835 protein-coding genes, 5 tRNA genes, 1 other RNA gene, 10 pseudogenes and 1 riboswitch (2 of these 852 cut by a window edge) are annotated in these 903,634 nt (G+C 71.5%); of the genes and pseudogenes, 361 read left to right on the top strand and 490 right to left on the bottom strand.

The genetic code is table 11. The annotated features are described in order from the left end of the window. On the top strand, positions 1 to 652 hold the 3' end of the coding sequence (locus SD460_RS39765) for a mycothione reductase (RefSeq protein ID WP_290054390.1). 743 nt of this gene lie to the left of the window's left edge; the window shows 652 of its 1,395 coding nt (coding positions 744-1,395); the start codon falls outside the window, past its left edge; it ends in the stop codon at positions 650 to 652. A 45-nt stretch (positions 653 to 697) separates the two neighbouring features. On the opposite strand, the gene SD460_RS39770 is transcribed toward SD460_RS39765, so the two are convergent. The 3 genes from SD460_RS39770 to SD460_RS39780 form a co-directional block, all read right to left on the bottom strand. Then, the gene (locus SD460_RS39770) at positions 698 to 2,488 is read right to left on the bottom strand and encodes a fibronectin type III domain-containing protein (protein WP_318307513.1); all 1,791 of its coding nucleotides are present in this window, start codon (positions 2,486 to 2,488) and stop codon (positions 698 to 700) included. Between the two features lie 85 nt (positions 2,489 to 2,573). Beyond that, positions 2,574 to 3,470 carry an XRE family transcriptional regulator gene (locus SD460_RS39775; protein WP_290059038.1) on the bottom strand — a complete coding sequence of 299 codons (897 nt, stop codon included), beginning with the start codon at positions 3,468 to 3,470 and terminating at the stop codon, positions 2,574 to 2,576. 52 nt (positions 3,471 to 3,522) lie between these two features. Continuing rightward, on the bottom strand, positions 3,523 to 4,752 hold the full coding sequence (locus SD460_RS39780; RefSeq protein ID WP_318307514.1) for a CynX/NimT family MFS transporter: 1,230 nt from the start codon (positions 4,750 to 4,752) through the stop codon (positions 3,523 to 3,525). Positions 4,753 to 4,800: 48 nt separating this feature from the next. On the opposite strand from SD460_RS39780, the gene SD460_RS39785 reads away from it, so the two are divergent. The 5 genes from SD460_RS39785 to SD460_RS39805 all read left to right on the top strand — a co-directional run bounded on the left by SD460_RS39785 (position 4,801) and on the right by SD460_RS39805 (position 8,747). After that, the gene (locus SD460_RS39785; RefSeq protein ID WP_290059036.1) at positions 4,801 to 5,484 is read left to right on the top strand and encodes a FadR/GntR family transcriptional regulator; all 684 of its coding nucleotides are present in this window, start codon (positions 4,801 to 4,803) and stop codon (positions 5,482 to 5,484) included. Between the two features lie 80 nt (positions 5,485 to 5,564). Beyond that, entirely contained in the window at positions 5,565 to 6,053 is a 489-nt protein-coding gene (locus SD460_RS39790; RefSeq protein WP_290059035.1) for a hypothetical protein, read from the top strand. A 65-nt stretch (positions 6,054 to 6,118) separates the two neighbouring features. Continuing rightward, positions 6,119 to 6,961, top strand: coding sequence for a DUF4097 family beta strand repeat-containing protein (locus SD460_RS39795; RefSeq protein WP_290059034.1), 843 nt, complete (start codon positions 6,119 to 6,121; stop codon positions 6,959 to 6,961). Positions 6,962 to 6,987: 26 nt separating this feature from the next. Further along, entirely contained in the window at positions 6,988 to 7,944 is a 957-nt protein-coding gene (locus SD460_RS39800) for an ATP-binding cassette domain-containing protein (RefSeq protein ID WP_318307515.1), read from the top strand. Continuing rightward, a complete protein-coding gene (locus tag SD460_RS39805; protein ID WP_318307516.1) occupies positions 7,944 to 8,747 on the top strand; it encodes an ABC transporter permease in 804 nt (267 codons plus the stop codon). The genes SD460_RS39800 and SD460_RS39805 overlap by 1 nt, the downstream gene beginning before the upstream one ends. A 1-nt stretch (position 8,748) precedes the next feature. On the opposite strand, the gene map is transcribed toward SD460_RS39805, so the two are convergent. The 5 genes from map to SD460_RS39830 all read right to left on the bottom strand — a co-directional run bounded on the left by map (position 8,749) and on the right by SD460_RS39830 (position 13,684). Beyond that, entirely contained in the window at positions 8,749 to 9,606 is an 858-nt protein-coding gene (gene map, locus SD460_RS39810) for a type I methionyl aminopeptidase (RefSeq protein ID WP_290059031.1), read from the bottom strand. A gap of 23 nt (positions 9,607 to 9,629) precedes the next feature. Further along, positions 9,630 to 11,423, bottom strand: a complete 1,794-nt coding sequence (locus SD460_RS39815) for a penicillin-binding transpeptidase domain-containing protein (protein WP_318307517.1) — start codon at positions 11,421 to 11,423, stop codon at positions 9,630 to 9,632. A 61-nt stretch (positions 11,424 to 11,484) separates the two neighbouring features. After that, on the bottom strand, positions 11,485 to 12,339 hold the full coding sequence (locus SD460_RS39820; protein WP_290059029.1) for a GNAT family N-acetyltransferase: 855 nt from the start codon (positions 12,337 to 12,339) through the stop codon (positions 11,485 to 11,487). Between the two features lie 149 nt (positions 12,340 to 12,488). Then, positions 12,489 to 12,881 (bottom strand): VOC family protein, encoded by a 393-nt coding sequence (locus SD460_RS39825; RefSeq protein ID WP_290059028.1) that lies wholly within the window; start codon positions 12,879 to 12,881, stop codon positions 12,489 to 12,491. Then, on the bottom strand, positions 12,878 to 13,684 hold the full coding sequence (locus tag SD460_RS39830; RefSeq protein WP_290059027.1) for a helix-turn-helix domain-containing protein: 807 nt from the start codon (positions 13,682 to 13,684) through the stop codon (positions 12,878 to 12,880). Before SD460_RS39830 ends, SD460_RS39825 begins: the two co-directional genes overlap by 4 nt. An 82-nt stretch (positions 13,685 to 13,766) precedes the next feature. Here SD460_RS39830 and SD460_RS39835 point away from each other — a divergent pair, with 82 nt between their 5' ends. Continuing rightward, positions 13,767 to 14,021, top strand: coding sequence for a hypothetical protein (locus SD460_RS39835; protein ID WP_290059026.1), 255 nt, complete (start codon positions 13,767 to 13,769; stop codon positions 14,019 to 14,021). 57 nt (positions 14,022 to 14,078) lie between these two features. On the opposite strand, the gene ispG is transcribed toward SD460_RS39835, so the two are convergent. From ispG to dxr, 3 genes are all read right to left on the bottom strand, one after another. Next, complete coding sequence (gene ispG / locus SD460_RS39840) at positions 14,079 to 15,230, bottom strand: flavodoxin-dependent (E)-4-hydroxy-3-methylbut-2-enyl-diphosphate synthase (RefSeq protein ID WP_290059025.1); 1,152 nt, start codon at positions 15,228 to 15,230, stop codon at positions 14,079 to 14,081. A gap of 114 nt (positions 15,231 to 15,344) precedes the next feature. After that, entirely contained in the window at positions 15,345 to 16,565 is a 1,221-nt protein-coding gene (locus SD460_RS39845) for a M50 family metallopeptidase (RefSeq protein ID WP_318307518.1), read from the bottom strand. Between the two features lie 3 nt (positions 16,566 to 16,568). Then, a complete protein-coding gene (gene dxr, locus SD460_RS39850; protein ID WP_290059023.1) occupies positions 16,569 to 17,771 on the bottom strand; it encodes a 1-deoxy-D-xylulose-5-phosphate reductoisomerase in 1,203 nt (400 codons plus the stop codon). A 256-nt stretch (positions 17,772 to 18,027) separates the two neighbouring features. Here dxr and SD460_RS39855 point away from each other — a divergent pair, with 256 nt between their 5' ends. Continuing rightward, on the top strand, positions 18,028 to 18,285 hold the full coding sequence (locus SD460_RS39855; RefSeq protein WP_290059022.1) for a DUF2631 domain-containing protein: 258 nt from the start codon (positions 18,028 to 18,030) through the stop codon (positions 18,283 to 18,285). Positions 18,286 to 18,311: 26 nt separating this feature from the next. Next, complete coding sequence (locus tag SD460_RS39860; RefSeq protein ID WP_290059021.1) at positions 18,312 to 18,971, top strand: peptidylprolyl isomerase; 660 nt, start codon at positions 18,312 to 18,314, stop codon at positions 18,969 to 18,971. Between the two features lies 1 nt (position 18,972). Here the strand turns inward: SD460_RS39860 and SD460_RS39865 are convergent, their stop codons facing one another. From SD460_RS39865 to pdxR (SD460_RS39875), 3 genes are all read right to left on the bottom strand, one after another. After that, complete coding sequence (locus SD460_RS39865) at positions 18,973 to 19,212, bottom strand: hypothetical protein (RefSeq protein WP_290059020.1); 240 nt, start codon at positions 19,210 to 19,212, stop codon at positions 18,973 to 18,975. Positions 19,213 to 19,436: 224 nt separating this feature from the next. Further along, positions 19,437 to 21,206 carry an MFS transporter gene (locus SD460_RS39870; RefSeq protein ID WP_290059019.1) on the bottom strand — a complete coding sequence of 590 codons (1,770 nt, stop codon included), beginning with the start codon at positions 21,204 to 21,206 and terminating at the stop codon, positions 19,437 to 19,439. 93 nt (positions 21,207 to 21,299) lie between these two features. Continuing rightward, positions 21,300 to 22,772, bottom strand: coding sequence for a MocR-like pyridoxine biosynthesis transcription factor PdxR (gene pdxR / locus SD460_RS39875; protein WP_318307519.1), 1,473 nt, complete (start codon positions 22,770 to 22,772; stop codon positions 21,300 to 21,302). A gap of 28 nt (positions 22,773 to 22,800) precedes the next feature. On the opposite strand from pdxR (SD460_RS39875), the gene SD460_RS39880 reads away from it, so the two are divergent. Further along, complete coding sequence (locus tag SD460_RS39880) at positions 22,801 to 23,577, top strand: class I SAM-dependent methyltransferase (protein ID WP_290056870.1); 777 nt, start codon at positions 22,801 to 22,803, stop codon at positions 23,575 to 23,577. 85 nt (positions 23,578 to 23,662) lie between these two features. On the opposite strand, the gene SD460_RS39885 is transcribed toward SD460_RS39880, so the two are convergent. After that, entirely contained in the window at positions 23,663 to 26,908 is a 3,246-nt protein-coding gene (locus SD460_RS39885; protein ID WP_290056869.1) for a tetratricopeptide repeat protein, read from the bottom strand. Between the two features lie 242 nt (positions 26,909 to 27,150). Further along, positions 27,151 to 27,879 carry an alpha/beta fold hydrolase gene (locus SD460_RS39890; protein WP_290056868.1) on the bottom strand — a complete coding sequence of 243 codons (729 nt, stop codon included), beginning with the start codon at positions 27,877 to 27,879 and terminating at the stop codon, positions 27,151 to 27,153. Positions 27,880 to 27,926: 47 nt separating this feature from the next. Here SD460_RS39890 and SD460_RS39895 point away from each other — a divergent pair, with 47 nt between their 5' ends. From SD460_RS39895 to SD460_RS39905, 3 genes are all read left to right on the top strand, one after another. After that, positions 27,927 to 29,180, top strand: coding sequence for a cytochrome P450 (locus SD460_RS39895; RefSeq protein ID WP_318307520.1), 1,254 nt, complete (start codon positions 27,927 to 27,929; stop codon positions 29,178 to 29,180). Next, the gene (locus tag SD460_RS39900; RefSeq protein ID WP_290056866.1) at positions 29,180 to 30,067 is read left to right on the top strand and encodes a LysR family transcriptional regulator; all 888 of its coding nucleotides are present in this window, start codon (positions 29,180 to 29,182) and stop codon (positions 30,065 to 30,067) included. Before SD460_RS39895 ends, SD460_RS39900 begins: the two co-directional genes overlap by 1 nt. A gap of 104 nt (positions 30,068 to 30,171) precedes the next feature. Next, complete coding sequence (locus SD460_RS39905) at positions 30,172 to 30,918, top strand: SDR family NAD(P)-dependent oxidoreductase (protein ID WP_290056865.1); 747 nt, start codon at positions 30,172 to 30,174, stop codon at positions 30,916 to 30,918. 17 nt (positions 30,919 to 30,935) lie between these two features. On the opposite strand, the gene SD460_RS39910 is transcribed toward SD460_RS39905, so the two are convergent. Both SD460_RS39910 and SD460_RS39915 read right to left on the bottom strand, forming a co-directional pair. Then, positions 30,936 to 31,763, bottom strand: coding sequence for a carbon-nitrogen hydrolase family protein (locus SD460_RS39910; protein ID WP_290056864.1), 828 nt, complete (start codon positions 31,761 to 31,763; stop codon positions 30,936 to 30,938). Further along, on the bottom strand, positions 31,745 to 32,524 hold the full coding sequence (locus SD460_RS39915) for a DUF1295 domain-containing protein (protein ID WP_290056862.1): 780 nt from the start codon (positions 32,522 to 32,524) through the stop codon (positions 31,745 to 31,747). Before SD460_RS39915 ends, SD460_RS39910 begins: the two co-directional genes overlap by 19 nt. A gap of 30 nt (positions 32,525 to 32,554) precedes the next feature. On the opposite strand from SD460_RS39915, the gene SD460_RS39920 reads away from it, so the two are divergent. Next, positions 32,555 to 33,046: an EXPERA domain-containing protein gene (locus SD460_RS39920; RefSeq protein WP_290056860.1), complete on the top strand. Its 492-nt coding sequence runs from the start codon at positions 32,555 to 32,557 to the stop codon at positions 33,044 to 33,046. 11 nt (positions 33,047 to 33,057) lie between these two features. Next, positions 33,058 to 34,269 carry a threonine synthase gene (locus SD460_RS39925; RefSeq protein ID WP_290056859.1) on the top strand — a complete coding sequence of 404 codons (1,212 nt, stop codon included), beginning with the start codon at positions 33,058 to 33,060 and terminating at the stop codon, positions 34,267 to 34,269. Here the strand turns inward: SD460_RS39925 and SD460_RS39930 are convergent. Further along, positions 34,266 to 34,619, bottom strand: a complete 354-nt coding sequence (locus SD460_RS39930; RefSeq protein ID WP_290056858.1) for an arsenate reductase family protein — start codon at positions 34,617 to 34,619, stop codon at positions 34,266 to 34,268. The two genes, SD460_RS39925 and SD460_RS39930, sit on opposite strands and share 4 nt — an antisense overlap. Before the next feature lie 54 nt (positions 34,620 to 34,673). Between SD460_RS39930 and SD460_RS39935 the strand changes: the two genes are divergently transcribed. Then, entirely contained in the window at positions 34,674 to 35,273 is a 600-nt protein-coding gene (locus SD460_RS39935) for a TetR/AcrR family transcriptional regulator (RefSeq protein ID WP_290056857.1), read from the top strand. Beyond that, positions 35,270 to 35,893 carry an enoyl-CoA hydratase/isomerase family protein gene (locus SD460_RS39940; RefSeq protein WP_290056856.1) on the top strand — a complete coding sequence of 208 codons (624 nt, stop codon included), beginning with the start codon at positions 35,270 to 35,272 and terminating at the stop codon, positions 35,891 to 35,893. Before SD460_RS39935 ends, SD460_RS39940 begins: the two co-directional genes overlap by 4 nt. A gap of 147 nt (positions 35,894 to 36,040) precedes the next feature. Here SD460_RS39940 and SD460_RS39945 read toward each other — a convergent pair whose 3' ends face one another. From SD460_RS39945 to SD460_RS39955, 3 genes are all read right to left on the bottom strand, one after another. After that, positions 36,041 to 37,249 (bottom strand): RNA polymerase sigma factor, encoded by a 1,209-nt coding sequence (locus SD460_RS39945; RefSeq protein ID WP_290056855.1) that lies wholly within the window; start codon positions 37,247 to 37,249, stop codon positions 36,041 to 36,043. A 104-nt stretch (positions 37,250 to 37,353) separates the two neighbouring features. Beyond that, the gene (locus tag SD460_RS39950) at positions 37,354 to 37,704 is read right to left on the bottom strand and encodes a YciI family protein (protein WP_318307521.1); all 351 of its coding nucleotides are present in this window, start codon (positions 37,702 to 37,704) and stop codon (positions 37,354 to 37,356) included. 110 nt (positions 37,705 to 37,814) lie between these two features. Beyond that, the gene (locus tag SD460_RS39955) at positions 37,815 to 38,183 is read right to left on the bottom strand and encodes a YciI family protein (protein ID WP_290058827.1); all 369 of its coding nucleotides are present in this window, start codon (positions 38,181 to 38,183) and stop codon (positions 37,815 to 37,817) included. Positions 38,184 to 38,449: 266 nt separating this feature from the next. Here SD460_RS39955 and SD460_RS39960 point away from each other — a divergent pair, with 266 nt between their 5' ends. Further along, positions 38,450 to 39,331 (top strand): intradiol ring-cleavage dioxygenase, encoded by an 882-nt coding sequence (locus SD460_RS39960; protein ID WP_318307522.1) that lies wholly within the window; start codon positions 38,450 to 38,452, stop codon positions 39,329 to 39,331. On the opposite strand, the gene SD460_RS39965 is transcribed toward SD460_RS39960, so the two are convergent. Next, positions 39,328 to 40,452 carry an FAD-dependent oxidoreductase gene (locus SD460_RS39965; RefSeq protein ID WP_318307523.1) on the bottom strand — a complete coding sequence of 375 codons (1,125 nt, stop codon included), beginning with the start codon at positions 40,450 to 40,452 and terminating at the stop codon, positions 39,328 to 39,330. The two genes, SD460_RS39960 and SD460_RS39965, sit on opposite strands and share 4 nt — an antisense overlap. A 171-nt stretch (positions 40,453 to 40,623) precedes the next feature. Here SD460_RS39965 and SD460_RS39970 point away from each other — a divergent pair, with 171 nt between their 5' ends. After that, positions 40,624 to 41,154 carry a hypothetical protein gene (locus SD460_RS39970; RefSeq protein ID WP_290058823.1) on the top strand — a complete coding sequence of 177 codons (531 nt, stop codon included), beginning with the start codon at positions 40,624 to 40,626 and terminating at the stop codon, positions 41,152 to 41,154. Continuing rightward, complete coding sequence (locus SD460_RS39975; RefSeq protein WP_290058822.1) at positions 41,151 to 42,248, top strand: MAB_1171c family putative transporter; 1,098 nt, start codon at positions 41,151 to 41,153, stop codon at positions 42,246 to 42,248. The genes SD460_RS39970 and SD460_RS39975 overlap by 4 nt, the downstream gene beginning before the upstream one ends. A 204-nt stretch (positions 42,249 to 42,452) precedes the next feature. On the opposite strand, the gene SD460_RS39980 is transcribed toward SD460_RS39975, so the two are convergent. The 5 genes from SD460_RS39980 to rlmN form a co-directional block, all read right to left on the bottom strand. Beyond that, positions 42,453 to 42,833, bottom strand: a complete 381-nt coding sequence (locus SD460_RS39980) for a hypothetical protein (RefSeq protein ID WP_290058821.1) — start codon at positions 42,831 to 42,833, stop codon at positions 42,453 to 42,455. Between the two features lie 439 nt (positions 42,834 to 43,272). Then, positions 43,273 to 43,683 (bottom strand): hypothetical protein, encoded by a 411-nt coding sequence (locus SD460_RS47100; protein ID WP_290058820.1) that lies wholly within the window; start codon positions 43,681 to 43,683, stop codon positions 43,273 to 43,275. Positions 43,684 to 44,010: 327 nt separating this feature from the next. Continuing rightward, positions 44,011 to 44,610: a YwqG family protein gene (locus SD460_RS39990; protein WP_290058819.1), complete on the bottom strand. Its 600-nt coding sequence runs from the start codon at positions 44,608 to 44,610 to the stop codon at positions 44,011 to 44,013. Between the two features lie 220 nt (positions 44,611 to 44,830). Then, entirely contained in the window at positions 44,831 to 45,097 is a 267-nt protein-coding gene (locus tag SD460_RS39995) for a hypothetical protein (RefSeq protein ID WP_290058829.1), read from the bottom strand. Positions 45,098 to 45,129: 32 nt separating this feature from the next. Continuing rightward, on the bottom strand, positions 45,130 to 46,236 hold the full coding sequence (rlmN, locus tag SD460_RS40000; RefSeq protein ID WP_290058818.1) for a dual-specificity RNA methyltransferase RlmN: 1,107 nt from the start codon (positions 46,234 to 46,236) through the stop codon (positions 45,130 to 45,132). Positions 46,237 to 46,328: 92 nt separating this feature from the next. Between rlmN and SD460_RS40005 the strand changes: the two genes are divergently transcribed. After that, positions 46,329 to 47,921, top strand: coding sequence for an SMI1/KNR4 family protein (locus tag SD460_RS40005; RefSeq protein WP_290058817.1), 1,593 nt, complete (start codon positions 46,329 to 46,331; stop codon positions 47,919 to 47,921). A gap of 7 nt (positions 47,922 to 47,928) precedes the next feature. Here the strand turns inward: SD460_RS40005 and SD460_RS40010 are convergent, their stop codons facing one another. Then, entirely contained in the window at positions 47,929 to 48,648 is a 720-nt protein-coding gene (locus tag SD460_RS40010) for an AfsR/SARP family transcriptional regulator (RefSeq protein WP_318307524.1), read from the bottom strand. Positions 48,649 to 49,020: 372 nt separating this feature from the next. Here SD460_RS40010 and SD460_RS40015 point away from each other — a divergent pair, with 372 nt between their 5' ends. Next, the gene (locus tag SD460_RS40015; RefSeq protein ID WP_290058815.1) at positions 49,021 to 49,959 is read left to right on the top strand and encodes a hypothetical protein; all 939 of its coding nucleotides are present in this window, start codon (positions 49,021 to 49,023) and stop codon (positions 49,957 to 49,959) included. Between the two features lie 80 nt (positions 49,960 to 50,039). Beyond that, positions 50,040 to 50,636: a hypothetical protein gene (locus SD460_RS40020; protein ID WP_290058814.1), complete on the top strand. Its 597-nt coding sequence runs from the start codon at positions 50,040 to 50,042 to the stop codon at positions 50,634 to 50,636. On the opposite strand, the gene SD460_RS40025 is transcribed toward SD460_RS40020, so the two are convergent. Next, a complete protein-coding gene (locus tag SD460_RS40025; protein ID WP_318307525.1) occupies positions 50,633 to 52,936 on the bottom strand; it encodes a transketolase-like TK C-terminal-containing protein in 2,304 nt (767 codons plus the stop codon). The two genes, SD460_RS40020 and SD460_RS40025, sit on opposite strands and share 4 nt — an antisense overlap. Positions 52,937 to 53,042: 106 nt before the next feature. Further along, positions 53,043 to 53,528: an Lrp/AsnC family transcriptional regulator gene (locus SD460_RS40030; protein ID WP_247012954.1), complete on the bottom strand. Its 486-nt coding sequence runs from the start codon at positions 53,526 to 53,528 to the stop codon at positions 53,043 to 53,045. 118 nt (positions 53,529 to 53,646) lie between these two features. On the opposite strand from SD460_RS40030, the gene SD460_RS40035 reads away from it, so the two are divergent. After that, the gene (locus SD460_RS40035) at positions 53,647 to 54,267 is read left to right on the top strand and encodes a PadR family transcriptional regulator (RefSeq protein WP_290058812.1); all 621 of its coding nucleotides are present in this window, start codon (positions 53,647 to 53,649) and stop codon (positions 54,265 to 54,267) included. On the opposite strand, the gene SD460_RS40040 is transcribed toward SD460_RS40035, so the two are convergent. Further along, on the bottom strand, positions 54,207 to 55,016 hold the full coding sequence (locus SD460_RS40040; protein WP_318307526.1) for a class I SAM-dependent methyltransferase: 810 nt from the start codon (positions 55,014 to 55,016) through the stop codon (positions 54,207 to 54,209). The genes SD460_RS40035 and SD460_RS40040 overlap by 61 nt on opposite strands. Before the next feature lie 111 nt (positions 55,017 to 55,127). Here SD460_RS40040 and SD460_RS40045 point away from each other — a divergent pair, with 111 nt between their 5' ends. Next, positions 55,128 to 55,973, top strand: coding sequence for a VOC family protein (locus SD460_RS40045; RefSeq protein ID WP_318307527.1), 846 nt, complete (start codon positions 55,128 to 55,130; stop codon positions 55,971 to 55,973). Here SD460_RS40045 and SD460_RS40050 read toward each other — a convergent pair. The 6 genes from SD460_RS40050 to rpsB all read right to left on the bottom strand — a co-directional run bounded on the left by SD460_RS40050 (position 55,961) and on the right by rpsB (position 61,794). Beyond that, complete coding sequence (locus SD460_RS40050; protein WP_290058809.1) at positions 55,961 to 57,283, bottom strand: MFS transporter; 1,323 nt, start codon at positions 57,281 to 57,283, stop codon at positions 55,961 to 55,963. The two genes, SD460_RS40045 and SD460_RS40050, sit on opposite strands and share 13 nt — an antisense overlap. A gap of 82 nt (positions 57,284 to 57,365) precedes the next feature. Continuing rightward, positions 57,366 to 58,253, bottom strand: a complete 888-nt coding sequence (locus SD460_RS40055; protein WP_318307687.1) for a phosphatidate cytidylyltransferase — start codon at positions 58,251 to 58,253, stop codon at positions 57,366 to 57,368. 308 nt (positions 58,254 to 58,561) lie between these two features. Next, a complete protein-coding gene (gene frr, locus SD460_RS40060) occupies positions 58,562 to 59,119 on the bottom strand; it encodes a ribosome recycling factor (RefSeq protein ID WP_290049999.1) in 558 nt (185 codons plus the stop codon). 48 nt (positions 59,120 to 59,167) lie between these two features. After that, positions 59,168 to 59,911, bottom strand: a complete 744-nt coding sequence (gene pyrH, locus SD460_RS40065; protein WP_072480944.1) for a UMP kinase — start codon at positions 59,909 to 59,911, stop codon at positions 59,168 to 59,170. A gap of 115 nt (positions 59,912 to 60,026) precedes the next feature. Beyond that, positions 60,027 to 60,842: a translation elongation factor Ts gene (gene tsf, locus SD460_RS40070; protein WP_290049996.1), complete on the bottom strand. Its 816-nt coding sequence runs from the start codon at positions 60,840 to 60,842 to the stop codon at positions 60,027 to 60,029. Positions 60,843 to 60,933: 91 nt separating this feature from the next. Then, entirely contained in the window at positions 60,934 to 61,794 is an 861-nt protein-coding gene (gene rpsB / locus SD460_RS40075) for a 30S ribosomal protein S2 (protein WP_290049995.1), read from the bottom strand. A gap of 810 nt (positions 61,795 to 62,604) precedes the next feature. Here rpsB and SD460_RS40080 point away from each other — a divergent pair. After that, positions 62,605 to 63,078 (top strand): M23 family metallopeptidase, encoded by a 474-nt coding sequence (locus SD460_RS40080; RefSeq protein WP_438860537.1) that lies wholly within the window; start codon positions 62,605 to 62,607, stop codon positions 63,076 to 63,078. Here SD460_RS40080 and SD460_RS40085 read toward each other — a convergent pair whose 3' ends face one another. The 17 genes from SD460_RS40085 to ffh all read right to left on the bottom strand — a co-directional run bounded on the left by SD460_RS40085 (position 63,079) and on the right by ffh (position 77,574). Next, complete coding sequence (locus SD460_RS40085) at positions 63,079 to 63,927, bottom strand: FliA/WhiG family RNA polymerase sigma factor (RefSeq protein ID WP_290049993.1); 849 nt, start codon at positions 63,925 to 63,927, stop codon at positions 63,079 to 63,081. 109 nt (positions 63,928 to 64,036) lie between these two features. Next, positions 64,037 to 65,017: a tyrosine recombinase XerC gene (locus SD460_RS40090; protein WP_290049992.1), complete on the bottom strand. Its 981-nt coding sequence runs from the start codon at positions 65,015 to 65,017 to the stop codon at positions 64,037 to 64,039. 102 nt (positions 65,018 to 65,119) lie between these two features. Beyond that, positions 65,120 to 66,262, bottom strand: coding sequence for a DNA-processing protein DprA (dprA, locus tag SD460_RS40095; RefSeq protein WP_290049991.1), 1,143 nt, complete (start codon positions 66,260 to 66,262; stop codon positions 65,120 to 65,122). After that, entirely contained in the window at positions 66,259 to 67,770 is a 1,512-nt protein-coding gene (locus SD460_RS40100; protein WP_290049990.1) for a YifB family Mg chelatase-like AAA ATPase, read from the bottom strand. Before SD460_RS40100 ends, dprA begins: the two co-directional genes overlap by 4 nt. After that, positions 67,770 to 68,147, bottom strand: coding sequence for a YraN family protein (locus SD460_RS40105; protein WP_290049988.1), 378 nt, complete (start codon positions 68,145 to 68,147; stop codon positions 67,770 to 67,772). Before SD460_RS40105 ends, SD460_RS40100 begins: the two co-directional genes overlap by 1 nt. Before the next feature lie 294 nt (positions 68,148 to 68,441). Continuing rightward, positions 68,442 to 68,765 (bottom strand): DUF2469 domain-containing protein, encoded by a 324-nt coding sequence (locus tag SD460_RS40110; RefSeq protein WP_003096226.1) that lies wholly within the window; start codon positions 68,763 to 68,765, stop codon positions 68,442 to 68,444. After that, positions 68,762 to 69,601, bottom strand: a complete 840-nt coding sequence (locus SD460_RS40115; protein ID WP_290050009.1) for a ribonuclease HII — start codon at positions 69,599 to 69,601, stop codon at positions 68,762 to 68,764. The genes SD460_RS40110 and SD460_RS40115 overlap by 4 nt, the downstream gene beginning before the upstream one ends. A 78-nt stretch (positions 69,602 to 69,679) precedes the next feature. After that, positions 69,680 to 70,606: a signal peptidase I gene (lepB, locus tag SD460_RS40120; protein ID WP_318307528.1), complete on the bottom strand. Its 927-nt coding sequence runs from the start codon at positions 70,604 to 70,606 to the stop codon at positions 69,680 to 69,682. Between the two features lie 31 nt (positions 70,607 to 70,637). After that, positions 70,638 to 71,006, bottom strand: coding sequence for a 50S ribosomal protein L19 (gene rplS, locus SD460_RS40125; protein WP_086855881.1), 369 nt, complete (start codon positions 71,004 to 71,006; stop codon positions 70,638 to 70,640). Positions 71,007 to 71,158: 152 nt separating this feature from the next. Further along, positions 71,159 to 71,908 carry a tRNA (guanosine(37)-N1)-methyltransferase TrmD gene (trmD, locus tag SD460_RS40130; RefSeq protein ID WP_290049984.1) on the bottom strand — a complete coding sequence of 250 codons (750 nt, stop codon included), beginning with the start codon at positions 71,906 to 71,908 and terminating at the stop codon, positions 71,159 to 71,161. Position 71,909: 1 nt separating this feature from the next. Next, positions 71,910 to 72,422 (bottom strand): ribosome maturation factor RimM, encoded by a 513-nt coding sequence (gene rimM / locus SD460_RS40135; RefSeq protein ID WP_290049983.1) that lies wholly within the window; start codon positions 72,420 to 72,422, stop codon positions 71,910 to 71,912. Between the two features lie 21 nt (positions 72,423 to 72,443). Beyond that, positions 72,444 to 72,683, bottom strand: a complete 240-nt coding sequence (locus SD460_RS40140; RefSeq protein WP_003103110.1) for an RNA-binding protein — start codon at positions 72,681 to 72,683, stop codon at positions 72,444 to 72,446. Continuing rightward, positions 72,680 to 73,123, bottom strand: coding sequence for a 30S ribosomal protein S16 (gene rpsP, locus SD460_RS40145; protein ID WP_155545316.1), 444 nt, complete (start codon positions 73,121 to 73,123; stop codon positions 72,680 to 72,682). The genes SD460_RS40140 and rpsP overlap by 4 nt, the downstream gene beginning before the upstream one ends. 171 nt (positions 73,124 to 73,294) lie before the next feature. Continuing rightward, positions 73,295 to 74,092, bottom strand: coding sequence for a CPBP family intramembrane glutamic endopeptidase (locus SD460_RS40150; protein ID WP_290049970.1), 798 nt, complete (start codon positions 74,090 to 74,092; stop codon positions 73,295 to 73,297). A 99-nt stretch (positions 74,093 to 74,191) separates the two neighbouring features. Further along, positions 74,192 to 74,917 carry a CPBP family intramembrane glutamic endopeptidase gene (locus tag SD460_RS40155; RefSeq protein WP_290049969.1) on the bottom strand — a complete coding sequence of 242 codons (726 nt, stop codon included), beginning with the start codon at positions 74,915 to 74,917 and terminating at the stop codon, positions 74,192 to 74,194. A 45-nt stretch (positions 74,918 to 74,962) separates the two neighbouring features. Next, complete coding sequence (locus tag SD460_RS40160; protein ID WP_290049967.1) at positions 74,963 to 76,039, bottom strand: amidohydrolase family protein; 1,077 nt, start codon at positions 76,037 to 76,039, stop codon at positions 74,963 to 74,965. Beyond that, positions 76,036 to 77,574, bottom strand: a complete 1,539-nt coding sequence (ffh, locus tag SD460_RS40165; protein ID WP_290049965.1) for a signal recognition particle protein — start codon at positions 77,572 to 77,574, stop codon at positions 76,036 to 76,038. Before ffh ends, SD460_RS40160 begins: the two co-directional genes overlap by 4 nt. 183 nt (positions 77,575 to 77,757) lie before the next feature. Here ffh and SD460_RS40170 point away from each other — a divergent pair, with 183 nt between their 5' ends. Next, positions 77,758 to 79,536 (top strand): ABC transporter ATP-binding protein, encoded by a 1,779-nt coding sequence (locus SD460_RS40170; protein ID WP_290049964.1) that lies wholly within the window; start codon positions 77,758 to 77,760, stop codon positions 79,534 to 79,536. Between the two features lie 9 nt (positions 79,537 to 79,545). Further along, entirely contained in the window at positions 79,546 to 80,010 is a 465-nt protein-coding gene (locus tag SD460_RS40175) for a MarR family winged helix-turn-helix transcriptional regulator (RefSeq protein WP_290049963.1), read from the top strand. On the opposite strand, the gene SD460_RS40180 is transcribed toward SD460_RS40175, so the two are convergent. The 3 genes from SD460_RS40180 to SD460_RS40190 form a co-directional block, all read right to left on the bottom strand. Beyond that, positions 80,007 to 81,002: an SIR2 family protein gene (locus SD460_RS40180; RefSeq protein WP_290049961.1), complete on the bottom strand. Its 996-nt coding sequence runs from the start codon at positions 81,000 to 81,002 to the stop codon at positions 80,007 to 80,009. The two genes, SD460_RS40175 and SD460_RS40180, sit on opposite strands and share 4 nt — an antisense overlap. Before the next feature lie 325 nt (positions 81,003 to 81,327). Then, entirely contained in the window at positions 81,328 to 82,191 is an 864-nt protein-coding gene (gene ku, locus SD460_RS40185; RefSeq protein ID WP_318307529.1) for a non-homologous end joining protein Ku, read from the bottom strand. A 53-nt stretch (positions 82,192 to 82,244) separates the two neighbouring features. Next, on the bottom strand, positions 82,245 to 82,607 hold the full coding sequence (locus SD460_RS40190) for a hypothetical protein (RefSeq protein WP_290049958.1): 363 nt from the start codon (positions 82,605 to 82,607) through the stop codon (positions 82,245 to 82,247). Between the two features lie 117 nt (positions 82,608 to 82,724). Between SD460_RS40190 and SD460_RS40195 the strand changes: the two genes are divergently transcribed. The 3 genes from SD460_RS40195 (at position 82,725) to SD460_RS40205 (ending at position 85,803) form a co-directional block, all read left to right on the top strand. Beyond that, positions 82,725 to 83,309: a TetR/AcrR family transcriptional regulator gene (locus SD460_RS40195; protein WP_290049956.1), complete on the top strand. Its 585-nt coding sequence runs from the start codon at positions 82,725 to 82,727 to the stop codon at positions 83,307 to 83,309. Positions 83,310 to 83,332: 23 nt separating this feature from the next. After that, positions 83,333 to 84,079: a glucose 1-dehydrogenase gene (locus SD460_RS40200; protein ID WP_290049955.1), complete on the top strand. Its 747-nt coding sequence runs from the start codon at positions 83,333 to 83,335 to the stop codon at positions 84,077 to 84,079. 419 nt (positions 84,080 to 84,498) lie between these two features. Next, positions 84,499 to 85,803, top strand: coding sequence for a GGDEF domain-containing protein (locus SD460_RS40205; protein ID WP_290049954.1), 1,305 nt, complete (start codon positions 84,499 to 84,501; stop codon positions 85,801 to 85,803). Here the strand turns inward: SD460_RS40205 and SD460_RS40210 are convergent. Genes SD460_RS40210 through SD460_RS40220 form a run of 3 tightly spaced genes read right to left on the bottom strand, consistent with a single transcriptional unit; the run spans position 85,800 to position 89,836 of the window. Continuing rightward, positions 85,800 to 88,109, bottom strand: a complete 2,310-nt coding sequence (locus tag SD460_RS40210) for a [protein-PII] uridylyltransferase (protein ID WP_318307530.1) — start codon at positions 88,107 to 88,109, stop codon at positions 85,800 to 85,802. The genes SD460_RS40205 and SD460_RS40210 overlap by 4 nt on opposite strands. Positions 88,110 to 88,118: 9 nt before the next feature. Next, positions 88,119 to 88,457, bottom strand: coding sequence for a P-II family nitrogen regulator (locus tag SD460_RS40215; protein WP_086677886.1), 339 nt, complete (start codon positions 88,455 to 88,457; stop codon positions 88,119 to 88,121). Next, positions 88,454 to 89,836: an ammonium transporter gene (locus SD460_RS40220; RefSeq protein WP_318307531.1), complete on the bottom strand. Its 1,383-nt coding sequence runs from the start codon at positions 89,834 to 89,836 to the stop codon at positions 88,454 to 88,456. The genes SD460_RS40215 and SD460_RS40220 overlap by 4 nt, the downstream gene beginning before the upstream one ends. A gap of 173 nt (positions 89,837 to 90,009) precedes the next feature. On the opposite strand from SD460_RS40220, the gene SD460_RS40225 reads away from it, so the two are divergent. Both SD460_RS40225 and SD460_RS40230 read left to right on the top strand, forming a co-directional pair. Continuing rightward, the gene (locus SD460_RS40225) at positions 90,010 to 90,864 is read left to right on the top strand and encodes a putative RNA methyltransferase (RefSeq protein WP_354670592.1); all 855 of its coding nucleotides are present in this window, start codon (positions 90,010 to 90,012) and stop codon (positions 90,862 to 90,864) included. Positions 90,865 to 90,868: 4 nt separating this feature from the next. Continuing rightward, the gene (locus tag SD460_RS40230; protein ID WP_290049948.1) at positions 90,869 to 91,498 is read left to right on the top strand and encodes a (2Fe-2S)-binding protein; all 630 of its coding nucleotides are present in this window, start codon (positions 90,869 to 90,871) and stop codon (positions 91,496 to 91,498) included. Here the strand turns inward: SD460_RS40230 and SD460_RS40235 are convergent. Both SD460_RS40235 and SD460_RS40240 read right to left on the bottom strand, forming a co-directional pair. Continuing rightward, a complete protein-coding gene (locus tag SD460_RS40235; protein ID WP_290049946.1) occupies positions 91,488 to 92,342 on the bottom strand; it encodes a sigma-70 family RNA polymerase sigma factor in 855 nt (284 codons plus the stop codon). The genes SD460_RS40230 and SD460_RS40235 overlap by 11 nt on opposite strands. 77 nt (positions 92,343 to 92,419) lie before the next feature. Continuing rightward, a complete protein-coding gene (locus SD460_RS40240) occupies positions 92,420 to 92,857 on the bottom strand; it encodes a VOC family protein (RefSeq protein ID WP_290049945.1) in 438 nt (145 codons plus the stop codon). Between the two features lie 74 nt (positions 92,858 to 92,931). Between SD460_RS40240 and SD460_RS40245 the strand changes: the two genes are divergently transcribed. The 5 genes from SD460_RS40245 to SD460_RS40265 all read left to right on the top strand — a co-directional run bounded on the left by SD460_RS40245 (position 92,932) and on the right by SD460_RS40265 (position 96,763). Then, positions 92,932 to 94,218 carry an O-acetylhomoserine aminocarboxypropyltransferase/cysteine synthase family protein gene (locus tag SD460_RS40245; protein WP_290049942.1) on the top strand — a complete coding sequence of 429 codons (1,287 nt, stop codon included), beginning with the start codon at positions 92,932 to 92,934 and terminating at the stop codon, positions 94,216 to 94,218. Then, complete coding sequence (locus SD460_RS40250; RefSeq protein WP_290049940.1) at positions 94,215 to 94,691, top strand: CoA-binding protein; 477 nt, start codon at positions 94,215 to 94,217, stop codon at positions 94,689 to 94,691. Before SD460_RS40245 ends, SD460_RS40250 begins: the two co-directional genes overlap by 4 nt. A 34-nt stretch (positions 94,692 to 94,725) precedes the next feature. Beyond that, entirely contained in the window at positions 94,726 to 95,484 is a 759-nt protein-coding gene (locus SD460_RS40255; RefSeq protein WP_290049938.1) for an MBL fold metallo-hydrolase, read from the top strand. Positions 95,485 to 95,560: 76 nt separating this feature from the next. Further along, entirely contained in the window at positions 95,561 to 95,737 is a 177-nt protein-coding gene (locus SD460_RS40260; protein WP_290049936.1) for a hypothetical protein, read from the top strand. Between the two features lie 9 nt (positions 95,738 to 95,746). Then, on the top strand, positions 95,747 to 96,763 hold the full coding sequence (locus SD460_RS40265) for a restriction endonuclease (RefSeq protein ID WP_318307532.1): 1,017 nt from the start codon (positions 95,747 to 95,749) through the stop codon (positions 96,761 to 96,763). Here the strand turns inward: SD460_RS40265 and alc are convergent. Both alc and allB read right to left on the bottom strand, forming a co-directional pair. Further along, a complete protein-coding gene (gene alc, locus SD460_RS40270) occupies positions 96,760 to 97,773 on the bottom strand; it encodes an allantoicase (RefSeq protein WP_318307688.1) in 1,014 nt (337 codons plus the stop codon). The two genes, SD460_RS40265 and alc, sit on opposite strands and share 4 nt — an antisense overlap. Before the next feature lies 1 nt (position 97,774). After that, positions 97,775 to 99,103, bottom strand: coding sequence for an allantoinase AllB (gene allB, locus SD460_RS40275; protein ID WP_290049932.1), 1,329 nt, complete (start codon positions 99,101 to 99,103; stop codon positions 97,775 to 97,777). Positions 99,104 to 99,232: 129 nt separating this feature from the next. On the opposite strand from allB, the gene SD460_RS40280 reads away from it, so the two are divergent. The 6 genes from SD460_RS40280 (at position 99,233) to SD460_RS40305 (ending at position 103,755) form a co-directional block, all read left to right on the top strand. Then, positions 99,233 to 99,709, top strand: a complete 477-nt coding sequence (locus SD460_RS40280; RefSeq protein ID WP_290049930.1) for a helix-turn-helix domain-containing protein — start codon at positions 99,233 to 99,235, stop codon at positions 99,707 to 99,709. A 55-nt stretch (positions 99,710 to 99,764) separates the two neighbouring features. Beyond that, positions 99,765 to 100,217, top strand: a complete 453-nt coding sequence (uraD, locus tag SD460_RS40285; RefSeq protein ID WP_290049928.1) for a 2-oxo-4-hydroxy-4-carboxy-5-ureidoimidazoline decarboxylase — start codon at positions 99,765 to 99,767, stop codon at positions 100,215 to 100,217. Continuing rightward, positions 100,214 to 100,531 (top strand): hydroxyisourate hydrolase, encoded by a 318-nt coding sequence (gene uraH, locus SD460_RS40290; RefSeq protein WP_290049926.1) that lies wholly within the window; start codon positions 100,214 to 100,216, stop codon positions 100,529 to 100,531. The genes uraD and uraH overlap by 4 nt, the downstream gene beginning before the upstream one ends. A 2-nt stretch (positions 100,532 to 100,533) precedes the next feature. After that, the gene (gene pucL / locus SD460_RS40295) at positions 100,534 to 101,415 is read left to right on the top strand and encodes a factor-independent urate hydroxylase (protein ID WP_290049925.1); all 882 of its coding nucleotides are present in this window, start codon (positions 100,534 to 100,536) and stop codon (positions 101,413 to 101,415) included. A gap of 77 nt (positions 101,416 to 101,492) precedes the next feature. Continuing rightward, positions 101,493 to 102,077: a TetR/AcrR family transcriptional regulator gene (locus tag SD460_RS40300; RefSeq protein WP_438860535.1), complete on the top strand. Its 585-nt coding sequence runs from the start codon at positions 101,493 to 101,495 to the stop codon at positions 102,075 to 102,077. A 100-nt stretch (positions 102,078 to 102,177) separates the two neighbouring features. Beyond that, positions 102,178 to 103,755 carry a glycoside hydrolase family 27 protein gene (locus tag SD460_RS40305; protein ID WP_290049923.1) on the top strand — a complete coding sequence of 526 codons (1,578 nt, stop codon included), beginning with the start codon at positions 102,178 to 102,180 and terminating at the stop codon, positions 103,753 to 103,755. Here the strand turns inward: SD460_RS40305 and pucD are convergent. From pucD to SD460_RS40325, 4 genes are read right to left on the bottom strand one after another with little or no spacing between them, the layout of a single operon-like run. Further along, positions 103,748 to 106,003, bottom strand: coding sequence for a xanthine dehydrogenase subunit D (pucD, locus tag SD460_RS40310; RefSeq protein ID WP_290049922.1), 2,256 nt, complete (start codon positions 106,001 to 106,003; stop codon positions 103,748 to 103,750). The two genes, SD460_RS40305 and pucD, sit on opposite strands and share 8 nt — an antisense overlap. Continuing rightward, complete coding sequence (locus tag SD460_RS40315) at positions 106,000 to 107,340, bottom strand: 8-oxoguanine deaminase (RefSeq protein ID WP_318307533.1); 1,341 nt, start codon at positions 107,338 to 107,340, stop codon at positions 106,000 to 106,002. Before SD460_RS40315 ends, pucD begins: the two co-directional genes overlap by 4 nt. Next, positions 107,337 to 107,804, bottom strand: coding sequence for a (2Fe-2S)-binding protein (locus tag SD460_RS40320; RefSeq protein ID WP_290049919.1), 468 nt, complete (start codon positions 107,802 to 107,804; stop codon positions 107,337 to 107,339). Before SD460_RS40320 ends, SD460_RS40315 begins: the two co-directional genes overlap by 4 nt. Further along, entirely contained in the window at positions 107,795 to 108,658 is an 864-nt protein-coding gene (locus SD460_RS40325) for an FAD binding domain-containing protein (protein WP_290049918.1), read from the bottom strand. Before SD460_RS40325 ends, SD460_RS40320 begins: the two co-directional genes overlap by 10 nt. Before the next feature lie 124 nt (positions 108,659 to 108,782). Here SD460_RS40325 and SD460_RS40330 point away from each other — a divergent pair, with 124 nt between their 5' ends. The 3 genes from SD460_RS40330 to SD460_RS40340 all read left to right on the top strand — a co-directional run bounded on the left by SD460_RS40330 (position 108,783) and on the right by SD460_RS40340 (position 111,944). Next, positions 108,783 to 110,105 (top strand): PucR family transcriptional regulator, encoded by a 1,323-nt coding sequence (locus tag SD460_RS40330; RefSeq protein WP_318307534.1) that lies wholly within the window; start codon positions 108,783 to 108,785, stop codon positions 110,103 to 110,105. Between the two features lies 1 nt (position 110,106). Continuing rightward, a complete protein-coding gene (locus SD460_RS40335) occupies positions 110,107 to 110,589 on the top strand; it encodes a MarR family winged helix-turn-helix transcriptional regulator (RefSeq protein ID WP_290049916.1) in 483 nt (160 codons plus the stop codon). A gap of 128 nt (positions 110,590 to 110,717) precedes the next feature. Then, complete coding sequence (locus SD460_RS40340; RefSeq protein ID WP_290049915.1) at positions 110,718 to 111,944, top strand: DUF2786 domain-containing protein; 1,227 nt, start codon at positions 110,718 to 110,720, stop codon at positions 111,942 to 111,944. Positions 111,945 to 111,947: 3 nt separating this feature from the next. Here the strand turns inward: SD460_RS40340 and SD460_RS40345 are convergent, their stop codons facing one another. Both SD460_RS40345 and aceB (SD460_RS40350) read right to left on the bottom strand, forming a co-directional pair. Next, complete coding sequence (locus tag SD460_RS40345; RefSeq protein ID WP_290049914.1) at positions 111,948 to 113,135, bottom strand: DUF6986 family protein; 1,188 nt, start codon at positions 113,133 to 113,135, stop codon at positions 111,948 to 111,950. Further along, on the bottom strand, positions 113,136 to 114,713 hold the full coding sequence (gene aceB / locus SD460_RS40350) for a malate synthase A (protein ID WP_290049912.1): 1,578 nt from the start codon (positions 114,711 to 114,713) through the stop codon (positions 113,136 to 113,138). Positions 114,714 to 114,825: 112 nt separating this feature from the next. Here aceB (SD460_RS40350) and SD460_RS40355 point away from each other — a divergent pair, with 112 nt between their 5' ends. Together SD460_RS40355 and SD460_RS40360 are read left to right on the top strand one after the other, a co-directional pair. Beyond that, positions 114,826 to 115,602: an IclR family transcriptional regulator gene (locus SD460_RS40355; protein ID WP_318307535.1), complete on the top strand. Its 777-nt coding sequence runs from the start codon at positions 114,826 to 114,828 to the stop codon at positions 115,600 to 115,602. Positions 115,603 to 115,675: 73 nt separating this feature from the next. Continuing rightward, the gene (locus tag SD460_RS40360) at positions 115,676 to 115,975 is read left to right on the top strand and encodes a hypothetical protein (protein ID WP_290049908.1); all 300 of its coding nucleotides are present in this window, start codon (positions 115,676 to 115,678) and stop codon (positions 115,973 to 115,975) included. Positions 115,976 to 115,979: 4 nt separating this feature from the next. On the opposite strand, the gene SD460_RS40365 is transcribed toward SD460_RS40360, so the two are convergent. Continuing rightward, a complete protein-coding gene (locus SD460_RS40365; RefSeq protein WP_290049906.1) occupies positions 115,980 to 116,480 on the bottom strand; it encodes a GNAT family N-acetyltransferase in 501 nt (166 codons plus the stop codon). A 141-nt stretch (positions 116,481 to 116,621) separates the two neighbouring features. On the opposite strand from SD460_RS40365, the gene SD460_RS40370 reads away from it, so the two are divergent. Next, the gene (locus SD460_RS40370; protein ID WP_290049904.1) at positions 116,622 to 117,092 is read left to right on the top strand and encodes a hypothetical protein; all 471 of its coding nucleotides are present in this window, start codon (positions 116,622 to 116,624) and stop codon (positions 117,090 to 117,092) included. 28 nt (positions 117,093 to 117,120) lie between these two features. Here the strand turns inward: SD460_RS40370 and ftsY are convergent, their stop codons facing one another. After that, entirely contained in the window at positions 117,121 to 118,386 is a 1,266-nt protein-coding gene (gene ftsY / locus SD460_RS40375; protein ID WP_290049903.1) for a signal recognition particle-docking protein FtsY, read from the bottom strand. A gap of 140 nt (positions 118,387 to 118,526) precedes the next feature. Between ftsY and SD460_RS40380 the strand changes: the two genes are divergently transcribed. From SD460_RS40380 to SD460_RS40390, 3 genes are all read left to right on the top strand, one after another. Continuing rightward, on the top strand, positions 118,527 to 119,738 hold the full coding sequence (locus tag SD460_RS40380; protein ID WP_290049900.1) for an anhydro-N-acetylmuramic acid kinase: 1,212 nt from the start codon (positions 118,527 to 118,529) through the stop codon (positions 119,736 to 119,738). A gap of 9 nt (positions 119,739 to 119,747) precedes the next feature. Further along, the gene (locus SD460_RS40385; RefSeq protein WP_290049899.1) at positions 119,748 to 121,313 is read left to right on the top strand and encodes a sodium:solute symporter; all 1,566 of its coding nucleotides are present in this window, start codon (positions 119,748 to 119,750) and stop codon (positions 121,311 to 121,313) included. 86 nt (positions 121,314 to 121,399) lie between these two features. Continuing rightward, a complete protein-coding gene (locus SD460_RS40390; RefSeq protein ID WP_290049898.1) occupies positions 121,400 to 121,900 on the top strand; it encodes a DUF3455 domain-containing protein in 501 nt (166 codons plus the stop codon). A gap of 79 nt (positions 121,901 to 121,979) precedes the next feature. Here SD460_RS40390 and smc read toward each other — a convergent pair whose 3' ends face one another. The 9 genes and pseudogenes from smc to kdpF all read right to left on the bottom strand — a co-directional run bounded on the left by smc (position 121,980) and on the right by kdpF (position 134,411). After that, the gene (gene smc / locus SD460_RS40395; RefSeq protein ID WP_290049897.1) at positions 121,980 to 125,582 is read right to left on the bottom strand and encodes a chromosome segregation protein SMC; all 3,603 of its coding nucleotides are present in this window, start codon (positions 125,580 to 125,582) and stop codon (positions 121,980 to 121,982) included. A 134-nt stretch (positions 125,583 to 125,716) separates the two neighbouring features. Further along, positions 125,717 to 126,004 carry an acylphosphatase gene (locus SD460_RS40400; RefSeq protein WP_290049895.1) on the bottom strand — a complete coding sequence of 96 codons (288 nt, stop codon included), beginning with the start codon at positions 126,002 to 126,004 and terminating at the stop codon, positions 125,717 to 125,719. Positions 126,005 to 126,125: 121 nt separating this feature from the next. Next, complete coding sequence (locus tag SD460_RS40405; RefSeq protein WP_290049894.1) at positions 126,126 to 126,638, bottom strand: hypothetical protein; 513 nt, start codon at positions 126,636 to 126,638, stop codon at positions 126,126 to 126,128. A gap of 164 nt (positions 126,639 to 126,802) precedes the next feature. Next, positions 126,803 to 127,453 (bottom strand): annotated as a pseudogene (locus SD460_RS40410) (response regulator); the annotation flags it as partial. Beyond that, positions 127,450 to 129,978: a sensor histidine kinase gene (locus tag SD460_RS40415; RefSeq protein WP_318307536.1), complete on the bottom strand. Its 2,529-nt coding sequence runs from the start codon at positions 129,976 to 129,978 to the stop codon at positions 127,450 to 127,452. The pseudogene SD460_RS40410 and the gene SD460_RS40415, both read right to left, overlap by 4 nt. A gap of 4 nt (positions 129,979 to 129,982) precedes the next feature. Further along, the gene (locus tag SD460_RS40420) at positions 129,983 to 130,594 is read right to left on the bottom strand and encodes a potassium-transporting ATPase subunit C (RefSeq protein ID WP_290049891.1); all 612 of its coding nucleotides are present in this window, start codon (positions 130,592 to 130,594) and stop codon (positions 129,983 to 129,985) included. A gap of 6 nt (positions 130,595 to 130,600) precedes the next feature. Next, on the bottom strand, positions 130,601 to 132,652 hold the full coding sequence (gene kdpB / locus SD460_RS40425) for a potassium-transporting ATPase subunit KdpB (protein ID WP_290049889.1): 2,052 nt from the start codon (positions 132,650 to 132,652) through the stop codon (positions 130,601 to 130,603). Then, the gene (kdpA, locus tag SD460_RS40430) at positions 132,649 to 134,310 is read right to left on the bottom strand and encodes a potassium-transporting ATPase subunit KdpA (protein ID WP_290049888.1); all 1,662 of its coding nucleotides are present in this window, start codon (positions 134,308 to 134,310) and stop codon (positions 132,649 to 132,651) included. Before kdpA ends, kdpB begins: the two co-directional genes overlap by 4 nt. Next, on the bottom strand, positions 134,310 to 134,411 hold the full coding sequence (kdpF, locus tag SD460_RS40435; RefSeq protein ID WP_247062298.1) for a K(+)-transporting ATPase subunit F: 102 nt from the start codon (positions 134,409 to 134,411) through the stop codon (positions 134,310 to 134,312). The genes kdpA and kdpF overlap by 1 nt, the downstream gene beginning before the upstream one ends. 403 nt (positions 134,412 to 134,814) lie before the next feature. Here kdpF and asnB point away from each other — a divergent pair, with 403 nt between their 5' ends. Together asnB and SD460_RS40445 are read left to right on the top strand one after the other, a co-directional pair. Next, positions 134,815 to 136,656, top strand: coding sequence for an asparagine synthase (glutamine-hydrolyzing) (gene asnB / locus SD460_RS40440; RefSeq protein WP_290049885.1), 1,842 nt, complete (start codon positions 134,815 to 134,817; stop codon positions 136,654 to 136,656). A 33-nt stretch (positions 136,657 to 136,689) separates the two neighbouring features. Beyond that, positions 136,690 to 136,998 (top strand): hypothetical protein, encoded by a 309-nt coding sequence (locus SD460_RS40445; RefSeq protein WP_290049883.1) that lies wholly within the window; start codon positions 136,690 to 136,692, stop codon positions 136,996 to 136,998. 11 nt (positions 136,999 to 137,009) lie between these two features. Here the strand turns inward: SD460_RS40445 and SD460_RS40450 are convergent, their stop codons facing one another. From SD460_RS40450 to SD460_RS40460, 3 genes are read right to left on the bottom strand one after another with little or no spacing between them, the layout of a single operon-like run. Continuing rightward, entirely contained in the window at positions 137,010 to 137,492 is a 483-nt protein-coding gene (locus SD460_RS40450; RefSeq protein ID WP_290049882.1) for a GNAT family N-acetyltransferase, read from the bottom strand. Positions 137,493 to 137,524: 32 nt separating this feature from the next. After that, on the bottom strand, positions 137,525 to 138,523 hold the full coding sequence (locus SD460_RS40455) for a Gfo/Idh/MocA family protein (protein ID WP_290049881.1): 999 nt from the start codon (positions 138,521 to 138,523) through the stop codon (positions 137,525 to 137,527). Further along, positions 138,520 to 139,527: a LacI family DNA-binding transcriptional regulator gene (locus tag SD460_RS40460; RefSeq protein WP_290050004.1), complete on the bottom strand. Its 1,008-nt coding sequence runs from the start codon at positions 139,525 to 139,527 to the stop codon at positions 138,520 to 138,522. Before SD460_RS40460 ends, SD460_RS40455 begins: the two co-directional genes overlap by 4 nt. 124 nt (positions 139,528 to 139,651) lie before the next feature. Between SD460_RS40460 and SD460_RS40465 the strand changes: the two genes are divergently transcribed. The 7 genes from SD460_RS40465 (at position 139,652) to iolD (ending at position 147,098) form a co-directional block, all read left to right on the top strand. Next, on the top strand, positions 139,652 to 140,530 hold the full coding sequence (locus tag SD460_RS40465; RefSeq protein ID WP_290049879.1) for a TIM barrel protein: 879 nt from the start codon (positions 139,652 to 139,654) through the stop codon (positions 140,528 to 140,530). Positions 140,531 to 140,555: 25 nt separating this feature from the next. Further along, positions 140,556 to 141,554 carry a sugar ABC transporter substrate-binding protein gene (locus SD460_RS40470; RefSeq protein ID WP_290049878.1) on the top strand — a complete coding sequence of 333 codons (999 nt, stop codon included), beginning with the start codon at positions 140,556 to 140,558 and terminating at the stop codon, positions 141,552 to 141,554. Further along, positions 141,551 to 142,594 (top strand): ABC transporter permease, encoded by a 1,044-nt coding sequence (locus tag SD460_RS40475; RefSeq protein WP_290049876.1) that lies wholly within the window; start codon positions 141,551 to 141,553, stop codon positions 142,592 to 142,594. The genes SD460_RS40470 and SD460_RS40475 overlap by 4 nt, the downstream gene beginning before the upstream one ends. Further along, entirely contained in the window at positions 142,591 to 143,373 is a 783-nt protein-coding gene (locus SD460_RS40480; protein WP_290049874.1) for an ATP-binding cassette domain-containing protein, read from the top strand. The genes SD460_RS40475 and SD460_RS40480 overlap by 4 nt, the downstream gene beginning before the upstream one ends. Then, positions 143,370 to 144,299, top strand: coding sequence for a 5-dehydro-2-deoxygluconokinase (iolC, locus tag SD460_RS40485; RefSeq protein WP_318307537.1), 930 nt, complete (start codon positions 143,370 to 143,372; stop codon positions 144,297 to 144,299). The genes SD460_RS40480 and iolC overlap by 4 nt, the downstream gene beginning before the upstream one ends. A gap of 76 nt (positions 144,300 to 144,375) precedes the next feature. Further along, positions 144,376 to 145,266 carry a 5-deoxy-glucuronate isomerase gene (gene iolB, locus SD460_RS40490; protein ID WP_290049873.1) on the top strand — a complete coding sequence of 297 codons (891 nt, stop codon included), beginning with the start codon at positions 144,376 to 144,378 and terminating at the stop codon, positions 145,264 to 145,266. Next, positions 145,263 to 147,098 carry a 3D-(3,5/4)-trihydroxycyclohexane-1,2-dione acylhydrolase (decyclizing) gene (gene iolD, locus SD460_RS40495; protein ID WP_290049871.1) on the top strand — a complete coding sequence of 612 codons (1,836 nt, stop codon included), beginning with the start codon at positions 145,263 to 145,265 and terminating at the stop codon, positions 147,096 to 147,098. The genes iolB and iolD overlap by 4 nt, the downstream gene beginning before the upstream one ends. Positions 147,099 to 147,111: 13 nt before the next feature. On the opposite strand, the gene SD460_RS40500 is transcribed toward iolD, so the two are convergent. The 28 genes from SD460_RS40500 to SD460_RS40635 form a co-directional block, all read right to left on the bottom strand. Then, on the bottom strand, positions 147,112 to 148,056 hold the full coding sequence (locus SD460_RS40500; protein WP_290049870.1) for a TolB-like translocation protein: 945 nt from the start codon (positions 148,054 to 148,056) through the stop codon (positions 147,112 to 147,114). Then, the gene (locus SD460_RS40505) at positions 148,053 to 149,285 is read right to left on the bottom strand and encodes an MFS transporter (protein WP_318307538.1); all 1,233 of its coding nucleotides are present in this window, start codon (positions 149,283 to 149,285) and stop codon (positions 148,053 to 148,055) included. Before SD460_RS40505 ends, SD460_RS40500 begins: the two co-directional genes overlap by 4 nt. Before the next feature lie 11 nt (positions 149,286 to 149,296). Beyond that, the gene (locus SD460_RS40510) at positions 149,297 to 150,853 is read right to left on the bottom strand and encodes a discoidin domain-containing protein (RefSeq protein ID WP_290050003.1); all 1,557 of its coding nucleotides are present in this window, start codon (positions 150,851 to 150,853) and stop codon (positions 149,297 to 149,299) included. A gap of 265 nt (positions 150,854 to 151,118) precedes the next feature. Next, a complete protein-coding gene (locus SD460_RS40515; RefSeq protein ID WP_290049868.1) occupies positions 151,119 to 151,349 on the bottom strand; it encodes a hypothetical protein in 231 nt (76 codons plus the stop codon). A 68-nt stretch (positions 151,350 to 151,417) separates the two neighbouring features. Further along, positions 151,418 to 152,482 carry an NAD(P)-binding domain-containing protein gene (locus tag SD460_RS40520; RefSeq protein WP_290049866.1) on the bottom strand — a complete coding sequence of 355 codons (1,065 nt, stop codon included), beginning with the start codon at positions 152,480 to 152,482 and terminating at the stop codon, positions 151,418 to 151,420. A gap of 44 nt (positions 152,483 to 152,526) precedes the next feature. Further along, positions 152,527 to 153,750, bottom strand: a complete 1,224-nt coding sequence (locus SD460_RS40525) for a GGDEF domain-containing protein (protein ID WP_438860867.1) — start codon at positions 153,748 to 153,750, stop codon at positions 152,527 to 152,529. Between the two features lie 312 nt (positions 153,751 to 154,062). Further along, positions 154,063 to 154,812, bottom strand: coding sequence for an SRPBCC family protein (locus SD460_RS40530; RefSeq protein WP_318307540.1), 750 nt, complete (start codon positions 154,810 to 154,812; stop codon positions 154,063 to 154,065). 88 nt (positions 154,813 to 154,900) lie between these two features. Then, on the bottom strand, positions 154,901 to 155,755 hold the full coding sequence (locus tag SD460_RS40535; protein WP_290049862.1) for an FAD binding domain-containing protein: 855 nt from the start codon (positions 155,753 to 155,755) through the stop codon (positions 154,901 to 154,903). Continuing rightward, positions 155,752 to 158,193, bottom strand: a complete 2,442-nt coding sequence (locus tag SD460_RS40540) for a xanthine dehydrogenase family protein molybdopterin-binding subunit (RefSeq protein WP_290049860.1) — start codon at positions 158,191 to 158,193, stop codon at positions 155,752 to 155,754. The genes SD460_RS40535 and SD460_RS40540 overlap by 4 nt, the downstream gene beginning before the upstream one ends. After that, entirely contained in the window at positions 158,193 to 158,717 is a 525-nt protein-coding gene (locus SD460_RS40545) for a (2Fe-2S)-binding protein (protein WP_290049858.1), read from the bottom strand. The genes SD460_RS40540 and SD460_RS40545 overlap by 1 nt, the downstream gene beginning before the upstream one ends. Before the next feature lie 266 nt (positions 158,718 to 158,983). Beyond that, positions 158,984 to 160,096, bottom strand: a complete 1,113-nt coding sequence (locus SD460_RS40550; protein ID WP_318307541.1) for an XdhC family protein — start codon at positions 160,094 to 160,096, stop codon at positions 158,984 to 158,986. Then, positions 160,089 to 161,201 carry a vWA domain-containing protein gene (locus SD460_RS40555; RefSeq protein ID WP_318307542.1) on the bottom strand — a complete coding sequence of 371 codons (1,113 nt, stop codon included), beginning with the start codon at positions 161,199 to 161,201 and terminating at the stop codon, positions 160,089 to 160,091. Before SD460_RS40555 ends, SD460_RS40550 begins: the two co-directional genes overlap by 8 nt. 254 nt (positions 161,202 to 161,455) lie before the next feature. Further along, the gene (locus tag SD460_RS40560) at positions 161,456 to 163,216 is read right to left on the bottom strand and encodes a glycosyltransferase family protein (RefSeq protein ID WP_290049854.1); all 1,761 of its coding nucleotides are present in this window, start codon (positions 163,214 to 163,216) and stop codon (positions 161,456 to 161,458) included. Positions 163,217 to 163,247: 31 nt separating this feature from the next. Continuing rightward, positions 163,248 to 164,117 (bottom strand): AAA family ATPase, encoded by an 870-nt coding sequence (locus SD460_RS40565; RefSeq protein ID WP_290049852.1) that lies wholly within the window; start codon positions 164,115 to 164,117, stop codon positions 163,248 to 163,250. Positions 164,118 to 164,643: 526 nt separating this feature from the next. After that, positions 164,644 to 165,234: a nucleotidyltransferase family protein gene (locus tag SD460_RS40570; RefSeq protein ID WP_290059667.1), complete on the bottom strand. Its 591-nt coding sequence runs from the start codon at positions 165,232 to 165,234 to the stop codon at positions 164,644 to 164,646. Continuing rightward, entirely contained in the window at positions 165,227 to 166,057 is an 831-nt protein-coding gene (locus SD460_RS40575) for an IclR family transcriptional regulator domain-containing protein (protein ID WP_290059668.1), read from the bottom strand. The genes SD460_RS40570 and SD460_RS40575 overlap by 8 nt, the downstream gene beginning before the upstream one ends. Positions 166,058 to 166,067: 10 nt before the next feature. Beyond that, the gene (pcaC, locus tag SD460_RS40580) at positions 166,068 to 166,469 is read right to left on the bottom strand and encodes a 4-carboxymuconolactone decarboxylase (RefSeq protein ID WP_290059669.1); all 402 of its coding nucleotides are present in this window, start codon (positions 166,467 to 166,469) and stop codon (positions 166,068 to 166,070) included. Then, positions 166,466 to 167,257 carry a 3-oxoadipate enol-lactonase gene (gene pcaD, locus SD460_RS40585; protein ID WP_290059670.1) on the bottom strand — a complete coding sequence of 264 codons (792 nt, stop codon included), beginning with the start codon at positions 167,255 to 167,257 and terminating at the stop codon, positions 166,466 to 166,468. Before pcaD ends, pcaC begins: the two co-directional genes overlap by 4 nt. Beyond that, positions 167,254 to 167,808: a protocatechuate 3,4-dioxygenase subunit alpha gene (gene pcaG / locus SD460_RS40590; RefSeq protein WP_290059671.1), complete on the bottom strand. Its 555-nt coding sequence runs from the start codon at positions 167,806 to 167,808 to the stop codon at positions 167,254 to 167,256. Before pcaG ends, pcaD begins: the two co-directional genes overlap by 4 nt. Further along, complete coding sequence (pcaH, locus tag SD460_RS40595; RefSeq protein WP_290059672.1) at positions 167,805 to 168,542, bottom strand: protocatechuate 3,4-dioxygenase subunit beta; 738 nt, start codon at positions 168,540 to 168,542, stop codon at positions 167,805 to 167,807. Before pcaH ends, pcaG begins: the two co-directional genes overlap by 4 nt. 13 nt (positions 168,543 to 168,555) lie before the next feature. Continuing rightward, the gene (locus SD460_RS40600; RefSeq protein ID WP_318307543.1) at positions 168,556 to 169,737 is read right to left on the bottom strand and encodes a thiolase family protein; all 1,182 of its coding nucleotides are present in this window, start codon (positions 169,735 to 169,737) and stop codon (positions 168,556 to 168,558) included. After that, positions 169,734 to 170,492: a CoA-transferase subunit beta gene (locus SD460_RS40605; protein ID WP_318307544.1), complete on the bottom strand. Its 759-nt coding sequence runs from the start codon at positions 170,490 to 170,492 to the stop codon at positions 169,734 to 169,736. The genes SD460_RS40600 and SD460_RS40605 overlap by 4 nt, the downstream gene beginning before the upstream one ends. A 94-nt stretch (positions 170,493 to 170,586) precedes the next feature. Further along, positions 170,587 to 171,396, bottom strand: coding sequence for a CoA transferase subunit A (locus SD460_RS40610; protein ID WP_290059675.1), 810 nt, complete (start codon positions 171,394 to 171,396; stop codon positions 170,587 to 170,589). A 165-nt stretch (positions 171,397 to 171,561) separates the two neighbouring features. Continuing rightward, positions 171,562 to 172,869: a glycoside hydrolase family 27 protein gene (locus tag SD460_RS40615; RefSeq protein WP_318307545.1), complete on the bottom strand. Its 1,308-nt coding sequence runs from the start codon at positions 172,867 to 172,869 to the stop codon at positions 171,562 to 171,564. A 25-nt stretch (positions 172,870 to 172,894) separates the two neighbouring features. Next, entirely contained in the window at positions 172,895 to 173,734 is an 840-nt protein-coding gene (locus tag SD460_RS40620) for a carbohydrate ABC transporter permease (RefSeq protein ID WP_290059677.1), read from the bottom strand. After that, positions 173,734 to 174,687: a carbohydrate ABC transporter permease gene (locus SD460_RS40625; protein ID WP_290059678.1), complete on the bottom strand. Its 954-nt coding sequence runs from the start codon at positions 174,685 to 174,687 to the stop codon at positions 173,734 to 173,736. Before SD460_RS40625 ends, SD460_RS40620 begins: the two co-directional genes overlap by 1 nt. Further along, positions 174,684 to 175,952: an ABC transporter substrate-binding protein gene (locus SD460_RS40630; RefSeq protein ID WP_290059679.1), complete on the bottom strand. Its 1,269-nt coding sequence runs from the start codon at positions 175,950 to 175,952 to the stop codon at positions 174,684 to 174,686. Before SD460_RS40630 ends, SD460_RS40625 begins: the two co-directional genes overlap by 4 nt. A 19-nt stretch (positions 175,953 to 175,971) precedes the next feature. Continuing rightward, positions 175,972 to 177,162 carry an ROK family protein gene (locus SD460_RS40635; RefSeq protein WP_318307546.1) on the bottom strand — a complete coding sequence of 397 codons (1,191 nt, stop codon included), beginning with the start codon at positions 177,160 to 177,162 and terminating at the stop codon, positions 175,972 to 175,974. Positions 177,163 to 177,238: 76 nt separating this feature from the next. Between SD460_RS40635 and SD460_RS40640 the strand changes: the two genes are divergently transcribed. From SD460_RS40640 to SD460_RS40655, 4 genes are all read left to right on the top strand, one after another. Further along, positions 177,239 to 179,317 (top strand): alpha-galactosidase, encoded by a 2,079-nt coding sequence (locus tag SD460_RS40640; RefSeq protein WP_318307547.1) that lies wholly within the window; start codon positions 177,239 to 177,241, stop codon positions 179,315 to 179,317. Between the two features lie 106 nt (positions 179,318 to 179,423). Continuing rightward, a complete protein-coding gene (locus tag SD460_RS40645) occupies positions 179,424 to 180,311 on the top strand; it encodes an SGNH/GDSL hydrolase family protein (RefSeq protein WP_290059683.1) in 888 nt (295 codons plus the stop codon). A gap of 9 nt (positions 180,312 to 180,320) precedes the next feature. After that, positions 180,321 to 181,253: a 2-hydroxyacid dehydrogenase gene (locus tag SD460_RS40650; RefSeq protein ID WP_290059684.1), complete on the top strand. Its 933-nt coding sequence runs from the start codon at positions 180,321 to 180,323 to the stop codon at positions 181,251 to 181,253. After that, positions 181,250 to 182,368 carry a glycerate kinase gene (locus SD460_RS40655; RefSeq protein WP_290059685.1) on the top strand — a complete coding sequence of 373 codons (1,119 nt, stop codon included), beginning with the start codon at positions 181,250 to 181,252 and terminating at the stop codon, positions 182,366 to 182,368. Before SD460_RS40650 ends, SD460_RS40655 begins: the two co-directional genes overlap by 4 nt. Before the next feature lie 122 nt (positions 182,369 to 182,490). Here SD460_RS40655 and SD460_RS40660 read toward each other — a convergent pair whose 3' ends face one another. After that, complete coding sequence (locus SD460_RS40660) at positions 182,491 to 182,784, bottom strand: iron-sulfur cluster biosynthesis family protein (protein WP_290063206.1); 294 nt, start codon at positions 182,782 to 182,784, stop codon at positions 182,491 to 182,493. Positions 182,785 to 182,865: 81 nt separating this feature from the next. Then, positions 182,866 to 183,276 (bottom strand): hypothetical protein, encoded by a 411-nt coding sequence (locus SD460_RS40665; RefSeq protein WP_290063204.1) that lies wholly within the window; start codon positions 183,274 to 183,276, stop codon positions 182,866 to 182,868. 150 nt (positions 183,277 to 183,426) lie between these two features. Here SD460_RS40665 and SD460_RS40670 point away from each other — a divergent pair, with 150 nt between their 5' ends. From SD460_RS40670 to shbA, 5 genes are all read left to right on the top strand, one after another. Beyond that, on the top strand, positions 183,427 to 183,900 hold the full coding sequence (locus tag SD460_RS40670; protein ID WP_290063202.1) for a GtrA family protein: 474 nt from the start codon (positions 183,427 to 183,429) through the stop codon (positions 183,898 to 183,900). 235 nt (positions 183,901 to 184,135) lie between these two features. Then, positions 184,136 to 184,996 carry a transposase family protein gene (locus SD460_RS40675; RefSeq protein WP_318307548.1) on the top strand — a complete coding sequence of 287 codons (861 nt, stop codon included), beginning with the start codon at positions 184,136 to 184,138 and terminating at the stop codon, positions 184,994 to 184,996. A gap of 131 nt (positions 184,997 to 185,127) precedes the next feature. Then, entirely contained in the window at positions 185,128 to 185,481 is a 354-nt protein-coding gene (locus SD460_RS40680; RefSeq protein ID WP_290059905.1) for a YidH family protein, read from the top strand. A gap of 70 nt (positions 185,482 to 185,551) precedes the next feature. Beyond that, positions 185,552 to 185,848, top strand: a complete 297-nt coding sequence (locus tag SD460_RS40685; protein WP_290059906.1) for a DUF202 domain-containing protein — start codon at positions 185,552 to 185,554, stop codon at positions 185,846 to 185,848. A gap of 254 nt (positions 185,849 to 186,102) precedes the next feature. Then, complete coding sequence (shbA, locus tag SD460_RS40690; RefSeq protein WP_438860672.1) at positions 186,103 to 186,759, top strand: RNA polymerase sigma factor ShbA; 657 nt, start codon at positions 186,103 to 186,105, stop codon at positions 186,757 to 186,759. Between the two features lie 31 nt (positions 186,760 to 186,790). On the opposite strand, the gene SD460_RS40695 is transcribed toward shbA, so the two are convergent. The 3 genes from SD460_RS40695 to SD460_RS40705 are packed head-to-tail and all read right to left on the bottom strand — an operon-like array spanning position 186,791 to position 188,966. Further along, a complete protein-coding gene (locus SD460_RS40695; RefSeq protein WP_290059907.1) occupies positions 186,791 to 187,642 on the bottom strand; it encodes an amidohydrolase family protein in 852 nt (283 codons plus the stop codon). Then, positions 187,639 to 188,607: an aldo/keto reductase gene (locus tag SD460_RS40700; protein WP_318307549.1), complete on the bottom strand. Its 969-nt coding sequence runs from the start codon at positions 188,605 to 188,607 to the stop codon at positions 187,639 to 187,641. The genes SD460_RS40695 and SD460_RS40700 overlap by 4 nt, the downstream gene beginning before the upstream one ends. A 5-nt stretch (positions 188,608 to 188,612) precedes the next feature. Next, on the bottom strand, positions 188,613 to 188,966 hold the full coding sequence (locus tag SD460_RS40705) for an L-rhamnose mutarotase (RefSeq protein WP_290059910.1): 354 nt from the start codon (positions 188,964 to 188,966) through the stop codon (positions 188,613 to 188,615). Positions 188,967 to 189,046: 80 nt separating this feature from the next. Here SD460_RS40705 and SD460_RS40710 point away from each other — a divergent pair, with 80 nt between their 5' ends. After that, positions 189,047 to 189,769 carry a FadR/GntR family transcriptional regulator gene (locus SD460_RS40710; protein WP_290059911.1) on the top strand — a complete coding sequence of 241 codons (723 nt, stop codon included), beginning with the start codon at positions 189,047 to 189,049 and terminating at the stop codon, positions 189,767 to 189,769. A gap of 28 nt (positions 189,770 to 189,797) precedes the next feature. Here the strand turns inward: SD460_RS40710 and SD460_RS40715 are convergent, their stop codons facing one another. The 6 genes from SD460_RS40715 to SD460_RS40740 are packed head-to-tail and all read right to left on the bottom strand — an operon-like array spanning position 189,798 to position 196,275. Beyond that, positions 189,798 to 190,811, bottom strand: coding sequence for an ABC transporter permease (locus tag SD460_RS40715; RefSeq protein ID WP_290059913.1), 1,014 nt, complete (start codon positions 190,809 to 190,811; stop codon positions 189,798 to 189,800). Beyond that, the gene (locus tag SD460_RS40720) at positions 190,808 to 192,304 is read right to left on the bottom strand and encodes a sugar ABC transporter ATP-binding protein (protein ID WP_290059914.1); all 1,497 of its coding nucleotides are present in this window, start codon (positions 192,302 to 192,304) and stop codon (positions 190,808 to 190,810) included. Before SD460_RS40720 ends, SD460_RS40715 begins: the two co-directional genes overlap by 4 nt. After that, the gene (locus SD460_RS40725; protein WP_290059916.1) at positions 192,301 to 193,341 is read right to left on the bottom strand and encodes a sugar ABC transporter substrate-binding protein; all 1,041 of its coding nucleotides are present in this window, start codon (positions 193,339 to 193,341) and stop codon (positions 192,301 to 192,303) included. Before SD460_RS40725 ends, SD460_RS40720 begins: the two co-directional genes overlap by 4 nt. Before the next feature lie 36 nt (positions 193,342 to 193,377). Continuing rightward, a complete protein-coding gene (locus SD460_RS40730) occupies positions 193,378 to 194,124 on the bottom strand; it encodes an SDR family NAD(P)-dependent oxidoreductase (RefSeq protein ID WP_290059917.1) in 747 nt (248 codons plus the stop codon). Then, the gene (locus SD460_RS40735) at positions 194,117 to 195,421 is read right to left on the bottom strand and encodes an enolase C-terminal domain-like protein (RefSeq protein ID WP_290059918.1); all 1,305 of its coding nucleotides are present in this window, start codon (positions 195,419 to 195,421) and stop codon (positions 194,117 to 194,119) included. Before SD460_RS40735 ends, SD460_RS40730 begins: the two co-directional genes overlap by 8 nt. Positions 195,422 to 195,423: 2 nt before the next feature. After that, on the bottom strand, positions 195,424 to 196,275 hold the full coding sequence (locus tag SD460_RS40740; RefSeq protein WP_290059919.1) for a fumarylacetoacetate hydrolase family protein: 852 nt from the start codon (positions 196,273 to 196,275) through the stop codon (positions 195,424 to 195,426). 203 nt (positions 196,276 to 196,478) lie between these two features. On the opposite strand from SD460_RS40740, the gene SD460_RS40745 reads away from it, so the two are divergent. Further along, positions 196,479 to 197,705, top strand: a complete 1,227-nt coding sequence (locus SD460_RS40745; RefSeq protein ID WP_290059921.1) for a multidrug effflux MFS transporter — start codon at positions 196,479 to 196,481, stop codon at positions 197,703 to 197,705. A 19-nt stretch (positions 197,706 to 197,724) separates the two neighbouring features. On the opposite strand, the gene SD460_RS40750 is transcribed toward SD460_RS40745, so the two are convergent. Beyond that, positions 197,725 to 198,948: an NAD(P)/FAD-dependent oxidoreductase gene (locus SD460_RS40750; RefSeq protein WP_290059922.1), complete on the bottom strand. Its 1,224-nt coding sequence runs from the start codon at positions 198,946 to 198,948 to the stop codon at positions 197,725 to 197,727. Positions 198,949 to 199,155: 207 nt separating this feature from the next. Between SD460_RS40750 and SD460_RS40755 the strand changes: the two genes are divergently transcribed. The 3 genes from SD460_RS40755 to SD460_RS40765 all read left to right on the top strand — a co-directional run bounded on the left by SD460_RS40755 (position 199,156) and on the right by SD460_RS40765 (position 203,548). Beyond that, on the top strand, positions 199,156 to 199,359 hold the full coding sequence (locus tag SD460_RS40755) for a hypothetical protein (RefSeq protein WP_086859537.1): 204 nt from the start codon (positions 199,156 to 199,158) through the stop codon (positions 199,357 to 199,359). Between the two features lie 59 nt (positions 199,360 to 199,418). Then, a complete protein-coding gene (locus SD460_RS40760; RefSeq protein ID WP_318307550.1) occupies positions 199,419 to 201,398 on the top strand; it encodes an SDR family oxidoreductase in 1,980 nt (659 codons plus the stop codon). Between the two features lie 371 nt (positions 201,399 to 201,769). Beyond that, positions 201,770 to 203,548 carry a hypothetical protein gene (locus tag SD460_RS40765; RefSeq protein ID WP_318307551.1) on the top strand — a complete coding sequence of 593 codons (1,779 nt, stop codon included), beginning with the start codon at positions 201,770 to 201,772 and terminating at the stop codon, positions 203,546 to 203,548. A 3-nt stretch (positions 203,549 to 203,551) separates the two neighbouring features. On the opposite strand, the gene SD460_RS40770 is transcribed toward SD460_RS40765, so the two are convergent. Next, positions 203,552 to 204,874 carry an aminotransferase-like domain-containing protein gene (locus SD460_RS40770; protein WP_318307552.1) on the bottom strand — a complete coding sequence of 441 codons (1,323 nt, stop codon included), beginning with the start codon at positions 204,872 to 204,874 and terminating at the stop codon, positions 203,552 to 203,554. A gap of 68 nt (positions 204,875 to 204,942) precedes the next feature. Here SD460_RS40770 and SD460_RS40775 point away from each other — a divergent pair, with 68 nt between their 5' ends. Beyond that, positions 204,943 to 205,599 carry an O-methyltransferase gene (locus SD460_RS40775; RefSeq protein WP_290062404.1) on the top strand — a complete coding sequence of 219 codons (657 nt, stop codon included), beginning with the start codon at positions 204,943 to 204,945 and terminating at the stop codon, positions 205,597 to 205,599. A gap of 4 nt (positions 205,600 to 205,603) precedes the next feature. Here the strand turns inward: SD460_RS40775 and SD460_RS40780 are convergent, their stop codons facing one another. Continuing rightward, entirely contained in the window at positions 205,604 to 207,481 is a 1,878-nt protein-coding gene (locus SD460_RS40780) for a transglycosylase domain-containing protein (RefSeq protein WP_318307553.1), read from the bottom strand. A 66-nt stretch (positions 207,482 to 207,547) separates the two neighbouring features. Further along, positions 207,548 to 208,042 (bottom strand): MarR family winged helix-turn-helix transcriptional regulator, encoded by a 495-nt coding sequence (locus SD460_RS40785; RefSeq protein WP_290062406.1) that lies wholly within the window; start codon positions 208,040 to 208,042, stop codon positions 207,548 to 207,550. A 54-nt stretch (positions 208,043 to 208,096) separates the two neighbouring features. Here SD460_RS40785 and SD460_RS40790 point away from each other — a divergent pair, with 54 nt between their 5' ends. Continuing rightward, positions 208,097 to 208,945 carry a helix-turn-helix domain-containing protein gene (locus SD460_RS40790; protein ID WP_318307554.1) on the top strand — a complete coding sequence of 283 codons (849 nt, stop codon included), beginning with the start codon at positions 208,097 to 208,099 and terminating at the stop codon, positions 208,943 to 208,945. A gap of 139 nt (positions 208,946 to 209,084) precedes the next feature. Beyond that, complete coding sequence (locus SD460_RS40795; protein WP_318307555.1) at positions 209,085 to 210,023, top strand: NADP-dependent oxidoreductase; 939 nt, start codon at positions 209,085 to 209,087, stop codon at positions 210,021 to 210,023. A 170-nt stretch (positions 210,024 to 210,193) separates the two neighbouring features. Here the strand turns inward: SD460_RS40795 and SD460_RS40800 are convergent, their stop codons facing one another. Continuing rightward, entirely contained in the window at positions 210,194 to 210,919 is a 726-nt protein-coding gene (locus tag SD460_RS40800) for a FadR/GntR family transcriptional regulator (RefSeq protein WP_290053905.1), read from the bottom strand. Between the two features lie 113 nt (positions 210,920 to 211,032). On the opposite strand from SD460_RS40800, the gene SD460_RS40805 reads away from it, so the two are divergent. From SD460_RS40805 to SD460_RS40815, 3 genes are read left to right on the top strand one after another with little or no spacing between them, the layout of a single operon-like run. Next, positions 211,033 to 211,263, top strand: a complete 231-nt coding sequence (locus SD460_RS40805; protein ID WP_290053907.1) for a hypothetical protein — start codon at positions 211,033 to 211,035, stop codon at positions 211,261 to 211,263. 43 nt (positions 211,264 to 211,306) lie between these two features. Beyond that, the gene (locus SD460_RS40810; protein WP_290053909.1) at positions 211,307 to 212,026 is read left to right on the top strand and encodes a DUF433 domain-containing protein; all 720 of its coding nucleotides are present in this window, start codon (positions 211,307 to 211,309) and stop codon (positions 212,024 to 212,026) included. Positions 212,027 to 212,060: 34 nt separating this feature from the next. Beyond that, on the top strand, positions 212,061 to 212,423 hold the full coding sequence (locus tag SD460_RS40815; RefSeq protein WP_290053911.1) for a PIN-like domain-containing protein: 363 nt from the start codon (positions 212,061 to 212,063) through the stop codon (positions 212,421 to 212,423). On the opposite strand, the gene SD460_RS40820 is transcribed toward SD460_RS40815, so the two are convergent. From SD460_RS40820 to SD460_RS40850, 7 genes are all read right to left on the bottom strand, one after another. After that, positions 212,424 to 213,791 carry an L-serine ammonia-lyase gene (locus SD460_RS40820; RefSeq protein ID WP_290053913.1) on the bottom strand — a complete coding sequence of 456 codons (1,368 nt, stop codon included), beginning with the start codon at positions 213,789 to 213,791 and terminating at the stop codon, positions 212,424 to 212,426. 14 nt (positions 213,792 to 213,805) lie between these two features. Next, a complete protein-coding gene (gene lipA, locus SD460_RS40825) occupies positions 213,806 to 214,807 on the bottom strand; it encodes a lipoyl synthase (protein ID WP_290053915.1) in 1,002 nt (333 codons plus the stop codon). After that, positions 214,804 to 216,078 (bottom strand): serine hydroxymethyltransferase, encoded by a 1,275-nt coding sequence (glyA, locus tag SD460_RS40830; protein ID WP_290053917.1) that lies wholly within the window; start codon positions 216,076 to 216,078, stop codon positions 214,804 to 214,806. Before glyA ends, lipA begins: the two co-directional genes overlap by 4 nt. Next, complete coding sequence (gcvH, locus tag SD460_RS40835) at positions 216,078 to 216,455, bottom strand: glycine cleavage system protein GcvH (RefSeq protein ID WP_290053918.1); 378 nt, start codon at positions 216,453 to 216,455, stop codon at positions 216,078 to 216,080. Before gcvH ends, glyA begins: the two co-directional genes overlap by 1 nt. A 13-nt stretch (positions 216,456 to 216,468) precedes the next feature. Continuing rightward, entirely contained in the window at positions 216,469 to 217,560 is a 1,092-nt protein-coding gene (gene gcvT, locus SD460_RS40840; protein ID WP_290053920.1) for a glycine cleavage system aminomethyltransferase GcvT, read from the bottom strand. A 57-nt stretch (positions 217,561 to 217,617) separates the two neighbouring features. Continuing rightward, positions 217,618 to 220,449, bottom strand: a complete 2,832-nt coding sequence (gcvP, locus tag SD460_RS40845) for an aminomethyl-transferring glycine dehydrogenase (protein WP_318307689.1) — start codon at positions 220,447 to 220,449, stop codon at positions 217,618 to 217,620. A gap of 135 nt (positions 220,450 to 220,584) precedes the next feature. After that, positions 220,585 to 220,678: riboswitch (glycine riboswitch) on the bottom strand. Positions 220,679 to 220,732: 54 nt separating this feature from the next. After that, entirely contained in the window at positions 220,733 to 222,049 is a 1,317-nt protein-coding gene (locus tag SD460_RS40850) for a helix-turn-helix domain-containing protein (RefSeq protein ID WP_290053922.1), read from the bottom strand. Positions 222,050 to 222,121: 72 nt separating this feature from the next. On the opposite strand from SD460_RS40850, the gene SD460_RS40855 reads away from it, so the two are divergent. After that, on the top strand, positions 222,122 to 222,319 hold the full coding sequence (locus SD460_RS40855) for a hypothetical protein (RefSeq protein ID WP_290053923.1): 198 nt from the start codon (positions 222,122 to 222,124) through the stop codon (positions 222,317 to 222,319). On the opposite strand, the gene SD460_RS40860 is transcribed toward SD460_RS40855, so the two are convergent. The 4 genes from SD460_RS40860 to SD460_RS40875 are packed head-to-tail and all read right to left on the bottom strand — an operon-like array spanning position 222,316 to position 226,502. Next, positions 222,316 to 223,083, bottom strand: a complete 768-nt coding sequence (locus SD460_RS40860) for a 3-oxoacyl-ACP reductase (protein WP_290053924.1) — start codon at positions 223,081 to 223,083, stop codon at positions 222,316 to 222,318. The two genes, SD460_RS40855 and SD460_RS40860, sit on opposite strands and share 4 nt — an antisense overlap. Further along, positions 223,083 to 224,450, bottom strand: a complete 1,368-nt coding sequence (locus SD460_RS40865) for an aldehyde dehydrogenase family protein (protein ID WP_318307556.1) — start codon at positions 224,448 to 224,450, stop codon at positions 223,083 to 223,085. Before SD460_RS40865 ends, SD460_RS40860 begins: the two co-directional genes overlap by 1 nt. Further along, the gene (locus tag SD460_RS40870) at positions 224,447 to 225,157 is read right to left on the bottom strand and encodes a gamma-glutamyl-gamma-aminobutyrate hydrolase family protein (RefSeq protein ID WP_290053927.1); all 711 of its coding nucleotides are present in this window, start codon (positions 225,155 to 225,157) and stop codon (positions 224,447 to 224,449) included. Before SD460_RS40870 ends, SD460_RS40865 begins: the two co-directional genes overlap by 4 nt. Next, a complete protein-coding gene (locus tag SD460_RS40875) occupies positions 225,138 to 226,502 on the bottom strand; it encodes a glutamine synthetase family protein (protein WP_290053929.1) in 1,365 nt (454 codons plus the stop codon). The genes SD460_RS40870 and SD460_RS40875 overlap by 20 nt, the downstream gene beginning before the upstream one ends. Before the next feature lie 211 nt (positions 226,503 to 226,713). Between SD460_RS40875 and SD460_RS40880 the strand changes: the two genes are divergently transcribed. Further along, the gene (locus SD460_RS40880) at positions 226,714 to 227,238 is read left to right on the top strand and encodes a YflT domain-containing protein (RefSeq protein ID WP_290053931.1); all 525 of its coding nucleotides are present in this window, start codon (positions 226,714 to 226,716) and stop codon (positions 227,236 to 227,238) included. A 283-nt stretch (positions 227,239 to 227,521) separates the two neighbouring features. On the opposite strand, the gene SD460_RS40885 is transcribed toward SD460_RS40880, so the two are convergent. The 3 genes from SD460_RS40885 to SD460_RS40895 form a co-directional block, all read right to left on the bottom strand. Further along, a complete protein-coding gene (locus SD460_RS40885; protein WP_438860583.1) occupies positions 227,522 to 228,406 on the bottom strand; it encodes an alpha/beta fold hydrolase in 885 nt (294 codons plus the stop codon). 169 nt (positions 228,407 to 228,575) lie between these two features. Continuing rightward, positions 228,576 to 229,793, bottom strand: a complete 1,218-nt coding sequence (locus tag SD460_RS40890) for an HAAS signaling domain-containing protein (protein ID WP_290053934.1) — start codon at positions 229,791 to 229,793, stop codon at positions 228,576 to 228,578. After that, positions 229,790 to 230,113 (bottom strand): PadR family transcriptional regulator, encoded by a 324-nt coding sequence (locus SD460_RS40895; protein ID WP_290053936.1) that lies wholly within the window; start codon positions 230,111 to 230,113, stop codon positions 229,790 to 229,792. Before SD460_RS40895 ends, SD460_RS40890 begins: the two co-directional genes overlap by 4 nt. Positions 230,114 to 230,247: 134 nt before the next feature. On the opposite strand from SD460_RS40895, the gene SD460_RS40900 reads away from it, so the two are divergent. After that, on the top strand, positions 230,248 to 231,144 hold the full coding sequence (locus tag SD460_RS40900; protein WP_290053938.1) for an SMP-30/gluconolactonase/LRE family protein: 897 nt from the start codon (positions 230,248 to 230,250) through the stop codon (positions 231,142 to 231,144). Positions 231,145 to 231,186: 42 nt separating this feature from the next. Then, positions 231,187 to 231,648 (top strand): VOC family protein, encoded by a 462-nt coding sequence (locus tag SD460_RS40905; RefSeq protein ID WP_290053940.1) that lies wholly within the window; start codon positions 231,187 to 231,189, stop codon positions 231,646 to 231,648. On the opposite strand, the gene SD460_RS40910 is transcribed toward SD460_RS40905, so the two are convergent. The 13 genes from SD460_RS40910 to rsmD form a co-directional block, all read right to left on the bottom strand. Next, positions 231,645 to 232,640 (bottom strand): helix-turn-helix transcriptional regulator, encoded by a 996-nt coding sequence (locus SD460_RS40910; protein WP_318307557.1) that lies wholly within the window; start codon positions 232,638 to 232,640, stop codon positions 231,645 to 231,647. The two genes, SD460_RS40905 and SD460_RS40910, sit on opposite strands and share 4 nt — an antisense overlap. A gap of 45 nt (positions 232,641 to 232,685) precedes the next feature. Further along, positions 232,686 to 233,864: an MAB_1171c family putative transporter gene (locus SD460_RS40915; RefSeq protein ID WP_318307558.1), complete on the bottom strand. Its 1,179-nt coding sequence runs from the start codon at positions 233,862 to 233,864 to the stop codon at positions 232,686 to 232,688. Next, the gene (locus tag SD460_RS40920; RefSeq protein WP_290053944.1) at positions 233,861 to 234,427 is read right to left on the bottom strand and encodes a hypothetical protein; all 567 of its coding nucleotides are present in this window, start codon (positions 234,425 to 234,427) and stop codon (positions 233,861 to 233,863) included. The genes SD460_RS40915 and SD460_RS40920 overlap by 4 nt, the downstream gene beginning before the upstream one ends. A gap of 465 nt (positions 234,428 to 234,892) precedes the next feature. Then, positions 234,893 to 235,327, bottom strand: a complete 435-nt coding sequence (locus SD460_RS40925; protein WP_290053945.1) for a helix-turn-helix domain-containing protein — start codon at positions 235,325 to 235,327, stop codon at positions 234,893 to 234,895. Positions 235,328 to 235,386: 59 nt separating this feature from the next. Next, complete coding sequence (gene mutM, locus SD460_RS40930) at positions 235,387 to 236,244, bottom strand: bifunctional DNA-formamidopyrimidine glycosylase/DNA-(apurinic or apyrimidinic site) lyase (protein ID WP_290053947.1); 858 nt, start codon at positions 236,242 to 236,244, stop codon at positions 235,387 to 235,389. Between the two features lie 30 nt (positions 236,245 to 236,274). Further along, positions 236,275 to 237,630 (bottom strand): polysaccharide lyase 6 family protein, encoded by a 1,356-nt coding sequence (locus SD460_RS40935; protein ID WP_290053949.1) that lies wholly within the window; start codon positions 237,628 to 237,630, stop codon positions 236,275 to 236,277. An 89-nt stretch (positions 237,631 to 237,719) separates the two neighbouring features. Next, a complete protein-coding gene (gene rnc, locus SD460_RS40940; RefSeq protein WP_318307559.1) occupies positions 237,720 to 238,469 on the bottom strand; it encodes a ribonuclease III in 750 nt (249 codons plus the stop codon). 13 nt (positions 238,470 to 238,482) lie between these two features. Then, positions 238,483 to 238,665: a 50S ribosomal protein L32 gene (rpmF, locus tag SD460_RS40945; RefSeq protein ID WP_013223689.1), complete on the bottom strand. Its 183-nt coding sequence runs from the start codon at positions 238,663 to 238,665 to the stop codon at positions 238,483 to 238,485. Between the two features lie 70 nt (positions 238,666 to 238,735). Then, positions 238,736 to 239,338: a YceD family protein gene (locus SD460_RS40950; protein WP_290053956.1), complete on the bottom strand. Its 603-nt coding sequence runs from the start codon at positions 239,336 to 239,338 to the stop codon at positions 238,736 to 238,738. Positions 239,339 to 239,505: 167 nt separating this feature from the next. Beyond that, positions 239,506 to 240,234: a DivIVA domain-containing protein gene (locus SD460_RS40955; RefSeq protein WP_290053957.1), complete on the bottom strand. Its 729-nt coding sequence runs from the start codon at positions 240,232 to 240,234 to the stop codon at positions 239,506 to 239,508. A gap of 107 nt (positions 240,235 to 240,341) precedes the next feature. Continuing rightward, the gene (locus SD460_RS40960) at positions 240,342 to 241,040 is read right to left on the bottom strand and encodes a ribonuclease domain-containing protein (protein ID WP_290053959.1); all 699 of its coding nucleotides are present in this window, start codon (positions 241,038 to 241,040) and stop codon (positions 240,342 to 240,344) included. Positions 241,041 to 241,182: 142 nt separating this feature from the next. Further along, complete coding sequence (gene coaD / locus SD460_RS40965; protein ID WP_290053960.1) at positions 241,183 to 241,668, bottom strand: pantetheine-phosphate adenylyltransferase; 486 nt, start codon at positions 241,666 to 241,668, stop codon at positions 241,183 to 241,185. Positions 241,669 to 241,711: 43 nt separating this feature from the next. Beyond that, entirely contained in the window at positions 241,712 to 242,272 is a 561-nt protein-coding gene (rsmD, locus tag SD460_RS40970; RefSeq protein ID WP_290053962.1) for a 16S rRNA (guanine(966)-N(2))-methyltransferase RsmD, read from the bottom strand. 123 nt (positions 242,273 to 242,395) lie between these two features. Between rsmD and SD460_RS40975 the strand changes: the two genes are divergently transcribed. Beyond that, positions 242,396 to 244,513 (top strand): HelD family protein, encoded by a 2,118-nt coding sequence (locus tag SD460_RS40975; protein ID WP_318307560.1) that lies wholly within the window; start codon positions 242,396 to 242,398, stop codon positions 244,511 to 244,513. Positions 244,514 to 244,720: 207 nt separating this feature from the next. Here the strand turns inward: SD460_RS40975 and SD460_RS40980 are convergent, their stop codons facing one another. Next, positions 244,721 to 248,488, bottom strand: a complete 3,768-nt coding sequence (locus SD460_RS40980) for an nSTAND1 domain-containing NTPase (RefSeq protein WP_318307561.1) — start codon at positions 248,486 to 248,488, stop codon at positions 244,721 to 244,723. 162 nt (positions 248,489 to 248,650) lie between these two features. Here SD460_RS40980 and SD460_RS40985 point away from each other — a divergent pair, with 162 nt between their 5' ends. The 12 genes from SD460_RS40985 to SD460_RS41040 all read left to right on the top strand — a co-directional run bounded on the left by SD460_RS40985 (position 248,651) and on the right by SD460_RS41040 (position 260,878). Continuing rightward, entirely contained in the window at positions 248,651 to 249,646 is a 996-nt protein-coding gene (locus tag SD460_RS40985; RefSeq protein WP_290053967.1) for an LLM class flavin-dependent oxidoreductase, read from the top strand. 793 nt (positions 249,647 to 250,439) lie between these two features. Then, a complete protein-coding gene (locus SD460_RS40990) occupies positions 250,440 to 251,234 on the top strand; it encodes an MlaE family ABC transporter permease (protein ID WP_086860376.1) in 795 nt (264 codons plus the stop codon). Positions 251,235 to 251,236: 2 nt separating this feature from the next. Next, the gene (locus SD460_RS40995; RefSeq protein ID WP_290053969.1) at positions 251,237 to 252,088 is read left to right on the top strand and encodes an MlaE family ABC transporter permease; all 852 of its coding nucleotides are present in this window, start codon (positions 251,237 to 251,239) and stop codon (positions 252,086 to 252,088) included. Further along, complete coding sequence (locus SD460_RS41000) at positions 252,085 to 253,359, top strand: MCE family protein (RefSeq protein ID WP_290053971.1); 1,275 nt, start codon at positions 252,085 to 252,087, stop codon at positions 253,357 to 253,359. Before SD460_RS40995 ends, SD460_RS41000 begins: the two co-directional genes overlap by 4 nt. Continuing rightward, entirely contained in the window at positions 253,356 to 254,360 is a 1,005-nt protein-coding gene (locus SD460_RS41005) for an MCE family protein (RefSeq protein WP_290053972.1), read from the top strand. The genes SD460_RS41000 and SD460_RS41005 overlap by 4 nt, the downstream gene beginning before the upstream one ends. Beyond that, positions 254,357 to 255,451 carry an MCE family protein gene (locus SD460_RS41010; RefSeq protein ID WP_290053973.1) on the top strand — a complete coding sequence of 365 codons (1,095 nt, stop codon included), beginning with the start codon at positions 254,357 to 254,359 and terminating at the stop codon, positions 255,449 to 255,451. Before SD460_RS41005 ends, SD460_RS41010 begins: the two co-directional genes overlap by 4 nt. Next, entirely contained in the window at positions 255,448 to 256,482 is a 1,035-nt protein-coding gene (locus SD460_RS41015; protein ID WP_290053975.1) for an MCE family protein, read from the top strand. Before SD460_RS41010 ends, SD460_RS41015 begins: the two co-directional genes overlap by 4 nt. Then, positions 256,479 to 257,540: an MCE family protein gene (locus SD460_RS41020; protein WP_290053977.1), complete on the top strand. Its 1,062-nt coding sequence runs from the start codon at positions 256,479 to 256,481 to the stop codon at positions 257,538 to 257,540. The genes SD460_RS41015 and SD460_RS41020 overlap by 4 nt, the downstream gene beginning before the upstream one ends. Then, a complete protein-coding gene (locus SD460_RS41025) occupies positions 257,540 to 258,736 on the top strand; it encodes an MCE family protein (RefSeq protein ID WP_290053978.1) in 1,197 nt (398 codons plus the stop codon). The genes SD460_RS41020 and SD460_RS41025 overlap by 1 nt, the downstream gene beginning before the upstream one ends. Further along, on the top strand, positions 258,724 to 259,227 hold the full coding sequence (locus SD460_RS41030) for an Rv1363c family protein (RefSeq protein ID WP_290053980.1): 504 nt from the start codon (positions 258,724 to 258,726) through the stop codon (positions 259,225 to 259,227). Before SD460_RS41025 ends, SD460_RS41030 begins: the two co-directional genes overlap by 13 nt. Continuing rightward, on the top strand, positions 259,224 to 260,159 hold the full coding sequence (locus SD460_RS41035; RefSeq protein WP_318307562.1) for a hypothetical protein: 936 nt from the start codon (positions 259,224 to 259,226) through the stop codon (positions 260,157 to 260,159). The genes SD460_RS41030 and SD460_RS41035 overlap by 4 nt, the downstream gene beginning before the upstream one ends. A 68-nt stretch (positions 260,160 to 260,227) precedes the next feature. Next, complete coding sequence (locus SD460_RS41040; protein ID WP_290062283.1) at positions 260,228 to 260,878, top strand: hypothetical protein; 651 nt, start codon at positions 260,228 to 260,230, stop codon at positions 260,876 to 260,878. A gap of 42 nt (positions 260,879 to 260,920) precedes the next feature. Here the strand turns inward: SD460_RS41040 and SD460_RS41045 are convergent, their stop codons facing one another. Beyond that, positions 260,921 to 261,832 carry an RCC1 domain-containing protein gene (locus tag SD460_RS41045; RefSeq protein WP_290062284.1) on the bottom strand — a complete coding sequence of 304 codons (912 nt, stop codon included), beginning with the start codon at positions 261,830 to 261,832 and terminating at the stop codon, positions 260,921 to 260,923. Positions 261,833 to 262,236: 404 nt separating this feature from the next. Between SD460_RS41045 and SD460_RS41050 the strand changes: the two genes are divergently transcribed. From SD460_RS41050 to SD460_RS41060, 3 genes are all read left to right on the top strand, one after another. Further along, entirely contained in the window at positions 262,237 to 262,875 is a 639-nt protein-coding gene (locus tag SD460_RS41050) for a DUF6801 domain-containing protein (RefSeq protein ID WP_290062286.1), read from the top strand. A 73-nt stretch (positions 262,876 to 262,948) separates the two neighbouring features. Next, complete coding sequence (locus SD460_RS41055; RefSeq protein WP_290062287.1) at positions 262,949 to 264,385, top strand: DUF6801 domain-containing protein; 1,437 nt, start codon at positions 262,949 to 262,951, stop codon at positions 264,383 to 264,385. A 59-nt stretch (positions 264,386 to 264,444) separates the two neighbouring features. Beyond that, the gene (locus SD460_RS41060) at positions 264,445 to 265,017 is read left to right on the top strand and encodes a DUF6801 domain-containing protein (protein WP_290062288.1); all 573 of its coding nucleotides are present in this window, start codon (positions 264,445 to 264,447) and stop codon (positions 265,015 to 265,017) included. 48 nt (positions 265,018 to 265,065) lie between these two features. Here SD460_RS41060 and SD460_RS41065 read toward each other — a convergent pair whose 3' ends face one another. Continuing rightward, positions 265,066 to 266,343, bottom strand: coding sequence for a PucR family transcriptional regulator (locus SD460_RS41065; RefSeq protein ID WP_290062289.1), 1,278 nt, complete (start codon positions 266,341 to 266,343; stop codon positions 265,066 to 265,068). Between the two features lie 296 nt (positions 266,344 to 266,639). Between SD460_RS41065 and SD460_RS41070 the strand changes: the two genes are divergently transcribed. Together SD460_RS41070 and SD460_RS41075 are read left to right on the top strand one after the other, a co-directional pair. Beyond that, positions 266,640 to 267,335 (top strand): hypothetical protein, encoded by a 696-nt coding sequence (locus SD460_RS41070; RefSeq protein WP_318307563.1) that lies wholly within the window; start codon positions 266,640 to 266,642, stop codon positions 267,333 to 267,335. Then, positions 267,332 to 267,697, top strand: a complete 366-nt coding sequence (locus SD460_RS41075) for a GntR family transcriptional regulator (protein ID WP_290062407.1) — start codon at positions 267,332 to 267,334, stop codon at positions 267,695 to 267,697. The genes SD460_RS41070 and SD460_RS41075 overlap by 4 nt, the downstream gene beginning before the upstream one ends. 21 nt (positions 267,698 to 267,718) lie before the next feature. Here SD460_RS41075 and SD460_RS41080 read toward each other — a convergent pair whose 3' ends face one another. The 5 genes from SD460_RS41080 to SD460_RS41100 form a co-directional block, all read right to left on the bottom strand. Then, the gene (locus tag SD460_RS41080; RefSeq protein ID WP_290062408.1) at positions 267,719 to 268,510 is read right to left on the bottom strand and encodes an arginase family protein; all 792 of its coding nucleotides are present in this window, start codon (positions 268,508 to 268,510) and stop codon (positions 267,719 to 267,721) included. Beyond that, positions 268,507 to 271,884: a pyruvate carboxylase gene (locus tag SD460_RS41085; protein ID WP_318307564.1), complete on the bottom strand. Its 3,378-nt coding sequence runs from the start codon at positions 271,882 to 271,884 to the stop codon at positions 268,507 to 268,509. Before SD460_RS41085 ends, SD460_RS41080 begins: the two co-directional genes overlap by 4 nt. Positions 271,885 to 272,016: 132 nt before the next feature. Then, the gene (locus SD460_RS41090) at positions 272,017 to 272,904 is read right to left on the bottom strand and encodes a S8 family peptidase (RefSeq protein WP_290062411.1); all 888 of its coding nucleotides are present in this window, start codon (positions 272,902 to 272,904) and stop codon (positions 272,017 to 272,019) included. Between the two features lie 43 nt (positions 272,905 to 272,947). Next, positions 272,948 to 275,353 (bottom strand): caspase family protein, encoded by a 2,406-nt coding sequence (locus SD460_RS41095; RefSeq protein WP_318307565.1) that lies wholly within the window; start codon positions 275,351 to 275,353, stop codon positions 272,948 to 272,950. Positions 275,354 to 275,407: 54 nt separating this feature from the next. Beyond that, a complete protein-coding gene (locus SD460_RS41100) occupies positions 275,408 to 276,547 on the bottom strand; it encodes an erythromycin esterase family protein (RefSeq protein ID WP_290060148.1) in 1,140 nt (379 codons plus the stop codon). A gap of 31 nt (positions 276,548 to 276,578) precedes the next feature. On the opposite strand from SD460_RS41100, the gene SD460_RS41105 reads away from it, so the two are divergent. Further along, entirely contained in the window at positions 276,579 to 277,214 is a 636-nt protein-coding gene (locus tag SD460_RS41105) for a TetR/AcrR family transcriptional regulator (RefSeq protein ID WP_318307566.1), read from the top strand. Here the strand turns inward: SD460_RS41105 and SD460_RS41110 are convergent. The 3 genes from SD460_RS41110 to SD460_RS41120 are packed head-to-tail and all read right to left on the bottom strand — an operon-like array spanning position 277,174 to position 281,364. Further along, on the bottom strand, positions 277,174 to 277,581 hold the full coding sequence (locus SD460_RS41110) for a GNAT family N-acetyltransferase (RefSeq protein ID WP_290060161.1): 408 nt from the start codon (positions 277,579 to 277,581) through the stop codon (positions 277,174 to 277,176). The genes SD460_RS41105 and SD460_RS41110 overlap by 41 nt on opposite strands. Positions 277,582 to 277,628: 47 nt before the next feature. Further along, on the bottom strand, positions 277,629 to 279,782 hold the full coding sequence (recG, locus tag SD460_RS41115; RefSeq protein WP_318307567.1) for an ATP-dependent DNA helicase RecG: 2,154 nt from the start codon (positions 279,780 to 279,782) through the stop codon (positions 277,629 to 277,631). A 4-nt stretch (positions 279,783 to 279,786) separates the two neighbouring features. Further along, entirely contained in the window at positions 279,787 to 281,364 is a 1,578-nt protein-coding gene (locus tag SD460_RS41120; protein ID WP_290060151.1) for a DAK2 domain-containing protein, read from the bottom strand. 134 nt (positions 281,365 to 281,498) lie between these two features. Between SD460_RS41120 and rpmB the strand changes: the two genes are divergently transcribed. After that, the gene (gene rpmB / locus SD460_RS41125; protein WP_003091970.1) at positions 281,499 to 281,690 is read left to right on the top strand and encodes a 50S ribosomal protein L28; all 192 of its coding nucleotides are present in this window, start codon (positions 281,499 to 281,501) and stop codon (positions 281,688 to 281,690) included. 113 nt (positions 281,691 to 281,803) lie between these two features. Here the strand turns inward: rpmB and SD460_RS41130 are convergent, their stop codons facing one another. From SD460_RS41130 to SD460_RS41140, 3 genes are read right to left on the bottom strand one after another with little or no spacing between them, the layout of a single operon-like run. After that, positions 281,804 to 282,574 (bottom strand): alpha/beta fold hydrolase, encoded by a 771-nt coding sequence (locus tag SD460_RS41130; RefSeq protein WP_290060152.1) that lies wholly within the window; start codon positions 282,572 to 282,574, stop codon positions 281,804 to 281,806. A 59-nt stretch (positions 282,575 to 282,633) separates the two neighbouring features. Further along, entirely contained in the window at positions 282,634 to 283,311 is a 678-nt protein-coding gene (locus tag SD460_RS41135; protein WP_290060153.1) for a uracil-DNA glycosylase, read from the bottom strand. 30 nt (positions 283,312 to 283,341) lie between these two features. After that, complete coding sequence (locus SD460_RS41140; RefSeq protein WP_290060154.1) at positions 283,342 to 283,872, bottom strand: gamma carbonic anhydrase family protein; 531 nt, start codon at positions 283,870 to 283,872, stop codon at positions 283,342 to 283,344. A 39-nt stretch (positions 283,873 to 283,911) separates the two neighbouring features. Here SD460_RS41140 and SD460_RS41145 point away from each other — a divergent pair, with 39 nt between their 5' ends. Continuing rightward, positions 283,912 to 285,108, top strand: coding sequence for a glycoside hydrolase family 27 protein (locus SD460_RS41145; RefSeq protein ID WP_318307568.1), 1,197 nt, complete (start codon positions 283,912 to 283,914; stop codon positions 285,106 to 285,108). Here the strand turns inward: SD460_RS41145 and SD460_RS41150 are convergent. Further along, complete coding sequence (locus SD460_RS41150) at positions 285,095 to 285,574, bottom strand: GNAT family N-acetyltransferase (protein ID WP_290060156.1); 480 nt, start codon at positions 285,572 to 285,574, stop codon at positions 285,095 to 285,097. The genes SD460_RS41145 and SD460_RS41150 overlap by 14 nt on opposite strands. A gap of 16 nt (positions 285,575 to 285,590) precedes the next feature. Beyond that, a complete protein-coding gene (locus SD460_RS41155) occupies positions 285,591 to 286,547 on the bottom strand; it encodes a thiamine-phosphate kinase (protein ID WP_290060157.1) in 957 nt (318 codons plus the stop codon). A gap of 125 nt (positions 286,548 to 286,672) precedes the next feature. Here SD460_RS41155 and SD460_RS41160 point away from each other — a divergent pair, with 125 nt between their 5' ends. Beyond that, complete coding sequence (locus SD460_RS41160) at positions 286,673 to 286,906, top strand: Lrp/AsnC ligand binding domain-containing protein (protein WP_155545137.1); 234 nt, start codon at positions 286,673 to 286,675, stop codon at positions 286,904 to 286,906. Between the two features lie 19 nt (positions 286,907 to 286,925). Beyond that, positions 286,926 to 287,462 carry a DUF3515 domain-containing protein gene (locus tag SD460_RS41165; protein WP_290060158.1) on the top strand — a complete coding sequence of 179 codons (537 nt, stop codon included), beginning with the start codon at positions 286,926 to 286,928 and terminating at the stop codon, positions 287,460 to 287,462. Here the strand turns inward: SD460_RS41165 and SD460_RS41170 are convergent. Then, complete coding sequence (locus SD460_RS41170) at positions 287,459 to 288,553, bottom strand: D-alanine--D-alanine ligase family protein (protein ID WP_290060159.1); 1,095 nt, start codon at positions 288,551 to 288,553, stop codon at positions 287,459 to 287,461. The two genes, SD460_RS41165 and SD460_RS41170, sit on opposite strands and share 4 nt — an antisense overlap. Before the next feature lie 845 nt (positions 288,554 to 289,398). Next, entirely contained in the window at positions 289,399 to 290,769 is a 1,371-nt protein-coding gene (gene pdxR, locus SD460_RS41175) for a MocR-like pyridoxine biosynthesis transcription factor PdxR (protein ID WP_318307569.1), read from the bottom strand. Between the two features lie 80 nt (positions 290,770 to 290,849). Here pdxR (SD460_RS41175) and SD460_RS41180 point away from each other — a divergent pair, with 80 nt between their 5' ends. Continuing rightward, a complete protein-coding gene (locus tag SD460_RS41180) occupies positions 290,850 to 291,494 on the top strand; it encodes a pyridoxamine 5'-phosphate oxidase family protein (RefSeq protein ID WP_290062190.1) in 645 nt (214 codons plus the stop codon). A gap of 24 nt (positions 291,495 to 291,518) precedes the next feature. On the opposite strand, the gene SD460_RS41185 is transcribed toward SD460_RS41180, so the two are convergent. Beyond that, positions 291,519 to 292,946 (bottom strand): sensor histidine kinase, encoded by a 1,428-nt coding sequence (locus SD460_RS41185; RefSeq protein ID WP_290062191.1) that lies wholly within the window; start codon positions 292,944 to 292,946, stop codon positions 291,519 to 291,521. Further along, entirely contained in the window at positions 292,943 to 293,653 is a 711-nt protein-coding gene (locus tag SD460_RS41190; RefSeq protein ID WP_290062192.1) for a response regulator transcription factor, read from the bottom strand. The genes SD460_RS41185 and SD460_RS41190 overlap by 4 nt, the downstream gene beginning before the upstream one ends. A 147-nt stretch (positions 293,654 to 293,800) precedes the next feature. On the opposite strand from SD460_RS41190, the gene SD460_RS41195 reads away from it, so the two are divergent. The 6 genes from SD460_RS41195 to SD460_RS41220 all read left to right on the top strand — a co-directional run bounded on the left by SD460_RS41195 (position 293,801) and on the right by SD460_RS41220 (position 298,596). Then, positions 293,801 to 295,147 (top strand): ferredoxin reductase family protein, encoded by a 1,347-nt coding sequence (locus SD460_RS41195; protein WP_290062200.1) that lies wholly within the window; start codon positions 293,801 to 293,803, stop codon positions 295,145 to 295,147. 13 nt (positions 295,148 to 295,160) lie between these two features. Beyond that, on the top strand, positions 295,161 to 295,604 hold the full coding sequence (locus tag SD460_RS41200) for an FMN-binding protein (RefSeq protein ID WP_290062193.1): 444 nt from the start codon (positions 295,161 to 295,163) through the stop codon (positions 295,602 to 295,604). Next, positions 295,601 to 296,341, top strand: coding sequence for an FAD:protein FMN transferase (locus SD460_RS41205; RefSeq protein WP_290062195.1), 741 nt, complete (start codon positions 295,601 to 295,603; stop codon positions 296,339 to 296,341). Before SD460_RS41200 ends, SD460_RS41205 begins: the two co-directional genes overlap by 4 nt. A 64-nt stretch (positions 296,342 to 296,405) precedes the next feature. Beyond that, complete coding sequence (locus SD460_RS41210; RefSeq protein ID WP_290062197.1) at positions 296,406 to 296,786, top strand: VOC family protein; 381 nt, start codon at positions 296,406 to 296,408, stop codon at positions 296,784 to 296,786. Then, a complete protein-coding gene (locus SD460_RS41215) occupies positions 296,783 to 297,607 on the top strand; it encodes a class I SAM-dependent methyltransferase (protein ID WP_290062198.1) in 825 nt (274 codons plus the stop codon). The genes SD460_RS41210 and SD460_RS41215 overlap by 4 nt, the downstream gene beginning before the upstream one ends. A gap of 14 nt (positions 297,608 to 297,621) precedes the next feature. Beyond that, positions 297,622 to 298,596, top strand: a complete 975-nt coding sequence (locus SD460_RS41220) for an asparaginase (RefSeq protein ID WP_318307570.1) — start codon at positions 297,622 to 297,624, stop codon at positions 298,594 to 298,596. Positions 298,597 to 298,696: 100 nt separating this feature from the next. On the opposite strand, the gene SD460_RS41225 is transcribed toward SD460_RS41220, so the two are convergent. The 3 genes from SD460_RS41225 to SD460_RS41235 all read right to left on the bottom strand — a co-directional run bounded on the left by SD460_RS41225 (position 298,697) and on the right by SD460_RS41235 (position 301,084). Further along, complete coding sequence (locus tag SD460_RS41225; RefSeq protein ID WP_290063037.1) at positions 298,697 to 299,176, bottom strand: cysteine dioxygenase; 480 nt, start codon at positions 299,174 to 299,176, stop codon at positions 298,697 to 298,699. Positions 299,177 to 299,363: 187 nt separating this feature from the next. Then, a complete protein-coding gene (locus SD460_RS41230) occupies positions 299,364 to 300,380 on the bottom strand; it encodes an NAD(P)H-dependent glycerol-3-phosphate dehydrogenase (protein WP_318307571.1) in 1,017 nt (338 codons plus the stop codon). Continuing rightward, positions 300,380 to 301,084: a lysophospholipid acyltransferase family protein gene (locus SD460_RS41235; protein ID WP_290063034.1), complete on the bottom strand. Its 705-nt coding sequence runs from the start codon at positions 301,082 to 301,084 to the stop codon at positions 300,380 to 300,382. Before SD460_RS41235 ends, SD460_RS41230 begins: the two co-directional genes overlap by 1 nt. Before the next feature lie 825 nt (positions 301,085 to 301,909). Between SD460_RS41235 and cofC the strand changes: the two genes are divergently transcribed. The 3 genes from cofC to SD460_RS41250 are packed head-to-tail and all read left to right on the top strand — an operon-like array spanning position 301,910 to position 305,899. After that, complete coding sequence (cofC, locus tag SD460_RS41240; RefSeq protein WP_290060410.1) at positions 301,910 to 302,530, top strand: 2-phospho-L-lactate guanylyltransferase; 621 nt, start codon at positions 301,910 to 301,912, stop codon at positions 302,528 to 302,530. Positions 302,531 to 302,585: 55 nt separating this feature from the next. Then, positions 302,586 to 304,949 (top strand): RNA degradosome polyphosphate kinase, encoded by a 2,364-nt coding sequence (locus SD460_RS41245; protein WP_318307572.1) that lies wholly within the window; start codon positions 302,586 to 302,588, stop codon positions 304,947 to 304,949. Then, a complete protein-coding gene (locus tag SD460_RS41250) occupies positions 304,946 to 305,899 on the top strand; it encodes an NUDIX hydrolase (RefSeq protein ID WP_290060407.1) in 954 nt (317 codons plus the stop codon). The genes SD460_RS41245 and SD460_RS41250 overlap by 4 nt, the downstream gene beginning before the upstream one ends. Before the next feature lie 86 nt (positions 305,900 to 305,985). Here the strand turns inward: SD460_RS41250 and SD460_RS41255 are convergent, their stop codons facing one another. The 4 genes from SD460_RS41255 to leuC form a co-directional block, all read right to left on the bottom strand. Then, on the bottom strand, positions 305,986 to 308,796 hold the full coding sequence (locus tag SD460_RS41255; RefSeq protein WP_318307573.1) for an AfsR/SARP family transcriptional regulator: 2,811 nt from the start codon (positions 308,794 to 308,796) through the stop codon (positions 305,986 to 305,988). Between the two features lie 728 nt (positions 308,797 to 309,524). Further along, positions 309,525 to 310,220: an HU family DNA-binding protein gene (locus SD460_RS41260; protein ID WP_290060404.1), complete on the bottom strand. Its 696-nt coding sequence runs from the start codon at positions 310,218 to 310,220 to the stop codon at positions 309,525 to 309,527. 230 nt (positions 310,221 to 310,450) lie between these two features. Continuing rightward, positions 310,451 to 311,053: a 3-isopropylmalate dehydratase small subunit gene (leuD, locus tag SD460_RS41265; protein WP_318307574.1), complete on the bottom strand. Its 603-nt coding sequence runs from the start codon at positions 311,051 to 311,053 to the stop codon at positions 310,451 to 310,453. A 22-nt stretch (positions 311,054 to 311,075) separates the two neighbouring features. After that, positions 311,076 to 312,509 carry a 3-isopropylmalate dehydratase large subunit gene (gene leuC, locus SD460_RS41270; RefSeq protein ID WP_318307575.1) on the bottom strand — a complete coding sequence of 478 codons (1,434 nt, stop codon included), beginning with the start codon at positions 312,507 to 312,509 and terminating at the stop codon, positions 311,076 to 311,078. A gap of 143 nt (positions 312,510 to 312,652) precedes the next feature. On the opposite strand from leuC, the gene SD460_RS41275 reads away from it, so the two are divergent. The 3 genes from SD460_RS41275 (at position 312,653) to SD460_RS41285 (ending at position 314,349) form a co-directional block, all read left to right on the top strand. Next, on the top strand, positions 312,653 to 313,354 hold the full coding sequence (locus SD460_RS41275) for an IclR family transcriptional regulator (protein ID WP_163046815.1): 702 nt from the start codon (positions 312,653 to 312,655) through the stop codon (positions 313,352 to 313,354). Between the two features lie 113 nt (positions 313,355 to 313,467). After that, positions 313,468 to 313,713, top strand: a complete 246-nt coding sequence (locus tag SD460_RS41280) for a hypothetical protein (protein WP_086856810.1) — start codon at positions 313,468 to 313,470, stop codon at positions 313,711 to 313,713. A 57-nt stretch (positions 313,714 to 313,770) separates the two neighbouring features. Then, a complete protein-coding gene (locus SD460_RS41285; protein WP_290060399.1) occupies positions 313,771 to 314,349 on the top strand; it encodes a hypothetical protein in 579 nt (192 codons plus the stop codon). A 23-nt stretch (positions 314,350 to 314,372) separates the two neighbouring features. Here SD460_RS41285 and SD460_RS41290 read toward each other — a convergent pair whose 3' ends face one another. Continuing rightward, positions 314,373 to 316,418, bottom strand: coding sequence for a glycoside hydrolase family 3 C-terminal domain-containing protein (locus tag SD460_RS41290; protein WP_290060398.1), 2,046 nt, complete (start codon positions 316,416 to 316,418; stop codon positions 314,373 to 314,375). 165 nt (positions 316,419 to 316,583) lie between these two features. Here SD460_RS41290 and SD460_RS41295 point away from each other — a divergent pair, with 165 nt between their 5' ends. Further along, positions 316,584 to 317,063, top strand: coding sequence for a hypothetical protein (locus SD460_RS41295; RefSeq protein ID WP_290060397.1), 480 nt, complete (start codon positions 316,584 to 316,586; stop codon positions 317,061 to 317,063). Between the two features lie 479 nt (positions 317,064 to 317,542). Here SD460_RS41295 and SD460_RS41300 read toward each other — a convergent pair whose 3' ends face one another. From SD460_RS41300 to SD460_RS41315, 4 genes are read right to left on the bottom strand one after another with little or no spacing between them, the layout of a single operon-like run. Next, positions 317,543 to 318,514: a hypothetical protein gene (locus SD460_RS41300; RefSeq protein ID WP_290062952.1), complete on the bottom strand. Its 972-nt coding sequence runs from the start codon at positions 318,512 to 318,514 to the stop codon at positions 317,543 to 317,545. Further along, positions 318,511 to 321,912: an AAA family ATPase gene (locus SD460_RS41305; protein ID WP_318307576.1), complete on the bottom strand. Its 3,402-nt coding sequence runs from the start codon at positions 321,910 to 321,912 to the stop codon at positions 318,511 to 318,513. The genes SD460_RS41300 and SD460_RS41305 overlap by 4 nt, the downstream gene beginning before the upstream one ends. A 1-nt stretch (position 321,913) precedes the next feature. Beyond that, a complete protein-coding gene (locus SD460_RS41310) occupies positions 321,914 to 323,074 on the bottom strand; it encodes an exonuclease SbcCD subunit D (RefSeq protein ID WP_318307577.1) in 1,161 nt (386 codons plus the stop codon). Positions 323,075 to 323,109: 35 nt separating this feature from the next. Beyond that, entirely contained in the window at positions 323,110 to 324,852 is a 1,743-nt protein-coding gene (locus tag SD460_RS41315) for an ATP-binding protein (RefSeq protein WP_290062684.1), read from the bottom strand. A gap of 570 nt (positions 324,853 to 325,422) precedes the next feature. Here SD460_RS41315 and SD460_RS41320 point away from each other — a divergent pair. From SD460_RS41320 to SD460_RS41330, 3 genes are all read left to right on the top strand, one after another. Beyond that, positions 325,423 to 326,088, top strand: coding sequence for an HU family DNA-binding protein (locus SD460_RS41320; protein ID WP_318307578.1), 666 nt, complete (start codon positions 325,423 to 325,425; stop codon positions 326,086 to 326,088). Positions 326,089 to 326,249: 161 nt separating this feature from the next. Next, positions 326,250 to 326,408: a hypothetical protein gene (locus SD460_RS41325; protein WP_290057718.1), complete on the top strand. Its 159-nt coding sequence runs from the start codon at positions 326,250 to 326,252 to the stop codon at positions 326,406 to 326,408. A 140-nt stretch (positions 326,409 to 326,548) separates the two neighbouring features. Next, complete coding sequence (locus tag SD460_RS41330; RefSeq protein WP_290057717.1) at positions 326,549 to 326,962, top strand: histone-like nucleoid-structuring protein Lsr2; 414 nt, start codon at positions 326,549 to 326,551, stop codon at positions 326,960 to 326,962. A 211-nt stretch (positions 326,963 to 327,173) separates the two neighbouring features. Here SD460_RS41330 and SD460_RS41335 read toward each other — a convergent pair whose 3' ends face one another. From SD460_RS41335 to SD460_RS41345, 3 genes are read right to left on the bottom strand one after another with little or no spacing between them, the layout of a single operon-like run. After that, a complete protein-coding gene (locus tag SD460_RS41335) occupies positions 327,174 to 328,295 on the bottom strand; it encodes an iron-containing alcohol dehydrogenase family protein (RefSeq protein ID WP_290057716.1) in 1,122 nt (373 codons plus the stop codon). Between the two features lie 10 nt (positions 328,296 to 328,305). Then, positions 328,306 to 329,223 carry an NAD(P)-dependent oxidoreductase gene (locus tag SD460_RS41340; RefSeq protein WP_290057715.1) on the bottom strand — a complete coding sequence of 306 codons (918 nt, stop codon included), beginning with the start codon at positions 329,221 to 329,223 and terminating at the stop codon, positions 328,306 to 328,308. Between the two features lie 40 nt (positions 329,224 to 329,263). Beyond that, entirely contained in the window at positions 329,264 to 330,373 is a 1,110-nt protein-coding gene (locus tag SD460_RS41345; protein ID WP_290057714.1) for a mandelate racemase/muconate lactonizing enzyme family protein, read from the bottom strand. 168 nt (positions 330,374 to 330,541) lie between these two features. Between SD460_RS41345 and SD460_RS41350 the strand changes: the two genes are divergently transcribed. From SD460_RS41350 to SD460_RS41400, 11 genes are all read left to right on the top strand, one after another. Continuing rightward, a complete protein-coding gene (locus tag SD460_RS41350) occupies positions 330,542 to 331,327 on the top strand; it encodes an IclR family transcriptional regulator (RefSeq protein WP_290057713.1) in 786 nt (261 codons plus the stop codon). A 168-nt stretch (positions 331,328 to 331,495) separates the two neighbouring features. Next, positions 331,496 to 333,805, top strand: coding sequence for a tellurite resistance TerB family protein (locus tag SD460_RS41355; RefSeq protein WP_290057719.1), 2,310 nt, complete (start codon positions 331,496 to 331,498; stop codon positions 333,803 to 333,805). Next, a complete protein-coding gene (locus SD460_RS41360) occupies positions 333,802 to 335,142 on the top strand; it encodes an ATP-binding protein (RefSeq protein ID WP_318307579.1) in 1,341 nt (446 codons plus the stop codon). The genes SD460_RS41355 and SD460_RS41360 overlap by 4 nt, the downstream gene beginning before the upstream one ends. Further along, the gene (locus SD460_RS41365) at positions 335,117 to 337,384 is read left to right on the top strand and encodes a DEAD/DEAH box helicase (protein ID WP_290057711.1); all 2,268 of its coding nucleotides are present in this window, start codon (positions 335,117 to 335,119) and stop codon (positions 337,382 to 337,384) included. The genes SD460_RS41360 and SD460_RS41365 overlap by 26 nt, the downstream gene beginning before the upstream one ends. Before the next feature lie 95 nt (positions 337,385 to 337,479). Then, on the top strand, positions 337,480 to 341,202 hold the full coding sequence (locus SD460_RS41370) for a non-ribosomal peptide synthetase (protein WP_290057710.1): 3,723 nt from the start codon (positions 337,480 to 337,482) through the stop codon (positions 341,200 to 341,202). Next, positions 341,199 to 349,646: a non-ribosomal peptide synthetase gene (locus SD460_RS41375; protein ID WP_290057709.1), complete on the top strand. Its 8,448-nt coding sequence runs from the start codon at positions 341,199 to 341,201 to the stop codon at positions 349,644 to 349,646. The genes SD460_RS41370 and SD460_RS41375 overlap by 4 nt, the downstream gene beginning before the upstream one ends. Before the next feature lie 22 nt (positions 349,647 to 349,668). Then, positions 349,669 to 350,541 carry a TauD/TfdA dioxygenase family protein gene (locus tag SD460_RS41380; protein ID WP_290057708.1) on the top strand — a complete coding sequence of 291 codons (873 nt, stop codon included), beginning with the start codon at positions 349,669 to 349,671 and terminating at the stop codon, positions 350,539 to 350,541. A gap of 1 nt (position 350,542) precedes the next feature. Then, complete coding sequence (locus tag SD460_RS41385; protein ID WP_318307580.1) at positions 350,543 to 351,754, top strand: cytochrome P450 family protein; 1,212 nt, start codon at positions 350,543 to 350,545, stop codon at positions 351,752 to 351,754. Continuing rightward, positions 351,751 to 352,437, top strand: coding sequence for a glycosyltransferase family protein (locus SD460_RS41390; RefSeq protein ID WP_290057706.1), 687 nt, complete (start codon positions 351,751 to 351,753; stop codon positions 352,435 to 352,437). The genes SD460_RS41385 and SD460_RS41390 overlap by 4 nt, the downstream gene beginning before the upstream one ends. 2 nt (positions 352,438 to 352,439) lie before the next feature. Continuing rightward, on the top strand, positions 352,440 to 353,891 hold the full coding sequence (locus tag SD460_RS41395) for a serine hydrolase domain-containing protein (protein ID WP_318307581.1): 1,452 nt from the start codon (positions 352,440 to 352,442) through the stop codon (positions 353,889 to 353,891). Positions 353,892 to 353,896: 5 nt separating this feature from the next. Further along, positions 353,897 to 355,108, top strand: coding sequence for a glycosyltransferase (locus SD460_RS41400; protein ID WP_290063065.1), 1,212 nt, complete (start codon positions 353,897 to 353,899; stop codon positions 355,106 to 355,108). 220 nt (positions 355,109 to 355,328) lie between these two features. On the opposite strand, the gene SD460_RS41405 is transcribed toward SD460_RS41400, so the two are convergent. Beyond that, positions 355,329 to 356,048, bottom strand: coding sequence for an HU family DNA-binding protein (locus SD460_RS41405; RefSeq protein WP_318307582.1), 720 nt, complete (start codon positions 356,046 to 356,048; stop codon positions 355,329 to 355,331). A gap of 634 nt (positions 356,049 to 356,682) precedes the next feature. Between SD460_RS41405 and SD460_RS41410 the strand changes: the two genes are divergently transcribed. Further along, positions 356,683 to 357,351, top strand: coding sequence for a hypothetical protein (locus SD460_RS41410; protein ID WP_290061964.1), 669 nt, complete (start codon positions 356,683 to 356,685; stop codon positions 357,349 to 357,351). 56 nt (positions 357,352 to 357,407) lie between these two features. Here SD460_RS41410 and SD460_RS41415 read toward each other — a convergent pair whose 3' ends face one another. Beyond that, on the bottom strand, positions 357,408 to 357,932 hold the full coding sequence (locus SD460_RS41415; RefSeq protein ID WP_290061963.1) for a hypothetical protein: 525 nt from the start codon (positions 357,930 to 357,932) through the stop codon (positions 357,408 to 357,410). An 83-nt stretch (positions 357,933 to 358,015) separates the two neighbouring features. Beyond that, positions 358,016 to 358,957 carry a glycoside hydrolase family 43 protein gene (locus SD460_RS41420; protein WP_318307583.1) on the bottom strand — a complete coding sequence of 314 codons (942 nt, stop codon included), beginning with the start codon at positions 358,955 to 358,957 and terminating at the stop codon, positions 358,016 to 358,018. 127 nt (positions 358,958 to 359,084) lie between these two features. Here SD460_RS41420 and SD460_RS41425 point away from each other — a divergent pair, with 127 nt between their 5' ends. Then, the gene (locus tag SD460_RS41425) at positions 359,085 to 360,176 is read left to right on the top strand and encodes an AI-2E family transporter (RefSeq protein ID WP_290061959.1); all 1,092 of its coding nucleotides are present in this window, start codon (positions 359,085 to 359,087) and stop codon (positions 360,174 to 360,176) included. Between the two features lie 46 nt (positions 360,177 to 360,222). On the opposite strand, the gene SD460_RS41430 is transcribed toward SD460_RS41425, so the two are convergent. The 3 genes from SD460_RS41430 to SD460_RS41440 all read right to left on the bottom strand — a co-directional run bounded on the left by SD460_RS41430 (position 360,223) and on the right by SD460_RS41440 (position 361,909). Then, positions 360,223 to 360,573 (bottom strand): hypothetical protein, encoded by a 351-nt coding sequence (locus SD460_RS41430; RefSeq protein ID WP_290061957.1) that lies wholly within the window; start codon positions 360,571 to 360,573, stop codon positions 360,223 to 360,225. Positions 360,574 to 360,895: 322 nt separating this feature from the next. Then, a complete protein-coding gene (locus SD460_RS41435) occupies positions 360,896 to 361,261 on the bottom strand; it encodes a hypothetical protein (RefSeq protein WP_290061956.1) in 366 nt (121 codons plus the stop codon). A 306-nt stretch (positions 361,262 to 361,567) separates the two neighbouring features. Beyond that, positions 361,568 to 361,909, bottom strand: coding sequence for a hypothetical protein (locus SD460_RS41440; protein WP_318307584.1), 342 nt, complete (start codon positions 361,907 to 361,909; stop codon positions 361,568 to 361,570). A 266-nt stretch (positions 361,910 to 362,175) separates the two neighbouring features. On the opposite strand from SD460_RS41440, the gene SD460_RS41445 reads away from it, so the two are divergent. Continuing rightward, positions 362,176 to 362,529 (top strand): WGxxGxxG family protein, encoded by a 354-nt coding sequence (locus SD460_RS41445; protein WP_318307585.1) that lies wholly within the window; start codon positions 362,176 to 362,178, stop codon positions 362,527 to 362,529. A gap of 327 nt (positions 362,530 to 362,856) precedes the next feature. Here the strand turns inward: SD460_RS41445 and SD460_RS41450 are convergent, their stop codons facing one another. After that, positions 362,857 to 363,123: a hypothetical protein gene (locus SD460_RS41450; protein WP_290061953.1), complete on the bottom strand. Its 267-nt coding sequence runs from the start codon at positions 363,121 to 363,123 to the stop codon at positions 362,857 to 362,859. On the opposite strand from SD460_RS41450, the gene SD460_RS41455 reads away from it, so the two are divergent. After that, on the top strand, positions 363,122 to 363,565 hold the full coding sequence (locus SD460_RS41455; RefSeq protein ID WP_290061952.1) for a hypothetical protein: 444 nt from the start codon (positions 363,122 to 363,124) through the stop codon (positions 363,563 to 363,565). The genes SD460_RS41450 and SD460_RS41455 overlap by 2 nt on opposite strands. Positions 363,566 to 363,653: 88 nt before the next feature. Here the strand turns inward: SD460_RS41455 and SD460_RS41460 are convergent, their stop codons facing one another. After that, a complete protein-coding gene (locus SD460_RS41460) occupies positions 363,654 to 364,580 on the bottom strand; it encodes a hypothetical protein (RefSeq protein WP_290061951.1) in 927 nt (308 codons plus the stop codon). 194 nt (positions 364,581 to 364,774) lie between these two features. Here SD460_RS41460 and SD460_RS41465 point away from each other — a divergent pair, with 194 nt between their 5' ends. Further along, positions 364,775 to 365,761 (top strand): polysaccharide deacetylase family protein, encoded by a 987-nt coding sequence (locus tag SD460_RS41465; RefSeq protein ID WP_318307586.1) that lies wholly within the window; start codon positions 364,775 to 364,777, stop codon positions 365,759 to 365,761. A gap of 169 nt (positions 365,762 to 365,930) precedes the next feature. Continuing rightward, on the top strand, positions 365,931 to 366,872 hold the full coding sequence (locus tag SD460_RS41470; RefSeq protein WP_318307587.1) for a DUF3152 domain-containing protein: 942 nt from the start codon (positions 365,931 to 365,933) through the stop codon (positions 366,870 to 366,872). Between the two features lie 11 nt (positions 366,873 to 366,883). On the opposite strand, the gene SD460_RS41475 is transcribed toward SD460_RS41470, so the two are convergent. Together SD460_RS41475 and SD460_RS41480 are read right to left on the bottom strand one after the other, a co-directional pair. Next, positions 366,884 to 367,072, bottom strand: coding sequence for a DUF2795 domain-containing protein (locus SD460_RS41475; protein ID WP_290051776.1), 189 nt, complete (start codon positions 367,070 to 367,072; stop codon positions 366,884 to 366,886). 57 nt (positions 367,073 to 367,129) lie between these two features. Further along, positions 367,130 to 367,570: a DUF4383 domain-containing protein gene (locus tag SD460_RS41480; RefSeq protein WP_290051777.1), complete on the bottom strand. Its 441-nt coding sequence runs from the start codon at positions 367,568 to 367,570 to the stop codon at positions 367,130 to 367,132. 135 nt (positions 367,571 to 367,705) lie between these two features. Here SD460_RS41480 and SD460_RS41485 point away from each other — a divergent pair, with 135 nt between their 5' ends. Then, entirely contained in the window at positions 367,706 to 368,314 is a 609-nt protein-coding gene (locus SD460_RS41485; protein WP_290051778.1) for a DUF2231 domain-containing protein, read from the top strand. 149 nt (positions 368,315 to 368,463) lie between these two features. Here the strand turns inward: SD460_RS41485 and SD460_RS41490 are convergent. The 3 genes from SD460_RS41490 to SD460_RS41500 all read right to left on the bottom strand — a co-directional run bounded on the left by SD460_RS41490 (position 368,464) and on the right by SD460_RS41500 (position 369,495). Then, positions 368,464 to 368,539, bottom strand: a tRNA-Glu gene (locus SD460_RS41490). Between the two features lie 100 nt (positions 368,540 to 368,639). Next, positions 368,640 to 368,711: transfer RNA gene (locus tag SD460_RS41495), tRNA-Gln, on the bottom strand. Positions 368,712 to 368,760: 49 nt separating this feature from the next. Continuing rightward, entirely contained in the window at positions 368,761 to 369,495 is a 735-nt protein-coding gene (locus tag SD460_RS41500; RefSeq protein ID WP_290051779.1) for an HAD family hydrolase, read from the bottom strand. A gap of 494 nt (positions 369,496 to 369,989) precedes the next feature. On the opposite strand from SD460_RS41500, the gene SD460_RS41505 reads away from it, so the two are divergent. After that, entirely contained in the window at positions 369,990 to 371,240 is a 1,251-nt protein-coding gene (locus SD460_RS41505; protein WP_290051780.1) for an FAD-dependent oxidoreductase, read from the top strand. Here the strand turns inward: SD460_RS41505 and SD460_RS41510 are convergent. The 6 genes from SD460_RS41510 to SD460_RS41535 all read right to left on the bottom strand — a co-directional run bounded on the left by SD460_RS41510 (position 371,237) and on the right by SD460_RS41535 (position 381,519). After that, positions 371,237 to 372,007: a fumarylacetoacetate hydrolase family protein gene (locus SD460_RS41510; protein ID WP_290051782.1), complete on the bottom strand. Its 771-nt coding sequence runs from the start codon at positions 372,005 to 372,007 to the stop codon at positions 371,237 to 371,239. The genes SD460_RS41505 and SD460_RS41510 overlap by 4 nt on opposite strands. Before the next feature lie 31 nt (positions 372,008 to 372,038). Next, entirely contained in the window at positions 372,039 to 373,643 is a 1,605-nt protein-coding gene (gene cimA, locus SD460_RS41515) for a citramalate synthase (protein ID WP_290051783.1), read from the bottom strand. Between the two features lie 736 nt (positions 373,644 to 374,379). Further along, on the bottom strand, positions 374,380 to 375,420 hold the full coding sequence (locus tag SD460_RS41520; protein ID WP_290051785.1) for a 3-isopropylmalate dehydrogenase: 1,041 nt from the start codon (positions 375,418 to 375,420) through the stop codon (positions 374,380 to 374,382). A gap of 228 nt (positions 375,421 to 375,648) precedes the next feature. Beyond that, a complete protein-coding gene (locus SD460_RS41525; RefSeq protein WP_290051786.1) occupies positions 375,649 to 379,002 on the bottom strand; it encodes a S8 family peptidase in 3,354 nt (1,117 codons plus the stop codon). 230 nt (positions 379,003 to 379,232) lie between these two features. Next, positions 379,233 to 380,831, bottom strand: coding sequence for a phosphoglycerate dehydrogenase (gene serA, locus SD460_RS41530; RefSeq protein ID WP_318307588.1), 1,599 nt, complete (start codon positions 380,829 to 380,831; stop codon positions 379,233 to 379,235). Positions 380,832 to 380,955: 124 nt separating this feature from the next. Then, the gene (locus tag SD460_RS41535) at positions 380,956 to 381,519 is read right to left on the bottom strand and encodes a TetR/AcrR family transcriptional regulator (RefSeq protein WP_290051789.1); all 564 of its coding nucleotides are present in this window, start codon (positions 381,517 to 381,519) and stop codon (positions 380,956 to 380,958) included. An 89-nt stretch (positions 381,520 to 381,608) separates the two neighbouring features. On the opposite strand from SD460_RS41535, the gene SD460_RS41540 reads away from it, so the two are divergent. From SD460_RS41540 to SD460_RS41555, 4 genes are all read left to right on the top strand, one after another. After that, on the top strand, positions 381,609 to 382,508 hold the full coding sequence (locus SD460_RS41540) for a TIGR03620 family F420-dependent LLM class oxidoreductase (RefSeq protein ID WP_290051791.1): 900 nt from the start codon (positions 381,609 to 381,611) through the stop codon (positions 382,506 to 382,508). Further along, entirely contained in the window at positions 382,505 to 383,317 is an 813-nt protein-coding gene (locus tag SD460_RS41545; protein WP_290051793.1) for a TIGR03620 family F420-dependent LLM class oxidoreductase, read from the top strand. The genes SD460_RS41540 and SD460_RS41545 overlap by 4 nt, the downstream gene beginning before the upstream one ends. Positions 383,318 to 383,371: 54 nt before the next feature. After that, the gene (locus tag SD460_RS41550) at positions 383,372 to 384,532 is read left to right on the top strand and encodes an ankyrin repeat domain-containing protein (RefSeq protein ID WP_290051794.1); all 1,161 of its coding nucleotides are present in this window, start codon (positions 383,372 to 383,374) and stop codon (positions 384,530 to 384,532) included. Positions 384,533 to 384,602: 70 nt separating this feature from the next. Then, a complete protein-coding gene (locus tag SD460_RS41555) occupies positions 384,603 to 385,472 on the top strand; it encodes a nuclear transport factor 2 family protein (protein WP_290051796.1) in 870 nt (289 codons plus the stop codon). On the opposite strand, the gene SD460_RS41560 is transcribed toward SD460_RS41555, so the two are convergent. From SD460_RS41560 to SD460_RS41575, 4 genes are all read right to left on the bottom strand, one after another. Further along, entirely contained in the window at positions 385,469 to 385,723 is a 255-nt protein-coding gene (locus tag SD460_RS41560) for a DUF397 domain-containing protein (protein WP_290051797.1), read from the bottom strand. The two genes, SD460_RS41555 and SD460_RS41560, sit on opposite strands and share 4 nt — an antisense overlap. 93 nt (positions 385,724 to 385,816) lie before the next feature. Beyond that, positions 385,817 to 386,830 (bottom strand): ketol-acid reductoisomerase, encoded by a 1,014-nt coding sequence (ilvC, locus tag SD460_RS41565; protein WP_290051798.1) that lies wholly within the window; start codon positions 386,828 to 386,830, stop codon positions 385,817 to 385,819. A gap of 37 nt (positions 386,831 to 386,867) precedes the next feature. Further along, positions 386,868 to 387,374 (bottom strand): acetolactate synthase small subunit, encoded by a 507-nt coding sequence (gene ilvN / locus SD460_RS41570; protein ID WP_086842284.1) that lies wholly within the window; start codon positions 387,372 to 387,374, stop codon positions 386,868 to 386,870. A 1-nt stretch (position 387,375) separates the two neighbouring features. After that, on the bottom strand, positions 387,376 to 389,259 hold the full coding sequence (locus SD460_RS41575) for an acetolactate synthase large subunit (RefSeq protein WP_290051801.1): 1,884 nt from the start codon (positions 389,257 to 389,259) through the stop codon (positions 387,376 to 387,378). A 336-nt stretch (positions 389,260 to 389,595) separates the two neighbouring features. Between SD460_RS41575 and SD460_RS41580 the strand changes: the two genes are divergently transcribed. Further along, positions 389,596 to 390,027 (top strand): PH domain-containing protein, encoded by a 432-nt coding sequence (locus tag SD460_RS41580; protein WP_290051803.1) that lies wholly within the window; start codon positions 389,596 to 389,598, stop codon positions 390,025 to 390,027. Between the two features lie 96 nt (positions 390,028 to 390,123). Beyond that, positions 390,124 to 391,968, top strand: a complete 1,845-nt coding sequence (gene ilvD / locus SD460_RS41585) for a dihydroxy-acid dehydratase (protein ID WP_318307589.1) — start codon at positions 390,124 to 390,126, stop codon at positions 391,966 to 391,968. 438 nt (positions 391,969 to 392,406) lie between these two features. Here ilvD and SD460_RS41590 read toward each other — a convergent pair whose 3' ends face one another. Next, positions 392,407 to 392,982: a DoxX family membrane protein gene (locus SD460_RS41590; protein WP_290051806.1), complete on the bottom strand. Its 576-nt coding sequence runs from the start codon at positions 392,980 to 392,982 to the stop codon at positions 392,407 to 392,409. 45 nt (positions 392,983 to 393,027) lie between these two features. Next, positions 393,028 to 393,936, bottom strand: coding sequence for a 2-hydroxyacid dehydrogenase (locus tag SD460_RS41595; protein ID WP_318307590.1), 909 nt, complete (start codon positions 393,934 to 393,936; stop codon positions 393,028 to 393,030). Positions 393,937 to 394,001: 65 nt separating this feature from the next. Here SD460_RS41595 and SD460_RS41600 point away from each other — a divergent pair, with 65 nt between their 5' ends. After that, positions 394,002 to 395,210 (top strand): PQQ-dependent sugar dehydrogenase, encoded by a 1,209-nt coding sequence (locus SD460_RS41600; RefSeq protein WP_290051809.1) that lies wholly within the window; start codon positions 394,002 to 394,004, stop codon positions 395,208 to 395,210. 181 nt (positions 395,211 to 395,391) lie between these two features. On the opposite strand, the gene SD460_RS41605 is transcribed toward SD460_RS41600, so the two are convergent. From SD460_RS41605 to gatC, 8 genes are all read right to left on the bottom strand, one after another. Next, a complete protein-coding gene (locus tag SD460_RS41605; protein WP_290051811.1) occupies positions 395,392 to 396,534 on the bottom strand; it encodes a Gfo/Idh/MocA family protein in 1,143 nt (380 codons plus the stop codon). Continuing rightward, positions 396,534 to 397,247 carry a cupin domain-containing protein gene (locus SD460_RS41610; RefSeq protein ID WP_290051812.1) on the bottom strand — a complete coding sequence of 238 codons (714 nt, stop codon included), beginning with the start codon at positions 397,245 to 397,247 and terminating at the stop codon, positions 396,534 to 396,536. Before SD460_RS41610 ends, SD460_RS41605 begins: the two co-directional genes overlap by 1 nt. Beyond that, positions 397,244 to 398,164 (bottom strand): DUF6807 domain-containing protein, encoded by a 921-nt coding sequence (locus tag SD460_RS41615; RefSeq protein ID WP_290051814.1) that lies wholly within the window; start codon positions 398,162 to 398,164, stop codon positions 397,244 to 397,246. The genes SD460_RS41610 and SD460_RS41615 overlap by 4 nt, the downstream gene beginning before the upstream one ends. After that, positions 398,161 to 399,243, bottom strand: coding sequence for a Gfo/Idh/MocA family protein (locus tag SD460_RS41620; RefSeq protein WP_290051815.1), 1,083 nt, complete (start codon positions 399,241 to 399,243; stop codon positions 398,161 to 398,163). The genes SD460_RS41615 and SD460_RS41620 overlap by 4 nt, the downstream gene beginning before the upstream one ends. Before the next feature lie 329 nt (positions 399,244 to 399,572). Then, complete coding sequence (locus tag SD460_RS41625) at positions 399,573 to 400,109, bottom strand: hypothetical protein (RefSeq protein ID WP_290051816.1); 537 nt, start codon at positions 400,107 to 400,109, stop codon at positions 399,573 to 399,575. A gap of 8 nt (positions 400,110 to 400,117) precedes the next feature. Continuing rightward, the gene (gene gatB, locus SD460_RS41630) at positions 400,118 to 401,623 is read right to left on the bottom strand and encodes an Asp-tRNA(Asn)/Glu-tRNA(Gln) amidotransferase subunit GatB (protein ID WP_290051817.1); all 1,506 of its coding nucleotides are present in this window, start codon (positions 401,621 to 401,623) and stop codon (positions 400,118 to 400,120) included. Continuing rightward, a complete protein-coding gene (gene gatA, locus SD460_RS41635; protein WP_290051818.1) occupies positions 401,620 to 403,137 on the bottom strand; it encodes an Asp-tRNA(Asn)/Glu-tRNA(Gln) amidotransferase subunit GatA in 1,518 nt (505 codons plus the stop codon). The genes gatB and gatA overlap by 4 nt, the downstream gene beginning before the upstream one ends. Then, positions 403,134 to 403,433, bottom strand: coding sequence for an Asp-tRNA(Asn)/Glu-tRNA(Gln) amidotransferase subunit GatC (gene gatC / locus SD460_RS41640; RefSeq protein ID WP_284743223.1), 300 nt, complete (start codon positions 403,431 to 403,433; stop codon positions 403,134 to 403,136). Before gatC ends, gatA begins: the two co-directional genes overlap by 4 nt. A gap of 236 nt (positions 403,434 to 403,669) precedes the next feature. Here gatC and SD460_RS41645 point away from each other — a divergent pair, with 236 nt between their 5' ends. Further along, positions 403,670 to 404,323, top strand: coding sequence for an ACT domain-containing protein (locus tag SD460_RS41645; protein WP_318307691.1), 654 nt, complete (start codon positions 403,670 to 403,672; stop codon positions 404,321 to 404,323). 64 nt (positions 404,324 to 404,387) lie between these two features. On the opposite strand, the gene SD460_RS41650 is transcribed toward SD460_RS41645, so the two are convergent. The 4 genes from SD460_RS41650 to SD460_RS41665 form a co-directional block, all read right to left on the bottom strand. Beyond that, positions 404,388 to 404,882, bottom strand: a complete 495-nt coding sequence (locus tag SD460_RS41650) for a GNAT family N-acetyltransferase (RefSeq protein ID WP_290051822.1) — start codon at positions 404,880 to 404,882, stop codon at positions 404,388 to 404,390. Then, a complete protein-coding gene (ligA, locus tag SD460_RS41655; RefSeq protein WP_290051823.1) occupies positions 404,875 to 407,049 on the bottom strand; it encodes an NAD-dependent DNA ligase LigA in 2,175 nt (724 codons plus the stop codon). Before ligA ends, SD460_RS41650 begins: the two co-directional genes overlap by 8 nt. A gap of 11 nt (positions 407,050 to 407,060) precedes the next feature. Then, positions 407,061 to 407,765: a hypothetical protein gene (locus tag SD460_RS41660; RefSeq protein ID WP_290051825.1), complete on the bottom strand. Its 705-nt coding sequence runs from the start codon at positions 407,763 to 407,765 to the stop codon at positions 407,061 to 407,063. Positions 407,766 to 407,849: 84 nt separating this feature from the next. Continuing rightward, the gene (locus SD460_RS41665) at positions 407,850 to 408,887 is read right to left on the bottom strand and encodes a uroporphyrinogen decarboxylase/cobalamine-independent methonine synthase family protein (RefSeq protein WP_290051868.1); all 1,038 of its coding nucleotides are present in this window, start codon (positions 408,885 to 408,887) and stop codon (positions 407,850 to 407,852) included. A gap of 134 nt (positions 408,888 to 409,021) precedes the next feature. Here SD460_RS41665 and SD460_RS41670 point away from each other — a divergent pair, with 134 nt between their 5' ends. The 5 genes from SD460_RS41670 (at position 409,022) to SD460_RS41690 (ending at position 413,439) form a co-directional block, all read left to right on the top strand. Beyond that, entirely contained in the window at positions 409,022 to 409,846 is an 825-nt protein-coding gene (locus SD460_RS41670; RefSeq protein WP_290051826.1) for an LURP-one-related family protein, read from the top strand. Between the two features lie 105 nt (positions 409,847 to 409,951). Next, on the top strand, positions 409,952 to 410,995 hold the full coding sequence (locus SD460_RS41675; RefSeq protein WP_290051827.1) for an MBL fold metallo-hydrolase: 1,044 nt from the start codon (positions 409,952 to 409,954) through the stop codon (positions 410,993 to 410,995). A 78-nt stretch (positions 410,996 to 411,073) separates the two neighbouring features. Then, positions 411,074 to 411,475: a GNAT family N-acetyltransferase gene (locus SD460_RS41680; protein ID WP_290051829.1), complete on the top strand. Its 402-nt coding sequence runs from the start codon at positions 411,074 to 411,076 to the stop codon at positions 411,473 to 411,475. Positions 411,476 to 411,485: 10 nt separating this feature from the next. Further along, on the top strand, positions 411,486 to 411,938 hold the full coding sequence (locus SD460_RS41685) for a GNAT family N-acetyltransferase (protein WP_290051831.1): 453 nt from the start codon (positions 411,486 to 411,488) through the stop codon (positions 411,936 to 411,938). A 223-nt stretch (positions 411,939 to 412,161) separates the two neighbouring features. After that, a complete protein-coding gene (locus tag SD460_RS41690; protein ID WP_290051833.1) occupies positions 412,162 to 413,439 on the top strand; it encodes a DUF222 domain-containing protein in 1,278 nt (425 codons plus the stop codon). Positions 413,440 to 413,443: 4 nt separating this feature from the next. On the opposite strand, the gene mnmA is transcribed toward SD460_RS41690, so the two are convergent. The 4 genes from mnmA to SD460_RS41710 all read right to left on the bottom strand — a co-directional run bounded on the left by mnmA (position 413,444) and on the right by SD460_RS41710 (position 418,496). Beyond that, positions 413,444 to 414,535, bottom strand: a complete 1,092-nt coding sequence (gene mnmA, locus SD460_RS41695; protein ID WP_290051835.1) for a tRNA 2-thiouridine(34) synthase MnmA — start codon at positions 414,533 to 414,535, stop codon at positions 413,444 to 413,446. A 4-nt stretch (positions 414,536 to 414,539) separates the two neighbouring features. Beyond that, entirely contained in the window at positions 414,540 to 415,736 is a 1,197-nt protein-coding gene (locus tag SD460_RS41700; protein WP_290051837.1) for a cysteine desulfurase family protein, read from the bottom strand. A gap of 64 nt (positions 415,737 to 415,800) precedes the next feature. Continuing rightward, entirely contained in the window at positions 415,801 to 417,168 is a 1,368-nt protein-coding gene (locus SD460_RS41705) for an MFS transporter (protein WP_290051838.1), read from the bottom strand. 44 nt (positions 417,169 to 417,212) lie between these two features. Beyond that, on the bottom strand, positions 417,213 to 418,496 hold the full coding sequence (locus SD460_RS41710) for a helix-turn-helix transcriptional regulator (protein ID WP_290051839.1): 1,284 nt from the start codon (positions 418,494 to 418,496) through the stop codon (positions 417,213 to 417,215). 142 nt (positions 418,497 to 418,638) lie between these two features. On the opposite strand from SD460_RS41710, the gene SD460_RS41715 reads away from it, so the two are divergent. Then, a complete protein-coding gene (locus SD460_RS41715) occupies positions 418,639 to 419,541 on the top strand; it encodes an NADP-dependent oxidoreductase (RefSeq protein WP_290051840.1) in 903 nt (300 codons plus the stop codon). Positions 419,542 to 419,589: 48 nt separating this feature from the next. On the opposite strand, the gene SD460_RS41720 is transcribed toward SD460_RS41715, so the two are convergent. From SD460_RS41720 to SD460_RS41735, 4 genes are all read right to left on the bottom strand, one after another. Further along, positions 419,590 to 420,474, bottom strand: a complete 885-nt coding sequence (locus tag SD460_RS41720) for a lysophospholipid acyltransferase family protein (protein WP_290051841.1) — start codon at positions 420,472 to 420,474, stop codon at positions 419,590 to 419,592. Further along, on the bottom strand, positions 420,471 to 421,253 hold the full coding sequence (locus SD460_RS41725; protein WP_290051842.1) for a GNAT family N-acetyltransferase: 783 nt from the start codon (positions 421,251 to 421,253) through the stop codon (positions 420,471 to 420,473). Before SD460_RS41725 ends, SD460_RS41720 begins: the two co-directional genes overlap by 4 nt. Before the next feature lie 158 nt (positions 421,254 to 421,411). Further along, on the bottom strand, positions 421,412 to 422,371 hold the full coding sequence (locus SD460_RS41730; protein WP_318307591.1) for an electron transfer flavoprotein subunit alpha/FixB family protein: 960 nt from the start codon (positions 422,369 to 422,371) through the stop codon (positions 421,412 to 421,414). Positions 422,372 to 422,400: 29 nt separating this feature from the next. Beyond that, the gene (locus tag SD460_RS41735) at positions 422,401 to 423,186 is read right to left on the bottom strand and encodes an electron transfer flavoprotein subunit beta/FixA family protein (protein ID WP_290051845.1); all 786 of its coding nucleotides are present in this window, start codon (positions 423,184 to 423,186) and stop codon (positions 422,401 to 422,403) included. Between the two features lie 242 nt (positions 423,187 to 423,428). Here SD460_RS41735 and SD460_RS41740 point away from each other — a divergent pair, with 242 nt between their 5' ends. After that, positions 423,429 to 424,274 (top strand): DegV family protein, encoded by an 846-nt coding sequence (locus SD460_RS41740; RefSeq protein ID WP_290051847.1) that lies wholly within the window; start codon positions 423,429 to 423,431, stop codon positions 424,272 to 424,274. On the opposite strand, the gene SD460_RS41745 is transcribed toward SD460_RS41740, so the two are convergent. After that, positions 424,252 to 424,677: a hypothetical protein gene (locus tag SD460_RS41745; protein WP_290051848.1), complete on the bottom strand. Its 426-nt coding sequence runs from the start codon at positions 424,675 to 424,677 to the stop codon at positions 424,252 to 424,254. The two genes, SD460_RS41740 and SD460_RS41745, sit on opposite strands and share 23 nt — an antisense overlap. 52 nt (positions 424,678 to 424,729) lie before the next feature. On the opposite strand from SD460_RS41745, the gene SD460_RS41750 reads away from it, so the two are divergent. The 4 genes from SD460_RS41750 (at position 424,730) to SD460_RS41765 (ending at position 427,931) form a co-directional block, all read left to right on the top strand. After that, positions 424,730 to 425,503: a class I SAM-dependent methyltransferase gene (locus SD460_RS41750; protein WP_290051850.1), complete on the top strand. Its 774-nt coding sequence runs from the start codon at positions 424,730 to 424,732 to the stop codon at positions 425,501 to 425,503. Next, a complete protein-coding gene (locus tag SD460_RS41755) occupies positions 425,500 to 427,005 on the top strand; it encodes a 1,4-alpha-glucan branching protein domain-containing protein (RefSeq protein ID WP_290051851.1) in 1,506 nt (501 codons plus the stop codon). The genes SD460_RS41750 and SD460_RS41755 overlap by 4 nt, the downstream gene beginning before the upstream one ends. Positions 427,006 to 427,014: 9 nt before the next feature. Next, positions 427,015 to 427,503, top strand: a complete 489-nt coding sequence (locus tag SD460_RS41760) for a glutathione peroxidase (protein ID WP_290051852.1) — start codon at positions 427,015 to 427,017, stop codon at positions 427,501 to 427,503. A gap of 218 nt (positions 427,504 to 427,721) precedes the next feature. Beyond that, positions 427,722 to 427,931 carry a hypothetical protein gene (locus SD460_RS41765; protein WP_290051853.1) on the top strand — a complete coding sequence of 70 codons (210 nt, stop codon included), beginning with the start codon at positions 427,722 to 427,724 and terminating at the stop codon, positions 427,929 to 427,931. A 49-nt stretch (positions 427,932 to 427,980) separates the two neighbouring features. Here SD460_RS41765 and SD460_RS41770 read toward each other — a convergent pair whose 3' ends face one another. Continuing rightward, on the bottom strand, positions 427,981 to 429,210 hold the full coding sequence (locus SD460_RS41770; protein WP_290051854.1) for a YbiU family protein: 1,230 nt from the start codon (positions 429,208 to 429,210) through the stop codon (positions 427,981 to 427,983). A gap of 87 nt (positions 429,211 to 429,297) precedes the next feature. Here SD460_RS41770 and SD460_RS41775 point away from each other — a divergent pair, with 87 nt between their 5' ends. Continuing rightward, positions 429,298 to 430,413, top strand: a complete 1,116-nt coding sequence (locus SD460_RS41775; RefSeq protein WP_318307592.1) for an ROK family transcriptional regulator — start codon at positions 429,298 to 429,300, stop codon at positions 430,411 to 430,413. Between the two features lie 27 nt (positions 430,414 to 430,440). On the opposite strand, the gene SD460_RS41780 is transcribed toward SD460_RS41775, so the two are convergent. Beyond that, entirely contained in the window at positions 430,441 to 432,204 is a 1,764-nt protein-coding gene (locus SD460_RS41780) for a glycoside hydrolase family 2 protein (RefSeq protein ID WP_290051858.1), read from the bottom strand. Positions 432,205 to 432,316: 112 nt separating this feature from the next. Here SD460_RS41780 and SD460_RS41785 point away from each other — a divergent pair, with 112 nt between their 5' ends. After that, positions 432,317 to 433,594 carry a glycosyltransferase family 4 protein gene (locus SD460_RS41785; RefSeq protein ID WP_290051860.1) on the top strand — a complete coding sequence of 426 codons (1,278 nt, stop codon included), beginning with the start codon at positions 432,317 to 432,319 and terminating at the stop codon, positions 433,592 to 433,594. A gap of 12 nt (positions 433,595 to 433,606) precedes the next feature. Here SD460_RS41785 and SD460_RS41790 read toward each other — a convergent pair whose 3' ends face one another. The 3 genes from SD460_RS41790 to SD460_RS41800 all read right to left on the bottom strand — a co-directional run bounded on the left by SD460_RS41790 (position 433,607) and on the right by SD460_RS41800 (position 435,150). Next, entirely contained in the window at positions 433,607 to 433,735 is a 129-nt protein-coding gene (locus SD460_RS41790; protein ID WP_290051861.1) for a hypothetical protein, read from the bottom strand. A gap of 117 nt (positions 433,736 to 433,852) precedes the next feature. Next, entirely contained in the window at positions 433,853 to 434,635 is a 783-nt protein-coding gene (locus tag SD460_RS41795) for a class I SAM-dependent methyltransferase (RefSeq protein ID WP_318307593.1), read from the bottom strand. 56 nt (positions 434,636 to 434,691) lie between these two features. After that, positions 434,692 to 435,150 carry a nuclear transport factor 2 family protein gene (locus SD460_RS41800; RefSeq protein ID WP_318307594.1) on the bottom strand — a complete coding sequence of 153 codons (459 nt, stop codon included), beginning with the start codon at positions 435,148 to 435,150 and terminating at the stop codon, positions 434,692 to 434,694. 90 nt (positions 435,151 to 435,240) lie between these two features. Here SD460_RS41800 and SD460_RS41805 point away from each other — a divergent pair, with 90 nt between their 5' ends. Continuing rightward, a complete protein-coding gene (locus SD460_RS41805) occupies positions 435,241 to 435,774 on the top strand; it encodes a TetR/AcrR family transcriptional regulator (protein ID WP_290051865.1) in 534 nt (177 codons plus the stop codon). On the opposite strand, the gene SD460_RS41810 is transcribed toward SD460_RS41805, so the two are convergent. Together SD460_RS41810 and SD460_RS41815 are read right to left on the bottom strand one after the other, a co-directional pair. Beyond that, on the bottom strand, positions 435,765 to 436,625 hold the full coding sequence (locus SD460_RS41810) for a hypothetical protein (RefSeq protein ID WP_318307595.1): 861 nt from the start codon (positions 436,623 to 436,625) through the stop codon (positions 435,765 to 435,767). The two genes, SD460_RS41805 and SD460_RS41810, sit on opposite strands and share 10 nt — an antisense overlap. A gap of 10 nt (positions 436,626 to 436,635) precedes the next feature. Next, a complete protein-coding gene (locus SD460_RS41815; RefSeq protein WP_290052377.1) occupies positions 436,636 to 437,127 on the bottom strand; it encodes a SigE family RNA polymerase sigma factor in 492 nt (163 codons plus the stop codon). Between the two features lie 143 nt (positions 437,128 to 437,270). Here SD460_RS41815 and SD460_RS41820 point away from each other — a divergent pair, with 143 nt between their 5' ends. Beyond that, entirely contained in the window at positions 437,271 to 440,849 is a 3,579-nt protein-coding gene (locus SD460_RS41820; protein WP_318307596.1) for a S8 family peptidase, read from the top strand. A 114-nt stretch (positions 440,850 to 440,963) separates the two neighbouring features. On the opposite strand, the gene aceB (SD460_RS41825) is transcribed toward SD460_RS41820, so the two are convergent. Together aceB (SD460_RS41825) and aceA are read right to left on the bottom strand one after the other, a co-directional pair. Then, on the bottom strand, positions 440,964 to 442,571 hold the full coding sequence (gene aceB, locus SD460_RS41825) for a malate synthase A (protein WP_290052375.1): 1,608 nt from the start codon (positions 442,569 to 442,571) through the stop codon (positions 440,964 to 440,966). Positions 442,572 to 442,666: 95 nt separating this feature from the next. After that, positions 442,667 to 443,947, bottom strand: coding sequence for an isocitrate lyase (aceA, locus tag SD460_RS41830; RefSeq protein WP_290052374.1), 1,281 nt, complete (start codon positions 443,945 to 443,947; stop codon positions 442,667 to 442,669). Between the two features lie 228 nt (positions 443,948 to 444,175). Between aceA and SD460_RS41835 the strand changes: the two genes are divergently transcribed. Beyond that, the gene (locus SD460_RS41835) at positions 444,176 to 445,600 is read left to right on the top strand and encodes a short-chain fatty acyl-CoA regulator family protein (protein ID WP_290052371.1); all 1,425 of its coding nucleotides are present in this window, start codon (positions 444,176 to 444,178) and stop codon (positions 445,598 to 445,600) included. A 3-nt stretch (positions 445,601 to 445,603) separates the two neighbouring features. Here SD460_RS41835 and SD460_RS41840 read toward each other — a convergent pair whose 3' ends face one another. Genes SD460_RS41840 through SD460_RS41850 form a run of 3 tightly spaced genes read right to left on the bottom strand, consistent with a single transcriptional unit; the run spans position 445,604 to position 448,795 of the window. Then, entirely contained in the window at positions 445,604 to 447,274 is a 1,671-nt protein-coding gene (locus SD460_RS41840) for a cation:proton antiporter (RefSeq protein ID WP_290052369.1), read from the bottom strand. A gap of 49 nt (positions 447,275 to 447,323) precedes the next feature. After that, positions 447,324 to 448,310, bottom strand: coding sequence for a hypothetical protein (locus tag SD460_RS41845; RefSeq protein WP_290052368.1), 987 nt, complete (start codon positions 448,308 to 448,310; stop codon positions 447,324 to 447,326). Then, entirely contained in the window at positions 448,307 to 448,795 is a 489-nt protein-coding gene (locus SD460_RS41850; protein WP_290052367.1) for a SigE family RNA polymerase sigma factor, read from the bottom strand. The genes SD460_RS41845 and SD460_RS41850 overlap by 4 nt, the downstream gene beginning before the upstream one ends. Before the next feature lie 88 nt (positions 448,796 to 448,883). Between SD460_RS41850 and ilvA the strand changes: the two genes are divergently transcribed. Both ilvA and ybiA read left to right on the top strand, forming a co-directional pair. Beyond that, positions 448,884 to 450,140, top strand: coding sequence for a threonine ammonia-lyase IlvA (gene ilvA / locus SD460_RS41855; RefSeq protein WP_290052365.1), 1,257 nt, complete (start codon positions 448,884 to 448,886; stop codon positions 450,138 to 450,140). Between the two features lie 21 nt (positions 450,141 to 450,161). Continuing rightward, complete coding sequence (gene ybiA / locus SD460_RS41860; RefSeq protein WP_290052363.1) at positions 450,162 to 450,731, top strand: riboflavin biosynthesis intermediates N-glycosidase; 570 nt, start codon at positions 450,162 to 450,164, stop codon at positions 450,729 to 450,731. Position 450,732: 1 nt separating this feature from the next. On the opposite strand, the gene SD460_RS41865 is transcribed toward ybiA, so the two are convergent. Both SD460_RS41865 and SD460_RS41870 read right to left on the bottom strand, forming a co-directional pair. Then, a complete protein-coding gene (locus SD460_RS41865) occupies positions 450,733 to 452,163 on the bottom strand; it encodes an alpha/beta fold hydrolase (protein WP_290052361.1) in 1,431 nt (476 codons plus the stop codon). A gap of 269 nt (positions 452,164 to 452,432) precedes the next feature. Then, positions 452,433 to 453,137 carry a FadR/GntR family transcriptional regulator gene (locus SD460_RS41870; protein WP_290052358.1) on the bottom strand — a complete coding sequence of 235 codons (705 nt, stop codon included), beginning with the start codon at positions 453,135 to 453,137 and terminating at the stop codon, positions 452,433 to 452,435. 75 nt (positions 453,138 to 453,212) lie between these two features. Between SD460_RS41870 and SD460_RS41875 the strand changes: the two genes are divergently transcribed. Together SD460_RS41875 and SD460_RS41880 are read left to right on the top strand one after the other, a co-directional pair. Next, on the top strand, positions 453,213 to 454,088 hold the full coding sequence (locus tag SD460_RS41875; RefSeq protein WP_290052357.1) for a carbon-nitrogen hydrolase family protein: 876 nt from the start codon (positions 453,213 to 453,215) through the stop codon (positions 454,086 to 454,088). Then, on the top strand, positions 454,085 to 455,410 hold the full coding sequence (locus SD460_RS41880; RefSeq protein ID WP_290052355.1) for an APC family permease: 1,326 nt from the start codon (positions 454,085 to 454,087) through the stop codon (positions 455,408 to 455,410). The genes SD460_RS41875 and SD460_RS41880 overlap by 4 nt, the downstream gene beginning before the upstream one ends. A 1-nt stretch (position 455,411) precedes the next feature. Here SD460_RS41880 and SD460_RS41885 read toward each other — a convergent pair whose 3' ends face one another. Together SD460_RS41885 and SD460_RS41890 are read right to left on the bottom strand one after the other, a co-directional pair. Continuing rightward, on the bottom strand, positions 455,412 to 455,789 hold the full coding sequence (locus SD460_RS41885) for a hypothetical protein (protein ID WP_290052353.1): 378 nt from the start codon (positions 455,787 to 455,789) through the stop codon (positions 455,412 to 455,414). Between the two features lie 43 nt (positions 455,790 to 455,832). Next, positions 455,833 to 456,585 (bottom strand): acyltransferase, encoded by a 753-nt coding sequence (locus tag SD460_RS41890; RefSeq protein WP_086864487.1) that lies wholly within the window; start codon positions 456,583 to 456,585, stop codon positions 455,833 to 455,835. 52 nt (positions 456,586 to 456,637) lie between these two features. Here SD460_RS41890 and SD460_RS41895 point away from each other — a divergent pair, with 52 nt between their 5' ends. Continuing rightward, on the top strand, positions 456,638 to 457,600 hold the full coding sequence (locus tag SD460_RS41895; RefSeq protein ID WP_290052349.1) for a nucleoside hydrolase: 963 nt from the start codon (positions 456,638 to 456,640) through the stop codon (positions 457,598 to 457,600). After that, complete coding sequence (locus SD460_RS41900; protein WP_438860864.1) at positions 457,597 to 458,748, top strand: C40 family peptidase; 1,152 nt, start codon at positions 457,597 to 457,599, stop codon at positions 458,746 to 458,748. Before SD460_RS41895 ends, SD460_RS41900 begins: the two co-directional genes overlap by 4 nt. 10 nt (positions 458,749 to 458,758) lie before the next feature. Here the strand turns inward: SD460_RS41900 and SD460_RS41905 are convergent, their stop codons facing one another. Next, complete coding sequence (locus tag SD460_RS41905) at positions 458,759 to 459,574, bottom strand: MBL fold metallo-hydrolase (protein ID WP_290052347.1); 816 nt, start codon at positions 459,572 to 459,574, stop codon at positions 458,759 to 458,761. 33 nt (positions 459,575 to 459,607) lie between these two features. Next, positions 459,608 to 459,973 carry a VOC family protein gene (locus tag SD460_RS41910; protein ID WP_290052346.1) on the bottom strand — a complete coding sequence of 122 codons (366 nt, stop codon included), beginning with the start codon at positions 459,971 to 459,973 and terminating at the stop codon, positions 459,608 to 459,610. A 59-nt stretch (positions 459,974 to 460,032) separates the two neighbouring features. On the opposite strand from SD460_RS41910, the gene SD460_RS41915 reads away from it, so the two are divergent. Next, positions 460,033 to 460,662: a winged helix-turn-helix transcriptional regulator gene (locus SD460_RS41915; RefSeq protein ID WP_290052344.1), complete on the top strand. Its 630-nt coding sequence runs from the start codon at positions 460,033 to 460,035 to the stop codon at positions 460,660 to 460,662. Here the strand turns inward: SD460_RS41915 and SD460_RS41920 are convergent. Further along, positions 460,639 to 461,796 (bottom strand): MFS transporter, encoded by a 1,158-nt coding sequence (locus SD460_RS41920; protein ID WP_318307597.1) that lies wholly within the window; start codon positions 461,794 to 461,796, stop codon positions 460,639 to 460,641. The two genes, SD460_RS41915 and SD460_RS41920, sit on opposite strands and share 24 nt — an antisense overlap. An 82-nt stretch (positions 461,797 to 461,878) precedes the next feature. Between SD460_RS41920 and SD460_RS41925 the strand changes: the two genes are divergently transcribed. The 3 genes from SD460_RS41925 to SD460_RS41935 are packed head-to-tail and all read left to right on the top strand — an operon-like array spanning position 461,879 to position 464,698. Beyond that, entirely contained in the window at positions 461,879 to 462,649 is a 771-nt protein-coding gene (locus SD460_RS41925; RefSeq protein WP_290052340.1) for a maleylpyruvate isomerase family mycothiol-dependent enzyme, read from the top strand. A gap of 36 nt (positions 462,650 to 462,685) precedes the next feature. Next, entirely contained in the window at positions 462,686 to 463,258 is a 573-nt protein-coding gene (locus tag SD460_RS41930) for a PadR family transcriptional regulator (protein ID WP_290052339.1), read from the top strand. A 12-nt stretch (positions 463,259 to 463,270) separates the two neighbouring features. Further along, entirely contained in the window at positions 463,271 to 464,698 is a 1,428-nt protein-coding gene (locus tag SD460_RS41935; RefSeq protein WP_290052336.1) for an FAD-dependent monooxygenase, read from the top strand. Between the two features lie 28 nt (positions 464,699 to 464,726). Here the strand turns inward: SD460_RS41935 and SD460_RS41940 are convergent. From SD460_RS41940 to SD460_RS41950, 3 genes and pseudogenes are all read right to left on the bottom strand, one after another. Next, positions 464,727 to 465,149, bottom strand: a pseudogene (locus SD460_RS41940) (transposase); the annotation flags it as partial. 153 nt (positions 465,150 to 465,302) lie between these two features. Next, on the bottom strand, positions 465,303 to 465,821 hold the full coding sequence (locus tag SD460_RS41945) for a GNAT family N-acetyltransferase (protein ID WP_290052335.1): 519 nt from the start codon (positions 465,819 to 465,821) through the stop codon (positions 465,303 to 465,305). Next, positions 465,815 to 466,735: a TetR/AcrR family transcriptional regulator C-terminal domain-containing protein gene (locus tag SD460_RS41950; protein WP_438860566.1), complete on the bottom strand. Its 921-nt coding sequence runs from the start codon at positions 466,733 to 466,735 to the stop codon at positions 465,815 to 465,817. Before SD460_RS41950 ends, SD460_RS41945 begins: the two co-directional genes overlap by 7 nt. A gap of 139 nt (positions 466,736 to 466,874) precedes the next feature. On the opposite strand from SD460_RS41950, the gene SD460_RS41955 reads away from it, so the two are divergent. Next, positions 466,875 to 467,579, top strand: a complete 705-nt coding sequence (locus tag SD460_RS41955; RefSeq protein WP_290052331.1) for a DUF2306 domain-containing protein — start codon at positions 466,875 to 466,877, stop codon at positions 467,577 to 467,579. 122 nt (positions 467,580 to 467,701) lie between these two features. Further along, positions 467,702 to 468,667 carry a chitinase gene (locus SD460_RS41960; RefSeq protein WP_290052330.1) on the top strand — a complete coding sequence of 322 codons (966 nt, stop codon included), beginning with the start codon at positions 467,702 to 467,704 and terminating at the stop codon, positions 468,665 to 468,667. Positions 468,668 to 468,717: 50 nt separating this feature from the next. Here the strand turns inward: SD460_RS41960 and SD460_RS41965 are convergent, their stop codons facing one another. The 6 genes from SD460_RS41965 to SD460_RS41990 form a co-directional block, all read right to left on the bottom strand. Further along, positions 468,718 to 469,098 (bottom strand): DUF427 domain-containing protein, encoded by a 381-nt coding sequence (locus SD460_RS41965; protein ID WP_290052328.1) that lies wholly within the window; start codon positions 469,096 to 469,098, stop codon positions 468,718 to 468,720. Positions 469,099 to 469,161: 63 nt separating this feature from the next. After that, positions 469,162 to 469,926, bottom strand: a complete 765-nt coding sequence (locus SD460_RS41970) for an HAD family acid phosphatase (protein ID WP_290052327.1) — start codon at positions 469,924 to 469,926, stop codon at positions 469,162 to 469,164. Between the two features lie 81 nt (positions 469,927 to 470,007). Next, positions 470,008 to 471,168: a class I SAM-dependent methyltransferase gene (locus SD460_RS41975; protein WP_318307598.1), complete on the bottom strand. Its 1,161-nt coding sequence runs from the start codon at positions 471,166 to 471,168 to the stop codon at positions 470,008 to 470,010. Further along, the gene (locus SD460_RS41980; protein ID WP_290052322.1) at positions 471,169 to 472,134 is read right to left on the bottom strand and encodes a class I SAM-dependent methyltransferase; all 966 of its coding nucleotides are present in this window, start codon (positions 472,132 to 472,134) and stop codon (positions 471,169 to 471,171) included. A gap of 4 nt (positions 472,135 to 472,138) precedes the next feature. Next, on the bottom strand, positions 472,139 to 472,918 hold the full coding sequence (locus SD460_RS41985) for an enoyl-CoA hydratase/isomerase family protein (RefSeq protein WP_290052320.1): 780 nt from the start codon (positions 472,916 to 472,918) through the stop codon (positions 472,139 to 472,141). Between the two features lie 54 nt (positions 472,919 to 472,972). Further along, on the bottom strand, positions 472,973 to 473,794 hold the full coding sequence (locus SD460_RS41990; RefSeq protein WP_290052318.1) for an ABC transporter ATP-binding protein: 822 nt from the start codon (positions 473,792 to 473,794) through the stop codon (positions 472,973 to 472,975). A 333-nt stretch (positions 473,795 to 474,127) separates the two neighbouring features. On the opposite strand from SD460_RS41990, the gene SD460_RS41995 reads away from it, so the two are divergent. Both SD460_RS41995 and SD460_RS42000 read left to right on the top strand, forming a co-directional pair. After that, a complete protein-coding gene (locus tag SD460_RS41995; RefSeq protein ID WP_318307599.1) occupies positions 474,128 to 474,673 on the top strand; it encodes a cysteine dioxygenase in 546 nt (181 codons plus the stop codon). Continuing rightward, positions 474,670 to 475,065 carry a rhodanese-like domain-containing protein gene (locus SD460_RS42000; protein ID WP_290052315.1) on the top strand — a complete coding sequence of 132 codons (396 nt, stop codon included), beginning with the start codon at positions 474,670 to 474,672 and terminating at the stop codon, positions 475,063 to 475,065. The genes SD460_RS41995 and SD460_RS42000 overlap by 4 nt, the downstream gene beginning before the upstream one ends. Here SD460_RS42000 and SD460_RS42005 read toward each other — a convergent pair. Both SD460_RS42005 and glgP read right to left on the bottom strand, forming a co-directional pair. Beyond that, positions 475,062 to 476,048 carry an LLM class F420-dependent oxidoreductase gene (locus SD460_RS42005; RefSeq protein ID WP_290052313.1) on the bottom strand — a complete coding sequence of 329 codons (987 nt, stop codon included), beginning with the start codon at positions 476,046 to 476,048 and terminating at the stop codon, positions 475,062 to 475,064. The genes SD460_RS42000 and SD460_RS42005 overlap by 4 nt on opposite strands. A gap of 73 nt (positions 476,049 to 476,121) precedes the next feature. After that, entirely contained in the window at positions 476,122 to 478,653 is a 2,532-nt protein-coding gene (gene glgP / locus SD460_RS42010) for an alpha-glucan family phosphorylase (RefSeq protein ID WP_318307600.1), read from the bottom strand. Positions 478,654 to 478,786: 133 nt separating this feature from the next. Here glgP and SD460_RS42015 point away from each other — a divergent pair, with 133 nt between their 5' ends. Then, the gene (locus tag SD460_RS42015; RefSeq protein WP_290052308.1) at positions 478,787 to 480,223 is read left to right on the top strand and encodes a neutral zinc metallopeptidase; all 1,437 of its coding nucleotides are present in this window, start codon (positions 478,787 to 478,789) and stop codon (positions 480,221 to 480,223) included. Positions 480,224 to 480,274: 51 nt separating this feature from the next. Here the strand turns inward: SD460_RS42015 and SD460_RS42020 are convergent, their stop codons facing one another. Further along, positions 480,275 to 481,249, bottom strand: a complete 975-nt coding sequence (locus tag SD460_RS42020; protein ID WP_290052305.1) for a tetratricopeptide repeat protein — start codon at positions 481,247 to 481,249, stop codon at positions 480,275 to 480,277. Positions 481,250 to 481,341: 92 nt separating this feature from the next. Here SD460_RS42020 and SD460_RS42025 point away from each other — a divergent pair, with 92 nt between their 5' ends. Continuing rightward, entirely contained in the window at positions 481,342 to 481,749 is a 408-nt protein-coding gene (locus SD460_RS42025) for a hypothetical protein (RefSeq protein WP_290052302.1), read from the top strand. A gap of 42 nt (positions 481,750 to 481,791) precedes the next feature. Here the strand turns inward: SD460_RS42025 and SD460_RS42030 are convergent, their stop codons facing one another. After that, the gene (locus SD460_RS42030) at positions 481,792 to 482,094 is read right to left on the bottom strand and encodes a thiamine-binding protein (RefSeq protein ID WP_290052301.1); all 303 of its coding nucleotides are present in this window, start codon (positions 482,092 to 482,094) and stop codon (positions 481,792 to 481,794) included. Between the two features lie 78 nt (positions 482,095 to 482,172). On the opposite strand from SD460_RS42030, the gene SD460_RS42035 reads away from it, so the two are divergent. Then, on the top strand, positions 482,173 to 482,673 hold the full coding sequence (locus SD460_RS42035) for a MarR family winged helix-turn-helix transcriptional regulator (protein ID WP_290052299.1): 501 nt from the start codon (positions 482,173 to 482,175) through the stop codon (positions 482,671 to 482,673). A 61-nt stretch (positions 482,674 to 482,734) separates the two neighbouring features. Here SD460_RS42035 and SD460_RS42040 read toward each other — a convergent pair whose 3' ends face one another. The 12 genes from SD460_RS42040 to SD460_RS42095 form a co-directional block, all read right to left on the bottom strand. Next, on the bottom strand, positions 482,735 to 483,100 hold the full coding sequence (locus tag SD460_RS42040; protein WP_086673082.1) for a DUF3817 domain-containing protein: 366 nt from the start codon (positions 483,098 to 483,100) through the stop codon (positions 482,735 to 482,737). 213 nt (positions 483,101 to 483,313) lie between these two features. Continuing rightward, positions 483,314 to 485,701 carry a GH92 family glycosyl hydrolase gene (locus tag SD460_RS42045; protein WP_290052295.1) on the bottom strand — a complete coding sequence of 796 codons (2,388 nt, stop codon included), beginning with the start codon at positions 485,699 to 485,701 and terminating at the stop codon, positions 483,314 to 483,316. A 103-nt stretch (positions 485,702 to 485,804) separates the two neighbouring features. Further along, positions 485,805 to 486,227 carry a hypothetical protein gene (locus SD460_RS42050; RefSeq protein ID WP_318307601.1) on the bottom strand — a complete coding sequence of 141 codons (423 nt, stop codon included), beginning with the start codon at positions 486,225 to 486,227 and terminating at the stop codon, positions 485,805 to 485,807. Beyond that, positions 486,224 to 487,336 (bottom strand): hypothetical protein, encoded by a 1,113-nt coding sequence (locus SD460_RS42055; protein WP_290052291.1) that lies wholly within the window; start codon positions 487,334 to 487,336, stop codon positions 486,224 to 486,226. Before SD460_RS42055 ends, SD460_RS42050 begins: the two co-directional genes overlap by 4 nt. Before the next feature lie 10 nt (positions 487,337 to 487,346). Then, complete coding sequence (locus SD460_RS42060) at positions 487,347 to 488,291, bottom strand: hypothetical protein (protein WP_318307602.1); 945 nt, start codon at positions 488,289 to 488,291, stop codon at positions 487,347 to 487,349. Positions 488,292 to 488,313: 22 nt separating this feature from the next. Further along, on the bottom strand, positions 488,314 to 489,183 hold the full coding sequence (locus SD460_RS42065) for a phage distal tail protein (RefSeq protein ID WP_290052287.1): 870 nt from the start codon (positions 489,181 to 489,183) through the stop codon (positions 488,314 to 488,316). Beyond that, positions 489,165 to 490,796, bottom strand: coding sequence for a phage tail protein (locus SD460_RS42070; protein ID WP_290052285.1), 1,632 nt, complete (start codon positions 490,794 to 490,796; stop codon positions 489,165 to 489,167). The genes SD460_RS42065 and SD460_RS42070 overlap by 19 nt, the downstream gene beginning before the upstream one ends. Positions 490,797 to 490,800: 4 nt before the next feature. Further along, positions 490,801 to 491,121: a hypothetical protein gene (locus SD460_RS42075; protein ID WP_290052282.1), complete on the bottom strand. Its 321-nt coding sequence runs from the start codon at positions 491,119 to 491,121 to the stop codon at positions 490,801 to 490,803. 47 nt (positions 491,122 to 491,168) lie between these two features. Continuing rightward, positions 491,169 to 491,477: a hypothetical protein gene (locus SD460_RS42080; RefSeq protein ID WP_318307603.1), complete on the bottom strand. Its 309-nt coding sequence runs from the start codon at positions 491,475 to 491,477 to the stop codon at positions 491,169 to 491,171. A 23-nt stretch (positions 491,478 to 491,500) separates the two neighbouring features. Continuing rightward, positions 491,501 to 492,082 (bottom strand): phage tail tube protein, encoded by a 582-nt coding sequence (locus SD460_RS42085; protein ID WP_290052279.1) that lies wholly within the window; start codon positions 492,080 to 492,082, stop codon positions 491,501 to 491,503. A gap of 32 nt (positions 492,083 to 492,114) precedes the next feature. Beyond that, positions 492,115 to 492,546: a hypothetical protein gene (locus tag SD460_RS42090; protein ID WP_290052277.1), complete on the bottom strand. Its 432-nt coding sequence runs from the start codon at positions 492,544 to 492,546 to the stop codon at positions 492,115 to 492,117. 155 nt (positions 492,547 to 492,701) lie between these two features. Then, entirely contained in the window at positions 492,702 to 495,932 is a 3,231-nt protein-coding gene (locus tag SD460_RS42095) for a GH92 family glycosyl hydrolase (protein ID WP_438860865.1), read from the bottom strand. A 298-nt stretch (positions 495,933 to 496,230) separates the two neighbouring features. Between SD460_RS42095 and SD460_RS42100 the strand changes: the two genes are divergently transcribed. From SD460_RS42100 to SD460_RS42155, 12 genes are all read left to right on the top strand, one after another. After that, positions 496,231 to 497,214: a LacI family DNA-binding transcriptional regulator gene (locus SD460_RS42100; protein ID WP_290052274.1), complete on the top strand. Its 984-nt coding sequence runs from the start codon at positions 496,231 to 496,233 to the stop codon at positions 497,212 to 497,214. After that, complete coding sequence (locus SD460_RS42105) at positions 497,211 to 498,248, top strand: class I mannose-6-phosphate isomerase (protein WP_290052271.1); 1,038 nt, start codon at positions 497,211 to 497,213, stop codon at positions 498,246 to 498,248. Before SD460_RS42100 ends, SD460_RS42105 begins: the two co-directional genes overlap by 4 nt. Further along, positions 498,245 to 499,009, top strand: a complete 765-nt coding sequence (locus SD460_RS42110) for an ATP-binding cassette domain-containing protein (protein WP_290052269.1) — start codon at positions 498,245 to 498,247, stop codon at positions 499,007 to 499,009. The genes SD460_RS42105 and SD460_RS42110 overlap by 4 nt, the downstream gene beginning before the upstream one ends. Further along, positions 499,006 to 500,049 carry an ABC transporter permease gene (locus tag SD460_RS42115; protein WP_290052268.1) on the top strand — a complete coding sequence of 348 codons (1,044 nt, stop codon included), beginning with the start codon at positions 499,006 to 499,008 and terminating at the stop codon, positions 500,047 to 500,049. Before SD460_RS42110 ends, SD460_RS42115 begins: the two co-directional genes overlap by 4 nt. A gap of 28 nt (positions 500,050 to 500,077) precedes the next feature. Then, entirely contained in the window at positions 500,078 to 501,061 is a 984-nt protein-coding gene (locus SD460_RS42120; RefSeq protein ID WP_290052266.1) for an ABC transporter substrate-binding protein, read from the top strand. Positions 501,062 to 501,260: 199 nt separating this feature from the next. Continuing rightward, a complete protein-coding gene (locus SD460_RS42125) occupies positions 501,261 to 501,974 on the top strand; it encodes a hypothetical protein (protein ID WP_318307605.1) in 714 nt (237 codons plus the stop codon). Positions 501,975 to 502,019: 45 nt separating this feature from the next. After that, entirely contained in the window at positions 502,020 to 503,072 is a 1,053-nt protein-coding gene (locus SD460_RS42130; RefSeq protein ID WP_290052262.1) for a sensor histidine kinase, read from the top strand. Next, positions 503,069 to 503,824 carry a LytR/AlgR family response regulator transcription factor gene (locus SD460_RS42135; RefSeq protein WP_290052261.1) on the top strand — a complete coding sequence of 252 codons (756 nt, stop codon included), beginning with the start codon at positions 503,069 to 503,071 and terminating at the stop codon, positions 503,822 to 503,824. Before SD460_RS42130 ends, SD460_RS42135 begins: the two co-directional genes overlap by 4 nt. Then, positions 503,821 to 504,171, top strand: coding sequence for a hypothetical protein (locus SD460_RS42140; RefSeq protein WP_290052259.1), 351 nt, complete (start codon positions 503,821 to 503,823; stop codon positions 504,169 to 504,171). The genes SD460_RS42135 and SD460_RS42140 overlap by 4 nt, the downstream gene beginning before the upstream one ends. Positions 504,172 to 504,301: 130 nt before the next feature. Further along, positions 504,302 to 506,026 carry a sodium/solute symporter gene (locus SD460_RS42145; RefSeq protein WP_318307606.1) on the top strand — a complete coding sequence of 575 codons (1,725 nt, stop codon included), beginning with the start codon at positions 504,302 to 504,304 and terminating at the stop codon, positions 506,024 to 506,026. Between the two features lie 70 nt (positions 506,027 to 506,096). Then, complete coding sequence (locus tag SD460_RS42150; protein WP_125305655.1) at positions 506,097 to 506,447, top strand: DUF485 domain-containing protein; 351 nt, start codon at positions 506,097 to 506,099, stop codon at positions 506,445 to 506,447. After that, positions 506,444 to 508,054 carry a monocarboxylic acid transporter gene (locus tag SD460_RS42155; RefSeq protein WP_290061725.1) on the top strand — a complete coding sequence of 537 codons (1,611 nt, stop codon included), beginning with the start codon at positions 506,444 to 506,446 and terminating at the stop codon, positions 508,052 to 508,054. Before SD460_RS42150 ends, SD460_RS42155 begins: the two co-directional genes overlap by 4 nt. A gap of 62 nt (positions 508,055 to 508,116) precedes the next feature. On the opposite strand, the gene SD460_RS42160 is transcribed toward SD460_RS42155, so the two are convergent. Beyond that, complete coding sequence (locus SD460_RS42160) at positions 508,117 to 508,854, bottom strand: isocitrate lyase/PEP mutase family protein (RefSeq protein WP_290061724.1); 738 nt, start codon at positions 508,852 to 508,854, stop codon at positions 508,117 to 508,119. Continuing rightward, positions 508,851 to 509,312 (bottom strand): carboxymuconolactone decarboxylase family protein, encoded by a 462-nt coding sequence (locus SD460_RS42165; protein WP_290061722.1) that lies wholly within the window; start codon positions 509,310 to 509,312, stop codon positions 508,851 to 508,853. Before SD460_RS42165 ends, SD460_RS42160 begins: the two co-directional genes overlap by 4 nt. A 46-nt stretch (positions 509,313 to 509,358) precedes the next feature. On the opposite strand from SD460_RS42165, the gene pdxR (SD460_RS42170) reads away from it, so the two are divergent. Further along, the gene (gene pdxR / locus SD460_RS42170; protein ID WP_290061721.1) at positions 509,359 to 510,729 is read left to right on the top strand and encodes a MocR-like pyridoxine biosynthesis transcription factor PdxR; all 1,371 of its coding nucleotides are present in this window, start codon (positions 509,359 to 509,361) and stop codon (positions 510,727 to 510,729) included. A gap of 338 nt (positions 510,730 to 511,067) precedes the next feature. Here pdxR (SD460_RS42170) and SD460_RS42175 read toward each other — a convergent pair whose 3' ends face one another. The 3 genes from SD460_RS42175 to SD460_RS42185 all read right to left on the bottom strand — a co-directional run bounded on the left by SD460_RS42175 (position 511,068) and on the right by SD460_RS42185 (position 514,525). Beyond that, positions 511,068 to 511,793, bottom strand: a complete 726-nt coding sequence (locus SD460_RS42175) for a peptidylprolyl isomerase (RefSeq protein ID WP_290061719.1) — start codon at positions 511,791 to 511,793, stop codon at positions 511,068 to 511,070. A 578-nt stretch (positions 511,794 to 512,371) separates the two neighbouring features. After that, the gene (gene meaB, locus SD460_RS42180; RefSeq protein WP_290061718.1) at positions 512,372 to 513,337 is read right to left on the bottom strand and encodes a methylmalonyl Co-A mutase-associated GTPase MeaB; all 966 of its coding nucleotides are present in this window, start codon (positions 513,335 to 513,337) and stop codon (positions 512,372 to 512,374) included. Then, the gene (locus SD460_RS42185) at positions 513,338 to 514,525 is read right to left on the bottom strand and encodes an acetyl-CoA C-acetyltransferase (RefSeq protein WP_290061717.1); all 1,188 of its coding nucleotides are present in this window, start codon (positions 514,523 to 514,525) and stop codon (positions 513,338 to 513,340) included. 137 nt (positions 514,526 to 514,662) lie between these two features. Between SD460_RS42185 and mce the strand changes: the two genes are divergently transcribed. Next, positions 514,663 to 515,118: a methylmalonyl-CoA epimerase gene (gene mce / locus SD460_RS42190; RefSeq protein WP_290061715.1), complete on the top strand. Its 456-nt coding sequence runs from the start codon at positions 514,663 to 514,665 to the stop codon at positions 515,116 to 515,118. A gap of 405 nt (positions 515,119 to 515,523) precedes the next feature. Here mce and SD460_RS42195 read toward each other — a convergent pair whose 3' ends face one another. Beyond that, positions 515,524 to 516,096: a TetR/AcrR family transcriptional regulator gene (locus SD460_RS42195; RefSeq protein WP_290058306.1), complete on the bottom strand. Its 573-nt coding sequence runs from the start codon at positions 516,094 to 516,096 to the stop codon at positions 515,524 to 515,526. 17 nt (positions 516,097 to 516,113) lie between these two features. Next, on the bottom strand, positions 516,114 to 516,482 hold the full coding sequence (locus SD460_RS42200; protein WP_290058305.1) for an SPW repeat domain-containing protein: 369 nt from the start codon (positions 516,480 to 516,482) through the stop codon (positions 516,114 to 516,116). Between the two features lie 197 nt (positions 516,483 to 516,679). On the opposite strand from SD460_RS42200, the gene ccrA reads away from it, so the two are divergent. The 4 genes from ccrA (at position 516,680) to SD460_RS42220 (ending at position 521,044) form a co-directional block, all read left to right on the top strand. Then, positions 516,680 to 518,020, top strand: coding sequence for a crotonyl-CoA carboxylase/reductase (gene ccrA, locus SD460_RS42205; RefSeq protein WP_290058304.1), 1,341 nt, complete (start codon positions 516,680 to 516,682; stop codon positions 518,018 to 518,020). Positions 518,021 to 518,158: 138 nt separating this feature from the next. Then, positions 518,159 to 519,364: a coiled-coil domain-containing protein gene (locus SD460_RS42210; protein WP_318307607.1), complete on the top strand. Its 1,206-nt coding sequence runs from the start codon at positions 518,159 to 518,161 to the stop codon at positions 519,362 to 519,364. A gap of 93 nt (positions 519,365 to 519,457) precedes the next feature. Continuing rightward, positions 519,458 to 519,910, top strand: coding sequence for a universal stress protein (locus SD460_RS42215; RefSeq protein WP_290058302.1), 453 nt, complete (start codon positions 519,458 to 519,460; stop codon positions 519,908 to 519,910). Positions 519,911 to 519,913: 3 nt separating this feature from the next. Continuing rightward, positions 519,914 to 521,044 (top strand): adenylate/guanylate cyclase domain-containing protein, encoded by a 1,131-nt coding sequence (locus SD460_RS42220; protein ID WP_290058301.1) that lies wholly within the window; start codon positions 519,914 to 519,916, stop codon positions 521,042 to 521,044. Here SD460_RS42220 and paaE read toward each other — a convergent pair whose 3' ends face one another. From paaE to paaZ, 6 genes are read right to left on the bottom strand one after another with little or no spacing between them, the layout of a single operon-like run. Further along, positions 521,045 to 522,130, bottom strand: a complete 1,086-nt coding sequence (paaE, locus tag SD460_RS42225) for a 1,2-phenylacetyl-CoA epoxidase subunit PaaE (RefSeq protein WP_438860652.1) — start codon at positions 522,128 to 522,130, stop codon at positions 521,045 to 521,047. Continuing rightward, the gene (paaD, locus tag SD460_RS42230; protein ID WP_290058298.1) at positions 522,096 to 522,584 is read right to left on the bottom strand and encodes a 1,2-phenylacetyl-CoA epoxidase subunit PaaD; all 489 of its coding nucleotides are present in this window, start codon (positions 522,582 to 522,584) and stop codon (positions 522,096 to 522,098) included. The genes paaE and paaD overlap by 35 nt, the downstream gene beginning before the upstream one ends. Then, positions 522,578 to 523,435: a 1,2-phenylacetyl-CoA epoxidase subunit PaaC gene (gene paaC, locus SD460_RS42235; RefSeq protein ID WP_290058297.1), complete on the bottom strand. Its 858-nt coding sequence runs from the start codon at positions 523,433 to 523,435 to the stop codon at positions 522,578 to 522,580. The genes paaD and paaC overlap by 7 nt, the downstream gene beginning before the upstream one ends. Further along, positions 523,432 to 523,716 (bottom strand): 1,2-phenylacetyl-CoA epoxidase subunit PaaB, encoded by a 285-nt coding sequence (paaB, locus tag SD460_RS42240; protein WP_247025279.1) that lies wholly within the window; start codon positions 523,714 to 523,716, stop codon positions 523,432 to 523,434. Before paaB ends, paaC begins: the two co-directional genes overlap by 4 nt. Continuing rightward, positions 523,713 to 524,654 (bottom strand): 1,2-phenylacetyl-CoA epoxidase subunit PaaA, encoded by a 942-nt coding sequence (paaA, locus tag SD460_RS42245; protein WP_290058296.1) that lies wholly within the window; start codon positions 524,652 to 524,654, stop codon positions 523,713 to 523,715. The genes paaB and paaA overlap by 4 nt, the downstream gene beginning before the upstream one ends. Next, on the bottom strand, positions 524,651 to 526,678 hold the full coding sequence (paaZ, locus tag SD460_RS42250) for a phenylacetic acid degradation bifunctional protein PaaZ (protein ID WP_318307608.1): 2,028 nt from the start codon (positions 526,676 to 526,678) through the stop codon (positions 524,651 to 524,653). Before paaZ ends, paaA begins: the two co-directional genes overlap by 4 nt. A gap of 168 nt (positions 526,679 to 526,846) precedes the next feature. Between paaZ and paaI the strand changes: the two genes are divergently transcribed. Genes paaI through SD460_RS42265 form a run of 3 tightly spaced genes read left to right on the top strand, consistent with a single transcriptional unit; the run spans position 526,847 to position 529,127 of the window. Then, positions 526,847 to 527,257: a hydroxyphenylacetyl-CoA thioesterase PaaI gene (gene paaI / locus SD460_RS42255; protein ID WP_290058294.1), complete on the top strand. Its 411-nt coding sequence runs from the start codon at positions 526,847 to 526,849 to the stop codon at positions 527,255 to 527,257. A gap of 2 nt (positions 527,258 to 527,259) precedes the next feature. After that, positions 527,260 to 528,537: a phenylacetate--CoA ligase PaaK gene (gene paaK, locus SD460_RS42260; protein WP_290058293.1), complete on the top strand. Its 1,278-nt coding sequence runs from the start codon at positions 527,260 to 527,262 to the stop codon at positions 528,535 to 528,537. Further along, positions 528,534 to 529,127 (top strand): TetR/AcrR family transcriptional regulator, encoded by a 594-nt coding sequence (locus tag SD460_RS42265; protein WP_290058292.1) that lies wholly within the window; start codon positions 528,534 to 528,536, stop codon positions 529,125 to 529,127. Before paaK ends, SD460_RS42265 begins: the two co-directional genes overlap by 4 nt. A gap of 41 nt (positions 529,128 to 529,168) precedes the next feature. On the opposite strand, the gene SD460_RS42270 is transcribed toward SD460_RS42265, so the two are convergent. Then, positions 529,169 to 529,480 (bottom strand): hypothetical protein, encoded by a 312-nt coding sequence (locus SD460_RS42270; RefSeq protein WP_290058291.1) that lies wholly within the window; start codon positions 529,478 to 529,480, stop codon positions 529,169 to 529,171. A gap of 194 nt (positions 529,481 to 529,674) precedes the next feature. Between SD460_RS42270 and SD460_RS42275 the strand changes: the two genes are divergently transcribed. Further along, on the top strand, positions 529,675 to 530,346 hold the full coding sequence (locus tag SD460_RS42275) for a TetR/AcrR family transcriptional regulator (protein ID WP_290058290.1): 672 nt from the start codon (positions 529,675 to 529,677) through the stop codon (positions 530,344 to 530,346). On the opposite strand, the gene SD460_RS42280 is transcribed toward SD460_RS42275, so the two are convergent. After that, the gene (locus tag SD460_RS42280; RefSeq protein WP_290058289.1) at positions 530,267 to 531,322 is read right to left on the bottom strand and encodes an AraC family transcriptional regulator; all 1,056 of its coding nucleotides are present in this window, start codon (positions 531,320 to 531,322) and stop codon (positions 530,267 to 530,269) included. The two genes, SD460_RS42275 and SD460_RS42280, sit on opposite strands and share 80 nt — an antisense overlap. A gap of 79 nt (positions 531,323 to 531,401) precedes the next feature. Here SD460_RS42280 and SD460_RS42285 point away from each other — a divergent pair, with 79 nt between their 5' ends. The 3 genes from SD460_RS42285 to SD460_RS42295 all read left to right on the top strand — a co-directional run bounded on the left by SD460_RS42285 (position 531,402) and on the right by SD460_RS42295 (position 535,694). Beyond that, positions 531,402 to 532,496, top strand: a complete 1,095-nt coding sequence (locus SD460_RS42285) for a winged helix DNA-binding domain-containing protein (protein WP_290058288.1) — start codon at positions 531,402 to 531,404, stop codon at positions 532,494 to 532,496. Between the two features lie 76 nt (positions 532,497 to 532,572). Next, a complete protein-coding gene (locus SD460_RS42290) occupies positions 532,573 to 534,036 on the top strand; it encodes a flavin-containing monooxygenase (RefSeq protein ID WP_290058287.1) in 1,464 nt (487 codons plus the stop codon). Beyond that, positions 534,036 to 535,694: a GMC oxidoreductase gene (locus SD460_RS42295; RefSeq protein WP_290058286.1), complete on the top strand. Its 1,659-nt coding sequence runs from the start codon at positions 534,036 to 534,038 to the stop codon at positions 535,692 to 535,694. Before SD460_RS42290 ends, SD460_RS42295 begins: the two co-directional genes overlap by 1 nt. Here the strand turns inward: SD460_RS42295 and SD460_RS42300 are convergent, their stop codons facing one another. Further along, positions 535,695 to 537,104 carry a hypothetical protein gene (locus tag SD460_RS42300; RefSeq protein ID WP_290058285.1) on the bottom strand — a complete coding sequence of 470 codons (1,410 nt, stop codon included), beginning with the start codon at positions 537,102 to 537,104 and terminating at the stop codon, positions 535,695 to 535,697. Between SD460_RS42300 and SD460_RS42305 the strand changes: the two genes are divergently transcribed. Next, the gene (locus SD460_RS42305; protein WP_290058284.1) at positions 537,094 to 537,576 is read left to right on the top strand and encodes a pyridoxamine 5'-phosphate oxidase family protein; all 483 of its coding nucleotides are present in this window, start codon (positions 537,094 to 537,096) and stop codon (positions 537,574 to 537,576) included. The two genes, SD460_RS42300 and SD460_RS42305, sit on opposite strands and share 11 nt — an antisense overlap. Here the strand turns inward: SD460_RS42305 and SD460_RS42310 are convergent. Together SD460_RS42310 and SD460_RS42315 are read right to left on the bottom strand one after the other, a co-directional pair. Beyond that, entirely contained in the window at positions 537,573 to 539,285 is a 1,713-nt protein-coding gene (locus SD460_RS42310; RefSeq protein ID WP_318307609.1) for a BTAD domain-containing putative transcriptional regulator, read from the bottom strand. The two genes, SD460_RS42305 and SD460_RS42310, sit on opposite strands and share 4 nt — an antisense overlap. A 177-nt stretch (positions 539,286 to 539,462) precedes the next feature. Then, on the bottom strand, positions 539,463 to 540,947 hold the full coding sequence (locus SD460_RS42315; protein ID WP_290062745.1) for a chitinase: 1,485 nt from the start codon (positions 540,945 to 540,947) through the stop codon (positions 539,463 to 539,465). Positions 540,948 to 541,089: 142 nt separating this feature from the next. On the opposite strand from SD460_RS42315, the gene SD460_RS42320 reads away from it, so the two are divergent. Next, positions 541,090 to 543,480, top strand: coding sequence for a Tex family protein (locus SD460_RS42320; protein ID WP_318307610.1), 2,391 nt, complete (start codon positions 541,090 to 541,092; stop codon positions 543,478 to 543,480). A 58-nt stretch (positions 543,481 to 543,538) separates the two neighbouring features. On the opposite strand, the gene SD460_RS42325 is transcribed toward SD460_RS42320, so the two are convergent. Together SD460_RS42325 and SD460_RS42330 are read right to left on the bottom strand one after the other, a co-directional pair. Further along, positions 543,539 to 544,405, bottom strand: a complete 867-nt coding sequence (locus SD460_RS42325) for a YwqG family protein (protein ID WP_290061881.1) — start codon at positions 544,403 to 544,405, stop codon at positions 543,539 to 543,541. A 36-nt stretch (positions 544,406 to 544,441) separates the two neighbouring features. Beyond that, positions 544,442 to 544,855 carry a hypothetical protein gene (locus SD460_RS42330; protein WP_290061880.1) on the bottom strand — a complete coding sequence of 138 codons (414 nt, stop codon included), beginning with the start codon at positions 544,853 to 544,855 and terminating at the stop codon, positions 544,442 to 544,444. 115 nt (positions 544,856 to 544,970) lie between these two features. On the opposite strand from SD460_RS42330, the gene SD460_RS42335 reads away from it, so the two are divergent. Continuing rightward, positions 544,971 to 548,144: an NACHT domain-containing protein gene (locus tag SD460_RS42335; RefSeq protein WP_290061879.1), complete on the top strand. Its 3,174-nt coding sequence runs from the start codon at positions 544,971 to 544,973 to the stop codon at positions 548,142 to 548,144. Here the strand turns inward: SD460_RS42335 and SD460_RS42340 are convergent. Genes SD460_RS42340 through SD460_RS42350 form a run of 3 tightly spaced genes read right to left on the bottom strand, consistent with a single transcriptional unit; the run spans position 548,131 to position 551,047 of the window. Further along, complete coding sequence (locus SD460_RS42340; protein ID WP_290061878.1) at positions 548,131 to 548,898, bottom strand: 2-keto-4-pentenoate hydratase; 768 nt, start codon at positions 548,896 to 548,898, stop codon at positions 548,131 to 548,133. The genes SD460_RS42335 and SD460_RS42340 overlap by 14 nt on opposite strands. Further along, the gene (locus tag SD460_RS42345) at positions 548,895 to 549,341 is read right to left on the bottom strand and encodes a nitroreductase family deazaflavin-dependent oxidoreductase (protein ID WP_290061877.1); all 447 of its coding nucleotides are present in this window, start codon (positions 549,339 to 549,341) and stop codon (positions 548,895 to 548,897) included. Before SD460_RS42345 ends, SD460_RS42340 begins: the two co-directional genes overlap by 4 nt. Next, a complete protein-coding gene (locus tag SD460_RS42350; RefSeq protein ID WP_290061876.1) occupies positions 549,341 to 551,047 on the bottom strand; it encodes an acyl-CoA dehydrogenase family protein in 1,707 nt (568 codons plus the stop codon). Before SD460_RS42350 ends, SD460_RS42345 begins: the two co-directional genes overlap by 1 nt. 235 nt (positions 551,048 to 551,282) lie before the next feature. Here SD460_RS42350 and SD460_RS42355 point away from each other — a divergent pair, with 235 nt between their 5' ends. Then, the gene (locus SD460_RS42355) at positions 551,283 to 552,860 is read left to right on the top strand and encodes a DEAD/DEAH box helicase (protein WP_318307611.1); all 1,578 of its coding nucleotides are present in this window, start codon (positions 551,283 to 551,285) and stop codon (positions 552,858 to 552,860) included. A 49-nt stretch (positions 552,861 to 552,909) separates the two neighbouring features. Here SD460_RS42355 and SD460_RS42360 read toward each other — a convergent pair whose 3' ends face one another. The 5 genes from SD460_RS42360 to SD460_RS42380 all read right to left on the bottom strand — a co-directional run bounded on the left by SD460_RS42360 (position 552,910) and on the right by SD460_RS42380 (position 557,188). After that, positions 552,910 to 553,851: an acyl-ACP desaturase gene (locus SD460_RS42360; RefSeq protein ID WP_290055899.1), complete on the bottom strand. Its 942-nt coding sequence runs from the start codon at positions 553,849 to 553,851 to the stop codon at positions 552,910 to 552,912. Between the two features lie 136 nt (positions 553,852 to 553,987). Next, positions 553,988 to 554,356 (bottom strand): DUF1761 domain-containing protein, encoded by a 369-nt coding sequence (locus SD460_RS42365; protein WP_318307612.1) that lies wholly within the window; start codon positions 554,354 to 554,356, stop codon positions 553,988 to 553,990. Between the two features lie 85 nt (positions 554,357 to 554,441). Continuing rightward, positions 554,442 to 555,332 carry an ABC transporter permease gene (locus SD460_RS42370; protein WP_290055897.1) on the bottom strand — a complete coding sequence of 297 codons (891 nt, stop codon included), beginning with the start codon at positions 555,330 to 555,332 and terminating at the stop codon, positions 554,442 to 554,444. Next, the gene (locus SD460_RS42375; protein ID WP_290055896.1) at positions 555,319 to 556,110 is read right to left on the bottom strand and encodes an ABC transporter ATP-binding protein; all 792 of its coding nucleotides are present in this window, start codon (positions 556,108 to 556,110) and stop codon (positions 555,319 to 555,321) included. The genes SD460_RS42370 and SD460_RS42375 overlap by 14 nt, the downstream gene beginning before the upstream one ends. Positions 556,111 to 556,129: 19 nt before the next feature. After that, positions 556,130 to 557,188 (bottom strand): ABC transporter substrate-binding protein, encoded by a 1,059-nt coding sequence (locus SD460_RS42380; RefSeq protein WP_290055895.1) that lies wholly within the window; start codon positions 557,186 to 557,188, stop codon positions 556,130 to 556,132. A 312-nt stretch (positions 557,189 to 557,500) separates the two neighbouring features. Between SD460_RS42380 and SD460_RS42385 the strand changes: the two genes are divergently transcribed. Then, positions 557,501 to 557,890 carry a hypothetical protein gene (locus tag SD460_RS42385; RefSeq protein WP_290055894.1) on the top strand — a complete coding sequence of 130 codons (390 nt, stop codon included), beginning with the start codon at positions 557,501 to 557,503 and terminating at the stop codon, positions 557,888 to 557,890. Positions 557,891 to 557,935: 45 nt separating this feature from the next. Here SD460_RS42385 and SD460_RS42390 read toward each other — a convergent pair whose 3' ends face one another. Together SD460_RS42390 and SD460_RS42395 are read right to left on the bottom strand one after the other, a co-directional pair. Beyond that, positions 557,936 to 558,322, bottom strand: a complete 387-nt coding sequence (locus SD460_RS42390) for a hypothetical protein (protein WP_290055893.1) — start codon at positions 558,320 to 558,322, stop codon at positions 557,936 to 557,938. 98 nt (positions 558,323 to 558,420) lie between these two features. After that, a complete protein-coding gene (locus tag SD460_RS42395; protein WP_290055892.1) occupies positions 558,421 to 559,419 on the bottom strand; it encodes a DUF4268 domain-containing protein in 999 nt (332 codons plus the stop codon). Positions 559,420 to 559,505: 86 nt separating this feature from the next. On the opposite strand from SD460_RS42395, the gene SD460_RS42400 reads away from it, so the two are divergent. Beyond that, positions 559,506 to 560,564 carry a PDDEXK family nuclease gene (locus SD460_RS42400; protein ID WP_290055891.1) on the top strand — a complete coding sequence of 353 codons (1,059 nt, stop codon included), beginning with the start codon at positions 559,506 to 559,508 and terminating at the stop codon, positions 560,562 to 560,564. A 3-nt stretch (positions 560,565 to 560,567) separates the two neighbouring features. Here the strand turns inward: SD460_RS42400 and SD460_RS42405 are convergent, their stop codons facing one another. Genes SD460_RS42405 through SD460_RS42415 form a run of 3 tightly spaced genes read right to left on the bottom strand, consistent with a single transcriptional unit; the run spans position 560,568 to position 563,658 of the window. Then, entirely contained in the window at positions 560,568 to 561,572 is a 1,005-nt protein-coding gene (locus SD460_RS42405) for an S-adenosylmethionine:tRNA ribosyltransferase-isomerase (RefSeq protein ID WP_290055890.1), read from the bottom strand. Further along, a complete protein-coding gene (locus SD460_RS42410) occupies positions 561,569 to 562,240 on the bottom strand; it encodes an SDR family NAD(P)-dependent oxidoreductase (protein ID WP_290055889.1) in 672 nt (223 codons plus the stop codon). Before SD460_RS42410 ends, SD460_RS42405 begins: the two co-directional genes overlap by 4 nt. Before the next feature lie 44 nt (positions 562,241 to 562,284). Continuing rightward, positions 562,285 to 563,658, bottom strand: a complete 1,374-nt coding sequence (locus tag SD460_RS42415; RefSeq protein WP_318307613.1) for a purine-cytosine permease family protein — start codon at positions 563,656 to 563,658, stop codon at positions 562,285 to 562,287. A 145-nt stretch (positions 563,659 to 563,803) separates the two neighbouring features. On the opposite strand from SD460_RS42415, the gene SD460_RS42420 reads away from it, so the two are divergent. Next, entirely contained in the window at positions 563,804 to 565,327 is a 1,524-nt protein-coding gene (locus tag SD460_RS42420; protein ID WP_290055900.1) for a sensor histidine kinase, read from the top strand. A gap of 52 nt (positions 565,328 to 565,379) precedes the next feature. Here SD460_RS42420 and SD460_RS42425 read toward each other — a convergent pair whose 3' ends face one another. Both SD460_RS42425 and SD460_RS42430 read right to left on the bottom strand, forming a co-directional pair. Further along, the gene (locus tag SD460_RS42425; protein WP_290055887.1) at positions 565,380 to 567,311 is read right to left on the bottom strand and encodes a S53 family peptidase; all 1,932 of its coding nucleotides are present in this window, start codon (positions 567,309 to 567,311) and stop codon (positions 565,380 to 565,382) included. Positions 567,312 to 567,548: 237 nt separating this feature from the next. Then, positions 567,549 to 568,739, bottom strand: coding sequence for an ROK family transcriptional regulator (locus tag SD460_RS42430; RefSeq protein ID WP_290055886.1), 1,191 nt, complete (start codon positions 568,737 to 568,739; stop codon positions 567,549 to 567,551). A 58-nt stretch (positions 568,740 to 568,797) separates the two neighbouring features. On the opposite strand from SD460_RS42430, the gene SD460_RS42435 reads away from it, so the two are divergent. The 5 genes from SD460_RS42435 to SD460_RS42455 all read left to right on the top strand — a co-directional run bounded on the left by SD460_RS42435 (position 568,798) and on the right by SD460_RS42455 (position 575,377). Continuing rightward, a complete protein-coding gene (locus SD460_RS42435) occupies positions 568,798 to 570,015 on the top strand; it encodes an MGH1-like glycoside hydrolase domain-containing protein (RefSeq protein WP_318307614.1) in 1,218 nt (405 codons plus the stop codon). Between the two features lie 156 nt (positions 570,016 to 570,171). After that, positions 570,172 to 571,344, top strand: coding sequence for an STAS domain-containing protein (locus SD460_RS42440; RefSeq protein WP_290055884.1), 1,173 nt, complete (start codon positions 570,172 to 570,174; stop codon positions 571,342 to 571,344). Further along, positions 571,334 to 573,025, top strand: coding sequence for a hypothetical protein (locus SD460_RS42445; protein ID WP_290055883.1), 1,692 nt, complete (start codon positions 571,334 to 571,336; stop codon positions 573,023 to 573,025). The genes SD460_RS42440 and SD460_RS42445 overlap by 11 nt, the downstream gene beginning before the upstream one ends. Next, positions 573,022 to 574,116, top strand: a complete 1,095-nt coding sequence (locus tag SD460_RS42450; RefSeq protein WP_290055882.1) for a hypothetical protein — start codon at positions 573,022 to 573,024, stop codon at positions 574,114 to 574,116. The genes SD460_RS42445 and SD460_RS42450 overlap by 4 nt, the downstream gene beginning before the upstream one ends. Positions 574,117 to 574,171: 55 nt before the next feature. Continuing rightward, complete coding sequence (locus SD460_RS42455; RefSeq protein WP_290055881.1) at positions 574,172 to 575,377, top strand: hypothetical protein; 1,206 nt, start codon at positions 574,172 to 574,174, stop codon at positions 575,375 to 575,377. Here SD460_RS42455 and SD460_RS42460 read toward each other — a convergent pair. Next, on the bottom strand, positions 575,374 to 577,128 hold the full coding sequence (locus tag SD460_RS42460) for an alpha-L-fucosidase (protein ID WP_290055880.1): 1,755 nt from the start codon (positions 577,126 to 577,128) through the stop codon (positions 575,374 to 575,376). The genes SD460_RS42455 and SD460_RS42460 overlap by 4 nt on opposite strands. Before the next feature lie 401 nt (positions 577,129 to 577,529). On the opposite strand from SD460_RS42460, the gene SD460_RS42465 reads away from it, so the two are divergent. Continuing rightward, entirely contained in the window at positions 577,530 to 578,717 is a 1,188-nt protein-coding gene (locus tag SD460_RS42465; RefSeq protein WP_290055879.1) for a glycoside hydrolase family 88/105 protein, read from the top strand. Between the two features lie 56 nt (positions 578,718 to 578,773). Here the strand turns inward: SD460_RS42465 and SD460_RS42470 are convergent, their stop codons facing one another. The 4 genes from SD460_RS42470 to SD460_RS42485 form a co-directional block, all read right to left on the bottom strand. Continuing rightward, positions 578,774 to 580,237 carry a glycoside hydrolase family 28 protein gene (locus SD460_RS42470; protein WP_290055878.1) on the bottom strand — a complete coding sequence of 488 codons (1,464 nt, stop codon included), beginning with the start codon at positions 580,235 to 580,237 and terminating at the stop codon, positions 578,774 to 578,776. Positions 580,238 to 580,472: 235 nt separating this feature from the next. Continuing rightward, positions 580,473 to 581,099 (bottom strand): TetR family transcriptional regulator, encoded by a 627-nt coding sequence (locus SD460_RS42475; RefSeq protein ID WP_318307615.1) that lies wholly within the window; start codon positions 581,097 to 581,099, stop codon positions 580,473 to 580,475. A gap of 25 nt (positions 581,100 to 581,124) precedes the next feature. Beyond that, positions 581,125 to 582,696, bottom strand: a complete 1,572-nt coding sequence (locus SD460_RS42480; protein WP_318307616.1) for an alkaline phosphatase D family protein — start codon at positions 582,694 to 582,696, stop codon at positions 581,125 to 581,127. Between the two features lie 33 nt (positions 582,697 to 582,729). Continuing rightward, complete coding sequence (locus tag SD460_RS42485) at positions 582,730 to 583,386, bottom strand: hypothetical protein (RefSeq protein WP_290055875.1); 657 nt, start codon at positions 583,384 to 583,386, stop codon at positions 582,730 to 582,732. A gap of 122 nt (positions 583,387 to 583,508) precedes the next feature. Between SD460_RS42485 and SD460_RS42490 the strand changes: the two genes are divergently transcribed. From SD460_RS42490 to SD460_RS42500, 3 genes are all read left to right on the top strand, one after another. Continuing rightward, complete coding sequence (locus SD460_RS42490; RefSeq protein ID WP_318307617.1) at positions 583,509 to 586,445, top strand: AfsR/SARP family transcriptional regulator; 2,937 nt, start codon at positions 583,509 to 583,511, stop codon at positions 586,443 to 586,445. Positions 586,446 to 586,925: 480 nt separating this feature from the next. Further along, positions 586,926 to 588,149 carry a DUF8814 domain-containing protein gene (locus SD460_RS42495; protein WP_318307618.1) on the top strand — a complete coding sequence of 408 codons (1,224 nt, stop codon included), beginning with the start codon at positions 586,926 to 586,928 and terminating at the stop codon, positions 588,147 to 588,149. 224 nt (positions 588,150 to 588,373) lie between these two features. Next, positions 588,374 to 589,603, top strand: a complete 1,230-nt coding sequence (locus SD460_RS42500; RefSeq protein ID WP_318307619.1) for a glycoside hydrolase family 88 protein — start codon at positions 588,374 to 588,376, stop codon at positions 589,601 to 589,603. Between the two features lie 38 nt (positions 589,604 to 589,641). On the opposite strand, the gene SD460_RS42505 is transcribed toward SD460_RS42500, so the two are convergent. Continuing rightward, on the bottom strand, positions 589,642 to 590,097 hold the full coding sequence (locus tag SD460_RS42505; protein WP_290055871.1) for a DUF4396 domain-containing protein: 456 nt from the start codon (positions 590,095 to 590,097) through the stop codon (positions 589,642 to 589,644). A gap of 272 nt (positions 590,098 to 590,369) precedes the next feature. Between SD460_RS42505 and SD460_RS42510 the strand changes: the two genes are divergently transcribed. Continuing rightward, a complete protein-coding gene (locus SD460_RS42510; protein WP_318307620.1) occupies positions 590,370 to 591,386 on the top strand; it encodes an autoinducer 2 ABC transporter substrate-binding protein in 1,017 nt (338 codons plus the stop codon). Here the strand turns inward: SD460_RS42510 and SD460_RS42515 are convergent, their stop codons facing one another. From SD460_RS42515 to SD460_RS42525, 3 genes are all read right to left on the bottom strand, one after another. Continuing rightward, positions 591,387 to 592,955 (bottom strand): esterase-like activity of phytase family protein, encoded by a 1,569-nt coding sequence (locus tag SD460_RS42515; protein ID WP_290055869.1) that lies wholly within the window; start codon positions 592,953 to 592,955, stop codon positions 591,387 to 591,389. It lies immediately after the preceding gene. Between the two features lie 91 nt (positions 592,956 to 593,046). Then, positions 593,047 to 594,375, bottom strand: coding sequence for a DUF6923 family protein (locus SD460_RS42520; protein WP_318307621.1), 1,329 nt, complete (start codon positions 594,373 to 594,375; stop codon positions 593,047 to 593,049). Further along, positions 594,372 to 595,136, bottom strand: coding sequence for a bestrophin-like domain (locus tag SD460_RS42525; protein ID WP_290063119.1), 765 nt, complete (start codon positions 595,134 to 595,136; stop codon positions 594,372 to 594,374). Before SD460_RS42525 ends, SD460_RS42520 begins: the two co-directional genes overlap by 4 nt. Positions 595,137 to 595,545: 409 nt before the next feature. Between SD460_RS42525 and SD460_RS42530 the strand changes: the two genes are divergently transcribed. The 3 genes from SD460_RS42530 to SD460_RS42540 are packed head-to-tail and all read left to right on the top strand — an operon-like array spanning position 595,546 to position 599,347. Continuing rightward, the gene (locus SD460_RS42530) at positions 595,546 to 596,949 is read left to right on the top strand and encodes a family 2B encapsulin nanocompartment shell protein (RefSeq protein ID WP_318307622.1); all 1,404 of its coding nucleotides are present in this window, start codon (positions 595,546 to 595,548) and stop codon (positions 596,947 to 596,949) included. A 5-nt stretch (positions 596,950 to 596,954) separates the two neighbouring features. Further along, entirely contained in the window at positions 596,955 to 598,340 is a 1,386-nt protein-coding gene (locus SD460_RS42535; protein WP_318307623.1) for a family 2B encapsulin nanocompartment shell protein, read from the top strand. Then, on the top strand, positions 598,337 to 599,347 hold the full coding sequence (locus SD460_RS42540) for a polyprenyl synthetase family protein (protein WP_290060026.1): 1,011 nt from the start codon (positions 598,337 to 598,339) through the stop codon (positions 599,345 to 599,347). The genes SD460_RS42535 and SD460_RS42540 overlap by 4 nt, the downstream gene beginning before the upstream one ends. Before the next feature lie 308 nt (positions 599,348 to 599,655). Here the strand turns inward: SD460_RS42540 and SD460_RS42545 are convergent, their stop codons facing one another. Then, positions 599,656 to 600,780 carry a CapA family protein gene (locus SD460_RS42545; protein WP_290060025.1) on the bottom strand — a complete coding sequence of 375 codons (1,125 nt, stop codon included), beginning with the start codon at positions 600,778 to 600,780 and terminating at the stop codon, positions 599,656 to 599,658. 369 nt (positions 600,781 to 601,149) lie between these two features. Here SD460_RS42545 and SD460_RS42550 point away from each other — a divergent pair, with 369 nt between their 5' ends. The 6 genes and pseudogenes from SD460_RS42550 (at position 601,150) to SD460_RS42570 (ending at position 606,568) form a co-directional block, all read left to right on the top strand. Then, positions 601,150 to 602,124: a substrate-binding domain-containing protein gene (locus tag SD460_RS42550; RefSeq protein WP_318307624.1), complete on the top strand. Its 975-nt coding sequence runs from the start codon at positions 601,150 to 601,152 to the stop codon at positions 602,122 to 602,124. A 117-nt stretch (positions 602,125 to 602,241) separates the two neighbouring features. Further along, positions 602,242 to 602,712 (top strand): annotated as a pseudogene (locus SD460_RS47050) (ATP-binding cassette domain-containing protein); the annotation flags it as partial. A gap of 318 nt (positions 602,713 to 603,030) precedes the next feature. Next, positions 603,031 to 603,735: pseudogene (locus SD460_RS47055) on the top strand (ATP-binding cassette domain-containing protein); the annotation flags it as partial. After that, on the top strand, positions 603,732 to 604,757 hold the full coding sequence (locus SD460_RS42560; protein WP_290060021.1) for an ABC transporter permease: 1,026 nt from the start codon (positions 603,732 to 603,734) through the stop codon (positions 604,755 to 604,757). The pseudogene SD460_RS47055 and the gene SD460_RS42560, both read left to right, overlap by 4 nt. A 3-nt stretch (positions 604,758 to 604,760) precedes the next feature. Next, on the top strand, positions 604,761 to 605,417 hold the full coding sequence (locus SD460_RS42565; protein WP_290060019.1) for a FadR/GntR family transcriptional regulator: 657 nt from the start codon (positions 604,761 to 604,763) through the stop codon (positions 605,415 to 605,417). A gap of 71 nt (positions 605,418 to 605,488) precedes the next feature. Further along, complete coding sequence (locus SD460_RS42570) at positions 605,489 to 606,568, top strand: glycoside hydrolase family 88 protein (RefSeq protein WP_290060018.1); 1,080 nt, start codon at positions 605,489 to 605,491, stop codon at positions 606,566 to 606,568. A gap of 49 nt (positions 606,569 to 606,617) precedes the next feature. Here SD460_RS42570 and SD460_RS42575 read toward each other — a convergent pair whose 3' ends face one another. The 6 genes from SD460_RS42575 to SD460_RS42600 form a co-directional block, all read right to left on the bottom strand. Continuing rightward, positions 606,618 to 607,928 carry a DNA polymerase IV gene (locus SD460_RS42575; RefSeq protein ID WP_318307625.1) on the bottom strand — a complete coding sequence of 437 codons (1,311 nt, stop codon included), beginning with the start codon at positions 607,926 to 607,928 and terminating at the stop codon, positions 606,618 to 606,620. A gap of 1 nt (position 607,929) precedes the next feature. Further along, entirely contained in the window at positions 607,930 to 608,241 is a 312-nt protein-coding gene (locus SD460_RS42580) for a transcriptional regulator (protein WP_290060016.1), read from the bottom strand. Next, positions 608,238 to 608,858, bottom strand: a complete 621-nt coding sequence (locus tag SD460_RS42585; RefSeq protein ID WP_290060028.1) for a hypothetical protein — start codon at positions 608,856 to 608,858, stop codon at positions 608,238 to 608,240. The genes SD460_RS42580 and SD460_RS42585 overlap by 4 nt, the downstream gene beginning before the upstream one ends. Before the next feature lie 46 nt (positions 608,859 to 608,904). After that, positions 608,905 to 609,636: an ABC transporter permease gene (locus SD460_RS42590; protein ID WP_290060015.1), complete on the bottom strand. Its 732-nt coding sequence runs from the start codon at positions 609,634 to 609,636 to the stop codon at positions 608,905 to 608,907. Then, positions 609,633 to 610,532 (bottom strand): ABC transporter ATP-binding protein, encoded by a 900-nt coding sequence (locus tag SD460_RS42595; RefSeq protein ID WP_318307626.1) that lies wholly within the window; start codon positions 610,530 to 610,532, stop codon positions 609,633 to 609,635. Before SD460_RS42595 ends, SD460_RS42590 begins: the two co-directional genes overlap by 4 nt. Positions 610,533 to 610,685: 153 nt before the next feature. Continuing rightward, on the bottom strand, positions 610,686 to 612,257 hold the full coding sequence (locus tag SD460_RS42600; RefSeq protein WP_290060013.1) for an alpha/beta hydrolase: 1,572 nt from the start codon (positions 612,255 to 612,257) through the stop codon (positions 610,686 to 610,688). 144 nt (positions 612,258 to 612,401) lie between these two features. Between SD460_RS42600 and SD460_RS42605 the strand changes: the two genes are divergently transcribed. The 3 genes from SD460_RS42605 to SD460_RS42615 are packed head-to-tail and all read left to right on the top strand — an operon-like array spanning position 612,402 to position 615,030. Then, positions 612,402 to 613,574: a macrolide family glycosyltransferase gene (locus SD460_RS42605; RefSeq protein ID WP_290060012.1), complete on the top strand. Its 1,173-nt coding sequence runs from the start codon at positions 612,402 to 612,404 to the stop codon at positions 613,572 to 613,574. A 42-nt stretch (positions 613,575 to 613,616) separates the two neighbouring features. Further along, positions 613,617 to 614,777: a trypsin-like serine peptidase gene (locus SD460_RS42610; RefSeq protein ID WP_318307627.1), complete on the top strand. Its 1,161-nt coding sequence runs from the start codon at positions 613,617 to 613,619 to the stop codon at positions 614,775 to 614,777. Between the two features lie 10 nt (positions 614,778 to 614,787). Next, positions 614,788 to 615,030, top strand: a complete 243-nt coding sequence (locus tag SD460_RS42615; RefSeq protein ID WP_318307628.1) for a hypothetical protein — start codon at positions 614,788 to 614,790, stop codon at positions 615,028 to 615,030. Between the two features lie 78 nt (positions 615,031 to 615,108). On the opposite strand, the gene SD460_RS42620 is transcribed toward SD460_RS42615, so the two are convergent. The 5 genes from SD460_RS42620 to SD460_RS42640 are packed head-to-tail and all read right to left on the bottom strand — an operon-like array spanning position 615,109 to position 619,828. Further along, positions 615,109 to 615,486, bottom strand: a complete 378-nt coding sequence (locus SD460_RS42620; protein ID WP_290060535.1) for an effector-associated constant component EACC1 — start codon at positions 615,484 to 615,486, stop codon at positions 615,109 to 615,111. 54 nt (positions 615,487 to 615,540) lie between these two features. After that, the gene (locus SD460_RS42625; protein ID WP_290060538.1) at positions 615,541 to 617,259 is read right to left on the bottom strand and encodes an aminotransferase class V-fold PLP-dependent enzyme; all 1,719 of its coding nucleotides are present in this window, start codon (positions 617,257 to 617,259) and stop codon (positions 615,541 to 615,543) included. Beyond that, positions 617,256 to 618,023 (bottom strand): amino acid ABC transporter ATP-binding protein, encoded by a 768-nt coding sequence (locus tag SD460_RS42630; protein WP_290060540.1) that lies wholly within the window; start codon positions 618,021 to 618,023, stop codon positions 617,256 to 617,258. The genes SD460_RS42625 and SD460_RS42630 overlap by 4 nt, the downstream gene beginning before the upstream one ends. Next, on the bottom strand, positions 618,016 to 618,894 hold the full coding sequence (locus SD460_RS42635; RefSeq protein ID WP_290060542.1) for an amino acid ABC transporter permease: 879 nt from the start codon (positions 618,892 to 618,894) through the stop codon (positions 618,016 to 618,018). The genes SD460_RS42630 and SD460_RS42635 overlap by 8 nt, the downstream gene beginning before the upstream one ends. Then, the gene (locus tag SD460_RS42640; RefSeq protein WP_290060544.1) at positions 618,881 to 619,828 is read right to left on the bottom strand and encodes an ABC transporter substrate-binding protein; all 948 of its coding nucleotides are present in this window, start codon (positions 619,826 to 619,828) and stop codon (positions 618,881 to 618,883) included. Before SD460_RS42640 ends, SD460_RS42635 begins: the two co-directional genes overlap by 14 nt. 96 nt (positions 619,829 to 619,924) lie before the next feature. Here SD460_RS42640 and SD460_RS42645 point away from each other — a divergent pair, with 96 nt between their 5' ends. Continuing rightward, a complete protein-coding gene (locus SD460_RS42645; protein WP_290060546.1) occupies positions 619,925 to 620,911 on the top strand; it encodes a Gfo/Idh/MocA family protein in 987 nt (328 codons plus the stop codon). Here SD460_RS42645 and SD460_RS42650 read toward each other — a convergent pair. Continuing rightward, on the bottom strand, positions 620,908 to 622,113 hold the full coding sequence (locus tag SD460_RS42650) for a family 8 glycosyl hydrolase (RefSeq protein WP_290060547.1): 1,206 nt from the start codon (positions 622,111 to 622,113) through the stop codon (positions 620,908 to 620,910). The two genes, SD460_RS42645 and SD460_RS42650, sit on opposite strands and share 4 nt — an antisense overlap. A 157-nt stretch (positions 622,114 to 622,270) precedes the next feature. On the opposite strand from SD460_RS42650, the gene SD460_RS42655 reads away from it, so the two are divergent. Then, on the top strand, positions 622,271 to 622,666 hold the full coding sequence (locus tag SD460_RS42655) for a TIGR03618 family F420-dependent PPOX class oxidoreductase (RefSeq protein WP_290060549.1): 396 nt from the start codon (positions 622,271 to 622,273) through the stop codon (positions 622,664 to 622,666). On the opposite strand, the gene SD460_RS42660 is transcribed toward SD460_RS42655, so the two are convergent. From SD460_RS42660 to SD460_RS42675, 4 genes and pseudogenes are all read right to left on the bottom strand, one after another. Then, positions 622,663 to 623,205, bottom strand: a complete 543-nt coding sequence (locus SD460_RS42660) for a TetR/AcrR family transcriptional regulator (RefSeq protein ID WP_290060551.1) — start codon at positions 623,203 to 623,205, stop codon at positions 622,663 to 622,665. The genes SD460_RS42655 and SD460_RS42660 overlap by 4 nt on opposite strands. Beyond that, a complete protein-coding gene (locus tag SD460_RS42665) occupies positions 623,205 to 624,749 on the bottom strand; it encodes an acyl-CoA synthetase (RefSeq protein ID WP_290060554.1) in 1,545 nt (514 codons plus the stop codon). Before SD460_RS42665 ends, SD460_RS42660 begins: the two co-directional genes overlap by 1 nt. Positions 624,750 to 624,840: 91 nt before the next feature. After that, positions 624,841 to 624,945 (bottom strand): annotated as a pseudogene (locus SD460_RS42670) (RidA family protein); the annotation flags it as partial. Between the two features lie 3 nt (positions 624,946 to 624,948). Beyond that, on the bottom strand, positions 624,949 to 625,311 hold the full coding sequence (locus SD460_RS42675) for a winged helix-turn-helix transcriptional regulator (protein WP_290060557.1): 363 nt from the start codon (positions 625,309 to 625,311) through the stop codon (positions 624,949 to 624,951). Between the two features lie 92 nt (positions 625,312 to 625,403). Between SD460_RS42675 and SD460_RS42680 the strand changes: the two genes are divergently transcribed. Beyond that, positions 625,404 to 625,790 carry a RidA family protein gene (locus SD460_RS42680; RefSeq protein WP_290060558.1) on the top strand — a complete coding sequence of 129 codons (387 nt, stop codon included), beginning with the start codon at positions 625,404 to 625,406 and terminating at the stop codon, positions 625,788 to 625,790. Here SD460_RS42680 and SD460_RS42685 read toward each other — a convergent pair. From SD460_RS42685 to SD460_RS42695, 3 genes are all read right to left on the bottom strand, one after another. Next, the gene (locus SD460_RS42685) at positions 625,787 to 626,989 is read right to left on the bottom strand and encodes a GTPase (RefSeq protein WP_318307629.1); all 1,203 of its coding nucleotides are present in this window, start codon (positions 626,987 to 626,989) and stop codon (positions 625,787 to 625,789) included. The genes SD460_RS42680 and SD460_RS42685 overlap by 4 nt on opposite strands. Next, entirely contained in the window at positions 626,986 to 628,767 is a 1,782-nt protein-coding gene (locus SD460_RS42690; RefSeq protein WP_290060560.1) for a dynamin family protein, read from the bottom strand. Before SD460_RS42690 ends, SD460_RS42685 begins: the two co-directional genes overlap by 4 nt. Positions 628,768 to 628,868: 101 nt before the next feature. Next, positions 628,869 to 629,876: an IniB N-terminal domain-containing protein gene (locus tag SD460_RS42695; protein WP_318307630.1), complete on the bottom strand. Its 1,008-nt coding sequence runs from the start codon at positions 629,874 to 629,876 to the stop codon at positions 628,869 to 628,871. Between the two features lie 304 nt (positions 629,877 to 630,180). Here SD460_RS42695 and SD460_RS42700 point away from each other — a divergent pair, with 304 nt between their 5' ends. Then, positions 630,181 to 631,323 (top strand): Hsp70 family protein, encoded by a 1,143-nt coding sequence (locus SD460_RS42700; RefSeq protein WP_318307631.1) that lies wholly within the window; start codon positions 630,181 to 630,183, stop codon positions 631,321 to 631,323. Next, positions 631,320 to 633,728 carry a helix-turn-helix transcriptional regulator gene (locus tag SD460_RS42705; RefSeq protein ID WP_318307632.1) on the top strand — a complete coding sequence of 803 codons (2,409 nt, stop codon included), beginning with the start codon at positions 631,320 to 631,322 and terminating at the stop codon, positions 633,726 to 633,728. The genes SD460_RS42700 and SD460_RS42705 overlap by 4 nt, the downstream gene beginning before the upstream one ends. A gap of 242 nt (positions 633,729 to 633,970) precedes the next feature. Here SD460_RS42705 and SD460_RS42710 read toward each other — a convergent pair whose 3' ends face one another. Genes SD460_RS42710 through SD460_RS42720 form a run of 3 tightly spaced genes read right to left on the bottom strand, consistent with a single transcriptional unit; the run spans position 633,971 to position 635,921 of the window. Next, complete coding sequence (locus SD460_RS42710) at positions 633,971 to 634,714, bottom strand: ferredoxin reductase (RefSeq protein WP_290060178.1); 744 nt, start codon at positions 634,712 to 634,714, stop codon at positions 633,971 to 633,973. Continuing rightward, positions 634,684 to 635,283, bottom strand: a complete 600-nt coding sequence (locus tag SD460_RS42715; protein ID WP_290060176.1) for a sulfite oxidase-like oxidoreductase — start codon at positions 635,281 to 635,283, stop codon at positions 634,684 to 634,686. The genes SD460_RS42710 and SD460_RS42715 overlap by 31 nt, the downstream gene beginning before the upstream one ends. 29 nt (positions 635,284 to 635,312) lie before the next feature. Then, on the bottom strand, positions 635,313 to 635,921 hold the full coding sequence (locus SD460_RS42720) for a pentapeptide repeat-containing protein (RefSeq protein WP_290060174.1): 609 nt from the start codon (positions 635,919 to 635,921) through the stop codon (positions 635,313 to 635,315). A gap of 276 nt (positions 635,922 to 636,197) precedes the next feature. Between SD460_RS42720 and SD460_RS42725 the strand changes: the two genes are divergently transcribed. Next, positions 636,198 to 636,452: a hypothetical protein gene (locus SD460_RS42725; protein ID WP_086865576.1), complete on the top strand. Its 255-nt coding sequence runs from the start codon at positions 636,198 to 636,200 to the stop codon at positions 636,450 to 636,452. 82 nt (positions 636,453 to 636,534) lie between these two features. Continuing rightward, a complete protein-coding gene (locus SD460_RS42730; RefSeq protein ID WP_318307633.1) occupies positions 636,535 to 637,341 on the top strand; it encodes an LmeA family phospholipid-binding protein in 807 nt (268 codons plus the stop codon). A 124-nt stretch (positions 637,342 to 637,465) separates the two neighbouring features. On the opposite strand, the gene SD460_RS42735 is transcribed toward SD460_RS42730, so the two are convergent. From SD460_RS42735 to SD460_RS42780, 10 genes are all read right to left on the bottom strand, one after another. After that, a complete protein-coding gene (locus SD460_RS42735; RefSeq protein WP_290060172.1) occupies positions 637,466 to 638,026 on the bottom strand; it encodes a hypothetical protein in 561 nt (186 codons plus the stop codon). After that, positions 638,023 to 639,627 (bottom strand): substrate-binding domain-containing protein, encoded by a 1,605-nt coding sequence (locus SD460_RS42740; protein WP_290060170.1) that lies wholly within the window; start codon positions 639,625 to 639,627, stop codon positions 638,023 to 638,025. Before SD460_RS42740 ends, SD460_RS42735 begins: the two co-directional genes overlap by 4 nt. Continuing rightward, on the bottom strand, positions 639,624 to 640,751 hold the full coding sequence (locus SD460_RS42745; RefSeq protein ID WP_290060169.1) for a toxic anion resistance protein: 1,128 nt from the start codon (positions 640,749 to 640,751) through the stop codon (positions 639,624 to 639,626). Before SD460_RS42745 ends, SD460_RS42740 begins: the two co-directional genes overlap by 4 nt. Position 640,752: 1 nt before the next feature. After that, positions 640,753 to 641,826, bottom strand: coding sequence for a hypothetical protein (locus SD460_RS42750; RefSeq protein WP_290060167.1), 1,074 nt, complete (start codon positions 641,824 to 641,826; stop codon positions 640,753 to 640,755). A gap of 82 nt (positions 641,827 to 641,908) precedes the next feature. Beyond that, complete coding sequence (locus SD460_RS42755; RefSeq protein WP_290060166.1) at positions 641,909 to 643,402, bottom strand: carboxylesterase/lipase family protein; 1,494 nt, start codon at positions 643,400 to 643,402, stop codon at positions 641,909 to 641,911. Further along, positions 643,402 to 644,823 (bottom strand): ATP-binding protein, encoded by a 1,422-nt coding sequence (locus SD460_RS42760; RefSeq protein WP_290060165.1) that lies wholly within the window; start codon positions 644,821 to 644,823, stop codon positions 643,402 to 643,404. The genes SD460_RS42755 and SD460_RS42760 overlap by 1 nt, the downstream gene beginning before the upstream one ends. Continuing rightward, complete coding sequence (locus tag SD460_RS42765; RefSeq protein WP_290060164.1) at positions 644,820 to 646,472, bottom strand: response regulator; 1,653 nt, start codon at positions 646,470 to 646,472, stop codon at positions 644,820 to 644,822. Before SD460_RS42765 ends, SD460_RS42760 begins: the two co-directional genes overlap by 4 nt. A 10-nt stretch (positions 646,473 to 646,482) precedes the next feature. Further along, positions 646,483 to 647,409, bottom strand: a complete 927-nt coding sequence (locus tag SD460_RS42770; protein ID WP_290060163.1) for a ribonuclease Z — start codon at positions 647,407 to 647,409, stop codon at positions 646,483 to 646,485. Between the two features lie 14 nt (positions 647,410 to 647,423). Further along, on the bottom strand, positions 647,424 to 647,993 hold the full coding sequence (locus SD460_RS42775) for an HdeD family acid-resistance protein (protein ID WP_290060162.1): 570 nt from the start codon (positions 647,991 to 647,993) through the stop codon (positions 647,424 to 647,426). A gap of 145 nt (positions 647,994 to 648,138) precedes the next feature. After that, positions 648,139 to 650,316, bottom strand: a complete 2,178-nt coding sequence (locus SD460_RS42780) for a pectate lyase-like domain-containing protein (protein ID WP_318307634.1) — start codon at positions 650,314 to 650,316, stop codon at positions 648,139 to 648,141. Positions 650,317 to 650,590: 274 nt separating this feature from the next. On the opposite strand from SD460_RS42780, the gene SD460_RS42785 reads away from it, so the two are divergent. Further along, positions 650,591 to 650,663: transfer RNA gene (locus SD460_RS42785), tRNA-Ala, on the top strand. Between the two features lie 227 nt (positions 650,664 to 650,890). Here SD460_RS42785 and SD460_RS42790 read toward each other — a convergent pair. Then, positions 650,891 to 651,100 (bottom strand): CsbD family protein, encoded by a 210-nt coding sequence (locus SD460_RS42790; protein WP_290059065.1) that lies wholly within the window; start codon positions 651,098 to 651,100, stop codon positions 650,891 to 650,893. 182 nt (positions 651,101 to 651,282) lie between these two features. On the opposite strand from SD460_RS42790, the pseudogene SD460_RS42795 reads away from it, so the two are divergent. The 6 genes and pseudogenes from SD460_RS42795 (at position 651,283) to SD460_RS42820 (ending at position 653,656) form a co-directional block, all read left to right on the top strand. Next, positions 651,283 to 651,734, top strand: a pseudogene (locus tag SD460_RS42795) (Asp23/Gls24 family envelope stress response protein). Continuing rightward, complete coding sequence (locus tag SD460_RS42800) at positions 651,731 to 652,006, top strand: hypothetical protein (protein WP_290059066.1); 276 nt, start codon at positions 651,731 to 651,733, stop codon at positions 652,004 to 652,006. Before SD460_RS42795 ends, SD460_RS42800 begins: the two are co-directional and overlap by 4 nt. An 11-nt stretch (positions 652,007 to 652,017) precedes the next feature. After that, positions 652,018 to 652,194, top strand: a complete 177-nt coding sequence (locus SD460_RS42805; RefSeq protein ID WP_176170725.1) for a hypothetical protein — start codon at positions 652,018 to 652,020, stop codon at positions 652,192 to 652,194. Positions 652,195 to 652,197: 3 nt separating this feature from the next. Continuing rightward, positions 652,198 to 652,572 carry an Asp23/Gls24 family envelope stress response protein gene (locus tag SD460_RS42810; RefSeq protein WP_318307635.1) on the top strand — a complete coding sequence of 125 codons (375 nt, stop codon included), beginning with the start codon at positions 652,198 to 652,200 and terminating at the stop codon, positions 652,570 to 652,572. Then, positions 652,569 to 653,096, top strand: coding sequence for a DUF6286 domain-containing protein (locus tag SD460_RS42815; RefSeq protein WP_290059067.1), 528 nt, complete (start codon positions 652,569 to 652,571; stop codon positions 653,094 to 653,096). Before SD460_RS42810 ends, SD460_RS42815 begins: the two co-directional genes overlap by 4 nt. Continuing rightward, the gene (locus SD460_RS42820; protein ID WP_318307636.1) at positions 653,093 to 653,656 is read left to right on the top strand and encodes an Asp23/Gls24 family envelope stress response protein; all 564 of its coding nucleotides are present in this window, start codon (positions 653,093 to 653,095) and stop codon (positions 653,654 to 653,656) included. The genes SD460_RS42815 and SD460_RS42820 overlap by 4 nt, the downstream gene beginning before the upstream one ends. Positions 653,657 to 653,677: 21 nt before the next feature. Here the strand turns inward: SD460_RS42820 and SD460_RS42825 are convergent, their stop codons facing one another. Further along, positions 653,678 to 654,574 (bottom strand): LysR family transcriptional regulator, encoded by an 897-nt coding sequence (locus tag SD460_RS42825; RefSeq protein WP_318307637.1) that lies wholly within the window; start codon positions 654,572 to 654,574, stop codon positions 653,678 to 653,680. A 125-nt stretch (positions 654,575 to 654,699) separates the two neighbouring features. Between SD460_RS42825 and SD460_RS42830 the strand changes: the two genes are divergently transcribed. Further along, positions 654,700 to 655,449, top strand: a complete 750-nt coding sequence (locus SD460_RS42830; RefSeq protein WP_290059070.1) for an SDR family NAD(P)-dependent oxidoreductase — start codon at positions 654,700 to 654,702, stop codon at positions 655,447 to 655,449. Between the two features lie 50 nt (positions 655,450 to 655,499). On the opposite strand, the gene SD460_RS42835 is transcribed toward SD460_RS42830, so the two are convergent. The 3 genes from SD460_RS42835 to SD460_RS42845 all read right to left on the bottom strand — a co-directional run bounded on the left by SD460_RS42835 (position 655,500) and on the right by SD460_RS42845 (position 658,278). Further along, positions 655,500 to 656,267, bottom strand: coding sequence for an SDR family NAD(P)-dependent oxidoreductase (locus tag SD460_RS42835; protein WP_290059071.1), 768 nt, complete (start codon positions 656,265 to 656,267; stop codon positions 655,500 to 655,502). A 126-nt stretch (positions 656,268 to 656,393) separates the two neighbouring features. Further along, positions 656,394 to 657,131 (bottom strand): hypothetical protein, encoded by a 738-nt coding sequence (locus tag SD460_RS42840; RefSeq protein WP_290059072.1) that lies wholly within the window; start codon positions 657,129 to 657,131, stop codon positions 656,394 to 656,396. A 133-nt stretch (positions 657,132 to 657,264) separates the two neighbouring features. Next, on the bottom strand, positions 657,265 to 658,278 hold the full coding sequence (locus SD460_RS42845; protein ID WP_290059073.1) for an NADPH:quinone reductase: 1,014 nt from the start codon (positions 658,276 to 658,278) through the stop codon (positions 657,265 to 657,267). Positions 658,279 to 658,362: 84 nt separating this feature from the next. Between SD460_RS42845 and SD460_RS42850 the strand changes: the two genes are divergently transcribed. Further along, on the top strand, positions 658,363 to 658,743 hold the full coding sequence (locus SD460_RS42850; RefSeq protein ID WP_290059074.1) for a winged helix-turn-helix transcriptional regulator: 381 nt from the start codon (positions 658,363 to 658,365) through the stop codon (positions 658,741 to 658,743). On the opposite strand, the gene SD460_RS42855 is transcribed toward SD460_RS42850, so the two are convergent. From SD460_RS42855 to SD460_RS42880, 6 genes are all read right to left on the bottom strand, one after another. Continuing rightward, the gene (locus SD460_RS42855) at positions 658,732 to 658,857 is read right to left on the bottom strand and encodes a hypothetical protein (RefSeq protein WP_290059075.1); all 126 of its coding nucleotides are present in this window, start codon (positions 658,855 to 658,857) and stop codon (positions 658,732 to 658,734) included. The genes SD460_RS42850 and SD460_RS42855 overlap by 12 nt on opposite strands. A 230-nt stretch (positions 658,858 to 659,087) precedes the next feature. After that, a complete protein-coding gene (locus SD460_RS42860) occupies positions 659,088 to 663,983 on the bottom strand; it encodes a DNA repair ATPase (RefSeq protein ID WP_290059077.1) in 4,896 nt (1,631 codons plus the stop codon). After that, on the bottom strand, positions 663,980 to 665,989 hold the full coding sequence (locus SD460_RS42865) for a flotillin family protein (protein ID WP_290059078.1): 2,010 nt from the start codon (positions 665,987 to 665,989) through the stop codon (positions 663,980 to 663,982). Before SD460_RS42865 ends, SD460_RS42860 begins: the two co-directional genes overlap by 4 nt. Before the next feature lie 6 nt (positions 665,990 to 665,995). Continuing rightward, the gene (locus tag SD460_RS42870) at positions 665,996 to 666,565 is read right to left on the bottom strand and encodes a hypothetical protein (RefSeq protein WP_290059079.1); all 570 of its coding nucleotides are present in this window, start codon (positions 666,563 to 666,565) and stop codon (positions 665,996 to 665,998) included. A 115-nt stretch (positions 666,566 to 666,680) separates the two neighbouring features. Next, entirely contained in the window at positions 666,681 to 667,412 is a 732-nt protein-coding gene (locus SD460_RS42875; protein ID WP_318307638.1) for a hypothetical protein, read from the bottom strand. An 89-nt stretch (positions 667,413 to 667,501) separates the two neighbouring features. Continuing rightward, positions 667,502 to 668,110, bottom strand: a complete 609-nt coding sequence (locus SD460_RS42880; RefSeq protein WP_290059081.1) for a hypothetical protein — start codon at positions 668,108 to 668,110, stop codon at positions 667,502 to 667,504. Positions 668,111 to 668,258: 148 nt separating this feature from the next. Here SD460_RS42880 and SD460_RS42885 point away from each other — a divergent pair, with 148 nt between their 5' ends. The 3 genes from SD460_RS42885 (at position 668,259) to SD460_RS42895 (ending at position 671,436) form a co-directional block, all read left to right on the top strand. Then, positions 668,259 to 668,663 (top strand): DUF2267 domain-containing protein, encoded by a 405-nt coding sequence (locus SD460_RS42885; protein ID WP_318307639.1) that lies wholly within the window; start codon positions 668,259 to 668,261, stop codon positions 668,661 to 668,663. A 99-nt stretch (positions 668,664 to 668,762) separates the two neighbouring features. Continuing rightward, a complete protein-coding gene (locus tag SD460_RS42890; protein ID WP_290061872.1) occupies positions 668,763 to 670,178 on the top strand; it encodes a M1 family metallopeptidase in 1,416 nt (471 codons plus the stop codon). A 229-nt stretch (positions 670,179 to 670,407) separates the two neighbouring features. Next, positions 670,408 to 671,436 carry a helix-turn-helix transcriptional regulator gene (locus tag SD460_RS42895; protein WP_290061871.1) on the top strand — a complete coding sequence of 343 codons (1,029 nt, stop codon included), beginning with the start codon at positions 670,408 to 670,410 and terminating at the stop codon, positions 671,434 to 671,436. Here SD460_RS42895 and SD460_RS42900 read toward each other — a convergent pair. Then, positions 671,429 to 675,109 (bottom strand): S8 family serine peptidase, encoded by a 3,681-nt coding sequence (locus SD460_RS42900; RefSeq protein WP_318307640.1) that lies wholly within the window; start codon positions 675,107 to 675,109, stop codon positions 671,429 to 671,431. The two genes, SD460_RS42895 and SD460_RS42900, sit on opposite strands and share 8 nt — an antisense overlap. A gap of 159 nt (positions 675,110 to 675,268) precedes the next feature. Between SD460_RS42900 and SD460_RS42905 the strand changes: the two genes are divergently transcribed. Both SD460_RS42905 and SD460_RS42910 read left to right on the top strand, forming a co-directional pair. Further along, the gene (locus tag SD460_RS42905; RefSeq protein WP_290061869.1) at positions 675,269 to 676,069 is read left to right on the top strand and encodes an LLM class flavin-dependent oxidoreductase; all 801 of its coding nucleotides are present in this window, start codon (positions 675,269 to 675,271) and stop codon (positions 676,067 to 676,069) included. A gap of 44 nt (positions 676,070 to 676,113) precedes the next feature. Beyond that, positions 676,114 to 676,410, top strand: a complete 297-nt coding sequence (locus SD460_RS42910; protein ID WP_290061867.1) for a hypothetical protein — start codon at positions 676,114 to 676,116, stop codon at positions 676,408 to 676,410. 3 nt (positions 676,411 to 676,413) lie between these two features. Here the strand turns inward: SD460_RS42910 and SD460_RS42915 are convergent, their stop codons facing one another. From SD460_RS42915 to SD460_RS42935, 5 genes are all read right to left on the bottom strand, one after another. Further along, positions 676,414 to 676,947: a TetR/AcrR family transcriptional regulator gene (locus SD460_RS42915; RefSeq protein ID WP_290061866.1), complete on the bottom strand. Its 534-nt coding sequence runs from the start codon at positions 676,945 to 676,947 to the stop codon at positions 676,414 to 676,416. Then, complete coding sequence (locus SD460_RS42920) at positions 676,922 to 677,284, bottom strand: DMT family transporter (RefSeq protein ID WP_290061865.1); 363 nt, start codon at positions 677,282 to 677,284, stop codon at positions 676,922 to 676,924. Before SD460_RS42920 ends, SD460_RS42915 begins: the two co-directional genes overlap by 26 nt. Then, a complete protein-coding gene (locus tag SD460_RS42925) occupies positions 677,281 to 677,595 on the bottom strand; it encodes a DMT family transporter (protein ID WP_290061864.1) in 315 nt (104 codons plus the stop codon). Before SD460_RS42925 ends, SD460_RS42920 begins: the two co-directional genes overlap by 4 nt. Positions 677,596 to 677,835: 240 nt before the next feature. After that, a complete protein-coding gene (locus SD460_RS42930) occupies positions 677,836 to 678,438 on the bottom strand; it encodes a response regulator transcription factor (protein ID WP_290056593.1) in 603 nt (200 codons plus the stop codon). Further along, positions 678,435 to 679,574 (bottom strand): sensor histidine kinase, encoded by a 1,140-nt coding sequence (locus tag SD460_RS42935; RefSeq protein ID WP_290056594.1) that lies wholly within the window; start codon positions 679,572 to 679,574, stop codon positions 678,435 to 678,437. Before SD460_RS42935 ends, SD460_RS42930 begins: the two co-directional genes overlap by 4 nt. 108 nt (positions 679,575 to 679,682) lie before the next feature. Between SD460_RS42935 and SD460_RS42940 the strand changes: the two genes are divergently transcribed. Genes SD460_RS42940 through SD460_RS42950 form a run of 3 tightly spaced genes read left to right on the top strand, consistent with a single transcriptional unit; the run spans position 679,683 to position 682,760 of the window. Continuing rightward, the gene (locus SD460_RS42940; RefSeq protein WP_290056595.1) at positions 679,683 to 680,567 is read left to right on the top strand and encodes an ABC transporter ATP-binding protein; all 885 of its coding nucleotides are present in this window, start codon (positions 679,683 to 679,685) and stop codon (positions 680,565 to 680,567) included. A 13-nt stretch (positions 680,568 to 680,580) separates the two neighbouring features. After that, a complete protein-coding gene (locus SD460_RS42945) occupies positions 680,581 to 681,300 on the top strand; it encodes an ABC transporter permease (RefSeq protein WP_290056596.1) in 720 nt (239 codons plus the stop codon). Between the two features lie 26 nt (positions 681,301 to 681,326). Continuing rightward, positions 681,327 to 682,760, top strand: a complete 1,434-nt coding sequence (locus SD460_RS42950) for an alpha/beta hydrolase (protein ID WP_318307641.1) — start codon at positions 681,327 to 681,329, stop codon at positions 682,758 to 682,760. Positions 682,761 to 682,826: 66 nt separating this feature from the next. Here SD460_RS42950 and SD460_RS42955 read toward each other — a convergent pair whose 3' ends face one another. From SD460_RS42955 to SD460_RS42985, 7 genes are all read right to left on the bottom strand, one after another. Further along, positions 682,827 to 685,952 (bottom strand): glycoside hydrolase family 31 family protein, encoded by a 3,126-nt coding sequence (locus SD460_RS42955; protein WP_318307642.1) that lies wholly within the window; start codon positions 685,950 to 685,952, stop codon positions 682,827 to 682,829. A gap of 512 nt (positions 685,953 to 686,464) precedes the next feature. Next, positions 686,465 to 687,253, bottom strand: coding sequence for a DeoR/GlpR family DNA-binding transcription regulator (locus SD460_RS42960; protein ID WP_290056599.1), 789 nt, complete (start codon positions 687,251 to 687,253; stop codon positions 686,465 to 686,467). Positions 687,254 to 687,331: 78 nt separating this feature from the next. Beyond that, positions 687,332 to 689,185, bottom strand: coding sequence for a DUF5107 domain-containing protein (locus tag SD460_RS42965; protein ID WP_318307643.1), 1,854 nt, complete (start codon positions 689,183 to 689,185; stop codon positions 687,332 to 687,334). Continuing rightward, a complete protein-coding gene (locus SD460_RS42970; RefSeq protein ID WP_290056601.1) occupies positions 689,182 to 690,228 on the bottom strand; it encodes an ABC transporter ATP-binding protein in 1,047 nt (348 codons plus the stop codon). Before SD460_RS42970 ends, SD460_RS42965 begins: the two co-directional genes overlap by 4 nt. Positions 690,229 to 690,234: 6 nt before the next feature. Then, positions 690,235 to 691,137, bottom strand: a complete 903-nt coding sequence (locus SD460_RS42975) for a carbohydrate ABC transporter permease (protein ID WP_290056602.1) — start codon at positions 691,135 to 691,137, stop codon at positions 690,235 to 690,237. Next, the gene (locus SD460_RS42980) at positions 691,118 to 692,077 is read right to left on the bottom strand and encodes a carbohydrate ABC transporter permease (protein WP_290056603.1); all 960 of its coding nucleotides are present in this window, start codon (positions 692,075 to 692,077) and stop codon (positions 691,118 to 691,120) included. The genes SD460_RS42975 and SD460_RS42980 overlap by 20 nt, the downstream gene beginning before the upstream one ends. Beyond that, on the bottom strand, positions 692,077 to 693,453 hold the full coding sequence (locus SD460_RS42985) for an ABC transporter substrate-binding protein (RefSeq protein WP_290056604.1): 1,377 nt from the start codon (positions 693,451 to 693,453) through the stop codon (positions 692,077 to 692,079). Before SD460_RS42985 ends, SD460_RS42980 begins: the two co-directional genes overlap by 1 nt. Positions 693,454 to 693,744: 291 nt before the next feature. Here SD460_RS42985 and SD460_RS42990 point away from each other — a divergent pair, with 291 nt between their 5' ends. Genes SD460_RS42990 through SD460_RS43000 form a run of 3 tightly spaced genes read left to right on the top strand, consistent with a single transcriptional unit; the run spans position 693,745 to position 696,370 of the window. Further along, on the top strand, positions 693,745 to 694,626 hold the full coding sequence (locus SD460_RS42990) for an SIS domain-containing protein (protein WP_290056605.1): 882 nt from the start codon (positions 693,745 to 693,747) through the stop codon (positions 694,624 to 694,626). Continuing rightward, positions 694,623 to 695,525, top strand: coding sequence for a 1-phosphofructokinase family hexose kinase (locus tag SD460_RS42995; RefSeq protein ID WP_290056606.1), 903 nt, complete (start codon positions 694,623 to 694,625; stop codon positions 695,523 to 695,525). The genes SD460_RS42990 and SD460_RS42995 overlap by 4 nt, the downstream gene beginning before the upstream one ends. Then, on the top strand, positions 695,525 to 696,370 hold the full coding sequence (locus SD460_RS43000) for a class II fructose-bisphosphate aldolase (protein WP_290056607.1): 846 nt from the start codon (positions 695,525 to 695,527) through the stop codon (positions 696,368 to 696,370). Before SD460_RS42995 ends, SD460_RS43000 begins: the two co-directional genes overlap by 1 nt. A gap of 43 nt (positions 696,371 to 696,413) precedes the next feature. Here the strand turns inward: SD460_RS43000 and SD460_RS43005 are convergent, their stop codons facing one another. The 5 genes from SD460_RS43005 to SD460_RS43025 all read right to left on the bottom strand — a co-directional run bounded on the left by SD460_RS43005 (position 696,414) and on the right by SD460_RS43025 (position 704,168). Continuing rightward, positions 696,414 to 698,603: an RICIN domain-containing protein gene (locus tag SD460_RS43005; protein ID WP_290056608.1), complete on the bottom strand. Its 2,190-nt coding sequence runs from the start codon at positions 698,601 to 698,603 to the stop codon at positions 696,414 to 696,416. A 248-nt stretch (positions 698,604 to 698,851) separates the two neighbouring features. Continuing rightward, on the bottom strand, positions 698,852 to 699,745 hold the full coding sequence (locus tag SD460_RS43010; protein ID WP_290056609.1) for a TIGR03619 family F420-dependent LLM class oxidoreductase: 894 nt from the start codon (positions 699,743 to 699,745) through the stop codon (positions 698,852 to 698,854). An 80-nt stretch (positions 699,746 to 699,825) separates the two neighbouring features. Continuing rightward, on the bottom strand, positions 699,826 to 700,995 hold the full coding sequence (locus SD460_RS43015) for an MFS transporter (RefSeq protein ID WP_290056610.1): 1,170 nt from the start codon (positions 700,993 to 700,995) through the stop codon (positions 699,826 to 699,828). Beyond that, positions 700,988 to 702,262, bottom strand: coding sequence for a glycosyltransferase family 2 protein (locus SD460_RS43020; RefSeq protein WP_290056611.1), 1,275 nt, complete (start codon positions 702,260 to 702,262; stop codon positions 700,988 to 700,990). Before SD460_RS43020 ends, SD460_RS43015 begins: the two co-directional genes overlap by 8 nt. Positions 702,263 to 702,272: 10 nt before the next feature. Then, positions 702,273 to 704,168: an alpha/beta fold hydrolase gene (locus SD460_RS43025; protein ID WP_290056612.1), complete on the bottom strand. Its 1,896-nt coding sequence runs from the start codon at positions 704,166 to 704,168 to the stop codon at positions 702,273 to 702,275. A 139-nt stretch (positions 704,169 to 704,307) separates the two neighbouring features. On the opposite strand from SD460_RS43025, the gene SD460_RS43030 reads away from it, so the two are divergent. The 4 genes from SD460_RS43030 (at position 704,308) to SD460_RS43045 (ending at position 707,761) form a co-directional block, all read left to right on the top strand. Next, positions 704,308 to 705,690: an FAD-binding oxidoreductase gene (locus SD460_RS43030; protein WP_318307645.1), complete on the top strand. Its 1,383-nt coding sequence runs from the start codon at positions 704,308 to 704,310 to the stop codon at positions 705,688 to 705,690. Next, positions 705,687 to 707,066, top strand: a complete 1,380-nt coding sequence (locus SD460_RS43035) for a carboxylesterase/lipase family protein (protein ID WP_290058686.1) — start codon at positions 705,687 to 705,689, stop codon at positions 707,064 to 707,066. The genes SD460_RS43030 and SD460_RS43035 overlap by 4 nt, the downstream gene beginning before the upstream one ends. 182 nt (positions 707,067 to 707,248) lie before the next feature. Further along, entirely contained in the window at positions 707,249 to 707,461 is a 213-nt protein-coding gene (locus SD460_RS43040) for a DUF5988 family protein (RefSeq protein ID WP_247014044.1), read from the top strand. 120 nt (positions 707,462 to 707,581) lie between these two features. Further along, a complete protein-coding gene (locus SD460_RS43045; RefSeq protein WP_290058683.1) occupies positions 707,582 to 707,761 on the top strand; it encodes a hypothetical protein in 180 nt (59 codons plus the stop codon). Positions 707,762 to 707,764: 3 nt separating this feature from the next. On the opposite strand, the gene SD460_RS43050 is transcribed toward SD460_RS43045, so the two are convergent. After that, a complete protein-coding gene (locus SD460_RS43050) occupies positions 707,765 to 708,421 on the bottom strand; it encodes a response regulator transcription factor (RefSeq protein ID WP_318307646.1) in 657 nt (218 codons plus the stop codon). A gap of 62 nt (positions 708,422 to 708,483) precedes the next feature. Between SD460_RS43050 and SD460_RS43055 the strand changes: the two genes are divergently transcribed. After that, positions 708,484 to 709,146, top strand: coding sequence for a hypothetical protein (locus tag SD460_RS43055; protein ID WP_290058680.1), 663 nt, complete (start codon positions 708,484 to 708,486; stop codon positions 709,144 to 709,146). A 115-nt stretch (positions 709,147 to 709,261) separates the two neighbouring features. Here SD460_RS43055 and SD460_RS43060 read toward each other — a convergent pair whose 3' ends face one another. Beyond that, entirely contained in the window at positions 709,262 to 709,924 is a 663-nt protein-coding gene (locus tag SD460_RS43060) for a polysaccharide deacetylase family protein (protein ID WP_290058679.1), read from the bottom strand. A 2-nt stretch (positions 709,925 to 709,926) separates the two neighbouring features. After that, positions 709,927 to 710,592, bottom strand: a complete 666-nt coding sequence (xynA, locus tag SD460_RS43065) for an endo-1,4-beta-xylanase XynA (protein WP_290058677.1) — start codon at positions 710,590 to 710,592, stop codon at positions 709,927 to 709,929. A gap of 194 nt (positions 710,593 to 710,786) precedes the next feature. Between xynA and SD460_RS43070 the strand changes: the two genes are divergently transcribed. Further along, positions 710,787 to 711,113: a hypothetical protein gene (locus SD460_RS43070; RefSeq protein ID WP_290058676.1), complete on the top strand. Its 327-nt coding sequence runs from the start codon at positions 710,787 to 710,789 to the stop codon at positions 711,111 to 711,113. 41 nt (positions 711,114 to 711,154) lie between these two features. Here SD460_RS43070 and SD460_RS43075 read toward each other — a convergent pair whose 3' ends face one another. Beyond that, a complete protein-coding gene (locus tag SD460_RS43075; RefSeq protein ID WP_290058674.1) occupies positions 711,155 to 713,695 on the bottom strand; it encodes an ABC transporter permease in 2,541 nt (846 codons plus the stop codon). Then, positions 713,689 to 714,423: an ABC transporter ATP-binding protein gene (locus tag SD460_RS43080; RefSeq protein ID WP_290058672.1), complete on the bottom strand. Its 735-nt coding sequence runs from the start codon at positions 714,421 to 714,423 to the stop codon at positions 713,689 to 713,691. The genes SD460_RS43075 and SD460_RS43080 overlap by 7 nt, the downstream gene beginning before the upstream one ends. 125 nt (positions 714,424 to 714,548) lie before the next feature. Between SD460_RS43080 and SD460_RS43085 the strand changes: the two genes are divergently transcribed. The 3 genes from SD460_RS43085 to SD460_RS43095 all read left to right on the top strand — a co-directional run bounded on the left by SD460_RS43085 (position 714,549) and on the right by SD460_RS43095 (position 716,655). Beyond that, the gene (locus SD460_RS43085) at positions 714,549 to 715,748 is read left to right on the top strand and encodes a sensor histidine kinase (RefSeq protein ID WP_290058670.1); all 1,200 of its coding nucleotides are present in this window, start codon (positions 714,549 to 714,551) and stop codon (positions 715,746 to 715,748) included. Next, positions 715,736 to 716,389, top strand: a complete 654-nt coding sequence (locus SD460_RS43090) for a response regulator (RefSeq protein ID WP_290058669.1) — start codon at positions 715,736 to 715,738, stop codon at positions 716,387 to 716,389. The genes SD460_RS43085 and SD460_RS43090 overlap by 13 nt, the downstream gene beginning before the upstream one ends. Before the next feature lie 71 nt (positions 716,390 to 716,460). Beyond that, entirely contained in the window at positions 716,461 to 716,655 is a 195-nt protein-coding gene (locus tag SD460_RS43095) for a hypothetical protein (protein ID WP_290058667.1), read from the top strand. On the opposite strand, the gene SD460_RS43100 is transcribed toward SD460_RS43095, so the two are convergent. Beyond that, entirely contained in the window at positions 716,631 to 717,659 is a 1,029-nt protein-coding gene (locus SD460_RS43100) for an MFS transporter (RefSeq protein WP_438860660.1), read from the bottom strand. The two genes, SD460_RS43095 and SD460_RS43100, sit on opposite strands and share 25 nt — an antisense overlap. Before the next feature lie 249 nt (positions 717,660 to 717,908). On the opposite strand from SD460_RS43100, the gene SD460_RS43105 reads away from it, so the two are divergent. Together SD460_RS43105 and SD460_RS43110 are read left to right on the top strand one after the other, a co-directional pair. Further along, on the top strand, positions 717,909 to 718,889 hold the full coding sequence (locus tag SD460_RS43105) for an ArsR/SmtB family transcription factor (RefSeq protein ID WP_318307647.1): 981 nt from the start codon (positions 717,909 to 717,911) through the stop codon (positions 718,887 to 718,889). Between the two features lie 114 nt (positions 718,890 to 719,003). Continuing rightward, the gene (locus tag SD460_RS43110; RefSeq protein ID WP_318307648.1) at positions 719,004 to 719,441 is read left to right on the top strand and encodes a peptidoglycan-binding domain-containing protein; all 438 of its coding nucleotides are present in this window, start codon (positions 719,004 to 719,006) and stop codon (positions 719,439 to 719,441) included. Positions 719,442 to 719,490: 49 nt separating this feature from the next. On the opposite strand, the gene SD460_RS43115 is transcribed toward SD460_RS43110, so the two are convergent. Both SD460_RS43115 and SD460_RS43120 read right to left on the bottom strand, forming a co-directional pair. Further along, a complete protein-coding gene (locus SD460_RS43115) occupies positions 719,491 to 719,886 on the bottom strand; it encodes an HPF/RaiA family ribosome-associated protein (RefSeq protein ID WP_290058659.1) in 396 nt (131 codons plus the stop codon). Positions 719,887 to 719,964: 78 nt separating this feature from the next. Next, entirely contained in the window at positions 719,965 to 721,395 is a 1,431-nt protein-coding gene (locus SD460_RS43120) for an amidase (protein ID WP_290058657.1), read from the bottom strand. A gap of 516 nt (positions 721,396 to 721,911) precedes the next feature. Between SD460_RS43120 and SD460_RS43125 the strand changes: the two genes are divergently transcribed. Next, complete coding sequence (locus SD460_RS43125) at positions 721,912 to 722,781, top strand: aminoglycoside phosphotransferase family protein (RefSeq protein ID WP_318307649.1); 870 nt, start codon at positions 721,912 to 721,914, stop codon at positions 722,779 to 722,781. 6 nt (positions 722,782 to 722,787) lie between these two features. On the opposite strand, the gene SD460_RS43130 is transcribed toward SD460_RS43125, so the two are convergent. The 8 genes from SD460_RS43130 to SD460_RS43165 all read right to left on the bottom strand — a co-directional run bounded on the left by SD460_RS43130 (position 722,788) and on the right by SD460_RS43165 (position 730,664). Then, positions 722,788 to 723,735: a GlxA family transcriptional regulator gene (locus tag SD460_RS43130; RefSeq protein ID WP_290058653.1), complete on the bottom strand. Its 948-nt coding sequence runs from the start codon at positions 723,733 to 723,735 to the stop codon at positions 722,788 to 722,790. Positions 723,736 to 723,756: 21 nt separating this feature from the next. Further along, positions 723,757 to 724,323, bottom strand: a complete 567-nt coding sequence (locus SD460_RS43135) for a TetR/AcrR family transcriptional regulator (RefSeq protein WP_290058651.1) — start codon at positions 724,321 to 724,323, stop codon at positions 723,757 to 723,759. 61 nt (positions 724,324 to 724,384) lie between these two features. After that, positions 724,385 to 725,698: an ABC transporter substrate-binding protein gene (locus SD460_RS43140; protein ID WP_290058650.1), complete on the bottom strand. Its 1,314-nt coding sequence runs from the start codon at positions 725,696 to 725,698 to the stop codon at positions 724,385 to 724,387. After that, positions 725,685 to 726,728, bottom strand: a complete 1,044-nt coding sequence (locus SD460_RS43145; RefSeq protein ID WP_318307650.1) for a branched-chain amino acid ABC transporter permease — start codon at positions 726,726 to 726,728, stop codon at positions 725,685 to 725,687. Before SD460_RS43145 ends, SD460_RS43140 begins: the two co-directional genes overlap by 14 nt. Before the next feature lie 29 nt (positions 726,729 to 726,757). Then, positions 726,758 to 727,609 carry a branched-chain amino acid ABC transporter permease gene (locus SD460_RS43150; RefSeq protein WP_290062303.1) on the bottom strand — a complete coding sequence of 284 codons (852 nt, stop codon included), beginning with the start codon at positions 727,607 to 727,609 and terminating at the stop codon, positions 726,758 to 726,760. 30 nt (positions 727,610 to 727,639) lie between these two features. Beyond that, on the bottom strand, positions 727,640 to 728,347 hold the full coding sequence (locus SD460_RS43155) for an ABC transporter ATP-binding protein (RefSeq protein ID WP_290062304.1): 708 nt from the start codon (positions 728,345 to 728,347) through the stop codon (positions 727,640 to 727,642). Further along, positions 728,340 to 729,131: an ABC transporter ATP-binding protein gene (locus tag SD460_RS43160; RefSeq protein ID WP_290062306.1), complete on the bottom strand. Its 792-nt coding sequence runs from the start codon at positions 729,129 to 729,131 to the stop codon at positions 728,340 to 728,342. Before SD460_RS43160 ends, SD460_RS43155 begins: the two co-directional genes overlap by 8 nt. 555 nt (positions 729,132 to 729,686) lie before the next feature. Further along, on the bottom strand, positions 729,687 to 730,664 hold the full coding sequence (locus SD460_RS43165) for an ABC transporter substrate-binding protein (RefSeq protein ID WP_290062307.1): 978 nt from the start codon (positions 730,662 to 730,664) through the stop codon (positions 729,687 to 729,689). A gap of 299 nt (positions 730,665 to 730,963) precedes the next feature. On the opposite strand from SD460_RS43165, the gene SD460_RS43170 reads away from it, so the two are divergent. Continuing rightward, entirely contained in the window at positions 730,964 to 731,878 is a 915-nt protein-coding gene (locus tag SD460_RS43170) for a Kelch repeat-containing protein (protein WP_290062308.1), read from the top strand. Here SD460_RS43170 and SD460_RS43175 read toward each other — a convergent pair. Further along, positions 731,841 to 733,091: an MFS transporter gene (locus SD460_RS43175; RefSeq protein WP_290062309.1), complete on the bottom strand. Its 1,251-nt coding sequence runs from the start codon at positions 733,089 to 733,091 to the stop codon at positions 731,841 to 731,843. The two genes, SD460_RS43170 and SD460_RS43175, sit on opposite strands and share 38 nt — an antisense overlap. Positions 733,092 to 733,202: 111 nt before the next feature. Here SD460_RS43175 and SD460_RS43180 point away from each other — a divergent pair, with 111 nt between their 5' ends. After that, complete coding sequence (locus SD460_RS43180; protein WP_290062310.1) at positions 733,203 to 733,631, top strand: hypothetical protein; 429 nt, start codon at positions 733,203 to 733,205, stop codon at positions 733,629 to 733,631. On the opposite strand, the gene SD460_RS43185 is transcribed toward SD460_RS43180, so the two are convergent. Beyond that, the gene (locus SD460_RS43185) at positions 733,568 to 734,194 is read right to left on the bottom strand and encodes a thioesterase II family protein (RefSeq protein ID WP_318307651.1); all 627 of its coding nucleotides are present in this window, start codon (positions 734,192 to 734,194) and stop codon (positions 733,568 to 733,570) included. The genes SD460_RS43180 and SD460_RS43185 overlap by 64 nt on opposite strands. 189 nt (positions 734,195 to 734,383) lie before the next feature. Here SD460_RS43185 and SD460_RS43190 point away from each other — a divergent pair, with 189 nt between their 5' ends. From SD460_RS43190 to SD460_RS43200, 3 genes are all read left to right on the top strand, one after another. Beyond that, positions 734,384 to 737,473: an AfsR/SARP family transcriptional regulator gene (locus SD460_RS43190; protein WP_318307652.1), complete on the top strand. Its 3,090-nt coding sequence runs from the start codon at positions 734,384 to 734,386 to the stop codon at positions 737,471 to 737,473. A 188-nt stretch (positions 737,474 to 737,661) separates the two neighbouring features. Continuing rightward, complete coding sequence (locus tag SD460_RS43195) at positions 737,662 to 738,432, top strand: GntR family transcriptional regulator (RefSeq protein WP_290054114.1); 771 nt, start codon at positions 737,662 to 737,664, stop codon at positions 738,430 to 738,432. A gap of 55 nt (positions 738,433 to 738,487) precedes the next feature. After that, complete coding sequence (locus SD460_RS43200; RefSeq protein ID WP_290054115.1) at positions 738,488 to 739,219, top strand: hypothetical protein; 732 nt, start codon at positions 738,488 to 738,490, stop codon at positions 739,217 to 739,219. On the opposite strand, the gene SD460_RS43205 is transcribed toward SD460_RS43200, so the two are convergent. Genes SD460_RS43205 through SD460_RS43220 form a run of 4 tightly spaced genes read right to left on the bottom strand, consistent with a single transcriptional unit; the run spans position 739,206 to position 743,009 of the window. After that, a complete protein-coding gene (locus tag SD460_RS43205) occupies positions 739,206 to 740,513 on the bottom strand; it encodes a hypothetical protein (RefSeq protein WP_290054117.1) in 1,308 nt (435 codons plus the stop codon). The genes SD460_RS43200 and SD460_RS43205 overlap by 14 nt on opposite strands. After that, positions 740,510 to 740,899 (bottom strand): PTS sugar transporter subunit IIA, encoded by a 390-nt coding sequence (locus tag SD460_RS43210; protein WP_290054118.1) that lies wholly within the window; start codon positions 740,897 to 740,899, stop codon positions 740,510 to 740,512. The genes SD460_RS43205 and SD460_RS43210 overlap by 4 nt, the downstream gene beginning before the upstream one ends. A gap of 13 nt (positions 740,900 to 740,912) precedes the next feature. Then, a complete protein-coding gene (locus SD460_RS43215; protein ID WP_290054120.1) occupies positions 740,913 to 742,529 on the bottom strand; it encodes a PTS system mannose/fructose/sorbose family transporter subunit IID in 1,617 nt (538 codons plus the stop codon). A 6-nt stretch (positions 742,530 to 742,535) separates the two neighbouring features. Beyond that, positions 742,536 to 743,009 carry a PTS sugar transporter subunit IIB gene (locus tag SD460_RS43220; RefSeq protein WP_290054121.1) on the bottom strand — a complete coding sequence of 158 codons (474 nt, stop codon included), beginning with the start codon at positions 743,007 to 743,009 and terminating at the stop codon, positions 742,536 to 742,538. A gap of 375 nt (positions 743,010 to 743,384) precedes the next feature. Here SD460_RS43220 and SD460_RS43225 point away from each other — a divergent pair, with 375 nt between their 5' ends. Together SD460_RS43225 and SD460_RS43230 are read left to right on the top strand one after the other, a co-directional pair. Further along, positions 743,385 to 744,641 carry an RICIN domain-containing protein gene (locus SD460_RS43225; protein ID WP_290054123.1) on the top strand — a complete coding sequence of 419 codons (1,257 nt, stop codon included), beginning with the start codon at positions 743,385 to 743,387 and terminating at the stop codon, positions 744,639 to 744,641. Between the two features lie 72 nt (positions 744,642 to 744,713). Further along, the gene (locus SD460_RS43230) at positions 744,714 to 745,658 is read left to right on the top strand and encodes an MBL fold metallo-hydrolase (RefSeq protein ID WP_318307653.1); all 945 of its coding nucleotides are present in this window, start codon (positions 744,714 to 744,716) and stop codon (positions 745,656 to 745,658) included. An 89-nt stretch (positions 745,659 to 745,747) separates the two neighbouring features. On the opposite strand, the gene SD460_RS43235 is transcribed toward SD460_RS43230, so the two are convergent. Together SD460_RS43235 and SD460_RS43240 are read right to left on the bottom strand one after the other, a co-directional pair. After that, positions 745,748 to 746,317 (bottom strand): hypothetical protein, encoded by a 570-nt coding sequence (locus tag SD460_RS43235; RefSeq protein ID WP_290054127.1) that lies wholly within the window; start codon positions 746,315 to 746,317, stop codon positions 745,748 to 745,750. A 140-nt stretch (positions 746,318 to 746,457) separates the two neighbouring features. Continuing rightward, positions 746,458 to 746,949: a MarR family winged helix-turn-helix transcriptional regulator gene (locus SD460_RS43240; protein WP_290054128.1), complete on the bottom strand. Its 492-nt coding sequence runs from the start codon at positions 746,947 to 746,949 to the stop codon at positions 746,458 to 746,460. 76 nt (positions 746,950 to 747,025) lie between these two features. On the opposite strand from SD460_RS43240, the gene SD460_RS43245 reads away from it, so the two are divergent. Further along, positions 747,026 to 747,907 (top strand): EamA family transporter, encoded by an 882-nt coding sequence (locus SD460_RS43245; RefSeq protein ID WP_290054130.1) that lies wholly within the window; start codon positions 747,026 to 747,028, stop codon positions 747,905 to 747,907. Here SD460_RS43245 and SD460_RS43250 read toward each other — a convergent pair. Beyond that, a complete protein-coding gene (locus SD460_RS43250) occupies positions 747,883 to 748,077 on the bottom strand; it encodes a hypothetical protein (protein ID WP_290054132.1) in 195 nt (64 codons plus the stop codon). The two genes, SD460_RS43245 and SD460_RS43250, sit on opposite strands and share 25 nt — an antisense overlap. Positions 748,078 to 748,239: 162 nt before the next feature. On the opposite strand from SD460_RS43250, the gene SD460_RS43255 reads away from it, so the two are divergent. Further along, the gene (locus SD460_RS43255; RefSeq protein ID WP_290054134.1) at positions 748,240 to 748,800 is read left to right on the top strand and encodes an RNA polymerase sigma factor; all 561 of its coding nucleotides are present in this window, start codon (positions 748,240 to 748,242) and stop codon (positions 748,798 to 748,800) included. Beyond that, positions 748,797 to 749,243, top strand: a complete 447-nt coding sequence (locus SD460_RS43260; protein ID WP_290054136.1) for a hypothetical protein — start codon at positions 748,797 to 748,799, stop codon at positions 749,241 to 749,243. Before SD460_RS43255 ends, SD460_RS43260 begins: the two co-directional genes overlap by 4 nt. Here SD460_RS43260 and SD460_RS43265 read toward each other — a convergent pair. After that, entirely contained in the window at positions 749,240 to 750,283 is a 1,044-nt protein-coding gene (locus SD460_RS43265) for a S8 family peptidase (protein ID WP_290054137.1), read from the bottom strand. The two genes, SD460_RS43260 and SD460_RS43265, sit on opposite strands and share 4 nt — an antisense overlap. Positions 750,284 to 750,355: 72 nt before the next feature. Here SD460_RS43265 and SD460_RS43270 point away from each other — a divergent pair, with 72 nt between their 5' ends. The 3 genes from SD460_RS43270 to SD460_RS43280 all read left to right on the top strand — a co-directional run bounded on the left by SD460_RS43270 (position 750,356) and on the right by SD460_RS43280 (position 753,940). Beyond that, the gene (locus tag SD460_RS43270; RefSeq protein ID WP_290054139.1) at positions 750,356 to 750,484 is read left to right on the top strand and encodes a hypothetical protein; all 129 of its coding nucleotides are present in this window, start codon (positions 750,356 to 750,358) and stop codon (positions 750,482 to 750,484) included. Next, a complete protein-coding gene (locus tag SD460_RS43275; RefSeq protein WP_318307654.1) occupies positions 750,481 to 753,063 on the top strand; it encodes a CHAT domain-containing protein in 2,583 nt (860 codons plus the stop codon). Before SD460_RS43270 ends, SD460_RS43275 begins: the two co-directional genes overlap by 4 nt. Positions 753,064 to 753,133: 70 nt before the next feature. Then, entirely contained in the window at positions 753,134 to 753,940 is an 807-nt protein-coding gene (locus SD460_RS43280; protein WP_290060379.1) for an esterase/lipase family protein, read from the top strand. Here SD460_RS43280 and SD460_RS43285 read toward each other — a convergent pair. From SD460_RS43285 to SD460_RS43295, 3 genes are read right to left on the bottom strand one after another with little or no spacing between them, the layout of a single operon-like run. Then, entirely contained in the window at positions 753,930 to 754,772 is an 843-nt protein-coding gene (locus SD460_RS43285) for an ABC transporter permease (RefSeq protein ID WP_290060380.1), read from the bottom strand. The genes SD460_RS43280 and SD460_RS43285 overlap by 11 nt on opposite strands. Beyond that, positions 754,769 to 755,680 carry an ABC transporter ATP-binding protein gene (locus tag SD460_RS43290; protein WP_290060381.1) on the bottom strand — a complete coding sequence of 304 codons (912 nt, stop codon included), beginning with the start codon at positions 755,678 to 755,680 and terminating at the stop codon, positions 754,769 to 754,771. Before SD460_RS43290 ends, SD460_RS43285 begins: the two co-directional genes overlap by 4 nt. Continuing rightward, positions 755,677 to 756,798 carry a hypothetical protein gene (locus SD460_RS43295; RefSeq protein WP_290060382.1) on the bottom strand — a complete coding sequence of 374 codons (1,122 nt, stop codon included), beginning with the start codon at positions 756,796 to 756,798 and terminating at the stop codon, positions 755,677 to 755,679. The genes SD460_RS43290 and SD460_RS43295 overlap by 4 nt, the downstream gene beginning before the upstream one ends. Before the next feature lie 116 nt (positions 756,799 to 756,914). Here SD460_RS43295 and SD460_RS43300 point away from each other — a divergent pair, with 116 nt between their 5' ends. Then, positions 756,915 to 757,115 (top strand): hypothetical protein, encoded by a 201-nt coding sequence (locus SD460_RS43300; RefSeq protein ID WP_290060384.1) that lies wholly within the window; start codon positions 756,915 to 756,917, stop codon positions 757,113 to 757,115. 160 nt (positions 757,116 to 757,275) lie between these two features. On the opposite strand, the gene folP is transcribed toward SD460_RS43300, so the two are convergent. Beyond that, positions 757,276 to 758,151: a dihydropteroate synthase gene (gene folP, locus SD460_RS43305; protein ID WP_290060385.1), complete on the bottom strand. Its 876-nt coding sequence runs from the start codon at positions 758,149 to 758,151 to the stop codon at positions 757,276 to 757,278. A gap of 92 nt (positions 758,152 to 758,243) precedes the next feature. On the opposite strand from folP, the gene SD460_RS43310 reads away from it, so the two are divergent. Next, positions 758,244 to 758,900, top strand: coding sequence for a rhomboid family intramembrane serine protease (locus SD460_RS43310; RefSeq protein WP_290060386.1), 657 nt, complete (start codon positions 758,244 to 758,246; stop codon positions 758,898 to 758,900). Here SD460_RS43310 and SD460_RS43315 read toward each other — a convergent pair. Next, complete coding sequence (locus SD460_RS43315) at positions 758,893 to 759,390, bottom strand: YceI family protein (protein WP_290060387.1); 498 nt, start codon at positions 759,388 to 759,390, stop codon at positions 758,893 to 758,895. The two genes, SD460_RS43310 and SD460_RS43315, sit on opposite strands and share 8 nt — an antisense overlap. After that, a complete protein-coding gene (locus tag SD460_RS43320; protein WP_318307655.1) occupies positions 759,387 to 759,944 on the bottom strand; it encodes a hypothetical protein in 558 nt (185 codons plus the stop codon). The genes SD460_RS43315 and SD460_RS43320 overlap by 4 nt, the downstream gene beginning before the upstream one ends. A gap of 110 nt (positions 759,945 to 760,054) precedes the next feature. Here SD460_RS43320 and SD460_RS43325 point away from each other — a divergent pair, with 110 nt between their 5' ends. After that, positions 760,055 to 762,802 carry an ATP-binding protein gene (locus SD460_RS43325; RefSeq protein WP_318307656.1) on the top strand — a complete coding sequence of 916 codons (2,748 nt, stop codon included), beginning with the start codon at positions 760,055 to 760,057 and terminating at the stop codon, positions 762,800 to 762,802. Here the strand turns inward: SD460_RS43325 and SD460_RS43330 are convergent. Beyond that, positions 762,789 to 763,568 carry an alpha/beta fold hydrolase gene (locus SD460_RS43330; RefSeq protein WP_290060391.1) on the bottom strand — a complete coding sequence of 260 codons (780 nt, stop codon included), beginning with the start codon at positions 763,566 to 763,568 and terminating at the stop codon, positions 762,789 to 762,791. The genes SD460_RS43325 and SD460_RS43330 overlap by 14 nt on opposite strands. Before the next feature lie 98 nt (positions 763,569 to 763,666). Between SD460_RS43330 and SD460_RS43335 the strand changes: the two genes are divergently transcribed. After that, positions 763,667 to 764,416, top strand: a complete 750-nt coding sequence (locus SD460_RS43335) for a trypsin-like serine peptidase (protein ID WP_290060393.1) — start codon at positions 763,667 to 763,669, stop codon at positions 764,414 to 764,416. Positions 764,417 to 764,478: 62 nt separating this feature from the next. On the opposite strand, the gene SD460_RS43340 is transcribed toward SD460_RS43335, so the two are convergent. After that, complete coding sequence (locus SD460_RS43340) at positions 764,479 to 765,306, bottom strand: DUF11 domain-containing protein (protein WP_318307657.1); 828 nt, start codon at positions 765,304 to 765,306, stop codon at positions 764,479 to 764,481. A 174-nt stretch (positions 765,307 to 765,480) separates the two neighbouring features. Further along, positions 765,481 to 766,107, bottom strand: coding sequence for a TetR/AcrR family transcriptional regulator (locus SD460_RS43345; RefSeq protein WP_290060395.1), 627 nt, complete (start codon positions 766,105 to 766,107; stop codon positions 765,481 to 765,483). An 86-nt stretch (positions 766,108 to 766,193) separates the two neighbouring features. Between SD460_RS43345 and SD460_RS43350 the strand changes: the two genes are divergently transcribed. From SD460_RS43350 to SD460_RS43365, 4 genes are all read left to right on the top strand, one after another. After that, complete coding sequence (locus tag SD460_RS43350; protein ID WP_318307658.1) at positions 766,194 to 767,891, top strand: TIGR03086 family metal-binding protein; 1,698 nt, start codon at positions 766,194 to 766,196, stop codon at positions 767,889 to 767,891. A gap of 923 nt (positions 767,892 to 768,814) precedes the next feature. Further along, the gene (locus SD460_RS43355; RefSeq protein ID WP_290060443.1) at positions 768,815 to 769,396 is read left to right on the top strand and encodes a TetR/AcrR family transcriptional regulator; all 582 of its coding nucleotides are present in this window, start codon (positions 768,815 to 768,817) and stop codon (positions 769,394 to 769,396) included. After that, the gene (locus SD460_RS43360; RefSeq protein ID WP_290060442.1) at positions 769,393 to 770,580 is read left to right on the top strand and encodes a Glu/Leu/Phe/Val dehydrogenase dimerization domain-containing protein; all 1,188 of its coding nucleotides are present in this window, start codon (positions 769,393 to 769,395) and stop codon (positions 770,578 to 770,580) included. Before SD460_RS43355 ends, SD460_RS43360 begins: the two co-directional genes overlap by 4 nt. Before the next feature lie 11 nt (positions 770,581 to 770,591). Then, on the top strand, positions 770,592 to 771,620 hold the full coding sequence (locus SD460_RS43365; RefSeq protein WP_290060441.1) for an LLM class flavin-dependent oxidoreductase: 1,029 nt from the start codon (positions 770,592 to 770,594) through the stop codon (positions 771,618 to 771,620). Here SD460_RS43365 and kstD read toward each other — a convergent pair. After that, positions 771,617 to 773,347 (bottom strand): 3-oxosteroid 1-dehydrogenase, encoded by a 1,731-nt coding sequence (gene kstD / locus SD460_RS43370; RefSeq protein ID WP_290060440.1) that lies wholly within the window; start codon positions 773,345 to 773,347, stop codon positions 771,617 to 771,619. The two genes, SD460_RS43365 and kstD, sit on opposite strands and share 4 nt — an antisense overlap. A 228-nt stretch (positions 773,348 to 773,575) precedes the next feature. Between kstD and SD460_RS43375 the strand changes: the two genes are divergently transcribed. Then, positions 773,576 to 774,280 (top strand): SDR family NAD(P)-dependent oxidoreductase, encoded by a 705-nt coding sequence (locus SD460_RS43375; RefSeq protein WP_290060444.1) that lies wholly within the window; start codon positions 773,576 to 773,578, stop codon positions 774,278 to 774,280. Positions 774,281 to 774,289: 9 nt separating this feature from the next. Then, positions 774,290 to 775,018, top strand: a complete 729-nt coding sequence (locus tag SD460_RS43380; RefSeq protein WP_290060439.1) for a nucleotidyltransferase domain-containing protein — start codon at positions 774,290 to 774,292, stop codon at positions 775,016 to 775,018. Here SD460_RS43380 and SD460_RS43385 read toward each other — a convergent pair. Beyond that, entirely contained in the window at positions 775,015 to 776,298 is a 1,284-nt protein-coding gene (locus SD460_RS43385; RefSeq protein ID WP_290060438.1) for a 6-phospho-beta-glucosidase, read from the bottom strand. The genes SD460_RS43380 and SD460_RS43385 overlap by 4 nt on opposite strands. Then, positions 776,295 to 777,041, bottom strand: coding sequence for a DeoR/GlpR family DNA-binding transcription regulator (locus SD460_RS43390; protein ID WP_290060437.1), 747 nt, complete (start codon positions 777,039 to 777,041; stop codon positions 776,295 to 776,297). Before SD460_RS43390 ends, SD460_RS43385 begins: the two co-directional genes overlap by 4 nt. 119 nt (positions 777,042 to 777,160) lie before the next feature. Here SD460_RS43390 and SD460_RS43395 point away from each other — a divergent pair, with 119 nt between their 5' ends. Next, complete coding sequence (locus SD460_RS43395) at positions 777,161 to 778,186, top strand: PfkB family carbohydrate kinase (protein WP_290060436.1); 1,026 nt, start codon at positions 777,161 to 777,163, stop codon at positions 778,184 to 778,186. Here SD460_RS43395 and SD460_RS43400 read toward each other — a convergent pair. Together SD460_RS43400 and SD460_RS43405 are read right to left on the bottom strand one after the other, a co-directional pair. Next, on the bottom strand, positions 778,183 to 778,590 hold the full coding sequence (locus tag SD460_RS43400; protein WP_290060435.1) for a VOC family protein: 408 nt from the start codon (positions 778,588 to 778,590) through the stop codon (positions 778,183 to 778,185). The two genes, SD460_RS43395 and SD460_RS43400, sit on opposite strands and share 4 nt — an antisense overlap. 11 nt (positions 778,591 to 778,601) lie before the next feature. Beyond that, complete coding sequence (locus SD460_RS43405) at positions 778,602 to 779,171, bottom strand: CGNR zinc finger domain-containing protein (RefSeq protein ID WP_290060434.1); 570 nt, start codon at positions 779,169 to 779,171, stop codon at positions 778,602 to 778,604. A 102-nt stretch (positions 779,172 to 779,273) separates the two neighbouring features. On the opposite strand from SD460_RS43405, the gene SD460_RS43410 reads away from it, so the two are divergent. Continuing rightward, positions 779,274 to 780,119: an alpha/beta fold hydrolase gene (locus tag SD460_RS43410; RefSeq protein ID WP_290060432.1), complete on the top strand. Its 846-nt coding sequence runs from the start codon at positions 779,274 to 779,276 to the stop codon at positions 780,117 to 780,119. Positions 780,120 to 780,229: 110 nt separating this feature from the next. On the opposite strand, the gene SD460_RS43415 is transcribed toward SD460_RS43410, so the two are convergent. The 3 genes from SD460_RS43415 to SD460_RS43425 all read right to left on the bottom strand — a co-directional run bounded on the left by SD460_RS43415 (position 780,230) and on the right by SD460_RS43425 (position 783,110). Continuing rightward, positions 780,230 to 780,985 (bottom strand): SDR family NAD(P)-dependent oxidoreductase, encoded by a 756-nt coding sequence (locus SD460_RS43415; protein WP_290060431.1) that lies wholly within the window; start codon positions 780,983 to 780,985, stop codon positions 780,230 to 780,232. A 68-nt stretch (positions 780,986 to 781,053) separates the two neighbouring features. After that, the gene (gene ribA, locus SD460_RS43420; RefSeq protein ID WP_290060429.1) at positions 781,054 to 781,644 is read right to left on the bottom strand and encodes a GTP cyclohydrolase II RibA; all 591 of its coding nucleotides are present in this window, start codon (positions 781,642 to 781,644) and stop codon (positions 781,054 to 781,056) included. Continuing rightward, positions 781,641 to 783,110 (bottom strand): PfkB family carbohydrate kinase, encoded by a 1,470-nt coding sequence (locus tag SD460_RS43425; RefSeq protein ID WP_290060428.1) that lies wholly within the window; start codon positions 783,108 to 783,110, stop codon positions 781,641 to 781,643. The genes ribA and SD460_RS43425 overlap by 4 nt, the downstream gene beginning before the upstream one ends. Before the next feature lie 318 nt (positions 783,111 to 783,428). Between SD460_RS43425 and SD460_RS43430 the strand changes: the two genes are divergently transcribed. Next, positions 783,429 to 784,604, top strand: a complete 1,176-nt coding sequence (locus SD460_RS43430) for an OmpA family protein (protein ID WP_318307659.1) — start codon at positions 783,429 to 783,431, stop codon at positions 784,602 to 784,604. A 20-nt stretch (positions 784,605 to 784,624) separates the two neighbouring features. Next, positions 784,625 to 785,455 (top strand): hypothetical protein, encoded by an 831-nt coding sequence (locus SD460_RS43435; protein WP_290062148.1) that lies wholly within the window; start codon positions 784,625 to 784,627, stop codon positions 785,453 to 785,455. Between the two features lie 139 nt (positions 785,456 to 785,594). On the opposite strand, the gene SD460_RS43440 is transcribed toward SD460_RS43435, so the two are convergent. The 3 genes from SD460_RS43440 to SD460_RS43450 form a co-directional block, all read right to left on the bottom strand. After that, positions 785,595 to 786,410, bottom strand: coding sequence for an SCO6745 family protein (locus tag SD460_RS43440; RefSeq protein WP_290062149.1), 816 nt, complete (start codon positions 786,408 to 786,410; stop codon positions 785,595 to 785,597). 45 nt (positions 786,411 to 786,455) lie between these two features. Continuing rightward, positions 786,456 to 787,661: a cytochrome P450 gene (locus tag SD460_RS43445; protein WP_290062150.1), complete on the bottom strand. Its 1,206-nt coding sequence runs from the start codon at positions 787,659 to 787,661 to the stop codon at positions 786,456 to 786,458. A gap of 99 nt (positions 787,662 to 787,760) precedes the next feature. Next, the gene (locus SD460_RS43450) at positions 787,761 to 788,489 is read right to left on the bottom strand and encodes an SDR family oxidoreductase (RefSeq protein ID WP_318307660.1); all 729 of its coding nucleotides are present in this window, start codon (positions 788,487 to 788,489) and stop codon (positions 787,761 to 787,763) included. Positions 788,490 to 788,660: 171 nt separating this feature from the next. On the opposite strand from SD460_RS43450, the gene SD460_RS43455 reads away from it, so the two are divergent. Continuing rightward, positions 788,661 to 790,226, top strand: coding sequence for a discoidin domain-containing protein (locus tag SD460_RS43455; RefSeq protein ID WP_318307661.1), 1,566 nt, complete (start codon positions 788,661 to 788,663; stop codon positions 790,224 to 790,226). A 75-nt stretch (positions 790,227 to 790,301) separates the two neighbouring features. Beyond that, positions 790,302 to 790,931, top strand: a complete 630-nt coding sequence (locus tag SD460_RS43460; RefSeq protein ID WP_290062153.1) for an SAM-dependent methyltransferase — start codon at positions 790,302 to 790,304, stop codon at positions 790,929 to 790,931. 54 nt (positions 790,932 to 790,985) lie between these two features. On the opposite strand, the gene SD460_RS43465 is transcribed toward SD460_RS43460, so the two are convergent. Both SD460_RS43465 and SD460_RS43470 read right to left on the bottom strand, forming a co-directional pair. Further along, entirely contained in the window at positions 790,986 to 792,002 is a 1,017-nt protein-coding gene (locus SD460_RS43465; protein WP_290062154.1) for a S1 family peptidase, read from the bottom strand. 993 nt (positions 792,003 to 792,995) lie between these two features. Continuing rightward, positions 792,996 to 793,292, bottom strand: coding sequence for a GNAT family N-acetyltransferase (locus tag SD460_RS43470; protein WP_290062209.1), 297 nt, complete (start codon positions 793,290 to 793,292; stop codon positions 792,996 to 792,998). A 165-nt stretch (positions 793,293 to 793,457) separates the two neighbouring features. On the opposite strand from SD460_RS43470, the gene SD460_RS43475 reads away from it, so the two are divergent. The 8 genes and pseudogenes from SD460_RS43475 to SD460_RS43510 all read left to right on the top strand — a co-directional run bounded on the left by SD460_RS43475 (position 793,458) and on the right by SD460_RS43510 (position 801,655). After that, on the top strand, positions 793,458 to 795,506 hold the full coding sequence (locus SD460_RS43475) for a terpene synthase family protein (RefSeq protein WP_290062208.1): 2,049 nt from the start codon (positions 793,458 to 793,460) through the stop codon (positions 795,504 to 795,506). A 241-nt stretch (positions 795,507 to 795,747) separates the two neighbouring features. Beyond that, positions 795,748 to 796,539 (top strand): MBL fold metallo-hydrolase, encoded by a 792-nt coding sequence (locus SD460_RS43480; RefSeq protein ID WP_290062207.1) that lies wholly within the window; start codon positions 795,748 to 795,750, stop codon positions 796,537 to 796,539. Beyond that, positions 796,536 to 797,117, top strand: a complete 582-nt coding sequence (locus SD460_RS43485; protein WP_290062206.1) for a DedA family protein — start codon at positions 796,536 to 796,538, stop codon at positions 797,115 to 797,117. Before SD460_RS43480 ends, SD460_RS43485 begins: the two co-directional genes overlap by 4 nt. After that, positions 797,114 to 799,222 (top strand): phage holin family protein, encoded by a 2,109-nt coding sequence (locus SD460_RS43490; RefSeq protein WP_290062205.1) that lies wholly within the window; start codon positions 797,114 to 797,116, stop codon positions 799,220 to 799,222. Before SD460_RS43485 ends, SD460_RS43490 begins: the two co-directional genes overlap by 4 nt. Beyond that, positions 799,219 to 799,449: a glutaredoxin domain-containing protein gene (locus tag SD460_RS43495; RefSeq protein WP_290062204.1), complete on the top strand. Its 231-nt coding sequence runs from the start codon at positions 799,219 to 799,221 to the stop codon at positions 799,447 to 799,449. The genes SD460_RS43490 and SD460_RS43495 overlap by 4 nt, the downstream gene beginning before the upstream one ends. Further along, positions 799,446 to 799,649: pseudogene (locus SD460_RS43500) on the top strand (putative acetyltransferase); the annotation flags it as partial. The gene SD460_RS43495 and the pseudogene SD460_RS43500, both read left to right, overlap by 4 nt. A 12-nt stretch (positions 799,650 to 799,661) precedes the next feature. Beyond that, positions 799,662 to 800,393 carry a methyltransferase domain-containing protein gene (locus SD460_RS43505; RefSeq protein WP_290062211.1) on the top strand — a complete coding sequence of 244 codons (732 nt, stop codon included), beginning with the start codon at positions 799,662 to 799,664 and terminating at the stop codon, positions 800,391 to 800,393. A 35-nt stretch (positions 800,394 to 800,428) separates the two neighbouring features. After that, positions 800,429 to 801,655 (top strand): HNH endonuclease signature motif containing protein, encoded by a 1,227-nt coding sequence (locus tag SD460_RS43510; protein ID WP_318307662.1) that lies wholly within the window; start codon positions 800,429 to 800,431, stop codon positions 801,653 to 801,655. 753 nt (positions 801,656 to 802,408) lie between these two features. Here the strand turns inward: SD460_RS43510 and SD460_RS43515 are convergent. Next, positions 802,409 to 803,188, bottom strand: coding sequence for a TetR/AcrR family transcriptional regulator (locus SD460_RS43515; protein ID WP_290062959.1), 780 nt, complete (start codon positions 803,186 to 803,188; stop codon positions 802,409 to 802,411). Positions 803,189 to 803,262: 74 nt separating this feature from the next. Here SD460_RS43515 and SD460_RS43520 point away from each other — a divergent pair, with 74 nt between their 5' ends. Continuing rightward, complete coding sequence (locus tag SD460_RS43520; RefSeq protein WP_318307663.1) at positions 803,263 to 805,536, top strand: ATP-binding cassette domain-containing protein; 2,274 nt, start codon at positions 803,263 to 803,265, stop codon at positions 805,534 to 805,536. Continuing rightward, positions 805,533 to 806,321, top strand: a complete 789-nt coding sequence (locus tag SD460_RS43525; protein WP_290057627.1) for a siderophore-interacting protein — start codon at positions 805,533 to 805,535, stop codon at positions 806,319 to 806,321. Before SD460_RS43520 ends, SD460_RS43525 begins: the two co-directional genes overlap by 4 nt. A 6-nt stretch (positions 806,322 to 806,327) precedes the next feature. Here SD460_RS43525 and SD460_RS43530 read toward each other — a convergent pair whose 3' ends face one another. The 3 genes from SD460_RS43530 to SD460_RS43540 form a co-directional block, all read right to left on the bottom strand. Continuing rightward, on the bottom strand, positions 806,328 to 807,491 hold the full coding sequence (locus SD460_RS43530; protein ID WP_290057652.1) for a cytochrome P450: 1,164 nt from the start codon (positions 807,489 to 807,491) through the stop codon (positions 806,328 to 806,330). 99 nt (positions 807,492 to 807,590) lie between these two features. Next, on the bottom strand, positions 807,591 to 808,154 hold the full coding sequence (locus tag SD460_RS43535; RefSeq protein ID WP_318307693.1) for a TetR/AcrR family transcriptional regulator: 564 nt from the start codon (positions 808,152 to 808,154) through the stop codon (positions 807,591 to 807,593). A gap of 131 nt (positions 808,155 to 808,285) precedes the next feature. After that, positions 808,286 to 808,990, bottom strand: coding sequence for an SDR family oxidoreductase (locus tag SD460_RS43540; RefSeq protein ID WP_290057629.1), 705 nt, complete (start codon positions 808,988 to 808,990; stop codon positions 808,286 to 808,288). A 101-nt stretch (positions 808,991 to 809,091) separates the two neighbouring features. Here SD460_RS43540 and SD460_RS43545 point away from each other — a divergent pair, with 101 nt between their 5' ends. Both SD460_RS43545 and SD460_RS43550 read left to right on the top strand, forming a co-directional pair. Further along, positions 809,092 to 809,583 (top strand): winged helix-turn-helix transcriptional regulator, encoded by a 492-nt coding sequence (locus SD460_RS43545; RefSeq protein ID WP_290057630.1) that lies wholly within the window; start codon positions 809,092 to 809,094, stop codon positions 809,581 to 809,583. A gap of 172 nt (positions 809,584 to 809,755) precedes the next feature. Beyond that, on the top strand, positions 809,756 to 810,310 hold the full coding sequence (locus SD460_RS43550; RefSeq protein ID WP_290057631.1) for a snapalysin family zinc-dependent metalloprotease: 555 nt from the start codon (positions 809,756 to 809,758) through the stop codon (positions 810,308 to 810,310). 60 nt (positions 810,311 to 810,370) lie between these two features. Here SD460_RS43550 and SD460_RS43555 read toward each other — a convergent pair whose 3' ends face one another. From SD460_RS43555 to SD460_RS43570, 4 genes are read right to left on the bottom strand one after another with little or no spacing between them, the layout of a single operon-like run. After that, positions 810,371 to 811,042 (bottom strand): GntR family transcriptional regulator, encoded by a 672-nt coding sequence (locus SD460_RS43555; RefSeq protein WP_290057632.1) that lies wholly within the window; start codon positions 811,040 to 811,042, stop codon positions 810,371 to 810,373. Positions 811,043 to 811,069: 27 nt separating this feature from the next. Continuing rightward, positions 811,070 to 812,029, bottom strand: coding sequence for an acetylxylan esterase (locus SD460_RS43560; protein WP_290057633.1), 960 nt, complete (start codon positions 812,027 to 812,029; stop codon positions 811,070 to 811,072). Continuing rightward, positions 812,029 to 814,338, bottom strand: coding sequence for a glycosyl hydrolase family 95 catalytic domain-containing protein (locus SD460_RS43565; RefSeq protein ID WP_290057634.1), 2,310 nt, complete (start codon positions 814,336 to 814,338; stop codon positions 812,029 to 812,031). The genes SD460_RS43560 and SD460_RS43565 overlap by 1 nt, the downstream gene beginning before the upstream one ends. Beyond that, a complete protein-coding gene (locus SD460_RS43570) occupies positions 814,307 to 816,295 on the bottom strand; it encodes a CBM35 domain-containing protein (RefSeq protein ID WP_290057635.1) in 1,989 nt (662 codons plus the stop codon). The genes SD460_RS43565 and SD460_RS43570 overlap by 32 nt, the downstream gene beginning before the upstream one ends. A gap of 185 nt (positions 816,296 to 816,480) precedes the next feature. Between SD460_RS43570 and SD460_RS43575 the strand changes: the two genes are divergently transcribed. Beyond that, complete coding sequence (locus tag SD460_RS43575) at positions 816,481 to 817,644, top strand: AAA family ATPase (RefSeq protein WP_290057636.1); 1,164 nt, start codon at positions 816,481 to 816,483, stop codon at positions 817,642 to 817,644. A 146-nt stretch (positions 817,645 to 817,790) separates the two neighbouring features. On the opposite strand, the gene SD460_RS43580 is transcribed toward SD460_RS43575, so the two are convergent. Together SD460_RS43580 and SD460_RS43585 are read right to left on the bottom strand one after the other, a co-directional pair. Next, positions 817,791 to 818,333 (bottom strand): hypothetical protein, encoded by a 543-nt coding sequence (locus SD460_RS43580; protein WP_290057637.1) that lies wholly within the window; start codon positions 818,331 to 818,333, stop codon positions 817,791 to 817,793. Further along, a complete protein-coding gene (locus SD460_RS43585; protein ID WP_290057638.1) occupies positions 818,333 to 819,334 on the bottom strand; it encodes a LacI family DNA-binding transcriptional regulator in 1,002 nt (333 codons plus the stop codon). The genes SD460_RS43580 and SD460_RS43585 overlap by 1 nt, the downstream gene beginning before the upstream one ends. 154 nt (positions 819,335 to 819,488) lie before the next feature. Here SD460_RS43585 and SD460_RS43590 point away from each other — a divergent pair, with 154 nt between their 5' ends. From SD460_RS43590 to SD460_RS43625, 8 genes are all read left to right on the top strand, one after another. After that, positions 819,489 to 820,565, top strand: coding sequence for an ABC transporter substrate-binding protein (locus SD460_RS43590; RefSeq protein ID WP_290057639.1), 1,077 nt, complete (start codon positions 819,489 to 819,491; stop codon positions 820,563 to 820,565). Beyond that, on the top strand, positions 820,565 to 822,121 hold the full coding sequence (locus SD460_RS43595; protein ID WP_290057640.1) for a sugar ABC transporter ATP-binding protein: 1,557 nt from the start codon (positions 820,565 to 820,567) through the stop codon (positions 822,119 to 822,121). Before SD460_RS43590 ends, SD460_RS43595 begins: the two co-directional genes overlap by 1 nt. After that, complete coding sequence (locus SD460_RS43600) at positions 822,114 to 823,076, top strand: ABC transporter permease (protein WP_290057641.1); 963 nt, start codon at positions 822,114 to 822,116, stop codon at positions 823,074 to 823,076. The genes SD460_RS43595 and SD460_RS43600 overlap by 8 nt, the downstream gene beginning before the upstream one ends. Further along, positions 823,073 to 824,056, top strand: a complete 984-nt coding sequence (locus tag SD460_RS43605) for an ABC transporter permease (protein WP_290057642.1) — start codon at positions 823,073 to 823,075, stop codon at positions 824,054 to 824,056. The genes SD460_RS43600 and SD460_RS43605 overlap by 4 nt, the downstream gene beginning before the upstream one ends. Positions 824,057 to 824,084: 28 nt before the next feature. Next, the gene (locus tag SD460_RS43610; protein ID WP_290057643.1) at positions 824,085 to 826,583 is read left to right on the top strand and encodes a LamG-like jellyroll fold domain-containing protein; all 2,499 of its coding nucleotides are present in this window, start codon (positions 824,085 to 824,087) and stop codon (positions 826,581 to 826,583) included. A 161-nt stretch (positions 826,584 to 826,744) separates the two neighbouring features. Continuing rightward, complete coding sequence (locus SD460_RS43615; protein ID WP_290057644.1) at positions 826,745 to 829,093, top strand: DNRLRE domain-containing protein; 2,349 nt, start codon at positions 826,745 to 826,747, stop codon at positions 829,091 to 829,093. A gap of 108 nt (positions 829,094 to 829,201) precedes the next feature. Beyond that, entirely contained in the window at positions 829,202 to 829,573 is a 372-nt protein-coding gene (locus SD460_RS43620) for a carboxymuconolactone decarboxylase family protein (RefSeq protein ID WP_290057645.1), read from the top strand. A 20-nt stretch (positions 829,574 to 829,593) separates the two neighbouring features. Continuing rightward, entirely contained in the window at positions 829,594 to 829,746 is a 153-nt protein-coding gene (locus tag SD460_RS43625) for a hypothetical protein (protein WP_290057646.1), read from the top strand. Here the strand turns inward: SD460_RS43625 and SD460_RS43630 are convergent. Genes SD460_RS43630 through SD460_RS43640 form a run of 3 tightly spaced genes read right to left on the bottom strand, consistent with a single transcriptional unit; the run spans position 829,706 to position 832,194 of the window. After that, positions 829,706 to 830,356 carry a TetR/AcrR family transcriptional regulator gene (locus SD460_RS43630; RefSeq protein WP_290057647.1) on the bottom strand — a complete coding sequence of 217 codons (651 nt, stop codon included), beginning with the start codon at positions 830,354 to 830,356 and terminating at the stop codon, positions 829,706 to 829,708. The two genes, SD460_RS43625 and SD460_RS43630, sit on opposite strands and share 41 nt — an antisense overlap. 18 nt (positions 830,357 to 830,374) lie before the next feature. Next, a complete protein-coding gene (locus SD460_RS43635) occupies positions 830,375 to 830,797 on the bottom strand; it encodes a PGPGW domain-containing protein (protein WP_290057648.1) in 423 nt (140 codons plus the stop codon). Further along, the gene (locus tag SD460_RS43640; protein WP_290057649.1) at positions 830,764 to 832,194 is read right to left on the bottom strand and encodes a serine hydrolase domain-containing protein; all 1,431 of its coding nucleotides are present in this window, start codon (positions 832,192 to 832,194) and stop codon (positions 830,764 to 830,766) included. Before SD460_RS43640 ends, SD460_RS43635 begins: the two co-directional genes overlap by 34 nt. A gap of 142 nt (positions 832,195 to 832,336) precedes the next feature. Between SD460_RS43640 and SD460_RS43645 the strand changes: the two genes are divergently transcribed. The 3 genes from SD460_RS43645 to SD460_RS43655 are packed head-to-tail and all read left to right on the top strand — an operon-like array spanning position 832,337 to position 833,720. After that, entirely contained in the window at positions 832,337 to 832,672 is a 336-nt protein-coding gene (locus SD460_RS43645; RefSeq protein WP_290057650.1) for an ArsR/SmtB family transcription factor, read from the top strand. Beyond that, complete coding sequence (locus SD460_RS43650) at positions 832,669 to 833,124, top strand: SRPBCC family protein (protein ID WP_290057651.1); 456 nt, start codon at positions 832,669 to 832,671, stop codon at positions 833,122 to 833,124. The genes SD460_RS43645 and SD460_RS43650 overlap by 4 nt, the downstream gene beginning before the upstream one ends. After that, complete coding sequence (locus tag SD460_RS43655) at positions 833,121 to 833,720, top strand: dihydrofolate reductase family protein (protein WP_318307664.1); 600 nt, start codon at positions 833,121 to 833,123, stop codon at positions 833,718 to 833,720. Before SD460_RS43650 ends, SD460_RS43655 begins: the two co-directional genes overlap by 4 nt. Here SD460_RS43655 and SD460_RS43660 read toward each other — a convergent pair. Together SD460_RS43660 and SD460_RS43665 are read right to left on the bottom strand one after the other, a co-directional pair. Continuing rightward, on the bottom strand, positions 833,708 to 834,304 hold the full coding sequence (locus tag SD460_RS43660; RefSeq protein ID WP_318307665.1) for an FMN reductase: 597 nt from the start codon (positions 834,302 to 834,304) through the stop codon (positions 833,708 to 833,710). The genes SD460_RS43655 and SD460_RS43660 overlap by 13 nt on opposite strands. Then, positions 834,301 to 835,389, bottom strand: a complete 1,089-nt coding sequence (locus SD460_RS43665) for an LLM class flavin-dependent oxidoreductase (RefSeq protein ID WP_290050002.1) — start codon at positions 835,387 to 835,389, stop codon at positions 834,301 to 834,303. Before SD460_RS43665 ends, SD460_RS43660 begins: the two co-directional genes overlap by 4 nt. 107 nt (positions 835,390 to 835,496) lie before the next feature. On the opposite strand from SD460_RS43665, the gene SD460_RS43670 reads away from it, so the two are divergent. The 5 genes and pseudogenes from SD460_RS43670 to SD460_RS47070 all read left to right on the top strand — a co-directional run. Continuing rightward, positions 835,497 to 837,122, top strand: coding sequence for a hypothetical protein (locus SD460_RS43670; RefSeq protein ID WP_318307666.1), 1,626 nt, complete (start codon positions 835,497 to 835,499; stop codon positions 837,120 to 837,122). Positions 837,123 to 837,256: 134 nt separating this feature from the next. Then, positions 837,257 to 839,308: a DNA gyrase/topoisomerase IV subunit B gene (locus SD460_RS43675; protein ID WP_290057866.1), complete on the top strand. Its 2,052-nt coding sequence runs from the start codon at positions 837,257 to 837,259 to the stop codon at positions 839,306 to 839,308. A gap of 28 nt (positions 839,309 to 839,336) precedes the next feature. Then, positions 839,337 to 839,963, top strand: a pseudogene (locus SD460_RS47060) (DNA gyrase subunit A); the annotation flags it as partial. A gap of 456 nt (positions 839,964 to 840,419) precedes the next feature. Continuing rightward, a pseudogene (locus tag SD460_RS47065) lies at positions 840,420 to 840,638 on the top strand (LAGLIDADG family homing endonuclease); the annotation flags it as partial. A gap of 390 nt (positions 840,639 to 841,028) precedes the next feature. Then, positions 841,029 to 843,107: pseudogene (locus SD460_RS47070) on the top strand (DNA gyrase subunit A); the annotation flags it as partial. 53 nt (positions 843,108 to 843,160) lie between these two features. On the opposite strand, the gene SD460_RS43690 reads toward SD460_RS47070, so the two are convergent. The 8 genes from SD460_RS43690 to SD460_RS43725 form a co-directional block, all read right to left on the bottom strand. After that, positions 843,161 to 844,342, bottom strand: a complete 1,182-nt coding sequence (locus tag SD460_RS43690; RefSeq protein WP_318307667.1) for an acyl-CoA dehydrogenase family protein — start codon at positions 844,340 to 844,342, stop codon at positions 843,161 to 843,163. After that, positions 844,339 to 845,175: an SDR family oxidoreductase gene (locus SD460_RS43695; RefSeq protein ID WP_290057869.1), complete on the bottom strand. Its 837-nt coding sequence runs from the start codon at positions 845,173 to 845,175 to the stop codon at positions 844,339 to 844,341. Before SD460_RS43695 ends, SD460_RS43690 begins: the two co-directional genes overlap by 4 nt. Beyond that, positions 845,175 to 846,008 (bottom strand): MaoC/PaaZ C-terminal domain-containing protein, encoded by an 834-nt coding sequence (locus SD460_RS43700; RefSeq protein WP_318307668.1) that lies wholly within the window; start codon positions 846,006 to 846,008, stop codon positions 845,175 to 845,177. Before SD460_RS43700 ends, SD460_RS43695 begins: the two co-directional genes overlap by 1 nt. Further along, the gene (locus SD460_RS43705; protein ID WP_290057871.1) at positions 846,005 to 846,436 is read right to left on the bottom strand and encodes a type II toxin-antitoxin system Rv0910 family toxin; all 432 of its coding nucleotides are present in this window, start codon (positions 846,434 to 846,436) and stop codon (positions 846,005 to 846,007) included. The genes SD460_RS43700 and SD460_RS43705 overlap by 4 nt, the downstream gene beginning before the upstream one ends. A gap of 8 nt (positions 846,437 to 846,444) precedes the next feature. Further along, on the bottom strand, positions 846,445 to 847,629 hold the full coding sequence (locus SD460_RS43710; protein ID WP_290057872.1) for a lipid-transfer protein: 1,185 nt from the start codon (positions 847,627 to 847,629) through the stop codon (positions 846,445 to 846,447). Between the two features lie 116 nt (positions 847,630 to 847,745). Continuing rightward, positions 847,746 to 849,050 (bottom strand): glycoside hydrolase family 1 protein, encoded by a 1,305-nt coding sequence (locus SD460_RS43715; protein WP_290057873.1) that lies wholly within the window; start codon positions 849,048 to 849,050, stop codon positions 847,746 to 847,748. 68 nt (positions 849,051 to 849,118) lie between these two features. Then, entirely contained in the window at positions 849,119 to 850,390 is a 1,272-nt protein-coding gene (locus SD460_RS43720; RefSeq protein WP_290057874.1) for an RICIN domain-containing protein, read from the bottom strand. A gap of 32 nt (positions 850,391 to 850,422) precedes the next feature. Next, on the bottom strand, positions 850,423 to 852,249 hold the full coding sequence (locus SD460_RS43725) for a glycoside hydrolase family 3 protein (RefSeq protein WP_290057875.1): 1,827 nt from the start codon (positions 852,247 to 852,249) through the stop codon (positions 850,423 to 850,425). A 154-nt stretch (positions 852,250 to 852,403) separates the two neighbouring features. Here SD460_RS43725 and SD460_RS43730 point away from each other — a divergent pair, with 154 nt between their 5' ends. Both SD460_RS43730 and SD460_RS43735 read left to right on the top strand, forming a co-directional pair. Then, a complete protein-coding gene (locus tag SD460_RS43730) occupies positions 852,404 to 852,895 on the top strand; it encodes a mycothiol transferase (RefSeq protein WP_290057876.1) in 492 nt (163 codons plus the stop codon). A gap of 66 nt (positions 852,896 to 852,961) precedes the next feature. After that, positions 852,962 to 853,405, top strand: a complete 444-nt coding sequence (locus SD460_RS43735) for a hypothetical protein (RefSeq protein ID WP_290057877.1) — start codon at positions 852,962 to 852,964, stop codon at positions 853,403 to 853,405. On the opposite strand, the gene SD460_RS43740 is transcribed toward SD460_RS43735, so the two are convergent. The 6 genes from SD460_RS43740 to SD460_RS43765 all read right to left on the bottom strand — a co-directional run bounded on the left by SD460_RS43740 (position 853,402) and on the right by SD460_RS43765 (position 857,193). Further along, positions 853,402 to 853,893: a YbaB/EbfC family nucleoid-associated protein gene (locus SD460_RS43740; protein ID WP_290057878.1), complete on the bottom strand. Its 492-nt coding sequence runs from the start codon at positions 853,891 to 853,893 to the stop codon at positions 853,402 to 853,404. The two genes, SD460_RS43735 and SD460_RS43740, sit on opposite strands and share 4 nt — an antisense overlap. A gap of 5 nt (positions 853,894 to 853,898) precedes the next feature. Continuing rightward, on the bottom strand, positions 853,899 to 854,279 hold the full coding sequence (locus tag SD460_RS43745; protein ID WP_290057879.1) for a YbaB/EbfC family nucleoid-associated protein: 381 nt from the start codon (positions 854,277 to 854,279) through the stop codon (positions 853,899 to 853,901). Between the two features lie 3 nt (positions 854,280 to 854,282). Beyond that, the gene (locus SD460_RS43750; RefSeq protein WP_290057880.1) at positions 854,283 to 855,413 is read right to left on the bottom strand and encodes a C40 family peptidase; all 1,131 of its coding nucleotides are present in this window, start codon (positions 855,411 to 855,413) and stop codon (positions 854,283 to 854,285) included. Beyond that, positions 855,410 to 855,760: a hypothetical protein gene (locus SD460_RS43755; protein ID WP_290057881.1), complete on the bottom strand. Its 351-nt coding sequence runs from the start codon at positions 855,758 to 855,760 to the stop codon at positions 855,410 to 855,412. Before SD460_RS43755 ends, SD460_RS43750 begins: the two co-directional genes overlap by 4 nt. Before the next feature lie 110 nt (positions 855,761 to 855,870). Beyond that, positions 855,871 to 856,614, bottom strand: coding sequence for a DsbA family protein (locus SD460_RS43760; protein WP_290057882.1), 744 nt, complete (start codon positions 856,612 to 856,614; stop codon positions 855,871 to 855,873). Between the two features lie 72 nt (positions 856,615 to 856,686). Continuing rightward, on the bottom strand, positions 856,687 to 857,193 hold the full coding sequence (locus SD460_RS43765; protein ID WP_160702881.1) for a MauE/DoxX family redox-associated membrane protein: 507 nt from the start codon (positions 857,191 to 857,193) through the stop codon (positions 856,687 to 856,689). Between the two features lie 88 nt (positions 857,194 to 857,281). On the opposite strand from SD460_RS43765, the gene SD460_RS43770 reads away from it, so the two are divergent. The 4 genes from SD460_RS43770 (at position 857,282) to SD460_RS43785 (ending at position 862,227) form a co-directional block, all read left to right on the top strand. Beyond that, positions 857,282 to 858,112 carry a glutamate ABC transporter substrate-binding protein gene (locus SD460_RS43770; protein WP_290057883.1) on the top strand — a complete coding sequence of 277 codons (831 nt, stop codon included), beginning with the start codon at positions 857,282 to 857,284 and terminating at the stop codon, positions 858,110 to 858,112. After that, positions 858,109 to 860,481 (top strand): ATP-dependent helicase HrpB, encoded by a 2,373-nt coding sequence (gene hrpB / locus SD460_RS43775; RefSeq protein ID WP_318307669.1) that lies wholly within the window; start codon positions 858,109 to 858,111, stop codon positions 860,479 to 860,481. The genes SD460_RS43770 and hrpB overlap by 4 nt, the downstream gene beginning before the upstream one ends. 70 nt (positions 860,482 to 860,551) lie before the next feature. Further along, positions 860,552 to 861,466 carry an ATP-binding cassette domain-containing protein gene (locus SD460_RS43780; protein WP_290057886.1) on the top strand — a complete coding sequence of 305 codons (915 nt, stop codon included), beginning with the start codon at positions 860,552 to 860,554 and terminating at the stop codon, positions 861,464 to 861,466. Further along, a complete protein-coding gene (locus SD460_RS43785; protein WP_290057887.1) occupies positions 861,463 to 862,227 on the top strand; it encodes an ABC transporter permease in 765 nt (254 codons plus the stop codon). Before SD460_RS43780 ends, SD460_RS43785 begins: the two co-directional genes overlap by 4 nt. A 431-nt stretch (positions 862,228 to 862,658) precedes the next feature. Here the strand turns inward: SD460_RS43785 and SD460_RS43790 are convergent, their stop codons facing one another. Next, positions 862,659 to 863,192: a TetR/AcrR family transcriptional regulator gene (locus SD460_RS43790; RefSeq protein WP_290053283.1), complete on the bottom strand. Its 534-nt coding sequence runs from the start codon at positions 863,190 to 863,192 to the stop codon at positions 862,659 to 862,661. A 49-nt stretch (positions 863,193 to 863,241) separates the two neighbouring features. Here SD460_RS43790 and SD460_RS43795 point away from each other — a divergent pair, with 49 nt between their 5' ends. Further along, positions 863,242 to 864,369: an FAD-dependent monooxygenase gene (locus SD460_RS43795; protein ID WP_290053284.1), complete on the top strand. Its 1,128-nt coding sequence runs from the start codon at positions 863,242 to 863,244 to the stop codon at positions 864,367 to 864,369. Here the strand turns inward: SD460_RS43795 and SD460_RS43800 are convergent. From SD460_RS43800 to SD460_RS43810, 3 genes are read right to left on the bottom strand one after another with little or no spacing between them, the layout of a single operon-like run. Then, on the bottom strand, positions 864,314 to 864,988 hold the full coding sequence (locus SD460_RS43800) for a response regulator (RefSeq protein ID WP_290053286.1): 675 nt from the start codon (positions 864,986 to 864,988) through the stop codon (positions 864,314 to 864,316). The genes SD460_RS43795 and SD460_RS43800 overlap by 56 nt on opposite strands. Next, positions 864,985 to 866,544 (bottom strand): sensor histidine kinase, encoded by a 1,560-nt coding sequence (locus tag SD460_RS43805; RefSeq protein WP_438860575.1) that lies wholly within the window; start codon positions 866,542 to 866,544, stop codon positions 864,985 to 864,987. The genes SD460_RS43800 and SD460_RS43805 overlap by 4 nt, the downstream gene beginning before the upstream one ends. Positions 866,545 to 866,599: 55 nt before the next feature. Next, positions 866,600 to 867,307: a dienelactone hydrolase family protein gene (locus SD460_RS43810; RefSeq protein ID WP_290053290.1), complete on the bottom strand. Its 708-nt coding sequence runs from the start codon at positions 867,305 to 867,307 to the stop codon at positions 866,600 to 866,602. Positions 867,308 to 867,333: 26 nt separating this feature from the next. Between SD460_RS43810 and SD460_RS43815 the strand changes: the two genes are divergently transcribed. After that, positions 867,334 to 867,543 (top strand): hypothetical protein, encoded by a 210-nt coding sequence (locus tag SD460_RS43815; protein ID WP_290053291.1) that lies wholly within the window; start codon positions 867,334 to 867,336, stop codon positions 867,541 to 867,543. Further along, on the top strand, positions 867,540 to 868,286 hold the full coding sequence (locus SD460_RS43820; protein WP_290053292.1) for a hypothetical protein: 747 nt from the start codon (positions 867,540 to 867,542) through the stop codon (positions 868,284 to 868,286). The genes SD460_RS43815 and SD460_RS43820 overlap by 4 nt, the downstream gene beginning before the upstream one ends. On the opposite strand, the gene SD460_RS43825 is transcribed toward SD460_RS43820, so the two are convergent. Further along, positions 868,268 to 868,489 carry a hypothetical protein gene (locus tag SD460_RS43825; RefSeq protein ID WP_290053294.1) on the bottom strand — a complete coding sequence of 74 codons (222 nt, stop codon included), beginning with the start codon at positions 868,487 to 868,489 and terminating at the stop codon, positions 868,268 to 868,270. The two genes, SD460_RS43820 and SD460_RS43825, sit on opposite strands and share 19 nt — an antisense overlap. 11 nt (positions 868,490 to 868,500) lie before the next feature. Next, on the bottom strand, positions 868,501 to 869,625 hold the full coding sequence (locus SD460_RS43830) for an inorganic phosphate transporter (protein ID WP_290053295.1): 1,125 nt from the start codon (positions 869,623 to 869,625) through the stop codon (positions 868,501 to 868,503). Positions 869,626 to 869,820: 195 nt separating this feature from the next. Here SD460_RS43830 and SD460_RS43835 point away from each other — a divergent pair, with 195 nt between their 5' ends. Beyond that, positions 869,821 to 871,221 carry a nitrilase-related carbon-nitrogen hydrolase gene (locus SD460_RS43835; protein WP_318307670.1) on the top strand — a complete coding sequence of 467 codons (1,401 nt, stop codon included), beginning with the start codon at positions 869,821 to 869,823 and terminating at the stop codon, positions 871,219 to 871,221. An 81-nt stretch (positions 871,222 to 871,302) separates the two neighbouring features. Further along, a complete protein-coding gene (locus SD460_RS43840; RefSeq protein WP_290053298.1) occupies positions 871,303 to 872,169 on the top strand; it encodes an esterase/lipase family protein in 867 nt (288 codons plus the stop codon). Here the strand turns inward: SD460_RS43840 and hutI are convergent. The 5 genes from hutI to hutH are packed head-to-tail and all read right to left on the bottom strand — an operon-like array spanning position 872,153 to position 879,001. Continuing rightward, the gene (gene hutI / locus SD460_RS43845) at positions 872,153 to 873,301 is read right to left on the bottom strand and encodes an imidazolonepropionase (RefSeq protein WP_290053299.1); all 1,149 of its coding nucleotides are present in this window, start codon (positions 873,299 to 873,301) and stop codon (positions 872,153 to 872,155) included. The two genes, SD460_RS43840 and hutI, sit on opposite strands and share 17 nt — an antisense overlap. Further along, positions 873,289 to 874,572 carry a formimidoylglutamate deiminase gene (locus SD460_RS43850; RefSeq protein ID WP_290053301.1) on the bottom strand — a complete coding sequence of 428 codons (1,284 nt, stop codon included), beginning with the start codon at positions 874,570 to 874,572 and terminating at the stop codon, positions 873,289 to 873,291. Before SD460_RS43850 ends, hutI begins: the two co-directional genes overlap by 13 nt. After that, positions 874,569 to 875,765, bottom strand: coding sequence for an allantoate amidohydrolase (locus SD460_RS43855; RefSeq protein WP_290053302.1), 1,197 nt, complete (start codon positions 875,763 to 875,765; stop codon positions 874,569 to 874,571). The genes SD460_RS43850 and SD460_RS43855 overlap by 4 nt, the downstream gene beginning before the upstream one ends. Continuing rightward, positions 875,762 to 877,414: a urocanate hydratase gene (hutU, locus tag SD460_RS43860; protein ID WP_290053304.1), complete on the bottom strand. Its 1,653-nt coding sequence runs from the start codon at positions 877,412 to 877,414 to the stop codon at positions 875,762 to 875,764. The genes SD460_RS43855 and hutU overlap by 4 nt, the downstream gene beginning before the upstream one ends. A gap of 60 nt (positions 877,415 to 877,474) precedes the next feature. Beyond that, complete coding sequence (hutH, locus tag SD460_RS43865; RefSeq protein ID WP_290053306.1) at positions 877,475 to 879,001, bottom strand: histidine ammonia-lyase; 1,527 nt, start codon at positions 878,999 to 879,001, stop codon at positions 877,475 to 877,477. Positions 879,002 to 879,085: 84 nt separating this feature from the next. Here hutH and SD460_RS43870 point away from each other — a divergent pair, with 84 nt between their 5' ends. Continuing rightward, on the top strand, positions 879,086 to 879,868 hold the full coding sequence (locus tag SD460_RS43870; protein ID WP_290053309.1) for an IclR family transcriptional regulator: 783 nt from the start codon (positions 879,086 to 879,088) through the stop codon (positions 879,866 to 879,868). A 4-nt stretch (positions 879,869 to 879,872) separates the two neighbouring features. Here SD460_RS43870 and SD460_RS43875 read toward each other — a convergent pair whose 3' ends face one another. Together SD460_RS43875 and SD460_RS43880 are read right to left on the bottom strand one after the other, a co-directional pair. Beyond that, positions 879,873 to 880,673, bottom strand: a complete 801-nt coding sequence (locus SD460_RS43875) for a nucleotidyl transferase AbiEii/AbiGii toxin family protein (protein ID WP_290053311.1) — start codon at positions 880,671 to 880,673, stop codon at positions 879,873 to 879,875. Beyond that, complete coding sequence (locus tag SD460_RS43880; RefSeq protein ID WP_290053314.1) at positions 880,642 to 881,670, bottom strand: type IV toxin-antitoxin system AbiEi family antitoxin; 1,029 nt, start codon at positions 881,668 to 881,670, stop codon at positions 880,642 to 880,644. The genes SD460_RS43875 and SD460_RS43880 overlap by 32 nt, the downstream gene beginning before the upstream one ends. A 189-nt stretch (positions 881,671 to 881,859) precedes the next feature. Between SD460_RS43880 and SD460_RS43885 the strand changes: the two genes are divergently transcribed. Further along, positions 881,860 to 883,074: an MFS transporter gene (locus SD460_RS43885; protein ID WP_290053315.1), complete on the top strand. Its 1,215-nt coding sequence runs from the start codon at positions 881,860 to 881,862 to the stop codon at positions 883,072 to 883,074. A gap of 139 nt (positions 883,075 to 883,213) precedes the next feature. Beyond that, positions 883,214 to 884,437, top strand: coding sequence for a GGDEF domain-containing protein (locus SD460_RS43890; RefSeq protein ID WP_290053389.1), 1,224 nt, complete (start codon positions 883,214 to 883,216; stop codon positions 884,435 to 884,437). 3 nt (positions 884,438 to 884,440) lie between these two features. On the opposite strand, the gene SD460_RS43895 is transcribed toward SD460_RS43890, so the two are convergent. After that, a complete protein-coding gene (locus tag SD460_RS43895) occupies positions 884,441 to 884,593 on the bottom strand; it encodes a hypothetical protein (protein WP_290053316.1) in 153 nt (50 codons plus the stop codon). Between the two features lie 161 nt (positions 884,594 to 884,754). Between SD460_RS43895 and SD460_RS43900 the strand changes: the two genes are divergently transcribed. Continuing rightward, positions 884,755 to 885,138 carry a hypothetical protein gene (locus SD460_RS43900; RefSeq protein WP_290053319.1) on the top strand — a complete coding sequence of 128 codons (384 nt, stop codon included), beginning with the start codon at positions 884,755 to 884,757 and terminating at the stop codon, positions 885,136 to 885,138. 105 nt (positions 885,139 to 885,243) lie between these two features. On the opposite strand, the gene ssrA is transcribed toward SD460_RS43900, so the two are convergent. Next, positions 885,244 to 885,611: a transfer-messenger RNA gene (gene ssrA / locus SD460_RS43905) on the bottom strand. A 147-nt stretch (positions 885,612 to 885,758) separates the two neighbouring features. Here ssrA and SD460_RS43910 point away from each other — a divergent pair. From SD460_RS43910 to SD460_RS43935, 6 genes are all read left to right on the top strand, one after another. Beyond that, on the top strand, positions 885,759 to 886,433 hold the full coding sequence (locus SD460_RS43910; protein ID WP_290053322.1) for a sensor domain-containing protein: 675 nt from the start codon (positions 885,759 to 885,761) through the stop codon (positions 886,431 to 886,433). Continuing rightward, positions 886,430 to 887,563 carry a sensor histidine kinase gene (locus tag SD460_RS43915; protein ID WP_290053323.1) on the top strand — a complete coding sequence of 378 codons (1,134 nt, stop codon included), beginning with the start codon at positions 886,430 to 886,432 and terminating at the stop codon, positions 887,561 to 887,563. The genes SD460_RS43910 and SD460_RS43915 overlap by 4 nt, the downstream gene beginning before the upstream one ends. A gap of 39 nt (positions 887,564 to 887,602) precedes the next feature. After that, positions 887,603 to 888,244 (top strand): response regulator transcription factor, encoded by a 642-nt coding sequence (locus SD460_RS43920; protein ID WP_086864789.1) that lies wholly within the window; start codon positions 887,603 to 887,605, stop codon positions 888,242 to 888,244. A gap of 48 nt (positions 888,245 to 888,292) precedes the next feature. Further along, the gene (locus SD460_RS43925; RefSeq protein ID WP_290053328.1) at positions 888,293 to 888,883 is read left to right on the top strand and encodes a hypothetical protein; all 591 of its coding nucleotides are present in this window, start codon (positions 888,293 to 888,295) and stop codon (positions 888,881 to 888,883) included. Between the two features lie 152 nt (positions 888,884 to 889,035). Beyond that, positions 889,036 to 889,251 carry a DUF8847 domain-containing protein gene (locus tag SD460_RS43930; RefSeq protein WP_290053330.1) on the top strand — a complete coding sequence of 72 codons (216 nt, stop codon included), beginning with the start codon at positions 889,036 to 889,038 and terminating at the stop codon, positions 889,249 to 889,251. A gap of 94 nt (positions 889,252 to 889,345) precedes the next feature. Continuing rightward, a complete protein-coding gene (locus tag SD460_RS43935; RefSeq protein ID WP_290053331.1) occupies positions 889,346 to 890,659 on the top strand; it encodes an acyltransferase family protein in 1,314 nt (437 codons plus the stop codon). Between the two features lie 43 nt (positions 890,660 to 890,702). Here the strand turns inward: SD460_RS43935 and SD460_RS43940 are convergent, their stop codons facing one another. The 8 genes from SD460_RS43940 to SD460_RS43975 form a co-directional block, all read right to left on the bottom strand. Further along, complete coding sequence (locus SD460_RS43940) at positions 890,703 to 891,602, bottom strand: amidohydrolase family protein (protein WP_290053333.1); 900 nt, start codon at positions 891,600 to 891,602, stop codon at positions 890,703 to 890,705. Continuing rightward, the gene (gene smpB / locus SD460_RS43945; protein ID WP_013223156.1) at positions 891,599 to 892,081 is read right to left on the bottom strand and encodes an SsrA-binding protein SmpB; all 483 of its coding nucleotides are present in this window, start codon (positions 892,079 to 892,081) and stop codon (positions 891,599 to 891,601) included. Before smpB ends, SD460_RS43940 begins: the two co-directional genes overlap by 4 nt. Before the next feature lie 46 nt (positions 892,082 to 892,127). After that, positions 892,128 to 893,021, bottom strand: coding sequence for a permease-like cell division protein FtsX (gene ftsX, locus SD460_RS43950; RefSeq protein WP_290053336.1), 894 nt, complete (start codon positions 893,019 to 893,021; stop codon positions 892,128 to 892,130). A gap of 48 nt (positions 893,022 to 893,069) precedes the next feature. Continuing rightward, entirely contained in the window at positions 893,070 to 893,759 is a 690-nt protein-coding gene (ftsE, locus tag SD460_RS43955) for a cell division ATP-binding protein FtsE (protein WP_003082104.1), read from the bottom strand. Positions 893,760 to 893,871: 112 nt separating this feature from the next. After that, a complete protein-coding gene (prfB, locus tag SD460_RS43960; RefSeq protein WP_290053341.1) occupies positions 893,872 to 894,975 on the bottom strand; it encodes a peptide chain release factor 2 in 1,104 nt (367 codons plus the stop codon). A 63-nt stretch (positions 894,976 to 895,038) separates the two neighbouring features. Then, a complete protein-coding gene (locus tag SD460_RS43965) occupies positions 895,039 to 895,539 on the bottom strand; it encodes a PadR family transcriptional regulator (RefSeq protein ID WP_290053343.1) in 501 nt (166 codons plus the stop codon). 416 nt (positions 895,540 to 895,955) lie between these two features. Continuing rightward, positions 895,956 to 896,029 (bottom strand) — tRNA-Met (locus SD460_RS43970). A gap of 77 nt (positions 896,030 to 896,106) precedes the next feature. Next, a complete protein-coding gene (locus SD460_RS43975; RefSeq protein WP_290058079.1) occupies positions 896,107 to 896,691 on the bottom strand; it encodes a TetR/AcrR family transcriptional regulator C-terminal domain-containing protein in 585 nt (194 codons plus the stop codon). Between the two features lie 94 nt (positions 896,692 to 896,785). On the opposite strand from SD460_RS43975, the gene SD460_RS43980 reads away from it, so the two are divergent. Next, positions 896,786 to 898,195 carry an FAD-dependent monooxygenase gene (locus tag SD460_RS43980; protein WP_318307671.1) on the top strand — a complete coding sequence of 470 codons (1,410 nt, stop codon included), beginning with the start codon at positions 896,786 to 896,788 and terminating at the stop codon, positions 898,193 to 898,195. A gap of 162 nt (positions 898,196 to 898,357) precedes the next feature. Here SD460_RS43980 and SD460_RS43985 read toward each other — a convergent pair. Further along, positions 898,358 to 898,431, bottom strand: a tRNA-Met gene (locus SD460_RS43985). Positions 898,432 to 898,498: 67 nt separating this feature from the next. Beyond that, the gene (locus tag SD460_RS43990) at positions 898,499 to 901,501 is read right to left on the bottom strand and encodes a UPF0182 family protein (RefSeq protein WP_290053346.1); all 3,003 of its coding nucleotides are present in this window, start codon (positions 901,499 to 901,501) and stop codon (positions 898,499 to 898,501) included. Positions 901,502 to 901,650: 149 nt separating this feature from the next. On the opposite strand from SD460_RS43990, the gene SD460_RS43995 reads away from it, so the two are divergent. Next, complete coding sequence (locus SD460_RS43995) at positions 901,651 to 902,190, top strand: PPA1309 family protein (protein ID WP_290053348.1); 540 nt, start codon at positions 901,651 to 901,653, stop codon at positions 902,188 to 902,190. Here SD460_RS43995 and SD460_RS44000 read toward each other — a convergent pair. Beyond that, positions 902,187 to 903,212: a YlbL family protein gene (locus SD460_RS44000; protein WP_290053390.1), complete on the bottom strand. Its 1,026-nt coding sequence runs from the start codon at positions 903,210 to 903,212 to the stop codon at positions 902,187 to 902,189. The genes SD460_RS43995 and SD460_RS44000 overlap by 4 nt on opposite strands. Positions 903,213 to 903,394: 182 nt before the next feature. On the opposite strand from SD460_RS44000, the gene SD460_RS44005 reads away from it, so the two are divergent. Beyond that, positions 903,395 to 903,634, top strand: the start of a protein-coding gene (locus tag SD460_RS44005; protein WP_290053350.1) for a zinc-dependent metalloprotease. The gene runs 1,158 nt beyond the window's last position; the window shows 240 of its 1,398 coding nt (coding positions 1-240); it begins with the start codon at positions 903,395 to 903,397; its stop codon lies off the right edge, out of view.

The following is a 903,634-nucleotide window of genomic DNA, read 5'->3' on the forward strand; positions in this document are numbered from 1 at the left end:
CGCGCTGGACCTCGAAGGACCGCAGGGCGCCGAAACCGTCGAGGCCGGCGTGCTGCTGGTCGCGACCGGCCGCCGGCCGAACTCGGACCTGCTCGACGTCGCCGCCACCGGGGTGACCACAAGGGACAGTGGGCACGTCGTGGTCGACGACTACCAGGAGACCGCGGTCGAAGGCATCTACGCGCTCGGCGATCTCTCGTCGCCGCACGAGCTGAAGCACGTCGCCAACCACGAAGCCCGCGTGGTGCAGCACAACCTGGCGCACCCGGACGACCGGATCGCCGCCGACCACCGGTTCGTGCCGCACGCGGTGTTCACGCACCCGCAGGTCGCCTCCGTCGGGCTCACCGAGCGGAAGGCTCGTGAAAAGGGTGTCTCCTTCGTGACTTCGAAGCAGGACTACGCCGGGATCGCGTACGGCTGGGCGATGGAAGACACCACGGGCTTCGCGAAGCTCCTGGCCGACCCGGCGACCGGGCAGCTGCTCGGCGCGCACGTCATCGGCCCGCAGGCGTCGTCGGTGATCCAGCCGCTGATCCAGGCGATGAGCTTCGGCCTGGACGCGCGGAGCATGGCGCGCGGGCAGTACTGGATCCACCCGGCGATGCCGGAGCTGATCGAGAACGCGCTGCTCAACCTGCCCCTGGACTGAGTCACCGCGGGCCGGGAGGGGTGACCTCCCGGCCCGCGGGAGTCGCTACAGCGTTAGGGACCAGGTGTCGAGGGTGCCGGTGTCGCCGGGGCCGTAGTCGGTGACGCGCAGCTGCCAGCGGCCGCCGGCCGGGGAAGCGGCCGGGACGGTGAAGGTGCGGGCGCCGGTCCACGCCGTGCACGTGCTGCCGCCGCTGTACTTGAGCGCGTACGCCTTGCCCTTCGGGTCCAGCAGCGTGACGCCGAGGTCTTCGGCGCACGTGTGGCGGATGGTCACCGCGACCGACAGCGGGGTCGCCACCTGGCCGGTCAGGGTGGACGTGATCGGGCTGAAGACCTGCTGGTAGTCGCGGATCGCGTAGTCGGTGTCGTTGGTCAGCGTCCGGCCGCCGCCGTCGCCCGCCTGGGTCCGTGCCGGAACCGCGGCGCTGGCCGGTGACGCGTTGCCGGCGGCGTCTCGTGCCTTGACCGTGAACGTGTACGCGGTGTCCGGCGAGAGCCCGGTGACGGTCGCCGAAGTCCCGGCGACGCTCGTGGCGAGCGTGGAGCCGTTGTAGACGTCGTACGCGGTCACGTCGCCGGTGGAGGCGTCCCAGGCCAGCGAAACGCTGGTGGCCGTCGTGCCGGTGACCCGCGGGTTGGCGGGCGCTCCCGGCAGCGTGGTGCCCCCGCTGGTCACGAGGCTGAGCTGCCACTTGTCCAGCGCTTCGACGACCGGCTGGAACAGGGACAGGTCGCCGTCGGACGGGTTGTCCACGCACTTCGACGGGCCGCCGTCGTGCAGGCCGGTGGCCTTGCTGCCGAGCAGCCAGCCGCCGCCGGAGTCGCCGCCGAGGGAGCACGCCGTCGTCCAGGTGAGGTCGTCGATGACCAGTCCGCCGCCGTAGTCGACGGACTTGTGCGTGTACTTCACTTCGCCGCACTGCCAGTGCGATGTGTTGCCGGAGTGGCAGACGCGGTCGCCGACCATCACCTCGGCCGCGCCGGTCAGCGTGATCGCCGGCTGGCCCCAGGTGTTGACCGACGCCGACAGGGTCCAGCCGGCCTCCGTCACCGCCACGACACCCATGTCGCCCTCTCGCGCGTTGACGCTGTGGGTGCCGCCGACGTTCGACGTGCCGATCCGGTTCTGCTGCCCCGAAGCGCCATACGCGGCTTGGTCGCGGTCGTTCGTGCAGTGCCCCGCGGTCAGGAAGTGCTTGGCACCGCTCGAATCCGTCACCGGGAAGCCGACCGAGCAGTTGCTTTCGCCGCCCGGCCACCACGGGTTCCCGGTCTGGATCGTGCCCGACTGCTGCCGCGGCGACGAACTCGTCTCGGTGATCCGGACCCCGAGTTCCCGCACGCGGGAAAGGAAACTCTCGGTCGCCGCGGTCTTCTTCGTCCGGTCGACGTCCACGCCGACCTCGTTGCCGCGGACGTCGATGCCCCAGCCGTAGACGCCGGGTACGCCGGTGCCGACCAGCGCGCGGACGGCCGCGTCGGTGCGGTCGAGATCGGCCTGGCTGCGGGCGACCACCCGAGCCGCTGCCCCCGCGGCACGCGCCTCGTCCGCCGCCGCCTGACTGGTGACGGCGATGGTCAGCTTCCCGGCGGCGGCGTCGAACCACTGTCCCGCGGCCTGCGCGCGGACCGGCGCGGGCAGCGTCGCCGCCAGCCGGTGGGCCCGGTCCTGGGCGGCCAGCTGCGTCCGGGCCTGGTCCGCGGTCAGGCCGAACGCCGCGGCGACGCCCGCCACCTCGGCGTCCGGGTGGTCCGGCGCCGCTTCGGCGGGCGCGAAACCCAGCCCGAGCGCGGCCATCGCGGCCACACCCACGACGGAAACGAATCTGCGCATTGGTTTCTCCTCGATTCGGCGAAGGAAGTGCGCAGACGGTAAGCCGCCGGAAACCCCGCGTTGAAGATCCGGAAGTCCTTAACAGTTAACTGGCGGCCCAATCCCATTCGAACCCGTACCGGCCGGGGCCGAAGTTGAGCGCGACCCCGTGCACCGCATCGGCTTCCGGAACGACTTCGGTTTCTTCGCCGGGTTCGGCGAAGCGGCGGCAGACCAGCGGGACCGCGTCCGGCGAGAAGCGGATTTCGAGCACGTATTCGCGGACCGGGAGGCGGAATTTGCGTTCGTAGTTCGTCGCGATCGGGTGCGGCGCGCGGTTCACGAGCGTGTGCTCGGTGATGACCGTTTCGCCGCGTTCCAGGGGCCTGCCGAAGAGCAGTTCGACGACGAGGAGGCCGTCTTCGGGCTTCAGCACGCTGCGGCCGGGGCGGCAGCCGCGCAGCGAGCGCAGTTCCGGCAGGGGCCGGTCGTGCTCGTCCAGGTGCAGGATCACCACCCAGCGGTCCGGGCCGTCGGCCTCGGCCCGCAGCACCTGCCGCGACCGAATCTCCAGTTCCTCGCGACCGGCCCCGACGAGAACGACGTCGTGCTGGCTGAGCCGGGTCAGCCGCTCGTCCCATCGGGTGTCCACATCGGACACCGCGGCGTCGATGCGCGGCCCGTCCGGCCAGAACCGGCCGATCGCCGCGGCGGCGGACCGGCGCGCCCGTGGCGGGCCGAGCAGCGCGACGAGCGAACCGGACGGCACTTCCAGCACGGCTTCGAGCTGCCGTAGCCCACGCACCGAGTCCCGCCGTTCCGGCCGGCTGCGGCCGGACTGCCAGTAGCTCAACGTCGCCGTCGTCACCGAGACGCCGCGAGCGCGCAGGTGCTCGCGAAGCCGGTCCAGGCTCAGCCCGCGGGCACGGATCGCCGCGCGCAGGGCGGCGTCGAACGGGCCCTCGCGCAGCAACGCCCCGAGGTCAGGGGACGGCTCGGCCACCAAACGATCTTAAGCGGCGCGGACCCCGGCGAAAGGTGTTAACAGTTAAGAATCAGACGAACCGGCGGCGGCCGGCGAGCGCGCCGAACACCACCTGCACGACGAGCAGGCCGAGCAGCATCGCCAGCGGCACGGTCCAGCCGCCCGCGAGGTCGTGCAGGAGACCGAAGAGGAACGGCCCGAGCGCGGCGAACAGGTAGCCGAAGCCCTGTGCCATCCCGGACAGCCGGGCGGTGTCCGCGCCGGTGCGCGCCCGCAACGCGATCACGGTCAGGGCCAGCGAGAACACGCTCATGCCGAGTCCGATCAGCAGGCTCCAGAGCAGCGGCGACCACGCCGGGGCGACCATCAGGCCGGTGGTGCCGGCGAAACCGAACACGCCGAGGGTGGCGATCCAGGGGCCCTGCCCGCGCTGCCGGGCGGCCATCGGCGCGACGAAGAGGCTGATCGGCACGGCGATCAGCGAGACCAGGCCGAACAGCAGCCCGGCGTCGTCGCGCGACACGCCCGCGTCCATCAGCACCTGCGGGAACCAGCCCATCGCCGCGTAGGCGTAGAACGCCTGCAGGCCGAAGAAGACCGTGACGATCCAGGCCAGCCGGTTGCGCAGCAGCGACCGGCCGCCCGCGGCGGCGTCGGCGTGCCTCGGTGCCCGGCCGGTGCCGCGGGCTGCGAGAATCCACGCCAGCAACGCGACGACGGCCACCACCGCCCAGCTGCCCAGCGCCGGGCGCCAGCCGCCGAACGCGTCGCCGAGCTGCGGGGTCACCGCCGACCCGAGCGCGCCGCCGCCCTGCAGGGCCGCGGTGTAGACACCGGTCATGACGCCGATGCGGGCCGGGAAGGAGTCCTTGATGACCACCGGGATCAGCACGTTGATCAGGGCGATGCCGGCGGTGGCCACGAGTGTTCCGCCGAGGACCACGGCCGGGCCGTCGAGCACGCGCAGCACGAGCCCTGCCGCGATCGTGCCCAGCGCGATCGCGATGGCGGCGCCGATGCCGGCCCGGCGGGCGAGCAGCGGCGCGGCCAGCCCGGCGCCGGCGAAGCAGAGCGTCGGCAACGTCGTGAGCACGCCGGCCCAGACCCCGGAAGTCCCCAGGTCCTGGCGCATTTCCGCGAGCATGGGGCCGACGCCGGTGATGGCCGGGCGCAGGTTGAGGGCGGTGAGCACCACGGCGATCGCGAGCAGCGCGCCGGCGGCGACCACGCCGGGGGCCCGGAACTCCACGGCTCCGTCCAGTTCGGGTTCGAGGCCGGATTCACGGTGTTCGACGCGCATGACCGCTACTATCGCATACGTAGGATGATTGGATGAAGGGATAAGCCTGTGCCTCTGGCCACCACCCGGCGAGCAGGCCTCGTCGACCAGGTCATCGAGCAGCTGCGGACCGCGGTCACGCAGGGCGAATGGCCCATCGGCGAACGCATCCCCACCGAGGCCGAGCTCGTCGACCAGCTCGGCGTCGGGCGCAACACCGTCCGCGAAGCCGTCCGCGCGCTCGCGCACACCGGACTGCTGGAGGTCCGGCAGGGTGACGGCACGTACGTGCGCGCCACGAGCGAGGTGTCCGGCGCGATCCGGCGGCTGTGCGGGTCGGAACTGCGCGAGGTCCTGCAGGTCCGGCGCACCCTCGAAGTCGAAGGCGCCCGCCTGGCCGCCGCCGAGCGGACCGAGGAAGAGGTCGCCGAGCTGTGGGCGCTGCTGTCGCGCCGCGAGGCCGAGCTGCGCGACGGGCGCTGGGAAGACTTCGCGCGTACGGACGCGGAGTTCCACTGCACCGTCGTCCGCGCCGGCCACAACCGGCTGCTCACCGAGCTCTACCGCGGGCTGACCGAGGTCATCACGGCCAGCGTCGCGGCGACGTCCAGCATCGCGCCGGGCGCGGAGCACGTGCCCGAGATCGGCCACGAAGGTCTCGCCCGCGCCATCGCCGACCGCGACGCGGAGCGGGCCGCCGCCGAGGCGTGCGGCTTCCTGGACGAGCTCCTGCAGCGCATCGAACCCTCCTGACCTGCCTTTACGCTATTTTTAACCCCTAAGGGTGCCATTTCAGGGTTGTCGTGGCACCACTGTGGCGCCATAGTTGTGCCATGGACCTGACGCCCTTCGTGGACGAACTCCGCCGGGAGCTCGCGGTCGCCGCCGAAGCGGCGGGTGAGGAAGCCGTCGCACTGGCCGAGCGGCTCACCGCGCCGCTCGAATCGGCGATCCGGCTCACCCTGCTCGACGCCCTTTCCACGGCGGCCGACGAGATCACCCGCGACCTCGCACCCGGCTCCGTCGAGGTGCGCCTGCGCCGCCGCGAAGCCGAATTCGCCGTCTCGCTGCCGGCCGCCCCCGAACCCCAGCCCCAGGAGCCGCCCCCGGTGCCCCCGGAGGCCGACGACGGCGCCGTCGCCCGGGTCAACCTCCGGCTGCCCGAAGCGCTCAAGCAGCGCGTCGAGGAAGCGGCGAACCGGGAGATGCTCTCGATCAACGCCTGGCTCGTGCGAGCCGCGAACGCCGCGCTCGGCCCCGGCAAGGGCCCGGCCCAGCGCCGTTCGGTCTTCGGCGAGAAGTACACCGGCTGGGTTCAGTAACTCTCTTTTTCTCCCCCGTCTCCGACCTGCGGAGACGCCATCCGAGCACCCAGGAGGGCGCAGCCATGCCCGTTTTCGCCACCCCCGAGCCGATTTCGGCCACGATCGACGTCAGCATCGCCGACATCCGGGTCGTCGCCGGCGAGCGCGCGGAAACCACTGTCGAGGTCGAGCCCGCCGATCCGGCCGAACCCGAGGACGTCAAGGCGGTCGCCAAGACCCGCGTCGAGTTCGCGAGCGGCGAGCTGCTGGTCAAGGGCCCGAAGTACGCCACCAAGCTGTGGGGCAAGGGCGGCTCCCTGCACGTCACGGTCGAGCTGCCCGCCGGCTCGCGGCTCAGGTCCACGGCCGCCATGGGCGACATCCGGGTCAGCGGCCAGGTCGGCGACAGCCGCATCAAGACCTCGGTCGGCGACATCCATCTCGACGAAGCCGCCCGGCTCGAGGCGAGCACCGCCACCGGCGACGTCTCCGTCGAACGGGCCACCGGGCACCTCGAGGCCCACACCGGCTCCGGCGAGCTGCGGATCCGCGAGATCGACGGCACCGCCGTGCTCAAGAACTCCAACGGCGAGACCCGCGTCGGCGAGGTCACCGGCGACCTGCGGGTCAGCACCGCGAACGGTGACATCTTCGTCTCGCTCGCCCACGCCGGCGTGCACGCCAAGACCGCCTCCGGCGACATCCGGCTCAACGAGGTCATCCGCGACTCCGTCGTCCTCGAGACCGCGGTCGGCGAGATCGAGGTCGGCATCCGCGAGGGCAGCGCCGCCTGGCTCGAGCTCAACTCCCTGACCGGCTCCGTGCGCAACACGCTCACCCCGTCCGAGGGGCCGGGCGGCACCACCGAAACGGTCGAGGTCAAAGCCCACACCTACACCGGCGACATCGTCATCCGCCGGGCCTGAAACTCCGCACAGACAAGGGGAAGACCATGCCAGACGCCATCGTGGCCGAAGGGCTCGTCAAGAAGTACGGCTCCGTCACCGCCCTCGACGGGATGGACCTGCGGGTGCCGGAAGGCACCGTGCTCGGCGTGCTCGGGCCGAACGGCGCCGGGAAGACCACCACCGTCCAGATCCTCACGACGCTGCAGAAGCCGGACGCCGGCCGCGCGACGGTCGCCGGGTTCGACGTCGTGGAGGACGCGCACGAGCTGCGGTCGCACATCGGCGCGTCGGGGCAGTACGCCGCCGTCGACCAGGAGCTGACCGGGGCCGAAAACCTCGAGATGGTCGGGCGGCTCTACCACCTGGGCACCAGGCGGGCCAAGGCCCGCGGCCGGGAGCTGCTGGCCCGGTTCAGCCTCGAAGAGGCCGCCGACCGGCCCGTGAAGGGCTACTCGGGCGGCATGCGGCGCCGGCTCGACCTGGCCGGCGCGCTCGTCGCCAACCCGCCGGTCCTGTTCCTCGACGAGCCCACGACCGGGCTCGACCCGCGGGCCCGCACCGAGCTGTGGGAGGTCATCACCGAGCTGGTCGCGGGCGGCACGACGCTGCTGCTGACCACGCAGTACCTCGAAGAGGCCGACCGGCTGGCCGACAGCATCGCCGTCGTCGACCACGGGCGCGTGATCGCCCGCGGCACCGCCGACGAGCTCAAGGACCTCGTCGGCGGCGAGCGGATCGAGCTGACCGTCGGCACGCACGCCGACGTCGGCGTCGCGCGGCGGGCGCTGGCCCGGCTGGCCAGCGGCGAGCCGCAGGCCGAGGCGTTCCGGCTCACCGTGCCCGTGACCCACGGCGCGAAAGCGCTTACCGAAGCCCTCGCCCTGCTCGCCGCCGACGGCGTCGACGTCCGCGACGTCGGCGTCCGCCGCCCCACCCTCGACGACGTTTTCCTGTCTCTCACCGGCCACGAGGTGGCCGAGACCGCGAAGGAGGCCGTGTGATGAACGCGGTGCAACTGGCCGTCACCGACGGCGTGACCGTCGCCAAGCGCAACTCGATCAAGATCGTCCGGTCGCTGGACCTGCTCGGGTCCATCGTGTTCATGCCGGTGATGTTCGTGCTGCTCTTCGGCTACGTGTTCGGCAGCGTGATCGACATCCCGGGGATGTCGTACCGCGAGTTCATGCTCCCGGGGATCTTCACGCTCGCGGTGGCGATGGGCAGCATCGTCACCGGCTACGGGCTGACCGACGACCTGCAGAAGGGCATCATCGACCGGTTCCGCTCGCTGCCGATGTCCCCGGCCGCGGTGCTGATCGGGCGCACCACGGCGGATCTGATCCTCAACGTGACGAGCCTGCTCATCATGGGACTCGTGGGGCTGCTGGTCGGCTGGCGCATCCACACGAGCCCGCTCGAAGCACTCGGCGGCGTGGTCCTGCTGCTCGCCTTCGCCTACGCGCTGTCGTGGGTGATGGGGACGCTCGGCCTGGCCGTGCGCAAGCCCGAGGTGTTCAACAACGTCTCGAGCGTGGCGATCTTCCCGCTCACGTTCCTGGCCAACACGTTCGTCGACAGCGGCCGCCTGCCCACGCCGCTGCGGGTGATCGCGGACTGGAACCCGGTCTCGGCGATCACGCAGGCGGCGCGGGAGCTGTTCGGCAACACCAGCGCGTCGATGCCGGTGCACGACGCCTGGCCGATGCAGCACGCGGTGCCGGCTTCGGTGCTGTGGATCGCGCTGCTGCTGGTGATCTTCGTGCCGCTTTCGGTGCGCTGCTACAAGAAGGCCACCAGCCACTGACTCAAGGCAGCGTGAGGATCTCGCTGCCGTCGGCCGTCACCACGAGGGTGTGCTCGAACTGGGCCGTCCACTTCTTGTCCTTCGTGGTGACGGTCCAGTCGTCGGACCAGATGTCGTAGTCGATGGTGCCCAGCGTGATCATCGGCTCGATCGTGAAGGTCATGCCCTCCTCGATGATCGTGTCGACGGAGGGCTCTTCATAGTGCAGGACCGTCGGCGGCGTGTGGAACGCGGGGCCGACGCCGTGGCCGGTGAAGTCGCGGACCACGCCGTAGCCGAAGCGCTTGGCGTAGGACTCGATGACCCGGCCGATGACGTTGAGCTGACGGCCCGGCCGGACCGCCTTGATCGCCCGCAGCGTCGCCTCACGCGTGCGCTCGACCAGCAGGCGGGCCTCCTCGGAGACGTTGCCGGCCAGGAACGTCGCGTTCGTGTCGCCGTGGACGCCGCCGATGTAGGCGGTGACGTCGATGTTGCAGATGTCACCGTCCTCGATCACCGTCGAGTCCGGGATGCCGTGGCAGATGACCTCGTTGAGCGAGGTGCAGCACGACTTCGGAAAATGGCGGTAGCCCAGCGTCGAGGGGTAGGCGTGGTGGTCGAGGACGAACTCGTGCACCACCTTGTCGATGTCGTCCGTGGTGGCGCCCGGCTTGACCGCCTTGCCGCCCTCTTCCAGCGCCTGCGCCGCGATCCGGCTCGCGATCCGCATCGCCTCGATCACCTCGGGCGTGCGCACCCCGTTGCCGGTGTCCCGCTTCGGCGCCGGCTTGTCCACGTACTCGGGACGGGCGATGGAACTGGGGACGTCACGGCGCGGCGTCTGGACGCCGGGAAGAAGCGGGGCACGAACGGACATGCCTCCACCTTACGACGGCCCGCTCAGCCGACCCCCGCCAGGAACCGGTGGGCCGCCTGCACCGCCGGTTTCGACGAGCCGGCCTCGGTCAGCAGCACGGCGAACGCCAGGTCGCCGCGGTAACCGACGAACCAGCCGTGCGAGCGGGAGCCGTCGCCGAACTGGGCGGTGCCGGTCTTGCCCGCGACGTCGGGGATGTCCCGCAGCCCGGTCGCCGTCCCCGCCGTGACGACCTCGCGCATCATCCCGCGCAGCGCCCCGAGCACCTCGTCCGACGGCGCGTCGCCGACGTTCTTCGTGCTCGCCGGCATCCCCTTCACCAGCGACGGCGTCGGCACGTGACCGGCCTGCACGGTCGCCGCGACCAGGGCCAGTCCGAACGGGCTGGTGACCACCGTGCCCTGGCCGAAGCCGTTTTCGGCGCGCTGGACGGCCGAGTCGCTGGCCGGGACGGCGCCGGTGACCGTGGTCAGGCCGGGGACCACGAAGTCGGCGCCGAGCCCGAACGAACGGGCGGTGTCGGTGAGCGCCGAGGCCGGGAGGCCCGCGGCGAGCCGGGCGAAGGTCGTGTTGCAGGACCGCGCGAACGCCGTCTTCAGCGGGACCCGGCCCAGGTCGAAGCGGCCTTCGTTCGGCACGACGCGGTTTTCGATCGTCGTGGTGCCGGGGCAGTCGACCGGGCTGCCCGCGTCGACGTCCCCGGTCGACAGCGCGGCCGCCGCCGTGACGATCTTGAACGTCGACCCCGGCGGGTAGCGCCCGGACAGGGCCAGCGAGCCTTCGTCGTCGGCGGCGCCGTTCTGCGCCACGGCGAGGATGTCGCCGCTCGAGGGCTGGATCGCCACCAGCGCGGCCGGGTACTCCTCGGTTTCGAGAGCCTTCTCGGCGGCGGCCTGGAGCCGCGCGCTGAGGGTGCTGGTCACGGCGGGCGCGGGCCGCGGCGGCTCGGCCTTGAGCTCGGCCGACTCGCCGCCGGTGACGTCCCGGGTGACGATCCGCCAGCCCGCCGCCCCGGCCAGCTCCTGCTCGACCAGCGCGCGGATGCCCGGCAGGACCTGCTGCCCCGACCCGCGGGTCACCGGCAGCAGCCGCTCCTGGCTGGCGAAGCGGACGCCGGGCAGGTCGTAGATCACCGGCTTGACCCGCTGGTAGTCGCCGGCGCGCAGGCTGATCACCGGGTAGGCGTCGCCGGGCTTGGTCTTGCTCATCCCGTCCAGCACCGACCGGCCGGTGACCGACGGCTCGTACCGGTGCAGCGCCTTGGCGAGCGACCCGGCGACGGCACTCGCGTTACCGGCCTTCTGCGGGTCGACGACCACGCCGATCACGGTCTGCGGCCGCATCAGCGGCACGCCGTCGCGGTCGAGCACCGGCGCCGTCTCCGGCAGCTGGGGCAGCACGCCGAGGGTCTGGCCGACGGCGAGCTGCGGGTGCACGACGGTCGGCTGCCAGTGCACCTGCCAGCCGTTCTCGGACGCGCGCAGCTGCGCGTCGGCGCGGTAGGACCAGCTGCGGCCGTGCGGCAGGTGCCAGGTGAGCTGGTAGCCGGCGGTGACGACGTCGCCGTCCGGCTGCTTCACCTCTTCGTCGTCGACGTCGAGGGACTCCGGGTCGAGCACGCCGCGGACCTGGCTCAGCACGGTTTTCGCCGCTTCGGGCGAGTCGGTGTTCGCCGCGGCGGCGGCGACGTCCCCGGACGCGACGGCGTCCAGGAAGGCGGACAGGGCGTCCTCGGGACTGTCGCCCGAGCACCCGGCCGTGGTCGCGGCGGCGAGCAGCAGCACCGCGAGCGCACCGCGGTGTCGACGTGCACTCATGGCGGGATAATGCCTGGTCAGCAGCGGTCTCCCGGGCTGAAACGCGGCCACGGAAGAGTGACTAGAACAGCACCGTCGCGTACTGGCCGACCTGCTCGAACCCGATCTTGCGGTAGGCCGCGAGGGCGGGGGTGTTGAACGCGTTGACGTAGAGGCTCGCGGTGCGGCCCAGGCCGCGGACGAGCCGGTTGACCACGGCGGCCGTGCCGGCGGTGCCGAGCCCGCTGCCCCGGCGTTCCGGGTGGACCCAGACGCCCTGGATCTGCCCGACGGTCGCCGACATGGCGCCGATCTCGGCTTTGAAGACGACTTCGCCGTGCTCGAACCGGGCGAACGCGCGCCCGGCGCCGATCAGCTCGGTGACGCGGGCGCGGTAGCTGGCGCCGCCGTCCCCGCTGCGGGGGTCGACGCCGACCTCCTCGATGAACATCGCCACGGCCGCGGGCAGGTAGCGCTCGAGCTCGTCCGGCCGCACCGGGCGGACCAGCGGGTCGGCGGCCACGAGCGGCGTGCTGTCGAGGGCCATCAGCGGCTGGTCGTCGCGGACTTCGCGGGCCGGGCCCCACTCGTCTTCGAGCTCGGCCCAGAGCCCGAGGACCTGCTCGGCCGGGCCGACGAGGGACGAGCAGGTGCGCTGTCTGCGAAGCGCGCGGTCGGCGAAGGACCGCAACGCGGGCGCGTTGCCGCGCAGCGGGATGAGGTTCGGCCCGGAGAAACACAGCCCTTGGAGCCGCCCGGCACGAACCGGACGGCTGTCGGCGGCCCAAAGCTCACCACCGAGCCGCCACGGGTCGAGACCGGCAGCCTCGACCCGGGCGCTGACCATGCAGCTGCCCACCGGGTCGGCGGCGAGCGCGGCACGGACCGCCGGATAGTCCCGATCATCGAGCAGCCGTGCACCTGCAAGCCGCAACACGGCTCCAGGGTGCCAGATTCGGCCGGTAAACGGAACGCGAGGCCGTCGACACGCTGAGATGAACAGCCGGTTCGCGTCCCGAACGTGGCCCGGCGTCGTGAATGACCCATCCAGGGCGCCGGACGACGTGAAGGCGTCATTCACGTCGTTCAGGGTGCGCCGCGGTAGGTGCCGATCGTCCAGGCGTTGCCCTCCGGGTCGCGGAGGCTGAACGTGTGCGAGCCGTACTCGGTGTCGGTCAGTCCGGCCGTGATCTCCGCGCCCGCGGCCTTCACCCGGGCGTGGATCTCGTCGACCCGGTCCGACACCACGTACACCGCGCCCGTCCCCGGCTTCATGGCGTCGTGGACGCCGTCCGGCGGGCGGACGCTGCCCAGCATCACCGCGCCGCCCTCGGGCCAGCGCAGCTCGGCGTGCGCGATCAGGTCGCCGTCGGGCACCACCAGCGCCTCGGTGAAGCCCAGGACGTCGACGAGGAACCGGACCGCGGCCGGGGCGTCGTCGTAGCGGAGGGCGGGCCAGACGTTCGGTTCAGGAGTCATGCTCGCGAGTCTTGCCCGGCGGCTCCCTCCTGGTCTTGGAGGAACGGGAGCTCCTCGGCGATCCACGTGCCCGGCGTGCACCCGGCCAGCGCGCGCCACTCGTTGGTCAGGTGCGCCTGGTCGTAGTAGCCGCACTCCACCGCCAGCTCCGCCAGGTTCGCGCGGCCCGCACGCAGCAGCCGCCCGGCGCGCTCGAACCGCAGGACCCGCGCCGCCTGCTTCGGCGCCAAGCCCAGCTCCGCGCGGAACCGCTCCCCCAGGTGACGGCGGCTCCAGCCGACCTCGCCGGCGAGATCCGCGACGCGCACCCGCCCGCCCGAACCCCGCAGCCGGCGCCACGCCTCCCCCACCTCGGGCGGCGGCGCCACCGGCTCGACGGCCCGGGCGGCCAGGACGTCGTCGAGCAGCGCGAACCGCTCCGGCCACGTGGGCAGCTCCCGCAGCCGGTCCGGCAGCGAGCCGAGGCCGAAGCACGCGAGGTCGGCCACCTCGCCGCTCAGCTCCGCCGCCGTGACGCCGAAGAGCGTGCGCACGCCCAGCGGGTCGAGCTCCAGCTGCAGCCCCTCCTGCACGCGGTCCTGCCGGATCAGCACCGCGCTCGTGTGCAGCCCGCCGACCAGCGCCCGCAGGCTGCGCCCGGCCATCCGGACCGGCCCGGCGAGGCTGATGACCAGCGTCACGTGCCGGGACGGCAGACCGCGGTGGACCGGCAGCGTCACCTCGTCCTGCGCGTACCCGACATAGCGCGTGACCAGGGGCCGCACCACCGGGTGCGGCCCGCGAACAGCCCAGGTCACGCTCACGAATGCCAGCGTAAACGTCACCACCGACAGTTCCGGGTCTGATAACACGGAGGGGCGTCCCCCACCGCGGAAGGAACCCCCGATGACGATCCAAGAGCAGGCGCAGCAACTGGAGCTGCTCGCCGACCAGGTGCCGACCGGCATCGCGCTCGCGACCAAGAGCGACCTCGAAGACCTGCAGGCCCAGGTGCTCGGCCTGCTCGGGGAGACGTCGACCGCGACCGCGATCCAGGGCGCCATCCAGCTCGCCGCGCAGCAGATCGACGAGGTCGCCGCCTCGCTCGAGAACGTCCGCCTGCAGATCCGGGACGCCGCTCAGCACCACCTGCAGGGCTGAAAACGCGTCGAAGCCCTCCTCACCCCGCAGGTGAGGAGGGCTTCGACGGAAGAACGACTAGCCGGCGGTGACCACCGGCGCGCCCTCGCCCAGGCCCTCGCCCGCCTCTTCGGCGATGCGCATGGCCTCTTCGATGAGCGTCTCGACGATCGCGTGCTCCGGCACGGTCTTGATGACCTCGCCCTTGACGAAGATCTGGCCCTTGCCGTTGCCCGATGCCACCCCGAGGTCGGCCTCGCGGGCCTCGCCCGGGCCGTTGACGACGCAGCCCATGACGGCCACGCGCAGCGGGATCTCCATGCCCTCGAGCCCGGCGGTGACCTGCTCGGCGAGCGTGTAGACGTCCACCTGCGCGCGCCCGCACGACGGGCAGGACACGATCTCCAGCTTGCGCTGCTTGAGGTTCAGCGACTGCAGGATCTGGATGCCGACCTTGACCTCTTCGACCGGCGGCGCGGACAGCGAGACGCGGATGGTGTCGCCGATGCCCTGGCGCAGCAGCGCGCCGAACGCGACGGCCGACTTGATGGTGCCCTGGAACGCCGGCCCGGCCTCGGTGACGCCGAGGTGCAGCGGGTAGTCGCACTGCTCGGCGAGGATCTCGTAGGCGCGCACCATGACCACCGGGTCGTTGTGCTTCACCGAGATCTTGATGTCGTGGAAGTCGTGCTCGGCGAACAGCGACGCCTCCCACAGCGCCGACTCCGCCAGCGCTTCCGGCGTCGCCTTGCCGTACTTGTCCATGATCCGCTTGTCGAGCGAGCCGGCGTTGACGCCGATCCGGATCGGCGTGCCGTGGTCCTTCGCGGCCTGCGCGATTTCCTTGACCTGGTCGTCGAACTTCCGGATGTTGCCCGGGTTCACGCGCACCGCGGCGCAGCCGGCCTCGATCGCCGCGAAGACGTACTTCGGCTGGAAGTGGATGTCGGCGATCACCGGGATCTGCGACTTGCGCGCGATCGCGGGCAGCGCCTCGGCGTCGTCGGCCGACGGGCACGCGACGCGGACGATGTCGCAGCCCGCGGCGGTCAGCTCGGCGATCTGCTGCAGCGTCGCGTTGACGTCGGAGGTGAGCGTCGTCGTCATCGACTGGACGGAGATCGGGAAGTCGCTGCCGACGCCGACCGGGCCCACCTGGAGCTGGCGGGTCTTGCGGCGCTCGGAGAGGACGGGCGGGGGCAGGGCGGGCATACCGAGTGCGACGGTCACGGTTTCCAGCGTACCTACCCCGACCGGGCCACCTTCACCATGTCAGCCGTCACGGTGAGCAGCATTACGGGCGGTGCGAGCCGCCAGGGAGGGGCCGCAACCCCTCCGTGGCGGCTATTGCCCGATCCGAATCGGGTTGACGATGTCCGCTGTCACCGTGAGTAGCGTCACCGCGCCGCCGATGAGCACCAGGACCATCGTGATCCCGGACAACCGCGTGTAGTCGACGGGCCCGCCGGCCGCCTTGCCCCGCCGGGCGCGGATCCAGTCGCGGACGCGCTCGTACCAGACCACCGCGATGTGCCCGCCGTCGAGCGGCAGCAGCGGCAGCAGGTTGAACACGCCGATGAAGAAGTTCAGGCTGGCCAGCAGGAAGAAGAACAGCACCCAGATGCCGCGCTCGACGGCCTCGCCGCCGATCCGGCTCGCGCCGACGACGCTGACGGGGGTGTTCGGGTCGCGCTCGCCGCCGAAGATCGCGGTGACGACGGCGGGGATGCGCTCGGGGAACTCGACGAGCCGCTGGGCCGTCTCGGCGAACATCGTGCCGGTGAAGCCGAACGTGGCGCCGACCGCGGCGACCGGGCCGTGCTGGATGGTCTTGGGCGGCTCCTGCGGCGAGGCGCCGATCATGCCCACCTGCTTGACGCCGTCGCTGGTCCAGCGCTGCACCTTCGGCACGTCGACGGTGAGCGAAAGCCGCTGCTCGCCGCGCTGCACCTCGAACACGGTCGGGCCGCTGGTGGCCTGCACGGTGGCGAGCATCTCGTCCCAGGTCGGGACCGGCTTGCCGCCGACGGACAGCACCTTGTCGCCCGGCAGCAGCCCGGCCGTCTTCGCCGGGGTCAGCGCGTCCGCGGCGCAGGTGGGGTTCTTCGCCTGCGCCTTGGCCTGCTCTTCCGTCGTGATCGACTGGGCGCACGACGTCGCCGACAGCACCGGCTCGGCCGGCTTCAGGTTCGGCAGGCCCATCGTCACGGCCATCAGGTAGAGCACCACGAAGCCGAGGATGAAGTGGGTGATCGACCCGGCCGACATCACGACGGTGCGCTTCCACGTCTTGAACCGCCACATCGCGCGCGGCGCCTCGTCCGGGGTGACCTCGTCGAGCGCGGTCATGCCGGCGATGTCGCAGAACCCGCCGAGCGGGATCCACTTCAGGCCGTACTCCGTCTCGCCGCGGCGCCAGGAGAAGACCGTGGGCCCGAAGCCCACGAAGTACCGGCGGACCTTCATGCCGAAGGCCTTCGCGGTCAGCATGTGCCCGGCCTCGTGCAGCGCGACCGAGACGCAGATCCCCAGCGCGAACAGCACGACGCCGATGATGTAGGACACGCGCTACTTCCCCTCGATGATCGAACCGGCCCGCGCGCGAGCCCAGCGCTCGGCGGCGAGAACGTCCTCGACGTCGCGTGGCTCGCGACGCCATTCGTCGGCGGCTCCCACCACCTCGGAAACAGTGTCCACTATCGACGTGAAGCTGGTGTTCTGCGCCAGGAAAGCGGAGACGAGCTCCTCGTTCGCGGCGTTGTAGACGGCGGGCAGGCAGCCGCCGACGGTGCCGCAGTGCCGGGCCAGCTCGACGGCCGGGAAGGCCTCGTCGTCCAGCGGCTCGAACGTCCAGGTCGCGGCCTTGTCCCAGGTGCACGCGGGTGCGGCGCCGGGAACCCGGTCCGGCCAGTGCAGCGCGAGCGCGATCGGCAGCCGCATGTCGGGCGGGCTGGCCTGGGCGATCGTCGAGCCGTCGGTGAAGGTCACCATCGAGTGCACGATCGACTGCGGGTGCACGGTGACGTCGATGTTTTCGGGCGCGATGCCGAACAGCAGCGCCGCCTCGATCAGCTCGAGCCCCTTGTTGACCAGGGTGGCGGAGTTGATGGTGATCAGCGGGCCCATGGACCACGTCGGGTGCGCCATCGCCTGCTCGACGGTGACCCCGGCCAGCTCGGCCCGCTTGCGGCCGCGGAAGGGCCCCCCGGAGGCGGTGAGCACCAGCCGCGCGACCTCTTCCGCGCGTCCGGCGCGCAAGGCCTGCGCGATGGCGGAGTGCTCGGAGTCGACGGGCACCAGCTGCCCCGGCTTGGCCGCGGCGAGCACCAGCGGCCCGCCGGCGATCAATGACTCCTTGTTCGCGAGCGCGAGGGTGGCGCCGGTGGCGAGCGCTTTGAGCGTGGGCTCGAGGCCGCGGGATCCGGGCAGGGCGTTGAGGACGGTGTCGACCTCGACGGCGTCGATCAGCTCGGTGACGGCGTCGGAGCCCGCGAAGAGCCGGGGCAGCTTGAAGTCCCCCTGGGCGTAGCCGCGCTTCTGCGCCTCGGCGTACAGCGCGAGCTGCACGTCTTCGGCGGCCGTGGCCTTCGTCACGGCGACGGCTTCGACCCCGTGGGCGAGCGCCTGCGCGGCGAGCGCGGCCGGGTCGGCCCCGCCCGCGGCGATCCCGGCCACCCGGAACAGGTGCGGGTTGCGGGCCGCGACGTCGAGGGCCTGCACACCGATGGACCCGGTCGAGCCGAGCACGAGAACGCTTCGCGAGGTAGTCATCGCGGGTCATTGTCGCGCGGGCCGTGTCCGCGGCGCACCCGGAGGTTCGGTGGCGCGGACCTGGGCGGGCGCCGGGGCCGTGTGCTCGAAGGTTCCGCGGCGCCGATCGCACCTCTCGCGGCGGCGCGACGTACCCGGCGGTGCTCCGATCGCGGCGGTGCCGGGTGTCCGGCGCCACGCGGGCCGTGTCCGCGGCGCACCCGGAGGTGTGGGATCATCGGCGGGTACGAGGTTCACGGGTCTTGAGGAGTTCATCGTGGCAGGCAAGGCGGTCGAGAAGAGGCGGCCCGAGGTCGACCCCCGCGACGAGCCGTCCGCGGCCTGGGGCTGGCACGGTTCGTTCCCGAAGGCCACCCGCATCGCCGGCTGGCTGAGCGCGATCATCCTGCTCGTGATGATCAAGGGCAACCACGAGAACAACACCGAGAACGTGTGGCTCGTGGGCCTGTCGCTGTTCCTGATCCTGCTGCTCGTCCTGGACATCCGCAAGCAGCGCACGGCCTGGCGCAAGTAGTCCGTTTTTCGCTAACGTCTCCGGCCATGAAGCTGCGCTGGGGTTTGGCTCTCGTCGGTGTTCTGGGTGCGCTGCTGGTGGCACCGGGTTCGGCTTCGGCTGCGCCGGTGGTCACCCGGTGCGAGTTCACGCCGACGCCTGAGAACCCGGCCGCCCGTCCGGTGGTGCGTCCGTTGCCGTTCGCGTTGACGCGCGGAACCGTGGACGTGACCTTCCGGTTCAACTACGGGCCGGTGACGGTGCGGCTGAACCGCGGCGGGGCGGCGCCTTGCGCGGTGCACAACATGGTTTCGCTGATTCTGCAGCGGTTCTACGACCGGTCCCAGTGCTGGCGGCTTTCGAACTCTTCGCGGTTGGGTGTGCTCCAGTGCGGGGACATCTACGAGGTCGAGAAGGGCGGGCCGGGGTACAAGTTCCCGGACGAGGTTTCGGGTGCCGAGACCTACCCGCGCGGGACCGTGGCGATGGGGAACCAGGGGCCGGGGACGAACGGGTCGGAGTTCTTCATCGTGCATTCGTTCGCGAACATCCCGGCGAATTACTCGGTGCTGGGGACTGTGGTGCGCGGGATGTCGGCGATCGATCGGATGGTGGCGGACGGCATCATCCCGACCGACCCGAACGGGCCGCTGGACGGGGCACCGGCGAAGCCGGTGAAGATCCAGCGGGCCACGCTCGGCCGGTAGGTCACCAGAAGTCTTCGGGCCGCTCCGCCACCTCCCGGGCGAGTTCACGGACCGCTTCGCGGTCGTCGTCGACCGCGGCCGCCAGCACCGCACGGGATTCCGGCGTGTCGATGTGCAGCAGCGCGTCGAGGGCGTTCACCGCCATGTCCAGGGCGTACACCTGCGGCTCCGTGCGCGCCAGGTCGAGCGCCTCGATCAGGACCGGCAGGTAGACTTCGCGACGGGAATTCGCCCACGACATTGACACAACTGTCGAAATGCGACCAATTGCGATTCGCGAAAGCCTCGGCAAGCCGGCCGGACAAAGCCGAGATGACTTCATCGTGGTTTTTGACACGAAGCTGTGAAGCCTGAGGCGTCCCACGCGTACGACGTCCGGCCACCCCCGTTGTCTTCTTGGCAGGGAAACGGAAACAGGCCGGGCACCACCATGACGGTGCCACCCGGCCCGTTCCCGTGCGCTGCTCAGCGTTCGCGCGAAGGCGACACCAGTTCGCTCGGCCCGCCGCCGGCTTCCCCGGCGACCGCCGCCAGCTCCTCGCCCACCGATTCGCGGTCCTTCGGGCGGGCGTCCTTCGTCAGCAGCGACGCCACCGCGCCGATCAGGCAGACCACGATCGCGAAGCCGAACGCCACCGCCAGGCCCGACTGGAACGGGCCCGAGATCAGGTTCGGGAAGAAGCTGCGGCCGGTCAGGAACGACGCCTGGTCCGGCGGGAGCGACGCCAGCTGGCCGCCCAGGAGCTGCTGGATCGGGTTGTAGCCCAGGAACGCCGCGAACAGCACCGCCACCGCCGGGAGGTTCGCCACCTGGGACGCCGCCGCGTCCGGGACGCCGTGGGCGACCAGGCCGTCGTGCATCGTCGTCGGGAGGCTGCTCGAGAGGCCCGAGATGATCAGGCTGAAGAAGAAGCCGATCGACAGGACCATCGCCGCGTTCTGGAAGGTCGTCATCATGCCCGCGCCCGAGCCGCGCGCGTCGGCCGGGAGGCTGTTCATCACCTCGGCGCGGTTGGGCGAGGAGAACATGCCCATGCCGATGCCGTTGATCAGCAGGATTGCCGCGAACGCCCAGTAGTCGAAGTTCACCGGCAGGATGATCAGCAGGAGGAACGTGATCGCCGTGATGAGCAGCCCGGTGGACGCGAGCAGCCTGCTGCCGATCCGGTCGGCGAGGATGCCCGACGTCGGGGCGGCCACGAGGAAGCCGACCGTCATCGGGAGCATGTAGATGCCCGCCCACAACGGCGTCTGCTCGAACGTGTAGCCGTGCTGCGGCAGCCAGATGCCCTGCAGCCAGATGATCAGGATGAACTGGAGCCCGCCGCGGCCGAGCGACGCCGTCAGGTTGGCGATGTTGCCCCAGGTGAACGAGCGGATCTTGAACAGCGACAGGCGGAACAGCGGGTTGTCGACCTTCATTTCGATGGCCACGAACGCGATCAGCACCGCGACGCCGCCGATCAGGCAGCTCAGCACCATCGGGCTGGTCCAGCCGGTCTGCGACGTGCCGTAGGGCTGGATGCCGTAGGTGATGCCGACCAGCACCGCGATCAGGCCGACGGCGAAGGTGATGTTGCCCCACCAGTCCATCCGCGCGTGCTTGCGGACGCCGGTGTCGTGCAGCTTGAGGTACGCCCAGACCGTGCCGATCACGCCGAACGGCACCGAGACGAGGAAGATCAGGTTCCAGTCGACCGGCGCGAGCACCCCGCCGACGACCAGTCCGAGGAACGACCCGGCGATGGCCGCGACGCCGTTCATGCCGAGCGCGAGGCCGCGCTGGTTGGCCGGGAAGGCGTCGGTGAGGATCGCCGAAGAGTTCGCCATCAGGAAGGCGCCGCCGACGCCCTGCACGATCCGCCAGCCGATCAGCCACAACGCGGCCGCGTCACCGCCGAACCACGTGATGGCCAGCATGATGGAAGAAACGGTGAAGACGGCGAAGCCGAGGTTGTACATCCTCGCGCGGCCGTACATGTCCCCCAGCCTGCCGAAGCTCACCACCAGCACCGCGGTGACCACGAGGAACCCCATGATCATCCACAGCAGGTAGCTGGTGTTGGCCGGCTCCAGGGGGTTGATGCCGATGCCCTTGAAGATGTCGGGCAGCGCGATCAGCACGATCGAGGAGTTGATCGTGGCGATCAGCATGCCCAGCGTCGTGTTGGACAGCGCGATCCACTTGTACCGCGGCCCCAGTTCCGCGATCGAATACGTCCGGCGTTCCGCCACTGTGCAACCCTTCTGCTCGCAAGTCCCTTAGCTAGGCTAAGCAAGTTGCTTGCGTATGGCAACCAAGTGAGCAAAACGCGTGGGAGAGCATGATCACAGTCGCTTGACTGTCCTTTGTGGATCCTTTACCAGGCGGCCCAGCACCGCGACCCCTTCGTCGATCTCCGACGCCGTCCGGGCCGCGTACCCCAGCACCAGGCCCGGCCGCCCGTGACGCTGGCGGTGCCAGGACAGCGGCTGCACCTTCACCCCCTCCGCCAGCGCGGCCGCCGCCACCGCGACGTCGTCCACCTCGCCGTCGAACGTGATCGTCAGGTGCAGGCCGGCCGCCGCACCGTGCACCCGCGCGGCCGGCAACGACGCCGAAACCGCACGGATCATCGCGTCGCGGCGGCGCCGGTGGCGGGCCCGCACCACCCGCAGCTGCCGCTCCAGCTCGCCCGTCTCCATCAGCCGGGCCAGCACCAGCTGGGCCAGCACCGCGTTGCCCAGGTCCGCGAACCGCTTCGCCGCCACCAGGTCGTCCCGGAACCGGGGCGGCGCCAGCAGCCAGCCCACCCGCAGCGCGGGCGCCAGCAGCTTCGACACGCTCCCCGTGTAGCAGACCTCCGGCACCATCGACCGCACCGCGGGCACCGGCGCGCGGTCGTAGCGGTGCTCGGCGTCGTAGTCGTCCTCGATGACGATGCCGCCGCCGGACACCCAGCGCATCAGCTCACGGCGGCGCTCGCCGCCCAGGACCACGCCCATCGGGAACTGGTGGGCGGGCGTCAGCAGCACCGCCGGAGCGTGCAACGCGGCGACGCGGACGCCGTCGTCGTCCACCGGGACCGGCGGGGTCGCCAGGCCGCAGTGGTGCAGGTGCTGGCGCGCGCCCAGCGATCCCGGGTCCTCCACGGCGATCTCGGAAATCCCGTGCTCGCGCAGCACCTCCCCCAGCAGCGTCAGCGCCTGCGCCACCCCGGCCACCACGATGATCTCGCCCGGATCGACGCGGATCCCGCGGTTGCGCGCCAGCCAGCGCGACACCGCCAGCCGCATCGACGGCGCGCCGCGCGGGTCGCCGTAGCCGAAGTGGGACGGCTCCAGCTCGTCCAGCACCGCCCGCTCCGCACGCAGCCACGCCGCGCGCGGGAACGCCGTCAGGTCCGGGACGCCGGGCGTCAGGTCGATGCGGGCCGGGATCGCGCGGATCGCGTCGAAGACCTCGACACCGGGCAACGGCGTGATCACCTTCGACGGCACGCGCGCGGGCGCGGGCTCCGGGGGCAGCACCGGGGCGGCGACCACGACCGTGCCCGCGCGGCCGCGGCCCGCGGCGTGGCCGTCGTCGATGAGCCGCTGGTAGGCCTCGGTGACGACGCCCCGCGACACGCGCAGTTCGGCCGCCAGCACCCGGGACGCGGGCAGCCGGCCGCCGACCGGGAGCCTGCCGTCCGCGACCGCGGCGCGCAGCTGCCCGGCCAGCCAGTCCGCGAGCCCGCCCGGCGGGGCCTCGCGGACGTCGAGCTGGAGGAAGTCCGACCCTATGGACCCCTCCGAAGGACCTGCTTTGGCTCTGTCCACCAGTCCATTGTCGCAGCACGCTGGGCTCATGGACACCACTTACGTGCACGGGTACGCCGCTCCCGAAGCCCGCCGCCTCGGCGACCAGGCCGACACCCTCGCCGGACTCCTGCACGCCGGGACGGCGTTCCCGGCCGGCAGCCGCGTGCTCGAGGTCGGCTGCGGCGTCGGCGCCCAGACCGGCCACCTCGCGGCGCGCAGCCCCGGCGCGCGCCTGACCGCGGTCGACATCTCCGAAGAGTCGCTGGCCCAGGCCCGCGCCAAGGTCCCGGGCGTGGACTTCCGGCGGGCCGACCTGTTCGACCTCGACGGCGAGTACGACCACCTGTTCGTCTGCTTCGTGCTGGAACACCTGCCGGAGCCGGAAAAGGCCCTCACCCACCTGAAGACGCTGCTGCGGCCGGGCGGCACGATCACCGTGATCGAAGGCGACCACGGCTCGGCGTTCTTCCACCCGCGCAGTGAGCCCGCCCAGGCCGCGATCGACGGCCTCGTCCGCCTCCAGGCCGAAGCCGGCGGTGACGCGCTCATCGGGCGGCGCCTGTACCCGCTGCTCGACGGCGCCGGCTTCGACGACGTCGTGGTCGAGCCGCGGACCGTCTACGCCGACGCGTCCCGGCCCGCCCTCGTCACCGGGTTCACCCGCGACACCTTCACCGCGATGGTCGAGGGCGTCGGCGAAGCGGCCGTCGCGCGCGGGCTCGCCACCGCGGACGGCTGGGCCCGCGGCGTCGCGGACCTGCACCGGACCGAGGACGGGACCTTCCACTACACGTTCTTCAAGGCCACCGCGAGGGCCTCGTGACCACCCGGCGGCTCGCGGGCAGCACGAACTTCGTGGACCGGGACCGCGAGCGGCTGGAAAGCGACCTCGCCGCCCTCGAACCCCGCTACCCGGCGGCGCGGTCCAAGGCGGCCAGGTGGTTGCGGACGCGGATCGCGCCGGGCACGCGCTCCCCGGCGTAGCAGGCCAGCGCGCGTTCCCAGTGCTCGCGCGCGGCGACCGCGTCGCCGAGTCCACAGTGGACTTCGCCGAGTCCGCAGTGGGCGCGGCCCTGTTCGGGACCGCACCCGGTTTTCTTCGCCGCCGCCAGGGCTTCGCGGTGGTAGGCGAGTGCGTCCGACGTCGCACCGCGCGCGGCCGCCACCGCGCCCAGGCTGTTGAGCACGCGGGATTCGACGCCCCGATCGCCGCATTCCCGGGCCAGGCCCAGTGCTTCTTCGAGGTGCCGGGCCGCTTCCACCGGCCGCCCCTGCGCCAGCCGGACGTCGCCGAGGTGCTTCAAGGCGACCCCGCGGTTGGTCGGGCTGCCCGTCTCGCGGGCGATTTCCATGGCCCGTTCGAGGTGGTCGGCGGCCTCGGCGTACCGGCCGCGCGCGTGCTCGACGTCGCCGAGGATGCCGAGCGCGTACCCCTCGCTCACCCGCACGCCCATCGCCCGGAAGTGCTCGAGACCTTCTTCCAGCGCCTGCGCGGCTTCGTCGTGTTCGCCCTGCGCCGACAACGCGTCGCCGAGGTTCACCAGCGCGTAGCCCTCGCTGGTGCGGTCGGCGGTTTCGCGCGCGAGGGCCAGTGCCTCGCGGTGGTACCCCGCCGCTTCCGCGTACCGGCCGATGCCGCGGCAGGAGCAGCCGAGCACGATCAGGACCAGGCCTTCGCTGGTCCGGTCGCCCGTTTTCCGGGCCACGGCCAGTGCTTCCGTCGAGTAGGTGATCGCCTCGGCAAACCGGCCGAGCGCGCGGCAGACCAGGCCGAGGGTGTTGAGGACGTGGATTTCGGTCCGCCGGTCACCCGTTTCGCGGACGAGGACGAGCGCTTCTTCCAGATACCGCCGCGCTTCCCGCGACCGGCCGACGCGCCAGTGGCCGAGCGCGATCAGGGTCAGCGGTTCGGCTTCGGCGGCGCGGTCGCCGGCGTCGTGGGCCAGCGCCGACGCGTGCGTGTGCAGCACCAGCGCTTCTTCGTGGTAGCCGCCGACGTCGAGGTAGTGCCAGAGGATCCCGGACAGCAGGCGCAGGTGGTCGGCCCACCCGTGCCGGGTCGCGTGGGCGGCGACGGCGAGCAGGTTGCGCCGCTCGGCCTCCAGCCACGCCTGCGCCTCGATCACCTTGACGTCGGGGTCCGGCACCACCGGCCGCAGGTGCCGTTCCTGCGGCAGGACGACGTCCATGGCCTGCGCGGCGGAGCGGACGTAGCAGTCGAACAGCCGTTCCTGGGCCGCACGGCTCTCGTCGGGCTCGGCGGCCGCGAGCTCGGCGGCGTAGACGCGCAGCAGGTCGTGCAGCTGGACGCGGTCGTCGCCGGTCTGCTGCGCAAGGTGGGCGCGCACCAGCACCCCGGTCAGCCGCTCGGCTTCGGGCAGGGGGACGTCGGCGAGCGCGGCGATCGCGACCGGGGTCAGGTCGCGGCCCGGGTGCAGGCCGCAGAGCCGGAACACGCGCGCGGCGTCGGCGGGCAGGTGCCGGTAGGACCACGAAAACACCGCGCGGACGGCGGTCAGCGGGTCGCCGCCGCCGTCGAGCAGGTCGAGCCGCCGCCGTTCGTCGGCCAGCTCCGCCGCGAGCGCGGCGAGCCGCTCCCCCTCCCGGCTCAGCGCCAGCTCGGCGACCAGCCGCAGGGCCAGCGGCAGCCGGGCCGAGTACCCGATCAGCGCCGCCGTGGCCTCGGGTTCTTCGTCGACGCGCGGGCCGAGCAGCGCGCGCAGGAGGTCGCGGGCTTCGTCGTCGGTGAGCAGGTCGACGAGCACCCGGCGGGCGCCGTGCCGGGCGACCAGCCCGGGCAGCGCGTCGCGGCTGGTCACCAGCACCAGGCACGACGGCGAACCGGGCAGCAGCGGGCGGACCTGGCCGACCGAGCCCGCGTTGTCCAGCACCAGCAGCATCCGGCGGCCGGCGAGCGCGGTGCGGAACTTGGCCGCGCGCTCGTCCGGCTCGGTCGGGATGTCGGTGCCGGGGACGCCGAGCGCGCGCAGGAACCCGGACAGCGCGTCGCCCGGCTCCACCGGCCGGACCGTGCCGTAGCCGTGCAGGTCGAGGTAGAGCTGCCCGTCGGGGAACTCGGCGGGGGAACGCTGCGCCCAGTGCACGGCGAGCGCCGTCTTGCCGACCCCGCCGGTGCCGGACAGGACGGCGATGCGCGCGCCGGTGTCGCCGTCTTCGCGGTGCAGCAGCTCGTCCAGCTCGGCCAGCTGGGCCGCGCGGCCGCGGAAGCCGGGGACGTCGGCGGGCAGCTGCGCCGGGACGCGGGCCGGGGGTTCCGGGCCGGCGAAGTCCTGCCGCAGCACCTGGTGGTGGGCGGCACGCAGCTCCGGACCGGGTTCGATGCCCAGCTCGTCGGCGAGCCGGCGGCGCACGTCCTCGAAGACGTCCAGCGCGGCGGCCTGGCGCCCGGACGCGGCGAGCACCAGCATCAGCCGGGCGTGCGCGGACTCGTTCAGCGGCTCCTCGGCGGTCAGCACCCGCAGGTGCACTGCCGCGTCCTCGGGGTCCGCGACGCCGGCGTAGGCCATCACGGCCTTGGCGCGCCGCATCGCGAGCCCGAGCCGGGCGGGGTGCTGGCGCAGCCGCCCGACGTCGGCGAGCGCCGGGCCGCGCCAGAGTTCGAGGGCTTCGCCGGGGGCGTCCCGTGCGATGAGGGCCTCGAACTCCAGCAGGTCGAGCTCGCTTTCCCCGACCGAGAGCCGGTAGCCGCCCTTGTCGGTGGCGATCAGGTCGGCGGGCCGCAGCGCCCGCCGCAGCCGGGCGACGTAGGTGTGGAGCAGGTCCAGGCACGACGGCGGCGGCTCGTCCCAGACGACGTCGACGAGGTCCTCTCGCCGGACGGTCCGGTTCGGCTGCAGGGCCAGCAGCGCGAGGATCAGGCGCTGCTTCTCCGCGCCGATCTCGACCGGCTCGTCGCCCCGCGACACGGTCAGCGGGCCGAGGACGCCGATCCGCACCGGCTCCGGCGGGGCCTCGGCGAGCACCTCGCGCAACCGCCGTTCGGTCTCCGGGCGCGGCCGCCGCACGCTGCCGAGCTCGGCGTTGCGGACCGCGCGCAGGCTCAGTCCGGCGCGCTCGGCGAGCTGGGCCTGGGTGAGCCCGGCGAGCACGCGGCGCTCACGAAGCCATCCGGCGAACGACCGGCCTTCCTCCACAGGCGTCCTCTCCCTGCGTGCCCGAACGGAACGTACCGCTCAAGCATCACGATCGTGCCTCCCCACCTGTACCACCGAACGGCGAAGATAACCGTTTCCGCAGGTACGGACCGTGACCGCGGCGTGACGCGGCAGTACAGGCGCTCGTCCACCACGAGTTCCTAGGCTTTCTCCGTCCGGTGGTGACGAGGGGTTCGCGGAGCAGCCGTCGCGTGGGGTACGACGGCTGCACCACGAGCCATTCAGACGCCGAAGCGCGCCAGCAGGGCGCGAACGGCGGCTGGGTCCTCGACGTGGGCGTTGTGCCCGAGGCCGGCGAGGGTGACCGCGTCCGGGTCCAGCGCGCGCAGCTGCTCCGGACGGCTCATGGGGTCGTGCTCGCCCGCCGCCAGCACGACCGGGCACCGCGCCGCGGCGAGCAGCGCCGGCATGTCCGGTGCGCCGACGCCGAACGCGGCCGGGTCCATCGCGAGGCGCCAACCTCCCTCGGTCTCGCGAAGCCCGGCCGGGTCCGCGGGCGCGATGCCGAGCAGCCCGGACACCTTCAGGTACGCCTGTTCGGCGTCTTCCCGCGTCTCGAACACCCGCGCCGGCTTGGCCGCGAAGCTCGCCGCGCGCCCGAGGTCGTCCTGGCTCCACTCGACCTTCACCCCGAGCGCCAGCACGCCCGCGACCTCGACGTCGTACTTCCCGGACGCCAGTTCCAGCGCCAGCACCCCACCGAGCGAATGGCCGGCGACGAGGAACGGTCCCGTTCCCGGCAGCGCGCGGGCGACGGCGGCGGTGAGCGTCTGGAAGCTGTAGTGCGGCAAGGGTGCGGACGGGCCGTGGCCGGGCAGGTCGGGCACCAGGACGCGGCGGGCGAGCGGCGGGGTGAAGTGGGCCCACACGGCGCCGGTCGCGCCCAGGCCGTGCAGCAGGACGACGGCCGGTTCGCCTTCGCCGCCGGTGCGCATGTTCAGGGTGTCCATCCGCGCAGCCTGCCAAATTGTCGGTGGCCGCGGCTAGGGTCGGCGGCGTGGCGATCACCGATCCGGACACCTACGTGCGAGGGGTCCCGTACGACGAGCTGGCGCGGCTGCGGCGCGCCGGCCCGGTGGTGCGCGTGGACGACTTCTGGGCCGTGCTCGGGCACGCCGAGGTACGGCGGGTGCTGCGCGACCCCGGCGTGTTTTCGTCCCAGCTCGGCGGGACGCAGATCCGCGACGCGGCCGACCTCGCGTACGTGCGCAAGATGATGCTGAACATGGACCCGCCGGAGCACGGCAGGCTGCGCGGGCTGCTGACCAAGGCGTTCACCCCGCGGGCGATCGCGAAACTGACGTCGCAGATCGAGACGTGGGCGCGCGACCTCGTCGCGGCGGTGGCCGGTGACGGCGAGTGCGACTTCGCCGCGGTGGCGGCGGATCTGCCGCTGATCACCCTGGCCGGGGTGTTCGGCGTGCCGGAGCAGGACCGGCGGCTGATGTACGACTGGAGCAACCGCGTGATCGGCTACCAGGACGCCGAATACGCGGTCAGCTCCACGGTTTCCGCCGCCGAGGTGAGCGAGCTGGCGCGGGCCGCGCTCGCCGTCCGCCCGTCGCCGGGGCCGGAGGGGTCGATGCCGGATCCGCGGACGCGCGCGGGCATGCCGGACCTCTACGCGTACGCGAACGCGCTCGGCGAGCACAAGCGCTCGCACCCAGGTGACGACGTCATGAGCACCCTGATGCGGCACGTGGGCGACGACGGCGAGCGCGTCTCGCTCGCCGAGTTCGAGAACCTGTTCTGGCTGTTTTCCGTGGCGGGCAACGAAACCCTGCGCAACGGGCTGCCCGGCGGGATGCTCGCGCTGCTCTCGCACCCCGCGGAATACCGGCGGCTGCTGGCGGACCGGTCGCTGCTGCCGTCGGCGGTCGAGGAGATGCTCCGGTGGTGGACGCCGGTCATGCACTTCCGGCGCACCGCGGTTTCCGGCGTTCGGCTGTCCGATGTGGACATCGGCGCCGGGGACAAGGTCGTGGTGTGGTTCTCGTCGGCCAACCGCGATCCGGCCGTCTTCGCTTCGCCGGACACGTTCGACATCGGGCGCACGCCGAACGACCACCTCACCTTCGGCCACGGCCCGCACTTCTGCCTCGGCGCGCACCTGGCGCGGGTGCAAATGCGGGCGATGTTCGGCGCGGTCTTGGACCTGCTGGGTTTCGTCGAGCTCGCCGGCGAGCCGGTCCGGCTGCGGTCGAACTTCCAGAACGGCCTGAAGTCGCTGCCGATCCGGTGGGGTCGCTGATGGAGATCCGGGAGATGCGGGCGTTCGTCGCGGTGGTCGAAGCCGGGGCGATGTCGAAGGCGGCGCGGCAGCTGCACGTCAGCCAGCCGGCGCTGTCCCAGACGATCACTTCGCTGGAACGGCGGCTCGGCCTCCAGCTGCTGGTCCGCACGAGCACCGGCGTGCAGACCACCGAAGCCGGGGCGACGCTGCTGAGCGAGTCCCGCGCGGTGCTGGCCCGGCACGACCAGGCCCTCGCCGCGCTGGCCCGGCACACCACGACCGGGGTGTTGCGCGTCGGCGTCCCCCTGGAACTGCCACCGGAACTGCTGCCCTCGGCGCTCGCGCGGCTGGCGGCGGCGTACCCGGACACGCGGGTGCAGGCGCGGCACCTGTCGTCGGTGGCGCAGGTGGTCGCGCTGCGGGCGGGCGAGCTGGACGTCGGGCTGGTGCGCGAGCGCCCGCCGGGGTCCGACCTCGACGCGGTGCTCGTGGTGGCGGAGGACGTCGGCGTCCTGCTGGCCGCGGACGTGGCGGAGAGGCTGGGCTCGCCGGTCCGGCTGGAGGACCTGGCCGGGCTGGAGTGGTTCGCGTTCGCCCGCGCGGGCAGCCCGGCGTGGTACGACGAGCTGGCGGCGATCCTGCGCAGTCACGGCCTCGACGTCGGGCCGGAGGTGCCGGAGGAGCGGCGGCTGATCGTCGAGCTGAAGATCCCGGCGGTCAACTCGGGTGGGGCGTATGCGTTCGCGCCGCCCCAGTGGCCGTACCCGCTGCCGGACACGGTGCGGTGGGTGCCCCTCGCCGGCACCCCGATCGTCCGGCGGACGTGGGCGGTCTGGCCCGCGGCGTCGCACCGGCGTGACCTCGCGGAGTTCGTCGCGGCGCTGGAGGACTATCGACAGAACTGATCGCGGGCATAAGCAGCGCCGAACGCGCTTCCGGAAGTCTTTTTCCGTTGCCGCGCTTGAACTCCGTGAACGGGGAAACACCCCGGTCGCGGAGGAGTTGAGCGATGAGTACGGAACTGTCCGGGTCGACGGCACTGGTGACCGGCGGGACGAGCGGCATCGGCCGCGCGACGGCGATCGCGCTGGCCGGGCTCGGCGCCCACGTCGTCCTGTCCGGCCGGGACGCCGGGCGCGGCGCCGAGGTCGTCTCGGCCATCCGGGAAGCGGGCGGCAAAGCCGACTTCGTGGCGGCCGACCTGACGGACGCGGCATCGGCGAAGGCGCTCGCCGACCGGGCGCGGGAAGTCGGCGGGCACGTCGACGTGCTGGTGAACAACGCCGGCATCTTCCCCACCGGCCCGACGGCGTCGCTGACCGAGGCCGACTTCGACCGCGTCTACACGACGAACGTGAAGGTGCCGTTCTTCCTCGTCGCCGAACTGGCCCCGGAGATGGCCGCCCGAGGTCACGGCGCGATCGTCAACGTGTCCACGATGGTGGCGACGCGGGGCATGACGGGCATGGCGCTGTACGGCTCGTCGAAGGCGTCGGTGGAGCTGCTGACGAAGGCGTGGGCGGCGGAGTTCGGCCCGTCCGGTGTCCGCGTCAACGCGGTCAGCCCGGGCCCGACCCGCACCGAGGGCACAGCGGTCTTCGGCGACGGCCTGGACGAGCTGGCCTCAGCGGGCCCGGCGGGCCGAGTGGCGGCACCGTCCGAGATCGCGGCGGCGATCGCGTTCCTGGTGGCGGACAAGGCCAGCTTCATCCAGGGCGCAATCCTCCCGGTGGACGGCGGCCGCCTGGCGGTGTGAGCCCCTCCGGGGCGGTGTCACCTCAGGAAGGTGACGCCGTCCCGGGGGCGCTCGTCCACCGTCAGCGAGAAGACGTCCGGGCGCGCGTAATGCCCCGACACGTCGAGGCTCTGCCGCGCCGTCACAACGTCCTTCCGGTCGATCTCCGCCGTGATCAGGCCCTCCGCGTCCCGCAGCGGCCCGGCCAGCACGTCGCCCAGTGGGCCGACGATCACGCTGCCGCCGCGGAACGGGTCGTCGCCCGAAGTCTCGTACGGGCACGCCGAAATCACGAAACACCGGCCCTCGTCCGCGATGTGGCGCATCGACGCCTGCCAGACGTCGCGGTCGTCCGCCGTCGGGGCGCACCAGATCTCCACGCCTTTCGCGTACATCGCCGCGCGGAACAGCGGCATGTGGTTCTCCCAGCAGATCGCCGCGCCCGCCAGGCCCGCCGCCGTCGGGACGGCCGGGAGGGTCGAGCCGTCGCCGCGGCCCCAGGCCAGGCGCTCGCGGGCGGTCGGGACCAGCTTGCGGTGCTTGGCGACCAAGCCCAGCGCCGGGTCGAGGAACACCGCCGTGCTGTACAGCGTCGAGCCGTCGCGCTCGATCACGCCGGCGACCAGCGAGGCGCCCGTCCGGGCCGAAAGCCCGGCCAGCGCGGTGGTCTCCGGCCCGGGGACCGTCACCGACGCGCCGAAGTAGTCCGCGAACGGCACCCGGCCCGGGTACCCGCCGAGGACCGCTTCGGGCAGGACCACCAGCGAGGTGCCCCGGATTTCGTCCTCGAAAGTCAAGATCCGCTCGACCGGAACCCCGGTCCCGAGCTGCAGGGCACCGACGAGCGTCATCCGCGAGCCGGCCACGGGACCACCGCGGACGTCCGCCGCTGGTAGTCCGCGTACTCGGAGTACCGGCTCAGCGTGATGCTCTCGGTGAACTTCGTCGAGCCGACGAACAACAGCGTGAGCAACACCGCTCCGATGACCGTCCACTGCAGACCGCCGGCGACGATCCCGAACACCGCGATCACCCACCACTGCGCCTGCTCGAAGAAGAAGTTCGGGTGCCGCGAATACCGGAACAGCCCGCTCTGCAGGAACCGCGTCGGCGCGCGGCCCGCGTGCTTCTCGCGGTGGAACACCCACTGCTGCTGGTCCGCGATCGTCTCCCCGACCAGGAACGCCAGGAAAACCACCGCGACGACGACGTCCGCCACCCCGAACGAGCCCCGGTGCTCGTAAGCGGTCAACGCCGGCAGCGTGATCAGCAGCAGGATCGCGTTCTGGTACAGCGAGATGAAGAAGAAGTTGAACACCTGGAACTGCCACGGCGCCATCCGTTCGCGCAGCACCGCCCACCGGTAGTCCTCGCCGCCGGGGGCGTAACCACCCTTCCGGGCGAAGTTGAACGTCAGCCGGATCCCCCACAAGGTGACGAGCGCGAACATCACGTTCAGCCGGGCGTCGGCGAACCCGGCGGCGCCGGCGAAGATCGCCAGGTAGACGACCGGGACGATCGACCAGATCCGGTCCACCCAGGAGTACTCCCTGGTCAGCACGGAAGCCAGCCAGGTGCCGAGCGTCACCCCGGCGAAGACGTACAGGCAGACCCGCAGCGCGTCCATGCCCTCACAATAGGACTTAAGATCGGCGGCATGAACCTGCCGCTGCGGGAACGGAAGATCGACGTCTTCTTCGCGGTGCTGTTCTCGGCCTTCACGGTGACGTCGCTGATCAGCGACCTGCTGCCGACCGTCGGCGTCGACTTCTCGAAGCCGACGGGCAACTTCTTCGTCGACTCCAACTACTGGTACGCCCACGACGCCGACCCGCTGTTCATGCACCCGCCGGACTGGATGCGGATCGTCACCGGGCTCTCGGCGTTCGTCTACCTGCCGTTCTACGTCGTGCTCGTCTTCGCGCTGCTCACCGGCCAGAACTGGATCCAGCTGCCGTCGGTGGTCTACGCGACGATGATCGTCACGCTGACCGGGATCGTCGTGTTCGGCGTCGAGTTCTTCGGCGACCCGGCCACCCGCACCGGCAACCCGGCGAAGTTCCTCGCCTTCAACCTGCCCTACGTCCTGGTGCCGCTCCTGCTGCTGGTCCGGATGCGCAAGCCACTCCCGTTCACCCGCCGTTTCTGACCGGAGGCGCCGTGCCGTACTCGTTCCTCAGCCACCTCGACTGCTCCCGGACCGGCGAGCGCTTCGACGCCGACGCCGTCCAAGGGCTTTCGCCGTCGGGCGCGCCGCTGCTCGCGCGGTACGACCTCGACGGTGTCCGCGAAGCCGTGACGCCGAAGGAGATCGGCGGCCGCGAGCCGACGCTGTGGCGCTACCACGAGGTCCTGCCGGTGCGCTCGCCCGAGCACGCCGTCAGCCTCGGCGAAGGCATGACGCCGTTGCTGCGGCTGCCGCGCTACGGCCGTGAGCTGGGGCTTTCGCGGCTGTGGATGAAGGACGAAGGCCTGGTCCCGACCGGCACGTTCAAGGCACGCGGCGCCGCCGTCGGCGTCTCGCGGGCGGCCGAACTCGGCGTGCGCGGGATCGCGATGCCGACGAACGGCAACGCCGGCGCGGCGTGGGCGTTGTACGCGGCGCGCGCGGGGCTGACGAGCCTGATCGCGATGCCGGACGACGCCCCCGCGATCACCATGCGCGAGTGCGTTGCCGCGGGCGCCGAGCTGTACCGGGTGGACGGTCTCATCGGCGACGCGGGCAAGCTCATCGCCGCCGCGGTCCCGCGACGTCCCGGCGTGCAGGACGTCTCGACGTTGAAGGAGCCGTACCGCATCGAAGGCAAGAAGACGATGGGGTACGAGATCGCCGAGCAGTTCGGCTGGCGGCTGCCGGACGTCATCCTCTACCCCACCGGCGGCGGCGTCGGGATCATCGGCATCCACAAGGCACTGCTGGAGATGCGGGAGCTGGGCTGGGTGACCGGCGAGCTGCCGAAACTCGTCGCGGTGCAGGCGACCGGGTGCGCGCCGATCGTGTCCGCGTTCGAACGCGGCGCGCGCGAAAGCGAGCCGTTCCCCGACGCGCGGACGGTCGCGTTCGGCATCACCGTGCCCAAGGCCCTGGGTGATTTCCTCGTGCTGGACGCGGTTTACGAGACCGGTGGGACCGCGGTCGCCGTCACCGACGAAGAACTCCTTGCCGCGCAACGGGAACTCGCCGAGCGCGAAGGCACCTTCGTCTGCCCAGAAGGCGGAGCGTGCTTCGCCGCGCTGCGGCACCTTCGCGAGTCCGGGTGGCTCGAGGGCGACGAAGACGTCGTCGTGCTCAACACCGGCGCCGGGATCAAGTACCCGGAGACGGTGCCGCTCGACGTGCCGCTGCTGGCGAAGACGGACTCGATTCCTTAGAGGACCGAGCGAACCGTTTCGGGGTCGCGGGCGACGACGGTCGTGCCGTCGTCGGCGGTGATGATCGGCCGCTGGATCAGCTTCGGGTGCTCGGCCAGCGCGTCGATCCAGCGGGACCGGTCGTCGGGCGTGCGGCCCCACGTCTTGAGGCCGAGCTCCTTCGCGATCGGCTCGGCCGTGCGCGTGATGTCCCACGGTTCGAGGCCGAGGCGCTCGAGCACGCCGGTGAGTTCCGCCGCCGTCGGCGGGTCTTCGAGGTAGCGGCGCACGGTGTACTTCGCGCCCGCATCGTCGAGCATCGACACCGCGGACCGGCACTTCGCGCACGCCGGGTTGACCCAGATCTCCACGCCGCGGAGCTTACCGCGCTGGTTTTGGAGCAGACGTTCTGTTACGGTCGCGGCATGCCCCGCCCCCGTGTCCACGACCTCGACGCGCTGCTCGACGTCGCCGAACGGCTCGTCGCGTCTGCGGGGTACGAAAACGTGACCGTGCGCGGGCTGGCGACGGCCGCGGGCGTGCCGAACGGCACGATCTACCACGCGTTCGGCTCGCTCAGCGAGCTGCTCGCCCGGGTCTGGGTGCGTGCGGCGACGGCGTTCCTCGACCTGCAGACCGCGCAGGTGGACGCGGCGGCGACTCCCGTGGAGGCCGTCGTCGCGGCCGCCGGCACTCCCGCGCTGTTCGCCGACCAGCGTCCCGACGCGGCCCGGATGCTGCTCAAAGTCCGTGGCGACCGCCTCTTCGGGCCCGAACTGCCCGACGAGCTCGCCGACACCCTGCACGCGCTGGACAAACGGCTGGTCGCACTGCTGGTGCGGCTCGCGCGGCTGCTCTGGGACCGCGGCGACGGCCTGGCCGTCGAAGTCGTCACCACCTGCGTCGTCGACCTGCCGACCGCGTTCTTCCGGCGCGACCTCACCGATCCACTGGTGCGGGAGCGGCTCGCCGCCGCCGTGCGAGCCGTGCTGACCGTGCCACCGCGAGAAAAGGACCGACCGTGACCGTTTCCGTGCTCGACCTCGGCGACGACGAAAACCGCTTCTCCCCCGACTGGCTGCAGCGCGTCCATTCCTTTTTGGACGGTGTGGAAGGCGCGCTGGTCACCACCGGCGGCGGGAAGTTCTACTCGAACGGCCTCGACCTGGAGTGGCTGACCGCGCACGGCGACCAGGCCCAGCAGTACGTCACCGACGTGCAGGAGCTGTTCGCGCGGGTGCTGACGCTGCCGGTCCCGACGGTGGCGGCGGTCAACGGCCACGCGTTCGGCGCGGGCGCGATGCTGGCGATGGCGCACGACTTCCGCGTGATGCGCGCCGATCGAGGGTATTTCTGCTTCCCGGAGGCGGACATCAACATCCCGTTCACGCCGGGGATGGCGGCGCTGATCCAGGGCAAGCTCACCCCGGCGGCGGCGATCGCTTCGATGACGACGGGACGCCGGTTCGGGGGCGCCGATGCGCTGGAAACCGGCCTGGTGGACGAAATCGCGAGCGAGTCCGAACTGGTGAAGGTGGCTTCCGAGCGGGTGCGCGCGCTGGCGGGCAAGGACCGCGGCACGCTGGGCGCGATCAAGGCGACGATGTTCGCCCCCGCCGTCACGGCGCTGCGGGCGGCTGCGTAGGCCTCCGGCCCCCGGTGTCCATTCTACCGGCGGGCACCGACAGTTCCGGCGAAGTCGGCCCCCGGGACGTCTTGAATGAGTCATTCAGGACGTCCGGCGACCTGAATGACTCATTCAAGACATCAGGCGAGCCCGTGACGGCCGCATTCACGGACCGGCGACCTCGGCGAGGCGGCGGCGCAGGTGGGCGCGCTCGGGCTCGGTGCCGGCCAGGGCGAGAGCGTCGCGATACGCCGCCGCCGCTTCGGGGTGGCGGCCCAGGCGACTCAGCAGGTCGCCGCGAGCCGCCGGGAACGGGCTGTACTCGCGTAGCCGGGGCTCCGAAGCCAACGCGTCGAGCAGCGCCAGCCCCGCCGCCGGGCCGTCGCGCATCGCCACCGCCACCGCTCGGTTCAGGTCCACCACCGGGGACGGGGCCAGGCCACGCAGGACGTCGTACAACGCGACGATCTGGGGCCAGTCCGTCGTCGCCACGTCCGGGGCTTCGTCGTGCAGGGCCGCGATCGCCGCCTGGACGCCGTACAGGCCGGGTGGGCCGCCGGTCAGCGCGAGCTCGACCAGCGGGGTTCCCTCGTCGATCAGCGCGCGGTCCCAGCGGGTGCGGTCCTGGGCGTCGAGCAGCACCAGGTCCCCGTCCGGGCCGGTGCGCGCGTCGCGGCGGGCGTGGATCAGCAGCATCAGGGCCAGCAACCCGGTGACCTCGCGTTCGCCGGGCAGGAGGCGGCGCAGGATCCGGGCCAGCCGGATCGCCTCTTCCGCCAGGTCGAGGCGCTGCAGGTCCGGTCCCGAACTCGCCGCGTACCCCTCGGTGAAGATCGAGTACACGACCTGGAGTACGCCCGGCAGCCGGCCGGGCAGCTCGGCGGGGTCCGGCACGCGGAACGGGATCCGCAGCGTGCGGATCCGGTTCTTCGCGCGGACGATCCGCTTCCCCATCGTCGCGCTCGGCACCAGGAACGCGCGCGCCACCTCGGGGGTCGTCAGGCCCGCGAGGCAGCGCAACGTCAGCGCCGCGCGGTCCTCCGCGGGCAACGCCGGGTGCGCGCACGTGAAGAACAACTGGAGCCGCTCGTCCGGCAATTCGCCGTCGGGCGCAGGAGCGGGCGCCGCGCGGTCGGCCTCGACCTGCATGACGGCGAGCCGGGCCGCGTAGGCCTGGTCACGGCGCAGCCGGTCGACCGCCTTGCGCCGCGCCGTCGTCATCAGCCAGGCCCCCGGCTTCGGCGGCACGCCCTCGGCCGGCCAGTGCACCAGCGCGGCCTCGATCGCCTCCGACGTCACCTCCTCGGCCAGGTCGAGGTCGCCGAACCGGCGCACGAGCGCGGCCAGCAGCAGCCCGCGCTCCTCCCGGAACACCGCCGCCAGAGTCAGCCGGGGCTCCGCGCCGGGCCGGGGGCTCCGCCACCCGGAGCCCCCGAAACCCTCGTCGGACGAAGCGGCCGCCCGCTCCTCCCCCACGGTCAGTCCTCGAACGACGCGACCGGGCGGACCACCATCGACCCGCCGTCGCGGGCACCCGGGCACCGCGCCGCCCAGTCGAGGGCGATGTCGAGGTCCGGCACGTCGATGACGTAGTAGCCGCCGAGCACCTCCCGCGACTCGGCGAACGGGCCGTCGGTGACGACCCGCTCGCCGCGGTCGTCGACCCGGACCGTGGTCGCGGTGGTCAGGTCGGCCAGCGAGTGGCCGGTGACGAAGATGCCGGCGTCCTTGACCGACTTGTCGTAGACCTGCCAGTCCTCGAAGGTGCACTGCGAGACGGCCTGGCCGTCGGCGTCGGTCGCGGCGTTGATCAGCAGCATGTACTTCACGGGATCCTCCAGTGGCTCGGTTGCCGTACGCGACCACTACGAACGGCCGGCGCCGCGTTGGACACCCTCGCCGAAGATTTTCCCATGCCGAGAACTGCCCGGGGCCGACGTCAGCCCTGCTGCAGGTCCTCGAACTCGACGACCTGCCGGACCTCCACCTCGATCTCCAGGTCGAACAACTCGACGTAACGACGGGCGAACTCGACGGCTTCCGCGCGGTCGGCGGCGTTGATCAGCGCGAACCCGCCGATGACCTCCTTGGCCTCGGCGAACGGGCCGTCGGTGACGCGGATCGCGGCGCCGCGCGGCTTGCGGACCAGCGCGCCCTTGTCCGTCTTGTGCACGCCCTCGGCCGTGATCAGGATGCCCTTCTCCGCCGACTCCTGGATGAACGCGCCCATCTTCTCGATGAACTCCGGGCTGGGGTTCCACGCCTGCGGGTCGCTCTCGTCGATCCGGTGCATCATGAGGAAACGCATGGTCTTGCTCCCTGGTCTTCCTGGCCGGGGTCCGGTATCCCTTCCGGACGCGATGACCGGCCTTCACCCCCGCGTCGATCGGCCGCGCGCGGTGTTCGACATTTTCCCGAGCAGCCTACTGTGACCTGAGTCACTATCCGGCAGGGCCAGTGCGAGCACCGCGGCGACCCCGGCCAAGTCGTAGAACCGCCCATCGGGGACGATCCATAGGAATCGCACAGCTTCCACACAAGGCGGAGCAACGTTGCGGCGGCAAGGTGGACGTCATGAACCCCACCTACGAAGGCCGCCCGCTGCCCCGGCCGCGTGACGAGGTCGTCGACCAGGGTCTCGGCTTCGACATCGGTACCCTGCTCAGCCGAAGGCGGGCGCTGCGATTCCTCGGGATCGGCGCGGCCGGTGCCGTGCTGACCGCCTGCGGGACGTCGGCCACCACCACGTCCTCGACGGCCGCGGCGACGGCGTCCGGCGAGATCCCGGACGAGACCGCCGGACCGTACCCGGGCGACGGCTCCAACGGGCCCGACGTGCTGGAGCAGAGCGGCGTCGTCCGCGCGGACATCCGGTCCAGCTTCGGCACCGGCAGCGGCACCGCCGAGGGCGTCCCGATGACGCTGGAGCTGGTGGTCGCGGACCTGGCCAAGGGCGGTTCGCCGTTCGCCGGGGTCGCCGTCTACGTCTGGCACTGCGATCGCGAAGGCCGGTATTCGCTTTATTCGCAAGGGATCCAGAACGAGAACTACCTGCGTGGCGTCCAGCTCGCGGACGCCGACGGCCGCGTGCGGTACACCAGCGTCTTCCCCGCCTGCTACGACGGCCGCTGGCCGCACATCCACTTCGAGGTCTACCCGGACCAGGCGTCGATCACCGACAGCACGAAGGCGATCGCGACGTCCCAGGTCGCGCTGCCGCAGAACGTCTGCGAAGCGGTCTACGCGCAAGCCGGGTACGAGCAGTCCGTCTCGAACCTGAAGAAGGTGAGCTTGAGCAGCGACAACGTCTTCGGCGACGACAGCGGCGCACTGCAGCTGGCAACCGTGACCGGCGACGTCACCAGCGGCTACACGGTGACGCTGAAGGTCGGCGTCGACACCACGACGACCCCGGCCGCGGGCGGCGGCCCGGGCGGGCCGCCGCCGTCGCGCTAGTCCCCGGGCTTGAGCTCGTCGAACAGGCCGGCCAGCTCCTCGGGGATCTCGCCGCCGAACACGCTCTCGATGAGGACGGCCTCGTCGACGGGGTTCGCGCTGCGGGTGAACATCGCCTCCTCGTACTGAGCGAGCGCGGCCTCGACGTCGCCGGGGTGCGCGGCGAGCGCCTGCCCGAGCTCGGCGCCGTCGAGCATGGCCAGGTTGGCGCCTTCGCCGTTCGGCGCGGTGAGGTGAGCGGCGTCGCCGACGAGGGTGACACCCGGCACGCGCTCCCACCGCACCCCGATCGGCAGCGTGTGGTACGGACGCAGGACCGGCCCGGAATCGGCGTCGGTGAGCAGCGCGGTGAGCTCCGGCGCCCAGCCGTCGAACTCCGCGGCGAGCCGGGCGGCCGCCGCGGCGGGATCGGTGAAGTCGATGGCGTCGAACCACTCCAGCGGCCGGACGAGCTCGACGTAGGCGTGCAGGGTGTCCCCGCTTTCCCGGTGCGCGTTGATCCCCTGCCCAGGCGTGGGCCCGTTGACGAACATCGACCCGCCCCCGACCGCCTTCGCCGTGGCAGCGTGCCGGGTGTCGGCGTCGAAGAGGTAGGTCTCGGCGAAGGCGGTGCCGGCGTACTCGGGCGTCGCCGCGGTCAGCAGCGGCCGCACCCGCGACCAGGCCCCGTCCGCCCCGACGAGCAGATCGGCTTCGACGCTGTTGCCGTCGGCGAAGACGACCTGGTTCCCGGCCCGGACTTCGGCGACCTTGTGTCCCCAGTGGACAGTCCCGGCCGGCAGCGAGTCGAGCAGCAGCTGCCGCAGTTCACCCCGCTGCACCTCGGGCCGGCCGCCGGTGCCGTCGTCGGCCTTCTCGAACAGGAGCTTCCCGGTCGAGTCGAGGACGCGCATCGCCTGACGCCCTTCGAGGATCAGCCCGCGGAACCCGGCCACCAGCCCGGCGGCCTCGACGGCGAGCTGGCCGTTGTAGTCGTGGATGTCGAGCATGCCGCCCTGCATCCGCGCCATCGGCGACGCTTCGGCCTCGTAGACGACGGCTTCGATCCCGTGGACGTGGAGGACGCGGGCGAGGGTGAGTCCCCCGAGCCCGGCGCCGATGATGGTGACTGGCGTACGCATGGCGGCTCCTTCGGTCTCTGGAATTACGTTCCAGAGCTTGTCGGGCGCCGCTGGCAGCCGGCGCACACGGCGCTGGCAGAAGCCTGGTACTTGCCGCGCACCTCGGGATGATCACTACCATCTGTGATACTTCGCAGAGCGAGCGCACGCACACCGACAGCAGGGTGGCCGATGAGGGAACGCGAGTTGCGTCGCCGCTGCCGGCGGTTGCTGAACGAACTGGGCATCCGGCCGCCGCTCGACGTCGGCGGGCTGTGCCGGAGTGTCGGGGAGCAGCGGGGGCGGCCGATCCGGTTGATCGCGCACCGGATTCCGGTGCCCGGGCCGTTCGGGGCGTGGATCGCCACCGAGCGGGCCGACTACATCATCTACCAGCGGGACACGAGCAAAGCCCACCAGAGCCACATCATCCTGCACGAACTGGGCCACATGCTGGCCGGCCACCACGCCACCGCGGAGGACGACAGCCTCGTCGACAGCCTGACGCCGCCGGGGCCGCCCCCGGACCTGACGCCCGAGCCGGTGCGGCGGGCGCTGCTGCGGACTTCCTACGACACCGACCACGAGCGGGAAGCCGAGACGGTCGCGACGATCATCCTGGAGTGGGCCTCCGTGCTGGACCTGGTCGCGCCGGAGGCGTCGGACGAGCACACCGCGCAGCGGATCGAAAACGCGCTGGGCGAACGGCTGGGGTGGCTGTGAACAGCAAAGTCGCGCTGCTCGTCGTCCAAGGCGTGATCCTCTACCCCGCCCTGCTGTGGAAGCTCTACCAGCTCAGCCGGGCGCCGGAGGACGTCGCACGCTGGATGGTCACCGCCTGCCTGGCCTGCTTCGCGGCGTCGTACCCGTTCGGCCTCCTCGCGGGCGACGTCAACCAGCCCACGCCCGGGGCGATCGTGCCGCTGCTGTTCCAGCACATCTTCCTCTGCGGGCTCGTCTACGCCCTCGTCTGCTTCTTCCTGTTCTCGGCGCTGCCGGCCGACCGGGCCCGGCGGCGGGCGTGGTGGGAAGCGGTGCCGCTGGGCGCGGTGGTCCTCGTGATGGCGGTCGTCGCGCTGCTCATGCCCGGCGGTCCGCCCGAGACGTACCCGCGGGCCGGCGTCTCGGTCTTCTACCTCGCGGCCGACCTGTACCTCACCTACGGCATCGCGAGCGCGTGCTTCCTCGCGCGCCGCTACGCGCGGGGAGCCGCACCCCGGCTCGCGCGCGGACTGCTGGTGGCGTCAGTCGGCTTCGCCTTCGGCGCGGTGGGCGGGGCGACGCTGGTCGCGGTCGTGCTGGTGCACTGGGCGGGCGCGGCGATCCCCGCGCTGCTGGTGCAGGCCACGGTCTTCCTGGTGTTCCCGAGCGCGATCCTGCTCGTGGTCGGCCTGTCCTACCCCGGCGTCGCCACCCGGCTGGCCGCGACCCGCGTGTGGTGGCGGCACCTGCGCACCTACCACCGCCTCGGTCCACTGTGGACACGCCTGCACGAGGCGTTCCCGGAGGACGCGCTGAGCCGCACCGCGCCGAGTCCGTGGCGCGACGCGCTGAGCGTGTTCGGCGTGCACCGCCGGTATTACCGGCGCGTCATCGAATGCCGCGACGGGCTGGTCCGGATCAGCCCGTACCTCGCCCAGCTACCACCCGGCGGGTCACTGGCCTCACGGCTCGCCGAAGCGTTGCGCGCGCACGCCCGCCGTGACCCGGTCCCGGACGAAGGGATGCCGGTCGCCGTCCCCGAAGGCGGCGGTCTTGACGACGACGCCCGCGAACTGGTAGCGCTTTCCGAATCGCTACGCACGGTCACCGCTTGAGGTGGGGCCACCCTGATCCGGGACGGCCTCACGACGTTCGGAACTCCGTGACCCCGTGGGTCAGCTCAGGCCGCCAACAGATCGGCGATGTGACGCGCGTCATGCTCATCCTCTGGGCTCCTTCGCGGGCGAACATCAATCTTCCAAAGATTCGGTTGATCCGCTGCGCACGGCAGCGCGTGCGCAGCGGGATCGGAACCTTCACTACATCGTTGCCGCAGTGACCGTAACCTCCGAACACCCGAAGACCAAGTGAGCCACTGCCGTCTCGACCGAGAATCCTTCGGCGTCATCATTCAGCCAATACATCAAATCCTCGAAAAGTGTCCTATCCTCTTCGAGCACCGATCCCAGTGGTTCATACTCCCCTTCCAGAAGCCGAACGTCGAGAAATTCGATCAGAATCTTGGAGTTGTGCCTCACGCTTTCGAATATCAGCCGCAGCGTCGAGTCGCTCGGCGTCAACCTAAGCACAACGTCGACGACATCACAGTCGTTCCGCAGGTCGACATCGCCGAAACCCGGCACGTGGACGTCAATGGTTCCGCGCCCGGGGTCGAGTGGTCTCAGTCCCGAAAACTTCATGTGGTGCTCACCCTTCAGCGTATGTGCCGGTAGACACGGTACATGTCTCGCCACGACATACTGTGAGCCCGCTTCTGGGGTTTGCCGCAGCCACTGGGCGAACGATGGTTTCTGGGGTGCCAGACCTTGTGCGGGGTTTTCACCCCACCGTGCGCTCTGCCCGCCAGGTCGTAATGCCACTTTCCGGCGTTGTTCTCGATCGAGACACGATTCTTGGTGCCGTTGAACTTCTTACGGCCGATGCGGCGAACTGGAGGGCCGCTTGCCAGTTGCCTCGAACTGCATTGCCAACGGCTGCGACGCCGCTGGCCACCGCGCCGATGGGCCCGGGAATGTTTGATGCGTACTCCGCGACCAATCGAGGGACAGCAGGCGAGCCGCGTTGTCTTTCCCGGAGGCGGCGAGCGAAGAACCGTTGGCGTAGTCCACCGAGGCGAGCTCACTGGGCCGTCGTGGACGGCGCCCAGCCGGACTGCGTCCTCGTCACCGACCAGGCGGGCACGGTCACCGGCGGCGGAATCACGGGCCTGCCGCTCACGGCGGCACAGGCCGCGAAAGCGCGCGGCGGCACGGTGACGGCGCCGGTAGCCTGCTCGCGACCGACCGCTGCCGACTGGGCGGCGCGGGTCCCGACAAGCGTGCGCAGGAGCCGCTGGTAGCCGACACTCTCCATGGGTGGCAGGGTCAACATGACCTGGAAGATCTTGGATCGCCTCCCGAGTCTCCACCACGCGCCGCGGCGGGCAGCGCTCTCCTGCCCCCGGGTGTTCCAGACCGTGCACGCGACACCGCCCGCGTCAACCACGCGCACGAACTCCCACTCCACCGGCTTCTCGACGACGCATTTCACTTCCGACCCGGCGTCGGGTCCAAATAATCACCTTCACATGCACAAACCGACCCAGTGCTTCCACAACCGCTTCGCCAGCAACTCCGCCGCCACGGTTGATCGTTGACGCCCGGCTCAGGGCGTACTCGATCGAGTTCCTCCACCCAGAGGTGTCGGCGTAGTACCGCGCAGCCGAAAGCACCTCGTCAAACGACCAGCGGTTGTTCAGCGGTAGCAACGTGTGCCGCGGCTCGTCGACGAACGGTTCGAGCCCATCGTGCCGAGCGGGACCAGGTCGGCGAACTAGCCGCGACCACACCGATGGACGATCTGCCCGCGGCTCGGTGATCAACACTGGAAGAGGAACCTGCCCTGCTCGCAGGCACGACAGACGAACGCGTACCCGCACCCGCTGCCGAAGTTGATGCTGTGGTCGCGGCCTTCCTCGAGTTGCGCGACGAACTCCATCACTGTCGCGCAAACCGGACACACCGGGGTCTCGTCGTTCTGCAGCCACGCCGGTGCGCCGCCCACCATGCCGAGGATCTCGGCCTCGGGACGGCCCGTCTCGGCTGACCACTTACCGCGCGCTTCGTCGTAGCCGTCGGCATCGACCGGTTTTACCTCGATGCCGCACACCTCCGCGAGCTGCGTCTCATCCCCGTCCGGCACGAGGGCGGGGACGAGGTCACCGCGCCGGAACAGCAGGGCACGATTACCGCCCGATACCGGGTCCCACTCGTCGCACAGACCGGGATCGTTCTGGCACAAGAAGATCGACAGGATCCTCGAAGCGTCGAGCACGACCTGAGCCAGGAACTTCATCGGTCCCTCGCAGGCGGCGCAGCGGGGCCAGCCGAAGTCCGCGGGCGCCGAGGGGACGCCGCCGGTGCGTGTCACCTCGGCTTCGGCGACGGCCGGTCCGGTGTAGATCAGCAGGTCGGTCATGGCCGAGAGTCTAGGCAGTCGACATCGCAAGCTGACTGGCCCAATCCGAGGCGCCGCGGATCGGAACCCGGCAGCGCCCACGAAGTTCTTCTCCAGTCTTTTGAGAGCGAGGCCGTCGAGTGCGATGGCACGAGTAACAGGCCTCGGGGCGAGACACCCCAAACACTCATGGCGCTCGCCGTCCAGAGCGGGCACCTCTACCGGATCAGCTGAACCAGGGTCAGCGGGCGAGCCAGGGAGCGAGCAGCTTCTCCAGATCGGCGTCCGACAGCGCCCGCGGGCCGCCGTGGAACTCGTGCCAGCGGGCCGCGTCGCAGGCGGCCGTGTACTCCACCTCGAAGGCTCGCATCAGGACGTACATGAACGTCACCGAGCTGAACCGGTCACCCAGCAGTGTGCGGGCTTCCCGGGCGACGTCCGTCGCACCGACGAAATCCGCGAGCTTCAACGACTCCGCAGCCGGGTCGAGCAGGCTGGGGGCATACATCACGACAAACTCTCCATCACTGAAAGGGAAACTCAGCCCTCGGCAGCAAGCTGCCCACAGGCGGCGGCGATCTCCTGGCCGCGGGTGTCCCGCACCGTGCACGCTACTCCGCCGGCGTTCACCAGCCGCACGAACTCCCGCTCCACCGGCTTCGGGGACGCGTCCCACTTGCTGCCCGGAGTCGGGTTCAGCGGGATCACGTTCACGTGCACGAGCTGACCCAGGTGCTTCCGCAACCGGCGAGCCAGCAGCTCCGCCCGCCACGGCTGATCATTGATGTCCCGGATCAACGCGTACTCGATCGACACCCGCCGACCCGACGTGTCCGCGTAGTACCGCGCCGCCGACAAGACCTCGTCCACCGACCAGCGCTCGTTCACCGGCACCAGCGTGTCGCGCAGCTCGTCGTCCGGCGTGTGCAGCGAAACCGCCAGCCGCACCTGCATCTTCTCGTCCGCCAGCTTCCGGATCGCCGGCGCGAGACCCACCGTCGACACCGTCACCGAACGCTGGCCGATTCCGAGACCACCCGGAGCGGGATCCGTGATCCGGCGGACCGCCGCCACCACGCGCTTGTAGTTGGCCAGCGGCTCGCCCATCCCCATGAAGACGATGTTCGACAGCCGGCCAGGGCCACCGGGCATCGTGCCGTCGCGCATGACCGCCGCCGCGGAGCGGACCTGGTCCACGATCTCCGCCGTCGACAGGTTCCGGTCGAGGCCGCCCTGGCCGGTCGCGCAGAACGGGCAGGCCATGCCGCAGCCGGCCTGGCTCGAGATGCACAGCGTCGCGCGGTCGGGGTAGCGCATCAGGACGCTCTCCAGGAGCGTGCCGTCGTGCGCGCGCCACAGCGTCTTGCGGGTCGCGCCGTCGTCGGCCGCCAGGGCGCGGACCTCGGTCAGCAGCGTCGGCATCAACGACTCGACGAGCCGGGAGCGGGACGCGGCTGGGATGTCGGTCATCTCCGCCGGGTCGACCGTCAGGCGGGAGAAGTAGTGGTTCGACAGCTGCTTCGCCCGGAACGGCTTCTCCCCCAGCTCGGCCACGGCGGCGGCGCGCTCGGCCACCGAAAGGTCGGCGAGGTGGCGCGGCGGGAGGCCGCGCTTGGGGGCGTCGAAAACGAGCGGGAGGGCAGTCATAACCGGTCAAGTGTCCCACGGCCCGAAACCCCCGCCCGGCCCGCCCCGGCCAGGTGTCCGCCGGGTCACACCCGGCTCGGTAGCCTCGCGGCATGAACCCGGGGGACGGCGGATACGCCGGCATCGCCGAAGCGATGGCCGAAAGCCTGCGCGCGGGCGCGGGCATCGGCTGGACGCAGGCCACGCTCCAGCTGCGGCACACCGGCGGGTCCGTCTCGTGCACGGCGTGGAGTGACGCGCGGGACAGCCTTCGCGTCGACTACGCGCCGATCGCGCGTCGCCTGTTCGAGCTGCCGCCCGCCGTGCTGGAAGTGCGGCTCGACGTCACGGGCGCCTATCGCGTCACCGCCCGGCCGGACATCACGGCCGTCTCGCCCGGGCAGCTCGTCTTCGACCTGGACTTCCGCTACCCCGGGCACCCGTTGCCGGGGCTGCCGCGCCCCGCGGCCGCCGAACCGACCGGCGCGCCGACGGATCCGCGGGTGCGCGCCGAGGTCTTCCGGCTCACCGGCGAGTACGCCGAGGCCTACACCCGCATCAAGGGCACGGCTCCCCGCTGGCCCGCGGGGAAGACCGAAGCGGAGCTGGCCGAGGCGGAGGCGCGCATGGGCGTCCGGCTGCCCGAGGACCTGCGGGCGCTGTACCTGGTGGCGGACGGCGATCCGCACGAGACCGGCCTGCTCGGGCCCTACTCCCACGACCCGCTCGACCACGTCGTCGGCACCTACCTCGAAGGCGCACCCGGTTCCTACGGCTGGGAAGACGCGCTGGACGACGACGGCGTCGTGTTCGAGACCGTGCCCTTCGACCACGTGAAACGCTTGTCGCGCAACGACTGGTGGATCACCTTCGGCGGGGACCGGGCGATGAACTACGTCGCGGTCGACACGGACCCCGCCGCGCGGGGCCACGCCGGCCAGGTCCTCGAGTACGGCCGCGACATCTACGGCCCGCTGCGCTACGTGGCGACGTCGATCACCGCCATGCTGACCGAGGTCGTGACCGCCCTGCGGGCCGGGCGTTTCGTGGACCCGGGCGAGCAGTACCTGTTCGCGGAGACGGATCTCCGCGAGGGCGCCGAGCGGTCGTACAACGAGGTGATCTCGAAGGCGGCCGAACTGGACCTGCCGTCGGTGGTGGCTCAGCTGCCCGACCGGGAGCTGGTTCAGGAGGTCTACCTGAACGACGCCGCCGACGTCGACCTGGCCGTGTTCGATCCGCTGACGTCGCTGCGGCGGCTGAGCGTCAACCGCGCCGCCGCCGTCACCGCGTCGATCGGCGGGCTCGGTGCGCTGGAGTCGGTGCGGATCGAGGCCGGAAGCGTCGACCTCGCCGGGCTCGCCGCGCACCCGGCGCTGTGGGACCTGGGGTTCGAAGGTGTCCAGGAGCCCCTCGACCTGGCGGTGCTGCGCACTCTGCCGCGGCTGACACGGCTGCAGCTCACCGGCTCGGTGGTGCCCGATCTCGGCCCGGTCGCCGACCTTCCCGGCCTGCGCGTGCTGGAACTCGACGCCGGGCAGGTCCGCCGGCTGCTCGACCTCGGCCGGCCGCTGCCCCGGCTCGCGGCGCTGTTCGTCTCCGGGCGGACGACGCTGCCGGAGATGGCCGAACTGCGGGCCGCGTTCGGCGGTGACCGGGCGGGCCCGGTGACCGAGTTCTCGGCCGTGCTGCCCAGCCACCCCTGACGACCCGTCACGGTGCCACTTGCGCCGCGACCAGCCTCGTCATGTGCGGTGACGGGCGGACGCCCAGCTCGCGGTGCAGCAACGCGCGGTAGTGCTGGTAGTGCCGCAGCGCCGAGCCGCCGTTGCCCTGGGCCAGGTGGGCCGCGATCACCGTGCGGTGAGCGCTTTCCCGGACCGGGTCGATGCCGATCGCGGTGAACGCCGCTTCCAGCGCCGCCAGGTGCGCGCCGGCCGTGATCAGGCGCTGGGCGACCGCCTCCAGCGCGTGCAGGCGGACCTGCTCCCAGCGCCGGCGCTCCGGGGCGAGCCACTCCTCGGTCCAGTCGGGCAGCAGGTCGCGGGACAGCGCGTCGACGAGTCCCTCCGGTGCCGGCCGGCCCACGGCGCCGACGACGCGGTGGGCCGCGTCGAGGGCGCCGCGGAAGTCGACCGGGAGAGCCGGGGCCAGCCGCAGGTGCTCGACCGGGGTCTCGACGACCGGGGCCGCCGTGGACCGCCGGACGTGCCACAGCGCCTGACGCAGGTTGGCGGCCGCGCGCTCGCGGCGGCTCTCCGGCCACAGCTGCTCCGCCGCCGCGTTGCGGTGCACCGCGGCGCCGTCGCGCACCGCCAGGAACGCCAGCAGGCGCTGCGCCGACCGCGGCAGCGCGATCCGCTCGCCGCCTTCCGCCAGCTCGAACCGGCCCAGCAGCAGCAGTTCCGGGCCGGATCTGTCGCCCTCGTCCATCGCGGTCCCCTCGTCTGGCGCCGTCGTCGTCCGCCGATCTCCGAGCATGGCACCGGCGGTGTCTCCGGGGCGTCTCCCCGTTCCCTCACGCCGCGTCCGAACGGCCGCGCCCGCCCGGGCGCCCCTCAGTCGTGCGGGCTCGGCCGGTCACCCGGACGGGAGCGCGGTGCGACGGCGCGTCGCCGGACTTCGCGGCCGCCGGCCACCGCGGGCCGCCAATGGCCCAACGGCACTGGTCCGCTCCGGTTTAGCCCATCGTGTGACGCCCGACGGCGCGCGGCACACGGGACCGACGCCCGCGCGACGGCGGCCCCGGAAGGTCGGTGCCGAGGGCCGCACCGGCCCGCCGGAACGAACCGAGGAGCGGAAGCCATGCCGAACGGACAGGTCAAGAGCGTCGAGATCCAGATCGCCCCGGACGACCTGGAAACCCTGAAGACGAACGGCTACCAGCTGTGCTTCGCGAAGAAGGTGAACGACACCTACAACGTGGTGTGGCAGTCGGCCGACAAGTACCTCGTCGACAACACCTTCTCGTGGCAGCCGCTGTACCAGCTGTTCGGCAGCAACGAGTTCTCGGGCGACGTGAAGGTGCACGTCTCGACGAACCGGGTCCCGATCGGCCTCGGTGACGAATCGGTGCTCGACTCGAGCGGCGTGCTCGGGGAAGCCTCCTCGGGCGGCCCGGCGACCGGCATCACGCTGGTCAACGACTACGGCGCGATCCACCCCGGGCTGTGCGCGTTCTCGACCAACCTCGACGGCAGCAGCTCGACGAGCCCGATCTACGTGGCCGAGAAGGCCATCGTCACCGGCTCCGACCTGCTGACCCCGGTGGAGTGCGTGCAGGTCTGGTTCGAGCAGAAGATCGCCACCAGCACGATGTTCAGCACCGCGCGGTCCAACGCGGTCGAGATCGACCTCACCGAGGCGAACTCGGCGACCCGGCTCTACAGCGGCGGCAAGTGGACGACGCCGAAGGTGAGTTCGCTCTTCGTCGACACGAAGGCGATCGTCACCATCATCGCCGCGTTGACCGCGGCGGTCAGCGTCCAGCAGCTCCTGGCCAAGATCACCTCGAAGCTGACCGGGGTGTACCAGGACATCCAGGTCGACGTGAAGGCGGCGGGCGGCACCAGCGTCAGCATCGTGTACTCGGAAAAGCCGCTGCTCTCCGCGGTCCGGCTGAACCAGGCGCGGCTGCTGCTGCAGAACTCGACCACGGTCGACCAGCTCGCCGGGTTCGCGCTCGAGGCGTTCGCGCAGCTGCAGGCCGGCTACGTCTCGCTGACCGCGACCGCGGCCGCCTGATCCGCGACGCCCGGGCGGCCCTTACGGTGAAACCGGACGGGCCGCCCGGGCGTCCGAGGTCCGACGAAAGAGGTGAGCCCGTGTCCTTCCGGCACAGCGTCCTGGTCCTCGCGGTGGTCTTGAGCACCGCGGCCTGCAGCACATCGACCGCCGGGCAGGCGCAGCCCGTCCCGACGGTGACGACGGCCGCCGGGCCGCAGGTGGCCGTCGGGACGATGCGCGTGACCTTGCCGGTGGGCGCGACCTACACCGAGCACAGCCAGGACGGCCTGCTCGACGGCTGCATCGCCGAAGGCACGACGGTTTGCGAAGCGCGGCTGCTGGATCTGCGCGAAGCGACGTCGGACCCCAACGCGCCGATCAACCTCCCGAGCGCGAAGCGGCCCTTCGGCTGGTACACCGGCACGGACGTGCCGACGTGCATCACGGCCGCGTCGCCGCCCGGCCAGGCCGCCGTCGCCACCGGCAGCACCCTGCTCGACTCCGGCTTCGCGCCGATCGGCACCAAGAAGGCCGAGTACGGCCGCTGGCAGGTCACCTGCGAGGACGCGACGCAGAACAACCAGGTCCGGATGTGGTGGCTGCCGACGAGCAAGATCCTGGTCGTCCAGTACGGGTCCTTCCCCGGCTGGGACGCGAAGATGGACGCTCTGCTCGCGGGCGCCACCTTCGCCTAAGCGGTCACGTCCAGCGCGGCCCGGATGATCGCGTCGGTGTCGATGCCGTGGTAGCGGTACACGTCCTCCAACGAGCCTGACTGCCCGAAGCCGGTCACGCCCAGCGCGACCGACGGGACCCGGTTGATCCCGGCCAGGAACGCCAGCGTGTGCGGGTGGCCGTCGAGGACCGTGACCAGCGGCTTCGCCCGCGACGCCGGGAAGACCTGGTCGAGGATCCACGACTCGCCGCCGCCCCGGCCCGACCGCGCCTGCTGCGCCTCGAACAGCAGGCCGGGACTGGTCACGCAGACGACGTCGGCCTCGACGCCGACCTGGGCCAGCCGCTCGGCCGCCGCCAGGGTGTCCGGGACCAGCGCGCCCATCGCCGCCAGGGTCACCGCCGGCTCCGAAGCGCGCCGCAGCAGGTACGCGCCCGCGACGACCTGACGGCGGCGGCGTTCGCGCGCCGCCGGGTCGGTCGGCACCGCGGCGAGCGTCTGGTCGACCGGGCGCGTCGAGAGCCGGAAGTACGACGACGTGCCGCCCGGCTTGCCGAGCCGGGCGAGCGCCGCCAGCAGCGTCCACTCGGTGTCGATCGCGAACGCCGGTTCGTAGCTGACGCAGCCGGGCTGCTCGATCCCGATCGACGGCGTGGTGATCGACTGGTGCGCGCCGCCTTCCGGGGCGAGCGTGACGCCGGACGGCGTGCCGATCAGGATCGACTGGCCGCCCGCGTAGATACCGAACGACCACGGCTCCAGCGCGCGCTCGACGAACGGGTCGTACATGACGCCGATCGGCAGGAGCGGCTCGCCCCAGCGGCTCCAGGTGGCGCCGAGCTCGCCCAGCAGGCCGACCAGGTTCGTTTCGGCGATGCCCAGCTCGACGTGCTGGCCGGTCGGCTTCTCCCGCCAGTGCATGATCGTTTCGGGGTCGTCTTCGAACCAGTCGTGGCGCTCGGTGGCCGACCAGACGCCGACCTTGTTGACCCAGCCGCCGAGGTTGGTCGTCGAGCTGACGTCGGGGCTGACCGTCACAACGCGCTTCGCCGCTTCGGGCGCTTCGCGCGTCAGGTCGAGCAGGACGCGGCCCAGCGCCGCCTGCGTCGTGGCCGTCCCGGACGGCGTCCGCCCGATGTCGGACGGCAGGTCCAGCGAAGGCAGCGAAGGGATGTCCTGACGGCGAAGGCGCGAAGCGACTTCCGTGCACAACGCAGCTTCGCGCGACTCCGACGCGAAGCGCTCCCACGGCGACCCGAGGTCGGTCCCCAGCGACGACGCCAGCTCCTCCATCTGCGCGACGGTCAGCAGCGAGGAGTGGTTCTGCGGGTGCCCCTGCGTCGGGAGACCGCGGCCCTTGACGGTGTAGCAGAAGATCACCGTCGGCCGGCTGTCCGAAATGGACGCGAAGACCTCGTCGAGCGAGCCGAGGTCGTGGCCGCCGAGGTTCCGGATCGCGGCCAGCAGCGTCTCGTCGTCCAGGGAAGCCACCAGCGAAGCCAGCGCGGCGTTGCCCGCAGGCAACCGGTCGCGCACCTGGGCGGCGTCGCAGCGCAGCAGCCGCTGGTACTCCGGGTTCGGCATCTCGTCGATCCGCGTGCGCAGCTCCGCACCGCCGGGGCGGGTGAACAGCTCTTCCAGCAGCCGCCCGTACTTCAGCGTCAGCACCTGCCAGCCGGCCGCGTCGAACATGCCCTGCAGCCGTCCGGCCGCGATGTTCGGGACGACGCGGTCGAGCGACTGGCGGTTGAGGTCGACGATCCAGACGATCTCGCCCAGCTCCGCGACACCCGGGTCGAGGATGGCTTCCCAGATCGCGCCTTCGTCCAGCTCGGCGTCGCCGACCAGCGAGTACTGGCGGCCGGTGCCCGCCGCCGAGCCGCGGGCGGTCAGGTAGCGGCGGGCCAGCGCGCCCCAGATCGGGGCGGTCGCGCCGATGCCGACCGAGCCGGTCGAGTAGTCGACGGGGTCGGGGTCCTTGGCGCGGCTGGGGTAGCTCTGCAGGCCGCCGAACTCGCGCAGCGTCGGCAGGTAGGCCTCGTCCAGCTCGCCGAGCAGGTAGTTGATCGCGTGGAGCACCGGCGACGCGTGCGGCTTCACCGAAACGCGGTCCTCGGGCCGCAGGTGCCGGAACCACAGCGACGTCATGATCGACACCAGCGACGCGCACGACGCCTGGTGGCCGCCGACCTTGAGGCCGGACGGGTTCGGCCGGACGCGGTTGGCCTGGTGCACGATCGCGGTGGCGAGCCACAGCACCCGCCGTTCGATCGCGGCGAGCGTGTCCGTCGCCTGAACGGGTGCGGAAGGCTGGGTCATCGTCGACACCTTTCGTGCAGGAAGCACCCCCAGAACAGCACTGGTGAACGCTTCGCACAACCGATGTCGATCCGGCTGAGCAGAATGCACGCCGGAACCGGACGGCTCAGGCCTCCGGGTGCGCAGAATGCACGCGCTCCAGCAGGGGCGTCAGGCGGTAGGGAACGAGCTCGCGCATGACGAGCGAGATGTTCGTCCGCTCCACCCCGGGCGAGGCCAGGATCCGCCCGGCGATCCGGTAGAGGTCGTCGGCGTCGACCGCGACCACCTGGACCATCAGGTCGCTCGCCCCGGTCAGCCCGCACACCTCGGTGACCTCGGGGATTTCCGCGAGCGCCTCGGCGATCTCGGCGAGGCGCCGCTGGTCGACCTGCGCGTTGACGAAGGCGCGCAGCGGGTAGCCCAGCCGCGCGGGGTCGATGCGGCGTTCGAACGACCGGAGCGCGCCGCGCTGCTCCAGCCGCGCGAGCCGAGCCTGCACCGTGTTGCGGGACAGGCCCAGCCGCTCGGCCAGCGCGACCGCCGTGGACCTGGGGTCCTCCCCCAGCGCCTGGAGCAGCCGCGCGTCGATCTCGTCGATGGTGTCGGGCACGGCGCCGATCTTCCCACCCGGACGCCGTCGTGACCGGGCTCACCGCCAGCGGGTTGTCATCCGACCGTTTCCGATATATCGTGAACGTGTCGCAACAGTTCGAGAAAGGAACACAGACATGCGTAGGCAACGACACCCCTTCGCCCACGAACGTGGGCGCACCCCTTTCGGGCCCTTCGGTGGTTTCGGCGAGTTCCCCCCGGGTTTCGGCCCCGGTGGACGCGGTCGCGGCCACGGACCGGGCCGGCGGGGTCACGGCGGACGGCGCAGCCGCCGCGGTGACGTCCGCGCCGCGATCCTGGCGCTGCTCGCCGAGCAGCCCCGGCACGGCTACGAGATCATCCGCGAAATCGGCGAGCGCTCCGGCGGCTTCTGGCGGCCGAGCCCCGGCTCGGTCTACCCGACGCTGCAGCTGCTGGCCGACGAAGGCCTGGTCGTCAGCAAGGACGAGAACGGCAAGAAGCTGTTCGAGCTGACCGACGCCGGCCGCACCGCCGCGGAAGAGCAGGACAGCACCCCGCCGTGGGAGCACATCGCGCAGGACGTCGACCCGACCGAGGTCGGGCTCGCCAAGGCGGGCAAGAACCTGGCCGCCGCCGTCGTGCAGATCATGCGCGCGGGCACCGAGAGCCAGCAGGCCCGCGCGGCCGAGGTGCTCAACGACGCCCGGCGCTCGCTCTACGGCATCCTCGGCGAAGACGAGGACGAGTCCTCGGCGCCCGGAGAGGCAGCCGAGTGACCTGGCAGGACGAGGCCGGTGGGCTTGCGCCGCGCGTGCACGCGGTAGCCCACCGGCAGCGTCAGGTCTTCGCTTCGATTCCCGTTACGCTGCAAGGACTCCGCGATCGCCTGTTCGGCGACGGGCTTGCTGAACTCGATCTTCAGCACCGCTTCGAGGTCCGCGGCGGTCGCGAAACGCCACTCGGTGGCGACGCGGCGGCAGCCGAAACCGGCGCGGGCGAAGAACCGTTCCACGACGGCGGGGTCGTAGTGCGGTAGGTCGGCGCGCATCCAGCCGCCGTAGGGCGCACTCGTGACGTCGAGGTCGACGATCAGGATCCGCCCGCCCGGCCGCAGGACCCGGTCGGCCTCCGCCAGCCCGGGTTCGCAGCCCGGCCCGAAGAAGTACGCCGTGCGCGCGTGGACGACGTCGACGCTCGCGCTGCGGACCGGCAGCCGCTGGGCCCGGCCGAGCCGGACGTCCACGTTCGACAGTCCCTCGACGCGCTTCAACGCGCTTCGCACCAACGGCTCGTGCGGCTCCACCCCGAGCACCGACCGCGCGTCGCGGGCGAAGACCGGCAAGTGGAAACCGTCACCGCAGCCGACGTCCAGCACGTCCCGGCCGGTCCAATCGCACTCCTCACGCAGCACCCGCCAGATCTCGCCGCCGCTGTCCTGCGCGCGGTTCTCCCGCTCGTAATCGGCCTGGTAGTACCAGATGTTGGGGCTCGGCACGACCTCCGTGCGCCGCGACGACCACCGCACCCCGCTGCTCCTTCCGGGTCCTCGTCGCCGTCCCGTGCTCCAGGAGGCGAATTCTTGGCGGAAAACTCACCGATCACGCCTAGAATCCGGTGGGTATCGGGAGGAGCACACATGGCAGTCGGCCCGTCCAGTTCCCCGTCCCCGGTCCCGGCCGGAATTCCGTGCTGGATCGAGCTGGCCTGCCGGGAGCAGGCCGTGGCGGAGAGATTCTACGGTGCCCTCTTCGGCTGGGACTACACCACTCAACGGGACCCGGCGACGTCCGACGGCCGGTACGCCATCGCGTCGCTGAACAACCTTCCCGTCGGCGGCCTCTACCGCGCCGCGCAGGGCGCGCCACTGGGCTGGGTGCCGCACCTGTCCGTGCCGCACACCGCCAGCGCGGCGGAGTGGGTCGAGCACCTCGGCGGGCGCTTGACGCTCGGCCCGATGCCGATCCCGCAGCGCGGCACGATCCTGCACGCCTTCGACGCGTGCGGCGCGCCGGTGGTGTTCTGGGAGGTGCCGCCGGACTGGGAGTTCGTCACCGGGATCCCCAACACCTTCAGCGGCGCGGACCTCAACACCCACGACGGCGTCGCGGCGGATCACTTCTACACCAAGCTCTTCACCTACGGCAGCCACCAGATCGGCGACGGCGAGTCCCTGGACTACGTCGAATGGCTCATCGAGCACGAGCCGGTGCTGTACCGGTACGTGATGGGGTCGGAGTACAGCCTCGATACCCCGCCGCACTGGCTCGTCTACTTCGACATCGACCCGGCCCGCGGCGCCGACGCGGTGGCGGGCGAGGCGCTCATGCACGGCGGCACCGTCGTGATCCAGCCGTACGACACGCCGTTCGGCCGGATGGCGATCCTCGCCGACCCCGAGGGCGCCGTCTTCGCGGTGATCGACCACTCGCGCGTCTCCGAGGACTGGGGCCGCGCCGAGGTCGACGACCCCTACGACGACTGACGCCCAGCGAACGCCAGCCCCACCACCAGCGCGTACCCGGCCGCCACCAGCCACATCCCGGCGGCCGGGGCCAGCGCGCCGACGAGCGCGACCCCGATCGCTCCCCCGGTCTGGCGCGACGCGTTGAGCACGCCCGCGGCCAGCCCGGCCTGCCCCGGCAAGGCGTTCATCGCCAGCGACGTCATCGCCGGCATGGCGAGCGAGCAGCAGCCGAAGACGACCGAGGCCACGGCGAACGCCACCAGCGCGCGGTCCGCGGGCAGCAGGGCGAAGCCGATCGACCCGGCCAGCCCGGCCAGCGCGCCCGCGACCATCGGCCCGCGCGGGCCGGACCGCCCGGTGAGGCGTCCGCTGAAGAAGGCGTTGAGCCCGACCACGGCGGTCAGCGGCACCAGCGCGAGCCCGGCGGCGAGCGCACCGAGCGACCAGGCGCGCTGGAGGTACAGCGCCAGGCTGAAGAGCGTGCCGTAGAGGCAGAAGTTGAACAGGCCGCCGATGCCCGTGGCCACCGCGAAGTTCCGGATCTTCAGGATGCCCAGCGGCAGCACGGGTTCGGCGACGCGCTTCTCCACGGCCACGAACACCGCACCGGCCAGCACTCCCCCGGCGAGCAGCGCGAGGGTCTCCGGCGCGGCCCAGCCGGCGTGCCCGGCCTCGATGAACCCGGCGACGAACGCGGCCAGCGACACCGTGCCGGAGACCTGCCCGGCGAAGTCGAGGTGCGTCTCCCGACGCGGTGGTTCCGTGACCGCCCGCCGCGTCAGGAAGATGGCGAGGATCCCGACCGGGACGTTGACCGCGAAGACCAGCCGCCAGTCGGCGAGGCCGACGGCGAGCCCGCCGAGCACCGGCCCGGCGGCGAGCCCGGCCCCGCTCATGCCGCCCCAGACGCCGAGCGCGTGGGCGCGTTCCCGGGCGTCCGGGAACTGGTGGACGATCAGGGCGAGCGACGACGGCAGCAGCGCGGCGGCCCCGACCCCCTGCACGGCCCGCGCGGCGATCAGCAAGGCGGCGTCCCCGGCGAGCGCGCAGCCGACACTCGCGACGACGAAGACGGCGACCCCCGCTTCGAAGACCCGCCGCGACCCCCACCGATCGCCGGCGGCGCCCCAGGTGAGCAGGAACGCGGCGAGCGTGACGGTGTAGGCGTCGACGACCCACTGCAGCGCGGCCGTCGACGGCTCCCCGAAGTCGGCGCCGATCGCGGGCAGCGCCAGGTTCACGATGGTCGCGTCGAGCGTGATCATCAGGAAGCCCAGGCAGACGGCGGTCAAGGCGAGCTTCGCCGGGGCGCGGGTTTCGGTGGTCATACCCCCGAGTGAAACCCGGCGAAGCTTCGGCCGTCCACGAACCATTGCCTCCGGCGTGGGAGCTTCCGGCTCCGACCGCAGGTCAGCCCAGCGGGACGAACGCGGAAAGCAGCAGCCAGGAAACGACGGCCGAGGGCAGCAGCGAGTCGAGGCGGTCCATGATGCCGCCGTGGCCCGGCAGCAGGGTGCCCATGTCCTTGACGCCGAGGTCGCGCTTGATCAGCGACTCGACGAGATCGCCGAGGGTCGCGGTGAGCACGATGGCGACGCCGAAGATGACGCCCTGCCAGACGTGGCCGTCGAGCAGCAGGCTGAGCGTCAAAGCGCCGGCGACGACCCCGCCGACCAGCGAACCCCCGAAGCCTTCCCAGGTCTTCTTGGGGCTGATGGTGGGAGCCATCGGGTGCTTGCCACCGAGCACGCCGGCGATGTAGCCGCCGGTGTCCGAGGCGACGACCCCGATCAGGAAGGTGAGGACGCGCCCGACACCGTCCGACGGCGGCACGAGCATCGCCGCGAACGCGCCGAAGAGCGGCAGGTAGGCGGCGGCGAAAACGGAGGCGCTGATGTCGCGGAGGTAGCCCTTCGCGCCGCCGGGCAGGCGCCACAGCAGGCAGGCGAGCACGGTGAGGACGAACGCGGTGAGCGCGCCTTCCCGGCCGAACGGCCAGGCGAGCCAGATCATCGCCTGCCCACCCACGAGCACCGGGATCATCGCGACCCGGGTGTCGGCGACCCGGCGCAGCACCCCGGCGAATTCCACGGTGCCGACCGCGATCGCGATCGCGATGATCCCGATGAAGAGGAAGCGCACGGTGAGCAGGGAAACGATGATCGCGGCCCCGAGCAGGAGCCCGACCCCGATGGCCGCGGGCAGGTTCCGGCCGGCTTTGGACGCCTTCTTGGCCTCGGCCTCCGGGGTCGCCGCGGCGGTCGGCGTCTCCGCGGCCGCGGTGCCGGCCGCCGACAACCGGGTCGCTTCGCCGGTGCCCGGGTTTGCCGCGCTGCCGGCTTCGGAGGTCGCCGAAGCGGCGGCCCGGGCCGTTCCGCCGGTTGCCGTGCTGCCGGCGTCCGAGGTCGCCGAAGCCGCGTTGCCGGTCGTCGCGGCGGTTCCCGAGGTCTCCGGCACGACCGGCGTCTCCGCCGCCGAGCCGGTCCCCGGGAACTCCGGCGTGGCCGGGGTGCCGGCGGGTGCCGGCTCCGGCGTCCCGGGCGCGGCCGCCGGGTGTTCTCCGGTGGCGTCCACCCGGTCCTCGCGTTCCTCGCTCACCTGTGCCATCAGACCTCGAGCAGCTCGGCTTCCTTGTGCTTGACGAGGTCGTCGACCTTGTGCACGTAGGTGTCGGTCAGGTTCTGCAGTTCCTTCTCCGCGCGCGCGACGTCGTCCTCGCCGGCCTCGCCGTCCTTGGCGATGCGGTCCAGTTCGTCCTTGGCCTTGCGGCGGATGCTGCGGATCGACACCCGCGCGTCCTCGCCCTTGCCCTTGGCGACCTTCACCATCTCCTTGCGCCGCTCTTCGGTGAGCTGCGGGATGACGATGCGGATGACCTGGCCGTCGTTGCTCGGGTTGACGCCGAGGTCCGACTCCCGGATCGCCTTCTCGATCGCGCCGAGCTGGGTCTGGTCGTAGGGCTTGATGAGCGCCATCCGGGCTTCCGGCACGTTCACGCTGGCCAGCTGGTTCAGCGGGGTCGGCGAGCCGTAGTACTCGACGACGATCCGCGCGAACATCGTCGAGGAGGCCCGGCCGGTGCGTACCGACGTCAGCTCGTCCTTGGCGACGGACACCGCTTTTTCCATCTTCTCCTCGGCATCGAGGAGGGTCTCGTCGATCACAGCTACTCCCGTTGTTGTGATGGGTGACGCTTGCTGATCCCAGCAGGTCTAGGCCGGCACCCCGTCGGCGGGGGTGCTGACCAACGTGCCGATTCTTTCACCACTCACCGCGCGGGCGATGTTCCCCTCGGTGAGCAGGTTGAACACGATGATCGGCATGTTGTTGTCCATGCAGAGGCTGAACGCCGTCGCGTCGGCGACCTTGAGGTCCCGCTCCAGCACCTCGCGGTGGGTGATCTCGCGGAACATTTCGGCGGTCGGGTCGCTCTTCGGGTCCGCGGTGTAGACGCCGTCGACGGCCTTCGCCATCAGCACGGCTTCGCAGCCCAGCTCGAGCGCCCGCTGCGCGGCCGCGGTGTCGGTGGAGAAGTACGGCATGCCGACCCCGGCGCCGAAGATCACCACGCGCCCCTTTTCCAGGTGCCGCTCGGCGCGGCGCGGGATGTAGGGCTCGGCGACCTGGCCCATCGTGATGGCGGTCTGCACGCGGGTGGGCAGGCCCTCCTTCTCGAGGAAGTCCTGCAGCGCCAGGCAGTTCATCACGGTACCCAGCATCGCCATGTAGTCGGCGCGGTCGCGGTCCATGCCGCGCTGCGAGAGTTCGGCACCACGGAAGTAGTTGCCGCCACCGATCACGACCGCGACCTGGACGCCGGTGCGGGCGACGTCGGCGATCTGCTGCGCGACCGAGTGGACGACATCCGGATCGACGCCGATCGAACCACCGCCGAACATTTCGCCGCCCAGTTTCAGCAGCACCCGCCGGTAGCCACCTTCGACCCGGTCACCCATCTATGTCGCCTCCTACGCCCCTCGACCGTTTTTCTTCTCTGGACCCGACAGTGCCCCGTCCCCGATGGACGGAGACGGGGCACTGTGGGTGTGAAACCTACGCCCTGGCCTGGTGTCAGGCCTGGCCGACCTCGAACCGGGCGAACTTGGTCAGCGTCACGCCGGCCTCGTCGAGCAGGGCCTTGACGGTCTTCTTGTTGTCCTTGACCGAAGGCTGCTCGAGCAGGACGTTGTCCTTGTAGTAGGCGTTGACCTTGCCCTCGATGATCTTCGGCATGGCCTGCTCCGGCTTGCCCTCTTCCCGCGCGGTCTTCTCCGCGATGGAGCGCTCGTTCTCGACGATCTCCGCCGGGACCTCTTCGCGGGTCAGGTACTTCGCGCGCAGCGCGGCGACCTGCATGGCGGCACCGCGGGCGGCCTCGGCGTCGTCACCGGTGAACTCGACAAGCACGCCGACAGCCGGCGGCAGGTCGGAGCCGCGGCGGTGCAGGTAGGTCGCGGTCTGGCCTTCGAAGGCCACGACGCGGCGCAGCTCGAGCTTCTCGCCGATGCGGGCCGACAGCTCCTGGATGACCTCGCCGACGGTCTTGCCGTCGAGCTCGGCGGCCTTGAGCGCCTCGACGTCGGAGGTCTTGAGCTTCTTCGCGACCTCGACGACCTTCGCGGCCAGCGCCTGGAAGTCGGCGTTCTTGGCGACGAAGTCGGTCTCGGAGTCGAGCTCGATCAGGACGCCGCCTTCGCCGGTGACCAGGCCCTCGGCGGTGGCGCGCTCGGCGCGCTTGCCGACGTCCTTGGCACCCTTGATGCGCAGGAACTCGACGGCCTTGTCGAAGTCGCCGTCGTTCTCCTCCAGCGCCTTCTTGCAGTCCATCATGCCGGCGCCGGTCATCTCGCGCAGGCGCTTCACGTCAGCGGCGGTGTAGTTCGCCATTCTGGTAGATCCGTCCTTTTCAGGTACGTAAGCCTTGGAGGGTGCTGCGCCCGTGCGGCCGGCCGGAGCCGACCGCACGGGCGGGTGAACATCAGGAGGAGGCGGTCGCCTGCTCGGTCGGGGCCTCGACGGCGGCAGCGGCCTCGGTCGCGTCGGCGGCGGCGGTCTCGGAGCCGGCGAGCAGCTCCTTCTCCCACTCGGCCAGCGGCTCGTCCGTGGCGACACCCGGCTCCGGCTTCGAGTCGGCCGACGAACCGTTGCGGCTGGAGCGCGCCATCAGACCGGCGGCCGCGGCCTCGGCGACGACCTTGGTCAGCAGCGCGGCCGACCGGATCGCGTCGTCGTTGCCCGGGATCGGGTAGTCGACCTCGTCCGGGTCGCAGTTGGTGTCCAGGATCGCGACGACCGGGATGTTCAGCTTGCGAGCCTCGCCGACGGCGATGTGCTCCTTCTTCGTGTCGACGATCCACACCGCGCTCGGCACCTTGGCCATGTCGCGGATACCGCCGAGGGTCTTCTCGAGCTTGTCCTTCTCGCGGGTCAGCGTCAGGATCTCGCGCTTGGTGAGACCTTCGAAGCCGCCGGTCTGCTCCCGCGACTCGAGCTCCTTCAGGCGGAGGAGGCGCTTGTGCACGGTCTGGAAGTTGGTCAGCATGCCGCCGAGCCAGCGCTGGTTGACGTAGGGCATGCCCACGCGCGCGGCCTCGTTGGCGATGGCTTCCTGAGCCTGCTTCTTGGTGCCGACGAACATGATCGTGCCACCGTGCGCGACGGTTTCCTTGATGAACTCGAAGGCACGGTCGATGTAGGTCAGCGTCTGCTGCAGGTCGATGATGTAGATGCCGTTGCGCTCGGTGAAGATGTAGCGCTTCATCTTCGGGTTCCACCGACGAGTCTGGTGCCCGAAGTGCACGCCGCTGTCGAGCAGCTGCTTCATGGTGACGACGGCCATTGCCGGAATCACACCTCTTCTGTGTAGTGCGCGCCCGCGGTACTGCCCGTTGACGCGCTGCTCGGTTTTGTCGCTCCCGGCCGGGTGGCCGTTCGCCCTGGTGCCCGTGGCGGCGTCCGGACCCCGGGGCGCTGATGAACCCCTGGGACCGCCGGACCCCGTGCGTCTCCCCCACCTCGAAAACCGGGGGAACGCGCACGTGCACGCGAAGTCAGTCCGCTCACACGGACCGCGCAAAAGATTCTACCCCCTCCCACCACCCCGTCCCCCACCGGCGGCGATTGGACGACGGAGTTGTCCACAACGGGTCTGGTTATCCACAGATTCGCGGACGGGCCCCCACGGCAGCCGCGGGTGCCGCAGGCTGGAGGAATGGAGTCGATCATGCGTTCCCGGCGGTGGCCGCCGGGCTGGTTCGGAGTGGTGTTCGTGCTGGTCGTGGCGGTATTGGTGGGGTTGGGAGGTGGAGTTGGAACGGCGATGGCGCCTGCCCGGGACCCGGTCTTGGAGAGACCCTCAACGGTGGTGGCGTCGCCGGCTGCGGGTGCGGCGGAGCTGGGGATAGCCGGCGGGGTGGTGGCCGATCCGGGGCCGCCGCCGACGTCGCCGCTGTTCCTCCCGGTGCCACCGGCCGGGCCGTGGCCGCCGCCTCTGCCGGCGTCGCCCGCGGGGGCTCAGCCACCACCGTTGTCGACGTTGTCCGTGCGGTCCGAGCCACCACCGGTGCTCGCTTCGCGACTGGACGGGCCCTCGGTGCGCGCGTCGTTGGCAAGGTCGCTTCTCACCCCACCGCCAGGGACGTGGGCGGGCCTGCTGCCCCCGTCTCGGCCGATCGGGTCGGCGGCGCAGGACGTGCGGCAGCCGCGGCTGTCCTGGCCGCTGTCACCCGTTCCGGTGGTCATGAAGTACTTCGACGCCCCCGAAACGCCCTACGGTGCCGGGCACCGCGGGGTCGACCTCGCCGCCGGGCCCGGGCAGGAGGTGCTCGCGGCCGATGCGGGGGTCGTCGTGTTCGTCGGGCCGGTGGGCGGGCGGACCGTCATGTCCGTCGACCACGACGGCGGCCTGCGCACCACCTACGAGCCCATCGCGCCGAAAGTGGCCGTCGGTGAGCAGGTCTACCGGGGGCAGGTGCTCGGGACCGTCCTCGCCGGCCACCCCGGCTGCCTCGTGGCGGCCTGCCTGCACTGGGGCGTGCGGCGGGGCGACGAGTACGTCGATCCCCTGGCCCTGACCGGCGAGGTGGGCGAATACCGGCTCAAGGCGTGGGGAGGTGGTCTGTGATCAGGTGCCGGTCTGCTCGACGAGCTTGGCCCGCAGGCGCATGACGGCCCGGGTGTGCAGCTGGCTGACCCGCGACTCCGTGACGCCGAGGACCTTGCCGATCTCGGCGAGGGTCAGGCTCTCGAAGTAGTAGAGGCTGACGACGATCTTGTCCCGCTCGGTGAGCTGGGCGATGGCCTGCGCCAGCTGGCGGCGGTTGTCCTGGTCGACGAGCACCGCGACCGGGTCGACGGCGTCGTCGTCGGGCAGCGTGTCGACCAGGGAGCCGCTGTCCTTGCCGGCGGCCACCAGGTCTTCCAGCGCGACGACGCTGGTCAGCTGCAGCTGACCGTAGAAGTCGCGCAGGTCGTCGAGGCCGATGCCGAGCTCCGCGGCGAGCTCCGCGTCGGTCGGGGTGCGGTGCAGGCGGGCGCCGAGGCGCTCCATCGCGCGCTCGGCCTCCTTGGCCTTGCTGCGGACCGCGCGGGGCACCCAGTCCTGGGAACGGAGGTCGTCGAGGATCGCGCCGCGGATGCGCTGCATCGCGTACGTCTCGAAGCGCAGGCCGCGCTCGGGGTCGAACTTCTCGATCGCGTCGACGAGGCCGAAGATGCCCGACTGCACGAGGTCACCGACGTCGACGTGGGTGGGCAGGCCGGTGCCGACCCGGCCCGCGACGTACTTGACCAGCGGGGCGTAGTGCAGCACGAGCCGATCGCGCGACGCCTGGTCGGGGCTGTCGGCGAACTGCCGCCACAGCGCCGCGATCCCGGCGTCGACGTCGTAGCCGGCGCGGGAGTCCGCGGGCACGGCGGCCTCACCGTGAGTGGTCACTCCGGCGGCTTCGGTCACGTGCGGTCCTGCGGTCATTGCACAGTCGTTCTCGGCATGCGGCTCAGTGTCGTCTCCGTGCTCGTGCGGATGCGCGTGCGCCGCCGAGCCCGCTGCTGACGACCCCGGCGAGGCTCCCCTGGCCGCCTCAGGCCCTGGGATGCGCTCGGTCATGGATCGCTTTCAACCGGTCGACGGTCACATGAGTGTAGAGCTGCGTCGTGGCAAGCGTAGCGTGACCAAGCAGTTCCTGAACGCTCCTGAGATCCGCGCCCCCCTCCAGCAGATGCGTCGCAGCGGAATGACGCAGGCCGTGCGGCCCCATGTCGAGCGCTCCGGGCACCGCCGTGACGGCGTCGTGCACCACGCGCCGCACCGCCCGCGGGTCGACGCGTTTGCCCCGGACCCCGAGGAAAAGCGCGGGCTCAGCGCCGTCACCACCGCTTTCGGCGACGATCTTCGGCCGCCCCTCGTCTATCCAGTCGGTCAGCGCCGCGGCCGCCGGGATGCCGAACGGGACCACGCGCTCCTTGGCGCCCTTGCCGAGGACCGTGACGACACGACGGGAGAAATCGGCCCCGCCGACGTCCAGCCCGCACAACTCGGACACGCGGATGCCGGTCGCGTAGAGCAGCTCGACGATCGCGCGATCACGCAGTGCGACCGGATCGCGCTGCTCCGCACCCGCCGCCGACGCCTGCATGACCTCCCCGGCCTGGCCGGCACGCAGCACCCCGGGCAGGGTGCGGTGCGCCCGCGGGGCGGCGAGCCGGCCGCCCGGGTCGGTGGCCAGGGCGCCGGTCCGGTGCGCCCACGCGGTGAAGGTCCGGGCCGAGGCGGCCCGCCGCGCGAGCGTCGTGCGGCTCGCCCCGCCGGACTGCTGCGCGGCGAGCCACGCCCGCAGCCGGGCGAGGTCGAGGTCGGCGAGGGCGCCCCCGCCGTCCACGACGAAGCCCAGCAGCGACACCGCATCGCCGACGTACGCGCGGACGGTGTGCGCGGACAGGCCCCGCTCGAGCCCGAGGTGCCGTTCGTACCCGGTGACGACGGCCCGGACGGGCTCGGGCAGCGCGGCCCGGAGCGCGCGCAGGTCGGGACGGCGGGCCCGGCCGGAGCGTGGTGACGGCATGATGTCACGCTGCGGGAACTACCGCCCGCGGTCAAGGATCGCCACGCGGGCCGACCGGACCGGCCGAACACCTTCGACGATTTCGCCCGGATTCCGTGGCGTTCACGCGCTTTCCCTCCGTCGTCGCCAGCCCGCTTCCCCGCGGACGGCGAATCCGTCGATCTCCAGTGCCGGCAGCAGTGCCCGCACCCGCCGCAACGGGATGCCGGCTTCGACCGCGATCTCCGCGTCGGACCGTTCCGCGCGCACGGCCAGCGCCTCGTAGGTGCGCAGCGCTTCGGGCCCGAGCCGGTCGGTGGACCGCTTTTGGCGGCCCGGCGCGGTGTCTTCGGCGATGCCGAAATGGCCCACCGTCTCGAGGACTTGGTCGATGGTCGAGACGAGCGTCGCCCGGGAGTCGCGGATCAGCTCGTGGCAGCCGACGGACATCGCGGATGAGATCGGCCCCGGCAACGCCATCACGATCTTGCCGAAGGCACCGGCGGTGCTCGCGGTGTTGCGGGCGCCGCTGCGCTGCCCGGCCTCGACGACCACGGTGCCCTCGGTGAGGGCGGCGATGAGCCGGTTGCGGACGAGGAAGCGGTGCCGCGCCGGTGGCGTGCCGGGCGGGTACTCGCTGACGACCGCACCGCCGGATCGCACGATCCGGTTCAGCAGCCCGACGTGCCCGGCCGGATAACCGGCGTCGACGGCGCACCCGAGCACCGCGACGGTGACCCCGCCGGCGGCGAGCGCGCCGCGGTGGGCCGCGCCGTCGATGCCGTACGCCGCCCCCGAGAACACGGGTACGCCCCTGGCAGCCAGCCCGTAGGCGAGCTCGGCCGCGTGGTGTTCGCCGTAGTCGGTGGCCGCGCGGGCCCCGACGACGGCCACGGCCCGATCGGTGGCGGTGCCGAGCGCGACCTCGCCGGCCACCCACAACGCCAGCGGCGGCACGGCCTCGGTCACCCCGCGCCGCGCGGCCTGGTCCACAGCGAGCAACGCCCACGCGGGCCACTCGTCGTCTTCCGGCACGACCAGCCGGGCACCGGCCTCGGCGGCACGGGCGAAGTCCTGGCCGACCAGGTCGTAGTCCCGCCGGGCTTCGGTCGCCTTCAGCACCTCGGCCGGGCAGTCGCCGCCGCGGACCAACGCGGCAGCCGCGACCGGGCCGTGCTCGGCCACGAAGGCGACCAGGGCGGGCGCCGGCGGTTCGGCCACTCGCAGCAGGTAGGCGCGGGCCTGGCGCACCTCGTCGGGGCTCATGCCACGACCCGCTCGCGGAAGTCCAGCGCCGCACCGACTTGCTCGGCACCGGGCCGGGACTCGCCGTCCAGATCGGCCAGGGTCCAGGCGATGCGCAGGCACCGGTCCGCACCTCGGCCACTGAGGAAGCCGCGGTCCATGGCGCGGTCGAGCAGAACCGTTGCGTCCGGGGGCAGCGCGAATTCGCGGCGCAACGCCGGGCCGGGTACCTCGGAGTTCGAGCGCCAGCCCTGCGCCCGCCACCGGTCGGCGGCGCGGTGGCGGGCCGCGAGCACGCGCTCACGGACTTTCTCCGTCGGCTCCGCCGCGTCGGTGTCGCGGACGCTGAGCGCGCTCAGCGGGCGCAGGCGGACGGACAGGTCGACGCGGTCGAGCAGCGGCCCGGAGAGGCGGCCGAGGTAGCGACGGCGGGCCGCCGGTGTGCAGACGCAGTCGGTGTCCTTCGGTGGCGCGCACGCGCAGGGGTTGGTCGCCAGCACCAGCTGGAACCGCGCAGGGTAAGTGATCGCGCCCTTGACGCGCGCGATGCGCACTTCGCCTTCTTCGAGCACCGTCCGCAGAGATTCGAGGCGCTCGCCGCCGAACTCGCAGACCTCGTCGAGGAACAGCACGCCGCGGTGGGCGCGGCTGATCGCACCCGGGGAGGCGAGACCGCTGCCGCCGCCGATGAGTGCCGCGACCGTGATCGAGTGGTGCGGAGCCACGAACGGCGGCACGACGACCAGCGGTGACGACTTCGACAGCGAGCCGTCGACCGAGTGCACCGCGGTGACCTCAAGCGATTCCTCGGGCGAGAGCCGGGGCAGCAGGCCGGGCAGGCGTTTCGCCAGCATCGTCTTGCCGACGCCGGGTGGACCGGTGAACAGGACGTGGTGCCCGCCCGCGGCGGCCACCTCCAAAGCCCAGCGCGCTTCCGGCTGCCCGACGACGTCGGCGAGATCCGGCACTGCGGGCGGGACCGCCGGGCCGGGTGGCTCGGGGTGCGCCAGCTCGCCTTCTTGCTTCAGCCATGCGACGAAGTCCCGCAAGTGCGGTGCGCCGGCGATTTCGATGCCGTCGACCAGCGCGGCCTCGACGAGGGAGTCCGCCGGGACGACGGCGCGTTCGTAGCCGGCCGCGCGGGCCGCCAGCAGGCCGGGAAGAATGCCGCGGACAGGGCGGACGCGGCCGTCGAGAGCGAGCTCGCCGAGCAGGACCGTGCCGAGCAGCCGGGTTGCCGGGACCGCGCCGGTGGCGGCGAGCACCGCGGCGGCGATGCCGAGGTCGTAGGCCGAGCCGACCTTGGGCAGGTTCGCCGGGGACAGGCCGAGCGTCACCTTGCCTTCCGGCCAGCGCTGCCCGGAGTTGCGGACGGCGGAGCGGACGCGGTCCTTGGCTTCGCGCAGCCCGGCGTCGGGCAGGCCGACCAGCGTGATTCGGCTGAGTCCGCCGCCGAGGTCGGCTTCGATCTCGATGAGCCGGCCGTCGATTCCCAGCAACGCGACGCTCCATGCCTTGGCGATGGGCATCAGAACGCCGCCTCGAGGTGCTGGAGGCGGGGGCTGGTGCCTGGTTCCGCGAGGATCGTGACGACGTCGTAGCGGACAGGGCACCAGCCGATGCGGAAGTTCTGCAGCCAGCGTTGGGCGGCTCGGCGGACACGGCCGGCCTTCTCCTCCGTGACTGTCTCCGTGGGGAGGCCGAACTCGGTGCCGGAGCGGGTTTTGACCTCGCAGACGATGATGCGGGTGCGGTCGGTGAAGACGAGGTCCAGTTCGCCTTCGCGGCAACGCCAGTTGCGGGCCAGCAGGACCAGACCGCGGTCCTGCAGGTAGCGGAGGGCGAGGTCCTCGCCCCAGGCACCCAGGTCGCGGCGGTGTCTTGCGAGCTCGTCGGTGCCCGTCATCGTGTTCGCCCCCTCGTCGGTCCGCGCCGGTCACCGGGGCGGTCCCGGCGATCACGGTGCGTGTGCGTTCGACGATGCCAGGCTGCGGAGGAGGTCGACCAGAGCCGATTCGCCGACCTGTGGACAACCGGGGTGCTGTGGACAACTGGTCCCCGGGTCGCAAGGGAAGCGCCCGGATTGTCGGTGCGGTGTGCTACGGCGGCGATGGCGGGCCGCGCGTATTCGTGGGCGCATGAAAGAACCGCGCCGGCTCACCCGTTCAGGTGAGGCGGCGCGGTTCTTCGGTGGTCGGCGTCAGCCCGAGAACGGGCCGTCTTCCGGGAGGCGTAGGTCGGGTTTGTCGAGTTCCTCCACGTTCACGTCCTTGAACGTGATGACCCGGACGTGCTTGACGAAGCGGGCCGGGCGGTACATGTCCCAGACCCACGCGTCGGACATGCGGACCTCGAAGTACACCTCGCCGCCGCCGTCGCGGACCTGGACGTCCACTGCGTTGGCCAGGTAGAACCGCCGCTCGGTCTCCACCACGTACGAGAACTGACCCACTATGTCGCGGTACTCGCGGTACAGCGAGAGCTCCATCTCGGTCTCGTACTTCTCGAGATCCTCTGCGCTCATGAAATCCGCGCCCCTCCTCGGGATCGTGCTGCTGCTCCGCCGGCGGAGCGTTCATTGTGACCCACACCCGCGGCCGGGGCATGCAGCGGCAGGCTGAGTTGTGGCTCGAGTGCCTCGTCGAGGGTCGCGGCCAGGGTGGCCGCCGTTCCCGCCTCTGCGGCCTTCTCCAGGGCCGCGTACGTCAGCAGGACCGGCCTGGTGGGCCGCACGCCGTGCTTTACGGCCACCGTGGCGACGTTCGTGTACGACCAGCGGTGGACGTCGCTGGGGCCGTGTTCGCGCAGGGCCGCCAGGTGGTCCGACGTGCTGTAACCCTTGTGCACGTCGAAACCGTAGTGCGGGAGGTCGTCGTGGTAGCCCGCCATGATGCGGTCTCGCGTCACCTTCGCCAGCACCGACGCGGCCGCGATGCAGGCCACCGAACGGTCGCCCTTGATCACCGCCGTGTTCGGGGCCGTCAGGCCCGGGACGCGGAAGCCGTCCGTGAGGATGTAGCCCGGGTCGACGCGCAACGCCGCCGCGGCGCGGCGCATGCCCTCCAGGTTCATCACCCGGATGCCGTAGAGGTCGACCTCGGCCGTCGGGATGACGATCACCGCGTAGTCGACGGCACGCTTGAGGATCAGGTCGTAGACGCGGTCCCGCGCCTTCGCCGTCATCAGCTTCGAGTCGGTGAGCTCGGTGAGCTTCGTGTCGCCCTGTTTCAGCACGCAGGCCGCGACCACCAGCGGACCCGCGCACGCCCCGGCGCCGGCTTCGTCCACACCGGCGACCGGGCCGAGGCCACGGCGGTCGAGCGCGCCCTGCAGACCCCAGAAGAGGTCGCCGCGCACCACGGCCCGCGGTGGCCGGATCGGCTCGGCCGCGGTGAGGGGAACGGGAAGAGTCAAGGCTGGATCACCCGTCGGGGGTGGTTAGCGTTTCCGGCGCAGTCCGGACTTCAGCTTGCGCCCGAGGAACAGCGCCGGCCAGGCCGCCGCGATCCCGGCGCCGAGCGGGAGCCCGCTCTGCCACGCCGGCGCGCCGAGCGCCACCGGCTGCGCCGACTCCTGCGGGTTGTGGTCGCTGATCCCGCCCCAGCGGCTCGGCGGGAGCACGATGATCCGCGCCTTGCCGATGATGTTGTCCACCGGGACCGCGCCGTTCACGCCGCCGCCGCCCTGGAACCGGGAGTCGTCGGAGTTGTTGCGGTTGTCGCCCTGGACCCAGACCATGCCGGCCGGCACCTTGACCGGCTCGAAGGTCTTCTGCTCCTGGACCGACGGGTCTTCCCAGTGGATGTACGGCTCGTCGAGCGCCTTGCCGTCCACGATCATGCGGCCTTGGGGGTCGCAGCACTGGACGGTCTGGCCGCCGACCGCGATCACCCGCTTGACGAAGTCGCGCTCGTCCGGCGGGGCGAACCCGACCAGCGAGCCGAGACCCTGGATCGCGCGGACGACGATGTTGCCGGATTCCTGCGGCGCGATCTCGTTGTTGATCCAGGCCGGCGGGCCCTTGAACACGATCACGTCACCCGGCGAGGGCTCGGTGAAGTCGTAGGTGACCCGGTCGACGAGGATCCGGTCGCCGTGGCAGCCGGGACACCCGTGCAGCGTGGCCTCCATGGACCCCGAGGGGATCATGAAGACTTTCGCGAGGAATGTCTGGATCAAGATCGTGAGCACCAAGGCGATCACGAGCAGGATCGGCAGTTCCTTCCAGAACGACCGTTTCTTGGCGGGCTTGGCTCGCCGCCGGCGGGATCCCCCGCGCTCCTCGGATCGGGACAGCCGCGGCTTGTCCTCTTCGGAGCGGTCGGGGTCATCCTCGGGAGCGTTCTGGGACACGGGTTCGGCCACGTCGTCAGGCTACCGGTAACCGGGTTGTGACTCAGTTAGCCGAGGCCGTCTCGCGGTTCTCGCGGCGCTCCTTGATCTTGGCCTTCTTGCCGCGCAGGTCGCGCAGGTAGTAGAGCTTCGCGCGCCGCACGTCACCGCGCTTGTGGACCTCGACCTCGGCGATGTTCGGCGAGTGCACCGGGAAGGTGCGCTCGACGCCCACGCCGAAGGAGACCTTGCGGACGGTGAAGGTCTCCCGGATGCCGCCGCCCTGACGGCGGATCACGACGCCCTGGAAGACCTGGTTGCGCTCGCGGTTGCCCTCGATGACGCGGACGTGCACCTTGAGCGTGTCGCCCGGGCGGAAGTCCGGGATGTCGGAACGCAGCGACTGCTTGTCCAGCGCGTCCAGGGTGTTCATCGGTGGTCCGTCCTCGTCTTCGTATGGCTTGCGTACACGTCCCCAGGCGCGCAACGGTGCCGCTGCGGGCGACCCGGGGGGCTGCTGGCGGGCTCGCGGACGACGAGGTCCACTCACGCCAACCTGTCAAGTATGGCAGACCGGGGTACGGATCAAGTAACCGGCCCGGGGTCCAAGCCCTCGAGGACCCCGCGATCATGCTTGTCCAGGCTACCGTCGGGCAGCGCGGCCAGGAGATCGGGGCGGCGCCGGGCGGTGCGTTCGAGGGCCTGGTCGCGCCGCCAGCGGTCGATCAGGGCGTGGTTCCCGGACCGCAGCACGTCCGGCACGGCCAGCTCGCGCCACACCTCGGGGCGCGTGTAGCTGGGCCCTTCGAGCAGGCCGTCGGAGAAGGAGTCCTCGGCGGCCGAACGCGCGTTGCCGAGCACGCCGGGCAGCAGCCGGACGACGGCCTCGACGATGACCAGCACCGCCGCCTCGCCGCCGACCAGGACGTAGTCGCCGATCGACACCTCGTCCACCGGCATCCGGCGGGCCGCGTCGTCGACGACCCGCTGGTCGATGCCCTCGTAGCGGCCGCACGCGAACACCAGGTGCTGCTCCGCCGCGTATTCGTGCGCCAGTTCCTGGGTGAACGGCTTGCCGGCCGGCGTCGGCACGACCAGCCGCGTCTCCGGGCGGCAGACGTCGTCCAGCGCCGGACCCCAGATCTGCGGCTTCATGACCATGCCGGGACCGCCGCCGTACGGGGCGTCGTCGACCGCGCGGTGCACGTCGTGGGTCCAGTCGCGCAGGTCGTGCACGCCGACCTCGATGAGGCCGCGGTCGATCGCCCGGCCCAGCAGCGCGGCGCGCAGCGGGTCGAGGTATTCGGGGAAGATCGTGACGACGTCGATCCGCATGTCAGGCGTCCAGGAGCCCTTCCGGCGGGTCGAGCACGACCCGGCCGCCCGCGATGTCCACCGTGGGGACGATCGCGCGGACGAACGGCACCAGCACCTCGCGGCCGTCGACGTCCAGTTCCAGCAGCTCGCCCGCGGGCGAGTGGACGACCTCGACGACCTTGCCGACGACCGTGCCGTCGGTCAGCTCGGCCCGCAGGCCGGCCAGCTCGTGGTCGTAGAACTCGTCCGGGTCGCCGGTGGGCGGCAGCGTGTCGGTGTCGGCGAGCAGGAGGGCCCCCCGCAGCGTCTCGGCGACGTCGCGGGTCAGCACCTCCTCGAAACGCACCAGCAGCCGCCCGCTGTGTTCGCGGGCGGCTGCGATGGTGAGTTCCCTTTTGCTGCCGTCACGCAGCTTCGTCGTCACGGCCGCGCCGATCCTGAACCGCTGGTCCGGCGAATCCGTGCGCACGTCCACCGCGAGTTCCCCGCGGATTCCGTGCGCCTTGGCGATGCGGCCGACTACGACGTCCATCCTGACCGTTTCCGAAAAGGCTCAGCGGTCGGTGTCGACGACGTCGACGCGGACGCCGCGGCCACCGATGCCGCCCATGACGGTGCGCAGGGCGGTCGCCGTGCGACCACCCCGGCCGATCACCTTGCCGAGGTCGTCGGGGTGCACGTGCACCTCGAGCGTGCGGCCACGGCGAGTGGTCAGCAGCTCGACCCGGACCTCGTCCGGGTTGTCGACGATCCCGCGCACCAGGTGCTCGAGGGAGTCAGCCAGAAAGCTCACTCGGCCTTCTCACCCTCGGTGGCTTCGGCCTTCTCGGCCTCGGCCTTCTTGGGGGCCGACTTCTTCTTCGGCGTGGTGGCCTCGGTGGAGGGCTCCTCGCCGGCCGCGGCCAGCGCCGCGTTGAACAGGTCCTGCTTCGACGGCTTCGGCTCGGCCACCTTCAGGGTGCCCTCGGCACCCGGCAGGCCCTTGAACTTCTGCCAGTCACCGGTGATCTCCAGCAGGCGCTGGACCGGCTCGGTCGGCTGCGCGCCGACACCCAGCCAGTACTGGGCGCGCTCGGAGACGACCTCGATCAGGCTTGGCTCTTCCTTCGGGTGGTACTTGCCGATCGTCTCGATGGCCTTGCCGTCCCGGCGGGTGCGCGCGTCGGCGACGATGATGCGGTAGTACGGCGCACGGATCTTGCCGAGGCGCTGCAGCTTGATCTTGACGGCCACGGGTGTGGGTTCTCCTCGAGTCTCTCTGGTGCTGGGCTGGGCGCACGCGGGCCGAGTGGGGACACGGACGCGGGCACCCGAAGGTCAGGAGCTTTCGCACGGTGAGAGGGTCCGGCGGAAGCAGGCAGTGACCCATTCTGCCAGACGGCTGCCGCGGGCCCGGAAAGAGGCTCAGAAAGAGGCCACGCCGAGCGCGCCGAGCAGGATGGTGAGCGCCGGGAGGAAGTTGTTCACCTGGTGCGCGACGATGCTGGCGGGCAGCCGTCCGGTGACCAGCCGGGCGAGGCCGATCGGCACCGCGATGACCAGCAGCAACGTCGTGCGCAGCGGCTCGAGGTGGCTGGCCGCGAACACCGCCGTGCACAGCAGGAACGCGGCCACGCGGCCCCAGCGCTCGCTGCGCCACTGCAGCTGCTCGGCGGCGCCCCAGAGCAGGCCGCGGTAGATGATCTCTTCGCAGATCGGGCCGAGCAGCCAGAGGTAGACGAACATCACGACGGCGGCCGAGACCGACATCCGGCGGTCCTCGACCAGGGAGCTGATCGCCGACGTCGCGTTGGCGTCGCCGACCAGCCGCGTCCACAGGTAGGCGGCGAGCGTGGTGAAGACGAGCCCGACGCAGCCGTACCGGAAACCGGTCTTCACGTCGGCCCAGCGCCACTCGATCCGCAGGTCGACGACGGGTCCGTTGCCGCGGACGTACGTGATCAGCACCGCGACGCCGGCGGCGATCATCGTCGGCAGCATGGTGCCGAGCAGCACGACGCGCATCGGCAGCGGACCGGGCCCGGTGTCCCCGACCAGCACGGACACGAACGCGGCGGTCGACAGCAGCACGGCTTCGACGAGCAGGAAGGCGCCGAACCCCCACCGGTGTCTCGGCACGGCCGGGAGGAAGGCGGCGGGCTCTTCCGGCTCGGGCAGGGGCGTCGCGTCGGCAGCCGGGTCCCGGGGCTGGGAAGTGGTCACGCCTTGCCCTCCGCGTCGCTCGGCTCCTGCTTCGAGCCTAGCCGCCGGGCGGTGATCACACAGTATCCGTCCGACTACTGTCCATCGATCTTCGCAACGTCAGTGCGCGACGAACAGCAGGACGGCGGGCGGGAGGTTGTTGGCGGCGTGGGCGATCACGCCGGCGCTGACGCGGCCCGACAGGTGCCGGGCCAGCCCGATCGCGATGCCCTGGCCGATCAGCGCGATCGTGCGCGTCGGCTCGCCGTGGAGCTGGGCGAACACCACCGACGTCACCAGGAGCACCACCCACGGCGGGACGCGGTGGAACGACAGCGCGTTCCAGAGCGTGCCGCGGACCAGCAGTTCCTCGGTGATCGGGGCGCCGGCGATGACGATCACCGCGGCGAGCACCAGCCACACGGTGTCGCCGTCAAAGGTGTCGGCGAGGTCGGTCAGCGGACTGTCGGAGACGTCGTCGGCGCCGTAGACCGCGATCAGCACCAGGTTGAGCAGGTAGCCGACGACGAGCGCGAGCACGCCGCAGGCGAGGCCGATCCGGACGTCGCGCCAGGTCGGCTTGAGCCCGAAGTCGGCGCGCAGCCCGTGGCCCCACGTCCAGGAGCCCACCGCCGGGCCGAGGCCGAGCAGGAGGTTGGGCACGAAGGCGAGCAGCAGCAGCGGGCCGATGTCCCGCAGCTCGAGGGGATCGAACTCGCCGACGTTGCGGTTGACCGCCGCGGCGATGAGCAGGTTGATCAGGTAGTAGCCCGCGATCCCCGCGAAGAACGCCACGAAACACCAGTGCGCTCCCAGTACGCGCCGTGCGCCGTCGTCGTCCGTCACGCCTCCCACGCTAAAGTGCCGGTCCCGCAAGGAAAACGGCGGGGTCTACGCGTAAACCACGCCGCCGAGCACGATGTGCGAAGGATGCCGCAGGACGCCCAGGTCGTCGCGCGGATCGCTCGGGTAGACGAGCAGGTCGGCCGGGGCGCCGTCGGCGATGCCGGGGTGGCCGAGCCAGTCCCGGGCCGCCCAGGACGCGCTCGCGAGGGCCTGTTCGCGGGTCATGCCCGCGCGGTGCAGCGCCTCGATCTCGTCGACGAGCCTGCCGTGCTCGACCATGCCGCCGGCGTCGCTGCCCGCGAAGACGCGTACGCCCGCTTCGATGGCGGACGCGACCATCTCGCCGACGCCGGCGTGCAGCGCCCGCATGTGGTTCGCGTACGCCGGGTACTTGCCCGCCTTGTCGGCGATGCCCGGGAAGTTCTCGATGTTGATCAAGGTCGGCACCAGGGCGACGTCGTTCTGCGCGAGTTCCGCCAGCTGGTCCGCGCTCAAGCCGGTGCCGTGCTCCAGGCAGTCGATGCCCGACGCGAGCAGGCCGGGCAGCGCCGCTTCGCCGAACACGTGCGCGGTGACGCGGGCGCCGTTGTCGTGCGCCACCTTCACCGCTTCGGCGAGGACGTCGTCGGGCCACAGCGGCGCGAGGTCGCCGGCGCCGCGGTCGATCCAGTCGCCGACGAGCTTGACCCAGCCGTCACCGTCCCGCGCCTGCTCGGCGACCGCGTCCGGCAGCTGCGAAGGGTCGTCCAGCTCGATGCCGAGGCCCGGGATGTACCGCTTGGCCAGCGCGAGGTGCTGCCCGGCGCGGATGATCGTCGGCAGGTCGGCGCGCCGCTGCAGGGGCCGGACGTCGATCGGCAGGCCGCAGTCGCGGATCAGCAGCGTCCCCGCGGCCCGGTCCCGGAGTGCCTGCTCGGTCGCCTCCTCGAGCGACACCGGCCCGCCGACGCCGATGCCGGGGTGGCAGTGCGCGTCGACCAGGCCGGGCACCAGAAAGACGTCCCGGCCCAGCGTTTCGGCGTCCGGCACCGGCTCGGCCGAGATCCGGCCGCCGGTGATCCAGAGTTCGCGGGACTCGCCGCCGGGCAGGACCACCCCGGCGACGTGCAGCGCCCCGCTCAATTGTCCTTCGGGTTCTTCGGCAGCTTGAACTTCGACGGGTCGAAGCCCGGGACGTCGTTCATGCCGCCCAGCTTCGAGAGATCGGGCATCCCGCCCGGCATCTGCCCGCCCGGGGGCAGCATCGGCATGCCGCCGGGGAAGCCGCCGCGGACCTTGGGCTGCGTCGGGCCGCGGCCCTTCTTGCCCTTCTTGCCCTTGCGCGACTTGGAGCCGCCGCCCCCGCCGCCGAAGCCGAACCGGCCGGCCATCTGGGCCATCATCTTGCGGGCCTCGAAGAACCGGTTGACCAGGTCGTTGACCTCGCGGACGGTCACGCCGGACCCGTTGGCGATGCGCAGCCGCCGGGAGCCGTTGATCATCTTGGGGTCGTCGCGCTCGGCCGGGGTCATGCCACGGATGATGGCCTGCAGCTTGTCCAGGTGCTTGTCGTCGACCTGGGCCAACTGGTCCTTCATCTGACCGGCGCCCGGGAGCATGCCGAGCAGGTTGCCGATCGGGCCCATCTTGCGGACCGCGAGCATCTGCTCGAGGAAGTCCTCGAGGGTGAGCTGGCCGCTGGACAGCTTCGCCGCGGCCTTCTCGGCCTGGTCCTGGTCGAAGGCCTGCTCGGCCTGCTCGATCAGGGTGAGGACGTCACCCATGCCGAGGATCCGCGACGCCATCCGGTCCGGGTGGAAGGTGTCGAAGTCCTCGAGCTTCTCGCCGTTCGAAGCGAAGAGGATCGGCTGGCCGGTGACCTCGCGGACGCTCAGCGCGGCACCACCGCGGGCGTCGCCGTCGAGCTTGGTGAGCACGACACCGCTGAAGCCGACGCCGTCGCGGAACGCCTCCGCCGTGGTCACGGCGTCCTGGCCGATCATCGCGTCGACGACGAACAGCGTCTCGTCCGGCTGCACGGCGTCGCGGATGTCCGCGGCCTGCTTCATCAGCTCTTCGTCGACACCCAGGCGGCCCGCGGTGTCGACCACGACGACGTCGTGCTGCGCGCGCTTCGCCTCGGCGATGGCGCGGCGGGCGACGTCGACCGGGTCGCCGACGCCGTTGCCGGGCTCGGGCGCGAAGGTGACGACGCCGGCGCGCTCGCCGACGACCTGCAGCTGCGTCACGGCGTTCGGGCGCTGGAGGTCGCAGGCGACCAGCATCGGCGCGTGGCCCTGCTTCTTCAGCCACAGCGCGAGCTTGCCGGCGAGCGTCGTCTTACCGGCACCCTGCAGGCCGGCCAGCATGATGACGGTCGGCGGCGTCTTGGCCAGGTTGAGCCGGCGCGTCTCGCCGCCGAGGATCGCGACGAGCTCCTCGTTGACGATCTTGACGACCTGCTGCGCGGGGTTGAGCGCCTGGGAGACCTCGGCGCCCTTCGCCCGCTCCTTGATCTTCGCGATGAAGGTCTTGACCACGCCGAGGGCGACGTCGGCCTCCAGCAGCGCGATGCGGATCTCGCGCGCGGTGGCGTCGATGTCGGCGTCGGACAGCCTGCCCTTGCGCGTGAGCGTCTGCAGGGCGGCGGTGAGCCGATCGGAGAGGGTGTCGAACACGGGTGTGCACGCTCCAGCTGGGTCGAGAGTGGCGCGCCGGACGAGGCCGGCCCCTTCGAGGGTAGTCGCTCCGGCTGGTTCTCTTCGCGGGCACGCGCCTGTACTACGCATGTGCGTACCAACACTTCACCGGTTTCCGGAAAAACACTGGAACATTGCCCCGAATTAAGTAAACATACGCGTATGACTTCCGCGCCTGTCCTCCGTGAACCGGCCACCGACGCCGACGAGCCGGTCCCGCTGCGGCGGATCGCCGGGCTGTTCCGCCCGCACCGCGGGCCGCTGACTGCGCTGTTCGCGCTGATCGTCGTGCAGGCCGGCCTCGGCGTCGTCTCGCCGTTCCTGCTGCGCGAGATCCTCGACGACGCCCTGCCGCACCGCGACACGCTGCTGATCAGCCTCCTGGCCGCGGGAATGATCGCCTGCGCGGTCGGCAGCGGCTCCCTCGGCGTGGCCACCACCGGGCTGTCGAACACGATCGGGCAGCGCGTCATGAACGAGCTGCGCGTGTCGGTCTACGGCCACCTGCAGCGCATGTCGCTCGGCTTCTTCACGCGGACGAAGAGCGGCGAAGTGCTCTCACGGGTGTTCAACGACATCGGCGGCGTCGACAACGTCATCACCACGACCGCCGGCTCGGTGGTGCAGAACGCGACCACGACGATCGCCATCACCGCGGCGCTGATCGCGCTCGACTGGCAGCTGGCGGGGCTGTCGCTGGTCGTCGTCCCGCTGTTCCTGCTGTTCACGCTGCGGCTCGGCAAGCGGCGGCGGACGCTCGCCCGAGGCCGGACGCGGCGGCTGGCCCGGCTGACGACGATGGTCGAGGAGTCCCTCTCCGTCACCGGCGTGCTGCTCGCCAAGACGATGGGCAACGAGCGGGCCGTGCGCGAGCGGTTCGGCGCCGAGTCGCGGGAGATCGCGGCGCTCGAACGCGCCGCCGCGCTGGCCGGGCGCTGGCAGACCGCGTCACGCGGGATGAGCCTGACCGCCATCCCCGCGCTGGTCTACTGGATCGCCGGGCTCGCGCTGGCCGGCGGCGCGTCGCCGTTTTCGCTCGGCACCGTCGTGGCGTTCACCAGCATGCTCAACCGGCTGGTCGCCCCGGCGACCGCGATGCAGACGATCGGCCAGAACGTGGCGACGTCGAAGGCGCTGTTCGGCCGCATCTTCGAGGTGCTCGACCTGCCGGTGGAGATCGCGGACAAGCCGGGGGCGCGGGCGCTCGAGGTGCGCCGGGGCGACGTCTCGATGCGCGGGGTGTCGTTCCGGTACGGCTCCGAGGGCGGGTGGACGTTGCGGGACGTCGACCTCGACGTCCCGGCCGGGACCACGACGGCGCTGGTCGGGTCGACCGGCTCGGGCAAGACGACGCTCGCCTACCTGGTGGCGCGGCTGTACGAGGTGGACGCCGGGTCGGTGCGGATCGACGGCGAAGACGTCCGTGACGTCACGCTGGCCTCGCTCGCGGCGGGCGTCGGGCTGGTGTCGCAGGAGACCTACCTGTTCCACGACACCGTGCGCGAGAACCTGCGCTTCGCGAAGCCGGACGCGACCGACGAGGAGATCGAGCTGGCGGCGAAGGCGGCGCACATCCACGACACCCTCGCCGCGCTGCCGGAGGGGTACGACACCGTCGTCGGCCAGCGCGGCTACCGGTTCTCCGGCGGTGAGAAGCAGCGGATGGCGATCGCGCGGATCCTGCTGCGCAACCCGCCGGTGCTCATCTTGGACGAGGCGACCAGCGCTTTGGACACCCGCACGGAACGGTCGGTGCAAGCCGAGCTCGACCGGCTCGCCGCGGGGCGCACGACGCTGACCATCGCGCACCGGCTGTCCACTGTGGAGCACGCGGACCAGATCGTGGTGCTGCACGAGGGCCGGATCGCCGAACGCGGGACGCACGCGGAGCTGCTGGCGCTCGACGGGCGTTATGCCCGGCTGGTCCGGGGAACCGCCTAACCTGGGTCCATGCACCCGGACCCCGACACCGCTTCGCGCGTGAGCGCCGACGCCGAGCTCGCCGACCTGGCCTGGCGGGTCCGCGAGGGCGTCGGGCGGCTCAACTGGCGGATGCGCGCCGAGCGCGACCCGAGCGGCCCCGGCCCGGCGGTGCTCGCGGTGCTGAGCCGGCTGTACCGGGCGGGCACGCACACGCCGACCGAGCTGGCCGAAGCGGAACGGCTGCAGCCGCAGTCGCTGACGCGGATCCTGGCGTGGGTGTCGGAGCGCGAGCTGGTGACGCGGACGACCGACCCGGAGGACGGGCGGCGGTCGCTGATCAGCATCACGCCGGCGGGGCTGGCGGTGCTGCGGGAGTACAGCGTCCAGCGGGAACGGTGGCTGGCGGCGGCGCTGGAGTCGACGTTGTCGCCGACGGAACGGCAGCTGCTGAAGCTGGCGGCCGATCTTTTGGTGCGGGTGGCGGACGCCTAATCCGCGAGGTTCGCTGCCGATGCGACCCAATTGGGCACCGAGGAGACGCCAAGACCTGCGTAATCCGTGATGATCCGGTCCGCGGGGAAGATCCGCTGGAGGTTGTCCACGATCGCGTCGCCGTAGTCGACGGGGATGATCGTCGCGTCGGTGTTCAACTCCGTCGCGAGCATCGAACGGACTATCTGGTCCGAGGGTGGCAGGCTGAACCCGATGATCACCAACTCGTCCGCTTCGCGGAGCGCTTCCGCGGCTTGGCGCCACATCGCTCGGATCGTGTTGTTCACGTAGTAGGGACTCTTCACAGCCGCGGGTGGAACGATCATCGGCACCTTGTCGGCGCTCAGCTCTTCGGAGTCGTCCGTGCGGGGAATCCCGCTGCCATCCCACGGGGCGTAGCCGACATCGAAAACCTGGTCACCCGGCGGGCTCGACGGTCCCGAATAACGCCAGTTCAGGGAGCCGTGCAGCTTCAGGAGCCGTAAGCCGCCCTTGTTGCCCTCACTACCCCACACCGCCGCGACTCGTGATCCGATCGGCGCGATCGCTACCGGGTAGAGGTCGCCCCAGCCATGTCCTCGTTCGAGGGCCAACCAGGATTTTTCGACCAACAGGTCATAGTTGAAAGTGATCACTGTCGAGCCCACCGCCTGCCAGTGCCGGACGAGTGTGGCCAGCCAAGCCGGCGGCGCGTCCGTGGTCACCTGAAGCTGAAGAGCGGACAAAACGGAATGCAGGCTTTCGGCCACGTCGCTGAAGGCACCGCGGTTTCGATACGTCTGCCCCTCAGCCAGCCACGGCGGCTCCTCGACGAGGTAGCTCAGCCACTGTTCGAAGTTGTCCGCCAGTGGGGTGTCTTGCCCGGGGAGGGCCGGTAGCCCTCTGGCGCTCAGATCGTTGCGAATGGCCACGGAAAGGCCGTCCATGGTGGGCATGTGCTCGCTGATCGCCCGGCTGAAACCAGACCCGAGCAAGTAGACCGAACCCGCCACCGCACCTCCCGTAGAACTGGGCGGTCAGGGTAACTCCGGCATCGCGGACGCCTGAAAGCCGCCGCGGAGACCCCTCGATCCCTCCACGGCGGCTTCAAGCTCCCCTCCGTCCGCGCCACCTCCCCGTGGTGCGGGCGGGTTCCGGAACGGGCCGCTCCTCCATCGGCCCGCCCCGGAACCCTGGTCCCCGGACGGCTCACCTCCCCAGGGGCCGTCCGGATCCCCCCTGCCAGCGATCCGGTATCCGCTGACAGGAAAGGAGTCTGCCGCGCCGGGGGTGGTCCGTTGAGTGTGAGAACCCTCAATTACCCGTGGGTAGTAATACTCAAGACGTCTTCGCGCGCCCGCGACCGGCGGCTCGCTTCGCCGTCGTACGCGCTCTCGCCGCCCTGGACGCGGCGGCTTTCGCCTTCACGACGGCGGCCGGGCGGGCGTCCGCCGCGGTCTCCTGCAGCGCCGCCAGCAGGCGGGTGACGCCGTCCGCCTGCTCGGCGGCCGTGGGCTGGACGACCTCGGCGCCGTCGATCTTCGCCTGGATCAACGCTTGGAGCGCTTCGCGGTAACGGTCGGGCACGCGGCCTGGGTCGAACTCGCCGGTCAGCTCCTCGATGAGGTTCACCGCGCGGCGCAGTTCGCCGGGCCGGATGTCGACGTCGGCGTGGCGGAACGGGAAGTCGGGCTCGCGCACTTCACCGGGCCACAGCACGGTTTCCAGCACGATCACCTGGTCACGCACGCGCAGGGCGCCGAGCGTCTCGCGGCGGCGGAGCGCGACCGTCACCAGCGCGATCCGCCCCGACTGCTGCAGCGCCTCGCTGAACAGCACGTACGGCTTCGTGCCCGCCGGCTCGGGTTCGAGGTAGTAGCTGCGCGCGAACCAGATCGGGTCGACGTCGGCGAGCGGGGCGAAGCCGCGGATGGCGATCGTGCGGCCGGGCATCGGGAGCGACGCCAGCTCGTGGTCGGTCAGCAGCACGACGTCGCCACCCGGGACCGGGTAGCCGCGGACCACCTCCGCCGGCGGCACCTCTTCGCCGTCGACCTCGCACACGCGCTTGACCCGGACGCGGCCGCCGTCGGTTTCGTGGACCTGGTGCAGCGGGATCTCGCGCTCTTCCGTCGCGCTGTACGCCTTCACCGGAACGGCGTAACTGCCGAACCCGATCGTGCCCGTCCAGACGGCCCGCATGCGCACCACCTCCGCAGGTCCCAGGCTAACCAGGCGGTCCCGCGGCCCGACAGCTACAAACGGGTGTCAGGTGCGACGGATTCGCTCACACATTCGAACGACGGCGTGACCTCGTCGAGCGCTTCGGCCGAACAGCGGGACGCGATGGCGGCCGCGCGGAGCACCTCGGTGACCACCTCGACGTCCAGCGGCGGGGCCGCGGCGAGCGCGGCCGACCCGCCTTCGACGCGGGCGGCGAGGCCGGCGAGCGCGTGCGAAATGGCCTCCTGGCCGGCGACGAGCTGGGCGACGACGTCGGTGAGCTCGGCGGTCGTCGCGCCCGGGCCGCCGCAGCGCAGGCTCACCGCGAGCTCCTCGGCGCACGACCGCAGGTGGGTGGCGACGACGGTCGGCGGCAGCGTCAGCCGGTCCTGCATCGCTCACCCCCTCCGGTCCGAGCAGCCATGGTGCCACCGCACGCGCTTTCACCCGAAGCGACACACCGCCGCTTACTTATTTGACCGAGCGTTCTCGATACGGCTAGGGTTTCGATCATGTCCCGGGTGAAGGAGTTCGACGTCGACGAAGCCTGCGACGCCGCGCTGACGCTCTTCCGGCGGCAGGGGTACGAGGCGACGTCGGTCAGCGACCTCGTCACGCACGTCGGCGTCGCCAAGGCCAGCCTGTACGCCACCTTCGGCTCGAAGCACGACTTCTACGTGACGGCGTTGAAGCGCTACGCGGACCGGGCCGACGCACGGGTGCTGGCCGAGCTGTCGGGCCCGGGTTCGGGGGTGGCGGCCGTGCGGCGGCTGTTCGACGGCTACCGGGCGGAAATCCTCGGCGACGAGGTGAAGATGGGCTGCTTCGTCGTCAACTCGGCGATCGAGCTGCTCCCCCACGACGCCGAGGTCGCGCGGCTGGTGGAGCGCAGCTGGGACACCCTCGAGGTCGCGCTGACCATGGCGCTGGAACGCGCGCGGGCGCAGGGCGAACTCGACGGCGGCAGCGAGCCGGCGACGCTGGCGCGCTTCCTGCTCACCGTGCTCCAGGGCCTGCGCGTCCTGGGCAAGGGCGCGGACGCGGCACGACGGCTGGACGCGGCCATCTCGCAGGCAATGCGACTCATTCAAGACTGATCGGACCAGAAAGAAGGCACACCATGGGGGCACGGTTCACGGGCAAGGTCGTCCTGGTGACGGGCGGCAGCTCGGGCATCGGGCGGGAGACGGCGCGGGCGTTCGCGGCCGAGGGCGCGACGGTGGTCGTCGCCGGGCGGGACGAGCAGCGGCTGGCGGCCACGGTGAAGGAGATCGGGGGCGACGCGGTGACCGTGGACGTCACCGACTCCGCCGACGTGGCGCGGATGGTCGAGACGGTCGTCGCGCGGCACGGCGGGCTGCACGTCGCGGTCAACAACGCGGGCATCCTCGGGTCGCCGGCCCCGGCCGCGGACCTCGACGAGGACGGGTTCGGCGCGGTGCTGGACACGAACGTCACCGGGACGTGGCTGTGCTTGAAGCACGAGGTCACGCACATGCGGGCGCACGGCGGCGGCGCGATCGTCAACATCTCGTCGAACATCGGCGCGCACGGGCGGCTGCCGAACATGGCGGCCTACGCGGCGTCGAAGGCGGCCGTGAGCGCGCTGACCCGCACGGCGGCGCGCGACCACATCGCCGATCGCGTCCGCATCAACGCGGTCAGCCCGGGCGCGACCGACACCGAGATGTCGCGGCGCCCCGGCGAGACGGACGCCGATCGCGCCGAGCGGCTGAAGGGCGCGATCCCGCTGGGCCGGGTGGGTGCCACCGCCGAGGTGGCGGCCGCGGTGCTGTGGCTGGCTTCGGACGAAGCGGCCTTCACCGTGGGGCACGACCTCGTGGTCGACGGCGGCGCGACCGCCTGAGCGGCCCCACCCGAGCCCGCGGCTCCTTCAGGACTCACGGTTGCGCATGGTGACGTTCCCTTCTCGTGCCGGGCGGTCGGGGTGCGGTGGGGTCAGGACTCGCGGTTGCGCACGGGGCTCTCCTTCCGAGCGGTGCGGACAGGTGGGCTCGGGTCAGGACTCGCGATTGCGCACGGCGCTGCTCCTTCCGGACGTACGGCGAGGGCTGCGGCGGCTCAGGATTCGCGGTTGCGCACGACGGCCTCCCTCCGGTGGTCCGCGGCGGACATCGGACTCAGGGGCTCAGGACTCGCGGTTGCGCATGGCGGCAGCCTCCCTTCGCTGCTCCGATCGTGTGGCAATCGTCGATCGCGGCCGCCCGGTGTGGTGTGGTGGACGCGGATCGTCGGCTCACCCAGGGGAGTTGCACCGCCTTGAGTATGGACGGCGCCCGTCCGGACCAGTCCCGGCCGGGCCGGATCCGAGGGGCGCTGAACCCTGCTCGCTGGACGCTCTGGCGGCAGCGCCGGTCGCTCGTCTTCTACTGCTTCCTCGTCGAGTCCGTGGCGCTCGTGGCCACCGTCTGGACGGCCGCCGTGGTGCCGGTGCGCGCGTGGGACCTGGCCGTCTTCGGGGTGCTCGCCGGCCTCGGGGTGCTGCAAGCCGAGCTGGGCCGTCAGGTCGAGCGCGTCCGGCGGCTGGTGTCGGACACCCCGCACATCAACCTGACGTCGGTCTGGACGTTCGCCGGGGTGCTGCTCCTGCCGCCGGCGCTGGTCACGGCGTTGATCGCCGTCCTGTACACGCACCTGGCGACGCGCAGCCTGGCGCGGATCAAGCGCGTCCCGCCGTTCCGGACCACGCTGAACGCGACGCTGGTCGTCGTCACCTGCTACTCGGCCGAGTTCGTGCTGAGCCGCCTCGGCATCCCGGACATGTACACGGCGCTGACGGCGGGCTGGCGCGGCGTCACGGCCATCGCGCTCGCCGCGGCGGCGTACTTCCTGGTCGCGGCGATCACGATCCTCCCGGCGCTGACCATCACGACGCGCTCGGTGAAGGCGTTCTTCGGCGGGCTCGGTGACAACCTGCTCGAGGTCGCGACGCTCTGCCTGGGCCTGCTCACGGCGCTGACGCTGGCGACACTGCCCGCGCTCGCCGTCGCGATCGTGCCGCCGCTGCTCGTGCTGCACCGGGCGGTGCTGATCAAGCAGCTGGAGATCGCGGCGACGACCGACGAGAAGACCGGCCTGTTCAACACGACCGGCTGGCACCTGCTGGCGTCACGCGAGCTCGCGCGGGCCCAGCGCAGCACGCGGAGCACCTTCGGCGTGCTGATGATCGACCTGGACCACTTCAAGCTGATCAACGACGAGCACGGCCACCTGGCGGGCGACGCGGCGCTGCGCGCGGTCGCGGCGACGATCAAGTCCGCGGTCCGCGACTACGACTCGGTCGGCCGCTTCGGCGGCGAGGAGTTCGTGGTCCTGCTCCCGGACATCGGCCCGGCCGCGGTCCTGGCGGTGGCCGAGCGCATCCGCTCGGCGATCGAGACGCTGAAGGTCGAGTACTCCGACGGCACGGCGTCGCGCGTGATCGGCGACCTGTCGGCGTCCATCGGCGTGGCCACCTACCCGGACGGCGGCACGGCCGTCGACCGCCTGCTGCAGGCCGCGGACAAGGCCCTGTACCGGGCCAAGGACGCGGGCCGCAACCAGGTGGTCGACGGCACGGCGCCGGCTTAGGAAGCCGCCGCCAGGACGGCTTGTTCCACCTCTCGGCGCCAGCCCGGTTCGATGCGGCCGCTGCGGGGGGTCACCGCGAACGAGTCCACCACCGCACCTCCGAGCGTCGACGCCTTGGCCCAACGGACTTCGGCGTCACAGCGACGCAGCGCGCCCGCCACGCGGAACAGCAGGCCGATGCGGTCGGCCGCGCGTAGTTCCAGGACCACCGTGTCGGGGCCGCTCGTCTCGTCGTCGAACCACAGGACCTTCGGGGCGACCGGTGCCGGGGCGCCGTAGTCGCGTTCCTTCGCCGCCAGGCGCTGGGTCAGCGGGAGCGTGCCCGCCACCGCCCTCGCGAACTGCTCGCGCAGCAGCGTCGCGTCCGGCAGGGAGCCGAACTTCGGGGACGCCGTGAACACGCCCGCGCGGCCGCCGTCGTGGCCGCGCAGGATCGCTGAATGGACCTCCAGCGAATTCAGCGCCAGTACGCCCGCCGCCGGGGCCAGCAGTTCCGCGCGGGCCGGGACCGCCAAGAGCACCGTCACGACCTTGCCGTGGGAGCTGATCCGGATCTCGCCGGTTCCCGACGCCACGGCCGAAGCGACGAGTTCGCGTTGTTCGTCGTCCATCGGCGACGGGGCCGTGAAACCCTTGCCGCGCAGCACTTCTTCGCAGCCGGAGACCAGTTCGGCGAGCAGGCGCGCCTTCCAGTCCGTCCAGACGCCGGGGCCGGTGGCCAGCGAATCGGCCTGGGTCAGCGCGTGCAGGAGCTCGACCAGGACCAGGTCGCTGTCCAGCGTCTTCACCACCCGCGCCACGGTGGCCGGTTCGCTGATGTCGCGCCGGGTCGCCGTGTGCGGCAGCAACAGGTGGTGGCGGACCATCGACGACACCGTCGCGGCGTCGGCCGGGCTCAGGCCGAGCCGGGTCGCGACCTGGGCGGAGATCTTCGCGCCCAGCTCCGAATGGTCGGCGTCGCGGCCCTTGCCGATGTCGTGCAGCAGCGCGCCGATCAGCAGCAGGTCCGGCCGCGGCACCGTGGTGGTCAGCTTGGCCGCCTCGACGCAGGTGCGCACGAGGTGCCGGTCGACCGTCCACTGGTGCACCGGCGAGCGCGGCGGCAGGTCGCGGACCGCGCCCCACTCGGGGAACAGCCGGGACCACAGGCCGGTCCGGTCGAGCGACTCGACCGCGTCGACCAGCCCCTCCCCCGCGCCCAGCAGCTCCACCAGCGCGTTCAACGCCTCGGACGGCCACGGCGCGCGCAGTTCCGGCGCCGACTCGGCGAGGGCCTTGAGCGTGCCGAGCGCGATCGGCTTCCCGGTCCGCGCCGACGCCGCGGCGACCCGCAGCAGCAACGCCGGGTCCTTCGCCGGGACGGCGTCGCGGGCCAGCGCGACCTCGTTCCCGTGCAGCACCACGTTTTCCGCGAGCGGCGTCCGCGACGGGCGCCGCCCGAACCGCGTCTTCGGCGGCTCCACAGTGGACCGGAGAGCGACGTCCAGCGCGTACGCGATGGTGCGGCCCGCGCCGGAAAGCTTGCGGGCCAGCGTGAACCGGTCGCCGAACCCGAGTTCGGAAGCGACCAGCTCGGCCTCCGGCGCGGACAGGACGTCCCGTTCGCGCCGGATCTCGCGCCGCAGCTCGGTGCGGACGTCGAGCAGGAGTTCCTTGGCCGCCAGGAGTTCTTCGCCCGGACGCGCCGTCAGCTGCGCCGCGGCCAGCGCCTCCAGGACGGCGAAGTCGCGCAGCCCGCCCCGGCCGTGCTTGAGGTCGGGTTCGGCGGACTGCGCGATCTCGCCGCTGCGGGTCCAGCGCTGCCGGACCGACGCCGTCATGTCCGGGAGCTGCTTGCGCGCGGTGCGGCGCCACTGCTCACGCGCCGCCGCGACGAGCCGCCCGCTCAGCTCGGCGTCCCCGGCGAGGTGCCGGGCGTCGAGCAGGCCCATCGCCACGCGAAGGTCCTCCGAAGCGACCTTCAGTGCTTCGCCGGGCGTCCGGACCGAGTGGTCGAGCCCGACTTTCGCGTCCCACAAGGGATACCAGAGCGCGTCCGCGATCTCGCCGATGCCACCGTTGCCGTTGTGCACCAGCAGCAGGTCGAGATCGGAGAACGGCACCAGCTCCCGGCGGCCGAGCCCGCCCACGGCGACCAGCGCGACACCCGGTTCCGCGGTGTCGACGCCGGCCGCCGAAGCTCCCCTGCCCAGCCAGAACTCGTAGAGGTCGACCAGGGCCGCCCGCAGTGCGGACGCCCCCAGCCTCCCGTGCCTGCCCTCGAGCAAACGCTCGGTGGCCTTGACCAGTTCGCCCCCGTCGGCCATCCCAGACGCCTATAGAGCGTCCGTGCCGCGCTCGCCGGTCCGTACCCGGATGACCGTCTCGACCGGGGTCACCCACACCTTGCCGTCGCCGATCTTGCCGGTGTGCGCGGCCGTGGTGATGGCCTCGAGGACCTTCTCCACGTTGGTGTCGTCGGTGACGACCTCGATCTTCAGCTTGGCCACGAAGTCCACCGAGTACTCCGCACCGCGGTAGACCTCGGTGTGGCCCTTCTGGCGGCCGTAGCCCTGGACCTCGCTGACCGTCATGCCCAGCACGCCCAGCTGCTCCAGCGCGGAGCGAACGTCGTCCAGCGTGAACGGCTTCACAATCGCCGTGATGAGCTTCATGCCTTGCTCTCCTCGAGTTTCGCAGCCGGGGCCGTCTTGACCGGCAGGATGGACGGAGCGCCACCGCCGGACAACCCGGTGAAGTCGTACGCGCTCTCCGCGTGCTGGGCCTCGTCGATGCCGCTGACCTCGTCCTCGGTGCTGACGCGGAAGCCGCCGGCCTTCTTGATCACGAAGCCGATGATGAAGGACAGCACGAAGGAGTACGCGAGCACCGCGCCGGCGGCCAGCGCCTGGCGGCCCAGCTGGGTGAACCCGCCGCCGTAGAAGAGCCCGTCCGCACCGAGCGAGTTCACGCTGGTGGTGCCGAAGAAGCCGATCAGCAGCGTGCCGACGATGCCGCCGACCAGGTGGACGCCCACGACGTCGAGCGAGTCGTCGAAGCCGAACTTGAACTTGAGGGAGATGGCGAGCGCGCACAGCACACCGGCGATGACGCCGATCGCGATGGCGCCGAGCGGGCTCACGAACCCGCACGCCGGGGTGATGGCGACCAGGCCGGCGACCGCGCCGGACGCCGCGCCGAGCGTGGTCGGCTTGCCGAACTTCAGCTGCTCCACGATCAGCCAGCCGAGGACGGCGGCGGCGGTGGCGACGGTGGTGTTGGTGAACGCGACGGCGGCGAGGTCGTTGGCGGCCAGCGCCGAACCGGCGTTGAAGCCGTACCAGCCGAACCACAGCAGGCTCGCGCCGAGCAGCACGAACGGCACGTTGTGCGGACGGCCGGTGTCCTTCGGCCAGCCCTTGCGCTTGCCGAGCACGATGGCGAGGGCGAGGCCCGCGGCACCGGCGTTGATGTGGACCGCGGTACCACCGGCGAAGTCGAGTGCCTTGAGGTTGTTGGCGATCCAGCCGCCGACCGAGTTCTCGCCGACGAAGCCGTTGAAGGAGAACACCCAGTGGGCGACCGGGAAGTACACGATCGTCACCCAGACGATGACGAACAGCGTCCAGCCCCAGAACTTCGCGCGGTCGGCGATGGCGCCGGAGATCAGCGCGGGGGTGATGATCGCGAACATCAGCTGGAACATGACGAACGCGAGGATCGGCAGGCCGTCGGAGCCCGGCCACGCGACGGCGGGGCTGGTGTCGGTGGCGGCCGTTGCGAACCCGGCGAGCTTGCCGAAGGTGTTCTCGAGGCCGGCGAAGTGGAAGTTACCGAGCAAACCGCCGAAGGCGTCGTCGCCGAAGGACATCGAGAAGCCGTACAGGGCCCACAGCACCCCCACGACGGCCAGCGCGATGAAGTTCATCATCAGCATGTTCAAGACGCTCTTCGCGCGGACCATGCCGCCATAGAAGAACGCCAGTCCTGGGGTCATGAGCATGACCAGCGCGGCGCTGGCCAATACCCATGCGGTGTCTCCTGCGTTCAGCACATCGTCCTCCCGTGCCCTGGGTTGGTGCGTTGGCAGTTTTGGCTCGCGGTGTTTCACGAGGCGGCGCGTGAGGTTTCACCCGCGTGAACTGTCCGCGCGGGGTTGTTACGGGCAGGTTTCCGGAGACCTGTGCTGAAGTGTCCGGTTGCTTTACGCCGTGGTCGAATATCCCCATGAGCGCGAGCGGCCACGGGAATGACCCACTGCCACCCCGGGTCGTCGAGGCGTTGCGGTGTTCGGTGTGCGGCGACCCGATCGGACTAGCCGATCGCACGCTGCGTTGCGGGAACCGCCACTCTTTCGATCTAGCGCGACAGGGTTACGTGAACTTGTTGCACGCGCGAATCCCAGCGGGGACCGCGGACACCGCGGAGATGGTCGCGGCGCGCGCGGACTTCCTCGCGTCGGGCGCCTACGGCGGGCTCGCCGACGAGCTGGCGCGGGCGTGCGCCGAGGCCGACGACCTCGTCATCGACGCGGGCGCGGGCACCGGCCACTACCTGGCGCGAGTGCTGGACGCGTCGGGGGCGTTCGGCCTCGCGCTGGACGTCTCGGCGGTGGCCCTGAAGCGGGCCGCCCGCGCCCACCCGCGGCTGGGCGCGGCGGTGTGGAACCTGTGGGAGCCGTGGCCGGTGGGCGACGAGGTGGCGTCGGTCGTGCTGAACGTCTTCGCGCCGCGCAACGGGCCGGAGTTCCACCGCGTCCTGCGCCCCGGCGGCCTGCTGGTCGTGGCCGCCCCGGCCCCGGACCACCTGCGCGAGCTGGGCGACCTGGTGCTCGCGGTGGACGAGCGCAAGGACGAACGCCTGGACGGCACCCTCGGCGAGTTCTTCGCGCGGACGGGCCGCACGGAGGTCCGTCAGGAGGTCGAGCTGTCGCCGGTGCAGGTGCGGCAGGTGGTCGGGATGGGTCCCGCGGCGTTCCACCTCGACCGCGGCGACCGTCGCGCGCGCCTGGACGCGCTGAGCGAGCCGCAGGTCGTGACGACGTCCTTCACGGTGTCGACGTACCGGCGTCTGGGAGGGTGAAGGGGTGAAGCCCGACTGGACCGCGTCCGCGACCCGGCTCGCGGACGCGGAGTGGGTCCGGGCCCGCATCGGCGGCGCGGCGAAGCTCTACGGGTGCGCGCGGCCGGAGGTGCTGGGCACGATCTGGTGGTACTCGCTCTCGTCGGTGCTGGTGGCGCCGGCGGTGGAAGGCCTGGTCGCCGGGCGGCTGGTGGACCCGTCGCTGGACGCCGTCGAGATCGACCTGGTGGCCGACGGCCGCTTTCTCGGCGCGCGGTCCACGCGTGCGCTCGACGGCGGGCTGCCCGAGCTGGGCGCGGCGTTCAAGGTCGCGCTCGGCACCGCGATCGGCACCATCGCGGCCGTCAGCGGGGCCCGGGAGCGCGCGCTGGGGGCGATCGCCACCGACTCGATCGGGAACCGGCTGCTGTGGACGCCCGATCCTGCGCGGGCGATCAGCCTGGCCGAACCGCTGGTGGCCGCGATCGGGCTCGACCTGCCGAAGCCGCGGTTCGTGCACGTCGGGCGCACCCCCGCCGTGCGGCGGGCGTCGTGCTGCCTGATCTACGAGGTGGGCAACCCCAAGTGCGTGAGCTGCCCGCGTCAGACGCCCGCCGAGCGCGAAGCCCGGCTCCGGGCCGCGCTCAGTCGCTGACGGCCAGCTCGAGCTCCGCCAGCCGGTCCGGGTCGGCGATGACCTCGATGCCGGTGATCCGGTCGTCCGCGACGCGGAACGCCAGCACCACCGCCGGCCGCCCGTCGCGGACCATGAGCAGGCCGGGCCCGCCGTCGACGAGGACCAGTTCGCTCGCGCGAGCTCGTTCGGAGGCGAGGATCGCGCCGCGGCGGACGCTCTCGACCCCGCGCAGCACGATCGGCGCCGGGCTCGGGCCGACGAACCGGTCGGCGCGCAGGACGACGTCCGGGTCGAGGAGGGCGAGCAGCGCCTCGAAGTCCCCGCCGCGGGACGCCGCCAGGAACGCTTCGACGACCTTGCGCCGCCGGGGCAGATCCTCGGTGGCCGTCCCGCCTTTGACGCGGCGCCGGGCGCGGCTCGCGAGCTGCCGGGTCGCCTCCGGCGTCTTGCCGAGCATCGGCGCGATCTCGTCGAACGGCACCGCGAACATGTCGTGCAGCACGAACGCGACCCGCTCGGCCGGGCCCAGCGCGTCGAGGACGACCAGCAGCGCCAGCCCGACCTCGTCCGCCAGCTCGGCCTCCTGCGCGGGATCGCGGCGCTCGTCGTCGGGCTCGGGCTGCCCGTCGAGGGCCTCTTCGGGGTGGGTGCGCCGCGCCCGCAGCGCCGACAGGCACACCCGCGCGACCACGGTCGTCAGCCACGCGGGGACGTTGTCGATCTCGGCGGCATCGGTGCGGTGGAACCGCAGCCAGGCCTCCTGGACGGCGTCGTCGGCTTCGGCCGCCGAACCCAGCATCCGGTAGGCGGCCGCGCGCAACCGCGGCCGCTCCCGCTCGAACCGCTCGGTCAGCGCGTCCACTCTGGTCCTCTCACCCGGGGTCATAGGAGTAGACCCCGGGTGAGAGGACGATGTGACCGGTTTGCGCGTGGCCCCGGTCACAGCACGCAGAACTCGTTGCCCTCCGGGTCCGCCATCACGGCGTGATCGGGGTGGCCGTCGAGGGTGTGCTCCCGCAGCACCGTCGCGCCGGCCGCGGTGAGCCGGGCGATCGCTTCGACGACCCGCTCCCAGCGCGTCTCCCAGGGCACGTCACGGCTCCCGCCGGCCTGGATGTCCAGGTGGAGGCGGTTCTTCGCCGTCTTGCCCTCCGGGACCTTGAGGAAGCTCAGGTTCGGCAGGACGCCCTCGGGGTCGCTCAGGTAGGCGCCGTCGTCCCACTCCGCCTCGGGTACGCCCTGCTGCTGGAACCAGGTTTCCCAGCTCGCGAACCCCGGTGGGGGCGGGCGTTCGATGTAGCCGAGGGCCACCGCCCAGAACTTCGCCAGCTCGCGGGGTTCCGCGCAGTCGATCGTCAGGCTCCAGCGCACCGTCACGGTCGAAGGGTAGCCTCGCCCACGCGGCGGGAAACTTGACCGACCGGCCGAACCTGCGATTACGGTGGGCACCGATGAGTGAACGCACCTGGGGCTTCCGCACCCGTGCCCTGCACGCCGGCGGCACCCCCGATCCGGCGACCGGGGCGCGGGCCGTGCCGATCTACCAGACCACCAGTTTCGTCTTCGAGGACGCGGCCGATGCCGCCAACCTGTTCGCGCTGCAGAAGTACGGGAACGTCTACAGCCGGATCGGGAACCCGACCGTGGCCGCGTTCGAGGAGCGGGTGGCCAGTCTCGAAGGGGCCATCGGCGGGGTCGCCACCGCGAGCGGGCAGGCGGCCGAGTTCCTCACCTTCAGCGCGCTCGCCGAGGCCGGCGATCACATCGTGTCCGCCAGCGGGCTCTACGGCGGGACCGTCACCCAGCTCACCGGGACGCTCCGGCGCTTCGGCGTCGAGACGACGTTCGTCAGCGGCGGGATCGACGACTACGCCGCCGCGATCACCGAGCGGACCCGGCTGCTCTACACCGAGGTCATCGGCAACCCCGGGGGTGGCATCGCCGACCTCGCCGCGCTGGCCGACCTCGCGCACGCGCACGACATCCCGCTGGTCGTCGACGCCACGCTGGCGACGCCGTACCTGTGCCGGCCGATCGAGCACGGGGCCGACATCGTGCTGCACTCGGCGACGAAGTTCCTCGGCGGCCACGGGACGACGCTCGGCGGGATCGTCGTCGAATCCGGGAAGTTCGACTGGGGCAACGGGAAGTTCCCGCGGATGACCGAGACCGTCGAGAGCTACGGCGGCCTGAAGTACTGGGAGAACTTCGGCGAGTACGCCTTCTGCACCCGGTTGCGCGCCGAGCAGCTACGGGACATCGGCGCGGTGCTGTCGCCGCACTCGGCTTTCCTGCTGCTGCAAGGGATCGAGACGCTGCCGCAGCGGATGGACGCGCACGTGGCCAACGCCCGCGCGATCGCCGAGCACCTCGAAGCCGACCCGCGCGTCGCGTGGGTGTCCTACGCCGGGCTGCCGTCGCACCCGCACCACGAGCTGGCGAAGAAGTACCTGCCCGCCGGGCCGGGCGCGGTGTTCTCCTTCGGCATCGACGGCGGCCGCGCGGCCGGCGAGAAGTTCGTCGAGTCGGTCGAGCTGCTGTCGCACCTGGCGAACGTCGGGGACGCGCGGTCGCTCGTCATCCACCCGGCGTCGACCACGCACGCGCAGCTGTCGGAGGAACAGCTCGCCGCCGCGGGCGTCGGGCCGGACCTGATCCGGCTGTCGATCGGCCTGGAGGACGTCGACGACCTCGTCTGGGACCTGGACCAGGCGCTCGGCAAGGCGGTGGCCGGATGACGTACGACGTCGGCGCCGTCGAGCGGCGCGCGATCCTGAACCGGACGAAGTCGGTCACGATCGTCGGCGCGTCCGCCAACCCGGCGCGGCCCAGCTACTTCGTGGCGACTTATCTGCTCTCCTCGACGCGGTACGAGGTCAACTTCGTCAACCCGCGGCTGGACACGCTGCTCGGGAAGCCGGTGTACGCGTCGCTCAAGGACGTGCCGGGCGAGCTCGACCTGATCAGCGTGTTCCGCAAGCACGACGACCTGCCGCAGGTGGCCGAAGAGGTCGTCGACGCCGGCGCGCGGACGCTGTGGCTGCAACTCGGGTTGTGGCACGAGCCGGCGGCCGACCGGGCGCGGGAAGCCGGGCTCGACGTCGTGATGAACCGGTGCGTGAAGATCGAGCACGCGCGTTTCGCCGGCGGGCTGCACCTGGCCGGCTTCAACACCGGCGTGATCAGCTCGCGGCGGCAGTCGGCGCCCTAGGAAGAGACCGGGCGCTCCCGCTGTTGGCCCAGGCATGACCTTGGGGATCACGTTGTCCGGCGGCCCGACCGCCCTGCTGGAACTGGGCGGCGTGCGGCTGCTCACCGACCCGACCTTCGACGCGCCCGGCGACCACCCCGTCGGCGAGCGCGTACTGGTCAAGACCGAGGACTCGGTGCTGACCGAGGACGCGGTCGGCGTGGTGGACGCCGTGCTGCTGTCCCACGACCAGCACCCCGACAACCTCGACGACCGCGGCCGCGCGTACCTCGCCACGGTGCCGCTGACACTGATCACGCCCAGCGGCGCCGCGCGGCTCGGCGGGACCGCGAAGGGCCTGGCGCCGTGGGAGGAGACGCGCGTCGGGCCGCTGACCGTCACCGCCGTCCCGGCCCGGCACGGACCCGAAGGTGCTTCGCGGCTCACCGGCGACGTGACCGGGTTCGTGCTGACCGGCGACGACCTCCCGACCGTGTACGTCAGCGGGGACAACGCGTCGGTCGACGTCGTGCGCGAGATCGCCGCGCGGTTCCGCGTCGACATCGCGGTGCTGTTCGCCGGCGCCGCCCGGACGGCGCTCTTCGATGGCGCTCCCCTGACGCTGACCAGCGAGAACGCCGTCGAAGCCGCGAAGGTGCTGGGCGCGGCGAAGGTCGTTCCGCTGCACTTCCGCGGCTGGCAGCACTTCAGCGAAGGCCCGGAGGCGCTGCGGACGGCGTTCGAGGCGGCCGGCCTGGCCGATCGGCTGGTGCTCCTCGAACCCGGACGTCCGTACGAGGTCGTGAGTGTTTAGGAGGGTTAGAACCCTCCTAAACACTCACGACCCGGGTGAGCACGGGCCCGGCGGCGGGCCGTGAGAGGCTGGCGGCATGGCCAAACCGACCCCGCTCCAGTTCCGCAACCTCCTCGTCGCCCTCCTGGCGGCGGCGGGCTTCGTCTGGAGCATCGTGACCGGCCTGCCGTGGTGGGTCAGCGCGATCGTGGGCTGCGCCTGCGTCCTGTCGCTGGCTTCGGCTTACCTCAACCGGCCGGGGGCGAACAGCTAGCGTGACCCCATGACGACGATCTGGGGTGTCCACAACGACCAGCCGCAGCTGGATCTGGTCGCGAACGGATTCGTGTCGATCGGCTGGGACGACCTGGGCGACCTCACCGATCTCAAGGACGACCGCGAGGACGCGAAGGAACGGGTCGCCCGGCATCGCCCGTTCCTCAAGCCAGGTGCCATCCCGGTCACCGCCGGCACGCTGCTCTCGTTCCGGCACCGGATGCGGCCCGGGGACATCGTGATCTACCCGTACAAACCGGATAGCACGATCAGCATCGGCCGCATCACGGGTGACTACTACTTCGAAAAGGACGCTCCCACCCACGCCAACCGGCGACGGGTCACCTGGCTGCGGACCGGCGTGCCTCGCACGACTTTTTCACAGAGCGCGCGCTATGAAATCGGCTCGGCGGTGACCGTCTTCCAGGTCAAGCAGCACAAGCAGGAGTTCCTCGACTTTCTCGACGGAACGCCGCCTGCCCCGTCCACGGTCGAAGCCGAACCCGAAGCCGCCGCGGATGAAGCCGCGGATCAGCCTGATCCAGAACGGATCGAGAACTACACCCGCGACTTCATCATCGAAACCCTGATGACCAAGCTCGAAGGGATCGATTTCGAGCACTTCGTAGCCCACCTGCTCGGCGCCATGGGGTACCGGACGGAGGTCACGAGTCCTTCGCGGGACGGCGGCTACGACATCCTCGCCTCGCACGACCCGCTTCTGCTGGAGCCGCCGATCGTCAAGGTGCAGTGCAAACGCACGACCTCGCCGATCGGCCGGCCCGAGGTGCAGCAGCTGACCGGGACGCTCGCCGCCGGTGGGTCGGAACTCGGGCTGTTCGTGACCCTCGGCAGCTACTCCGCGGACGCGCAGCACGAAGAACGGCACCGGCAGAACCTCCGCCTGATCAACGGACGCCAGCTGGTCAAGCTGATCTTCGAGCACTACGACGAGTTCAGCCTCGAATACAAGCGCGTGCTTCCCCTGCGGCCCGTCTACATCGTCGACCGCAGCATGAGCTAGCGCGTCTTCGCGAACCGGGCCTTGAGGTTCGTGCGGCCCGCCTCCGTGAGCCGGCCGAAGAGCCTCAGCCGGGCGAGGCCGCCGTCCGGGTAGATGTCCAGGCGGGCCTCCGTCACCTCCGGGCCGTCCGGGAGGGCGAAGCGGTGGCGGGTGTCCGGTTGCAGGCGGGTCTTCGGGAGCAAGGCGACCCACTCGCCGTACGTGTCGCGGCCGCTCACCGAGGCCCAGCCCGGGGCGTTGCCCTTCAGGTTGCTCGTGTCCAGCTCCGCGAAGCGGATGTGGCCCGCGCCGGCCAGGCGCAGCGTCACCCAGTCGTTGCCGTCGTCGCGGCGGCGGGCCGTTTCCCAGCCTTCTGCCTGGTGGGCCGCCAGGCCCGGGGACAGCAGGTTGTTCGGGGACGAATAGAACTTGTTGCTGCAGCCGGTGACCACCGCGCCGTTCTCCAGCGCCGCCAGGTCGAGCGCGTCGAGGTCCAGCAGGTCCGGGTCCGGGATCGGGAGACCGTGGACGCGCAAGCGGGCGACGCCGCCGTCCGGGTGCTGGGTCAGGCGCACGTGCGTGTAGCGGCGTGAGCCGTTGACCGCGTAAAAGTTCTCCGTGTGCCCTGAAGCCGGGGCGCGGTCGACCAGGACGTCCCAGTCCGCCGACTGCAGCTCCGCCGCCGACGGGTAGCCCGGGACCGAGGCCGCCTCCACCGAGACGAACGGCGGGTAGTTGCCCTTGAAGAACGCCGTGTCCACGATGACGCCGGTGACCGTGCCCGCCAGGCCGAGCCGCAGCACGGCCTGGTCGTCGCCCGGTTCGCGGTGGCGGCGGGTTTCCCAGCCGTCGTAGACCTGGCCCTTCGGGCCGAACGTCTCGGCGCGGTGCGCCGGGACCCACGGGTTGACCAGGTTCTCCTTCTCGGCGAACAGCTCGTCGGTCGCCCACATCACGGTCCCGCCGAAGCGCCGGGACGCGAGGTCGGGCAGTTCTGTCCACTCAGGACGGTCGGTCACCACAGCCTCCAGTTCAGCAGTTGTCCCGGGTCAGCAGCTCGCCGTGCGGCGCGTCGCCGGTGATTTCGGTGCCCCGCAGCCACGTCGAGCGCACGACGCCGGCCAGCGGACGGCGGTCGTAGGCGCTCACCGGGTTGCGGTGCTTCAGTTTCGCGACGTCGACCACGAACGCCTCGTCCGGCGCGAACACGCAGAAGTCGGCGTCGTAGCCCACCGCGAGGTGGCCCTTGCGGCGCATCCCGGCCTGCGCCGCCGTGCGCTCGGCCATCCAGCGGACGACGTCGGTGAGCGCGAACCCGCGCTGGCGCGCCTGCGTCCAGATCGCCGGCAGGCCCAGCTGCAGGCTGGAAATCCCGCCCCACGCCTCGCCGAAGTCGCCGCTGTCGAAGCGTTTCAGCTCCGGCGTGCACGGCGAGTGGTCGCTGACGATCGTGTCGATCACGCCGTCGGCGAGCCCCTGCCAGAGCTGCTCGCGGTTGGCCGCCTCGCGGATCGGCGGGCAGCACTTGAACTGCGTGGCGCCGTCGCGGATCTCCTCGGCGACGAAGCTCAGGTAGTGCGGGCAGGTCTCCGCCGTCAGCTCGACGCCGTCGCGGCGGGCCGAGGCGATCAGCGGCAGCGCGTCCGAAGAGGACAGGTGCAGGATGTGCGCCCGCGCGGAGTTCCGCCGGGCCGCCTCGATCACGTGCGTGATCGCGAGGTTTTCCGCCTGCCGCGGCCGCGAGTGCAGGAAGTCGACATAGCGACCGCCGTGCGGTTCCGGTGCCGAGCCGATCTCGTGCGCGTCTTCGGCGTGGACGATCATCAGCGCGTCGAAGGAACTCAGCTCCCGCAACGCTTCGTCGAGCCCGACCGGGTCGAGCGGCGGGAACTCGTCGACGCCCGAGTGCAGCAGGAAGCACTTGAACCCGAACACCCCGGCGTCGTGCAGCCCGCGCAGATCCGTGACGTTGCCCGGGATCGCACCGCCCCAGAAGCCGACGTCGACGTGCACCCGGCCGGCCGCCGCCTTGCGCTTGACCTCCAGTGCGGCGACGTCGACCGTCGGCGGCAGGCTGTTGAGCGGCATGTCCACGATCGTGGTCACCCCGCCCGCGGCGGCCGCGCGGGTGGCCGTCTCGAAGCCCTCCCACTCGGCGCGGCCGGGGTCGTTGACGTGGACGTGCGTGTCGACGAATCCCGGCAGCAGCACGACGTCGTCGCCGAGGTCGAGGACGCGGTCGCCGGACAGCGAAGCGCCGCCGGGTTCGGCCGCGACGATCCGGCCGCCGTCGACGCCGAGCGTCACCGGGACTTCGCCCTCGGCCGTCACGGCCCGGGCGGCGCGCACCACAAGATCCATCCGAAAGCCCTTCGCCGGGAGGATGAACACCATCGATTCCACAGAACGGAAAGACGGTTTCGCACAACGACAGTAACCACGGCGCGCGCCGCTCGTCAACGACGGACGTCGCGCGTTACGGTCATTCTCGTGCGGCTTGAAGCGGAGTTCACCAGCGAACCCTTCCACGGCGAAGGCTCGCCGCCCGAACACGCGATCGCCGCGCGCGACGCCGCCGCGGAAGCGGGACTGGAGACCGACTTCGGTCCGCTCGGCACCCTGGCGAGGGGCGAGGCGAAGGAGCTCTACGACGCGCTCCCGGCCATCGCGAAGGCCGCGCTCGAGGGCGGCGCCACCCGCGTCACGCTGCAGCTGCGCCGGGCCGACGACGACCGGGGCGCGCCCGCCGTCGAGCTCAACGACGCACTCGCCCGGCTGATCGCCGACGTCGAACGCGAACTGGGCGCCAAGCTCGGCGAACTCGACCGCGCGGGCAAGCAGCGCGCGGTCCGGCTGCTGCGCGAACGCGGCGCCTTCGGCCTGCGGAAATCGGTCTCGTCGGTGGCCGACGCACTGGGGGTCACGCGGTTCACGGTCTACAACTACCTCAACCGGGAAGCGGACTGACCAGCGCTTTCAACAAAATGTTGACGGAACTCCGGGCTCGACGTACGGTCAGGCCGTGCTGCTCACCGAGTTCAACACCACCGACGACGTCCGCCCGCTGCTGACGGAGTGCCTCGCCGTGCCCCGGTGGGTGGAAGCGGTCGCCGGAAACCGGCCGTACGCCGACGTCGAGGCGCTCAAAGCCGCCGCGGACTTGCCGCTGAGCAGCGACGAGATCCGGCAGGCCATGACCGCGCACCCGAGGATCGGCGAGAAGCCGGCGGGCGGCTGGGCGCGCTCGGAACAGTCCGGTGTGGACAACGCCGACGCGTTCGCCGCCGCGAACGCCGAGTACGAAGCCAAGTTCGGGCACGTCTACCTCGTCTGCGCCAGCGGACGCAGCGGCGAAGAGCTGTTGAAGATCCTGCGTGAGCGCTTGAGCAACGACCCCGCGACCGAACTCGCCGTCGCCGGGCGCGAACTGCTGAAGATCGCCGAACTCCGACTCGCGAAAGCGGTGACCGCGTGAGCCTCGTGACCACCCACGTCCTCGACACCGCGAAGGGGCGGCCCGCCAAGGGAATCGCCGTCCGCTTCGAAACCGCCGGGGGCGGGCCGATCGCCGACGGGCGCACCGACGACGACGGCCGGATCCGCGACCTCGGTCCCGAAAGCCTCGAGCCCGGCGTTTACCGCCTGGTCTTCGACACCGGCGCCTACCTGGGCCCGGACGCGTTCTTCCCGGAGGTCGCGCTGACCTTCCGGATCTCCGACGGCACCGCGCACCACCACGTGCCGCTCCTGCTGAGCCCGTTCGCCTATTCGACCTACCGAGGGAGCTGACCGTGGCCGTCACCCTGGGCCCCAACCAGTACGGCAAGGCGGAGGTCCGCCTGGTCACGGTGCGCCGCGACGGCGCCGTGCACCACCTGAAGGATCTCACCGTGTCGACGTCGCTGCGCGGCGAGCTGGCCGCGACGCACCTGACCGGCGACAACGCCGGCGTGCTCGCGACCGACACGCAGAAGAACACCGTGTACGCCTTCGCGAAGGAGGCGCCGGTCGGCGAGATCGAGGACTTCGGCCTGCGCCTGGCGCGCCACTTCGCCGGCTCGCAGGAGAACATCACCGGCGCGCGCGTCAAGGTCGACGAGCACGACTGGGACCGGATCGCGGTCGGCGGGGAGCCGCACGACCACGCGTTCAGCCGCTCGGGCGACGAACGGCGCACCACCGCGGTGACCGTCCAGGGCGGCCGCGCGTGGGTCGTGTCCGGCATCGACGGCCTGACGCTGCTCAAGTCCACCGGTTCGGAGTTCCACGGCTTCCCGCGTGACCAGTACACGACGCTCGCCGAAACCGACGACCGGATCCTCGCCACCGCCGTCACGGCGAAGTGGCGTTACCAGGGCGAGGACATCGACTGGGCGGAGAGCCACCGCGAGATCCGCCGCCTGATGCTGGAGACCTTCGCGACGAAGCACAGCCTTTCGCTGCAGCAGACGCTGTATGCGATGGGGGCAGCGGTGCTGGAGGCTCGCGAAGAGGTCGCCGAAGTACGGCTGTCGCTGCCGAACAAGCACCACTTCCTCGTCGACCTGAGCCCGTTCGGGCTGAAGAACGACAACGAGGTCTTCTACGCCGCGGACCGGCCCTACGGCCTGATCGAGGGCACCATCCTGCGCGACGACGCCGAGGACCCCGGCCCGGCCTGGGACATCCACTGACCGTCGCTTTCACGTGCAAGCTACGGGCGTAGCTTTCACGTGAAAGCGACCTTGATAGATCGCTCTATCATGAGGGTGTGGCAGGGACCAAGGAACGCATCATGGCCGCCGGCGCGGAACTGTTCCGGCGCAACGGCTACTCCGGCACCGGGCTCAAGCAGATCGTCACGGAGGCGAACGCGCCCTTCGGGTCGCTCTACCACTTCTTCCCCGGTGGCAAGGAGCAGCTCGGGAGCGAGGTCATCCGCACCTCCGGGCTCGCCTACATCCAGCTCTTCGACCTCTTCATCGCCCCCGCGCCCGATCTGATCAGCGGCGTCGAGGCCTTCTTCGCCGCCGGGATCGCGACGCTCGAAGCCACCGACTACGTCGAGGGCTGCCCGATCGCGACCGTCGCGCTGGAGGTCGCCGCGACCAACGAGCCGCTGCGGCAGGCCACCGCGGAGGTCTTCACGGCCTGGATCGACGCCGGGACCGAACGGTTCGCGAAGTTCGGCATCGGCACCGAAGCCGCCCGGACGCTGACGATCACCGCCGTCAACAACCTCGAGGGCGCGTTCGTGCTCTGCCGTGCGCTCCGGGACACCGAAGCCATGGCCGTCGCGGGAGCGGCGACCGTCGACGTTGCCCGCCGATTGCTGCAAGAAACACCACAACTTTAGTCGGGAATCCAACAAAAATACTCAACATGGCGCTTGACCGCGCAGCAGTGGACACGGAAGCTGCTCTTCTCCTCCCCCACCGCTGTCGGTTGGAGCTGCCATGCGCCGAGTCCTCGCCGTCCTCGCCACCGCCGTCGCCGCGATCGGGCTCGTGAGCCCGGCCGCGGAAGCCCTGGAGAACGGCCTCGCCCGAACACCCCCGATGGGGTGGAACACGTGGAACACCTTCGAGTGCGACATCAACGAGACGCTCGTCAAGCAGACCACCGACCTCATGGTCAGCTCCGGGATGCGCGACCGCGGCTACACCTACGTCAACCTCGACGACTGCTGGATGACCCGCAACCGCGACGGCGCGGGCCACCTCGTCGCCGACCCCGCGAAGTTCCCCAGCGGCCTCAAGGCCCTCGGTGACTACATCCACGCGCGTGGGATGAAGTTCGGCATCTACGAGAGCGCCGGCACCGAAACCTGCCAGCACTACCCCGGCAGCCTCGGGCACGAGCAGGCCGACGCGAACAGCTTCGCGAGCTGGGGCGTCGACTACCTCAAGTACGACAACTGCGGCAGCCCCGCCGGGGAGAACCAGCAGGACTACGTCCGCCGCTACGCCGCGATGCGCGACGCGCTGAAGGCCACCGGCCGCCCGATCGCCTACAGCATCTGCGAATGGGGCAACTTCAGCCCGTCGACGTGGGCGCCGGACGTCGGCAACCTGTGGCGCACCACCGGGGACATCACCAACAACTGGGGCAGCATCGACTCGATCTACCGCCAGAACGTCGGTCTCGCGGCCGCCGCGAAACCCGGTGCCTGGAACGACCCGGACATGCTCGAAGTCGGCGACGGCATGGACTTCCAGGAGGACCGCGCCCACTTCACGCTGTGGGCCGCGATGGCCGCGCCGCTGATCGCGGGCGCCGACCTCCGCTCCGCCAGCGTCGCCACCTTCTCGACGTACCTCAACAGCGACGTCATCGCCGTCGACCAGGACCCGCTCGGCAAGCAGGCCACGCGGATCTCGTCGAGCGGCGGCCTCGACGTCCTGGCGAAGCCGCTCCAGGGCGGGGACGTCGCCGTGGTGCTGTTCAACGAAAACAGCAGCACCAAGACCGTCTCCACGACCACCGCCGCGGCCGGGCTGCCCGGCGCGTCGAGCTACCGGCTCACCAACCTGTGGACGAAAGAACAGACCACGAGCACCGGCACGATCAGCGCGGCCGTCCCGTCGCACGGCACCGTCGTCTACCGCGTCAAGGCCGGCGCGAGCGGCAGCAGCACCGCGCAACCGCTGCAGGGCGCGTCGTCCTCGCGCTGCATCGACGTCAACGGCAACGTCACCACACCCGGCACGAAGGTCGACATCTGGGACTGCGACGGCGGCCCGAACCAGACCTGGACGTTCACCAGCGCCGGCGAACTCAAAGCCGGTAACGGCCTCTGCCTCGACGCCAGCGAGGGTGGCACCACCGCGGGCACCAAGCTCATCGCCTGGACGTGTCACGGCGGCGCGAACCAGAAGTTCAAGCTCAACCCCGACGGCTCGATCACCGGCACGCAGACCGGCCTGTGCGTCGACGTCACCGGCGGCGACAAGCCCGCCGGCAACGTCAACGGCGTCCAGCTCGAACTGTGGGGCTGCAACGACGACGCCAACCAGAACTGGCAGCTCAGGTAGCGGTGAGGTGCTCCGGCCGCACCGGGACGCGGGTGAGCGCGAGCCCGGTCGCGGCCCGGATCGCCGCCACGATCGCGGGAGTCGAGGAGATCGTCGGCGGCTCGCCCACCCCGCGCAGGCCGTAGGGCGCGTGCGGGTCCGGGCGCTCCAGGACGTCGATGCTCATCGGCGGCATGTCCAGGACCGTCGGGATCAGGTAGTCGGTGAAGGAGGGGTTCCGGATCTTCCCGCCGGAGGTCTGGATCTCCTCCATCACCGCGAGCCCGAGCCCCTGCGCCGAGCCGCCCTGGATCTGGCCCAGCACGGCCTGCGGGTTCAGCGCCTTGCCGACGTCCTGAGCGCAGTCCAGCGAGACGACCTTCACCAGGCCCAGCTCGGTGTCGACGTCGACGACCGCCCGGTGCGCGGCGAAGGCGTACTGCACGTGCGCGGTCCCCTGCCCGGTCTCGGGATCCAACGCCGAAGTGGGCCGGTGCCGCCACTCGATCGTCTCGTCGTAGACGTCGTCGCCGAGGATGTCCACCAGGTCGGCGAGCACCTGACCGTCGGCCGCGACGAGCTTGCCGCCGACCACGCGCACCTTGGCGCCGAACCGGGACAGCAGCCGCGACCGCACCGCCACGCAGGCGGCTTGGACCGCGCCGCCGGTGACGTAGGTCTGGCGTGACGCCGACGTCGAGCCGCCGTTGCCGATCGAGGTGTCCATCGGCAGGACCGTCACCTGCTCGACGCCCAGTTCGGTCCGGACGATCTGCTGCATGATCGTCACCAGGCCCTGGCCGACCTCGCAGGCCGCGGTGTGCACGGTCGCCGCGGGCTCGCCGCCGACCAGCTGCAGGCGCACGCGAGCCGTCGAGTAGTCGTCGAAGCCTTCGGAGAAGCAGACGTTCTTGATCCCGACGGCGTAGCCGACCCCGCGGACGACGCCTTCGCCGTGCGTGGTGTTCGAGACGCCGCCCGGCATGTGCCGCAGGTCGAACGGCCGCTCCGGCGGCATCGGCTTGGCCCGCACCAGTTCGAGCAGTTCCGCGACCGGGGCGGCGGAGTCGACGACCTGGCCGGTCGGCATCAGGTCGCCCTCGCTCATCGCGTTGCGGACGCGGATCTCGACCGGGTCGAGGCCGCAGGCGTCCGCGAGCTTGTCCATCTGCGACTCGTAGCCGAAGGCGGCCTGCACCGCGCCGAAGCCACGCATGGCGCCGCACGGCGGGTTGTTCGTGTAGGTGCCCCAGCAGTCGACCGACGCGCTGTCCACTTTGTACGGTCCGACGCCGAGCGTGGCCGCGTTCGCGACCACCGCACCCGTCGAGGACGCGTACGCGCCGCCGTCGAGGTACAGGCGCGTGCGGACGTACACGAGCCGTCCGTCGCGGGTGGCGCCGTGCTCGTAGTACATCTTCGCCGGGTGGCGGTGGACGTGCCCGTAGAAGGACTCTTCGCGGTTGTAGACCATCTTCACCGGCTTACCGGTGTGCAGCGCCAGCAGGCACGCGTGCACCTGCATCGACAGGTCTTCGCGGCCGCCGAACGCCCCGCCGACGCCGCCGAGGGTCAGCCGCACCTTCTCGGTGGGCAGGCCCAGCGCGGCGACGATCTGCTGCTGGTCGACGTGCAGCCACTGCGTTGCGACGTAGAGGTCGACGCCGCCTTCGGTGTCCGGCACGGCCAGCCCGGACTCCGGGCCGAGGAACGCCTGGTCCTGCATCCCGACCTCGTAGACACCCGAGACGACGACGTCGGCCGTGACGTCCTGAGCGCCGTGGCGGATCTTCACGTGCCGGACGACGTTGCCCCCTTCGTGCAGCGAAGGCCCTTCGCCCGCGACAGCCGCTTCGGAGTCCGTGACGGGCTCCAGCTCCTCGTAGGAAACGACGATCCGCTTCATCGCGCGGCGCGCGGTCTCGGGGTGGTCGGCGGCGACGAGCGCGACCGGTTCACCCTGGTAGCGCACGACTTCCGACGCCAGCACCGGCTGGTCGGCGTGTTCGAGGCCGTAGCGGTTGACGCCCGGGACGTCCTCGTGCGTCAGCACCGCGTACACCCCCGGCACGGTGAGGGCGTCCGTGATGTCGATCGCCGTGATCCGCGCGTACGGGTGCGGGCTGCGCAGCGTCACGCCCCACACCATGTCGTCGTGCCACAGGTCCGAGGAGTAGGCGAACTCGCCGCGGACCTTGACGATCCCGTCGGGGCGCTGCGGCGACGTGCCGACGCCGCCGACCGGCTGCGTGGTGACGGTGGTGGTCATCTGGTCCCCCTCAACCGGGCGCTCGCGGCCGCCAGCTCGGCCGCGATTTCCGGCTCGTCCGCCTCGCGCAGCGTGGCGTCCTCGACGACGGCCTTGCCGCCGACGAACAGCCGGCGCAGCGGCGGGGTCGTGCCGAGCACGAGGGCCGCGACCGGGTCGGCGATGCCCGCGTAGTTCAGCCCGGTCAAGTCCCAGACGGCCAGGTCGGCGAGCTTGCCGGGTTCGATCGAGCCCAGGTCGTCCGCGCGGCCGAGGCAGCGGGCGCCACCCATCGTCCCCATCCACAGGGCCTCGCGCGTGGTCAGGCCGCGCGGCCCGCCGCGCTGGCGGGCCTGCAGCAACGCCTGGTGCAGTTCCTCGCCGAGGCCGCCGGACTCGTTGGACGCGGCCCCGTCGGCGCCGAGCCCGACCGGGACCCCGGCGTCGAGCAGGTCGCGGACCGGGGCGATGCCGGCGCCGATGCGGCCGTTGGACGTCGGGCAGTGCGCCGAACCGGTGCCGGTGGCGCCGAAGCGGCGGATCGCGTCGGGCGCGAGGTGGATGGTGTGTGCGAGCCAGACGTCGTCGGCGAGCCAGCCCAGCTTGTCGGCGTATTCGGCGGGCGTGCAGCCGACCTCGGCCAGGCACTGCTTTTCTTCGTCGACGGTCTCGGCGAGGTGCGTGTGCAGGCGGACGCCCTCGCGACGGGCCAGCTCGGCGGCGCCGGACATCAGCCGCTCGGTGACGGAGAACGGCGAGCACGGACCCACGGCGATCTGCAGGTGCGCACCCGGCGAAGCGTCGTGGAAGCGGCCGATCGCCGCTTCGGTGCCGGTCAGCGCCTCCTCGGTCGACTCGACGAGGTTGTCCGGCGGCAGGCCGCCGTCGGACTCGCCGCGGTCCATCGACCCGCGCACGACGTGCAGCCGGACGCCGATCCGCTGCCGGGCCGCCGCCAGCGCCGCGACCTGGTCACCGCCGTCGCGCGGGAAGACGTAGTGGTGGTCGGCGACGGTGGTGCAGCCGGTCAGCGCGAGCCGCGCCATCCCCGCCGTACCGGCCGCGTGCGTGATCTCGTCGTCGAGCCGGCCCCAGACCGGGTAGAGCGCGACCAGCCACTCGAAGAGCGTGTGGTCGGCGGCCATCCCGCGGGTCGCCCACTGGTAGAGGTGGTGGTGGGTGTTGATCAGGCCCGGCGTGACCAGGCACCCTTCGGCCTCGACGCGCTCGTCGAACTCCCCGGTGTACACGCCTTCGCCGACTTCGGCGATGCGGTCGTTCTCGACGACGACGTGGCCGGACGCGTACTCCTCGCCGGTGACCGTGGCGATCGCCGCGTTCGCGATGAGCGTCCTCACGCGACACCTCCCTTCGCGACCGCGCGCACCGCGTCGAGGATCTTCTCGTAGCCGGTGCAGCGGCACAGGTTGCCGGCGAGTGCCTCGCGGATCTCCTCGTCGGACGGATCGGGGACGCGGTTCAGCAGGTCGTGGGCGGCGACGACCAGGCCCGGCGTGCAGAAGCCGCACTGCACCGCGCCGTTGTCCACAAAGGACTGCTGGACGGGGTCGAGCGCGTCGCCGTCGGCCAGCCCCTCGACCGTGCGCACCACGCGGCCCTCGGCCTGGCCGGCCGCGACCAGGCAGGCGCACACCGGGACGTCGTCGAGGTAGACCGTGCAGGAGCCGCATTCGCCCTGCTCACAGGCGTTCTTCGAGCCCGGGAGGCCGAGCCGCTCGCGCAGGACGTAGAGCAGGCTTTCCCCTTCCCAGACGTCGTCCGCCTCGCGGTCCTCGCCGTTGATGGTCACGTTCAGGCGCATGCGCGCTCCCCCGTCCGGTGTTCGTCCCAAGCCCAGGTCAACGTACGCCGCGCTAGTACCCCCAACGCGTGCTTCCGATACGCGGCACTGCCCCGGACGTCGTCGATCGGCTGGGCGGCCGCGCCGACCAGGTCGCCGAAGCGGCGTTTCAGGGAGTCCGGCAGCGGCTCGGGCGACGTCCACGGCAGCTCGGCGGCCAGGAACTCTTCAGCCTCCCGGGCCCGGCGCGGGGTGGGCGCGGCGGAGCCGATCGCGGCGCCGACTTGGCCGTCGCGCAGGGCGAGCGCGAAGGAGCAGACCGCGATGACCATGGCGTTGCGCGTGCCGACCTTGGCGAACTGCTGCGGCCCGGCGTGCGCGGGCAGGTGGACGGCGGTGATCAGCTCGTCCGGGTCGAGGGCGTGGCGTTTCACGCCGACGTAGAACTCCTCCGCGCGCAGGAGCCGGGTCCCCCGGACGGAGGCCGCCTCGATCCGCGCGTCGAGGGCGAGCAGCACCGGGTGGGTGTCGCCGGCCGGGGACGCGGCGCCGAGGTTGCCGCCGACCGTGCCGCGGTTGCGGATCTGCGGCGAGCCGACCGTGCGCGAGGCCATGGCCAGCGCCGGGAGGGATTCACCCAGTTCGGCGATCACGCGGGTGTACGGGACGCCGGCGCCGAGCCGGACCGTCCCGTCCGATGTGGACCACGTCGTCAGCTCGGCGATCCGGGTCAGGTCCAGCAGGGCTTCGGGGCGCCGGTGGTCGAAGTTGAGCTCGACCATGACGTCGGTGCCGCCGGCGATCGGGACGGCGTCAGGGCGCTCGGCCTTGAGGGCCAGTGCCTCGGCGAGCGTCGCGGGACGCAGGAACTCCACTGTCGTTGCTCCTTCGTGAGGGCGATAGACCAGTAGACGCCGAAGCGGGCTGGGGCGGCAACGGCACGTCGCATGAAACGCACAGGAGCGAAACCCGGCGCGTTTGTGCTTTCCTACAAGCCTGATGACGACCGTGAAAACTCTGCTGGGCCTCCCCGGTCTGCGGCTGCGCCCGTGGGCCGGGGCCGACCTGCTCGACCGGCCGGTGACGCGCATCTACGTCACGGAGCTGCCCGACCCCGGACGGTACCTGTCGGCGGGCGAGCTGGTGCTGTCCGGCCTGCTCTGGTGGCGCCGCCCGGGCGACGCCGAGCCGTTCGTGGCCGCGCTGGCCCGGGCGGGCGCGGCGGCGCTGGCCGCGTCCGGCGCCGACTCCGGCGGGATCCCGGCCGACGTCGTCGACGCCTGCGAGCGGCACCGGATCCCGCTGCTCGAGGTGCCGGCCGACCTGTCGTTCTCGGTGATCACCGAGCAGGTGGTGCTGGCGCTGGCCGCCGCGTCCGACAGCGCGCGCAAACGTTTGCAGGCCGCCGCGGACGCGCCGGTCGAGACGCTGCTGGAGCGCGCTTCGGCCGAACTCGGGCTGCCGTGCTGGGTGCTCTCGGGCCTCGGCCGGGTGATCGCCGGGACCGCGCCGCTGCCGCTGCCCGCCGAAGACGTGGTCCGCCGGTACGCGGCGCGCAAGTCGGGGCCGCTGACGGTGGTCCCGGTCGAAGGGCGGCACGCCGTGCCGTGGCTGATCGCCGCCGGCGGCCCGTTGAGCACCGCGCAGGCCGAGCTGGCCGAGGAACTCGCGGGGCTGATCGGGGTCACGCGGGCGCGTGCCATCCCGGCCGAAGCCGAGTTGCCCGGCGAAGCCCGCGTCGTCGCACTGCGGACCGAAGGCAGCGACGAGAGCCGGGACGTCCTGCGGGAGCTGCTGCCGGACGGGCTCCTGCTGGAGTCCACCGGGGACACCTCGTACGCGGCGACCACCCATCTTCCGTCCACAGTGGAGTTGTCCACTGTAGAGCCGTTGCTCCGGTCCGCGCGGATCCTCTGCGGGGTCAGCGATCCGGCGCCGCGGGCCGAGGCGTGGGAGACCGCGCGGTACGCGGTGGGGGTGGCGGCCCGGCGCCCGGGCCGCGTCGTGGTCGTCCCCGCCGCCGAGGTGGCGGCGCACCAGCTGCTGCTCGCCGGGGCCCCGGACGGGCTGCGCGCGGCCCTGCGGCGGCGGGTTCTCGGGCCGCTCCTGGCCTACGACGCCGAGCAGCACACGGACCTGGTGCACACGGTGCGGGTGTTCCTGGAGTGCTCGGGCTCGCCGACGCGGGCGGCGAAGGCGTTGCACGTCCACGTCAACACGCTGCGCTACCGCATCGGCCGGGCGGGCGAACTGCTCGGCGCGGACCTGACCGAGTTCACCGACCAGCTCGACGTCTACCTCGCGCTGCGCATGGAGGAGTGAAGTGGAGATCACGTCGGCACAGCAGGCCGGGTACGACCCGCGGATCCTGGCCTTCGGCCGGCTCCAGGGCGCGGCGAACCGCCTCGAGTACCTGCTCGGGCGGGAGCTGGAACGCGAATGCGGGATCACGCACCTGATGTACGAGGTGCTGCTGATCGTCGGCCGCGCGGGCCCGGACGGGCTGACGATGCGCTCGATCGCGCAGGAGCAGGTCCTGACAACGGGCGGCGCGACCCGGCTGGTCGACCGGATGGCGGCGCTCGACCTGGTGACCCGCACCCCGTCCCCCCGCGACGGCCGCGTCCAGCTGGTGCGGCTGACCCCGCTGGGCGAGGAGACGACGGTCCGGGCCAGCCGCCTGCACGTGGAGAACATCGAGCAGTTCTTCTTCCGGCCGGTCCCGGCGGAGCACCGGGAGCGCTTCGCCGACGACTTGCGGGCATTGAGCCACGCGGCCCGCGACGCCCTCCCCCGGCTGCGCTGAAGCGCCCCAATGTGGCGTTCGGTGCGTCCAGCGCACCCAATGTGGCGTTCGGTGCGTCTGACGCAACCAACGCCACATTGGGGCGCTCGGGGCGGGCGGCCGGCTGCGGTGAGGCACACTGTCCCAGCGTGGGCAAGAAGAACCGCCGCAAGCGCGTAGCCGTCGAGGAAGCCGTCCCGTGGGCCGGGGCGGCCGCGACCGCCGAGGAAGCCCGCGACGCGCTGCTCACCGCCGGCTACGAGGTCGCGCGGGGTGTCCCCGGTGCGGCCCGGAAGCACGCGGACCGGTTCGCTCCCGGCCTCGACTTGCCCGCCGCGCTGGCCGACGCCGCCGACCTGGCCGGGCAGCAGCTGATCAGCCGGGTCTGCCGGGGCGGCTGGCTACCCATGGACCTCGACCAAGCCGCCCGACGGCACGTCGACGACTTCGCCCGGTCCTTCCTGCTCGACACGCTCGCCGCGTACGTCGAGCGGTTCGCGCCGGCCACCGTGCACCCCCGCTGGCGGGAGCAGCTCGAAGACACCGGCGCCACGCACTGGTGGCCGGAGCCGCACCTGACGCACTGGGCGGCGAAGCACATCCTGACCCCGGCCGAGGCGCTGACGACGGTGATCGAGGCGCTCGGCTTCCTGCTCACCCTGCCGGCCGTCACGCCCGTCCTGCCCGCGCCGGGGACCGCGGCACCGCAGCGGCCGGCGCACCACGCCGTCGACGAGAAGAAGCTCGGCCGGGTTCGCGCGCTGCTGGCGAAGGCCGAGTCGAGCTCGTTCCCCGACGAGGCCGAGGCCCTGTCGGCGAAGGCGCAGGAGCTGATGACCCGCTACGCCCTCGACCGCGTGCTGGTCGAGGCGGGTGAGGCCGCGCCCGACGTGCCGTCGGCCCGGCGGATCTGGCTCGACACGCCTTACGTCGACGCCAAGTCGCTGCTGGTCCACGTCGTCTCGAAGGCCAACCGGTGCCGCGCGATCTTCGACCCGCGCTGGGGGTTCGTCACCGTCGTCGGCGACGAGGACGACCTGGACGCCGTCGAGCTGCTGACGACGTCCCTGCTCGTCCAGGCGACGCGGGCGATGATCGCCGACCCGGCCGGGCGGTCCCGGGCGTTCCGGAAGTCGTTCCTCGTCGCCTACGCCACCCGGATCGGCGAGCGGCTCGACCAGGCCGCCGAAGCGACGATCGCGGACTCGCCGGACCCGGCCCGGCTGCTGCCGGTGCTGGCGTCGCACGAGCTGAAGGTGGCGTCGGCCTTCAGCGAGCGGTTCCCCGAAGTGGTGAGCAAATCGGTGACCGTGCGCAGCCACGAAGGCTGGGGCGCGGGCCGCGAGGCCGCCGACCGCGCCCGGCTCGGCGAGTGACCCTCAGCCCTCGCGCCGCGCGTACTTCTCCAGCTCCGGCCGCCCGAACGGCAGCTCGCCCCCGTCGAGTGCGCCGCAGTCGAGCCCGCGCAGCAAGTACACCGCCAGTGCCTGGGCCGTCGCCGGCTCGTCCAGCACTCCCCCGGCCACCTTCGACGCGTACGCCGTCAGCCGCTCGACCGCCTCGGGGAAGCCCGAGCGGTAGAACCGGTACGTCGCCGCGAACCGCGTCGGGAGCTGGTGGGGGTGCAGGTCCCAGCCCTGGTAGAAGCCGCGTTCCAGCGACCGCCGCACCAGGCGCAGGTGTTCGGCCCACGCCGCGGGCAGGGCGTCGCCGACCGGGAGCTTGTTCGTCGAGCCGTCCGACAGCCGGACGCCCGTGCCCGCCGCCGCGACCTGCATCAGGCCCTTGGCGAGGTCCGCCACCGGGTGCTCCATGCTCTGGTACGCCGCCGCGATGCCGAGGCCCGCGCTGTAGTCGTACGTCCCGTAGTGCAGCCCCGAGCACCGGCCGTCGGCCGCCTGCACGATCCGCGGCACCGAGAGCGTCCCGTCGAGGTCCACAATGGACTGGGACGTCTCGATCTGGACCTCGAACCGGAGCGTGCCCGCGGCGAGCTCGTACGCGGATTCCAGCCGGGCCAGCACTTCCGCCGCCACCGAGACCTGCTCGATCGCCGTCACCTTCGGCAGCGTGACGACGAACCCGGGCGGCAGCGGGCCATTGTCCAGCAGCCCGGTGAGGAACAGGTCGAGCGTGCGGATCCCGCGCCGGCGCGTCGCCGCTTCGAAGCTCTTGAACCGGATGCCGCAGAACGGCGTGCCGCCGGTGGTGGCCAGGGTGTGCCCGGCCGCCAGCGCGGCGGCGTCCTCGACGTCGTCGGGTACGCGGCCGTAGCCGTCCTCGAAGTCGATCCGCAGGTCCTCGATCGGCTCGGTGAGCAGCTTGGCGCGCACGCGTTCGTACTCGTCCGGGGCCAGGCCGAGCAGGTCTTCGTGCTCGACGAAGACGCGCATCGCGCGCTTGCCCCAGTCGGCGACCAGGCGCGTCCGGTACTGCGACGCCGGCACGTACACCGTGTGCACCGGCTGCCGTCCCGGCCGCTCGCCCGGGTACGCCGCCGCGACGCGCGCGTCGGCCGAAGCCAGGCGCGCGTCCGCGGCGGCGTAGACGTCTTCGGGAAGACGCACCTACTTGATCCGCTCGTACGCCGGCAGCGTCAGGAAGTCCGGGAACTCGTCGGCCAGCGCGACCTGCTCGAACAGCTCGACGGCGGGCTCCAGCAGCTCCGGCTTGAGCTCGCCGGCCAGCTCGCCGCGGACGTCGGCCAGCACGCCCCGCACCAGCTCCGAGGTGACGGTGTCGCCACTGTCCAAAGTGGTTCCGTTCTTGACCCACTGCCAGATCTGCGAGCGCGAGATCTCGGCGGTGGCGGCGTCCTCCATCAGGTTGTGGATGGCCGCCGCGCCGTTGCCGCCGAGCCAGGACGCGATGTAGCGGACGCCGACGTCCACCGCGGCGCGCAGGCCGGCCGCCGTCGCGCCACCCGGCGTCGAAGCGACGTCGAGCAGCTGGTCGGCGGTGACGCTCACCTCGTCGCGGGTGCGCCCCAGCTGGTTCGGCTGGTCGCCGAGCACCTTGTCGAACTCCTCCTTGCAGAGGGCGACCATGCCCGGGTGCGCAACCCAGGAGCCGTCGAAACCGTCGGCGGCCTCGCGGGACTTGTCCGCGTGCACCTTGTCGAAGGCACCCTTGTTGGCCTCGGGGTCCTTGCTCGGGATGAACGCGGCCATGCCGCCGATCGCGAACGCGCCGCGCTTGTGGCAGGTGCGCACGAGCAGCTCGGTGTAGGCGCGCATGAAGGGCGCGGTCATGGTGACGGAGTTGCGGTCCGGCAGCACGAACTTCTCGCCCGCGTCGCGGAAGTACTTGATCACGCTGAACAGGTAGTCCCAGCGGCCGGCGTTGAGGCCCGAGGCGTGCTCGCGCAGCTCGTAGAGGATCTCTTCCATCTCGAACGCGGCCGGGATGGTCTCGATCAGCACGGTCGCGCGGACGGTGCCGTGCTCGATGCCGAGCGCCTTCTCGGCGTGGGTGAAGACGTCGTTCCAGAGCCGCGCTTCGAGGTGGCTCTCCATCTTCGGCAGGTAGTAGTACGGGCCCTTGCCGCGCTCGATCAGCTCGGCCGCGTTGTGGAAGAAGTGCAGGCCGAAGTCGACGAGCGCGCCGATGCCTTCGCGGCCGCCGAACGTCAGGTGGCTCTCGGGCAGGTGCCAGCCGCGCGGGCGGACCACGATCGTGGCGTGCTCGACGTCGTCCTTCAGCGCGTAGCTCTTGCCGCCGCTCTCCAGCGTGATCGTCTCGCGGACGGCGTCGCGGAGGTTGACCTGGCCGGACACGACGTTCACCCAGTGCGGGGTGTTGGCGTCTTCGAGGTCGGCCAGCCAGACCTTCGCGCCGGAGTTGAGCGCGTTGATGGTCATCTTGCGGTCGGTCGGCCCGGTGATCTCGACGCGGCGGTCGCGCAGCGCCTCGGGCGCGCCGGCGACCTGCCAGTCGCTCTCGCGGATCTCCTTCGTCTCCGGCAGGAAGTCGAGCCTGCCGGTGGTCCGGGCTTCTTCGCGGCGCTTGCTCCGCGCCTGGAGCAGCTCGTCGCGACGGCCGGCGAAGGCGTCGTGGAGGCCGGCGAGGAAGGCGAGCGCCTCCGGCGTGAGGATCTCGTCGCCGCGCTCGACCGGGTCGCCCAGCACCTGGACTTCAGAAGACATGGGGAAACACCTCGAGGGTTCGGATCTTTGGATAACGGCCCTACGGTTTTCTACCAGCCGGACTATAGTTTCTGCATAGCGGAAGCTCAACGCCGACGTAAGGAGGGCCACCGTGCCGGCGGAGAAGAACGGTCGCGACGGCGGCGTCCAATCCCTGCAGCGCGCCTTCGAGCTGCTGGAACACCTCGCGGACACCGGCGGCGAGGCCAGCCTCTCGGAGCTGGCGACGCTGTCCGGGCTGCCGATGCCGACGATCCACCGGCTGATCCGCACCCTGGTCGACCTGGGCTACGTCCGCCAGAACACGAACCGGCGCTACGCACTGGGCGCCCGGCTCATCCGGCTGGGCGAGAACGCGAGCATGCAGTTCGGCGCGTGGGCGCGGCCGCTGCTGGCGGAGCTGGTCGAGGAGGTCGGCGAGACGGCGAACCTGGCGGTCCTGGAGCGCGACGAGGTCGTGTACGTGGCCCAGGTGCCCTCGAAGCACTCGATGCGCATGTTCACCGAGGTCGGCCGGCGGCTGCTGCCGCACGGGACGGGGGTGGGGAAGGCGATGCTGGCGCACCTGCCTCCCTCCGACGTGCGCTCGTTGCTCTCCCGGACGGGGATGCCCGCTTACACCGAGCACACGTTCACCGACGCGGACGCGCTGGCGGTGGAGCTTTCGCGGATCGCTTCGCAGGGGTACGCGCTGGACGAGGCCGAGCAGGAGCTGGGCGTCCGCTGCGTGGCGGTGGCGGTCCCGGGGGCCCCGGTCCCGGCGGCGGTGTCGGTGTCGGGCCCGTCGGGCCGGCTGACCGCCGAGGCGGTGGCGCACATCGCCCCGGCGGTGCAGCGGGTGGCGGACGCCCTGGGGGCGAGCCTTTCCCAGGCCCCACTATCAGTGTGACATAGGGTGATATCTAGTGACCGAAAGTGACCTACCCGCGGGAGTGTCGGACCCCGCCGGTAAAGTGACCGACATGGCAAGACTCGAAGACCTCGAAGCCCGCGTGACCGTTTTGGAAGAACAGGTGCGGTCAACTCGACAGGACGCCGCGGCGGCGCGCGTTCTCGCCGGGGCGGCGGACAGGGATGTCTCCGACTTCAAGCAAACCTTGAACGGCCACACCAAGGTGCAGAACGCGGTGCGCGAGACCCAGATGGAGCATGGTCAGCGGCTCGACGCGATCGAGTCCAAAATCGACAGCGGGTTCACCAAGATCAACGTCGGCATGGAGCAGATGAGCCGCTTGCTCCAGCAGGTCATCGACAAGAGCTGACCCCTCACGTCAGCTCCCCCGCCAGCAGGTCCATCAGCAGGCCGTCGTGCCAGCTGCCGTCCGGCGCCCGTTCGTAGCGGCGCAGCACGCCCACCGGGCGGAATCCCACCTTCGTGTACACCCGGATCGCCGTCTCGTTCGACGCCGCCGGGTCGATCGTCAGGCGGTGGTGGCCGCCGTCGAGGAGGTGGCGGGCCAGGGCGCGGAGGGCGTCCGTGCCGAGGCCGCGGCCGTGGAAGTCCGGGTGGACCGAGATGTCGATGCCCGCGTGGCGGTACTGCGGGTCGAGTTCCTCGCAACTCTGGATCAGGCCGACGACGACGTCGTCGAGCTCGATGACGTAGCAGGTGTACCCGTCCTCGACGGTGTACAGGCCTTCGGTTTCGGTGTCCGGGTCGCCCCACCAGCGGGCGACCTCCGGAGTGGCCAGGATTTCGTGCGCACGGGTGCGATCCGCTGGGCCGATCGGGCGCAGCCGTACCCGTTCGCCGTGAATGGCGGTCATCATTGTTCCTTCCTCGTAGCGATTGACGGCTTCGGAGCGTCTGCTACGGGGAGGGGCACGAGCGGAAATGCGTCAACCGGGCACACCGGGAGTGTGCGCCGCCGCACGGGCACCCGTCATCCGAATATCGCCGGAGGCCGCATGGACGTGCACACCGGCGCCCTGACCTGGCTCGCCCAGGGCGCCGCATCGAATCTGCTGGACCGCCTGGTCGACCGCGCCCTCGACGGCTCACCGCCGGCCCCGGCGTGGCCCCGCCCCGGCGGAACGCCGGCCGGCACCGTCGAGATCTCGGTGCGCCACCACTCCGCCGCGAAGGGCCGCACGCCGGTGATCCTCACGCTGCAGGAGAGCGGCAGCCGCACCGGCACGGTCTTCTCACTGGTGCTGGGCAACACGGCCCGCATCGCGGTCCCGGGCGGCGATTATTTCGGCGCGGCGATGGTGGTCGACCCGGCCCGCCGGACGTTGCAGGGCATCGGCTGGTCCCGCCTGACGGTCGCGGCGCGCCGGACGTCCCCGTGCCTCATCCCGGCCCACCGCCCGTCGGCACCGGTGATCCTGCAGCTGGGCCTGCGGAAGCCGGACGGGACGCCGTTGTTCCGGCTCTAGCGGGCATCAGGGAGAAGCCGGGCCGGCCTCAACCCAGCAGGGCGTCCACGAACGCGCCCGGCTCGAACGGGGCCAGGTCGTCCGGGCCTTCACCCAGCCCGACCAGCTTCACCGGCACGCCCAGCTCGCGCTGGACCTGGAACACGATGCCGCCCTTCGCGGTGCCGTCCAGCTTCGTCAGGACGATGCCCGTCACGTCGATGACCTCCGCGAACACGCGGGCCTGCATCAAGCCGTTCTGGCCCGTCGTCGCGTCCAGGACCAGCAGGACCTCGTCGACCTTTGCCTGCTTCTCCACGACGCGCTTGACCTTGCCCAGCTCGTCCATCAGGCCCGTCTTCGTGTGGAGGCGGCCCGCCGTGTCGACCAGGACCGCGTCGACGCCCGTGTCCACGCCGCGCTTGACCGCGTCGAACGCCACCGCGGCCGGGTCTGCGCCTTCCTTGCCGCGGACCACCTCCGCGCCCACGCGCTCGGCCCACGTCTGGAGCTGGTCGGCCGCTGCCGCGCGGAAGGTGTCCGCCGCGCCCAGCAGGACCGTCTTGTCCTGGGCCACCAGGACGCGGGCGAGCTTGCCCGTGGTCGTCGTCTTGCCCGTGCCGTTGACGCCGGCCACCAGGACCACCGCGGGCTGCTTCTTGCCGTCGACGATGTGCGGCAGGGCGCGGACCGCGCGCTCGCTGTCGGTCGACAGCTGGGCCGTCAGGACCTCGTGCAGCACCTCGCGGGCCTCGGCCGACGAGCGGATCGCGCGCCGCGAGAGCTCGTCGCGCAGGCGGTCGACGATCTGGGTCGTGGTGGCCGCGCCCAGGTCGGCCATCAGCAGCGTGTCTTCGACGTCCTGCCAGGAGTCCTCGTCGAGGTCGCCGGCGCCGAGCAGGCCGAGCAGGCTCGTGCCGAACACCGAGCGCGACTTCGCCAGGCGGCCGCGCAGGCGCTCCATGCGCCCGGTCGCCGGATCGATCTCCTCGACGACCGGTGCGGGCTCGTCCGGCAGCTTGACGTCGCGGACCGTGCGCTGCGCCGAATCGCGCGGCACGGCGGCGTCGTCGCCGACCGCGGGCTGGCCGTCGGTCTCCGGCCGCTCTTCGACCGGGTGCTCGACCTCGGTCCCGCCGGGCGCGAGCGCGATGCCCCCGCTGGCCGCGTAGGAGCCGCCCTTCGGTTTCTCCTCGACCGCGCGCTTCGCGTCCAGGCTGATCCGGCGCTTGCGCGCGACCAGCAGACCGGTCACCAGGAGGGCGACCAGCACGACGACGGCGAGGACTACGAACAGGAACCAGGTGCTCGACACGGGACCATCCTTTCATCCGCGCCGCACGGACCCGGACACCCCGTCCGCACAGGCAATTCATAACGACGTGGATCCCGATTGGGCCAAGACTTCACCAAGTGGGTTGCGTCACACGCAGGACCTGCACTAAACCCCTCCGGATGGGGATTCGCGCCAGCCACGGCTTCCGGGTCATAGGCCTGATTTCGGGCACGTCGGTGGACGGCATCGACGTGGCCGCCGCCGACCTGCACGCCGAAGACGACACGGTCGTGCTGACCCCGCTCGGCGAGCTCGACGTCCCGTACCCCGAACCGCTGCGTGAAGCCCTCCTGGCCGCCTTGCCGCCGAACCCCTGCACGGCCGGCGAGCTGACCCGGCTCGACACCGGCGTCGGGCAGGCGTTCGCCGACGCGGCCGCGCGCGGCGTCGAAGAGCTGGGCGGCACCGCGGACCTCGTCGCCTCGCTCGGCCAGACGGTGTTCCACTGGGTCGAAGACGGCCACGTCCGCGGCACGCTGCAGCTCGGCCAGCCCGCCTGGATCGCCGAGCGCACCGGGCTGCCGGTGCTCGCCGACCTGCGGGTCCGTGACGTCGCCGCGGGCGGTCACGGCGCTCCCCTGGCGAGCACGCTGGACCAGCTGTGGCTGCGCGGCCTCGCCCAGGACACCGGCCGCCCGGTCGCCGCGCTGAACCTCGGCGGCATCGCGAACATCACCGTCGTCGCCGACGGCGCGCCGGCGATCGCCTACGACACCGGCCCCGCCAACGCCCTGCTCGACGTCGCCGCCCACCGGGTCACCGGGCACCGCAGCGACGTCGACGGGCGGCTCGCGCTCGGCGGCTCGGTGCGCTCCGACCTGCTCGGCCGGCTGCTCGCCGACCCCTACTTCGCCGCCGCGCCGCCGAAGTCGACCGGCAAGGAGCACTTCAACGAGACCTACCTCGACGCCGCGCTGGCCGGCCTCGTCCCGGTCGACCCGGGCGACCTGCTCGCCACGCTGACCGAGCTGACCGCCGTGACCGTGGCCGACCAGTGCGTCCGCCACGGCGCCACGATCGTCATCGCCTCCGGCGGCGGCATCCGGAACCCGGCGGTGATGACGGCGCTGGCGCGGCACCTCCCGTCCGCGGTGCTCAAGACCAGCGACGACCTCGGGCTGCCCGGGGCCGGTAAGGAGGCGTACCTGACCGCGCTGCTGGGCTGGCTCACCTGGTGCGGCGTACCCGGTAGCGTCCCGTCGGCGACCGGTGCCCGCGGGCCGCGCCTGCTCGGGGCGCTCGTCCCGGGTGCCGGGCCCCTGATCCTTCCCGCCCCGCTGGGGGGCACCGTGACGCGGATGCGAGTCGCGGAGAAGACCGGATGCGAGTAGGAGAAGTCCATGCGCGGTGTTGACCTCGCGATCATCGTGGTCTACCTGGCGGCGATGCCGCTGATAGGCGTGCTCGTCGGCCGGAAGCAACGGTCGGCGGCCGACTACTTCGTCGGCGAGCGCAGCCTGCCGTGGGGCGCGGTGATGCTGTCCGTGGTGGCCACGGAGACCTCGACGCTGACCGTGATCAGCACGCCGGGCCTCGTCTTCGGCAACGCGTTCCTGTTCCTGCAGCTGGCCTTCGGCTACATCATCGGCCGGACGATCGCCGCGTTCGTGCTGCTGCCGCGGTACTTCCGCGGCAACCTGGTGAGCGCGTACGCGTTCCTCGGGAAGCGGTTCGGCTCCGGGCTGCAGGGCACGGCGTCGGTGACGTTCGTGATCACCCGGCTGCTCGCCGAGGGCGTGCGCCTGTTCGCCGGCGCGATCCCGATCAAGGTGATCCTCGGCCACTACAACATCCACCTGGACTACTGGGTGATCGTCGTCATCCTGACCGCGCTGACCCTGATCTACGCCTACATCGGCGGGATCAAGGCGGTCGTCTGGGTCGACGTCATCCAGCTGACGCTGTACCTCGGCGGTGCGGCGGTGGCCGCGATCGTGCTGCTGAACAAGCTGCCCGCCGACTGGGCCACGCAGGCGTCCGCGGACGGCAAGTTCATGCTCGTCGACTTCACGAAGAACCTGCTGACCAGCCCGTACGCGTTCATCACGGCGGTGCTCGGCGGCGCGGCGCTGTCGATGGCCTCGCACGGTGCCGACCAGCTGATCGCGCAGCGGCTGATGGCCACGCGCAGCCTGCGTGACGGCCAGAAGGCGCTCATCGGCAGCGGCATCATCGTCACCATCCAGTTCGCGCTGTTCCTGCTGGTCGGCGCGATGCTGTGGGTGTTCAACGGCCGCAAGTCCGTGGCGCAGCTGGGGTTGCAGAGCCCGGACGACGTGTTCTCGCGGTTCATCATCGACGACCTGCCGGTCGGGGTGTCCGGGCTGCTCATCGCCGGTGTGCTCGCCTCGACCATGGGTGCGCTGGCGTCGGCGCTCAACGCGCTTTCGACGTCCACTGTGGCCGATCTCTACCAGCGCTTCACCAAGCGCGCGCCCGAAGATTCGAAGCTGCTCAAGCACGGTCGCATGTGGACACTCATCTGGGCCGTCGTGTTCGCGGTGTTCGCGTCGCTGTTCTCCACCACGAAGAACTCGGTCATCGAGCTCGGCCTGGCGATCACCGGCTACACCTACGGCGCGCTGCTCGGGTCGTTCCTGCTCGGCCTGCTGATCAAGAAGGCCCGGCAGGTGGACGCGATCATCGCGTTCGTGGCCACGGTCGTCGTGATGGCGTTCGTGATCCTGGGCGTGAAGTTCAGCGCGAAGACCGGCGGCTTCATCGGGATCGACTTCAGCAAGGCGGCCGGGGACAAGGTCGCGCTCGCCTACCCGTGGTACACGCTGCTCGGCGTGGTGATCACGCTGGTCGTGGGCGGGTTGCTGGCACTGCGGCACCGCACGCCGGACCCGAAGGCGGCCGAAGCCGAAGCCGTGGGCGAAACCGAAGAGGTCACCACCGCCTGATCCTTCTGAACCGTTTCCGGCGGGCGCCCGTGTCGGTCTGCGGGAGCCCGCCGAGAAGCGGCGGGAGGACATCGAAGGTGGACTTCATGAAGCGGATGACGGTGGCGCTCGCGATCGGCGGCCTCCTCCTCGGCGGCGCGGCGACGGCCTCGGCCACCCCGGCGGGCACTCGCGTCCCCGACGCGATCAAGGTCCCGGCGGGCAACAAGGCCCTGGCCGCGTACCCCGCCGAAGGCGTGCAGATCTACGGGTGCACGGCCGGGGCGTGGACGCTGATCCAGCCCGCGGCGGTGCTGTCGAAACACGGCAAGCCGGTGGCGCTGCACAGCAAGGGCCCGGTCTGGACGTCCATCGTGGACGGCAGCACGGTCGGCGCGGCGGCGGTGGCCAACGCCCCGCGGGACGGCGCGATCCCGGAGCTGCTGCTCAAGGCGAACCTGAACACCGGCGACGGGATCTTCTCGAAGGTGACGTACATCCAGCGCCTCCACACGCGCGGCGGCGTCGCCCCGGCCGGGACGTGCACGGACGGCGCGCAGACCGCGGTGCGCTATTCGGCCGACTACGCGTTCTGGGTCGCGGGCTAGCGCTCGGTGCAAGTGGTCGTGAGTGTTTAGGACGGTTCTAACCGTCCTAAACACTCACGACCAGCCGCGGCAGACTTGGTCAGCCGGCCGGGACAGGCTCTTCCTCCGCCGTGCGCAGGCGCTGGGAGATCACCTTCGTGATGCCGTCGCCCTGCATGCTGACGCCGTAGAGCGCGTCGGCGATCTCCATCGTCGGCTTCTGGTGGGTGATGATGATCAGCTGCGACGAGTCGCGCAGCTGCTCCAGCAGGCCGATCAGGCGGCGCATGTTGGTGTCGTCGAGCGCCGCCTCGACCTCGTCCATCACGTAGAAGGGCGAGGGGCGGGCGCGGAAGATCGCGACCAGCATGCCGACCGCGACCAGCGACTTCTCGCCACCGGACAGCAGCGACAGCCGCTTGACCTTCTTGCCCGGCGGGCGGGCTTCGACGTCGACGCCGGTGCTGAGCAGGTCGTCCGGCTGGGTGAGGACCATCCGGCCCTCGCCACCCGGGAACAGCACGCTGAACACCGTCTCGAACTCGCGAGCAACGTCCGCGTAGGCGCCGGCGAAGACCTCGAGGATCTTCTCGTCGACCTGCTTGATGACGGCTTCGAGGTCCTTGCGGGTGTCCTTGAGGTCTTCCAGCTGCGTGGAGAGGAACTTGTACCGCTCCTCCAGCGCCGCGAACTCCTCCAGCGCGAGCGGGTTCACCTTGCCCAGCAGGGAAAGGTCCTTCTCGGCGCGCTTGGCGCGACGGGCCTGGGTGTCGCGGTCGTACGGCATCGGCGGCGGCGGGGTGACGTCCTCGCCGCGGTCCTTGGCCGCTTCGTACTCGGCCATCTCGCCGGCGCTCGGCGGGACCGGGACGTCCGGACCGTACTCCTGGACGAGGTCCGTGAGGCCGATGCCGAAGTCCTCGGCGATCTTCGCTTCGAGGGTCTCCAGGCGCAGCCGCTGCTCGGCGCGCAGGACCTCGTCGCGGTGGACGGCGTCGGTCAGCTTCTCCAGCTCGCCGGTCAGCTCGCGGACCTTGGCGCGGACGCCGGTCAGCGCCTGCTCGCGGCTCTGGCGGCGGGCCTGGACCTGGTCGCGTTCGGTGGCCGCGCGCTGGACGGAGTGCTCGATGCGCTCCAGCGCCAGCTCGCCGCCGTTGACGACGGCGTTGGCGATCTCGGCGCCGCGCTTGCGGGCCGCGGCCGCGCGCTCGGCGCGTTCACGGGCTTGCTGCTCGGCGTGCGCGGCGCGGCGGAGCCCCTCGGCCTTGCCCGCGATGCTGCGCGCCCGCTCTTCGGCGGTGCGCTGCGCGAGCCGCGCCTCCATCTCCTGCTGTCGGACGACGGCCAGCTCCTCGACGGCGGCGTCGCGCTCGGCGGTGTCCGGGTCGTCCTCGACGGGCTGCTCGGCGACGGCGGCGAGCCGTTCCTCCAGCTCGGCGAGCTGGGCCAGCGCCTGGACGCGGCTCTGCTCGACCTTCGCGCGCTGCCCGGAGAGCCGCTCGACCTCGGCCTGGGCCTGGCGGGCGGCCTGCTGCATCCGGTTGAGCCGCTCCGACGAGCGGGCCTTGCGGACCTTCGCCTCGCCGAGCGCGTCCTTGGCCTGCGAGACCTCTTCGCGGCGGGCCTGCTGCTCGGCGCGGGCGCCTTCCAGCTCGGCCGCGTAGCGCTCCAGGGAGCGCTCGGCCAGGCGCAGGCGCTCCGCCGCCTCGTCGACGGCGGCCTGGACCTCGATGACGCTCTCGCGCTTGCCGGAGCCGCCGATCGCCCAGCGGGCGCCGAAGACGTCGCCCTCGGCGGTGACCGCGCGGACCTCCGGGTGCACCGCCACCAGCCGGCGGGCGGCGTCGAGGTCGCGGACCAGGGCGAGCTTGTCGAGGGCCTCTTCGACGGCGGGGCGCAGCTGCGCGGGCGCCGAGACGACTTCGCGGGCCCACCGCGCGCCTTCCGGCAGCGACGGCCACGAGTACGTGTCCACAGTGGACTCGGGACCACCGAGCAGGATGCCCGCGCGGCCGGAGTCGGTGTCCTTCAGGTACTTCAGGGCGCGCAGGGCGTCTTCGCCGCCGGTGACGGCGACCGCGTCGGCCACCGGGCCGAGCGCCGCGGCCAGCGCCACCTCGTGGCCGGGCTCGACGGTGAGCAGCGCGGCGACCGAGCCGAGCAGGCCCGGCAGCTCGTGGGACGCGCCGAGCAGCGCGCCCGCGCCGTCCTTGCGCTTGAGGCCCATCGAGAGCGCCTCGACGCGTGCCTTGTCGGACGCGATCTCGCGCTCGGCCGCGCGTTCGGCCTTGACCAGCTCTTCGACGCGCGCCTTGGCCGCGTTGTTGGCCTCGACCGCCCGGTCGTGGCGGTCCATCAGGCCGGCGTCGTCGGACTCTTCGACACCGCCCTCGGCCTTGGCCATTTCGAGTTCTTCGACGGCGATCTCGGCGCGCTCGGCGGCCTCTTCGAGGGAGACGCTGAGGCGGTCGATCTCGTCGGAGGTGGCGCCGTTCTTGCTGCGCAGCGCCTCGACCTGGCCGGTCAGCTTGGCCATGCCCTCGCGGCGGTCGGCGATGGCGCGGACGGCGGCCCAGTGCGCGCGCTCGGCGGCCTGGACGCGCTGTTCGAGGTCTTCGCGGCGCAGCACCGTCTCGGCGAGCAGCTCCCGGGCCTCCATGACGGCCTCGTTGAGCTCCTCTTCCTGCTCGGCGACGCGCTCGGCCTCTTCGAGGAGCTCCTCGGGGTCGCGGCCGCCGGTCGACGTCGAGACGTCGGCGGAGAGGTGCCGCTGCCGCTCGACGGCGAGGCGGACGGTGCCGCGGAGGCGCTCGGCCAGCGCGGAGAGCTTGTACCAGGTCTCCTGGGCGGTCTGCAGGAGCGGAGCGTCCTCGGCGAGCGAGGCCTCCAGCTCGGCTTCTTCGGCGGAGACGATCTCGAGGTGCTGCTCGACCTCGGCACGGCGCTGGCGGGCGGTGCGCTCGTCGGCCTCCTCGCGCGCGATCGCGTCACGCTGGGTGACCAGGTCGTCGGCGAGCAGGCGCAGGCGGGAGTCGCGCAGCTCGGACTGGACCGACTGGGCCTTGCGGGCGATCTCGGCCTGCTTGCCCAGCGGCTTGAGCTGGCGGCGCAGCTCGGTCGTCAGGTCGCCGAGGCGGTCGAGGTTGCCCTGCATGTTGGCCAGCTTGCGCAGGGTCTGTTCCTTGCGCTTGCGGTGCTTGAGGACGCCGGCGGCCTCTTCGATGAAGGCGCGGCGCTCTTCGGGCTTGGACTCGAGGATCGCCGAGAGCTGGCCCTGCCCGACGATGACGTGCATTTCGCGGCCGATGCCGGAGTCCGAGAGCAGCTCCTGGACGTCCATCAGGCGGCAGCGGTCGCCGTTGATCTCGTACTCGCTCGCGCCGTCGCGGAACATCCGGCGGGTGATCGACACCTCGGAGTACTCGATGGGGAGCGCGCCGTCGGCGTTGTCGATGGTGAGGGTGACCTCGGCGCGGCCGAGCGGGGCGCGGCCCGCGGTGCCGGCGAAGATGACGTCCTCCATCTTGCCGCCGCGCAGGTCCTTGGCGCCCTGGGTGCCCATGACCCAGCGCAGCGCGTCCAGCACGTTCGACTTGCCGGAGCCGTTCGGCCCGACCACGCAGGTGATCCCGGGCTCGAAGCGCAGCGTGGTGGCCGAGGCGAAGGACTTGAAGCCCTTCAGCGTCAAGCTTTTCAGGTGCACTGGGTGCTGACCCCTCTGGCTGCCGGTACTGGCGTTTCAATCGTCCCAGGCTACCTGGGGGCCTTCGGGGCCCGCCGGACGCGCCCCCTCCTCGGCGCGCCTAGCACACGAGGCCCCACCCCGGCAACCCTCCGTCACCGCTCGACGAAGCCGTCCAGTCCCCCTTTCGGGTCAGACCAGCGCTCGGCGACGTGCTCCACACTTCCGGGTGATTCTCCCGACCGCAGCGCCGTCAGCAGCCGCTCACAGTGGTCACGACTACCCTCCGCTACGACCTCGACACGGCCGTCGGCCAGGTTGCTCGCGCTCCCGACCAGCCCGAGTTCGAGCGCACGGCTGCGCGTCCACCAGCGGAAACCGACACCCTGGACCCGGCCTCGCACCCACGCCGTCAGCCGGGTGTTCGTTTCTTGCTCACTCACGCTTTTCCTCCCTTCCGGGTCAACTGACCGCGCACAGTAACGGATCAAGCCCACTACCTGGGCGAATACCCGCACGCCGGTGATAACCTCCCGGCCGAGGTCGCTCCCCCGCCGTCGGGCTTCACGCCCGGTTCACGACCTCGCCCGCGCCTCCCCGAAATCCCCAAGGAGCCTGTATGCCCCGCCCCGACGGGTCGGATTCGAGCTCTCGGATCACCAGGATCGACACCGCACCGCCCAAGAGCAGCAAACCGAACCGCACCGGGTACGTCGTGCTCGGGGTCGCCGGGCTGGTGGTCGCGACCGCGTTCGCCGCCGTCGCCGAACTGGCGGGCCCGGACCCGGCCACGACCGCGGGCGGCACCGGCGGCACGGGTGGCCAGGGCACCTCGCAGGCCGGCCTGCAGACGGTGCCGAACACCCCGTCCCCGTCCGGCCCGTCGACCGTCGGCGCCCCGACGAGCACCTCGGCCACGACGTCGTCGAGCGCCCCGACCACGGTCGTGTCGGTCAGCCCGGACGGCAAGACCACGACGACGCTGGTGACCCAGCCCCCGCCGCCCCCGCGCAGCGACACGGGCGACAACCCGCCACCGGTCACGACGACACCGAAGCCGCCGACGACCACCCCCAAGCCCCCGACGACGACACCCACGACGCCGCCGGCGACCACCCCGACCACGGAACCGCCGACCACGACCACCGGCGGCGGCACGAGCACGGGCGGCGCCCCGACCTCGACGCCGGCCGGCCCGTCGTCCGGCGTGACCGGCAGCAGCACGCGCGCTCAGTAAGCGAAGGCCGTGAAGGCTCCGGCTCCAGCTTCCGCCGCAGCTGGGCCAGGTACACCCGCAGGTAGTGGGACTCCGTCTCGTACGACGGGCCCCACACCTCGTGCAGCAGCTGCTTCTGCGCCACCAGCCGGCCGCGGTTGCGGACCAGCAGCTCCAGCACTCCCCACTCCGTCTTCGTCAGGTGGACTTCCGAGCCGTCGGTGAGGCGGACGCGCTTGGCCGCCAGGTCCACGCTGAACGACGACGTCTCCACCACCGCGTCCGCGCCGTCCGGGCCCGTCACCGCCGAGCGGCGGACCGCCGCGCGGAGCCTCGCCAGGAGCTCGTCCATGCCGAACGGCTTGGTCACGTAGTCGTCCGCGCCTGCGTCGAGGGCCTGGACCTTGTCCGCCGAGTCGCCGCGGGCGGACAGGACGATGATCGGGACCGTCGTCCAGCCGCGCAGGCCCGCGATCACCTCCGTGCCGTCCAGGTCCGGCAGGCCGAGGTCCAGCACCACCACGTCCGGCTTGGTCTCGGCCACCGCCTTCAGCGCGGCCGTGCCGTCGTGCGCGGTGATCACCTTGTAGCCGCGGGCGTTGAGGTTGATCCGCAGTGCCCGCACGATCTGCGGCTCGTCGTCCACCACCAGCACGGTGGCGCCCGGGTCGCTCATCGCACCCCCTCTTCTTCGAACTCGACGCTGAACGCGGGCAGGGAAACCACGATCGTGAGCCCGCCGCCCGGGGTGTCCTCGGCGCGGATCGTGCCGCCCATCGCCTCGGTGAAGCCCTTCGCCACCGACAGCCCGAGCCCGACGCCCGGGGTCGTGTCGCGGTCGCCGCCCAGGCGCTGGAACGGGGCGAACGCCGAGGCCGCCACGCCCTTGCGCAGGCCCTTGCCGTGGTCGACGATCCGCAGCTCCACCTGGCCGGAGTGGGCCGAAGCCCGTGCGGACACCGGTGCGCCGCCGTGCCGGAGCGCGTTGTCCAGCACGTTCGCCACGACCCGTTCCAGCAGGCCGGGGTCGGCCAGCACCGCGGGCAGCTGGTCGTCCACCGCCACCAGCACGTCGTCCGAATCGTCCACATTGGACAGCGCATGCGCGACGACCTCGTCGTACCCCACCGGACGCAGGTGCGGTCGCACCGCGCCAGTGGCCAGGCGCGAGGAGTCCAGCAGGTTGTCGATCAGGCCGGCGAGCCGGTCGGCGGACAGCTCGATGGCCTCCATCAGCTCGGCGGTGTCCTCTTCGGACAGCCGGAGGTCGGGCGCGCGCAGGCTGCCGATGGACGCCTTGATCGACGTCAGCGGCGTCCGCAGGTCGTGCCCGACGGCCGACAGCAACGTCGTGCGCAGCTCGGTCGCCTCCGCCTTGCGCTCGGCGCGCGCCGCCGCGGCCGCCGTGCGCTGCTGGCGCAACGCGAGCAACGCCTGCCCCGCCACGGCTTCCAGCACCCGCCGGTCGGCCGCCGGCAGCGCGCGCCCGCGCAGGGTCAGGTGGACGTCGGCGGTGACGGCGATGTCGACGTCGGCCTCGTCCGGGTCCGCGCACGGCCGCTCCCCGGCGGCCGCCACGCCCTGCCACGCGCCTTCCTGCTTCTCCAGCAGCGTCACCGACGTCAGCCCGAAGTTCTCCCGGACCTTCTCCAGCAGCCGCTCGATCGGGTTCGCGTGGGTCAGCACGGTCCGGGCGTAGGAGGCCAGCAGCGCCGCTTCCGTCCGCGCCCGCGCCGCCTGCGTGGCCCGGCGGGCGGCCTGGTCGACGACCAGCGCGACGAGCACCGCGACCACGACCATCGCGATCAGCGTCACGAGGTTCTGCGGCGTGTGCACGTTGAGCGTGTACAGCGGCGGCGTGAAGAAGAAGTTGAGCAGCCCGGCCCCGAGCACGGCCGCGACCAGCGCCGGGCCGAGGCCGCCGACCAGCGCCACGACGACGGTGGCCAGCACGTAGGAGATGACGTCGGTGGCGAAGTCGAGGCCGCTCGGCACGGCGACGCCGACCAGGGTGACCAGCACCGGCAGCACGACGCTCAGCACCCAGCCCGCGACCAGCCGCGAGAACCCCAGCGGGCTCGCGCCCAGCCGGGCCCGCAGCCGCCCGCCCGCTTCGGAGTGGGTGACCATGTGCACGTCGATCGGCCCCGACCGGCGGACCACCGAAGCGCCGATGCCCTCGTCGAACAAGCGGGCCACGCGGGAGCGCCGCGAGGTGCCGATGACGAGCTGGGTCGCGTTGACGCCGCGGGCGAAGTCCAGCAGCGCGGCCGGGACGTCGTCGCCGACGACGGTGTGGAAGGTCGCGCCCACCTCCTCGGCCAGGGTGCGGCAGCGGGCCATCGCGGTGGGCCCGATGCCGGACAGGCCGTCGCCGCGCAGGATGTGCAGCACCTGCAGCTCGGCGCCGGCCCGGGTGGCGATCCGGCTGGCGCGGCGGATGAGCGTCTCGCTCTCCGCGCCCCCGGTGATCGAGACGACGACGCGTTCGCGCGCCTCCCAGGTGTCGGTGATGCGCTGCTCGGCGCGGTAGCGCTGGAGGGCGACGTCGACCTGGTCGGCGACCCAGAGCAGCGCGAGTTCGCGCAGCGCGGTCAGGTTGCCCGGGCGGAAGTAGTTGCCGAGCGCGGCGTCGATCCGCTCGGCCGGGTAGACGTTGCCGTGCGCAAGCCGGCGCCGCAGCGCCTCCGGCGTGATGTCGACCAGCTCGAGCTGTTCGGCGCGGCGGACGACCTCGTCCGGCACGGTCTCCTGCTGCGTGACGCCGGTGATCCGCTCGACGACGTCGTTGAGGCTCTGCAGGTGCTGCACGTTGACCGTGGACAGCACGTCGATGCCGGCCGCCAGCAGCTCCTCGACGTCCTGCCAGCGCTTGGCGTTGCGCGACCCCGGAACGTTGGTGTGCGCCAGCTCGTCGACGACGGCGACTTCCGGGGCCCGCGCGAGGATCGCGTCGACGTCCATCTCGTCGAACGCGCGGCCGCGGTGTTCGGCGTGCCGCCGCGGGACGATCTCAAGGCCGTCCAGGAGCACCGCGGTCTTCTCGCGGCCGTGGGTCTCCACCAGCCCGACGACGACGTCGGTGCCGCGGTCGGCGCGCCGGCGCGCTTCGCCGAGCATGGCGAAGGTCTTGCCGACGCCCGGAGCCGCGCCGAGGTAGATCCTCAGCTCCCCCCGGCGCGGCTTCTTTGCGGTGGTCACGCTGTCAGTGTGCCCCTCCGGCCGCGGCTCGCACGGCCAAGTTGAGCGGGAGCACATCGACGCCCGGGACGCCGATCCCCGCCCCGCTCGTGTTCTGGTCGACGAGCTGCTTCACCCGGTCCACCGGGAGCCCGGTGTTCCGGGCGACGCGGGCGATCTGGAGGTCGGCGTAGGCGACGCTGATCGCCGGGTCCAGGCCGGAGCCCGACGCGGTCACGGCGTCCGGCGGTACCTGGTCGGGTGACACGCCTTCGCGCTGGGCGATGGCCGCCCGCCGCTCCTGGATCGTCTTCACCAGATCTTCGTTGTACGGGCCCTTGTTGGACGCGCCGGACGTCGACGGGTCGCCGGGGCCGAGCGCGTCCTTCGCCAGCGCCGAGGGCCGGTTGTGGAACCACGGGTCCTTCGCCGGGTCGGCGGGCACCGGGTCGACGCCGATGAGCGACGACCCGACGGCCTGGCCGTTCTGCGTGACGAGCGACCCTTCGGCGTTGCCTTCCAGGCCCGGGATGCGGGCGATCGCCCACACCGCCAGTGGGTAGAGGATCCCGAGCAGGACCGTCATGACGAGCAGGACGCGAAGCCCGGCCCACGTCTGCTTGACGAGCGTGTTCACGAGGAGTCACCCGATTCCAGGGATGAGGCGCACGAGCAGGTCGATCAGCCAGATCCCGAGGAAGGGGCTGACGATCCCGCCGAGGCCGTAGACGAGCAGGTTGCGGCGCAGCAGCGCCGACGCCGATGACGGCTTGTACCGCACGCCGCGCAGGGCCAGCGGGATGAGCACGACGATGATCAGCGCGTTGAAGATGACGGCGGAGAGGATCGCCGACTTCGGGGTGGCCAGGTGCATGATGTTCAGCCCGCCCAGCTGGGCGTAGATGCCGGTGAACATCGCGGGCAGGATGGCGAAGTACTTGGCCAGGTCGTTGGCGACGCTGAACGTGGTCAGCGCGCCGCGGGTGATCAGCAGCTGCTTGCCGATCTCGACGATCTCGATCAGCTTCGTGGGGTCGCTGTCGAGGTCGACCATGTTCCCGGCTTCCTTGGCGGCCGAGGTGCCGGTGTTCATCGCGACGCCGACGTCGGCCTGCGCGAGCGCGGGGGCGTCGTTGGTGCCGTCGCCGGTCATCGCGACCAGCCGGCCACCTTCCTGCTCCTTCTTGATGAGCGCCATCTTGTCTTCGGGCTTGGCCTCGGCGAGGAAGTCGTCGACGCCGGCGTCCGCGGCGATGGCCCGGGCGGTGAGCGGGTTGTCGCCGGTGATCATCACCGTCTTGATGCCCATCGCCCGCAGCTCTTCGAAGCGCTCCTTCATGCCCGGCTTGACGACGTCGGACAGCCGGATCACGCCGCGCACCACGGTGTTCTCGGCGACGACCAGCGGGGTCCCGCCCTGGGCGCTGATCTCGTCGACCACGCGCTCGGTCTCGTCGGGGAACTCGCCGCCGTTGTCGCGCACCCAGGCACGCACGGCGCTGGCCGCGCCCTTCCGGATTCGCCGGTCGCCGATGTCGAGGCCCGACATCCGGGTCTGCGCGGTGAAGGGGACGAATTCGCCGTGCTCGTCCTGGGCCGCGTAGTCCGCGGTCAGCTCGACGACACTGCGGCCTTCGGGGGTCTCGTCGGCGAGGCTGGCCAGCCGGGCGGCCCGCGCGAGTTCGTCCGCGGTGGACGAGCCGACCGGGATCAGCTCGGTGGCCCGCCGGTTGCCGAAGGTGATGGTGCCGGTCTTGTCGAGCAGCAGCGTCGAGACGTCACCCGCGGCCTCGACCGCGCGGCCCGACGTCGCCAGGACGTTGCGCTGCACCAGGCGGTCCATGCCCGCGATGCCGATGGCGCTCAGCAGCGCGCCGATCGTCGTCGGGATCAGGCAGACGAGCAGCGCGGTCAGCACGATCACCGACTGCTCGGACCCGGAGTAGCGGGCCATCGGCTGCAGCGCGACGACGGCGAGCAGGAAGATGATCGTCAGCGTCGAAAGCAGGATCGTCAGCGCGATCTCGTTGGGCGTCTTCTGCCGCGAAGCGCCTTCCACCAACGCGATCATGCGGTCCACGAAGGACTCGCCCGGTTTCGTGGTGATCTTCACGACGATGCGGTCGCTCAGCACCGTCGTACCGCCGGTGACAGCGCTGCGGTCACCGCCCGATTCGCGGATGACCGGGGCGGACTCGCCGGTGATGGCCGACTCGTCGACGGTCGCGATGCCCTCGACGACGTCGCCGTCACCCGGGATCACCTGGCCCGCCTCGACGACGACCCGGTCGCCGATCTTCAGCTCGACCCCGGGCACCTGCTCTTCCGAGCCGGTCGCGGTGAGCCGGCGGGCGACGGTCTCCTTCTTCGACCGCCGCAGGGATTCCGCCTGCGCCTTGCCGCGGCCTTCGGCGACGGCTTCGGCGAGGTTCGCGAAGAGCACCGTGAACCACAGCCAGACGGCGATCAGGATGGTGAACACGCTCGGGTCGGTGATCGCGAAGACCGTGGTGAGCGCGGATCCCACCCACACCACGAACATCACCGGGTTGCCGAGCTGGTGCTTCGGGTTGAGCTTCCGGAAGGCGTCCGGCAGCGACGTCCAGAGCTGGCGCGGGCTGAACACCCCGGCGCCGACCTTGCTCGTGGTTTCCGAGGGGGGAGTCACCTGGGGTCGTTCTTCGGTGACGGTCATGCGAGTGCCTCCGCGATGGGCCCGAGCGCGAGCGCCGGGATGAACGTGAGGGCCGCGACGAGCACCACCGTGCCGGTGAGCATGGTGGCGAACAGCGGGCCGGTGGTGGGCAGCGTGCCCGCGGTTTCGGGCACCTTGCGCTGCGCGGCCAGGGAACCGGCCAGGCAGAGCACGGCGACGATCGGGATGAACCGGCCGATCGCCATGGCGACGCCGAACGAGGACTGGAACCAGTCGTTCGTCGCGGTCAGGCCGCCGAACGCGCTGCCGTTGTTGTTGCCGGTGGAGGCGTAGCCGTAGAGGATTTCGGACAGCCCGTGCGCGCCGCCGTTGCCGAGCGCGCCCGCCGTGTCCGGGAGCAGCAGGGCGATCCCGGAGCCGAGGAGCACTACGGTCGGCATCGCGAGCATGGCGATCGCGGCGCAGGTGACCTCGCGGCGGCCGAGCTTCTTGCCCAGGTACTCCGGGGTGCGCCCGACCATCAGGCCGGCCAGGAACATCGCGATGATCGCCATGACCAGGATCCCGTAGAGCCCGGTGCCGACGCCGCCCGGCGAGATCTCGCCGTAGAGCATGTTCAGCAGCGGTCCCCCGCCGCCGAGCCCGGAAAGGCTGTCGTGAGCGCCGTTGATCGCGCCGGTGGACGTGCCGGTCGTGGTGTCGGCGAAGATCGATGTCAGGCCGATGCCGAACCGCTGTTCCTTGCCCTCCATGCTGGCGCCCGCGGCCTGCGCGGCCGGGTTGTTCGCGTACGCCTCGGAGAACCAGATGATCGCCAGCGAGGCCGCCCAGAGCAGGGTCATCACGCCGAGCAGCACGTACCCCTGCTTGGGCTTGCCGACGAGCTTGCCGAACGCGCGGGTCAGGCTGACCGGGAGCACCAGGATCAGGAACAGCTCGATCAGGTTCGACCAGGCGTTGGGGTTCTCGAACGGGTGCGCGGAGTTGGCGTTGAGGATGCCACCGCCGTTGGTGCCCAGTTCCTTGATCGCTTCCTGGCTCGCGGCCGGGGCGAGGGCGATGGTGCTCCGGCTGCCGTCCGGGTTGGTGACGGCGACGCCGGCCTTGAGGCTCTGCACGACCCCGAGCGCGACCAGCACGAGCGCGAACACGAACGCCATCGGCAGCAGCACGCGGACCGTGCCGCGCGTGAGGTCCACCCAGAAGTTGCCGAGGCGGTCGGTCTTCGCGCGGACGAACCCGCGGGTGACCGCGATCGCCACGGCCAGGCCGACGCCGGCGGAGAGGAAGTTCTGCACGGTGAGCCCGGCCATCTGCACGAAGTGGCCCATCGTCGTCTCGGGGACGTAGGACTGCCAGTTCGTGTTGGTGACGAAGGAGATCGCCGTGTTGAACGCGACGCCGGGGCTCACCGAGCCGCGGCCGAGGTTCCACGGCAGGAGCGGCTGGAGCCGTTGCAGCAGGTAGAGCAGGACGACCGAGACGAACGAGAAGCCGAGCACGCCGGCGGCGTAGGTCGGCCAGCGCTGTTCGGAGTCGGGGTTGACCCGGAAGAGCCGGTAGAGGCCCTTCTCGAGCTTCGAGTGCTTCTCGGTGGAGAAGACGCGCGCCAGGTAGTCGCCGAGCGGTTTGTAGACCGCGGCGAGGGCGGCGAGGAGCAGGCCGAGCTGGATGAGCCCGGCCGTGGTGTCGGACATCAGAATTTCTCCGGCCTGATCAAGGCGACGAACAGGTAGACGAGCAGGCCCAGCGCCAGCAGGCCGCCGACGACGTTGGCCACGGTGCCCGCGCCGCTCACAGCTTTTCCATCCCGCGCAGCGCCAGCGCGAGCACCACGAACACGCCGATCAGCAGGACGGCGTAGAGCAAGTCGGCCACAGGCACCTCTCAAGACGGGTCACCGGGTTCGGTGACCGGACGCCCTCACTGTGCGGCTCCGGGACCCCGTCGCGACCTGCGGCTGATGGCGCCTTGATGCGTTCCTGACGCGCATTTACGCCGTCTTTATGGCCGGTGGCGCCGGTCACGCAAACGTTTGCCGATTAATCACTGTATGCAGTTGGTCAGTGACTCACACCACAACGCGTGACCGAACAAGTGCGGAAAGTGCAATTCGGGCAGACAAGATCTTCAGCCCGTGTTACACCTGTGTTACCGATAGTTGTATCGGCTAAGCAAATCTTTGGGAGAGGGGATCACCTATGTGCGGTATCGCCGGCTGGGTTTCCTACGACGCCGACCTCACCCGCCGCCAGGAAGTGGTCGACGCGATGACCGCGACCATGTCCTGCCGCGGCCCGGACGACGAAGGCACCTGGGTGCGCCGGAACGTCGCGCTCGGCCACCGGCGGCTGGCCATCATCGACCTGCCCGGCGGCCGTCAGCCGATGTCGGTGCACACGCCGAACGGCGACGTCGCGATGGTCTACAGCGGTGAGGCCTACAACTTCACCGAGCTGAAGGAAGAGCTGACGAAGCTCGGCCACCAGTGGGAGACCGACAGCGACACCGAGGTCGTGCTGCACGGCTACCTGCAGTGGGGCGACGCGGTCGTCGACCACCTCAACGGCATGTACGCCTTCGCGATCTGGGACGAGCGCGACGACCGGCTCGTCATGATCCGCGACCGGATGGGCATCAAGCCGTTCTACTACTACCCGACCAAGGACGGCGTCCTGTTCGGCTCCGAGCCGAAGGCCATCCTCGCGAACCCGCTGGCGAAGAAGGTCGTCGACCTCGACGGCTTCCGCGAGCTGGCCGGCTTCACCAAGCGGCCGGGCTGGTCGCTGTGGAAGGACATGGAAGAGGTCCAGCCGGGCACGATCGTCACCGTGTCCCGCGAGGGCATCAAGACCCGCACCTACTGGAAGCTCGACGCGAAGAAGCACACCGACGACCAGGAGACGACGGTCGCGCGCGTGCGCGAGCTGATGACCGACATCGTCAACCGCCAGCTCGTCGCCGACGTCCCCCGGTGCGTGCTGCTCTCCGGCGGGCTCGACTCCAGCGCCGTCACCGGCCTGGCCGCCGCGCGGCTGGCCGAGCAGGGCGAGCAGCTGCGGACGTTCTCCGTCGACTTCTTCGGCCAGGAAGAGAACTTCAAGCCGGACGAGATGCGCGACACGGCGGACTCGCCGTTCGTGCGGGACGTCGCCCAGCTGGTGAACTCCGCGCACGAAGACGTCATGCTCAACCCGGGCGACCTGACCGACCCCGAGGTCCGGCGCGCGGTGCTGCGGGCGCGGGACATCCCGGCGGGCCTCGGCGACATGGACACGTCGCTGTACCTGCTGTTCAAGGCGATCCGCGGCCAGTCGACGGTGGCGCTGTCGGGCGAGTCGGCCGACGAGGTGTTCGGCGGCTACCGCTGGTTCCACGACGAGAAGGCCGTCAACGCGGACACGTTCCCGTGGCTGGCGTTCCGGACGTCGATGATGGACGAGCGCGCGTCGCTGTACACGCCGGAGCTGGTCAAGAGCCTCGACGTCGAGTCCTACGTCGCGGACCAGTACAAGACCGCCGTCGCTTCGGTCGACCACCTCGACGGCGAGTCCGCTCTCGAGGCGCGGATGCGGACCATCTGCAACCTGCACCTGACCCGGTTCGTGCGGATGCTGCTCGACCGCAAGGACCGCGCGTCGATGGCGGTGGGCCTGGAGGTCCGTGTGCCGTTCTGCGACCACCGGCTGGTCGAGTACGTCTACAACACGCCGTGGTCGCTGAAGACGTTCGACGGGCGGGAGAAGAGCCTGCTGCGGCACGCGACCAAGCACGTGCTGCCGGAGTCGGTGGCCCAGCGGGTGAAGAGCCCGTACCCGTCGACGCAGGACCCGGGCTACGCGGCGGCGCTGCAGCAGCAGGTCAAGGAGGTGCTGGCCGAGCCGAAGCACGAGGTGTTCGGCCTGGTGGACCGCGCCTGGGCGCACCGTGCGTCCGAAGTGGACCCGGCGACGATGGACCCGGCCATGCGCATCGGGCTGGACCGGGTGCTCGACTTCTACCACTGGATCGAGATGTACCAGCCGACGCTCGAGCTGTCTTGACCTCAACCGCTCTCGAGGTATGAGACTGGCGGCATGAAGGTGCTGCTGTTCGGCCGCAACCCGGCCACGGTCTCGAGGGTGACGGCGGCGCTGTCCGCGGCGGGTCTCGCCGCGGACGGCGTCGCTTCGGAGGAAGCGGTGCTGTCCCGGCTCGGCGTGGTCGACGCGCTGGTGCTGGGCGCGGGGGTGGTGGGTTCCCTGCGGGAGCGGGTGACGGCGGCGGCGTTGCGGCACGGGGTGCGGTGGGTGCAGGGGCCGCACATCCTGCCTTCCCGCGACGCGCACGAGTACGTGCGGACGGAGATCCTGCCCCGGCTGGTCGTGAGTGATGAGTCGGGTTAGAACCCTACTTATCACTCACGACCGCTGAGCTGGACTTCCGCGCGGACTTCGTCGCCGTCGGTGGTGAGGGCCGCGCCGAGGCCGGCTAGCAGGGATCGGGCGCCGGTGTTGCCGGGGGTCGTCGAGGCGGTGAACCTCGTCGCGTCGGAAGCGCGGGCTTCGGTCAGGAGCAGCCGCGTCACCTCGCGGCCGATTCCGCGGCCGCGGGCGTCGCGGCTCAGCCAGATGCCCGCTTCCACCGCGTCTCCGTGGCGCTCCAGGCGGGCGGCGCCCACCGCGGTCCCGTCGGCGTCGACCACCCACGTGCGTTCCACCGCGGTCGCCGCGTTCAGCGAGCGGCCGCGGTGGAACTCCAGGAACGCCGAGCGGCGCGTCGCGGTCCAGCCGGGCGGGCCGCCGACCGGGGGCATGACGTCGAGCGGGTCCGCTCCCGCGACGGCGGCTTCGAGCAGCCGCGCGAGGGCGGGCTCGTCGAGCGGGGTCAGGGTGATCACTCCCGAATTCTGCCCGGGCGCGCCAGTGGTTTTCAGCGCCGGATCTCGCTCAGCTTCACCGGGCGCCGTTCGCGGCGGGAGACCTCGCACGCCTCCGCGATGTAGAACGCCTCCAGTGCGTCCGCCGCGCCGCAGGGCGACGGCGCCCGGCCGGCCACGACGTCCAGGAACGCCCGCAGCTCCGTCGTGTACGCCGGGCGGAAGCGCTCCATGAACCCCGGGTACGCCGGGCCCGGCAGCGGGGCCACCCCCGGCTCCACCGAGCGCAGCGGGGCCCGGTCGTCCAGGCCGACGACCACGCCCGAAACCGAGCCCAGCACGTCCAGGCGGACGTCGTAGCCCGCGCCGTTGTAGCGGGTCAGGGACACCGTCGCCAGGGTGCCGTCGTCCAGGGTCAGCGTCGCCGCCGCCGTGTCGACGTCGCCCGCGTCCACGAAGAAGCGCTCGCCGCGGTTGGCGCCGATCGCGTACACCTCCTCGACCTCGCGGCCGCTGACCCAGCGGATGATGTCGAAGTCGTGGACGCCGCAGTCGCGGAACAGGCCACCCGAATGCGCCACGTACTCCGCCGGCGGGGGTGCCGGGTCGAACGTCGTCGCCCGCAGTGTGTGCAGCCAGCCCAGCTCGCCCGACGCCACCGCCGCCCGCGCCGCCGCGTAGCCCGCGTCGAAGCGGCGCTGGAAGCCGATCTGGACCGCGACGTCCGACGCGCCGATGCGGTCGATGACTGCGAGGGTGCCCGGGATGTCCGCGGCCACCGGCTTTTCGCAGAACACCGGGAGGCCCGCGTCGACCGCCGCGATGATCAGGCCCGGGTGCGCGTCGGTGGCCGCCGTGACGACCAGGCCGTCGAGCCCCGCGGTGAACAGCTCGTCGAGGGTAGCCGCCTCGACGCCCAGCTTCGCGGCGGCCGACTGCGCCCGCACGGCGTCGACGTCGGCCACGACGACCGACTCGACCTCGTCGAAGCCCTTCAGCGTCTCCGCGTGCGCGGTGCCGATCCGGCCGGTGCCCGCCAGTCCCAACCTCATCGTTCTGTTCCTCCTGTCGCAGAAATCTCGGCGGTGGTCGCGCGGACCACCAGTGACGGGTGCAGCAGGTGCCGGACCGGCTCCGTGCGCTCCCCGCGGACGCGCTCGAGCAAGGCGTCGAAGGCCAGCCGCCCCATTTCGGTGCGAGGCTGGTCCACCGTGGTCAAGGAAAGGTGCCGCAGCGCGGCCAGCGACGTGTTGTCGTAGCCGACCACCGAGACGTCTTCCGGCACCCGCAGCCCGGCCTCTTCCAACGCCGAAATGGCGCCGACGGCGTTGAAGTCGTTGCCCGCCACCAGACCGGTCGGCAGCTCGGCCCGCGAGTACGTCGCCAGCAGCTCCCGCACGGACTTCTCGCCCGCTGTGTCGGTGTGCTCGCTGCGCACGACGACCGGCTCCAGCCCGTGGCGCCGCATGGCCGCCTCGAAGCCGCGGCGGCGCTGGGCCGCGCCCGCCGCTCCGCCGCCGTCGAGGTGCGCGATGCGCCGGTGCCCGAGCCCGACGAGGTGGTCGACGGCCAGCGCGGAGCCCGCCTCGCCGTCGTCGTTCACGGTGTCCACTGTGGACGCCCGGATCGTGCGCGAGACCAGCACGACCGGGCACTGCTTGGCCGCGACCTGGATCGACGCCGCCGGGACGACCGGCGAGAGCAGGATGATCCCGGCCGGGCGGAAGGAAAGCAGGTTGTGCAGGGCGTTCCACTCGCGCGTCGGACTGCGGCCGCCGGTGTTGAGGATCAGGTCGAAGCCCGCGGCCTGCGCGGCCGCGTCCAATCCCTCGACGACGTCGGCGAAGAACGCGTTGCGCAGGTCGTTCACCATCACGCCGAGCACGGTGGACGTCCGGCTGGCCAGCGACCGCGCCATCACGTGCGGCTGGTAGCCCAGCTCCTCGGCCGCGCGCAGGACGGCCGCGCGCCGGGCGTCGGAGACCTTCGGCGAATTCCGCATCACCAGCGACACCAGCGCGCGGGAAACGCCCGCCCGCGCGGCGACGTCCTCCATCGTCGGACGCACGCGGCACCTCCCCTGATCACCGGAAACTCGGCCTTGACTTGCTGTGACGGACGCTACAAGATTAGAGCGCTCTAATCAATAGAGCGCTCCAACGGACCACCGGAGGCCCCTTGTGACAGCGACGATCCGAGTAGCCGCCGCGCCGATCTCCTGGGGTGTCTGCGAAGTCCCGGGCTGGGGCCGGGTGCTGGACGCGGCGACCGTGCTCGGCGAGATGGCGGAGCTCGGCGTGCAGGCGACCGAACTCGGCCCGCCCGGGTACCTCCCCCGCGACCCGGCCGAGCTCCGGGAACTGCTCGGGTCGCACGGCCTCCGGCTCGTCGGCGGCTTCCTCGCCGTCGTCCTGCACGAAAACCAGGAGCACGCCCTCGAGGAAGCCGAAGAATCCGCCGCGCTGTTCGCCGCGTGCGGCGGTGACGTCCTCGTGCTCGCGGCCGCGACCGGGCTCGACGGCTACGACGAACGCCCGGAGCTCACCGCCGCCGAATGGGCGACGCTCGTCGAAACCGCGGGCAAGGTCCGCGACATCGCCGCCGCCCACGGCCTGCGCACCGTGCTGCACCCGCACGTCGGGACGCACGTGGAGCAGCAGGCCGAGGTCGAGCGCTTCCTCGCCGACTCCGATCTCGGCTTGTGCCTCGACACCGGGCACCTGATGATCGGCGGGACGGATCCGGTCGAGCTGGCGAAGCGGTATCCCGAGCGGGTGGGGCACGTGCACCTGAAGGACGTCCGGGCGGACCTGGCGGCCGAGGTCCGCGCGGGACGGCTCGGCTACACCGACGCGGTCGGGCGGGGCATCTACACCCCGCTCGGGGAGGGGGACGTGGACGTGGCGTCGATGGTGCGCTCCGTCCAGGCCGCGGGGTACGACGGCTGGTACGTCCTCGAACAGGACACCGCCCTCGGCGAGGGGAGCCTCGACGACGTACCCCGGCGCGACACCGGGCGCAGCCTGGCCCACCTCGCGAAGATCACCGACTCCCTGTAATCCCCCTGGTCCCAAAGGAGTGACTGTGTTCTCAATCAAGAAGCTGGCCGGTGTGGCGGCGATCGCCGCCGCCGGGCTCGTCCTGTCCGCGTGCAGCGGCCCGTCCGCCGACAACTCGAGCAGCAGCGCCGGCGGCAGTCCGACGGCGGCGGCCCCGAGCTCGAGCGGCCCGTTCAAGGTCGCCGTGGTCACCCACGGCACCGCGGGCGACGCCTTCTGGAACGTCGTGAAGAACGGCGCCGAGCAGGCGGGCAAGGACCTGAACGTCGGCGTCGACTACTTCGCCGACGGCGACCCCGGCAACCAGGCCCGGCTGATCGACAACGCGGTCGCGCAGAAGGTCGGCGGCCTGGTGGTTTCGATGGCGAACCCCCAAGCCCTGCAGACGTCGATCCAGAACGCGGTCAAGGCCGGCATCCCGGTCGTCACCATCAACTCCGGCGAGGACTCCAGCGCGGCGTTCGGCGCGATCGCGCACGTCGGGCAGAGCGAAGGCCTCGCGGGCCAGGGCGCCGGGCAGCGCCTCAAGGCGGCGGGCAAGACGAAGCTGCTGTGCGTCATCCACGAAGCCGGCAACATCGGCCAGAACCAGCGCTGCGACGGCGCGAAGCAGACCTTCGGCACCGTCTCCACCCTGCAGGTCGACATCTCCAACCCGACCGACGCGCAGGCCCGGATCCGCGGCGCGCTGCAGTCCGACCCGTCGATCGACGCCGTGCTGGCGCTGAACTCGCAGGTCGCGGCCCGCGCGGTGGACGCGGCCAAGGAAGCGAGCTCCAAGGCGCAGGTGGCGACCTTCGACCTGAACGCCGACGTCGTCGCGGCCATCAAGGCCGGCACGATCCTCTTCGCCGTCGACCAGCAGCAGTACGAGCAGGGCTACCTGCCGATCGTGTTCCTCAAGCTGTACAAGGAAAACGGCAACACCATCGGCGGTGGCAAGCCGGTGCAGACCGGCCCGGGCTTCGTCGACAAGACGAACATCGACACCGTGGCCCCGTACGCGGAGCGCGGCACGCGATGACCGCGGCGATACAGGCCCACCCCGACGAACGTGTGGGGAAGAAGAGCCTGACCGACCGGCTGGTGGTGCGCCCGGAGATCGGCGCGCTGCTCGGCGCCGTGCTCGTGTTCGTCTTCTTCTCCGTCGTCACCGGCCAGTTCCTCAGCCCGCTGGGCGTGGCCACCTGGCTCGACGACTCCTCGACGCTGGGCATCATGGCCGTCGTGGTCGCGCTGCTCATGGTCGGCGGCGAGTTCGACCTCTCGGCCGGCGTCATGACGGCGTCGACGTCGCTGGTCACGGCGATCCTGGCGACGCAGGCGGGCTGGAACGTCTGGCTCGCGCTGCTGGTTTCGCTCCTCTTCGCCCTCGGGGTCGGCGCTTTCAACGGCTGGCTGGTGATGAAGACCGGGCTGCCGAGCTTCATCGTGACGCTGGGGTCGTTCCTGGCGCTGCAGGGGCTCAACCTCGGTGTGACGCGGCTGGTCACCAACACCGTCCAGGTGTCGGGGATGCGCTCGACCAGCGGCTACGAGTCCGCCGGCGGGCTGTTCGCGTCGACGTTCAGCATCGGCGGCACCGAGTTCCAGTCGTCGATCGTCTGGTGGATCGTCGTCACGGCGGTCGCGGCGGTCCTGCTCATGCGCACCCGCTTCGGCAACTGGATCTTCGCCGTCGGCGGGTCGCAGGTGTCGGCCCGCTCGGTCGGCGTGCCGGTGGTGCGCACGAAGATCCTGCTGTTCATGGGCACCGCGCTCGGCGCGTGGCTGGTCGGCTCGATCAACATCCTGCGCTTCGCCAGCGTGCAGGCGAACCAGGGCATCGGGCTGGAGTTCCAGTACATCATCGCCGCGGTGATCGGCGGCTGCCTGCTCACCGGCGGGTACGGCTCGGCGGTGGGCGCGGCGATCGGCGCGCTGATCTTCGGCATGGCGCGCCAGGGCATTGTGTTCGCGCAGTGGAACAGCGACTGGTTCATGCTGTTCCTCGGCATCATGCTGCTGGCCGCGGTCCTGGTGAACAACGCCTTCCGGCGCCGCGCGGAAAGGGTACGCCGATGAGTCCGCTCCTCGAAGTCCGCGACATCGGGAAGACCTACGGCAGCGTGATCGCGCTGCGCGAAGTGTCCACTGTGGTCAACGCGGGTGAGGTCACCTGCGTGCTCGGCGACAACGGCGCCGGGAAGTCCACGCTGATCAAGATCCTGGCCGGGGTGCACCAGCACGACCAGGGCGAGTTCCTCGTCGAGGGTGAGCCCGTGCGGTTCGCTTCGCCGCGCGAGGCGCTGGACAGCGGCATCGCGACCGTGTACCAGGACCTCGCCGTGGTGCCGCTGATGAGCGTCTGGCGGAACTTCTTCCTCGGCTCGGAGCCGCGGGTCGGCTTCGGCCCCTTCCAGTTCCTGGACCGGAAGAAGGGCCGGGAGACGACGAAGCAGGCGTTGTCCGACATGGGCATCGACCTGCGGGACGTCGAGCAGCCGGTCGGGACGCTCTCGGGCGGCGAGCGCCAGTGCGTCGCGATCGCGCGGGCGGTGTACTTCGGCGCGAAGGTGCTGATCCTCGACGAGCCGACCGCCGCGCTCGGCGTCAAGCAGGCCGGGGTGGTGCTCAAGTACGTCGCCCAGGCGCGGGACCGCGGGCTGGGCGTCGTGCTGATCACGCACAACCCGCACCACGCCTTCCCCGTCGCCGACCGGTTCCTGCTGCTCAAACGCGGTGCGCCGCTCGGGTCGTACGAGAAGGCGGACATCGACATCAACGAGCTGACCCGGCAGATGGCGGGCGGGGCGGAGCTGGAAGCCCTCGAACACGAGCTGCGGCAGGTGGAGAAGGCGTGAGTCTCGAAGCGCTGACGATCGGCCGGGTGGGCGTCGACCTCTACCCCGAGCAGAGCGGTGTCCCCCTGGCCGGCGTCAGCACGTTCGCCAAGTCGCTCGGCGGCACCGCGACCAACGTCGCGGTCGCCGCCGCGCGGCTCGGCCGGCGCACGGCCGTGCTGACCAAGGTCGGCCCGGACGGCTTCGGCGACTACGTCCGCCAAGCCCTCGAAGGCTTCGGCGTGTCCCCGGCGCACGTGGGCACTTCGCCGGACCTGCAGACGCCGGTGGTGTTCTGCGAGCTCAACCCGCCCGCGGACCCGCCGCTGCTGTTCTACCGGTCCCCCATCGCCCCCGACCTCACGCTCACCGACGACGACGTGCCGTGGGACGTCGTCACGTCGGTGCCGCTGCTGTGGGTCACCGGCACCGGCGTGTCCACCGAACCGGCCCGGACGACCCAGCGGAAGATCCTCGAAACCCGGGGCCGCCGCGAGCACACCGTGCTGGACCTGGACTACCGGCCGATGTTCTGGCCGTCGGTGGCGGAAGCGCGGGAAGAGATCGGCGCCCTGCTCGACCACGTCACGGTCGCGGTCGGCAACCGCGCCGAGGTGGAGGTCGCCGTCGGCACCGCGGACCCGGACGCCGCCGCGGACCGGATGCTCGCCCGCGGGCTGCGGCTCGCGGTGATCAAGAAGGGCGCGGACGGCGTGCTCGTGGCCACGCCCGACGGGCGCTGGACCGTGCCACCGCAACGCGTCGAGGTCGTCTGCGGGCTCGGCGCCGGCGACGGCTTCGGCGGCGCCCTCGTCCACGGGCTGCTGTCGGGCTGGGACCCGGTCCGGATCGCCGGGTACGCGAACGCGGCGGGTGCGCTGGTGGCGTCCCGGCTCGCCTGCGCCGACGCCATGCCGACCGCGGCGGAGATCGAGGAGCTGCTGTGATCCGCGGCCCCGCCATGGGCCACACCCGGCTCGGCAGAGACGCCGGGGCCGCCGCAAAGGTACTGGAGGACGTGAAGTGAGCAAGCTGCACCGTCCACTCGGGACGCTGTCCGACGACACCGACCCGGTCCGGCTCACCCCGGACAGCGCGGGCTGGACCTACACCGGGCTGCGGGTGCTTTCCCTGGCGCCCGGCGAGGTCCGGGTCCTGCACACCGGCGAGTCCGAGGCCTTCGTGCTGCCCCTGGCCGGGTCCGCGACGGTCCGGGTCGACGGCCAGGTCTTCGAACTCCGAGGCCGCGAGTCGGTGTTCACGCGCGTGACGGACTTCGTCTACGTGCCCCGTGACGCCGAAGCCGAGTTGTCGACGACCACAGGGCTCACGGTCGCGTTGCCGATGGCTCGCTGCACCCGGCGGCTGACCGCGAAGTACGGGCCCGCCGAGGAAGTTCCCGTCGAGGTCCGCGGGGCCGGCCAGGCGACCCGGCAGGTGACCAACTTCGGCGTGCCCGGCGTCTGGGACCACGCCGACAAGCTCAACGCGTGCGAGCTGATCACGCCGGGCGGCAACTGGTCGTCGTACCCGCCGCACAAGCACGACGAAGCCACCGAGTGCGAAGTGGTGAACGAAGAGATCTACTACTTCCGCATCGCCGGCCGCGACGGCGTGACGCCGTCCCGCGAGGGTTTCGGCCTGCACCGGACCTACACCGCCGACGGCGACCTGGACGAGGACGTCGCCGTGCGCGACCACGACGTCTTCCTGATCCCGCGCGGCTACCACGGTCCGTGCGTCGCCGCGCCCGGCTACCCGATGTACTACCTGAACGTCCTGGCCGGGCCCGCCGAGGAGCGGTCGATGGCGTTCTGCGACGACCCCGCGCACGGCTGGGTCCGCGACACGTGGGCGGCGCAGGACCTCGACCCCCGCTGCCCGGTGACGAGCCACGAAGGACGAGTGAAGTGAAGCTGACGACGGCGCAGGCTCTGGTCCGCTGGCTGCTCGCGCAGCGCTCGGAAACCCTGGACGGCGCGGAAGTGCCGCTGTTCCCCGGCGTGTTCGCGATCTTCGGGCACGGCAACGTGCTCGGCCTCGGCACGGCTCTCGAAGAGCACCGCGGTGAGATCCCGGTCTGGCGCGGGCACACCGAGCAGGGCATGGCCCTGGCCGCGGTCGGGCTGGCGAAGGCCACGCACCGGCGGCAGGTCGGCGTCGCGACGTCGTCGATCGGGCCGGGCGCGCTGAACATGGTCACCGCGGCCGGGGTCGCGCACGCGAACCGGCTGCCGGTGCTGCTGCTGCCGGGCGACACGTTCACCGGCCGCGCGCCGGACCCGGTGCTGCAGCAGATCGAGCCGTTCGGCGACGGGACCGCGACGGTGAACGACGCCTTCCGCGCGGTCTCGCGCTACTTCGACCGGATCACCAGGCCCGAGCAGCTGATCTCGACGTTGCCGCAGGTCGCGCGGGTGCTCACGGACCCGGCGGACAGCGGGCCGGTGGTGCTCGCGCTGCCGCAGGACGTCCAGGCGGAGGCGTACGACTTCCCGGACGCGCTGTTCGCCCCGGTCACGCACCGGCCGCCGCGCCCGCGCCCGGACCGGCGGTCGGTCACCGAGGCGGCAGGCGTCCTGCGGGCGTCCCGCCGCCCGCTGCTGGTGCTCGGCGGCGGCGTCCGGTACTCGGGTGCCGCCCGGAGCGCCCTCAGCTTCGCGGAGCGGCACGGGATCCCCGTCGTGGAGACCACGGCGGGCCGCACGCTGGTGCCGCACGACCACCCGCTGCACGCGGGACCGCTGGGCATCACCGGCTCGTCGTCGGCGAACGTCCTCGCGGCCGAAGCGGACGTGGTGCTGGCCGCCGGCACGCGGCTGCAGGACTTCACGACGGCGTCGTGGACGGTGTTCTCCCCCGACGTCCGCCTGGTCTCGCTCAACGCGGCCCGCTTCGACGCGGTCAAGCACGGGGCCCTGCCGGTGACCGGGGACGCCGACGCGGGCCTGGCGGACCTCGCCGCCCAGCTCGAAAGCTGGCGGGTGGACCCCGCGTGGACCGCGCGGGCGGCCACCGAACGCGCGGCCTGGGACGGGCACGTCGACGCGCTGCGGTCGGCCGCCGCGGAAGTTCCGTCGTACGCCCAGGTCGTCGGGGTGGTGAACGACCTCTCGGCGGCCGGCGACTACGTCATGACGGCGTCCGGCGGCCTGCCGGGCGAGCTGCTCGGCGGCTGGCGCGGGTCCGGCTCGGTGTCGATGGACGTCGAGTACGGGTTCTCGTGCATGGGGTACGAGCTGTCCGGCGCGTGGGGCGCGGCGATCGCGTGGCCCGGCCTGGTGACCACGCTCCTGGGCGACGGCTCGTACCTGATGCTGAACTCGGAGCTGTTCTCGGCGGCGTTCGCCGGGCACCCGTTCGTCGCCGTCGTCTGCGACAACGACGGCTACGCGGTGATCGCCCGGCTCCAGCAGGGCCAGGGCGGGAAGCCGTTCAACAACTTCTACGCCGACTGCACGACTTCCCACGCTTCGCCGCCCCGGGTGGACTTCGCGCGGCACGCGGAGTCACTGGGCTGCCTGGTGTTCGAGGCGTCCACAGTGGACTCCCTGCGCACGGCGTACGCGTCCGCCCGGGAGGCGTCGGTGGCCGAGCGGCGCCCGGCGGTGGTCGTGGTGAGGACGCAGCCGTCGGCGTGGACGGAAGCCGGGGCCTGGTGGGAGGTCGGCGTGCCGGAGCACCTGGCGGGCCGGGACGAGTACGAGCGGGTCAAGCCGGCGCAGGTGCGCTACCTGAAGTCCTGAGCCGGGGTGGACGTCACCCCGTGACAGCGGGTGACGCCGCGCCGCCGACCAGCTGCCGCGGCGTCCCGGAGCCGTCCGCGGGGACCGCCCAGACCGCGTTCTCCAGCCCGTAGAGGACGGTGTGGTCGTCCTGCCAGAGCGCCTGGTCGTCGACGCTGCGGGTCTCGGCGAGCTCGGTCTCCGCCAAGCTGCCGAGATCGAGCACCGAGAGCCGCCAGACGCCCTCGCCGACCTTCTTCTTGAACGCCACCCGCCGGCCGTCCGGCGAGAGCGACGGGCATTCGACGTTCTCCCGGACCGCCTTCCCGCGGTAGCGCCCGTAGTCGGCCTCGACGAGGTACGTCTTGCCCTTGCTGCCGAGGGTGGCGTAGAAGCGGTTGCCGTCGGGGGCGAACGTGATGCCCCAGTAGTTGACGTCGGCGGCGAAGTACCGCTTGCCGCCGACGAAGACGGGCAGCTCCTCGATCGTCTTGACCAGCCGTCCGGTGTCCACTTCGTACAGTCCGGCCCGGGTGGAGAACCCGGTCTGCGCGTAGGAATCGCCGGTGACGAACAGCGTCCAGTAGACGCGCTTGCCGTCCGGGGAGACGCGCGCGCGGCTCGGGGTGCCGGGCAGGGTTTCGGTGTGGCGGACGCCGAGCCCGCCGTCGAGGACGAGGACGTCGGTGACCGCCGGGAGCGTCCCCGGCTTGACGGCCAGGCACACCGCCGTCTGCCGGGCCACCGCGAACCGGTCGCACTTCAGGCCGCTGAGCTGAGGTTTCGCGCCCGGGTCGGCGAGCGGGACGGCCCCGACGCGCCCGGTGGCGGTGTCGCGGTAGAACAGCTGGCCGGGGGCGAGCGTGAGCTGCGCGGCCGGGCCGGCCTCCGCGGTGTCGTGCCGCGAACTGACCGTGTACACCACGGCCGCGGCGACCAGGAGCACGATTCCGGCGAGGGCGAGAACGATCTTCTTCACGGGCGCACCGGTTTCGCGAGAGCGGCGGCGAGGGCGACGGCGGCCAGGCAGGCCGCGGCGGCGAGCACCGCGGGCCGCAGGTCCCAGAGCGTCCACGCCAGTCCGAAGAGGACGGACGAGAGCATCCGGGCGACGGCCTGCCCGGTCTGCACGACGGCCATCCCGGTGGCCCGCAGGTCACGCGGGATGAGCGGCCCGGCGGCGGCCATCAGCACGCCGTCGGTGGCCGCGTAGAAGACGCCGTGCAGGCCGAGCGCGATGATCCCGAGCCACAGCCCGGCCTGCGGACCGCAGAGCAGCACCAGCGCCAGGCACAGCGCGGCGTGCCCGCCGAGGAAGACGGGCCAGCGCCCGATCCGGTCGGCGAGCTTGCCGAGCGGCACGGCCAGGACGAGGTAGACCCCGGCGGTGCCGAGCGGCAGCAGCGGGAACCACGTCGCCGCGATGTCCCACCGCCGTTGCAGGACGAGGTAGACGAACGAGTCGCCGACCGTGACCAGCCCCAGCAGCGCGGCCCAGAGCGCGACACGCCGGAAGTCCTGCTGCCGCAGCAGGCCGAGCGCGGCGCGCAGCGAGACGGCGGTCCGGTCGGCCACACCGGGCCGGTCGTGGACGAACAGGGCGAGCAGCAGCACGGCGATGGCCGCGATGCAGAAGCTGGTGAAGAAGACGCTCGTATAACTGCCGAGGCTCAGCGCGAGCACCGCCATCGCCACCAGCGGGCCGAGGAACGCGCCGACGGTGTCCATCGCCCGGTGCACCCCGAACGACCGGCCGAGCGCCTCCGGCTCGCTGGACAGCGAGATCAGCGCGTCGCGCGGGCCGGTGCGCAGGCCCTTGCCGGTGCGGTCGGCGGCGAGGACGACGCCGATCGCCGCGACCGACGAGCCGGCCGCGACCAGCCCGAGTTTGCACACCGCGGACAAGCCGTACCCGAACCCGGCGACCGCCTTGAGCCGCCGCCACCGGTCGGCGAGGTGCCCGCCGAGCACCCGCACGACCGCGGTGGCGCCCGCGTAGAGCCCGTCGAGCAGCCCGAACTGCAGCGGGTTCAGGCCGAGGCCGAGCACCAGGTAGAGCGGGAGGACGGCGGTCACCATCTCCGAGGAGACGTCGGTGACCAGGCTGACCGCGCCGAGGGCCAGGACGTTGGCGGACACCCGTTTCAGCGCCGGTTTCCGGTCGGTGCCGGCCGCCAGGTCCGAGGTCCGGCTTGCCGCGATGTACATGCGCGTCCCTCCTAGTGGCAGGTGTAGGTGGGGCTGCTGTCCAGGACCTTGCCGTCGACGCCGATGAGCTGCGACTGGAAGCTGGTGTCGGTCATCGACAGCTTGAGCACGCCGTAGGTCTTGAGCAGCTTGGCGGTGGTGGCGTGCGGCGAGCTCAGGTCGTAGAGGCTCGCGCCGCCGGAACCGCCGACGATTTCGACGGGCCCGTTCGCGTCGGCCTTGCCATCGGCGTTCTGCGGGACGAACCGCTCGTAGTCGTGGTCGTGGCCGTTGAGGACGAGGTCGACCTTGTTCGCCGCCATCAGCTTCCACAGCTCGATGCTGTCGGGGTTGTCGCCGTGGTCACCGGAGCTCCACCGCGGGTGGTGCCAATAGGCGGCGACGCAGCCCTTCTTGTTCGCGGCGAGATCCTGCTTCAGCCACGCCATCTGCTCGTCCGGGCCGAACTCGTGGGTGGCGAAGTCGTTGGAGTCCAGGGCGATGAAGTGCCAGTTGCCCAGTTCCCAGCTGTAGTAGCGCTGGCCGTTCGGCTTCGCGATGGCGCCGAAGTAGTCGTCGTACCCCTTATACGGCGTGTCGTCGTAGGTCTCGTGGTTGCCGGGGATCGGGTGGGTCTTGCTCTTGAACTTGCCCCAGGTCTTGTCGTAGTAGGACTTGAAGTCCGACAGGTGGGCGTCGTCGTACTGGTTGTCGCCCATGGTGATCACGGCCGCGGGGTTCATGGTTTCCACGAGCTTCGCGGTCTTGACGTGGGCGCAGCTCGAACTGCTGGAGGTGCACCGTTCGGCGATGTCGCCCGCCGCGGCGAGGACGAATCCCGCGCTCCCTGCCGGGGTCTTCACCGTGATCGGTGTACTGGCGGCCGAGACGTTGCCCGCGTTGTCACGCGCGCGGACCGCGTAGGTGTAGCTGGTGTCCGGCGTGAGCGCGGTGTCGGTGTACGACGTCGTCGCGCTGGTCGCGACCACGGCGCCGTTGCGCAGGACGTCGTACCCGGCGACGCCGACGTTGTCGGTGGCGGTGCTCCAGCTCAGCGGGACGCTCGTGGCGGTCGCGGTCCCGGCGGTGAGCCCGCTCGGGACGGTCGGGGCCTGCGTGTCACCGGAGGAGTCGGTGCTGCCGTAGACCTGCATCTCCCAGAAGGAGTAGCCGTAGCTGGTGGCTCGGGTCAGGCCGACGAAGCGCACGAACCGGCCGTGGGCGGTGAGGCCGGTCAGGTCGTCGGTCTTGCCGTCGCCGGCGTCCACGGTCGCGGCGGTGGTGAAGTTCGTGCCGTCGTCGGAGACCTCGATGCGGTACTTCTTCGCGTACGCGGCTTCCCAGTTGAGCACCACGCGGTGGACGGCGGCGGACTGGCCGAGGTCGATCCGCAGCCACTGCGGGTCGGCTCCTTCGACGCTGGCCCAGCGGGTGGTGGTGCTGCCGTCGACGGCCTTCGCCCCGCTGTAGGAGGAGCTTTCGACGGTGGAGGTGGCCACGGTTTTGCCCTGAGAGAGCAGCACGTCGGCGGCTGGGGTGGTGGCGGCCGCGGCGATGGCGGAGGGGAGCAGGACCACGGCGGCGAGCACCGGGGTGATTCGGGCGAGGGGGCGTAGTCGGGTGGACGGCACGTCGCACTCCTTACGGGCCTTGGCGGTGGCTTGACGGGCTGCGGCGTCGGTAAAACAGTTAAGAAAGTTTCCTAACTAAGCGGACTTTAACGGCGAGTAGCTTCGGCTGACAAGACTTGTCCTGCCCTGTTTCGCTGAGCGGGATACTGCCCCGTGCCGCGGAACAGGCACGAAAAAAGGTGCCATCCGCGCGGGACGGCACCTTTTGTTTCGCGGAACGAGGTCAGAGCGAGAGGACGTACAGGTCCCACTCGGTGTGCCCCTGGTCCCACCGGCAGTACGCGGCGAGGTCGGCCCCGCTACGGATTTCGTCGGCGGCGCGCTCGCAGTCGGCCTGCCACTGGTAGCTGCGGATGTACTCAGGGTTCCCCGCGGAAGCGGTGCCCGCGGCGAACCCGAGGAGGGAACCGGAGATGACGGTGATGGCGGCGATACGCCCCAGTGCTTTCTTCACCGCAAGATCATTTCACGGCTCGGGGGCGATTCGGGGCGAAACGCCACAAATCGCCCGTAAGTGGGTGGTCAGGCCGCTTTCAGGAGCTTCCGGATCTCGGAGACCGCGGCCCGGCCCGCCCGGTTGGCGCCGACCGTGCTCGCCGACGGCCCGTACCCGACCAGGTGCAGCCGCGGCTCGAGCGCCACCCGCGTGCCGTCCACGCGGATCCCGCCGCCCGGTTCACGGATGTGCAGCGGGGCGAGGTGGTCGATCGCCGCGCGGAACCCGGTGGCCCAGAGGATCACGTCGGCGTCGAAGCGCGTGCCGTCCGCCCACTCGACGCCCGAGGGCACGATCCGGGCGAACATCGGACGGCGGTCCAGGATCCCGGCCGCCCGCGCTGCCCGCACCTCCGGCGTCACGGCCAGGTCGGTCACGCTCACCACGCTCTCCGGCGGCAGCCCGGCCCGCACCCGCTCGTCGACCTTCGCGACGGCGGCGCGTCCCCAGTCCTCGCTGAAGGGCTCGTCCCGCCAGACCGGCGGGCGGCGGGTCACCCAGGCCGTGGCGCGGGCGAGCGGGGCGAACTCCATCAGCAGCTGCACGGCCGACGCCCCGCCGCCGACGACGACCACCCGCTTGCCGCGGAAGTCCTCGGGTCCGGCGTAGTCCGCGGTGTGCACCTGACGGCCGGCGAACGTCTCCTGGCCCGGGTAGTGCGGCCAGAACGGCCGGTCCCAGGTGCCGGTCGCGCTGATCACGGCCCGCGCGGCCCAGGATTCCGCCGGGCTCGAAACCACGAGCCGCTCCCCCGCCCGCGTCACCGACCGGACGTCGACGGGCCGCAGCACCGGGAGGTCGTAGACGCTTTCGAAGCGCGCGAAGTACTCGGACACGACTTCGGACGCGGGCCGCGTGACGTCCGGGGAGCCGAAGGCCATGCCGGGCAGGTCGTGGATGCCGTGCACCTTGCCGAGCACCAGCGAAGGCCAGCGGTACTGCCACGCTCCCCCGGCGCGCTTCCCGTGGTCCAGCACGACGAAGCCGGTCCGGTTGGCGAACCCGGCGCGCCGCAGGTGGTACGCCGCGGACAGGCCCGCCTGGCCGGCCCCGATCACCACCACGTCCGTTTCGTGATCCGCGCCGCTCATACCGGGTTCAACGGCCCGCGCGGGCGGCTATTCCACGCCGTTCGTCACACGGCGACCCGGTTGCGGCCGGCTTCTTTCGCCCGGTACAACGCCGCGTCGGCGGCGCGGAGCACGTCGTCGAGCGTCGGCCCGGTGCCGGGGTGGCGCGCGACCCCGATCGACACCGACAGGCCGCTCACGCGGACCGTCCCGCTCCCGGTCGAGATCACGACGGTGAGCTCGCCGACCGCGACCCGCACCCGCTCGGCGATGGCGAGCACGTCGGCGCGGCCGATGCCGGGCAGCAGGACCACGAATTCCTCGCCGCCGAAGCGGCCGACCGTGTCGCCCTGGCGCACCGCGCCGGAGATCGCCACCGCGACGGCGGCCAGGACGTCGTCGCCGGTCAGGTGGCCGTAGGTGTCGTTGATCTTCTTGAAGTGGTCGAGGTCGATCATCAGCACCGCGAAGCCGCTGCCGTTCCCGCGGCGCAGCGCGCGGGCGTGCTCCCGGACCGCGGACTCGTGCCAGCCGGCGGTGTTGAGCAGCCCGGTCTTCTCGTCGGTGACGGCGGCGACCTGCAGCTGCTGCTTCAGCAGCAGGTACCGGTGCAGCAGCAGCAAGGGCGCGACCACGAACACCACCAGCACCGGCTGCTCGACCAGCGCCAGCGCGGCCAGCCCGCCGAGGCAGAGGGTCGCCAGCTCGAAGGCGTTGTCCTCCCAGGTGCCGACGAGGTCGGCCACCGAGCGCTGGCTCGTGTAGAGGTAGATGCCCGCGGCCACGAGCCCGACGTTCACCAGCTCGAACACCGCGGCCGCCAGGCAGAGCGCGACCAGCCCGCGCGGTGTCTGCACCGGCGTCCCGTGCAGGCCCAGCACGGCGAGCACCGACGAGGCCGCGAAGCAGGAGAGCATCGCCCAGGCCGTGCTGGCGACGAAGCGGTGCGCGGGCCGCGTCCGCACCTGGCGCCACACCCGCACCCACAGGTGCGCGTAGAGCACGAGCGCGAGCAGCGCCACCCACGCCGGCGGCAGCAGGACGACGCCGGCGAGGTACCATACCGAGGTGACGTTGATGTGCGTCTGCCCGCTCATCCACCGCCGCAGCCGCTCGATGCGGCGCGACATTTCGGCCTGCGCCACCCCGAGCGCGACGAGCACCGCGAACCAGACGGGCCGCACCGGCCCCCCGAACCCGGTACCCAGCGCCACCGCGGTCGCGCCGACGGCGAGCAGCTCGCAGCTGAGGGCGTAGGCGATCCAGCGGGCCTTGGCCCCGGTCCACACCTCCCACCGCGCGGGCCACCCCGGCCAGTCGGAAAGCGCTTCCCGGCGCACGGCGGCCTGGGCTCTCAAGAGCCGAAGCCACGGATGTGACGAACCGGCATCGTGACGTACCCCTTGCGCGAAGTTCGGCCGACCAGGTAGCCCAGCGTAGCCGTTCGGGCGAGCCACGTCGCCGGTCCGGACGAATTACCGCGACGCACCTGCCCGATCACCCGCGCTCAGTAGACCTGAAGGGTCCCCTCCTGGCATCTGACGCACTGAAGGGGACTTTCCTGGCGTCTCATGCCAGGAAAGTCCCCTTCAGTGCGGTGCTTACTTGCGGAGCGCGCGGACGATCGCGACCAGGCCGACCACCGCGGCGATCCCGAGCAGGACCGGCGCCAGCCGCTTCAGGACCGACTGCCCGGCGTAGTCGAGCAGGTCGATCGCTTCGGTCTCCGGCGCCGCCGGGACGCTCCGGAGCTGGGGACGCTCGGGCGCCGGAGCCGCCGGGCGGGGCTCGGTGTTGATGTCCGCGGTCGTCGGGGCGGGCTTGACCGCCGGTTCCGGCTTCGCCGCCGGCTCAGCCGCCGCGGGAGCCGGGGCCGGGGCCGCGGCGGGAGCGGGCGCAGCGGCCGGTTCCGGGGCGAGCTTGCCCGACAGGCACCCCGCGAACGTGTCCAGGATCTTGCCGCCCACCTCGCTGATCAGCCCCCGGCCGAACTGGGCGGGCTTGCCGGTGATCGCCAGGTCGGTCGCCACCGTGCCGTGGGTGCCGCCGTCGCTCTCCGTCAACGTCAAGGTCACCGTCGCGGCCGCCGTGCCGGCGCCGCGCGAATCCTTGCCCGACGCCTTGATCGTGACCTTGTGCGCGGCCTCGTCCTTTTCGAGGAACTCGCCGTTGCCCTTGTACAACAGTGAAATCGGCCCGAGCTTGACCTTCACCGTCCCGCTGAAGGCGTCCCCTTCGACCTTGGTCAGCGTGGCTCCCGGCATGCACGGGGCGACGCGCTCGGGGTCGACGACCGCCTGCCAGACCTCGCCGATCGGGGCCGGGACGGTGAATTCGTGGTCGAGCCGCACGGGCCGACCTCCTCTCTGCCAGACCTGGGGTGTCCGGTGCCCACCCTAGCCGTCGCCGAGGCGGCGGCCGGGTGGGCGATCCGGTCGGTCAGGCCCCGGCCGCCGCCGCGATGGCACGACCGGTCAGCACTTTCGCCAGGTGGCGGCGGTATTCGACGTCGGCGTTGCCGTCGACCGGCGGATTCGTGCCCTCGGCCGCGTGCTCCGCCGCCGCGCGGATCGAGTCCGCCTTGGCCTGAACGCCGACCAGCGCCGCTTCGACGCCCGAAGCGCGGACGGGCGTGGAGCCCATGTTCGTCAGCGCGACCCTGGCCTCCTCGATGACCCCCGCCTCGGTGCGGACGGTGACCGCGACCGCGACCATCGACCACGCCTGGGCGACCCGGTTGAACTTCTCGTAGTGCGCCCGCCACCCGGTGTGCTTGGGCACGCGGACCTCGACGAGCAGTTCGTCCGGCGCCAGTGCCGTGGTGAACAGGTCCTGGAAGAACTCCGCGGCCGGCACCGTCCGGCGCCCCGAAGGCCCGGCCACCACCAGCGAGGCGTCCAGTGCGAGCACCGGTGCCAGCAGGTCGCCCGCCGGGTCGGCGTGGGCGATCGCGCCGCCGAGCGTGCCGCGGTGGCGGATCTGCGGGTCGGCCACCGTGTCGGTCGCCGCCTTGAGCAGGGCCGCGTGTTCACCGACCAGCGAATCGCGCTGGACGTCGTAGTGCGTCGTCATCGAGCCGATCACCAGCGCGTCGCCGTCCTCGCGCACGCCGCGCAGCTCCGCGACGCGCCCGAGGTCGACCAAGGTCGTCGGCGCGGCCAGCCGCATCCGCAGCACCGGCAGCAGGCTCTGCCCGCCCGCCAGCACCTTGGCGTCCTCGCCCGCCGACGCCAGCGCCTGCACCGCTTCGTCCACTGTGGACGGGCGGACGTAGTCGAAGGGAGCCGGGATCACTGCGCACCTCCGGAGGCGTCGATCGAACCGAGTCCGCCACCGGCTTCGCCGCGGCCGGGGCCGCCCGCGTCGGTGGTGCCGTGCTGCACCGCGTGCCACACCCGCATCGGGGTCAGCGGCATCTCGATGTCGTTCACCCCGAAGTGGCGCACGGCGTCGATGACCGCGTTGACCACCGCCGGGGTCGAGGCGATGGTGCCCGCCTCGCCGACGCCCTTGGCGCCGAGCGGGTTGGTCGTCGACGGCGTTTCCGTGCGGTCGGTGGTGAACGACGGCAGGTCGGCCGCCGACGGCAGCAGGTAGTCGGCGAACGTGCCGGTGGTGAGCGTGCCGCTTTCGTCGTGCTCGGTGCCTTCGAACAGCGCCTGCGCGATGCCCTGGGCGAGCCCGCCGTGCACCTGGCCCTCGACGATCAGCGGGTTCACCGCGACGCCGACGTCGTCGACGCAGACGTAGGACCGCAGCTTGACCCGGCCCGTCTCCGTGTCCACCTCGGCGGCGCACAGGTGCGTGCCGTGCGGGTAGGAGAAGTTCTCCGGGTCGAAGGTCGCGTCCGAGTCGAGCGACGGCTCGACCCCGTCGGGCAGGTTGTGCGCCGCGAACACCGCGAGCGCGATGTCGGCGATGCCCGTCGAGGTGTCGGTGCCCTTGACGGTGAACTTGCCGTTGGCGAACTCGAGGTCGTCCTCGGCGCATTCGAGCAGGTGCGCCGCAATCGGCTTGGCCTTCGCGACGACCTTCTCCGCCGCCTTGACGATGGCGATCCCGCCGACGACCAGCGACCGCGAGCCGTAGGTGTCCATGCCCTTGTGCGAGGACTGGGTGTCGCCGTGGATGATCTCGACGTCCTCGAACGCGACGCCCAGCTGGTCGGCGACGATCTGGCTCCACGCCGTCTCGTGGCCCTGGCCGTGCGCGGAGGCACCGGTGATGACCTCGACCTTGCCGGTCGGGAGCATCCGGATCGCGGCGTGCTCCCAGCCGCCGGCGCCGTAGTCGAGCGAGCCGAGCACCCGCGACGGCGCGAGCCCGCACATCTCGGTGAACGTCGAGATGCCGATGCCGAGCTGGACCTTGTCGCCGGACGCGCGCCGCTTCTCCTGCTCGGCGCGCAGGCCGTCGTAGTCGAAGAGCTGCTTGGCCTTCGCCGTCGCGGCTTCGTAGTTGCCCGAGTCGTAGGTCAGCCCGCACACCGTGGTGAACGGGAACTCCTCGTGCTTGATCCAGTTCTTCTCGCGCAGCTCCAGCGGGTCCACGCCGAGCTCGACGGCGAGCTCGTCCATGATCCGCTCGATCGCGAACGTCGCCTCCGGCCGGCCGGCGCCGCGGTAGGCGTCGGTCAGCGTCGTCGTCGTGTACACGTTGGTGCACGCGAAGTGGTACGCCGGGATCTTGTAGATCGCGTTGAACATGAACGCGCCGAGGATCGGCACGCCGGTGCCGACCAGGCCGTTGTACGCGCCGAGGTTGGCGAGCAGCTCGACCTTGAGGCCGGTCACCTGGCCGTCGCGGGTGGCCGAGATGGTGATGTCCTGGATCTGGTCGCGGCCGTGGTGCGCGGCGAGCATGGTCTCCGACCGCGACTCGTTCCACTTGACCGGTTTGCCGAGCTTCTGGGCGACCAGCAGCGACATCATCTCTTCGGGCAGCACGCCGATCTTGCCGCCGAAGCCGCCGCCGACGTCCGGGGCGATCACGCGCAGCTTGTGCTCGGGGATGCCGAGCGTCAGCGCCGACATCACGCGCAGGATGTGCGGGACCTGGGTGGCCGACCACATGGTGAGCTGGGTGCCGGTCGGGTCGACGACGCAGGCGCGCGGCTCCATGAACGCCGGGACCAGGCGCTGCTGGCGGAAGCGCCGCTTGACGACGACTTCGGCCGAGCTGATCGCCTCCTCGACGTTGCCGCCGGTGCCGGCCTCGCCGGAGTCGAACTTCCAGACGGCGCTGGTGTTGCTGCCCTGGTCCTCGTGGACCAGCGGGGCGCCGTCGGCGATCGCGGCTTCCATGTCGAGGATGACGGGGAGCTCGTCGTACTCGACGTCGATCTCTTCGAGCGCGTCGTGCGCCTCGGCCGACGTCCGCGCGACGACGACCGCGACGCCTTCACCGGCGAAGTTGACCTGGTCGGCGGCGAGCACCGGACGGCGCGGCGCCTTCATGTCCGGCGTGATCGGCCACGCGCAGGGCATGCCGATCGAGCTGTCCGGGTCGAGGTCCCGCGCGGTGAACACGGCGACGACACCGGGTGCGCTCTTCGCCGCCGACGTGTCGATCGAGACGATCTTGGCGTGCGCGAACGGGCTGCGCAGGACCGCCATGTGCAGCATCCCGGGCAGCGTGATGTTGTCGGTCCAGCGGGTGCGGCCGGTGATCAGCCGTTCGTCTTCCTTGCGGCGGCGGGACTTCCCGACCTCCGGTTCGATCGTGGCGGTCATCAGTCACCACCCACGCCGACGTGCTTGGTCTCGGTGATCCGCTCGGCTTCGGGGCCGGCGCCGGGGCTCATGTTCTGCGCGGCGTCGCGGACCGCGCGGACGATGTTCTGGTAACCGGTGCAGCGGCAGAGGTTGCCTTCGAGGCCCTCGCGGACGGCCTGTTCGTCCGGGTCCGGGTTGTCGGCGAGCAGGTCGATCGACTGCATGATCATGCCGGGGGTGCAGAACCCGCACTGCAGGGCGTGGTTGTCGTGGAAGGCTTTCTGCACCGGGTGCAGCTGCCCGTCGCGGGCGAGGCCTTCGATGGTGGTGACCTCGCAGCCGTCGGCTTGCACGGCCAGCACGGAGCAGGACTTCACGCTGTGCCCGTCGAGGTGGACGGTGCACGCGCCGCAGTTGCTGGTGTCGCAGCCGACGACGGTGCCGACCTTGCCGAGTTTTTCGCGCAGGTGGTGCACGAGCAGGGTGCGGGGCTCGACTTCGTCGGTGTACTTCGTCCCGTCGACGGTGACGGTGATGCGCATCAGGCCTCCAAAAGCCGGTTCGGGAACGGCCTGCCCGAGGTGATCGGGCTCACAGACTCCCGAGCGTGCTACGCGACCTTCGCGCGGACAAGCCCTGATGTCACACGTTCAACTACCTGTTCCGCAGATACGCGTCGAGAACCGGCGCAACTCCGTAAGTGCGGAACGCCGGATGGGTGAACTTTTGTGGGCCACCTGGTGGAGCAGTGATATCCGGGGCTTCGCCCCGGGCCGGGGGCTCCGCCACCCGGAGCCCCCGCAAGCAGTTAGCCGTGGATGCGTCCCGTCAGCTCGGCGAGCCGTTTTCCGCCGCCGCCCCACCGCAGCGCGATGATTTCCGCGGCGATCGAAACGGCCGTCTCCTCCGGGGTCCGGGCACCCAGGTCGAGGCCGATCGGCGAGGACAGCCGTTCCAGCTCCCCCTCGGTGATCCCGGCTTCGCGCAGGCGCGAGAACCGGTCGTCGTGGGTCTTGCGGGAGCCCATCGCGCCGACGTAGCCGACGTCCAGGCGCAGCGCGACCTCCAGCAGCGGGACGTCGAACTTCGGGTCGTGGGTCAGCACCGCGATCGCCGTGCGCTGGTCGATCCGGCCCGCTTCGGCTTCGGCCTTCAGGTAGCGGTGCGGCCAGTCGACGACGACGTCGTGCGCGTCCGGGAAGCGGCTGCTGGTGGCGAACACCGGCCGCGCGTCGCACACCGTGACCTGGTAGCCGAGGTAGGTGCCCATGCGGGCCATCGCGGCGGCGAAGTCGATCGCGCCGAAGACCAGGAGCCGGGGCGGCGGCTCGAAGGAGTTGACGAACACCGCCATGCCTTCGCCGCGGCGCTGCCCGTCCGGGCCGTAGTGCAGGGTGCCGGTGCGGCCGCTGGCCAGCAGGCCGCGCGCGTCGTCGGCCACGGCGTCGTCCATCCGCGACGAGCCGAGCGAGCCCGCGGTGCGGTCCGGCCACACGATCATGTGCTCGCCGACCAGGCCTTCGCGCTCGTGCTCGATGATCGTGACGACCGCGACCGGCTCGCCGCCGCGCACCGACGCGACGACGTCGCCGAGCTCCGGCATGGAGTCGCGGTCGACGTGCTCGACGTAGATGTCGATGATCCCGCCGCAGGTCAGGCCGACCGCGAAGGCGTCGTCGTCGGTGACGCCGTAGCGCTGCAGCACCGGCTTGCGCTCGGCGACGACCTCCTGCGCGAGTTCGTAGACCGCACCTTCGACGCAGCCGCCGGACACGCTGCCGGCGACCGTGCCGTCCGCGGCGACGACCATCGCGGCGCCGGGCGCGCGCGGCGCCGACGAGAAGGTGGCGACCACGGTGCCGAGTCCGACGGTCTCGCCGTCGGACCAGCGGCGGAACACGTCGTCCAGTACGTCACGCATCGGCAATCTCCCGGAGCAGTCGTTCCAAAGTGGCCAGGGTGTGCCCGGCCAGCAGCCGGTCGATGTGGGGCAGCGCGGCCACGATGCCCGACTGGACCGGAGCGTACCCCGCCCGTCCGGCGTGGGGATTCACCCAGAATACGGCGTGCGCGAGCCGGCGCAGGTGGGCGAGCTGCTCGCCGAGCAGGCCGGTGTCGCCGCGTTCCCAGCCGTCGGAAAAGACGGTGACCACCGCGCGGCGGGCCACCCCGCGGCGTCCCCAGCGGTCGAGGAACGCCTGCAGCGTCTCGCCGAGGCGGGTGCCGCCGGCGAAGTCCGGCACCGCCGAACCCGCGGCGAGCATGGCGCGTTCCGGGTCGCGCTGGCGCAGCTGGCGCGACACCCGCGTGAGGCGCGTGCCGAGGGTGAAGACCTCGACGGCCTGGGGCGCGGACCGCGTCAGGACGTGGGCGAACCGCAGCAGCGCGTCGGCGTACGGGCTCATCGAGCCGGAGACGTCGATGAGCAGCACCACCCGGCGCGGGCGCGCGCCGCGGCGGGCGTGCACGAGCTTGAGGGGCTCGCCACCGCTGGCCAGCATGGCGCGCAGCGTGCGCGACGGGTCGAGCCGGCCGCGCCGCGACGGAGTCCGCCGGGCGGCCGGGCGCTTCGGAGGCGTCGGCCGCAGGGTGGCCAGCAGTTCGCGGAGGTGTTCGCGTTCGGCCGTGGTCAGCGCGGCGAGGTCGCGGTGACGCAGGACCTCCTGCGCGCTCGCGGCGACTTTCAGCTGGTCGTGACCATCGCCGCCCTCGGCGTCCCCGCCTTCGGCGTCGACGAGCGGCGCGATCCTGGCCTGCTTCGGCGCGGCGGACTTGGCCCGCTGCGGCGTCGGCGTCTCGATGGAAAACCACTGGCTGAAGGCTTCTTCGTAGCTCGGGAGGTCGTCCGGGCTGGCGCACAACGTCAGCCGCCCGGCCCAGTACAGCTGCGTGGGCTCGGCGACGTCGATCTCCGCGACGGCGGCCAGGTAGGCCTGGACGCGGTGGGCGTCGCAGGCGACCCCGGCTTCGCGCAGCGCGGCGGCGAACCCGGCGTACCCGGCGACCGGATCGGCGGCGGTGGTCATGATTCCATTGTGCGCTTCTTCGGCGTTCCGGCGGGGAACGGAGCGGTCCGCGCGCCCGCCCCTCCCCGGGTGGGCGCGCGGACCGCGCTCTTCGCCGCGGCCGACCCGAGGTAGCGGTGGGTGGGCGCGAAGAGCCTTCGGAAAGATTTCGGCTGGACTGGGAAAAGGATGCCGGAGTCCCGCGCGCTCGGCAACGCAATTAAAAACGCCCGCCTGGTCCATTGTGGACCGAGCGGGCGTTTCGGCTTGGTGGGTCAGGAAACCTTCATGCCGGGCTGGATGTTCGCGCAGCCGCGCAGGCCGGCCGTCTTGTTCAGCTCCAGGATCGGCGGGAGCGTCTTCTGCGCGTACGCCTGGAGTTCGGCGAGCTTGGCCTCGTCGACCAGGTCGCGCCGGACGTGGTAGCTGACCCAGTTGCGCGAATCGACGGTCATGTTGCCGATCGGCTGGTTGACGAAGATCGTCACGTAGTCCTGCTCGAACCGGGGGTCCTGGTCGAACTGCAGCGTGGTGATCCACGAGCCGATGAACGTGATCAGCTCCGGCTTGGCCTGCGTGAAGACGTAGTCGCGCAGCCCCTGCATGTCGGCGCGGTGCAGGTAGTCGGCGATCGGCTTGTCGCCGAGGCCGGCCAGGTCGAGCACCCGGATGCGGCTGCCCAGCGACGTACCGCCGAGGTCGATCAGCCCGACCTGCGCGGTGTCCGGCAGCTTGAGGATGTCCGCGAAGCCGTTGACGGCCTGCGCGTCGCGCTCGGCGACGATGCAGAACGCGGTCTTGACGTTGGCGCGGTAGGTGGTGCCCTGGGTGTAGAACCCGCTCACCGAGCTGACCGCGGCCACGACCAGCAGGCAGGCGAGCACGATCCGGCCGCGCAGCCGGGCCGCGGCGAAGGCCTCGACGACCACGACGGCGGCGCCGAACGCGCCGAGCGTCCAGACCGGGGTGGCGAAGCGCAGCTGCCCCATCCAGTCGTACTCGAGGACGATGTAGGCGACGACGGTGAGCCCGAACGGCGCCAGCAGCGCGATCAGGCCGGTGCGCAGCTTCGACGGCCGGATCATCAGCATGACCAGGCACGCGACGGCGATCGCGACGACCAGCCAGCCGACGTAGGAGACGATCTCCCCGGGCCGCGCGAGGTCGTCGAGGTTCGGCGGCTCCTGCCCCTTCGCGACGGCGGTGTTGGGCACCAGCCGGCCGAATTCGAACCAGCGGAAGACGACGTAAGCGCCGTACGGCACCGCGAAGCCGGCGACGGACAGCACGACCGCCCGCACGCTGCGGCCGAGCAGCTCCCGCTTGAGGAAGAGCAGGACGACGATCGGGTAGGCGCCGGCGTAGATGATGCCGTCGGGCCGGGTCAGCGCGGCGAGCACGGCGATCAGCCCGGTGCCGACGGCGACCTGGGTGTCGAGCAGCCGGCCGCCTTGGACGGCGCGCAGGATCAGCACCGCGAGCGCGGCGACGGTCAGCGCGTAGAAGGAGTTCTCCAGCCCGGAGAAACACCAGATCACGAACGACGGGATCGCGGCGAGCACGGCCCCGGTGAGGAAGGTGACCAGCGCCGGGCGGCGGGTGAGCGTCTTGGCGCCGAAGTAGAACAGGACGAGGACACCCAGGCAGCACGCCAGCGCGAGCGCCTTCGGGAAGAGGATCTGGTCGTTGATCCCGAAGAGCGTCCCGTGGTCGAACAGGCCGACGAGCTTGCCGAGCGCGAGCAGCACCATCCAGGTGGGGTTGGAGTACCCCTCGACCGGCGAGGCGCCGGGCTGCAGGACCGGCCCGAAGCCGTCGGCGACGTTGCGCGAGTAGGCGAAGGTGATGGCGGCGTCGTCGATCAGCCAGTGCCCGTAGAAGGAGGCGTGCACGGCGATCAGCGCGGTCCCCCCGAGCACCGCGGCCACGGCGGCGAGCTTGCCCCGCCAGGTGCTCGTCCTGACCGGTCCGGACCGATCGGGTGCGGCGCCGGCGTCCGCCGCCGGTCTGGTCTCGGTCGTCTCCGCCACGCTCATCCGCAGGTTCTCCCCCGTCTCGGGCCTCGGGTCAGGCGAACAAGGCGTCGAGTTTCGCCCGTACCCGATCGAGGTCTTCGCTGTACTTCAGGACGGCCCCGAGCGTCCGCGCCGCGGTGGCCGCGTCCAGCTCGTCGCGTTCCAGAGCCATCAGGGCTCTCGCCCAATCGAGTGACTCCGCTACTCCTGGTGGCTTCAGCAGGTCCATTTCACGGAGCCGATGCACCGCTTCAGCGATCTGCCGAGCTAAAACTTCACCTATTCGAGGGATCCTACGGCGCAGGATCATCACCTCCCGAACCAGGTCCGGGTGTTCCAGCCAGTGGTAGAGGCAGCGGCGCTTGAGAGCGTCGTGCACCTCCCGCGTCCGGTTCGAGGTGAGCACCACGAGCGGCGGCTGCTCGGCGCGGACCTCGCCGTACTCGGGGATGGTGACGGCGTTCTCGTCGAGGAGCTGCAGGAGGAAGGCTTCGAACTCGTCGTCGGCGCGGTCGATCTCGTCGACGAGCAGGACGCAGGGAGCTTTGAGGGCCTGCAGGAGCGGCCGGGCGAGCAGGAACCGTTCGGTGTAGAGCGACCGCTCGGCGGCGTCGACATCCAGCTCACCGGCGGCTTCGAGCGCCCGGAGGTGCAGGAGCTGCCGCGGGAAGTCCCACTCGTAGAGGGCTTGAGCGGCGTCGATGCCTTCGTGGCACTGGAGCCGCACGAGCGGCCGACCGAGCGCGGTGGCGAGGGCGAGCGCGAGCGAGGTCTTGCCGGTACCGGGTTCGCCTTCGCAGAAGAGCGGCCGCCCCATCTTGAGGGCGAGGAACCCGGCGGTGGCCAGCCCGTCATCGGCCAGGTAACCGGTCCCGTCGAGCGCAACGGCAAGTTCTTCAGGCGAGGCGAGCAAGTCGGTCACGCAGTAGATCGTAGGCGGCGGGAGGGCGGGGTGCGGGGTGTGCGGGAGAGCAGGCACGGACGGATGACCCCGAGGCAGGCTGGCGGGCGGCTCGGTTGCGGGCGGGGTGGCTCGGTTGCGGGCGGGGTGGTGCGCGCGCGGCTCGATTGCTGCGGGCCGGCGCGGCTCGCGCGCGGCTCGGCTGCGGGCCGGTCGCGGTAGGCCGGGGTGGCGGGCCGGTTGCGGTGGGCCGGGGTGGCGGGCGGCTCGGCTGCGGGCCGGTCGCGGTGGGCCGGGGTGGCGGGCGCGCGGCTCGGTTGCGGTGGTCGGGGCGGGCCGGCTGGGGCGAGGCTTGGCTGCGGCTCGGTTGCAGCGGGCCGAGGTGGCTGGCGCGCGGCTCGGCTGCTGAACCGGGGTGGCTCGTGCGCGCGGGCCGGAAACTGCCTGCGGCTCGTGCTGGGCCGGGCGGCTCGGCTGCGGGGAGCCGAGAGGGCTCGCGTGGACGGGGCTACCTGCGCGAGCGCCTCGGGCTGCAGGGCTCGAGGCGTCAGCGAGGAGGTGGGCTCGGGAGGTCGGTGGGTCGGTCCACATCACGGCCGCTGCCGAGGTCGGCGCACTCGATCAGGTTCAGGTCCTCGCGGGTGGACAGCCAGTCGCGAGCGCCTCGGTCGCCGTGGGCGGTGGGGGTGATCTCCGGCCACCAGTGGCGGCCGAGGAGGACTGGGTGGCCGGGGGTTCCGTGGTAGGCCGCGCGGGCGATCGTTCGGGGGGTTGCCTCCGCGGTGACCCGGGTGAGGATCTCGGGGCCGACCCACGGGAGGTCGACCAGGTGGACCAGCGCGGCCACCGGGCCGTCGGTTTCGGTCAAGGCGGCCAGGCCCGCTCGGAGGGAGGCGCCCATGCCGGTCTGCCAGTCCTCCGCGAACACCGCCGCCGACGGGTCTGGGAGGAGGGGGCGGATCTCGTCGGCTGCCGCGCCCAGGACCACGCGGATCGGGGTGCAGCCGGCCGCCGTCAGGGTGCGCCAAGCTCGGAGCACCAGGGGCTCGCCGTCGAGTTCGACGAGCGCCTTCGGCCCGCCGAACCGGCGGCCCGCTCCCGCCGCCAGCAGGAGGCCCGCGACCTGGTAATCAGCCATGGGCTCGGCCTGGGGCTCCGATCGCCAAGTCCGCTTCGATCGAGCGGGCCGTCTCCAGGAGTGGGGGAACCAAATCCTCGCGGACCGACTCCGCCGTTGTGCGGCTTGCGTGGGTGGAGAGGTTTACCGCTGCCACTGTGCGGCCCTTGCGGTCGTGGATCGGGGCCGCCACTGAGCGGAGGCCTTCCTCCAGTTCCTGGTCCACCATCGCCCAGCCCTGGTCGGCTACCTTGGCCAGCTCCGCTCGCAGGGGGTCGGGGGCGGTGACCGTGTGGTCGGTCAGGCGGTCGAAGCTCGCCACCTCGAAATACGCCTCCAGCTCCGCCTTGCTGAGGCCCGCCAGCAGGACGTGGCCCATCGACGTCGCGTACGCCGGGAAGCGGGTGCCGACGTTGATGCTGACCGTCATGATGCGGGAGACCGCCACGCGGGCCACGTAGACGATGTCGGTGCCCTCCAGGACCGAGACCGAGCTCGACTCGTGGACCGTGGCCGACAGGTGCTCGAGGTGAGGTTGGGCCACCTCGGGCAGCGTCATGCTCGACAGGTACGCGTACCCCAGCTCCAGCACGCGGGCCGTCAGGGAGAAGTGCTTGCCGTCGGTGCGGACGTAGCCGAGGTCGGTCAACGTCAGCAGGAACCGGCGCGCCGCCGCTCGGGTGAGGCCCGTTGCGCGGGCCACGTCGCTCAGGGTCAGCTCCGCCGCTCCTGCGTGGAAGGCCTTGATCACGGCCAGGCCGCGCTCCAGCGACTGCACGTGGTGGGCGCCGCGGTGGGCCGGCTCACTGTTCAGCTCGGCTTCGATGTGCCTCCCCACGTCCATGACCGGCACCCTATCCGGCGTCGGCCGGCCTGGCGCCCGGCTCGCCGAGCTCGGCGAGGGTGCGCTGGGCGATGGCGAACGCCGCGTTCGCCGCCGGTGCGCCCGCGTAGACGGCCGTGTGCAGGAGGACCTCGCTGATCTCCGCGCCCGTCAGGCCGTTGCGGACCGCCGCGCGGACGTGCATCGCCAGCTCGTTGTGCGCCTGCAACGCGGTCAGCGCCGCCAGGGTCACGCAGCTGCGCGTCCGGCGGTCGAGGCCGTCGCGAGCCCACACCGAACCCCACGCGCCCTCGGTGATGTAGTCCTGGAACGGGCGGCTGAAGTCCGTCGTGCCCGCGACCGCGCGGTCGACGTGCTCGTCGCCGAGCACCTCGCGCCGCACCTTCATGCCCTGTTCGTAGCGGTCCGTCACACGCTCTCCAAGTGGTCGAGGATCAGCCGGGTGAACTCCGCCGGCCGCTCGTAGCTGCCCAGGTGCGCCGCGTCCGCGACGACCTCCAGCCGCGCGCCCGGGATGCCCTCGGCGATCGGCCGCGCGTGCTCCTCCGGCGGGGTCGCCGGGTCGTCCGCGCCCGCGATCACCAGGGTCGGGGCGGTGATCTTCGGCAGCGCGTCGAGCTGGTCCATCCGCTCGATCGCGCCGCAGCAGGCCGCGTACCCCTCGGCCGGGACGCCGGCGATCATCGACCGCAGGTAGGCCGCGCGGTCCGGGTGACGCTCGGCGTAGGCCGGGGTGAGCCAGCGGGAGACGCCGGCCGCCGCGACCGCGGCCGTGCCCTCGGCGCGGACCTTCGCGGCCCGCTCGGCCCACATTTCCGGCGGGCCGAGTTTCGCCGACGTGCAGCACAGCACCAGGCTCGCCACCCGGTCGGGCGCGTGGGCGCCGAGCCACATGCCGGTCATCGCGCCGAGCGAAAGCCCCACCAGGTGCGCCCGCTCGACGGCGAGTTCGTCGAGCAGCGCGAGCACGTCGGCGCCCAGGTCGTCGAGTTCGTACGGGCCGGGCGGCACCGGCGAGGCGCCGTGGCCGCGCGTGTCGTAGCGGACCACCCGGAAGCCGCGTTCGAGCAGCGGCACCACCTGCGGCTCCCACATCCGGAGGTCGCTGCCGAGCGACCCGCCGAAGACCACCACCGGCCCGTCCTCCGGGCCTTCCACGACCCGGTGCACCTGCACTGCGCTCACGTCGCCTCCGTTCATACCGAGAAGAACACCGTCTCGCCGTCGCCCTGCAAGCGCACGTCGAAGCGGTAGCCGTCCTCGGTCTTGGCCGCGATCAGCGTGCCGCGCCGCTCCGCCGGGACGGTCGCGAGCACCGGGTCCGCGGAGTTGTCCTGGTCCTCGAAGTAGATCCGCGTGACGACCCGGTTGAGCAGGCCGCGCGCGAACACCGACACGTCGATGTGCGGGGCCTGCGTGGTGCCGCCCTCGCCGGGGACCACGCCGGGCAGCAGCGTGAGGATCTCGTACGTGCCGTCCCCGTCGGTCGGGCAACGGCCGAAGCCGCGGAACTCGCTCCCGGGCGCGCCGCGCGGGTCGTCCGGGTGGGCGAAGCCGCCCTCCGGGTCGGCCTGCCAGGTCTCGATCATCGCGTCCGGGACCGGGTCGCCGTTGCCGTCGCGGACCGTGCCGCGGATCCAGAACGCGCCGGGTGTGCCCTCGGGGACCACGTGCGGGCCGTCGGGCCAAGGCAGCCCGATCGACAGGTAGGGACCGACCGTCTGCGAAGGGGTGGGGAGCAGCCTGGTCATTCGTCCTCGTCCTCTTCCTCTTCGAAGACCGACGCGTCGCGCCCGCGCAGCACGATGTCGAACTGGAACCCGAGCGCCCATTCGGACTGGGTGATCTCGTGGTCGTAGCGCGAGACCATCCGCTGCCGGGCCTTCTCGTCCGGGATCGAGTTGAAGATCGGGTCCTGGGAGAACAGCGGGTCGTCCGGGAAGTACATCTGGGTGACCAGCCGCTGCGTGAACGCCGACCCGAACACCGAGAAGTGGATGTGCGCGGGACGCCAGGCGTTGTCGTGGTTCTTCCACGGGTACGCGCCGGGCTTGATGGTGGTGAAGGTGTAACGGCCGTCGCTGTCGGTCAGAGTGCGCCCGACGCCGTCGAAGTTCGGGTCGAGCGGGGACGGCCAGCGGTCGCCGGTGTGCCGGTAGCGGCCACCGGCGTTCGCCTGCCAGATCTCGACGAGGGAGTCGCGCACCGGGCGGCCCTCGCCGTCGAGGAGCCGGCCGGTGACGATGATCCGCTGCCCCTGCGGCTCGCCCGCGTGCTGGCGGGTGAGGTCGTTGTCGAGCTCGTTGAGCCGGCCCGGGCCGAGCAGCGGCCCGGTGACCTCGGTCAGCATCTGCGGGAGCAGCACCAGGTCCTGCTTGGGGTGCCGCAAGGCCGTGGAGCGGTAGCCGGCGGAGTCCAGGGGCGGGTGCGTGCCTTCGGGTTCCTGCCCGTAGCGCGGCAGCCTGAGTTCGGTCGGAGTGGCCACGTCTCTTCTCCTTCTACCGGCCTTCGAGGACGACGGCCAGGCCCTGGCCGACGCCGATGCAGATGGCGGCCAGTCCCCAGCCCCCGCCGCGGCGGTGCAGGTCGTGGGCCAGGGTGCCGAGGATCCGGCCGCCCGACGCGCCGAGCGGGTGCCCGATGGCGATCGCGCCGCCGTGGGTGTTCACGATCTCCGGGTCGAGGTCCTTCCAGTCGCGCAGGCAGGCCAGCGACTGGGCGGCGAAGGCCTCGTTGAGCTCGACCGCGGCCAGGTCGTCCCAGCCGATGCCGGCGCGCTCGAGGGCGATCTCGGCCGCGCGCACCGGGCCGATGCCGAAGACGTCCGGGTCGACGCCGGCCGCGCCTCGGCCGACGATGCGGGCGAGCGGGGTCGCGCCGAGCCGGTTCGCGCTCGCTTCGTCGCCGAGCAGGAGGGCCGAGGCGCCGTCGTTCAGCGGGGAGGCGTTGCCCGCCGTGACGGTGCCGTTCTCCTTGCGGAAGACGGGCTTCAGCTTGGCGAGCTTCTCCGGGCTGGAGTCCGGGCGGATGCCTTCGTCGCGGGCCAGGTCGACGCCCTCGACCGGGACGACCAGGTCGTCGTAGAAGCCTTCGTCCCAGGCCTTGGCCGCGTTGACGTGGCTGCGCGCGGCGAAGGCGTCCTGCTCGTCGCGGCCGATGCCGTAACGCTCGGCGAGTTGCTCGGTGGACTCGCCGAGGGAGATCGTCCACTGCGACGGCATCGCCGGGTTGACCATGCGCCAGCCGAGCGCGGTGTTGTAGAGGGTCTGGTTGCCGGCGGGGAACGCCTTTTCGGGCTTCGGCATGACCAGCGGCGAGCGGGTCATCGACTCGACGCCGCCGGCGACGACCAGCGAGGCGTCCCCGACCTGGATCGCGCGGCTGGCCTGGATCGCCGCGTCGAGGCCGGAACCGCAGAGGCGGTTGACGGTGCTGCCCGGGACGGTCGTCGGCCAGCCGGCGAGGAGCGCGGCCATGCGGGCGACGTTGCGGTTGTCCTCGCCCGCGCCGTTCGCGTCGCCGAGGGTGACTTCGTCCACTGTGGACGGATCGAGGTCGTTGCGGCGTTGGAGGGCCTTGAGGACCCCGGCGGCCAGGTCGTCCGGGCGGACGCCGGCCAGCGCTCCGCCGTAGCGGCCGAACGGGGTGCGGATCGCGTCGAGGATGTAGACGTCGGTCATGCGCTCGCCTTCTCCAGGTCTCGGAGCACCTGCAGCTCCTGCTCGGTCGGGGCGGGGGTGGTCTTGAGGTCCTCCGCGACCTTCAGTTTCCACCCCGTGGCCGCGACGACCCGATCGAGCTCCACGCCGGGGTGGAGCTCGGTGAGGGTGAGCTCGGCGGTCTCCGGGTCGGGGCGGAGCAGACCCAGGTCGGTGACCACCAGGGTCGGGCCCCGGCCGGGGAGGCCGAGGCGCTCGCGGTCGCCCTTGCCCGTGCCGTGGCCGAATGACGTCACGAAGTCGACCTTCTCGACGAACGCGCGCGGGTTCTGGCGCAGCACCACGAACACCTCGCCGCAGGAGGCCGCGATCTCGGGGGCGCCGCCGGCGCCGGGGAGGCGGACCTTCGGGTCGTGGTAGTCGGAACCGATCACGGTGGTGTTGATGTTGCCGAACTTGTCGAGCTGGGCGGCGCCGAGGAAGCCGACGTCGATGCGGCCCGGCTGGAGCCAGTAGTTGAAGACCTCGGGGACGCTGACCACGGCGTCGGCGGTGTCGGCCAGCTCGCCGTCGCCGATCGAGAGCGGGAGGCGGGACGGCTTCGCGCCGAGGCAGCCCGATTCGTAGATCAGGTTGAGGTCGGGGGCGTGCGTGCGGCGGGCGAGGTTGGCCGCCTTGCTGGGGAGGCCGATGCCGACGAAGCAGGACTTGCCGCCGGCGAGGGCGCGGGCCGCCGCGACGCTCATCATCTCGTCCGCGGTGTAGTCGGTGCTCATGCTGCTGCCTCCGCGGTGCGGGGTCGGGTGAGGGGACGGGGCGCGCCGGCGGACGGCCGCGGAGATACCGGACTGCCCGGATCTGCGGCGCGGGTCATGCCGTCACCCCCGTCAGGTCGTTCAGCCACTTCGTGAACTCCTCGCGGTCGCGGCCCACCGCGTCCCAGGCCTGGTACGCCGCGTTGTCGCGCTCGTAGTAGCCCGCCGCGTACGACGGCTTCGCGCCGCCGGGGACCTCTGCCACCGCGGTGACCGCCCAGGAAGGGAGGACTACCGCGCCGGGGCGGGGGTGCAGTTCGTCGACGAGCTCCTCGACCGTCACGATCGAGCGCTTCGCGGCCAGGACCGCTTCCTTCTGGACTCCCGTGATGCCCCACATCTGCACGTTGCCGGCGCGGTCGGCGCGTTGCGCGTGGACGATCGTGACGTCCGGGTTCAGTGCCGGGACCGCGGTCAGCTGCTCGCCGGTGAAGGGGCACGTGATCGGCTTGATCGTGTCGGTCTGGGCCGGGAGGTCGGTGCCCGTGTAGCCGCGCAGTACCGCGAACGGCAGGCCGGACGCGCCGGCTACGTAGCGGTTCGCCATGCCCGCGTGGCTGTGCTCCTCGATCTCCAGCGGGACCGGCCAGTCGTGCTGGACGGCGTCGCGGAAGCGGTGCAGGGAGCCCACGCCGGGGTTGCCGCCCCAGGAGAAGATCAGCTTGCGGGCGCAGCCCGCGCCGATCAGCTGGTCGTAGACGATGTCCGGGGTCATGCGCACCAGCGTGAGGTCACGCTTGCGCTGCCGGATGATCTCCTGCCCGGCCGCGACGGGGATGAGGTGCGTGAAGCCCTCGAGCGCGACGGTGTCCCCGTCGTGCACCAGCCGGGCCACGGCCTCTTCCAGCGACAGCAGCTCCGCCATCACGCGCTCCAAACTGTTCGCATCACGCACACTCGTTCTGCCACCGAACATAGCACGCCCTCGACACCGCCGACCAGACGTCTTCCACCCAATGGATGACGCACGCACGACGAAGGGGACTTTTCCCGCCGTTCGCGCGGAAAAGTCCCCTTCGAAGAGAACGCGTCAGCCGATCCGGACCAGCCTGGAGCCGTGCGGGGGCACCGAAGTGGCCGTCCACGAGCCGCGGAAGCGGCCGAGGTCCTTGTGCGCGACCAGGTCACGCACCGGCCGCGCGCCCGGAACGCCCAGGTCCACCGTGATGTCCGCCGTCGACGAACCCAGGTTGTAGACCGCCGCGTACCAGCTGCCGTCCGGTGCGCGCTTCTTCCACACCTGGCGGTCGCCGCCGGTCACCTGCGTCGGGTAGGTACCCGACTGGTCGACGCGGATGACCTCGGGATTCGTCAGGATCGACACGGCGGAGGCGTCGAGGAAGTAGATGTCTCCCCCGACGTACAGCGGCGAGGACGCCATCGACCAGAACGTCATCACGCTCTGCCGCTCGACGTCGGAAATGCCGTCCTGGATGCCGGACCCCGTGTTGTTGCTGATCGGCATCGAATCCAGGTCCGGCCGGTACTGCGGCCCGAACACACCCTGCCACGCAGGCAGGTCCGCCCACCGCGCCTTCACCGAGCTGTCCCAGGTGGACACCGTCTCGCAGTAGCACTCGACGTCGGTGTTCACCCGGACGCCGTTCGCGTAGGGCGCGAGAGAGGGGCCAGCCGCACGCGGCACCGGCCACGCGCTCGCGGTCAGCCACATCGGCCGCCGGGAATGATCGATGGCCGCGGACCACGCCTTGATGTCGGCCACGTTGTCCTCGGTGGTGCCGTCGACCTTGATGAAGTCGACGCCCCACGACGCGAAGCGCGCCACGATCGAGTCGTAGTACTTCTGCGCGCACGGCTTCGAGAAGTCGATCTTCCAGTTGCCGCCCCACATGTTCGACGGCGTCAGCGGCTGGTACGCGATGTCCCGCGCGTGGCACGACGTCCCCTGGATGGGCGCGTTCTTGTCGTAGACCTCCTTCTCCAGGCCGGTCACGGAGTAGAGGCCCAGCTTCAGGCCGAGGCCGTGCACGTAAGAAGCCAGCGCCGGGATCCCGGACGGGAACCGCCCCGGATCCGGTGCCGGGATGCCGTTGACGTCGGTGTGGAACACCCACGACAGGTCGGCGTTCCAGCCCGAGTCGATGTTGACGTAGGTGTAGCCCGCGGACTTGAGCTTCGACGCCATCGCCGAAGCCGCGTCACGGACGTGCGATTCGTTCAGCCACGAAGTGCCGTAACCCGCGCGGGTCGACGACTCCAGGCTCCAGCTGCTCCAGCCCATGAACGGCTTGACGAACGGCGTCCGCGCGCCGGCCACCGGAACCAGGAAGGACAAGAAACCGAGCACAGCGAGGAAGACGGAAAAGAAGCGCTTCAACGGAACACTCCTCGAATAAGGGGACCTACTCCTTGAGCCCGCTCGCGGCGATCCCGCTGACGATGAACCGCTGGGCGACCAGGAACATCGCGACCAGCGGCGCGATGGTGACGAGCGCGCCGGCGAACAGCGCCGGCAGGTTGACCGACTGCGCGGTCAGGAACGTCGAAAGCGCGATCTGCGCGGTCCACGACGACGGGTCCTGCCCGATGACGAGCGGCCACAGGAACGCGTTCCAGCTTTCGATGAACATCAGCGCCCCGAGCGAGGCGATCATGCTCCCCGAGTTCGGCAGCACCAGCCGCCGGTAGACGCCGAGGTAGCCGAGCCCGTCGAGCCGGCCCGCCTCCTCAATCTCGGCGGGGAACCGCAGGTAGAAGTTGCGGAACAGGATCACGGTGAACGCGCTGAACAGGTTCGGCGCGATGATCCCCCACTCCGTGTTGACGCCGCCCAGCGAGCCCACCACGACGAACGTCGGCACGAACGTCACCGACTGCGGGATCATCAGGGTGACCAGGACATAGGTGAAGACGAAACGCCGCCCTGGGACGTGGATCCGGGCCAGCGCGTACCCGGCCATCGAGCCGAACAGCGTCCCCAACGGCGCCGTGACGATCGCGACCAGGAACGAGTTCCAGAGTGCGTGTGCCATCGGCACCGACGCGTCGGCGAACAGGTCGCCGAAGTTGACCCACGACAGCGGGTCCGGCAGCCACGACCAGTCCGGCGAGCTGACCTGCTGCCGCGTCATCAGCGCGTTGCGCACCATGATGTAGAACGGCAGCAAGAAGATCAGCGAGAGCACCGACGCCAGGACGTACTTCGGCACCTTCCTGACGCGGGGAGCGGCGAGGACGGCCATCAGTCCTTCTTCCCGAAGCCGACGAACCGGCCCTGCAGCAGCGTGATCACGACGATGAGCACGGTCAGCAGGAACGCGCCCGCCGAGCCGACGCCGTAGTTCTGGTCGCCGAGCGCGGAGTCGTACAGGTAGACGAGCGGCGGCTTCACCGGCGCGGTCGCGGTGCCCGAAAGCCCGGTGCCGAACAGGTTGTAGAACTCGTCGAACGCCTGGAACGCGGCGATGAGGATGAGCAGCAGCACCGCCACCGAAGTGTTCCGCAGCTGCGGCAGCGTGATGTAGCGGAAGGCCTGCCACTTGCTCGTGCCGTCCAGCTCCCCGGCCTCGTACAGCGACGGCGAAATCGCCTGCAGCCCGGCCAGGAACAGGATCATGTACAGCCCGACCTGCAGCCACAGCCGCAGCGTGACGACGGCGACCCAGTACACCGGCGGGCTCGTCTCCGACAGCCACGGCACCGGGTCGGCGCCGAACAGCCCGCCGAGGACGTTCGCGACGCCGGACGGCAAGCCGTTGAACAGCGCCATCTTCCACACGAGCGCCGCGACGACGTACGACACCGCGGCCGGGACGAGGAACACCGTCCGGAAGAAGGCCTTGCCGCGCTTGATGCTGTTGATCAGCACTGCGAGACCGAGCGAAGCGACGAAGGTGATCGGCACGATGAAGACCGTGAAGATCGCGATCGTCGACAGCGACGTCAGGAAAGCGTCGTCGCCGAGCAGGAACGCGTAGTTGTCGAAGCCGATCCAGTGGCCGATCGTGATGGTGCCGCGGGCGTCGTTGAAGCTGAGCAGGAAGCTCCAGCCGATCGCGACGTACTTGAACAGCCCCAGCCCGAGCACCACAGGCCCGGTCAGCACGGCGAACGCGCCGATCGCGCGCCAGTCCCGGCGACGGCGACGCTTCTTCACCGGCGGAGAGACCGCCGGGGCCTCCAGCAAGGCCGTCATGCCAGCTGCTTGTCGACTTCGGCCTGTGCCTTCTTCGCCGCGTCGCCGAGTTCGGCGGCCGGGTCGGCCTGCCCGTTGGCGATCTTCGTCGCGGCCTGCAGGAACAGCGTCGCCGACGCCTTGTTCCACAGCCCGGAGTACGACTTGCCGTTCTGCTGCGAGATCGTCACGGCGTCCTTGGCCGCGCCGCTGGAGAACTCGGTCGTCTGGGCCGCGACCGGCTTGCGCGCCGGGATGTGGAAGCCGTACTTGACGCACCAGTCCTTCTGCAGGTCGGCGTTCTTGATCCACAGCCAGTCGATGAACTGCTTCACCGCGTCCAGGTGCGCGGACTTCGCGTTGGCCAGTTGGTACCAGCCGCCGACGCGCGCGACCTGCTTGCCCGCGTCCCCGAACTTCGGCCACGCGACGACGCCGAAGTCGTCACCCAGGGCCTTCTTGATGTCCGGCAGCGACCACAGGCCACCCCATTGCATCGCGGTGGCGCCGTTCGCGAACGCGCCCGGGTCCGACCAGTCCGTCGGGTAGCCCTGGAGCAGGCCGCCGGTGTCGTGCAGCTGCTTGAGCCCGGCGATCGCGGCGACGGCTTCAGGCGAAGCGAAAGCGACCTTCTTGCCGCTCGAGTCGAAGAAGTCCGCGCCGGACGACCAGAGCAGCAGCGTCGCGGCCTCGCCGACGCCGTCCGTGCCGACGTACAGGCCCTTCTGCTTGCCGGTGTTCAGCTTCCGGGTCGCTTCCAGGAGCTCGGCGAACGTCTGCGGCGGCTGGACGCCCGCGGCCTGCAGCGCGCTCTTGCGGAAGTACAGCATCATGACGTCGTCGATCATCTTGACGCCGTAGATCTTCCCGTCGACGGTGACCGTGTCCAGCGCGGCCGGGCTGAAGTCGGCCTTGGCCGGCGCGATGACGTCGTCGAGCGGCGCGAGCAGGCCGTTCTTGACGTTCTGGTACCGGAAGTCGCCCAGTTCGAACAGGTCCGGTGCCTGCGCGGTGAGCATCGCCGAGTTGAGCTTCGTCTCGTAATCGCCGGCGATCCAGCTGACGTTGATCGCGATGTCCGGGTTGGCCTTCGTGAACTCCTGCGCGTACCGCTGGACGGCCTGCTGCGTCCCGGATTCGCCGTACGCGTGGTACCACTGCTGCAGCGTGACCTTCGCGCCCGAAGCGGCGCCCGCGTTCTTGTTCAACGGGTCCGAGGTGCAGCCCGCGAGGGCGGCCCCACCGGCGAAGAGGACGGAACCGACCAGGAAGCTTCTGCGATTCATGGGGCTCACAAGGGACTCCTTAGACGCTCTCGGCGACGAAAAGACTTTGGATGGCGACGGCGGCCGCGCCCCGCGCCCACTCCTCGAACGGCAGCGGCCGGATCACCAGGCCGCAGCGGGCGGCGCTGCCGAACGCCTGGACCGCGAAGGTCCGGCGGATCTGGTCCTCGAACAGGTCGTAGGTGGCGACGCCTTCCCCCGAGACGACGACCCGCTCGGGGCCGAACAGGTTGACCAGCGCGGCGAGGCCGAGCCCGATCGCGTGCCCGGCGCCGGCGAACACCTCGCGCAGCGAGTCGTCTCCGCCGCGGGCGCGCGTCACGGCGTCTTCCATGGTCAGCGCGGGTTCACCGGCGACTTCCCTGGCGCGCGTCAGGATCGCTTCGGTGGACGCGATCGCCTCGACGCAGCCCCGGCCGCCGCAGTGGCAGGCCGGGCCACCGTCGGCGACCGGGACGTGCCCGATCTCGCCGGCGACGCCGTGCGCGCCGCGGACCAGGTCGCCGTTCACGACGAGCGCGCTGCCGATCCCGGTTCCCACGGTCACCAGCGCGAACGACGACGCGCCGACGCCCTCGCCGAACCACTGCTCGGCCACGGCGAGCGCCTTGACGTCGTTCTCCAACGTGGCCGTGAGCCCGGTGGCGTCTTCCAGCAGCGAGGCCAGGGGCACGTCCCGCCAGCCGAGGAACGGTGAGTACCGGACGACACCGGACGCGCGGTCGACGTCGCCGGACACCGCAACACCCAGGCAATAGGCGCGGTCGCGGAGGTTGCTGGTGCCGTCCGAGGTCGGCCCGCCCAGCAGCTCCCCGACGAGGTCGGCCAGCGCGCGGACGACGTGCCCGACGTCGTGGCTGGTCAGCGCGTGGTGGGCGCTGACCCGGACGTCGGCGCGCAGGTCGGTGACCACACCGATCAGGTCGTCGCCGGTGATCTTGACGCCGACGAAGTACTCGCGGTCCGGCCGGATGGCCAGGGGGTTCGCGGGACGGCCGGCGCCGGGGCCCGTGCGGCCTTCGGAAGCGAGTTCTTCGAGGTAACCGGCTTCGATGAACGGCCGGGCCGCCTTCGTGACCGCGGCCGACGACAGACCGGTGCGCCGGGCGACGTCGACGCGGGAGACCGGCCCTTCGGTCAGGACCGTGGTGAACACGGTCGCCGCCGCGGGACTGGTGATCGGCGCCCTTGCCGGTGCACTGCGAGGCATGGCCGGAAGGGTAGGCAGGATTAATTAACTTCGTCAAGAATTTATTTTTTCGCTGGTCGTGCCTACGCTCGGGCTCATGTCGCTCGTCGAACACGATCCCGCGCGCCGGCTGTGGCTCCTGCGCACCCCCGAGAGCTCGTACGCCTTCCGGCTCGACGCCGACGACCGGCCGCGGCACGTCCACTGGGGCCCGCCGCTGACGTTGGCCCAAGCCGCGCAGGTCGCCGCGCGCGCCAACCCGGCCGACAGCAGCTTCGACGAGCCCGGCGACGAGCGGCAGGAACTGCCGGCCGAAGGCGGCGCGTTCTTCGGCGTCGCGGCGCTGGCCGTGCGGTACGAGGACGGGACGTCGGCGCTCGAATGGCGTTACGACGGGCATTCCAGCACCGAGGACTCCTTGGTCGTCCGGCTCGTCGACCGGCACTACCCGCTCGAGCTCTCACTGCACTACCGCGTCCGCGGCGACGTCGTCGAACGCTGGACGTCGCTGCGCGCGGACGAGCCGGTTTCGTTGCTGCGCACGGATTCCGCGTCGTGGACGCTCCCCCGGCGCGACCACGCCCGGCTGACCCGGACCTCAGGTGCGTGGAGCGCGGAGTACGGCGTGCTGCGCGAGGCGCTGCCCGTCGGCGAAACCACGCTCACCAGCCGCCGCGGCGTCTCCAGCCACCAGGTCAACCCCTGGGTGATGCTCGACGCGGGCGACGCGACCGAGACGTCCGGCGAGGTCTGGAGCACGGCACTCGCGTGGAGCGGGAGCTGGCGGATCACCGTGGAGCACACGCACACCGGCCGCGTGACGTGGACCGGCGGGTTCGGGCACGAAAACGTCAGCTGGCGGCTGTCCCCCGGCGAAACCTGGGAGACGCCGGTGTTCGCCGGGCTCTACGCGGCCGACGGCTTCGGCGGGACGAGCCGGCGGTGGCACGCCTACGTCCGCGAGTTCGTCCAGCCGCACCCGGAAGAGCTGCGGCCGATCGTCTACAACTCGTGGGAAGCCACCGGGTGGGACGTCGACGAACAGACCGAAACGTCGCTCGCCGACGCGGCCGCGAAGCTCGGCGCGGAGCTGTTCGTCATGGACGACGGCTGGTTCGGCGCCCGCACCGGCGACACCGCCGGGCTCGGCGACTGGACCGCCAACGAAGAGCGCTTCCCGGACGGGCTGCGGCCGCTGGTCGACGCCGTTCACGCGCACGGGATGAAGTTCGGCCTGTGGGTCGAGCCGGAGATGGTCAACCCGGACAGCGACCTCTACCGCGCGCACCCCGACTGGGTGCTGCACATGGCGCACCGGGAACGCACCACGCTGCGCCACCAGCTCGTGCTGAACTTCGCGCGCGCGGACGTCGCGGACTGGGCGCACCGGTGGCTCGACCGGCTGGTCGGCGAGCACGGCATCGACTACCTCAAGTGGGACATGAACCGCGCCTTCACCGAAGCCGGCTGGCCGGGCGGGGCGGCCGGGCGCGTGTGGGTGGACCACGTCCGCGCGGTGCACGCCATCCTGGACCGGCTGCGGGCCGACCACCCGGACCTGCGGATCCAGGGCTGCGCGGGCGGCGGCGGGCGCACCGACCTCGGGATCCTCGCCCGGACCGACGAGATCTGGGCGTCCGACAACACCGACGCCGCCGACCGGATCGCCATCCAGCACGGCTACGGCCAGCTCTACCCGGCCGGCACGATGTCGGCCTGGGTCACCGACAGCCCGAACCCGACCACCGGCCGCGAGGCGCCGCTGAGCTTCCGGTTCCACGTCGCCATGGCGGGCGTGCTCGGCCTGGGCGGCGACCTGCCCCGCTGGCCGGCCGCCGAGCTGGCGGAAGCGGCGGAACTCGTCGCGCTGTACAAGGAAATCCGGCCGGTCGTGCAGCACGGCGAGCTGTACCGGCTGGCGGACCCGGCGACGTCGGCCCTGACCGCGGTGCAGTACGTGCTGGACGGCGAAGTCGTCGTCTTCTTCTGGCGGCGGCCCACGGAGTTCGCGCGGCCGTTCACCCCGCCGCGGCTGGCGGGTCTCGACCCGGCCGGGCGCTACCGCGACTCCGGCGGCGTCGTGCACGACGGCGCGGTGCTGCTGAGCCACGGCCTGGACGTCGGCTTCGCGGGCAGCGGGTACGCGAGCGCGGTGGTGCGGCTGACCCGGGTCTGATTACCCACGCCGATCGGCCTGACCGGGGCGGGTGACTTCGATTGACTTTTCACCGGACGCGAGCTGAATGTGAAAGTCCTTCACCACGCTCGCCAACGGAGGCAGCATGCGCAAGCGCCTGTCCGCTCTGCTCGTCGTGCCCGCGCTCGCCATGCTCGCCTTCGCCGCCCCGGCGTCCGCGAGCACGGGCTACCACGAGTACGTCGCCCTCGGAGACTCCTGGACCGCCGACGTCTTCGTCACCTTCCCGCCGACCACGCAGTACACCCCGCTCGACTGCGCGCAGTCCACTTCGGACTACCCGCACGAACTGGCCGGCGCGCTCGGCGTCGAGACGTTCCGCGACGCGAGCTGCGGCGGCGCGACGACGACCGACTTCACCCAGCCGCAGAAGCTGCCGCTGGGCGGCACGAACCCGCCGCAGTTCGACCGGCTCACGCCCACCACGGACCTGGTCACCGTCGGCATCGGCGGCAACGACATCGGGCTGGCGTCGGCCGTGACGCAGTGCCTCAACCTGCTGCCGGTCAGCACCTGCAAGGCGAAGTTCACCGCGGGCGGCGTCGACCGGCTGGAAAACGCCGTCACCGCGACCGAGCCGAAGATCGCGGCGGCGTTGCGGGAGATCGGGGACCGGTCGCCGAACGCGCGGATCCTGCTGGTGAACTACCTCGCCGGGCTGCCCGCGAGCGGCAAGGGGTGCTGGCCGGTGATCCCGGTCGCCGACGGCGACATCGCCTACCTGCAGGCGAAGTTCCTCCAGATGAACGCGATGCTCGCGCGGGTCGCCGCGGCGAACGGCGTCGAACTGGTCGACACCTACTCCCCGACCGTCGGCCACGACGCCTGCCAGGCGCCCACGGTCCGGTACGTCGAAGGCCTGATCCCGGTTTCGGTGAGCAACCCGCTGCTGCTCGCGTTCCCCTTCCACCCCAACGGCGCGGGCGCGGCGGCCCAGTCGGAGATCGTCCTCGGGGCCGTCCGGGGGGACTAAGCTGCCGGGGTGGCCAAGATCGCGGTGACCCGGTGGATTCCCGACGACGCGGTGAAGGTGCTGGCCGAAGCGGGTGACGTCGTGGTGTCGCCCGCCGACCGGCCGCTCGCGCCGGACGAGCTGCACGAGTTCGTTTCCGGCGCGGACGCCGTGGTCGGGATGCTGCACGACCGGCTCGACGGCCCGCTCGCCGACGCCGCCGGGCCCGGACTGAAGGTGGTCGCGAACGTCGCGGTCGGCTACGACAACGTCGACGTCCCGGCGCTGGCGGAACGCGGCGTCGTCGTGACGAACACGCCGGGCGTGCTCACCGACGCGACCGCCGACCTCGCCTTCGGCCTGCTGCTCGCCGTCACGCGGCGGCTCGGCGAAGGCGAACGGCTGCTGCGCTCGCGGACGCCGTGGTCGTTCCACCTCGGCTTCCTGCTCGGGTCGGGCCTGCAGGGCAAGACGCTCGGCATCGTCGGGTACGGCCAGATCGGCCGGGCGGTGGCGAAGCGCGCCGAGGCGTTCGGCATGACGATCGTCCACTCGGGACGGTCGAGCCAGGGTTCCGTTCCCTTCGGGGAACTCCTGGCGCGCTCGGACGTCGTTTCGCTGCACTGCCCGCTGACGCCGGAGACCCGGCACCTCATCGACGCGGCCTCGTTGCGCGCCATGAAACCCAGTGCCTACCTGGTGAACACCACGCGAGGCCCGGTCGTGGACGAAGCCGCGCTGGCCGACGCGCTCGAGGCCGGGGAGATCGCCGGCGCCGCGCTGGACGTGTTCGAAAAGGAACCCGAGGTCGAACCGCGGCTGCTCGGCCGCGACGACGTCGTGCTGAGCCCGCACCTCGGGTCCGCGACGGTCGAAACCCGCACCGCGATGGCCGTGCTCGCCGCCCGCAACGTCGTGGCGGTGCTCGCCGGGCGGGCCCCGCTGACGGAGGTGAAGCCGTGACCAAGGTCGTGATCGCGCCCGACAAGTTCAAGGGCAGTCTCACCGCGGTCGAGGCCGCGGAAGCCATCGCACTCGGCGTCCGGGATGCCTTGCCGGACGCCGAAGTCGTCTCGTGCCCGGTCGCCGACGGCGGCGAAGGCACCCTCGACGTCCTCGAAGCGGCGGGAGCCCGGATCGTCCGGCTGTCGGTCCGCGGCCCGCTCGACGAGCACGTGAAGGCGCGGTACGCGGTACTCGACGGCACCGCCTACATCGAATCGGCGCGCGCGTGCGGGATCGAATTCGTCGACCCCACTCCGGAAACCGCGCTGGCCGCGCACACGTGGGGCGTCGGCGAACTGCTGATGGACGCGCTGATGCACGGCGCGAAGCGGCTCGTGCTGACGGTCGGCGGCACGGCGAGCACCGACGGCGGCGCCGGGATGCTGGGCGCGCTCGGCGCCGGCGTGCTGGACGCGTTCGGCGCGCCGGTCGGGCTCGGCGGCGGGACGCTGACGCGGGTCGCGTCCACCGAACTGGCTCCGGTGCGGGAACGCCTGGGAGGCGTCAGCGTCGCGGTCGCGACCGACGTGACCAACCCGCTGCTGGGCCCGTCGGGGGCCGCCGCCGTGTTCGGGCCGCAGAAGGGGGCGGGGCCCGAACAGGTGGCGCTGCTCGACGAGGCGCTGGGCCGGTGGGCGCACGCGCTGCAGGTCGGCGGGGCGCCGGATGTTTCCCGCGTGCCGGGCGCCGGCGCGGGTGGCGGCGTCGCGGCCGGGGCGATCGCCGGGCTGGGCGCGACGGTCGAGTCGGGGTTCGACCTGATCGCCGGGCTGACCGGGGTCGACGCCGCGTTGATCGGCGCCGACTTGGTGATCACCGGTGAGGGGTCGCTCGACGAGCAGAGCCTGAACGGCAAGGCGCCGGCCGGGATCGCGGAGCGGGCGCGCGGGATTCCGCTGCTGGCGCTCGCGGGACGGATTCAGCTCGACGAAGCCGGGCTGGCGCGGCTCGGTGTGGTGGGGAGCAGTGCGTTGATCGAGCACGCCTCGTCGGTGGAGGAGGCGCAAGCGAACGCGCCGGAGTTGCTGCGGGCTTGTGCGGCGGAGCTGGTGCGGGAGTGGCGGTCCCGGTAGCGGCCGCCGCGACGACGTGAATGACTCATTCCTGTCGCCGGATGACATGAATGAGTCATTCACGTCATCGGAAACCGGGTGAACGGACCTCTCGCCGCGCTGCGAAAGGTCCGTCCCCCGGGTCAGCTCGTGTGCTGGGGCAGCACCGCGAAAGCGACTCCGCCCGCTTCGTCCTCCTGGACGTCCAGCACCTTGTCGTCGAGCAGCGCCGCTGCCTGGGGTTCCAGGAATACCTTCGGTCCCTCGTCGACGCCCAGGACGCTGTCACCCTCCGCGGGCTCCGGCGCCACCGACAGGGCCAGCTGGGCACTTTCCCCGTCGGCGTTCTGGACTGCCAGGCGGAGTCCGGCGTCGCCGTCCCCCTGGCTGGTCAACGCGGTGATCGCCTCGGCGGCGGCTTCGGTCACGGTCAGCATCTTCGGCCTTCCCTTCGTCGCGGTCCGATGCACTGGTGCCCCACGCTAGGGGCGTCCGAACGGACGCGCAGTCTGAGCGGATCAGCCCTGCCGGGCCTCGCGGATGGCGTCGGCCACCGAGCCGCCCGCGTAGTCCGCTCGCTCGCCCGGATCCGGGTCCGCGTGGCGGTGCGGCACCTCGTCTTCCGGGGTCACCGGCTCGAAGTCCGGCGGGGCGTCTTCGATCGTCTCGTCGAGCTCCGCCGCCGGCGTCGCGGCGAGCGGCCGCTCCGGGACCGGCTCCGGTTCGGTGTCCGGCTCCTCCTCGGCCAGGCGCTGCTCGATCGGCTCGCCCTCGCGGATCTCGCTCGGCGTGGTGCCGTAGCGGTTCGCGGCGCTCCAGTGCTCCGGCGGCTCGACGCCCGCTTCGAGCGGGTCCACGCGCAGCTCGTCCTCGTCCAGCGCTTCGCTCGGGCTCAAGCTGTCGGGTTCGACCGAGTCACGGTCACTCACCAGTCGTCTCCTCGCGCTCGGAAGTCGTCATCCCCCGTGACCTACCCCGGACGCCGGGGCGCCGAAACCCGGGCGGTGTCGCCGGGATCACATTTCTTCAACTGGTTTAACACATTCACAAGTTTGTGAACGCAAGGTAGGTTGGGGATCATGGCCACCACCAGGTGCGCACCGGGACACCGGCTGCTCGCCACCGACCCGGACCGGCACCACGAGCTCGGCACGCACGCGGCGTGGTACCTCGTCGCCGGCGTCGTGACGACCGGCGTCCAGGCCGTCCTCTTCCTCGTGCTGCGCGACGAGCTCGGCTCCCAGTTCGCGAACCTGGTCGCGATCGCGCTCACCACGGTCGGCAACACCGAGTTCCACCGCCGCGTCACCTTCGCCGGGCGACGCAGCAACGCCGGGAAGCGGCACCTGCAGGACCTGCTGACGTTCGCCTTCTACGCCGGCTACGGCTCGGCGGTACTGGCCCTGCTGGACGCGCTCGTCGACCGGCCGACGTCGTGGGAGGAGACCGGCACGCTGCTGCTGGCCAGCTTCGTCGGCGGCTTCGTGCGGTTCGCGGTGCTCCGCTGGTGGGTGTTCGCGCACCGGACAGCCGTCACCGCGCACAGCGGCTAGCGTCGGCTGACCCCGGACCCCAATCGCCCCAATGTGGCGTTCGGTGCGTCAGACGCACCGAACGCCACATTGGGGTTGTTTCATCGTGGTTGTGACTGGTCGAAGGGGTCGGGCAGAGCCTGTTTCGCTGACACAGCGGCAAGTCGCGGCGGGACCGGCGTGGCGGCCCGGACATAGGTGAAGCCCTCGGCACGATCGAGATGTGAGTCAACAACCCGCCGAGGGCTTCACCCCCATGTCCTACCAGGTCACCCTTCCCCTCTCCCGCTCGACCCTGCAGATGCTGGCCGAACTGATCCGCGCCCATCGCCGTCAGCTGCGGTCCCGCTGGCGCAAAGCCACCCCCGCCGAACAGGCACTCGTCGTCCTCGCCGTGCTGCGCCACGACCCGCGCCTGGCCCACCTCGGGGCCGGCATGGGCGTATCGGCATCCACGGTGCGGCGGTGGCTGCTGGAAGCCATCACCCTGCTCGCCGCCCGCGCGACCCGCCTGAACCGGGTGCTGCGTCGCCAGGCCGCCCTTGGCGAGGCGGCGGTGGTGCTGGTGGACGGCACCCTGATCCGGACCCGCCGCCGCACCGGCCGGGCCAACCGGGCCCACTACAGCGGCAAACACAAACAGCACGGCCTGGTCGTGCTCGCCCTGACCGACCAGACCGGCAGGTTGCTGTGGGTGTCGGCGGCACTGCCCGGGCGGACGGCTGACATCACCGCCGCCCGCCGGCTGGGTCTGCGGGAGCGGCTGCACGAGCACGGTCTGCCCCCGGCCGGGGACAAAGGCTTCCAGGGCTGGCACAAAGACGTCCGCACCACCCGCGACTGCCCGGCCTGCGAGGGCCGGTGCGAGCAGATCGTGCTGACCCCGTTCAAAGCCGAAGCGAACAGGCCGCTCACGAAGGCCCAGAAGCAGGCAAACGCCGTGTTCGCGGCGATGCGGTGCGCGGTTGAGGGCGGCTTCGCCGCCCTCAAACACTGGCACATCCTCGACAAACTCCGCCTCGACACCCGCCACGCCACCACCTTGCTGCGGGCTCTGCTCGTGCTGACCCAGCACGAGCAAAGCGTCCGCGACGCAGCCCGGTCCAGCACCCCTTGACCGTTACCAGACCGGATCAACACACCGTGACCAGCCCAAACCACGATGAAACAACCCCATTGGGGCGCATCCCCGGCCGACGCCTCGCACCGGACAGCCGTCGCCGCGCACAGCGGCTAGCGTCTGCAGGCGTGGCCACGGACGACATCAAGCCCCACGCCGGCGGGGCCGAACCCGACTACCGGTTCACCCTCGCCAACGAACGGACCTTCCTCGCCTGGCTTCGGACCGCCCTCGGCCTCCTCGCAGGCGGCGTCGCCGTGCACCAGCTGGTGCCGTCGCCGGCCGCGGCCAGTGCCGTGCTCGCCGGGCTGTGCGTCGTGCTTGCCGCCGTCCTCGCCGCGACCGCGTACCCCCGGTGGCGGCGCGTGCAGGTCGCGATGCGGGCCGGGGAGCCGCTTCCGCGGAGCCTGATGATCCTCGTCCTGACCGGCGGGCTGCTGACCCTCATCGTCGCCGCCGCCGTGCTGCTGGTCGTCTCGTGACGCCGCGAATACCGCTTCCTCGCGATTATCACCAGGTCAGAAATACCGTCATGCGCCCTCGGGACGGGTCGTGAACCCCGCTCGCGGCGCCCAAGCCGAGCGCACGGGCCTCGCTTGGCGACGCACCGCGCTGGCGTCCGCCGCCTGCACGGTACTGCTCCTGCATTCCGCCGCCCAGCGCCATTGGGGTGTCGCCCTCGTCCCCGTTCTGCTGTCCGCGGGCACGTCTGCCCTGCTAGCGGCCATCGGAACACTGCGCGAACGGGCCTTGCGGGCCCCCGAACCGGGGCCGGCGCACCCCGCGTTGCCCGCGATCGCGTCGCTCGCCGTGACCGTCACTGCCACTTCCGTGGCGATCCTGCACTGAAGAGTGAAGTCCGCACATCCTGAAACCGATTAATCGCAATGTGCGGGGGCTGGTCGCGAGAACATCACGGTCGCTCCTGCGAACGGGGTATTGGTCGTTGAAATCTGGACTGACCGCCATCGAGGTGCTTACGATTACCCAGCGTCGCACGGATCGCAGATCAACCCGGATCTCCCGGAGTATCTGCAACCGGAAAGTCACGGAGAGTGGAGTCCCCCGGCAGCGGCGGTCGAGGGTCGGCCGGGGAGACGACCATGACAGCACCGCCGAGTACCACCGAAGAACCCGCTTCGGACGTTCGCGATTATCGCACTCCGGAGTCATTGCCGAGGCCCAGCGGGCGCCTCACCAAGGAGGACCTCGACCCCCTGGTGAAGGACGCGGGCGAGGGGAACCCCGCGGCGATCCACTCCCTGCTCCAGATGATCGAGCCGGTCGTGGTCCGCTACTGCCGCGCGCGCATGGGCGGGCGCGACCTCTCCTACCTCTCGGCCGACGACGTCGCCCAGGAAGTCTGCCTCGCGGTGTTGAAGGCCCTTCCCGATTACCAGGACCGCGGCGGCTCGTTCCTCTACCTCGTGCACGCGATCGCGGCCAACAAGGTCGCCGACGCCTACCGCGCCGTCGCCCGCGACCGCTCCGAGCCCGTCCCCGAGCTCCCGGAGCGCCCGCTCGTCGCCGGCAACGAGCCCGAGTCCCACGCCCTGCACCTCGACCTCGGCGCGCGCCTCGGCCGGCTCCTCGCCTCGCTGCCGCGGGTGCAGCAGGAGATCCTGACCCTGCGCATCGCCGTCGGCTTCTCCGCGCAGGAGACCGCCGAAGCGCTCGGCATCTCGCCGGGCAACGTGCGCGTGACGCAGCACCGCGCGCTGACCCGCCTGCGCGGCATGATCAGCGACGACGAGTTCTAGACCTCCCGAGCGGCGGGCGGGGAAACCTCTTTTACCCCCTGGAAGAGGTCTCCCCGCCCGCATCCAGCGCGTAGGCCGTCCGGGCGTTGTGCTCGAAGACGGCCAGCCGCTCCGCGTCCGACAGCCCGCCCGTCAGCGCGATCGCCGCGTCCACGACCAGCTCGTAGGACGCCGCCAGCTCGCAGACCGGCCAGTCCGAGCCGAACAGCAGCCGGTCCGGGCCGAACTCGTCCAGCACGTGGTCCACGTACCGGCGCAGGTGCGCGACCTCCCACCCGGTCCAGTCCGCCTCCGTGACCAGGCCCGACAGCTTGCACACGACGTTCTCGCGCGCGGCCAGCGCGGCCACGCCGGACGCCCACGGCTCCCACTCCCGCGCCGCGATCGGCGGCTTGGCCGCGTGGTCCAGCACCAGCCGCAGCTCCGGCAGCCGGTCCGCCAGCGCCGCGGCCGCGGGCAACTGGTCGGCGCGCACGAGCAGGTCGTACGTCAGCCCCGCCGACGCCACCGCTTCGAGCCCGGCCAGCACCGGCGGGCGCAGCAGCCACCCGGCGTCCGGCTCGGTCTCCACCTGGTGCCGGATCCCGACCAGCGGCCCCGGCAAGGCCGCCAGCCGGTCCGCGACGTCCGGGGCTTCGAGGTCCACCCAGCCGACAACGCCGGCGATGAGCGGCTCCGCGGCGGCGATCGCCAGGAACTCCTCGGTCTCCGAAGCCGACGACACCGTCTGGACCAGGATCGTCGCGTGCACGCGCGCCGCCTTCGTCACCGCGCGCAGGTCGTCCACGGTGTACGGACGGCGGATCGGGTCGAGCGCCGCACCCGCCATCCACGGGTAATCGCGTCGCGACGGGTCCCACAGGTGGTGGTGCGCGTCGATCATGAAACTCCTTCGGCGAGGACGACGTCGGGGCGCAGCAGGCCGGCGTCGACGAGTTCGGTCCACAGCTCCGGCGGCACGACCGCCCTCGCCCGGCGCGCGTTGACACTGACCTGAAAAGGATCGTGCGCGCCAACCACGACCGACGCCACCGCGGGGTGCGCCATCGGCAGCGCCAGCGCCGCTTCCGGCAGCTCGACGCCGTGCCGCGCGCAGACCTCGGCGATCTTCCCGGCCCGCTCGACGAGTTCCGCCGGGGCCTCGGCGTAGTCGTAGACGCGCCCCGGCTCGGCCGTCGCCAGGATGCCGCCGTTGAACGCCCCGCCGGCAACCACGCGAACCCCGCGGTCGAGGCAGAGCGGCAGCAGCTCGTCCAGCGCCGGCTGGTCCAGCAACGTGTAGCGGCCGGCCACCAGCAGGACGTCGAGATCGGTGCGGCGGACGAACTCGGCGAGCATCGGCGCCTGGTTCATCCCGGCGCCGAACGCGCCGATGACCCCCTGCTCCCGCAGCTCGCGCAACGCCGGGAAGGCGCCGCGCACGGCTTCCTCGAAGTGGTCGTCGGGGTCGTGCACGTAGACGACGTCGACGCGGTCGAGCCCGAGCCGGCCCAAGCTGTCCTCCAAGGACCGCAGGACGCCGTCGCGGCTGAAGTCCCACCGGCGCCGGTACGCGGCCGGGACGGCGAAGCCCTGGTCATCCTGCCGCGCGGCACCACCCGGGTCCGGTTCGAGCACGCGGCCGACCTTCGTCGAAAGCACGTACTCGTCGCGGGGGTACGCGCGCAGCGCCGCGCCGAGGCGGGTTTCCGAGAGGCCGAGGCCGTAGTGCGGCGCGGTGTCGAAGTACCGGATGCCCTCGTCCCACGCGCGGCGGACGGTCGCGGCCGCGGTTTCGTCGCTGATCGCGTGGTAGAGGTTGCCCAGCTGCGCGCAGCCGAGACCGAGCGGGGACAGGGAGAGTTCCAACGCCGTCACTCCTTTTCCGGCAGTTCCCAGACCAGCCCGATGCCGGTGTCGCCGCCGGAGTAGTCGTCTTCGACGGCCAGCAGCTCGGCCATCCTGGCCTGCCACGGGACGTTGGCGGGATGGTCCCGCAACGCCGCGCGCATCGCCGCGTAGTCGTCGACTTCGACGACGTGGAAGAGGTCGAGACCGTTACGCCAGATCCGCCAGGTGCGGACACCGGCTTCGCGCAACGCCGTGTCCAGCTCGGGCGGGATGACGGCGTGGACGGACTCGTACTCGGCTTCCTTCCCTGGCTTCAACCGAGTATGGAGCGCCACCACTCTTTTGGAGACACTGTGAGGTTCGCGTTGGTGGGTCATCACCACTCCTTGGCCGGGACATGGCACGCTGGGGAAGAACACCGAAACATCCGAGGTCTGGTGCAGGGAGGACGGACGCGATGCCCGTCACCGATGTCGCGATCGACAAGATCAAGGACATGATCATCTCCGGCGAGCTGGCGCCGGGCGACCGGCTGCCGAAGGAGGCCGAGCTGGCCCAGCGGCTCGGGCTCTCGCGCAGCTCCCTGCGGGAAGCCGTCAAGGCGTTGTGCCTGATCAGGGTGCTCGACGTCCGCCAGGGCGACGGCACGTACGTCACGAGCCTCGAGCCGAACCTGCTGCTCGACGCGATGACGTTCGTGGTCGACTTCCACCGCGACGACACCGTGCTCGACTTCCTCGCCGTGCGGCGGATCCTCGAGCCGGCCGCGACCGCGCTGGCCGCGCTGCACATGAGCGACGACGACATCACCGAACTGGGCCAGCTGCTCGGGGAGCTGGAGGACTCGCCGACCGTCGAGGCGCTGGTCGCCAACGACCTCCAGTTCCACCGCAAGATCGCCGACGGCTCCGGCAACCCCGTGCTCTGTTCGCTGCTCGACAGTCTTTCGGGGCCGACCGCCCGCGCCCGGATCTGGCGCGGCCTCACCCAGGAGGGCGCGGTCGCGAAGACCCGCGAGCAGCACTCGGCGATCTACGAGGCCATCGCCGCGCGCGAGCCGGAGCTGGCGCGCTCGTGGGCGACCGTGCACGTCGCGGGCGTCGAGCAGTGGCTGCGCAACGCGCTCGGCACCGCGGACGACCCGACGGCCGCCGACGAATCCGCCGCGGAAGCTTCCTGACAGTGATCCGATGATCACGGGGTGACCATCAGGTCTGGGGCTTTCCGCCCGCGTACCGGGCGATGATCAGCGCCACCAGGATGATCGCGCCGTAGATCGCGCCCTGCCACTCCGCCGTCACGTGGGCGTAGTTGAGCAGGCTCGACACCGAAGACAGCAGCAGGACGCCGGTGAGGGCGCCGACCAGGGTGCCCTTGCCGCCGTCGAGCGAGACGCCGCCGATCACCGCGGCCGCGAACACCTGCAGGATCAGCCCGGAGCCCTGGTTCGCGCCCAGCGCGCCGACGTAACCGGTGTACGCGAGCCCGCCGATCGCCGCCAGGATCCCGGCCACGACGAACACCGCCCACGCGATGCGGTCGACGCGCACGCCCGCCGCCCGCGCGGCTTCGCGGTTGCCGCCGATCGCGTACAGCGCACGGCCGACGCGGTGGTAGCGCAGCACCCAGCCGGCGATCGCGAACAGCACCGCGGCCAGCCACACCGACATCGGCAGCCCGGCGAACGTCGTCGTCGCCAGGTTCGTGAACGAGTCCGGCAGGTTGAACAGCGTCTTGCCCTTGGTCGAGCCGACCTGCACACCGCGGAGCACGGTGAGCATCGCCAGCGTCACGATGAAGGCGTTCAACTTCAGCTTCACGATCAGGAAGCCGTTGACGAACCCGACCAGCGCGCCGCACAGCGGGATGATCAGCAGGCCGATCGCGGCGGGCAGTTCGACGCCGAAGCCGGCCGACGCCGCCGGGATCACGACCATCGCGCCCAGCGCGGGCGCGAGACCCATCGTGGATTCGAGCGACAGGTCGAACTTCCCGGTGATCAGCACGAGCGACTCGCCGAGCACGACCAGCGACAGCGCCGCCGACGCGGTCAGGATGCTGACGATGTTGCTCCAGCCGACGAACGTGTCGTCGACCAGGCCGCCGATCACGAACACCACGATCAGCGCGGGCAAGAGCGCGAGTTCACGCAGCCAGACGGCTTTGCGGCGCCGCGGCGGCGCGGGCAGCTCCGTTTGCGGAGAGGTCATCACTTCGGTCACGAAAGCTCGACTCCTTCGATGTCGGCCACGAGGTCGCCGTCGGACCACCCGGCCTGGTGCTCGGCGACCACGGCCCCGGCGCGCAGCACCAGGACCCGGTCGCTCAGGCGCAGGTCGTCGAGCTCGTCGCTGACGATCAGCACCGCCTTGCCTTCGGCGCGCACCCGGTCCACGACCGCGAGCAGCGCCTCCTTCGACTTCACGTCCACGCCGGCGGTCGGGTTGATCAGCACCACGATCCGCGGGTCGCTGACCAGGGCCCGCGCCAGCACGACCTTCTGCTGGTTGCCGCCGGACAGGTCGGACACGGGCTGCTCGGCGCCCGCGGCCACGATGTCGTAGTCCTTCAACGCCTGCGACGCCTTGGCGTGCCGGGTGGCAGGCGACGCGATCCCGCCGCGGCCGAGCTTGTCCAAAATGGACAGCGTGGTGTTGTCCGCGATGGAGTGCTCCAGCACCAGGCCTTCGTGGTGCCGGTCGCGCGGCACGCAGCCGATCCCGGCCCGCAGCGCCGCCGGGATGTCGCCCGGCCGCAGCGGCTCGCCGTCGACGCGGATGGTGCCCGCCGACGGCGTCCGCAGGCCGTAGACGGTCTCGGCGACCTGGTGCTTCCCGCTGGCGTTGCTGCCCGCGAGCCCGACGACCTCGCCGCGCCGGAGCCGGAACGAGACGTCCCGGAAGCCGTCGCCGGACAGCCCGTCGACCGCCAGGATCTCCGCCGCGTCGTCTTCGAGGGACTCCCGGGAAGCGGCGTCACGGACCGAAAGGCCGCCGGGTTCGCCGGTCATCGCGTCGACGAGCTCCGCGCGACCGACCTCGGACACCGGCGCGGTGAGCACGTGCTTCGCGTCGCGCAGCACCGTGACGGCCTGGCAGACCTCGTACACCTCGTGCAGGTGGTGCGAGATGAACAGGAACGTCACCCCGCCCGCCTGCATCTGGCGCATCCGCTCGAACAGCCGCTCGATGGCCTGGCTGTCGAGCTGCGCGGTCGGCTCGTCGAGGACGATGAACCGGGCGCCGTAGGACAGCGCGCGGGCGATCTCGACGAACTGCCGGTCCTCGACCGACAGCTCCCCCGCGGGCGTGTCGACGTCGACGTGCACGTCCCACGAGTCGAGCAGCTCGCGGGCCTTGCGCCGCAACGACTTCCAGCCGATCGAGAACCCGCCGCCCGCCTGCCGGTTCAGGAACAGGTTCTCGGCGACGGTGAGCTGCGGGACGACCATCGCGTGCTGGTAGACGCAGGCGACGCGCGCCTTCCAGTCGTCCTGTTTGGACAGTGGCGGGGCCGGCTCGCCGCCGAACTCGACGTGCCCGGTGTCCGTGGCGGACAGGCCGGTGAGGATGGAGACGAGCGTCGACTTGCCGGCCCCGTTGCGCCCGACGAGCGCGTGCGACTCGCCGGCGTGCACGGTGAGGCTGACGTCGTGCAGCGCCACGGTCGGGCCGTAGCGCTTCCCGACGCCGCGGGCGCTGACGACCGGGGTCACAGGTTGTTCCCCCACAGGGCCTTGTCGTCCACGTTGTCCTTGGTGATGACGGGCGCGGGCAGCTGGTCCTCGAGGATGCCGGGGCTGATCTCGACGATCGTGCTGTCGTGGTCGGTCGGGCCCGGCTTGAACGTCTCGCCCGCCATGGCCTTCTTCAGCCAGTACAGGCCGTACTTCGCGTAGGCGTCGGCCGGCTGGGACACGGTGGCGTCCAGCTCGCCGGCCCGGATCGCGGCCAGCTCCTGCGGGATGCCGTCGTTGGACACGAGCACGATGTGCTTCGGGTCCCCGACCGGGAAGAACAGGTTCTTGCGCTTGAGGGCCTGCTCGGTCGGAGCCAGGTAGACACCGCCGGCCTGCATGTAGACGCCCTTGATGTCCGGGTTGGCGGTCAGCATGCTGTCCAGTCCGGAGGACGCCTTGTCGGCCTTCCACTCGGCCGGGATCTCCAGCACCTGGACGCCGGGGTACTTGGCTTTCATGCAGTCGCGGAAGGCTTCCGAGCGGTCACGGCCGTTGACCGACGCGAGGTCGCCCATGATCTGCACGACCTTGCCGGACTTGACCTTCGCGCCGATCGCGTCGCACGCCTTGGTGCCGTACGCCTTGTTGTCAGCCCGCACGACCATGGCGACCTTGCCGCTCTCGGGGGCGACGTCCACGGCGACGACCGGGACGCCCTTGTTCTCGGCCTGCTTGAGCCCGGCGACGATCGCGGCGGAGTCCAGCGGCGTGACGACCAGGCCCTTGACGCCCTGGTTGAGGAAGGTGCCGATGTCGGTGATCAGCTTGGCCGGGTCGCTGTCGGCGTTGACCGTCGGGAGGACGTCGACGCCCTCGGACTTGGCCATCTGCGGGACGTAGTTGTTGTAGGCCTGCCAAAACGGCGAGGTCAGCAGGGGGAGGGTCGCGCCGACCTTGCCGCCGGAACCGCCACCCGCCGCGGGCGCCGACGCATTGTCCTTAGTGGACCCGCAGGCGGCCAGTACCAGGCCGCAGGCGGCGACGGCGGCCACCTTGATCACCTTCGTGCGCACAGCATCCTCCTTGATGACGGCGGGGAATCAAGTCTTCTAGTCGTGGTGCACGGGGCCGCGCGGACGCAGGCCGTACATGCCACCGTCGACCGCGAGCGCGGTGCCGGTGGTGGACGCGGAAAGCGGGCTGGCGAGGTAGGCGACGGCGTTCGCGACCTCCTCGGCGGTGACCAGCCGGCCCATCGGCTGGCGTGCCGCGAGGGCCGCGCGTTCGGCCGCCGGGTCGGCGGCGGCGTCGAGGAGACGGCCCACCCAGGGGGTGTCCGCCGTGCCGGGGCACACGCAGTTGACGCGGATCCCGTCCGGCAGGTGGTCGGTCGCCATGGCCAGGGTCAGCGAGAGCACCGCACCCTTGCTGGCCGAGTACAGCGCGCGGTGGGGCAGGCCGGCCCAGGCCGCGATGGAGCAGGTGTTGACGATCGCCGCGGACGGCGACTCCTTGAGGTGCGGCAACGCGGCCCGGGCGAGCCGGACCATGCCGACGACGTTGACGTCGAACACGCGGTGCCATTCGTCGTCGTCGTTGCCCGTGACGTCGCCCTGCGCGCCGATGCCGGCGTTGTTGACCAGGATGTCGAGGCGCCCGAAGCGTTCGACGACGGCGTCGATCGCCGACCGGACTTCGTCGTCGGAGGAGACGTCGCAGCGGATGCCGTCGTCGCCCGGCTTCAGGTCGAGCGCCGCCACCTGGGCACCGCGCGCGGTCAGCAGGTCCGCCACCGCCTTGCCGATGCCCGATGCGCCTCCGGTGACGGCGGCGACCAGGCCCTCGAATTCACTCACTTGCGGTCTCCGTCCACTCGGGACCGTCCGGGAACCGGAACCGGCGCAGCGTGGCGTCGTGCATGCGCGCGGAGAACCCGGGTACGGTCGGGGCGAGGTACCGGCCGCGCTCGACGACGGCCGGGTCGGTGAAGTGCTCGTGCAGGTGGTCGACCCACTCGATGGACCGGTCCGCGTCGGTGCCCGACACCGCCACGAAGTCGAACATCGACAGGTGCCGGACGAGCTCGCAGAGCCCGACCCCGCCGGCGTGCGGGCACACCGGCACGCCGAACTTGGCGGCCAGCAGCAGGATCGCCAGGTTCTCGTTGAAGCCGCCGACGCGGGCGGCGTCCAGCTGCAGCACCGAAATCGCGCCGGCCTGCAGGAGCTGCTTGAAGACGACGCGGTTCTGGACGTGCTCGCCGGTGGCGACGCGGATCGGCGCAAGCGCTTTCGCGATCGCCGCGTGGCCGAGGACGTCGTCCGGGGACGTCGGCTCCTCGATCCAGTACGGGTCGTACGGCGCGAGCTCGGTCATCCAGTCGACCGCGGCGGAGACGTCCCAGCGCTGGTTGGCGTCGACGGCGATGCGGATGCCGTCGCCGACCGTCTCGCGGGCCAGCTTCATCCGGCGGACGTCGTCCCCGAGGTTGCCGCCGACCTTGAGCTTGATCATCCCGAAGCCGTCCGCGACGGCCTGCTCGGCGAGCCGCACGAGCTTCGCGTCGGCGTACCCGAGCCAGCCGGGTGACGTGCTGTAGGCGCGGTAGCCGTGCGCTTCGAGCTGGTTCGCGCGCTCTTCGCGGCCCGGCTCGGCGGCGCGCAGGATCTCCAGGGCTTCGGCCTCGGTCAGCGCGTCGGACAGGTACCGGAAGTCCACGAGGGAGACCAGTTCTTCCGGGGTCATCCGCGCCGCGAACCGCCAGACCGGGAGGCCGGCGCGGCGCGCGGCGAGGTCCCACGCGGCGTTGACCACCGCCCCGACGGCCATGTGCGCGACGCCCTTTTCCGGGCCCAGCCAGCGGAACTGCGAGTCGCCGACGAGCGTGCGGGACAGGTCGCCGAGCGCGGCCGCGTCCTCCGGGACGTCCCGGCCGACGACGTGCGGGGCGAGCGCGCGGATGGCGGCGGCCTGGACGTCGTTGCCGCGGCCGATGGTGAACGCGAGGCCGTAGCCGTCCGGGCCGCCGTCGGTGTGCAGCACGACGTAGGCCGCGGAGTAGTCCGGATCGGGGTTCATCGCGTCCGAGCCGTCGAGCTCCCGGGACGTCGGGAACCGGACGTCGAGGACCTCCATGCCGATGATCTTCGCCATGGTCAGGCCTGCCTCGCGACCTGGCGCTGGCGCCCGAGGCCGTCGATCTCGAGCTCGATCACGTCGCCGTCGCGCAGGTACGGCTTCGGGTCGGGCTGCCCGAGCGCGACGCCTTCGGGCGTGCCGGTGTTGATCAGGTCGCCGGGGCGCAGCACCATGACCTGGCTCAGGTGGTGGACGATCTCGGCCACGGAGAAGATCATGTCCTTGGTGCTCGAATCCTGCTTCTTCTCGCCGTTGATCCACAGGCGCAGGCCGAGGTCCTGCGGGTCCGGCACCTCGCCCGCCGGCACCAGCACCGGGCCGAGCGGGTTGAAGTTCTCGCAGGACTTGCCCTTGTCCCACTGGGCGGTGCGGAACTGCAGCTCGCGCTCGGAGACGTCGTTCGACACGACGTAGCCGGCGACGTGCTCCAGGGCCTCCTCGACGCTGCCGAGGTAGCGGGCGGTCTTGCCGATGACGACGCCGAGCTCGACCTCCCAGTCCGTGCTGGCCGAGCCACGCGGGATGAGGACGTCGTCGCCGGGGCCGACCACGACGTCCGGCGCCTTCATGAAGACGACCGGCTCGGTGGGCGGGGTCGCGCCGGTTTCCTCGGCGTGGCGGCGGTAGTTCATGCCGATGCAGACGACCTTGCCGGGCTGGGCGATCGGCGAGCCCACGCGCAGGCCCTCGACATCGGCTCTCGGCAGCTCCCCGGCGGCGAGCGCGGCGGCCGCGCGCGCGATCCCGTCCGCGGCGAAGAAGCCGCCGTCGACGTCGGCGGTCAGCCCGCCCAGCTCGTAGGTGGTGCCGTCGCCGTCCCGCACGAACGGACGCTCGCTTCCCGGCTCTCCGAGGCGCACTAGCTGCACGGAAGTTCCCTTCACCCACACCGACCAGACATCCGATGTATATCGCAGTCGCGAGCCTCGATCTAGAGTCAGCGGCGAATCGACCGGAAATTGGTCGGATCAGTATCGGTTCATGCTCGTTTGAGCACGGGGTGTCACCGATCACAGCCGGAATAGCACCGGCGCCGGCGTCGCTGGTCGGAACCAGGACCGGGAGGAGGCCGATGACCACCACGGCGGAACGTACCGCGACCAGCAGGCGCGCGCAGCTGAAGTTCGTCCTCATCCTGGGTGGTCTCTCGGCGTTCGGGCCGCTGTCGATCGACATGTACCTGCCCGCCCTCCCCCGGATGGCCGAGGACCTGCGCGCGGCGGACTCGACGGTCCAGCTGACGCTGAGCGCGTTCATCGTCGGACTGGCACTGGGCCAGCTGGTGCTCGGCCCGCTGTCGGACGCGCTGGGCCGCCGCCGCCCGCTGCTCGCGGGGCTCGTGCTCTACGTCGTGGGTTCGGTGCTGTGCGCGGTGAGCCCGGACGCGTGGCTGCTGGTCGGCGCCCGGTTCGTCCAGTCACTCGGCGCGGCCGCGGGCGTCGTCATCGCGCGGGCCACCGTCCGCGACCTCTACTCCGGCACCGCGATGACGAAGTTCTTCTCGACGCTGATGCTGGTCAGCGGCCTGGCCCCGATCCTGGCCCCGCTGATCGGCGGGCAGCTGCTGAACTGGACGTCCTGGCGCGGGGTGTTCGTCGCGCTGACGGTGTTCGGCGCGGTGCTGCTGGCGGTGGTGGTGTTCTTCCTGCCGGAGCCGTCCCCGGTCCGGGTCCCCGCGCGGCTGGGCCAGGTGATGCGGACGTACGGGCGGCTGGTGGCCGATCGGTCGTTCGCGGGGTACGCGCTGGCGTCGGGGCTGCTGTTCGCGTCGATGTTCGCCTACATCTCGGGGTCGTCGTTCGCGCTGCAGGGCGTGTACGGGCTCAGTCCGCAGGCGTACAGCGTGGTCTTCGGCGTCAACGGCGTCGGCATCGTGCTGGCGGGCCAGCTCAACGGACGGCTCGTCGGCCGGGTGTCCGAGCGGGCGTTGTTGTCGTCAGGGCTGCTGCTCGGCGTCGTCGGCGGGGCGTTCGTGCTGGCGTCGGCGGTGTTCCGGGCGCCGCTGGCGTTGCTGCTGGTGTCGTTGTTCCTGCTGGTGTCGAGCATCGGGCTGGTGATGCCGAACGCGAGTTCGCTGGCGCTGGCCTCGCACGCCCGGTCGGCGGGGGCGGCCTCGGCGTTGCTGGGGGTGCTGCAGTTCGTGGTGGGCGCGGCGGCGACGCCTTTGGTGGGACTGGGCGGGCCGGGCACCGCGGTGCCGATGGCGGCGACCATGGCGGGGTTCGCGGTTTTGGCTTTGGTGGCCTACCTGGTGCTGACGCGGAAAAGTCAGCCCGCCGGTTTGATCGGCGAAGCCTGATTCCCGAACGGGGCCCTCTTCAGGTCAGCGAGGCCAATTCCGCCGTCTTGAGCTGCTCCGCCGTCACCTTCGCGCGGCCGTCGACCAGCGCGCTCAGCGCGTCGCCGTCGTCCCACATGTTCACGTTCATCGCCGCCGCGACTTCGCCGTCGCGGAGCCAGAACGCCGTGAACTCCCGCGATGCCAGGTCTCCTCGCACCACCAGCTCGTCCGACGCCGGGTCCGCGAGACCGCGGTACTCGCACCCCAGGTCGTACTGGTCGGTGAAGAAGTACGGCGAGGCCAGGAAAGGCTCGTTCTCCCCCAGCAGGTTCCGCGCCACGTGCGCGCCCTGGTCCTTCGCGTTCGCCCAGTGCTCCACCCGGATGCGACGCCCGTAGCGCGGGTGGAAGTGGGCCGCGATGTCGCCCACCGCGTACACGTCCGGGGCCGCCGTGCGCAGGCCCGCGTCCACGCTGACGCCGCCGTCGTCGGACAGTTCCAGGCCCGCCGCGTGGGCCAGCTCCACCCGCGGGGCCGCGCCGACCGCGACCAGGACCACGTCCGCCAGCAACTCTTCGCCGTTGCCAAGCCGGACGCCGCGGACGCCGTCCGGGCCGCCCGTGATCTCCGCGACCTGCTCGCCGAGGCGGTAGTGCACGCCGTGGGAAACGTGCAGGTCGCGGAAGACGCCACCGATCGTCTCGCCGATGACGTTCGCCAGCGGGACCGGGACCGGGTCGACCACCGTCACGTCCGCGTCGTGCGTGCGGGCCGCCGCGGCCGCCTCGGAGCCGATCCAGCCGGCGCCGACGATGACCACCCGCTCCGCCTCCGCGAACGCCGAACGCAGCTTCAGCGCGTCGTCCAGGGTCCGCAGCGTGTACAGCCCGGGCAGGTCGCCGCCCGGGACCGGCAGCGACCGCGGGCGGGAGCCGGTCGCGAGGACCAGGCGGTCGTAGCGGTGCTCGCCGCCGGTGTCGTCGAGGACCAGGCGGGCGCCCAGCTCGACGCGGGTCGCCGTGACGCCGGGGCTGAAGCGGATGTCCTTCTCGGCGTAGAACTTCTCTTCGTGCACCCAGTCGGGTTCGTCGGCGGTGCCCTGGAGCACGCCCTTCGACAGCGGCGGCAGCTCGTACGGGCGGTGCGGGTCCGAGCCCATCAACAGGACGTCACCGGCGTAACCGCGTTCTCGCAACGCGGCCGCGGCGGACGCCCCGCCCAGTCCCGCACCGACGACGACGATCTTCCGCGGCTCCGACATCAGCGACCTCCCACGACGACGAGACGGTGCGGACGGTACTCCGGAACCGGCCGCGCCACGACCGGTGGATACGCCGGAAATCCGCGAAGCGCAAGACAAAACCCACGAGTAGGCAGATCGGGTGAACCGGCGTCATAGCGCCGCCACGGCCCCCTCCCACCCACGCACGAAGCACGATCGACGAAGGAAATTCGGAGGGCGGCGACCATGAGTCGGGGCGAGTGGTCGATCGGCTGCCGCGATCTGGCCGGCAGGCGCAGGGACGTGACGGTGTTCGTCAGCAACGACAAGGTGGTGCTGGTCGCGCCACCCGGCGAGGCGGCGGTGCTCGGGCCGCTCGACGTCGGACGGCTGCGGGCCGCGTTGCGGGATGCTGTTGTCGCGACGGCGGACGAGACGGCCCAAACCTGACAACTACCGTTTCTACTTATCAGTAGGTTAGAGTCGGCCCTTGACGGAAGGGACCGGCCATGACGACCTACTTCGTGACGGGTGCGACGGGCTTCATCGGGAAACGCCTGGTCGCGCGGTTGCTCCGGCGGCCGGAGACGTCCACCGTGCACGCGCTGGTGCGGGAGACCTCCCGCGAGCGGCTGACCGCGCTGAGCCGGGGCTGGGCGGGCGCGGACAAGCTGCACCCGGTGGTCGGCGACCTCGCCGAACCCCGGCTCGGCGTCGATCCCGAAGGGCTCGGGCACCTCGACCACGTCGTCCACCTGGGCGCGGTCTACGACCTCACCGCGGGCGAAGAAGCCAACCGGCGCGCCAACGTCGAGGGCACCCGGCACCTGCTCGCCTTCGCCGCCGCGGCGCGGGCGGGGCTGGTGCACCACGTGTCGTCGATCGCCGTCGCGGGCGACCACACCGGGCGGTTCACCGAGGCCGACTTCGACCTGGGGCAGCGCTTCGGCTCGCCGTACCACGCGACGAAGTTCCAGGCCGAGAAGCTCGTCCGCGAGCAGGCCCTGCCCTTCCGCGTCTACCGGCCGTCCGCGGTCGTCGGCGACTCGCGCACCGGCGAGATGGACAAGGTCGACGGGCCCTACTTCTTCCTGCCCGCGATCTCGCGGCTGGCGGCGCTGCCCAGCCGCCTTCCGCTGGCCGCCCCCGATCTCGGCGCGACGAACCTGGTGCCCGTCGACTACGTCGTCGAGGCGATGGAGCACCTGATGCACCGGGACGCGCCTTCGGGCTCGACGTACCACCTCGCGGCCGCGCGGCCGCAGTCGCTCAACTCCGTCTACAACGCCTTCGCGCGCGCCGCCGGCGGGCCGGTGATCCGGGCCGCGCTGCCCGCCCGGCCGTCCGGGGTGCTCCGGCGCGCGGGCGGACGGGTCGCCAAGGCGGCCGCGGCCGGGATCGACCGCCTGCCCGGCGGCCGGGCCACGCGGGCCGCCGTCCTGGAAGAGCTGGGCGTTCCGCTGGAAGTGCTGCCGCACCTGAGCATGCCCGTCGAGTTCGACACCGCCCGCACGACGACGGCGTTGTTCGGCAGCGGCATCGAACTCCCCGAACTGCGGGACTACGCGGCGCCGCTGTACCGGTACTGGCGGGCCCACCTCGACCCCGACCGCGCCCGCCGCACCCGCGGCCTGTCCGGGCGGACGGTGCTGATCACCGGCGCGTCGTCCGGGATCGGCCGGGCGTCGGCGCTCGCGGTGGCGCGCAAGGGCGCGAAAGTGATCCTCGTGGCCCGCCGCGCGTCGGAACTCGAAGAGGTGCGGGCGGAGATCCTCGCGGCGGGCGGCACCGCGGCGGCATACCCGTGCGACCTCACCGACGGCGACGCGGTCGACGCGCTCGTCAAGGACGTCCTCGGCGAGCACGGCGCGGTGGACGTGCTGGTGAACAACGCGGGCCGGTCGATCCGGCGTTCGGTCGCGCTGTCCACCGAACGGTTCCACGACTTCGAGCGCACGATGGCCATCAACTACTTCGGCCCGGTGCGGCTGATCCTCGGGTTCCTGCCGTCGATGACCGCGCGCCGGTTCGGCCACGTCGTCAACGTGACGACCCAGGGCCTGCAGACCGACACCCCGCGCTTCTCCGCGTACCTGGCGTCGAAGGCGGCGCTGGAGGAGTTCGGGCTGGCGGCCGGGCGCGAGACGCTCTCCGACGGCGTCACGTTCACGTCGGTGCGGATGCCGCTGGTCCGGACGCCGATGATCGCGCCGACCGGCTACCGCGGTCTCCCGTCGAGCAGCCCGGAACGCGCGGCGGCCCTGGTCGTGAAGGCGTGCGAGGAGCGGCCGGAGGTGCTGAGCCTGCCCGAAGGCCGGGCGGCCGAGCTGGCGACGCTCGTCGCGCCGCGGCTCGCCCGCTTCACCGCGCACCTCGCGTATTCGGCGATGCGCGAGTCGGCGCCCGAGGCCCGCGACCTGCCCCGCCGGCCCGCGCCGGCGTCGATCGCGGCGGCGGTGACCCGCTCGATCTGGCGCCGTCGTGCTTGATCCCCGCGAATTCCGCCGAAACGCTGGCACGGCGGCGACGGTACTTCTACCCTCGCGCGAGTCCCGTACACCGGTACGGGCGTGAACTGGGGAGTTCGAAATGCCGGAAACCACCGCTGGGGCACGCGCCGACAAGACAGCCGAGATCGGCACCGCACGGCCCACCATCGGGTGAACCCGCGCCGGGCCGCCGCGCCCCCGCATGTAGTGAATGACTCATTCCTGTCGTCGGACGACAGGAATGAGTCATTCACTACGACCGGCCGCCCGGCGGGACGGACTTCGGGCCGGTGGTGCGGGCCATGCCGGTGACCGGTCCGGCCAGTACCATCGCTCCCGGGTGTGATCGGGGAGCGGAAGGCGGGCGAGGCGTGGACGTGGCGAGTCCTGCGCACGCCGCCGCGGAACCCGCGCCCCCGAAGGCTTCCCGGCCCCTGGTGCGCTGGGGGATCCACGCCGGCTGGGTCGTGCTCCTCGCGCTGGCCACCGAACTGCGTGTCGGCCGCTTCGGGTTCCACCCCTCCGACCAGGGTTTCATCCTCGCGCAGGCGTGGCGCGTGCTGCACGGCGAAGTGCCGCACGCCGACATCATCTCCGCGCGCCCGCTCGGCTCCGCCGTGCTGCACGTCGTCGACTTCGCCCTCCCGATGCCGCTGTTCTTCGGGTCGAGCTTCCTGTCCATGATCGAGATCATCGTGGCGACGATCGCGTTCGCCGCGCTCGTCACCCGGCGCCGGGTGCTCGACTGGGGCCCGGGCATGACGGCGATGGTCGCGGCCGCGTCGCTGATCAACCTCAACGCCTTCCCGCTGATGGCCTGGCACACCGTCGACGGCATCGCGCTCACCGCGTGCGGTGCCTGGGCGCTCGACACCGGCCTGCGCACCGGCCGCGCGCTCGCCCGCCGCGGCGGGCTGGTGCTGCTCGGCTGCGCCGTGTTCGTGAAGCAGAGCTTCGCGCTGGCCGCCGTGATCGGCGTGCTGTGGCTGCTGCTGCACCCGGCCACCCGGACGGGCGCCCGGCGCGTGCTGCGGCTGCTGCTCGACCTGCTCGCGCTCGGCGCGCCCGGGCTGGCGTACGTGGCGTGGGTCGCCCTCGGCGGCGGGTTTTCCGAGATGGTCGAGCAGCTCACCGGTGGCGTGCCCGCGTACGGCGAACGGCTGCTCGGGCTGTGGCTGGCCGACCCCGAAGCGCTGACGCGGGCGCCGGTGCGCGAACTGGGGTTCTTCGCCGCGATCGCCGTGGTGCTGCTGGCCGTCCGGCTGCCCGGCGACCGGCTCGGCGCGGCCGGGCGGGCCGCGTCCTGGGTGCTGGTGCTCGCCGGGGCGGCCGCGGTGGTCTGGACCGTGGTCGACGGCCGGTTCACCGGGTCCTCGCGCTGGGCCGACGTCCTGTGGTGGATCGTCGCGGTCAGCGTGCCGGTGAACGCGGCCGTGCGGCGGAAGGTGCCGTGGGCCGGCCTGCTCGTGCTCGCCACCGGGTTCATGACCAGCCTGTCGTGGGGCAACGACACGCCCACGCTGCTCACCGGCACCCTCGCGCTGACGGCGTTGCTGCTGCTGAGCCACCTCGTGCCGGCGCGGCCGCGGCTGGCGCGGCGCTGGGTGACCGCGACGGCCGGGCTGACCGCGGTCGCGGTGTGCGGCTGGGTCGTCGTCGCGCGCCACGACCAGGCGGCCTACCTCGACCTCGGGCACGACCGCTTGACCGCCGACCTCGGCGACGTCAGCCCGGCGATGGCCGGCATCCGCACGAACCCCTCGACGTACGCCTACGTCCGGCAGATCCGCGACTGCCTAGACCGCTTCCCGGCCCCGCGGACGGCCGTCCTGCCGGACAACGCGTTCGCCTACCCCGCCTTCGGCCTGACCAACCCGTTCCCGCTGGAATGGCCGCTGCCGCTGGAGATCGTCGGCGACGCACCCGAGCGGATGCTCGCGAAGAGCGACGAGCTGAACCGCGAAGGCGGCTACCTCGTGCTGTTCCAGACGGTGCCGAGCCGGCTACTGGCCACCGGCGGCCCGGTGCCGGCCGAGGTCCCCGCCGACACCCCGGTGTTCACCTACCTCGGGCTGGAGCGGGCGATCCAGGCCCGGCTCACCGGCCGTGTGGTGACCTGCGGCAGCTTCGTGGGCAAGTACGCACCCTGAGCTTCAGTCGGCCAGCAGGTCGTCCGGACTCCCGCTCGCCAGCCCGGCCAGGACGTCCAGCGCGGCGGCCAGGGTTTCCACCGGCGGGGCCGACACCGCGACCCGCACGGCGTTCGGTGCGTGCCCCGGGAGCACGGCGAACGCGGCCGCCGGGGACAGCGCGATCCCGCGGCGGGCCGCGGCCGCCACGAACGTGTCGGCTCGCCAGCGCTCCGGCAGCTCCCACCAGCGGTGGTACGAACCCGCGTCGCCGCGCAGGCCCGGCAGCTTTTCCGCGACCACCAGCGCTCGCGCGGCGGCGTCCCGGCGCTTCGCGGCCTCGACTTCGGCGAGGGTGCCGGTCACGATCCACTGGGTCGCCGCTTCGACCGCGAACCGCGACGCCGTCCAGCCGCCCGAACGCACGGACGACGCCAGCCGCGCGGCCCAGTGCGGTGGCGGCACCAGGAAACCCGCGGTCAGGCCGGGGGCCACGCGTTTGGACAGGCTGTCGGCGAAGATCGTCCGCTCGGGCGCGTACGCGGCGAACGGCCGGACGTCGTCGCGCAGGAACGTGTAGATGCCGTCCTCGATCACCGGGAGGTCGAGCCGCGCGACGACGTCGGCCAGTTCTTCCCTCCGGCGCGCGGACATCGTCGTGCCGAGCGGGTTGTGCAGCGTCGGCTGGACGTACAGCGCGCGCACCGGCTCCACCGCGGCGAGCGCCGCCGGCACGAGCCCGTCTTCGTCGGTTTCGATCGGCACGAGCTCGATCCCGAGCCGCGCCGCGAGCGCCTTGACCACCGGGTACGTCAGCGACTCCACCGCGAGCCGCGCCCCCACCGGGACGAACGCGGCGATCGCCGCCGCGATGGCCTGCCTGCCGTTGCCGGTGAACAGGATCGTCGCGGGGTCCGGCCGCCAGCCGCCGCGGGTGAGCAGCGACGCCGCCGCCGTCCGCGCCGCCGGCGTGCCCGCGGCGCCGATCGGGTGCAGGGCCGCGGTGAGGACGTCGGCGCGCAGCAACGGTTCCAGCGCCTTCGCCAGCAGCGCCGACTGCTCGGGCAGGACCGCGAAGTTGAGCTCGAGGTCGACGCGGGCGTCACCGGGCTCGGCGAGCGCGGGCTCGGGCGGCGGCTTCGCGGCCCGGACGAACGTCCCGCGGCCCACCTCGCCGACGGCCAGGCCGCGCCGCACGAGCTCGCCGTAGACGCGGGCGGCGGTGGAGTTCGCGAGGCCGCGCTGCCGCGCGAACCGGCGCTGCGGCGGGAGCCGGTCACCGGGGCGGAGCCGGCCCGCCTCGATGTCGGCGGCGAGGGCGTCCGCGACGACGCGGTAGTCGTCCATGTCCACCTTCCCGCTTCCGGTCGATCCGGACCATGATCCCAGCCCGCTAAATTGATCGTGGAGGTGCCATGACCGACAAGACCTGGGCCGAAGTGGACGACTACCTCACCGAAGCGCTGCTCGCCCCCGATCCGGTGCTCGACGACGCGCTGGCCGGCTCGGCCGCCGCCGGGCTGCCGTCCATCGCCGTCGCGCCCAACCAGGGCAAGCTGCTGAACCTGCTCGCGCGCCTGTCCGGGGCGCGGACGATCCTCGAGATCGGCACGCTCGGCGGGTACAGCACGATCTGGCTGGCCCGCGCGCTCCCGGCCGGCGGCAAGCTGGTGACCTGCGAATACGAGCCGAAGCACGCGGAAGTCGCGAGGGCGAACCTGGCGCGCGCGGGCTTCGGCGACGACGTCGCCGAGATCCGGGTCGGCGCCGCGCTCGACACGCTGCCCACGCTCGACGGGCCGTTCGACTTCGTGTTCATCGACGCCGACAAGGCCAACCTGGCGAACTACGTGCGGGCCGCGCTGGAGCTGTCCCGGCCGGGCACCACGATCGTCGTCGACAACGTCGTGCGCCAGGGCCGGGTCGCCGACGCGAGCAGCGACGACCCGAACGTCCAGGGCGCGCGGGCGATGTTCGAGGTGCTCGCCGCCGAGCCGAGGCTGGACGCGACCGCCGTCCAGACCGTCGGGAGCAAGGGGCACGACGGCTTCGTGCTGGCCATCGTGACCTGACCGCTCAGCGCGGCGGCCGCGCCACCGGCGACGGCGGCGGCACCACCTGGTGCGCCGCCGTCATGAAGCCGCGCCAGACGTCGGCCGGGACGACGTCGCCGGTCAGCTTCGCGCCACTGGCGTCCTTCAGCCGCCGGTCGTCGTCGGAGCCGATCCAGACCGCCGTCGAGAGCTCCCGGGTGTAGCCGACCGCCCAGGCGTCCTGGTTGTCCGGGCTGTTGCCGTGCTCGGCCTCGCCGGTGCGCAGCGCGGCCCCGCCGTCGCCGGCCAGCGTGCCGGTGACGTCGCGGGCGATGCGGGCGCTCTCGTCGCCGAACGCCGGGCGCGCGGTGTCCGGGGCTTCCCAGACCACCGCGCCACTCTCGTCCCGCACCTTCGCGACCAGGTGCGGGGTCGTGCGCTGCCCGTCGGCGGCGAAGGTCGCGTAGGCGCCGGCCAGGTCGAGCGGCCGCAACGGGTACCGGCCGATCGCGATGCCCGGCCCGATGAGGAAGCCGTCCTTCTCGCGCATGGTCGGGACGCCGTCGACGGCGTCCGGGATGCCGGCCTGGCGCGCGGTGTCGCTCAGCGCGTCCGGGCCGATCTGCTTCGCCAGCGCGACGAAGGGACCGTCGGCGTGGCTCGCCATCGCCGTGCGCGGGGTGCACTTCGGGCCGCAGACGTCCGGGTACTGGAAGCTCTCGCCGAGGAACTCGAGCTTCGACGGCGACGGGATCGGCTGGTCCGCGCCGTAGCCGTGGCGCAGCAACGCGGCGAGCGTGAAGGGGTAGAACGCCGAGCCCGGCGCGTGCGGCGTGCCCGCGTAGTCGCGCACGCCCTGGTCGCCGCCGTGGTAGGCGCGGACGGCACCGCTGCGCGGGTCGATCGCGACGACCGCGCCGCGGAACTCCTTCGGTTCGTTCTTCAGCCTGTCCTGCAACGACTTCTTGGCGGCGTCCTGCATCCCGCGGTCCAGCGTCGTCTCGACCGTCATGTTCCCCTGCTGGAGCCGGCCGAGCGGGAAGCCGTCCCGGTCGAGCTCGGCGAGCACCTGCTGCTTGACGTGGAATTCGTCGTAGGTGACGCGGCCGGCGCGGGTTTCCGACGGCGGCTGGATTTCCGGGCCGGGGTACGCCATCGCCTCGCCGCTCTTCACGTACCCGCGGCCGCGGAGCTTGTCGCGCACGTACTCCCAGCGCCGCGTGGCGTGCGCCTCGCCGGACGCGGCCGGGTCGTGCACCGACGGCGACTGGATCATCCCGGCGAGGAAAGCCGCTTCGCTCCAGGTGATCGAGTCGTCGAGCTTCTTGCCGAAGTAGGCGTTCATCGCCGCGGCGGGCCCGAACGTGCCGCGGCCGAAGGAGATGATGTTGACGTAGCTCTCGAAGATCTGTTCCTTGCTCTGCTCCTGCGTGATCTTCGTGGCCAGCACGAGCTCGGCGAACTTGCGGCCGATCGTGGCGTCGTCGTCACCGGTGGACTTCTTGATGTACTGCTGGGTGATCCCGGACCCGCCGCCGACGCCGGTGAGGAACGCGCGGCCGATGCCGGTCGGGTCGAAACCCTGGTTGTCCCAGAAGGTCGGGTCTTCGGTGGCGATGATGGCGTCCCGCAGTTTCGCCGGAACCTGCGCGTAGGGCACGAACATCCGGTCGCCGTCGGCCGGGATCACCTTCAGCAGCTCGGAACCGTCGGCGTACTGCAGCACGACGGTCTTGTCCAGCTCCGCCAGGACCTCTTGCGGGCTGCGGACGTCGAGCACGAGGTAGGCGACCCAGAACGCGATCAGCGGGACGCCGACGAGCGTGCCGAAGGTCCAGTAAGCGATCCGCCGGGCGCGCCGCCACCGCCGCTGCCGCGGGGTCTTCGGTTCCTCGGTCGGTTCCTCGGTCGGCAAGGTCACGAATGGATGACGGCCGACCGGGTGAGAAGGTTCTGTGGAGGTTGTTCGAATCCTGTCAGGAAGCGGTCAGGACTTGCCCTTGGCCCGGGCCGCCGCCGAGCGGGGTGGCGTCGAGCGCATGTGGTCCCGCACCGGCGCCAGCAGGCCGGCGAGGGTCGCGACGTCGTCGCGGGACAGCGGCTCGAAGAGCAGGCCGGCGACCACCTCGACGTGCCCGGGCAGCACGCGGGCGAGCCGCTCGCGCCCGGCGTCGGTGATGGTGACCGTGGTGCTCCGCTCGTCGTCCGGGGACGGGGCGCGGGTGACCAGGCCCGCCTTCTCGAGCAGGCTCGCCTGGTAGGTCAGGCCGCTGCGGCTGTAGACGACGCCGTCGGCCAGGTCGGTCATGCGGTGGCTGCCCGTCGGCGAGTCCCCGAGCCGGGCCAGCAGCTGGAACTGCACGTAGCTGAGCTCGCCGGCCTCCTTCAGCTGCTGCTCGACCGCGTGCCGCAGCAGGCTGGTCACCTCGATGAGGTCGAAGTAGGCGCCGAGCTGCACGGGGTCGAGTGACGGTGGGGCCATGACCGCAGTGTACTGCTTCGAATTCGAAGAAGTCCGGTGGTGCAGACTGGCGCCATGTCGCTGACCGACCTCGGCGCCGCGGTCCGCCGGCTGCGCGAGCGCACCGAGCCGGCCGGCGGACCGCGGCCCGGGCGGCGGGTCCGCGGCCTCCGCCGGGAAGAGCTCGCCGAGCTGGCCGGGGTGTCCGCGGACTACGTGCGACGGCTGGAGCAGGGGCGCCGTCACCCGTCGGCCGGCGTGGTGACCGCCATCGCCCGCGCGCTGCGGGTCAGCCGGGCGGACTACGAGCGGCTCTGCGCCCTCGCCGGGTACGCGCCGACGGACGGCCAGGTGCCGCGCGAAGCCGGCGTGGCGGCGATGCGGCTGCTCGAACGGTTCGACGGCACTCCCGCGTTCCTGACCGACACCGCGTGGAACGTCGTCGCCGTCAACGGCGCGTGGCTCGCGCTCGGCGGCGCAGCGGCGACCGGGCGCGCGTGGGAGTGGAACGTCGCGTGGCGCACGTTCTGCGACGCACGCGGGGAAATCGCGCGGACCGACGAGCACCAGGCGGGGTTCCGGGCCGCGCTCGCGGCCCGGCTGCGCGACACGCACCTGCGCCACCCGGCCGACCCCGCACTCGGCGAGCTCGTCGACGAGCTGCGGAGCAGCAGCCGCGCGTTCGACACCTTGTGGCGCAACCCGGAAACGGTGTCCGCCTTCGAGAACCGGGCGGTGTTCCGCACACCGGACGGCGAGGGCATCGCGCTCGACGGCAGCCTGCTCGGCGTGCCGGGGGACGACCTGATGGCGGTGGTCCTCACCGCGGCCCCGGGCTCGGCCGACGCGGCCCGCCTCGGCGAGGTCGTGCGCGCCTCCGACGGGCCGTCCGTGCTCAGGGTGGGCCAAACCGGCCCAGGCTGAGCGGGGCCGCGGCCACGATCCTGAGCCGCGTGGATCAAGGTGACGGACACCACTTGCTTCGAATTCGAAGCAGCTGTAGCGTGGTCCACAGTTGCTTCGAATTCGAAGCACATGGCTCTCTCCGAAAGCGAGAACTCCGATGAAGGCAGTGCGTTTCCACGACTACGGCGCCCCCGAAGTCCTGCGCTACGAGGACGTGACCCTGCCGGTGCCCGCCGCCGGGCAGGTCCGCGTCCGGGTCGCCGCGACGTCGTTCAACCCGGTCGACGGCAACATCCGCGGCGGCTTCATGCGCGGCCCCATCCCGGTCGAGCTGCCCCACACGCCCGGCATCGACGTCGCCGGCACGGTCGACGCGCTGGGCGACGGCGTCGACGGCCTCGAGCTCGGCGACCGGGTCGTCGGCTTCCTGCCGATGGACGGCGACGGCGCGGCCGCGGAGTACGTCCTCGCGCCGGCCGACGTCCTGACGGCGGCTCCCCAGGACGTCCCGCTGGCCGACGCCGCGGCGCTGCCGCTGGTCGGGCTGACCGCGTACCAGGCACTGTTCGACCACGCCGGGCTGACGGCCGGGCAGCGAGTGCTGGTCAACGGCGCCGGCGGCGCGGTCGGCGGCTACGCCGTGCAGCTGGCCAAGGGAGCCGGCGCCCACGTCATCGCCATCGCCGGACCCCGCAGCGCCGAAGCGGTCAAAGCGGCGGGTGCGGACGAGGTGGTGGACCACACCACCACGAGCGTGCCGTCGGCGGTGACCGAGCCGGTGGACGTCGCGCTCAACCTGGCCCCGGTCGACCCGGCTGCGCTGGCGGCGTTGGTGACGCTGGTGCGGCCGGGCGGGGTCTTGGTCAACACGACGGTGTGGATGCCCGCGCCGTCCGACGAAGAGCGCGGGGTACGCGGGATCGACCTGTTCGTCCGCAGCGACGCGGGGCAGCTGGCGAAGCTGGTGGCGTTGGTCGACCGGGGCGAACTGCGCGTCGAGGTGGCCGAGCGGGTGTCGTTGCCCGAGCTGCCGGCGCTGCACGCGCGCGCGGCGGAAGGCGCGGTGCACGGCAAAGTGGTCGTTGTCCCGGCCTGACGCCTGAGTGAGCCGGGCCGGTGCCGCGCCCTGGCGCCGAGGGTGCGGTGCGCGGCAAAGCGGGGCGGTGCGCTGCGGGGCAATGTCACCGAGCTGGCGACCCTACGCGGCCGAAGGCGCAGTGGCCCGCCAGGTCGTCCCGGCGAGGGTGGGGTGCGCGGCCCTGAGCGTCAGGACAGGAAGGCGCGCAAGAGGGACGCCGTGCCCTCGATGTGCTCGGCCATCGCCTGGCGGGCGGCGGGAGCGTCGCCCGCGAGGATCGCGTCGACGATGGCCTCGTGCTGGGCGTTGGAGTGCTCGAGGTTGGGCGGGAGCAGCGGGATGCGGTCGAGCAGCTGGTTGACGCGGGTGCGGGCGTCGGCCATCGCCGTGGTCAGGGAGCCGGACGCGGTGACCTCGGCGATCGCCAGGTGCAGCCGGGAATCCTTGCGCCGGTAGTCCTCGAGGGCGGCGCCCGCGGCCTCGGCGAGCGTTCCGGTGAGGTGCTGGCGGTCGGCGGGACTCAGCGAGCGCGCGGCGGCCATCTCGGCGACCCCGGTCTCGAGGACGTAGCGGAGGCTCAGCGCGTCCTCCAGCGCGACGGCGTCGACCCTTCCGCTGGGTGACTTCTCGGAGGGTGCGGGAAGGCTCTCGTTCACGAACGTGCCGCCGTACCGCCCCCGCCGTGACTCCACGTAACCAGCGTCGGAGAGGGCGCGGATGGCTTCCCGCAGCGTCACGCGGCTGACGCCGAGCCGCTCGGCCAGCTCCCGTTCCGACGGCAGCCGCTCCCCCGCGCCGACCACGCCGAGCCGGATGGCCTGCAGCAGCCGCTCGACGGTCTCCTCGAAGGCGTTGCCCGCGCGAACCGGCCGGAACAGCGCTTCACCGGCGTTCGCCACCGAGGTCGACTCCATCCCGCGAGTCTAGGCGCCGCACCCGGCCGGCGGTCACACTGCGTGGGACCCCCGGCCCCCGGCTGTTCGCGGCGCGGAAAACCGGTGGATCCGGACGGCCACGGTGAGCGACGATGGAGCGACCGACACCGAACATCGACGCAGGGGGCGATCCGGTGCACTTCTTGATGGCCGAGGACCTGGTCCACGAGCGGGAGAACGAGATGCGCCACGGCGTGCGCAACCGCCCTCCCGGCCGTGCGACGCCCCGACGCCGCACGGGCACGAGACGCCAGCAGCTCGGCTGGACCCTGGTCGAAGTAGGCCTGCGGCTGGCGTCCGAACCGGAAGACGAACCGCGCTGAGCCGAAGCGGCACTTTCCCGGGAACTGTCGCCGCGCGTGTCTGGTGATCACCCTCAGCGATCGAGCAGTATGGTCTTTTCCGAGAGGAGGACGCGTGGAAAACGACGTGAGGTTCGCCCGGCCGCTGATGAGCATGACCGACGCTGCTCGGCACCTGGGGATCCCGCAGCAGACGTTCCACCGCTGGGCCCGTGGCTATCCGCACGGCGGCCCGCTCCTCCACGTCTCCGAGCCGGAGAGCATCCGGCAGGCCAGCGTCCCGTTCATCGCCCTCGCCGAGGCCTGGGTTCTCGAGGGGCTCCGCCAAGCCGGCGTCCGTCCGCAGAAAATCCGGCCCGCTCTCAAGAAACTGCAGAACGAGTTCGGACGCGAATACGTCCTCGTGTCCCCCGCACTCGTGACCGATGGGATCTCGGTGCTGTGGGACTTCTCCAAGACCGAGGCCGGAGCCGGGTTGATCGAAGGGCGTTCCGGCCAGACGGTGATTCGCGAAATCGTCCAGGACTACCTGACCTACGTGGGCTTCGGCACCGACGACTACCCGAACCACCTCAAGCTCAGGACGTTCGAACCCTCGAAGGTCGCCATCGACCCCTATCGATCTTCGGGCCAGCCGGTCTTCGTCGGCTCCGGTGCACGTGTCTCCAACGTCGCGGCCATGCTGAAAGCAGGTGAAGAACCTGCCGTCGTCGCCGAAGAACACGGAATCGGCATCGAAGCCGTCCGAGCCGCCGCACGCGTGCTCCTGGGCCGCGCCGCCTGAGTTCTACCTCGACGAGAACGCCGTCACCCGTAGTGTGCGACGTTTTCTGACCACGCTCGGCTACACCTGCCACACACCGCCGGAGGTGTTCGGCACCCGCGCGGAATCACTCGGCGCCGCGGACACCGAGTGGTTGGGGCGGATCGCCGGAACCGGTTGGGTTGTCTTGAACCGGGACGCCAAGATCATGGAACGCCCGGACGAGCTGGCCGCGTACCGCTCCGCGAAGGTGCACATGTTCTACCTCCCCGGCGAAGCGACCCGCGACCTCCTGCTGCACCTCGTCGAAACGAACCTCACGGACATCGTCACGCTGTCGGCTGATCGAACCCCGGACGTCTGGAAGATCACCCGGCACGGAGTCGAGCGGTTCGTGCTGCGCAAACGAAGACGCTGATCAGCACTCGATGACGTTCACCGCCAAGCCGCCGCGGGCGGTTTCCTTGTACTTCACGCTCATGTCCGCGCCGGTCTCGCGCATCGTCTTGATCGCCTTGTCCAGGGTCACCACGTGGCTGCCGTCGCCGCGCATGGCCATGCGGGCCGCGTGGATCGCCTTGGACGCGCCGACCGCGTTGCGCTCGATGCACGGGATCTGGACCAGGCCGCCGACCGGGTCGCAGGTGAGGCCGAGGTGGTGCTCCACCCCGATCTCCGCCGCGTTCTCCACCTGGGCCGGCGAGCCGCCGAGGACCTCCGTCAGGCCCGCCGCCGCCATCGCCGACGCCGAGCCGACTTCGCCCTGGCAGCCGACCTCGGCGCCCGAGATCGAGCCCGTCTGCTTGAGGATCGAGCCGATCGCGCCCGCCGTCAGCATGAACTTCACGATGCCGTCGTCGTTCGAGTGCCGGATGAAGCGCTGGTAGTAGTGCAGCACCGCCGGGATGATGCCGGCCGCGCCGTTGGTCGGGGCCGTGACCACGCGGCCGCCCGCCGCGTTCTCCTCGTTGACCGCCAGCGCGTACAGGCTCACCCAGTCCATCGCGTACAACGGGTCGTCCACGCCGTCTTCGGCCAACAGCTTCTCGTGCAACGACTTAGCGCGCCGCGGCACCTTCAGGCCGCCCGGCAGGACGCCTTCGTGCGTGCAGCCGTTGCGGACGCATTCCGCCATGACCGCCCAGATGTCCAGCAGCCCCGAACGCACTTCCGAAGCAGAACGCCAGGCCAGCTCGTTCGCCAGCATGATCTCGCTGATCGGCAGGCCCGTCTCGGCGCAGTGCCCGAGCAGGTCCGCCCCGGTGCGGAACGGGTACGGCACCGGCGTCGCGTCCTCGACGAACACCGTGTCCGTCTCGTACGACTCGTCGCGGACGAAACCGCCGCCGACCGAGTAGTACGTCCGTTCGCGCAGCAACGAGCCCGACGCGTCGAACGCGCGGAACACCATGCCGTTCGGGTGCGCGGGCAACGACTTGCGGCGGTGCATGGTGAGGTCGTTGTCCTCGTCGAACGCGATTTCGTGCGTGCCGCCCAAAAGCAGCCGCCCGGACTCGCGGATTTCCGCGACGCGCACCGGCACGGTGTCGGTGTCGATCTCTTCGGGACGTTCACCGGAAAGCCCGAGCAGGACGGCTTTGTCGCTGCCGTGGCCGAACCCGGTCGCGCCGAGCGAGCCGAACAGCTCGGCCTGCACGCGCGACGTCTTCGGGAGGTCGTCGCCGAGACCGTCCACAAAGGTCAGTGCCGCCCGCATCGGCCCGACGGTGTGCGAGCTCGACGGGCCGATGCCGATGGAAAACAGGTCGAAGACGCTGATCGCCATTGATCCGCCCCTTCCTATCGCGCCAGCAGTGAGCTGGCTTCTTGCGCGGCCGGGCCCTGGTCGGCGAGGTGCCGCAGGTTTTCCGGCAGCTCCTCTCCACGGTAGCCCTTGGTCTGCGCGTACAGCCGTCCCGCGCGGTACGACGACCGCACCAGCGGCCCCGCCATCACGCCCGCGAAACCCATCGCCTCCGCCGCCTGCGAATGCTCGACGAACTCCTCCGGCTTCACCCAGCGGTCCACCGGGTGGTGCCGCGGGGAGGGACGCAGGTACTGCGTGATCGTCAGGATTTCGCAGCCCGCGTCGACCAGGTCCTGCATCGCGGGGGCGACCTCTTCAGGAGTTTCGCCCATGCCCAGGATCAGGTTCGACTTCGTCACGAGCCCGAACTCACGTGCCTTGGTGATGACCTCCAGCGAACGCGCGTACCGGAAACCCGGACGGATGCGCTTGAAGATCCGCGGCACCGTCTCCACGTTGTGCGCCAGCACCTCCGGCCGCGACCCGAACACCTCGGCCAGCTGGTCGGGGTCCGCGTTGAAGTCCGGGATCAGCAGCTCGACACCGGTACCCGGGTTCAGCTCGTGGATCTGCCGCACGGTCTCGGCGTACAACCACGCGCCACCATCGGGAAGGTCATCGCGAGCCACACCGGTGACCGTCGAGTACCGCAAACCCATGGCCTGAACGGACTCCGCGACCTTCCGCGGCTCGGTCCGGTCCAGCTCAGCGGGCTTACCCGTGTCGATCTGGCAGAAGTCACAACGCCGCGTGCACTGGTCCCCACCGATCAGGAAGGTGGCCTCACGGTCTTCCCAGCACTCGTAGATGTTGGGACAACCGGCCTCTTCACAGACGGTGTGCAAGCCTTCGCGGCGCACGAGACCCTTGAGCTCGGTGAACTCCGGCCCCATCCGCACCCGCGTCTTGATCCACGGCGGCTTCTTCTCGATCGGCGTCTCACTGTTGCGGACTTCCAGCCGCAGCAGCTTCCGGCCCTCGGGCAGCGCGCTCATCGCGAAAGGTCCGCGTACAACGGGTGCTTCGCGGCCAGCGCCTCGACGCGGTCGCGCAGCTTCGAGCGCAGGGCGTCGTCGAAGTCCGGCTTCAGTGCTTCCGCGATGACGTCGGCGACCTCGGCGAAGTCCTCGGCCTGGAACCCGCGGGTGGCCAGCGCCGGCGTGCCGATGCGCAGGCCGGACGTGATCATCGGCGGGCGCGGGTCGAACGGGACGGCGTTGCGGTTGACCGTGATGCCGACCTCGTGCAGCCGGTCCTCGGCCTGCTGACCATCCAGAGTGGACTGGACCAGGTCGACCAGCACCAGGTGGACGTCGGTGCCGCCGGTCAGCACGCGGACCCCCACCGAAGAGCAGTCGTCCTGCGACAGCCGCGACGCCAGGATCCGCGAACCCTCCAGGGTCCGCTCCTGACGCTCGCGGAACTCGTCGCTCGCGGCGATCTTCAGCGCGACGGCCTTGGCCGCGATGACGTGTTCCAGCGGCCCGCCCTGCTGGCCGGGGAACACCGCCGAGTTGATCTTCTTCGCCAGCTCCGCGCGCGACAGGATCAGGCCGCCGCGCGGGCCGCCGAGGGTCTTGTGCGTGGTCGTGGTGACGATGTCGGCGTGCGGCACCGGCGACGGGTGCAGCCCGGCCGCGACCAGCCCGGCGAAGTGCGCCATGTCCACCATCAGGCGGGCGTCGACGAGGTCGGCGATGCGGCGGAACTCGGCGAAGTCCAGCTGACGCGGGTAGGCGGACCAGCCGGCGATGATCAGCTTCGGCTGGTGCTCGACGGCCAGGCGCTCGATCTCGGCGAGGTCGACGATGCCGGTCTCTTTGTCGACGTGGTAGGCGACGACGTTGTAGAGCTTGCCCGAGAAGTTGATCTTCATCCCGTGCGTCAGGTGGCCGCCGTGCGCCAGGTCGAGGCCGAGGATCGTGTCGCCCGGCTTGAGCACGGCGAACATCGCGGCCGCGTTGGCCTGCGCGCCCGAGTGCGGCTGGACGTTGGCGTGCTCGGCGCCGAACAGCGCCTTCGCGCGGTCGATGGCGAGCTGCTCGACGACGTCGACGTGCTCGCAGCCGCCGTAGTACCGGCGGCCGGGGTAGCCCTCGGCGTACTTGTTGGTCAGCACCGAGCCCTGCGCCTCGAGCACGCCCACCGGGGCGAAGTTCTCCGACGCGATCATTTCCAGGGTGGACTGCTGACGGGTCAGTTCGTCGGCGACGGCCGCGGCGACCTCGGGGTCGACTTCGGACAGGTGCTGGTCGAACGTCGTCATCAGTTCTCCTGGGTGTGCGCGGCGTACGCGGCGGCGTCGAGCAGTTCCGGCACGTCCCCGGACAGACGCACCTTCAGGAGCCATCCTTCGGTGTACGGGTCCGAGTTGATGACCTCGGGGGTGTCCGATGTGGTGCCGTTCACCTCGACGACCTCGCCGGAGACGGGGGCGTACAGCTCGCTGACCGACTTGGTCGACTCGACCTCGCCGAACACCTCGCCGGCGGTGATGGTCGAGCCGGCGTCCGGCAGCTGGACGAACACGATGTCACCGAGCGACTCGGCGGCGAAGGCGGTGATGCCGACCGTGGCCACGCCGTCTTCGACGGACAGCCACTCGTGTTCCTTGGTGTACTGCAGGTTCTCGGGGATGCTCACGGTTCAACAGTCCTTACGCGCGGGAGTAGAAGGGCAGGGCGACGACCTCGACGGGCTCGATCCTGCCCCGGATGTCGACGGACAGCTCGGTGCCGGGCTCGGTGTACGCCCGATCGACGTACGCCATGGCGATCGGGTACCCCAGCGTCGGCGACAGCGCGCCGCTGGTGACCTCGCCGATCTCGACCCCGTCGGCCAGCAGCTTGTAGCCGTGGCGCGGGGCCCGGCGACCGGTACCCCGAAGGCCGACCCGCACGCGCGGAACGTCCTGCTCGGCCCGCTCTTCGAGGGCCGAGCGGCCGACGAAGTCGCCCGGCTTCTCGAACTTGACGACGCGGCCGAGCCCGGCTTCGAACGGGCTCTGCTCGAGGGTGAGTTCGTTGCCGTACAACGGCATCCCGGCTTCCAGCCGCAGCGTGTCGCGGCAGGCGAGACCGGCCGGGACCAGGCCGTGGCCCTCGCCCGCCTCGGTCAGGATCCGCCAGATCGCCGGGGCCTCGCCGGCGTCGACGAACAGCTCGAAGCCGTCCTCGCCGGTGTAGCCGGTGCGGGCGAGCAGGACGTCGTGACCCTTCACGACGGCCGGGACGCTGGCGTAGTACTTGAGCGCGGCCAGATCGGCGTCGGTGACCGCGCCGAGGATCGCCGCGGCGTTCGGGCCCTGGACGGCGATCAACGCGGTCGTCTCCGACCGGTCGTCGACGACGGCGTCGAAGCCCGCGACCCGCTCGGCCAGCGCGTCGGCGACGACCTTCGCGTTGCCCGCGTTCGCGACGACCAGGTAGTGCTCGTCGGCGAGGCGGTAGACGACGAGGTCGTCGAGCACGCCACCCTCGGCGTCGCAGATCATCGTGTACCGCGCGCGGCCCGGCTTGACCCCGGTCAGGTTGCCGACGAGCGCGAAGTCCAGGACGTCGGCCGCCTGCTTGCCGGTGACGTGGATTTCGGCCATGTGCGACAGGTCGAACAGCCCGGCCGCCTCGCGGACGGCCTTGTGCTCGGCCAGCTCGCTCGCGTAGCGGACCGGCATGGACCAGCCGGCGAAGTCGGTGAACAGCGCACCGAGTCCCTGGTGGACTCCGTGCAGGGAGGTTTCGCGAGACATTGTCGCCTTCCGTAGGGGGTCGTGAGTGCTTAGTAGGGTTCTAACCCGACTAAGCACTCACGAGCCGTACTCGCTCAGGGGCGGGCAGGAGCAGACCAGGTTGCGGTCGCCGCGGGCGCCGTCGATGCGGCGGACCGGCGGCCAGTACTTGTTCTTGCGCGACACCCCGGCCGGGTAGACGGCCAGCTCGCGGTCGTAGGCCTTGTCCCACTCGCCGACCAGCGTCTCGGCGGTGTGCGGCGCGCCCCGCAGCGGCGACTCCTCCGCACTCCACTTGCCGGAAGCGACCTCGTCGATCTCGGCGCGGATGGCGATCATGGCGGCGATGAACCGGTCGATCTCGCCCAGGTCTTCGGACTCGGTCGGCTCGACCATCAGCGTGCCGGCGACCGGGAACGACATGGTCGGCGCGTGGAAGCCGTAGTCGATGAGCCGCTTCGCGACGTCGTCGACCGTCACGCCGGTCTCCTTCGTGATCTGCCGCAGGTCGAGGATGCATTCGTGGGCGACCAGGCCGTCCTGGCCGGTGTAGAGCACCGGGTAGTGCGGGGCGAGCCGCGAGGCGACGTAGTTCGCGGCCAGCACGGCGACCTTCGTCGCCGCGGTCAGGCCGGGCGCGCCCATCATCCGGACGTACGCCCACGAGATCGGCAGGATCGACGCCGAGCCGTAGGGCGCGCCGCTGATCGGGCCGACACCGGTCTCGGGGCCGGCCGCCTCCAGCAGCGGGTGGTTCGGCAGGAACGGCGCGAGGTGCGCGCGCACCGCGACCGGGCCGACGCCGGGACCGCCACCGCCGTGCGGGATGCAGAAGGTCTTGTGCAGGTTCAGGTGCGAGACGTCGCCGCCGAACTCGCCCGGCTTGGCCAGGCCGAGCAGGGCGTTGAGGTTCGCGCCGTCGACGTACACCTGGCCGCCGCCGTCGTGGACGATCTTGGCCAGCTCGTCGATGTCGTGCTCGTACACGCCGTGCGTGGACGGGTAGGTGACCATGATCGCGGCCAGGGTGTCCTTGTGCGTGTCCACCTTGGACCGCAGGTCGGCCAGGTCGACGTTGCCCTCGTCGGTGCACTTCACGACGACCACGCGCATCCCGGCGAGCACCGCGGACGCCGCGTTGGTGCCGTGCGCGGACGACGGGATCAGGCAGACGTCACGAGCGTCGTCGCCGTTCGCGCGGTGGTACGCGCGGATCGCGAGGAGCCCGGCCAGCTCGCCCTGGCTGCCCGCGTTCGGCTGGAGCGACACCTTGTCGTAGCCGGTCACCTCGGCCAGCCAGTCCGCGAGCTGTCCCACGAGCGTGTGGTAGCCCTCGGCGTCCTCGGCCGGGGCGAACGGGTGGATGCCGGCGAACTCGCGCCAGCTGATCGGCTCCATCTCGGTGGTGGCGTTGAGCTTCATCGTGCACGAGCCGAGCGGGATCATGCCGCGGTCGAGCGCGTAGTCCAGGTCGGACAGCTTGCGCAGGTAGCGCAACATCGCCGTCTCGGAGCGGTGGGTGCCGAAGACCTCGTGGCCCATGAAGCCGGTCTCGCGGGCGAGGCCGTTCGGGAGCGCGACGCCGTCGTTGACGTCCTCTTCGACGCCGAAAGCGCGAAGGACCTTCGCCGTGATCGCCGGGGTGCTGACCTCGTCGAAGGCGACGCGGACGTGGTCGGCGTCGACGTGCCCGAGGTTGATCCCGGCCTCGCGCGCGGCGGCGTGGACCTCGGCGGCCTGGCCCGGGACGTGCGCGACGACGGTGTCGAAGAACGACTCGTGCACGACCTCGACGCCGGTCTTGCGGAGAGCGTCGGCAAAGCCCGCGGCCAGGCCGTGGACGCGCTGGGCGATCTTCTTCAGGCCGTCCGGGCCGTGGTAGACCGCGTACATCGCGGCCAGCACGGCCGGGAGGACCTGCGCGGTGCAGATGTTGGACGTCGCCTTCTCGCGGCGGATGTGCTGCTCACGGGTCTGCAGCGCCAGCCGGTAAGCCGGGTTGCCGTCGGCGTCGACCGACACGCCGACCAGGCGACCCGGCAGCGAGCGCTCGAGGCCGGCGCGGACGGACATGTACCCGGCGTGCGGGCCGCCGTAGCCGAGCGGGACGCCGAAGCGCTGGGTCGAGCCCGCGGCGACGTCGGCGCCGAACTCGCCCGGCGCGGTGACGAGGGTGAGCGCGAGGAGGTCGGCGGCGACGGTGAACAGCGCGCCCGCGGCCTTCGCCGACTCGGAAATCGCGTGGTAGAAGCCGCGGCCGCGCAGCACGCCGGACGCGCCCGGGTACTGGGCGACGACGCCGAAGAACTCGTCCGGCAGGCCGGTGAGCAGGTCGCGGACCTCGACCTCGATGCCCAGCGCCTCGACGCGCGTGCGCACGACGGCGATGGTCTGCGGCAGGCATTCGGCGTCGAGCACGACCTTGTTGGACTTCGACTTCGACGCGCGGCGCATCAGCGTGACGGCCTCGGCGACGGCGGTCGACTCGTCCAGCAGCGACGCGTTCGCGGTGGCCAGGCCGGTGAGGTCGGCGACCATCGTCTGGAAGTTGAGGAGCGCTTCGAGCCGGCCCTGGGAGATTTCCGGCTGGTAGGGCGTGTACGCGGTGTACCAGGCCGGGTTCTCGAGGACGTTGCGGCGGATCACGCCGGGGGTGACGGTGTCGGAGTAGCCGAGGCCGATCATCTGCGTCATCGGCCGGTTGCGCGCGGCGAGGGCGCGCAGCTCCGCGGTGGCGTCCTCTTCGGACGCGGCGGGCGGCAGGGTGAGTTCCTTCGTCGCGCGGATCGCGGTCGGGACGGCGGCGCCGACGAGGGCGTCCAGGCTGCTGTAGCCGCACTCGGCCAACATCTTCGCGCGTTCGGCCTCGGACGGGCCGATGTGACGGGATTCGAACTGCGTAGAGGTGATCGGGAGCTCCTCGGGCCGGGCACACAACGGTGCGCTGGGAACTCCCCCTCTGTCATGGCACCTGAGAGTTTCACCGTGTGCGACACGGCTTTCACCTTGGGTGAGGCGCGGGCGCGCCTGCTTTCCAGAGTGGCCTCGCGCGAAGCGGTAGCTGGTACCTGAGAGATTCCGGGGAGTTTGCTCCTTCGGTGCCCCACCACGTTCGTGAGGGCTCTCCCGCCTCGGCTCGACGGCCCGATCTGCAGTTGTGGCGGTTACGGTACCTGCCGGGTTCGAGATCCGTCTACTTCACCCGGCCAACGCCACAGTGATCCTCGACCGGCCCTCGACGGACCACGCTCCCGGCCAGCGTGGGCGGGCGCCGCACCCGGCCCGAAGGCAGGACCAGCCGCTTGAGCGGCCCGCCCAGCGGCACGGGTGGGTGGCCGGCACCGAGGAGCACCTGCTCGACGATCTGCTCGGCGTGCCACGCCACGGCGTCGTTGAGCCGGTCCAGGGACGGGCGGTCGCCGTCGAAGACGTCCTCGTCGGCCAGCGTCACCTCGTAGTACGCGCAACCGGGCGGGACCGCGATCGACTCCTCGATCGCGCGGGCGCCGTCGAGGGGATCGTCGAAGCCCGCTTCGAGGAGCGCCGAACGGTAGATGCGGGCCGCCCGCTCCCGCATGCGCGGCCCGTAGCGGACCACGACCGGGAGGCGTCCGGTCAGGTCGGGCACCGCGAGGCCGTGCAGCAGCATGATCGGCGGCACCGACTGCACCAGCCGCGGCGCGGGCTCGGCCAGCTCACGGGCGGTGATCCGGACGCGGTCGGCCATCGCGTCCGGGAGGCCGAAGTAGCGGAAGTCGACGTTGCCGAACCCGAGCCCGTCGGCGACCAGCGACGCCAGCAGCTCGCCGTACCCCCAGATCGGCGACAGCACCACGACCGGCGGCGCGGCCGCGACCGGCGACGGCACGGGCGGCCGCGTCGCCTCCTGCTCGGGCACCTGGATGACCAGCCGCGGCGGCTCGTGCCAGTCGTGCACCTCCGCGACCCGCCAGTACAGCCCGAGCGGCCGCCACAACTCACCGAGGATGTCGTGCTCGAGGATCCGCCGCGCTTCTGCTTCGGAAAACGGGAAGTCCCGCGGCGGCACGACCCCGACGTAGTGGTGGTAGGTGACGCGGACCTCGTCCCCGCGGGTCGCGGAGCGGATCCGCATCTCCCAGTCGATCGGCGACGCCGCGATCAGGTTGGCCACCTGCGTGCCGGGCGAGGAGTAGACGAGCGCCGTGGCCTGCCGCAGGAACTGCCCGGCCTGGTCGATCCCCTCCCGCAGCGCCTTCGCGGCCTGAGCGACGTGCACCGGACTGGCGAGGCTGTCGGGCAGCACCCCGGCGACGCGCAGCAGCTCGGCCTCCCCGACGCCGGTGACCTCGGCGAGCTGCGCCCAGTGGTCGAAGACGGTCACCTTCGGCGCGTGCCGGTGCTCGATCCAGCTGCGCAGGGTGGACGTCGGAACGCCGATGCGTCTCGCGGCCTCGTCCAGGGAGAGGCCCCGCGACCGGATGCCGGCCCGGACCGCTTCCGCCCACTCGTCGGCGCGCCAGTGCGTCACCTCACAAAGCTAACGAAACCCGCTAGCTTTGCGCAGGGACAAATCGCCCACGGCCGCCCGACGCTGGTGACCATGACCACCACCGTCGTCGCCCTCACCCTCATCGTCGGCGTCCTCACCTTCGCCGCCGGGGCCTTCCTCGCCTCCGAGATCGCCGTTCGCGTGCTGCGGCGGCGCGAACGGCTCGTCTCCGAAGAGCGCAAGAAGCTCAACGCCACCTGGAGCTACCTGCGGGAGGTCTACGGCGTCAAGAAACCGACCAAGCGTTAGAGCGGGGTGACGTACGCGCCCGAGATCCCGCCGTCGACCAGGAACTGGGACGCCGTGATGAAGCTGGCGTCGTCGCTGGCCAGGAACGCGACCGCCGCCGCGATCTCGGACGGCTCCGCGAAGCGGCCGACCGGGACGTGGACCAGGCGCCGGGCAGCTCGCTCAGGGTCCTTCGCGAACAGCTCCTTGAGCAGCGGCGTGTTCACCGGGCCCGGGCACAGCGCGTTGACGCGGATGTTCTCCCGCGCGAACTGGATGCCCAGCTCGCGGCTCATCGCGAGCACCCCGCCCTTGGACGCGGTGTAGGAGATCTGCGACGTCGCCGCACCCATCACCGCCACGAACGACGCGGTGTTGATGATCGACCCGCGGCCCTGGCGCTGCATGTGCGGCAGGACGGCCTTGCAGCAGTGGAACACCGACGTCAGGTTGACGCGCTGGACCCGCTCCCACGCCTCGATGCCGGTGGTCAGGATGGAGTCGTCCTCGGGCGGCGAAATCCCGGCGTTGTTGAACGCGACGTCGACCGAGCCGAACTGCTCGACCGTGCTCTGGAACAGGTTCTCGACCTGTTCGGCGTCGGTGACGTCGGTCTGGATGAACGCGCCGCCGATCTCGTCGGCGACCGCCTTGCCTTCGGCGGGGGTCAGGTCCGCGATGACGACCTTCGCCCCTTCGCTCGCCAGGCGGCGGGCCGAGGCGAGGCCGATGCCGCTCGCGCCGCCGGTGATGACCGCCACGCGGCCTTCGAAACGCTGGACCATTACTCCTCCGTGCTCAGAAAGACGTTCTTGGTTTCGGTGAACGCCGCCGCGGCGTCGGGGCCCAGCTCGCGGCCGAGGCCGGACTGCTTGAACCCGCCGAACGGCGTCCAGTAGCGCACCGAAGAGTGCGAGTTGACCGAGAGGTTGCCGGCTTCGACGCCGCGCGCCACCCGGAACGCGCGGCCCGCGTCGCGGGTCCAGATGGACCCGGACAGGCCGTACTCGGTCGAGTTGGCCAGCCGGACCGCGTCGGCTTCCTCCGCGAACGGGACGACGGCGACGACCGGGCCGAACACCTCCTCCGCCGCGGCGGGGTACCGCAGGTCGGGCGGGGTGAGGACGGTCGGCGGGAACCAGTAGCCGGGGCCGTCCGGCGCGCTCCCGCGGAACGCGACGGGCGCGTCGCCGGGCACGTAGGACGCGACCTTTTCGCGGTGCGCGGCCGAGATCAGCGGCCCCATCTCGGTCTTCTCGTCGCCGGGGTCGCCGACGACGACGCCGTGCACCGCGGGTTCCAGCAGTTCCATGAAGCGGTCGTACGCGCTCGCCTGCACCAGGATCAGCGACCGGGCGCAGCAGTCCTGGCCCGCGTTGTCGAAGACGCCGTAGGGCGCGGTCGCCGCGGCCTTCTCCAGGTCGGAGTCGGCGAAGACGATGTTGGCGTTCTTGCCGCCGAGCTCCAGCGTCACGCGCTTCACCTGGGCCGCGCAGCCGGCCATGATCTGCTTGCCGACCTCGGTGGAACCGGTGAAGACGACCTTGCGCACGGCCGGGTGGTCCACGAACCGTTGCCCGACAACGGATCCCTTGCCGGGCAGCACCTGGAAGACGTCCGCCGGGAGGCCGGCCTCGCGCGCCAGCTCGCCGAGCCGGATCGCGGTCAACGGCGTCAGCTCGGCGGGCTTGAGGACGACGGTGTTGCCGGCGGCGAGCGCGGGCGCGAAGCCCCAGCCGGCGATCGGCATCGGGAAGTTCCACGGCACGATCACGCCGACGACGCCGAGCGGCTCCTGGAACGTGACGTTGACGCCGCCCGGCACCGGGATCTGCTTGCCGATCAGGCGTTCCGGCGTGGCGGAGTAGTAGTTGAGGACGTCGCGGACGTTGCCCGCCTCCCAGCGCGCGTTGCCGATGGTGTGCCCGGAGTTCTCGACCTCCAGCCGCGCGAGGTTCTCGATGTCGGCCTCGACGGCGTCGGCGAAGCGGCGCAGCAGCCGCGCGCGGTCGCCAGGGGTGACGTCACGCCACGCCGGGAACGCCGCCTGAGCGCGCGCGATCGCCGCGTCGGTCTCCTCGGCGCTGGTCAGCGGGACGGTCCGCACCACCTCCTCGGTGGCCGGGTTGAGAACGTCGAAGGTGCTGGTCATGCCCTCTCCTCGGTCGCTTCGACGAGCGCGGCGAACAGCCGGACGTCGTCGCTGTCCTGCTCGGGGTGCCACTGGACGCCCAGGGTGAACTCCCCCGGCACCTCGGCGGCTTCGATCGTGCCGTCGGCGGCCCAGCCGACCGGTTCCAGGCCGGCGCCGAGCCGGTCGATCGCCTGGTGGTGGTAGCAGAGCGTCTTGGTCTCGGGCCCGAGGATCGCCGCCGCCCGGCTCCCCTCGGCGAGGGTGACGGTGCCCCGGCCGAACGTCGCGGGCGCGGGCTGGTGCTCGGCGGTCCCCGCCGCTTCCGGCAGGTGCTGGACCAGGGTGCCGCCGAGGGCGACACTCATCACCTGCAGGCCGCGGCACACGCCGAGCACGGGCTTGCCCGCCCTGCGCGCGGCGTCGAACAGCCCGAACTCGAAGGCGTCGCGGTCCGGCCGGGTGTAGGTCGTCGGGTGCTTTTCCTGGCCGTAGCGCGCCGGCTCGACGTCGGCGCCGCCGGTGAGCACCAGCCCGTCCACAGTGGACACCAGTCGCTCGTGCGCGTCGGAGACCGGGGGTAGCAGCACCGGGATGCCGCCGGCCGCGACGACGCAGTCGACGTAGACCCGGTGCAGCAGCGCGGCTTCGGTCTCCCAGACCAGGAACTTCGCGGGTTCGAGGTAGCTGGTGAGGCCGATGACCGGTTTAGAGGCGTTCGAAGCCACGGACGAGCTCCCAGTCGGTGACGGCGGCGTTGTAGGCGTCCACCTCGATCTTCGCCGCGTTCAGGTAGTGCTCGACGACGTCCTCGCCGAACGCTTCGCGCGCCAGGTCGCTGCCCGCCAGGGCCGCGGCGGCCTCGGGCAGCGTCGTCGGGACGGTGCCGCGGTCGGAGTTGTAGGCATTGCCGACGAACGGTTCTTCGAGCTCCAGCTCGTTCTCGATGCCGTGGAGGCCCGCGGCGATCAGCGCGGCGACGGCCAGGTACGGGTTGACGTCCCCGCCCGGCACCCGGTTCTCGACGCGCAGCGATTCGCCGTGCCCGACGACGCGCAGCGCGCAGGTCCGGTTGTCGGTGCCCCAGGCGATCGCGGTCGGCGCGAAGCTGCCCGGCACGAACCGCTTGTAGGAGTTGATGTTCGGCGCGAAGAAGTACGTCAGCTCGTGCAGCGCGGCGAGCTGGCCGGCGAGGAAGTGCTCCATCAGCTTCGAGAAGCCGTGCTCTCCGTCCCCCGCCAGGACGGCGCGGCCCTCGGTCGAGCGCAGGCTGATGTGGATGTGGCAGGAGTTGCCCTCGCGCTCGTTGTACTTCGCCATGAAGGTGAGGCTCTTGCCCTCCTGCGCGGCGATCTCCTTGGCGCCGTTCTTGTAGACGCTGTGGTTGTCGCAGGTGCTCAACGCGTCGGTGTAGCGGAAGGCGATCTCCTGCTGGCCGGGGTTGCACTCGCCCTTCGCGGACTCCGGGTAGAGCCCGGCGCCGGCCATGTCGTTGCGGATGCGGCGCAGCAGCGGCTCCAGGCGCGCGGTGCCGAGCATCGAATAGTCCACGTTGTACTGGTTGGCGGGCTTGAGCCGCTGGTAGCGCTTGTCCCACGCGGCTTCGTAGCTGTCGTCGAAGACGATGAACTCGAGTTCGGTGCCGACGAAGGCGGCGAGCCCGCGCTCGGCGAGCCGGTCGAGCTGACGGCGCAGGATCTGCCGCGGCGACACGGCGACCGGCCCGCCCTGCACGCGCTCGACGTCGGCGAGCACCAGCGCGGTGCCTTCCTGCCACGGGACCTCGCGCAGGGTTTCGAGGTCGGGGCGCAGCACGAAGTCGCCGTAGCCGCTCTCCCACGACGAGAGCGCGTAGCCGTCGACGGTGTTCATGTCGACGTCGACGGCGAGGAGGTAGTTGCAGGCCTCGGTGGCGTGCGCGACGACCTCGTCGAGGAAGTACTCCGCCGAGCAGCGCTTGCCCTGCAGCCGTCCCTGCATGTCCGTGAGCGCGACGAGCACGGTGTCGATCGTGCCCGCGTCCACGCGCGCGCGGAGTTCGTCGAGCGTGAGCATGCCTCGTCTGCGTGCCATCGGTCGCCCCAAAGGTTTGGTATGAATCCTTTGCCGGTTCTTCCTACCCGGTGAGCTCCGGCGGGTCAACCGGAACAAAGGTATTTTCTTGAGCCATTGACGTGGGCGCCGGTTTGTCCGTGATGCCCGGCTGAGAAGAGTCTGTGAATTCGTGCCGGCGGGAGGAAACGGGGATACTCACACGTTGTACGGGGCAAGAGAGGTGAGATCGATGACCACAGCATTCACGCAGCAAGGCACGATCGGACAGCAGCAGGCGCGGCCCCAGCTGCCGACCCTGCCCACCGGCTGGCCGATCGGTTCGTACGAGTCCTACGAGCAGGCGCAGCGCGCGGTCGACCACCTCGCGGGCGCGGACTTCCCGGTCACCGACGTCACGATCGTGGGCGTCGAGCCGATGCTCGTCGAGCGCATCGCGGGCAAGATGTCGTGGGGCAAGGTCCTCGGCAGCGCGGCGACGTCCGGAGCGATGTTCGGCCTGTTCCTCGGCCTGGTCCTGAGCCTGCTGAACCCGGGCGCGGGCCTGGTCCCGATCGTCATCGGCCTTGTCGCGGGCCTCGGGTTCAACCTGCTGTTCGGCGCGTTGGGTTACGCGGTGAACCGGAACAAGCGCGGGTTCGTCTCGCAGAGCCAGCTGGTGGCGCGCCGGTACGACGTGCTGTCCCAGCCGCGCAACGCCGAGAAGGGCCGCGCCCTGCTGGCCGACCTGGCGGCGCGCAGCGCGTTCGGTCACTGACGCCGCTGAGCCGCTGATTCGCTGATTCGCTGAAGATCGAAGGCCGCTTCCGGAGCCCCGGAGGCGGCCTTCGTGCTGCCCGGCGCCCGGTGGGTCTCGCGCGCTGGGTGTTCGCCGGGCCCGCCCGAGTGGGTGTGGTCCGCCGCCCGGCGGTTGCGCCGGCGCCCCGAGACGGCCTCGTGCTGTCCACACCAGGGCCGTCGCGCGCCGGTCGGGAGGTCGCCGCCGAGCCGGTCACCCGGAACTGTCGGTGCCCGCCGGTAGCGTGGAAAACGGGGGCTGCTCAGGTCCCCGACGACACCGCCGTGTCCGGCGCCACCGCAGGATCCGGTGTCCCGGCCGGCCGTCCCGCCCTCAGCAGGTCGCCCCACCGGGCCCGGTCGTAACTCGCCGCCGGGGTGTCCGCCAGGAACTCGCGCAGGACCTCCGCGAACCGCTCGGGATCCGATCGGTGCGGGAAGTGCCCGGCCCCCTCGAACAGCACCAGCCGGCTGCCCGGCATCGCCCGGTGTGCGCGCAGGGCGTGGCCGCTCGGCACCACCCGGTCGGCCGTCCCCCACACGAGCAGCGTCGGGATGCCCTCGGTCAGGTAGCAGCGGTCCAGCATGTTGACCACCTGCCCACGCCAGTCGACGACCGAGCGCAGCGTCCGCAGGAACGCCGACCGCGTGCCCGGCTCGACCAGGCGGAGGTAGCGCGCGACGACGTAGTCGAGGTCCTCGGAGATCCGCAGCAGCTCGGCGAGCCCGCGCAGCACCGGCAACGCCGGCCGCGCGCCCAGCAGGGGCAGCACCAGCCCCGCGCCCGGCGCCGCCGCCAGGCGCAGCAGGGGGTGGACGCTCGCGCCGACGCCGCCCGAGCCGACCAGCACCAGGCGTTCGCAGCGTTCCGGGAACTGGTAGGCGAACTGCATCGCGACGCCGCCGCCGAGGGAGTGCCCGACCACCGTCACGCGGTCGACGTCGAGCGTCGTCAGCAGGTCGCGCATGCCGCACGCGTACGCCGCGACCGAGTAGTCCGCGCGCGGTTTCGCCGAGAAGCCGTGGCCGAGCAGGTCGGGCGCGATGACCGTGAAGTCGTCGGCCAGCGCCGTCAGCAGTCCCAGCCACGTCGACGAGTCGTCGCCGATCCCGTGCAGGAACAGCACCGCCGGGCCGCGCCCGGCCATCCGGTAGGCACGCTCGTACCCGTGGACCACCCGGGTCCGCGGGGCGAAGGCGTCCGAGAGCACCCGCCCAGTCCAGCACGCCCGAGGTACGCGGGAAGTTTCCGGCGCGTTCGGATCGGGTGAACGCCGGGAGCGGGCCCCGACCCGTGCTCCCGGCGTTCGTTCCCCCTTACTTCGTCGGCGTCGGCGTGGCCGGCGCGGACGAAGAAATGGTGGGCGGCGACGGCGGGACCGTCACCTTCGGGATGGCGGCGCTGAACGGCACCCCGGCGTTCTCGCGGCAGGCGGAGCGATATCCGTTGTAGCCGTTGTAGTTGCCTTCGCTGTCGGTCACGCCCTGCTCGATCTTCGGCCGCGGGAACCGGTTGTCCTCGCCGATCTTCTGCTTGGTGCCGCTCGAGCGTTCGCAGCCGTAGCGGGTCAGCGCGAGCGGGCGGCCCTGCTCGTCGTAGAGGTAGACCTCGGTGAGCGGCTTGCCCTCGGCGTCGAACGCGTAGACGTTCTCCACCTCCTGGCCGCCGTAGGTGAGCTGCTCGTTGCCGTAGCGGTCGGACGACGAGGGGTAGTACGACGCCGACTGCGACGGGGAGTACCGGTTCGAGATGAGGTCGACCGCGGCCCCGAACCCGCCGAGCGCGCCGCCGACGACGAACGCCGAGACCGGCACGGCCAGCCACAGCAGCCGCCGGTCGCCGCGCACCCGCGGGCCGGCCCAGACGATCGCGGCCCCGGCCACCAGCAGGAACGGCAGCAGCAGCACCGCGCTCCGCTGCCGCATCATCAGCAGGACGCCGAAGCCGAGCAGCACCACGGCGCACAGCACCCACCACGCCGGCTTCATCGAGCCCAGCCAGCGCAGCACCTTCCCGGTGTCGTCCTGCTCGCGCCCCTTCGCCAGCGCGCCCCGAAGCCAGCCGACCTCCGGCAGCGCCAGCACCGGCTCGACCCCGCCGCGCAGCAGCAGCGCGAGGCTGATCAGGAACACCGGCAGGAACAACAGCATCCCCAGGAGCACGTCGGGGTCGACGCTGATCGCGGCGCCGAACGCCAGCAGCGCGAGCCCGATCGCGCAGAGCACCAGGCCCCACAACGCGATCCGCGGCTTCGCCAGGCTGGGCGCGGCCGCCGTCGCGAGCACCTGCGTCGCGCCCTCCCCCGCCGGCGGGTACCCGCCGGACGCGCGCAGCTCGGCGGCGTAGCTCTCGGGCGTCCCGAGCCGTTCGATCAGCGCCTCGACGCGGGCGCTCTCCCCGAGTTCGGCCTCCAGCTCCGCCAGGTGCGGGCGGACGTCCTCGAGGATCTCTTCGATCTCGCTCGCGGGCAGGTCGGCGAGCGCGGTGCGGACCCGCGCCAGATACACCCGCACGGCGGTCGGCTTCTCGCTCATGCTGCCTCTCCCAAAAGCACGTTCATCGTCACGGCGAAGCTCTGCCAGGTCTTGCCCGACTCCGCGAGCCGGACCCGGCCCGGCTCGTTCAGGCTGTAGTACTTGCGGTGCGGGCCCTCTTCACTGGGCACCACGTACGAAGTGAGCAGGCCGGCCTTGTACAGCCTGCGCAGCGTCCCGTACACCGACGCGTCCCCCACTTCGTCCAGGCCCGCGGCCCGGAGTCTTCGCAGGACGTCGTACCCGTAGCCGTCTTCCTCGCGGAGCACCGCCAGGACGGCGAGGTCGAGCACCCCTTTGAGCAGCTGACTGATCTCCACTGCACCCTCCAGTCTTACGCTTGGGAAGGTACCACGCATTGCGCAGTAGTGCGCAAGGCGGAGGGCCATCCGGGCGTGTCAGCCGCTTGCCGGCCTCCACGCTTATCGTGGGATTTCAGCCGAAGGGGGTACCGATGGATCTGATCAAGACCGAGTTCGAGGTGCTGGACGAGCGGTTCGAGCGCGTCAACGGCGACGAGTGGACGCAGCGCCTGCACACCGGCTGCCGCTGGACCGAGGGGCCGGCGTACTTCCCGGCCGGGCGCTACCTGGTGTTCAGCGACATCCCCAACGACCGCACCCTGCGCTGGGACGAGACCACGGGCCGGGTCGGGGTCTTCCGGCAGCCGTCCAACTACGCGAACGGGCACACCGTCGACCGCCACGGAAGGCTGATCAGCTGCGAGCAGGGCCTTCGCCGCGTGACGCGCACGGAGCACGACGGCTCGATCACGGTGCTGGCGGCGGAGTTCGAGGGGAAGCGGCTGAACAGCCCGAACGACGTCGTCGAGCACTCGGACGGGTCAATCTGGTTCACCGATCCGAGTTACGGCATCGACAGCGACTACGAGGGGTACCAGGCGGAGAGCGAAATCGGCGGCTGCCACGTGTACCGCGTGGCCCCGTCGGGCGAGGTCCGGATCGTCGCGGACGACTTCTCGCGCCCGAACGGGCTGGCGTTTTCGGCGGACGAATCGCTGTTGTACATCGCGGACACCCGCCAGGATCCCAGTCACCTCAGGGTGTTCTCGGTCCGCGACAACGGAACGCTGACCGGCGGCGAGATCTTCGCGACCAGCGACAGCGGCGGCTTCGACGGCGTGCGCCTCGACGCCGACGGCCGCGTCTGGGCGGCCGCGCACGACGGCCTGCACTGCTTCGACCCGGACGGTACGCGGATCGGCAAACTGCGGATCCCGGAGATCTGCTCGAACCTGACGTTCGGCGGCGCACGGGGGAACGAGCTGTTCATCACGGCGTCGAGCTCGGTGTACACGCTGAGGGTGACGGTCAAGGGGGCCCGTCGCTGATCCGGACAGGTTGTGCCCGGTATTCCGGATAGCTTCGCGATCATGACAACGAACACCGTCCAGCTGGCCTCCGTCCGCGTGATCACCGACGACCTACCGCGCCTCGTCCGTTTCTACGAGGTCCTCACCGGCGCCACCCCGCAGTACCTGACCGACGACTTCGTCGAGCTCGTGACACCGTCCGCGACGTTCGCGCTCAGCGCGCCGGAGCGGGTCGCTTTCATCACGGACAACCCACCGCGGGCGGGCGCCAACCGCACCTCCATCGTCGAGTTCGTCGTGGCGGACGTCGAATCCCTGCTCGCCCGGATGAAGACCGAACTCGGCGATGACCTCGACGTCGTGCAGGCGCCGACGTTGATGCCCTGGGGCAACCTGTCCGTGCTGATCCGCGACCCCGAAGGGTCACTCGTCAACCTCTACACGCCGGTCACCCCGCAGGCGCAGCAACTGCAGCAGAACCGGACACCCAAGATGCCGCCGCCCGCCGGCGAGGAGTCCTAGCCTGGGTCGCCGCCGGGATCGACGGCCGCGATCAGCTTCTGTCTCAGCGCGGCCACGACCTCGTGCAGCGCTTCGGGTTCCTCGATGACGAACGGCCGATCGAGAGCGGCCAATCTTCCCGCGACCCATTCCAGCCGTTCCGCACGGACGAAAATCCTCAGCCAGTGACCCTCTCCGGCGACGCCGGCCACCGGTTCGACCGACGCCAGCGTCTCCGGGAACAACGCTCGCACCTGCGGTGCGTCCGCGTCGACGAGCACCGACACCTCATGTCGCCCGGGACCCGGCGCGAGCGGGCCCACCACCCGCCGCACCGGGTTCAGGTCGTCCGGCACTTCGAACGTGCCCTCCAGCAGGCGCAGGCCGGCGATGCGGTCCAGGCGGAACGTCCGCTCCGCCCGGCGCCCGACGTCGTGGCCGGTGAGGTAGAGCAGCCCGTGCAGAGCGACGATGCCGTGCGGGTGAACGGTGCGTGACCGTGCCCGTCCGTCCCGCGGCAGGTAGTCGAAGGCGATCGGACGCCGGTCCCTCGCAGCCTGCGCCAGTCCGAGAAGCACTCTCGCGCTTGCCTCCTCACCGCCCGCGGTGCGCTCGCCGGTGAAGTTCACGGTTTCGACCACCGCGTCGATCTGCCGGGCCAGGGCCGGGGGCAGTACCCGGCGCACCTTCGAGGTGGCGGCCTCCACGTCACCGATCGAGGCCGGACCGGACCCCGGCCGTCCCGTCAGCAGCAGCCCCCAGACGACCGCCAGTGCTTCCTCGTCGGTGAGCATCAGCGGAGGCATCCGGTAGTGGCGCGCCAGCCGGTAACCGCCGTAGCGACCACGCGCGGAATCCACCGGAATGCCGAGGTCGCGCAGGTGCTCCACGTAACGGCGCACCGTGCGCCCGTCCACGTTCAGCCGCTCGGCCAGCTCAGCAGCGGTACGGGTGCCACCGGACTGCAGCAACTCGAGCAACGTCAGCACCCGAGCCGTCGGCCGTGCCACCATTCGCCCATTCTCGGCCCGAGGGGCCGGATGACGAGGAGACACGCCCTAGCCGTGGGTGGCCTCGCGGACCCGGGACACCACCGCGTGACGCTGCCACGCCCGGCTGACCTGGACCAGCCAAGCCGCCTCCGCCGCGACGTCCGCCTCCACGCCGGGCTGGTCGTCGGGCGTTGTCTTCGCCTGGTCGAAGCGCCGGCCCGCCCGGCCTGCCTCGATCGCCGCCGCGAGGGTCACCGCCTCGATCGTGGCCGGCAGGTCCGCTTCGCGCACTCCCTCGGTGCGGGCCGCTTGCTCGGCTCGGGCCGGCAGGTCCGGGTCGAAGTGGGCGCGCAGGGCCAGGTGGCCGTCGCGGATTTCGATGACCCTGCGGTACAGCGCGAACTCCGGGCCGCCCGCCAGTTCGCGGTCCGGGTCCAGGACGATGCCCGGGACGGCCGTGCGCACGGCCGTCCACAGTGGCTCGATGCGGCGGTACGCGCGGTACGCCCGGACGCGGCCGACCACCGACGAGACCGCCGGTGACCACGCGCTGAGCGTCGCGCCCGCCGTCACGAAACCGATCGTCGCCGCGGCGAGGACCGAGGACGGCAGGTCCTCGCGGGCGCCGATGCGGGCGCTCTGGGCGAGCCGGCGGACGTCGTCGACGTCCCAGAACGTCCACGCGAACGCCGCGCCCACGCCGACGACCAGCAGCCACAGGCCGGCGCGCAGCGGTCCCGGCTCCGCGTGCCGCGCGCTGCGGACGAACACCGCGAACAGCAGCCCGAGGCTGATCAGGCTGTACAGCAGGAACAACACCTTGTCGGCGAGCGCGAACGGCAGCGCCGCGGGCGAGAACACGGTGTCGTCGCCGACGCGGCGCGGCTCCGACAGCGTGAAACACACCGCGAGCAGCACCATCGTCGCGCCGGTGAACAGCGCGTGCGGCGCCAGGCGGGCGCCTTCGCCGCGCCACACCGACTGCGTGAAGGCGACGGCGAACCCGATCGCACCCAGCTTCAGCTCGTCGCCGGCCAGGCTGAGGATCCACTCGCCCACCGGGCCCGGGCCGACGAGCGCGGCCATCGCCGGCGTCAGCACCATGATGCCGGCGGCGATGCAGATGCCGAACCCGGCGAGGAACCACATCGTCCGCACCGGCTGGCTGCGGCGCGCCTCGATGAGCTTGTACCCGAACCCGGCGAAGGCCACCACGCACAGCAGGTAGGCCAAGGTCTCGATCACGGCGAACGGCGGCGCGACCGCCCGAACAGCGAGTCGAAGCGCCGCACGCCTTCGGGCACGTCGGCAGCCGGCTCGCGCCGCTCCTCCGGCCGCACCACGCGCTGCGCGAGCAGGCTGGCGACCAGCTCCGCTTCCTGTTCCTCGACCTCGCTGTAGGTGGTCCGCCCGAGCACCCGCCGCACCAGCTCGGGCGAGAGGTGCGGCATCAGCTGACGCCCGGCGGCGGCGTCGATGGCCACCCCGTCGGCGCCGGCGTCGGAACCGACGTGGCCGCACAGGAGGTGCCCGACCTCGTGCAGCAGGATGTGCCGCCGGTGCAGGGCGGTCGTGTCGGTCGGGTAGAGGATGTAGTCGGCGCGTTCGGTGCTCATCAGCAACCCGCAGGGCGCGCCTTCCGGCGCGCTGACCGGCATGAGCTCGATGGGCCGCCCGCGTTCGGCCGCCAGCCCGGCGACGAACGCCTCGGCGTCGAACGGCTCGGGCAGGCTGACGGCATCGGCGACTCGCCGGGCCCGCAGCCACAACGCACGCCCCGGCCGCCGCCGCAAGGATGGTTGCCGCACTTTCAGGCCTCCTCCACCACGCCCCGCACGAACGGCTCCAGCCGGTTCAACGCGGCGGACCCCGCGGGGATACGCGGCCGGATCACCTTCGGACGCGCGGTTTCCGGGCAGGGTTCCGCCTCGGCGAATCGGACACCCGGACGGCCCAGTCCGCCCGGCGCGACGCTATCCCACGGACCGGCTCCCGGGAACGGCGGCTGGTCGCGGCTCGCTCGCGGAGTGGTGCCGGAGTGGTCCGGGGCTTCGCGCGGAAGAGGTTCTCGGCGGCTCGCCCCGGCGGACGCTGCAGCTCCCGGCCGACTCAACGGCCCGAGCGCATGAGGTTCTCCGCGGGCTGCCCCGGCGGGCGCTGCAGCTCCCGGCCGATCCAGCGGCCCGAGCGGCAGGTGCCCACGCCGGCCCGATCCCGAGGCCGGCTCGTTCAGCCCGGGCGAACCCCCTGCTCCCCTGCGCGCGCCAGGCACCTCAGCTCTCCTTCTTCGCGCCGCCGCGGCCGGCCTCCCTCCGGGCTATCGCGTCGATCATGTCGCTGATCGTGTCGAGGCCGTCGGCCGACAGGGTCACCGCGCGCAGGGCCAGGTCGCGGACGCCCGCGTCGCGCAGTGCGCCCAGCAGGGCCAGCTCCTCCGCGATCTTCTTGCTCTGCTCGTCGTCGAAGAAGTACGCCGGGGGCACGCCGAAGAAGCGCGCGAGTGCTTCGAGGTGGCGCTTGGTCGGGTTGTCGCGGCGGCCCGTGCGCAGCTGCCAGAGGTACGTCGTCGAAAAGCTCTCGCCGGTCGCCTCGCGGCAGGCCTTCGCGACCTCTTCGTTGCTGTACGGCTCCCGATCGGGCCTGCGGACCACGTGGAACAGCCGGTCGATCTTGTCGGCCAGCGTCGACTTTCCGGGCTCCTTGACCACGATGCTCTCCCTCAGCTGCCAGGCGTATTCATCTTAGCTGAAAGGCAAACACCATTGATCTACGCAAGTTTGATGCGGGGCCGTGGCTGGCACCGGGGGCAGGAGAACGACGACCGGTTCATGAACGGCTCCCGCCGGATCGCCGTGCCGCAGCGGTGGCACGGCAGGCCTTCCTGGCCGTACGCGTCCAGGGACCGGTCGAAGTAGCCGGACTGCCCGTTCACGTTCACGTACAGCGCGTCGAACGACGTCCCGCCCGCGCCCAGGGCCGCGTTCATCACGTCCGAGGCCGCGGACAGCAGCTCGCGAACCTTCGCCGTGGTCAGCTTCTCGGTCGGGCGGGCCCAGTGGAGCCGCGCGCGCCACAGCGCCTCGTCCGCGTAGATGTTGCCGATGCCCGACACCAGGGTCTGGTCGAGCAGGGCGCGCTTGACCTCCGTGCGCCGGGACTTCAGCGCGCGCACCGCCGCGTCGAGGTCGAACGCCGGGTCCATCGGGTCGCGGGCGATGTGCGCGATCGTGTCCGGGAGCAGCACGTCGTTGAGGTCGTCGAGGGCCAGGCCGCCGAACGTCCGCTGGTCGACGAAGCGCAGCTCCGGCCCGTCGTCGTCGAAGCGCAGCCGGACGCGCAGGTGCTTCTCGTCCGGCGCGCCCTCGGGCTGGACGAGCATCTGCCCGCTCATCCCGAGGTGCGCCAGCAGCGCCTCCTTGTCCGAAAGCTCGAGCCACAGGTACTTGCCGCGGCGCCGCGCCGCCTCGACGCGGGTGCCGCTCAGCCGCCGCGTGAAGTCCTCCGCACCCAGCGCGTGCCGCCGGATGGCGCGCGGGTGCAGGACCTTCGCCTCGCGGATGGTCCGGCCCGCGACGTGCGCCTGCAGGCCCAGGCGGACGACTTCGACCTCGGGGAGTTCGGGCATGCGTTCATTGTGCCCGCCGGGTACGACAGTTTATGGGGCGGTGGGTCCGACGTCGGCCTTCGTCAGCGGAACCCGGGTCGCCCCGGACGCGAAGTACTCGTCGGCGCCGACGTCGTAGGCGCCGCCGCGGGCCTGCAGGTCGAAGTCCTTCGCCGCCGACGGGTACGAGCCCACCCCCGCGTCGATCGCCGGGCTCCCGGCCGCCAGCCGGTACAGCCCGGCCGCGTCCTTGACCAGCTTCGGGTCCACCGACCGCGACGGGATGCCCGCGGTGCCACCGGAGGTGATGTTGCCCTCGTACTTCACCGTGGACCCGCTCGGCAGCGTCACCAGCGCGCCGGACGTCCCCTTCACGATGTTGTCCGCGACCACGCAGTCCTTCGGCTTGAAGTCGCCGCCGTCGCCGTCGATCACGCTGTTCGACCCCAGCACCGTGTTGTACGCGACCGTGACGCGGTCCGGGCGGTCGTGCAGCTTGCTCGACGGCCCGCTGTCGGCTTCGTCCCCGGAGCCGAACACGATCGCGCGGTCACCGCTGTTGGCGACGTAGTTGTTCACGATCTTGTGGTCGTTGCCGTGGAACCGGATGCCCGAGCCGAACAGGAGGTTGCCCTCGACGACGCTGCGGTTGCCGTGCCGCAGCACGATGTAGCCCTTGCTGTCGCGGATCGTGTTGTACCGCACGACGTTGTCGGACGACTTGACGGAGATGGCCTCGCTGTCGCCGTCCGCCTTCTCGAAGAGGTTGTTCTCGATCAGCGCGTTCGCGGTGTACGACTGGCGGTCGCTGAGCCCGAGCCGGATCGACTCGCCGCCGTTCGAGCCGCTGAACTGGTGGTTGTAGAAGTAGTTGTGGTGCACGTGGACGTGCTTCGCCATGCCGCCGGACGGCCCGAGGATCTGCAGGAACACGCCCTGGCTGGTGCGGTTCTGGAAGACGTTGCGGTCGAGCACGGTGTCGTCGCCGCTGACCGTCACCCAGTTCCCGCCCGTCGTGAGCTGGAAGTCGTTGCGGGTCAGGCGGTTGTTCGCCGCGCCGGCCGGCACGGTCAGCGCGGCGCCGCCCCGGAACTTGAACCCCCGCAGCACCACGTTCGAGACGCCGCTCGCGAAGGCGAACGTCTTCGAGCCGGTGATGGTGGCCTGGCCGGTGTGCTCGGCGGCGACGGTCACGGGCGCGGCACTCGTGCCGGACCGCTTGATCGAGAGCGTCGAGCCCGCCGCGTACGAGCCGTCGGCGAGCGTGATCGTGTCGCCGGGATTCGCCTTGTCCAGCGCGGACTGCAGGGCCGACAGCGATGTGACGCGGATCGGCGCGGCCGAAGCGGCCGGCCCGGGGACGACGACGAGCGCCGCCCCGATCAGGGGAACCAAGAAAAGACGCATCCGCCCTACCTCTCAGTGGTTGCAAGCGCGGCGGATGATCATCACGCTACTGAGTGGCGGGCGGAACCGTCAACGAAAGTTCCCGGTGATCAGGACTCCGGGTCGTCCTTCTTCTGCGCTTCGAGTTCGGCGGACAGCGAACGCCACGCCGTCTCGGCGGCCTTCTGCTCCGCTTCCTTCTTCGTCGACCCCGAGCCGTCGCCCAGCGGACGCGAAGCGACCAGCACCGTGGCCGTGAACTCCTTGCGGTGGTCCGGCCCGGTGTCCTCGACCTTGTACTCGGGCACGCCGAGACCGGCCGAAGCGGTCAGCTCCTGCAGGCTCGTCTTCCAGTCGAGCCCGGCCCCGCGCAGCGGCGCTTCGGCGAGCAAGCCGTCGAAGAGGTGGTGCACGAGCTTGCGGGCGATCTCGATGCCGTGCGCGAGGTACGTCGCACCGATCACCGCCTCCAGGCCGTCGGCGAGGATGCTCGCCTTGTCCCGGCCGCCGGTGAGCTCTTCGCCCTTGCCGAGCAGCAGGTGCGCCCCGAGCCCGCCCTCGCCGAGCCCGCGCGCGACCCGGGCCAGCGCGTGCATGTTGACGACGCTGGCGCGGAGCTTCGCGAGCTGACCTTCGGGCAGGTCGGGATGCGTGTTGTACAGGTGATCGGTGACGACCAGGCCGAGCACGGCGTCACCGAGGAACTCCAGCCGCTCGTTCGGCGGCAGGCCCCCGTTCTCGTACGCGTACGAGCGATGGGTCAGCGACAGCCCGAGCAGCTCGGGGTCGAGTGTGACCCCGAGCGCTTCGAGCAACGGCGCCGTGTCGGCTGGTGGTCCCCCGGGCGTCTTGCCCCCCATGTCGGCTACCCGATCAGGCGGGCTCGACGACCTGGCGACCGTTGTGCTGGCCGCACGACGGGCACGCGATGTGCTGGAGCTTCGGCTGCTTGCAGGCGCGGTTGGAGCAGGGCACCAGCTGCACCGGAGCCGCCTTCCACTGGCTGCGGCGGGAGCGCGTGTTGGATCGCGACATCTTCCGCTTCGGGACGGCCACGAGTAGATCTCCTTAAGACGGTCTGCTCGCGGTGCGAGCGAACTTCCTCCGCAACGAGCTGGGTCGCTCGTCAGGCTTGCTCAGCGGGACCCGGCGCAGGCTTTTCGCCCGCATTCTCGTCGAAGCGCTCGACCAGTGCGGCCCACCGAGGGTCTATCTTCTCATGCCCGTGTCCGGGCTCGAGATCGGCCCACTTGACGCCGCAGTCGATGCACAGCCCGGCGCAGTCTTCGGTGCACAGCGGGGCCAGCGGCAGGGCCAGCACGATCGCGTCGCGGACGATGGGCTCGAGGTCGATCCGGTCGTCGACCAGGCGGGGGATCTCGTCCTCGTCGGTGGTCTCCTCGGTGGCCGACCCCGGGTAGGCGAACAGCTCCTGGACCTCGACCTCGACCTCCTCGGTCAGCGGGTCGAGGCAGCGGGCGCAGGTGCCCTTCGCGACGGCCGTCGCGGTGCCGCTGACCAGGACGCCTTCGACGACGGACTCGAGCAGCAGGTCGAGCTTCAGCCCGGAGCCGGCTTCGATGGTGATGACGTCGGGGACGCCGAGCGGCGTCTCCACCGGCACGCTGCGCGTCAGGGCGCGGCTGAGGCCGGCGTGACGGCCGAGCTCACGGGTGTCGATCACCCACGGGCTGCGGTCGTCGAGCTGGGGGGTCTTGTTCTCGGACATCCAGTCCAGGGTACGCACCGGGTGCCACCGCTCTTGAGCTGGGACGTCATCGGCGGGTGCGGGGCGGCTCGCCCGGACGTAGTGAATGACTCATTCCTGTCGCCGGACGACAGGAATGAGTCATTCACGTCAGCGGGAGCGAGGCGCGGCGGCCGTCGAGAGGCCGGTCACACCTGGTAGTCGTACAGCGTAGGGCGGCCGCCGCCGGTCGGGAGGTTCGCCGGGGAGCGCAGGTGGTTGCGGCCCGAGTCCACGGTCCGCAGCGTCGTCGCCAGCAGCTCCGAGAACTCCGCCAGCTTGCCATCCACGTAGGCGTCGCAGTCCTGGCGCTGGCGGTCGGCCTCCGCGTGGGCCTCGTCGACGATGCGGGCCGACTCGGCGTGCGCGGCCTGGACGACCTCGGTCTGCGCGACCAGGCGGGACTGCTCCGCGCGGCCGTCCTCGATGGCGCGGTCGTAGGCGTCGCGGCCGGCCTGGATCATGCGCTCGGATTCGGCGCGGGAGCGGTCGGTGAGGTTCTGGTACTCGGCTTGGCCCGCCGCGACCGTGCGGTCGGCCTGGTCGTGGGCGTCGGCGAGCATCTGCTCGGCGCGGGCGCGCGCGTCGGCCAGGATGCGCTCGGCTTCGTCGGTCGCTTCGGCGATGGTCCGCTCGGCCTCGGCGTTCGCGCCCGCGACCGCTTCCCCGGCCTCCTTGCGGGCGGCGTGGATCAGGTCGTCGCGCTTGTCGAGGACGTCCTGGGCGTCGTCGACCTCCGCGGGCAGCGCGTCGCGGACGTCGTCGAGGAGTTCGAGCACGTCGCCGCGAGGCACCACGCAACTGGACGTCATCGGGACGCCGCGCGCCTCCTCGACGATGGTGACGAGCTCGTCGAGCGCCTCGAAAACCCGGTACACGGCAACTCCAATCCCCTGTCGCTGTGACCAGTCTGCCCGTTGCCCGCGCCGAACCGGTGAAAGCGCACGGCGCCGGGCGTGTCCTCCCCCGGCGCCGTGCCCGGAGATCAGGAGTTCAGGTCGATCCGCTTGAAGGTGGCGTAGTGGTCGGGGGTGTAGGCCAGCTCGCCGGCCTGGCCCGAGATCACCCGGTCGTTCGTGCCCACCGCGAACAGCTTGTAGTAGCCGGACGCGCAGGCCGGGAGCACGCCTTCGCGGTTTTCGTACGTCGTGCCGGCCGAGGTGCCGTTCCGGGCGTTGTCCACGACCGTGCGGGCCGCGGCCGACAGCTGCGAGTAGCCGATCTTCGCCAGGCCCGAGAGGTCGCCGCAGGCGTGGGTCGAGCCGCCGCCGACGTCGATCACCTGGAACGTCGCGTAGTGGTCGCCTGTGTAGAAGTACTCGCCGCCCGAGCCGGTCACGATGCGGCGCGTGCCGCGGGTGCTCGAACCCGGGGTCGGCACCGTGTACTCGTGGTAGTAGCCCGACGCGCAGGACGGGAGGATGCCTTCCCGGTTGTCGAAGACGACTCCGTCGTTCTTCGGGTACGGGAACGGGCCACCCTTCTGGATGAGGTTGTACGTCGTCGTCGCCTCCGCCGGCAGCGACGAAAGCGCCTTGTGCGTGAAGCCGGAGAGGTCGCCGCAGGAGTTCTGCGCGACGACCGCAGGCGAAGCCGTCACCGCTTCGGCGGCGGTGACCCCCATGGACAGCGTGGCCAGGAGCGCGAAGAGGACCGCGACCAGGCGAGATCGGTAGTTGGTCATTTTCGGACCGTAACCCGATCGGATGATCGTCAGAAGGCGGGAACGTGAACTCCGCCACCCCGGACCGCAAGTCCCGACGAACGTAGGGGGCCGAACGACGGGAACCCCGCGTCCCGGGTTGCGGGAAGTCTCTTGTGGAGGGTCAGCGCCCGAGCTTCGGGAACTTCTCCGTGAGCCGCTCGTAGACGATCGGCGGCACCAGGTGCTCGATGTCGCCGCCGAGCGCGGCGACCTCCTTGACCAGCGAGCTGGACACGAACCCGTACGCCGGGTTGTTCGCCATCAGCAGCGTCTCGACACCGGTGAGCTCGCGGTTCATCTGCGCCATCTGCAGCTCGTAGTCGAAGTCGCTGACCGAGCGCAGGCCCTTGGCGATCGCCACGATGCCGTTGTCGCGGCAGTAGTCGACCAGCAGGCCTTCCCACGAGTCGACGCGCACGTTGCCCAGCTTCGCGGTGATCTCGCGCAGCATCTCGAGGCGTTCTTCGATCTCGAAGAGGCCCTTCTTGCTCTTGTTGACCCCCACCGCGACGACGACCTCGTCGAACAGCTGGGCCGCCCGTTCGATGATGTCGAAGTGCCCGTTGGTGGCCGGATCGTAGGAACCGGGACAGACCGCACGCCGCATGGCGCGGACGCTACCGTGCCGCACCCGGTTTCCGCCGCGTGGCTCACGCCACAGGCGTGAATTCGGCCCAGAAGACCGCGGTGTCGCCGTACTTCTTCGCGCGCGAGGGCTCGAAGCCGGCCGGCCAGTCCGGCTCGCCGTCGCGGGCCGCGCGTTCGACCACGACGAGCGCGGCCGAGCCCAGCCAGCCGCCCGCGGCCAGCGACGCCAGCACCTTGCCGAGCGCGGCCGCGTCCACGGCGTAGGGCGGGTCGGCCAGCACGAGGTCGTACGCGGCGGGGGCGGGCGCGGCGACCACGGCCTCGACCTGCCCCGCCCGGACGGTGCCGCCCAGGCCCAGCGCCGCGACGTTGCCGCGCAGCACCTCCACCGCGCGCCGGTCGGCTTCCACGAACAACGCGTCCGCCGCGCCGCGCGAAAGCGCTTCGAGGCCGAGCGCGCCGGACCCCGCGTAGAGGTCGAGGACGCGGGCGCCGTCGAGCTCCCCCGCCGTTTCGAGGGCGTTGAACAGCGCTTCCCGGACGCGTTCCGACGTCGGCCGGGTGCCCTTCGGCGGCACCTTCAGCCGCCGGCCACCCGCCGTCCCGGCCACGATCCTGGTCACCCCCCGATTGTGGCGGCATGACACGGCGCACGGATGGCCGGGACATTGGTGAACCCGCCGGGCCCGACGCGTAGAGTCGTTCTTCGCCCTCGGAGGCGATCCAGAGCTGTCAAGGAGCCATGCGTGTCGGAACCTCGGGTCAGACGGGCCGAGATCGCCATCGAACAAGCCCACGTCGATCGCGTGTACACCCGTCTGGACGAACTGCGGGCCCAAGCCGAGGCCATGCGCACCAAGGGCTACGAAATCGGCCAGGGCGCGCAGCGCGAGGCCATCTTCGAGCAGGCGTCGATGCTGTTCGAGCGCGACATGATGGTCTACCACGCCAACCAGACGCTGCAGACGCTCGACGCCGAGTACGAAGGCCTGGTGTTCGGCCGGCTCGACCACCTCGAGGACGCCGAACCGACCTACGTCGGGCGGCTCGGCATCCGCGACGCGGAGTTCGACAACCTCGTCACGGACTGGCGCGCGCCGGCCGCGGCCGCGTTCTACCAGGCCACGGCGGAGGAGCCGATGGACGTCGTGCGGCGGCGCGTGATCCGCTGCTCCGGCCAGAACGTCCTCGACGTCGACGACGACGTCCTGATCGCCGACGCCGTGCCCGAGGGCATGCAGATCGTCGGCGAAGGCGCGCTGATGGCGGCGCTGGGGCGCTCGCGCGGCGAGAAGATGCGCGACATCGTCGCGACCATCCAGAAGGAGCAGGACGAGGTCATCCGGGCGCCGTGGCGCGGCGTCACCGAGATCACCGGCGGGCCGGGCACCGGCAAGACCGCCGTCGCCCTGCACCGCGCGGCCTACCTGCTCTACCGCCACCGCCGTCAGCTCGGTGGGGCGGGCGTCCTCGTGATCGGGCCGTCGGGCGTGTTCACCAGCTACATCTCGCGCGTCCTCCCCTCGATGGGGGAGACGAACGTCGAGCTGCGCGCGCTCGGCGAAGTCCTCGACGGCTTGGAGGCGACGCGGCAGGACGCGGCGCCGCTGGCCGCGATCAAGGGGTCGCTGCGGATGCGGAAGATCCTGCTGCGGGCCCTGCGGGACACCCCGCCGGAGGCGCCCGAGGAGATGCGGATCGTCTACCGCGGCGAGGTCCTCAAGCTGAACGCGCGCGAGCTGGAGAAGGTGCGCCGCAAGGCCCACACGCAGGGCGCGCCGCCGAACCGGTCGCGGATCCGGGCGGCGGAGCTGCTGCTCGACGCGCTGGCGGCGAAGGCCGAGGAGTACGCGAAGGCCGACGGCAAGCCGTTCGAGCGGGCCGAGCTGATCACCGACCTCGGCGAGCGGATCGACTTCCACCGGTTCCTGGTGGTGTGGTGGCCCGTGCTGTACCCGGCGCAGATCCTCAAGTGGCTGGGCGAGGAGAAGCGGCTGGCTTCGGTGTCGAAGGGCGTCCTGAACCGCGCCGAGATCTCGATGCTGGCCGCGGACCTCGCGGACCGGTCGCGGGGCTGGTCGATCGCGGACGTGGCGCTGCTGGACGAGCTGCGCGTGCTGATCGGGCCGCTGCCGAAGCGCAAGCGCCGCCAGGTGATCGAGGTGGAGCCGCAGCGTTCCGGCGGGGCGCCGACGCGACCCGAGCACTACGACGAGTACTCGCACGTGGTCGTCGACGAGTCGCAGGACCTTTCGCCGATGCAGTGGCGGATGGTCGGGCGGCGCGGCAAGTACGCGAGCTGGACCGTGGTCGGCGACCCGGTGCAGAGCTCGTGGCCGGACCCGGCGGAGGCGGCCCAGGCGCGCGATCAGGCGTTCGGCGTCAAGACGACCCGGCGGCGGTTCACGCTGCGCACGAACTACCGGAACTCGGCGGAGATCTTCGACCTCGCGGCCAAGGTGGTGGCCGGGCACGCGGAGGCGGGCGAGCTGCCGGTCGCCGTCCGGCAGACCGGCGTGGTCCCGGAGGTCCGCCCGGTCGAGGCCACCGGACTGGCGGCCGCCACGCAGGCGGCGGTCAAGGAGCTGATGGGCGCGGTCGAGGGCACGGTCGGCGTCATCACGGCGATGGACCGGGTGCCGGAGGTCTCGGGCTGGCTGTCGGAGCAGGCGGACGAGCGGCTGAAGGTCGTGGGCAGCCTGGATTCCAAGGGGCTCGAGTACGACGCCGTGGTGCTGGTGGAGCCGATCGACCTGGTCACGGAGTCGACGACCGGGCGGCGGGTGCTGTACGTGGCGCTGACGCGGGCGACGCAGCAGCTCACGGTGCTGGCCTCGAACCCGGATTGGCTGCCGTCGGCCTGACGCGACGACGCTGAAGGGCCCCTTCGAGGGGCGGGAGGCGGGGTTCCCGTGCCCTTGAAGGAGCCCTTCAGACCCCCGGTGAAATGAACGTCTCGGGGACGTTTCCGTCCGAGGGCATGTCTAGTCGATCCGCGTTGTTCGGTGTCCGCGCGCCGCCACCGAACAACAACGCCGAACAACAACGCCGAACAACAACGCCGGACAACGTCACGGGCAGGGCGGCGCGTAATCGAGGCCCGGCAGGCTCGCCGTCCACTCGGCCTCGCCGATCCGGGGCGCCGTCACCGCGCAAATCCGTTCGGCCGCCCGGTCAGGATCGGTTTCCCACAACCGTACCGTTCCGTCCGCGCCCCCACCGGCCAGTGTGTGCCCGTCGGGCGCGTACTGCACGGCGTAGACGCGGTCGCGTTCTTCGGGCAGGACCGCCTTCGGCGACGCGGTGGCGACGTCCCACAGCCGGATCGTCCGGTCGTAGCTGCCCGAGGCGAGCGTGCGGCCGTCGCCGCTGAAGGACACCGACATGACGATGTCCGTGTGGCCGGCCAGCACCGTCGAGACGGGGTTCGTGACGTCCCAGAGCCGGATCGTGCGGTCGGCGCTCCCGGTGGCGACGTGCTTCCCGTCCGGGCTGAAGGCGATCGAGAAGATCGTGTCGGTGTGCCCGGCGAGCGTCGCCAGTGCCCGCGGGGCCCGCGGGGCCCGCGGGGCCGAGACGTCCCAGAGCCGCGCAGTGTGGTCCCAGCCAGCGGTGGCCAGGGTGCGGCCGTCCGGGCTGAACGCGAGCGTGTGGACGTCGTCCTCGTGGCCCGCCAGCTTCGCGATCTCCACCGGGTGGAGGCGGTCGGCGAGGTCCCACAGCCGCGCGGTGTGGCCGTCGCCCGCCGTCGCCAGCAACCTGCCGTCCGGGCTGAAAGCGACCGCGTCGATGTCGTCGTGGTAGCGGTTGAACACCGTCGGCGGTCCCGGGTGCGCCGGGTCGGTGATGTCCCGCACCGCCATCGTGTGGTCCCAGCTGCCGGTGGCCAGGGTGCGGCCGTCCGGGCTGATCGCGACGCCGCAGACCGCTTCACCGAAGCCGCCGATCGTGGCGAGGACGCGCGGCGCGGCCGGGTCGGCGCGGTCGTGCAGCCGGACGGCCTTGTCGTAGCCGCTCGTGGCGAGCAGCTTGCCGTCCCGGCCGAAGGCGACGTGGCAGGCCTGGGCCGTGTGCGCCGGGATGCCGGGGCCGGGCAGGTCCCAGAGCCGGGCGGTCTGGTCGTCGCTGGCCGTGGCGAGCGTGCGGCCGTCGCGGGTGAACACCGCGGAGCCGACCGCGCCGATGTGCCCCGGCAGCGACAGCCGCTCGCGAGGCTGCTTCGGGTCCGTGACGTCCCACAGCCGGGCCGTGCGGTCGAAGCCGGTGGTCGCGAGGGTGCGCCCGTCCGCGGTGAACGCGACCGAGCGCACGGTCGCCTTGTGCGCGGTGAGCGACGCCAGCGGCGCCGGGCGGGCCGGGTCGCCGACGTCCCACAGCCGCGCGGTCTGGTCCTGGCTCGCCGTGGCGAGGGTCCGCCCGTCCGGGCTGAAGGCCACCGAGTGCACGACGTCGGTGTGCCCGGCCGCCACGCCGAGGGGCGTCCGCGAAGCGACGTCCCAGACCCGCGCGGTCTTGTCGGCCGACGCGGAGGCGAGCAGCTTGCCGTCGGCGCTGAAGGCGAGGTTGTTGACGTAGGAGGTGTGCCCGGTCAGTTCGCCCAGCGGGCGCGGGCGGGCCGGGTCGGTGGTGTTGTACAGGCGGAGCGTGCCGGTGACGTCGGCGGTCGCCAGCAGCGGCCCGGCCGGGCTGAAGGCGACGGCGTAGGACTTGCCTTCGTGCTGCTCGACGACGGTGCCGGGGCCCGGGCGCGCCGGGTCGGAGACGTCCCAGACGCGGACCGTACCGTCGAAGCCCGCGGTGGCGACGGTCCGGCCGTCGGCGGCGAAGGCGACGTTGTTGACGTTGCCGGTGTGCCCGGCGAGGGTGCCCAGCGGCACCGGGTGGTGCGGGTCGGCGGTGTCCCACAGCCGCGCGGTGCCGTCCCAGCTCGCGGTGGCCATGACCCGGCCGTCCGGGCGGAGCGCGACGGTGTTGACGCGGCCGGTGTGCCCGGTGATCCGCGTGGAGTACGGCGTCGCGAACATGCCGAGCACACTGCTGCGCTCGTCGGCGCCCGGGTCGAGGCGGTACGCGGCGAGCGCGAGCTGCGCGGCCAGCGCCGGGTTGGTGGCGCGCATGGCCAGCGCCTGGCCCGCGACCTTCTGGGCGAGCGCGCTGTTGCGCTGGTCGGTGGCCGTCGACTCGGCGCGGACCGCGTAGACGGTGGCGCCCACCGCGAAGACGAGCAGCACCGCGAGCAGCGCGACCAGCTGCCGCAGCCGCCGGGTGCGACGCCGGTCGCGCTCCTGCTCGGCGTGTTCGACGGCGAGGCTCGCGTCGAGGAACCGCCGTTCCCGACGGGACAGCGCGGAGTCCTGGCGCGCGGCCCACTCCCGCGCGATGGCCAGCCGGGTGCCGCGGTAGAGCCAGCCGGGGTCTTCGTCGACGGACTCCCAGGCCCCGGTCGCCTCGGTGAGCTGCCGGTGCACGCGCAGGCCTTCGCGGTCCTGGGTGAGCCACTCGCGCAGCCGCGGCCAGCCGCGGATCAGGGCTTCGTGGGTGATCTCGATGCCGGTGTCGTCGAGGGCGACCAGCCGGGCCGCGGCCAGCTCGCCGAGGACGACGGCGGTGTCTTCGTCGTCGGTGTCGAGTTCGGCGCGGCTGATCCGGCGCTTGGTGTCTTCGGTGCCTTCGCCGAGCGCGGTCATCCGGAGGAAGATCTGCCGGGCGAGCCGCTGCTGGCGGGCCGAGAACTTCGCGAACGTGCGTTCGGACGTCTGCGCGATGGCCCGCTCGATGCCGCCGGTCGACTCGTACCCGGCGAGGGTGAGGGTGGTGCCGCGGCGCCGCCGCCACGTCTCCAGCAGCGCGTGGGACAGCAGCGGCAGCACGCCGGGCTGGCCGGTGGCGTCCGCGACGAGCCGGGAGACCAGCGCGTTCTCGACGCGGTGGCCGGTGTCGACGGCGGGCCGCGAGATGGCCTGGCGCAGCTCCTCGGTGGTCATCGGGCCGACCAGGACCTGGGCGTCCTGCATCGCCTCGGCGAGCACCGCGTGCCGCGCGCAGTGGGTGTAGAAGTCGGTGCGGATGCCGAGCACCACCCGCGTCCGGCTGTCCGGCTCGGCGGTGGCGGCGACCAGCGCGTCGAGGAAGCGGGCGCGCTCCTCGTCGTCCTGGCAGAGCGTGAAGACCTCTTCGAACTGGTCGACGACCAGCACGACGTCCTCGCCGCCGTCGTCGGTCAGCTGGCGGGCGGCCAGTCCCAGGTTGCGCGGGTGGGCGGCGAAGTCGTCGAGCAGGGCGCCGGCCGGGACGCCGAGGGCGGCGGCGAACTTGACCGCGCACTCCCGCAGCGGGTGGGCGCCCGGGGTGAGCAGCACCACCGGGCCCTTGACGGCGGGCAGCAGGCCGGCGCGCAGGAGTGAGGACTTGCCCGAGCCGGACGCGCCGAGGACGGCGAGAAAACGTTGTCCCGCCAGTCGCGCGACGAGTTTTTCGACCAAACTGTCCCGGCCGAAGAATCGCCGTGCATCAGCTGAGGTGAATGCGGACAGGCCCACGTAAGGGGGAATTTCGCCGGGTTCGGGGTCGGGCGGTGAATCGGCACCGTCCCGGCGGGACTCTTCGGCGGCGGCGTGCCACCGCTCTTCCCATTCACCGGGCACCCCGCCGCAGGCCCGTACGTAGGCCAAAGTCACGGCCAAGCTGGGGAGTTTCCGCCCGCCGGCGGCTTCGGACAGCGTGCCGGCCGAGTAGTGCGCGCGCCGGCCGAGCTCGCGATAAGTGGGGTTCCCGGCGCTCTCGCGCAAACGCCGGAGATCGGCGGCGAATTCGGTCAGCAGATCGTCCCCGGGATCCAAGGGTCGCTCCGGACGCGGCACCCGTCCTCCTGTATTGCTCTTTTCCGATTCGGACACCGTATCGCCATTGCGGTCCGTTCCGGGCCCGATCCGCGCGAACGGCGTGAAGATCGTCACCGCCGTCCGGGAAGCAAAACGGGCACCGGGGCGTTGACCCCGGTTGTGAGCTCACTGCCTGACGTGCCGCTGTCCGTGCTCGACCTGTCCCCCGTGTCGGAGGGGAACACCGTCGGCGAGACGCTGCGCAACACCCTGGACCTCGCCCGCGCCGCGGAACGGCTGGGCTACCACCGCTACTGGCTGGCCGAGCACCACAACATGCCCGGCATCGCCAGCTCGGCGACTCCGGTGCTGATCGGCCACGTCGCCGACGCGACCGAGCGCATCCGCGTCGGCTCGGGCGGCGTGATGCTGCCCAACCACGCGCCCCTGGTGGTCGCCGAGCAGTTCGGCACGCTGGAGGCGTTCCACCCGGGCCGCATCGACCTCGGCATCGGCCGCGCGCCCGGCACCGACCAGCGCACGGCGCTGGCCCTGCGCGGCCCCGGCGGGCTGTCGGCCGACAACTTCCCGGAGCACCTCCAGGAGCTGATCGGCTACTTCACCCATTCGGAGGCCCGCGGCGTCAACGCGGTGGTCGCCGAGGGCAACCAGCCGCCGGTGTGGCTGCTGGGCTCCAGCGGCTTCAGCGCCCAGCTCGCCGGCCGGCTGGGGCTGCCGTTCTCCTTCGCGCACCACTTCGCGGCCGAGAACACGATCCCGGCGGTGCAGCTGTACCGCGAGAACTTCCAGCCGTCTTCGGTTCTTTCCGAGCCGTACGTGATGCTGGGCGTGTCGGTGGTCGCGGCCGAGACGGACGAGCGCGCCCAGTTCCTGGCGGGGCCGTCGGGGCTGACGTTCCTGAGCCTGCGCCGCGGGCGGCCGATCGCGCTGCCGACGCCGGAGGAGGCCGCGGAGTACCCGTACACGGAGATCGACCGGGCGTTCCTGGCCGACCGGTTCGGCTCGAGCATCATCGGCTCGCCGGAGACGGTCCAAAAGGGATTCGAGCAGCTGCTGGCCGACACGGGCGCGGACGAGCTGATGATCACGACGATGGTGCACGGCCACGCGGACCGGATCCGCTCGTACGAGCTGATCGCCGGCCTGACGTCCTGACCCGTCTCCGGCGAGGGGTGCGCTGACGGCCGGAGTGACGCCACGGGCCCTGGCATTGCCGGGGCCCTTGGCGCGGCCGATCGCGGCGGCCTTCAACCCGCCCTTCCCGGTGCCGCGAATGACGCATTGGGGACCGGGGAGGTCCCCAATGAGTCATTCGCGACCTTCGGGCACTCCCGCCACCGGCAGGCTCGCCGCCCTCGCCCGGACTTCGCCGAAGCCGTGACGCCCGGCAGGCGAACGACCCGCTCGTGACGTCCACCCGCAAGTCCCGCCCCGCACCGGCCGCCACCGCTCGCCACGAGTGCCGCGAATGACTCATTCGGGACCGCCGACGTCCCCAATGAGTCATTCGCGACCCCCGGCGCGCCCGCAGCACACGCATGAAGGGGACGTTCCTGGCATCTCTGGACGTGCGGCACCGGGCCGCCTACCCTCGCCCGCGTGTGGGGCAAGCTCCGCGTTCCGGTGAACGGGAATGGTTACGACCGTGCAAGCTCACCCACCCGCGCCGGGCGTCGGCGGCGAATTTCTTTCCCTACACTGACAACAAGATCGAGGCCGTTTGTCAGTACTCGACAAGAAATGCCCGGTTACCAGCCCGTGACCGCGTGATCCTGCTCAAGTTCTTGTCTCCCATCACGGCCGTCGTTAGCGTACCGACCAGTAGGAAACGGCACGGTGTCCCCCGAGACCGTGAATGGCCGACAATTGTTACCCCGTTCGGACCATTTCCCCTTGCTCACCTCGGGTGTATTCGGCGTGCCGCCGAAACCGCTGGGGAGGCACACGAATGGCCGAACGGACGACGACGGCGTCGTTCCCCGGGGCCGCCGCGCTGCGGCAGACCGGACGGCTCTACGGGCTGGGGCTGGACGTCGTCCGGCTGACGTTCCGCCGCCCGTTCCAGGTGCGTGAGCTGGTCCAGCAGTTCTGGTTCATCGCGAGCGTCTCGATCCTGCCGACGGCACTGGTCTCGATCCCGTTCGGCGCGGTCATCGCGCTGCACATCGGGTCGCTGACCACGCAGATCGGCGCGCAGTCGTTCACCGGCGCGGCGAGCGTCCTCGCGATCATCCAGCAGGCCAGCCCGATCGTCACCGCTCTGCTGATCGCCGGCGCGGGCGGCAGCGCCATGTGCGCCGACCTCGGGTCCCGGACCATCCGCGAAGAGATCGACGCCATGGAAGTGCTCGGCGTCTCGCCCGTGCAGCGGCTGATCGTGCCGCGGGTGCTCGCCGCGATGGGGGTCGCGATCTTCCTCAACGGCATGGTCAGCGTGGTCGGCGTGCTCGGCGGTTACTTCTTCAACGTGATCATGCAGCACGGGACCCCGGGCGCGTACCTGGCGAGCTTCTCCGCCCTCGCCCAGCTGCCCGACCTGTGGATCAGCGAGATCAAGGCCCTCATCTTCGGTTTCGTCGCCGGGGTGGTCGCCGCCTACCGGGGGCTGAACCCCAAGGGCGGGCCGAAGGGCGTCGGCGACGCCGTCAACCAGTCCGTCGTCATCACGTTCCTGCTGCTGTTCGTGCTGAACCTGGTGCTCACCACCGTGTACCTGCAACTCGTGCCGCCCAAGGGGAGCTGAACGTGACCACCACGGAACTCCCGAGATCGGCGCGCGTGCGCGAAGCCGTCGACCGCCGGTTCGGTTTCCTCGACACCCTCGGCGACCAGATCCTCTTCTTCCTCCGCGCGATCGCCTGGATCCCGCGCGCGCTCCACCGCTACCTGCGCGAGATCGTCCGCCTGCTCGCCGAAGTCAGCTTCGGCAGCGGGGCGCTCGCCGTCATCGGCGGCACGATCGGCGTGATGATCGGGATGACCGTCGCCACCGGCACGGTCGTCGGCCTGCAGGGCTACTCCGCGCTCAACCAGGTCGGGACGTCGGCGTTCGCCGGGTTCGTCTCCGCCTACTTCAACACGCGGGAGATCGCGCCGCTGGTGAGCGGCCTCGCCCTGTCCGCCACCGTCGGCTGCGGGTTCACCGCGCAGCTCGGCGCGATGCGGATCTCCGAGGAGATCGACGCGCTCGAGGTCATGGGTATCCCGAGCGTCCCGTACCTGGTGACGACCCGGGTGATCGCCGGCTTCCTCGCCGTCATCCCGCTCTACGCCATCGGGCTGCTGTCGAGCTACCTCGCCTCGCGGCAGATCACCGTGTGGTTCTTCGGCCAGTCCGCGGGCACCTACGACCACTACTTCCTGCTGTTCCTGCCCCCCGGCGACGTCCTGTGGTCGTTCGGGAAGGTGCTGGTGTTCAGCGTCGTCGTGGTGCTGGCGCACTGCTACTACGGCTTCCGCGCGAGCGGCGGCCCGGCCGGCGTCGGCGTCGCGGTGGGCCGCGCCGTCCGCACCGCGATCGTCGCGATCAGCGTGCTCGACTTCTTCCTGTCACTGGCCATCTGGGGCGCGACGACGACCGTGCAGGTGGCCGGATGAGCCGCGAAACCCGCCGCAAGGCCGGGATCCGCACCGCGGGCGTGCTGTTCCTGGTGGTGATGGGCGTGCTCGTGACGCTCTCGATCAAGGTGTACGACAAGGACTTCGTCAGCACCGTCCCGGTGACGCTCAAAGCGAGCCGCATCGGCAACCAGCTCTCCCCGGGCGGGCAGGTCAAGGCCCGCGGGGTGCTCGTCGGGGAGATCCGCGACGTCCGCGCGACGCCGCAGGGCGCCGAGATAGCGCTTGCTCTCGAGCCCGGCAAGGTGGACATGCTGCCGCGCAACGTTTCCGCGCTGCTCGTGCCGAAGACGTTGTTCGGCGAGCGGTACGTCCAGCTGTCCATCCCGGACGGCGCCCGCGCCCCGCACCTGAGCGCCGGCGACACGATCGAGCAGGACCGCTCGGCCAACGCGATCGAGCTGGAACGCGTCTTCGACAACCTGCTGCCGGTGCTGCAGGCCGTCCAGCCGCAGAAGCTCGCGACCACGCTGACCGCGGTTTCGACGGCACTGCAGGGCCGCGGTGAGCAGCTCGGAAAGACGATCGGCACCGCGGACGCCTACCTCAAGGAGTTCACCCCCGACCTCCCCCAGCTGACGTCGGACATCCACGACCTCGCCACCGTCTCGAACCTTTACGGCGACATCGCGCCCGACCTCCTGGACGCGCTCACCGCGTCCGCCGTCACGCTCAACACGGTCAAGGAGAAGCAGAGCGAGCTGGCCGGGGTCTACCAGCAGGTGACGTCGTCTTCGCAGGAGGTCACGGCGTTCCTGGCGAACAACCGCGACAACCTCATCTCCCTGGCCGCCGACAGCCGCGCGCCGCTGGAGATCGCGGCGAAGTACTCCCCCAGCTTCGCCTGCACCCTCGCTTCGCTCAACGCACTGAGGAAATCCATGGACCAGGTGCTCGGCGCCGGCACCGGCCAGCCGGGCCTGCACGCCGACGTCGCCGTCACCAAGGACAGCGGGAAGTACCTGCCCGGCAAGGACGACCCGCGCTACACCGCCGGTGGCGAGCCGCGCTGCTACCCCTCCGGGGTGGCCCCGACGACCGGCACCGCCGCCGCGGCGCCCGGGAGCACCGGGCACCCGCTGCTGACCGGCGGGCAGGGCGACCTCGGCGTCGCGAACTCGCCGCAGGAGGAGCAGCTGCTGGCCACCCTGGTCGCGCCCTCCATCGGCGTGCCGGCCGCCGACGTCCCGGCGTGGAGCAGCGTGCTCGTCGGGCCGCTCTACCGCGGCACGGAGGTGAAGCTCAAGTGAGGAACATCGCCTCCCCACTGATCAAGAGCCTGATCTTCATCGCCGTCACGGCGCTCGCGACGACGCTGCTGGCCGTCTCCATCACGAACACCGGCGTCGGCGCCACCGAGCGCTACACGGCGAAGTTCCTCGACGCGACCTCGCTGAACGTCGGCGACGACGTGCGCATCTCCGGCGTGCGGGTCGGCCAGGTCGAGTCGCTCGACATCGCCGACCACAACCGGGCGCTGGTCGCGTTCTCCCTCGACCAGGGCCGCCGGCTGCCCGCCGACGTGAAGGCGGTCATCAAGTACCGCAACATGGTCGGCCAGCGCTACATCGCGCTGGAGCGCGGGAGCACCGCGACCCGGGAGCAGCTGCCCGAGGGCGGCGAGATCCCGCTGGAGCGCACGACTCCCGCGCTCGACCTCACCGACCTGTTCAACGGCTTCAAGCCGCTGTTCCAGGCGCTGTCGCCGAACGACGTCAACGAGCTGTCCGGCGAGATCGTCCAGGTGCTGCAGGGCGAAGGCGGCACCGTCGAAAGCCTGCTCGCCCACACCGGTTCGCTGACCACCACCCTCGCCGGGCGCGACAAGGTGATCGGCGAGGTGATCGGGAACCTCAACTCGGTGCTGAAGACGGTCAACGGCAAGGGCGACGCGCTGGCGAACCTCGTGTCCACGCTGCGGCAGCTGGTGTCCGGGCTGGCCGGCGACCGCGCCGCGATCGGTGACGCGATCAGCGGTATCGGCGACCTCACGCAGTCCACCGCGGGGCTGTTCGAACAGGCCCGGCCGCCGCTGAAGAACAGCATCGCCGGGCTGAAGGAGCTGGCCGGCGGCCTGGTCCAGAACCAGTCCGATGTGGACAGCTTCTTGACGAACCTCCCGGTGAAGTTCACCGAAATCGGCCGGGTGTCCTCCTACGGCTCGTGGATGAACTTCTTCCTCTGCACGGGTGTCCTGCAGACCACGCCCCCGCGCGGCGTCATCGTCCCCACGCCGAGGTGTGACTCGTGAAGTCCTTCAAGGAACGCAACCCCCTCGTCCTCGGCGCCATCGGCAGCGTCGCGCTGGCGGCGCTGCTGACCGTCACGTTCAACTACGACAACCTGCCGATCGTCGGCGGCGGCACGACCTACGAGGCTGAGTTCTCCGAGGCCGCCGGCCTGCAGGCGGACGACGAGGTCCGGGTCGCCGGCATCAAGGTCGGCGAGGTCCGGAACGTCGAGCTGGCCGACGACCACGTCCTCGTGTCCTTCCGGGTCAAGAACGCCTGGATCGGCGACCGCACGTCGGCCGAGATCAAGATCAAGACGTTGCTGGGCCGCAAGTTCCTCGCGCTGAACCCGACCGGCGACGGCGTCCAGGACCCGGACCGGCCGATCCCGCGGGCCCGGACGGTCACGCCCTACGACGTCACCGACGCCTTCAACGGACTGGCCGACACCGTCGGCGCGATCGACACCAAGCAGCTCGCGGACAGCTTCACCACGCTGTCGGACACCTTCCGCAACTCCCCCGAGCACGTCCGCAGCGCGCTCGACGGGCTTTCCCAGCTGTCGCAGACGGTGTCGAGCCGGGACAGCCAGATCGCCGAACTGCTCGCGAACGCGCGGCAGCTGACCACGACGCTGGCGAACTCGAACGACGACTTCGAGAAGCTCATCGACGACGGGAACCTGCTGCTCACCGAACTGAACCGGCGCCGCGACGCGATCCACGACCTGCTCACCGGCTCGGCGCGGCTGGCCGAGCAGCTCAGCGGGCTGGTGAAGGACAACGCCGACCAGCTCAAGCCGGCCCTGCAGTCGCTGAGCCAGGTGACCGACCTGCTCAAGCGGCAGAACGACAACCTGACCAAGGGCCTGCAGCTGGCCGGGCCGTACTTCCGGGTGGTCACCAACACGACCGGCAACGGCCGCTGGATCGACGCATACCTCTGCGGGCTGATCCCGGAGAACCACGACCCGTGCACCGTGCCGAAGACTGTGCCGTTCGTTACCAATCCGACTACAGCCACGGCCGATGGCTTTCGTAGCAATGGTTCAGTCCCGCTCGGGGGCCGGCCTACTTCCGGTCGGATTGGTAACCAGGGAGGGACGAAGTGAGCGCGCTGACCACCACCCGCGCCGGGGTCCTGACGAGCCGGTTCATCGCCGCCGCCCTGCTGCTCGCCCTCGTCGTGACGGCGGCGTTGTGGTGGGTGTTCTCCGGCAGCGGGCAGCACCACGTGACGGCCTTCTTCACCCGCGCGGTCGGCGTCTACGCCGGGTCCGACGTCCGGGTGCTGGGCGTCCGGATCGGCCAGGTCGACGCGGTCACCCCGCGCGGCGAGCAGGTGCAGGTCGACATGACGGTCGACGGCTCGGTCGGCATCGCCGAGGACACCACGGTGCTGGTGATCGCGCCCAGCGTCGTCGCCGACCGGTACGTCCAGTTCGCCAAGCCGGCGCGCGGCGGGCCGCGGCTGCCGGACGGCGCGTCGATCCCGGTGCGGCGCACCGCGACCCCGGTGGAAATGGACCAGCTCTACGCCAGCCTCGACACGCTGTCGAAGGCGCTGGGCCCGGACGGCGCCAACTCCCAGGGCGCGCTGTCGGACCTGCTCAAGACCGGGGCGCAGAACCTGCAGGGCAACGGCCGTGCGTTCAACGACAGCGTGCGCAACTTCGCGCAGCTGGCGCGCACGCTGGCCGGGAACTCGGGCGACCTGTTCGGCACGGTCGACGAGCTCCAGCGGTTCACGACCATGCTGGCCACCAACGACCAGCAGGTCGGCAGCGTGAACCAGCAGCTCTCGCAGATTTCGGGCACGCTGGCCGCCAACAGCGGCGAGCTGGGGCAGGCTCTGAACGGCCTCGGCCGCGCGCTCGCCGACGTCCAGGCGTTCATCCGGGACAACCGCGGCGCGCTCAAGTCCAATGTGGACAATCTGGTGACGACCACGCGGACGCTCGTCGAGCAGCGCGCCTCGCTGGCGGGCACGATCGACGCCGTCCCGCTGGCGGTGACGAACGTGCTCAACGCGGTCGACCCGGCCACCGGGCGGCTGCTCGGGCGCGAGAACCTCGACTACTACCTCACGGCGCTGCCGCTGCCGGTCACCGGCGACGTCTACACCAACGGGGGTGGCCGGTGAAACGGGTCCTCGCCACCGCGGCCGTCGGGTGCCTGCTGCTCGCGGGCTGCTCTTCGGGTGAGTTCAAGGGTGTCTACGACCTGCCGCTGCCGGGCGGCGCCGACGTCGGCGACCACCCGTACTCGGTGACCGTGCAGTTCGCCGACGTGCTCGACCTGGTGCCGCAGGCCGCGGTGAAGGTCGGCGACGTCCCGGTCGGGCGGGTGCGGGAGATCCGGCTGGGCGGCGACGGCTGGACGGCCGAAACCGTGCTGGAGGTCAACGGCGACGTCGCCCTGCCCGCGAACGCGATCGCCCGGCTGCGCCAGTCCAGCCTGCTCGGCGAGAAGTTCGTCGAGCTGGCCGCCCCGGACGGCACGACGTCCGGCTCCGGGACCGCGCGGCTGGTGGACGGGGCCACGATCACCGTGGACCGGACCAACCGCAACCCCGAGTTCGAGGAGATCTTCGGCGCCCTTTCGCTGCTGCTCAACGGCGGCGGCATCGGGCAGCTGCAGACCATCAACCGCGAGCTGTCGAAGGTGATGGACGGCAACGAGGCGCAGATCCGCTCGTTCCTGTCCGGGGTGAACACCCTGATGACCGACCTGGACGCGCACCGCTCGGACATCACCGAAGCCCTCGACGGCATGAACCGGCTGTCGGCGACGCTCGCGAACCGCCACGACCAGGTCTCCGGCGCCTTGACCGACCTGACGCCGGGGCTGCAAGCGCTCACCGACCAGCGCACCCAGCTCGTCTCGATGCTGCAGGCGCTCGACCGGCTCTCGACCGTGGCCACCGACGTCGTCGACCGCAGCCGCGACGACATGGTCGCGGACCTGCGTGCGCTCGCGCCGATCCTCGGGCAGCTGGCCAAGGCCGGCGAAGACCTGCCGCAGTCGCTGCAGCTGCTGCCGACGTTCCCGTTCCCGGACTCGGTGCTGCCCGCGGTGAAGGGCGACTACATCAACGCCTACGCCTCGGTGATCCCGGCCCCCGGGGTGCCGCTGCCGCCGGCCGGCGAGGGCGTGCCGCCCGGCTTGCCGCAGCTCCCGCTCCCCTCGGGAGGTCAGTGATGCTCACGCGCAGGGTGCGGATCCAGGTCGTGCTGTTCATCGTGATCGCGCTGGCCACGACGGCGTTCGTCGGCGCGAACTACGCCGGGCTCGGCCGGTTGTTCGGCTCCGGCAGCTACACGGTCCGGCTCGAGCTGGCCGAGGGAGGCGGGCTGTTCACGAACGGCGAAGTGACCTACCGCGGCGTCGCCGTCGGCCGCGTCGGCGAACTGCGGCTCACCCTCACCGGGACCGAAGCCGACCTGCTGATCGACGACGGCGCCCCGCCCATCCCGGCGGACTCGAAAGCGGTGGTCGCGAACCGGTCGGCGGTCGGCGAGCAGTACGTCGACCTGCAGCCGCGCACCTCCGGCGGGCCGTTCCTGGACGGGAACTCGGTCATCCAGCGCGAATCGACCACGCTGCCGCTGCCGGTCAACAACCTGCTGACCGACCTGGACTCGTTCACGGCGTCGGTGCCGACGCAGGACCTGCGCACGGTGGTGAACGAGCTCGACGACGCCCTGCGCGGTTCGGGCCCGGACCTCCAGACCTTGCTGGACACGGCGACGGAGTTCACCCAGCAGGCGGGCGCGCACCTGCCGCAGACGTCGAAGCTGATCAACGACGGCGCAACCGTGCTGCGCACCCAGGTGGATTCGTCGGCCCAGTGGCGCTCGTTCAGCGGCAACGCCCGCGTGTTCGCCCAGCAGCTGGCCAAGTCCGACGGCGACCTCCGGCGCCTGATCACGACCGCGCCCCCGGCGGCGACGCAGCTTTCGTCGCTGCTGAAGGAGAACGACCCGGGCCTGCCGATCGTGCTGGCCAACCTGCTGACGACGGCGCGGGTGTTCGGCACCCGCACGGCGGCGGAGGAGACGCTGCTGGCGAACGTCCCCCGCGCGGTGGCGGCCGTCGGCTCGGCCATCGACGACGACCGTCACGTGCTGCGGATGGGCCTGGTGCTCAACTTCGACAACCCGCCGTCGTGCCTGCAGGGCTACGAAGACACCCCGCACCGCTCGAGCCGGGACCTCTCGCCGTTGCCGCTGAACACCGACGCGGCGTGCACGTTGCCGTACGGCAACGAGAGCTCGGTGCGCGGCACGCAGAACGCCCCGCACCCGCCGGTCCCGGACGCGGTGCCGGTGGGGCCGCTGACGATCGGCACGCAGGCGACGAAGACGAGCCTCGAGGAGATGCTGTGGCTGCGCTGAAGCACGGAGCGGCGGCGGTCTCCCTGGCCGCGGCGGTGTTCGCGGGCTGGTCGGGCTGGTCCTGGTACGCGGCGGCCCACGAACCGGCGGTGACGTACGGAGCCGCGCGCGACTCGGCGTTGGCGAGCGGCCGGACGCTGGTGGCGGAGCTGAACAGCTTGGACTACCACGACGTCGAGGGCGGTCTGGGCCGCTGGCTGTCGGCGTCGACGGGCCCGCTGCACGACCAGCTGGCCCGGACGGACGCGCAGACGAAGCAGGCGCTGGCGGCGAACGCGACGGTGTCGACGGGGAGGGTTCTGGACGCGGCGCTGAGCGAGCTGGACGAGCACGCGGGGACGGCGAAGATGCTGGCCTCGGTGGAGATCACGATGGCGAAGCAGGGAACGTCCCCGGCGGTGAAGCGCAACCGCTTCGCGGCGGCGCTGGCGAAGACGGCGGACGGGTGGAAGCTGAGCGCGCTCGACCAGCTGGCGGTGGGAACCCGATGAACCGCTCGAAGACGGTGGAGGAGGTTCTCGCGCCGGCCGAGCCTGCCGAGGCGGAGATGGACGCCACGACCGCGACCGGCGCCGAGCCAGGCGACCTAGCGGCCGAGGCCGAGCCCGCCGCGACCGGTGGCGAGCGCGGCCCGGCCGCATGCGAGACCACGGCTCCGGCGCCCGAGCTCGAGACGGGCGAGCCGCCGGCCGCCGCCGGCGGCGGCGAAAGTGAGGTGGGTGGCCCGGCAGCCGCGGCCGCCGAAGCCGAGCAGCCGGCCGCCACCACCGCGCCCACCACCCCGGCCGGCAGCGACCCGGCGACCGAGGTCGAGCCCGAGTCCGGCGAGCCCGAAACCGCCGCGGCGGAGGTCGAGCCCGAACCCGGCGAGCCTGAAACCGCCGCCGAAGCCGAGCCCGCCCCAGCCACAACCCGGCCGGTCTGGCTCCGGCTGCCCGCCCTCCTCCTCGCCGCCGCCGTCGTCCTGGCCGGGGCCGGGACCTGGTTCACCCTCGAAGCCCACTCCGCCGCCGCGACCTCCGCCGCCGCCAACCTGGCGCTCACCGATGTCGGCGCCACCGCCGATGTCACCTCCGCCGTCACCCTCGCCGTGAACCGGGTCTTCTCCTATTCCTACGATCGGACCGACGTCACCGAAAAGGCCGCCGCCGCGGTTCTCCGTGGTGCCGCCAAGGATTCGTACGACAAGCTCTTCGCCCAGGTGCGGCAGAAAGCACCCGAGCAGAAACTCGTCCTCACTTCGCGCGTTTCGGCGATCGCCGTGCAAGAACTCACGAGCAATCACGCGCGGTTACTCGTCTTTCTCGATCAATCAGCCGTCCGGGCCGACAACAATGCGACCGACAACGCCGCGGCGCAGCTTTCCGTGACCGCGGAACGCGCCGATGGCACCTGGGTGATCACCGCTCTCGAACCGCGCTGAACCAGCGAGCACTTCACCGTTTCCGGGAGCACCCGGGACGGACGGGAAAACGCAAAGGGAGAACAACTATGTCCGTGGCAACGCAGCTGAGGAGACTGGCCGTCCTCACCTCGTCGGCGGCACTCGTGCTCACCGGGGTCGCCGTGACCCCGGCGTCGGCCGACGTCATCCCGATCCCCGTGTCCTACAAGGTCACCGGCAGCACCACGGTGAAGAAGACCGGCAGCGCCATGAAGCTCGGCCCCGGTTCGCTCAAGGGCAACCTGCTCATCGACGACCAGACCGGGTCGGTCGGGCTCAGCGCGGACCTCGCGCTGCCGCCGTCGCAGGCCGACATTTCCCTGCTGGCGGGCATCTTCCGGATCAAGGCCAAGGTCAAGGTGACCCCGCTCGGCCCGGCCACCGGCACCATCGCCGACGGCAACCTGGTCACCAAGGCCAAGGCCAACATGGAGATCTACGACATCTGGGCCGGCCCGATCGTGCCGGTCATCCCGCTGCCGACCGTGCCCGGCAGCTGCAAGACGAAGACCCCGCTCGACCTGACGCTGTCCGCACAGGACATCGACATCACCGCGCCGGCGATCACGGTGAAGGGGACCTACACCATCCCCGAGTTCACCAACTGCTTCATCGCCGACATCGCACTCGGCGCCCTGGTTTCGGGGCCGGGCAACACCATCTCTCTCGACCTGGCCAGCGACGCCGCCCTGAAGTGACCGCACGCGGGTGGCGGGCCGAGTGCCCGCCACCCGCGCCCGTCAGCAAGGCGCGGCCGGGTCTTCCTTCAGCGCGAAGCTGTCGTTGTCCCCGGCCGAAACGGCGAACACCGGCCCGCACGAGATCGGGCTCGACTCGCCGACCAAGTTCGAGCCCCACACGACGATGTCGCCGTTGGTCTTGTAGGCCACGTTGTGGTTGAACCCGGCGTCGACACCCGCTACATCGGACAACGCCTCCGGCGGCACCTCGGTCTGGTGGAAGTTGTCGCGGCCCCAGGCGTAGACGCGGCCCGCCTTCAGCGCCAGGCTGTGGTTGAACCCGGCCGAAACCGCCGTGACACCGGAAGAAAGCCCGGCCGGCACGGTCGACTGGCCGTAGGTGTTGCTGCCCCAGGCCAGCACGCCGCCGTTCTTCAGCGCCAGGTTGTGGTCGCCACCGGCGGAAATCGCGGTGACGCCGGACTGCGCCGCCGCGGGCACGTCGGTCCGCGTTCCCCAGCTCACGACCAGTCCCCCGGTTTTCAGCGCCAGGCTGTGCATGTTGGACGTCGAGATCGCGACGACGCCGCTCGACACCGACGCCGGCAGCGTGGTCTGGCCGTACCAGTTGTTGCCCCAGGCGATGACCTTGCCGTTCTTGAGGGCCAGTTCGTGGCCCCAGCCCGACGCGATCTGGCTGACGCCGGACGTCGCCGCCGCGGGGATTTCGTTGGCGCCCCAGTTGTTCGCGCCCCACGCGAGGACCTTGCCGCCCTGCAGCGCCAGCGCCGTCGTGCTGCCCGCCGAGACCGCGGTGATCCCGGTCAGCGCGTCCGGCGGCGGGATCGTGACGTCGTAATCCGGTTTGCCCCAGGCGATCACGCCGCCCACCGTGGCCGCGGACGCGGGCTGGGCGAACGACGAGACGGCCAGTGCCGCCGTCAGCGCGAATGCGGCACGCTTGAATGACACCCGTCCACAACGTGAAGAACCCGGCACGATAGCCTCATTTCTCCGGTTTCGTTATCCGTGCTTGCCCCGGCAAGATCACAAATGGTAGACCGTGGCTGTCGGCGGATCCTCGTTGCCGGCGTTCTTTGTCACGATCCGCCAAATCCGGCGGCACCCCTGCGCGGCTTCGCACAAGAATTCATCGGGCCCGTCCAGCGAGTCCCCCGTGCGGGGCCGGAACTCTTGTTCCGTAGTGAACTGGCGAGTAGCCTCGATTTCGGCAGATGGACCTCCACCTCGCACGCCGGTGAATCGCGTCCCGCCGCCCGGGGCAATCGGGGCGGGTGAAGCGATGGGGGATCAACGGCAGCGGGCAATCGATCAGCCAAAGCCGAGACTGAACTGAATCAAAGGAGATGACAGGCATGTCCCGACTCAGCAGACTGTCCGCCGGTATCGCCACGACCGCGACCGCCATCGGCGCCATCGCGGTGCTCACCGCGGGCACCGCGGCCGCCGCCACCGTCACCTACGCCGCCGGGGGCACGGCGGGCATCACCTACAACTGCACCTTCCCCGGCATCTCGCCGCAGCCGGTCGCGATCACCGCGCACCTCGACGCGCCGGACACCGTCGTGCACAGCACCAGCGTCACGCCGAGCAACGTCGGCGGCACGGCGACGATCAGCGCGACCGTCCACTCGCTGCTGACCGCGGTCGGCTACGACGGCATCCGGGGCATCGCGACCGTGCCGGTGACGGCGTCGGCGGGCACACTGTCGCAGCCGTCGGCCACCGGGCTGAACATCCCGGAGGTCATCTACCCGACCGGCGGCCCGATCACGGTGAACATCTCGCAGGTCGCGACGTCCAGCATCCCGAGCTGGACCGCGCAGGCCACCGCGGGCTCGGCCACCCTGTCGCTGACGAGCGGGCTGTCGGCGAACCTGGAGTTCCACAAGAAGTCGACCAACACCTGGTCGGCGTGGACGATGAACTGCACCCTCAAGGTGACCAGCCCGGCGCAGAACACCGCGTTCAGCCCGAGCATCACCGTTTCCTGACCGGGTTTCCCGGTGCGGGCGCCCCGCCCGCACCGGGACCACCCGCCGCTTCCGCACGCACCCAGGGAAACCGATGCCACGTCGAGTCCGGCCCCGCACCCTCACGATCTCCGCGCTGGCCGCCGTCGGCCTGCTGTCCGCGGTGAACGGCGCGCTGACGGGAGTTGGCTCGGCCGCACCCGCGCCCGCGGTCCCGCCGGACACGAAGGCGGCGACGTCGGTGTCGGTGACGTGCCCGTTCGCGGATCCGCCCGGTCCCCGCGCGCTCACCGTCGAAACGGCGGCCACGCTGCCGGCCCAGGCGAAAACCGGTGCGGCGGCGACCATCCGCGACTTCTCCGTCAAGCTGACGCTTTCCCGCGACCTCGCGCTTTCGCTCCTCCCGGACGGTGCCACCACCGGGTCACTCCAGGGCACCGCCGTCACGAACCTCGCCGTCCGCCAAGGCGACCGGGCGGACCGGATCCCGGTCCCGGTGGTCGTGGCGGCCACCCCGCTACCGGAGACCGGCGACGTCACCTTGACCGGGATCGGAACCGTGCCGCCGATCGCCATCAACACCGTCGGCCCGGTCACCCTCGAGGTCACCGCCCCGACACTCGCGCTCACGGCCGTTTCCCCGCCCGGCACGACCGAGGCCGCCCAGCCGGCGCCCGGGATCGCGTGCACCCTCGACCCCGGTCAGCCGTCGGCCCTGGGCAAGATCCAAGTGCTGCCGAAGACGGCGCCGGGCACCAAGCAGAACCAGCAGGCGCCCCCCGGCGGGGTGGCGACGCAGGACGAACCGATCCCGCCGATCGAGATCACCACACCCCTGGCTCTGGTCAGCGTGCTGACGACGTCGACCGTGACCAAGCTGGGCGCCAAGGTGGCCGCCGACCCCGCCTTCCTGATCAACGGCCAGTTCCTCTTGTCGCTCGACGCCGAGAGCGGGGAAATCGTCGACCGCCGCGTCACCGGGTCCACCGTCTTCAAGCCGGCCACCGTCACGTTCCTCGGCTTCGGGTTCGTGCCGGTGTCGGCGACCATCGAGTTCCTGCCGCTCGACTACCGGGACAGCAAGCTCATCGAGATTTCCGGCGGCCTGCACGACGACCCCGTCACCGGCGAGCCCGTACTGGACACGCAGCTGTCGGTGATGGCGCGGCTGAGCGGCGCGAAGGTCAACGGCGTCCCGCTCGACCTCGGCCCGGACTGCGTCACGGCGGGCCCGGTGAAGCTGGAGCTGAGCGGCCCGTACGACCCCTTCAGCATCGGGCACATCCGGACCGATCCGGCGAAGGGTTTCGACCTGCCCGCCTTCCGGGGCTGCGGCGCCGGTGGCCAGGACCTGAATCCCCTGCTGACGGGGATGAGCTCGGGCCCGGGCAACCAGGCGTTCGTCGACACCTACAACCTGCTCGTGTGCACCGAACCCGACCACACCCAGTGCCCGGAGGGCTCCGACCCGCCCGCACCCGGTGGCACGCCGGCCCAGCGCACGCAGAAGGCGGTCACGAAACCGAACTGAGGATTCACCGTGCCGGCCGCGACACCGTTGTCCGGGCACCGACGACCCCAGGGAGCACCATGGTCACCCGGTTCGCACCGGCCGCGGTTCTGGCCCTCACGGCCACGGCACTCCTCGCCGGGCCGGCGCACGCGTCCACGGCGTACCACTCCGGTCCGATCGGCTACACCTGCACGACACCGGGAAGCCCGGCTCTGGCGGTGACGCTGCTGGCGGGGTTCACCGGCCCGGACACGGTAGCGCCGGGCGCCGCCTTCGCGATCTCGGAAGTTTCCGGCAGCGTCACGCTGTCCCCCGCCGCGCGGGCGTACTTCACCGCAGGCGGCAACGACGGCGTGCTCGGCGGCTTCACCGCGGCGTTCATCGAGGCGGCGAACGCCCCTCGCTCGTCGACCACCTCCGCGCCCAACGTGCCGGCGCTCTGGGGTCCCGACCCGGTCGCGATCGACTTCCACAACGGCAAGCAGACGCACCGGGCGGGCGCGTCGGGCACCGTCACGTTCCGCGCGGACCGGCTGGCGGTGGCCCTGTCGCTGCACCGGCCGGACGGCGCCCCCGCGGGGCCGGCCCTGGTCTGCACCCAGGTGGCCGGCCAGGACGCCTCCTTCACCCCGGCGCTGCCGATCACCTAGGAGCCGTCCGGTGAGTCCGGTAGCCGGGCCGGCCCTGACCGCGACCGGTCAGTTGGGTGTCCACTGTGGACGAGCGTGCCCGGTCCGCGGCGACGGCAGCAGGTCGCTGACCGGGTACCGCAGCGGCAGCGGGGCCGCGCCCGCGCGCAGCGCCAGCTCCATTTCGAAGCGGGCCGCCGGGTTGCGGAGGCTGTCGCCGAACGTGGCCTGGAGCTGGCGCATGCGGTAGCGGACCGTCTGGGGGTGGACGCCGAGGCGTTCCGCGATCTCCACCACGTTGCCCTGGCTGTCCAGCCACGCCCGCAGCGTCTCCAGGAGCCGCTCCTGCTGCTTGCCCGTCATGTCCGCCAGCGGCGCGAACAGGCGGTGCCGCAGCGTGCCGACCAGGCCGGTGTCGGAGTTGACCAGCAACGTCGCCAGGTGCTCTTCGGCGCGCAGCACCGGCCGCGTCGCGAGCACCCCGCGTTCGGACAGCTGGAGCGCGTTCCGGGCCCAGCGCAGGGAATCCGCGACCGACGTGAGCGGGACGCACGGGCCGATCGACAGGCGGCAGTCCGGCAGGGCCACCTGCAGGGCCGCCAGGCGCGGGGCGCTCAGTTCGCCCGGCACCACGAGTTTCGGGTCCGCGGTGTCGAGTTCGGCGAGGACGTCGGCGTCGAGCCCGGCGTGGCGGCGGGCCGGGGCGACGCCGCCCGCGGGGCAGACCGCCACCGGGGTCGCGTCGGCCGGCACCGGCCAGCCGATCAGCTGGGCCAGCTCGGCGATCGCCTTGGGCGACGCGGGCGGGGTCTCGAGGATGAGGTGGAGGAGCTTGCGGCGCCACGTTTCCAGCGCGCCCGCCGTGCGCGCCTTCGCCTCCAGGTAGCCGTCGAGCGCGACGGAGGCGAGTTCGTCCATGAACGCCAGCATCGCGTCGGCCAGCTGGGACATCACCGCCGAGGAGAGCCCGCTTCGCCGTCCCACGCGCATGATCCGGCGCCACGACACCCGCGCGCCGACCCGGTACGCCGACTGCAGCGTGTCGAGGCTGCGGCCTTCGCGCATTTCGTTCTGCCCCAGCCGGTGGTGCACCTCGTGGGACTGCTCCTTGGACACCGTCGGGTCGGCGATCTGGGCGACGAACAACGTGATCGCGTACTCGACGCCGGCGCGGATCGACTTGCCGTAGGGCCCGTCGAGCGGACGGGCGTAGGCGGGGATGGTCGCGCGGATTTCGTCGACGATTTCCGCGGCGAGGCTGCCCAGTTCGGGGCGCAGGATGTCCGCGAGCTTGCGAGGCAGTGCGGCGGGTGGCGCAGCGTGTTCGAATCCGCGCTCCACCGTCATCGCAGCTCCTTCGCTCCACCCCTGGAATCGGGCACGCGCACGCGCGACCGGGCACCCCGCACCTGAAGCGGGGTGACAACGAACACATCGAAAAACTAACGCGGAACGTGTCACCCGAATGAGAGGAAACCGATTTCTTGTCAACTTTGTGACAAGTTCACGAGCTGTGCCTGCGAAACGCTGACAGGTACCCCGCCGACCGCGTGCTCGCCTGCATACGAACGGACGAGCGGCCCGCGCTGCGGTCACCCCGCGTTCTTGTATCGTATGGTTGATACAAGCGAGGGAGGTCCGGCATGCCGTGGGACAACGTACTGGCCGTCGCGCTCTTCAGCGGGCTGATCGGGCTGGCGATCCTGATCGTGCTCTGGCCGGGTGAGAAGCACGGCAAGCGCTTGCTCGAACGCTGGGGCGTGCCCGATCCGGACGCGGCCGAGATCGCGGTGGCCGTGCGCTACCTCAAGCGGCGCCGGCTCTGGTACCCGTGGCTGTTCCTGGCGCTCCCGCCGCTGTTCGGTGACACGACGACGGGCTCGCTCGTGGCCACCCTGCTGCTCGGCGGCCTGATCGCCGAGCTGCTGTCCCAGCGGCCCGCCCGCGGCCCGCGGCGCGAGGCCGACCTGACGCCGCGCCCGCTGACGGCCATCGCGCCCGCCTGGGTGCTCGCGCTCGGCGCCGTGGCGGCCGCCGGGTCGATCGCCCACCTCGTCGTGACGGCGCAGGGGAAGTTCCTCGCGCTCGCGGCCGGCACGGTGGTGGTCTGCGCGGCGATCACGGCGCTGGCGGTCCGCCGCCCGGCGGCCGGCGCGGCGCGGGCGGACCTGGCGCTGCGGTGCCGCAGCGCGCGGGTGGCGATCGGACTGGGCATCGGCGCGGTGACGGCGCTCGGCTGGCCCGGCGGCAACCTGGTGTCGTTCCTCGTCGTCGTGGCGGGCGTGGCCGCGTTCCTGGCCGTGACGGCCCCGCTGAAACGGCTGCCGGCGGCGGCGTGAAGATCGTCGTCGACACCACGAACGGACTGGCACCCTGGCGGCAGGTGCACGACCAGGTGGTCCGCGCGGTGACGACGGGGGCGCTGGCGGAGGGGACGCGGCTGCCGCCGATCCGCCAGCTGGCGCGCGATCTCGGGCTGGCGTCGGGCACGGTGGCGCGGGCGTACCGCGAGCTGGAGGCGGCGGGCTGGGTGACCACGGCCCGCGCCCGCGGCACGGTGGTCACCCTCCCACCCGGCCGCCCGGCCCCGGCCGAGCTCCTCCTCGCCGCGGCCACCGCCTACCTGACCCAGGCCCGCGATCTCGGCGCGGATCTCGAAACGGCCCTGAACGCCGTCCGCGCGGCCCACGAACGCTCGTGAGTGATAAGTCGGGTTAGAACCCTACTTTTCACTCACGAGGAGCCGGCCCAGTGCAGCCAGGACGGGCTCCAGCACCTCGACTTCGCGAGCCGTGCCCACGCACTCCGTGACCCCGGCGCCCACGACGTCGTAACCGGCGAGGGCGTCGAGTTCGGCCACGAGCCGGGCGATCGTCCAGCCGTTCGGCTCCGGGTAGTTGAGGCCCGGGAACTCCGCGGGATCCAGCACGTCCAGATCCACGTGGACGTACAGCTTCTCCACGGATAGCGCGTCCAGAGAAGTGACGGCGAGACCGCGGGAGACCGCGGCGCGCTCCTCCGGGTCGAACACCCGCGTGCCCAGCAGAGCCACACTGCCCGGCTCCAGAGCCGGGTCGGCCGCGAACTCCGCGTCGCCCTCGCCGAACAGCGACCGCAGCACCATCCCGTGGAACGCACCCGACGGCGACGTCGAAGCCGTGTTCAGGTCCGGGTGGGCGTCGAACCACGCGACGCCGAGGCCCGGCCCGTGCCGGAACCGCGCGACGCCGATCGGGACCAGCTCGACCCCGCAGTCGCCGCCGATCGTCAGCACCGGGCCGCCAGGGGCTTCCAGGGCCGCCAGCTGGGCCGCGCGGTTCGGGCCCGTCAGCTCCGCGCGCGAAGCGATCCCACGGTCCACTTCGGACACCGACCGCGACTGCCGGACGTGGTGGACGGGCCGGCCGAGCACGTGCCCGGCCAGCTCCGCCAGTGCCAGGCAGCCGTCGGGCAGCTCCGCCGAACGCGGTCCCACCGCGCCTTGGCGCTGCGGGACCGCGTTGATCAGCGTCATTCCAGGACGAGCAGGAGATCGCCGCCCTCGACCTGCTGGACGGAGTTGATCGCGAGGCGGCCCACCTTGCCGCCCGCGGACGCGGTGATCGACGCCTCCATCTTCATGGCCTCGATCGTCGCGACCGTCGCACCGGCCTCGACCGTGTCGCCCTCCGAAACCTGCAGCGTGACCACACCGGCGAACGGCGCCGCGACCTGCTTCGGGTTGCCCTTCTCCGCCTTCTCGGTCGCCGGGATGTCCGAAGCGATCGAGCGGTCGCGGATCTGGATCGGGCGCAGCTGGCCGTTCAGCGTCGACATCACCGTGCGCACGCCGCGCTCGTCGGCCTCGCCGATCGCCTCCAGCTCGATGAGCAGCCGGACACCCTGCTCGAGGTCGACCGGGTACTCCTCGCCCGGGCGCAGGCCGTAGAAGAAGTCCTTGCTGGGCAGGACCGACGTGTCGCCGTAGGCCTCGCGGTGCGCCTCGAACTCCTTCGTCGGGCCGGGGAACAGCAGCCGGTTGAGCGTCCGGCGCGGCTGCTCGGAAAGCGCCGTACGGTCCTCTTCGGACAGTTCGGCGACCGGCTTCGCCGCCGCGCGGCCTTCGAGGGCCTTGGTGCGGAACGGCTCCGGCCAGCCACCGGGCGGGTCGCCCAGCTCGCCGCGCAGGAAGCCGATCACCGAGTCGGGGATGTCGAACTTGTTCGGCTCCGCCTCGAAGTCGGACGGCGAGACGCCCGCGCCGACCAGGTGCAGCGCGAGGTCGCCGACGACCTTGGACGACGGCGTCACCTTCACCAGGTGGCCGAGGATCTTGTCGGCGGCCGCGTACATCGCCTCGATGTCCTCGAACCGGTCGCCCAGGCCCAGCGCGATGGCCTGCGTGCGCAGGTTCGACAGCTGCCCGCCGGGGATCTCGTGGTCGTAGACGCGCCCGGTGGGCGAGGCGAGCCCGGCCTCGAAGGGCGCGTAGATCTTGCGCACGCTCTCCCAGTACGGCTCCAGCTCGCCGATCGCCCGCAGGTCCAGCCCGGTCGTGCGCGCGGAGTGGTCGGTGGCCGCCACGATCGACGACAGCGACGGCTGCGACGTCGTGCCCGCCATCGACGACACCGCGCCGTCGACGGCGTCCGCGCCCGCGTTGATCGCCGCGAGGTAGGTGGCCAGCTGGCCGCCCGCGGTGTCGTGGGTGTGGATGTGCACCGGCAGGTCGAACTCCTTGCGCAGCGCGGTGACCAGCTTGGTCGCCGCGGGCGCGCGCAGCAGCCCGGCCATGTCCTTGATCGCCAGGACGTGGGCCCCGGCGCCGACGATCTGCTCGGCCAGCTTGAGGTAGTAGTCGAGCGTGTAGAGCTTCTCGCCCGGGTCGGACAGGTCCGAGGTGTAGCAGAGCGCCACCTCGGCGACCGCGGACCCGGTCTCGCGCACGGCTTCGATCGCCGGGCGCATCTGCTCGACGTCGTTGAGGGCGTCGAAGATCCGGAAGATGTCGATGCCGGTCTTGGTCGCTTCTTCGACGAAGGCGGTGGTCACCTCGGTCGGGTACGGCGTGTACCCGACGGTGTTGCGCCCGCGCAGCAGCATCTGGAGGCAGATGTTCGGCACGGCTTCGCGCAGCGCGGCCAGCCGCTCCCACGGGTCCTCGGCGAGGAACCGCAGCGCGACGTCGTAGGTCGCGCCGCCCCAGCACTCCAGGGACAGCAGCTCGGGGAGCGTGTTCGCGACGACCGGCGCCACCGCGAGGAGGTCCTTCGTGCGGACGCGGGTGGCCAGCAGCGACTGGTGCGCGTCGCGGAACGTCGTGTCGGTGACGCCGATGTGCGGCGACTTCCGCAGCCACTGGGCGAACCCGGCCGGGCCCAGCTCGGCGAGCTTCTGCTTCGACCCCGGCGCCGGCTGGGCGTCCTTGGGCAGCTTCGGCAGCTTGACCGTGGCGTCCGGCGTCTTCGGGCGCTCGCCGTGCGGCTTGTTGACCGTCTGGTCGGCGAGGTAGGTCAGCAGCCGCGTGCCGCGGTCGGCGGACTGCCGGGCGGTGAGCAGCTGCGGGCGCTCCTCGATGAACGACGTCGTGACGCGCCCGGCGCGGAAGTCCGGGTCGTCGAGAACGGCCTGCAGGAACGGGATGTTCGTCGAGACACCGCGGATCCGGAACTCGGCGACGGCGCGGCGCGCGCGGCCGACGGCGGTCTTGAAATCGCGGCCGCGGCAGGTGAGCTTCACCAGCAGCGAGTCGAAGTGGGCGCTGATCTCCGTACCGGAGAAGGCGGTGCCACCGTCGAGCCGGATGCCGGAGCCGCCCGGCGAGCGGTAGGCGGAGATCATCCCGGTGTCCGGCCGGAAGCCGTTGGCCGGGTCTTCGGTGGTGATGCGGCACTGGAGTGCGGCGCCGCGAAGGTAGATCTTGTCCTGGGAGAGACCGAGGTCGTCGAGGGTCTCACCGGACGCGATCCGCAGCTGCGACTGCACGAGGTCGACGTCGGTGACCTCTTCGGTCACCGTGTGCTCGACCTGGATGCGCGGGTTCATCTCGATGAAGACGTGGTTGCCCTGCTTGTCGAGCAGGAACTCGACGGTGCCGGCGTTGCGGTAGCCGATCTGCTTCGCGAACTTGACCGCGTCGGCGCAGATGCGGTCGCGCAGCTCGGGGTCGAGGTTCGGCGCCGGGGCCAGCTCGACGACCTTCTGGTGGCGCCGCTGCACCGAGCAGTCGCGCTCGTAGAGGTGGATGATGTTGCCCGCGCCGTCGGCGAGGATCTGCACCTCGATGTGCCGCGGCTCGACGACGGCCTTCTCCAGGAAGACGGTCGGGTCGCCGAAGGCGGACTCGGCCTCGCGCGCGGCGGCCTCGATGGACTCGCGCAGCACGGCGGGGTCCTCGACGCGGCGCATGCCGCGCCCGCCACCGCCGGCGACGGCCTTCACGAAGACCGGGAAGCCCAGCTCTTCGGCGGCCGCGACCAGCGCGTCGACGTCGCTGGACGGCTCGGACGACCCGAGCACGGGCACGCCGGCCTCGCGCGCGGCCTTGACCGCGCGGGCCTTGTTGCCGGTGAGCTCCAGGATTTCGGCGCTCGGCCCGACGAAGGTGATGCCCGCTTCTTCGCACGCGCGCGCAAGATCGGGGTTCTCCGAGAGGAAGCCGTAACCGGGGTAGACGGCGTCGGCCCCGGCCTTCTTGGCCGCGGCGACGATCTCGTCGACCGAGAGGTAGGCGCGCACGGGGTGCCCGGGTTCGCCGATCTCGTACGCCTCGTCGGCCTTCAGCCGGTGCAGCGAGTTGCGGTCTTCGTGCGGAAACACGGCGACCGTCCCCGCGCCCAGTTCGTAGCCGGCGCGGAACGCTCGGATCGCGATCTCCCCGCGGTTGGCCACCAGCACCTTGCGGAACATGCCCGGTCCTTCCCATTTGGATCGGTAAGTCAACGCACGTTACCCGGTTTTTCCCGCTCTGCGGGAGCTCCATACCAGGTGATGGACATCATGCGCGTGGAAGATTCGCCGGATCGCCGGCTGGGCAGCTTCTCAGGTTCCCGGCGGCGCGTAAAGCAGCCGGTTGGCCGTGCCGTCCGGGACGCCCTTGAGCACGTCCGGCGTCGCGGCCTGAACAAGCGCTTGGTCCACCTGGTCCGGTGCCATTTCCGGGTGCTGGGCGCGGTACAGCGCGGCCACGCCGGCCGCGAACGCCGCCGCCATCGACGTGCCCGAATCCGGGCCGGCGCCGGTGCCGCCCGCGATCGGGCCGGGGATGTCGACGCCCGGGGCGTACAGGTCGACGTCCTGGCCGAAGTTGGACGCCTTGTCGGGGTGGTCCTGCGTGTCGGTGGCCCCGACGGTCAGCGCCTCGGTGACCCGGCCCGGGGAGAAGCCGCTCGCGTCGGCGGTCTCGCTGCCCGCCGGGACGGCGACCGGCACGACCGCGGCGAGCCGTTTCACGGCGGCGTCGAGCTGGTCGTTCGGCACCCCGCCGATGCCGAGGACGGCGACCGCGGGCTGCTGGGCGTTCTGCGCGACCCAGTCGATGCCGGCGATGATCTGCTCGGTGGCGCCGCCGCCGTCCTTGTCGAGCACCCGCACGGGCACGATCTGGGCGCCCTTCGCGACGCCGTGGTCCTTGCCCGCGGCGATCCCGGCGAGGCGGGTGCCGTGGCCGTTGGTGTCCGAGGTGTCGGAGCCGCCGTTGAGGAAGTCCCGCCCGGGCGCGACGCGGCCCTGGAAGTCGGGGTGGCTCGCGTCGACGCCGCTGTCGATCACGTAGATCGTGACGCCCGAGGCGTCGGTCGCGTAGTGGTAGGCGTGATCGAGGCCGGTGCGCTGGTCGATCCGGTCCAGCCCCCAGCTGGGCGGATCGGGTTGCACCCCGCCGGCCGCCGCCGGCCCGGCGAGCACGGTGGCCATGGCCGCGAGAAGCATCTTCATGATCGTCGTGGTACCCCGGCGGTCCGGGAGCGACAACTCAGGCCTGTCCCTCGATCGGCTGATTCCGCCGGGCCAGCACCACGACGTCCACCGCGAGCAGCAGCACGGCGCACGACGCGATCACCTGCCCGGCGACGGTCGAGTGCTCCACGACGGCCACGAACGTCGGCGCGAGGACGCCCGCGAGGCCGGCGGTCCCGGTCGCCAGCACGGCCCACGCGACGCCGGGCACCGCCACGGCGACGACCGGGACGAACACGGCCAGCACCGCCCCGAGCACGAAGTAGGCGGCGGCGCGCCCGGCCTCGCTGTCGCTGTGCTGCGCGAGCTCGGCCAGCTGTATGAGCCAGGCGGCGGCGAGGACGACCCCGAGCCCGACCGCGGCCCACGCCGGCCACCCGCCGGCCCGTTTCGCTGGTTTCGCTGGTTTCGCGGCGTTCCGGCGGAGGACGACCGGAGCGCAGACAGCCGCGATCGTCCAGGCGATGTGCGCGAGGAGGAGGAAGGTGAAGCCGGTACCGAGCTCGGCGTCGCCGTTCTGGGTGAGGGTGATCGTCTCGGTGAGGAAGCGGAGGAGCCCGAACAGGGCGGCGAGGCCGGCGCCGAGGAGGAGGGCGGGGCCGGTGCGGGCGCGCGTCCGGGGCGCGAGGGTGAGGATGCCGGCGAGCGTCGCGGACGCGGCCACGATCCCGACGTAGGTCTCCATGCCGGGGCGGTAGTAGGTGAGGGGTTCGCCGTAGCGGTAGTCGAGCCCGAGCCCGACGACGCCGAAGACGGCACCGGTGATCGCGGCGACCCCGCCGAACCCGCCCACCGGATCGACCGAGCCGGACTCAGCTCCGGCTCCGGCTCCGGCTTCCGACGCGGGCTCGGCTCCGACGGCCGGTGCTGCGGGGGCCGGTGCGGGTGCGGGCTCCGGTTCGGGCTTGGCTCCGGTTTCCGGCGCTGGCTCGGCTCCGGCAGTGCGCCCCAATGTGGCGTTGGTTGCGTCAGACGCACCCAATGTGGCGTTCGGTGCGTCTGACGCACCGAACGCCACATTGGGGCGCTTGGGGGGTGCGGGCGCGGGGTCCGGCGCCGGCACGGGTGCGGGCACAGGCGCGGCGGGCGGGGCGAGCTCGGCTGCAGGGGCAGCATCAGGAGCCGGCTCGGGTGCGGGCACTGGGGCGGGCGCGGGGTCTGGGGCGGGCGCAGGCGTGGGAGCCGGTGCCGGGAGCGGGAGCGCGGCGATCTCCACCTCCACCACCACATCGCCGGTCGGGCCGCTCACCACCAGCTTGCCCCGGCGCGTGCCCTTCTCCCCCGCCGTCGCCGTCAGGTCCGCGGCGCCGTCGACCTCCGTCACCGCCATCCACGGGTGGGAAGCCTCGAACCGCACCTCCCGGGCCACCGGCGGCCCCAACGCCCGCAAGGTCGCCGTACCCGGCTCTCCCGCCGGGGCCGAAAGACGGATCACCGGCGAGTCGACCCGCACCGCCACGTCGCCCAATGCGTCCGAAGCCGCGGTCGCGATGTGCTCGATGTCCGTCGACGCCATCACCTTCAACGCCTCGAACGCGCCCATCGCCACCGGCAGGTTGTCGCTCGACAACCGGCGTCGCAGCTCCGCCACCGCGCCCAGTCGCGTGAACGGGTTCTCCGCCGCGATCGCGGCCGCCAGGTCGGCCGGGATCGGGGACGGCTTGATGCGCCGTCGCCTGCTCTTCGCCAGGTACAGCTCGCCCTGCATCTCGATGTCGCGGCTCGGCGTCTGCTTCGGGTTGCGCTCGCGGACGCGGTCGAACAGGTACTCGTACAGCTCCCCCAGCGCGATCCAGCCGTCCTCGTCGCGGTCGGCTTCGCCGGTGCGCAGGCCCTCCACCAGCGCCGACGTGAACACCGACGGCTGAGCCGGCTCGTCCGAGGCCAGCCGGGCGCCCTCGAACGCGTACTCGATCGAGTTCGACGCCGTGATCACCGCGCGGCCGCGGCCGCCGCGGAAGCTGTCCAGGACGTTCGCGTCACCCGACGAACGGACCGCCACGCCTTGGCCGAACGCCCCGCCGTAGCAGCAGTCCAGCAGCAGCACGATGCTGCGCGAGCGGCTCTGGCGGATGCACTGCTGGACGAACTGCGCGGGCACCGCCGTCGAACGCAACCGGTCCGGACGCGTGTTGCGCGCCGCGAAGTACAGCCCGCCCGTGTCGTCTTTCAAGCCGTGGCAGGAAAAGTGCAGCAGCAGGACGTCGTCCGGGCGGCCCTCGGCGCACAGGTCCTCGATCTCCGCCTGGACGACGTGCGCGGTCTCGTTGCGGACCACCTGGACGTCGAAGTCGCTGATGGTCCGGTCCGCGAGCACCCCGGCGAGGGCGTCGGCGTCCGCCGCGGGTGAGCCCAGCCGCTGCAGGCCCGCGTTGTCGTATTCGCCGTTCGCGACGATGAGCGCGCGCCTCCGCCCGGCCATATCCCCAGGAAACGCCCGTTTCCGCCACTACGACAAGCAGCCGAACGGGCACACCTATTCGGCGCCGGACCGGAAAATCGTTTCCTGCCCTTTGAGGCAGACGACGGCGTCGAAAGCGGCCGCCACGTCGACCGCGGGCGCCAGGTGCGCGTGCCGGATGCTCGTCCCCGCGGGACGGGCGACCACGCACGGCGCCTGGTCCGCGAGCACCGCCTCGACACTACCTTCCGCCGGCGCCTCCAATTCCTGCTCGAACATCCGGAACCCGAGCGGCGCGGATTCGTCGGGTACCAGGCCGGTCGTCGTGCCCGACACCGCCGTGAGCGCGAGCGCGAAGTAGCGATCGCCCAGTTCCGCGGCCAGGTGCGTGCCCGCCGACGGCGCCGTCATGCCGGGCATCGGCGAGAACGGCACGCGCTGGAGGTGTCCGTTGTGGAGCATCAGGACGATCTTCTCGCCCGGGTGGAGCCGCCGCAGCAGCCGCACGGTCGCCGCCATGTACGCGTCGCGCGACGAATTCTGCGGCTCCGGCGCCCGGCCCGCCATCAGCGCGTCCAGCTCGCGCAGGTAGAGGTCGATCCGCAAGGCACCCAAGGCGTGGTGCACGGCGGCCGCACCGTGGACCGCCACCGAGAGATGTCCATAAAGGACGGTCAACGCCGTGGTCGCCGCATCCCGCGCCTCGGCGCTCATCCCCTGGTACCGGCCAGGAGCGATCGCGCTGCTGACCGACGCGTACGGCTCGCACGCCGCCAGCGCCGCGTCCACAAGGGACACGTTGGCCGGGTCCACCCGCGTCAGGACTTCGCGGACCGCCTGCAGCGCGGGTACCGGCGAACCCGCCGAGCTCGGCACGTCCAGCCCGGCGAACCGGACACCGCGCCCGCGCAGCCAGGTCAGCATCGAATGCACCTCCGCCGAATTGCCCAGGCCGAAGGTGAAGCCGTCGCGCGCGATGTCGGCGACGTCACCCGGCCCGCCCCGCAGCCAGGTGTCGACCAGGTGCCCCTCGGGAAACCCGCCCTCGAACCCGAGGACGGTGAACCCGCGCTCCTCGACGAGGTGGCGCAGCAGGCGGTCGCGCAGCGCGCCGAACTCGCGGATGTGATGGTTGTTCTCACCGATCGCGACGACCTCGGCGTCGCCGATCAGGCCGGCGAGGGAAGCGACGGCGACGGACTCGGTTTCTGGCATACTGGGCACACTAACGCAACAGGAGTAGCAGTTGGCAACCGAGATTTCCGGCACGCGCAGACCGGGCGGCCGCACCGAGCGGACCCGCCTCGCCGCGCTGAACGCCACCCTGGAACTGCTCGGGGAGCGCGGCTACGCCGAACTGACCGTCGAGGCGGTCGCCGACCGCTCCGGGGTGCACAAGACGACGCTGTACCGCCGGTGGGAATCCGCCGAAGGCCTGGTCGCGGCCGCGCTGCTGATGGGCACCGAGCAGGAGTGGACCGCGCCGGACACCGGTTCGCTCGAGGGCGACCTGCGCGAGGTCAACCTGGAGCTCGTCCACTACTTCACCTCACCGGGCGAGCGCGAGCTGCCGACCGCGTCGATCTCGGCCGCGTTCCTCTCCGCCCGCGCCGCGGACGCCCTGCGCGAGTTCTACGTCGACCGCCACGCCCGCTCCGCGCCCATCGTCGACCGAGCCGTCGAGCGCGGCGAGGTCCCGGCGGGCACGGACCCGGTCGAGGTCGTGCGGGTGGCCTGCGGGCCGGTCTTCTACCGCCTGTTCGTCTCCCGGGAAGGCGTGACACCGAGGGACGCGGGAGTCGCGGCCGCGGCCGCCGCGGCGGCCGCGAAAGCCGGGGTGTTCACGGCAGCGGACGGCGGAACCGCACCACATCGAGGGTGACGTCGCCGAGCGTCTCGGTGGCGGTTTCGCCGTCGGCCCGCCAGCCCTGCCGGACGTAGAAGGCCTTCGCCCGTTCGTTGGTCGCCAGCACCCACAGCACGGCGTCCCCGGACAGTTCTTCGAGAACGCGGTCGTGCAGCGCCCGGCCCAGGCCGCGTCCCCAGCACCGCGGCAGCAGGTACAGCGCGTAGAGCTGCTCCGGCCCGAACGCGGCGAACCCCACGACGGCTCGCGCCTCTTCGGCGACCAGCAGCCGTCCCCCGGCGGCCAGGCGCTCCGCCCAGGTGGCGGCCTGTTCGCCGGCCGAGAGGCGCGCGAGGAAGCCGTCCGGCAGCAGGCCCGCGTACGCGGCCCGCCAGGACGCCACGTGGACCTCGCCGATCGCCGGGGTGTCGGCGGGCGTGGCCCGGCGGATCAGCTCTTCTCCAGGTACTCCGCCCGGTCGACGTCGACGACGTCGTCGACCATCTGGGCCAGCCCCCGGTACTTCTTCAGCTCCGGGTCCTTCTCGACGATCTCCTGCGCGCTCTGCCGGGACGCCGCGATGACGTCCTCGTCGCGCAGCAGCGACAGCAGCTTGAGCGTGGACCGCTTCCCCGACTGGGCCGCGCCGAGGATGTCGCCCTCCCGTCGCAGCTCCAGGTCCAGGCGGGACAGCTCGAAGCCGTCCGTGGTGGACTCGACCGCCGCCAGGCGTTCGCGCGTTGCGGTGCCGTCGAGGGTCTCGGTGACCAGGAGGCACAGGCCCGGCACGCTGCCCCGGCCGACGCGGCCGCGCAGCTGGTGCAGCTGGCTGACGCCGAAGCGGTCGGCGTCCATGATCACCATCGCGGTCGCGTTCGGCACGTTCACGCCGACCTCGATGACGGTGGTCGCCACGAGGACGTCGAGCTTGGCCGCCGAGAACGCGCGCATCACCGCGTCCTTGTCGTCCGGGGGCATCCGGCCGTGCAGCACGCCGATCTTCAGGCCCTGCAGCGGGCCGTGCTCCAGCTCGGGCGCGACCTCGAGGACCGCGAGCGGCGGCCGCTTGTCGCTCTTGTCCGACGGCGGCTCGTCGCCGATCCGCGGGCACACCACGTACGCCTGGTGCCCCTTGCCGACTTCTTCGCGCACGCGCTGCCAGATCCGCTCGAACCAGGCCGGCTTCTCCGCGACCGGCACGACCGTGGTCGCGATCGGCGAGCGCCCGACCGGCATCTCGCGCAGCGCGGACACCTCCAGGTCGCCGTACACGGTCATCGCGACCGTGCGCGGGATCGGCGTCGCCGTCATGACCAGGACGTGCGGGCTGGTGTCGCCGGCGCCGCGGGTGCGCAGCGCGTCCCGCTGCTCGACGCCGAAGCGGTGCTGTTCGTCGACGACGGCGAGGCCGAGGTCGGCGAACTCGACGTGGTCCTGGATCAGCGCGTGCGTGCCGACGACGATCCCGGCCTCGCCGCTGACGATCTCCAGCAGCGACTTCTTGCGTTCCTTCGCGCCCATCGACCCGGTGAGCAGCGTCACGCGGGTGGCGTTCTCCGCGGCACCCAGCTCGCCGGCCTGGCCGAGGTCGCCGAGCATTTCCCGCAGCGAACGCGCGTGCTGCGCGGCGAGGACCTCGGTGGGCGCCAGCATCGCCGCCTGCCGCCCGTTGTCGACGACCTGCAGCATCGCCCGCAGCGCGACGACCGTCTTGCCGGAGCCGACCTCGCCCTGCAGCAGCCGGTTCATCGGGTGTTCGGAAGCGAGGTCCGCGGCGATCTCGTCGCCGATCCCCCGCTGCCCCGCGGTCAGGTCGAACGGCAGCCGCTTGTCGAAGGCGTCCATCAGGCCGCCGCTGACGTGCGGGTTCGGCTTCGCCGGCCGGGAGATCGCCGAGTGGCGACGCTGCGCGAAGATCAGCTGGACGGCCATGGCCTCGTCCCACTTGAGCCGCTTCTTCGACGCCTCCAGGTGCGCCCAGTTCTCCGGGCGGTGGATGCCGTGCAGCGCGGTGTCGAGGTCGGACAGCTTGTGCAGCCGCCGCAGCTCGGCGGGCATCGGGTCGTCGTCGACCTCGAGGACGTCGAGGACCTGCCGGACGCACTTGGCGATCGACCACGTCGGCATGCCCTGCGCCGCCGGGTAGACCGGGATGATCGCGGCGAGGAAGTTGTCCATCGCCTCGGCTTCGTTCTCGGCGTCGAACAGCTCGTACTCGGGGTTGGTCAGCTGCAGGGTGTCGCGGAAGGCGGACACCTTGCCGGCGAAGAGGCCGGTCTTGCCGGGGACGAGGTCCTTCTCCCGCCAGGCCTGGTTGAAGAAGGCGCAGGTGAGCCGGCGTTTCCCGTCGGTGATCACCATGTCGAGGATGGTGCCGTTGCGTGCCTTCATCCGGCGCTTGCTCACCTTTTCGACGCGCGCCAGCACGGTGGCGTGCTCGCCCAGCTCGAGGCCGGCGATGTCGGTGAGCTCGCCGCGCTCGGCGTAGCGGCGCGGGTAGTGGCGCAGCAGGTCGCTGACCGTTTCGATGTCCAACGACGTGGCGAGCGCCTTCGCCGTCTTGGCGCCCAGCAGCAACGGGAGCTTGTCGCGCAGTCCGGCCATCTCGCTATTCGACTCCCATCAGCAGCACGGCGCCGGTCTGGCCGCTGGCGTAGCTGGTCAGCTCCACCTCGGGGTGCTCCACCCGCAGCTGCTCCGCGAGCTCCCCGGCGACCCCGGGCGGGGCCGCGGCACCGCTCAGCACCGTCACGAGCTCGCCGCCGAGGGCCAGCATGCGGTTCAGCACGTTCATCGCGGCGGCGACCAGGTTCGTCTCCGACGCGGGCGCCGGCTCGATCAGGACCACCTCGTCGTCGACCAGGCCCACGACGTCACCGGACTGGGCCCGGCCCACCCAGGTTAGCGACTCCTCCTGCGCGATCCGCAGTTCGCCACGCCTGGTCGCGGCGGCGGCTTCGGCCATCGCGACGACGTCGTCGTTGGTGCGGCGGCCGGCGTCGTGCACGGCGAGGGCGGCCAGCACCTGCACCGGCGACACGCAGGGGATGACCACGACGTCCCGGTCGGCGGCGATGGCGTGCCCGGCCGCGGTGTCGACCGCCGCGGTCAGCGCGACGCTGCCGGGCAGCACCGTGACGTGCTGCCCGGCGGCCTCGTTGAGCAGGCTGATCATGTCTTCGACGCTCGGCGTCTCGCCCTCGGGCACGGCGAGCACCGGGATGCTCTCGGCGCGCAGCAGCTCGGCCAGCCCGCCACCGTGGACCACGGCGACGACCGTCCGGTCGATCCCGCCGCCCGGCTCGATCGGCGTCGGCGTGAGCAGCGGCTCGACGCGGATCTTGCGCGGGCGGCCGAGAGTGAGCCCTGCCTCGATGGCGGCGCCGATGTCGGCGCAGTGGACGTGCACGGCGTGGCTGCCCGAGCCGTCGCCGGCCACGGTGACGCTGTCGCCGAGGCCGCTCAGCTCCTTGCGCAGGGTCGGCAGGCTCGCCTCGTCGACGCCGTCGAGGAGGTACATGACCTCCCAGGCGTAGGCCTCGGCGTGCGGGACGGCGTGGACTTCGAGGGCGTGGAACTGCTCGAGCGCGGTGCCGGTGAGCACCCCGACCAGCGCGTCGAGCACGGCGACGAGCCCGCGCGCGCCGGCGTCGACGACCCCGGCCCTGGCCAGCGCGGGCAGCTGCAGGGGCGTCTTCTCGAGGGCGTCCGCGGCTTCTTCCGCCGCCTTCCGCGCGACTTCGCCGAGCGAACGCGTGTCACCGCGCACGGCGAGGGCGACGGCGTGCAGGACGGTCAGGATGGTCCCGGCGACCGGGCGGCTGACGGCGCCGGTGGCGACCTCGTCGGCGTGCCCGAGCGCCTCGGCCAGCCACGCGCCGTCGAGGTCGCCGCGGGCGCTGTCGGCCAGCCCGCGCACGACCTGGGACAGGATCACGCCGGAGTTGCCCTTGGCCGAGGCGACCGCGCCGCGCGCGAGGACCTTCAGCGCTTCGGCGGCGTCTTTCGGTTGCGCCGCTTCGAGTTCCTTCGCCGCGCCGGTCATCGTGAAGAGCATGTTGGAGCCGGTGTCGGAGTCCGCGACGGGGTAGACGTTGATCTCGTCGATGGCCGGGCGCAGGCTCGCGAGACTGTGCACGCAACCCGACGCCCAGGCCGACACCGCCGCCGTGTCCAGCACCCGCACCCCGTAACCTCCTGACCGGTCTTCCGGCAGCGTATCGACCCGGTGCCGAGACCCTCGATCGCAGTAGTTACTATGGTCGAGTTGCCCAGTGCATCTGGGCTCATCTCTATGACCCAGATCCAAAGGAGTTCGACGTGGCTGCCGTGTGCGACGTCTGTGGCAAGGGACCCGGCTTCGGCAAGTCGGTCTCGCACTCCCACCGCCGTACCAACCGCCGGTGGAACCCGAACATCCAGACCGTCCACGCCAAGGTGGGTGTGTCCCAGCGCAAGCGCTTGAACGTGTGCACCTCGTGCATCAAGGCGGGCAAGGTCGTTCGCGGCTGAGGCGAGAAGTTTCGGAAATGGCGGGTGCTCCTCGGGGCACCCGCCATTTTTTTGCGCGCGGCCGGTCGTGAGTGTTCAGGAGGGTTAGAACCCTACTGAACACTCACGACCGCTCACTTGAGGAAGCCGGTCAGGAGGTCGCGCAGGGTTTCCGGGTACTGGAGGACCCCGTGGTCCTGCCCCGCCAGCGTCTCGTACCGCGCGCCGGGTACCGCCACGGCTGCCGCCTGGGCGCCGGCCTGGAGCGCCTCCGGGCTCGCTCCCCCGCCGATCACCAGGGTCGGCGCCGAAACGCGAGCCAGGTGGTCCTCACGGGGGCGGGCGCCTGGGCCGCAGATCGTCAGGTCGTACGGCAGCGTGTGCGCCAGCGCCGTGAACCAGCCCCACACCGGGGCCTGCTTCATCCCCTCGATCATCTCCGCCGGGGTGCCCGCGACCTGCAGGAACGTCGCCACCGCGCCGTCGCGGTCACCGGCCGCGAGCTGCGCCTCCACCTCACCGAGGACGTCACCTCGCGGGTGCTCCGAAGTCGCGTACGGCGGCTCGTACGCCACCACCCGGTCGATCGGCAGGCCCGCGGCCGCCGTTTCCAGGGCCAGCACCGCGCCCGACGAGTGCCCGAACACCGACGCCGAGCCGCCCACGTGGGCGATCAGCGCCGCGATGTCCTCGATCTCGCGTTCCATCGCGTACGACGGCGTGTCCCCGCTGTCGCCGCGCCCCCGCCGGTCGTAGGCGATCGTCGTGAAATCGTCGGCGAGCACCGAAGCCAGGCCCGCGACGGTCGTGCGGTCGTTGAACGCGCCGCCCACGAGGATCACCGGCGCGCCCGACCCGCGCTGCTCGAAGAAGATCGGGGTGCCGTCGGCCGAAGTGACGTTCATGCTTCCTCCAAAGGGTTCACCCCTGGTCGGAGCCGTCACGCGGATCCGGACACCCGAACCTAGGGAAGTTTCCAATCGACCGGCGCGGCGCCCTGCTGCTCCAGCATCTGGTTCGCGCGGCTGAACGGCCGCGACCCGAAGAAGCCGTTGTGCGCCGAGAGCGGGCTGGGGTGCGCCGACTCGATGCACGGCACCTCCCCCAGCATCGGGCGCAGGTTGCGCGCGTTGCGGCCCCAGAGGATCGCCACCATCGGCTCCGACCGGGCCGCGAGGGCCTTGATCGCCTGCTCGGTGACCGCTTCCCAGCCCTTGCCCTGGTGCGAGTTCGACTTCCCGGGCTGGACGGTCAGCGACCGGTTGAGCAGCAGGACGCCCTGGTCGGCCCACGGCGTCAGGTCGCCGTTGGACGGCAGCGGGTGGCCGAGGTCGTCGGCGTACTCCTTGTAGATGTTGACCAGGCTCTTCGGGATCGGCCGGACGTCCGGCGCCACCGAAAAGCTCAGGCCGACCGCGTGCCCGGGCGTCGGGTACGGGTCCTGGCCCACGATGAGCACGCGCACGTCGTGGAACGGCTGCTTGAACGCCCGCAGCACGTGTTCACCCGCCGGCAGGTACGTCCGGCCCGCGGCGATCTCCGCGCGGAGGAACTCCCCCATCGCGGCGACCTGCGGCGCCACCGGTTCCAGGGCCTCGGCCCAGCCTGCCTCGACGATGTCCTGCAGCGGTCGTGCGGTCACGGCGCGCAAGCCTACCGGGCGTGGCCGACGTCACCCGAGCGGGTCGAGCCGCCGCAGCTCGGTCCGGAACAGCTTGCCGCGTTCGACGTAGGAATCCACCACCATCGCGATGCTCTCCGGCCCGAACGACTTGTTCTCCCGGACCTTCGCCGGCACGCCCAGCGCGATTTCACCGGTCTTGACGTGGCTGCCGTACGAGAGCACGGCGCCCGCGCCGACCATGCCGCCGTCCTCGATCACCGAGCCGTTGAGCACCACCGAACCGGACGCGATCAGGCAGCCGGTGCCGATCGTCGCGCCCTCGACGTGCACCGCGTGCCCGATCGCCGACGACGGCCCGAGGATCGTCGGGTGCCGCTCGGTGCAGTGCAGGACGCAGCCGTCCTGGACGTTCGAGCGCTCGCCGAGCTCGATGTAGCCGTGGTCGCCGCGCAGCACGGTCTGCGGCCAGACGGACGCGAAAGCGCCGATCCGGACGTCGCCGATCACCGTCGCGTCCGGGTGGACGTAGGCGTCGGGGTGGATCGTCGGCTCGAGGGATCCGAGTGCGTAGATCGGCATGCCGCCTCCGGGGTGACTGCGGTTTCACGTGTTCTGCGATTGGATCACGGCATCGCCGCCAAGCCGAAAACCAGCCTGCTCGTGCTCCTCCTCGTCGTGCTGACGTGGCTGCTCAGCCTGCCCGTCGCCACGCCCGCGCTCGCGAACGGCCTGGCCGCGACGCCGCCGATGGGCTGGAACAGCTGGAACCAGGTCCGCTGCTACGACCTCACCGAGGACGTCGTCAAGCAGGCGGCGGACGCGCTGGCCGACACCGGCCTGCGGGACGCGGGTTACCAGTACGTCGTCGTCGACGACTGCTGGCAGGCCCCCGCCCGCACCGCCGACGGTTCCCTGGAGGCCGATCCGAAGCGGTTCCCGCACGGCATCGCCGAGCTGGCCGACTACGTGCATTCGCGCGGCCTGTTCTTCGGCATCTACGCCGTGCCCGGCAGCCGGACGTGCGCGATGGCCAACGACGCCTACCCCGCGACCGGCATCGGCTCGCTCGGGCACGAACGCCAGGACGCCGAGACCTTCGACCGCTGGGGCGTCGACTACCTCAAGTACGACTGGTGCAACGCCGACACCGTCGACGGCCTCGACCGGAAGACGGCGTTCGAGAAGATGCGCGACGAGCTCGCCGCGCTGCCGCGCCCGATCGTCTACGCGATCTCCGAGTACGGCGTTTCGAGCCCGTGGACCTGGGCGCGGCCGGTGGCGAACCTGTGGCGGACCACCAACGACCTGGTCGCGACCTGGGAGTCCGTGCTCGCGACGATCGACCAGCAGGCCGCCGTCGCCGTCCACAGCGGCTCCCCCGGCGGCTGGAACGACCCGGACATGCTGCAGGTGGGCAACGGCACGCTGACCGCCGACGAGTCCCGCGCGCACTTCAGCGTCTGGGCCGTGCTGAACGCGCCGCTGTTCGCCGGCACCGACCCGGCGAAGCTGGGTGACGCCGATCTCACGACACTCGCGAACCCCGAGGCGATCGCGGTCGACCAGGACTTCGCGGGCGGTCAGGGGCGCCGGCTCGACGCCGGCCCCGGCTACCAGGTGTGGGGGAAACCGCTTACCGGCGGCGGGTTCGCGGTGGTGCTGCTCAACACCGGCAGCACCACCGCGACCGTCTCCGCTTCGATCCCCGGCTCGTGGAGCGTCCGGGATCTGTGGGCGCACCGGGACGCCGGCACCGGCGTCTCGGCGACGCTGCGGCCGCACGCGGCGGCCTTCCTCAAGCTCACACCGAGGTGAGGTCCTTGCCGAAGCAGCGGCTTTCGGGCTCGTTCTTGTACACGCCGAAGTTCGGGATCCCGGCGTAGCCCGACGAGGTGTAGAGCGCGATGGCCTCGGGCTGCTTGGTCCCGGTCTCGAGGACCGCGCGCTTGCGGCCGCACAGGGCCGCCGTGCGCTCCAGCTCGGACAGGATCATCCGCGCGAACCCGCGGCCGCGGGCGGAATCGGCGACGTACATCCGCTTGAACTCGGCGTCGCCGTCCCGGAAGTCCGGCGCCGGGCCGTCGTGGGCCCGCCAAGCGCCACAGGCGACGGCTTCGTCGCCCTGGTAGCCGACGAGGAAAACGCCCTGCGGCGGGTCGAAGTCCGCCGGGCTCATCGGGGTCACGTCCTCGTCGCCGTAGCGCTCGACGTACACCTGCTGCACCGCGGCCATGAGCTTGGCCGCGTCGGGGTGGTCGTAGGGGACCGGAACGATTCTCACGACTCCCGACTTTAGTTCAGCGCCAGTGCGTCCATCCGGCTTCTCGCGCAAAAGGCTTGCCGTCCACGGTGATCCCGGAGTCCGCCATCGTGACGACGCCGATGGTGCGCCAGCCCTCGGGCAGTTCGGTGAAGGGCGGGAACGTGGCCACGAGGGCGTGATCCTCGCCACCGGTCAGCACCCAGTCCAGCGGGTCCGCGCCGAGGGCGGCGCCGACTTCGGTGAGCCGGGAAGGGACGTCGAGGTCGGCGGTGCGGACGTCGATGCCGACGCCGGAGGCCGCGCCGATGTGGCCGAGGTCGGCGAGCAGGCCGTCGGAGACGTCGATCATCGCGGTAGCCCCGGCCAGCGCGGCGCGCGGACCGGCTTCGTACGGCGGCTCCGGGCAGCGCTGGGCGTTGACGACGCCGACCGGGGACCGGAACCCGCGGCCGAGCACGGCCAGGCCGGCGGCGGCCCAGCCGAGCCGCCCGCACACCGCGAGGACGTCGCCGGGCCGGGCGCCCGAGCGCGTCACCGGTTCGCGGTCGCCGAGGTCGCCGAGGGCGGTGACGCTGATCACGAGCTGGTCGGCGCGCACCATGTCGCCGCCGGAGACGCCGACGCCGGCACGCTCGGCTTCGGTCCACATGCCGTCGGCGAGGCCGGTGACGACCTCGCGCGGGGTGTCCGGCGGGCAGGCGATCCCGACCAGGACGGTGGTCGGCGCGGCTCCCATGGCGGCGATGTCGGCCAGGTTGACCGCGACCGCCTTGCGTCCGACGTGCTCGGGCGGCGACCAGTCGAGCCGGAAGTGCACGCCCTGGACGAGCACGTCGGTGCTGGCGACCACGCGGCCGTCGGGCGCGGCCACGACAGCGGCGTCGTCACCCGGACCGAGCAACGTCCCCGGCGGCTGGCGCCGTCCTTCGGTGACGGCGCGGATGAGCGCGAACTCCCCGGTCTCGGCGACCGTTGCGTCGTTCGGTGACACCGGTCACCTCTGCTTTCTCTACCGGGACAAAGAGTCGATCACCGATAGTCGGATGCCCTATGTTTTTCGATGAGCTGGCGATACGTTCCTACCTGAGCTGACCGATCCCGACGAAAGGGCGCGCCGTGGTCCACGCATACATCCTCATCCAGACCGAGGTCGGCAAGGCGGCCGCGGTGGCGGCCGAGATCTCCAGCATCGCGGGCGTCACCAGTTCGGAGGATGTCACCGGGCCGTACGACGTCATCGTCCGCGCGGCCGCCGACAGCGTCGACCAGCTGGGCCAGCTCGTGGTCGCGAAGGTGCAGAACGTGGAAGGCATCACGCGGACCCTGACCTGCCCGGTCGTGCATCTCTGACCAATGGTGTAGTGGTCGGGTGCCCGATTCCGACACCGGAGCCCCACCCCGGGTGGTGCTCGTCACCGCGACCGCGCTCGCCGTGGCCCTCGCGGTCGCCGTCGCCGTTTTCGCACTGACCCAGCGCTCGTCCTCGGACGGCGCGGGACCGCTGCCCTTGGTCCCCGTGCCGGCGCCCTTCGCGGGCTCGCCCGGCTGCGCGACGCTGCTGAGCGCGGTGCCGACGGAACTGGCGTCCAACGGGACTTCTCTGAAGGTGCGGGCCCTGGCCGACCCGGCCCCGCCCGCGACGGTCGCCTGGGGCACCGACGACCCGCTGGTGCTGCGCTGCGGCCTGAACCGTCCCCCGGAACTGACCCCGACGGCGGCCCTGCGGCTGGTGAACAAGGTGCAGTGGCTGCAGGTACCGGGCGAAGGCGCGTCGACGTGGTACGTGGTGGACCGCGAGGTCTACGCGGCGCTGACGGTGCCCGACAGCGCCGGGACGGGCCCGTTGCAGCAGATCTCGGACACGATCGCGGCGAAGCTGCCCCCGCGGCCGCTGCGGTTCTCCTAGCGGAGCCCGGTCCCGCGGGCGACGGCGGTGTCGACGAGGGTGCTCAGCAGCGTTGCGTAGTCCACGCCGGTGACCTCCCACATCTTCGGGTAGGCGGACTTCGTCGTGAAGCCGGGCATCGTGTTGACCTCGTTGATGGTCAGCTCGCCGTCTTCGCCGACGAAGAAGTCGACGCGGGCGAGGCCCTGGCAGTCCAGCGCCTTGAAGGCTTCCACGGCCATGGCGCGGAGCTTCTCGGTGAGGGCGTCGTCGAGCTTGGCGGGGATGTCCAGTTCGGCGTCGTCCCCGAGGTACTTGGTTTCGAAGTCGTACCAAGCGTTTTCGTCTTCGGAGAGCACCCGGATCTCGGCGGGCAGTGAAGCTTCGACGCGGCCGTCCGGGAACTCGAGCACCCCGCACTCGACCTCACGCCCGACGACCGCGGCTTCGACGAGCACCTTGGGATCGGTGGCGCGGGCGAGCGCGATGGCGGCGTCGAGCTCGTCCCACGTGGTCACGCGGCTGATGCCGACGGACGACCCGGCGCGGGAGGGCTTGACGAAGACGGGCAGCCCGAGCTTGGCTCGCTCGTCGTCGTCCAAAGTGGACTGACCGCGCTTGAGCGCAACGAAGGTGCCCACCGGAAGCCCTTCGGCGGCAAGGAGTTTCTTCGCGGTTTCCTTGTCCATGGCGGCGGCACTGGCGAGAACGCCGGGCCCGACGTACGGGATGCCGGCGAGCTCGAGGAGGCCCTGGATGGTGCCGTCCTCGCCGAAGGCGCCGTGCAGCACCGGGAACACGATGTCCACCTGGGAGAGCAACTCGCTTTCCCGCCCGGCCTCGACGGCGACGAGCCCCTGGCTGGACGGATCCCCGGCGAGCACGAGCCCCTTGCCGTCGTCGACCGACGGCAGTTCCCGCCCGCGGATGGCGAGCTGCGCGGAGTCCCCGGTGCCGAGCACCCAGCGGCCTTCGCGGGTGATCCCGACCGGAACGGCCTCGAACCGCGCGGGGTCGAGGTGACCCAGGACGCTGCCGGCGGACAGGCAGGAGATGGTGTGCTCACTGCTGCGCCCGCCGAACACGACCGCCACCCGGATCTTCTCGCTCATGGTGAGCCACCGTACCCGGTGACCTCGCGGAACAGCCCAGCCCCGTGCGACGGACGGCGGCCGGGGAGCGACGAACGCAACCGGTGAGGGGCGCGGGACGTCCGGTAGGTCGAGGGATCGCTGGGCCCGCCCTGGCTTGCGTCCGCCCTGCCTGCCAGCTTGCGGCCGCGGGGGCCGGCCCGAGCGGCTCGACGCGACGACCGGCCGCGCCGGATCCGCACTCGCCCCCCTTCGCAGGACCGCCCCCGGGCAGGGCCCCGCCCTCCCTGGGGGCTCACCGCCACTCCGAGCGTATCGGCCCCCACCGACGCGAAATCCGGAAAAGCCGCCGGCACGGCACAGTTGTCCACATCACGGCCCGCTTGTGGACAACAAGTCCGACCGGCACCGCGGCCAACGTCCTGAATGACTCGTTCAAGACTCCCGACGCCAGGGGTCCCGGCAAAGTCGGAGTCGACGCGGCGGATCGTCGCATCGGCGGGCTCGCCCGAAGTCCTGAATGAGTCATTCAAGTCGCCGGATGTCCTGAATGACTCATTCAAGACATCCCGGGGTCGCTCGAGCCGGCCCGCCGATCCCGATCCGACTTTGCCGGGACCGGCAAACTCGCGTGTGCGCGATCGGCCGGACCCACCGCGATGTCATGAGACGACCCGTTCACGACGCTCGGGCCACCGATCCCCGGACGCCACCTCCCACGCACCGAGCAGCTTGCCGAAGGCGGTGTCGCGAATGACTCATTCGGGACCTCCAAAGCCGCCAATGACTCATTCGCGACCTCGCTCGAACTGCCCACCCCGCCTGCCACCGGTGAAGCGAGCCGGGACCGGAGCTCTGACCCCCGCTCAATGCAGCAAAGACACCAGCACCGGCAAAGCCGCCACCAGAGCCTCCCGCGAACAACCCGCATACCCGATCGCCACCCCGTGCGCCGACGGCTCCCCCGCGAAGTGCCGCGCCAGCCCGTCCAACCGGATCCCCCGCCGCTCGGCCGAAGCGATCACCGACGCCTCCACCGAAGCCGACGAAAACGGCACCACCAGGTGCGCCCCCGCGTCGTCCCCCCGCACCGGGATCCCCGCCGAAGCCAGCGCGCCCGCCAGCAACGTCCGCCGCTCCGCCATCTCGCGTCGCAACTTGCGCAAATGCCTGCCCAGATCCCCGTTCCGCGCGAACTCGTACAGCACCCGCTGTCCCGCCGGCGACGGGCGCGTCCCCGTCGAATCCCGATAAGCCAGCACCGCCGACGTGATCGCCTCCGGGGCCACCATCCACCCCGCGCCCAGCGTCGGCGTGAGGATCTTCGACGTCGTCCCCAGGTGCGCCACCACGTCCGGGGCCAGCGCGGCCAGCATCGGCAGGGGCGCCACGTCGAAACGCAGCTCGCCGTCGTAGTCGTCCTCGATGACCAGCATCGAATCAGCCCGCGCGCGTTCCACCAGCGACACCCGCCGCGCGGCGCTCAGGCGGCTGCCCATCGGGTACTGGTGCGCCGGCGAGCAGTACACCGCCCGCGCGCCCGCCGGGATCGCGTCCGGCCGCAGCCCCTCCAGGTCCACCGGCACACCGGCGACCCGCATGCCCGCGCGCCGGAACGCCTGCACCGCGCGCTGGTAGCCAGGCTCCTCGACGGCCACGACGTCGCCGCGTTCCAGCACCGCCGCGGCCAGTTCGACCACCGCCGCCGTGGTGCCGCCGGTCGCCAGTACCGAACCCGCCGCCAGGCCGCGGTGGCGCAGCAGGTGCTCCGACACCGCCGCGCGGTACTCCGGCAGGCCCGCGCGGTGGGCGCGGACCAGCGGGTCCGGGTCGGCCGCCGCCCGCCAGGCGCGGCGCCAGGCCGCGCGGTCCAGGCCGTCCGCCCACGGCGTGCCCGGCCCCAGGTCGAGCAGCGACGGCGCCGCGGCCTCGGGCGCCGGTACCGCGGGCGCCGGGACCTCCGACGCCGAGAACGACGGCGGCGTCGTCACGTACGTGCCGGAGCCGTGCCGCCCGGCGATCCAGCCCTCGGCGTGCAGCTGCTCGTAGGCCGCCGACGTCACCGTGCGGCTGACGCCGAGGCGGCCGGCCAGCGCCCGCGTCGACGGGAGCCGGTCGCCGCCGCGCAGGTGCCCGCTCGCGGCCGCTTCGCGCAGCGCGTCGGCGAGCTGGACCGCCAGTGGCGTCACGGCCGCGCGGTCGAGGCTGACCGGGAGCGCGGTGTCGGTGTGGGACACGGGACCTCCTCGAGTGGACTTCCCAAGTGTACGAGAAGTGGACGTTTCCCGATGCCACTGCGCCGGGAGACGCTGATCGCATGCTGTCCACCACGCCCCGCACCACGCTCGGCCGCAAGAAGCACCGCGCGGTGACCGACCGTTCGGCGTTGTACGCGGTCCTCGATGAAGGGCTGATCTGCCACCTCGGCGTCGTCCGCGACGGCGTCCCGCTGGTCCTCCCGACCGGCTACGGCCGTGACGGCGACACGCTCTACCTGCACGGTTCCACCGGCGCGGCGAGCCTCCGCACGGCGGCACAGGACCTCGAGGTGTGCGTCACGGTGACGCTCCTCGACGGGATCGTCTACTCGCGCTCGGTGAACAACCACTCGATGAACTACCGCAGCGCGGTCATCCTCGGGCCGGCGAAACCGGTCGTGGACGCCGACGCGAAGCTGCACGGCCTCAAGGTGCTCACCGACCACCTCGCCCCGGGCTCCTGGGAGCACGCGCGCGAGGTGAACGCGAAGGAGTTCGCCGCGGTGAGCGTCCTGGCCCTCGACCTCGGCGAAGCGTCGGTGAAGATGCGCGCCGAGGGACCCGGCGACGAGCCCGAGGACGTCGAGGCGGACGCCGCCTGGGCCGGGGTGCTGCCGGTCCGGACCGTCTTCGGCGCGCCCGAGCCGTCCGAAGACCTCTCCCCCCGCTGGACCACCCCGCCGCACGTCACCGGTCGTGAGTGAAAAAGAGGGTTCTAACCCTCTTTTTCACTCACGACCCGCCAGCGGGAGCCGCACGGTGAACGTGGTCCGGCCCGGGGATGACGCCACCGAGACCGTGCCGCCGTGGGCCGTCACCAGGGACTGGACCACCGACAGCCCCAGCCCGGTGCCGCCGTTGCCGCGGGTGCGGGAGTCGTCGACGCGGAAGAACCGGTCGAAGATCCGCTCCTGATCCGCGAAAGCGATCCCGGGCCCGGCGTCGGTGACCTCGGCGACGGCGGCACCATCCGAAACCGCCACCGACAGGTGCACCGCGGTACCCGGCGGGGTGTGCACGGCGGCGTTGGCCAGCAGGTTGTCGAGCACCTGCCGCAGCCGCACCGGATCCGCGGCCACGAACGCCGGCGCCAGCGACGACGTCAGCGGGTGTCCGGGCCGCCCGGCGGCGAACGCATCCGCCGCGTCGCCCGCCAGCTCGGCCAGGTCGACGCGCTCGGGCCGCAACGGCGTCTCGGCGGCTCGCGCGTCGAGGCGGGCCAGCAGCAGGAGGTCGTCGATGAGCACCGTCATCCGCGCGGTCTCCTCGCGGATCTTCGCCAGGTGGGCCTCCCGTTCCGCCGGCTCGTTCGCCGCCGCGTAGCGGAAGAGGTCGGCGTAACCGCGGATGGACGTCAGCGGCGTGCGCAGCTCGTGGGACGCGTCCGCGACGAACCGGCGCAGGCGCTCGTTCGCCTCGGTCTTCGCCGCCAGCGACGTGTCGATGTGCGCGAGCATCACGTTGAACGCCGTCCGCAGCTCGTCGACTTCGGCGCCGCCGCCGCTGCCGGAGGCCCGCACAGGCAGGTCGGGGTTCGCGGTGAGGTCGTGGGACGCGATGTCGTGCGCGGTGCCCGCCATGTCGGCCAGCGGGCGCAGGCCGCGGCGCAGGACCAGCCGCCCCACGACGACCAGGACGCCGAGGGCGAGCGAAAAGGCGGCGACCTCGACCCAGATCAGCTGCTGGACCGTCCCGTCGAGATCCTTCTGGGGCGCGGCCGAGAGCAGCACCGAGCCGTTGTCGACCGGACAGGCGCGGACCCGGTACGGCCCGTCGTCGTGCAGGTAGATGTTGCGCGTGACGTCGCCGTGCACCGCGTCGGCGGCGATCTTCGCCAGCTGCTTGGCGTCGCCCGGGAGCTTGCCGCCCGGCTCGGGCGTCGCGACACCGTCGCGCACCTTGTACAGCGCGGAATACCAGGAGTACACCGACTGCGGCGAACCGTGCGTCTCGCGCAGCTGCGGCAGCTGGGTGTTCTGGCTCTTGGTCAGCTGGTCGTCGAGCCGCCGGTCGAGGTAGCCGTGCATGATCCCGACCATCGTGACGCCGACGACCGCGAACACGGCCAGCGCGAGCGCGCCGAGCCCGAGCGTGATCCGGGTGCCCAGCCGGGTGCGCTGCCAGGCCCCGTACCACTTCGCGAGGAAGCGCTTCACCGGTTGGCCTGGCGCACGACGTACCCGACGCCGCGCACGGTGTGGATCAGCGGTTCGCCGCCGCCCGCGTCGACCTTGCGCCGCAGGTGCGAGATGACCAGTTCGACCACATTGGACCGGCCGCCGAAGTCGTATTCCCAGACGTGGTCGAGGATCTGCGCCTTGGTGAGCACCGACGGCGACCGGCGCATGAGGTAGCGCAGCAGTTCGTACTCGGTCGGGGTCAGCTCGGCCGCGCGCTCGCCGCGGCGGACCTCGCGGGTGTCCTCGTCCAGCGTGAGGTCCCCGACCCGCAGCACGGCGCCGCGCGCCGCGGCCTGGACTCCGCCGTGGCTACGGCGCAGCACCGCGCGCAGCCGCGCCATCAGCTCCTCGACGGAAAACGGTTTCACCAGGTAGTCGTCACCCCCGCGGGTGAGCCCGGCGATCCGGTCGGACGTCGCGTCCTTGGCCGTGAGGAACACCACGGGCACCGCGTTGCCGTGCTCGCGCAGGCGGTCCAGCACGGTGAAGCCGTCGAGGTCGGGCAGCATCAGGTCGAGCACGACGATGTCCGGGTCGAACGCGGCCGCCTCGGTCAGCGCGGCCTTGCCGGAGCCGGCCGTGACCGCCTGCCAGCCCTCGTACCGGGCGACGGTGGCGACGAGGTCGGCGATGTGCGGCTCGTCGTCGACGACGAGCAGGCGCACGGTCTCGGAGCTCTGCACTCCCCCATCTTCTCCCGGCGCGCGCGAAGCGGGCGAGCCGTGGCGCGGGCCGACAGGAATCCGACAGCCCGCACCCAGACTCGCCACAGGCTGCGTGGCGAGTCTGGCCTTCGTGAACCGAAACCGAAGGGGATCCGTGTGACCACCATGACGCAGACCGCCGAGGCCGCGCGCCCGGCGATCCGCCCCCGGATCGCCGCGAAATCCGGCCTCTTCACCTTCCTGGGCGCCAACGTGGCGGCCGTCACCGCGCTGTTCGCGCAGGCCGGCCTGTCGCAGAACGTGCTGATCAGCATCGGGCGGCTGGCCGGCATGTACGGCGCGCTCGCCATGGCGTTCCAGCTGCTGCTCGTGGCCCGGCTGCCGTGGCTGGACCGGCGGATCGGGATGGACCGGCTCACCACCTGGCACCGCTGGACCGGCTTCACGATCCTGTGGACCCTGCTCGCGCACCTGGTGTTCATCGCCTTCGGCTACGCGGAGGTGACGAGCAAGGGCGTCGTCGACGAGCTGGTCGAGATGGCGAACACCCTCGAAGGCATCCTGCGCGCGCTGGTCGCGTTCGCGGTGATCCTGATCGTGGGCGCCGCTTCGGCGAAGTTCGCGCGCAAGCGGCTGGCCTACGAGACGTGGCACTTCATCCACCTCTACACCTACGCCGCCATCGTGCTGGCGTTCACCCACCAGATCGCGCTCGGGACGTCGTTCGCGAGCGCGCCGACGGCGAAGGCGTACTGGTGGACGATGTGGCTGGGCGCCGGTGCGGCCGTGCTCGCCGGCCGCGTCGTGCTCCCGCTGTGGCGCAACGTGCGTCACCAGCTGCGCGTCACCGCGGTCGTTTCCGAGGCCCCGGACGTCGTTTCCGTGTACATGACCGGCAAGCACCTCGACAAGATGCCGGCGCGGGCGGGCCAGTTCTTCCTGTGGCGGTTCCTCACGAAGGACCGCTGGTGGCAGGCCAACCCGTTCTCGCTGTCCGCCGCGCCCGACGGCCGCACGCTGCGGCTGACCGCGAAGGCGCTCGGCGACGCCAGCGCGTCGCTGCGGAACCTGCGGGTCGGGACGCGCGTGTTCGCCGAAGGCCCGTACGGCGCCTTCACGACCATCCACCAGCGACGGCCGAACGCGCTGCTCGTGGCGGGCGGGGTCGGCATCACGCCGATCCGCGCGCTGCTGGAGGACATCGACGGGCACGTCGTCGTGCTGTACCGGGTGCGCTCGCAGGCCGACGCGGTGCTCCTGCCGGAGCTGAACGGGCTGGCCAAGGCCCGCGGCGCCGACATCAGCGTCCTCACCGGACCGGACCAGGCGGTCGGCCCGCGCGGGGCGATGCTCGGACCGGCGAACCTGCACATGATGGTGCCGGACGTGCACGACCGGGACGTGTTCGTCTGCGGCCCGCCGGGGATGACGTCGGCCGTGCTGCGCAGCCTGCGCGAGCTGAAGGTGCCGAAGACCCAGGTCCACGCCGAACGCTTCAGCCTCGCGGCCTAGGGGGAGTTCCACCGTGAAGAAGACCATTTTCGTCGTCGCGCTCTCGATCGCCGGGTTCATCGCGGTCTGGCGGTTCGAGCCGGGGCCGGTGCACAACACCGCCGCCGTCGCGCAGGCGCCGCCCAGCGCCGGCGCGACGGCCACCCCGGCGGCGCCGTCGACCGCACCCTCCACTTCGGACAGTCCGGACGCGACGGTGACCACGCAGGGTTCGGCGGAGTCCAGCAAGTACGGCGTCGTGCAGGTCCAGGTGACCTTCACCGGTTCGCGGCTCACCGCGATCACCCTGCTGCAGGCGCCGAACGAAGGCCGCGCGCTCACCGCGTTGCCGCGGCTGCAGGAAGAAGCGATGCAGGCGCAGAGCGCGGACATCGACACGATCACCGGCGCGACCGAGACCAGCGAGTCGTACAAGACGTCGCTGCAGGCCGCGATCGACGCGCGGGGGAACCGATGAGCACCCGCGTCGAGCAGATCATGGGCCTGCCGATCTCCCTCGACCTGCGAGACGATGACGACTTCACCGAGGTCGTCGACGACGTCTTCGCCTGGTTCCACGACGTCGACGCGCGGTTCAGCCCGTTCAGGGAGGACAGCGAGGTCAGCCGGTACGACCGCGGCGAACTCGCGGCCGCCGGCCTGAGCGACGACCTCCTGGAGGTGCTGGAGCTCTGCGCGTACTACGAGCAGCTCTCCGGCGGCGCATTCCGGGCGCGGCTGCCCGGGCGCGGCCTCGACCCGTGCGCGGTGGTGAAGGGCTGGGCGGTGCAGCGCGCCGCCGACATGCTGAAGGCCGAGGGCGCGACGACGTTCTGCCTCAACGCGGGCGGCGACGTCGTCACCGCGGGCGAGCCGGAGCCCGGCCGCCCGTGGCGGGTCGGCGTCCGCCACCCCGAGCAGCCGCTGGCGGTGTGCGCGGTGCTGGAGTCGCGCAACGGCGCGATCGCGACGTCGGCGGCGTACGAGCGCGGCTCGCACATCCTCGACGGCCGCTCCGGCACCCCCGCGACGGGACTGATGAGCGTCACGGTCGTGGCCGGGGACCTGGTCACGGCGGACGCGCTCGCCACGGCGGCGTTCGCGATGGGCGAGGAGGGCATCACGTGGGCGGCCGACCGGCCGGACTGCGAGATCCTCATCGTCGACGACAGCCGCCGCGTGCACCGGACGGCGGGGCTGGCGCTGGCTTCCTGAAATCGGCTCGCCCCGGCGCTTCGGCTGAGCCAGACTCGGCGGCACCCGTCTGCCGAGGAGTGCCATGCCTTCGTCCGTCCTGCACGTGTCCGTCGACTGCGCCGACCCGTACCAGCTGTGCCAGTTCTGGAGCGAAGTCACCGGGAAGCCGGTCCCCGAGGAGGACCAGCCCGGGGACGACGAATGCGGCATCGAGCTCGAGGGCGGCATCGACCTGCTGTTCCTGCGGGTGCCCGAGCCGAAGACGGTGAAGAACCGGCTCCACGTCTGCCTGCAGCCGGACATCGCCCGCGACGACGAGGTCGAGCGCATCCTCGGCCTGGGCGCGACGCTGGTGAACGACCTCCGCAAGCCCGACGGCACCGGCTGGGCGGTGCTGGCGGACCCCGAAGGCAACGAGTTCTGCGTGCTGCGCAGCGCGGCCGAACGCGCGGCGACGTCGTGACGGACTCGTTCGCCGTCAACAAGGCCAACTGGGACGAACGCGCGGCGCTGCACGCGGCTTCGCCGGACTACAACTTCGCGGACTTCGCCGCGGATCCCGGTTACCTGAGCGGCGTCGTGCGGTTCGACCGGCCACGCCTGGGCGACCTCACCGGGCTGCGCGCGGTGCACCTCCAGTGCCACATCGGCACCGACACGGTGTCGCTTTCGCGGCTGGGCGCTTCGATGACGGGCCTGGACTTCTCGGGCGCGGCACTGGCGGAAGCACGGAAGCTCGCCGCGGCGGCGGGCGCGTCGATCGACTTCCACGAGGCCGACGTCCACGACGCCGTCGAAGTGCTGGGCGCCGGCGCGTTCGACCTCGTCTACACCGGGATCGGGGCGCTGTGCTGGCTGCCTTCGGCCGCGCGCTGGGCGGCGGTGGTCGCGGGCCTGCTGCGCCCGGGCGGGCGGCTGTTCATCCGCGAAGGCCATCCGATGCTGTGGTCGCTCGATGAGACGACCGACCCGGCGGCGCCGCGGTACCCGTACTTCGAGCACGCCGAGCCGCTGGTGTTCGACGAGCCCGAGACCTACGTCGCCACCGACCGGCCGCTGACCAACAGCGTGACCCACTCGTGGAACCACTCGCTCGGCGAGATCATCACCGCGCTGCTGGACAACGGGCTCACGCTGACGGCGTTCACCGAGCACGACAGCGTGCCGTGGAACGCGATCCCCGGCCAGATGACGCACGACGAAGCCGCCGACGAATGGCGGATGAAGGACACGCCGTCGCGGGTCGCGGCGAGCTACACGCTCCAGGCGGTCAAGAACGGCTGAATAGGGTGGGCCGCATGCCCTTGATCGCGGTCGCCACCCTCGGCGGGACCATCTCGATGGCGCCGGTCCCCGGAACCGGCGCCGTGCCCCGGCTCGGCGCGGCCGAGCTGATCGGCGCGCTCGGCGACCTGCCGATGGACGTCCTCGCGGAAAGCCTCGCGGGGATCGGCAGCGCGTCGCTGGACTTCGCGACGCTGCTGCGGTGCCGCGACTGGGGCCTGCGGCAAGAGGCCGACGGGTTCGTCGTCGTGCAGGGCACCGACACCCTCGAGGAGACCGCGTACTTCCTCGACCTGTGCTGGCCGTCGGAGATCCCGGTGGTCGTCACCGGCGCGATGCGCCACGCGGGCCTGCTCAGCCCGGACGGCCCGGCGAACCTGCGGGGTGCCCTGACGGTGGCGGCCGCTCCCCGCAGCCGCGGCCGGGGCGCGCTGGTGACGCTGAACGACGACGTCCACGCGGCGCGGTGGGTGCGGAAGGGGCATTCGAACCACCTGGACGCGTTCACGTCGGCGCCCGCGGGGCCGCTGGGCATGGTCGTGGAGCACGCGGTGCACTGGTTCCACCCGTCGCCGCCGCGGCCGTCCGTGCTCACCGGCGAGGACTTCGGCGGGCTGGTCCCGGTGGTCGAAGCGGGTCTCGACGACTCGGGCGCGGTGCTGGCCCACGTGGCCACGCAACCCGGCGTCCGCGGGATCGTGCTGGCGGCGACGGGCGTGGGCCACGTGTCTTCGGGCACCGCCGACGTGGTGTCGCGGCTGGTGGGTTCGCTGCCGGTGGTGGTCGCTTCGCGGACCGGCGCGGGCCCGACGCTGCGTTCGACGTACGGCTTCCACGGTTCGGAGTCGAGCCTGATCGCGATGGGCGCGACGATGGCGGGCTGGCTGGACGCGCGCAAGTCCCGGATCCTGCTGCACGCGCTGCTGGCGTCCGGCGCCGACCGGGAAGGGATCGAGCGCGAGTTCCGCCTGCGCGGCGACCTGGACTGACGCGGGTCAAGCGCCCCAATGTGGCGTTCGGTGCGTCCAGCGCACCCAATGTGGCGTTCGGTGCGTCTGACGCACCCAATGCCACATTGGGGCGCTTGGGTCAGTCCAGGACCGGGCCGCCGAGGGGGTCGAGGTGGTACGGGCGCATCGCGCGGCCCGCGTCGCGGTAGACGTGGACCGACACCGCCGGGTCCGGGCCGTCGTTGCGCACCTCGTGCACGTAGCCCGGGCCGAACACGCGCGACTGCCCCACCGCGAGAGCGTGCAGCTCGGTGACCGCGCGCCCGCCCGGGGCCCGGCGCGCCACCGCCTCCGTCAGGTGCCCGCTGACCACGGTGAACGCGCCGCTGGCGAACGCGTGGTCGTGCAGGTCGGTGCGCTGGCCGGGCAGCCAGCTCATCAGCCACACCTCCTGCCGCTCGTCCTTCTCGACGAGCGCGGCGAAGCGCTGCTCGGGGTCGTAGCGCAGGAGGTGCTTCCAGCGGTCGCGATCGGTGGCGACCTCGAGCGCGACGCGCACCGGGTGGCGCAGCGCGGGGTTTTCGGGACGCAGCAGGGTGTTGTCCGGAACGGCGAACATGGGGGTCCTCACGGAAGAAAAGGGTGTCGAGCTGGGCCGGGGCTGGGGTTCACCGACAACAGCGACACGCGCGCACGACGGCGCGGCGACCCGTGAGGCCCCGCAGCTCGGTCATTCCACGCGCGAACATGGGCCCTAGAGTTCCAGCCGGGCCGAGCCCGGTCAAGACGTCCCACCTGCTAGGAGATCAGGACCACTCGTGCTTCTGCGAGCGCCCGAGCAGCTCGGCGCCCGCCCGCCGCGGGTCGACGCCCTCGTGGCAGACGCGGTGCATCGCGTCGGTGATCGGCATGTCGACACCGAGGCTCTGCGCGAGCGCCCGGATCGACGAGCACGACATGACGCCCTCGGCGACCTGCCCGCCGGCGGCCGCCTGCGCCTCTTCGAGGGTCTCGCCGCGGCCGAGGCGCTCGCCGAACGTCCGGTTGCGCGAAAGCGGCGACGAGCAGGTCGCGACCAGGTCGCCGACGCCGGCGAGCCCGGCGAACGTCAGCGGGTCGGCGCCCAGCTTCGCGCCGAGCCGCGCCATTTCGGCGAGGCCGCGCGTGATGAGCGTCGCCATCGTGTTGGTGCCGAGGCCCAGCCCGGCGGCCATGCCGGTGCTCAGCGCGATGACGTTCTTGCAGGCGCCGCCGAGTTCGCAGCCGACGACGTCGGTGTTGGTGTAGGGCCGGAAGTAGGAGTTGGCGCAGGCGCGCTGGATCGCGACCGCGCGCTCGTGGTCCGCGCAGGCCAGCACGGACGCGGACGGCTGCCCGGCGGCGATCTCCTTGGCCAGGTTCGGCCCGGTGACCACGACGACGTCACCGGCGTCGATCCCGACGATCTCCCCGATCACCTCGCTCATCCGCTTGAGCGTGCCGAGCTCGACACCCTTCGCGAGGCTGACGAGGATCGCGTCCGGCGGCAGCAAACCGCGCCACGACGTCAGGTTGGCGCGCAAGCTCTGGCTGGGCACGGCGAGCACGACGGCTTCGGCGCCTTCGAGCGCCTTCGCCGGGTCGCTGGTCGCGGTGACGGTGTCCGGCAGGCCGACCCCGGGCAGGTACGCGCTGTTGGCGTGCCGCTCGCGGATGTCCTCGGCGACCTCTTCGCGGCGCGCCCACATCGTGACGTCCCGCCCGGCGTCCCCGAGGACCTTGGCGAAGGCGGTGCCCCACGACCCGGCCCCGAGCACGGTGACCCGCTGCACGTCGGCGCGCATCAGACGGGGTCCCCCGGCTTCTCCGACGGCGGTTCCTCGTGGCGGATCTCGGCGAGCAGGCGGGTCACGTCGTCCATCATGACCTTGGTGACCTCACGCAGCTTCGACGCGCTGCGGACGCTGCCTTCGCGGTAGGCCGACAGGTCGAGCGGGTCGCCGACGCGGTGAGTGATGGTCTTGCGGGGGAACGGCTTGAACTTCTTGGTGTAGCCGTTGAAGAGCTCACTGGTGCCCCAGCGGGCGATGGGGATCACGGGCACGTCGTTCTGGATCGCGAGCCGCGCGGCGCCGGTGAAGGACTCCTTCGGCCAGCCGGCCGGGTCCTTGGTGATGGTGCCCTCGGGGTAGATGACGACGATCTTGCCCGCCTGCAGCGCCTCGTGCGCGGCCTTGAGACTGTCCCCCGCGGCGGCCGACCCGCGCGAGACGGGGATCTGCCCGGAGCCGACGAAGATCTTCCCGAAGATCGGCGTGCGGGTCAGGCTCTCCTTGCCGAGGAACCGCGGCACCCGCTTCGCCCGGTGCACGAAAACGGCGTCGACGACCGGGTCGAGGTGCGAGATGTGGTTCAGCACGAGCAGCGCGGGCCCCTCCCGCGGCACCTTCTCGTCCCCGACGTAGACCCGCCGCGCGATCCCGGTGACCGGGTAGAACAGTACGGCGGCGAGCCCCACCCAGAAGCCACCCTTTTCACGCCGGGCCACGATCTTCCTCCTCCACGTCTCACGTCCGGTGCTGATCCTGCCGCGCCGGGGTCGGAGCAGTCCAGGGAGGGTGCGTTGAGGCGGCCGGCCGGGGGTGGGGGACCTGGTCCGGGCCGCCTTGGCGCGGTGCCCCGTCTGCTTCTTGCCGGGGCTCGTCCTGCCGGCGCCGGCGGCCCCCGCAGAGGTCGCGAATGACTCATTCGGGACCACCGAGGCCGCGAATGAGTCATTCGCGACCGAGGTCGACCGCCCCGACCCGAAATCGCCCGCCCTCCCCCAGGCGCCGGCTTCCGCGATCACGCTCCGCAAGACGGCCGGCTCCCGCGACCGAACTCCCGCAAGGCGGCCGGCTCCCGCGATCAGGCTCCCCCCGCCCAGCACCCCTCCCCCTCACGCCGGCGCTCGTCCCACCGGCACCGGCGGCGCCCGCAGAGGTCGCGAATGACTCATTCGGGACCACCAAGGCCGCGAATGAGCCATTCGCGACCTTCCCGCCGCCCCGAGGTCGCCGAGATCGCCGGCGCCCTGCCGCCCCGCCCCAGACACAGCCCGCCCCAGACACAGCCCGCCCCAGACACAGCCCGCCCCAGACACAGCCCGCCCCAGACACAGCCCGCCCCAGACACAGCCCGCCCCAGACACAGAGCGCCCTCCCAAGGGGGCCACCACCCCGGGCATCACCCCAACCCGAACCTATCCCGGCCCCCCGACAAAACCTCCCCCGCGAGACCCCACCACCCCCAGGTTGTCCACAACTCCCGTCACCTGTGGACAACCCACCCCGCACCCCGGCACCCGCCGCGCCTTTCGGGTAAAGATGGACACGTGGACGTTGACCTGGTCGTGCCGATGAAACACCCCCGCGACGGCAAGTCGCGGCTGCGTGGCGCGGTCGAACCGGACCACCACCCGGCACTGGTACTGGCGCTGGCCGCCGACACGCTCGCCGCCGTCGTCTCGGCTGGGCGGGTGCGGCGGGTGCTGCTGGTCGCGGCCGATCCGGCCGCCGTCGCCGAGCTGGCCGAGCTCGGCGTCGAAATCATCCCCGAACCCCCACTGGGAGGTCTCAACGAAGCTTTCCGCCACGGCGAAGCCCAGCTCCGGCAAGACGACCCCGCGGCCGTCGTGGGCGCCCTCCAAGCCGATCTCCCGGCCCTGCGCGCCGGCGATCTGACCGCGGCGATCACCGAAGCGGCCAACCGGCGGGCGTTCGTCGCCGACCGGCAAGGCACCGGCACCACCCTGCTGCTGTCCGCTCCGGGCGCCCCGCTCGACCCGCGCTTCGGGCTGGGCTCGGCGGACGCGCACCGCGGTTCCGGGGCCGTCCCCTTGCGGGCGCCGCTCGCCACCCTCCGCAGTGACGTCGACACCGCGGACGATCTCGCGTACGTGCGCGCTCTGGGTGTCGGAAAACACACGGCGGAAGCCTGTGCGGTACCGCGCTGAGCTGTTCACCTGACCTTCACCGCGCCCTGCGCAATTCCGCGTGGCTTGGTGAAGAATGGGGTCCGTGAGCACAGACGACGGCGGCACGCCCGCACCGCGGAGGCGACGGAACCCGGCAAGCGGATCTTCGGAGTCGGCGAAGAAGACCACCCGGGCCGCGGGGACGGCGAAGAAGGTCCCGTCCAAGGCCACCGCACGCGACACCGCCGCACGGGCCACCGCCGGGAAGCCGCGGGTCCGCAAGGCGACCCCGGCGACCACCCGCCGCCGCAGTGCTTCGCAGGGCAACGGGCGCAACGCCGAGGAGTTCCGCGCTGTGCCGTCGGCGCCGCCCGCGGTCACCACCGCGCCGGCCGCCGTCGAGACGCTGCCCGACGACCGGTACTTCAACCGCGAGCTGTCGTGGCAGGACTTCAACGCGCGCGTGCTCGCGCTGGCCGAGGACGAGTCGCAGCCGCTGCTGGAGCGGACGAAGTTCCTCGCCATCTTCGCGTCCAATCTGGACGAGTTCTACATGGTCCGCGTCGCCGGCCTGAAGCGCCGCGACGAGACCGGCCTGCTGGTGCGCAGCGCGGACGGGCTCACCCCGCGCGAGCAGCTGGGCTACATCGCCAAGCGCAACCAGGACCTCGTCGAGCGCCAGACCGGCGCCTTCGAGAAGCACCTGCGCCCGCAGCTGGCCGAGCACGACATCCACATCGTCGGCTGGGCCGACCTGTCCGGCTCCGACCAGCTGCGGCTGTCCAGCTACTTCTCCGAGCAGATCTTCCCGGTCCTGACGCCGCTGGCCGTCGACCCCGCGCACCCGTTCCCCTACATCTCCGGCCTCTCGCTCAACCTCGCGGTGACGGTGCGCGACCCGGAGGGCGGCACCGAGCGGTTCGCCAGGGTGAAGGTGCCGAGCAACGTGCCGCGGCTGATGCGCGTCGAGACCGACCGCGCCTCCCGCACCGCGACCTTCCTGCCGCTCGAAGAGCTCATCGCCGCGCACCTCGGCGAGCTGTTCACCGGCATGGACGTCACCGAGCACCACGTCTTCCGCGTCACCCGCAACGCCGACTTCGAGGTCGACGAAGACCGCGACGAGGACCTCCTGCAGGCCCTCGAGCGCGAGCTGGCGCAGCGCCGGTTCGGCCCGCCGGTCCGCCTCGAGGTCGCGCAGGACATGAGCGAGCACATGCTCGAGCTGCTGCTGCGCGAGCTGGACGTCGACCCGGCGGACGTCGTCGAGGTGCCCGGCCTGCTGGACCTGACCTGCCTGCACCAGCTGTCCGGTGTGGACCGCAAGGAGCTCAAGGACCGGCCGTTCGTGCCGGCGACGCACCCGGCGTTCGGCGAGCGCGAGACGCCGAAGAGCGTGTTCGCGACGCTGCGCGAAGGTGACGTGCTGGTGCACCACCCGTACGACTCGTTCTCGACGAGCGTGCAGCGCTTCATCGAGCAGGCGGCGGCCGACTCGAAGGTCCTCGCGATCAAGCAGACGCTGTACCGGACGTCGGGCGACTCCCCGATCGTCGACGCGCTGATCGACGCCGCCGAGGCCGGCAAGCAGGTCGTCGCGCTGGTCGAGATCAAGGCGCGCTTCGACGAGCAGGCCAACATCACCTGGGCGCGGACGCTGGAGCGCGCGGGCGTGCACGTCGTGTACGGCCTGGTCGGGCTGAAGACGCACTGCAAGGTGTCGATGATCGTGCGCCAGGAGGGCTCGACGATCCGGCGCTACTGCCACATCGGCACCGGCAACTACAACCCGAAGACCGCGCGGCTTTACGAGGACATCGGCCTGTTCACCGCCGACCCGAGCATCGGCGCGGACGTCACCGACCTGTTCAACGTGCTGACCGGCTACTCCCGCCAGGACACCTACCGGACGATCCTCACGTCGCCGCACGGGATCCGCCGGGGCATCGTCCGCGCGATCGGCGAGGAGATCGAACTCGCGCGGGCCGGGCAGGAGGCCGGGATCCGCATCAAGTGCAACTCGCTGGTCGACGAGCAGGTCATCGACGCGCTCTACCACGCGTCGCAGGCCGGGGTGCCGGTCGAGATCGTGGTGCGCGGGATCTGCACGCTGAAGCCGGGCGTCGAAGGGCTGTCGGAAAACATCCACGTCCGGTCGATCCTGGGCCGGTTCCTGGAGCACTCGCGGGTCTTCCACTTCCGCGCGGGCGGCACGCACTGGATCGGCAGCGCGGACATGATGCACCGCAACCTGGACCGGCGGATCGAAGCGCTGGTGCGGGTGAAGGACCCGAAGCTGACCCGGCAGCTCGACGACATCTTCGACTCGGCGCTCGACCCGGCGACGCGCTGCTGGGTGCTGACCGCCAGCGGTGAGTGGTCGCCGTTCCCGGCGGACGGCTCGCGGGTGCGCGACCACCAGCTGGAACTGGCGAAGCTGCACGGGGCCGCCGGATGACCCACGAAGTACGGGCGGCCGGCGCGGTGCTGTGGCGCGTCGCCGGCGGGGTGACCGAGGTCGCCCTGGTCCACCGCCCGCGGTACGGCGACTGGTCGCTGCCGAAGGGGAAGCTCGACGCGGGCGAGACGATCGCCGAGGCCGCCGTCCGGGAAGTGCGCGAGGAGACCGGGTTCGCCGCCGTACTGGGCCGCTACCTGGGCCGGACGTCCTACGTGGTGCCCTCGCGCAACGGATCCGGGACGGTCCCGAAGACGGTCGACTACTTCGCGGCGCAAGCGGTGTCCGGCGGGTTCGCGGCGAACGACGAGGTCGACGAGCTGCGCTGGCTGGAGCCGACGGCGGCGGAGAAGCTGCTGACGCGGCCGGCCGACGTGCGCGTGCTGCGGGTGTTCTGCGAGCTGCCGGTCGGCCTGTCGACGCTCGTGCTGGTGCGGCACGCGAAGGCGGGCAAGCGCGACGAGTGGACCGGCGACGACGACCTGCGCCCGCTGTCGGAGGCGGGCCAGCGGCAGGCGGCCGCGTTACGGCGCGTGGTGGCGCTGTTCGGGCCCGGCCGGGTGCTGTCGGCGCCGCGGCTGCGGTGCGTCCAGACGGTGCACGGGATCGCGGACGACCTCGGCACCGAAGTCCGGCACGAACCGCTGTTCTCGGAAGAGGGCTACTGGCCGGACCCGGTGCTCGGCGTCGCGCGGCTGCTCGCCGTGGCCGGCGACGGCGGGACGCCCGTGGTGTCCAGCCAGGGCGGCGTGATCCCGGACCTGGTGAGCGCGCTGGCCGACCGCGACGGCGTGGAGCTTTCCGCCGCGCGCGGCGGGGTCGTGCCCAGCAAGAAGGGCTCGTTCTGGGTCCTGTCGTTCCGCCCGCCGACGGCCGAAAAAGGCCCGCTCCTCCTGGCGGCGGACTACTACCCGAGCGCGCTCCCGGCCCCGGCGCCCACCCGCTCCTGACCCGGCCCGCGACCGGACAAGACGAGACAGCGTCCTGACAGTAGATCTTGGTGTACTTGTCCCGGGTCCCGCTGGGCTGCGCCGGGCTAGGGGTACGGCGCATCCCCGGGCGAGGGCTCTTCTGTCGGCACCGTGGCCAGCAGGGCTTGGATCTCCGTGACCCGGGGGTCGCCGAGGCGCTGGCTGACGGTCAGCGCCTCGGTCCAGTGGCCGGCCGCCTCACGGCCGCGCCCGGTGCGCTGTCTGAGCCGGCCCAAGGTGATCTGGACGTCGATGGTGCCGTAGTCGGCGTTCAGCTCCTTCAGCTCGGCGAGCGCGTCGAGCCCGGCCTTCTCGGCTTCGTCGTGCCGTCCGGCTCCGGCGAGCGCTTCGGCGACGTTCCCGAGGGCCAGCGCCGCGTGGTAGCGGTCGCCCAGCTCGGCGAAAGCCTGGTGCGCGGCCTCGGCGGCTTCGGCCGCGTGGTCGTAGTCGTGCAGACCGATGCGGCTGGCGCTGACGTTCAGCAGCGCGTGCGGGACGAAGGTGCGCTGCCCGTGGTCGCGCGCGAGGCGGACGGCTTGGAGGGCGTAGCGCTCGGCCTCCGCGTATTCGGCGCGGACGTAGTAGGCCCCGGCGAGGTTGGACAGGATCGCCACGGCCAGCGCGGTGCCGCCGCCGGACTCCGAAGCGGCGCGGGCCTCCTCGAGGGCTTCCAGCGCCTGGTCGGGCTGGAGCGTGCGCAGGTAGGCCGAGCCGAGGTTGTTGGCGCTGTACTGGAGGCCGGTGTTGTCGCCCGCGTCGCGGGTCACGGCGACGGCCGCGCGCGCGGTGGTGATCCAGTCGTCGCGGTCGTGGCGTTCGGCGAAGAAGCCGCGCAGCAGCCACGCGAGTTTCCAGGCGTGGGCGGTCCAGCCGCGGTCGGCCGCGATACCGACCAGCGCGGTGAGGGCCACGCGTTCCGTGGCGTACCAGGCGATCGTCTGCTCGTGCTGGGTGAAGTGGACGGCGGGCACCGGCGGCGGCCCGAGGGTGATGTCCTCGGTGAGCAGGTCGGGGCGGACGAGCTTGTTCGCCTCCGCGACCGTGGCGAGGTACCAGTCGAGGAGCCGGCGCAGCGCCGCCGCGCGGTCGTCCGCGGTCGTGTCGGTTTCGACGAGCTCGGCGGCGTAGACGCGCAGGAGGTCGTGGAACTGGTAGCGGTCGGTGCCGGGCTGGTTGAGCAGGTGCGCGGCGGCGAGCTGGTCGGCGAGTTCGCGGGCTTCGCGCAGGTCGACGCCGGCGAGCGCGGCGGCCGGCGACAGGCTGAAGCCGTGCCCGGGGTGCAGGCCGAGCAGCCGGAAGAACCGCGCGGCGGCCGGGCGCAGCGCCTTGTAGGACCAGGAGAACGCGGCGCGGAGGTCGGTGCCGGCGTCCTGCGGGTCGCGCAGGGTGTCCAGGCGCAGCCGCTGGTCGCGCAGCTCTTCGACGATCCCGGCGAGCGAAACGCCGGGGAAGCGGGAAGCGCGTTCTCCGGCCAGCGCCAGCGCGAGCGGCAGCCGGCCGCAGAGCTGGAGGAGTTCGGCGACGGCACCGGGTTCGGCGGCCAGGCGCCGCGGCCCGACGCTGCCGGCGAGCAGCGCGGCGGCGTCGCCGTCGTCGAAGGACCGCAGCGCGATGCGGCGGGCGCCGTCGCGCGCGACCAGGCCCCGCAACTGGTTTCGGCTGGTCACGACGACGAGGTTGCCGGAGCCGGGCAGCAATGGGCGGACCTGGTCGGCGTCGCGGGCGTTGTCGAGCAGCATGAGCGTGCGGCTGCCGTCGAGCCGGCTGCGCAGCAGGGCCGAGCGTTCCTCCACTGTGGAAGGCACGGACTCGGGCGCGACGCCGAGGGCGCGCAGGAAGCCGGCCAGCGCGGCGTCCGGGGTGACGGGGGTGCCCGCGGAGTGGCCGCGCAGGTCGAGGAACAGCTGCCCGCCGGGGAAGCGGTCGCGGACGCGGTGTGACCAGTGCACGGCCAGCGACGTCTTCCCGACGCCGGCGGTGCCTTCGATGACGACGATGCCGGAGGCACCCCCGGGCGGCAGCCGGTCGAGCTCGGCTATTTCGGCGCCGCGGCCGGTGAACCCGGCGACGTCGAAGGGCAGCTGCCGCGGCACGGTGTGCACGGCGGGCCCGGCGTCGGCGGCGAGCAGTTCGGCGTGCAGGCGCCGCAGGTCTTCGCCCGGTTCGACACCGAGTTCGTCGGCCAGCAACGCACGCAACCCGGCGTAGCGCGCGAGCGCTTCGGCGCGGCGCCCGGACCGGGCGAGGGCGCGGACCAGCCGTTCCCACAACGACTCCCGCAACGGGTGCTGGGCGACGAGATCGGTGAGTTCGGCGACGAGCCGCGCGTCGGGGACGAGCCCGGTGTCGAGGTCGATGCGCTGCTCGACGGCGAAGAGGTGCCGTTCGGTGAGCAGCGGCCCCCATTCGGCGGCGAGCGCGGGCGACCCGACCCCCTCCAGCGGCGCCCCGCCCCAGGTGGCGAGCGCGGCGGTGAGCAGCGCCCGCCGCTGCGCGGGATCGGTGGTGGCGGCGGCTTGGTCGAGGGCGCGGAGGAAGCGCAGCGCGTCCACCCGGGACGGGTCGACGACGAGCCGGTACCCGTCCGGCTCGGTGACGACGGTGTCTTCACCGCAGAGCCGGCGAAGGCGCATGACGTAGGTCTGCAGGCTGCCCCGGATGTGCGCGGGCGGCGTCTCGCCCCAAACCCCGCGCGCAAGCGCATCGATCGACACCAGCCGGCCCGCGGCGAGAGCGAGGGTCGCGAGCAGCGCACGCTGGCGGGAACTGGTCAGCACGACCGGTGAACCGCCGACGAGCACCTGGAACGGGCCGAGCAGCCGGATGTCGATGGTGGTCGCCCCCAGGTTAGCCGTCGCGCGCCGCCGGGCCCGCACCGCACGCGGGCCCCGAGGAAGGCAGCGTGACATCACTCGGCCGGGCGCTCAAGCAACTTTGCGAAATTGGGCGGAACCGGTCCCGGGCGCGGGGTTGGGCCGAGCGGGTGGTGCGCGGGTTCCGTTCAGGATGGGGCAGTTGGCGGTGAGTGACTTTCGTGGGAGGAGGGGGTTGGGTGGGGTTTCGGTCGGGGCTTCTCGGGCGGGGATTGCTTCTGCCGCACCGGCCCTGGCCGACCCACCGACCTGCGCCACCACACCTCGCCCGAAGCACTTCCGCAGCACCGGCCCCGCCAGCCCATCTCCCGGAACACTTCTGCGGCACCGGCCCCGGCCGACCCACCGGGCCGCGACTGCCCCATCTCGGCCGGGCTCGCTCTCCGAGTTCGAGCCGGCCACCTCGCCGGGCGGGAATCGCTTCGCCCGGCCGGATCGACCGCCCTCGCTTCTCGCCGAAGGCTTCCGACCCCGCTTGGCCGGAATCGCTTCTTTCCCAGCCGGCCCGTTGCGCACCGCCCGCCGGCACGACCGGCCTGAAGGGGCCCTTCGTGTCATCTGATGCGAGCAAAGCGCCCTTCAGTACACCCGCCACTAGCCCCGGACATGCGGCAGGGCCCCGCGCACTTCGCACGGGGCCCTGCCGGAAAGTCGCTCACCTAACCAGAGGTCGCCCCCCAAGGGGACCCCCTAATTTCACGTTACCGCAGGGGTCCGACAGTTTTCGGAGGTCAGCTCTTCTTCGCCGTGGTCGAGGTTCGCCTGGCCGGTGCCTTGGCCGCGGTCGTCTTGCGGGCCGTGGTCGTCCGCGACGCAGCAGGCTTCGCCGCAGTCGTCTTCGCAGCCGTGGTCTTCGCGGCAGCAGGCTTGGCAGCCGCAGCCGGCTTCGCCGCGGCAGCCTTCGGAGCCGCCTTCGCCCGCGTAGTCGTGGTCTTCGCCGCGGCCGCCTTCGGAGCCGCCGCCCTCGTGCGCGTGGTCGCCGGCTTCGCCGCAGCCGCCCGGGTGCGCGTCGCCGTCGCCGGCTTGGCCGCCGCCGCCCGCGAAGTCGTCGCCCGGGTGGTCGTCGCCCGCGAAGTCGTCGCCCGGGTCGTCGTCGATGCGCGAGTGCCCGCCGCCGCTCGCTTCACCGGAGCCACCTTGGCCAGCTTCTTCGCCCCGGACACGACGTCCTTGAACGTCGTTCCCGCCCGAAACGCGGGCACATTCGTCTTCTTGACCCGCACAGCCTCACCGGTACGCGGGTTACGAGCCGTCCGAGCCGCGCGGGCGCGCTTCTCGAACACGCCGAAGCCGGTGATGTTGACCTTTTCGCCCTTGTTGACCGTCCGGATGATGATGTCGACCAGACCGTCGACCGCCTCGGAAGCGGCCTTCTTGTCGCCCAGGCGCTCCGACAGCGCCTCGATCAGCTGGGCCTTGTTGGCCATTCCAGTCCTCCAAGAAGGGAGTACTCGTCCACGGCCCGGTCGGCCGACTATCGACACGGTATTACCAACGCAGCACAAATTCCAAACGGCACGCGGACCCTTTCCCTTGTCCCGGGGCGGGTTCCGCCTGGCGAAGGACTCCTTCGCCAGGGCCGTTCGGCGGCGTTCCGACACACCGACCAAGGGGCGGGAATCGCTTGTGGCACAAGCGATCCCGCCCCCGGCGAAAGCTAGCCCGCGGTGATCGGTGTCGTGGTCGGCTTCCAGGACGGGCGGCCGGCTTCGAAGGCATCGATCTCACCGGCATGGCGCAACGTGAGAGCGATGTCGTCGAGGCCCTCCAGCAGCCGCCAGCGGACGTAGTCGTCGATCTGGAAGGGCGCGGTGAAGTCCTTGGCCCGCACGGTCTTGGTCTCGAGGTCGACCGTGACCTCCGTGCCGGGCTCGTTCTCGAGCAGCTTCCAGAGCAGTTCGACGTCGTGCTGCTCGCACTGCGCGGCCACCAGGCCGCCCTTGCCGGAGTTGCCGCGGAAGATGTCGGCGAAGCGGGCGGAGATGACGACCCGGAAGCCGTAGTCCATCAGGGCCCAGACGGCGTGCTCGCGGGAGGAACCGGTTCCGAAGTCCGGCCCCGCGACCAGCACGCTTCCGTTCCTGAACGGTTCCTGGTTGAGGATGAAGTCCTCGTCGCCGCGCCAGGCGGCGAACAGGCCGTCCTCGAAGCCGGTCCGGGTGACCCGCTTGAGGTAGACCGCCGGGATGATCTGGTCGGTGTCCACGTTGGACCGGCGCAGCGGGACGCCGACGCCGGTGTGCTGGGTGAACGGTTCCATGGTGGGAGCTCCTCGGGGTGGGTCAGCGGGCGGCGGTCAGCAGGTCTTCCGGCGACGAAAGCGTCCCCCGGACGGCCGTCGCGGCGGCCACCAGCGGCGACACCAGGTGCGTCCGGCCGCCCTTGCCCTGCCTGCCCTCGAAGTTGCGGTTCGACGTCGACGCGCTGCGCTCGCCCGGCTTCAGCTGGTCCGGGTTCATGCCGAGGCACATGGAGCAGCCGGCCTGGCGCCACTCGGCGCCCGCCTCGGTGAAGACCTGGTCGAGGCCCTCGGCCTCGGCGGCCTTGCGGACCCGCATCGAGCCGGGGACCACCAGCATCCGGACCGAGTCCGCCACCTTCCGGCCGCGCAGCACCTCGGCCGCGGCCCGCAGGTCCTCGATCCGGCCGTTGGTGCACGAGCCGAGGAAGACGGTGTCGACCGAGATCTCACGCAACGGCGTGCCGGGCTTGAGGTCCATGTAGGACAGGGCCTTCTCGGCGGCGATGCGGTCGTTCTCGTCCGGGATCCGCTCGGGGTCGGGCACCTCGGCGCCCAGCGGGAGCCCCTGGCCGGGGTTGGTGCCCCAGGTCACGAACGGCGTCAGCGAGCCCGCGTCCAGGTGCACCTCGGCGTCGAACTCGGCGCCGTCGTCGGTGCGCAGCTGCCGCCAGTTCTCGACCGCCGCGTCCCAGTCGGCGCCCTGCGGCGCGTGCGGGCGGCCCTTCAGGTACTCGAACGTCGTCTCGTCCGGGGCGATCATCCCGGCGCGGGCGCCGGCCTCGATCGACATGTTGCAGACGGTCATCCGGGCTTCCATCGAGAGCGCCTCGATGGCCGAGCCGCGGTACTCCAGGATGTAGCCCTGGCCGCCGCCGGTGCCGATCTTGGCGATCACCGCGAGGATGACGTCCTTCGCCGTGACGCCGGGGCGCAGCTCGCCGTCGACCGTGATCGCCATCGTCTTGAATGGACGGAGCGGCAGCGTCTGGGTGGCCATGACGTGCTCGACCTCGGACGTGCCGATGCCGAAGGCGATGGCGCCGAACGCGCCGTGCGTGGAGGTGTGGCTGTCGCCGCAGACCACGGTCATGCCGGGCTGGGTCAGGCCGAGCTGCGGGCCGATGACGTGCACGATGCCCTGCTCGGCGTCACCCATCGGGTGCAGCCGGACACCGAACTCCGTGCAGTTGCGCCGAAGGGTGTCGACCTGGGTGCGCGAGACCGGATCGGCGATGGGGAGCTCGATGTCGACGGTCGGGACGTTGTGGTCCTCGGTCGCGATGGTCAGGTCGGGGCGGCGCAGCGGCCGCCCGGCCAGCCGGAGGCCGTCGAAGGCCTGCGGGCTGGTCACTTCGTGCAGCAGGTGGAGGTCGATGTAGAGCAGGTCCGGTTCGGCGCCTTCCCCTCGGCGCACGAGGTGGCTTTCCCACACCTTCTCCGCCAGTGTGCGGGCCTTGCCGGTCGGGCTGGTCATCTCCGGCTCCTTCCACGGTTCGACGTCGGAACTCGGGCGCGCACCTGCGGAACGGGATGCGAGCCGCGAAGGAGGGCGCAGCTCGAGTTCAGGGTTTTCCCAGATGCTGGACTTCCCAAAGTGCGGGACGCTAGTATCGGGTCGTGGGACAGCATAGCGGTATCGGAGTACTGGACAAAGCAGTGGCCGTGCTGCAGGCGGTCGCGGACGACCCCTGCGGCCTCGCGGAACTCTGCACGCGGACCGGTCTGCCGCGCGCCACCGCGCACCGGCTCGCGGTCGGGCTCGAGGTGCACCGGTTGCTGCGCCGCGGTCCGGACGGGCGCTGGCGCCCCGGTACGGCGCTGGCCGAACTGGCGGGCGGCTCGACGGATCCCCTGCTCGACGCGGCCGGCGTGGTCCTGCCGAAGCTGCGGGACGTCACCGGCGAAAGCGTGCAGCTCTACCGGCGCGACGGCGTCCAGCGCGTGTGCGTCGCGACCGCGGAACCGCCGAGCGGCCTGCGCGACACCGTCCCGATCGGGTCGCGGCTGCCGATGACGGCCGGCTCGGGCGCGAAGGTGCTCGCGGCCTGGGCGGACCCGCACACGCAGCGCACGATCCTGGCCGACGCGGTCTTCGGCGAGCGCACGCTCCTGGAGGTGCGGCGGCGCGGGTGGGCCCAGAGCGTGGCCGAGCGCGAACCCGGCGTGGCGAGCATCTCGGCGCCGGTGCGCGATTCGGCGGGGACGGTCGTGGCGGCGGTGTCGGTGTCCGGCCCGATCGAGCGGATCGGCCGCAAGCCGGGCGCCCGCTGGGCGGCCGACCTCCTCGCGGCGGCGGACGCCCTGCAGGAACGGCTCTAGGACCGCGTCGAGGGAAGCACGCGGTGCACCGTTCGGGGGAACCTCACGGAAACCGCGTATTCGGTGACGGCGGTCACGTCTCCTTCAGGTCAGCTCCACGAAGGGGGACCACGATGTTGAACAGACGGGCATTGGCGATGTTGCGGGCGGTCGGCGCCGGCCGCGCCGAACTGACCTGCAGCTGCGAACCGGACCTGCGGGTCGACGGCCTGCCGTGCTGCGACCAGGCGACGGCGCACGAGCTGGCGCGGGCGGGCCTGATCCGGCCGGCGCGGGTCGTCGCGGTCGGGCAGTGGACGCGGGCGGAGCTCACCGACGACGGGCAGCGCGCGCTGGGCGGCACCCTCGCCGCGGCCTGAAGCAACCTTCGGGCAGGCTCGCGCGTGTACTCGCCGAGGACACCGCGAGGGGGATCCATGAAGATCGTTCCGGGACTGCTCGGCGCCTGCCTGCTGCTGACGGCGTGCTCCGGCGCGCCCCCGGCGGCGCCGCCGACCGTGACGGTGACGGCTCCCACGACGCCGTCGACACCCGCGGCCGCCGACCCGGCCGTGCTCAGCTGGATGGACGGCTTCTGCTCCGCGATCAAGGGCTACCGCGAGCGCACCAACGAGGAAGCCGGATCGCCGAAGCCCGAGCCGGGCTCGGTGACCGAAGCGCAGCAGGCGCTGAGCACGACCCTGGGCGGCATCGCGGCCCGCACCGGCGAGGTGGTCGGCAAGCTGACCGCCCTGCCGCCGGCCCCGGTCCCGGTCGCCGAGAAGGTCCGGCAGGCGTTCGTGGCGAAGTTCACGAGGTCCCGCGACCGCGCGACGGACGCGAAGAAGGCGCTCGACAAAGCCGAGCCGGGCGACGGCGCCTCCCAGCGCCCGGCGGCGGACGCCATGACGCTCGCGCAGCAGGACCTGGACGGCACCTACGACCCGGTCGCGCCGATGGCGGAATCACCGGAACTGATGCTGGCGGCCGCGACCGCGCCGGGCTGCAAGGGCTGACACCCGGCGCGCGGCTCGCACCCTCACCGCGTCAGCGACGCCACCAGCGGCAAGGACCGCGAAGAATCGCCGACCGACACCGTGAACCCGCCCCGCGCCGGCTGCCACGCGTGGGTCGCCGTGTCCCACGTCGAGAAGTCGCGCGCGTCCAGCCGGATCGTCACCCGCTGGGACTCCCCCGGAGCCAGCGAAACCCGCGAGAACCCCTTCAGCTGCCGGGGCGGCTCACCGGCCGCCGCCGGGAAGCCCAGGTAGAGCTGGGCCACGTCGGCGCCCGCCCGCCGTCCGGTGTTGCGGACCGTGAACGTCGCCGTCGCGCCGTCACCCGCCGGGCGCACCGACAGACCCGAGAACGCGAACGTCGTGTACGACAGGCCGTGCCCGAACGGGAACAGCGGCGCTCGGTCCTGCGCGTCGAACCACCGGTAGCCGACCTGCAGGCCCTCCGAATAGGTCGCGACGCCGCCGACGCCCGGGAACTGCGCGGGTGTGTTCGCCGGGGTGTCCGCGTCCGCCGCCGGGAACGTGATCGGCAGCTTCGCCGACGGGTTGACGTCGCCGAACAGCACGCTCGCCACCGCCGCGCCGTCCTGCTGGCCCGGGTACCACGCCTGCAGGATCGCGGGCACCGAAGCCGCCCACGGCATCAGCACCGGGCCGCCGCTCTTCACCACGACCACCGTGCGCGGGTTCGCCGCGGCGACGGCGGCCACCAGCGCGTCCTGGTTGCCCTCCAGTGCCAGGCTCGGCCGGTCCTTGCCCTCGGCCTCGTTGTCCCCGACCATCACGACGCTGACGTCCGCGGTGCCCGCCAGCGCGGCCGCCCGTGCGACGTCGCCGCCGTCGTCCAGCGTCACGACCGCGCCGGGCACGCGCTGGCGCAGCCCCGGCAACGGGTCCACTGTGGACGTCGGGATGACGGCCGAGCTGCCACCGCCGCCGGTCTTGGCCCTGGTCGCGAACGGCCCGATCAGCGCGATCGACTTCACCGCGCGGTCGTCGAGCGGGAGCTGGGCGTGCTCGTTGCGCAGCAGCACCATGCCGCGTTCGGCGAACTCCTTCGCGGCGGCGTCGTGCCGGGCGGTCGGCAGCGGCGAGAGCACCGGCGGGTGGTCGAACTGCCCGAAGGCGAACATCGTGCGGAACCGCGGCAGCAGCAGCTCGTCGACCCGCCGCTCGGTCACCTGCCCGGCGAGCACCGCCTGCTTCATCCTCTCGCCGTACCAGGTGCCGTCGATCATCTCGAGGTTCATGCCCGCGTTCGCCGACCCGACGGTGCTGTGCGCGGCACCCCAGTCGGACTGGATGAAACCCCGGAAGCCCCAGTCGTCGCGCAGCTTGTCCTGCAGCAGCGCCGGGTTCTCGCACGTGAAGACGCCGTTGATCTTCGGGTAGGCGCACATCACCGAGCCCGCGCGGCCTTCGGTGACGGCCTCTTCGAAGTGCGGCAGGTAGATCTCGTTGAGCGTGCGCTCGTCGATGTGCTCGTCGATGCTCTGGCGCTGGGTCTCCTGGTTGTTCGCCGCGTAGTGCTTGACCTCGGCGATGGTGCCGTTCTCCTGGATGCCGCGGATGTCGGCGGCGGCGAGCGCGCCGGCCAGCACCGGGTCCTCCCCCATGCCTTCGAACGTCCGGCCGTTGCGCGGGACGCGCGCGATGTTGATGTCCGGCGCCTCGGACACGTTGTGCGCGAGCGCGCGGGTCTCGTCGCCGATCAGCCGGCCGTACCGGCGCGCGAGACCGGTGTCGAACGTCGACGCGAGCGCCATCGTGGCCGGCAGCGCGGTCGCGGGTTTCTGCGGTTTGTCGTCGGCCGGGCCCATGCCGGCCGGGCCGTTGGCGATGCGGAACCCGGGTACGCCGAGACGCGGGATCGGCGGCACGAACCGCTGGTGCTCCGCGTCGGGCTGCAGGTGCAGCTGGGAGATCTTCTCGTCGAGGGTCATCGCGGCGATCAGCTCGGCGGCCCGGCGATCCGGTGCCTGCCGGGCGTCCCGCCACGGCTGCGCGTCCGCCGCCGCCGGCGCCGCCAGCGACAAACCCAAGACCACCGCGAGAACGAGCCGCATCGCAATCTCCCTCGGCATCGAACGGGATCGACGGCGGCCAAGCTAACCCATACGTGACCGGTAAACATAGATGCGGCAATCGTTCACGTACATGAAATTTCCGGTGGACTCAACCATTTCCCCGGCTCAAGCGTGGGAGGGAGCGTGAAGGAGAGGGGACGAACCATGGTCAAGAAAACCCTGATCGGCCTAATGACGGCGAGCGCGGCGACGCTCACCCTGGCGGCCCCGGCGAGCGCGGCCGACGTCAGCTGGGGACTCACGCAGCAGGTCGAGCCGGGCGGCCGGGTCGACGCGGAGACCCACGCGGCCCTCGGCGGCTGCAGCCCGGCCGGCCCGGTCACGTCGAAGGGCTTCGCCGCCCCGCTGGTGTTCACCGAGGGCGGCAACTGGGGCCGCGCCGGCGGCCACACCACGGCGATCAAGACACCCGGCAAGTACACCGCGCGGTTCACGTGCTCCGACGGGCGCGTGGCCACCGGCAGTTTCACCATCCTGGGCACGCCGCCGCCGAGCAGCTCGGCCCACCCGACGTCGCCGAAGCCGAAGCCGCCGACGACGTCGAAGCCCGCCAAGCCGGTGAAGCCGCAGGTCGCGGTCAAGCCGGCGGGCGCCCCGCAGACCGGAGACGGCTCGGTGAGCTGACCCTCCACACAGGACACCCCGGGGCGGCCCGTGCTCCCAGGCCCGCCGCCCCGGGGCCCAGCCCGGCCCGCTCCGCCTCGCCCACGCGGCCGCCGCTCCGCGGGCACCGGCCCGGCTCGCTCCACCGCCCCAGGACCCAGCCCGCCGCGGCTCTGCCCGCCACGCCCCGCCGCGGCCACCGCTCCGCGGGCACCGGCCCGGCCCGCTCCACCGCCCGGGGGCCCAGCCCGCCGCGGCCGTGCCCGCCGCGGCTCTGCCGCGGCCGTGCGGCTCCACGGGCGCGCGGGCACCGGCCCCGCCCGGCCCGCTCCGCCGCCGCGGGTGAGCGCCCCGCGAAGGTCGCGAATGACTCATTCGAGACCCCAGAGGCCGCCAATGACTCATTCGCGACCCCCACCCAGCCCGAGAACGGGGAGCGCAGGCCCCGCGCCAGGAAGGGGACATTCCTGTCATCACATGACAGGAACGTCCCCTTCAGGTCAGCGGGACGCGGCCAGCCTCAACGCCCGGTAGACGAACTGCTGATCCCCCAGCCGGTGCCGCAGGTCGCGCTCAAGACCAGCGATCGGGTACAGGTTCTGCGGCGCCCGCGAATCCTTATAAGCCACCGACGCGAACCGCCCCAGCACCGACTGCGTCAGGTTCGCCAGGCCGGCCACCTCCGCGCGTCCGAGGTGCGGGGCCGCCTCCACGCGTACGACGCCCGACCACGGCGGGCCACCGACCGACGGCAGGCGCAGGTACCAGGAGTGCCGGACCCAGGTCGTGCCCATCAGGAACACCGGCGTCCGCTGGTGCGGCCCGAGCGCGCCGACCATCGCGTTGAGCTCGCCGGGCAGGTACGTCGTCTGGTGGCTCTTGATGAACCCGACCGCCCGCTCCAGGTGTGCCCGTCCGCGCAACGGCCCGTCGACCACGAGCAGGTCGCCGCGCACGTGACTGGCCGTGCGCGCCCGGACCGCCGTCTCCTCCTCGACCAGAGCCAGTTGTTCCTGCAGCGCCGAGGACAGCACCACCGGCAGCGGCTTGTCGTCCTTGGGCGCCGCGCGGTACGCCGTGTACAGCCCGGCCGGGGTCTCGATGTCGTCCGCCTGCGGCGCCACCGTGAACAGTCCGCGCCGGACGTCGGTGCCGACGACGTGCGCCTGTCCCTCGCAGCAGCACACCACGCCGGCCGCGTAGGACGCGCAGATGCCGATGGACGCCGAGTTCGTGCCCGCCGGGTCGTCGATCCAGACGCGCGCGTCGATCCGCCGGACGCCGTCGACGAACAGCACCGCCTCGGGCGGGGTCACCGGGGACGGGTCGATCGGCGCCCACTCGTCTTCCGGGACCTCGACGTCGAGCTCGACCTCGGCCTGGGACCGGCCCAGTTCCTCGGCCTCCATCGAACTGCCGTAACCCGGGTCCCACGTGTCGATGCTGAAGTTCATGCCTGCCACGGCGGTCATGCGCCCTCCCTGCCGATGTGCGAGCCGGAGCCGTCGCGGGTGACCAGGAACCGCACCGGGACGCGCTCGGCCAGCGCGGGCACGTGCGTGATCACCCCGACCATCCGGGAGCCGGTGGCGGCGAGGTTCTCCAGCGTGGACGCCACGACGTCGAGGGTCGCTTCGTCCAGCGTCCCGAAGCCTTCGTCGAGGAAGATGGACTCGAGCCGGGTCGCGCCTTCCGCGGCCATCGCGCCGAGCTGGGACGACAACGCCAGCGCCAGCGAAAGCGACGCCTGGAACGTCTCGCCGCCGGACAGCGTCTTGACCGGGCGCCGGGCGTCGGCCTCGTTGTGGTCCACCACCAGGAAGTCGCCCTTGTCGTGGGTGAGCTCGAACTGGCCGCCGGAGAGTTCGAGCAGCGACGCCGACGCCTCGGCGACCAGCGTGTCCAGCGCCCCGGCGATCAGCCAGCGCGGGAACTTGTCCGAGCGCAGCAGATCCGCGAGCAGCCGCGCGACCTGCGCCTCCGCTTCCGCGGCCGCGATGTCGGCCTGCAGGCCCGCCACGTGCGCCACGCGCCGCTTCATCTCCGTGTGGTCGGCTTCGGCGCGGGCCCGCGCGGTCGCGAGGGCCACCGGCGCCCGGTCCCGGACCGATCCTTCCGGCAGCGCGACTTCGAGCGCGGCGATGTCGCCGGTGACCGCGCGTTCGGCCGCCTGCAACGCTTCGGCGGCTTCGCCCTCGGCGGCGCGGGCGGCGGCCAGCCGGTCGCGGTGCTCGCCCGCCTGCCCGGCCGCCCAGTCCGTGAGCGCGGTCCAGGCACCGAGGAGGCTTTCGCCGTCGATCGGCGGGGCACCGAGACCCACCAGGGGATCGCGGGCGCGGGACAACCGCTGCCGTTCGGCGGCGACCTGTTCGGCGACGCGGGCCTGAGCTTCCCCCGCTTGTTTCGCGGCCGCGCGGGCGGCGCGCAGGTCCGCGTCGGCCTGCTTCGCGGCCTGTTCCAGTTCGGACACCTTCGCGAGCTGCTCGGTGACCACGTCGGCGGAGGGCGCTCCCGCCAGCACCGAGCCGAGTTCGCCCTGCCGGCGCCGGGTGGTCGTCAGCGCGGTGCTCGCCGACTGTTCGGCCAGCGCCGCTTCGCCCGCCTGCTTCCGCCGTTGGTCCGCGGTCCGCTCGGCGGAGGCGAGGTCGTCCGCCGCGACGACGGCTTCCTTGCCCGCGGCTTCGGCGGCCGCTTCGAGTGCGGCCAGCGCGGTCCGCCGCTCCTCGACCGCCGACGCCGCCCACGACGTCAGCAGCCGCCAGCCCGCCGGGACGTCGCCGGTGTCGACGGCGGGCGCGCCCAGCCCCACCAGGGGATCGCGGGCCGCCCGCAGGGCTTCCTTGGCCGCGGCGAAGGACTTCTCGACGCCTTCGGCCTCGCGCCGCGCGGCCGCGTTGTCGGCGCGGGCCGCCGCCAGTTCCCGGTCGGCGGCGTTCGCGGCCTCGGCGACGCGCGTGCGGGCCTCGATCGTCGCCGACAGCCACTCGCCTCGCTCGCGCACGGCCGTGACGAGATCCGCGTAGTCCTGCTCGGAAAACGTCGCTTCGACCTCGCGGCGCAGGACCACCGACTCCGGTGGTCCGGCCACTTCCGCCAGGACCACGCGCAGTTCTTCCGCCTGCGCGGCCGCCGACGCGGCCGAGTCAGCGTCACGGTCCACGGCCCGTTCCAGCTTGCGCAGCACGGACTCCGCGGCGGCGCGAGCGGCTTCGGCCGTTTCGAGACGCTCCCGTGCCTCCGCGAGGTGGGCGTGCCCGCCGGCGTCGGGCAGCGTCGCGACTTCCTGCTCGCACACCGGGCACGGGTGCCCGACGGCGAGCCCGGCCCGCAGGCCCAGCGCCTGCCCGGCCCGTTCGGCGTCGGTCACCGCCGCCTTCGCCGCGGTGACTTCAGCGTCAGCACGGGCGAAGGCGGCCCGCGCCGCATCGAGTTCTTTCCGGCGCGCGGCCTGCTCGGGCGCCGCTTTCCGCTGGGCTTCGGCGACCGCGTAGAGCGTCCGGGCGTCGGAGCGCGCGGCGGCGAGCGGGGCGACGTCGGGCTGCGCGGCCAGCGCCGCGCGGGCTTCGGCGTCGGCGGCCTCGGCGGTACGCAGGCGGGTTTCGGCGGCGGACGTGCGCTTCGCCACCCGCGCCGCCTCCGCCGACAGGTCCCCGAGATCCGCGGGCGGCCGCAGCCCGCTCAGCCGGTCGCGTTCCCGGCGGGACACGTCCGCGCGCGCGGCGGCGTCCTCGGCGGCCCGCGCGGTGGTGTCCCGGGTCTTGCGGGCCACGTCGACCGCGGCCACGGCTTCGGTGACCGCCGCCGACGCGGCCGTCTTCGCCGCCGTCGCCGCTTTCGCCGCTTCTTCCAGGCCCGGAAGCGCCTTCTCGGCTTCGGCGAGCTCCGTGCGCGCGGCCCGGATCCGCTCCAGCGCGCTCCGGTCCGGCGCGGCGGCCAGCGCGGCACGGGCCGCTTCGTCCGCCGCTTCGGTGGTTTCCAGCCCGGCCCGCGCGGCCGTCACGGCGTCCGCCGCGGCCTGGCGCCGGGTTTCGAGGTCTTCGACGCCGTCCGGGCGTTCCAGCGCGTCGAGGACGGCGAGTTCCTTCGTCAGCACGGCGACGCATTGCCGGGCTTCGTCGTGCGCGCGGGTCGCGTCGTTGAGCCCCGGCAGGGCCGCGGTCACGCGCTCGTCCAGCTCGGCCAGGGCGGTCATCCGCGCGGCGAGCGCTTCGACGGCTTCGTCCGTGGCGTCGGCGTAGCTGCCCAGCTGTTCGGTCAGGACGGCGGCCCGCTGCTTCTGCTGCTCGGCGGTGACTCCGGCGCGCCGCCCGATCCGCTCGTAGACCTCCAGGCCCAGCAGCTTGATGAGGATCTTCTGCCGGTCGGCGGCCTTGGCGTGCAGGAACTCCGCGAAGTCGCCCTGCGGCAGCGCCACGCAGGTGCAGAAGTGCTTGAACGTCAACCCGAGCAGGCGCTCGATCGCCGGGGTGACTTCGGAGTCCGCGGCGACCGGGTCGGCGTCGTCCTCCGGGCCGCCCAGCGCGGTCGGGTCGATCAGCCGCTCCAGTCGGACGTTCTTTACGCTGACCGTGGGTTTCTTCCCGCCGCTGCGCCGGACTTCCCGCACCACGTGGTAGCGCATGCCGCCGGCGTCGAACACCAGCCGCACGGTGGCGCGGTTCGCCGTCGGGGCCAGCGCGGGCGCGACGAGCCCTTCGTGGTCCCAGCGGGCGACGGAGCCGTAGAGGGCGAAGGTGAGCGCGTCGATCACGGTGCTCTTGCCCGCGCCGGTCGGCCCGACGAGCGCGAAGTAGTCGGTGTCCGCGAAGCTGACTTCGGTCTTCTCGCGGAAGGACGCGAACCCGGTCATCTCCAGCAGCACTGGCCGCATGTCACACCCCGCTCGTCTCTTCGTCGTGCAGCCGCGCGAAGAGCGACTGGACGCGCTTGTCGTCGACGGTCCGCTCCTCGCAGTAGGACGCGAACAGCTCTCCCGGTGAGCGGTCCGCGATCGCGCGGTCGCCGCCCGACGTCGTCACCGGCGCGGCGAACTCCGGGTCGATGCGGATTTCCAGCGCGTGCGGCAGGGCTTCCTGGATCTCCTCGCGCAGCCCGGCCCTGGTCGCTTCGCGGACGTAGACGCGCAGGTAGTCCTCGCCGAACTCTTCAGCCCGGCCGGTCAGTTCCGCCACCGTGCCGTGGACGGTCCGCAGCCGCCGCCCCGAGGTCAGCGGGACGTCCGTGATCTTCGCCGGCGTCGTCGGCGAAACCTCGACGGAGAGCACGACGCTCTTGTTGTCCTGCTCGCCGAAGTCCACGGCGAACGGCGAACCGCTGTAGTGCACCGGGCACGCGGCGGGCAGCGACTGGCGCCGGTGCAGGTGGCCGAGGGCGACGTAGTGCGGGTCGGCGCCGAACGCCGTGGCCGGCACGTGGTACTCGAAGATGGACTGGGCCGCGCGTTCCCCGCCGCCCATCGCCCCGCCGGTCACCGTCAGGTGCGCCATGACGAGGTTCACCGCGCCGGGGGTGAAGCCTTCCTTGAGGTGCTCCAGGATGTCGCGCACGCGCTGGTCGTACTCGCCGACGTTGTCCGCCGGGGTCCCGGTGAGCAGCTCGGCGGCGCGGACCGCGTAGCGCTGGGAAAGGAACGGCAGCACGGCGACGTTGACGCGTTCGCCGGTCGACCGCGTGTCGAACGACACGACCCCGCCGTCGGCGGCCGGGCGCGGGTTCCCGGTGAGGTGGATGCCCGCCTTGCGCAGCAGCGGCCGGTAGGCCTCGAACGTCGCGGCGTGGTCGTGGTTCCCGGCGATGGCCAGCACCTCGGCGCCGGTGTCGCGCAGCGCCATCAGCGCCTGCACCACGAGCTCCTGCGCGGCGGCCGAGGGCGCCGACGTCTCGTACAGGTCGCCCGCGACGAGGACCGCGTCGAACTCCTCGTTCCGCGCGATCCGGACGATTTCGCCGAGCACCGCGCGCTGTTCGTCGAGCCGGTTGCGGCCCTTGAGCGTCTTGCCGACGTGCCAATCGGAGGTGTGCAGGAACTTCACACTTCGTCCTTCCGTTCGGATAGCGGGCAGCGGGCTCAGAAGGGAGGCGGGTCGTCACCGAACGGGTCGGCGCTCCCCGACGGCAGGCCGGCGAAGGGATCGGCTTTCCGTGCCGCCGCCGTCTTCACCGGCACCTGGCCGGCCTCGGAAAGCCGCGTGGCCCAGGCCGGGAACGGGAAGCCGACGGCGATCGGCACCGGGATCTCCGGCTGGCTCACGAACATCGTGCCCGGCGTGGCGAGCGTCGCGCGGACCCGCTGGCTCTGCGGCAGGAAGCCGTACTCGGGCCGCGACGCCTCGGCGGCGTCGAGGCGCCCGACGATCCGCACCGAGCTGTTGCTGACGATCCGCCGTTCGACCTCGCTGGCGGTCTGCTGCGCGCCGATCAGGATGACGCCGAGGGACCGGCCGCGCTCGGCGATGTCGAGCAGCACCTCCTTGATGGGGCTGCTGCCTTCCCGCGGCGCGTACTTGTTGAGCTCGTCCAGCATGGTGAACAGCAACCCGCCCGGGCCGGCGGCTTCCTTGCGCGCGGTCTCCGCCGCCAGCGTCACACCGACGACGAACCGCTGCGCGCGCTCGACGAGGTTGTGGATGTCCACCACGGTCACCTGCTGGTTCTCCGTGGACAACGAGCGCGCGGGGTGGTCGGCGAGGTCGCCGCGGATGAGGCCGGACAGGGCGCGCTGGCTGGAGCGCAGGCGGCGGATGAACGCGTTGACCGTGCCCGCGCCGGTGACCGCGCCCGCCCAGCTCGCGCGGGTTTCCTCGTCGGTGACCCGGTCGCAGATGACGTCGACGAGTTCGGCGTAGGTGCGGCACAGCACGCCGTCGACGTTGGCGGCGCCGTCCTTGCCCGCCGGGGTGCTGTCGAGGCGCAACCGGTTCGCGACCTGGTGGATGACCATCGTGTACTGGTTGCGCTCGTCCTCGGCGTCGGCGAAGACGTAGGGCAGCAGGTCCTTCGCGCAGAACTCCGCGATGGTCCACCAGAACGCACCGACCCCGGACGTCCGCCCGGTGACGTAAGGCTTCCCCGTGGTGTCCGACGGCGTCGGCGGCGCGTAGAACCCGACGGAGGCGAACGGCTCCGCGGGCAGGCCGAGCTTGGCGTACTCGGCCTTGAGCTTCTCGTCGAGGTGGACGTTCGGGGTGTCGAGGAACAGCAGGTCCTCGCCCTTCACGGAGAAGACGAGGGCCTTGGCGTTGTGGGCGTTGGGCAGGGCCCCGCCGCGGAAGATCGAGTGCAGCAGGAACAACGCGAACGACGTCTTGGTGGCCACGCCCGAGACCCCGCTGATGCTGACGTGCGCGCCCCGCGTGCCGTCGAGGAAGTCCATGTTGAGGTAGACGGGTTCGCCGTCCCGGCCGAGGCCGACCGCCACCTGGCGGGTCATGTTGTCGAAGTACAGCGCCTGCGCGCGATCTTCTCCCACGGCGCGCTGGACGACGGCCCCCGGCTTGGGCGGCACGTAGCACTCGGGTTCGACGCGGGTGGTGGCGATCTCGGCGATCTCCTGCACCTGCGCGGGCAGGACGCCGTCGGAGATCAGGAAGACGTCGCTGCCGAAGCTGGCGCCTTCGTGCCGCGCGCTCACCTGCGTGACCACGCCGTAAGAGGTGACTTGCCCGAGCCCCGGCAGATCCCGCCGGGTCACGACGACGTCGTCGAGCTGCAGATAGGCGTCGGGATCGATGGCCACGCAGAACTGCAGCGGCGTCGAGTCCTCGGTGCCTGCCACCCGTCCGACCACGGTGGTGAGCGTCTCCTGGTCCACGGTTCTCCCTGTCCGCGCGGGTGTTCCTCCCGCGGCAGACTAGCCCGCCGGGGTTTCCGGTCCGCGCCCAACACGGCGTTGCCGCCCGGGATGTCCACCGAAGCCAGGACTGCGCCGAACGAGTGAGTTCACCCTTCGGGGAGATCCGTTGCCACCACAGGCGGTTCCGATCGGTGCCACCGGAGGGCGTCCCGCTTCCGCCTGGCTCCACGGCGAAGCGGCTCCGGACGGGCCCCGATCCCCCGCCGCTGCGCGGGATCGGCCCCCGGTGGCCTCCCCCACAGGCCACTCCCGGCGTGTCGCGGCGAAAGTTCTCCAAAAGGCCCTCCGGTCCTATATGGACGACCACTGTGGACGGCGCCGGACCCGTGTTTTGCCTGCTCAGGGCCGTGCACGGACTCCGGGTCCGCGTCCCGGAAGTCTCCGGCCAGGGCCGTCCAAGAGGCGGAACTCGCCCCCGCACAAGGAAATATTTCGACCCCCGGTTGGATTTTGTGCGGTATTGGTAATACCGTGTGCAGTGTCGGCCGAGATGGGCCGTGACTAGTAGTTCCACTATGGAGGACTGGAATGACGAACAAGGCCCAGCTGATCGAGGCGCTGTCGGAGCGCCTGGGCGACAAGAAGGTGGCTTCGCAGGCCGTTGACGGTCTGGTGGACATCATCATCCGGACGGTCAACAAGGGCGAGAAGGTCAACATCACCGGCTTCGGTGTGTTCGAGAAGCGCGCCCGCGCCGCCCGTACCGCGCGCAACCCGCGTACCGGCGAGGCCGTGCGCGTCAAGAAGACCAACGTGCCCGCCTTCCGCGCCGGCACCACCTTCAAGGACGTCATCTCCGGCACCAAGAAGCTGCCGAAGGCCACTCCGGTCAAGCGCGCCACCACGGCGGCCACGACCACCCGCGCGACCACCGCCAAGGCGGCCGCCCCGGCCAAGGCCACGACCACGCGGGCCACCTCGACCCGTGCGGCCGCCGCCAAGCCGGCCACCACGCGCGCGACCACGACGCGGACCCGCGCCACCGCGGCGAAGCCGGCCGCCAAGGCCACCGCCACCAAGGCGGCCCCGAAGACCGCGGCGAAGACCACCGCGGCCAAGGCCACCACCGCGAAGGCGACCACGACCCGCGCCAAGGCCGCCGCCAAGCCGGCCGCCACCAAGACCGCCGCGGCCAAGAAGCCGGCCGCCGCCAAGGCCCCGGCCAAGCGCACTTCCGCCGCCAAGAAGAAGTAACACCGGCTCCACGCGCCGGAAGGGCCCCGCACCGAGTTCGGTGCGGGGCCCTTCCGCGTTCCCTGAAACCGGTCCCGGCCACCCGTTGGAGTGAACGCCGGTGGTTGCCGCATCCGGTTCCGGGGTAGCCGCCGGGAAGCAGACCCGGCAAAGGAGCAGCGATGACGGAGAACCGGCCCCAAGACCCGGCGGACCTCGCCCACAGCCGTCAGTCCATCAAGGAGGCCAAAGAGGCGGCCGAAGAGGCCCATCTGGCCGATGCCGACGACGGCGAGGCACAAGGCGAGCAGGGCGACGATCCGGGAATGCGAGCCGATTAACCCGCCGAACGTCGCGTAAGTGGACGGGAAATTGCCGTACCGATCCTCGACTGGATACACTCCACCGAAGGACGTCGACCATTGTGCAACTTGTCACACGTCACGTTCCCCGGACGCACATCCAGCTGAGGAGCATTCCCGTGGCCCAGAAAGTCCTCGTCGAGATCCTGGACGACATCGACGGCAGCAAAGCCGCCCAGACCGTTCAGTTCGGCCTCGACGGCGTCACCTACGAAATCGACCTGTCGGACGACAACGCCGCCTCCCTGCGCGACGAACTGGCCCGCTACGTCGCGGCCGGCCGCCGCATCGGCGGTCGCAAGGTCCGCGTGGCCACCGGCCAGTCGACCACGACCAGCACGACCGACCGCGAGCGCAACCAGCAGATCCGCGCCTGGGCCAACGCGAACGGCTACGAGGTCTCCGAGCGCGGCCGCCTTTCGTCCGAGGTGATCGCGGCTTACGAGCAGGCCCAGGTCGAGGAGGCGGAAACCCCCGTGGCCGCCCCGCGCAAGCGTGCCCCGCGCAAGAAGGTCGCCGCCGCGAAGAAGTAAGGCGATGGCCGGCAGATCACCGGGGAACCCGGCCCGTTGGCGGCAAGGACTGAACACCCTCGCCGCCGACGGAGGCCATTTCCCCGCCGCCGCCCGGCACGGGCAGCGACCAACTCGTCACTTTTGGCAGTAACCCGAATTCCGGGCCGCGCATTCTTTCTTCTCCCACGGTTTGCTCCACGCCGCCGAGATCCAAGCCCGGCCGGCCCCTTCAGTAAACCGACTCCAGCAGCGACACGACCTCGGCTTCAAGAGGCAGCCTCGGGGCGTTCTTCGTCACAGCGTCCGCGACCGCGTCCGCAGCGATCGCCGGGATCCTGTCCCGCGCCACCCCCAACTCCCGCAGCGGGCGGCGAATCCCGAGCCCGCCCGCAATCTCCCGCACTGCCGCGATCGCCGCCCCGGGCGGCACCCGCAGCGCCCACGCCGTGCTCTCGTAAGCGGAACCGGCCGCCTCCGCGCTGAACTCCATCACCTCCGTCAGCACCGCCGCCAGTGCGACACCGTGCGGCGTGCCGGTGTGGGCGGTCAGCGCGTGCCCGATGCCGTGGACCAGGCCGAGTCCCGACAGCGTCAGCGCGTGCCCCGCCAGGTGGGCGCCCAGCATCAGGTGAGACCGTGCCTCGAGGTCGCTCCCGTCCCGGAACGCGACCGGCAGCCAGCGGCCGACCAGCGTGATCGCCTGGGTGGCGTACGCGGCCGAAATCGGGCTCGAGCCGCGCGAAGCCAGTGACTCGATGCCGTGGACCAGGGCGTCCAGGCCCGAGGCGGCCGTGATCGCCGCCGGGAGGGCCAGGGTCAGCTCGGGGTCGAGGACGGCGATCCGCGGCTTCACCGACGGGTGTCCGATGTAGACCTTGCGGCAGGCGCGGACGTCCTCCGTGACGCCGAAGCCGTTGGTCTCCGCGCCCGTGCCCGAAGTCGTCGGGACGGCGATCAGCGGGAGGCCGTCGGCGGCGTCCCACAGGCGGTCGGCGTCCGCCGCGGTGGCCGGTGGGTTGCCCGCGAGCAGGGAAATCCCCTTCGCCGCGTCCAGTGCCGAACCGCCGCCGAGCGCGAGCACCGCCGCGTCGCCGAACGTGCGCAGGCTGGCGGCGCCGCGGTCCAGTTCGGCCGTCGACGGGTTCGGGCCGACGTCTTCGTGGACGGTGTACTCGATCCCGGCCCCCGCGAGGATCTTCTCGACCCGGCCGACGATCCCGGTCGCCCGCAGGCCGCGGTCGGTGACCACGAACACCCGGGTGCGGCCCAGCTGCTCGACGAGCGCGGGCAGTTCGGCGACGACGCCGGGGCCGTACTCGGTGCGGCCGCTCGGTTCGACGGACAGGCGCATGCTCGCTCCTTCAAACAGCCGGGACGGTGGGCACGGGCAGGCGGAAGTCGCGGCCCGCCCAGGTTTCGTAGAGCCGGACCGGGCTCATCTCCCCGGCCAGGTCTCCGTAGGACGCCTTCGCGCGGCGGTAGATCTGCTCGACCAGCGCGGCGAGCTCAGCCGGCACGCCGGTGTCCCGCGCGAGGTCGACGGCGAGGCCGAGGTCCTTGCAGGCCAGCACCATGGCGAAGGAGTCGTCGTAGTCGCCGTCCACCAGCACGGACAGGACGTCGTGCTCCAGGAAGTGCGACGCGGCGGGGCTGGCCAGCAGGGCCGACCGCAGCACACCGAGGTCGACACCCGCCTTGACGCCCATCGCGAGGACCTCGGACGTGGCGACGACGTGGCAGAACCACAGCAGGTTGAGCATCAGCTTGACGGTGTACCCGTGCCCCGCCGCGCCGACGTGCTGGATCTTGGCCGGGTCGCCGAGCACCTCGAACACCGGCAGCGCCGCGCGGAAATCCTCGACCGCACCGCCCGCGAAGATCTGCAGCGTCCCCGCTTCCGCGCCGCGGGCCATCCCGCTCACCGGGGCGTCGAGCCGGCGGACACCTCGCGCGTCGAGCACCTCCTCGGCGACGCGCCGGGCCGCCGCCGGCGTCGAAGTGGACATGTCGATCCACAGCGCGCCCGGGGCGAGCGCCTCCGCCGCGCCGCCGCGCAGGAGGACGTCCTCGACGATCCGCGGGGTGGGCAGCATCGTGATGAGCACGTCCACGCCTTCCGCGCAGGTGGCGGGGCTGTCCACCCAACGGGCACCCAGGCCGAGGTGCTCCAGCGCCGCGTCGGACCGGACGTCGTGGACGGTGACGTCGTAGCCCGCCAGGATCAGGTGCCGCGCCATGGGACGGCCCATGTTGCCGAGGCCGATGAAACCGATCTTCATGCCGGGTCCGAAGTGGACTCGGTGAACCAGTTCCCGCAGGTCAGATCCGCCACCGTCGCACCGCCTCTTCGTCCAGTTCGACGCCGAGCCCGGGCCGGGGCGGCACCTCGACCTCGCCGTCGGCGTTGATCGTCACCGGTTCGGCCAGCATGAAGTCGCGGCGTTCCGGTGTCCACCCCGGTGGGTCCCAGGGGAACTCGAAGTACGGCCCGCCGCCGACGCCGGCCGAGACGTGCAGGTTGGCCAGCACGCCGATGCCGTTGGTCCAGCTGTGCGGGGTGAACGCGCGGTGCTTGAGCTGGGCCAGCTCGGCCAGCGTGCGCGCCCGGTGCAGGCCGACCGCGAGCACGACGTCCATCTGGTAGACGTCCAGGACGTCCTCTTCCAGGTACCGCAGCAGTTCGGGGACGGAGTGGTGCATTTCGCCCGCGGCGATCCGCACGCCCGGGTTCTCCGCGCGGAGGGTCTTGAAGCCGGCCAGATCGTGGTAGGGCAACGGTTCCTCGACCCAGAGCACGTCCAGCTCGGCGAGCCGCCGCACCAGTTTCCGCGTCTTCGCCAGGTCGGACGCGGCGCTCGTGTCGCCGGCCATCCGCCAGGACTGGTTGAGGTCGACCATGATCCCGAAGTCCGGGCCGAGCGCGTCCCGCACCGCGGCGACGGCGGCCGCCCCGTCGTCGACGCGGTCGCGGTCGATGCGGATCTTCATCGCCCGGAACCCGATCTCACGGGCGTGCAACGCGGTTTCGACGCGCTCCGGCGGCGGCTTCAGCTCCGCCGAAGAGGCGTACGCGGGCAGCGCACGGGCGGAGTTCCCGAACAGCGCCGCCACGGGCAGCCCCGCGACCTTTCCGATGATGTCCCAGAGCGCGGCTTCCAGCGGCCAGAAGCGCCCGCCGTGGAAGTTGGCCGTCTCGATGGCCTTGACGTGCCGGACGATGTCCAGCGGGTCCTCGCCGAGGAACAGGTGCTCGACGGCGTCGAAGCCGGCCATGGTGTCGCCGGAGCCGATGCCGGTGACGCCCTCGTCGGTGTGCACGCGCACGACGGTGGCGTCGAAGTGCCGGCGCGGATCCGGATCCCAGGCGGCGCGCAGCGGCGGGTCGAGGTCGAGCCGCAGCCGGTCGAGGGTGATGGCGGTGATCTTCATCCCGCCACCGCGCGGGTGCCCGCGAAGGTCATGGGTGCTCCAGGTCGATCGGGAGTGCGGCCGATCCGACGGTAGGAGAACGGGAAAACGCCGGGCAAGACCTTGCCGGAGATCGCAATGCCCGTTGCGCTGGCGCCAACCCCCGCACGCCCGGGTACTTTCCGTGCCATGCCCACCCCGGACGACGGCGCCCGGCACCAGGGGTACGGCCTCCGCCGCGACCTGGACCTGCTGGAGGCACTGGCCTCCCCCGAAGCGCACCGCGCCGGTGAGCTGGGCGTCGTCCGCCTCGCCCAGCTCACCGGCCGCGAGAAGAGCCAGGTGTCTCGCGCCCTCAAGGCCCTCGCCGAGGAAGGCGTGGTCGAGCGCGACCCGGACACACTCGGCTATCGCCTGGGCTGGCGCCTGTTCTCGTTGGTCGCACGCACGGTGGAAGACCGGCTGGTGCGTGCCGCCGAACCGGTGATGCGCGAACTCGCGGCCGAACTCGAAGAGACCAACCACTTGTGCGTGCTGCGCGACCAAGAAGTGTTGACGCTGCTGTCGGTGTCGGGTCACTCGTTCCGCGTCCACGGCTGGGAAGGCCGGGGAGTCCCGGCCCCCACGACGTCGGCGGGCCGGGTCTTGTTGCTGGACGCCACTCCGGACGACTTGTACGTCCGTTTTGCGGCTTCGGGGGTGCCCTCGTTGCCGGAGCTGTGGTTGCGGATCCAGGAGGCTCGCCGGGACGGTTACGCCCAGGTCCGCGAGGAGTTCGAGCCGGGCTTGGCGGGGGTGTCCGCCCCGATCCGCGACTTCCGCGGCCGCGTGATCGCGGCGTTGAACGTCTCGGCTCCTGCTTCACGGTTGGGAGATCGTCTGGAGGAGGCCGGCCGGGAGACGGCGAAGGCGGCGGCGAAGATTTCAGCCCACCTGGGCTGGGAGGGCCGGCAGCAGACGACCCACCTCACCTGAGTGACGATTCGATCAAGTCGGTAACTCTCGTTCCGCTACCACCGATCCCTCACCGAGAACAAGACGGTGTGCCGCCTGAACGGCGCACGATCGAGGGGACGGCTCTTGGCAGCGCTGGTCATACTTCTGGTCGCGGCGGCCATCGTGACTCTGCTGGTCCGGGTGGCCATGCGGGCGTCCGGACCCAAGCCGCCACCAGTCCGTCAGCAGCCGTGGCCCGGACCTCCGCCGGCACCGCTCCCGCGCCCGGCGACGCAACGGCCGGCGCCACTCCCGCGGCCGGCGCCACAACGGCCGGCGCAGCGACCGCAGCAGAAAGCCCGGCACTCCAGTACCCCACAAGTTGTCCGGCCCCCAGCACCCGCTCCTGCCCGCCGGCCCGCGCCGGCTCCCCAGCCGTCGGAGGCCCGTCCTGCGTACCAGTGGGTTTCGCACGGCCAGGACACCGTCGTCGCGGGGACGACGCTGCTGGGAGGCCTGCTCTACGTGGGCACCGGCATGCCCGACGCCGCCGGCATCGGGACGGAACCCGCGTTGATCGACCCCACCCTGCCGGTCGACCTCCGCAATCCGGACTGGTCCGGCGAGTCGATGGGCTACTGGCCGTCCTACGCCGATATCTCCCCTCAGGCCCGTAGCGCCTACCTCGCCTGGCTGGCCGGTGGCCGCGCGAACCCGAACGCCTGCATCGGCTACGTCTTCCTGTACTTCTACGGTCTCGAGCGGCGCCTGCTGACCGAGCTTCCCGACCTCGACGACGCAGACGCGGAGTTCGCCACCCTGGTGGGCGAAGTCCGCCGACTGCTCGGGATCTACCGGAACAACCGGTCCTTCCGCGGTTACGCCGAAGGACTGCTCGACGCGGTCGCGCTCCTCGACCCCACCGTGCGCTACGACCGCGCGGCGCCGCGAGTTCCCGAATGGAGCCACGAGCTGCCTGTGGAGCTCAAGGTGGGCCTGGCCCAGTTGGCCGTCGACGGACGTCCGGTTCCGGCGGACTGGGCGTTGTCCTGGTACGGCCACCATCCCGACGCCCACCTCCGCACGCCGGCGGCGCGGTGCCCGGACGAGTTCCTGGAGCTGTTCAGCGAGCGGTACCGCGCGAAGTTCGGCGACGGCATGGTCGTCAAGCCGAACAAGACCCGCCTCTCCGTCGGTTACTACGCCGCCAGCAGGGGCTTCTACGGACACGTCACACTCGAGAACACGAAGCTGCCCGACCTGGGCAAGCTGACCGGCCCGATCACGAAGCTGCGCGACATCGTCGATGGCGTGACCGGCGACCTCGACGCCTACAGCCGCTATCTCGGCCGCAATCCCGACGGCGCCGGCTCGCCCGCGGCCATCGCACTCCTGCCGGAAGGCGTCACCCACCAGCCGAGCCCGGAGACCGACGCGCTGTGGTCGTGGGCCGCCCAGTCGATCGGCGACGACGGCCGTGGCGTCACTTCGGCCCAGGAGCTGATCTCGAGGTGGCCGACGAAGACCGGCAAACTGGCCAAGGCCGACGCGGTCGCCGTGGCCCAGCTGCTCGAGCACCGCGGCCTCGGCATCGAACCCGACGTGCGCTTCGGCGGGAACACACCGGCCCCGACGTCGTCGGTCGTCCTGTTCCGGCGAGCGGATCCCCGTGCCAGCGCCCCCGGCACCGACTACGCGGCCGCGCTCGCGATCATCAACCTCGGCATGCTCGTCGCCGCGGCGGACGGCACAGTGAGCGAGCCTGAGCGGCTCGCGCTGCGGGAACTGGCGATCGACGACCTCGACCTCAGCGAGGACGAGCGGCTCCGGCTCGACGCCCACGCCGCGCTCGTCCTCACCAAACCACCCACCCCCGCCGTTTTGCGCAGGCGCTTGGAGTCCCTCCCGTCCTCGCGCAAGGCGGCGGTGGGGCGGCTGCTCACCACGATCGCCGCGGCCGACGGCCAGGTCACCCCGGACGAGATCCGCACCCTGGAGCGGCTGTTCACCACACTCGGCCTCGACCCGGGCGAGGTGTACGGGACCCTGCACGCCGCCGCGACCTCGGCGGACGAACTGACCAGCACCCGAATCCCGGGTGCTAGCCGGTCCGGCCGCACGATCCCGGCACCGCCCAGCGGTCCGGCCGGATCGGCGACGCTGGCCCTGGACCCGGAACGACTCGCGCGGACGAGAGCCGACTCGGTACGGGTGGCCGCCGAACTCGCCGAAATCTTCGCCGAAGACGAACCCGCTCCTCCACCACCCCCAGCGGCCGAAGCGACCGCGGTCGGCGGGCTCGATCCCGCGCACGCCCGGTTGTTCCACCGGCTCGTCGAGCAGGACACGTGGAGCCGTGCCGAATTCGACGCGCTGGCCGCCGAAACGGGCCTGCTGCCCGACGGCGCGCTCGAAGTGCTCAACGAGGCGGCTTACGACCGCGCCGGTGAGCCGCTTTGCGAAGGCGCCGACCCCATCGAGATCAACCAGGACATCGTGAAGGACATGCTCGGATGACCACACCCGCCCAGAAGCCCGTCCGCCTGCGCCCCCGCGACCGGGACGCGATCATCTCCTCCCTGCGCTCCGGCGTGGTGCCCCGCACCGGGTTCCAGCACATCCAGGTCGGGCGCGCCGCGGAAGTCTCGGCGATGAGCCAGGAGATCGCCCGGATCGCCGACGGTGGTTCCGCGGTCCGCTTCGTGATCGGTGAATACGGCGCGGGCAAGACCTTCTTCCTGAACCTGGTCCGCTCCATCGCCGCCGAACGCAAGCTCGTCACGACGTCCGCCGACCTCAGCCCCGACCGGCGCCTGCACGCCAGCGGGGGTCAGGCGCGCTCGCTCTACGCCGAACTGATGCGCAACATCGCCACCCGCTCCACACCGGACGGCAACGCACTGCCCAGCATCGTCGAGCGGTTCGTGACCTCCGCGATCCAGGAAGCCACCACCGCCGGGACGTCGCCGGCCACCGTGATCGCAGGCCGGCTCGAACAGCTGTCGGAAAGTGTCGGCGGGTACGAGTTCGCCCAGGTCATCGCCGCCTACTGGAAGGGCCACGACACCGGCAACGAGCAGCTGAAGTCGGACGCGATCCGGTGGCTGCGGGGCGAGTTCGCGACCCGCACCGACGCCCGTGCGGCGCTGGGCGTGCGCACCATCGTCGACGACGCCGGTTTCTACGACCACCTGAAGCTCATCGCCCGGTTCGTCCGGCTCGCTGGTTTCACCGGGCTGCTCGTCTGCCTCGACGAGATGGTCAACCTCTACAAGCTCGCCCACACCGGCGCCCGCAAGTCCAACTACGAGCAGGTGCTGCGGATCGTCAACGACTGCCTCCAGGGCAACGTCGAAGGTCTGGGCTTCTGCTTCGGCGGTACCCCGGAGATGCTGATGGACACCCGCCGCGGGCTCTACAGCTACGAGGCCCTGCGCAGTCGTCTCGCCGAGAACAACTTCGCCGTCGGCGGCTTGGTCGACTACTCCGGTCCCGTCCTGCGACTGGCGAACCTGACCCCGGAAGACATGCACGTCCTGCTCGAGCGCCTGCGCCACGTCTACGCCGGCGGCGACCCCGCCGCCTACCTCGTCCCGGACGAGGCACTGGCGGCGTTCATGCAGCACTGCGCCGGCCGGATCGGCGACGCGTATTTCCGCACCCCGCGCAACACCATCAAGGAGTTCGTCAACCTCCTCGCCGTGCTCGACCAGAACCCCGGCGCCGACTGGCGCCGGCTGCTCGGGAACGTCTCGATCGACACCGAAACCAACCCCGACCTGGAGCCACTCCCCGACGAGCTCGACGCACAGGAGACCGACGGCACCGATGAACTCACCAGTCTCCGCATCTGAAGCCCGCCACTTCGGCCTGCTCCACCCGAAGGTGCAGCGGTGGGTGTGGCAGCAAGGCTGGAGTGAACTGCGCGACGTCCAGGACGCGGCCATTCCTGCCATCCTCGGCGGTGACACCGATGTCCTCATCGGCGCCGCCACCGCCGCGGGCAAGACCGAGGCCGCGTTCCTGCCCATCTGCTCGAAGCTCGCCGAACGAAGCGGTCCCGGCATCCAGGCGCTGTACGTCGGGCCGCTCAAAGCGCTGATCAACGACCAGTTCCGCAGAACCGAGGAGCTGTGCGAAGCCCTCGAAATCCGGACTCACCGCTGGCACGGCGATGTCGCCGGGACCCGCAAGCAGGCGCTGCTGCGCGACCCGTCCGGGATCCTGCTGATCACGCCGGAGTCCTTGGAAGCGATGTTCGTGCTGCGCGGGACGCAGCTCGCGCGGCTGTTCGCGGCCCTGCAGTACGTGGTCGTGGACGAACTGCACTCCTTCCTGGGCACCGAGCGCGGTGCGCAGTTGCTCTCCCAGTTGCACCGCCTCGAAATCGCCGTCAAGCGGCGAGTGCCGAGAATCGGGCTGTCCGCGACGCTCGGCGACATGTCGCTGGCCGCGGACCAGCTCCGCCCGGACCACGGTGACCGGGTTACGGTCCTGGAATCGGCGGCGACCGGCCAGGAACTGCGACTGCAGCTGCGCAGCTACGTCGACGAACGGCCGGACACCGAGGACGAGACGGGCATGGCCGTCCGCGGCATCGCCGACCACCTGTTCGCGAACCTGCGCGGCAGAACCAATCTGGTGTTCGCCAACGCGCGTTCACGGGTCGAGCTGTACGCGGCCGAACTCGCCGACCGCAGTCTCGCCACGGGTGTCCCCAACGAATTCCACGCCCACCACGGCAACCTCGCCAAGGAACTCCGCGAGGACGTCGAAGCGATGCTCCGCGACCCGGCCAAGCCGGCCACCGCCGTCTGCACGACCACGCTGGAGATGGGCATCGACATCGGCGTCATCGCCCAAGTCGCGCAGATCGGTCCCCCGCCCTCGGTCGCTTCGCTGCGGCAACGGCTCGGCCGCTCCGGACGTCGCGACGAACCGGCGGTTCTCCGTGCTTACTGCGCCACGGTGGCGATCGACGCCGAGACCCCGCTCCTCGACCGGTTGCAGCTGCCGCTGGTGCAGACGATCGCGTCGATCGACCTGCTGCTCGAACGCTGGTGCGAGCCGCCCGACCCGTCCCGGCTGCACCTGTCCACGCTGATCCAGCAGCTCTTGTCGTTGATCGCCCAGCACGGCGGGGCGCGGGCGGCCGAGGCGTACCGCGTGCTGTGCGGACGCGGAAGCCCGTTCTCGGCCGTCACCACAGCGCAGTTCGCGGATCTGCTCCGCACCCTCGGCGCCAGAGACGTGCTCACCCAAGCCGGCGACGGCACGCTGTTGCTCGGCGGGCGCGGGGAGCCCGCGGTCAACCACTACACGTTCTACGCTGCTTTCCAGACGCCCGAGGAATACCGGCTCGTCCACAATGGACGACAGCTCGGCACCACGCCCATTGACTTCCCCCTCTACGAAGGCCTGTTGCTGGTCTTCGCCGGCCGGCGGTGGCGCGTCGTCGCGGTCCACGAGGAGGACAAGGTCGTCCAGTTGACCCCGGCACCGGGCGGTAAGCCGCCGCGGCTGGGCGACACCGGCGGGCTGGTGCATCGAAAAGTCCGGGAAAGGATGCGAACGCTCCTCGAAGGCGACACCGTCACGGCCTACCTCGACCAGCAGTCGCGAACGCTGCTCGAGCAAGCCCGGCGTGCGTACGCGGCTCTCGAACTCGACCGGAATCCGGTCATCGCCGACGGCTCCGACACCCTGCTGTTGCCGTGGACCGGCGACCGCGCACTGCACACCCTGGCGGCCATCTTCAACGCCTCCAGGATGGAAGCGGCGGTCGACGGCGCCGCGCTCCGGCTCGTCGGCGCCACCCGCGAAGCGGCGATGACCGCCGTGACGACGGTGGCCGAAGGGCCCGCACCCGATCCGCTGGAACTCGCCCGCAAGGTCGAGAGCAAGGCGGTCGAGAAGTTCGACAGCTGGTTGAGCGAGGAGCTGCTCTGCGACCAGTTCGCCTCCGCCGCGCTCGACTGCGCGGGGGCGGTCGAATGCGCCCGGAACGTCGCCGAGCGTTATACGGCCACCCCGCCCACGGAGACTTCCGGGCAAACTTCCGGCGCCCTCTCGTCATCGACCGTGGTGTGGTGTTAACTGTCCGGACAGACAGAGAGCGTTTCCCCGACCTCGGCTGCGACGGCACAAAGCGGTACCGGTTCGCCCGCCCTGCCCGGAAAGGCCGTCCTCCGATGCGAGTGTCCGCACCGCTGTCTTCCGGTCAGCAGCGCCTTTGGACCGTCTCCCAGCTGGATGGGGCCGGCTCGGCCTACAACGAGACCATGGCCTTCACCCTGCGGGGCCCCCTGGACCGCGAAGCGCTGCAGCGGGCCTTCGACGCTCTCGCCGATCGGCACGAAGCGCTGCGGACCCGGATCGTCGTCGAGGACGGGCGGCCCGTGCAAATCGTCGAACCCGCCGGTCACGGGTTTCCCTGCGTCATCACCGAACGGCCGGACGAGGTGGCCGGGCCGAGCGAGCCGTTCGACCTCTCGCGTGCTCCGCTGGCCCGGGCCCAACTGCTCGTCGAGTCCGACGAACGACACGTCCTGGTGATCACCGTCCACCACGTCGTCTTCGACGGGTGGTCCCGCACGCTTCTGCTGCGCGAGCTGGGGCTCCTCTACGGCGCGACGACCGCTCTGCCGCCTGCGCGGCCGTACCGCGAGCACGCCCAAGCGCAGCAGGACTGGCTGGCCGGTGACGGCCCGGCGCCGCACGAGGCGTACTGGCGGGAGCGGCTCGACGGCGTGACTCCCGTGCTGGAGCTGCCCGCCGACCGGCCGCGTCCGGCGCGGCAGGACTTCCGCGGTGCGCAGGTGCCCGTCGCGCTCGGGCCGGAGCTCACCGCGCGAGTGAAAGCCGTCGCGCGCGAGCACGGGGTCACGCTCTACTCCACCATCCTGACCTGTTGGTTCATCTTGCTTTCCCGGCTTTCCGCGCAGGATGACATCGTTGTCGGCGTGCCGACCGCGAACCGCGGGGCCGGCGGTGAACACCCCGACACGCTCGGGTTCTTCGTCAACACCCTCGCCGTGCGCGCCGAGCTGGGCGGCGCACCCACCGGGGCCGCCCTGCTCAAGCAGGTCCGCGCGTCCCTGCGGGGCGCGATCGACCACGTCGAGCTGCCGTTCGAACGGGTCGTCGAGCTGGTGAACCCGCCGCGCAGCCCGGCGCACACCCCGCTGTTCCAGACGATGTTCGCCTGGGTGCCGACCCTGCACGACGTCCTCGAGCTGCCGGGTGTCGCGGCCGAGCCGCTCGACGTCGAGCACGCCCCCGCGAAGTTCGACCTCGCGCTCGGCCTCGCCGACGAGCACGACGACGTCCTCGGGCACCTCGACTACGCCGTCGCCCTCTTCGACCGCGGCACCGCCGAGCGGTACGTCCGGTACCTCGTGCGGCTGCTCGACCAGCTGGCCGCCCGCCCCGAAGCCGACGTCACGGACTACGAGCTGCTCGACGACGCCGAGCGCCGCGAAATCCTCACCGCCTGGAGCACCGGCCCCGAGCCGCGCCGGCGGCCCGGTGGCCTCGTCGAGCGGTTCACCGCCCACGCCGACGCCACCCCGGACGCTCCCGCGCTCGTCTGCGACGACCGGACCCTCAGCTACGGCGAGCTGGACCGCCGCGCCACGAGGCTGGCGAACGGCCTGCGCCGCCGGGGTGCCAAGCCGGGCGAGGTCGTCGCCATCCGGAGCGGGCGGTCGGCCGATCTGGTGGTTTCCGTGCTGGGCGTGCTGAAAACCGGCGCCGCCTACCTCCCGCTCGACCCGGCCCAGCCCGCGGCGCGGCAGGCGGCGATGATCGAGGACGCGCGCCCGGTCCTGGTGCTCGACGACGTGAAAACCGTGTCGGGCGACGAGATCCGGAGACCGGTCGCCACCGACCCCCGCGAAACGGCGTACGTCATCTACACCTCCGGCTCGACGGGACGGCCGAAGGGCGTCGCCGTGACCCACCACAGCGTCCTCGCCCTGTTCGACCAGTGGCTCGACCGCTTCGGCGCGACACCCGGCGAGGCGACGTCGGCGTGGTCGAGCATCGGCTTCGACGCCTCCGTGCACGAACTCCTGCTTCCCTTGACGACCGGGGCCGTGCTGCACGTCGTGCCCGAGGACGTCCGACCCGATCCCGCGGCGCTGATGGCGTGGCTGCGGGAACACCAAGTGGTGCAGGCGTTCCTGCCCCCGGCCTACGTCCGCTGGATCGACGAAGACCCAAAGCGGGTGGCCGGGCTCGCGCTGCGGCAGGTCCTCACCGGCGTCGAACCACTACCGGAAGCCGCACTCGCCCGGTTCGCCGCCGCCTTGCCCGGCCTGCGGATCTGCTTCGGCTACGGACCGACCGAGGCCACCCTGTACGCCACCGCGCACTTGGATCCGCAGCCGCTCGACCGCCCGGCCCCGATCGGGCGCCCACTGCCCGGATCACGGCTGTACCTGCTGGACGAGCGCTTGCGCCCGGTGCCGCCGGGCGTGGCCGGTGAAGTGTTCCTGGCCGGTGACTGCTTGGCACGCGGCTACCTGCACCGGCCGGACCTGACCGCCGAGCGGTTCGTGGCGGATCCGTTCGTGCCGGGCGAGCGCATGTACCGCACCGGTGACCTGGCGCGCTGGCTCCCCGGCGGCGAAGCCGAGTACGCCGGCCGCCGCGACGACCAGATCAAGCTGCGCGGCTTCCGCATCGAACCCGGCGAGGTGACGGCCGCGCTGCTGGCCGTCCCCGGCGTCCGGGAGGCCGCGGTGCTCGTGGACCGCGAAGGCGAACCCCGGCTCGTCGCCGGGATCGCGGGCGAAAGCCGGACTCCGCACGAGTGGCGGGCCGCGCTGGCCGACCGGCTGCCGGACTACATGATCCCGTCGGTGTTCGCCGAGTTCGAGCGGCTGCCGCTGAGCCGCAGCGGCAAGCTCGACCGCGACGCCGTGCTGGCGCACGCCCGCGCGAGCGCGCCCGCCGCCGTCAACACCGCCGCCCCGCGCGACCACGTCGAGCTGGCCCTGCTGCGGATCTGGCGGGACCTGCTGCTGCACCCCGCGATCGGCGTCTCCGACGACTTCTTCGACGTCGGCGGCACGTCGATCTCGGCGATCAAGCTGGCGCACGCGATCGGCGCCGAGTTCGGCCGCGAGCTGCCGATCCGCGACGTCATCGTGCACCCGACCATCGAAGCCCAAGCCGCGCTGCTGCGCGCGGACCGCCCGGCGGGCGGCGGCAGTCTCATCGAGTTCCGCCGCGGCGCCGGGCAGGCCCGCGTCGTCTGCGTGCACCCGGCGGGCGGCACGGCGTTCTGCTACCTGCCGCTCAGCGCCCTGCTGCCCGAGGACGCCGGCGTGCTCGGCATCCAGTCCCCCGGGCTCGATCCCGGCGAGGAGCCGCTGCCGAGCGTCGAGGCGATGGCCGAGGAGTACCTGCGGCTCGTCGACCCGAAACCCGGTGAAGCCTTGGTCCTTTGTGGACTCTCCTACGGCGGCCTCGTCGCCTACGAGATGGGGCGGCGGCTGGCCGAAAAGCAGCAGGTCAGCGTGGTCCTGCTCGACACGGCGGCCACCGACGACCCGGCCGCGAAGGCCGCGATCGAGCCCGTTCCGGCCGCCGAGTTCCGCGAGAAGCTGGTGCGGTTCAACGGGATGTACCCCGGGATCGAGGACGCGCAGATCGAGCGCTACCACCGCACGTACAACCACAACCGGCTGACCGCGCGCGAACACGACCCGGGCGAGTCGGCGGCCCGGGTGGTGTTCGTCCAGGCCGTCGGCGAGGACCCGGTACCCGGCACGGTGGAGTTCTGGCGCCGCCGCGCCCGCGGCGAGTTCGAGGTGGTCCCCGCGGACTGCGGGCACTGGGACATGCTGGAAAGCGACGCGCTGCCGCTGGTCGCGAAGCTCATCTCGGCCGAACTGGCGGCCCGATGACGTCGATCGCCGGCCGGATCCACGACCGGGCCCTGCGGCACCCGGACGCCCTCGCCGTGTCCGACGGCGACCGCAGCCTGACCTACGCCGAGCTGAACGCGGGAGCCGCCGCCGTCGCGGAAGCGTTGTCGCGCAACGGAGTCCGCCCGGGTGACGCGGTCGCCGTCGGCTTGCCGCGCTCGCTGGAGCTGATCCAGGCCATGCTGGGCGTGCTGCGCCTCGGCGGCCAGGTCGTGCCGCTGGACCGCCAGAGCCCGCCCGCGCGCCGCGAAGTCATCCTCGCCGATGCCGGTGCGGTCGCGGTGATCGAAGACGAGCTGCCCGAGGCAGCACCGGCCGAAGTGGGGACCCCGGCGCAGCCCGCGCCGGCGTCCTTCCTCTTCTACACCTCCGGCACGACGGGACGGCCCAAGGGCGTCGAGGTCCGCGACGCGGGTGTCCTGCGACTCGCCGAACCCGGCTGGCTCGACCACGGCACGCGGTTCGCCTGCCTGGCCAACCCCGCGTTCGACGCGATCAGCTTCGAGGTGTGGGTGCCGCTGCTGACCGGCGGCACGTGCGTGATCCTCGACGACGACACGGTCCGCGACCCGCGGGCGTTCGCCGACGCGCTGGTCCGGGACCGCGTCGACACGATGTTCGTGACCGCGACGCTGTTCAACGCGGTCGCCGAAACCGTGCCGGGCAGCTTCGCCACCGTGCGCCGGGTCGTCATCGGCGGCGAGCAGCTCAACGCCCCGCTGATCCGCCGCTGGTACCGGGACAACCCGGACTCGCCGACGCGGCTCCAGAACGGCTACGGCCCGACCGAAACGACGACGTTCGCGCTCAGCTACGCCATTCCGCGCGGCTTCGACGCCGAGGTCGTGCCGATCGGCCGTCCGCTGCCGGGCACCGGCGCGGTCGCGGTGACGCCGGACGAGCGCGTGGCGGCCGAAGGCGAGGTCGCCGAGCTGTACCTGTCCGGCGCCGGGGTCGCCCTCGGCTACCGCGGCCTGCCCGCGGAGACCGGGCAGAAGTTCGTCCGGCTGCCGTGGCTGGACGAGGGCCGCGCCCGCTACTACCGCACCGGCGACCTGGTCCGCGTGCTGCCGGGCGGGCGTTACGCCTACGCCGGGCGCACCGACCGGCAGGTGAAGGTCCGCGGCTTCCGGATCGAACCGGGCGAACTGGAACAGCGGCTTCTGGGCCACCCCGAGATCCGGCAGGCGCACGTGGCCGTGCGCCGCGCGGCCACCGCCGAACTGCTCGCCTTCGTCGTCACCGGCGAGCTGTCCTTCGACGCCTTCGAAGCGCACCTGGCCGAGACCGTGCCGTCGTACATGCGCCCGCACCACGTGTTCCGCGTCGGCGAGCTGCCCCGCAACGCCAACGGCAAGGTCGACGAAGCCGCGCTCCTGAACGGCGGTTTCCCGGCGTGGCGGCCGGACGGCGGTGGCGACGCGACGGCGTGGGAGCGCGAAGTCCTGGCCGTCGTCACGCAGACCCTCCACGTGCCGGACCTCCGTCCCGGCGACACGTGGCTGCGGTCCGGTGGCGACTCGCTCAAGGCGCTGCGACTGCGGTTCGCGCTCCGGGAACGCTGGGGTGCGGACCTGGCGCCTTCGGTCGTGCAGCGCGGGACCTTCGCCGACCTCGCCGCGGCCGTCTCGGCGGCGGGCCAGGCGGCCTACCCCGAGCCGGGCGCGCCGACCACCGCGGCGACCGCGCCGGCCACCAGCGAACAGCAGCGGCTTTGGCTGCTGCAGCAACGAAATCCCGCGTCCACGGCGTACCACGTGCCGCTCGCGTTCGAAGTCACCGGTGACCCGGACCTCGAGGCGCTGCGGCGGGACGTGCGGGGCCTGGTCGAGCGGCATCCGGCGTTGCGCACGGCGTTCGAGGCCACCCCCGACGGCCTCCGGCAGGTGAAGAAAGCCGCGTACGACCCGTGGACCGAGCCGGGCGAGGACTTCTTCACGGCGCCGTTCGACCTGGCCTCAGGCCGGCTGCTGCGGGCCGCCTGGCGGCCGGACGGCACGTTCCTGCTGTGCCTGCACCACATCGCGGTCGACGGCTGGTCGCTCAACGTCCTGTTCCGGGAGCTGTCCGGCGCGCCACCCCGACCGGACGCGCACACGCCGTTCGACTTCGCCGCCTGGCAAGCCCGCTGGTTCGCCTCGCCCGGCTACCGCGCCCAGCTGACCGGACGCGCCGACGACGCCGAGCCGCTCGGCGAAGCGTCGCTGGCCGGGCGGCTGCACACGACCCGCATCGACCGCGAGCGCGTCGACGAATGGGCCGCCGAGCTGGGCCTGACGCGGTTCCAGCTCCTGCTCGGCGTGTTCGCCTGGAGCCTCTACGCGGTGACCGGGCGAACGCGGCCGCGGATCGCCGCTCCCGTCGCGAACCGGCCGGTGCGGAAATTCGAAGACGGCGTCGGAATGTTCGCCAACACCGTGCGGGTGCCCCTCACGGTGGACCCGGACGAAGACCTGGACCGCCAGCTCCGCCGGCTCGGCGAGGCATCGGGCGCGGCACTGGATGACCAAGACGTCGCCTTCGCCGACCTGGACCCGGGTTACGCGGCCTTCGACTACCTGTTCGTCCTGGAGAACACCGAGTTCGAGGCGCTGCGGCGGCCCGGCTGCTCGATCAGTCCACAGTGGATCGAAGCGGCCGAGGCGAAGTGCGCGCTCACGCTGTCGGTCGTGGAACGCACCGACGGCTTCGACTGCCTGTGGGAGTACGGCGAAGGCCACTTCACCGAAGCCGAGGCGGCCACCCTCGGCGAGGTCTTCGACCGCGCCCTGCACGGTGACGCCCGGACTCCGGACCACCGTGACCACGGCCGCGGCATCGAAGCCGGACTGACGTGGGAGACCGTCGCGGACGGCTTCGCGCGGCAGGTCGCCCGGACACCGGACGCCCCGGCGCTGACCGGCGAAACCACCCTGACCTACGCGGAACTGGACGCGCACGCGGCCCGGCTCGCGGCCACCCTGCCCGGCGACGCCACCGGCATCGCGCTGTACTTCCGGCCGTCGGCCGAGCACGTCGTCGCGCTGCTCGCCCTCGCGCGGCTGAACATCACGGCCGTGCCGCTGGATCCCGCGTACCCGCCGGCGTTGCTGCGCGACATGCTCGACCGGGCCCGGCCACGCTGTGTCCTGCTCGCGCCGGGTGAGACCTTCGAAACCGACGTCGAACAGCGGGTCGTGACGCTGACCGGCGGCCCGGTGCCCGACGTCCCCGCCCGGCACGCCGGACGGCCGCTCTACACGCTGTTCACCTCGGGCTCGACCGGCGTCCCCAAGGGCGTGCGCGTCCCGGACCGCACGCTGGCGAACCTGCTGCAGTGGCAGGACCTGCCGCCCGCGGCGACCCAGCAGTTCTCGATGCTGTCGTTCGACGTGTCGTTCCAGGAAATCTTCACCACGCTCTGCGGCGGCGGCCGGCTGCACCTGGTCCGGCCGGAGTGGCGCCACGACGTCCCGGCGCTGCTGGCGCAGCTGGAAACCGCCGGGATCGAACGGATCTTCCTGCCCTACGTCGCCCTGCAGCTGCTCGCCGAGCACGGCGTCCGGCTCGGGGAGTACCCGTCGCGGCTGCGGGACGTGGTCACCGCCGGCGAGCAGCTGGTGTGCACGCCGGCGATCCGCCGCTGGTTCGCCGGACTGCCCGGCGCGCGCCTGCACAACCACTACGGCCCGACCGAAACGCACGTCGTCAGCGCGCTGACGCTCGACGGCGATCCGGCGGGCTGGCCCGAGCGGCCCGCGATCGGCCGTCCGGTGGCGAACGCGGTGCTGCGCGTCGCCGGCGCGTCGGGTGCGCCGTTGCCACCGGGACAGGTGGGCGAGCTGCTCATCGGCGGTCTCGCGGCCAACCGCTGCTACCTCGGGGACGCGGCGCCGGAGAAGTTCGCCGAGCTGCCCGAGCTGTACTACCGCAGCGGCGACCTCGCGCACTTCGACCGCGCCGGCTTGCTGCACTTCGACGGCCGGGCGGACCGGCAGGTGAAGCTCAGCGGGCACCGCCTCGAGCTCGGGCAGGTCGAAGCCGCGCTGCTGCGGCACCCCGACGTCGTCAACGCGGTGGTCACCGCCGAAGCCGGCCGGCTGACCGCGGTCCTGGAATGCCGCCGGACGCCGACCGCTTCGGAACTGGCGGAGTTCGTGAAGCCGTTGCTGCCGCCGCACGCGCGGGTCGACCGCTTCCGCGTCGTCGACGCCCTGCCGCGCACGCCCAGCGGCAAGCTCGACCGGGACGCCGCCGCGGGCACGCCGGGAGCGGATCTGCACCGGACGCCGGTGCCGCCGTCGAGCGAGCTGGCCGCGTTGTTCGCCGAGGTGACCGGGGTGCCGATCGGGCCCGACGAGACGTTCTTCGCCGCGGGCGCCACCAGTCTCTCGCTGATGCGGTTCCACCTGCGCTGCGCCGAAGCGGGGTACCGCTTCACCGCGGCCGACCTGTTCGAGCACGTCACCCTCCGGGACCTGACCCGGCACGTCGAAGCCGGCACGGCCGCGACCCGGACCTCCTCCGAAGCCGTGACCGGCGAGCCGGTGGCGGTCATCGGCATGGCGGTGCGGCTGCCCGGCGCACCGGACCTGGCCGCGTTCTGGGACCTGGTCGTGTCGGGCCGCCGGGGCATCGAGGAGTTCCCGGCCGCCGACGGCCTGGTCGGCGCGCGCAGCATCCTGGCCGGGCCGCTGGCGTTCGCCCCGGAGCACTTCGGCATCAGCCACCGCGACGCGGCGCTGATGGACCCGCAGCAACGGCAGCTGCTGATGGCGTGCGTCGAAGCCCTTTCCCACGCCGGGATCGCCCGGCCGGAGCGGACCGGGCTCATCGCGGGCTGCGGCGAGAACACCTACTTCCAGCAGCTGCTGCGGGAGGCCGACCCGGCCGCGCTGCCGGACGGCTTCCAGCTCGCCCTGCACCACGAGAAGGACTTCCTGGCCACCAAGGTCGCCTACCACCTCGACCTGACCGGCCCGGCGCTGACGACCCAGACGGCGTGTTCGAGTTCGCTGGCCGCCGTCCACCTCGCCGCCGGGATGCTGCGCGGTGGTGAGGCGGACGTGATGCTGGCGGGCGGAGTGCTCGTCGACACGACCTTGGCCGACGGCTACCGGTACCGGCCGCAGCACATCTTTTCCGCGGACGGCCACTGCCGCCCGTTCAGCGACGACGCGGACGGCACGGTCGGCGCGAGCGGCGTCGGCGTCGTGGTGCTGAAGCCGCTTTCGGCGGCGCGCCGGGACGGGGACACGGTGTACGCCGTGCTCACGGGTTCGGCGCTGACCAACGACGGCGCGGTGAAGCAGAGCTACAGCGCGCCGTCCCCGGCCGGGCAGCGGGAGGCGATCCGGGCCGCGTTGCGGCGGGCCGGGCGCTCCGGCGCCGACGTCGGGTACGTCGAGACGCACGGCACGGGCACGCGGCTCGGCGACCCGATCGAGGTCGCGGCCCTGCGCGAAGCCATGCCCGAGGCGTCGGCGTGCGCGTTGTCGTCGGTGAAGAGCCAGCTCGGTCACCTGGGCGCGGCCGCCGGGGTGGTGGGCCTGATCCGCGCGACCCTGGCCGTGCACCACGGCGTGCTCCCGCCGACGGTGGACTTCCGGGCGCCCAACCCGGCGCTGGACCTGGGTCCGTTCCGGGTGCCGACCCAGGCCGAGCCGTGGCCGGTGGGACCCCGGGTGGCCGGGGTGAGCAGCTTCGGCATCGGCGGCACCAACGTCCACGTCGTCCTGGAGTCCGCTCGCACGCCGTCGCCCGAGCGCCCGGAACCCGTGCGGTGCTTGGTGCTTTCGGCGCGCAGCGCCACGGCGTTGCGGATCGACGCGTCCCGGGTGGCCGACTACCTGTCCGCCCACCCGGAGTCCTATGTGGACGTCCTGCGGCACCTGCAGTCCCGTCCCGCGGGCCGCTGGCGCCTGGCCGCGGCCTGCGAAGACGCGTCCACGGCCGCCACCTGGCTGCGCACGGCCGAACCCCAAGAGGTCCCGGACGCCGCACTTTCACGTGAAAGTGCGGCGTCCGAGGCGGAGCTTTCACGTGAAAGTGGCGCTTCCGAGGTGGCGCGGGGGTGGTTGAGCGGCGGCGACGTCGACTGGGGGCACGCGGTCGCGCCCGCGCCGTGGGACTTCCCGCCGCCCGCCTTCGCCGCCCGGGACTTCGACTTCCCGCGGCCGGCCGCCGTCACGCGGCTGCCCGAAGCCGAATGGCTGCGGCAACCGACCTGGATCCGCCTGCGCCGGACGGCGAAAGCGGCCCGGACCGACCGCGTCCTCGTCATCTCCGGCGAGGGCCCGTCGGCCGCACTCGACGCCGTTTACTCCCGCGTCGTCCGGGTCCGCGCTGCCGAGCGCTTCGCCCGCCTCGGTCCCGACGCGTTCGAAGCCGACCTCGCCGACACCGCCTCCCTCCGCCAGGTCCTCGACGCCCTGCCCGGCATCGGCGTCGACTGGCTCCACACCCTGCCCCTCGGCATCACCGGCCCCCTCGGCGCATCGTCGGTGCGCCAAGCGAAGTGGGCCTGCCTCGACACCCCGGCCGCACTCCTGCGCGCGGCCCACGACCGTCCACTCAGGACGTGGTGGGTCTCCGCCGGCGCCGTGCCCGCGAACACCGCCGTCACCCGCCCCGAGGCCGGGCTGCTCGCCGGGGTGAGCGCCGTCGGCCCGCAGGAGAGCGGGATCCCCGGGCACTGGGTCGACCTCCCCACCCCGGATCTGGACCCGCTGGCCGACCTCCTCACCGGGCCGACCCCGCCCCCGCGGGTCGCGCTGCGGGCCGGGTTCTGGTGGACGCCGGACGACGCCCCCGTCCAGGCCGGCGAGCCCCTCGCGACCGACGGCACCCACCTCGTCCTCGGCGGCACCGGCGGCATCGGCACCGCCGTCGCCGAAGAACTGCTGTCCCGCACCACCGGCCGGGTCATCCTGCTGGCGCGCCACCCCCGCCTGCCCGCGGCGCTCGAACCGTGGGCGGACCGCGTCGACCTGCTCGCCGCCGACCTCACGACCGTCACCGCCGACGAGATCCCCGGTCCCCTGGCCGGGATCGTGCACGCGGCCGGGACCCCGGACGGCGGCCTGATCGCCACCCGCGGCGAGGGCACGCAAGCCGTCAAGCTCGCCGGCGCGCTGCTCACCGAACAGCTCGCCGCCCGCGACGAGCCCGCCTACGTCGTCTACTGCTCGTCGCTGTCGGCCCGGTTCGGCGGGGTCGGCCAGCTGGACTACGCCGCCGCCAACGGCTTCCTCGACGCGCTCGCCCACCGCGACGGCCCGACGGCCCGCCTCTCGATCGCCTGGGACGTCTGGCGTGACACCGGCATGGCCGTCACCGCGCTGGAAACCGACGCCCGCCACCAAGCACACCTGACGGTCGGCATGAGCGCTGAGGAAGGCCGCCGCACCTTCGCCCGTGCGCTGGACGCCGGCCTGCCCCACCTGCTGGTCGCGACGACCGGCCTCGAGCACGCGCGCACGTTCCACGAACGCGAAACCACGCCGGTCACGACGAACCCGGCCGGGGACGCCGAAGCGGAGCTGACCGAGGAAGTACGCGCGCTGCTGGGCGTGGCCGAGCTGGCCCCGGACGTCCCGCTGTACGACCTGGGTGCCGATTCCCTGACGCTGCTGGAAGTCGTCGACTCGGCGAAACGCCTTTTCGGCGTCGACCTCGACCTCGCCTGGCTCGGCCCGGAAGTGACGATGGCCGGGTTGCTGGCGAAGCTCACCGAGGCGGGCGAACGCGGCGAAGTCGTCGTCCAGGTCTGGCGGGAAGGAGCGGGCCGGGAAGTGGTGTGCCTCGTGCACCCGGTCGGCGGGGACGTGCACGCCTACCGCCCGCTCGTCGAGGCCCTGGACCCCGCGCTCGGCGTCTGCGTGATCGCCGACCCGGCGCTGGGCCTGCCGGAACCACCCGGGTGGTCCGTCGCGGACCGCGCCCGCCGCTACTACGCGGCCCTGCGCGCGAAAGTGCCGCACCGGACGCTGCGGCTCGCCGGGTGGTCGTTCGGCGCCTGGGTCGCGGCCGGCATGGCCGCCGAGGCCGAGTCGGCCGGGCAGCCGGTCCGGGCCCTGCACCTCATCGACCCGCCGGCGCCCGGCGCGAGCGCCGCGGACTACAGCGACGTCCAGCTGGAAGCGGTGTTCGAACGCGAGCTGGGCGCTTCCGGCGGCGCCGCGGGCGAGCACGCCCAGCGGCTCGCCCGCGCGTGCCGCGCCAACCTGCGCAGCATGACCGGGCACCGGCTGCCGCGGCTGAGCGCGACCCCCAGCCACGTCTGGCTCGCGGCCGAACCCGAACCCGGCCTGCCGGTGGCCGGCCGCGACGGCTGGCGCGCCCTGCTGCCCGAGCCGAGCCACTGGCGCGAACTGCCCGCCACCCACTACGGCGTCGTGCGCCCGCCGCACGTCACCGCCGTAGCCACGGCCATCGGACTGTGAGACCCACAGGAGGAAGGAAACCATGGAGCAGTACGAACTCGAAGCCGTCAAGCGGATCACCACGCGGCCGGCGCGCGACTACCGGACGCTGGCGGTGCGTGGCCTGACCCCGGTCATCGGCGCCGAGGTCACCGGCCTCGACCTGACCCGCGAGCTGACCGAAGCGCAGCTGACCGAGCTGAAGACGGCGTTCCTGGACCACCACGTGCTGGTGTTCCGCGACCAGGACATCACGCCGGACGACCACCAGCGCCTGGCCGCGCACTTCGGCGAGCTGCGCCCGGTGAACCCGCCGCCCGAGCACGGCAACCCGTACATCCTCGAGGTCGCGACCGCCCCCGAGGCGGCCACCGTGTTCGGCAACGGCTGGCACGCCGACGGCACCGCCGACGAGGAGCCGTCGCTGGGCTCGATGCTGCACATCACGGAGCTGCCCGAGCCGGGCAGCGGCGGCGACACGCTGTTCGCGAACATGCACCTCGCGTACGACATGCTTTCGCCGAAGCTGAAGGAACTCCTGGCCGGGCTGACCGCGATCCACGACGGCGCGCACGCCTTCCGCGGCCACAAGATCCCCGACGGCTACGAGCCCCCGGTCAGCGAGCACCCCGTCGTCGTGCGGCACCCGGAGACCGACCGGCCGCTGCTGTACGTCAACCCGGCCTACACCTCGCGGATCCCGCAGCTGTCGGGCGACGAGAGCCAGGCCGTGCTCGACCTGCTGTTCTCGGTCGTGCCGAACCGGCCGATGCTGGCCTGCCGGGTGCGCTGGGAGCCGAACACGCTGGTGTTCTGGGACAACCGCTGCGTTCAGCACCACGCGACGTACGACTACTACCCCTACACCCGTTTCGGGAACCGCGTCGCGATCAACGGCGGCCCGCTGAAAGGCTGACATGTCGTCCGAACCTGTGGTGGACGTCCGCGATCCGGCCGTCCTCGGCGACCCGATGGGCGGGTACGACCGCGTCCTCGCCGAGTCGCCGGTCTGCTGGGCGCGGCTGCCCGGCGGCGAAGAAGGCTGGCTCGTCACCGGCAGCGCCGAGGTCCGGGCCGTGCTGTCCGATCCGGCCGTGCGCAACGATCCCACCGGCCTGCCGGGACCGGGCGCGCAGGCGCAGGAGGAGATGTTCCTCGCGCTGGGCACACCCCCGGAGCACCTGCCGTACCTGCGCGCGAGCCTGCTGAGCCTCGACGGCGCCGAGCACACGCGGCTGCGGCGCGGCATCAGCCACGCGTTCGGCGCGGCCCGCGTCGAAACGCTGCGCCCGCGAGTGCAGGAGATCGTCGACGGGCTGCTCGACGGCCTCGGCCCCGCGCCCGTGGACCTGCTCGAGGAGTACGCCTACCCGCTGGCCATGGCCGTGGTCTGCGAACTGGTCGGGGTGCCCGAAGCGGACTGGAAGGACTGGTACCGCTGGGGAAAGGTCCTGGTCGAGGGCGACCCGGCGCGGATCACGCCGACGCTGGGCGAAATGTTCGCTTACTGCCATGCGCTCGTCGACCAGCGGCGGGCCGAGCCGCGCGCGGACCTGCTCAGCGAGGTCGTCGCCCAGGACGGCCTCACCGACGTCGACATCGTGGCGCTCGTGGTGTTCCTGGTGCTCGCCGGGCACGAAACCATGGCGCACATGCTGTCCAACGCGGCGCTCGCGCTGATGCGCGACCCCGCCCAGCGGGAGCTGCTGCGCGCGGAGCCGTCGCTGTGGCCCGCCGCGGTGCGCGAACTGGTCCGCACCGACGGCCCGGTGCAGCTGGCGCGGCTGCGGTACGCCGCTACCGACCTCGAAGTGGGTGGCGTGAAGATCAAGGCGGGCGACGCGGTGCAGGCGGTGCTCGGGGCCGCCAACCGCGATCCGGCCCAGTTCGGCTGCCCGCACCACGCCGACGTGCGCCGGCAGGCCGAGCACGGCGGGCGTGAGGGCAGCGTCGGATTCGGCTGGGGACCGCACTTCTGCCTCGGCGTCGCACTGGCGAAGGTCGAAGCCGAGATCGCGCTGCGGAGCCTGTTCGACCGCTTTCCCGCGGTGACACCGGTCACCGAACCGGCGTGGGTGCCGCTGCCCCGCGGGCGGCACCGCGTCGCACTGGAGGTGAAGCTGCGATGAGCGCACCCGCTCCCGACGTCTCGATCATCCTGCCCTGCGCCGGGCTCGGCACGCGGTTCGGCGCGCCCTACGCGAAGGAGCTGCACTGCCTGGCCCCCGGGGTCACCGTGCTCGACCGCAGCCTGGAGACCGTGGTCGAACTGGCCAAGAGCGGGGTGGCCGTGCGGGTGGTCGTCGTGTTCGGCCCGCACAAGCTGGACACGGTGAAGTACCTGGCCCGCTACGCCGGAACCCTCCAGCTGGTCTTCGTCTACCAGGACAGCGACACCGAACCCGGGCTCGACGGCGCGATCCGCTGCGCCTTGCCGATGACGCGGGGACCGGTCGCGCTCGTCCTTCCCGACATCGTCGTCAGCAGCGTGGGCAGCCTGCGGGAAGCCTTGCGGCTGACGGACGCGGCGGGCTGGGGCGTGGTGGCCGCGAAGGAGCGGGATCCCGCTGTCCTGAAGCAGATGGGTGCCCTCGCCGTGGACGGCGAGGACGGCGTCGTGACCGTCGAGGCCGCCGCGGAGAAGCCGGTCGATCCGGTGGGCTTCAACGCGCTCTGGGGCATCGTGGCGGTCACCGAGGACCAGGCCCACCGGCTGCCGGACGTGGCGCGGCGGGACGCGGACAGCCCGCTGACCGGCGCGCGGGCCCTGCTGGTCGAGCAGATCGTCAACTACAACACCACCGAAGGGTGAGCATGCTCGACGACGTGATGACGGCGCTCGGCACCGTCCTCCCCCGGCTGGCCGCGGTGACCGGCACCCCCGGAGTGGCCGTCGCGGTGGCGACGAGCACCGAGCTGCGGACGGCCGCGACCGGGTTCGCCGACCTGGCCGCGCGCACGCCGATGACCGCCGAGACCGTCGCGCCGGCGGGTTCGCTCACCAAACCCGTCACGGGGCTGGCGTTCATGCAGCTGGCCGAGTCCGGAGCGGTCGGGCTGGACACGCCGGTCGACGCCGTGCTGCCCGCCGGACTGCGCGGTCCGGACGCGGCACCGGTCACCACCGCCATGCTGGCCGCGCACCAGGGCGGCTACTACAGCGACATCGTCACCGCCGTGGCGCCGTCCGCGCCGGCCGAGCCGATCCTCGACTACGTCCGGCGGCGGCACGAGACCGGCCGCGCCGTCGAGTACGGCGGGGTGCTGCCGCTGACGACGGAACCCGGGCCCTACACGTACTCCAGCTTCGGGGTCGGGGTGCTCGGTGGCGTGGTCGAGCACGTGACCGGCGAGCCGTACGGCAACCGCGTCCACCGGGAAGTGTTCGAGCCGGCCGGGATGAGCGGCACGAGCATCGACGGCACGGGTGGAGCGACCGGGTACATGGCGTTCGGCGACTGGTGCGTGCCGAGCCCGCCGCTGCGGACGTCGGCCTACCCCGGCGTCGGGATGCACACCAGCGCGGCGGACTTCGCGCGGCTGCTGCAGTCCTTGCTGCGCACCGCCCGCGGCGACCGCGGCCTGGTCGGGCCGGACACGCTCGCGGCGATGGTGACCCCGCGGGTCGAGCGCCCGAGCCCGCACGGCGTCCGCTCCTTCTCCGGCCTGACGCTCGAACTCGCCGATCCGGACCTGGGCGAGGACTGGTGGTGGGGCCACACCGCGGCGTTCCCGTGGGGGTTCTGGTGGGAGGCGCGGGTCTGGCCGCACCACGACCTGGCCGCGGTCGCGGTCGGCAACCGGTGGGACATGGCCCGGTTCCACAACCCCGCCACCCGCAGCGCCCCGGGCCTGGCCGTGGACTGGGCGGGCCGCTGGGCGCGGTCCGGCGCGCCCGCGAAACTCCCGGACATGGACGGCGGCCCCCGGTGGACGGGTCCCCGGCCCACCCCGGAAAGCTCGCGCTGGATGGGAGTGCTGGTGGGGGAACGCACCCATGGCCTGCTCGGCGTACCCGACCCGCTGCCGGTCCCGGCGCTGACCGGCGGCGCGCGTTCCCTCGGCGACGGGGACGCGTCCGGCTGGGACCCGGACGCCTTCGAGCGCGGAGTGGCGCAGGCGCGGGCGGTGGCCCCGGATCCGGCCGCGCTCGGCGTGCTCGGCCGGGAGCTCGGACCGGCCGCGGCGTTGTGGATGCTGGAGTGCGGGGCGTCGAGCGCGGACGTCACGATGCCGGTCGGTTTCTACGCACGAGCGGCCCGGTGAGGCGGATGCGGGTACTGCTCTCGACGTACGGGACCCGTGGTGACGTCGAACCGTTGGTGGCCCTCGCGTTGGCGCTGCGCGCCCTCGGTGCCGAGGTTCGGATGTGCACCCCGCCGGACGAGGAGTTCGCGAACCGCCTGACCGGCTTGGGGATCGAAGCGGTGCCGGTGGGCCCGCCGATCCGGGCGCTGATGGCCGGCACGGCCCCACCGTCGGCGGCGGAGCTGGCCCGGTACCGCGCCGAGCTGGTCGACGCGCAGTTCGCCGCGCTCCCCACCGCGGCCGCCGGCTGCGACGCGCTGGTCGTGGCCGGCCTGGCGCAGGTCGCGGCGAGGTCAGTGGCCGAGGCCGCGGGCATCCCCTACGTGTTCGTGACCTACTCGGCGGTCAACCTGCCCTCGCCGCACCACGCGCCGCCCCCGCGGGCGGGCTGGCCGGAAGGGGAGCACGCGGACAACGCGACCCGGTGGAAGTTCGACGCCGAACTGGTCGACGCGCAGTTCCGCGAGTCGCTCAACGGCCACCGCACGGCACTCGGCCTGCCCCCGGTGACCGCGGTGCGCGACCACGTGTACTCGGCCCGGCCGTGGCTGGCCGCGGACCCGGTCCTGGGTCCGTGGCCGCCCGGCCCGGGCCTCGAAGTGGTCCAGACCGGCGTGTGGACCACAGTGGACGACCGCCCGCTGCCCGCGGACCTGGCGGAGTTCCTGGCCGCGGGCGCACCACCGGTGTACGTGGGCTTCGGCAGCATCACGCCGTCGCCCGGCATCGCCCGCTGGGCCGTCGAAACCAGCCGCGCCCGCGGCTACCGCGTCCTCGTCTCGCGCGGCTGGGCGGACCTGGACCTGGTCGAAGGTCAAGAAGACTGCTTCGCCGTCGGCGACGTGAACCACCAGCGCCTGTTCCCCGAACTGGCGGCGGTGATCCACCACGGCGGCGCGGGCACCGTGCAGACAGCGGCCAAGGCGGGCGTCCCGCAGGTGGTCGTCCCGATGCCGGTGGCGGACACCCCGTACTGGGCCGCCCAAGTGGCAGTGAGCCGGGTAGGCGCGGCCCTCGACGGCCGGACGGCAACGAAGGAGTCCCTGACGGCGGCGTTCGAGACGGCGCTGGCCCCGGAAACCCGCGAGCGGGCGAAGGCACTGGGAGCGAAGATCCGCACGGACGGCGCAACGGTGGCGGCCCGCCTGCTGCTCGACGAACTCCGCGGCCGGTAAGCGCGACGCCGGCCGGCACTCGCCGACGCTTCCCGGCGGGCCACGTCGAGTACGGGGCGACGGGCGAGCCACAATGGCTGCCGACGTACCGGTGCGGCACCCGCTTCGGGCGAGGCCACCTGATCGCGGGCGGCACTTGCACCTGGGGAAGACCGTGTGCCGAACGCGGAAGGGCCCCGCACCGAGGTGGTGCGGGGCCCTTCCGATGTCGCCAGGGGTGTTACTTCTTCTTGGCGGCGGAGGTGCGCTTGGCCGGAGCCTTGGCGGCGGCGGGCTTCTTCGCCGCAGCGGCCGGCTTGGCGGCGGCCGGCTTGGCGGCGGCCGGCTTGGCGGCGGCCGGCTTGGCGGCGGCCGGCTTGGCGGCGGCCTTGGCGCGGGTGGTGGTCGCCTTCGCGGCGGTGGTGGCCTTGGCCGCGGTGGTCTTCGCCGCGGTCTTCGGGGCCGCCTTGGTCGCGGTGGTGGCGGCCTTGGCGGCCGGCTTCGCCGCGGTGGCGCGGGTCCGCGTGGTGGTCGCGCGCGTGGTGGTGGCCGGCTTCGCGGCGGCCGCCCGCGTGGTGCGGGCGGTGGCGGCCTTGGCCGGCGCGGCCGCGGCGGCGGTCTTCGCAGCCGTCGCGCGGGCCGGGGTGGCGCGCTTCACCGGGGTGGCCTTCGGCAGCTTCTTGGCGCCGCCGATGACCTCCTTGAACGTCGTGCCGGCGCGGAAGGCGGGCACGTTGGTCTTCTTCACCTTCACGGCCTCGCCGGTGCGCGGGTTGCGCGCGGTCCGAGCGGCGCGAGCGCGCTTCTCGAACACACCGAAGCCGGTGATGTTGACCTTCTCGCCCTTATTGACCGTCCGGATGATGATGTCGACCAGACCGTCGACGGCCTGCGCCGCGACCTTCTTGTCGTCGCCCAGGCGCTCCGACAGCGCCTCGATCAGCTGGGCCTTGTTCGTCATTCCCGTCCTCCAAAGTGGAACTCGCCACGGCCCATGACGGCCGACGTCACACAGAGTATTACCCATCCCGCCTAAAATCCAAATGAGGGTCACCCCGAACTCTCTTGTGTCGTCGAGGAAACAACGGCGCCACGACCGCCACGAAGTCCCCCACGTGCCAAGAAGACCCGCTTGACCTGCGCATACGTCGCCTGGTCCACTAAGGACACAGACGACTGTGTCGCTCACCTGTTCGATGCACGGGCCGGGAAACCCCGTCGGCCCAACGAGTACCGGCACCCGGACGGCCCCCGCGGGGCGGCACCGGTGCCCGCCGGCCGGAGACCGGTCCCCACGCACCCGGACCGCACACCGCGGGAAACAACCTTCTTCTTCGCCGGGCTACCGTCCACCGCGCGTGTGATCACCGCAATTCACGAAGACAATCGGACGATTTCGTCGTACGCTGTTTCCGGCTTTTTCCCCGGACGTCCTCCGGGAGGCGGGTTCGCCGCACCGATCAGGTATCCCGCTGGTCAAAGACTTTTCGGCCACTTTTCGCCGGGTACTGTCCGAAGTGGGCAGACGTTCTGCCCGGCACCCGGACACCCCGATGTTCTCCGGTTGCCGCAGCCAGAAAGGAACCAGATCAATCATGTCCACCTTGCGGCGATTCGCCGTTGCGGGCGCGTTCGCGCTGCCTGTTTCCCTGCTCGCGGTCCCGGCCTCGGCGAGCACGTCCGACACCCCGTGGAGCGCCGAAACCTCCTCGAGCTACGCCGGGATCGGCGGGGCGGGCACGACCGACACCGACGAGGGCGCCACTCGCTGGGGCTACTGGTCCGAAGAAGACACGGTGGTGGCCGGGATCGGCGGTGCCGCCGTCATCCACAGCGAACAGTCCGACGCGGACGACGACTACGGACATCCGGACTGGAGCGGTGACGACGACCACGCGGCCGTGACCCACGGGCGGCACCCCGCCGCCACCCGGCACCACGACCGGCACGTCACCCACGCGCGTCCGGCGGACCACGAAGCCAGCTACGTCGCCGAGGCGCAGACCGCCGACGTGACCGGCGCGGCGTCGTCGCACACCGAAAGCCACGCAGGCGACGACTACGCCACCTACGAGTCGGGCAACCACACCGCCGGTCCCGACGGTGCTTCGTCCGAAGGCGTCCACGCCGTGGCCGTGGACGACCACGCCGAGTACCACACCTGGTACGCCGCCGCCGACGAAGCGGGGGCGATCGTGCACTCGGTCTCGACCGTGGCCGACGCGTCGGACGACGCGTGGGGCGACGACGAAGACGAAGACTGATCATCCGACGGTGAAGCCGGCTCGGGCCGTGTGCCCGAGCCGGCTTCGTCACGAGCTCACCGACGGCGGAGAACGCGCTTCGCCTTGGTGACCAGGGTCCGCAACGCGGGGTGCGGCTCGAACCGACGTCGCCGCGGAGCATCGCCGGGTCCGGATTCCGCCGGCGGATCCTCGTGGACCGCCGTCTCGTCGTCGCGGCGGTCCGCGGACGGCGGGGTGGTTTCCGCCACCGGCACCGGCTCGGCGGTGACTTCCGCAGGAGCGGGGATCCGCCCCTGGATCGAACCCTCTTCGGAGCTCGCCGGCGGCACGGCAGCCGGCCGCGTGGTGACCGGCGGCGTGGTGACCGGCGCCCGCTGAGGCGGCCGGGCGAGCGGCGGCCGGGCGAGCATGCGAGGCGTGATCGCCGGTGTCATCAACGGCGTGTGCGCCGCGTCCGCGTTCGGCCGCGCCGGTTCCCGGGCCGCCGGGTAGCGCGCCAGCGGATCCTCCCGCGCGGGCTGCCCGCGGTAATGCCCGCGCAGCAACCCGCACAAGCCCAGCAGACCGAGCAGGCCGGCCAAACCCCACCACACCACCATGACTGTCCTCCGTTCCCCGTTCCCGGACCGGATAGCCCGCCGGCCGCGGCCCAACCCGCGCCGCACCCGAGTGAGTGACCGGCTCACCCGAGCTGCGGCACGTCACCCGGGAACGAGATCGGCAGTTCGTACAACCCGCGCGCCGTGCGAGCACCACCCAGCCAGCCGTGGAAGTAGATGTGCCCGTCCACGACGTCGGCGCCGCCCGGCGCGTCCACCTTGCCGCCGAGCAGCTCGGTCGTCAGGAACGGCGCGTCGGCCTTCACGAACGGGCCGGCCGCGGTGGGCGCCGACGCGTACGCCGTGTGGTACCCCGAGCTCTGAAAGGTGTCCGCGGAGTAGAACAGCAGGAACCGGCTCGCGGTCTTCACCACCGACGGCGCTTCGACGACCGCCTTCTCCAGGGTGAGGTCGGCGCGCAGCAGCTCGGTGCGCGGCCCGGCGAGCGTGCGGCCGTCGGCCTGCACCTTCTGCGCCCAGATCGCCGCGGGCGCGCCCGTGGCGCTGCCGTCGCTCTTGTAGAGCAGGTACCGGGTTCCGTCGGCGTCGATGAACGTCTGCGGATCGATGTCGCCGTGGTCTTCCGGTACGCACACCAGCGGCTGATCCCCGGCCGGGACGTACGGCCCGGCCGGCTTCGACGCCGTCGCGGCGCCGAGGCACATCTCCCCGTCCGCCGTGCGCGCGCCCGAGAAGTACAGGACGAACGTGCCGTCCGGCAGCTGGGTCACGTCCGGTGCCCAGAAACCGCCGTCCGGCTTGGCCCACGCGGGCACGGCACCCAGCGCGTCACCCGTGATGCGCCAAGGTCCCTCGGGCGCCGTCGCGGTCGCGACCGGGACGCGGCCCGAGCCGGTGCTCGTCGAAAACGCGAAATAGCCGTCCGGGGTCTTCACGACGTCCGGGTCGGGGAAGTCCTGTCCGATCAGCAACCGCGGCGCGCTGATCGCCGCCGTGGCGGGGCAAGCCGTGAAGGCGGCCAAGAGGACGATGACGGGAACGACCACGAGGCTCTTGATGCTCATAAGCGATCTTGGTTACAGCGCAACGGATTCGGCAACGGCAGCGGGGCGGGCTCACCGGGAAGCGTGGACTTGCCCGCGCGCCCGGATCGGGTGGATTCGGCAGGCAGCCCGGGGGTAGCCACCGGTCATGCACGGACCGAACGGTGCCCACCGCGCCGGCCACGCCGTCGGAGAAGCCGAAAGCGTGGCCGCGGACCAGGAACAACCCTTGGGGACACCCGGGAAGCCGCTCGACCGACGGTCGCCGTTCTTCACCGGGCTGGCCGCCGCGGCCGGGGTGGTCGTGACGGTCGCGGTCGTCGAGGTCGTGCTCGCGGCCTCCGATGTGCTGCTCCTGATCGGGATCGCGTTCTTCATCGCCGTCGGGCTGGAACCGGTGACCGCCCGGCTCACGCGCCGGATGCCCCGCGCGCTCGCCGCCGCCCTGGTCGTCACGACCGGGCTGGGCGTCCTCGCCGCGACCGTCGCCGGTGCCGCCGTTCCACTGTCCGAGCAGATCAAGCAGCTGAGCGGCGGCACACCGCGCTACCTGGCGCAGGTGCGCGATCCCGGCACACTGCTGGGCCGGGCGAACGAGGTGTTCGGGCTCGAAGCCGCTGTCCGCAGCATCCACGGCGCCGACGTGGCCCAGTCGGTCGCCGGCGTGCTCGGTGACGCCGTGATCGTCGTCGTGCTGAGCACGTACTTCGTCGCCGGCTTCCCGCGCATCCGCACGGCGCTCTACCGGCTGGCTCCCCGGTCGCGGCGTCCGCGGGTGATCCTCATCGGCGACGCCGTCTTCCACAAGGTCGGTGCCTACCTCGTCGGCAATGTCGTCGTGTCGCTGATCGCCGGCGCGCTGACCCTGCTCTGGCTCTGGGCGTACGGCGTGCCCTACCCGCTGGTGCTGGCGCTGCTCGTCGCCGTCCTCGACCTCGTCCCGGTCGCCGGTTCGCTGGTGGCCGGCATCGGGACGACCCTCGTCGCGCTGACGGTGTCGGTGCCCACCGGACTCGCCACCGCCGGCTTCTTCGTCGGCTACCGGGTGCTCGAGGACTACGTGCTGCTGCCGAAGATCGTCGGCCGGGCCGTGCGGATCCCGGCGGTCGTCACCGTCGTCGCGGTGCTGCTCGGGTTCACGCTGCTCGGCGTGGTGGGCGCCTTCGTCGCGGTGCCGGTCGCGGCGGCCGTGCTCCTGGTGGTGCGGGAGGTGGCGGTGCACCGGCTCGACCGGGCGTGAAGCCGCCGCGCGGGGACGATCGCGCGGCGGCTTCGAGCGGGACCGGTCAGTTGCCCTGAGCGGAGCCGCCGTCCGCGATGCCGCCGCCGGCGCAGTTGTACGGGGTCGCGCCTTCGGCCTCGTGCTCGCCCGGGGAGAGCACCGGGACGTCGATGCCCTGGGCCACGTCGCGGACCGGCACCTGCACGCCCAGCACGTTGACGTTGTTGTCGCAGACACCGCCGACCGCGTTCAGGTTGTGCAGGGCGTCGAAGTTCTGCACGTTGCCGAGGCCGATCTGGTCGCTGTGGTCGACCGGGTGGCCCGCGACGGTGATGCCGGTCGCCGACGCGGACCCGCCGAGCACCGCCATCCCGGCGGCGAGGGCGGTGGCGACGAAACCGAGCTGCTTGATCACTGAAGAACTCCTTCGAAAGACCCACCGGACCGTCCGGTGGGGGCGCGGGGGAAAGGGAACCGGGCCCGGCTTCGGTTCGCCGGGCCCGGGGAAGTCGGTTATCGTGCGATTCACGCCGGGTGGGACCGGCGCACTCTCTCCAGTTCGTGACCGGTCCCACCCGTGCCGGCATCGCCCGGCGTCGCGGCGTGCCCGGAACGCGGAACCGGAGTGTGCAGCTCGCTCCGTGTCCCGGGCACGCGTCACGACGTCGACGCGGATCGCCGGATTCCCGTGCCCGGCCGGCTTCCGCACACACAGCGGGCGGCCGAGGCACGGAAACTCAGTTGTCCTGGCTCGTGCCGCCGTCGACGACCGCGCCCGAAGCGCAGTTGTACGGCGACTCGCCGCTGGCCTCGTTCTCACCCGGCGACAGGATCGGCACGCCGATGCCGTTGAGCGAGTCGCGGATCGGCACCTGGACGCCGAGGACGTTCACGTCGTTGCCGCACAGGCCCGGCGTCACGTTGACGTTGTGGAGCACGTCGGTGTTGTTCAGGTTGAGCAGGCCGACCTGGCCCATGTGGTCGTAGCCGCCGTGGTGGTGACCGTGGTGGTGGCCGTCCGGGGTGTCGGCGGCGGCGATGCCGCCGGCCAGGAAAGCACCGGCGGCCACAGCGGCCGTCACGAAGCCGATCTTCTTCAGCATGGGGATTTCTCCTCGATGGACGATTGCGTCGGATGAGGCGGCAGTGGAAGTGTGTTCTCCGCCCCGTGTGGGGAAAACGTACTGACGCCCCGGCACCGTTTCCAGCGCGCGCCACCATCGTGTGGGTGCCGCAAGCCGCTGACCGGGCTTGGAGTGGTCCTAATGGGTTACGCGGGTTCTGTTCTCCCCCAACGACTTCCGTTCAATGGTCGGCGATCTCCGGTGATTCGGCCATGCGAATTCCGGGCACGCCAAAGAGCCCTGCGCCGTCACGGGGACGGCGCAGAGCTCCCTGAGCCGGTTTTCTCAGTCGGGCCAGGCCTCCGCTTCGGCGGTGAGTGCCGTGGTCACGTCGATCTCGCCCGACCGCACCCGCCACGCGAGCGTGCCGGGACGCGGCTCGACGAGGTGCCAGCCGGTGACGTCTTCGTCGGTGTAGCAAGGGTTTTCTTCGTCACCGATGCCGAGCGCGGCGAAGTACTGGCGCGCGGGCCAGGTCTCGGGCACCCAGGCCCTGGCCCAGCGCAGCACGATCCTGGCGAGGTCGTTGCGGGCGTCCGCCGGGTGGATCAGGCGGTCGCCGGCGGTGCAGACCAGGCGTGGCGAATAAGTCGCTCCCAACGGTGCGACGACGAATCGATCGGTCATTGCTCCCCCGGATCCACGGACGTGGACGGTTTTTCCGATGCTCGTGCGCGATTGCGCGAAAACGGGAGGAGCGGCCCTATGGCGGACGCGCGCGTCCTCCCCCGGCTGCTGCTTGAACCGGCCCTCAGCATACAAACGGCGCCCCCGCGGCGAAAAGCGGGTCGGGAACCGGAATCGGTCGCCCGTTCCCGTGACACCGGGCGTGAACCCGGCCGGCCCGGGTACGCGACCTGCGACCACCAGTCCGACCGGAAGGAAGAACCGAGATGAACCGGACCGCGAGGAACCTGCTCACCTGGTGTGCCGCGGCGGCCGCCATCGCCCTGACCGGCGCCACCCCGGCGTCGGCGGCACCGGCACCGCCGGTGCCGCACCAGGCCGGCAGTGACGTCCAGGACGTCCAGGACGACAACGACGACAACGGTTTGTGGGGTCTACTCGGCCTGGTGGGGTTGCTGGGCCTGGGCGGTCTGGTCCGGCGCGGACCCCAGACCGGTGCCATGGCGGGGTATCCCGCGGCGGGCGAACCCCCGCGCGCCGGCCGGCCGGAGTCCGATGCGCGGCCGCCGGTGAACACGTACCCGCCGGCCGCCCCGCGACGGAACCCGCCGGGCGCCTGAGCCCGCCGTCGGCTGCCCCGCACCTGCCTCCCCTTCTCCGCACGGAACGTCCCGGTGCTGCTCGGCACCGGGACGTTCCGCGTTTCCGTGATTTTCCGAACGGCGCCTTCGTGTCAGGTTCCCGGCGGCCGTCACCGAGATTAGCGATGCCGTCGGCGCGCAAGAAGTGCTTTCGCGGCGTACCCTTCTTAAGAGTGGGTTTCCAGCCGGAGGCAAATGCGCCTGGTTACCCATCCGGTTTCCGCCATAAACGTCACGACCAGGTGAATCCCGGATGCCACGCGAGAACCACTCCAGTCATACCTTCCGTGAAAACTCCCGTCGGGTTCAGCCGTTGACCGTAATCGGCCGTCCCGAAAGAGTGGCCGCGTCACGTGCCGTGAGCGGCCCAGCGAGGCGTCGACCGCCGGTTTCACGCGAACTCGAGGTTTGTCCCGCGATTTCCGGACCGCCGTGCACGGTGCGAAATCGCCACTCCGCACGGCCGCCCGAGATCCGCTCGCGGTAATCCCGGAAGCAGATCACGATGATCGTCGTCGGCATCGCAATTCCGGAGGAGTACGACATGAAAAGTGCATTGGCCAGGACGGTCATGGTCTTTCTCACCGCGACGGCGGTGACCCTGACCGGCGTGGGTGTGGCGTCGGCGGGCGGTCCCGGCGGCAGCGGGTCGTCGAGCACGACGAGCGCGGCGGCGCAGGTCCAGACCCTGCGCGACCAGCTGGCCACCCGCGCCGACCGCGGCGACGTGCCCGGCACGCGGGCCACGCTCAGCGACCTCGACCCGCTGCTCACGGATCTCGCGCAGGGCAAGCGGTACAGCATCCAGGCGAAGGCCCGCGACACCGCGGCCACGGCCCAGCAGCAGAACACCGAGGCGCGCAAGGGCGTCGACGAACTGGCCGGGCAGCTGAAAGCCCGCGACGGGCTGCCGCCGGTGTCGGCGCTGCTCAACGCGCTGCTGCAGCGGGTGCTGATCTCGCTGTCTTCACTGGTGAACGACCTTCTCGGCGGGCTGCCCGTCCCGATCGGCTAGCAGCCGATCGGCACCCCGGACGGGCAAGCCGGCGATGGCCCGGTGCGGACGACCTCCCCGCACCGGGCTTTCGTCGTTGCCACGAAAGCTATTCGTAGACGACGTAGGCGGGCACCGGGCTGAGCGCCAGCACCTCCGCCGGCGTCATCAACGCCGCCCCGCGACGGGTGTCTTCGTCGAAGAACAGCTTGAACCCGGCCCGCACGTGGTCGGGCTTGGTCTGCATGAGCGTCTTCCACGTCGCCTTCTTCGCGGCGGCCGAGCCGATGCCGTCGACGACCTTCACCGGCGAGACGCCGGAATGGGCCCGGAGCAGGTTTTCCTCGCGCACGACCGAAGACGCGACCTGGTGGTACACCATGACCTTGGCGGGCAGGCGGTGCGCTTCGGCCAGGTGCCCGAGGTACCGCGCGACCCCGTCGAGCTCGTCGCCGGTCGTGCGGCCGAACTTCCGGCCCGGCACCACCCCGGGCTCGACCGCCCACTCGGGGTCGAGCGCGACGCCGACGTCCGGCTCGGTCAGCCACCGTTCGTACGCCTGGACCTCGGGCAGGAAGTCGGCGCGGCCGGGCTGGATGTTCAGCAGCAGCAAGCCGTTCAGCGCCCGGGCGGCGTCGAGGTAGTCGCGCACCGTCTCGTCCGCGCAGCGGCTGCGGTACATGCCGTCGGCGCCGGGTGAGCGGTGCACGGTCGTCGCGATCAACTCGACGACCGGCGTGACCGGCCGGTTTCCCGCGAAGGCGTCGATCCGCCTGCCGAGCTCGCGGCCCGCCGCGGCGAGGTCGCCGGTCATCCGGCCGAGTGCCGCCGAACCCGGCGCCCCGCAGAAGCCGACGAGCAAGTTCGTCGCGAGCGGGTCGGCCGGCGGTGACGGGGGCGCGGGTGTCGCGGTGACCGGGGCGGCGACGGCGCGCCCCAGCCGTTGCCCGCCGCACGCGGTCGCCGCCAGACCCGCGAGCGCGGCCGTGAGAACCAGACGTCGATCAAAGACGGCGAGCGCCGTTTTCCGGACCATCGCAGCGAAATACCCGCGATGATCACCGCGCAAACCGCGTCGCCGACGATCACCGCATCGTGCCGGGGCCGCTTCCGGGCCCGGGGCCGCGGCCTGCGGAAATCCACTTTTTCGAGCTGTGCGGGGAAAATTGGCACTCACCCGACCCGGTGGACCGGCCCGCGCGCGGCCGGGCCGGACCGCACACTTCCCGCATGCGCAGTCTTTTCCGGTTCGGAGCCGGGCTCGCCGCCGTGGCCGCGGCGGCCGCTTGCGGCACCCCGGCCCCGGCACCCGCACCACCACCGGCGCCCTCGCCGGCCGCCGCGCCCGCCCGGGTCACGGCCGCGTCCGCTCGCCAGACGGGCGCCGACGAGCTCGGCCGGGTGCCGGTCCTGATGTACCACCGGCTCGCCGAACGGCCGCGGTCGGTCTACGAGCGCACGCCCGCCGACTTCACCGCGGAGCTCGATCGGCTCGCCGCGGAGAACTACGTCCCGGTCACCACGGCCGAGTTCGTGACCCACCGGCTCGACCTCCCGGCCGGCGCGCACCCGGTGGTCCTGACCTTCGACGACGGCGACCCGAGCGTGTTCTCCCTGACTCCGCAAGGACAACCGGCGGCCGGCACCGCGATCCGGATCCTGCTGGACGTCGCGGCCGCCCACCCGGGTTTCCGCCCGGTGGCGAGCCTGTACGTCAACGAGCGCCCGTTCGGCTCGGACGGGGATCGGGAACTGGGCTGGCTGGCCGCGCACGGTTTCGAGATCGGCAACCACACCCGCCACCACACGAACCTGCGCACGGCGACGGAAAGCCAAGCGGTGAAGGCGATCGCGGAGGAGGACGCCGCGCTCCGCGCCTACCGTCCCCGAACGTTGGCCCTGCCGTACGGGGCGCGTCCCCGGCGTCCCGAGCTGGCGCTGCGCGGCCCGGGATTCTCCTACGACGGCGTGCTGCTGGTGGGTGCCGGGCCCGCGCCTTCGCCGTGTTCCAGCGGCTTCGACCCCGCGGCGATCCCCCGGATCCGCTCGCAGTCGGCCGGCGCGGAAGCGGAGTACGGCTCGGCGCACTGGCTCGACGTGCTCGCCTCGCCGAACGGCCACCGCTACACCTCCGACGGCGACCCGGCGACGGTGGCGTACCCCCGCTCGGGCCCGGCCCCGGCGCCGACGTGTGCGAGCGTGGGCCTTGCCTACTGAACCGCCGCGCGTCGACTGGCTCCCGCAGCCACGGCGCCGTCCGGCCCCGGAGACCGGGTCATCGGTGTCCCCGATCCCGGCGCCCCGCCGGCCGTGGCGCCTGCGGCCGTCTCGCGAACACCCCGGCAGCGCGCCGACGACCGGAGAGTTGACGCTTCCCGGCAAGACCGTGGCACCCGACCGCACTTTGCCGGCCGAGCAGCCACGATGGCCCGAGCACGAGCCGGAAGAAACGCCGGCCGCCGTAGCCGAACCCGCCGATCCGCCGGTCCCGGCACGTGAGCTCCTGCGGCTGTCCCCACCCGATCCGGCGCAAGCGCGGCCGGTCTCGTGGTGGCCACCCGCCGTGCTCGTGCTCGCCGTGGCGCTCTCCGTCGCGCTGCTGCTCATCCCGCGGGCCGTCGAACCGCGCCGGCTTTCCGGTGTGGCTTCGGCGAATCCGACGGTCTCCACACCGACCCCCACCCGGGCGCCGGAAGCCGCGGCGTTGCCGGACGGCGCCCCCGTGACCGCGGCCGGCTCCGGCACCTGGCGGGTCCTGCCCGGTCCGGAAACCCTCGCCGGCACCGGGCACACCACCGTGACGTACACGGTCGAGGTCGAAGACGGCCTCGACGCCGCCACCTTCGGCGCCGACGTCGACTCCGTGCTCGCCGACCCCCGTGGCTGGATCGGGCTCGGTGAGGTGTCGTTCCACCGCCTCGCCCGGCCGGACGACCGGCCCTCGGTGCGCATCAGCCTCACCAGCCCGGCGACCAGCCGGCGCCTGTGCGGCTTCGCCATCCCCTTCGAGTCGTCGTGCCACCTCTCACGCGGGCACCGCATCGTCGTCAACCTCGCCCGCTGGATCCGCGGCGCGCACTCCTTCGACGGCGACCTCGCCGGCTACCACCGCTACGCCATCAGCCACGAGGTCGGCCACGCGCTCGGCTTCGGCCACGTCGGCTGCCCGGCGGCCGGTGCGCCGGCGCCGGTGATGATGCAGCAGACGTTCGGGCTCTCGAACGACTACCTGGCCCGGCTCAACCGCGCCGAGCCCGCGGCCGCCGTCCGGGTTCGCCCGGACGGCGCCGTCTGCCGGGCCAACCCGTGGGTCACCGCCGCGCCCTGAAGGCGTGGTGGTCAGCCACCGATCTCCTTGCTGACCCCGCTCGGACCCTCGTAGGTCCGATCGGGAAGCTTGCGCACCGTGTCGAGGACGTCCTTACCGGCACCGTTCCGCTCAGCGGCGCGGACCAGGTCGTCGCGCTTCGCGGGGTAGTCGACACCGGAGAGGTACTTCTGCAGCTCGATCGGGTTCGGCTTGCTCATGGTGTTCTCCTTCCATCGGGAACACGGCGGCTACCCGGTCCGGGGCCCGACACACGCTCAGCGGGTCGCGCGGGCACGGGCGGTGAGCAGGCCGAGCCCGATCATCCCGACACCCAGCAAGAGGTGCAGCCAGTTGTCCGCGTTGTTGACCGGCACGAAGTTCGCGTCGCTGGCGTGGTCGACGACCAGCCCGTACACCCAGAGCACCAGGTAGACGACCCCGCCCACCACTAGGAACCGGAACGCCCCGCGGGGAGTGCGGGCCGCGGCCAAGCCGGCGACGCCGAACAGCAGGTGGACGATGTTGTGCAGCACGGACACCATGAACAGGCCGAGCAGCATCGCCATCGAGTCGTGGCCGGCGAAGCTGAGCTGGTCGTAGTTCGTCGTGATGCCCGGGACGAAGCCGAGCACCCCGACCAGCAGGAAGACGGCCGCGACCACGGTGGCCGCGAGCTGCGCGGGAGTGCGCGTGGTGGTTCGGGTGGGTGTGGACATGGCTCTCTCCGGTTCGTCGCCGTCACGCCGGTTCCGCGCGGAACCGGGCATTGCGGAGGTCCGCGTACCCCGTCGTTCCGCCGCTAAGCCCGGCGCGCGGCGGTTGACCGGCGGCCGTCGGGGTAGCCCTGCTTCATGAACCCCGCAGCCGGACCCGAGCCGAAACCCCACCGAGCGCTCCGGGCGGTCGAAGACGCCGAAGCGCTCGACGGCCCGGCCGCCGAAATCACCCGCGTACTGCGCGGCCCGGCCGAAAGCACCGTGGGCCGCCTCCTGCGCGGCCGCTGGCTGGGCCACCCCCTGCACCCGATCGCCGTCACCATCCCCATCGGCGCCTGGCTGTGCTCGGCGGCGTTCGACCTGATCCCCGGCCGGCAGGACACCGCGCGCCGCCTGGTCGCGGCCGGCCTGCTGGCCACCCCGCTCGCGATAGTGCTCGGCTGGGCCGACTACGCGGACCTCGACGCGCGCCAGCGACGCGTCGGCCTGGTCCACGCCGCCGGCAACGCGACGGCCACCGCGCTGTTCGGTGCGTCCTACCTCGCTCGCACCCGCGGCCACGTCGTACGCGGCAGGCTGCTGGGCGCACTCGGCCTCGCGGCGGCCAGCGCCGCCGGCGCGCTGGGCGGGCACCTGGCCTACGCGCAGGGCGCCGGCGTCTTCCGCTGGCAGGAACCCCTCGACGACGTCGATCCCGGCGAAGCGGCGGGAGAAAACCCGGCGGCGCCAAGGAATCCGGCCTAGACGCCCTCCCGATCGAGACCCACTGGATCCGCGTGGGCTCTCGTCCTGGTCGATGTCGAGCCGGGCCGCGAGCCGCGGTGCTGACACCAGGGCTTCCACCCCAAGCAAAAAGCTCGGCTGACCTGGGTCAACCGAGCTTCAGGTGGTGCTGGTACCCCCGATGGGATTCGAACCCACGCTACCGGCGTGAGAGGCCGGCGTCCTAGGCCGCTAGACGACGGGGGCTAGGAACTTTCCCTGGTTTCCCAGGGGTTTTTCTCTTTTCTTGCTGGAGAGAACTTACCAGAGGCGATTTCTCGCTCTGCAGGGGGGTCACTCTCCGCAGCTGGGGTACCAGGACTCGAACCTAGACTAACTGGACCAGAACCAGTCGTGCTGCCAATTACACCATACCCCAGTGAGGTACTTTCCCGGCTTGCCGGTTCAGCACCGCACGAGGAGAAATACTAGAGCACGCCGTTCCCGACGGTGAACGCGGGGGTCTCACCTCGGCGCTGGGCCGGGACGCCGATCGTCGCGTACTCGGAAACCAGCAGCTCAGGCAGCTCGGCGAGGCCGGTCACCGTGTGGACGCCCGCCGGGGCGCGCTCGCCGATGCCGTCGCGGTCGAGCCAGATCGCGCCCAGGCCCGCGTCGCGGGCGCCGATCGCGTCCGTGTCCAGCTTGTCACCGACGTGGACCGCCTGGGCGGGGGCGCAGTCCATGCCGAGGCAGGCCGTGTGGAACATCACCGGGTCGGGCTTGGCCACGCCCAGTTCGCCCGCGATGGCCACGTGGTCGAAGAACGGGGCCAGGCCCAGGTCGGCGATCTTGCGCCGCTGGTGGGCCCCGGAGGCGTTCGTCACGGCGGCCAGCGCCAGGCCGGCCGCGCGGAGCCACTCCAGGCACGGGAGGACGTCGTCGAACAGCTGCCACGAGTGGTCGAGCAGCTCTCTTCGGCGGCGTTCGAACGAGTTCACCTGCTCGGCGTCGGCGAAGATGCCGATTTCGGCGAGGAAGCAGTCGGTGCGCCGCTGGTGCATGGTCGCGTAGTCGAGTTCGCCGGCGACGACCAGCGCGACGTGCTCTTCGGTGATCAGATCCCACAGCGGCCACAGGTCGCCCCGGCCGGTGAGGATGTGGAGGCTGCGGCGGATCGCGGCCGTGCAGTCGATCAGGGTGTCGTCGATGTCCAGGCACACCAGCCGCAACTCGGGCGGCGCCCAGGGCTCGGACGCTCCCGCGGTGGGCGAAGCGGTTCGCGGAGGGGTCCGGGGTGCCAAGGCGAAATCCACCCAGTGAGGCTAGGGCAACCGTCGCGTTCGCGACGCTGCCAAAGAGGTGATTGGCGCTCGCCTGTTCCGGCGCACCGGCTCTACTCCCAGTTGGCGAGCCGTCTCCGTTCGGTTATCCGGCACCGCGCGCGTCCCGCGTCGACTCCTCCGGTGCGCAACCGTCCCACTCCTCGAAAACCCTTGCGGCGCCACGAGATCCGCTCCGTCCACAAGCGCGAAACGGCGATGCCCGGCCACGGTCGGGCAAATTCGACCAACTGTCGCGTGTGGACGGTTTCCGGCAACCGGGGAGAGCGCGCCCGCTCGTCGCCCGATCAGCGTATCCCCGGTCACACCCCTTGACGCCGGGGTCCGGCGGGTGCATTCTCGTCTTATTCAACAAGCGATGAATAGATGGGGAGATGGTCGAGATGACCGAGCGCACGCGCTGCGTCGTCATCGGTGGCGGGCCGGCCGGGATGGTTGCGGGGCTCCTGCTGGCCCGGGCCGGCGTCGAGGTGACAGTGCTGGAGAAGCACGCGGACTTCCTGCGCGACTTCCGCGGCGACACGGTGCACCCGTCGACGCTGACCCTGCTCGACGAGCTGGGTCTCGGCGAAAAGTTCCACGCGCTGCCGCACAGCGAACTGACGGCGGCGGGCTTCCCGCAGGAGAACGGCGAGATGATGAAGCTCGCCGACTTCACCCGGCTGAAGGTCCCCCACCCGTACATCGCGATGGTGCCGCAGTGGGACTTCCTCGACCTGCTCGCCGAAAGCGCCCGCAAGGAGCCGACGTTCGTCCAGCGGATGGAGACGGAGTGCACCGGCCTGGTCCGCGAGCACGGCCGCGTCGAGGGCGTCACCTACCGCACGGCCGCCGGTGAGACCGGGGAAATCCGCGCGGACCTGGTCATCGCCGCCGACGGCCGGTGGTCGCTGGCCCGGCGCGAGGCCGGCCTGGTGCCGCACGAGTACGACTGCCCGTTCGACGTCTGGTGGTTCCGGCTGTCGCGGCACGAGGACGAAGAGGGCGGCATGCTGCTGCCGAAGATGCGGGACAAGCGCTTCGCCGTGCCGCTCCCCCGGCCGGACTTCTACCAGGTCGCCTACCTCGCGCCGAAGGGCGACGACCTGCGAAAGCAGGGCATCGAAGCCTTCCGGGAGAACGTGACGCAGATCTGCCCCGAGTTCGCCGACCGGGTGCACGAGCTGAAGACGATGGACGACGTCAAGTTCCTCGACGTGCGGCTGAACCTGCTGCGCAAGTGGCACGTCGACGGGCTGCTCTGCCTCGGCGACGCGGCGCACGCGATGTCGCCGATCGGCGGCGTGGGCATCAACCTCGCGGTGCAGGACGCGGTCGCGGCGGCGACGCTGCTGGCCGAGCCGCTGCGCCGGGGCCGTCCGACGGAGGCCGAGCTGGCGAAGGTGCGTTCGCGGCGGCTGGCGCCGACGCTGCTGGTGCAGGGGCTGCAGCGCCTGATGCACCGGACCGTCGTGCGCGGGGTGATGAGCGGCAAGCGCAACGGCCCGCCGGAACCGATGATCAAGGCGTTCTCGCGGTTCCCGCGCCTGTCGTACTTCCCGGCCCGGCTCCTCGGCCTCGGGCTGCGGCCGGAGCACGCTCCGGCGTACGCCCGGCGGCCGATGGAGCCGGCGACCAAGGACTAGACGTTTTCGACCGGGTTGGTCAGAGTGCCGATGCCTTCGATGGTGATCGAGACGCTCTGACCGCCCTCGATCGGGCCGACGCCCTCGGGCGTGCCGGTCAGGATGACGTCGCCGGGCAGCAGCGTCATGACGCCGGACACGAACTCGACCAGCTCGGGGATCTTGTGGACGAGGTCGGACGTGCGGCCGTCCTGCTTGAGCTCGCCGTCGACCTCGGACTTCAGGGACAGGTCGGACGCGTCGAGCGACGTCTCGATCCACGGCCCGAGCGGGCAGAACGTGTCGAAGCCCTTGGCGCGGCCCCACTGGCCGTCGGCCTTCTGGAGGTCGCGCGCGCTGACGTCGTTGGCCACGGTGTAGCCGAGGATCGCGCTGGCCGCGCGGGCCGCGGGCACGTTCTTCACCGGCTGCCCGATGACGATGGCCAGCTCGCCCTCGAAATCGACGCGGCCGATGCCGGACGGGCGCCGGATGGCCGCGTTCGGGCCGACGACCGTGGTGGACGGCTTGAGGAACAGCATCGGGGCGCTGGGCACCTCGTTGCCGAACTCGGCGGCGTGCTTGGCGTAGTTCCGGCCGACGGCGATCACCTTCGACGGCAGGATCGGCGCGAGCAGCCGGACGTCCGCAAGGGGCCACCGCTTGCCGGTGAAGTTGGGGTTGCCGAACGGGTGCTCGGCGATTTCCAGGACCTGGGCGTCGTCACCGTCCCCTTCGACCGAAGCGAACGCGACACCACCGGGATGAGCAATACGGGCTAGGCGCACGCTGTCAGTCTACGTGCGCCCAGCCGGTGACTCAGGCCACGGTCGAGCTCTTGTGGACGAGCGCGTCGCAGAGGGCCAGCCAGCTGGCCTCGACGATGTTGCCGTGCACCCCGACCGTGGTCCATTCGCGTTCGCCGTCGGTGCTCTCCACCAGCACGCGCGTCACCGCGTCGGTGCCCGGGTGGCCCTGGAGGATGCGGACCTTGTAGTCGGCGAGCTCCACACTGTCCAACCAGGACAGGTGCGGGCTCAGCGCCTTCCGCAGGGCGGCGTCGAGCGCGTGCACCGGGCCGATGCCCTCGGCGGTGGCGATCACGCGCTGCCCGCCGACGTGCACCTTGACCGTCGCCTCGGCGACGACCTCGGCGTCGGCGCGGTGGTCGAGGACCACGCGGTAGGACTCGAGCTCGAACGGCGCCTCGGCGGGGACGTCGGCCTCCTGGCGCAGCAGCAGTTCCAAGGAGGCGTCGGCGGCCTCGAAGGACCAGCCTTCGGCTTCGAGGCGCTTGACCTTGGTGATGGCGCTCGTCAGCGCTTCGGGCCGGCCGGCAAGGTCGACCCCGAGCTCACGTCCCTTGAGCTCGAGGCTGGCCCTGCCGGCCATCTCGGTGACCAGCACCCGCATGTCGTTGCCGACGGAAGACGGATCGATGTGGTTGTACAGCAACGGATCCACCTTGATCGCGCTCGCGTGCAGTCCTGCCTTGTGGGCAAAAGCCGACGTCCCCACGTAAGCCTGGTGGGTGTAGGGAGCGATGTTCGCGATTTCGGCAAGGGCATGGGAGACCCGGGTCAGCTCGGCCGCTCCTCCGGTCGGGAGGACGTCCATGCCGAGCTTGGTCACGAGGTTCCCTGTCACGGCGAAGAGGTCGGCGTTGCCGGCCCGTTCCCCGTAACCGTTGGCGGTGCACTGGACGTGCGTCACGCCGGCCTGCACCGCGGCGACGGAATTCGCCACGGCGCAGGAAGTGTCGTCCTGACAGTGGATCCCGAGGCGGAATCCGGTGTTTTCCTTGATTTCCCCGACGGTCCGGGCGAGATCGAGCGGCAGCTGCCCGCCGTTGGTGTCGCACAGCACGAGGACGTCGGCCCCCGCGTGGGCGGCGGCGTCGAGGACCTTGAGCGAGGTCTCGGGCGAGAACGCGTAGCCGTCGAAGAAGTGCTCGGCGTCGAGGAAGACGCGCCGGCCTTCTTTCGTGAGGAATTCGACGGTGTCCCGGACCATGGCGCAGGCCTCGTCGACGTCGACGCGGAGAGCGCGTTCGATGTGCCGCAGATCGGACTTCGCGACGAGCGTGACGACCGGCGCTTCACTGTCGAGCAGGGCGCGGACCTGCGGATCGGCGTCCGCGGTGGTGCCGGCCTTGCGGGTGGCGCCGAACGCGACGAGGGCCGCGTGGTTCAGCTTGAGCTCACCCTTCGCGGCGCGGGCGAAGAACTCCGTGTCCTTGGGGAGCGCCCCCGGCCAGCCGCCTTCGATGAACCCGACGCCCAGCTCGTCCAGCAGCCGCGCGACGGCCAGCTTGTCCTGGACGGAGTAGGAGATGCCCTCGCGCTGCGCACCGTCGCGCAGGGTCGTGTCGTAGAGGTGGAAGGCATCGCCGAGCGGAGTATCGGCGGGCTCCTGGCGGGTCACGGTCTTCTCCTAGCGTTTCGAGGCAACAAAAAAACCTCCCGCATGGGTGCGAGAGGTTGCGCGCCGGGGGCTCTTGTGGAGCTATCGTCCGGCGCGCTCGTCGATAATGATCGCGAAGCTGGTCATGGTCGCATCATGCCACAGGGCTTCGGGGGAAGTCCACAAGCTGGGTCAAGCTCCCACGATCCGGGAACGTTGGCCGGGTGGCCTGGAGGGGACGTTGCTGCCATCTGATGCGCTGAAGGGTCCGGGACAGGTCACCGGACAGCCGCGTTTCGCCGGAATTCGGGCCGCCTCCCCGGACGAGCAAGCCCCACCCGTCCCTGGGGGCTGACCCCGGTCCAGTCTATCGGCGGCCACCGACAAACCCGGCCGGAAAGCATTTCGGAGGCTCGCTTGTCCACATCGCGGCACTGCTGTGGACAACTCGCGAAAGGGGCCACAACGGCAGCCGAGCAGCACGCATCACCCGCGGCAGCGCGGCACCACCCACGACGGCAGCCGAGCAGCGCAGCACCACCTGCGACCGGTACAGCCGCACACGGCACCACCAACGACCGGCACAGCAACGCGGCACCACCCGCGGCCAGCGCGGCCGAGTCTCGAGCAAGTCGCGCGTCCCGAATGACTCATTCGAGACCTCCCACGCCCCCAATGAGTCATTCGCGACCCCCGAGACCACCGCACGAAAAAGCCCCGCACCACGAGGGTGCGGGGCCTTCCGAAAAGAAAAACCTCAGCCGGCCGTCCGGACATTGGACGAAACCAACGCCGCCAGCCGGTCCCCGATCGCCTGCGTGGCACCCGGCGACGCCTGGTCCCGGGTCGCCAGGTCGAACGCCACCGAAGCCTCGATCCGCCGGGCGGCTTCCTTCTGCCCCAGGTGGTCCAGCAGCAGCGACACCGACAGCACCGCCGCCGTCGGGTCGGCCAGCCCCTGGCCCGCGATGTCCGGGGCCGAGCCGTGGACCGGCTCGAACATGCTCGGGTTGCGGCGGGTCATGTCCAGGTTGCCGCTCGCCGCCAGGCCGATGCCGCCGGTCACCGCGGCCGCCAGGTCCGTGATGATGTCGCCGAACAGGTTGTCCGTAACGATCACGTCGAACCGGGACGGGTCCGTCACCAGGTGGATGGTCGCCGCGTCCACGTGGGAGTACGCGACCGTCACCTCCGGGTGCTCCAGCGAAACCTCTTCGACGATCCGCGACCACAGCGAACCGGCGAACGAGAGCACGTTGGTCTTGTGGACCAGCGTCAGGTGCTTGCGCGGCCGGGCCTCGGCCCGGTTGAACGCGTCCGCGACCACGCGGCGGATGCCGAACGCCGTGTTGACGCTGACCTCCGTCGCGATCTCGTGCTCGGTGTCCTTGCGGATCAGGCCGCCCGTGCCCGCGTACGGGCCTTCGGTCCCTTCGCGCACGACCACCATGTCGACGTCGCCCGCGTCGGCCAGCGGCCCGCGGACACCCGGGTACAACCGCGCCGGGCGCAGGTTGACGTGGTGGTCCATCTCGAACCGCAGGCGCAGCAGGAGACCGCGCTCGAGGATGCCGCTCGGCACCGTCGGGTCGCCGACCGCGCCCAGCAGGATCGCGTCGTGCTGGCGGAGTTCGCCCAGTACCGACTCCGGGAGCAGCTCGCCGGTCGAGTGCCACCGGGCCGCGCCGAGGTCGTAGTTCGTGATCTCCGCCGTCGGTGCTACTTCGCCGAGCACCTTCAGCGCCTCGGAGACCACCTCGGGCCCGATCCCGTCACCTGGGATCACCGCGAGCCGCATCCACACACCTCCGTCGACCGGGCCACCAGCGCACCGATGGCCCACCGCAACAAAACGCCAGCAGCCGGAAGGTTACCGGCCGTAGACAAACGGCCGTAGCCGCACCACCCTTATGCCGCATCCTCCCGCAGGGTGAGACACCCAATCGGGTGAATACGGGCAGGGGCGCCCCCGGCGGGAACCCGCCGGAGACGCCCCTGTTCCTGCACAGATCGATCTTGCCACGGCCTAGCGGCCACCGCCCCCGATCGGCTGACGGCCACGAGCCGCCGGGGCCACGTCCACCTTGACCACGTTCGCCCGGTTCCCCGCGGCGTTGTGGTGCTCGATGGCGAGCAGCCCGAGCGCGTTGTCCGCCGCGGCCGAAGCCGCGTTCCGGGTGACGACCAGCGCCGTGCCCGGCTTCGCGACGTAGCCCAGCGCGGCGTCGCCGCCGCCCTGCACCGAGTAGCCCGGGGCGAGCGCGTCGAACGAAAGCGGCGTGCCGACGTAGTCGATCAGCCCGTTCGTCGTGCCCGGCGCGACGTAGAACCCGCTGGTGCCCACCGTGTAGGAGATGCGGTGGCTGTCGGCGTTCGCGTCGATGCCCAGTGCGGCCAGCGAAACCGGCAGCGTGATCACGTTCGTGTCGAACACGTTGGTGTCCACGTCGCCGAGCTGGCCGTTGACCGCCTGGACGTCGACCGTCGGGAAGCCCGCGGTCAGCGCGACCGTGACGGCCAGCAGCACGTCCGTGGACGTCGCCTTGGTCACGTAGGTCTCGAAGTCCGGCTGCCCGTCCCCGGTGGTGTCGATGTCGACGAACGGCGAGGTGTTGCTGCCGATGTTCGCCCAGTCGCCCCACGTGGAAAGGCCGAACGCGAGGATCGCGTTCTCCGGCTCGCCCTGCGCCTTCGCCAGCGGAGCGGTGGAAGCCGCGCCGATGTAGCGGAGGTCGCCGCCCTTGGCCGTCTTGTTCAGCGTGCAGTCGGTGACCACGTCCGCGTCGCACTCGGGCAGCTGCGGGGATTCCGCCTGCAGCTCGAGCACGCTGATCAGCGAGCGGTACCGCTGCGCGCCGGCACCCTGGTCGACGCCCTTGCCGGTCAGGTTCAGCACGGCCTGGGTCGCGTCGGCGCCGAACTTCACCGACTGCGGCGTCGAAATCGTCGAGACCGGCTTCGGCGCGGAGTAGACCGAAACCCGCAGCGGCACCTTGGCGCCGCTCACCGGCGTGAAGGCGACGCGCCCGGAGGCGTCCGCGACGAACTGCCGGGCCAGGCCGGCCTGGGTGGCCTGCATGGTCGGGTCCATGACCTTGCGCAGCGCCTTCGGGTCGGTGATCTTCAGCGTCACCTTGACCTTGGCGGTGCCGCGCGGGGTCAGCTTCACCGTCTGCTTGTCCACTGTGTACTCGACGCCCGGCAGCGCGGTGACCGCCTGGTAGGCCACCGAGTACTCGACCGCCGTGACGCCCTTGTTGACCAGCTTGATCGTCTTCGACAGCGTCACCGGCCCTGGCGCCTCGACCGTGCCGAAGCTGACGCTGACCGCGCCCGGGTCGTCCTGGACGTAGGCGAGGACCTGGTTGTCCAGCGCCGCCTTGGCGTCGATCCGGCCGCTGCCGACGCGCTGCGGCGCGTAGGTGTGGCCGGCCCCGTCGGAGACGTCGTGGCCGGCGGTGTCGATGACCGACGCCTTGACCTCCTCGACCGACCAGTCCGGATGGGACTGGCGGACCAGCGCGGTGATGCCCGCGGTGTGCGGCGCCGCCATCGACGTGCCGCTCAGCACCGTCCGGCCGTTGCCGCTGCCGCGGAACGCCGAGGTGATCGTGTCACCCGGCGCGGCGACGTCCGGCTTGACGGCCGGGCCGCGGGTGCCGCGCGAGGTGAACGAGCTCGGGGTGTCCACGATGGTCTTGTCGGTGGTCTGGATCGACGCACGGCCCGTGCCGTAGAGCCGGATCTGCAGCGTGCCCGCGGTCAGCGCCGCGCGCAGCGTCTTCGTGGCGGAACCGGTGAACTGGAACATCGGGATCGCCGCGTTGCCCGCGATGCCGGCGCTGAAGTGCTCCAAAGTGGACGAAAGGAGCGCGCCCTTCGCCCCGGCCGCCTGCGCGTTGTTGGCGCGGGCCGCCGAACCGCAGGCGCGGGTCGAGTCGTTGTCGTCCCATTCCAGCCAGACGAACTTGCCGGCGGCCTTCGCCTTGTCCTCGGCGGAGTACGGCGCGCAGCCCGCGCTGTTGGCCGCGGACAGCGCGACGACCGGTGCGGTCAGGTCCAGGGTGTCGTAACCGGTGTAGTTCTGGCTGTACTGCCCGGTCTTCTGCCCCGCGGCGGTCGAGGGCGCCTTGGCCTCGGCGGCGTCGCGCAGGATGCCCGCGTCGCGCGTGCTGGCGACGGTGAGCGCCTCCGGGGTGTTGCCCGGCGAGCCCGCGATGTCGTTGATGTCGCCGCCGTTGCCCGCGGAGATCACCGGCAGCACGTTGTTCGCGGCGAGCTTGCGCACGAACAGCGAGTCCGGGTCGTCCGGCGCGCCGAAGTCGGAGCCCAGCGACAGGTTGACGACGTCGAGGTGGTCGGTGAAGTCGCCGTCGCCGTCCGGGTCGAGGGCCCAGTCCAGCGCCTGCGAGGTGACGTTCGTCGAGCCCGCGCAGCCGAACACCTTGATGGCGTAGAGCAGCGACTTCGGCGCCGTGCCCGGGCCGATCTGCATCGCGTCGACCTTCTTGGCGTCCAGCTTCTTGTAGTCGCCCTTGAAGGTCTTGCCGTCGGCGGTGACGCCGAAGCCGCCGATGGTGCCGGCGACGTGCGTGCCGTGCTCACCGCAGGCGAGCGGGTTCGGGTCCGGCTTCGGGGTGGTCTTGCCGGGCGTCGCGGCGTCGTAGTCGTTGCCGACGAGGTCGGTGCCGCCGACCACCTTGGCGCTCGGGAAGAGCGGCGACGGCTTGGTGCTGTCGACGCTCTTGTACGCGGCCTGCGTGCCGGGACCGCCGAAGTCGGCGTGGGTGTAGTCGATGCCGTCGTCGATCACGCCGACGCGGACGCCGTCGCCGAACTTGCCGGTCTGCTGCCACGCCGCGAGGGTGTTGGTCAGCTGCTCGGCGCTGGCGTTGGTACGGGTCTTCGGCACGACCGTGCGGACCGCGACGACGTCAGCCCGCTTCGCGACCTCGCGCAGCTTGGCGGCGTCGGCGGTGACGACCACGCCGGGGACGGCGTTGGCGGTCTGGGTGACGACCTGCGGCTGGGCGTTGCCCGCGCGCAGCTGGTTCACGACGGAGTCGACCGCGGCCGCGGTGTCGGCCTTGGCGGCCTTGGCGGCGCGCTTGGCCTGGTCCTTGCCCTGCGGCTGCGCGGCGGTGAACGCGTCGACGGCGGGCTTCTTGGCCAGCTCGACGAACGCGGTGACGCGGCCCTGCGCGGCGCTCAGGCGCGGCGAAAGCTTGCCCTGGAGCTGGGCGTCGTCGATCTTCACCGGTGCGACGCCGTCAGCGAGCGGAGCGTCAGCCGCACTCGCCACCGGCGCGCCCAGCGCGGCCGCCAGCACGACGGCGAAGAACGCCGTCGTGACGCGGGCGGGTAAGCGGGATCTGCTCATGAGTCGGCCCCTTACTCGAGGTCTGGACCCGAACCTGCCTGCCGCTCCTGACACCCCCGACGGTGAAGCGCGGCACAGCGCCGTGCCCTCGACGGCGCGTGGTTCAACCTCGCGGGGAGAACTTAATGCCCCAAAACACCTACTTACGTAGGCAAAGGACTCCGTTATGTAGTTGTGATTGCGCACGAAGGCCCCCTGCCGAGTGACAGGGGGCCTTCGAAAGAGTTAGCTCAGCTGAGGTCGACAGCACGGATCGTGTGCGCCCCGACCGACGCGCCGATCGGGTCCAGCAGGTGCGCGTCGATGTGGCGGTCGACGCGCAGCAGCATGACCGCGTCGGAGCCGTCGGTGGTCTGGCTGATCTGCGCGGCCTCGATGTTGATGCCCGCCTCGCCGAGCAGCGTGCCGACGCGGCCCATCACGCCCGGCCGGTCCGGGTACTCGACCAGCAGGACGGTGCCCTCGGCGCGCAGGTCGAAGCCGCGGCCGTTGACCTCGACCAGCTTCTCGACCTCGTCCTTGCCGGTGACCGAACCGGACACCGTGAGCACCTGGCCGTCCGAGTGCACCGCGCGGACGGTGACCAGGCTGCGGAACTTCGGGCTCTCCGGCTCGGTCGTCAGCTCGACCTGCACGCCCAGCTTCTCCGCCAGCTGCGGCGCGTTGACGAACGTGACCTGGTCCTCGACCACGCCGGTGAACACCCCGCGCAGCGCCGCCAGCTGCAGCACGGCGGTGTCCTCGCTGGAGATCTCGCCCTTGACCTGCACGGTCACCGACGTCGGCGCCTTCGGGTTCAGCGCGGTCAGCAGCGTGCCGAGCTTCTGGGTCAGCGACAGGTACGGGCGGACGTGCTCGCCGACCGCGCCGCCGCCGGAGACGTTCACCGCGTCCGGCACGAAGTCGCCGCGCAGCGCCAGCAGCACCGACTTCGCGACGTCGGTGCCCGCGCGGTCCTGCGCCTCCGCCGTCGAGGCGCCCAGGTGCGGCGTCACGACGACGTTGTCCAGGCCGAACAGCGGGCTGGACGTGGTCGGCTCGGTGACGAAGACGTCGACGCCGGCGCCGCCGACGTGGCCCGAGCGCAGCGCGTCGGCCAGGTCCTCTTCGACGATGAGGCCACCGCGGGCGGCGTTGACGATGATGACGCCGGGCTTGGTCTTCTTCAGCGCCTCGGCGTCGATGAGGCCCTTGGTCTCCGGCGTCTTCGGCAGGTGGATGGAGATCGCGTCGGCGCGGCTCAGCAGCTCGTCGAGGGTGACGAGCTCGATGCCGAGCTGCGCGGCGCGCGCGGCCGAGACGTAGGGGTCGTACGCGATCAGCTTGGTGTCGAAGGCGGCCAGGCGCTGGGCGAACAGCTGCCCGATCTTGCCGAGGCCGACGACGCCGACGGTCTTGCCCTGCAGCTCGACGCCGGAGAACGAGCTGCGCTTCCACTCGCCGCCGCGGAGGCTCTGGTCGGCGGCCGGGACGCGGCGCGCGACCGACAGCAGCAGGGCGACGGCGTGCTCGGCGGCGGAAACGATGTTGGACGTCGGGGCGTTGACGACCAGCACGCCGCGCTCGGTGGCGGCGGGCACCTCGACGTTGTCCAGGCCGACGCCGGCGCGGGCGACGACCTTCAGCTGCGTGGTGGCGCCGAGGACCTCGGCGTCGACCTTGGTGGCGGAACGGACCAGCAGCGCGTCGGCGCTCTTCACCGCCTCGAGCAGCGCGGATCGGTCCGTGCCGTCGACGTGCCGGACCTCCACCTCGTCACCGAAAACACTCAGCACGGAGGGGGCGAGCTTTTCCGCGATGAGGACGACGGGTTTGCTGGGCTTGCTCACGATGCGGCTCCCACTATCTGGTCACTTCCAGGACGCTGTGTGTCGACAGACGGATTCAGCACGTCGTTGTGCGCCGGTCTGGCGGAGTTTAACCCGCTGGGCGGCCCCCTGGCGTCCCACGGTGTTAACTCGCTCGTAATCCTTCGAAAACAAGAGCCAGGAGGCGTTGCATGCCGCCGGGGCCGGGCAGGTGCCCGCCCGCCCAGGATGCCGCGTGCAGCAACAGAAGCAGCTCGTGCGTGGTGACGTCTTCGCGGAGCTCCCCCGCCGCCTTCGCACGTTCCACTAGTTGGGAACCGGCGTCACGCATCGCGTGGCACGACGCGTACAAGCGGGACGATTCGTCGTTGAGCGCGTCGGCGGTCAGCTCGACCAGGCCGCGGTAGGTGCCGGTGGCGTCGCCGAGGCCGGTCAGCCAGGTCTGCAGCGCGGCCAGCGGCTCGGGGTGGGTCAGCAGCTCGCGCGCGCGGCCGGCCTGGCCGTCGAAGCGGGCGCGCAGGAGCGTTTCGAGCAGCGCCTCCCGGGTCGGGAAGTGCCGGTAGAGCGTGCCGATGCCGACGCCGGCGCGGCGCGCGATGTCTTCCAGGGACGCCTCGACGCCGTGTTCGGCGAAGGCGCGCTGCGCCTCCTCGAGGAGGCGCTCGTAGTTGCGGCGGGCGTCCGCGCGCATCGGTTTCACGTCGGTCATCGCGCTCCCGACCTTACCGGGTAGCCAATCGGAGGCTGCCTCCGTATATTAACCGGAGGCAGCCTCATCTTACTGGGAGGACTTCGAGGATGACCCTGATCGAAGAAACACGCACCCGGCTCGGCGCGGTCGGCGCCTGGCTGCCGAGCGCACCGCTTGCCCCGCCCCCGGACGTCGAACGCGCGGCGACGCGGCGGCTCGCCGAGGCCGGCTACGGCTCGGTCTGGAGCGGCGAAGGCCCCGGCGGCCGCGAACTGTTCGCCGCCTTCGGCGACCTGCTCGCCACCGTGCCGGACGTCGTGCTCGGTGCCGGCATCGCCAACACCTGGGCCCGGCCTGGGCGGACCGCCGAAAAGGGCGGCGCGACCCTCGCCCACGCCCACCCGGGCCGGTTCGTGCTCGGCGTCGGCATCGGGCACGCGTTCCAGGCGGCGAAGTACGGCGAGGAGTACCGGCCGCTGGACCGGATGCGCGCCTACCTGTCCGAAATGGACGCCGCGGCGGCCGAAACCCCGGCCCCGGTGGCGTTCCCGCGCGTGCTGGCCGCGGTCGGGCCGAAGATGCTGGAACTCGCCCGTGAGCACGCCGACGGCGCGCACCCGTTCGCCCAGCCGGTCTCGCACACGCCGTACGCCCGCGGGATCCTCGGGCCGGGCAAGCTGCTGATCCCCCACCAGACGGTCCTGCTCGGCACCCGCGAGGACGCCCGCGCGAGCGTCCGGCGCAGCGTGGCGCAGTCGCGGCAGTTCCAGGTCAAGGCGTACCTGGCGGGCTGGAAACGGCTCGGCTACACCGCGGCCGACATCGACGGGCCCAGCGACCGGTTCGTCGACGACCTCGTGCTCTGGGGCGACGCCGGGACCATCGCGAAACGCGTGGCGGAAGTGCTCGACGCGGGCGCGGACCACGTCCTGCTGACGCCGTCCGCGCCGTCGTTCGAGTCCACTGTGGACACGCTGGTCGAGCTGGCCCCGGCGGTGCTCCGATGAGCGTCGGGATCTGGCGGTTCTTCGACGGCGCCCCGGTCGGCGAACTCCGCGAAACGGCCGCCGAAGTGGAAGAACTCGGCTTCGGCTCGATCTGGTTCGGCGAATTCGCCGGGCGGGAGGCATTCACCCAAGCCGCGCTGCTGCTGGCGGCGACGGCGAACCTGACGGTCGCCACCGGCGTCGCGCGGTTCGACCAGCGCTCCCCGCTCGCCGCGGAAGGCGCCATCCGGGCCCTGGGCGAGGCCTACCCGGGCCGGTTCGTCGCGGGCCTCGGCGGGCACCGGCCCGGCGCCCGCCCGCTCACGGCGTTGCGCGAATACCTGGACGGGATGGACGCGGCCGAGCTGCCGGGCCTGCCCCAGCCGTCGCCTCGTCCGCGGCGAGTACTCGCCGCGCTGGGCCCGAAACTCCTGGACCTGGCGGCCGAACGCGCCGACGGCGCCCACCCGTACTTCGTCCCGCCGGAACACACGGCGATGGCACGCGAGCGGCTCGGCCCCGGCAAGTACCTCGCCGTCGAGCAGGCGGTGGTGCTCGATGCGGCACCCGGCGTGGCCCGGGAGCACGTCGACGGGTACGTCCGGCTCGCGCGGCACCACCGCACGAACCTGCGCCGGCTCGGCTTCACCGACGACGACCTCGCCGACGGCGGCAGCGACCGCCTGGTCGACGCGATCGTCGTCACCGGCGAGGAGCGGATCGCCGAGCGGATCCGCGCGCACCTCGACGCGGGCGCCGACCACGTCTGCGTCCAGGTCCTCGCCCGGACGAAGGACTCCTACCGCCGCTTGGCGGATCTGCTGCCCTGACGGGAGTACGCTGGCGGGGCGCGGTGCGGGCCGCGTCCCGTCCGAGGAGGCACCATGGGCGTGATGCCCGCCGAAAACCTGCAGCACCCGTACCACCAAGACATCGAGTACTACGCCGAGCGCGCGCTCGGCCTGCTCGCCTCGGCCGGGGACGGGACGCCCGGCGCCCGCGAGCCGTTCGACCGCTGGGGCCAGGCGCTCACCCGCAACGGCGCCCGCGTAGTCGTAGCTCGCGAGCACGGATTCGTTTCGTGGCAGGCGCTTCGCGCGCACGTCGAGTCTCTTGTGGACAGTCGCGAGCCGTTCGCCCGCGCGTACCGGGCGGTCGAGGCGCGGGACGTCGAGCAGCTCGAAACGCTGCTCGGCGAGTTTCCCTGGCTGGTCACCACCCGCGGGACCAACGGCAACGACCTGCTCGGCATGGCCGGCGCCACTTGCGACGAGCGGCTCAGCCGGGTCCTGCTCGCCCACGGCGCCGACCCCGCGCGCGGCAACGTCCACGGCTGGACACCGCTGCACCAAGCCGCGTACAGCAACCTGCCGCTGCTACTCGGCCTCCTGCTCGAAGCGGGCGCCCCGGTCGACGTCTCCGCGCGGGGCGACGGCGGCACTCCCCTGGTCGTCGCCCTGTTCTGGGGGCACCGCGAAGCCGCGGAGACCTTGGCCGCGCACAGCCTCGCACCAGGCAACCTGCGGGTCGCGGCCGGGCTCGGCGACGCCGTGCTCCTCGACGAGCTCCTGACGTCGGGCCGCGGCGGCGCCCACCGCGGTTTCTACCGGCCCCACAGCGGTTTCCCGGCGTGGCGCCCGGCGGACGACCCGGCCGAGGCCCGCGACGAAGCCCTCGCCTGGGCGGCCCGCAACGACCGCACCGAGGCCTTGCACACCCTGGTCTCGCGCGGTGCCGACGTGAACGCCGACGTCTACCGCGGCACGGCGCTGGCGTGGGCGGCGGCCCAAGGCAGGCTCGCCGCCGTCCGGACGCTCCTCGAGCTCGGCGCCGACGTGAACCGCCCGGGCACGTTCGGCGGCCCGAAGCACGGCGAAGGCGTCACGGCCCTGCACCTGGCCGCGCAGTCCGGGCACCTCGACGTCATCCAGGCCCTCCTCGACGCCGGCGCCGACCGCGGCGCGCGGGACGCGAACTTCGGCAGCACCCCCGAGACGTGGGCGGAGGTGTGCGAGCAGCCGGCGGCCCGGGGGCTGCTCCACTAGACAACCGGAGTCTGTAGTCCGTATCTTCGAAGGCGGACTACAGACTCCGTTTTGTCCGCTGGGAGGACCCATGACCACACCGCGCGACGTCTTCACCGCGTTGTCCGACGGGATCGGCGAAGGCCGCTTCGGTGAGCTTTCCGCGCTGTACGCCGAAGACACGGTCGTCGAACACCCGCAAGCCGTGCCGCGGCCGACGCGCCTGACCGGCCGCGCCGCGGTCCACGAGCGGTTCACCGGCGCCCTGGCGGGCGCGTACCGGCTCAAGCGCAAGAACGTCGCCGTCCACGAGACCACCGACCCCGAGGTCATCGTCGCCGAATACGACTACGACGCCGAGTCGATCGAGACCGGCCGGACGATCTCGGCCGCGAACATCCAGGTGCTGCGCGTCCGCGACGGCCTGATCGTGCATTCCCGCGACTACCACGACTACCTGAAGCTCGCGGTCGTCCGCGACGGCGTCGGCCAGCTGGCGAAGGCGTACGAGCAGGCCCCGCCACGTTCGCTTTCACCGGTCACGCCGGCGGGCGCGGGCACGGTGTTCGAGCGGCTCGTGCACGGCGTCGCGGGCGGGCGCTGGGACGATCTGCCGGAGCTCTACGCCGCGGAAACGCACGTGACGCACCCGTTCCTGCCGGGCTCCGGAGTCGTGCGCACGCGCGACGAGCTGCGGGTGCACTTCGCGGCGGGGAAGGCGCTGAACCCGGGCTTCGCCGTCGCGGATCTGGTCACCTACCAGGGCACCGACCCCGAGGTGCTGATCGGCGAGTTCGCCTACCAGGGCGAATACGGCGGCAAGCCGGTGCGGATCGCCAACATCTTCGTCATGCGCGTCCGGGACGGGCTGATCACCGAGTCCCGCGACTACGGCGACCACCTCGCCATCGCGGGCGAGCTCGGCCAGATCCCCGGACTGGCGGCGAAACTGAGTGCCTAGGCGCCCAGGTCGTTGAACTCGCCGTCGTCGACGCCCTTCACGAACGCGTCCCACTCCGTCATCGTGAAGACCATGATCGTGCCGTCGACGTCCGGCGACCGCCGCATCGCGACGTAGGTGGCACCGTCGGTGTGCTCGACGAACGCGTACTCGACGACCTCGTCGAGGGTGACGCCCGCGGGCTCGCCCCGGATCCACTCCGCCCCGGAAAGGTCGAGGTGGTGCCGGATGTGCGCCTTGTCATCGGTCATGCGACCAGCGTAACGAGCCACCCGGAAAAGCCGTGAAGGCCTCCTTGCCGGCGCTTACGGCCGGCAAGGAGGCCTTCACGGCTTCGCGGAAGATCAGGCGGTCTCGGTGATCGGCCGGTCCACCCACGACATCAGGTCGCGCAGCTTCTTGCCGGTCTCCTCGATCGGGTGCTTGTTGCCCTGCTCCTCGAGCTTGGTGAAGTTCGGCCGTCCGGCCTCGTCCTCGGCGACCCATTCGCGGGCGAACGTGCCGTCCTGGATCTCGCCGAGGATCTTCTTCATCTCTTCCTTGACCGCCGGCGAGATGACGCGCGGGCCGCGGGTCAGGTCGCCGTACTCGGCGGTGTCGGAGATCGAGTAGCGCTGGCGCGCGATGCCGCCCTCGTACATGAGGTCGACGATCAGCTTCAGCTCGTGCAGCACCTCGAAGTAGGCGATCTCCGGGGCGTAGCCGGCCTCGGTGAGCACCTCGAAACCGGTCTGCACCAGCGCGGACGCGCCACCGCAGAGCACGGCCTGCTCGCCGAAGAGGTCGGTCTCGGTCTCTTCCTTGAACGTCGTCTTGATGACGCCGGCGCGGGCGCCACCGATGGCGGCGGCGTAGGAGAGGGCGAGCGCCTGGGCGTTGCCGGACGCGTCCTGCTCCACGGCGATGAGCGCCGGGACGCCCTTGCCGTCGACGAACTGGCGGCGCACGAGGTGACCCGGGCCCTTCGGGGCGACCATGGCGACGTCGACGTTCGCCGGCGGCTTGATCAGGTCGTAGCGGATGTTGAAGCCGTGCCCGAAGAAGATCGCGTCGCCGTCCTTGAGGTTCGGCGCGATGTCCTGCTCGTAGATGAAGCGCTGCTTGGTGTCCGGCGCCAGGATCATGATCAGGTCGGCCTCGGCCGACGCCTCGGCCGGGGTGAGCACGCGCAGGCCCTGCTCCTCGGCCTTGGCCCGCGACTTGGACCCCTCGGGCAGGCCGATGCGGACGTCGACGCCGGAGTCGCGCAGGCTCAGCGAGTGGGCGTGGCCCTGGCTGCCGTAGCCGATGACAGCGACCTTGCGCCCCTGGATGATCGAGAGGTCGGCGTCGTCGTCGTAGAAGATTTCCACTGCCATGGGGGTTACTGCTTCCTTTCCTGACTTACAAAGTTTTCTAGCGCGGGGAGGTTGCGGTGATCGAGCGGGCGCCGCGTCCCACCGCGACCATGCCGGACTGGACCAGCTCGCGGATGCCATAGGGCTCCAGCATCCGCAGCAGGGCGCCGATCTTGTCCGACGTCCCGGTCGCCTCGACGGTGAGCGCCTCCGGGGACACGTCCACCACCTTCGCACGGAAGAGCTGGACGGTTTCGAGGACCTGGCTGCGCACGGTGTTGTCGGCGCGAACCTTCACGAGCAGCAGTTCGCGCTGCACGGCGGTCGACTGCTCCAGCTCGACGATCTTGATCACGTTGACCAGCTTGTTGAGCTGTTTGGTCACCTGTTCGAGCGGTAGCTCTTCCACGGCGACCACGATCGTCATCCGGGACACCTCGGGGTTTTCCGTGGGTCCGACGGCAAGGGACTCGATGTTGAACCCGCGGCGGGAGAACAGGCCCGAGACGCGCGCGAGCACACCCGGCTTGTTCTCGACCAGGACACTCAGCGTGTGGACGGTCATCTCAGTGCTCGCCACCTTCCGCGGCGGCTTCCGTGGTCTCCACCGAAACCTCGTCGTCGTCGAACAGCGGCCGGATGCCCCGGACCGCCATGATCTCGTCGTTGCCGGTGCCCGCGGCGACCATCGGCCACACCTGGGCATCCTTCCCGACCACGAAGTCGATCACGACGGGGCGGTCGTTGATCTCCATCGCGCGGCGGATGGTGGCGTCGACGTCTTCCTTGGTCTCGCACCGCAGGCCCGCGCACCCCAGCGCCTCCGCCAGCAGCACGAAGTCCGGGATGCGGTGCTTGTGCGTGCCGAGGTCGGTGTTGGAGTACCGCTCCGAGTAGAAGAGGTTCTGCCACTGCCGGACCATGCCGAGGTTGCCGTTGTTGATCACGGCGACCTTGATCGGCGCGCCCTCGATGGCGCAGGTGGCCAGCTCCTGGTTGGTCATCTGGAAGCAGCCGTCGCCGTCGATCGCCCAGACCTGCGTGCCCGGGACGCCGAACTGCGCGCCCATCGCGGCGGGCACCGCGTAGCCCATGGTGCCGAGGCCGCCGGAGTTGATCCAGGTGCGCGGGTTCTCGTACTTGACGAACTGCGCGGCCCACATCTGGTGCTGGCCGACGCCGGCGGCGTACACCGCGTCCGGGCCGACGATCTGGCCGATCCGCTCGATGACGTACTGCGGCGACAGCGAACCGTCGTCGGGCCACTCGTAGCCCGCCGGGTAGTTCTCGCGCCAGTCGTCGGCCTGGGTCCACCAGTCGGCGAGGTCCGGCTTGCCGCCGTGCTCGAACTCCGTGGTGACCGCGGTGATCAGCTCGCCGATGATCTCCTTGCAGTCGCCCACGATCGGGACGTCGGCCTTGCGGTTCTTGGAGATCTCGGCCGGGTCGATGTCGGCGTGCACGATCGAGGCGTCCGGCGCGAACGACGAGAGCTGGCCGGTGACGCGGTCGTCGAACCGGGCGCCGAGCGCGATCAGCAGGTCGGCGCGTTGCATCGCGGCGACCGCGGCGACCGTGCCGTGCATGCCCGGCATGCCGAGGTGCTGCGGGTGCGAGTCGGGGAACGCGCCGCGCGCCATCAGCGTGGTGACGACGGGGATGTTCGTCAGCTCGGCGAGTTCCTTGAGCTGCTCGTGCGCCTCCGCCTTGATCACGCCGCCGCCGACGTAGAGCACCGGGCGGCGCGACTTCGCGATCAGCTTCGCGGCTTCGCGGACCTGCTTGCCGTGCGGGCGCAGCGTCGGGCGGTAACCCGGGAGGCGCAGCTCGGTCGGCCAGGAGAACGAGGTCATCTCCTGCAGCACGTCCTTGGGGATGTCCACCAGGACGGGACCGGGCCGGCCGGTCGCGGCCAGGTGGAACGCCTCGGCGATGGTCCGCGGGATCTCCGCCGGGTCCGTCACGAGGAAGTTGTGCTTGGTGATCGGCATGGTGATGCCGCAGATGTCGGCTTCCTGGAACGCGTCCGTGCCGATCAGCGCCCGGCTCTGCTGGCCGGTGATGGCCACCACCGGAACGGAGTCCATGTTCGCGTCCGCGAGCGGCGTGACGAGGTTGGTCGCGCCGGGGCCGGAGGTGGCCATGCACACACCGACCTTGCCGGTGGCCTGCGCGTAGCCGGTCGCCGCGTGCCCCGCGCCCTGTTCGTGGCGCACCAGGACGTGGCGGACCTTCGTCGAGTCGAGCAGCGGGTCGTAGGCGGGCAGGATGGTGCCGCCCGGAATGCCGAAGACCACCTCGGCGCCGACGGCCTCGAGCGAGCGCACGAGTGACTGGGCGCCGGTGACGCGCACCGGCGTTCCCGCCGGGGGCGCCGGCTTCGGACGAGCTCCGGACGTACCGGGCGTCGGCCCGGGTTTCGCGTCGCTGCGCGACGTGGCACTGGTCATCGGTTCTGCCTCGTGGGTCTCGGTGTCACTCGTTCGGGTCAGTTTGGTGCGGTGGGGCGAAGAAGCTCTTCTCCTTGGGCAACAAAAAACCCTCGCCGACCGTAAGGTCGCACGAGGGTCGCGCGTCGACGCAGCGGAAGGACTTCCCTAAGCGTCGACGCGCTTGGGAAGTACGAGGCCGGTCAGCGGTGTCACGGCGATGACGCTAGCCGCAACGCCGCGCGGGTGTCAACTCTGCGGGACGGTGTGTCCGGATGCTGGACACACCGTGGGGTGCGTGTCACGCCTGCGCGACCCGGGTTCGGGCCGGTCGGGGCGGCGGTGCACCATTTCGGGGTGGCCGAAAAAGCTCAGCAGGACGAGGGCCGGAAGGCCGTCTTCCGCGTCCCCCGCACGTCGTTCATGGCGATCGCGCTCCTGACCGTCTGCGTGACGCCGATCGCACTCGGGGAAATCCCGTACCTGCAGTGGCTCTACGTCTTCCCGATCGCGCTGGCGGTGTTCGTCATCCGCCACCGCACGAGCGCGACGCGCGAAGGCCTCGCGATCCGGACCGTGTTCGGCCACCGGGACGTGCCGTGGTCGGCGTTGAAGGGCCTGGCGATCACCAAGAAGTCCCGCGTGCAGGCGGTGCTGAAGGACGACACGAAGGTGCCGCTGCCGACGGTCCGGACCCGGCACCTGCCGGTGCTGTCGCTGGTGAGCGAAGGACTCGTCGCCGACCCGAGCGGCCTGCTCGAAGAGGAAGACCTCAAGCCCGGCTCGTAGCACCCTCGATGGACGGCATCCGCCACACTGGCCTAAATTGGTAGAACCAGTTTTGGCGGAGTGTTCCCGCCGACCATCCGACCTGGGAGTTTCGCCGTGCCGCCTCTCCGTTCCCGGACCACCACCCACGGCCGCAACGCGGCGGGCGCGCGCTCGCTCTGGCGCGCCACCGGCATGACCGACAGCGACTTCGGCAAGCCGATCGTGGCGATCGCCAACTCCTACACGCAGTTCGTGCCCGGCCACGTGCACCTCAAGGACCTCGGCGAGATCGTCGCCGGCGCGGTCAAGGAAGCGGGCGGCGTCGCGCGCGAGTTCCACACCATCGCCGTCGACGACGGCATCGCCATGGGCCACTCCGGCATGCTCTACTCGCTGCCCTCGCGCGAGATCATCGCCGACTCGGTCGAGTACATGGTCAACGCGCACCAGGCCGACGCGCTGGTGTGCATCTCCAACTGCGACAAGATCACCCCGGGCATGCTCAACGCCGCCATGCGGCTGAACATCCCGGTGGTGTTCGTCTCCGGCGGGCCGATGGAGGCGGGCAAGGCGGTCGTCGTCGGCGGCGTCGCCCAGGCCCCGACCGACCTGATCACCGCGATCGCCGCGTCGGCGAGCCCCGACGTCGACGAAGAGGGTCTGGACATCGTCGAGCGCTCGGCGTGCCCGACGTGCGGTTCGTGCTCCGGCATGTTCACCGCGAACTCGATGAACTGCCTCACCGAGGCGCTGGGCCTCTCGCTGCCGGGCAACGGCTCGACGCTGGCGACCCACGCGGCGCGGCGCGCGCTGTTCGAGGAGGCCGGGCGCACGGTCGTCGAGCTGTGCCGCAAGTGGTACGAGCAGGACGACGACTCGGTGCTCCCCCGCTCGATCGCGTCGAAGGCGGCGTTCGAGAACGCGATGGCCCTCGACATGGCGATGGGCGGCTCGACGAACACGGTGCTGCACATCCTCGCCGCCGCCCAGGAGGGCGAGGTCGACTTCACGATCGCCGACATCGACGCGATCGGCCGCCGCGTGCCGTGCCTGTCGAAGGTGGCGCCGAACTCGGACTACCACATGGAGGACGTCCACCGCGCGGGCGGAATCCCGGCGATCCTCGGCGAGCTGTACCGCGGCGGCCTGCTGAACACCGACGTCCGTTCGGTCCACTCGGACGACCTCGACTCTTGGCTTTCCGCCTGGGACATCCGCGCTTCGTCGCCGTCCCCGGTCGCACTCGAGCTGTTCCACGCGGCCCCGGGCGGCGTCCGCACGACGCAGGCGTTCTCGACGTCGAACCGCTGGTCATCCCTGGACACGGACGCGGCAGGCGGCTGCATCCGCGACGTCGAGCACGCGTACACGAAGGACGGCGGCCTGGCCATCCTGCGCGGCAACCTCGCCGAGAACGGCGCGGTCATCAAGGCCGCGGGCATCGACGAGGACCTGTGGCACTTCGAGGGCCCGGCGCGCGTGCTGGAGAGCCAGGAGGAAGCGGTCTCGGCGATCCTCAAGAAGGAGATCCAGCCGGGCGAGGTCCTGGTGATCCGCTACGAGGGCCCGGCGGGCGGCCCCGGCATGCAGGAGATGCTGCACCCGACGGCGTTCCTCAAGGGTTCGGGCCTCGGCAAGAAGTGCGCCCTGATCACGGACGGCCGCTTCTCGGGCGGTTCATCGGGCATCTCGGTCGGCCACATCTCCCCGGAGGCGGCGGCCGGCGGCCTGATCGCCCTGGTGGAGAACGGCGACCGGATCCTCCTGGACATCCACGAGCGCCGGCTGGAGCTGCTGGTGGAGCCGGAGGTGCTGGCCGAGCGGCGGGCCAAGATGGAGGCGTCGGAACGCCCGTGGCAGCCGAAGGACCGCCAGCGCCCGGTGACGGCGGCGTTGCGCGCGTACGCCCGGATGGCAACGTCAGCGGACACCGGCGCGGTCCGCGACGTGAACAAGTAGATCCGGCTTTACCCGCGAAGGCCGCCTCGCTCGCCGGGGCGGCCTTCGCGGTTTCCGCCCCCAGCCGCAAAGCCGTCCCGGCATATCCAGCCCCGGCCACCAAAACCGCCCCAGCCGCAAAAGCCGTCCCGGCAACTCCAGCCCCGACCACCAAGGCCGCCGGCAAAACCGCCCCAGCCGCAAAAGCCGTCCCGGCAACTCCAGCCCCGCCACCAAGGCCGCCGGCAAATCCGCCCCAGCCGCGAAAACCGTCCCGATGAGTCCGGCCTCAGCCACCAGGCCGCCCCGCTCGCCGAGGCGGCCATTTCGAGGCCCAAACCACCCCGGGCCGCGAGGGGGACCCCCGGTTTCAACGTTACCGGCGGCCACCGACAGTTCCGCCCTCACCAGGCAGAGTTGTCCACAGGGCCGCCCCACACGGCCGAGTTGTCCCCAGCCCTACCGCGTCAAGACGATGACCACCACAGCCGCCGCGGCGGCCAGCAGCAGCGACACCAGCCCCAGCGGCAACGGCCGCTTCCGCCACGGCGTGTTCCGCTCCAGCGAAATCGGCCCGGCCCCGGTGAACAGCAGGCTCAGCGCGGCCGCCCCCAGCAGCAGCTCGAACTCGAACCCCTGCCCCTGCTGCTCGAAGAACCCGCCGTGGAACTTCGCGTACACGGCGTTCGCCGCCACCCCGAGCAGCGCCGCCGCCGCGAGCGGCGTGAACAGCCCGACGATCACCAGCACCCCGCCGCCGACCTCGGCGATGCCCGTGACCCACGACAGCAGCGTCGTCTGCTTGTGGTAGCCGAACGTCTCCAGCACCCGCGCGAACCCGCCGATGCCCGGCCCGCCGAACAGGCCGAACAGGTGCTGCAGACCGTGCGCGCCCATGGTCACGCCGAGCGCGAGCCGCAGGATCAGCAGGCCGAGGCCGAGCCCGCCCTGGCGTGGGGCGTCGTCACCGCCGTCGTCCTCGACGCCGGACAGGAGGCTGGTGGGCTGCTGCGAAAAATCGTCTCCACTGCTCACGCGCGAAGGGTAGGGGATCCGCCCGGGCCTGGCGAGCCGCCGCGCTCAGTATTCGCCGTGCACGAGGTTGTCCGGCAGCTCGCCGCCGGCATACCGGGCGATCTCCGCCGCCGCGACGGCGTACGACCGCCCCCGCACCCCGCGCACCGACCCGCCGATGTGCGGGGTCAGCAGCAGCCCCGGCGCCGTCCACAGCGGGTGCCCCGGCGGGGGCGGCTCGGGGTCGGTGACGTCGAGCGCGGCACGCAGCCGTCCCGTGGTCAATTCGGCGACCAGCGCGTCGGTGTCCACGACCGCGCCGCGCGAGACGTTGGCCAGCACGGCGCCGTCGCGCATCTCGGCCAGGAACGCCGCGTCGACCATCCCGCGGGTGCGCGAGGTCAGCGGCACCATGAGCACGACGACGTCGTGCAGACCGAGCAGCGCGGGCAGCTCCTGCACGCCGTGCACGCCCTCCCGCGCGGTCATCCCGACCATAGTGCACCGCGCGTCGAACGGCTCGAGCCGCCGCCGCAAGTGCCGTCCCAGGTCGCCGGCGCCGATGACGAGCACGCGCTTGCCCTGCAGCGTGTCGGCCGTCTGCCGCTCCCACCGGCCTTCGCGCTGCGCCGCCGCGAAGACGTCCAGCCGCCGGTACATCGACAGCAGCGCCGCGACGACCCACTCGGCGGTGCTGCCGCCGTGCGCCCCGCGGCAGGTGGACAGCAGGATGCCGTCGGGCACCTTGCCCACCCAGTCCTCGGCCCCGGCGGACAGCAGCTGGATCAGTTTCAGGTTCGGCAGCGTGCGCCAGAGCTCCTCGCCCGGCGGGTGCTTGCCGGGGATGAGCACCTCGGCCTTCGCGGCCTCCGCGGGCACGGGCTCGCCCCACTGGTAGCGCACGGGCAGGACCCGCGGAACCTCGGCGAGCACGGTCATGCCCTCGTCGTCGGGCACCAGCACGGTCAACGTCATGATCCCCAACGTAAACCAGGAGTACTCACCCATGGTTCACGCGGCGGCCCCTAGGCTGGGGGATCATGCGCACTCGGTACCGGTCGGCCCTGCTGGCGATCCTGACCTGCGGCGTTCTGCTGCCCGCCGGCTGCGCGCGGTTCGACGACACCGCGGCCGGTCAGTCGTTCAGCCCCGCGCCCGTCCCGAGCCCTGAATCCCCGCCCCAGGTCCAGGGCCCCGGTGCGGACTCGGGCGGCGACGGCAAGCAGGTGCGTCCCGGCCCGTCGGCCGCGCCGGTGCCGCCGCCCCAGGGCTGCAAGGACTTCGACCCGTCGGTGATCTCGACCTGCCTGGACACCGTCGCCGCGGTGGCCGGCCTGCCGGGTGACGGGTCGACGCCGAGCGCGCTGGCGGGCGAGCGCAAAAGCGGCCGCGTCCTGCTCGCGACGGCGGGCAAGGACGCGACGGACTTCGCGAAGCTCGACGTCCAGGCGGCCGGTGACGGCGGCCTGACCGGGCTAGCGCTCTCGCCGTCCTACGTCGAAGACCAGCTGGTGTTCGCCTACGTCACGACCGCGACGGACAACCGCGTAGTGCGCTTCGCGAAGGGCCAGGCCGCGAAGCCGGTACTCACCGGCATCCCGAAGGGCGCGTCCGGCAACCGCGGCACGATCGCCACCGACAACCGCGGCGCGCTGCTGGTCGCGACGGGCGACGCGGGCAACCCGAACGCCGCCACCGACCCGAACTCCCTCGCCGGGAAGGTGCTGCGCATCGACACGTCCGGCAAGGCCGCGGCGGGCAACGCCAACGGCTCGCTGACCGTGGCGGCCGGCCTGCACGCCCCCGGCGGGCTGTGCGCCTCGGCCGACGGCGGCCGCGTCTGGATCACCGACCGGCTCGCCGACAAGGACGTCCTCTACCGCTTCCAGGCCGGGCAGCCGCTGACGGCGCCGGCGTGGACGTGGCCGGACAAACCGGGCGTCGCGGGCTGCGCCGACTTCGTCGACGCCAACGGCTCGGTCTCGGTCGGCACCTCGCTGACCGGCAACCTGCAGAACCTGCCGGTGACGCCGGAGGGCGCGATCAGCGGCAAGCCGACGATCAGCCTCGACGGCAAGTCCGGCAAGCCCCCGGTGACCTACGGGCGGCTGGCCGGGATGAGCATGATCAACCCGCAGCTGGCGGTGGCCGGCACGGTCAACAAGGACGGCGGCGCCCCGGTGTCGAGCGACGACCGCGTCGTGCTGATCACCCCGGCGACGTCCGGCGGCGGCAACGGCAAGGACTGACCGCACGCCTCACCCCCTCGCCGGCTCCGCACCGCCCGCCGATCCGGCCCGCACCGCCCGCCGATCCGGCCGGCACCGCCCGCCGATCCGGCCAGCGCCGCCGGCCGATCCGGTCAGCGGAGACGGCCGATCAGCTGAGACGGCTGGTCAGTTGACGCGGCCGGTCAGCTGAGACGGCTGGTCAGCCGAGCGGCTTCAGCTCCACGCGCCGCCCCTCCGCCGACGACGTCAGCCCGGCCTCGGCGAGCTGCAGCCCGCGTGCCGCCGAGAAGAAGTCGTAGCGGTGTTGCCGCCCGGCGACCACGTCCCGGACGAACTCCTCCCACTGCGCCTTGAAGCCGTTGTCGAACTCGGCGTTGTCCGGGACCTCCTGCCACTGGTCGCGGAACGCCTCGGTCGCCGGCAGGTCGGGGTTCCACACCGGCTTCGGCGTCGCGGAGCGGTGCTGGACCCGGCAGCGCCGCAGCCCGGCGACGGCGCTGCCCTCGGTGCCGTCGACCTGGAACTCGACGAGCTCGTCGCGGAACACCCGCGTCGACCACGACGAGTTGATCTGCGCGACGACCCCGGACTCCAGTTCGAAGATCCCGTACGCGGCGTCGTCGGCCGTAGCCGCGTACGCCTCGCCCCGCTCGTCCCAGCGGCGCGGAATGTGCGTTGTCGCTTTCGCGGTCACGGCCTCGACGCGGCCGAAGAGGTTCTCGAGGACGTAGTTCCAGTGGCAGAACATGTCGAGCACGATCCCGCCGCCGTCCTCGGCGCGGTAGTTCCAGCTCGGGCGCTGGGCCTCCTGCCAGTCGCCTTCGAAGACCCAGTAGCCGAACTCGCCGCGCACCGACAGGACCCGCCCGAAGAACCCGCCGTCGACCAGCCGCCGCAGCTTCCGCAGCCCGGGCAGGAACAGCTTGTCGTGCACGACGCCGTGGCAGATCCCGGCGTCACGCGCGAGCGCGGCCAGCTCCAGCGCCGATGTCAGTTTTTCGGCAAGGGGCTTTTCGGCGTAGACGTGCTTGCCCGCGGCGATGGCCGCCCGCACCGACGGCTCCCGCGCCGACGTCAGCTGCGCGTCGAAGTAGATCCCGACGTCGGCCAGCGCGGAGTCCGGGTCGGTGGTCCACGCGGTCAGGCCGTGCCGCCCGGCGAGGTCCTTCAACTTCGCGGCATTGCGCCCGGCGAGGATCGGCTCGAGCTGCACGCGGCCGCCGTCCGGCAGGGCGACGCCGCCCTGGTCGCGAATCGCCAAGACCGACCGCAGCAGGTGCTGCCGGTAGCCCATCCGGCCGGTGACCCCGTTGAGCAGCACTCCGATACTGGGCTGGTTCATCACTGCCGGCCTTCCTCGTCGATGTCGTATTCCGCGCGACGGCCGCACATGCCGTACCCGTCCGGGTTCGAGGGTGCCGCGACCCGGACGCCGGACTGCTCGAGGTGACTCCCATCACCACCGGCGAGCGCCGCGAGGTGCACCCCGGTGAGCTCGGCGGCCCGCAACGCCCCCGTCCGCCAGCGCGAAACCCAGTTGCCGATTTTCGGCGAAACGAGCGAGAGGGCCGCCCGGTGAAACACCCGCAACGGCCCCGGGTCACCGTCCCGCAGCGCCTCCCGGAGCGGCAGGTAGCCGCGAATCGCCAGGTCACGGCGTTGTCGAGCGGCGTGGTCGGTTTTCGGCAACGCCGCCGCACCGGCATAGGCGACGGGGTCGGCGAGCACGTCGGGCGGGAACGTGAACACGGCGTCCCCCGCCTCGGGCAGTCCGCTGTTCTGCATCAGCACCGTGACGCGGAGATCCTCGACCTGGACCATCCGGTGCACGGTTCCCGGCGCGAACCACGCGATCACGCCGGCTTCGAGCGGTGTCTCGTCGTAGCCGCCGACGCTCAGCGTCTGGACCGCCCCGCGTCCGCCGGTGACGACGTAGGCCTCGGTGCAGGCCAGGTGCAGGTGCGGGCTGCCGCCACAGACTCCATCCTCCGCCGCCCAGTCGTAGGCGCGCAGGTGCGAGACCCCGATTCCACCTGGAAGTGGGAACGCGTTCATGACCACCCGTGTCCATCGAGGTAGTGATTCACCCGATCGCGGTCCCACGCCCCGTCGGCGACGACGATCCGGTAGCGGTAGGTGAAGCTCTCCCCCGGCTCCAGCGCGAATTCGTCGAAAAACGCCCACGAGAAAGCCACCATGGGCGTGTCCCGCGAGCGGACGAACCAGTGCGACTCGTGGATCGCCTGGTCGTTTTCCGGCGAATGCGCGAAGACCAGCGTCGAATGCGCGTCGACGCCGTCGTGCTCGCCGACGAACGCCAGCCACGGCGCCTGCACGCCCATCATGTCTTCGCCGCCGAGCTCGCCGGGTCCGAGGACGCGCCCACCGCTGAACTCTCGCGGCCCCCGCCAGTGCAGCCCGGTGTACCCGGCCAGCTCACGCCCGGCGGTCGTCGGGCTGCCGAACTCGAGCGGGGTGTCGCGGACGTTGGTCAGCTCGATCCCCCAGTCGAGCGCCCAGGCCCCTTCGTCCGGCTCGGCCGAGTGGACGACGAGGTCGCGCCGCTCCCGCGCCCACTCGTCACCGCCGTTGGCGACCCAGGTGAGCCGCTCGGTGAAGCCGAGCCGCTCAAGCCCGACGGTGAAGGCGGCGAAGTCGTCGTGCCGGATCGAGCCGACGCGGTCCGGCAGATCCTGGTATCCATCGCCGGGGACGTAGGTGTGGCCGCCCCAGAAATTCTGCCCGGACAGGTGGCTGGACGTCATCTGCAGGCCCTTGTGCCACCGGTGGTCGGCGGGCCGGTACCCGCTGACGCCGCGGCCGCCGAGGGTCCGCAGCGGGTGGGTGTAGGGCTTGCGGGATTCGAAGGCCACGGGGTCGGGCTTGTACACATAGGACATCAGCTGGACGCCGCCGGCCTCGACGGTCACGCGCTCGCCGTGCCGGTGCGTGACGGTGATCGCCGCGCTCACGCCCGCGCTCCCGCCATGGACCCGTGGAAGGCGTCGCCGGGAACGATCTCCCCGCGACGCACCCCGAGCCCGGTGGCCGCGGACTTGTACAGGGCCGCGACGAACTCCAGCACCCGCCGCCCGTCACCCCCGCTGCACGGCGGCCGCCGCCCGGCCCGGTAGGCGTCGAGAACGGGCGCGAACGCGGCAGCGTGCGAGCTGATGACGTCATCCGGCGGCGTCCACCAGCGGTTCGTCGCTTTTTCGGCAACGTGCGGCGCCGGTGTGTAGCGCCAGTCCTTGGCGCCGTGCCCGTAGAGGTGGGTGAGCTCGACGGTCGCGTTTTCGCAGTCGACCCGGACCCGGCTCACCTCGTCCGGCGACAAGACGCTGTTGACGACGGTCGCGAGCGCCCCTGACTCGAACCGGACGAGCGCGGTGGAGACGTCCTCGGTCTCGACGTCGTGCACGAGCCGCGCGGTCATCGCGCGCACCTCGGCCCAGTCGCCGAGCAGGTGGAGCAGGAGGTCCATCTGGTGGATGCCGTGTCCCATGGCGGGCCCGCCGCCTTCGGACTCCCAGCGCCCGCGCCACGGCACCGCGTAGTAGGCGGCGTCGCGGTACCAGGTGGTCTGGCAGTGCGCGACGAGCGGACGCCCGAGTTCCCCGTCCGCGAGCAGCCTCCGGAAGTGCGCGGCGCCGGACCCAGAGCGTTGCTGAAAAACGAACGAAACGTACGGCCCGCCCTCCCCTTCGGCGGCGGCCATCTCGTCGTACTCGGCGAGCGACCGGCACGGCGGCTTCTCACACCAGACCCAGGCCCCGCTCTCGAGCGCCTTCTTGGTCTGTTCGACGTGCAGGCCCGGCGGCGTGCAGATCGAGACGAGATCGGGCTCCTGCTCGGCGAGCAAGGAATCGAGATCGCCGTACGGCTTGGCGTTCCCTGCCGCGGCACAAAACGCGACGGCCCGGGCTTCATCGACATCGGCGGCGGCCACGATGTCGACGTCGTCCCGGTGTGCCTGGAAGGCGGTCCGATGGCTGTCCGCGATACCGCCGGTGCCGACGACGGCAACGTGTAAGCGCTTTCTGTGAGTCAACCCAGGTCTCCCTCCTCGGTGACACGCCTCTCCCAGCGGCCGCCCCCACCTCTCAGGCCGCTGCCGCCGACCGTTCCAGAAAGCGCTTTCTCACGCAACGGCCGACCAGTTGTCAACGTTGTCACCAACGTTGGTCAACCGGAACGGACGACAGCCCCGGCGGCCGCTCTCACCATCGCGACTTCAACGCCACCAAGGCTTCACGCGCTCAGCGCTGACACCCGCACCGACTTCACGAAGTCTCGCCGCGCTCAGCCGTCATGACCCCGCGCCGCCACCCCGAACGGCGGCACCCACACCGAGCGCAGCCACAGCTCGGCGCCGGTCGATCAGTGAGTCTTGCTCCTGGGATTCCGCTTCCGCGGCTGCCGGCTCTCGGCACGCACAGCCCGGATGTCCAAGAAAGCGACAACAACCGAACCGAGCGCGGCGAACAACCCGAGGAACCGCCCGGAGCCCGCCCCGATCGCGATCCCCGCGACGTCGAAGATGCCGCGCTGGTCGGCGTCGAACTCCCAGTCGAGCGTGAACCAGCCGAGCACCATCAGCAGCAGCGACGCCGCGGCGACCACCAGCCATAGGTGCGGCAGGCCGCTGACCCGCACTTTCCGGATTCGCCCGAAAACGACCACGACCAGCCCGGCCAGCAGCAACGGCAGCGGCGGGCACCAGGCGAAGAAGCTCGACTGCCACGCGTTCCGGACGACGTCGCTGTGAGGCAAGGACGAGAGAACGATCTCGATGTCCGGCTTGTTCGTGCTCAGCGTGGTCCACGGCAGGAACGTCGACCCCAGCGCGAGCAGCCCGGCCGCCAGGCCGAGCCACTCGCGCCAGGTGACGCTTTTGACGGAAAACGGCGATGTCATGAAAACGGTCAGGAGCCGACGCGCTCGATGATCAGTTCCCGGACCCGCTTGGCGTCGGCCTGTCCCTTGGTCGCCTTCATGACCGCGCCGACGATCGCCCCCGCCGCGGCGACCTTGCCGCCGCGGATCTTCTCCGCGACGTCCGGCTGCGCCGCCAGAGCCTCGTCGATCGCCGCGAGCAGAGCCGAGTCATCCGAGACGACCTTCAGCCCGCGCTTCTCGACGACCTCACGCGGCTCGCCCTCACCGGCGAGCACGCCCTGGACGACCTCCTTGGCGAGCTTGTTCGTCAGCTCACCGGACGAAACCAGCCCGATGACCTCGGCCACCTGCTTCGGCGTGATGGGCAGGTCGGCCAGCTCGACCTCGCGGGTGTTCGCTTCCTGCGCGAGGGTGTTGACCCACCAGCCGCGCGCCTCGTCCGGCGACGCGCCGGCCTCGACGGTGGCCGCGACGAGGTCGACCGCGCCGACGTTCAGCAGGTCACGCAGGGCTTCGTCGGAAAGTGACCATTCCTGCTGGATCCGCTTCCGCCGCTCCGACGGCATCTCCGGCAGCGTGCCACGCAGCTGTTCGACCCACTCGCGCGACGGCGCGATCGGGACCAGGTCGGGCTCCGGGAAGTACCGGTAGTCCTCAGCGGTCTCCTTCGTCCGGCCCGGCGACGTCGTGCCGTCGGCCTCCTGGAAGTGCCGCGTCTCCTGCTTGATCGAACCACCCTCGGCGAGGATGGCCGCCTGCCGCGTCATCTCGTAGCGAACGGCCCGTTCGACGCTCCGCAGCGAGTTGACGTTCTTGGTCTCGGTACGGGTACCGAACTCGGTCGCGTCCTTCGCCATGAGCGAAACGTTCGCATCGCACCGCAGCGAGCCCTGGTCCATGCGGACGTCCGACACGTCGAGCGCGCGCAGCAGGTCGCGCAGCGCCGACACGTAGGCGCGAGCGACCTCGGGGGCCCGCTCGCCGGTGCCCTCGATCGGCTTGGTCACGATTTCGATCAGCGGAACGCCGGCCCGGTTGTAGTCGAGCAGCGAGTGCTCGGCACCGTGGATCCGCCCGGTCGCCCCACCGACGTGCAGCGACTTGCCGGTGTCTTCTTCCATGTGCGCGCGCTCGATCTCCACGCGCACGACCTCGCCGTCGTCCAGCGTGACGTCGAGGTAGCCGTTGAAGGCGATCGGCTCGTCGTACTGCGACGTCTGGAAGTTCTTCGGCATGTCCGGGTAGAAGTAGTTCTTCCGGGCGAACCGGCACCACTCGGCGATCTCGCAGTTCAGCGCGAGACCGATCCGGATCGCGCCCTCGACGGCCTTGCCGTTGACGACCGGCAGCGCGCCGGGCAGGCCCAGGCAGGTCGGGCACACCTTCGTGTTCGGTTCGCCGCCGAACTCGTTCGCGCAGCCGCAGAACATCTTCGTGTTCGTGTTGAGCTCGACGTGCACTTCGAGCCCGAGCACGGGGTTGAAGCGTTCGATGACGTCGGCGTAGTCCATCAGCTCGGCCACGGCAGTCACTTGGTTCCTCCCAGCTCCGGGACCTTGTGGATGAGCGCCCCGCCGGCCGCGGCGTCGCGAGCGGCCTCGTAGGCGGCGCCGACCCGGTAGAGCCGGTCGTCGGCGAGCGCCGGGGCCATGATCTGCAGGCCGACCGGCAGCCCGTCCTCGTCGGACAGCCCGCTCGGCACGCTCATGGCGGCGTTGCCGGCGAGGTTCGACGGGATCGTGCACAGGTCGGCGAGGTACATAGCCATCGGGTCGTCCACGCGCTCGCCGATCTTGAACGCCGTGGTCGGCGTCGTGGGCGAAACGAGGACATCGACCTTTTCGAACGCGGCGGCGAAGTCACGCGTGATCAGCGTGCGCACCTTCTGCGCCGAGCCGTAGTAGGCGTCGTAGTAGCCGGACGACAACGCGTAGGTGCCCAGCATGATGCGCCGCTTGACCTCGGCGCCGAAGCCCTTCTCGCGGGTCAGCGACATGACCTCTTCGGCGCTGTGCGCGCCGTCGTCGGCGACGCGCAGGCCGTAGCGCATGGCGTCGAACCGCGCGAGGTTCGACGAGGCCTCACTCGGCGCGATCAGGTAGTACGCGGGCAGCGCGTAGACGAAGTTCGGACACGAGACCTCGACGACCTCGGCCCCGAGCACGCGCAGCTGCTCGACCGCGGCCTGGAACGACCGCTCCACGCCCGGCTGGTAGCCGTCGCCGCCGAACTCCTTCACGACGCCGACCTTGACGCCCTTGAGGTCGCCGGTCATGCCCTGGCGGGCCGCGGCGACCACCGGCGGGACCGGCGCGTCGATGGAGGTGGAGTCCAGCGGGTCGTGCCCGGCGATGACCTCGTGCAGCAGGGCGGCGTCGAGCACCGTCCGCGCGCAGGGCCCGGCCTGGTCGAGAGACGACGAAAACGCGACGAGCCCGTAGCGCGACACGCCGCCGTAGGTCGGCTTGACCCCGACGGTGCCGGTCACGGACCCCGGCTGCCGGATCGAGCCACCGGTGTCGGTGCCGATGGCGATGGCCGCTTCGAAGGCCGCGATCGACGCCGACGAGCCACCACCCGACCCGCCCGGGATGCGGGCGTGGTCCCACGGGTTGTGCGTCGGGCCGTAGGCCGAGTTCTCCGTCGACGACCCCATGGCGAACTCGTCCATGTTGGTCTTGCCGAGGATGACGACGCCGGCCTCGCGCAGCTTGCGCGTCACGGTCGCGTCGTACGGCGGGATCCAGCCTTCGAGCGTTTTCGAACCACAGGTCGTCGGGATGCCCTCGGTGGTGAGGACGTCCTTCAGCGCGAGCGGCACCCCGGCCAGCGCCGACGCGGGCGCGTTGCCACCGGCGATGCCCTCGTCGACGGCCTTGGCCGCGGCCAGCGCGCCCTCGGTGTCGACGTGCAGGAACGCGTGGACGTGGTCGTCGACCTCGGCGATCCGGTCCAGGTGGGCCTGCGTGACCTCGACCGCGGACACCTCGCGCGCGTGGATCTTCTCCGCCAGCTCCGCGGCGGTCAGCTTGATGAGCTCGGTCACTGCTCTTCCCCCAGAATCCGCGGCACCCGGAAACGCCCGTCCTCGGCGGCCGGCGCACCGGCCAGCGCCTGCTGCTGCGTGAGCCCGGGACGGACGACGTCCTGCCGGAAGACGTTCGTCAGCGGCACGGCGTGCGAAGTCGGCGGCACGTCATCGGCGGCGACCTCGCTCACCTTGGCCACCGAGTCCAGGATCTGGTCGAGCTGGCCGGCGAAGACGTCGAGCTCGTCGTCGGTCACGGCCAGCCTGGCCAGCTTCGCGAGGTGCGCGACCTCGTCTCGGGAAATGTTGGGCACGCGGGTGACTCCCGGGTTGTGCTGTGCGGGTTGTCTCGGAAGCTGCAAGTCTATGGTGACGGCGCGGGCGGACTCGACTGGGTTACGCCCGGCGCAGGCCGGGTGCCGTCCGGCGACTCTCGCGTCCCGCCCGCCGGACAGCAGGTCCCGCGAGCCGGTCGGGTCTGTCACAATCGGCGACCGGCATCGAGCGTCCCACGGCAAGGCTGGGACGCCAGAGGTGAGAGGGGCGCGTGGTGTCGTTCCTGATCCGGGTCCTCCTTCCGGACAGCCCGGGGACCCTCGGCGCGGTCGCCACGGCGCTCGGCACGGTAGGCGCCGACATCCTGAGCGTGGACGTCGTCGAACGCGGCACCGGAGTGGCCGTCGACGACCTCGTCGTCGAGCTCCCGTCCGGTCGCCTTCCCGACGCGCTGATCACGGCGGCGGAAAGCGTCGAAGGCGTCGAAGTGGACGCGGTCCGGCCCTACGCGGGTGTCCTGGACACCCACCGCGAGCTCGAGCTGGTCGAAGAAATCGCGGCGCAGCCGAAGTCGGGCCTCGACATCCTGGCCGAGGGCGTGCCCCGCATCGTCCGTGCGGGCTGGGCGATGGTCGTCGAGCACGCCGAAACCGGCGCGGTCCGGCTGGCGTCGTCGAGCGCCGCCCCCGAGACGCCCATCACCGACCTGCCGTGGCTGCCGCTGGAGCGCGCGACGGTCCTCGACGGCGAAGAGGCTTGGATCCCGGAGACGTGGCAGGAGCTCGGCACCGAGCTGGCCGCCACGCCACTCGGCAAACCGGGCAAGGCGCTGCTGGTGGCCCGCCCGGGCGGGCCGGCCTTCCGCGCCGCCGAAGTCGCCCGGCTCGCCCACCTCGCGGGCATCGTCGCGGTCGTCCTCGACGGCTAGCCCGACGCGGATCGATCAGGGGACGAGCCCGCGCCGGCTCGTCCCTTTTTCGACCAACCCCAGGTCAGAGGTCGATTTGGTAGGCGATCAGGCTGATGTGCGGGTACGGCCGCCAGTCCCGTTCGGGCAGGCGCGCGAACCCGAGCCGCTCGTAGAGCCGATGCGCACTACGCATGCCTTCGAGGCTGCTCAGCACGACCCGGGAAAGGCCCAGCGCCCGGGCGCTGTCGAGCACGGCCCTCGTCAACGCCTCACCGATGCCCCGGCCCCGCGCCCGTGGTGCGACCGCGAGCATCCGGAACTCCAGCTCACCGGGACGCGAAATCTCAGCGAGTGCCGAACCTGGCAGCACGACGGTCACCGTGCCGAGCACCACTCCCACGCCATCGACGGCGACGAGGACCTCGGCCTGTTCGACTCGCCGCGCGACATCGCGCAGCACGGCGTCGTACCCGACTTCGCCGGCCAGGTGACCATCGACGTCGTACGCCCGCACCGTGACCTCGCCCGCCGCGGCGTACTCCTCGGGCCGCGGCGGCCGGATCTCGACGTCACTCATCCGTCTCCCCGGACTCGTCGGTCTCCTCGCCGGTCGGCAGCGCCACCTCCTGAGCCGCCTCGGGCCCCCGCTCCAGGAGGACGCGGAAGCCGGACTCGTCGAGCACCGGCACCTTGAGCTGCACCGCCTTGTCGTATTTCGAACCAGGCGAATCCCCGACGACGACGAACGCGGTCTTCTTCGAAACCGACCCGGCGGCCTTGCCACCTCGGGCCATGATGACCTCCTTGGCTTCGTCGCGGGAGAAGCCGTCGAGCGAGCCCGTCACCACGATCGAAAGCCCTTCGAGGTTGCGCGGGATCGACTCGTCGCGCTCCTCCTCCATCCGCACGCCGGCGCGTCGCCATTTTTCGACGATCTCGCAGTGCCAGCCGACCTCGAACCACTCCCGCGTCGCACGAGCGATGGTCGGGCCCACGCCGTCGACGTCGGCCAGCTCTTCCTCGGTGGCCTGCTCGATGCGCTCGATCGACCCGAACTCGCGGGCCAGCGCCTGCGCCGCGGTCGGCCCGACGTGCCGGATCGACAACGCGACCAGCACCTTCCACAGCGGCCGGTCTTTCGCCGCGTCGAGGTTGGCGATCAGCTTTCGCGCATTCGCCGACAACTCGCCGGCCTTCGTCCGGAACAGCTCGACCTCGGCGAGGCTCTCCTCGTTCAGATCGAAGACGTCGCCCTCGTCGGCGACCACCCGCGCGTCGAGCAGCGCGACCGCGGCCTCGTACCCGAGGACCTCGATGTCGAAGGCGCCGCGCCCGGCCAGGTGGAAGAGCCGCTCCCGCAGCTGCGCGGGGCAGAACCGCGTGTTCGGGCAGCGGATGTCCTTGTCGCCCTCCTTCTGGTAGGCAAGCTCGGTGCCGCATTCCGGGCAGTGGGTGGGCATGACGAACTCGCGCTCGTCGCCCGTGCGCGCGTCCACCACCGGCCCGAGGACCTCGGGGATGACGTCGCCGGCCTTGCGGATGACGATCCGGTCGCCGATCAGCACACCCTTGCGCTTGACCTCTTCCGCGTTGTGGAGGGTGGCCCTGGCCACGGTCGACCCAGCGACCTTGACCGGCTCGGTGACCGCGAACGGCGTCACCCGCCCGGTCCGCCCGACGCCGACCTGGATGTCCAGAAGCGTGGTGATGGCCTCTTCCGGCGGGTACTTGTACGCGATCGCCCACCGCGGCGCGCGCGACGTCGTGCCCAGCCGTCGCTGCAGCGCCACCTGGTCGACCTTGATGACGACGCCGTCGATCTCGTGCTCGGCGTCGTGCCGGTGCTCGCCCCAGTAGACGATGTGCTCGGTGAGCTCCTCGGCCGTCGTCAGGACCTTGCTGTGCGGCGACACCGGCAGGCCCCACGCCGCCAGCGCGTCGTACGCCTCCGACTGGCGCTGCGGCTCGAAACCCTCGCGCTTGCCGAGCCCATGGCAGATCAGCCGCAGCCGCCGCTCCCGGGTGATCTTGGGGTCCTTCTGCCGCAGCGAGCCGGCCGCGGTGTTGCGCGGATTCGCGTACGGCGGCTTCCCCGCTTCGACCATCTTCGCGTTCAGCTCGAGGAAGTCCTCGACGCGGAAGTAGACCTCGCCCCGCACCTCGACCAGCGCGGGCACCGGAAACTGATCGGTGCCGGTCAGCGTCTCCGGCACCTGGTCGAGCGTGCGGACGTTGAGCGTGACGTCCTCACCCGTCCGGCCGTCACCCCGGGTGAGCGCGCGGGTGAGCTGGCCGTTTTCGTACAACAGGTTGATCGCCAAACCGTCGATCTTCAGCTCGGCGAGGAACTCGGTGCGCCCGACCTCCTTCTCGACGCGTTCGACCCAGGCCAGGAACTCGTCCCGGTCGAACACGTTGTCCAGGCTGAGCATGCGCTCGAGGTGGTCGTGCGCGGTGAACTCGGTCGAGAACGTGCCCCCGACCCGCTGACTCGGCGAATCGGGCGTAACCAGTGCCGGGTGCGCTTCCTCGAGCTGCTGGAGCTCTCCCAGGAGCTCGTCGAACTGCCCGTCGGAGATGATCGGCGAGTCCAGGACGTAGTAGCGGAACTGGTGGTTGCGCAGTTCCTCGGCGAGGGCGCTGTGCCGCTCACGCACGTCGGCCGGGACGTCGGTGACGTCCTCGGCGGCCACCGGGGAGTCGGCCGCCGCGATCTGGTCCTGAGGGAGTTCGGTGCTGCTCACGGGTGGTAACCCTAGTCGGAGGCACCGACATTTTCGTCCGGGCCGCTGGCCAGTCCGCGGACCAGATCACGGAACTCCAGAAGGGTGATCGCACCGGCCGGTTCGACCTCCGCGGTCTCGACGCGCCGTAGTCGTTCGGCGGCGAGCCGTTCACCCAGTGTGGCGTCGAGGGGCAGGAAGGTCATGGTCTGCCGGGTGACGTCGTCGAGCTCGCCGAACCCGGGGTGGTAGACGGCGACGTCGACCACGTGCTCGTCGTCGTCCACCTGCGCGACGACCCGGACATCGGCCAGCGCGATTCGCCGCTCGCCGAGGTTCACCGTGACCTCGGTCGGATCGGGCACCGGCGGGACCGAATCGTGGTACTCCCAGATCGCGTCGTCCGGCGGCGCGGCGGCCCGCCACGCGTCGGTGAACGGCCGGACTTCCGGATCTTCCTGACCGGTCACGACCAGGGCGTAGATGGCCTGACGGCCACGTTCGAGCGAGAAGTGCAGCCGCGGGTGCAGCGCCTCGACCAGCTGGCAGAGCTCGTGCTCCACCCGGTGCAGCTCGCCCTCACCGAGAGCCGCGCTGACCAGCGGGAGCAGCTCGAACCACCCCTGCCAAAACGCCTCCGCGGCGGCCGTCGGGTCCTCCGGCACGTGCTGCTCGGGCCACGCGGTGCGGGGGTCAGGCGGATCAGCGGCGGTGTTCTTGCGGCGAAACAGGCGCATGGGTGCGGACGGTCCTCGTTCGGTCGGCTACCTCGACACGCTACTGGCCGCGTCGAGCGGACGTCGGCGAGTTGCCGGATTCCGTCACCAGCCTTCCGGCGGCTCCACGAACGCTTTGCCGAGATCGCGTGTCAGCGCGAGGGCCCGTCGCATCCATTCCGGCGTCGCGCCGGCGAGACCGCAGGCAGGGGTCGGCACGGCGCGTTCCGCGAGAACGCTGCGGTTGAAGCCGAGCCGGTCAGCCAACCGGAAGGCGGGCTCGCCGACGTCCTTGAGGCTCAGCGGCGACGCGGGTGCCGAGGTGGGGACCGCGCCCAGGAACAACGTCGCCCCGCCGTCCCACACCTCCCCGATCTCGTCCAGGAAGTCAGCCGACGCACCATCGAGCGCGGCGAGGTCGAAGGCCAGTGCGTCCGCGCCGGCTTCGCGCAGCAGGCCGAGCGGCGGTTTCCCGGCGCAACAATGCAGGATCACCGGCCGGTCCGTGATCCGCCGGGCGCCCTCGATCACGGTGGCGAGCAGGTCGCGGGCCTCGGGCTCCGGCACCGCCGCGACGTTCCCGTAGCCGGATGGCGTCGACAGGCCGCCGGCGAGCACCGCGGGCAACGACGGCTCGTCGAATTGGACGACCACCGGCGCCCCGGTCCTGGCCTGCACCTCCGCGACATGGCCTGCGAGCCCGTCCAGCAAGGACGAGGTGAAATCCCTCAGGGCGCCGCGATCGGTGAGCACCCGGTGGCCCCTCGGCAGCTCGATCCCGGCACCGAGCGTCCACGGCCCGGCGAGCTGGACCTTGAAGACCGGCGGCGTGGCTCCGGCCTTCTCACGCGCTTCCTGCACGGCGTCGAGATCCCAGCGGAGCAGATCGGTTGCCCGGCGATGCTCGTGGCCAGGCCGGGCTGCGACGCGATACCCGCTCGGGACGACTTCGACGGCCAGGTCGACCAGCAGCGCGGCAGTCCGGCCGAGCATGTCCGCCCCGACACCGCGGGCCGGCAGCTCGGGGAGGTGCGGGAAGTCGGGCAGCTCGCCGAACACGACCGCAGCCGCCTCCGCGGGATCGGTGCCAGGCATCGAACCGATCGCCGTCGCGGCGCCAATGGGCCAAAGTCGCTCAGTCACGGCCACTGATTCTGGTCGACCACCCCCCGACGACGCCGACCGGGCTGCCTCGCCGACCGGCGCCGATGCGGACATACGACGCATTTCCGTTTACCGCCGCCACAAGCGGGTCCGCGCGGATAGGCTGACCGGCCATGACGAGTTCGCCACCGCAGCCGGGCTGGTATCCCGACGCGCGGGACCCCCGTCTGCACCGATGGTGGGACGGCCAAGCCTGGACCGCCAACACCCGACCGGCCCACCAGGCGCCGCCACCGAGCGACTCGACGCCGATCGAGCTGGACATCGAACGCGGCCACGACCCCGCTCGAATCCAGGACCAGGTCGCCCGTGCGACGCGCAGCCGGGGTGCGGCGCGCAACGGCGGCGGAACCCTGTTCACCGAACCGGTGCTGGTGGTCAACCAACGCGCCAAGCTGATCGAGATGGCGAACGAGTTCGGCGTCTTCGACCAGCACGGCAATCGGCTCGGCGGGGTCGTCGAGGTCGGCCAGAGCACGCTCAAGAAGGCGATCCGGCTCCTGACCAAGTACGACCAGTTCCTCACCCACAAGTTCGAGGTCCGCGACGCCAACCACAGCACCGTGCTGAAAGTGACCCGGCCCGCGAAGGTGTTCAAGTCGCGGTTCCTGGTCACCCGGGCCGACGAGACCCCGATCGGCGAAATCGTGCAGGAGAACGTCTTCGGGAAGATCCGGTTCGGCTTCATCGTGGACGGCCGTTCGGTCGGCGGGATCTTCGCCGAAAATTGGCGAGCCTGGAACTTCTCGATCCGCGACCACGCCGGCACCGAGGTCGCCCGGGTGACCAAGACGTGGGGCGGATTCATCAAGGCCGCCTTCACGACGGCTGACAACTACGTCGTGGAGATCCCCCACCCCCTGCCGGATCCGCTCGCCAGCATGGTCGTCGCCGCGGCCCTCACGATCGACACCGCGCTGAAGCAGGACACCGACTGATCGAGTGACCGGTGTCTCATCTTCTCCAGGTGGACAGCGGGCCCGGCACGGCTCAGGGTGAAGAAGAGGCCGGGACGCCGCAGTCTCGCCGGGACGGAGGTCACCGTGGAACCGTTGCCGGAAAACAGCGACAGGAGCTGGACCGAGCCCGGGATCTACGAGGTCTCGGCCGGTGTCTACCGGATCCCCTTGCCGCTACCGAACGACGGTCTGCGCGCGGTCAACGTCTACGCGGTCACCGACGGCGAGAAGCTGGTCCTGGTCGACTCGGGTTGGGCGCTGACCGTAGCCCGGCAACAGCTTGCGGACGCCCTCGGCGGCATCGGCGCGGAACTCGCTGACGTAAGCGAATTCCTGGTCACCCACGTGCACCGGGACCACTACTCCCAGGCCGTGGTCCTCCGTCGCGAATTCGGCTCGAAGATCGCCCTGGGCCAGGACGAGGAACCATCGCTCAAGGCATCGGGCAATCCCGACCGGCTGCCGATGGAGGCCCAGGTCGACCTCTTGTTCCAGGCCGGCGCCGGCGAAGTCGTCGAAGCGCTCGCCCAGGAGTTCGGCACGAACCGACGTCACACGGAGGCCGACCTCTGGGAAGCACCCGACGAATGGCTGACACCGGGCCGGCGGCCGATCCTGCCTGGACGCGAGTTCGACGTCGTCGCCACTCCCGGACACACCGCCGGACACGTGGTCTTCGTCGACGACAGCGCCGAACTTTTGTTCTCCGGTGACCACGTGCTGCCGCACATCACGCCCTCGATCGGGTTCCAGCCCGTGCCCGCCGAGTTGCCGCTCAACGACTTCATCGACTCCCTCCGCCTGGTGCGCGCGATGCCGGACCGCCGCCTGCTTCCCGCGCACGGCCCTGTGTCCGACAGCGTGCACACACGCATCGACGAACTGCTGGAACATCATCGGCAGCGCCTTGAAACGATGGGATCGCAGATCGCGGCCGGCGCAACCACCGCCAACGAAGCGGCGCACCGGGTCGGCTGGACCCGACGGAACCGCAAGCTGTCCGAAATGGACGCGTTCAACCAGATGCTCGCCGTGCTGGAAACAGCGGCCCACCTTGATCTTCTGGTATCGCAAGGAAAATTGAACGCTCAGACGGTCGACGGCGTTCGGCACTACACGATGGCTTGATGATCGCGTAGGCAGCACCGGGAGTAGCCACCTCGTAACACGGACAGTCGTCGCCCAGCGTCCTGCATACTGGGTGAAATGGATGTCATCAGACGCGCCCGTACTACGGACGTCGAGGCACTGATGCGCCTGTTCGGCGCACCAGGCGAGCCGTTGGCAGGCACACTCCGTGAACTCATGAACACCCCTCATGTCACGCTGGTCGTCGCCGAAGACGACCACGGTGTCGTCGGAACCGCACAACTGACGGTGCTTCGAGGACTCTCGTGGAGCGGCGCGCCCCGCGGCCTGCTCGAGGGCATCCGCGCCGCCCGGCGGGGCGTGACGAGCGCACTTCTGAGCTGGGGTATCGACGAGGCCCGCCGACGAGGCTGCACGCGCCTCCACCTGGATTCCGGCCTCACGCGTGGGGACCTGAAGGAGTTCTACGCACGATTCGGTTTCGAGCACAGCTATGAAGGGTTCACTCGCGCGCTGTGATACTGACGCCGTGACCGAATATGTGATCCGCAGTGCGCGACGCGAGGACATCGGTGCCATCGTGCGCATGCTTGCCGACGACCAACTGGGTGCCACCCGAGACGATCCCGACAACCTCGATCCCTATCTGCGCGCCTTCGACGAAATCGTCAAAGATCCCAATCAGCTGCTGGTCGTCGTCACGTCCGACGACGTGCCGGTCGGAACACTGCAGCTGACGGTCATTCCCGGCCTGGCACGGCGAGGCGCGCTTCGCGGCCAGGTCGAGGCCGTGCGGATCCACGCCGACCACCGCGGGTCCGGGCTCGGCGCCGACCTCATGCAGTGGGCGATCGCCGAGTCGCGGAGGCGGGGGTGCGCGCTCGTTCAGCTCACGTCCGACACTTCCAGGACGGACGCGCATCGCTTCTACGAGCGCCTCGGTTTCACACCGAGCCACACAGGCTTCAAGCTCAAGCTCTGACCAGCACCACCTACGCCCTTCATCCCGCTGCATTCTGTCCACTTCGGACAATCAGAGTCACCTCCCCCATGACCGGACACGGACGTCCGCGCACGCGAACCATTCCGAATCAATTGCATTACGTCAAGCCGCGAAGGGCACGAACGGACCGTTCGCGCCCTTTCGCCACCCTTTCCCGCGAATCTCGATGACTTTTCTTGCAGGCCGTCGTACGGTCGGACGCATGGCACCTTCACAACCAGTACGCAAGCTCGTCCCGGAAACCGGCTCCACGAGCAGCGACGACAGACTCCCCATGATGCTGCGATCGGTCCGGTGCGACCCGGAATCGTTGCAGCGTATGAAAGACGACCAAGTCGTCGACCTCATCCGTGACACCGACGCAGAGATCTCCAAGCTGCAAGCTGTTCAGCTGAGAGCGATCGCGAATCTGAGCGTGCGGCGGAGACAGGCGCCCAGCGCGGCTTCCGAAGTAGCACTTGCTCTTTCCATAACGGAACATCGCGCCAGGGCCATCGTTTCGGCGGCGAGCGCACTGATCGTCCGCCTCCCCCGCATGCTGAACCTCATGGACGACGGCAGACTCGACCTCTACCGTGCCATGAAGGTCACCGACGCGACGGCATGGCTGTCCCATGAACACGTAGGCGCTGTCGATGCGACGCTCGAGGACCGGATCGAGGGAAGGAACGCCACTCAGGTCCGCCGGGCGGCGACCTACGCAGCAGCACATGCCGATCCGGAAGGTGCGGCGCTCCGCACCGAGCAGAAGCTGGTCGAACGGCGATTCGTGCTGCACCACCAAGACACCGGCGTGACCCACCTTTCGGTCAACAACGCGCCGACCGAGAAGGCGACAGCCGCCTACGCTCGTATCGATAAGGCAGCTCGAGCGCTGAAGACTCCGGAAGAGGCGCGCAGCCTCGATCAGCTCCGCGCGGACGTGGCCATGGATCTGCTACTCAGCGGCACAGGTGGCCCGAGCGAGCGCACCGAGGTCTTTGTGCACATCGACCTGGACACCTACCTCGGCCTCAGCGAAACACCCGCGGCTTTGGCCGGCCGCGGACCTATCGCCGCCGCGCTGGCCCGCCACATCATCGGCGGCCCCGACACGGCACTGCGACGAGTCCTCACCGACCCGCGAACCGGTCAAGCTCTCGAACTTTCTCCGACGCGTTATCCGCTGCACCGGGACGAGTTCATCCGAGTTCGGGACCAGGAATGCCGGCAACCCGGATGCACGCGTCCCGCACAGAGTTGCGGGGTCGAAGCCACGCGTGCCGAGGGCGGAGCCGAAGGAACGGCGGATCAGCCCGTCACCTATTGCTCACGGCACCGCAGCCTGAAGCGGCAGCCGGGCTGGGACTACGAAGTCACCTCGGACGGCACCGTAAACGTCGCGACACCGGCAGGGCAGGTGCATTCGACTACGCCACCGTCGATCCAGCCAGACCGGCGACGCGGCAAACTCAGCTGGAAGAAGGCGCGGAAGGGCTAGCTGGTCAGCGCGTGCCTGAAATCTTCGCGCTGCCCAGAACGACGTCCCCGGCTTCGGCGTCCGGCCGGTAGAGAACGACAACCTGGCCAGGAGCGACTCCACGCAGCGGCTCGCGCAGGTGCACCGTCATGGTGTCGGAGTCGACGTCGGCGACCGCGTCCACGATTCCTCCGTGCGCCCTGACCTGGACCACGCACTCAGTCGGTTCGGTCAGTGGCCTGCCGCTGGGCCAGATCGCCCGATAAGCCTCGATGACCTTGACGCCGAGTTCGGCCGCAGGGCCGACCTTGACCGAGCCGGACACCGGCTCGAGCGACAAGACGTACCGCGGCCGACCGTCCGGCGCCGGAGCATCGATTCCCAAGCCCTTGCGCTGGCCGACGGTGAATCCGTGCACTCCGGTGTGCCGGCCGAGGACCGCCCCTGTCTCCGCGTCGACAAGCTCGCCGGGACGCTGACCCAGGCGGTTCTCCAGGAACTTCTTCGTGTCGCCGTCCGGGATGAAGCAGATGTCGTGGCTGTCGGGCTTGTTGGCAACGGACAGGCCGCGCTGCTCCGCCTCGGCGCGGACATCGGACTTCCAGGAGTCGCCAAGGGGGAACATGGCGTGGCTGAGCTGCTCAACGGTAAGGGAGGCGAGAACGTAGGACTGGTCCTTGCCGCTGTCCGCGCTACGGCGCAACTCAGGCGCGCCGTCGACGACCGACAACCGCGCGTAGTGGCCGGTAGCGACCGCGTCGAACCCGAGCGCCATCGCCTTCTCGAGAAGGGCTTCGAACTTGATCTTCTCGTTGCAGGTCACGCACGGGTTAGGAGTGCGCCCAGCGGCGTATTCACCGACGAATGTCTCGACGACCTCTTCGGTGAAGCGCTCGGCGAAATCCCAGATGTAGAAGGGGATGCCGAGAATATCCGCGGCTCGCCGGGCATCGTGCGAATCTTCGATCGTGCAGCACCCGCGCGAGCCGGTCCGCAACGTTCCCGGTTTGGCCGACAGCGCCAGGTGCACGCCGACGACGTCGTGCCCGGCGTCCACCGCGCGTGCCGCGGCGACCGCCGAGTCCACTCCTCCGCTCATCGCGGCCAAAACCCGCATTGCCCTACACCTCTTGCTTCTGGGTCTGCTTGCGCATTCCGGCGAGGCCGGCCTGCCTTGCACGCAGGACGACTCCACCGATCTCGACAGCCACTGCCTCGACATCCGCAGCAGTGGACGTGTGGCCAAGGGAAAAACGGAGAGAACCACGGGCCGCGGCCGGATCTGCGCCCATGGCGAGCAGCACGTGGCTCGGCTGGGCGACGCCTGCGGTGCACGCCGACCCTGTCGAACATTCAATGCCCTTGGCGTCGAGCAGCATCAGCAGGCTGTCACCGGCGCATCCCGGAAATGTGAAGTGGGCGTGGCTGGGCAGCCTGTCGCCGTCTCCACCGTTGAGGACGACGTTGGGTACTTCGCGCTTGACGGCCTCGACGAGCTCGTCTCGCAAACCCTCGACGCGCTTGGCGTAGTCGGCTCGGGTGGAGACGCTGATACGAACTGCTGCGGCGAAGCCCACGATCGCCGGAACGTCCAAGGTGCCGGAACGGACATTGCGTTCCTGGCCGCCGCCGTGCAGGAGAGGCACGCAGGTGACATCTCGTCCGAGCAGGAGTGCTCCCACACCGAGCGGGCCACCGAGCTTGTGCCCGGTCAGGGTCAGCGCCGCCGCACCGCTGGCGGCGAAATCGACCGGAACGGCGCCGACAGCCTGAACCGCGTCGGTGTGGAGCGGGATTTCGAACTCGGCGCACACTGCCGCCAGGTCAGCGATCGGGTTGATCGTGCCGACCTCGTTGTTGGCCCACATCACGGTGGCCAGCGCCACGGCTTCGGGATCCGCGGCGATGGCGGCTCGGAGGACGTCAGGCGATACGCGTCCCTGGCTGTCCACGTCGAGCAAGACGACTTCGGCGTTGCAGTAGGTTTCGAGCCATTCGACGGTGTCGAGCACGGCGTGGTGCTCCGCAGCGCCGCACAAGATACGACGTCGCTGCTCTCGCTCCTCGCGACGAGCCCAGTAGATACCCTTGATCGCGAGGTTGTCGCTCTCCGTACCGCCGCCAGTGAAGATCACTTCGGAGGGGCGAGCGCCCAGCGCGTCGGCGATGGTCTCGCGGGCTTCTTCGACCATCCGCCGAGCTCGGCGGCCCGAAGAATGCAGCGCGGAGGCGTTGCCCACGGTGGACAGCGCCTCGGTCATCGCCGCTATGGCTTCGGGCAACATCGGAGTGGTCGCCGCGTGGTCGAGATAGGTCATCGCTCTACCAGGGTAGTCTGCTCCAGCGCGTGACCAAGCCCACCCTGGTCCTCGAAGTGGGCTGTCACACCTTCGACGGCCACCGTCCGGTCAGCCGGACGCCCAGCAGCGCGAGTGCGACCAAGGCCACGGTGAGCAGGGCCATCGCCGGCGACGGGGCGAAGACTGAGCCGACCACACCGAGTAGGACGCCGCCCAGGCCGATCAGCAGGGCGGAGCCCACCCAGTCCGCGAGCTGCATCGCTGAGGTGTTGAACCCGCGTTCACCTTCGGGTGAGTAGCGCAGAAGGAGAACGGAGATCGCGGGCATCGCGATCCCCATGCCGGCGCCGCCGACCGCGCAGGCCACGAACGCGAGCCAGCCGGGGCACCAGGGTTGTGAGACCAGACCGAAGCCGACGAGCCCTGCTGCGACCAGCCAAAACCCCGTGCGCAGTGAGGCCTCTCTCGACCAGCTGAGGTAGCGGCCTTGGGCCGCCGAGGCTGCGGACCAGCCCAGAGCCGTGATGGTCAGGGGCAGGCCGGCGAGAGCCGGGCTGTAGCCGTGGACCGCGCTCATCGTCAGCGGCAGGTAGGCCTCCATCCCGGCGTACGCGCCCGCGATCAGGGCGCGCGAGGCCACGACTGTCGGCAAGCCTGGGCGGGCGGTCAGCGTTCCGGCCGGCAGGAGAGTTCGGAGGGCGTAGGCCAAGGCCACGAGGCCCGCCGTGCCGTAGCCGAGGGCCAGGAGGGAGTGGTGCTGGGCCGCCCAGGTCAGCGCCGCGATGCCGAGGGCGGCGATGATCGCTTGGGGCACGCTCGCTCGGCGGCCACCGAGGGCGGGCGTGTGCGTGGGCAGCCGTCGGACGACTACGACCAGCATGGCCACTCCGACGACCACGAGGGGAACCAGGCCGAGGAAGACCCAGCGCCAGCCGATGCTGACCGTCACCAGGCCGGCCACCGAGGGGCCGATGACCGCCGGCAGGACCCAGGCGGCCGCGTTGGCCGCGTAGATGACCGGGCGTTCGTGGTCGGTGAACGTCAGCGCGATCAGGAGCGAGACCGAGACCAGGAGCAGCCCGGAGCCGAAGCCCTGCAGGGCGCGGCCCAGGAGGAAGACCGGCATACCGCTGGCCGCGCCCGCGACGACGAGGCCGGTCGCGAACATCGCCGGGCCGGCGAGCAACGCTGGTGCGGGGCCGCGGCGGTCGCCGATGCGTCCCGAGAGCACCGTGGCGACCACGCTGGAAATCAGGAAGATCGTGAACGGCCACGAGTACAGCGCCAAGCCGTCGAGGTCGGTGACCAACGTCGGCATCGCCGTCGCCACGCCCATGTTCTCGAAAGCGACCAACGTGACCACGAGCAGCAGGGCGATCGTGGTCAGCCGGTGTTCCGCGCTCCAAAGCACACTTCGGCGGCGGGGTGCGGAGTCGATCGTCGAGGCCATGATCAACAGCCTGCAACCTCCACCCCTCTGGAGGTCAAGCGATTTCAGGCCGTGCGGTGGGCCACCGGCTCCAGGGGCAGGTCGCGGGCCAGGGCGGCGGCCTCGCCGCGGGAGGTCACGTTCAGCTTGTCGAGGATGTTGCGGACGTGGAACTTGACCGTGTGCTCGCTGAGCTGCAGCTGACCGGCGATCTGGCGGTTGCGCAAGCCCTGCGAGATACCCGACAGGACTTCGAGCTCGCGCGGGTTGAGCCGGTCCAGCGGGCGCAGCTCCGGCGGTTCGGCCACGCCGAGCGGGAGGACCGCCGTGATCGTCGTGCCCCAGCCGGGCACCGCGTCGACCTCCCAGTGGCCGCCCAGGGCCGTGAGGCGGTCGGTCAGGCGACAGGCCGGGATCGCGTCCGCGACCTCCGGGCAGTCGTCACGGACCGTGATGCGGAGCACCGTTCCGTCCAGCCGCCAGGACGCTCGCAGGCGGGTGGTCGTCGGGCGGTCCAGCGCGGCGAGCACCAGGCCGCGGGTCAGGGTCCGGGCCGTGTGTGCGATGTCCTGCGGCAGGGACGCGTCGCCGATCGGGTCGGCGAGGTCGACGTCGACCTCCGTGTGGCGCACGAGGTCGGCCAGCTGCGTCTTCAGCACGGCGAACGCCACGTCCGCCGGTTCCGCGGACAGGACCTGGTCGCGGTCGACGACGCCTTTGAGCGCGAGCAGCGCGTCGGCCGCCAGGTCGGTCGCCGTGCGGCGGGCGGCGGTGTCGGAGAGGCGTCCGGAACGGAGGACTGCCAGGAACGTGGCCAAGGTCGCCGCTTGGGTCTGGCCGAGGTCGGTGATCACCTGGGCTCGTGCGGACGCCGCGGCGAGGCTGCTGGCCAGGACGTCCGGGCCCGGGTCCGTCGCGCGCTGGGCCGCGTCCGTGCTGACGATGTGCCACAGCTGCGCGGCCAACTCCAAATCGGCCGCGGGCAGCTCGCCGTCCTCCGGCACCACGGCGAGCACCGCGCCCTTGCCGATGGCCGGGGTCGACGCGAGCAGGACGATGCGGCGTTCGACGCCGCCGAGGTCGCCCTCGATGATCAGGGCCTTGCCCGGCTCGCTGCGGTCGACCAGGCGTTGCAGCTCGACACTCGTCACGGCCCCCGTGATCGTCTCGTCGCCGATGACCTTGAGAGGGCTGCGGGGACAGTCGCCCGTCTGCATCGCGGCGGCGCGGTGCGGGACCAGCCTGCCCAGCTCCGTCGAAAACCGGCCGAGGAACTGGGGCCGAGGGGCCGACAGCAGCCGGTCGACGACGTCGAGCACGTGCCGCGGGTCCGACCAGGAAGCGTCCATGGCGTCCAAGGTAGGCGCGTGCGCCGCCGGGCGGGCTGCTCGTCCGGCTAGTGAACACTGCTCGTCCGAGTGGTTCGGTGGGACAGGCAAGGCGAGTTGACTTCGTGAAGAGAAACTCACGAACCGAGGAGTGCCGAACACCATGCGAGCGATCACCTTCTCCGCTTACGGCGGGCCGGAAGTCCTGCAGCTGTCCGAGGTGCCGGTGCCGGAGCCCGGTCCGGGGCAGGTGCGGCTGGCCATCCGGGCCGCCGGCGTCAACCCGATCGACTGGAAGATCCGCAACGGCTTCATGCAGCAGAACTTCCAGGTCGCCTTCCCGCACACGCCCGGCCTCGAGGTCGCCGGGGTCGTCGACGCCGTCGGTGAAGGCGCGGACTTCGCCGTCGGCGACGAGGTGTTCGGCTGGTCCGAGACCGGCGCTTACGCCGAGTACGCGCTGGCCAAGGCGCTCGCGCCGAAACCCGCGAGCCTTTCCTGGGCGGACGCCGCGGCGTTGCCGGTCGCCGGAGAGACCGCGCTTCGCGTGCTCGGGCTGCTGGGCGTCCGCGAGGGCGAGACGCTGCTGCTGCACGGCGCCAGCGGGACGGTCGGGCGGTTCGCCGCCCAGGTCGCCGTCGCGCAGGGCGTGACCGTCATCGGGACGGGTGGGAGCCGGAGCCTCGACGACCTGAAGTCGCTGGGCGTCGTTCCCGTGCGCTACGGCGACGGCTGGGAGGAGCGCGTCCGCGAAGCCGCCTCCGGGCCGGTGGACGCCGTGTTCGACGCCGCCGGGCACGGGGTGCTGCCCGGGTCCGTCGAGCTTCGGGGCACGAAGGACCGGGTCGTCACCATCGCCGACGCGGCCGCGTTCGAGCTGGGGATCCCGTTCTCCAGCGGGGGCGAGCAGAGCCGCGAGGTCCTGACCGGGATTGCCGGCTGGGTGACCGACCGCGGAGTCGGGCTGACGCACGGGAAGAGCTACCCGCTCGCCGAAGCGGCCGCCGCGCAGACCGAAAGCGAGGGCGGGCACCCCGGCGGAAAGCTCACGATCACCGTCGGGTGAGGCCGGTCAACCCGGGCCTGTCGCCGGATCGCGGCGACAGGGCCCGGATCACTTCGCGGGAGGCGAAGCCAGGGGCGCCGGCTGTCGGCGCGAGGTGCGGCGGCGCTGCTGGGCCGGAATCTGGACCGTGCCCAGTGCGGAATGGACGGCGGCCTCGGCGAGGGCCGCCAGCTCGCGGCGGTTCTCCGCGCGGCCGGGGGCGATCTCCGGGCAGATGTGGACCTCCAGGACCAGGCCGCGCAGCGCGGCGACCCGGCGGAGTGAGGCGATCAGCGACTCCGGGCCGATGAACGCCGGGCGGCTGGTCTCGCGGCCGTCGGCGAGGCGGTAGCGCAGCGCGATCGGGCGCACCGGGACACCGCCGTCGATGGCCGCCTGGAACGTCGCCGTCGTGAAGCGGCCCGACGCCAGGCCGCACCACGTCGTGCCCTCCGGGGTGACGCTCACCAGCGAACCCGTCCGCAACGCGTCGGCCAGCGACGCCATCGTGGCGGGCAGCGTCCTCAGCTGCTCGCGGTCGAGGAAGATGCTGCCGCCGCGGCGGACCAGGCCGCCCAGTACCGGCCAGCCCGCGATTTCTTTCTTGGCCAGCGCGCGCATCGGACGCAGCGCGTTGATCGCGACGATGTCCAGCCACGAGATGTGGTTGTTGACGACCAGCGCGCCACGGCCGGCGGGCGCGGTCAGGAAATCGGCGCCGCCCCGGACGTCCAGGCGGACGCCGAACGCCCGCAGCACCCCGCGGAAGATCAACCGGAGCCGGCGTTCGCGGCCCCACGGCACCAGCAGCAGCGGCGCGGACAGCAGCGCCGCGAGAACGGCCGTGATCGCCGCCGCGAAGCGCAGGATCCGGCGCGGCAGGGCGACCACCGCGTCGGCGTCGGTCAGGCAGCCGTCACCGCAGGGCGACGTCGGCATCCAGGCGTGGCTCATGCCGAAGCCCCGAGGAAGAACTTCAGGTACCGCTCGTCGACGTTGTGCAGGTCCAGCACGACGAAGAAGTCCGCGACGCCGAAGTCGGCGTCCAGCGCGGGCGGGCCGTGGACCTTGGCGCCGAGCCGGACGTAGCCCTTGATCAGCGGCGGCAGCGTCGCGCGCGCCGGGCGTTCGATCTCCGACGCGTCCCACGGGATCAGCGGCGAGACGCGGGTGGCCTCGTCCGAGTAGTGCTTGGTGCGCAGGAGGTCCCACACGCCGGCGGCGAAGGAACCGCCGTCGACCAGCGGGACGGACGCGCAGCCGGCGAGGTAGCGGTGGCCGGAAAGCAGCATGTAGCGGGCGATCCCGGCCCAGACCAGGCTGACGACGGCGCCGCTGCGGTGGTCGGGGTGCACGCAGGACCGGCCGGTTTCGACCAGGTGCGGCCGGATTCCGTCGAGCGCGCTCAGGTCGAATTCGCTGTCGGCGTAGAGCTTCCCGGCCTGCGTGGCGCGCTCGGGCGGCAGCATCCGGTAGCAGCCGACGATCTCGCCGGTGTTGTCGTCGCGCACCACGAGGTGGTCGCAGAACTCGTCGAACTCGTCCACGTCGAGACCGGGCCGGAGCGTGTGCAGGCGCGCCCCCATTTCCTCGGCGAAAACGCGGTGCCGCAGCCGTTGCGCGGCGACCACTTCGTCGTTCGCGTGGGCGACGAGGAGGGAGTACCGGGGAGCGTCCGCGGGGAGCTCTGCACCCGCCTGATCAGTGCTGACGAGGAGCTGTGACGTCGTCATGGTCAAGGTGTACCCGCGAGTTGGAAACCGCGGAGAGTGCCATCCGATGGCCGGTCAGTGCACGTTCAGTTAATTGCGGGTTCTCAGGCTTCTCTCAGGTCCCGAAACCGCGAAAAGGGCCTCCCGGACGTCCCGGGAGGCCCTTTTCGCGGACTGGATCAGCCCTTGCGCTTCTCGACCGCTTCGGTCAGCTGCGGCGCGACGTTGAACAGGTCGCCAACGATGCCGAAGTCGGCGATCTCGAAGATCGGCGCCTCCGGGTCCTTGTTGACGGCGATGATCGTCTTCGACGTCTGCATGCCGGCGCGGTGCTGGATCGCGCCGGAGATGCCGAGCGCGATGTACAGCTGCGGCGACACGGTCTTGCCGGTCTGGCCCACCTGGAACTGCGCCGGGTAGTAGCCGGAGTCGACAGCGGCACGCGAAGCGCCGACAGCCGCGCCGAGCGAGTCGGCCAGCTTCTCGACGACGTCGAACTTCTCCGCCGAGCCGACGCCACGACCACCGGAGACCACGATCGAGGCCTCGGTCAGCTCCGGACGGTCACCGCCGGTCACCGGCTCGACGCCGGTGATCTTGGTGGCCTTGGCGGCGTCGACCGCGGGGATCTCGACGGTCTCCTCGGCCGCCGCGCCCTCGGCCGGCTCGGCCTCGACCGCGCCCGGCCGGATGGACACGACCGGCGAGCCCTTCGCAGACTTGGACTTCACCGAGAACGCGCCACCGAAGATGGACTGGTCGATGACGCCGTCGCCGTTGACGCCCACCGCGTCGTAGATCAGCCCGGAGCCCAGGCGCACGGCCAGGCGGGCGGCGACCTCCTTGCCCTCACCGCTGGCGGTGACGAGCACGGCGGCCGGGGACGCCTGCTGCGCGAGCGCGGCGAGCACGTCCACCTTCGGCGTGACCAGGTAGTTCGCGGCGTCGTCGCCTTCCGCGACATACACCTTGGCGGCGCCGTGCGCGGCGAGCGCTTCCTTCGCCTTGGCGGCGGTCCCGGTCGGGCCGACGACGACGGCCGACGGCTCACCGAGCGCGCGGGCGGCGGTCAGCAGCTCGAGCGTGACCTTCTTGACCTCACCGTCGACGTGGTCGACGAGGACGAGTACTTCAGCCATGTTCTTGATTCCTCCTCGAAGAGCCGTTGTCAGATGAGCTTCTGGCCGACCAGGTACTCGGCGACCTTGGTGCCGCCGTCGCCCTCGTCTTCGGCCTTCTCACCGGCGGTGCGCGGCGGCTTCGGCGAGGACTCGGTCACGGTGGACCACGCGTTGCCGAGGCCGACCTCACCCGCGTCGACGCCCAGGTCGGCGATGGTGAACGTCTCGACCGGCTTCTTCTTCGCGGCCATGATGCCCTTGAAGGACGGGTAGCGCGGCTCGTTGATCTTCTCGCCGACGCTCACCACCGCGGGCAGGGTCGCCTCGAGGCGGGTCAGGCCGTCCTCGGTCTCGCGGACGGCCTTGATGGTCGTGCCGTCGACGGTGACCTCACGCGCGTAGGTGACCTGCGGCAGGCCGAGCAGCTCGGCGAGGATCGCGGGGATGGCGCCGCCGCGGCCGTCGGAGGACTCGTTGCCGGCGATGATCAGGTCGTAGCCTTCGACCTTCGCGATCGCGGCGGCGAGCACCTTGGCGGTGGCGATCGCGTCGGAGCCGTGCAGCGCCTCGTCCGAGACGTGGATGGCCTTGTCGGCGCCCATGGACAGCGCCTTGCGGATGGCGTCGGTCGCGCGGTCCGGGCCCACCGAGATCACGGTGACTTCGCCCTCGCCCGCTTCCTTGATCTTCAGCGCCTCTTCGACGGCCTTCTCGTTGATCTCGTCGAGCACGGCGTCGGCGGATTCACGGTCAAGGGTGTGGTCGGTCCCGTTGAGCTTCCGCTCCGAGTAGGTGTCCGGTACCTGCTTGACCAGGACAACGATGTTCGTCATGGGTCTGCTTCGACCTCCCGGTTGTGCCCCGCGGACGACCACGGGTCAGTGCTCTACTGGCCGGTAGATTAGGGCCATTCCGAGCTGAGTACCCGCCGAGGTGACGCCATTCACCTGGATGCGCAATCTAGTGGGACCATCGTCCCGGTAGTTGACCGGTTACCCCACTTGAACAGCCGTTCGTCCAATCGGACCAACCACGGCCTACTCGCAGTGGATGTCAGGCATTAACCTCCCCCACCATGCCCGCGCGCATCGCCGTCATCACCGACTCGAGCTCCTGCCTGCCCGACATCGTCGCCGCCCGCTGGGCGATCGGCGTCGTCCAGATCCAGCTGAACATGGGTGGTCACTTCGACGACGAAAACCGCTTCGACCGCGGCGACGTGATCGACGCGTTGAGATCGGGGCAGGTCCTCACCACTTCGCCCCCGGATCCGGGGGCGTTCTTCTGGACCTACCAGGAAGCGGCCGCCGCCGGCGCGACCGCCATCGTCAGCATCCACATCTCCGGCCGCATGTCCGACACCGTCCGCGCGGCCCGGGACGCCGCCCAGCAGGTCCGCATCCCGGTGCACGTCCTCGACAGCCGCACCACCGGGATGAGCCTGGGCTTCGCCGTGGTGGCGGCGGCACGGGCGGCCGCGGCGGGCGCGGACGCCGGGCGCGTCATCGACGCCGCCGAACGCCGGTGCACCACCAGCACCGAGTTCATCTACGTCGACACGCTGGAGTACCTCCGCCGGGGCGGCCGGATCGGCGCCGCGCAGGCGATGATCGGCACCGCGTTCTCGATCAAGCCGCTGCTCACGGTCAAGGACGGCGAGGTCGCGCCGCTGGCCAGGGTCCCCGGCACGCGGCGGGCACTGGCCAAGATGGTCGACCTCGCGGTGAAGAAGTCCGGCGGGTTCCGCGCCGACATCGCCGTGACCCGGTTCGGCGCGAGCGACCACGAGCTCGAGATCGGCAGGCAGATCGAACGCCGGGTGCCCGCGATGGCCGAAAGCATGGTCGTCGAGGCGAGCACGGTCATCGGCGCGCACCTCGGCCCGGGCGCGCTCGGCATCACGGTGTCGCCGGTGGGCTGACCCGCCGGCCCGGAACCAGCAGGACCACGAGCGGGACCACGACGCCGAGCCCGGTCGTCGCGATGATCAGCACCTGGTCGATCCGCTCGAAGTGCGACACGTGGCCGAGGTGGTAGAGGAAGTGCGGCAGGCCGAACAGCAGTCCCGCCAGACCGGCGAGGCGCCCGACGGCTGTGGTGCCGATCACGGCGGCGCCGATCAGCAGCGCCGCGAGGGTCAGGTTGAGGCCGCCGAAGTCGCGCAGGAGGTGCTCGTTGAAGGCACCGTCCATGGCGACCCAGCCGGTGCGAAACCCGGGAAAGTCCTGGTAAAAGCCCATGGGCGAGATCAATGGCCAAATTCCGACCACGGCCTCGACCAAGCCGAAGAAGACGAGCAGTACGCGGGTGGTTGTCCGTTGCATGACGACGGAACGAGACGGCCGGGCCGGACGTGACACCGCTATGGTCGCGCAGGTGACCACCCCAGCCACCCGGGCCGAAGCGCTGCACCTCACCGGTGAACGGACCGTCCCCGGCATCGCCGAGGAGAACTACTGGTTCAAACGCCACGAAGCCGCGTACGCCGCACTGTTGCCCCACTGCGCGGACGCGACGGTGCTCGAAGCCGGCTGCGGCGAGGGCTACGGCGCGAGCCTCCTCGCGACGACGGCCCGCCGGGTGCTCGCGCTCGACTACGACGTGCCGACCACCGAGCACGTCGCCCGCCGCTACCCCGAGCTCGGCGTCGCGCGGGCGAACCTGGCGTTCCTGCCGGTGCGGGACGGCGCGGTCGACGTTGTGGCCAACTTCCAGGTCATCGAGCACCTGTGGGACCAGGCGGGGTTCCTCGCCGAGTGCCGGCGGGTCTTGCCGAAAAACGGCAAACTGCTGGTCACGACGCCGAACCGGCTGACGTTCACGCCGGACAGCGACACGCCGCTGAACCCGTTCCACACCCGTGAGCTGGCGCCGTCCGAGCTGGCCGGCCTGCTCGACGACGCCGGCTTCGAGGTCGAGACGCTGCACGGGCTGCACCACGGCGAGGCCGTGCGCGCACTCGACGAGCGGTACGGCGGTTCGATCATCGACGCCCAGCTCGACGTGGTCATGGGCGAGCTGCCTGGCCAGGCCGTCTGGCCGGCGGCGTTGCTCGCCGACGTCGCCGCGATCGAGGCGTCCGGGTTCGACATCCACGGGGACGACCTGGACGAGAGCCTCGACCTGATCGCCGTGGCGGTGCGCCGATGAGCGAGGGGACGTTCTGCCTCGTCGTGCACAGCCACCTGCCGTGGCTGCCGCACCACGGGACCTGGCCGGTCGGCGAAGAATGGCTGTACCAGGCGTGGGCGCACTCGTACCTGCCGATGGTCGACCTGCTCGAGCGGTTCGCCGCCGAAGGGCGCCGGGACGTGCTGACGCTGGGCGTGACGCCGGTGCTCGCCGCGCAGCTCGACGACCCGTACAGCATCCGCGCGTTCCACGACTGGCTAGGCCACTGGCAGCTGCGCGCCCAGCACGCGGCGACGTTGTGGCGCGGCGACCCGCTGCTGCGCGAGCTCGCGGCGGCCGAGCACCGGACCGCGGTCCGCGCCGCCGACGAGCTGGGCACGCGCTGGCGGCATGGCTTCTCGCCCATCCTCCGCTCTCTGGTCGAAAATTCGACCATCGAGCTGCTCGGCGGCCCGCTCGCCCACCCGTTCCAGCCGCTGCTGGACCCTCGGGTGCGCGAGTTCGCGCTGAACGCCGGGCTCGCCGACACGGCGCTGCGGCTCGGGTCGCGGCCCGAGGCGATCTGGGCACCGGAGTGCGGTTACGCGCCTGGCATGGAAAACGACTACGCCGCCGCCGGCGTGCGGCGGTTCATGGTCGACGGGCCGTCGCTACGCGGCGAGACCTGGGCCGCGCGGCCGGTCGGGACGAGCGACGTGGTCAGTTTCGGACGAGACCTCGAAGTCACCTACCGCGTCTGGTCGCCGAAGGCCAGCTACCCCGGGCACGCCGCATACCGCGACTTCCACACCTGGCAGCACGAAGTCGGGCTGAAGGCGGCCCGGGTCACCGGCAAGACGGTCGAGCCGCAGGACAAGGCGCCGTACGACCCGGCGCTCGCCGCGGACGTGCTGCAGGGGCACGTCAAGGACTTCGTCGAAACGGTCGTGACGCGACTGCGTTCGTTGAAGGCGCACCACGGGCGTGAGGCGCTCGTGGTCGCCGCGTACGACACGGAGCTGTTCGGGCACTGGTGGCACGAAGGGCCGGCCTGGCTGGAAGGCGTGCTGCGGGCGCTGCCCGAGGCCGGCGTCCGGGTGACGACGCTGAAAGGCGCGATCGAGGCCGGCCACGTCGGTGAGCCGATCGACCTGCCGGCGTCGTCGTGGGGCTCGGGCAAGGACTGGCGCGTCTGGGACGGCGAGCAGGTCAAGGACATGGTCGAGGCCAACGCGGCGCTCCAGCGTCGGCTGCTCGACCTCGTTGCCGATTTGGCGACAACGGCCCGGGACACCGTCGCCGACCAGGCCGTGGCCGAGGCGATGCTGGCGCTGCAAAGCGACTGGGCGTTCATGGTCACCAAGGACTCCGCCGCGGATTACGCCCGGCGCCGCGCGGCGGTGCACACCGAGCGCTTCGACGCGCTGGCCGGGTTGCTGCGCCGCGGCGACCGCGCGCGGGCGGCGGAACTCGCCGCCGCCTACCGCGCCGACGACGGACCGTTCGGGCACCTCGACGCCCGGGCGCTGAAGCACGACTGAAAGGGACCCATGGGCATCCACGAAATTCCGGTCAAGACCCTCGACGGCCAGGACAGCTCGCTGGGCTCTCTCGCCGGCAAGGCCCTGCTCGTGGTCAACGTCGCGTCGAAGTGCGGCCTGACCCCGCAGTACTCCGGCCTCGAGCGGCTGCAGGAGCGCTTCGGCGGCCAAGGCTTCTCGGTCGTCGGTTTTCCGTGCAACCAGTTCGCCGGGCAGGAGCCGGGGAGCGCGGACGAGATCCAGACGTTCTGCTCGACGACCTACGGCGTCACGTTCCCGCTGTTCGAGAAGATCGACGTCAACGGCGAGGGACAGCACCCGCTCTACGCGGAGCTGACCAAGAACGCCGACGCCGAGGGCGCCGCGGGCGACGTCCAGTGGAACTTCGAGAAGTTCCTGGTCGGCGCGGACGGCGAGGTCCTGGCGCGGTTCCGGCCGCGCACCGAGCCCGAAGACGAGACCGTCGTCAAGGCCATCGAGGCGGCGCTTCCGGCCTGACACAGCGGCGGGGGACGCCGGTCCCCCGCCGTCGCCGGGATTCACCGGATCGGCGGGAAACAGCGGCCGTTCGGGTATCACGCAAACGCAACCGAAAATGGTTGTCGTGATCCGGACGGGCGGATCGCGGGTGATCAGCCTGCCGTTTTCCCCTCACCGCACCGAATACTTTTCACGACGCCATTTCGGCGTCGACGTGCGGGAGAAGGGACCCTTTCATGACCACCTCCAGACGCCGGGCCGCGCTGGCCGCGTTCCCCGTGGCACTCGGGCTGCTGCTGGCCGGCCCCGCGGTGGGGACCGCGTCGGCCGCGCCGGGGTCCACCACGGACGTGCAGGCCCGCCACTGCCTGCTGCTGTGCGTCGGGCACCACCATCACCACGGGCACGTCCACGTGCTGGGCCTGCACCTCTGGTTGCACCTGTAGCGGGCCCGCCGCGCCGGGGCGACGGCCTCCGCCCCGGCGCGGCACCCGTTCACAGCCCGAGCTGGTCGCGGCCGACGGCGCTGAGGTCGTCGATCGTGGCCCGGCCGGTCCAGTTCACTTCGTAGTCTTCGGGCGCGAAATCGCCGGGGCTCGCGCCGGTCAGGAACGCGCGGCCGCATTTCTCGGCGTACGCCGCGTTCTTCGGGCAATGCGGGCTCGCCGGGATGTACATGACGTTTCCCCACCGATCCGGATTGGTGCCGTCGGCGACCGCGTGAACGACGTCGCCGTGCCACCAGACCGTGTCGCCCGGCTCCACGTCGGGGATCGACGTCAGCGCCGGCAGCAGGTCGTCGTGGTACTTGTCGTTGACCGGCAACGCTTGTCCGTTGGCCGCGCCGCAGAGGTCGTCGTCGGGGATGTCGTCCTGGAGCGCGCGGAGCAGGACGTACGCGATCGCCGACGGGATCGGCACCACGTGCAGCACGCCGTCGCCTTGTCGCATTTCCGACAACGCGGTCCAGCCCTGGAAAGTGCGGAAGGCCGAGCACATCACCGTCGACGGGTATTCGTCGACTTCCGTGCGGTGGGCGCCGTCCCACGGGTCGTAGGCGCGCCAGTCGCCGTCGAAGACGTGCCGGAAGACCCGCTGGTAGGCGGGCAGCAGCCAGCGTTCGACCGAGCCGGAGTCGGTGTGGGCGGACAGGCCGAGCGACGCCGAGCCGGGCGCTCGGCGGCGGATGCGGTCGGGGTAGGCCGTGTCGCGATCGGGGTCGAACCAGACGCGGCCCTCGGACTCGTGCCGCCAGAAAGAGTTCAGGAACCGCCGGACGGCGACCATGTGCTCGTGCTGGCGCGCTTGGATCTGCGGCTTCGACCAGTACACGGGGTAGATCTGCGGCTGGCCGGAGGCGAGCCCGGCGAAAACGTCGTCGGCCGGTCCCTGATAGGTGCCGGAGAAGTCGTTGTCCGCGAGGTAGGCGGCGAGCTCGGCGTCCCAGGTCTCGGCCGCTTCGCGGGTGAAGGTGCCTTTGACGACGGCGCAGCCGCGGCGCCGGATCGCGTCGAGCGTCCGGCCCGGCACGTTGTTTTCGGCGATGTCGCGAAAACGGACGACGGGAAAGGCGTCCCGGTCGGCGGCGACGGCGTCGACCTCCCGGCGCATCCAGTCCCGGACCCCGGCGAACGCGCCGGCGACGTCGCCGATCCGGGCGCGCAGCTCGTGTTTGGTCCGCGTGACGGCCTCGGCCATGTTCGCGGGCAGCTCGGTGGTGGTCATCCGGCGTCCTCCATTTTTGGTTAGGACTCCTTACTAGAATGTCCCGGCTACGGTAGCCCCAGTTCCTTCCCCGCCACAAGAGGTGCGATGTCCGACCCCGACCGGCCGCTCCCACGCCTGGCGATGCTGCGGGCCATGACCGACCGCGCGGTGCTCGACCAGGTCTTCGTCCACGGCCGGACCACGCGCGCCGAGCTCGCCGCGGCCACCGGGATCTCGAAGCCGACGATCTCGGAGTCCGTCCGGCGACTGGAGACGGCCGGAGCGCTGCGGGCCACCGGCACCGACCAGACCGGCCGCCGCGGCCGGATCGCCACGTTCTACGAGCTGGCCGCCGACGCCGGTCGCGTCGTCGCTGCGGAGGTGAACCAGCAGGGCATCCGCACGGTGACGACCGATCTGACCGGCGCCGTCCTGGCCACCGAGCGGCACGCGCCGGCCGGCCGGCCGATCACCGCCGCCGTCCGGGCGGCCGTCGCCGCCGCGAGCGCTGCCGGGACGGGCCCGGTGCGGGCGACCGCGATCTCGGTGGCCAACCCGGTGGACCCGGTCACGCACGAAGTCGTCGCGCTGCCGGGGTCGCCGTTCCCCGAGGGCAGGCTCCGGGCCGGCGACGTCGGGAGTGGGGTGCTGCTCGACAACGACGTCAACTTTTCGGCGCTCGCCGAACGACGGGAGGGCGCCGCACGGGAGGCGAAGAGCTTCGCTTACGTCTACGTCGGCGCGGGGCTCGGCGTCAGTCTCTACGTCGGCGACCAGCTCGTCCGGGGCGCGCACGGGCTGGCGGGTGAAATCGGGTACCTGGACAGCTCCGGGACGACGCTGGCTGCCGCCCTCTCCGACCAGGGGTTCGGCCGGCCGGACGCGCCGTCGCTGGACGTTGGCGAAATTTCGACCACGCTCGACCGGGCCGCCGAGGACGCCGTCGCCGCGGAACGGCTACGGCTGCTCGGTGCGACGCTCGGGCGGGCCGTGGCCGCGATCTGCACCATCGTCGACCCGGACCTCGTGCTGCTGGGCGGGCCGGCCGGGAGCCGGGCGGACCTCGTTGCCGAAATCCGGCGAACGGTCCGCGCGATGACGCCCGGCCCGGTCCGGGTCGAAGCCGGTGAGGTGACGGACTCGGCGGCGCTGCGCGGCGCGCTGCTGTCGGCACTCGACCACGGGCGCGACGGTCTGATCAGAGCGGTTGCCGAAAGTTGACCACGCCGCTGACCAGCAGAATGCGGGTCAGCGCGAGCCCGTCTCGATCACCGCCCTGACGCACTTCGCGACCACTGCCGGGTCCGCTTTGACCACTTGGCGGTCGTACGTCAGCAGGCCGTTGACCTCGTTTTCGACATCGGTCGTCTGGGTGTAGATGGCACCGGACAACCCGCGCTCCGCCACCACGCGCTCGAGGGCCGCGCTCACTTCCGCGTAGCGCTCGGTGAGGCGCTCCCGCGTCGGCGTCATTTCGTACGCGTTCGGCGGGCCGGGCCAGCGGTGGTCGTCGAGGATCAGGCCGAGGCCGCCGTACTCGCCGTCGACGATCGCTCGGGCGTCGTCGACCGAGGGGTCGCCCGGGCCGACGTAGGTGTGGTCGTCGTAGACGTCGCCCGCGCCGGTGTCCGGGCGGGAGAAGCAGCAGTTGACGCCGCTGTTCGCGATCACCAAGCGCGTAGGGTCGAGGGCTTTGACCATTTCCGCGACACGGGCGGTGTCGAACTCGCCCCAGCCCTCGTTGAACGGCACCCAGCCGACGATCGACGGGACCGCCCGCAACTGGGTGATCATTTTGATCAGTTCCGCCTCGAACAGCTCCCGCGCCCGCGGGACGGGGTCCGGCGCGATGCCGGGCGGGCCGTCGAACGACACCGTCAGCGACGGCATGTCCTGCCAGACGACCAAGCCCAGCGTGTCGGCCCAGAAGTACCAGCGGGCCGGCTCCACCTTGACGTGCTTGCGGACGAAGTTGAAGCCCAGCTCCTTCGTCTTCTCCAGGTCGAAGCGCAGGGCTTCATCGGTGGGCGCGGTCGAGATGCCGTCCGGCCAATAGCCCTGGTCCAGCGGTCCGTGCAAAAAAGTGACACGACCGTTGAGGGCAATCCGCGGGCGACCCTGCTCGTCCGGGACCAGGCCGATCGTCCGCAAGCCTGCGTAACCGCCGACCTCGTCGAGGAGCGCGCCGCGCTGGTCGCGGAGCTCGACGTGCAGCTCGTAGAGGTGCGGGTCGTCGGGGGTCCAGAGGCGCGGCGACGGAACGTCTACACGCACCGACGTCCCGGCCGTCCCCGACGCGCGTGCCACCTCGGCGCCGTTTGCCGAAATAACGACAACGACCTCGGCGCCGCCGGTGACCTGCGGGAACACCGTCACGCCCGTTAGGTCCGGGGTCAGATCGAGGCGGTCGACGCGGTGGTCGGGCACCGGCTCCAGCCAGACCGTTTGCCAGATTCCGGACGACGGCGTGTAGCAGATGCCGCCGGGGGCGTTGCGCTGCTTGCCGACCGGGAAGGGCTCGATGTCGGTGCGGTCCTCGGCCCGCACGGTCAGCTCCTGCGGCCCCGAGGCGCGCAGGACGTCGGTGATGTCCGCGCTGAACGCCGTGTAGCCGCCTTCGTGCGTCGCGACGAGCTGGTTGTTGACCCACACCTTCGCCGTCTGGTCGACCGCGCCGAAGTGCAGGAGGACCCGTGACCCAGCCCAGTCGGGCGGGACCTCGAAGAGCCGCCGGTACCAGCAGACTTCGTCGCGTCGTCCAATTCCGGACAACGCCGACTCCGGTGGGAACGGCACCAGGATCCGCTCGGCGTACCCGGACGGCCGTGGTTCGTCCGACGACGACGGCCAGCCCGCGTACTCCCAGACGCCGTTCAGGTTCAGCCAGCGGGGCCGGGTCAGCTGGGGCCGCGGATACTCGGGCAGCGCGTTGTCCGGAGCGACGTCGCCGCTCCACGGGGTTGGGAGGGGCGGGTCGAGCCGGCGCCAGCCGGTGCCCTCGGGAGGAGTCATCCCGGTCGATGGTGGCAGAGTTCGCCGCGCTCGCCAGTGATCGGGATCACATGTGAACACTTCGCGAGCACGGGCGCGCCGGGGTGTTCTGACTCGCGAGTAACCTCTGCGCATGCGTGTGCTGATGCTGTCGTGGGAGTACCCGCCAGTGGCCATCGGAGGCCTGGCCCGGCACGTGCACGCGCTCGCCACCCACCTGGTGCGCCAGGGCCACGAGGTCGTGGTGCTCTGCCGTCACGCCGCCGGCACCGACGCCGGGACGCACCCGCGTACCGACCGCGTCGTCGAGGGCGTGCGGATCGTGCGGGTCGCCGAAGACCCGATGCACGTGACGTTCGAGCGGGACCTCGTCGCCTGGACGCTGGCCATGGGGCACGCCATGATCCGCGCCGCGCAGGACCTGCTGCGGACCTGGCAGCCCGACGTCGTCCACGCGCACGACTGGCTGGTCGCGCACCCGGCGATCGCGATCGCCGAGGCCGCGCGCGTGCCGCTGGTCGGCACCATCCACGCGACCGAAGCCGGCCGGCACTCCGGCTGGCTGTCGCACCCGCTGAACCAGCAGGTGCACTCCGTCGAGTGGTGGCTGGCCAACCGCGCCGACGCGTTGATCACCTGCTCGCAGGCCATGCGCCGCGAGGTCGCGTACCTCTTCGAGGTCGAGGCCGCCGATGTCACGGTGATCCACAACGGCATCGAGGAACGCGGCTGGCAGGTACCGGCGAAGGAGATCGCCCGCGCCCGGGAGGTCTACAGCCCGGCCGGGGCGCCGCTGTTGCTCTATTTCGGACGACTCGAGTGGGAGAAGGGCGTGCAGGACCTGCTCGCCGCGCTCCCCCGGATCCGGCGTCGTCACCCCGGGACGCGCGTGGTCGTTGCCGGAAAAGGACGACACTTCGACGAGCTGGTCGAACAGTCGCGGAAGCTGCGGGTGCGGCGCGCGGTCGACTTCGTCGGGCACCTCTCCGACCGCGACCTGCGAGCGGCGCTGGCGGCCGCCGACGCTGTCGTGCTGCCCAGCCGGTACGAGCCGTTCGGGATCGTCGCGCTGGAGGCCGCGGCCGCGAAGGCGCCGCTGGTGGCCTCGACCGCCGGTGGGCTCGGCGAGGTCGTGGTGCACGGCGAGACCGGGCTGGCGTTCAGTCCGGGCGATGTCGCGGAATTGACCAATGCCGTGACGGCGGTGCTCAGCGACGCGCCGGCCGCGGCGAAGCGGGCGAAGGCGGCGCAGTCCCGGCTGGCCGCGGACTTCGATTGGGGCCGGATCGCCGAGGCGACCGCCGACGTCTACCGGCGGGCCAAGCCGGCCGAACCGGTGGAGCTGCCGCGGCCGAAGATCGCCACCGGCAACGCGTTCGAGCCGGTCGCGGCCGGGATCCCGGAACTGTAGGTAGCGGACCGCTCAGAAGCGGCAGATGCGGAGGCAGTCCGGCTGCCCGGCAGCGGGACCGGCCGGGGTCACCGCGGCGCCGTAGGAAAACGACAACACGACGAAGAGGGCGGCGACGGCCGTTCCCACCTTGCTGGTCATGGTGACTCCTCGGGGCGACGCCGCGACGGGCGCCTCGCAGCGAGCATCCGCGCCGCTCCCCGGGCAAACAATAAGCGGAACAGTAGGGGTGTCTACGCAATCGCGTACAGTGACCGGTCAGCGGGTTCCCAGGAGAATGCGCACCCGGACAGCCTCGCGGAGTGGGCCGTGCGGGGCCAGCGCCGTCCGGACGCGGGCGGTGAACGCCGGTCGCGCGTCCGGGGCCGGCAGCTGCTCGGGGCTCATGGCCGAAAAAACGCCACCGACGATCTCCTCGACGGTCAGCGTTGTCGCGTATTCGACAACCCGCTGGTCGACGGCGTATCCGGCGGCCGCGAGCGCCGTCGCGTACCGCTGCTGGCTTGCCTCGTCCGTGCCGCACGTGCGGTGCGGCGGTGTCCCCAGGTACGCCGCAACGACGTCCCGCACGGCGGCCGACCACGCGGTGTCCTGGAGCCACAGAGGCACGCCGTTCGTCACCACCGCGATGCCGCCGCCTGGGCGCAGGAGCGGGCGCGCGGCCGCGAACAGCCGTTCGTGGTCCATCCAGTGCAGCGCCTGCGCGACCGTCACCGCGGCGAGACGGCCGTGGCCGATAATCGGCAACAGCGCGCTGACCTCGGTGTCCGCGCCGAGCAGCCAGCTGATGTTCGGCAGCGACGTCGCCCGGCGGGCCTGGTCGAGCATCGCCGGTTCCGGGTCCATGCCGAGGACCGCCCTCGCGTGGGGTGCCAGGGCGCGGGTGAGCTGGCCGGTGCCGCAGCCGAGGTCGAGGACGACGTCCTGGACCTGACTCAGCGCGAACGCCGCGGCCAGCTCGTCCGCCACTTCGGCTGGGTAGCCGCGGCGAAATCGCTGGTAGAAGTCGCTCACTTCGCCGCCGAACGCCGGTGTGGTCATTTTTCGACCATGCCCGTCGCGCGGCGGGTCAGGGGCCGGTTCCGCTGAAGGCGGACCTAGAAGACCGGCAGCAGGACGCCGTGTTCGGACTCCGGGCGCGGGCCGAAGATGCGACGGTCCGATTCCTCGATCGGGACGTCGTTGATGCTCGCCTCGCGCCGTCGCATCAGGCCCTCGTCGCTGAACTCCCACAGCTCGTTGCCGTAGCTGCGGAACCACTGGCCCCCGGCGGTGCGGGACTCGTACTGGAACCGGACGGCGATGCGGTTGCCGGTAAAGCTCCACAGCTCCTTGCGCAGCGCGTAGTCCAGCTCGCGCTCCCACTTCGCGGTGAGGAACTCGACGATCCGGGCGCGCCCGACGACGTGCTGGTCGCGATTCCGCCACACCGAATCCTCCGTGTACGCGAGCGAGACCCGCTCCGGATCCCGGGTGTTCCACGCGTCTTCGGCGGCCTGGACCTTCTGCCGGGCGGTGTCCTCGTCGAACGGCGGGAACGGGGGGCGCGGGGTCATGGCAGCTCCTTCCGGACGCGGAGAACGTGCGTTCCCCGGCGTATCCGCTACCCTAGAGAACGCTCATTCTCCGCGCCAGTGGCAGGTGTCATGAATTCCACGGAAGCGACCGACCGGCTGCTCGAAGCCGCCGAAGACCTCTTCTACGCGCACGGTGTGCAAGCGGTCGGGATGGACGCCGTCCGTGCGCGCTCCGGCGTCTCGCTCAAGCGGCTCTACCAGTGCTTCCCGGCGAAGACCGACCTGGTCGAGGCCTACCTGCGGCGCCGGGACGAGCGGTGGCGGAAGTCGTTGCGCGATTTCGTCCACGCCCGCGGCGACGACCCGCTCGCCGTCTTCGACTGGCTCGGGAACTGGTTCGCCGAGCCCGGCTTCCGCGGCTGCGCGTTCGTCAACTCCTTCGGCGAGTTCGGCGAGCCGGCACCCGGCGTCGCCGCCGCGATCCGGCTGCACAAGGACGAGGTGCGGGCGTACCTGCGTGGTCTGATTTCCGACCACAGGCTCGCCGACCAGCTGTTCACGCTGGTCGAAGGCGCGACCGTGCTCGCCGCGATCACCGGTGATCCGGGCGAGGCGAGCACGGCCGGCGAAGCCGCGAAGGTGCTGCTGGCCGCTCAGGGGTAGAGCGTCAGTCCCGGGTCGAGCGCGATCTCCGTGAGTTGCGCGAGGCTCAGCGGCGGCGACGGCATGTCGGGCGCGCCGCCCCGCTTCGCGTCCCCCGCGACGTTCTCCGCCTGGAGGATGATGCCGGTGCCGTCGGGTTTGGTGACGTCCGATTCGTTCACCGTCGGGCCGCCGGGCTGGGTGAACGTGCTCTCGATGATCGTCTCGCCGTGCGGCCCGGTCCGGCGCCGGCACGAACCCTCGGTGCGCTCGGGCGGCGGAGTGCATTCGGTGCTGGGCGTCGCGTTCCCGCCGATCCGGGTGACGACTGCCATGACGTTGCCCTTGAGCTCCCCCTTCGCCGTCGTGGCCCACGACAAGAAGTAGTCCTCGCCCCCGCTGCACGCCCCTTCGAAGGGAACCGGCGCCGAAAACACGTGGAAGAACTCCAGCGGACCGTGCGCGACACCCTTCGGGTAGACGCCGTGTTCGTGGGGACCGAGCGTCGAGCCGGCGGCCAGCCGCTGCTGGACCGCGGCCGTCAGCACCGTGGTGAGCCGGCTCGACGCGGCCGCCGAAGTCTCCGGGATCGGTGCGCCGGTCTGCGGTGGGAAGGGCGGATCGGCACAGGGATTCTCCGACGGCGGCTTGCTCGCCGCCGGCGGCACGAGCACCGGCGCGGGCTCCCCGCCGGGCACGAACACCACCGCCGCGCCGACGGCGACCGCCGCCACGCCCGCGGCCGCGGCGGTCCACGGGTTCGCCACGCGGCGCACCCGCGCCCGGCGGCGTTCGCGGTCCAGCACCGCTTCGACGTCCACTGTGGACGGCGGCACGACGCCGATCGCCACGTCGAACTGTTCCTTGCTCATGGCGCCTCCTTCAGCTCTGGCTCGCGGCGACGAGCGCGCGCAGCGAGTCGAGCCCGCGCGCGGTCTGGCTCTTCACGGTTCCGGGTGAACACTCGAGGACCTCGGCCGTCTCCTCGACGGACAGGTCGCAGTAGTAGCGCAGCACCACCGCGGCCCGGCGCCGCGGCGGCAACGCGTCCAGCAGCTCCAGCAGACCGAGCCGCTCGACGACGTCGTCGGTGGGCAGCACCGGCGGCTCCGGCAGGGTTTCCGCCGGTTCCTCGCGCCGCCACGCCCTGGCCTTCTCGTCCAGCCACGTCCGCACGAGGATCCGGCGCACGTAGGCGTCGAGGTGCTCGACCTGCCGGGCCCGCGGCCAGTGCCGGTACAGCTTGCCGATGGTGATCGACACCAGGTCGTCGGCCAGGTGCCAGTCCCGGCACAGCAGGTAGGCCGTGCGGCGCATGACTTCCATTCGCGCCGTCACGTAGTCGCGGTACCCCGCTTCTTCGGACCGTTTCACCGATTCCTCCTCGTCGCCCCCACACCCTGTCGAACGGGGTGCGCGGCCCCCGGGGTTGCTCCGAGATCGAAATCCGGGCAACCCGCGGGCGCGCCGGGCCCGTTCCACGAGCCGAAGGGACTCCGACAGTGAGGAACCATCCCATGAGGAAACCGATCACCGCGGTCGTCGCGGTGGCACTGGCCGCGGGTGTGCTGACCGCACCCGGCGCGGCGGCCGCTCCAGTGGACCGGCCGTCCATCACGCCGACGAAGATCACGCTGGTCACCGGCGATCAGGTGCTGGTCGGCGGCGCGGACGTCCGCGTACTGCCCGCCCGCCGCGACCGGCCGGTGCCGTTCCAGCGGTACGTCCGCCACGGCGACCAGTACGTCCTGCCCGGCGACGCCGCCGGACTGGTCCGCGCCGGACGGCTCGACGAGCAGCTGTTCAACGTCACCGGCCTGCTGCGGCAGGGCTACGACGACGCACGCACCCCGCACGTGCCGCTGCTGGTCCGCCAGGCGGGCCCGGCGCTGACGGCGAGGACCGGCGTCGCCGCGCGGACTTCCGTGCTCGGCTACACCGCGCTCGACGAGCCGAAGTCCGGCGCCGCGGCGTTCTGGAACCGGCTCGCCGCGGAACCCGCCACGCTCGCGGCGGGCGACGCGAAGGTGTGGCTGAACGCGAAGGTGCGCGCGAGCCTCGACCAGAGCGTGCCGCAGATCGGCGCGCCGACGGCGTGGCAGGCGGGCCTGACCGGGCGCGGGGTGCCCGTCGCGGTGCTCGACACCGGGATCGACGGCACGCACCCGGACCTGGCCGGCCGCGTGGCCGTGAGCAAGGACTTCACCGGCAAGGGCAGCGCCGAAGACGGCCAGGGACACGGCACGCACGTGGCCTCGACGATCGCCGGCTCCGGTGCCGCTTCCGGTGGCAAGTACAAGGGCGTGGCGCCGGACGCATCGTTGGCCGTCGGCAAGGTCCTCGACGACTCCGGCGACGGCACGCTCGACACGGTCCTGGCCGGCATGCAGTGGGCGGTGACCGAAGCGCACGCCCGCGTCGTGAGCATGAGCCTCGGCGGCGGCCCGTCCGACGGGACCGATCCGATGTCCGAAGCCGTGAACACGCTGACCCGGCAGTACGGCACGCTCTTCGTCATCGCCGCGGGCAACTTCGGTCAGGACGAAACCGTCTCGACCCCGGCCGCGGCCGACAGCGCGCTCGCCGTGGCCAGTGTGTCCAAAAAGGACCTCCTCAGCCCGTTCTCCAGCCGTGGCCCGCGAACCGGTGACGGCGCCGCGAAGCCGGACGTCGCGGCACCCGGCGAAGCGATCACCGCGGCCTGGCCCGGCGGCGGCTACCAGGCGCTGGACGGGACGTCGATGGCGACGCCGCACGTCGCGGGCTCGGCCGCGATCCTGGCCCAGCAGCACCCGGACTGGACCGCCGACCGCCTCAAAGCGGCCCTGACCAGCACCGCCACCCCGGTCGACGCCGGCCCGGCCGCGGTCGGCACCGGCCGTGTCGACGTCGCCCGCGCCACGACCACCGCGGTCACCGCCACCGGCAGCGCGTCGGCGTACCTCCCGTGGCCCAACCGCGGAACGACCGCGAAAGCGACCGTCACCTGGTACAACTCCGGCGCCACCCCGGTCACGCTGACGCTGGGCGCGTCCGTCGGAGGCGTCAGCTTCCCGCCGAGCGTCACCGTTCCCGCCGGCGGGAGCACCCCCGTCGAGCTGACTTTCACCGCGCAGGATGGAAATCCGGGTACGCGCTCCGGTGTCCTGACCGCGAGCGGCGACGGCGTCACGACGCGGACCGCGGTGTCGATGCGGCAGGAAGCGGAGTCCTACGACCTGACCGTCGGCCTGGTGAACCGCGACGGCCACCCGTGGGCGCCGACGGGCTACCCGCCGGTGACGATCGTCGACCTGGACACCGGCACGCTCACCCAGGGCGAACCGGGCACGTTCCGGCTGCCGCGCGGCCGCTACGTCGTCAACAGCGTCATCGAGACGCCGCGACCGGGCCGGGAGCCGTCCTACAGCTTCATCACCCACCCCGAACTGGTCCTCGACCACTCGCTCACGCAGACCATGGACGCGCGTGACGGCAAGCCGGTGTCGCTGGAGCCGGACAACCCGGCCGCGCGCGGCGGCACCCAGAGCATCGAGCGGCTCAGCCGGATCACGAGCTGCACGTGCGTCTTCGCCAACAGCTTCGACCTCGACCCGCGCTTCGAAGAGGCGTTCGCCGCGACCGTCCCGGGTACGTCGTCGGCGACCTTCGCCTTCAGCCAGGAACGCCGGGCCACCGAGCCGGACCTGGAAGTGACCGCGGACGACGGGCAGCCGTTCGCCGTCCGGGGCGTCTGGCTCGAGTCGGCCGCTCGGGAGGGAACCAGCACGCTCCCGGTCGTGTTCGGCGGCGAGGGCACTCCCGAGGACCTCGCCGGGATCGACGCGCGGGGCAAACTCGTCGTCGTCCGGCTGCCGCTCGGCATCCGGGTCGACGAGGCGTACCGGCGGCTGGTGAACGTCGAGAACGCCGGCGCGAAACTCGGCGTGGTCGCGGTCGACAGCGGCACCACGAGGACCACCGTCCTCGGCGGCGGCCTGCCGGCACTGCACCTGCCGGTGGTGTGGGGCGGGGTCAGCGTCACCGCGCAGCGGTTCATGGAGCTGGCGAAGACGGGCCGCGGCTCGGCGACAGTGGTCAGCCGGCCGTCGCCGCGCTTCCGCTACGAACTCGCCGACGGCGTCGAAGGCCAGGTGACGGCTCCGCGCGTGCAACGGCCGAAAACCCGCGACCTCGCCGAAGTGCGCACGGCCTACCACGACAACGCGCCCGGCGAGGTCCGGTACGTCGCCGGGCGGGAGTTCTTCGGCCGAATGGTCGGGTACGGCTACACCCAACCCGTTGCCGCGCAACAGGAACGCGTCGAGTACTACTCCCCCGGCAAGTGGGACACGCTGTGGACGGGCGGTTTCCGCGGCGAGCTGTCCGAGCAGCTCGACGTCGCCGCCGGGCGCAAGTACCAGCTGAGCTGGAACAAAGCGGTGGCCGGACCGACACTGCGCGGGCTGACCGCGACGCACTTGGGTGAGCCGCCGCGGCCGTGGGCGTGGCGCAAGGACGGCGTCTTCGACCTCTGGCTGCCGCTGTTCGGTGACGCCGCCGGGCGTCCGCGCAAGCCCGAGTCCGGCATCGGCGACACGGGGTCGGTGACCCTGACCAAGGACGGCGTCGCGATCCCCGTGGAGCCGTCGGGGGAACCGACGCTGGCGACGATCCCGGTGCCGGACGCCGACGGTGCGTACCGGCTCACCGCCGAGGCCCACCGGCACACCGACTTTTGGCCTCTGTGGACGGACGTCACCGCGGAGTGGGCGTTCCGCTCTTCGGCGGCCGCGGACGGCCAGGCCCTTCCCTTGCTGACCGCCCGGTTCGACCCGGCGGTCGACGTGCGCAACAGTGCGCCGGCGAACCGGGTCTTCACGTTCCCGGCGTTCGTCGAGCGGCAAGGCGGTGGCAGCGGAACGAAGCTGACCGTCGAGACGTCCACCGACGACGGCCGCACCTGGCAGCCCGCGCCGGTGCTCCGGACCGGGGACCACTGGACGGTCGCGGTGCGGAACCCGGCGGCCGGGTTCGTCTCGCTGCGCGCGAGCGCCGGCGACGACCGCGGGAACACCGTGCGGCAGACGGTGATCCGGGCCTACGCAGTGGGCTGAACGTGAACCGGCCCGGCGACGGGGAGCCACCGTCGCCGGGCCGGTCCGGACCACACCATCCCAACAGTGTGGAATCCGCCCGCCCCTCGTCAGGTAGGGGCGGGCGGGGCCCTGCTACCGGGCGTCCGTGAGGTACCGCGCGTAGGCACCCGTGGTGAGGAAGCTCGGCAGCTTCTCGCCCAGCGCGGTTTCGGTGAAGATCTCGTACGCGTCGTCGAGGCGGTTGCCCGCACCCAGCTCCGCGCGCACCGACGCGAGTTCTTCGTCCAGGAATTCGACCGCCAGCTCGCGGGTCAGCGCCGTGCCGTCTTCGAGCTTCGTGCCGTTGCGGATCCACTGCCAGACCTGGCAGCGCGCGATCTCCGCGGTGGCCGCGTCCTCCATCAGGTTGTGGATCGCCGCGGCGCCGGTGCCGCGCAGCCACGCGTCGACGTACCGAAGCGCCACGTTGATGTTCGCGCGCACGCCCGCTTCGGTGACCTCGCCGCCGGCGCTGGCCACGTCGAGCAGGTCCTCGGCGGTGACGTGGACGTCCTCACGCAGCTTGCCGAGCTGGTTCGGCCAGCCGCCCAGCACGTCGTCGAAGACCTCGCGGCAGATCGGGACCAGTCCCGGGTGCGCGACCCACGACCCGTCGAAACCGTCGCCGGCCTCGCGTTCCTTGTCGGCCCGGACCTTCTCGGCGGCGATCTCGTTGACCGAAGGGTCCTTGCTCGGGATGAACGCGGCCATGCCGCCGATGGCGTGCGCGCCGCGCTTGTGGCAGGTGCTCACCAGCAGCTCGGTGTACGCCCGCATGAACGGCACGGTCATGGTGACCTGCGCACGGTCCGGCAGCACGAAGTCGGCGCCGTGCGCGGCGAAGTTCTTGATCAGGCTGAAGATGTAGTCCCAGCGGCCGGCGTTGAGACCCGCCGCGTGCTCGCGCAGCTCGTAGAGGATCTCGTCCATCTCGAACGCGGCGGTGATCGTCTCGATCAGCACGGTGGCGCGGATCGTTCCGCGAGGAATGCCCAGCTCGCGCTGCGCCATCAGGAAGACGTCGTTCCACAGCCGCGCTTCGAGGTGGTTCTCCAGCTTCGGCAGGTAGAAGTACGGGCCGACGCCGCGGGCGACCAGCTGGCGCGCGTTGTGGAAGAAGTACAGGCCGAAGTCGACCAGGCTCGCCGAAACCGGGCGGCCGTCGATGCGGATGTGCTTCTCCACCAGGTGCCAGCCGCGGGGACGCGCGACGATCGTCGCGGGCTCTTCGCCGATGGTGTACCGCTTGCCGGCCTCGGTGGTGAAGTCGATGTTGCGGCGGATCGCGTCGAAGAGGTTGATCTGGCCGTCGATGACGTTGTGCCACGTCGGCGACGTCGCGTCCTCGAAGTCCGCCAGCCACACCTTCGCGCCGGAGTTCAGCGCGTTGACCGTCATCTTGCGGTCGGTCGGGCCGGTGATCTCGACGCGGCGGTCTTCGAGGCCCGGCGCCGTCGGCGCGACGTGCCACGACTCGTCGTCGCGGATCCGGCGCGTCTCGGGCAGGAAGCCGAGCGGCTTCTCGCCGGACTGCAGTTCCTCGCGCCGCACGCGGCGGGCGTCGAGCAGCTCGCGCCGGCGACCGGCGAACGTGTTGTCCAGCTTGGCCAGGAAGTCGAGTGCCGCCGGGGTCAGGATCTCCGCGGCCCGGCCCTCGACCGGCCCGGTGACCTCGATGCGGTAGTTCAGCCGATCAACCATGGGGTGCCTCCACGAGCTGTGCAGGGAAGGAAAAGAAGGGAGGGACGCGGCCTGACGACGACGAGGGGGGTGACGTCGTCAGGCCGCGGCCGGGATCAGTGGAACTGGGCTTCTTCGGTGGAGCCCTTGAGCGCGGTGGTCGAGCTCTCCGGGTTCAGCGCCGTCGCGACGTTGTCGAAGTAGCCGGTGCCGACCTCGCGCTGGTGCTTGGTGGCGGTGTAGCCGCGGCTCTCCGAAGCGAACTCGCGCTCCTGCAGCTCGACGTAGGCGGTCATGCCCTCGCGGGCGTAGCCGTGCGCCAGGTCGAACATCGAGTAGTTCAGCGCGTGGAAGCCGGCCAGCGTGATGAACTGGAACTTGTAGCCCATGTGGCCGAGCTCGCGCTGGAACTTCGCGATCGTCGCGTCGTCCAGGTGCTTCTTCCAGTTGAACGACGGCGAGCAGTTGTAGGCCAGCATCTGGTCCGGGAACTTCGCCTTGATCGCCTCGGCGTACTTGCGCGCCACCTCGAGGTCGGGCTCCGAGGTCTCCATCCAGAGCAGGTCGGCGTACTGGGCGTAGGCCAGACCGCGCTCGATGCAGGGGTCGATGCCGTTGGTGACCTCGTAGAAGCCCTCGGCGGTGCGGCCGCCGGTGAGGAACTGCTGGTCGCGCTCGTCGACGTCGCTGGTCAGCAGCGTCGCGGCCTGCGCGTCGGTGCGGGCGACGATCAGCGACGGCACGTTCAGCACGTCCGCGGCGAGGCGGGCGGCGTTCAGCGTGCGCTCGTGCTGCTTGGTCGGGATGAGGACCTTGCCGCCGAGGTGGCCGCACTTCTTCTCGGACGCGAGCTGGTCTTCCCAGTGCACGCCCGCGGCGCCGGCGGCGATCATGCCCTTCATCAGCTCGAACGCGTTGAGCGGGCCACCGAAGCCGGCCTCGGCGTCGGCGACGATCGGGGCGAACCAGTCGATGTCCGTGTTGCCTTCGGCCCAGTTGATCTGGTCGGCGCGGCCCAGCGCGTTGTTGATGCGGCGGACCACGGCCGGGACCGAGTTGGCCGGGTAGAGGCTCTGGTCCGGGTAGGTCTGGCCGGACAGGTTGGCGTCGGCCGCGACCTGCCAGCCGGACAGGTAGATGGCCTGCAGGCCCGCGCGGACCTGCTGGACGGCCTGGTTGCCGGTGAGGGCGCCGAGCGCGTGAACGTAGTCCTCGGTGTGCAGGAGGTTCCACAGCTTCTCCGCGCCGCGGCGCGCCAGGGTGTGCTCCTCGACCACGCTGCCGCGCAGCTTGACGACGTCCTCAGCCGAGTAGGAGCGCTGCACGCCCGCCCAGCGGGGGTCGTTCGCCCACTGCGCCGCCAGCTCCGCGGCCGCCTGCTTGGCCTGTTCCGTCATCGGTACTCCCGGTGTTGCGAAGTTTGCGATTGCTCGCCTTGCCTGGTCTGACCCTCACACGCCAGGGGAAATCCAGTCCAGTTGGCCAATTTGCCAATTTGTGCGAAGGGTACGTACGCTCTTTGCAAAGGTTGCGAATCGTCCGGTTCGCAAGTGATCGAAAATCCGCGTTCTTGACCGTTCACGTAACCGTTCAGGGCCGGAAACCTTCCGGGAAGGAGGGCTCGAATGGAGAAGACTTTCGCCGGCGCGCGGTTGCGGCACCTCCGCGAAAGCCGCTCGATGAGCCAGGCCGACCTGGCCCGTGTGCTGGAGATCTCACCCAGCTACCTCAACCAGATCGAGCACAACTCGCGTCCGCTGACCGTCCCCGTGCTGCTGCGGATCACGCAGGCCTTCGGCGTCGACACCGAGTTCTTCGCCAACAACGACACCTCCCGGCTGGTCGCCGACGTCAAGGAAGCGCTGCTCGACGAGGTGCTCGGCGTCGACGTCACCACCGGCGAGCTCAACGACCTGGCCACGAACCTGCCGGCCATCGCGCAGGCGCTGGTCAAGCTGCACCGCAGCTACCGCAACGCCGTCGAGAGCACCGCCGCGCTGACCACGGAAAACGGCCTGGGCCTGCACGGCAGCGCCGCCGCGCCGCTGCCGCACGAGGAGGTCCGCGACTTCTTCTACGAGCGCGAGAACTACGTCGCCGAGCTGGACGAACGCGCCGAGAAGATGGCCGCGGAGATCCCGCTGCAGCGCGGTCAGGTACTGGGCTCGCTGAAGGAACGGCTTTGGCAGCGCTACGGCGTCGAGGTGACCAGCGACGGCCTCGACGAATCCGCCGGTCAGCAGCACCGCTACGAGCCGGTGACGCGGGTGCTGCGACTGGCGCCGAGCCTGCGGGTCGGGCAGCAGGCGTTCCGGATGGCATCGCAGATCGCGCTGCTCGAGTACGACGACCTGATCACCGAGCTGGCCGACTCGTGGGCGTTCTCCGGCCCGGCCGCGCGCTCGCTCGGCCGCGTCGGCCTGGCGAACTACTTCGCCGGGGCGCTGATCCTGCCCTACGGGCCGTTCCTGGCGACGGCCGAACGGTTCCGCTACGACATCGAGCGGCTCTGCGACCACTTCGGCGTCGGCTTCGAGACCGTGTGCCACCGGCTGTCCACGTTGCAGCGTCCGAAGCAGCGCGGGGTGCCGTTCTCGTTCGTGCGGGTGGACCGGGCCGGGAACATGTCGAAGCGGCAGTCCGCGGCCGGGTTCCACTTCTCCCGCGTCGGCGGGGCCTGCCCGCTGTGGAACATCTACGAGGCGTTCACCCAGCCGGGCAAGATCCTCACCCAGATCGCGACCCTGCCCGACGGCAAAAGCTACTTCTGGATCGCGCGCACGATCTCGCGCAACATCGGCGGCTACGGCAGCCCCGGCAAGACGTTCACCGTGGGACTGGGCTGCGAACTCCGCCACGCGGGCCGGCTCGTCTACTCGACGGGCCTGGACCTGGACGAGCCCGCCGCGGCGACGCCGATCGGGATGGGCTGCAAAGTCTGCGAACGCCCGGCGTGCTCGCAACGCGCGTTCCCGACGATCGGCAAGCAGCTGACCGTGGACGAGAACACCAGCACGTTCGTCCCCTACCCGGCCGTGCCGAAGGGGTGACGATCAGTCAGCCGGCTTGCCGCGCATCTCGAGCGCGATCTGCGTCGCGTCCAGGTTGACCAGCGCGTTCGCCAGGACGTCGGCGTCGAACGTGCCGTTGTCGCGGGCGTCGAGCAGGGCGGTGCGCTGCTTGTCCAGGATCGTCAGCTGGTAGCGCATCGCCGCGTCGAAGTCCGCCTGGACCGGATCGCCTTCGCGCTTCGGCGGCTTCGGGACGTCTTCCACGCTCGAACGCAGCAGCTCGAAGATCTGGGTCCGCTCGGCCTCGGCCTGCTTCGCGGCGGCGGCCTGGTCGATTTTCGGCGAAAGCCGGCGCAGCAGCCAGCCGATCGTGCCGCCCTGCAGCAGCAGCGACAGGATCGCCACGGCGAACGCGATGAGCACGAGCGCCGAGCGTTGCGGGGTGTCCTCGGGCAGGGTCTGCGCCGCGGCCACGGTCACCGCGCCGCGCATGCCCGCCCACACGACGACGACGCCTTCGCGCCACCCGAGCGGTTGACGCAGGAAGTACTCGACGGTGGCCAGCCCCCGCGTGACCCTGGTCGAAAACCGGTCGAGGTCCCGCTCCGACACCTTGCGCCCGCGCGAGTTGGCCGCCTCGAACGCCCGCTGCTTGCCTTCCGGCGTGCTCATCCGCTCCGACATGTCCTGCAGCCGGGGCTGCAGGCGTTCGCCGTGCCGGACCCGCGCGATCAGGTACTTGAGCAGCGGGGCGACGTAGGCCGCGCGCACCAGCACGGTCAGCGCGAGCGCGATGGCCGCGACGACCACGGCGGCGCCGACCCCGCCGTGGTCGTGCTGCACGTTCGCCACGATGGCCTTGATCTGCAGGCCCATGGTCAGGAACACCGCGCCCTCGAGGACGAGCTCCACCGTCCGCCAGTTCTGCGCGTCGGACAGGCGGTTGCGCGGCGAGAGCTCCCGCGGTGCGCGGATGCCCGTGACCAGGCCCGCGACCACCGCCGCCACCAAGCCGGACGCCCCGAGCAGCGTGGCAGGCAGGGAAGCGGCGAACGGGACCGCGAACGAAATGACCGTGTTGACGGTCGAGTCGGTCACGCGCCGCCGGATCAGCAGGTTGAGCCGTCCCACGGCCCAGCCCAGCACGCCCGCGACGGCGACCGAGTAGGCGAACGTGCCGAGCGCGCCCCAGAAGGAGAACGACGCGGCCGTCGCGACGATCGCCGTCCGCAGCACGACCAGCGCGGTCGCGTCGTTGAGCAGGCTCTCCCCGTCGAGGATCGCCACGACGCGCTGGGACGACGACGTCTGCTTCACGATCGATGTCGCGACGGCGTCGGTCGGGCTGATGATCGCGCCGAGCGCGACGCCCCACGCGAATCCGAGATCGGGCAGGACCAGCGCGAAGAACAGGCCGAGCACCAGCGAACTGCCCACTACGAGCAGCACCGACAGCCCGCTGATCGCGCCGAACTCCCGCCGGAAGTTCATCGCGGGCATCGACACCGCGGCCGAGTAGAGCAGCGGCGGCAGGACGCCTTCGAGGATCCACTCGGGCTCGATGTGCGCCGAGGAGAACAGGGGCAGCAGGCTCGCGGCCACCCCGAGCACCACCAGCACGAGCGGCGCGGCGACCCCCAGCCGCGGACCGACGACGGTGGCGGCGGCGATCACGAGGAAGCCGGTCACGAGCACGACGAGCAGTTCCGTCACGCACCCACCCTGGCAGATCGCCGCCCACCGTCCACTCGGGACCGGCCGGTCAGCCGATCACGTGCGGGGTCCACTTCGTTTCGTCGAGTCCCAGCAGGGTGATCCGGCTCAGGAGCTCTTTGGGCGTGATGCCCGCGGCCTGTTCCTTGTCGATCGAGACGCAGGCCTCCAGCCCGTTCTTCTTCACGCACTTGGGCACGCCGAGGCCGTCCTTGCTCGTGGCGCCCGGCGGGGCGACGTTGATCGTGACCAGCGCACCGTTCGCCGAGTACTGCAGCACCAGCTTCCAGGGCACGCGGTCCTGGTCCGGGCGCCGCGACGTGTAGGCGTCGGACAGGTGGAACGACGGCGGCAGGCTCGAGATGCGCAGCGGCAGCGGCACGCCCCGGTTCGCGAACGTCGCCTCTTCGGCCACCCGCACCAGCGCCTGCTGCAGGTCGGGCCGGGCGAGGTAGTAGGTGTGCAACTGCGCCCAGCGGCCGTCGGCGGTCGGCCAGCGCAGGTAGCTGTCGCCGTGGTTGAGGGGGTCGTTCGCGTCCGCCGTCACCCAGTGGCCGTCGCGGCCGCCCACGCGCTGGGGGATCGACTTCGGCTCGCCGCTCAGATCCCGCGGCGGGGCCGGCTCCTGGTCCGAGACCGTGAGCCACAACATCGGGGGCAGCTCACCGCGGCCGATGGCCAGCGCGGTGTCGCCGTGCCCGCCCGCGGCGTACTCGACGCCGGTGACCTCCTCCGGGAGCCAGCCGAAGCTCGCCTTCGCCACCAGCGGGTTGTCGGTGGGTGCCGGCGCGATGGACTGGGGCTGCGGCTGCTGCTGGACGGCCGGCGGCGCGGGCGCGGGATCGGCCCGGAACACCGACACCGCCGTCAGCCCGCCGGCGGTCACGACCGCGGCGCAGCCCACGACCAGCGCGGTCGTCCGCGCGCGTCGGCGTCGTCCCCCGATCCGGCGCGCCCGGTCGAGGTCGAGTCGCGGCGGCGGGGCAGGCACGTCGGCGAGTTCCTTCAGCTTGGTGGCCAGCTCGTGGTCGGTCATGCTCGTCCCTCCCGGATCGGTTCGCCCAGCAGCTCGCGGAGCGTCTCCACGGCCTTCGAGGTCTGGCTCTTGACGGTGCCTTCGGAACAGCCGAGCGCCCGCGCGGTCTCCGCGACCGGCAGGTCGCCGAAGTAGCGGAGGACGACGGTCGCGCGTTGCCGGGCGGGCAGCCGGTCCAGCGCGGCCCGCAGGTCGAGCGCCGCTTCGACGTCCGATCCGGGCGCGGGCCGCTCGTGCTCGGTGCCGCGCAGGTCCACCCGCTTCCACCACGACGTCCGCTGTTCGGCGAGGAACGTGTTGACCAGCGTCCGGCGCGCGTAGCCGTCCAGGTTGTCCGCCCGCGAAGCCCGTGGCCAGTTCGCGTAGAGCCTGGTGATCGCCGACTGCACCAGGTCGTCGGCCCGGTGCCAGTCGCCGCAGAGCAAGTACGCGACCTTGCGCAGCCAGCCCGCGCGGGCGGTCACGTACTCGGTGAAGTCGTCCACCGGCGTCCCCCATCCTGTTCGTCACCCCTTTGATGCGCCCGGGAGCCCGGCAGGTTGCCCGGGACGCGCGAGTCGTAGATTCATCGGGGTGCACGACATCGACACGGTGACCGCGGCGACCATCGAAACGGCCGCCGAGCGGCTGGCCGGGGTGGTGACCCGGACGCCGCTGGAGCCCAGCGCGCGGCTGTCGTCCCGGGTGGACGCCCAGGTCTGGGTGAAGCGCGAAGACCTGCAGACCGTCCGGTCGTACAAGATCCGCGGCGCCTACAACTTCATCGTCCAGCTCGACGAAGCCACCCGCGCCCTCGGGGTCGTCTGCGCCAGCGCGGGCAACCACGCCCAGGGCGTCGCGTACGCGTGCCGGCGGCTCGGCGCGAACGGCCGCGTGTACGTCCCGGGCACCACGCCGCGGCAGAAGCGCGAGCGCATCGCGACGCTCGGCGGTGCGCACATCGAGGTCATCGTCGTCGGCGAAACGTACGAAGACGCCTTCGCCGCGGCCAACGAGGACGCCCAGCGCACGGGCGCGACGCTGGTACCGGCGTTCGACGACGTCCGCACGGTCGCCGGCCAGGGCACGGTCGCGTCCGAGGTGATCGAGCAGCTCGGCTTCGTCCCCGACGTCGTGGTCGTCCCGGTCGGCGGCGGCGGGCTGCTCGCCGGCGTCGGCAGCTGGCTGCGCGAACGGCACCCGGACGTCCGGGTCGTCGGCGTCGAGCCCGCGGGCGCGGCGTGCATGGCGGCGGCGCTGTCCGCCGGCCACCCGGTCCGGCTGCCGGAGCTCGACACGTTCGTCGACGGCGCCGCGGTGCGCGAAGCCGGCGCGGTCACTTACCCGCTGATCCGCGACAGCGGTGCCGAGCTGACCGCGGTCGCCGAGGGCGCGATCTGCACCGAGATGCTCGCGATGTACCAGTCCGACGGCATCATCGCCGAGCCCGCAGGCGCGCTGGCCGCGGCTTCGCTCGGGTCCGTGGTCCAGGTCGAGCCGGGCCAGACGGTCGTCGTCGTGGTCTCCGGCGGCAACAACGACGTCAGCCGCTACAGCGAGATCCTCGAACGCTCGCTGATGCACGAAGGGCTGAAGCACTACTTCCTGGTCGGCTTCCCGCAGGAGCCGGGCGCGCTGCGGCGGTTCCTCGAGCAGGTGCTCGGCCCCGAGGACGACATCACGCGCTTCGAGTACGTCAAGCGCACGAACCGCGAGATGGGCCCGGCGCTGGTCGGTGTCGAGATCGCGCGGCCGTCCGACCTGCCCGGACTGCTGGTGCGGATGGCCGCGAGCCCGCTGCAGGTGGAGCGGATCGAGCCGGGCAGCCCCCTGTTCCACTTCCTGCTCTGAGGGTTGTGGTCCACTAGGCGGATGGTGAAGGTCGACGGGATCCGCAGTGTCGAGGCGTTGCGCGAAAAGGTCCACGAGGGTGCGGAGCCCGAATACCTGCTGTTCTACGGGCACGCGCCCTCGACGTCCGGGCGGTTGACGGCGAGCTGCCTGAGCCAGTGGTGGCTCGACCCGTTCGAGGACAACGGCGTCAGCTACCCGACGGCCGAGCACTACATGATGGCCGCCAAGGCCGACCTGTTCGGCGACCACGAGAAGGCGGAGCTGATCCGGTCGGCGCCCGACCCGAAGACGGCGAAGGTGCTCGGCCGAGAGGTCGCCGGCTTCGACGCCGCCGTCTGGGAGCGCCACCGCTTCGACATCGCCGTCGACGGCAACCTGGCCAAATTCCGGCAACACCGCGACCTGCGGCGCTTCCTGCTCGGCACCGGCGACGCGGTCATCGTCGAGGCGTCGAAGAAGGACCTCATCTGGGGCTCGGGCCTCGCCCGCGAGGAGAAGAACGCGACCAAGCCGGACTACTGGCGCGGGCTGAACCTGCTCGGCTTCGCGCTGATGGAGGTCCGCGAGCAGCTGCGCGCCCGTATCTGACTCACGGCGTCGGGATCGGCGCCCCGGCGCACGACGCCGACGTCGTCCGGCCCGTGTCGAAAAAAGTGACAACGGCGTTCGCGCAGGTCAGCGACGACAGCGAGCCATGGACGTCGTCCTCGATCGTCATGAGTTCGCCGCCGATCCGCTGCCGCATCGCGAGCGCCCAGCCGATCGGCGTGACGGGTTCGAAGGTGTGGCCGACGAGCTGCAGCGGGCTCTTGCCGGCGGTGAGCGCCCACGGCCGCGCGGGCAGGGGCCAGCCGACGCAGAGCTGTTCGTAGAGGCCGTAGCCGCCCGCGACCGGCAGCCGCTTCATCCGGTCGAGCCGGTGCTGCCAGACGGTCTCGAAGTCCCGCGGGCTCGGCGACTCGTTGCAGAGCAGAGCGGTCTGCTGGAAGTGGTTGAACGCGTGCGGTTCGCCGTCCCAGCCGAGCTGCCCGGGTTGCTTCGCACTTTCGGGTGAAGTCGTACCGCCGTCGCGAATCCCGGCGAGCTGCCGGGCCAGACCCGCCCATTCGCGGCGCGGGTTGGCGAGCATGCCGTTGACGGTCGCGCCGTTCACGTCGCCGCGCGGGTGAGCAGTCAGTTCGGCCCGCAGGTCGAGCAGGGCTTTCGCGACGTCCGGCTCCGTGGTCCCAAAACGGTAAATGGTGTCGTACCTGGCGATCCACGAGGCGAAGTCGTGGAAGGTGTTCTCGCCCGCGGTCGCCTGGCCGTCGTCCATCGCGGTGACGTTCAGGTCCGGCGGCATGACGGAGTCGAGCAGCATCTTGTCGACGTGCTCGTCGAAGAGCGTCCGGTACTGCGCGCCGAGCGCGGTGCCCCACGAGACGCCGTAGTAGCCGATCTTGTCCTCACCGAGCGCGACGCGAATCCGGTCGAGATCACGAGCGATGGTCGGCGTGGTCAGATTCCGGACGAAATCGCGATGGGCGGCGACGCAGCGCCAGTTGGCCCGGGCCGCCCGCTCGGCGGCCTTGCGGGCTTTCTCCTTGTCTGGAACGCCCGGGTCCGGCTCCTGGACGTCGACGGGACACGGGACGTCGGCGCTGTAGCCGACCCCGCGGGGATCGAACCCGACGAGATCGTGGTGGACGCCGATCCCACCGGCGTGGCTGTCGGCGATGCTGCGGGGCATGTCGAGGCCGGACTGCCCGGGCCCGCCGGGGTTCAGCAGCACGGCACCGGTCCGCACCCCACCGGCCCGGATCCGGCTGACGGCGATGTCGATTTTCGGACCACCCGGGTCGGCGTAGTCGAGCGGGACGGGAACGAGCGCGCATTCGGTGCGCCGGTCCCCGGCATCCCAGCCCTTCGCGACGGTGGCGCAGAGCTGCCACTCGACCTCACCGGCGGCGGCGACGGCGGGCGCGGCGGGCAGCAGCGCCGCGGCGGCGAGCAGCGGGACGGCGAACCGGGTGATCGACATGAGGCTCAGGCTGCCGGTCAGGGGTCGGCGCGGAGATCGGCCGATCAGCCGATGCTCACCGCCGAACGGCCGGGATGGCCGCGGTGGCCGAAATTCGACCAGGGCTCGCGCGGCCAGACCGTAGGCGGATTTCGACTGCGGCTCGTGCGGCCGGGCCATGGCGAATCCCGACCGGCGGCGTCGCGCCGCCCGGGCGTGGGCAGTTTTCGACCAGGCGCGTGGAGCCGAGGCCGTGGTCGATTTATGGCGATGGCCGGTGCTCGGGCAGCTCAGCCAAGGCCGACGAACATCGTGCGGTGGAGGCCGCCCACGTGCTTTCGCGTCACTCGCGCCGCCGCGTTCGGGTCGCCGGCCGCCAAGGCCTTCACCAGGCTCGCGTGCTCCCGGTTCGACTCGCGCAGCTTCTCCATCGGGTACGGCAGGTAAAACCGGTACAGCTCCGCCAGCACCGTCTCGTACTGGGCGACCGCCGCCGGTGGGGCGGGGACGGCCACCGTCCGGTGGAACTCCGCGTCGAGCTCGTGGAACTCCGCCCAGTCCGGCACCGTGTCCATCCGGGCGACCAAGGCCCGGAGGCGCACGAGGTCCGGGGGCCGTTTCGCCACGAATTGGACCAGACCCGATTCCAGCACCAGGCGGTGGTCGATCAGCTCGCGGACCTCGCCCGCCGACTCGCGGTAGGCGCCGACCTCGCTCACCCGTGACGCCGGTGGGTGCTCGGCGACCAGCGTTCCGCCCGCGCGGCCGCGGCGGCGTTCGATCAGGCCGTCTTCGGCCAGGGACTCCAGGGCCCTTCGCACCGTGATCTCCGCGACGCCGAGGGCGCGCGCGATTTCGCCGTTCGGTGGCAACCTCTCCCCCGGCTTCATCAGCCCGAGCTCCACGGCGAGGGCGATCCGGGCGCGGACGGTGTCGAGTGCGGACAGCCGCCGGATTCCGGTCAGCGCGGGGGCGCTCAGGTCTGCCGTCGCCATGAAACGACCGTACCGCACAAACTGCTCATCTTGAGCACTCTTGTTTAACTGTTCAAGATGGACTATTTTTCGTCCATGTCGCGACCACTGCCGATCGCCCTGGTGCAGGCGCCGCCTCGGCCGGCCGGGGACTCCGGGTTCGCCGGCGAGGTCGAGGACGTCCTTCGCCGTTTTCCGGACAGCCGACTGGTCGCCTTCCCCGAGCTGCACCTCTGCGGCGTCGACGGCGAAGGTGACGACCGCACCGCTCAGCTGCGGGCCACCGCCGAGCCGCTGCACGGGCAACGGACGCAAGAGCTCGCCGAACTGGCCGGTGACCTGGGGATCTGGCTCGCCCCCGGCACTGTTTGCGAAAAAGGTGACCACGGCGAGCTCTTCAACACCGCCTTGGTTCTCTCCCCGCGGGGTGAGCTGGCCGGCTGGTACCGCAAGGTCTTCCCGTGGCGGCCGCACGAGCCGTACGACCCCGGTGACCGGTTCGTCGTCGCCGATCTGGCCGATGCCGGACGCGTCGGGTTCTCCATCTGCTACGACGCCTGGTTCCCCGAAGTGACCCGGCACCTCGCCTGGATGGGCGCTGAACTCGTGCTCAACCCCGTGCAGACGACGACGCCGGACCGCGCGCAGGAGCTCGTGCTGGCCCGGGCGAACGCCATCGTCAACCAGGTCTTCGTCGCCAGCGTGAACACCGCCGGACCCGTCGGGATGGGTGACAGCCTGCTCGTCGGCCCCGAGGGGGACATCCTCGGCGCGTTGCCGGGAAACGACCACGGCGTCCTCGCCCACACGATCGACCTCGACGAAGTGGCCCGCGTGCGCCGTGAGGGCACCGCGGGCACCAACCGCATGTGGGCTCAGTTCACCCCGGACGACGCGCCCCTCAGCCTGCCGCTCTACCAGGGCCGGATCGAGCCGGACCGCTGGCGCCCACGAGAAGGAGACGACCGATGACCACCACGGCCGCGGCCCCGGCCGCGCTGCAGCGCCGGCTCGGGCTGCCCGGCGTCGTCCTGTTCGGGCTCGCCTACATGGCGCCGCTGATCGTGCTCGGCACCTTCGGGATCGTCGCGACGACGACCGAGGGCACCGTCCCTTCCGCGTACCTGCTGGCGCTGGTCGCCATGCTGTTCACGGCCGCGAGCTACGGGAAGATGGCCGCCACGCACCCGGTCGCCGGGTCCGCCTACACCTATGTCCGGAAATCGGTCGACGCGCGCGCCGGGTTCCTCGTCGGGTGGGCGGTGCTGCTCGACTACTTCTTCCTGCCGATGGTGATCTGGCTGATCGGCGGCGCCTACCTCTCGGCCGAGTTCCCCGCGGTGCCCCATTGGATCTGGTTGATCACTTTCATCGCGCTGACCACGACCCTCAACGTCCTGGGCATCAAGATCGCGGAGAAGGCCAACTTCGTCCTGATGGCCTTCCAGCTGCTGGTGATCGGCTTCTTCGTCGTTTTTTCGGTCAAACAGGTGCTGCACGTCGGCGGCTCGCTGGCCAGCACGCAGCCGTTCTTCCACCCCGGCAGCACGCTAGGCACGATCTCAGGAGGCGCCGCGCTCGCGACGTACTCCTTCCTCGGGTTCGACGCCGTGACGACGTTGACCGAGGAGACCACCGAACCGCGCAAGACGATTCCGCGCGCGATCCTGCTGACCGCGCTGATCGGCGGGGGCATCTTCATCGTGCTGGCCTACTTCACCCAGCTCGCGCACCCGGGCAGCGCGTTCGCCGACGAGTCGTCCGCCGCGTTCGAAATCGCGACGACGATCGGGGGCAACCTGTTCGCGTCGTTCTTCCTCGCCGGGCTCGTCGTGGCCCAGTTCGCGTCCGGGATCGCCGCGCAGGCGAGCGCGTCGCGGCTGATGTTCGCGATGGGGCGGGACGGCGTGCTGCCGCGGGTCTTCGGCAAGCTGCAACCGCGGTTCGCGACGCCGGTGTTCGGGATCGTGCTCACCGGGCTGGTGGGGCTGGTCGCGCTGTCGCTGGACGTCAGCACGTCGACGTCGTTCATCAACTTCGGCGCGTTCACCGCGTTCACGTTCGTCAACGTCAGCGTGCTGGCGACGTGGCTGCGGGATCGCGCCGGGAAACGCGTGCTGACCTGGGTGGTCTTCCCGGTGATCGGCGCCGTGGTCGATTTGTGGCTACTGGTCAACCTCGACGGCATCGCGCTGGTCTTCGGGCTGGTGTGGCTGGCGATCGGCATCGTCGTCCTGGCCGCGATCACCCGCGGCTTCCGGCGGCCGCCGCCGGAGATGACGTTCGAGGAGTGACTCAGCCGCCCGGGCAGTCGTTGCCGCCGCCGCTGCGCTCGACGCAGTGGCGCGGCCCCGGCGGGGGCGGTGGGGCGTGCCGGAGGTCGTCAGCCCACGAAATGGCGGCGATCGCCGCCGCCAATGCCAGGCAGATGCCGAAGAACCAAGTCCAGCCGCGGCGGCGGGTGGTCACCGAAACGACCACGCCGACCAGCGGCAGTGCCACGCCGAGCACCGCCGCCCAGGTCAGGTAGCCGCCGGCAGCGCCGGTCGTCTCGCCGAACACCGGGATGCTCGCCAGGAAGCCCAGCAACACCAGGAACGGGACGACGAGCAGCAGGCCCACGGCGCACAACGCCAGTACGACCGAGGCCCACGCGGTCCGGATCTCTCCCACCGGACCAGTCTGTCCGGAAAAGCGCCGAACGGCCTGAGTAGATCTACTGCTCGAGGGTCTTCTGCAGCGCTTTGTTGGCCTTCCGCGCCATGTCGGCGACGGCTTCGCGACGAGCCGCGTCGGCCGCGTAGTCCTCTTCGCGGTTGCGCACGACGCGGGCCGGGGCGCCGACCGCGATCGAGTAGTCCGGGATGTCACCACGGACGACCGCGTGCGCGCCCAGCACGCTGCCGCGGCCGATGCGGGTGCCCTTCAGGACGCTGACCTTGGTGCCGAGCCACGTGTCCGGGCCGATGCGGACCGGCGACTTCACGATGCCCTGGTCCTTGATCGGGACGTGGATGTCCGCGATGACGTGGTCGAAGTCACAGATGTACACCCAGTCGGCGACCAGGGTGGCCGCGCCGAGCTCGATGTCGAGGTAGCAGTTGATCACGTTCTGGCGGCCGAACACGGACTTGTCGCCGATCCGCAGCGAACCCTCGTGGCAGCGGATGGCGTTGCCGTCGCCGATGTGGACCCAGCGGCCGATCTCCAGGCGCCCGTAGCCGGGGCGGCAGTGGATCTCGACGTTCTTCCCGAGGAAGAGCATCCCGCGCAGGATGATGTGCGGGTTGGCGAGCCGGAACTTGAGCAGCCGGTAGTACCGGACGAGGTACCAGGGCGTGTACGCGCGGTTGCGCAGCACCCAGCGCAGCGAGTCGGCGGTCAGGAACTTCGCCTGCCGCGGGTCCTGCCGGGCGCGGCGCCAGGCCCGCACCCGCGACAGCGCGGGCGCACCCCACATCGACGTCATGCCCGTGACCGTAACCTGTGTACGGGACGGGTTCACAGGCAAGGGGAGCTGGATGGGCACGAAGCTGATCATCGACACCGACCCGGGGGTCGACGACGCGCTGGCGATCGCGCTGGCGGCGCTGTCCCCGGACGTCGACCTGCTGGGCGTGACGTCGGTGTTCGGCAACGTACCCCTGGAGCGCACGACTTCGAACGCGCGCCGGCTGCTGGAGCTGTTCGGCCGCGCGGACGTGCCCGTGGCCGCCGGGTCGGCGCGCCCGCTGGTGTACTCCAAGCCGCGCGACGCGAAGGAGGTCCACGGCGGCGACGGCCTGTCGGGCCACTCCTACACGCTGCCCGAAGCGAGCCGCCCGCTCGACGAACGTGACGCCGTCCGGCTCATGCTCGACCTGCTCGATGCCGCGGACGAGCCGGTGACCATCGCCCCGATCGGCCCGCTGACGAACATCACCGCCCTGCTCGCGGCCCACCCGGGCGCGGCGGCGAAGATCGCTCGGCTGGTGATCATGGGTGGCGGAGTGACCTTCGGCAACAGCACGACCGCCGCCGAGTTCAACATCTGGAGCGACCCCGAATCGGCGCGGCGGGTGCTGGTCGAGGAGGACGTCCCGGTGGTGCTGGTCCCGCTCGACCTGACCCACCGCTGTGCCGTCGACGGCGAATGGCTGGCGAAGCTCGCGGCCTCGGGCCCGGTCGGCGCCACCCTCGAAGGCCTCACCTCCACCTACCGGCAGCACTACACGCGCGTGTTCGGCGAAGACCGGATGGTCATGCACGACGCCGTCGCGGTCGCGGAGGCGATTTCGCCGGGCATCCTGCGGACCGAGACCTACCGCGTCGACGTCGACTGCGGGCTGGGCCCGGCGCGCGGGCAGACCCTGGTCGACCGGCGGCGGCTCGGCGAAGACGATCCGCAGTTCTCCCCCGGCCGCCCGATCGAGGTCGCGGTGGACACCGACCTCGACGGCCTGCGCGGCTTCGTCCTCGATCGGCTGACCGGGGCCGCGCGGTGAGCGACGAGCCCGAGATCGTGCCGGAAGAGACGCCCGAGCCGCGCCGGCGGAAGGCCGCGGTCGTGGTGGCCGCTGTGGTCGTCGTCGCCGCCGCGCTGGTGGTCGGCGTGCAGTTCGCGCCGAAGCAGGAGGAGACGACGAACGCGGCCGCGACCGGCACGCCGACGTCGTCGCCCTCGCCGTCTGTCGTAAAAACGACCACGCCGCCGCAGACGTCGACGCCGCCGAAGGTGCCCGAAGCGAGCGAGTTCGACGCCTGGGCGTCCAAGACCAGCCAGTGGCTCGACATCCCGCTGCGCGCGATGGTCGGCTACGCGAAGGCGACGACGAAAATCGGCAAGGACGTCCCCGGGTGCCACCTTTCCTGGGTGACGCTGGCCGCGGTCGGAAAAGTGACCACGGACCACGGGCGGGCTCAGGGTGGCCAGTTCGGCACCACGGGCGTGCTGGACAAGCCGCTCGGCACGATCGAGGTGCGCGACTTCTACAACAAGGTCGTCTCGGCCGCGAACGCCGCCGGGCCGCTGCAGCTGGCGCCGTCGATCTGGAGCAAGTACCAGGCGAGCTACGCCGGCGGGAAGCCCGATGTCCAGAACATCGACGACGCCGCGCTGACCACCGGCCGCGCGCTCTGCGCCGACGGCCACGACCTGTCCCAGGGCCAGGTCTGGTGGGACTCGGTCAGCACGCTGCAGGCCGCGCCGCTGTTCCTGCACCGGACGCTCGCCACGGTCAACGTCTACGGCACGGTCGGCCAGGGCTCGGCGGCGCCGAACGCGGCGGTGCTGAGCGCGGTGAACTTCGCCATCGACAAGATCGGCCTCCCCTACATCTGGGGCGGCAACGGCACCGGCGGCAACGACCCGGGCTTCGACTGCTCGGGCCTGACGACGGCGGCGTACGCGAGCGCCGGCGTCAAGCTCATGCGCACGGCCGACACGCAGTTCCGGAGCGTGCCGCACGTGACCGACCCGCAGCTGGGCGACCTGATCTTCTACGGCGAACCGGCGACGAAGATCCACCACGTCGGGCTGTACATCGGCAACCAGCAGATGATCGACGCGCCGCAGACGGGCCAGGCGGTCCAGGTCCACTCCTACCGCCGGGACGGCGACGACTTCGCGGGAGCCGGCCGGCCGACCGCGTGAGTCCCGTGGCTCAGCCGAGGTGGTCGTTCGCTCCGCTGACCCAGGCGGTGTACCGCTCGGCGGACCGTCGCACGGCGTTCTTGGCGTCGCCGAGGACCGTGGCGCCGAGGAGGCTGTAGAGGCGGTCGAACTCGTAGGGCTCGAGGCGGTCCACGATGCGCCGCACCAAGCCCGCGGAGAGCGGGATCCGGTTGGGGTAGCTGCGCATGAACGTCACCCACCCGGCGGCGGGGACCGGGAGGATGGTGTCGCCGGTCAGCAGGAAGCCGCCGGTGCCGGTATCGACGTGCGCGACCGCCGCGCCGGGGAAGTGCCCGCCCGCTTCGACGAGGGTCACCCCGGGCAGTACCTCTTCGGTGCCGGACCAGTCCCGGATGACGGGGTCCTCCCGCCGCACCCACGCCCGGTCGGCGGCGTGGACCAGCACGGGGACGCGGCCCAGCCGGTGGCTCCAGCCGACCTGCGAGCCGTACATGTGCGGGTGGCTCGCGACGATCACGGCGGCCCCGCCCAGCTCTTCGAGCACCGTGGCCAGCGCGGGGTCGAGGTGGTTCGGCGGGTCCCACAGCAGGTTGCCGTGCGGGGTCCGGACGAGGTGCGTCCACTGGCCGATGCCGGACGGCGGCTCGCGGTTGAACCGGTGCAGGCCGGGCTCGGGTTCTTCGTGCACGATCGGCCGGCCGTCGAGCTCGGCGAGCGTCGTCCACACCTGTCCCGAGGCGGGCACCCACTGCCGGTCGTCGGCGCAGATCGCGCAGTCGCCGGGCGGCGGCTCTTCGGTGTCGGGGTGTTCGACGCCGCAGGTGCCGCAGATCCAGATCGTCATCCCGTCAGTCTCGAAGCTCCAGCTCGGTGGAGGTCAAGCCGGACCGACCAGGCCCACCAGGTTGCCCTGCGGATCGGTGAACTGGGCGACCACCAGATCGCGGCCCGGCGCGCGATCCGGGCCCAGCCGGCGGGTGCCGCCGAGGCGCTCGGCCTCCGCCAGCGCCGCCGCGACGTCCGGGACGCCCACGTAGAACACCACGTGGCTCTCATACCCCGTACCGCCGCCGATGCCGCCCGGGATGGTGCCGGACTCGACGAAGCCGTAGCCGGGTTCCGACACCTGGGCCGACACCGGCGCCGACGAGTCGAATTCCCAGCCGAACAGCTCGCCGTAGTACCCGCGCAGGCTCGCCGGGTCGGTTCCGATGATCTCGAAGTGCACGACAGGTCGGCTCATAGCGGCACCGTACGCCCGTCTAGTTGTTAAAAACAACCCCGGAGTTGTACTTTGAAAGTATGCCGACGAGCCGCAGCTACGGGGACGCCTGCACGATCGCCCGCGCGCTGGACGTCGTCGGGGAACGATGGGCCCTGCTCGTCGTGCGCGAGCTTCTCCTTGGGCCGCAACGGTTCTCCGACGTCCGGCGCGCGCTGCCGGGTGCCAGTTCCAACCTCGTCACCGACCGGCTCCGGGAACTCGAAGGCCACGGCGTCGTCGTCCGGCGGAAACTGCCGCCGCCGGCCGGATCCACCGTCTACGAGCTGACCGGCTGGGGTCGTGAGCTGGAACCCGTCGTGCTCGCTCTCGGGGCTTGGGGTGGCGGCATTCCGCGACCACCGGACGCGCACCTCGGCACGACGTCCGTGCTGCTGTTCCTCCGCGGTGGCGCGCGTCCCCGCCGCGCCGCCTGCTACCGCGTCGAGCTCGACGCTCGCGTGTGGACGGTCCGCACCGAGCCGGGCCGCCTGAGCGTCGAGCCCGGTGCGCCCGATGCGCCGGACGCCGCGATCCGCACCGACCCGCCGACGCTGAACGCGCTGCTCGAAGATCCGACGGACCTCGACGCCGCGATCGAGAGCGGCCTGGTGGAAGCGAGCGGCAACCGAAAAGCCCTCCGGCGGCTACTGCGGGAGCGACTGGCGTGACCGGACCCGCAACGACGGCGCGAGGAACACGATCCCGAACGTGACCACGACCGCCGACGACAGGGCCCAGTGCAGGCCGACGCGGGTCGCCAGCGCGCCCACCAGCGCCGGCTCCACCAGGAAGCCCAGGTAGCCGCACGCCGCGACGGCGGCGACCGCGCGGCCCGGCGCGTCCGCCTGCTTCCGGCTCGCCGCGCTCCACGCGATCGGCACGATCCCGGCCACGCCGAGCCCCACCACCGCGAAGCCGAGCACGCCCGCAACCGGCCATGGCGCGGCGAGGACCACGGCGAACCCGAGCACCGCGACCGCCGCCGCGACGCGGACGAAAGCGACTGGGCCCGTGCGCGCCACGACGCGGTCGGCGACCAGGCGGACGGCGATCATCGTCGCCGAGAAGGCGAAGTAGCCCAGGGAGGCCAACGCCGGTGTCGCGCCGGTGACGTCGGCGAGGTAGACCGCGCTCCAGCTGTTGACCGCGCCTTCGGCGACGAACCCGCAGAACGCGAGCACGCCCAGCGGCACCAGCGCCCGGCTCGGCCACGCGAACGCCGCTTCGCCCTGGCCGCGGTCGGCGCCGGTGAGGAACCGGGTGCGGGCCGCCCACAGCGCGAGCGCGAGCAGCGCCGCGCCGGCGAGCGGGAAGTGCACCGACACCGGGACGTGCGCGGCCTCCATCAGCGCATCGACGCCGGAACCGGCGAGGCCGCCGATGTTCCAGAAGGCGTGGAAGCCGGCGAAGATCGGCCGCCCGTAACCCTCCTCGACGCGCGCGGCGTGCGCGTTCATCGCGACGTCGAGCAGGCTGTTGCCGACGCCGAGCACGACGAGCGCGGCGACGAACACCGGCGCCGACCAGGCGAACGCGACCAGCGGCAGTCCCGCGCACAGCACGACCGCCCCCAGCACGACGGCCGCGCGGCTGCCGATCCGGGTCAGCAGCGCGCCCGCGCCCAGCAGCGCCAGCACCGAGCCGGCGGCGAGGCCGAAGAGGCCGGTCGCCAGCGCGCCCGTGCTCAGTCCCAGCTGTTCCTGCACCGCCGGCACCCGGGCCAGCCAGGTCGCGAACGCGGCACCGCACACCGCGAACACGACCGAAACCCCCAGGCGGGCCCGTTTCAGATCACCCGTCACCTCGCCACCCTACGGAAGGGACGCCCGTTGGGGCAGCCGATCATGACCCCATGGCCGCCGCGCGAAGGGCTACCGTGGCCGGATGACGTCGTTGAGCCACGACCGGCTGGCCGTCGCACTCGTCGATGAAGCGGCGCGGTTCGGGGCGACGATCGCGGGCGCCGAACCGGATTCGCGCGTCCCGACGTGTCCTGAGTGGACACTGTGCGACCTGAGCCTGCACGTCGGGGTGGCGTACCACAAGTCCGCCGTGATCATCGCGAGCCGACCGGCGGGGTACGTGCCGTTCGAGGCCGTCACGATCGACGACCCACCCGGGTTCGCCGGCCTCGGCGGCTGGCTCCGCGACGGCGCCGAGCGGCTCGTGGCCGCGGTGACCGAGGTCGGCCCCGAGACCCCGACGTCGACCTGGACGCCCGATCGCCGCGCCGGGTTCTGGACGCGGCGGCTGACCCATGAGACGGTCGTCCACCGCGCGGACGCGGCGCTCGCCACCGGCCAGCCGTACGACGTCGACGCCGAACTCGCCGCGGACGGGATCACCGAAGGCCTCGGCCTGGTCTCCGTCTTTTCGCGGCAGCCGCACCCGGCGCTGGACCGGGCGTCGCTGCGTGGCGCCGGCGAGACGCTGCTGTTCCACGCGACCGAACCGGACCTCGATTGGCTGATCCGGCGGACGCCGTCAGCGGTCGAAGTGAGCCACGAGCCCGCCGCGGCCGACGTCGTCGTCGAAGGCCGGGCCGCCGACCTGCTGCTCGCGCTGACCGGGCGCCTCGCCGCGGACGACCCGCGGATCGGCGTCTCCGGCGACGCGGTGCTGTTCCGGCACTGGCTGGCGAACACGCGCTTCTAGTCGCTATAGTCGGATCCGACTGATAGGGAGCGACTAGTGGCGCGCAAGATTCGCAACACCCTCGCCCTGGCGCTGCTCGGCTTGCTGCTGGAACGCCCGATGCACCCGTACGAAATGGCGTCCACGCTGCGCGAGCGGTACAAGGACACGAGTTTCAAGATCAACCCCGGTTCGCTCTACGACACCGTGGAGTCGCTGGCGAAGCACCGCTGGATCGAGCCGGTCGAGACCGTCCGCGAGGGCAACCGGCCGGAACGGACCGTCTACGCGCACACCGAACTAGGCCGTCAGGAGTTCATCGCGTGGCTCGACGAACTGGTGCGCGAACCGGTCGCGGAGTACCCGAAGTTCGTCGCGGCGGTGAGCTACCTCGGCGCGCTGGGCCCGGATCGCGCCGCCGACGCGCTGGAGGAACGGGCGCGCCACCTGGCCGGACGCATCGAGGGCGCCGACACGGCGCTGGCCGAGACGGTCGGCAAGGGGGCGCCGCGGCTGTTCATGATCGAGGTCGAGTTCGTGCGGCACGCGTGGCAGGCCGAGCTCGACTGGGCCCGCCGCACGGCCGCCGAAATCCGCGCCGGCTCCCTGCCGTGGCCCGAAAACTTCTGAGGGGAAAGAACTGTGCTCGAAACCGACGTCCTCATCGCCGGCGCCGGCCCGGCCGGCCTGCTGCTCGCCGCGGAACTCGCGCTGGCGGGCGTCCGCACCACGATCGTCGAACGCCACCCGGAGCCCCCGCCGTACTGCCGCGGCTTCAACCTCAATTCGCGTTCGCTCGACCTGCTGGCCCGGCGCGGGCTGGCCGACGGCCTGGTCGCCGAGGGGCACCAGGTGCCGCACGCCCCGGCCTCCGGCCTGCCCGGCCCGTTGCTGCTCGACGGCACGGCGACCGATCACCCGTTTTCCCTGGGTATTCCACAAACCCGCGTCGAGGAGGTGCTGGAGGCACGCGCGCTCGAACTCGGCGCCGACATCCTGCGCGGCCACGAGCTGCTTTCCTTCACCCAGGACGATTCCGGGGTCACCGCATCGATCCACAATGGACTCTCGGTTCGCGCGCGGTATCTGGTGGGTTGCGACGGCGGGCGCAGCAAGGTGCGCAAGCAGGCCGGGATCAGCTTCCCCGGCATGGAGGCGCGCTGGTTCGCGCTGCTCGCCGACGTCGAATGCGAGCTGCCGTACGGGCCGTCCGCCGGTCCGGACGGGCGGACGGTGTTCGTCATCCCGCGGCCCGGGTACGTCCGGATCGTCGTCCGGGAGGACGAACCGCCGTCGGACAAGGACACGCCGGTCACGCTGGAGCTGGTGCAGGCGCAGGTGGACGCGGTGCTGGGGCGGCACGTCCCGCTGCGCGCACCCCGCTGGCTGACCCGCTTCGGCGACGCGGCCCGCTTGGCGTCGAGTTACCGGTCGGGCCGGGTCCTGCTGGCCGGCGACGCGGCGCACATCCACCCGCCGGCGGGGGCGATCGGGGTGAACGTGGCCCTGGACGACGCGTTCAACCTCGGCTGGAAGCTGGCGGCGACGGTACGGGGGACGGCTTCCTCCGGGCTGCTTGATACGTATCACGATGAGCGGCATGCCGCGGGTGAGCGGATTTTGGCGAACACGCGGGCGCAGGTCGCTTTGGAGGAGGCGGCCACTGGAGAGCCGTGGGCGGATTTGCTGCGGCGGGTGGCCGCGCATCCGGCGGGGAATCGGGCGCTGGCCGAGATTTTCACGGGGTTGGACGCTTGTTACGAGCCCGGCGGGCATCCTTGGCTGGGGCGGCTGGCACCGGATGTCGCGTTGACCGTCGCGGGCCGGCCGACGCGGTTGACGGCGCTGCTGCATTCGGGTCGGCCGGTGCTGGTGGATCTGACTGGAACGTTCGGGGGGTGGTCGGCGGAGGTCGAGGTGGTGGCGGCTGCGTCCACTTCGGACTTCGGGGCGGTGCTTTTGCGGCCGGACGGGCATGTTGCTTGGGTGAGTGACGGTACGGACGATGCTGGGCTTGAGGAGGCCTTGCGGCGGTGGGTCGGTGAGGTTCCGGTCGCCGCTGTCCCCTAGCGGGCCGGCCCCCGCCCTTCGGCGATTTCTAGTGGTCGTTGCAACACTGCTGTTGGTAGTGGGTGGGGACGAGTAGCTGTGTCATGCGTTCGGCGGACTGTCCCGGTCGAGGGTCATCCGGGGCCGGTCGTTGAGCTCGACCGCGACCGTGTCGAGGTGTTCTGCGGTGTGCACGTTCAGGTCGGTGCCTTTGCTCCCGCGTTGCCAGGGGGCGTGCGGGTCGCAGAAGTAGACCGGCATGGTGGTGGCCGCGGTGAACTGGCCGTGCAGGTGCATCGCGGGCGGTGCGCTCCACCAGGGTGCCGATCGCCGACCGGTTGTGCGCGCCCATGGTCAGGTCGCCTTCCCAGTGCCCGGGCACCGCCCGGTCCGCCACCTCGGCGGGGCGGTCGGTGATCGTCACCATCGGGGTGGCCATCCGCGGCCGCCGCAGGATGCGGCCGGTGTGCAGCCACGAAGCAACTCCTGACCACTCAGGTGTTGCAACCAGCCCTAGAAACCGCCCTCCCGTGGGGGGGCGTCCCCTGCTCCAGTCTACCGGCGGGGCCCGACAAAACTGCCCGATCGCCTGACCTGTCCACACCCGTCCGGCGTTGTGGACAGGTCAGTGCGGGCGGTCCAGCACCGCCCGTTGCTCGACCCGGCCGTTCAGCGTGAACTTGCTGTGCGGCGTGAACCCCAGCTTCGCCACCACCCGGGCCGACGCCGTGTTCGCCGGCTCGTACACCGCCAGTAGCCGGTCGGCCCAGCCCGAGGCGAACGCCCTGTCCCGCACCGCCGACGTCGCTTCGGTCGCGTAGCCCAGGCCCCAGCCCCAAGGGGCGATCCACCAGCCCATCTCCACCGCTGGGGTACCCAGGCCCGACTCCGTTGCGCTGCGGCGGACCAACGACACCACGCCGTCGAACGAACCCGGCGTTGCCGAGACCGCGAACCAGCCGAAGCCGTGCGAGGCCCAGTGGGACAGCGTTGCCCGGTGTTTGCCCAGCGTGTGCTCGTGGCTCCACGGCTCGCCGGTTCCGACGTAGCGGACCGTCTCCGGGAGCTGGGCCAGTGCGAACAGGCCGTCGAAGCATTCTTCGGACCACGCGTGCAGCGTGAGGCGTTCCGTGGTGATCAACACCGGCTCGAGTTTAGGCGGGCGCCCTCGCCCAGCAGTACCGCGATGCCGTCGAGCTGGCGGTGCAAGCCGAACTCGAACGCCTCGTCGAGGTCGACGTCCTCGACGCCGGTCATCACCTCGGTGAGCTCCGGGAACCGGCCCGACTCCAGGTAGCCCGCGAGCAGCGCCATGTCCGCCGCCAGTCGCTGGTCGCCCGTGATGCCGGTGTCCTGCTCGGTCTGGACCTCGAACGCGTTGCTCACCGCCAGGCCGCCGACCCAGCCGTTGAGGGTCATGACGACCTGGAGTTTCACCCGCCGCCGCAGGGTGGTGCCCGTCAGGGCGCGCAGGGACCAGTCGACCAGGCGCAGGCCCGCCGCCAGGACCGGGGGCCGGACCAGTGAGTTCAGCAGGATCGGCGCCAGCCACGGGTGACGCCGGTACGCGCTCCACTGCGCGCGGGCCGCCAGCTCGAGACGTGGCCGCCACTGCGCCGGGCCCGGCTCGGGCAGCTCCGCCTCCCCCAGCGCCGCGTCGGCCATCAGGCGGAGCAGCTCGTCCTTGTCGGGCACGTGGCGGTACAACGCCATCGGCCCGACGCCCAGCTCCGCGGCGAGCCGCCGCATCGACAGCGCCGCGAGGCCCTCGGCGTCGGCGAGCGCGATCGCCGCGCGCACCAGGACGTCCCGGCCCAGCGGCGGCTTGACCGGCGTCCGGTCGGCGACGACCGTGCCGCTGCCCGGCACCGCGCGCACCCAGCCCTGCTCCCCCAGTGCGGACAGCGCTTTCGCGGCCGTCGCCATCGCCACGCCCCATTCGCGGACCAGCGCGCGCGTCGACGGGACGCGGTCGCCGGGCCGCAGCTCGCCGGCCGAAATCCGGCGGCGCAGGTCCGCCGCGATCCGCAGGTACGGCGCCGTCTCGGCCACGAACACCTCGATCCGTACTAGAACACTTGCCCCTGACACCTAGAACGCTTTCAGGGTACTCCCCCAATGTCCACAGGAAGGATTGCCGCAGTCAGGCACACGTTCATACGGTGCGAATACAGCGTCAAAGAACAAGGGGGATCCCATGACCACGACCGAACGCCCGGCCAGCATCGGCGAAGCCCGGCGAGCCACGCCGTGGTGGCGCCGTCCGTGGGTGTTCCCGCTGGGGCTGCTCGTCACGGTGTTCCTGGTGTATTCGCTGCCGCCGTACCTCGGGCTGAACCCGGCGGAGTCCCGGATCCCGGCCCCCACCGGCTGGTACTACCCCGTGCTGGTGACGCACATCGGGTTCGCGACGATCGCGATGGTGACGTGCGCGCTGCAGATCTGGCCGTGGCTGCGGCAGAAGCACCCGGCGGTGCACCGCCGAACCGGGCGCGTGTACGTGTTCGCCGGCGCGCTCCCGGCGTCGATCGCGGGGTTCGTGATCGCGCTCGCGGCGCCGTTCGGCCCGGTCGGCGCGGTGTCGAACGTCCTGCTCGCGACGCTCTGGTTCGGCTGCACCCTGCAGGGTTATCGGACGGCTCGGGCCCGCCAGTTCGGGGAACACCGCCGGTGGATGGTCCGCAGCTTCGCGCTGTGCATGTCGATCATCAGCAACCGGGTGTGGGCGATCCTCTGGGCCGTCGTGCTGCCCGGGCAGCTGGACACGACGTTCGGCGGCAGCGAAGTCGCGATGACGCAGGCGATCGCGGGCCTGACGACGTGGACCGGCTGGGTGGTTCCGCTGTTGGTCGCCGAGTGGTGGCTGGGCCGGAGCCGGGGACGCCGCCGCGCGACGGCCTGAGCCCGGCCGCCACTCCCGGTGACCGGGGTACCCCGTTCGGCCTATGGTCTACACCAAGGTCACTGGTCTATACCAATGGGGACAGGATTCCCGCCGCCGCGCTCGTCGTCGTGGAGGTACCCATGCGTCTTCGTTCCCTGCTCGCCGCCGTGGGCGGGCTGGCCCTGCTCGCCACCGGCTTTTCCGCTCCCGCGAGCGCCGCGGCCGGCTCGCCGATCCCGGTCGGGCCCTACGTCGACATGGGCGCCTGGCCGACGCCCAGCCTGTCGGCGATGTCGGCCGCCAGCGGCGTCAAGGGCTTCACGCTCGCGTTCGTCAACTCCTACGGGTGCAAGGCCAGCTGGTTCGGCGCCTACGACCCGCGCACGGCCTGGCAGAAGGAGGAGATCGCCAAGATCCGCGGCGCGGGCGGCGACGTCAAGATCTCCTTCGGCGGCGCGTCCGGCATCGAACTGGCGCAGGCGTGCAGCACGTCCGCCCAGGTCGCGGCCGAGTACGACGCCGTCGTCAAGGCCTACGGCCTGAAGTACGCCGACTTCGACATCGAGGGCGCGGCCATCGCGGACCCGACGACGATCGCCCGGCGTTCGCAGGCGCTGAAGACCCTGCAGAACAACAACCCGGGCCTGAAGATCTCGCTCACCCTGCCGGTGCTGCCCAACGGCCTCACCGCCGACGGCCTCAACGTCGTCAAATCCGCCAAGGACGCCGGGGTGAACCTGGATCTGGTGAACGTGATGGCCATGGATTACTACCAGGGCGCGGGCGACCAGGGCGCGAAAGCGATTTCCGCGGCCAAGGCGACGCAGGCGCAGCTCAAGTCGCTGTACGGGCTGAGCGACGCGGCGGCCTGGAAGAAGGTCGGCGTGACCCCGATGATCGGCGTCAACGACTCGCAGAACGAAATCTTCTACCAGAAGGACGCGAAGGCGCTGGTGGCGTTCGCCAAGACCGTGCACCTGGGCATGCTGTCGTTCTGGGAAGCCGGCCGCGACGCCAACGCGTGCACCGGCGCGCTGTACAAGTGCACGAACGTGCCGCAGTCGAAGTACGAGTTCGGGAAGATCTTCGCCGGCTACACGGGCTGAGCCACCCGCGCGGCACCGCCACCAGGTGACGGTGCCGCGCGAGGCTTGGCTCAGTCCTCGACGAGCTCGATGGAGTCCACCACATTCGGGTAGAACGCAACGTGGTCCTTGATCGCCGCGACCGGGTCGTACGGCTTCTCGTACGTCCAGACCGCGTTTTCGCCGTGCACGTCTCCGGCGTTCAGGCTGTAGTAGCTGCTCTCGCCCTTGTACGGGCAGTACGTCTCGTGGTCGGTCCGCTCCAGCACGCTGAAGTCGACGTCCGCCCGCGGGATGTACTGGACCGCCGGGTACGTGGACTCCTGCAGGGTGAACGCGTTGCGGCTGTCCGCGATGACGCGCCCGCCCGCCTTGACCACCACGCGGGCCTTGGTCGGCTCGACGGTGATCGGGTGGTCCGGGCCCGGCACCAGCACCTTCTTCTCCGGCATGGCTGCTCCTCGGAAAGGTCGTGTACCAGGAGCAGCACGCCGGGGCCCGCGGTTATTCCGCGGTCAGGGCAGGTAGTACATCGGGTTCGGCAGCTTCACCGGACGCAGGGCGTAGCCGCCTTCGAGGTCGCTGAACTGGTCGCCGACGTTCAGCACGATCTTCGCGCCGGTCGCCTCGATGTGCGCCCGCGTGCCCGACTTGTACTGGACCGTGGTGCAGGTCAGGCCGCACGGCAGGTAGTCCGGCGCGGTCACCTTCGGCTTGAAGAACGCGCCGGCCGGGGCCGGGTAGCCCTCGTTGGCCAGGTTCTTCAGCGACTGCGGGCCCTGCAGCTCGTTGCGGCCGGTCAGGAAGTACAGCTTGACGCCGTGCTGGACGGCCCAGTTGCTCAGCTCAAGCACCGGCTTGTTCGCGACGAATGTCCCGTTGTCGATGGCCTGCTGCTGCTTGACCGGGTCGAAGCCGAAGTCGTTGTCGGCTTCCCAGCCGTAGGTGATCTCGGACGTGTCGTCGACGTCGAGCACGATCGCCGGGTTCTCGACCTTGCCGAGCTGCTGCTGCAGGTAGCGCTTCGCGTCGGTGACCACGCGGTTGGTGTCCTTCACGAACCGGCTCGTGTCGGAGTAGTGGTGCTTGCCCGCGGCGTCGAGGTAGTCGCCGTAGTACGCCTTGACGTCCAGCTTGACCTGGCCGATGTTGGCCGGCTCCTTGGCGCGGGCGGCGGTCGCGTCGTCCGAACCGGCCAGCGCGGTGGCTCCCGACGCGACGGTGGCGCCGATGGCCGCGGCGGCGGCGAGCTTGACGAGACCTGACCATTTTCCGGACACGGCGACCCTCCAGGGCAAACTTGACGACTCGGGGAACCTACGTCACGTTCACGTGGAGTTCCACCCCTCGAAAGTTTTTGTTCACCTATCGGCGCGGCAGAGGAACGCCACCGGGGACCGTCCGATGCGCGTCAGCACGACCGACGCCTCGGCGGCGCCACGCGGTTTCAGCCGCCGCCGCAAGGCATCCGGGTCGACGTCCAGGCCGCGCACGAGGATTTCCAGCCGGCCGACGTCGTGTCGCTTGAGGACGGCTTTGAGCGCTTTCTCGCTGTAGGGCCCGTGCTCCAGGACGCGGAAGGCGCGCACGCCCGGCGGCGGGGTGTCGCCGGTCAGGTACGCGATGCGCTCGTCCAGCTGCCACAGCCCGTGCCGCGCCGCGTAGTGGCGGACCAGCCCGGCCCGGACCACCGCGCCGTCGGGGTCGACGATCCACTCCCCCGGCTCCCGCGTGGGCAGTTCGTCCGGTTCGGCGTCGGTGACCGTCCACTGCGTCCCGTCCGAGCGCAGCACGGTCGCCCGACGGGTGACGCCCGTGCCCAAGCCACGCCACAGGCAGGATTCGCGCACCTGGCCGTCCAGGGACACCAGCTCGACCTCGTCGGCCCACGGCGTCAGCGCGAAGTCCAGGCCGGGCGCGCACTTGACCGCCAGCGGACGGCCCGGGTAGGCCTCGACCAGCCCGTCGAGCGGTGGGGCGAAGTCGGCGGGTTTCCAAGCCCGGCGCCCGGCGGAATCACGCCGGGCGGGGTCGGCGACGACGACCCCGGACCGGCTCACCGGACGCAAGGCATCGGCCCGCACGAGTCCGAACGCGACACCGGCGGCGGATCCGTTGTGGCGGGCCATTTCCAGCCGCACCGGGTCCACATCGGACCCGAGCGCGCGCCGGGCCACCCGCGCGATCTCGACCAGGTCGGCACCGGCCGAGCACGTGACGTCGTGGACGTCGAGTCCCGCCAGCCGCGCGGCCCGGTGCCGCGCGACCGGGGTGGCACTGGCTTGCTGGAGGGCGTCCGAGGTGAACAGCCAGTCCGAACCGGACACTTTGCCGACGGCTTTCCGGCGCAGCAGCACGGTTTCCAGGACGGCGGCCGCGAACTCCTCACCCACAATACGGCGGACGGCGGCGACCGAAGCGATCCGGTCGGTCAGCGGCAGCGCCGACACCTCGGCGAGCGCCGCCGTCCCCGCGTCGGAACGCAGGTAGGCGACGTCGCCGACGGTGAACGCGAAGGACACTTAGGACGGCCGCTTGGTCCCGGTGATCATCACGTTGTAGAACAGCTCGCGCGGCAGCACCTTCGCGAGCACCTTCTTGTCCACAGCGGACAGCCGCAGCCACAGCTTGTAGGCGAACAGCCGCCAGCGCACGGTCAGCTTCTCCTGCGGCACCGCGGCTTCGAACGTCCGGATCGGCCAGCCCGCGAGCGCCGCGGCGAACTCCTCGGTGACCGCGTGGACGTCCTGCGCGCCGGCCCCGCGGGCCCACGACTCCAGCTCCGACGGGTCGAAGGTGTGGATGTCGACGACCGCTTCGAGCGCGGCCGCGCGCGACGACTCGTCCAATTCGGACTGCGGACGGCGCCAGCCGCTCAGCGCGGGCAGCTTCGTCACGCGCGTCGTCAGGAACCAGGTGAACTGGCCGAGCTTGCGGGCGTAGAAGTCGCCGATCTTGGTCGGCTCACCCGCGAAGACGAACCGGCCGCCCGGCTTGAGCACGCGCAGCACCTCGCGGAACGCCGCCTGGACGTCCGGGATGTGGTGCAGCACCGCGTGCCCGACGACGAGGTCGAACGTGTTGTCCTCGTACGGGATGCGCTCGGCGTCGGCGACCCGGCCGTCGACGTCGAGGCCGAGGCTCTCGGCGTTGCGCAGCGCGACCTGGACCATGCCGGGCGAGAGGTCGGTGACCGAGCCCTTCTTGGCGACGCCGCCCTGCATCAGGTTCAGCAGGAAGAAGCCGGTGCCGCTGCCCAGTTCCATCGCGTGCTGGTAGGGCTGGCCGTCGTCGCCCGCCACGGCGTTGAACACGTCGGTGGCGTAGGAGATGCAGCGCTCGTCGTACGAGATCGACCACTTCTCGTCGTAGGTGCCGGCTTCCCAGTCGTGGTACAGCACGTTCGCCAGCTTGGGGTCGGCGTAGGCCGCCTGGACCTCTTCGGCGGTGGCGTGCGGGTTCGGGGCCGGGTCGTTCACGTCGGTCAAGGCGTCATTTCCCTTCGAAAGTGGCCTTGCCGGGCCCGTTTTCGATGAACGACTTCATGCCGTTCCGCTGGTCTTCGGTCGCCCAGAGGGCGGCGAACAGGTGCGACTCGAGCTTGAGCCCGTTCGCGAGGTCGGTGTCGAGGCCGCCGTCGATGGCCGCCTTCGCCGCGCGCAGCGCCACGGCGGGGCCGTTCGCGAACTGGGCCGCCCACTTGTGGGCCGCCGCGTAGACGTCGTCCGGGGCGACGACCTGGTCGACGATCCCCAGGCCCTGTGCTTCATGGGCCTTGACGAACCGTCCGGTGTAGACGATGTCCTTGGTCTTGCTCGGGCCGATCAGCCGGGCCAGGCGCTGGGTGCCGCCCGCACCGGGGATGACGCCGAGCTGGATCTCCGGCTGGCCGACCTTGACGTTGTCGCCCGCGACCCGCCAGTCCGCGGTCAGCGCCAGTTCGAGGCCGCCGCCGAGGGCGTAGCCGGTGATGGCCGCGACGACCGGCTTGGGGATGTTCGCGATGGCGGCCAGCGTGCCGGTGAGGTTCGCGCCGAACTTCGCGATCTCCGGGTACGTGCGGGAGGCCATCTCCTTGATGTCCGCGCCGCCCGCGAAGGTCTTCTCGCCGCCGTAGAGGACCACCGCGCGGACGTCGTCGCGTTCGGTGGCCTCCTTCGCCAGCTCCGCGAGCTCGGCGGTGACCTGGGCGTTCAGGGCGTTGACCGGCGGGCGGTCGAGCCGGATGGTGCCGACCCCGTCCTTGACCTCGAGGGTTACGAACTCTCCCACGTCACTCCTCCTCGTTGAACAGGTGCCAGCAGGCTACCGGCCGGTAAGGCCACCCTAGCGGCGACGGGCGAAGAAGCGATCGCCGGAACGCTCCAGCACGAGGTCCTGGTCGAACGTCTTCGACAGGTTTTCGCTGGTGATGACGTCGTCGACGAGGCCGGAGACCACCGCGCCGCCGTCACGCAGGAGCAGCGCGTGGGTGAACCCCGGCGGGATCTCCTCGACGTGGTGGGTGACCAGCACGAGCGCCGGCGCGTCCGGGTCCAGCGCCAGCGCCGAGAGCCGCGCGACGAGGTCTTCGCGGCCGCCCAGGTCGAGGCCCGCCGCCGGCTCGTCGAGCAGCAGCATCTCCGGGTCGGTCATCAGCGAGCGCGCGATCAGGGCCCGCTTGCGCTCGCCCTCGGACAGCGTCCCGAAGGTGCGCTCGGCGAGGTTGCCGATGCCCATCGCTTCGAGCAGCTCGGTCGCGCGGGCGGTGTCGAGGGTGTCGTATTCCTCACGCCAGCGGCCGAGGACCGCGTAGCCGGCGCTGACCACGACGTCCTTGACGAGCTCGTCGCCCGGCACGCGCTGGGCGATGGCCGCCGACGTGAAGCCGATGCGCGGGCGCAGGTCGAAGATGTTGACCCGGCCGATCCGCTCGCCGAGCAGGTCGACCTCGCCGGTCGTCGGGTGCAGCTCGGCCGCGGCGAGGCGCAGCAGGGTGGTCTTGCCCGCGCCGTTCGGGCCGAGCACCACCCAGCGCTCGTCCAGTTCCACGGACCAGTCGAGGCCTTTGAGGAGGTCGTTGGTCCCCCGGCGGACGCCGACGCCGGCCATCCGGACCACGAGGTCGTCAAGTTCGCTGGGCTGGATCGGCTCGCTCACGAGCCCCATTCTGTCTGTCGTCGCGCGCGCGTGCGCACCCGCCCGGGTGAGTGGGCGATCCGGCAGGTCGGAGCGTGCCCACTTCGTGGAACACCGCATCGCGGGAGAGCAGCTCGGACCGGAGTTGTGGCACGATCACTGGCATGTCAGCCGACGCGCCCGCCACCCCGGTCAGCCGGGGTTCGTTCTGGCGCCGTCGCACGATCGACCTGCTCCTCGTCGCATCGGCCGGGTGTACGCGGGCGCGGCTCCGCTGATTCCGCGCGCCCTTTTCCAGGCGTGCGAGCCGGACCGCGCTGCCCCCGTGTCCCGAATCACCTTCGCGTCCGAGGAGCACCCGCGTTGACCACTTCCATCGTCCGCCCGCCCGTCGAAATCCACCCGCAGCTGACCGACCCGCTGCTGCCCGAGCTGCTGCACCCCTCGCGGCTGCTCTGGACCCCGCGTGAGCTGGCCGACCTGACCGCCACCGTCACCACCGAGCTGACCGCGAACCTGAAGAGCATCCTGCGGTTCGACGAAGACCGGCGGTGGTGGGCCCGGCTGGCCCTCACCGACGGCGTCGAGCTGTGGCTGCTGTCGTGGCTACCCGGCCAGCACACGAAGCCGCACGACCACGGCGGCGCGTCCGGCTCGTTCACCGTGCTCCAGGGCGAGATCGGCGAGGAGTACCGCTACCCCGGCGGGCCGATCCGGCGCCGCACGCACGTCACCGGCCAGGGCCTCGGCTTCGGCGCGGGCCGCGCCCACCAGGTCACCGGCGTCGGCGACCTGCCCGCGGCGAGCGTCCACGCCTACTCGCCGCCGCTGGTCGCCACGCGCGAGTACGCCACGCTCGCCGACGTTCCGGCGGAGATCCCGCCCCTGCCCGCTATCGTCCGGCCATGAGCGCTGTCGATTCGTTCCTGGCCGAGGCTCGCGCCGGGCTGGACCGGGTGAGTCCCACCTCCGCGCGGAAACTGCAGGAGGAGGGTGCGCTGCTCGTCGACATCCGGCCGTTCGAAAACCGGCAGGCCGAGGGCGAGATCCCCGGTGCGGTGATCGTCGAGCGGATCCACCTGGAGTGGCGACTGGCGCCGGACAGCGAATGGCGGCTGCCCTCGGTGACGCCCGGCTCGACGGTGATCGTGCTGTGCAACGAGGGGTATTCGTCGAGCCTCGCGGCGGCCGACCTGCAGCGGCTGGGGCTGCCGCACGCGACGGACCTCGAAGGCGGCTTCCGCGCCTGGGCCGCCGCCGGCCTGCCCGTGCAGACCGGCGGCAGCCCCGCGGTGCCTTAGGCCAGCGCGGGCGCGACCTTCTCGGTGAACAGGTCGATGCCGGAGCGGTCGTACGCGGCTTCGGGGAAGTTGAAGATGGCGTAGGACATGCCCAGCTCCCCCATCGCGGCGAGCTTCTCGGTGACCTGCTCGGGCGTGCCGGTCGTGGGGCTGTTGACGAAGTTGCCGTGCCAGCGCTCGGCGGCGTCGGCCGGGGCGTACTTGTCGAGGTGCGACTTGAGCCAGGCCAGCCGGTCCTGGACGTCCTTCTCGGTCTCACCGATGACGACGTTGTGGTTGGCCGAGCGGACGATCGCGTCGTAGTCGGTCCCGACGTCCTTGCAGTGCTGCGCGAGGATTTCCGACTTGCGGGTGAACGTCTCGGGATCGGCGGCGAAGTTCGTGTACTTCGCGTACTTCGCGGCGATCTTCAGCGTCTTCTTCTCCCCGCCACCGGCGATCCACAGCGGGATGCCACCCTCTTGCGGCGGCAGCGGACGCAGGATGGCGCCGTCCGTCTGGTAGTGCTTCCCGTCCAGTGTGGACGTCCCGGTGGTCCAGAGGTCGCGCATGATCTGCACGCCCTCGTCGAGCTGCCCGAGCCGCTCACCGGCGCCGGGGAAGCCGTAGCCGTAGGCCCGCCACTCGTGCTCGTACCAGCCGGCCCCGATGCCCATCTCGACGCGGCCACCGGCGATGGTGTCGGCGGTGGCGGCGACCTTCGCCAGGTAGGCGGGGTTGCGGTACCCCATGCAGGTGCACATCTGCCCGAGCCGCACGGTCTCCGTCGCGGCGGCGAACGCCGAGATCAGCGACCAGGCCTCGTGCGTGGCCTCCTCGGTCGGGACGGGCACGGTGTGGAAGTGGTCGTAGACCCAGATCGATTCGAAGGGCCCGGCTTCCGCGTGCTTCGCGAGGCCGAGCATGGTCTTCCAGTGGTCCGCGGGATCGATGCCGGCGAGGTCGAGCCGCCAGCCCTGCGGGACGAAGATTCCGAAGCGCATGCCCCCAACCTAACGCCGTCCGGGCCCGCGCGCGGCGTGATTTCCAGCCGTCGTGAGGTGGAGTAACTCCAGGTCAGGCCAGGACGACGCGCGCCAGTTCCGCCGGCGTCGCCAGCAGGCCGTGCTTCGGGAGTACCCGGACGGTGTAGCCGATCGAGCCCGGCCTCGGCAGCTTCAGCCGGGCCGCGAACGCGCCGATGCCGTCGGCCGTCATCGGGACCGTGACCGCGTCGCGGAGTTCGTCGTCGTCGGCGACCTGGCCGACCACCGCCTGGATGTCCACTTCGGACGGGTCGAGGCCGGCCAGGTCGATGCGGGCGCGGATCGTCACCTCGGTGCCGACCACCAGCCGGTCGGTCTGCTCGACCAGCAGCTCCGAGTCGAAGATGCGCAGCCGGGGCCACGAGACCTCGAGCTTGGTGCGGTAGTCCGCCAGGGACAGCGCGCCGCGGTAGCCGTCGCCGGTGGCGGCCGAGACCATGCGGGACGCCGGGAGGTAGCCGTTTTCGACGTACTCGCGGACCATGCGGGACGCCTGGACCCGCGGGCCCAGCGTCTCCAGCGTGTGCCACACCATCGAGAGCCAGCCGGTGGGCACGCCGCCCTCGCCGGAGCGGTCGTAGAACAGCGGGGCGATCTGCTGGCCGAGCAGCTCGTACAGCGCCGCCGCCTCGAGGTCGTCGCGGCGCAGCGGGTCGGGGACGCCGTCCGCGGTCGGGATCGCCCAGCCGTTGCTGCCGTCGTAGCACTCGTCCCACCAGCCGTCGCGGATGGAGAGGTTCAAGCCGCCGTTGAGCGCCGACTTCATGCCCGACGTCCCGCACGCCTCCAGCGGGCGCACCGGGTTGTTCAGCCAGACGTCGCAGCCGCGGTAGAGGTAGCGCGCCATCGACATGTCGTAGTCCGGGAGGAAGACGATCCGGTGCCGCACGTCCGCGCCGTCGACGAAGCGGACGATCTGCTGGATCAGCTGCTTGCCGTTCTCGTCGGCCGGGTGCGACTTGCCGGCCACGACGACCTGCAGCGGGCGGTCTTCGTTGAGCAGCAGCGTGCGCAGGCGCTCGGGGTCGCGCAGCATCAGCGTCAGCCGCTTGTACGTCGGGACGCGGCGGGCGAACCCGACCGTGAGCACGTCCGGGTCGAAGACCGAGTCCACCCAGCCCAGCTCCAGTGGGGACGCGCCGCGCTGCAGCCACGCCGCGCGCACCCGGCGCCGCACCTCGTGCACCAGCTTCTCGCGCAGCTCTCGCCGCAGCCCCCACAGCTGCGCGTCCGAGACGCCGTCGCGCAGCGGCCCGTCGCCGGTGTCGAGGCCCCACTCGCGGCCGAGCAGCGTGCTCAGCTCGCGCGCCACCCACGTCGGGCCGTGGACGCCGTTGGTGACCGACGAGATCGGCACCTCGTCGTGGTCGAAGCCGGGCCACAGCCGGGAGAACATCTTGCGCGTGACGCGCCCGTGCAGCTGCGAGACGCCGTTCGCGCGCTGCGCCAGCCGCAAGCCCATGTGCGCCATGTTGAACAGCCCGGGGTTGTCCTCGGCGCCGAGCGCGAGCACGCGCCGCGGGTCGATGTCCGGGACGAGCCTGCCGTCGGTGAAGTAGCGCTGCACCAGGTCCACCGGGAACCGGTCGATGCCCGCGCTGACCGGGGTGTGCGTGGTGAACAGCGTCCCGGCGCGGACCGCGGGCATGGCTTCGTCGAACGCGAGGCCGTCGGCCTGGACGATCTCGCGGGCGCGTTCGAGGCCGAGGAAGCCCGCGTGTCCCTCGTTCGTGTGGAACACCATCGGCTGGGGGTGGCCGGTCAGCTCGCAGTACTTCCGCACCGCGCGGAAGCCGCCGATGCCGGCCAGGATCTCCTGCCGCAGCCGGTGGTCGGCGTCGCCGCCGTAGAGGCGGTCGGTGACGCCGCGCAGGTCCTCGTCGTTGGCCTCGACGTCGGTGTCGAGCAGCAGCAGCGGCACCCGGCCCACGCGGGCCTGCCAGATCTGCGCGCACAGCTCGCGCCCGCCGGGCATCGCGACGCCGATCAGCACCGGACGTCCGCCCGCGGTCAGCAGTTCGAGGGGGAACGCGTTCGGGTCGATCACCGGGTAGTGCTCGACCTGCCAGCCGTCGAGCGAGAGCGACTGGCGGAAGTAGCCGTTGCGGTAGAGCAGCCCGACGCCGACCATCGGCACGCCCAGGTCGGACGCGGCCTTGAGGTGGTCGCCGGCCAGCACGCCGAGGCCGCCGGAGTAGTTCGGCAGGGCTTCGGTGACGCCGAACTCCATCGAGAAGTAGGCGACCGCGGGCGGCAGCTCGGGGTCGTCGCGGCGCTGGTACCAGCGCGGCTCGGTCAGGTACTGCTCCAGGTCCTCGGCCGCGGCCTCGGCGCGCGCGAGGAAGTCGTCGTCGACGGCCAGCTCGTCCAGGCGGGCCGGCGGCAGCGCGGTGAGCATCCGCAGCGGGTCGCGCACGGCGTTGAAGAGCTCGGCGTCCATCGACGCGAAGAGATCACGTGTCGGCGGATGCCACGTCCAGCGCAGGTTGGTGGCCAGCGCGCCCAGGCCGGACAGGGATTCCGGGAGGCTGGCGCGGACGGTGAACCGGCGGACTGCACGCATGGGAAGCGACGATATCGGGCCGCGGCCCGATATGCGCAGGCAGGAGTTCGCGGATAACGTGCACGCTCCGCGTATGCCCTGGGTAGGGTCCTGCCCGTCGGGTACCGGGTGGGCACGAGAGCGAGTTGGACAGATGATCCCAGGGGGAGGACGGCGCGCGCTGGTCGCGCTGCTGGCCGTCGCGGCGGTCGCCGTGAGCGGGTGCACCACCAGCAAGGGCGGCGCGAGCGGGGACCCGGCCAAGGACACCGGCGCAGGTTCGGTGTCCGGGCTGCCGGTGACGCACTTCGAGAGCGGCCTCAAGCCGGACGCGCCGTCGCCGGACCTCAACGTCCGCAACGCCGACGGCGGCGAGGACGACAAGCTCGCCACGGCCGCGATCGCCGACGTCCAGACGTACTGGGCCGAGCACCTGCAGGCCGACTTCGGGCAGCAGTTCGAGCCGGTGAAGTCGCTGCTGTCCTACGACGCGCAGACCGACACCGAAGAGACCGGCTGCGGCAGCGTGAAGAAGCTCGTGAACGCGTTCTACTGCCCGGTCGACGACTCGGTGGCGTGGGACCGCGGCGTGCTGCTGCCGATGCTGCGCCAGCGGTTCGGGCCGATGTCGGTGGTCGTCGTGCTCGCGCACGAGTTCGGCCACGCCGTGCAGTACCGGCTCGGCGAGAAGGCGGGGATCACCAAGAGCACCCCGACCGTGGTCAAGGAGCAGCAGGCCGACTGCTTCGCCGGCGGCTACTTCCGCTGGGTCGCCGAGGACAAGAGCAAGTTCTACCGGGTGTCGACGTCCGAAGGCCTGAACCAGGTGATGGCGTCGATGTTCCTGATCCGCGACCAGGCGGGCACCAGCGCCGCCGACCGCGGCGCCCACGGCACGGCGTTCGACCGCACGTACGCGTTCCAGGCCGGGTTCGAGAAGGGCCCGAAGGAGTGCGCGGCGATGAACACCGAGAACGTGAAGGCCCGGCTGACCGAGCGCCCGTTCGACAAGGGCGACAAGGGCAAGGGCGACGCGAAGTTCAACGACCAGGCTGTCGAGCTGCTGAAGAAGAGCCTGGACGAGGCCTTCAAGGGCGCCGGTGTCGCGGCGCCGGAGATCACCGACGGCGGCAGCTGCCAGACCACGCCGCCGGCGTCGTACTGCCCCGGCGACAACACCGTGAGCATCGACCTGGCGAAGCTGGCCGAGCTCGCCCAGCCGATCGACCGCGAGGCCGAGATGAAGGGCGAGGACCCGGGCGGCATGGGCGACTTCGCGGCGTTCTCTGAGGTCGCTTCGCGGTACGCGCTCGGCATCCAGAAGGGCGTCGGCGCCTCCATCGACAACGCGAACGCGGGCCTGCGCACGGCGTGCCTGGTCGGCGCGTGGGCGGCGTTCACGAACCGGCCGGGCGACCTGCGGCTGTCCGCGGGTGACCTCGACGAGGCCATCGCGGACCTGCTGCAGCCGGAGAGCCTCGTGTCGGCGGACGTCAACGGGAAGCGCCCGGACAGCGGTTTCGACCGCGTCGAGTCGCTGCGGAAGGGCTACCTCGAGGGCTCGTCGGTCTGCTCGAAGCAGTACGCCTGAGCGAAGCCGTGAAAAGGCCCCCACCGGGTGGTGGGGGCCTTTTTCGTGGGCTCAGAAGAGGGCGGACGCCAGGTCGCGGCGGGCCTTCATGACGCGGTCGTCGGCCGGGTCGAAGAGGTCGAACAGGGCCACCAGGTGCTCGCGGACCTTGTTCCGGTCGTCCCCCGCCGTGCGGCGGACCGTGTCGATGAGGCGCTTGAAGCCCGCCTCGACGTCGTTCGCCGCGATCTCCAGGTCGGCCGCGTCCAGCTGGGCCGCCAGGTCGGACGGGTCGGCGTCGGCCTTCGCGACGGCCTCCGGGTCCGCGCTCTCCGCGCGGGCGGTGAACTTGACCTGGGCCAGTGCGTTCTTCGCCAGCTCGTTGGCCGGTTCGACGTCGAGGATGCGCTCGTAGGCGGCCTGCGCGGCGGCGAAGTCGCCGCGCTCGAAGGCCTCTTCCGCTTCGGTGAAGCGCGGGTCCTCGGGCTCCTCGACCGGGCCGCCACCGTTGGCCTCCGCCTCGCGGATCGACGGCAGCTTGTCGCGCAGGGCGTCCAGGAGCGCGTTGATCCACTTGCGGATCTCCGGCTCGGGCAGCGCGCCGGAGAACGCGTCGACCGGCTGGCCGCCACCGATGGCGACGATCGTCGGGATGGACTGCGCGCCGAACAGCTGCGCGATGCGCGGGTTGGCGTCGACGTCGACCTTCGCCACCACCCAGGCGCCGCCGGACTCGGCGGCCAGGCGCTCCAGCACCGGGGACAGCTGCTTGCACGGGCCGCACCACTCGGCCCACAGGTCGACGATCACCAGCTGGCGCAGGGACCGCTCGACGACCTCGGTCTGGAAGGTGGCCTCGGTGACATCGATCACGGCGTCGGTCGAGGCGGGCGGCGGCGGGCCGTCGCCCGAGGGCGGGCCGGCCTGCGGGGCCGGTGGCCGCTGCGCCGCGTCGGCGCGGGCCTTGAGCGCGGACAGGTCGACCGCGCCGGACAGGGCGGCGGACAAGGCCGCTGACTTCGCTGCAGATCCGCGTGGCTGTGTCACGCTTCCATCCTGGCACGCCCGCCGGGCGGTTTCACCGGGTGCCCCGGCCGGTCCGCTTGGCAGGACGGCGCCGCTGGGGCAGGCTCGGCCGGGTGCACATCCGGCGTGACGTGAAGGTGGGGCTGTCGATCGCCGCCGCCGTCACGTGGATCGGCGCGGTGACGCTGCTCATCGTGCACCAGCCGGACCCGGGCGCGGCCTCCCCGGCCGAGCTGCGCGACAAGCTCGCGACAGCGCTCTCCGGGCACGACGCGGACGCCTTCGCCGGCCTGCTCGACTACCCCGGCTCCGGCGGCGGCGACTTCGCGAAGGACTACGTCGCGGTGCTGGGCGACCACGGCGTCCACGACGTGCGGGTGGAGCTGGGGCCGGACGCCGCCGCGCCCGCCCGCGCCACGGTGACGGGCACGCTCGGCGACGGGCAGCCGTTCAGCTACCCGCTCACGGTGACGAGCGAAGACGGCCGCTGGACGGTCGCCTTCACCCCGCCACTCCCGTAACCGCTCGTGAGTGTTTAGTCGGGTTCTAACCCGACTAAACACTCACGAGTCGCGGAGGTGGGCTTCGATGCGGTCCACCTTGGCTTCGAGCTGGTCGGTGAAGCCGGGGCGGATGTCGGCCTTCAGGACCAGGCCGACGCGCGCCGAGCCCTCGCCCGCGGCCTCGACCGCGCGCTTGACGACGTCCATCACCTCGTCCCACTCGCCTTCGATGTTCGTGAACATCGCGTTGGTCGAGTTGGGCAGCCCGGAGTCCCGGACCACCTTGACGGCGCGGGCCACGGCTTCGCTCACCCCGCCGTCGGGCTCTCCGCCGGACGGGCTCACGCTGAACGCGACGATCATGGTCGGAAGTCCCTTCTTCGGTGCTCTTTCCGCCGGTCGTGGGACACGCGCGGGTACCCGCTGGTAACTTCGCGTGTCATGAACCGTCCGCTGCCGTTCGACCCGATCGCCCGCGCGGCCGCGCTCTGGGAGGACCGGATCGGCCCCTCCGGGACCATGGCCGCGGTGACCGGGGTGATGCGGGTCCAGCAGATCATCCAGTCCGCGGTGGACGGCGCGCTCAAGCCGCACGGCTTGACCTTCGCCCGGTACGAAGCACTGGTGCTGCTCACCTTCGCCCGCAGCGCCAGCCTGCCGATGCGGGTGATGGGCGAGCGGCTCCAGCTGCACCCCACCAGTGTCACCAACATAGTCGACCGGCTGGAGAAGGACGGGCTCGTCAAGCGCGTCCCGCACCCGACCGACCGGCGCACGACGCTCGTCGAGATCACCGACGAGGGCCGCAAGCGCCGCGAGACCGCGACCGTGGCCGTCAACGACATCGGCTTCGGGCTGACCGGGCTCACCGAACGGCAGACCGAGCAGCTGACCGACCTGCTGACGAAGGTGCGCCGCGCGGCAGGCGACTTCACCGAATAGCACCGCGTCCGGACAGCAGAAAGGCCCGCACCGGAGTGCGGGCCTTTCTCACGTCTTGGGATCAGGCGGCGACGGGCTCGCGCACCTGGAACAGGCCGACACCGCCGTGGGACAGCCGCTGCGGGCCGTCGAGCTTGCCGTTGCGCAGCGCCCACTTCTCGAACAGCCACGTGAACAGCGGCGGGATGCTCGCGAGCAGGGCGAGGACCAGCGTCTTCGGGCGCCAGCCGAGCGGCTTCGCCACGGACAGGGAGACGACCACGTAGAGGACGAAGATCACGCCGTGCACCATGCCGATGACGGGCACGCCGCCCTCGCCGGAGGAGTGGACGACGTACTTGAGGAACATCCCGACAAGCAGCGCCGCCCAGGAAAGGGCTTCGGCTACTGCGGCCACGCGGAACACTAGAGCGGCCTTGCTGGACACGTCTTCCTCCTGTGGGGTCTCACCACGTTGGTACTGACACGACAAACGTCCGACACACCGTCCAAGGCGGACTTGCCTTGTACGTCAACGGCGTCGTCGGACGTGCTGATACCAGTGTGAGGCGTGACGGCCCTCACCGGAACACCGGGTCCCGTGACGATGCTCACGAACGTGGTCCATTGTGGTCAGGACCACGTCCGCGAGCACCACTGTCTAGTCAGAACACGGTGAAACCGGTGCTGCGGACGGCGAAGTCCCCCACGTCGCTTTCGCGACATCGGCAGTCAGGGAGAAGTCGAGCGTCGCGCCGCGCTTGAGTTGGTCGAAGCCGACGTACACCTTGTCACTGGGCTTCGAACCGACCTTCAGCCCCGAGACGTACTGCAGCTTCGCCCCGTCCGCGCCGGGCGCCTTGATCGTCACGTCGCGCCCGTTCTCCAGGTGCAGCACGGATTTCTCGAACCGTGGCGTGTTGAGCACGAAGTTCCCAGTCCCTGGGACGGCGGGGTAGAGCCCCAGCGCGCTGAAGACGTACCAGGCCGACATGGTGCCGAGGTCGTCGTTCCCGGTGACCCCGTTGGGCGCGTTGGTGAACAGCGTGTGCGCGGCCCGCACGACCGCCGACGTCTTCGCCGGCTGCCCGGTGAGCGCGTACATCCACGGCGAGTGCAGGTCGGGCTCGTTGTTCGGGTTGTAGCGGAACTGGTCGTAGTAGTCGTACGGACCGACGACCCAGTTCTCGCGGACCGCGGTCGCGGGGTTCTTCACCAGTTCGTCGTAGGCGAAGAAGTCGTCGAGGCGCTTGCCGGTGTTCGCCGGGCCGCCCATCCGCTGAACGAGGCCCGGGACGTCCTGCTGGACCAGCCACTGGTACTGCCAGGCCGTGCCCTCGTGGAAGCCGTCCTGGCTCTGCGGGCTGTACGGCTCGCCGGCCGGGGTGAACCAGTCGCCGCCCGCGACCTTCGGCCGGAAGAAGCCGGTGAAGCCGCGGTCGGTCTGCGTTTCGTCCCAGAGCGTCCGGTAGGTCCGGCCCTTCGCCTTCAACGCGGCCGCGTCGTCCTTCTTGCCGAGTGCCGCGGCCATGACCGACAGCGAACAGTCACCGAGCGCGTACTCCAAGGTGGCCGAAGCGCCGTGGTTGGGGTCGGTGTCCTGGCCCTTCTTCGGGAAGTTCGTGTCGTACTGGACAAACCCGTCCTGCTGGTAGCTCGCGTTGCCCGAGCGGCCCTGGAACGGTGACGACGCCGGCGGGATCTGCGTCGAGTTCTGCAGCAGCGCCTGGTAAGCGTGCGCTTCCTCGCCCGACAGCGCGCCGAACCGCCACAGGTCGACCAGGAACGGCGTGACCGGGTCGCCGGTCATCGTGTTGGTCTCCTGGCTCGCGTACGCCCACCGCGGCAGCCAGCCGCCCTGGTCGTGGATGGCGAGGATGCTCTTCGCGATGTCCTTCGCGCGGCTGGGCCGCAGCAACGCGAGGAGCTGGTTCTGCGAGCGGTAGGTGTCCCACAGCGAGAAGAAGTCGTAGTACGTCCAGCCCGCCGCGCGGTGGATCTTCTTGTCGAAGCCGTAGTAGCGGCCGTCGGCGTCGTTCGCGGTCAGCGGCTGCAGCAGTGCGTGGTAGAGCGAGGTGAAGAACACCGTGCGGTCATCGGTCGTGCCGCCCTTGATGTCCACAGTGGACAACTCACGGCGCCACGTGCGCTGCGCGTCGGCCTTCGCCGCGTCGAACGACCGGATGTGCTCCGCCGCCAGGTTGCCCCGCGCGCCTTGCGCGTCCACCTGGGAGATCGCGGTGGTCGCGGTGACCTGACCGCCCCCGGCGAACGTCAGCCAGGCGCCGCGCAGGCCCGCGCCGCCGCTCGACTGCTTGCTGCCCGGGGTGCCGCCGTCCGGCGACCACGTGCCCGAGGACTTGAACGGCTTGTCGAACTTCGTCGTGAAGTACGTCGTGTAGGCCTTGCCACCGCAGAACGCCTGCGACTCCACGGTTCCTTCGACGGTCCGGTCGTCGACGACGCGGATGCTGCTGCCCGTCACCGGTTCCTTGTCGTTGGCCTGCCCGACGTTGACGAAGACGTTGGCGTCACCCGGTTTCGCGAAGGTGTACCGCTCGACACCCGCGCGCGTGGCCGCGGTCGTCTCGACGTCGATGCCGCCGTAGCCGGTCAGGTGGACCTTGTAGTAGCCGGGCTTGCCCACCTCGCCGTCGTGGGTGAACGGCGCCGCGTACTGCTTCTGATCGAATGTTTCAGGCGCGCTGGTGTCGAACGCTTTGCCGGGGCCCACTTCCCCGGTCGTCGGCAGCGTCGAGACGAGGCCGCCCTGCTCCCAGCAGCCCGCGCCGGACAGGAAGAAGTGCCCGAAGCCGCGGATGGCCGTGTCGGTGTAGCGGTAGCCGGCGTAGTGCGAGGTGATCGGGCTGACCTGCGTCATCCCGAACGGCGCCGAGGCGCCGGGGAAGGTGTTGCCTTCGTCCTGCGTGCCGATGAACGTGTTGACGGCGTCGAGCGCGTCCCCGCCCGAGGCCGAAGCGACGGCGGGACTCACCCCCGTCGCCACCACGGCGAGCGTCAACGCGCCCGCCAGGACCTTGCTCTTCACTGAGCGTTCCTCCTGCCAACGATGTCATCCCCGGACACCTTCGGCAACGCCCGACGAACCGGTCAAGGGGGCGGTGAATACCTGTCTCGTTCCGGACAGCGGGTCAGCGCGCGAAAGCCGTCACCCGGACCGTGCCCGCCGCGCCGGTCCGCCGGGCTTCGACGACCAGCTCGGCGCTCACCGTGACCTCGGTTTCGTGCCGGCTGACCTCGCCGGTGACCGCGACCGTCTCGGCCGGCTCGCCGTCCACGACCACCCGCACCTCCCCCTCGCCGTCGGCCACGGCCTCGAGGACGACCACGAACGAGCCGGGCCGCGTGAGCAGGCGGACCAGCGGCGTCCAGTCCGCCGCCGCCGTGCCGGGCCAGTCCTGCGGGCGCGCCGGCTGGAAGACCTGGACCGGGGCCGGCGCGGCGGCCGCCGCCGCGAACGCCGTCGCGTGGCGGGTGCCTTCGAGCACGCGCAGCCGCCGCTGGATCTCCCGCAGCAGCGTGACGAGGGTGTCCGGCTGGTTGACTCGGCTCACGACGGCTCCAGGAACGGCTCGACGGTCAACACGACTTCTTCCCGCCCGGCTTCGTCGCCGGGCGTGACCGACAGCCCGAGCAGCCGGACGGTGACGTCGAGCTGGTCCCCGGCGAAGAACGGGTCGGCCACGACGATCCGCGCGTCGTCACCGACCGAATAGGACCCGACGACCGGGTCGAGGTCGGCCCGCACGGTCAGCTCGGGCAGCACAACGGGCCGCCGCCGCGCGGCCAGCTCGCCGGCGACGTGCGCGGCGAGCATCGCGGCGTCCGTGGTGTCCACCGGTGCGGCAGCGGCCTCCAGCAACGGCCAGCCACCCGCGGTCGCGCTGGGATCGGAGCGCACCACGGGGACGCCGCCGGCGTCGGCGTTCCCCATCCCGAGCACCCGGGTCGCCATGCTCGCGGCGTCGCTCGGCCACACGAAGTCGACGAGGTTGGCGCCGTACTCCCAGACGAACGCGCGCTCGCCGCCCGGCAGGCCCAGGCGCGGATATCCCAGCCGCAGCAGGCGTTCCGGCTGGCCGCTCTCGTCGTAGCGGACGTCGAAGGCGAAGTCGAAGCCGGTGTCGGTGCCGGCCAGGTCGCGCAGCACCTCGGCGACCGACTTCAGGTCGGCCGACGCGTAGCTCACCGTGCGCAGGACGCCGGAGGTCTGCGTGCCCGTCACGACCACCCCGAGGTCGCCGCCGGGCGCCGACTGCGCCAGGTCCAGGAGCCCGCGCGCGACCGCGAGCTGGTCGGTGGCCGTGAACGACACCGGCCGGGTCAGGTCCGCGGGGTCGAGGACGAGCCGGTGGTCGAAGTAGGACAGGAAGTCGGCGGCAGTCAGCTCCAGCACCCCGCTGCCCGCGCTGTAGCGGCTGGTCCAGACGATGCCGCCCCACACCAGGTCGCCGTCGCGATCGACGTAGACCGCGGTGCGGCCCGGCTCGGCGAGCAGCCGCGGCTCCCGGATCCGGATCTCCGGATCGTCGACCCGCAGCTGCCCGCGCAGCGTCCCGGCGTCGTTCAGCTTCTGGTCGAACTGCACGCCGGACAGCGGGAGCTCGTCGAGGACCGCGCCGGTGCGCAGGTCCGCGATCAGGTACGTGTACGACGCGCCCATGTGCCCGTGCCTAGTAGGTGGAGAAGGTGAGGCCGTCGAGGGCGAACCAGCCGGCGTTGCCCGTCGTCGCCATCACCTCGCCGGTCGGCAGGACGTCGACGCGGCCGTGCGCGTCCGGGTTGGTGGAGACGCCGAGCAGCCAGTGCGCGACCGGCCGGTAGCCGACCGGTAGCGTGAAGATCGGCTTGTCGAAGACGCCGTTGCGGACCAGGCCGCGCAGCCGCACCCAGCCGTCGTCCATCAGGGTGTAGGCGGCGGTGGTGAACCCGCTGCCGTAGTTGACCCAGCTGTTCTGCAGGGTCGGCGTGCGCCAGGTGTCCCCGCGCGGCGGGCGGTAGGGCGCCCACGCGCCGCCGCGCTTGCACAGCAGCACCCCCGTGTCGAGGCGGTAGACGAACTGGCTGCTGTGTGTGGTCGCGACCGGCGGCAGGTCGGCGTCCCCGCGCACCGGCAGGATCCCGCTCAGCGCGGCGGTGAACTGGCGGCGGTCGACGAGCGTCGGCGCGGTCCCCGACGGCGGCACCTGCACCTCGGCCAGCACCAGCACCGGGGACCCGTTCGGCGTCGGCCGGACCGGGCTGGCGGCGTTCTCCCCCGCGTAGACGTTGACCGCGAAAGCCCCGCCGACGATCTCGGCGACCACCAGGTCCACCCGGGACAGGGACGCGTGCGCCGCGCCGAAGGGCAGTTCCTTCACCGCGTCCAGCGTGACGATGTAGGGACCGTCGCCCGGCCGGGCCCGGTCGGCGAGCACGGCCTGGAACGGGCTGACCCGCAGCTTGTTCGACGCGATCGCGACCAGCCCGGGCGTGCCCGGCGCGTCCCGGATGCCCGGGCGCGCCCGCAGCGGGTCGAGCGCGTCGCCGGTCGCGTCCGCCTGCACCAGTGCCCCGGTGATCAACCGCGCTTCGGCCGAGTCGACGCCGTCGACCCACCCCGCGTGCCGTTCCGCCATCGCCAGCTCCCCTTCTCGCTCTTCAGATCCACGCGTCCCGCCAGCGGACGGTCAACGTGCCCGTCTCGCCGTCATCGAAAGCCTCGAAGCCGATCGCCGTGCCGCCCGGCGGGAACCCGAACCAGCTCGACCGCGGCTGCAGCACCGAACGGCGCGACGCCGCGCCGAGGAACACCGTCCGCGCGGCCGTGTCGACGGTCAGCACGTCACCTTCGGCGAGGCTCAGCGAGAACGCGAGCCGTTCGCCGGTCGAGTCGTTGCGGATCACCGGCTGCGTGCACGGGCCGGTGATCGTCCACACCGGACGGGTGGTCGCCGTGCCCGCGTTGACGACCGCCATCGAACCGCCCTGCGCCTGCCCGAACACCAGCGGGAACCGGAGCGGGAAGGTGATGCCCGGCACCGGTTCCGGCAGCCCGCACGACAGCTCGTGGACGTCCGCGCCGTAGCGCAGCGGATCGGGCGCGGTCACCTGCAGGGACCAGTCGAAGCTCACCGGCGTGGTGTCAGAAACCTTCGTGCCGGCCGACAGCCGGACCAGCGCGCGGCGCGTCACGGTGCGCTCGCGGACGACGAGCTCGACCGGCGCCGAACCGTCGGCGAGCACCGCCGCGATCCGGTCCTTCGCCCGCTCGTGGGCGTCCTCGTCGGGCGCGATGGCGGTCCCCTCCAGGGTGATCACCCGCGCCGACCGGAACGACGGCGCGTCGAAGGCGCCGTCCCGCTGCGGGCGGTCGGCGAGCTCGAGCCGCACCCCGGGGCCGGCCGACCAGCCGTCCTCCTTGGTCACCCACCACTCGACGCCGTCGGCGTCCACGACGTTGCCCGCCCAGCCGTCCACTTCGTACACCGGCAGCGCGAGCGACACGGCGTTCAGCGTTTCGCCGCCCATGCCACCTCCCGGGCCGCGACGCGGCCGATCTCGTATTCGGACTGGTTCGCCCGCGGGTGCACGTTGACCGTCACCGGGGCACCCGGCGCGGAGCGGGCCACCGGGCCCACGGCGGACACCGCGACCGCCTTCGTCAGGTTCGCCACCGCCGGGCGGATCGTCGAGGAACCCGGCAGCGGCACCAGCCGGGTCATCGCCCCGGCGACCTGGTCGCCGCTCGCCTCGATGCCGACCGTCAGCCCGGCCCCGATGTTGCGGCCGATGTCGGCCATCACCTGCGACGGCGAGAAGATCTTGAGCACGCTCTTGATCGGGCCGGGAATCTTGTCGACGATGAAGTTCTTGATCGCCGAGACGATGTTGCCCGCCATGTCGCGGATCCCGCCGATGAACCCTTCGATCAGCGACTTCCCGGCGCCGTAAAGGGTCTTCCCGATGTTGCCGAGCGCCGAGACGACCTTGCCGGGCAGCCCGCGCACGAACGACACGACCCCGGAGATGGCGTTGCCCACCGCGGATTTGGCCTGCTCGAAGGCGTTCCGCACGATGCCGACCACCTGGCCGACGCCGCGGATCGTCGCGACGACCGTGCGGATCGCGGCGGTGACCACCGCCTTCACCGCGTTGAACACCGCCGTCACCACGGTCCGGACGATGCCGAAGTACGTGGTGACGTACGTGCGAATCACCGTGACCGCGACCTGGATGACCTTCGCGATGTAGGGCCACACCACCGCGACGACGCCGCGGATCGTGTTCACCGCCCCGAGCACGACGTTCTTCACCGCGGTGAACACGGCGTTGACGATGTTCCGGAACGTGGTGCTTCGGTTGTAGGCCAGCACGACCGCCGCCACGAGCAGCGTGATCGCGGTGATGATCAGCCCGATGGGGTTCAGCCGCATGACGACGTTGAGCAGGGCCTGCGCGATCGACCAGAGCCGGGTCGCGACGGCGACGACGCGTTGCGCGACGGCCATCGCCACCGTCCGCGCGGTCGCGATCACCGCCTGGACCGCGGTTCTCGCGTAGGCGACGGCGAGCTGCGCCAGGTTCCGCACGGCGCCCGCGGCGGCCAGTGCCGTGCTCCGGGCCTGGGCGGCGAACCGGCCGATCGCCTGCCCCGCGCCCGTCGCGGCCTGCCGGGCCGCGTTGAGCCCCTGGGTGAGCTGCCCGCGCAGCGACGTCCCGAGGTCGCGGATCGCGCCCGGGGCGTTCTTGACCATGTTCCGCAGATCGTTGCCGAGCCGCTGCACTTCGACCGCGCTTTCGCGCAGCCCGGTGCGCAGGTCCTTGATGGCGCCCGGCAGCTCCCGCATCGCGGTCGCGGCCTCCTTGACCTGCCCGACGGTGTTCTGGACGGCGGTCGCCGCCGTGCCGACCGCGTCGGCGAAGCCCACCACGTCGGTGACCGCCGCGGTCACCGCCGGGTGCGTCTCCTTGAACTTGGCGGTCATCTCGCCGAGTTCCTTGTTGACGTGCTCGGTGAACCCTTCGGTCAGCTTCGTCGCCGCGTCGGAGACGGCGCTCGTGATCGACTCGCGGATCCCGTTGATCAGCGCCGTCACCTGGGCCTGCGCCGCGTTGGTGATGGCCGACGTCGGCTGCGTCACGAACTCACCTCCCTGGGGTACCGAAGAACGCGGCGATCTCGTCGGTGCTCGCCGCCGGGTCGGGTTCGGGCTCCACGCCCGGGCGTGGCACGGGCCGCGGCCGGTCCGGCTGGTCGGCGCCCTCGGCGGAGTTGGCCGCGACGAACAGCCAGTTGCCCACCGCGAGCTCGTCGACCGCGCCCGCCAGCAGGTGCTCGGTCAGGCCCCACTCCGCCGCCTCGCCGTGCAGGGCGCGCACGAGCGCGGACTCGCGGGGCAGGTGCCGGATCAGCACCCGCAGCCGCCGCGGCGTCAGCTTGCCGCGGTAGTAGTCGAGCAGGTCCACCCGGTAGAACCGGAGCAGGTCGGCTTCGACGGCCTCGCCGTGCTCGCTCAGGAGCGCGTCGAGGCCGAGGATTCCCCCAGTGCCATACCGGTGTCCCGGCCGTAGGCCTCCAGCAGCGCCTGGACGTCCTGCACGCTCAGCGCGTGCCGGCCCAGCTGCTCGAACTGCTCGGCGCCGAGCAGCACCTCGAGCAGACCGTCCAAATCGGACGGATCGAGGCCGGACAGCCGCGCCACCGCTTCCCGCGGCAGTTCGGTCGGCAGGCTGAAGGTGTCGCCGTCCAGCTCGAACTCCCAGCGCTCCCCCAAGGCTTCCAGGCGCTGGGCGCGGACCGCGTTGACGTTGTACTTCGCCATTTCGTGCGTTCCCCCTCGCCCGGTCACGCGGGCTGTTCTTCGGCCGCGGCGGCGGCGCCGGCGGCCGGGTTGATCGACCACTGCGCGAGCGGCTCGGACGTGCTGGTGATCGGGGTCATCGCGGTGAAGGTGACGCCGAGCTTGATCGCCGCGGTCCGGGTGATCGCCGTCTCGTCGGTCTCGGTCACGACCCCGCGCGGGATGTAGAAGCGGTGCTTCACGTTCGGGCCGTCGCTGAACTCGATGCCGAGCGCGCGTTCGTCCACGCGGGGCGCGGCGGCGATGTTGTAGACGCCGCTCGTCCCAGCGGGCGAGCTGAAGAAGAACTGCAGGGTGTCGCTGTTGATCTGCAGCAGCGAGAACTTCGCGGAGAAGTCGCGATCGCTGAAGACGTACCGGATCGCGGCCACCGACTGCCACGTGTCCACCGGGTCGAGCTTGTCCTTCTTGACGAACTTGACGCCGTCGGCGGTGGTGTAGCCGAGGTCGACCCACGGCGACGCCCACGGCTTGGTGAAGTCGGCCGGTGCGGCGGTGTGCGCCGGCGCCACGTAGATGGCCCCGGTTCCCGCCACCCGGATCTCGCTGGCGTTCAGTCCTGGCATGAGCAGCCCTCCCACTGCACCGCCGGCCCGGTTCAGGCCGGTCTGGATTCGACTTGCGCGACGAACCGGTACCGCATGACGTACCGGTTCGCGTCGGAATGCCTCCGGTCGAGCACGAAGCACGGGCCCTGGAGCTCGGCCACGTCGGGGAACACGGTGCCGCCGGACGCGGTCAGGAGCGGCAGGACACCGCGGACGGCCAGCGCGACCGCGTGCGCCGCGGTCTTGTCCGGTCCGTAGGAGTCCAGCCGCACCTCGGCGTTGTCGAGCCGGTCGTCGTCGAGGTAGACGCCGCCGAGCCGGGTCAGCACGACGGCGCGCTGCGTCCCGTCGAAACCCGGCGGCACCGCGGTGCCCACCGGCACGCCGGACAGCTCCGGCCGCGCGCGCACGAAATCCGCGACGGCCCGTTCGACATCCGGGAACACCAAAGGTTCCTGGGCGATCGGCACGATTTCCCCCACCCTCCCCACTCCCCATGGGATGTGACCAAGGTAACGCACCGGCCCTCGCCCGCAAGCGGCCGAACGGGGGATGACACTGGCCGGTTCCGGCCAGTCCGCCTGCATCGAAACGGCCCCCTTCCCGTGCGCGGGAAGGGGGCCGTCGCTTTTGCGGACTACGCGCCGATGCCGATGGCGAACACGTGGAGTGCGCCGCCGTTGACGTTGTCCGGCAGCGTCACGCTCGCCACCGTCTTGCCCGCGTCGAGGGTGATCGGGTTGGTGCCGAACACCATCGTGCGGATCTGCTGCGGGTCGCTGCCCGCGGCGTTGCGGTACGGCGTGGACAGCACGATCCGGTTGCCGAACGACGGTTGCGCGCCGCCGCCACCGAGGGTCCAGTCGGAGAACCCGATGGTCGCGGTCGACTTGGTGCCGTCGGTGTAGGTCACCGTCAGCGTGCCGGACGCGTTCCCGTTGGACGCCGAGCCGAGCAGCGCGAGCCGCCCGCTCCCGCTCACGTTCACCGTCTGGCCGCCGGCGACGACGTTGTCCGGGTCGCCCGCCGGGAACGACGGCCAGGTGAACTTGATGCCGTCACTGGTGACCGTGCCGCCCGGGGTCGCGCCGGCCGCGGCCAGCGCGTCGGCCGAGTAGCTCCAGCCGCCGCCGTCGAAGTTGGCCGCGCCCGAGTCCGAGTCCGGGGAGATGCCGGCGTTGTTCACCGTGGCCAGCCAGCTGTTCGGCTGGGCCACCAGCACCGTCAGCACCGCCTGCGTGCTCGCGAGCCCCGGCGACGAGAACGTCACCGGGATGCGGCGGGCGCCGTCGGCGAGGCCCGCCGGGACGCTCACCGTCAGGTCGGCGTGCGCCTTGCCACCGGCCGGGACGGCGATGCTGCCCGACGACGGCGTCAGCGTGATCCCGTCGACGCTGCCCGCGCTGTAGGTCCAGGTCCGGGCGGTGCCGGACAGGTCCTGGACACCCACCGACGCCGTCGACGTCGACCCCGCGGGCGTCACCGCGCGCGCCGGGTCCACAAAGGACAGGCTCGGCCTCTCCTGCTCGCGGAACGACGGCGGCGCGTCGGCCGCCGCGCTGCCCCACGCGGTCGCCGTGGCGGACCGCGTGTAGTCGAGCGTGCCGCCGCTGGAGATCAGCGCCTCCGGCAGCCACGACTTCGAAGCCGCGCCGCCGTTGACCTTCAGGCCGCCCACGTAGTCGCCGGTGCCCGGCGCGTTGATGGTGACCTTCTTGCCCGAGCCGGTGGTGAGCACAGCGCGGGAGAAGCGCGGCGTGACGAGCAGCGTTTCGGCGCGGCCCGGGATCTCCGGGTAGATGCCGAGCGCCGACCAGACGTACCAGGCCGACATCTGGCCGAGGTCGTCGTTGCCGATCAGCCCTTCGGGACGCGGGTTGTACAGCTCGTCCATCGAGCGGTGCACGATGGCCTGGGTCTTGGCCGGCGCGCCCGCGTAGGAGTACACGTAGGGCGCGTTGGAGTTCGGCTCGTTGCCCATGAAGGCGTAGGGCTCCTGCGTGCCCGCGTTCAGGTCGGTGAAGAAGGTGTCCAAACGGGACTGCGTCGCGGTGTTCCCGCCGAACGCCGTCACGACGCCGCCGAGGTCGTAGGGCACCATCCACTCGTACTGCGCGCCGTTGCCCTCGACCCAGCCCTGCGAGCTGGCGGGGTCGTAGGTGCCGGCGAACGAGCCGTCCGCGTTGCGCGGCTGCAGGTGGCCGGTCCCCGGGTTGTAGAGGTTCTGCCAGTTCTGCGCGCGCTTCATGAACGTCGTGTACGTCGCGCTGTCGCCGAGCCGCTTCGCGAACTGGGCGATGGAGAAGTCGGCGCTGGTGTACTCGAGCGTGTCCGCGCCGGCCCCCGGCACGTACCCGAGCTTCTGGTAGTCGTCGAGGCCCGGCCGCTCGGTGTAGCCCTGCGTCGGCTGGGTGGCGCCCTTGATCATGAGCAGCAACGCCTTCTGGGCGTCGAAGTCACGGGCGCCGAAGGCGTACGCGCTGGACACGATGATGTGGTACGGGTCGCCGTTCATCACGCCGGTGTAGTCGTTGGCCACCGTCCAGCGGTCCCACGACCCGCCCTGCTCGGCGTAGGCCATCATCGACCGGACGATGTCGGACGTCTCCTTCGGGTCGATCGTCGCCAGGAGGGGGACCTCCGAGCGGTAGATGTCCCAGCCGGAGAAGTTCGTGTACATCGCGTGGCCCTTGTCGGCCTGGTGGATCCGGCCGTCGAAGCCGGGGTACCGACCGTCCACATCGGAGAAGACGTTGGGCTGGATCAGCGAGTGGTACAGCGACGTGTAGAACGTCGTCAGGTCGGCGTCGGAGCCGCCGGTTACGGCGATCTTGCCGAGCTGGTCGTTCCACGCCTTCCGCGCGCCCGCGGCCACGGTGTCGAACGACTTCTTGGTGTTTTCGGCCTTGAGGTTGGCCTTCGCGCCGTCGACGGACACGAAGGACAGTCCGACCTGGACGTTCACCTGCGCGCCGTTGAGGTTCGCGAAGGTGACGTACCCGCCGCTGCCCGGCCCGGACACGGTGGTGTCCTGCTGCTTGGCCGTCGCGGTGCGCGCGATCGACGCGTTGACGCCGTTGGGCTGCGCGACCTTCGCCTTGGCACCACCGGTTTCGGCGGACTTGCCCGGCGTCACGGCGCCGTTCTTCCAGGTGCCGATCGACGCGAACGGCGTGTCGAACTTGGCCGAGAAGTAGACGCGGTAGCTGTTCCGCGCGCCGCAGAAGCGGCCGCTCGTGGCCCAGCCGCTGATGGTGTCCTTGCCGATGGTGATCGACGCGTCGTCGGTGCCGTTGACCGAACCGGACGTGTTCACCAGCAGCGTCGAGGACGCGCCGGCCGGGTAGGTCACGCGCGCGGAGCCGGTGCGCTGGGTGGCGGCCAGTTCGACCTTCGCTCCACTGTCGAGGGTGACGTCGTAGGCGCCGGCCGTCGCGTGTTCGTTGGCGTGCGAGAACTTCGACGTGTAGTGGGACGGATCGGTCGCCGGCGAAGTCGTCACTTCACCGACATAGGGGATGAACGGGATGTCCTGGTAGGTCGAACAGCCCGCGCCCGAAAGGTGCGTGAGGCTGAACCCGGTCAGGGCGTTGTCGTCGTAGAAGTACCCGCCGGGCTGGGATTTCACCGTGTCCGGGCTCCACTGGACCATCCCGAAGGGAGCGACCGCACCCGGGAACGTGTTGCCGGCACCGCCCCCGGTGCCGTGGTCGGCGCCACCGGGACGGGTGCCCACGAAGGGGTTGACCCACTTCGCGAAGTCCGTGCTCGTGGCGGCCGCGGCGGGCACAGCGGGAGCCACCGCTGCCGTCACCGCCAAGGTCAGGAAAGCTAAACCGGCTCTGAAGCGCACTCGCGCCATAGCCATCGCCTCTCACGTCGTCAGCGCAACCGAATGACAACCTTGTCGCGCAGTCGGTCGAACCGGGCCACCTTGGGCAGCGGTTCACCTGATCGTCAAGGGTCCTCGTCAAGACCTGTCCGCTTCCGGACAGCGTGATCAGCCATCTGCCCTACGACGTCGGTAGCCGAATCGGCACAATCCACGCACGAGGCGTTGACAAGACATCGGGTCGTGGCGTTCAATCCCGGTCACTATGACAACGTTGTCTCCACCCGGCCGTGACCGGGACGGTGCCGCGCGCACCGCGAGCAGGCGGGCCACGATGAGCGACGTGGCCCGGCTGGCGGGCGTCAGCATCAAGACCGTCTCGCGCGTGGTCAACGACGAGCCCGCCGTGCACCCGGACACCGCCGAGCGGGTCATGGCCGCCATCGAGCAGCTGGGCTTCCGGCGCAACCTGGGCGCGCGCAACCTGCGCCGCGGGTCGACGACCGGCACCATCGGGCTGATCGTCGAAGACGTCGGCAACCCCTTCTACTCCGAGCTGAACCGCGCGGTCGAGCGGATCGCGACGTCGTTCGGGCGCCAGGTGCTCACCGGCTCGTCCGAGGAGAACTCCGACCGCGAGCGCGAGCTCGTCCTGGAGTTCTGCGCGCGGCGGGTGGACGGCATCCTCGTCGTCCCGGCCGGCCTGCAGCACGGCTACCTCGTGCCGGAGATGCGTGCGGGCACGCCAGTGGTGTTCATCGACCGCCCGGCCGGCGACATCGTGGCCGACACGGTGCTGGTCGACAACCTCGGCGGCACCATCGAAGCCGTCACGCACCTGGCGAAGCACGGCCACCGGCGGATCGCGTTCCTCGGCGACAGCCCGGACATCTTCACCGCGGCCGAGCGCCTGCGCGGGTTCCGCGAAGGGTGCGTGCGCAACGGGATCTCCTACGACGAGTCGCTCGTCTCCATGCGCACGCCGACGCAGGAGTACATCGGCGACGCCGTGAAGCGGCTGCTGCACGGCCCGGACGCGGCCACCGCGGTGATCGCGGGCAACAACCGGGTCGCCGTGCACGTGCTGCGCGCGCTGGCCCACGCCGACCACCGGCCGGCGATGGTCGGCTTCGACGACTTCGAGCTGGCGGACCTGCTCGACCCGCCGGTCACCGTGATCGCGCACGACGTGAGCGCGCTCGGCCACGCCGCGGCCGAACTGCTCTTCGCCCGCGTCCAAGGAGACCAGTCCCCGCCCAGAAAGGTAGTCCTGCCCGTGCATCTCGTCGCCCGTGGTTCCGGTGAGGTCGCCCCGTGACCCTCGAACCGATCCGCCTCCCGGCCAACCAGCCACCGCAGTTCTACCGCGGCGGCGACGCCATCGCGGCGCTGCGCGGGGCGTCTTCCGACAAGAAGTTCGGCCCGGAGGACTGGGTCGCGTCGGTGAGCACCATGTTCGGGCAGGACACCAACGGCCTCACCCGGCTCCCGGACGGCGCCTGGCTGCGCGACGCCGTTCTCGCGAACCCGAACGGCTGGCTCGGCGCCAAGCACGTCGAGGCGCTCGGGACGTCGACCGGCCTGCTGGTCAAGCTGCTCGACGCGGGCCAGCGGCTGCCGGTGCACTTCCACCCCGACGACACCTTCGCGAAGCGGCACTTCGACTCGCACTTCGGCAAGACCGAGGCGTGGATCGTGGTCGGCACCTACGGCGACGACCCGCGCGTCTACCCCGGCTTCAAGGAGACCCTGTCGAAGGCGACCGTGTCCGAGTGGACGCGGGAGCAGGACGTGCCGTCGATGCTGGGCGCGCTGAACAGCGTCCCGGTCACCGCGGGCGACACCGTCTACATCCCGGCGGGCCTGCCGCACGCGATCGGCGAGGGCGTGTTCGTCGTCGAACTGCAGCAGCCGACGGACTTCTCGCTGACCATCGAGTGGCGCGACTTCCTCGCCTCGCCCGAAAAGGGCCACCTCGGCCTGGGCTTCGACACGGCGATCGAGGCGCTGGACACCTCGGGCTGGGACGCCGGGCGCCTGGACACCATCATCAAGCGCACCGCCGGGGACAACGGTTCGACGGTCGACCTCCTGGCCACCGGTTCGGAGCGGTTCTTCCGAGCCGACCAGCTGCGCACCGACGAGACGACAACGTTGTCATCGGACCCGTCGTTCGCGGTGCTGGTCGTGCTCGACGGCGAAGGCACCCTGCGCACCGAGCACGGCGGCGAGTACGCGCTGGCGAAGGGCGACACCTACGTCGTCCCGTTCGACGCCGGCCAGACCGAGCTGTCCGGCACGGCGACGGTGATCCGCTGCCGCCCGCCGGCGCCGGAAGAGAGGAACGGATGAGCGAAATCCTCCTGGAAGCGGTCGACCTGACCAAGCACTACGGCTCCGTCGAAGCCCTGCGCGGCGCGTCCTTCCAGGCCCGCGCGGGCGAAGTGACCGCGCTGATCGGCGACAACGGCGCCGGCAAGTCCACTTTGGTCAAGTGCCTCTCCGGCGCGGAGCAGCCGACGTCGGGGAAGATCCTCCTCGACGGCGCCGAGGCGCACTTCGACTCGCCGACCACCGCGCGGCGCCTCGGCATCGAGACCGTCTACCAGGACCTCGCCGTCGCCCCCGAGCTCGACCCGGCGGCGAACCTGTTCCTGGGCCGCGAAATCCACCGCAAGGGCATCCTCGGCAAGCTCGGGATGCTCGACAAGGCCGAGATGCGGCGGCAGGCCATCGAAGAGTTCCAGCGCCTCGGCGTGACGCTGCAGAGCACCGACGTCCCGATCGGCGCGCTGTCCGGCGGGCAGCGCCAGAGCGTCGCCGTGGCCCGGTCGGTCGTGTGGGCGTCGAAGGTCGTGTTCATGGACGAGCCGACCGCGGCCCTCGGCGTCGTGCAGCGCGAGCGCGTGCTCGACGTCATCAAGAAGGTGCGCGACAAGGGCATCGCCGTCGTGCTGATCAGCCACAACATGCCCGAGGTGCTGTCGGTGGCCGACCGCGTCGAGGTGCTGCGGCTCGGCAAGCGCGTCGCCCGGTTCACCGGGCCGGACACGAAGCTCGAGGACCTCGTCGCCGCGATGACCGGGGCGCTCGTGCAGGAGGAGGCCGCGTGAGCGCGCCCACGAAGGAAATCCAGGAAACGCCGGAGGCCGGCTTCGGCAAGCGGCCGCTGGGCAAGCGGCTCGTCGGCGCGAACACGTTCTGGATCGCGCTGGTGCTGCTGGCGCTGATCATCGTCTTCAGCGCCCTCGCGCCGGACGCCTTCCCGACGCTGTACAACTTCCAGCTGCTGTTCATCGAGACGTCCGTGCTGCTGGTGCTCTCGGTCGGCATGACGTTCGTGATCATCACGTCCGGCATCGACCTGTCCGTCGGCTCGGTGCTCATCTTCGCGGGCATGGTCGGCGGGCGGACGATGGAGGCGATGTCCGGCGGGAACGCGGGACAGGCCGGCTGGGGCGTCATCGTCGTCGGGCTGGTCGTCGCCATCCTGGCCGGGACGGTGTGGGGCCTGATCAACGGCTTCCTCATCGCCGTGGCCGGCATCCCGCCGCTGATCGTCACGCTCGGCACCATGGGCGCGGCCCTCGGCGCGGCGCTGCTGATCAACAACGGCAGCGACGTGCGCACGGTGCCGGTGATCCTGAACAAGCAGCTCGGTGCCGGCACCTCGCTCGGCATCGTGCCGAACCTGGTGCTGATCGCCGTGGTGATCACCCTGGCCGGGGCGTGGCTGCTGCACACCACGAAGTTCGGCCGCTACACCTACGCGATCGGCTCGAACGCCGAAGCCGCGCGGCGGGCGGGCATCGGCGTCACCGCCCACCTGATGAAGATCTACACGCTGACCGGCTTCCTGGCCGGGCTGGCCGGGTTCCTCTCGCTGGCGTACTACAACTCGACCACCATCACCGGGCACACCAGCGACAACCTGAACGCCATCGCGGCCACCGTGATGGGCGGGACGAGCCTCTTCGGCGGCGTGGGCACGGTGCTGGGCACGGTGATCGGCGTGTTCATCCCGGCCGTGCTCAAGAAGGGCTTCAACATCGTCCAGGTCCCCGACTTCTGGCAGATGATCGCCGTGGGGGCGGTCCTGATCGCGGCCGTCTGGTTCGACCAGCGCCGGCGACGGCAACGCAACTCCCGCTGAGTTCCCCGAGTACAAAGAGGTGCTTCCGATGAACTTGACCAAGACGCTCGTCGCCGCCGGAGCGCTGGCTTCGGCCGTCGCGCTGCTCACCGCGTGCTCCGGCACGGTCGGCGACTCGGGCGGCGGCAGCCAGGCCGGCTCCAAGAAGCTGGCACTGGTCCCCGGCGTGCAGGCCGAGCCGTTCTACATCTCGTTGCAGTGCGGCGCCGAAGCCGAGGCGAAGAAGCTCGGCTACGAGCTGACCACGCAGGCGCCCCAGAAGTTCGACGCGCCGCTGCAGACCCAGCTGGTCAACGCGCTCGGCGCGAACCCGCCGGCCGCGCTGCTCATCGCCCCGACCGACGACACCGCGATGCTGGGGCCGATCCAGCAGGTGAAGAACCGCGGCGCGAAGATCGTCGAGGTCGACACCGCGCTGAAGGACACGAGCGTCGCGGCGTCGTCGATCTCCTCCGACAACGCCGCCGGCGGCAAGCTCGCCGCGCAGACCATGGCGAAGCTGGCCGCCGGCAAGTCCGGTTCGGTGCTCGTCCTCGACACGATCGCCGGGACGTCGACGACCGCCGCGCGCGCCAAGGGTTTCGAGGACGAGCTGAAGAGCACCCCGAACCTCAAGTCCATCGGCGTCCAGTTCACCCAGAACGAGCCCGACCAGGCCGCATCGAAGGTGACCGCGGCGCTGGCCGCCAACCCGGACCTCATCGGCGTCTTCGCGACCAACCTCAACACGGGTGAAGGCGCGGCGACCGGTCTCCGCAACGCGGGCAAGGTCGGCGCGGTGAACCTGATCGGCTTCGACGCCAGCCCGTCCGAGGTCGAAGGCCTGAAGAACGGCCAGTACCAGGCCCTGATCGCGCAGGACCCGGCGTCGATCGGCACCCAGGGCGTGCAGCAGGCCGTGGCGGCGATCGAGGGCAAGCCGGTGACGCGGAACCTGACCGCGCAGCTGCACTCGATCACCAAGGCGGACATGGACGCCAACTCGCAGTACTTCTACAAGCAGTCCTGCTGATCCGTCCGTCAGGGCCCTGCGAGGGGTGTGCGCACCGCTCGCAGGGTCCTGACCAGCGTTTTCACCCCTGACGATCGGTCACTGCCGGTTACCGCGGTGGGGCAACCGCTCACCGCACGACCCGTTCCCCCGGACGGGTGTCGCCCGTCACACTCATCTGCACATGCATTTACACATGCATGATCGCAGGGAGGGTGCGATGAACTACGAACGATCGGCCGTGCACCGGACGATCTTCGCCGTGGACGTCGAGGGCTACGGCGACCGAAGCAGGACCACACCACACCGCCTGGCGTTGCGCGACGGGCTGTACCGCGCGCTGTGCCGGGCGTTCGACGACGCGGGCGTCCCCTGGGCCGCCTGCCGGAGCGAGGACTGCGGCGACGGCGTCTTCGTCCTCGCCCCACCGCAGATCCCGAAAGGGCTCTTCGTCGAGTTCTTGCCCAACGCGCTCGCCGTGGCGCTGCACCGGCACAACCTGACCCACCACGCCGGCGCCCGGATCCGGCTGCGGATGGCGCTGCACGCGGGCGAGGTGGCCTACGACGACCACGGCGTGACCGCGCCGGCGATCAACCACGCGTTCCGGCTGCTGGAGGCGGCGCCGCTGAAGGAGGCGCTCAAGGCGTCGCCCGGGGTGCTCGGGCTGATCACGTCGGCCTGGTTCTTCGAGGAGGTCGTCCGGCACAGCGAAGGGCTCGACCCGACGACGTTCCGGCCGGTGCGGGTGGCGGTGAAGGAGACCCGCGCGACGGGCTGGATCTCCCTGCCCGACCGGCCCTACCCGGCCGACGCGAGCCTGCTGGTGCGGGTGCCGGAGCCGGCCAGGGTCACCGGGCTCGACGACTACCGGACCTGGCGCCGCTTCCGCCGCCACGCGCAGGTCCTGTCCGACCGGGAGGGGCAGGGTTAGCCGTAGGATCTGTTCCCCTGGACACCGCTGCCGAGGGGAGGCCCGATGACCGTGCACCTGCGCCCGGCGTCCCGTGCCGACCCGCTGCCGGTGCTGGCCGCCGCCCGCCGGATCACCGACGACCTGCGCGACGGCCTCTCCGGCACCCGCGCGCGCCGTGCCGCGCACGGGCTGCGGCGGCTCTTCGGCTTCCCCGGGCTCGGTCTCACCGACCTGTCCGGTTCGCTGCTGTGGTCGGGACGGCCCGGGCCCGACGCGGTCGTCGCGACGGTGCTCGACGGCGTGCTGCACACCGAGGAACCCGGCTCCGCACCGGACGTCCTGGTGCTGCCGCTGCACGTCCGCGACGAACTCGCCGGCGCGCTGCTGGTGGTCGGCGACGTCCGGGACGCGGTCGCGGCCCAGGCTGCCGACCTGGTCGTCCAGGCGCTGGAGCGCGGCCGGCTGGAGGCGTCGGCGGAACAGGCGGCGCAGGCCGAACTGCGGGCGCTGCGGGCGGAAATGTCGCCGCACTTCGTCTACAACGCGCTGACGGTGATCGCGTCGCTGGTGCGGTCGGACCCCGACCGCGCCCGCGACCTGATGCTGGACTTCGCCGACTACACCCGTTACAGCCTGGCGCGTCACGGCGAGTACACGGTGGTGGCCGAGGAGTTCCGCGCGATCGAGACGTACCTGGCGCTGCAGCGCGCGGTGCTCGGCGAACGGCTGCGCGTCCAGGTGCGGGTGGCGCCGGAGATCCTCGCCGTCGCGGTGCCGTACCTGGTGCTGGAACCGTTGGTGGAGAACGCGATCCGGCACGGCATCGAGCCGCGGTCGGGCACCGGCCTCGTCCAGGTGCACGGCCAGGCGGAAGGGAACGACTGCGTGATCTTCGTCGAGGACGACGGCGTCGGCATGGACCCGAAGCGCGCGGCCGACCTGCTCGCCGGCCGCGTCGGCGACGACGACCCGGCCGGCCTCGGACTGGCCAATGTGGACAGAAGACTGCGGGACGTCTACGGCGCTTGGTACGGGCTGACGGTGGAAACCGAGGTGGGCGCGGGCACGCGGGTGATCGTGCGGGTGCCGCGGTTCCAGCCGGGGGTGCTGCCGTGACCTCGCTTCGCGTACTCGCGGTCGACGACTTGCCGCCCGCGCTGGACGAGCTGTGCACGTTGCTGCGTGAAGCTCCCGAAGTCGGCGAAGTCGTCGGCGCGGGCGACGCGCTGAAGGCGTTGAAGCTGCTTCAGGCGGACAGGTTCGACGCGGTGTTCCTCGACATCTCGATGCCGGGTCTCGACGGCCTCGAACTGGCGTCCTTGCTGGCCCGGCTGAGCGAGCCGCCGGTGATCGTGTTCGTCACGGCCCACGACGGCCACGCAGTGGCGGCGTACGGCATCGGCGCCGTGGACTACCTGCTGAAGCCGGTCCGCGCCGAACGCCTTTCGGCGGCGCTGGCGAAGGTGCTGCGGATGGCGACGCCGTCTTCGCGCTCGACACCGGACGCGATGGCCGCGCTACCGGTCGAGTCCGGCGGCCGCACGAGGTACGTCCGCCGCGACGACGTGCTGTTCGTGGAGGCCCACGGCGACTACGTCCGGCTGCACACCCGCGGCGGCGTGCACCTGGTGCGGATGCCGATTTCGCGGCTCGAGGAGTACTGGGAGGGAACGGGGTTCAGCCGGGTGCACCGCGGCTTCCTGCTGGCGGTGGGCGCGGTCCTGGAGCTGCGCAGCGACTCGGCGGGCGGCCTGCTGGCGCACACGGAGGCCGGCGACGTCCCGGTGAGCCGGCGCCACGCACGGGATCTGAGGGACCGGCTTCTGGAGGCCGCGCAACGCGGGCAGCTCGGACCGGGTCCGCGATGAGCAAGATCCGCCGGGTCGCCGTGACCAGCCCGCAGACCCGCCTCGCCCACGCCCGCCGCCGGTCCCGCCACCGCTGGCGCCAGACCCGCCTCCCCGTCGGCGACACCCAGCGCGCCACCACCCTCTACCGCGCCCAGCGCCGCCGCGGCCTGCCCGCCCTCGTCCTGATGTTCGCCCTGCTGCTCGGCCTCCCCGGCGTCTTCGCGCTCTTCCCCGGCCTCGACACCGTGCGCCTGCTCGGCATCCCCCTCTCCTGGCTCCTGCTCGCCGTCTTCCCCTACCCGGCGATGGCCCTCTTGGCCCGCTGGCAGTTGCGCCGCGCCGAGCGCCTCGAGGACGACCGATGACCCGCGACTTCCCCCGGCCCCGAGCGCCCCAATGTGGCGTTGGTTGCGTCCAGCGCACCCAATGTGGCGTTCGGTGCGTCCAGCGCACCGAACGCCACATTGGGGCGCTTGCGACCGCCGGAGCGCGCTAGTGGGCATCGCCCTCGCCGTCGCCCCCGTCGTCCTCGTGACGCTGCTCATCGGCGTGCGCGGGGTCGCCGCGATGCGCACGACGTCCGACTTCCTGGTCGCGTCCCGCCGGATCTCGCCGCTGGTCAACTCGGCCGCCGTCTCGGGCGAATACCTGAGCGCGGCGAGCTTCCTCGGCGTCGCGGGGCTCGTGGTCAAGGACGGCATCGGCGCCCTCTGGTACCCGGTCGGCTTCACCGCCGGCTACATCGCGATGCTCGTGCTCGTCGCCGCCCCGATGCGGCGCTCGGGCGCGCTGACCGTGCCGGACTTCGCCGAAGCGCGGCTCAACTCCCCCGCGCTGCGCCGGCTCACCGCCGTCGTGGTCCTCGTGATCGGCACGATCTACGTCGTCCCGCAGTTCCGTACCGCCGGGCTGGTGCTCACCGCGGTCGGCGGCACGCCGTACTGGGTCGGCGTGGTCCTGGCCGGCGCCGCGGTCAGCGTCACGCTCGCGCTCGGCGGGATGCGCGCGGCGACGTACGTCCAGGCGTTCCAGTTCGTCCTCAAGCTGCTGCTGTTCCTCGTCCCGGCGATCTGGCTCGTCCTGCAGGCGGGCGCGGTCAACCGGACCGACGCGCTCAACCCCGTCGAGTTCACCCACTTCGCCCGCGAGACCCCGGTGCGCTTCGAAGTCGACGTCACCATGGAGATCCGCGAGCCGACCACCGTGCGCCGCAACGGCGTCGCCGAAACCCTGCCGCCGGGCGAATTCACCGCGCACAGCCAGGACGAGGTCGTGTTCGGCGCGGGCGCGGCGGTCCCGGCCGTCCGCGGCGGCGCCCCGCTCGGCGGCGCCGACTGGCAGCGGCCGCTGCTCGACCTCGGCGACGAGGGCTACCCGCTGCTCGGCACCTGGGCCGTGCTCGTCGCGACCATGCTCGGCACGATGGGCCTGCCGCACGTGCTCATGCGCTTCCACACCAGCCCGGACGGCCGCGCCGCGCGCCGCACCGCCGCGATCACGGTGGCACTGCTGGGAATCTTCTACCTCTTCCCCGGCGTCTACGGCGTCCTGGGCCGGGTGCTCGTGCCCGGGCTGTACCTGTCCGGCGCCACCGACACGGTGGTCGTCGCGCTGCCGTACCAAGTGGACAGTGGCTGGGCCGGCGGCCTCTTCACGGCGCTGCTGACCGCGGGCGCGTTCGCCGCGTTCCTGGCGACGTCGCTCGGCCTGCTGCTGGTGATGTCCGGCGCCATCGCGCACGACCTCGTGCCCGGCGGCCTGCGACGGCTGCGGATCGCCGTTTTCGGCGTCGCCGCGGCCATGGTGCTGCTGGCGCTGCGCTCGGCCGAGCTCGACGCCGGGGTGCTCGTCACGTGGGGCTTCACCGTGGCGGCGTCGACGTTCTGCCCGCTGCTCGTGCTCGGCATCTGGTGGCCGCGGCTGACCGCGGCGGGCGGCATCGCCGGGGTGCTGACCGGGCTCGTCTCGTCATCGGGCTCGATCTTGTTCGCCCTCGCCGGCCCGGATCTGCACGGCTGGGTGGCGATCTTGGTGCAGCAACCGGCACCCTGGTCGGTACCGCTGGCATTCGGCGCAATGGTGCTGGTCTCCTTGCGGGGCAGGCCACCCGCCTGGTCGACGGCGGCGATGCTCCGGTTGCACCTGGACGAACCCCGTTCGACCGGACCGCGCGACCGTTCGTCAACCGTTCGTCGTCTGGCCCGGCTGTTGAGCCGCTGAATCTTCACACGAGACTCACGCGTCCCTACGGTGTCGCACGTCACTTTCCGCAGCGTCGCGAGGAGCAGCGATGAGCACGACGGACACCGGCGGCGGCCCCCCGGAAACGTCAGAGACCGTCTGGGAGCACGCCCACGACAGCACCGAGTTCCGGGAGCTGCGCAGCCGCCTGCGCCGGTTCGTCTTCCCCATGACGGCGCTGTTCCTGGTCTGGTACCTGCTGTACGTGCTGCTCGCGGACTACGCCCACGGCTTCATGAGCACCAAGCTGGTCGGCAACATCAACGTCGGCCTGGTCTTCGGCCTGCTGCAGTTCGTCTCGACGTTCGTCATCACCGGGCTGTACGTCCGCTACGCCAACCGGAAGCTCGACCCGGTGGCCGAGAAGATCCGTGAGGACATCGAGAAGGAGCAGGCATGAACTTCGACCTTGCCGCGAGCGTCGAGGGCAGCAACCCGCTCCTCAACATCGGCATCTTCGCCCTCTTCGTGATCATCACGCTGGTGATCGTGTTCCGCGCCAGCCGCAACTCCAAGACGGCGTCGGACTACTACGCCGCCGGCCGTGCGTTCACCGGCCCGCAGAACGGCGTCGCGATCTCGGGTGACTACCTGTCGGCGGCGTCGTTCCTCGGCATCGCGGGCGCGATCGCGATCAACGGTTACGACGGCTTCCTCTACTCCATCGGCTTCCTCGTCGCGTGGCTCGTCGCGCTGCTGCTGGTCGCGGAACTGCTGCGCAACACCGGCAAGTTCACGATGGGCGACGTGCTCGCGTTCCGCATGAAGCAGCGCCCGGTGCGGGCCGCGGCCGCGACGTCGACGCTGGCCGTGTCGTTCTTCTACCTGCTGGCCCAGATGGCGGGCGCCGGCGGCCTCGTCGCGCTGCTGCTCGGCGTCGAAGGCTCCGGGGCGCAGGCGCTGGTCATCGCGGTCGTCGGCGTCATCATGATCGCCTACGTGCTGATCGGCGGCATGAAGGGCACCACCTGGGTCCAGATCATCAAGGCCGCGCTGCTGATCGTCGGCGCGCTCGCGATGACGCTCTGGGTGCTCGGCAAGTACGGCTTCAACTTCTCCAGCCTGCTGCAGGCCGCCGTCGACAAGGCGGGCAAGGCCGGCGAAACGCTGCTCGGCCCGGGCAAGCAGTACGGCACCAACGGAACGTCCAAACTGGACTTCCTGTCGCTCGGCATCGCCCTGGTGCTGGGGACGGCCGGCCTGCCGCACGTCCTGATGCGCTTCTACACCGTGCCGACCGCCCGCGACGCGCGTCGCTCGGTGGTCTGGGCGATCGTGCTGATCGGCGTGTTCTACCTGTTCACGCTGGTGCTCGGCTACGGCGCCGGCGCGCTGGTCGGGCCGGACGCGATCAAGAAGGCCCCGGGCGGGGTCAACTCGGCGGCCCCGCTGCTGGCGTTGGAGCTGGGCGGGCCGGTGCTGCTGGGCCTGATCTCCGCGGTCGCGTTCGCGACCATCCTCGCGGTGGTCGCCGGCCTGACGATCACGGCGTCGGCGTCCTTCGCGCACGACGTCTACGCGAACGTCGTCAAGCGGGGCAAGACCTCGCCGGACGCGGAGGTCAAGGTCGCTCGGATCACCGCGCTGGTGATCGGCGCACTCGCGATCGGCGGCGGCATCCTGGCCAACGGGCAGAACGTCGCCTTCCTGGTGGCGCTGGCCTTCGCGGTGGCGGCGTCGGCGAACCTGCCGACCATCCTGTACTCGCTGTTCTGGAAGCGGTTCAACACCCAGGGCGCGCTCTGGTCGATCTACGGTGGCCTGGCCATCACGATCGTGCTGATCGTCTTCTCGCCGGCGGTGTCGGGCAAGAGCACGTCGATGTTCAAGAACGCGGACTTCGCCTGGTTCCCGCTGAGTAACCCGGGCATCGTCTCGATCCCGTCCGCGTTCATCCTGGGCTGGCTGGGCACGGTCCTGTCCAAGGAGCACGACGAGAAGAAGTACGCCGAGATGGAGGTCCGGTCGCTGACCGGCGCGGGTGCCGAGAAGGCCGTCGCGCACTGACCCCCCGAGACACCGAAGGCCGTCGTGAGTCATCCTCGCGGCGGCCTTCGGCCATTCGGTCGTCAGTACGGCAGCTCGCCTTCGGCGACCCCGGCGAGCGTCGCTTCGAGCTGCTTCCGGACGTACTGCCACAGCCCGCCGCCGAGCGAAATCCTCGCCACCCCCAGCTCGGCGAGGCCTTCGAGGCCCGGGCTGCCCGGCCACGCGGGCGCGTTGACGGCGCCGCCGACCCCTCGCACGAACTCCGCGATCAGCTCGGGGGTGCGCAGGTGGATCGGGTAGACGCAGTCGGCGCCCGCGTCGAAGTAGGCCTTCGCCCGGGCGATCCCGGCGGCCAGCGCCTCCTTCGGGTCGACGCCGCGGAAGGAGTCGACGCGAGCGTTGATCACCAGGCCGTCGCCCGCCGCCTCGCGCAGGGCGGCGATCCGCTTCGCCTGTTCGGCGACCGGCCGCACCCCGCCGGTGGCGTGGTCGGTGTCCTCGAAGTTGCAGCCCACCGCGCCGGCGTCGGCCAGCCGTCCGGCCAGCTCGGCGCCGGACAGGCCGTACCCGGACTCGGCGTCGACGGTCACCGGCACACCGACCGCGTTGGCGATCCGCGCGGCGGCGGCGAACATCTCGTCCGCCGGCGCCTGCTCGCCGTCGGCGAACCCGAGCGCGGCCGCGACGGCGACCGAGCTCGTCGCGACGGCCGGGAACCCGGCGGCTTCGACGAGCCTGGCGGTGTCGGCGTCCCAGGCGTTCGGCAGCACGAGCGGCTTACCGGGGACGTGCAGCGCCCTGAGCGCCGCGGCGGTCACGAGTCCCGCTTCGGCAGCGGCGTGTGGCTGGTGATGGTCATCCGGTTCCAGCTGTTGATCGCGATGATCTCCCAGGCCACCGCGCGGTACTGGTCTTCGGTGAAGACCTTGATCGCCCGCTCGTAGACGTCGTCGGGCACGGTCTGCGTGGCGGAGAGCTTGGTCATCGCCTCGGTGAGGGCGAGGGCGGCCTGCTCCTGCTCGGTGAACAGGTCGGTCTCGCGCCAGCCGTCGAGGACGAACAGCCGCCGCGGCGACTCGCCCAGCTCCAGCGCGTCGCGGGAGTGCATGTCGAGGCAGAACGCGCAGCCGTTGAGCTGCGACGCGCGGGTCTTCACGAGTTCGAGCAGTTTCGGGTCGAGCCCGGCGTTGGCCCCGGCCTTGTTCACCTCGGCCTGGAGGTTCGCCATCGCCTGGTAGAGCTCGGGGGCGCCCCCGAGTCCGATTCGCTTGGTCATGGCGTTCACGCTAGCCCGAACTGGTCCACGGGTATGGTCCAGTGACATGGCAGTTCCGTGGTCCAGTTCCGGCCTCGACGTCCACCTCGACTGGCAGCCCTCGACCGGCCGAAGCGGCCTCGCGGCCGCGATCCGCACGGCCATCCGCGAGGGCCGCTGGCAACCGGACGCGGCGGTGCCTTCGACCCGGGCGCTGGCCCAGGACCTGGGCATCGCCCGCGGCACGGTCACGCGCGTGTACGCGGATCTGGCCGCCGAGGGCTACCTGCGCACGGCCCAGGGCGCCCCGACCCGCGTCGCGACGGCGGGTTCCCTCCCCCAGTCCGCCCCGCGCCAGGCACCGCGAGACCCGGCACCCCGCTGGGACCTGCGCCCGGGCCGCCCCGACCTGACGGCGTTCCCGCGTCAGGCCTGGATCACGGCGACCCGCCGAGCCCTGCTGCGCACCCCGGCGGCGGCGTTCGGCTACGAGTCGGAGCTGGGCGCGCCCGAGCTGCGCGACACCCTGGCGACCTACCTCGCCCGCGCCCGCGGGGTGGTGGCCGACCCGGCGCGGATCGTCGTGTGCCACGGGTATTCGCACGCCATCGCGGTGCTGTCCCGCGCCCTGTTCGGCTTGGGCGTGACGGAAGTGGCGTTCGAGAACCCGTCCCTGGGCATGTACCGCACGATCGCGACGGCCCAGGGCCCGCGGGTCGTGGGTGTCCCGGTCGACGAGCACGGCCTCGACGTGTCCGCTTTGGACAGTCCAGCGGTGGTCGTGACGGCGGCGCACCAGTACCCCACCGGCGTCACCCTCGCCCCGCACCGCCGAGCCGCGCTGACCCGCTCCGGCGCGTACGTCCTGGAGGACGACTACGACGGCGAGTTCAGGTTCGACCACCAGCAGGTCGGAGCACTGCAGGCCCTGGCGCCGGAGCGGGTGGTGTACGCGGGAACGGCGAGCAAGACCCTGGCCCCGGCCTTGCGCCTGGCCTGGCTGGTGCTGCCGAGATCACTGGTCGAGCCGGTCCGCGCCGCGATGGCCGACAGCGGTTCCCGCCCCGCGCTGCTGAACCAGCTGGCCCTGGCGGAGCTGATCGACTCGGGCGCGTACGACCAGCACGTCCGCCGCAGCCGAGCGGAGTACCGCACCCGCCGCACCCGGCTGCTGGCCGCGTTGCCGGACTCGGTCCGCCCCCAGGGCATCCCGGCGGGCCTGCACCTGCTGCTGATGCTCCCTTCGGACGGCCCGACGGAGACGCAGGCCCTGGCGGCCTGCCGCCGCCGCGCGATCGGCATCGAAGGCCTGGGCGGGTATTGGATGGACGAGAACCGCCCCGGGGGCTTGATCGTCGGGTATGCGGCCCCGGCGAAGCACGCCTTCGCCGGGGCGACGCAGACGTTGGTCGAGGCCCTGCACGAGATCACGAGCTGACCTCGCGCGGTTCTGCCGCCGCTCGGGCGGTTTGCCCATGCCGCTCAGGCACTTCGCCCACGCCACAAAGGCCCTGCCCCGCTGCCACGCCGCTCCAACCATGCAGCCCAAGGGCGCTACCCCGCTGCCCACATCACCCGGGCCTTGCCCGCTGCCACCGCAGCTCTGCCCATGCCGCGCAGGCACTTCGGCCACGCCGTTCGGGCACTTCGGCCACGCCGCCCAGCGGCCCTGCCCCGCCGCCGCTCAAGCGGCTTCGCCCATACCGCGCCCTCTTCCCCCGCCTGAAACCACTCCCCACGCGGGCCACCCCGGTCCGGATGGCCCGCGCCCACCCATCAGAACCAGCAGTCCGGCCGGACCCGCAGCAGCTCGGTCCGCAGCACCGGCGTCCCGTCGACCGGCGCGGGATCGTCCGCCGTCGGCTGGATCCCGCCGGCGGCCACCTTGTCCAAGGTCTTCAGCCCTTCGGCCCCGACCGTCCCGAACACGGTGTAGTTCGGCCGCAGCGCGGAATCGCCGTACACCACGAAGAACTGCGACCCGTTGGTGTCCGGCCCCGCGTTGGCCATCGCCAGCAACCCGCGCGCGTACACCCGGCGGGCACCGGTCGGATCGGTCGGCGCCGGCGGCAGGTCCACCGGCAGCTCGTCTTTGTACTTGTAGCCCGGCCCGCCTTCTCCGGTCGCGCTCGGGTCGCCGCACTGCAGGACCTTCAGCGTCGGGTAAGCGGTGAGCCGGTGGCAGACGGTGTGGTCGTAGAACCGGTGCCGCGCGAGGTGCAGGAAGCTCTGCACGGTGCACGGCGCCTTCGCCCGGTCGAGCTTCAGCGGCAGCGCACCCTGACTGGTCGGAACCGCCACGTCGACCTTGCCGTGACTCGGCGTCCACCGCGGATCGGGCGGCAACGGCACCGGCCGCGACGCCGGTTCGTCCGGCGTCTCCGTGTACTGGCACGGCCCGTGCGTCGTCTTCGGCGGCGGCGCATCGGCCGCGATGGCGACGCCGTTGCCCGCCGCGAACAACGCACCCACCGCCAGCGCGGTGACGAGTGTCTTCTTCATCCTGCACGCCCTCCCAGTGATCGCCCGCTTCCAGAGCGTCCCGCAGTCTAGGGCCCGGCACCGACAGGAATAACCGGCGAAAGTCGCCCGTGTCAGCCCATCGGGTGAACCCGGCCGCGGACCCCCGGAAATTGTCGGACCCCCGGCGCACGATGGTGATCACGCGGCGAACCCGTCGCACCGGAGGAGGGGAAGTCATGGAGTTCCGACGAAGAACCGTTGCGGTGACGAGGTTTCTGCTCGCACGCCTCACGTCGGCGGCGCACGCCCGCACTCACCGCACCCCGCCCGGCAACGCATCAGCTCCGCGAACGCGCGACCAGCCCAGCCCGCCCAGCAACGCATCAGCCCCGCGGATCCGCGACCAGCGCACCGCGCCCGGCAGCGCGCCGACTCCGCAAACGTGCGATCAGCGCAGCGCGTCAGCTCCGCGGATCCGCGATCACCACGCCCCACCCGGCAGCGCATCGACTCCGCGAACGCGCAATCAGCGCAGCGCGTCAGCCCCGCAGATCCGCGATCACCACGCCCCACCCGGCAGCGCGCCGACTCCGCAAACGTGCGATCAGCGCGGCGCGTCAGCCCCGCAGGTCCGCGATCAGCTCATCAGCGGCGGCGAACGGATCAATCTCCCGCGCCACCACCCGCTCGGCCACCTCGGCCAGCCGCCCGCCACCCCGCAGATCGGCCAGCTCGGCCCGCAACCGCCGCACCGCGATGGCCTCGACCTCGTCACGCGCGCGGGCCGCCCGGCGCCGGGCCAGCTCGTCGTGCGCGACCAGCCACTCGTGGTGCGAAGCCAGCGCCCGCACCACCTCGTCAACGCCCTCGCCCTTGGCCGCGACCGTCCGCACGATCGGCTGCCGCCAGCTCGCCCCCCGGATTTCCCGCCGGGCCAGCGAAATCATCTGCTTCAGGTCGTGCACCGTGGCGTCGGCGCCCTCGCGATCGGCCTTGTTCACGACGAAGACGTCGGCGATCTCGAGCACCCCGGCCTTCGCGGCCTGGATCCCGTCGCCCATCCCCGGCGCGAGCAGCACCACGGTGGTGTCGGCCAGCTTCACGACGTCCACTTCGGACTGCCCGACCCCCACGGTCTCGATCAGCACCACGTCGAAACCGGCGGCGTCGAGCACGCGCACCGCCTGCGGGGTCGCCCACGAGAGCCCGCCGAGGTGCCCGCGCGTGGCCATCGACCGGATGAACACGCCCGGGTCGGTGGCGTGCTCGGTCATCCGGATCCGATCGCCGAGCAGCGCGCCGCCCGAAAACGGCGAAGACGGGTCGATCGCGAGCACCCCGACCCGCTTGCCCTCCGCGCGAAACGCGGTGAGCAGCGCCGAAGTCGATGTCGACTTGCCGACGCCGGGCGGTCCGGTGAGCCCGACGACCCGGGCCCGCCCGGTGTGCGGGGTCAGCGCCCGCGCGATCTCGGCGACGCGGGGGTGGGCATCCTCGACGAGCGACAGCAGCCGCGCGACGGCACGGGGCTGCCCGTCCCGTGCGCGGCCGACCAGGTCGTCGAGGTCGAGGGAAGCGGCCACTTACGCGGACGGCACCCGCAGCAGCAGGGCGTCGCCCTGGCCGCCGCCACCGCACAGCGCGGCTGCGCCGAGGCCGCCGCCGCGGCGGCGCAGCTCGTGGATCAGGTGCACGGCGAGCCGGGCCCCGGAGGCGCCGATCGGGTGGCCGAGCGCGATCGCGCCACCGTTGACGTTGACTTTCTCCGCGTCGAGGCCGAGCTTCTCGGTCGAGACGAGCCCGACGGCGGCGAAGGCCTCGTTGATCTCGACGAGGTCGAGCGCGTCGGCGGTCAGCTTCTCCTTCGCCAGCGCGGCGAGGATGGCGTTCGACGGCTGCTCGTGCAGGCTCGCGTCCGGCCCGGCGACGACACCGTGCGCGCCGATCTCGGCGATCGGCGTGAGGCCGAGCTCCTCGGCCTTCGCCTTGCTGGCCACGATGACCGCGGCGGCGCCGTCGGAGATCTGCGAAGCCGAGCCCGCGGTGATGGTGCCGTCGGAAGCGAAGGCCGGGCGCAGCTTGGCAAGACCCTCGGCGGTGGTGTCGGCGCGGACGCCCTCGTCGGTGTCGAAGACGACCGGGTCGCCCTTGCGCTGCGGGATGGACACCGGCGCGATCTCGTCGGCGAAGTAGCCGTTCTTGATCGCTTCGGCGGCGCGCTGGTGCGAGCGGGCGGAGAACGCGTCCTGCTGCTCGCGGGTGACGCCGTAGCGGGAGTTGTACTTCTCCGTCGAGGCGCCCATGGCGACCTGGTCGAAGGCGCAGAAGAGACCGTCGTGGGCCATGTGGTCGACGAGCGCGGTGTCGCCGTACTTGAAGCCGCCGCGGGACTTGGGCAGCAGGTGCGGCGCCTGGGTCATCGACTCCTGGCCGCCCGCGACGACGAGGTCGAACTCGCCGGCCCGGATGAGCTGGTCGGCGAGCGCGATGGCGTCGAGGCCGGAGAGGCAGACCTTGTTGATGGTCAGCGCGGGCACGCTCATCGGGATACCCGCGGCGACCGCGGCCTGGCGGGCCGGGATCTGGCCGGCGCCGGCGGTCAGCACCTGGCCCATGATCGTGTACTGGACCGCGTCCGGGGAGACCCCGGCGCGTTCGAGGGCCGCTTTGATCGCGAACCCGCCCAGCTGGGCTCCCGTGAAGTCCTTGAGGGAGCCGAGCAGGCGCCCGATCGGCGTACGGGCGGCACCCAGGATCACGGAACCGGACACGGCGTCCTCCAAGCATCGGCGCATGGGCAGTTTCGCCGACCATACCCGGGAGGTGGGCTTCTTGATGGAGCCAGTGTGAGGCGGGGCACGCGACGATTCCGCCTCGGCGCCGTGGCGCGGGCCCCTATCCTGCCTCCATGAATGATGCCCTGCGGCCGTTCGTGACGGCCATCGACCACGTCGGCATCGCGGTCCCTGACCTGGACGCGGCCATCGAGTTCCACCGCGCGCACTTCGGCCTGGAGGTCGCGCACGAGGAGGTGAACGAGGAGCAGGGAGTGCGGGAGGCGATGCTGCGCGCGCCCGGCACCGCGGGCACGGAGACTCAGATCCAGCTGCTGGCCCCGCTGCGCGACGACTCGGCGATCGGCAAGTTCCTGGCCAAGAGCGGCCCGGGCCTGCAGCAGCTGGCGTACCGCGTGTCCGATGTGGACGCGGCGGCGGCGGCCCTGCGCGAGCAGGGTCTGCGCCTGCTCTACGAGGCGGCCAAGCGGGGAACGTCCAACAGCCGGGTGAACTTCGTCCACCCGAAGGACGCGGGCGGCGTCCTGGTGGAACTGGTCGAGCCGGCAAAGGACGGCAACGCGCACTGAACCCGTTCCGGCATAACAACTCCGGCCCGCCCGGCCCGCGCCCGGATGACAACCGGCCGGGCCCGGGTAGGTCCGCGCGTGCGGGCGACGGCGAGGCGCGACTTGGCGACCAGGCGCGCCCGCGCCTGCAGGCCACGGCCGCGCGGGGTCCAGGCGGGTCCGCGCGTGCAGGTGGCGGCCGAGCGGCCCAGGCGGGTCCGCGTGGGCGGCAGCCAGGCAGATCCGGGCGCGCGCCCGGCGGCTCCGGCGCGGCAGCGCGTGCGGGTGGCGGCCGGGCGGGCCCGGGCAGGTGGAACGGCCGGCGCGGGGCCGCCGCGGGACCGGGGCGGGGACGGGGCGGGCCCGCACGTCCGCGCCCGAACCCCGCGAGCGCCCGAACCCCGCAAGCGCGCGAACCCGCGACCCCTAAGCCGGCGCCGCCTTCGAAGCCAGGGCGTCGGCGATGAAGGTCAGCTCGCCGTCGAACTCGGCGGGGAGGTCGTCGTCCGAGTGGCGGGCCGTGGCGTGGCGGTGGCTGACCGCGCGGGCCAGCAGGCCTGACGCGCGGTCGACGTCGGCGGTCGGGAGGCCGCCGCCAGTTGCCGCCAGGATTACCGCGCGGACCTGGCGGACCAGGATTTGGAAGCGGTCGTGGAGGGCGTCGCGGACGACGTGGTGGGTGTCGGCCTCGCGCCACAGCAGGTGCGACAGCCCCAGTGACCGGCTGAAGCGGTGGTCGAGTTCGCGGACGAGCCGCCGGAGGCTGCCTGCCAGGTCGCCGGGGACGACGACCACGGCCGGCTCGATGCGCTCGTCGGGCAGGCGCGCGACCAGCGCCGTGAGCAGGTCCGACTTGTGCCGGAAGTAATAGTGGACCAGCCCCTTCGGCACCCCGGCCCGCTCGGCTATCCGCGAGGTCGGGGTGGCGTCGAAGCCGGACTCGGCGAAGAGCGCCTCGGCGGCGCAGAGGATGCGCTCCTTCGCCGAATCCTCGGTCATTCGTGCCTCCTACAGCGTCAGTGCTGACCGGCCGTGCGGTGCGCGGCGGTCGCGACCGGCATCGCTGCCGCGCCGGCGATCACCGTCAGCACCCCGGCGATCCAGGACGTCCAGGAAGCGCCGTTGAACTCGGTGTACCCCATCACCCACGGCGCGATGAACAGCAGTACGCCGAGCGCGATCTGGATGCCTTCGCCGTAGACCATGCCCGGCATGGCCAGCGAGACCAAGCCGTCGAGTGCGATCAAGGCGCCCAGGACGACCATCGTCCACATCGCGGTCGAGTCCGTGCTCAGCCAAAGGGGTGAAAGAGCGGCGACCACCCCGATGACGACCTCGGCCCAATCGTGCGGCCGGGCCCATGCGCGCGTAGAGACTTCACTCATTCGTGCTCACCTCCGTCGGTGAAACTGCTGGTCGGGTGGGTGTACCCACCGCCGATGATCCGCTTGACTGGCCAACCGGTCAAGATAGGCCGGTCACAGTTCGGCGTGTAATCGTGCTGTCCGTCTCGTACAGTTGTGTCCGCGAGTTACCGGCGAGTAATTTCTGCCGCCAACGCCGTTGACCCCGGAGGAAATCAATGACGCAGCTCGGCGAGATCCAGCAGGCCATCCTGAACGGCGAGTCCGCCGCGCTCGGCTCGTTGCCCGTGCCCGAGAGCTATCGCGGGGTGACCGTGCACGCGAGCGAGGTCGACATGTTCGAGGGCCTCGAGAGCCGCGACAAGGACCCGCGCAAGTCGCTGCACGTCGACGAGGTCGCCGTGCCCGAGCTGGGCCCCGGTGAGGCGCTGGTCGCGGTGATGGCGAGCGCGATCAACTACAACACCGTGTGGACGTCGATCTTCGAGCCGATCCCCACGTTCAAGTTCCTGAAGAAGTACGGCAAGCTCTCGCCGCTGGCCAAGCGGCACGACCTGCCCTACCACGTCGTCGGCTCGGACCTGTCCGGTGTCGTGCTGCGCACCGGCGTCGGCGTGCACAACTGGAAGCCGGGCGACGAGGTGGTCGCGCACTGCCTGAACGTCGAGCTCGAGAGCCCGGACGGGCACAACGACACGATGCTCGACACCGAGCAGCGGATCTGGGGCTTCGAGACGAACTTCGGCGGCCTCGCCGAGATCGCGCTGGTCAAGGCCAACCAGCTGATGCCGAAGCCGGACCACCTGACCTGGGAGGAAGCCGCCTCCCCCGGGCTGGTCAACTCGACCGCCTACCGGCAGCTCGTCTCGCGCAACGGCGCGGACATGAAGCAGGGCGACGTCGTCCTGATCTGGGGTGCTTCGGGCGGCCTCGGCTCCTACGCGACGCAGTACGCGCTGAACGGTGGCGCCATCCCGGTGTGCGTCGTGTCCAGCCCGGAGAAGGCCGCCATCTGCCGGAAGCTCGGCGCCGAGCTGATCATCGACCGCAGCGCCGAGGACTACAAGTTCTGGAAGAGCGACACCGAGCAGGACCCGAAGGAATGGCAGCGCTTCGGCGCGAAGATCCGCGAGCTGACCGGCGGCGACGACCCGGACATCGTGTTCGAGCACCCGGGCCGGGAAACCTTCGGCGCGTCCGTCTACGCCGCGCGCAAGGGCGGGACGATTGTCACCTGCGCGTCGACGTCGGGGTACATGCACCAGTACGACAACCGCTACCTCTGGATGAACCTGAAGCGGATCATCGGCTCCCACTTCGCGAACTACCGCGAGTCGTGGGAGGCGAACCGGCTGATCGCGAAGGGGCTGATCCACCCGACGCTGTCCAAGACCTACTCGCTCGAAGAGACCGGGCAGGCCGCGCTGGACGTGCACCGCAACGCGCACCAGGGCAAGGTCGGCGTGCTCGCGCTCGCGCCGCAGGAGGGCCTCGGCGTCCGGGACGAAGAGAAGCGCGCGAAGCACATCGACGGGATCAACGCCTTCCGCGGCGCCTGAAACCGGCCGTACGCAGGCGATCCCGGGCCGGGGGTCGCCTGCGTGCGGCAAGATCCTCTCGCCGCACCACGCCGCTCGTTCGGCGCACCGCACGGGTGCTCACCCTTCCGTGACCCGGCTGCGACTACGGTAGGCCCCATGAGCCTTGGCGATGAACGGGAGCTTGTGCCGCTGGGAGCCGGCTTCGACGTGGCGAAGCGCGGGTACAGCCGAGCACAGGTCGACGAGCACCTCGAACGGCTGGACGCCGACCTGAAGATGCTCACCGCGGACCGGGACGCCGCCATCGCGCAGGCCGGCGACTTGGCGCGCCAGCTGGAGATCGCGCGCGGCGAGATCGCGGACCTGCGCGGGCAGGTCGACCGGCTCGCCCAGCCGCCGACGAGCGTCGAAGGCCTCTCCGAACGACTTCAGCGGATGCTGCGCCTGGCGCAGGACGAGTCCGCCGACACGCGCGCCCGCGCCGAGGCCGAAGCCGGCCACATCCGGGCCAAGGCCGAGACGGACGCGAGCGCCATGCGCGCCCGCTACGAGCAGCTGCTCACCGAGCTCGACCTGCGGCGCAAGGAGATGGAGGCGGAGCACCGCAAGGTGCTCGAGGACGCCCGCGCGCAGGCCAAGGACATCACCGACAAGGCCGAGGCGGAGCGCAAGCGGCTCGACACCGAGTCGCAGGACCGCCGCACCAAGGTCGAAGAAGACTTCGAGATCGCGATGGCGGCGCGGCGCACCGAGGCGATGCGGGTGCTGGCCGAGCAGGAGGCGGCGAGCAAGGCCGAAGCCGCGCGGCGCGTCCAGGAAGCCACGCAGGACGCCGCCGACATCCGCGCGAAGATCATCGAAGAGGAGAAGGCCACCAAGGCCGACATCGACCGCCGTCAGCGGGAGTCGGTCGCGGAGGCCAACAAGCGCCGCCAGGACTCGATCACCGAGGCGAACGCCCGGCTCGCGGAGGCCGCCGACGAGGCGCGCCGCCGCGTGACGACGGCGACCGACGAGTCGAACCGGCGGATCACCCAGGCCAACGAGCGGGTCGACGCGCTGCGCAAGGTCCGCGGCGGGCTGGCCGAGCAGGTCCGCGCGGCGCGCGCCGTGCTGGCCGAGGCGCACACCGTCCTCGGCGACGAGATCAAGGTGCCCGCGGACGTCACGGCCGACCTGAAGGCGTCCGACCTCAAGCCGGAGAAGCCGGTGGCCGACACCGAGAAGACGACGCCGGTGAGCGACGTCGAGGAAACCATCCGGATCAAGGCGTCCGACGTGCCGAAGCCCAAGCAGGCCCCCAAGCCGGCTCCCAAGCCGACTCCGCGGGCAAGCGGAGCGCAGAAAGCGACTGGCGAGTAACCTTCCACGGGACACGGGCGCGGACGAGCCTGCGCGGTCGCTGCCGACCGGTTATCGTCCCTGCTCACGCGGGATCACGTGGAGGTTTTGCGCATGGGTGCGGCATATCGGACCGTGGTGGTGGGCACGGACGGCTCGGAGTCCTCGTTCGCGGCGGTGGACCGCGCGGCGGCGGTGGCCGGCGACGCGGGCGCCACGCTCGTCATCGCGTGTGCGTTCTACCCGGCCAGTCAATCCGACGTCGACAAGGCCCAGGACGCCCTCGGTGACGAGGCGTACCAGGTCGTCGGCTCGGCCCCGGCCGAAGACACCCTGCAGTCGGCGCGGGACCGCGCGACCAAGGCGGGCGCGCAGAAGATCGACACGGTCGCCGTCAAGGGCGACCCGGTCGACTCGCTGCGCAAGGTGGTCAAGGAGCGCGAGGCCGACCTGCTGGTCGTCGGCAACCGCGGGCTGAACACGATCGCCGGCCGGATCCTGGGCTCGGTGCCGTCCGAGGTGGCCCGCAAGTCCGGCGTGGACGTGCTGATCGTCCACACGACCTGAGCCGTGACCGACCCGAGCGAGGAGCTTCAGCAGCGGCTCGAACGCGTCCTGCTCGGCGGCAGGCGGAAGTACACCCGGCTCGAAGTGGCCGAAAAAGCCGGCGTGCCCGAAGAACGGTCACGCCGGCTCTGGCGCGCGCTGGGCTTCGCGACGGTCCGCGACGACGAGGTCGTCTTCACCGACGCGGACGTCGAAGCCATGCGGACGGCGGACCAGCTGGTCCAGTCGGGGCTGATCGACCCGAGCATCGAGGTGTCGGTGACGCGCGCACTCGGGCAGCACCTGTCGCGGCTGGCCGAGTGGCAGGTCGACATGCTGTGGGAGCTGATCCGGGAGCAGCCGGAGCTGGGCCGCAGCGAGCGCCAGGTGACCCGCCTGGTCGACCGGCTGCTGCCGGAGCTGGAGCGGGTCCAGAACTTCGTCTGGCGCCGCCACCTGGCGGCCTACGCCGGGCGCGCGTTCGCGACGGCGGGCGACAACGTCGAGGCGCGCACGCAGGTCGTCGGGTTCGTGGACATGGTGGGTTACACGCGGCTGACCCGCCAGATCGACGAGGAAGAGCTGAGCCGGGTCCTCGACGCGTTCGAGACGCTGGCCACCGAGGTGATCGCCGAGCACCACGGCCGCGTGGTGAAGATGATCGGCGACGAAGTCCTGTTCGTCGCGGACTCGGCGGTCGACGCGGCGGAGATCGCACTGGCCCTGACCGAGCGCACGTCGGCGGACGACAGCCTCCCGGCGGTCCGCGCGGGCATGGCCTCGGGCCGCATCCTCTCCCGCTTCGGCGACGTCTACGGCTCCGTGGTCAACCTGGCGGCCCGCCTGACGTCGGTGGCCCGCCCGGGCACGATCCTGGTCGACCGTGAACTGGCTTCGGAGCTCGCGGACGAGAAGGCGTACGAACTCCGCGTCCGCCGCCCGGTGACGGTCCGCGGCTACAACCGCCTCCGCCCCGCCGCGCTGCGCCGGTCGACCGAGACCCCGACGGGCATGTTCGCCAGCTCCCAGCAACTGGCGGCGGAGATGCTGGGGCTGACCGACCCCAGCACCCGGGAAGCGGCGCCCGAGGAGCCCGCCCCCGAGGACCGGGTGACCGAGCCGAAGCCCCGCCGCCGCCGTCGCCGGGCCCGCTGATCAGGCGTCGAAGTCGACGGTGAGCTCCTCCGAGACCGGGTACGACTGGCACGTCAGGACGAAGCCCGCCGCCACCTCGGCCTCCTCCAGCGCGAAGTTGCGGCGCAGGTCCACCTTGCCGTCCGTCACGCGGGCCCGGCACGTGCCGCACACGCCGCCCTTGCAGGCGAAGGGGAGGTCGGGGCGGAACTTCTGGGCGCCGTCCAGCACCGATGTCGTTCGCGGCAGTGTCATCGTCGACGAGCGGCCGTCCAGGACCACCCGGACCTCCGAAGACTCCCCCGCCACCGACGGGTCCTCGTGCGTCACCGGTGAAGGGGGCGTGTCGACGTAGAACAGCTCCTGGTGGATCCGCGCGCGCGGCACGTCCATGGAGGCCAGCAGTTCCTGTGCGCCCGTCACCATCTCGAACGGGCCGCACAGCCACCAGTGGTCCACAGTGGACACCGGGATCAGCGACGAGAACAGGGAACGCAGCTTCGGCACGTCCAGGCGCCCGGTGAACAGCTCCGCCTCGCGCGGCTCGCGCGAGAGCACGTGGATCAGCTCCAGCCGGGCCGGGGCGCGGTCCTTCAGGTCCGCCAGCTCGTCCGCGAACATCACCGTGTCCGTGCGGCGGTTGCCGTACAGGACCGTCACCGTCGCGTCCGGGGTGTCCAGCAACGAGGCCACGATCGAGAGGACCGGGGTGATGCCCGAGCCCGCCGCGATCAGGACGTGGTGGCCGCCCGCCGCCAGGTCGGGGGTGAACGAGCCGGCGGGCGTGGCCACGTCGATCGTGTCGCCCGCGCGGACCTCGTTCACCAGCCACGACGAGAACAGACCGTCCGGGACCAGGCGGACGCCGACCCGGGGGGCCGTGCCCGCCGCCGCGCAGATCGAATACGACCGGCGCTCGTCGCGGCCGTCCACCGAGCGGCGCAAGGTCAGCGACTGCCCCGGTTTGAACGCGAATTCGGCGGACAGCGACTGAGGCACGTCGAACGTCACGGCGACCGCGTCGTCGCACAACCGCGTGACACCCGCGACCTTCAGGGGATGGAACGCCACCTCAGATCTCCTTGACGTGCTCGAACGGCTCGGCACACGAACGGCAGCGCCGCAGCGCCTTGCACGCCGTCGCGCCGAAGCGGGACTGTTCCTCCGTGTCGCCGGATCCGCACAGCGGACAGGTGACCCGCGCGGCCGGAGCCGACAGCGTCAGCGGGATCGGGCCCGAGCGCCGCGGCGCCGCACCCGGGGGCGCGATGCCCGCCTCGGCCAGCTTGCGGCGGCCCGCCGGCGAAATCCAGTCCGACGTCCACGCCGGCGCCAGCTGCGTCCGGATCTCGACGTCCGCGAAACCCGCCGACAGCAACGCGTGCTCCAGGTCGTCGCGCATGGTGTCCATCGCCGGGCAGCCGGTGTACGTCGGCGTGATCGCCACGACCACCCGGCCGTCCTCCTCGGCCACCGAGCGCAGGACGCCCAGGTCCGCCAGGGTCAGCATCGGCAGTTCGGGGTCGGTGACCGTCGCAGCCACCGCCGACGCGGTCACCACTTCGCGTCCGGCATCGCCCGGGCCACGCTCTGCAGCTCCGCCAGCAGGAACCCCATCTCCTCGGTGTGGACGCCGTCGCGGCCCGTGCGGCCCGAGACGCCGGCCAGTTCACCGGCGGCAGGCACCACGAGCGTCGCCGCGGAAAGGGCCTGCGCCACGACGTCGTCGAACTCCGGCCGCAGCGAAGCCGCGTCCACCAGCTCGAGCGGGTGCGTGCGGAACAGTTCCCCGACGTACGGCCAGACCGCGTCGAGGCCCTCCTGCATCCGCTCGTGCGACAACGGCGTCCCGTCGCCGAGGCGGACGAGCCACTGCGCCGCGTAGTCGCGGTGGTAGGTCAGCTCCTTGACGCCCTTGTCCGCGATCGCGGCCAGCACCGGGTCCACCGACGACACCAGCCGCTGCAGCAGCGCCAGCCGCCACGTCGAGAACACGAACAGCCGCGCGATCAGGTGCCCGAAGTGGCCGCCGCCCAGCTCGGCGAGCCGGACGTTGCGGAACTCGTTTTCGGCGCGCAGGAAGGCGAACGAGTCTTCGGTACGCGAAGACCCGTCGGCCTTGCCGGCCCGCGCGAGCAGCAGCCGCGCCTGGCCGAGCAGGTCGAGGCCGATGTTCGCGATGGCCACCTCGTCCTCCAGCTCGGGCGCGTTGGTGCACCACTCCTGCAGCCGGTGGGAGAAGATCAGTGCGTCGTCGCCCAGCATCAGGCAGTACGCCGCCAGCGCGGCACCGTCCACCCCGGACGGCACCGAGGTGTCCACTCCGGACAGCGGGTCCTCGAAGCCGGTGCCGAACGCCCAGCGGGCGTCGTTCTCCTCGGTCAGCGACTCGTAGACGTTGTCGAAACTCATATGTGCGGCACCTCCTCGGGGATGTCGTAGAACGTCGGGTGCCGGTAGACCTTGTCGCCGCTCGGCGCGAAGAACGGGTCCTTCTCGTCCGGCGACGACGCCGTGATGTCCGCCGCGCGGACGACCCAGATCGACACGCCTTCGTTGCGGCGGGTGTAGAGGTCACGCGCGTGGTGCAGCGCCATCTCGTCGTCGGCCGCGTGCAGCGAGCCGACGTGCACGTGGTTCAGCCCGCGCTTGCCCCGGACGAACACCTCGTACAACGGCCAGTCGTGCTTCATCGCGAACCCTTCTTCTCAGCGTGCGCCACCGCGGCTTCGCGGACCCAGGCGCCGTCTTCGTGCGCGCGACGCCGGTGCGCGATCCGCGACGCGTTGCACGGGCCGTTGCCCTTCAGCACGTTCTTGAACTCGTCCCAGTCGACCGCGCCGAAGTCGTAGTGCCCCCGGTCGGGGTTCCACTTGAGATCGGGATCCGGGAAGGTCACGCCGAGCGCCTCGGCCTGCGGCACCGACATGTCGACGAACCGCTGCCGCAGCTCGTCGTTGGTGTGCCGCTTGACCTTCCACGCCATCGACTGCGCGGTGTTCGGCGAATCGGCGTCCGGCGGGCCGAACATCATCAGCGACGGCCACCACCAGCGGTTCACGGCCTCCTGGACCATCTCCCGCTGCTGGTCCGTCCCGCGCATCATCGTCATCAGCAGCTCGTAGCCCTGCCGCTGGTGGAACGACTCTTCCTTGCAGATCCGGATCATCGCCCGCGCGTACGGCCCGTAGGACGACCGGCAGAGCGGCACCTGGTTGCAGATCGCCGCACCGTCGACCAGCCAGCCGATCACGCCGACGTCGGCGAAGGTCAGCGTCGGGTAGTTGAAGATCGACGAGTACTTCTGCCGGCCGGTGATCAGCTTGTCGGTCAGGTCCGCGCGGTCGGCGCCCAGCGTCGCCGCCGCGGAGTACAGGTAGAGGCCGTGGCCGGCCTCGTCCTGGACCTTGGCCAGCAGGATCGCCTTGCGCCGCAACGACGGCGCGCGCGTGATCCAGTTGCCCTCGGGCTGCATGCCGATGATCTCCGAGTGCGCGTGCTGCGCGATCTGCCGGATCATCGTCTTGCGGTAGCCCTCGGGCACCCAGTCGCGCGGCTCGATCCGCTGGTCGCGCTCGATCGTCGCCTCGAAGAGCTCCTCGAGTTCGGTCTCGGGCAAGGTGGCGGTCACGGCTGCTCCTTCGAAACCAGCGTCAGGACGTCGTACTTCGCGACGGACTCGCCGTCGGCGTTGGTCACGTCGGCGTCCCAGCGGACCTCGCCGTACTCCTGGTCGATCCGCGGGGTGATCTGCTTGGCGGTGAGCGTCACGGTCAGCGAGTCGCCGACCTTGACCGGCGTCAGGAACCGCAGGTTCTCCAGGCCGTAGTTGGCCAGCACCGGGCCCGGCTCGGGCGAGACGAACAGGCCCGCCGCGAACGAGACGACCAGGTAGCCGTGCGCGACGATGCCGCCGAACAGCGGGTTCGCGGCCGCGGCCGCGGGATCGGTGTGGGCGTAGAACGTGTCGCCGGTGAACTCGGCGAAGTGATCGACGTCGGACTGGCTGACGGTGCGCGGCCCGGCGGTCACCGAGTCGCCGATGCGCAGCTCGGCCAGTGACTTCCGGAACGGGTGGACGTCGCCCTCGGTCCGCGGCGCGCCGGTGACCCAGCGGCCGGTCACCGCGGACAGCACCGCGGGCGAGCCCTGGACCGCCGTGCGCTGCATGTGGTGCAGCACGCCGCGGATGCCGCCCATCTCCTCGCCGCCACCGGCGCGGCCGGGACCGCCGTGGACCAGCTGCGGCATCGGCGAGCCGTGCCCGGTGGATTCCTTCGCGTCCTCGGCGTCCAGGACGAGCAGGCGGCCGTGGAACGGCGCCGCGCCGAGGACGACGTCGCGCACGAACTCCTTGTCGGCGGACACGATCGAGCCCGCCAGGCTGCCGCCGCCGCGCGCGGCGAAGTCGACGACCTGCTCGGTGGACGTGTACGGCATCAGCGTCGAGACCGGGCCGAACGCCTCGACCTCGTGCGGTTCCGAGCGCTCCGGGTCGGCCTTGAGCAGCACCGGGGAAATGAACGCGCCGCGCTCGGCGTCCGCGTCGACCACGGAGACGTTTTCCGGGTCGCCGAACACGACGCTGCCGGCGTCCAGCAGCGCCTTCAGCGACCGCCGGACCTCCTCGCGCTGCTCCAGGCTGGCCAGCGCCCCCATCCGGACACCCTCGGCGGTGGGGTTGCCGACGGTCACCTTCGCGAGCCGCGCGGAGGCCGCCTCGGCGACGTCGTCCAGCAGCGAAGCCGGGACGAACGCGCGGCGGATGGCGGTGCACTTCTGGCCCGCCTTGACCGTCATCTCGGTGGTCAGCTGCTTGACGAACAGGTCGAACTCGGTCGTCCCCTTCACGGCGTCCGGGCCGAGGATCGAGCAGTTCAGCGAGTCGGCCTCGGCGTTGAAGCGGACGGCGTTGCGGATGATCGCCGGGTGCGCCCGCAGCTTCTGCGCGGTCGACGCCGAGCCGGTGAAGGACACCAGGTCCTGCGCGGTCACGTGGTCGAGCAGGTCGCCGACGCTGCCCGCGACGAACTGCAGCGAGCCCTCGGGCAGGATCCCGGACTCGACGATCAGCTCGACGAGCCGCGCGGTGAGGTACGCCGTCGAGCTGGCCGGCTTGACCAGGCTCGGGACGCCGGCGAGGAAGGCGGGCGCGAACTTCTCCAGCGGCCCCCACACCGGGAAGTTGAACGCGTTGATCTGGACGGCGACGCCCCGCAGCGGCGTCGCGATGTGCTGGGCGACGAACGTGCCGCCCTTGCTCAGGGGTTCGACGGCGCCCTCGACGTAGACGGTGTCGTTCGGCAGCTCGCGCTTGCCCTTCGAGCCGTAGCTGAAGAGGACGCCGATGCCGCCGTCGATGTCGAACTTCGAGTCGCCCAGCGTGGCGCCAGTGCGCGCGGAGAGCGCGTACAGCTCTTCGCGGTGCTCACGCAGGTGCGAGGCCAGCGCCTTCAGCAGGGCCGCACGCTGGTGGAACGTCAGCTCGCGCAGCGCCGGGCCACCGACCCGGCGGCCGTACTCCAGCGCGCCCGCGAAGTCGACGCCCTTCGACGAGATGCGGGCGACCTCCTCGCCCGTGGCCGCGTCGTGCAGCGGGACGCCGTCGTCCGCCGTGTGCCACTTCCCGGAGACGTAGCTGCGCAGCACTGCCATCAGGTCCCGACCTCCACCGAATTACCTACCGGACGTTCAGTTATTTGCATGGTAGCCGCCGGGCCCCGAGATCGGAAGGGGTGGACGCTTGACACCGGCCGGGCCACTGCCTTTACTGAGCGACACGCCAGGTGACCGTCCATTCGGTAAGTCAGGCACGGAGGACGAATGACCAACGCCGCGCACACCATGTTCGCCGCCGACGAGGCGTCGCGCGCGCTGGGCATCGAGCTGGTCGAAGCCGGCGAAGGGCGGGCCGTCGCGACCATGACGATCACCGCCGCGATGGTCAACGGCCACGACATCGCGCACGGCGGGTACGTCTTCCTACTCGCCGACACCGCCTTCGCCTGCGCCTGCAACACCCACGGGCCGGTGACGGTCGCCGCGGGCGCCGAAATCTCGTTCGTCGCGGCCGGCCGGCTCGGCGACCGCCTCGTCGCCACGGCCACCGAGCGCACCCGCTACGGCCGCAACGGCATCTACGACGTCACCGTGCACCGGGAGACCCCCGGCGGCCCCGAGGTCGTCGCCGAATTCCGCGGCCGCAGCCGCGCCATCTCCGCGAAACGGGACTGACCATGATCGAGGCGAACATCGGCGCGGACGAGCTGGCCGCCCTGCAGCTGGAACGTCTGCAGTGGACGCTCAGGCACGCCTACGCGAACGTGCCCGCCTACACGCGGAAGTTCGACGCGGCAGGCGTCCACCCCGACGACTGCAAGGAGCTCGCCGACCTGGCGAAGTTCCCGTTCACCACCAAGCAGGACCTGCGCGAGAACTATCCGTTCGGGATGTTCGCCGTGCCGCAGGACCAGATCCGCCGCATCCACGCCTCCAGCGGCACCACCGGCAAGGCGACCGTCGTCGGGTACACCGAGCAGGACATCGACACGTGGGCGACGGTGATGGCCCGGTCGATCCACGCCGCCGGGGGCCGTCCGGGGCACAAGGTGCACGTCGCTTACGGCTACGGCCTGTTCACCGGCGGGCTCGGCGCGCACTACGGCGCGGAAAAGCTGGGCTGCACGGTGATCCCGGCCTCGGGCGGCATGACCGCGCGGCAGGTGCAGCTGATCACGGACTTCAAGCCCGAGGTCATCATGGTCACGCCGTCGTACATGCTCACGCTGCTCGACGAGTTCGAGCGCCAGGGCGTCGACCCGCGATCTTCGTCGCTGAAGGTCGGCATCTTCGGCGCCGAGCCGTGGACCGAGCAGATGCGCGCGGAGATCGAGGAGCGGTTCGCGCTCGACGCCGTCGACATCTACGGGCTGTCCGAGGTGATGGGCCCGGGCGTCGCGCAGGAGTGCGTCGAGACGAAGGACGGCCTGCACATCTGGGAGGACCACTTCTACCCCGAGGTGATCGACCCCTTCGACGAGCACGTGCTGGACAGCGGCGAGACCGGCGAGCTGCTGTTCACGTCGCTGACCAAGCAGGCGCTGCCGATCATCCGCTACCGCACCCGCGACCTCACGGCGCTGCGCCCCGGCACGGCCCGGCCGGCGTTCCGGCGGATGGACAAGGTCACCGGCCGCACCGATGACCTGATCATCCTGCGCGGGGTCAACGTCTTCCCGACGCAGATCGAGGAGATCGTGCTGCGGACCGCGGGGCTGAGCCCGCACTTCCAGCTCGTCCGGTCCACGCGCGGACGGCTCGACCACCTGACCGTGCTGGTCGAGGCGCGCCACGACGCTTCGGCCGCTGCCCGGGAGCAGGCGGCCGCCTCGCTGGTCTCGGGCGTCAAGGACGGCGTCGGCGTGACCGTGTCGGTGGACGTCGTCGACCCGGACACCCTCGAGCGGTCGATGGGCAAGATGCGGCGGATCGTCGACCAGCGGGAGACGCCGTGACCGCGCCCCGCCGCGGGCGGCCCGGCTACGACCTCGAATCGCTGCTGCAGGTGGCGGTGAAGCTGTTCAACGAACGCGGCTACGACGGCACGAGCATGGAGGACCTCTCCCGCAAGCTCGGCATCACGAAGTCGGCGATCTACCACCACGTCCCCAGCAAGGAAGAACTGCTGCGGCTGTCGGTGGACCGGGCGCTGGACGGGCTGTTCGAGGTGGCGGAGTCGACCGACCGGCTCGACGGCCCCGCGATCGACCGGCTGGAGCACCTGGTCCGCGGCAGCGTCCTGGTCCTCGCCGAGCGGCTCCCGTTCGTCACGCTGCTGCTGCGTGTGCGGGGCAACACGAAGGTGGAGCGCGCCGCGCTGACCCGGCGGCGCGAATTCGACCGCCTGGTGACGGACCTGGTCAAGCAGGCGGCGGCGGAGGGCGACATCCGCCCCGACGTCGACCCGGCGGTGACCGCCCGGCTCGTCTTCGGCATGGTCAACTCGCTGATCGAGTGGTACCGGCCCCGGCGGGGCTCCTCCGCCGAAGAGGTCGCGGACGCGGTGTGCAAGGTGGCGTTCGAAGGCCTGCGCACCGGCTCGTGAGTGTTTAGGAGGGTTAGAACCCTCCTAAACACTCACGAGCTTTACTCGCCGGCGGCTTGTGGTGGGCGGCCCGCCTGCCAGAGCAGGGCTTCGCGCAGCTGCTCGATCAGCCGCTCGTCGTCCGCTTCGGACGGGTCGACGCCCAGCGGGATCCACTGCTCGGAGACTTTCTCACCTTCGTCGTAGCCGGTGATCACGATGCCGGAATAGGACAGTGAGGCCTCGTCCGCACTGTCGCCGTCCGGTGGCGGCTCTTCGGCTTCGCACCCTTCGTCGAAGCTGACGTGGCGATGCTGCAGGCGGACGCTGACCCAGCGTCCGGCCGGCCGGATCGGCGCGTCTTCTTCGGTCATCGGCTCCTGCCCCCGGTCGCGGGTCCCTGCCGTCTCGTCGCATCCGGGTGCCGGGGAGTTACCTGCGGGTTGTTCCGGTTGCGTAACGACAAAGGTTGGCGTGAAACACCCCCGGCCCGCTCCCGGAGCCACCCCTCTTGACAAGCGGTCAACTACTTGTTGACAGCGTGCCGATCCCCCGCGAGGCTGAGCGGATGACCAGTGGGACCCGGCCGCGGCGCCGCCGCCTCGAACCGGCCGAACGGCGCGCGGAGATCCTCGCCGCCGCCCGGCACCTGTTCGGGGCGGGCAGCTACGCGTCGGTGTCCACTTCGGACATCGCCGAGGCCGCCGGGGTGGCGCGCCCGCTGATCAACCACTACTTCGGCGGCAAGCGCGAGCTCTACCTGGAAGTCGTGCGGCAGCTGATGATCGTGCCCGCGCCGGTCACCGAAGCGCTGCCGGACACCACGATGGAGCAGCGGCTGGCGATCGGCGTCGAACGCTGGATCGACGTCGTGGACCGCAACCGCGACGCGTGGCTGACCGTCATCGGGCCCGAGTCGGCCGGGCGCGACCCCGAAATCGAGCGGATCATGCTGGAGGCGGACGAGATCGCCGCCGACCGCGTCCTGGAGGCCGCGCTGATGAGCGGCGTGACCGACGGCCGCGAAGAGCTGCGCGCGATGATCCGGTCGTTCGGCGGGATGCTGCGCGCGGCGTCGCGCGAGTGGCTGATCCGCGGCACGCTCGACCGCGCGGCCCTGCGCACCTTCCTCACCGACTCGATCCTGAACCTGCTGAAGCTCACCTACCCGGCGGTGCTTGCCGAGCGGCGCGAAAACGGCGGGCGAACGCCGCCGGCGTCATCCCGGTCCAGCGCTTGAACGCGTAGATGAAGCTCGACGCCTCGGCGTACCCGAGCCGGTAGGCGACGTCCTCGACCGACAGCACGCCGGTGTCGAGCAGCTCTTCGGCCAGCGTGTGGCGGACTTCGTCGACCAGCGCCCGGTAGCTCGTGCCCGCTTCGGTCAGGCGGCGGCGCAGCGTCCGCGTGCTGAGGGTGAGCTGACGGGCGATCTCGTCCATGCCGGCGTCGACGCCGCCAAGGCGGACCAGGCGTTCGCGGACCTGCTGGGAGATGCCCGAGCGCTGCCGCCGCCGGGCAACCAGCGCCTCGCACTGCGCGGCGCACAGCGCGACGGTCTGGTCGTTGGCCTGCGGCAACGGGAGCAGCAGCAGCGCCGGATCGAGCGTCGCGCGGCAGGCCTCGGCACCGAAGCGCGGCCGCAGCCCGAACGTCTTCAGGTAGGCGTCCACCTCGGCCGGCTCGTGCCGGAAGCTCAGGTCGTCCAGCGCGATTTCCGGCAGCAGGTCGCGCATGACGGTGAAGATGGCGGCGAGGTCGCGCAGCACGAGGAAACGGGCGACGTCGGCGGGGACGCGCGTGTCGTCGAGCTCGAGCGTCAGGCGGTCGCTCTCGAGCGTGACGTGCGGGATGCAGAACGCGAAACTGAGGTCGAAGTAGCGCAACGAGAACAGCATCGCGTCGCGCAGCGTCGGGCTGCTGATGCAGGCGAAGCCGAAGATGCCGAAGGTGGTGACGCGGTACCGGCTCCCGAGCTCCAGCGCCGTCGCGTCCGAACCGTCCAGTTCGCTCAGCGCCCGGACGACGGCCAGTTCCTGACGGGCGTCCACCTGGACGCCCGCGTCGGTGAGCAGCTCCGGGGACAACGTCGTCGCGGCCAGCAGCTGGTCCGCGGGCAGGCCGCGTTCGGCGGCGAACCGGGTCATCAGTTCGATGCTCGCGGTGCCGCGCGGGAAGTCCCAATCGCCGACGGCGGGCGCGGCGAGCTCGGCCATGGCCGGAAGTATGGATCACGCGCTTTCGGCGTGCAATCGAGGACCGGAACTGTCCGGGGTGATCGTTAGGGTGAGCGCCGTGGAGACCTTGAGCCGACGGGCCCTGAACCGGGCGACGCTGGAGCGCCAGCTGCTGCTCCGCCGCGCGAAGCTGTCCGCGTTGGCGGCGGTGGAGCACCTGGCCGGGCTCCAGGCGCAGGCGCCGTTCCCGCCGTACTACGCGCTGTGGGCGCGGCTGCACGGCTTCCGGCAGGCGGACCTGGCCGCGCTGCTGGAAAGCAGGCAGGTGGTCCGGATCGCGCTGATGCGCGGCACGGTCCACCTGGTGACGGCGGCGGACGCGCTGGCGTGGCGGCCGGTGGTCCAGGTGCTGTACGAGCGCGACCTCAAGACGAACACCCAGCACGCGGCGCCGCTGGCCGGCTTGGACCACGCCGAGGTCGCCACGGCGGCGCGTGAGCTGCTCGCGCGCTCGGCGTTGTCGAGCACGGCACTCGGCGCGGAGCTGGCCCGGCGGTGGGACGTCCCGGCGGCGTCCCTGACCCACCTGGCGCGGGCCCGGCTGCCGCTGGTGCAGACCCCGCCGCGGGCGATCTGGGGCAAGGCCGGGCAGACCACGTACGCGTGCCTGGAGGAGTGGGTCGGCTCGCCGCTTTCGCCGCCCTCGCCCGCTTCGCTGATCGCGCGGTACCTCCGGGCGTTCGGCCCGGCGTCCGTGGCGGACGTCCAGGCGTGGGCGGGCATCACGCGGCTCGGCGAGGCGGCCGCTTCGATGGACCTGCGGCGCTACCGCGATCCGGACGGGCGGGAGCTGCTGGACCTGCCGGAGCTGACGGTGCCGGATCCCGACGTGCCGGCCCCGCCGCGGCTGCTGGGGCCGTTCGACCAGACGATCCTGTCCTACGCGGACCGGACGCGGGTGATCTCCGACGACTACCGCAAGCGGGTCATCACGCAGAACGGGCTGGTCAAGGGCACGCTGCTGGTGGGCGGGTTCGTCCGCGGCTTCTGGGAGATCAAGACGGCGAAGAAGGCGGCGGTGGTCGAGCTGACGCCGTTCGAGAAGCTGCCGAAGCGGGACCTGGCGGCGCTGGAGAGCGCGGCCGGGCAGCTGATGAGCTGGGCCGAGCCGACCGCGGAGACGCAGGAGGTGCGGGTGGCCACGCCGGCGTGACCCGTGGCCGAAATTCTCAATTGGGTGACCGATGGTGTCCTGTTGTCACAACCTTCGGGTGCGTAACTTTTTCCGCATGAGTAGTTCGGCGAAGGGGCCGTCGGTGCTGATCGTGGGCACCGGCTTCGGTGGCATCGGCACGGCGATCGAGCTGAAGCGGGCCGGGTTCACCGACTTCACGATCCTGGAGAGCGCGGCCGAGGCCGGCGGGGTCTGGCGCGACAACACCTACCCCGGCGCCGCCTGCGACATCCCGTCGCCGCTGTACTCCTTCTCCTTCGAGCCCAACCCGCGGTGGCCGAAGCGGTTCTCCTACCAGCCGGACATCCTCGCCTACCTGCGCGGCGTCATCACCAAGTACGGCCTCGAGCCGCACATCCGGTACCGGACCGAGGTCACCGCGGCCGCGTTCGACGAAGCCCGCGGCGTCTGGGTCGTCGAGACGAAGGGCGGCGAAACGTACGAGGCGAACGTCTTCGTACCCGCCGTCGGGCAGCTGTCGCGACCGGTGCTGCCGGACATCCCCGGCCGCGAGGACTTCGCCGGCGACGCCTTCCACTCCGCGCGCTGGGACCACGGCGTCGAGCTGACCGGCAAGCGCGTCGCCGTGATCGGGACCGGGGCCAGCGCCGTGCAGTTCGTGCCCGAACTGCGCAAGCACGCCCAGCACGTCACCGTCTTCCAGCGCACGCCGCCGTACGTCATGGCGAAGTCCGATCCGAGTTACCGGAAGTGGCAGCACTGGCTGTTCGAGCACCTGCCGCCCACGCAGCTGCTCGGCAGGCTGCGCATCTTCCTGCTCGCCGAGTACGCGACCTTCGCGATGACGAAGCACCCCGTGCTGGCGAAGATGTTCGAGCTGCGGACCGCGCAGCTGCGGCGCCGCCACATCAAGGACCGCGAGCTGCGCGCGAAGCTGACGCCGTCCTACCCCCTCGGCTGCAAGCGGATCCTCTTCACCAACGACTACCTGCCCGCGCTGGCCCAGCCGAACGTCGACGTCGAGACGCGGCGGATCACCTCGCTCACCGAAAAGGGCGTGCGCGTCGAAGACGGGACGGAGATCGAGGCGGACGTCGTGGTCTACGGCACCGGGTTCGCCGCGACGGACTTCCTCGGCCCGATGGAGGTGCGCGGCCTCGGCGGCCGCTCGCTCGCGGAGGAGTGGTCCGGCGGCGCGCGGGCGTACCTCGGCATGACCGTGCCCGGGTTCCCGAACCTGTTCTGCGTCTACGGGCCGAACACCAACCTCGGCGCCGGGTCGATCATCTACATGCTCGAGCGCCAAGCCCGCTACATCCGCCAAGCGGTCGAGCAGCTCGCCCGGCCCGGCGTGTCCTATTTGGACGTGCGGCCCGACGTCGAGCAGCGCTACGACGACGAGGTGCAGGACCGGCTGGGCCACAGCGTGTGGAGCGCCTGCACGAGCTGGTACCGCCAAGCCGACGGCCGCGTCACGACCAACTGGCCGGGCCTGGTCACCGAGTACGACCGCCGGACCCGGCGGCTCGACCCCGCCGACTACCGGGTGGTGGCGTGATGGACTACGACGTCCTCGTGATCGGCTCGGGCTTCGGCGGCAGCGTGACCGCGTTGCGGCTGACCGAGAAGGGCTACCGCGTCGGCGTGCTGGAGACCGGCCGCCGCTTCGCCGACGACGAGTTCGCCAAGACGTCGTGGCGGCTGCGGAAGTACCTGTGGGCGCCCGCGCTGGGCTGTTTCGGCATCCAGCGGCTGACGTTGCTGAAGAACACCTTCGTGATGAGCGGCTCCGGCGTCGGCGGTGGTTCGCTGGTGTACGCGAACACGCTGTACGAGCCCCCGGACAAGTTCTACGAAGACCCGCAGTGGGCGCACATCACGGACTGGAAGGCCGAGCTGGCGCCGTACTACGACCAGGCGAAGCGGATGCTCGGCGTGGTCGAAAACCCGGCGACGACGGCGGCCGACCGGGTGCTGCGGGACGTGGCCGAAGACATGGGCATCGGCCACACCTACCGCCGCACGCCGGTCGGGGTCTACTTCGGACAGTCCGGAGTGGACCCGTTCTTCGGCGGCGCGGGCCCGGCGCGGCAGTCGTGCACGCTGTGCGGCGAGTGCATGACCGGCTGCCGGGTCGGGGCGAAGAACACGACGGTGAAGAACTACCTCTACCTGGCCGAGCAGGCGGGCGCGGAGGTGCACCCGCTGACGACGGCGGTGTCCGTCCGGCCGATCGACGGCGGCTACGCGGTGGACACGCGACGGACCGGCGGCCTTTCGCGGCGGACGTTCACCGCGACGCAGGTGGTGTTCTCGGCGGCTTCGCTGGGAACGCAACGACTGCTGCACCGCATGCGCGACAACGGAACGCTGCCGCACGTGTCCCCGCGGCTCGGGCTCCTGGCCCGCACGAACTCCGAGGCGGTGCTGGCGGCGCGGTCGCTGCGCGAGGACACGGACTATTCGCGGGGCGTCGCGATCACGTCGTCGATCCACCCGGACGCGGTGACGCACGTGGAGCCGGTGCGGTACGGGCGCGGCAGCAACGTGATGGGCCTGATGGCGACGGTGCTCGTCGACGGCGTGCCGGGCCGCAAGCGCTGGGTGCTGGGGTTGCGCGAGTTGTGGCGTTCTCGCCGCGACCTGCTGCGCATCCACAACCCGCGGCACTGGTCGGAGCGGATGATCGGGCTGCTGGTGATGCAGACGCTCGACAACTCCGTGACGACGTACACGAAACGCGGCCTGTTCGGCCGCCGCATGACGACCCGCCAAGGCGCGGGCGCGCCGTCCCCGGAGTGGATCCCGGCGGGCCACGAGGTGACCCGCCGGGTCGCTTCGAAGATCGGCGGCCTCCCCCAGGGCGCGTGGACGGACATGCTGAACACCCCGATCACGGGCCACTTCATCGGCGGCTGCACGATCGGCGACTCCCCCGCGTCGGGCGTGGTCGACCCGTACCAGCGGCTGTACGGCCACCCGGGCCTGCACGTGGTGGACGGCTCGGCGATCACGGCGAACCTGGGCGTGAACCCGTCACTGACGATCACGGCCCAGGCGGAGCGGGCGATGGCGTTCTGGCCGAACCACGGGGAAGCGGACCCACGCCCGGCGTTGGGCACGGAGTACCGACGGGTGGCGGCGGTGGCCCCGAAGAACCCGGCGGTGCCGTCGGAGGCCCCGGGTGCGCTGCGCTTGCCGGTGGTGGAACGGTGATCAGCGGCCCCAGGTGGCCGGCCCGCTCGAGGTGATCAGGACCCGCTGGGCGACGAACCGGATGAGGTCGAGGTCGTAGGTGAGCAGCTTCGATTCCGGCCCGAAGGGCCGCAACGGCTCGCCGCGGCCGTTGCCGCCTTCTTTTCCGTGGACGATCCGGCAGCGCAGGTCGTAGATCCGGTCGGCCACCTGCTCGACGAGCGACGCGCTGGTGTCCTTGGGGTTGAGCAACCGGACGTCGGCGATCCGTTTCTTGTCGGCCATCGCCGCGGCCCCGCGCGGGTGGGCTTCGCGGTATCGGGCGAGTTCGCCCGCGTCGAGGCAGCGCGTCACGGTGGCCTTCAGCTGCTCACGCTCGGTACCCGCGGTGCGGTCGGTGTCGGTGATCGTCTCGATGACCCGGCCGAGCGTGATGTCGTCGTCGTGGTCGAAGCGGGGATCCCGGAGCAGATCGCGAAGCTTCTGGACGGCGGCTGCTCGAGCGTACTTGGGCATGAAGAACTCGAGGACTTGGTAGTAGGCGAGGTATTCCAGCAGCGGTGCGGATACCAGTGTCCGCGCGTAGAGGTACAAGGACGCGGCGTCGTCATTGTGCGTGAGCACGGGGAACCGCGGCCTCTTGGTCGATGAAGGCTCCTCTTCTCTCGGCTCGGAAGCCCACTCCACACGGATGTCTTTCTTCAGCCGAAACGCGGAGCCGTAGCTCAGGTCGAGGTCGATGAAGAACGAGGTGGCTATCTCCTGAAGCAGTCGCAGCGCCTGGTCGTGCCGGTCGGTGGCGACACCGGTGATCACGACGCCCCACGAGCTGGGATACGCCCGGCAAGCCACTCGCAACGCCCTCGGTGGCGGGCGCTGGATCGTGATCGACAGCCCCTCCACCGCCGGGTGTTCGACACACAGCCTGACCGGTTCGCGGAAGGCGGTACCGGACGGTTCCTCGCCCTCTCGCGGGGTCAGGTCCGGGTCGTCCTCCGGCATGGCCGCAAGGCCCGGGATCTCCCTCCGGAGGAGACCGAATCCGTCGGAGCGGTGGTCGAGGGCAGCGACCACCGTGCTGGAGGAGCGGTCGAGGAAAGCGTCGTAGTCGCCGAGGAAGACCCAGTGCGCGAAGTCGGTCGAAGCCCAGTCCGCCGCGTCCCCCCGCGAGATGCGCACTCTGCGCTCGGCACGGCCGGCGGGGAAGTCGATCTGCAGTTCCGGCTCGGCGGTGATCGCTACGGTCGGATGAGCGTTCCAGCGCAGGGTCCACACCTTCAGCCCGGCAGCGTGCGCACGATCGGCGATCTGCCGCAACTCCGGGGCCAGCTCGTCATCCTGCTCCGCGTCCGAAGGAGTCACGATCGCAGAGCCTGGCACATCCGGCCGCCCACGAGCAATTCTCGCTAAGCTCCCCTTCGTGCTGCCCAACGAGGTCGTCGACGTCCTGAACCGCCCCGCCAGTCAGGAACTCCTCGCCCGGACCATCGCGCGGCTCGGTTACGTCGCCCAAGATGGCACGCCGCGGACGATTCCGATCGGGTTCACCTGGACTGGTGCGGAATTCGTCCTCTGCACGGCCAAGAACGCGGCCAAAGTCCGATCACTGAAGAAGAACCCCGCCGTCGCGCTGACGATCGACACCGAGGCGCAGCCGCCCCAGATCCTGCTCGTCCGCGGGAGCAGCACGCAGGAAGCCCTCGACCACGTCCCCGACGAATTCCTCCAGCAGGCAAAGGGAATGCCGCCCGAGCAGGCCGCCGCTTGGGAGGCCGAGGTCCGCGATCTCTACCGAGACGGCATGGTGCGGATCAAGATAACCCCCTCCTGGGCGAAGCTGATCGACTTCGAAACCACCCTGCCCAGCGCCGTCGAAGAACTGCTTCGCCGGAAGCGCGGCTAGCCCGCCGTCAGCTCCGCCGCCACCGAGACGTACGCGCGGATCGCTTCGTTCTCCTCCGACACGCGCCAGACCGGGACCGCGAGCATCGGCGGGATGTCCACCACCGGGATCACCCGCAGGCCGGGGAACGGGTAGCGCTCCAGCAGCGAGACCACCGAAATGTGCAGGCCGATGCCGCGCGCCACCAGGGAAAGCATGTCCTCGGCGCCGATGCGGGTGCGGCCGATCAGCTGGGGGACGTCCTCCTCGGTGCGCGGGATCGGGCGGCCCGACGGCGTGACCGGCGGGGCCCACAGGTCGCGGGCCACCGGGTTGAGCGCCTTGCCCGGGTCCAGCAGGCGGTGGTCCGCGAGGTCCTCCAGGCTCACCGTCGTGCGTGACGCGAGTGGGTGGTCGTCGCGCAGGAGGAGACCTCGGGGCAAGGTCAGCAGCGCCGGGCCGGTGCGCAGGTTCGGCTGCTCGAACGACCGCGTGTCGCCGCCCGGGGACCAGTGCAGGACCAGGTCGAGGTCGCCCTCGGCGAGCAGGTCCGTTTCGTTCCAGCGCTGGCCGATGCGGGTCGGGGTCAGGGTCACGCGGCACGCCGGGTGGCGGCGCTCGAACTCCGCCGTCACGCGCGCCGCCAGCTCGCCCCCGAGGCTCGCCACATAGCCCACGCGCAGCCGGCCGCTGATGCGGCGCTCGGCCATCCGGGTCTCGGTGAAGATCGCCGCCAGCTCGGCCACGCCCGCCCGGGCGCCCGCGCGCAGCCGCTCCCCCAGCTCCGTCAGCCGGACGCCGCCTTCGCCGGAGACCACCAGCGCGCCGCCGATCTCGGCTTCCAGCTCGCCGATCTCCTTCTCCAGCGCGTCGGCCGTGCTGCGGACCCGCCACGCCGCCGCCTCGAAGTCGCCTTCGCGCGCCACGATCAGCAACGTCGCGACCGCGCGGATCGCGGCCAGCTCGATCAGCGACCCGGTCCGGGCGCCGGTCCGCGCGAGCGGCGCGTCCAGCTCGGGGTCGCCGGCCAGGATGCGGCGGTGCAGGTCCCGCAGCGCCGGGCCGGGGTCGGCGCCGAGCGAGCCGGCCAGCCGCCGCCGGACGCGCTCGAAGTGCGCCAGCGCGTCCGCCTGCCGCCCGCTGCGGTAGTAGGCGAGGATCAGCTGGCCGGCGAGCCGCTCGTCGAACGGGTGGTCCGCGGCGACGCGGGGCAGCTTCGCCAGCAGCGCCGCGTGCCGCCCGAGCCGCAGCGAGACGTCGTTGCGGTCCAGCCGGGCCGCGTGCCGCTCGGCTTCCAGGCCCTCCCGGACCTCGGTCAGCCACGGCGAATCCAGCCCGGCGAACGGTTCGCCCCGCCACAGCGCCAGCGCGTCGTCGAACAACGCGGCCGCGGTGACGTCGCCGGCCGCCTCCCGCGCGAGCGCCACCTTCTCGCGGAAGCGGTGCAGGTCGAGCGCGTCCAGGTCGACGCGCAGCAGGTAGCCGTGCGCGGTGCGGTCGATCGCGCACCCGGCGGCGCGCAGCCGCGAAAGGTAGCTGCGGACGGTCGCGGCCGCCCGGTGCGGCGGGTTCGCGCCCCAGACGCGCGTGACGAGCCGGTCGAGGGGCACCGGCCGGTTCGGCTCGGCCAGCAGGGCGGCGAGCACGTACCGGCGCCGCGCGTGGCCGACGTCGAGGAGCGTGCCGCCGGACTCGGCTTCGAGGGTGCCGAGCACGCTGTACCTGATCACCGCGCTCCCTCCCCGACCTGCGGATTCCACGTTTCCGCAACGTTCGCACACACCTGTTCCGGCAGTGTAAGCGGCGCAGGCGCGTGTGCCGTGGGGGACGGCGCGCGCCCGGCTGGGGGTGTCATGAAGGGGCCCTTCCGGACTCGGTCCGGAAGGGCCCCTTCATGACGAGAACGGTTACGGCAGGCCCGCGAGCCCGGCCGACACCGTGTTGGCGAACGCGTACCCGTTCGACGCGTCCCAGTTGATCGACCACGTCATCGCGCCGCGGATCGCCGGGTAGGTCGCCGACGGCTTGAACGAGCCGCACGACGTGCCCTTGGCCAGGCAGTTCAGCGCCGAGACCGTGTTGGCCGGTGCCTGGTAGCCCCCGCCCGCCGCCTGCGACGAAGCCGGCAGCCCGAGCCCGACCTGGTCGGCGCGCAGGCCGCCCTGCAGCTGGATGCAGGCCAGCGCGGTCAGGAAGTCGACCGTGCCCTGCGCGTAGACGCTGCCGTTGCAGCCGAGCATGGTGCCCGAGTTGTAGTACTGCATGTTGACGACCGTCAGGATGTCCTTGATGCCCAGCGCGAGCTGGAAGTAGCCGCCCTGGGTGGACTGCATGTCGATCGTCTGCGGCGCCATCGTGATGACCTTGCCGCCGCCGTTGTAGATGCTGCGCAGCGCCTGGCCCATGTAGGTGGCGTTGATGCCGTTTTCGAGGTCGATGTCGACGCCGTCGAAGCCGTAGTTCGAGATCAGCGACTTGACGCTGTTCGCGAAGTTGGTCGCCGACGACGAGTCGGAGACGCTGATCGTGCCGTTCTGGCCGCCGACCGAGATGATGACCTTCTGGCCGCGGGCCTGGACCGTCTTCACGTCGGCCTTGAACTGCGCGTCCGTGTAGCCGCCGAGCTGCGAAGACAGGCCCGAGTCGAGCGTGAAGCTCACCGCGCCCGGCGTGCCGGTGGCGTCGGCGAACGACACGGCGATGATGTTGTACTTCGTCGGGACGTCCGCCAGCTTCAGCGCCTTCGCGCCGTTGTAGAAGTTCTGCCAGTAGCCGGTGAGGACGTGCTTCGGCAGGTCACCCTGGGTCGGCGGCGGCGTGGTCGTCGTCGGCGGCGTGGTCGTGGTGGGCGGCGTCGTCGGCGTCGTGGGGGTGGTCGGCGTCGTCGGGGTCGTCGGCGGCGGAGTGCCCGGGCCGTCGAGGTTGACGTCGTCGGCGTAGTACGTCGGCTGGCCGTACCAGCCGTGCAGGTAAACCGTCAGCGACGTGCTCGAGCCGGTGGTGAAGTTCAGCGACAGCTGCTGGTAGCCGCTGGTGCCCGGCGTCCAGGTGCTGGTCGTCGCGGAACCGGAGACACCGAGGTAGACGTAGCTGCCCTGGACCCACGCCGACAGCTTGTACGCCGTGTTCGCCGAAACGGTGAGCGTCTGCGAGCACTGCGCGTTGTCCGACGACGACGGCGACGCGCTCAGGGCGCGGCTGCCGCTGTGCACCGGCGTGCTCACCGCGGTGGGCGTGCTGGTGCACGTCCAGCCCGAGGTGCCGGCCTCGAAGCCGGGGTTGGCCAGGATGTTCGCCGCCGAAGCGCTGCCGGCGAGCACGAACGTCACACCGAGACTCAGTGCGACCACGGAAAGTAACGAAAGCAGAGCGATGCGAACCTTGGGGACCACGGAAGACCTCCGCTGTGGTGAGGCAGGTCACCACAAAATGGACTAGACCAATCTGATTGTCAAGGAGCCCCATCCGAAAGTCGGGGCGGCGGAAACGGCAGAATGTGACGATCGAAGCCAGGCGAAGCGGGAGCGTGTTGGAGTGAGCGTGTCGGTCGAGCAGAAGATCGCCGAAGAACTGGGCGTGCGCGAAGGACAGGTCAAGGCCACCGTCGAGCTGCTCGACGGCGGGTCGACCGTGCCCTTCATCGCGCGCTACCGCAAGGAAGTCACCGGCATGCTCGACGACGCGCAGCTGCGCACGCTCGAAGAGCGGCTGCGCTACCTGCGGGAACTCGACGAGCGCCGGCTCGCCGTGCTCGAGTCGATCCGCAGCCAGGGCAAGCTGGACGACGCCCTCGAGGCCTCGATCCTCGCCGCGGACACGAAGTCGCGGCTGGAGGACATCTACCTCCCGTACAAGCCGAAGCGCCGCACGAAGGCCATGATCGCGCGCGAAGCGGGTCTCGAGCCGCTGGCCGACGGCCTGCTCAACGACCCTTCGACGGATCCGCAGGCCGCCGCCGCGGTGTTCGTCGACGCCGACAAGGGCGTCGCGGACGCGCAGGCGGCACTCGACGGCGCCCGCGCGATCCTCGTCGAGCGCTTCGCCGAGGACGCCGACCTCATCGGCGAGCTGCGCGAGAAGATGTGGGGCCAGGGCCACCTCGTCGCCAAGGTCCGCGCGGGCAAGGAGGAGGAAGGGGCGAAGTTCTCCGACTACTTCGACTTCTCCGAGCCCTACACCAAGCTCCCCTCGCACCGGATCCTCGCGATGCTGCGCGGCGAGAAGGAGGAGATCCTCGACCTCACCATGTCGCCGGCCGAGCCGACCGACGAGCCGCAGGTCGGGCCGACCGACTACGAGCACCGCATCGCCGCGAAGTTCGACATCTCGCAGCAGGGCCGCCCCGGCGACAAGTGGCTCGGCGACACCGTCCGCTGGGCCTGGCGCACCAAGATCCTCCTGCACCTGGGCATCGACCTGCGGATGCGGCTGCGCCAGGCGGCCGAAGACGACGCCGTCCGCGTGTTCGCCTCGAACCTGCGCGACCTGCTGCTCGCCGCGCCGGCCGGCACCCGCGCCACGATGGGCCTCGACCCGGGCTTCCGCACCGGCGTCAAGGTGGCCGTCGTGGACGCGACCGGGAAGGTCGTCGACACCCACGTCATCTACCCGCACCAGCCGGCGAACAAGTGGGACCAGTCGATCGCGGAGCTCGCGGCCCTCTCCGCGCGGCACAAGGTGGACCTGATCTCGATCGGCAACGGCACGGCGTCGCGCGAGACCGACAAGCTGGCGCAGGAGCTCATCAAGAAGCACCCCGAGCTGAACCTGACGAAGGCCGTCGTCTCCGAGGCGGGCGCGTCGGTGTACTCGGCGTCGGCGTTCGCCTCGGCGGAACTGCCGAACATGGACGTCTCGCTGCGCGGCGCGGTCTCGATCGCCCGGCGGCTGCAGGACCCGCTGGCCGAGCTGGTGAAGATCGATCCGAAGTCGATCGGCGTCGGGCAGTACCAGCACGACCTGTCCGAGGTCTCGCTGTCGCGCTCGCTCGACGCGGTGGTCGAGGACTGCGTGAACGCGGTCGGCGTCGACGTGAACACCGCTTCGGCGCCGCTGCTGACCCGCGTCTCGGGCATCACGACGGGGCTGGCGGAGAACATCGTTTCGCACCGCGACACGAACGGGCCGTTCCGCTCCCGGACGGCGCTGAAGGAGGTCGCGCGCCTCGGCCCGAAGGCGTTCGAGCAGTGCGCGGGCTTCCTGCGCATCCCGGACGGCGACGACCCGCTCGACTCGTCGTCGGTGCACCCGGAGGCGTACCCGGTGGTGCGGCGGATCCTGTCGAAGACGGGGACGGACCTCCGGTCGCTGATCGGCAACACGCGGACGCTGTCGTCCCTTCGCCCGGCCGACTTCGTGGACGACACGTTCGGTCTCCCGACGGTGACGGACATCCTGGCCGAGCTGGACAAGCCGGGCCGCGACCCGCGTCCGGCGTTCAAGACGGCGACGTTCGCCGAAGGCGTGGACAAGATCGGCGACCTCAAGCCGGGCATGCGGCTGGAGGGCGTGGTGACGAACGTGGCGGCGTTCGGCGCGTTCATCGACGTGGGCGTGCACCAGGACGGCCTGGCGCACGTTTCGGCGCTGTCGAAGAACTTCGTGAAGGATCCCCGCGAGGTCGTGAAGCCCGGCGACATCGTGAAGGTGAAGGTGCTGGACGTCGACGTGCCGCGCAAGCGCATCTCGCTGACGCTGCGCCTGGACGACGAGCCGGGCGCCCCGGCGGGCAACCGCGGCGGCGGCGGCGGTGGCCAGCGCGACCGGGGCCAGGGCGGCGGCGGTCAGCGCCGCGGTGGTTCCGGCGGCTCGGGCGGCGGCGACCGGCGCGGCGGTGGGGGCGGCGGCCGTGACCGCGGCGGCAACTCCGGCGGCGGCAGCGGCTCGATGGCGGACGCACTGCGGCGGGCCGGGTTCGGCAAGTAGGTCTTGTGGTTCGTGAAGGCCACCTTGATCCTCAAGGTGGCCTTCACGGCGTTCGGGGTCAGCCGCACTGCAAGGTGCACCTCGCCCGGTCGAAGCGGCCCGCTTCGAGGTCGTCGGCCCGGATCATCCAGTACAGCATTCCGGCGTCGCCCCAGATCATGTCGGCCTTGTCGTCGGTGTCGATCTGGGCGAGCAGAACCCAGCGAGCTGCTTCTTCGGCGAGCCGGGGATCCTGATAGCTCCCGAGCACCTCCGCGGCGATCTCGTTCTCCACCGCGCCCTGCACGGGGGCGGCGAACCCGCCGATCTGGTGCTCCCGGCCCCGCCCCTTGGCCTGCGCGACCAGCTCGCCGAAGACGTCGGAACCCACGTAGTCCCCGGGGATTTCGACTTCCTCGGCCGCGTCGGCCAAGGACTCCCCGTTCGCGGTCTCGGTCTGGTCGAGCAGGTGGTGCTCCCGCTCCGGCGCCGTCGCCACCACTTCGGCGTAGAGGTCGACGGCCGGGTAAGCGACGGGACCCCGGGGCACCGCCCGCTCGGCGACCGGAACTCCGGCCGGCACGAAAACCACCCGGGTGCCCTCGACGTCGTCGAGCAGCGGGTCGTCGTCGGCACCCCGGCGGAACCCGTCGAAGGAGAAGAACAGCAGCGTGCCCGCCGCCGGCAGCGGGATGCTCAGCGACTCCCGCGGCAGCGCCGCGCAGTCCACCGACGCCAGGAAGTCGAGCGGGCCGCGCCCGGGCCACTCGGGCCACGCCACGTCGGCGGGCAGCACCGGGGCCCCGCCGAGCCGGCCCACCCGGGGGCCGGAGCCGTCGGACACCAGCCGGATGCCCGGCCGGAACAGCCCGGCCCACGCATCAGCCAGCTCGGCAGGCAGGTGCTCGTGGGCGAGGGCGCTGAGTCGATCTCTCCAAGACGTCACGGGGAGATCGTGGCAGAGGGCACCGACAAAAACGGCTCAGCGGAGCGCGAAGAGGCCGATCGCGAACAACGCCACCGGCACGACGGCCGCCGCCGAGCTGATCACGCCGGTCCCGCCGCGCCAGCCGGACGGCGAGTCCTCCAGCACCAGACGGCGGACCAGCGCCGCCTCCGCGACGGCCAGCAGCAGGAACCCGAAGCCGACGCTGAAGATCGCCGCCGCGCCCACGAACAGCAGCCCCGACGTCGACGCCACCCCGAGCGGCGCCGCCACCTCCCACCGCACCAGCCCCGCGGCGGCCGCGAGCAACGCCAGCAGCAACACGAACGCGACGAGGAAGCCGATCCGCGTGGCCGACTGGTGCTGGCCGCGCGCGAACCACCAGAACCCCGCGTCGAGCGCCACGACGAGCACGGCGAGCACCAGGAAGCCGGGACGAAGGGTTTTCACCTGATCACCTTAGCCAGGGTGTTGCACCGGGCCGGTGCGCGGCGACTCAGGAAGACGTCAGGTTCCCCGACCCGAGGCAGGCCGTCCCATGCCGGTATCGCCACGACGCCGCCGAGTGCTCTTCCGGCTGACCGTCGCCGCCGCTGTCGCCGTCACCGGTGTCGTGGCGTTCGTGCTCCTGACGAACTCGCTGGAGAACAACGACGCCTACAGCAGCATCGCCGGAGTCCTGCTGAGCCTCGTCACGACTTTCGTCACGCTCACGCTCGTCCTCCGCCGTCCCGAACCGCCGCTGCAGATCGACTCGGCGGCCACCGACCTGGTCGATCGGCTGCGCACGCAGTGGGACCAGGAGATCCGGCACCGCCGCGAACGCTTCAGTGACTCGCGGACCATCCCGCTGACCTGGGCGGAAGCACCCGCGCTCACGGCGGATCCCGCGTCGGTGTTCGGCAGTGCCACCCCGGTCGGCGAGGTGCGACTGAAGCTGAGCGGCCGCCTGGCCGACAACCCGGACAAAGCCGGGAAGCAGCTCGCGGCGGCCTTCGAGGAGATCACCAGCAAGCGACTCGTCGTGCTCGGCGAGCCCGGCTCGGGCAAGACGTTCCTCGGCATCACGCTGACCACCGGCCTGCTGCGCGCGTGGACCCCGGGCAAGCCAGTGCCGGTGTTTCTCTCATTGTCGTCGTGGGACCCGGTCACGGAGTCGCTCGATTCCTGGTTGGTTCAGGAGCTGTCGACCCACTACAGCGGCGAAGAGCAAACGCCTCGCGCTCTGCTGGCTCACCCCGGGCTCCTCCCGGTGCTCGACGGTCTCGACGAGCTCCCCGAGCACTTGCGGCGCAGCGCGATCGGCCGGATCAACGAACTACTGGTGGGCGACCAGCCGCTGATCCTGACCTGCCGATCCGCCGAGTACAACGACGAGATCACCGGCGGCGCCCCGAAACTCCTGCGCGCACCTGTCGTCGAGATCAGGCCGGTCAGCCACGCGGACATCAAGGTCCAGCTGGACCAGGACCCGGCTTGGAAAGCGGCGGTGAACCACGTCGAGCAGGCGAAGCAAAGCCCGTTCGTCACGGCGCTCGGCACCCCGCTGATGCTGTCGCTGTTCAAGTCGGCCTACACGGGCCGCGACCCGGCAGAACTGTTCGACCAGACCCGGTTCGGCACCCGGCACGCGGTGGAGGACCACCTGATCGACACGATGATCAAAACGGCGTACACCGAAGAGCCAGCCGATTCACGGCGGCATCGCTGGTCCGCCGACGAGGCTCGGCAGTGGCTCGGTTATCTGGCGAACTACTTGCACAAGCACGGTGAGCGCGACTTGAACTGGTGGCAGCTCGCGTCCCGGACGCTGTCCCCGTGGGCCGCCGTGGCCGTGGGACTGCCGGTCGGGTTCGCCGCGGTTGTGCTCACGGAACTGCTGGACACGGCGGTTCCGCGGCTCGACCTGACCTACGGACTCGTCGCGGAGATCATCCGCTCGCCATCCCTGCCAGGTACCATTTTCGGGACCGCGGTGACCGCGCTCTGGCTGGCTGGCGCCCGCCAGACGCCAGGCCGACGCGACCGGTCGCCGGAGCGCAAGCGCCAACGCGCGGGCCGGGCGGCGATCACCGGCACAGCGCTGGTTTTCCTCCCCGGCTTTCTGTTTTGGCTGACCTGGGCGGGCACTACCAGCGCAGCGGAAACCACGTACTCGACGGCGTGGCTCAGCGCTCTGCTGGCCCTGTCGCTGGTCTCAGCCGCCGCCGTCGGCTGGCCCGAGCTGCTAACACGGCGTCCGCGGCGCTCCACCCCACCGGATCCAATGGACCTGCTCCGCCGCGAGCGACGCTCGGCGCTGCTTTCCGCCGGCACAGCCGCGCTCATCGTCGCGACCTCGGCCGTGCTGACCACAACCGTGGCCGCTGCGCTCGGTGGGCACCTCGGGCAACGGTTTTCGTTGCTCCTGGGCTTGCCGACGGTCGTCCACCTGGACCTTCCTCCGGTCGAGACCCACGTACCATGGTCGCTGGGCTGGGGCGGACTGCCGTCGCTGATCGTCATCAGCGTCCTGCTGGGCGCACTGTTCGCCACGGGGATGCTGACGATCCGCGCCTGGCCCCGGTTCGCCGTCGCCCGCGTCCGGCTCGCGATGCGCGGCGAACTGCCATGGCAGTTGATGGAGTTCCTAGCCGACGCGCGCCGGCGTGGACTGCTCCGGGTCGCGGGCAGCTCGTACCAGTTCTGGCACGTCCGCCTGCAGGAGCGGCTGGTGGCGGCTCCGCACCAGCCGGAGCCCACGGAATCCCGGCGTTGGAACCACCTGTCCGTGTTGCTGGCAGTGATCGCGCTCGCTTCCGCGGCCGTGGCCATCGTCTCGGTGGAGCCGGCCGGCTGCCGGCACGTGGCAATCGGGCAAGTGGACGACCGCGCGCAGCGCGTCGTGGCAGGTGACATCTCCGGCTGCTACGTCGACCTGAGTGACGAAGAATGGGAGGACCTCAAGGTCGACAGACCGGACCACGACGCTCTCACCGAAATCAAGACGGAAAATTCGGGGACTTCCGCGCGAACCATCCTCTTGGGGGAACTGGATCGCATCTCCGCGCCGGAGTGGAGCCAAATCCTCACCGGCCTGAGAAGAGCGAAGAATGCGATGGAGGACGGGGTCAACATGACGCTCGTGCAGAAGGACACCGCCGGCCTCCGGGATGTCGACGCCAATTTTCTGACTTTCGAGTACCTCAAATCCGAAGGTTTTGACCGCCCCCGGCTCACCGCGATCGATCTGGACGCGGCAAGGTCAGAAGTCACTTCGACCAACAGCCCGTCGATCATCGCGACGACGGGCTTGGATTTTCAATTCTTGACCGACACCCTGCGAGAATCGATGATCAGAGATCGGCTCGACTACTCCACGAGCACGTCCGCAGTACCGACACTTTCCGACGGAATCAGCGCCGATGATTGCACCGAGGTCGGGCGACTGCGTTCGGAAAATCGAGTATTCACATTCGATCTCCGGAAAACCGCCGTCACCTCCGAGCTGCTCAACCGGCTTTCGGACTGCGGCGGCGGGACAGCCTTCGTCGCCGACGACCAGATTCCTTTCCTCAACCCCATCGTGCGCACACTGCCGAAGGTCGATTTGATCCACATCAAGGACGATTCGCCGACCATCCTCAGGGACTGCGGAGCCGGTTCGGTGCCTGACACCCTGGCCGAGCGGACCTGTGTGGCCACGCTTGGCGGGGTGACCGAGTTCCGGATGGAGATCCGCTCGATCAAGGAGAACTGAACCGCACTTCCACGTTGCCCAGCTCGCCGAAGTCCGCCAGCACTTCCCCGCCCGCTCGGATCGGGCACGGTGGGGTCGCCGTTCCCGTTGTCACGATGTCGCCCGGGCGCAACGCGAGGCCGTGGCGGGGCAGGTCCATCGCCAGCCAGTGCAACGCCAGCCTCGGGTCGCCCAGCACGAGGCTGCCGCTGCCGCGCGAAAACTCCTCTCCTTCCGTATGGAGGACCACCGGGGTGCGCGGGAGGTCGAGTTCGCGCCAGGCCGGGACCGCGCGGCCCTCGACGAAGCGGCCCGCGCAGGACACGTCCGCCAGCAGCTGGGGGCCGCCCGCGTGCTGGTGGTCCGTGTAGCGGCTGTCCGGCAGCTCCACCGCCAGGAACATCGTGTCGACCGCGTCGAGCAGCCCGGTCAGCGACGGCGACGGGCCCGGGTCGGCCTTCAGGCGGAACGCGAACTCGGGTTCGGCGACGCCCATGGTCATCGTGTCGGCCGGGACCGGTTCGCCTTCGGTGTGGTGGAACCGCTCGAACACCATCCCCGGCAGCGGGCCCGGAACAGCCAGGTACTGCCGGGCGTACACCGTCGTCGCGGCGATCTTCCAGCCCGACACCGGGCCGGCCAGCTCGGCGAGCGCCGTCTGGGCCGCCATGCCCTCGGCGGCGTCGCGCGGGCGGGCGCCGTCCGGTAGCCCGTCCAGGCGCTTGCCGGTCTGCCACGCGTCCCAGATCAGCTCCGCCGCCCGCTCCCGGTTCACGCTCCCGATCTTGCCAAGCGGAACACCGGGTGTCGATCGGCTTCCGCGGCGAAGGCCTCCGCCGGGTCGCTGATCTTCGCGTCGAAGAACGGCGCCGTCACCGGGATCTTGCGGACGTAGGCGCGCAGCACCGCGCCCGCCGTGGCGGCGTCGGCCTCCTCGACCTCCCACGTCTCGCGCGTGCGGCCGCGCCGGAGCCGCGCGGTCGCGTCGGCACGCAGGTTGTGCACCCAGCCGACCTGGCCGTACGGCGAGACGAGCCAGCGCTCGCCGTCGACTTCGAGGACGTTGACCGGCGTGGTGCGGTCCGCGCCGCTGCGCCGCCCGCGTGTGGTCAGCAGGAACCCGGTGCCGCCCGTGACCGGAATCCCGCGCGCCAGCAACGCCGTCACGACGACGTTCGCGGCCTTCCGCGTCACGCCCAGCCGGTACTTCCGCGCCATCACGGGGTCATAGCGTAGACCCCGGAGAGCTCGCGCACCCGCGCCCAGACGTTCTCGAACCGCGCCGCGTCCACGACCGGTTTCCGCAGCGCCGCCAGCGCGATCGCCTGCTGGGCCTCGGTCGAGCTCGCCTTGCCGTTGAGGTCCACCGCCGCGGCGCTGAAGTCCTGCACCAGCACCGCGAAGATCTGGTCGGTGACCTCGTCGTCGAGGCCGGTGATCCGCGCCTGCTCCAGGACCAGCTGGCCGTACACGATGAGCGTGAACAGCTCGGTCAGCGCGAGCCCGAAGTCGAGGTCGGCCTGCTGCGCCTCGTCCGGCGCCGCCTCGGTGAGCAGCTTGACCAGGTAACCCGCCTGCTCGGTGAACAGCGCGACGTTCGGGATGTGCGCGGCTTCGGCGTACGCGGTCTTCCAGTCGTGGAACCGGACCTTCGACAGGCCGCGCGCCGGGCCCTGGCGGAAGAGGAACTCGTCGTCCGCGGCGTCGGTGCGCGTGCCGACCGGCGCGTACTCCTGCGGCGCGAAGAGGTACGCGGGCATGAACTTCGCGATCAGCGCGAGGTTCACCGCCACCGTGCCTTCGAGCTTGGGCAGGCCGTCGATGTCGTTCTTCGACATCGCGAGGTAGGTGTCGGCCTCGAAGCCCTTGGCCGCCACGACGTCGGCGACCAGCCCGATCACCTTCTGCGCCTCGGTGGTCACCTTCATCTTGGTGATCGGGTTGAACAGCAGGTAGCGGCGGTCTTCGGCGTGCGCGCTGCGGAAGTAGTCGACGGCGCGGTCGGAGAACAGCTTCATCGCGGTCAGCCGCGCGTACGCCTCGACGAATTCGCGGCGCACGTGCGGGAAGTCCGTGACGGGGTTGCCGTAGAGGACGCGGTTGTGCGCGTGCGTGATCGCCTCGTACAGCGAGTGCGTGGCCATGCCGATGCCGCCGAAGCAGAGGTTGAACTTGCCGATGTTGACGGTGTTCAGCGCGGCGCTGAACGCTTCGGCGCCGACGTGCAGGATGTCCTCGGCGCGCACCGGGTAGTCCTCGAGCCGGAACTCGGCGACGTACATCTGCGACGGCACCACGTTCTTGACCACGTGGTAGTTCGGGTGCTCGGAGTCGGCGTAGAAGAAGACGTACTGGTCCGGGCCCTCGACGCCGTCGATGCGGCCGAAGACCGACACCGTGCGGGCGCAGTTGCCGTTGCCGATGTAGTACTTCGAGCCGGTCGCGCGGTAGCCGTCGCCGTCCTTCGTGAGCACCAGGTCGGAGGAGTAGATGTCGGCGCCGTGGTCCTTTTCGGACAGCCCGAACGCGCCGACGCCGCCGGCGTCCAGCGCGTCCGCGGCGCGCCGGCGGGCGACGTCGTTGCCGCTCTGCCAGACCGGGCCGAGGCCGAGGATCGTGACCTGCCACGGGTACCAGTAGTTGAGGCCGTAGAACCCGAGGATTTCCGAGAGGGCGGCGACGCGGCTGGTGTCCCAGCGCTTGTCCGGGTTCCCGCCGGCGTTCGCGGCCGGGGTGAGGAAGGTCGAGAACAGGCCTTCCTTGCCCGCGAACTCGAGGAAGTCCGCGTAGAACGTGCGGTTGTGGTAGTCCTCGGTCAGCTTCGCCTTGCCGCGCTGTTCGAACCAGTCGATGGTGGCGCGCAGCACGCGCCGCGTCTCGGCGTCGAAGTGCGCCGGGTCGTACTCGCGCGGGTTCAGCAGCATGGTCGTCCTCCTCGATTACCGACCGGTAACTTAGCAAGGCCGCGCGAGTGCGGGCAATCTCACTGGGGTCAGGTCACTCCGGTTGGGTACACTGATCATGCGGGCCGCTCAGTTCTGCCTCGGCCCGCTGCTGTTGTCGACTACCACGCGCCGCGGCCGTTGACCGGTCTGCGCCGGGCAGGACAACCCTTCTCAGGTTACGGAGACCAGGGCGCCTTCGCGTCCGCATGCACTTATGACCACTTTCGCTGAACTCGGCCTGCCCACCCCGCTCGTGGCGGCGCTGGCCTCACAGGGCGTCACCGAGCCCTTCCCCATCCAGGCGGCGACCCTGCCGCACACCCTCGCCGGCCGGGACGTCCTCGGCCGCGGCCGGACCGGCTCCGGCAAGACCTACGGTTTCGTGCTGCCCGTGCTGGCGCGCCTCGCCGAGGGCCCGACGCGGCGCAAGCCGGGCCGGCCCCGCGCGCTGATCCTGGCGCCGACGCGTGAGCTCGCGACGCAGATCGAGGCGTCCATCCTGCCGCTGGCCAAGCCGCTGGGCCTGAAGACGACCACCATCTTCGGCGGGGTCAGCGCGAACCCGCAGATCACGAAGCTGCGCGACGGCATCGACATCGTCGTCGCCTGCCCCGGCCGGCTCGCCGACCACATGCGGTCCGGGCACGTGAAGCTCGACGCCGTCGAGATCACCGTCCTCGACGAAGCCGACCACATGGCCGACCTGGGCTTCCTGCCCGAGGTGCGCCGGATCATGGACCAGACGCCCTCGCGCGGGCAGCGGATGCTGTTCTCCGCGACCCTGGACAACGGCGTCGACGTGCTGGTCAAGCGCTTCATGAACGACCCGGTCACGCACAGCGTCGACTCGGCGCAGTCGCCGGTGAACACGATGGAGCACCACGTCCTGCACCTGGAGGAGACCCACCGGCTGCCGGTGCTGGTCGACCTGACCGCGGCGCCGGGCCGCACGCTGGTGTTCACGCGGACCAAGAGCCGCGCGAAGGCGCTGACGCGCAAGCTCGTCGCTTCGGGCGTGCCGGCCGTCGAACTGCACGGCAACCTGGGCCAGAACGCGCGGACGCGCAACCTCGAGGCGTTCTCCTCGGGCACGGCGAAGACGCTGGTCGCGACCGACATCGCGGCCCGCGGCATCCACGTCGACGACGTCCGCCTGGTCATCCACGCCGACCCGCCGGTCGAGCACAAGGCGTACCTGCACCGCTCGGGCCGCACGGCCCGCGCCGGCGCGTCGGGCACCGTGGTGACGCTGATGACGGACGCCCAGGTCCGCGACGTGCGCGACCTCACCCGCAAGGCCGGCATCAAGCCGACGACCACCCAGCTCGGACCGGGTCACCCGCTGCTCGCGGAGCTGGCGCCGGGCGAGCGGACGTTCTCGAAGGCCCCCGCGGTCGACAACCGGCCGAAGAAGGTCACGGCATCCGGCGCGGCGCCGGGTGGCGGACGCGGGCGTCGCGGCGCGGCCCCGAAGGAGAACCGCGGCGGCCAGCAGGCCAGGACACGGCGTGACGAGCCCCAGGCTTCGGGCCGGTCCGGCGGCGGCTCCCGGCGTTCCGGCGCGGCCGCTTCGGGCAACCCCCGCCGGTCGGACGCCCCCGCTTCGGGCGGGTCCCGTCGCTCCGGTGCTCCGGCTTCGAGCGGCGCCGCTTCCGGCGGATCCCGTCGCTCGGGTGGCGCGGCCGGCGGCGGCTCGCGGCGCTCCGGCGCCCCGGCCGCGGGCAACCGCTCCGGCGGCGCGGCGGCCTTCTCCTCGGGCACCCGCGCGGGTGCCCGGCGCACCGGCCGCTGAGTCTTGTCGTGAAGGCCACCTTGAGTCCTCAAGGTGGCCTTCACGCGTTTCAGAGGGCGGGCAGACCCCGGGCGGCGGCACGGGCGGCCGCGGCGTCACGACGTTCCTCGAAGCGCGCGGCCTGCGCGTCGAGGTTCTTGACGAACGCGGCGAGCTCGTCGCGCGCGGTTTCGCCGACCTCGCCGAAGCCCTCGCGGTCGAAGACCTTCCAGTAGCGCAGCAGCGGCATCACGACGTCGTCGTGGTGGATGCGCAGGTCGTAGATGCCCGCCTTGGCGATCAGCGCCGCGCGACGGGCGAAGCTCGGGATGACCGCGCCGGGCATCGCGAAGTCGAGGACCTCGTCGGTGATCGCCCGCATCATCGCGTCCGGCGAGATCTCGAACGCCGCCTTCACCAGGTTCCGGTAGAAGACCATGTGCAGGTTCTCGTCGGTGGACACGCGGGCGAGCAGCTTCTCGGCCAGCGGGTCCTGGGTGTAGCGGCCGGTGTTGCGGTGCGAAAGGCGTGTCGCGAGCTCCTGGAACGAGACGTAGGCGCAGACCCGCAGCAGCGGCTTGTCCTCGGTCTCGTACCCGGCCTGCATGGTCGCCATCCGCATCCGCTCGAGCTCGACCGGGTCGACCGCGCGCGTGACGAGGAGGTAGTCGCGGATGCAGATGCCGTGCCGGCCCTCCTCGGCCGTCCAGCGGTGCACCCAGGTGCCCCAGGCGCCGTCGCGGCCGAAGGCGCGCTCGATCTCGCGGTGGTAGCTGGGCAGGTTGTCCTCGGTCAGGAGGTTGACCTCGAGCGCGGTCCGCGCGATGGGCGAAACCCGCGACTGCTCCGGATCCCACGCCTCCCCGCCCAGATCGGCGAAGTTCCGCCCCTCACTCCACGGAACGAACTCGTGCGGCATCCATTCCTGCGCGGCGGCGAGGTGCCGGTTGAGGTTTTCCTCGACCGTCCCCTCGAGCTCGTACATGAGTGCGGTGCTCTCGGGAACGGCCATGCGCGCGTCCTTCCGGGGATCGGGGGCGTGACCTACGGGACCGTAACTTACGGCGCCGTAGGTACCCCGTCAACGAACGCGGACCCTTTTGCGTTCCTGGTCACGCGCGCTTGTTTTTGACCCACCAGGCACCGGATCAGGCGCCCATGATCGCCGCCACGAGCACGATCTTCAGCAGCCAGTCGCCCGCGTGCAGGGCCGCCAGGCGGACCGGGACGCGCTCGTGCAGCACCGAGCCGCTCAGGATCACCGCCGGGAAGCCCGCCCACAGCAGCAACGCCAGCCCGACGGAACCCGGCACTCCGGCGACGCCGACCGCCGCGGACAGGGCGGCGAACGCCGCCACCAGGACCAGTGTGCGGGCGAACTCCGCGCCGGCGCGCCACGCCGAGGGACGGGATGGCGCCGCCGCGGGGCTGAGGCGGGCCCAGAGCCCGCCGAACGCCGTGTACCAGATCGAACTCGCCGCGAACGCCGCCATCGTCGCCACCAAGATCGCGATCACAGACCTCAACTCCTTCGCCGGGGAACCCTTGCGAAGGAGACGTCGAGGCCGCGAAGCCGGCTTCGACACCCGGGCGGAGAAACTTTCAGAGCGACGCGGTGAGTCCCCGTGCCCGCAGCACCGCCCGCTCCAGCGGGCGGAACACCAGCAGCTCGATCCCGATGCCGACCAGCAGGATCAGGAAGATCGCCGCGATCACCGTCTCCATGCTGTTGAACGACGATCCCTGGTTCAGGTACGCGCCCAGGCCGATCCCCAGCTGCGGTGACAGCGCGATCAGCTCCGCCGCCATCAGCGAGCGCCACGAGAACGCCCAGCCCTGCTTCAGCCCCGCCAGGAAGCCCGGCAGGGCCGCCGGCAGCAGGATGTGGCGGGCCGACGACAGGCGGTTCGCGCCCATCACCTGGCCCACGCGGGGCAGGATCGGCGGGATCTGGTCGATGCCGGACACGAGGCCGTTCGCAATGGACGGGACCGAGCCGAGCAGGACGACGAAGTAGATCGCCGCGTCGTTGATGCCGAACCACAGGATCGCCGCCGGGACCCAGGCCACCGACGGGAGGCTCTGCAGGCCCGTCAGTAGCGGGCCGATCGCCGCGCGGACCACGCGGACCTTCGCCACGACCAGGCCCAGCGGGGTGCCGATCAGCACGCCCGCGAAGAAGCCGAGCGCGGCGCGGTGCACCGACGTCCAGACGAAGCCGAAGACCTTGCCGTCGACGACGATGCCCCAGAACTCGTCCCACACCGCCAGCGGCGCGGGCAGCTGGGTCTCCGGCCAGAACGCCGCCGCCCAGAGGACCTGCCAGACCACGACGAGCACCAGCAGCGCGCCCAGCGGCGGCAGGAACCCCCAGGCGAAGCGCTTCCAGAAGCTCGGCCGCCGCTCCCCCACCGGGGCGTCGAGGGCGTCGAGGCCGGAGCCGACGGCTTCGAGGTCCGCCACCTCCGTGGCGGACCGGTCAAGCTGCGGCATGGGTGCTGATCACCTCGCGCAGGTGGCCCGTGATCTCCTCGGTGAGCTCCTCGGCGTCGGCCAGCTGGACGTCCGTCCACTCGCGCACGACCCGGCCGGGCCGCGACGACAGGAGCACGACCCGCTGCCCGAGCCGGACCGCTTCGCGCACGTCGTGCGTCACGAACAGCACCGACGTGTTCGTGCTGCGGTAGACGCGCAGGAGTTCGCTCTGCAGGCAATCGCGGGTGATGGCGTCGAGCGCGGCGAACGGCTCGTCCATCAGCAGCAGCGCCTGCTCCGGGTCACCGCCGACGCGGAGGGTCGCCGCCAGCGCGCGGGCCAGCGCGACGCGCTGCCGCATACCGCCGGACAGCTCGTGCGGCCGCTTGTTCGCCGCGTCCGTCAGCCGGACCAGTTCCAGCAGCTCGGCGGCCTTTTCGCGGCGCTCGGTCCGGCCGAACCCGGCCAGCCGCAGCGGCAGCTCCACGTTGCGGGTCGCGGTCAGCCACGGCATCAGCGCCGCTTCCTGGAACATGACCGCGGGCCGCGACGTGTTCAGCGTGATCTCCCCGGCCGACGGCGCGTCCAGCCCGGCGACCAGGTTCAGCAGCGTGCTCTTGCCACAGCCGGACGCGCCCAGCAGGCAGACGAACTCGCCGGGCGCGACCGTCAGGTCGACACCGTCGAGCGCGACGACCGCGCGGCCGGTCGGGCCGAACGTCTTGCGCACGCCGTCGAGACGCACCGCGGTCGTGCCGGTGAACCCGGTCCGGCCACTGGGGAGGGTCGTGGTCATGGCTGGCTGCCTCTCCACATCACTTGGTGAGTTCGGGAGCTTCGACGGCGGGCAGGTTCTTGGCCTTCAGCACCTCGTTCAGCGGGCCGAAGTCGGCGAAGCCCTTGAGCGCGACCGCCGACTTCACTACGCCGGCCGTCACCGAGTCCTGCGCGAGCTGCGGGAATTCGGCGGCGACGGGGTCGGTGGTCAGCTCGATACCGGAGAACGCGCGGTCCAGGACCGCTTCGCTCAAGGTACTGCCGGCCAGCTCCTTGAGAGCGCCGTTGACCACGGTCTTCGCCTCCGCCGGGTTGGCCTTCGCCCAGTCGATCGCGGCCAGTTCGCCCTTGAGCAACGCGCGGACGGTGTCCGGGTGCTGCTGCAGGAACTCGCTGCGCACGATCACGACGGTGGTCGGGAAGCGGCCGCCGGGCCACAGGGTCTTCTCGTCGACGAGCACCTTCGCGCCGGCGTCGAGGACCAGCCGGGACGCCCACGGCTCGGGCAGCCAGCCGCCGTCGACCTCGCCCTTCTTGAAGGCGTCGAGCGTCTTCGGGTTGTCGAGGTTGGTGATCTTGACCTGGTCGGTCAGCTTCTTGTCGGCGAGGAACTTCTTGAGGGCGACGTCCTGGGTGTTGGCCAGCTGCGGCGTCGCGATGTTCTTGCCCTTGAGCCCGTCGACGCTGGTGATGTCCGGCTTGACGACCAGCTGCGCGCCGCCCGAGACGGCGCCCGAGATCAGCTGGATGGCGCCCTTGGACTTGGTGAAGGCGTTGATCGCCGGGCCGGAGCCGAGGAAAGCGACGTCGAGGGAGCCGCCGAGCAGGGCGTTGACCTCTTCGGGGCCGGCGTTGAACGTCTGAGTGGTGAGCTTGGTCGAGCCGAGCTCGTTCTTGAAGAAGTCCTTCTTGGCGCCGATCAGCGCGGGAGCGTGGGTGACGTTCGGGAAGAACCCGACCCGGACCTCCCCGGCGGCGCCCTGGTTGGCGGCCGGCGCGGCGCTGCTGTCCGCGCGCGAGCAGCCGGCGAGCACGCCCACGACGGTCAGGGCGGCCAGCGCCGAGGCCAGGAAACGAGTTCTGTGGTGGGTGCGCACGTCAGTGTCGCCTTTCGCGGTCGGTGTCGGGGCGAGGTTCGCACGGTCACCCACTAGGGCGCATAGCCATCCGCATCCCGGGAAATCTTGTGAGATTCCTTGACATCGGTGGCACATGCCCTTACGGCGACCGTTCGGCCTGGTGGAGCGTGGTGCCGCAAGAGCATGCGGCGTCGACCGGCCGGACGCGAGGCCCCGCGCGAAGTTCCCGGCATCCGGGAGGAAAGGCCCTTTCGGAGAAATCCCGTAACGCGGGCAACCGCGGGCGTCACCCGGACGTGGTACCTGTGACGACCGATCCGGGAGGAAGACATGACGAGCACCGCACACCGACGGGGCCACGGGGTCGCCGGCGTCCGCGTGGCGCTGGTCGTGCTGTTCATCGGGCTGGGCCAGGCGTCCTTCGAGTGGCTCCGGTCGCTCGGCATGGACGCGGTGACGAGCCTGGTCGTCTGGGCGATCCCGGTCGCGACGGGCGCGGCCGTCGCGCTGGTGCTGTGGCTGGCTTCGGACCGCGCGTTCTCACTGCGCGTGTGGGGACCGGTGGCGGTCTGCATCCCGGTCTACATCGGCGGCGCGTTCGGCCTGGCCACGGCGACGGCGAGCCTGGTGGCCTCGATCGTGAGCGGCATCGGGCTGGGCATCGCGGTGGTGGCGGTGGCCGGCCTGCTGCGCTCCCGCCGTCAGCCGACCAACGCCTGAGGGGCCAGTTGTCCAAAGCTCGGATGGGCTGTGGACAACCAGGGCTCATCGGTATTGGCGGTGCTGTGCATCCACGATGCCGGCGCGGACCTGCGCCGGGAGTTCGGCCACGAACACCTCGATGCTCTGAGCACGCAATGCCTCGGCTGCCCACGATCGACCGGTTCGGAACGGCTTCGCAGCGGCTTCGTCCGAGAAGCACAAGATCAGCCTGGGCCGCACCGGCAGTATCGATGCGATCCAGCTGAGCTTGAACGCGTCAGCCAGCACCTTGTGCCGCTGCGCGGACTTGGGCGGTCCCTGGTGAGCCCACGCTTCGACCAGCACCGTGCGGGCGTCATCGGCTCCGTCGACCTCGACTCGGACGCCGCCAGACCCGATCGACTGAGGTCTCAGCGCCACGCCGAATTCGTCCGCCACACGTTCGATCATCAGCTGCTCCGCAGCTCGCTGTTCAGCGCTCGAACCGGGTGCGATCGCGGTCGGTTCACTCTCGGCTCTCCCCTCGGAGGGCACCCCGACGCCACGGGTCATCGGAGGTCACCACCCGGCTGGTCCGCAGTTCGCTTCGCCAGCTTGGCCAGCTCGCGCAACCGAACGTCGAACTGCCGGTGAAGCGCCGTCGCCCGGTCGACACTCCACTCGACCGCCCGTTGCCTGGTGGCCTCGTCCGCCGTTTCGAGGTCGAAACCCTCCAGGTACGTCGCTATGCGGCTGCTTCGGTTGTTGTCGAGCCGAGCCCAGTCCAGCTCGAAGCCCAAAGCCTCCTGCACCACCTGGCGTTCGCCGTAGAGCTCGTCGAAAACCTGCTTGTTCGCTTCCTTGCCGCCGGAATCCAGGTAGATCTCGACTCGGTAGCCCTGCTTGGTGAAGGTGAGGCTGTAGTAGCCGAAAGGACCCGACGCGAAACTGCACCAACTGGCCGTCTGCGTCTTGGGCGCACGGATCGCCGGATAGGTCGTCGCCATCAGGTCGAAGACATCCTCGAAGAACGCCATGCGCTGCTGGTTCTTCGGCGAAACCACCGCCTTGGAGGTCTCTTTCGCCGCCTTCGCCCAGTCATTGGGTTTGACGACGACGTCGAGAACGGGCGCGCGCACCGAGGCACCGATGCGGACTAGGCCCACTTCGATTCCGAAGGCCCGGACGTCGGCGTCGGTGCGCTCGTTGAGCCAGACCAGCGCGCTCCGGTGCTCCTCCCGCAGCCGTGGCGTGATCCAGATGGCGGTCGCCGCTTCGAGCCCGCTGGCGTACACGAGCAGCTGACCGAGGTGCGAATGGTCACTGGGCTCGAGCTGGTTCTCGATGATGACGTTCCGGCCGTCCGGATCGGTCGCGTGGATGTCGACGCGGAAATCCCCGACCAGCACCTCCTGACCCACCACCGAGAGCGGCAAACCGATGGCGTCGCTGAGTACGTCGATGTTCTCGGCCAGCCAAGGTGTGAAATCCGCGGCCTCGTGCTTCCATACGTCGCGGGGGTCCGCGAGCCGTTCCAGCCGGCCGAGGCCGTAGGCGTCAGTGGTCATCGACCAGGAATAGCATTGTCGGCGGTGACGGCACGAGGGTCTCAAGACCCTGGCCGATCACCCAGCGGACCGCGACGCTGGCAGACATGCCGCTCTTCGAATTGACCTCCGACAAGCTGGAAGCTGTGCCGTCGTCCACCTTCGCCGCGGAGCAAGTCCTGGAGCGCGCCGATCTGCAGCGCCTGCTCAGAGCTCAGATCGAGACGGTGGTGGAGGACGTGCTCATCGTCAGCGAAGAATTCGCCGAATTCGCCGGTGCCAGGCGGCGCATCGATCTGCTCGGCATCGACCGCGAAGGCAAGCCCGTGGTCATCGAACTCAAACGCACCACCGACGGTGGCCACCTGGAGCTCCAGGCCCTGCGCTACGCCGCGATGGTCTCCGCGCTCACCTTCGACGACGTCAGCGAGGCCTTCCAGCGGTACTTGCTCCAGGTCGAGCCCGATGCCGCCGACGACGCCCGTACCCGGCTCGCCGACTGGCTCGAAGACGTCGGCGGGGAGGATGCTGTCCTGACCCGCGAGGTGCGAGTCGTGCTGGTGTCCGCCGGGTTCGACCGGGAAATCACCACGACCGTCCTGTGGCTGAACGAGGTCTACGGGCTCGACATCCAATGCGTCCGGCTGACCCCGTACAAGGTGGGTGAGCGACTGCTCCTCGACGTGCAGCAGGTCATCCCGCTCCCGGAAGCCGCCGACCTGACCGTCCAGCTCCGGCGCCGGGAAACGCAGGCTCGCGCCGCGCGGGTCAGCGAGGGGCGGGATTGGACGCCCTACGCGATCACCACGCCCGAAGGAACCACCGAGCCCCTGCGGAAACGTCAGGCCGTGCTCGCGCTGGTGACCGCGCTCCACGCCGCGGGCGTACCCGGCGCCCGGCTGGCCGGCGCCCTTCCCGGTGCTCGCTTCCTCCGCATCCCGGGGGTACCGGGCGACGACGCCCTCGCCGACGAGTTCGTCGCCCGGTACCCCAAAGCGAAGGGCAATCTGGCCCGCTGGTTCATCGATTCACCGCTGCGCGAGGCCGACCAAACCTGGCTGCTGAGCAAAATGTGGGGCCGGAACACCGAACCCGTGCTCGCGAAGCTGGCCGACCTCGCTCCCGAAGGCTTGACCTTCGGCTACGAAGCGCGCCCCCGTGACTGACCTTCAGCGGCGCAGCAGGAGTGAGACGTCGCCGAACTCGTGCCACAGGTAGCGGCGCTCCACCGCCGCGTCGTACGCGTGCTGGACCCGCTCGCGGCCCGCCACCGCCTCCAGCAGCAGCAGGTGGGACGCCTCCGGGGCGTGCAGGCCCGTGACGATGCCGTCCACGACCCGGGCCGGGTGGGCCGGGCCCAGCACCAGGTCCGTCCAGCCCTCGGCCGCGTGGACCTCGCCCGCTGACCAGGCCGACTCCAGGGCGCGGGCCGCCGTCGTGCCGACCGCGATCACCCGGCCGCCGCGGGCGCGGGCCCAGGAGACCAGTGCCGCCGTCGTGGGCGGGACGCGGAAGCGTTCCGGCTGGGGCGGCTCGTCCGCCTCCGGGGACGACACCCCCGTGTGCAGCAGCAGCGGCGCGAACAGCACCCCGTCCGTCACCAGGCGGGTCACCAGCTCCGTCGTGAACGGGCGGGACGCCGAGGGCATCTCCGCGCTGCCCGGCTCGCGGGCGAACACCGTCTGGTAGTCCGACAGCGGCCACGCGCGCGGGACATACCCATAGCGGATCGGGCGGCCGGCCGCGGCGAGGAACCCCGGGACCGAACCCTCGACCGCCACCGAAGCCCGCCACAGCCGCTCGGTCGCCGAGGACAGCAACGTCAGGGAAGCACCGCCGGGCAGTTCCACGACTTCCCCGGGACGGCCGTCGAGCAGCGGGCCGCCGGGGGCTCGCAGTTCCACGATCCAGTCGCCGTCGTCCAGGGGCGAGGCGAAGTGGACCACCACCGGGCGTCCGGACCGGACCGCGTCCACCGCCGCGGGCAGCGTCCCGGACGTGTTCACCACCAGCAGGTCACCGGGCCGCAGGTGCAAGCCCAGCGAGGAAAACACCGTGTGGTGGACGCCCGACGGTCCGGCGACCAGCAGGCGGACCTCGTCGCGTGCCAGGCCACGGGCCTCCGGCGGGGCCGACGCCGACAACTCCGCGGGCAGCTCGAACTTGATGTTCATGCGCTCACCAGAAGATCCGCGGCGCGGTAGCGGCCGCTCGGTGGACGCTCGTCGAGCAGCCGCAGGAACCCCGGGACCACCGACGACGGCAGCGGCCGGTCCGAGATGTCCTCGCCCGGGAACGCGCGCTGGTGCATCGCCGTGCGCAGGTCGCCCGGGTCGACCGCGTACACCGCCAGGTCCGGGTGCTCCGCGCCGAGCACCGCCGTGAGCTGGTCCAGCGCGGCCTTCGCCGAGCCGTAACCACCCCAGCCTTCGTACGCTTCGACGGCCGCGTCCGAGCTGATGTCGACGATCGTGCCGCGCGAGGCCGTCAGCGCGGGCAGGAGCAGCTGCGTCAGCGCCAGCGGCGCGAACACGTTGACGCGGTAGACGTTTTCCAGGTCCGCCAAGGGATAGCTCCCCAAGGCGGGCAGCGGGCTGACGCCGAGTGAGCTCGCGTTGTTGACGAGCAGGTCGAGCGCCGGGCAGGCGCCGGCCAGCTGGGCGCGGTGGGCCGGGTCGGCGACGTCGCCGGGGACGGCCGTGAAGCCGATCTCCCTCGCGGCCGCGGACAACGCCGCCGCGTCGCGGCCGTCGCCGACGACCGTCCACTTGCGACTCACCAGGGCCTGCGCGAGGGCGCGGCCCAGACCGGCGGACGCGCCGGTCACGAGTGCGGTTGGCATGGTTCCTCCTCCGAGGGGTACCACACCATCGTGAAACCTCTACATTACTTGAGGTCAACCCGGGATCGGCCGCGCAGCAGCGAGTACGCTGCCAGCGAAACGACGAGCCCGACGTAGTAGGCGAGATCCGCGCCGTGCAGCGCCGCCGCGACCGGTCCGGTGTAGAGCGACGTGTTCATGAACGGCACCGCCGCGCCGAAGCCGAGCACGAACGCCACCACCGCCGCCCACGGTCGCACGGACACCGCGGCGAGGACGTCCACCTGCCGCCCGCCCCGGGTGCGCGCGAGCCAGTCCGGGACGACCACGCCGAGGAACGGCGGGATCCAGTAGCTGACGAACAGCAGCACGTTCTGGAACTTGGCCGCCAGCTCGCCGCTGTGCATCCACAGGATCAGCGCGAACGCGAGCACCGTGACGACCACCGCGGAGACCGGGCGCCGCAGCCGGACGCCGACCGTCTGCAGGGCCAGCGAGCCGCTGTAGTCGTTCATCGCGTTCGACGACACCGCCGCGAGCGCGATCACCGCCAGCGCCAGCGCGCCCAGGAACCCGCCGCCGAGCAGTGCGGCGACCCCGGTGGCCGTCTGGTCGCCGAGCGAGGAACCCAGCGCGAGCCCGAGGGTTTCCCCGATCGCGTACGAAACGACCAGCCCGGACAGCGTCGCCAGGAAGACGCTGCGCGACGACGTCGACGCGGGCAGGTAGCGGCTGAAGTCCGAAGCGTAGGGCGCCCAGGAGATCGCCAGCGACAACGTGATCGTCGTGAACAGGACGACGCCGCCGGCCAGGTCGGCACCCGAAGCCGTGTCCGCCGCGGCGATCGGGTGTCCGGAAAGGACCTTCACGGCGAGCGCGGCGAACGCGAGCACCAGCAGCACGCTCATCACCGCCTGGACCCGGTGGATCAGCGCGTAGCCGAACACGCCGAGCGCGCACTGCAGCACCAGCACGATCAGCACCGCCGCCCAGAACGGCAGCCCGGTCAGCTCGGCCAGCGCCTCGCCGCCGAACAGCCCGACCAGCGCGTCCCACGCGATCGAGCCGAGCCACTGCACCAGCCCGGGCAGCACGACCCCGCGGCCGAACGGCAGCCGGGCCAGCGGCAGCTGACCGGTGCCGGTGCGCGGGCCCCAGGTGGACAGGTACGCGACCGGCAGCGACCCGAGCACGGTGCCGGCGAGCATCGCGGCCAGCCCGGTCCAGAAGCCGAGGCCGAGCGACGCGGCGAGGGTGCCGGTGAACACCGCCGTCATCGTCAGGTTGGGCGCGAACCAAACGCTGAACAGCCGCCAGGGACGGCCGAACCGGTTGCCCTCCGGGACCGGCGCGATACCGTGGGTTTCGATCGCCAGGTCACCGCCGCCGGTGGGCATCCGCCCGCCGAAGACCTCGGCGTCCAGACCGCGTCCGCTCATTGCCTGCCTCCCGTTCACCCCTCGGTTCACCCTAAAGCGCCGCCGCGCGGTGTAACGCGAGGGCCCGAACGGGCGAATGACGGGGTGCGTGTCCGGGAGCACACCGGGAGGGGTGGGCGTGGCGCAGCACCCGCGGACGCTCGTGATGACCGGCTTGCTCGTCGTCGGCCTGGCCCTCGGCGTCACCTCGCTGACGCTGAAGGCGGCCGATGGCGGCCATTCCGCGCTCGACACCGCGCTCAGCACCGCAACCGGCTTCCTCTTCCTGCTCGCGGGCGCGGTCGCGCACGTCCGGCGCCCGGCCAACCCGATCGGCGTGCTCATCGCGCTCGCCGGCGTCGCGCTGTTCCTCGAAGACCTGCAGTTCGCCCGTGACCCGGTGCTGTACACGATCGCCGTGCCGCTGCGCGCCGCGTCCAGCCCGGTGATCGCGCACCTCGTGCTGGCGTTCCCGCACGGCAGGCTGCGGTCGCGGTGGGAACGGCTGCTCGTCGCCGCGGCGTACCTGGTGGTGCTCGGTTCGGGCGTGGTCGGGCTGCTGGCCGACGACGACCCGCGCGACCTGCTGGCGATCCGGCCGGGTTCGCACGGCGGCGCGTTCGCCGACCGCGCGCTCGAGCTCGCCGCGACGGCGATCAGCGCCGGCGTGGTCGTCGTGCTGCTCTACCGCTGGCTGACCGGGCGGCTGCCGCAGCGGCGCCTGCTGTCGCCGGTGATCACCATCGCGCTGCTGGGCGCGCTCACGTCGGGTGCGGGCACGGCGCTCGGCGACGGGCACCCGCTGTCGGCCCCGCTCTTGCAGGCGTACCGGATCCTGTTCTGCCTGTGGCCGCTGGCGTTCCTGGCCGGGGTGCTGCGCGCCCGCGTCGGCAACGCCGAGATGATCCGGCTGCTGCTGGAGCGCGACGGCACCGGGCTGGCCGCGCTGGTGCAGGACGACGAGGTCTGGAAGGACAGCCGGTCGATCGACGCGCTCAACGCGGCGGCCGGGCTGGTGCTCGACAACCAGCGGCTCACGGCGGAGCTGGAGCAGCGGCTGGCCGAGGTGCGCGCGTCGCGGGCGCGGCTGGTGGAGGCCGGCGATGAGGAACGCCGGCGGCTGGAGCGCGACCTGCACGACGGCGCCCAGCAGCGGCTGGTCAGCGTCGTGCTGCTGCTGAGGATGACCGGGCGCCGCTACGGCGACGGCCTGCCGCCGGAGGTGCGGGCCCTGCTCAGCGGCTCGGTCGACGAGCTGCAGACGGCGATCACCGAGCTGCGCGAGCTGGCCCGCGGCATCCGGCCGGCGATCCTCACCGAAGCGGGCTTGGCCGCGGCGGTCCGGTCGCTGGCCGAGCGCAGCCCGATGGACGTGGCGCTGGCGGTCGGCCCGGTGCCCCGGCTCGACGCGGCGGTGGAGGCGACGGCGTACTTCGTGACGTCGGAAGCGCTGACGAACGCGTTGAAGCACGCGCAGACCGACCACGTCGACGTCCGGATCACCACCGAGGGCGCGGAGCTGCGGGTCGAGGTGACCGACGCCGGCGTCGGCGGCGCGTCCCTCGACGGCGGGACCGGCTTGGCGGGCCTGCGCGACCGGGTGGATGCCCTCGGCGGCGACCTGACCGTCTCCAGCGGCCCCGGCGGCACCGCGGTCCACGCCGCCATCCCCCTGCCCGAAAAGCCGTGAAGGCCTCCTTACCGGCCACAAGAGCCGGTAAGGAGGCCTTCACGGCTTTTGCCTAGACGAGCAGCAGGAACAGCAGGCCGTTGGGCGTGCCGAGACCCGTCACGTCGTCGTAGCCGGGGGTGGTGTGGATGGTCAGGCCCTGGTAGTCGAGCGTGCGCACCGAGGTGAGCAGACCACCGGAAGCGTCGACCGAGTTGGCGTAGTCGACCCGCTCCACCGCGGCGTCCACGTGCTTCACGTCGCTGATCGCCGCGGTGCGGGAGGTCAGCTTGTAGATCACGGGGTTGATGAAGCCGTGGTGGAAGTGGTCGAAGCTGTCGGCCACCGCCATGATGCCAGCGAACACCGGCGACGCGAGGCTCGTGCCGCCGATCCGGTACTGGTCGTAGTAGGCGCCGTCCGGGAAGGTCTGCGTCTGGCCGACCAGGAAGCCGGTGTTCGGGTCGCCGATCGCCGAGATGTCCGGGACGACCCGGCCCTTCTTGTGGCCGGTCTGGTTCTTCGTGGACAGCGCGTCCGGCACGACGCCCTTCTGGTAGAAGGGCTGCTCGAACAGCCGGCTCGTGCCGCCACCGGAACCGCTGGTGTAGTTGGCCGGGCCGTAGACACCGCCTGCCAGCGAGGACTTGCTGGTCTCCCAGCCGGTCTCGAAGATCCGCTTGCCGTCCTTGCCGATCGCGATGGACGTGCCGCCGACCGCGGTGATCCACGGCGCCGAGGCGGAGAAGTCCGGCGACGGCGTGCCGAGGCGCGCGACCTCGTCGCCGTTGTCACCCGAGGAGAAGTAGACGCCGATGCCCTCGAGCACCGCCTGCAGCGAGATCTGGTTGAACACCTTGACCTCGTCGGCCGGGATGTCCTCGCCGGTGTCGCCGTAGGAGTTCGACACGATGTCGGCCTTGTGGCCGGCGATCACGTAGTTCAGCGCCACGTCGAGGGCGTTGTCCTCACAGGACTCACCGCCGACGTACAGGATGTCGGCGCCCGGCGCGAGACCGTGGGCGGCCTCGACGTCGAGGGTTTCCTCGCCGTACCAGCCCGCCGCGTCGCACTGGTCCGGCGGCTCGAGAACCGGGTTCGCCGGGAAGACGTGCTGCTTGAACTGGCTCTGCTTCAGCGGGTGCTGCGGGTCGTTCTTCTTGGCGTACGTGCTCGCGTCGGCGTAGATGGTCGGCGAGGCGAACGCGTCCACGATGGCGATCGTGGTGCCCTTGCCGTCCGCGCCGACCTTGTCGACACCGTAGGCCGAGCGCAGCTGGGCCGGGGTGTAGCCGCAGGGGGCGTAGGGCAGCTGCTTGCCGTTGTAGGCGGGATCGGTGGTGTCGATCTTCTCGCCGTAGTAGGCGCTGCACGGCCGCGCGTTGCGGAAGCCGGGGCCGGGCGCGACGTCGGACGGCGTCCCGGAACCGGTGGCGTGGTCCGGCTTGAACAGGTTGGTGGCCTGGTCGACACCGACGACGCCGAGGACGTCGTTGGCCAGGTTCGCCGGCACCGACAGGTTCTTGTCGGCGGCGCGCAGCGTCTGGCCCTTGACCTTGTACTTGGCCAGCTTGACGTCGAACGCCTGCTGCGTCTGGCCCGCGGTGCCGGTCGCTTCGACGTAGGCGCGGTTCGAGGGCACCTCGCCGATGCTGAAGCCGTTGCCGGTCAGCCACGACTTCACGGCGTTCACGGTCGCGTCGCTCGCGGCGAACCGGTCGCGCACCTGGTCGGGGCTCAGGTACTGGCGGTAGGTCTTGCTGTCCGGATCGGACACGGCCTGGGCCAGCGCCTCGGCACCGGCGTTGTCGCGCTGGTTCAGGTAGACCCGGAAGCTCAGCTTCGCGGCGGGCGCGGTGTCGGCGACCTTCGCCTGCGCGTTCGCCCACAACGGGTGCGACTGCGGAATGTCCTGACGCCCCTGCGCGGACGCCGTCGCCGGCAGGGTGCCGGTCAGGCCACCCACCACCGCGAGCGAAAGGAGCAGGGTGGAGCTTCTTCGCACAGAAATCTCCCTCTTCGAAAGCGGCCCCCAGAAAACGGGCCTTGGAACACCGGGTGAGACTAGATCGGTGTTCCGCTCGCGGGGAAGTGCTTGCGGAACCGTTATCTCGTCGCGAATTCACGTCCTGAGGGGCGTGGTGCGGAAATCCGATTTGTCGGACAAAAAACGCGAGGAATAGGCCTTTGTGCGCGCTAAGTCCGATTTCTCGCACCTCGTGCGGCGGTGGCGCACCCCCTACTAAAGTCGGGTGGTCCGTCCACTCGGGACAGTCCACTCCGTGACGGCACTTCGGCCGTCGCCGAGCCGGCGATCCACCGCGGCCGGCGCGAACACCGCGTCGACGACCATCGCCACCGCGCCGCCGATCGCGTCACCGCGGCCGCCGATTTCGACGCGCAGGTTCTGCGTCGCCCGGGGCAGCGCCCGCCGGTAGAGCTCCTCGCGCACCCCGGCGACGAAGTGCGGCTCGGCGAGGTCGCCGGCGACCACGAGCACCCCCGGGTTCACCACGCACACCAGCGTCGCGAGCACCTCCCCCACCTGCCGCCCGGCGATTTCGGCGAGCCGGATCGCGGCCGGCTCACCCGCGACGAGCCGTTCCCGCACGCCCGAGCCCGACGTCGTCGGCAAGCCCAGTTCCGTCAGGCGCGCGGCGAGGGCGCGCCCGCTGGCGACCGCCGCGAGGCAGCCGAGCGAGCCGCACAGGCAGGGCGCGTCCGGGTGGCCGGGCAGGCGGATGTGGCCGATGTCGCCCGCGCCGCCGTCGATGCCGCGGTAGACCTCGCCGCCGACGACCAGGCCGGCGCCGATGCCGGTGGACACCTTCACCACGACCAGCGCGGCCGAGTCCGGGTACCGGGCGCGGTGCTCGCCCAGCGCCATCAGGTTCGCGTCGTTGTCGACCAGCACGGGGGCGCCGAAGCGGGCGCCGAGGTGCGCGTCGATCGGGTAGCCGTCCCAGCCCGGCATGATCGGCGGCCGCGTGACCCGGGCGCGGCCGGGTTCGACCGGGCCCGGCACGGAAAGGCCCACGCCGCACACCGGCCGTCCGACGTCGGCCAGCATCGCCTCGAACCACTCGGCGATCCGGTCGAGCACCGGTTCCGGGCCGTCGGCGACCCGCAGTTCGCCGGCGCGGGTGGCCAGCCGCCGTCCGGACAGGTCGGTGACCGCGGCCTCGGCGTGCGTCGTGTCGATGCTCGCGGCGAGGACGACGGCGTGCTGGTCGTCGAAGCGCAGGTGCCGCGCCGGGCGGCCGCCGGTCGAGTCCTCCAGGCCGCCTTCGACGAGCAGACCGGCCGCTTGGAGCTGGTCCAGGCGGGCGGTGAGGGTCGAGCGGGACAGCCCGCTGTGCGTGAGCAGGGCCTTCCGCGTGGTCGCCTGACCGGTCCTGACCAGCTCGAACAGCGCCCCGGCACTGGCCGGCATCCGCCACCTCCCGACTTTTGCCCATTGACAATACACAAGTCGGAGATAAGTTGGACATATGGATGTAACACGAGCCGCGGCCATCCTCGACGGCAACTGGCTCGGTTCGTCGACCGTGCCCTCGCGGACGCTCTACCCCCACCAGTGGAGCTGGGACTCGGCGTTCATCGCGATCGGCCTGCGCCACCTGGCGCCCGAGCGGGCGCGGCGCGAGCTGCTGACGCTGTTCTCCGCGCAGTGGCGCGACGGCCGCGTGCCGCACATCCTCTTCAACCCGGACACCCCGCCCGAGGCGTACTTCCCGGGGCCCGGCTTCTGGCGCGCCGGGCGGACGTCCGGGCTGATCCAGCCGCCGGTGCACGCGCGCGCGGTGCTGGCCGTGCACGAATCCGCGCCCGACCTCGAGTTCCTGGCCACGCTGTACCCGAAACTGCGGGCCTGGCACGCATACTTGCTGGGCTCACGCGACGCCGGCGGGCGCGGACTCGCCGCGATCGTGCACCCGTGGGAGTCCGGAATGGACAACAGCCCGGCGTGGGACGGGCCGCTGGCGCGCGTCACGCCGTCGACCGGGTTCGTCCGCCGCGACCTGGCGCACGGCGCCACCGCCGACCGGCCGAGCGACGAGGACTACGGCCGCTACGTCCGGCTGGCCGCGGACTACCGCGACAGCGGCTACCGGGACTTCGGCGAGTTCGTCGTGGAGGACCCCGGCTTCAACGCCCTGCTGGCCGACGCCGAACTGGCACTGGCGTCGATCGCGGACGAGCTGGGCCTCCCGGCGGCCGCGGCCCGCCACCGCGAATCGGCGGCGCGCGTCGCGAAGGCGTTGCAGGACACGCTGTGGGACAACGGCTTCTTCTTCGCCCGCGACGTCCGCACCGGCGCGCTGACCCCGCAGTACACGTGCGCGGGCCTGCTGCCGCTGGTACTGCCGGACCTGGCGGTCGCCCCGGCCCTGCTGGCCACGGCCACCGGCCCCCGCTTCGCCCTCGGCCGCGTCCACGGCATCCCGAGCCACGACCTGACCGCCCCGGACTTCGACCCGGCCCGCTACTGGCGCGGCCCGTCATGGGCCAACGTCGGCTGGCTGGTTCACCGAGGCCTCCTCGCCCACGGCGAACACGCCCTGGCCGCCGGCCTGCGCGACGACTTGGTGACAACGGCGGCGGCGACGGACTTCGCGGAGTACTGCAACCCGCTGACCGGCGCGGGCCACGGCACCCGCACGTTCAGCTGGACGGCGGCACTGGCTCTGGATCTGCTGGTTTCGTGATTCATTCACCCTGATCAAGTTGACAGATTCTGGACAATTAAAGCCCAAATCCGTCGAATCGGTTCCCGTCACTCATTCGGGTGGTTGTTGTCGACTTAAGCTCCGGGGAGCATTCAAAACTCCGGAGTCAGTCTTCACAACCGAGGGGGTACGCCGATGTCGGTCGAAGCCAACGCCGGTGAATGGCTTCGGGTACGGCTACCCGAAGAGATCGACACCGCCTCGGTTTCGGCCACGGTGGCACGACTGGCCGCCGCCAGGCAAGAGGGGCCGCTGGATCTCGATCTCGCCGACGCCACCGCCGTCGACATCGCCGGTCTGACGGTCTTGCTTTCCGTGCTCGACGAACGCAGTGCGGCACGGCAGGAGACCTTGATCTCCCTGCCCCGGAACCCGGCGATGACGGACTTCCTCCTGGAATGCGCTTTTTCTTCGGCGGCCGCCATGGTCTCCCGGTCGCAGTTCGGAACGCTCCGCTGGGCGGACGGCGCCCTGCCGATCCGCGACCAGGTGAGACTCCTGCGTCCCGTGCCGAGCCGGCCGTCCGGCAACGCGTACGAACGCCTCCGTGACGAGCGCTTCTTCGGCTTCTTGACCTATTCCTTCCAAGCCGATCCCCAGATCGCGTCGATCGTCGCGACCGAATGGTCGCGGTGGCGCGGACCGGTCGTGCTCAGCTTCCTCGACACCGAACTCAGCAACCGCGGAGCCGAAGTCGCGCGCGTGCTGATCTACGAATTGCTGACGAACGCCGTGCTGCACCCGGGTGGCGATCTGCTGACCGTCGGTTCCTGGGTGACGGAAACCGAATCCGGCGACCCGGAACAACTGGTGATCTCGTTGTGGGACAACGGCGACAGCATGGTGCGAACGCTCCGCACCGGCCTGTCGGCGAACCAGCCGATCCGGGTCGCCGAGGCGGCCGTCGACGACGCGTTCACCGTCGAACCCGCGAACTGGGACCCGCGGTGGGCGACGTACACCGCGCGGTGGACCCCGGGGCCGGGCGCCACGGACGAAGAACTGCTGCTGGCCTCGGTCTTCCCCGGGATATCCCACCGGACGACCAAGACGCCGCCGAAGTCGCTCACACGCACGCGCGAGCTTCCGCAGGAGTACGGCCTCCACGCGCTGTACCGGTGCGCGATCGACCTCTTCGGCGGGTCGCTCGAGATCCGCACGGGCAACCAGCAGCTGAACCTCGCCGGCGCGCCCCAGCAGCCGCGCCGCGGTCCTCGCCGCTACCGGGCGCACCTCGCCCACGTCGCCGGTCAGCCGTTCCACGGGAACCTGCTCACCGTGCGTCTGCCGCTGCGCCATGGCCGGTAGCCCGCGGCGTCCCTGGCAGCTGGAGACCGAGGTACTGCGAGTCGGCGCCCTGGCCGCCGAGCCGGTCGAAGAGGCCCGCCGCAAGTTCCACGAGTGGCTGGCACGACGGCTCGTCAACCCGGTCGCGGTCCGCCGCCCGGCGAGCTTCACGCGCTACATCCCGGCGGACGACATCCGGAATTCCGTCCTGCCGTCGACGGAGATCCTGGGCTTCACCACGTCCGCCGCGGATCGCGAAGTGAAGATCATCGACTGTTCCGGCAACCGCTACGCCGACATGGGGGAGAACTTCCTCCACTGGGTCGCGCTGTGCGCCACGAAGTTCGCGACCAGACCGGACCAGCTCATCGTCGTGCTGCTGCCGAACTTCCCGCACAACACGTACAGCCCGTTCTGGACCCCGATAGTGGACATGCCGGCGGACGCCGGCACCGTCGTCGTCGTGAACAAGGCCGGGCAGCTGGAGCCGCACGGCCATCCCCTGCCCCTGTCCTCCCCCGATCCCGAAAACTTCAAAGCCAAGTACCGGGGCATCAACGGCACCCCCCGGCAGGACTTCGAGGACAAGGTGATCCGGCGCATCGGGCACTTCGAAATCAGCGAAGAGTACTGCAGCCACTTCTTCTTCGACGGCTCCCGAGGCGAAACGGAACTGGCCGAAGTGCTCCACGACACGATCGTCGAGGTGACGGGCAAGCGAGCCGCCCGGACGGCGTTGATCGTCCCGCCGAAGACCGACTCCTGGATGGAGGGGGCCGTCACCGCCGCCGCCAACCGGCTCAACGTGCCCTGGAGCAAATGGCCGGACGACCCGGCGAAGATACCCAAGCCGACTCCGGGCACGACCTACCTGTTCCTCCTCGACTTCATCAACACGGGCGCCACCTACACCCGGGTCGTCCAAGAAGCGCTCGACGCGGACTACAAGCTGCACCGGTACTCGATCGCCGCCTTCAAGTCCGCGGACTTCCACCGCGAGGGCAACGGGCTCCCCGCGGTCCAGCACGTCCAGGCGGTCGCCGCCGAGCGGGTCAGCCGCGAGCAGTGCGACCAGTGCGCGCTGAGGCTGCCGCACACCGACAAGCAGCGGAACGACTTCGCCGGGCTGCGGTCGTACGACGCGTGGTACATCCTCACGAGTGTCGACTGGAAACCCGAGGTGTACGGGCCGCCCGAAGCACAACGGCTGCTCCACTTCCCCCCGTTCGCCACGATCTTCGCCCGGTTCGGCGACTGCCTGGCCTACAAGCTGGAAAAGGTCATGCAGGACGTCGCACCTCCTGGCGTGGTGATCGTCTGCCCGGAGGAACCCGCCGTCCAGCTGCTGATCCGGCGGATGCAGCACTGGGCGGACGACCGGATGGTCGCCGTCCCGCTGCCTCGTGACGCGCTGACCGGCGCCGAGGGGCGCACGTTCGCCGAAATCCGGCACCGCGCGGACGGCACCGGGTGGGGACGGCAACTGGAGCACCTGGCGCACCACCAGGCGAGCGTGGTCGTGCTCGACGAAATAAACGCTTCGAACGCGACGGCTCGGCAGATGCTGCGCGTCCTCAAGGCGTTCCAGATCCAGCCGCACGCCTACACGCCCATCTTCAACTTCGTGCCGGCGGACCAGCTCGACGGGGTGCAGATCCACTCGCTCTACGAAATCCCCAGCCCGCGCCGGGTGTGGTCATGACGACGCCGCGGTCGCCGCGCCGTCAGCGTGAGCGCGCCGAGGAGTCGATGGCGTCGATCGCCCACTTCCTCCTCCGCGATCCGGAAGGGATCCAGCGCATCCTCATGATGCGCGACTACGCGAGCCGCGCAGCCACGCTCCCGGCCCGTGACCGCGCGGGGCTGGACGTCGCCGTGATCGAATCCTTCCTCCCGCCGATGCCCGGCAGCGCCCCGCCGCGACGCCATCCCGCGCCGGCCGAGGAGGTCCAGGAGGTCGACGTCTTCATCCTCACCGTCCAGCCCATCGAGCTCCAGGCGACGCTGGCCGCGCTGGGCATCGACGGCGGACCGGACGCGGTGCGCCGCGACCGCCCGTACTACCACAAGAAACTCGCCTGCACCGCGGCCGGACTTGCGGTTCCCCCGGCGGAACTGACCGTCGCGGTGACGGCGATCGGCGAAGCGTACGGTCTCTACGCCCAGCACGCCGTCGACGAAATCACCACTTTCTACCGGGCGAACGTGTGGATCCTCGCCGGCATGGCGGCCGGTCTCCCCGGCCACACCAGGAAAGGCGATGTCCACCTGCCCAAGACCGTCTGGTGGTACGAGCCGGGCCGGCTCACCGTGGACCGCTTCGAGCCGCGGCCCGAAGTCGCCAGCCGCGGTCCGATGAACTTGCAGCTCATGCGCTTCGATCCCACCGGCGCCAAGCTCCACGACCGGCTCGCGTCGGCGATCGCCGAGCTGCCCGGCCGTCACCGTCCCGCCGACCTGCCCGCGGACTTCGAACCACGGGTGTCGGTCCTCTCCGACGCGGTCGCGTCCGGGGACAAGCTGCTCCGCGACGGCACGCACCTGCTCACCCTGCACGAGAGCAATCAGCGGATCGTACTGGGCGATCAGGAGTCCTACGGCTTCGCGTTCGCCTGCCGGGACGTGGACTGGATGATCGCGCGGGGCGTGGCCGACTTCGGCGACCAGGAGAAGGACTCGTCCTACCAGTACCTCGCGACCCTGCTGGCCGTGCACACCGTGCTGGAGTTCTTGGAGAGCATCTACATCCCGCCCGGCTTCGCCATTCCGGGCCGGCTGGACGACCAACCGTGACGCCGGTTCACGCCGGCGGCAGACACGACCGTGCGGTGTGTGGTGTGCTGGGCGGATGGACGCGGATCAGTTCGAAGCCGACGTGACCTACGACGACGTCTACGTCTTGTTCCTCGACGCGTCGGGTTACTCCAGCATCGTGCAGCGCAACCCCCGGGACCGGGCCGCCCACGCCTTCGACCTGTTGCGCCTGCGGCTGATCGCCAGGATCGAGAAGGTCGCCCGTGACCTCGGTTGCGCCCGTGCCGAGCTGTGGAGCTGGCGGGGCGACGGCGGTTTCTTCATCCTGCACGACGACAACGAGAGCGTGACGCGGGACGTCACCCTCGTCGCCGGTCGGACGATCCTCACCGAAGACGTCCCGCGGTTGCGAGAAGAGCTCGAGAAGGCGGAGTTCGCCGGTGAGCTGAGACTCCGGCTGGCGGTGCACAAGGGTCCGATCCGGCTGCCCGCCGACCGGCTCGCTTCGATCCATTCTCCGCACATCAACTTCGCGGCCCACCTCGAAGAGGCGGTCCCGCCCGACAGGTTGGCCGTCTCCGATGCCGTGCACCGGGTGGCGGGACCTTTCACCGACGAGTTCGAGTGGGTCGGCGCCTTCGAAGAGCAGCAGGTCTACCTCATGCGTACCGCCGGTGAGGCGGAAGCCGGACGGCGAACGTGGCTGCGGTCGACCGGTCTGCCCGGCGGCGTGCGGGTACACGGCTATCCCCGCCGTCCCAGCCAGCAGGACAAGGCCCATCTGGTCGGCACCGCCTCCGAGCACCTCCTGGACCTCGGCACCACCCTCAATTCCTGCTCCAACCGGCTGGTCACGACCGATCGTCCGGCGGTCTACCGGGACGCGGTGCTCGAGTTCCTCCGGCGCGGGGGCACCTACCGCTGCGTTCTCCTCGATCCGGGCGGCGAAGCGACGGCGATCTTCTCCCGGCTTCGCGGCGAGCAACTCGCCCCGAAGATCAAGGAATCGCTGACCAGGTTCAAGAAGTTCAAGGAACGGTACGGCGGGGACGCCGACCGCTTCGAAGTCCACCAAGCCGCCGAGTTTCCCGGGATGGCCGCGCTCTGCGCTGATCCCGGGCCGCACGGGTTGATCCTCTACTCGCCCTACCTGCTCGGGATCGGGCCGGCCGCCGCGGTGCTCGATCGGGCCGACATGCCGCACTACTTCGCGACTCCCGACTCCGGTGACCTGCACCGGACGCTCGACGCGGCCATCGCGCGGGCGACTCGGCCCGAAGTCCTGGAACGGGTCCTCTAACTCGCGTAGGCCGAGCCCACCCACGTCTCGTCGATGCGCAGACGCTTGTAACGAGTGCTGTCGCTCGACGCCGCGTACGTGCTCGTCACCCGCAGGCGGACGTACCTCGTCGTCACCGCCGTCAGGTCCGTGAACTGGACGCCGCGGTGGCTCGGGAGGGTGCCGGACTTCACCGGGCTGCCCCAGTTCTTGCCGTCGCTCGACACGAACACCTGGTAGCCCTTGATCCGCGCCGACTGCTCGGTGTCGGACCGGGCGTAGCTCACCGAGTCCTCGCGCTGGTTGAGGGCGAGGTACTGGACCGGCTTCGCCGAGCCGAGGTCGTAGTCGAGGTCGACCGGGAGGGTCTTGCCGTTGTCGAAGTACGTCAGGTAGTCGCCGTCGCTCGCGGACTGTCCACTGTGGCCACTGGCCGACGCGCTCGCCTTCAGCGTCACCGTGCGGGGGTCGTAGATCCCGGTGCGGCCCGACGTTTCGACCTTGAACACCGTGTCGTACGGATCCCAGCCCGACAGCCCGGTCAGGGTCAGGCTGCCGCTCCCCTGGCTGAACGGGACGGCCGCGCCGGTGCGGAGGTTCGTGACGCGGGAGACGCGGTAGCCGTTGTCGCGGATCTTCAAGGTACTGCCGGACGGTTTGGTCAGCACGTGCACGTACTGCGCCGCCCCGCGGATCGTGATCACGCCGTGGGCGCCGTCGTTCCAGAAGCCCGGCTGCATCCCGCCGTACAGGTACCCGGCGCCCTCGGTGCCGTCGAGGGATTCGCGGATCGCGCCGAGGTAGCCGGCCGCGAAGTCGTTGAACGCCTGCTGGTTCGCGGGGAACTTGCCGTTCACCATCGCCGTCTCGGCCATCAGGGACTTGATCGACGAGCCCGAGTTCGTCACCAGCCTGCCGAGGTTGAGCGCCTTGTTCACCGGCGGGTTCGAGCCGCCGTACCACCACGAACCGGTGTCGGGCAGCTTGAAGCACGCCTCCGTGAGCCGCGGCATCGCCGTGTACGTCGCTTGCGGGTAGTCGTACGACGGCGTCATGCCGGTCTTCTGCTCGTTGCTGATCGTGTCCATGATCGGCGTGTCTTCGTTGTTGTTGCTCAGCAGGTAGTCCGGGCGCTGCTGGTAGATCTGCCGGTACAGGTCGTGGGATTCCCAGTAGGCGTTGTCGTTGTCGATCCAGAACCCGCCGAGGTCCGGGTAGTTCTTCATGACCTCGAAGAAGTTGTCGTAGCTGAACTGGCCGAAGCCGCTCTGGCTGTCGAGGTCGACGTCCTTGCCCTTGTACTTCGAGTAGCCGGCGGAGTCGAGCCACTCGTGGCCGCCCTCGTCGTGCCACTGGGCGTCGTTGGTCATGTAGAGGATGACCTTGAGCCCCTCGGACTTCGCCGCGGCGACCAGCTCGCCGAGGAAGTCGCGCTTGGTGCTGCAGCTGCCCGGGATCTTCGACGGCCACGCCCGCGAGTAGCCGAGGCGGCTGTGGAAGGAAGCCAGCACGAGGTACGACGCGTGCAGCTTCTTCGCTTCGGTGACCCAGTAGCCGGGACTCCACCCGCCGTCGGTGATCGCCTTCTCCCAGGCGCTGCAACTGGTGTAGCCGGGCGAGGTGCGCATGCCCCAGTGCAGGAACAGGCCCGCCTGGCTGTCGCGCAGCCACTGCTGGGAGGGTTTCTGCAGATCGGCCGACGCCGGCGCGGCGACGAGCCCGGTCACCGCCAGCAGCGTGGCGCACACGACACCCAAGCGACGCAAGAACATCAGCGACCTCCCGTGGTCTGGTCAACCCGGAGTGGTACTCCTGCCGCTCCGCCGCCGTCAAGGCTCAGATCCGACCTTTGGCACACGTTTCGGCCACCGGTACACCGAACCGCCCGCCATCCGGGTTAAATATCTGATATATGACACGAGAGATCGGATCTCTCTTGACCGACCGGCCGCGAGGCGAGTAGATGTTCTCCGTGGGAAGCGCTTTCGCTCCCCGACCACCGCTCCGGCGAAACGGGTAGCACGCCGCGCCCCAGAGCCGGCCGGGATGCCGACGGACGGCGGATCGGCATCCCGGCCACCTCTCCGCCATGAGGGGCACCCCCATGAGCCATGGGGGTGCCCCTCATGGCACCGCCCGCGTCGCGGGGGCCCGTGCACGAAAGGGACGACGCATGTCCGAGCACCCCCTTCGCCCGACCCGGCGCGCGGTACTGGCCGGCAGCCTCGGCGCGCTCGGTGCCCTCGCCGCGGCGGGTCCCGTCGCGCGGGCGGCCGACCGGCTCCCCCCGATCGGCGGGGCCGCACCGCCACCGGACTGGTCGCGCGCGGTCATCGACTCGACGATGAAGCGCTACACCCCGGACAAGATCGGCGGCTGGGGTTACACCCTCGGGCTGTACCTCTACGGCCAGTACCTCTTCTTCAAGCGCACCGGCGAGCGGAAGTACCTCGACTACATCGTCGCCTGGTACGACCGGTTCGTCACCGACAGCGGGATCTCCAACAGCTTCACGAACCTCGACTCGATGCGCTCGTGCCAGCTGCTGCCGCTGCTGTACGCCGAGACCGGCCGCAAGAAGTACCGGACGGCGGCCGACCAGCTGCGCAAGCGCTTCCCGGCCTACCCCCGCACGTCCGACGGCGGCATGTTCCACGCCACGAGCAAGGTCGGCCAGCTGTGGGGCGACGGCGTGTACATGGCCCAGCCGTTCCTCGCGCTCTACGGCGCCGCGTTCGGCGACGGCGCGTACTGCTTCGAAGAGGCGGCCAAGAACATCTCCGTGTACTTCAGCCACCTCCGCGAACCGGCGAAGGGCCTGCTCTACCACGCCTACGACGAGGACGGCTCCGAGTCGTGGGCGTCCGGCACCGGGCACCACTCGAAGTACCACTGGGCCCGCGCGATCGGCTGGTTCGGCATGGCCACCACCGACATCCTCGAGGTGCTCCCGGCCGACCACCCGCGGCGGGCCGCGCTGATCGACGTCGTGCGGTTCCTGGCCGCCGGTTACCAGCGGTACCAGGACCCGGCCACCGGCCGGTGGTTCCAGGTCGTCGACCGCGGTGGCGACGCGAAGAACTGGCTGGAGACGTCGGCGTCGTCGATGTACACGTTCACGATCTCCCGCGGCGTCCAGCGCGGCTACCTGCCGTCGTCGTACCAGGCGGTCGCGGACAAGGGCTACGCCGGCGTGCTGGCGAAGGTCTCCCTCGGCTCCGACGGCCTCACGAACATCACCGACATCTGCGAGGGCACCAACGTCGGCGACCTGTCCTACTACTACGCCCGCGCCCGCAAGACCAACGACTTCCACGGCCTCGGCGCGTTCCTGATCATGAACGAGCAGCTCCGCCACTGACCACCAGGCGCGCCGCAGGAGGGGCCCCGGCTTTCCGGCCGGGGCCCCTCCGCGCATCAGCAGTCCGAAGTGGACCCGGTCGCGTTCACGCGCAGCGCCGAGTTCTCGACGCAGTAACCCGTCACCGACTGGAAGCCGATGTCGTACGGGCTCTTGCCGCCCTTCTCCGCCGTGAAGTGGTCGAACGTGATGTCCGAGCTGTTGTTGACGATGCTCGCCGGGCGGCCGTCGTCCTTGGCGAACTCCACCGAGCTGTCCACGAACCGGATGCCGGCCGCGTAGTGCAGGTACCAGCCGTAGGACGGGCGGGTGCCGATGCTCTTCGGGTTGTAGTCCGTCGCGTTGTTGCTCGGGACGCCGGTGCCCATCGTGCCGCTGCCGCCCGGCACCGACAGCTTCACGCCGGTGAAGGTGACGTCGGAGACGCGGTGACCGCTGTCCGCGCCCCAGATCGTCGGGCTGAAGTTGCTGCCGGTGTGCGTGCCGGTGACGTTGTCGAACGTGATCCCGCTGATCGAGCCGACGCCGGGGTCGTTCCCGCACCGCTTCCGCGTGCCGATCTTCATCATGACCGGCGAATACGTTCCCGACATCGTGATGTTCCGGTAGTGGACGTCGGAGATCTTCGCGCCGTCCATCGAAACGATGCCGATCCCCGATTTGTGCGCGCCGGTGATCGCGATGTCCGAGAAGTGGTAGCCGGTGAAGTCACCGCACGTCTCGGAGCCGAACATCAGCGCGTTGCAGCACACCGCCGAAAGCTTCGCGCCGGTCACCGTGACGTTCCCGTTCGGCAGTTTCGCGCCGAGCGCGTAATCGCTCTTGAACACGAGCGCGTCGTCGTTGGCCGAGATGGTGGCGTCGGTGATCGTGACGTTCGTGGTGCTGATGATGTTCCAGCCGTCGCGGTCGCTCGCCGTGTCGATGGTCAGGCGGTCGGAGACGACGTTCTTGCACCCGTTGATCAGCGCCGCGAAGTGCCCGCCGCGGCGCAGCTTGATGCCGGACAACGTCAGCCCGTCACACCGGGTGAGCGACAGGATCTTGTCGGCCTCGCCGGACTTCGGGTTGCCGGTGATCAGGTTGCCGCCGCCGTCGATCGTGCCGGCGCCGGTGAAGCCGATGTTCGTCAGCTTGTCGCCGGCGAACATCGCGTTGTGGAAGTGGCTGTGGCCGTAGTCCTGGTAGTCGTCCCACGGGTTCGATTCCGGCTTGTCGTAGGTGTCCGCACCGGACCCGGTGATCGTCGCGCCCGCGTCGAGCTGGATCGTCACGTTGCTCTTGAGGTGGACCGTGTTCGCCGACTTGTAGGTGCCCGAGGTGAACCGGACGGTGCCGCCGCCCGCGGCGTTGGCCGCGGCGATCGCCTTGTCGACGGCGGCGGAATCGTTGGCGGAACCGTTGCCCTTGGCGCCGTAGTCCTTCACGTCGTAAACGCCGCCGGGCGCGGCGGTGGAGATTCCGGTACCGGCCACCAGCAGCCCGGCCACCGCCCAGCTGATCAAGAAGGATCTTTTCACCGTGAGACCGCCTTGTCATGGAATCGGGAAATTCGGCATGACGGCGGAGAACCCAGATTACGAGTGGCGCGCGCGAACTGTCAAGATCGTCCGGCTCGGAGGACCCGCGCCACCCCCAGTCGGACGCGGGTCCTCCGGGGTCCATTCGGGATTTCGGAAGTCTACCTTCGGCGAGCCGGGCGATACCGTGCGAATTTCACGGTCGTACCGGGAACCCGCCATGATCGCGCGGAAGTCAGGCGAACCCTACTCCGGACGACAGCAGGGTGAACGCCCGTTCGGCGGCGGCGACGGCCTCGGGAAAGCGCTGTCCGGCCGGGACGCCGGCCGCGACCGCGTCCATGTTGGCCGTCGCCAGGGTGCGGCGGACCGCCGAGATCTGCGCGGCCGCGAGGGCCGCGTCCAGGGCCGGCACCCCGGCCCGCCGGAGCTCGGCGGCCAGCGCCGCCTCGCCGGCGGAGGTGAACCCGGCGAGCCGGGCCACCAGCGCCGGGGTTCCGGTGACCAGGCGGAACACCGCGAGCACGCCGGGCTCGTCGCACAGCCCGGTCACCGGTTCGCGCGCGTCGAGCCCGCGCAGGAACGCCTCCCGCAGCGCTTCGAGGGCGCCCTGCCCGGGCCGGCGGGCGCGGACGACGTCCGCCGCGTCGGTCTCGTGGTCGGCGAACCGGTGCAGCACCAGGTCCTCTTTGGTCGGGAAGTAGGCGAAGAGCGTCCGCTTGGACACCTCGGCCGCGCTCGCCACTTCGGCGACCCCGACGGCGTCGAACCCGCGCTCCAGGAAGAGCCGGATCGCCGCCGTCGAGATCGTCGCCCGCGTGCGGAGCTTCTTGCGCTCCCGCAGGCCTGGTTCATCGGTCACATCACTCAGCGTAGCGCTCCGGGGCTCACACCTGCTGGAGGCCGGGCTTGCCCGCTTGCACTACGTAGCTGCGGTCGTTCTTGATCACGACCGACGCCGGATCGTAGACGCTGGTGTCCGACGTGGTCATGAAATCCGCTCGCGTCTGCGCGGGTGTCGTCGTGACGCGGACGTAGCCGCGCTCGCCCTTGCAGTACTTGACGTGCGGGTTGTTCGCGTACCAGGTCGCGCTGGGTGCCGTCGCGGTGTCGCTGTTGCTCGTCACCGACGTCGTGACCAGCTCGGAGCCGATGATCGGGTCGCTGTGGTCGAAGTAGTCCAGGCGCAGGTCGGCGGCCCAGTGCCGGTGGACGTCGCCGGTGAGCACGACCGGGTTGGCGACCTTCCGGTCGACCCAGCCCTGCTGGATGCGGTTGCGGGAGGCTTCGTAGCCCTGCCAGGAGTCGGGGCTCTCGCAGGTGGCCTTGTTGCCGTCGCCGTCCCGCGTGGCGAAGAAGACCTGCTGGCCGAGGAAGTCCCAGGTCGTCGGGTGCGACTCGAACTGCTTGAGCAGCCAGGCTTCCTCGGTGCTGCCGAGGATGCTGCGCGAGGTGCTGCGCATGTCCGTGCACGCCGGGCCCGTGTCACCCGACGGGTCGGCCACCTGCGCGCTGCGGTACTGGCGCGTGTCGAGCATGTGGAACCGGGCGAGGTTGCCCCAGACGAACTGGCGGTACAGCTGGATCGACGCGCCGTTCGGCTTGGCGGTGGACCGGATCGGGGTGTTCTCGTAGAAGGCCTGGAACCCGTTGGTCTTGCGCGCGGCCGACGCCGGCGAAGTGGTGCCGTTCCAGTTGTTCATCACTTCGTGGTCGTCGAACACCACGATCCACGGCGCGATCGCGTGCGCGGCCTGCAGGTCGGCGTCGGTCTTGTGCTGGGCGTGGCGGGCGCGGTACTGCGCGAGCGTCGTCACGTCGTCGGTGAAGGCCAGGCTGCGCGGGTTGCGTTCCGCGGCGGCGCGGCCCGACTTCTTCTCGTAGATGTAGTCGCCGAGGAACAGCACCAGGTCCGGGTCGTCGGCCACGATGCCCTTGTACGCGTGGTAGTAGCCCTCCTCCCAGTGCTGGCAGGAGCTGAAGCAGTACTTGAGCTGGTTGACCGCGGCGCCGGCGGCGGGCGCGGTGCGCGTGCGGCCGACCGGCGAGATGTAGCCGCCGGTCTTGAAGCGGTAGAAGTACTCCCGCGCGGGCTGCAGGCCGACGGGTTCGATGTGGACGCTGTGCGCGGCCGCGCGCAGCGCGCTCACCTGGCCGCTCTGCACGATCGAGCTGAACGCCTCGTCGTTCGCGATCTCCCAGTCGACCGCGTAGGTGGCGTCCGGCATCCCGCCGAAGCCGTCCGGGTTGAGCGGCGCCGGCGCGAGTCTCGTCCACAGCACCACGCTGTCGGGGAGCGGATCGCCGGACGCGACCCCGAGCTGGAAGGGGTCGTGGATGGTGGGGGCGGCGGCCGTGGTGCGGGCGTTCGCCCACGACGGCAGCGCCGCCGAAGCCGCGGTGGCGGTGACCGCGGCGAGCCCGCCGAGGAGCACCTTGCGCCGGTTGACCTGACCCATGGTGGAAAGCCCTTTCTTCTCAGGTGGACGCGGTCAGGCCGCGAAGTCGGTGAGGCCGTCGCTGCAGGACTTCAGGTCCGGCTTGGCGGTCGTGTAGTTGGCGACGCAGACCTTGTAGAAGACCCAGCCGCCGTGCGGGATCGAGACGGCCTTGTCGACCTTCGTGCCCTCGCCACCGGAGTTCCAGACGTAGAACGGCCCGGCGCCGCCCTTGAGCCAGTAGGCGACGACGGCCGAGTAGCCGTCGGCGTTCGTGTCGTAGACCAGGAAGTGCGAGTCGGACGAGCGGTACTGCCCCTCGCCGGCGCAGGCGTCCGCGCACTGGGCGCTGCCCGTGCCGACCCCGCAGTCCGGCGCGATCCGCGTGTCCGAACCGGTGTAGACGTAGGTGTCCGAGATGTACCCGCCGAGCGCGGGCACGTAGTCCCAGAGCGTGCTGGTGCCGTAGGTCCCGGTCACCGAGGTCCCGGTGACCTGGCAGTCGATGGCCACGGTCGCGCCGTTCGCGACGGTCTTGACGGCCGTGGCGCTCGCGGTCGGCGCCCGGCGGACGTTGAGCGGGTCGCCCGCGGTCTTCACGGTGCCGCTCGCCGCGGCGGACGCCTCGAACGCGCCGCCGACCGCGAGCGCGCCGACCGCCGCCACGACCACCCCGAGTCCGGCGATACGCCGGAGGTTCAAACGCTTCATGGCGGGAGCGTGACCGCGGCCCGTACACGTCTCGTACAAAGCGCCGCCTCACGCGCACGCGCGCGCACAGACACTCCGAATGGATCTATCGCCCGAGGTCGGAGCGGTCATAGCATCCGGTCATGGGGGAACTCATCGGGCAGGTTGAGACCACCTCGCTGACCATCCGCGTCCTCGGCCCGCTGGAAGTCACCGCCGCCGGGCAGGTGGTCGCGCTGGGCGGGCCGAAGCCCCGGCTGCTGCTGGCCGCGCTGGCCCTGCAGCCGAACGTCGTCGTGTCCACCGACGTGCTGGTGGAGGTGCTGTGGCCGGAATCGGCGCCGCGGTCGGCGGCGGCGAACATCCGCACGTACGTCCATTCGCTGCGAAGACGCTTCGCCGAAATCGACCCCGGCCTCGGCGAGCGGATCAGCAGCCGCGCGTCCGGCTACCTGCTGACGGCGTCCCCGGCCGAACTGGACCACCTCGCCTTCGCCGCGTTGGCCGGCGAAGCGCAGGAAGAGCTCGATCACGACCGCGCCGAGAGCGCTCTCAAACTCCTCGACCGGGCCGACGCGCTGTGGCGCGGTGAAGTCCTCGAAGGACTCCCGCACGACCACAGCTGGGGAGCGACCGTCGCCCGGCTCGCCGAACTCCGGCTTTCGGTGCAGGAACAGCGCCTGCGCGCGCGGATCGGCCTCGGCCGCTGCGGCGAGGCCGTCGCCGAGCTGCGCGGCCTGGTCACCGAACACCCGCTGCGCGAAGAGCTCTGGGCGCAGCTGATCGTCGCGTTGCGCGCCGCGGGCCGGACCGCGGACGCGATCGAGGCGTACGAGTCGGCCGAGCGCGTCCTGCGCGAAGAACTCGGGGCCGAACCGGGTGCCCGGCTGCGCGAGCTGCGCGCGACGCTGGTGCCGGAGACCGTCCTCGCCCCGCGCCTGGCCGACGTCGCCCCGGTCTGCCAGCTGCCGCTCGACCTGCCGGACTTCACCGGCCGCGACGACGTCATCGGCGAAGTCACCGCCTTGATGCGGGAACGGGCCGCTTCCGGCACCCCCGCCGTGATCGTGCTTTCGGGCGCGCCCGGGGTCGGGAAGTCGGCGGTCGCCGTCCGGGTCGCGCACGCGGTCCGCGAGGAGTTCGCCGACGGCCAGCTGCACGTCGACCTGGCCGGCACGTCGTCGTCGCCGCGGGCGCCGATGGGTGTGCTCGCCGAGCTGCTGCACGCGCTCGGCGTCCCGGACGCGGGCCTGCCGCGGGAACCGGCCGAACGGTCGGCGCTGCTGCGGTCGCGATTGGCCGGGCGGCGGATGTGCATCGTGCTCGACGACGCCGGGAGCGCCGCCCAGGTCCGGCCGCTGCTGCCCGGGGCCGGCGCGTGCGCGGTACTGGTGACCAGCCGGCTCCGGCTGCCCGGGCTGGCCGGCGCGAAGGCGGTCGACGTCGACCTGCTGCCCGAGGCCGAGGCCGCGCGGCTGCTGCAGGGCATCGTGGGCGCCGAGCGGGTGGCCGCCGAACCGGAGAGCGCGGCGGCGATCCTGCGCCAGTGCGGGCACCTGCCGCTGGCGATCCGGGTGGCCGGCGCGAAGCTGACGCACCGGCCGGGCTGGACGCTGCGGCTGCTGGCCGACCGGCTGCGCGACGAGCACCGGCGGCTGGACGAACTGCGCGTCGGCGACCTCGCCGTGCGGGCGAGCGTGACGCTGTCCTACGACCTGCTGCCGATGTCCGCGGCCACCGCGTTCCGCGGGCTCGGGCTGCTCGGGCCGGTCCAGTTCCCGCCGTGGGCGGTCGCGGCCGTGCTCGGCCGCCGTGACGCCGAGGACGTGCTCGACGTGCTGGTCGACGGCCACCTCGTCGAGCTCGTCGGCTCCGATTCGGCGGGTCAGCCGCGGTACCGGCTCCACGACCTGCTGCGCGTGTACGCGGTGGAGCTGGCGTCGCAGAGCGATGCGGAAAAGACGCGGGCTTCGCTGCGCCGGGTCCTCACCGGTTATCTCGGGCTGGCCCTCGAAGCCGCGCGCCGGATGCCGCTGCACTTCTTCGGCAGGTACCGCGACGAAGAGCTGCCGTGCCCGCCGGTGCCCGCCGACGTCCTGCCCGACGACCCGGCGGCGTGGTTCGCGGCCGAACGGCACACCAGCGTCGCGGCGGTCTCCCTGGCCGCGGAGAACGGCTTCGACGACCTGGCATGGCAGCTGGCGTCGGCGCTGACGCCGTACTTCGACCTGCGCGGCCACCAGGACGACTGGCACAGCACGCACCTGATCGCGCTGGCCGCGGCCCGCCGGACGGGCTCGCTGCGCGCGGAGGCGATCGTCCAGCGCAACCTCGGGCAGTACCTGCTCTACCAGGACGAATACGCCGGTTCGCGGGTGGCGTTCGAGGAGTCCCGGGCGTTGTTCGAGCGGGTCGGCGACGCGCAGGGGGTCGGCATCGCGCTGACCGGGCTCGCCACGATCCTGCGCATCGAGGGCGAGGACGACCGCGCGCTCGACCACTGCCACGAGGCCCTGAAGTTGTTCGCGGAAGCGGACGACCCGCACGGCGAAGCGGTGGCGCGCATCGGCGCGGGCGCGGTCTGGATGTCCCGAGGCTGCTACGCGGCGGCGAAGCGCTGGTTCACCGACGCACTGGAGCTGTCGGCGTCGATCGGCGACCGGCACCGCGAGGCGCACGCGTTCAAGCGCCTGGGCCTGCTGTTCCAGCACCAGGGCAACCTGGCGGCGGCCCGCGAGCACGTCGACCGCGCGATCGCGATCTTCACCGACCTCGGCGACGACCACTGCGTGGGCTACGCGAACCAGAACCTCGGCGAGCTGTGCCTGCACAGCGGCGACTTCGCGCACGCGCAGCTGCTGCTGGTCAACTCCCTGTCGGTGCACCGCCGCAACGGCGACCGGCGGTCGGAGGCGGAGGTCTCGCAGCTGCTCGGGGAGCTGCACCGGGCGCTTTCGCAGCCGGAGCGGTCCCGGGACTATTCCGAGCGCGCGCTGGCGATCTGGCGCGAGCTGTCCTCGTCCCGCCCGGCGCCGGCTCCCGCCGTTCCCACCGAGCCCCCGCACATCGTTTCGGCCTGACGCGCGGGTTTTGCCGGGCCACCGGCGGCCCTGACCTCGCGGCGGCGAGCCCGGCCGAAGGTCGCGAATGACTCATTCGGGACCCCGGAGGTCCCCAATGACCCATTCGCGACACCACAGCAGCCGGCACCACCCGACCTCACCGGCAACACCGGCCCGAGAGCGTCATGAACGGGTCGTTCACCGCGCCGGACGACAGGGTCCCAGCAAAGTCGCGGCAGCTCGCTCCGCAGCGGCTTCGCCGACGTCTTGAATGACTCATTCAGGTCTCCGGACGTCCTGAATGACTCATTCAAGACGCCGCAGGCCCGTCCGGCGCCACTCGCCACGGCCGGAGCCCTGTGCCCGACGACATGAATGAGTCATTCACGACACTTCGCGGGCCGCACAAAGGCGTGGCTGTGCTTGTACGGATCATGTACGCCGCCCCGCCAGTCTTTCGCCACGTTCGAGTGAACAGGTGCGAAGGGAGAACCGGGGATGATCCGGATCAGGAAGGCCGGCCGCGTGACCGCGGTGGTTCTGGCCGCGGGGGCGGTGACGGCGCTGGCCGGAGCCCCCGCCCAGGCCGCGACGAAGACCGGCGGCGCGAGCTGGACCGCCGATATGTCCACTGTGGACACCGACGACGTCAACGTCGCCGCGGCCGGGGGAACGCTGACGCTGGCCGATGCCGCGTGGCACAGAACCGCGCGGGTTTTCGCCGGCAGTGAAGGCAGTCTCACCACCGCCGAGCACGCGCTCGGCTCGGCCGCCAACCGCGTCAGCGCGGAGCTGACCGCCGACACGCCGAAGGGGACGTCGATCGACGTCGACGTCCGCGGCCGGACCGGGGTGAACGACTGGACCGAGTGGACGCCCGCGGGCACCACGCTCAAGAGCGCCGTCAGTTCCGTGCAGGTGCGCATCAGCCTGCACAGCACCACCGACGGCGTCCGTCCGTCGGTGCGGAACGTCAAGCTCAGCGCGGACAACGCGCCCCAGGTCAACGCGCTGGCCGAGACCGCCGCGCTGACGTACAAGGTCTACGGCACCCGCGAGGGCCTGATCGGCGGCACCACCGCGAACGGCCACGTCATCACCAGCCGGGACCACTTCGTCGCGCTGCCGTCCGGGAAGGGCCTGTCCGGCAAGGGATCCGGCACCTACTCCGTGCGCGTCTGCCGCACCGACGGCAGCAAGTGCGAGTACGCGCCGGTGTGGGACGTCGGCCCGTGGAACGAGCAGGACGACTACTGGAACCCGGCGTCGGTCCGGACCAAGTTCAAGGACCTGCCGCAGGGCCAGCCCGAGGCGTACGCCGCCTACTACAACGGGTACAACGGCGGCAAGAGCGGCCTCGGCTACAAGGTGGCGAACCCGGCCGGCATCGACCTCGCCGACGGCGTGTTCTGGGACGGCCTCGGCATGTCCGACAACGGCAACGTGAACGTCACCTACCTGTGGACCGGCTCCGGCCCGACCGGTGTCGTCAGCACCGCGGGCGACCCGATGAACGTCCGGGCGAGCGCGAGCACCTCGGCCGCCGTCAAGGGGCTCGCGGCGAACTACGCCAAGGTGAACATCGAGTGCTACGTCGAGGGCGACACCGTCACCGGCAAGTTCGGCACCAGCAACATCTGGGACCGCATCGGCCCGGGTCACTACGTGTCGGACACCTACCTGCAGACCGGCTCCGACCTCCCGGTGGCGCCGAAGTGCTGAAGCCCGGCTCGAGTGAGCCTCGATCATCGCGTGGTTGACTGCCCTCACCCCCGCGATAACAGCGAAGGCCCGGTGTCCCCCACCGGGCCTTCGCCCTTTTCTCCGCCATTCCGCTCACCGGGACATCAATTCACCAGCGTGAATGCGAGTCCGCCGGGTGTACAACGCCGGGGTGACCGTGTAAAAATTCCGGGCACTTTCCCCACACGGAATGGCGGTCCCCTGTGAGCGTTTCCCGGAGAACCCTGCTGACCACCGCGGCCGGTGCCGCGGTGGCCGCGAGCACTTCGACCCCGGCTTCCGCGGCCACGCCCGAACCTTCCGACCTCGCCACGACGATCCGGACGCTCCGCCAAGCGGCCGATTACGCGGTGGCCAAGCTGCGCGCGGTGGCCCCCGGCGTCACCGCGTTCCCGGTCGGCACGAAGTTCGAGAAATGGACCTTTTCGCAGAACGGCGACTGGGTCGGCGGATTCTGGCCCGGTCAGTTGTGGCTGGCCTGGCTGCACACCGGCGAGGAACAATTCAAGACCCTCGCGCTGGCGTCCGCGGAAAAGCTCGCGCCACGCCAGAACGACACCGGAACGCACGACCTGGGCTTCCTCTTCTACCCCTCGTGGGTGACCGCGTGGCGGCTCACCGGCGAGGAGAAGTGGCGCGCGGGCGCGATCCAGGCCGCGTTGTCGCTCAGCAAGCGGTACAACCCGGCCGGGAAGTTCATCCGGGCCTGGGGTTCGCTGACCGACCCGAACAACGCCGGCCGCGTCATCATGGACACGATGATGAACCTGGACCTGCTGGCGTTCGCGAGCACGCAGACCGGGGACCCGAAGTACCTGGACATCGCGGTCGCGCACGCGAAGACCGCGCAGCAGAACTTCCTCCGCCCGGACGGTTCGACACCGCACGTGTTCGACTTCGACCCGGTCACCGGCGCGCCGATCGGGCCGAACACCGTGCAGGGCTACAGCCCGGCGTCGTGCTGGTCGCGCGGGCAGGCGTGGGGCGTCTACGGCTTCACGACGATCCACCGGCGCACCGGGGACGCGGAGTTCCTGACCACGGCCCGCCGCCTCGCGGACTACGCGCTGTCGCAGCTGACCGCCGACCACGTGCCGGTGTGGGACTACCTGGCGCCGCAGGCCCCCGACGACGTCAAGGACGCCTCCGCCGGCGTGATCATGGCGTGCGGCCTGCTGGACCTGGCCGAGCTCACGCACCGGCCGCGGTACCGGGACAGCGCGCTGCGGATCCTGACCGCGGTGTCGCGGACGTGCCTGACGACGAAGTCCGCCCGCGCCGACGCGACCGTCGCCCGCTGCACCCGCAACCGCCCGGCCGAGGACGGCGTCGAGGTCTCGCTCCCCTACGCCGACTACTACCTGCTGGAGGGCATCCTGCGGGTGCTCGACCGGCACAAGGTCGACCGAGCGGTCGACCTTTCGAGCGTGTAGCCGCGTCCGGGGAGGCCGCCACCTCCCCGGACGTGCTTTCAGTGCTGGTGGTGCGCGTGCACCTTGGCGTGGCCGAGACCGCGCCCGATCATCCACTTGTTGACCGGCACCGTGACGACGAACGCGATCGCCAGCGACAGCGCCAAGGCCAGCCAGAACAGGAAGCTGGCCAGGCCGGCGTCCATCGCCCCGGGAATCGCCACGACCACGGTGTTGTCGATCAGCTCCATGACGGCGATCGACACGGTGTCCGCGGCCAGCGCGACCTTGAACGCCGCCGGCAGGTTCAGCCCCGACTTCAGGACGCCCCGCATGGTCAGGCCGTAGCCGAAGACGAAGGCCAGCACGATCGACAGCACCACGGTCGCCGCGTTGTGCAGGCCGAACGCCGTCCCCAGCACCATGCCGAGCACCTCACCGATGGCGCAGCCGGTCAGGCAGTGGAGAGTCGCCTGGATCGCCGTCGCCCACGAAGCCCCGCGCTGTTCGTTCATGGCGGCGACTATACCCCCAGGGGGTAAGTCCCGCGAGTTCCGCGGGTCACACCTCGAGCGTCCGGCGAGGGGGGCACGGAAGGACAGACCGCCGTAGCCCAGCGTGACCGACACCGCCGACCAGGCGATCTTCTTCCGGTTCACCCCGGAGCAGAACTCACTTCCGTAACCCTTTGCGCACATCCCGTTGACCTCCGTTACGCGGGGCCTTACCGTTCGCCCTTGGTCTCCACCGGGCGCAGACCGTCCGAAAGTCGTGAGGAATGGGTGGGATGCGAGGGCCGACGAAGACCTTCCGGCTGGTCGCGGCGATGGCGCTGGGGGCCGTGCTCGCGCTCGGGGGCTGCTCGGACCAGCTGGGCAGCGCGCCCGCGCCGGCCCCGACCCGGGTGGCGTTCGTCCCCAAGATCGGGGGCATCCCGTACTTCGAGGCGATGGACACCGGTGGGCAGGAAGCGGCGAAGCAGCTGGGCGTGACGTGGTCCACGAGCGCGCCGGCCAGCGTCGACCCGGCCGCCCAGGTGACCATCCTGCGCGAGCTGATCGCGAAGAAGGTCGACGTCATCGCCGTGGCGCCCAACGACCCGGCCGCGCTGGCCGGGGTCATCGGCGAGGCCAGGGCGAAGGGCATCCACGTCCTGACTTCGGACACCGACGCGCCGGGTACGCAGCGTGAGGTGTTCGTCAACCAGGCCACCGCCAAGGGCGTCGGCACCGCGCTCGTCGACGCGCTGATGAAGAAGACCGGCGGCGCCGGCCAGTACGCGATCGTCTCCTGCGGCCCGGCCGCCGCGAACCTCAACGCGTGGATCGCGGTCCAGAAGGACTACGCGGCCACGCAGTACCCGAAGGCCCAGCTCGTCGAGACCGTGTACGCGGGCGAGGACGAAGCCACCGCGACGCACCTCGCCAAGGAGCTGATGGCCCGCCACCCCGGGCTGACCGGGCTGATCGGCGAGTGCACGACGTCGGCGCCGGGCGTCGCGAGGGCCGTGCGCGACGCGGAGAAGATCGGCCAGGTGTTCACCGTCGGCGTCGGGACGCCGCAGGCGATCAAGCCGTTCCTGCTCGACGGTTCCTGCTCGCAGTCGGTGCTGTGGAACGTCGAATCGCTCGGCTACCTCACCGCGTGGACGGCGAAGCAGGTCGCCGACGGCAAGCCGCTGCAGGCCGTCAACAAGGTGAGCCTGGAGTTGCCGGCGGTGAAGTTCGACGCCCCGTCGAAGACCGTCCTGCTGGGCGATCCGCTGCTCATCACCGCCGACAACGTCGACCAGTTCAAGTACTAGCTAGCGCACCTCGATCGTGACCGTCGCGGTGCTCGTGGCGGCCGGCAGCCTGGTGGTGTCGACGGCCAGGTACTCGCCGTCGTCCTGGCGCCCGTCCGGCAGCGTCTTCGGGTGCAGTGCGTACGGCGGGGCCGCGTTGGTCACGCCGTCGATGCCGAAGTCGTTGTCGTTGCTGATCACGAGCGTCCGGCCGCCGTCGGTCGTCGCGACGCCTTCGACCTTGTCGTGCCCGAAGAACCCGCCGCTCGGGTCCAGGCCGGTCACCAGCGCGCCGAGGTCCAGGTACAGCTTCTTGGCCACCGGCGTGATGCCGGCGGCGGCCAGGTCCGCGGTCGCCTGGGCCGTGGTGTCCTTGCCGACGTAGGCGTCGATGCTCTTGCCGCCGACGAGCACCCCGCCCTTGACGGCGTCGTAGCCCGCGGCCCGCGGGCCGACGTCGGTGGCACCGGTCAGGTCGATCTCGTACAGCTTCTTGACGGCACCCGGTTCCGGCTTGCCGTCGCGCTCGTCCACCAGGAACCGCGTCGCCGACAACGCGGTGATCTCGCTGACCGCGGTGCCCGTCGTGTCCGGGTCGTCGAGCAGGTAGAGGTACTCGTGCGTGGCGCGGGTCCGCAGGTCGACGGTGACGATCCGCAGCGTGGTGACGTTGCCCGGCTTCTTCGTCAGGTCCGGCTGCTGCAGCGCCGACTGCATGACGCCGACCAGTGTCCGGCCGTCCGGGGTGAGCGCGAGGCCTTCCATGCCCTTGTTCGGGACGCGGTACTTCAGCTCGCCCGGCAGCGACCCGTCGTACGGCGAAAGGCGTTCGAGCGCGCGGCCGTCGCGGCCGAAGTGGGTGAGGAACGGGCCGTACTCGTCGGACACCCAGAACGTGCCGTCGCGCTGGGCGACCAGGCCTTCGGAGTCGTAGCCGTTCGCCGACTTCGGCAGGACGTTCCCGGTGAGGTCGACGATCGTCTCGCCGGTGTCCGCGAGCGGGCTGACCTGGCCGTTGTACGGCGTCCCGTCCGCGGCGCGCAGCGGGATCGTCCTCTCCAGCACGGCTTTCCCGGCCCGCAGCCGGAACTTGCCGATCGCGGGCGTGAACGCGGGCAGCGGCTCGATCTTGCCGCCGGCGGGCGCGTCGACGTTCGGGCCGCGGTCGGTGAGGCCGTAGAACTCGTCCCGGGAGCCGGGCACCGGCGTCAGCGCCGAACCGTAGGCGCCGCCCCTGATCTCGACGCCGCCGATCGTCGCCAGCGGCGGCAGGTCCGTCGGGTAGAGCTTGACCGCGTCGGAAACGGTGTAGGTGAAGGAATCCCGGCCGGTGAAGCCGGGCGCCGGGGTGTAGTGGAAGGTCCCGTCGGCGCCGATGGACACCGTGCCGTGCGCGGCCGGGGTGTGCCGCACCACCGCCGTGGCGGACCGGTCGTTGCCGAGCACCCCGCCCCGCAGCGGCTGCCCCGCGCGGACGCGGTAGTGGTCGTCCTTCGCCCGCGGGCCGTGGTCGTGGGCCGCGGCCGGTCCCGCCGTCACCAGCGGCAGCGCCAGGACCCCGGCCACCAGTGCGATTCGTACCCGCTTCATCCGGTTCTCCTCCTCCGGCGCGGCGATCGCGCCGGAGGAGGAGTCTGAGCGGCCGAAGTGGACAACGGCCGTCTTCGAGAAGGCCGTGGCCTTAACGGTGCCGCCGGCCGTGCGCGGCCGCCGCGCCGCCGCCGAGCACCAGGATCAGGGCGGTCAGGCCCCAGCGGCGTTTTTCCTGGGTCCGCCGGCCGGTGTCCTCGACCACCGGCTTCGGTTTCTCGGTCGGCCGCGCGTGCGGTGACGACGTCGGTGGCGGCGCCGGGGTCGACGCCTTGGGCTGGACGACCGGCGCCGGGGCGGGCACCGGGGTCGGAGCCGGTGCGGCCGGCTGCTCGACCGGCGGTGGTCGGGGCGGTGGCGGCGGTTCCGGCGCCGGGGTGGTCGGGGTCGGGGGGTTCGGCGGTGGGGTGTTCGGGGGCGGAGTCGGCGCGTTGGGAGGCGGGGTGTTCGGGGGTGGGGTCGGCGGCGGCGTGTTGGGTGGTGGCGTGTTGGGCGGTGGCGTGGTCGGGGGCGGGGTGTTCGGCGGTGGCGGCGGGAGGGGCGGGGGTGCTTCGGTGAAGCAGCCGGCCGCGTCCCCGCTCACCAGCACCGGCCCGGTCGCGACCTCGACCGCCGGGCCCGAGCCGTCGCGCGGCAGGCGGTAGGTGACGCTGCGGTGCCCGTCGCGGTTGGCCGTCGCGTAGATCGCGCCGGGCCCGAGCACGACCGACCCGTACGCACCGCCCGCGGGGAACCGCAGGCCGGGGACCGGGACGACCTTGCCGGTCGCCGGGTCGAGCGTGACGACCGCGTCGTCCCCGCGCGAAGTCGTCGAGACGCCGTGGAGCAGTCCGTCCACCGGGTCGTAGGCGAAGTCGTCGACGCCCACGGCCAGCGACACCGGGCGCAGCGCCGTGCGGTGCACCACCCGCAGGTAGTCCGGCGAAGCCGGGTTGATGTCCATTGTGTACAGATCGCCGTCCTGCCGGACGTACCAGCGGTTCCCGGCGATCGCCCCGGCGGTGGCGCCGGTGACCAGGCTCCACACCGGACGCACCGCGCCCGCGCGGCCGATCACGCCCAAATCCGTGACGGTTCCCTGGGCGTCGATGCGGACCGCGTGCGCGCCGCGGTCGTACCGGCCGTCGCGGGTGCCGTCGGCGACGCCGTAGACGACGCCCTGCGCGGCGGAGTACCCCATCGCGTTGATCCAGTACCCGGCCCGCGTCAGGCGTTTCGTGGCGCCGCCGGGCATGTCCAGCAGCCGCAACGTCGTCGGGGCGCCGCCGCGTTCGTTCTCCGCCTGCAGGATCGTGCAGCGGTCCGGTGCCTGGGCCGCCGGTGGCCGGGACGGCGCGAGCCAGCCCGTCGCCGCCAGCAGTGCCGAGACCGCGGCGGCGACGCCGAGCATCGCGGCCCAGCGGGCTCGCGTGCCGGTCAAGCCAGCCGGTCCAGCGCCGTCGTGAACGCCTCCGGCGGCACCTTCGCCCCGCCGCTGAACGGGTTCTGCAGTTCGTGGATCGCGAAGAGCAGCAACGTGATCGTGCCGGCCAGGGTGGACACGATGATGATGTGCGCGGCCAGCCGGGTGCCGCCGAAGAGGTTGGGCAGCAGGATCGCGGTGATCAGGCTGCCGAGGATCAGCGCGAACCAGACGACCGCGCCGACGCCGCCGCCACCGGAGTTGGCCAGCCGCTGCTGGCGGGCCTGGTAGACCGACCAGAGCTGGTTGCTCGCCTCGGTCTTGCGGTCGATCTCCCAGTCGCCGTCGACCTCGGCGGACGCGACCGCCTGCCGCATCTGGTCGAGCTGCGTCCAGCCGGTCGAGGGGATCGCGCCGCCGTCGGCCAGGCGCGGCCACTCCTGCTCCTCGACCGTGCGCGCATACGCGACGGCGAGCTGGCGCACGCGGTCCTTGGTGTCGGCGGGCAGCGCGTCGGCCGCCCAGGTGGCCGCGACCAGGCTGTCGGCCTCGGTCTGCGCGTCCTGGCTCGCGGAGCCGACCGAGTCGAACAGCGAGATGAGCACGAACGCGACCAGCACCGCGTGCAGCCCGCCGACGATGGTGAACACCTGGCCCGCCGCGTCGTTGTTGTCGGGCCGGCCTTCGTCCCAGCCGAACCGGCGGACCAGGTAGGCGATCAGGCCGCCGACCACGGCCGCGCCGGCCACCCAGAGCCCACCGGTCACGAAGATGTTCATCAACGTCCTTTCCCCGCCGGGGCTTTTCGCCACCGGGATCGACCCAAGTTAGTCACCGGTTTCCGGCCGGACAACCGCACATTGTTCGATTCATCCGGGTGGCCTCACCCGGGCCGCGTTCATCGCCGGTTCGGCCCAGTTCGCCCCCTTCGGACGGCGACCACCACTCCGGCCGGCGACCAGTCATTCCCCTTATGAACAGGGCACTTCCCGACCGGGTGACGGTCGCGCACCCGGGGTGACGAACTCTCCTCGGCCGAGGCGCGGAATGGTGGCGCTCGCGTCGTCAATCGACGTCGACGACCCGATCGTGGCATTGTGCGTCGGCAGGCCGTTGCTATGTTGATTCCGCGACTTCGCCAGGCAGCGCGAATTTCACTCCGACGCGAATGATTGGGTGGTTTTGGTTGTGACTGTCACCGACCCGGCGAACACCGAACAAGCACCACAAAGCCTCGGCCGGGCCGCCGCCCGCACCCTCGCCACCACCACCAAATCCCTCCCCCAGATGCAAGGCATCTCCACCCGCTGGCTCCTCAAAGCCCTCCCCTTCACCGACGTCACCGCCGGCTCCTACCGCGTCAACCGCCGCCTCTCCTACGCCGTCGGCGACGGCCGCGTCACCTTCACCACCACCGGCACCCACGTCCGCGTCATCCCACCCGAACTCGGCGAACTCGCCCCCCTACGCGGCTACGACGACGAAACCGTCCTCACCGAACTCGCCACCCGCTTCACCCAACACCACTACCAACCCGGCGACACCCTCGTCGAATTCGGCTCCCCCGCCGACCAGGTCTTCCTCATCGCCCACGGCAAAATCACCAAAATCGGCACCGGCGCCTACGGCGACCACACCACCCTCGCCACCCTCGCCGACGGCGACTACTTCGGCGACACCACCCTCACCCACACCGACGGCATCTGGGAATTCACCGCCAAAGCCGTCACCGCCTGCACCGTCCTGACCCTCCCCCGCACCGCCTTCGACGACCTCCTCACCCACTTCCCCACCCTCCAACACCACCTCGACACCTACCGCGCCCGCGGCACCGCAGCAGCCAACGACCACGGCGAAGCCGAAATCACCCTGGCCTCCGGCCACGACGGCGAACCCCACCTGCCCGCCACCTTCGTCGACTACGACGCCGCACCGCGGGAATACGAACTCTCCCTCGCCCAGACCGTCCTACGCGTGCACTCCCGCGTCGCCGACCTCTACAACCAGCCTCACAACCAGATCGAACAACAACTCCGCCTGACCGTCGAAGCACTACGGGAACGGCAGGAACACGAACTGGTCAACAACACCGACTTCGGGCTCCTGCACAACGCCGACTTCGCCCAGCGCATCCCCACCCGCACCGGCCCACCCACCCCCGACGACCTCGACGAACTGCTCACCCTGGTCTGGAAAGACCCCGCCTTCTTCCTCGCCCACCCCGCCACCATCGCCGCGTTCGGCCGCGAATGCTCCCAAGCCGGCCTCTACCCCACCCCCGTCGACCTCGGCGGGCACCAGGTCCCCGCCTGGCGCGGCATCCCGCTGCTGCCCTGCAACAAAATCCCCGTCTCCGACACCCGCACCAGCTCCATCCTGCTCATGCGCACCGGCGAAGCCGCCCAAGGCGTGATCGGGCTGCACCAGACCGGCCTGCCCGATGAATACCAGCCCGGGCTCAACGTGCGGTTCATGGGCATCAACGACCAGGCCGTCATCTCCTACCTCGTCTCCGCCTACTACTCCGCCGCCGTCCTCGTCCCCGACGCCCTCGCCGTGCTGGAAAGCGTCGAACTCGGCCGGGAACACTGACCGCCGTGACCCTGACCGAACCCACCCCACAGCAGGCGTTGGGGGTCGCGGCCGCGCGGACCCTGGCCACCACCACCAAATCCCGCCCCCAGATGCGCGGCATCACCCCCCGCTGGCTGCTCACCCAGCTCCCCTGGGTCGACGTCCCCGCCGGCAGCTACCGCGTCACCCGCCGCCTCACCTACACCCTCGGCGACGGCAAACTCTCCTTCTACACCACCGGCTCCCAGGTCCAGGTCGTCCCCGCCGAACTCACCGAACTCGCGCTGCTGCGGGACTTCGCCGACGAGGCCGCGTTGCAGGTGTTGGCGGGGGCGTTCGAGCACCGCGAATACGACCCCGGCGCCGTCCTCCTTCGCGAGGGGGCGCCGCTGGACATGCTGATCCTGATCGCGCACGGCAAAGTCACCCGCCACCGCGCCGGCCCCTACGGCGACGACGCCGCCCTGGCCACCGCCACCGACGGCGACCACCTCGGCGCCGACCTGCTCACCCGTGACGACGCGACCTGGGGGTTCACCGCCCGCGCCGCCACCCGCGTCACCGCCCTCGTCCTGCCCGCCTCGGTGTTCGCCCGGCTCAACGGGCGCCTGGAATCGCTGCGCACGCATGTCGCCGAGGCGGCCGCGCGACCTCGGAAGCCGCAGAACAGCAAAGGCGAAGCCAGCATCGACCTCTCCGCCGGGCATGACGGGGAACCGTTGCTGGCCGGGACGTATGTCGACTACGACCCGGCCCCGCGGGAATACGAACTCGCCGTCGCCCAAACCGTGTTGCGGGTGCACAACCGGGTCACCGACCTCTACAACACCCCCCACAACCAGCTCGAACAACAGCTGCGGCTGACGGTGGAAGCGTTGCGGGAGCGGCAGGAGCATGACCTGATCAACAACACCGACTTCGGGCTGCTGCACAACACCGACCTCAAACACCGTCTCACCACCCGCACCGGGCCACCAACACCGTTGGACATGGATGATTTGTTGTGCCGGAGGCGGAAAACGAAGTTCTTCCTCGCCCATCCCCGCGCCATCGCCGCGTTCGGACGGGCGTGTACTGCCCACCGGGTGTATCCGGATGTTGCGGTGCTGGACGGGAAACGCGTCCAGACCTGGCGCGGGGTCCCGATCCTGCCCTGCGACAAGATTCCGGTGACCGAGACGGGCACGACGTCGATCCTGGCGATGCGCACCGGCGAAGACGACGCCGGAGTGATCGGCCTACGGCCTAAGGAGCTTCCGGATGAGCATCAGCCGGGGGTGAACGTCCGGTGGATGGGGATCAGCGAACGCGCGATCACCTCCTACCTCGTCAGCGCCTACCACTCCGCCGCCGTACTCGTCCCGGATGCGTTGGGCGTACTGGACGACGTGGAGGTCGGGCGCGCATGACGACCATGGACGCGCGCACCGCGCCCCGCTCCGTCGCCGATGTCCTCGCGTGGAGCAAGAGCCTCGTCGACCCGGCGCTGCGCACCGCCGCGGAACGGCTGCCGGACACGATGCGGCGGGTCGCCGGCTACCACTTCGGCTGGTGGGACGCGCAGGGCGAACCGTCGTCCGCGGACGGCGGCAAAGCGTTGCGGCCCGCGCTGGTCCTGCTGTGCGCGGAAGCCGCGGGCGGCGACCCGGCGGACGCCGTGCCCGCGGCCGTCGCGGTCGAGCTCGTGCACAACTTCTCGCTGCTGCACGACGACGTCATGGACGGCGACACGACCCGCCGCCACCGCCCGACGGCGTGGACGGTGTTCGGCACCGGTCCCGCGGTGCTCGCCGGGGACGCGTTGCTGAGCCTGGCGTTCGAGGAACTGACTCCCGAAGGCGCGAAGCTGCTTTCGCAGGGCGTGCTCGACCTGCTGGAGGGACAGGCCGCCGACCTGGACTTCGAGCAGCGCGACGACGTGACGCCACCGGAGTGCGTCCGGATGGCCACCGGCAAGACGGCGGCCCTGATCGGCGCCGCCTGCGAACTCGGCGCCCTCCACGGCACCCGCCCGGCGGCCCCGTTCGGCGCGTTCGGCCGGGCGGCGGGCTTGGCGTTCCAGCACGTCGACGACCTGCTCGGCATCTGGGGCAACCCCGCGGAGACGGGCAAACCGGTGTACTCGGACCTGCAGAACCGCAAGAAGTCCCTCCCGGTGGTGACGGCGCTGTCGTCGGGCACCGAGGCGGGCGCGGAGCTGGCGTCGCTCTACGAAGGCACGGACCCCCTGGACGACACGCAACTGACCCGCGCGGCCGCGCTGGTGGAGTCAGCGGGCGGCCGCCAGTGGAGCCAAGCCCAGTCGGCGGCCCTGGTGGCGAAGGGCCTGCGGGAGCTGTCGTCGGTCACCCCAGCCGCCCGCCCGGCGGCGGAGCTGGCGGCACTGGCCCGGCTGATCACGACCCGGACGCACTGAGTCCGGAGGGGGAATGGCTCGGCGCGCAGGTTGGCGCGCCGACGGGGTAGCACGTGCGGTCGGCGCGGCCGCACGTGCCCACGCCGAGCGACCCGCTCGAGCCACAGCGAGCCACCGCACCGGCTCGCCCGCACGCGAGGCCCGGCACCGCCACCCGGGCCCAGACGCACCTCGCCCGCCGACCGCCCACGCGATCCGCACGTCAGGGCGCGAGTCATCGACCGGCTCGCCCGCACGCGAGGGCCCGGCACCGCCACGCGGCCCCCGCCGCGCCTCGCCCGCCGCGGGAAGCAGGCCGGCCGCGCAGCTCACTTGCCGGGGCGGGTCAAGCCGTCCTCGTCCGCCTTCAGGCTCAGGATGTTCTTGTCCGTGTCCGCCAACGCCTTCGTCACCGGCCCCGACCTCTCCGAAGTCGACAAGTCGACCAAGCGGATCGGCGCGTCCAGCTTGATCAGCGTCGGCACATACTCCGCCTTGTCCACCTTCCACCGCTCGCCGTCACGCACGAACCGGAACCGTGCCGCCGCGCCCTCCTCCGTGTCGCCGCGGGGCTCGGAGTGGCGGGCGATGCTGTTGCCGAGCCCGTAGGCCACCCACTTGTCGCCGAGCTTCTCGAACGGCTGGACCACGTGCGCGTGGTGGCCGATGATCAGGTCGACGTCGTCCGACGCCAGGATCTTCTTCGCCTGCGACCGCTGCTCCGCCGTCGGCTCGTGCTGGTACTCCACACCCCAGTGCAGGCTCGCGATCACAACCTGCGCCCCCGCCTCGCGCGCCTTCCGCGCGGCCGACAGGACGTCGTCGACGTCGATCTGGTTGGCCAGCCACGGTTTGCCGGCCGGCACCTTGATGCCGTTGAACCCGAAGGCGTACGACACCTGCGCCACCTTGACGCCGTTGACGTCCACGACCAGGGGTTTCGCCGCTTCCGACGCCGAGCGCGCGGAGCCGGTGTGCTTGATGCCCACCGCGTCCAGCTTGTCGAGGGTCCGCTTCACACCGTCGGCGCCCTGGTCGATCGTGTGGTTGGACGACGTCGAGCACGTGTCGTAGCCGGTGTCCTTGAGCGCGTCGGCGATCTCCGGCGGCGCGCTGAACGACGGGTACCCGCTGTACGGCCCGCCTTCCGGCGCCAGCGGCGTCTCGAGGTGGCAGATCCCGAGGTCGGCGCCGGAGATCAGCGGCTGGATCCCGGCCAGCAGCGGCCGGTAGTCGATCTTGCCGCCGCCGTCGGCCTCGGCCTGCTCGGTCAGCGCGGGGTGGATGAGGACGTCGCCGGTCGCGACGACGCTGAACGAGCCGTCCGGGGCAGCCGCCGAGGACGACGCCGTCTCCGGGAACGGGGTCGGGGCCGGGCCGGACTGCGGCGGGCTGCTGCAGCCGGCCACCAGGACGGCGACTCCGGCGAGCGCGGCGACGCGGTGCTTCGTCATCGGTCCCCCTCCTGACGTGGTCCGGCCATCCTGCCAGTCGGGCGAACCCGGCAGAGAGGGCATCCCGGTCATCACCAACTCCCACCACAGTCGACAACACCGCTCAGAACATTCCCACAGGACAAAACCGGACAACGCGCAGCCCAGCGGGGAAAAAATACGATAAATGGCGCCCTCTAATGCCACGATGCAACTACGGAGAGTAGGTCTCGCTCCGCTAACTGCGGCTTGACGCTCCACGAACGGGTGTTTTGTAATACCAGTCACTCGGTAGTAACCGGCCCGCAACACTCGTCCCCGGTCCCATGGGAGCACTCGATGTCCACATACCCGCACAGGTCCCGCACCTGGAGCGTTGTTGGTTGTTGTTTGATTTCCGGCGTCCTGATGGCCTCGTGCTCCTCCGGTAAGGACACGGCGGCCCCGCAGCAGCAGGCACCGGCCAACGGAAAGATCACGCTGTACTACCTGCAGAAGCAGGGTGACCAGCAGTACTTCGTCGAGCAGGCCCAGGGCGCGCAGGAGAAGGCGAAGGAGCTCGGCGTCGAGCTCAAGGTCGTCAACCTCGGCCAGGACGCCAACAAGGCGATCACCGAACTCGACGCGGCGGTCGCGCAGGGCGCCAACGGCGTCGCCATCGTCGTCCCGGACCAGGCCATCGGCCCGCAGGTGATCGACAAGGCGAAGAGCGCGGGCATCCCGCTCATCGCGTCCGACGACGTCATCAAGGACGGCACCGGCGCGAAGGCCGCGTTCGTCGGCTTCAACGGCAGCCAGATGGGCGACTCGGTCGGCACCGAGGCCGGGAAGCTGTTCAAGGCCGCCGGCTGGACCGCCGCCGACACGAAGATCATCAGCGCCTACAAGCAGGACCTCACCGTCTGCACCGACCGCGTCAACGCCGCGAAGGCCGCGTTCCAGAAGTCGGGCGACCCCGGCGTCCAGGTGATCGACGTCGGCACCGACAACTCGCCGGTCGACGCGCAGAACCGCGCCGGCGCGGTGATCGGCTCCAACCCGGGAGTCAAGCACTGGGTCGTCTGGGGCTGCAACGACGAGAACGAGACGGGCGTCGTGACCGCGCTCGCCAACTCCGGCGTGCAGGCGAACAACATCATCGGCGTCGGGCTCGGCGCGTACCTCACCTGCAAGGACTGGGCCGCGGGCAAGGACACCGGCAACAAGTCCGCGCTCTACATCTCCGGCGCCGAGGTCGGCCGCTCGGCGATCCAGGTGCTCGTCGACAAGGTGAAGAACGGCAAGGAGCTGCCCGCGGAGACGATCGCGAAGACCACGATCGTCAACAAGGACAACTACAAGCAGGCCGGCGTCAACTGCACCTGACCGACCCCTCGTGAGTGTTTAGGACGGTTAGAACCGTCCTAAACACTCACGACCGCCGTACGGAAGGCGACCATGTCCTCCTCTTCACCCGCGCTCGCCGTCGAGGGCATCGGCAAGCGCTTCTCCGGGGTCACCGCCCTCGACGACGTCTCGCTGGAGTTCCGCTCCGGCGAAGTCCTCGCGCTGATGGGCGAGAACGGCGCCGGGAAGTCGACGCTGCTGCGCGTGCTCTCCGGCGACCAGGGCCCGGACGACGGCCGGCTGCTGCTGGACGGCACCGAGGTCGCGTTCGACACCCCGCGCGCGGCGATGGCCGCCGGCGTCCGCGTGATCTACCAGGAACCCGAGATCATCCCGCACGTTTCGGTGGCGGAGAACGTCTTCGTTGGCGAGCTCCCCGCCAAGGCCCGGGTCTTCAACCGCCGCACGCTCATCAAGGCCACGCAGGACGCGCTCGCCGAGTACGGCTTCGAGGGCGTACTCAACCCGGCGACGCTCGGCGTCAAGCTGTCGGCCGCCCAACGGCAGATCGTCGAAATCCTGCGCGTGCTCACCGCGGCCACCCCGCCGAAGGTGATCGCCTTCGACGAACCGACGTCGTCGCTCTCGGAGCACGAGGTGGAGGCACTGTTCCGGCTGATCGGCCGGCTGCGCGACAGCGGCGTCGCGGTCGTCTACGTCTCCCACCGGATGAAGGAGATCTTCCAGCTCGCCGACCGCGTCGCCGTGCTGCGCGACGGCAAGCTCGTCGGCGTCCAGCAGGTTTCGGAGACCGACGAACCCGGCCTGGTCCGGATGATGATCGGTCGCGACCTCTCGGCCCTCGAGCGCCGCGTCACGCAGGACACCGGCGACGTCGTGCTGGAGCTCGACGACGTCACGACCGACGACGTCACCGGCATCTCGCTGCGGGTCCGCGCGGGCGAGGTCGTCTGCCTGGCCGGGCTGGTCGGCGCCGGGCGTTCGGAGCTGGCCCGCGCGATCGTCGGCGACCTGCCGATCCGCTCGGGCACCGTCACGCTCGACGGAAAGCGCTTGCGCGCGAGCAATCCCGGCGACGCCGTGAAGGCCGGCATCGGCTTCGCGCCCGAAGAGCGCAAGACGGACGCGTTGCTCATGCAGCGGTCCGTCCGCGACAACATCTCCATCTCGGTGCTGGACCGCCTTCGCCGCTTCCGCGTCGTGAAGCGCGCGAAGGAACGCGCGCTCGTCGAGGAGTACGTGCGTGAGCTTCGCGTGCGGACGCCGTCGATGGAGCAGGAAGTCCGCAAGCTGTCCGGCGGCAACCAGCAGAAAGCCGTGCTGGCGCGCTGGCTCGCGCGGCGGCCGAAGCTGCTGATCCTCGACGAGCCGACGCGCGGGGTCGACGTCGGCGCGAAGGCCGAGATCTACCGGATCATCGACGGCCTAGCAGCCGAAGGCATCGCGCTGCTGGTCATCTCCTCCGACCTGCCCGAGGTGCTGACGCTCGCCGACCGCATCCTCGTGATGCGCGCCGGACGGCTCGCCGGCGAGATCGGCCGTGAAGAAGCGACCGAGGAAGCCGTGCTGACCCTCGCCATCCCCGAAACCGAACCAGCCGTGGAAGAAGCCCAGGAGATCGGCGCATGAGTACGCCCACGAAGGAAACCGCGGCTCCGGCCGCCCCGGCGCAACCGAGCGCCGCACGCCGCGTGCTCACCGGCATCGGCGTGCAGAACTCCAGCCTGATCATCACGCTGATCGCGTTGATCGTCCTGCTGAGCATCCTGAACGACAACTTCCTGCGCACCAACAACCTGCTGCTGATCGGCAGCGCGATCACCATCATGGGGCTGCTGGCCCTGGTCCAGACCCTGGTGATCATCCTGGGCGCGCTGGACATCTCGGTCGGGTCGATGGCCGGGCTCGCGTCGGTGATCTCGGCGATGGTGTTCACCTCGACCGGCAGCGCCGGGGTCGGCATCCTCGCCGCGATCGGCGTCGGCATCCTCTGCGGCCTGATCAACGGCATGATCATCATCTTCGGCCGGGTCAACCCGGTGGTCGCGACGCTGGCCATGCTCGCCACCTACAAGGGTGTCGCGCAGGTGATCTCGGACGGCAAGTCGCAGGGCTACACCGGCGGCGACGACCTGTTCATCTTCCTGGCCAAGGGCGCGATCGCGGGCCTGCCGTCGCTCGTGTGGGTGTTCCTGATCGTCGCGGCGATGCTGCACTTCCTGCTCAAGTACACCGACATCGGCCGCAACGTCTACGCCATCGGCGGCAACGACACGGCCGCGCGGCTGGCCGGCATCAACATCAACCGGTACATCATCGGCGTCTACGCCCTCGCCGGCGTGGTCGCGGCGGTCGCGGGCATCCTGATCACCGCGCGGACCGGCTCGGGCCAGCCGGTGTCCGGGTCCGAGGGCCTGGAGCTGCAGGCCGTCACCGGCGCCGCGCTCGGCGGCACGATGCTCAAGGGCGGCCGCGGGTCGATCATCTCGACCGTGCTCGCGGTGATCATCCTGGGCGTGCTCGACAACGGCATGTCCGGCCTCGGCATCAACCCGTTCTGGCAGAACGTCGCCCACGGTGCCCTGCTCGTGATCGCGGTCGTGCTGCAGCAGCTGCGCAGCGGGGAGCGCCGCGTCGGCCTGCCCGAGTAGCGGGTGAACCTCCACGCCCGGATCGTCGACGAGCTGGGGCGGCTCATCGTCGAAGGCGTCCTCGGGGACGGGCAGCCGCTCGTCCCCGAGGAGCTCGGGCGGCGCTTCTCGGCGTCCCGCACGGTGGTGCGCGAGGCCCTGCGCGTGCTGGAGTCCAAGGGCATGGTGACCGCGCGCCCGCGGGTAGGCACGTGGACGCTGCCGCCCGAGTCGTGGGACGCGATCGACCCGGACGTCATCGCCTGGCGCGTCGGCGGTCCCGACCGCGGCGAGCACCTGCGGGAGCTGCTGGAACTGCGGCTGATGCTCGAACCGCAGGCGGCGCGGATGGCCGCGCGGCACCGGCGGCCCGACGAGCTGTCGGCGATGGCCGCGGCGTACGAGCTGATGGCGGACGCCGTCGAGCGGTCCGACGCGGCGGCGTTCCGCGAAGCCGACTCGCGGTTCCACGCGGCGCTGATCCGCGCCTCGGGCAACGCGCTCATCGCGCAGTTGCGGGTGCCGGTCGTGGCGGCGTTGCAGGCGCACGGCGAGCCGATGGAGCTCGTCGCGCATTCCCGCGTGCTGACGCTGGTGCTGGCGAAGAACGCCGACGGCGCCGAAGCCGCGTCACGGAGATTGCTGGAAACCGTTGCGCCGTACCGCTCACCGGCACCTTGACACGCCCAGCGGGAAGCGCTTCACTCGCTGCGACCGACCCGCCGCCATGACGTGCTGAGGAGGACGCTTCCATGCGTTTCCCGGGTATTCGTGGTTTCGGCGTGCTCGCGGCCGCGGCCGTGGCGGGCAGTTTGCTGACGGCGCCGGTCGCGTCCGCCGCCGTTTCCTGCGCCGTAGCGGACGAAATGGTCGCCGCGGGCAACTACTGGGCCGCCAACGGGACGAACCCCGACCCGGCGGACTGGCAGAACGCGACGTTCCACGTCGGCAACCTGGCACTGGTCCGGACCACCGGCCAGTCCAACCACAAGACGTACCCGTGGGCGCAGGCGAACGGTTACCAGCTGCCGTCCGACCCGAAACGCCCGTTCTTCCCCGACAACCAGGCGGCCGGCGAGGCGTACCTGGACCTCTACACCTACTTCCACCCGGAGATCCCGCTCGACTCGATCCGCACCCGGATCCAGGACGAGGTGGCGTCCGTGCGGGCGGGCCACCGCGACTACTGGAACTACGTCGACGCGCTGAACATGGCGATGCCGTCGTTCGCGCGGATGAGCCTGATCGACCACGATCCGTCCTATTTGGACGCGATGGACCAGCTCTTCCGGTCTTCGGAGCGCAAGCTGTTCAACGAGCGCACGGGGTTGTGGTACCGCGACGCGCGGTTCACCGGCTCGGGCGTGTTCTGGTCGCGTGGCAACGGCTGGGCGCTGGCGGCGTTGACGAAGGTCCTGCAGGTGCTGCCGTCCGACGACGTGCGACGGCCGGAATACCTGCGGGTGTACCAGAAGATGGCCTCGTCGCTGGCGTCGGTGCAGCGCCGTGACGGTTTCTGGAACGCGGACCTGCTGAACCCGCGCAACCACGGCGGCCCCGAGACCAGCGGCACGGCGTTCTTCGCGTTCGGCATCGGCTGGGGCGTCAACGCGGGCATCCTCCCGGCTTCGCGCTTCCGCCCGGTGGTCGACAAGGCGTGGACGGCGCTGTCGACGACGGCCCTGCAGGCCGACGGCAAGGTCGGCTACGTCCAGCCGGTGGGCGACCGCCCGGCCACCGCACGCCAGACCGACACCGCGGCTTACGGCGTCGGCGCGTTCCTGCTGGCCGGCCAGGAAGTGGCCAAGCTCCAGGGCTGCTCCGCCGAGTAGGTCGTGAGTGTTAAGGAGGGTTAGAACCCTCCTTAACACTCACGACCGGTCAGCGCAGGCAGTCGCCGGGGTCGCCGCGGCGGAGGGACGGGTCGGTCTGGGGAAAGGTGCGGGCCACGCCGGGGCCGCTGGTGCGGTGCTCGAAGCGGACCGTCACGCGGCCGTGGCCCGCGCCCTGGACCCAGCCCGTGCCGAACTCCTCGTGGACCACGTCGTCGCCCTGGCGCCACTCCGAAGGGGCCGCCGGCGCCGGGGTGGCCGCGGTGACCACCGTCGACGCCGCAGGCACCGGAGGGGCGGCCAGGGTGAACAGCGCGTCCTGGTGGGGCACCGAAAGGCCGCTGTAGGCCACGCCCGCCAGCCGGATGCCACCGAACTCCGCCGGGTCGAGCAGCAGGCGCTCGGCCGTCGCCGCCAGCTCGGCCAGGTCGTCGGTCGGGGCGGAGATCGTCTCCGAGCGGGTCACCGTGTGCATGTCGGTGTGGCGCAGCTTGATCACCACCGTCCGCGCCACGCGCTCGGCCTTGAGCAGGCGCTGGTGCGCACCGACGGCGATGCGGCGGACCTCCGCCCGCAACGTCGGCAGGTCCTTGATGTCGGTGTCGAACGTCGTTTCGGCGCTGACCTGCTTGGTCTCCGCGCGCCCGGCCACCGGGCGGTCGTCGGCGCCGGTCGCGAGCCGGCGCAGATCGCGGCCGACCACGCCGCCGAGCGTGGCGACCGCATCCTGTTCGGACAGTGCCGCCAGCTGCCCCAGCGTCTGGACGCCGATGAACCGCAGCTTGCCCTCCGCCACCGGGCCGATCCCCCACAGCGCGCGCACCGGCAGCGGCGCCAGGAACTCGCGTTCGGTGCCCTGCGGCACGACCAGCAGCCCGTCCGGCTTGGCTTCGTCGGACGCGATCTTCGCGATCTGCTTGCCGTTGCCCGCGCCGATCGACGCCACCAGCCCGGTTTCCGCCCGGATCCGCGCCCGCAACGACGCGCAGAACTCCGTGACGGCGTCGAGTGAAGCACCGACGAGCGACGGTGGTTCGGCGAAGGCTTCGTCGAGGGAGATCTTCTCCAGCACCGGCGCCACCGCGGAGACGACGGCGAACACCTCCTGGCTGAGCCGCTCGTAGACGCGGAACCGCGGCGGCACGATGACGCCGTTCGCCGGCAGCAGCCGCCGCGCCTGGGCCATCGGCATGGCCGACTTGATGCCGAACGCCCGCGACTCGTAGCTCGCGCCGGCGACGACCCCGCGCGGGCCGAGGCCGCCGACGAGCACCGGGCGCCCGGCCAGCGTCGGGCGGGTGAGCTGCTCGGCCGAGGCGTAGAAGGCGTCCAGGTCGAGGTGGATCACCCAGCGGGCCACGTCAGTCGCCGCCGGTGGCGTCCAGCAGCTGGTGGAGCGCCTGGGTGTAGCTCTCGAACGCCGCGCGGCCGGCCGCCGTGAGCCGGACCAGTGTGACCGGCGTGCGGTGCTCGTAGGCCTTGGTGATCTCGACGTACTCGGCGTCCTCGAGCTTGCGCAGGTGCGTCGAGAGGTTGCCGGCCGTCATGTCCAGGAGCTGCTGCAGCCGAGGGAAGGTGATCTGGTCGCCGGTGCGCAGCCCGGCGAGGGCGACGGTGACCCGCAACCGCGCCTGGGCGTGGATGACCGGGTCGAGCTGCGGCAGGTCGCTCATCGGCGCTTCTCACGGGCGAAGTACACGATCGAGGCGAGCAGGAAACCGCCACCGCCGCAGACCGTGAGCACGAGGAAGTTGTGCGGGTAGCCCACGAGGACGCTCGCCGCCGCCGACACGATCATCCACGCGCCGAGGCCGTACATCAGCTTGTCCTGCCAGACCATGCCGCCCGCCAGGTACATCACGCCGGTGATCAGCAGCCAGGTGCCCGACCACAGCAGCGACACCTGATCCGCCGAGAGCACCTGGAACTGCGTGATCCGGATGTCCACGACCATCAGCCCGAGCGCGGCGAGCGCCCAGCCGTAGCCGTACATCGCGCCGACCGTGCGGGACGGCCCGCGGATGCCGCGGCCGGTGCGGATGCTGGCGTACGTCGTGTAGGCCATGGCGCCGAGGAACAGCACCGGGACGACGATCGCGCCGGCCACCCAGCCGGGCACCGCCACCCAGGACCGGGTGGTGAGGTAGGTGAAGCCCCAGCCGACGATCCAGGCGAACGCCCAGGCCGCGAGCATCCGCGCCGGGCCACCGCCGAATTCGCGCTGGTTGCGCCGCGACTGCTGAGCGATGAGGTTCAGCGACTCCTCGGCCGACATCGGCTCGTCTTCCACCCGGACCGCCCCTCTCCCGTACACCTGCACGGAAGCTAACACGCAGCTAGAGCCGCGCCGTGTCCAGCCGGAACCGGCGCATCACGACCAGTGCCGGCACGATCAGCCAGCCGGCCAGCACGAGCACCGCCACCCACGTCCCGGACGCGTGCGTCAGGGGGTCGAGACCGACCCGGCGCAGCCAGTACGTCGGCACGAAGTGCGCCACCGTCGCCATCCAGCCGGGCAGGATCTCCAGCGGGATCCACAGCCCGCCGAGCATGCCGAGCGGCATCATGAGCGCGCCGGTGACCGCGCCGACCGTGTCGCCCTTGCCGAACAGGCCGATGGCCAGGCCGAGGACGGCGAACGGGAGCGTGGCCGCCCACAGGAACACCAGCTGACGGCCCCATTCGGCCATGGTGAGCGGTTCGCCGCGCAGGAAGCCGACGAGGAAGATCGCGAGCAGCACCGGCAGGGCGACGGCCATCGCCGACGCGACCTTGACGGCGAGGTAGCCGGGGCCGCGCATCGGCGTCAGGCGGAGCTGGCGCTGCCAGCCGTCCGTGCGCTCCTGCGCCACCCGGGTGCCGGTGAACAAGGCACCGCCGCTGGCGCCGTACGCGGCCATGCCGATCATCGTCTGCGTGCTCGAATGCAAGCCGTTGTCCAGGACGTAGTCGCCGAAGATGGCACCGAAGAGCAGGTACATGACCACCGGCATGCCGATGGTGAAGATCGTGAACTGCGGGCTGCGGGCGATCCGCTTGATCTCGAGGGTCAGGTAGGTGGTGTTCACGCGGCGGCCTCCTCGGCGGTGAGCGCCAGGAAAGCCTCTTCGAGGCCCAGCGCGGCGATTTCGATGTCGGCGGCCAGCGGGTGCGCGGTGAGCAGGGCGCGGACGGCGGCGTCGGAGTCCGCGCAGGCCAGCTCGGCGCGGCCGGCGCGCAGCTGCACGCTCGTGACGCCGGGCAGCGCGGCCAGGTCGGCTTCGGTCGCGCCGGGCACGACCGCCTTGAGCACGCGGCCGGACACCGCGGCCCGGACCTCGGCGACCGGGCCGTCGGCGACGACGGCGCCGTGGCGCATCAGCACCACGCGGTCGGCGTAGTCCTCGGCCTCGGCGAGGTAGTGCGTCGCGAACAGGACGGTCCGGCCGGTGGCGGCGAACTCGCGGATGGCCGCCCAGAACGCCCGCCTGCCGTCGACGTCCATCGCGGCGGTCGGCTCGTCGAGTACGAGCAGCTGCGGGTCGCCGGCCAGCGCGAGCGCGAACCGGACCCGCTGGCGCTCGCCGCCGGAAAGCTTGCCGCAGCGGCGTTTGACGAGGTCCGTCAGGCCGGCGCGGGCGAGCACCTCGGCCGCGGGCAGCGGCTTCGCGTGCGTCGAAACGACGAGGTCGACGATCTCGCCGACCGTGACGTCCGGCAGCAGCGCACCGTTCTGCATCATCGCGCCGACGAGCCCCCGGTCGACGGCCTGGCGCGGGCTGCCACCCGCGACGGTCACCTCCCCCGCGTCCGGCTTGGTCAACCCGAGCAGCATGTCGACGGTGGTCGACTTGCCCGCGCCGTTCGGCCCGAGCAGCGCGACGACCTCGCCGCGCGCGACCTCGACGGACACGCCGCCGACCGCCGTGACCCGGCCGAACCGCTTGGTCAGGCCGTGGAGTGCGAACGCCGGTCCCCCAGTCATGGCGTCCCCCTTTCGTGGACTTTGCGTTTCAAACTCGACCTGCACTTTGTAACACAAAGTCCACGCACCTTCAAAGCCCCCGGCGTCGGAAAGCACGAAAAACGGGGTGCCGGGCACTGGGCCCGACACCCCGTTCTTCAGGGTTTCCGCAGGTCAGCCGGCGAACCGCCCGGCAACCAGGCCCTGCGTCGCGGCGACGTCAGCCTTCGCGGCGGTCGGCGCCGGTGGCGTCGGCAGCGGCAGCGGGGCGCACTCGACGTCGGCCGTGCGACCCGGCTTGCGGGCCGGGAGCGCGCCCGTCGCCAGGTAGTCGGCGATCTTGTTGTCGACGCAGGCGTTGCCGCGCGGGGTGATCGCGTGGCTGGTGCCGCCCGGCTCGGAGATCAGCGACGCACCCGGGAAGCGGCTGCGGACCTCGAGGCTGCCCTCGAACGGCGTCGCCGCGTCGAGCGTCTCGTCGATCATCAGGACGCTCGGCACGCCCTTGCCGTCGATCTTGGTCGGCTTCCCGGCCTTCGCGGGCCAGTACAGGCAAGGCGCGTTGAACCAGGCGTTCTGCCAGGTGAAGTACGGCGCCTTGGTGAAGGTCTTCCAGTTGTCGCGCTTCCACTGGTTCCAGCTCTGCGGCCACTGGACGTCGGTGCACTGCACGGCGAGGTAGACCGCGTAGCCGTTGTCGTCGCCGCGGCCGCCGAAGGCCTCGAACAGCGTCTTCCAGTTCTGCCAGTCACCGTTGTTGACGAACCGGGACAGCGCGTCGCCCAGCAGCGTCCACCGCAGCTGGTAGTAGCTGGCCTGCTGGATGACGTCGAGGATCTCGTCCGGGCCGATCACGCCGCCCGCCGGGTTGAACTGCGCCTTGAGCAGCTGCTCGTTGACCACGCGCTGCACCGCGGACTGCGTCTTGCCGAGGTGGTAGGCGTCGTCGTGCTGGGCGAGCCAGCCGAACCAGATGAGGATGTTCTGGTCGAAGGCGATGTCCTGGTTGAGGTTGTCGCCGTACCAGACGCCGCGCGGGTCGACCGTCGAGTCGAGCACCATCCGGCGCACGTTCTGCGGGTACAGCGTGCCGTACACCTGGCCGAGGTAGGTGCCGTAGGAGTAGCCGTAGAAGTTGAGCTGCCGCTGGCCGAGCGCCTTGCGGATCGAGTCCATGTCCTGGACCGTGTCCGTCGTCTTCATGTTCTCCAGCAGGGCCTTGGAGTTGTTCTTCGCGCAGGCCTCGGCATACCCCTTGGAGCGGTTCAGCCAGGTCTTCTCCAGCTGCGGGGTGAACGGCACGTACTGGGGACGGTTGTAGTCCATGTAGTTCGGGTCGCAGCTCAGCGCGGGCTTGCTGGAACCGACACCGCGCGGGTCGAAGCCGACCCAGTCGTAGGCGTCCCCGGCGTGATTGGGCACGCGCGGCCCGCGGGTGGCCAGCAGCAGGCCGGACCCGCCGGGCCCACCGGGGTTGGTGAGCATGACGCCCTGGTACTGCGCGTCGGGCACCTTGTGCTTGACGCGGCTGACGGCGAGCTGCACCTGCTCCCCGGCCGGCTTGCGGTAGTCGAGCGGCACCCCCAGGAACCCGCACTCGGCCCCGGCGGCGACGAGCGTCGGATCGGTGCACGCACCCCAGGCGATCGACGCCTCCTTCGCGGGCGCGGCGCTCGCGGCCGGCGCGGCCACGAGCGTGGACGCCACCGCGGCGGCGGCCACCGCGGCGAAAACGGCACGTCTCACTGTTTTCTCCCTTTCCCCTGCGACTTCGGGCGGGTGAACCCTAGTCCCGGACGCGCTTTCCGGGCAGGTACGAAGGGGCAGGGCCCTACTAAAGGCGGAAATCGGATGGCACGGCGCATTCGGGCTCCGCTACGGTCGATGATCATGTCGCGCACGCACATCGTCATGGTCGGCTGCACCGCGCCGAGTCACGTCTACCCGTCGCTGGGCCTGATCGGCGAGCTGGTGCGCCGTGGGCACCGGGTGTCCTACGTCGTCGGTGAGCCGCTCGCGTCGCTGGTCGAGCCGACCGGCGCCGCGGTCGTGGCTCACCCGACGATCTTCCCGCTCGGGGAAGCGGCGGTGTGGCCGGACGACCCGGCCGAGGCGATGCGCGTCTTCCTCGACGAAGCGATCGCGGTCCACCCGCGGCTGACCGCGGCGTTCGACGACGACCGGCCCGATCTCCTGCTGTACGACATCGGCGGGCTGGGCGCGCCGCTGCTCGGCGAGCGGTACGGCGTTCCCGCCGTGCAGCTGTCGCCGACGCTGGTGGCGTGGGACGGGTACGACGAGGACATGGCCGAGGTGATGGCGCCGATCAAGGCGTCACCGTCCGGAGTGGACTACGCGGCCACGTATTCCGCTTGGCTGCGGGAGAACGGGATCACCGCGGACCCGTGGGAGTGGATCGGCCACCCGGCCCACGTGCTGTCGCTCATCCCGCGCGCCATGCAACCGCACGCCGGCCGGGTCGGTCCGCACGTCCGGTTCGTCGGGCCGTGCCTGGACCCCGCCCGGCTGGCCGACCGGTCGTGGACGCCGCCGTCGTCGGGCCGCCGCGTGCTGCTGGTGTCGTTCGGGACGGCGTACAACGACCAGCTCGACGTCTACCGCGCCTGCGTTTCGGCGTTCGCCGAAGACTGGCACGTGGTGATTTCCCTGGGCAAGCACGTGTCCCCGGCCGACCTCGGTCCGCTGCCGGACTCGGTGGAGGTGCACGAAAGCGTGCCGCAGCTGGCGGTCCTCGAAGCGGCGACGGCGTTCGTGACCCACGCGGGCATGGGCGGGGCGACGGAAGCGCTGTGGTTCGGCGTGCCCTCGGTGGCGATCCCGCAGGCCGCGGACCAGTTCGGCAACGCGGCCCAGCTCGAAGCGCTGGGGGTCGGACGGCACCTGCCCGCCGGCTCGGTGACGGCGGAGTCCCTGCGGGCGGCGGTCGAGGAGGTGTCGTCGTCGGCCTCGGTGGCGGCGCGGCTGGCGGAGCTGAAGGCGGAGATCCGCGGGCACGGCGGCCTCGCGGCGGCCGCGGACGCGGTGGAGTCCTTTTCGGAGTGATCGAACCCGGGTTCGATCGACGGAAAATATCGAGCAGAACCCGTGGACGGCCACGATTTCCCACCGTGGCCGAGCAACCGGAAATGCGCCGTGGCGCGCAACCCCTTCTGCCAAGCGGCGGGTTGTTCCCCCAAAATCATCTCGGTACGGTCATGCCGAGGCCGGCCACATTGCGGCCGGAAAACAATCGAGGGGGAAAAGATGATGTTCAAACGAAGATCGCTGCTTGCCGTCATTTCCGGCGTGACGCTCGCGGCGTCGGTGCTGAGCGCCGTGCCGGCCACCGCCGCGACCGCGGCGGAAACCGATTCGCTGGTCGGCTCCGCCGCGCTCGTGCGGGACGGGAAAACCGGTGCTCAGCGGCAAGCCTCCGGCGAGGAGGCGCAGCGGATCGTCGACGACTACTGGACGCCGTCGCGGCTCGCGTCGGCCATTCCCGTCGTCGCACCCGCCGGCACCACGGACAAGGAACTGCCTGCCGTGACGGCGAAAGCCGTGACCGCCAGCGATCCGGCGGCGCCCGCGGCCGGCGACAAGACGACCCAGGACGCCTGGTTCTCCTACACCAACGGCAAGATCTACTTCCTCGACCCGCGGGACAACAAGAACTACATGTGTTCCGGCAGCGCCTTGAACAGCGGTTCGAAGCGGCTCGTCGTGACCGCGGGCCACTGCTCGATCGTCGGCGGCGGCAACGGCCAGGTCATGCTGAACTGGGTCTTCATCCCGGGCTACGACCACGGCTCCCAGCCGCGGGGGCGGTTCTCCGCCTACTGGTTCCACTACTCCACGGGCTGGTCGGTGCGCAACGACTGGCAGCGGGACTTCGCGTTCGTCGTGACGAACACCAACAGTTCCGGCCAGCGGGTGGTCGACGCGGCGGGCGGCCACGGCTTCCGGGTCAACGGGAGCTACAGCCGTTTCGTGCACATCGCGGGTTACCCGGGCGACCGGGACAGCGGCGAGGTGCAGTGGTACTGCTGGGGAACGACCGACCGGTGGCCGAGCGCCAACGCCTATCGGCTCGGCTGCAATTTCGGCGGCGGTTCCAGCGGTGGGCCGTGGCTCGAGGATTACCAATCCAACGGTCTCGGTTACGTGATCAGCGCCATGCAGGGTAATCTGAACGGGAACAATTCCGGGCCGTATTACGACAACCACGTTCTGGACGTCTTCAACGCGGCGAAGGACCACACCCCGTAGGGAGGCACCCGTGAGCACCAGGCGCACGGTAGTGGTGGTGGCGCTGGTCGCGGCGGCCGTCGCGCTGGGTGCCTCCGCCGTCGCCGGGTGGCTGGGCGCAGCGGGTGCGGCCGACCCCACCGGGCCGGCCGCACCCGCCGGTCCGGAGGTCGCCGGCGGACCGGCGGTCCAGACCGACCCGGACTACTGGACCGAGGAACGCATGCGCGGCGCAAAACCGGCCCCCATGCCAACCCCACCCGAGGGCCCGTAGCACTCCTGCCGCGGCTGGTCGTGAGTGTTGAGTCGGGTTCTAACCCGACTCAACACTCACGACCACCGGACCACCGCGCTAGGCGTGCCGCCGGACGAAGGCGTCGATCAGCTCCTGGCGCTCCGCCGACGTCGCCCGCTCCAGCTCGACGGTGTCCCCGTCGAGCGTCACCTTGATCCGGTGCTTGCCCGCCTGGCGGCCCAGCCACTCGCGCAGCGTCTCCACCAGGCCGGGGAACACGCCGCCGGCCGCGCTGAACGCCACCACCAGCGAGCCGATCGTCACCGGGTCCGCGGCCTTCGCGCCCGCGGGGAGCTCGCCCGGCGCGGCCAGCAGGTCGACGTCCAGCTCGCCCAGCTCGGCGCGCAGCCGGCGGGCGAGCCGGTCGAGTTCCTCCTCGTCGGCGCCGCCCTCCGCTTCGAGCCGCACCAGCGCGCGGGTGTCCGGTTCGGTCATGCGCGCCATGGTGCGCCTCGCTAAACCCCGGGAACAAGGTCCGTTCGGGCAGGGTCAGGCGCGAATTTCGTTGAGGTAGTTGTAGATCGTGTAGCGCGTGACGTCGAGCCGCCCGGCCAGGTGGTCCACCGCGTCCTTGATGAGGAAATAACCGGCCTCGTCGAGTTCCCGGACCACCGCGGCCTTGTGCCGTTTCTTCATCAGGTCCACCGGGATCCCGGCCTTGGTGACCGCCCGGTCGACGAGGAACCGCTGCAGGCTGTCGACGTCCGGTGGGAAAGTCTCCGGCTCGCCGTTGCCGCCGGCCGGAGCCGACGCGTCCACGCTGTTGACGCACAGGCAGCCGACCGCGATCCCGTCGGCGTCGCGCAGGAACAGCGTCGACGAGCGGATCGGCCGCCCGTCCGGGCCGTGCGTGCGGTAGTTCGTCAGGTCCTGCGTGGTGCCGCGGCGGACCAGGCCGAGCAGCAGGTCGGTCATCGGCCCGCCGACGCTGCGGCCGGTCAGGTCGCCGGCGATGGCGACGATCGAATCCGGCAGCCGGCTCAGGTCGTGCAGCAGTACTTCGTTGCCCGGCCCCAGCATCGCCGCCAGCCCCGGGATCGCCGGGACGAGCGCGGTGAGCACCTCGTGCGTGGTCGCACCCGCGGCGGGGACGGCCAGCGGCTCACGCGGCTTGGTCAACGTCTCCAGCGCGGCGCGCAGCAGGTCCGCCGCGGCCGCCGGTGTCGAGGCGTGCGGCGACAGGCGGACGTGCTCGGGCCGCACGGTCGCCGCGATCCCGGCGTTGGCCAGCGCCGCGCCGACCTGCTCGGCGGGGTGGCCGGGCAGCGTGAACGCCAGGATCCCCGCCCGCCGCCCGGTTGCCGAAACCACTTCCGCGCCGCACGAGGCCAGCACCTCCTCGAACGACCCGATCCGCTCGGCGATCCGCGCCGCGATGGCGGGCACCCCGGCGTCCTCGACGAGTTCGAGGGCTTCGGCGAACGCACCCGAAGTGATCGGGCTGAGGTTGGAGATCGACCAGGCCTGCGCGGTGGCGTCGGGGGCGTGGATCTCGTCGTCGAACAGGCCGGGGTCGCGCGCGCCGGTCCAGCCCGACAGCACCGGGTCCATCCGCTCGAGCGCGTTGTCGGACAGCACCGCGAAGCCGGTCCCCCAGCCCGCGCGCAGCCACTTCTGCCCGCCGACGACCAGCACGTCCGCGACCTCCCACGGCGCCTCGACCACGCCGAAGCCCTGGATGCCGTCGACGACCAGCAGCCGGTCGCCGACGACGTCGCGCAGCGCGGCCAGGTCGGCGCGGAACCCGGTGCGGAAGTCGACCGCGCTGACGCTCACCGTGGTGATCTCCGGCGTCAACGCGGAAGCGACCCGCTCCGGCGTGACGTAACCGCCGGTCAGCCGCCGCACGGTGAGGCGCCCGGCCTGTTCGGCGCGCGCCCACGGGTAGGTGTTGGCGGGGAATTCCGCCGCCGACACCAGGACTTCGCCGGAGCTGTGGAACGCGGCCTGGAACAGCCCCAAGCTGGTGTGCGGGAGCAGCACGGTGTGGTCGGTGTCCGAACCGGACAGCCGCGCGGCGGCGGCCTTGGCCCGGATCTCCTGCCGCATCAGCTCGTCCACAGTGGATGGACCGGCGGTGGTGGCCTGGTCGAGCAGGGCGGCCGTGGTGTCGAGCACCGCGTGCGACGGCGGGCCGAACCGGGCGAAGTCGAGGTAGCCGGCGGGCTCGTCGAACTGGAGCAGGTACCGGGGCGAAATCCGCGTCACGCGAGGATCCTCGCCAGGAACTGCCGGGTGCGTTCGTGCTTCGGCGCGCTCAAGACCTCCGACGGCGGCCCGGTCTCGACGACGGCGCCGTCGGCCAGGAACACCACCTCGTCGGCGGCCTCTGCGGCGAAGCTCATCTCGTGCGTCACGACGACCATCGTCATCCCCTCCCCCGCCAACGTACTCATCACTTCCAGCACCTCCCCGACCAGCTCCGGGTCGAGTGCCGACGTCGGCTCGTCGAACAGCATCAGCTTCGGTTTCATCGCCAGCGACCGCGCGATCGCCACGCGCTGCTGCTGCCCGCCGGACAGCTGCGCCGGGTAGGCGTCGGCGCGGTGCGCGAGCCCGACGCGGTCGAGCAGCTCGAGCCCCTGCTTGCGGGCGTCGTCGGGCTTCAGGCCGAGCACCCGGATCGGGCCCTCGACGACGTTCTCCAGCGCGGTCCGGTGCGCGAACAGGTTGAACCGCTGGAACACCATGCCGATGTCCCGGCGCTGGCGGGCGACGTCGCGCTCGCGCAGTTCGTACAGCTTCCCGCCGCGTTGCCGGAAGCCGATCGGCTCGCCGTCGACCCAGATCTGGCCGGCGTCGATCGTCTCCAGGTGGTTGATGCAGCGCAGGAAGGTGCTCTTCCCGGCGCCGGACGGGCCGAGCAGGCAGACGACCTGTCCCTTGTGGACTTCGAGGTCGATGCCGCCGAGGACTTCGGTGTGACCGTAGGACTTCTTGACGCCGACGGCGCGTAGCAGTGGCTCAGACACGGGCACTCCTCACCAGCGGCACGCCGCGCAACGCCTTGCCCGCGCGGGCGAGCGGCCCACGATCGGCCTGGCCGAACGAGCGCTCCAGGTAGTGCTGGCCCACCCCGGCGACGGTCACCACGACCATGTACCAGACGGCCGCGGCCAGCAGGGTCTCCATCACCAGCAGGTTGTTCGACGAGATGTTGTTCGCCGCGTGGATCAGCTCGGTCACGCCGATCACCGACGCCATCGACGTGCCCTTGAGCATGTTGATGAAGTCGTTGCCGGTCGGCGGGATGATCACGCGCATGGCCTGCGGCAGCACGACCCGGCGCAGCGTCGCGGCCGGCGTCATGCCGATCGACTTCGCCGCCTCGGTCTGTCCACTGTCGACGCTGTTGAGCCCGGCCCGGACGATCTCGGCCATGTACGCGCTTTCGTTGAGCGCCAGGCCGAGGAACGCGGCGGTGAACGCGCTGATCAGCACGTTCGTCTGCTCGTGGACCAGGAACGGGATGTCGATGACCGGGAACACCAGCGCCAGGTTGTACCAGAGGAGGATCTGCAGCAGCACCGGAAGGCCGCGGAAGATCCAGATGTAGCCGGCGGCGAACCACCGGGCGACCGGGTTGGCGCTGCGGCGCAGCAGGGCGATGACGATGCCGAGCACGATCGCGACGGCCTGGGACAGCACCGCCAGCACGACGGTGTTGAGTAGCCCCGTCGCCATCACCTTGTAGAAGACGAAGTCCGGGACCTGGTTCCACTCGATCTGCGCGTTGCCGAGCGCGATGCCCAGCAGCACGAGCAGGGCCAGGATGATCGCCGCGGCGACCCACCGTCCCCAGTGGCGGAGCCGGACGATCGGGAGTGGCTCAGGAGCCGCCATTGACCGCGGCCTCCTTGATGGCACCCTGCTCGACGCCCCAGGCCTGCAGGACCTTGCCGTAGGTGCCGTCGGCGATCAGTGCTTGCAGCGCCTTCTGCACCGAGTCGCGCAGCGCCGTGTTCGCCTTGTTGACGCCGATGCCGTACGGCCCGCCCTCGATCGGCTCGCCCGGGACGACCTCGAAGAACTTGCCCTCGCCCGCGGTGCGCGAGATGTAGACGGCGCTGGGCAGGTCGTTGAGGATCGCGGCGACGCGGCCGGTGCGCAGCTGGTTCTGGTTCTGGTTGTCGCTGTCGGTCGCGGTGACGTTGACCGCGGGCTTGCCGGCCTGCGTGCACTTCGTGCTCTGCGCTTCGGCGAACTTCTGGTGGCTGGTGCCCTGCACGACGGCGACGTTCTTGCCGCAGAGGGTGTCCGGGCCGGTGATGCCGTCCGGGTTGCCCTTGCGGATCATGATCGTGATGCCCGAGGTGAAGTAGTCGACGAAGTCGATCTGCGCCTGGCGGGCCTTGGTGTCGTTCATGCCGGCCATGGTCAGGTCGATGCGGCCCGACTGGAGGCTGGTGATGAGCGAGCCGAACGCCATGTCCTGGTGGGTGACCTGGACGCCGAGCTTCGCGGCGATGGCCTTGGCGAGGTCGACCTCGTAACCGATCGGGGTCTTGCCGTCGGCGGCGTAGAAGTTGTTGGGCGCGGACTGCAGGTTCGACGCCAGGTGCAGGCCCGCCTGCTTGACGTTGTCCGGCAGGGCGGCGTTGAGCTGCGCGTCCTTCTGCACACCCTGCACGATGGCGGCGGTGTCCGGGATGCCGGACGCGGGCGCGCCGGCGGCCTGCGACGTCCCGCCCGCGCCGTCGGGGCCACCGCCGCAAGCGGTCACCAGGACGGCCAGGCTCGCGAGCAACACCGCCTGTGCGGCGCGTGAACGGGACATTTCGGACCTCCACTGTTCGGCTGGGCCGAACGGTACAACTCGTTGTTGAAGAGGTCAACTGGCTGTTGAAATCTCCTCCGGTGCTAGCTTCGCCGCATGAGCCTGCGGATCGGCATCCTGGGGGCGGCTCGCATCGCCCCGGCCGCCCTGATCAAGCCCGCTTCCGCACACCCCGACGTCGAGGTCACGGCGATCGCGGCCCGCTCGGCCGACCGGGCGCAAGCGTTTGCTTCCCGGCATCTGATTCCGCGGGCTCACGGGAGCTACGAAGAGTTGCTGGCGGATCCGGACATCGACGCCGTGTACAACCCGCTCCCGAACGGCCTCCACGGCCGCTGGACCCGGGCGGCGCTGGAAGCCGGCAAGCACGTGCTGTGCGAGAAGCCGTTCACGGCGAACGCGGCGGAGGCTCGCGAGATCGCCGCGCTGGCGGCCGCGTCGGACCGCGTGGTCATGGAGGCGTTCCACTACCGCTACCACCCGCTGGCGCTGTGGGTGGAGGAGATCGTCGCGTCCGGCGAGCTGGGCACGCTGGAGCGCGTCGAGACGGCGGTGTGCTTCCCGCTGCCGAAGTTCTCGGACATCCGCTACGACTACGGCCTGGCGGGCGGCGCGCTGATGGACGCGGGCTGCTACGCGGTCCACATGGCCCGGACGTTCGGAGGTGGCGAGACACCGACGGTGGTCTCGGCTTCGGCGCGCCTGCGGTCACCGCGGGTCGACCGGGCGATGACGGCGGAGCTTCGCTTCCCCGCGGGCCACACCGGCCGGGTGACGTGCTCGATGTGGTCGTCTTCGCTGCTCAAGATCAACGCGAAGGTGGTCGGCTCGAAGGGGTCGATCAGCGTCCTCAACCCGCTGATGCCCCAGGCGTACCACCGGGTTTCGGTGCGCGTTTCCGGCGCTCGCCGCACGGAGAAGTTCCCCCGCCGTCCGACGTACGCCTACCAGCTGGACGCGTTCGCGGCGGCAGTCCTGCACGGCGAACCGGTCAAGACCTCGGCGGCCGACGCGGTCGAGACGATGACCGTGATCGACGAGATCTACCGCGCCGCGGGACTGCCGCCGCGAGAGCCGAGCTAAGCAGCCACGTAGTTGCCGCTCAGGACGAGCAGGACCTGGATCGTGATGCCCGTTCCGTAGTAGTCCGTCGCGTCCGGGGACCACGACGAAACCGCCGTCCACAGCTTGTCGAGCCAGGCCTGGCTGCCCGGGTCCGCCATCGCCGCCACCGCGAACGGGGCCGTGAAGCACGGGTGCTGGCCGCTTTCGGTCTTCGAACCCGACAGGGAATAACCGCTCTGGATCTTCGCCGGGTCGCCGCCCGTGGCGGACTTGATCCACGTCGTCATCTTGCGGACCTGGTTCGCCGCCGCGCTACCGGAAAAAGAGATCGCGTCCACGCCGAGGCGCCACGGGTCGCGGCAAGCGTTCCAGCTGTACTTGCCGTCGTACGGGCCCTCCAGGAAGTTCGACGGCGCCGGCTTCGGGGTCGAGTTCGTGCTGACGACGAAGTCCGGCAGCAGGCCCGTGTTCGGCGCGTACTGCGACTGCAGCTGGCTCACCGCGGTCTCCGAACGGGTCCGGACCTGGTCCCAGAAGCTGTCGCCGGTCGCCTTCGCGAAGGCGCGCAGGTGTCCCGGCATCCAGTCCGACGAGCGCGAGCTGTTCTTGTACTCCGCGTCGTTGCCCCAGTCGCCGAGCAGCGTGAACTTCGTGGACCCGTTGACCTCGCTCTTCTTGATCGCGTTGATGATCCGGACGGCTTCGGCCTTGTAGTTGACCGAGCCGGAGCTGCCCCACTTCTGGTCGGCGATCAGCAGGCCGTAGGCGATTTCGAGGTCGCCGTCGGTCGCGGAGTCGCTGCCGTTGACGCTCTTGCAGTTCGCATCCTGCTCGGCCGCGTGCAGGTCCTTGTTGTTGACCGACGGGTGCGCCTTCACGAACTTCAGGATCCCGTCGACGATCGAGCGCGCCTGCGAGTCCTTGTCCGCCATCATCGCCGAGATCGTCAGGCCGTAGCCCTCCCCCTCGGCGACGAACGAGTGGTCGGCGTCCTTCGACAGCACGGCGTAGGTGCCGCTGCCGCACTTGGTCGTCAGGAAGTTCTTCTTCCAGAAGTCGTAGTACTTCTGGAGCGCCTGGTCCTGCGCGGCCTGGGAGACCGACGGCCGCAACGTGCCCGGCACGTACGGGGTACCCGCCGCGGACGCGGTCGTCGGCACGCTCAGCAGCCCGGCGGCCAGCGCGGCCGAAGCCACCACCGCCCGGACGATCTTCTTCATCGCTCCTCCGTAAAGGACATCGTTGGCTGCGGCGACGGCGATGTGAGCGTGACAGAAGGTTCAAGACCCGGTCAAGACTGTTAGGAAACTTTCCTTACTATGACCGTGAGTGGTCTCACCGCGCCCCCGGCCACCCGGACGGACTAGCGTGGGTCCCATGAAGATCGACGACCGCAGCCCCGACTTCCGCACGTTCTGGACCGAGCGCCGGCTGGCCACCCTCACCACGGTCCGGCCCGACGGCACGCCGCACGTCGTCGCGGTCGGCGTCACCGTGGACTTCGACGCCGGCGTCGCCCGCGTGATCACGTTCGCCACCTCGGTCAAGGCCCGGCTGATCCGGGCCGCGGGCGCCGCGGGCGTCCCCGTCGCGGTGTGCCAGCTGGAGGGCCCGAAGTGGTCCACTTTGGAGGGACGAGCGGTGCTGCGCGACGACCCGGAGTCGGTGCGCGACGCGGAAAACCGCTACGCCGCCCGCTACCGCCAGCCGAAGCCGAACCCCCAGCGGGTCGTCCTCGAGATCGCCGTGACCCGGGTGCTCGGCAACGCTTAGATACCTCGTGAGTGCACCAGCCGGGTGTACTCAGCCAGCAACGTGGCCAGCTCGCTCTGCTCCCCCGCCGCGGCCAGTTGCTGGTGGCCCACCAGCATCGCCATGCCCAGCGAGGTCAGTGTCCGCGCGAGGGCGCCGTCGCCGACGATGCCCTTGACCGCCTTGCCGACCGTCCGCAGCCGTGCCGCGTCGACGCGTTTCTGTGCCGCCCGCACCGTTTCGTCGTTCGCTGCCCACGCCCGGATGGCCGCCTCGGCCTCGTGCGGCAGCCCGAGTGTCAGGTCCATCAGCGCGGCGAAGTCCGCCGACGGGCCGCCGCTGCCGAAGTTCCGCTCGCGCAGGATGCGTACCTGCCGGTTCCCCCAGTGCTCTAGCAGCTGCTCCACGAACCCCGGCCAGCCCCCGAAGTGGTGGTAGAACGACCCGCTCGTGACGCCGAGCCCGCGGCACAGCCTGCCGACGTTCAGCTCGGTGAAGCCGTGCTGGGCCAGCACGTCGAGCGCGGCCGCGAAGTACTCCTCCCGCGTGACCGAGGGCATCAGACGTTCCGGCCCCGGTCCCGCCAGTACGGCTCGCGCAACGAGCGCTTGAGGATCTTGCCGGTGGCGTTGCGCGGCAAGGCGTCCACGACGTCGACGCTGCGCGGGCACTTGTAGTGGGCCAGCCGCTCCCGGCAGAACTCCATCAGCTTGTCGGCGTCGAGCGCCTCGCCCGCGACGACGGCCTTGACCTGCTCGCCCCACCGCTCGTCCGGAACGCCGATCACGGCCACCTCGGCCACCCCCGGGAACTCCGCCACCACACGCTCGACCTCGGGCGAGTAGACGTTCTCGCCACCGGTGATGATCATGTCCTTGACGCGGTCTTCGAGGAACAGGAACCCGCCGTCGTCCAGGCGGCCGACGTCGCCGGTGCGGACCCAGCCGTCCACGATGGTCTCGGCGGTCGCCTCCGGCTTGCCGAGGTAGCCGGCCATCCGCTGCTCGGTGCGGACCCAGACCTCACCGGTCCCGGTGTCTTCGGCCGTCACCGGGTCGACGATCCGGATGTCCACTCCGGACAGTGCGGTGCCCGCCGAAGCCAGCCGCTCCGGCCGGGACGCGTCGCGGTGCGCTTCGGGGTCCAGCGCGGTGACCGCGCCGGACAGCTCGGTCATGCCGTACACCTGCGCGAACCGCACGTCCGGCCAGGCGGCGAGCACGGTGCGCAGCAACGGGAGCGGCATCGGCGACGCGCCGTAGCAGAGGTACTTCAGGCGGGAGAACGCCTGGAGCGCCGCCTCGCCGGCCTGCGCGATCCCGGCCACGACGGCGGGCACCAGGAAGGCGTGCGTGATCCCCGCCTTCAGCGCGGCGAACAGCGAAGCCGCGTCCGGCTCGCGGGTCAGGTAGGACGGTTCGCCGTAGAGGAAGCCGGAAACGGCGTAGCAGCTGCCGCCGACGTGGAACAGCGGCATCGCGACGAGGTTGACGTCGCCGGGGCCGATCGGGAACGCGGTGCCGGCGGCGAGGCCGTGGGCGAGGACGCCGCGGTGGGTCAGCACCGCGCCCTTGGGGAAGCCGGTGGTGCCGCTGGTGTACATGATCAGCACGCCGTCGTGTTCGTCCACTTCGGACTCGGCGGGCGGCTCCCCGGAGGCCAGGAACGGTTCGTACTCGTCGTCGTCCCCGCCGACGACGACCACGCGTTCGAGCGCGGGCAGCCGGTCGCGGATCGCGTCGAGCGCGGGCCGCAGCTCGGCGCCGACGAAGACCACCTTCGCCCCGGAATCCGCGAGCACGTAAGCGAGTTCGTCGCCGGAGAGCCGCCAGTTGACCACGGCGTTGGCGGCACCGATCGTGGCCGCGGCGAACGTCGTCTCCAGGCAGGCGGGGTGGTTCTTGTCGACGAACGCGACGCGGTCGCCCCGGCCCACCCCGGCCGCGGCGAGGGCGCCCGACAGCCGCCGGACCCGCTCGTCGAGCTCGGCCCACGTCCACGACCGGTCGCCGAACAGGAGCGCGGTGTCCGCGGGCCGCTCGCGCGCCCAGTGCGCCAGGAGCTCGCCGAACAACCGGACGCGGGGGCGGACGTCGTGGGGCATGGCGGGTTCCCTCCGGCCGGCGCTGGACCATAGACCGGTCTATGGTGCGCCGCGGCCCGCCGGGCGTCAACACCCGGCGGCACGCGGGTTTTCACGCCACGGCCGTGCCTTCCAGCTCCACGACCAGCGTGGGAATCGCCAACCGGGTCACGCCGAGCGTCGTGGTGGCCGGTGCGGCCCCGGCCGCGCGTTGCCGGCCCTAGCCGTCGAAGCGGTGCCGGGCGGTCTCGATGTCTTCGAGGTAGCGCTGGGTCCAGCCGCACATGCTGTCGACGGTCGCCCGCAGGCCTTGGCCCGGCGCGGTGAGCGTGTATTCGACGCGGGGCGGGACCGTCGGGTACACCTCGCGCTCGACCAGTCCGTTGCGCTCCAGCATGCGCAGGTTCTGGGTCAGCATCTTGTGGCTGATGCCGTCGACCTCGTCGCGCAGTTCGCTGAAGCGCAGGGTCCGCTCGCCGAGGGTCTCGATGATCAGGAAGGCCCACTTGTTGGCGACGTCGGAGAAGATCTCGCGGGCCAGTGAATCGGCGCGCGAAAGGTCCGCGTCCTGCTTGGTCACCATCTGGTTCCCCCGTCACCGAAAAGTGCCTTCTTCCGCATGGCTCAACACTCTCCTACGGTTCCTGGGTAACCACAAGTGACCACGGAGGAAAGATGAGCGTCACCCTCGTCAACCCGGCCGAGCTGCCCGCGATCGACGTCTACCACCAGGTGTCGATCGCCGAAGGGACGAAACTCGTCTTCGTCGCCGGGCAGGTCGCCTGGGAGACGGAACCCGACCTGGCCGCACAGGTCGAGCAGTGCTACGTCAACGTCGCCGCGGCACTGGCCGCGGCCGGCGCCACGTTCGACGACGTGGCGAAGCTGAACTTCTCCGTCGTCGACTGGACCCCGGACAAGATGCCGGCCCTCCTCGACGGCGTCGCCCGGGGAGCGGCGAAGGTCGGCACGACCGCAAAGCCGCCCGCCACGCTCATCGGCGTCGCGGCACTGGACGTGCCGGAGCACCTGGTGGAGATCGAGGCGGTCGCGGTCCGCTAGGTGAACAGCGCCAGCAATCCCTCCGCCGAGCGCACCACGACGTGGGCCGCTGTGCGCTCCGCGTGGGGGCGGTCCGGGCGCTCGGCCTCGTGGCGCCAGCGGCGCAGTGCGTCCAGGCCCGCGTCGTAGATCTCGCCCGGGTCCGCGTCCGGCTCGAGGCCCAGGCGGTCGGCCGGGGCCGTGCCCTGGGCGCCCAGCAGGCGGACCGCCTCCTCGGCCGGGTCGCCGGACAGGGCTGTGCGGCCGCCGCGGATGTCCGCGATCAGGCGTAGTTCGCGGAAGTCGTGGGCGGCCGCCGCGAAGCGCTCGACCCGGGACACCAGGCGGTCGCCGCCCGGGCGGGGCTGGGCCGCCAGCAACGCTTCCAGCCGGATCACCGCCGTGCGGGCCTTCAGTGCCTCCGCCCTCGCCACGAAACAACCCGCGAGGGTGTCGCGCAATTCGCCGAGCCCGCTGCGGCGCACCAGCTCCGCCGACAGCTTGACCCGGTCGTCGCAGCCGGTGCGGATCAGCGTCAGCGCCAGGCGGACGCCGAACATCCCGAAGCGCACGACCAGCGATCGCCGCGTCTCGACCGGGATCGGGCCGGGGAACGCCGGGTCGGTGAACGAATCCACCGACAGCACGTGCCGTTCCAGCTCCTCGCGCGGCACCGCGGCGAAAGCGGCCAGGAGGTCGAACTCGTCGTCGCGCAACGACCGGCCGCCGTACGCCAGCTGGCCGGCCACCGCGATCACGCCCAGGAAACCCGTGCACAGCGGGTCTTCGCGCCACGCGCGGCGCGCGAGCTGCTTCGCGGTCAGCAACGCGTCGATGCGGCCCGCGCCGACCTCGTCGGCCCGGGACAGCACCAGCACCGAGTTGACCGCGCTCTGCCGCGCGAACGGCGAGCCGCCCGGCGGGTGCGCCGCCGCGAGTTCGTCGGGTTCCAGGTGGCGGACCAGCCGGACCGTCGCGTCCGGGACCTCGTCGGCCGGGCCGGGGTCGTCGAGGAGCACGAGGTCGCGCAGCGCGCGCGTCGGCCATTCGCCGAGCGCCGCGGCGAGCGTCGACTTGCCCGACGACGGCGCGCCGGTGAACGCGACGCGCAGCGGCTGCTCCAGCCGGTTCGCGCAGTCGTGCAGCAGCGCCGAAGCCCGCGGGTCGTCGCGGTAGAGCCCGGACGCGGCGGCGAGGAGATCGCGGACGTCCCGGGTCACGCCGAAAGCTCCCGCCGCTGCTGCCGTCCGGCGATCGTGCCCAGCTCGCCCGCGCGCTGGTGCAGGCCGGCCAGCCGGTCGATCTCGCGTCTGATGTGGACGGTCCGGCGCTCGCGTTCGGCGGTGCCGGCCAGGATCGTCTCGCGCTCGTGCGTCAACTCGTCGGCGAGTTCCTCGGCCAGGCCGGTGAAGTGGTCACGCAGCCGCCGCTGCACGAGGCGGATCGAATCGCGGCATTCCTTGCTGAAGCGCAGGAACACGTCGTCGACGTGCCGCTGCGCCGCCTGCTTGGCGACAGCCTGGCGGCGCTGCAGCCGCATGCCGCCTTCGTCCTTGATCGTCTTCGCCGCGAACGCCGCGCCGGCGCCGATCGAGACCGGGTTGATCAGCGGCAGCCCGGCGAGGCTGGTGACCAGGCCGAACATCAGCACGCCGCCGTAGGACCCGCGCAACCCGGTGAACGCCTGCTGCCCCACCTTGAACTTCTCGATCTTCGGGCGCCGGACGTCATCCAGGCCCTCCACGCCGGAGCCGTCGAGCCGCAGGTCGGGCAATGCGCGGTCGTACTGGGCGCCGAAGCACGCGGCGACCGCCTGCGCGATCCACTCCGCCCGGTCGGCGAGCCACGTGTAGTTGACGTCGACGGCTTCGGCCAGCGCGTTGTCCAGCCAGGGCGCGAAGTCGTCCCACACCTTGGCCGGGTCGCCCTCGTCGAAGGTGCGGTCGATGGTGTTGACGATCTTGCGGGTCCGTTCGCGCAGGTCGTACTCGGCGTCGGACAGCAGGTCGGTGATCTCGTCGGAAAGCAGGTTCTGCCACTTGGTGTTCTGCCGCCGCAGGTCGTCGGCGCGGCGTTGCGCGCGCTGAAGCAGCGCGGCCTGCCCGAGCCCGGCATCCTGCCCCGCCGCCTCGGCGCGATCACGCAGCGACTCCACGAGCTCCGCGGCGGCGGCTCGCACGCCCACGGCGGCGAGCAGCGCGCGGGACTGCTCCGGCGGGCGCGAGGCCTGCTCAGCAATCCAGTTCAGCAGCTCGGGAAAACCGGAACGGGCGTTGAGATCCGCGTCACCGGCCTTCGCGGCGGCCTGGCGCACCACGGCCGAGACCGGCTGAACGGGCGCGTCGATCCCCGCCTCGGCGAGCATCGCGCGGTTGCGCTCGGCGACCGCGCGCCAGCCGGGAGAGGCGTCGATCTTGGTGAGCGCCACCAGGACGTGCGGGCACCAGGTGCGCACGTGCCGGGCGAGCGCGAGTTCGGCGGCGGTCAGCGGCGACGTCGCATCGGAGACGAGGATCACCGCGTCCGCTTCGGCGAGCAGGTCGAGGGCGGCCGCGGTCCGCGGTGACCGCGGGTCACCGACCGGCGGGGTGTCGACGAGGACGAGCCCGGCCGACAGGAGTTCGCGGGGCACACCGACTTCCACGCGGCTGAGCGTGCCGGCGGGACGGGCGCCGAGTTCGCCGGTGAGCCGTTCGACCGCGACGGGGATCCGTTCGCGGGACCGGCCGACCAGGGTCGCGGCGGGTTCGGCGGAGTAGGCGATTTCGGTGGGGACGGCCGGGGTCGGGGCGTCGCCGACCGCGCACACCGGCGCGTTCAGCACCGCGTTGAGCAGGTATCCCTTGCCCTGTTTGGGAAAGCCGAGCACGCCGAGCCGGATCTGCCCGGTGGGGGCGTCCCGGCGTCTGCGCAGGCGCTCGGCGAGATCGGCGCGGCCGTGCGTGCGGCACGCGTCCATCGTCTCGTTGAGCACTTCGAGCCAAGCGGGGGCGGTCACAGCGAAGGAGTGTCCCCGGTTTACTCCCCGTGCGCACACCGGGTGCCCGTCCCGCGGTCGCACCCAGACCGCGGGACGGGCACCGGTGACCGGTTCGGGGCTCAGTGCCCGATGTGGATGTCGTTGTTCGACGCGATGTCGCCGATGTGCAGGTTGCCCAGCGCGTTGTGGCTGACGTCGGCGACATCGGAGACGACGTCATGGACGGCCGAGCCGTTGCCGCTGGCCAGCTCGCCGACCTGGCCGAGGGCGTTGTGGTCGGCGCTGATGCCGGTGGCGTTCGTCACGGCGCCGGTGACGTCGGTGACACCGTGGACGGCCGAGGTGACCTCGCCGCTGACGTGCTTGACGTCGATGTCCGAGGTGCCCTTGAGGATGCCGGTGAAGTCACCGATGTGGCCGGTGACGGCGCCGACGGTGCTGTTCAGGTCACCGGTGACGTCGCCGACGTGCGTGGTGGTCTCGTAGACCGGCGCGGTCGCGTTGTTGGACAGGTTGCCCACCACGTCGCCGCCGAGGTGCGAGACCTCGCCGGTGGCGCCGACGACCGAGCTGTGGTCGACGTCGGTGACCGAGTACACGAGGTTGCCCGCGACCTGGACCGCGTCGAGGCTCGAGCCGAGGTCGCCCGCGGAGCCGAAGGCGCCGGTCGGGTCGCCGGCCAGGGCGGTGACGCCCGCGGCCGTGGTGGTGAGGTCGTTCACACCGGGGAGGGCGCCGACGCCCGGAACCGCGGCGGGCAGGCCCAGGTCGCCGATGGCCGGCAGCTCGGTGCCGAGGTCGCCGACACCCGGCAGCGCCGAGGTGCCCGGCAGGCCGAGGCCCGCGGTGAGGGCGGTGAGCTGGTCGATCGCGCCCTGGATGCCGGGGGCGTCGGTGCCGACCGAGGACAGGCCACCGATGGCCGGGAGGCTGTCCACGGCGGGGAGGCTGTCGACCGGCACGAAGTCGAGCACCAGCGGGATGACCTCGTGCACGTCGGCGGCGCTGACGTCGCCGAGACCGGCGGCGGCGAGGGCGCCCTGCGGGTCCGTCCCGAAGGCCGCGAGCGCGGTCGGGTCGTTGAGCAGGTTCAGGGCGAAGTCGTGCAACGTCTGCACGGAGTCCATGGGGGTTTCTCCTGGTCCGGTGGTTCGGGGGGACGGCATCGGCCGCAACGACCGGTGCTCCGTGATCAAAGTAGGGAGACGACCCCCCAGCGCACATCGGGGATCACTCCGAGTCGCACTCCGGTCAGCCGATAGGGGATCGATATGTCATCGTTAGGGAGTTAGGGGCTCATCCGAGACGCGCTCAGTTGGGTTAAATCCCTCCTGCCCCTTGATTGACTAACCCGTTTGGGTGAGGATGCCCCGAGCCCTAGGGGGATTTCGTACCCCTGTTCGGCCCCCGCGAGGTGAGGAGGAACCGCCGTTGCCCTACGTCCTCGGGATCGATGTGGCACAGGGACGGACCCACGCCGCGACCTGCCGGCGGCAAGGCACCGGCTGGGGCGAGCCCGAACCCCTCTGGCTGGGCGAGCGGTCCCCGGCCGCCGCGTCCGCGCTGTTCCTCGACGACGAGGGCTACCTGCTCACCGGGGACGCGGCCGCGCAGGCGGGCGCCCGGGTCCCGTCCCGGCTGCTCACCGGCTTCCACCGGCGGATCGGCGACGACGTGCCGATGCTCGTCGAAGGGGAGGCGTTCCCGCCCGAGACGCTGACCACCGTCCTCGTCGAGGGGATCGCCGAGCACGCCGCGAATCTCTTCGGCGGGCCCCCGGCCCACCTGGTGCTGACCCACCCCGGCGACTGGGGCGGCTACCGCCGTGACGTGCTGCGGCGCGCGCTGGCCGACGCCGGGTTCACCGCCGTGACGTTGGTCCCGGGCTCGATCGCCGCGCTCGGCGCGCACCTGGCCGTGCCCGGCCCCGGCGCGACGGCGGCGGGAGTGTGCGAGTTCGGCGCCGACGGCGTGATCGTCACGCTGGCGACGGCGACCGCCGCCAGCGGCTGGCAGCTCGGCACGAGCGCCGAGGGCGTAGCCCCGGCGGCCGCGCTGAGCACGCTGTTCGCGCTCGCCGGCGCCGCGACGACGTCCCCCAAGGGCCTCGCCGGCGTGGTGTTCTGCGGCGACGTCCCCCCGCACGCGCTGCCCGCCCGGCCGCCGTGCCCGATGTTCGCGGGACCGGTTCCGCCGGCGACCGCCGCCCTCGGCGCGGCCGCACTCGGGGCGCTGCGCGCCGAAGGCCGGGGTGGGCCCCAGGAACCCCCGGCCGTCGAGACCACCTTGCTCCCCAAGGTGGACACGCTCGGTGAGCTCGGCGAGCGGCCGCCCCGGCCGCCGGTCGAGATCACGCCGTTCGAACTGCCCGAGCGCGTCAGCCCGATGAACCTGTTCCGGCGGCGGCGCCCCCTCGCCGCCGCGATCCTGGTGCTCGCCGCGGCCGTGTCCGCCGGGGCGATCACCATCACCGCCCGCGAAGCCACCGCAGGCCCCGGCACCACCCCCGCTCCGTCCCCCGCCCCGAGCCACTGCGCCCGCCCCGGCGCCCCCTCCGGTGAAGGTCACTGTTGAACACTCTGCTCACGCAGGTTTCCCCGCTTCACACCGTCCCCGCCCATCCCGCGGCCCGTCAGCTCCTCGACCGGGTCGCGGCCGACCCCGCCGAACCGCTGCGGCTCGCCGTCGTCGCCCCCGGCGGCTACGGCAAGAGCGTGCTGCTCGCCGCGCTCGACCGCCGCTACCGGGAAGCGGGCGTCGACGCCGTGCTCGTCGACGACGCCGACCGGCTCGGCCCCGACCAGCTCGAGGAGCTGCTCGCCGGGGCGGACGGCCCGATCGTCGTCGCGCACCGGCCGGCCGCGGTGGCGCCCGGCTGGACGCTGCTGCAGCTCGGCCCGCTCACCGTCGAGGACATCGCCCGGCTGATGACGGCGGTGACGGGCGCGCCCGCCGACCCGGCGGAAGCGACCGACCTGCACGCCCGCAGCGGCGGCGTGCCGAGGCTGGCCGAGCGCGCGCTGCTCGGGCGGCTCGAGGACTTCCGGCCGGAGCTCGACGAGCTCGACGACGCCGTGCTGCGCTACCTGATCGCGGCCGAAGCCGGGGCGGGGCGCAACCTCGACCTGCTGAGCGCGCTGCTCGACCGCGGCCCCGACGAGCTGCCCGCCGTCGTCGACGGCGCCCGCGCGACCGGCCTGCTCGCCCCGGACGACACGCTGCTACCCCTGGCCGCGGCCGCCGTCCGCGACTTCGGGCCGCCCGCCCGCCGGCTGACGACGGTGCAGCGGCTGGTCGAGCTCCAGCTGGCGAACGGCCTGCCGGTGCTCGACCTGGCGCGGTCCCTGCTCGGCACGGGCAGCTCCGGCGCGTCCGCGGCCGCGGCCTTCGCGGCGGCGGCCGGGGAAGCACTGCCGTCCGACCCTCGGCTGGCGGCCGAGCTGTTCGAGGCCGCCGCCGAAGCGGGCGACCGGTCGCCGACGGTGACCGCGGGCTGGGCCCGCGCGGCGGCGTTGTCCGGCGACCTCGACACGGCCCTGCGCCTCGGCGACGGCATGCTCGGCGCGGCCGACGCGCAGACCCGGGCGGCCGGCGCCGCGATCGCCGCGACGGTGCTGGCGCACCGGGGCGAACTGGCCCGCAGCGCGGAGCTGTACCACTGGGCCTCCCGCACGGCCGACCTCCCCGCGACGAGCTGGGCGGGCGCGGACGCGTTCGCGGCCATCGCCCTCGCGGGGACCGGCGACCTGCCCGGCGCCCGCCAGCTGCTCGACACCCCCTCCCCCGGCGTCGCCCCGACGTTGTTCGCGGGCGCGGCGACCCGCATGGCGGGCGGCATCGCGGATTCGGTGTCCGGCTGCGCGACGGAGACGTTGTCCACGTTGCTGGGCGCGGCAGCGATGCTGGAGCCGGCTCTGGGCGGCACGTTGCTGCCGGACAGCCCGGCCGCGCTCGCCGCACTGGCCGCGCTGCACACCGGCGAGCTGGCGCTGGCGGAGTCGGTGCTGATCAGGGCGTTGGAGGGCCACACGGGTGGCGACCTCCTGGCGAAGCGCCACCGCCTGCTCCTCGGCTGGGTGGCGATGACGGCCGGCGACCTGACGAAGGCGGCGGAACACCGCGACGCCGTCGCCGGGCAGCCGCTGGAAGCCCGCGACGAGCTGTTCTTCGCGACGCTGGACCTGGGTCTGGCCCGCCGGGCGAGCGACCTCGTCGGGCTGCAGCGGTCGTGGAACCGCGCGTACCAGGCGTCGATGCGGTACCAGACGGACCTGTTTTCGTTGCTGCCCTTGGGTGAACTGGCGATCGCGGCGGCCCGCACGGGTGCGTCCGCCAAGCTGTCCCCCCAGCTCGAGCGCGCCCACGGTCTTTTGACCCGCCTCGGCGAGCCTCCACTGTGGACGGTGTCGCTGGTCTGGCACGAACTGCACGCGGCGATCACGTCGGAGGACGCGGAAGCGGCGAAGGCCCACCTGGCGACACTGACAACACACGCCCACTGCGGCCGCCACCCCCGAGCCCTGGCCACGGCGGCCCAGTGCTGGCTGGCGGTGCTGAGCGGAACGTTCGCCCCGGACCCGATCGCGGCGGCGGCCGCGGAACTCCACGACTTGGGCCTCCGCTGGGACGCGGCCCGTTTGGCCGGCCAGGCGGCGATCCGCACGTCCGACCGGAAGGCGATGGTCCAGCTCCTGGAAGCGGCCCGCCAGTTCCAGGGCACGGCGGCCCGCCGCGACCAGGGAGCGACGGAGCCGGCCGCGTCGGGAACCGGCCTGGCGGCGCTGAGCGAGCGCGAGCTGGAGGTCGCCCGCCTGGTCGTGGAGGGGCTGACGTACAAGCAGGCGGGGAGCAAGCTGTTCATTTCCGGGAAGACGGTGGAGCACCACATGGCCCGGATCAGGGGAAAGCTGGGGGCGACGGACCGGCGCGAGTTGCTGGCGACACTGCGGGAACTGCTGGCACGGCCGGACGCCCCCTGAGCGGACTGGCCTTCGCGCTCGGGCCGGTGCGGTCGGGCGCTGTTCGCGGTCGGGCTGTGCTCCGCTCGGCGACCACGCGGGCGGTGCCGATGGTCGCGGCTCGGGCCGACGTGGGCGGGCGGCGTCGTCAGTCGCGGCTGAGGCCGAAGTGCGCGGCCGGTGGAACGGAGTTGCGGCTTGGGGCGATGTGGCGGGCGATGCCGGTAGTCGCGGCTGGGGGCCGACGTGGGCGGGCGGTGCCGTCAGTCGCGGCTGGGGCCGAAGCGTTCCGTTCGGATCTGGTGGGGGTCGTGGCCGAGGGCCAGGAGGATGTCCGCGGCTGTTTCGACGAAGGCTGTCGGGCCGCAGATGAACGTTGTCGCTCCGAACTCTGCGGGCCAGGCTGCTGTGTTGAGGGTCGCCACGTCGATTCGGCGGGGGATGCCTGGGCGGCCTTCGGGGAGTTCGCGCGTGTAGACGTACGTGATGTCCAAGCCCGCCACCGGGGTGCGGAGTTCGTCGGCGTAGTACTGCTCTGCCGGGGTGCGCAGGGAGTAGATCAGCTTGAACGGGGTGCGGACGCCGGCCGCGCGGCGGGCGCGGATCATGGCCATCAGGGGGACGATGCCGGAGCCGCCCGCGATGAGGAGGACTGGCTCCGGGTTCTGGGGGTGCCAGGCGAACCAGCCGCCGATGGGGCCGCGGATCTCGATCGGGTCGCCGATCGCGTACGGGCCGGTGAGGTGCTCGGAGACTTCGCCGTCGGCGACGCGCTGGATCGTCAGCTCCACGCGGTCGCCGTTCGCGGGGGCGGCCAGGGAGTAGCTGCGCTGGGCCCGGTAGCCGTCCGCGGCCGTCAGGCGGACGTCGACGTGCTGGCCCGCCAGGTGTCCTGGCCAGCCGGGCAGGTCGAAGACGAGGGTGCGGGCCGTCGGGGTTTCGTCGCGGATTTCGGCCAGGCGGGCGACCCGCCAGGCTAGTCGCCCTGATACCGCTGTTCGCGCCATGGATCCCCGTAGTCGTGGTAGCCGACGTTCTCCCAGAAGCCCGGCTCGTCCCGGGTCTTCAGCTCCAGCCCGCGCACCCACTTCGCGGACTTCCAGAAGTACAGGTGCGGCACGAGCAGCCGCGCCGGGCCGCCGTGCTCGGGCGTCAGCGGCTTGCCGTCGTACTCGTAGGCGATCCAGGCCTGGCCGTCGAGCAGGTCGGCCAGCGGCAGGTTCGTCGTGTAGCCGCCGTAGGAGTGGACCAGCACGTAGTCGGCCTCGGTGTCGAGCCCGCCGACCAGCGTGTCGATCGCGACGCCGCGCCAGCGCGTGTCCAGTTTGGACCACTGGGTGACGCAGTGGATGTCCACCGTGGGCTTTTCGCTCGGCAGGGCCATCAACTCCGCCCAGCTCCACGTGTGCTTGTCACCCTTTTCGGTGGTGACCGCGAACTCCCACGTCTCGGTGCGCACGCGCGGCGTCGGCCCGGCGGACAGCACCGGGAAGTCCTCGGCCAGGTACTGCCCGGGCGGCAGGCGCGGGTTGCCACTGCGGGCGCGGCCCTGGAAACCCGGTGTCACGACACCCATGCGGCACTCCCTTCGCGGTCGAGCCGAGACTACGCCCGGACCTGCAATCCGAGCGACGTGACGAGCACCGCAGCCTGTTCGGGTGACACGATCGCGCCGGCCAGCTCGGCGTTCAGCGGGTCGAGGGCCGAGAGGTCGCTGCCCCGCAGGTCGGCCCGCGGCAGCTTGACCGCGTGGAGCAGCGCCGCCGACAGGTCGACGTCGGTGAACACCGCGGCGCCGCCGTTGGCCCCGGTCAGGTCGGCCTCCCGCATCCGGACGCCCTGGAAGGTGACCGAGCGCAGGTCGGCCCCGGCCAGGCCGGCGAACGACCAGTCGCCGCCGGTGACCCGCAGCGGGCGCAGCTCGCACTCGGTGAACGTGGCGCCGACGAGCTTGCAGCCGGTGAACTCGGCGTCGAAGAAGTTGCACCGCTTGAACGCGCAGCCGGTGAACGACGAGTCCAGGTGCCGCGACGCGTTGAAGCGCACGTTGCCGAACACGCAGTCGGTGAACACGGAATTCCGCGTGACGGCCTCGGAGAAGTCGACGTCGTGGAACTTGCACCGCACGTAGTGGCGGCCGGTGATCTCCTCTCCGTACCAGTCGTCGCGGGAGAACCGCTGCTCTTCGACGGGATCCTGCGTGGCCTCGGACACTCGGTCAGGCTAACGGCAGGCTTGGCACCGATGACGTGTGCCGCAACGGATCTGCCGGCCCCCGGCCGTCGTGCAGGACTGGACTGTCGGCCGGCTTCTTGGCGACGCGGGCGGTTGGCCGGAACCTGCTCACCACCCGTATCCGAAGCAGGGCGGAGAGCAATCGGGCGCGGCCAAACGGCGCAATCTGGGGCCTGGAGCGTTTGATCTGTCACCCGATCCGGGAATTTTCGCGGCATGTCTCCTTGGCGAACCACCACCAGACGGAACACGGCCGTGCGGGTCATCACGGCGATCGGCGCGATCTTCGCGGGGATCGAAGTTCTCTACATGATCATGGTGCTCGCCGGCGCCAACGCCGGCAATGCGTTCTTCGTCTTCATCAAGTCACTGGCGGTTCCTCTCGCCTTGTTCTTCCCGGGGCTGTTCCCGGTCAGCAACCCCAGCCTGGCCGTGATCCTGGACTTCGGCCTCGCCGCGGTGTTCTGGCTGGTCGTGACCGGCATCATCGCCCGCTTCGCCGGCCGGTGACCGGCGGCGGCCCGCCGCTTTCGGACGACCGTCGGGCCACCCGCCCTCGGCATTCGCAGTGTCCTTCGGCGACACTGGACGGATGAGCGACGGCAGGTGGTTCGACGGCTGGTCGGCCGAGCTGGCCGGGCTGGCCGCGGCCGGGCGTTCGCTGCTGCCGAACGTCCCGGTCACCCCGGCCGCGGTCGCGCGGACCGTCACCGAGCAGCTCGTCGGGCGGCGGCTGACCGCGAAGGTCGATGACCGCGAGGTCGGCCTGACGCTCACGGAACTCGACTACCCGGCCGGCAGCCTCCGGCTGGCCACCGGACGGGTCGGCGACGTCCGGATCGTCGCCGAAGACGTCGACTGGCCCGAACCCGAAGGCGGCAGCATTCCGCTGCGCCGGGTCACCGTGCTCGCCGAAGACGTCCGCCTCCGCTCGCTGCCCACGCCGGCCGCCAAGCCGGCCCGGGTCGAGCTGCAGATCGCCGTGTCCGCCGACGTGCTGCGGGAACGGGTGGCGAAAGTCCGCCCCGGCATCGTCGCCGCTCCGGCCGGAAGCGGGCTCCTGCAGATCCACTGGGCGAAGCGCCCCCTCTGGGGCCACTTGACCCTGCGGCCCCAGGTGGCCGACGACGCCGTCGTGCTCGTGCCGCAGACCCTCCACATCGGACAACGACGACTACGGCCGCCACGCCGCTTCCAGCCCATCGTGCTTCCCCTGCCGGAACTTCCCCCGGGCATAAAGCTGACGAAGGTGGAGCCACGGGAAGACGAACTGGTGCTGCACACCGTGGCGGAGGAGTGGCCGGACCGGCTTTCCCGCATCCCGCTGCCCGACCTGCTGAGCTGGCTGACCACGGCTGCCGTGACGCTGACGCTGCCCAAACTCGGCGCTCGTTCATGACTCTCCCTCGCGTGTCGTGAGCCGGTAGTGGCCCTCGACAGCCAACGTACTCGAACGTCCGTTCGAACACATCACTCACACGGGTAGAGCCGGAAAAGCGTTGCACGGCAACGGAAAGCCCTGATCAGGCGTCCCGGTCCCGCAGATACCGGGTGTGATCGGCCTGCCAGTCGAGCTCGGTCGCGTAGCACCGCTCGGCCACCCGGTGCGCCTCGGTCTCCAGCAAACCGAGCTGTGCCACCAGTTCCTCCCCCGCGCTCGCGCGCCGCGCCGCGAACCACCACGGGAGGTTCAGGTACGTCTGCACCGACAACGGCAGGTCGGTCCCGGCCAGCCGGACGACGGCGTGGTGCAGGTCGGGGTCGGCCGCGAGCCGGTCCGGGTGGGAAAGCAGGTCGGCGAGCACCTCGGCGATCCGCCGCACAGCGTCCACAGAGGACGGCGGGAGCCGCGAAGCGGTCACCGAGGAAACCAGCGTCTCCAGCGAAGAGCGCAGCTCAGCCGAGGTATCGGGTACCAGCCGCACCTTCTCCCCCGGCGCGAGCAAGGCCCCCGCCAGGTACAACGCCACCACCACGAACGGCCAGAACCACCCGACCACCCCCGTCAGGTACAGCACGACGCCGATCAGGCCGCCGACGCAGCCGGCGAGGTTCTTGGTGGAGCCCAGATAGCGCAGCATCATTGGTACCCGCGGATCTCCTTGAACACGTCGGACAACGGGGTTTCGCGCCCGTCGAACACCTTGCCGCCGGTCATCGTCGCGACCTGCGTCAGCTCGTCGTTGCTCCCCTCGCCGAACAGCACCGTGAACACCGGCACCTGCTTCACCGACGGCGGGATCGACCCGAACGCGAGCTTGAAGTCCGCCAGCGAAGAGCCGTTCGCGTTCTCCCCGTCGGTCATCAGCACGATGGAGGTGAACCGGTCGGGATCGCGGGCCTGCACCGGTTCCAGCTCGCGGTACGCCTCCGCCAGGCTGTCGTAGATCGCCGTCCCGCCGTTCGCGGTCAGACCTTCGGCGAACGCCTTGATGCGCGCCAGCTCGCCCGCGGGGTCCTGCTCCGGCACGGTGAACGTCGTGGCCCCCGACGGGCGCGTGCTGAAGGGCAGCATGATGACCTCCTCGCGGCTCCGGAAGCGCCGGTACCGCCCGGTCAGCGAGGTGTCCGCCCCCGTCAGCCCGGCCAGCGCGGTCCGCAGCGAGTCGATCCGGTCGCCCTTCATCGACCCGGACGTGTCGAGCACGTACAGCGTCCGCGACGGGCGGCGGATCTTGTCGAAGTACGCCCGGAGCAGCGCGTCCACGGCCTGCTGCGTCGCCGGGAACGGCAGCTCGACGAGGTCGTGCGCGGCGAACCGCGGCCCCAGCGCCACACCCGGCACGACCGGCCGCCGCTGGGTGGTCTCCATGATCCGCTTCTGGACCTCGGCCGTCCGCAAGTAGTCCGACAGCCGCTGGTGCGCCGACCGCGCGTCGTCACCGGCGGAAGCCAGCAGGGAGAGCGGGTAGTCCGCCGTGACGACGCCGTCGCTCGGGTAAACCAGCGTCAGCGGCGCGGGCAGCTTCCCGGACGCGTTCGCCGACAGCAGCACCGACTCGTAGTTGATCAGCCCGTCGACCGGGTCCGGGCCGGTCGCGCGCCGGACGTAGGCGTCCGACAGCCACCCCGAAGAGCCGGCCGAAAGCGCCTGGGCGCTGAAGAACTGCGTCAGCTGCGGGGTCACCGAAGCGATTTGCCGGGCGTCGATCGCGTTTCCCGCCCCCGCGAGCGCCGAAGCGACGCCGACCAGCGCGGAGAACCCGGAGTTCGACGCCGACGGGTCCGTCATGCCGTAGCTGAACGCCTTCTTCCCGGCCTGCGCGGCGATCTCGCCCCAGCTGACCGGCTTGCCCGCCCAGCCGAGCCGCTGCGCGACCGGCGCGGCCAGCCCCAGCACCACCGGCGAGCTCATGATCTTGACCTGGTTGCCGAGCCGCTTCGCCGCCTCGGGAAGGCCGGCGAGATATCGGTTCGAGGAGAACCACACGGCGTCGTACTTGCCGTCGACGCCGCCGTTCGCCAGCGCTTCGGCGCCTTCCAACGTGCCGGTGAAGGTGAACTTGACCGTCACCCCGGTGGCGCGAGCGGCCTCGTCGAGCACCGGCTGCATGTCCGCCAGTTCGCTGCCCGCGAGGATCCGCAACGTTCCCGGCTCGGGATCCCCCAGCGGTGCGGACGGTGCGGCGTCGGAACAGCCGGCCAAGAGAACCAGACCCAAAGCCAGCGCCAGGACCTTCCTCATGCTTCCCCCTCGTGCGAACGCCGCAGGTGGTCTTCGGCGCGGCGGATCTCCCCGGAAAGCGACTCAACGGTCGCCGCCATCGAGCGGACGGCCTCGGCGCGGAACCCGTCGATCGCGTCGATCGAGGCGTAGATCCGGTCGAACGACTGCCGGATCGTCTCGGTCGCGACAGCCGGGTCGCTGCTCGCCTTGCGGATCTCCGCGGACTGCAGCGTGAGCAGCTCCGAGTTCGCCCGGATCAGCCCGTCGGTGGTCGCCTGCAGCGCCGCGACCTCGTCGAGGACGTCGCGCTGGCTGGCGAGAGCGCCACTGACCAGCAACGCGACCCGGAGCGCGGAGACCGTCGTCGACACCGCCCGTTCGACGCCGCGGATCAGCTCGTCGTTGTTCTTGCGCACCAGGTCCAGCGCGAGGTAGCCCTGCGCGCTGACCGCGAGCTGGGTCAGCAGGTCCTGGTGCCGCTGCCGGATCGGGTACAGCACGTCCCCGCGCAACGCGGTGGCACGCCCGGGATCCGTCAGGTCGAAGACACCGGCCTGGGCTTCGATCGCGCCGTCGACGGCCTCGGCGAGGGCGGCCGCTTCGGCGAGCCTCCCCATCACCTGCCACAGCCGCTCGCGTTCGCGCTTGATCGAGGCGTTGTCGCGACGCAAGACGTCCTGGCGGCCCCGCAGGTCGACGACCAGGGCGTTGACCGGCTCGTTCGCCGCGCGGTACCGGTCCAGGGCCCGCTTCGCGCCCGCGGCCACCGGGAACAGGCCGAGCAGCTTCCGCCCGGTCAGCGGCAGTTTCGCCGGGTCCAGCCCGGCGACGGTCCGGCGCAGGCTCGCGAGGCTCGTGGTGACCCCGTCCGGCGGCGACGCCGTACTGCGCAGCGACCGGTCGAGCAGCGTCCCCGCGACGCCCGCCGCCGCGCGCATGTCGGCCTCGCCGACGGTCAGCAGCTCGTCGAGCAGGTCGGTGAACTCCGGGGAGCGGACGTCGAGGGCTTCGAGCCGGGCCGCGAACTCCGAAGCGCGAACGGAGACTTCCGACCGCGTGTCCTCGCTGAGCGTGACGAGCCCGGCGGCGCGCTCGACGGGGATCGCGTCGACCGGTTCGGGCGGGCTGAGCGCGAAATCCATGTCAGTACTGCTTGCCGACGGCGTCGAGCAGCCGCTCGAGCGTCTCGAACGTCGGCGGCTCGACGGCGTCCACCAGGTCGGCAGGCACGTGGGCCGGCGCGGCGACCTCGGCGAACAGCTTCGGATCGGTCGTGCGGAAGCCGAAGGTGGCGGCGAGCTTGCCCAGCTCCGGGTCGGTGGCGAGCAGCTGCCCGACCCGGTCGCCGTCCGGGGTGAGCGGCACCAGCGTGTGCTTCGAGTACACCGTCGGCGCGGTGTAGAGCAGGCGCATGTCCGGCCGGATCGAACCGTCGCCGCGCACCACCCGGTCGACGAACTGCGACTCGTAGATCAGCGCCAGCGGCGTCTTGCCCATGCCCGCCGACAGGTAGTCCTCGAACGGCCCTTCGGTGCTGTTCTGCGTGTACCCCTGGTCCAGGAACAGCTTCGCCACCGACGGGAGCACCGCCGCCTCCTGGCCGGGCGTGCTGACGACGGTGTTCCCGTTGGCCACGAAGGAAACGATCGACAGGTACATCGCCGCGGAGTTCGATTCGCGCGGGTCGGTCGTCGTGACGAGGACGTTCTTGCGGGCCGGGTAGGCGGTGTTGCCGGGCAGCTGGTCCCAGCGCGTCCCGGCCTTCGCCAGGTCCAGGTACTTCGCGATGTCGAGGACGTCGTAGTCGCCGGCTCCCCTGCGGACGACGCCGTTCGCGCGCAGCAGCGCCACTATCGGTTCGAAGCTGGCGACCGCCATCGGCGACTGGAACGGCGTGTACACCGTCGTCACCTTGCGGTCGCGCTGGATCCTCTGCGCCGCGGGCGAGGACGAGGGGAACGCGAAGGCGTACTTCCCGAGGTCCACAGTCGTCGCGATCTGCCGCGAACCCGCGGTGTCCACTTCGACCTTCAGGCCGTGCCGCGCGAAGGCGTCGACGACGCGCTGGTCGGTGAAGAACGCCTGCTTCTCCGAGCCGATCACCCCGCGCACGGTCGCCGTGGAAGACGCGGTGCCGTCGCCACGGCCCCAGATGATCACCCCGACGACGGCCAGCACGAGCACCACGGCCAGTCCGATCGACACCCGGCGTTTCACGAGCCACTCCCCTCGATGGGCCTTCGCTCATTGGACGCGGGAGCGAGGCCGTTCGAAGTGAACGGCGGGTGAAGGAACGGTCTCAGGTCACCGGGAACCAGGTCCCGGACGCCCATTCCGCGTCGCCCCAGGCCTTCCACTCGTCCGGCCGTGGGTCGAGCACCAGATCGGTGTCTTCCCGGAAAACCAGCACCGGGCGCAGTTCGGGCCCGTACGACGGCCATTCGGGGCCGTCCGCGTCGGCGACGCCGTCGCGGATGAACCGCACCCAGGCGCGGTGGATGAGCAGCGCGGCGCGCTCCCGCTTGGGGTTGACCGCGATGGCCTGGTCGAACAGCGGCATCGGGACCTTCCACGCCATGGTCGTCTCGGTGCCGTGGCCGCCGTCGAGCTGCTCGGGCACACCGGGCGCGGCGATGTCGATGCGGTAGCGGAACACGGGCGCGTGCGCGGACTGCGCGTCGGCGAGGCGCTGCGTCGGGATGCCGTAGCGCTCGTCGCCCATCGCGGCGATCTTCGCCGATTTCAGGTCGGGGACGCGGCGGAGGTAGGTGTCGAGGAGGTGCGACGCGCGTTCGCCGCCGAGGATGCCTTCGAGCACCCCCGAAGCCGGCGCCGTCGCGACGTCGTCGCCGAGCATCAGCGCGTACGTGCTGCCTTCGTTGCTGTTGCAGCCGATCAGCAGCGGGACCCCGGCCGCGCTGCCCCGCCGGATCGGTTCGATCGGCACCTCGGGCAGCACCCTCGGGTGCAGGGTCGGGCGCCAGAGCCACAGCGCCTGCAGCCCGGTGAGGATCCGTTCCTGCGCCTCGACGAACTCCTTCGCCGGCAACGCGCGCAACGCGTCCACGTCGTGGCAGCCGACCTCGTCGAGGAGCCGCCGCGCCAGCGCCGTCCCGGCTGCCGGCGTCGCCACGTGGTCGGCGCCGCCGCTGCTGCTGATCCCTTGGGCGAACAACCCCGCGGACAGCGGGCTGCCCATCAGGTTCCCGAGGCTCTTCGCACCCGCCGAGACGCCGTAGACGGTGATCCGCGCCGGGTCGCCGCCGAACGCGGAGACGTTGCGGCGCACCCACTTCAGCGCCTCGATCTGGTCGAGCAGGCCGCACACCCCGGCGTCCGCTTCGGCGTCGCCGAAGATCCCGGCGAGGTGCAGGAAACCGAGCGAGCCGAGCCGGTAGTTGATCGTGACGACGACGATCCCGGCGCGCGCGAACTCCTCGCCGTCACCCAGCTGCTCGCCGTGCCCGACGCGGTAGCCGCCGCCGTGCAGCCAGAACAGCACCGGCCAGCCGCCTTCGGGCGCGGGGCCTTCGGGCGTGCAGACGTTGAGGTACAAGCAGTCCTCGTCGCAGACGGCGGACGGGTTCATCGGGTCCGGCGACTGCATGGCGTGCGGCCCGTACTCGGTGGCGACGTGCACGCCACCGGACAGCGACGGCGGCCGCGGCGCCCGCCACCGCAGCTCGCCGACCGGCGGGCGGGCGTACGGGATCCCGCGCCAGACGCGGACGCCGTCCCCCGCCAGCCCCACCAGCGCCCCGAGCTCGGTCGTGACCGTCGGGACGGACACCATCAGAGCGAAGCCTGCTCGACCGTCGGCAGGCAGACCTCGAACCGGGTGTTGCCGGGTTCGGACTCGACGCGCAGGTCGCCCTGGTGCCGTTCGACGACGATCTTCCACGAGATGTCCAGGCCGAGCCCGGTGCCTTCGCCGACCGGTTTGGTGGTGAAGAACGGCTCGAAGATCCGCGGCTTGATGTCCGCCGGGATGCCGGGGCCGGTGTCGCCGATCTCGACGCGGACCTGGTCGTTCTGGCCCCAGGTGCGCAGGGTGAGCGTGCCCTCGCCCTTCATGGCGCCGATCGCGTTGTCGATGATGTTCGTCCAGACCTGGTTCAGCTCGCCCGCGTACGCCGGGATCTTCGGCAGGCTGCGGTCGTACTCCTTGACCACCCGGACGCCGTCGCCGATCTTGCCCGCGAGCATGACCAGCGTGGAGTCGAGGCCGTCGTGGACGTCGACCCACTGGTGCGGCGCCCGGTCCATCTGGGAGTACTGCTTGGCCTTGCCGACCAGCGCCGAGATGCGCGTGGTGGAGTCCTCGATCTCGCCCATCAGCATCTCGGTCTCGAGCGCGTAGGCGAGCCAGCGGACGGCGCCGTCGATGAAGGTGTCGCCGACCTGTTCCAGCACGTTGTCCAGGTCGGGCGTGGTCAGCCCGGCGCGGACGTAGATGTCGGCGAGGTCCCAGCCGCCGTCGATGCCGCGGTCGTCGAACCAGTCGGTGATCTCGTCTTCGCGATCGGCCTGCTGCATCGCGGTCAGCTTCGGCGCCTGCGCGACCTGCTTGACCAGGCGTTCCTGGACGTCGATGAGCTGGTACAGCAGCTCCGGGTCGATGTCCTTCTTCGCCAGGAAGGCCAGCTTGTGCCGCATCCCGGCGACCCGCTCGCGCAGAGCGGACGTCGCCCGCACGGCGGCCGCGGCCGGGTTGTTCAGCTCGTGCGTGAGGCCGGCCGACAGCTCGCCGAGGGCCAGGAGCCGGCGCCGCGAGCCGATCACGGTGTCGCTGTTGCGCCAGCCGAGGTACATGCCCTCCAGCAGGTGCGTCGCCATCGGGAACCACCTGCGGAACTCGACGGAGAACTCCTTCGACGGCAGCGCGAGCAGCGTGACGTCGGAGAGCGCGTGCACCGTCGTGCCGAACGTGTGCTCGGTGTCCTGGTGCACGAAGAACTGCGTGGCCCCGAAGTACGCTCCGCGCTGGTCGGACCGGTTGGTCTCCACCTCGGTGCCGCTGACCATGCGCGTCATCCGGATCGCGCCGTTCAACAGGACGTAGAAGCAGGTCGCTTCGCCGCCCTCTTGGATGACCACGCTGTCGCCTTCGTACTCCTCGAGCACGGCGTTGGCGGCGATCCAGTCGAGCTGGTCTTCGGAAAGGTGTTCGAACAGGAAGAGCCCGCGAAGCTCTTCCCGCGGCAGTGCGCTCATTGTTCCTCCAGGTACCGGTGTACCAGCGTCACGGCCATCGCGCCCTCGCCGACCGCGGAGGCCACCCGCTTGACCGACTGGGACCGCACGTCGCCGGCCACGAACACGCCGGGGATCGACGATTCGAGGTAGTGCGGATCACGGTCGAGCGGCCAGCCGGCCGGCCGCTGACCGGCGGTGAGCAGGTCCGGACCGGTGCGGACGAAGCCGTGCTCGTCGCGGTGGATCGTCTCGCCGAGCCAGTCGGTGCGCGGGGCGGCGCCGATGAAGATGAAGAGGTGGCCGGAGTCGACCGTCTCGGTGACGCCGTTCTCGCACAGCGTCAGCCGCTCGAGGTGGCCGTCGCCGTGGGCCTGCTTGACCGTGGTGTGCGTGCGGACGTGGATGTTCTCGATGCCGGCGATCTGCTCGATCAGGTAGTGCGACATCGAGGCCTCCAGGGAGGCGCCGCGCACCAGGATCGTGACGTCGCTGGCGTGGCGGGAGAAGAACACCGCGGCCTGCCCGGCCGAGTTGGCGCCGCCGACGATGTAGACGTGCTCGCCCTTGCACTCGGGTGCTTCGGTCGCGGCCGAGCCGTAGTAGACGCCGCGGCCGGAGAGCTCTTCGATGCCGTCGGCCTCCAGGGCGCGGTAGGTGACGCCGCTGGCGAGGATCACCGAGTGCGCGGCGATCTCGCTGCCGTCGCCGAAGGTGATCACGCGGGACGAGCCGCGGGCTTCCAGGCCGACGACGTCGCGCGCGGTCAGCACCTCGGCGCCGAACTTCTGCGCCTGGCGCCGGGCCCGGTCGGTCAGCTGCGCGCCGGAGACGCCGTCGGGGAAGCCGAGGTAGTTCTCGATGCGCGAGCTCGTGCCCGCCTGGCCGCCGGTGGCCTTCTTCTCGACGAGCACCGTGCGCAGGCCCTCGGACGCGCCGTACACCGCGGCGCCGAGGCCGGCCGGGCCGCCGCCGATCACGACGAGGTCGTAGAACTCCTGGGCCGGGCGGGTCGACAAACCGACCGCGTCGGCGATCTCGCCGCCGCTCGGGTTCTTGAGCACGGCGCCGCCCGGCGTGACGACCACCGGGATGTCGGCTTCGGTCGCTTCGGCGGCCTGGAGCAGGCGCTTGCCCTCGTCCTCTTCGACCGAGTACCAGCGGTACGGCACGGCGTTGCGGGCGAGGAAGTCGCGCATGTGGAACGAAGGCGACGAGTACTTGTGGCCGAGGAGCTTGACCTCTTCGACCGGCTTGTCGCCGACCGCGCGCCACGTCTCGACCAGCGCGTCGATCACCGGGTAGAGCTTCTCCTCCGGCGGGTCCCACGGCTTGAGCAGGTAGTGGTCGACGTCGACGACGTTGATCGCCTGGATCGCGGCGTCGGTGTCGGCGTAGGCGGTCAGCAGGGCGCGGCGGGCGTGCGGGAACAGGTCCATCGCCTTCTCGAGGAAGGCGATGCCGTCCATCTGCGGCATCCGGTAGTCGGCGAGGATGGCCGCGACGGCGTCGCCGCGCAGCTTGATCTCGCGCAGTGCTTCGAGCGCGTCCATGCCGGAGTCGGCACGGATGACGCGGTAGTCCTTGCCGTAGCGGCGCCGCAGGTCACGGGCGACCGAGCGGGACACGGCGGGATCGTCGTCGACGGTCATCAGGATCGGCTGGCTCACGAGGTGCAGCCTACGGCGCCGCGCGGTCCGCTGGGGAGGACCGGCGTTTCGGCACCTGGACCCGCTCCAGGTCCCGCGCCACGACGATGTCGCCGCCGAACTCGGCTTTCGCTTCGTCCAGGAACCGCTCCGGATCGGGGTAGCGCTGCGAGAAGTGGGTCAGCACGAGCTGCCGGACGCCGGATTCGGCGGCGACGCGCGCGGCCTGCCGGGCGGTCAGGTGACCGAAGTCCTTGGCCAGCGCGGTGTCCTCGGCCAGGAACGTCGACTCGATCACGAGCGTGTCGGCGTTTTCGCTGAGGGCGTAGACGGCGTCGCAGAGGCGGGTGTCCATGACGAAGGCGAACCGCTGGCCGGGGCGGGGCGTGCTCACGTCGTCGAGTTCGACGGCGCCGAGGCGCCCTTCGCGCTGGAGCCGTCCGACGTCGGGGCCCGCGATGCCGTGTTCCCGCAGTTTCCCGGGCAGCATGGTGCGGCCGTCGGGCTCGACCAGGCGGTAGCCGAACGCCTCGACGGGGTGGCTCAGGCGCCTCGCCTCGAGGGTGAGCTTGCCGGTGGCGATCGGGCCGTCCCCGGTGATCGGGTGCTCACGCAGGTCGGCCTGCTCGTAGAACGCCGTCGCGTGCCGCAGGCGTTCGAAGTAGTGCGCGCCGGACGCCGGGAAGTGGGCGTGGACCGGGTGCTTGACCTTGTCGAGCGAGAGCCGCTGGATGATCCCGGGGAGGCCGAGGCTGTGGTCGCCGTGGAAGTGGGTGACGCAGAGGCGCGTGATGTCGGAGGCCGCGACGCCCGCCCGCAGCATCTGGCGCTGGGTGCCTTCGCCGGGGTCGAAGAGGATGCCCTCGCCGTCCCAGCGCAGGAGGTAGCCGTTCTGGTTGCGGTGGCGCGTGGGCACCTGGGAAGCGGTGCCCAGCACCACCAGTTCGCGGGTCGACACCCCCGCGACGCTACTCAGCTCGCGGGGGTCGTGTCCCCCAGTTTGCGCAGGCGGAAGCCCAGCACGAGGAGCACGATCCCGTAGATCAGCGCGTAGACGCCGACGAGCACCGCGATGCCGTACGCGCCGGCGATCGGGTTGATCACGATGAGGACGCCGGCGAGCACGGAGATCGCGCCGGCCAGGATGAGGAAGGCCTCGCCCTGGATCTGCTTGCGCAGGCGGATCGCCGCGGCGATCTCGGCGATCCCGGTCACGATCGCCCAGAAGCCGACCAGCAGGGCCAGCAGCAGGACGGTGATGCCGGGCCAGACCAGGACGAGGATGCCGGCGATGATGCCGAGCGCGCCGAGGACGCCGTACGCCACCCGGTGCCCGGTGTCACCCGGGCGGAACGCCTGCATGAGGGCGCCGACGCCGTCGACGATCGCGTAAATGCCATAGAGGACGGCCAGCACGAGCACGGTGGCGCCCGGCCAGATCAGTGCGAAGAGACCGAAGAGCACGGCGAACCCACCGCGGACGGCCACCAGCGGCCACGCTTTGCGGGGTTCGACGACGGAGAACGCTGCGAAGGAGGTCATCTGCCGCTCCCGGATCGGTTGGGGACCTCAGTATCGCGACGATTACCCCCGCCCGGCTTCCTAAACACCCCGTTCGGGGGTACCCCACCGCGGAGTTGAAGGACCGGCGTGCGCCGCGGCCGCCACCACGGCGCACGCCGGTTGCTCAGGGGTAACTCACCAGGTTGACGGCCTTGGTGCCGGCCGGGGTCGCCGGGCCGGTGTTGTTGATGACGTGCGTGATCGTGCCTTGGTAGTTGAGCGACACGGTCACCATGTCGTGGAAGCGGACACCCGCCGTGTTCGGCGCCTCGTACGCGTGCGCGCTGGCCACGGACGGGTTGGTGCTGAAGTAGCAGTAGCTGCCCAGGCCCCACGCTTCGTGGCTGGTGACGTTCGGGCCGACCTTGTAGGCCGAGTAGCCCGGCGTGGACCCGTTCATCCAGCTCGCCTGGTTCGGCACGTCGTAGGGCATCTCGTTCTGGAAGAAGTACGTCCGGCCGCCGTTGCCGTTCCAGACGACCTGCGTCTTCTGGTAGTGCTCGACGAACAGGCCGTACATCGTCACGTCGTTGCCGTTGACGGTGAGCCCGGTGTCGGCGGTGTTGGTGCCCCAGCCGACGTACTCGTTGCGCTCGGCGTGGTCGGCGCGCCAGATCCACATGTGGTCGCCGATCACGTTGCTGCTGTTGACGACCAGGCTGTTCGTCGCCTTGCCGACGGCGGCGCCGCCGATCCGGAAGAACACGTCGTGCAGCGACGTCGGGTCGGCCGCGTGGCTGGCGGTCGAGCCGGCCGGGCCGACCTGCATGAGCGTGTTCGAGTTGGTCGTGCCGGCGTCGATCAGCAGGCCGGCGAGCTTGACGCCGTCGACGTCGTCCACGGTCATCGCGGTGATGCCGTTGTCCGGGATCAGCGTGGCGATGCCGAGCCCGAGCACGACGGTGTCCGGCCGGGTGACGCGCAGCGTCTGGTTGAGGTGGTAGACACCGGGGGTGACCAGCAGGTTCTTGCCCGCGGCGAGCGCCGCGTTCATGTCGGCGGCGGTGGCGCCGGGCTTGGCGATGTAGAACTGGCCGATCGGCAGCGACGTGCCGGGCGCGGTGCCGTTCGCCCAGCTCGTGCCGGACGCGTTGGTCTTCACGCCGGGCACGAAGACCTGGTAGTTGCCGGCGCCGTCGATGTAGAGGAAGGGCTTCTCGCGCACGACCGGCGTCTGGCCGACCGTGGTGTAGGGCGGGCTCGGGAAGGTGTTGGCCGGGGCGCCCTGGACGCCCGCGAAGACCATGTTCCAGTTCGAGCCGTTCCAGCTGCCGAACTGCGAGTTGCGGGAGATCCACTGCTGCTGCGAGCCGGAGCGGACCTGGCCGTCGATCTTCGTGTCGGAGATCCACCCGCCGCTGGCCCAGCCGCCGTCGTCGAGCTGCAGGTCACCGCGGACGTGCATGCGGCGGTACGGCGCGGCCTGGCTGACCGCCCACCGGTCGGCGCCCCCGGTCGGCGTCACGGAGAGGTTTTCGGCGCCCCGCCAGAAGTTCTGGGTGGCGTTCTGCGGCGGGAACCAGTCGGCCTCGACGTGCACGGCGCCGTTGATGTTGACCGCGTCCGGGCTGAGGCCGAGCCCCAGCACCTGCGTGTAGAAGCCGACGTTGACGTCGTTGGCGTAGGTGCCCGGCTTGAACATCACGGCGTAGCGCTGGCTGCCGAACTGGTTGCGTTCCTGCTGGCTGAAGATGCTGTTGAGCCGGCTTTGGATGGTCGAGCTCGGCATCGACGGGTCGAAGACGACGACGTTCGGCCCGAAGTCCGGCTGGCCCGGCTGGCTGGTGTTCACGGGGCTCAGCATGAAGGACTGCGCGGCGGTGCCGTTGCAGGCGTACTGCTGGAGCTGCACCGAGTCGGCGACGGACGCACCGGGCACGTCGAGGCACTTACCGCTGTTGCGGCTGACGAAGTGGTACCGGCCACTGCCTTCGTCGACGGCCTGCCACTGCTGGTTCGCACCGTTCGAATAGGACCAGAGCTGGACCAGACCACCATCGGCGGTGGAGACGTCGGTGACATCCCAGGCGGCGGCCGGGTTGGTGCGCGCGTTCACCCGGAAGTAGCCGTCCCCGGTCGACTGGAACTGCCACTGCTGCGAGGTGCTCTGGTTGCAGGAGTACTGCTGGACAACGGTCCCGTCGGCACTGCCGGCGGCCCGCGCGTCCACGCACTTCCCACTGTTGGCGGCGGCCACGGTGTACCAGCCATCGGGAGCGATGGCGGCCTCGGCGGTTCTCGTCGCCACCGCGCTGCCGACCAGGACCAACGCCGCCGCGAGCAGCGTCGTCACCCTCTTCATGCGAAACCTCCTCTGCCGCGTGCGCGGCGTCCATCGAGCAGGAAACGGCAGAGGCGTGCCCGGTCTGGGTAGACGCGGCGTAACGGGCGGGGACCTCGGCGTCACAACCGCGCAAAATGTAACGGGGGCCACACCGGGAGTCAATACACGACTAAAAATAAGGTGTGAAAGTGCAGGTCAAGGGGTTGGGGTGGGTGTAGGTACCCCCGCGCGGAGGGGGTCGGGGCGGGGTGTAATGTATGGGCATACGAGATGCGGAGTTCACCTTCGCCTCGGGGCTATGGCGCAGCTGGTAGCGCACCTCACTGGCAGTGAGGGGGTCAGGGGTTCGAGTCCCCTTAGCTCCACTCTCTCGAAGCACCGCCCACCGGATCCGAAGATCCAGGTTGGGCGGTTTTTTCGTCTCTGGTTCCCGCCGGCTTCTTCCAGCGCGACCGGCCGGCCGGAATCAGCCACAAGAGCGGTGCGCGCCTCTGCGCTGTCCAACCGAGAACGCGAACGTCGAACGGCCCCCGGAGGGCGGGTGGCCGGCTCGCTCCCTCAGGCCTCGCCGGCCACCCGCCCCGGGGTGGGTTCAGTCCTTCTTGAAGACGTTCTTGACCTTGTCCACGGCGTCGCCGACGGCGTCCTTGACGTTCTCGACCGCGTCCTTGACTCCGGCCTTGGCCTGGTCGGCTTGGCCTTCGGCGCGCAGCTCGTCGTCGCCGGTGACCTTGCCCGCCGTCTCCTTGGCCTTGCCGCCGAAGTCTTCGGCCTTGTTCCCGATCTTGTCGCCCAACGACATGAGCCACTCCTCCCGTGCGGGACATCGTCCCCTGTGGACGGTCCTGCTCATCAAGACACCGCACCGGGCCGTTCGTCATTTCCCCGGTCGCGTGAGCCTGTTCACACGAACGAGGCCGTGACGATCCCGGTCCGTGCCGGGTCTTCCCGGCACAACCGTCCACTCGACGAAGGAGGACCACCATGGCCGAGACGACCACGAAGGCGCCCGCCACCGCCACCGAGACGACCGGCGCCCTCGTCACCAGCCAGGGCGCGACCACGATCGCGGACACCGTGGTGCAGAAGATCGCCGGCCTGGCCACCCGGGAAGTGCCCGGCGTCCACTCCTCGGCGGCGGCGCTGCCCGCGCCTTCTCCGCGATCCGCGAACGCATTCCCGGCGCGACCGCCTCCGCGGGCCAGGGCGTCTCGGTCGAGGTGGGCGAAAAGCAGGCCGCGGTCGACCTGCAGCTCGTCGTCGAGTACGGCGTGTCCATCGCCGACCTCTCGCGGTCCGTGCGGCGCAACGTGATCACCGCGGTCGAGCGGATGACCGGCTTGGAGGTCGTCGAGGTCAACATCGCCGTCGGCGACCTCAACCTGCCCGGCGACGACGCCGACGACCAAAGCGCCGACACCGGCCGGGTGCAGTGACACCCGACGCGGTCGCGATCGCCGCCGCGGTAGCGGGCCTGCCGGAAGTGGCGGGCCCGCACGGCGGCCGGATCGGGGAAATCGCGACCCTGCTGCCCGGCCGGCGCGTCGCCGGGGTGCGCGTCGCCGACGGCGACGTGACCGTCGGTGTCGTGCTCCGCTATCCGGCCACGGTCGCCGAAGCGGTGTCCGCCATCCGGGGAGCGCTCGGCCCGCTCGACCGGCCCGTACGCGTGTACGTCGGCGACGTGGCCGCACCCACCACTTCTTGACGGAGGTTCCCATGAATGCCACCAGGACAGGTTTGCTGACCGGCCTCGTGCTCGGCCTCGCGCTCGCCTTCGGCGGGTTCGGCGCGTTCCTGGCCGTGCTCGTGCTCGGCGCGATCGGGTTCCTGATCGGCCGTCACCTCGACGGCAAGATCGACCTCGTCCAGCTGTTCGGCCGGGACCGGGGCTGACCCGTGACCGCCACCGTGCCCGCCGAAGAGCGGGGTGAACTGGTCATCTCCGGCCACGCGGTCGGACGGATCGCCGCGCACGCCGCCCGCGAAATCGGCGACGTCGGCGGCGCCGCCGGGCGCGTGCTGGGGGTCGCGCTCGGCGGCGAAGACGCCGAGCGCTCGGTGAAGGTCGACGCCGAGGTCGACGGCGACCGGGTCCGGCTGGCCACCCGGCTGTCGATCACCTACCCGGCCTCGGTCGCCCGCACCACCGAAGACGCCCGGGCCCACCTGCGCACGCGGGTCAGCGAACTGACCGGGCTCGACGTCGAACGGGTGGACATCACCGTCACCGCGCTGCACGCGCCGGCCACGTCGTCGAGGAGGGTCTCGTGAAACGCCGCCCCCGCCGCAGCACACCGGCCGCCCTGATCGCCCTGGTGCTGGCCGCGGCCGGCGCGCTCGCCGCCGTCGTGGTCATCCAGATGATCCTCGGCGAGCGTCCGTGGCTGGACTACGGCGCCACCGCCCGGCGGCTGCACGACGTCCGCTGGGCCGACCTGCCGGTCGTCGTCACCGGCGGCGTCGTCGCCCTGCTCGGCCTGGTCCTGGTGCTCGCCGCGGTGCTGCCGGGCAAGCTCACCGTGCTCCCGCTGCGCGGCGCCCCGGACTCGGGCGCCTCGCGCCACAGCTTCGGCTCCACCCTCCGTGCGGCCGCGGCGCGGGTCGACGGCGTGGACGACGTGCGGCTGAAGGTGCGGCGGCGCAGCGTCCGGGTGCGGGTGCGCACCCGGCGTACCCGCCCCGACGGGATCGCCGACGCGGTCCGCGACGCGGTCACCGCGCGGCTGGACCGGATCGACCCGGTCCGCCGTCCCGAGGTCAAGGTCCGTCTTCGCGCAGTGAGGAGCACGTCGTGAACCGTCCCGCCCGTCTCAACCGGACGCTGCTGGCCGCGTTCGGGCTGCTGCTGATCGCCGCCGGTGCGGTCCCGGCGGCGATCCGCTTCCACTGGCTCCCGGCGCTCGGCGCGGATCGGCCGATCGTGCCAGGTACCGAGCTGCCCCCGACCTGGGTGCTGTACGTGAGCGCGGCCGCCGGGATCGTCGTCGCGCTGGCCGGGCTGCGCTGGCTGGCCGCCCAGCTGGTCCGCAAGCCGGCCGGCCGCACCTGGCGGTTCGAAGCCGATCCCGACGCCGGCACCACCGAGCTGGCCACCACCGCGGCGGTCGGGCCGTTCACCGAGGAGCTGCGCGGCTACCCCGGCGTCCGCACCGCGTCCGCCTCCCTCACCGGGACCCGCGAGCGCCCCGAGCTGCTCGCGGTCGTCTCGGTCGAGCAGGACGGCGATCCCGCCGAGATCCGGGACCGCATCCGCGACGAGGGCGTGCCGCGGTTGTGCCAGGCTCTCGACCTCGACGACCTGCCCACCCGGGTCGAGCTGCGCTTCACCACCGCCGCCGGTTCCCGCGTCGCCTGACGGACCCGCGGGCCAAGACCGTCACAGCGCTGGGACACCGGTGCCCGACCAGTCCTGCCGCTTCAGCTGGTCCAGCAATGCGGTCTCGGCCCGGCCCGGCGCGTGGCGCACCCCCGCGACCACCGGCTCCGAGAGGGCCGGGCGGAGCGGGCGGGCCAGCTCTTCGAAGCCGTCGGGGATCGCGGAGGACGGCGCGATGGCGACGCCGAGACCTTCCGCGGCGAGCCGCACCGCGGTGGCGATCTGCGAGGCCCGGCCGACCGTCCGCGGGGCGAGGCCGCGGTCGGCGAGCAGGCGCGCCAGGTAGTCGTCGAGCTTGCTGGTGCGACGGAAGCGCACCCACCCCTCGGCCGCGAGCTCTTCGAGGAGCAGCGGCTTGCGCCGGCGAAGCAGGGGGTGGCCTTGCGGGAGCACGGCGACGTAGGACTCCTGGCCCAGCGGGTGGATGTCGAAGGTGCAGCCCGGCGGGATCTCGTGCACCAGGAGCATGTCGAGCGTGCCCTGGCGCGCCAGCCGCTCCATGTCCGCGGGATCGGGTTCCTCGTGGATGGTGACCTGCAGGTGCGGGTGGCGGCGACGCAGCTCGCCGAGCGCGCGCGGGAGCTGGCGGGCCCCGAGTCCCATGTGGACGGCGATGACCAGCTCGCCCGCCAGCTCGCCGTCGGCGGCGCGGGCCGCGGTGAACGCACGCCGGGAGGCAGCGGCGGCGAGTTCCGCTTCCACCAGGAAAGCCCGCCCCGCCACGGTCGGCGTCATGCCCTGCGGAGTCCGCGTGAACAGGCGCACCCCGACCTGCTTCTCCAAGGTGCCGATCTGCTGGGACAGCGACGGCTGAGTCAGTCCCAGCCGCTCGGCCGCCGCCGTGACGCTGCCCTCTTCGGCCACCGTCAGCGCGTACTCGTACTGCCGCAGGTTCATCCGGAACCACCTCCCTGCATAGAATTGTTCTATATGGAGCATAGTAGAACTCTCTTTGCGCCTATGCCGGCACGTGCGTAAATTTCGGCTCGTAAGTCGCGGTTCGTGCCGGAAAAGGAGAAAGAATGCGTCTCGCGGACAAGGTGGCTCTGGTCACGGGTGGCGGAGCGGGCCTCGGCCTGGCCATCGCCGAGAGGTTCGCCGCCGAAGGCGCCCACGTCTACATCACGGGACGACGCAAGGAAGTTCTCGACGACGCAACGGCTTCCCTCGACGGGCGGGTCACGGCGGTCGTCGCGGACTCCACGTCATCGGCCGATCTCGGCGGTCTGGTGGAGACCATCGGCCGGGAAAGCGGGCGCCTCGACGTGCTCGTCGCCAATGCGGGCATCATCGAGCGGGCGGATTTCGGCGAGGTGACCGAGGACCACTTCGACCGGACGTTCGACGTCAACGCGCGCGGCACGATGTTCACCGTCCAGACGATGCTGCCGCTCATGCCGGCCGGCGGCTCGATCGTCCTGGTGGGCTCGATCCAGGGGTTCAAGGGACTCCCCGGATCGACGACCTACAGCGCGGCGAAGGCGGCCGTGCGTTCCTACGCGCGCGTGTGGGCGGCCGAGTTCGGCGGCCGGGGCCTGCGGGTCAACGTGCTGAGCCCGGGCCCGTTCGACACCGCCATCATCGACGGGCAGGCCGCGTACTTCGGGCAGGACCCGGCGGCGCTGCGCGCGCAGATGGCCACGCACGTCCCCATGGGCCGGCTCGGACGCCCCGAGGAGCTCGCCGGCGCGGCGCTGTTCCTGGCCTCGGACGACAGCAGTTTCATGACCGGCGCCGAACTCTGCGTCGACGGCGGCATGGCTCAGGTGTAACCGTGCTCACCGGGGCCACGGTGCCGGTCCAGGTCGCCGTGGCCGGTAAGTCAGCTCCGAAGGCCGCCCGACGCGGTGAGGCGCTCGCCGGTGACCCACGCGGCGTCATCGGAGGCGAAGAACGCCGCGACCTTCGCCAGGTCTTCCGGCCGGCCCAGGCGCCCCAGCGGCGTGCGCTCGATCATCGCTTTTTCGGCGTCGCTCCCGATGAAGCCCGCGGCACGGATGCCCTCGGTCTCCACGCCGCCCGGCGCGAGGGTGTTGACCCTGACCCCGCGCGGACCGAGCTCGGCGGCCAGCACCCGGGTGAGAGCGTCGACAGCGCCCTTGGTGGCGGCGTAGACGGCCATCCCGGGAACCGCGCGAGCGCTGTCGAGCGACCCGATGTTGATGATCGAGCCGCCGCCGGGCCCGAAGTGCTTGAGCGCCTCCTGGATGGTGAGGATGGGACCGAGGACGTTGACCGACAGCTGGCGCGAGATGTGCTCCTGTGTCACGGCTTCGATCGGTTCCGTGTGCCACACCCCGGCGTTGTTGACCACGACGTCCAACCGGCCGTAAGCCCGCACAACCTCGGCGAAGACGCGTTCGACGTCCCCGGGAACGGAGACGTCGCCCTGAGCCGCGACCGCCGCCCCTCCGTTGTCGCGGATGTGGCTCACGACCTTCTGCGCGCCTTCGGCGTCAGCGGCGTAGTTGACCACCACGGCGGCCCCGGCGGCGGCGAACTCTTTCGCGATACCCGCCCCGATCCCCTTGGCGGCCCCGGTCACGAGCGCGACCTTTCCGTGCAACCTCTTCGGAGTGTTGTCAGTCATGGCTTCCGTTTCTCTCGTTCCGGAACCGGAAAGTGGCCGGCGCCGCGATCACGAGAGTAGGTAGTCCAATGCATAGGCGCAAAGTGCGAATCTTTATGTTCTACATAGGAATGACCTATGTGACAGTCATCGGTCCGGGAACTTCGCGCCGGGAGGCGCGGAGTCCCGCTCCGCCTCGGGCCATGTCTGCGGGGCAGGGCCGAACGCGCGTCGGGCGGCTCGGACTGCCAGGGCCGCCACGGCGGCATTGGCGCCACCGCCGATCACCGCACCGATGCCGAAGGGAGCCACGCGGCCGAGCACGATGATGCCCTGCTTGGTGCCGTACTTGGTGACGAAGTTCTTGCCCAGGACGCTGTTGATCTGGTTCAACGTCGTCATGGGCACCTTGCTGACCAGCTGACGGGCCCAGTGCTGACCGGTCCGTTCGGCGGCCTTGCCGACGATGGTCGACGAACCGGACTGGCCGAGCAGGATTCCCATGACCAGCGTCCGCCGACGTTCGATCTCGTCCAGCCGGACCCCGTGGACCTCGGCGACCGAGAGCACGAACAGGGTGCTCAGTTCGAGCGAGGAGAAAGCCTCGCCCGCCGACAACGCCAACGCGACCCCGGTACCGACGGCCGGGGCGGCCGCGGTGGCCCCGACCGCAGCTCCGGTGCCTGCCAGGGCGCTGACGAACATCCGCTCCAGGGCGCGCACGACCTCAGCCGGTGCCGCCTCCGGGTTGCGCTGACGGGCCCGTGCGATGTTCTTGCGCACCAGCGGTGCCTGCAAGCCGATGGCCTTGTCCAGCAGCGCGAGGACCGGCTGCCCCGACCCGCTCGACGCCGACACCGGTCCCTCAAGCGCGTCAGAGGCCATTGCGAACTCCTTTACCTCGTCGAGTTGACGACCAGTCTCGCAGCCGCAATAGTGCACCGTTCGCTCAGTGGCGACTCAACTTTGTGCGAACAGCGCCGCGCTTCCCGCGGTGGGGCATCACCCGGGTCGTTCGTCAGCGCAGGTCGAGTACGACCTTGCCGGTGATGCCGTTCTCGACTGCTTCGTGCGCGGCCGCCACGTCGGCCAGGTCGAAGGCGTGGACCGGGAGGGGCGAAAGCAGGTTCCGCTCCAGCGCCGAGGTGATTTCCGCGGCCGCGTGCAGGAGGGCGTCGCGCGGTTCGGTGAGGAGCAGCGCGAACCTCAGCACGAGGTTCGGCCACATCAGCCGGAACACCGGCAGGGCCGGGTCCGCCGGTTGCGCCGCGTAGGTCACGATCGTCGCTCCCGGGGCCGCGACCGTCAGGTCGAGCTCCAGGTTGTCGGTCAGCGCGACTTCGATGACGCGGTCGACCGGGCCGGTCGCGTCGAGGATCTGCCGGGCGGCGTCGGCGTCGCGGTAGTTCACGACGAGGTCCGCGCCGGCGGCGCGGGCGAGCGCCGCCTTCTCCGGTCCGCTGACGGTGGTCACGATCCGCGCGCCGGCGATCTTGCCGAGTTCGATCGCGTAGTGGCCGACGGCGCCCGCGCCGGCCGCGACGAGCACCGTGCGGTCCTTCGGTGAGCCGTCGGCGTGCAGGCACCGGTGCGCGGTCATCGCCGGGATGCCCAAGCTGGCGCCCAGTTCGTCGGACGTCCCGTCCGGCAGCCGGACCGCTTGTTCGGAAGGGACGACGGTCCACTGGGCGGCGGTCCCCCACGGCGTGCCGGACCCGGCCAACCAGATCCACACGCGTTCGCCGAGCCGGCTCTCGTCGACACCCGCGCCGACCGCGTCGATCACGCCGGTGCCGTCCTGGTGCGGGATGCGGCCGGTGCGGTCCCCGACCGGCCTGAAGTCCTCCGGCGACGAGTTCGTCCTCATCCACATGTCGCCGGGGTTGATCGCGGAGAGCGCGACGCGAACGCGCACCTGGCCGGGGCCGGGTTCCGGGCGCGCGACGTCGAGCACCCGCAGCACGGTCTTCGCGGGGCCGTTCGCGGTGAAGAACGCGGCCTTCATGGTGTCCAGGTTCACGGTTCCCCTCAAGCAGGTAGGTTTGCGATGTATACCTACCCTGGTCCACGCGCTTCGAATGATCAATAACGCACTTTCCGAGCACTAAGGATCCTGATGGACACCACCCCGGCCGCCGAGGCTCCGCGGTTCAGCGCCGACTGCCCGAGCCGCCCGATCCTCGATCAGGTCGCCGACAAGTGGTCGATGATGGCGATGCAAGTGCTGGAAGAGCCGACCCGGTTCAACGAGATCAAGCGGCAGCTGGACGGCGTGACGCAGCGGGTGCTGACCCAGACGCTGCGCCGGCTGGAGCGCAACGGCCTGATCCGGCGCCGGGTGCTCGCGACCTCGCCGGTCGGCGTCGAGTACTCCCTCACACCCCTGGGCGAGTCGTTCCGCGGACCGTTCATCTGCCTGCACAAGTGGACGATCGAGCACAGCGGCGAGGTCGTCGCCGCGCAACAAGAGTACGACGAGCGGACGTCAGCCCGCTGACCCGGCGAACCGCAACCCGGCGTGCTCGCCTTCGACCCGGCGGCCGATGTCGGACAGCTCGGCCACCTGGGCGAGCTCGATCGCGTCGAACACGTACCGCCGGACCGCCGCCACGTCAGGCCGAACGTTTCCGGGCCACCGCCGGACGCCTCGGCCGGAACCCGGCGGCGCTCACCGTGACAGCACAGACGAACCACGCCATGCAGCCCAAGCTGATCGGCAACGACTGGCCGTTCCCCGCCGGCGACATCGAGCGGTTGCGGGACCGCGGAATCGACGGCGTTGCACCCCGTCCGGCGACGTCACGCCCGAGGCCTCCCTCAGTTCCGCGGAAAGCAGCTACGTCACCCGGTCGGCGGGTCGAGCTCGCCCGCCGGCACCTCTTCCCGCGCCAGCCGCTGTGCCGCGCGGCCGATGGCCGTCTCGATCGCGCCCACCCGGTCGGCCAGCAGGCCCACCGCGCCGACCGCGCGGCTCAGCGGGTCCTCGCCGTCGCCGCCCAGGGCCTGCTCGCGCAGGTACGCGGCCTTGACCGCGGCCCACCGCTCGGACTGCGAAGGCGTCAGCCGCCCTCGCAGCTCGGCCAGCTTGAGCAGGTTGGCCTCGGCGCCCGAGGTCAACGTCTGCGCCTCGCCGGCGTAGTGGTCGTCGATCAGGGCCTCGAGCTCCGCGTCGTTCATCGCCGGCACGATGCGCTCGGCGAGCTTGTTCATGTTCCGGTACGAACCCTGCAGCTGGAACGGCGGTTCGGTCCGCGACGCGTCCGCCTGCGCCGCCGAGGCGATGTACGCCTGGTTGTTCGCCAGCACCGTCCGCTGGACCCGCACCAGTTTCCGCAGTACAGCCAGGATCTGCTCCAGCTCCGTGGCCGAATAGCCGTGCGAAAGCTGGTCGGCCCGCACGGAACCGTCGCCGTTGGCCATCCGGACCAGAACGTCCACATCGGACCGATCCCGCGACACGAGCGGCGCCAGCACGGCGTTCGACGTCAACGCGTTCTCGATGTAGCTCAGCGCGAAGAGCTCTTCCTTGCCGGACAGCACGTCGCCGAGGTTCCACACGTCCGCGCGGTTGGCGAGCATGTCGGGGATGCGGAACCGCTTGCCCTGCTCGGTGTAGGGGTTGCCGGCCATGCACACCGCGAACCGCTTGCCGCGCAGGTCGTACGTCCGCGTGCGGCCCTCCCACACGCCTTCCATCCGCCGCTGCGCGTCGCACAGCGAGATGAACTTCTGCAGCAGTTCCGGCGACGTGTGCTGGATGTCGTCGAGGTACAGCAGCACGTTGTTGCCCTGCTCCAGCGCGAACGAGATCTTCTCGACCTCCTGCCGCGCGGTCGCGTTGGGCGCGTCCGCCGGGTCGACCGAGGTGACGTCGTGACCCAGCGCCGGCCCGTTGACCTTGACGAACACCAGCCCGAGTCGGCTGGCGACGTACTCCATGAGCGTCGTCTTGCCGTACCCCGGCGGCGAGATGAGCAGCAGCAGCCCGGACTGGTCGGTGCGCTTGGCGTCCCCGGCCGCGCCGAGCTGCTTGGCCAGGTTGTCGCCGATGAGCGGCAGGTAGACCTCGTCGAGCAGCCGGTTGCGCACGAACGCGCTCATCACCTTCGGCTGGTACTCCGCCAGCCGGAGCCGGTCGCGTTCGGCCGCCACCAGGTCGTTGCGCAGCCGCTGGTACGCGCGGAAACCCGGCACGCGGTCACGGCGGAAGCGGTGCGTCCTGGCGAGCGTTTCGTCGAGCCGGACCGTCACCGACCGCCCGGCGAGCCGCGGGTGCGCGCCGAGCAGACCGTCCACAGTGGCCGTCAGCGTCGCCGACGAGTCGTACCGCGGCAGGTCGCACAGCTCGATCGCGACGGCTTCGGGCAGCTCGTCGGCCGGCAGCCCGGCCGCGTCCACAAAGGACCGCAGCCACGCGTCGGCGAGCTGGTACCGGTCCGCGAGGTCGTCGAGCGAACCCAGGTCTTCGGCGAAGCTCCGTCGGTCGAGCCGGAACTTGTCCAGCACCGCCCGCGCGCCGCCGCTGGTGACGAACCCGGGCGGGGTGGCGGCGAGTTCCTCGACCAGGTACTCGCCGGCGAGCTCGGTCTCGAGCCCGAGCCCGTCGGTGAACGCCGTGATCGCGTCCCCGAGTTCCCGCGCCAGCGCGTCGATCGCCGGGGTGGCGCCGAACGCCTCCCGCACCCGCGCGAGCGACGCGGCCCGCGTCGTCCAGGCAGCGCGCGCCCGCTCGTCGGCCCCGAAGGCCCAGAACAGCTGGGCCGCCGCCCGGGCCGCGGGCGGGTAGCGCAGCAGCCCGGCGGCGGACCGCAGCCGCAGCAGGGCGCCCAGGATCGCGGCGGCGTCGTGGTCGTGGACGCCGCGCGCGTACCCCTCGTCGTACCGCTCCCCCGCCACGCTCCGCACGACGTCCAGCAGGTCGGCCTCGACCAGCTCGGCCGCCGGCCGCTCGGCGAGGATCGACGTCGCGAGGTACTCGGCCCGGTAGACCTCCGGCGACTCCGAGACCAGCAGCTGCTCCCAGTACGGCCGGGTCGCCTCGAACGCGGGGTCGCGCACGGCGGCCCGGTAGTCGGTGCCGGTGATCGCGAACTTCATCGAGCCGTCGTGCGGCACCAGCGTGAGGTCGATGTCCTGGGTGTTGACGGCGAAGGTGTTGCGGCCCAGGCGGATCGTCTCGCCGCCCTCGCCGTAGAGGTCGAGGCGGTCGCGCAGGGCCCGGCCGGCCTCCTGGCGAGCGGCCTTCACGCGGCCTTCCAGCTCCTCGGCCCGCACCTGGTCGCCGAGCGCCCGCAAATCGTCGACGACGCTGCGCAGCTTCGAGACCATCGGGTCGGCCGCGAAGTAGGTGTTGATCTCCTCCGCCGAGCCGAGCGAACCCACCCGGCGTGTCACGCTGCCGAGGATGCGCCCGGCCGACTCGACCAGCCGGTCCGCCCGGCGCGCCCGCTCGTCGAGCAGCGCCTGCTTGCGCGAGGAAAAGGCCTCGTAGACGTCGGTGCGCTTCTCGCCGAGCGCGGTCAGGAAGTCGTCGAACTCCCCGAACCGCGATTCGAGGTTCTCCAGCTGCAACAGCAGCCGGCCCAGCTGCTCGTCGCAGCGCTCGGGGGTGTCCGCGACCGCGAGCCCACCCGTGACGGCCTGCGCGAGCAGCGCGAACTCGGCCGCGAACTCCGCGCGGCCTTCGGTCTCCAGGAGTTCCTTGCGGCGCGCTTCCAGGGTGGCCCGGGCGCGGTTGACGGCGCCGATCACCTCGCCGACGCGCTCCAGGATCTTCGTCCGCACGACGGCGTCGGCGATGTCCAGCCCGCCCACGACGTCGGTGAGGACCTCCAGGCCGGCGGACTGCTCGTCGAGCTGCTCGGCGACCGGGCCGGCCTCGGCGACGGTCTTGATCGCGCCCGCCGCCGCGATGAGCCCGTCCACTTCGGCGTGGTAGCCGGTGAACGCCTCCTCGCCCTGCAGGAAGCGCACGGCCCGTTGCGCGGCCTCGGAGAACTCCGTGTCCAGGTCCGCGATCAGCGTGTCCACGCGGGCGGTGTCGGCGTACCGCAGCTCCCGCACGGTGACCAGCCGCCCGCGCGCCCGGTGCATCTCAGCCAGGCGCCGCACCCACGCGTCCGCCGCGTTGAGCGCCTCGCCCCGGACCCGCCGCACGAGCGACGCTGTGTCGGCCGCCGCGGTGTCGACGGCTTCGGCCGCCTGCGCGGTGAGCGAGGTGACCGTCTCGAACTCGTCCAGCACCTGCTCGGCCGTCACGCGGACGTCGGACAGCGGCGAGCGAAGGTCACCCAGCTCACTCTCGCCGAGCCAGTGGTAGTGGTCGAAAACCCGCGCGCAGGCGGCGATCAGCGCCTCGAACACCGCCGCCGACGGCGCCATTTCCCCGATCATCCTGGTGATCGACAGGCAGTCCGAGATCCCGCGGACGAGGTCGGCGTTCCCGACCCGCTCGAGCGGTCCCGTGCCGGCCGGCTGCGACGCGGCGTAGGTGTCCGACTGGAACGGCGTCCGCCACACCTGCATCGGGTGCACCCGGCTCGGTTCGTCGGACAGCGCGCGGAACAGGATCATCGTGCCGTCGTCGAACAGCGAGTACCCGTGGCACGGGATCGGGTTGGCGACCTCCTTGCGGATCACGTTGTACGGCAGCAGGAGCGAACGTCCCTCGGCCCGCGCGTGGAAGACGTACAGCACGTCCTCGCCGTTGGGCGAGCGGATCACGCGCTCGAACTCGAGACCGTCCACAGTGGTGTCGAACGTCTTGCTGACGCCGGTGTCGAGGTAGTAGCCGCCGGGGAAGATGATGCCGTGGTCCTCGGGGAGCCGCTGGCAGGCCTGCCCGATGCCGTCGAGCCGCACGACGTCCTGGGTGCGCGTGTTGAACACCAGGTAGCGGTACGTGGTTTCCTTGTACGGCAGCATGCGCAGCAGGATCAGCGGGCCGATCCGGGCGTAGGAGACCTCGGCGTCGGCGAGGCTCTGCAGCGGCTCGTCCACCGGCTCGGAATACACGCCGGCGCCGGTCTCGGTGTTGTTCTCGACCTTGACCGTCAGGTTGCCGCCGACGGTCTCGACGAAGACCTCGTCCTCGATCGAGATGTGCGGATGCCGGCCGAGGACGTGGTCCTCGCGGGTCGTCTCGATCCACTCGAAGTCGTGCGACGGCGGGAAGACGTGGTCCCGCTCGCCGCGGCTGTCCAGATAGGACACGGTGCCGTCGGCCGCGACACCCCACCGCAGCACCCGGATGTCCTCGGTGCGCGGGCCGATCTGGAACACCGCGAGCAGTTTCCCGTCCAGCCGGCGCAGCTGCAGCAGCTTCGCCTGCCGGTAGTACCGGTAGAGCTCGCCGAAGTCCCGCCCGAACTGCTCGTCACGCAGCAGTTCGGGCAGTTCCTCCGCACTGACGTCGTCGAAGCGGAACGCGTCCCCGTCGCGGCTGAAGCGCTGCAGCGAGAAGACGTCGTCGATCGCCGTCTCGGGCTTCAGGCCGATGAAGACGTTGTAGCCGAACAGCATCCGCCCGTCGACCGCGACGATGTCCCGCGGCACGCAGTTGTTGGCGGTGCGGATCCGTTCGGTGCCGACCAGCGCGAGCTGCGCGCTGCCGAACACCTCCAGCCGCCGCGCGTTGAGCTCGTCCGCGCGCTTCGCCAGCTCGGCGGCCTGGGCGGCCAGCCGGACGCGGAGCACGTCATAGGTGCCCGCGTCCAGCTGCGTTTCGGCCGTCGTCACTGCTTCGCGGCGACGACGGTGGCGACCGACGTCTCGGCGAGGCCGAGCCGCTGCGCCGTGGTCATCAGCTCACGGAGCTTGTCGCTGTCCGGCCCGCCGGCCTGCAGCTGCTTCGCCAGGAAGGCCGACAGCGTCAGGTTCTTCACGTCTTCGGTGCTGACCGCGCCGATCAGCTTGGCGAGGTCGTCGGTGAAGTTCGCCGACCCGTCGACGTAGGGCCGCGCGAGCGCCCCGACGACGTCGGAGTGCTGCACGAAGCCGTCGACGCTCTTGCCGAGGCCGATCGAGCCGACGATCCGGTCGAAGAACGTGGTCTCGCCGCCGACGATGTCGATGTCGGCCTTCTCCAGGCCGGCGCTGAGCACGACGGCCTGCGCTTCGGCGACGTCCCGCTGCACGTCGAGCGCGGCCAGCCGGATCTCCTTCTCGGCGTCCAGCCGCAGCCGGTACTCCTCGTGCTCCCGGCTGGCGTTGTCGAGCGCGGCCAACGCGGCGGCCTTGTCGGTGAGGCCCTCGGCCTCGCCCTTCAGCTTGTCGCGCAACGCCTCGGCGATCACGACGGCCTTCTCGCGCTCGACGATCGCCTCGGCGCGGCCGATCTTCTCCAGCGCGACGGCGTCGCGCTCCCGGACCTGCGCGGCGGCGAGCCCGGCCGCCGCCTCCTCGGCCTGGATGCCCTCCGCGAGCCGGATCTTCGCCCGCGTCTCCAGCTCGGCGGCCTGCTGGCGCGCCTCGGCGAGGGTCAGCTCCTCGCGGGCCTTGAACTTGGCGGCCTGCTCCGCGGCCTCGGCGGCCTTGATGCCCTTGACCAGGTTCTCCTGGGCGGTGGCCTCGGCGCGGATGACGACCGCCTCGCGGTCGCGCTGAGCCTCCTCGACCACGCGCAGCTTCTTGATGTTCTCTTCCTGCTCGGCCACGGTCTTTTCGACGGCGATCCGCTCGCGGATCACCTCGGCGATCGACCGCTTTTCGGTCTCGAGTTCCTTGTCCTTGGAAATCCGGGACAGCTCGGTCTCGCGCTCGCGGCCGATCACTTCGAGCAGGCGGTCCTTTTCGATCCGCTCGGACTCGATGGCGATGACGCGTTCGCGGTTCTTGCCGGCGACCTCGATCTCGCGCTGCTGGTTCTGCTGCTGGATGCCGAGCTGCTCGTCGGTGCGCAGCTGCGCGGCCTGCGACTTGAGCCGCTCCTCGGCCTGCACCTTCGCGATTTCGGCTTCTTCGCGCGCCCGCATGGTTTCGATTTCGCGGCGCTGCTTGATTTCGGCGTCGGCCTGGCGGCGCTCGAGTTCGAGGATCGCTTCACGCGCGTCGACGTTCTGGCGCGTGATCTCCTTTTCTTCGTGACGGCGGAATTCGTTGGTGCGCACGTGCTCGATCGCCGTCAGCTCGGTGATCTTGCGGATACCCTGCGCGTCCAGGATGTTGGCTGAATCGAGCGACGCCATCGGGGTCTGCTCGAGGTAGTCGATCGCCGCGTCTTCGAGGCTGTAGCCGTTGAGGTCGGTGCCGATGACGCGGATGATCTGGTCGCGGAACTCGTTGCGCTTGGTGTAGAGGTCGACGAAGTCGAGTTGCTTGCCGACGGTTTTCAGCGCCTCGGAGAACTTGGCGTTGAACAGTTCCTGCAGGGTGCCCTGGTCGCTCGCGCGTTCGGTGCCGATCGCCTGCGCGACCTTCACGACGTCCTCGACGGTCTTGTTGACGCGGACGAAGAACGAAATCCGGATGTCGGCGCGGATGTTGTCGCGGCAGATCAGGCCTTCCTGGCCGGTGCGCTCGATGTCGATGGTCTTCACCGAGATGTCCATGACCTCGGACTTGTGCAGCACGGGCAGCACGACCGCGCCGGTGAAGGTGACGTCGACCTTGCGCACCTTCGAGATGATCAGCGCCTTGCCCTGCGGCACCTTGCGGAACAACCGGCTCACGACGAACAGCAGCACCAGGACGATCAGGACCACGACGGCGATCAACACGCCGGCCCCCAGGCCGATGGCATCCATTCCAGTTCAGTCCTTTTCTGCTTCGAGTTCCATGGGGCTGACCCAGAAGAACTCACCCGCGGAGTCGTAGTCATAGAGGACAACGCGGCTCCCCACGCCGAGGTTGCCTTCGCCGGCCAGTCGAATTTGGACGATCGCCGACGAGCCGTCGGCCGCGGTGGCTTCGGCCTGCCCGAAGTCCTCGGTGACACTCGACGTCCGCACGACGGCGACCCGGCCGACGAAGTCCTGCCGCGTCGGTTCGGCCCCGGCGAAGACCCGTCTCAAGGGAACGACGACCAGTCGCGTCCCGAGCGCCCCGCCGACGAGCGCGGCCAGGAGCACCGCGAAGCCGAGGACGACCCGCAGGGGCGCGCCTTCGATGAGGACCGTGCCGACGAGGCTGAGGAACCAGCTGAAGGCGACCAGCAGCGACAGTGAAATGGACAGCGGGACGCCGCCGAAGAAGCCGATGTCGCCGTCTTCGATGTCGAGGACGCCGAGCAGGGCCAGCCCCCAATAGCCGATCACGACGACCAGCAAGACGCTGAAGAGCACGGCAGGAAAAGCCAAAGCCGCGGACACGAACCCGCTCATCGTTTTCTCTCCCCCAAGGACGGGCCCGGCACCGCGAGGCCCTGGCCAGCGACTATAACCGGCGCGCGAGAGAGCGAGCGAACATTTCGGACACGAAGCGGTCACGCGCGAGCCGTCAGCCCGTCACCGCTGCCGGATACGGTTCGTGCCGGCTCCACCCGTCCTGGTGCGACCACAGCAGCACCCGGCGGCCGAACACCGGCGCGACCCACAAGTGCGTGATGGCGCCGCGCTCTCGCAGCGGCTCCTCCGGAACGCCGTCGGCTCGCACGAGCGCGTCGAACACGTCGGGCGCCAGCCCGGTGTAGTCCACGGTCAGGTACAGATGCCGTTCGTCGGCTCGGCACCGCGCGAGTTTCGCCAGTACACGGACGGCCTGCCCGGTCATCAGCCACCGTTCCAGCGCGGGCGCCACGGTGGCCAGGTCCGCGGGCGCCCGGCCGCGGCCGGGCGTCACGCTGACCGTCGCCGGCTCGTCCAGCTTCCCCGGGTGCCCCACCAGCTGGGCCGGCGCCCGGTGCACCAGCCAGTGCAGGTCGGGTACCGCGGCCGTCACCGGCGCCGGGAGCCCGGCGGGGGTGGTCACGCCGTGCGCTTCGCACGTCCTGGCCGCTACGGGGAACACCTCCCGCACCCGGGACAGGCACCGGACGTCGCTGACGGTCACGAGCCACCACCAGCGGGCCGGTGCCGTCCACCGCAGATCCGACTCGCGCCGCAGGTGGGAAAGCCCGAGCTCCCGCCGCTCCCCGACCGTCGACTCGACGAGAGCCACCCGGCGGCCGTCGGAACGGACCAGGGAGATTCCGGCCGGGCCCTCGTCCGGGTGTGCCGTCGCGTCGAGCACCCGTCCCACCACTTCGACGGCCGCCTCCTCTTGGGGTGAAAGCGCGGCATCCACAGTTGTCGCCCCTCCCGCGGTCGATGCCGGCACCATCACTTCGCCAAGCCCGCCTCATCGGCAGCGTCGTCGACCGCCTTGCCCGCTTCGGCGGCCAAGCCGGCCAGGTCGGGCAGGTCCGGTTTCAGCTCCCTGGCCCTGGCCGCGATTCGCTGCACCAGCGCGACCGAGTTCCGGGCCAGCCGCACCGCGTCGGCCATCCGGTCGTCCGCGGCCAGCCGTTCGATGTGCCAGGCCAGCCCGGCGAGCGTCTCGTCGTCGGTGTCCGGGGACAGGTAGCCGGCCAGCCCCGGCGGGTACCGCGTGCCGGCGCGCAGTTCGGCCAGCGCGGTCACCACCGCGGGCTCGGCGCTGACCGTGTCCAGCAGGTCGATCAGCGCGAACATCCTGGCCACGATCCTCGGCCGGCCGGGGAAGCGGTCCAGCCACCGCACCAGCTCGGCGTCGCCGCCGAGGTGCCGCACGATCCGGGTCAGCTGCGCGGCGAGCGCGGTGGGCAGCTCAGCGTGGAACACGGCGATGAGGGCCACCTGGCCGGCCAGCTCGGCCTGACCGGCTTCGTCCAGCTCGCCGGCGACGAACTTCTTGACCAGCTTCGTGTCGAGAACGAAGCCCGGTTTCACCGGCTGCTCGTGATCGGTCATGGGTCTCCCCGGTTCGGGACGACGTCGGCTGCTCGACCATGCACCGGATCGCACCGGCGCCGTATCGGCCCGGCAGGCCGAATCGGCCCGGCGAAATCGGTCCCCGGCATCCGAGCCGCCGCCCGCCCGCGGCGGCCATCCTTGGATCATGGATCACGACCAGTTCGTCGCCGAGGTGGCCGAGCGGGCCGACGTCCCGCGGGACCAGGCCGAGGCGCTGACCCAGGCCACCCTGTGGACGCTGAGCGAACGCATCACCGGCGGGGAGGCGCGCCACATCGCCGGGCAACTCCCCGTGGAGCTGCAAACCCCGCTGGCCGCGGCCGAGGAGGAAGCCGAGGGTTTCAGCCTCGACGAGTTCATCCGCCGGACCGCGGAACGGGCCGGCGTGGACCGGGGCACCGCGGACATCGGCGTGGCAGCGGTCTTCGCCACGCTGCGCGACACGATCGACGGTGACGACGTCCGCCACATGATGAGCCAGCTGCCGCTGGAGTTCCGGGAAATGGCAGCCGGCCCTCGGCTTCGAGCGCCAGGAGGAGACCTGCCGTGACACTCGGAGGCCGATGACGCGACGGCAGACTCGCCGCACCCTTGATCGCGTGTCGGATCGGACCTACTCTTCAGCGTCGCTGCTTGCCGAGGAGGTCCCATGCGAGGCGCCAACCGTAGCCGTGGCCGGCTGGTGGTCATCTCCTGCGCGCTGTCCGTCGGCTTGCTCGCCGCGACGAGCCCGGCAGCGGAAGCGGCGCCGCGGTACTCCCCCGGGGCGCCGGGGGCCGGGGATCCGTACTTCCCGGACATGGGCAACGGCGGCTACGACGTCGGCCACTACGACATCCGGCTGGCGTACCACCCCGAGACCCAGGCGATCGACGCCACCACGACGATCCTCGCCACGGCCACCCAAGACCTCTCCCGTTTCGACCTGGACTTCCAGGGACCGCTGACGATCAGCAAGCTCACGGTGAACGGCCGGACCGCCGCCTTCACCCGCAGCGGGGCCCAGGAGCTGGTGATCACGCCGCCGTCCGGCCTGCGGAAGGGGAGCCCGTTCGTCGTCTCGGTGAGCTACGCCGGTGTCCCGCAGCAGATCGACGACCCGGCGCTGGGCGTCTCCGGCTGGGTCGCCACCAAGGACGGCGCGGTCGCGCTCAACCAGCCGATCGGCGCGGCGACCTACTACCCGGTGAACGACACCCCCGACGACAAGGCGACCTACACCCAGACCATCACCGTGCCGGCCGGGCTCACCGTGCTGGCCAACGGCGAGCCCGGGCCCACCACCACGCGCGATCACCAGACCACGTTCCGCTGGTCCATGAACCGGCCGATGGCCAGCGAGCTGGCCATGCTCGCGATCGGCGACTACCACGTCACCCGCGGTGTCGCGGCCGGCGGCCTGCCGAACATCACCGCGATCGGCAAGTCGATCGACACCAAGCCCGGGCAGGGCAAGGTCTTCAACGACACCACGGCGCAGATCATCCAGTGGGAGTCCTCGGTGTACGGGCCGTACCCGTTCGACTCGACCGGCGGCATCCTCGCCGACGTCGGCGTCGGCTACGCGCTCGAGACGCAGAGCCGGCCGGTCTACGACCAGAAGACCAGCCGCGTCGACGGCGACCTGCTCGCCCACGAACTCGGCCACCAGTGGTTCGGCGACAGCCTCACCCCGGCGCGCTGGTCGGACATCTGGCTGAACGAGGGCTTCGCGACCTACTCGGAGTGGCTCTACCAGGAGAAGTTCGCCGGCGTCCCGGTGCAGCAGACCTTCGCGAAGACGTACGCCGAGGAGAAGGACTGGAGCGGCAAGGTCGCCGACCCCGGCCGCGACCACATCTTCGACGACCTGGTCTACAACCGCGGCGCGATGGCCCTGCAGGCGCTGCGCGTGAAGATCGGCGACCGCGACTTCTTCCGGCTGCTCTCGCTGTGGCCGTCGACGCAGCGGTACGGCAACGTCTCGACGCGGCAGTTCACCGAGTTCGTCGAGCGACTGACCCACCGCGACCTCGGCTCGTTCTTCCGGACGTGGCTCTACCAGCCGGGCAAGCCGGCCCTCTGATCCGAAACCGGGTTCTTCTCCGCACCGCGGGCGCCGACAGGTCGATGCGGCAGCGGGTCGAATCCCGCAACCGGCGGATCGGCGGCGGTGGGACCAGGCTGGACCGGCCGGCAGGTGCTTGACGTCGCGGGCGGGCCGACCTGTTCGCTGGTCTGTACCTCGCGTTGTACGTTGTCGACAAGCCGTCAACGCCGACGGGAAACCGCCGGTCAAGGGGCTAGGAGGCATCGTGCTGGAAGCGCTGGGCATGACTCCCGACGAAGAGCGGGTCTACCGCGTGATCGTCGGCGGCTACCGGACCACCCCGGGCGAGATCGCGGGCCAGGCCGGGGTGAGCCGGGCCGAGGTGGACCCCGTCCTGGACGTCCTGCTGGCGAAAGGCCTCGTCAACAAGGCCGACGGGTACTACATGTCCGCGCCGCCGGACGTCTCGCTCGGTCCGCTGCTGGTGCACGGCCAGGAGAAGCTGGAGGCCGCCCGGGCCGCGGTGTCGCAGCTCGCCGAGGAGTACCGGGGCAGCGCGCGGCGGCGGGACTCCGCGCAGCTCGTCGAGGTCGTCACCGGGGCCGACGCGATCCGGCGGCAGGCGCTCGCCATCCAGCGCAGTGCCCGCGAAGAGTCCCTGTGGTTCTGCCTCGAAGGCAACGTCGCGATGGCGGCGTCGGAGAACGTCGAGGAAGCGCTCGCGCAGGCCCGCGGCGTCCAATACCGCGTGATCTACGAGACCGGCTTGCTCGAAGAACCCGGCCGGATGGTCAACGTCCTGGAGGGCATCGAAGGGGGCGAGATCGCCCGCTCGATCTCGAAACTGCCGGTGCGCCTGGCCATCTCCGACCGCCGGGTGGCGCTGTGCCCGCTGGTCAGCCACGACAGCACCGGGGAGCCGACCGCCGCGCTCGTGCGGGAAAGCAGCCTGCTGTCCGCGCTCGTCGCGTTGTTCGAGGTCTACTGGGAACGCGCGTCGCCGCTGCGGGTCGGGGACACCGCGCCCACCAGCCACCTCGATCCCGATGAGCGGCGGCTGCTCTCCCTGCTCATCGGCGGCGTCAGCGACAAGTCGATCGCGACGCAGCTCGACGTCAGCTACCGGACCGTCCAGCGGCGGCTGCAGGACCTGATGCGCCGCGTCAACGTCCGCACCCGGATGCAGCTGGCCTGGCAGGCCAGCAAGCTCGGCTGGCTGGACGAGCCGAGCCCCGGGCGCCTCCTGCCGCTTGACGGCGGAAGGCACCCGGAGCCCGTGCGCGACGCTATTTGAGCCCGTACGCCCGGAGCACCGTCTGGTCGACGGCGTTGCCCGCGGTGTCGGTGGCCTGCACCCGCAGCGCGACGTAGGAGTTCGTAACGCCGAGCGACGGGTGGTCGATCGTGGCCTCGTACGACTTCCCGGTGCGCTTGACGTCGACCACGCGCCAGGTCTTGCCGTCGTCGTAGGACGCCCAGGCCTTCACTGCCCGCACGTCCGGCGCGGCCATCCCGTCCTGGAAGCGCGCGGTCAGGCCGATCCTGGCCTTGCGGCCGGCCGGGAGGCGGTTGCCGGCGTCGGCGTCCACCGCGTAGTCCAGCTGCAGCAACGGAAGCAGCGCCGGCGCCGCCGACCGGGCCGAGCGGAACGTCCACGACGTCTGCGTGCTCGTGCCGAACAGCCACTCCGGCGAATCGCGCCGCACCGACAGGTCGAGCCGGTAGGTCGCCGGGTCCGCGCCGGCCGGGAAGGTGCCGAACGCGTAGGGCTGTTCCGACACGAGGGTGCCGTCGCGGAACAGTTTCGCCGACGTCGTGGCCGGCCCGGCCTGGTCGTCGCCTTCGTTGAACCCGTAGTGCCCGGTCTGGCTGTCGACGAACTCCGGGATCTGAATGCGGAGCTTGTCGCCCTCCCGGGTCGAGTCCATCCCCGGCACGCCCCGCGGGATGGCGGGCCGGACGACCGGCGCGAACCAGTCCTCGGTGACGTTCTCCTTGCCCGTGTAGGTGCGCGGCGCCGCGGTCATGCCGCCCTGGAGCGGGGACATCTCGTCCCAGATCAGGCCGTGCTTGACGCGGTGCTGCCACAGGATGTCCCCGGAGCTGACGTACTCCTCGCGGGTCGACGGCGTCGTCACGAGCCGCTGGTACTCGTTGACGGCGAAGTCCTGCCACGGCTTCCAGGCGAACCGCTGTTCCTTGGCTTCACCGCCGCTGCCGGTCTGGCGGTAGTGGGTGGTGACGGTCGCGGTGTTCGCCGAGGTGACCTTGTGGACGATCTTGTCCGGGATCCGGCCGTGCTCGGTCTGGACCACGTCGTAGAGGTACGGGCTGACCGCGATCCCCTGCAGGCTCAGGAACGTCGGGAGACGCTTGATCTTGGCCAGCAGCGCCAGCCCTTCGTCCCGGTCGAGCTGGACGGTCGGGATCGCCAGGTTCGGCGCCGCGCTGATCGACGGCACGCTTGCGGTGCCCCAGCCGTCCGGTACGACGATGAAGACGATCGCCGCCCCGGCGGCCGCGGCGGCGCGGGAGACGTCGTCGCGGTTGTAGTCCGCCGGGTCCGGGTCGACGATCGCGGCCTTCCCGCGCGCGTTCTTGAAGTCCGCCGGCTTGCCCCGCCCCGCGGAGACGGCCTGCAGCAGCCGCCAGCCGTCCAGTTTGGGCGATCCGCCGAGGTAGCGGTTCGTGAGCGGGTCACGGCCGCCCAGGACGTTCACCGTCAACGGCGGCGCGATCCTCGACCAGCGGGAGCCGAACTCGAAAGCACCGGTCGTCACCTTCGGCGTCGGGGTGACGCGGAGTTCGCGGGTGTAGTCGAACTGCATGGCGTAGTTCGCGATCCGGCGCGGGCCGAGCTCGCGGTAGGTGTAGTAGCTCCAGATCCCGGCCTGTTCGGACGGCTTGGGGGTCTCGATCTCGACCTTCACCGCCTTGCGGGCGTCCAGCACGATGTTCGTGTCGCCGGTGACCCGGATCTCGGGCAGGACGACCTGGAACGCGGTGAGGCCGTCCGCGGTGCCGTCGACCTGCGCGGTCAGGTAGTACACGCCCGCGCCGACCTCGACCGTCAGGCTGCCGCCGCCCAGCCAGGTGTTGACGTCGTAGCGGTAGTCCTCGCCGTACATCAGCAGCCACGGCGCGACGGTGGGCTTGCCCTGCAGGTCCAGCGCGGTGAGGGTGACCTTGTGCTTCGGCGCGGTCTTGTCCGCGCCGAGTGCGGTGTGCGCCACCACCCCGTCGGCGGTCGCGGTGAGCCGTCCGCTGTAGGTGCCCGCGGCCAGTTTCGCCGGGTCACCGGTGAGCGTGACGGTCGCCTGGCCGCCGGCCGGGACGTCCACAGTGGACTTGCCGAGGCGGATCCCGTCGGCGGCGGGCACGCCGGCGAGGGACTTGGCGTCCAGGGTGAGCTTCAGCGACACCGGCGTGGTGCCGGCGTTGGTGTAGGTGACCTCTTTGGACACCGGCGCCTTGCCGTCTTCGACCGCGCCGAGGTCGAGCGTGCCGGTGGCGAAGACCTTCTGCTTCACCGCGCGGGCCACGTCGACGCGGCCGCCGCCCTGCTCGTACACCGAGAGCCCGTTGGCGGTCAGGGAAGTGCTGGCCAGTGCGTCCTTGAGCCGGCTGCCCGGCCAGTCGGGGTGCTGCTGGGCGAGGATCGCCACCGCGCCGGCGACGTGCGGCGTGGCCATCGACGTGCCGGAAGCGGCGGTGTAGTGGTCGTCGACGACGTCGCCCATGGCGGTGCCCGCGGCGCGGGCGGCGACGATGCCGACGCCGGGCGCGGTGATGTCGGGCTTGACGGCGTTGTCGCCCAACCGCGGACCGCGGCTGGAGAACGACGCCAGGCTCTCGTCACGGCCGACCGCGCCGACGGTCAGCGCGGCTTCGGCGGTACCCGGGGAGCCGACGGTGTACGCGCCCTGTTCGCCGTCGTTGCCGGCGGCGACCACGAAGAGCGTGCCGGTCTCCGCGCTGAGCGCGTTCAGGCCGACGCTGAGCGCGTCGGTGCCGTCGGTCGGGCCGCCGCCGAGGCTCATGTTGACCGCCTTGGCGCCGGAGTGCGCCGCCCACTCCATCCCGGCGAGGACCCAGGATTCGTAGCCGAAGCCGTCGTCGTCGAGCACCTTGCCGACGAGCAGTTTCGCGCCCGGCGCGGCACCCTTGAGCCGGCCGCCGGACGCGGCGCCGGAGCCCGCGATCGTCGAGGCGACGTGCGTGCCGTGGCCGAAGTGGTCGGTGGTGTCGGGGCTGGTCGTGAAGTTGACCGCCTCGCTCACGCGACCGGCCAGGTCGGGGTGGGTGGGGTCGTAGCCGGTGTCGAGCACCGCGACCGTGGTGCCGGTGCCGTCGTAGCCCGCGGCCCACGCTTCGGGGGCGCCGATCTGCGGGACGCTGCGGTCGAGGGAGACGCGGACCTTGCGGTCCAGGGAGATCCGCTCGAGGTTCCCCGACGAGGCCCAGAACGCGGCGGCGGTCGCCTTGCCGGCCCGCGCGGAACGGCCGTTGACGCTGGTCAGCGTCGCGCCGAGCTCGGCGTTCGCGGTGGTTTTCCGGAGGTCCGTGCCCTTGCGGTAGGTGAGGATCAGCGGGAGGGTCGCCGACTGCTCGTCGGCGTACCCCTCGGCGATCAGCTCGGTGACGTCGAACAGGGTCCGGTCGACCTGCTTCGAGCCCAGCCGGGGCGCCACGTCCTCGGGGAAGACGCTGAGGTGGCCGTCGACCTCCTGCTGGTGGAACCGGATCTTCTCCCGGCCCGGCGCGGGCTGGACGGTGGCGGCCTGCTTGCCGCCGGGCTGCCGTTCGACCTGGACGACGTCCCCGGTGAGCAGGGTGACCGAATGCCGCTCGACCCCCGCGGGAGCCGCCGCGGCTTGTGGGCCGGGGGCCGCGTGCGCGACACCGGCGGTGCCCGCGACGAGGGTCCCGGCGCAGGCCAGGACCAGAACACGTGATCTCCAGTGCATCGCACCAGGCTCGCGCCGCGACCGTGATCCGTCACTAGGGCGGAGACGTCCGAAACACGACACGTCGCATCTTCGTCAGCCGCCCACCGCACGCCGCGGTCGCCGGCCGTCGGGCTTGATCGCTTTTCGCGACGGCCGGGCCTCCGTAGCGTGGCCGGCATGACCCCACAGCACGCGCTCTGGCTGCCGCTCTTCGACGAGCTGGCCGACCCCGTCCTCGTCGCCGAGCTCGCCGCCGAGGCCGAAGCGGCCGGGTGGCACGGCTTCTTCGTCTGGGACCACCTGCGCTGGCGCGAACCGGTGGCCGCGGTGGCCGATCCGTGGATCACGCTGGCCGCGGTCGCCGCCGCCACTTCGTCGCTGCGGTTCGGGCCGATGGTCAGCGCCATCAGCAGGCGACGGCCCGCCAAGCTCGCCCGCGAGACCGCCACCCTCGACCGGCTCGGCGGCGGACGGCTCACGCTCGGCGTCGGCCTCGGCAGCGACCGGTTCGGCGAGGAGTTCTCCCGCACCGGCGAGGAGTGCGACGACCGGGTGCGGGCCCGCATGCTCGACGAAGCTCTCGACGTCCTCACCGCCGCCTGGTCCGGTGAAGTCGTGCACCACCGCGGCGAGCACTACACGGTGGACGGCATCCGGTTCCTGCCGGCACCCGCCGGGCGGATTCCCGTCTGGGCGGCGGGTTTCCCCGGCAAGCTCCGCCCGATGCGCCGGGCCGCGCGGCTCGACGGGTACTTCCCGGTGAACCTCGACTCCGCCGGCCGCTTCGCCGACGCCGTCGCCGAGGTGGAGGCGCTGCGGACCGGCACCGGACCATTCGACTACGTCGCGGAAATCCAGCCCGGCGACGACGGCTCGGCCTACGCGCGGGCGGGCGCGACCTGGCTGCTGACCGGCTTCGACCCGGAAGCCCTCTCCGTCGACCAGGTGCGCGGCGTGCTGCGCGACGGGCCGCACTGAGTCACGCGCGGAGGACGAACCCCGGGCCGATACCGTTCCGGCTCGTGCGGGACGACGTGCGCGTGGCGAAGACGGTGGTCATGGCGCTGGGGTTCGTCCTGATCGCGCTGGGGGTCGCCGCCGGAGGCGCGCTGCTCCTGCTCGCGGCCTTGGCGAGCGGTGGCCGCGACTGGGTGGGCGCCGGCCCGGCGTTCACGCTGTTCGCCGCGGCCGCCGCGTGGACGGTGCTGGCCGGCGGGCTCGCCGTGTGGTCGGCGCGCCGGGCGAGCCGGCTCGCCGGGCTGTTCTGCGTCGTGCTCGGCGCGGTGCCCGCCGCCGTCGTGGCCTTCGCCGTCCGCTGAACTTCAGCCGGTCAGGACCCACTCGATCTGGTCCACCGTCGGCGTTTCCACCTCGAACAGGCACTGGAGCTGGAAGCCGTCGGCGGCGGCGGCCAGGCGGGCCGCCTCGGCCGGGGGCAGGACCTCCGCCAGCCGTTCGCGCAGGCGGGCGTTCGAAAGGCGGCTGACCTGGCGGAACTCCTCGTGGCGCATGCCGAGCATGTACAGCTCGTAGGCGACCACGCTCGTCTCCCGCTGCTCGGTCAGCTGGTGGTGGATCAGCTCCGCCAGCCGGGTGACGACGTTCGCCGGGCTGGTGCCCGCGAGCCACTCCACCAGGGTGTCCGTCCGCAGGCGCAGGACGCGGGAGCCGGCCTCGAGCAGCAGGGCCGGGACCGAGTCGAAGTGGTAGGCGACCGAGCCGACCGGGACGCCGGCCTCGGTCGCGACCGAGCGGGCCGTCACGCTCGCGATCCCGCCGGCCCGCACCAGCCGGATGGCCGCGTGCACGATCCGCTCCCGGCGGTCCGGATCATTGGGTGTGTTCTTCGGGCGCACGGCTTCCCCTCCTCGCGTTGATCAGCATGACACCCACGACGACGAGCGCGACGCCACCCCAGCCCGCCGGGGACAGGCGGTCCGCGAACAGCACCGCCGCCAGCAGGGCCACCGCCGCGGTGCCCGCGCCGGTCCAGACCACGTAGGCCACGCTCACCGGCACCACCTTCAGCGCGAAGGCCAGCATGACGGTCGTTCCGCAGTAGGCGGCGACCGAGACGACCGACGGCAGCGGGACCGTGAACCCGTGCGACGCCTTGAGCGTCAGCGTGGCAACGACCTCGAGCACGACCGTCGCGGCCAGGCACAGCCAGCCGCGCACCCGGGCCGCGCTCATCCCTGGAACCCGAGGATCGTCACGCCGAGCACCGTCAGCGCCATGCCCAGCAGCTGCACCGGGCGGGTGCGCACCCCGAAGAAGAGCCGGTCGACAACCACGAGGACCACCGCCGCGGTCCCGGTCCACACGGCGTAGACGAACCCCACCGGCAGCCGCTGGACCAGCCACGACAGCAGGAGAGTGGCGCAAGCGAAGGAGACGACGGCGGCCAGGGCGGGGCGCCACCGCTTGAACCCGTGGGAGGCGCGCGTGAACAGCGTCCCCGAGAGTCCCGAGGCGATGGCGAGCGCTAGTACCAGGAAGGTCATGACGTCCAGAGTATGTACAAGCGTTCATACTCTGGACGGCGGGTCGCGCGGGTGCCGCCTCCAGCGCCCCAATGTGGCGTTGGTTGCGTTGGACGCACCCAATGTGGCGTTCGGTGCGTCTGACGCACCGAACGCCACATTGGGGCGCTTGAGACTCGCGCGGGGCGCGGGGCGCGGGGCGCGGGGCGCGGGGCGCGGGGCGCGGGGCGCGGGGCGCGGGGCGCGGGGCGCGGGGCGACGCTACAGCCAGTCGTGCTCGCGGGCGTAGCGGGCCGCTTCGTGCCTGGTGCGGGTCTGGGTCTTCTGCATCGCGTTCGACAGGTAGTTGCGGACCGTGCCCTCCGCGAGGTGCAGCTGCCCGGCGATGTCCGCCACCGAAAAGCCCTCCCGGGTCGCGCGCAGGACGTCGAGCTCGCGGTCGGTCAGCGGGCAGTCGTCGACGACGGCGAGGGCCGAGACGTCCGGGTCGATCCAGCGCTTGCCCGCGTGCAGGGTCTTGATCACCGACGTGATGTGGGCCGGTTCCGCCGCCTTGCTGACGAAGCCCTGGACGCCGAGTTTCAGCGCCTTGCGGAGCACGCCGGGGCGGGCGTGGCGGGTCAGCATCAGGATCACCTGGTCGGGGCGGGCGCGGCGGATCTTCTCGACCGCGCCGAGGCCGTCGACGCGGGGCATCTCGAGGTCGATGACCAGCACGTCCGGGCGGTGTTCGAGGGTCGCCGCCACCGCTGTCTCGCCGTCTTCGGCCTCGGCCAGCACCGTGATCTCGCCCTCCAGCGGGAGCAGGGCGGCCAAGGCCTTGCGCAGCAGGGCTTCGTCGTCGGCGAGCACCACCGTCGTCATCGTCGGGCCTCCTTCGGCGCGGGGAAGGCCGCCGCGGTGCGGAAGCGGCCGTCGGAGTGCGAGACTTCCAGTTCGGCGCCGTGCTCCGCCAGGCGGTGGCGGAGCACCGCGAGCCCGCTGAGTTCGGGCGGGCCGGTGTCGGGGGCGCCGTCGTTGACGATCGCGATCCCGCGCCGGGTCAGCGTGATCCGCACGTGGCGGGCTTCGGCGTGGCGCAGGATGTTGGTCGTCGTCTCGCGCAGGACCTGGCCGAGCAGCTCGCCCGCCGTTGAGTCCACTTCGGACTCGCGCTCGACGCGGACGTGGATGCCCGCGGCCTCGAAGAGGTTCTTCGCGTTCTCCAATTCAGCTGACAGGTTGAGCCGCCGTTGCGCGTAGGCGAGTTCCTTGGTCTGGACGATGGTGTCGCCGACCAGGCTGTGCACCTCCCGCAGCTCCTCGCGCGCCCGGGCGGGTTCGCGGTCCAGCAGTTTCTCCGCCAGCGCCACCTTCAGCTTCACCACGTGCAGCGTGTGGCCCTGGATGTCGTGCAGGTCGGACGCGAAGCGCACGCGCTCCCGGGTGACGGCGAGCTCCGCTTCGCGATCGCGGGACTGTTCGAGTTCCGCGATCAGGTCGAAGAAGCGCTGGCTGACGAACATGAACGCGGTCGAGAACAGCATGGCGCACGCGGGAACGGCGGCGAACTGGAACAGCCGCCAGCCGATCCGGTCGTCGTGCACGAGCGCGTTCGTCGTGCCCAGGGCCGCGATCAGGGCCGCCAGCCCGGCCAGCGCGGCGAGCCGGTGGCGCGGCAGCGGCGGGATGAGGAACGACCCCACGACGGAGAGCCCGAAGAACGCGGACGTGTCGTCGGTCAGCGCCCCGCCCAGCCACACCAACGCGGTGATGACCAGGCTCGGCCGCGCGACGCGCAGGTAGTCCCCCGCGGTCCAGCGTTCGGCCGTCGCCAGCGCCGCGACCAGCCCGACGACCTGGAGCACGACGTGCCACCACGTCCGGGCGGTCAGCAGCAGCAACAGCACCCCGACGATCGCCAGCGGCGGGACGGTCGTGATCAGGTTCAGCCGACGCAGCCGTTCCTGGACCTTCCCGCCGGTCCAGGACGTCCTCCGCGCGATCATCGGCATCTCCACCAGCCGAGCGTAACCGGCTGAGCGGGCACCACCAGTGACACCACGTCACGTATCGGGGTGACGTCACCGCACTGCCGGGCCGCGGCGATCCGCGCTGGAATTCAGGGCATGTCCACGACACCGGTCATCGACGTCGATCGCCTCACCCTCACCTACGGCGGTTTCCCCGCCGTGAAAGACCTTTCGTTCCAAGTGGATCGCGGGGAGCTCTACGCCTTGCTCGGCACGAACGGCGCCGGGAAGACCTCGACCCTGGAGACGGTCGAAGGGCACCGCGCGCCGACCTCGGGGGCCGTGCGGGTGTTCGGGAAGGACCCCCGTGACCGCGCCGCGGTCCGCCCGCGGATGGGGATCATGCTGCAGGAGAGCGGGTTTTCCGCCGACCTGACGGTGCGCGAGACCGTCGCGCTGGTCGGGCGGCTCACCGAACGGCACGACGACGTCGGGCGGGTGCTCGGCGTGGTCGACCTCACCCGCAAGGCCGCCACGAAGGTCGGGCAGCTCTCGGGCGGGGAGAAGCGGCGGCTCGACTTCGCCACCGCCGTCTACGGCACGCCCGAACTGGTCTTCCTCGACGAGCCCACCACCGGCCTCGACATCCAGTCGCGGGACGCGCTCTGGGACGCCGTCGACCGGCTGCGCGAAGACGGCTCCACCGTCGTGCTCACCACGCACTACCTCGAAGAAGCGCAGCAGCGCGCCGACCGCATCGGGCTGATGCACCAGGGCGCCTTCCACCGCGAGGGGACGGTCTCCGAGCTGACCAGGACGCTGCCCTCGACAATCCACTTCGGACTCGACGCGCACGCGCCTTCGCCGCCCCTGCTCGCCACTCGCGGGGCCGACGGCAAGTTCCTCGTCGAGACCTTCGGCCTGCAGAAGGACCTCCACACGCTGCTCGCCTGGGCGCAGGACCAGGCCGTGGAGCTGCTCGACCTCCAGGCCGGGCCGACGCGGCTCGACGACGTCTTCCGCGCCATCGAAAACTCTTGAGAGAGAAGGACCCATGTTGACGATCGCTCGCGGCGAGCTGATCCAGCTGTTCCGGAACCGGCTCGTCCTGGTCACCGCCCTGGTCCTGCCGGTCGGGCTCAGCGCGTTCTTCATCGCCCGGCACGACGTCTTCGCCGAGGTCGGGAGCCTCGGCTACATCGCGACGCTGACGTTGTTCTTCGTGCTGGGCATCGGCCTCTACACCACGACGGTGACGACACTGGCCGCCCGCCGCCAGAACCTGTTCCTCAAGCGGCTGCGCTCGACCGCGGCCGGGGACGCCGGGATCCTCGGTGGGCTGCTGCTGCCGGTCACCGCGATCGCGGTGGTCCAGATCGCCGTGCTGCTCGCGGTGCTGGCCGTGGTCACCGGGAAACCGGCGAACCCGCTGCTGCTGGCCGCGGCCGTGGTGGCCACCGTGGTCATGATGCTCGCGCTGGGCCTGGCCACGGCCGGCCTGACGAACTCGCCCGAACACGCGCAGGTGACCACGCTGCCGGTCAGCCTCGGCGTGATCGCGGTGGCCGGCTGGGTCGGCCTCAGTGGCACCGGCGAGCTCACGCTGCTCAAGCGCCTGCTGCCCGGTGGGTCGGCGGCCGAGCTGGTGCTCGACGCCTGGAACGGCGGCAAGCCGGCCGCCGATTCGCTGCTCCTCTTCGCCCCGACCCTGGCCTGGGTCTTCGTCGCGGTCGTGCTGGCGACGCGGCTCTTCCGCTGGGAACCGCGCCGCTGACCGCGGTGCGAACGAAAGGAATTCCGATGCGCAAAGCACTCCTGGCCGCGGCGATCGCCGTGGTGGGCGCGACGACCGTCGTGCCCACCGCCTCCGCCGCGCCGAACGCCTTGAACTGGGGCCCCTGCCCGGCCGGGGCCTTCCCGACGCCGGACCTGCAGTGCACGACCGTGAAGGTCCCGCTGGACTACCGGGACCCGGGCGGGAAGACGATCGACGTCGCCGTGTCGCGCCTGCCGAGCAAGAACCCGGAGAAGCGGCGGGGCGTGCTGCTGACCAACCCGGGCGGTCCGGGCGGTGGCGGTCTCGACTACCCGCAGCTGCTGAAGCTCGTGAAGCTGCCGCAGGACGTGCTCGACACCTACGACATCATCGGGTTCGACCCGCGCGGGGTCGCGCACAGCACGCCGGTGACCTGCGACCTGACGCCGGAGCAGATCGCGGTCGGCAACCTGCCGTACGCGCACGGCCCCGCCGACGTCGTCAAGCAGGCCGCGCTGGCGAAGCAGGAGGCCAAGCAGTGCGCCGAAGCCGAAACGGCGTCGATGCTGCCGCACCTGACGACGGCCAACACCGCACGGGACATGGATCGCATCCGGACGGTGCTCGGCGAGCCGAAGCTGTCCTTCCTCGGCGCGTCCTACGGGACGTACCTGGGCGCGGTGTACACGACGCTGTTCCCCGAGCGCAGCGACCGGATCGTGCTGGACAGCAACCTCGGGCCGGGCGGCTACGACATCGCGGCGATGCGCGGGTTCGGCCGGGGCATGGAGGACCGCTTCCCGGACTTCGCGAAGTTCGCCGCGGCGCACCCGGAGTACGGGCTCGGCACGACGCCGGCGCAGGTGACGGCCAAGTTCCACGAGCTGGCGGCCCGGCTGGACCGCACGCCGATCGAGGGGATCACCGGCACGGTCTTCCGCGGCCTGACGTTCAGCGGCCTCTACTCGACGGACCTGACGCAGCTGGCCAAGGACTGGCAGGGGCTCGAGGAGGGCCGCGCGCCGAAGCCGCCGGCGGACCCGCCGACCGGGGTGGAAAACCTGCTGGCGTCCCGGTTCGCGGTGATCTGCGGGGACTCGGCGTGGCCGCGGTCGATCGCGAGCTACCAGGTCGACGTCGCCGTCGACCGGATCCGGTACCCCCTGCTCGGCGCGGCGAGCGCGAACATCGGGGCGTGCGCGTACTGGGCGCCGCCCGCCGAACCGCCGGTGAAGATCACCGGCCGCGGTCCGGCGAACGTGCTGATGGTGCAGAACGAGCGTGATCCCGGGACGCCGTTGTCCGGGGCCCGCAAGCTGCGCGCGGCGTTCGGCGAGCGCGCCCGGATGGTGACGATCGACCAGGGCGGGCACGGTGCCTACCTGTTCGGGCCGAACCACTGCGGGAACACGCTGGTGACCGAGTTCCTGGTGACCGGCAAGCGGCCGGCCGACACGTACTGCGCCGCGGAAAGCTGAGGCACGCCAGGTGGTCGTGAGTGTTTAGGCGGGTTAGAACCCGACTAAACACTCACGACCCCTCGGTCACGCGATGCCGGTGGCGAACACGTGCAGGGCCGAGTTCGACGGCAGCGTCACCGCCACGACCTCCTTGCCCGCGGTCAGCGGGACGGAGTTGGCGAACACCCGGTACGGCGTCGTCGGGTACGCCGGGCCGGTGCGGGTGTTCTTGCCCAGCACGGTCGCGACGGTCGTGGCGCCGTACTGGGCCGGGTCGGCGCAGCACCAGTTCGGGACGCCGACGTCGGCCTGGCTCGTGCTGCCGTCCGCGTACTGGACGAACACCGTGCCCTTGGCCGTGCCCGTGCCGGTGCCCGCGAGCACCAGCTTGGTCCCGGTGCCCCGCACGGCGATGGTCTGACCGGCGGCGACGGCGTTGTCCGCCTGGCCGCCGCCGGCGTCCGGCCAGGTCAGCGTGGCGCCGTTCGCGGTGAACGCCGCTCCCGGTTTCAGGCCCGCTTCCGCCAGGCCCTCCGCGCGGAAGCTGCTGCCGCCGCCGTCGAGGTCGCCCGCCGCCACGTGCGCCGCGTCGGTGACGCCGACGTTGCCGAACGCCGAGGCCAGCGAGGCATACGGGACGGTGACGGTGGCCGAGTCGACGGCCTGGTGCGCACCCAGCCGGGCCTGGTACGACGCGGTCGCCGTGACCTGGTAGTCCGCCGGTTTCAGCCCGGCGTCCGGCGTCAGCCGCACCGGGACCCGCACGGTCTGCCCGGGCAGGACCACCTTCGGCGTGGCCGGGACGTCGGCCCGGAACCCGGTGCCCTGCAGGGAAAGCCGCACGTCCCGGACCGGCAGCGGGGTGCCGTTGGTGAACCCGAGCGTACCGGTGACGGCCTGGCCCGGCGCGGCCACCGGCGGCACGGTCAGCGCCACCGAGCCGTGGTCGTCCTCGGGGAAGAAGCCGCCGACCGCGCTGGTGCCGGACAGCCGGACGTCCTGGCGGTCACCGGCGCCGAGCTGCCCGGTCTTGACCCGCACGACGCCCCGGCCCGCCGGGTCGTACCACCAGCCGGCGGACGCCCGGTCGAGGTCGGCCTTGCTGCCGTACTGCCGCAGCACCGCGGTGCCCGCCTGGACGACGCCGGGCTTCGATCCCGTGTGGACGGTCAGGAGGTAGTTCCGCGCGGCCGGCTTCCCCGGGTAGCTGCCGGCACTCGCGCCGATCCCGACGGTCACGGTGCCCGGGCCGGACTGCGGCGCGTCGACGGTGAACGTCTGCTTCGCCTGCTCGCCGCGCTGGTAGCCGCGGGTCACGCCGTCGTCCTCGGTGAGCGTGAAGCTCCCCTTGCCCTGCGGGTAGACGTCGAGGTCGAGCTCGCCCTTGTCGCGGGTCTGCCACGACTTCGTGCCCTCGGCCCACATCGGGACGACGGCCCCGGCGCGGACGAACAGCGGCAGCGTGTCGAGCGGGGCGTCGTAACCGTCCACTGTGGTGGGACCGGTGTAGGTCTTGCCGCTCCAGTAGTCCACCCACGTGCCCTTCGGCAGGTAGATGCCGTTGCGCACGTTGGCCTTCTCGTACACCGGTGCGACGAGGAAGTCCGTTCCGGAGAGGAACTCGTACTTCGCCTTGTCCGTCCAGACGTTGGGGTCGTCCGGGTATTCGAGGGCCAGCGGGCGAACCTGGCCGACGCCCGTCTGGTGCGCCTGCGCGGAGTAGCTGTAGGTGTAGGGCAGCAGCCTTTCCTTGAGCAGCAGGTACTTGCGGTTGATCGAGGTGTAGGGCTCGCCCTGGCGCCACGGCTGCTTGTCCGACGACGCCCAGCCGTCCATCGTCATCGCCGTGGGCAGGAACGTCTTCCACTGCAGGTCGCGGACGTAGGTCTGCGGGCTGCCGCCGAAGATGCCGTCGATGTCGCCGGTGTTGTAGGCGATGCCGGACGTCGTCGCGCCCGCGTACGTCGGGATCTGCCACTTGATGTAGTCGTAGGACCCGGCCTGGTCGCCGCTCCACAGCACGCCGCAGCGCTGCGCGCCGGCCCAGCTCACCGGCTGCCAGACGAACCCGCGTGCGTCGCTGTTGTCCTCGATGCCCTTGTACGCGGTGTCGCAGGCGTCGAGCGCGAACTGGTAGCCCGGGCCGACCCAGGCGACGTCGAGCTTGCGCACCCGCACGCCGGCCTTGACCTCTTCGGCCTGGTTCGGCACGCCGTTTTCGGTCCAGAGGCCGAGCTGCATGCCGTTCTTCCGCAGGCCTTCGCCGGTCTGCTGCAGGTTTTCGTAGCCGCAGCCGTAGCCGTCGTTGACCAGCATCCAGCCGTTCGGCATGCCGTTCTGCGTGTAGCCGTCGGCGATCTTGACCGCGTCGAGCGTGTGCCGCTCGCCGCGGTTCGCGTTGTGCAGGTAGCAGTCGGAGTCGCCGGTTTCCAGGCCGTAGATCGGGGGCAGGAACGGCTTCCCGACGAGGTCGGTGTAGCCCGAGACGACGTCCTTGAGGCCGGTGCCGACGACGTAGGTGGCGTCGAAGCGGCGCTCGTCGTGCGTGGTCTTCACCGGGCTGGTGAAGGAGTAGCTGCCGGGCGCGAAGGTGTTGCGCAGCACGCCGTAGCCCGCGGTCGAGGCGTAGAACGGCTGCGAGTTGGGCGCGCCGCCGTCGTCCCAGTTGTCGTCGGCGAAGATCTTGATGGTCTGGTCGCGGTGGCTGAACCGGCCATTCTGTTCGCCGCCGCCGACGAATTGCTCGGCCGCGGTGCGGGCGAGGGTCTGCGTGGTCGTGGTGCCGGTCCAGGACAGCGGCGCGGACTCGGCCCACCGCTGCGTGCGGTCGGCGCCGTCGTAGAGGGCGAACTTCAGCGGGTGCTTGTAGGCCCGCAGGGTCGCCTTGGGGGTGGAAATGGCCCAGTAGGCGCCCTTGTCGACGCGCTTCGGCGTCGCGGGGGTCGTGGTCTTGGGCAGGACGATCTTGTCACCCGCCGGGTTGGTGAACGTCCCGTCGGGGGCGAGCCAGATCCGGACGGCGCCTTCGGCCGGGAAGCTCACCCGCACCGCGGCGGCGCCGGACTTCAGGGTGACCGTCGGGCCGTCGGCGGAGACGCCGGTGAGGTCACCGAGGCTGCCGGCCGGCGAGTCCGCGTACGCCGCGCTGGGCGCCAGCCCGAGGGCGGTGACCGCTGCCAGACAGGTCAGCGATTGCGCAAGTCTGCTCATTAATGACACCTTTCGCGCACTAACACGCATGATGTGCTCTGTATAGCGCACGCTTCGCGCAGTGTCACGGCCTGACCGGTTCAGAGACCCGATTGCCCTACTTCCGTCGCGGGCCGCGAAAGCGCAGGGGGTCCCCCGGCAACGTCAGACCTGGGGTGCCCCGGGATCGGACGACGTGAATGACTCATTCCTGTCGTCCGGCGACGTGAATGACCCGTTCACGACGCTCGGGCCACCGATCCCCGGGCGCCGCCTCCCGCGCACCCAGCGGCGGCTCGCCGAAAGCGAGGTCGCGAATGACTCATTCGGGACCTCCCAAGCCGCCAATGACTCATTCGCGACCTCGCTCGAACTGCCCACCCCGCCTGCCAGCGGTGAAGCGAGCCGAGGCCGGCGACTTTGCCGGAGCCCCGTCGCCCGGCGACGTGAATGACTCATTCCTGTCGTCTGGCGACGTGAATGACTCATTCCTGTCGGTGCGGGCCGCCGGACCGGCGGCGGAGGCCGTCAGGTCAGACGGCTTGGACCGCGACTCCGGCGGCCTCGAACGCGCGGAGGTCGTCCGGGTCGGCGTCGGTGTCCGTCACCAGTGCGTGCACCTGCGTCGTCTCGCAAATGCGCGCGAACGCACGGCGGCCCAGCTTCGAGCCGTCCGCCACCGCGACCACGCGCTCGGCGCGCTCGACCATCAGGCGGTTGATGCTGGCCTCGCCCTCGTGGTGGGCGAACGCGCCCGCGTCCGGGTCGAACGCGTCGACGCCGAGGAACAGCAGGTCGATCGTCAGTTCACTGAGGACGCGGGTGGCCAGCGGGCCGCTCAGCTCGAACGACTGCGGGCGCGCGACGCCGCCGGTGACGACGATCTTGACGTTCGGGCGCACCGCGAGTTCGTGGGCGATGTTCAGCGCGTTCGTGACCACCGTGAGGCCCGGTGCGTCGCCGCCGCGGCCGGAGAGGTCCGGGCGCATCGCGAGGGCCCGCGCCACCCCGGCGGTCGTCGTGCCGCCGTTCAGGCCGACCACCATGCCCTTCGCGGCGAACGCGGCCGCGGCGGTGCTGATCCGCTGCTTCTCCGGCACGTGCCGCGCGGTCTTGTAGCGCAGCGGCAGGTCGTAGGCGAGGTCGTTGGCGACCGCGCCGCCGCGGGTGCGGGTGAGCAGCTGCTGTTCGGCCAGGTGGTCGAGGTCGCGGCGGATCGTGGCGGCGGAGACGTCGAGCTCCGCGGCCACGTCCTCGACGTCGATCTTTTCCCGCTGCCCGAGCATGTCCAGCAGGGTGCTCAGGCGTTCGTGCCGGACCATCGCGGTACTCCCTAGTTCACTCTCGGCGAGCAGTATGCTGCATCGCCGTGCTCCGCCGCGCCCCGGCACGCCGCGCCGCTACTTCATCCGGAAGTCGTAGCGGGACGGCAGCGGGTCCGCCGAGAGCGCTTTCCAAGTGTCCGAAAGGGATGTCTCGCCTTCGCGGATGTTCGCGATTTCGAATCCCGCGTCGAACACGGCCTTCGCGTCCGCGCGGTCCCCCGCGCGGAGCCGGGTGAGCGCGGTCAGCAACGCGAGCCGCCCTTCGGGTCGCTCGGGCAGCAGGGAAACCGGCGCGTGCCCGGCCGCCAGCTGCGCGGACAACGCTTCGACGAGCAGCGGTTGCACCTCCGGCGCCAGCTCCCAGGCACGGAGGGACAACCGCGCCGATTCCTCGACGTCCGTGGCGGTGACGGCGAGATTGCGCACGGCCCAAGCGTTCTCCGCCGCGGCCACCGACGAACGCCACGCCTCCCGGGCCGCTTCCCGGTCGCCGGCCGCCCAGCGGGCCACGCCGCGGTGGTACCAGGTCAGCCAGTTGTCCGCCGTGTACGCCAGTAGGTCGGCCCAGTACCGGTTGACCAGGGTCGCGGGCGGCGGCACGCGCGGATCACCGTGCGGCGTCTCGCCGTCGAGGAGGTCCAGCCACGGCCGCTGCTCCGGGCCCAGCGTCTCCTTCGGGAACGGCGTACCCGGCAGGCACGCCACCATGCGCAGTGTTTCCAGCGCACCCCAGCCCGAACCGGTGGCCAGCAAATCGCCCGGCTCGGCGTCCGCGACCCCTTGCCACGCCCGGTGGCGCGCCTCGAGCACGCCGGCGGGCGGCAAACCGGTGACGGCGTCCGTCGCGGCCCGCCAGTCCTCGCCGTGCACCACGGCCGGGTCCGCCGTCACCGGACCGTAGGCCTCCAGCCAGTCCCACGCCTCGCCCGGCGGGAGGCGCAGGTGTTCCAGCTGCGTGCGGGCCAGTCCCGCCTGGATTTCCAGGTAGCCCGTCTCCGCACCCGGGGCGAGCCACTCCTGCCAGTGCCGTCCACCCGCGGATTCGCCCCACAGGAACAGTTTCCGGCCACGCAGCCGCGCGGTCGACGCCTGGCCGAGACCGGCGCCGGTCTCGTCGACCGCCGCGATCCACGGCCGGTCCGCGGCCACCTCGAAGAAGTAGTCCGCGGCCGCGCCGGACCGCGCCGGGTAGGTCAGCTCGCCCGGTACGTCGACGAGGTCGAGCCGGCCCGAATAGCCGTAGTGCCAGGCCTGGTCCGCGGGCACGAGCACCCGCGTCGACGCCGTCTGCGGGACGGCGGTGTTGGACCACCAGTAGACCGGGACGTCGTGCGGGTGCGGGTTGCGGATCCGGACGCCGACGAAGAGGTGCTCCGATCCGTCCGGCAGCCAGAAGTCGAGCTGGTACGGCAGGTCGCGGGTGCGTTCCCACTCCCACAGCCGCAGCACCGGCGTCCCGTCCGGACACGCCACCTCGGCCGCGAACATCGGCGCGCAGGTCAGCGTCGTGTGCCCGGTGGTGCCGAGGTTCCATTCGACGCCGCCGGCGAACCACGCGTCGCGCAGCGCGAGGTTCGCGGGCTGCAGCACCGGGTTGCGGTACAGCAGTTCCCGTCCGGACGGCTTGTGCACCAGCGACCAGAGCCGGCCGCCCAGCGACGGCAGGACCGTCGCGCGCAGCCGGTCGTTCTCCAGCACCAGCGCGGGCAGTTCCCGGTCCCGGCGGTCCCGCGAGTAGCCGTCCTGCAGCCGGCACGGCAGCACCGTGCCGAGCCGGCCGTAGGCCAGCCCGGCGGCCAGGTCCGCGGGCAGCTCGTCCACATTGGACACCGAGGCCACCGCTTCCGGCTTCACCAGCGGCGGCAGCGGGTTCTCCGGCCCCAGCTCGGCCGCGGGCAGCGTGAGCGACGTCCGGTGGAGGGTGGTCATGCGTCCGGCAGCCTTTCCCCGGTGGCCGCGTCGAACAGGTGGACCGCGTCCGGCTTCGGCGCCAGGGTGATCGGCTGGCCACGCTGCCACGGCGCCATGCCCGGCGTCCGCGCCGTCAGCACCTTCTCACCCGCCCGGCAGTACAGGTACTGGTCGCTGCCCAGCTCCTCCACCACCTCGACCACGGCCTCGTAGCCGCCCGCGCCGAGCGTCCAGCCCTCCGGCCGGACCCCGACCACGAGCCCGGCACCGGTGAGCGCCGAGCGCTGCGCCGGGGTCAGCGGCACCGCCGCTTCGTCCACAGTGGTCTCCAGCAGGTTCATCGACGGCGAGCCGATGAACCCGGCCACGAACACGTTGACCGGCTGGGAGAACAGGCCGATCGGGGTGTCGCACTGCTGCAGGACGCCGTCGCGCAGCACCGCGACCCGGTCGCCCATGGTCATCGCTTCGACCTGGTCGTGCGTGACGTACAGGGTCGTGATGCCCAGCCGGCGTTGCAGCGAAGCGATCTGCGTCCGCGTCTGCACCCGCAGCTTGGCGTCCAGGTTGGACAGCGGCTCGTCCATCAGGAACACGCTCGGCTCGCGCACGATCGCGCGGCCCATCGCGACGCGCTGGCGCTGCCCGCCGGAGAGCTTGGCCGGCTTGCGGTCGAGGTACTCCGTCAGGTCGAGCAGCGCCGCGGCTTCGGTCACCCGCCGCTCGCGCTCGGCCTTCGGCAGCTTCGCCAGCTTGAGGTGGAAGCCGATGTTCTCGCCGACGGTCATGTGCGGGTAGAGCGCGTAGTTCTGGAACACCATCGCGAAGTCCCGGTCCTTCGGGGCCAGCTCGGTGACGTCGCGGTCGCCGATGTGGACGGAGCCTTCGTCGACGCCCTCCAGCCCGGCCAGCATCCGCAGCGTCGTCGACTTGCCGCAGCCGGACGGGCCGACCAGGACGAGGAACTCCCCGTCTTCGACGTCGAGGGCGAACCCGTCGACGGCCGGGCGGTCGACCCCGGCGTAGAACCGGGTCGTGTCCCGGAAGCTCACGGTGGCCATCTGGTCCTACTTTCCGGCGCCGAGGGTGAGGCCGGTGATGATCCGGCGGGCGAGCACGAGGTACAGCACGAGCATCGGGAGCACGACGATCGCCACGCCGGCGATCAGGCCGCCGTACTCCGACTGGTAGCTCGCCGCGCCGTAGAAGGTGAACAGCGCGCGGGAGAGCGTGAAGTGCGCCTGGTCCTTGAGGAACACGATCGCCAGCAGCGTCTCGTTCCACAGGCCGATCGCGTTGAGCGTCAACGCCGTGATCAGACCGCCGCGCGCGAGCGGCAGCATCACCGAGAAGAACGTCCGGGCCGGGGAGGCGCCGTCCAGCGACGCCGCTTCCTCGAGCTCGTCCGGCAGCGAGCGGAAGAACCCGGTCAGCAGGAACACCGTGAACGGGATCGACAACGCGACGTACAGCAGGAAGAGCCCGTACTCGTTGTCCAGGTGGGCTTTGCTCATGGTCACGAACAGCGGGATGATCACGGTCTGGAACGGCACGCCCATGCCGATCGCGACGACGTTGGTCAGCGGCCCGGACCCGCGCACGCCGAGCCGGGTCAGCGCGTACGCGCACGGCGCGGAGACGGCCACCGTCGCGACGGTCGCGAGGCCGACCAGGACCACCGTCGTGAGCACGGCGTCGCCGAAGCCCGCGTTGTTCCAGGCGTAGACGAAGTTCCGGAACGGCTTGCCGACGTGGAACCACTGGTACGGCAGCGCGAACGGCTTGGTGAAGATCTCCACCGGCGTCTTGAACGCCGCCGTGAGCAGCCAGTACAGCACCAGCACGTTGCCCGCGGTGAACGCCCACACGAGCACCGAGCCCAGCAGCCGCAGCGGGCTGAACCGCCGCGATCCCGGAGCCGGCTTCGGCTTGCGCGGAACCCGGCGGACCTCAGAACTGGATCGCGTCACGGCGCATCACCCGCCTCAGCAGCACGACCAGGATCGACACCAGCGCGATCATCGCCACCGCGCAGGCGCAGGCGGCGCCGAAGTCCGGCGTGCCGTTCGAACCGAAGGTCCGGTCGAACACGTAGATCCCCAGCGTCCACGCCTCGTTCGGCGGGGCGTACGTGCCCGGCCCGGCCAGCACGAACACCAGCTCGAAGATCTTCAGCGCGTTGATCGTCCACAGCACCCCGGCGACGCCGACGACGTCCCACGTCATCGGCAGCGTGATGTTGCGGAACTTCTGCCACGGCGAGGCGCCGCCGAGTTCGGCGTCTTCGTAGAGGTACGGCGGGATCCGGTCGACCGCGGCCATCAGGATCGTGATGTAGAAGCCGGAACTGGCCCAGATCAGCGACGCCGTCACGACGCCGGTCACGTTGGCCGGGGCCAGGAACTTGGCCGCGTCCGCGCCGGCGTGCTCCAGGACGTAGTTCGCCAGCCCCTGCTTGCCGGGCTGGTACTTGAACACGAACCCGAGAAACATCCCGAGCGCCACCGGCGCGACGATGTTCGGGAAGAACAGGATGGCGCGGACGACCTTGCCGCCGCGCATGTCCCGCAGCACCATGGTGAACAGGAACGCGAGCGCGAACGTGCCGACGCCGCCGGCGAAGACGTACACCAGCGTGTTGCGGAAGGCGTACTGGAACGAGTCGCTCGCCCACATCTGCGTGTAGTTGGTGACGCCGTTGGGCTTCGGCGTGTCCCCCGCGCCGGCCCAGCTCGTGAAGGACAGGACCACGGTCCCGAGCGTCGGCAGCACCAGGAACGCCAGGTACAGCACCAGCGCGGGCGCGGCGAACGGCCAGAACAGCCGCTTCTTGCGGCGCAGGTGCGCGCCGCCGTCGGCACGAGCCCCCGGAGCCCGTGCCGACGGCGGTGTCGTCGTGAGCGTGGCCATCAGCCCTGGTTCTTCCAGAACTCCGCGCCCTTGGCGGCGAGCTGCTCGACGAACTGCTGCGGCGTGAGCTGGCCCTTGAGCAGCGCGGTGTCGGCCGGGTCGAAGACGTCGGTCTGCCACTTGCCGCCGGCGATGCCGTCGATCCCGTCGTACTGCAGGACGTGCTCCTTCTTCGGGTCGTCGAGCGCGGCCTTGACCTGCTTGAGGTCGTCCGGCACGGCGAGGTCGGCGCGCGGCACGAGGTTGTCGGCCACCGCCGGGATGCCGGAGAGGATGTCCTTGTTGAGGAAGTAGGCGATGAACGCCTTGGCCGCCTCGGCGTGCTTGGCCTTCTTGGTCACCGAGAAGCCGATCGACATCTGCTCGACGGTGTCGTGCGTGGCGCCGGCGGGCATCGGGAACTGGAAGGAGCCGTAGGCGATCTTCGTCCCGGCACCCTGCTTGTCCAGGTACTCCCGCGTCTCGCTCGGCGCCCAGGTGCCGACGTAGAGGTAGCGCGAGTCGCCGTCGGCCCAGCGCTGCTGCACCTGCGGGAACTTCGCCGCGTCCCAGCCGTCGATGAAGTACCGGGGGAGCTTCGCGGTTTCGGTGGCGGCCTTGAGGAAGCCGGGGTCGGTCTTCCACGCCTGGCCGGTCTGGTCCGAAGCGGCCTTGTTCAGCCCGCCCGCGCCGACGTACCGCTCGGCGAGCTGGGTGAAGAAGTACATGTTGTAGAACGGGATGTCGCCGTCCTGGCTGATCGCGGCCTTGCCGTCGGCCTTCGCCTTGTCGAACAGCGCGACCAGGTCGTCCATCGTCTTGGGCTGCTGGACGTCACCCGCGGAATCCTTGTTGAACCACCAGGCACTGGACTGGACGGTGTAGGGGACCATGAAGTTCTGGCCCGCCTTGTCCTTGTTCTGCGGGAAGTCGTAGGAGCTCTTCGAAAGCACGTCCCGGACGGTCTTGTCGCCCTCGCCGACCTTCATCGCGAAGACGTCGTCGAGGCCCTGCGTGCCGCCCGGGGTCATGATGGCGGCGCCGACCTTGCTGACGTCCTGGTCGAACAGGTCCGGCACCGCGTCGGTGTTCAGCGCGGGCACCAGGTTCTGCGTGTAGGCCTTGCGCCCCAGCCACTGGACGTTCACCTTGACGCCGGTCTTCTCCTGGAAGCACTTGAACGCCTTCTGGAGCACCTTGCCCTGCGGCTCGTCGGCGGTCCACATGGCCCAGTACGTGAATTCCTTGTCCGTGGCCGGCTTGACCGCGGCCTCCGGGCAGGGCGCGTTCAGGTACTGGTCGACGCCGGGCAGGGCGTTCTCGCCGGTCCCGCTGCCGGTGTCCGCGCCCCCGCCGCACCCGGCCAGCAGGAGGGACACCCCCGCTGTCCACGCCATGAGCTTGCTCCGCCGCATATCGCCACCGCCCACATCGATGAGGAACACGCGTTCTGCGCGTTGCTGCGCAGTTTTAACAGGTTCCAAGCACTTGTCAACACTACGTCGGTACTGTCATGGACTCGCCAAAGTCCGAGGTGTCCGGCTGATCAGGCACGTAACCACATCTCAGGAGGTGTTCGCACCTCGACGCCGCCGCTGCACGCAAGTGATCGATTGACGCGTTGACGTTGCACAAACTTGCATCTACCGTGTCTTGTGTTGCGCACAACCGGCACGGATGGGGAGTTCATGAGCGGGACCTTCATGGCTGCGGAGATCGCCAGCCAGCCCGGCTGCTGGCGGGAAGCGGGTGCGCTGGCCGAGGCGAACGACGGACGGCTGCCCGCGCCGGGCGCCCGGGTGGCGATCGTCGGCTGCGGGACCTCGTGGTTCGTCGGCCAGGCCTACGCCGTACTGCGCGAATCCGCCGGGCTCGGCGAGACCGACGCGTTCGCCGCGTCCGAGTTCCCGGTGGGCCGCGCCTACGACCACGTGCTCGCGCTGACCCGCTCGGGCACCACGACCGAGGTGCACACCGTGCTCGCGAAACTGCGCGGCCGGACGAAGACCACGGTGATCACCGGGGTGCCGGGCGAGGTCGGCGGCACCGCCGACGCGGTCGTCGACCTGTCCTCGGTGGACGAGCGCTCGGTCGTGCAGACCCGGTTCGCCACCACCGCGCTGGCCATGCTGCGCGCCCACCTCGGCGAGGACCTGACCGACGTCGTCGCGCAGGCCGAGCGGGTGCTGGCCGAGCCGCTGCCGGACGCGCTGACCGGCGCGGAGCAGTTCAGCTTCCTCGGCACCGGCTGGTCGATCGGCCTCGCGAACGAGGCCGCGCTCAAGTTCCGCGAGGCGTGCCTGCTGTGGACCGAGTCCTACCCCGCGTGGGACTACCGGCACGGCCCGATCAGCATCAGCGAGCCGGGCCGGGTGACCTGGATGTTCGGCACCGCGCCGGACGGGCTCGCCGACGACGTCCGGCGGGCGGGCGGCACGTTCGTCGAGAGCGGCCTCGACCCGCTCGCCGACCTCGTCCGCGCCCAGCTCGTGGCCGGGGCGATCGCCCGCCGGAAGGGCCTCGACCCGGACCGTCCCCGCGGCTTGACGCGCTCCGTCGTCCTCACATGATCGTCACCGTGACGCCGAACGCCGCGCTCGACGTCACGTACACGGTGGACGGCCTGGTGCCGGACGCCGTGCACCGGGCGCGCGACGTCCGGCACCGGGCCGGCGGCAAGGGCGTCAACGTCGCCCGCGTGCTGCACGCGCTCGGCGTGGACGTCCGCGCGATCGCCACCGCCGGCGGGGCCACCGGGTCCGAGCTGGCCGCCGACCTCGGCGCGGCCGGGCTGGCCGCGGAGCTGGTCCCGATCGGCGGCGAGACGCGCCGGACGACCACCGTGCTGTCCGCTGTGGACGGTTCGGTGACCCTCCTCAGCGAGCCGGGCCCGGCGGTGACCGCGACGGAATGGGCGCTGCTCGCCGAGCGCGTCCGGCGGCACGACCCGGAAGTGCTGGTCTGCTCCGGCAGCCTGCCACCCGGGGCACCACCCGACGGCTACGCGCGGTTGATCGCCGGCCGCCAGTCCGTTTTGGACACTTCCGGCGAGGCCCTGCTTTCCGGGCTGGCCGGACGGCCTGCCGTCGTCAAGCCCAACGCCACCGAACTGCGCGAGGTCACCGGGCTCGACGACCCCGGGCGGGCGGCCCGCGCGCTGATGCGGGCCGGGGCGGGCGCCGTCGTCGTCTCCCTCGGCGCCGACGGGCTGCTCGCGGTCACACCCGCGGGCACCTGGCGCGCGACGCCGTCGAGCGCCCTCACCGGCAACGCCACCGGCGCGGGGGACGCCGTCGTCGCGGCCCTCGCGCTCGGGCTCAGCCGGCGCGAACCGTGGCCGGAGATCCTGCGCCGGGCCGTCGCGCTGTCCGGCGCGGCGGTGCTCGGGCCGCTCGCCGGCGACGTCGACCTCGCGCACTACCACCGTGAGCTGGGCGCCGTGCGCGTCCGGCCGGAACAGGAGACCTGATGCCGCTCGTGAGCACCGGGGACATCGTCGCGGCGGCCGCGGCGGCCCGGCGGGGCTGCGGTGCCTTCAACGCGATCCAGCTCGAACACCTCACCGCGATCACCGAGGGCGCGGCCTTGGCCGGCGCACCGGTGATCGTGCAGCTGAGCCAGAACGCCGTGCGCTACCACGGCGCGCTGGCGCCGATCGGCGGCGCCGCGCTGGCCACGGCCCGCGCGGCCGAGGCACGCGTCGCCGTGCACCTCGACCACGCCGAATCCCGCGACCTGGTGCGGGAAGCCGTCGGGCTCGGGTTCGGCTCGGTCATGTTCGACGCGTCCAAACTGGACTACTCGGACAACGTGCGCGAGACGCGGGAAGTCGTCGCGTTCTGCCACGACCACGGCGTCTGGGTGGAAGCCGAGCTCGGCGAAGTCGGCGGCAAGGACGGTGTGCACGCCCCGGGCGCGCGCACCGACCCGGACGAGGCGGCGGAGTTCGCCGCGGCGACCGGCGTCGACGCGCTCGCGGTGGCCGTCGGCAGCTCGCACGCGATGCTCACCCGGGACGCCGAACTGGACTTCGGCCTGATCACCCGGCTGCGCGAGCGGGTGCCGGTGCCACTGGTCCTGCACGGCTCGTCCGGGGTGTCCGACGACGGCCTGGCCGAGGCCGTCCGGGCGGGGATGACGAAGGTGAACATCGCGACCCAGCTCAACAAGGTCTTCACCGCGGCCGCCGCGGGCGACTGGCGCACGCACCCCGAGCGCGTGGACCCGCGCCGCTACCTGGGCGCGGGCCGCGACGCGGTGACAGCCGAGGTCCGCCGCCTCCTCAGCCTCCTTTCCGCTGGTGTCCGGTCGTGAGTGTTTAGTCGGGTTCTAACCCGACTAAACACTCACGAGCTTTTCAGGCGACCGACCAGTGCTGGTGGTCCGCAGGGGCTTGCTGGGTGACCGCGGCGCCGTCCGAGGTGGACGAGGTGGTCAACAGCAGGCCACTGTGGACGGAGGTGAAGGTGTACGTCCCGTCGGCCTGGCGGGCGGCCGTCCAGTGCTGGTTGGCCCCGCCCGTGCAGGTCCACTGGATGATCGCCGCGCCGGCCGTGGTGGCGCCGCCGTCGACGTCCGCGCACAAGCCGGATTCGACGTTGCGCAGTTCGTAGGAGCCGTCCGGCTGCCCGGTCAAGGTCCAGCTCTGGTTGGCGCCGCCGTTCGCGGTCCAGGTGACCAGTTTCGTGCCCTTGGCCGTGCTGTGGCTCGGCACGTCGAGCGCCTTGCCGCCCACCGCGACGGTGTGCGTGCCGGTCAGGACGGGCGCGGTGCCCACCGCCGTGACGGCCAGCGCCTGCTGGGCCGCGGTGCGGCCGCCGCCGACCGCGCTGCCGGTGGTGTCGGTCCAGTGCCGCACCGGCGTGGTCTCGGCCGGCCGGGCCGCGGACATGCCGAGCACCAGGCCGCTGTAGCGGTTGACCAGGCGGTACGTCCCCGACGCGCCGGGGATGACGAACCACCGCTGCCCCACCGCCGGACTGCTCGCCGCCGTCACGGTCGGCGCGGTCCCCCACGCCCGCGTGGCCGGCGACGTCGACGGGACACCGAGCAGGCCGCCGCTCCCGGCGTTGGCGATCCGGTAGGAGCCGTCGCCGTTACCGGTGAACGACCAGGCCTGCGCGGCGGAGCCGTCGCCGCTCGCGACCGACGTCGTCGCGGAACCGCGCTGGGCGAGCACCCGGCCGTCCCCGGAGGCGATCCGGTAGGTCTTGGCCGGGTCGAACGGGACCGCCGCGCGGGCCGGGTTGTCGATGGAGACGTTGACGTATTCGCCGGACGCGCCGCCGGAGCAGCCGAACGAGCAGTACGCGCGGAAGTCCTTGCCCACGATCGCCGAGCCGGTCTTGTTCACGCCGTCGACGAACCACCGGTACCACGACGCCGTGTGGTAGCCGCCCGTGCCGCCGATCGGGTACCACTTCTGCGTGGCCAGGTCGTCGGTCGCGTAGTACTGCTGCGGCGCGTTCCCGCTCTGGTCGACGGCTTGCGGCTCGCCGATGTAGAGGCCGAGGTGGGCGTTGTAGGTGATGTCCATGACGAACAGCGGTGACGTCGCGGGCATCTTGCCCGCCGCGATCTGCTGGTCCGCGGTGCCCGTGTTGGCGGGGCTGTACTCCTTCGCCGTCGGCGTGTAGCCGGTCGAGCTGTCCGGGCCGACCGGGACCTGGTTGCTTTCCTTGCCGCCGACACCGGGCTCGGTCCAGGCACCGCCGTACCACTTGCGCCACGACCCCGGCGCCATCTTGGCCGAGATCGGGGCACGCGCGGCGTGTGCGTAGAAGGCTTTCCAGCCGCCGTTCTTGTCGACCACGCGCGAGCCGTAGAAGACGTAGAAGTAGCCGGACGCGGTGTCGACGTAGAGCCGCTGGTCGCCGTCGCCGTAGTAGTAGGTCTGGTTCGGGAAGGCGGCGGTGTCCCCGCGTTTCGTGCTGAACGGCGAGGTCAGGACGTGCGCCTTGATCCGCCAGGTCCGGCCCTGGTCGGTCGAGACGGCGTAGTCGATGGCGTCGTAGTGCAAGCCATCGCCGAACGGCTGCGGGGTGAACTCGTTGTGCACCAGGCCGTACCAGTCGCCGGTGTCCGGGTCGACCCAGGTGCCGACGAGGTCGCAGAAGTTCTTCTGCGAGTAACTCGACCCGGACGGCGGATTCGTCGATTCCACGCCGGTCGGGCTGGTGTTGCACCGCTTCGTCGTGTCGTCGTTGCGGTCGGCGGGATCCGCGGGGTTCACGGCGTTGCTGATCGGGTTCTTGCTGAAGCTGTCGAAGTCCCGGCCGCTGTAGAACTCCCACTCGCGCGGCTGCGTGGCGCCGTAGAGGGCGGCGGACTGCTGGAAGTAGAAGGTGCCGTCCTTGTCGAGGTACGGACTGGCGGGCGAGTCGGTCGGGGTCGACCACGCGCCTTTCGACTGGACCGAAACGGTGTACCCGCCGGCGGGCGGGGCGGCTTCGGCGGGCGCGGCCGTGCTCACGAGCACCGCGGCGACGGCCGCCAGCGCGGCGGCGGCACGTCCGCGGCGTGAGGGTGGGGACGAGGCAGGGTGCATCGGAGCTCCTCGATCTCGACGTGGGTGGACTCGCCGGGCGCCGGGTGCTCGCAGTGTGCAGGATGTTGTTCGAAGTTGCAAGATACTGTGGGAGTTCGTTCAGGTTCACGCACCTCGGCGTTGACACATACGAACGGGTGCGGCGGGGGCGAGATTCGCAAAGGCGCTCGCCGAGAGTGGCCGCGGGACTTCACGCGGCCGGGCCGCGCGGCCGCTCGCCGGAATCGGGAGGGCCGCGCGGCGGGGGGTCAGCCCTGGGCGGTGAGCTCCAGCAGGCGGCCGGTCAGGTCGAGGTGCTCCTCGACGCTGCCGGTCAGGTACGTGAGGTCGACGAAGACCTCGTCCGGCTCGAGCACCGACACGATCTTCACGACGGACTCGGCGATGAGCTCCGGCTTGGTCTCCGGAGCGGCGTTCACCCGCAGTGCGACGCCCAGCGCGCCCGGGTCGCGGCCCGCCTGCTCGGCGCCGGCGCGCAGCTTGGCCAGGGTGTCGGTCAGGACGTTCGCCGGGAACTGCTCGGGGACCGACCAGACCGGCAGCCAGCCGTCGGCTCGCTCGGCGACGCGGCGCAGGGCCTTCTCGCCGAAGCCCGCCAGGTGCACCGGCGGCTTGCGGACCGGCTTGAGGTCGACGTGGCTCTCGGCGATCGTGTAGCCGATCCCGGTGTGGGACACCAGGTCCTGGGTCCACCACTTGTCCAGGAGGTCGAGCAGGTCGTCCAGCCGCTTGCCGCGTTCCGACATCGGGATCGCGACGGCGTCGTACTCGTCCGGCGACCAGCCGATGCCCAGCCCGGGCAGCAGGCGGCCGTTGCTGGCGACGTCGATGCTGGTCAGCAGGCGCGCGAAGTTCGCGGGCTGGTACTGGGTGGCGTTGATCGTGCTGGACCCGAGGATCGCCGTCTCGGTCACCGCCGCGGCGATGGCCAGTGCGGTGAACGGGTCCTGCGCGGTGTGGAATTCCTCGGGCATGGTGTCGTAGCCCGGGTAGGCGACCACGGGCGCGACCGGCGACAGCAGCCGGTCACCGACCCACAGACTGGCCGCCCCCGCCTGCTCGGCCGCCTTCGCGTACCGCGCGATCCCACCCGGTGTGGCCGCCGCCTTGCCGAAAACCGGAAGGCTGAAACCAAGACGCATCGATGCTCCCCTGAAGTGTCAACGGACCGTACCGGCCCTGTTGCCACTAGTACTCGCATCTGGTTGCGTGTTCAAGCAATTCACGGGGAATTCGCGATCTTCACCGGCCGCGCCGCCGTGGCCAGCAGCGCGATCGCGCCCAGCGGGACCACCAGCAGCACCAGCGCCGTGCCGATCCCCCACGTCTGCGCCAGCCAGCCGAACAACGCCGGCCCGGCCAGCACACCCGCTTGGTGCAACGTCGAATACCGCGCGATCGCCAGGCTCGTGTTCCCCTCGGCGCCGTGCCCGACCGCGCCCGAGAGCACCGGGATCACCACCGCCAGGCCGCATCCCTGCACCGCGAAACCCGCCAGCCCCACCCACGGATCCGGCGACAGCACCGACACCAGCACCCCGGCCACCGTCGCCGCCATGCTCCAGCGCAGCAGCGCCGCCGGGCCGAGCACCCGGTGGACCCGGTCGCCGAACACCCGCGTCGCCGTCTGGGCCAGCACGAACACGAAGTACCCCAGCGAAGCCACTTCGACGGCCGCGCCGCGTTGCTCGCGCAGGAAAACCCCGCACCAGCTCGAAACCGCGCCCTCGCACAACGCCGCCGCCGCGCCGAGGGCGCCCAAGACCAGCACCGAACGGGTCCAGCCGGACAGCAGGCCCACGGGCTTCCGCGGGCCCGGCCGCACCGTCCCGGCCAGCGCGTGGCGGCCGGCCACCAAGGCCAGTACGCACAACACCACGGCGACAACAGAGAAATGCGTGCCCAGCGGCAATCCTGCCCGGATCGCGGCCAGGGAACCGAGCGAGCCCGCCAGCGCGCCCGCGCCCCACACCGCGTGGAGACTGCTCAGGAACGGGCGGCGGCCGGCCCGTTCCAGCTCGACGCCCTGCGCGTTCATCGCCACGTCGAGCAGGCCGGCCAGCAGGCCCCACACCAGCATCGCGGTGGCCGCGGCGACCGCGCCCGAGGTCACTGTGACCAGGACCGGGCACCACGGCACGAGCGCCGCCGTCCAGCGGAGGACCGTGCGCGTGTCCAGGTGCGCCGACAGGTGACCGGCCACCTGCATCGCGAGCAGCACGCCGACCGTCTGGAACAGCAGCACGGCGCCGAGTTCGGCGAAGTCGAGGCCCAGTGCCGTGCGCAGCTCCGGGACGCGCGTGAACCACGTGCCCAGCAGGACGCCGACGACGAAGAACACCGTGGCGACAGCGGTCCTGGGCCGGCGCAGGGGAAGAACGGTGCTAGTCATCGGTTCCGGTGCCGCGGTCGAGGTCGCCGTAACCGTGCGCGCCGTCCCACGTGCCGACCGGGACGTGCGCGTTGAACGGCTGCCCGTCCTCACGCCGCATCGCCGGGCGCCGGTGGGCCAGGTGGACGAACACGTCGTCGAACTGGACGGCGGACCCGGCGGTGGCGACGCGGTAGAGCATGTCCTCGTCTTCGCCGCCCCAGCCGCGGTAGCGCTCGTCGAGGCCGCCGACCGCGGTGAACAGGTCCGGCGTGAGCCACAGGCACGCGCCCGGCACGTCCCGCAGCAGCAGCCCGCGCGTCCCGGCGAGCGGCACGCCTGCCGTGCGCCCGCCGCACCGGTCTTCGATCAGGCGATCGCTGGACTGCGCGTCCAGCGACAGCATTTCGGTGTGCGGCAGGTGCGCGTCGTGGCCGTGCTCGGCGAACCGGGCGTGGTTGCGCCGCAGGAAGTCGCGGTCCACCAGGATGTCCGCGTCGAGCAGGCACAGCGTGCGTGCGGCGCCCAGGGTGTGGCGGACACCGGCGTTGACCGTCCACGACTTGTTGAACAAGCCGTGCCCGGTGACGTGCAGGTAGTGGTCGGCCAGCGGCTCGATCCGGTCGCGCCACCGGGGTTCCTCGTCGAACTCGACCACGGTCACGCGGTAGTCCGACGCCGGCATCGTCTGGTCGCGCAGGGCGAGCAGGCACGCCAGCAGGTTGCGGATCCGGCCCGCGCCGTCGCGGTCGGAGATCGGGACGACGACGAGCACTTCGTCGCCGCGGCCGTCCGGGCGGCTCGGGGCCCCGGCCGCGAGCCCGGTCAGCCGCTCGACGTCGGCGCTCCGCGCGGCCGGCCCGTAGTCCGGGCCGCGGAAGTAGTTGATGTAGACGTTGTCGTCGGCGACGTCGGCCCGTGCAGCCAGTTCCTCGGCCAGCGCCGGGTCTTCCGCGAACAGGTCCGCGACCCGCGCGGCGAGGGCGCGCTCGGCATCGGCGTCCGTCGGGTGCGCGACCAGCCGCCGGTAGGCGAGGTCGCCGCCGAGCCGGGTGCCGATCGGATCGCCCACCGCGCGGTAGAAGCGTTCGCTGTGCATCCAGTAGTCGGCGGCCACGTCGGGCACCGCCGGGTCGAGTGTCAGGACGACGTAGCTCGTGACGCGCGCGGCGAGGTCGCCGGTGGCCGGCTCGGCCCGCCGGTAGGGCGAGACGGCCGCGAACGTGCCCTCTCGGCCCGAGCGCGTCGGCCGGATCCGCATCGGGTTCGCCGCCCGCAGCTCGCACATCGGGCTGCAGTCACAGGGGTGTGGTTGCACGGGGAAGCCGCCCTTCGCTGCCTGTGGTGTGCCGGACGATGGCCGGGACCAGGTCCGGCCAGTCCACTTCGGACAGTTCGTGCCCGGCCCGGCCGAGGATCCGCACCGCCGCGCCGGGGATCGCCGCCGCCAGCGCGTGCGCGTGGGCGACGGGGTGGATCGGGTCGTCGGCGCCGTGGACCACCAGCGTCGGCGCGGTGATCCGGCCGAGCCGGGGCCGCCACGGCGCCCCGTGGTCGAGGTAGGCGTGGTTGCCCGCGGACTCGAGCCGGCCACCGGCGCGGACGAACACCCTCGCCGCCACCCGCCGGTGCGCGTGCTCGTCGAAGTCCCGCGACGGCCCCGAAAGCGGCCGGGCCGCGGCCACCAGGTGCTCGACGACCGAGTCCCGGTCGGTCCAGTCCGGCGGCTCGACGTCGGCCAGCGCGGTCAGCACGCGCAGCGACGGCGGCGGCAGGTCGGGGCCTTCGCCGGGACTGGTCGCCACGAGGGTGAGCGACGCGATCCGCGCCGGTTCGGCCAGGGCCGCGACCTGCGCGATCATGCCGCCCAGCGAAATCCCGACCACGTGCGCCCGCTCGACGCCGAGCGCGTCGAGCACGCCGACAGCGTCCGCGGCCAGGTCCCGCAGCTCGTACGGCGGCTCCCCCGGCGGGTAGCTCACCGAACGGCCGGTGTCGCGGTGGTCGTAGCGGATCACGTACCGGGACTCGCCCGCGAGCAGCTCGCAGAACCCGGCGTCCCACGCCAGCATCGACGCGCCCGACCCGGCCACCAGCAGGATCGCCGGGTCCGCCGGGTCGCCGAAGGTCTGCACGCAGAGGTCGACGCCGTTGGCCCGCACGATCCGGTCGCGCGCGGGCACGTCCACCACCGGCGGGAGGTCGTCGAGCAGGTCGCGGACCACCGCGGCGTACGCGGCCCGTTCGGCGGGCATGCCGTGCACGCGCCGGACGTGCTCCTGCCCGTGCCGCCGCAGCCGCCGGGCCAGCACGTCGTCGTCGAGCAGCCGCCGCACCTGCTCCCGCAGGCCGTCGCGGTCGGCGAACACCAGGCCGGTGGCGTCGTGCTCGACCAGGCAGGTGTTGCCCGGGATGTCCCGCACGACGACCGGGCAGCCGACGTCCATCGCTTCGAGCAGCGAGTTCGGGCTGCACTCCGACGTCGACGTGTTGAGCACCGCGGTCGCCTCGCGCATCGCGGCGTGCAGGTCTTCGCGGGCCAGCGCGCCGACGTACCGCACCGCGGGGCTGCCGCCGCAGCGCCGCCGCACCATGGCTTCGTAGTCCTCGTCGTAGGAAACGCCCGCGATGACGAGCCGGACGCGGTCGTCGTCCTCGTGCAGCTGCTTGACGGCGTCGATCGCGAACAGCGGGTCCTTGACCGGCCGCAGTCCCGCGGGCAGGAGCAGCAGCTTCGCGTCGGCGCCGACGCCGAGCGCGCGGCGCAGCGAGTAGTCCGACGGCGTCGTGCGCACGCCCTGCGGGATGTACCGCACCTTGTCGGCGACCTGCGGCCACAGTTCGCGGCTGCGCCGCACGAAGTCGTCGTTGAACGCGACCAGGCCGGCGGCGCGCTCGACGGCCTGGGTCATCACCTGGTGGAACACCGGTTCCAACGCGTATTCGTTGAGGTCGGTGCCGCCGAGGACGAGCACGTACGGGCGGCCGGTCTCGAGGAAGGTGCTGCCGCTGAGCAGGGCGTGCGTGCCGACCATCGCGAGCACGTCGGCGTCCTTGGCCGCCTCGGCCACCGCGTCGGCGTGGGGCAGCAGCCGGACCGGGTGCCCGCTCGCGGACAGGTGCTCGGCGATCCGCCGCGTCGTCGTGTCGCCGCCACTGGCCGCCGGGCTGTGGAGCAGGGCTAGCAGAGTCATTTCACCACCCCAGTCGGGGATTTCATCGCTCGGAGAGGAAGCTGCGGATCAGGGTGGCAGCTGTTCGTCAAGGGGAACGTCTCCTCGATTGCCCGTGCGAAACACACGTCCGCGGGGGTGCGTCGGTTAGGTTCGGGAGGTGCTGATCGACGATCTTTCCGCCGCGCTGCCCGCCGACCGGCTGGTCCGAGACCCCGACGTCGTGCGGAGCTTCGCCCACGACGAAGCCGAATGGGCGCCGTACGCGCAGCCCGCCGTGGTCGTCCGGCCGCACACCGCCGAGGAGGTCCAGGCCGTGGTCCGGGCGTGCGTGGCGCACCGCGCGCCGCTCGTCACCCGCGGCGCCGGGACCGGGCTGTCCGGTGGCGCGAACGCCGTCGACGGCTGCGTCGTGCTGGTGACCGACCGGCTCACCGCCGTCAAGGAGATCAACGAGCTGGAGCGGTACGCCGTCGTCGAGCCCGGGGTGGTCAACGACGACCTGCGGGCCGCCTGCGCGGAGCACGGCCTCTGGTACCCGCCCGACCCGGCCAGCTCGCCGTGGTCGACGATCGGCGGGAACGTCGCCACCAACGCCGGCGGCGTCTGCTGCGTCAAGTACGGCGTCACCCGCGACTACGTCCTGGGCCTGCAGGTCGTCACCGGCACCGGCGAGCTCGTCCGGCTCGGCCGGCGCACCGCCAAGGGCGTCGCGGGCTACGACCTGACCGGGCTCATGGTCGGCTCCGAAGGCACGCTGGGCGTGGTCACCGAGGTCACCGTCCGGCTGCGGCCCGCCCGCGCCGCCGAGCGCACGGTCGCCGGGTACTTCGACACGACCGTCGCCGCCGGCCGGGCGGCCGCGGCGATCGCGGCCCGCGGCGTCTTGCCTTCGGCGCTGGAGCTCGTCGACCGGCACTGCCTCGCCGCCGTCGACCAGTGGAAGAACATGGGCCTGTCGACCGATGCGAACGTGGTCTTGCTCGCCCGCACGGACGCACCGGGGGCGCTGGGCGAGCACGAAGCCGCGGAGATCCTGGCGTGCTTCGAGGGGGCCGGCGCGACCTGGGCCGCGCAGTCGACCGACCAGGCCGAGGCGGACGCGCTGTTCGCCGCCCGCCGGCTGGCCTATCCCGCGCTGGAACGGCTCGGGCCGCTGCTCACCGAGGACGTCTGCGTCCCCACGCAGGCCGTGCCCGAAATGCTCGCCCGCATCGACGCCGCCGCGCAGCGCCACGGCGTGCTCATCGCGAACGTCGCGCACATCGGCGACGGCAACCTGCACCCGCTGCTCGTCACCCCGGCCGGCGACGACGCGGCCCGCGCCGGCGCCCAGGCCGCGTTCGACGACATCATCGCCGGTGCGCTCGACCTCGGCGGCACGGTCACCGGCGAGCACGGCGTCGGCCTGCTCAAGCAGCCCGGGCTGGCCCGCGAGCTCGGCCCCGAGGTGCTGGCGCTGCACCGCGCGGTCAAGCACGCCCTCGATCCGCACGGCATCCTCAACCCCGGCAAGGTCTTTCCGGAAGGGACACCCGCATGATCGTCCGCACGCACGCCGGTCAGGTCCGCGGCGAAGCCACCACCACCGGTGCCCGCTTCCGCGGTATCCCGTACGCCGCCGCGCCCGAAGGCGAGCTGCGGTTCGCCGCGCCCGCGCCGGCCCCGTCGTGGGACGGCGTGCGGGACGCCCGCGCCGCCGGGCCCACCGCACCGCAGCGGCACCGCGAGATCCCGGGCCTCGACCTGTCGGCCGTGGTCGGTGACGGCTGGCGGCCGGGCCCGGAGTACCTGACGGTGGACGTGTGGACGCCGGATCCGGGCGCCGGCAGCCTGCCGGTGCTGGTGTTCCTGCACGGCGGCGCGTTCCTCGGCGGCACCGGGTCGGCCCCGGTCTACGACGGGACCGCGTTCACCCGTGCCGGCGCGGTGCTGGTCACCGTGCAGTACCGGCTCGGCGTCGAGGGCTTCCTCCCGCTCGGCGAGGCGACCAACCTCGGCCTGCGCGACCACCTCGCCGCGCTGCGGTGGGTCGGCGAGAACATCGCCGCGTTCGGCGGCGACCCCGGCAACGTCACGCTCTTCGGCGAGTCGGCGGGCGCGATCAGCGTGGCCTGCTTGCTCGGTTCCCCGCTCTCGCAAGGTCTTTTCCGCCGCGTGATCGTCCAAAGCGGACACGCCAACCTGGTGCGCGGGCGCGCGGAACTCGACCGGCTCACCACCGCCGTCGCCACCGGCCTCGGCGTCGAACCGACCGCCGAGGCGTTCCGGGGCTTGCCGACCGAGCGGCTGCTCGAAGCGCAGGACGCGCTCCTCAGACCCGGCGGCACCCCCGACCTGCGCGACGCGGACGGGCACGACCGGAGCTTCGGGCTCAGCCCGTTCCTGCCCCTGGTCGGCGACGACGTCCTGCCGGTGCACCCGGGCGAGGCGATCCGCGGCGGGGCGGGCGGCGACGTCGACCTGATCGCGGGGACGTGCCGCGAGGAGATGCGCCTGTACTTCGGCCCGGCCGGGCTGCTCGACGTGCTCACCGAAGAGCAGGCCGTGGCCATGCTGTCGGCGTCGCACCCGGACGCGGCGGGCGTGCTCGCGGGCTACGGCCTCGGCGACGGCCGGACGGCGGGCGAGGTGTTCGTCGAGGCCATGACCGACCTGGTCTTCGGCGACGGCGTCCGCGAGCTCGTGGCCGCCCACCGCGGCCGGTCGTTCCGCTACGAGTTCGCGTGGCAGGCCCCGAAGCTCGGCGCGTGCCACGGCATGGAGCTGCCGTTCGTGTTCGATTCCCTGGCCGCTTCGACGTCGTTCACCGGCGAGGGCGCCCCGGCGGAGCTGGCCCGCGAAGTCAACGGCGCGTGGGCGCGGTTCGCCGCCACCGGCGACCCCGGCTGGTGCGCGGAGCCTGCCGTCCTCGGCTGACGCAACCCCTGTCCCACGTTCCGGAAAACCCTTACAAATGCCGGGTCAACCCCTGTTCTGGTCAATTCCCGGATAGGAGCCGGACATCTTGACACGGCGAACGGCCGTCAGGCATCGTCGAAGAGACGCAGGCCACATTTCCTGCTTTTCCTCCGCGTAGACGAGCCCACGGAGAATCAATCATGACGAACATCAAGGTGACGCTTTCCGGTGGTCCCGCCGAACTGATCGAACGGCACCGCGAATGGACGGTCGGCAGCATCGGCGAAGTCGCGAAGGTCAGCTTCGGCGCCGGGTACGAGCACTTCTCCCACGAGGGCGAGTTCACGACGGGCACCGCGGGCGACCCGGTGCCGGTGTTCGCCTGGTGCGGGCGCACCAGAGTCGCCGAGTGACCTGCGTGCGGCTCCACCCGGATCTCCACCCCGCGGAGGTCCTCCTCCACCCGTGACCGGCGTTAGTTTCCGTCCCGTCGGGTGCCGCAACGGGCGGCACCGGGGGAAGGGGAATCCGCGATGGGTGAAGTCCTCGGTTTCATGCTGCTCCGTTTCGCCGTCATCGGCGGCGGGATCGCGCTGCTGATCCTGCTGCTCGGCGTGGTCGTGTTCGCGCTCAAGAAAGCGGGCCGGTACGACCGGGCGAAGGAGGTCGGCGGCAAGGCGATCGATTACCTGAACGAGCGCGGAAAATCGTGAAGATCAGTCGTGGTCGAGGCCGTGCCGCACGGCGTAGCGCATGGCCTCGATCCGGTTGCGGGCGCCGATCTTGGCGAACGCGTTGTTGATGTGCGTTTTCACGGTCGTCTCGGCGACGAACAGCGCGGCCGCGATCTCGGCGTTGCTGAGCCCGGACGTGATCAGGCCGAGCACCTCGGCCTCGCGCGCGGTGAGGCCGTCCGGCGGGGTTTCCGCGCGCGGGACGGCTTTCCGCGCGCCCGGGTCGAGCAGCGCGCCGGCCACCTGGCGCGAAACCCCGGCCCCGAACGTCAGCTGCCCCGAAGCCACCGCCCGCAACGCGGCACCGATCTCGGCGCGGCCCGCGTCCTTCGTCAGGTACCCGCGCGCGCCGGCGGCCAGCGCGCCGGCGATCGAGGCGTCGTCGGCGTAGGTCGTCAGCACCACGACGGCGACGTCCGGGTGGTCCGCGGTGATCCGCCGGGTCGCGTCGGCCCCGCTCAGGACGGGCATGTTCAGGTCCATCAGCACGACGTCGGGCTCGAGCCGCGAGACGAGCTCGAGCGCCTGCGCCCCGTCCGCCGCGGTCCCGGTCACCTCGACGCCGTCGAGCAGGTCCAGCAGCGCGGCCAGTCCTTCGCGCACGGCCTGCTGGTCGTCGGCCACGATCACCCTGATCACCACGGGCACGCTACCACTCACCGATCGTGGTCCACGGTGGACGAGGTCGGCAGAATGGCGCGGTGCTGACTCGTGAACACGTGCGGGCCCACTGGTGGCGCGTGGCGCTCGTGGCGGCGGCGATCGCCGTGGTCCCGTTCGCGCGCAACGATCCCTTCGCGGCGGTCTTCGGCCTGCTCCCGGTCCTCGTCTGGGCCTTCTCGCCCGGCTCGCCGTGGACGGGTGCCGTCCTCGTGGCCCTGCTGGCGTGGTTCGTGGTCCCGCGCGAACTGGACGCGACCGGCCCGTGGGTCCCGGCGGCGATCGAGGTCTACTGGCTGTACCCGCTGGTGGCGGCGGTCGCATGGGCGGCTCTCGAGCGACGGCACTTCGGGCGTCCCACGGCCGTGGCGCTCACCGGGTTCGCCGTCACCTGCGGGGTCCTGGTCACCGGCTGGCAGGCCGCCCCCGGCGACGAAGGCGTGTACCCCGGCCCACCAGCGCTGCGGATCAGCCAAGACATCGACTGCGGCTCGGGCGGCTGCTGGCGAGTCCTGACCGCCACCGGCGACCGGGCTCCGGAAGTGGTGGCCGGCTACCTGACGGCCAAGAACTTCACGCGGAACGACATCGCGGCGGTACCGCGCTTCTGCCGGACGGTCGGGCTCCTGGTGACCCACCGGACGTGCGCCAGGGTCCGCCCACTGGGGCCGGCCCTGGCGCGCGTCGAGTGGTACGTCGACTGAACGAGCACGCCTGACCCAAGCGCCCCAAGGCGGCCTTCGGTGCGTCAGACGCACCGAAGGCCGCCTTGGGTGCGTCAGACGCAACCAGGGCCACATTGGGGCGCTGGGAACCCGGTCAGCCCGGGGCCACCGCCCGGCCGGTCGACGGTGAGATCATCCCCGCGCACAGGCCCCGGCTCGCCAGGTTCTGCGCGATGCGCGGGATCGCCGTCAGCGTGTTGGCCGGCCACTCGTGCATCAGGATGATCTGGCCGTTCTGCAGGCGGCCGTTGGCCTGGACGATGGCGTCGACGCTCGCGCCGTTCCAGTCCTGGGAATCGACGTCCCAGATGATCTGGCGCAAGCCGTACTTCGACGCCACCGCCTGGACCGTCCCGTTCGTTTCCCCGTAGGGCGGGCGGAACAGCCGGGGCGTACCGCCGCCGCCGGCCGCGATCGCCTGCTGCGTGCGGGAAATCTCCGCGTCGACCTGTGCCTGGCTCTGCTGGGTCAGGTGCGGGTGCGTGTAGCTGTGGTTGCCCACCCACATGCCCGCACTGACCTGCGCGCGGACCTGGGCCGGGTACGCGGCCGCGTACTGGCCCTCGTTGAACATCGTGGCCCGCAACCCGTTTTGCCGCAACGCGTTGAGCAGCGCCGGGGTCTTGCCGGACGAGGGCCCGTCGTCGAACGTCAGGCCGACGTACCCGCCGCACGCCGCCGCGTGGGCCGGGGTGACCGCGAACGTGCTCCCCGCGGCCAGCACCGCGGCCGCCAGCACGACTCTCCAAGCACGCATGGTCAGCCCACCGTCAGGTTCGAGTTGCCGCTGCTCTGGTAACCCTCGGTCGCGAGGATCATGTAGTAGTTGAAGCTGCCCAGCCGCATGCCGTAGCGGGCCCACGCGTCGAAGTGGTTGCCGGTGGTGATGGTGCCGCCGGTCTTCTTCTGCTGCCGGACGCTCCAGTACTGGTTGAACGTCTTGTTCCCTTCGACCGAAGGCGCGTTGTAGCGGGTCGTCTGGTAGATGTCGTAGGTGCCGCCGTCGCTGGTCACGGTGCCCTTGTACGTCCCGGTCGGCCGGTAGTTGCCCCAGTTGTCGACGATGTAGTACTCGACGAGCGGGTTGGACGTCCAGCCGTAGAGCGCCAGGTAACCGTTTCCGGAGGGGTTGAAGCTGCCGGAATAGTTCACGGTCCGCCTGCTGCCGTTGCTCCACCCCTTTCCGCCGACGAAGTTCCCGACGTTGCTCCAGTTCATCCGGTAGTTGCCGCCCGAGCCGAGCGTCATGCTGACCGAGCCGCCGCCGTCGGTCCAGAACGAGTAGTAGTACCCGTTGTCGTACCCGGTCCGGCTGGTGGTGATGACGGTGTCGGCCCGGGCGGTGCCGGGCAGGAACGCGGCGATCAGCGCAAGGACGGCTCCGCCGGCGAACACCCTGCCGCGACCACGTTTCTTGGTGAGCATGCTTCCTCCTCGTCGAGGGCTGGATGGCGAAAGCATGCGATCAACGCAGGTGGTGGGGCAATAACTTTCGGAAAGTTTCGATGCTCCCGCGGCGCGCCCATTCCGTCAACCCCTATGAATTCAGGGGGAATTGCCGCACCCGGAAAGCGCTAGCGTCGGCACCGCAACTGTTTCCTACCCAACGGGGGGTTCCCATGAAACGCATTGCGGCGACGGCTGCGCTCGGACTGGCCTTCGCGGCCCTGCCGGTGCTGGCCGGGACGGCGTCCGCGGCGGAATCGGTCACCTGCGGCAACTACGCGACGCCGGGGGCGTCCGGCCCCAACGCGCGTGACTACTACTGGGGCAACTGCGGTTCCACCGCCACGAAGATCAAGGTCTACGCCCTGACCTACGGCGGTGCGTTCAAGACGTACTACGGCGACAAGTGCGTCGCCGCGGGCACGGCGGCGCTGATCGGCCAGACGACGCAGTACCTGGTGTCGTCCTACACCGGTGAGGACACCGGCACGGCCTGCTGAACCGGTGCGGGGCGGGCCGCCCGGCCCGCCCCGCACTCCCCCTATTCGCGCAGCCCGATCGCTTCGATCGGCTTGGCGCGCAACGCGACCCGCGTCGCGATCCCGATCGCCAGCATCCCCAGCAGCACCGCGCCGCCGGTGATTCCGAAGTAGACGGACAGCGGCCCGGACGGGAGCGGGTTCCCCCGCAGCCCGATGTTGAGGAAAGCCAGCGGCAGCACCGCGACCAGCGTCCCGAGCACCACCGCGATGCCGACCGTGGCCAGCGCCTCGAGCCGCATCATGCGGGTCACCTGGCGGCGGGTCGTGCCGACCAGCCGCAGCAGCGCGAATTCGCGGCTCCGCTGCGCCGTCGTCAGGACGAGCGTGTTGGCCACCGAAATCGCCAGGTACCCCACGATGACGCCGACCGCGACGAGGTTCAGGGAGAACTGCGCCTGCCGGTCACCGCTTTCCGGCGCGGACGCCGACGCCGCCGGGGCCACCACCAGGCCCGGGTACGGGAGCTCGCGCAGGGCCGCGGCCACCGCGTCCGCGTCCGCCCCGGGGTCGCGCCGGACCAGCACCGAATCGTCGAGGCGGCCGCCGGTGTGCTGCCGCGCCAGCTCGGCCGGCAGCACGAAGTCGCCGAACGCCAGGTCGTGCGTGTACGTGGCCACCAGCCGCAGCTTCGCGGGCACGCCGTCGCCGAAGTAGAACTCCACCTCGTCGCCGGGCTTCTTGCCGAGCCAGTCCGCTTCCGAGCGGCTCAGTGCCACGGTGTCGCCGGTCAGGTCGGTGAGCCGCCCGGCGTCGACGCCGAGTTCGAGCGCGCCCCCGGCCTGATCGCCCGCCAGACCCTGCGCCGGTTTCCGCTGGACGTCGACGCTGTCGCCGACGGTGGCCGCGATCAGCACGGACGTCCGGACCACCGGCGTCGCCACGGCCACGCCCGGTACCCGCCGGGCCGCCGCGGCGACCTCCGGCGAAACCCCGGCCGGGCCGGCGAGGACGTAGTCCGCGGTGGTCGAGCGTTCCGCCTCCTGCCGCGCGGCCTCCGTGCTCGACGTCTGGCTGTAGAACGTGGCCAGCGCGAACGCGACCGCCAGCATCAGCGGGGTCACGGCCGCCGCGACCCGCCGGGCGCCGGCGTGGGCGTTCGCGCCGGCCAGGTAGCCGCTGATCCGCCAGACCCGCGCCAGCACCGGCGCGAGGAACCGGACCACCAGGCCGGTCACCTGCGGGCCGACCACGGCCAGCCCGATCACGACGACGAGCGTCGCCATCGTCGAGATCGCCGTCGCCACGTCGCCGCGGAGGACCAGCGGGACCAGCGCGCCGCCGAACCCGGCGAGCACCAGGCCCCAGCCGGTGAGCAGCCGGGCGCGGCCGAGCTCGCGGCGTTCGACCGCGGCCTCGGTCAGCGCCTCGACCGGGTTGATGGTCGAGGGCCGCCGCGACGCCGCCCAGGCGGCCAGCCGGGCCGTCCCCAGGCCGAGCAGGACCGCGGCGGCGAGCGGGATCGGGCTGATCGCGAGCCCGAAGTCGGCGGGCACCACGCCGATCGCGGCGAAGGCGTCCCGCAGCCCGGACGCGACCGCGAGCCCCAGCCCGCTGCCGAGGACACCGGCGACCAGCGCGATCAACGTCGTCTCGGTGCCGATGAGCTTGCGGATCTGCCGAGGGGTCGCCGCGACCGCGCGCAGCAGCGCGAATTCGCGGCGGCGCTGGTTGATGGTCAGCGCCAGCGTGCTCGCCACCACGAACACCGCGACGAGCAGCGCGAAGCCGCCGAACGAGCCCGCGATCACCAGCAGGAGCGTCCGCGTCTGGCTGACGTCGAGGAACTCGATGCTGCTGCGCTCGACGCCGGTGGTGACCTCGGTGCCCGGCGCGACGGCGCGCACGCGCTCGGCGAGGGTCTCCGGTGCGACCCCGGGATCGGCCAGCACGCCGATCGCGTGCGCCTGCCCGGGCCGCCCGGCCAGCTCCGCGGCCTTCTCCGGGGTGAAGAACAGCGCCGCCTGCCGGGACATCGCGCCGACGACCCCGCTCACGCGGAACTCCGACGGCGTCGAGCGGGTCGAGATCCGCACCTGGTCGCCGACGCCGACCCCGGCGTCCCGCGCCAGCGCGGCGTCGAGCACGACTTCGCCGGGTCCGGCGGGAGCCTGGCCCGCGCTCAGCGTGAAGGGCGCCAGCGCGGCGGCGTCCCAGTTGTGGCCCAGCGACTGCGTGCCGCCGAGCACCCGGCCGTCGCCGGTCACGACCTGTGCCGGGAAGCTCTGCTCCGCCACCGCCGCGCGCACGCCGGGCAGCCCGGCGAGCCGACCGGCCAGCTCGGCCGGGACCGCGGGCTGCTCGCCGACCTGCTCGAAGGAGAGCGCGTCGGCGCCGGGCGGGCGCACGGTCTGGGCGCCGCCGACGACGACGGCCGCGGCGGCGTACCGCTGCGTGGGGACCCCGGCGCGCAGGCCGGACTCCATGAGGACCCCGCAGGCCGCCACGAGGGCGGTTCCGCACAGGATCGCGATGAAGGCGCCGGCGAACCCGCCGAGCCTGCTCCGGATCGTCTGCCAGGCGAGGGACAGCACGGTCACCACTCCCCGAGGTGCGTCATGCGCTCCGCGACCCGCTCGGGGGTCGGGTGCGGGAGGTGGCCGGCCAGCTTGCCGTCGGCCAGGAACAGCACGCCGTGCGCGGCCGAGGCCGCGACCGGGTCGTGGGTGACCATCAGGACGGTCTGCCCCATGCCCTCGACGACGTCGCGGAGCAGGTCCAGCACCTGCCGCCCGGTGCGGGTGTCGAGCGCGCCGGTCGGTTCGTCGGCCAGCACCACCTCGGGCCGGGTGACGAGCGCCCGCGCGATCGCGACGCGCTGCTGCTGCCCGCCGGACAGCTCGGCGGGCCGGTGCTCCAGCCGTTTCGCGATCCCCACGCCTTCGACGACCTCGCGCAGCCACCTCGGGTCCGGCTTCTGGCCGGCCAGCCGCAGCGGGAGCGTGATGTTCTGCAGCACGTTCAGCGCCGGCAGCAGGTTGTAGGCCTGGAAGACGAACCCGATCCGGGTGCGCCGGAGCCGGGTCAGCTCGCTTTCCTTCAGCCCGCCGATCTCGGTGCCGCCCAGCAGCACCCGCCCCGACGTCGGCCGGTCCAGGCCGGCCGCGCAGTGCAGGAAGGTGCTCTTGCCGGAGCCGGAGGGCCCCATCACCGCGGTGAACGTGCCGCGGGCCACGCCCGCCGAGACCCCGTCGAGCGCGGTGACCGCGCCGTCGCCGGAGCCGTACACCTTCCGCACGCCGGCCAGTTCCACGGCATACGCTGTCGTCATCGTGTTCCCCTTCGCTTGCGTCCCAACGAAAACTAGGCGGGCCGGGGCGGGGGTTCGATCCCGTGGACGGGTGGATCGGGGGTAGCGCCAGCACCACCACGGCGGTGGGGTGGGACACTGGCGGCGTGACGACCCGCCTGCGCGAGTGCTGGTCGGCGGCTCGTTACCTCCTGGTCGGCGCCGGCACCTCGCTGCTGTCGATCTTCGCCCTCATGGGCCTCTTCGCCGTGCTCCTGCTGTGCCCGTTCGGCGTCGGGATCCCCTCGCTGGCCCCGGCGATCCGGCTGTCGCGGTGGCCGGTCGGGGTCGACCGCCGCCGGGCCGCGCGGGCGCTCGGCGAGCCGATCCCCGAGCCCTACCGGGACGGCTCCCCGCTGAAGGACCCGGCCACCCGCCGCGACCTCGCGTGGCTGGCGATCCACGCGGCGACCGGGGTGTTCCTCGGTTCGCTGGCGATCGGGCTCCCGCTCGGCGTGGTCCAGCAGCTCGTCACGGCGTTCGTGTGGCCCGCGGTGCCGGGCGGGATCGAGGGTTCCGTCGGGCTGGTGGTGAACTCGTGGCCGCGCGCCGGGCTGACGCTCCTCGTCGGCGCCGCCTTCGCCGCGCTCACCCTGCTCCTGCCGCGGCTCGCGCGCTGGCAGGCCCGCACCGCGCGGTCGTTGCTCGCCCCGGCCCCGGGCGTGGTCCTCGCCGACCGCGTCGCCGAACTGACCGCGACCCGCGCGGCCGCGCTGGAGGCGCACGGCGCCGAGCTGCGCCGCATCGAGCGCGACCTGCACGACGGCACGCAGGCCCGGATCGCGGCGGTCGTGCTGCAGCTGGGCATCGCCGGCCAGCTCTACGAGCGCGACCCGGCGACGGCGCGCGAGCTGCTGGTCAAGGCCCAGGACACGGCGACCGACGCGCTGGCCGAGCTGCGCACGGTGGTCCGCAGCATCCACCCGCCGCTGCTGAGCGAGCGCGGCCTGGCCGGCGCGGTCCGCGCGCTGGGCGAACGCAGCCCGGTCCCGGTGACGGTCACGGTCACGGCGGACACCGGGCGCCCGGCCGCGGTGGAGGCGGCCGCGTACTTCGTCGTCGCGGAGGCGCTGGCCAACGTGACCAAGCACGCCGACGCGTCCCAAGTGGACATCACGCTGAGCGGGCCGCCCTCGGTGCTGCGCTTGGAGGTCCGCGACGACGGGCGCGGCGGCGCGGACGAAAACGGCGGGAGCGGGCTGGCCGGGATCCGCCGCCGCGCCGAAGCCTTCGACGGAACGCTGAACCTGACGAGCCCACCGGGTGGGCCGACCGTGCTGCGAGTGGAGCTGCCATGCGGGTCGTGATCGCCGAGGACGACGCACTGCTGCGCGAAGGGCTCGCGTTGCTGCTGAAGACGTCGGGCATCGAGGTGGCCGCCGCGGTCGACAACGCCGAGGACTTCCTCGCGTTCGTCGAGCACGACCGCCCGGACGCGGTCGTGATGGACGTGCGGATGCCCCCGACCCACCGCGACGAAGGGCTGCGCGCGGCCGTGCGGGCCCGCGAAATCCACCCGGGCCTGCCGGTGCTGGTGCTGTCCGCGCACGTGGAGACGAGCTACGCGGTCGAGCTGCTCGCGGACGGCGTCGGTGGGGTCGGGTACCTGCTCAAGGAACGCGTCGGCAAGGTCGAGCGGTTCATCGACGCGCTCCAGCGGGTCGCGAAGGGCGGCACGGCGATGGACCCCGAGGTGATCGGCCAGCTGATGGCCCGCCGCCGCGCCGCCGATCCGCTGGCCGCGTTGACCGCCCGCGAGCGCGAAGTGCTGGCGCTGATGGCGGAGGGCTACAACAACGGCACGATCGCCGAGCTCCTCGTCGTCAGCGACGGCGCGGTGCTCAAGCACATCCGCAACATCTTCGCGAAGCTCGGCCTGCCCTCCGACGAAGGCGGGCACCGGCGGGTGCTGGCCGTGCTGGCGTACCTGCAGCGGGATGCGGGGTAGCGCAGGCACCACCCCACATCCGGGTGCTGACGGCATCGATCCGCCGGCCGCGCGGCCTTAGCGTTTCCGGCATGACGAACGAAATCCGCACCACCACCGCCGCCGCTCCCGTCCTCCTTTGGCTGGTCCTGCTCGTCAGCGGGGCGGCGAACGCCGCCGGCCCGCTGATCGGGCTGGACTTCACCGTCCGGATGGTGGCCGGCGGCGTCGCGATCGTGGCGATCGCGGGGTTGATCACCCACTACGTCCGGCGGCGGAAGGCGTAGCTCGTGAGGGCCGCCGCGACCAGGGCGGCGGCGGGCCAGAACGGGTTCGCCACCGCCCCGGCGAGCAGGGGACCCGCGGTGGCGCCGGCGTTGAGCGCCGCGGTCGCGTAGGCGCCCTTCATCGTCGGGGCGCCCTCGGCCAGCCGCAGGATCCGGGCGATCACCGTGCCCCCGACCGCGAACGCCAGCGCGCCTTGGGTGAACGCCAGTGCCACGAGCACGGCCGGGACGTGCGCGGCCAGCGCCAAGGCGACCCAGCCGGCGAGCAGCAGCGGACCGCCGGCGGCGAGGACCCGGCCGGGCCACCGGTCGGCCAGCCGCCCGGCCGAGGTGATCCCGGCGAAACACCCCGCACCGAACGCGGCGAGCACCACCGGCACCGGCGCGACGCCTTCGGCCACCGGCGCGAGGTAGGTGAAGACGCCGAAGGTGGCCGCGTTGACGAGCGCGCCGACCAGGAGCACCCCGGACAGCGGCCGCAGCACGGCCAGTTCGGCCCGCAGGCCGGCCGGCTCGGCGTCCGCCGCGGTGTCGGGAATCCACCAGAGCGCGGCGAAGGCGGGCAGGCACAGCAAGGCGACGACCCAGAACGCCGGCCGCCACCCGAGCAACGCCCCACCGGGGATGCCGACGGCGCACGCCACCGTCGTGCCGCTCAGCAAGACGGCGAGCGCCCGGCCGGGCCGGGCCACGGCGGTGGCGACGGTCAGTGCGACGGCGAGGAACCCCGCGTTGGCGACCGCGGCCACGAGCCGCGTCGCGACGAGGACGCCGAACGACGTCGTGAGCGCACCGGCGACGTGCACCGCGACGAAGACGGCGAGGAAGCACAAGAGCGCGGTGCGCCGCCGCCACGACCGCGAAAGCGCGGCCATCACCGGCGCCCCGGCGACCATGCCGGCGGCGAAGGCGGACGTCAGGTACCCGGCTTGCGCGAGCGAGACGTCCAGGTCGGCGGCGATGCCGGGCACGAGCCCGGCGAGCATGAATTCGGACGTACCCATGGCGAAAACCGCCACGGTGAGGAGGTACAGGGGCACGGAAGCTCCAGGGAACACGAGATCGACAGGACGATTTCGTGGTCACCCGGTGACCCGGGAACGGGAAGTTATCGGACCACCGGGAAGACCGGCGGCCCGACCCTGGACGCTTCGGGGCTCGACACGGGTTCGACCCTACCGCGAAACGGCTAGCGAAACGGCGTGCAAGTCCGATGTCCCCCATAGCAGTCGCGAATCCAGGGGGGTGTCACGATGCCGTACTTGCGCATTCATTTCACCGAAGTCGACCTGGGCCGCACCCGGCTCGCGTCGCGGATCGACCACATGTGGGAGATCGTCAACGCGGTGCAGTTGCTGCAGCACCGGGAGGGTGGCCTGTACTTCGACGGGTGGCGGCGGTGGGTCCGCCAGGAGGCGCTCGCCGAGCCCCGGCTGCAGCGGCTCCTGTGCACCCTCCAGCACATCGCCCCGCACGCCGAATACTTCCCGGATTTCCTGACCCCGGCCGGCGGTTTCGACGACCTCGGCGACGCGCTCGACGCCGTGGTGTCCGTGCCGAAGTCCCGGCTGCGGACGGAAATGGCGTTGCTGGGCTGCGAATCGGCGCCGTCGCGGGCCATCGCGGACGGCGGGGCACCCGCCCTGCACGGGTTGCGTGCCGCGCTGGGCGGGTTCTACCGGGCGGCCGTCCAGCCGCGGCTCGAGGTGGTCGAGGCCGCCCGGCACGCCGATCTCGCCCACCGGATGCACACGCTCCTGCACGACGGCGTCGAGGCGATGCTGACCGGGATGGCACCCGGTGCGGTCTGGGAGCCGCCGGTGCTGAGGCTGCCTTACGTGGTCGACAGCGACCTGCCCCTCGCCGGCCGGGGGCTGCGGCTCGTGCCGTGCTACTTCTCGTTGCAGGGCCCGGTCGCGCTCGCCGATCCCGGACTGCCGCCCACGGTGGCCTTCCCCCTGGATCCCGCCACCCGGCTGCTCGCCGCGGAACGCCGTCCGGGCGACCACCTCGGCGCGCTGGTCGGCACCACCCGCGCGGCCATCCTGCGGCTGGTGCTGGACGGCTGCAGCACCCGCGAGCTGATCCGCCGGACCGGGGTGGCGCCGGCGACGATCACCCACCACACGACGATCCTGCGCGACGCGGGCATGATCGCCACCCAGCGCGACGGCGCCGTCGCGTCGCACCACATCACCCCGCTGGGCTTGCGAGTGCTGCACCGGACCGGGTGACCCCCCGGCTTTCGACGAGGATCGAACGCCCCGTTCCGGACCCCGCCGCGCGGGGAAACTGCGGGCGTCCCAACCGAAGACCCTGTCGGACAGGGGGGAGAAGAGGACGTGAGAATGCGGATCACACGGGGAATCGCCAGGGGTGCCGTCTACGGGGCCATGATCGTTTCCGCGCTGATCGCGGCGCCGGCGGCACAGGCGGCACCCAGCGCCACGCCGTCCGCCGCGGCGAGCGTGCCCGACCAGCGGCTGCACCCGCCGGCGGTCCACCCGTTGGTGGCGTGCGGTTACTACTCGGGCAAGGTGGAGACCGTCCGGGGCAACACGGGCAACCGCGTCCGTGAGGTGCAGTGCCTGCTGCTGTACTGGGGCTACAGCGTGGGTTCGTCGGGCGTCGACGGTGATTTCGGCCCGGCCACGGAGGCGGCGGTGAAGGCGTTCCAGGCCGACACCTACGGCGTCTGCGGCCCGCCCGGCCTGGTCAGCGACGGCCGGGTCGGCAAGCACACCTGGAGCGCGCTGCGCGCCCCGGACAGCTGCCCGACCGAGTAACGGGATCGGGCCGGCCCCACCGCGTGCGCGGGGCCGGCCCGAGCGGCGGTCAGACCCGCGGCTCGTCCTCGATCACCCCGACCTGGCCCGGATCCGCCGGCGCCGGCATGTGCCGGATGCTGTCGCTGCCCTTGTGGTCGTGGGCGCGGTCGTGCCGGGAATCCAGTACCCGCAGCAACTTGTGCGCCGCTCCGGCGTAGGCGTCGTCCACAGTGGTCGCGTGGTGGGTGACCGCGACCGGTTGTTTCCCACCGGGCCGCGCTTCGATCACGCACTTCTTGTCGTCCGGCTTGCCACCGCCGTCTTCGCTGAGGTGCACCTCCACCCGGGTCAACCACCCGCCGAACCGGGAGAGGCTGCTCTCCAGGTCGGTGGACACGAAGGTGGCCAGCCGCTCGCCGCCGTGGACGTTGTGGTCGGTGTTGACCTGGATCTGCACGAGCACCCTCCGAAGCTGGACAACGCTGAAACCGCTCAGTACCACGAGAACGGCGGAGTCAAACGGTCCGCGGTTCCCCCGGCGTCACTCCGGTGGCCGGAAGCCGCCGAGCTCCGGCTCGAGCAGTTCGGCCAGCCGCAGCGGGGTGCGGTCCTCGAACATCGGGCCGAGGAGCTGCACCCCCACCGGCAGGCCCTCGGGGGACCGGCCGGCCGGGATCGCGGTGGCGGGCAGGCCGGGCATGGTGGCCAGGCCGGCCCAGACGAGCTGGTCGAAGTACGGGTACGCGACGCCGTCGACGTCGATCCGCCGTTCCATCGGGTTGGGGTGGTGGTCGTGCGGGAACGCCGGCGTCGGCGTGATCGGGCACACCACGGCGTCGAACTCGGCGAAGAACCGCCGCCAGCTTTGGCGGTGGAGTTCCCGGCCGTTGTTCGCCTCGAGCCACTCGTGGTGGCTGAAGGCCATCGCGCGCAACCGCACGGCGTCCAGGCCGGTGGCCCGGGATTGCAGCTCCGCCAGCGATTCGATCGGGAACCGCGCGATCGCACCGGAAATCAGCAACTGCATGTAGAGCGTCGCGGCTTCGGCCAGATCGGGCAGCAGCGGGCTGTGCCGTTCGACGCGCGCGCCGGCCTCGGCCAGTGCGCCGGCCACCCGGTTCACGCCCGCCCGCACCGCCGCTCCGGTCGGGATGAGCGGATGGTCTTCGATGACCAGGACCCGGAAGTCGCCGAGCCGCTCGTGGCGCGCGGGCGGCAGCGTCACGTCGTACGCCTTGCCGTGCGTCAGCGGGTCCGGCCCGGCCATGACGTCGAGCAGCAGCGTGAGGTCGCGGGCGGTGCGGGCCATCGGACCGGCGACGGCGAGGTCGAGCTCGACCGGCAACGCCGGCGCGAGCGGCGGGACCATGCCGCGGGTCGCCACCAGCCCGAGGGTCGGCTTGTGCGCGTGGATGCCGCAGAAGTGCGCGGGGGTGCGCAGCGAACCGGCGAGGTCGGACCCGATGGACAGCGCGCCGAACCCGGACGCCAGCGCCGCCGCCGAGCCGCCGGAGGACCCGCCCGACGTGCGCTCGGGGTCCCACGGGTTGGTGGTGGTGCCGTAGATGTCGTTGAAGCTCTGGATGTCCTGCAGTCCCAAGGGGACATTGGTCTTGCCGAGCACGACCGCGCCCGCGGCCTTGAGCCGCGACACCTGCACGGCGTCCTCGGCGGGGACGAAGTCGCGGTGCTGCGGCATGCCCCAGGTGGTGGGCAGGCCGGCCATGTCGTAGGACTCCTTGACGGTGACCGGAATCCCGAGCAGCGGCCGGTCTTCACCGCGGGCAAGCGCTTGGTCGGCGTCCCGCGCGGCGGCCCGCGCACGGTCGAAGTCCGGCACGCAGATCGCGTTGACCCCCTTGTCATCCCGCTCGATGGCGGCGATCGCGTCGTCGGTCAGCTGCGTCGAAGTCACTTCACCGGCACGCAAAGCGGCCGCGAGTTCTCCGGCCGATCGAAAGTTCCACTCCATGAATTCGACACTATGGGGCCTCCGTGGGAGCCACAAAATGCGAATTCACGCAACGTGTGCAGCCGGGACACGAACAGGGGCCAACCCCGGAGCGTTCTGCCGCATCCTGCTGCACCGGGACCGAACCGGACGGCGACGTCGAGCCGCACCTGCTGCCGTACCGGCTCACCCTGCGCCCCGGCACCGAGGAGGTCACCACCTGGGAAGCGGACTACGATCCCGTGGAACGCCGGGTCGGCGAGTCCGCGTTCAAGGTCGGTGGCGTCCCCAGTACCTGTGCCAGGTCCCGCTCGACGCGGAGTTCGAGAAGCACGCGAACCAGCCCGAGCAGCCCGGCACGTTCAGCGCCAAGTACTACGGGCTGTTCCTCGGCAACGAGGTCTACCTCCTCGCCTGCCCGGCCCACTGCCACCCGGCGGCCGCGTGGCCGGTGACGCAGAACTGATAACCGGTTGATCGAACCGGCGAAGGCGTGCCACGCTCCCCGGACCCCGTCGCCGTCCGCAAGAGCTGTCGTTGACCGTCCGATCAGCACCGGCGATCGACGCCGCGTTGGCGAGGCGGCTCGTCGACTCGCAGTTCCCGCGGTGGGCCGGCCTGCCGCTGCGGCACCTCTCCCCCGCGGGCTCGGACCACGTGATCTACCGGCTGGGCGACGAACTGTCCGTCCGGCTGCCGCGTCACTCCGGGGCGATCGGGCAGGCGGAGAAGGAAGCCGAATGGCTGCCCCGCCTGGCCGCGCACCTGCCCCTCGCCGTGCCGGTTCCGGTGGCGGTGGGCGCGCCCGGTTTCGGCTATCCGTGGCCGTGGGCGGTTTCGCGCTGGCTGGACGGGGAAACGGCGACCGTCGAAGCCCTTTCCGGCTCGCACGAAGCCGCCCGCGCGCTGGCCGGGTTCCTGACCGCGCTTCACCGGTTCGGTGCCGAACCCGCCGGTGACCTCGTCGGCCCGCCGCTCGCGGCCCGGGACGGCGCGACGCGGTCCGCCATCGCGAAAGCCGGTGACGCGTTCGGCGCCGTGGCGATGACCGAGCTCTGGGACACCGCCCTCGCCGCGCCGGACTGGGGGCGGCCGCCCGTGTGGCGCCACGGCGATTTCCACACCGGCAACCTGCTGACGACCGGCGGCCGGCTCAGCGCGGTCATCGACTTCGGCGAGCTCGGGGCGGGCGATCCGGCCCTCGACCTGATCATCGCCTACACGCTCCTGTCGGCCGAGACGCGAGCCACCTTCCGCGCCGCGCTCGAGGTGGACGACGCCACGTGGACGCGCGGGCGCGGCTGGGCCCTGGCCACCGGCTTGACCGCGTACACCACCTACGCCGCGGTCGATCCCCGCGTCGCCGCGCAGACCACCCGCCAGATCACCCAGGCGCTCGCCGGCTGAACTCTTTCAGTTCCCGGCCGCCCGGAAGCTCGCCCGGTAGGCCTGCGGGCTCCGCCCCACCACCCGCTTGAACCGCTCCCGGAACGCGGTCGGCGACCCGAACCCCACCGCACCCGCGATCCGGTCCACCGGCTCCGCCGTCGCCTCCAGCAGGTGCTGCGCGCGCCGCACCCGCGCCCGCAGCAGCCACTGCAGCGGCGTCGTCCCCGTCTGCTCGCGGAACCGGCGGTTCAACGTCCGCGTGCTCATCCCCGCGTGCCCCGCGATCCCCGGCAGCGTCAGCTCCGAAGCGCAGTTCTCCTCCAGCCACGCCAGCACCGGCTCCAGCTCGGACCCGCGCGGGGCCGGCGGGGTGTCGTGCACGATGAACTGCGCCTGGCCGCCCTCGCGTTCCAGGGGCATCACCGACATCCGGGCCGCGTCGGCCGCCACCGCCGAACCGTGGTCACGGCGGACCAGGTGGAGGCAGAGGTCCAGGCCCGCCGCCGCGCCCGCCGAGCTCAGGAACTGGCCGTTGTCCACGTACAGCACGTCCGGGTCCACTTCGACCGCCGGGTGCCGGCGGGCCAGTTCGGGGGCCGCCGCCCAGTGGGTCGTCGCACGCAGGCCGTCGAGCAGGCCCGTCTCCGCCAGGATGAACGCGCCCGAGCAGATCGACGCGATCCGCGCGCCCCGCCCGGCCGCCGCGCGCAGCGCCGTCACCACCGGCTCGGGCACCGGCGGGTTCGCCGAGCGGCCCGGGACGACGATCGTGTCCGCGGTGGCCAGCCCGGTCAGGTCCCACGGGGGCCGCAGCGTGAACGCCCCCGCGTCGATCTCGGGCGCCGGGCCGCAGATGCGGACCTCGTACGCCGGCGCGCCGTCCGGCAGCCGGGTTCGCGAGAAGGTCTCGATGGGCGTCGCCAGGTCGAACGGGACGACCTGGTCCAGCGCGAGAACGGCCACGGTGTGCATGGCACCACGATAGATCGTCCACTAAGGACGGAGACTGGCCAGCATCAGGTTCGCGAAGTGCTCGCCGACCTGCTCCCCCGACAGCTCGCCGTCGGCGTGGTACCACATGCCGAGCCGGTGGATGGCGCCGAAGTGGTAGTTGATCACCAGGTCGGCCGGGACGTCGGCGCGGAACACCCCCGCCCGCTGCCCTTCGGCGACCAGGTCGCGCACGCGCTCGTGGTAGGTCCGCCGCTCGGCGCGCACCTGGACCTGCTTGGACTTCTCCAGCAGCGGGAACGACTGGAAGAACACGGTGGCCGCGTCCAGGTCCGCGATGCTCGTCACGACGACGTCGACGATGATCGCGTGCAGCCGCTCCGGCAGCGGCAGCTCGGACTTCGCGATCGTCTCCATCCGCCGCGTCTGCATCCGCAGCATCGCCGCGTAGATCTCGAAGAGCAGGTCGTCCTTGGACTCGAAGTAGTGGTAGAGACCACCCTTGGTGACGCCGGCCGCCTCGACGATCTCGCGGACCGTCGTCGCCTCGAAGCCCTTCTCGGCGAACAGCCGGACCGCCGCCCGCACGACCTTCTCCCTGACCGTCATGTCGCCACCCTATGTGAGCAGGGGGGCCGGCCCGCGGCAGCGCCGCGGACCGGCCCGTTCCTCACTTGCCCAGCAGGTTCACCTGCTCCGGGGTGGCGCGTTCACCGGTGTACGCCGTGATGGCCCCGGTACCCCGGTCGGTGACCGACGGTGGCTGGATGACCGCCGTCGTGGTGTCCGGGTTGATCTTGAAGACGTACGCGCCGGTGTAGCCGGCGTGCGACTCCTTCGAGAACCCGAACGGTGTCAGGCCCGGGCCCTTGAGCGACCCCGAGCTCATCGCTTCGACGAGCTTCTGCCGCGTCGGGTCCGGCCCGGCGGCCTTGAGCGCCTGCGCGAACGTGTAGGCCTGCACCATGCCGAACAGGACCGTGTTCGTGAACGGCTCCTTCGGGATGTACTTGTCGTGGATGCCCTTGAAGTAGGCGACCCACGGGTCGGACGTCTGGGCGACGTCCGGCAGGTAGCCGGTGCCGATCAGGCCGGCCAGCAGCTGCCCGCTGGAGACGCTGGCGCCGCCGCGCTTGGCGAAGTCCTGGAGCAGCCCGGACAGCGTCGCCGGGTCGGCGCCGATGCTGCTGACCACGAACTGCGGCTTGTACCCGATCTTCGCCGCGGCCAGGATCGACAACGCGGTGAACGCCGGGATGCACGCGCAGACGACGACCTCGGCGCCGGCCGCCTTCAACGCCGACAGCTGCGGCGTGACGTCGGTGTTCGCGCTGTCGTAGCCCTGCCGGACGACGGTCTGGTCCTTGACGAACTGGTCCAGCCCGGCCTGGGTGTCGCGGCCGACGTCGTCGTTCTGGGTGAAGTAGCCGACCTTCTTGCCCGCGAAGGTGTCCTTGATGTACTTCCCCTGGATCTTGCCTTCGCGCGTGTAGTCCACCTGGTAGCCGAAGGTCATCGGCGCCTTCTGCGGGTTGTCCCAGGCCAGTGCGCCGGACGAGACCAGCAGGTCCGGCACGCCCTCGGTGGTGAGGTAGTCGACGACCTTCGAGTGCGTCGGCGTGCCCAGGCCGCCGACGATCGCGAACACCTTGTCCTGCAGGACGAGCTTCTTCACCACCTCGACGGTCTTCGTCGGGTTGTAGCCGTCGTCCTCCACGTGATAGTCGATCTTGCGCCCGTTGACGCCGCCGCCGTCGTTGATCGCCTGGTAGACCGCGCGGGCGCCGACGGAGATCTTGCTGTACCCCGGCGCGGCCGGGCCGGTCAGCGGCTGGTGGGTGCCGATCACGACGGCGTCCTTGGTGACGCCGACGGCCGAGTCCGCGGCCTGCTGACCGCCGCCGCCGCTCTCCCCCGCGCCGCCGCACGCGGTCAGCGCCAAGGCGAGGGCGAGGAAACCCGCGCCGTACCTAGTGGTTCTCATGGTTCTCCTTCTTTTCGGCGGGTCGGCGGAGCAGCCCGCGCAGCCGGTGGAAGCCGCCCTGGATGCCGCGCGGGAAGGCGAGCACGACGACGATGAGGATCACGCCGTACACCGCGAGCGGGAGGTTGTTGGCCACGTCGGTGTTCAGGTGCAGCACGTCGGCGAGGTCTTCGGACCAGGCCTGGAAGTACACGAGCGCGACCGCGCCCCACAGCGCGCCCCACAGGGACCCGAGCCCGCCCAGCACCACGGCCGCCAGCAGGCTCAGCGACAGCGCGGGCGTGAACGACCCCGGCGCGGCGGTGCCGAGCAGGAACGCCTGCAGGCCACCGGCGAGCCCGCCGCACACCGCGCTGACCAGGAACGCGAGGATTTTCGTCCGCCCGACGGCGATCCCGCTCAGCGACGCGGCGACCTCGTCGTCGCGGACCGCGCGGAAGTCGCGCCCGAGCCGCCCGCGGACGATGTTGACCACCAGCACCAGCGCGATGAGCACGCTGAGCCAGACGATCCACGTCTGCCACCGCAGTTCCGGGACGGCACCGACCACAGCGGACGGTCTGCTGTGGACGGTGAAGCTCAACCCGTTGCTGCCGCCGAGGAAGTCCGGGAACCGGCGGGTCAGCGCGGGCAGGCCGACGGCCAGCGCGAGCGTCGCCCCGGCCAGGTACGGCCCGCGCAGCCGGGCCGCGGCGGCCCCGGCCAGCAGCCCGGCGAGCCCGCCCGCGGCCGAAGCCAGCAGCAGGTCGGCCCACAGCGGGAACGACGGCACCTTGTTCACCAGCAGCGCCACCGTGTACGCGCCGATGAACATGAACGCGCCGTGGCCCAGCGAAACCTGCCCGGTGAGCCCGGTCAGCAACGTCAGCCCCGCCACCGCGATCAGGTAGTAGCCGATCGTCGCGATCCGCAGGTTGGTGAACTCGTCGGTCACCAGCGTCAGCAGGACGACGACGGCGAAGGCGGCCAGCGCGAAGAACACGCGGCGGACCAGCGGCGGCAGCACGCGCTTCCTTTCCGGTGCGGTCACGCTGGTTCGCGGCAAACTGGTGCGCACGCTCATACCCGCCTCGCCTTCGCCCGGCCGAACAACCCGCTCGGGCGCACGGAAAGCACGATCACCAGGATCGCCAGCGCCGCGATCGTCACCATCTCCGGTCCGAAGTAGCCGGACACATAGGACAGTCCGACGCCGAGGACGAACCCGCCGGCGATGGTGCCCAAGGGGTTGTCGAGGCCGCCGAGCACGGCCGCGGTGAGCGCGTAGACGAAGACGCCGTCCAGCACGTTCGGGAAGAGGAACGGTGGCGTGGCGAGCAATCCGGCCAGCGAGCCGACGGCCGCCGCCATGCCCCAGCCGGCGGTGAGCATCAGCCCGACCCGCACGCCGAGGATGCGTGCGACGTCCGGCGCGAACGCCGCCGCGCGCATCCGCAGGCCCAGCGGCGTGTACTTGAACACGACGAGGACCAGCGCGGCGATGGCGAGCACGACCAGCACGACGAACAGGTCGTTGGCGGAGAACCGGCCGCGGAAGTCGAAGGCGTAGGGGAACGCCAGCGGCTCGTTGGACCAGATCATGCCCGCGATCGCCTGCAGCACCAGCAAAAGGCCGAGCGTGACGATGATCGAGCTCAGCTCGGAGCGGTGCCGCAGCGGCCGGATCAGCAGCCGTTCGGTGGCGACGCCCAGCACGGTCCCGGCGACGATCGCGACGGCGAACCCGAGCCAGTAGCTGCCCGTCGCCTTCGTCACCGAGTACGCGAGGTACGTCGAGATCAGCGCGAGGGCGGGCTGCGCGAAGTTCACCACCCGGGTGGCCCGGTAGATGATGACCAGGGCGAGCCCGAGCGCCGCGTACACCGCGCCGGCCGAGATCCCGCCGAGGGTCAGGTCGAAGAAGTCTTGCATGCCGGACCGTTCACCTCCGTTTTGGACGCCTCAGAAGCCGAGGTAGGCGTGGCGCAGGCCGTCGTCGGCCAGCAGTTCCGCCGCGGTGTCGACGGCGACGACCTTGCCGAGCGCGAGCACGTACCCGCGGTCGGCGATGGACAGCGCGCTGTGCGCGTTCTGCTCGACGAGCACGACGGTCAGCCCGGTCGAAGCCCGCAGGTCGCGCAGGATCCCCATGATCCGCGCGGTGATCAGCGGCGCGAGCCCCAGCGACGGCTCGTCCAGCAGCAGGAGCGCGGGCCTGCTCATCAGCGCGCGGCCGATGGCGAGCATCTGCCGTTCACCGCCCGAGAGCGTCGACGCGGGTTTCGCCGAACGTTCCGCCAGCGGCGGGAAAAGCTCGTAGACCTCGTTGCGCGCGGCGGCCCGATCGGCGCGGTCGCGCCGCCACAGCGCCCCCAGCCGGAGGTTCTCGTCGACGGTCAGCTCGGTGATCACGCCGCCGCCTTCGGGCACGTGCGCGACCCCGCCGCGGGCGATCCGGTCCGGCGCCCGCCCGGTGAGTTCCGTGCCGTCCCAGGTGATCCGCCCTTCGCGGGCGGGCTGCAGGCCGCTGATCGTGCGCAGCAGTGTGGTTTTGCCGGCCCCGTTCGCCCCGAGCACGGCGGTGATCCCGCCCCGCTCGACGCGGATGCCGACGCCGTCGAGCGCGCGGACGGCGCCGTAGGCCACGGAAAGGCCGTCGATCTCAAGCACGGGGCGCCTCCTCGGCGGGGTCGCCGAGGTAGGCCTCGGTCACACGGGGGTCGGCCTGGATCTCGGCCGGCGTGCCCGCCGCGATCACCTCGCCGAAGTTCAGCACCACGACCCGGTCGCAGACCTGCATGACCAGGTCCATGTGGTGTTCGACGAGCACGACCGCCATGTGCCGCCGCAGCGAAAGGATCAACGTCGACAGCTCGACGAGCTCGGCGGCCGAGAGCCCGCTCGCCGGTTCGTCGAGCAGGAGCAGGTCGGGTTCCGCCACGAGCGCCCGCGCCAGCGCGACGCGTTTCCGCACCCCGTAAGGCAGAACGCCGGGCAACCGGTCGGCGAGGTCGGCGATCCCCAGCTCCCCCAGCGTCGCCCGAGCCCGCCCGGCGAGGTCGGCCTCGTCGCGCGCGGACCGCCCGGCCCCGGCGAGCGCCGGGAGTACCCCGGTCTTGGCGTGCCGTCCCGCACCCGCCATCACGTTTTCCAGCACGGTCAAGCCCGGGAACAGGCCGAGGCCCTGCAACGTCCGCACGATCCCGAGCCCGGCGAGGTGTTCCGGGCGCTGCCGGACGAGCGGTTCCCCGCGCCACAGCACGCGACCCGCCTGCGGCCGCACGAACCCGCAGATGACGTTGAAGAGCGTCGTCTTGCCCGCACCGTTGGGCCCGATCACCCCGACGACGGTCCCGGCGTCGACGCTCAGCCGCACGTCGCGCAGGGCCGTGAGACCCCCGAAGCGGACGGTGAGGCCGTCCACCACGAGCAGGTCCTCCCCGAGAAGCGTCATCGATGACTCTCCTGTCTCACCATGTGGACCGACCCGTACCGCGCGGTCGGTATGAAGAGGGTGGAGTGCGGCGGCGGTGAAGTCAAGGTGCGGAGCGGGGAAAGCGGTGCGGTCCGGAAATTTCACAAAGCGGACGCGCGGCGGTGGTCGGCACCGTGGACGGGCGGGCCGGTTCGGGGGTGGGGCGGCGGGTTGCGCGAGGGTCGCGAATGACTCATTCGGGACCGCAGAGGTCGCGAATGAGTCATTCGCGACCGTGGAGGCCCCCGGCTGACACGAGGTCGCGCGGGTTCCGCCTGAGCCGCGCGGAGCCGCGCCGGTCGCGCCCCGGGCGGGTCGCGAGGGTCGCGAGGCCACGCGAGTCAGGCAAAGCCGCCCGGATCGAGCAAAGCTGCGCGGGTCACACCGGCCGAGCAACGTCGCCAATGACTCATTCGGGACCACACACGTCCCGAATGAGTCATTCGCGACCTCCGCGACCAGGCAGCCAAGCCGCCGGGCATGCCGAACGGGCGGGCGCACCGAGGCACACCCGCCCGTCCGCTAACCCCGGCCTCAGCCGGTACTGGCCTGCGGAGCGATCATCGACGAAGCGTCGATCTTCGTCTGCACCACACCCAGCTGCTGCAACAGGTCCGGCACCCGCTGGATCCGGCGGGCGTCCAACGTGGACCCGAACGCGGGCATCACCATCAGGCTCGCGATGTCCTGGTCCACCCGGGCGTTCTTGACGACCAGCGGCTCCACCCGGGCACGGTCCACCGCGGCGCGGGTGGCGTTGGCCATCGCGCGCTGGAACGCGGCCAGCGTCTTGGGGTGGTCCCTGGCCCACTGGGCGGTCGCGCCGTAGCCGGTCAGGGGGAACGACTGGGTGCTGCCGCTGGCGGCGTCGATCACCGGGAACGCGCCGGCCGTGCGGGCGGACTGGGTGAGGAACGGTTCCGGCTGGTAGGCGGCGTCGACCCGGCCCGCCGCCAGTGCGGCGCCCATCTCCGGCAGGGGCATCGGGACCCACGTCACCTTGGCGGCGTCGATGCCGTGGTCGCGCATCACCGACCGGGTCAGCACGTCGGACGCTGCGTTCTTCGAGCTGATCGCGATCCGCTTGCCGCCGAGGTCGTTCACGGTCTTCACCGGCGAGTTCGGCACGGTGACGACCTCGTTGCTGCGCGGGCTCGCCGAGGTCGCGTCGGCGACCAGCTTCACGTCCGCGCTGCCGCTGCTCTTCGCCAGGAAGAACAGCGTGTAGGTGGACAGCGCGAGGTCGTCCTTGCCCTCCACCATGCGGGTCAGCGTGTCCTGGCCACTGGCGCCGATGTCGGTCTGCACCTCGAGGCCTTCGGCCTTGAAGTAGCCGCCTTCCTGCGCCAGCCACAGGGTGGCGAGGTCGACGGTGGTGAGGATGGCGACCCGGATGGACGGTTTTTCGACGCCGCCGCCGGTCTTGGTCCCGCCGAGCTGGCTGCACCCGCTCAGCAGCAGGGCGGCGACGGCCAGGACGGCGAACCGGCGGCTCGAGGCGCGTCTGGGCATGGCACTCCTCGGGAAAGAATCCTTCTGCACGTGGAATCCGGCGGTTGAGCCGTGATTCGCCGGACTGTAGATGACGATTTCCGCAGCCGCAATCACGTTGCCCAGAATTGGGGGCCCGATGATCACTTGTGGAAACAAACCCACGAAGAACCCGCACACAGCGTGATCGTTGTACGCCATCCGGCCGAGCGCACTGGGACGTCTGATCGTCACCGGCACTGCTCCGAAGGCGTAAATCGCGGACACCGTAACGAACCGGATCACCGCGGAGACTCTGGGCGGCAAAGAGGGTGGAAACGATGAACGAATGGAAGTACCGGCCGCCGCTGTTGTCACCGCGGTTCGGCCACGACGTGGCGGCCGTCGGCGGCGACGTCTTCGTGCTCGGCGGCACCGACGGCACCGTCGGCTACAGCTCGGTCGAGACCCGCCACGCCCGCGGCGACGGCGAGTGGCATTACGTCAGCCCGATGCCCGTGCCGCGCGGCAACTTCGCGACCGGGGTGGTCGGCGGGATCGTCTACGCCGCCGGGGGAATCGGTCCCGGCGGGGCCGCGCTGGACGCGGTCGACCGCTACGACCCGGCACGCGACGAGTGGCACCCGGCCCCCGCGCTGCCGGTCCCGCTGGCCGCGGCCTCGGGCGCCGGGCTGGACGGCCGGTTGTACGTCGCGGGCGGCATCGTCGGGGACGCCGACCCGGACGAGCACGCCACCGACGCCGTGCACGTGCTGGACCCGGCCGACCCCCGCCCGCACTGGGTGCCGGTGGCGCCGATGCCGACCCCGCGGGCGCGGTTCCGGCTCGTGGCCACGGAAACGCACCTGTACGCGATCGGCGGCCTGCCGAGCCGCGCGCAGGACGCCCTCGCCTCGGTGGAGCGGTACTGCCCGAAGTCCGACCGCTGGGAAGCCGTGACCCCCACGCACAAGCGCCGCGGCGCGCCCGGCGCGGCGGTGGTGGGCGACAAGATCGTCGTCGTCGGCGGGGGCCCGGCTCCGGTCGACGACCCGATCGCCCGCGACCGCACGGCCGAGGTCTTCGACACCGGGACGGGCTACTGGGTGCTCCTGGGCACCCTGCTCCCCCACGGCCGGTCCTCACTGGTCTGCGCGGCGGCGTCGGCCCAGCGGATCCTCGCGATCGGCGGCAGCGCGAACACCTACGGCAGCGTCGTCACGATCCCGGACGTGCTGTCGTTGAAGCTGCCGTGACGGCGAACCGGCGCAGCCCGGGCGTGCCGGCCCCGACCGCCACCACCGCGGCGACGCACAGGAGACCGCCGCTGACCAGCGCGAACGTTCCCGAAGCGACGCCCGCCACCAGCCCGCCGCGCAGGTTGCCGACGTCCGGGCCCGCCTGCCCGACGATCTGCTCCGCCGCCGCCACCCGGCCGAGCAGCGCGTCCGGCGTGTTCAGCTGGACCAGCGCGCCGCGCGAAACGACCGAGACCGTGTCCGCCGCGCCCGCCAGCACCAGGCACGCCAGCCCGAGCCACGGGCTCGGCGCCAGCCCGAACACCGTCAGCGCGACACCCCACGCCGCCGAGCCGGCGAGCATCACCAGCCCCGGCCGCGGCAGCCGGGTGAACGCCCCCGAGAACACCGACGCCGCCACGCCGCCGACCGCGATGGCCGAGAGGAACAAGCCCAGCGTGCGCGGGTCGCCACCGAAGTGCTCCTCGTTGACCAGCGGGAACAGGCTGATCGGCATCGACAGAACGGTCGCGGCGAGATCGGTGAGCAGTGCCCCGCGGACGACCGGCGTCCGGACCAGGAACGCCAGGCCGTCGAGGACGCCGTGCAGTCCCGGCCGCGACGGCTCGCCGTCCGGGCGCATCGGGGGCAGGCCGAAGACGCCGTAAAACGCCAGCCCGAACGTCAGCGCGTCGACGACATAGCAGCCGCCGACGCCGAGCCAGCCGAGCAAGAGCCCGCCGAGCGCCGGGCCCAGCAACATGGCGCCCTGGAAGGCGATGCGGTCCAGCGCGAGCCCCGCGGGCAGTTGCTCCGGCGGCAGCAGCCGCGGGATGAAGGTGCGCCCGGCCGGCCCGCCTCCCGCGACGAAGCACGACTGGACGGCGACCAGCCCCAGCACCAGGAGCACCGGCGCACCGCCGACGATCCCCTGCACGGCCAGGAGCACCGAACAGCCCGCCTGCCCCGCCGTCGTGACGAGGGCGAACTTCCGCCGGTCGACGCGGTCCACGAGCGTCCCGGCGAACAACCCGAACACGATGACCGGCAGGGCCTGCGCGAGCCCGACGGCACCGGTCCACACGGTGCTGCCGGTCTGCTCCCAGACCTGGAACATCACGGCGACGAGCGTCATCTGGCCGCCGAAGCCGGAGAAGACGCGGCCCAGCCAGAGCCGCCGGAACGCCGGGGAAGCGCGCAGCGGGGAGATGTCGACGAGGGCTCGGCGCACGAAGCAAACTATAACAGCGCTTATACGTTTCCTGGGCCGGTAGTGAAGGGAAGTGGTTTGGAAGTCGCGTCCGGCAGCATCTGCCGCACCCCGAACGCAAGAGGAGTCACCATGAGAGCCGGTGCAATCCAGGCCGTCATCGGCACGGCCGTCCTGGGGGCGGTCGTCCTCGCACCCCCCGCCGAAGCGGCCGGAACCGGGGCCCAGACGGTGGCGGCGAGCTGCACCGCGGGCCCGTTCCGCGGCACCGTCTCGGTCACCTACCAGCCGGTCGGCACGACCGAGTACCACCCGGGCGTCGCCACCATCGGCGGCGGCCCGTACATCGGCGACTCGGCGACGTTCGTCCTCGACGTCTCCTACGTCGACGCGGGCGCCCCCAAGACCGTCTACGCCGGCACGTTCACCGGCCAGGCGGGCACGAAGCTGAGCGTCCACCTGCCCGACGACGTCAAGGTCCCGGTGGACGCCCCGAGCTACGCCTCCGTCGCGTTCGACGGCGGCGCGAGCCCCTGCACGGCCAGGGCGGAGATCAGGTAGGCCGACCGCAGGACGGCGTCGCGCAGCAGCGCGGCGCTGTCCTGGGCCCGCGCCGGGACCAGCACGAACCCGGCGCTCGTGTGCTCGCCCCAGCCGGTCATCACGTGCGGCTCGCCGAACCCGCGGATCGGGCACGGCAGCGGGGGCGCCGCCGGCACGTGCGCGTCGCTGACCAGCAGGCTCACGTCGGCGCGCGCCGCCTGCTCCGGCACCGCGCGCGCGGCCCGGTCCGGTGGTGCCTGGTGCGCGACGACGAGCGCCCGCGGAACCCCCAGTCCCGCGGCCACCCGCCGCTGCGCCAGCCGGTAGGCGACCAGCGCGCCGAGCCCCGCACCGAACAGCACGTGCGGCCCGGCGAGCACGCCGGCCAGTTCCGCGGACAGCGACTCGACGAGCAGCCACATGTCCCGGTACGGGTGCTCGTCGTGGCGCTCGCCCCGCCCGGGCAGCTCGACGACGTGCACCGCGATCCTCGGGTCGCGCCAGGCCCGGTAGCGGCCGGCGGCCTCACCGGCGTCCGGGAAACAGACGAACAGCAAGCGCTCCGGATCATCGGTGTCCACCCGTGGCCTCCCTTCCAACGTGTCCGCGGTTGCCAATCCGGCCTAAAGCAGGCCGGCCCATCAGCGGCGCGCAACCGTCGCCGCCCAAGTCATCCGGCCGTGACTGTGGTCGGATTGGCAACGATCGGCACAAGTAGGGTCGTCGATGGCACTTCCGTTCCGCTTCGGTCCGCCTTCTGGGGGCAACACGTGCGCTACCGCCTGCTCGGGCCGGTCACGGTCCTCGGCGACACGGGTGCGTTCCGGCCCGGTGGCCAGAAACAGACGTCCGTACTGGCCGCGCTCCTGCTCAACCCGAACCGGGTGGTCACCGAAGACCGCCTCATCGACCTGACCTGGGGCGAAAACGCGCCGCCGAGCGTCCGCGGGCGGCTCCAGGTGCACATCTCGGAGCTGCGGAAGCTCCTCGGCCGCGACGTCATCGTGCGGCGGGCGCCCGGCTACGTCATCGAGGTCGCGCCCGGTGACCGGGACCTCGACGTCTTCGACGACGAGGTCGCGCAGGCCAGGGCCACCGCCGGGCCGGACGCCGTCGCGCACCTGCGTGCCGCGCTCGCGCTGTGGGAGGGCACCCCGCTCGGCGGCGTGAGCGAAGCGCTGGCCGAGCACGAAGGCCCGGCGCTCGCCGAACGGCGGCTCGTCGTGCTGGAGGAGCTGTACGAGCAGGAACTGGCGTCGGGGCGGCACGCCGAAGTCGTCGGCGAGCTGCGGCAGCTGGTCGAAGAGCACCCCTTCCGCGAACGGCTGCGCGCCGCGCTGATGCTCGCGCTGCACCGCTGCGGCCGCACGCCCGAAGCGCTCGAGACGTACACGCGGGCGCACGACCTGCTCGTCGACGAGCTGGGCATCGAACCGGGCCAGGCCCTGCAGGACCTGCGGATGCGGATCCTGCGGGGCGAAGGCGAGCCGGCTCCGGCGCCCGTCGCGGCCCCGGTCGCGCCGCGGCCGGCCGAGCTGCCGCTGGACGTCCGCGGGTTCGCCGGCCGCGCCCCGGAACTGGCCACGCTCGACGAACCCGGCGACGTCTGGGTGATCACCGGCACCGCGGGCGTCGGCAAGACCGCGCTCGCCGTGCACTGGGCCCACACCGCGCGGGCGCGCTACCCCGACGGCCAGCTGTACGTGAACCTGCGCGGCTTCGACGCCGACGACGAGCCGCTCACCCCCGCCGCCGCGCTCGCGCAGCTGCTGCGCACGCTCGGCGTCGACCTGCGGGACGTGCCGCCGGGCCTCGACGACCAGAGCAAGCTCTACCGCTCGCTGCTGGCCGACCGGCAGGCTCTGGTCGTGCTCGACAACGCCCGTGACGCCGCGCAGGTGCTGCCGCTGCTGCCGTCGTCGGGCCGGGTGCTGGTGACCAGCCGCCACCGGCTCGACGAGCTGGTCGCCCGCACCGGCGCCCGGTCGCTGGGCCTGGCGCAGCTGCGCGAAGACGACTCCCAGGCGCTGCTGACCGCGTTGCTCGGCGACCGGACCAGCGCCGAGCCGGAGGCGGCGGCCGAGCTGGCCCGGCTCTGCGGCCACCACCCGCTGGCCCTGCGGATCGCCGCGGCCAACACCGGGGTGGCCAGCATCGGCGAGCTGGTCGACGAGCTGCGCGGCGACCCGCTGGCCCAGCTCGGCTTCGACGGCGCCGAGGAAAGCGCCGTCGCCAAGGCGTTTTCGGTGTCCTACCAGGCGCTGGCGCCCGGGCTGCGGCAGGCGTTCCGGCTGCTCGCGCTGGTGCCGGGCGCGGACTTCACGCCGATCGCCGTGGCCGCGCTGCTGGAAGTGCCGCCCGAGGAGGCGGCGCGGCGGATCCGCGGGCTGGCCGCGGCGAACCTCCTGGAGGCGCACGCGCCCCGCCGCTACCGGTTCCACGACCTCGCCCGCCGCTACGCCGAGCAGTGCGTCCGGGCCGAAGAGGACGAAGCCGCGCGCGAAGGGGCATGGGAGCGGCTGTTCACCGGCTACTGCGCGGCCGCCGACGCCGCGGTCGCGCTGCTCGGCGCGCGGATCGTCTCGCTGCCCCGCGAGGACGCCCCGGCGGCGCCGAGCCCGATCGCGTTCGCCGACGCCGCGGCCGCCGTGGCCTGGCTCGACGTCGAGGTCCCGAACCTGTCGGCGGCGCTGCGGCAGGCCGCGACGCGCGGGCCGTACCCCGGCGCCTGGTACCTGGCCGACGCGTTGCGGCGGTTCTTCCACGACCACGGCCGCCGCGCGGAGTGGCTGGAACTGGCCCCGATCGTCCTGCGCGCGGCCCGCGACCATGGCGCCCGGCCGGCCGAGGCGCTGGTCCACCTGTCCATCGGCGGCGCGTACTTCCGCGAAGGCCAGCACGAGGCGGGCATCCGGCATTCGGAGAAGGCGGTGCTGGCCAGCCGGGCGTGCGGCTGGCGCGAGTGCGAGGCGACCGCCGTCGCGAACCTGGGCTCGATGCTGGAGTGGACCGGCCGGCTGTCGGAGGCCGTCGAGCACAGCCGCCGCGCGATCCAGCTGTTCCGCGAACTCGGCAACCGGTCGGGTGAGGCGCTCGCGCTGAACTCGCTGAGCTGCCACTACCGCCAGCTGGGCCGGCTGGAGCAGGCGGAGGACTGCCTGGTCGAAGCGATCGCGCTGGCCCGCAAGGAGGATCTGGCGTTCTGGGAGGCGGCGAACCTCGCCGACCTGGGCTGGGTGCTGCTGGCCACCGGACGGCTGACCGAGGCGGGCGAGGTCCTCGACCAGGCCCTGACGGCGTTCCGCGACCTCGGCACGAGCTTCGGCGAAGCGACGGCGCTGAACGCGGTGAGCGCCCTGCAGGTCGCCCGCGGCGACCACGACTCGGCGGCACGGACGGCCGAGGAGGCCCTCGCCTCCGTCCGCCGCGACGGCGACCGGCAGGTCGAAGCGGCGGCGTTGATCGCACTGGGCCGAGCCGAGGAAGGCCGCGGCGACCTGGGCGCGGCGGAGCGCGTCCTGCGGGAAGCCCGTGCGCTGACGGCCGAGTCCGGGCTGCGCGGCCAGCTGGCGGAGGCGGCGGCGACGCTGGCCCGGGTACTGGCCGCGGGCGGCCGGGCGGGCGAGGCGGGCGAACACGCGCGCGCGGCGCTGGACGCGGCGCGGGCGGGCGGGTTCCGCGTCGTCGAGGCGGAGGCCCTGCTGGGACTGGCCGCGGTCGAGGCCGCGGCGGGCCGGTGGCTGCTCGCCGAGGGGACGGCACGCGAGTCGCGCTCGCTGTACCGCGCGGTCGGGCACGGGACGGGGGAAGCCGTGGCCGCGGCGTTCCTCGCGGAGCTGGCCGGGCGCGCCACCGGCTGAGGTCCGAGCACCAGCCGAGCTCCTCGACGCTCCGGGCGCGCCGGGCAGCGGTGGTCACCAAGGTCGCGAATGACTCATTCGCGGCCTCCCCGGTCCCGAATGAGTCATTCGCGACCCCGCGGCGACCGATCGGCCGTGAAGGTGGCCTTCACGACACACGGCCCGCCCCGGCGCGACATACTGGAGGCATGCCCCGTCCGAAACACGTCCCCGCGAGCGATCTGCGCCTCCCGGACGCGCTGCAGCCGGGGCGGCCGAAGGGCGATCAGCTCCGCGAAATCCTCGAAACCGTCGCGACGGAGGCGGGTCCCGGGCGGCTGATGCCGTCGGAACGGTTCCTCGCCGAGCACTTCCAGGTCGCCCGCGGCACCGTGCGGCAGGAGGTCAACCGCCTGGTCGCGGACGGCGTCCTGTACCGCCAGCACGGCACCGCGACCTTCACCGCGGAACGCCAGGCGGCGCACATCGACATGCTGACCTCGTTCACCGAGGACATGAAGGCCCGCGGCGTCGTCCCCAAGACGAAGGTGCTGCACGCCGAGGTGGAGAGCGCGAACCAGCGCATCGCCGGGCGCCTGAACGTGCCGCCGGGCGCGCGGGTGTTCCGGCTCGAACGGCTCCGCTACGTCGAAGACGAGCCGTTCGCCGTCGAGCGCACCAACCTGTCGGTCGACCGGTTCCCCGGCATCGAGCTGTTCGACTGGGAAACCGAATCGCTGCACCGCACGATCGAGGAGCGCTGGAGCGTCCGCGCCGAGTGGAACGACACCGCGATCTCGGCGGTGCTCCCGAACACCGGCGACGCGGCCCTGCTCGGCATCGAAGCCACCCAGCCGTGCCTGATCATCGAGGGCACGCTGCACGACCAGAGCGGCGGCGTCATCGAAGCGGGCCGGTCGCTGTACCGCGCCGACCGCTACACGGTCTTCACGCAGGCGCGGCGCAGCCCGGCTTCCTGAGCCGGGCAACCCCCGGCCCGCGCCCGGCGTGTCTTCCCGAAACCGGGAGGACGCCATGCTCCGTCGGACCAAGCTCTTCGCCCTCGCCGCCGTCCTGGGCTCGTCGGCGGTGCTCGCGGCCCGCCGGGCGCGCAAGAACCCCAAGCCGCCCAAGCCCCCCAAGGCGCCCAAACCCCCGAAGCCGCCGAGGGAACCGGTCGAGGACGACTCGGTGCCGCACCGGACCAAGGTGCACCGGCGGCTGGTGTTCCTCGCCGTCCTGCTCGCCTCGGCGGCGGTCTCGGTCCTGACCGCGAACCAGGAGACCTGGCTCGGGGACATCGCCGTGCGCGTGCTCGGCTTCGGCGCAATCGGCGGCGTCCTGTGCGCGGTCGCCTGGTGGCGGGGTGCCTGGGTGCGCGACGGCGACCTGGGCCAGCTCACGTTCAGCATGACCGGCCTGGCCGTGCTGGCCCTGTCCGGACCGGGGCTGGTGACCGAGCTGGTGCTGACCCACCGCAGTGCCCCCGCGCTGGTCGAAGTGGCGCCCATGCGGCCGGACCACGACTGCACGCTCGTCCTGCCCGGCGGGTCGACGCCGCTGCGCGGGGACCTGCGCAGCTTCGCGACGTGCGTCGAGGGCGAGCGCTTCACGGTCGTCTGGGACCGCGGCCGGTTCGTCCGCCCGATGCTGCCGGAAGAGGTGAACCCCTCGTCCGGCACGGTCTTCTTCCTGCTCGGCGCCGGCGTCCTCGCCATCACCGTGGTCGGTTTCGGGTTCCCCCTCGACTGGCCTAAGTGGGGCTGAGCCGGTGCGCGCGCAGCACCTTCAGGCAGTGCTCCACCAGCACCTCCGCGGCGTCCGGGCCGAACAGCGTCACGTACGACTCGTAGATCCCGTTCCGGTGCCCGTCGGCGTCCGGCAGGTACCCGAGGTAGCCGTCGGAGTAGCCGATCACCCGCGTGTGCCGGAACGGGCTCCCCCGCCGGATCCGCAGCCCCAGCGACGCGAACAGCTCGAACGGCGTGTGCAGCCACGCGATGTCCCCCAGCGAGACGACGCTGACCGGCACGTCGGCGCACCCCGTCGGCCGCCCGCCCGCCGCCATCGTGGCGAGCATTGCGCAGCCCTCGTACCGGGTCTGCGCGATCCGGACCGCCGGGTGGTCCTCGCCGTGGCGGGCCAGCTCCCGCTGCCACTCCGCCTCCGCCGATTCGCGCAGTTCCACGCTGTCCTCGATGGACGGCACTTCGCGGTAGGGCAGGTGCAGCGTCGACCGCGTGAGCCGGACCGGGCCGCTCGCGCCGATCGCCGAGGCCGCCGCCAGCGTGCGCGCGATCGACGTCGCCAGGTGGCCGCCGAGGGTGCGGACCTCGGCGTGGTCGCGGCCGCGGCGGACGAACCGGGAGCTCGCGTCGCCGGCCGCGCCCTGCAGGAACGCCGCCACCGGGCGGCCGATCAGCGCGGCCAGCTCGCGGCGGGTCGCGCCCGGCCAGTCAGCCGACCAGGCCAGGTTGTCCGGGCCGAGCACGGTCGGGTGGCTCGCGTAGTCGAACAGCAGCGCCGCCGGGGTGCCGTCGTCGCGGCTCAGTTCGAGCACCCCGAACGACGTGTCGTGCGGCCCGTCCGGCCGGTAGCGGTTGCCGCCGACGGCTTCCGTCGACCCCGCGTGCCAGCGCGCCCGGACCCGGGAGCGGCAGGCGCGCAGCCGCAGCGCGGCACCGGTGACCTTCTCCGCCATCCGGCCGACCAGCCCGGGATCGCGCTCCCCCGGCAGGCCGGGGTGCAGCGGGCCGGTCCAGCCCTCGGGCCCGGAATGCGTGTGCGACGCGCAGACGAGCACCCGCTCCGGGCCGATGCCCACCGCCGCGGCGACCGCGTCGGCCAGCGTGCGGGTGAGGCCGGCGTCGACCGCGAGGGCGTCCAGCGCCACCCACACCACGCCCGGGTCGTCCTCAGTGGACAGCCAGATCAGGGACGCTTCGAGCTCGTCGTGCGTGCCGGTCGCGACGCCGTGCCGGGCCAGGTAGCCGCCGAGCGGGTGCCCGGGTCCCGGGGTGATCCGGACGTCTTGCGCGGCGAGCAGGAGTGCGGCGGTCACCAGGTCGATTCCAGGACGTCGACGACGCCGTCCCGCCCGGCGGCGCGGGCCACCCCGGCGAGCTCGGTCACGTCGCCGGTGGTGTGCAGCAGGACCTCCAGCAGCATGGGCAGGTTCAGCCCCGAGACCAGCTGGATGCGCGGGTGCCCGGCGGCGAGCGCGCGGACGGCGTTGAACGGCGAGCCGCCGTGCAGGTCGGCGAGCACGAGCACCCCTTCGGCGTCACCGGCCAGCCCGAGCACGCGGGCGCCGAACTCCTCCGGGCTGTCGCGCGGGCTCAGCTCGCACACCTTCAGCCGCGCCTGCGGGCCGAGGATCATTTCGGCGGCCTCGCCGACGCCGGAAGGCAGCCGGCCGTGACCGGCCAGGATGATCGGGACGGACATGGCGGACTCCCCCTCAGCTCTTCGCCGGGGCCGACGGCGCGAACCAGCCGAGCCACCCCAGTACTACCCCGGCGACGACGACGATGCCGATGACCCAGACCGGCCGCAGCCGGGCCTTGGCCGTCAGCAGGTAAACCCCGGCGGTGACCAGCACCGGCAGCAGGAACGGCAGCAGTTCGTCGAGCCGGTCCTGGATCGCCACCGACTGGGTCACCGGCTGCCCCTGGACCGTGGTGGTCTGCCGGTAGGTCAGCGTGGTGACGACCTTGACGATCGACGGGATGAACCCGCCGAGCACGACGAACCCGAGCACGGTCGCCCCCTGCGCGACGCGCGCCAGCGCGCCCGCGGCGAGGTGGCCGGCCAGCCGCTTCCCCTCGCGGTAGGCGAACCCGAACTGCCAGCGCCGCACCAGCGCGTACGGCACGAGCACCATCACGGCGGCGAACGCGGGGCCGAGCCAGTTGCCCTGCAGCGCCCACGACGCGCCCATGGTGAAGACGATGCTGTTGTACAGCGCGAAGACGACGGTGTCGCCGATGCCGGCCAGCGGTCCCATCAGCGCGACCTTGGTGCTCGCCGCCGACTTCGGCGTGCCCGCTTCTTCGAGCGCGACGCTGGAGCCGAGGATCAGCGGGCCGCCGATGAGCACGGAGGTGTTGAAGAACTGCAGGTGCCGCTGCAGGCCGGCGACGTAGTCGGCCTTCTCCGGGTACAGCCGGCGCAGCACCGGTTCCATCGAGTACGCGAACCCGAGCGCCTGCATCCGCTCGTAGTTCCAGGAGATCTGGCTCGACCAGAAGTAGCGGCGGAACACCCGCCGCAGGTCCTGCTTGGTCAGCCGCGGGTCGATCGCGGTCTCTTCGGCGGGCTCGGGCACGGCGATGGCCGGCTCGTCGCGCTTGAGCGTCACGAACAGCATCGCGACCGCGACGCCGACCAGCGCGATCCCCAGCACCGGCAGCTTCAGGTAGGCGAACCCGACGAAGCCGATCAGCAGCAGGTACCAGTACCGCGACAGCTCCATCATGCCGAGCAGCAGCGCGAAACCGACGGCCGGCAGCAGTGACCCGGCGAGCGTCATGCCCTGCACGAACCCGGCCGGGATGCTCGCGGTGATGTCCTTGACCAGGCCGCCGGACGCGGCGAGCGCGGCGAGGAACGTCGGGATCGCGCGCACCGCGACCCACGGGACGAGGCTGATCCAGTGGATCCGTGCCAGGCCGCGGGCGTTCCCGTCGGCGGCGTAGGCGTCGGCCCGGTGCACCAGCGCGGTGGTGACCATCTTGCCGACCGGATCCAGGGCCGAGAGCAGGATCGCGGCCGGCAGCCCGACGCCGATCCCGACGGCGACCTGGGCGGACGTCCCGCCGGCGGCGCCCGCGGCCAGCGCGGTGCCGACGATCGCCCCGGTCTGGTAGTCCGGGATGGTCGCGCCGCCGTAGGTGTAGACGCCGAGCGCGGCGAGCTCCAGCGTGGCGCCGATCAGCAGGCCGAGCAGCGGGTTGCCGGTGATCAGGCCGGCCACCGAGCCGGCGATCAGCGGGCGCTGGGCGTAGACGAGGAACGGGCCGAGCCCGTCGTAGGTGCAGTAGATCGCCCAGACGGTCAGGGCCAGCGCGACGAGCATGCGGGGCTAGAGCCCTTTCCGGTCGAGCAGTGGGACGAAGTCCGCGGGCTTGTCCTGCGGCATCAGCTGGGTGACCAGCGGGACGCCGGCGGCGAGCTTGCGGTAAGCGCCCGCTTCGTCCGCGGTGACCGCGATCGAGCGGGTGACCATGGTGTACGCCGTGCCCGGGCGGGGCGCGACGTTGCCGACGTTGACGACCTCCGGCCGCAGCCCGCCCTCGACGAGGCGGAAGGCGTCCCCGGGATCCTTCGCGATGATCATGACATCCCCGTCGAGCGGGACCGTGAGCGCCGCGGCCACCGACAGCACGGCGGTGGGCAGCCCGCGGGCGGCCTGGGGAAGCAGCACCTGTTGCAGTTCGTCGGCGGCGACGTCGTCGTTGCAGACGAGCAGGCGGCGCACGCCGAGCCGGCGGGTCCAGGCGACGGTGACCTGCCCGTGGATCAGCCGGTTGTCGATCCGGACGTGTGCCCCCGCCATGTTTCTCCTCCCGGACGGCAGGAGACATACTGGTTCGTACCAGTATCTGTGTCAACACCGCCGGTGACCGGTCTTCGCGCGGCCGACGGAAGGACCCCTCAGACCTTCCGTCGGCCCACGAGCGCGAAGCCCCCCTGGTGTTACCCGGACCCTCCCATAAAGGTATATACCAGTATGGACGGTGGTGATCGACTGTCAAGAGCCAAAACCCGAAAATTATTCGACCGGGCGGCCGATCGAAATTGCGCTGGTGAGCGGTTCACCCGAAGCTGTCCGGTCTTGTCAGTGACACCCCGGCGGGCCGCTTTTATCATTCCCAGTGGTCTAGACCGCACTTCCTCGTCCCCTGCCGCACCGGGAAAGGCGGAACCCCCCGTGGCCGCGAGATCCCTGCGCCTCGCCGCGCTCAGCACCGCGCTCCTGTTCGCCACCGCACTCCCCTCGGCCGCCGCGACCGACGGCACCGAGCTGCTGCCCGGCCACCTGCGCACGCCGTCCGCGACGGCCGCGGCGCCACGCTCCGCCGTTTGCGACGGCGACGGCGTCAGCGGCAAGCGCGTCCAGGCGCTCTACGTCCGCGGGAACACCCAGGCCGATCGGTACGCGCAGTTCGCCGGCCAGTTCCAGACCTTCGCGAGCCAGATCGACGACGCCTTCGTCGAGGCCGCGTCCCGCCTCGGCGGCGGCGTCCGGCACGTCCGGTACGTGACCGACTCGAGCTGCCGCGCGACCATCGGCAACGTCGTCATCGCCCAGGGCGACATGGCCACCGTCGACACGATCACGAACGCCATCAAGGCGCAGGGCCACAACCGCGCCGACCGCAAGTACGTCGTCTGGTACGACAAGGACGGCTGCGGCCTCGCGTTCGGCAACGGCGGCAACGACAGCCCGGGCTCGGGCAACCCGTACAACGCGGGCCCGCACTACGCGACGGTCGGCACCGGCTGCTGGTCGTGGCAGGCGACCGGGCACGAGCTCCTGCACACCCTCGGCGCCGTCCAGGGCAGCGCCCCGCACTCGAGCGCCTACGGTCACTGCTGGGACGACGAGGACATCATGTGCTACGACGACGGCGGGCTCCCGAACCCGCCGGGCGGCCTGGTGAAGGTCTGCCCCGGCGCGCCGGAGAACCAGCTCGACTGCCTCGGCGACGACTACTTCAACACCAACCCCGCGCCGGGCACGTACCTGGCGACGCACTGGAACGTGGCCAACAGCGCGTACCTGATCGCGAGCGGCAGCCCCTACCCCGCCGGGACGATCACCGGGCTCGGCGGCAAGTGCGTCGACGTCAGCGCGTCGAACACGGCCAACGGCACCGCGGTCCAGCTGTGGACGTGCAACTCCACGGCGGCCCAGCGCTGGACGAAGCAGAACGGCACCTGGCGAGCCTTCGGCAAGTGCCTCGACGTGTCGAACAGCGGGACGGCCGACGGCACCCCGGTCCAGCTGTGGGACTGCAACGCGACCGGCGCGCAGGCGTGGCAGGCGCGGACCGACGGGACCCTGCTGAACCCGCAGTCGGGCAAGTGCCTCGACGCGACCGGGAACTCGTCGGCCGACGGCACCCGCCTGCAGATCCTGACCTGCGCGGCCACCGCGAACCAGCGCTGGCAGGTACCCGCCTGAACAATTCGGGAAATCGGCGCAACCTGACCGGGCCGCCGTCGTTAACGCATCGTCGCATGAGGGAGGGAAAGCATGCCGGCCGTCACATCGAACATCGTCCCGCTCCGGCACGCGCGGCCGGGCGTGGTGGCGTACGTGAAGAGCCCGGCCGAGTGGTTCGTCGCGAACAGCGGCTGGATCCAGGGCCGCGACCGCGTCGTGCTGATCGACACCTGCGGGACCGAGCAGGCGACGCTGGAACTGCTGCGCGACGTGCGCAAGTACGCCGGTGACCGCGAGCTCACCGTCGTCATCACGCACGCGCACGGCGAGCACCACAACGGCCTCGGCGTCGCCCTGCGCGACGGCGGCACGGCGCTGGCCGCGCCGGGCAGCCTCGACCTGGTCAAGGCCGGGCCGCAGACGTACGGCAACGTCTTCACGTACACGCGCTGGGGCGTCCTCGAGCCACCGGAGCCCGAAGCGGTCCACCCGGTCACCGGCTGGCACCGGCTCGACCTCGGCGACGCGGCGGCGGACGTGGTCGCGGTCCCCGGCGTCGCGCACACGGCGGGCGACCTGGTGGTGCACGAGCCCCGCTCGGGCACGCTGTTCACCGGCGACCTGGTGGTCATCGGCGACACCCCGGTGGCGGTGCACGGCTCGATCCCGGGCTGGCTCGACGCGCTCGACTGGCTCCAGGACACGTTCCGCCCGCGCACCCTGGTCCCGGGCCACGGCCCGGTGGCCAACCCCGGGCACACGGCGTTCCACGCGATGCGCGTCTACCTCGAGTGGCTGCTCGAGGTGACCGAGCGCCAGACCGACTTCACGAAGCTGGCGCGGCAGGCGTCCCTGCGCTGGCCGGGCTGGCGCAACCCGGAACGCCACATCGGCAACCTGATGCGCGCGTACGCCGACCAGCACGGCCGCAAACTGGACGTGGACCTGGCGATCGACGCGATCCTGGCGGCGGCGGGCGGCCGCATCGACCTGGACGAGGTCCTGGACGGCGAACCGGTCCGCCAGATCTCCTAGCCCCCACCGAGGTGGTCTCCGACGCGTCTGCCGCGTCGGAGGCCACCTCGGGCCGGTGTTACCTGTGTCTGGTGAACAGCCTTCACCGGTCAATCGATGAGCATCTCAGTCCGAACAAGCGCCCTGACTTCGGCACACTTTTTTGTGAGGTTGTCAAGCGCTCCCCTGAAGTCAGAATCCCCCATCGGCCGCCCTTCGGCGATCTCTTTGGCTTGGTACCGGATCGACGCCGTGATGTCTTCCGTTTTGGTGAGCATGCTGGCCAAAATACTCCGCACCTCTGGCGAGCAAATCATCTGAAGTCTACTTCTCGCTTCCATCATGGTTTCGTAGAGCTCACTCAACTCTCGAGACCGATCCAGGATCCCAGGCGCACTCTCCGGCAGGTCGACGAACCCCATGATGAGAGCGAGCTGACGCCAGCTGTAGAAAGAATCCAAGAACTGGTAATACGCGGTCAGCCTCTCAGTTCTCCATTCCTTGAGCGAGTCGTGCTTGAGCTGCAGTTTGAGCCGCTCCATTTCGCGCTCATGGCGAACGTCTTCGCGCTCACGCTCTCGATCCCACCTCTTGTCTTCACGCTTACTGGCGATGATCTGCCCGCCCCAGCTACCGGCCAGCGCACCCACGAAACCCAACACAGCTGCCCACCAGGTCATGGCGACAAGACTACGAGATCACCGGTCCGGGCAGCCGCAAAGAACATCAAATTCAATCACGTTCCTCAGCCCGAAGGTGACTCCAAAACAGAGGCACGCCGCAGTTCGGCAGCCGGTGCCAGACTCATGCTCCAGGCAGACTAGCCCCCGCCCAGGCTTTCCAGCAGAGTGCGCAGGGTGCCGGCCAGCTCCTCCCGCCGGCCGTCGTCCAGCGCGGCCAGAATCCGGTGCTCGTTCTCGACGTGCTCCGGCAGCGCGCGGTCGATCAGCTCGCCGCCCGCGTCGGTCAGCGCCACGCGGACCGCGCGGCCGTCCGTCTCGTCCGGCGTGCGCTCGACCAGCCCGCGGGCCTCCAGCTTGTCCAGGCGCTGCGTGATCGCGCCGGACGTCACCATCGCCGAGCGCATCAGCTCGGTCGGGGTCAGCCGGTACGGCGGGCCGCTGCGGCGCAGGGTCGCCAGGACGTCGAAGGTCGCGCGGTCGATCCCGTGGCGGGCGAACGTGCGGCGCAGCTCCGCGTCGACCAGCGCGCTCAGCCGGGACAGCCGCCCGATCACCGCCATCGGGGAGACGTCGAGGTCGGGTCGCTCGGCGTGCCACTGCGCCAGGACGTGGTCCACGTGGTCGGCCATCGCGCCAGCGTAGCCGATGCCTTAGCGCTAAGTGAGCAGGTAGCTATTTAGCTTAGCGCTGAGGTAAACTACCTTAGTGCTAAACAAACAGCTCCTCGCCACCGCGCTGGCCCCCGCGATCTGGGGCTCCACGTACCTCGTCACGACGGAGTTCCTGCCACCCGACCGCCCGCTGCTGGCCGCGGTCGTCCGCGCCCTGCCCGCCGGGCTGCTGCTGGTCGCGCTCACCCGCCGGCTGCCGAAGGGCGACTGGTGGTGGCGCGCGCTCGTGCTCGGCACACTCAACATCGGCGCGTTCCTCGCGCTGCTGTTCGTCGCCGCGTACCGGCTGCCCGGCGGGGTCGCCGCTACCCTCGGCGCCCTGCAGCCGCTGATCGTCGCGGGCCTCTCGACCGGCCTGCTCGGCGAACGCCTGACCCCGCGCACGGTCCTCGCGGGCGCCGCCGGGGTCGCCGGCGTCAGCCTCCTGGTGCTGAAGTCCGACGCCCGCCTCGACGCGATCGGCCTGGCCGCCGCGGCGGGCGGCGCGGTCGTGATGGCCACTGGCGTCGTGCTCAGCAAGCGCTGGACGTCCCAGGCCCCCTTGCTGGCGACGACCGGCTGGCAGCTCGTCGCGGGAGGCTTGGTGCTGGTGCCGGTCGCGCTGGCCGTCGAGGGCGCCCCGCCGGCTTCGCTGTCCGGCGCGAACCTCGCGGGGTATGCGTACCTCTCGCTGATCGGCGCCGCGTTCGCGTACGCCTTGTGGTTCCGCGGAATCCGCGCGCTGACGGCCACGCACGTGACGTTCCTCGGCCTGCTGAGCCCGGTGGTCGCCACCCTGCTCGGCTGGCTCGCCCTCGGCCAGCGGCTCACGCCGTGGCAACTGCTGGGCGCGGCGATCGTGCTCGCGGCGGTCCTGACCGCCCAGCACCGGACTCAGCCCCTGCCGACCACTCAGCGCGAGTCCGCGAAGGTCTGATCCCCACCCGGCACCACCGGCGTGTCCCCGAGCAACGCGCACCCGGATCCCGCCGGGACATAGACCGGCACCGCCCGGCCGTCCACCGGCTGCCCGCACGCCGACAATCCCCACACGAGCACCACGAACACCATCACCCGCACGATCGGCTCACCCCGATCCGTCTCCACCGCTCCCACCGCGCACACGGCGCCCGTCGCGGTGCGGTTCAGGTATTTCCCGCGCTCCCACCGGATCGGAGGAACGGGGGGAAGACGCGAAGGAGTCCCCCGATGGCGTACCCGTCCGAAGGGCCGCTGTTGGCTACGCTGAGCGGGTCAAGGGGAGGCGAAGTGGACACCACGACCCTGCTCGCGGCGGCCGCGCGCGGTGACCAGGCGGCTTGGGACGCGCTCGTCGAGCGGTACGCGAGCCTGCTCTGGTCGATCGCCCGCGCCCACCGGCTTTCCGACGCCGACGCGGCCGACGTCGTCCAGACGGTGTGGCTGAAGCTCGTCGAGAACCTCGGCCGCATCAAGGATCCCGAGCGGCTGCCCGGCTGGCTCGGCACGACCACCCGGCACGAGTGCCTCCGCCAGCTCCGCCGCGGCGACCGCGAACGCCCGGCCGACGACCACGTCTGGCGGAACGAACCGGCCGCGGGCGAAGCGGTCGACGCGGCCGTGCTGCTGAACGAACGCGACGCCACGCTCTGGCGCGCGCTGGCCACCCTGTCGGAGCAGTGCCGCCGGCTGCTGCGCGTGCTCATGGCCACGCCCCCGCCGTCGTACGCGGAGGTGTCGGCCGCGCTCGACATCCCGGTCGGCAGCATCGGCCCGACTCGGCAGCGGTGCCTGAACCGCCTGCGCGAGCAGGCGGGCGCGGCCGGGCTCGGGACGGAGGACCGGACGTGACCGGCGACGACGAGCTGATGGACGTCCTGCGCGCGGCCGCGGCCCAGGCCGACCCGGTGCCGGATCTGGTGCTGCGCCAGGCGAGAGCGGCGTTGACCTTGCGCGACCTCGACGCCGAACTGGCGGACCTGGCCTTCGACTCGGACCTCGCGGAAGCGGGCGCGGTGCGCGCGGCGGGCGACGACGTCCGCCTGCTGTCGTTCGAGTCGGCCCGGGTGTCGGTGGAGCTGCAGGTGGAGTACGCGGACGGCCGGGTGTCCCTGCGCGGCTTGATCACCGGCGCGACGGGCGACGCGGTGATCGAAGTGGCGGGCGAACGGTACATCCGCCCGATCGGCCCGGAAGGCTGGTTCACGGCGACGGAACTCCCCCGCGGCGCGACCCGCGTGAAGGTGACCGCCGCGGACGGCACGGCGGTCACCACGAGCTGGGCCAGCCTCTAGCTCAGACCCGGCTCGAACTCACCCGCCACGTACGGGACGTGCGCCTCCCCGTTCACGTCCTGCACGTGGACCTTGGTGGGTTCGGCGACGTTCGGCGGGCGGAGCACCGCTTCGGCCGCCGCGCGGGCCGAGCCGGCCTCGGCCAGCCCCGCCGCGATCTTCCCGGTGACGATCGCGGCCGAGAACGAGGTCCCGCTCCAGACCGCGTAACCGTTGAACCCGGCGGGTTCCGTCGGGTAACCGGACCGGAAGTACGGGCCGAGCACGTCGACGCCCTCGGCGTAGGCCGAGACCCAGGGACCGTAGTTGCTGAAGTCCGCCACCCGCGGCCTGGCCGAGTCCTGCGTCGAGTCGGCCGCGCCCACCGCGATCACCCAGGCGTGGGTCTTGTCGACTTCGCCGGGCCGAAGCGCCTCGAACTTGATCGCGGCGGGATAGACCTTGCGACGGCTGGCCCGGTTCCCCGCGGAGGCGACCACGACGGCTTCCGCGGGCAGCCGGCGCAGGGCGGCCTCGATGGCCTTCGGCGGCTCGTCTTCCCAAGTCGCGCCGGAGAAGGACAGGTTGATCAGCGTGATGCCCTCCTCCCGCAGTTCGTCGATGGCGGTGGCGACCGCCAGGTCTTCGGCCAGACCGTCCGCCTTGTCGATCACGCCCTTCATGCGGACGCGGACCTCGATCGGCGCCTGCTTCAACAGCACCCCGGCGACGAACGTCCCGTGCGCGGCCGAGCCGACCGGGTTGCCGTCTTCGCCGCGTTCCAAGCGGACGACGTCCTCCTGGTCGAACACCACCCGGTTGGCGAGGTACGGGTGCAGGTGGCCCCGGTCCAGCAGGATGCCGGTGTCGATCACGCCGACCGTCGGGCACGCGTCCGACTCGGACAGCGGGGTCAATTCGTTGCGGGTCGGCTTCGGGTGCATGCCGGGGTCGCCCCAGATGATCCGGTCGAGCCCGAACAAGTGGTTCGGGCTCGCGCCACGGCTTCCCAGCGCGGCCAGCACCTCCGGCACCGGCCGCGTCCCGGTGAACCGGCGCACCGTCCCCTGCGCTCCGGCCGGGTGATAACCGAACCCTGCCAGTCCGGCTTGGATCGCGGCACAATCGTCCGCATGGACCAGCAGCTCGCCTGCTCGATGGCGGTATCGCGTCATGTGTCCCCCTCGATCATGGGTGAACGGGTCGGCTACTCGATCCGCGAACCCCTCCCGCTGATACACACCCGGCCCGAGCGGCGATGAGCGACGCGCTCGCCAAGGCCGTCGCCGCCGCGGATCTCGCGTTCACCGCGCCCGCCAAGGCGCGGGCGCTCGCCGAAGCCGCGCTCGCCGAGGCGGACGGGCGGACCGAGGCCGCCGCCGTGGCCGAGCACGCGCTCGGGCTCGCCGGGGTGTCCGTCGGGCGGCTGACCGACGCCGAAACGCGGCTGCGCGCCGCGCTCCGGCTGGCGGACGGGGCCGGGCTGCGGGAGCGGGCCGCGCAGACGCGCGGGGTGCTCGGCTACGTCCTGACGCTGACCGGGCGCACCGCCGAGGCCCTGCGCGAACTCGACCGCGCGATGCCCGAGCTGACCGGGCGGGCGGCGGCGCGGCTGTGCATGCAGCGGGCCGTCGTGCTCACCGAAATCTCCCGGTTCGCTGACGCCGCCGCGGGGTTCGCGGACGCCCTCGAGACCCTCCGTGCCGCGGGCGGCGACGACCTGATCGAGGCGACGATCCGCACCAACCGCAGCATCGTGCTGGCCCGGCTCGGCGACTGGCGGGGCGCCGAAGACGACCTGCGCCACGCCGAACGCGGGTTCGCCGCGACCGGCCACCTCGGCCGGACGGCGATGGTGTGGCAGAACCGCGGGCTGGCCGCCACCGTCCGCGGCGACGTCCCGGCCGCGCTGACCGCCTACGACGAGGCCGCCGCGCGCTACCGCGAAGCGGGCACCGACCCCGGGCTGCTGCCGATCGAACGCGCCGAAGCCCTGCTTTCGGTTCGCCTGATCGCCGAAGCGCGCGAAGCGGCGACGACCGCCGTCGCGGAGTACGCCCGCCGTCGCAACGCCGTCGACCTCGTGCAGGCACGGCTGCTGCTGGCGAAAGTCGCGCTGCTGGACGGCGATCCGGTCACGGCGTTGCGCGAGGCCTCGCTGGCGCGGCGGTCCGCGGTGCGCCAGGACCGGCCCGGCTGGGCCGCGCTCGGCGGTTACCTCGCGCTGCGCGCCCGCCGGGACAGCGGCCTGCGGACGACGGCGATGCTCCGCTCGGGACAGCGGACGGCGGCGGCGCTGACCGACGCGGGCTGGCTGGTCCCGGCCTTGGACGCACGGCTGATCGTCGCGGCGCTGGCCCTCGAGCTGGGCCGCGCGGACATCGCGAAGGCGGAGCTGTCGTTCGTCGGCCGGGCCGGGCGCGACGGCCCGGCGGAAATGCGGGCCCGCGCCTGGCACGCGACGGCGTTGCTGCGCCTGGTGCACGGCGACCGCCGGGGCGCGGACGCCGCGTTGCGCGCCGGCGTCCGGGTGGTCGACCGGTTCCGCGCCGGGCTCGGCGCGAGCGAGCTGCGTGCCCACGCGTCCGGGCACGCGAGCGAGCTGACCGGCCTCGGGCTGCGGCTCGCGGCGGAAGCGGGCCACCCGGAGGCCGTGCTGCGCTGGGCGGAGTGGCGGCACGCCGGCGCGCTGCGGCTGCGGCCCGCCCGGCCGCCGGACGACGAGGGCCTGGCCGCCGACCTCGCCGCGCTGCGCCAGATCGCCGTCGACCTCGCCACCGGGACCGGGCACGCGCGGACCCTGCTGCGCCGTCAGGCCGAGCTGGAGAAGGCGGTGCGCGACCGCGCCCGGCACGCGACCGGGGTGTCCACTTCGGACACTCGCGTCCCGTCCCGCGCGGAGCTGGCCGACGCGCTGGGGCCGGCCACGCTCGTGGAGTACGTCGAGCTGGACGGGCGGCTGAGCGCGCTCGCCGTCACCGGCGGCCGGCTGCGGCGGTACGCGCTGGGCCCGGCGGCCGAAGCCGCGGAACGCCTGGCCGAGCTGCGGTTCGGGCTGCGGCGGGCGGCATTCGGCCTCGGCTCGCCGGGCGACCTCGTCGAGCGGACCGCCCGCCGGCTCGACGAGCTGCTGCTCGCCCCGCTGCGGCTCGGCGACGGTCCGCTGGTGGTCGTGCCGACCGGGCGGCTGCACGAGCTGCCGTGGCCGGTCCTGCCCGGCTGCCGCGGCCGCCCGGTGTCCCTCGCGCCGTCGGCGGCGCTTTGGCACCGCGCGGTGACCGCGCCCCGCGCCGACGGCGGTGATCACGTCGTCGTGGCGGGCCCCGGCTTGCCGCACGCCGCCGCCGAGGTGGCCGCGCTGGCCCGTCGCTACCCGGGCGCCCGCCGGTTCACCGGCCGGACCGCGAAGGCCGAGCCGGTGCTCGCCGCGCTCGACGGCGCCGCGCTGGGCCACATCGCGGCGCACGGCCGGTTCCGCACGGACAACCCGCTGTTCTCGTCGCTGCGGCTGGCCGACGGGCCGCTCACGGTGTACGACCTGGAACGGCTGGCCCGCCCGCCGCGGCAGGTCGTGCTGTCCGGCTGCGACTCGGGCCGCTCGGCGATCCACGCGGGCGACGAGCTGCTGGGCCTGGCCTCGGCGTTGCTGGCGCTGGGCACGACGAGCCTGGTGGCGACGGTCCTCCCGATCCCCGACGACGCCGGCCGCGCCCTGATGGTCCGCCACCACCGCCACCTCGCCGCCGGCCTGACCCCGGCCGAAGCCCTCGCCCGCGCCCAAACCGAACTCCCCGACTCACCCGCCGCCACCAGTTACGTCTGCTACGGCGCGGGCTCGTGAGTGTTTAGTCGGGTTCTAACCCGACTAAACACTCACGACAGCCACGCACGGGCCGGGTCATCATGGAAGCGTGCGGATCACGGCCTGGTGGCGCGGTATCAGCCCGCGGCGACGTCTGATGCTGAGCAGCGTCGCTGTCGTCGTGGTGGCCGCCGTCGCCGCGACCGCCATCGCCACCTCCGGCACGAAGACCGCGCCGGAGGCCGGCACCCCGGACCAGAACAAGCCCGGCCCGGTGCTCCTCGTCCCCGGTTACGGCGGCGGCCAAGGCGCGCTGGACGAGCTCGCCGCGCGGATCCGCCAGGCGACCGGCCGTGGCACCGAGGTGCTCACCCTGGCCGGCGACGGCACCGGCGACCTGGTCGAACAAGCCGGCGTCCTGGCCGAAGCCGTCGAACGGGCGTACGCGCAGGGAGCGCCGTCGGTCGACGTCGTCGGGTACTCCGCCGGCGGGGTCGTGGCCCGGCTGTGGGTCAGCCGCGACGGCGGCGACCACCAGGCGCGCCGGGTCGTCACGCTCGGCGCGCCGATGCACGGCACCGGCCTCGCCGCGGCGGGCGGCGCGCTGGTCCCGGGCGGCTGCCCCATCGCGTGCGTGCAGCTGGCGCCGGGCAGCGCCCTCCTGCAGGAGCTCGCGAAGGAGCCGATCCCGGCGACGCTGCCGTGGCTTTCGCTCTGGACCGAGGAGGACGAGACGGTCACCCCGCCGGAGTCCGCGCGGGTCGAGGGCGCCGTCAACGTCGCGCTCCAGCAGGTGTGCCCGGGCAACCTGGCCGCGCACGGCGACCTGCCCACCGACCCCGCCGTCACCGAGATCGTCCTGCAGGCCCTCGGCATCACGCCGCTCGAAGCGCCGGCCGACTGCCTCAGCTCGTGACGTCCTTCGTCGCGAAGTTCGCCCACGCCGCCGCGAAGAACACGACGATGTAGCCCGCCTGCAGCAGCAGCCCGTGGTCGATGTTGCGCCACAGCACCGGATCGCGGAAGAAGTCGATCCAGGACAGCCAGTAGTGCGTCGGCAGGTACGGCTTCACAGCCGCCGCCGCGTCGAGGGTCTCCAGTACCGAACTGGTGATCAGCACGGCCAGCCCGCACAGCGCGGCCCCCAGCGCCGAATCGCTCACCGTGGACAGGAACATCGTGATCGCGGCGAACCCCAGCATCGACAGGACGATGTAGGACACCGCGCCGAGCAGCCGCAGGCCGAGCCCGGACGAGCTGAGCGACTGCCCGGACAGCGACGTCACGCCGGCCGGCTGCCCGCCCGGGCCGGCGACGCCGGGGTTGCCGCCGGTGCCGAACAGGATCACCCCGAGCACCAGCGACGTCAGCACGACGATGACGATCGCCGCGGTCACGTACACCGCGATCGCGACCAGCTTCGCGCTCAGCAGCCGGGTCCGGCCGACCGGGCGCACCAGCAGGTACCGCAGGGTGCCGCCGGACGCCTCGCCCGCGATGGAGTCGCCCGCGACGACCGCGACCGCGATCGGCAGGAACAGCGGCAGCACCAGCGCGAGCGCCGCCGCCGGGAACAGCGCACCGTCGCTGACCACCGCCGACAGGAATGCCCCGCCCTGCCCGGGCGGCGGCGCGAAGTCGGCCGTGGCCAGGAAGACGCCGACGACCGCGGGCAGCAGGCACAGCAGCAGCACGCTGACCCACACCCGCGGTCGCAGCGCGAGCTTCCGCAGTTCGACGCCGATCACCCGGCGGCCCCGAACCGGTCCGAGCCCGGACCCGTCACGTCGAGGACCACCTGTTCGAGCGTCCGCTGCTCGGCGTGGATGGACGTCACGCGCACCCCCGCTTCGACGAGCAGCGCGTTCAGCGCCGCCGGATCGGCGTGCCGGATGACCAGCCGGTCGCCGTCCCGGGCTTCGAGCTGCCCGTCGAGGACCGCGGCCGCCGCCGCGGGGTCCGGCGTCCCGACGAGCACCCGGCCGGTCGCCGCCCGCAGCGCGACCAGGTCCTCCTCCAGCACCAGCCGGCCCCGGTCGACGACGCCGACCCGGGTGCACAGCTGCTCCACCTCGGCCAGCAGGTGGCTGGAGAGGAAGACCGTGGTGCCGCCCGCGTTCAGCTCGGTCAGCAGCTCCCGGATCTCCTTGATGCCCTGCGGGTCGAGCCCGTTCGTCGGCTCGTCCAGGATCAGCAGCCGCGGCTTGCGCAGGAGCGCGCCGGCCAGCCCGAGCCGCTGCCGCATGCCGAGCGAGTACGCCTTGACCGGCCGCTGGTCGACCCCGCCCAGCCCGACCTGCTCCAGTGCTTCGTCGATGCGCCGCCGCCGGGTGCGCCGCCCGCCGCCGCGCCCGGCGGCGTCGAGCAGCGCCAGGTTCCGCCGGCCGGACAGGTGCGGGTACGCGGCCGGACCTTCGACGAGCGCGCCGACTTCGGGCAGCACCTCGGCGACCCGTTTCGGCACCGGCTTGCCGAGCACCTCGATCTCCCCGCTGGTCGCGTAGACCAGGCCGAGCAGCATCCGGACCAGGGTGGTCTTGCCCGAGCCGTTCGGGCCGAGGAACCCGTAGCGGTCGCCTTCGCGGACGTCGAGGTCGACCGCGTTCACGGCGACGGTGCGGCCGTAGGCCTTCGTGAGCGCGCGCGTGGTGATCATCGGCCGCCCCGCCGCAGCCGGGACAGCTCGTCCGCGACGGACTTCAGCACGTCGGCGGTCACGGTCCCGGCCAGCAGGTAGGAGCGGCGGGAGACGGCCGAGCGGACGATCGCCAGCGACAACGGCGTGATCGACAGCTGCACCACGGTCCCGGCGGCCAGCTTGACCTGCACCGCGCCCGCCTTCCCGGCGGCGTCGCTCGCCGCGTTGGCCACCGCGCGCGGCACCGCGATCACCGCGAAGGACGCCAGCCCGCGGCCGTAGAGCGCGGCGCCCTGGACCCCGCCGAAGGCCTCCGACGTCACCGGCCGCCCGGCGAGCGTCGCCGGCAGCGGCACCTGGTTGAACGCGCCGAGCGTGTCGGAGACGTCCGGGGCGCTCGCGACGGTGAAGCCGGACCCGAGCACCGGCCGCGGCGCCTCGACGACCGGCGTGGTCTGGGTGACCTCCTGGAACTCGGAGACGAGGATCGGGGCGCGCTGCCCGCGCGCGGTGACCTCGACCCGCACGGCCACCCCGGTCACCGGGTCCGCCCACAGGTCCACCTGGCCGATGGTCGTGTCGGGGTCGGCGGGGACGAGCCGCAGCCCGGACGCGGCGACACCGGCGACGTTCCGGCCCGGCAACGCGCTCACCGGGTCACCCCGCGCCGCGCCCAGGATCCGCCGCGCGAGCTCGGGCGGCAGCAGGTCCCCGGCCCGCGGGAGCCGGACGGCGGGCTCGCCGATCAGCTCGGTCAGCGTGTTGTCGCCGTAGTCCCAGGTGTATTCGCCGTCGGGCAGCCGGTAGAGGTCGTGCTCACCGGCCGTGCCGAGGATGTCGACCCGGTAGCGGTCGGGCCCGGCGTACCAGACGCGCATCGGCGTCCGCAGCGAGAAGAGCGCGGTGACGGCACCGAGGTTCGGCAGCTCCGGCAGGGCCAGCGAACCCGCGCTTTCGGCGTAACCCTGGTACGGCCGTCCGGCGGAACCCAGGACGAGTTCACGCAGCTTCGCCGGGTCGGCTGCGGCCCCGGCGGGCGCGAGCGCGGAGACGACGGACGGCACGGAGACGAGGACGGCGGCCACCGCCGCGACGACCGCCCACCGGCGACGCTTTTCCCGCCGCACCACCGTCATCCGGCATCACCTCTGCACCCTTTGTACGCCACGACGGCCGGCGACGAACCCCGTGCACGCCGAGGTGGTGAGTTAGTTCCCCGTCCGGGCCTCCCGCACACCCGCCACTCCAGCGGGTGCTCCGACACGGCCGCGGCACGGTTCCACGGCGCACCTCGCCGGACCCGGTCGCCGGTCGTGCTCAGCGCCGACGCGGCCTGCGCACGATGTCGGGCGGCGTCGCGCTGCCCCGTCACGGCGCCTACCCGGCCGCACGGCGGCTGCTCGACGCCGTGAACCGCCGGATCCAGCCACCCCCGCCGGACGCGTTCCTTTGAACCGGGGCCCGTTCTCGCCCGCCGCGGGTCGGGCGGGTGGTGGCCACGGACGTCTCAGCGCGGGCGGTCGCCTGCGCGCGGAAGAACCTGACGCGGCTGGGCTTCGCGCGGTGGACCGGATCGGCACCCCGGCCCGGCGGATTCAGCGCCCCGGGGCGACTCAGTCCACAGTAGACAAACCCGCGACCGCCGCCACGGCTTCCCTGGTCTCCCGGACGTTGTGGGCGCGGAAGACCGCCGCGCCCGCGTGGGCCGCGATCGCCGTCGCCGCGAGGGTGCCCGCCAGGCGGTCGCGGGCCTCGACGTCGAGGGTCTCGCCGATCAGGTCCTTGTTCGACAGCGCGACCAGCACCGGCCAGCCCGTCGCCACCAGCCGGTCGAAGTGGCGGAGCAGCGAAAGGCCGTGGCGGGTGCTCTTGCCGAAGTCGAACGTCGGGTCGACGAGCACGCCGCCGCGCGGGACCCCGGCGGCGACCGCCCGCTCGGCCGCCGTCGTCAGCTCGGCGACGACGTCCGCGACGACGTCGTCGTAGCGCGGCCAGAACGGCCGGTCCGGGGTCGGCGCCGGGTACGGGTCGGTCCGCACCGGCATGCCCCCGACGTGGGAGCAGACGTAGCCCGCGCCGAACTCGGCGGCGACCTCGACCAGTCGGGGGTCGGCGCCGGCCCAGGTGTCGTTGAGCAGGTCGGCGCCGGCTTCGCAGGCCTGGCGGCCGACCTCGTGCCGCCAGGTGTCGACGCTGATCACCAGCCCCGGGTGGCGCTCGCGCACCTCGGCGACGAACGGCACCACGCGCCTGCTCTCCTCCTCGACGTCGATCTCGGGGCCTTCGCCCGCCTTGACGCCGCCGATGTCCACGATGTCGGCGCCGGCCGCGACCGCGCGGTCCACGGCGTCGCGGGCGGCGTCCGCGGCGAAGGTCGCGCCCCGGTCGTAGAACGAGTCCGGCGTGCGGTTCACGATGGCCATGACCAAGGCGCGCTCGCCCGGCATGCGGCGGCCCCGGAAGACCACTTCCGGCCGGTGTGACGTCATGCCGTCACCCTGCCAGGTCACGGCTGGGGCCGAATCGCCGCTCCCGCGGTCCCGCGGCGGCTATCCTCGGAGCAAACCGAGCAGGGGGAACCATGAGCACGACCAGCGAGGGCCCGGCCCGCAGCGAAGCCGAGGCGATGATCGCCGAGGCCAAGAAGGCCCTGTGGGTGATGGTCGGCCTGCTCGCCGTGCTGTGGGCGGTGCAGATCTTCAACTCGCTCGGCGACTACGACCTGAGCCAAGAGTTCGGTATCGAAGCCCGCGATCCGGCGTCGCTGCCGGAGATCTTCAGCGCGCCCTTCATGCACTCCAGCTGGGGCCACATCGAAGGCAACTCGGGCCCGCTGTTCGTGTTCGGCTTCCTCGCCGCCTACCGCGGGGTGAAGAAGTGGCTCGGCGTGAGCGTCCTGATCATCGTCGCGAGCGGCCTCGGCGTCTGGTTCATCTCGCCGTCGGACACGGTCACGGTCGGCGCCAGCGGCCTGGTCTTCGGCTACTTCGGCTACATCATCGTGCGCGGCCTGTTCGACCGGCACCCGATCGACATCGTGATCGGCGTCGTGATGGCGCTGTGCTTCGCCTACCAGTTCACGTCCCTGCTGCCCACCGACGAGCGGGTCAGCTGGCAGGGCCACCTGTTCGGGTTCGCCGGCGGCATCATCGGCGGCTGGCTGTTCCGCGACCGGAAGCCCAAGGCGGTCGCCGCCCCCGACGCGGCGACCACCCTGCTCCCCAAGGACCTCAGCTAGGCGGTTCGAGGTCCGCTTCGACGGCGATCCGGACGTACCGGCCGATCACCGCGCGCGGCACCCGCATGCCGAGCGGGGCGCGGTCGAGCGTCCCCGTCGCGCGCACCCGGGTCCCGTCGAGCGGCCCGGCGGTCAGCGTCAGCGGGCACGACGTCCCCCGCAGCCGGAGTTCGCCGGTCACCTCCCAGCCGTCGCCGTCGCGCCGGACGCCGGTGGCGGTGAACGTCAGGTCCGGGTGGGCACCGCTGTCGAGCAGGTTCGGCTTGCGCAGATCGGCGTCACGGCGGGGGTTCTCCGTGTCCAGCGCGCCGAGGTCGAGCTCCGCGCGGACGGCGGTCACCCCACCGCCGGTCACCTCGACGCTGCCGGCGCGGACCGGGATCGTGCCGCGGACCCGGTTGAACCCGAAGTTGCGGACCTCGAACGACGCCGTCGCGGTGCGGACGGTCCACGTCCCGGCCCGCAGCGCGGGGGCGGTGCGCGGGCTCATCGCGCACCCGCCGGGGCCGGCAGGGCCGCGTGCGACACGCGGTGGACGTCGACGCGGTCCGGGCCGGGCAGCAGCGCGGGGTCCTCGCCGGGCAGCAGTTCGGTGGCCATGATCGCGTCCTGGACGGCCTCGATCGTCGCCATCGACGCGGAGAGGGCCACGACGACCAGTGACCGGTCTTCGCCGAGCAGGGCGTAGGTCGTCCCGACGCCTTCGAGGTCGCGGACGGCGGGCCAGATCCGCTCGCGGCCCGCGCGCAGCTCGGCGGCCGACTGGTCGGCGCCGCGAGGCCCGTCGAACCAGGTGATCTGGGCGTAGGCGGCCGCGTCGGACGACGAGTGCGCGTCGGCGACCCGGTAGGCGCCGGCGTCGAGCCACGTCGTCCCGGCGGGCCGCCGGGCGGCGGCTTCGCTCGCCGCCGGGGCGTCGGGCCAGAAGGTGACGACGGCTCCGGACAGGCCGCCGAGCTGGGTGAGCGTGCAGGTGCCGAGTGCGTCCCGGCCGAGGTCGCAGGTCCCCAGCGGACCCCGGAACCGGTGGATGGTGGCGTGCATGGGGTGCTCCTTCCGTTGCCGGACCGACTCTCGCCCGGGACGGCGATCGCGACATCAGTGCCAGTACGGAGGACGGCACTGAAACCGGACACGCAGGGGATACTGCTCGGGTGACGCGCAGCGAGCCGTTCGTCGGGCGGGCTGGTGCCGCGGCCGACCTGCGCGCGTGGCTCGCGGCGGCGGCCGGGGGCACCGGCGCGCTGGTGCTCGTCGGCGGCCCGGCGGGGATCGGCAAGTCCCGCTTGGTCGAGGCGGTGACGGACCGCGAAGCCGTCTGGGGCCGGTGCGTCGACGACCCGGGCGCGCCGCCGCTGTGGCCGTGGCGCCGGGTGCTCCAGGCCCTGCCGGAGGCGGGCGCCGAGGTCTCCCGCGCGCTGGCCGACCTGGACGACCGCGACGGCGCCGACCTGGTCGCGGCCCGGTTCCGGTTCGTCGCGGTGGCCGCCGACGCGCTGGTCGCCGCGGCCGGGGCGGCCGGTCTCGTCGTCGTCCTCGAAGACGTCCACTGGGCCGACGAAGCCTCGCTGCGGCTGCTGCGGCACCTGGCCGGGGAGATCCGCCGGTCGCGCCTGGCCGTCGTCGCCACCTACCGGGACAACGGGTCGGCCGGCCCGCTTTTCGAAGCCCTGCCCGACCTGCTCGGCCGGCCGGGGACGGAGAGCCTGCGCCTGGACCCGCTGACCGAGCCCGACGTCCGGGTCTACCTCGCCGAGGTCGGCCGGGCCGCTGTCGACGCCCGCGACGCGCTGCGGCGCTCGGGCGGGAACCCGCTCTACCTCAAGGCGGTCGCCCGCTCCTCGGCGACCGGCGGCGGCGAGGCGGAGCTGCGGCACCTCGTCCGCACCACCGTCGCGGGGCTCGACGACGACGCGCGTGAGCTGCTGGCGATCGCTTCGGTGCTCGGCGAGGAGGTCGACGCGCACGTCGTCGCCGAGGTCGCCGGGCGGCCGGCGGACGACGTCGTCCCGGCGCTCGACCGGGCCGTGCGCTCCGGGGTGCTGCTGCCCGCCGAGGCCGGGTCCCGGCGGTTCGCCCACGCCGTCGTGCGCGACGGGATCTACGCCGACCTCGACCAGGGCGTCCGCGAGGACCTGCACGCCCGGACGGCGGCCGCGCTGGAACACCGGGCCGATCCCGGCGTCGTGGCCGGGCACTGGCTGCGTTCGGCGGCGACGCCGGACGCGCTGGCCCGAGCGGCGGCTTGGGCCGAAACAGCGGCCCGGGACGCAACCCGCTCGCTCGCCTTCACCGAGGCCGCGCGGTTCCTGTCCCTCGCGCTCGACTGCCACCGCCGCACGGGCCTGCGCGACGGGCTCGCCGCCCTGCTCGTCGACCTCGCCACCGCGGAGTACCGCGCGGGCCGCTTCGCGCGCAGCTTCGGCCACGCGCGCGAGGCCGCCGGGCTGACGGCCGACCCGGCGCTGGCCGCCGCCGCGGCACTCGTCGTCCGGGACACGTCGGCGCCCGACCTGCTGCCCGGGATGGCCGAGCTCACGGCGTCCGCGCTGGCGATGCTCGGCGCCGACGCGGACCCGGCGGTGCGGGCGAAACTGCTCGCGCAGTCCGCGGCCGTGGCGGCCGACTACGGGCGGGCGACCGAAGCCGTCGAGACCGCCGACGAGGCGATGGCCCTCGCGGAGCTTTCCGGCGACCAGGAGGCGCGGCTCGACGCCGTCCGCGCCCGGCTGAAGATCCGCCCGACGGAGCTGCCGCTGGCCGAGCGGCTGCGGCTCGGCTCGCTCGCGGTGTCCCTGGGCGGCACCGGACGGCCGCTCGTGGCGCTGTGGGGCCACAAGTGGCGGCTCGACGCGGCGTTCGAGGTCGGCACCGTGCCCGTCGTGGACGCCGAGCTGAGCGCGATCTCCGCGCTGGCCGCGACGACCCGGCTGCCGCTGGTCCGCTGGCACGAACTGCGGCTGCGGGCGTCGGTGGCGGCCTACCGCGGCGCGTTCGCCGAGGCCCGCGCGCAGAACCGGCTCGCGAGCGAGCTCGCGGCGGCGGAACTGGCCGAAGACCGGTCCGCGGCCGGGATGTCCTTCGCGTTCGCGCAGCAGCTCGCCGACGTGGTCGGCGACCCGGCCGAGCTGCCCGCCGGGTACGACGAGCTGCTGGCGATCGCGCCGCCGCTGCCGATCACGATCGTCTCCCGCCCGCTCTGCGCCCTGATCGACGGCCGGCACGACGAAGCGCGGGCCGGGTACGACGCCCTGCGCCCGCGCCTGCGCGACCCCGACTTCATCGGCCAGTCCCCCGGAATCGGGCCGAACCTGCTGCCGCTGCTCGAAGCGTTCGAGGACGTCGAGACGGCGGAGTGGCTCGCCAAGCAGCTCGCCGGGGCGCCGCCGGTCGGCTCGGCCGGCGCGGGCACCTTCTGCAGCGACTGCTCCAGCAGCTGGTCCGCCCGCCTGGCTGCGCTGCTGGGGCGGTACGACGAAGCCGTGCCGCTGTTCGAGGAAGCGATCGCGTGGGACGCGCGGCTCGGCGCCCGGCCCTACGTCGTGCACAACCGCGTCCGGCTGGCGGCCGGGCTCGTCGTCCTCGGCGACCTCCCGCGCGCGGAAACCGCGGCCCGGCAGGCGGCGGAGGAAGCCCGGCGGCTCGGGATGCGGGGCTGGCTGACCCGGGCGACGGCGGTGCTGGACCGGGCGCGGACCGCGGCCGACCCGCTGACCGGCCGCGAACGGGAGATCGCGGCGCTCGTCGCCGGCGCGCTGAGCAACCGGCAGATCGCGCACCGGCTGGTGCTTTCCGAGCGCACGGTGGAAAGCCACGTCTCGAGCGTCCTGGCCAAGCTGGGCCTGGCCAACCGGACCGAGGTGGCGGCGTGGGCGCACCGCCGGGGGCTCACCGCGGGCTGAAGGCGAACACCGCTTCGATGAACTGGTCCGGGTCGAAGTCCATGGCCTGGTGCGCCTGGCCGTGCAGCGGCACGACGTCGGCACCGGGGATCAGGTCCGCGACCGCCTGGGCGGCCAGCCGGAGGTAGCCCGGGCTCTCGGTGCCGGCGAACAACCGGACCGGGATCGCGATGCCGGCGAGCCGCTCGTCGAACACCATGCCCTCGACGACGTCCAGTTCCCGCGGGATCGTCGGCGCGGCGGCCACCCGGGCGGGCCAGACCGGCGTGGCGCGCATCGCTTCGACGTCCGCGGGAGCCAGCCGGAGGGCCTCCCGCAGGAAGATTTCGAGGATTTCCTCCGGGTTTTCCGCGGCCCGCATGCGGCCGCGCGCGTCCGGCCCGACGACGGCGCCACCCGGCTCGGGCCGCGGCGGCTCGTACGCCACCAGCCGGCTGACCGCCTTCGTCAGCCGGACGGCTTCCAGCGCGCACAGGGCACCGTAGGAGTGCGCGAGCAGGTAGACGTCTCCCCCGGCGGCTTCGGCCACGGCGGCGATGTCCTCGCCCTCGCGCCGGATGTCGTACTCGGCGGCCTCCTCGCGGCTCAGCCCGCGGCCGCGGCGGTCGACGAGGTGCAGGCGGTAGCGCTGCGCGAGCCGGTCGCGGACCGCCGCCCAGCGGGTGTGGTCCGCGCCGGTGCCGTGGACGAGGACCATCGGGGGCCCGTCGCCGAGCGTCTCGAACCCGACGACCGTCCCGTCGCGCGAAGTGACCGAGGCCGGCATGGCTCCGAGGCTAACGCCTTTCCGGCGGCCGCTGTGAGGTCGCTGTGCATCCGGCTCCGCACACTGCCGATCCGGCCGCGGTGTGGTGATCTGGAGGGGTGGCGATCAAGGTTCTCCGGCCGGCCGCGCTGGCCGCGGCGGCGGTGCTGGTGCTGAGCACCGGCTTGGCCGTCAGCGCGGACACGACCGCCGACGACGCCTACGCCGCCGGCTCCCCGGCTCCGCTCGCGGCGGCCGCGCCGGAGAAAGCCGTTCCCGCGAAGACCGTTTCCCCGGTCGGCGCGTTGTTCGCGAACGGCAGCCATTTCTGCTCCGCGAGCGTCGTCCACTCCGGAACCGGCGATCTGGTGCTGACCGCCGCGCACTGCGTCCAGGACGGAATGTCTTTCGCACCCGGTTACCACGACGGCGTGGCGCCGCTGGGAATGTGGACGGTCACCGGAACGGCGGTTGCGGACGGCTGGACTTCGTCGGCCGACCCGGATCTCGATTTCGCGTTCCTGACCGTTCAGCAAGCCGGGAATCCGGCTTCCCTGGAAAGCCTCACCGGCGCGAACGCGCTCGGCGTGAATCGCGGATTCGACCACCGGATCACCCTCACGGGCTACCCCGACAGCACCGATTCCCCCGTCGTTTGCGACGGCACGACCACGCGTTCGGACACCTACCAGATGCAGGTCGCCTGCCCCGGTTTCCCGGACGGCACCAGCGGCGGGCCCTGGGTGACCGGCGGCGAGGTCATCGGCGTCATCGGCGGCTACCAGCTCGGCGGCGACACCCCGGACGTCTCCTACAGCGCCTACTTCGACGACGACATCGCGAAGCTCTACGCCACGGCCGCGGGCTGAAACGCGAACCGGGCCCGCGTCCCTGGCGGAGGACACGAGCCCGGTTCACCTCTCGCGAACCCTCAGCAGGTCACGATGAGCCCGGTGAGCGCCGAGCACGTCTTCGACGCGCTGTCGTTGGCGGGGTTGGGATCCGACGGCGAGCTCGCCGTCCGCTGCGCGGTCGTGGTGTACGAGCCGAGCGCGAGCAGGCCGCCGTTGGCCGAGAACTTCGTCGTCGCCGAAGCACCGCTGGCCAGCGAAGCGACGTCGCAGTTCACGGTCCTCGTCGTGCCGACCCGGGCGCAGCCGGTGCCGCTGCCGAAGGACAGGCCCGGCGGGTACGTGGCCACGACGCGGATCCCGGTCGCGGCGCCCGGGCCGGTGTTCGTCACGGTCACGGTGTAGTCGATGCGCGCGTTCAGCCCGCCGTGGCCGGTCGCGGCGAGCGCGACCTTGACGTCGGCCTGGCTCGACGGCTGGCCGACGGTGATGACCGGGCCGTCCAGGGTCTCGAAGGCGTAGTTGTCGCCGACGAACTGGTGCTGCAGCGTGAACGACCCGGGCGCCGCGGTGTCCTTGACGCGCAGGGTCCACACCGTGGTCTTCGTGCCGCCCGCCGCGAGGTCGCCGAACGCGGCGCGGTAGCTGCTGCCGGCCTGGAAGCAGCCGACCTCGGTCGTGTTGGTGCAGGAGACGACGTCGACGACGTCGGTGATCGCGGTCGGGTTTCCGTAAATGGCACCCTTGGCGAAAGTCACGGTGAAATCGCGGTCGTTGTGAATGGTTTGCGTGATGGTGAAGGTCTGTCCCGGCACCACGCTGGTGGTGCTGACTTCGACAGCGCTCGAGGGTTCGGCCGCCTGCGCGGCGGGCGCCATCGCGATAAACGCCGTGGCCAGTGCGGCCACCGAGGACAGGATCGTGGTCCGTCGCCAGCTTCGTTGCATAGTCGTGATCTCGCTGTTCCGATCCGGGGAATGCCGCTCTGACGGGTGAAACGGGAGTTCGTGGACATCCGACGCTGATCAGTCGCCCCGATCCCGCAATTCGTTACCGCCATCCGGCGGCGCCGCGCACCGCCGTCAGGACGGCCGCCAGCGCCCGTTCATCTCACCCGGGCGCGGTGGCGGGCCCGGCAGATCCGGGCCGCCCGCCGCCAGCCCCTCGACGAGCAGCGCGAGGTACCGCCGCCGCAACTGCGTGGTGCGCTCGTGGTCCTCGACGCGGATCGCGGCGCAGCACTCGAGGATCATGCCGAGGTCTTCGGCGACGGCGTCCTGGCGCAGCCGTCCGGTTTCGCGGGCCCGCTCGACCAGGTCCCGGGTCAGTTCGCCCGCCCGGCGCGCGTCTTCGCCCATCTCGGCGGTCGGGGTGAAGGTGCCGGCGAGGTGGACGGTCAGCGAGTGCACGTCGGCCTCCACGACCCGGGTGAGGAACCCGGTCAGCGCGGCCCAGCCGTCCGGCTCGCCGGTGGCGGCCTCGGCCTCGGCGATGTAGGTGCGGAGTCCGTCGTGGCAGAGCCGGCAGAGCAGCACCTCCTTGCTCGGGTACCGCCGGTAGAGCGCGCTGATGCCGACGCCGGCGCGGTCGGCGACGTGGGAGATCGGCGCCTTCGGGTCGACGAGGAAGACCTGGCGGGCGGCATCGAGGATGACGACGTCGTTGCGGGCGGCCTGGCCGCGGCGGCCGGGCAGGGCTGGCTCGGGCATGGGAGGAGATTACCACTGGAACGGATCATTCCGCTCTGGTACAGTTCGGAACGAAGCATTCCGTTCCACTCTCCGAGGAGCCAGCCATGACCGTCCGCCCCTTCCGCGCCGAGATCCCCCAGTCCCAGCTGGACGACCTGCAGAACCGCCTGCGCGGCGCGCTGTGGCCGGACGACCTGCCCGCCGCGTACGGCGTCACGAACGAGCGGGTCCGCGCACTGGCCGAGCACTGGCTGGGCGAGTTCGACTGGCGGGCCTTCGAGGCGCGGCTCAACGCGTACCCGCAGTTCCTGACGGAGATCGACGGCGAGACCATCCACTTCCTGCACGTCCGGTCGTCGCGGCCGGACGCGACGCCGCTGGTGCTGACGCACGGCTGGCCGGGCTCGATCGCGGAGTACCTGGACGTGATCGGCCCGCTGACCGAACCGGAGTCGGCCGACGAACCGGCGTTCCACCTGGTGATCCCGTCCCTGCCGGGCTTCGGCTTCTCGGGCCCGACGAAGTCGGCGGGCTGGGGCACCCATCGCACGGCGGCGGCGTGGGCGGAGCTGATGAGCCGGCTGGGCTACGAGTCGTACGGCGCGGCGGGCAACGACGCGGGCTCGATGATCTCGCCGGAGATCGGCAGACTGGCGCCGGAGAAGGTCGTCGGCGTGCACGTGACGCAGCTGTTCTCGTTCCCGTCCGGCGACCCGGCGGAGATGGCGGACCTGAGCGAAGCCGACCAGGCCGCGCTCGCGCACCTCCAGTGGTTCTACGAGAACATGTTCTCGTTCAACACGCTGCACAGCCAGCAGCCGCACACGCTGGCGTTCGCGCTGGCGGACTCCCCGCTGGGCCTGCTGGCGTGGAACGCCCAGCTGTTCGGCGAGCACCTGGACGCGGACTTCATCGTGGCGAACGTGGCGCTGTACTGGCTGACGGGCACGGCGGGCTCGTCGATCAGGTTCTACTACGAGGACGCCCACACGACGGCCCACCCGGAGGGCCCCACGACGGTCCCGACGGCCCTGGCGATGTTCACGGGCGACTTCCAGTCGATCCGCCGTTTCGCCGAGCGCGACCACGCGAACATCGTGAGCTGGAACGCCTACGACACAACGAAAACCGCAGGAGGCCCCCGAGACGCGGCCGGCCACTACGCGGCGCACGAAGCCCCGGAGGTCCTGGTGGCGGACATCCGCCAGTTCTTCGCCGACCTGCGCCCCGGAACCCCGTGGCCGATCCTGACCCAGTCCCACGAAGCGCTGCGCGCAGCAATCGAGGGCGTGACGGACTGGTCGGCCCCGACCCCGTGCGCGGAGTGGACCGTGACCCAGGTCCTCCAGCACGCAGCAGGCGACCAACTCGGCTACGCAGCCTTCATCACGGGCCAGGGCGGCCCGGACTTCGACCCGTTCTCCCCCTCGGGCACCCTCGACGGCAAGCCGTCGGCGTTCCTGGAGCCGACCCTGACCGCATCGGCAGGCGCCTTCGCCACGGTGAGCCCGGAGGCAACGGCGGTCCCGACCCCTCTCCCCCAGGGAGCCCTCCCGGCCCCGGTGGCGGTGGGTGCGGCAGCCCTGGACGCAGCAGTCCACGCCTGGGACATCGCAATGGCATCGGGCCAGCCGTCCCCGCTGACCGAGGAACTGGCAGCATCCCTCCTCCCGGTAGCCAAGCAACTGGCCGAACCCCTCCGCGGCTTCGCATACGCCCCAGCCCTGCCCGGCCCCGCCAACGCCGACGCAGCGTCGACCCTCCTGCGCTACCTGGGCCGCAACCCGGAGTGGACTGCCTGACCCGCCCCCCCCGGGCCCGCCAAACCGGCGGGCCCGGCCGCATCGCCGGTCAGCCCTCCTCCCGGCGCCTTCCGCCCCAACCCCTCTGCCCGGCGCCTTCCGCCCCAGCCCCTCTGCCCAAGCCCTCTGACCGGCCCACCCACTTCACCCGCCCCCGGCCGAGCCCGCCGGGCTCACCGGCGCTCTGCCCCAAGCCAACCGCCCTTCAGCCCGTGGCCCACCACCCCTCGGCCCCCTCACCGGTCCACGGCCGGGCCAGCCGCCCTCACCCGCCCCCCAGCCCCACCGCTCTTCAGCCCCTCGGCCCAAGCCCATCGCCCGGCAGCCCGAACCGCCAGCTCACCGGCACCCACCAAGCTCGCCACCGGCAACCCGAACCCACCAGCCTCACCAGCCCTCCACCCAAGCCCGCCAGCGCACTGCTCCGCCCGAGCCCCCCGGCGCCGCGGTGCAGGCCGACCGCCCCGCCCCGCGGCCCTAGCCCACTGCAGCCACCGGCCTCGGCGGCCCAAGCCCACCGACCCCAGCAGCCCGGCCCTCGCCCCCACAGCGACCGCCCCTCACAGTCGAGCCCGCCGGGCCGCGGCAGCCGGGCCGCGGGACCGCCGAGCCAGCCAGCCCGTTAGGCACCAGCCCACCGGGACTCCAGCCAACCGCAGCCCGGCAGAGCCCCACCCCACCGCAGCGGCAGCTCAGCCCGCTTCACCCAACCCCCGCGCGCCCTCCGAGCCCCGCACCCCCGAGCCCGCCCCGGGCACCCACCGAGCCCCTCACCCCGAGCCCGCCCGCGCACCCACCGAGCCCCGCTCCCACCAAGCCCGCCCACGCACCGCGCCTACCCCCAGCCCCGCCCCAAAGCCCCCACCCCGAACCCCTCCTAAGTCACCTCCCCTCACCCCCGCCCCCTCGGTACGGTGAGCCGCATGATGCGCAAGGCGGTCGCCGTCCGGCGGGAGGAGATCGTCGTCGCCGCGCTCCAAAAAATCCGCGACCGCGGCATCGCCGGCGTCCGAGCCGCCGACATAGCCAAAGCCCTCGACATCAGCACCGCGCTGATCTTCTACCACTTCGGCACCCTCGAAGCCCTCATCATCGAAGCCTTCCGCCAAGCCACCGAGACCGCCCTCGCCACCCTCCGCGACGAACTCGCCCGCGGCGGCCCCGCCGACACCCGGCTCCACGCCGTCCTCACGCTCTACGGCCCCACGAACCCCGGCCACAACTGGCAGCTCTGGATCGAAGCGCAAGCCGCCGCTATGCGGGACCACGAACTCCGGGCCGTCCTCCAACGCCTCGACCAACGGTGGCGGGACGCCGTGGTCACCCTCATCACCGAGGGTGTCAAAACCGGCGTCTTCCGGTGCGAAGACCCGCGCGGAGCCGCCTGGCGGCTGACTTCCTTACTCGATGGCCTGGCCGTCCAAGTCGTCGCACAGACCGGGTCCGTCACCGCCGACGACTGCGCGCGGTGGGTCGGGCAGGCCGTCGAAAAAGAGCTCAAGTGACCGCCCTGCTCGAAGTCGCGTGGACCGATCCCGTCACCGGGTGCCGCGGGTACCTGGTCATCGACCGGCTCGTGCGGGGTGTCGCCAGCGGCGGGCTCCGGATGCGCCGCGGCTGCAGCCTCTTCGAAGTCCGCGGCCTCGCCCGGGGCATGACGCTCAAAGAGGGCCTCAACTACGACCCCGCCGGCCGGTACGTCCCCCTCGGCGGGGCCAAGGGCGGCATCGACTTCGACCCGTACGACGAGCGCGCCCGCGATGTCGTCGCCCGCTACCTCGACGCCATGCGGCCGCTGATCGAGCGGTACTGGACGATGGGCGAAGACCTCGGCCTGCGCCAGGACGTCATCGACGGTGTGCTCGCCGAGATCGGGCTGCTCAGTCCCGTCCAGGCCGTCTACCCGCTGCTCGAAGACCGCGAAGCCGCGATCGCCCGGCTCGCCGGCGCCTTCCGGATCGAGGTCGGCGGGCTGGGGCTCGACGAGCTGGTCGGCGGCCTCGGCGTCGCGCAGGCCACGCTGACCGGGCTCGAACTCCTGAACCACACCGGACCGCGTCGCGCCATGGTCCAGGGCTTCGGGTCGATGGGCGGGGCCACCGCGCGGTTCCTCGCCGAGGCCGGGCTGCCGGTCGTCGGGGTCTCGGACGTCCGCGGGGTCGTCGCCAACCCCGGCGGGCTCGACGTCGAGAACCTGCTGCGGCACCGTGACCGCTTCGGCGGGATCGACCGCGACCACCTCGGGCCCGGCGATGAGCTCCTGCCGCCGGAAGCGTGGCTGGACGTGCCCGCCGAGGTGCTCGTGCCGGCCGCGATCTCCTACTGCGTCGACGCCGACAACCAGGCCAAGATCGGCGCGAAGCTCGTCGTCGAAGCCGCGAACATGCCGGTCACCGCGGACGCCGAAGAACTACTGGCCGCCCGGGGCATCCCGGTGGTCCCGGACTTCGTGGCCAACTCGGCCACCAACTCCTGGTGGTGGTGGACACTCTTCGGCGACGTCGGCGCGGACGCCGTCGAGGCCTTCGCGAAGGTCCGCGGCCGCATGAGCGAGCTGGTCACCGCCGTGTTCGAGGGCGCCGCCCTGGACGGTTCGAGCCTGCGCGCCGCCGCCTTGCGGCTTTCCGAACGGAATCTCGAGGCCATCCAGGCCCGGTACGGCGAGGGAACGAATCCGGCCGCCAAGTAGTTGAGCGTTGTATGAAACTCGGCATCTACAGCTTCGGCGACCGCGCGCCGGACCCGCAGACCGGCGCGCAGCCGTCCGTCGCGGAGACGCTGGCCAACACCCTCGAGCGGATCAAACTCGCCGACGAGCTGGGCCTCGGCTTCTACGGCCTCGGCGAGCACCACCTCGACCAGTACGCGATCTCGAACCCGGGCACCGTGCTGGCCGCCGCGGCGAGCGTCACGAACCAGATCACGCTGAGCTCCGCGGTGACCGTCCTGAGCACCGAGGACCCGGTCCGCCTCTACCAGCAGTTCACCACGCTCGACCAGCTCAGCCACGGCCGCGCCGAGCTGCTCGCCGGGCGCGGGTCGTTCACCGAGTCGTTCCCGCTGTTCGGCAACGACCTCGGCGACTACGACGAGCTCTTCGAAGAGAAGCTCGCGCTGCTGCTGCGCATCGACCGCGAGGACCCGCTGACCTGGTCCGGCAAGTTCCGCCCGCCGCTGGAGAACGCGCGGATCCTGCCCCGCCCGTACGGCAGGCGCCTGCGCATCTCGGTCGGCACCGGCGGCAACCCCGAGTCGTCGATCCGCGCCGGGCTGCTCGGCCTGCCCGTGGTGTACGCCGTGATCGGCGGCCGTCCCGAGCGCTTCGCTCCGCTCGTCGACCTCTACCGCCAGGCCGGTGAGGCCGGGGAGCACCAGCGCGAAGACCTGCACGTCACCATGGGCGCGATCGGCTTCCTCGCGCCGAATTCGCAGGACGCCAAGGAAACGTTCTACCCGTACTGGCTCGAAACGATGAAGTACGGCGCCCGCGCCCGCGGCTGGGCGGTCCCGACCCGCGCCGAGTACGACCAGTACGCCGCCGGCGCGCAGGCGTTGTTCGTCGGCAGCCCGCCGGAGATCGCCGAGCGGCTGATCGAGGTCGGCAAGCTGACCGGCGCGGACCGCTACGCGATGCAGATGGACTGGTCCGGCGTCCCGCACGCCGAGGTCATGAAGGCCATCGAGCTGCTCGGCACCGAGGTGCTCCCGTTGGTGGAAAAGGAGTTCTAGACGTCGTTCGCGGCGATGTAGCCGAACGTCATCGCCGGGCCGATGGTCGAGCCCGCGCCGGCGTAGCTGTGGCCCATCACCGCGGCGCTCGCGTTGCCGGCCGCGTACAGGCCGGGGATCACCGTGCCGTCCGGGCGCAGCACGCGCGCCCGGGCGTCCGTGCGCATGCCGCCCTTCGTGCCGAGGTCGCCGGGGACGATCCGCAACGCGTAGTACGGCGGCGCCCACAGCGGCGCGAGACAGGAGTTGGGCAGCACCAGCGGGTCCGTGTAGTAGTGGTCGTACGCGCTCGCGCCGCGGTGGAAGTCGGTGTCCACACCGGACCGGGCGAGGCTGTTGAACCGGTCCACAGTGGACTTCAACGCGGCCGGCGGCACGCCGATCTGCGTGCCGAGGCCCTGGATGGTCGACGCCTTGAACACCGCACCGGCGCTGTACCAGGCGTCCGGGAACGGCAGCAGCGGCAGGATGTCGCGGAACAGGTACTTGTTCCGGTAGTTCTGGTCGACGACGAGCCACGCGGGGATGTCGGGCGCCGCCGGGTTCTTGTCGTACATGGTGTGCACGACGTCGCTGTAGGGCGCGGCTTCGTTGACGAACCGCTGCCCGGACTGGTTCACCAGCAGGCCGCCGGGCAGCGTGCGCTCGGCCAGGCAGAAGTACGGGTCGCCGGGCACCGGGATGGCCGGGCCCCACCACGCGTCCTCCATCAGGTCGAGCGCGGCGCCGGCGCGCTGCCCGGCCCGGATGCCGTCGCCGGTGTTCTCCCTCGCGCCGACCGTCCAATCCGTACTGATCGGCTGGCGCTGGTACTGCGCGCGCATCCCGGCGTTGTGCTCGAACCCGCCCGAGCCGACGATCACGCCGCGCCGCGCCCGCACCAGCCCCTGCGGTGTCAGAACCCCCGTCACCGCGCCGGCTTCGATGTTCAGGTCGACGAGCGGGGTGTTCAGCCACACCGGCACGTTCGCCGCGAGCAGCCCGGCCCGCAGCCCGGCGGCCAGCGACTGCCCCATGGTGAGCGGCTTCTGCCCGGCGATCGCGGCGGCTGTGCCGCGGGCCAGGCAGGCGGCGGCGACCGCGGCCCCCTTGGCGTTCACCGCGGCGAGGTTGAGCCACTTGTAGTCGGCGCTGAACACGACCATCCCGGCAGGCGTCGCCAGGTAGGGCGGGTTCAGGTGCGCCAGCTCCGCGCCGAGGAGGTTGCCGTCGAACTGGTCCGGCTCGATCGAGCGGCCGTTCGGCAGGCCGCCCGGGAGCTCCGGGTAGTAGTCGCTGTAGCCGTCCATGAACCGGAACCGCAGCGGGCTGTTGGCCAGCACGAACGAAATCATCGCGGGTCCGTTGTGCAGGAAGGCTTCCTGGCGCGCGGCCGGCACGTCCGGCCCGACGACGGCGGCGAGGTACTGCGCGGCTTTCGCCGGCGTGTCGGGCACGCCGGCGGCGAGCAGCACGGGGTTGTTCGGGATCCAGATGCCGGCGCCGGAGCGGGCCGCGGAACCGCCGAACGTCGGCGCCTTCTCGAGCACGACGACGCTCAGCCCGCGCTTGGCGGCCGTCAGCGCGGCGGTCATGCCCGCGGCACCGGACCCGACCACGACGACGTCGTACTCGCCCACCTGCGCCGCACTCGCGGACGAGGGCGAGGCGAGCGCGGACGTCGCCGCGAGACCCACGCCCGCCGCGGTGCCGCGCAGGATCTGGCGGCGGGTCAGGTCGGCATCCATGGCGCACTCCTCGATCGCGGAACAGCGATGGTCATCGTGTCGGCACGCCCCCGAAACTGGAACATGTTCTACCCGCTTGGAGCAGCCGTGCAGCCCGGCGTTCGGCCAGTGATCCCAACCCATGACGGCATTCGCCGCACGCCCGGAGCGAAGTTGACGACCGACTCAACTTATGGATAACTTGAGACCAGTCTCAAGTTTCTCCCCAAGGAGGTTCCCTTGCCGAAAGTGATCGCCGTCCTGGGCGTCGGCCCCGGGCTCGGCCTGTCGATCGCCAGCCGCTTCGGCCGCGAAGGCTTTACGACAGCGCTGGTTTCCCGCACCGCCACGCGCCACGACGCGTACCGCGGGGCCCTGCCCGGGATCACCACGCACACCTACACCGCCGACGTCACCGACGAAGCCCAGCTGCGCGACGTCCTCGTCCGGATCACGGCCGACGCCGGCGAGATCGACGCGGTGTACTTCGGGCCGGCCGACGCGACGGCCGGCCCCGGCATCACCCCACTCCCCGAAGCCGGCCCCGACGACCTGCGCGCACCGTTCGAGGCGTTCCTGCTCCCGGCCGCGAACCTCGTGAAGTCGGTGCTGCCAGGGATGATCGAGCGCGGCTCGGGCACCCTGCTCTTCGCCGGCGGCCTCAGCGGCAAGCACCCGATGCCGATGCTCGGCACCCTCGCCCCGGCCTCGGCGGCGCTGCGCATGTACGTCCTGACCCTGCACGCGGCCCTGCGCGAAAAGGGCGTCTACGCCGGCACCCTCACCATCGGCGGCCTCATCGAGCGCGGCGACATCCACCGCGTGTTCACCTCGCAGGACCACGGCTTCACCCCGGGAACGCTGAACCCGGACGACATCGCCGACCAGGCGTGGTCGCTGCACGTCGAGCGCGACGAAGCCGAAGCGGAGTTCAACGCGATGGCCGCGGTCTAGCCTGGGGCGGTGTTCACCACTGGGGAACGGACTTCGCTCCGCGATGCACTGGTCGAGGCGGCCCGGTCGGACGAGCGCGTCACCGGCGCCGCGCTCACCGGCTCGGCCGCGCTCGACGCCGAAGACGCCTGGTCGGACATCGACCTCGCGTTCGCCGTCACCGGCGATCCCGAGCCGGTGCTCGCGGACTTCACCGCGCGGATGTACGCCGAACACGGCGCGGCGCACCACATGGACGTCGGGTTCGAGCGGACCACGTTCCGCGTGTTCCTCCTCGGCAGCACGCTGCAGGTCGATTTGGCATTCTGGCCGGCGGAGGACTTCGGCGCGACGTCGCCGAAGTTCCGGCTGCTGTTCGGCACCGCGAACGAGCGGGAGCCGACGCCGCCGCCGGACGCGCGCCGGCTGATCGACCTGGCCTGGCTGCACGCCCTGCACGCGCGGTCGAGCCTCGCGCGCGGCCGCGGGTGGCAGGCCGAGTACATGGTCGGCCGGGTCCGGGAGTACGCGCTCGCGCTCGCCTGTCTGCGGCACGGCCTGCCCGCGGTCGAAGGCCGGGGCCTCGACCAGCTGCCCGCGAGCGTCACCCGGCCGTTCGAAGCCACCCTCGCCCGCGGCCTCGACGACCTCGGCCGGGCCTTCCACGCCGTCACCGAACTCCTCATCGGCGAGGTCGGCCGGGTCGACGCCGCGCTGGGCCGCCGTCTCGCCCCGCTGCTGCGCCGGCTGACTTCCTAGGCCAGGTAACCGAGTTCCGGGTGCGCGGCGGCGTACGCGTCGAGCAGCCGCCGCGCCACCGAAACCGAGTCGATCAGCGGGTGCAGGGCGAACGCCCGCAGCGCCGCCTCACGCGAACCCGTCGTCGCCGCCTCGATCGTCGCTCGCTCGACGGCCTTGATCGCGGTCACCAGGCCCAGCGCATGCCCCGGCAGCGGCGAAACCGCGAGCGGGCGGGCGCCGTTCGCGTCGACGACGCACGGGACCTCGACGACCGCGTCCGGTGGCACGCCCGGGAGCGCGGATCCGTTGCGCACGTTGAGGATCAGGTTCGCGCGTTCCCCCAGCGCGATGGCGCGCATCAGCGCCAGCGCGACGTTCTCGTACCCGCCGCCTTCGAGGTCGTCACGCTCGCCCTCGCGTGTTTCGGCCATATAAGTCGCTTCGCGCTCCAAGCGCGTGCGGTCCCACGACGTCAGCGACGGCTCCGCGTAGAAATCCCGTTGCTGCTCCAGGAGAAGCGCACCCCGCGACGCCGGCGACGCGGCCGCCTCGCGCGCGAAGTAGTAGTAGTGCAGGTATTCGTTCGGCACAGCACCCAAAGCACGCAGCCAGGAAGCGCCGAAGAGCTTCCCCTCCTCGAACGACTCCAGCGCTCCGGTGTCGGCGAGCAGCCGCGGCAGCACATCCTCGCCGCCCACGCGCACCGCGCGCAGCCAGCCCAGGTGGTTCAGACCCGCGTAGTCGAACCACGCCGTCGCCGGGTCGACGCCGAGCGCGCCGGCGACGCGGCGGCACAGCCCCACCGGCGAGTCGCAGATGCCGAGCACGCGGCCGCCGAGGTGCGCGGCCATCGCTTCGGTGACCATCCCGGCCGGGTTGGTGAAGTTGATGACCCACGCGCGCGGCGCCAGCTCGCCGATCAGCCGCGCCAGCTCGACCGCCACCGGGACCGTCCGAAGGCCGTAGGCGATCCCGCCCGCACCGACGGTTTCCTGGCCCAGCACGCCTTCCGCCTGCGCGAGCTGCTCATCCAGCCGACGACCCCGCAGGCCGCCGACGCGGATGGCGGAGAACACGAAGTCCACATCGGACAGTGCGTCGGCGAGGTCGGTCGTCACCCGCACCCGCGGCGCGCCGGCCACGCCCTCGGCCTGTTCGGCGAGGACCCGTTCGATCGCGGCGAGCCGCCCGGCGTCGACGTCGTGCAGCACCAGGTCCGTGATGCCGCCGTCGCGCAGCAGCGCGCCGTGCACCAGCGGTACGCGGAACCCGCCGCCGCCCAGGATCGCGAGCCTCACCGGAGCACCTCGACCCCGGCGTCGGCCAGTGCGGCGCAGGTCGGTTCGTCGGCCCCGGCGCTGGTGACGACGATGTCGAGCGCGTCCGGCCCGCAAACCTTCGCCAGCCCCGTCCCGGGGAACTTGCCGGCGTCGGCCAGCAGCACCACCCGGTCCGCCGCGGCGACCATCGCGCGCTTGACCGGCACCTCGACCACCGTCGAGTCCATCACGTGGCCGTCGCAGCGGACGCCGCTCGTGCCGAGGAAGACCGTGCCGGCCCGCACCTGGCGCAGCGCGTCCTCGGTCAGGAACCCCACCATCGAGTGCTGCCCGCGCCGGACGACGCCGCCGAGCAGGACGAGCTCGACGTCGTCGGCGTCCTTCAGCTCTTCGTAGACCGCGAGGCTGCTGGTGATCACGGTCAGCGCGCGGTCGCGCAGGTGCCGCGCCAGCCGGTGCGCGGTGGTCCCGACGTCGAGGAGCACCGTGTCGCCGTCGGCGACCAGCGCGGCCGCGCGCCGGGCGACGGCCTCCTTCTCGTCGGCGTGCTCGGCCGCGGGCGCGTACGGCCCGCCGTCGCCGTCCGCCGCCACGGCGCCGCCGTGCACCCGGGTCAGCCGGCCTTCGCGATCGAGCCGCACCAGGTCGCGGCGCACGGTGGCGTGGCTGACCCCGAGCCGCTCGGCCAGCACGCCGACCGGCGCCGGCCCCTCCGCGCGGAGGGCCCGCAGGATCAGCTCGTGGCGACGCTGGGGCAACATCCGGCGACCATAGCAGTCAACCTTGCTCAGTTCTTGGCCAAGAACGCGCAGATCTTGCGAAATCTGCGTGGTTGACGCACTCTCGTGCGCACAGTTGCGCGAACTTCGTGGAGGCGCCCGTGCCGGCTGAGCCCGCACCCGAAACCGATGTCTTCCTGTCCGGCCCGCTGTTCTTCGACCTGGTGTTCACCGGGCTCGAACAACCGCCGGCGCCGGGCACGGAGGTGTGGACGGGCGGCATGGGCTCCGGGCCGGGCGGGATCGCGAACTTCGCCGTCGCGCTGAGCCGCCTCGGCCTGCGGACGTCGCTGGCGGCCGCGTTCGGCACCGACGTCTACGGGCGCTACTGCTGGGACGTCCTTTCGCGGCAGGAGCACATCGACCTGTCCCGCTCGCGGCAGTTCCCGGAGTGGCACTCCCCCGTCACGGTTTCCCTGGCCTACGCCGGCGACCGCGCGATGATCACCCACGGCCACGCGCCGCCCGTCCCCGTCGCGGAGCTGGCGGGCTCGCCGCCGGTGAGCCGCGCGACGGTCGCGCACATCGGCCTCGACACCGCGGACTGGGTCCACACCGCGCACCAGGCCGGCAGCCTGGTCTTCGCCGACGTGGGCTGGGACCCGTCCGAGGCCTGGTCGGCAGCGCTGCTCGACCAGCTCGGGTGCTGCCACGCGTTCCTGCCGAACGACGTCGAAGCGATGGCCTACACCCGCACGGAAACCCCGGAAGCGGCGCTGGCGAAGCTGGCGGACCTGGTCCCGATCGCGGTCATCACCCGCGGCGGCGCGGGCGTGCTCGCGGTCGACGGCACGACGGGCGAAACGGCGGCGGTCCCGGCCCTGCCGGTCGACGTCCTCGACGCGACGGGCGCGGGCGACGTCTTCGGGGCGGGCTTCGTCGCCGCGACGTTGACCGGCTGGCCCCTGGCGGAGCGGCTGCGCTTCGCGTGCTTGACGGCGAGCTTGTCGGTCCAGCACTTCGGCGGCGCGCTCGCCGCCCCGGGCTGGCACGAGATCGCCGAATGGCACGCGCGCCACCGCCGTCCGGACTACGGCTTCCTGGACGAAGTCCTGCCGTCGGAGACGGTGGCGGGCACCCGCCGCGGCCCGGTGACCCTCGGCTTCGGCGACGACAGCTGGCGCTAGCGGCGGGACGAGATCTGCTGGATCCCCCAGGAGTTGCCGTCCGGGTCGGTGAAGAAGACGAAGCCGACGTTGTTCAGGTCGGCCTTCCCGTCCCAGGGCCCCACGCCGACGACCTGGATCTCGCCCACGTCGACGCCGCGGTCCCGCAGTTCCGCGTGCGCCTTCGGCAGATCCTTGACGACGAGCTGCAGGCCCTTCAGCGAACCGGGCGGCATGTCCGGCACCGCGCCCTTGCCGATCACCACCGAGCAGCCCGAGCCCGGCGGGGTCAGCTGGACGATCCGGACGCCCGGCGCGGGCGCGACGTCGTGGTCGAGGGTGAACCCGAGCTGATCGGCGTAGAAGGCCTTGGCGCGGTCGATGTCGGACACCGGCACCACGACCACTTCGAGCGTCCATTCCATGGGGCGTGACGCTACTCGGCCGAAGCCGTCCGCTGCTCGACCACGAGGCGCTGGTGACGGGCCGCGCGGACCCGGTCGCCGCACGTCGTGGAGCACCAGCGGCGGCGGGCGTGCTCGCGGAAGAAGAAGCGGACGCAGCCGTGGGCCTCGCACGGGCGGACCAGCCGGCCGAGGTCGCCGCCGGCGACGTCGATCGCGTCGCGGGCCAGCGCCGCCAGCGCCTCGTCGACGGTGCCCGGCCGGGTGCTGCGCCACGCGCGCACCGGGCCGTCCCGCCAGACGAGCTGGGGTGCGGCGGCGTCGGCGCGGGCGGCCGCGTTCACCGTCGTCACGGCGGCGGCACCGGGGACGCGCTCGTCCGCCAGCGCGGCCAGCAGTTCGCGGATCGCGCCGCGCAGTTCGCTCAACCGGGCCACGTCGGCCGGACCCAGTGACGCGGCCGCCAGGTCGTGCCGCCGCAGCCAGGCGGCGGCGCCGTGCGGTTCGGCGAGGTCGTCGACGTCGCCGTTCGCACTCAACCGCCGGGTGTTGACCAGCGCCAGCGCGGGCGAGCGGTCCTCGCCGGGTGCCGCAGTGACCACGTTCGCCTCCCGAATCCGGTGCCCGGCTTTCCCCAGGTCCGTTGACAGCTTACCCGCCTCATGGATAAATGAGAAAGTAAGCATGAGAAACCAGGAGGACCGATGGTCACCGTGCACCACCGCCACGCCACCGTCGCCGGGCACCGGCTCTTCTACCGGGAGGCCGGGCCCGCGGACGCCCCCACGATCGTGCTGCTGCACGGGTTCCCGACGAGCTCGCACATGTTCCGGCACCTGATCCCGGCACTGGCCGACCGCTACCACGTCGTCGCGCCCGACTACCTGGGCGCGGGCGCGTCCGACGCCCCGGCCGAGTTCACCTACACCTTCGACGCGCTCGCCGACCTCACCCTCGGCCTGCTCGACGAGCTCGGCCTGACCCGCTTCGCGCTCTACATCCAGGACTTCGGCGCCCCGGTGGGCCTGCGCATCGCGTCCGCCAACCCGGAGCGCGTGACGGCGATCGTCACGCAGAACGGCAACGCCTACGTCGAGGGACTGGGCGCCGGCCTGCCGCAGAAGCTCGCCGCCGGCACGCTCACCGAGGACGACCTGCGCGCCATGGTCACCCTCGAGGCCACCAAGGCCCAGTACCTCGACGGCGTCCCCGACCCGGCCCTGGTGAGCCCGGACGTCTGGATCCACGACCAGGCCCTGCTGGACCGGCCCGGCGCCGCCGAGATCCAGATGGCGCTGCTCACGGACTACCACCACAACATCGGCCTGTACCCGAAGTTCCACGAGTACTTCCGCACCAGCCGCGTCCCGCTGCTCGCGGTCTGGGGCGCCAACGACGAGATCTTCATCGCCGACGGAGCCCGCGCCTACGCCCGCGACCTGCCCGACGCGGAGATCCACCTGCTCGATTCGGGGCACTTCGCGCTGGAGACGCACCTGGACGCGATCGCCGGCTACATCCGCGGCTTCCTCGGACGGGTGCTGAAGTAGGCGCCGACGGCCGGGATGCGCCCCAATGTGGCGTTCGGTGCGTCGAGCGCACCCAATGCCGCATTGGGGCGCATCACCTCCAGCCGTCGGCGAAGCTCGGACGCCTGCCGCTAGTCGACCAGTGCGCCGCAGCTGACGTTGACGGTGGACGCCGTCATCGTGCGGGCGCGGTCGGACGCGACGAACGCCGCCACCGCGCCGATGTCGGCGAGCGTCGCCGCGCGGCCGAGCATCGTCTGGCCCACGATGCTCGCCTCGATCTTGTCGCGGCCGGGGAACTCGGCCGGGAGCACCTCGGGGATGCCGCCCGTCCGCAGCGTCACCGTCCGGATCCCGCGCGGCCCCAGCTCGGCGGCGAGCTGGCGGCGCATCGCCTCGAGCGCGTGGAAGGCCACCTGCAGCCCGCCGACGGGGAACTCACGCACCGGGTCCCCCGCGCCGCCGAACAGCAGGATCACGCCGGACCGCTGTTCGGTCATGTGCCGCGCCGCCGCGCGGGCGGTCAGGAACTGGGTGCGCACGGCGGTCAGCACCGGCCGTTCGTAGTCCGCGAGCGCCATGTCGACCAGCGGCGTCCCCTGGACGTCGCCGTGCGCGATGAGGTTGAACGACACGTGCAGCCCACCCCGCGCGGCGACGGCGTCGGCGTGCTCGTCGACGGCCCGCTCGTCGAGCGCGTCGACTTCGGCGGTCTCGGCGGCACCACCCTTCGCCCGGATGCGCCCGGCGACCTCTTCCAGCCGGGACAACGTCCGCCCGGCGAGGAAAACGGTGGCCCCTTCCCCGGCGAAAGCGGCGGCGACAGCCGAGCCGATCCGGCCGGCGGCGCCGTAGACGACGGCGTTCTTGCCTGCGAGCAGCGTCATGAATCCTCCTGGTTCCGGGTGCCTGCACCGGTGCGTCGAACGAGCAGGCCCGGAATCGACAGGGAGGTTCAGGCGGGGCGCGGGAGGATCGCGTGCCCGTGCACTTCCTTGGCCGCCAGGTACCGCACGGTCTCGCCGCTCGGGTCCGGCTGCACCAGCTGGCGCATCTCCGCCTTGATGCCCGCCACCTCGAGCGCCGAGATCTTGGCGGGGTTGTTGGTCAGCAGCTGCACCGACGTGAGGCCGAGCTGCGCGAGCAGGGCCGCGGCGTGCTCGTAGGACCGGCTGTCGGCCTTGTACCCGAGGGCCGCGTAGCTCGCGAAGGTGTCCAGGCCCTGCTTCTGCGACAGCTCGTACCCCTCCGCTTTCGCGAACAAACCGGCGCCGCGGCCCTCCTGGTCGAGGTACACCAGCACGCCGGAGCCGTGCGTGCGGATGATGCGCAGCGATTCCTGCAGCTGCCAGCGGCAGTCGCAGTTCGTGGACTCGAAGATTTCGCCGTAGAGGCACCGGGAGTGGACGCGGACGGGGCAACCGTCCGACGGGTCGCCGTACACCGCCGCGCTCGGCGGGTTCATCCACCCGTGCCCGCCGTCGAGGACGATCGCGCGGAACGCCCCCTCCGCTCCCTCCAGCTGGTGCACCACTGCTCCGGTCACGGGGTCTCCAGGGTCTGGTCGGTCTCGAGGGTGCGCTCGACCTCCTCGCGACCCGGCATCGAGTCGGCGATCTCGTCGAGAGTCGGGTTCGTCGCCATCGCCGCGATCGCCCAGTGCAGGGCTTCCTCGCGGCTCCGGCCGGCACCCTCTTGAATGAGTTTTTGGATGAGCGCCGCGGAAAAAGCTTCGCGGACGCCTGGTGCGTCGTCGAGCGGGACCGGCGGGCCCTCGATGTCGCGGGAGATCACGCTCGAGCGGATACTACAACCAAAATTCTCGACGACACAGACCGCACCCACGCCGAGCGCGAGCAGTGACCGGGCCAAGTCGTCGAGTGATTGTGGACTGTCCGGATCGGACAGCAGGCGGCGCAGCTCGCCTTCCCGGCCGACGAGGTAGTCGACCCCGCGCAGGAGCCGGTAGAGCTGCTGCGGAGCACTCCGAGGCGGCGAAGCTTGCAGCAGCACCAGGGGTTTCCGCGGCTGGGCGGCCGCGGCGGACAGCGCCCACTTGATCGTGTCCATCGGCGGTTCGAGGGTGATCAGCACGGCGTCCGCCTCGGCCATCGCCTCCCGGACGCGCGGCGCGCGGAAGTCCTCTCTGGACAGTGAGACCGCTTCGGTGTTCATCCAGCCGAGGTAGCGTGTTTCGCCGGTCTGGCTGACCAGCACCAGCGCCCGCGGGTTGGCGGCACCAGGGGTTTCCTTGACCAGCGCGGTCGACAGGCCTTCCTTGTGCATGAACTGCAGCAGGTCCTGCGCCTGGGAGTCGCCGCCGACCGCGGTGACCAGGCGCGCGTCGAGGCCCAGGCGGCGGCCCGCCACCGCGAGGAGGAGGCCCTTGCCGCCCGGGTGCACGTCGAACGAATGCGCCTGCACGGCCTCGCCGACGTCGGGCAGCTCGTCCGAGACCACGACGTGGTCGGTCACCGCGCTGCCGACCACCACCACGGAACCGACGGTGTCGCCGGCGGGCTCGGCCACCACGGGTTCGACGTCGCGGACGCAGCGTTCGGCCAGCACACCCAGCGTGCGGGTCTCGATCGAGCCGCGAAGGCTCCGGACGGTCGGCGGCGGGTACTCGCTCGAGGCGCCGAGCAGCGCGTGCAGGGCGTCCCACTCCTCCGCCAGCGCGCGGCGGCGCTCGCCGAGGTCGTCGGCGTACAGGCCCTCGATCTCGGGGCGCGCGCCCACGCGCGCGCGAAGAACACCGAGCGCCAGCGCGGCGTCCGCGATCAGGAGGTCGGCCGGGCCGAGCGCGGCGACGGCCGTGGTCACGACGTGGACGATCGCTTCGCCTTCGGACGCGCCGGTCTCGCGGACGCGGCGGCGGACGGCGGGAAGCTCGGCGAGCAGGCGGACGTCGACCTCGGTGGCGTCGAGGCGCTCCACGGTCAGCCCGCTGCGCGTCCTCAGCTTGAGGAAGACGCTCCGGACGCCCTCGACGGTGGCGTCGTATCTCGCCATCGCCTCAGCCTACCCCTCGGATGTCACTTGCCCTTCTCCGCATGGCACTTGCGCGTCGCGGTCCCGCCACCCGTCGCAGCTCGGCCGCGAAGTTACTCCGTTCGGCCCGTTTGGGTCCGGCGTTCAGCGCTCGCCGATCACACAAAGGGCGTCGACCTGGGGCCGCTTCTTGATGTCATCGCATTGTCAATTGACATCGTTACAGGGCAAATGCCAACCTGGGATGGCGCCACCGAGTGTCGGGAGGTCGTCATGCAGCTCAAGAACACCCCGCTCAGCCTGCGGAACGCGACATCGCGGCCAGCCCGTGTCACTCGGGTGGCGTTTGCCGGGGCGATGGTCCTCGGCGCCGTCGTCAGCGGTTGCGCGGTGCCCTCGCGGGCCGTTGTCCCCACCGGTGGCGACCGGGTCGTCGTGGTCGTCAGCGGGACGGCGAACGAGCCGCGGGCCGCCGTCACCGATGCCGTGCTCGCCGTGCTGCGTGACGCCGCGAACAGCGGGAACGTGTCGCAGCAGGGTTCGGGCAAGAGCAGCGTCGTGCTGATCTCGGCCGCCGACGGCGGGGACCGGCGCTCGGTCGTGCTCACCCCCAGGCGGGCCGACGGTTCGCTGGAACACGGCCTTTCCCGGCCGTCGCTGATCGACCGGAACGTGGCGAGCGCCGTCGACGCGATCGGCGCCACGGTCGCGCACAAGAGCGGGCTCGACCTGCTCACCGGGATCGCCGACGCCGTCCGCGGCGTGCCCGCCGGGACCCTGGTCGTCGACAGCAGCGGCCTGAGCACCGGCGGGGCGTTCGACCTCCGGCAGGTCGGCTGGGCGACCGACCCCGCGGCCGTCGTCGCTCAGCTGACCGCGGCCCGGCAATTGCCGCGACTGGACGGCTGGCACGTCGTCTTCGCCGGGCTCGGGTCGGTCGCCGGGCCGCAGCCGCCGCTGCCCACGCCGGCACGCGACCGGCTGGCCGCGTACTGGCAGGCGATCTGCCGGGCGGCCGGCGCGGCCGCCTGCGACGTCGACCAGAGCCGGGTGCCCGCCGAGCCGTCGCGGGCCGCCGCGGCGACGCCGGTCGTGCCCGTGCCGGGGGTGACGTCGGTGACCGGCCCGCGGGGCGAGGTCACCACCACGGTTTCGGACACCGCGCTCGGCTTCACCGGGAACTCCGCGGTGCTCTCCGAATCCGCTCGCGACCTGCTGCGGTCGCTGGCGGGCAGCATCACGGCCGGCCGTTCCGACGCGCCGGTCACCGTCCGCGGCTTCGCGGCCGACCCGCCGGGGTCGACCGACGCGGGGCGGCGGGAACTGGCGGAACAGCGAGCGCGTGCCGTCGCCGGCGCGCTCACCGGGGCCGGCGTGACCCAGCGGGTCGACGCCACCGGCACCGGCACCGAACCCGGGGTCACCGCGGTGACCGGCGGGCGGTTCGACGAAGCGGCGGCGGCCCGGATGAGGCGGGTGGAGATCACGTACCAGGGCCCCGGCCCGAGCACGTAGACCGACCAGGAGGCACGGCCATGACCAGCACCGACCAGACGAGAAACCTGCCACTGCCCCAGCCGCGGCCGCGTGCCGAGACGCCGGCGGGCGACCTGCTCCTCGCCCGCGTGCAGGAGCTGACCTACCGCTCCGCCCGCGCGATGGACGGGCACGTGGTGGGCCCGCACGGCCAGAACCTGACCGTCGGCGAGGCGCAGGCCCGCGCCGAGCTGATCGACCGGCTGATCGAGCTGGAGCAGCTGCGCGGCAGCCTGCGCCACCGCCGCGTCGGCCGCGTGACCCGGGTGCTGACGCTGCTCACGGTGACGGTGGTCGACCTGCCGATCATGTTGTGGCTGGCCAGTTCCGTGTTCAACGTCGACTGGAGCGACCCGCTGGGGCTGCCGCTGGCGATCAGCATCGTGATCTCGGTGCTGGCCACCGGCGGCGCGGCGACGGCGTTGCACCACCTGGGCCACAACCAGCGCCAGCACAAGAACGCCAAGCGGCAGCTGGACTGGGTGAAGCTGTCGGTGGGTTCGAAGCTCAGCCTGGTCACGGTGGGGCTGCTGGTCGGGCTGATGGGCGTGGTGATGTTCGTCCGGGTGTACACCGAGGGCGTGCTGTCCGGGATGAACGACCTCGCCGTGCTGATGGCGGTGCTGGTCGCGCTGGTGATGGTGGTGTCGGCGACGCTGGTGTTCTGGACGGCCTTCCGCGACGGCTCCCTGGAGCAGGACGACCTGCGCCACTACAGCGACTGCGTCCGGCCGTTCCTCGCGGCGAAGCGCGAGTACGAGGACCAGGCGCACGAGCTGAGCTGCCAGTACGACCTCCTGCGGCGGCAGGCGGGCCGCACGGAGGAATGACCTCGGGGGAACCCGGGGACCCGGGCCGGTGGGAGGGGCTACCCGCCGGCCCGGGTGACGCTTGCCGAGATGCCGTGAATGACTCATTCCTGTCGTCGGACGACAGGAATGAGTCATTCACTACATCCGGGCCGGGCGATCAGGGGCGCGGGACGCCCATCGGGTTCGGCACCGGGACCACGCCGCTGTCGATCACCGCGCGGCTCAGCGGGACCGCCAGCTCGAGCACCCGCGCCAAGTCGTCCCCCAGCGCTTCCACCGGCGCCGCGGCCAGCCGGTCCGTGTCGGCCTCGACACGACGGCGCAGCTCCCGGCCGGCCTCGGTCAGCCGCCCCGCCGCATCGAGCACCCCGCGAGTCCGCAACCGATCGACCGCCGCGTCCCACTGCTCGTCCGACCACCCCCGGTGGGGCTGGACGTCCGCGCGGCCGATCACTCCGTCACCGATGTGGGTGAGCGTCGTCTCCAGCCCGCTCAAGCCCGCGTGGACCGCCGCCAGGACGTGGCCGTCGCCGCGGTGCTCGCGCAGGATCGTCGCCGCCAGCCACAGCGCGGCCGCCGGGTCTGCCGGTTTCGGCACCGCCGCCCACGCCGCCGCCAGCGGGCGGCCACCGAACTCGCACGCCTCGACCGCGCACCAGAGCAGTGCGGCCAGTTCCGGATCCGCGGGCACCACCGCCGAGACCGCCTCGAGCCGCGACTCGACGACGTCCGCGGGCGAGGCGAACGACCACGCGTCCGGCAGCGCCCGCGCCACCATCGCCGGGGCGAAGCCGAACAGCACCGCCGCCGCCGGCTCCGGGCCGATCGGGCCCAGCGGCGCCAGGCGGCCCGCGAAGTAACCCATCCAGTAGCCGCGCAACCCTGCCGCCTTGGCCGCCGCCGCGGTCTCGGGCGCGAAGTAGACGACGGCGTGCAACGGTTCCACGGCTGCCCAGAGCCGGCGTGCGGTCATGCTGCTCCTCACGGGTCAGCTTGCACGGTAACCCGTCCGGCGGAATCAGCCCCACGCCACCGGCAGCTCCCGGACCCCGTACACCAGCGTGTTGTGCTTGAACGCCAACGACTCCCGCGGCACCGCCAACCGCAGATCCGGCACCCGGCGGAACAACCGCGTCAACGCCTCCTGCAGCTCCACCCGCGCCAGCTGCTGGCCGATGCACTGGTGCGCGCCGAAGCCGAACGCGACGTGCGTGCGCGGCGACTCGCGGCCGAAGTCCAGCTTGTCCGCGCCCGGGAACAGCTCTTCGTCCCGGTTCGCCGAGTTCAGCGCCGCGACCAGCCACTCCCCCGCCTTCACCCGGCGCCCGCCGACCTCGACGTCCGCGGTCGCGTACCGCAGCACCCCGAACTGCACGACCGACAGGTACCGCAGCAGCTCCTCGACCGCCCGCTCCGGCTCGGCGAGCACGGCGTCGCGCTGCGCGGGCTGCTCCATGAGCACCAGCGCGCTGAGCGCGATCATGTTCGCCGTCGTCTCGTGCCCCGCCACCAGCAGGCTGAGCCCGAGCACGACGAGCTCCTCCATCGACAGCGGGTCGCCGTCCGCCTCGCCGCGGGAAATCAGCCTGCTGAACAGGTCGTCCTGCGGATTCTTCCGCTTGTCGGTGAACAACTCGGCCAGGAACGTGGAAAGTTCGTCGTACGCCTGCTTCCCCTCTTCGGGAGTGGCGTCGGTGCTGACCAGCAAGCCGCTCTGCCGCTGGAACCGCGAACGGTCCGCGTACGGCACGCCGAGCAGCTCGCAGATCACCAGCGACGGGATGGGCAACGCGAAGTCCGCCACCAGGTCCGCGCCACCCGGCTTCGCCAGCATCGCGTCGAGGTGGCTTTCCACCAGCTCCTGGACATAGCCGCGCATCGCTTCCACGCGCCGCACGGTGAACTCCGCGATCACCTTCTTGCGCAGCCGCGAGTGCTCGGCGCCGTCGAGCTGGATGATGGAGCCCGGGCTGACCTCCTCGTCGAGGTCGGCGTTCGGGTTGACGTGCACCGAGGACGCGCCCCGCGAGCTCAGCGCGCGGTCGGCGAGCACCGCGCGGACGTCGCGGTAGCGCGTCACCAGCCAGGCGTCCATCCCGGCCGGGCAGCTGACCTGCGACGTCGGCGCGGTTTCCCGCAGCTCGGCGTAGCTCTCGGGTGGGTCGAACGGGCATCCGGCCGGTCGCGTCGTCGGGAGGGCCGGGGTTGCGGATGCTGCCGTCACAGCGGATCACACCTCTCTTCCGGTGGAGTGCTCTCCCTTCCACCATGGAGAGAACCGGCGCCCCCGTGGGACTTCCGGCCGGCTTGCGACCCGGATGGCCTAGCGGGCCCCGTACGCGCCACCGTTCACGTGCACGACCTGCCCGGTGACGTGGCCGGCCCCCGGCGAGGCCAGGAACACGACCGTTTCCGCGACCTCGTCCGGCGTGCCGGCCCGCTTGTCGAAGGCGACGGCGACCCGCGCGTCGATCCACTCTTCGGAAACCGTGCCGTGGAAGAACTCCGTGTCGAGCGTGACGCCCGGCGCCACGACGTTGGCCGAGCCGGCGCGGCCGAGCTGCCGCGCGAGGTCGGTGTTCCACGCCTCGATCGCGGCCTTCGCCGCGCCGTACGAACCGGAACCCTGCTTCGCCGCGATGGAGCCGAGGGTCACCACGCGCGCGTTGTCCGCGAAGCGCGGCTTCAGCGCGGCCGTCACCAGGACCGCGGAGACGACGTTGGCCTCGAAGTTCGCGCGCCACGCGTCGGCCAGCCCGGCCAGGTCGCCGGGCGCGGGTGCTTCGCGGACCCGGTCGGTGTTGCCGCCGGCGTTGTTGACCAGGACGTCGACCCGGCCCGGCAGCTCGGCCAGCGCCGCCTGAACGGCCGCCGGATCGCTCGCGTCGAAGGCCACCGCCCGCGCGCCGATCCGTTCGGCCGCGGCTTCGAGCACGTCCTTGCGGCGCCCGGTGACGGTGACCTTCTCACCCGCCGCCGCGAACCGGGCGGCGATCGCCAGCCCGATGCCGGTGCCGCCGCCGGTGACCACGATTTCCCGCTGTTCTCCCATGCCGCCATCTTCACCGAGGAAAGCGCTTACCCACCAGTGGAATCCCGCCGACCGGGACACCACGACCTATTCGTCAGGAAAGTTTACGAAGGGGCTTGACGCGCCGCCCCCGCCCGGCGAACCTGGGAGCCACGCCGCAGTCATCGTCCGCCCAGTCCTCCCGGAGGCAGCATGACCCGGCGCGCGCTCGTGCTCGTCGCGACCCTGATCCTCGCCCTGCTCACCACGACCGGCGGCCCGGCGAACGCGGCCACCACACAGCCCACCTTCCTCACCTTCTACGGCTGGTGGGACAACACCCCGCCCGGCGGCGACATCTCGTACCCGCGGATCCACGACACCGCGGGCGGCAAGGGCAGCTACGCCGACCCGATCACGTTCGCCACCAGCAGCGACGAACTGAAGCCCGGCACCAAGGTCTGGGTGCCGCGGGTCAAGAAGTACTTCATCATGGAGGACGGCTGCGACGAGTGTTCCGACGACTGGAACAGCCAGGGCCCGAACGGCGGTCCCGGGCTGCGCCACATCGACCTCTGGCTCGGCGGCCAGGGCGGCAGCGCCTTCGACGCGATCGACTGCGAAGACGCGCTCACGCACTACAACCCCGACAACACGCCGGTGACGGAGCCGGTCGTCGTCGACCCGCCGTCGGACGAGCCGTACGACGCGACGCCGATCTTCAACACCAGCACCGGTGAGTGCTGGGGTGGCGCGCAGCCGAACACCACCGTCGGCCAGTACCGGAACGACTCCACCGGCACCTGCCTGGAAGCACCGAGCAGCGGCACCACGCTGAAAGTGGCCGCCTGCACCGGAAGCACCGCCCAGCGGTTCACCTTCCACGGCGCATTCCTCGTGACCGACGACAAGTGCGCGGGCATCTCGGGCAGCTCGATCGTGCTGCAGACCTGCACCGGCGGACCGGCCCAGCAGTGGTCGATCAACCCGGACGGCACCATTTCCGACATCCAGACGAGCAAGAAGTGCTTCCGCGCCTCGGGCACCACGCTCACCGCGGGCAGCTGCTCCGGGACGCAGGCGCGGTGGACGTTCACCGCGGCCGGCAGCAGCTCGGGCCTCAGCGTGGCACCGTCGTCGGTGACGGTCGCGCCGGGTGCTTCGGCGACGGCCACCGTCACGGCCACGGACGCCGTCGCGCTGTCCGCGAGCGGCGCGCCGGCGGGGGTCAGCGTGTCCTTCGCCCCGGCGTCGGTGCCGGCCGGCGGGACCTCGACGGTCACGGTCGCGGCGGCCGCGAACGCCGCACCCGGCTCGGCGACGGTCACGATCACCGGCGGGACCAGGACCGTTTCGCTGGGCGTGACGGTCACCGGCACCGAAACCCTGCTTTCGCAAGGAAAAACCGCGACGGCGTCGTCCACGGAGTCGTCGTCCTACCCGGCGAGCGCGGCCTTCGACGGCAACCTGACGAGTACGCGCTGGGCGTCCAAAGAGGGCTCCGCGAGCGAGTGGCTGCGCGTCGACCTCGGCGCCGCGAAGGCGATCTCGCACGTCAAGCTGAGCTGGGAAGCCGCGTACGGGAAGGCGTACCGCATCCAGACGTCCGCCGACGGCTCGACGTGGACGACGATCTACAGCACGACCACCGGCAACGGCGGCGCGGACGACCTCACCGGCCTGACCGGCAGCGGCCGGTACGTGCGGATGGACGGCGTCACGCGCGGCACGTCGTACGGCTACTCGCTGTACGAGATGCAGGTGTACGGCCCGGCCTGAGTTGCCGGATCGGCAACACGATTTGCCTTCTCGGCGACATCCTCCGCATGCTGGGGACGTCACCGAGGAGGAACCATGTCCCACGCGCACGACCAGCCGATGATCGTCGAGAACATGCTCAAGCAGGAGTTCTGGGAGCAGATGTACCAGCGCGACGAGCACCGGATCTGGAGCGGGAACGTCAACGTCAACCTCAGCACCGAGGTCGACGGGCTGAAACCCGGGCACGCCCTCGACCTCGGCTGCGGCGAGGGCGGCGACGCGATCTGGCTGGCCAAGGCGGGCTGGACGGTCGACGGCGCCGACATCTCGACCGTCGCGCTCGCCCGCGCGGAAGAAGCGGCGGCGGAAGCGGGGGTGACCGTCCGCTGGCTGCACCGCGACATCCTGAAGTGGCAGCCCGAGGAGCAGTACGACCTGATTTCCGCGCAGTACATGCACCTGCCGCCGGCACTGCGCCGCGACGTCTTCACCGCGGCCGCGGCGGCGATCAAGCCCGGCGGCTCGCTGCTGGTCGTCGGGCACTCGCCGAAGGCCATGCGCGAGTTCGACGGCCAGAAGCCCCCGGAGGAGCTGTACTTCGAGCCGGAGGAGATCACGACGTTCCTGGGCGACCCGTGGAAGTGGGTCGTCGAGACGTGCGAGACGCGCGGCGAAGGCCACCACACCGACGCCGTCTACCGCGCGAAGCGGTTGGAGGCATGAGAAAGGGCCCCTTTCCCGCGCCCTCGACGCGCGTGAAAGGGGCCCTTCCGGCTATCAGGCGAGCTCGAGGCCGTACGCCTGCAGCTCCAGGGTGAGCGGGTAGAAGTAGCTGGTCACGGTGTCGCCGCCGGACAGCGTGCCCAGACCCTTCGAACCGTCGTACGCCGGGCCACCGGAGTCACCGTGGTCGGTGTGCGCGGTGGTGCCGAACTCGTGGTTGAGCACGCCGACGTCGAAGTTGACCGACTCGTCGACCGAGGTGACCTCGCCGCTGCCACCACCGGTGGTCGAGCCCTGCTTCTGGATCTGCTCGCCGACGGTCGGCTCGGCGGCACTGGTGATCGCCTGACCGGTGTTGATCTCGCCGGGGCCGGAGCCGTTCGGACGGGTCAGCAGGCCGGAGTCGGCGCCCGGGCAGTCGCTTTCGACGACCTCGGCCCCGGAGACGTCCCCGCCGGACCAGGTGCCGCCCAGGTTGGTGCAGTGGCCCGCGGTGAGCAGGAACGGCTCGCCGCCCTTGGTCACGTTGAAGCCGAGCGAGCAGCGGCCCTGGCTGTTCTGGATGGCGTCGCCGTCGGCGATGTGCAGCTCGAGCTTGCCGGTCCGGTGCTCGACGCGAACGCTGTCGCCGTACTTCGCGGCGGCGGCGGCCACCTTGTCGGCGGTGGTCTTGCTGGCCGCGTCGTAGACCTTGACCACGACCTGGTTGGTCTTGGTGTCGATGCCCCACGCGGTCTGCGGCACGTTCTTCACCGCGTCCAGCTGGTTCTTGACACCGGTCAGCGCGGCGAAGGTGTGCTTGACCTTCTTCGCACTGAGCCCGGCGGCCTGCACCTTCTGCAGCGCGGCGTCGTCGACGACGTTCACGACGGCCTTGCCGTTCTCGAGGTAGACACCACCGGAGGCGGCGCCCAGCGTCTGCGCGACCTGGGTCGCACCGGTGATGGCGTGGGCCTGCATTTCCGCGAAGGCCAGTGGGGACGCGGTGGCCGCCGACGCGCACACACCGCTCGTCAGCGCCGCTGCCGACAAGACGGCGAAGGTCTTGAGAGCGGTTTTCCGGGGAGTCATCAACTTCCTCCAGTTTGCCGGTTCGAAGCCTGCGCCGGTCACTTTCGTTGCCGAGCAACCAACGCAACACCGACGAAGGTTGGTTAATAACCAATGGATCCGGACATACCTCTCACTCTGGACCCGTACGGCGTAGCGCCCCTCACGCTTTCGGCCCAGCAGGCGGGGATTCGCGGGAGGTCGCGAATGAGTCATTGGCGGCTTTGGAGGTCCCGAATGAGTCATTCGCGACCTCCGGGCGGCCCGGACACGCCCGCCCACCGCCGCCCGGCACCGCTTCCCCTACGCCGGTGCTCGACCACTGCGGCGGCATGGGCGACTTCCGCGGGGGTCGCGAATGAGTCATTCGCGACCTGTGAAGCCGGCGCCCGGCCGCGCCACCGACCGTGCCCCTGTCGCCGAACGACGTGGATGACTCATTCCTGTCGTCCGACGCCATGGCTCCAGCAAAGTCGCCGGCCCCGGCTCGCTTCACCGGCGGTAGGCGGGGTGGGCAGTGCGAGCGAGGTCGCGAATGAGTCATTGGCGGCTTTGGAGGTCCCGAATGAGTCATTCGCGACACCGCCTTCGGCAAGCTCGGTGCGCGGGAGGCGGCGCCCGGGGATCGGTGCCCGGGCGTCGTGAGGGGGTCGTTCATGACATCGCGGCGGATCCGGCCGATCGCGCACACGTGACTTTGCCGGTCCCGGCAAAGCCGGATCGGGTTCGGCGGGCCGGCTCGAGCGGCCCCGGGATGTCTTGAATGAGTCATTCAGGACCTCCGGCGACCTGAATGAGTCATTCAAGACATCGGGCGAGCCCGCCGATGCAACGATCCGCCGCGTCGGCTCCGCCCGCGCCACCGGACCGCGGCCGACCGGCCTGCCCCACCACCTCGCCGTACCCCGGTCGCCAAACGACGTGAATGACTCATTCCTGTCGTCCGACGCCATGAATGAGTCATTCACGGCATCGGCGCCCGGCCCGCCCAACCCGCGCCCGACCCGACCGACCTCAGCCCTTCGGCCACCGCACGTGCTCCTCGTACCCCGGGTTCTTCCGCAGGTACCCCGCAATGAACGGGCACACCGGCACGATCGTCCGCCCCGCCGCCACGACGTCGTCCAACGCTCCCGCCGCCAGCACCTTCCCCAGCCCCCGCCCGGCGAACGCGTCGTCGATCTCCGTGTGGGTGAACACCGTCAGCTCGCCGCGCTGCTCGTAGAACGCCATCCCGGCCAGCTCGTCCCCCACCCACACCTCGTACCGGCTTTCGTCCGGGTTGTGCGTCACTCGGGTTTCCTCGGTCATGCGCTCTCCTCGCTCGGGTTCGTCCCCCATCGTGCGATGCCCACCCGGCGGGCGCTGACCGGGTCGTGACCTCCGCTGGGCCGGCCGGGGGACGCGTCCGGCCCGTTCGTGTGCAACCCGGCCGGGGCCCTTGGCGGTACCCGCCGCGTTTGGTTGCCTCACAGGGTGCCCGAGCAGCCCTTCGTCCTCCCCGACTTCTACCTCCCCCACCCCGCCCGGTTGAACCCGCACCTCGAACGCGCGCGCGTTCACAGCAAGGCCTGGGCGGCCGGGCTCGACATGATCGGCGTGCCGCAGCACGGCACCGTCATCTGGACCGAGCACGACCTCGATTCCCACGACTACGCCCTGCTCTGCGCCTACACCCACCCGGACGCCGGCGCCGAAGAGCTCGACCTGATCACCGACTGGTACGTCTGGGTCTTCTACTTCGACGACCACTTCCTCGAGCTCTACAAGCGCACCGGCGACATCGAAAGCGCGCACACGTACCTCGATCGGCTGGAGCTCTTCATGCCCGCCGACGGCGAGATCACCGCGAAACCGGAGAACCCGGTCGAGCGCGGGCTCGCGGACCTCTGGGCCCGGACCGTGCCGTACCGGTCGGCCGGCTGGCGGAAGCGCTTCACCGACAGCACGAAAGCGTTGCTGGACGAGTCGCTCTGGGAACTCGCCAACATCAACGAAGGCCGGCTCGCCAACCCGATCGAGTACGTCGAGATGCGGCGGAAGGTCGGCGGCGCGCCGTGGTCGGCGAACCTGATCGAGCACTCCGTGCACGCCGAGGTGCCCGACGCCATCGCCGCCTCGCGGCCGATGGAAGTCCTCCGCGACTGCTTCGCCGACAGCGTCCACCTCCGCAACGACCTCTTCTCCTACCAGCGCGAGGTGCAGGACGAGGGCGAGCTGTCCAACGGTGTGCTCGTGTTCGAGGAGTTCCTCGGCCTCCCCACCCAGCGGGCGGCCGACGCCGTCAACGACCTGATCACCTCGCGGCTGCACCAGTTCGAGCACACCGCGCTCACCGAGGTGCCCGCGCTGTTCGACGAGCATCACGTCGACCCGGCCGAGCGCGCGGCGACGTTCGCCTACGTCAAGGGGCTGCAGGACTGGCAGGCCGGCGGGCACGAGTGGCACCTGCGCTCCAGCCGGTACATGAACGAAGGGGCCCTCGACGACCGCCCGGAGCTCGGCGCGACCGGCCTCGGGACGTCCGCGGCGCGCATCTTCGCCTCGGTGCTCAAGACCGCGCCGCAGCGGCTGCGGGCGTACTCGCACACCCCGTTCGGCGAGGTTTCGACGCCGCCGCCGGTCGAGGCGCCGTTCCCGCCGCGGCTCAGCCCGCACCTGGAGTCCTGCCGCCGCCGCAACGTCGACTGGGCGCGGCGGGTGGGCTTCCTCGACGGCCTGCTCTGGGACGAGCGGAAGCTGCGCGCCGCCGACCTGCCGCTGTGCGCGGCGGGCATCCACCCGGACGCGACGGCGGCACGGCTCGACGTCACCAGCGACTGGCTGACCTGGAGCACCTTCGCCGACGACTACTACCAGGACGTCTTCGGCGCGACCCGCGACCTCGCGGCGGCGAAGGCGTGCAACGAACGCCTGGCGCGCTTCATGGCGGACAAGCCGCCGTCGCCGCTGAACGCCCTCGAAACCGCGCTCGCCGACCTCTGGCCGCGGACGGAAAACCGCGACGCCGTGCGCCGCGCCGTCGAGTCGATGACGGCAAGCTGGCTGTGGCGGCTGGCGAACCTGGCGCAGAACCGGATCCCGGATCCGATCGACCACGTCGAGATGCGGCGCCGCACGTTCGGCGCGGACCTCTCGATGAGCCTCACCGGGCCCCGCTCGCCCCTCGCCCCCGTCGCCGCCGACTACGCGGGACTGCTCAACGACCTGTACTCCTACCGCAAGGAGATCCGGGCCGAGGGCGAGCTGAACAACAGCGTGCTCGTGGTGCGCAACTTCCTGGACTGCTCGGAGGAGCGCGCCTTCTCGGTGGTCGCCGACCTGGCCGAGGCCCGGCTCGCGGAGTTCCGCCACGCCGCGCCCGCGGACCACCTGCGCGACTGGCTGGCCGGGGTCGCCCACTGGCACCGGAACGCCGGCCGGTACACCGAGCTCGAGCTGGGCCACCACCCCGGCCTCGGGCAGCCGACCGGGCTCGGGACGTCGGCGCTGCGGATCTCGTCCCTGCTGCCCGCGGGCCGCTGAGGTGCCGACCGACAAGCAGATCCGGGTGGCCGAGCTGCTGCACGAAATCGGCATGCACCGCGAGGCAGAACAAGCGCTCCGGACGGACCTGCGCGCGCGGTGGCGACGCGCCCGGCGACGCCTCCGCCTGAGACGGGCCGGGCGTCAGCGGGGAGCCGTGCGCTAGCGAGCCGTCACCGGGCAGCGTTGTCCGCGCCACTCCGCCGGGCGTTCGCGCGGCGCGAAGGCGATACTCGACAGCGTGAGCGGCTTCAACCTGCGATTCCTCGGCCATTCGACCGTCCGGCTGGAACTCGGTGGCCGGGTCGTGCTGACCGACCCGGTGCTCACCGCGCGCGTCGGCGGGCTCACCCGGGTCGTCCCGCCGCCACCGCCGGAGAGCTACGCCGGCGTCGACCTCGTGCTGCTCTCCCACCTGCACGGCGACCACCTCCACCCGCCCTCGCTCAAGCTGCTCGGCCGGGACACCCGCGTCGTCGTCCCGAAAGGCGCCGGGAGCTGGCTCGCCAAGAAGGGCTTCCGGCGCGTCGAAGAGATCGCGCCCGGCGAGACCCTGACCGACGGCGGGCTGACCGTCACGGCCACCGAAGCCGTCCATTCCGGGCACCGGTGGGGGCCGCGGCTCACCCACGGCCCGCAGAGCCCCGCCGTCGGGCACCTGGTCAAGGCCGCGGGCACGACGGTCTACAACGCGGGCGACACCGACCTCTTCGCCGGGATGGCGGCCTTCGGCCCGGTCGACGTCGCCCTGCTGCCGGTCTGGGGCTGGGGGCCGAACCTCGGGCCCGGCCACCTGGACCCGGCCCGCGCCGCGAAGGCCGCCGAACTCGTCCGGGCCCGCGCCGCCGTGCCCGTGCACTGGGGCACCCTCGCCGTGCCGGGGCTGCGGCGGACCGCCCGGATGCGCCGGCTGCTCGCCGACCCGCCGCGGGTGTTCGCGGCCGAAGTGCGCAAGCACGGCATCGCCACCGAAGTCCTGTTCACCGAGCCCGGCGCCGAAGTCGTGCTCCCGGCGCGTGAGGACCGCGCGTGAACTGGACCGACCCGGCCTCGCTGGGCTACCCGGCGGTGTTCGGCGGCGTGCTGCTCGGCTCGATCATCCCGATCGTGCCCACCGGCGCGGTGGTCGGCGCCGCGGCCGCCGTCGCCACCACCACCGACCACCTTTCGCTGCCGCTGGTGATCGTCCTTTCCGTCCTCGGCGCGTACGTCGGCGACGTCGTGACGTTCGGGATCCCGCGCCTGGGCAGCGAAGCCGCGTTCCGCTGGATCAGCCGCCGCCAGCCCGCCGAACGGCTCGAGAAGGCCCGCGACCAGTTCACCCGCCGCGGCTGGCAGCTCATCGTGATCGGCAGGCTCGTCCCGGCCGGCCGGATCCCGGTGCTGCTGGCGGCGGCCGCGCTGAGCTACCCGTGGCGGCGCCTGCTGCCCGCCGCGCTCGTCGCGTGCGTGCTCTGGGCGACCGCGTACAGCCTGCTCGGCATCCTCAGCGGCGGCATCTTCGACTCCCCGCTCATCGCGACGCTGCTGGCGACGGTGCTCGTCCTGCTGGTCACCGTGGCGCTGAACCTGATCTCCCGGTGGCGGCGCAAGACCAAGGAGCGAGTGTGACGACGACCGCGCCCAAGGGCAGGCTGCTGCGCGGTGGCCGCGCCGTCGCCCGGATCCTGCTGGTCTGGGCCGCGGTGACCGGCGCGCTGCGGCTGCTCGACGTCCTCCTGCCCGGCTTCCGGATGACGCACTGGTGGCAGCCGACGGTGTGCGCGCTGCTGCTCGGCCTGCTCGCCGGCGTCGCCTGGCCGCTCGTCATGCGCATCGCCTACCCGCTGGCGTTCTTCACCTTCGGTCTCTCCGGGTTCCTGCTGCTCGGCGCCGGGACGCTCGCCGTGTTCCACACCGTGCCCGGCGTCGAGATCGACGGCTTCCGGACCGCGGTGCTCGTCACCGTCGCCATGGCCGGGGTGGGCGCGCTCATCTCCGCCGGGCTGGCCATCGACGAGGACGAGATCTTCTTCCGCCGCGCGAACCGCCGCCGCCGTCGTCACGCCGCCACGCCCGGCGACGCCGGTCAGCCGCCCGGCGTGGTGTTCCTGCAGATCGACGGCCTCGGCTTCGACACCGTCCGCCGCGCGATCCGCGACGGCGACATGCCGACGTTCGCCGCTTGGCTCGCCGAGGACAGCCACGCGCTGACGCCGTGGCACACCGACTGGAGCTCGCAGACCGGCGCGAGCGTCTGCGGCATCCTGCACGGCTCCAACCACGACATCCTCGGCTTCCGCTGGTACGAAAAGGACCGTGACCACGTGATGGCGTGCGCGCACCCGACCGACGCGGCCGAGATCGAGCGGCGCCACTCCGACGGGCACGGCCTGCTGTCGGGCGGCGGGGCGAGCCACGGGAACCTGTTCTCCGGCGACGCCGACCACGTCAGCCTCACCATGAGCTCGATCCCGGTGCTGGTGCCGAAGAAACTGTTGCGCCGTCGTCGCGACCGGCTCGGCGCGGGCTACTACGCCTACTTCGCGAACCCGATCAACGCGCTGCGGACGTTCGTCGTCGCGCTCGCCGACGTCTTCCGCGAGATCAGCGCGTCGGTCCGCCAACGCCGCGCGGGTGTCGTGCCGCGGGTCCCGCGCGGCGGCTGGTACCCCCTCGCGCGGCCGGGCACGACGGTGATCGCGCGCGACGTCGTCGTGTCGGCGATCCTCGGCGACATGCTCGCCGGCCGCCCGGTGGTGTACGCGGACTTCCTCGGCTACGACGAAGTCGCGCACCACTCCGGCATCGAGCGCTTCGACACGCTGTCGGTGCTGCGCTCGATCGACCAGCAGATCGCGCGGCTGCACCGGGCTTCGCGGCTCGCCCCGCGCCGCTACCACGTCGTCGCGTTGTCGGACCACGGCCAGACGCAGGGCCAGGCGTTCTCGCAGCGCTTCGGCGAGACGATCGAGGCGTACGTCGGACGGCTGTGCGGCGGCTCGCCCCCGGCGTCCGCGGGCAAGCGGCGCCAGGCCGAGAGCTGGCAGATCAACGCGGCGCTGGCGGAGGCGACGAAGAGCGGCGGCCTGATCGCGCGCCGGCTGCGGGCCCGGGTGGAGAACGCGGAGTGCGCCGGAGACCGCCCGCGCACGACGTCCGGCTCCCCCGGCGCGGTCACCCGGGTCGCGCCGGGCGTGGTCGCGGTCGTGTCCGGGCACGTCGCGATGGTGTCGTTCACCGAGCACGAAGGCCGCGTCGAGCTGGAGACGATCGAGCGCGAGTTCCCCGACCTGCTGCCGTCGCTGGTGGACCACCCCGGCGTCGGGTTCCTGCTGGTCCGCAGCCGCGAATTCGGCCCGGTGGTGCTGGGCCGCGACGGACTGCACCGGCTCGCGACGGGCGTCGTCATCGGCGAGGACCCGCTGCCGCCGTACGGCCCGCACGCGGCGGACCTGATCCGGCGCGTCGACACGTTCCCGCACTGCGCGGACATCATGATCAACAGCCGCTACGACCCGGAGTCGGACCAGGCGTCCCCGTTCGAGACGCACGTCGGTTCGCACGGCGGACTCGGCGGCCCGCAACAACGCGGCTTCGTCGTCCACCCGCGCGAATTCGGCTTCCCCGGCGCGGTCGTCGGCGCGGAGGCCCTGCACCGCGTGTTCCGGGGGTGGCTCACGGAACTGGGCCACCCCGCGCCCGTTCCCGCCGAAGTTTCGGAGGTAGTTTCGTGAGTCTGACGGTGTACGGCGCATCCTGGTGCCCGGACGTCAAGCGCAGCCGCGCTTTGCTCGACGGACTCGGCATCGAGTATTCCTATGTGGACGTCGAGGCCGACGCGGCCGCGGAAGCGCGGGTCCGCGAACTGCAGAACGGCGCGCGCCGCATCCCCACGATCGTCTGGGCCGACGGCACGTTCCTAGTCGAGCCGTCCGACGACGAGCTGAGCGCGCGGTTGTGAAGCTGCTGCGCGAGCTGCCATTGGGCACGCGGGTCGTGGTCCGGTACCGCGTCGAGGGCGGCTTCACCGACGCCCTGGGCGACCTGGCGGCGCGGGATCTCACGACGTGCACGGTGGAAACCCGGCGCGGCCCGGTGGTGGTGCCGTTCTCGGCGGTCACCCTCGCCAAACCCGTCCCACCGCCCCCGGCACGCCGCTCGCGGTTCGAGGCACTGGTGGCCGAAGCCGACACAGTTTCCGTGGACGGCTGGGACTTCTCGTGGCTCGACGGCCGCGCCACGGAGGCCCGCCCCTCGTGGGGCTACCAGCGCCTGCTGGCCGACCGCCTCGCCGCCGTCGAATCGGCCCTCGACCTGGAAACCGGCGGCGGCGAAGTCCTCGACGGTTGCCCCACGCTCCCGCCGTTGACGGTCGCAACGGAGTCCTGGCCGCCGAATGTCGCACGCGCGTCGGCCCGCCTGCGTCCACGCGGGGTCGCCGTGGTGTCCACTTCGGACTTCCCGTTCGCGGACGACGTGTTCGACCTGGTCTCCAGCCGCCACCCGGTGACGACCTCGTGGCCGGACATCGCCCGCGTCCTGCGTCCCGGAGGCACGTACTTCTCCCAGCAGGTCGGCCCGGCGAGCGTGTTCGAGCTGGTGGAGTTCTTCCTTGGGGAGCAACCCTTTTCGTCCCGCGACAGCCGCAACCCGTCCCACGCGGCCGCAGCGGCGACGGCGGCGGGCTTCGAGGTCGTCGACCTGCGTTCGGAGTCCCTGCGCACGGAGTTCTTCGACATCGGCGCGGTGGTTTACTTCCTGCGCAAGGTGATCTGGATGGTGCCGGGGTTCACGGTGGAGCAGTACTTGCCGAAGTTGAGGGAGCTGCACGAGCTGATCGAGCGGGACGGGCCGTTCGTCGCGCATACGACCCGGTTCTTGATCGAAGCCCACCTGATCGAGTGATGAACAGGTGTTCGTATTGGCGGTAATCTCGGGGTGTGGACAGACAAGCGGTGTGGCAAGCGGACGCGGAGGCCTTGGCCGACCGCCTCCGCTCCCTGCTCACCGTCGTCCGCTCCGCTGAGGCCGAAATCGGTGCACTGCTGGTGGAAATCGAGTCCCGCGGTGTGCAGGAACTGTTCGGCTACCGTTCGGTGGCGCGGTTGTTCGAGCACCTCGCCGACGTCCCCCGCGCGGCCGCCGAACGTACTGTCACCCGCGCCCACGCCCTGCACCCCAGCCGTTCTCTCGATGCCGGTCCCGCCCTGGCCCCCGCCACCGCCGTGGCCGCTGCCTCCGGCGGGTTGAGCACCCCGATGATCGACACGATCGTCGAGACGTTGACCCGGATCCCGGTCGAGCACCGCGAGAGCGCCGAAGCGGATCTGCTCACCTTCGCCGCCGACGCCGGCCACAAACAGGTCGCCGCCCTCGGCGCCCGCATCATCGCCCACCTCGACCCCGACGGCGCCCCGCCTCTGGACACCGACCCGGTCACCCCCGCCCGCGAACTCTCCCTACGTCGCAAACGCACCGGAACATGGGAGCTGTCGGGCCGCTTCGACGACGAGACCGGCACCCGCGCCCACGCCCTGCTCGACGCGTTGGCCGAGCGCCGCACCACCCCCGACGAGGGTCCCGACCTGCGCTCCCCGCAGGAACGCTACGGCGACGCGTTCTCCGACGCGGTGGACTTGGCCCTCAACGCCCCGGACCTGCCGATGCAGGCCGGGGAACGCGCCCACGTGCTGGTGGCGGTGTCCCTGGCCGACCTGCAGTCCGGTCTCGGCACCGCGACCTTGGGCGACACCGGCCGGATCTCCGCGGCCGAGGCCCGCGTCCACGCCTGCGACTGCAAACTGATCCCCGCCGTCCTCGGCGCCCAAAGCGAACCCCTCGATGTGGGCCGAGCCCGCCGCCTGATCACCCCCGGCCTACGCCGCGCGTTGTTCCTGCGCGACCGCGGCTGCGCCTTCCCTGGCTGCCATCGCCCACCCCGGCACTGCCAGGGTCACCACATCCGCCACTGGGCCGACGGCGGCCCGACGGAGCTGGCTAACCTGGTCCTGCTCTGCGCCCATCACCACCGGTTGCTGCACCGTTCGGGCTGGCAGGTCCGCATCGCCGCGGATGGTCACCCGGAGTTCCTCCCGCCGATGTTCTTGGACAAGCGTCGAAAACCCAGGCGCAACAACCTGCACCAGCCGCTGCCCTTCGCAGCCTGACCACTCTCGAATAAGGGTAAGGCCCGCAGCCACCGGCTCCGGGCCTACACCCACGCCCCCGTTTCGGCGGCCCACTCGCCGCCCCGCCCCGCCTCCGCCTCCGGCACCGGCTCCAGCCTCCGGCCCCGGCCCCAACTCCCGTTTCCGGGCCGCCACCGCCACCGGCCCACCCCAAGGTCCCGGACCTACATCCGCGTCAATATGCGGGCGCCCACATACCCACCCCACTCGCCTCCGGCCCCAACCCACGCCCCGCGCACCGGCACCGGCACCGGCACCGGCCAAATTTCCGGACCTACACCCTCGTCAACGTTGGGCGCCCACATACCCGCCCGCTCGCCTCCGGCCCCCGCCTCAGCCCCCGCCCCGGTCCCGACCGCTGTCCCGCCCCGCTGGCCTCCGGCCCCAAGCCGCGGCCACCGGCCCCGGCTCCAGCCCCGACTCCAGCCCCGGCTCCGGCTCCGGCTCCGGCCCACCCAAAGCCCCGGGCGGCTATCCCGCCCCGCGCAGCGCTCGCGATCCGAGCCCGCGTCCCACATTCGGTCGCCAATGTCCCAGTCCCACGCGCCTCCACCATCGGCCCACACACCGAACCCCGAGGCGGGGCAGTCCCGCTCCGCACAGCCCCTCTCGCCGGGAGCCCGCACCCCACCGGCCGCCGTCGCCCCACCCGGCCCCCAATGCAGAAACCCCGCCGCCCCCGCCAAGTCCCAAGCCGACGGCCGTCCTCGATGAAAGCCTCGCCATCAGCGGTCAAAGCGCCCGAGCGATCGCCGCCTCCACGCCGTCCAGCAGCAGTTCCACCCCCGCCTCGAACGACAACCGCGCTTCCCTCTCCAGGTACGGCTCCTCCGTCTCCGACGGCTCGTACTCCACCCGCGCCACCGTCGGAAACCGCGAAGTCAAGTCCGGCACCAACTCCCCCAACAACGCCGAGCGCGCATACCACCAATCCTCCTCAGACTGCCCCGTCTCAGCCGCCGCCTGCCGAGACTCCGCCGCCGCCTGGACCGAGCCCCTCACGATGTTGAACAGCGCCGACACCACCCAGCGAACCCGAGACAGCGGCAAGCCCGTCAACGCCAGCACCGACAACAACGTCTCCTGAACGTGGAACTCCCCCGGGCCCAGCACCGGGCGAGCCGGGGACACCTGCAGCAGCCAGGGGTGCCGCAAATGCAGTTCCCACAACGCATCAGCCAGCGCCAACGCCGCCGCACGCCAGCCCGAAGCCGACGGGTACGACGAAGGCAGCTCCGCCAGGGTGCGGTCGTACATCAAATCAACCAGCTCGGTCTTGCCCGGAACATACGTATACAACGCCATCGCCGTCCGGCCGAGGCGCTCGCCGACCGAGCGCATCGACAGGGCCGGCATGCCCTCGGCGTCCGCTATCTCGATCGCCGCCGACACGATCGCCTCGACGGACAGGCCCGGTTTGGGGCCCGGGCCGGTGCGCGGGGCGCCCAGCCGCGGGCCCCACAGCAGTTCCATGGAGCGGCGGGCGTCGCCCTGACCCGCGAAGACGACCACCTTGCCGACTCCTTACGCCATAAAGTAATGTACCGAAGAATCACTTTACAGCCTAAAGCATCGAGAAGGACGGTATGACTTCACCCAGGCGGGCCGCCGACACCCACGACGTGATCGAGGTCCGGGGAGCCCGGGAGAACAACCTGACCGGCATCGACCTGGACATCCCGAAGCGGCGGCTCACGGTGTTCACCGGTGTGTCCGGCTCCGGCAAGTCGTCGCTGGTCTTCGGCACCATCGCGGCCGAATCCCAGCGGCTGATCAACGAGACCTACAGCGCTTTCCTCCAGTCGTTCATGCCGAGCCTGTCGCGCCCGGACGTCGACCTGCTGGAAAACCTCAGCGCGGCCATCGTCGTCGACCAGGAACGCATGGGCGCCAACTCGCGCTCGACCGTCGGCACCGCGACCGACGCCTACGCGATGCTGCGGATCGCCTTCTCCCGGCTCGGCGAGCCGTACGTCGGCACGTCCGGCGCCTTCAGCTTCAACCTTCCCGAAGGCATGTGCCCGGCCTGCGAGGGCCTCGGCCGGGTGTCCGACCTCGACGTGGACGCCCTGCTCGACTTCGACCTCTCCCTGCACGAAGGCGCGATCCAGGTCCCGGGCTTCACCCCGGACACGTGGTACGTGCAGACCTACCTCTCCTCCGGCTTCTACGACCCCGACGCCAAGATCCGCGACTTCACGCCGGAGCAGCTCGACGCCCTGCTGCACAAGGACTCCTGCAAAGTCAAGGTCGGCAAGACCAACGTGACCTACGAAGGCCTCGCGGTGAAGGTCCGGCGGCTCTACCTGCACAAGGACGTCGAGTCGCTGCAGCCGAAGCTGCGCGCGTTCATCGAGAAGGCCGCCACCTTCAAGACCTGCGACGAGTGCGGTGGCGCCCGGCTGAACCAGGCCTCGCTCTCGGCGAAGATCGACGGCAAGAACATCGCCGACTGCGCCGCCCTGCAGATCAGCGACCTCGCCGACTTCGTGCGGAGCCTCGACGCGCCGTCGATCCGGCCGCTGCTGGGCAACCTGCGCGACACGCTCGACTCGCTGGTCGAGATCGGCCTCGGCTACCTCTCGCTCGACCGCGAATCCGCGACGCTCTCCGGTGGCGAGGCGCAGCGCGTGAAGATGGTGCGCCACCTCGGTTCCAGCCTCACCGACGTCACCTACGTCTTCGACGAGCCGACCGTCGGGCTGCACCCGCACGACATCGAGCGGATGAACAACCTGCTGCTCTGCCTGCGGGACAAGGGGAACACGATCCTGGTCGTCGAGCACAAGCCGGAGACGATCCGGATCGCCGACCACGTCGTCGACCTCGGGCCCGGCGCGGGCACCGACGGCGGGCGGCTCTGCTACACCGGCGACCTCGACGGCTTGCGCGCGTCCGGCACGCTCACCGGGCGCCACCTCGACCACCGCGTCACGCTGCGGGAACAGCCGCGCCGGCCCACCGGGCACGTCAAGATCACCGGCGCGAAGCTGCACAACCTGCGTGACGTCAGCGTGGACGTCCCGCTCGGCGTCCTGACCGTCGTGACCGGGGTCGCCGGGTCCGGGAAGAGCTCGCTGATCCACGGCTCGCTCGCCCACCGCGACGACGTCGTCGTGGTCGACCAGTCCGCGATCCGCGGGTCGCGCCGGTCCAACCCGGCCACCTACACCGGCCTGCTCGACCCGATCCGCGCCGCCTTCGCCAAGGCCAACGGCGTCAAGGCGAGCCTGTTCAGCGCCAACTCCGAAGGCGCCTGCCCGAAGTGCAAGGGCCTCGGCGTGATCTACACCGACCTCGCGATGATGGCCGGCGTCGCGTCCGTCTGCGAAGAGTGCGAGGGGCGGCGGTTCACGCCGCAGGTGCTGACGTACGAGCTGCGGGACAAGAACATCAGCGAGGTCTTCGGGATGTCCGTCGCCGAGGCGCGCGAGTTCTTCGACGGCGGCACCGCGCGGACGGTGCTCGACCGCCTCGCCGACGTCGGTCTCGGCTACCTGACGCTCGGCCAGCCGCTCACGACGCTGTCCGGCGGCGAACGGCAGCGGCTCAAGCTGGCGATCCGGATGGCCGAGAAGGGCTCGACCTACATCCTCGACGAGCCGACCACCGGCTTGCACCTCGCCGACGTCGACCAGCTGCTCGCGTTGCTGGACCGGATCGTCGACGCGGGCAACACGGTGATCGTGATCGAGCACCACCAGGCCGTGATGGCGCACGCCGACTGGCTGATCGACCTCGGCCCCGGCGCCGGGCACGACGGCGGGCGTGTGGTGTTCACCGGAACACCCGCCGAGCTGGTCGAAACCGCGTCCACCCTGACCGCCCGACACCTGCGCGAATACCTGGGGAAGCCGTGAACGCGACCGGACTGCTCGAAGTGACCGCGGTGCACCGGCCGACGCCGCGCACGGTCCGCGTCACCTTCACCGGCGAGGGCCTCGGCGAGCTGCCCGCGTGGCCGGACCAGCAGCTCAAGCTCCTGGTCCCGCCGCCGGGCCGTCCGGTCCGGCTGCCCGCGGCCGGCGGCGACGTCCTGCGCTGGTACCAGGCGTACCTCGAGATCCCCGAGGCCGAGCGGCCGGTGATGCGCAGCTACACGGTGCGCGACCGCGGCCGGGACACGATCGACGTCGAGTTCGTGCTGCACCCCGGCGCGGTGGGCCCGGCGACGGAGTGGGCCCGGTCCGCGGCTCCCGGCCAGGTCCTCGGCCGCTACGGCCCGGACGAGGCCTACCGCCGTCCGGTACCGACGGCGGACACGGTGCTGCTCGCCGGGGACGAGACGGCGCTGCCCGCGATCGCCACCCTGCTGTCCGAAGTGGACAACGCGCTGGTGTTCGTCGAGGTGGCGGACGCGGCCGAGGAGCAGGCGCTGCCGAACGTCCGGTGGGTGCACCGCGACGGCGCCGAGCACGGGGCCAAGCTGGTGGAATCGGTGCGTGAAGCGGTTTGGCCACAAGGACAGGTAGCGGCATGGCTGGCCGGCGAGGCGTCGACGGTCCGCGCCCTGCGGCGGCACCTCGTCGGCCGGGGCATCGACAAGAGCGCCATCGAATTCACCGGCTACTGGCGGCGCAAGCTCACCCAGGACGACGCCCCGACCCCGGACGACCTGGCCGACGCGCGGGAGAAGCTCGGCTGAGCCGCGTCACCAGGTGACCGGCAAGCTGTGCACCCCGTACACCAGCATGTCGTCCTTGAACGCCAGCTCTTCAACCGGCACCGCGAGCCGCAACTCCGGGATGCGGCGGTACAGCGTCCCGTAGACCACCTGCAGCTCCACCCGCGCCAGCGTCTGGCCGAGGCACTGGTGCACGCCGTAGCCGAAGGCGACGTGGTGGCGGGCCTCGCGGGTCACGTCGAGCCGGTCGGCGTGCTCGAACACCGTTTCGTCGCGGTTCGCGACGTCGCCGGCCGCGATGATGCCTTCGCCCGCGCGGATGACCTCGCCACCGACTTCGATGTCTTCGGTCGCGACGCGGCGGCGCCCGGTGTGCGTGATGTTCAAGTAGCGCAACAGCTCTTCGACCGCGCGGCGCAGCAGGTCAGCGTCGCCGTCGCGCACCAGCGCCAGCTGGTCCGGGTGCTCCAGCAGCGCGACCGTGCCGAGGGCGATCATGTTCGCCGTCGTCTCGTGGCCCGCGACCAGCAGCAGCTGGCCCATGGACGCGACCTCTTCGGCGGTCATCCGGCCGGTCGCGTACTGCGTCACCGCCAGCTTGCTCAGCACGTCGTCGCCCGGCGCCGCGGCCTTCCGCTCGACCAGACCACCGAGGTACGCCAGCAGTTCTTCGGTGGCCTGCAACGCTTCCGCCGGGGTCGCCGTGGTCGAAACCATCACCTTCGTGATGTCCTGGAACAGTTCCCGGTCCTCGTACGGCACGCCGAGCAGCTCGCAGATCACCAGCGACGGCACCGGCAGCGCGAACGCCGTCACCAGGTCGACCGGCTTCGGGCCGGCCAGCAGCCCGTCGACGAGGCCGTCGACGATGCGCTGGATCGCCGGGCGCAGCGCCTCCATCTTCTTGACCAGGAAGTCGCCGGTCAGCAGCTTGCGCTGCGCCGCGTGCTCGGCGCCGTCCATGGTGATGAACGACTTCGCGCGGTGGCGCCGGGCGGCCGACGCCGCGGTCTGGTGCGGGTAGCCGGGCCGGTCCGAGTCGGCGCTGACCCGCGTGTCGCGCAGCAGCGAGCGCACGTCGTCGTAGCGCGTGACCAGCCACGGCGTCTCGCCGTTCCACAGGCGCACGCGGGAAACCGGCGGCAGCTCGCCGAGTTCGGCGGGCGGGTCGAAGGGACACCGCCGGGTCATCGGAAACGCGGGCACGCCGTCCACCGGATACCTCCCGAAGCTGCCGGAAATTTACATAGCCATGCTAAGCATCTTCCGGCCGCCCCGCCACAGGTCCGATCAGGCGAACACCAGCGAAACCAACTCGTCCACGAACGGCTCCACCAGCTCAGCGCCGGTCCGGTTGAGCGCGCTGTGGAACAACGCGACCCGCCCGTGCGCGCCGACGAACACCACCGCCGCCGCACGGCCCGGGGTGACGCGGAGCTCGTGGCCCGCCTCGACGCAGCGCTCGAAGCCCGCCGTCAGCCGATCGATCACGTCGAGGAGCGGGCCTTTCGGCCGCGTACCGGCCTCGAGCTCGGAGGCGCCGTTCGCCAGCATCAGGCGGTAGTGCCCCGGATTCCGCATCGCGAAGGCGCAGTAGGCGTGAATCTGTGCGCGGATGCGCCCGACGGCATCGGTTTCCCCGACCGACTCCTCGGCCACGCGCATCGATTCGGCGAGCCGTGCGTATTCGTGATCGAGGAGCCCGCGCACCAATTCCGCACGATCGGAGAAATGCTGGTAGATGCTCGCCGGGGCGATGCCGACGGCCCGCGCCACACCGCGGATCGTCAGCCCGTCCTCGCCGCCGAGCTCGGCGAGCAAGCGGCCGGCCGCTTCGAGGATTTCCCCGCGCAGCCGTTCGCCTTCGCCCCAGCGGTTCCTCGTTCGGCCGATTCCGGCCGCGACGTTCTCCGGCACCCGCACATTAATACGCCCGGGTTGATCGGCCCGGCATTCCGGGGTGCCGGAAACCGCATTCCGAATGGTCAGGAAACCAGCGCCGGGTACAGCCCCGGGAGTTCGCCGGCCAGCCCGGCGCGGACGTTCCGGCTGAGGTCGTCGGCGAGCACCTCGAACCGGCCCGCTTCGACGCCGTCGAGCGCGAGCCCGGCCACGAACGCCGGGTCGATCTTCGGGCCGTCGACGTGCTTGGCCATGTCGGTGTCCATGTAGCCGACGTGCAGCGCGGTCACCTGCGTCTTCTGCGGCGCGAGCTCCAGGCGCAGCGCGTTGGTCAGCGACCAGGCCGCCGCCTTCGCCGCGGAGTACGCCGCGACCTGCGGTGCGGTGAACCACGAAAGCACCGACAGGACGTTGAGGACCGCGCCGCCGCCGTTGCGCGCCAGGATCGGCGCGAACTCGCGCGTCACGGCCAGCGTGCCGAAGTAGTGCGTGTCCATCTCCAGCCGGATGTCGTCCAGCGACCCGCCGAGCAGCGACGCCCCGGTCGACGAACCGGCGTTGTTGACCAGCAGCGTGACGTCGCCGGCGGCCGCGGCGGCTTCGCGGATCGACGCCGGATCGGTCACGTCGAGCCGCAGCGGGACCACGCCCGGCAGGTCGACCGACTCCGGGTTCCGCGCGGCGGCGTAGACCTTGGCCGCCCCGCGCTCGAGCAACGCGGCGGCGAACTGACGGCCGAGCCCGCGGTTCGCTCCGGTGACCAGCACCACCGCACCCTTGATGTCCATGGCGAACTCCTCTCGCACCTGGCTTGCTCGTTGCAAGCTAGCTGCGGCCGACTGTACGGCGTAGACTTGCTCCAAGCAAGCCAGGTAGGAGGGATCACACCATGAGCCGCCGGACCACCTGGGAGGAGAACTCCTGCCCGATCGCCCGCGCCGCCGACGTCCTCGGCGAGCCGTGGACGTTGCTGATCCTGCGCAACGCGACCGCGGGCACCACCCGCTTCGAAGACTTCCGGAGCCAGCTCTGCATCGCCGACAACGTGCTGACGACCCGGCTGGCGAAGCTCGTCGAGCGCGGCCTGCTGACGAAGCTCCCCTACCGCGACGGCGGCCGCACCCGCCACGAGTACCGCCTGACCCAGGCCGGTTCGGACGCGCTGCCGGTGCTGCACGCCCTCGGCGCGTGGGGTGACGCGCACACTTCGGCCAAGAGCGCGTACGGCCCGATGCAGCTGGTGCACGCCGGCTGCGGGCAGCTCACCCGGCCGGGCGAGAAGTGCGACAACTGCGGAGAAGCGCTGGTCAGGGACGATCTGGCGTGGCGCGGATCCTGGCTCAGCCGGGGCGAGATCCCGCTGGCCGACCCCGTCGGCTGAGCCGGACGGCGCATCCTGGTATGCACGATCGTGCATGTCAAGACTCCGCGATGGTTGGTAATTCACCGTTCGCAGCGCAGTACGAAAGTCGGGTCACAAGAGCCCGGGGATTCCGTAAGTTCGACACCCAGCGCGCGCAAACCCGGCAAATTCCCCACGGCAAGGAGTCCCGATGTCCCGGAAGTACCTGCTGCCCGGTGCCGCCGTCGCACTGGCGATGATCGCGACCCCGCTGACGGCCGGCCCGGCCTTCGCAGCTCCGGAAGCGGCCACGGTCGTCTACTACGACACCTCGGACGCCCCCACCTTCCGCGACGTGATCAACGCGGGCGCGGCGAACTGGAACGCGGCGGTCTCGAACGTCAAGCTCGAGGAAAGCTCCTCGGGCGCGTCGCTGCACTACACGGAGGGCAACGACCCGCGCGGCTCGTACGCCCAGACCGACGGCCACGGCAGCGGCACGATCTTCATCGACTACACCCAGGCCGAGCAGTACAACCAGACCCGCATCGCGGCCCACGAGACCGGCCACGCGCTGGGCCTCCCGGACCACTACGAGGGCCCGTGCTCGGAACTGATGTCGGGCGGCGGCCCCGGCCCGTCCTGCACCAACGCGAACCCGAACTCCGAAGAGTCCTCGCAGGTGGAATCCCTGTGGGCCAACGGTTTCGCGGGCGCCCGCAAGGCGCCGACCCGCGTCTACGAGGTGACGATGCCGGTCAAGTGACCAGCGTCTGACGTCGTCGGGGGAGGCCGCACCGGGTACGCCCGGTGCGGCCTTCGTGTGTCACAGCCGCGACAGCAGCCTGTCCCGCGCCACCTCGAGGTGGTCCGTCATCGCCTTCCTGGCCGCCGCCGCGTTGCCCGCCACCAGGGCGTCCACGATCGCCCGGTGCTCGGTGATCGTCTGCTCGCCGAACGGCTGGTTGTAGTTCAGGCGGAAGAAGTGCAGGTGGCAGTGGGTGCGGGCGAACGCCTGCTCGACCGCCGCGTTGCCGGCCAGGCGCAGGATCAGCTCGTGGAGCCGCTGGTCGTGCGCGGTCAGCGCCTTGTAGTCCTTGTACGCGTCTTCCGCCGGGACCGCCGGGCACGTCGCCAGTTCCGCTTCCAACGCCGCCACATGAGCGTCCGACATCGCGGCCGCCGCCAGGGCCGCCGAGGGCGGCTCCAGCAGCAGGCGCAGCGCGTACATGTCGTCGACTTCCTTGCGGTCCAGCAGTTCCGTGACGCGGTAGCCGCGCAGCGGGAGCCTGCTGACCAGCTCCTCCGACTCGAGCCGGGCCAGCGCCTCGCGGACCGGGGTGCCCGAGACGCCGAGCTCGCGGGCGATCTCGTCGATGTTGACCCGCGCGCCCGGCTCGATGCCGTCGTTCATGATCAGCGCCCGGATCTGCTCGTAGACGCCGTCGGCCAGCACCTGCCTGCCCGGCAGGGCCTCGAGCCGCCGTTCGCCCGTCATCGATCCCCTCTCGATCGTCGGTCCAGGTTACTGCCCGGCGGGTTCGAGCAGCGGGCCGAACGCGTCGAGCACCGCACGCAGGTCGTCGGCTCCCCCGGCTTCGTGGCCGTTGTAGTCCCAGACGCCGATCTCCTTCGGACCCCGGTAGGCGTGGTAGGCGCCGAAGACGGTCGAGGGCGGCACGATGCCGTCCATCAGCCCGGCGCTGAACCAGGCGGGCGCCTCGGCGCGCGCGGCGAACCCGATCCCGTCGAAGTAGGCCAGCACCGCGAAGACCCGCTCGACGGCGTCCCGGCGGTCGGCCAGGTAGCGCGACAGCTCGACGTACGGGCGTTCGCCGCCGATCAGGCTCGCGCGCCGGAAGTCGCACAGGAACGGCGCCTGCGCGTGCAGCGCCGCGACGTCCGGCACCAGTCCCGCGGTGGCCAGCGCGATGCCGCCGCCCTGGCTGTTGCCGAGCACCGCGACCCGCGCCGGGTCGACTCCGGGGAGCGTGCGCACGGCGTCGACCGCCCGGACCGCGTCGGTGAAGATCCGCCGGTAGACGTAGGTTTCGCGGCTCTCGATGCCGCGGGTCAGGTGCCCCGGGTAGGCGGGCCCGCTGCCGGCCGGGTCCGGCGTCACCCCGCCCTGGCCGCGGATGTCGACCTGCAGGTGCGCGTACCCGGCGGACGCCCAGTGCAGCTCCTGGAGCGCACTTCCCCGGCTACCGCCGTAGCCGTGGAACTGGACGATCGCGGGCCGCGGCCCGGTCGCGCCGCGGGGCCGTCGCAGCCAGGCGCGGATCGGGTGGCCGCCGAACCCGGCGAACGTCACGTCGAACACGTCCAGCGTGCGCAGCGGCGTCTCGACCGGCGTCACGCGCACGTCGATGTCGTGCCCGCGTGCTTCGGTCAGCGTCGAGGCCCAGAAGGCGTCGAAGTCCGCAGGTGCCCGGTAGTCGCTGCGGTACGCCCACAGCGCTTCACGGCCGAGGTCGGTCAGCATCAGAGTCCTTTCAGGACGGTCGATTCGCCGGCCCGCAGCCGCAGCTCGGTTTCGCGGCCGCGGTAGCGCACCCGGACCGGCTCGGCCGGGTTGCCGGAGAGCCGCCGGACGACGGCGTACCGCAGTTCGCCGTCGCGCCACTCGAGGTCGACCGCGAGCCCGCCGCGGCAGTGCAGGCCGCCGGCCTCGCCGTCCCGCCAGTCCGCCGGCAACGCGGGCAGCAGCGAGAGCACGTCGTTCTGGCTCTGCACCAGCAGTTCCGCCAGCCCGGCCGGGAAGCCGTAGTTGCCGTCGATCTGGAACGGCGGGTGCGTGCTGAACAGGTTGGGCAGCAGCCCGCCCCACTCGGAGCCGTCGACCGGGGCGTCGCGGTGGCGGTCGCCGGTGAACGGCCGGGTCGCCTCGCTCAGCAGTTTCCGCGCGGTCTCGCCGTCGCCGAGCCGGGCGCGCAGCGCGATCTTCCAGGCCCAGGACCAGCCCATCGCACCCGGCCCCCGCCGGTCCAGCACGCGCCGGGCCGCTTCCACCAGCTCCGGGGTATCGAGCTGCCCCAGTGGGTACAACGCGACCAGGTGGGACAGGTGCCGGTGGGCCGGGTCCGCTTCGGGCCGGTCTTCGGCCCACTCCCCCAGCCGCCCATCGGGCAGCACGGGCAGCGGGCGCAGCCGGGGCAGCGCGGCCTCGATCTCGGTGCACACCGGGTCGTAGCCGCCGAGCGTCTCCACGGCGGCGAGACTCCGCTCGAACACCGCGCGGATCAGGACGAGGTCCATGGTCGCCGAATACGTGAGCGACTCCTTCGTCCCAGCGTCCGAAAGGAACAGGTTCTCCGGTGACGTCGACGGGCAGGTGTCGAGGAAACCGTCGTGCTCCACCAGCCAGTCCAGGCAGAATTCGGCGCAGCCGCGCAGCAACGGCCACGCCGTCCGTTCGAGGAAGGCGCGGTCGCGCGTGAAGTCGTAGTGGTCCCAGGCGTGCTGGACCAGCCACGCGCCGCCCAGCTGCCACAGCGCCCACGACGGGTTGCCGTGGCCCATCCCGGCCGGCAGCGCCCAGCCCCACGGGTCGGTGTTGTGGTGGGTGACCCAGCCGCGGCAGCCGTACAGTTCGCGCGCGACGCCGGCGCCGGTGACCGCGAGCTTGCCGAGCAGGTCGAACAGCGGCTGGTGGCACTCGCCGAGCCCGGTCGTCTCGGCGGCCCAGTAGTTCATCTGCGTGTTGATGTTGACCGTGTAGTTCGACGACCAGGCCGGGCGGAGGTCGTCGTTCCAGATGCCCGACAGGTTCGCCGGGGGCGCGCCGGGCCGGGACGCACTCGCCAGGAGGTAGCGCCCGTACTGGAAGAGCACGGTCGCGGTGAGCTGGTCGTCCACCCCGGACAGGAGTTCCGCGACGTCGTGGGTGCCGCCCCGCCGCTCGCCGATCCGCACCGTCGCTGCCGCCAGCAGGGGCCGCAGATCGGCTTCGTGCGCTCGCCCCAGCTCGGCGGCTCCGGTCGCGACGGCCTGCTCGGCGAAGACCGCCGCGCGCCGCCGGTGCTCCTCGCGGGTGTGCTGCCGGTCGCCGATCCAGGCGTCGTACGCGCTGGTCGAACTGGCCAGGACGACCAAGACGGCGGTTTCGGTCCGGGCGACCCGGACGGAGACCGCGCCGAACGGGTCGTACCCCTCGGCGGTCCCGTACCGCAGCGGTTCCGCCACCTGCGGTTCGTGCCTTGGCGCACCGTCGATCGGGATCTCGATGCCCAGGTCCAGGCCGTCGCGCGAGACCTCGCGCAGCCGTGTCGACAGAGCGACGTCGACCTCGGTCCAGCCGGAAAGCGCGACGCACAGAACCTGCGCCGGACGGCTCACCCAGGTCGTGCGCACGACGTCTTGGCCGTCGATGGTCAGCCGCTCGGTCGCGACGCCGCTGTCCAGGTTCAGCGTCCGGCCGTGCGAGGTGCCATCGGGCAGCGTCAGCCAGAGGTCGACGTAGGGCAGGAACTCCTGGCTGTACGGGCCTTCGAACGCCATCAGGAGTTCTTCGGCCCGCCGGAAGTCCTTTGCGAACACGGCTTCCCGCACCTCGGCGAGCTGCTCCGGCCCGGCGTCCAGGTCCGCCAGCGCGGCGGCCGGGCCGCCGGGCGTGCCGGACCACACGGTGGCGTCGTTGACCTGGATCCGCGTGCGGCCGGTGCCCCCGAAGACCATCGCGCCGAGCCGGCCGTTGCCGAGCGGCATCGCCTCGGTCCAGTCGGTCGCCGGACGCGGCCAGGAGAGCAGGAGATCGCCCCGCCTAGACGGTGATCTTGTCGACGTCGTAGACATAGCCTGCCTGGTTGCCGATCTGGACGGTGTTGGCCCCGGCCCGCAGGTACACCGGGACGGTGACGCTCTGCGGCGTGTTCCAGTCGTTGTCGTTGCTCCCGTCGACCGGCAGCGGGAACGAGGTGCCGTTCACGGTGACGATGCCGGTCCGGCTGGAGTCACCGTCCACGTAGGACAGCCGCAGGAGGTAGGTGCCCGCCTGCGGCACGGTCACCGCCGGCAGCACGACGTAGCCGCTGCCGCCGAGGTAGCCGACCTTCTTGCCGCCCGAGCAGGCGCAGTCGTAGACGGTCGCGCCGCCTTGGGGGCTGCCGTTCTCGGCCTCGTAGGCCTTGGGCCCGTCGGCGGCGGGTGTCGTCACGCTGATCTTCTTGCTGGGCGCGGACGAGCGACCCGGCCACTGGTTCGCGACCACCGTGAAGTCGTACGCGGTCGACGGCTTGAGGCCGGTGACCGTGGCGCCGGGGCCGGTCGACGTGGTGACCTTGCGGCCGTTCACGAGGACGTCGTAGTTCTGCGCGCCCTTGGAGGCGTCCCAGGCCAGGGAGACGCTGGTGCCGGTGGCCGCGGTGCCGTGCACGACGGCCGGGGCGGCCAGGGCGTTGCGGTCGCGCGGGGTGACCTTGAACAGCCGGGACCCGTGCGCCGGCAGGTCGGCCGAAGCGGTGCCGACGTTCTTGTGCGCCCAGAGGTCGCGGATCTCGACCGGGCCGCCGATGCCGAGCTGCGCGAAGTCCGCGCCGACGCGGGCGGGCGTGGCGGCGAGGTTGAACAGCGCGACCGTGTAGCTGCCGTCGGCGTTGCGGTTGTACCAGACCTGCTGGTCGGTCGTCCGGCTCACCGGCTTGGCCGGGACGCCGGCCTGGTTGACCGCGATGACCTCGTCGTTGGTGAGCAGCTCGACGCCGTAGTCGTCGAGCTGGGTCAGGTCGTCGCCGATGTAGAGCGGCGCGGCTTCGATGGCCCACAGCGTCAGGTAACTCTGGCGCTCGGCTTCGGTGAGCCCGTCCATCTTGCCGCTGCCGACGTCGACGGAGTCGAGGTTGTTCCAGTGCCCGGGCCCGGCGTCGGGGATCCACTGCACGACGTCGTTCCAGCGCTGCTTGACCGAGTTGTCCCAGGTGACCAGGGTGTCGCAGTAGCACTCGACGTCGGTGTCGACGCGCCAGCCGTTGGTGTTCGCCTTCCAGACGTCGGCTTGGCGGTGGCTGAGCGCCCAGGAGACGACGAACTCCATCGGGCGGCCGGTCTTGGCGATCGCCTGGTGCCACGCCTCGACGTCGGTGGTGTTGGTGTAGTTCTCGCCGCCCTTGAAGGAGCCGGGGCCGACGCCGTCGAGCTTGAGGAAGTCGACGCCCCAGCCGGCCAGCAGCTTCGCCACGGAGTCCACATAGGACTGCGCGCACGGGTTCGCGAAGTCGATCTTGTAGGCGGAGTCCCAGCCGTTGGTCTTGCGCAGGTCCGGGTAGACGAGGTCCCCGGTGTGGCAGTCCGCAGTGCCCGCGATGGGCGACTTGCCGTCGTTGTAAGCCTTCAGATCCAGGCCGACGGCGAGGTAGGAGCCGAGCTTGAGGCCCTTGCGGTGGACGTAGTCGGCGACGTACTTCATGCCGTCCGGGAACGTCGCGGGGTTGACGACCGGGCGGGCGTACTCGTCGAAGCCGCTTGCCCAGCCCGCGTCGATGTTGACGTAGGTGTAGCCGTGCTGCTTGAACTTCGCGGCGAGGACGTCGGCCTGCTGGAGGACGTGGGCCTCGGTGAGCCAGCTGGCCGGGCCGGTCGGGTTGACGCCGGGGTAGTTCGTCGACTCGAGGCTCCAGCTGCTCCAGCCCAGGTACGGCTTCTGCGCGACGGGCTGCTGCTCTTCGGCTGCCGTGGCTTGGGGAGCCGTGAGCAGGCCCGCGAGCACCGTCAGGCCGGCGAGGGCACCCAGTGCCCGTCTGCCGCGTGCGGCCATGACCACTCCTTCGAGGTCGGGTACGTCAGACATCGGAGGACCACGGCGTTCTCGTACGCGACCGTGGATCCTATAGGATCGACGGTTGCCGATTCTGGCTGGTCCAGCTCATCGATGTCAATGCTCCGGCAGGACAAAGATCGGACGAATCTGGGATTGTCGGGGGTGGTGGCTAGGTTCGGGGCATGCTGACCACGCTGGCCGTTTCGAACTACCGCTCGCTGCGCGACCTCGTGCTGCCGCTGTCCGGCTTGACCGTGGTCACCGGCCCGAACGGCAGCGGCAAGTCGAGCCTCTACCGCGCGTTGCGCCTGCTGGCCGACGCGTCCCGCAACGGCGCGGTGGCGGCGCTGGCCCGCGAAGGCGGTCTGCCGTCGACGTTGTGGGCCGGCCCGGAAACGGTCGGCCGCGCGGTGCGCGAAGGCCGCGCCCCGGTCCAGGGCACGGTCCGGTCGAAGGCGGTCGGCCTCCGCCTGGGTTTCGCGGGCGACGAGTTCGGCTACGCGCTCGACCTCGGCCTGCCGGTGCCGGCCGAGACGGTGTTCAACCTGGACCCGGAGTTCAAGCGCGAAGCGGTGTGGGCGGGCCCGGTCCTCCGGCCGGGTGCGTTGCTCGCCGACCGGGCCGGCCCGACGGTCCGCACCCGGGTCGCGTCCGGCGCGTGGGGCGAGGAGCGGTTCGACATCCGGCTGTCGGACAGCATGCTGAGCGAGTTCGCGGACCCGCGCGCGTGTCCGGAACTGCTGGTCCTGCGCGAGCGCATCCGTTCGTGGCGCTTCTACGACCACTTCCGCACGGACGCGGCGGCCCCGGCCCGCCAATCCCGGCCGGGCACCCGCACGTTCGTCCTGTCGAACGACGGCGCCGACCTGGCGGCGGCCCTGCAGACGATCATCGAAGCGGGCCGCGCCCCGGACCTGGAATCCCTGGTGGACGCGGCCTTCCCCGGCTCACGCCTGTCGGTGGTCCCGACGGACGAGACACTGTCCCTCCGCTTCCACCAGCACGGCTTGCTGCGCCCGCTGTCGGCGGCGGAGCTGTCGGACGGAACGCTCCGGTACCTGCTGTGGGTGGCGGCCCTCCTGACCCCGCGGCCCCCGGAGTTGCTGGTGCTGAACGAACCTGAGACGTCACTGCACCCGGACTTGCTGCCGGCGTTGGCGGCGTTGATCGCCACGGCGGCGAAGGAGACCCAGGTACTGGTGGTCTCGCACGCGGCTGCGCTGATCCGGGCGCTGGCCGAGGTGACGGAGGTGGGGATGGTGGAGCTGGAGAAGGAGTACGGGGAGACGAAGCTGGTGGGGCAAGGGAGGTTGGACCGCCCTTCGTGGCACTGGCCGGCGCGCTGACACTGCTCGCGGCCCGACCAGCTCGGCAAAGGTCTTGAATGACTCATTCAGGACCTCCCAAGACCTGAATGACTCATTCAAGACGCCACCGCAAGCCGGAGTTCCGGGCCAGCTGGTGCGTGACCGGGGCCGTCGCGCCTTGCTGATCACTCCGGCAGCCAGTCCAGGAAACCATCAGCGGCCAGCCGGGAGACCGCCTCCGCCACCGAGTCCGGCTCGGACGACGGGAGGACCAGCAAGTTCTCCGCGTAGAAGCGCGTCGGCCGGGGGTGGTTGCCGAACCAATGGGTGGTTTCGAGGTCCGCCCACCCGAGTGCGACCGCCAGCTCCTCCGGCGAGTACACCCGCAGGGGGAACCGCCGGTCGCCGCAGCGCAGGTCACCGTCCGACAGGGACCACTCGCCCGCGGGTGCGGTCGCGAGCGAAAGCAGCCAGTCGAACCGGCCCTCCGCCGCCAGGCGGGCGATCTCCTCCTCCGCCGCCTCGCGCGTCACTTCCGGTACCACCACGACGTTCACGTCGTAGTACAGCTCGTCCTCGGCGACCTGGACGATCCGGGTCGGGTCGAACAGCATCATCGGGAACCGCCGGTCGCCGAACGCCAGCTGCGCGTGCAGGACCACGCCGCGGGAGGACGCCTCCGCCCAGTCGAGCCGGTCGAAACCCGCCGGGGTGCGCAGCTCCCACATCAGCGGCCCCGGGTGCTTTCCCGGATCTCCAGTGCGAACGGCGTCTGGATGTCCTGGGCCGGCAACGCCTTGTCCCCCGTGATCCGCCGGTTCACCAGGTCGATCGCCGCCTCCGCGAGTGCCGCCTTGTCCGGGGCGATCGTCGTCAGCGATGGCAACGAAAACGCGCTCTCTTCGTTGTTGTCGAAGCCCACGATGGCCACGTCCTCCGGCACCCGCAGGCCCAGCTCCGCCACCGCTCGCATCGCGCCGATCGCCAGCAGGTCGTTGAAGCAGAACACCGCGTCGGGCGGGGCGGGCAGCGCCAGCAGGGCCTTCATCGCCGCCGAGCCGACCGAGCGGTGCCACTTCTCCGCCGGCGCCACCAGTTCGTCCGAAAAGGACAGACCGGCGGCCGACAAGCCCGAGCGGTAGCCCGCCAGGCGCTGGGAAGACGTGCCACGGGCGGGATTGCGCCCGATGGCCGCGATCCGCGTCCGCCCCAGGGACGCCAGGTGGGACACCGCCGTGTGGGCGGCCAGGACGTTGTCGATCGCCACGTGGTCGATCGGGACGTCCACCGCGTGCTCGCCCAGCATCACCAGCGGGATCTCGCCCGGGGACGGGAAGTCCGCCGCCTCCAAGGCTTCCGGGTGCACCAGCGCGCCGTCGACCAGGTGCGGGCCCAGCGAGGACAACGTCTCGCGCTCGCGCGACCGGGTGCCCTGGGTCTGTTCGATCAAGACACTCCAGCCGCGCTTCTGGGCCGCCGTGATGACCAGGCCGGCCAGCTCGCCGAAGTACGGGATCGACAGCTCCGGCACCATCAGCGCCAGGAACCCCGTGCGGCCGCGACGCAAGTTCCGGGCCCCGACGTTGGGCCGGTACCCCGTCGCCGCCAGGGCTTCCTCCACCCGCCGCCGGTTTTCCGGCTTGACGAAGGCGTAGCCGTTCACGACGTTCGACACCGTCTTCACCGATACTCCGGCTAACGTGGCGACGTCCTTGAGCGTCACGGTCACGGGCGGCTCCTTCTCAGGTGTTGAGCACGCAGCATAGCGACAATTTGCCGGTTTACAACGTTGTTCCAACGATGTAAAAAGTACCTCAAGGCTCCCGCGGTGACTCCGATCACCCCGGTGAGCGGGCCCCACCGTCGCTGCCCGAGGAGTCACCGTGCCTCTGTCCACCCGCCCCCTCCTGGTCGCCGCCACCGCGGCCGCCGCCGCGCTCGCGCTCACCTCCTGCACCAGCAGGGAAGAGACCCCCGCCGCTCCCTCCAACGGGGGCGGTCCCGCCGCGTCCGCGCAGTCCGTCGCGCCGAGCGCCGACGGCTGCACGCTCGAAAAGACCGGTTACCCCAAGGTCGACCTGAAGACCGCGGTAGTCGGTTTCTCACAGTCCGAAAAGGAAGCCAATCCCTTCCGGATCGCCGAGACGCAGTCCATCAGGGACGAAGCCGCCAAGCTCGGCATCGCCGGCGACAAGCTGCTCGTGACCAACGCGCAGAGCGACCTCAACAAGCAGATCAGCGACATCAAGTCGATGCTCGACCGCGGCGCCCAGCTGCTCGTCGTCGCGCCGCTGAACTCCGACGGCCTCCAGCCAGCCCTCGACGCCGCGAAGGCCAAGAAGGTCCCGGTCGTCACCATCGACCGCAAGGTCACCTCGCAGCCCTGCACCGACTACCTGACCTTCATCGGCTCCAACTTCGTCGAGCAGGGCAAGCGCGCGGCGCAGGAGATGGCGCGGGTCACCGGCGGCACCGGCAAGGTCGCGATCCTGCTCGGCGCGTCCGGCAACAACGTCACCACCGACCGCACCTCCGGCTTCAAGGACGAGCTGGCGAAGACGCCCGGACTGTCCGTGGTCGCCGAGCAGACCGGCGAGTTCGACCGCTCCAAGGGCCAGGCCGTGATGGAGCAGCTCATCCAGAGCCACCCGGACATCACCGCCGTGTACGCCGAGAACGACGAAATGGGCGTCGGCGCGGTCAACGCGCTCAAGACCGCGGGCAAGACGCCGGGCAAGGACGTCAAGGTCGTCTCGATCGACGGCACCCGCAACGCCGTGCAGCTCATCGCCGACGGCAGCTACAACGCCGTGATCGAGTCGAACCCGCGCTTCGGCCCGCTGGCCTTCCAGACGCTGCAGAAGTTCGAGGCCGGCGAAGCCATCCCGGCGAGCATCGTGATCACCGACGACCAGTACGACGAGACCAACGCGGCCCAGAAGGTCGGGAACGCGTACTGATGACGGCAGCCACCGAAGAGGACGTCGCCATGACGACCGCACCGGTGCTCGAGGTGGCCGGGGTGACCAAGCGGTTCCCCGGCACCCTCGCGCTCGACGACGTCAGCTTCGCGCTGCGGCCCGGTGAAGTGCACGCGCTGGTCGGCGAGAACGGCGCGGGGAAGTCCACCCTGATCAAGGTCCTCACCGGCGTCTACCAGCCGGACGAGGGCGAGGTGCGCCACCTCGGCGCCCCCGTCACGTTCAAGCAGCCGATCGACGCGCAGCGCGCCGGGATCTCCACGATCTACCAGGAGGTCAACCTCGTCCCGCTGATGAGCATCGCCGGCAACGTCTTCCTCGGCCGCGAACCGCGCACGAAAGCCGGCCTGGTCGACTGGTCGAAGATGTACGCCGACGCCCGCGAGCTGCTCAAGGGCTACGGCATCGACGACGACGTCAAGCGCCCGCTGCACACCCTGGCGGTCGGCGCGCAGCAGATGGTCGCGCTCGCGCGCGCGGTCTCGACCGACGCCAAGGTCGTCATCATGGACGAACCGACGTCGTCGCTCGAGCCGCGCGAGGTCGAGACGCTCTTCGAAGTGCTGAACCGCCTGCACGGCGAAGGCATCGCGATCGTCTACGTCAGCCACCGCATGGACGAGCTGTACCGGGTCTGCCAGAGCGTCACCGTGCTGCGCGACGGCCGGGTCGTCCACAGTGGACCGCTGAAGGACCTGCCGCGCATCGAGCTCGTGTCCAAGATGCTCGGCCGGGAGATCAAGCAGATCCGCGAAGAAGGCGTCACGGCGTTCGGCGAAGAGCACGACGTCGAGCGCGAACCGTTGCTGAAGGCCGAGCACCTGAGCGGTATGCGGCGGCTGCACGACGTCTCGGTGAGCATCCGGCCGGGCGAGGTCGTCGGCCTCGCCGGCCTGCTCGGCTCCGGCCGCAGCGAGACCGCGCGGGCCATCGTCGGCGCGTTCCCCCTCGACGGCGGATCCGTGCTGCTCGCCGGGAAACCGCTCAAGAAAGGCAAGATCAAGGCCGCCATGCGGGCCGGGATCGCGCTGCTGGCCGAGGACCGCAAGACCGACGGGATCATCCCGAACCTGTCGGTCCGCGAGAACATCGTCCTCGCCGCGCTGCCGACGCTCTCGCCGTTCGGCCTGGTCAGCAAGGCCAAGCAGGACAAGATCGTGAAGATCTTCATGGAGCGCCTGCGGATCAAGGCCGCGAGCCCGGAGCAGAAGGTGTCCGAGCTCTCGGGCGGCAACCAGCAGAAGGTGCTGCTCGCCCGCTGGCTCGCCACCGGCCCGAAGATCCTGCTGCTCGACGAGCCGACGCGCGGCATCGACGTCGGTGCCAAAGCGGAAGTCCAGGCGCTGATCGACGAACTCGCGCAGGAAGGGCTCGGCGTGCTGCTCATCTCGTCCGAACTGGAAGAGCTCATCGACGGCTCCGACCGCGTGGTCGTGCTGCGCGACGGCTCGGTCGTCGGCGAGCTGACCGGCGAAAGCATCACCGAGGAGAACGTGCTGACCGCGATCGCAGCTGAGGGTGACAACGATGTCTAGCGCCACCCTGACGAGGAGTCCCGACCGCGCGAAGGTCACCGCGTGGCTGCAGAACTACGGCGTTTACCTGGCCGTCGTCGTGCTGCTGCTGTTCAACGTCTTCTTCACCGAGAACTTCCTGTCCGCGGCCAACTTCCGCACCCAGCTGGTGCAGGCGTCGCCGGTCTGCATCGTCGCGCTCGGCATGGCGCTGGTGATCGGCACCGAGGGCATCGACCTGTCGGTCGGCTCGGTGATGGCGATCGCCGCCGCGCTCATCCCGCTCTACCTCGGCGCGGGCCCGCTGACGGCGATCATCGTCGCGGTCATCGCCGGCGTCGTGTCCGGCCTGTTCAGCGGGTACCTGGTGGCCTACCTCGGGATCCAGCCGATCATCGCGACCCTCGCGCTGCTCGTCGGCGGGCGCGGGCTCGCGCTGGTGATCGCCCACGGCCAGCTCGTGCAGGTGCGCAACCAGGACTTCCTGGAGCTGGGCACCGGGGACGTGCTGGGCGTGCCGATCATGGTGATCGTCGCGGGCGTGCTCGCGGTGCTGGCCGGGCTGGTCGTGCAGCGCACGACGTTCGGCCGCCACCTGGTCGCCGTCGGCGGCAACCGCTCGGCCAGCACCCTGGCCGGACTGCCGGTGAAGCGCGTGCTCGTCAGCGTCTACGTGATCTCCGGGGCGCTGGCCGCGATCGCCGGCGTGCTGGCGACGTCGAGGCTGGGCGCCAGCGACCCGAGCGACGTCGGCCTGCTGATGGAGCTGTCCGCGATCACCGCGGTCGTCGTCGGCGGCACGCCGCTGACCGGCGGCCGGGTCCGCGTGCTCGGCACCGTGTTCGGCGCGCTGCTCATGCAGCTCGTGCAAGCCACCCTGATCAAGCACAACCTGCCGGACTCCACCGCGCAGATGGTCCAGGCGGCCATCATCGTCGTCGCGGTCTACGTCGCGCGTGAGCGGAGCAGCAAATGACAGCACAGTCCGCGACGCCGGTTTCGGCCCGCAACGCGGCCTTCGCCGGGGTACTGCAACGCCAGGGCGCGGCCGTCGTGCTCGTGCTCGGGATCGCCGCCGCGTGGTTCGCGTTCCCGCACTTCGGCACCGCGGACAACCTGCGCAGCCTGGTGCTGCAGGGCTCGTTCCTCGCGGTGATCGCGCTCGGCATGACGTTCGTGATCATCTCCGGCGGCATCGACCTGTCGGTCGGCTCGAACTACGCGCTCGGCGGCGTCCTCGCGGCCTGGGGCGCGCAGTACGGTATCTTCGTGGCGATCCTGCTGCCGCTGGCGGTGTGTTCGCTGATCGGGCTGATCAACGGCCTGCTCATCGCGCGCACCGGGATGGCGCCGTTCATCGTCACGCTGGCGTCGCTCCTGTTCGCCAGGGGGCTCCTGCTCGCGCTGACGTCCGAAGGCGCGACGACGTACAAAGTGGACCCCGGCTCGGCGTTCCTCTGGCTCGGGCAGGGCACGATCTTCGGCGTCGGCGTGCCGGTGTACCTGACGCTGATCCTGTTCGCGCTCGGCGGGCTCCTGCTGCGCCGCACCCGGTTCGGCCAGTCCGTGTTCGCCATCGGCGGCGCCGAAAACTCCGCGATGCTGATGGGCCTTCCGGTGGCCCGCACCAAGATCAGCCTCTACACCCTCAGCGGCGGGCTGGCCGGGTTCGCCGGCGTCCTCACCGCCGCGTACCTGCAGTCCGGCGTGACGGTGATCGGCGTCGGCACCGAGCTCGACGCGATCTCGGTCGTCGTCATCGGCGGCACGCTGCTCACCGGCGGCGCCGGGACGATCATCGGCACGCTCGTCGGCGTGCTGCTGCGGACGCTGATCCAGAACGTCATCAACCAGATCGGCACCCTCGACTCCAACTACCAGACGGTGGTGAGCGGGGCCTTCCTGCTCGTCGTCGTGGTGATCCAGCGCCTGCTGGCGCGCTCCCGAACCCGCTGACCCCTGTCCCCTACCAGGAGGTTCAACGATGTTCCGCCCTGCCCGAAAAACCCGGAGATGGCTGACCGCGGCTGCCGCGTTCGCCGTCGCGGTGTCCGGCCTCGGCACCGCGCCCGCCGCGAGTGCCGCCGACGCACCACAATGGCAACGGCTCACCCCACCGCTCTCGACGCCCTGGACCAAGGACGTCTCCCCCACGAACGCCCTCCCCGACTACCCGCGGCCGCAGCTGACCCGCGACAAGTGGCAGAACCTCAACGGCGTCTGGGAGTTCGCCAAGGCGACCCCGGGTGAGGCCGCCCCGGTCGGCAAGACCCTCGGCGAACGCATCCTCGTGCCGTACCCGGTCGAGTCCGCGCTGTCCGGGATCATGCGCCACGAAACGAACATGTGGTACCGCCGCACGTTCGAGGTCCCGAAGAACTGGCAGGTCGGCAAGGGCGGGCAGCGGCTGCTGCTGCACTTCCAGGCCGTCGACTACGACGCCACGGTGATCGTCAACGGCAAGACCGTCGGCCGCCACACCGGAGGCTACGACGCCTGGTCCGTCGACGTCACCGACGCGCTGACCACGGCGAAGTCCCAGGAGGTCGTCGTCGGCGTCGCCGACCCGAACGACCAGGGCGGGCAGCCGATCGGCAAGCAGCGCCAGCCCGGCGACGGCATCTTCTACACCCCGTCCTCCGGCATCTGGCAGACCGTGTGGCTGGAGCCGGTGGCGTCCGCGCGCATCGACCGGCTCGACGTCACCCCCGATGTGGCGAGTGGTTCGGTCACGGTGAACGCCGTGGTCGGCGGGCCGGTCAAGCAGCGCGTCGAGGCCGTCGCCTACGACCACGGCCGCCCGGTCGGACGCGTGTCGGGTGACGCGAACAAGCCGTTGAAGCTCAAGGTGGACCGGCCGCACCTGTGGTCGCCGGACGACCCGTTCCTCTACGACCTGCGCGTGAAGCTGTCGGGCGGGGACGAAGTCGGTTCGTACTTCGGCATCCGGTCGATCAGCGTCGGCAAGACCGCCGACGGCAAGCAGCGGATGCTGCTCAACGGCAAGTTCGTCATGCAGGTCGGCCCGCTCGACCAGGGCTTCTGGCCGGACGGCATCTACACCGCACCCACCGACGCGGCCCTGAAGTTCGACCTGGAGCAGGAGAAGGCGCTCGGCTTCAACATGGTGCGCAAGCACATCAAGGTCGAGCCGGACCGCTGGTACTACTACGCCGACAAGCTCGGTTTGCTGGTGTGGCAGGACATGCCGGCGATGAAGGACGACGTCGAGCCGTCGGCCGCGTCGCGCGTGAACTACGAGTCCGAGATGAAGCGGATGATCGACCAGCACCGCAGCTTCCCGTCGATCGTCACGTGGGTGCCGTTCAACGAGGGCTGGGGCGACTACGAAGTCGGCCGGATCGCCGACGAGGTCAAGTCGTGGGATCCCTCGCGCCTGGTGAACGCCGAGTCCGGCGTCAACTGCTGTAGGTCCGAACCGGACAGCGGTAAGGGCGACATCTACGACGACCACACCTACACCGGCCCGGGAACCCCGATCCAGACCGGCACTCGCGCGGCCGTCGACGGTGAGTACGGCGGCCTCGGCCTCAAGGTCGCGGGCCACGAGTTCGACGCGGCGGGCAGCTTCGCCTACGAGATGGAGCCCGACAGCGCGACGCTGACCCGGCGCTACGGCGAGCTCCAGCAGCGTCTCCTGCTGGTCGCCCAGCGGTGCGGCGTCTCGGCCGGCGTCTACACGCAGACCACCGACGTCGAGAAGGAGGTCAACGGCTTCTTCACCTACGACCGGCAGGTGAAGAAGATGGACTTCGCGGCGGTCCGCGCGGCGAACCTCGCGGTCATCAAGGGCGCGACGGGTGCTCCGGTCTCCGGCCCCTCGGTGCCCCAGGGCACGCCGGGCATCGACGGCATCGCGGCCTACCCGTTCGACGAGAACACCGGCACGACCGCGGCAGACAGCGTCGGCGACCACGACGCCACGCTCGTCGGCGGCGCGTCCTGGACCGCGGGCAAGAGCGGTTCGGCGCTGGCGGTGAACGGGTCGGGCCAGTACGCCGACACGGGTGCCGCGCTGGTGAACACCGAAGGCAGCTACAGCGCGGCGGCGTGGGTCAAGTTCAACGCCGTGGGTGACGGCTTCCAGACCGTGGTCAGCCAGGACGGCGCGAGCAACAGCGCGTTCTTCCTGCAGTACTCGGGCCAGGACCACCGGCTGGCGATGAGCTTCGTGGGCACGCGGGCCCTGGCGCCCACGGCTCCGGAAGCGAACCGCTGGTACCACGTGGCCGGCGTCCGCGACGCGGCGGCGGGCACGCTCAAGCTGTACGTGGACGGCCAGCTGGCGGCCACGAAGAGCGTCTGCCTCGGTGACGCTTCGACCGGCCACACGGTGATCGGCCGCGGCCAGTACGGCGGCAACCCGGTCGACTTCCTCAACGGGGCCGTCGACCAGGTCCACGTCTACGACCGGGCGCTGTCCGACGCGGACGTGAGCGCCTTGTACACCAGCGGCAAGTAAGCAGTTCCCCCGAATCCGGGGAGGCCGGTCCGCCGGCCTCCCCGGATTTTTCCGTTCCCGGCCCAACCAACCGGCGCCTTCGCGCGTGTGGTTGCCGAAGCCGCCGTCCCCGGCGGCTCAGGGGAGGAAAGCAGGGGGTGAGCCTTTTGGGCTCCAAGACGATGAGAACCGCGAGAGCCGGGGTCGCGGTGGCGTTGCTGGCCGCGGGTGCCGCGGTCGGCACCGCGGCGCCGGCGTCGGCTTCGATCAGCACGTCGATCCAGTCGACGTCGTGGTCGTACACCGACTCGGCCCAACCGAAGAAGAGCTTCGTGAACCCGGCCGGCACCGCGCCGGTGGGCGCGAAGGTCACCGCGGACGGCAAGAAGCACGTGTCCAAGTCGTACTTCACGTTCGACCTCACCGGGCTGCGCGGCGCGAAGGTGCTCAACGCGGAGCTGTCGGCCAAGGAAGTCACGGTCGCCGACTGCGCGGCGCCACGCACGACCGAGCTGTGGGTGACGGCGCCGTCGGCGAAGCCGCCGACGTGGGAAACGCAGCCCGCGGAGCTGAGCAAGCTCCCCGGTCCGGGCAGCCTCGACGGCTGCCCGTCGAACTACCTCGACTGGGACGCCGGGCCCACGCTGCAGCAGGCGATCGACGCCGGCCGGACGTCGCTGACGCTGGTGCTGCGCCTGCCCGACGGCCAGCAGCACAATCCGCGGTTCGCCCGCACCCACCAGCCGTCGCTGTACATCAGCCTCGAGAAGAACCAGGCACCCGACGGGCCCACGAGCCTGACCACGCGCAACCGGGCCTGCGCGGAAAGCCCCGTCGTCGGCCTCGGCGACACCCGCCTCTTCGCGATCGTGACCGACCCGGACGACTACCAGGTCGGCGCGGAATTCGCGTGGTGGCCGGTCGCGCACCCGGACCAGCGGCAGACGCAGGCGCTGACCCGCTGGACCCCGGGCTACCCGCTCTGGATCGACCTCGCCCAGGACCGCCTCGCCGACGGCGTCACCTACGACTGGCAGGTCCGCGGGACCGACGAGCTGACGAGCGGGCCGTGGAGCGGCACCTGCCGGTTCACGACCGACTTCACCGCGCCCACGACGGTTCCGCTGGTGACGTCCACGGACTTCCCGAGCGAGCTGAAGCCCGCCGGCGGCGTCGGCGTCCCCGGCGTCTTCACCTTCGACGCCCGGGGTGACCAGGACGTCGTCCGCTTCGCCGTCGGCGAGTCCGTCCCGCCGCAGTACGTGACCGCGGACAAGCCGGGCGGCACGGCGACCTACACGTTCACCCCGCGGACCGACGGGCCGCAGCGGCTGCTCGTGCGCGGGGTCGACGCCGGCGGCAACAGCACGCCCAGCACGTCCTACCGGTTCTGGGTCGGCAACAACGGCCCGTCGATGACCTGCGCCCCGGCCCAGGCGTTCCTCGGCGAGACGCGGCAGTGCACGTTCGGCCCGCACGGCACCGACGGCGCCACCGAGTACGTCTACCGGGTCGATGGCGAGCCGGAAGTCACCGTGCCCGCGGGGCCGGACGGCACCGCCGCGTTCACCATCACGCCGACCGACGCCGCCCAGCGCTACGACGTCGAGGTGCGGGCCCGGATGGCCAACGGGAACCTGTCCGCCGACCGGACCACGCAGATCGCGGTCGACCGCGGCCTGCCGGTGATCGACGCACCGGCGAACCTGATGGTCGGGCAGCCGGCCGTGTTCACCCTGCACGCCACCCTGCCGGGCTCGGCGACCTTCACCTACGACTGGGACTACGGCACGCCCGTCACGATCCCGGTCGGCCCGGACGGCACGGCCCAGGTCACCATCACCCCGGCGGCGCAGGGCCAGCACTGGCTCCACGCGCGCACGACGACGGCGGCCGGGCTCGGCTCGGCGCAGAACGAAGTCAACGTCACCGCCGCCACCAACGGGCCGTCGGTGACGAGCGTGGAGTACCCGGAGTCCGCGGGCGGCGGCTACGTGACGACGCCCGGCACCTTCACGTTCACGTCGCCGCTGCCGGGCGCGGTGAGCTTCACCTACCGCCTCCAGGGCGCCGATCCGGCCACGGTCCCGGCGGGCCCGGACGGCACGGCGAGCGCCGTCCTCACCCCGCTCACCGCGGGCCGGCAGTACCTGGAGACGACGACCACGTTCGCCGACGGGACGGTGTCCGCGGGCAGCTACTACTGGTTCATCGCCGAGTCGGCCGCCCCGCCGCTCACCTGTGACGGCAGCGGATCCCTGCGGCCCGGCCAGGTCGTGCACTGCACGCTGGCGCCGGTGCAGCCGGGCCTGGTGTCCTACGGCTACGCCGTGAACGCGGGCACGGAGACGACGGTCCAGCCGGGCCCCGGCGGCACCGCGGCGTTCGAGTTCACGGTCCCGGCGGACCAGACCCAGTACGTACTGCGGCTGGAAGCCTGGAGCGTCAACGCGGCCGGGCTGCGCACCGACACGTCGTACACCTCGTACTGGGTGGACGAAACCGCGGCCCGCGTCACCAAGGCGGTCTGAGGCCGGGCGTGACGGCCACCCGCCGTGGTGGCCGTCACGTTTGACCTGGAGCGCGCTCCAGCCCCTAGCGTCGGTGGCGCAACGACGTACTGGGGAAAGGAACCCGCCATGACCGACGAGCGCTTCGAACTCGGACTGAAGACCCTGACCGCCATCGACGGCGAGAGCGGGCAGCGCGTGCTCGACAACCTCGCCGACGTCTCCCCGGCGCTGGCGGAAGCCGTGGTGTCGTGGGGTTTCGGCGAGATCTACGCCCGGCCGGGACTGGCACCGCGCGACCGCCAGCTGGTGACCCTCGGCATGCTCACCGCACTCGGCGGCTGCGAGCCGCAGCTGGAGGTGCACGTCAACGCCTCCCTCAACGTCGGTCTCACGCCCGCGGAGATCGTCGAAGCGCTGCTGCACTCGGCGGTCTACTGTGGATTCCCGAAGGCGCTGAACGCGACCTTCACGGCCAAGAAGGTGTTCGCCGAGAGGTGACTGCTGCCGGTGACGAGCGCATGAGGATCGTGCTGTTCGGCGCGACCGGCATGGTCGGCCAAGGCGTGCTGCCGCTGGGGACGTTCGCCTTCCGCCCCGGCTACGTCCAGCCGGTCCTGGAGAACGCCGACCTCACCGCGCTCGCGCGACGAGACCGGCCAGCAGGTTCGTGAGGTTCTCCGCCACCACCGTCTCGAACGCGGGCGCGCCGCCGGTCTCGGCCGTCGCCAGTGCCACCGCCTCCGTCGGGTTCGCGTAGGGCCACGCTCCCGACACCACGACCACCACGCCCCTGGCGAACACCCGGGACGCCTCCGCCGTCAGCTCCGGCACCGCGGCGCGGACCAGGGACGCCAGGCGTTCGAGGTTCGCCGCCGCGCGGTGTTTGAAGCCGCGGGCGAAGTCCAGGGAGATGTTGCGTTCCAGCACCGGGGCCATCGCGCTGATCAGCTCGCACAGCAGCCGCCGCTCGGCCAGCGTCGCCGCGATGGTCCCGGCGATCCGCTCCTCGCGCGCGAAGTGGGCGCCCGGCAGTTCCGCGAACGCCAGCTCGTCGAGCCACGCCGTCCACGAACCGTCGAGGACCTCGAGGAAGATCGCCTCGCGGCTGTCGAAGTAGCGGAGCACATTGGACTTCGCGAGCCCGACCTGGCAGCTGAGCTCCCGCAGGCTGATCTCGGCGACCGGCCGCCGCGCGAGCATCTCCCGGGCGGCGGCGAGGATCGCGGTGCGGCGCGCCGCGATCTGCTCGGGACGGCGGGCGCGCTGGAATCCGGCGCTCATGCTCCCCGACGGTACCGGTCAGTCGCGCCGGCCGGCCGGTTCCGCGCGGCGCGACTTCACCCGGCGGTAGCTCCAGATCAGCAGCGCGAACAGGATCAGCGACGACAGGATCAGGCTCGACCCGGTGCTCCAGCCGCTGAACGGCAGCGACTTCACGGTGCCCCAGACGATCCCCGCCGCCAGCAGCGCCAGCCCGGCCAGCACCGAGCCGGCGATCCGCAGCGGCGAGGAAACGCTGTCCTCGGCCGCCTTCATCGCGCGGTCGCGGACCGGGTCGACGTACTTCTCGAGCGCCGGGAACTCCGAGGCGAGCACCAGCAGGCCGGCGAGCACCAGGAGCAGGCCGGGGCCGGGCAGCACGAGCAGCACCACCCCGACCACCAGCAGGATGGCGCCCGCCGACGCGATCAGGACGCGCTTGGCCTGTTTGCCGATACCCACCGGTGCTCTCCCCTCGTTTCGCCCGATTGTTCCTGGTCGCGGGCTCGCGTGCCACTCACGAGGGCGGATACCCGCGCCACGGCGACCGAACCGCCCGCCGCGGCGGCCACCCCGAGCGCGATCACCAGGCCGGGCCAGACGTAGAGCACCTGGGCGTAGGTCCCCTGCCGCCCGGCGAACACCGCACCCAGCAGCTGGGGCAGGAACGCGAGCACCCCGAGCGGCAGCAACGGCGGCGCCACCCGCCACCACCGGGGCTTCCGCCGGGCCCGCCGAACGCCCACTACCGCCAGCCCCACGGCGATCAACGCCAGCGCCCCGAGGACCCAGTCGGCGATGACACCGGCGGGCCACGAGACATCAGGCGAGCCACCCGTCAGCACGCCCGCGATGCCCTGGGCCAGCAGTTCCGCCTCGTTGTCCAGGGCCATGCCCACGTTCGTGACGACGGCGATGCCGTAGCCGCCGGGCAGCAGCACCTGCGCCGCGGTGTGGGAGAACCAGTCGCCGGTGTGCGACACGCGGCCGTCGCGGACGGTCCAGCCCAGCGCGTAGCCGCGGCCGGGCGCGGGGGTGTGCGCGAGCGCGGCCGAAGCCGGCGAGAGGACGCCGCCGCCGTCGCGCTGGGCGATCAGCCACTTCGCCAGGTCCTGCGCGGTGGTCAGGACGCCGTGGCTGCCGCCGGTGAACCAGTCCGGTTCGGACACCGGGACCTCGATCCCGAAGGCGCGGACGTACCCGGTGGTCCCGGCGGGCGGCGCGTCGACGGTACCGCTCGCCGTCATCCCGAGCGGCCCGAACAGCCGCGTCCGCAGGTACTCCGCGAACGGCTGCCCGGCCACCACCTCGACGATCCGGGCGGCCACCTCGTAGTTCGGGTTGTGGTAGTGGAACTCGGCGCCCGGTTCGCTCGCCAGCGGCGCGTCGCGTAGCCGGGTCACCGCCTCGGCGAGGGTGCGCGGCTGCGCCAGCTTGAGGTCGGGGAACGCGGAGTCGGCCATCCCGGACGTCTGGTCCAGCAGCATCCGGACAGTGATCCGGCTGCCCCGCGCGTCGGCGAGCCGGAAGTCCGGAAGGTAACGCGTGACCGGTTCGTCGAGCCGGAGCTGCCCGGTCTCGGCGAGCCGGAGCACCGCGAACGCCGTCATGGACTTGCTCACCGACGCGATCGGCAGCCGGGTCGACGCGGTGATCGGCGCGCCCCCGGCGTCGTGGCCGTAGCCCGCGACGCGGACGACGTCACCGCCGTGGGTGACGGCGACCGCGGCGCCGGGCAGGCCGGTGTGGTCGAGGTAGGCGCGGACGTAGCCGTCGACGTCCGGGGGTGCGGTCGCGGCGGCCGCGGGCGTGGCGGTGGCGAGCAGCAGGGCCGCGAGTACGAGGAAAAGCCTGGTCATGGGGGTAAAACTAGGGATCTCGCGGTGGCTCCACCGCTGCCGGACGGCGTCGGCGACCCCCTACTTTCGGCACCTTCTTGACGGCCGCGGCACCCCGTGCCATAGTCAACACATCGGTTGATAAACAGATTGGTTGATAAAGATGGCGCTTGACGAGGAGGCGCTGGACCGGGCGTTCACCGCACTGGGCGACCCGGTGCGCCGGGCGCTCGTCGCCCGGCTCTCCCGCGGCGAAGCGACGGTCAACGAGCTGGCCGAGCCCTTCGAGATCACCAAGCAGGCGATCTCGCGGCACATCCAGGTGCTGGAGCAGGCCGGGCTGATCACGCGCAGCCGTGACGGCCAGCGACGGCCGTGCCACCTCGTCCCGGCCGCCCTCGAAGCACTGACCGGCTGGATCGACACCTACCGGCTGGCCACCGAACGCAGCTACCGGCGGCTCGACGCCGTCCTGGAAACCCTGGAGGAAGAGAAATGAGCACCACGATCACCGCGCAGCCCGGCACCCCGTTCATCGAGATCAGCCGCGAGTTCGCGGCCTCCCCCGACAAGGTGCTGCGGGCCCACACCGACCCGGAGCTCGTCGTGCGCTGGCTCGGCCCGCGCGGCATGGAGATGGAACTGCTCGAGTTCGACGCCCGCTCGGGCGGGGCCTACCACTACGTCCACCGCGACGACCGCGGCGAGTACCGCTTCCGCGGCGTCTACCACACGGTGAGCGCCGACCGGATCGTCCAGACCTTCGAATTCGAGGGCAACCCCGGCGAGGTCTGCCTGGAGTCGATGCCCCTGATCGACCTCGGCGGCCGCACGCGGATCGAAGGCCGCTCGGTGTTCCCGTCGGTCGAAGCCCGCGACGCGGCGGTGAAGAGCGGCATGAACAACGGGATCACGCAGTCCTACGAGCGCCTCGACGCGGTGCTGGCGTGACGACGGCCGCGAGCTTCTGCACGTCGCTCGACGGCTTCGTGGCGCGGCCCGACGACAGCGTCGGGCCGCTCTTCGACTGGTACACCGCCGGGGACGTCGAGGTGCCCATGGTGGGCTACCCGATCACGTTCCGCGTCGCGCCGTCGAGCGCGGGCTACCTGCGGGAAATGCTGGATTCGGCGCGCCACAGCGCGTTCGTCTGCGGCCGCCGGGTGTTCGACCACACCCACGGCTGGGGCGGCCGGCCGCCCGGCGGCGGGAAAGCGTTCGTCGTGACGCACCGCCCGCCACCGCCGGACTGGTCCGCGGAGAACCTGGCGCCGTTCACGTTCGTCGGCGACGTCGCCGACGCGATCGAGCGGGCGAAGGCGGCCGGGGACGGCAACGTCGGCGTCTCCGGGCCGGACATCGCCCGGCAGTGCCTGCGCCTCGGCCTGCTGGACGAGGTGCGGATCGACCTCGTCCCGGTGTTCCTCGGCGAAGGAGTGCGCTACTTCGACGACCTCGGCGCCACCGGCGCGGAACTCGAACGCGTCGAGGTCGTCGCCGGCGAAGGCGTCACCCACCTGCGGTACCGGGTGCACTACCGGTCCTGAGTGGACGCTTCCGCCAGCAGCTGGTCGAAGGGCACGAACTCCGGCTCGGCGGTCACCTTCGGCCGTCCGGCCGCGAGGGCGGCCAGCTCCGTGCCGGCCTTCTCGACCCGCCGTTGCAGCGCGCCTTCCCCGCCGCCCCAGTCGGACGAAGCCGCGTACACGCCGGTCGCGACCGGGTCCGCCTTCAGATACCCGAACAGCGGACGCAGCTGGTAGTCGAGCACCAGCGAGTGCCGCTCGGTGCCGCCGGTCGCGCCGAGCAGCACCGGCTTGCCCACCAGCGAATCCGCGTCGAGGACGTCGAAGAACGACTTGAACAGTCCGCTGTAGCCCGCCGTGAACACCGGGGTGACGGCGATCAGCGCGTCCGCGCCGGTCACCGCGTCGATCGCGGCCCGCAGTTCCGGGCTCGGGAAGCCGGTGAGCAGGTTCTTCGTGACGTCGAGCGCGATGTCGCGCAGCTCGACGACGGTCAAGGAGACCGGCTCGCCGGCCGCGGCGACGGTCGCCGCGGCCAGCCGGTCGGCCAGCAACCGGGTCGAGGAGGGCACCGACAGCCCCGCCGTCACCACCGCGAGCTTCATGCCTGGCTCCCGACGAGCGCCGCGGCCTTGAGGGACTCGTGGGTCGGCGCGTCCGGGACGTGCGCCGGGCGCAGCGCGTCGAGTTCCTTGCGCAGCACCGGGACGACGTGCTCGCCGAGCAGGTCGAGCTGCTCCAGGACGGTCTTCAGCGGCAGCCCGGCGTGGTCCATCAGGAACAGCTGACGCTGGTAGTCGCCGAAGTGCTCGCGGAAGGTCAGCGTCTTGTCGATGACCTCCTGCGGGCTGCCGACGGTCAGCGGCGTCTGGTCGGTGAACTCCTCCAGCGACGGGCCGTGCCCGTACACCGGCGCGTTGTCGAAGTACGGCCGGAATTCGTTCCAGGCGTCCTGCGACTTCGGCCGGATGAACGCCTGCCCGCCGAGGCCGACGATGGCCTGGTCGGCCTGGCCGTGGCCGTAGTGCTCGAAGCGCTGCCGGTAGAAGGCGATCAGCTGCTGGAAGTGCTCCTTCGGCCAGAAGATGTGGTTGGCGAAGAAGCCGTCACCGTAGTAGGCGGCCTGCTCCGCGATCTCCGGGCTGCGGATGGAGCCGTGCCAGACGAACGGCGGGACGTCGTCGAGCGGGCGCGGCGTCGAGGTGAAGCCCTGCAGCGGCGTGCGGAACTTGCCCTGCCAGTCCACGACGTCTTCGCGCCAGAGCCTGCGCAGCAGCGCGTAGTTCTCGATGGCCAGCGGGATGCCCTCGCGGATGTCCTGGCCGAACCACGGGTAGACCGGTCCGGTGTTGCCGCGGCCCATCATGAGGTCGACGCGGCCGTCGGCGAGGTGCTGCAGCATCGCGAAGTCCTCGGCGATCTTCACCGGGTCGTTCGTGGTGATCAGCGTCGTCGACGTGGAGAGGACGATCTTGGACGTCTGCGCCGCGATGTGACCCAGCATCGTCGTGGGCGACGACGGCACGAACGGCGGGTTGTGGTGCTCGCCGGTCGCGAAGACGTCGAGGCCGACCTCCTCCGCCTTGAGCGCGATCCGGACCATCGCCTTGATCCGCTCGTGTTCCGTCGGCGTGCTGCCGTTCGTGGGATCGGTCGTGACGTCGCCCACCGTGAAGATTCCGAACTGCATGACCTGCTCCCTTCGCGAGCACCATCTTACATGCGCGTTCAACTACTTCCAAGCAAGAGATATTCCGGCCGTCAATGCCGTAGGGGGCACCAAGTAAGGTCAGTGACATGGACGCGGAGCTCGGTCGGCTGGGTCTGGCAGAACGTTCGGTACGACTTCTCACGGGCCGCGACATCTGGGGCTCGATCACCCCACTGCTCGCGCCCCGCCGGAACCTGGTGGCCGCGTTCGGCCACGTCGGTCCCGGCGCGGCCGCGCTGCTGCCGTTGGAGCCCGGCGACACGCTGATCACGGACGCGAGCCTGGACACGGTGCTGTCCGGCGCGACGAGCCCGCACGCGCTGCTGCACTGGGTCAAGGCGGGCGTGATCGTGCACTCGCTGCGCGGGCTGAACGCCAAGCTGGTGATCGCGGAGGACGACCCGTCCTTCGTGGTGGTCGGCTCGGCCGACGTCACCGCGGCCGGCCCCCGGCAGCTGTTCGAGGCGGTCACGCTCTCGCACGAGAAGCAGACCGTCGAGGAGGCCCAGGAAGCCTGGCTCGACTGGTGCGACCTCGCGGGCCCGGCACTGACGGCGGGCGACCTGGAGCCGCTGCTGGAGCAGTACGGCGCGGGCAAGCTTGTCACGACCCGGGCGGCGACCCCCGCCCGCACCACCGCCGCCCGCCCGGCGGTGACGACCCGCCCGGCCACCCCGGTCCGGCCCGCGGCTGCGACTCCCCCGCCGTCCCCGGTGCGCCCGGCGCCGTCGCCGGTGCGCCCGGCCGCCACCACACCCGTCCGGCCGGGCACCCCCGGCACCTCCGCCGCACCCGGCACCTCGCCGGTCCGCCCGGCCACCCCCGGCGCCCCTGGCACTTCCGCCACTCCCGGCACCGCCGGAACCCCGGGCACCTCGGGCACCCCGGGCACCTCGGCCGCCCCCGGCACCTCCGCCGCATCCGGCACCCCGGGCACCTCCGGTACCTCTCCGACTCACCCAGCCGCCCCCGGCGCCGCCGCTGCTGCCGGCACGCCCGCCGGTCTGGGGGCCCCCGGCACCGCTTCCCCGGGCCTGCCCGGGACCCCCGGCGCGCAGCCGGGCGACCCCACGGCCACCGGCGCCCAGCCGGGCACCGCCACGCCGTCCACCACCGAGGCAGGCACCCCGGCCGAGTCCCCCGCGGCCACCGCGGGCGCGGAACCGGTTGCAGCACCGGCCGAAACCGAAGCCGCCGAACCCACCGACGTCCCCCGGCCCGCCTGGCCCCGCCCGGCCGAGCTCTACCTGGTCAGCCTCGTCGAAGGCGGCGAACCGTCCGCCGAAGCCGAGTACCGCCTGGAAGAGCTCGCCCGCGACTACACCCACCCGGGCGAGAACGGCGAATCCCCCTTCCGGGTCGAGCTGTTCTGGGCCGACGACGGCCAGGGCCAGGACCCGCCGCGCACCCTCCGCGCCGGCGTGCACGTGATCCGCGTCTACAGCCAGAAGCAGGGGCGTGCGCTGGTCGGGTCGCGGATCGAGGCCCCCGGCCTGGTCCTGCACGCCTTCGCCGACGAGTTCGCCTACCCCCGGCGCACGTACTGCTACATCCTGACCCGGGAGTCGGCGGCGCGGCCGGCGTTCGGCGACCTCCGCAAGGGCCTCGTCGCGATCGGCGAGAAGCCGAATTTCCGCAACAGTTTCCAGGTCCCGCGGAAGATCGAAGCCCTGCTGAGCCTGTGGCCCGACCTGGGCTACGACCCCCGCTAGACGGCGGCGCCCGCCACTCCCGGGACGGGAGCGCGCGGAAGTTGTCGGGGTGGGCGGATATCCTGCACTACGGTGCAGGCGAGTCCGCACCACCACCAGCACTTTCGCGAGCCACGATCCGGGAGAACGACCCTGTGACTGCCGAGACCTTGTACGGGGCCGATGACCTGACCCATCTCGAGGGTCTCGAGGCCGTCCGCAAACGCCCCGGGATGTACATCGGCTCCACCGACAGCCGTGGCATCAACCACCTCTTCTCCGAGGTGGTGGACAACTCGACCGACGAGGGCGTGGCCGGGCACGCGACGAAGATCGTCGTCACGCTGCACGCCGACGGCAGCGTCCAGGTCGACGACGACGGCCGCGGCATCCCGACCGGCACCCACGCGAAGTCCGGTTTGTCCGGCGTCGAACTGGTGCTGACCCGGCTGCACGCCGGCGGCAAGTTCGGCGGCTCCGGCTACAAGACCTCCGGCGGCCTCCACGGCGTCGGCGCTTCGGCGGTCAACGCGCTGTCGCACCGCTTCGACGTCACGGTGAAGCAGGACGGCAAGGTCCACCAGATGTCGTTCAAGCACGGCGTCCCCGGCACCTTCGACGCGCCCGGCCCGAAGGCGAAGTTCACCCGCCGGTCCGGGCTGAACCTCGTCGGCAAGATGAAGCGCGGCGAGCGCGGCGGCACGTCGATCCGCTACTGGTACGACTCGCGCTACTTCGAGTCCGGTGCGGCGCTGGACGTCGAGGGCGTGCGCGCGAAGCTGCGCAACACCGCGTTCCTCGTCCCGGGCGTCACGTACGTGCTGCGCACCGCGATCGAAGACACGATCAACGAAGAGACGTTCCACTTCCCGCACGGCCTGGTCGACATGGTCGACTTCCTGACGCCGTCGGGCGAGAAGCCGGTCTGCGGCACGCTGCTGATCACCGGCGAAGGAACGTACAAGGAGAACGCGGCCGACGCCGCGGGCGTCATGCAGTCCAATGTGGAGCGTCACGCCGAGGTCGAGGTGGCGCTGCGCTGGGGCACCGGCTACGAGCGCACGGTCGAGTGCTTCACCAACACGATCCGCAACGTCCACGGCGGCACCCACCGCCGCGGCTTCGACCGCGCGGTGGCGAAGGCGTTGCAGGAGGCCATCTCCAAAACCCGCGGGCTGCTCAAGCCCAAGGAGGACATGCCGACGATCGAGGACGTCCTCGAGGGCATGACGGCCGTGGTGCACGTCCGGCTGCCGGAGCCGCAGTTCACCTCGCAGACGAAGGACGAGCTGTCCACCGCCGGCATCACCCGCGTCCTGCAGGGCATCGTCGACAAGCACGTCAAGGCCTGGACCGAGGACCGCAAGACCAAGTCCGAGGCCAAGGTCGTGCTGCAGAAGGTGGTCGACGCCTCCCGCGTCCGGCTGACCCAGAAGCAGCAGAAGGACGCGGCCCGGCGCAAGACCGCGCTCGAAGGCGCGGCCATGCCGCCCAAGCTGGTCGACTGCCGCACCACCGGCGTTTCGCGGAGTGAGCTGTTCCTGGTCGAGGGCGACAGCGCGCTGGGGTCGGCGCGCATGGCGCGCGTGTCGGAGTACCAGGCGCTGCTGCCGCTGCGGGGCAAGATCCTGAACGTGCAGAAGGCGTCACTGGGCGACACCCTGAAGAACGCCGAGATCGCGTCGATCGTGCAGGTCCTCGGCGCGGGCACCGGCCGCACGTTCGACCTGACGACCATGCGCTACGGCCGCGTCATCCTGATGGCGGACGCGGACGTCGACGGCTCGCACATCCGCACCCTCCTGATCACGCTGTTCGCGAAGTACATGCGCCCGGTGATCGAGGACGGCCGGCTGTACGCGGCGATGCCGCCGTTGCACAAGCTCGTCACCAAGGGCCGCAACCCGGAGACGCACTTCACCTTCACCCAGCAGGAGATGGAGACGAAGTTCGCGGAACTGGAGAAGGCGGGCAAGAACATCGTCACCCCGGTGCCGCGGTTCAAGGGCCTCGGCGAGATGGACGCCGACGAGCTGTGGGAAACCACGATGAACCCGGCCACCCGCTCGGTCCGCCGCATCACCATGGACGACGCCGAAGCCGCCGAGGGCGCGCTGGAACTGCTGATGGGCGAGAAGGTCGAGCCCCGGCGGAACTGGCTGGTCGCCTCCTCGGACCGCATCGACCGCGACGCCATCGACGCTTGATTTTTCTCAGCTACCAAGGAGTTCTGCCGTGGCACGCCGCAAAGGCCCCACCACCAAGGTCGACCCCAGCGCGTTCGACTCCGCCGGCGCGAACGTCTTCGACAACTCGCTGAAGACGGAGATCGAGGACTCGTACCTGGAGTACGCGTATTCGGTCATCCACTCCCGCGCCCTGCCGGACGCCCGCGACGGGTTGAAGCCGGTCCACCGCCGCATCCTGTACTCGATGAACGAGAACGGCTACCGCCCGACGCACGCATACGTGAAGTCGTCGCGCGTGGTCGGCGACGTCATGGGCAAGTACCATCCGCACGGCGACGTCGCGATCTACGACGCGATGGTCCGGCTGGCCCAGGACTTCTCCCTGAACGTGCCCTTGATCGACGGGCACGGCAACTTCGGTTCGCCCGACGACGGCCCGGCCGCTTCGCGGTACTGCGTGACCGGTGACACCCGGATCCGGCTCGCCGACGGCTCCAGCCCGCGCATCGCCGACGTCGTGAACCTGCCGGCGGACTCGGAAGCCGACGCCGACTTCGAGGTCCTGGACAAGGACGGCAAGGCCGTCCAGGTCGACAAGGTCTTCAACTCCGGTGTCCACCCCACGGTCCGGATCACCACGAAGTCCGGCTTTTCGCTCCGGGGCAGTGAGAACCACCCGGTCCTGTGCCTCGAAGCGCCGATGGGCGTGCCGATGTTCCAGTGGAAGCAGCTGGACGAGATCAAGCCGGGCACGATCGTGTGCGTCGCCCGGAACGCCTGGCAGAACGTGGTCCCGACCGCTCGGGAGTACGTGCTCGGCGTACTGGCCGGCGCCTGGGTGTCCGAAGGCTTCGCGAGCGAGACCCGCGCCGGGTTCAACAACACCGACGAGCACTTCTTCGGCGAGGTCCTGCACGCGTACGACCAGGTCGTCGGCGGGAAGCGTTACGTTTCGGAGCGGCAGACCCGGCAGGACCGCAAGCGGATCCACGAGCTCGACGTGCAGGAGTACGCCGGCGGCATGGACGCGTTCCGGGCGAGCCCGCTCGGCGAGTTCCTCGGGCGCAAAGCGGCCGACAAGGTCGTCCCCGAGTTCGTCTGGAACGGCGGGCCGGGAGTCAAGCGGGCCTTCCTGATGGCGGCGTTCGAGGGCGACGGCGGGTGCCGGACGGCCAAGGACGGCTTCACCGTCCAGTACTCGAGCTACAGCGAACAGCTCGCGTCCGGTCTGCAGGAGCTGCTCGCGGAGTTCGGCGTCACGGCCACCCACCGGCGCTACACCCGGGCCAGCGGGTCGGTCGAGCACCGGCTGGTCGTGTCGGGGCTGCGCAACGTCCGCGCGTTCGCCGAGCGGGTCGGCTTCCTCAAGACCAAGCAGGCCAAGCTGCAGGAACTCGTCCAGCACTCGGTCCTCCGCCCGCACCGGCTCAGCTCGGACCACGTCCCCTTCGTGGCCGACTACGTCCGCGGCGCGCTCGACTTCGATCGCCGGGGCAGCGGGCGCAAGTGGCTCACCAAGCACAACTTCGACCGGGTCGAGCGGTGGGAGACCGAACGGCTCCGGATCATCGACCGGATCAAGGACACCGAGGTCCTGGCCACGATCCTGCCCATCATGGATTCCGGCTACCGGTTCGAAGAGGTCACCGAGGCCGTCGAAACCGCTCCGGCGGAGGTCTACTCCGTGCGCGTGACGACGGAGGACCACTCCTTCCTCGCCGGCGGGTTCGTCAACCACAACACCGAAGCGCGGATGTCACCCGAGGCGATGCAGCTCGTCGGTGAACTCGGCGAAGAGACCGTCGACTTCCGGCCCAACTACGACGGTTCGCTGCAGGAGCCGTCCGTGCTGCCCGCCGCGTTCCCCAACCTCCTGGTCAACGGCACGTCCGGGATCGCGGTCGGCATGGCGACCAACATGATCCCGCACAACCTCGGCGAGGTCATCGCGGCGGCGCGCTGGCTGATCACGCACCCGGCCGCCACGCTCGACAAGCTGATGGAGTTCGTGCCGGGCCCGGACCTCCCCACCGGCGGCAGCCTGCTCGGCCTCGACGAAGTCCGCCGCGCGTACGAGACCGGGCGCGGGGTCGTCCGGATGCGGGCGAACTGCGAGACCGGGCCGCTGGAAGGCAGCCGCGGGCGGCAGGCGATCACCGTCACCGAACTGCCGTACGGCGTCGGGCCGGAGAAGGTGATCGAGAAGATCACCGACGAGGTCAACAAGTCCAAGCGGCTCACCGGCATCGCCGACGTCAAGGACCTCACCGACCGCGAGAACGGCACGCGGCTGGTCATCGAGTGCAAGGTCGGCGTCAACCCGCAGGCCCTGCTGGCGGACCTGTACCGGCTGACGCCGCTGGAGCAGTCGTTCGGCATCAACAACCTGGTGCTCGTCGACGGCCAGCCGCAGACGCTGGGCCTGAAGGAGCTGCTGGAAGTCTTCCTGCGGCACCGCTACGACGTCGTCACGCGGCGCACGAAGTACCGCCGCCGCAAGCGCGAAGAGCGGCTGCACCTGGTCGAGGGCCTGCTGGTCGCCCTGCTGAACATCGACAAGGTGATCCGGCTCATCCGCGAAAGCGAGAACGCCGCGGCCGCGAAGGACGGCCTGATGCAGCGGTTCAAGCTGTCGGAGATCCAGGCGACGTACATCCTCGACACGCCGCTGCGCCGCCTCACCAAGTACGACCGCCTCGAGCTGGAGTCCGAGCAGGACCAGCTGCGCGAGGAGATCGCGGAGCTGAGCAAGATCCTCGACGACGAGTCGGTGCTGAAGAAGCTCGTCTCGGCGGAGCTGGCGAAGATCGCGAAGGACTTCCCGACCGAGCGCCGCACGGCCCTGATCGACGGCGACCTGAAGGAGGTGCTGGCCGCGTCGAAGCCTTCGGGCCCGCTGGAGGTCGCGGACGACCCGTGCCAGGTCATCCTGTCGGCGACCGGCCTGGTGGCCCGTACGGCGGCCGAGTCGGAGGAAGCGACGGAGACGCGTCGCCGCAACGGCCGCGTGAAGCACGACGCGGTCTCGGCGGTGGTCCACACCACGGCCCGCGGCCAGGTCCTGCTGGTCACCAGCCGCGGCCGCGCGTTCAAGACCGACGTGCTGCCGTTGCCGGTCCTCCCGGAACAGGCGGGCACGGTCTCCCTGCGCGGCGGCATGGCGGCCCGCGAGCTGGTCCCGCTGGAGAAGGGCGAGACGGTCATCGGCATCGCTCCCCTCGGCGACCAGGCAGCCGGCTCCCCCGGCCTCGCACTGGGCACCCGGGCGGGCGTGGTCAAGATCTGCTCCCCGGAGTGGCCGGTCCGCTCCGACGAGTTCGAGGTCATCTCCCTGAAGGACGGCGACGAGGTCGTCGGCGCGACCTGGCTGAAGGACGGCACGGAGACGCTGGCGTTCGTGTCCTCGGAGGCCTCCCTGCTGAAGTACGCGGCCTCCCTGGTCCGCCCCCAGGGCCTGAAGGGCGGTGGCATGGCAGGCATGAACGTCGGCTCAGGCTCAGTGGTGTTCTTCGGCGCCATCCGCACGGACGACGACGAGCACGGCGAGCCCCTGGTGATCACGGCGACGGGCCAGAGCGTGAAGGTCACCCCGTTCAGCGAGTACCCCCCGAAGGGCCGAGCCACGGGCGGCGTCCGAGCCCAGCGCTTCCTGAAGGGCGAAACGGCCCTGCAGGTGGCTTGGATCGGCCCGCGCCCGGCAGGCGCGGCCAAGAACGGCGACCCGGTGGAACTCCCGGAGATCGACGTCCGCCGAGACGGCTCCGGCCACGCCCACCCGGGCCCGGACGTGGTGGGTCACCTGATCGAACGAAGCTGACGCTCGTGAGTGTTTAGTCGGGTTCTAACCCGACTAAACACTCACGAGCCCCGTCAGGCCAGCAGCGCCTTCGCGATGTGCGTCACCTGGATCTCGTTGCTCCCCGCGTAGATCATCAACGACTTCGCGTCCCGCGCCAGCTGTTCCACCCGGTACTCGGCCATGTACCCGTTCCCCCCGAACAACTGCACCGCCTCCATCGCCACCTCGGTCGCGGCCTCGGACGAGTACAGCTTCATCGCCGAAGCCTCCGCCAGCGACGGGCGCTTGCCCGCCCGTAGCTGGGCGACAGTCTGGAACACCATGTTCTGGACGTTGACCCGCGCCACCTCCATCTTCGCCAGCTTCAGCTGGATCAGCTGGAACCGCCCGATCTCCTGGCCCCACAGCGTGCGCGATTTGGCGTACGAGACACACAGCCGCCGGCACTCGTTGATGATCCCCAGCGACAGCGCCGCCACGCCGACGCGCTCGGCCACGAAACTCTCCCGGGCGCTCTCCGAACCCGACGTCGACAGCAGCCGGTCCGCGCCCAGGCGGACGTCGGAGAAGAACAGCTCGCCCGTCGGGGACGACATCATGCCCATCTTCTTGAACGGCTTGCCCTGCACGAATCCCGGCATCCCGCGGTCCAGAACGAACGTCAGCACCGGCCGGTCGCGGGACGGCGAGCCGTCGTCCAGCTTCGCGTACACCACCACCGTGTCCGCGTGAGGACCGTTGGTGATGAACGTCTTGCGCCCGTTCAGCACGTACTCGTCGCCGTCACGCCGGACCGTGGTCTGCATGCCGCCGAACGCGTCCGAGCCCGAGTCCGGTTCCGTGATCGCCCACGCGCCGATCTTTTCGAACGTCGCCAGCCCCGGCAGCCAGCGTTCCTTCTGCTCCCGCGAGCCCTTCGACAGGATCGTCGCCGCGGCCAAGCCCAGCGAGACACCCAGCGAAGCCACGATCCCGAGGCTCACCCCGGCCAGCTCGCTGATCGCGATCAGCGCCAGGGTCTCCTGCCCGCCCAGTGACGGCGAGGCACCGGAAGAAGACGAAGGGGACAGCAGCCGGGAAACCGCTTCCGCCGCCATGACGTCCAGCCCGAACGCCGCGAACAGCTTCCGGATGATGTCGTACGGCGGCAGCGAACCGCTTTCCAGCTCGTCCAGGTGCGGCCGGATCTCCTTCGCGATGAAGTCCCGGATCGAGTCCCGGACCAGCAGGTCCGTCTCCGACCACTCGATCACGGCAGCCTCGCCGCGATGTCGCCGATCTCCCACGGGCCGTCCGTTTCGATCACCTTGACGTCGTGCCAGCCCGCCAGTTCCGAGATCGCGCCGCCCTGTACCGCGAACACCTTTCCCGTCACCGGGCACTTCTCCGAGGCCAGGTAAGCCACCAGTGGCGAGATGTTCGCCGGCGAGAACGCGTCGAACTCGCCCTCCTCGACGGGAGCCGCGAAGATCGCCCCCATACCCGGGGTCGCCAGCGTCAAGCGCGTCCGGGCGATCGGGGCGATCGCGTTCACCCGCACCCCGTAACGCTCCAATTCGGCCGCCGCCACCAACGTCATCGCCGCGATGCCCGCCTTCGCCGCGCCGTAGTTCACCTGGCCCGGGTTCGGCAGCGTCGTTCCCGATGCCGATGCCGTGTTGATCACCGAGGCCGCCACCGGCGAGCCCGCCTTCGACGCCGACTTCCAGTACGCCGCCGCGTGGTGCAGCACCGCCGCGTGGCCCTTCAGGTGGACCGCGATCACTTCGTCCCACTGCTTTTCCGTCATGCTCGCGACGAACGCGTCGCGCAGGATGCCCGCGTTGTTGACCACCACGTCCAGGCGGCCGAACTCCGCCACCGCCTGCTCGACCAGCTCCGCGGCGCCCCGCCAGGACGCCACGTCCGACGTGTTCGCCACCGCCGAGCCACCCTGCTCGCGGATCTCCGAGACCACCGAAGGGTCCGGATCGACGTCGTTCACGACCACGGAAGCACCCTCGCGCGCGAACAGCAGCGCGTGGGAGCGCCCGATGCCCCGCCCCGCGCCGGTGATCAGCGCGACGCGCCCGTCCAGTGCGCCCATCAGTTCTCTCCGATCTCGGCGAGGCCGTCCTTGAGCACCACGGTGTCCCCCACGGTGGTTTCGAAAGCGAAAGTGCCGGGGCCGGCCGCCCAGATGGCCGTCGACAGGTCCTGACCCGGCAGCACCGGCGCGGCGAAGCGGACGGCGAGGCGGCGCAGCCGGCCCGCCGGAGCCACCTCGGTCAGCACGGCCCACGACGTGAACGCCATCGTGCACAGCCCGTGCGCGATGATTCCCGGCAACCCCGCCGAGCGGGCCACCTCCTCGTCGAGGTGGATCGGCATCGGGTCGCCGGCGGCCGGGCCGTAGCGGTACGTCTGGTCGTCGTCGACGTGCTGGACGACCTTCGCGACCGGAGCCGAAGCACGCAGCGCGTCGTTGAACCGGTGCGACGGCCCGAGCGTGCCGCGCTGCTCCCCGGTGTCGAAGCCGCGCACGAAAAACGTCACGTACTGCTCGTTCACCAAGGCACCGGCGGCCGTGCGGCATTCGAGGTAGACCGTCGCCCGGGTGCCCTTCGGCAGTCCCTCGTACCCGGTCATCTTGGCGCGCGACACCAGCGCGTCACCGGGGCGGATCGGGCGGTGGAAGCGGAAGTCCTGCTCGCCGTGCAGCACCTTCCCGAACAGCGACGGCGGCACGACCTCCAGCGCCGGTTCCAGCAGCGACTGGAACACCGGCACGATCGCGAACACCGGGCTCGCGACGTCACCCGCGCGGTGGGCCGGGATCGGGTCGTTCGTCGCCGCCGCGTACTCGGCGAGCCGCTCGCGCGTGACGTCGAAGGACACCGGCGACGTCCACTTGTCGAGCCCGGCCGGATCGAACTTCACGCGACCAGCGCCTTGAACTTCTCGAGGGACTCGTCGAGGTTCTTCTTGCCGTCCTTCTCCACGGCCTTGCCGAGCGCACCGACGATCATCGCGCCGGTGAACTCGGCGTCGATGGTCGCCGCCGAGCCGGATCCGGCCGCCGCCACGGAAAGCGAGAAGCTGATCTTCACCCCGGCCATGCCGGTTCCCGAAATGACCAGCTTGTGCGGGGCGTCGTACTCGTCGACGGTCCAGGTGATCGTGTTCGCCATGCCGAGCATGGTGACCACTTCGGACACTTGCGAGCCCTGCGAGAACTCGGCGGGAACCTCCCCCTTCCACTTGGTGTGGATGGTCAGCCACTTCTCGAAGTTGTTCGGGTTCGAGAACTCCGCCCACACCGTTTCCGGCGCCGCGGGCAGTTCGGCGGTCGCGCTGATCCGGCCCATGGTTTCTCCTAAGCTCGCTGGTAGGCGGTGACGACGGCAGCGCCACCGAGTCCGATGTTGTGCTGCAGAGCGGCTCGCACGTCCGGCACCTGGCGCTGTTCCGCGTCGCCGCGCAGCTGCCAGGTGAGTTCGGCGCACTGGGCGAGCCCGGTGGCGCCGAGCGGGTGGCCTTTCGAGATCAGCCCGCCGGACGGGTTGACGACCCAGCGCCCGCCGTACGTCGTGTCGCCGGCGTCGACCAGGTGCCCGCCCTCGCCCTCTCCGCAGAGCCCGAGTGCTTCGTACGTCAGCAGTTCGTTGGCGGAGAAGCAGTCGTGCAGCTCGACGACCTGGAAGTCCGCGGGCCCGAGCCCGCTCTGGTCGTAGACGCTGAGCGCGGCCTGCCGGGTCATGTCGTAGCCGACGATGTTCTTCGCGCTGCCGTCGAAGGTGCTGCGGAAGTCGGTGGTCAGCGCCTGCCCGGTGATCTCGACCGCCCGGCCCGCGAGATCGTGTTCCTCCACAAAGGACTCACCGGCCAGGATCGCCGCGCCGGAGCCGTCCGACGTCGGCGAGCACTGCAGCTTGGTCAGCGGGTCGTAGATCATCCGCGACGCCAGGATGTCGTCGAGCGAGTAGACGTCTTGGAACTGCGCGTACGGGTTGTTCACCGAGTGCCGGTGGTTCTTCTCGCCGATCTTCGCGAAGTGCTCGGCGGTGGTGCCGTACTTCGCCATGTGCTCCCGGCCGGCGGCGCCGAACATCCACGGCGCAGGAGGGAACAGCACCTCGGAGATCTCGGCGAGCGCCTGGAGGTGGTTACCCAGTGGCTGTTCGCGGTCGTCGTAGGTCGACGCGAGCGAGCCCGGCTTCATCTTCTCGAAGCCGAGCGCCAGCACGCAGTCCGCGCGGCCGCCGCGGATCGCCTCCGCGGCGAGGTACAGCGCGGTCGAGCCGGTGGAGCAGTTGTTGTTGACGTTGACCACGGGGATTCCGGTCATCCCCAGCTCGTAGACCGCGCGCTGCCCGGACGTCGACTCGCCGTAGACGTACCCGACGTACGCCTGCTGGACGGCGTCGTAGCCGAGCCCGGCGTCCTCGAGCGCGCGAGTCCCGGACTCGCGCGCCATCTGCGGGTAGTCCCAGTCTTCGCGCCGCCCGGGTTTCTCGAACTTCGTCATCCCGACCCCGACGACGTACACCCTGTTCGCCATGCAACAAACATACAGACCGGCATGTATTTATCAAGACCAGAAGACGTCACTTTCGTCATGAAAGCTGCGCTTTGCGGCGCAAAGCGGCACTTTCACGTGAAAGTGCCGCGAGGGGGTCAGCCCAGCGGGGCGACCGGGCCCGGGTAGTGGGCCGGGTCGAGGCAGCTGCCGAGCCCGTCGACGACCGAGCAGAAGCCCGGCGGCCGCACCGGCGTGTACCCGGCCGGGACGCCGTGCCCGGCGATCAGGTCCCGGTACGCCGCGACGGCGTCGGTCGGCCGGCGCGTGAGCGTGGCGTCGGAGCGGGCGTCCACTGTGTACAGCCCGAACCGCGGCTGGTAGCTGCCCCACTCGTAGTTGTCGGTGAGGCTCCAGTAGTTGTAGCCGATGACGTTCATGCCGTCGGCCTTCGCGCGCTGCACCCAGTAGAGGTGGTCGCGCAGGTGGTCGGACCGCGTGTAGCCGTCCGGGCGCGCGGTGCCGTTGTCGGTCGGCATCCCGTTTTCGACGACGTACAGCGGCAGGTTCGGGAACTTCCGCGCGTAGTAGCGGAGGGCGTAGTAGATCCCGTCCGGCTGCGGGGTCACCTTCCAGAACTCGCCGCTCGCCGCGTGGACGGCGCTGAGGTTGTCGAGGCTGGCGCCGTAGTAGTAGTCGACGCCGGTGAAGTCGAGCTTGTCGCGCACCCGGTCGAGGAACGACGAGTCGAGAACGCCCTGCACGGCGGGGATGTACGCGGTGTTGCTGGACACCAGCGCGCCCGGATCCAGCGAGTGGATGAGGTCGTAGGCGGCGCGGTGCACGTTCACCAGCCGCGCCTGCGCCCACGGCAGCTTCCACCCGGCGAGCCCGCCGTTGGCCGTCTCGTTCTGCAGGTACACGGTCGGCTCGTTGATCGTGATCCAGAGCGCACCGAGACCCTTGTAGCGGTCGACGACGCGGCGGGCGTTGGCCAGCCAGGCATCGACGGTGCGATCGGAGTCCCAGCCGCCCTGGTCGGCGACCCAGCCCGGGTAGACCCAGTGGTCGAGGGTGATCATCGGCCGCATCCCGGCGGCGACCACACGCCGGACGACGTCGTCGTAATAGGCGAGCTCGGCCTGGTCCACCTGGCCGGGCCGGGGTTCGACGCGCGCCCATTCGACGCTGAAGCGGAAGACGTTGACGCCGAGCTGCTTCGCGCGGTCGATGTCCTCGGCGTAGCGGTGCCGGAAGTCGACGGCGTCGCGGTAGGGCTCCTTGATCGACGACGTCTTCGCCTGCTCGTAGCGGCGCCAGTTGCTGTCCGGCGCCGATCCCTCCGATTGGTACCCGGAGGTCGCGACACCCCAGAAGAACGCCGGCGACGCGACCGCGGGAGCGACCCCGGCGAGCAGACCCGCCACCAGGACCAGAACGACGACCAGAGCTCGGCGCACCACAGCACCCTCCTCAGCCAACGTGAAGGTCGTTCATGTTAGCGGAGGAGGGTGCCCGGCGCATCCCCTCGTCAGGCGACCTTGAACGACTGAGCGGCGCTGCCGTCACAGGTCGACTGGACCAGCTGGACGCTGTCCGCGGTGGACGCCCCCGGCACGGTCAGGCACTTGCCGCTGTGGCGGGCGACGAAGTGGTAGTACCCGCTGCCTTCGGACACCGGCTGCCACTGCTGGTTGTTCCCGCCGCTGTAGGACCACAGCTGCAGGCCGGCGTTGTCGGCCGTGGAAACGTCGGTGACGTCGATGACCTGGGCGGCGTTCGTCCGGTTGTTGATCCGGTCGTAGCCGCCGCTGGTCGCGGCGAACTGGTACTGCTGCGCCGTGGTGCCGTTGCACGTGTACTGCTGGATCACGGTGCCGTTGGCGCTGGCCGCCGACCGCGCGTCCACGCACTTGCCGGACGCCTTGTTCGTCACCGCGTACCAGGCCGACGGGTCGATCGTGCCGTCCGGCGGCGGGGTGGTCGTGCCGCCGCCCCCGAGCCACTTCAGGCCGTCGAGCAGGAACCGGTTCTGGTCGGCGCTCTCGAACGTCGAGGACAGCGCGGTGTTCGTGTCGTAGTTCATCGCGTTGTGGCCGAAGTTCGAGTAGATCATCTTGTAGTTCTTGTTCGTCCACGAGATCGGGTAGTAGCCGCTGTACCAGGTCTGGTTCGGGTCGGTGCCGATCGGGAAGGTGGACTGGTCCATCGACGCGAGGATGGTGATGTTGCTGTTCTGGCGCAGGTCGTTCTGCCAGGCGTACCACTCCGACGTCGAGGACTTGATGGTCGCCGGCAGGTTTACCGTCGACGGGTGCGTGCGGTTCTCGATCTTCAGCGTCTCCCCGGTCGGGCCCCACGTGTTCGACGTGAAGCGCCCGGTGCCGAGGAAGTCGTTGTGGAACCAGTTGGCGTAGGACGGCGTCGAGCTGTCGTTGTACGCCGTGACGTGGAAGCCGTAGAACGCGCCGCCCGCCTGCATGTACCGCTGGAAGCCCTGGAACTGCGCCTGCGACTGCGGCTGGTCGTCGAGGAACATCACCACCTGGTACTGGCTCGGCGTGATGCTCGTCAGCTGGTTCCAGTTGTTCGTGGCCGTGTAGGTGAAGCCGTTGGCCGCCGCCTGCTGCGGGAACCAGACGTTGGCCTCCTTCTCGAAGCTGATGTGCGCGGCGTCGTAGGTGCCGCTGTAGAACGCGAGCACCTTGAACGGCGTCGCGGCTTCCACGGCCGGGCTCGCGAGGCTGAGCCCGAGGCAGGCGGCGAAGAACACCAAGATTCTGAGCAGGGGACGGCGTGACATGACGGTTCCTTCCGGTGGGGGCGGGGAAACGATCACCAGTGGCGCGGGTAGTGCAGGCCGAAGCCGTACGGGAACAGCGCGGATTTGCCGTCTCCGACGTTGATCGGCTGCTGGTCGGCGCCGCGCATCCAGGTCACCGGCAGCTTGCCGGTCGGGTTGTAGCCGCCGAAGAGGACGTCGGCGATACCCTGGCCTTCGCTGCCCGGCAGCCACGACTCGACCAGCCCGGCCCAGTCCGGCAGCTGCGCCGCGATGTCGAGCGGGCGCCCGGACACCAGCACGACCACCGTCGGCACGCCGGAGTCCTTCAGCTTCTGCAGCGTGGCCAGGTCCGTCGCGTCCAGTCCCATCCCTTGTGGACGGTCGCCCTTGCCTTCCGCGTACGGCGTCTCCCCCACGACCGCGACGGCGACGTCGTAGCTCCGGTCGATCCCGGTGCCGTCTTTGGCGTAGGTCACGTTCTTCGAGTTGCCCGTGATGCCCTGCAGGATCGTGGTGCCGGGGATGACCGGGCCGCTCGTGCCCTGCCAGCCGACCGTCCAGCCACCGGACTGGTTGCCGATGTCGTCCGCGCTCTTGCCGGCGACGAAGATCTTGTCCCGCTTCGAAAGCGGCAGCACGTGGTTCTCGTTCTTGAGCAGCACCTGGGATTCCCGGACGGCCTGGCGCGCGAGGTCGCGGTGCTGCTCGCTGCCGATGGTGTTCAGGAAGCGCCGGTCGGTCAGCGGGTGCTCGAACAGGCCGAGCTCGAACTTCTTGGTGAGGATGCGCTTGTTCGCGTCGTCGATCCGGGACATCGGCACGCGGCCGTCCTGCACGAGGGTCCGCAGCGTGTCGATGAACTTCCGCCACTCGAAGGGCACCATCACCATGTCGATGCCGGCGTTGATCGACGCCTCGACCTCTTCGGGGGTGAAGCCGGTCTTGCCGTCGATCTTGTCGACGCCGTTGTAGTCCGAAACGACGATCCCGGTGAAGCCGAGCTCCTTCTTGAGGACGTCGTTGACGAGGTACGAGCCGGCGTGCATCTTCACGCCGTTCCAGCTGCTGTAGGAGATCATCACCGAGCCGACCCCGCGCTGGATCGCGGCCTTGAACGGCGGCAGGTGGATCTGCCGCAGTTCCTGTTCGCTGATCTCGGTGTTGCCCTCGTTGACGCCGCCGGTCGTGCCGCCGTCGCCGACGTAGTGCTTGGCGGTGGCCAGCACCGAGCCCGGCTGGTCCAGCCGCCTGCCCTGCAGGCCGGTGATGATCGACGTCATCTCGGTGGCCAGCTGCGGGACCTCGCCGAAGGACTCGTAGGTGCGGCCCCAGCGGTCGTTGCGGGCGACGCACAGGCAGGGCGCGAAGTCCCAGTCGATGCCGGTGCCGGACACCTCTTCCGCGGTGGCGCGGCCGAGCTTCTCGACCAGCCGCGGATCGCGGGTCGCGCCGAGGCCGATGTTGTGCGGGAAGACGGTGGCGCCGTAGAGGCCGTTGTGCCCGTGGACGGCGTCGACGCCGTAGATGAGCGGGATGCCCAGCGGCGTGGCGAGCGCGGCTTTCTGGAAGCCGTCGTACATGTCGGCCCAGCTGACGGGCGTGTTCGGGGTCGGCTGCGAGCTGCCGCCGGAGAGCAGCGAACCGAGCCGCCCGGTCGTGACGTCGACGGGGCTCGCGACGCCGAGCCGCTCGGCCTGCATCATCTGGCCGAGCTTGTCGTCGAGGGTCATCCGGGACATCAGGTCGGCGACGCGGACCTTGACCGGTCGCCAGGAATCCTTGTAGGCCGGGCTGTTCCCGGCGAGGGCGGTGGTTTCCGAAGCCAGCAGCAGCCCGACGGCGAGCGCGCCGATCCCCAGCCTGCGTCCGAGGCCCATTCGGGTCCTCCTCGTCGAGAGACCAAAATTCACGCCTTGAATTAATGCATAGGCGTTGTCGGTTGGTCCAGACCTCTGACCGAACTCGGGTGCCGCTCAGCGGGATTGTCCGTTGCGGTCATCTTCTGGCCTAATTGGGTTCTACGGTCTGCTCATGACTCGCGAAACCGACGACCTGCTCTCCCTCCTCGCCGAGGTCCGCAAGCGCTTGCTGATCCCGGCCCGCGACCTCTCCGACGCCGACGCGGCCCGCCGCACGACGGTCAGCGAGCTGACCCTGGGCGGCTTGATCCGCCACTTGGCGACCGGCGAACGGCTGTGGCTGGAGATCCTGCGCAAGGGTGACGGGCAGTTGCCGGAAGGCATGCTGGACACCGAGCAGTACGCGATGAGCGAGACGCTGGCCCACTGGCTGGCGGAGTACTCGACGGCCGCGGCCGCCACCGACGAGTACGTGGCTTCGCTGCCGTCGTTGGACGTCGAGGTCCAGCTGCCGACGACACCGTGGTCCCCACCGGAGCCCCAGTTCTGGTCGGCCCGGAGGATCGTCCTGCACCTGATCCACGAGACGGCCCAGCACGCGGGCCACGCGGACATCCTGCGGGAGTCGCTGGACGGCGCGAACTCCACGGCCCAGCTGGCGTGACACTTATGATCGCGGCAGCGAAGCGCCCGGCCGAGATTCCGGCACGGGCACGAGGGAGGGGCCAGGATGTTCGGCCGGAAGAAGAAGCACGGCACCTTGACCGATCTGATGGCGCAGCTCAGGCCCGATCTGAGCCGGGAATCACTCGGCGTCGGGCCCGGCTTTCCCGGCGTCGCCCCGAACCCGCTCCTGAGCGGTGAAGCACGGAAGCGCAACGCGGAACTGCGTACGGGGGCGCTCGCGCTCGGCGTTCTCGTCGACTGGCGGGAGGTCAACAGCAATCCCCGCGTGGTCCTGATGTTCGACGTGGAGACCGTCGACGGCCTCTCGTTCCGCGGTATCGCGGACGAAGACCTCACGGTCACCGAGCTCACCCGGCTCGCCCCAGGGCAGACGCTGCCCGTGCGCTACCGGCCGGCCGTCATGGACCACTACGTCTCCCTCGCCCGGGACGCGGACCCCGCCCAAGTGCGGCAGCTCGCCGACGCGATCGCGAGCCGCAAGCGCTAGCGGTCCGAGCGCAGCGAAGCCGGGTCGAAGGAGTCCCAGTAGTCGTCCTCGTCCTCGACGCTCGCGGCAGCCGGCGGCGCGGGTTCCGCACCCAGCCGCTCGGCCCGCAGCCGCTGGAACTCCTCGACCGTCATGCCCGGGTCGTCGTCCTCGGCGCGGGCCGGCGCCGGCATGCCCGTCATCTGCTCGATCATGAACGTCATGTCCTCGCCCAGCAGCAAGGCGACCCGGTTGTAGGCGTCCTGGGTCGCCTCGCGCATGGCGGCCTGCGCGACCTCCACCACCCGTGGCCCCACCTGCTCGCCGAGGTTGACCGCCGACGGCGCCAGCCACAGGCGCAGGAGCTTCCCGCGGGCATCGACCGTCGCCTCGACCTGGCCGTCCACGTCGTGCGCGGTCCCGGACGCGGCGGCCATCAGTTCGTCCACTTTGGACATGGCCTCTTCGCGCGCCCGGGCCTGGGCGATCAGCTGGCGGGTCGTGATCACCGCGGTCACCTCCCGTAGGTGTACGTGTCGGCGTCCGGGTCGTCGTCCGGGATCGGTTCGTACCCCAGGACTTCCAGCTGCGACGCGTCCACGACCGGCGCCAGCGCGTGGTACATCCGGTCGCCCGCGCGGCGGGTCGCGCGCTGGGCCAGCTCGAGGATCTGGTCGGCGAGCACCGCCGAGCCGTGTCGCAGGGTCGAGCGGTGGATCGTCAGCCCGGTCAGCAACCCGCCGGGGGCCACCTGGACCTCGATGGTGCCGTCCGGGGACGCCGCCTTGCCCACCACCGGGCCCGAACGGGCGAAGCGCGCCGAAGCGTCGGCCTCCGCGCGGTCCGCCTGCTCGGTGATCCGCGCCGAAGCCAGCTCGATGTCGAAGTCAGCCACCACTCACCCCGTCGGCCGGTAGAACCCGATGAACGACTGCCCCGCGTTCGTGGTGCGGATCTTGCTGATCTGCACCGGGTCGCCGGCTTCGACCATCTGGCCGTCGCCGATCACCATCGCCACGTGGCCGGACCACACGACGAGGTCGCCGGGCAGCAGCTGGTCGATCGACGGGACCTCCGCGCCGACCGTCTGCTGCGCCGCCGTCCGCGGCAGCTGCAGGCCCGCGTCCTGGTACGACGTCATGGTCAGCCCGCTGCAGTCGAGGCCCTGGCCACGCGCGGTGCCGCCCCAGACGTACGGCACGCCGAGCTGCGAAAGCGCGTTGCGCACGGCTTTCGCCGCCGTCTCGTTCGGCGCCATGACCTGCTTGCCGCCGGGGAGGTTGATCGCGACGCCGGAGCCGGGCTGAGGCGGGATCGCGACCGGCAGCCGGGGCTTGTGCACGGCGCCGCCACCGCCGCCGCCCCCTCCTCCACCGCCGCCACCGCCGCCGTCCGAGCCGCCGCCGGAGTAGCCGCTGTTGCTGTTGAACGACGAGCCGACCTTCGTCGACGACGCGCTGCTCGACGACGTCGTCTGCTCGCCGCCACCCAGCCGGGTGCCGATGTCGGTCAGCTGGTTGATCGTCTGCTCGCTGAAGGTCGCGGCCTGGCCGGTGAGCTGGCTGATCTTCGTCTGCAGCTTCATCAGGATGTCGCGCGACGCGGCGGCGCGGCTCTCCGGCGGCTGGATCGACTTCACCGCCGCCAGCGCCTTCATCGACGCCGAGATCTCCTTGATGATCTGGTCGCGGACCTGGTCGTTCTTGATCTCGCCGACGTGCAGCGCCTCGGCGGCCTCGGTCACCGCCTTCTCGATCTCGGCGCTCTCGTCGAGGAGGTCCTGGACCTCTTTTTCGAGGCTCTGCGACGTCGCGGTGGCGCGGTCGGTCGTCGAGCCGGAGCTGGCCGAGGTCAGGTTGACGCGCTGCTCGCCCGCGACGTCACGGGTGCGGCCCACCGACGTCTGCAGGGCGTAGTGCGCGTCCCGCGCGCCGCCGATCGCGGCCGGGTCGTGGCGCACCTTGTCGGCGAACTGGTTCGTGGTGTCCAGGCCGTGCCGGACGAGCTGGTCGGCGTGGTGCTCGGTCACGCGGGACCGTGCCCGAGGTCGGTGCCGAGCCGCCGCACGACGTCGCCGTGCTCGGCTTCGACCGCCGCGTAGTTGCGGTCGGTCTGCCGGGCCGCTTCGCCGACCTGGCGCCAGCCGCCGCCGACGCGGTGCATCTTCTCCTGCAGCGCCCGCATCCGGCCGCTGTAGGCGCCGGAGAACCCGGATTCGCCGCCCATTTCCGAGAAGCCGTGACCGCCGAGCGTCACGTGCGGGCCGACGTGCTTGTCGGCGGCACCCTTGACGTCATCCCCGAGCGGGTCGACTTCGCGCGCGTACCGCGTGTACGCGCCGTCGTCGACGTGAAACCCCGAATGCGAACCGTCCACTGGCCCTCCCTGTCACCGGGGGTGCGACGTGCGTACGCGACCCCCGGTTCCCCTGTTGCAGGAACGAGCCTAGACCACGGTCCGTACCCGGGTGGGCGAATTGCCCGGAGTCAGCCGGTGACCTTCTTGAGCCAATCGGGGTCCTGCCAGGACACGATCGAGCCGTTCGCGGTGACCGTCGGCGTGCCGAAGCCGCGCTGCCCGCCGCCGAAGTCCTGCGCCAGCTTCGGGTCGTTCTCGATCTGCTGGAACGCGGAGTTCAGCTGCTCGTCGTAGGTGCCCGCGTTGACCGTCTGCGCGAACGCCGGGTCGGTGATCCCGACGTTCTTGCCCAGCTCGATCAGCTGCGCCTTGTCGTAGCCGCGCTTGCCCTCTTCGGGCTGGTTCGCGAACAGCGCGTCGTGGAACTGGACGAACTTGCCGGCGTCGGCCGCGGCCAGCGCCGCGTTCGCCGAGTCGAGCGAGTAGCCGGGCGGGCTCGAGCGCTCGTTCAGCAGCGGCACCATGTGGTAGCGGACCTGCAGCTTGCCGTCGTTGACGGCCTGCTCGACCTGGCTCTTGTACTGCTTCTCGAACTCGCCGCAGATCGGGCAGAGGAAGTCGGCGTAGACGTCGATCGACGCCTTGGCGCCGGCCTTGCCCACGGTGACGACCACACCGTCACGCTTTTGGGTGACATCGCCGGCCAGCGAACTGGTCGTCTCGCCGGGGCTGATGACCTGGCCCTCGGTCTTGTTCCGGTCCGAAATCGTCCAGATCACGCCGCCGATCACGAGCGCGGCCACGACGACCACGGCCGCGATCCCGATGATCCACTTCCGCTTGTCACCGGACGCGCCCCTGGCCTGGGCCACCGCCTTGGCTCCCCCGGCCTGCGCGGCCTGACGACGCTTCCGAGCGGTCCGCTCAGCTCCACCCACTGTGTATCAGTTCCCTTCCGCGATACCCGAGTAGTCGGACCCGGGCTCGGTGGAGTTCCCGCGACCCCGCGCCAGCCAGCCGTCGACCGACAGCCACGTGCGCGGCCGCGCCAGCAGCCACACGGCGAGCAGCGCGAATCCGGTGTCGCGGAGGATCTCCTGCGGGTACTCGGTCTGCCCCGCCGCCACCTGGCCGCCGCCGCCGAAGCACCCGCAGTCGATGCTCAGCCCGCGCGCCCACGACTGGGCGATGCCGGCGATGAGCACGACGAGCAGCACCAGCGCGGCGCCCGCGGCCCACCGGGTCGCCAGGCCCGCGAGCAGGAACAGCCCGAGCACGAGTTCGACGAGCGGCAGCGCGATGGCCACCACGTTTTCGAGCGCGCCCGGGAGCACGTCGTACGCCTGCACGGCGATCAACGTCTGCCCGGGATCCGCCAGTTTCAGCGCACCGGAAACGAGCCAGACGGCAGCCAGCCCGAGCCGGGCGAGCGTGCCGACGGCGTCCAGCACGGGTTGGGACGGTCGCACCACGCACTTAGGCTAACGGGAGGACCTGAGAACCAGGTGAGGGCAGGGCAGCGGCGGAGGGAGCGGCTGGATGCGGTGGCGCACGCTCTTCGCTTCGGCGTTGCTGCTGGTCACGGCGTCGGCGTGCGGTCCGGCGAACGTCTCGCCGTCCGACTCGCTGGTCACCCGTGCGAGTGCCACGGATCACCTGACCATCGGCATCCGGTTCGACGCGCCGGGGCTTTCGGAGCACACCGTGGACGGCCGGTTCGTCGGGTTCGACGTCGACGTCGCGACTTTCGTCGCATCGGAACTGGGCGTCGCGGCGAAAGACATCACCTGGCGCGAGACGACGTCGGCGACGCGGGAAACGGACCTCACGTCCGGCGCGGTCGACCTCGTCGTGGCCACCTATTCGATCACCGACAAGCGCAAGCAGGTCGTCTCGTTCGCCGGGCCGTACTTCACCACCGGCCAGGACCTGCTGGTGCGCCGGACGTCGGCCGACATCACCGGCCCGGAAGCGCTCAACGGGCGGCGGCTGTGCTCGGTCACCGGGTCGACACCGGCCCAGCAGGTGAAGGACAAGTTCGCCCAGGCCGTCCAGCTGGTCGAGTACCCGCGGTACTCCGACTGCGTGACGGCGCTGCTGGCCGGCCAGATCGACGCGGTCACCACGGACGCGGTGATCCTCGCCGGCTACGTCACCCGCGACCCGGAGCTGCTGAAGATCGTCGGGAAGCCGTTTTCGGCGGAGAACTACGGCGTCGGCCTGCGCAAGGGCGACACCCAGGGCGTCAGCGCGGTCGACGACGCGATCCGGAAGATGATCTCCTCCGGCGAATGGCTCCGCTCGCTCAACGCGAACATCGGGCCGTCCGGTTACCAGCTGCCCCCGCCCCCCGAGGTCTCCCCGAAGTGAAGCTGCCCGACCTGCCCGTCCGCGCGGTCCTGCCCGACGTGCTGTCCGCGTTGGCCGCCCACGGCACCGCGGTGCTCGTCGCGCCGCCCGGCACGGGGAAGACGACGCTGGTGCCGCTCGCGCTGGCTTCTTCCGGTGGCAAGGTCGTCGTGGCCGAGCCGCGGCGGCTCGCGGCGCGCGCGGCCGCCACGCGAATGGCCGCGCTGCTGGGCGAACCGGTCGGCGAAACCGTCGGCTACGCCGTGCGCGGCGACCGGAAGGTGTCCGCGCGGACCCGCGTCGAGGTCGTGACGTCGGGGCTGCTGGTGCGGCGGGTGCAGGGCGATCCGGAGCTGCCGGGCGTGTCGACGGTGCTGCTCGACGAGTGCCACGAGCGGCACCTGGACGCGGACCTGCTGCTGGCGCTGCTCCTGGACGTCCGCGCCGGGCTGCGCGACGACCTGCGCCTGCTGGCGACGTCGGCGACGGTCGCGGCCGGGCGGCTGGCGTCGCTGCTCGGGGACGCGCCGGTGATCACGGCGACCGCGCCCACCTACCCGGTCTCGTACTCCTACCTGCCACCGGCGCGGGGCGAACGCGTCGAGGCGTGCGTCGCGCGTGCGGTGCGGACGGCGTTGTCGTCGGGCGAAGGCGACGTGCTGGCGTTTCTCCCCGGCGCGGGAGAGATCGCGCGGACGTCGAATCTGCTCCGGCTGTCCGATGTGGACGTCCTGCCGCTGCACGGCCGGTTGTCGGCGGCCCACCAGGACGACGCGCTGCGGCCGCGTGACCGGCGGCGGGTGGTGCTGGCGACGGCGGTCGCCGAGTCGAGCCTGACGGTGCCGGGCGTGCGCGCGGTGGTGGATTCGGGACTGGCGCGTGTGCCGCGGGTCGACCACCGGCGTGGGCTGCCCGGCCTGGCGACCGTCCGGGTGTCGGCGGCGGTCGCGACGCAGCGGTCCGGGCGCGCCGGGCGCGAGGGGACCGGGCGGGCGTACCGGTGCTGGGCGGAGAACGAACAGTCGCTGCTGCCGGCCTACCCGGAGCCGGAGATCCGCACCGCCGAACTGGCCCGGCTGGCGCTGGAACTGGCGTGCTGGTCGACGCCGGACGGCAGCGGGCTGGCCTGGTGGGACCCGCCGGGCGAGGGCGCACTCGCGGCGGGCCGGGCGCTGCTGGAGACGCTCGGCGCCACGGCCGACGGCGTCGTGACCGCCCGCGGGCGGCGGATGGCGGAGCTGGGCCTGCACCCGCGGCTGGCCCGCGCGCTGCTGGACGGCGCGGCCGAGGTCGGCGCCCGGAACGCGGCGGAAGTGGTGGCCCTGCTGGATTCGGGCGGCACGCTGACCGACGTCGAGGCCGAACTCCGCCGCCTGCGAAGCGCGAACGACGACGCCTCGCGCCGCTGGAAACGGGAAGTGCAGCGGCTTTCGAAACTGGTGCGTGGTGACGGGAAGCCGGATCCCGCGCTGGTCGTCGCGCTCGCGCACCCCGAGCGGCTCGCGAAGCGGCGGCCCGGTGGCGCGCCGGTGTACCTGATGGCCGGCGGGACCGCGGCCGAGCTCCCGCCGGGCAGTGGCCTCGACGCCGAATGGCTCGCCGTCGCGGAGGCGACGCGGGACCCCGGCCGCGTCCACGGCACCATCCGCCTCGCCGCGGCCGCCGACGAACGCCTGGCCGTCCGCGCCGGCTCGGTGTCCGAAGTGGACGAAGTCACCTGGGACGGCGACGTCGTCGCCCGGCGCGTCCGCAAGCTCGGCGCGATCACCCTGTCCGAACGGCCACTCGAGGACGCGAACGTCCACGACGCCCTGGTGGCCGGCCTCCGGGCCGAAGGACTGGGCCTCCTCAAGTGGCGCCCGGACGCGACCCGCCTGCGCGAGCGGCTCGCGTTCCTCCACCACGTCCTCGGGCCGCCGTGGCCCGCGGTGGACGACGCTTCCCTCCTGTCCGATGTGGACAGCTGGCTGGACCTTTCCCGCGCCCGGCGGAAAGCGGACCTCGCGGCCATCGACGCCGGCACCGCGCTCAAGGCCCTCCTCCCCTGGCCGGCCGCGGCCAAGCTCGACGACCTCGCCCCGGACCGCCTGGAAGTCCCGTCGGGCTCCCACATCCGCGTCGACTACCGCGAGGACCGGCCGGTCCTCGCGGTCAAGCTGCAGGAGACGTTCGGCTGGACCGAGACACCCACCGTCGCCGGCGTCCCGGTGGTGCTGCACCTGCTCTCCCCCGCCGGCCGCCCGGCCGCCATCACCGCCGACCTGGCCGGCTTCTGGACCACCGGCTATCCGGCGGTCCGCGCCGACCTGCGCGGCCGCTACCCGAAGCACCCCTGGCCGGAGGACCCGGCCACCGCCGTCCCGACCCGGCACACCCGCCGCCGCACCTGACGAAAGTCGGGGGCGGCCCGCGACCGTCGTCCGATGCCCGCACACCGCTACCGGCCGCAGACTTCGACGCATGATCACACTCAGGGGACTCACGAAGCGCTACGGGGAAAAGACCGTCGTCGACGCGCTGACGTGCGACGTCGAACCGGGACGGGTGACGGGCTTTCTCGGCCCCAACGGCGCCGGGAAGTCGACGACCATGCGGATGACCGTCGGCCTCGACCACCCGCAGCAGGGCGAGGCGCTCGTCGGCGGGCGGCGCTACGCCGAGCTGCGGCACCCGCTGCGCGAGGTCGGCGCGCTGCTCGACGCCAAGGCACTGCACCCGGGCCGCAGCGCCGGGAAGCACCTGCTGGCCATGGCGCGCAGCAACGGCATCGCGGCGGCCCGCGTCGAGGAGGTACTGGCGACCGTGGGGCTTTCCGACGTCGCCGGCAAGCGGGCCGGCCAGTTCTCCCTCGGCATGGGGCAGCGTCTCGGCATCGCGGGCGCGCTGCTCGGCGACCCCGGCGTCCTGCTGTTCGACGAGCCGGTCAACGGCCTCGACCCGGACGGCGTCCGCTGGGTCCGCCGGCTGATGCGGTCGCTGGCGGCCGAGGGGCGGACGGTGTTCGTCTCCAGCCACCTGATGAGCGAGATGCAGCTGACCGCGGACCACCTGGTGGTGATCGGCAAAGGCAAGCTGCTGGCCGACGCGCCGGTCGCGGAGTTCATCGCGGGCAACTCCCGCACGACGGTGTCGGTACGCGTCCCGGCCCCGGCCGAACGCTCCACTTTGGACACGCGGCTGCGCGCCGAGGGCGGGCTCACCCACGACGGCGAGCCGGACGAGCTGGTGGTGGACGGCATCGACGTCACCCGCGTCGGCGACCTGGCGCACGAACTGGGGATCCGCCTGCACGGCCTCACCGAGCGGACGGCGTCGCTCGAGCAGGCGTACATGGAACTGACCGCTTCTTCGGTGGAGTACGGGGTGTCGGCATGACGACGGCGGTGCGCGGCGCGGTGGCGTCGGAGTGGACGAAGTTCTGGTCGGTCCGGGCCACGTGGTGGTGCCTGGCGACGGCGACGGCCTTGATGCTGGGCTACGCGACGCTGTCAGCGATCGTCCAGCGCTACGGCGACGACGCCTCGGGCGCGAACACGATCGCCCTCGGCGGCGCCTTCTACCTGGCACAGTTCGCGGTGATCGCACTGGCCACACTGTTCGTGACGAGCGAATACGCGGGCGGCGGCATCCGCTCGACGCTGCTGTGGACCCCGGCCCGCCCCCGCGTGGTCACGGCGAAGGCGGCGATCCTGGTGCCGGTGCTCTTCGGCTTCGGCGTCTTGCTGGCGTGCGCGGGAATGGCACTGGCCGCGACGGTGAAGGACGGCTACGGCCTGCCGACGTCGTTCGAAGGCGCGTTCACGACGGCATCGGGCATGGGCGGGTACTTCGCGTTGCTGGGGTTGCTGTCGGTGGGCGTCGGCTGGGCCCTGCGCAGCGCGGCGGGGACGCTGGTGTCGGTGATCGTGCTGCTGGTGCCGCTGCCGCTGATCGTGGCTTCGCTGGGGCGGCCGGAGCTGGTGGCGTACTTCCCGGGGATCGCCGGGATGAACGCGATGGTGGAGGCGGGCCACCCGAACCCGATCACGATGGCACCGGCGCCGTACGCGCCCTGGGTGGGACTGGTGGTGTGCGCAGCCTGGTCCGCGGCGGGGCTGGCGGTGGGGACGGCGGTGCTGCGGCGGCGGGACGCCTGAGGCCGCACCGGCAGACGCGGCTCTGGCCGAGGTCGCGAATGACTCATTGGGGACGTCTGAGGTCCCGAATGAGTCATTCGCGACCTCCCACCGCCACCGAGCCGGCTAGCCAGGGTCGCGCCAGCAAACCCAGCCGAGCGGCCCGACCGAGAACGCGCCGGCAAACCCAGCCGAGCGGCCGGCCCAGGCCACGCCGGCAAACCCAGCGGAGCGGCTGACCGAGATCGCGCCGGCAAACCCGGCGGAGCGGCCCGATCGAGGTCGCGAATGACTCATTGGGGACGTCTGAGGTCCCGAATGAGTCATTCGCGACCTCCCACCGCCACCGAGCCGCCACCCGGGCCGGCTAGCCACCACCCACCAGGCCGCCCAGTCGGCCGCCGGGCCGCCCCACCCAGGCCAGCCGCGTCAGCCCCACCCGGCCAGCCGCGTCAGCCCACCCCGATGCCCGCCAGGATCTCCCGCGCGCTCTCCACCAGCGACTCCCGCGAAGCCGGCGCCGAAGCACCCGCCAGCGCGCCGAAGATCGTCCCCTCCATCCAGTCCACCACCACCCCCGCGTGCCGCGCCGGGTCCGCCGAGCCCGCCGCCGCCAAGACCTCTGCTGCTCGGCGGCGGATCAGCGCCCCTCCCGAGTCGTACTCCGCGCGCAGCTCCGGCCGCCGCGTCGCCTCCAACGCGAACTCGTACCGCGCCAGCATCCGCGTCCGCCCCGAAGTGATCGCCTCGAACGCGTACCCCGCGATGAACTCCGCCAGATCACCCGACGCCGCCGAAACCCGGTCCAGCTCGACTATCCGGGCGAAGGCCAGCGAGAGCAGTGCCGCCCGCGTGCGGGCGTAGTACGACGTCGAGCCCACCGGCAAACCCGCCGCCCGGTCGACCGCGCGGTGGGTCAGGCCGCGCATGCCGTCCGCCGCGATCACCTCGATGGCCGTGTCCGCAATCACTTCCAGACGTTCCACCACCCCACTCTACAGGTGTAGAGTCCTCTACACCTGTAGAGGAGGAGTCATGCACGCAGTGGTCGTCGGGGGCGGCATCGGCGGACTCGGGGCCGCCGCCGGGCTGCACCGGGTCGGGTGGCAGGTCACCGTGCTGGAACAAGCGCCGGACTTCGGCGACGTCGGCGCCGGGATCTCACTCTGGCCGAACGCCCTGCGCTGCCTGGACGAGCTCGGCGTCGACCTCGGCGATCCCCTCGCCGCCCAGCGCGACGGCGGGTTCCGCGACCGGCGCGGCCACCGCATCACCCGCTGGGATTCGGCCGCCTTCGAACGCCTCCACGGCCGTCCCCTCGGCGCCATCCACCGGCGAGACCTCATCACCGCGCTCAAGAACGCCGTCCCCGCCGACAGCCTCCGGACCGGCGCGAAAGTCACCGAAGTCCGCGAAGACGGCCTGGTCCGCTTCGACGGCGGAGAAATCAACGCCGACCTCGTCATAGCCGCCGACGGGATCCGCAGCGGAGTCCGCCGTACGCTCTTCCCGCGGCACCCCGAACCGGTTTACGCCGGCAGTGCGGCCTTCCGCGGCATCGCCCGGCGACCGGGCACCGAGCTCAGCACCAGCTTCGACCGCGGTGTCGAAGTCGGCGTCCTGCCCCTCACCGGCGACGACGTCTACTGGTGGATCTCCTACCTCACCGAGCCGGGCCGGAACCCGGGCCGCCCGGACTTCGGTGCGTGGCACGACCCCATCCCGGCCCTGCTCGACGCGACCCCGCCGGAAGCGCTCCTGCACCACGACCTCTACCACCTCGGCACACCGCTGCCGGCCTACACCCGCGGCCGGATCGCCCTGCTCGGCGACGCCGCGCACGCGATGCCGCCGTTCCTCGGCCAAGGCGGCTGCCAGGCCCTCGAAGACGCCGTCGTGCTCGCCAACGCCATGTCCACAAAGGACGTCGCAAAAGGACTCCGCGCCTACGACGACGAACGGCGGCCACGCAGCCAGAAAGTCGCCAGGGAATCCGTCCGGATGGGCAAACTGGGCCCGCAGCTGACCAATCCCGTCGCGACGACGCTGCGCACCGCCGCACTGAAAATGCTCCCCGCGAAAGCGACCGTCCGGATGGGCGCGGGCATCACGGGGTGGCGGCCGCCGCGTCTCCCCCGGTCAGCCCCGCCTCGTACGCCGTGATCGCCGCCTGCACCCGGTTCTTCGCGCCGAGCCGGGTCAGGATCGTGCTCACGTGCGCCTTCACCGTGCCCTCGACGACGAACATCCGGGCCGCGATGTCCGCATTGGACAGTCCGGAACCCAGCAGCGTCAGCACTTCCCGCTCGCGGGGTGTCAGCACGCTGATCCGCTCCCTCGCCGCGGCCGCGCGCGTCAGCTGACCGCCGGACAGCCGCGCGATGACCCGCTGGGCCACCTTCGGTGAGAGGAACGCGGCCCCGCCGGCGACGGCGTGGATCCCGGCCAGCAGTTCGCGCGGGTCCCCCGACTTCAGCAGGAACCCGCCCGCGCCGAGGCCCAGCGCGCGTTCGATGTACTCGTCCTCGCCGAACGTCGTCAGCATGATCACGCCGGTCGAGGGCAGCAGCCGCCGGATCTCCGCCGCCGCGCCGAGGCCGTCCAGCCCCGGCATCCGGATGTCGAGCAGCACGACGTCCGGGTGCGTGGCGAGCGCCTGCGAAACGGCCTCACGCCCGTCGCCGGCCTCGGCGACGACTTCGATGCCCGGATCCGCGCCGAGGATCGCCGCGACCCCCGCCCGCATCAGCGCTTCGTCGTCGGCCAGCACGACCCTGATCACGGTGCCCCCTCGGCGAACCAGTCCTTGGAAACCAGCTTCCCATCGGCGAAACACAGCCGGTAGGCGGCGTAGTCGGCGTTCAGCCACGACCGCCCGGCGCCGTAGTACTCGCACGCCGCACCCGGCACCGGAGGCGGCTCGCCCCGCGTGGGACGCGCCGAGCGCTGGCGTTCGGGCAGCGTGAGCTCGGCACGGGACTGCCCGATCCGCAGCCGCTCGTAGACGCCGCCGGGCAGCTCCGAGGAGTTCCACTGGTAGAGGAACGCGATCCCGCCGACCGCCAGCACCACGCCGAACAGCGTGAGCGGCACGACGACCGCCTGGACCAGGCTGCGCCGCACGTCGCGGCGGGCCAGCTCCAGCGCGCGGGCCGACGTCGACTGCCCGACATCGTCGTCGGCGGCTTCGCGCAGCTCCGGCGTCTCCTCGACCGGCGCGGCGTCGTGCGGCAGCGTCGCGGCGACGGCGAACCCGCCCTCGTGCGGCCCCGCGCGCAGCGTGCCGCCGACCAGCCGGACGCGCTCGCGCAGGCCGATCAGCCCGCGCCGCCCGGACGCCGCGCCCGGCAGCGGCCCGGCGGGCGGTGGCGTGTTGACGACGCTCACCTCCGTCACGGCACCGGAGCTCGTCACCCGGACCGTCGCGGCGGCGCCCGGCGCGTGCTTCGCCACGTTCGTCAGCCCTTCCTGCACCACGCGGTGGGCGGCGAGGGCGACCATCGGCGGCGCCTGCGCGCTGTCGACCGCCGCGTCGATCAGCAGCCCCGACGCCCGCGCCCGCGCGATCAGCTCGCCGAGGTCGCCCTGCACCGGTTCGACCGGCGCGGCGTCCTCGCGCAGCACGCCGATGATTTCGCGCAGCCGCTCGGTCGCCGCCGCGGCACTGGTCCGCAGCTGCGTGGCCGCGTCGCGCTGGGTGCCGTCGAGCCCGGGCGCGACCTCGAGCGCGGCGGCCCGGACGGCGATCAGGCTCAGCTCGTGCCCGAGCGAGTCGTGCATGTCGCTGGCGATCCGCGCGCGCTCGCGCAGCCGCGCCTGGTCGGCGACGAGCCGCTGCCTGCTCTCCATCTCCTCGGCCCGGCGCCAGCCGGTGCGCGCGAGCTCGCCGCGCACCCGGACGTACCGGCCCAGCAGCCACGGCGACAGCCCGGCGAACACCAGGATCGCGACCATCGCGGCCCAGTCGCCGATCCCGTCGGGCCCGAACAGCAGGGCCAGCGGCAGGCCGAGCAGCACCACGGCCACGCCGGTCAGCACGCCCGGCCGCGCCCGGTCCATCCGCAGCCCGGCCAGGTAGCTCATCGCCACCAGCACGAACACGACCCAGACGGCCACGCGGTCGCCGTACGGGAACGGCACCGCGAGCGTGCCGGCCAGCGCGATGCCGAGCGAGACCACCGGGTACCGCCGGGACGTCGCCACCGAGCCCGCCACGACGGCGAGGCCGCCGGCCAGCTCCCAGTACGACCGCGTATCGACGGTGCCCGCGGCGACGACGAAGGCGAGGAACAGGCCGAGCGCGACGTCGAGCACCACCCGCCACCTGCGCTTCGTCACCTCTCGCACCGGACCGAAGCTACAAGGCGTGATCGCGGGCGACCACTGCCGAAAGTCAACTCTTCAGCGTGTCGAGGAACGCCAGCGTCTGCGGCCAGGACAGCGCGAACGCGTCGGCGTTGATGGTCGTCCCGTGCCGTGAAGAGTCGCTGAAGCCGTGCTCGGCCCCGGGGAAGTGCTGGCTGAACGTCGCACCCCGCGGCCGTGACTGCAACGCCGTCTGCAGCCGCGCGAACGTCTCGTGCGAGACGACGGCGTCGGCCTCCGGGTAGGCGACGAGCACCGGCGCGGTAATCGATGTCGACAAAGCGACCGCGTCGAGGTCGTGGTTCGGCGGCGCCGGGTCGCGGACCGTCGGGTGGTAGGCGACGACGCCGGAAAGCCGCTGGTCACGGGCGGCGAGCAGGAGTGCGAACCGGCCGCCGAGGCACCAGCCCATGACCCCGGCCGACGCGCAGCCCAGGTCGCCGAGCAGGTGGTCGAGCAGCGCGGTCTGCTCCGCGAGCGCGGTTTCGTCGTGCAGCTCGCCGAGCTTGGCGCCGAGGTCCTCGCGCGAGGTGTTGTCGGTGCTCGCGCCGTGGAAGACGTCCCAGGCCAGCGCCGTGATCCCGCGGCCGGCCAGCTCGTCGGCCCAGGCCCGGACCTGCGCGCCGATCCCGGTGATCATCGGCAGCAGCAGCATCCCGGCCGCCGATCCGCCGTCCGGCCGGGCCAAGTACGCGGAGAGTTCGCCGACACGGACGGTGGACGTCTCGAAGGTCATGTCCGCATGATGCATGATGATCCACCATGGCCGAGCGCACACTCGCCGATCAGTTGGGCGGCTACCTCCCCGAAGGCATCGAGGCCCTCGAAGAGCACGAGCGGCAGGACCTCGCCGACGCCCTGCGCGCCGCGCGCAGGCGGCAGGCGAAAGCGCTCGCCGAAGCCGGCGAAGAGGGCCTCCGGTACGTCCCGGCGCTGCTGCGCGGCGCGGTCCGGAAGGCGGTCGGCCTGTGACCGCGGACCACGCGTCGCGCGCGGAGATCCTGAAGCTGGCCCGCGTGCTCGACGTCGAGCACGACCGGCTCGAGTACCTCGCCCGCGTCGACGCCGACGACCTCAAGGCGTTCCGCGAGCAGGTCACCGACACGCTGTTCGACGCGAACATCGCGGTGCTGCAGCGGATGGCGCTGGCGGCGCGGCTGCTGCCCGGCGCCGTGCTCGCCAAGATCGCCGAGAAGGTGTTCGGCCCGCTGCTGTGCGCCCGGATCGCCGGGCTGGTCGACGTCTCCCGCGGCGTCGACGTCGCCAAGCGGCTGCACCCGCGGTTCCTCGCCGAGGTCGCGGCGGAACTCGACCCGCGGCGGGCGAGCGCGATCATCTCGCGCATCCCGCTCGACACCGTTCTCGCGGTCGCCGCCGAGCTGGCGCGCCGCGAAGACTGGATCACCCTGGGCCGGTTCGTCGGGCACCTGCCCGACCCGACCGTGCGGCAGGCGCTGGACCGGATCGACGACCCCGGCCTGCTGCGGATCGCGTTCGTGCTCGACGACAAGAGCCGCATCGACCACGTCGTCGGCCTGCTGCCCGCGGACCGGCTCGGCAAGCTGATCACCGCGGCGGGCACCGACGAAGACCTCTGGGACCCGGCGCTGGACCTGCTGACCCACCTGTCCGAGCCGCGGCGTGCCACCCTGGCGCCGATGCTCGGCGCCCTGCCCGAGGGGCTGCGGGAACGCGCTCAGGCGACGATCAAGTAGATGCCGTAGCCCACGATCGCCGCGCAGAGCGCGAAGCAGATGACGGCACCGGCCAGCGGCCCGCTGCCCGAGCCGCCGGCTTCGCGGGCCGAGTCGCGCTGCGAGAGCCCGACCACCCCGAAGGAGAACAGGCTCGTCAGCACGACGACCGAAGCCAGCGCGACGGCGAAGACGAGTCCGAGGGAACCCCAGTCGATGTGCACGGCAGCGCTCCTCAGGCGTTGGCCGGCTGCACGCCGGGCTCGGGTTCGTTGATGGAGTTGGCGCTGACGGGGTTCCGCTTCGACGCGAGGTAGATGCCCACCGCGACGACCACCCCGGCGAGTCCGATGAGGACGGTGCCCCAGGTGCCGAGCGTCGAGACCTCGGCGGCGAGCGCGCCGACGATCGCGGCGGCGGGCAGCGTCAGCGCCCAGGCGAGCACCATCTTGCCCGCGACGCCCCAGCGGACCTCGGCGAGCTTGCGGCCGAGGCCGGAACCGATGATGCCGCCCGAGCAGACGTGCGTGGTGGACAGCGCGAATCCGAGGTGCGCCGAGGTGAGGATGACCGCGGCGGCGCTCGTCTCGGCCGCGAAACCCTGCGGCGTCTGGATTTCCGTGAGCTTCTTGCCCATGGTCTGGATGATCCGCCAGCCGCCGAGGTAGGTGCCGAGCGCGATCGCGGTGCCGGCGGTCAGGATCACCCAGAGCGGCGGCCCCGAGTTCGGCGCGAGCGAACCGGACGCGATCAGCGTCAGCGTGATGACGCCCATGGTCTTCTGCGCGTCGTTCGTGCCGTGCGCGAGCGACACCAGCGAAGCCGAGGCGATCTGGCCGGCCTTGAAGGTCCGGCCCACCGTGTCCTGCTTCGCCCGCGCGGTGATCCGGTAGACGAGGAAGGTGCCGAGCGTAGCGACGATCCCGGCCACGATCGGCGAGGCGAGCGCGGGGATGAGGACCTTCTCGACGACCTTCCCGAAGTGCACGGCGTCGGAGCCCGAGGCGATCCAGGTGGCGCCGATGAGGCCGCCGAACAGCGCGTGCGACGAACTCGACGGCAGCCCGATCAGCCAGGTCAGCAGGTTCCACACGATGGCACCGACGAGGCCGGCGAAGATGATCACCGGCGTCACCTTGGTGTCGTCGACGATGCCCCCGGAAATCGTCTTGGCGACCTCGACCGAGAGGAACGCCCCGACGAGGTTCAGCACCGCGGACACGCCCACGGCGACCCGTGGCTTGAGCGCCCCGGTGGCGATGGAGGTGGCCATCGCGTTGGCGGTGTCGTGGAAGCCGTTGGTGAAGTCGAAAGCCAGCGCGGCGACGATCACCACCAGCACGATCAGCGAGAAGTCCATGCTCGGCTCTCTCCTCCGTAGCTGTTAGGGGTAAACGCTACTGATCGACCGGACAGCCGCCGATCCCTGTCGCGTGACGGCTCTTTGAACTCTCGATGAACCGGGGTGGGGCAAACCCCACCAAAGACCCGGTGGTGCGGCCCAGTGCCCTCGCGAACCCCGCCTGAAACCCTGAACCGGGCGAAAGGGGCACCCATGAAAGCGATCCTGGCGACCATCGCGTCGGCCGTGCTGTTCTTCTTCGGCACCGGTCTCGACCCTGTGCCCGAATTGGCCTGGCTCGCCCCCTTACCCATCTTCCTGCTGGCACCCCGCGTCCACGGCGGCGTCGCGCTCGCAAGCGCTTTCACCGCCTACCTCGCGGGCAGCACCGGCAGCTGGAGCTACTTCTGGCACTCCCAGTCGATCCCCCGGCCCGCCGCGCTCGCGATCCTCGGCGGGAGCGCCGTGCTGTTCGCGCTCTCCGCCGGCCTCTTCGGGCGGCTGGTCCGCCGCGGCCACGGCTTGCTGGCCGCGCTCGCCGCGCCCGCGTTGTGGACCGTCGCGCTCTACGTCGTCTCGCTGCTCAACCCCACCGGCCTGATGGGCACCTTCATGACGACGCAGGCCGACCGGCCGTCGATCGTGCGGATTGCCGCGGTCACCGGGGGCTGGGGCGTGGAGTTCCTGGTGCTGTTCGTCCCGGCCGCCGTCGCCGCCGCGCTCGCGCCCGGGCCGCGTGGCCGGACGCGGCTCGTCCCCGTCGTCGCGCTGGCCGCGATCGTGGCCGGGCTCGCGGTCTGGACCAGCCCAGCGGCGGCCGGGCCGTCGACGCGCGTCGCGGTGATCGCGCCTGGTCAGAGCCGCTGGGCGGTCGACGTCGCCACCCGTGACGGCCAGGCGCTCGTCCAGTCCTATGTGGACCAGATCGGCCGGCTCCCGGACGGCGTGCGCGCCGTCGTGCTCCCCGAAGCCGCTTTCGCGGTGGACCAGACCAGCCGCGCGAGCCTCGTCTCGGCCCTCGCCGACGTCGCACGGACCCGAGACCTCGACGTCGTCACCGGCGTCCTCGACACCACCCCGGACGGCCGGTTCAACGCCGCCCTCGCCGTGGCACCGTCCGGCGCGCCGGTCGAATACCGCAAGTGGCACAACGGGGATTCGCCGAACCTCCGGTCCGGCACCGAGCTGACCCGCTTCGCCGGGATCGGCCTGATGGTGTGCATGGACGTCAACTTCGCCGACTCGAGCCGCGGCTACGGCGACGCGGGGACCGGCCTGGTGCTCATCCCGGCGTCCGACGAAGACGCCGACGGCTGGGCCCACAGCCGCACGGCGCTGATCCGCGGCGTCGAGAACGGCTTCTCGGTGGCGTGGAGCGCGGCCCGCGGCACCCCGATGCTGGCCGACGCCCGCGGCCACGTCCTGGCCGACGCCCGCACCGGCGGCCGCCCGTTCACGGTGGTCGTCGCGGACGTCCCGATCGGCGGGGGCAAGACGCCGTACGCCCGCTTCGGCGACTGGTTCGCCTGGCTCTGCGGCCTGCTCGCCGTGGCCGGTATCGCGACCGCCGCCCGCCGGTTGTCACGCATCACAACAAACCCCGGTGAAGTCTGAGCGTTGTCCCAGGTCACCGCCGCCGTTCTGTGACCGATCATGAGCTGCATCACTTACTGACGGGTAACTGGAGGCAGTGGAATGCGGGTCACCAACGGCGGTGTCAAGCGAATCCTCACCACGGTCGTCGCGGCGATCACCCTCGGCGTCGCCGCGCCGACGGTCGCCGAGGCGGCACCGAGCAACGGCTGGAACGACTGGGGCTGCCGTCCGTCGGCCACGCACCCCCAGCCCGTGGTCCTCGTGCACGGCCTCGGCGCGAACGACACGGTCAACTGGTTCTTCCATGCGCCGAAGATCGCCGCGCAGGGTTACTGCGTCTTCTCCCTGACCTACGGCACCGGCGTCCTCGGCCCCGGCGTCGGCGGGCTCGCGTCCATGCGCACCAGCGCCACGCAGCTCGGCCGGTTCGTCGACAAGGTCCGGTCCACGACCGGCGCGGCGAAGGTCGACATCGTCGGCCACTCCGAAGGCAGCACGATGCCCGCGTACTACCTGAAGTACGGCGGTGGCGCGGCCAAGGTCGCGAACTTCGTCGGCTTCGGCGCGAACTACCGCGGCACCACCCTCGGCGGCCTCGACGCACTCGCCAAAGCGCTGCTCACCACCGTCCCCGGCCTCGGCCTGGTCCTGAAGACCGCCTGCGGCTCCTGCCAGGAATACCTGGCGCCGTCGGCGTTCCTGGACGACCTCGCCCGCGGCGGCGTGCACGTCGCCGGACCGGCGTACACGAGCATCGTCAGCAAGTACGACGAGGTCGTGACGCCGTACACGAGCGGCATCCTCAACGAGCCGGGCGCGACGGACATCGTGCTGCAGGACTTCTGCGAGTCCGACGCTTCGGGCCACCTGAGCCAGGCGATCGACCCGAACGTGACCGGCCTGATCCTGCACGCGCTCGACGCGAGCTACGCGCCGGCGTGCACGCCGTTCACCCTGCCACTCTGACCCCGGCCCGCCACACCGCGTTCGTCAGCGGCACCCCCGGCCGGTAGGCCAGGTGCGTCACCGAAGGCGCGTCGAGGACGTGGACGTCCGCCCGCGAACCGGGCCGCAGGACGCCCACGTCCTCCCGGCGCAACGCCTTCGCCCCGCCGGCCGTGGCCGCCCAGACGGCCTCCTCGACCGTCATCCGCAGCTGCAGCACCGCCGTCGCGACGCAGAACGCCATCGACGTCGTGTACGAGCTGCCCGGGTTGGCATTGCTGGCCAGCGCGACCGTCGCGCCCGCGTCGAGCAGCCGCCGGGCCGGCGCCATCGCCTGCCGGGTCGACAGGTCGCACGCGGGGAGCAGGGTCGCCACGGTTTCCGACGCGGCCAGCGCTTCGACGTCGGCGTCGCTCAGGTACGTGCAGTGGTCGACGCTCGCCGCGCCGAGCTCCACCGCGAGCCGCACGCCGGGGCCTTCGCCGAGCTGGTTCCCGTGCACCCGCAAGCCGAGTCCGCGCTCGGCGGCGGCCTTCAGCACCCGCGCCGACTGGGCTTCGTCGAACGCGCCGGTCTCGCAGAACACGTCCGCCCAGCGCACGCTTCCCGCTACGGCGTCGAGCATTTCGCTGCACACCAGGTCCACATAGGACTCGGCGTCGGCACCCGGCGGCACCAGGTGCGCGCCCAGGAACGTGACCTCGTCGGCCACTTCGCCGGCGATCCGCGCGCTCCGGGCTTCGTCCACGACAGTCAGGCCGTAGCCCGTCTTCGTCTCCAGGCACGTCGTACCCTGGCGGGCCGCTTCGGCGACGTGGCGGCGGAGGTTGGCGGCGAGCTGCTCGTCGGACGCCTCCCGCGTCGCGCCCACCGTGATCGCGATTCCCCCGGCGGTGTAGGGCTTCCCCGCCATCCGCGCCTCGAACTCGGCGGTGCGGTCGCCGGCGAAGACGAGGTGCGTGTGGCTGTCGACCCACCCCGGCAGCACCGCGCGGCCCTCGACGTCGACGCGCTCGTCGGCGTCCGGCGTCCGGTCCGCCGCGCCCACCCACGCGATCTCGGTGCCGTCGATGACGAGGGCCGCGTCGGTGAGCCGGCCCAGTTCGGCGTCGTTCGTGGTCAGCTCGCCGATGCCCGTGATCAGGATTGCCACAGTGCCTCGATCTCCTTCGCCAGCACGGTTTCCGGTCGGTCGATCAGCTGGTGCGCACCCTCTCGCACGACTACGCGGCCCGCCACGACGACGTGCCGGACGTCGGCCCCGGACGCGGCGTACACCACGCCCGAGGGCTCGATCCCGGCCGTTCGCACCGAGTCAAGGCCGACGGTGACGAGGTCCGCGCCCGCTCCTTCGGCGAGCGAGCCGACCTCGTCCCACCCGATGGCCCCGTGGTCCGTGCCCGCGTCGAGGAGCTCCTCGGCGGTGAACCGGCCGCGTTCTTCGCTGGCCAGCCGGTCGTCCAGTTCCAGTGCGCGGGTTTCCTCGAAGGCGTCGACGACGGCGTTGCTGTCGCTGCCGATGCTCAGCCGAACGCCGGCGTCCCGCAGGGCGCGGGCCGGGCCGATGCCGTCGCCGAGGTCGCGTTCGGTGGTCGGGCAGAAGCACGCGCGTGCCCCGCGCAGCCGTTCGATGTCCGACGCGGTGAGGTGGGTGGCGTGCACGGCGACCAGCCGCTCGGTCAGCACGCCGCGCACGGCCAGCAGCTCGGTGGGCGTGCGGCCGTAGGCGGCCAGGCACTGCTCGTTCTCGGCCCGCTGCTCCGACAGGTGGACGTGCACCACCCGCGGACTGTCCACCAGCGACAATTGATCCGCCGGGACCGCTCGCACCGAGTGGATCGCGGCGCCCACCCGGAACAGTTCGCCTTCCCGCAGCAGGGCCACCCGTGACGCCCACGCGTCCGCCGAGCCGTCGGAGAAGCGCCGCTGGACCTCGTCGGGCTCGGCGCCGATCCCGCCCGCCAGGTAGCAGGTGTCGAGCAGGGTCAGCCGGATCCCGGCGTCGGCCGCGGCCTGCCGCAGCGCCGCCCCCATCGCGTTCGGGTCCGCGTACGGCTTCCCGCCGGGCGCGTGGTGCAGGTAGTGGAACTCCCCCACGCTCGTGTAGCCGCCCAGGACCATCTCGGCGTAGACCCCGCGCGCCAGCCGGTAGTAGCGGTCGGGGTCGAGCCGGGACGCGAGCGCGTACATCCGCTCGCGCCACGTCCAGAACGTGCCGCGTTCGTGGTGCGTCCGGCCCCGCAGCGCCCGGTGGAAGGCGTGCGAATGCCCGTTCGCGAACCCGGGCAGCGTCAACCCGTTCAGGATCACCCCGCTCCGGGGTGCGCCCGGGGTCACCGCCGTGATCCGCCCGCCGACGACGTCGATCCGCACCGCGGGGGCGATTCCGCCGGGCAGCCAGGCCTGTTCGCACCAGAAGGTCATCGCGCCAGCTGCTCCAGAACGCCGGCGAGGGCCTCGGTCCCGGCTTCGACGTCGGCCGCCTCGGCGAACTCCTCCGGCGAGTGGCTGATCCCGGTCGGGTTGCGCACGTAGAGCATCCCGGCGGGCACGAACCCGGCGAGGACCGCGGCGTCGTGGCCGGCGCCGGTGGGCAGCTCCGGCGGCCCGCCGAGCCAGCCGCTCAGCTCCCGGCGCAGGGCGTCGTCGAACACGACGTCGTCCGAATAGGACTCCCGGGTCACCGTGACCCGGCACCCCTCTTCGGCGGCCGCGGTCTCCGCCGCGCGCGCGATGTCCTCGACCAGCGCCGGGGTCACGGTCCCGGGCACCCGCGCGTCGAGCCACAGGTCCACAGTGGACGCGATGACGTTGGTGCCGCCGGGCGTCGGCACGAGCCTGCCGACGGTCGCCCGCGCGTCCGGGACCGCGCGAGCCAGCCGGCGGACCGCGGTGACCGTCGCGGCGGCGGGCAGCATCGGGTCGGCCCGGTCGGCCAGCAGGGTCGCCCCGGCGTGGTTCCCCTGCCCCGTGAAGGAAAACCGCCACCGCCCGTGCGCGATCACCGTGGAGCCCACGGCGACCGGCGCGCCGAGGTCGATCAGCCCGCGCCCCTGCTCGACGTGCAGCTCGAGGAACCGCCCGACCAGCGCGAGCCGCTCGGGATCCGCGCCGATCAAGGCCGGGTCGAAGCCGGACCTCCCCGCGGCCTCGGCGAACGTGACGCCGTCGGCGTCCCGCAGCCCGCGCGCCTGATCGGCGTCGATCGTGCCGGTCAGCAGCCGCGAACCGAGGCAGGGCACGCCGAACCGGCCGCCCTCCTCCTCGGTGAACACCACGACGGCGAACGGCTTGCCCGGCCGGAAACCCCGTTCCTGCAGCGATTCCACCGCGGCCAGCGCGCTGACGACGCCGAGCGGGCCGTCGAACGCGCCACCGCCGGGCACCGAGTCGAGGTGGCTGCCGGTGACGACGGCGTCCGGTCCCGGCGGTCCCCACCAGGCCCAGATGTTGCCGTTGTGGTCGGTGTCGACGTCCAGCCCGAGCCCCAGCGCGCGCTCGCCGAACCAGGCACGCAGGTCCTGCTCGGGCGCGTCGAAGGCGTGCCGCGAATAGCCGCCGCGCTTCGGATCGCGCCCGACGTCACCGATTTCGGCGAGGAACCCCGATGCGCTCACGCACCCTCCCGCATCGGCACGCGCACGCCCCGCTCATCTGCGACGTCGGCAGCGCGCTCGTACCCGGCGTCGACGTGCCGGATGACGCCCATGCCCGGATCGTTCGTGAGCACGCGCTCGAGCTTCTGCGCGGCCAGCTCGGTCCCGTCGGCGACGCTGACCTGCCCGGCGTGGATGGACCGGCCCATGCCGACGCCGCCGCCGTGGTGGATGGACACCCAGCTGGCGCCGGACGACGTGTTGACCAGCGCGTTCAGCAGCGGCCAGTCGGCGATCGCGTCGGAGCCGTCGGCCATGCCTTCGGTCTCGCGGTACGGCGAGGCGACGCTGCCGGAGTCGAGGTGGTCGCGGCCGATGACGACCGGCGCCTTCAGCTCGCCGCTCGCGACCATCTCGTTGAACCGCAGGCCGGCCAGGTGGCGTTCGCCGTAGCCGAGCCAGCAGATCCGGGCGGGCAGCCCCTGGAACGCGACGCGCTCGCCGGCCAGCTTGATCCAGCGGGCGAGGGATTCGTTCTCGGGGAACAGTTCCAGCATCGCGCGGTCGGTCGCGGCGATGTCCTCGGGGTCACCGGACAGCGCGGCCCAGCGGAACGGGCCGTTGCCCTCGCAGAACAGCGGGCGGATGTAGGCGGGCACGAAGCCGGGGAAGTCGAACGCGCGCTCGCAGCCGCCCAGCTTGGCTTCGCCGCGCAGGGAGTTGCCGTAGTCGAAGACCTCCGCGCCGCGGTCGAGGAAGCCGAGCATGGCGTCGACGTGGTCGGCCATCGACTCGCGCGAGCGGTCGGTGAACTCGTCCGGCTTCTTGGCCGCGTAGTCGTGCCAGTCCTCGACGCCGATCCCCTTGGGCAGGTAGGAAAGCGGGTCGTGCGCGGACGTCTGGTCGGTGACGATGTCGACCTCGACGCCGCGGCGCAGCAGCTCCGGCAGCACCTCGGCCGCGTTCCCGACGACGCCGACGGACAGCGCGCGCTTTTCCCGCTTCGCCTTGGTGACGCGGGCGATGGCGTCGTCGAGGTCGTCGGCGACCTCGTCGAGGTAGCGGGTCTCGACGCGGCGGTGCGCGCGCTGCGGGTCGCACTCGATGACCAGCGCGACGCCGTCGTTCATGGTCACGGCGAGCGGCTGCGCGCCCCCCATGCCGCCGAGCCCGGCGGTGACGGTCAGCGTCCCTTTGAGACTGCCGCCGAACTTCTTCTTCGCGACAGCGGCGAACGTTTCGTACGTGCCCTGGAGGATGCCCTGGGTGCCGATGTAGATCCACGACCCCGCGGTCATCTGGCCGTACATCGTCAGGCCCTGCTGCTCGAGGCGGCGGAACTCGGGCCAGGTCGCCCAGTCACCGACGAGGTTCGAGTTGGCGATGAGCACGCGCGGCGCCCACTCGTGCGTGCGGAACACGCCGACCGGCTTGCCGGACTGGACGAGCAGCGTCTCGTCGGCGTCCAAAGTGGTCAGTTCGCGGGTGATCGCGTCGAAGCTCGCCCAGTTGCGGGCGGCCTTGCCGGTGCCGCCGTAGACGACCAAGTCTTCGGGCCGCTCGGCGACGTCGGGGTCGAGGTTGTTGTGGAACATCCGCAGCGCGGCTTCGGTCTGCCACGACTTCGCGGTGAGCTGGGTGCCGCGGGCGGCACGGACTACGCGGGACATTCTCAGACCTCCAGGTAGGCGGTCGTGAGTGATAAGTCGGGTTCTAACCCGACTTACCACTCACGACTCCAGACAGGCGGCGTCGAGGACGGCGCCGGAGCGGACGAGTTCTTCGGCGGCCGCGATCTCGGGCGCCAGGTGGCGGTCGGGGCCGGGGCCCGCGACCTTCGTGCGGAGCAGGTCTCGAACCGCGCCGGTGACCGGCGACGGCTCCAGCGGCGCGCGGAAGTCCAGAGCACGGGCCGCCGTCAGCAGCTCGATCGCGAGCACGGTGGTCAGGCCGTCGACGGCCTTGCGCAGCTTCCGCGCGGCCGACCAGCCCATGGAGACGTGGTCCTCCTGCATGGCGCTGCTCGGGATCGAGTCGACGGACGCGGGCACGGCGAGCCGCTTGAGCTCGCTGACCACGGCGGCCTGCGTGTACTGCGCGATCATGTGGCCGGAGTCGACGCCGGGGTCGTGCGCGAGGAACGGCGGCAGGCCGTGCGACCGCGCCTTGTCGAGCATCCGGTCGGTGCGGCGCTCGGCGATGCTGGCGACGTCGGCGATCGGGATGGCCAGGAAGTCCAGCACGTACGCGACGGGCGCGCCGTGGAAGTTGCCGTTGGACTCGACGCGGCCGTCGGCGAGCACGACGGGATTGTCCACAGCGGACATGAGCTCGCGGTCGCCGACGAGTTCAGCGTGCGCGAGGCTGTCGCGCGCGGCGCCGTGCACCTGCGGGGCGCAGCGCAGTGAATAGGCGTCCTGGACGCGGTTGCAGTCCGGGCCGCGGTGGCTCTCGACGATCTTCGACCCCTGCAGCGCCTGCCACATCCGTCCGGCGGACCTCGCCTGCCCGGGGTGCGGGCGCAACGCCTGGAGGTCGGCGGCGAAGGCGCGGTCGGTGCCCAGCAGGGCTTCGACGCTCATCGCGGCGGTGAGGTCGGCGATGTCGAAGAGCCGGTGCAGGTCGGCGGCGGCGAGCAGGAGCATGCCGAGCATGCCGTCGGTGCCGTTGGTGAGGGCGAGCCCTTCCTTCTCGGCGAGCACGACCGGCTCGATCCCGGCGTGTTTCAGCGCTTGCCGTGCCTCGACCACTTCGCCGCGGTATTCGACTTCGCCCTCGCCCATCAGCGCCAGCGCGACGGCGGCCAGCGGCGCGAGGTCACCGGAGCAGCCGAGCGAGCCGTACTCGTGGACGATCGGGGTGATACCGGCGTTGAGCAGCGCCGCAAGCGTTTGCGCGGTCCCCGGCCGGACGCCGGTGTACCCGCTGGCGAGGGTCCGCAGCCGCAGCAGCATCAGCGCGCGGACGACCTCGGTCTCGACGGCGGGCCCGGCCCCGGCGGCGTGCGAGCGGATCAGGCTGCGCTGCAACGCGGTCCGGCTTTCCACCGGGATGTGCCGGGTGGCGAGCGCGCCGAAGCCGGTCGAAACGCCGTAGGTGGGCGTGACGGCGTGGGCGAGGTTCTCGATGTGCTGGCGGGTGGCGGCGAGGGTCTTCTCGGCCGCGTCCCCGAGCCCGACCGGCGCGTAGCCGCGGACGACGTCGACGACCTGGGCGGCGGTGAGGGGTTCGAGGCCCAGGAGCACTGTTTCCGGCATGGGCTCATTGGACATCGTCCTTCCCGCTGGTGGGATGCCCCACGGAGTGGTTCTGTCTGGGATCCCAGACAGTAGGGTCGGGCCATGGGCGACAGCAGCGAAGTCCCGGCGCTGCGCCGCGGCCTGGCGGTGCTGCGCCTGCTCGCGACGCGCCCCGGCCCGGTGACGGCGGCGGCGATCGCGCGCGAAGCCGGCCTCCCCCGCTCGACGACGTACCACCTGCTCAACGAGCTCGAAGCGGCCGGTTTCGTCGTGCACCTGCCCGCCGAACGCCGCTACGGCCTGGGCATCGCGGCGTTCGAGCTCGGCTCGGCGTACCTGCGCCACGACCCGCTCGAGCGCCTGGCCGGGCCGTTGCTGCGCAAGCTCGTCGACCGCGTCGGCCACACCGCCCACCTCGGCGTGCTGCACGGCAACGAGTCGCTGTACCTGATCAAGGAGCGCCCCCTCCGCCCGGAGACACTGGTGACCGAGGTCGGCGTCCGGTTGCCAGGCCAGCTGACGGCGTCCGGCCGCGCGATCCTGCGGCACCTGCCGGCCCCGCACGTCCGAGCCCTGTTCCCCTCGGCGACGGCGTTCGTCCTCCGCACCGGCCGCGGCCCGGCCACCCTGGCCGAACTCCGCCGCACCCTGACCGCGGAGCGCCGCCTCGGCTGGTCCCTCGAAGACGGCCACGTCACAGCGGGCTTCGCCTCGGTGGCCACCCCGGTCTTCGACCACGGCGCCCGCCCCCTGGCGGCGATCAGCGTGACCCTGCGCCACCACTGCACGACGGACCCGTGCGAGGAGACGTGGCCAGAGCTGGCCGCGGAGGTAGCGGCCACGGCCGCCGAGCTGACCACCCGCATCGGCGGCCACCCGGGCTGACGCGTCAGGACCGCGCCGCGTCGCGAATACCGGCTCCCAACGCCCGCATCAGTTCCGGAGCCCGGACCGTCCGCGCGTCGGTGGCCAGCCTGGCCAGCGCGTCGTCGTCTTCGACGATCCGGAGCAGCGCGTTCTTCCCGTCCTCGTCGAGGAGCACTGGTATCTGCGAGCCCAGGAGCCAGGCGCCGGCGAGAGCCGGGTCGTAGTGGTACCGGCCGAGCAGAGCCAGCTCCTCTTCGTACAAGCGGTCGAGGTACGGCCCTGTCGAGTACCAAGAGATCATCGTGGCGAGGTCGATCGCGTCACGCGAGGTGGTCACGTGCCGGTCCCACCAAGTCAGCAGCTTGAGCAAAGCCAGTGCGGGCACCGAAGGGACCCGGACGGTGAGCCCGCCGGGCAGCAGGACGGTCTCGGCCGACGCCACCGCCTCGCTCAGACCGCGGACGTTCATCCGATGGTCGTCGGGCCAGAGGATGGTGCGGTCTTCCCGTTCGATGCCGCCGTAGGGCAGCACGTCCACCTCTACCCCCTCGATGAGGAACGAGTGCACGCTGCCACCCTGCCGGTCGAGCTCGCCGACGAGCCGCTGAAAGTCGCCCCAGGAGCACACCTTGACGGCGATGTCGACGTCGCGGGTCGCGCGCTCGGGCAATCGTCCGACCAGCCCGAGCGACAGGATCGTTCGCGCCGTGGCGCCGACCACCAGGTAGTCGAGTCCGGCTGTGCGCGCCGCGGCATCGACCTGGGTGAGCGTCCTGGCCGCGAGGAGGATTTCAGGATCCGCCGAGGCGGACAAGTCGATCATCAATCGTCCTGATCCGATCTCCGTGTTCGCGCTGGCGGGGATCCCCCGAAGCCAGCAGGTCGGCGTAGATCAAAGGGGAAGGCACCAGCCAGGACTCGGCTCCGGGCACGTGCCAGAACCGTTTCCGGATGTGGACGTTGCCCCCGCCGTCGGCCCGGACCATGCGATGCCGGCCGATCAGCCGGGCAGGGAGCTCTTCGGCGTACAGCGTCAGCGAAGCGGGCCGCAAGTGCGAGTCGATGAGACCGGCCGCGGCCTCGCCTCCCACCTGGATCCCCAGCGAGCGCATCTCGGCTTCCGAGTCCGGCCACCACGAGAGGTCGTCGACGGAGAACTCGCCCAGCGCGAGCGTGCCGTGCAGGGAGATCGAGTACGCCTCCGACCAGCGGTCGAGCAACTCGCCGCCGCGAGCGATGCGACGGCCTTCCGCGCCCTGGTAGAGGTAGCCGGCTCTGGTGAGCTCGTCGATGACGGTCTTGACGGTGCCCAGCGAGACTCCGCTTTGCTCGGCCAGGACCCGATAGGGCTGGGCGGCCGATTCCGGCCAGCTGAGCAGGACGAACACGACCCGGAGACCGGCCCGACCGAAGGCGCCGGACCCGTTTGGCGAGGTTCTCGACCGCGGAACAGCCGGATTGCGGCGCCCGCGGATGTCGATGAGGACGTCGTCCCACGCGAGGTGGGCGTTGCCCGCGGTGTCCACGTAGTCGATGCCCCGGGCACGCAGACGCTCCGCGACCGGCTCGCTGACGTGGTTCGTGACCAGCAACGCGGGAAGCCGCGACGGCAGGCTGATGCTGGTGGCCAGCTCAGGCGTAAGCCATCGCTTTGCCTCGACGAAGTAGGTCTGGGCAGAGCCCGCTTTTGTCGTCAGGCACCACACAGCGTCGCTTCGTACGTTGTCCCCTCGTCCGCCGTCGTCCACAGCCATCTCGCCGCGAAGCCCGAGCTTGGCGAGCAGATCGTGAACCAAGCTCTCGAAGCTCTTCGCGTTCAACGAGAGAGCATGTTCAGTTGAATTGAACATGCTCTCATTCTGAACAAGCTCTGCACTCCGCGCAACCCGCATCGGCGGCCACCCGGGCTGACGCGCTGCGGCGAACAGGGTAACTGTCACCGAACGGCTCGATTCCACTCCGTTCGGTGACTACCGTGGCTGAACAGGGGTTTCGAGGGGCCGCCACCCATGGACGACGCACGTGTGACGAAGGTGGGCTTCGGCGCCGTGCTCGCGGTCGCGGAGTTCCGCTCGATGTGGACCGCCGAGCTGCTGTCCGTCTGCGGTGACCAGCTCGCCCGCGTCGCGCTCGCGGTCCTCGTCTTCCAGCGCACCGGCTCGGCGGCGCTGACCGGCCTGACCTACGCCCTGACGTACGTGCCTTCGCTGCTCGGCGGCGTGCTGCTGGCCGGCGCGGGCGACCGGTGGCCGCGGCGCGACGTGATGGTCGCCGCGGACCTCGTCCGGGCCACGCTGGTCGGCGTCATCGCGATTCCCGGCGTCCCGCTGTGGGTGCTGTGCGTGCTGGTCGCGGCGCTGACCGCGCTGGGCGGGCCGTTCAAGGCCGCGCAGCAAGCGCTGCTGCCCTCGGTCCTCGCCGGCGAGCGCTACCTGGTCGGGATGGCGCTGCGGAACGTGACGATCCAGGGCGCGCAGCTCGCCGGGTTCGCCGGCGGCGGGGTCCTGATCGCGGCGCTGACGCCGTCCACGGCACTGGCGCTGGACGCCGTGACGTTCCTGCTTTCGGCGGCGCTGCTGGTCACCGGCGTCCGGCGGCGGACCGCAGCGGCGGCGGACCGCGCGGCCTGGCTGTCGGCGACCGGCGCCGGGATCCGGCTGATCCGGCACGACCCGGCGCTGCGGACCCTGGTGGCGCTCAACTGGCTGGCCGGGTTCTACATCGTGCCGGAAGCGCTGGCCGCCCCGTACGCGGCGGGCATCGGCGCGGGCGCGACGCTGGTCGGGCTGCTGATGGCGGCGGACCCGGCGGGCAGCGTGCTCGGCGGCGTCGTGTTCGGCAAGTGGGTCCCGGAGCACGTCCAGGCGCGGCTGCTCGGGTGGCTCGGGATCGCCGCGGGGCTGCCGCTGGTGCTGTTCGCCTTCCAGCCGGGGCTGGTGCCGGCGGTGTTGTTGCTGGCGACGTCCGGCTTGCTGGCGACGGGCTACAACATCCAGGGCACGGTGTCGTTCATGCGCCGCGTACCGGACGAGCACCGCGCGCAGTGCGCGGGCGTGAACTCGGCGGGCTTGATCACGGTGCAGGGGCTCGGCGCGGCCGCGGCCGGCGCGCTGGCCGAAGTGCTGAGCCCGGCGCACACCATCGCGGTCGCCGGCGCGGCGGGTGCCGCGGCAGCCGTGCCGATCGCGAGGGCGTGGCGCCGGGCCGGGCTGGAGGAACCATGACCTCAGTTGTCGCGTCCGCACATGGCGCGCCTCCCTTCACCGCCTCGAGCCGTACCGTCTCCGTCACGGGCCGGACACTATGAGTATGCGGACCGGCGGCGGCATCCCGCGCTCCGGACCACGCTTTCGTGACGCCCTCGTGGCACCGCGACGCTGGGCGTTGTGGCGCCAGCGCCCCCGCGTGGTGGTGTACTGCCTGCTGACCGAGGCCGCCGCGGTGGCACTGACGCTGCGCCCGTACCCGGTCGCGGTCGACCGCCGGACTGTGCTCATCTTGGCGACGTTGCTGGTCCTCGGCGTCCTCCAAGCGGAGACGGGACGGCGCGTGGAGCGCATCCGCCGTCGCGTGTCGGAAACCCCGCACATCAACATGACGTCGGTGTGGACGTTCGCCGGCGTCCTGCTCCTGCCCCCGCCGTTGCTGGCGCTGCTGGTCACCGGCCTCTACACGCACCTGGCGATCCGCAGCTGGTACCGCCTGCAACGCGTGCCTGCGTCGCGAACGGCCAGCAACGCGGCCATCATCCTGCTGTCGTGCTACGCGGCCCAAGCGGTCGTCCCCGACGTCCGCACGGCCCTGACCCACGGCTGGGGCGGCACGTTCGCGCTGGCCGCGGCGGGCGCGACCTTCTTCGCGGTGAACGCGCTGCTGGTACTGCCGGCCCGGCACGAAATCGGCCACACGCCGGAAGCCCTGTTCGGCACGTGGTCGGACAACGGCCTGGAGGTGGCGACGCTGTGCCTGGGCGCGCTGAACGCGTTGGCGCTGGCGACGTTGCCGGGCTTGGTGTTGCTGGTGCTGCCCCCGTTGCTGCTGCTGCACCGCACGGTGCTGGTGAAGCAGCTGGAAGTGGCAGCCCACCGCGACGAGAAAACGGGCCTGTACAACACAAGCGGCTGGCACGCCCGAGCCGAGCGAACCCTGGCGGCCACCGCCCGCCAGCGCTCGACGTTCGGCTTGCTGATGCTGGACCTGGATCACTTCAAGCAGGTGAACGACACGTACGGCCACCTGGCGGGCGACGCGGTCCTGCGAGCGGTGGCCCAGGCGATCATCTCGGCGGTCCGCGGCCGCGGAGATGCCGTGGGCCGGTTCGGCGGCGAGGAGTTCGTGGTCGTTCTACCGGGAATCACCGAGCCCGACATCGGCGCGGTGGCCGAGCGCATCCGCCGGGCCATCAGCGCCTTGACCGTCCCAGTAGGACAGTTGTCGATCACGGGCCAGTCGGTCTCGATCGGCTCGGCGGTCTACCCGCAGGCGGGAACGTCACTGCAGCGCCTCTTGGACGCGGCGGACACCGCGCTGTACCACGCGAAGGCGACAGGCCGGAACAAGGTGGTCCACGTAGCGGACCTGAAGTGACGCCTACCGCTCCCGCCACAGCCCGGCGTCGAGCCCGAGCATGTCCAGCAGCTCGGTGCACTCCCGCGCATTGGTGGAGTGCCCGGCCACGGTAACCAAAGCCCGACAGTGCTCGGCGGCGAGCCGTTCCGCCTCCTCGGCCCGCAGGACTCCCATCCGACTGTCTTCGTCGTGGGCGCTAGAGCTGCCACTGTGCCGTGCCCAGGTCATGTGGCCACCTACTTCCAGCTCCACGGGTGCGGAGCCAAGGTCGGGCCTTCAGCATGACACTCACAAAAATTTCACTCGCAAGTGGGCCCTGTCACACCCGAACGCGCATGAACACCTACCGAGAGCAAGCAGCAGGAGTAGCCGTTGTGATCCTCGGCGGCCTGTCGCTGCTCCCGACCGGCTCGGACGCGGACGCGATTCCCGACGAAAAGGGTGCCCGACCGGCCGGAGCAACCAACGAAGCAGTACTCGCGGCGGTCCAGGCCAGCCTCGCCCTGTGCGCCCAGACCCAAGTGCTCCAGCAAGCGAACTGCCCCCAGAAGGTCGACGAGCCGACCGGCCAGGCCAACGAAGTCCATTGGGCACTACACGGCAATCCGGCCGCCATCACCCGGCAGAGCTTCGACCCGACCACCGGCCTGACCCACCTGACCGGCAGCTACGCGGCCACAGCCACCGCCCACAGTCAGCCAACTACGACGCAGCACTGATCGCAACCGGCCCCACCCTGGAAGTCCTCCAGATCAAGACCACCCCCTGACCAGGGGCCGAGAACGCGAGAAGGCCCAGCACCCTCAGGGGTGTGGGCCTTCTCGCGGTGGAGGTGCCGGGAATTGAACCCGGGTCCTCTGGCGTATCAACAGGACTTCTCCGTGCGCAGTCCGCTACGTCTCTACTTGGCTCCCTCAGTCACGCGAACAAGCCGAGGTGACGAGCCCAGCCACTGTTTGCTTCACGACAGTTCCCCGTGGCCGGGACTGCCGCTGAGCCTCCTAGCTGATGCCGGTACCCGGGCCGGAGGCGAACCCGGGCCGACAGAGACGCACTCGCTCAGGCGGCGAGGGCGTACTCGCGCTGACTGGAGTCGGCGCTTATTTGGTTGCGATGACGCTTACGGTGGTCTCTCGCCTGCACCGGCACGCTTCTCCTGAATCAACGTCCAAAGTCGAAACCGTTCACCCCCTTGATGGGACGCATCCATCATAACGCGTCCCGCCACCTCTTTAATCCCAGGTGGGTAGGGCCAGCCCCACCCCGAGGATGCCCGCGCGCACCATGTCGGCCGCTCGGCGAGCAGGTGATGCTTGAGCGAGGCAGAAGGGAGCCGGTCATGGTGCGCGAGAAGCGGGATCCGCCGTTCGGTGGTTCGGTGGTGTTCTTGCTGATGAACCTGCCGCTGGGAGTGGTGGCGTTCGCCTTGCTGACGTCGTTCACGGCGGCCGGCCTGGGGACGGCGGTGGTGTGGGTCGGCGTCGGCCTGCTCGCGCTGCTGGTCCTGGCCGTGCGGGGTGCCGCGCGCCTGGAGCGCGCCCGGGTCTACGCGCTGCTGGACCGGTACATCGACCTGCCGTACCTGCCGTTGCCGTCCGGCGGGCAGAAGGGCCGGTGGAAGGCGCGGCTCAAGGACCCGTCGACCTGGCGGGACCTGGCGTACTTCGTCGTCCTCTTCCCGCTCGGCCTGGTCGAGTTCGTGCTGGTCACCGTCTTCTGGTCGACGAGCCTGGCGCTGGCGGGGCTGCCGATCTACTTCCGGTGGCTGCCGGACGGCGCGTACTACTTCCCGTCCGAGGACCTGCGGTGGCTGACCGTGGACTCGACCGTCGAAGCGCTACCGTGGGCAGCGCTGGGGGTGCTGTTCATCGCGTTGTCCGTGGCGCTCACCAAGGCGCTGGCGGGGACGCACGCCCGGCTGGCGAACGCGCTGCTGGGGCCGACCGTGGCGCAGCGCCGTCGGATGGAGCGCTGGTGGGAAGACGCCGAAGAGAAGAACCTGGTGGCGGGATGACCGAGGCATTGCCGGTGGAGCACCCGCGGCCGCACCCGGCTCGCACGATCGTGTACATGATCGTCAGCTTCTTCTTCCGGATCCTGCAGTTCGTGCTGGTCGTGACGGGGATCGCGGTCGGCATCGGCACAGTGGCGGTGTGGATCGGGTTCCCGATCCTGCTGGCGACGACGAGCTTCGTCCGCTGGTCGGGCGACCGGGAGCGGAACTGGCTGGGCACGATGCTGCGGGTGCCGTTGCCGCCGGTGCAGCGGCGGCCGTACGAAGAGGGGCAGCCCCTGCTGCGCCGGTGGGTGGTGCGGCTGAGCGACCCGACCACGTGGCGTGACCTGGCGTACCTGATGGCTGCGTTCCCGCTGGCGTGCGTGGAGCTCGGGATCGCGCTGGCCTCGATCGTGCTGCTGCCGATGGCGATCTGGGTGACGCCGTGGCTGGGCTGGCTGCACGGCGAGCTCGGGCTCGCGCTGCTGGGGCCGGACCGCACGAAGCGGCTGGAGCAGAAGGCCGAGCGGCTGCAGGCGTCGCGGGCACGCGGTGTCGACGCCGCCGAAGCCGAACGGCGGCGCATCGAGCGCGACCTGCACGACGGCGCCCAGCAGCGGCTGGTCGCGGTCGCGATGAGCCTCGGGCGCGCGAAGTCGAAGTTCGACCAGGACCCGGAATCGGTGCGGGAGCTGATCGACGAAGCCCACGCCGACGCCAAGCTCGCCGTGTCCGAGCTGCGCGACCTCGCCCGCGGCATCTACCCGGCCGTCCTCGGCGACCGCGGGCTGGACGCCGCGCTGTCCGCGCAGGCGGCGAAGTCGCCGATCCCGGTGGACGTCCAGGTGGACGTGCAGCCCCGCCCGCCGGCGGCCGTCGAAACGACGGCGTACTTCATCGTCGGCGAGACGCTGACGAACATCGCGAAGCACGCCGGCGCGACCGAAGCGGGCGTCAAGGTGTGGCGCACCGACGAGCACGTCGTCGTCGAAATCACCGACAACGGCCGCGGCGGCGCCGAAATGCGCCCCGGCGGCGGCCTGGCGGGCCTGGCCGACCGCGCCGCGACGATCGACGGCGTGATCACGGTCGTCAGCCCGGCCGGTGGGCCGACGGTGATCCGGGCTGACCTCCCCTGCCAGTGGTGAATAGGCTGGACCCCGTTCATCCACGAGCTTGGGGGCCGGATGCGGGTAGTCATCGCCGAAGACGCCGTCCTGCTGCGGGCGGGGGTCACGCGCCTGCTCGCCGACGAGGGAATCGAGACGGCCGCGGCCGTCGACAACGGCGACGACCTGCTCGGCGCGGTGAAGGAACACCGTCCTGACCTGGCGATCGTGGACGTCCGCATGCCCCCGACGTTCACCGACGAGGGCTTGCGCGCGGCGCTGGCGGCGCGCAAGGAGATCCCGGGCCTGCCGGTCCTGGTGCTCTCGCAGTACGTCGAAGAGTCGTACGCGGTGGAGCTCCTGTCGGGCGGCGCCGGCGGAGTCGGCTACCTGCTGAAGGAACGCGTCGCGGACGTCGCCGACTTCCTCGACGCGGTCCGCCGCGTCGCGAACGGCGGCACGGCGATCGACCCGGACGTCATCGCCCAGCTCATGGCCCGCGGCCGCCGCAACCCCCTCGACGCGCTGACGGCCCGCGAGTCGGAGGTCCTCGGCCTGATGGCCCAAGGCCTCTCGAACACGGCGATCGCCAACTCACTCGTCGTTTCGCACGGCGCGGTGGAGAAGCACATCGGCAACATCTTCTCGAAGCTCGGACTCGAGGCGAGCGCGGAGGAACACCGTCGAGTGCGTGCGGTGTTGACGTACTTGGGGCGCTGAGCCGGGAGTTCTTGTCCGTCAGGCAGGGACTGTGCAGGGTGAGCTGTCATGAACACCGCTTCGCGCAACCACGAATGCCGGCCCGGCCAGGAGTTCCAGGACGGGATCGACCTCCCCGGCTGGGAGGAGCAGAGCGTCTGGGGCTGGGACCCGCCGGCCGAAAGCTTCTTCGCCCAGCTGTGGCGAAACGGCAGCACCGGCGACGCCCCCGACATCTGGATCAGCGGTGTGGACACCGTGATCCGCTGGCCATCCGGCATTGTGCTCGAAATCGTCGAGCGGACGCCCGAACCCCCAGCCGCGGTGGTGGCCGCTCTGGGATTGGCCGACCCGGCACCGCGGCTGCGTGACGACGCCGAGGTCATGACCCTGCTCCGCGCCGCCGCCGACCGCGAAAAGACTTCGGTGCGACGCGGCGCGATCCACGCGCTCGGGTGGACACAGGGGTTCGCGAAGACCACGCCGGTCATCCGCGGCGAGTGGCACGGATCCCGCCCCAATGCGGCGGAGGTCGAGGCCGAACACCACCTGGCGACCGGCGCCCTGCACCGGCCCGGCGGCGACCGCGACTTCCTCGCCGGCGTCGACGCGTCCCTCTGGTGGCTGCTGACCCGCGCTTCCGACACCTGGTTCCTCTGACACCCGTCGCGAGCGTGCGGACTTTCCCACAGAGAGAACAGCCGGTGACCAAAAGTCCCGTAGGGTGAACTCAGGGTCACCCGTTCCGCGGGCGGCACCTCCACCACCGCTCACCTACCATGGGCGGACCCGCCGTCGAGAGGAGTGCGCAGATGACCGATGAAGTCCGGTTCTTCGGCGGCCCGCTCGACGGCCGCGTCCAGGAGCTCGGGGATGCCGAGCCGGTGCCGGGCACCGTGATCCGGCACATCCACCTGCACGGTGGGCCGAAGATCGAGACGCGCTACGAGCTCGGTCTCACCGAGCACGGCTGGGAGTACCGCGTGACAGCGACCCAGCACGAACCCGAGCCGGACGGGCTGAGGTAGGGAGAACCCCCGGGTCGGCCGGGGGTGAACAGGACCCCGAAGACGCCGGTCAGCACCGCTGTTCCGGCCGGTCGGAGCGGCCAAGCTCAACAGCATGCAAACGAGCCGGGACCGCTTCCTCGACGTCGTCCGGGCGGGGGCCATCCTCGCCGTCATCGGCCAGCACTGGGTCATGCCGGTGCTCTCCTACTCCGACGGCCACCTCGCCACCGGGAACGCCCTCGCGACGCCGGGGTGGTGGGTCGTCACCTGGCTCAGCCAGGTCATGCCGCTCGTCTTCTTCGCCGGCGGCGCCGCAGGCCTGATCTCCTTCCGCCGCGCGGAATCCACGCGGACGTGGCTCGCCGGCCGCGTCAGGCGGCTGATGGTGCCGGTGCTGCCGTTGCTGGCCGTCTGGCTGGTCGTGCCGGACTTCCTGCGCGGCCTGGGTGTTCCGCCGCAACCGCTGCAGGTCGGCAGTGCGATCGCCGCGCAGCTGCTGTGGTTCCTCGCCGTGTACGTGCTCGTCGTGCTGCTGACGCCGCTGATGGTCGCCGCGCACCGGCGCTGGGGTCTCAAGGTGCCGCTGGTGATGGGCGCCGCGGGCATCCTCGTCGACGTCGCGCGCTTCAACGACCTCGGCTACGTCGGTTACGCCAACGCGATCTTCGTCTGGGTCGCCGTCCACCAGCTCGGGTTCCACTACGTCGACGGCCGCCTCGGCTCGCTCACCCGCCGCGGCGCGCTGGCGTTGTCGGCCGCCGGGTTCGGGATCACCGCGCTGATGGTCGCGTTCGGGCCGTACCCGGCCAGCATGATCGGGATGCCCGGCGCGCCGGTGTCGAACATGAGCCCGCCGACCGTGCTGCTCGCCTTCCTCGCCGTCGGCCAGATCGGCCTGCTGCTCGCCTTCCGCCCGCAGCTCAACGCGCTCGCCGAGCGGCCGGGCATCGGGCACGCGCTGAACTGGCTGGGCGCGCGGTTCATGAGCGTCTACCTCTGGCACATGCCGGCGCTGATCGTGGTGGCGGGCGTGACCGTGTACGGCCTCGGCTACGAAACCCCCGCGCCGGGCACGCTGCTCTGGCTGGTCATGGCGCCCGCGTGGTTCGCGGTGTGCGGGCTGGTGCTGCTCGGCCTGCTGCGGCTGTTCGCGCACTTCGAGACGCAGCGCGACACCAGCGTGGTCACCGCGAAGCTCCCGCAGCTGGTCGTGGCCGGGCTGCTGGTTTCCGGCGGCCTGCTCGGCCTGGCCGCGCACGGGTTCGCACCGCTGTCGGACGGCATCGCGCACGGCCCGGTGCCGTGGGTGCTCCTCGCGACGGCCGGGTTCCTCCTGGCGGGCAAGCACCTCCCGGTCACCGCGCTCGGCACCCGCTACCTCGGCCGCGCGGTCGCCGTCACCGAGCAAGCCGCCCTCAAGCGCTGACCGGCTCGTGAGTGTTAAGTCGGGTTAGAACCCGACTTAACACTCACGAGGCGGTGAGCAGGCGCAGCGGGGTGTCGTGCAGGACCGCCCGCAGGAACGGCTCCCCCAGGCGATCGTCGGCCGCCCAGCCGGCGATCGCCTGCAGCTGCGTCGCGTAGGAGTACGGGATGTTCGGGAAGTCCGTGCCGAGCACGACGCGGTCGGCGTACTCCGCGAGCCGCGCCGTCCAGTCCGGTGGCAGCGGCGACATCGCCTCGGCGAACGGAACGCCCACCATCGTCGTGTCCAGGTGCACCCGCGGGTACTTCGCCAGCAGCTCGAAAGCCGTCCCGAACTCGGGCATCGCGGCGTGCGCGAGCACCGCCGTCAACCGGGGGTGCCGCGCGAGGACCTCTTCGAACACCGATAACCCGGTGAAGTCGCCCCGCAACGGTCCGTGTCCACAGTGGACGACGACGGGCACGCCGGCGTCGGCCAGCGCGCCCCACACCGGCTTCAGCAGGTCGTCACGCGGGTCGTACGCGCCCACCTGCACGTGCGCCTTGAACACCCGGGCACCGGCGCGCAGCGCACCGTCCACAGCGGACCCCGCGCCGGGCTCGGGGTAGAACGTCCCCGTCGGCACGGCGTCCGGCACCCGCGAGGCGAACTCGAGGGCCCAGGAGGTCAGCCACTCCGCCATCCCCGGCTTGTGCGGGTACACCAGCGGCGCGAACCGCACCACACCCAGCGACCGCAGCGTCGCCAGCCGCTCCTCTTCGGACGTCCGGTAGAACACCGGCCACTCGGTGCCGTAGTGCGTCGAGGCCGCGTCGAAGTACGCCCAGACCTTGTCCATCACCGGTTTCGGCAGGAAGTGGACGTGCAGGTCGACCAGGCCCGGCAGGCCGAGCGAGGTCGTCCAGCGCGCGACGTCCGCGTCGGAAGCCGGGCCCGCCGTCACTCCGTGAACCGGCCCTTCAGCGCGCGGCCCATGGCCTTCCTGATGTCGCGGTCCGCGTCGCGCTTGGCGAGCGTCTGCCGCTTGTCGTAGGCCTTCTTGCCCTGGGCCAGCGCGATCTCGACCTTGACCTTGCCGTCCTTGAAGTACATCGACAGCGGGACCAGGGAGAGCCCGCTCTCCTTGGTCTTGCCGATCAGCTTCTCGATCTCACGCCGGTGCAGCAGCAGCTTCCGGGTGCGCCGCGGCATGTGGTTGGTCCACGTGCCCTGCGTGTACTCCGGGATGTGCACGTTGCGCAGCCACACTTCGCCGTCGTCGACCGTCGCGAACGCGTCCGCCAGGGACGCCTTGCCCTCGCGCAGGCTCTTCACCTCGGTGCCGACGAGCACGAGACCGCACTCGTAGGTGTCGAGGATGGAGTAATCGTGCCGCGCCTTGCGGTTCGACACGATCACCTTCTGGCCACGTTCCTTGGGCATACGACCACTCTACGTGATTCCCGAAGCGACAAGCAGCTGGATAAAACTAGTGCCGGACGTAGAGCCGCAGCGTGACGTAACCGGTGATGGCGGAGATCACCACGGACACCGCCAGCAGGATCGGCGCGACCGGGAACAGCAGCTCCAGCATGGTGATCTTCGGGAACACGTCCCCGGTGAACACCGAATCGAGGAAGCCGGCCTTCGTGATGATCAGCATGATGATCCCGAGGATCGCACCGACCGCGCCGGCGACCACCGCCTCCAGGAGGAACGGTAGCTGCGTGTACCACCGCGTCGCGCCCACCAGCCGCATGATGCCGACCTCGGTGCGCCGGGTGAACGCCGACACCTGGATCGTGTTGGCGATCAGGAGCAGCGCCGCGATGGCCATGATGAGCGCGGCCCCGAACGCCATGTTCCGGACGCCGTTGAAGGCGTTGAACACGCGGTCGAGGAACTTCTTCTGGTCGTCGACCTTCCGCACGCCCGGCTTGGTGGCGTACTCCGAGACGATCGATTCACTGCGGTCCGGGTCCTTCAGCTTCACGTGCAGCGACGCGGGCAGCGACTCGGGACCGGTGAGCGCGATCAGCTCCGGCTGGCTCTCGAAGATCTTCTTGAACCGGTCGTAGGCCTGGTCGCGGTTCTCGAACACGACCGACTCGACGCCGTTGTTGCTCTGCAGGTCCGAACGCAGCGACTGGCACAGCGCCTGGGTGCAGTTCTTGTCCGTCGCGCTGATGTCGTCGGTGAGGTAGACCGAAACCTCGACGTCGGCGAGGAAGTTGGACTTCATCTTGTCGATCGTGCGCACGGCCAGCAGGCCGCCGCCGAGCATGGCGAGCGACACGGCCGTGGTCAGCATCATCGCGATGGTCATCGTGACGTTCCGGCGCAGGCCGGTGACTACCTCACTGAAGACGAAACTGGCGCGCATGGCGGGTGCAGGTCCTTGGGGTCGGGGTCGGTGCGGGGTTGGCGGGTCTCAGCGACCGATGCCGTAAACGCCACGGGCGTCGTCGCGGATCACCCGGCCGAGCTGCAGCTCGACGACTCGGCGCCGCATGGAGTCCACGATGGAGTGATCGTGGGTCGCCATCAGGACGGTCGTGCCGGTGCGGTTGATCCGCTCCAGCAGCAGCATGATGTCCTGGCTGGTGTCGGGGTCCAGGTTCCCGGTCGGTTCGTCGGCGAGCAGCACCAGCGGCCGGTTGACGAACGCGCGCGCGATCGCGACGCGCTGCTGCTCACCACCGGAGAGCTCGTTGGGCAGCCGGTCGGCCTTGCCGTCGAGCCCGACGAGTTCGAGCACCTCGGGGACGACCTTCTTGATGGTCGGGCCGGGCTTGCCGATGACTTCGAGCGCGAACGCGACGTTCTCCGCGACGGTCTTGTTGGCCAGCAGACGGAAGTCCTGGAACACGCAGCCGATGGTCTGCCGCAGGCGGGGGACCCGGCGGCGGGCCAGCTTGGCGACGTCGAAGTTGGACACCATCACGCGGCCCTTGCTCGGCGTCTCTTCGCGCAGCAGCAGCCGGAGGAAGGTCGACTTCCCCGATCCCGAAGGACCGATGAGGAAGACGAACTCACCCTTTTCGATGTCGACGGACACCCGCTCGAGCGCGGGCCGCGTCGAGGTCTTGTAGACCTTGGAAACCTCTTCGAGCCGGATCACGATTCGGCATACTACCCACCGGTCTCGTGAAGCCCCGGTTGCCCGGTCCACCCGGGTGGAGCAACGGGCGTTCGCGCACGGTGAGCGGTCGCGCGAACACCCGCCGCACCGGTCAGACGGCGGCCGTCTGCTTCCGCCAGCGGATGCCGGCGTCGAGGAAGCCGTCGATGTCGCCGTCGAGCACCGCGGTCGGGTTGCCGACCTCGAACTCGGTCCGCAGGTCCTTGACCATCTGGTACGGGTGCAGCACGTAGGAGCGCATCTGGTTGCCCCAGCTGGAGCCGCCGTCCTTGAGCGCGTCCATCTCCTTGCGCTCTTCTTCCTTCTTGCGCTGCAGCAGCCGCGACTGGAGGACCTTCATCGCGGCCGCCTTGTTCTGCAGCTGCGACTTCTCGTTCTGGCAGGAGACGACGATGTTCGTCGGGATGTGCGTGATGCGCACCGCGGAGTCGGTCGTGTTGACGCTCTGGCCGCCGGGGCCGGACGAGCGGTAGACGTCGACGCGGATGTCCTTCTCCGGGATGTCGACGTGGTCGACCTCTTCGACCTCCGGCAGCACCTCGACGTGCGCGAACGACGTCTGGCGGCGGCTCTGGTTGTCGAACGGCGAGATCCGGACGAGCCGGTGGGTGCCCTGCTCGACCGAGAGGGTGCCGTAGACGTAGGGGGCGCTCACCTTGAACGTGGCCGACTTGATCCCCGCCTCTTCGGCGTAGGAGATGTCGTAGACGTCGGTCGGGTAGTTGTGGCGCTCCGCCCAGCGCAGGTACATGCGCAGCAGCATCTCGGCGAAGTCGGCCGCGTCGACGCCGCCGGCCTCGGAGCGGATGGTGACGACGGCGTTGCGGTCGTCGTACTCGCCCGAGAGCAGCGTGCGGACCTCGAGGCCGTCGATGGACTTGCCGAGGTCGGCCAGCTCGGTCTCGGCCTCGCCCATGCTGCCGGCGTCGCCCTCGGCCTCGGCGAGCTCGTACAGCACACCCAGGTCGTCGAGCCGCTGGCGCAGGTCGGAGACCCGGCGCAGCTCGCCCTGCCGGTGGGACAGCTGGCTGGTGACCTTCTGCGCCGCCTCCGGGTCGTCCCAGAGCGTCGGGCTCGAGGCCTGTTCCTCCAGGTCGGCCACCTGGGCACGCAGCGCATCCAGGTCCATCACCGACTCGATCTGCGTCAGCTTGCCGGTCAGGTCCTTCAGTGCCGCGTCGAACTCATCACTCACGTTTGTCAAGGTTACGGCAAAACCCACGACCGGTTGCGAGGACCGGTCGTGGGCGCGCGAACCTCAGGCCGCGGGGATGGCGTCGAGCAGCTTCAGCGCGGCCTTGGCCTGAGCCTGGGCGAACTCGCCGACCGCCTTCTCGTACGGCCCGTCGGCCGCCTTGGTGGCCGCCTTCGCGTCGTCGAGCTGCTGGCCGTAGCTGGCCCGGGCGGCGTCCAGCAGCGCCTGGCGCTGCTTCGCGGTCAGCGACCCCGCGTGCACGAGCCGCAGGATGAGCGGGCTGCGCAGGTGGTCGGGACCCGCCTCGGACGTCAGCCAGGCCTTGAAGGCCTTCTTGCCGGCGGCGGTGATCAGGTACTGCTGGCTGGAGCGCGGGCCCTGCTTGCCGAGCCGGACGAGACCTTCCTTGGACAGCGCCGGGAGCTCCCGGTACACCTGGCTGCGGGTGACGCTGAAGAAGGCGCCGAATCGCTCACCCGCTCCCGCGACGAGCTGCCCGCCGGTGGCGGGACCGTCGTGGAGCAGACCGAGCAGGGCGGCGGCTGTTGCATTCAATTCGGACACGTCCCCTACATTCCCACTTATCGGCCGCTGTGTCCACAGTGGTCAGCAGATCTGTCCATTGTGGCTAGTGAGATCCCCTCGTTCGGCCCAATGCGACCAGGTCCACTGTGGACCGCGGACACGCAGCGCAACCATTGCCGCGGTTCCTTGGTCCAACCAGCCGCACGCGAACGGCCGCGGCGCGTCCAGGCAGGTGAGTCCAGCGAGCGCTTTTCCCCGGCTTGGCGGCCGCCGGACACGCACCGCAACCACCCCGCCGCGCAACCCGATTCACGGATTCCGCAGAAGAAATGGACCACGGCGGGGAATCCAAGGGGGCGGAGCCCTCTTGGCGGGGGTTTGGGGGTTCGACCCCCAATACAATGCGAAAGAGGCCTGTGTTCGCGTTTTCTGCGAACACAGGCCTCTGACCGCTGTAGCGGGGACAGGATTTGAACCTGCGACCTCTGGGTTATGAGCCCAGCGAGCTACCGAGCTGCTCCACCCCGCGCCGTTGTGGTACTCGAATAGATTACACGGGGTCGCCAGGGGGTTTACACCGGGGTCGTCCAACCGGCTGACCAGGCGTTACTCCACTCCGAGCCATCGCCGTGCTCCACTGAGGACCATGGCCAGCCCGTCCTCGAAGCGCGCGTCGACGTCGGCGAGCAGGTCCCCGGCCTCCGCGCTGCGGTAGCGCTCGTCCAGCTCGCCCGGTTTCGGGTAGACGGCCTGCTCTTCGATGGTGAACCCGACGACGTAGCTGTAGACGGTGAACAGCGCCTGACCGGCTCGCCGCTCATCCAGTCCGGCGTCGATGCTCGCCCCGAGCGGACTCCGCTCGATCAGGCCGGTGTCGCCGAGGAAGGTGCCGGCGAAGACCTTCCCGCCGTCACGGAAGGCCAGCATCATCCGACGCAGCGTCCGCGCCCGGTACGCGACCGCTTCCCACTCCCCCATCGACTCCGGCGGCTGCCGGTCGGCCGCCGAGTCGACGTACATCCGCGTCGCCATCTCGTCGAGCAATTCCTGCTTGCTCTTGAGGTGCCAGTAGAGCGCCGGCGCCTTGACGCCGAGGTCGGCGGCGATCAGCCGCAGCGTGAGCCCGTTGAGGCCGACCTCGTTGAGCAGCTTCAGGCCCGAACGCGCGATGTCCTGCCTGGTCAGGGCCATGTTCTTGATTCTCCTCGGGTACCCGGCTTGACAGTTTAACGATGTTAAGGGCATCCTCGGGTCAGGTCAATTTAACGTTGTTAAGGAGCTGGGGATGGACGAGCTGACCGCGGAGGTGGTCGTCGCCGGAGCGGGCCCGACCGGGCTGATGCTGGCGAACGAGCTGGCACTGGCCGGAGTGGACACCTGCGTGCTCGAGCGGGCGCACGAGCGGACGGGCCTGTCGAAGGCGTTGAACCTGCAGCCGCGCACGGCGGAGGTCCTGGATCTGCGCGGCCTGCTGGGCCGGGCGGAGCAGCGGTCGTTCGCGACAGTCGCGGACGGACACTTCGCGGTGATCCCGGTGGGCTACACCGGCTGGGACACCCGCCACCCGTACCAGGTCGGTATCCCGCAGGCGCAGGTCGAGGCGGCGCTGGAGGGGCGGCTGGCCGAGCAGGGCGTGAAGGTGCTCCGCGGCCACGAGCTGACCGGCTTCGAACAGGACGCTTCCGGCGTGACTGTCACAGCCGGCGACCTCCGGGTGCGCGCGGCGTACCTGGTGGGCTGCGACGGCGGCCGCAGCGCGGTGCGCAAAGCCCTGGGCCTGCCGTTCGAAGGGATCGAAGGCCACGGCCACGGCGTCTCGGCGGACGTCTTGTTCCGCACGACCCCGCCGGGCGCGCCGACGGAGTGGCGGTCGATGGGGAACATGGTGACGTCGCTCAGTCCCGGCAAGTTCGTCGGCCTGATCCCGCTGGGCGAGCCGAACCTGTACCGCCTGAGCTACGGCGACCGCCTGCATCGTCCGGAAGACCTGCGCGCGCAGGTGCCGGAGGAGGAGGTCCGCGCGGCGGTCCGCGAACGCTTCGGCGAGGAGGCGGAGATCGCGCAGATCCGCTGGGTGTCCCGGTTCTCGGACGACAGTCGCCTGGCGGAGAAGTACCGGGTGGGCCGGGTCCTGCTGGCCGGCGACGCCGCGCACATCCATTTCCCGGCCGGCGGCCAGGGCCTCAACCTGGGGGTTCAGGACGCGATGAACCTGGGCTGGAAGCTGGCGGCGGAGGTGCGCGGCCGGGCCCCGGCCGGTCTGCTGGATTCGTACGAGGCGGAGCGTCGCGCGGTGGCTTCGGGGGTGCTGCAGAACGTGGCGGCTCAGAACGCGCTGATCCCCGTGACGCCGGACCAGCTGGCACTGCGAGCGTTGTTCCGCGACCTGGCGGCGCTCCCGGAGGTCCAGCACAAGCTGTCGGGCATGGTGTCGGGACTCGACATCGCTTACGCATCGCGGGAATCCCACCCGGCGGCAGGTGCGCGGCTCCCGGATTTCCCACTGGGCAACGGCTTCGCGAGCGACTTGTTCCACAGTGGAAGGTTCGTCCTGCTGACGAAAACCCCGGCGGAGGCCCCGCATCCGGAGGTAGTCGTAGCGCAGGTGCCAGAGCTGCCGTGGCCCGACCTGACGCAGGTACTGGTCCGCCCGGACGGTTACGTCGCCTCGACGACGGGTTCCGCGGCCGACTGACTCAGGGAATCCACAGCAACCCGGCTCGCGTGACTCAACCCCCACCGGGGGGTCCAGGGGCGGCGAAGCCCCCCTGGCGGGGGTCCGGGGGTCCGACCCCCGGGGGAAATGCGAAGGAGGCGCACGCTCGCGTTTTTCGCGAGCATGCGCCTCCTACATCCGTAGCGGGGACAGGATTTGAACCTGCGACCTCTGGGTTATGAGCCCAGCGAGCTACCGAGCTGCTCCACCCCGCGTCGTGAGACCTACTCTACGCCACGGTTTCCGGGAGGTGCAAAGCAGGTGCCACTTAGGTAACTGAGGTCACCCACCAGGCTGCGTGCTGGGCGGCGGAGCGCTCGAACTCGGTGCCGCCGGCTTGGCCGCTTCGTACTCCCTAGCGGCGGCGTCGAGCGCCGCGAGCGCCGCACCCTGGTCGGCGAAGTTGCCCGACTGCTGAGCCGCCTTCAGCTTCGCGATCGCCGCCTGGATGTCGGTGACCGCCTTGTCCAGGGCCGCGTTCCCGCTGCCGTTGCCGGGCGGGGTCGTCGGTGTCGTGGACGGGGTGGTCGGCGGCGTGGTCGTGGGCTGCCCGGCCTGCGGCGGCGTGGTGGTGGCTTCGCCGGTGCCGGCCCCGAAGACCTGGTCGAGGGCTTCCTGCAGCGTCGCGCCGTAGCCGACCTTCGGCCCGTACGAGACGAGGACGCGGGCGAGCTGCGGGTAGCTGTTCTGGTTGCGCTGCCGGATGTAGACGGGTTCGACGTAGAGGAAGCCGTCCGCGACCGGGAGCGTGATCAGGTTGCCGTAGATCGGGATGACGTTGGGGTTGTTGAACAACGTCCGGTCCTGCGCCACCCGTGGATCGCTCTGGAAGCGGTTCTGCACCTGGACCGGACCGTCGACCTGCGTCGCGCCGGTCGCCGCGCTGGGTAGCTGGAGGACGCGGATCTTCCCGTAGTCGTTCGCGTCGGACGACACCGACATCCACGACGCCAGGTACTGCCGCTGCAGACCGGTGAGCGAGCTCGTCAGCTGGAACGTCGGCTTGGACTGGCCCGGGGTGTCCGCGAGGACGTAGTAACCGGGCTGGTTGGCCGCGCCGGCCGCGGCCGGGTTGGCGCCGCCTTCCGCCGTCGGGTCCTGCGGGACGCTCCAGAACGCCTGCTGCGAGTAGAACTCCTGCGGGTTGCTGACGTGGTAGCGCGACAGCAGCTCACGCTGGATCTTGAAGAGGTCCTCGGGGTAGCGGAAGTGCGCGCGCAGGTCCGGCGAAATTTCGGAGCTGGGCTTCACCAGACCGGGGAAGACCTTCTCCCAGGCGTTGAGGACCGGTTCCTTGTCGTCGATCGAGTACAGCGTGACCGTGCCGTTGAAGGCGTCGACGGTCGCCTTGACGGAGTTGCGGATGTAGTTGATCGAGCTGTTGGCCTGGCGCGCGACGCCGTTGAGGGAGTCGTTCGTGGCCGCGCCCAGCTGCGTCTGCTGGGCGTACGGGAAGTTGTTGAGCGTGGTGTAGCCGTCGATGATCCACTGGATCTTGCCGTCCACGACGGCCGGGTACGGGTCGCCGTCGAGGGTCAGCCACGGCGCGACTTTGCTGACGCGGTCGCGCGGGTCGCGGTTGTACATGATCTTCGAGTTGTCGCCGATGGCGTCGGAGAACAGGATGTTCCGTTCGCCGTATTCGGCGGCGAAGGCGAGGCGGTTGAACCAGTTGTCGACCGAGACGCCGCCGGTGCCCTTGTAGGTGTAGCGGTCGGTGGCGGTGTCGTACTCGCCGGGCGCGTTGCCGGTCGTGCCGCCGACGATGGCGTAGTCGGACTCCGCGGCGGACAGCTCGCCGTAGTAGATGCGGGGTTCCTTGACCTCGATGCCGGGCTGGCCCGAGGCCGGCGAGCCGGCGCCCGCCGGGTTCTGCGTGTCGCTGGTGGTGGCGATCGGGTAGCCGCCGTCGGAGTTGGCGTCCTTGACCGCGCGGTCGATCGTGTTGGCCGGCGCGGCGACGAACCCGTTGCCGTGGGTGTAGACGAGGTGCTTGTTGATCCAGCTCGTCTGGTTGCCGGTCAGGCCCTCGGTCTTGATCTCCTTGGCCGCGACGATGTAGTCCTGCGTCACGCCGCCGACGGTGTAGCGGTCGATGTCGAGCTTCGCCGGGAAGCCGTAGAAGTTCTCGCGGCCGACGCGCTGGGTGAAGGTGTCGGACAGGATGTTCGGGTCGAGCAGCCGGATGTTCGACATCGTCCCGCTGTCGGACTTCAGCTGCTCCTGCGTGGCGGTCGAAGCGCCGTTGTACTGCTGGTACTGCACGTCGGTGAGGCCGTACGCGCGGCGGGTGGCGTCCATGTTGCGCTGGATGGACGTCGCTTCCTTCTCGTTCGCGTTCGGCTTGACCGAGAACTGGTCGAGGATCGCGGGCCACGCGACGCCGACGAGGATGCTGGACAGGATGAGCAGCACGAGCGCGATGGCCGGGAGCTGCAGGTTGCGCAGGAAGGCGCCGGCGAAGAACGCGACCGCGCAGATCACCGAGATGCACAGCAGGATCAGCTTCGCGGGCAGGACCGCGTTCAGGTCGGTGTAGGTGGCCCCGATGAACAGCGGCGCGCCGCGGTCGGACAGCAGCAGGTTGTAGCGGTCGAAGAAGTACTCGGCCGCCTTCAGCAGGACGAACAGGCCGACGGTGATGGCGAGCTGCGCGCGGGTCGGGCCGGCGAGCTGCCCGCCCTTGCCGGCGAGCCGGATGCCGCCGAAGACGTAGTGCGAGATCAGCGCGCCGAAGAAGGAGATGACGACCGTGATGAACAGCCAGCCGAGCAGCCAGTTGTAGAACGGGAGGTCGAAGGCGTAGAAGCCGACGTCGTTGCCGAACTCGGGGTCGGCCTGGCCGAAGGAGGTGCCGTTGAGGAACAGCTGCACGACCTGCCAGTCGCCCTGGGCGGACAACCCGGCGATCAGGCCGGTCAGCACCGGGATGCCGATGCCGAAGAGGCGGATGCGGGCGACGATCGCCGAGCGGTAGCGCGCGAGCGGGTCGTCGGCGCCGGAGATCGGGACGAACACCGGGCGGGTCCGGTAGGCGATCATCAGGCTGACCGCGAGGGCCCCGCCGACGAGCAGCCCGACCGCGAAGAACAGGATCACCCGGGTCACCACCTGGGTGGTGAACACCGACCGGGCGCCGACTTCGCCGAACCACAGCCAATCGACGTACGTGTCGAGGAGGCGGGCCCCGAGCAACAGCGCCAGCACGATCACCGCGGCGATGATGAGGAGGATCCGGCTCCGCCGGGACAGCTTCGGCAGGCTCACCGGGGGCCGAGTCGCCACGGCACACGCTCCTGTCTTCGTCAACACTTGAGCAGGGGCGCGTGCGCCCCCTGATTCCCTAACTCTACGGATGCCCGGTGAAGTTCCCGGGACCCGCCCAAACCGGACTCGCGGCAATCACGCGCCGACCGGCCTGACACGATGTGCGCATGGCAGCAGACGAAGCGCGACAGGCCGGCGTGGCCGCGCTCGCCCGTGAGATCGAGGAGTTCATGGCCGCGGGGGGCTGGGACCAGCCGCCGCAGCTGTTCGCGCTGGTGCCGACCGCGGCGCTGCTGGACGAGCAGCCGGAGCTGGCCGGGCAGCTGGACCGGGCGAACCCGCTGACGCCGGTGGCGCAGGAGGCGCTGCCCGAGGGCGACCTCGCCGAGGCGCTGGGCCGGATCGCGTGGCCCGATCTGGTGATCGGCTGCGCGCTGGCGCAGGAGATCATCGTGCTGCCGCCGGGCTCGGAGTCGGAGCTGCCGGACGTCGCCGAGGCGGACGCGGAGAGCCTGCGCCGCGCGGCCGCCGACCACCCGCAGCGGACGGAGGCCCGCCTGGTGGCCGCGGTCGTGCGCGACGGCGAAGGCGCCTGCGTGATGCGGCTGCGCGGGGTCGGCGCGGAAGAGCCGGTCGACGAGATCGTCGAAAGCCCGGACCTGGCGCCGAACCTCCTCGAAGCCCTCAAGGCGACGCTGCTCCCCTAGCAGGCGGCCGTCGGGCGGCCCGCCTTCAGGTTGCCGAGCTGGGTGAGCGCGTCGTCCAGTGTGGACACCTTGATGAGGTTGAGCCCGGCGGGCGCGTTGGTCCTGGCCTCGGCGCAGTTGTGCTCGGGCACCAGGAAGTCGGTCGCGCCGGCCTCGCGCGCGCCGACGACCTTGAACGAGATCCCCCCGATCGGGTCGACCTCACCGGTCTCGGTGATTTCGCCGGTGCCGGCGATGTGCCGCCCGCCGGCCAGGTCGCCGGGCTGCAGCCGGTCGATGATCGCGAGCGTGAACATCAGGCCCGCCGACGGACCGCCGACGTCCTGCAGGGAGATGTTGACGGTGAAGGGCGCGTCGGCGCGGTCGACCGCGGTGAGGCCGATGAAGCCTTCCTTGCGGTCCGGGCGCGAGGCGAGCGTGAGCGGCACGGTCCGCTCGGGCTGGCCGTCGGACTGGAAGGTGATCTGGACGGTCTGGCCGGGCAGCGTGCCGGCCAGCGCGGCCCGCACGTCGGCGGCCTCGACGACCTTCTTGCCGTTGACGGTGATCAGCTTGTCGCCGGGCGAGAGCACGTGGTCGGCGGGGCTGCCGGAGACGATCTGCTTGGCCAGCACCTTGATCGGGTAGCCGAGCTTGCGCAGCGCGGCGACCTGCGCGTTCGTCTGCGAGTCCTGCAGCTGCTGGATGTTCTCCTGCTTGACCTGCTCGTTCGTCTCGCCGGGCTTGAAGTACTCCTCGCGCGGCGCGAGCGCGTAGCGGCCGCTGGCCCAGAAGCCGAGGCCCTGGAAGAGGGTGACGCCGTCGTGCAGCGAGACGGTCGTCATCCGCAGTTCGCCGGTGGTCTGGAAGGTGTCGTGACCGGTGACCTGGATGACCGGGTTGCCCGCGGCGTCGCGACCCAGCGTGTCGTAGGTCGGCCCGGGGCTGATCGCGACGAACGGCACGGGCACGACCGAGCCGAGCACCACGAAGATCAGGAACAGCGAGCCGCTGACCACGAGAGTCCAGCCGCGGCGGGTCATCCGCCGGGCCTCGCCGGCGGGTTCCGCGGCCGGTTCCGGCGCGCTCTTCGCGGGGGCGGTCTGCTCGGAGGACTTGGTCACGCCCGACAGCGTACGGTGACCGTGTTCGCTTCTCGGTGAAGGCCACGCACATGGGTCCGGTTGACGCCCTCGACGGCCGCCGACCCGCGTACGGTGGACACATGAGCAAACCCCCGTTCGGCTTCGGACCGTCCGATCCCGACAAACGAGGTGAGAACGACCCCTCGGAGCCCTCGGGTGCCGAGGCCTTCAACCAGCTCGGGCAGATGCTGAGCCAGCTGGGCCAGATGCTCAGCCAGGCCGGTACGTCCAGCGGGCCGGTGAACTACGACCTCGCCAAGCAGATCGCCCTCCAGACACTGGGCAGCGCCGGCAACACCGGCGAAAGCCGCCTCGGCTTC

The sequence above is a fragment of the Amycolatopsis solani genome (assembly GCF_033441515.1).
GTDB classification, from domain to species: domain Bacteria; phylum Actinomycetota; class Actinomycetes; order Mycobacteriales; family Pseudonocardiaceae; genus Amycolatopsis; species Amycolatopsis solani.

What these genes read in the sequence shown, in the direction of transcription:
- SD460_RS39770 (WP_318307513.1), bottom strand. Translation starts at nt 2,488, where the DNA reads ATGCGCAGATTCGTTTCCGTCGTGGGTGTGGCCGCGATGGCCGCGCTC.
- SD460_RS39780 (WP_318307514.1), bottom strand. Translation starts at nt 4,752, where the DNA reads ATGCGCGTCGAACACCGTGAATCCGGCCTCGAACCCGAACTGGACGGA.
- SD460_RS39790 (WP_290059035.1), top strand. Translation starts at nt 5,565, where the DNA reads ATGGACCTGACGCCCTTCGTGGACGAACTCCGCCGGGAGCTCGCGGTC.
- SD460_RS39795 (WP_290059034.1), top strand. Translation starts at nt 6,119, where the DNA reads ATGCCCGTTTTCGCCACCCCCGAGCCGATTTCGGCCACGATCGACGTC.
- SD460_RS39800 (WP_318307515.1), top strand. Translation starts at nt 6,988, where the DNA reads ATGCCAGACGCCATCGTGGCCGAAGGGCTCGTCAAGAAGTACGGCTCC.
- SD460_RS39805 (WP_318307516.1), top strand. Translation starts at nt 7,944, where the DNA reads ATGAACGCGGTGCAACTGGCCGTCACCGACGGCGTGACCGTCGCCAAG.
- map (WP_290059031.1), bottom strand. Translation starts at nt 9,606, where the DNA reads ATGTCCGTTCGTGCCCCGCTTCTTCCCGGCGTCCAGACGCCGCGCCGT.
- SD460_RS39815 (WP_318307517.1), bottom strand. Translation starts at nt 11,423, where the DNA reads ATGAGTGCACGTCGACACCGCGGTGCGCTCGCGGTGCTGCTGCTCGCC.
- SD460_RS39825 (WP_290059028.1), bottom strand. Translation starts at nt 12,881, where the DNA reads ATGACTCCTGAACCGAACGTCTGGCCCGCCCTCCGCTACGACGACGCC.
- SD460_RS39835 (WP_290059026.1), top strand. Translation starts at nt 13,767, where the DNA reads ATGACGATCCAAGAGCAGGCGCAGCAACTGGAGCTGCTCGCCGACCAG.
- dxr (WP_290059023.1), bottom strand. Translation starts at nt 17,771, where the DNA reads ATGACTACCTCGCGAAGCGTTCTCGTGCTCGGCTCGACCGGGTCCATC.
- SD460_RS39860 (WP_290059021.1), top strand. Translation starts at nt 18,312, where the DNA reads ATGAAGCTGCGCTGGGGTTTGGCTCTCGTCGGTGTTCTGGGTGCGCTG.
- SD460_RS39865 (WP_290059020.1), bottom strand. Translation starts at nt 19,212, where the DNA reads ATGTCGTGGGCGAATTCCCGTCGCGAAGTCTACCTGCCGGTCCTGATC.
- SD460_RS39880 (WP_290056870.1), top strand. Translation starts at nt 22,801, where the DNA reads ATGGACACCACTTACGTGCACGGGTACGCCGCTCCCGAAGCCCGCCGC.
- SD460_RS39890 (WP_290056868.1), bottom strand. Translation starts at nt 27,879, where the DNA reads ATGGACACCCTGAACATGCGCACCGGCGGCGAAGGCGAACCGGCCGTC.
- SD460_RS39900 (WP_290056866.1), top strand. Translation starts at nt 29,180, where the DNA reads ATGGAGATCCGGGAGATGCGGGCGTTCGTCGCGGTGGTCGAAGCCGGG.
- SD460_RS39905 (WP_290056865.1), top strand. Translation starts at nt 30,172, where the DNA reads ATGAGTACGGAACTGTCCGGGTCGACGGCACTGGTGACCGGCGGGACG.
- SD460_RS39915 (WP_290056862.1), bottom strand. Translation starts at nt 32,524, where the DNA reads ATGGACGCGCTGCGGGTCTGCCTGTACGTCTTCGCCGGGGTGACGCTC.
- SD460_RS39920 (WP_290056860.1), top strand. Translation starts at nt 32,555, where the DNA reads ATGAACCTGCCGCTGCGGGAACGGAAGATCGACGTCTTCTTCGCGGTG.
- SD460_RS39935 (WP_290056857.1), top strand. Translation starts at nt 34,674, where the DNA reads ATGCCCCGCCCCCGTGTCCACGACCTCGACGCGCTGCTCGACGTCGCC.
- SD460_RS39955 (WP_290058827.1), bottom strand. Translation starts at nt 38,183, where the DNA reads ATGCGTTTCCTCATGATGCACCGGATCGACGAGAGCGACCCGCAGGCG.
- SD460_RS39960 (WP_318307522.1), top strand. Translation starts at nt 38,450, where the DNA reads ATGAACCCCACCTACGAAGGCCGCCCGCTGCCCCGGCCGCGTGACGAG.
- SD460_RS39965 (WP_318307523.1), bottom strand. Translation starts at nt 40,452, where the DNA reads ATGCGTACGCCAGTCACCATCATCGGCGCCGGGCTCGGGGGACTCACC.
- SD460_RS39970 (WP_290058823.1), top strand. Translation starts at nt 40,624, where the DNA reads ATGAGGGAACGCGAGTTGCGTCGCCGCTGCCGGCGGTTGCTGAACGAA.
- SD460_RS39980 (WP_290058821.1), bottom strand. Translation starts at nt 42,833, where the DNA reads ATGAAGTTTTCGGGACTGAGACCACTCGACCCCGGGCGCGGAACCATT.
- SD460_RS39990 (WP_290058819.1), bottom strand. Translation starts at nt 44,610, where the DNA reads ATGACCGACCTGCTGATCTACACCGGACCGGCCGTCGCCGAAGCCGAG.
- SD460_RS39995 (WP_290058829.1), bottom strand. Translation starts at nt 45,097, where the DNA reads ATGTATGCCCCCAGCCTGCTCGACCCGGCTGCGGAGTCGTTGAAGCTC.
- rlmN (WP_290058818.1), bottom strand. Translation starts at nt 46,236, where the DNA reads ATGACTGCCCTCCCGCTCGTTTTCGACGCCCCCAAGCGCGGCCTCCCG.
- SD460_RS40005 (WP_290058817.1), top strand. Translation starts at nt 46,329, where the DNA reads ATGAACCCGGGGGACGGCGGATACGCCGGCATCGCCGAAGCGATGGCC.
- SD460_RS40010 (WP_318307524.1), bottom strand. Translation starts at nt 48,648, where the DNA reads ATGGACGAGGGCGACAGATCCGGCCCGGAACTGCTGCTGCTGGGCCGG.
- SD460_RS40015 (WP_290058815.1), top strand. Translation starts at nt 49,021, where the DNA reads ATGCCGAACGGACAGGTCAAGAGCGTCGAGATCCAGATCGCCCCGGAC.
- SD460_RS40025 (WP_318307525.1), bottom strand. Translation starts at nt 52,936, where the DNA reads ATGACCCAGCCTTCCGCACCCGTTCAGGCGACGGACACGCTCGCCGCG.
- SD460_RS40035 (WP_290058812.1), top strand. Translation starts at nt 53,647, where the DNA reads ATGCGTAGGCAACGACACCCCTTCGCCCACGAACGTGGGCGCACCCCT.
- SD460_RS40045 (WP_318307527.1), top strand. Translation starts at nt 55,128, where the DNA reads ATGGCAGTCGGCCCGTCCAGTTCCCCGTCCCCGGTCCCGGCCGGAATT.
- SD460_RS40050 (WP_290058809.1), bottom strand. Translation starts at nt 57,283, where the DNA reads ATGACCACCGAAACCCGCGCCCCGGCGAAGCTCGCCTTGACCGCCGTC.
- pyrH (WP_072480944.1), bottom strand. Translation starts at nt 59,911, where the DNA reads ATGGGTGACCGGGTCGAAGGTGGCTACCGGCGGGTGCTGCTGAAACTG.
- tsf (WP_290049996.1), bottom strand. Translation starts at nt 60,842, where the DNA reads ATGGCGAACTACACCGCCGCTGACGTGAAGCGCCTGCGCGAGATGACC.
- rpsB (WP_290049995.1), bottom strand. Translation starts at nt 61,794, where the DNA reads ATGGCCGTCGTCACCATGAAGCAGCTGCTCGACAGCGGCGTGCACTTC.
- SD460_RS40085 (WP_290049993.1), bottom strand. Translation starts at nt 63,927, where the DNA reads ATGACCGCAGGACCGCACGTGACCGAAGCCGCCGGAGTGACCACTCAC.
- SD460_RS40090 (WP_290049992.1), bottom strand. Translation starts at nt 65,017, where the DNA reads ATGCCGTCACCACGCTCCGGCCGGGCCCGCCGTCCCGACCTGCGCGCG.
- dprA (WP_290049991.1), bottom strand. Translation starts at nt 66,262, where the DNA reads ATGAGCCCCGACGAGGTGCGCCAGGCCCGCGCCTACCTGCTGCGAGTG.
- SD460_RS40100 (WP_290049990.1), bottom strand. Translation starts at nt 67,770, where the DNA reads ATGCCCATCGCCAAGGCATGGAGCGTCGCGTTGCTGGGAATCGACGGC.
- SD460_RS40105 (WP_290049988.1), bottom strand. Translation starts at nt 68,147, where the DNA reads ATGACGGGCACCGACGAGCTCGCAAGACACCGCCGCGACCTGGGTGCC.
- SD460_RS40110 (WP_003096226.1), bottom strand. Translation starts at nt 68,765, where the DNA reads ATGAGCGCAGAGGATCTCGAGAAGTACGAGACCGAGATGGAGCTCTCG.
- rplS (WP_086855881.1), bottom strand. Translation starts at nt 71,006, where the DNA reads ATGAACACCCTGGACGCGCTGGACAAGCAGTCGCTGCGTTCCGACATC.
- trmD (WP_290049984.1), bottom strand. Translation starts at nt 71,908, where the DNA reads ATGCGGATCGACGTCGTCACGATCTTCCCCGAATACCTCGACCCGCTG.
- rimM (WP_290049983.1), bottom strand. Translation starts at nt 72,422, where the DNA reads ATGGACGTCGTAGTCGGCCGCATCGCCAAGGCGCACGGAATCCGCGGG.
- SD460_RS40170 (WP_290049964.1), top strand. Translation starts at nt 77,758, where the DNA reads ATGACTTCCGCGCCTGTCCTCCGTGAACCGGCCACCGACGCCGACGAG.
- SD460_RS40175 (WP_290049963.1), top strand. Translation starts at nt 79,546, where the DNA reads ATGCACCCGGACCCCGACACCGCTTCGCGCGTGAGCGCCGACGCCGAG.
- ku (WP_318307529.1), bottom strand. Translation starts at nt 82,191, where the DNA reads ATGCGGGCCGTCTGGACGGGCACGATCGGGTTCGGCAGTTACGCCGTT.
- SD460_RS40190 (WP_290049958.1), bottom strand. Translation starts at nt 82,607, where the DNA reads ATGCAGGACCGGCTGACGCTGCCGCCGACCGTCGTCGCCACCCACCTG.
- SD460_RS40195 (WP_290049956.1), top strand. Translation starts at nt 82,725, where the DNA reads ATGTCCCGGGTGAAGGAGTTCGACGTCGACGAAGCCTGCGACGCCGCG.
- SD460_RS40200 (WP_290049955.1), top strand. Translation starts at nt 83,333, where the DNA reads ATGGGGGCACGGTTCACGGGCAAGGTCGTCCTGGTGACGGGCGGCAGC.
- SD460_RS40205 (WP_290049954.1), top strand. Translation starts at nt 84,499, where the DNA reads ATGGACGGCGCCCGTCCGGACCAGTCCCGGCCGGGCCGGATCCGAGGG.
- SD460_RS40210 (WP_318307530.1), bottom strand. Translation starts at nt 88,109, where the DNA reads ATGGCCGACGGGGGCGAACTGGTCAAGGCCACCGAGCGTTTGCTCGAG.
- SD460_RS40215 (WP_086677886.1), bottom strand. Translation starts at nt 88,457, where the DNA reads ATGAAGCTCATCACGGCGATTGTGAAGCCGTTCACGCTGGACGACGTT.
- SD460_RS40225 (WP_354670592.1), top strand. Translation starts at nt 90,010, where the DNA reads ATGAGCGCGAGCGGCCACGGGAATGACCCACTGCCACCCCGGGTCGTC.
- SD460_RS40245 (WP_290049942.1), top strand. Translation starts at nt 92,932, where the DNA reads ATGAGTGAACGCACCTGGGGCTTCCGCACCCGTGCCCTGCACGCCGGC.
- SD460_RS40250 (WP_290049940.1), top strand. Translation starts at nt 94,215, where the DNA reads ATGACGTACGACGTCGGCGCCGTCGAGCGGCGCGCGATCCTGAACCGG.
- SD460_RS40255 (WP_290049938.1), top strand. Translation starts at nt 94,726, where the DNA reads ATGACCTTGGGGATCACGTTGTCCGGCGGCCCGACCGCCCTGCTGGAA.
- SD460_RS40260 (WP_290049936.1), top strand. Translation starts at nt 95,561, where the DNA reads ATGGCCAAACCGACCCCGCTCCAGTTCCGCAACCTCCTCGTCGCCCTC.
- SD460_RS40265 (WP_318307532.1), top strand. Translation starts at nt 95,747, where the DNA reads ATGACGACGATCTGGGGTGTCCACAACGACCAGCCGCAGCTGGATCTG.
- allB (WP_290049932.1), bottom strand. Translation starts at nt 99,103, where the DNA reads ATGGATCTTGTGGTGCGCGCCGCCCGGGCCGTGACGGCCGAGGGCGAA.
- SD460_RS40305 (WP_290049923.1), top strand. Translation starts at nt 102,178, where the DNA reads ATGCGCCGAGTCCTCGCCGTCCTCGCCACCGCCGTCGCCGCGATCGGG.
- pucD (WP_290049922.1), bottom strand. Translation starts at nt 106,003, where the DNA reads ATGACCACCACCGTCACCACGCAGCCGGTCGGCGGCGTCGGCACGTCG.
- SD460_RS40320 (WP_290049919.1), bottom strand. Translation starts at nt 107,804, where the DNA reads ATGCGCCTGAACGTGACCATCAACGGCGAGGACCGCGAGGCGGACGAC.
- SD460_RS40330 (WP_318307534.1), top strand. Translation starts at nt 108,783, where the DNA reads ATGACGACCGTGAAAACTCTGCTGGGCCTCCCCGGTCTGCGGCTGCGC.
- aceB (WP_290049912.1), bottom strand. Translation starts at nt 114,713, where the DNA reads ATGTCTTCTGAAGTCCAGGTGCTGGGCGACCCGGTCGAGCGCGGCGAC.
- SD460_RS40360 (WP_290049908.1), top strand. Translation starts at nt 115,676, where the DNA reads ATGGCAAGACTCGAAGACCTCGAAGCCCGCGTGACCGTTTTGGAAGAA.
- SD460_RS40365 (WP_290049906.1), bottom strand. Translation starts at nt 116,480, where the DNA reads ATGACCGCCATTCACGGCGAACGGGTACGGCTGCGCCCGATCGGCCCA.
- SD460_RS40370 (WP_290049904.1), top strand. Translation starts at nt 116,622, where the DNA reads ATGGACGTGCACACCGGCGCCCTGACCTGGCTCGCCCAGGGCGCCGCA.
- SD460_RS40380 (WP_290049900.1), top strand. Translation starts at nt 118,527, where the DNA reads ATGGGGATTCGCGCCAGCCACGGCTTCCGGGTCATAGGCCTGATTTCG.
- SD460_RS40385 (WP_290049899.1), top strand. Translation starts at nt 119,748, where the DNA reads ATGCGCGGTGTTGACCTCGCGATCATCGTGGTCTACCTGGCGGCGATG.
- SD460_RS40390 (WP_290049898.1), top strand. Translation starts at nt 121,400, where the DNA reads ATGAAGCGGATGACGGTGGCGCTCGCGATCGGCGGCCTCCTCCTCGGC.
- kdpB (WP_290049889.1), bottom strand. Translation starts at nt 132,652, where the DNA reads ATGACCGTCACCGAAGAACGACCCCAGGTGACTCCCCCCTCGGAAACC.
- kdpA (WP_290049888.1), bottom strand. Translation starts at nt 134,310, where the DNA reads ATGTCCGACACCACGGCCGGGCTCATCCAGCTCGGCCTGCTCCTCGCC.
- asnB (WP_290049885.1), top strand. Translation starts at nt 134,815, where the DNA reads ATGTGCGGTATCGCCGGCTGGGTTTCCTACGACGCCGACCTCACCCGC.
- SD460_RS40445 (WP_290049883.1), top strand. Translation starts at nt 136,690, where the DNA reads ATGAAGGTGCTGCTGTTCGGCCGCAACCCGGCCACGGTCTCGAGGGTG.
- SD460_RS40455 (WP_290049881.1), bottom strand. Translation starts at nt 138,523, where the DNA reads ATGAGGTTGGGACTGGCGGGCACCGGCCGGATCGGCACCGCGCACGCG.
- SD460_RS40460 (WP_290050004.1), bottom strand. Translation starts at nt 139,527, where the DNA reads ATGGAGGACGTCGCCGCGCGGGCGGGCGTTTCCCGCGCGCTGGTGTCG.
- SD460_RS40475 (WP_290049876.1), top strand. Translation starts at nt 141,551, where the DNA reads ATGACCGCGGCGATACAGGCCCACCCCGACGAACGTGTGGGGAAGAAG.
- SD460_RS40480 (WP_290049874.1), top strand. Translation starts at nt 142,591, where the DNA reads ATGAGTCCGCTCCTCGAAGTCCGCGACATCGGGAAGACCTACGGCAGC.
- SD460_RS40505 (WP_318307538.1), bottom strand. Translation starts at nt 149,285, where the DNA reads ATGTACATCGCGGCAAGCCGGACCTCGGACCTGGCGGCCGGCACCGAC.
- SD460_RS40520 (WP_290049866.1), bottom strand. Translation starts at nt 152,482, where the DNA reads ATGAGCGGCGCGGATCACGAAACGGACGTGGTGGTGATCGGGGCCGGC.
- SD460_RS40540 (WP_290049860.1), bottom strand. Translation starts at nt 158,193, where the DNA reads ATGACCGCCACGATCGAACCGGAGGTCGGGAAGTCCCGCCGCCGCAAG.
- SD460_RS40545 (WP_290049858.1), bottom strand. Translation starts at nt 158,717, where the DNA reads ATGCGCATCACCGTCACCGTCGACGGGACGAAGTACACCGACGAAGTC.
- SD460_RS40550 (WP_318307541.1), bottom strand. Translation starts at nt 160,096, where the DNA reads ATGCGTGACGTACTGGACGACGTGTTCCGCCGCTGGTCCGACGGCGAG.
- SD460_RS40555 (WP_318307542.1), bottom strand. Translation starts at nt 161,201, where the DNA reads ATGACCACCGCCGCCGATCCGGTCGCCGGGTACGCCGGGTTCGCCGCC.
- SD460_RS40560 (WP_290049854.1), bottom strand. Translation starts at nt 163,216, where the DNA reads ATGAGCGTGGCGGAGACGACCGAGACCAGACCGGCGGCGGACGCCGGC.
- SD460_RS40570 (WP_290059667.1), bottom strand. Translation starts at nt 165,234, where the DNA reads ATGGCTGATTACCAGGTCGCGGGCCTCCTGCTGGCGGCGGGAGCGGGC.
- SD460_RS40575 (WP_290059668.1), bottom strand. Translation starts at nt 166,057, where the DNA reads ATGGACGTGGGGAGGCACATCGAAGCCGAGCTGAACAGTGAGCCGGCC.
- pcaD (WP_290059670.1), bottom strand. Translation starts at nt 167,257, where the DNA reads ATGAACGGAGGCGACGTGAGCGCAGTGCAGGTGCACCGGGTCGTGGAA.
- pcaG (WP_290059671.1), bottom strand. Translation starts at nt 167,808, where the DNA reads ATGACCAGGCTGCTCCCCACCCCTTCGCAGACGGTCGGTCCCTACCTG.
- SD460_RS40600 (WP_318307543.1), bottom strand. Translation starts at nt 169,737, where the DNA reads ATGACCGACGTCTACATCCTCGACGCGATCCGCACCCCGTTCGGCCGC.
- SD460_RS40605 (WP_318307544.1), bottom strand. Translation starts at nt 170,492, where the DNA reads ATGAGCACCGACTACACCGCGGACGAGATGATGAGCGTCGCGGCGGCC.
- SD460_RS40610 (WP_290059675.1), bottom strand. Translation starts at nt 171,396, where the DNA reads ATGGCGGAGCTGCTGTCGCTGGAAGAGGCCGTGGCCCGGCTGGTGCAC.
- SD460_RS40620 (WP_290059677.1), bottom strand. Translation starts at nt 173,734, where the DNA reads ATGGCCGTCCTCGCCGCTCCCCGCGTCAGGAAGGTGCCGAAGTACGTC.
- SD460_RS40625 (WP_290059678.1), bottom strand. Translation starts at nt 174,687, where the DNA reads ATGACGGCCTTGCTGGAGGCCCCGGCGGTCTCTCCGCCGGTGAAGAAG.
- SD460_RS40630 (WP_290059679.1), bottom strand. Translation starts at nt 175,952, where the DNA reads ATGAATCGCAGAAGCTTCCTGGTCGGTTCCGTCCTCTTCGCCGGTGGG.
- SD460_RS40635 (WP_318307546.1), bottom strand. Translation starts at nt 177,162, where the DNA reads ATGCCTCGCAGTGCACCGGCAAGGGCGCCGATCACCAGTCCCGCGGCG.
- SD460_RS40640 (WP_318307547.1), top strand. Translation starts at nt 177,239, where the DNA reads ATGTCGCTCGTCGAACACGATCCCGCGCGCCGGCTGTGGCTCCTGCGC.
- SD460_RS40645 (WP_290059683.1), top strand. Translation starts at nt 179,424, where the DNA reads ATGCGCAAGCGCCTGTCCGCTCTGCTCGTCGTGCCCGCGCTCGCCATG.
- SD460_RS40660 (WP_290063206.1), bottom strand. Translation starts at nt 182,784, where the DNA reads ATGCTGACCGTGACCGAAGCCGCCGCCGAGGCGATCACCGCGTTGACC.
- SD460_RS40670 (WP_290063202.1), top strand. Translation starts at nt 183,427, where the DNA reads ATGGCCACCACCAGGTGCGCACCGGGACACCGGCTGCTCGCCACCGAC.
- SD460_RS40675 (WP_318307548.1), top strand. Translation starts at nt 184,136, where the DNA reads ATGTCCTACCAGGTCACCCTTCCCCTCTCCCGCTCGACCCTGCAGATG.
- shbA (WP_438860672.1), top strand. Translation starts at nt 186,103, where the DNA reads ATGACAGCACCGCCGAGTACCACCGAAGAACCCGCTTCGGACGTTCGC.
- SD460_RS40695 (WP_290059907.1), bottom strand. Translation starts at nt 187,642, where the DNA reads ATGATCGACGCGCACCACCACCTGTGGGACCCGTCGCGACGCGATTAC.
- SD460_RS40705 (WP_290059910.1), bottom strand. Translation starts at nt 188,966, where the DNA reads ATGACCCACCAACGCGAACCTCACAGTGTCTCCAAAAGAGTGGTGGCG.
- SD460_RS40710 (WP_290059911.1), top strand. Translation starts at nt 189,047, where the DNA reads ATGCCCGTCACCGATGTCGCGATCGACAAGATCAAGGACATGATCATC.
- SD460_RS40735 (WP_290059918.1), bottom strand. Translation starts at nt 195,421, where the DNA reads ATGGCGAAGATCATCGGCATGGAGGTCCTCGACGTCCGGTTCCCGACG.
- SD460_RS40745 (WP_290059921.1), top strand. Translation starts at nt 196,479, where the DNA reads ATGACCACCACGGCGGAACGTACCGCGACCAGCAGGCGCGCGCAGCTG.
- SD460_RS40750 (WP_290059922.1), bottom strand. Translation starts at nt 198,948, where the DNA reads ATGTCGGAGCCGCGGAAGATCGTCGTCGTCGGTGCGGGACTGGGCGGG.
- SD460_RS40755 (WP_086859537.1), top strand. Translation starts at nt 199,156, where the DNA reads ATGAGTCGGGGCGAGTGGTCGATCGGCTGCCGCGATCTGGCCGGCAGG.
- SD460_RS40760 (WP_318307550.1), top strand. Translation starts at nt 199,419, where the DNA reads ATGACGACCTACTTCGTGACGGGTGCGACGGGCTTCATCGGGAAACGC.
- SD460_RS40770 (WP_318307552.1), bottom strand. Translation starts at nt 204,874, where the DNA reads ATGGACGACTACCGCGTCGTCGCGGACGCCCTCGCCGCCGACATCGAG.
- SD460_RS40775 (WP_290062404.1), top strand. Translation starts at nt 204,943, where the DNA reads ATGACCGACAAGACCTGGGCCGAAGTGGACGACTACCTCACCGAAGCG.
- SD460_RS40785 (WP_290062406.1), bottom strand. Translation starts at nt 208,042, where the DNA reads ATGGCCCCACCGTCACTCGACCCCGTGCAGCTCGGCGCCTACTTCGAC.
- SD460_RS40790 (WP_318307554.1), top strand. Translation starts at nt 208,097, where the DNA reads ATGTCGCTGACCGACCTCGGCGCCGCGGTCCGCCGGCTGCGCGAGCGC.
- SD460_RS40795 (WP_318307555.1), top strand. Translation starts at nt 209,085, where the DNA reads ATGAAGGCAGTGCGTTTCCACGACTACGGCGCCCCCGAAGTCCTGCGC.
- SD460_RS40800 (WP_290053905.1), bottom strand. Translation starts at nt 210,919, where the DNA reads ATGGAGTCGACCTCGGTGGCGAACGCCGGTGAAGCGCTGTTCCGGCCG.
- SD460_RS40805 (WP_290053907.1), top strand. Translation starts at nt 211,033, where the DNA reads ATGGAGCGACCGACACCGAACATCGACGCAGGGGGCGATCCGGTGCAC.
- SD460_RS40820 (WP_290053913.1), bottom strand. Translation starts at nt 213,791, where the DNA reads ATGGCGATCAGCGTCTTCGACCTGTTTTCCATCGGCATCGGCCCGTCG.
- lipA (WP_290053915.1), bottom strand. Translation starts at nt 214,807, where the DNA reads ATGAGCGCGCTGCCCGAGGGCCGGAAGCTGCTGCGGCTGGAAGTCCGC.
- glyA (WP_290053917.1), bottom strand. Translation starts at nt 216,078, where the DNA reads ATGACGACGTTCGACCAGCACCTGTCCGAAGTCGACCCCGAGGTCGCC.
- gcvT (WP_290053920.1), bottom strand. Translation starts at nt 217,560, where the DNA reads ATGTCTCGCGAAACCTCCCTGCACGGAGTCCACCAGGGACTCGGTGCG.
- SD460_RS40855 (WP_290053923.1), top strand. Translation starts at nt 222,122, where the DNA reads ATGACCACCACCGTCGTCGCCCTCACCCTCATCGTCGGCGTCCTCACC.
- SD460_RS40860 (WP_290053924.1), bottom strand. Translation starts at nt 223,083, where the DNA reads ATGGTCCAGCGTTTCGAAGGCCGCGTGGCGGTCATCACCGGCGGCGCG.
- SD460_RS40865 (WP_318307556.1), bottom strand. Translation starts at nt 224,450, where the DNA reads ATGACCAGCACCTTCGACGTTCTCAACCCGGCCACCGAGGAGGTGGTG.
- SD460_RS40875 (WP_290053929.1), bottom strand. Translation starts at nt 226,502, where the DNA reads ATGGCACGCAGACGAGGCATGCTCACGCTCGACGAACTCCGCGCGCGC.
- SD460_RS40880 (WP_290053931.1), top strand. Translation starts at nt 226,714, where the DNA reads ATGACCACAGCATTCACGCAGCAAGGCACGATCGGACAGCAGCAGGCG.
- SD460_RS40885 (WP_438860583.1), bottom strand. Translation starts at nt 228,406, where the DNA reads ATGGCCGGGCGCGGCCCGGCGGTGCTGTTCCTGCACGGGATCGGCGAC.
- SD460_RS40890 (WP_290053934.1), bottom strand. Translation starts at nt 229,793, where the DNA reads ATGAGCGAGAAGCCGACCGCCGTGCGGGTGTATCTGGCGCGGGTCCGC.
- SD460_RS40900 (WP_290053938.1), top strand. Translation starts at nt 230,248, where the DNA reads ATGGATCTGATCAAGACCGAGTTCGAGGTGCTGGACGAGCGGTTCGAG.
- SD460_RS40905 (WP_290053940.1), top strand. Translation starts at nt 231,187, where the DNA reads ATGACAACGAACACCGTCCAGCTGGCCTCCGTCCGCGTGATCACCGAC.
- SD460_RS40910 (WP_318307557.1), bottom strand. Translation starts at nt 232,640, where the DNA reads ATGGTGGCACGGCCGACGGCTCGGGTGCTGACGTTGCTCGAGTTGCTG.
- mutM (WP_290053947.1), bottom strand. Translation starts at nt 236,244, where the DNA reads ATGCCCGAACTCCCCGAGGTCGAAGTCGTCCGCCTGGGCCTGCAGGCG.
- SD460_RS40935 (WP_290053949.1), bottom strand. Translation starts at nt 237,630, where the DNA reads ATGCGTCTTTTCTTGGTTCCCCTGATCGGGGCGGCGCTCGTCGTCGTC.
- rnc (WP_318307559.1), bottom strand. Translation starts at nt 238,469, where the DNA reads ATGGGGGGCAAGACGCCCGGGGGACCACCAGCCGACACGGCGCCGTTG.
- SD460_RS40950 (WP_290053956.1), bottom strand. Translation starts at nt 239,338, where the DNA reads ATGTCCGAGAACAAGACCCCCCAGCTCGACGACCGCAGCCCGTGGGTG.
- SD460_RS40960 (WP_290053959.1), bottom strand. Translation starts at nt 241,040, where the DNA reads ATGACCAACTACCGATCTCGCCTGGTCGCGGTCCTCTTCGCGCTCCTG.
- coaD (WP_290053960.1), bottom strand. Translation starts at nt 241,668, where the DNA reads ATGCGGCGTGCGGTCTGTCCCGGTTCCTACGATCCGGCCACCAACGGG.
- SD460_RS40990 (WP_086860376.1), top strand. Translation starts at nt 250,440, where the DNA reads ATGGCCGAACGGACGACGACGGCGTCGTTCCCCGGGGCCGCCGCGCTG.
- SD460_RS41000 (WP_290053971.1), top strand. Translation starts at nt 252,085, where the DNA reads ATGAGCCGCGAAACCCGCCGCAAGGCCGGGATCCGCACCGCGGGCGTG.
- SD460_RS41025 (WP_290053978.1), top strand. Translation starts at nt 257,540, where the DNA reads ATGCTCACGCGCAGGGTGCGGATCCAGGTCGTGCTGTTCATCGTGATC.
- SD460_RS41035 (WP_318307562.1), top strand. Translation starts at nt 259,224, where the DNA reads ATGAACCGCTCGAAGACGGTGGAGGAGGTTCTCGCGCCGGCCGAGCCT.
- SD460_RS41040 (WP_290062283.1), top strand. Translation starts at nt 260,228, where the DNA reads ATGTCCGTGGCAACGCAGCTGAGGAGACTGGCCGTCCTCACCTCGTCG.
- SD460_RS41050 (WP_290062286.1), top strand. Translation starts at nt 262,237, where the DNA reads ATGTCCCGACTCAGCAGACTGTCCGCCGGTATCGCCACGACCGCGACC.
- SD460_RS41055 (WP_290062287.1), top strand. Translation starts at nt 262,949, where the DNA reads ATGCCACGTCGAGTCCGGCCCCGCACCCTCACGATCTCCGCGCTGGCC.
- SD460_RS41060 (WP_290062288.1), top strand. Translation starts at nt 264,445, where the DNA reads ATGGTCACCCGGTTCGCACCGGCCGCGGTTCTGGCCCTCACGGCCACG.
- SD460_RS41065 (WP_290062289.1), bottom strand. Translation starts at nt 266,343, where the DNA reads ATGACGGTGGAGCGCGGATTCGAACACGCTGCGCCACCCGCCGCACTG.
- SD460_RS41070 (WP_318307563.1), top strand. Translation starts at nt 266,640, where the DNA reads ATGCCGTGGGACAACGTACTGGCCGTCGCGCTCTTCAGCGGGCTGATC.
- SD460_RS41080 (WP_290062408.1), bottom strand. Translation starts at nt 268,510, where the DNA reads ATGACGCTGATCAACGCGGTCCCGCAGCGCCAAGGCGCGGTGGGACCG.
- SD460_RS41085 (WP_318307564.1), bottom strand. Translation starts at nt 271,884, where the DNA reads ATGTTCCGCAAGGTGCTGGTGGCCAACCGCGGGGAGATCGCGATCCGA.
- SD460_RS41090 (WP_290062411.1), bottom strand. Translation starts at nt 272,904, where the DNA reads ATGCTTCTCGCGGCCATGGCCACCGTGCTCGCCGGGCCGGCGGCGGCC.
- SD460_RS41095 (WP_318307565.1), bottom strand. Translation starts at nt 275,353, where the DNA reads ATGGCCGGGCGGAGGCGCGCGCTCATCGTCGCGAACGGCGAATACGAC.
- SD460_RS41100 (WP_290060148.1), bottom strand. Translation starts at nt 276,547, where the DNA reads ATGCCAGAAACCGAGTCCGTCGCCGTCGCTTCCCTCGCCGGCCTGATC.
- recG (WP_318307567.1), bottom strand. Translation starts at nt 279,782, where the DNA reads ATGGCCGGACTGCGCGACAAGCTCCCGTTGCTGCTGGGCGCCAAGACG.
- SD460_RS41130 (WP_290060152.1), bottom strand. Translation starts at nt 282,574, where the DNA reads ATGAACGTCACTTCGGCCGACGGCACCCCGATCTTCTTCGAGCAGCGC.
- SD460_RS41140 (WP_290060154.1), bottom strand. Translation starts at nt 283,872, where the DNA reads ATGCCGATCTACGCACTCGGATCCCTCGAGCCGACGATCCACCCCGAC.
- SD460_RS41170 (WP_290060159.1), bottom strand. Translation starts at nt 288,553, where the DNA reads ATGAGCGAGAAGATCCGGGTGGCGGTCGTGTTCGGCGGGCGCAGCAGT.
- SD460_RS41180 (WP_290062190.1), top strand. Translation starts at nt 290,850, where the DNA reads ATGCTGTCCACCACGCCCCGCACCACGCTCGGCCGCAAGAAGCACCGC.
- SD460_RS41195 (WP_290062200.1), top strand. Translation starts at nt 293,801, where the DNA reads ATGACGCAGACCGCCGAGGCCGCGCGCCCGGCGATCCGCCCCCGGATC.
- SD460_RS41205 (WP_290062195.1), top strand. Translation starts at nt 295,601, where the DNA reads ATGAGCACCCGCGTCGAGCAGATCATGGGCCTGCCGATCTCCCTCGAC.
- SD460_RS41210 (WP_290062197.1), top strand. Translation starts at nt 296,406, where the DNA reads ATGCCTTCGTCCGTCCTGCACGTGTCCGTCGACTGCGCCGACCCGTAC.
- SD460_RS41220 (WP_318307570.1), top strand. Translation starts at nt 297,622, where the DNA reads ATGCCCTTGATCGCGGTCGCCACCCTCGGCGGGACCATCTCGATGGCG.
- SD460_RS41225 (WP_290063037.1), bottom strand. Translation starts at nt 299,176, where the DNA reads ATGTTCGCCGTTCCGGACAACACCCTGCTGCGTCCCGAAAACCCCGCG.
- SD460_RS41230 (WP_318307571.1), bottom strand. Translation starts at nt 300,380, where the DNA reads ATGCGCGCCGACGTGCAGCGGGTCACCGTGCTCGGGGCCGGGTCGTGG.
- SD460_RS41245 (WP_318307572.1), top strand. Translation starts at nt 302,586, where the DNA reads ATGGGGTCCGTGAGCACAGACGACGGCGGCACGCCCGCACCGCGGAGG.
- SD460_RS41250 (WP_290060407.1), top strand. Translation starts at nt 304,946, where the DNA reads ATGACCCACGAAGTACGGGCGGCCGGCGCGGTGCTGTGGCGCGTCGCC.
- SD460_RS41260 (WP_290060404.1), bottom strand. Translation starts at nt 310,220, where the DNA reads ATGGCCAACAAGGCCCAGCTGATCGAGGCGCTGTCGGAGCGCCTGGGC.
- leuD (WP_318307574.1), bottom strand. Translation starts at nt 311,053, where the DNA reads ATGGAACCGTTCACCCAGCACACCGGCGTCGGCGTCCCGCTGCGCCGG.
- leuC (WP_318307575.1), bottom strand. Translation starts at nt 312,509, where the DNA reads ATGACCAGCCCGACCGGCAAGGCCCGCACACTGGCGGAGAAGGTGTGG.
- SD460_RS41280 (WP_086856810.1), top strand. Translation starts at nt 313,468, where the DNA reads ATGTTGAACAGACGGGCATTGGCGATGTTGCGGGCGGTCGGCGCCGGC.
- SD460_RS41285 (WP_290060399.1), top strand. Translation starts at nt 313,771, where the DNA reads ATGAAGATCGTTCCGGGACTGCTCGGCGCCTGCCTGCTGCTGACGGCG.
- SD460_RS41290 (WP_290060398.1), bottom strand. Translation starts at nt 316,418, where the DNA reads ATGCGGCTCGTTCTCGCGGTGGTCTTGGGTTTGTCGCTGGCGGCGCCG.
- SD460_RS41295 (WP_290060397.1), top strand. Translation starts at nt 316,584, where the DNA reads ATGGTCAAGAAAACCCTGATCGGCCTAATGACGGCGAGCGCGGCGACG.
- SD460_RS41300 (WP_290062952.1), bottom strand. Translation starts at nt 318,514, where the DNA reads ATGACCGCCGTGGCAGGCATGAACTTCAGCATCGACACGTGGGACCCG.
- SD460_RS41305 (WP_318307576.1), bottom strand. Translation starts at nt 321,912, where the DNA reads ATGCGGCCAGTGCTGCTGGAGATGACCGGGTTCGCGTCCTTCCGCGAG.
- SD460_RS41320 (WP_318307578.1), top strand. Translation starts at nt 325,423, where the DNA reads ATGACGAACAAGGCCCAGCTGATCGAGGCGCTGTCGGAGCGCCTGGGC.
- SD460_RS41325 (WP_290057718.1), top strand. Translation starts at nt 326,250, where the DNA reads ATGACGGAGAACCGGCCCCAAGACCCGGCGGACCTCGCCCACAGCCGT.
- SD460_RS41335 (WP_290057716.1), bottom strand. Translation starts at nt 328,295, where the DNA reads ATGCGCCTGTCCGTCGAACCGAGCGGCCGCACCGAGTACGGCCCCGGC.
- SD460_RS41340 (WP_290057715.1), bottom strand. Translation starts at nt 329,223, where the DNA reads ATGAAGATCGGTTTCATCGGCCTCGGCAACATGGGCCGTCCCATGGCG.
- SD460_RS41345 (WP_290057714.1), bottom strand. Translation starts at nt 330,373, where the DNA reads ATGAAGATCACCGCCATCACCCTCGACCGGCTGCGGCTCGACCTCGAC.
- SD460_RS41350 (WP_290057713.1), top strand. Translation starts at nt 330,542, where the DNA reads ATGCCCACCCCGGACGACGGCGCCCGGCACCAGGGGTACGGCCTCCGC.
- SD460_RS41355 (WP_290057719.1), top strand. Translation starts at nt 331,496, where the DNA reads ATGCGGGCGTCCGGACCCAAGCCGCCACCAGTCCGTCAGCAGCCGTGG.
- SD460_RS41360 (WP_318307579.1), top strand. Translation starts at nt 333,802, where the DNA reads ATGACCACACCCGCCCAGAAGCCCGTCCGCCTGCGCCCCCGCGACCGG.
- SD460_RS41365 (WP_290057711.1), top strand. Translation starts at nt 335,117, where the DNA reads ATGAACTCACCAGTCTCCGCATCTGAAGCCCGCCACTTCGGCCTGCTC.
- SD460_RS41370 (WP_290057710.1), top strand. Translation starts at nt 337,480, where the DNA reads ATGCGAGTGTCCGCACCGCTGTCTTCCGGTCAGCAGCGCCTTTGGACC.
- SD460_RS41375 (WP_290057709.1), top strand. Translation starts at nt 341,199, where the DNA reads ATGACGTCGATCGCCGGCCGGATCCACGACCGGGCCCTGCGGCACCCG.
- SD460_RS41380 (WP_290057708.1), top strand. Translation starts at nt 349,669, where the DNA reads ATGGAGCAGTACGAACTCGAAGCCGTCAAGCGGATCACCACGCGGCCG.
- SD460_RS41385 (WP_318307580.1), top strand. Translation starts at nt 350,543, where the DNA reads ATGTCGTCCGAACCTGTGGTGGACGTCCGCGATCCGGCCGTCCTCGGC.
- SD460_RS41390 (WP_290057706.1), top strand. Translation starts at nt 351,751, where the DNA reads ATGAGCGCACCCGCTCCCGACGTCTCGATCATCCTGCCCTGCGCCGGG.
- SD460_RS41395 (WP_318307581.1), top strand. Translation starts at nt 352,440, where the DNA reads ATGCTCGACGACGTGATGACGGCGCTCGGCACCGTCCTCCCCCGGCTG.
- SD460_RS41400 (WP_290063065.1), top strand. Translation starts at nt 353,897, where the DNA reads ATGCGGGTACTGCTCTCGACGTACGGGACCCGTGGTGACGTCGAACCG.
- SD460_RS41405 (WP_318307582.1), bottom strand. Translation starts at nt 356,048, where the DNA reads ATGACGAACAAGGCCCAGCTGATCGAGGCGCTGTCGGAGCGCCTGGGC.
- SD460_RS41410 (WP_290061964.1), top strand. Translation starts at nt 356,683, where the DNA reads ATGTCCACCTTGCGGCGATTCGCCGTTGCGGGCGCGTTCGCGCTGCCT.
- SD460_RS41415 (WP_290061963.1), bottom strand. Translation starts at nt 357,932, where the DNA reads ATGGTGGTGTGGTGGGGTTTGGCCGGCCTGCTCGGTCTGCTGGGCTTG.
- SD460_RS41420 (WP_318307583.1), bottom strand. Translation starts at nt 358,957, where the DNA reads ATGAGCATCAAGAGCCTCGTGGTCGTTCCCGTCATCGTCCTCTTGGCC.
- SD460_RS41425 (WP_290061959.1), top strand. Translation starts at nt 359,085, where the DNA reads ATGCACGGACCGAACGGTGCCCACCGCGCCGGCCACGCCGTCGGAGAA.
- SD460_RS41435 (WP_290061956.1), bottom strand. Translation starts at nt 361,261, where the DNA reads ATGCTGAAGAAGATCGGCTTCGTGACGGCCGCTGTGGCCGCCGGTGCT.
- SD460_RS41440 (WP_318307584.1), bottom strand. Translation starts at nt 361,909, where the DNA reads ATGACCGATCGATTCGTCGTCGCACCGTTGGGAGCGACTTATTCGCCA.
- SD460_RS41445 (WP_318307585.1), top strand. Translation starts at nt 362,176, where the DNA reads ATGAACCGGACCGCGAGGAACCTGCTCACCTGGTGTGCCGCGGCGGCC.
- SD460_RS41455 (WP_290061952.1), top strand. Translation starts at nt 363,122, where the DNA reads ATGGTCTTTCTCACCGCGACGGCGGTGACCCTGACCGGCGTGGGTGTG.
- SD460_RS41450 (WP_290061953.1), bottom strand. Translation starts at nt 363,123, where the DNA reads ATGACCGTCCTGGCCAATGCACTTTTCATGTCGTACTCCTCCGGAATT.
- SD460_RS41460 (WP_290061951.1), bottom strand. Translation starts at nt 364,580, where the DNA reads ATGGTCCGGAAAACGGCGCTCGCCGTCTTTGATCGACGTCTGGTTCTC.
- SD460_RS41465 (WP_318307586.1), top strand. Translation starts at nt 364,775, where the DNA reads ATGCGCAGTCTTTTCCGGTTCGGAGCCGGGCTCGCCGCCGTGGCCGCG.
- SD460_RS41475 (WP_290051776.1), bottom strand. Translation starts at nt 367,072, where the DNA reads ATGAGCAAGCCGAACCCGATCGAGCTGCAGAAGTACCTCTCCGGTGTC.
- SD460_RS41480 (WP_290051777.1), bottom strand. Translation starts at nt 367,570, where the DNA reads ATGTCCACACCCACCCGAACCACCACGCGCACTCCCGCGCAGCTCGCG.
- SD460_RS41485 (WP_290051778.1), top strand. Translation starts at nt 367,706, where the DNA reads ATGAACCCCGCAGCCGGACCCGAGCCGAAACCCCACCGAGCGCTCCGG.
- SD460_RS41505 (WP_290051780.1), top strand. Translation starts at nt 369,990, where the DNA reads ATGGTCGAGATGACCGAGCGCACGCGCTGCGTCGTCATCGGTGGCGGG.
- SD460_RS41520 (WP_290051785.1), bottom strand. Translation starts at nt 375,420, where the DNA reads ATGCGGCTCGCGGTGATCCCAGGTGACGGGATCGGGCCCGAGGTGGTC.
- SD460_RS41525 (WP_290051786.1), bottom strand. Translation starts at nt 379,002, where the DNA reads ATGAGCAGATCCCGCTTACCCGCCCGCGTCACGACGGCGTTCTTCGCC.
- SD460_RS41535 (WP_290051789.1), bottom strand. Translation starts at nt 381,519, where the DNA reads ATGACCGACGTGAAACCGATGCGCGCGGACGCCCGCCGCAACTACGAG.
- SD460_RS41540 (WP_290051791.1), top strand. Translation starts at nt 381,609, where the DNA reads ATGACCCTGATCGAAGAAACACGCACCCGGCTCGGCGCGGTCGGCGCC.
- SD460_RS41545 (WP_290051793.1), top strand. Translation starts at nt 382,505, where the DNA reads ATGAGCGTCGGGATCTGGCGGTTCTTCGACGGCGCCCCGGTCGGCGAA.
- SD460_RS41550 (WP_290051794.1), top strand. Translation starts at nt 383,372, where the DNA reads ATGGGCGTGATGCCCGCCGAAAACCTGCAGCACCCGTACCACCAAGAC.
- SD460_RS41555 (WP_290051796.1), top strand. Translation starts at nt 384,603, where the DNA reads ATGACCACACCGCGCGACGTCTTCACCGCGTTGTCCGACGGGATCGGC.
- SD460_RS41560 (WP_290051797.1), bottom strand. Translation starts at nt 385,723, where the DNA reads ATGACCGATGACAAGGCGCACATCCGGCACCACCTCGACCTTTCCGGG.
- ilvC (WP_290051798.1), bottom strand. Translation starts at nt 386,830, where the DNA reads ATGGCAGTGGAAATCTTCTACGACGACGACGCCGACCTCTCGATCATC.
- ilvN (WP_086842284.1), bottom strand. Translation starts at nt 387,374, where the DNA reads ATGACCGTCCACACGCTGAGTGTCCTGGTCGAGAACAAGCCGGGTGTG.
- SD460_RS41575 (WP_290051801.1), bottom strand. Translation starts at nt 389,259, where the DNA reads ATGACCAGTGCCACGTCGCGCAGCGACGCGAAACCCGGGCCGACGCCC.
- SD460_RS41595 (WP_318307590.1), bottom strand. Translation starts at nt 393,936, where the DNA reads ATGACGTTGACCGTGCTGGTGCCCGACGACGAGGGCATGACCGTGCTC.
- SD460_RS41600 (WP_290051809.1), top strand. Translation starts at nt 394,002, where the DNA reads ATGCGCACTCGGTACCGGTCGGCCCTGCTGGCGATCCTGACCTGCGGC.
- SD460_RS41605 (WP_290051811.1), bottom strand. Translation starts at nt 396,534, where the DNA reads ATGAACCAGCCCAGTATCGGAGTGCTGCTCAACGGGGTCACCGGCCGG.
- SD460_RS41610 (WP_290051812.1), bottom strand. Translation starts at nt 397,247, where the DNA reads ATGAACGCGTTCCCACTTCCAGGTGGAATCGGGGTCTCGCACCTGCGC.
- SD460_RS41625 (WP_290051816.1), bottom strand. Translation starts at nt 400,109, where the DNA reads ATGACATCGCCGTTTTCCGTCAAAAGCGTCACCTGGCGCGAGTGGCTC.
- SD460_RS41650 (WP_290051822.1), bottom strand. Translation starts at nt 404,882, where the DNA reads ATGAGTGACGTCGAGATCCGGCCGCCGCGGCCCGAGGAGTACGCCGCG.
- SD460_RS41660 (WP_290051825.1), bottom strand. Translation starts at nt 407,765, where the DNA reads ATGCGCCTGTTTCGCCGCAAGAACACCGCCGCTGATCCGCCTGACCCC.
- SD460_RS41670 (WP_290051826.1), top strand. Translation starts at nt 409,022, where the DNA reads ATGACGAGTTCGCCACCGCAGCCGGGCTGGTATCCCGACGCGCGGGAC.
- SD460_RS41680 (WP_290051829.1), top strand. Translation starts at nt 411,074, where the DNA reads ATGGATGTCATCAGACGCGCCCGTACTACGGACGTCGAGGCACTGATG.
- SD460_RS41690 (WP_290051833.1), top strand. Translation starts at nt 412,162, where the DNA reads ATGGCACCTTCACAACCAGTACGCAAGCTCGTCCCGGAAACCGGCTCC.
- mnmA (WP_290051835.1), bottom strand. Translation starts at nt 414,535, where the DNA reads ATGCGGGTTTTGGCCGCGATGAGCGGAGGAGTGGACTCGGCGGTCGCC.
- SD460_RS41700 (WP_290051837.1), bottom strand. Translation starts at nt 415,736, where the DNA reads ATGACCTATCTCGACCACGCGGCGACCACTCCGATGTTGCCCGAAGCC.
- SD460_RS41705 (WP_290051838.1), bottom strand. Translation starts at nt 417,168, where the DNA reads ATGGCCTCGACGATCGACTCCGCACCCCGCCGCCGAAGTGTGCTTTGG.
- SD460_RS41710 (WP_290051839.1), bottom strand. Translation starts at nt 418,496, where the DNA reads ATGGACGCTTCCTGGTCGGACCCGCGGCACGTGCTCGACGTCGTCGAC.
- SD460_RS41715 (WP_290051840.1), top strand. Translation starts at nt 418,639, where the DNA reads ATGCGAGCGATCACCTTCTCCGCTTACGGCGGGCCGGAAGTCCTGCAG.
- SD460_RS41720 (WP_290051841.1), bottom strand. Translation starts at nt 420,474, where the DNA reads ATGAGCCACGCCTGGATGCCGACGTCGCCCTGCGGTGACGGCTGCCTG.
- SD460_RS41725 (WP_290051842.1), bottom strand. Translation starts at nt 421,253, where the DNA reads ATGACGACGTCACAGCTCCTCGTCAGCACTGATCAGGCGGGTGCAGAG.
- SD460_RS41730 (WP_318307591.1), bottom strand. Translation starts at nt 422,371, where the DNA reads ATGGCTGAAGTACTCGTCCTCGTCGACCACGTCGACGGTGAGGTCAAG.
- SD460_RS41735 (WP_290051845.1), bottom strand. Translation starts at nt 423,186, where the DNA reads ATGACGAACATCGTTGTCCTGGTCAAGCAGGTACCGGACACCTACTCG.
- SD460_RS41740 (WP_290051847.1), top strand. Translation starts at nt 423,429, where the DNA reads ATGCCCGCGCGCATCGCCGTCATCACCGACTCGAGCTCCTGCCTGCCC.
- SD460_RS41745 (WP_290051848.1), bottom strand. Translation starts at nt 424,677, where the DNA reads ATGCAACGGACAACCACCCGCGTACTGCTCGTCTTCTTCGGCTTGGTC.
- SD460_RS41755 (WP_290051851.1), top strand. Translation starts at nt 425,500, where the DNA reads ATGAGCGAGGGGACGTTCTGCCTCGTCGTGCACAGCCACCTGCCGTGG.
- SD460_RS41760 (WP_290051852.1), top strand. Translation starts at nt 427,015, where the DNA reads ATGGGCATCCACGAAATTCCGGTCAAGACCCTCGACGGCCAGGACAGC.
- SD460_RS41765 (WP_290051853.1), top strand. Translation starts at nt 427,722, where the DNA reads ATGACCACCTCCAGACGCCGGGCCGCGCTGGCCGCGTTCCCCGTGGCA.
- SD460_RS41770 (WP_290051854.1), bottom strand. Translation starts at nt 429,210, where the DNA reads ATGACCACCACCGAGCTGCCCGCGAACATGGCCGAGGCCGTCACGCGG.
- SD460_RS41775 (WP_318307592.1), top strand. Translation starts at nt 429,298, where the DNA reads ATGTCCGACCCCGACCGGCCGCTCCCACGCCTGGCGATGCTGCGGGCC.
- SD460_RS41780 (WP_290051858.1), bottom strand. Translation starts at nt 432,204, where the DNA reads ATGACTCCTCCCGAGGGCACCGGCTGGCGCCGGCTCGACCCGCCCCTC.
- SD460_RS41785 (WP_290051860.1), top strand. Translation starts at nt 432,317, where the DNA reads ATGCGTGTGCTGATGCTGTCGTGGGAGTACCCGCCAGTGGCCATCGGA.
- SD460_RS41790 (WP_290051861.1), bottom strand. Translation starts at nt 433,735, where the DNA reads ATGACCAGCAAGGTGGGAACGGCCGTCGCCGCCCTCTTCGTCGTGTTG.
- SD460_RS41795 (WP_318307593.1), bottom strand. Translation starts at nt 434,635, where the DNA reads ATGACCACACCGGCGTTCGGCGGCGAAGTGAGCGACTTCTACCAGCGA.
- SD460_RS41800 (WP_318307594.1), bottom strand. Translation starts at nt 435,150, where the DNA reads ATGACCCCGCGCCCCCCGTTCCCGCCGTTCGACGAGGACACCGCCCGG.
- SD460_RS41805 (WP_290051865.1), top strand. Translation starts at nt 435,241, where the DNA reads ATGAATTCCACGGAAGCGACCGACCGGCTGCTCGAAGCCGCCGAAGAC.
- SD460_RS41810 (WP_318307595.1), bottom strand. Translation starts at nt 436,625, where the DNA reads ATGAGCAAGGAACAGTTCGACGTGGCGATCGGCGTCGTGCCGCCGTCC.
- SD460_RS41820 (WP_318307596.1), top strand. Translation starts at nt 437,271, where the DNA reads ATGAGGAAACCGATCACCGCGGTCGTCGCGGTGGCACTGGCCGCGGGT.
- aceB (WP_290052375.1), bottom strand. Translation starts at nt 442,571, where the DNA reads ATGGTTGATCGGCTGAACTACCGCATCGAGGTCACCGGGCCGGTCGAG.
- aceA (WP_290052374.1), bottom strand. Translation starts at nt 443,947, where the DNA reads ATGACGGAACAGGCCAAGCAGGCGGCCGCGGAGCTGGCGGCGCAGTGG.
- SD460_RS41835 (WP_290052371.1), top strand. Translation starts at nt 444,176, where the DNA reads ATGGAGAAGACTTTCGCCGGCGCGCGGTTGCGGCACCTCCGCGAAAGC.
- SD460_RS41845 (WP_290052368.1), bottom strand. Translation starts at nt 448,310, where the DNA reads ATGACCGACCACGAGCTGGCCACCAAGCTGAAGGAACTCGCCGACGTG.
- ybiA (WP_290052363.1), top strand. Translation starts at nt 450,162, where the DNA reads ATGGTGAAGGTCGACGGGATCCGCAGTGTCGAGGCGTTGCGCGAAAAG.
- SD460_RS41865 (WP_290052361.1), bottom strand. Translation starts at nt 452,163, where the DNA reads ATGTCGATCACCCGGTTCGCCGTCCCGCTGCTCGCCGCCGCGGCGCTG.
- SD460_RS41870 (WP_290052358.1), bottom strand. Translation starts at nt 453,137, where the DNA reads ATGGCGACGGCAGACCTGAGCGCCCCCGCGCTGACCGGAATCCGGCGG.
- SD460_RS41875 (WP_290052357.1), top strand. Translation starts at nt 453,213, where the DNA reads ATGTCGCGACCACTGCCGATCGCCCTGGTGCAGGCGCCGCCTCGGCCG.
- SD460_RS41880 (WP_290052355.1), top strand. Translation starts at nt 454,085, where the DNA reads ATGACCACCACGGCCGCGGCCCCGGCCGCGCTGCAGCGCCGGCTCGGG.
- SD460_RS41890 (WP_086864487.1), bottom strand. Translation starts at nt 456,585, where the DNA reads ATGACGTCGATGTGGGGTGCGCCCGCGCTGTCGCGGGTGCGGGCCTGG.
- SD460_RS41895 (WP_290052349.1), top strand. Translation starts at nt 456,638, where the DNA reads ATGGGCACGAAGCTGATCATCGACACCGACCCGGGGGTCGACGACGCG.
- SD460_RS41905 (WP_290052347.1), bottom strand. Translation starts at nt 459,574, where the DNA reads ATGACGATCTGGATCTGCGGCACCTGCGGCGTCGAACACCCCGACACC.
- SD460_RS41910 (WP_290052346.1), bottom strand. Translation starts at nt 459,973, where the DNA reads ATGAGCCGACCTGTCGTGCACTTCGAGATCATCGGAACCGACCCGGCG.
- SD460_RS41915 (WP_290052344.1), top strand. Translation starts at nt 460,033, where the DNA reads ATGCCGACGAGCCGCAGCTACGGGGACGCCTGCACGATCGCCCGCGCG.
- SD460_RS41925 (WP_290052340.1), top strand. Translation starts at nt 461,879, where the DNA reads ATGACGTCGTTGAGCCACGACCGGCTGGCCGTCGCACTCGTCGATGAA.
- SD460_RS41955 (WP_290052331.1), top strand. Translation starts at nt 466,875, where the DNA reads ATGACCACGACCGAACGCCCGGCCAGCATCGGCGAAGCCCGGCGAGCC.
- SD460_RS41960 (WP_290052330.1), top strand. Translation starts at nt 467,702, where the DNA reads ATGCGTCTTCGTTCCCTGCTCGCCGCCGTGGGCGGGCTGGCCCTGCTC.
- SD460_RS41965 (WP_290052328.1), bottom strand. Translation starts at nt 469,098, where the DNA reads ATGCCGGAGAAGAAGGTGCTGGTGCCGGGCCCGGACCACCCGATCACC.
- SD460_RS41990 (WP_290052318.1), bottom strand. Translation starts at nt 473,794, where the DNA reads ATGGGGCTCGTGAGCGAGCCGATCCAGCCCAGCGAACTTGACGACCTC.
- SD460_RS42000 (WP_290052315.1), top strand. Translation starts at nt 474,670, where the DNA reads ATGAGCGCTGTCGATTCGTTCCTGGCCGAGGCTCGCGCCGGGCTGGAC.
- SD460_RS42005 (WP_290052313.1), bottom strand. Translation starts at nt 476,048, where the DNA reads ATGCGCTTCGGAATCTTCGTCCCGCAGGGCTGGCGGCTCGACCTCGCC.
- glgP (WP_318307600.1), bottom strand. Translation starts at nt 478,653, where the DNA reads ATGCGTGCAGTCCGCCGGTTCACCGTCCGCGCCAGCCTCCCGGAATCC.
- SD460_RS42015 (WP_290052308.1), top strand. Translation starts at nt 478,787, where the DNA reads ATGATCCCAGGGGGAGGACGGCGCGCGCTGGTCGCGCTGCTGGCCGTC.
- SD460_RS42030 (WP_290052301.1), bottom strand. Translation starts at nt 482,094, where the DNA reads ATGATCGTCGCGTTCAGCGTGAGCCCGTCCGGCGGAGAGCCCGACGGC.
- SD460_RS42035 (WP_290052299.1), top strand. Translation starts at nt 482,173, where the DNA reads ATGAACCGTCCGCTGCCGTTCGACCCGATCGCCCGCGCGGCCGCGCTC.
- SD460_RS42055 (WP_290052291.1), bottom strand. Translation starts at nt 487,336, where the DNA reads ATGGGCGCGTCGTACACGTACCTGATCGCGGACCTGCGCACCGGCGCG.
- SD460_RS42060 (WP_318307602.1), bottom strand. Translation starts at nt 488,291, where the DNA reads ATGGCGGAACGGCACGCGGGGTGGGTCGACGGCGTCGACTCGGCCGAA.
- SD460_RS42065 (WP_290052287.1), bottom strand. Translation starts at nt 489,183, where the DNA reads ATGGGCGGCGAAACGCTGAACGCCGTGTCGCTCGCGCTGCCGGTGTAC.
- SD460_RS42080 (WP_318307603.1), bottom strand. Translation starts at nt 491,477, where the DNA reads ATGGCGAAGTACAACGTCAACGCGGTCCGCGCCCAGCGCCTGGAAGCC.
- SD460_RS42085 (WP_290052279.1), bottom strand. Translation starts at nt 492,082, where the DNA reads ATGCCAGGACTGAACGCCAGCGAGATCCGGGTGGCGGGAACCGGGGCC.
- SD460_RS42095 (WP_438860865.1), bottom strand. Translation starts at nt 495,932, where the DNA reads ATGGCTATGGCGCGAGTGCGCTTCAGAGCCGGTTTAGCTTTCCTGACC.
- SD460_RS42100 (WP_290052274.1), top strand. Translation starts at nt 496,231, where the DNA reads ATGAGCGACGTGGCCCGGCTGGCGGGCGTCAGCATCAAGACCGTCTCG.
- SD460_RS42110 (WP_290052269.1), top strand. Translation starts at nt 498,245, where the DNA reads ATGAGCGAAATCCTCCTGGAAGCGGTCGACCTGACCAAGCACTACGGC.
- SD460_RS42120 (WP_290052266.1), top strand. Translation starts at nt 500,078, where the DNA reads ATGAACTTGACCAAGACGCTCGTCGCCGCCGGAGCGCTGGCTTCGGCC.
- SD460_RS42125 (WP_318307605.1), top strand. Translation starts at nt 501,261, where the DNA reads ATGAACTACGAACGATCGGCCGTGCACCGGACGATCTTCGCCGTGGAC.
- SD460_RS42130 (WP_290052262.1), top strand. Translation starts at nt 502,020, where the DNA reads ATGACCGTGCACCTGCGCCCGGCGTCCCGTGCCGACCCGCTGCCGGTG.
- SD460_RS42140 (WP_290052259.1), top strand. Translation starts at nt 503,821, where the DNA reads ATGAGCAAGATCCGCCGGGTCGCCGTGACCAGCCCGCAGACCCGCCTC.
- SD460_RS42150 (WP_125305655.1), top strand. Translation starts at nt 506,097, where the DNA reads ATGAGCACGACGGACACCGGCGGCGGCCCCCCGGAAACGTCAGAGACC.
- SD460_RS42155 (WP_290061725.1), top strand. Translation starts at nt 506,444, where the DNA reads ATGAACTTCGACCTTGCCGCGAGCGTCGAGGGCAGCAACCCGCTCCTC.
- SD460_RS42165 (WP_290061722.1), bottom strand. Translation starts at nt 509,312, where the DNA reads ATGACCAAGCGAATCGGACTCGGGGGCGCCCCCGAGCTCTACCAGGCG.
- pdxR (WP_290061721.1), top strand. Translation starts at nt 509,359, where the DNA reads ATGGCAGTTCCGTGGTCCAGTTCCGGCCTCGACGTCCACCTCGACTGG.
- SD460_RS42175 (WP_290061719.1), bottom strand. Translation starts at nt 511,793, where the DNA reads ATGAAGAAGACACTCGTCACCGCGCTGGCGGTGGGTGCGTTGTTCGCG.
- mce (WP_290061715.1), top strand. Translation starts at nt 514,663, where the DNA reads ATGAATGATGCCCTGCGGCCGTTCGTGACGGCCATCGACCACGTCGGC.
- SD460_RS42195 (WP_290058306.1), bottom strand. Translation starts at nt 516,096, where the DNA reads ATGACCGAGGATTCGGCGAAGGAGCGCATCCTCTGCGCCGCCGAGGCG.
- SD460_RS42200 (WP_290058305.1), bottom strand. Translation starts at nt 516,482, where the DNA reads ATGAGTGAAGTCTCTACGCGCGCATGGGCCCGGCCGCACGATTGGGCC.
- ccrA (WP_290058304.1), top strand. Translation starts at nt 516,680, where the DNA reads ATGACGCAGCTCGGCGAGATCCAGCAGGCCATCCTGAACGGCGAGTCC.
- SD460_RS42210 (WP_318307607.1), top strand. Translation starts at nt 518,159, where the DNA reads ATGAGCCTTGGCGATGAACGGGAGCTTGTGCCGCTGGGAGCCGGCTTC.
- SD460_RS42215 (WP_290058302.1), top strand. Translation starts at nt 519,458, where the DNA reads ATGGGTGCGGCATATCGGACCGTGGTGGTGGGCACGGACGGCTCGGAG.
- paaC (WP_290058297.1), bottom strand. Translation starts at nt 523,435, where the DNA reads ATGAGTTTCGACAACGTCTACGAGTCGCTGACCGAGGAGAACGACGCC.
- paaB (WP_247025279.1), bottom strand. Translation starts at nt 523,716, where the DNA reads ATGAAGCACGACTGGCCGTTGTACGAGGTGTTCGTCCGGGGCAAGCGC.
- paaZ (WP_318307608.1), bottom strand. Translation starts at nt 526,678, where the DNA reads ATGGCAGTGCTGCGCAGCTACGTCTCCGGGAAGTGGCACACGGCGGAC.
- paaI (WP_290058294.1), top strand. Translation starts at nt 526,847, where the DNA reads ATGACCAACGCCGCGCACACCATGTTCGCCGCCGACGAGGCGTCGCGC.
- paaK (WP_290058293.1), top strand. Translation starts at nt 527,260, where the DNA reads ATGATCGAGGCGAACATCGGCGCGGACGAGCTGGCCGCCCTGCAGCTG.
- SD460_RS42270 (WP_290058291.1), bottom strand. Translation starts at nt 529,480, where the DNA reads ATGACCGAAGAAGACGCGCCGATCCGGCCGGCCGGACGCTGGGTCAGC.
- SD460_RS42275 (WP_290058290.1), top strand. Translation starts at nt 529,675, where the DNA reads ATGACCAGTGGGACCCGGCCGCGGCGCCGCCGCCTCGAACCGGCCGAA.
- SD460_RS42280 (WP_290058289.1), bottom strand. Translation starts at nt 531,322, where the DNA reads ATGGCCGAGCTCGCCGCGCCCGCCGTCGGCGATTGGGACTTCCCGCGC.
- SD460_RS42290 (WP_290058287.1), top strand. Translation starts at nt 532,573, where the DNA reads ATGAGTAGTTCGGCGAAGGGGCCGTCGGTGCTGATCGTGGGCACCGGC.
- SD460_RS42295 (WP_290058286.1), top strand. Translation starts at nt 534,036, where the DNA reads ATGGACTACGACGTCCTCGTGATCGGCTCGGGCTTCGGCGGCAGCGTG.
- SD460_RS42345 (WP_290061877.1), bottom strand. Translation starts at nt 549,341, where the DNA reads ATGGCGCGGAAGTACCGGCTGGGCGTGACGCGGAAGGCCGCGAACGTC.
- SD460_RS42350 (WP_290061876.1), bottom strand. Translation starts at nt 551,047, where the DNA reads ATGCTGCTGAACCCGCGCGAGTACGACCCGGCGCACTTCGACGCCGAG.
- SD460_RS42355 (WP_318307611.1), top strand. Translation starts at nt 551,283, where the DNA reads ATGACCACTTTCGCTGAACTCGGCCTGCCCACCCCGCTCGTGGCGGCG.
- SD460_RS42360 (WP_290055899.1), bottom strand. Translation starts at nt 553,851, where the DNA reads ATGGCCGTTCCCGAGAGCACCGCACTCATGTACGAGCTCGAGGGGACG.
- SD460_RS42370 (WP_290055897.1), bottom strand. Translation starts at nt 555,332, where the DNA reads ATGCCGCAGCTTGACCGGTCCGCCACGGAGGTGGCGGACCTCGAAGCC.
- SD460_RS42375 (WP_290055896.1), bottom strand. Translation starts at nt 556,110, where the DNA reads ATGACCACGACCCTCCCCAGTGGCCGGACCGGGTTCACCGGCACGACC.
- SD460_RS42385 (WP_290055894.1), top strand. Translation starts at nt 557,501, where the DNA reads ATGACGAGCACCGCACACCGACGGGGCCACGGGGTCGCCGGCGTCCGC.
- SD460_RS42390 (WP_290055893.1), bottom strand. Translation starts at nt 558,322, where the DNA reads ATGATCGAACGTGTGGCGGACGAATTCGGCGTGGCGCTGAGACCTCAG.
- SD460_RS42395 (WP_290055892.1), bottom strand. Translation starts at nt 559,419, where the DNA reads ATGACCACTGACGCCTACGGCCTCGGCCGGCTGGAACGGCTCGCGGAC.
- SD460_RS42400 (WP_290055891.1), top strand. Translation starts at nt 559,506, where the DNA reads ATGCCGCTCTTCGAATTGACCTCCGACAAGCTGGAAGCTGTGCCGTCG.
- SD460_RS42405 (WP_290055890.1), bottom strand. Translation starts at nt 561,572, where the DNA reads ATGAACATCAAGTTCGAGCTGCCCGCGGAGTTGTCGGCGTCGGCCCCG.
- SD460_RS42410 (WP_290055889.1), bottom strand. Translation starts at nt 562,240, where the DNA reads ATGCCAACCGCACTCGTGACCGGCGCGTCCGCCGGTCTGGGCCGCGCC.
- SD460_RS42415 (WP_318307613.1), bottom strand. Translation starts at nt 563,658, where the DNA reads ATGAGCGGACGCGGTCTGGACGCCGAGGTCTTCGGCGGGCGGATGCCC.
- SD460_RS42420 (WP_290055900.1), top strand. Translation starts at nt 563,804, where the DNA reads ATGACCGGCTTGCTCGTCGTCGGCCTGGCCCTCGGCGTCACCTCGCTG.
- SD460_RS42430 (WP_290055886.1), bottom strand. Translation starts at nt 568,739, where the DNA reads ATGCCGGCCAGTGCCGGGGCGCTGTTCGAGCTGGTCAGGACCGGTCAG.
- SD460_RS42435 (WP_318307614.1), top strand. Translation starts at nt 568,798, where the DNA reads ATGGATGTAACACGAGCCGCGGCCATCCTCGACGGCAACTGGCTCGGT.
- SD460_RS42440 (WP_290055884.1), top strand. Translation starts at nt 570,172, where the DNA reads ATGTCGGTCGAAGCCAACGCCGGTGAATGGCTTCGGGTACGGCTACCC.
- SD460_RS42445 (WP_290055883.1), top strand. Translation starts at nt 571,334, where the DNA reads ATGGCCGGTAGCCCGCGGCGTCCCTGGCAGCTGGAGACCGAGGTACTG.
- SD460_RS42450 (WP_290055882.1), top strand. Translation starts at nt 573,022, where the DNA reads ATGACGACGCCGCGGTCGCCGCGCCGTCAGCGTGAGCGCGCCGAGGAG.
- SD460_RS42455 (WP_290055881.1), top strand. Translation starts at nt 574,172, where the DNA reads ATGGACGCGGATCAGTTCGAAGCCGACGTGACCTACGACGACGTCTAC.
- SD460_RS42460 (WP_290055880.1), bottom strand. Translation starts at nt 577,128, where the DNA reads ATGTTCTTGCGTCGCTTGGGTGTCGTGTGCGCCACGCTGCTGGCGGTG.
- SD460_RS42465 (WP_290055879.1), top strand. Translation starts at nt 577,530, where the DNA reads ATGTCCGAGCACCCCCTTCGCCCGACCCGGCGCGCGGTACTGGCCGGC.
- SD460_RS42480 (WP_318307616.1), bottom strand. Translation starts at nt 582,696, where the DNA reads ATGGGTCAGGTCAACCGGCGCAAGGTGCTCCTCGGCGGGCTCGCCGCG.
- SD460_RS42485 (WP_290055875.1), bottom strand. Translation starts at nt 583,386, where the DNA reads ATGAAGCGTTTGAACCTCCGGCGTATCGCCGGACTCGGGGTGGTCGTG.
- SD460_RS42490 (WP_318307617.1), top strand. Translation starts at nt 583,509, where the DNA reads ATGGGGGAACTCATCGGGCAGGTTGAGACCACCTCGCTGACCATCCGC.
- SD460_RS42495 (WP_318307618.1), top strand. Translation starts at nt 586,926, where the DNA reads ATGATCCGGATCAGGAAGGCCGGCCGCGTGACCGCGGTGGTTCTGGCC.
- SD460_RS42505 (WP_290055871.1), bottom strand. Translation starts at nt 590,097, where the DNA reads ATGAACGAACAGCGCGGGGCTTCGTGGGCGACGGCGATCCAGGCGACT.
- SD460_RS42510 (WP_318307620.1), top strand. Translation starts at nt 590,370, where the DNA reads ATGCGAGGGCCGACGAAGACCTTCCGGCTGGTCGCGGCGATGGCGCTG.
- SD460_RS42515 (WP_290055869.1), bottom strand. Translation starts at nt 592,955, where the DNA reads ATGAAGCGGGTACGAATCGCACTGGTGGCCGGGGTCCTGGCGCTGCCG.
- SD460_RS42525 (WP_290063119.1), bottom strand. Translation starts at nt 595,136, where the DNA reads ATGAACATCTTCGTGACCGGTGGGCTCTGGGTGGCCGGCGCGGCCGTG.
- SD460_RS42540 (WP_290060026.1), top strand. Translation starts at nt 598,337, where the DNA reads ATGACGACCATGGACGCGCGCACCGCGCCCCGCTCCGTCGCCGATGTC.
- SD460_RS42545 (WP_290060025.1), bottom strand. Translation starts at nt 600,780, where the DNA reads ATGACGAAGCACCGCGTCGCCGCGCTCGCCGGAGTCGCCGTCCTGGTG.
- SD460_RS42560 (WP_290060021.1), top strand. Translation starts at nt 603,732, where the DNA reads ATGAGTACGCCCACGAAGGAAACCGCGGCTCCGGCCGCCCCGGCGCAA.
- SD460_RS42570 (WP_290060018.1), top strand. Translation starts at nt 605,489, where the DNA reads ATGCGTTTCCCGGGTATTCGTGGTTTCGGCGTGCTCGCGGCCGCGGCC.
- SD460_RS42580 (WP_290060016.1), bottom strand. Translation starts at nt 608,241, where the DNA reads ATGAGCGACCTGCCGCAGCTCGACCCGGTCATCCACGCCCAGGCGCGG.
- SD460_RS42595 (WP_318307626.1), bottom strand. Translation starts at nt 610,532, where the DNA reads ATGACTGGGGGACCGGCGTTCGCACTCCACGGCCTGACCAAGCGGTTC.
- SD460_RS42605 (WP_290060012.1), top strand. Translation starts at nt 612,402, where the DNA reads ATGTCGCGCACGCACATCGTCATGGTCGGCTGCACCGCGCCGAGTCAC.
- SD460_RS42620 (WP_290060535.1), bottom strand. Translation starts at nt 615,486, where the DNA reads ATGACCGAACCGGACACCCGCGCGCTGGTGCGGCTCGAAGCGGAGGGC.
- SD460_RS42635 (WP_290060542.1), bottom strand. Translation starts at nt 618,894, where the DNA reads ATGGCGGCTCCTGAGCCACTCCCGATCGTCCGGCTCCGCCACTGGGGA.
- SD460_RS42640 (WP_290060544.1), bottom strand. Translation starts at nt 619,828, where the DNA reads ATGTCCCGTTCACGCGCCGCACAGGCGGTGTTGCTCGCGAGCCTGGCC.
- SD460_RS42645 (WP_290060546.1), top strand. Translation starts at nt 619,925, where the DNA reads ATGAGCCTGCGGATCGGCATCCTGGGGGCGGCTCGCATCGCCCCGGCC.
- SD460_RS42650 (WP_290060547.1), bottom strand. Translation starts at nt 622,113, where the DNA reads ATGAAGAAGATCGTCCGGGCGGTGGTGGCTTCGGCCGCGCTGGCCGCC.
- SD460_RS42655 (WP_290060549.1), top strand. Translation starts at nt 622,271, where the DNA reads ATGAAGATCGACGACCGCAGCCCCGACTTCCGCACGTTCTGGACCGAG.
- SD460_RS42660 (WP_290060551.1), bottom strand. Translation starts at nt 623,205, where the DNA reads ATGCCCTCGGTCACGCGGGAGGAGTACTTCGCGGCCGCGCTCGACGTG.
- SD460_RS42665 (WP_290060554.1), bottom strand. Translation starts at nt 624,749, where the DNA reads ATGCCCCACGACGTCCGCCCCCGCGTCCGGTTGTTCGGCGAGCTCCTG.
- SD460_RS42675 (WP_290060557.1), bottom strand. Translation starts at nt 625,311, where the DNA reads ATGGTGACCAAGCAGGACGCGGACCTTTCGCGCGCCGATTCACTGGCC.
- SD460_RS42680 (WP_290060558.1), top strand. Translation starts at nt 625,404, where the DNA reads ATGAGCGTCACCCTCGTCAACCCGGCCGAGCTGCCCGCGATCGACGTC.
- SD460_RS42695 (WP_318307630.1), bottom strand. Translation starts at nt 629,876, where the DNA reads ATGGACTCCGTGCAGACGTTGCACGACTTCGCCCTGAACCTGCTCAAC.
- SD460_RS42710 (WP_290060178.1), bottom strand. Translation starts at nt 634,714, where the DNA reads ATGGCGCGAACAGCGGTATCAGGGCGACTAGCCTGGCGGGTCGCCCGC.
- SD460_RS42715 (WP_290060176.1), bottom strand. Translation starts at nt 635,283, where the DNA reads ATGGGTGTCGTGACACCGGGTTTCCAGGGCCGCGCCCGCAGTGGCAAC.
- SD460_RS42730 (WP_318307633.1), top strand. Translation starts at nt 636,535, where the DNA reads ATGAGCGACGGCAGGTGGTTCGACGGCTGGTCGGCCGAGCTGGCCGGG.
- SD460_RS42735 (WP_290060172.1), bottom strand. Translation starts at nt 638,026, where the DNA reads ATGATGCTGCGCTATCTGGGCTCCACCAAGAACCTCGCCGGCTGCGTC.
- SD460_RS42740 (WP_290060170.1), bottom strand. Translation starts at nt 639,627, where the DNA reads ATGAGGAAGGTCCTGGCGCTGGCTTTGGGTCTGGTTCTCTTGGCCGGC.
- SD460_RS42745 (WP_290060169.1), bottom strand. Translation starts at nt 640,751, where the DNA reads ATGGATTTCGCGCTCAGCCCGCCCGAACCGGTCGACGCGATCCCCGTC.
- SD460_RS42755 (WP_290060166.1), bottom strand. Translation starts at nt 643,402, where the DNA reads ATGGTGTCCGTCCCGACGGTCACGACCGAGCTCGGGGCGCTGGTGGGG.
- SD460_RS42760 (WP_290060165.1), bottom strand. Translation starts at nt 644,823, where the DNA reads ATGAGCGCACTGCCGCGGGAAGAGCTTCGCGGGCTCTTCCTGTTCGAA.
- SD460_RS42775 (WP_290060162.1), bottom strand. Translation starts at nt 647,993, where the DNA reads ATGACCTCCTTCGCAGCGTTCTCCGTCGTCGAACCCCGCAAAGCGTGG.
- SD460_RS42780 (WP_318307634.1), bottom strand. Translation starts at nt 650,316, where the DNA reads ATGAAGAGGGTGACGACGCTGCTCGCGGCGGCGTTGGTCCTGGTCGGC.
- SD460_RS42790 (WP_290059065.1), bottom strand. Translation starts at nt 651,100, where the DNA reads ATGTCGTTGGGCGACAAGATCGGGAACAAGGCCGAAGACTTCGGCGGC.
- SD460_RS42805 (WP_176170725.1), top strand. Translation starts at nt 652,018, where the DNA reads ATGAATGCCACCAGGACAGGTTTGCTGACCGGCCTCGTGCTCGGCCTC.
- SD460_RS42825 (WP_318307637.1), bottom strand. Translation starts at nt 654,574, where the DNA reads ATGAACCTGCGGCAGTACGAGTACGCGCTGACGGTGGCCGAAGAGGGC.
- SD460_RS42830 (WP_290059070.1), top strand. Translation starts at nt 654,700, where the DNA reads ATGCGTCTCGCGGACAAGGTGGCTCTGGTCACGGGTGGCGGAGCGGGC.
- SD460_RS42835 (WP_290059071.1), bottom strand. Translation starts at nt 656,267, where the DNA reads ATGACTGACAACACTCCGAAGAGGTTGCACGGAAAGGTCGCGCTCGTG.
- SD460_RS42840 (WP_290059072.1), bottom strand. Translation starts at nt 657,131, where the DNA reads ATGGCCTCTGACGCGCTTGAGGGACCGGTGTCGGCGTCGAGCGGGTCG.
- SD460_RS42850 (WP_290059074.1), top strand. Translation starts at nt 658,363, where the DNA reads ATGGACACCACCCCGGCCGCCGAGGCTCCGCGGTTCAGCGCCGACTGC.
- SD460_RS42865 (WP_290059078.1), bottom strand. Translation starts at nt 665,989, where the DNA reads ATGGATGCCATCGGCCTGGGGGCCGGCGTGTTGATCGCCGTCGTGGTC.
- SD460_RS42870 (WP_290059079.1), bottom strand. Translation starts at nt 666,565, where the DNA reads ATGAGCGGGTTCGTGTCCGCGGCTTTGGCTTTTCCTGCCGTGCTCTTC.
- SD460_RS42880 (WP_290059081.1), bottom strand. Translation starts at nt 668,110, where the DNA reads ATGACCGATCACGAGCAGCCGGTGAAACCGGGCTTCGTTCTCGACACG.
- SD460_RS42885 (WP_318307639.1), top strand. Translation starts at nt 668,259, where the DNA reads ATGGATCACGACCAGTTCGTCGCCGAGGTGGCCGAGCGGGCCGACGTC.
- SD460_RS42890 (WP_290061872.1), top strand. Translation starts at nt 668,763, where the DNA reads ATGCGAGGCGCCAACCGTAGCCGTGGCCGGCTGGTGGTCATCTCCTGC.
- SD460_RS42900 (WP_318307640.1), bottom strand. Translation starts at nt 675,109, where the DNA reads ATGCACTGGAGATCACGTGTTCTGGTCCTGGCCTGCGCCGGGACCCTC.
- SD460_RS42905 (WP_290061869.1), top strand. Translation starts at nt 675,269, where the DNA reads ATGACCCCACAGCACGCGCTCTGGCTGCCGCTCTTCGACGAGCTGGCC.
- SD460_RS42920 (WP_290061865.1), bottom strand. Translation starts at nt 677,284, where the DNA reads ATGAGCGCGGCCCGGGTGCGCGGCTGGCTGTGCCTGGCCGCGACGGTC.
- SD460_RS42925 (WP_290061864.1), bottom strand. Translation starts at nt 677,595, where the DNA reads ATGACCTTCCTGGTACTAGCGCTCGCCATCGCCTCGGGACTCTCGGGG.
- SD460_RS42930 (WP_290056593.1), bottom strand. Translation starts at nt 678,438, where the DNA reads ATGACGACGGTGGTGCTCGCCGACGACGAAGCCCTGCTGCGCAAGGCC.
- SD460_RS42940 (WP_290056595.1), top strand. Translation starts at nt 679,683, where the DNA reads ATGTCCACGACACCGGTCATCGACGTCGATCGCCTCACCCTCACCTAC.
- SD460_RS42945 (WP_290056596.1), top strand. Translation starts at nt 680,581, where the DNA reads ATGTTGACGATCGCTCGCGGCGAGCTGATCCAGCTGTTCCGGAACCGG.
- SD460_RS42950 (WP_318307641.1), top strand. Translation starts at nt 681,327, where the DNA reads ATGCGCAAAGCACTCCTGGCCGCGGCGATCGCCGTGGTGGGCGCGACG.
- SD460_RS42955 (WP_318307642.1), bottom strand. Translation starts at nt 685,952, where the DNA reads ATGAGCAGACTTGCGCAATCGCTGACCTGTCTGGCAGCGGTCACCGCC.
- SD460_RS42960 (WP_290056599.1), bottom strand. Translation starts at nt 687,253, where the DNA reads ATGGTCCGGCACGAACGCCTGAGCACCCTGCTGGACATGCTCGGGCAG.
- SD460_RS42965 (WP_318307643.1), bottom strand. Translation starts at nt 689,185, where the DNA reads ATGACCACCCTCCACCGGACGTCGCTCACGCTGCCCGCGGCCGAGCTG.
- SD460_RS42970 (WP_290056601.1), bottom strand. Translation starts at nt 690,228, where the DNA reads ATGGCCACCGTGAGCTTCCGGGACACGACCCGGTTCTACGCCGGGGTC.
- SD460_RS42980 (WP_290056603.1), bottom strand. Translation starts at nt 692,077, where the DNA reads ATGGCCACGCTCACGACGACACCGCCGTCGGCACGGGCTCCGGGGGCT.
- SD460_RS42985 (WP_290056604.1), bottom strand. Translation starts at nt 693,453, where the DNA reads ATGGCGTGGACAGCGGGGGTGTCCCTCCTGCTGGCCGGGTGCGGCGGG.
- SD460_RS42990 (WP_290056605.1), top strand. Translation starts at nt 693,745, where the DNA reads ATGAGCGGGACCTTCATGGCTGCGGAGATCGCCAGCCAGCCCGGCTGC.
- SD460_RS42995 (WP_290056606.1), top strand. Translation starts at nt 694,623, where the DNA reads ATGATCGTCACCGTGACGCCGAACGCCGCGCTCGACGTCACGTACACG.
- SD460_RS43000 (WP_290056607.1), top strand. Translation starts at nt 695,525, where the DNA reads ATGCCGCTCGTGAGCACCGGGGACATCGTCGCGGCGGCCGCGGCGGCC.
- SD460_RS43005 (WP_290056608.1), bottom strand. Translation starts at nt 698,603, where the DNA reads ATGCACCCTGCCTCGTCCCCACCCTCACGCCGCGGACGTGCCGCCGCC.
- SD460_RS43010 (WP_290056609.1), bottom strand. Translation starts at nt 699,745, where the DNA reads ATGCGTCTTGGTTTCAGCCTTCCGGTTTTCGGCAAGGCGGCGGCCACA.
- SD460_RS43015 (WP_290056610.1), bottom strand. Translation starts at nt 700,995, where the DNA reads ATGACTAGCACCGTTCTTCCCCTGCGCCGGCCCAGGACCGCTGTCGCC.
- SD460_RS43020 (WP_290056611.1), bottom strand. Translation starts at nt 702,262, where the DNA reads ATGTGCGAGCTGCGGGCGGCGAACCCGATGCGGATCCGGCCGACGCGC.
- SD460_RS43025 (WP_290056612.1), bottom strand. Translation starts at nt 704,168, where the DNA reads ATGACTCTGCTAGCCCTGCTCCACAGCCCGGCGGCCAGTGGCGGCGAC.
- SD460_RS43035 (WP_290058686.1), top strand. Translation starts at nt 705,687, where the DNA reads ATGATCGTCCGCACGCACGCCGGTCAGGTCCGCGGCGAAGCCACCACC.
- SD460_RS43040 (WP_247014044.1), top strand. Translation starts at nt 707,249, where the DNA reads ATGACGAACATCAAGGTGACGCTTTCCGGTGGTCCCGCCGAACTGATC.
- SD460_RS43045 (WP_290058683.1), top strand. Translation starts at nt 707,582, where the DNA reads ATGGGTGAAGTCCTCGGTTTCATGCTGCTCCGTTTCGCCGTCATCGGC.
- SD460_RS43060 (WP_290058679.1), bottom strand. Translation starts at nt 709,924, where the DNA reads ATGCGTGCTTGGAGAGTCGTGCTGGCGGCCGCGGTGCTGGCCGCGGGG.
- xynA (WP_290058677.1), bottom strand. Translation starts at nt 710,592, where the DNA reads ATGCTCACCAAGAAACGTGGTCGCGGCAGGGTGTTCGCCGGCGGAGCC.
- SD460_RS43070 (WP_290058676.1), top strand. Translation starts at nt 710,787, where the DNA reads ATGAAACGCATTGCGGCGACGGCTGCGCTCGGACTGGCCTTCGCGGCC.
- SD460_RS43080 (WP_290058672.1), bottom strand. Translation starts at nt 714,423, where the DNA reads ATGACGACAGCGTATGCCGTGGAACTGGCCGGCGTGCGGAAGGTGTAC.
- SD460_RS43090 (WP_290058669.1), top strand. Translation starts at nt 715,736, where the DNA reads ATGCGGGTCGTGATCGCCGAGGACGACGCACTGCTGCGCGAAGGGCTC.
- SD460_RS43095 (WP_290058667.1), top strand. Translation starts at nt 716,461, where the DNA reads ATGACGAACGAAATCCGCACCACCACCGCCGCCGCTCCCGTCCTCCTT.
- SD460_RS43100 (WP_438860660.1), bottom strand. Translation starts at nt 717,659, where the DNA reads ATGGGTACGTCCGAATTCATGCTCGCCGGGCTCGTGCCCGGCATCGCC.
- SD460_RS43105 (WP_318307647.1), top strand. Translation starts at nt 717,909, where the DNA reads ATGCCGTACTTGCGCATTCATTTCACCGAAGTCGACCTGGGCCGCACC.
- SD460_RS43110 (WP_318307648.1), top strand. Translation starts at nt 719,004, where the DNA reads ATGCGGATCACACGGGGAATCGCCAGGGGTGCCGTCTACGGGGCCATG.
- SD460_RS43120 (WP_290058657.1), bottom strand. Translation starts at nt 721,395, where the DNA reads ATGGAGTGGAACTTTCGATCGGCCGGAGAACTCGCGGCCGCTTTGCGT.
- SD460_RS43130 (WP_290058653.1), bottom strand. Translation starts at nt 723,735, where the DNA reads ATGCACACCGTGGCCGTTCTCGCGCTGGACCAGGTCGTCCCGTTCGAC.
- SD460_RS43135 (WP_290058651.1), bottom strand. Translation starts at nt 724,323, where the DNA reads ATGACGGTCAGGGAGAAGGTCGTGCGGGCGGCGGTCCGGCTGTTCGCC.
- SD460_RS43140 (WP_290058650.1), bottom strand. Translation starts at nt 725,698, where the DNA reads ATGAGAACCACTAGGTACGGCGCGGGTTTCCTCGCCCTCGCCTTGGCG.
- SD460_RS43150 (WP_290062303.1), bottom strand. Translation starts at nt 727,609, where the DNA reads ATGCAAGACTTCTTCGACCTGACCCTCGGCGGGATCTCGGCCGGCGCG.
- SD460_RS43160 (WP_290062306.1), bottom strand. Translation starts at nt 729,131, where the DNA reads ATGACGCTTCTCGGGGAGGACCTGCTCGTGGTGGACGGCCTCACCGTC.
- SD460_RS43165 (WP_290062307.1), bottom strand. Translation starts at nt 730,664, where the DNA reads ATGCCCAGACGCGCCTCGAGCCGCCGGTTCGCCGTCCTGGCCGTCGCC.
- SD460_RS43170 (WP_290062308.1), top strand. Translation starts at nt 730,964, where the DNA reads ATGAACGAATGGAAGTACCGGCCGCCGCTGTTGTCACCGCGGTTCGGC.
- SD460_RS43180 (WP_290062310.1), top strand. Translation starts at nt 733,203, where the DNA reads ATGAGAGCCGGTGCAATCCAGGCCGTCATCGGCACGGCCGTCCTGGGG.
- SD460_RS43195 (WP_290054114.1), top strand. Translation starts at nt 737,662, where the DNA reads ATGCCCCGTCCGAAACACGTCCCCGCGAGCGATCTGCGCCTCCCGGAC.
- SD460_RS43200 (WP_290054115.1), top strand. Translation starts at nt 738,488, where the DNA reads ATGCTCCGTCGGACCAAGCTCTTCGCCCTCGCCGCCGTCCTGGGCTCG.
- SD460_RS43210 (WP_290054118.1), bottom strand. Translation starts at nt 740,899, where the DNA reads ATGTCCGTCCCGATCATCCTGGCCGGTCACGGCCGGCTGCCTTCCGGC.
- SD460_RS43215 (WP_290054120.1), bottom strand. Translation starts at nt 742,529, where the DNA reads ATGCTCGTCGCGCTGGCCCTGACCGTCTGGGCGATCTACTGCACCTAC.
- SD460_RS43220 (WP_290054121.1), bottom strand. Translation starts at nt 743,009, where the DNA reads ATGGCGGGGGCACACGTCCGGATCGACAACCGGCTGATCCACGGGCAG.
- SD460_RS43230 (WP_318307653.1), top strand. Translation starts at nt 744,714, where the DNA reads ATGCCGGCCGTCACATCGAACATCGTCCCGCTCCGGCACGCGCGGCCG.
- SD460_RS43235 (WP_290054127.1), bottom strand. Translation starts at nt 746,317, where the DNA reads ATGACCTGGTGGGCAGCTGTGTTGGGTTTCGTGGGTGCGCTGGCCGGT.
- SD460_RS43240 (WP_290054128.1), bottom strand. Translation starts at nt 746,949, where the DNA reads ATGGCCGACCACGTGGACCACGTCCTGGCGCAGTGGCACGCCGAGCGA.
- SD460_RS43270 (WP_290054139.1), top strand. Translation starts at nt 750,356, where the DNA reads ATGGACCAGCAGCTCGCCTGCTCGATGGCGGTATCGCGTCATGTGTCC.
- SD460_RS43275 (WP_318307654.1), top strand. Translation starts at nt 750,481, where the DNA reads ATGAGCGACGCGCTCGCCAAGGCCGTCGCCGCCGCGGATCTCGCGTTC.
- SD460_RS43290 (WP_290060381.1), bottom strand. Translation starts at nt 755,680, where the DNA reads ATGATCACCACGCGCGCGCTCACGAAGGCCTACGGCCGCACCGTCGCC.
- SD460_RS43295 (WP_290060382.1), bottom strand. Translation starts at nt 756,798, where the DNA reads ATGACGGTGGTGCGGCGGGAAAAGCGTCGCCGGTGGGCGGTCGTCGCG.
- folP (WP_290060385.1), bottom strand. Translation starts at nt 758,151, where the DNA reads ATGACGTCACACCGGCCGGAAGTGGTCTTCCGGGGCCGCCGCATGCCG.
- SD460_RS43310 (WP_290060386.1), top strand. Translation starts at nt 758,244, where the DNA reads ATGAGCACGACCAGCGAGGGCCCGGCCCGCAGCGAAGCCGAGGCGATG.
- SD460_RS43315 (WP_290060387.1), bottom strand. Translation starts at nt 759,390, where the DNA reads ATGAGCCCGCGCACCGCCCCCGCGCTGCGGGCCGGGACGTGGACCGTC.
- SD460_RS43320 (WP_318307655.1), bottom strand. Translation starts at nt 759,944, where the DNA reads ATGCACGCCACCATCCACCGGTTCCGGGGTCCGCTGGGGACCTGCGAC.
- SD460_RS43330 (WP_290060391.1), bottom strand. Translation starts at nt 763,568, where the DNA reads ATGCCGGCCTCGGTCACTTCGCGCGACGGGACGGTCGTCGGGTTCGAG.
- SD460_RS43345 (WP_290060395.1), bottom strand. Translation starts at nt 766,107, where the DNA reads ATGCCCGAGCCAGCCCTGCCCGGCCGCCGCGGCCAGGCCGCCCGCAAC.
- SD460_RS43350 (WP_318307658.1), top strand. Translation starts at nt 766,194, where the DNA reads ATGACCGTCCGCCCCTTCCGCGCCGAGATCCCCCAGTCCCAGCTGGAC.
- SD460_RS43355 (WP_290060443.1), top strand. Translation starts at nt 768,815, where the DNA reads ATGATGCGCAAGGCGGTCGCCGTCCGGCGGGAGGAGATCGTCGTCGCC.
- SD460_RS43365 (WP_290060441.1), top strand. Translation starts at nt 770,592, where the DNA reads ATGAAACTCGGCATCTACAGCTTCGGCGACCGCGCGCCGGACCCGCAG.
- kstD (WP_290060440.1), bottom strand. Translation starts at nt 773,347, where the DNA reads ATGGATGCCGACCTGACCCGCCGCCAGATCCTGCGCGGCACCGCGGCG.
- SD460_RS43390 (WP_290060437.1), bottom strand. Translation starts at nt 777,041, where the DNA reads ATGTTGCCCCAGCGTCGCCACGAGCTGATCCTGCGGGCCCTCCGCGCG.
- SD460_RS43400 (WP_290060435.1), bottom strand. Translation starts at nt 778,590, where the DNA reads ATGGAATGGACGCTCGAAGTGGTCGTGGTGCCGGTGTCCGACATCGAC.
- SD460_RS43410 (WP_290060432.1), top strand. Translation starts at nt 779,274, where the DNA reads ATGGTCACCGTGCACCACCGCCACGCCACCGTCGCCGGGCACCGGCTC.
- SD460_RS43415 (WP_290060431.1), bottom strand. Translation starts at nt 780,985, where the DNA reads ATGACGCTGCTCGCAGGCAAGAACGCCGTCGTCTACGGCGCCGCCGGC.
- SD460_RS43425 (WP_290060428.1), bottom strand. Translation starts at nt 783,110, where the DNA reads ATGGCGAGATACGACGCCACCGTCGAGGGCGTCCGGAGCGTCTTCCTC.
- SD460_RS43435 (WP_290062148.1), top strand. Translation starts at nt 784,625, where the DNA reads ATGACCAGCACCGACCAGACGAGAAACCTGCCACTGCCCCAGCCGCGG.
- SD460_RS43440 (WP_290062149.1), bottom strand. Translation starts at nt 786,410, where the DNA reads ATGACCGCACGCCGGCTCTGGGCAGCCGTGGAACCGTTGCACGCCGTC.
- SD460_RS43450 (WP_318307660.1), bottom strand. Translation starts at nt 788,489, where the DNA reads ATGGGAGAACAGCGGGAAATCGTGGTCACCGGCGGCGGCACCGGCATC.
- SD460_RS43455 (WP_318307661.1), top strand. Translation starts at nt 788,661, where the DNA reads ATGACCCGGCGCGCGCTCGTGCTCGTCGCGACCCTGATCCTCGCCCTG.
- SD460_RS43460 (WP_290062153.1), top strand. Translation starts at nt 790,302, where the DNA reads ATGTCCCACGCGCACGACCAGCCGATGATCGTCGAGAACATGCTCAAG.
- SD460_RS43465 (WP_290062154.1), bottom strand. Translation starts at nt 792,002, where the DNA reads ATGACTCCCCGGAAAACCGCTCTCAAGACCTTCGCCGTCTTGTCGGCA.
- SD460_RS43470 (WP_290062209.1), bottom strand. Translation starts at nt 793,292, where the DNA reads ATGACCGAGGAAACCCGAGTGACGCACAACCCGGACGAAAGCCGGTAC.
- SD460_RS43520 (WP_318307663.1), top strand. Translation starts at nt 803,263, where the DNA reads ATGACTTCACCCAGGCGGGCCGCCGACACCCACGACGTGATCGAGGTC.
- SD460_RS43530 (WP_290057652.1), bottom strand. Translation starts at nt 807,491, where the DNA reads ATGACCCGGCGGTGTCCCTTCGACCCGCCCGCCGAACTCGGCGAGCTG.
- SD460_RS43540 (WP_290057629.1), bottom strand. Translation starts at nt 808,990, where the DNA reads ATGGACATCAAGGGTGCGGTGGTGCTGGTCACCGGAGCGAACCGCGGG.
- SD460_RS43545 (WP_290057630.1), top strand. Translation starts at nt 809,092, where the DNA reads ATGAGCCGCCGGACCACCTGGGAGGAGAACTCCTGCCCGATCGCCCGC.
- SD460_RS43550 (WP_290057631.1), top strand. Translation starts at nt 809,756, where the DNA reads ATGTCCCGGAAGTACCTGCTGCCCGGTGCCGCCGTCGCACTGGCGATG.
- SD460_RS43555 (WP_290057632.1), bottom strand. Translation starts at nt 811,042, where the DNA reads ATGACGGGCGAACGGCGGCTCGAGGCCCTGCCGGGCAGGCAGGTGCTG.
- SD460_RS43560 (WP_290057633.1), bottom strand. Translation starts at nt 812,029, where the DNA reads ATGCTGACCGACCTCGGCCGTGAAGCGCTGTGGGCGTACCGCAGCGAC.
- SD460_RS43565 (WP_290057634.1), bottom strand. Translation starts at nt 814,338, where the DNA reads ATGTCTACGACGTCGACAAGATCACCGTCTAGGCGGGGCGATCTCCTG.
- SD460_RS43570 (WP_290057635.1), bottom strand. Translation starts at nt 816,295, where the DNA reads ATGGCCGCACGCGGCAGACGGGCACTGGGTGCCCTCGCCGGCCTGACG.
- SD460_RS43575 (WP_290057636.1), top strand. Translation starts at nt 816,481, where the DNA reads ATGCTGACCACGCTGGCCGTTTCGAACTACCGCTCGCTGCGCGACCTC.
- SD460_RS43580 (WP_290057637.1), bottom strand. Translation starts at nt 818,333, where the DNA reads ATGTGGGAGCTGCGCACCCCGGCGGGTTTCGACCGGCTCGACTGGGCG.
- SD460_RS43595 (WP_290057640.1), top strand. Translation starts at nt 820,565, where the DNA reads ATGACGGCAGCCACCGAAGAGGACGTCGCCATGACGACCGCACCGGTG.
- SD460_RS43600 (WP_290057641.1), top strand. Translation starts at nt 822,114, where the DNA reads ATGTCTAGCGCCACCCTGACGAGGAGTCCCGACCGCGCGAAGGTCACC.
- SD460_RS43605 (WP_290057642.1), top strand. Translation starts at nt 823,073, where the DNA reads ATGACAGCACAGTCCGCGACGCCGGTTTCGGCCCGCAACGCGGCCTTC.
- SD460_RS43610 (WP_290057643.1), top strand. Translation starts at nt 824,085, where the DNA reads ATGTTCCGCCCTGCCCGAAAAACCCGGAGATGGCTGACCGCGGCTGCC.
- SD460_RS43615 (WP_290057644.1), top strand. Translation starts at nt 826,745, where the DNA reads ATGAGAACCGCGAGAGCCGGGGTCGCGGTGGCGTTGCTGGCCGCGGGT.
- SD460_RS43620 (WP_290057645.1), top strand. Translation starts at nt 829,202, where the DNA reads ATGACCGACGAGCGCTTCGAACTCGGACTGAAGACCCTGACCGCCATC.
- SD460_RS43625 (WP_290057646.1), top strand. Translation starts at nt 829,594, where the DNA reads ATGAGGATCGTGCTGTTCGGCGCGACCGGCATGGTCGGCCAAGGCGTG.
- SD460_RS43630 (WP_290057647.1), bottom strand. Translation starts at nt 830,356, where the DNA reads ATGAGCGCCGGATTCCAGCGCGCCCGCCGTCCCGAGCAGATCGCGGCG.
- SD460_RS43640 (WP_290057649.1), bottom strand. Translation starts at nt 832,194, where the DNA reads ATGACCAGGCTTTTCCTCGTACTCGCGGCCCTGCTGCTCGCCACCGCC.
- SD460_RS43645 (WP_290057650.1), top strand. Translation starts at nt 832,337, where the DNA reads ATGGCGCTTGACGAGGAGGCGCTGGACCGGGCGTTCACCGCACTGGGC.
- SD460_RS43650 (WP_290057651.1), top strand. Translation starts at nt 832,669, where the DNA reads ATGAGCACCACGATCACCGCGCAGCCCGGCACCCCGTTCATCGAGATC.
- SD460_RS43660 (WP_318307665.1), bottom strand. Translation starts at nt 834,304, where the DNA reads ATGAAGCTCGCGGTGGTGACGGCGGGGCTGTCGGTGCCCTCCTCGACC.
- SD460_RS43665 (WP_290050002.1), bottom strand. Translation starts at nt 835,389, where the DNA reads ATGCAGTTCGGAATCTTCACGGTGGGCGACGTCACGACCGATCCCACG.
- SD460_RS43670 (WP_318307666.1), top strand. Translation starts at nt 835,497, where the DNA reads ATGGACGCGGAGCTCGGTCGGCTGGGTCTGGCAGAACGTTCGGTACGA.
- SD460_RS43695 (WP_290057869.1), bottom strand. Translation starts at nt 845,175, where the DNA reads ATGGGCGCACTGGACGGGCGCGTCGCGCTGATCACCGGCGCGGGGCGG.
- SD460_RS43705 (WP_290057871.1), bottom strand. Translation starts at nt 846,436, where the DNA reads ATGGGCCGGATCAGCGCGACCGCCGAACTGCCCGCGGCGCCGGAAACG.
- SD460_RS43710 (WP_290057872.1), bottom strand. Translation starts at nt 847,629, where the DNA reads ATGGCGAACAGGGTGTACGTCGTCGGGGTCGGGATGACGAAGTTCGAG.
- SD460_RS43720 (WP_290057874.1), bottom strand. Translation starts at nt 850,390, where the DNA reads ATGTCACGCCGTCCCCTGCTCAGAATCTTGGTGTTCTTCGCCGCCTGC.
- SD460_RS43725 (WP_290057875.1), bottom strand. Translation starts at nt 852,249, where the DNA reads ATGGGCCTCGGACGCAGGCTGGGGATCGGCGCGCTCGCCGTCGGGCTG.
- SD460_RS43730 (WP_290057876.1), top strand. Translation starts at nt 852,404, where the DNA reads ATGACTCGCGAAACCGACGACCTGCTCTCCCTCCTCGCCGAGGTCCGC.
- SD460_RS43735 (WP_290057877.1), top strand. Translation starts at nt 852,962, where the DNA reads ATGTTCGGCCGGAAGAAGAAGCACGGCACCTTGACCGATCTGATGGCG.
- SD460_RS43770 (WP_290057883.1), top strand. Translation starts at nt 857,282, where the DNA reads ATGCGGTGGCGCACGCTCTTCGCTTCGGCGTTGCTGCTGGTCACGGCG.
- SD460_RS43780 (WP_290057886.1), top strand. Translation starts at nt 860,552, where the DNA reads ATGATCACACTCAGGGGACTCACGAAGCGCTACGGGGAAAAGACCGTC.
- SD460_RS43785 (WP_290057887.1), top strand. Translation starts at nt 861,463, where the DNA reads ATGACGACGGCGGTGCGCGGCGCGGTGGCGTCGGAGTGGACGAAGTTC.
- SD460_RS43795 (WP_290053284.1), top strand. Translation starts at nt 863,242, where the DNA reads ATGCACGCAGTGGTCGTCGGGGGCGGCATCGGCGGACTCGGGGCCGCC.
- SD460_RS43810 (WP_290053290.1), bottom strand. Translation starts at nt 867,307, where the DNA reads ATGACCTTCGAGACGTCCACCGTCCGTGTCGGCGAACTCTCCGCGTAC.
- SD460_RS43815 (WP_290053291.1), top strand. Translation starts at nt 867,334, where the DNA reads ATGGCCGAGCGCACACTCGCCGATCAGTTGGGCGGCTACCTCCCCGAA.
- SD460_RS43830 (WP_290053295.1), bottom strand. Translation starts at nt 869,625, where the DNA reads ATGGACTTCTCGCTGATCGTGCTGGTGGTGATCGTCGCCGCGCTGGCT.
- SD460_RS43835 (WP_318307670.1), top strand. Translation starts at nt 869,821, where the DNA reads ATGAAAGCGATCCTGGCGACCATCGCGTCGGCCGTGCTGTTCTTCTTC.
- SD460_RS43840 (WP_290053298.1), top strand. Translation starts at nt 871,303, where the DNA reads ATGCGGGTCACCAACGGCGGTGTCAAGCGAATCCTCACCACGGTCGTC.
- SD460_RS43850 (WP_290053301.1), bottom strand. Translation starts at nt 874,572, where the DNA reads ATGACCTTCTGGTGCGAACAGGCCTGGCTGCCCGGCGGAATCGCCCCC.
- hutU (WP_290053304.1), bottom strand. Translation starts at nt 877,414, where the DNA reads ATGTCCCGCGTAGTCCGTGCCGCCCGCGGCACCCAGCTCACCGCGAAG.
- hutH (WP_290053306.1), bottom strand. Translation starts at nt 879,001, where the DNA reads ATGCCGGAAACAGTGCTCCTGGGCCTCGAACCCCTCACCGCCGCCCAG.
- SD460_RS43870 (WP_290053309.1), top strand. Translation starts at nt 879,086, where the DNA reads ATGGGCGACAGCAGCGAAGTCCCGGCGCTGCGCCGCGGCCTGGCGGTG.
- SD460_RS43875 (WP_290053311.1), bottom strand. Translation starts at nt 880,673, where the DNA reads ATGATCGACTTGTCCGCCTCGGCGGATCCTGAAATCCTCCTCGCGGCC.
- SD460_RS43885 (WP_290053315.1), top strand. Translation starts at nt 881,860, where the DNA reads ATGGACGACGCACGTGTGACGAAGGTGGGCTTCGGCGCCGTGCTCGCG.
- SD460_RS43895 (WP_290053316.1), bottom strand. Translation starts at nt 884,593, where the DNA reads ATGGGAGTCCTGCGGGCCGAGGAGGCGGAACGGCTCGCCGCCGAGCAC.
- SD460_RS43900 (WP_290053319.1), top strand. Translation starts at nt 884,755, where the DNA reads ATGAACACCTACCGAGAGCAAGCAGCAGGAGTAGCCGTTGTGATCCTC.
- SD460_RS43910 (WP_290053322.1), top strand. Translation starts at nt 885,759, where the DNA reads ATGGTGCGCGAGAAGCGGGATCCGCCGTTCGGTGGTTCGGTGGTGTTC.
- SD460_RS43915 (WP_290053323.1), top strand. Translation starts at nt 886,430, where the DNA reads ATGACCGAGGCATTGCCGGTGGAGCACCCGCGGCCGCACCCGGCTCGC.
- SD460_RS43920 (WP_086864789.1), top strand. Translation starts at nt 887,603, where the DNA reads ATGCGGGTAGTCATCGCCGAAGACGCCGTCCTGCTGCGGGCGGGGGTC.
- SD460_RS43925 (WP_290053328.1), top strand. Translation starts at nt 888,293, where the DNA reads ATGAACACCGCTTCGCGCAACCACGAATGCCGGCCCGGCCAGGAGTTC.
- SD460_RS43930 (WP_290053330.1), top strand. Translation starts at nt 889,036, where the DNA reads ATGACCGATGAAGTCCGGTTCTTCGGCGGCCCGCTCGACGGCCGCGTC.
- SD460_RS43935 (WP_290053331.1), top strand. Translation starts at nt 889,346, where the DNA reads ATGCAAACGAGCCGGGACCGCTTCCTCGACGTCGTCCGGGCGGGGGCC.
- smpB (WP_013223156.1), bottom strand. Translation starts at nt 892,081, where the DNA reads ATGCCCAAGGAACGTGGCCAGAAGGTGATCGTGTCGAACCGCAAGGCG.
- ftsX (WP_290053336.1), bottom strand. Translation starts at nt 893,021, where the DNA reads ATGCGCGCCAGTTTCGTCTTCAGTGAGGTAGTCACCGGCCTGCGCCGG.
- SD460_RS43975 (WP_290058079.1), bottom strand. Translation starts at nt 896,691, where the DNA reads ATGGCCCTGACCAGGCAGGACATCGCGCGTTCGGGCCTGAAGCTGCTC.
- SD460_RS43980 (WP_318307671.1), top strand. Translation starts at nt 896,786, where the DNA reads ATGGACGAGCTGACCGCGGAGGTGGTCGTCGCCGGAGCGGGCCCGACC.
- SD460_RS43995 (WP_290053348.1), top strand. Translation starts at nt 901,651, where the DNA reads ATGGCAGCAGACGAAGCGCGACAGGCCGGCGTGGCCGCGCTCGCCCGT.
- SD460_RS44000 (WP_290053390.1), bottom strand. Translation starts at nt 903,212, where the DNA reads ATGACCCGCCGCGGCTGGACTCTCGTGGTCAGCGGCTCGCTGTTCCTG.